The sequence below is a fragment of the Leclercia sp. genome, from assembly GCF_036780805.1.
Taxonomy (GTDB): Bacteria; Pseudomonadota; Gammaproteobacteria; order Enterobacterales; family Enterobacteriaceae; genus Enterobacter.
In genome coordinates, this window is record NZ_DAIQCE010000001.1 from 1,031,014 (window position 1) to 1,942,778 (window position 911,765).

Sequence of the window (911,765 nt, forward strand, 5' to 3'; positions counted from 1 at the left end):
ACAGCAGCGACCCCGCACACACCATCATCGCCCCCTGCCAGAAGCTGAACGACAGGGGCGCGTTGAGCAGCACCGCCGCCAGCGCGGCTGACAGCACCGGCGTAAAATAGGAGGCCGCGGCCAGCAGCGTCACGTTACCGTGCAAAATCCCGGTGTTCCACGCCGCATAGCCAAACCCCAGCGCGACGCCACACATCAGCAGTTTGATGACCACCGGCACGCTGAACACCATCTCCGGCTGATCGCTGAAGAAGTATTTAACCCACAGGGTCAGCGCCGTCAGCAGCACAAACAGCGTAATGCCGTTCTGCCCCTTCGCGAATTTACTGGTCACGGTGCAGTAGGCCGCCCAGATAAAAGCACCGACAAAGGCGAGGCCGTAACTCAGCGGGTTAGAGACGATATTGCGGACAATCTCCGCCGGATGAAGCCCGTTTTCACCGCCTAACACCCAGCTCACCCCCAGCAGGGAGATAATCAGCCCTGGGATCACCCACAGGGTCGAGCGCTGGCGATTAAACAGAATGGCAAACACGATGGTCAGGCTCGGCCAGAGATAATTGACCATTCCCACCTCAATCGCCTGGTGGCGGGTGGTGGCGTAGCCTAACGACAGCGCCAGACAGATTTCATAGCTGACAAACAGCACGCTACCGGCCATCAGATAGCGGGGCGAGAAACGCCGGAGGTTGGGAAACCCGACCGTGACCAGGCACAGCAAACCGCTGAGCGTGTAGATCATCGCCGCGCCGCCTACCGGCCCCAGCCCCTCGCTGACGCTCCTGATCAGGCCCACCATCGTGCTCCACAGCACAATCGCGGCCAGCCCGATCAGGGTGGCTTTTTTTCTGTCCATCATTTTCCCATTGCCATGACATTTTCAGGGGCAAATTTATAGCACTGTTTCAGTAGCTTCCGCGAATTAATCTCCCCGCCATTACTCCTTAAGCAGTAATAAAACCGCTCCCCACCGACTATTAAGAGGGCGAAGATTGGCGAAATTGATTTGCCGCAAAAAAAACAGGGGCTTTGCTGTTAGTTTTCCGCCGGAATTCTCAATGTTCTAACGAGGACAGCAATGGACGTCAGCCGCAGACAGTTTTTTAAAATCTGCGCGGGCGGTATGGCCGGTACGACAGTGGCTGCTTTAGGGTTCGCCCCTAAAATGGCGCTGGCTCAGGCGCGCAACTATAAGTTGCTGCGCGCGAAAGAGATCCGTAACACCTGCACATACTGCTCCGTGGGATGCGGGCTATTGATGTATAGCCTGGGTGATGGCGCGAAGAACGCCAAAGAGTCGATTTATCATATTGAAGGCGATGCGGATCATCCGGTCAGCCGTGGGGCGTTATGCCCGAAAGGGGCGGGCCTGCTGGACTATGTCCACAGCGACAACCGCCTGCGTTATCCGGAATACCGCGCGCCGGGTTCCGACAAATGGCAGCGAATTTCCTGGGATGAGGCGTTTACGCGCATCGCGAAGCTGATGAAGGCCGACCGCGACGCCAACTTCGTCGAGACCAACGAGCAGGGCGTGACGGTTAACCGCTGGCTCTCCACCGGGATGCTGTGTGCCTCCGCGGCAAGTAATGAAACCGGCATGCTGACGCAAAAATTTGTGCGCTCCCTCGGCATGCTGGCGGTAGACAACCAGGCGCGCGTCTGACACGGACCAACGGTAGCAAGTCTTGCTCCAACATTTGGTCGCGGTGCGATGACCAACCACTGGGTTGATATCAAAAACGCGAACGTCGTGATGGTGATGGGCGGCAACGCCGCTGAAGCCCATCCGGTGGGATTCCGCTGGGCGATGGAGGCGAAAAACAACAACGATGCGACGCTGATCGTCGTCGATCCGCGCTTTACGCGTACGGCATCGGTGGCCGATATCTATGCGCCAATCCGCTCCGGCACGGACATTACGTTCCTTTCCGGCGTGCTGCGGTACCTGATCGAAAACAACAAAATTAACGCCGAGTACGTTAAGCACTACACCAACGCCAATTTGCTGGTACGGGAAGATTTTGCCTTCGACGACGGGCTGTTCAGCGGCTACGACGCTGAAAAACGCCAGTACGATAAGTCCTCCTGGAACTATCAGTTCGACGAAAACGGCTATGCCAGACGCGATGACACCCTGACCGATCCGCGCTGCGTGTGGAACCTGCTGAAACAGCACGTCTCCCGCTATACGCCGGAGGTGGTGGAGAACATCTGCGGCACGCCAAAAGCCGATTTCCTGAAGGTGTGCGACGTGCTGGCCTCCACCAGCGCCGCGGACAGAACCACCACCTTCCTGTATGCGCTGGGCTGGACGCAGCATACCGTGGGTGCGCAGAACATCCGTACCATGGCGATGATCCAGCTGCTGCTCGGCAACATGGGCATGGCCGGTGGCGGGGTTAACGCCCTGCGCGGCCACTCCAACATCCAGGGCCTGACCGATCTCGGCTTGCTGTCGACCAGCCTGACCGGCTATCTGACGCTGCCGTCCGAGAAACAGACCGACCTGCAGAGCTACATGGCGGCCAACACGCCGAAAGCGACCCTGCCGGACCAGGTGAACTACTGGAGCAACTATCCGAAGTTCTTCGTCAGCCTGATGAAATCCTTCTACGGCGATGCGGCGCAGAAGGAGAACGACTGGGGCTTTAACTGGCTGCCGAAATGGGATCAGTCCTACGACGTCATTAAGTATTTCAACATGATGTCGAAGGGCAAGGTCACGGGATACATCTGCCAGGGCTTCAACCCGGTGGCGTCGTTCCCGGATAAAAACAAGATTGTCGCCAGCCTCAGCAAGCTGAAGTACATGGTGGTGATCGATCCGCTGGTGACCGAGACTTCGACCTTCTGGCAGAACCACGGCGAGATGAATGACGTGGATCCCGCCTCGATTCAGACCGAGGTCTTCCGTCTGCCGTCCACCTGCTTCGCGGAAGAGGACGGCTCCATCGCCAACTCCGGTCGCTGGCTGCAGTGGCACTGGAAGGGGCAGGATGCACCGGGCGAAGCGCGTAACGACGGCGAGATCCTGGCCGGAATTTACCATCGCCTGCGCGAGATGTATCGCACCGAAGGCGGCAAGGGCGTCGAACCGCTGCTGCGCATGAGCTGGGATTACAAACAGCCGGATCACCCGGAATCGGAAGAGGTGGCGAAAGAGAACAACGGCTATGCGCTGGCGGATCTCTATGACGCCAACGGCGTGCTCATCGCGAAGAAAGGCCAGCTGCTGAGCAGCTTCGCCCAGCTGCGTGATGATGGTACGACGGCCTCGTCGTGCTGGATCTACACTGGCAGCTGGACAGAGCAGGGCAACCAGATGGCGAACCGCGATAACGCCGACCCGTCAGGGCTGGGCAACACGCTGGGCTGGGCCTGGGCGTGGCCATTAAACCGTCGCGTGCTCTATAACCGCGCCTCGGCGGATATCAACGGCAAGCCGTGGGATCCGAAACGAATGCTGATCCAGTGGAACGGCGCGAAGTGGACCGGGAATGATATCCCGGACTTCAACACCGCCGCACCGGGCAGCAATACCGGGCCGTTTATCATGCAGCCGGAAGGGCTGGGACGTCTGTTTGCCATCGACAAGCTGGCGGAAGGGCCGTTCCCGGAACACTACGAGCCGATGGAAACGCCGCTGGGCACCAACCCGCTGCACCCGAACGTGGTCTCCAGCCCGGTCGTGCGTCTCTACGAAGAAGATGCCGTGCGCATGGGCAAGAAAGACAAGTTCCCGTACGTCGGCACCACCTATCGCCTGACCGAACATTTCCACACCTGGACCAAGCATGCGCGACTGAATTCCATCGCCCAGCCGGAACAGTTTGTCGAGATCAGCGAGACCCTGGCGCAGGCCAAAGGCATTGCCAACGGCGACCGCGTCAAGGTCAGCAGCCAGCGCGGGTTTATTCGCGCCGTGGCGGTGGTTACCCGTCGTTTGCAGGCCCTGAACGTTCACGGCCAGCAGGTAGAAACGGTCGGTATTCCGCTGCACTGGGGCTTTGAAGGGGTGGCGCAGAAAGGCTATATCGCCAACACCCTGACGCCAGCGGTAGGGGATTCCAACTCGCAAACGCCGGAGTACAAGGCGTTTCTGGTCAACATCGAGAAAGCGTAAGGAGCGAAGTAATGTCGATGGAAACACAAGACGTCATCAAACGCTCCGCCACCAACGGCTTTACCCCCGCGCCACGTGCGCGGGATTACAAAGCGGAAGTGGCCAAGCTTATTGATGTCTCCTCCTGCGTGGGCTGCAAAGCCTGCCAGGTGGCCTGTTCCGAGTGGAATGATATCCGCGATGAGGTGGGCCATTGCGTTGGGGTTTACGATAACCCGGCCGATCTGAGCGCTAAATCCTGGACGGTGATGCGCTTTAGCGAAACCGAACAGAACGGCAAGCTGGAGTGGCTGATCCGCAAAGACGGCTGTATGCACTGCGAGGATCCGGGCTGCCTGAAGGCGTGCCCGTCCGCCGGGGCGATTATTCAGTACGCCAACGGTATCGTCGATTTCCAGCAGGATAACTGCATCGGCTGCGGGTACTGCATCGCCGGGTGTCCGTTCAACGTTCCGCGCCTCAGCAAAGAGGACAACCGGGTCTACAAATGCACCCTGTGCGTGGATCGCGTCAGCGTCGGTCAGGAGCCGGCCTGCGTGAAAACCTGCCCGACCGGGGCCATTCACTTTGGCACCAAGAAGGAGATGCTGGACGTGGCCCAGCAGCGGGTCGATAAGCTGAGGGCGCGCGGCTACGCCAATGCGGGCGTCTACAACCCGCAGGGCGTGGGGGGGACGCACGTGATGTATGTCCTGCACCATCTCGACCAGCCGGAGCTGTATCACAATCTGCCGAAGGATCCGGCTATTGATACCTCCATCAATCTGTGGAAAGGGGCGCTTAAACCGCTCTCGGCGGCGGGCTTTATCGCCACCTTTGCCGGGTTGATTTATCACTACGTGGGGATCGGGCCGAACAAAGAGGTGGATGACGATGAGGAGGAGCACCATGAGTAAGTCAAAGACGATCGTGCGCACGAAGTTTGTTGACCGCGCCTGTCACTGGACGGTGGTGATCTGTTTCTTCCTCGTGGCGGTATCTGGGATTTCGTTCTTCTTCCCGACGCTGCAGTGGTTGACCGAGACCTTCGGGACGCCGCAGATGGGGCGCATCCTGCACCCGTTCTTTGGGGTGCTGATCTTCGTGGTGCTGATGTTTATGTTCGTACGTTTCGTCCATCACAACATCCCGGATAAGCAGGATATTCCGTGGGTGAAGGGCATTGTTGAGGTGCTGAAAGGCAACGAGCATAAAGTCGCGAAAGTGGGTAAATACAACGCCGGACAAAAGATGATGTTCTGGACCATCATGAGCATGATTTTTGTGCTGCTGGTGACCGGGGTCATTATCTGGCGTCCGTACTTTGCCCCGTATTTCCCGATGCAGGTGGTGCGCTATAGCCTGCTGATCCATGCCACGTCGGCCATCATTTTGATCCACGCCATTCTGATCCATATGTATATGGCTTTCTGGGTCAAAGGCTCGATTAAAGGGATGATCGAAGGCAAGGTGAGCCGCCGCTGGGCGCAGAAACACCATCCACGCTGGTATCGGGACGTGGAACGCCTGGAAGCGCAGAAAGATGTTAGTGAAGGGATGAAGTAATCCCATCGCCTGTGGTGCCCGGCGGCGCTGCGCTTGCGCGGGCCTACGGGGAAATACCCGCTCCGGATGATTCTGGAGCGGGTATTTCCTGCAGGTCAGGTTTAGAACATTAAATGACTTTGAAAAATGGATCATCCGTTAATAATCCATATTTTTCGACAAACTCATTCATAGCACGCATGAATTCTTTGTCGCGTTTGCGTTGCTCGATACGTTCTTCTGCGGATAAAACCGGGCGTGACGGAACGCCAGTTAAATGGTCCTTACCTGTGTTCTTTTCCTTGATACCTGTTTTCATTGGTTACTTCTCCTTTATTGGTAAGGCCATTATCAATTCCGAATAATAAAAAACAATATTGATTCGCCTGGTAATAGTTAAATTATACCCTCCCGGTAAATAACCAGGAGGGCGGCAATCGTCAGAATTTCTCTTTAATATAACGGAACGGATAAGCGGTCGGTTTAATTTTACCAATCTTACGTTTCGGTAATTTAACCTCTTCCTCCGGCAGGTCTTTATACGGAATTTGCGACAGCAGGTGAGAGATAATATTCAGCCGCACGCGCTTTTTGTCCTCGGAACGGGCGACAAACCATGGGGCCCAGGCGGTGTCGGTGGCGGCAAACATCGCATCGCGCGCTTTGGTGTACTCATCCCAGCGGTTGAACGATTTTATATCCATTGGCGACAGCTTCCAGGTTTTGCGCCCGTCGTTGATGCGGTCGCGCAGACGGCTCTCCTGCTCTTTGGGCGTCACCTCCAGCCAGTATTTGATCAGAATAATGCCCGCATCGACCATCGCTTTTTCGATGATCGGCGCACCGTCGAGGAACTTCTCGACCTGGTCCTCGGTACAAAATCCCATAACCCGCTCCACGCCTGCGCGGTTGTACCAGCTGCGGTCGAAAATCACGATCTCACCTGCCGACGGCAGATGCGGCACATAGCGCTGGAAGTAGAGCTGGCTCTTTTCTTTCTCGGTCGGGGCGGGTAGCGCCACCACCCGGAAGACGCGCGGGCTTACGCGTTCGGTCAGCGCCTTAATCGTGCCTCCTTTACCGGCGCCGTCGCGCCCTTCAAAGACCACGCACACTTTCAGCCCCTTGCTCACCACCCAGCGCTGCAACTTAACCAGCTCCACGTGCAGACGGTGCAGCTCTTTTTCGTACTCCGCGCGCTTAAGCGGGACGGGAGGCGCGATCTTCGCAACGGGTTTACTTTTGTTTTTATCTTTATCTGCCATGATGCGTTCCTTTACGGGAGTCTGTCGGTGCGGTGAGACATAACACTTTGAAGTGTAATCAGGGCTGAGCGGGTTGGCGGAAAATATTCACAGCCTACCCGAATTGATGGAGGAATCGGCCAGCGGCGCGATTTGAACTGGCTCACCATACAAGATTGGTCGATAATGGCTGTTGCAATTTTTTAACAACTGGTTGTGGTATGAAAAAGACGGTGTTTTCGTTAGCACTTGGCACTTTTGGCCTCGGCATGGCCGAATTTGGCATTATGGGTGTGTTAACCGAACTGGCGCGGGACGTGGGCATCACCATTCCCTCCGCCGGGAATATGATTTCGTTTTACGCCTTTGGGGTGGTGATCGGGGCACCGATTATTGCGCTCTTTTCGAGTAAGTTCTCCTTAAAGTCGATCCTGCTGTTTCTGGTGACGCTGTGCCTGATCGGCAATGCGATTTTCACCTTCTCCACCTCGTACACCATGCTGGCGATCGGGCGGCTGGTCTCCGGCTTTCCGCACGGGGCGTTCTTTGGTGTCGGGACCATCATCCTCTCGCGCATTGCGCCGCCGGGCAAAGTGACGCTGGCGGTGGCAGGGATGGTCGCCGGGATGACGGTCGCCAACCTTGCGGGGGTGCCGCTTGGCACCTGGTTGGGGCATCAGTTCAGCTGGCGCTACACCTTCTTCCTGATCGCCGCCTTTAACCTGCTGGTGATGCTGTCGATCGCCCTGTGGGTGCCGCAAACCTTCGATAAATCGCAAACCCGCCTGAGCGAGCAGTTCCGCTTCCTGAAAAAGCCGGAGCCGTGGTTTATCTTCGCCGCCACCATGTTTGGCAACGCCGGGGTCTTTGCCTGGTTCAGCTTCGTGAAGCCGTTCATGATCAACGTGTCGGGCTTTTCCGAAGGGGTGATGACCGCGATCATGATGCTGATGGGGCTCGGGATGGTGCTGGGGAATCTGTTCAGCGGCAAGCTCTCCGGGCGCTACAGCCCGCTGCGGATTGCGGCGATCACCGATCTGGTGATTGTGCTGTCGCTGCTGCTGCTGTTTGCCTTCGGCGGACTGCCTGCGGCCTCGCTGGTGATGGGCTTTATCTGCTGCGCCGGGCTGTTTGCGCTGGCGGCACCGCTGCAGATCCTGCTCCTGCAAAATGCGCAGGGCGGGGAGATGCTCGGTGCGGCGGGGGGACAGGTGGCGTTTAACCTCGGCAGCGCCATCGGGGCGTACTTTGGCGGGATGATGATTACGCTGGGCTTTAGCTGGAGTTACGTGACCTTGCCTGCGGCAGCGCTGTCGTTTTGTGCCATGTCGTCGTTGTTGATGTACGGTTATCTGAAAGCTCGACGGGCACAGGGAAATAGGCAGGCGTTAGCCTGAGAGTGAAATGCCGGGTGGCGCTGCGCTGACCCGGCCTACAAAACCCGTAGGCCCGTGCAAGCGCAGCGCCGCCGGGCAAAAACACACTCACGGCAATGACGGTTCACCCAGGGTTAACATCAGGCGGTTAGCCCAGGCGAAGAAGGCCGCGGACTGGACCAGATCCAGCTGGGCGAGGGTATCCAGCCCCTGACGTTCCAGCTCGGCCAGATGCCCCGGCGTCACCGCAGGCGGGGTGACCGACAGCGCGGCGGCAAAATCAATCCCCGCCTGCCAGCGCGGCGACTGCCCGCTGCTCAGGGACTGACCCGGCGCTACCGCCAACAGTCTTTCCACGGCATCATCATCCTTCGACAGCTGGCTGGCCTTACGCGCATGCACCGAGGCGCAGTAAATGCAGCCGTTGACCTTGCTGGTCACCGCCGCGGCCAGCTCTCGCTCCGCCCGCGACAGTCCGCCTGAAGTATAGAAAATCCCTTTATCGGTCAGCGTTCGCTGCTCCAGCACCGGCAGATTGCGCCCCAGCAGGCGGAAATAGTCGGAGTCGGTATGGCCGAATTTTGCGAGGATCGCCTGCTCATCAGGAGTAAATTCCGCCAGCGGTTTTGGCGCCAGCCACGGCTCCCAGCCCAGCTCAAGCTGGGTAAACTCAACCGGTGCGGCTTTGCCGTTTTTAGTCTGCGGCACGGTGTGCCAGGGGCCTGCCACAACCGGAACATCGCTTGCCGCCACCGGTTTGTCATTGAGCAGACGCAGGCCGACGATCAGGCGGCTCTGGAAGCTGACAAAGGCGATCAACTGCGCCAGGGTGACGATGCCTTCCTTGCTCCAGCCTGCCAGGGTGAGCGCGTTGATCGCGCCGGGGGTGGCTTCGACCGGAGAGAAGGTCAGCAGCCGGGCAAAGGTCAGGGCGGGGGTCAGGCGCACCGAGGTCGGATCGGCCAGACCAAACCCGGCGTAATGGGCTGCCAGCGCGTCGGCGTTGTGCCATTTCGCCACTTTAGCCGCCACGGCAAAGCGTTCGTCCAGCGCAAAATCAGCCGTCTGCTGACTGAATAACGTTTCGTAGCTCCCCTGCGCGTGACGCGTTGCCGCCTCGCGGGTGAGTCGTGCCTGTTCCAGCGGGGAACCGGGGGCGATCTCCGCCAGTTCGGCGAGAATATCCTGACTTAAAGCCATAGTGACTCCTTAAATAAGATGAGGGGCAATCTGCTCTGCGATTAACTCAATGGAACGTAAGGTGTCCTGATGCGACGGCTCAACCGAATGCACCTGGAACGAAATGTCGGTGGCGCGCGCGAGCACCGAATCCTGCGCCAGCGAAGCGAGCACCGTCTGCGGCGCGCCGATATGGGCGTCGAACTGACGGATGTAGTCCGTGACAGTGTCACCAATCAGTGCATGCCCGGCAGCCTGATGCTGCTGCGCCTGACGGGTCAGACCCGGTTCGGCCACCTTCAGGGCATACGCATCGCTGTCGGCGACAAACGCAGTGCGCGAGGCCAGAATGCGCGGAGCCACGCCGGACGGCAGGGCGTCGAGATAGGCATCGATAATCGGGTTCTGGATCGCATCCAGCGGCAGCCTGAGGTTATCCGCCGGGCGCGGCTGGGTGCGGGAGAGCATCAGCCCGTGGCCCTGTTGGGCGGCACGCACTGCACCCTCCACCGAGAAGGTGGCGATCCACACCCGCTCCGTCAGCCCCGGGGCGGGCGGATAGAGATGGTTGTCCGGATGGGTCAGCGAATCCCCGCGCCAGGCGCTGTTAATCAGATGCAGGTGATCGGCAAAGGTCGCCGCCCGCTCGTTAATGGTCAGCCCGAACGGCAAAAACGAGGTCGGCGTGCCGCCGGAGCCAAACCCCACTTCCAGCCGCCCGTCGGCCAGCAGATCCAGCACTGCCGTGTCCTCCGCGACCCGGAGCGGGTTCTCCAGCGGCAGGGTGATAATGGCCGTACCCAGACGAATACGGGTGGTAAACGCTGCGATATGGGCGAGGAACACCAGCGGCGACGGCAGGCCGCCCTCGTGCTCGTGAAAGTGGTGTTGCGCGATCCAGGCGGTGTCAAACCCGTAGCGTTCGGCATGGCGGATCTGCTCTGTCGCCAGGCGATAGCGTTCTTTGGCTGGCACATCGTCCAGCAGGCGGGTAAAGAAACCCAGGCGTTTACGCGTCATGCGTACTCCTCCGTAAGGGGTGAAAAATGGGGAATGGCGTCGATCAGCTCGCGGGTATAGTCGTTCTGCGGGGCAGCGAACAGCGACTCGACCGCGCCGTGCTCAACGACCTGACCGCTGCGCAGCACGGTGACGCTGTGGGCGATGCGCCGGACGGTCGCCAGGTCGTGAGTAATAAACAGATAGGTCAGCCCCAGCTGCTGTTGCAGCTGCTGGAGCAGGGCGAGGATCTGCGCCTGCACGGTGACGTCCAACGCCGAGGTGGCCTCATCCAGCACCAGAATAGTCGGCTCGAGGATCAGCGCCCGGGCAATGGCCACGCGCTGCCGCTGTCCACCCGAGAGTTCCCGCGCGGTGCGGGTTAACAGCTCCGGCGGCAGGGCCACCCGCCGGGTGACGCTCTCCACCCGGGCGGCGCGTTCGGCCTTGCTGACCGGCGCGAAATTTTTCAGCGGCTCTTCGATGATCTCAAACAGCGTCTGGCGCGGATCCAGCGAGGCAAAGGGGTTCTGGTAAACGAACTGGATCTTCTGTCGCAGCTGACGCCGCGCCTCGTGGCTGAGCGTGGTGGCGTCGATGTCGTCAATAATCACCCGGCCTGAATCGGCCTGCTCAAACCCGAGCAGAATACGGGCGAGGGTGGTTTTGCCCGAGCCCGACTCCCCGACCAGCGCGTGGGTGCTGCCGCGCTGCACGGCAAAGCTCACCGCATCCAGGGCCTGTAACTGGTGGCCTTTTCCCAGCGCAAAGCGTTTGCTGATCCCTTCGGCGCGGATCGCCGGGGAGGCCAGCGGGCGACCCGCCACCGGGGCGATGGTTAACCGCTGTCCGTGCAGATCGCTCAGCAGCTGGCGGGTATAGGCGTGCTGCGGGGCGCGCACCACGTCGGCGGTCGCGCCATGCTCCTGCACCTCGCCGTGGCGGAACACCAGCAGCCGGTCGGCCCGCTGGGCCGCCAGGGCCAGGTCGTGGGTGACAAACAGCACCGCGGTACCGGATTCCCGGCGCAGCACGTCCAGCAGATCGAGAATGCGTTTCTGCACCGTGACGTCCAGCGCGCTGGTGGGTTCATCGGCGATGATGACGTCCGGGCGCAGGGCGATGGCGATAGCGATCAGCACCCGCTGCTTCATGCCGCCGGAGAGCTGATGTGGGAACTGCTTCATCCGCTGCTCCGGGTGGCTAAGACCCACTTTGGTCAGCAGAGCCAGCACCTGGCTGTCGCACTCGGCCTTGCTGATTTTCTGATGCAGCCGCAGGATCTCGCCCACCTGAGCACCGACGGTTTTCACCGGATTGAGGGAGTTACCCGGATCCTGCGGCACCAGGCTGATGCGCGCCCCGCGCAGGTTGTCGAGGCGTTTAGCCGACCACTGGCTGAGATCTTCGCCGTTCAGGCGGATGCTGCCCGCGTCGCGGCGGGCGTTGTCCGCCAGCAGGCCGATGATCGCCTGGGCGGTGGTGGTTTTCCCCGAGCCGGATTCACCGACAAAGGCCAGCATCTCGCCGCGCCCGAGGGTAAAGCTGACGTTATGCACCACCTCACGCCATTCGCGACCAGTGCGGTAGCTGAGGGTCAGATTTTCCACAGATAATACGGTCATGCGCGACCTCCGCTTAACTGACGGCTGATACGGTTGGTGGCCAGCACCACGGCGATCACCACCAGACCCGGGAAGGTGGTTAGCCACCAGGCGGTTGAGAGATAGTTACGCCCTTCGGCAATCAGCAGCCCCCATTCCGGGATCGGCGGCGGGGTGCCGTAGCCGAGGAAGCTGAGGGTCGACAGCGCCAGGATCGCCTGACCAAACTGCAGGGTGGCAAAGGCCAGCACCGCAGTCAGGGAGTTGGGAAGAATATGACGCCACAGCACCGTCCAGAAGGTGCCCCCGCTGCCGAAAGCCGCTTCGACATAATCGGTGTGGCGGATGCGCACCACTTCGCCGCGCGCCAGGCGGGCAAAACTAGCGATCGACGCCACCCCAACGGCGATGGCGGCATTTACCGTGCCAAAGCCCAGAAGAATGATCACCGTCAGCGACAGCAGCAGCGAGGGGATGGCGAGCAGCACGTCCACCAGGCGCATCAGCACTGACTCCACCCGTCCGGCAAAGGCCCCGGCGATGACACCGATGGCGGTGCCAATAAACAGCCCCATCGCTACCGCCACCAGCGCGGCGCTCAGGGAGTGCGAAGCGCCGTAGACGATGCGGGTATAAACATCGCGACCCAGCTGGTCGGTGCCAAGCCAGTAGTCCGCCTGAGGCGCCAGCCGCTGCGCGCCGGCAATGCCTTCAATCGGGCTGAAATGGGTAAACAGCCCCGGCGCGAAGGCGGCGAGTGCCGCAGCGGCAATAATGGTCCATGCCAGCCACAGTCCTGGCTGCCAGCGCAATCCGCGCCAGGCAGGGATGCGCCTGCGCGCCGCAGCAGCATAATCAACAAGGCTCATGCAGCACCTCCGGTAACGGTTTGCAGACGGGGATCGAACAGCGGCATCAGCAGATCCACCAGCAGGTTTATTAGCACAAAGCCGAGGGCGGAAATCATCACCACCGCCTGCAACACGGCGATATCCTGGTTGTTCACCGCCTGCTGGGTCAGCAGTCCCAGCCCGCTGCGGCCAAACACGGTTTCGGTGATCAGCGCCCCGGCAATCAGCTCGCCCAGCAGCAGTCCGGCAATGTTCAGCACCGGCAGCAGGGCATTGCCGGTGACGTGCCGCCAGAGGACGGCGGTTTCGCTCAGCCCTTTGGCCCGCGCCACCGCCACAAACGGCTGAGCGGCCACCTGATCGAGACTGCGCATCAGGATCTGCGCCAGCGGGGCGGAGATCGGAATCGCGACGGTGACAATCGGCAGGATCAGCCCCTGCAGCGGGGTTGGGTTAATCACCGGGATCAGCCGCAGCTGGAACGAAAACAGCTGGATTAAGGCAATCCCCAGCCAGAAGGTAGGCAGGGAAATAAACAGCACCGGTAAGGACTGAATGGCGTTACTCAGGAAGCGCAGCCCCGGCAGGCGCGAGGCCAGCGCCAGGGCGAAGGCCAACACCACCGCCAGCGCAAAGGCGGGCAGCGCCAGGCTTAGGGTGTCCGGCAGATTGGTGGCGATAAGCTCACTCACCGCCACGCCCGCCTGCACCGAGAAGCCAAAATCGCCGCGCAGCATCGCCCCAAGGGTGTGCAAATACTGCTGCCACAGCGGGCTGTCGGCCCCGTACGCGATGCGCATCTCTTCGATTTGCGCCGGGCTCAGACCCAGATCCGGGTTCTGGAACTTGATCAGCACCGCATCCCCCGGCAGGACCTGGAGCAGCACGAATGACAGGGTGAACGCCGCCCAGAGCACCAGCAGCCCCAGCCCGGCCCGTCGCAGCAGATAGTGGCTCATCGTCGACTCCTTAGTGTTTCTCGATCCACGCGCCGTAGAACGACGGGCGACCGACCGCTTCAAAACTCACCCCTTTCAGCCAGGGCGCACCGGCAAACACCTGTGGCTCTTCAAAGATCGGGATGACGTAGGCGTTATCCAGCAGGTAGCGCTGGGCGTCGCCGGTCAACTGCAGGCGCTTCTGCGGATCCACTTCGGCAGAGATGTTCACCAGCAGGTCGTTGAGCTTGTCGTCGCGGAAGCTATTGACCTTGTCGCTGGAGCCGCCTTTCTGCAGCAGGGCGTCGCGGTTGTTTGGATAGAACATGCTCTTCACCACGTCCGGGTCGGCGCGGCCCACTTCCGAGACGGTGAGCGGCGTTTTCAGCGGGTCGAGGTTGTCGAGGACGTGGCTCCCGGCATCACCGGCCTTCACGCTCAGGGCAACGCCCACCTGACGCCACTGCTGGGCCACCAGCTGCAACACCTCTTTATTCTGCGGCTGCGGCAGGGATTCATAGATGGTCAGGGCCAGACGCTGGCCGTCTTTGGCGCGGATGCCGTCGCTGCCCGCTTTCCAGCCCGCTTCATCCAGCAGGCTGCTGGCTTTGGCCGGGTCGAAGGCCAGCTTGTCGCTGAGGTCGACATAGCCAGCGGCGGAATCGGCAATCACCGATTTGGCCTGCGGATAGTTAGGCGAGAACAGGGTTTCAACGACCTGTTTAGCGTTGGTGGCGTGCAGCAGCGCCTGACGCACCCGCACGTCGGCCACCAGCGGATTATCCGGGCGGAAGCTGATGCTGTCGTTCACCCCGCGGGTGGGGGCAGCGTAGATGTGATACCCCTGTTCGGTCGCCTGTTTTTCATCATAGGCCTGCACCTGACGGATAAAATCGGCCTGTCCGGCCAGCAGCGCGCCGACGCGAACGCTGTCTTCCGGGGTCACCAGATAGGTGATGCCGTCAAGGTTAGCCGGGCCCTGCTGGGCGAGGTTTTTCGGCCCCCAGGCATAGTCTTTACGCGCCTGGAGATTCACCTCGCGGCCCAGCTTTTCGTCTTTCACCACAAACGGGCCGGAGCCGATGATATGGCGCGCGTCACCCAGCTCTTCAAAGTTACGTTGTAACGTGCTCAGGGAGACCAGACCCGAGCCGATGGTGGCGGTGCCCTGCAGGAAGCCCGGGGACGGCTTTTTGAAGTAAAACTTCACGGTCTGCGGGTCAATCACTTCACTGCGATCGTAGTTGTTGATCACTTCAGATACCGGCAGGCGCTGGGCTTTGTTGCCTTTGCCGTAGGTATCGAAGTTCTTCGCCACCGCGTTCGCGTCCAGCGGCGTGCCGTCGGAGAAGGTCACGCCCGGGCGGATCTTGAAGGTGTATTCGGTTTTATCGGCGTTGGTGGACCAGCTCTCGGCGATCCACGGCTCCACTTCCAGGGTTTTCGGGTTCTGCCAGGTGAGCTTATCGGTGATCTGATTCAGGATCCCGCCGTTGGGGTAAAACCCGCCCGCCGGGGGATAGAGGTTGGTGTGAGCCTGTTGTTCCAGATAGACCAGCGTGCCGCCTTTAACCGGCGTATCAGCGGCATAGGCCGCCGTTGTCGCAAGAATCAGCGCCGTCAGCAGCGGCAGGCGAAATGGGGTTTGCATGGTGAATTCCTTTGTTATCTTCTTGTTAGCGTCGAAGGCATCTTCGGGCGGGGCACAAAAGAAAGGAACAAAGGAATTGAGCTAAGGATTTGCGGAAAGTGGCAATAAAAAACCGCGCCGGGAGCGACGCGGTGAGCAGATACTAGACAAATTTCGCCAGCGGATCGGCGGCGGCAAAGGCTGCGGTGCGGTCGGCCGCAGGGGGATAGATCAGTTCTTTGGTGATGGCGATTTTGATTTTCTTCGCCTCGTCACGAACGCATTTTACTTTCTGCTCCCAGCCTTCGCTGTAGACCGCGCCCCAGCCGCCCAGATCGAGACAGGTGACGTAGTTCACCTGACGATAGGGATAGGGTGCCACGTCCAGCAGGCTGGCCGCAGCGTTATGCCCGGCGAATTTGCCCAGCTGGATGGCGTGCTGGCAGGTCATCAGGGCCGTGTTGCCGAGATCGTCGGTGCGGGCGCGGGCCATATCCCCGGTGGCGTACACTTCCGGGTGTTCAGGTACCTGCAGGTTCTCATTGACCACTAAGCGCCCCTGAGTGTCGCGCTCGCCCGCAATCTGCTGGCTGAGAGGATGGGCTTCGACGCCTGCGGTCCAGACGACGGTGGCGGCAGCGATGCGCTCGCCGTTTTTCAGCGTGACGCCGCGGGCATCGACGGCTTCGATTTCGCTGTTCAGACGCCATTCAACGCCCAGCTCACGGCTCGCTTCTTCGATAGTGCGGCGCAGCTCTTCACTGTAGCGCCCGCCAATCACTGCGCCACGCTCAACTACGATAACTTTAGTCTGTGTATCATCCCCGAAACGCGCGCGCAAACGGGCAGGGAGTTCGGTGGCCAGTTCAATGCCGGTGAAACCGCCCCCGCACACCACCACAGTGTTACGTTCCGGCGTGGAAGGGCGCGCGGCCAGTGAATTGAGGTGGTTTTCGAAAACCTGGGCGGACTCCAGCTGGTCGATATCAAAGGCAAATTCGGCCAGACCGGCAATGACCGGACGGCGGGTCTGGCTGCCGGTCGCCACGATCAGGCGATCGTAAGCGGCCAGCGTTACGTTGCCCTGGCTGTCGCGGTACCAGACGCTTTTCTGCCTGGCATCAATACGTTCAGCGGATCCGGCAATAAAGTGAATATTCAGTTCAGCAAAGAGATCGCTTAACGGGGCGGCATAGCCAGCCACCTGCTCTTCATAAAAGCGCGGGCGGATCCGCAGCTCAGGACGGGGGGCCAATACGGTGATTTGAAGCTCATCGCTTCCCGTTAAATCGGCCAGGCGCGCGGCGCTCACCGCAGCCCACATACCCGCAAAACCGCTGCCCACAATTAAAATTTGCTTCTTCATCTTCGATCCTTTTTCTCATCAGGCCCTGTGGTTGACGTGACTGCAACTATATTTGTCGGAGTTAACTGCGACAACTTCTTTCTGAGTTAAAGAGTTGAAGTGAGGAAAAACAGGGAGTTAAAACCAATGGGCGATTGCGCCTGTCATTACTTCACCAAACGCGGCTATAATGACCCGGAATAATAACTTCGGAGTTAAGCATGGCTTTTTACAGTTCCGGTGTGGAGTACGGCATTCATAGCCTGATGACCATGGTGGATGCGAAAGGGAACGACCGCGAGATGAGCGTCCGGGAGATGGCGGCGCTGCAGGGCGTGCCTTACGACTATCTGGGCAAAATCTTTACGCGTCTGTCGCGCGCCGGGCTGGTGAGCAGCACTGAGGGAAAGGGCGGCGGTTTCCGTCTGGCGCGGCCTGCGGAACTGATCACCGTGCTGGATGTGGCCCATGCCATCGATGGCGAGAAGAACATGTTTGAGTGTCGGGAAGTGCGTCAGCGGTTGGCAGTGTTCGACGAAACGCCCCCGGCCTGGGTTTGCGACGGGCCGTGCGGGGTACGCTCGGTGATGGACAGCGCCCAGCAGCGGATGGAAGAGGAGCTGGCCCGGCATACCATTCTCGACCTGGCGCGCAAAATGTACCGTAAGGCACCGGATACCTTTCAGATTGAGGTGCAGGAGTGGATTGCGGATCGGCGGAATTCGGGGTGAGTGCCGTCTGTCCACCCTCACCCTGACCCTCTCCCTGAGGGAGAGGGAAAAGGATTACGAACGGAAATCAATCACCATACGGCCACGGATCTGGCCTTGCTCCATCTCTTTGAAGATGGCATTGATATCGCCCAGCGGACGCAGCGCCACTTTCGGCACGACCTTGCCTTCGGCAGCAAACTGGAAGGCTTCGGTCAGATCCTGACGGGTGCCGACCAGCGAACCCACTACCTGAATACCGTCCAGCACCAGACGCGGAATATCCAGGCTCATTGCTTCCGGCGGCAGGCCGACTGCGACTATGCGGCCACCGGCACGAACGGCGTCCACCGCTGAGTTAAAGGCCACTTTCGCCACCGCCGTCACTACCGCAGCGTGGGCACCACCGGTTTTTTCCTGAATGAATTTGGCGGCATCGTCGCTGCGGGAGTTAACGACCAGATCGGCCCCCATGCTTGACGCCAGCTTCAGCTGTTCATCGTTAACGTCAACGGCGATCACTTTGGCGTTAAAGACGTTTTTGGCGTACTGCAACGCCAGGTTACCCAGACCGCCGAGGCCATAAATGGCAATCCACTGGCCGGGTTTAATCTCTGACACCTTCACCGCTTTGTAGGTAGTCACCCCGGCGCAGGTGATGCTGCTGGCGGCGGCGGATTCCAGACCATCCGGCACTTTTACCGCATAATCGGCCGTCACGATGCACTCTTCCGCCATCCCGCCGTCCACGGAATACCCGGCGTTTTTCACGGTACGGCACAGGGTTTCGTTGCCGGAGTTACAGTATTCACAATGGCCGCAGCCTTCGAAGAACCACGCCACGCTGGCGCGATCGCCCGGTTTCAGCGAGGTGACGCCCGGCCCGACTTCCTTAACCACGCCAATGCCTTCATGGCCGAGGATTACCCCGGTCTTATCGCCAAAATCGCCGTTCTTAACGTGAAGATCGGTGTGGCAGACGCCACAGCACTCCATCTTCAACAGCGCTTCGCCGTGCTTCAGCGGGCGCAGGGTTTTCTCGGTCACTTCTACCTGATGGTCTTTAGTCACGACAGCAGCTTTCATATGGTTCTCCATTTTCATAATGAGGATCTGCGAGGCAGGTATGGCGTCCAACAGCGCGTCATACTCCTTTAGGATTAATTTTTTTAATGAGTGAGGCAAGGGCTGTGAAACATAATGTCATCATTTAATGGGCATTTAACTGAATGATGAGGGCGGAAGAAGTAATAACCTTAATCAATGAATGGTTAATATTTCTGCAGTGAAACTGTCATGTTTATGACATTTCGCCCCCGTAAGGTGTGGTCTTCTTAAAAACCGAAGAGTTAACAAGACAATGCATCTGGTAAAAAAACTTCTCGCAGTGAGCGTCCTTCTGTCCGCTTCCGTACAGGCGCAAAATATTCTCGAATTCCCCCAGCCTGATAACAACCCGGAAGAGTTTTATGCCGTCACCGAAATCCCGGCGGGCGGGATTATTAAATATGAAACGGATGCCAAAACCGGCTTTATCATCGCCGACCGCTTCCAGTCGATGCCTGTCGCTTATCCAGCCAACTACGGCTCGCTGACGCAGTCGCTGGCGGGTGATGGCGATCCGCTGGACGTGATTTTCTATACCCGCGCGCCGATGGCCCCGGGGACCCTGATTAAACTGCGTGCCATTGGCGTGCTGAAGATGATCGACGGCGGCGAGAAAGACGACAAAATCGTGGCCGTCCCGGCGAGCAAAATTGATCCAACCTATGACGACATCAAAGAGATGAGCGATCTGCCGAAGATTGAGCAGCAGCGTCTGGAGTCGTTCTTCCGCGTTTATAAACAGCTGCCGGAAGGGCGTAAAGCGGTGGAGCTGAGCGGCTTTAACGATGCCGCCACCGCGAAGCAGGAAATTAAACAGGCATGGGATGCCTGGAAAACGAATCAGCCGAAGTAAAAAAAATGGCCCGGCGGCGGCTACCCGCCGGGCGATTTCCTACAGCTTCGCCGTCAGCGCGGCAATCTCCTCCTGCCACTGGGCCTGAAGCTGCGGCTTTTGATGCTTAGGCTTACGCAGCCGATCTTCTTCCAGCAACGTCTCCAGCAGTATCAACCGTTCCAGCAGATCGTCATGTTCCGCCGGTTCAACCTGCTGCGCGGCCTGAACCTGAACAGTACTGACCCCGTTGCCGTCGCGCAGCCGGGCAAATACCGCGTCGGCATCATGCCATTCGCTGAGCTGACCATTTTCAATCAGCCAGAAGCGGTTGCAGCTCTGGCTGATGAGCTGCCGGTCATGGCTGACCAGCAACACGCCGCCCTCGAACTGTTGCAGCGTTTCGGCCAGCGCCTCTTTGCCTTCCATATCCAGATGGTTGGTCGGCTCGTCGAGCATCAGCAGGCTAAAGCGGGCCAGGGTCAGGCCAATAAACAGCAGCCGGGAACGTTCTCCGCCGCTGAGCGTACTGACCTTTTGCCCGTGCCGCGCCCAGGCAAACCCGGCCGAGATCAGCGCCATCTTGCGATCCTGCGGGTTGGGGGCGAAGGGTTCCAGGGCGTCGATCAACGTGGCGTCATCCGCCAGCTGGTGCAGGGTCTGGTCGTAATAGCCCATCGCCACGCGCGGGTGGATCTTCAGCCCGGCGTGCGCTTCGCCGGCCGTAAACTGGCGCCAGACAAGCCGCATCAGGGAGGATTTCCCGCAGCCGTTGCGCCCGACTATCGCCACCCGGTCGCCGCTTTTGAGGCGAACGTTTTCTGCCGTGAACAACGCCGGCAGGCCCGGCGCAGGCGGAACGCTGAGCCTGTCGATCTCCAGCAGCCGGTCAGCCCGCAGCGCGTCGCCGCGCAGGGTTAAGGTCCAGGGCGTGCCGTTTGTCAGCGACGTCTGGCTCTCCTTCAGCCGCTCTACCTGACGTTCCATCTGTTTGGCTTTGCGGGCCAGATCCTCGTTATCGTAAACCTTGCCCCAGGTCGCCAGCCGTTTGGCGCTGGCGGTGACCCGATCGATCTCCTTTTGCTCGGCTTTATGACGCAGGGCGTCGCTTTCGTCCTTCTCGGCCAGCGCCTGACGCGCGCGAGTGCAGGGAAGGGCGAAGTAGTGCAGCGTTTTATCACGCAGGATCCAGCTGCCATTGGTGACGGCATCCAGGAGCTGCCTGTCGTGGGACACCAGCACAAAGCTGCCGGACCAGTTTTGCAGGAACTGCTCCAGCCACAGCAGGGTCGGCAGGTCGAGGTGGTTGCTGGGTTCATCCAGCAGCAGCAGGTCCGGCGCATGAATCAGCGCCCGCGCCAGCAGCAGGCGGGTGTGTTGCCCCCCGCTGAGGGTGGCCGATTGCAGGGCGGTGTCCTGTGGGGTAAAGCCCATGCTCGCCAGCAGCGTTTCCGCCCGCCAGCGCAGGCTTTCGCGCTCGGCCAGCGGGAGTTGCGCCAGCACCGCGTCGAGCATGGTCAGCGGATAGACAGATTCCGGGAGATGTTGCTCCACCCGCGCCATCAGGCAGTGTCCGGCCAGCGCGACCGTCCCGGAGAGGGGCGCGTCGGTGCCGTCGAGGATCTTCAGCAGGGTACTTTTGCCGCAGCCGTTATCGCCCAGCAGACCAATGCGGTCGCCTTTTTTCAGGCTAAAGGTGAGGTCGTTGAACAGCGTGTCAAAGGCGGTATCAACACGGAGAGAAAGTGCAGTCAGTAATGTGCTCATTTGCTTACTCAAGAGTTACAGGCATGAAAATGCCTCGTCATACATCGCTGACGATAACCCGGTAAGCCCGAGAGAAGGGATTCAGTCTTAGGTGTCTTCGCTCAAGCCGAAGTTATCGCAGCACGAAACCGATAACGCTTGAGCAGGTGCGATCACCAAGGTGAAGTGAAATATCAAAGATTTCACAGCACAGCATAATTAGCCTCCTTTTATATTCAGTGGGTTGATGAATGAAAGGAGTGTAGCGGGGTTTGGTATGGCGGGCAAGATGTTGGCTGTTAAGCGCAGTGCAGTGTATTTGGTTGCATTTTAAAACCACCTGACCTAACCTTTAATTGGTTTTATATTGAAACTAAAGGGCGCTGACAGCATGAATGTACAACCAGGCGCGCGTATATCACCCAGCCTGACATGGCTCTTTGCCATCGCCAGCGGCCTGAGCGTGGCGAATGTCTATTACGCGCAACCGCTTCTCGATGCTCTGGCGCAGGATTTTGACATCAGCCAGGCGGCGGTAGGCGGCGTGGTCACGGCTACGCAAATAGGCTGCGCGCTGGCGCTGCTGTTTCTGGTGCCGCTGGGCGACAGGGTGGATCGCCGCCGCCTGATGGCGCTGCAAATGCTGGCTCTGATGGTGGCTCTGGCAGCGGTGGGGATGGCGCATTCCGCCCCGGTATTGCTGGTGGGCATGCTCGCCGTTGGGCTGCTCGGTACGGCGATGACCCAGGGGCTGATCGCCTATGCGGCCAGCGCCGCGGCACCGCATGAACAGGGGCGAGTGGTGGGCACGGCCCAGGGCGGGGTCTTCATCGGGCTGCTGCTGGCGCGGGTCTTTGCCGGGGGCGTAAGTGACCTGGCGGGCTGGCGCGGGGTCTATTTCTGCGCCGCGCTCCTGATGCTGGCGATTGCGATCCCGCTGTGGCGTCGGCTTCCCGTCCTGCCTCCGGCCTCTCGCGCGCTGAGTTATCCCCGTCTGCTGGCCTCGATGCTGACGCTGCTGCGTGAGGAGAAGGTGTTACAGGTGAGGGGAATGCTGGCGCTGCTGATGTTCGCCGCGTTTAACATCTTCTGGAGCGCGTTAGTGCTGCCCCTGAGCGCGCCGCCCTATAGCTTCTCGCACACCACGATTGGCGCGTTCGGGCTGGCGGGCGTGGTCGGTGCGCTGGCCGCAGCGAAGGCCGGGCAGTGGGCGGATCGGGGTTATGCCCGGCGCACCAGCGGAATTGCCCTCCTGGCGCTGCTGCTGGCCTGGTGGCCGCTGTCGCTGATGGAGGTGTCGCTCTGGGCGCTGGTCATCGGCATCGTGCTGTTGGATTTGGGCGGTCAGGCGCTGCACGTCACCAACCAGAGCCTGATTTTTCGCACCCGCCCGGATGCCCACAGCCGGCTGGTGGGGCTCTACATGCTGTTTTATGCCGTCGGCAGCGGGCTGGGGGCGATCGGGACGACCATCACCTGGGCCCATTTCGGCTGGCAGGGGGTATGTATGCTGGGGGCTTTAGTCAGTTTGCTGGCACTGGTGTTCTGGTGGGGAACCCAGCGCCAGCTCACAGAAACCCTGGGCTGCGTCGGCGAACATAGGTGAATTCCCGGCCGCACTGACGTAAAATTAGCTTTTTACCACAGGTAACCTCAGCAATGGCTCTGATCCCTAAAAACTACGCGCGGCTGGAAAGCGGCTACCGCGAGAAAGCATTAAAAATCTATCCGTGGGTATGTGGGCGCTGCTCGCGGGAGTTCGTTTATTCCAACCTGCGTGAATTGACGGTTCACCATATCGATCATGACCATACCAACAACCCGGAAGATGGCAGTAACTGGGAGTTGCTGTGTCTGTTTTGCCACGATCATGAACACTCCAAATACACGGAAGCGGATCTGTACGGCACAACAGTGGTCGCAGGCGAGGACGCGCAAAAAGATGTCGGCGCGGCGACCTACAATCCGTTTGCCGATTTACAGGCGATGTTGAATAAGAAGAAGTAGATCGCGGCTGAAACGCCGGGTGGCGCTGCGCTTGCCCGGCCTACGAAAAAAATAATGTGCAGATATTCCCATTGTTCTCTTTATTTTTTGAGGCCGTCGGGATGGCTAAAATAAATTTGCTTCTTGATGCTGGCCGTGCATTAATAAATGTTCGGTTCGAAATGCAAACGAACGTAAAATTTTACTCAGTAATTCTCATAACCTGGCGCTATCGCTGATATCCCCTCCCTTTGAGCCCAAATGTTTAATACATTACGTTTATTCTGAACGCTAGCCTCTATTGATGCTCAACAGGAGTCAGTATGTCCGCAAGAATTACAGGTCTGGTAAAGTGGTTCAAAGAAGACAAAGGTTTTGGTTTTATCTCCCCGCTGGATGGAAGTAAAGATGTCGCAGTCCATTTTTCTGCGCTGGAAGGTGATAACTTCAAAACGCTTTTTGAAGGGCAAAAAGTTGAATTTTCCATCTGCAGTGGCGACACAAGGCCCACCGCTACCAGCGTAAGACTTTGCGACTGATAATCAGCGTCGCCGATCCGCGATAGCGATCGAACGAGTTTATATTGCCAAATGAGCCGGTAACGGAACGAATGCATCCGGAGCATTCGGCAAACGCTCGCTTTTTAAATTCGCCGTGTGGATTTAACTATTGATAATAAAAAACCCGCTTTGTGCGGGTTTTTTATTATTTTATTTTGGCGGAGACAGCGGTGCCTGCACGCGCCCCGTGACGGATTAAATCGATGTCCGACGGTAGCTGCGGTATTCCGGCTGCCAGAAGTTTTCGTCAATCGCCTGCTGCAACGCATCGGCAGAGGTTTTCACCGCTACCCCTTGCTGCTGAGCCATTTTGCCCACCGCAAAGGCAATCGCCTTCGACACCACGTGAATGTCCTTCAGCTCCGGCAGAACCAGCCCTTCACCATTGTTCACCAGCGGGGAATGCTTGGCCAGGGTTTCGCTGGCGGACATCAGCATCTCATCGGTAATGCGTGAGGCGCCCGAGGCGATCACGCCGAGGCCAATCCCCGGGAAGATATAGGAGTTGTTGCACTGGGCAATCGGGTAGGTTTTATCCTTCCACACCACCGGGGCAAATGGGCTGCCGGTGGCGACCAGCGCATTGCCTTCGGTCCAGGCGATGATGTCCTGCGGGGTCGCTTCCACGCGGGAGGTCGGGTTTGACAGCGGCATCACGATGGGACGCGCGCAGTACTTGTGCATCTCGCGGATGATCTCTTCGGTAAACAGCCCGGTCTGCCCGGAGACGCCAATCAGGATATCCGGCTTGACGTTGCGCACCACGTCCAGCAGGGACAGCACTTCGTTGTCGGTATCCCAGTTTTTCAGGTTCTCGCGCTTTTGCACCAGTTTGGTCTGGAACGGCAGCAGGTTCGGCATGGCGTCGGTCAGCAGGCCGAAGCGGTCCACCATAAAGACGCGCGAGCGAGCCAGCTCTTCGCTTAAGCCTTCCCGCTGGGTCTGGGCGATGATCTGCTCGGCAATGCCGCACCCGGCAGAACCCGCGCCGAGGAAGACGATCTTCTGATAACTCAGCTGATTGCCCGCCGCGCGGCTGGCAGCAATCAGGGTGCCGACGGTTACCGCCGCGGTGCCCTGAATGTCGTCGTTAAAGGAGCAGATTTCATCCCGATAGCGATTCAGCAGCGGCATGGCGTTCTTCTGGGCGAAGTCTTCAAACTGCAACAGCACGTCCGGCCAGCGATGTTTCACCGCCTGGATGAAGTCATCCACGAACTGGTAATACTCGTCGTCGGTGATGCGCGGATGACGCCAGCCCATATACAGCGGGTCGTTAAGCAGCTGCTGGTTGTTAGTGCCGACATCCAGCACCACCGGCAGGGTGTAAGCCGGGCTGATGCCGCCGCAGGCGGTGTATAGCGACAGCTTGCCGATAGGAATGCCCATCCCGCCAATCCCCTGGTCGCCGAGACCGAGAATACGTTCCCCGTCAGTCACCACGATCACCTTGATGTTGTGGTTCGAGACGTTCTGCAGAATGTCATCCATGTTGTGACGGTTCTGATAAGAGATAAACACGCCGCGCGAGCGACGGTAAATTTCAGAGAAGCGTTCGCAGGCGGCACCGACGGTCGGGGTGTAGATCACCGGCATCATCTCGTCGAGGTGGTTTTGCACCAGCCGATAGAAGAGGGTTTCGTTGGTGTCCTGAATATTGCGCAGGTAGATGTGCTTATCGATTTCGGTTTTAAAGCCCTGGTACTGGATCCACGCGCGCTCGGCCTGTTCTTCGATGGTTTCTACCACTTCCGGCAGCAGGCCCAGCAGGTTGAAGTTGCTGCGCTCTTCCATACTGAAGGCGCTACCTTTGTTCAGCAGGGGAAACTCCAGCAGAACCGGTCCGGCATAAGGGATGTAAAGGGAACGATGTCGGGTTGCTTTGTTGTCCATGTCACTCACTTAATTTTTTGGAAATCCTTCCCTGGCACTGGTGTTGATCGTTGTCGCTGTCGTGCCCGCAGGGGATGTCAGGTGGATAGTATAAAGGAGGTCAATGTTAAAAACCGCAGCATAGCATTAAAAACAGGTTCGGTTGTGGCCGGAGGGGCAGGCCAGCCATGCTGGAGAAGGGGGGGCTGAGGGTTGCGGACGGTGGTATCGGGTCAGGATTAATTGCGCCCCAAGCTGAAATTAAAAAGATCAGCCTCAGTGATAAATAACCACCAATATATCATTCATAATTAATAAGAAAATAAATATAAACCGCGTTAAATAATATTGCCATCAGAAGTATGAAGCTAATCACAGTAATGGAACCTGTTAAGTTTCAATGTAATTTACAGGGGGTGTGAATGTTATTTTTAGGTCGATGAATAAAACGTAAGATAATCTGATGCATGTTTATTGTAATGAGATAATCACTCCCTGAATATAATGGTGGAAATACCTCGCCTGACGAAACGCTATTTTTAATGAATTATCGGGCTGTATTTTATAGCAATTTAAACCAAAAGGAGTTTGAAAATGGCTGAAGTAGATAAGGCAGTGCAAACGCTTCAAAATATGTGGTACATGGCAGTGGTTAATGGTCTGGGACTAAATAAATCCTCGTTTATGTTGCTGCAATCCGGGACTCCGTTACCCTATGAAACTAACGTCCTGTGGCAGGTGATTGATGCTCTCCCCCCAAAGGCGTTGACTTCTGTAATGTCTCTTGGATCTCTCAGCAGCTTTTATCATAATTATGGTAGCCTGTTCAGCCCGGTATTTGCGCCTGAAAGCGATGATTTTAAGCGGATAATGGGGGATCAGCTTAATTCATGGCAGGACTATCAGAAGACCTTGCCGGAGGATGTTTTTGATGATGCCGACAAAGAAATTAAAGCATTCTCTATGTGGGCTAAGCGGCATCTTCCAAGTCATATTTCCTCCTCAGCCATTTCAATTTTTAGCAAGGATATTCTCAATATCGTAAACGCCTCCAGGGAAAAATACCGCGCGAACAGTGATTTTTTACACCCTTTTGAAGGCAAAAAAGGCCCACTGTATAAAATAAAAATTAGTGATATCACGCAGGGCGCTATTGCACATGGCCCCAAAAAAGAGATCCATCTTAATAGCAAAACCTCATCATCCGATGTGTCCAGTACCTGGGCAAAAGGGGGAGTAAGTGGTTTCTTGAGCATATTCTCCCTTGGCGGGAGTGGTAATTACAGCAATACCACGCGTAAATTCGTTAGCTCGGATATCACTATTGATGCCACTTTCCAGCATGTATTGAATGTCCAGACTTTCATGCCGGGTGACTGGTACAATTCAGGCTTCCTGAATTATGCCTTCAAGGGTAAGAGTGCCTGGTCTGTCGGTAACCCCCTCACTTGGGAAAGTGTCTTCGGACCTGATGGAAACCTGCAGCGCTTTATCGAAGGGTTGATTATCGTAGATGGCATAGAAATTGTGATGAAATCAAGTGCAATCTACAGCATGGAAGATCGCAAGGAGATTAACTCTCAGATAAAAGGTGGAATATGGCCGTTCTTCTCCACCAATGCCAGTGGGGGTTTCAACTCTGCAGTCAACTTCGACGACCAGGGTAGGATGATAGTGAAGACTACCTGTCCCGTGGGCAGTCCGGCTATCTTTGGTGCCAATGTGGGAAATTTCCCAGCATATATCACTAACCAGAATCGGCAGGCTTCGACCGTAGCTTAAAGGGTGCCTGTTTAACTTTCCGAGGCAATTAAAACAAAAACACCACCGGCTTGCCGGTGGTGTCAGGGATCGTTAAGCGAACTTACTTAGGTTCGTGGCGTTTTCTGCCGGTAGCGTGAGCGATCTGCGTTTCGCTGTCGCCCTCAATCACCACTTTACGCTGGTTAGAGAGTTTGTAGTTCAGTCCCAGGATATGGCGTGCCTGACGGTTCGATTTCATAGTAACTCCTCATTCCTGTTGATAGTGATAAGGCGAACGAAATGTAACCCCTAAGGTTGCTGATCCAGCATAGCAGGTTTTCAGAAGCTGGCGTGCTGGCCGCTGACAACGTAGTTGATGGTCTGCTGGTAGATGTCACTGAGGATGTCATTGTCTGAGGCTTCAACCCACTTGGTGAGTTCCATCAAAATGTCATCTTCGGTGACAGCGCCCAGTTCTGCGCGTAAACCCTGTGCAATTGCATTTACCAGCTCCGGCTGTGCGGATGGTGTGGTTGCTGAAGTATAAGTAAACATAGTGCCTCCGTGTCGTTTTCTGTCTAATGTTCCGGTTCGCAATGACGTAATGCACATTCAGAATGGCAAACTTTTTTCGCGCTGTGTCTAAGACTCGTCCTGGAAATAAAAATATCATAATGACAGCAATTCCATGGATATATCATGGTTTCCAGCGACGCAGGTTTGTATATTTTTCATAAGGCATAGGCGAGGGCCAGGATATCAATTCTATTACGCTGCCCCAGGGCGTTTTACCGTAACAAAAAGCGTTACCTTCTCCCTGTTCCGCCGGGAAGGAGAGCGCCTTAGGTTCGGTAAACATTTCGCCGCCCGCTGCGGTAAAACGGACTATCGCCTGTGAGAAATCATCGACATAGACCGCAAAATGCTGAAGGCCAAAATCACTCGCTCTTGCCGGGGACTGTTGCTCCGGGCCATGCATTTCGAACAGCTCAATTCCCGGCCCGTGGGGCATCGCCAACATTCGAATGGCGCGGACTTCGGTCCCGGGGAATAAGCGCAACGTCTGCTGCTGGGCGTCGGGGTCGATATTCCCGTCTCCGGGTTCAACGGAACGATATATTTCTCTGGCGTTGAAGGCTTGTTCAAAAAATAGCGTGGCCTGATCAATATCCGGTACGGTAATACCAATGTGGTCGATACCTCTGACGGGTGAATTCATTCTCTGCTCCTTTTTAAAAATTAAAATATAGCAGGTGAATATCTGTGCAACGGGATGAGACTGTTCCGTCTTTGCCGCAAAGCGCGATCTCTCTTCTATACTTAACCCCTTGTAAGCCAAAAGGAGAGCAAATTATGACAATTCACAAGCACGGTTCGGCACACTGGTCTGGCGATATCAAACGCGGCAAGGGGACGGTTTCCACCGAGAGCGGCGTCCTTAATCAACAACCTTACGGCTTTAACACCCGTTTTGAAGGCGCAAAGGGCACTAACCCGGAAGAGCTGATTGGCGCAGCGCATGCGGCCTGTTTCTCAATGGCGCTGTCGCTGATGCTGGGCGAGGCGGGTTATACTGCCGACTCCATCGACACCACCGCCGATGTGTCGCTGGATAAAACCGACAGCGGCTTTGCCATCAGCAAAATCGCCTTGCAGAGCAAAGTGACCGTCCCGGGCATTGAGCCGCAGCAGTTTGACGGCATTATTCAGAAGGCTAAAGCCGGGTGTCCGGTGTCGCAGGTGCTGAAAGCAGAAATCACCCTCGACTACACCCTGAACTAAATCCTGAACGGATCCTTCCGCCGGGCGTTGCGCCCGGCTATCCCTTCACCGCTCCAGGAAAGACCTCCGCCAGCCACGCAATAAACACCCTCAGACGCTGCGTCACATGCCGGTTTTGCGGATAGACCACGTAAAACGGATAGTGCGGCGGCCGCCATTTGGCCAGAATTTCCACCAGCGAACCCGCCTCAATCAGCCCGCCGACGGAGTAGCGAAAGGTCTGGATAATCCCCATTCCGGCAACCGCTGCCGCAAGGTGGGCGTTACTTTCGTTAACCCCGATATGGTGTCGCAGGTTGATATCACGAACCTCATCGTCGTGGGTAAAGCGAAACGGCACCGCGCGTCCGGTCACGGGGGACAGATAGCTCACCAGCTTATGACCATTGCGCAGCTCCTCCGGGTAGGCGGGGATCCCGTACTGCTTCAGGTAGCCCGGTGTGGCGCAGGTCACCATCTCCGCATTGCCGATATGGCGGGCAATCAGGGAGGAGTCCCCCAGCGCGCCGCCGCGGATCACGCAGTCCACGTTGCCGCTGATTAAATCCACCGGCCGGTCGGCTACGCCGAGGTCGATGCGAATATCGGGATAACGGTGCATAAAATCTGGCAGCACCGGGATCAGCACGTCCCGCGCCGTCGAGCCCCCCACATCGATCCGCAAATACCCCTGCGGCTGCTGCTTCACCGCGCTAAATGAGGTGTCGATATCTTCGATATCAATCAGCACCCGCCGGGCCTTGTCGTAATAGCCCTGTCCTTCCGGCGTCGGCGTCACCCGCCGGGTGGTTCGCTGTAAAAGCCGCACGCCAAGATGCGCTTCAAGCGCTTTTACCAGCTTGCTGAGGGTGGCGATGGGCATGTTCAGCGAGTCTGCCGCCCGGGTAAAGCTGCCGGTTTCTACCACGCGCGTAAAGGCGCGCATTGCCATTAACTGATCCATAGCACGGGGCTCATTGAAACGGGGATTATTCCCACAGGGAAAAAGTGATTTCCATTTTTGCTGATTTTTCCCTAATCCTGCAAGCGGTAGAGTGCCTTCACACCAATAACACAGAAGGTAAATCACATGAACTCAGCATTAACAGGTAAAGTCGCACTCGTCACCGGGGGGACCAGCGGTATCGGTCTGGCAACCGCAAAAGAGCTGGCCGCTCAGGGGGCGAAGGTTTATATCACCGGTCGTCGTCAGGCAGAGCTGGACAACGCCGTCGCCAGCCTGGGCGGACAGGTGACCGGCATTCGCGCCGATGCCTCACGCCTTGACGATCTCGATACGGTGTATGCGCAGATCGCTGAACAGGCCGGACGGCTGGACGTGCTGTTCGCCAACGCCGGGGGCGGCGATATGCTGCCGCTGGGGGCCATCACCGAACAACACTTCGACCGCATCTTCGCCACCAACGTGCGCGGCGTGCTCTTTACCGTACAAAAAGCGCTGCCGCTGCTGGCGTCCGGCTCCTCGGTGATCCTCACCGGCTCGACCGTCTCGGTTAAAGGCACCGCCAACTTCAGCGTCTACAGCGCCAGCAAGGCGGCAGTGAGAAACTTTGCCCGCTCCTGGGCGCTGGATTTGCAGGGACGCGGGATCCGCGTCAACGTGGTCAGCCCGGGCCCGATTAAAACCCCGGGGCTGGGAGAGCTGGTGCCGGAAGATCAGCGTCAGGGGCTGTTCGATGCCTTAGCCGCGACGGTACCGCTGGGCCGCATTGGCGAACCGGAAGAGGTCGCCAAAGCGGTGGCGTTCCTCGCCTCCGATGCCGCCAGCTTTATCAACGCCGCCGAGCTGTTCGTGGATGGCGGGATGGCGCAGATTTAACGCTGATAGAGGAGGGTGAGATTGCCGCCGAGGCGGCGATCCTGCAACGGACGGCTGGCGTCCAGGCGTGACAGTGTCACAGAGGTGCAGTCATGCATGGCGCACCAGGGCTCCAGCCACTCCAGATGGGCTGTATTTTGCTGTAAGACATACCCCGCCAGCCGCGCCAGCGCATGGTTATTCTCTTTCGTGACGTCCACCTGATTGGCGTCGGCAAAACTGGCGATCATCACCAGCGGCTGCAGGGCGTAGTTGTGATAGGCCTGCGCCCGATCGCGGCGACGCTGTTCGTTTGCCAGCGTGCCGTCGGCGGCAATCTGCCCGGCGGCGATGCGGTACTCTTTTAACGACCAGTCGAACAGATCCCGACGGTCGAGCGCCACGGCGCTGGCCATCACCGCCCATGCCGCCCAGTAGCTGTGGTTATTGGTGCGCGCCAGCGGCAGGCCGTCCCACTCCTGCACCACCCGATCCGCCAGCTTGCCGAGCCAGCGTTCGGTGGTCTGTTGTCCGGCGAGCGACGTTCCGGGGGTAAACTTCAGCTCCAGCCAGCTGCTGGCCAGGGTTGCCAGCGCCCATTTGCGCATTGCGCGCCCGGTATGGCTGGTCTGGTCCGAGAGCAACGCCTCTGCTTTTGCCCAGGCCGCGTAGCCGTCAAGAATACATGCCAGGGTATGCGGATCTCCGCTCTGCTTATAGCGCCAGACCATCTTCGAGATCCCGCGTTCAAAGCCAACAATGGGTTTCGATGCCGCCCTAAACGCCTGCTCAGCCTGCGGATTAAGGGTGGCGCGGGCGCTGTCCGACCCCTCATATTTACTGCGCAAGGTCAGCGGGGCGGTATAGGGGGCGGGCAGGGGAACACAGCCGCCCGATGCCGTATGCGGTAGTGGCCGGGTAAAACCGGCGGGCGGCACCAGCGGCGCGGCCAGTGCGTAAAAAGGTAAACAGAGTAGCAGTGGCAGAGTGCGTTTCACATTCATCGTTAGCAGAATTAAATATTCATATTGGTTGTTTTTGAGCCGAATCGCGTCTTTTGGGATATATCGCCTTAATACTATTAGCCGATAAATGTAAATTATGTTAAACACTAGCCCATAAAGCCTACCAATCTATCGGGAACAATGACTGTGCTTACGACACTCATTTACAGAAGCCAGTTAAATTCATCCTGCAAATCTTTATCCCTGCTTTCACTTGTGGAAAAGGCCAAAAACAGTAATGCCGCACTGAACGTGACCGGCATTTTGTTGTTTAACGGCGTCGATTTTCTGCAGATCCTCGAAGGGTCCGAAGACGTTATTGAGACGTTGTTTGTGAAGATCCGCCAGGACAAGCGCCATGACAGCGTGGTAGAGCTGATGCGCGATTACGGCCCGCGGCGACGCTTTGAGAACGTTGGCATGCTGCTGTTCGATCTGCGTATCGACACGCCAAAATCGGTGCGCGCTTCTGTCTTGCGCTACAGCAAGCTGGATAATTATCTGGCGGCGGAAGATCGGGTATTCAAATTTATTCAGACATTTATTAACCAGCGAAACAAGACGCCGGACGGGTCTGCCTTCCGGCCGGATAAATGGACGCTCGCGCCGGAGCATGCCCCCTTTGGTCACCCTATTAATGGACTGATTGAGAATCAGGTCTGTCAGTTTGCCCTGCAGCCGATTGTGGAGCCCACCGAGGGGACTATCTCCTCCCTTGAGGCGCTGATCCGCGGCAACGACGGTGGGAGCCCGGAGCGGTTCTTTAACGCCATCGATCAGGACAAGATTTACGAAGTCGATCTGCTGACCAAGTCCTACGCCTTTGCGCTGGCAGAAAAGATCGGCATTGGCGACCATAAAATCGCCATCAACCTGCTCCCGATGTCGCTGGTCAACGTGCCCGGCGCCGTCGATTATCTGATGGACCAGATCCTCATCCACGGCCTGCAGCCGGAGCAGGTGATCATTGAAGTCACCGAAAACGAAATGATCTCAGGCTTTAACCAGTTCAACAGCGCCATCAAGCAGTTAAGGGCGGCGGGGATTGGGCTGGCGATTGATGATTTTGGCTCTGGCTATGCCGGGCTGTCGCTGTTGACCCGTTTCCAGCCGGATAAACTGAAAATCGATCGCGAGATTGTGAGCAATATCCACTTAAGCGGTCCGAAACAAGCGATTGTGAAGTCGATTATCAGCTGCTGTACCGACCTGGAGATAGCGCTGGTGGCGGAGGGCATCGAGAAAATCGAAGAGTGGTGCTGGCTGGAGTCGGCAGGCATTAAGCGTTTTCAGGGCTTTTTATTCGCCCGGCCCAAATTAAACGGCGTAGGGGAAATTTACTGGCCACAATTTACCCACGATGAATATTTGAGCGATTAAATAACCCGCAAATAATTCTCTGCGGAACAGATGAAAATTTTCAATCTATGGCAGGGCCAAAATATAAGGCCCTGGCGCGCAATGTGATGATTTAAATAACTATTAACGCGGTTATTGATATTGGTATAAATAAATAACTTTAATTCAATATTAAGGGGCGGGTGCCGATAATACTTCAGACCGTTTTATTTCTGAGGTAGTTATGTCGTTAAAAAAGTCGTCCCTTGCCATTCTGCTTGCCCTGCTGTTTTTCTTTGTTGCCAGTGCCGCAACCAATGTCTGGCTGGCCATTAAAAGTAATGATTCACTGGATAACGTCAATAAAGAGATCCTGGTGGTGCTATCCATTATCGATCCCATTAACCACAGCCGTACCCTGCGCGTGCGGGTCATGGAGTATATGAAGCAGGCGGAGAGCGGGGATACCACCGGGCTGTCTGAGAAGCTGGACTCGGTGAAGCTGGCCCTGACCAAAGCGGATGGCGCATTCGCCGCCTTTAATGCCGCGCCGCGTCTGGCGGATGAAGCCCCGTTAGTAAAGGACTATGACGACGCCTGGCTTGCCTACCGTAATGAGGGGCTGGAGCCATTGATTGCTGCGGCCTCGGCGCACGATGCCGCAAAATTTGATGCCTTGATCCCGCAGATTTCCCGCCTCGACCGTCAGTATGAAATCGTCCTCGACCAGGTGCTCTCCCTGCACCAGAAATACGCGAAGCAGCTCAACGACGATGCGCGCTCGCACTTTGCCTCCGGCTTAACCATTATTGCCGCCTTTGCCGCGCTGTTTGTGGTGGTGATTATTGGGGTAAGCGTCCTGATGAAGCGGTTTGTCTTTGCGCCGATTAACCTGGCCCGGGAGCACTGCAGCCAGATCGCCGCCGGTCAGCTGACGGAAGCGGTGCCGCAGAAGGCGGGCTCGAACAACGAAATCGATCTGCTGATGGGCTCGATGGAACAGATGCGTCTGGCCCTGCTGGAGACCATCTCGCAGGTGCGCGAAGCCTGCCGCACCGTCAATTATGCCTCCCAGGAGATTGCCTCGGGCAACATCGACCTGGCCTCGCGTACCGAGCAGCAGGCTTCGGCCCTGACGGAAACCGCCGCCAGCATGGAGCAGCTGAGCGCCACCGTCGCCAATAACACCGACAACGTGTATCAGGCCGGTAAGCTGGTGCAGGATGCGGTGAACAATGCCCGTACCGGCGAGGCGGTGACCCGCGAGGTGATCGAGACCATGAACACCATCGCCGCCAACTCCCAGCGCATCGAAGATATCACCAGCGTGATCAACAGCATCGCCTTCCAGACCAATATTCTGGCGCTGAACGCCGCGGTAGAAGCCGCCCGTGCAGGCACTCAGGGGCGCGGTTTTGCGGTGGTGGCAACCGAAGTCCGTACCCTGGCGCAGAAGAGCGCCGTGGCGGCGAAGGACATTGAAAACCTGATAGCCCAGTCGGTCTCCAGCGTGAAAAACGGTTCGCAGCTGGTGAATCGTTCGGGGGAGGTGATTCATGCCATCATCAACTCGGTCAATAAAGTAAACGCCCTGATGGAGCAGATTTCGGTCGCCTCGGAAGAGCAGAGCCGGGGTATCGGCCAGGTCGGCCAGGCGGTGACCGAGATGGACGGCGTGACCCAGCAAAACGCCGCGCTGGTGCAGGAGTCCGCGGCCGCGGCCGCTTCGCTGGAAGAGCAGGCGAAGCACCTGACCCAGAGCATCGCCAGCTTCCGACTGCCGGAACCGGCATAACACGTATAGCTCCCTCTCCCTTGAGGGAGAGGGTTGGGGTGAGGGGGAACATGCTGCGCCGGAGGTGATTCCGTTCACTTTACGTTCTTTGTTTCTCTGTTAATCACGTCACCCGTGAACGTGTTAAGGGGGCTATCGCCGCCCCCTTAACAATCCCGGCTCCCGGCAAAGAAAATCGCCGCTTCGCGGTGCCTTCGGCTTTTTCCTTTCGGCTGTCGGGTCGGGCACCAGCCTGCATCCCTGCAGGCTATGCCCTCTCGGCGCGTCCCTGCGCCTCGCCCCGGCCTACAGGAAACGCCTCAGCGATTTTCAGCCGGACCAGGGAGCCGCTGTAAGTTATTTATTCTTCTGAAATGATTTCATTGCTTAAGGCATGTTCGTAGGCCGGGTAAGGCGTAGCCGCCACCCGGCATGACAAACCGCACCCTTCGCAGTGACCCATCTCACATTAATTTTCCTGGTCTATGCTTGATGTTCATGCGCGGCATCACGTTGGCGCATTTTCTCTTTTTCCCTCTGCTTAGCGACTAACGCCAGGCAACCCGAGGATGATGGGTCAAACGAGGTGGTGGAATGACGGCTAAATCTATTAGGTATTGGGGTTGTGAATACAGCGATGCGAACAGCGTTCGCTTTCATCTGTGGGCCAGCGGTCAGCAGCACATCGATCTGCGCCTGAATGACGAAACACTGCCGATGCACCCGACCGGTGACGGTGGATTTGAACTGACGGTCAACGAGGTTGCCCCCGGTTCAGCGTACAACTTTATCCTGCCAGACGGCACCGCGGTGCCCGACCCGGCCTCCCGCGCCCAGCAAGATGATGTCAACGGCCCGTCGCTGGTGTACGATCCACACCGCTACGTCTGGCGCAATACGCACTGGCAGGGCCGTCCCTGGGAAGAGATCGTGGTCTACGAGCTGCATATCGGGACCTTTACCCCGGAGGGCACCTTCCGCGCGGCCACCGAAAAACTGCCGTATCTGGCCTCGCTCGGCATCACCATGATTGAGCTGATGCCGGTCTCCCAGGCCGGGGGCAATCGCGGCTGGGGCTACGACGGCGTGCTGCTGTATGCCCCGCACAGCGCCTACGGTTCGCCGGACGAGCTGAAAGCCTTCGTCGATACCGCTCACGGCCTCGGGCTGTCGGTGGTGCTGGATATTGTGCTTAACCATTTCGGGCCGGAAGGCAACTATCTGCCGAAGCTGGCCCCGGACTTTTTCCATCCTGAACGCATGACCCCGTGGGGGAACGGCATTGCTTACGACCTCGCGCCGGTACGGCAGTTTATTGTCGATGCACCGCTGTACTGGCTGACGGAGTTCCGCTTCGACGGCCTGCGTTTTGATGCCATCGACCAGATCGAAGACTCGTCCGACACCCACGTGTTGATTGAGATCGCCACCCGCATCCGCGCCGCCATCACCGACCGGCCGGTGCATCTCACCACTGAAGACAGCCGCAACGTGGTGTTTCTCCATCCGCGGGAGGAGGACGGTAGCGTGCCGCTGTTTACCGCGGAGTGGAATGACGACCTGCACAACGCCGTCCACGTGATGGCCAGCGGCGAAACGCACGCCTGGTACCAGGATTTTGCTGAAAAACCGGCGCAATGGGTGGCACGGGCGCTGACTGAGGGCTTCTCTTATCAGGGGGAACGGTCCCCGCAAACCGGTGAGCCCCGGGGAGTGAAAAGTATCGCTCAACCGCCAGTGGCCTTCGTCGATTTTATTCAGAATCACGACCAGGTAGGCAATCGTGCTCAGGGGGAACGCCTGCTAAGCCTGATCGGGGAGGAACCCACCCGGGTGCTGATGGCCGCGCTACTGCTGTCGCCGCATATCCCGCTGATGTTTATGGGCGAGGAGTTTGGTGAAACCCAGCCGTTCCTGTTCTTTACCGATTTTCACGGGGATCTGGCGCGCGCCGTGCGGGAAGGGCGCGCGAAAGAGTTCAGCGATCACGACGAGACGGTGCCGGATCCCAATGCGCCGGAGACCTTCGCCCGTTCAAAACTGGACTGGGACAAACTCAACCAGCCCGACGGCCAGAACTGGCTGCGCTTCACCCAACAGCTACTGCAGCTGCGCCAGCGGGCAATTGTGCCGCTGCTGGCCGGGGCACAGGGCGGTAGCGGCAGGGTGCTGAAAACCGCGCCCGGCTGTGTGGTAGTGAGCTGGACCTTTACACAAGGCACGCTGACGCTGGCGCTCAACGTGAGCGACCAGCATCAGTCGATGCCCGATATAGCGGGTGAAACGCTGTTTGCCTGGCCGGAAGGCCGCAAGGAACTGCTCGCGAACACCGTTATTGTACGTTTTGCACAAGGAGAACCAACCTGATGATCCCCACAGCGACCTGGCGTATTCAGTTTCGCAACGGCATGACCTTCGATCGTGCCGCCAGTCTGGTGCCGTATCTGCAACAGCTTGGCATCAGCCATCTGTATGCTTCGCCAATATTTACCGCCGCCCGGGATTCGACGCACGGTTATGACGTCACCGATGCTAACGAGATTGACCCTTCTATCGGCGGTCGCGCCGGATTTGAGCGGCTGGTCAGCGCCCTGAAGGCGGCCGGGCTGGGGTTGATCCTCGATATTGTGCCGAACCACATGTCCACCTCGCTGGAAAACGGCTGGTGGCGCGATGTGATTGAGCACGGGGAGAAGAGCCGCTACGCCCGCCATTTTGATATCGACTGGTCCCGGCGGCTGACCCTGCCGTTTCTTGGGGATGATTTTGAGGTGGTGCTGGCGAACGGCGAAATCAGCGTTCAGCGCGACCCTGACACCGGCAAACCGGCGCTGGCGTATTTCGACACCTTCTACCCGCTGACCCCCGACAGCTGGGAAGGGCGCGAAGAGGCGGTGCTGAGCCTGAGCGATCCGGCGGACATCACCCGGCTGCATAACCGCCAGCCGTGGCGGCTCACCAGCTGGCGCGATGCCCCGAACGATCTCTCCTGGCGTCGCTTCTTCGAGATTACCGGCCTGGTGGGCGTGCGGGTTGAAGACGACGCGGTGTTTGATGAGAGCCACAAGCTGATCCTCGACCTGGTGCGCTCGGGCGCGGTGGACGGGCTGCGCATCGATCACGTGGACGGCCTGGCCGACCCGCGCGCCTACCTGCAGCGTCTGCGTCAGGAGGCGGGCCCCGACTGCTATATCACGGTCGAGAAGATCCTCAGTAAAGGCGAGAACCTGCCGACGGACTGGCCGATATCCGGCACCACCGGCTATGAATTTATCGCCTCGCTGTCAGAAGTGCTGATCGACGACGACAAAATCGATGGCCTGCGCCAGGCCTACGACACAGTAATGGGCCGCCCGGTGGATATGCACGACGAACTGCGCGACGCGCGGCTGCTGATGGTGGACCGTAACTTTGCCGGGGAATTTTCCACCCTGCTGAAGCTGGCAGAAACCCTGGCCCGTACCGAAGGTGTCAACATCGAAGAGGAGCCCCTGCGGCTGGCGCTGCGCGAGCTGCTGGTGGCCTTCCCGGTTTACCGCACCTACGGCACGGCGCAGGGGATGTCTGCCGCGGATGTACGGCTGCTGAACCATGTGGCGTCGACGATCGTCGCCGATCCCGACGCCATCGCGCTGCTGATGCGCATTCTGACCGGGGAGGTCTCCGAAGAGGCCCGCGATACCGCCACGAATTTCCGCACCCGTTTCCAGCAGCTCACCGGGCCGCTAATGGCGAAATCGGTGGAAGATACGTTGTTCTTCCGTCAGCACATGGATCTGGCCCTCAACGAGGTGGGTGCCGAGCCGGTGCCGCGCGCCTTCTCGCTGACGCGTTTCCATACCGAGATGACCGCGCGACGCGACCGTCAGCCGGACGCGCTCTCCGGTACCTCGACCCACGACACCAAGCGCGGGGAAGATGCCCGCGCCCGACTTTACAGCCTGACCGAAGCCCCGGAGGTGTGGGCAGAGTGCGTGACCCGCTGGCAGCAGCTGAACCAGACCCACGTGCGTTTTCTGAATGATGGCACGGCACCGCGCGCCGCCGACACCTGGATGCTCTATCAGGCGCTGGCGGGGGTCTGGCCGCCGGAGCTGGATCCGCAGGATGCGGCGGGGCTGAACGCGCTGGAGGCGCGTTTCCTGGCCTTTGTTGAGAAGGCGCTGCGCGAGGCCAAGCTGCGTACCGACTGGGTGGACAGCAACGAAGCCTATGAAACGGTGGTGCTGGAGTACGCCCGCCATCTGCTGTCGCCGGAGAATCAGGATTTCCTGCAAGACTTCAGCACCTCACTGCGTCCATTTATCCGCGCCGGGCTGGTGAACAGCCTCAGCCAGACGGTGATCAAACTCACCGCTCCGGGCGTACCCGATGTCTATCAGGGCAGCGAGGGGCTCAATTTTAGCCTCGTCGATCCTGATAACCGCCGCGAGCCGGATTTCGACCAGCTCTGTCAGCAGCTGGCGACGGCGGATCGGCAGATTGCCACCCGCGAGGCGAGCTGGCTGGACGGGCAACTGAAGCTGTCCGTCACCCGCACGCTGCTCCATCTGCGCCAGCGCAAACCGGCGCTGTTCCGTCTGGGCAGCTATGTGGCGTTGCTCACCCGCGGCGAGCGGGCGGATAAGGCCATTGCCTTTGCCCGCGTGGATGATGACGACGTACTGATTGTAGTGGCACCGCGTCTGGCGCTGGCCAAGGCCGCGCAGACGTTTCCTGTTACCGGGTCGGCCCTGTGGGGAGCGACAGAGGTGGTTCTTCCTCCCGGTCTCGCGGGGCGCAGCTATCAGGACTGTTTCAGCGGTGAAACCCTGGTCCTGGGCGAAAGCCTTCAATTGAGTGATGCACAGGATTGCTGGCGGGTGTTACTGGCCCGCGGCTAATGATTATTACTGTTCGAAGGAAAGACTTTATGGCATTTGACAAAATCTATGAAATCCAGCCAGGGCAGAGTTACCCGCTGGGGGCCAACTACGATGACAAAGGGGTGAATTTTGCCCTCTTTTCAGCCTGCGCTGAACGCGTTGAGCTGTGTCTGTTCGACCCGAGTGGGAAAACTGAAATTGCCCGTCTGGAATTACCGGAGTACACCGATGAAGTCTGGCACGGCTATGTCCCGGATCTGAAACCGGGCGCGCTGTACGGCTACCGCGTGTATGGCCCTTACGATCCGGAAAACGGGCACCGTTTTAACCCGCATAAGCTGCTGATTGACCCCTATGCAAGGGCGCTGACCGGAGAGCTTATCTGGAACCCTTCTCATTTTGGTTATGAACTGGGGCACGACGATCTCGATCTCAGCTTTGATACCCGCGACAGCGCGCCCTATACGCCAAAATGCCGGGTTATCGATCCGCGGGTGTTCGACGGACAGGATCCGCATCGCCCGGCGGTGCCCTGGTCCAGCACTATCCTGTATGAAACCCATGTAAAGGGCTTTACCCAGCTCAACCCGCTGATCCCGCCCGAACTGCGCGGTACCTTTGAGGGGATGGGGCATAAAGCCACGGTGGATTACATTAAAAGCCTCGGCGTGACGTCCGTTGAGCTGCTGCCGGTGCATGCGTTCCCGGACGATCAGCATCTGCTCGAGCGGGGGCTGAAAAACTTCTGGGGCTATAACACCCTGAACTTCTTCTCTCCGGCGTCGCGCTACGGCGGCCCGAACGGCATTCAGGGGTTCCGCGACATGGTGCGCGCCTTCCACGATGCCGGTATTGAGGTGATCCTCGACGTGGTCTATAACCACACCGCCGAAGGCAACGAGCTGGGCCCGACGCTGTCGTTCAAGGGCATCGACAACTTCTCTTACTACCGCACCATTGCCGGACAGCACCGTTACTACGTGAACGATACCGGCACCGGCAACACGGTGAATACCTCGCACCCGCGTGTGCTGCAGATGGTGATGGACTCCCTGCGTTACTGGGCGGAGTCGATGCATATCGACGGCTTCCGCTTTGACCTCGGCACTATCCTCGGCCGCGAGCCGGAAGGGTTTGACCCGCGCGGCGGCTTTTTCGATGCCATGATGCAGGATCCGCTGCTCTCGCGGCTGAAACTGATTGGCGAGCCGTGGGATATCGGCCCCGGTGGCTATCAGGTGGGGGGCTTCCCGCCGGGCTGGGGGGAGTGGAATGATAAGTATCGCGATACCGTGCGGGAGTACTGGCGCGGGGATAACGTCTCCTCTGATTTCGCCGCGCGGCTGCTCGGCTCGGGCGATCTGTATGACCAGCGCGGGCGTCGCCCGTGGGCCAGCATCAACTTTATTACCGCCCACGACGGTTTCACCCTCAACGACCTGGTCTCGTTCAACGAGAAGCACAACGAGGCTAACGGGGAAGATAACAACGACGGCCACAATGATAACCGGTCATCGAATTACGGCGCCGAAGGTCCGACCGACGACGAACAGATCAACGCCCTGCGCGAGCAGCAGAAGCGTAACTTCCTCACCACGCTGCTCTTCTCGCACGGCACGCCGATGCTGCTGGCCGGAGACGAGTTTGGCCGCAGCCAGTTGGGCAATAACAACGGCTACTGTCAGGACAGCGAGATCAGCTGGGTACACTGGGAGAATCTCCCGGAGAGCGCCGAGGCGCTGCGCAACTTTACCCGGCATCTGATCAAGCTGCGCACCAGCCAGCCGCTGCTACACCGGGAGAGCTGGCGTGACGGGATGGAGGTCACCTGGTTTAATGCCGGCGGTGGGCCGCAGCTGCCAGAGCACTGGGACGAGGGCACCACGCTGGGGCTCCATCTTACCCGGGCCGATCTGCATGGACAAAAGGGGATCTGGCAGGAGGTGCTGCTGTTGATCAACCCGTACGAGGGGGCGGTGCCGTTCCGTATCCCAGAATGCGGTGAACAAGGCTGGGTGCTGGAGCTGAGTACGGCCGGGGATGACAATATTGGGAAGGCGGTGATCCCGGATACCGATTTTCCGCTGCCAGGCCGCAGTATCGTGCTGTTACGGCGGCCATAACGCGCGGGGTTACTTGTTTGCCCGCGCTCTGTCCCACGGGCTGGTGGTCTCGTCGTCGGCTTTTGCCGGCGCGGGATCCTCCAGCGAGTCCAGATACAGGGCTTCGACTTCGGCGCGCGCCCATGGGGTGCGACGCAAGAACTTGAGGCTGGATTTGACGCTGGGGTCGCTGTTAAAACAGTTGATTTTAATTAGCTTTCCCAGCTGCGCCCAGCCGTAGCGCGCCACCAGGGCATTAATCTGCATCTCAAGCGTGACGCCATGCAAAGGATCTTTCGAAGGGTGAGCGGTCACAGGCATCCTTTTTAGTCTCTGGCAAGGGGTTGAAAGCGGGGAAGGGTACAAGAAAAGCCGGGGGCCAGCAAGCGCCTTGAAGGGCTCCCGAACCTAAGGAAAACGCCATGTTGATTGCCCAGGTTTCCGATATTCACGCCGCCCCTGACAATGATCATCTGGCCCGCTTTGACCGGGTGCTCGGGTGGCTGGCACAACTGCAACCGGACGTGCTGGTGCTCTCCGGGGATTTAACCGACGATGGCTGGCTTGAGGGGTACCAACAGATCGCCGCCCGCCTGCGTCAGCAGACTTACCCTTCCTTAATATTGCCGGGTAACTCAGACGATCGCCGTCTGATGCGTGCGGTATGGGGAGAGGACAAGTGGGCGAAGAATGGCTGTGACGGTGCGCTGCATGCGGTTTATGATGCTGACGATCTGCGTCTGATAGGTCTCGATTCGACAGTGGAGGGACAGGATTATGGCTCGGTGACGGCCCATCTGGACTGGCTGGAGAACCAGCTCGACCGGGCAGACGCCATGCCGTCGCTACTGTTCCTGCATCATCATGTTTTTGTCTCCGGGATACCGACGCTGGATGACAGCAGGTGTAGAGGGCTGGAACAGCTGGAAGAGGTCATCGAAAGCTCAGTGAACCGACCGCTCGCCATTGCATCCGGGCACGTACACAGACCGGTAGCAGGGATGTTTGCGGGCATTCCGGCCCATATCTGTACCTCCGTCTGCCCGGCCAATCCGGTCTGGTTTGGTACCGATAAGGTTCCTCCCGTAGAGAACGCGCCGGGGCTGATGATCCACCGCTACGTTGATGGGGAACTTACCAGCCATCATGTAGGGGTTTGAGCGCGAACGGATGTTTTTGAAACACCGTTCCTATATACTCTGTTTCCCAATCCCGCTGCTATTGAACCGATGAAAACGCATAATAAAAATCTTCGAGCCTTTCATTTCTCCGCCTTTCGCTCTCTGTTTGCCGCCCGTTTTCTCACCGTGCTGGGCAACGGTATTGCCCCCATTGCGCTGGCTTTTGCGGTGCTGGATATCGGGGGATCGGTCTCCGATCTGGGTGTCGTTGTTGCATCCAGGTCAATCTTTAACGTGCTGTTCCTGCTGCTGGGCGGGGTGTTAGCGGACCGCTACTCCCGCAGCCGGGTATTGGTTTCTTCTTCTCTCGTGGCGGCCATCTCGCAGGCGATTGTGGCCTGGTCGGTGCTGGACGGTTCCGCCACGGTGATCGGGCTGGCCTTGCTCGGTGCCCTGAACGGGGCCGCCGCCGGGATCGCCTTACCGGCATCCTCCGCCCTGATCCCTCAGACGGTTCCCGCCCGGAACCTGCGTGAAGCTAACGCCTTTCTGCAGGCCGGTATTTACGGTGGAACGGTGATCGGCGCATCGCTGGGCGGGATTCTGATAAGCGCCGTCGGGCCCGGCTGGGGGCTGGCCATTGATGCGCTGGGATTCGCCGCCGCCGCGCCGCTCTATTATTTAATCCGCGTTAAGCCACACGAAGGCGGTTCCACGCAAAGCAATATCCTGCAGGATCTGAAAGAGGGGTGGAAAGAGTTCGCCAGCCGGGCCTGGGTGTGGGCTATCGTCGTCCAGTTCACCATTGTTAATGCGGCCTTCAGCGGCGTGATGATGGTGCTCGGACCGGTGATTGCCGATGCCTCCTTTGGGCGTGCACACTGGGGGATGATTATTGCGGCCCAGAGCGTGGGGCTGATCGTCGGGTCATCTCTCGCGCTGCGCTGGCGTCCGCGCCGCGACCTCTTTATCGGAGTGCTGCTGGTGTCATTCTGCGCGTTACCCCCGTTGATGCTGAGCCAGCTTGCGGCCACCCCCTGGCTGATGGTCGCGTTCTTTATTGCGGGCGTGACCTTTGGTCTGTTTGGTGTCGCCTGGGCCCAGTCGCTGCAAACCCATATTCCGCAGGACAAGCTGGCCCGGGTTTATGCTTATGACGCGGTGGGATCCTTTGTCGCCATTCCCTTCGGGGAGCTTATCGCCGGCCCGCTGGCGATCCACTACGGTACCAGCAACGTGCTGCTGGTTTCCGCCGTTGCGGTGGTGATTGCCACCGCGGGGGCGAGCCTGGTGCCGGCAATTCGACGGCTCGAGAGTGGTTCTCAAATGGCATCACACACCTCGGCAGGCAGTTTGTAGTTCGTAGGCCGGGCAAGCGCAGCGCCCCCGGGGATTCCTTTCTGGAAGGAGCCTCGTAAACTTAAAAATAACCCTCTGAAATTCAGGGTTAACGCTTTTCTTGACGTTATCAGCGCCGTAGAGTGACTGCGTATTCTCTGTGGGCGAACGTTGCATGCAAATTGTGAAAGAGCCGTATATCACCGCGCACTAAACGAGGCTTGAGGAAGCATCAGGCTGGAGACACCCTGACTATACATATGCCAGGCATCTGCATATACTTAGCATATGTATAAAGCCCAACCCACCAGGAGAAATACCATGAGAACCGTATCTATATTCAAAAACGGCAACAACCGCGCCATTCGTCTGCCTCGGGATCTGGATTTTGAGGGGGTAAGCGAGCTGGAGATTATCCGGGAAGGGGACAGTATCATCCTGCGTCCCGTCCGCCCGACCTGGAGCTCTTTTGCGCAGCTGGAAAAGGCCGATCCGGACTTTATGGCGGAGCGCGAGGACGTTATCAGCGACGAAGGACGATTTGATCTGTGAACAAGACCTATATGCTGGACACTAATATCTGCTCTTTCATCATGCGTGAGCAGCCTGAAGCGGTGTTCAGGCGGCTGGAGCAGGCAGTGCTGCGTAATCACCGCATCGTGGTCTCGGCCATCACCTATGCCGAAATGCGATTCGGAGCGATCGGCAAAAAGGCTTCTCCCCGCCACGGTCTACTGGTCGACGCGTTCTGCGCCCGCCTCGATGCCGTCCTGGCCTGGGACCGGGCGGCAGTAGATGCCACCGCAGAAATCAAGGCCGCACTTGCTACAGCCGGGACGCCGATCGGTCCTAACGATGCAGCGATTGCCGGGCACGCCATTGCCGCCAGTACCATTCTGATCACCAATAATATGCGGGAGTTTACTCGAGTGCCGGGATTGGCATTGGAAGACTGGGTTAACTGAATACAGTCACAACGCCCTGATCACAGAAGGCCCTTTTAATGGTTTTCCGCAGGGGGCACGCCAAAATCGGGCATACCCTCCTTGTCCCAGCAAAAATATTTCAGCCGGGTATGCCGGATGTGAGCCGGGCCTTCTGATATGCCGGTGTGATTACGCGAATGATAAACCAGTACATCACGTCCGTTTTCGTCTGTGGTGAAGCAGCTGTGCCCGGGACCATACTGTTCGTTCTTTTCGTCAGTACTGAGCACGGCGTGATCCAGTTTCACCCAGTTACTGAACTGCAACGGGTCGGCATCCTTATCGATCCATAGCAGACCCATACCGTAATTCTCATCGGTCGCCGCGGCAGAGTAGGCGACAAACAGCCGGTCTTCATGCGTGATGGTGGTCGGTGCCTCATTCACGCCATTGACGCCGTCTCCACCTTTTTTCTCCCAGCGAAATTCCGGTTGACTGAGCATCAACGGCTCGCTTTTCAGGGTCCAGGGATTACTCAGTTCCGCCAGGTAAATGCAGGTGTTGCCAGCCACATCCGGGTTTTGTTGCGCCCACAGATACCAGTGTCTTCCCTGATGAAAACAGTAGGTACCGTCCAGGGAAAACGTGTCCAGCGGCGTCGCGATCCGGTGCGATTCCTGCCAGCTGCCTGTCATGGGATCGTCGCCGTCGCAGACGAGAACAAACATACGGTGCTGACTCAGACCATCGATCTGTTTGCGCGAGGGGGCGGCGCAGAAGTAAATGACCCATAAGCCATCAATCTGATACAGCTCCGGCGCCCAGATAAGTTCGCGACAGGGGCCGGTGTTGGGTTTACGCCAGACGGTGACGGGCTTACTATCCCGCAGACCCAGCAGTGTGTCTGCGCAGCGCAGTTCAAGGCTGTCATACTCCGGAACGGAGCCCGTAAAATACCACCACTGGCCATGCCGCAGGATATGCGGGTCGGCGCGGTCTTCAATGAAAGGGTTAGGCCATACTTTCATGAGAACCCCTCTCTAAAGTCTTTAAGCTAGTATGAAATAGGGTCGGCGTTACCGCAAACAGGCTACGACCCCCAGCGGGTTCTCAGATACCGCACCGCCTCCTGCGCCTGGGGCTGATTGAGGTTGTTCTCCCGGAACAGGATTGTGCCGTCGATCTGCGGCTCGGATTCATTCAAATCCAGCTGCTTTTTCAGCTCCGGCACGCCGCCTTGCACCGTCCAGTCGGGCTCTTTGCTTGAGGGTTCGCCCACCTTATACAGCGCGACGCCAATATAGAGCCGGGTATGGGTCGGTTTCACCACGCCAGCCCACCATTTCGCCAGCACGTCATAGCGCGCCGCATCGCGGGAGAACGGCCAGTAGATCTGCGGGGCGATATAGTCCAGCAGGCCCTGCTGCACCCAGCGACGGGTATCGGCAAAGGATTCGTCGTAGGCCGCAGCACCCCGGGTATCGGACCCGGCCGGATCGTGGGAACGGTTACGCCAGACGCCAGCCGGACTGACGCCAAACTCGACGTTGGGGTTAATCTGCTTGATGGTGCGCGACACCTGAGCAATCAGCTGCTGGGTGTTATCGCGTCGCCAGTCGGCTTTCGAGTCAAAACCCTGACCATACTGGCGGTACGTCTGGCTGTCATTCAGCATCGAGCCCGGGGATTCGGTATAGAAGTAGTCATCAAACTGCACGCCGTCCACCGGATAGCGCGACACCACTTCGGCCACGATGCTGGTGATCCATTCCCGCGCCTCAGGAATGCCGGGGTCGAGGACATAGCGATCGCCTGCGGTGCGGATCCAGTCGCGATGCAGAACAAACACGCTCGGCGGATTGAGCGACAGGGTGCGGTTTAGCTCTGCCACCGTGCCGGGCTTGGTGTTGGTGGATACACGATAAGGGTTAAACCAGGCATGGACCCGCATGCCGCGCTTGTGCGCTTCATCGAGCATAAACTGCAGCGGGTCGTAGCCGGGATCTTCCCCGATTTTGCCGGTCAGCATATCCGACCAGGGCAGAATTTTAGATGGCCACAGGGCGGTGCCGTCGGGTTTGACCTGGAAAAACACGGTATTGATCCCGAGGCTTTTCAGGTTATCGAGCTTATCGGTCAGCGCCTTTTGCTGCATGGCGATCCGCGAGGGAGCAGGGCGTCCGTTCACTGACTCCAGCGGCGGCCAGTCCAGACGGGAGACGGTCGTTAGCCAGACGCCGCGCACCGGCTCATGACGTCCTGTTTTATCCGGCAGGGGATGTTTAGCCACCGGCGGGAGCGGGGTGACCAGCGATTTTGGCGGCGTTGAGCTGCAACTGACCAGCAATAGCGCCCAGGCGATCAGGGCACCTGAACGTTTAAGGTGGGTGGCAAGCCGGGAATGACGTGAACAGGCGATGATAGACTCCATTTATACAGACGCCGGGAACATTTATTTTCGTTCTATTCGGGGGTAAGTCAATTCTTAACGGTGATTGCACGCAATACCTGCCATATTGCTGGTCGGGCAAATCGTGTAAACTACCTTTGGTATAGAAACGATATGGGGCATGTATGGTTGTTAAGCGGTTGCGAAAAGAGGATCGACGGGTGCAGTTGCTGGAGGTTGCCCGTGGGATCGTGCGTCAGCAAGGCACCGAGGCACTGACGCTCAGTTATCTGGCGGAGCGGGCTAACGTCACCAAGCCTATCCCTTACGATCACTTTGGCGATCGTGAAGGCTTGCTGATGGCGCTGTATCAGGATTATAGCGATAAGCAGTTAGCAAAATTCCGTGAAACGCTGACGGTCGATAATAAAACGCTCGAGAATACTGTGCGCTTTTTCAGTGCCGCCTACATTGATTGCGCCATGACCAGCGGGCCAGAGACCGGGCCCATTGCGGCCGCGCTCTCGGGTTCCCGGGCGTTGCAGACTTTCCGCGAGGCCTGCGTCGCCGAGTGTGCAGACTGCCTGCGTTCGGCGCTTGCCCCTTATGTCACGCTGAAAGGCGTGCAGGGTGAAGCGGCGCTGACGGCCATTATTGGCGCGGCGGATGCGCTCAGTACCGCCGCCAGCAACGGCGTGCTGGCCCGTCACGTCGCAGAAGAGATGCTGTGTGGGGCGATGTTTGGTGTACTGAACGTATACGCGAACCGCACAAAATAACCGCAGACAGATTGATCTATAAGTTACTAATGGTAACATAGCCGGACATTCATCTCCGTGCTGAGGTCACTATGTTTGTCAAAAATGATGTCAAGAATGCCCTGATCGTGACGGCGCACCCTGTCGCCAGTTCGTTATCCCATTCGCTGTCGGCACGCATTGCCCGGCGCCTGCGTGAGAAGGATATTCAGGTCGAGATTGCCGATCTCCATGCCGAAAGCTTTGCCCCGGCGATGGTTGGTCCTGACCTTGATGTCTATCACGGGGATGGCAGCGCGCTACCCGCAGATATTTTGCGTGAGCAGGCGCGCGTGGAAAGGGCCGATATGCTGGTGTTTGTTTTCCCGGTCTACTGGTGGTCGGTGCCTGGTCTGCTGAAAGGCTGGTTTGACCGTGTTCTCACCCTTAACTGGGCCTATAAAGTGGCAGAGGACGGGCGGATTGTGGGTAATCTACGTGATGTGCCGGTTCGCCTTATCGCAACGGCCGGTACCGATCCTGAAGGTTTCGACAAACACGGCTATTCGCAAGCGATACAAACCCAGATCGTCGAAGGTGTTTTTGGCTTTTGTGGCCTCAAGGACGTCAGGCTGGATATCCTCTATCAGGCAGACACCGCCACGCCGGAACAGGTTGACGATTTCCTGAACATCCTCGATGCCTTATAGGCTTTATGACGTAAGCCGATAGTGCGACTGCACCAGCCCCGAAGGGAAGCTGCGGCTTGATAACAGGGTCAAATCGATATCCTGCGACAGGGAGCTGAACAGCGGTTTTCCCGAACCGAGCAGGACAGGAACGGTAGTGATAACGATATCGGCGACCAGCCTTTCGCGCAGGAACGACTGGATAACCTGGCCGCCATCGATATAGACGTGCTGTACGTTCTGCGCCGCCAGGTCATCCATCACCTCCTTTGGCGTGCGGCGGGAGAACTGCACGTTGCCCTTCAGCGCCTCGGGCAGCAAGTTGAGTGTAGAGAGGTTAGCACCCGCGTCATTAAATCACTGCATCCCCACTTTCTTAGTACGCCTTCCCGTCGATTGCTTACACTTTATTGACGTGAGTTTACAAAAGAGGTGGAGAATGCCACAGACAACATCTCGTCTCTGGGCCGTGGTGACCGGGGTACTGGTCGCCCTGGTGGGGCTGGCATACATTATTCTCGGCGGCTGGCTGGCGTATGTCGGCGGCCCGGTGGTCTTTATTCTGTTCGGGGTCGGCTTTTTGCTCAGCGGCGTGCTGCTGTTGCGTCGGCGGCTGAGCGGGGTGTGGCTCTATCTGCTGGTGTTTCTCGTGTGCGTTGGCTGGTCGGTGTGGGAGGTGGGGCTGGATGGCTGGCAGCTGATACCGCGCCTGCTGGTGGTGGCGGTGCTCGGCCTGTGGATCAGCATGCCGTGGGTGATCCGCCCGCTCACCTTTACCCTTTCCGCCAGACGTAGCGCTATGGCCCCGGGGCTCCTCTATGTACTGACCATCGCCGCGATATTCGTCACCGGCTGGCATATCTCCGATACGCGTTTTATCCATCACCAGGAATTTCCGGCGAGCAGGGTAGCGCAGATGCCGCCAGGCGATCCTGACTGGAAATACTATGGCCGTACCGCCGACGGGCAGCGGTTTTCCCCGCTGATGCAGATCACCCCGCAGAACGTCAGCCAGCTGAAACAGGCGTGGCGTTTTGACTCCGGGGATGTGAAGCGCGAGGGGGAGGATAAGGCCGGACGCGAGTTTAATCTTGAGGTCACCCCGGTGAAGGTGGGGAATGTGCTCTATATCTGCACCCCGCATCGTCAGGTGATTGCCCTCAATGCCACCTCCGGCAAACCGCTGTGGAAATTCGATCCGCAAAGCGATACCTCCGCCAATGAGTATCTGGCCTGCCGGGGAGTGGCCTGGAGTGACGACGCTACCGACAGCACCTGCCCGCAGAAAATCATCACCACCACCGCCGATGCCCGGCTGGTGGCACTGAATGCCGAGACCGGGAAACCCTGTGCCAGCTTTGGGCAACAGGGTTTTGTCAGCCTCACGGACCATCTGGGCGAGGTGCCGCCCGGTTTTCATTTCATCACCTCCCAGCCGCTGGTGATGGACGGGCGTATTGTCCTCGGGGGCTGGATCTACGATAACCAGGCCACCGGGGAACCCTCTGGCGTGGTGCGGGCTTATGATACGCAAAGCGGCAGGCTGGCGTGGGCCTGGGACATGGGGCGTAATCCTGCCAACTCCCCGCTGAAGCCCGGCGAGGAGTATACCCGGGGAACCCCTAACGGCTGGGGCACTTATACCGCGGATCCCGAGCTGGGGCTGGTCTATATCCCCATTGGCAACGCCACGCCGGATTATTACGGGGCGCAACGCCGTCCCTTTGATGAGACCTACTCCAGTGCGCTGGTGGCGCTGGATATCCGTACCGGCGAGGAGCGCTGGCATTACCAGACCGTGCATCATGACGTCTGGGACTATGACGTGCCCATCGGGCCAACGCTGTTCGATCTGCCCGACGGTAATGGAGGCATCACCCCGGCGCTGGTGCAGACCACCAAAATGGGGCAGCTGTTTGTGCTGGACCGACGAACAGGCAAGCCCCTTACCGACGTTAACGAGAAGCCGGTACCCGTGACGCCGTCACTTCCCGGGGAACGGCTTTCACCGGTGCAGCCCGACTCCGTCGGCATGCCGAACCTGTCGCCTGCCGATCTGCGGGATACCGACATGTGGGGCGCGACCCCGTTTGACCAGCTGCTGTGCCGGATCCAGTTCCACCAGTATCGCTACCAGGGACAATTTACCCCGCCCGCCGAAGGTACCTCGATTGCCTATCCGGCCTTTGATGGGGTGATTGACTGGTACGGTGCCTCTGTCGATCCGCTGCATCACGTGCTGATCGCCAATACCAGCTATATCCCGTTCACCATGCAGATCATGAAAAGCGAAGAGGCGATTCAGAAGGGGTTAATGAAAAAATGGGCGGGCTGGGGGAGCGGGCAAGCCTATCCGAAACCGAAGGAGTTTGCCGTTGGGCCACAGTACGGTACGCCCTGGGCGGCAATCGTTAAGCCCTGGCTCGGCGTGCTGGATGCCCCCTGCAATGCGCCGCCGTGGGGGAAACTGTACGCCATCGATCTGGTGAGCAAAAAAATCATCTGGGAACGGCCGGCGGGGACGACCCGGGATATGAACATTTTTGGCACCCATATCAACGCGCCGCTGCCGACCGGTATCTTTATGATGGGCGGGAACGTGATCACCCAGAGCGGGCTAATCTTTACCGGTGCCACCGCAGATGATTATCTCCGGGCCTTCGATGAAGCCAGCGGCAAAGAGCTATGGCGCGCCAGATTGCCTGCGGGCGGGCAAGCCACCCCGATGACCTATCAGGGGGAGGACGGTAAGCAATACGTGGTGATTGCGGCGGGGGGACACGGCGGCCTCGGGACCCGGTCGGGGGATTCATTGATGGCTTATGCGCTGCCATGAGTCCTGAGACCTTACTCCTGCTGGCGCGCAGTCAGTTCGCCTTTACCATCAGCTTTCATATTGTGCTGGCGGCGTTCACCCTCGGGCTGGCGCAGTTTCTGATGGTGCTCGAGGGGCTCTGGCTGTGGCGTAAGCAGCCCGTCTGGCTCAGTCTCTGGCGCTACTGGAGTAAGGTGTTCGCCCTGAACGTGGCGGTGGGGATTGTGACCGGGGTGGTGATGGAGTTCTCGTTCGGTACCAACTGGAGCGGGCTGGCAAGTCGTACCGGGGCGGTGCTGGGGCCGATGCTCTATATGGAGGTGCTGGTGGCCTTCTTTCTGGAAGCAGGCTTTATGGGGGTGATGCTGTTCGGGATGAACAAGGTGCGGCCGTGGATCCACTTTATGGCCACCTGCATTGTGGCGGTGGGGTCGGTGTTTAGCGCCTTCTGGATCCTTGCCGCCAATTCCTGGATGCAAACCCCGGACGGGTATCTGATCGGCGCCGACGGGCGCTTCCGGCCCGTGGACTGGTTTGCGGTGATTATCAATCCCTCTTTCCCGTGGCGGATGGCGCATATGGTGGTGGCCGCGCTTCTGGGTACCGCCTGTCTGGTGGGTGCCTGTGGCGCATGGCATCTGCTGCGCGATCCCCGGCATCCGGCGGCCCGGCAGATGTTTTCTGTCGCGATGTGGACCCTGCTGCTCATGGCACCCCTGCAGGTCATGCTGGGGGATCTGCATGGAGAGAATACCCGGGATTATCAGCCAGTGAAGCTGGCCGCCATGGAGGGAAGCTGGGATCCGCCTCCGCCCGGACACGGCGAGCCGGTGCGGCTCTTTGCGCTGCCGGATATGGCAGAACACCGGAATCATTTTGAGCTGGCCATTCCCGATATCGGTTCCCTGTATCTGCGGCATAACCTGCAGGGGACGATCCACAGTCTGAATCAATATCCGCCCGATCAACTGCCCTGGGTGCCGCTGGTGTTCTGGGCGTTTCGCATTATGGTGGGGCTGGGTCTGCTGATGGTGGTAACCGGTATAGCCGGACTGGTTGCGCGAGTGCGAGGGCGACTATGGCAGTCGCGCGGGCTCCAGCGTCTGATGGTGATGATGGCCCCGGCGGGCTTTTTTGCCATGCTGGCGGGGTGGATGGTGACCGAAGCCGGGCGGCAACCCTGGACGGTATACGGTCTGGTGCGTACCTCAGAAAGCATCTCGCCCGTGGCGGCGCATTTTATTCTCGGCTCGTTCATTCTTATCGTCACGCTTTATCTGGCGCTGTTTGGGCTGGGGCTGTGGTTTTTGCTGCGCCTGCTCGCCAGACCGCCTATGCCGGAGGAAGAGGGGGCCGAGCCCGATGTTGCCCGACGCACCGGGAAAGGGGAAACCGATGCATGAGTTGATGGGCGTGCCGCTCCTTCAGGCCCTGTCGGCAGCGTCGCTGGTGGTGAGCCTGTGGATTTACGTTTTGCTGGACGGAACGGATCTCGGCACCGGCATGCTCTGCGCCTTTCAACCTGACGAGGACGCCCGGCATAAGATCAACCTCTCGTTACTGCCCATCTGGGACGGGAATGAAACCTGGCTGGTACTGGCGGCGGGGAGTCTCTTCGGCCTGTTTCCACTCGCGTACGCCATTATTCTGAGCGCGCTGTACGTGCCGGTCTTTACGCTGGTGCTGGCGCTGGTGGTACGCGGCATGGCCATTGAGTATCGCCACTATGCCCCGCGTCTGTTTGATACGCTGCTGGTGACGGGCTCGCTGCTGGCGACGCTGGCGCAGGGCATCATTGCCGGGAGTGTGATCCAGACGATCCCCAACAACGGGCAGCAGTTTACCGGCACCGGCTGGGAGTGGCTTAGTCCGTTCCCGCTCTTTTGCGCGCTGTCGCTGGTGGCGGTTTATTGCCTGATGGGCGAGGGCTGGCTGATCTGGCGTGGCACCGGGGCGCTGGCGCATCGGGCGAGGCGGGTTCTCCCGTGGCTGACGGCGATCGCGCTGTTGCTGATGGCCGGGGTCCTCTTCTGGTCCGGGCACCTCCAGGAGACATGGCGGCTGCATCTGCAGAATCCCGGCATCTGGCTGCCGTTCGCCGGGACGGTGCTGGTTGGTGGGGTTATGGTGTGGTTCAGCCTTAAGCGCGGGTATCCGTTTCTCCCCCTGGCCGGGATCCTCGTGCTGGTGAGTAGCGGCTTTGGCGCGCTGGTGTTTACGCTTTATCCGTGGATTGTTCCGGCGTCAATTACCCTTCATCAGGCGGCGGCGCCCCCGGAGACCCAACGCTTTCTGCTGATAAGCTTTGCGCTGCTGGCTCCGGTGACGCTGCTGTACAACACCTGGGGATTCAGGCTGTTTAGCGGGAAAATTCGGTGATCAAGTCTGCGCCAGGATCCGCTCCAGCGTGGCACCCATCGCCAGAATCTGCGCATCGCTGCCCGGTAAACCGTCTATCTCCAGCCCCACCGGCAGCTGGCTGGTGCCACCTAGCCCGACCGGCAGGGTCAGTCCCGGCAGACGCGCGTTGCTGCCGGGATCCACATTGCGGATCAATCGGGCAAAATTTTCCGCGGAACTGACCTCATCATTCGCCAGCGGGGCGACGACCGGCGAGGTAGGGAAGATCAGCCCGTCGAGCTGATGGTCGCGAAAGGTCTGTTCATAGAGGGCAATCAGCCGCCCGATCCCCTGTGAGATCGCCTGCTGATACAGCGGCCGCAGCGGGACGGGGTTACCGTTACCGTCCTGGATAAGTTCCGGCACAATGCCGTGCTCAAAGATGGCGCGTACATCCGGGCTGGCGATGTGCTGCACGATATCTTCCAGGGTCAGCCCGGTCTCATGCGCCTGTAAATAGTCCATCAAATCGTGCTTGCCTTCGTACATGACCACCGGGAAAGAGACGGCAGCGTTGGCCTCTTCAAGCCCCGGCATATCCACGCTTACCAGGGTTACTCCGGCATCGCGCAGCCTGGCGAGCGCGGCGTGGGCCTGCTGGCTCACCTCGTCGTCCAGCGCCTGCCAGAAACAGGGCGCAATCCCCAGGCGAATGGTCTGAGCGGGTTTAGGGGGTAACGCTTCGCCCCCGGCCATCAGGCTGTCGAGCAGGGCAATGTCTGCAACGTTGCGGGCCATCGGGCCCGCGGTATCCCGGGTGTGCGAGATGGGGGTGATCCCCGCCTGCGAATAGCGTCCGGTGGTGGGGCGGAAACCGACGCAGCCATTCAGGGCGCAGGGCTGGCGCACCGACGCGCCGGTATCGGTGCCGATGGCCACCGGCACCATCCCGGCGGCAACGGCCACCGCGCTGCCTGACGAGGATCCACCCGCAATGCGGCTGACATCGTGGGCATTGCGCACGCCCTTTATCGCAGGCGTGTGGTACGCCGCGTTGTAGCCGGTGACGCCAAAAGCCAGCTCATGCATGTTGCATTTGCCAATAATAATGGCGCCCGCGTCGATAAGGCGCTGGATCACCGGGGCGGTGGTGTTGGGCACGAAATTTTTCAGGGCAGGCGTACCGGCCGTATTGGGCAAACCGGCGACGTGAATGTTGTCTTTTACCGCGACGGGGACGCCGCCCAGCGGTAACGGTGCGCCGCCGTTCGCGAGGTGGTTATCCCAGGCTTTTGCCTGCGCCAGCGCCTGTTCGGCATCGACCGTAATAAAAGCGTTGAGATGGTCCTGGGCATCGATGCGGGCTAAGCAGGCGCGGACCAGCGCTTCGCTCGACACCTTTCGTTCATTGATGAGGCGTGCCGCGTCAGCGGCGGTGAGGGTATCCAGTTGTGCAGGGTTTGCGGGTGTTATTATTTTCATTGGCGGTTTCCGTACAGTAGGTAACCGCAACATTTAGGCAAATCTGCAACCCGCCCGCCATCCTCAGGATTGAGGAGGCGTTAATGCCTGAGGCGCGAGGCCAGCTCCGTGCGGTTGGCGCAGTCCAGCTTTTTCAGGGCCTGATTCAGGTGGGTGCGGACGGTGGTGAAGCTGATATTCAGCAGGCGGGCGACCTCTTTATCGCCCAGGCCTTTACTGACCAGGCTGGCGACTTCCTGCTCGCGGGCGGTTAACGGCGAGGATGCCTCTCCTTTGGGCAAGGCTCTGGCAAACCAGGGCTCCAGCAACTGCAGCAGGGCGATCTCGCGTTGCCCGAACGGCGGGGCACCTTTTGCCCGCCAGATGCGCAGATCGCCCACGTCTTCACCCTCACGGACAAAATAGACATTCACGCCGTGGTGCATTCCGCAGGGTTTCAGGAACTCATGATAAAAAGACGTTTTGTATAACTCACGGGCAGGCATCACGTCATCAACCAGCGTCGGGCGCTGCTTAGCGCGCAGAAGTGGGGTGATGGGATCGATGTATTGCCAGGTGCTGGCATGCTCGCGCATCGCTTTTTCGTCGATGTTCCAGCTGACGCCGTGGCGTGAGGTGTTGGTAGTAGAAGACCAGATGCAGGATGCTGCAAAATCGGCCTGCAACAGGGCGCAGACATTTTCCAGCGTCTCCTGGCGCAGGGCGCGGCTGCCCTGGCCCGAGCCGAGTTGCCACAGGATATGCGAGAAGAGATGAAGCTCGTGGTGACTTAACGGGATCTCCATGCCTGATGTTTTCCCTGTGGTTTTGTGTCAGTGAGTGTAGAACAGGCCGGGCGCAGCGTCACGATTACCCATAGTTACAACATACAATAAACTCATACGACGAAAGCACATCAACATTGTGCCCCTTTGTCTTTGCTTAGCAGTGGGCGAGGGCCTGATCGTCGCCGGTTGCGAACAATACGTTAGCGCAAACGGCGACGGCTGAACAGGTTAATGATTTAAACCTCAGGACACAGAGTGCCGGTAAGCCGATCCCCGGACTTTTTCAACGGCCACTTTCCCGGCGATAAACGCATGGTCCGAGTTGTAGTATTCCCATTCGCTATAGCGTCCGGCCAGGGTGATGCCGTGCAGCAACAGCCATTTGCGGATCGTCTCCACGTTCTCTTTCCGGCTCTGATCGTAGATCACGTAGGCGTAAGGAATATCGATTTGGTTGGCGGTGATAATCTCATCCTCTGCCGAAATGATGCCGGATTCGATGCACTCCTTAATGCAGCGGTCGATCAGTGCCTGGCCGTCAACCGGCAGCGGCTTATCCGGTGAGTAACTGATTTCACAGGTCAGCCCGCAGCAGCCAGGCGGGCTGCAGAGCGGGCTGGCGTTGCCCTGCACGAAAATGCGGTGGAATATCGTCTTACCGGCGTAGTAGATCCAGTGTTTGTCGGTCAGATTGTCGCGGCCAATCCCCAGATTGACGCAGCGCACCGAGACGTGGCGCAGGCCTTTTGCCGCCTTGCGAACTTCTGGCGGCACTTCGTCACCCATCAGGCGAATCAGCTCCGGCAGTACCAGAGTGCTGATCATATGCTCATAGCGATACTGCCGCCCATCAGAGAGAGCCACAATGTGCTGATTGGCATAGATTTTACTCACCTCAGCCCCGGTTTCTATCCGTCCTTTAATGTGCGGCAGGAACCCGTTCATCAGCGCCTGGAAACCGCCCTGCAGTGGATAACCAAAGCGCGCGTTTGGGCCCATCGGCTTCGCGGTTTCGTTCAGGGCACCGTCGATAATTTGCTCCAGATCGGGCAGGGGAACACGGCCACCCAGCCAGGAGGTTTCCATTTCCGACAGCGGCACCGTCCATAACTTTTTGTTGTAGGGGATGGCGAAATGCCGGGCGATACCCTTGCCCCATGTCTCATAGATAAAGGCTTCAAAGCTGCCTTTTTTTGGCGCTTTTTCTGCCGCGTCGGCGCTGATGTAGTCCGGCACCGCGCCATCGGCACAGCAGTCGTGGTGATGTTTACCCTGACCGGTTTTCTCGGTGCAGGTCGGGGTCATGCTTTGCACGCCGGAGCCCGTGCCGTAGCGCGCCTCGATGGCGCCGAGGATGCACTCTTTAACTACCGTAGCCGGCAGCCCGTAAAGCGATCCCTGGAAGGGGTAGCGGGTATAGACCCCGTCGGTATAGACCCAGGCTTCGCGGATCTGCCAGTGGATATTGTCGCCTAACAACGTTTTGTACAGCGCCAGCACCTCTTCGTCAGCGGAAAACATAATGTGGCCCGCATAATCAAAGGTGAAACCTTTGTCCTGAACGGATCGGCAGAGCCCTCCGACCGTGGCATTGCGCTCAAGTAAGGTCGCCCCTTCGCCATAATGATAGGCTGCGCTCAGCCCGGTCGGGCCAGCGCCAAGAATCAAACACTTTTCAGCTTCCGTCCGGGCCGTCTTCGGCGGGATCAGGCGTAAAACCGGTTCGGAGGCAGACTCGTCAGGGCCGTTCTCCGCGGCGTTGACCGGCGCGGCGGAGGCATTCAGATAGCGTGAAAATGCGTTCTCAATCAGCGCGTGCATGCTCTGCACGGTTTTATCCCAGGAGGTACTGGCGATAATACGCTGCATCGACTGCTGCTGCGCTTTTCGGGTCTCATCCGGTAGCGCCAGCGCCTGTTCGCAGGCGGCGATAAAGGCGGCCTGGTCATGGGCAACGGCCACCACGTGGCTATAAGGTTTTTCAACATCGGCAATGGCGGTACTCACCACCGGCAGCTGCGCGGCCATGTACTCGAGCACTTTTGTCGGGCTAATGAATCGTGTGGATTCGTTCAGCGCGAACGGCATCAGGCACACGTCCCAGCCGGCAAGAAACTGGGGCAACGCCTGATAAGGCTGCATGCCGGGGTAGTGAATGTTGCTGCGTCTGGGCAGGGTCGCGGGATCGATCTTCACCACCGGGCCGACCATCACGATTTGCCACTCTGGATGTGAATCCGCCAGGGCGGCAATCAGCGATAAATCCATGCGTTCATCAATAACCCCGTAATAGCCGAGCCGCGGATGGGGGATCTCATCCTGCAGCGGATGATGATTTGCCCGATCCAGCGCCTGTTCAAAATGCACCGCATCGACGCTGCTGGCAAAACAGTGAATATTCGGGTGGCGTCCTTTTCTTGCTTCATACAGGCTGGGGCCGCCGGTAAAAACAATATCCGCCCGGGTCAGCAGGGCTGACTCACGTTGCAAAAGCTGGCGGGGGGCTTTCTCAAAGGCGGCAAGTTCATCCATGCAGTCGTAAATCACGATTGCCGGCGCGAAGACCTTCAGTAGCGGAAGCGCCATTGGCGTGTAAAACCAGACCACTGGGGTTTCGTCCGGTTCCCGTAGCTCTGTCAGGAGCGTTTCCAGACAGGCAATCTGCTCGTCGTGGAATCCGGGCTTCGTTGACGGGGTATGCGGCTGAACCACGGTAACGTTTGGGGCGGGCTGGGAGAGCTTCAGTTCCGGCTTGTCCGCTGAATACAGCGGCTCCTCAATAAAAACAATCTGATAGTGCTGGGCAAGACGTGTCATCAGATGCTGTGGACGCTGAAAGACAAAGTCCCAGCGCAGGTGACTAAAGACATATATTTTTTTCATATCTGATACCTCTGTGCCGGTGCAGGTAAAGGCGCCTGATAGCCGTTGAAAACGTTCCAGCCGGAGCTGGGTTTGCTCAAGCGCGCGTGCGTAAAGGGTATTAAGATGTCGCTCTTTATCGGGCGTGATGTCCCATAAACCGCAGTGATGCCAGACAGCACAGTTTTCCCAGTCTGGGCGGTCAATAATGGGGTAAAGGCAAATCCCGGAGATCTCAACGCCAGCCAGTTGCGCCTGAGCAACCTCAGAGGCGACATCGTTAATCCAGGCTCCACGTCCACTGCCGACATGGCTTGTTTCGGCAAGCAGAATGGGGCGGTGATAGCGTTCATTAAGTTCCTGCAACATCTCGTGTAATCGTCGTCGTCGTCGATCGCCAAGATGCCAGGCGAGGCGCTGGTTGTTTTCCGCTATCCACTGGTTGTCGTGGTAGTAATTAGCCCCGATCAGATCCAGGTAGCGCGGGTCGCCACCCAGTTCCGGCTCATGCCGTCCCGCTAACATGTCCCACGCCTGATACTGCGCCGTGCGCAACGCTTCGGCTTCCCGCACGGCTGTTGGGTCGTCGTCGGGAGAAATCAGATGGACAACGGGGTCGCAGTGCAGAATTCTGGCCCGGGGATCGGCAGCCCAGATGGCGTCGCAGGCGGCGAGGGTGGCGCGAACCAGCTGCCGTTTGCTCTGCATGCTGTCCACTTCTTCTGCAAGGGCGGCAGGAAACAGGCCTACGGCAATCCCCCATGCGGTGAAGGAGATCTCGTTGACCGGGGAATAGACCGGCGGCTCCAGATACCAGGGGCGCAAAAAGGCGGCCAGCGCGCCGCACAGCCGGGCAAAACGCGTTATAAACTCCTCTGAGAAAAAATCGACATCCTCCGGCCAGCCGTAATGGCAAATCGTCCAGCAGATCTGGATGCCGTTCGCCTTTGCCGATGCCATTTTTTCGGCAACCGCTGAAAAATCGTAACCCTCTGATTTATCAACAAGACGCCATCCGACGCTCTCCCTCACCGTGGCGATGTGAAAAGGGCTGAGCGCGCTGTAGTCAGCGTAATGTCTGCTGTCATGGCCCGTTTCGTGATCCATGGAAAGGGCATGACCCTGTCGCGTAACAAAATCTGCACCTTCAAACCCCGCCTGCCAAAAAGAGCTGAAAATAGGCATCTCACCGCTCCCGTATGGATAGTGTTTATTAATAAAAAAAACAAACCGGCATGGTATTTAAATGGGGAAATAAATAATTCATTTTTAGGGATCGAAATACGGCAGAATAACCTGGTCCTCACTCCTGTTTTCGTCACATTCATGCATGCTTACCCCCTCCACGGTTTTTATTAAAGGCGGAACAGAGTCAAAAAAAAACCACCCGGAAGTACCAGGTCAGTTTGAACATCCCTCGCAGAAATAAGCGCGAACCAGATTTATCGCTCTCTTATCTTTAAATGATAGACGGGAACGCTGATGAACAGCGGGGTCTTTTTATCAGCGTGCTGCTTCGTTCTTTAAAAAGGTGATTAAAATCATTGTCGCATCGTGATGCTTTTTTTACGCACAACGCCTCGTTGAAGCGGAATTATTTTTTATTTTCCACACAAAGCACGGGTGGCCGCTACGTTAGTTTCCCGTACATTTTGCTGTTGTGCGATTTAATTAGCGGAGCGGGGGGGGATTTATATTTACTACTTTTTATTTTCTGCGTCTTCACGGTAGAGAAATATAATCAAGCCACCTTTGAGAGTGAATAAATAAAGCGTGCTGCTATATATAATTTCAGTAGTTACAACATACAATGCTCTTTTCTTAATATCTAACCTCAGCATCGTGCCTGATAACAAAGCCTGGCAGAACGAAAGGGCAAATTTGCACTTATCCCCTGGAGGGGTTATTCTCGTTTTATCCCCTGTAGGGGATTTTATTTGCATATCCGCTATGAGGGATAAAGATGAAAGTGACATCGGCAGATGCGCTGGCACAGGCGGTCCGTGATCAGCGTAAGGTCAATAAGTTAACCCAAACGGCAACGGCTGAACAGGTTGGCATTAAACAAACCACGGTATCGGATTTTGAGAACAAACCAGGCTCCACCAAGCTGGAAACCTTGTTCAAAATCCTCGCAGCGCTGGATCTGGAGCTGCACGTGGTGAAACGCGGCGCTACGCTGCCGGATAACAACGCCTGGACGAAGGAGTGGTAAGGGATGCGGGCACAACGTCTGACTGTCGCAATGAATGGCGACGTGGTGGGTACGCTGCATCGTGACGGCAGCGGGGCGATGTCCTTTCAGTATGACCCGACGTGGCTGGCAGAGCCGGGTTCGCGAGCGATTTCGCTCTCTTTACCGCTGCAGCATGGCAGGATCAGAGGTGCGCAGGTCTTCAATTTCTTCAGCAATCTGCTGCCTGACTCCGAGGCGATCATTGCCCGTATGCAGGCCCGTTTCCATGTTGAGACCGCGCATCCCTTTGATCTGCTTGCCAGCGTCGGGCGCGACTGCGTCGGGGCCATTCAGCTCTATCCGCCAGGGCAGACGATTCCTCCGGTCACTGAGATTGTAGCCGAACCGCTGGATGACGCTCAGATTGCCGCGCTGCTCGACGGGTACCAGATGGCGCCGCTGGGGATGACAGAAGAGGGGGCCGATTTTCGCATTTCGCTGGCCGGGGCGCAGGAGAAAACCGCGCTGCTGTGGTATCAGGATCGCTGGCAGCGCCCTCAGGGGAGCACGCCAACCAGCCATATCTTCAAGCTGCCGATCGGCAGGATCGAACAGAACAATATCGACCTGAGCGAGAGCTGCGAAAACGAATGGCTCTGTTTGCGTATCGCCAAAGCCTTTGGATTCCCGGTGGCGCAGGCCGACATGGCGCGTTTTGGGCGGAAAAAAGTGCTGATTATCGAGCGTTTTGATCGACGCTGGGCCCGGAGCGGCTGGCTGATGCGCCTGCCTCAGGAGGACTTTTGTCAGGCGCTGGGCGTGTCGCCGGCGCTGAAATATGAGTCTCACGGCGGGCCGGGCATCGCCGACGCCATGAAGCTGCTGCTCGGTTCCCGCCTGGCGGGGCAGGATCGTGAGCTGTTCTTTAAGGCGCAGATCCTGTTCTGGATGCTGGCCGCCATTGATGGCCACGGTAAAAACTTCAGCCTGTTTATTGAAGCCGACTCCTCGTTTCGCATGGCCCCCCTGTACGACGTTATTTCCGCGTTTCCGCTGTTCCACGCCGGAGGGATCCCCATCAAAAAGGCGAAGATGGCGATGGCGTTACAGGGTAAAAACCGGCAGTACCATTTCGCGATGATCCAGCCGCGCCACTTTATCAGCACCGCGGCGGCGGCGGGCTTTTCTCAGGAGGCTGCCCGTCGTTTGCTGACGGAGATGGCCGATCGCACCGACGAGGTTATCGCCGCCGTCAGGGCAGAACTGCCGCCTGATTTTCCAGTACAGGTGAGCGACGCCATTTTTAGCGGCTTAGCCAGCCAGGCCGCGCGGATAGGGCGATTCAATGCGTTAGCCCCGTAATATCAATGGATATCAGTCCAAAAAATGGTAGGGTAGTGAGATATATTCGCAATTGTAAATGATATTTATTTTCATTATCATTTTTCTTTACGTAAGCAACTGTAAAGAAAAATGACATGATGAATGCCTCTGCCGTAAAGAATCAAACCCTGTGTGCCCTCGCGATTTCGCTGGCGATGCACTCTGGCTCGCTATGCGCTAAAGACTTTACCGAGAAGGATTTCCTCGTTCAGCCGCTGGGACAGGGCGTGTACGAGCTGGCCTACGATAAAGACCAGAACGCGCTCTATGCGGCCTCCGCCCCCTCGTTTGATGAAGACAAAACCGCCGGGCTGGTCTTTCAGCTGGCGGCATCCACGCTAAAAATTGTGCAGCAAATCCCGACCGAACGCCGCACCTTTGCCGTGGCGCTGGACCAGGATCAGCACATTCTTTATCTCGGCAATGCACTGGAAGGATCGGTCACGCTACTCAATACACGTAACAATGCGATTATCAAAACGATCCAGCTGAGCGATGATTCCGATCCGAATAAAAAAGCCCACGTCCGTGAAGTGGTGCTGGATAAGAAGCATCAGCGCCTGTATGTCTCCGGGATTGGTCGTAAGGATAAAGGCCTGCTGTGGGTCGTTGACACCAAGAAGGGCGAACTTGTCCAGACCCTCGGGAAGCTGGAACCCGTCGGTTTTGCCGTGGATGAGGCGGGCGACAAAGTTTACGTCGTCTCCGGTACCGGGGAGCTGATCACCCTTGATGGCAAAACCTCTCAACCGCTTGCCCGCGTGAAGGTCGATCCTGCCGACCCGGAGCATTACTTCCTCAACATCGCGCTCAACACCGCCAAAGGCGTGGGTTATATCGCTGACACCAACACCAAAGATGTGCTGGTTGTGCAGCTCGATTCCGGCAAACTCCTGCACCGCGTCCCGACACCAAACTCCGTCGCTGTGCTTTATAACGCCGCCCGGGAAGAGGTCTATGTCACCCATCGCAACGATCGCCAGATTAGCGTGATCGACGCGACCACCCATCGCCTGAAACACACCATCAAAACCGTGGCAATGCCAAACAGCCTGGCGCTTTCTGCCGATGCCAGCACGCTCTATGCCAGCGTCAAGCAAGATGAGAAAGCCAATAAAGCTGACTACGTGCTCAAGATTGATTTAACCCAGTTCTAAGGATCCTGTTGTGATAAAGCAAACACGCATGGCCGTGGCGGTTTCGCTCGCCCTGGCTAACCTACCGGTGGCCGTTTTCGCCGCAGAAAACACCGCCGTTAACGAAGATGAACTGGTGGTGACCGCGACCGGTTTTAGCCAGGAGCGCCGCGAAGCCCCGGCAACGATCTCCGTGGTGAACGAAAAGGAGCTGAACACCCGCTCGAATCAGAACGTCACTGAAGCCCTGCGAGAGATGCCGGGCGTGCTGGCCGGAAACGGACACGGCAGCCTGGCAACCGGCGATGTGCAGATGCGCGGAATGGATTCCACCTATACCTCGTACATGGTGAACGGCATCAAACAGGCGACCCGCGAATCCCGCCCGTATGGACACCATATCGGCACCGAAGCCGCCTTTATGCCGCCGCTTGCCGCCATCGAGCGCATCGAGGTGATCCGCGGACCGATGTCCTCCCTGTATGGTTCGGACTCCATCGGCGGCGTAGTCAACGTGATCACCAAAAAAGCCTATAACCTGGAGAAGTGGACCGGCGTTCTGGAAGATAACTACTTCCTGCAGGAGAAGAGCGAGTACGGCAATACCAACCAGACCAATGCCTTTGTGATGGGGCCGGTGATCCCCGGCAAGCTCGGGGTGAGCCTGGCCGCGGATTATCTCGATCGCCGCGACGATGACAGCATCAACGACGAGCGCTTTGTGAAGCACCAGTCCGGGAATCTGGATGCAACGATCTCCCTGTCGCCGACCGATACCCAGCTCTGGGACCTGAATGCCACCAAAGGCAATCAGGAGAAGACCCATAACGATAAGCAGTGGTACTGGGGCTTCGACCGGGATGCGGCATCGCTGTCACAGCACGCCTGGTATGGCGACATCCTGGAAGTGAAAAACTTCGTCAGCTACGAAAAAGCCAAAACCGAATACCGTGTTCCGGGAATGTCTTCGCAGTTTATTACCCAGAAGAACTACGAAGCCAACAGCGCCAACACCTTTACCCTCGGCGATCACAAGCTGACCCTGGGCGTGAATTTTACCCGTAATGAACTGGATGATGAGTTCGGCATTAAGGATAAGGAAGCGCCGGGCGTCACGCCGGTCAGCGAAATTACGCGTGACGGCTGGGCGGTGTTTGTCGAAGATGCCTGGATGATGGTGCCGGACTTCACCCTGACCACCTCGGCGCGTCTGGATCATGACAGCTATTTTGGTTACCACATCACGCCTAAGCTCTACGGCAACTGGACCATCGATGAGAACTGGGCGCTGAAGGGCGGCGTTTCGGCGGGCTATAAAAAACCGGATCTGCGCCAGAACAACCAGGGCTTCACCAGCGTGTATGGCGCTTATCCCTATTCTGAAATCGGCATCGGTAACGACGACCTGAAGCCGGAGGAGAGCGTCAACACCGAGCTGGGTATCTACTGGCAGCAAGACGCGCTGGCGCTGGATGCGACGCTCTTCTACACCAAATTTAAGAACAAAATCAGCGACCATCTTATTTGTACCGCGTCGGATACGCAGAAATGTACCTACAACGGTTATGTCGCGGATACGGTCTTCCAGTACGCTAACGTCAGCGATGCGGAGATCTACGGCCTGGAGCTGAACGGCGACTGGCAGGTCACGTCCTCCCTGAGAGCCAACGCCAACTATACGTACACGCACAGCGAACAGCAGAGCGGAGAGTATAAAGGCTATGCCCTGAGCGATTTCCCGGAAAGCATGGCCAACGTCTCCCTGACATGGAACGCGGTGAATGATCTGGAGCTGTGGACCAAAGCCAGCTGGCGCAGCACGTCGCCGGACATCGGCAAATCCAGCGAAACGGAGGCTTTCGCGCTGGTCGATCTGGGCGCGCGTTATCATCTGAACAAAAACGTTACGCTGATGAGTGGCATCTATAACCTGTTTGATGCCAACCCGATCTACCGTACATCTTACAACCAGTCGTCAATGCTGGAAGGTCGACGCTATAACGTTGGTGCCCGTATCGAGTTCTGATCCTCGACCGGAGCCTGCGGGTTCCGGTCTCTCCGGCTGGTTAAAACCTTCGACATGTGATACTTAAACTGGGGATACAACAAACCAGGATAATAAAAAATGTCGCAGAACAAAATTGCCCACAAAGTACAAAACCTCCAGTCATCGGCGATCAGAGAATTATTAAAACACAGCAAGATGGAAGGGGTGATCTCACTCGGCGGGGGCATTCCCAACCCGGATCTTTTCGATCGTGAAGGGCTGGAGCTGGCTATGGAGAAGGTGCTTTCCAGCACCTGGAAAGAGGCGTTTCAGTACGGTCTGAGCGAAGGCAGCCCGGAGCTGCGCGGTGCCATCTGTCAGCTGCTGAGCGGCAGAGGGATTGCGTGCGGCGTAGACGACGTGGTCGTGACCTCCGGGTCCCAGCAGTCGCTGGATATTCTGGCGCGGGCGCTGATAAACCCGGGCGATATTGTCGTCGTCGAACGACCGACCTATCTCGCTGCGCTGCAGGTTCTGCAGTTAGCGGAGGCTAACCTGATGTCGGTGGGTACCGACGGCGAAGGGATGATCATCGATGAGCTGGAAGCGCTGGTTAAGACCACGCGCGTGAAAGCGGTTTATATCGTTCCAACGTTCGGCAACCCGGGCGGCGTCACCCTGGCAGAGCAGCGCCGCAAGCAATTGGTGGAATTATCCCAGCGCTATGATTTCGTCATCATCGAGGACGATCCCTATGGCGAGATCAACTTCACCGACAAAACCTTCACGCCACTCAAAGCCTGGGCGGCGGAAATGGGCTGCAGTGATAACGTCATTTACACCTCCACCTTTTCAAAAATCCTCGCGCCGGGAGCAAGGGTGGGCTGGTTAGTGCTGCCGGACTGGATAAAGCGCCAGGTCGTGATCCTCAAGCAGGCGACCGATCTGCACACCAGCTCGCTATCGCAGTCGCTGACCTATCACTACCTGGAGAGCGGCCGCCTGGCCGGGCAAATCGACCTGATCCGCGAAGCCTATAAACATAAGTGCCAGATCCTGTGTCAGTACGTGGAAAGCGAACTGAGCGATCATCTGACATTCCATAAGCCGATGGGCGGCATGTTTCTGTGGGCCAAATTTAAATACGAAATGAATACCACGGAGTGGCTGAAAAAGACGCTGAACAACGGCGTAGTATATGTGCCAGGGGAGTTTTTCTACTGCAACGAGCCGGATCACGCCACGCTGCGTATGTCTTACGTCAGCGTCACGGATGAGAATCTGAAAGAAGCGGTTCTGCGGTTAAAAGCCTCGCTGTAAATTCCCGGAACGGGTGGCACCAGCCACCCGTTTTTAATTATCAGCTGCGAATAAATTCCAGTAAATCTTTGTTGATGGTATCAGGGTGCGTGGTGTGCATCCCGTGAGGATACCCCGGATACACTTTCAGCGTGCTGTTGCTGAGAAGTTCATCCTGGAGCAGGCTGGCGTTCTTGTAAGGCACAACCTGATCGTCATCGCCCTGCAAAATAAGCACCGGAAGGGTGATCGCTTTCAGATCGGCAGTCTGGTCCGTTTCTGAAAACGCCTTAATACCTTCATAGTGCGCCTTCGCGCTGCCAATCATTCCTTGTCGCCACCAGTTCTGGATGGTGCCCTGCGAAATCTCAGCCCCGTCACGGTTAAAGCCGTAGAACGGCCCCGTGGCCACGTCGAGATAGAACTGCGCCCGGTTAGCGGCGAGCGCTTTCCGGAACCCGTCGAACACCTCAATCGGCGTGCCGCCCGGGTTGTCCGGCGTTTTCACCATCAAAGGCGGTACGGCGCTGATCAAAACGGCTTTCGCCACGCGCCCCTGCGGTTGCCCGTATTGCGCTACGTACCGCGCCACCTGGCCACCGCCGGTGGAGTGACCGACATGCACCACATTATGCAGATCCAGATGTTCAACGATGGCGGAGACATCGGCAGCGTAATGGTCCATATCATGGCCGTCGCTGACCTGATCGGAGCGGCCATGACCACGCCGATCCGAAGCGATGACACGGAAGCCTTCCGCTAAAAAGAACAATAACTGGTTATCCCAGTCATCCGCGCTTAATGGCCAGCCGTGGTGGAAGAAGATAGGTTGTGCATCTTTGGGGCCCCAATCTTTAAAGAAGATACTGACATTATCTTTTGTGGTGACAAATGACATGGTAGACCTCTCGGGGAGTAAAAGAACCTGAGTGAGTAATAACCTGGTGGAGACGTACAGCCGCTAAGAAGTCTAGTTGAGATCGTTAACGGCTGCCTGCGCTTTGCGCAGCCGGCTCAGGCTAAACAGCACCGACGCGACAGAGGCGGCGACGGCGATCCACAGGGCAATATGGACGGCCTGCTCATTGAACGTCTGGCCATTTGCCGTCGACATTACGGAAAGCAGGATCCCCACCACGGCGGCGCCCAGACATTGTCCAAATGTCCGGGCGATGGACAAAATCCCGGAGGCATAGCTGGCATACTCCCGCGAAACATTCGCCAGCATCTCCCGGTTGTTGGGGCTCTGGAAACAGCCAAATCCGATGCCGCACACCAGGCTACGCAGGCAGATATCCCACATGGCAGGCGTGGCGGGCAGCATTGCCAGCAGGAACAACCCGACGACAAAAATAGCCAGCCCAAGGGTGGAAATCAGCGGCGCGGAAAAGGTGTCGGCCCAACGGCCTGCATGGGGCGCAATCAGCACAATGCCAATCGGCCAGGGGACAAACAGCAGCGCGGACACGACTGGGCTATAGCCATATACGCTCTGAAACAGGAAGGGCAAGGCGACAAAGGTAATGCCCTGGCTAACAAAAGAGGCCAGCGAAGTTAATGCTGCGAGAGTAAAACGCCCATTTTTGAAAATGACGGGCGGCAGCAACGGCATCCGGGCGCGGCGGATATGCCAGATAAACGCCACCGTGCTGATCAACGCGAGGAACCCCCAGCTGACGGCCTCGATGTGGCTGGCCGTCTGATGACCGGAAAGGCTGTTCGCCGCCATAATCGTTGAGCCTAACAAGGTCGCCGAAAGCAGCGCCCCGAAGGTGTCGAACGCAGCACTGCCGGGGGTTGATTTCCCGGGCAATGCCTTGCCCGCCAGCACCAGCGCGAGCGTTCCCGGGAGCATGTTAATGGCAAACAGCCATTGCCAGCTGAGGGTGTCGAGGATCGTGCCGCCCAGCACGGGGGCAATCGCCGTACTGGAGGCAATCAGCAGAGCATGCAGCCCCAGAACGCGCCCAAGCAGGCGTCCCGGGAAGACGGATCGCAGGATCGCCGGGGCAATACTCAATGTGGCCGCGCCGCCGATCCCCTGCAAAATCCGCATTCCGATGAGCATCTCCGGCGTTGTGGCCAGCGCGCAGCCCAGGGATGTCAGGGTAAATGTCGCGAGACCCGCCAGAAAAATGGGGCGCGTGCCGTAGCGGGCCGCGAGCGAGGCGAAAATAAGCAACGTCATGGCCGCGGAAAGCAGATAACCATTGGCGAACCAGACGGCGATGCTGGCAGGCACCCGCAGCGCTTGCGCCATCGAGGGCAGGGCAATGTTGATCATGGTGCCATCGAATACCCCCATCAGCGTGGTGATCATGACTGCGATCATAACCCGGGCGCGCGCCTGGCCTGGCAGCCCTTCATCACCGGGTTGGTTTAAAAATAGCGTGTTCATCCTGACTCCTGAGGGAGGGTGTTTTGATGAAGAAACTATAATCCTGGGGTATACAGGGCGGAAGGCGCATCATATACACTTAATTATTGCAGCCAACGCCTTATCTCAGCTCACCTCGAGGTTTATGATGTCCGATCCTGATTTTAACTTGCTTGTCGCGCTCGACATCCTGCTGGCAGAGGCCAGCGTTGCAGGGGCCGCGCGGCGCTTAAACCTGAGTACATCCGCCATGAGCCGGACGCTCAGCAGGCTACGTGAGGTAACAGGCGATCCGATCCTGGTGCGGGCAGGACGCAACATGGTGTTGACTCCCTGGGCTGAAGCGTCCCGGGATCGCGCCCGCAACGCGGTGCATGAGGCGAGGGCGGTGCTGCAACCCTCACTGGAGACGCTGAAGGTGGAAAATCTGGCGCGGCTTTTCACCATCAGAGCCAACGATGGATTTGTCGTCGCCTTCGGGCCCGCGCTGATCGCCGCCGTGGCTGAGGCGGCTCCAGAGGTCTGTATCCGCTTTGCGCCAAAACCTGAAAAAACGTCACGTTATCTGCGTGAGGGCCTGGTTGATCTGGAGATCGGCGTGCAGAGCAATATGGGCCCTGAAATTCGGCTTCAACGGCTCTTCCAGGACAGGTTTGTGGGGGCGGTGCGCAAGACGCATCCGCTGGCATCGCTAGCGGAAATCGGCCTGAATGATTACGTCGCCTGGGGCCACGTGGTCGCTGCGCCCGACGGATCCTTGCACGGCTTTGTGGATGATGCGCTGGCAGAGTCAGGCATCAAACGTAAGGTGGCAAGCGTGGTGCCCGGCTTTCCGACCGCGTTATCCGTGGCGCTGGCGTCCGATCTTATCGCCATGGTGCCGGCGCTCTATCTGATTAATCAGCAAATGACAGAGCAACTGCATGTTTTTGAACTGCCCTTTAACACCCGGCGCATAACGGTGTCGCAGATGTGGCATCCCAGAATGGAACAGGATCCTGGCCATCGCTGGCTAAGAGAGAAGGTTATTGAGGTGTGTCGCACTGCGGGTCAATAAAGATGCGCTCCGAATCGCAAAACATGTGAACCGGAGCGCCTTCAATTAAACGTGCAGCTCAGCGACGACCTCGGCAACGCTTTTCACGCTGCGAATGCTGCCGATGCCGGTGCCCAATGAGATATAGCCCTCGTCAGTATTGCCTTCCAGCATACCCAGACGCAGACCGCGTAATCCGCCCATCACCTTCGCCAGCTCTTCCTTGCTGGCACCAGATTTATCCAGCGCAACCAGTTTGTCGGCCAGTTTGCCCGGCAACGAACGGTAGTAATCGGGAAGGGTGCGGAACAGGCGCATATCCAGCCCATTGGCGGCGATGATTTTGTCTTTCACGGATTGCGGCACGCGGCTTTCCAGCGTGCTGATAAATACCGAGCCTGCAAACACACCCTGCGCGCCCAGGGCATGCGCGGCTCTGGCAGTTCGGTTATCGGTAATTCCGCCAGCGGCCATTACCGGGACATTTTTCACCGCGTCGGCGATCAGCGGCACGATGGAGAAGGTGCCTAATGCGATGCCGGGCAAGGTGCCGCCTTCATCAAATCCCGTGGCGACAATAATGTCGGCGCCGGCGGCCTCCGCGAGCCGGGTGTTTTCCGGGGAAGGGTTGATATCCCGATAGATAATCTTAATGCCTGCGGTTTTCAGCTCATCAAACAGGGCAGGGATGAGTGAACCTTCGCCGTAGCCGGTGTAGACGACAGCATGGACCGCTTCCTCTTTGATGACCTGAACAATGGACGGTGTCCAGATGTCATTTTCTGCCGTTGGGATCAGATTCACGCCAAAAGGTTTCTCAGTGAGCATTTTGGTTTTGCGGATTTCTTCGCGCATTTTCTCGGCGGTCGCGTCCGGCGTTGAGACCGCCGTTGCGGCCGTTAACCCGGCATTTGGCCCGAGTACACCCAGCCCCCCGGCGTTACTGACCGCCGCCACCAGACGGGCATCGGTCAGCCATGACAGTGGTCCCTGAATGACGTTTTTTTCAATACCCAGAATCTGACCAACACGGTGATTTTGCATGAGGCGTTTCCTTTATATGTAAAAGTCGGTTTGTGAACCGGAATAGCGTGAGTCTAATCGCCGCGTTTGTTCTAAAAAATAGCGAATAAGCTTCATCACTTTTACAAAATCAGTAACAATAGGCGCGTTATCCACCACGACATAAGTGCGCGCTATGCAAATCAACGTTTACGAACTCATGCGGATCTTTATTGAGATCGTTGAGTCAGGCAGTTTTTCCCAGACGTCGGAAAACCTGCAGATCCACCGGCCCGCGGTGACCAGGGCCATTAAACAGCTTGAGCAGCATACGGGCGTGCGTTTGCTCCACCGCACAACCCGGCGCATTAGCCTGACACCCGAAGGCGAAGAGTTTTACCGCAGCAGTAAACCCTTGCTGGAACAAACCGATGATTTATTAGGCTCTTTTGTCGCGGGCCGTTCATTATGTGGGCAACTTCGCGTGGATATGCCGGTATCGATTGCCGCCTTGCTGGTTGTACCAAGGCTGCCGGATTTCTATCGCCATTACCCCGGGATTGAAGTGGTGCTCAGCAGCTCCGACCGGCGTAAAGATATGCTGCGTGATGGACTGGACTGCATTGTCCGTGTCGGTCCGCTGGATGAAGGTGATTATGTGGCGCGCTCGCTGGGTAAGATCAAACTGGTCACGTGCGCCAGCCCGGCATACCTTGAGGAGTATGGCGTACCTGAAACGCTCGATGAACTGCAGCATCATCAGGGGGTGAACTGGTTTAACGTTAACAGCCGGCAGATTATGCCGTGGGTGTTTCAGTCGGCGTCAGGCGTTGAGGAACTTCATCTGTCGGGGAAACTGGTGCTGGATAACTCCGAAGTCTATATTGCGGCGGGTCTGGCCGGGCTGGGGTTGTTGCAGGGCATGGATTTCTTTTTACGTCCGTATATCAATGACGGGCGTCTGGTCGAAGTGCTGCCAGGCAATCCGGTTCCGGCGCGCCAGCTGTCGGTGCTTTATCCGCACCGGCATATTTCTCCTAAGGTGCGCGTCTTTACGCAGTGGCTGGAGACGGTGTTGAAGGCTTATACATGACATCGGGGCAGGGTAGCGACCTTATAAACGTTGGTATCACGTTGAAAGACGCCTCCAGGTTATCTTATGTTGAATCTCATTCAATTACGCGCATGGCCTTCTTACGATGAAAGTGATACTTGTTCGACACGCGGAAACAGAGTGGAATGTGCGAGGAATTATTCAGGGACACAGTGATAGCACCTTGACCCCTCGGGGTTTGCGCGAAACATCTGCCTTACTGACGGCGCTTGCAGCAAGTGATTACCGGGTGGATTGTGTTTACGCTTCTCCGCTTGGGCGTGCCTGGCAAATGGGGCAGAACCTGGCTGAGCGCTTTCGCTGCTCATTGACGGCTGAACCCGCCCTTAAAGAACAGGCATTTGGTGAGTTTGAAGGAGTGTCATCAGACCTGCTCATCAAACAGTATCCAAAAGATGCAGATGCATTATTCGAGCTGGATGCAGAGTTTTTCCCACCGGGCGGAGAATCTCTCGCGCAGGCCACTCAGCGGGTTATGCATTTTTTACATAAACTCGAAGCAACATCACATCATCAAACTATCTGTATTGTTTCTCACGGGCATGTCAGTCAGGGCGTTCTTGCGATTCTTAAAGAAGGCGTTGTCGATAATTTCCCTCGATATGCTCAACCCAACGCGAGTTACTCCGTTTTCGATCTGATTCATGGGAAATGTACCGATGTCAGATGGGGAATTGCTACACACTTACTTCAACTTGCTTGACCGACAACATGAGGCAAAACGTAATGAGCTGCGAGCAGTGTCTGGAGTTTTGCGTTAAATACATCACCCGGGAACTTGCCCGATCGCGAGAGTGGTCGAATGCAGAAAAGGAGAGGGAAGTCTTTGAAGTGAAGGTACTGGTTGGTCTGCGCATGGATAAGGGACAGGACGCTGTCTACCCAAATACCTAATTTAACATAATATACATTATGCGCACTAAGATTGTAGGGGCTCAATGTTAATGTCTATTTGTGGCTCATTATCAGGAATGCCCAGGTTATAGTTTCAAAGCTGCTCGACCAGACAACGACTCACTTTTCCTGATGAGGCGTTTTCTATGCCTATACATGCCGCCGGGATGTTCACCGTGAAAGAAATCAACCGCCAAAAATCCTTCAGGATGTCATCGATCGCAATCTGCGGCCTGGCCAGGCTGCAGAAATGCTCGGTATCACGCCGCGTCATTGTAGTCGTCTGCTGGAACGTTATCGTCAGTCTGGACCGCCTGGCATGAATAACCAGAATCGCGGTCGCATCGGAAACCGTCTGTTGCCAGCTTCACTTACTGAGCTGGCGCTGAGTCTCATCCGGGAACGCTACCCGGATGGCCGTAAAGAACTCCGCCTAAATGGCGCTGCACTTCCCTACTCCACCTATGGTAGCTAATCACCTTAGGCGTTTTTCAGTTTGTCTGGCCGAAAGACAATTAATACTATAATTTTGAAAAAGTTAAACTAAGTATGATGCATAAGACGTAAAGCTAAAGGACAGATATGACAGCATATTCAAACTCTGATGCAGCAAGGGATTTACGCTCGGCCTTAGACAAAGCACCCGCTGGCGCTGTGAACGGAGAATGGTTCTTTATCACCGAACAGGCTGGAGTCTCCTCACAAACAGGAGGCTACATGTATGCCGACGGGAGTCACGTTCCAGAGGGTAACCACGCCTTGAAGAAAGTCCGGGAGGTTGTCGAAAAACTCGAAGCATCACAGATACAGCCCTTTAATAAGGTTATCGTTCAATGGACAAGGTCTAAAATACCGTTAATACGGGGGCGCGTAACGGTTGACACACTATTCGATGAGACAATTGTGCCGCGTGGTCCACAGGACCCGATTTATGAGGCAGCTTCAGTAGCAAGGCGAGCCTTTTGGAAAAAGTATGGCAGCGTCTCAGATGGCTTTAAGGCTGAACAAGATGGCGCGAACATACACAACCAGACGGAATGGTTCGGGCCCCATCGCCGAGTACTCAATATTAAGAGCAACACCCAATTAACGCTGGCCACTGATGGCCTTTCGACGCCCTGGGCTGGCATTGCAGACCCGGAAAATGGCGTAGGATGCGAACTTTTCATGGAATTAGACGCTTCGAGTATTACCAGCCACCAGATTGATGACTGGGCTCATCTCTTGATTAACCTGGGGGATCTCGTTGCCGATGGATATCAGGTTGCTGCCGATGTTGATAAATATGGTGCAATCCTGTTTTGCACTCTTACAGACGAATATAATCCAATGACCCGAATCATCCTCAGCCGTGATGGCCGTAAGATTGATAATTTGCCTTTCGGTTCCGTTCCGCTGATCCGTGTAACGCCGATAGCAGAGTCAGAGATTGAACACCTTGACCAATCTGATGAATGGGCATCAAGCGCAGCAAGACATGCTCTCGCGGAACGGCAGATTTACGCCCAGCAAATATTCATGAGTACAACTAATAAGCCCTAGAGAATCATGCGCTCTAATCAAATAAATGGTATTGCGTTAAGCTGTTCCATCCCCCAGGACTGAGGATCTAACTTGTTGGCGAGCGTTAGCCGGCCTTATTACAAGCGCGTCGGTCGGTAAACCTGGCAAAAGATATCAGTCACAGCACCTAACCAGCACAGTCTGGAGGATTTCACATGCAAAACCGGCTCAATGAGAAACAACAAGCGATAATCCCTATTGCAGCTTTTGCTGCTATCGGCGAGGTGGACAAATTAAAAACAGCTCTGCACAAGGGTTTGAATACCGGAATAACCATAAATGAGCTTAAGGAAATACTCGTACACATTTATGCTTATTGTGGATTCCCAAGAAGTCTGAATGCCATATCTGCACTTATGACTGTCCTGGAAGACCGCCATCTGAAGGGGATCGCAGACGAAACTGGCAGAGAGCCCGCCCCCACTCCACAAGGCTGGAACAGCTTGACGGCTGGTTCAGAAAATCAGACCCGGCTTGTAGGTAAACCTGTAACCGGCAAAATATTTGAATTTTCACCTGCCATTGATCAGTTTCTTAAGTCTCATCTTTTCGGAGATCTGTTCCAGCGCGATGTCCTGGACTGGTCAACCCGAGAACTGGTAACAATATCAGCACTGGCAGCAATGTCCGGCGTAAGCAGTCAACTTAAAAGTCATTACGCTATCAGTCTGAACAGTGGAATGACAATTAAACAACTCCATCATTTTGTTGACATACTGGAAACGCAATGTGGGGATACTTCCGAAAATAGTGCGCGGAAAATACTTGCCGAATTTCTCAACACCGAAAACAATCAGTGATAGTCAAAATAAAACCATCTCCGCCGGAGATGGTTTTGAATGAATATAAACACAGACCTGGACTTTAAATCATGCCTTCAGTGAAGCTATGTCAATCACGAAACGATATTTAACGTCGCTTTTCAACATACGCTTCCAGGCGGTATTAATATCCTGAATATTAATAAGCTCGATATCAGAAGTGATCTGATGCTTAGCGCAAAAATCGATCATCTCCTGCGTTTCTTTTATTCCGCCAATGACTGAACCAGCCACGGATTTTCGCCCTAAAATAAGTGGTGTGCTATTCAGCATCGGCTCAAGATTTCCCAGATAACCCACGAGTACTAACGTTCCACTCAGCGCCAGCGTAGGGATATAAGGGTTGAGGTCATGAACGTAAGGTACAGTATCAATAATCAAATCAAACTGGTTGCGCGCGCCCTGCATCTGTTCTGTATCGGTAGAAATAACAACATGCGCGGCACCCAGACGGCGAGCATCGGCCTCTTTATTTGGTGAACGAGAGAATAACGTAACCTCAGCACCTAATGCTTTGGCCAGTTTTATCGCCATATGACCCAGGCCACCTAAACCGACAACGGCGACTTTACTGCCCGGCCCAACATTCCAGTGGCGAAGTGGTGACCACGTGGTAATACCGGCACAGAGCAGCGGCGCAGCGCCTTTTAAATCCAGGGTCTCAGGGACTTTAATAACGAATTTTTCAGTCACCACGATCTTGTCAGAATAGCCGCCATAGGTAGGCATCTGGTCATGTCTGTCAATATCGTTATAGGTTAAGGTATTCCCCTCTTCACAATACTGTTCCAGCCCCTGTTGGCAGGGTTTGCAATGCTGGCAGGAGTCGACCATGCACCCCACCCCCGCATAGTCACCGACGCGGAAATTAGTGACGGCCTTCCCTACCTGAGTTACACGGCCAATGATTTCATGCCCTGGCACCATCGGGTATTTAGCGCCGCCCCAGTCATTAAAAGCATTATGAATGTCTGAATGACAGACTCCACTGTATAAAATCTCTATAACCACATCATTATCACGAGGATCACGTCGAACAAAGTTATGTGGAACTAAATCCTCTTTCGCAGCAAACGCGGCATAACCCTTCACATTTAAGGTCATAAGTTCATCTCCCGATGAGAAGTAAGATGACGCGATGTTAATGCTTTTACCATCGCGTCGCTGAATAAGCAGAGGAGTTATTGAGGACGTAATTCGCCATATTTATAAGATGCCGTTGCGCCGCCATCAATCAGCAAATCGCTCCCGGTGACATAAGTGCCATTTGGACCAAAAAGAAATTCAGCCAACGCACCTACTTCATCCGGCGTACCACCCCGGCCAGCCGGAGATTTGTCCAGCATATTGCGATAGAATGCTCCCCGCTCTTCGCTGTTAAGCTCGTCATAAGCAAGGGGGGTAAAGATGATGCCAGCACTAATGCAGTTAATTCTCGCTCCACGTTTACCCCATTTAACCGCTTCTGACATGACGCGAAGCGCATTACAACGTTTGGAAATCTGGTAAGCGTATAAGCTATCTTCAATGTCTTTCACTAGCGGCAGTTCAAGCAGTTCTTCCGGCGGCAACGTTGCTAATGCATCAGCCTGAGCTTGTGTCAGAGCATCAACAGCTAAGCGATGGCTGGACTGCGAACCAATAACCACGCAGGATCCCCCTGGAGCAATAACCTTCCCAAACTCTTCGAACAGCACAGCGCTACCATACAAATCTACGCGAATAAGATCCTGCGCTTTTGCCTGAGACGGCGAGAGTCCTGCTGTGTGGATAACACCTTTAACCTCGCCCAGGTCACACGCTACGTTCACGAGGTCCTGTATAGACTTACGTGAACGGACATCGACATTCGTGGTGCTTACCTCGAAACCGGCACGAGAAAGGTTTGTTTCAGCGTATTCCGCGTTCTCAGCTTTTATATCGGCAAGGAGAATATGTTTTCCAACGCTAACGCGACGCGCTATGGCCTGAGCAATTGAACCACTTCCAATTACAACGATTACTTCCTTCATATTTTCCCTCATTTACGCGTTGCTGCCGTAACCCTGATAATTTTACCAGGATAAGGTCCACCTCGTTCTCAGACAGTTTATGAAGCATAGCGTTAAGCAAAGAGCGCGGTAAGCCGGTTCTGAATCTTGCCCCTATGAGTTAAATTCATAAATAGTGGCAAATATTGATGTTTAAATACGAAAAAGGAGGTTGTAAGCTGCATCTTAGAGCAATTTCCCAGAAATCGACTCCCGCATCTGGCAGCGGCCCAGTGCGACCCCCGGTCGCACACAGCCCCTTCTGTCCTTATGAATCCTGCAACCGCGCCAGCATGGTTGTCCGGCAGACATAAATAATCGCGCACAACAACAGGCTTAGTAATGCGGTGCAGATAAATACGCCCGCCCCGGTCATGGCCAGCATGATGCCTCCTATTAACGGCCCGGCAGCCACCCCCAGCGTCGTCAGCGTTGAGGCCCCCAGATACGCACCGCGATGTTCTGCCGGTGCCAGCTGATCGAGCAGAATGTTCAGGTTCGGCATCAGAATCGCTTCCCCCATGCTGAATATGGCGGTGACCGTCAGCCACGCCCACACTTCTGTCGAACGAGTGGCAAAAAAGCAGAGCTGCGATAAAGCAAAAATGGCGCCGCCGAGAAGAATGCGTTTCGGCAAACCGATCTGCGCCAGAAAACGCATAATAAAGCTCTGGAACACCAGTACCGTACAGGCATTGGTCACCAGTATCAGGGTAATCAGCTTAACCGCTGCGTTGCCGTCAAGTAACATCAGGTACTGGGGTAATACGGCTTCGTAATGGATAAAAACAATGCTACACAAAATGCTGCACAGCAGTGCCGCAATGTAGATTTTGTCCCTCGCAATAATGCCCATCACCTGGTGCAGCTTAACCGCCGGCCCACCGCCGCCCTGCTCTTTGCCCAACAGTTTACCGGCCGGGATAAACAGCAGTACGTAAACGAAAAATGGCAGATAGGTCAGCCCGGTGATCAGGAACGTCCCCTTCTGGGATGTCAGGCCAAAAACTATCCCTACCAGCGGGCCAAACACCGCTGCGACGTTAATCAGGTAGTAACGCATTTGCAGGGCAAGCGCACGGCGACGGCGATCGCCAAGCAAATCACTCATCAGCGCTCGCACCGGGGGATCAACCCACGCAAAGCAAACGCCGATAATCATCAGGCCGGTAATGAATAGCCCCATCCCGGAGGCCTGCGCCAGGGTGATATATCCCACGGCGGAAAACCCGCAGCCCAGCAGAAGAATGATCCGGCGCCCCAGCCTGTCGGAGATCTGCCCGCCATACATACCGAGCACCACCGATAACAGCGCACTGCTGGTCATCGCCACGCCAATGGCGATCGGCGACATATGGTAATTCTGCGTCATGATCACCGCGATAAACGGCCATGCCATAAAATAGCTAAAGCGTACAATGAAGGTAAAAAAGAGCAGCGCATGGACAGTCGCCGGGAACGTTTTTAACGTCTGAAACAGTCCCGGTGCCGCACTTATTTCGGCGGCAGGTTTTATCGTCATAAGTTATCCCAATCATTATTTTTATTAACATATTGCATTGATGCCTAATGTAACCAACTAAATATTAATAAGATTATTCGCCGGCCGCTGCAATACAAATGTTAACAAGATGTTTAATTTGCCAGCTTATGATGTGATGACTATGGGTTGCAGAGAAATATAAGGGAAAGGATGAAGCAGGCTACAGAATGCGGAAGTTAATACTGAAACGATCGGCAACCCGTTGCAGGCTGCCGGTCTGGGCAGATTTACACGCGGCTGGCGTCATACCCACCAGCAAAACAGTCTTCGTCCAGCGTCAGGCTGCCTATTTTATGCACCGGGCCACACATGCTGACCTGAAAATCATCCCCGAAGGTGATTTGCAGCTGCCCGCCCGGCATATTGACGCTGACCCGGTCATCAACCCGGCCTAATTTGCGCATGACGCTGGCCGCGGCGCAGCTGCTGCTGCCGGATGCCATCGTAAAACCGGCGCCCCGCTCCCAGATACCAATGCGCAGCGTATTGCGATCCACCACTTCCACCAGCTGGACATTGGTGCGTTTGGGAAACAGAGGATGGTGTTCAATCTGCGGCCCCAGACGGTGAACCTGCGCCAGATCGAGCTTATCCACCAGCACGACACAGTGAGGATTGCCCATTGAGACCAGCGATACCAGGATCGTTTCATCCGCCAGCGTCAGGGGATAATTCAGCGCTTCGTGCTGTTCAATCAGCGCAGGCAATGCCGCCGGACTGAAATTCGCCCGCCCCATCTCCACCGTGATCTGATGAGGATCTTCATGGACCCTGCAATGTACATCCCCACCCGCGGTATGCACTAAAAAGGGCTCGTGCCCGACACGGCCGATATCAAAAAGATAACGGGCATAGATGCGCAGACCGTTACCACTTTTCTCGGCTTCTGAACCGTCCGGATTGATGATTCGCAATGTGGGTGCGTGCCGATCGCCACTGTCAATCAGCAGACCGTCAGACCCTATCCCATAATGGCGATGGCATAAGGTACGAATCTGCTCGAGGCTCAACGGCTCTGCGACAGAACGATGGCACACCAGGTAATCATTACCGAGTCCGTGATATTTATGGAATAGCAAAGGCGTCATGGATGGGATTCTGAATTTAATTATTTAACAAATACATTACCGTATTTTTCAGCCTGCGGGACAAAAAAGTAAACGCTGTTTTCGTTCATGTTCAATAAGCCACTCTTTACGCGCGATCCCGCCCCCATAACCGGTCATCGCCCCCTCTTTGCCGATAATCCGGTGACAGGGAATAACAATGGCAATCCGGTTAGCACCATTTGCGGCAGCCACCGCGCGCACGGCCGCGGGTTTTTCAATCTGCCCGGCAAGGGATTGATAATATGATGTCTGACCGTAAGGAACCTCACGTAGTGCCTGCCAGACGGCTCGCTGGAAATCAGTGCCAGGCGCGTCCAGCGTGAGATCAAAGTGTTGCCGCGTACCGGAAAAGTACTCATTTATCTCTCGTTCCGCCTGCCGGGTATGACTGTTTTCCCCGGACATGATCCTCGCGTTCAACAGTCGCTGGAGATCGCGAAACTCCGTCTCCAGCATACGACGGTCGGTAAACTCCAGCAGACACACTCCCCGTTCCGTGGCGCAGACAAACATAGGGCCAAGCGTGGTAGTGAAACGGTGAATAACGATCACGCCGGTCTGTTCGGTTGGCGCGACGCCGGTGAGACGCTTGCAGGTGTAGCCAAAACCGCTTAGTGATTCGTAACCACTGTCAAAAGCCACGTCGGTTGCGTTACGCCCGCCTTTTAACGCCTGCAAGGCAACATTAACCCGCTGCATTCGCTGAAATGCCTGGTAGGTAATACCGTGGTTTTGCAGAAACCAGCGTCGCACCCGCTCGGGGCTAATATCGTGCTGTCGAAGCTCTGAATCACTTATCCGCATTTTAGGATCTGCGCGAACCAGTTCGAGCGCCTGTTCGATGAACGACGGCGCACTGTGCGCATTCTCAGTAGGTCGGCACACTTTACAGGGGCGATAACCGGCATCCAGCGCAGATTTAAAATCTTTATAAAATTCGACATTCTCACGTTTCGGTTTCCGCGCCCGGCATACCGCAATACAGAATACCCCGGTCGTTTTGACGCCAACGTAAAATACCCCCGTATACCCGGAATCACGCTCCAGTAATGCCTGATACCAGAGATCGCACTGCTTAATATCAAGCACTTTCATCAACAAAGACCTCTGCAAACGACTGTTGCGACTGGATGAGCTGCAGCACATTTTTCAGCTTCAACTGAATGGCCGAATGCACAACGTTCCCCATTGAAATACGGCTTACACCGGCTTTTTTCAGTCTCCCGAAGGTGGGGAGATCGGGCATGCACATGACATTCAACGGCAGGTTAAGCGCCTTAACAATCATCTCTATTTCCTGTTCTGACGTCAGACATGGAATAAAAAGCCCGTCTGCCCCCGCCGCTTTATAAAGCCGGCCCCGCAAGAGCGTTTCCTGCAACGCGTGCTCATGATTAAGCAGGTAGGTATCGGTACGGATATTAAGAAACAAGCGACGATCCTCTGCGTTCAACCGGGTGCGAATCTCGTTCAATTGCCTGGAAAAGGCCAGCGCATCATCAAGTTGTCTGACCCCGTTAACGACTTTACTGTCCTCAAGGTTTATCCCCACCACACCCGTCTGTGCAAGACGCTTAAGATGCTCCACTATCTCCTGCGCATTACTGCCAAATCCGGCTTCGATATCAACACTTAAGGGCAGATCGCTGACGGACCCGATCCGCGTGACGATATAGAGCAATTCCTCAAAAGACATTGCTTCTCCGTCTTCGTAACCCAGCATTGCGGCAATGGCTGCGCTTGAGGTCCCCAGCGCCTGATAACCTGCCTGTTGCGCCGCTATGGCACTGGTCGCATCCCAGACATTAGCAATAAGCAAGGGTGTGTCTTGATGGTGAAGTTCAGCGAAGGTCATGGTTATCTCCTGTAATAAGGTACAGGGTGAATCTAGGGCATTCGCTGGTTTCCTCACAACCGAAAATCAGACGACCATTTTTTAAGGGGGCATCCCCCCTTGCCGTTATAACGCTTTGTCGGTAAACAACGGTACGTTGCAGGACGTAGAAATATGATCCAGATAACCGCGCAGCGCTTCTGTGTAAGGGAAGCCTTTCACAATCGTCAGCGAATTGAGAACTGGGAAGAGATAAAAATCCGTGATGCTGACAGGATGGCGGGCTTTTAAATACCCCTCAATTTTACCGAGCTCCCCCGACAGCGTATCGATGTACGCCTGGCTGTTAGCCATCAACGTATCCAGATCGCCAAAGGCGTTAATCTCGCGCTGGGTATAGGCTTCACGCGCGGCGGGCGTGGCGAGTTCTTTAAAATCGGCCCGGGTAAAACGCGGGATTGCCAGGTTGAATACGGCGTGTGTATTCTCTTTGCACCAGGCATCAATCGCCGGATCGCATTCCCCATCAATAACCGGCGTGCCGTCAAGCCGATCAACGTAGTGAACGATATCCATGCTTTCCGGCATATAAACGCCCTCTTCTTTCTGCAGGATCGGCACGACCTTCTTGCCCACCATGCGGGTTGGCGTTTCGACATCGCCTTCCATAATCACGCCCAGCTCAAAAGGCACCTTTTTAAGGCCGAAGATCATTCTTGCACGGATACAGAACGGGCAATGCTCATACACATATAATTTCATAGCGCTCTCTTTTTAAAATAACGGGAAGACGACGCACAGCATCTGGCAAATCGGGTCCGGGTTTCCAGACTAAATTTAGTAGGTTGATGTCAGATGTTCACTGGAAATCGATCTCACTATCAGTACAATCTATGTGACATTAATGTTAATGAGATATAGAAATGAAGTTATTTTCCACCGAACGTACGAATGTGTATCTGCTGACGCCCGATCTGGCAGACAGCCTCCAGCTTTTCCTGCTGGAAAACCGATCGCATTTCGCGCCCTATGAACCCTTGCGTCATGAAGACTATTTCACGCTGAACAGCATTACTCAAAGAATTGAGAGCGCACTGAACGATTACGAGGCGAGGAAATGTCTGCAAATGGTGTTCACCCTAAAAGGCGAAAACAACATCATCGGCAGCATCAATTTCACCAACTTTATCTTTGGTGTTTTCCAGGCGTGCTATCTCGGCTTTTCGCTCGACAGGGCTTCTCAGGGGAAAGGACTGATGCACGAGGCGCTCAGCAAATCGATCGACTATGTCCATAAAACCTACGGTTTCCACCGCATCATGGCAAACCATCTGCCGGATAACGCCCGTAGCAGCAAGACGCTGGGCACTCTGGGCTTCGTGAAAGAGGGATATGCGCACTCGTATCTCAAAATAAACGGGGTCTGGCAGGACCATGTGCTCAATTCACTGGTTCTGCCCGAAGAGGCATAAATAATCCACCCGCGGGCTACTCCACCCTCACCCTGACTTTAGGTTTGGATAACAGGATCACAATCAGCTCCTTGAACGGTACGGGTTTGAAGAAATATATCGCTTTACAGAGAGCATGGTCGACACAATATAAAATAACCATGCCCGGCAAAATATTTACCCGGAAAACAGCAGGAAAGCGTGAGGGAATGGTTAAGAGGACGTTTTTCGCAAGCGGTTAACCAGCACCATGCCGACGAGCATCGACAGCGTAAACAGCAGCCCTTTACTTACGCCCGCCCCCAGCAACACCAGCGACGGCCCCGGGCAAATGCCCGCCAGCCCCCAGCCGAGCCCAAACAGAATTGCACCCACCAGCAGCGCGCGGTCTATGGCGTTGTTCTTCGGCAACAGGATGGGCACTCCGCAGAGGGCCCTTTTTCTGTCTTTAACCAACGCAAAACCGATTATCCCCACTGCAATCGCCCCCATCATCACGAAGGCAAGAGAGGGATCCCAGGCCTGAGACAGATCCAGAAAGTTCAGCACCTTTTCCGGGTTTGCCATCCCGCTTACCAGCAAGCCCACGCCAAAGATCAGGCCACACAGAAACGCAGTAACGATCAGCATTCTCTCCTCCTTAACCCAGCCACAAACCGGTCAGCGTGGCGGTAACCACGCCCACGGCCATAAAGGTCAGCGTGGCAACGAGAGAGCGCTTAGAGAAGCGCGACAGCCCGCAGACGCCATGCCCGCTGGTACACCCGGATCCCAGACGCGAACCTATCCCCACCAGCAAACCGGCCACAATAATCATCGGCCAGGAGGTTTGAACGTGGATGTCCGGCAAGGGGAAAAACAGGGAGAACAGCAGCGGCGAGCCAATCAGACCGGCTAAAAAGGCAATCCGCCACCCCTCGGCTCGGGTCTGTTTCGTCAGCATGCCGGACACAATGCCGCTGATCCCGGCGATGCGCCCACAAAAGTGGATCAGCAGTATGGCGGCAAGCCCGATTAACAGCCCGCCGCCGAGACTGCTCAGCGGCGTAAAGTGTGAGAAATCAATTGTCATGGTCGTCTCCAGCCCACAGGCAACAGAGGTCATATAAAGTGTTGATAGTGTACGCCTGACCATGCTGCAAAATGCAAAAAAAAACCGGCAGGGATATCAGGATCCCTGCCGGTGAGTGGCGTCAGACTAAATCAGAACTGATAGCTGATACCGGCCTGCACGCTGGCATCGTTATCCACGTCACCCGTACCGAAGTACACCCCGGTATTAACGGAGAAGTTATTCCCGATAGTGGTGTTAATACCCGCGCCGAAGATACCCATTGAGGTATTGTGACCGCTGGTGTTGTGATAATCCGCCGCTTTGATGTCGGTGTTATCGCTAAACTCGGTCTGGTAACGAGCATCAGCCCACGGATAGAGCTCGACGTTCTTGTTGAGATCCGCCAGTTTGGTGGTAACGCGCATCCCCAGGCTGGTGTTCCACTGTGAAACCTGGTTATCGCTGAAGGTCAGCTCTTTATCAGAGAAACCTTTCTCCTCGGCTTTATCCCAACCTAAGGTGGCATACGGCTGGAGGACGGTTTCGCCCGGCAGCATCACGTTGACACCGGTACGCAGCTGGGTGGTATACAGATTACCGTCCGCGGAGCCGCTCAGTGCTTCGGTCATACCGCTGGTGTCCTCTTTGCTGTTTTTAGCAGACATTGAGTAACGCATATCGCCGTAGCTGAAGCTGCCGTCAACAAACATGCCCCACAGGTTGTCGTGAAGCGCCTGCTGCCAGCCGCCATACACGCTGTAGTAGTTGCCATACACGGTATCGTTGAAGCTGTTAGCACCGCCGCTGTTGCTCTGGTCGCGGCTGCGGGTCCAGGCCAGCGCCACGCCGCCGGTCAGGCTGTCGCCGTTGGCCAGGTGAGTAGTCCAGTCTACGCCGCCCTGCACGCCCTGAGTGATGTCCTGATAATCAACGTCATCGCTGTAATCCCCATGGTGATACAGGAAGTCGCCCCAGAGCTGCGCGCCATCGGCCGTGTGGCCATACAGGTTTTGCAGGTGAACCTGATCCAGGCGGTTCGCCAGATCGTCAGTGACCATGCGGCCCGCCTGTTTGGCGGCATCGAGACCGGCAATCGCACCCTGAACATCGCTGGCGAGTTCACCGCGAGAGCTGTCGAGCAGCACGTTGTATGCGTTCGGGGTGGCGTTCAGCCCGGCGCTTTTACTCAGCTGGGCCGCCTGGGCAATGGTCAGGGAATCGTTGTAGTTGTAAGCACCAGAGCGGCTTTCAACCTTCTGTGAACCATTGCTGAACTGCGCTTCAACGGCATCGGCCGGATTACCGGCGGTGGAGAATGTCGCAATCTGGACGTTTTTCTGATTCAGGGTGGAGGCAGCGATCTGGGTCACCACCAGGCTGTTGTTGGTCCCGGTGACGTTACCAAAAGCAACGGTGCTGTCGGAGGTCATCGCAACCTGAACATTGCTGCCGGTGGAATCCGCTACCAGGCGGGAGCCGTTCTGGATAGTCCAGCCGGTATTGTCGTTTAACTTATCGATATCGATATTGTTATCCGACGTGGTATTCACCGTTTCGAATCCGCTGATCTTGCCGGTGATGGTGCTGTTGGCATCCATCGACAGTTCATCGGTCCCGGTGCCTGCATCCACGCTGCCGGTCACGGAGGAGTTATTGGTCAGCACCACAGTATCGTTACCGGCCCCGGTGGTAATATCCCCGTTGACGGTCGCATTATTCAGCTGCACCGTGGTGCTGCTTTCATCGGCGGTAACGATATTGCCGTTCAGGGTGCTGCTGTCGAGGGAAATTTGCGCGGAGGAGGTTGAAGAACCGTCCCCGACAACGGCGATTGAGCCATTCACCGTCGCGCCATTAGTCAGCGCAACAGTAGACGCCTGCTGACCGTAAACACCCATCGCCACAGTTTGCCCCTGCAGCGCCGAGGTAATGCTGGCTGCATCCGCGTTGCCTGCATAGGCTCCTTCAAAATAACCCTGCAACGTGGCGTTAGTTGCATTTGCCGTCACGGTACTGTTATCAACGCTAACGGCGTTATTGCTGTTAGAGAAGGCGTAAATAGCGCCGTTAACGGTGCTGTTTCCGGCAACATTAATGGTGTTATCCCCGCCGGTCACGGTATAAATAGCGCCGCCAAGCGTACTGCCATTTTCAATATTGACGGTGTTGGTGCCTTCATTGGTGCCGGAGTCGACAAAAATAGCCGCGCCACCCATATAGGTTTTCGCATGCGATGCCGCACCGTAGATGACATTGTCATTTTCGCCGGTCAGTGTGGAATTATTGACATCAATATTAAAGCTGCCGTTATCGCCCGGGGCATTATTCCCACCTTCAATCATGTCGGTGGTCACGCCGTTCTGCAGGGTAATATTTTTGGTACCGCCAGAATTAGCCTGAATAAAGGTCCCGCTCATGTCGGTGCCATCTACGGTCAGGGACTGAGTATCTTCCTGCTTGTTATCCCACAGATAGATGGCGTCATTGCCGTTGCCGGTGCTGTTGGTATTGGCAGCATTGGTGTAAGCGGAGCCATTATCATTAACAGCCCAGGTCTCAGTGCCATTAGGACCATGATAATTAGTACTTTTGAAACCGCAGGTGGTGGTCGGCGCATCGGTTGGTGAGCAGTCTGCTGCTAAGGCATAGCCGGAAAAAGCCGTGAGCGATAACAGGATGCATTGTGACAACAGGGTGCGGCGAGACGTATAGCGCATTTGTAATTCTCCAGGATGATTCTGATATGTGAATTTCCGCAGAGATTTTTACGCAATAAATTTGAATTAAGAATAGTCTCGCCGCCTGCCATTTGTAATATTGCTTACACCCTTATCCTTTTAACAAAAATGAACAAATCGACATAATGAGTGTAATTTATAGCTTAATAGATTCACATCATGAATGGTTTTGATCGTTTATGACGCGCAGGTCGCGCGCATAAATCATATTTTATATTGATACCTCTTTGTGATTATAAGAATAAAATGAGCAGGATCGTCAGCGCGCTAAAAACCTTGTTTAGGATACTAACATTTTGTTTCATTGGCGGGAGCAAGTGCTACTCCCGCCCGAAGGTTAAATTTTCAGTTCTGGAACAAGGGCTTTTTTGTCCGACATACAGGTTTGCCACGCCTTGCCCGGCTCGCCGTTATCCAGCACCGAGGAGGTGCGATACTCCACCGTGCGGGTACGCTGGTCTGACGCCACATACTCTATGGTTGTCCAGCGGGTGTTGGCATCCTTCCCTTCGGCGGTAAGCTCGATGGTCTGGTTTTTCACAATCTCGGCGCACTCGCTTGCTGCGGCCTCCACTTTACGAAACTTCTTCTCTTCCGGGGACGTGCCCTCGTTGGACATACATCCGGTAAACAGCAAACAGGCGAGAGATAACAGGCTGATTTTTTGCAGCATCACGCAGTCCTTTTGTTAAACAAGCATTAGCTGAAGCGTAGCCTATGCGGCTGCGCTCTTCCTGGCTTTAACGGAGCTGGCTGATATTCGCATCAATTTGCTTTTGCATGGCATGCCGCGTGGCTGGAGTGATTTTTCCCGGAAGCAACGCTTCGGCATAAGCAGAAAATCCACTGGCGACATCGGCAATGCGCGCAATAAGCTGGTTAACCTGCGTTTCACTGAGGTCCGCCTCCTGAGTGCCCAACCACAGCAGATGCTGCTGCTTAATATTCAGCGCCTCACCCATGACATCCATCTGGTGGTAGCCTCCGGGACCTTCGTTCCAGGTGACATCAAACGCAGGAGCCAGCGACCACGCCCCCTCCGCAGACATCAAATAAGCGAAGTTTTTTGGGTGATCGTCGCGGTTATTGAAGATGACGTTAAAGACAACCCGCGCAAAGGCGCGCGCTTTCTCACGCATATCGTTGGTACAGAACTGCGTGGCACGCAAAAACGTGGCGTAATCCAGTGAACCCGGCGCACGGTAGTCCGCCCCGGTAAATGCCGCCAGGCTTTGCATCGGAACCCGCATCCCGGCGTGCCGATCGAAGCGTTTGCTGGCGAAGGCCGCATAACCGCCCGGCAGATCAAAATATTCTGTTTGCGGTGTATCAATGCCGCAGTCGCGCAAACACTGGGCATAGACCATCTCAATGGCACAGACTTCGGCAGGTTCATCTCTGGCAGGAAATTTGATCAGCCAGGGCTCATAGCCCGGGACAGGGACCGTCGTGAATCTGTCAGTGACAGCGTCACGATACAGCAAGGCTTTGGGTCTCGCTCCCTGCGGGGAACCGCCCATCTGCAGCAGCCGGTGCAAAAATGCCCCGCCTTCGCCTTCCAGCACCTCCCTGACCTCTTCTGCAAGCTGAGGGAGCGGGATATCGTTTTGTGGCGCTGCGAGATCGGCCTGAACAGGTACAAAAGACATCGCCCCCATCGCATTACTGCCAATGTACGTCAGCCTTTCAAGGGGACCAATGCGGGCCGCATTCAGGCCACGCTGCCTGAACAGGCGATCCATCAGCAGCATACCCCAGCCGTCAGGTAGAGAGTCATAAACCGGCCCGGGCAGACCCAGCTGGTGGGTGGGGAAATTTTGTCGCAGCTTGTCACCCTTCAACGGAAGGCTAAAGGCGGATAATTCAAAACCTTTTTCCTGTGCCTGCTGGCTGTATTCGAAGAAAATCAGCGGGCGTCGGGTCAGTGCGGTAGTGGTGGCCAGCGTCCCCCACAGCCAGCGCTCGCCCCAGCCTTCGTAATAAACCTCTACGCGATCAGGCATTATGACTCCTTTTCCTTATGCGCTGGCGGGAGGCGCTGGCTTCCAGGCGGCGCAGATCGTCCAGGCTATCCAGCTGCGGCAGAAACAGGTTTTCCAGTTCCGGGGTAAGGCCCAGCACCATCGCCACGCGCACCACAACTTCAAAGCCGACGTTGCGCCCCGCCTCCAGATTTGAAACCGTATTCACTCCTACGCCAGCCCGTTGCGCCAGTTCGGCCTGGGTAAACTGACGACGTATGCGTTCCTGGCGTAACCGCTCACACAGCGTCTTAACGATCTCATCAGGCTTTTTGAAGTTTAAATCCATTATTTTGTACCCTAACGGCAAATTTCGACGTTAACTCACAATATTATAGAGTTATCCCCATTACTACGCCATGCGAATTAAGCCCCAAAAAAGGATAATTAACCCCGAAAAAACACATTAAGCCACATAATACTGGAGTTAACTGCGTCAGGCTTTCACAACCAAAACCCCCTGCTGGCTCACCGCGTCCACCCAGCGGCTGTCGGTGTCAGGCTCAACCACCAGGGTGTTAATCAGCGAAAGCTCGCCGATTCGGAAGGACGATGCAGTGTTGATTTTTTCCGGCGAGGCCAGCACCACCGTTTCTGCCGCTCTGCCGGAAAATGCACGTTTGATGCACGCTTCTTCGTAATCGCCGGTAGTTAATCCGGCCTCAGGGTGGATCCCGGTCACCCCCATGAAAAACAGATCGGCATGAATGTGCGCAATGCCTTCAATGGCCGCGGCACCGACGGTGACCACCGAGTGGCGAAACAGACGCCCGCCAATCAGGATCACCTCCACCTGAGGATAATCCACCAGCGCCAGGGCAATGCCCGGGCTGTGGGTCACTGCCGTAAAAGGCAGATCCGCCGGCAGACAGCGCACCAGCTCGGTGGTCGTGGTCCCGCCGTCGATGATCACTACCTGGCCGGGGGAGATCAGCTCGACGCCCTTCTTCGCCACCCGCTTTTTGGCCTCGATGCCCAGGCTGCTGCGCTCGGCAAAGCTTGAAACCGCCTTCGATGCTGGCAACGCGCCGCCGTGCACCCGCTGTAAACGCCCCTCGGCCGCCAGCTCGCGCAAATCCCGACGAATGGTATCTTCCGACACTTCAAATTCCAGACTAAGGGTTTTGGATAACACCTGCCCTTCGGCACTCAGTTTTTCGAGGATCAGCTGTTTGCGTTGACGAGTGAGCATAAGAGAGTTCCTGAAGTTGCACGTTTTGATCTTGATGTTGCACGAATATGCGGTTTATGATGCCAACTCTACGTAAACAGGAGGCAACGTGCAATCTAATCGTGCAGAAGTACGCATTCTCGACAGCAAAATCTTGTCAGATGACTGGTACACCCTCAAAAAATATACCTTCGATGTGCGCCGCCGTAACGGGGAGTGGCAACGCCAGAACCGCGAAGCCTATGACCGGGGCAACGGCGCGACGATCCTGCTCTACAACCGCGAGAAACGGACGGTGATCCTCACCCGCCAGTTCCGCTTTCCGGTGTACATCAACGGTCACGACGGCTATCTGATTGAAACCGCCGCCGGCCTGCTTGATAACATGGCACCGGAAAAGCGCATCAAAGCCGAAGCAGAAGAAGAGACCGGGTATCAGATCGACCACGTGGAGAAGGTCTTCGAAGCCTTTATGAGCCCCGGTTCGGTCACCGAGAAACTCTACTTTTACATCGCGGAATATCTTCCCGGGGATCGCACCGGCGAGGGTGGCGGCATTGAGGCCGAAGGTGAGGATATCGAGGTGCTGGAGTGGCCTATAGAACAGGCGTTGCAGGCCATTGATGACGGCATCATTGTCGATGGCAAAACCATCATGCTGCTCTATCACGTTGCCCTGAAGAGGATCCTCTAGCGAAATCACACCGACAGAAACGGATTTCTGTCATCCCGCAAACCTCATCATCTACACTTCTCAAATGAGCAAACCGGAGATGCCTGCATGACCGACTGGAACCCCGCCCTGTATCTGCAATACGGTGCTGAGCGCACCCGCCCCGCCTTAGAGCTCCTCTCCCGCATTGCGCTGGATGAGGTTACCGATGTCGTCGATCTGGGCTGCGGACCGGGTAACAGCACGGCGCTGCTTCAGCAACGCTGGCCCTCGGCACGTATCGCCGGGGTGGATACGTCACCTGCAATGCTGGCAGAAGCCAGAGCGGCGTTGCCGGGCTGTCAGTTTGTTGAGGCCGATATTCGCCACTATCGCCCGGAACAGGCCCTGAGCGTGATTTACGCCAACGCGTCGTTGCAGTGGATAGAAAATCACTACGAACTGCTGCCGCATCTGGTCTCGCTATTGAAACTGCGCGGCGTGCTGGCGATCCAGATGCCGGATAACTTTCTGGAGCCGACCCATGTGCTGATGCGGGAGGTGGCCCTGGAACAGGATTATCCGGATCGCGGCCGCGCAGCCCTGCCCGGCGTCCATGCCTATTACGATATTCTGACCGAGGCGGGATGCGAGGTGGATATCTGGCGCACCACCTATTACCACCAGATGAGTTCGCACCAGGCGATTATCGACTGGGTGAGCGCCACCGGCCTGCGCCCCTGGCTACAGGAGCTGAATGAGAGCGAGCAGCAACGCTATCTGCATCGCTATCATCAGCTGCTGGAAGAGCAATATCCGCTGCAGGAGAACGGGCAGATACTGCTGGCCTTTCCGCGACTGTTTATCGTCGCCCGACGCGAACCCTGATTAGGCTTTCGCCTCTTTCAGCAGCTGCTGGATCACCTGCTCCTGCTTGTCGTTATTCCCCTCCCCGAAAGAGGCGTAGCGCAGCTGCCCTTTGGCATCGAAGAAGTAGTGCGCCGGCCAGTAACGATTGCCGAAAGCCGTCCAGATTTTGTAATTGTTGTCGGTCACCACCCGGTACGGGAGTTGCCATTTGTTGATGGCCTGCTGCACCGACGCCAGCGGTTTTTCCCACGGATATTCCGGCGTATGCACGCCAATTACCACCAGTCCCTGGGCCTGATATGTGTTGGCCCACTGGCGCACGTGCGGCAGGGCGTGCTGGCAGTTGATGCAGTCCCAGGTCCAGAAGTCGATCAGCACCACTTTGCCCTTTAACGACGCCGGGGTAACCGGTTCGCCGTTCAGCCAGCCGGTGCCGCCCTCAAGCGACGGCATGGCGCTGGTGGTGACCGGTTGCGCGACCGGCTGGAGGGTCGGCTGAGGTTGGCTTTCCGGTGCCCGCTGCAGCAGCATTTTCTCCAGACGGTCGGCCACGCCGTTTGCCCCCTGAAAGACGCTGTTCAGACCGAACGCGGTAAACGCCACCGACATCAGCATCGCCACGCCCGCCGCTTTTCGCAGCCCGTCCATCAGCCCCGATTTGGTTTTCAGCCGCGCAATCAGCGCCTGTCCACTAAAGCCGAGCAGCGCCAGCATTACCGCACAGCCGCTGCCGTACGCCGCCAGCAGGCTACCGGTAGCAATCGGGTTATGTCCTGCGATACGCAGACTGAGAATGGCCCCCAATACCGGTCCGGCGCATGGCGACCACAGCAGTCCGACCGCCAGCCCGGCGAGCAGCTCCGAGGCCAGACCTCGGGTGCTGGTGCTGCGGGTGTTGAGCACGTTGCCGAGGCGTAATGCGGGCCCGGCGATGCGCTGGGCAAAGGACGGGAAGATCAGGCTCAGCGCGGCCAAACTCAGCAACGCCAGCGCGAGCCAGCGCCCAATCAGCGTGGCGCTGACCACCCAGTCGCTGGCGACGGCGATCAGGCTGGCGACCAGGGTAAACATGATCACCATCCCGAACAGCATGGCGATAAGCTGGCGCTTCTGGCCGCGAAAACCGGCGAACAGCAGCGGGATAACGGGAAGCGTACAGGGGCTGAGCAGGCTGACCATGCCCCCTAAAAATGCGATCACGAGAAACATAAGACACCTCACTAAAACGGTTGGCTGCGACGATTGCAGTGAGGCTATTACAGCGTGGGAAGGTGTCTGGCATGTGTGGAGGATTGGGGGTTTTGTCAGGTGATGTATGCGTATTGCGGCGGGATACAGTTTGGTACAAAGGGCGCGGCCTGAATGCCCGGCGGCGCTACGCTTGCCGGGCCTACAAGGGCAAAGACCATGTGTTGTAGGCCGGGTAAGGCGCAGCCGCCACCCGGCGATATGCACCAGTGCGGCCTGTTCCCCTCACCCCGACCCTCTCCCAATGGGAGAGGGAGAAGGTCAGTTTTGTAGGCCGGGTAAGGCGCAGCCGCCACCCGGCGATATGCACCAGTGCGGCCAGTTCCCCTCACCCCAGCCCTCTCCCAATGGGAGAGGGAGAAAGTCAGGCCACCGGCAAGGTAATCCGGGCACAAAGCCCGCCCTCGGGGCGGTTCGCCAGCTGTAGCTGACCGTCAAGCTGGGCGGTCAGCTGAGCGGCAATCGCCAGCCCCAGTCCGGTGCCGCCGGTGTCCCGGTTGCGGGAGGACTCCACCCGGTAGAACGGCTGCAACACCGCCGCCAGCTCATGTTCCGGGATCCCCGGGCCATTATCCGCCACGGCAATCTGCACCTTTGCGTCGAGTATCGTCAGCCTTACTTCTGCGGCATCGCCAAACTTCAGGGCGTTATCCAGCAGATTGGTGAGGATGCGATGCAGCGCCTGCGGGCGGGTGGCAAAGGGCAAGGCGGTGCGGGCCGCGACAAACTGCACGTTTTTGCCGGTATCGGCGTAATCACACACCAGGGTATCAATAAAGGTATAGAGATCGACATTGCGCACCGGCTCGGGCGATACCCCGGACGAACGGGCGTAGTCGATCCCCTCCCGGACCAGCCGGGTCATGCTGTCCAGATCCTGGGTGAGTTTATCGCGCAGCTCCGGCTGGTCGGCCATCTCCACCCGCAGCCGCATCCGGGTGATGGGCGTCTGTAAATCATGGGAGATGGCGGCAAGGATCTGCGCCCTCTCCTTCAGCGAGGTCTGGATCCTGTCCTGCATGGCGTTAAACGCCCGCGCGGCATGCTGCACCTCCAGCGGGCCTTGCTCGGTGAGCGTCAGCGGACTGGGGCTGGCGGGTTCGAGGGCATCGACCGCCCGGGTAAAGCGGATAAAGGGACGCACCACCTGGCGCACCGCCAGCCAGGCGCAGATCGCCACCAGCAGCAGTTGGATCACAAATACTACCGGCAGCCAGCGGGCCACCGGCGGCATCCGCGGCGTGAGATCCAGCGTCAGCGGCGAACCGTCGCGCAGGGTCAGGTGCGCCTGAATATGCGAAACCGGCCCCGGCACCGCCGTGAAGCGCAGCGGATATTGTGTCGCCAGCGTATCCGTTATCGTGCGGACCGCATCCCGCGAACGGGCGTCGGCGGGCGACGCGCCCGGCTCTCCCGGCCCCAGCACGTAGTGATAGTTATCCCGGTCGAGGCGCGGAAGCCACTGCGCCCGCTCATTCGCAGGCAGCCGATCCAGAATCGCCACGCTGGTGGAGACATCGTCCTGTAAATTACTCAGCATCACGTTGCGCACGCTGCTCATGCGCTCGGCCATCACCAGAGTCAGACTCAGACCGTTGGCGAGCAGCAATCCCAGCAGGACGATCAGCAGCAGACGATAGTGCAGCGAACGCGGCCAGAGCCTCACGCTTTCGCCTCAATAATGCTCACCGGCATCGAAAAGACATAGCCTTCGCTGCGTACTGTTTTGATATACCGTGGCGAACGTACATCCTCATTCAGGCGCTGACGCACGCGGCTGACCAGCAGATCGATTGAACGTTCGAACAGCTCCGCATCCCGGCCCTGGGTGAAATTCAGCAGCTGATCGCGGGTTAACACGCGCTGGGGATGATCGACAAACACCCGCAGCAGACGGTACTCCGCCCCGCTCAGGGCCACGATGGTGCCGGTGGCATCCAGCAGATGACGGGCGCTGGTGTCGAGCTGCCAGTCGCCAAAGGCGATGAGCCGCCCGGCCTCGGTCACCTGCAGGTTGGGCGGCAGGGTGCGAAAACGGCGCAGTATGGCTTTGATTCGCGCCAGCAGTTCACGTGCCACAAAGGGTTTGACCACATAATCGTCGGCACCCATCTCGAGGCCCAGAATGCGATCCATGTCGTCGTGGCGCGCGGTCAACATCAAAATCGGCAGATCTTTATGTTGGCCGCTGCGCAGCTGGCGGCACAGGGTCAGTCCGTCGTCACCGGGCATCATGATATCCAGCACCACCAGGTCGACCGCCTGTTTATCGAGCACGGCGCGCATCTCTTTGCCGTTGGCGGCACCGGTAGCGCGATAGCCCGATTTCAGCAGATAATCGACGACCAGCTCGCGAATATCCCGGTCGTCATCGACGACAAGAATGTGATCGGTTGTCTCCACCCTAAGCTCCTGTTAATCAGCGATTCGCCAGAATTAGCATAGATGGCTTACAGCTTATCCGCATCCACCACCGCCTTGACGAAATCCTGCGGATCTTCCTGCGCCGGATTGTGGCCGATGTTGTCGGTAAAGGTGCGATGTTGATATTTGCCGGTGAATTTCGCGGCGTACACTTCAGGCGCCGGGTGCGGCGCGCCGTTGTTGTCGCCTTCGATGGTGATGGTCGGCACGCTGATGGTCGGGGCGGCCGCCAGTTTCTGTTCATAACTGTCGTAGCTGCGTTCGCCTTTTTCCAGCCCCAGACGCCAGCGGTAGTTGCTGATGGTGACCGCCACGTGATCCGGGTTATCCAGCGCTTTGGCGCTGAGGTTGAAAGTGGCATCGCTGAATTTCCAGCCGGGCGAGGCTAGCGTCCAGATCAGTTTCGCAAAGTCATGGGTATTAGCGGCATAGCCCTTCTCGCCGCGCTCGGTGGCGAAATAGAACTGATACCACCACTGCAGCTCGGCCTGCGGCGGCAGCGGTTTTTCCCCGGCCTTCTGATTACCGATCAGATACCCACTCACCGAAACCAGCGACTTTACGCGCTCCGGCCACAGCGCCGCCACGATATCCGCCGTTCGGGCACCCCAGTCGTAACCGGCAAAGACCGCACGTTTGATTTTGAGCGCATCCATCAGGTTAATCACGTCTTTCGCCATGGCCGCTGGCTGACCGTTACGCGGCGTGGCTGGCGACAGAAAATGCGTCGTCCCGAACCCGCGGTTGTACGGCACAATCACCCGGTAGCCTTTTGCCGCCAGCTGAGGAGCAACTTGCGCGTAGCTTTGAATATCGTACGGCCAGCCGTGAAGCAGGATCACCGGTTCGCCGTTTTTCGGCCCGATATCGACATAGCCAATGTTCAGATCGCCCGCGTCAATCTGGCGGATTTGTTTAAAGGCAGCGGCATAGTCGGTGCCTGCCGTTTCGGCCTGGCAGGCGGAAACGGTGGCGAAAGAGAGGGTCAGCGCCAGGGTTGAGTAAGCCAGTTTGTTCATCATGGTGGTATCTCCGGGTCAGTAGAATTTACCCGCTTATCTCACCACCCTGATGTATGGCAAATATGTGCAAAGTCGCCCGTTTTGCAAGGTGCTGTATCGCGATCCGGCGCAGATACACTGTGATACAAACTCGCAGAAGGCGAACCTTTACGTCAGCTGGTAATACTTGTCCGGCAGTTTGCGCGCCGGGATCTGCTGTTCATCGTTCATCTGCAGCAGATCAATCTCCATCGCATTACAGATGGCATCCAACGGCAAATCGTTATTCTCGGTGCCGAACGGCTCTTCCAGCTCTTCCGCCAGGGTATCCAGCGAGATAAAGGTGTAGGAGATCAGCACCGACACGAACGGGGTCATGTAGTGCAGGTCGCTGACCAGCGCGAACGGCAGCATGATGCAGAACAGATAGACGGTGCGGTGCAGGATTAGGGTGTAGGCAAACGGCACCGGGGTGTTGGCGATGCGCTCGCAGCCGGCCAGCACGGTCGACATATCATTCAGACGAATATTAAGGCTGTGGAACAGAATATCCGACAGCTCCCCTTTCCGGCGTCTGACCGCCAGCCATTCGCCCATGATCAGCAGAATGCGGTTGGCAGGGGAACTGGAATCCATCGCCACGCGCAGGTTTTCTGCGGACAGATAATTCGACAGCTGTTCGGCCTGCGGCTGACGGCGCAGGGTCATGCGCAGACAGTGGGCAAAGGCAATCTGCAGGCGAACAAATTCGCCCAGCGCCGGGTCGTCCGGCAGCGTGTTTTTCACTTCGCGGAACAGGGAGCGCGACGCAATCATCAGCTGGCCCCACAGCTGGCGCGCTTCGACATAGCGCGCGTAGCAGGCGTTATTGCGGAACCCGAGGAAGATGGCGATGGCAACCCCGAGAATGCTGAACGGCGCTACCGTCAGCCGGATTCCCAGTGAGGTGTACCAGGGCAACATCAGGATCACCACAATGGAGAGCAAAAAGTTAAGAAACAGGCGGGAGAAGATTTTGGTCAGTACTGAACCGTGCCAGACAAAAATCAGACGCAACCAGTGCTGTTGAGGTCGAACAATCATAGTCAGCTTCATCGAAAAAAAAGAGCGGTGACTATTAAACGTGATCGTCGTCACGGTTGCAAGTATGTTAAAAAATGATGACGTTTTTGCGGGGCTTAGAGCGGACTGCACGGGGGTCAGGTGTGGGATAACAGGAAAAGGTAAAAGTATGTTGTAACTAATATGGAGAGGGAGGGGTTAACAATAGTGCGATTTGCTCCCCCTCACCCCGGCCCTCTCCCTTAAGGGAGAGGGGGAAGTTCAACGGATTAACACAGCGGTTTAACCGCTGCGCGCATCCCTTTGTGCAGAATCGCATCCAGATCCTGCGTAACCTGCTCCACCAGGCCATTGACCTGCGCCAGGTCCTGCTCCCAGTGCTCGCTGACGCTCAGCACCGCGCTCACCAGATCGCGGGTAGCAATCTGCTGGTCATGATGCTGGGTCCACAGCTGCTGGAAGCGGGTGATCCAGTGCGCATCGTCCTGCACCGGATAGCTTTCGCCGTTACGCTCCGCGCGATAGAAGGCAATCAGCGCCGCCAGAGCAAACGTCAGACGCGCCGGGAGTTTGCCGCTGGCCTGCTGGCCTGCCAGAAGCTGCGGCAGAATGCGGGTGCGGTACTTGGTCATGCCGTTAAGGGCAATCGACAGCAGCTGATGTTTGATGTACGGGTTGCGGAAACGGCCCGTTACTGCGCTGGCGAAGGAGGCCAGCTCATCACGCGGCAGATCGAGCACCGGAATAATCTCTTCATGGATGGCTTTTTCGACAAAGGCGCAAATCTCAGTATCGTTCATCGCCTCCCCTACGGTATCCAGCCCGGCCTGGAAGGCCACCGGCACCAGGGCGGTATGCGCGCCGTTGAGGATCGCCACTTTACGCTCTTTGTATGGCTTGATGTCGTCGACAATCAGCACGTTCAGCGCCAGCTTGTCGAGACGCAGCTCCTGCGCCAGCGTTTTCGGCCCCTGAATCACAAACAGATAGAAGTGTTCAGCGGTATCCAGGAAAGCATCGTGATAGCCGAGAGAGGCTTCGAGCTGGGCCACTTCATCACGCGGATAGCCGGTGACGATACGGTCAACCAGCGTCGAGCAGAAGCTGTTAGCGTCGTTCAGCCACTGGGTAAAGGCCGCCGGCAGCGCCCACTCCTGAGCATAGCGCAGCACCAGCTCGCGCAGAGCGTCGCCGTTATAGTCAATCAGTTCGCAAGGGACGATCACCCAGCCTTTATCGGCAGCGCCGTTGAAATGGCTGAAACGTTCGAACAGCAGGCGCGTCAGTTTCGCCGGATAGCTGACCGCAGGGGCATCCTCAAACTTATCCCCGGCGTGATAGCTGATCCCCGCTTCGGTGGTATTGGAGAAGACAAAGCGCATCTCCGGGTTATGGGCCAGCTTCAGGAATTCATCGTACTGGTCGTAAACGCTGATTTCGCGGTTAACCGAGCGGATCAGGCGCGCATCACTGACGGCTTCGCCCTGCTCGTTCAGGCCACGGATAATGGTGGTGTAGAGGCCGTCCTGAGTGCTCAGTGAAGGCGGGAAATCGCTTTTGATCGGGCGGACAATCGCAATACCGGCGTTCAGGTCGGTATGTTCATTGAGCAGGTCAATCTGCCAGTCAATAAATGCGCGCAGGAAGTTGCCCTCACCAAACTGGATGATACGTTCAGGATAGAGAGCACCGGGAAAATCACGACGGTTCAGTGTGTTCACAATGGGGTCCTTGTAATGATTAGTCATACAGCCTGATAAGATTGGTACGATAACTTATCAAAACTTAACGACCACGAACCCCTGTTTTGATCAAATACGGTGTGAATTGTGACAGGATTTATAAGAATTTGTAGAACACCGAGGTGGCCGTCATTTCACCGTCCGGCATCAGGGCATAGCGCGGGATCTCCCCCACTTTCTGCCAGCCCGCCCGCTGATAGAAGGTCTCCGCCCCGCTGCCGGTTGCCGTGTCGAGCACCAGCACGGTTTTCCCCTGGTCCCGGGCGACGTTTTCCAGGGCCTGCATTAATCGCCCGGCATCACCGCAGCGGCGCGCGTTCTGGTGAACCAGCAGTTTGGCGACGTCAGCGCGGTGCGGCTGGTTGTCGGGCTGATCGGTGATCAGCTGCACGGTGCCGGTGAGCTCGCCCTCCGCGTTGGTGGACACCAGCACGGTGCGCTCCCCGCGCCCCACGCTGTCGGCCACGCCGCGCCAGAACCTGCTGGCCTGCTCGTGACTGTAGGGCAGCATAAAGCTCACCGAGGCGCCGCCCGTGACACAGCTGTGCAGGATGTCGGCTAACTGAGGAAGGTGCGCGAGGATCTGGTCGCGGGTAAAAATATGAATTGCGGGTGATGACATCATTATTCTCCTTTTAATCAACGGCATCACCATGCGCTTTACATTTTATTAACACAAGAGAGAATGTCAGAGGATATTCTTATCTCAGCAGCCGGTACCGCGCTGCTGTTTCATGGAGTACATCATCCGATCGGCGGTTTTCAGCCAGCTCTCCAGATCGTCGCGATCGTGGTTAAACTCGATAACGCCCCAGGAGAAAGAGAGCGCCCAGGGGTATTCGGCATGCTCATTCCATACCGCAGCCTGTTCGGTGAGATACTGCATGGCGATCCACGCGCCCTTCTCGTCGCTACTGGCAAACAGGATCGCGAACTCATCTCCGCCGTAACGCGCCAGTACGTCGGCTTCGCGAAAGGTCGAACTCAGCAGGCCGGCCATCGCCTTGAGGGCAGTATCGCCATCGGCGCGACCGTGTCGGGCATTAATCTGTTTAAAGCGATCGAGATCCAGCCAGGCAAGGGTCAGCGGCTCAGCCCGACGGCGCGCGGCACCAATGGCGTAGGTGGCAAAATGGTGAAAGCCCCGGCGGTTATACAGCCCGGTCAGATCGTCGACGATAGTGGCACAGGTCGCCGCAAATTCTACCTCCACCAGCGCGGCCAGGTCGGCCAGCGCCTCGACGTCAGCGGGGGAAAACTGCCGCGGCTGATGGTCGATAATGCACAGCGATCCCACCGTGGCCCCATTTGGAAGATGCAGCGGATAACCGGCATAAAAGCGGACCGGATCGTCATCGGTCGCCAGCGGGTTATCGGCGAAACGGGCATCGTCTAAGGTGTCGGGCACCACCAGCGGCGCCTCGTTGAGCACGGTATGGCCGCAAAAAGAGAGATTTCGCGGCAGGTTAGTGGCGTCGGCACCATTTGCGGATTTAACCACGACCACATGCTCATCAACCAGGTTGATCATCGCTACCGGCACCCCAAACAGGCGCTTTGCCAGCCGTGTCAGGCGGTCGTAGGTGGGGTGATTTTCGATCTCCAGCAGCCCGGATTCACGCAAGGCGCTGAGACGCGCCGTTTCATTTTGGGGTAAAGAGGGGGATTTCATACAAACTCCGGACATCAGGCTTTTTAAAAGCTTAGCGCATTCTGAGGTCGGTCAATGGGCGAATATCCGATTTTTACCTTCGCGCTTCGCCTGATAGAGAGCAATGTCGGCTGCCTGTAACCAGTCCGTAACATTTCCCATCTCCCGGGTGGCGATGGCGATACCGATACTCATCGTACATTGAACCGCTTCTTCCGCCACGTCGTCGATCACCGCGGCAGCATCCATAATCCGGGTCGCGACCACGTGCGCCTCGTCCAGAGTGGTATCCGGCAGCAGGATCACAAACTCATCGCCGCCCAGCCGCGCCGGGGTGTCACTCTGTCGGGTGGCGATGTGCAGTATCTGTGACACTGTCACCAAAAGCATATCCCCTACCTTGTGGCCGAAGCGGTCGTTAACCTCTTTGAAGTTGTCGATATCAATAAACATCAGCGCTGATTCACGGCAGGTCTGCCGCAGCTTAAGCAATTCGTGGTCGATACGCTTCTCCAGCAGACGCCGGTTGGCGATGTCGAGCAGCGGATCCATCATCGCAATACGTTCCAGCTCGCGCGATTTAAAGCGCAGCCGCATGGCGATACTGTTGGTGAGCACGCTCAGCGCCACGGTATAAATCCCGATCAGCGGCAGCGTGGCGTACATGGTGCGCTGCGACACCCAGGGGATCAGCGCCATCCCCTGCGTCAGCCAGCTGGCCATAAAGACCGCCAGCATCACCGCACCGGCTTTTTTCATCAGCGGGAATCCCCCCGCCGCCAGCCGGTCGGCAAGTAAGATCGTAGCAATAGTCACGGACGGCAGCGGGTTTGCCGCCATCATGGCGATCCAGAACCCACCCGCCCCGGCGTCCAGCACCAGGTTCTGGTGTTCCGTACTCAGCGGCGTGGTGGAGCGACGCGCGCGCCAGAAGGCCAGCGTCGGCCAGATAAAGGCGTTGATCCCCAGCAAACCCATAAGCCAGGGTGAACGTTGATGTTCCACCAGGACTGAAAGAATGGGAAAAAAGCAGAGAAATGTTCCAAGCATTCGCATCAGAAACATGCGTTTGATAAACCGACTGCCAGGCACGCGAGGGGGTTTACTGAGTCTGTCAGTTCCGTTCATCACACGATTTTTCCGATATAATCACCCTATTATATTATTGACGGATAAAATACGTATCAAGGCATTTATCAGTTTTGTGAATATATGGTGATGGCCCTCTCTCCGCGCAGGCAAACGATTACAGCTGCTCCGATGGCGCAGCGTTTTGTGCGGCAGTGGTTAGCTCTGTCATTCGCGCGCTGGTGCGATTTCGGCCTGCTTTTTTCGAACGATACAGATAATCATCCGCTTCGCTCATCAGGCGATTAAAAATCTCCGTCAGCTTCCAGGGATCCGATTTTCCCGTGCCCATCCCGATACTGACGGTCAAAAACAGCGCCTGCTCACGCCAGTTGAACGGATGTTGTTCGATGGTGGCGCGAATACGTTCCGCCAGGGCATATCCCTGCTGCACCGACGCGGTATTGACCACTACGGCAAACTCTTCCCCGCCCATCCGCGCCACCAGCCCCTCGCTTCCCACCGTCTCCTGCACTTTGCGGGCAAAGGCTGCCAGCACGGTATCGCCGCACTCATGCCCGAAGTTGTCATTGATGCTTTTGAAATAGTCGATATCCAGCAGCATCACGGTCAGCAGCGGGCTTTTGCGCATTCCCTCGTCGCGTTTCAGCGCCTCATACAGCCCGGAACGGGAGAAAACCTGGGTTAAAAAATCATAATCGGCACGCAGGGAGACCTGACGGATCAGCGAGTTGATCGCCGCCATGCTGACCGAGACCATGACCGGGCAGATGGCTATGGTGGCTATCCCCAGTCGGGCAGAGAACATCATTGGGGTAGTGAGCGGCGTGGTCGCCACAATGGTAATGATAGAGTTGCCAACCAGGGTGATCTCCACCGTCCCGGTAACAAAGGTCAACAGACAGGTTGCCGGGAGGGAATAGCGCACCGCGCACCAGATCAGGGCTGGCATTGGAAACGCCAGCGCACCGGCTCCGCCAATCGCCACCGAGGCCATTACCGAGATAATCAGTAACACCACCGGCATCAAATGGCTGGCGCGTATGGCCCGGTTAAAGGTGGGCCAGGTGATGGTCAGCAGACAGGGAACAATTAATACCCCGGTAGAGAACTGTTCGCTAAACCAGTCGGCGACCAGCGGCCAGAAGGCGCGATTGTCCACCCCACCCGACACCACTGCCCCGAGCAGGGCGCACATTAGCGCAGCCAGCAGACAATAGTTAAACAGCCGCAGGGCATTCACCGGATCCGGGGTGCTGTTTTTCAGCCGCCTGTCGCGCTGGACCAGCAGGGCAACGGTGACAATAAACACCATATTCGAGAGGTTAATGCCCAGCGAGGTGATGCCCCAGTTGGTGGTGATGGCGTCATAGACCAGCATGGCGAAATACGATAACGCGTAATAGTGCAGCCGGTTGAGGTAAGCGTAACGGGCAAACACCCCTGCCATCACCCCGTTCAGCGGCCAGAACATCGACAGCGATTCCACCAGACGCAGCTGTGCGCCAATGAAATAGAACAGCGTGGTCAGAACAATGATTCCCACCGCATTACGCAGGGGGCTTTGCGGCTGAAAAAGCGCGAATGTTCGGGTGGACGCAGGAGACATGCAATATCAATCCATAGAGTTGCTTTTAACAATGATGTCTCACCCGCGCGGGTGAATGTTAAAAGTTTGGGATCAATATATATCACATTGGGGGGGTAACGATCACCACTCAGTAAAGGGGGGAAACGGTTGTGCCGTCAGATCCACGGCACAGGCTCCGGTTAATAGACCGAACGACCCAGTTTCTGGGTCAGGCGCTCCAGCACCGCGACGCCCGCCAGAGAGTTCCCCGTCTCATCCAGCTCCGGGCTCCAGACCGCAATCGCCATCTCGTGCGGCACAATCGCCACCACCCCGCCACCGACCCCGGATTTAGCAGGCAGCCCCACCCGCCAGGCGAACTCACCGGCGTTCTGATACATCCCGCTGGTCGCCATCAGGGCATTCACCTGCCGGGCCTGCATCGAGGTGACGACGGGCTCAGACAGATGCGGCGCATGGCCCTGCGCGGCCAAAAACAGAAAGGTATCGGCCAGCTCAACGCAGTTCATCTTCAAAGCGCAGTAGTGGAAGTAGTTTTGCAGGACCGTCGGCACATCGTTATGGAAATTGCCGAACGACTTCATCAGCCAGGCAATCGCCGCGTTGCGCGCCGAGTGTTCGAATTCCGATCGGGCAACTGCCGCATCGTAAGCAATATCGCTGACGCCGGAGAGCTGACGCACAATCTCCAGCATCCGTTGGCGGGGGGCGCTAAGACGACTTTGCAGCATATCGCACACCACCAGCGCCCCGGCGTTAATAAACGGATTGCGCGGTTTGCCCTGTTCGATCTCCAGCTGCAGGAGGGAGTTAAACGGCTGACCGGAGGGATCTTTCCCCACCCGCTGCCAGATCTCATCCTCGTCATACTGGCGCATGGCCGCCACCAGGCTGAGGACTTTGGAGATCGACTGAATGGAAAAACGCTCGGTGGCATCCCCGGCCTGGAAGCGCTGGCCGTCAACGGTACGGATGGCGATCCCGAGCTTGTTGCCGTTGACCGAGGCCAGCGCCGGGATGTAATCAGCCACCTTGCCCTGGCCAAGTAAGGGACGTACTTGCGCCAGAATGGCGTCCAGCATCTGATTATTGATGTTCGCAGCCATCGGTTGCTCCTTGCTCACAGGCCAAAAACGGCCTGCGAGTATAACAGAGGCTTATGGGTGACGTCAGGCAGGAAGTCGGAACCGCGATACCGCCTGTAACAGGAGGCCGGATTCATCATGCAGCCGCCGGGAGGCCTCGGACGCGGTGTTAACCAGTTTATCGGTCTGGTGCGCGACCTGGTTCAGGGCCTGCAGCTGGCCGGTCATGCGGTGGATGCTGTCGCCCTGGCTGAGGGTGGCGACGGAGATCTCATTCAGTAAGCTGCACAGATTGCCCACCAGGCCAATCACCTGTTGCAGATTGTCTTCAAGGCGGGTGACCGCTTTCGAGCCATCTTCAATGCCCTGAAGCGAGTGGTTAATCAGCTCCTGAATGGTTTGCGTCGAGTGGCTGCTCTTGCGCGCCAGCAGCCCCACCTCCCTCGCCACCACCGCAAAGCCGCGCCCCTGATTCCCGGCATGCGCCGCCTCGATGGCCGCGTTCAGCGCCAGAATATTGGTCTGAAACGCCACGTTGTCGATGATCGCCACAATGCCGCGCATCTCGGCAGAACGCGCCACGATGGCCGCCATCGAGGCGTTCACCGTCTCCATCATCCGATCGCCGCCCGCCGCCATCTCCCGCGCCTCGTCCGCCCGCGAGCTGGCCAGCCTGGCGTAGCCGCTGTTGCCCTCCACATGGGTCTCCAGATCGGCAATGTGCGCGGTGACCTCTTTCAGCTCCTGCGCCTGACGCGCCGACTGGAGATACAGCTTCTGATTCCCCTCTGCCAGCGATCCGATATTGGTCACCATCGAGGTGGTCGCCTCGCTGACCTGGGTCACCAACTGCTGCAGGCCCTGCTGCAGGGTATCGACGCTGTCGCCAAGCTGCGCAATCTCACGATTGAAACGCTTTACCCCCGGTGGTGGCGAGGAGAGATCCCCCGCCGCCAGCAGATTGATATGGGCGATAAGACGACGCAGCGGGACGATCACCCAGCGCGACATCGCAAACCACACCGCCACGGCGATAGCCAGTAAAACCACCGGGGCCAGTAAGAACAGGGATTGCAGGCTGGAGAGGCTGGCGGTCAGCAACTCACGCCCCGCTGCGGCACGCTGGACGCTGGCCTGCTGATAGCGGGCATAGTTGTCATTGAAGTCTGCCTGGAATGCCTGCGCGGGTACGGCGAAGAAGGCATCAATCGACTGGCTGTTGACCAGCCCGTCGGCCTGTTCGCGGATAGCATCGAAGAACAGCTGATAGCTGGTAAGCAGCGCCTCATCCCGCGGCGGCTGCATTGCCTGCCACGCCTGCCAGGCCTGCTGAGAATCCCGTAACGCCTGCTGCGCCTCATCCATCAGGCTATGCCAGCTCCCGTCCGAACCGGTCTCTTTATCCTGCATAAAGTAAACGCCCGCCCGGTTGAGCAAATCGCTCGCCGCCAGCAGTGAGATCCGCGCCTGATCGACCTTCGCCTGTTGCAGGTACGCCAGCTGGTTACGCTGTTCATTGCGCTGGGCATCGCGCAGCGAGACGGAGAGTAATACCGAAGAAGAGATTTGCAGAGCGGAAAAGAGCCCGATAATGCAGAAGATCCCCGCCAGCAAACCAAACTGCCGGGGAGTGAAACGGCGTAAAATTTTGCTTAAGTTCATAATTGTATTCATTAACAATGCCTTAGACGTGGGCGAGTCTACGCAGTAAAAATGACAGAACTATTTCAGAATAATGACAGGTGCCCGGCGGCGCTGCGCTTGCACGGGCCTACGGGTGAGTCAGTTCAGTAGGCCGGGTAAGCGCAGCGCCACCCGGCAGATGCACCCTGTTAAACCCGGTCTTTCCACACCGTCTGCACGTTACAGAACTCATGCAGGCCAAAGTGCGACAGCTCGCGGCCAAAACCGCTCTTCTTCACCCCGCCGAAGGCCACGCGGGCATCGCTGGCGCTGTAGCCGTTGATAAACACCCCGCCGCACTCGAGCTGGCGGGCAAAGCGATCCGCCGTGGCGGTATCGGCGGTAAAGACCGTCGCCGAGAGGCCAAAATCACTGTCGTTAGCCAGGGCCAGGGCATGATCGGCATCGGTTGCTACGCTGATGGCCGCCACCGGGCCAAACAGCTCCTGACGAAACGCGGTCATGTTCGGGGTAACATTACCTAACACGGTTGGCGCATAGTAATTCCCCGCCCCCGCTACCTTTTCGCCGCCCAGCAGCAGCGTTGCCCCTTCGGCCAGCGTGGCCTGCACCTGCTGATCCAGCTCGTCGCGCAGATCGAAACGCGCCATCGGGCCGAGGTAGTTCTCTTCTGCGTCCGGCGCGCCCATTTTCAGGGCCGCGGTGGCTTCGACAAAGCGACGGCTGAACTCATCCGCAATCCCTGCCTCGACGATAAAGCGTTTGGCCGCGGCGCAGACCTGTCCGGTGTTCTGATAACGTCCGGTCACCGCCGCTTTCACCGCCAGATCCAAATCAGCGTCGTTGAGGACGATAAAGGGATCGGAACCGCCCAGCTCAAGCACGCATTTTTTCAGCGCCGCGCCGGCCTGAGCACCAATCGCTGCCCCGGCGCGCAGGCTGCCGGTGACGGTCACCGCCGCAATGCGCGGATCGGCAATCATCTGGCTTACCCCGTCGTTGGTGGCATTCAGCTGGCCAAACACCCCTTGCGGGAAGCCGGCGTCGTTAAAGATCGCTTCAATCAGATTTGCGGCACCCAGCACGTTCGGGGCGTGTTTCAGCAGATAGCTGTTGCCCGCGAGGATAATCGGCACCGCGCCGCGCAGCACCTGCCACAGCGGGAAGTTCCACGGCATCACCGCCAGTACCGGGCCTAATGGGCGATACTCAATCACCGCGTCCGCGACCTGCGTCGCCTCGGTGGAAAGCATGGCCGGGCCATGTTCGGCATACCAGTCGCAGAGACCGGCGGACTTCGCCACCTCCCCGCGCGCCTGAGCGATGGGTTTGCCCATCTCCCGGGTGATCATCTGGGCCATCTCTTCGCCACGGTTGCGCAGCGCGGCGCCCAGGTCATGGAGTTTTTGCGCACGCGCCGCAACCGGCACGCTGCGCCACTGGCGAAAAGCGGCATCGGTCTGAGTGAGGACCTGTTCAACCTCGGTGACGGTCGCCCACGGCCAGATGGCCAGGGTTTCGCCGTTCGCCGGATTAATGGACAGGGCATGGGTGGCAGAAGGTGTAGTCATGATCGGCTCCGTGTAGTAACAGTTGCTACAGTGTGGCCCGATCTGCTATTTCTTAAAAATGAATAATAGTGACCACCTTATTCACAATACGAGAATGATATGGATCTGACCCAGCTGGAAATGTTCAACGCCGTCGCCCAGACCGGCAGCATCACCCTGGCCGCGCAGAAGGTGCATCGCGTGCCCTCCAACCTCACCACCCGCATAAAACAGCTGGAGGCCGACCTCGGCGTAGAGCTGTTTATCCGCGAGAATCAGCGGCTGCGCCTCTCCCCGGCGGGGCACAATTTTTTGCGCTACAGCCGCCAAATTCTTGCCTTAGTGGATGAAGCCCGGATGGTTGTCGCGGGCGATGAACCCCAGGGGCTGTTTACCCTCGGGTCGCTGGAGAGCACGGCGGCGGTGCGCATCCCGGCGTCGCTGGCGCAGTTTAACCAGCGCTATCCGCGCATTCAGTTTGCGCTGGCGACCGGCCCTTCGGGGACGATGATCGACGGCGTGCTGGAAGGTACCCTGAGCGCAGCCTTCGTTGACGGGCCGTTAACCCACCCGGAGCTGGAAGGGATGCCGGTCTACCGGGAGGAGATGATGCTGGTGGTGCCGGCCGGGCAGCCGAAGGTGGATCGGGCGCTGGCTATCAGCGGACGCGATATCTATGCCTTTCGCGCCAACTGCTCCTATCGCCGCCACTTCGAAAGCTGGTTTCATGCGGATCGTGCCACGCCGGGGCGGATTCATGAGATGGAGTCCTACCACGGCATGCTGGCCTGCGTGATCGCCGGGGCCGGGATTGCGCTAATGCCCCGCTCGATGCTGGAGAGCATGCCCGGACATCAGCAGGTGGAGGCCTGGCCGCTGGCAGAGAACTGGCGCTGGCTCACCACCTGGCTGGTATGGCGTCGGGGGGCGATGACCCGCCAGCTCGAGGCGTTTATAGCACTGCTAAACGAAGGTCAGCCACCAGCACCTTCTCCATAAACAGGCTCAGGGGATCGGGCGCATACGGAGGAAACGCCTCGCACCGCTGATACCCACAGCGCTCATACAGCTGAATAGCGGCCAGCTGCTTGATGCCGGTCTCGAGGCGCAAAGTATGGCAGCTGCGGCTCAACGCTTCATCTTCCAGCGCCGCCAGCAGCTTTTCACCCAGCCGCTGCCCGCGATGGGTCGGATCGATATAGACCCGCTTCATCTCTCCGCTGCCGTCGCCGTTCAGGACGATCGCCCCGCAGCCGACGGCGTTAAGCTGGCGATCGCGGATCACCATCATGATCAGGCTGTGCTCGGGCAGCCCGGTCAGATCCAGCAGATGGTTGCTTTCCGCCGGATAGAGCGTGCTCTGGTAGCTGTCGAGGTCGGCAATCAGGGTGGTGATATCCGGATGGGCGGGCGATTCTGAGGTAATGGAATACATGGCAGGCTCCTTTTGTCGTTTTTTCCCACCATAACGTCCGGCGGCAGGCTGTAGGGCATATTTTTAACTTATAGCTGCCGTCAGCCATTGCACCCCCTGCGCCTGCGGCGTAAGTTTGGGCACAATCATGGTTAAAATCTCAGGAAAAACAATGAACACCAAAGCCCGCAAAGTGATGATTATCGGGGCCGGTAACGTCGGGACCTCCGCCGCCTATGCCCTGTTGAACCAGAATATCTGCGAAGAGCTGCTGTTGGTGGATATCAACCAGCCGCGCAGCGAAGGCCACGCCTGGGATCTGTCGGATGCCGCCGCCTATATGCCGGGCATGATGACCATCTCCACTCGTGAAGCGAGCGACTGTGCCGATGTGGACATCGCGGTGATCACCGTCTCCGGCGGTGCCCTCAAGCCGGGACAGACGCGGCTGGATGAGCTCACCGCCACGGCCAGCATCGTGAAAAGTATTGTGCCGCAGATGATGGCGGGCGGGTTTAACGGCATTTTTCTGATTGCGACTAACCCGTGCGACATCATCACCTGGCAGGTGTGGCAACTCTCCGGCCTGCCGCGTCATCAGGTGATTGGCACCGGCGTCTGGCTCGATACCACCCGTCTGCGGCGTAACCTGGCGCAGGCGCTGGATATCGGCGCGCAGAGCATCGACGCCTTTATTCTTGGCGAGCATGGGGATACGCAGTTTCCGGTCTGGTCCCATTCGTCGGTCTACGGCTCGCCGATTGCAGAGGTCTATCAACGCCACACCGGCAAAACACTGGATTTTGATCAACTGGCCGAGCGCGTGCGCAAACAGGGGTTTGAGATCTACGCCCGCAAAGGCTGCACGGAGTACGGCATCGCCGCCACCATCGCGGAAATCTGCCGCAATATCTTCACCGGCAGCCACCGGGCGCTGGCGATCTCCTGCATTCTGGACGGGGAGTATGGCGTGGACGACGTGGCGATCGGTGTGCCCGCGGTGCTGGCGCAGAGCGGCGTTCAGCAGATCATTGAGCTGAAGCTGGCAGACGATGAACTGCAAAAATTCCGCCATTCGGCGGAGGTGATCAGAGCCAATATCGCCCGTCTGCCCTGAACCTTAAGGCGCCAGGGTCAGAGTGGCATCCAGCTGGCTTAACTCTGACAGAAACAGGGCGATATGCAGAGCGCTGGTAATGACGGTTTGCCGGGTAGCGGCTACGCCTTACCCGGCCTACATTTCGGGGCTTTTCGTAGGCCCGTGCAAGCGCAGCGCCGCCGGGCGGTGAGAGGGAGCAAACACTAAAAACGACAACCTGAGGTTGTCGTTTTGCTTTTACCTCCGCAGGAACACGGTGCCCTTGAGATAGAGCGCCGCCTGGCCGCCAATCAGTACCCGGTCGCCCTTCAACTCACAGCGCAGATCGCCGCCGCGGGGAGAGACCTGCCGCGCTTGCAGCGAGGTTTTACCCAGCTTCTCGCTCCAGTAGGGGATCAGCATGCTGTGGGCGGAGCCGGTCACCGGATCTTCCGCCACCGACTCGCCCGGGCAGAAGAAGCGGCTGACAAAGTCATACTCATCCCCGGGGGCGGTGACGCAAACCATTTTACCCAGCGGCATCATGCCGTCGATATCCGGAGTCAGCGCCTCTACCTGATGCTGGTTTTCCAGCACCACCATGTAGTCGCGCCCTGCCCGCACCTCTTTCGCCCCGGCGATCCCGAGGGCGCTGAACAGCAGTTCCGGCGGATTGTCTACCGCCTCGCTGGTCCACGCCGGGAAGTTAAGCGTCAGCCAGTCGCCGTTGCGGTTGACCTTCAGGTCGCCGACGAAGCGGGTGGAGAAGACAATCTCGGTGTGCGGATAGTCCAGATACTCAAAAATCACGTGGGCGCTGGCGAGCGTGGCGTGCCCGCAGAGGTTAATTTCGTACTGCGTTGTAAACCAGCGCAGTTCAAAGCCCGCGTCGGTGCGCACGAAAAACGCGGTTTCCGACTGGTTATGCTGCTGGGCCATCTTTAACAGCACGTCATCCGGCAGCCACTCCTCGAGGGGGCAAACGGCTGCAGGATTCCCACCAAACGCGCGATCGCTAAACGCATCGACCAGATAAAATTCAATTTCTTTCATTGGGTTAACCCTTATAGTTAGCGTAAAAACAGATGACCTTTCATATACAGCGATGCCCTGCCGCTCATTAATACCCGGTCGCCCTTCCGTTCACAACGGACATCGCCGCCACGGGCAGAGACCTGCCGGGCAAAGAGCGAGGTTTTATTCAGTTTTTCACTCCAGTATGGGATCAGCATGGTGTGCGCCGAGCCGGTAACCGGATCTTCCCACAGCGCCGCACCCGGCGAGAAAAAGCGGCTGACAAAATCGTACTCCCCCTCGCCGCGCGCGGTGATCGACACTTTATGTTCGCCGGGCGTCATAGCGTTGATGTCCGGCGCGACCGCCTCAACCTGCTGGCGATCCTCCAGCACCAGCACCCAGGCGCGCCCCTTGCGGGCCTCGACGTACTGCTGGATCCCAAGCGCGGCAAGCATTTCTGCCGGCGGGGTCTGCGGCTCGCTCGGACAGGCCGGGAAATCGAGCGTCAGCCAGTCGCTGTCACGACTGACGGTAAGCTGGCCGGATGCGGTATCAAAATGGATGCGGGCGTCGGGATAGTCCAGTTCGTTAAACAATACCCAGGCGGTGGCCAGGGTGGCGTGACCGCAGAGGTTGACCTCGCCTTGGGTGGTGAACCAGCGCAGCTCAATACCCTCCCGCTGGCGCACGAAAAAAGCGGTCTCCGACTGGTTGTGCTCCCGCGTCATGCTGAGCAGCGTCTCGTCCGGCAGCCATTCAGGCAACGGGCACACCGCCGCCGGGTTGCCGCCAAATGAACCTTCACTAAACGCATCGACCAGATAAAACTCAATTTCCCGCATCGCCTGACCCATTGTTAACGTTATGTTGCATCCTATATTTACGGAAAATATCCTCTTTCACCAGCGATTACTTCGGGAGCTTAGTGAGATCTGCATCACAAAATGATTGTATTTTCAGCAGTGATGGTTTTAAGATCGCCCCACCTCATTGACGTAACGACTCCCGGACATCCCTATGACAATCAACACCGTTTCCCGCAGGGTGGCGTGGCTACGGGTGGTGACGCTCGCCGTCGCCGCCTTTATCTTTAACACCACTGAATTTGTCCCCGTCGGCCTGCTCTCGGATATCGCCAGCAGCTTCGGCATGGAGACCGCGCAGGTGGGGATCATGCTGACCATCTATGCCTGGGTGGTGGCGATGATGTCGTTACCCTTTATGCTGCTCACCAGCCAGATGGAGCGGCGCAAACTGCTGATCGGCCTGTTCGTGCTGTTTATCGCCAGCCACGTGCTGTCCTTCCTGGCGTGGAACTTCACGGTGCTGGTGATAAGCCGAATCGGCATTGCCTTTGCGCACGCCATCTTCTGGTCGATCACCGCCTCGCTGGCGATCCGCCTGGCCCCGGCCGGGAAACGCGCCCAGGCGCTGAGCCTGCTGGCGACCGGCACCGCGCTGGCGATGGTGCTCGGGCTGCCGCTCGGGCGCATTGTCGGGCAGATGTTCGGCTGGCGTACCACCTTTTTCGTTATCGGGCTCGGGGCGCTGTTCACCCTGCTGTGCCTGATTAAACTGCTGCCAAAACTGCCGAGCGAACACTCCGGATCGCTGAAAAGCCTGCCGCTGCTGATGCGTCGTCCGGCCCTGATGAGCCTGTATCTGCTGACGGTCGTGGTGGTCACCGCCCACTACACCGCCTACAGCTACATCGAGCCGTTTGTGCAGACCATCGCCGGGTTTAGCGCCAGCTTTGCCACCGTCTTATTGTTGCTGCTGGGCGGCGCGGGAATCATCGGTAGCCTGCTGTTTGGCAAGCTCGGCAACCGCCACGCCTCGCTGCTGGTGAGCAGCGCCATCGGCCTGCTGCTGGCGTGTCTGCTCCTGCTGCTGCCCGCCTCGGGGAGTGAGACCCATCTCGCGTTGCTGAGCATCGTCTGGGGCGTGGCGATCATGATTATCGGTCTTGGGATGCAGGTGAAAGTGCTGGCCCTGGCCCCGGATGCCACAGACGTGGCAATGGCGCTGTTCTCAGGGATTTTTAATCTGGGGATTGGCGCAGGCGCGCTGGTGGGTAATCAGGTGATCCTGCATCTGTCGATGGCGTCGATCGGCTATCTGGGGGCGATCCCGGCGCTGGCGGCGTTGATCTGGTCGGTGCTGATCTTCCGCAAATGGCCCGTCGCCCTGGAAGAGCAGCCGCATCACGGCTAATGAGGTGACCGGGTGGCAGAATGTCACCCGGTCCTGGTTTTACGGGTAGTTTTTAATAATTTCCAGCACGCCGTTGATAATAAACTGCACGCCCATGCAGACCAGCAGGAAGCCCATCAGACGAGAGATGGCTTCGATACCGTCTTTACCCACCCAGCGCATAATCGCCCCCGAGCTACGCAAACAGCCCCACAGGATCACGCCGATAAGGGCGAAAATCAGCGTCGGGGCAACCATGATCACCCAGTCCGGGAAGGCAGAACCACTGCGCACCGTCGAGGCGGAGCTGATGATCATCGCAATGGTCCCCGGACCCGCGGTGCTGGGCATCGCCAGCGGCACGAAGGCGATGTTCGGGGCCGGTCGCCCCTGCTTATCATCCAGCGCGTCCTGCGCGTCAGCATCATCTGGTGATTTAGGCGCCGGGAACAGCATCCTGAAACCGATAAACGCCACAATCAGACCACCCGCAATACGCAGACCGGGAATGGAAATCCCGAAGGTGTTCATCACCAGCTGCCCGGCGTAATACGCCACCATCATGATCGCGAAGACGTAAACGGAGGCCATCAGCGACTGGTGATTACGCTGTTCACGGTTCATATCGCCTGCGAGACCGAGGAACAGCGCAACGGTGGTTAACGGGTTAGCCAGGGGCAGCAATACCACCAGCCCAAGGCCAATTGCTTTAAATAAATCAACCATTTTACAGAGTCTTCCTTTTCATAATTCCACCCGCAAGTATAGGGTTAAACCCCCGCTTTAAGCTATGCGCGCATCGTAAGTAATATTTTCGCCCCGAAATCAATTTATCCCAGTGATATGACGACCTGATAAGTGGGCAAAAAAGTGATCTGAATCGCTTTAGCAAATCGTGTCATAAGCTAATGCATTCAGTTGACTTATAGTTGCCTGAGCAATAATATCTGCCGTGATTAAACTACTTGCCAGGGCAACCATTGTGAAAAGCACCAGTGACCTCTTCAACGAAATTATTCCGCTGGGTCGGCTTATCTATATGGTTAACCAGAAGAAAGACCGCCTGCTCAATGACTATCTGTCACCGCTGGATATCACCGCAACCCAGTTTAAAGTGCTCTGTTCTGTGCGCTGCGAAGTGTGTATCACCCCGGTTGAGCTGAAGAAGATCTTATCTGTCGACCTCGGCGCGCTGACGCGCATGATGGATCGGCTGGTCTGCAAGGGGTGGATTGAACGCCGCCCGAATCCGAATGACAAACGCGGCGTGCTGGTGCAGCTGACCAGCGACGGCGCGGCAATGTGTGAACAATGTCATCAATTAGTAGGACAAAAACTGCACCAGGAACTAACAAAAAACTTAACGGCGGATGAAGTGGCAACTCTTGAGCATTTGCTTAAGAAAATCCTGCCGTAAACAGAAAGAGGTATGACGATGTCCAGACGCAATACTGACGCCATCACTATTCATAGCATTTTGGGCTGGATCGAAGATAACCTGGAGTCACCGCTCTCGCTTGAGAAAGTGTCTGAGCGTTCAGGTTACTCAAAATGGCACCTGCAACGGATGTTCAAAAAAGAGACCGGTCACTCATTAGGCCAGTACATCCGCAGCCGCAAATTAACGGAAATCGCACAGAAACTGAAAGAAAGTAACGAGCCGATCCTGTATCTGGCTGAGCGTTACGGGTTCGAATCACAACAAACGCTGACCCGCACGTTCAAGAATTACTTTGACGTTCCACCGCATAAATATCGCATCACCAATATGCATGGGGAATCCCGGTATCTGCTTCCGATCAATCACTGTAACTGCTAATCGCCTGTATTAAGGCTATCCCAGTAGGCGTAATTGTTGCAGACAGTTTGAACACGGACAGCGCGGAACAACCGGAGCGTACTTTAAGTACGTGAGGATTGTGAGCACTGCCCAGGTTCAAAATGGCAAATAAAATAGCCTAATGGGATAGTCTTTAAGACGTATCGAGGAAATTATGAAACTATTCGCTTCCGCTGTTTTCACCGCCCTGGTGCTGGTCTCTGGCCAGAGTTTTGCGGAGCAAACTCCCGGTGTCACGCCGCAGAGCAGCCGCGACACCATGATCCTGCCAACGGCCAATGGCCAGTCGCCTTATGACTTTAACCATATGGGCGCAGGCAGCGACAAATCCGACGAGTTAGGCGTGCCGTATTACAATCAGCGCTCCTGATTCGTTTGCTCCGCCCGGTACTGACTCCCAGAAGTTGGACGGAATTAACGAGGCTTCATCGAAAGAGTCCGCAAATATGCGGACTCTTTTTGTTTCCGGGCGCGCCAGGATTAGCTGGCCTAATCTCATGCTCCAGAATTGCAGGATTTAATAGGTCACCCTAATGACGACGGTGTCGGTATACCCCCCCGCTGATGGCCATTTCTGCGCAGGAACGGAACCGTAAACCACCAGGTTTTGCACTTGCCCATCGCTGGAGTACTGTTTTTCCGGATTATCCGCGGTCCATTCAACAGAGCGGGCGGCGTCCTGATACAGGATATAGTTGATACATTCGCCGTTATGGCACAGGGAACGCAGGTTGCCCTCAGCGTGCATGCCATGGCCCAGGCTGACAGCATAGGATGTACCGGTCGGGCACCGGACGGCAATATTGGCCGTCGATGATGCCTGTAACAATCCTCCCTGAGCCGGGCTTTTAGCGCCAAATGCCATCTCATCGACATTGACGATCTCACAGCCGTTTTTGACCGTCGCTGAGGCGCTAATCTGGTCAGTGAGGGTCGTACCGTGCAGCGCGCCGCAGGCCGGGAGCGCCTGCAGTGAACTCGCTGAAGTATACGAAATCTGTATCGGTGTGCCGTAATCGTAATACGTCCCGGCGCTGATATTGCTCTGACCGGGATGAATCCTGCCTGTCAGCGGTATGTCGTGTTCGACGGTAGCGCCTGACGCCAGTTCCATATCGGTTTGTGCGTAAACGTTATTGTTCTCGCTGAGGGGCGAATGGTGATCGTAGATCGCGTAAACGGAAAAATAGAGTGGCGTTGTTGACGGCATGTTCTGGTTCATCGCCAGAGGATCGTTCGCCAGCACTTTCAGGCACGCGCGAACATACTCGGGCTGACCGTCGTAATTATTACAGGTAAACGAAAGCCGGGTCGCGGTCACGCCAGTCTGGCCTGCGGTAACGGTACCAAAATTGAGCCCGGCCGGGCTACCGTTCCAGCAGTTAGCCGCGACGGCGACGGGGCAGAATCGTAATACCATTACCACCAAAAAAGTGATAACCCAGAGTAAACGCGTTAGTGACATTGTGCTTTTATTCTCTCTATGGAACGGGAGGCGCTAAAGTGAGTCGGAAGTTTTAGCGTACAGGAAGACGATGCCCACTGAATGTCCAGCGTTCCGCCTGCCGGAGGGGCTTCCAGATAAATATTCCCATCATAACCAACGATGGTTTGCGAGGTACCCTGCGTGGGAGTCTGGCCCCGACTGTCCATCACCTCTACCTGTGCAGAGAAGGGAACGTTTTTGCCGTCAGCGGTGGTGACCATGAACAGTACGGCATGGGTACGATAGATGTTAAAGCGGGCAACGGCGCCGCGTCCGTTTTTGGGGATAAGGACTTCGTTGCTGTAGGGCGCCCGGTAATCTTCATCCAGACCGAGGGCATCAATTTCGATATGGTTTGCCTGATACGGATTCAGGTTATTGAGGAAAAGCATGCCATTTTTATCCGTGTGCCCCACCGGGCGATGTTCCAGGTAGACCGGAACATCAGCAACGCTTGAGGTATCAACTAACGCAAATGCGCTTCCCAGTTCACGGGTTGCATAAAGATGCCCCATAAACAATCCTACCGCCCCAGTCAGCGAACCATAGCCGCTATTGCGTTGTTCCTCGCGGTTATAGCCCAACGCCAGATCGCTCCAGGTGTTTCGACGCTGAAGGCTGGCATGGATATTTTCATTCCTGCCTTGTTGAGCAGAGAGATTCCAGCCCCAACCTGGTTTATTGGATTCCAGCGAGTGCGACAGATTAGCCTGTACAAAATTACCTTCTTTATCATGATTATTTTGAATAGAGAGATAATCCTGATGATGGAATAACGGAATACTGAACGTAACGTAAAGGGTGGTGTTGCGATCGTCGCCAAGCGAGCGAGTGATACTGGACGAAAGGTTGACCTGATTATCAAAGCTCTTTGACCAGGACAACCCCAGATAGCGTTCCGTGTACTCAGGAAATGTCTGGCTGACCCAGCTGGTCCCGAAGGTTCCCGTGCGGTCAAACGAGACGCTGGCAAAGAGGGTATCTTCGCGAGTGGCGATATCATTATCCGCAATCGATGATATATCGCGAAATCCCCGACTGGCCTGGGCGTGCGAAAGAGAGAAATTGAACATCTGATTGTTCCACTGCCAACCGGAGCCCCATTGATTCCCGCTGTTTTGCGCATAGCGACTGACGGCAGCATTGGCATGTAGCGTCCCCAGCATCGGGGAGAGTAAATAGTCCCACCCTATTCCCTGGTTGTGCAGATCCCCACTCTGCTCAGTATGGGCTCCGACGGTGGTTTTAGCGGTCAACCCATAGCGCCAGTCGCCGACACCCATCAGCTCTGAGTTATAACTTAACGAGCGGTAGGTATAGTCTTTACGCACCCAGCCCATACTCATCCCCCAGGTTGCAAGCCCATCAGAAAGAAGCTGGTTCGCGCCATACAGATCCAGATTCACCACCCGTTGCTTACCGTTAACATCGGTGATCACCACCTGTGCCCCCTCGCTCCCGGTAAACACCGGCGCAGTGTTCAGGGTAAATTGTCCGGGCTGAACCTTCTGTGAAGAGGTTCTGACCCCCCTGACGTACAGATCAACGGTGGAAGGAAGTGTGACGCTATCGGTCAGTATGTCCTGCGATGAGGTGTTGTAATTAGGCTGAGTGCTGTAGTTATGAGCGATGCTGATGCCGCCAAAACGCACGCTATTGGTCCAGGATTGTGCGGAGGTAAAGCTGTCTCCCAGCCTGACGGTGAGGAGTTTATCGACATTATCATAATTCCAGCTACTCATCAGGCGATGCGTACCCGTTTGTGTCGCGTTGCGACTACTCGATTCCTGAGTGTTCAACGAGGTCGAAAAAAAACCGGGCCCGACGCCAAAGGTGCGGAACTCATTATAAACCGAGGTATCCTGGACACCGTCTTCGCTACTGATAAACGCATCGTAGTTCAGCGCGATGCCCCGCACTTCCGGCGATAATTCAGATGCACGTATAAGGTGCGAGCCGTTGCTGCTGGCGAGATGGCTTTCTCTCTCAAGCCAGTCTTTGGTAGCAACAATGGTCAGGCTTTGGTTCAGGTTGTCGAAGGTAACGCTGAGGCCATTCTGCGAGCTGAGATCAAAATAGTGGTTTTTCTCCGGCAGAGAGGCAACGTTCAGCTCAAGTTTGCCCACGTCCTGAGCGGCAACGTAGATCTTATCTGAAATATATTTGGCCTTGATGAAGGTCTTAATCTGTTGCCCGTTTACCGTGGCCGTAAGATAAAGTATGTCATCAGTGGCTGCGTGAACGCAGGTACAGACCAGGAAATAAAAAGAGCATGTTTTAATGAGTAATAGTAATAGTCTGCTTTTGTACATTATCATTCAGATTAAGTGTCAAGGATGACGCGGTATTAACTCCATTCGGCAGAGGCCATTCCTTTTCACTGTCGGGCAATACGTAGCCAAGTAATCCTTTACTCAGGGCAATATTCCTTGCCCCTGACACAATAAATACGTCACTTAATTTGACATGTTGATAACCATTATTTTTAATTTTTAACTTCGCCGGCTGCGCGGTGCGATCAATCGAGACGCTAAGTTTGTTCACATCAGGATGCTCATCCTTGCAGTTAACAAACAGAGGAATGGAGTAACGTAGCAGGAAGCGTACCCCGTCTTTATCAGCCAGATTATTTTCGCCGGGCAGCTCATCGACAATAATACGGTAGGCCTGTTCGGTTTCGCCACTGAGTGGCGTCGGTAAAATAACCCGGATGAGCTGCTGACGAGAGACAGGAATTGTCGTCATGGGCGGACTCACCATGACATCCTGCGTCTCATTGAAGATGTCTTTATTATTCTGCTGGTGCCACGCATAAACGCGGATCTGCGCGCCAATAGCGGCACTACCGGTATTACGCACGTACACAGCCTGAGCGGACTCTTGCTCACAGAAGTCGAGTGTTACAGGGTAGACCTGTAAGGTGGCGGCACAGGAATTCACAGCGCAGAACCCACCAAAAAGGCTGACGACTGCCCATAAAAGATAACGCTTCATATGCCAAACCACCCTTATCTATCAATAAGTTACTGTTAACGTCACGGTATCGGTATAGTCACCCGCCGGGGCCTGTTTCAGCACATTCGCGGCCACTTTACCGAAGATGGGTAACGCCTGCTGCTGTCCGGTACCTATACCTGCAATCCCGTTATCAACCAGAGAGGTGCCCCCCGGGTGGTCGGTAGACAGCGTATAGGCCACTTTTGTTGTTTGCGCCCCATCGTTAGAACTCATTTCGAAATCGTGGGTTTTATCTGTGCCAAGCTGATATCCGGTACCGTTTGTACAGGTGACATAAGCTTTGGCGGAGGCGGTTACTGCGCCATCGTTACTGCTGTGGGAACCAAAATCCATATCATCAACACTGACCTTACAGGATTTCTCCACGGTCAGTTTTACCGTCATCTGATCGCTCACACTGTCTGAATCATCAGCAAACACGGCGGATGAAAATAAAATGCTAATCGCAGTCAGAGATAATGCAGTGGCTTTACGGTTAATCATTTTAAAACTCGCTAAGACTATTAATAGACTTTCCGGGGTCGGAAGAAGCGAGGGAGGGTAATGATTATGAAAGGCTTAAGATTATTTATTCGTGCTATGTTTAAAAAATGTAAATGTCAAGATACGATGAAACTGATTTTATCCATTAATTATGGAAAGGCTATTAAGTGAGACTCATTTTCAGTATGGGTAACAAATATTCAGCGTCCCGAAAAGAAGCCATCAATATACGAGTGTTTATTTTCTGCAAAGATAAACTCTCATTTCTATAATAAATGCGCGCGTATTATCGCCAATCCGATCGTTCATTCCGACATTTATGTGGGTGGCATCCACCCACAGGGTAATTTTTCAGCCTCTGACCCGCGTCGTCCGACGCAAACGCAGGCCGAAGACGTTGATATAGAGCCCGGCCATCACCAGCAGCGCGCCCACCAGCTGCAACACCCCCAGTTTTTCATCCAGCAGCAGCGCCGCACTGGCGATCCCCACTACCGGGACTAACAGCGACAGCGGTGCCACTCGCCAGGTTTCATAGCGGCCGAGCAGCGCGCCCCAGATGCCGTAACCGACAATAGTGGCGACAAACGCCAGATAGATCAGCGACAAAATCGTGGTCAGGTCGAGGGTGACCAGGCTGTGCAGCATCACCGTTGGGCCATCCAGCAGATAGGAGGCCACCATAAAGGGCACAATCGGGATCAGGGCGCTCCACACCACCAGCGACATCACCGCCGGACGCGTCTCAAGCTGCATGATCTTTTTATTGAAGATATTGCCGCTGGCCCAGCAGAACGCCGCCGCCAGGGTCAGTAAATAGCCCAGCAGCGCGACGTGCTGCCCGTTGAGGCTGGCCTCGGCCAGCACCAGTACGCCGACTATCGCCAGAGCGATCCCCGCCAGCTGTTTGCCCTGCAGCCGCTCGCCAAATACCAGCGCGCCGAGAATAATGGTGAAGAACGCCTGGGCCTGCAGCACCAGCGACGCCAGCCCGGCGGGCATGCCAAAGTTGATGGCGCAAAAGAGAAAGGCAAACTGGCCGAAGCTGATGGTCAGGCCGTAGCCCAGCAGCAGACGAAACGGGATCTTCGGGCGGGCAACAAAGAACAGCGCCGGAAAGGCCACCAGCAGAAAGCGTAAACCGGCCAGCATCAGCGGAGGCATGTTGTGCAACCCGACTTTGATCACCACAAAATTCAGCCCCCAAACTACCACCACCAGCAATGCCAGCAGCCCGTCTTTACGCGTCATACCCTGCCCCTGTTTATTAAATTTTTGTAAACACTTATCAAAGTAACGAAAAATCAGGACGACGAACAGATCATTAATTCTGGCAGTCAGGTGATGCACTTAGGGATAAATTTGGTGCTATACAAGCCTCTTATGCCGTGATAATCCTGATAAGACATAACAAAAACTTCACACGCAATTGTCGGGCAGGAAAATGAAACCATCACTCAGGCGCTCAACCGCAGCGCTGCTGGCGTCGTCGTTGTTACTCACCATTGGGCGCGGCGCGACCTTGCCGTTTATGACCATCTATCTCACCCGCGTCTACAGCATGAGCGTGGAGAATATTGGTTATGCCCTGTCGGTGGCGCTGACTATCGGAGTGGTGTTCAGCCTGGGGTTTGGCATTCTGGCCGATAAATTCGATAAAAACCGCTACATGCTCATCGCCATCACGGCGGTTGCGCTGGGCTTCCTGGCGATCCCGCTGGTAGATAACGTCGTGCTGGTGGTGCTGGCCTTCTCGCTGATCAACTGCGCCTATTCAATCTTCTCCACGGTGCTGAAAGCCTGGTTTTCCGATGTGCTCAACCCGGCGGAAAAGGCGCGGGTTTTCTCGCTGAACTACAGCTTTCTCAACATCGGCTGGACCATCGGCCCGCCATTGAGCACCTTGCTGATGATGTACAGCCTGCAACTGCCGTTCTGGATGGCGGCTTTCTGCGCCGCGCTGCCGCTGGTGCTGATCCAACGCTATGTGCAGAAAGGCGTGGCGGCCGATAGCGAACATGTGCCGGTGCCCTGGCAGCCGTCGGTGCTGCTGCGCGACCGGGCGCTGTTCTGGTATACCCTCTCCGGGCTGCTGGCCTCCTACGTGGGGGGCTCTTTCGCCAGCTGTATTTCCCAGTACGTGCTGGCGGCAGATTACGACAGCGATTTCGCCCAGAACGTGGTGGCCGTGGTGCTGCCGGTCAATGCCGCGATGGTGGTTTCGCTGCAGTACATCATTGGTCGCAGGCTGTCGGCGCGTAACATCCGCCCGCTGATGACCCTCGGCACCCTGTTTTTCGTCCTCGGTCTGGCCGGGTTTATGCTCTCCGGGGAGAATCTGATCTACTGGGGACTCGCCGCGGCGGTCTTTACCGTGGGGGAAATCATCTATGCGCCAGGCGAATACATGTTGATCGACAACATCGCCCCGCCGGGCATGAAAGCGAGTTACTTCTCCGCCCAGGCGCTCGGCTGGCTGGGCGCGGCCTTTAACCCGATGATCACCGGGCTGATCCTGACCCATCTCCCGCACTGGTCGCTGTTCGTGATTATGATGGTCGCCATTGTGCTGGCCTGGATGATGATTTTACGTGGGATGCGGGTGAAAGCGTGGGTTGATTTGCCTCGTGTAGCCTGAGTGCAGTGCCCGGCGGCGCTACGCTTGCCGGGCCTACAAACTACCAACCCGGCGCACAAACCGCACCGAAATTAATGGTGCAACATCTCCTCCACCACCTGCTTTTTGTACATTTCATTGGGATAATAGGTCGGCCAGTTATCCATCTCCTTTAATAACGCCTCGTGGGAGGTGTTGCCCATAAAGATATGGAAATGGGCTGACTGACGCGGGCCGATGGTGTGGTCGCTGAACTGGACGAACTTCGGTGCTTTGCTATTTGCGTCCTGGCATTCAAACAGGTAACGCACGCCCTTCTTGCCGGAGGCATAGGTCAGGATCTTGTAGCCGTTTGAAACATACTCACAGCGGCTGACGCTTTTCCCGGCGTGGAACTCCATCACGTTGTTCTCGATGCCGATAGTCTCCACGTCGGTGGCGTAGCCGGTGCGGTAATAGGCCTTCACCTCATCAAAGGTTTTGCTCTTGTCTTTCTCGGCCTTCTTCTTAAACACCGGGTCGAGATCGCCGCTCAGCAGAAACGGATAGACCGACTGCCAGACGCCGTCCCAGTTAGAGAGCGGGCGATCCTTCACGTCTTTATCCTCAAACACGCCGTTGGCCGCTTTTTGTTCCGCCTCGGTCATCTGGTGGCCGTGGGAATGGGCATACAGCTGGCCGCTGACCAGCATCGCCCCCAGAGTCATTGCATATTTACCAATAGGTCCTGCCAAGATAACGTCCTCACTCCATTTGAAAGAGTGAGAGATGTTATATTATAACATATCGCAAAACAACCTGTTAAATCGCCACCAGGCCGCGAACGCCCTCCTGTTCCATATCCTCGCCGCGACCGCGCTGGATAATGCTGCCCCGGGACATCAGCAGATAGCTGTCGGCCAGCTCGGCGGCAAAGTCGTAGAACTGCTCCACCAGCAGGATCGCCATATCGCCCCGGCTGGCGAGCTGGCGGATCACCTGGCCGATCTCTTTAATCACCGAGGGCTGGATCCCCTCCGTGGGCTCATCAAGAATCAACAGCTGCGGACGGCTCGCCAGCGCCCGGCCAATCGCCAGCTGCTGCTGCTGCCCGCCCGAAAGATCGCCGCCCCGGCGCTGCTTCATCTCCTGCAGAACGGGAAACAGCTGCCAGATCTCCTCCGGCACCTGCTTTGCCTCCCGCGACGGAAAACGCGATAACCCAAGCAGCAGGTTTTCCTCCACCGTCAGGCGGGGAAAGATATCCCGCCCCTGGGGCACATAGGCTACCCCGGCCTGCACCCGCTGGTGCGGTTTTGCATGGGTGATAGGTTTGCTCTGCCAGAGGATCTCGCCGTTGCGCGCCGGGATCAGCCCCATCAGGCACTTCAGCAGGGTCGTTTTACCCACCCCGTTGCGCCCCAGCAGGCAGGTGACTTCGCCGGGCAGTGCCTCAAAGCTGACCCCGCGCAGGATGTGGCTCCCGCCATAATATTGATTCAGTTCGTTAACCTGTAGCATCCGCGCTCCTTAGCGTCCGAGATAGACTTCGATCACCTGCTCGTTGGCCTGCACCTCGCGCAGCGAGCCCTCTGCCAGCACCCGGCCCTGATGCAGGACGGTGACGTGATCGGCAATGGTTTCGACAAAGCCCATGTCATGTTCCACCACCATCAGCGAATGTTTACCCGCGAGGGTGCGAAACAGCTCGGCGGTGTATTCGGTTTCGGCGTCGGTCATCCCGGCGGCGGGTTCGTCCAGCAGTAACAGATGCGGCTCCTGCACCAGCAGCATGCCGATCTCAAGGAACTGCTTCTGCCCATGCGACAGCAACCCCGCCCGGCGATGCCGCTCCGCGCCGAGGCGCAGCAGGCTCAGCATCTCGTTGATCCTGTCACCCTGCTCGCTGCTCAGCCGGGCGCGCAGGCTGGCCCACACTGACTTATCTCCCTTCATGGCCAGCTCGAGGTTTTCCCACACCGTCAGGGCCTCAAAGACCGTCGGCTTCTGGAACTTGCGCCCGATACCCTGGCGGGCAATGGCGATCGGATCGAGGGTGGTGAGATCGGTCGACTGGTCGTACAGCGCCCGCCCGCTCTGGGGCCGCGTTTTACCGGTGATGACGTCCATCAGGGTGGTTTTACCCGCGCCGTTGGGGCCGATCACGCAGCGCAGCTCACCTACACCAATGTTAAGCGACAGGTCGGTGAGCGCCTTAAAGCCGTCAAAGCTGACGTTGATCCCCTCCAGCTGCAACACCGGGTCGGTCTGGTCGCGATAGCGATCTCCGGGCAGCTGGCGGGTAAATAATTGTTCGCTCATTACTGGTCTCCTTTGCGGAACAGTCCCGTTACGCCGCGGGGTAAAAACAGCGTGACCGCGATAAAGATCAGCCCGAGAAACAGCTGCCAGTACTCCGGCATTGCCACGGTAAAGACGCTTTTTGCACCGTTGACCAGCGCCGCGCCAAGCACCGGGCCGATCAGCGTGCCGCGGCCGCCGAGCGCCACCCAGATAGCCGCTTCGATAGAGTTGGTGGGTGACATCTCGCCGGGGTTAATGATCCCGACCTGCGGAACATACAGCGCTCCGGCCAGTCCGCACAGCACCGCGGATAACGTCCAGACCAGCAGCTTAAAGCCGCGCGGATCGTAGCCGCAGAAGGTCAGCCGGTTCTCCGCGTCGCGCACCGCGGTCAGGATGCGGCCAAACTTACTTTTTGCCAGCGCATAGCCCACCGCCAGCGATGCCGCCAGCAGCAGCACGGTGGCAATAAACAGCCCGATACGCGTTGAGGTCGCGGTGACGGAGAAGCCCAGCAGCGTGGTGAAGCCGGTAAAGCCGTTGTTGCCGCCAAAGCCGGTTTCATTGCGGAAGAACAGCAGCATCCCGGCGAAGGTCAGCGCCTGGGTCATAATCGAAAAATAGACCCCTTTGATTTTTGAGCGGAAGGCAAACCAGCCGAACAGCAGCGCCAGCAGGCCGGGCACCATCACGATCAGCACCAGCGCCCAGGCGAAATGCTGGGTGCCCCACCAGAACCAGGGCAGTTCGCTCCAGGAGAGAAACGACATAAAGGCCGGGAGGCCGTCGCCCGCGGCCTGGCGCATCAGGTACATCCCCATCGCGTAGCCGCCGAGGGCGAAAAACAGGCCGTGGCCCAGCGACAGCATGCCGGCGTAGCCCCACACCAGATCCAGCGCCACGGCGACAATCGCGTAGCAGAGGATTTTGCCCACCAGGGTCAGCATCCAGGTGGAGACCGCCAGCGGATGCGCGGCGGGCAGCAGCGCCAGAAACGGCAGCACCAGCAGTGCGGCGAGGAGCAGGCCGAGGAGTATCGGTACGCTGCGCGGCGCTTTCCGCGCCAGGGTTAAGGTCAGTGGCTGGCTCATCAGTCGATTACCCTCCCTTTCAGTGCAAACAACCCCTGAGGACGCTTCTGAACAAACAGAATGATCGCCACCAGAATCACGATTTTGCCGAGTACGGCACCCATCTGCGGCTCGAGGATCTTATTGAAAATCCCCAGACCAAAGGCGGCCGCCACGCTGCCGGCCAGTTGGCCTACGCCGCCGAGCACCACCACCAGGAAGGAGTCGATGATGTAGCCCTGACCCAGCTCCGGCCCGACGTTGCCCAGCTGCGACAGCGCCACCCCGCCGAGCCCGGCAATGCCGGAGCCCAGCCCAAAGGCCAGCATATCGACGCGCCCGGTGGGCACCCCGCAGCAGGCCGCCATGCTGCGGTTTTGCGTCACCGCCCGCACGTTCAGCCCCAGCCGGGTTTTGTTGAGGATCAGCCAGGTGAAAAACAGCACCAGCAGCACAAAGCCCAGCACGACCAGCCGGTTCCACGGCAGGATCAGGCTGGCGTAGACCTGCACCCCGCCGGAGAGCCATGCCGGGTTGGCAACTTCAAGGTTTTGCGCCCCGAAGATCATGCGCACCAGCTGGATCAGCATCAGGCTGATGCCCCAGGTCGCCAGTAATGTTTCCAGCGGGCGGCCATACAGATGGCGGATCACCGTGCGTTCCAGCGCCATGCCCACGCCTGCGGTGAGCCCGAACGCTACCGGCAGCGCCACCAGCGGATAAAAGGTAAGCCACTGCGGGGTGAACTGCGCCATTGCCTGCTGCACCATCCAGGTGGCGTAAGCCCCGAGCATCAGCATCTCGCCGTGGGCCATATTGATCACCCCCAGCAGGCCGTAGGTGATAGCCAGTCCGAGCGCGGCGAGCAGCAGAATGGAGCCCAGCGACAGTCCCATAAAGGCCTGACCCAGCAGGTCGCTGATGGTCTGACGATGCTGGATCTGACGCAGGCTTTCCGCCGCGGCCTGACGTACCCCGGCATCCGGCTCGGTCTGCGCGTGGGTATAAGGCAGCAGCCGGGACTGCACCTCCGGGTCGCTCGACTCGCCAAGCAGCGTGACGGCCTGCTGGCGAACCGCAGGCTGGGTGCTGGTCAGTTGCAGGCTGGCGACGGCCAGGCTCAGCACCTGGCGCACCGCGTCATCCTTCTCGCTGGCCAGTTGACGCTGTAAAAAAGGCAGCATCTGCGGCTGGGGATCGCGCTGGAGCTGCTTCGCCGCCGCCAGCCTTTCGGTGACACTGTCACCGGCCAGCTGATGGGTGGCGAGCGCCGTGGCGGCCAGCACCCGCAGACGGTTGGTAAGCCGCACGGCTTTGGTCGCCCCCTGCGGCTGAGCAGCCTCGCCGAGAGTGGTTAAGGCACCATTTGCACGGGCAAAGGCGTGCTTGTTGCTATCGACAAAGACATTTTCCTGCTGCAATGCCCGCAGCAGCGCCAGACGGGCGGGATCGGGCGCGGCGGCCCACTGCACCAGCAATGCCGCCTGCTGGCTGCGGCTGGCGGCAACAAAGTTATCGGCGTCCGTTGCCTGCGCCATCCCTGGCAGCAGTCCGGCAAGCCATACGAGAGCGAAGATCATGCGCATGACGTTCATGGCTTTACCTCTTTATGATCCGGATTCAGTTGCTGGCGGTTTTGATCGGGGTGTCGGGCTTTTTATCGTTCCCGGCAATGTACGGGCTCCACGGCTGGGCGCGGACCGGCGCTTCGGTCTGCCATACCACGTTGAACTGGCCGTTACCCTCGATTTCGCCAATCATCACCGGCTTATGCAGATGGTGGTTGGTGGCATCCATGGTCAGGGTGAAGCCCGACGGCGCTTTAAAGGACTGACCCGCCATGGCGGCACGCACTTTATCCACATCGGTGGTGCCCGCTTTTTCCACCGCCTGGGCCCACATGTGGATCCCTACGTAGGTGGCTTCCATCGGATCGTTGGTCACGACCGTGCCGGCATTCGGCAGCTTCTGGGTTTTGGCCCAGTTTTTATAGGCCGCCACGAAGGCCTGGTTGGCCGGGTTATCCACCGATTCGAAGTAGTTCCACGCCGCCAGGTTGCCCACCAGCGGTTTGGTATCGATACCGCGCAGCTCCTCTTCACCTACCGAGAAGGCCACGACCGGCACGTCGGTGGCTTTTACGCCCTGGTTAGCCAGCTCTTTGTAGAACGGTACGTTAGAGTCGCCGTTGATGGTGGAGACTACTGCGGTTTTGCCTGCGGCGGAGAATTTCTTGATGCTGGCAACGATGGTCTGGTAATCGCTGTGGCCGAACGGGGTGTAAACCTCTTCGATGTCTTTATCCTGAACCCCTTTCGAGTGCAGGAAGGCGCGCAGAATTTTGTTGGTGGTGCGCGGATAAACGTAGTCGGTGCCCAGCAGGAAGAAGCGCTTCGCCTCCCCGCCATCTTCGCTCATCAGGTATTCCACCGCCGGGATAGCCTGCTGATTTGGTGCCGCGCCGGTGTAGAAGACGTTCGGCGACATCTCTTCCCCTTCGTACTGCACCGGGTAGAACAGCAGACCGTTCAGCTCCTCAAACACCGGCAGAACCGATTTGCGCGAGACCGAGGTCCAGCAGCCGAAGACCGCCGCCACCTTATCCTGGCTTAATAGCTGGCGGGCTTTCTCAGCAAACAGCGGCCAGTTGGAGGCGGGATCCACCACCACCGGCTCCAGTTTTTTGCCCAGCACGCCGCCTTTGGCGTTGATCTCGTCGATGGTCATCAGCGCCACGTCTTTCAGCGGCGTTTCGGAAATCGCCATCGTGCCGGAGAGCGAGTGCATGATGCCAATCTTGATGGTGTCGGCTGCCTGCACGCTGAAACTCATCCCCATGGCCACCACGGAGGCCGATAAAGCAAAGGCTTTTAACAAGGTACGACGATGCATAATTTTCACTCCTGAAAAACAACGCTGTGCGAAATCGTCCGTTACGGCGTGGACGCAGAAAAAGCATTCAGGATTAGACAGAGCAAAAAGGATGCCAGAACGAAAAATAAGCGGGATCGCGGGGTTGGATAAGGGTTTGAACACAGAGGCGGATCAGAATGGCACAGCGTTGCACTTAATTAATGCAACGCTGTGGAGAAACGGTTACCAGACTTCGCTGGCGATTTGAGTAACCAGGCGCACCTTATCCCACTGCTGGGCTTCGGTCAGGGCGTTGCCCTCTTCGGTAGAAGCGAAGCCGCACTGTGGGCTGAGGCAGATCTGCTCTTTCGCGACGTACTTCGCCGCCTCTTCCAGACGCGCTTTCACCCCTGCCGGGTTCTCCAGCTCGCCGCTTTTGGTGGTGATCAGGCCCAGTACCACCTGCTGTTTGCCCGGACGGACGAAGCGTAACGGGGCAAAGTCGCCGCTGCGATCGTTGTCGTATTCGAGGAAGAAGGCATCGACGTTGACGGTGCCAAACAGGATTTCGGCCACCGGCTCGTAGCCCCCTTCGGAGATCCAGGTCGAGCGGAAGTTACCGCGACAGACGTGCAGCCCGATAGTCAAATCCTCCGGCTTGCCTTCCAGCGCCTTGTTCAGCACGCGGGCATAGGTACGCGCCAGCTGGTCCGGGTCATCACCGCGCTCGCGGATCTGTCGGCGCTGATCGTCGGAGCAGAGGTAGGCCCAGACGGTGTCGTCCAGCTGCAGGTTGCGACAGCCCGCCGCATAGAAGGCATGGATGGCATCTCGCCAGGTTTGCGCCAGGTCGTCGAAATAGACATCCAGATCCGGATACACCGTGGCATCGATATCCTTACGCCCACCGCGGAAATGCAGCACGCTCGGGCTCGGGATGGTCATCTTCGGCTGGGCGTTGCCGCTAACGCTCTGGAGATAGCGGAAGTCATCCAGCATCGGATGGCTGCCGAATCCCAGCTTGCCGGTGACGCGCACGCCGTGGGCTTTGGTCTGCACACCGTTAAACTGGATACCCTGGTTCGAGTCGTAACGCTCCACGCCCTGCAGGCCGTCGAAGAAATCAAAGTGCCACCAGGCGCGACGGAACTCGCCGTCAGTCACCACCTGCAGGCCGCAGGCGCACTGCTGCTCTACCACATGGCGAATCGCCTCGTCTTCGACCGCACGCAGCTGCCGGGCGTCGATCTCACCGCTGGCGAACTTTACCCGCGCCTGTTTAATGGCGTCGGGACGTAAGAAACTGCCTACCACATCGGCACGGTTCGGGGCGTGTTGTCGCTGCATGCTTATCTCCTTTATCTGCCGCCAGGTAATTGCCGACAGTGATAATTCATTATTTGAACATTTAGACTTCTGGATGGCTATATGTCCAAAAGATGTCACAGCGCCTGCCTCACGGCAAACGAGAAAAATTCATGGGTGTTGAAAAAAATTCATGATGGGCGGCGAGACAAAAAAAAACCGCCAGAAACTGGCGGTAAATGCTTGCATGGATAGATTTGTATTTTGATATCTACGGACCCGGTATTCCATACCGGGCTGCGGATCCTGACCAGGTTAGCATGAAGAAGATAAATGAAGGTTAAACAGGATCTGAGCTGGCAGACGAGGAACGGTAACGCGCTATCAGCCAGACGGCTGTACAGGCCGCAACCGGCACCAGCCAGTCGAGCAGACTGCCCACATCCCAGACCTGCCAGTCAAACCCGCCCCACCACGGCATGTTGGCGCGCTTCCCGTGGCCAAACAGGGCAATCCAGCGGTATTCAGCCTGAGTCTGTTCCCTGGCGATAAACCAGAGCGACCCCAGCGCGCCGCCGATACCCCATTTTCCCAGTCTCAGGCCGCAGAGACACTGGAGCGTTACGGCGGCGAGTGCGTGCAGTACAGGAGAAAAATCCATTATCGAGCCAACCTATTTGTTTGAGAATTTACGCATGTTGCTGCCATTGTTTTTGTTTCTTTTTCAGACAGCGCGCTAATCGCTTTGCGGACTGTCTCTACGCTTCAGCACGTAATATCCTGAGCGTTCAAAAAACCGGCAAATAAAACAATTACTCACCGTAATTAATGATTACAGGTTTTTTCAATGCTACTATAACCCTACCAAATGGAGTGTTTTTGACAGGGAGCTGAGCATGACCATCTTCAGTACCAACAAAATGATAGCATGCTTGTTTTTTATACTGCTCATCCCTTTTATCGTGGTGTGTACCTATACCTGGTTCTATATTGAGTTTAGTAGTAAACATGAATTTCAAACTACCATATCCAGATTTACGGCTAACGCATCTAAAGCCAATATCGAAACCCCTGTTAATAAAATCAAGCAAATATTCAGAAGCCTCTCTTCAAACCTGGATGAGGCAGATATTGAAAAATATTTAGCAGGTCAACCAACAGACCTTGATACCGTTATCCCTGCCATAACAGATTCAACAGTATTCTTTAGCCATATTATCATTTCCAATCCCGCGGATAAGTACAAAATATACCCTAACGTAGCGTTAACGAGTTTCTCTCCACGCTCCAGACCCTGGTACCCCATGACAGCCACCAAAGACTTCATTAGTTATTCAGATCCTTACACCTCCATGCTTAGTGATATAAGCGGGACATCTAAATCAAAGAAAAAATCGATTACCGCAAGTATGAACCTGTTTAATAAGCACTCCGATTTTATTGGCAATATCGCTTTCGATCTGGATCTGAAGTCAATAAGTTCAACAATCAACAATAAAACTTCGCCTTACAATGGTAAGTTTTTAATCGTCGCGACGTCGGGTGAAGTCGTCCTGAGCGAAAATAAAATAGAGATTTTAAGGAAAAAAGTGCCTCAATCGTGGATTGAACAGGCATCAAATGTTGAAGGTAATTTTCATGATAGTCAGGAAAAGGTCTTCGTATTTTACAAGACATACATGAACCCTGACTGGATTGCCTTCACTGTCGTTAATGAAAGTGATTATAAAAATATCTCAAGCAGCGCAATGCAAACGTTCTGGATTGTGACGTTATGTTGTCTGGTGTTCTACATGGTTATGGTCGTTTTAGCCAAATTATATATGGAACAAATCATATCCAGACTGTATATGAGCATTAACGGTATCGATCCGAAAAAAGAGAAAATCACCATAAGTGCAATCTATGAAAACATCCGGGAAAGTAAAAAAAACCTTGAGAAAGCCGTCCATGACTCCACCACGGATGGTTTGACGCAAATTTTCAACAGAAGAAAATTCGATATCGACACGCATAGTCTCGCCAGCAGTAAACACACCTTCTTTTTAGCGATGATTGACATTGATAACTTCAAAAAAATTAATGATACCTATGGCCATGATACGGGCGACATTGTGTTGAAGACCGTCAGTAAAATGGGTCGTCAGGTCATTGATAGCGAGCATAATATTTACAGGTTTGGCGGCGAAGAGTTATGCGTAATCTACGTCGGTGAGGATTATGATTATTTCTATCAGCTTATCGCTACCTGGTTAAAAATGGTTTCCATAAGAGAATGGCGGGAGCCTGATTTGCAGGTAACCTTCAGTGCCGGCATAGCAAAGTTTACTGCACGGGATACAGTTGAGCAGATCCTGAAGCATGCCGATGAAAAACTGTACCAGGCCAAATCCACGGGTAAGAACCGGATCATTGGCCTGTAGAAGACGACAAAAAACCGGGCATCGCGCCCGGTTCTGTTTCCAACCTGAAAAAGCCCTACGCACTCAACCCACGATTCACCAGCATCGGCTCAATCTGCGGATCGTGCCCGCGCCACTGGCGATAAAGTTCAGCTAAATCAGTGCTATTCCCACGGGACAAAATCGCCTCGCGGAATTTCTGCCCGTTTTCGCGGTTAAGTCCACCCTGCTCCACGAACCACTGATAGCCGTAGTCGGCCAGCATTTGCGTCCACAGATAGGCGTAATAGCCTAATGCGTAGCCAACTCCGTCCACCCTGAAAATTTCATTAACGGTTCGGTGTAATTTTTAAGTGTTTTAAATCTTCTCTATTTTAAATCGCTTCACTATAAATAGCGCAATTCACACCCTCAAATTTTTAATTTTATTTGATAAAAATATATCGCTACTGAATGCACATATTATACATCATCAACACAGAATATAACCATATCTATATTAATGCAATGACAGCAAACACTACAGATTTGATACAGAACGTTTAAAACACAATGTAAAAATCCATGATAAATTTATTTGCAATATTGTTAAATGCTTGAGAGCACCATCATAAATCAGTTAACAATGACCGCAATACATCAAACCCAACGCTAACAACGGGTTCCCAATATTTTATGCAACATACCCGCAAGCTGTAATTTCCCTATGAGATTTTTCTAGCAAACAGAATGGCGCACCATCTAAACCCACCAATTATTTTAACCATCAATATACATCCACTCATTTTATTTTTCCATGTCAACATAACTCCCTACTGTAGATAACTGCGTCTTGAAAACATTCATTCAAATTGTAGATCGCGTCTAAATACAGGTGTAACATCCAAAAAAACTTTCAATTAAACAGAGATGTTATCGTGGTAACCCATAGCTCAACAAATAATCGAGACATGCATTTTGTACAGGTGTGTAGGGGAATAGCCGCAATGGCTATTGTTTTATATCACGGTAGAGCTTTTTGTAGTCATGGGGATGTATATGAAATAGCATTGCGGGGATTTGATGCCGGTGTTGATTTATTTTTCGTCCTTAGTGGTTTGGTAATGGTATTAGCAACAAAAAACTCTACTGGTGGCGCAAAAAACTCCATTGAGTTTATAATTAAACGCTGGGCTCGAGTTTGGCCTCCATATGCTGTTGCAACAATACTTTTTGTTTCGATTGCAACAATATTTGATCACAACTTCATGCTGGCCCCAGAAAAAATAAACACTCTAATTAAGTCTTTTTTATTTTATCCTCTTAATACAGATTCAGCACCAGCTTTAGGTTATCCAACCTTAGGTGTAGGCTGGACATTAAACTACGAAATGTATTTTTATGCTTTATTTGCCATTTCCCTTTTATCAAAACGCTTTCGTTGGGTTACTTTTTTCTCACTGATATTTCTCACGCTAATTATCATCCCGGAATCAACCAGAACACTTTCGTTTAGCTCATCAACACAATATAATTTTAGCATAGGGTATCTGAACCTAATTACATCTCCAATCATATGGGATTTCGTATGTGGTGTAATTATTGGTTTGATTTACTTTTCACCCATACGCATTAAAAACAATTATATTTTAAACATGACCACCTATCTTTCCGTCGCATTGGTGCTTTGGTTATTCTCATTCAACTCATTTGGCGACCATGGAGTAATGGGCAAATTACCCATTATAGCATTCATGGTATTATCGCTTACTTTGCGCCAAAAAGAACATGAACAAAAATCCCCTAAGGTTTTATTATGGCTAGGAGATATATCTTATTCCATTTACCTTACTCACACTCTTCTTTATGCATTTGTATGGGTTATTTTGCAAAGGAATGGATTTGCTAATATTTCTCAGGGTTTGGTCGTTGCATGGCTAGCAACTATTTTATCGATCCCTGCAGCCTCTATATTTCATCATTATATTGAAGTTAAACTATCAAATATTGTTCGTAATAAACTGCTAGAGTTCTCCATTCCTAAATTTACCTCCAGGCATGCAGCGTTTATAGAAAAACAATAAATATCTTTCAAATAGCCAGGTAGGATACAACTATCTGGCTAGTAAATTTTTCAGCTGAACAACTGCACAGCACTTACGGAGATCCCTATACTAAAAATTAGTACGTTTGATTTTTATTCCTCGTCGGTATCTTCTATTGCTGATCCCCACTTCCACTTTTGATTACAGGGTTTTTGTTAGTAACTTGAGATTGCTTTTTCGGCTGACTCTTTCACCGGGTTGCCAGCCAGCATGACTTTCGTTTCACCATCGCCGCCGATTACCAGCAACTCCTATGTGTTTTACAGTTATTCAGTGCGCATAAATGCATACTTTTGTTTCCTTGCATATGACGTGCGGCGTTTTTATGCCCGCCCCATGCCCCATTACTGCACAGGAACATCGCCGATCCAATCTGTCTCGCATCATTTAGTATTTAGCGATGAGAAAGCCCTCCGAAGAGGACTATGTAATTACGAAAATTTTATTATATCCGAATTAGTTATTCAGAAAATCGACTTCGTTATTTTGGAGTTAATTTTATTTATAACATACTTCCCTAAAGCGATGGATTTTTTCTCAATAATTTCATGGCAGACATAAGCAACAAAAACTGAGGTGAAAAATAAAAACATCAGTTTGGTAATACCATTTGTGCTTTGAAATAGGGTGAATATATCAGGATTTCTGTGGTAAGCATCAATGATGATTACGTGCGTTAAATATAAAGAATAGGATATATCACCAAAGAAATTCATAATTGGAATTTCTTTAAATCTTGATATTCTTTCCATCATGACTAATGAGAGAACTAACCACGCACTCCATATGCCCCATATCAAAGGTCCATGCCCGTAAACTTGACAAGATAAAATCATTAAAGCACTCATACCAAATAATAAGACACACAAAGGGTATACAAATTTATTTAATGTTGTGCTTTTATCAAATATACGGAGAGAGGCTATTTTATAGATAATAATTCCATAAATAAAATCTATGAACATCGGAGATGCAAGGATTGTTAAAGGAGCATGTAACATACTTCCCTCAAAGAAAGAGTTTTTATTGTAACCCTGCATAGTGACGGTTCCAGTTTGCGAATACTGAATCCCAAAAACAAGGCAAACAAGCATTACTACACAAATTACAGCCCTACTCCTATGATTGATTAACATGGCTATCAGAAAAATAAAATAGAATAATATTTCGTAGGTTAATGTCCATGCAGGTGTAAGCATGTTATAACCAAAGAACGGTGATCCTTCAGATATATTATGCCCCAATGGAATCAGTGACCTTAAGTAAAACCCCAAATCAGCACTCTCAAATACAAAAATATAGTAGAATGTCACGCCTGCAATTAATAATGGATATATACGAAAAATCCGTCGAACAATATAATTTACTCCTAAGTTAGCCTCATATTTATTTGTTGCAAAACAAATTATAAATCCACTTATTATGAAGAACAGATCTACACCGAATGCACCAAATGAAAAAAGGAGGTCACCAAGATCTTTTTGTGAATAAACATCATTCAATGTCCCCCTTAAATGATAAAGGACAACCAGAACTGCGGCAGTGCCGCGAAGATAATGTATACTATTGATTTTTGACATTTTAACACCATTAACTGAAAACTTTCAGGAATCTTATATCAAAGCTGCATATCTAACAATTCAAATCCATAGCTGCACCTCAACATTGGCTTCTGGCTGTTGACTCTGCCGAGGTTATCGAGACTTTGCCGTAATAATATGTTAAGAGGCATAGCCAGGTTTGCTGGATAAAATATAATCATTAGATAATTTGTTGGCATTCTCTGCGTCTTCAACCCCATCTGGGACTACTTAAAAGTACTACCCTGCGGTATTACCACGTGGTTAGAGACGAACTAATCGATCGGAATAAATAAAGTCTTCGCGGTCATTTCGAGCGAAAACTGGGATGCTGAGGTAATTACATTGTAACGTTTTCCCCAGAACAGAACCATCATAGTTGATCTTATATTCCAACCTAAAAAATTCATTCGTATCAATTGTTCTGTTAACACTTTTCATGATGAATTCTCGGTAATCGTTAAATCAACATAGCAGCGTGTTAATGCCATGGCGGATTTTTGGTGCCCTTTCTTCCATAAATGGTTACGCACTCACCCCGCGATTCACCAGCATCGGTTCGCTCTTCGGATCGCCCCCGCGCCAAGCGCGATAAAGTTCAGTTAAATCAGTGGTATTTCCGCGCGACAAAATCGCCTCGCGGAATTCTGCCCGTTTTCGCGACTCAGTCCGCCCTGTTTCACGAACCACTGATAGCCGTCGTTGGCCAGCATTTGAATCCATAGATAAGCGTAATAGCCTGCGGCATAGCCGCCGTCGACGCCCACCTAAGCAAAGTCGCTATCGATCCCTTTGTAAGATTTAAAGGTGCGTACTGCTTTTTACACCGGAGACTCACCACCACCGTCAGCTTGGTTGATGAAATACGTCGCCCTACCCATCACCTCCACTTCTTCCGCTGTAGCTCCCTTGAGCGCTTCACCGTCTTCCATGATTAACGCCCTACCTCTGGGCTTTGCGAACTGAGTCCGTCAGTCGAACCGCAGACTAGCTAGCTATTGTTCTGCGATATTGTTCAACACTGCGATCAATTACGAAGTTCAGAAGCACCGACGCAATCATTGATAAACCGATTATGATGAACGACCAGACCCAGCTTCCGCGATGTCCAGTGATTAAGATGGATACAATAGGCCAGTGAATTAAGTAAATAGGATAACTCAGTTCTCCTATCCATCTATCGACTTTGCTCTTCTTTGTTGCATTGAAGACAAAAGCAATACTCACAGCAAAAAATGAATAACACAAAATAATAGCATATGGATTATTAAAAAATTGCCATGCAACCGCAATGCATACGATACTGACTGCAACTCCAAAAAATGACATAGTTATTGGAGATAACCCATCAAATCTCTTGTTTTCTTTTATTCTTCGCCATAAATAATAGGAAAGCATCCCCAAAAGGAATAACCAAAAAGAACTAACAGCACTTCTATGGTCCAATGGATGATGAAAAAATAACGCATTTTTTATATAGATAAATACACCTAAAGCAATCAATAATAAAAACATTATGGCTTTAGGTTTTCTGGCAAACATTGGTGCAACTATGTAAAAGCAGAGTTCAACACCCACAGACCACATCTGCTGCATATGAGTTGCGTTTATTAATGCAGAGACTCCGTCATTTAGATGATTAATATTAAGAAATACCAGATCTCCCGACTGTTCTAATCCAAACCAAGATAATGTCTGGTAAAATAACATCGTCAATGATGAAAGCCAAACAAGAATCGCTGCTGTATAATTAGTGTATATAATGTGGTCCATAGGAGAGACAAACATTAGCACCGCAAGAAACACGATAATATAGCTTGGCCAGAGACGTAGAAATCTTGCCACGTAGAAACCTAGCGTATTACCTACATATCTCTCATTTAGCACCAAGCCCATGTAAAAGCCAGAAATGACAAAAAATGCCAGGACTGCGAGATGACCTTCAACGCCCGGAACTCGTATACCGTTATGTGCCACAACAACTGATGCAGCCAAAAACAACCTTATCCAGCCCATAATCACCTTAAGGCTATAGTAAATTGATAGAGTGATTATATGCGATTTTATTCACAATACCAACATATCTAATGATGACATTATGACAATCGTCCCTGGTTTATCATCTATTGATTACTCCTCAGGATGTGCCTCTATGAATGCTAAATAGCACTTATCTTCTCCTGAAACTTCATCAAGATTTTTGTAATAATCGCTTGATTGCTCACATAAAAATACTGACACAATTTCTTTCTGCTTTTCATCTTTAAATTTAATGTAAATCATAGGCCTCCTTAAAATCATAGCCAGAACTGAATATATAGAAACTTTAAGACGTGATGGTAAACACTGAAATAGAGTAATAAATTGTCTTGGGCGTAGCTAATTGTAGTGGAATCGCTGTTGAATGATATGACACACTGGATGAATTATCATCAATATAAATACCACCAGCCATTTTACCAGAATCGTTAGCGTCTAACGAAATAGCAATCCCTATTGAACCAATTCCAGTAATTGCGCGTGACCGCGTGTAAAGCAATGCAGCTTTGGCATTTTTTGGTACCGCTCCGGAAATATTGAGCGCGGTTGGCGATGTAGCACCTGCCGAGGTATTAAGGACGGTAATAGTTCTCGTACGGAGTGTTCTATTATTTTGAAATCCAACAATGAAAGAGCCGCTACTATCTGTTCCCGATACTAAATTAAAGCTGATGCGGTAAGACGGTGGGCGAAACTGGCTATACCGCTCTCGCTACGCTGCGAGATGTTGGATATCACCCTGGCGCAGGTGATTAAGCGATGTAGGGATCGGGTAGTTAGCCCTTGGCTTCTTCATCACGTGACATCAAGCGGTAATGTGAAGGCAAGCGACCAGGTTGGCCAGAACAGCCTTAGCGTCTCCTTCAAGCTCGCGATCGATAGCACGGGCATTTCCGTGGAGGACGGTAAAACAATGCCGACCTTTCACGAGCAGCGTTCTCTTTCGGAGCGTCTGTATGAGGAGCAAGGCATCAACACCCAGCAGCTACTGGGTCATTCATCAGACAGGATGACAGCGCAGTATCATAACGATCGCGGTCTCGACTGGGTGAAAGTGAAGGTGTAGCTACGTGAATAATTGGGCCGTATCCCCCTGCAAATTTCGCAGAATCTAAGGATTCATTTTGGGGAGGAATTTTGGAGGAGTTTTGGGGAAGAAAAATTCTCATAAAAAACCGGGCATCGCGCCCGGTTCTGTTCCCTGCGTGAAAAAACCCTTATGCACTCAGTCCGCGATTCACCAACATCGGTTCGATCTTCGGATCGTGCCCACGCCAAACCCGATAAAGTTCAGCTAAATCAGTGCTATTCCCGCGGGACAAAATCGCCTCGCGGAATTTCTGCCCGTTTTCGCGGTTAAGTCCGCCCTGCTCCACGAACCACTGATAGCCGTCGTCGGCCAGCATTTGGGTCCAGAGATAGGCGTAATAGCCTGCCGCGTAGCCGCCACCAAAAATATGGGCAAAGTAGGTGCTGCGATAGCGTGGCGGTACGGCGGGGAGATCCAGTTGCTCGCGCTCCAGGGCCGCGGCTTCAAAGGCCTCTACATCCTCTGGCGCCTCGCGAGCAGTTAACCCGTGCCAGTTCATGTCCAGCAGCGCGGCGCTGAGCAGCTCGGTCATGTCATAGCCTTTATTAAACTGAGTGGCGCTGACCATTTTCTCGCGTAAGGCGTCTGGCATCGGCTCACCGGTTTCATAGTGGCGCGCATAGCGGGCAAAGACCTGCGAATGGCTGGCCCAGTGCTCGTTAATTTGCGACGGGAATTCCACAAAATCACGCGGCGTGTTGGTGCCGGAGAGCGTGGCGTACCGCTGACTGGCAAACAGCCCGTGCAGGGTGTGACCAAATTCGTGGAACAGGGTGATCACATCATCCCAGGAGATCAGCGCCGGCTGGCCTGCGGCCGGTTTTTGATAGTTACAGACGTTATAGATCACCGGGTGCGTGCCGGATTCAAAGGACTGCTCGACAAAGTTACCCATCCACGCCCCGCCGCCTTTCGAATCGCGGGCGAAGAAGTCACCGTAAAACAGCGCCATACCTTCTCCGTGGTGGTCGAAGATTTCCCAGACGCGGACGTCAGGATGGTAAACCGGGATGTCGCTGCGCTCGACAAAGGTAATGCCGAACAGCTGGGTCGCTGCCCAGAAGACGCCGTCGTTCAGCACCCTGTTAAGCTCAAAATAGGGTTTCACCTGAGATTCATCGAGGGCGTACTTCGCCAGCCGCACGCGTTCAGCGTAAAACGACCAGTCCCAGGCCTGCACCTCAAACCGGCCCTGCTCATCATCAATCACCTTCTGGATATCTGCCTGCTCCTGCAAGGCGCGCTCGCGTGCCGCCGGGACGATACCGCGCATAAACTGCAGTGCGGCGTCGGGCGTTTTCGCCATCTGATCGGCAATTTTCCAGCTGGCATAGCTGTCGAAGCCCAGCAGTTCTGCCTGACGCGCCCGCAGCGCCACCAGACGACGCACCAGCTCGCGGGTATCGTTGGCATCGTTTTTTTGCGTACGCAGCCATCCTGCCCTGAACAGATTTTCCCGGGTCTGGCGGTCACGCAGCTGTTGCAGGGCCGGTTGCTGGGTAGTGTTCAGGAGTGGGATCAGCCAGCGATCGCTGAGCCCCTTCTCCGCCGCCGCCTGGGCAGCCGCAGCCTGCTCTGCCTCGCTGAGGCCATCCAACTGATGGAGATAATCCACCACCAGCCCGCCCGCTTTATCGGCCGCCAGCAGGCGCTGGTTAAACTGGCTGGTAAGGGCGGCAGATTCCGTATTGATAGCTTTCAGCGCCTGTTTTTCCGCCTCACCCAGCCGGGCACCTGCCAGGATAAAATGCTGGTGCAGTTCCTCGATCAGGCGCAGGGACTCTGCGTCCGGGGCCATCGACTGCCGCGCGTTAAAGACCGCATCCACCCGGGAAAAGAGCGCGTCATTCAGCCAGATATCATTGGACAGCGCCGCCAGTTCGGTGGCGATCGCCTCTTCCAGCTGTTGCAGGTAATCGTTGGTGTGCGCCGAGGTCATGGCAAAGAAGACGTTGCTCACCCGGCTCAGCAGGGCACCGCTGTTCTCCAGCGCCAGCACGGTATTGTCAAAGTCAGGTGCCGCCGCAGATCCGGCGATCGCCGCGATCTCCTCACGCTTAAGGCGGATGGCCTCATCGAAGGCCGGGCGATAGTGGCTGTCGTCGATCAGATCAAAATGCGGCGCCTGGTACGGCAGCAGGCTGCTTGCAAAAAAGGGGTTAGTGCCAGACATATCAGACTCCTGAATATGATGAATTTCACCAGAGTAGGCCAGCCCGGCAGACGCTGCAATCTCTGTCACCTTAAGGGGACGAAAAGTCGCCTTACCCTGCGTCAGATCACATGCTATGGTAGTACAACACAAAAAGCGTTGAGGAACAGTGAGATGATAATTTTAGTTACCGGGGCGACAGCAGGTTTTGGTGAAAGCATCACGCGTCGCTTCGTCGCCAACGGGCATAAAGTGATTGCCACCGGCCGTCGTCAGGAGCGTCTGCAGGAGCTGAAAGAGGAACTTGGAGAGAGCATTCTGACCGCGCAGCTGGACGTACGTAACCGCGCATCCATTGAAGAGATGATTACTAACCTGCCGGCTGAATGGCGCGACATCGACGTGCTGGTCAATAATGCCGGGCTGGCGCTGGGCCTTGAGCCTGCGCACAAAGCCAGCGTGGAAGACTGGGAAACAATGATCGACACCAACAACAAAGGCCTGGTGTATATGACCCGCGCCGTGCTGCCGGGCATGGTCGAGCGCAACCGTGGGCATGTGATTAACATCGGCTCCACCGCGGGCAGCTGGCCTTATGCGGGCGGCAACGTCTACGGTGCCACCAAAGCCTTTGTACGTCAGTTCAGCCTGAATCTGCGCACCGATCTGCACGGCACCGCTATTCGCGTGACGGATATCGAGCCGGGTCTGGTTGGCGGAACGGAGTTCTCCAACGTGCGCTTCAAAGGCGATGACGACAAAGCCGGTAAAACCTACGAGAACACCACCGCCCTGACGCCGGATGATGTTACCGAAGCCGTCTGGTGGGTAGCTACCCTGCCGAAGCACGTCAACATTAACACCGTTGAAATGATGCCGGTCAGCCAGAGCTTTGCCGGTCTGAGCGTCCATCGCGGGTGATCTTTCCGGACCTGGCCTGCGGGCCAGGTCTGGGATGCCGGGCAAAAGAATGGTAGTATTTACCGGTTAATTCTCTGAGAAATCATATCCAATGGCCGCTGAATCGCAACTCAATCCGACCCAACCCGTTAATCAGCAGATTTACCGTATTTTGCGCAGCGACATTGTGCACTGTCTGATCCCGCCGGGAACCCCGCTCTCTGAAAAAGAGGTGTCGATTCGTTTTGATGTTTCGCGCCAGCCGGTTCGCGAGGCCTTTATTAAGCTGGCCGAAAACGGCCTGATTCAGATCCGCCCCCAGCGCGGCAGCTACGTGAATAAGATCTCCCTCACCCAGGTGCGTAACGGCTGCTTTGTCCGCCAGGCGATAGAGTGCGCCGTGGTGCGCCGCGCCGCGGGCCTGATCGACGATCATCAGTGCTACCTTATCGAGCAGAATCTGCATCAGCAGCGCATCGCCATTGAGCGCAAACAGTTGAACGACTTTTTCCTGCTTGACGACGAGTTCCACCAGAAGCTGGCGCAAATTGCCGACTGCCAGCTGGCCTGGGATACCATCGAGAATATTAAGGCGACCATGGACCGGGTGCGCTATATGAGCCTCGACCACGTCTCGCCGCCGGAGATGTTGCTGCGTCAGCATCATGATATTTTTAGCGCGCTGGAAAAGCGCGATGCCGATGCGGTCGAAAAAGCGATGACCCTGCATCTGCAGGAAATTGGCGAGTCGGTACAGTTAATTCGTCAGGAAAACAGCGACTGGTTTAGCGAAGAGTAATATGTCCGCATCCCGTCAAATGCCCGGGATGCGTTCAGTCATTTAGCGCACCACCAATACCGGAATTTTGGCATAGCGTAATACCGATTCGGCGTTTGAGCCCAGCAGATGGGTTGTTACCCCCGGCTTTTTCGAGCCGATAACAATAATATCGAACTCGCCTTCGGCACCCATCGCGATAATTTCATCGCGCACGCTGCCAAAACGCACCGCGGTATGAATTTTGTCAGGCGGAATATCAAAGAGCCGCTTTAGCTCATTCATCTTTTTCTTTGACTCCTCGGTCATATAGGCCTCGAACTTCACAATATCCGAGGAGAAGCCACGCAGCATGGCGCGACTGTTGACCGGGAGGATATTCAACAACGTAATTTCGGCATTATCGGCCCGTGCCAGAAATGCAGCATGACGCACGGCCTTATCACTTAAATCCATTTCAAATACATCGACAGGCATCAAGATTTTCTTATACATACGCCTTTCTCCTTTTATCGATAATATGTTTATTAACGATATTCAGAATGACAGGGTGTTTTCAAACAAAGGTTAAACGGCAGGGTCAGGAAATAGAGGATATAAGTAAAGAAGTGTGGGTAGACGATCATGCCGCCGCGAACGACGGCATGAGGGGAATGTTAGATCTGCGCGGCGTAGTGGGCGACGGTGGCTTTCGCCCCGTTTTTCAGCAACGCAGCGTACGCGTTCATCACAACGTCAACGAAGACGCTGTCGTGCGGTAACTCCTGACCGAAAATGGTCTCAATTCCCAGCAGGGCTTTCACGCGGCTTTCGCCTTCCGTACTGCCCTGCACCGCCGCCTGGATCACCGGCAGCAGCGGATCGCACACCTCGATAGCCTCGCCACGCTCATCCACGCCGCCGACATAGCGCATCCAGCCGGCAATGCCCAGCGCCAGCAGCGGGAAAGGCTTCTGATGCACCCGGTGCCAGCGCACGGAGTCCAGCATACGCTGCGGCAGCTTCTGGCTGCCGTCCATGGCGATCTGCCAGGTACGGTGACGCAGCGCCGGGTTGCTGTAGCGTTCAATCAGCAGATCGGCGTAACGTGCCAGATCCACCCCGGTGACTTTCAGCGTCGGGGCCTGTTCGTTGAGCATCAGCGCGTGGGCGGCGCGCTTGTAGTTCGCGTCTTCCATGCAGTCGTTGATGTGCTGATAGCCCGCCAGATAGCCCAGATAGGCCAGGAACGAGTGGCTGCCGTTGAGCATGCGCAGCTTCATCTCTTCGAACGGGATCACGTCGGCCACCAGCTCGGCCCCCGCTTTTTCCCACGCCGGACGTCCGGCAACAAAGTTGTCTTCGATTACCCACTGACGGAACGGCTCGCAGGCCACCCCTGCCGGATCGCGCACGCCGGTGATCTGCTCGATTTTGCTCAGCGTGTCGGCGGTGACGGCAGGCACAATACGGTCGACCATGGTGGACGGGAAGGTCACGTTGGCTTCGATCCAGTCGGCCAGCTCGCTGTTAACCGCCCGGGCATAGGCACAGGTGACATTGCGCATCACGTGACCGTTCTCCGGCATGTTGTCGCAGGACATGACGGTAAAGGCCGACAGGCCGGCATTTTTACGCCGGGCCAGCGCCTCGACCACCACGCCCACCGCGGAAACCGGCTGATGCGGATTCTGCAGATCGGCGACGATCAGCGGATGATCCAGCATTAACTGCCCGGAAGCAGGCGCGTGGCAGTAGCCTTTTTCGGTGATGGTTAACGAGACGATCGCCACCTGAGGTTCACACATGGCTGCCAGCACCGCTTCCAGCCCATCAACCTGGGCATGCAGCGCTTTTTTTACCACCCCAACCACCCGCGCCGTCCAGGCATCGGCAGACATTTCGGCCACGGTGTAGAGGTTATCCTGGGCCTTAAGATCCGCGATCTGCTGCTCACCGCCAATCAGGTTGACCTCGCAGTATCCCCAGTCGCTGCCGTGGTCTGCTGCCAGCATATCGGCATACACCGCCTGATGAGCGCGGTGGAAAGCACCAAAACCCAGATGGACGATGCGCGACTGCAGGGCATCGCGGTTGTAGTGAGGAAGCGTGGCTTGCGCATGTAATAACGGATTTTTCATGATAGTACTCGTTAATGTGATTAAGCGATGGATCCGGGCCGGTGTTGCTCCCACCCGCCCGGCTTACTAACCCAACTAGAATGGTAGATGGCATAAAAAATTCTCTGCCGTTAACCATACTGATTGTTGATATGTCGATATTGATTTACGTTAACTTTTCACCATCTGGTGTGACATCAATTGCAAGTTGTGTGACAGCATCAAAATGCTGTAAACCACTCATCCCGCAGAGGTGACCCTTTCCCGGGGCTGCTCTGCGGCTGGAGACGGTTCCGTCCAGAGGCTGTCGTAGTCATGGCCTGTCAGATCCTCCACCACGCGCCGCACGTGGGGTTCAACCGCCGCTTTAGCACCATTGGCCCGCAGGCGCTCGACCTCTTCCACAAAGATCTGGTGGGTCTGCTTATTCAGACGGAAGGTCAGCGCCTGCCAAAGGGCGAGGATCAGCAGCCCGGCGGTGCCGATAAACATCAGCATGGCGATGGTGTGAATCGCTTCCGGCGGCTGAACCTGACTCCCCTTCACGAAGCCACCGGTTTGCAGCAGAAAGCCGACCACAAAGGTGGCGATAGCGACCGTGGTTTTCCGCGAGAAGGTCATCACCGCGGCGAACAGCCCTTCCCGGCGCTGACGGCTGACCATTTCATCGATATCGGGAATGAACGGGAAGACGTTCCACGGAGTGAATTCCAGCACGCAGCGGCCCACCTGATACAGCCCGGCCAGCAGGAACAGCGTGAATACGGTATTCAGCGCCGGGATCTGGTACACCGCCAGGAAACCGGCCAGGCACAGCATCATCACGACATAGGCGAAAACGTACAGCCGGGCCGGGCCGTATTTGATGATCCCGAATCCGGCAATCAGCGTGACCGGCAGGCCGACGATACTCATCGACAGCAGGCTCCCCGCCAGCGATGACGAGACGTTCAGGCAGTAGACGCAGAAGAAGACAAACACGGTGTTGTAGACGTCTTTGCCGGTAAACGACAGCAGATAGATCGCCAGATGCTTTCTGAAGGCGCGGATTTTCAGCGTCGAGGCGTAGGATTTAAACAGCTCGCCAACGGCACGCAGTTTGTCAGCCAGGCTGCCGGGCAGCGCTGAATTTTCCAGCTCGGCCTGCATCTCCGGGGTGAGCTCCCGCTCCCAGGTCACTTTCCACGAGATAAAGACGCAGACCATGAATAGCACTGCGAAGATCACGCCGTTAATCAGGTAGGCACTGGCGCTCTGCTCGCCAAAATAGCCGATCAGCAGGCCGGGGATAAAGGTGGCCAGGAAGGTGCCGGAAGCCGACAAGAACATGCGGCAGGTAGACAGTTTGGTGCGGCCGTTAAACTCTTTGGTCATCTCTGACGGCAGCGTTTCCCAGGGGATCAGCACCATGGCGGCAATAATTTCAAACGCCAGATAGACCGCCAGGTAAAACCCGTAACTCATGCCGTCGAGCCACAGCAAGGCGTAGACCAGCATCAGCGGCGCGCCGATCAGCAGGAAAAAGCGCCGACGGCCAAATTTCTTGCCAAAGTAGTTCTTATAAAAGTGGTCGGTCAGGCTGCCCATAAACAGGCTGACGACCGCGTCGACAATACGGGCGATGGCGACAATCGATGCCGCTTCCATCGGGGATAAGCCCACAAAGGTGGTGTAGAAGAATAACAGCCAGGCGCCGATGACGGTAAAGGCGCCGCCGCCCATAATATCGGTTAATCCGTATCCAATACTCACCGGAATGGTGATGTTTTTCTTTGCACGAGACATACAGTTTCCTTACCTGAAAAAAATCCAGTTAATTCCCGATGCTTCCCTGAGTTTGTGCGTAATAGCGTTGTTTTTTGGCGAGGGATAAAAAAAGACTCCCCTGCGTTAGCAGGAGAGTCATCAGGCGTCAGGAGATAGCGCGATGTTTGTTGTTAATGCCCAGCGCGGCAGATTTGTCCTCTGCGGCATCCTCCAGGATGCTGAGGTCGCGGTCACGCACTTCTGGCATCAGCAGGGCTGAGATGAGGCCGATAACGGAATACACCACCATCATCACTGCAATCGGCCACCAGGAGCCGGTCATGTTGCAGAAGATCCCCGCCAGTACCGGGCCAAAACCTACGGCTACCAGACCGCCCGCCTCTTTTGAGATCGCCATGCGGGTGAAGCGGTTACGTGAACCGAACATCTCAGCCATGGTGATATTTTCCAGGGCAAAGAGTCCGAGTACCGCAAAGTTATGGATCACGATAATCGAGGTCATGATAACGCCCGGGGTGTAGGTGTTATCGACAATGATCGACAGCATCGGGTAAGCCAGAATAATGGCGGAAATATTCAGCACAATATAAGGCAGACGACGCCCAATTTTATCCGACAACCAGCCCAGCAGCGGGATGGTAATAAACCCGAGGATCGAGCTGATCATTAAAGCATCGGTTGGAATGCTTTTATTGAACAGCAGGGTCTGCACCAGATAACCGGCGAGGAAGGTCTGGATCAGACCGGAGTTGCCCGCCTGGCCGAAACGCAGACCGGTCGCCAGCCAGAACGACTTGCTCTTCACCATCGCACCCAGCGTACTTTCCTGCGCGGCAGCCTGCGCCGGCGCTTCTTCGGCATTGACCTGCTCAAATACCGGGCTCTCTTTGAGGTTCATACGCAGCCAGATAGCAAAGATCATTACCACTACGCTGGCGAGGAACGGCACGCGCCATCCCCAGGCCAGCAGCTCTTCACGGTCGAGGAAGAAAAACATCACTGCCCAGATGGCTGTGGCGCTCAGGGTGCCGCAGTTAGTGCCCATCGCCACCAGCGAGGAGATGATGCCGCGTTTTCCTTTTGGCGCGTATTCCGCCAGCATGGTGCCCGCGCCGGAGATCTCTGCGCCAGCGCCGAGGCCCTGAATGATACGCAGCGTCACCAGCAGCACCGGTGCGAAGATACCAATCTGCGCATAGGTCGGCAGCACGCCAATCAGGGTGGTGCAGATCCCCATCATGGTGATGGTGATAAACAGCACCTTCTTGCGCCCCACGCGGTCGCCCATTTTGCCGAAAACAAAGGCCCCGACGATACGGGCGATATAGCCCGCGCCGTAGGTGCCCATCGCCAGAATCAGCGCCATCGCCGCCGACTGTTCCGGGAAGAAGATCTCGTGAAAGACTAATGCTGCGCCCAGCGAATAGAGCTGGAAGTCCATAATTTAAAGCGCTGTTACAGGTCTTTGTGGGATTTTGCTTAATTCCTGAGTACTTAACAGTTACTTGCCGCTCGTGAAATGCATCCATCTGTTCTTTTGCATATCACCTGCGGCACTTTTATGCCCCATCCATGCCCCATAAAAACCCCATTAAATGCCTAGCTCCTTGCCAGAAAATCCCTACATCCCGGCTCGCGCCTGTTTTTTTCTGTATTAAATCGGAATTGTAAAGATTCTCATTTTCTTTGTAAGGTTATTTGAATTCCCCTCAATTTTTACCTACCATTATTTTGCGTTGCAAAATTACTTAAACATTCATGCACGCCTTATGTAATGGACAGCATAACGAAGCAAAAGCACTGCAAGAGGGATTTATGGAGTGGAAGATAGTTGAGACTGTAGCAAGCCCAGAGACAGGTACGTTTTTTGGAAAGGTAGAAACATCCTATGGGCTGAATTATATCCTTTGGTTCAAAGGGGATTATTACGTGCGACCAGGGGAAGTCGTAATGATGACTGAAAAAGGGATACTTATTGATGATCGCCGCAGACCTGTCTGGATAGCACATGTAATGACTTATTCATCAGTGCGTTGGTTAGGATTTAGGATGAAAAACGAATGCCCCGGAAACCGCCGAGATATGAGCCAGCAATGTGATCGTGAATTACCGTGTCGGTTTAAACTTTGTCCCTTTGGGCTAAAGCAATATATTCCAAAAAGTTATTGCACATCTGAAATTAACATTCATGACATAAGCTCCTTTTGAATACATATCAGAGTCATGGCATTCATCGTATTACCTAACTTGTGCCTATATTCCCCTATGGATGATCGCCCGCCCATGGCGCCAATTCATTTCACGTATGTGCAAGAAGACCTCTAGCATTGGTCACCTTTGGGATTAAGCTGAATAGCATGCTGGAAGAGATGTTTGATGAGGCCGATGTGTGGCTGGTTTCGAATTGAGTATTGAAGGGCATCAGAAAGCTATAGTGGATACCACGGTCCGGTTCGTGCCAGAAGCCGACGTTGTTTACGTCGTGCTATTGGGATAAGTTCACCGAAAGTCATATCTTCACGTAAGAGGCACAGTAGATGGATTTAGAAACACCCCGTTTAAAGCTTGAACCCTATGATGACTCTCATTACGAAGGCTTGAGGGTAATGGATAGTGATGCCGGTGTGATGCGTTATATCACCGGAGGTATCGTTAAAACGCCCGAAGAAACCTGGGAAGGTATCAGAAGAGTCCAGGCACGTTGGGATAAGTACAACTTCTCATGGTGGGCCATCAAAGAGAAGTCCTCTGGGGTGATCGTTGGTGCAGCATGCCTCCAGCACCTGGCAAACGTGGATGGCGCACCATTAGAGATTGGCTGGCGTCTCGTCCCGGAACATAACGGCAAGGGCTATGCAACAGAGGCAGCTCAAGCGATCGTTGATTACGCGGCGGAACAGGTAGGAGCAACTTATCTGGTTGCTGTTGCCGATCCTGAAAATATCCCCTCGCAGCGTGTGATGCAAAGATTAGGTATGACTTACAAAGCAATAGAGCAGCATTACGATGTGCCATGTGTGGTGTATGAGCTTAAGATACGCAGGCCTGCTTAAATGTTGGCTACCCCGTGCAAACGAGGGTAGCGTTAAAGAAGTTATGCCTTGGACTACAAACAACCGGAACTAGACGTAATCATTGTCGAATAATCATCTCTGTTTTGTCCGCTCCTCGCTCACAGCGGACATTAAAACTCATTAGGAAAGATCACCATCGCCCCCTCGTTTGCGCACCGCTTCTTACATCGGCGACTCGTCACCATCACCAACTGTGCTGTTCATGAAGTATGTCACCCGCCCGAGCACTTCCACCTCTTCCGCAGCGGCTCCCTCTATCGCTTCACCATCATCCGTTATTAACGCTTTTCCCAGAAACCGTGCAAATTGGGTCTGCCCACCACTGAGGATCAGCAGAACCTGCCCCTGGACCAACCGAGTGATCGGTTCGATGACGGCAAAGCCGCATGACGTTTCCATTATGCGAGTGTCGATGCCAACTCCGCAGATCAGCTCCGGCGTTAAGCGCCGCTCGACATAGTCCGTTGCCTGTGAGGGAAAGCCCATTACAACACCCTCCCCATGTTGCGGAGCATCCACAACCTGTTTTCGCTATGGTCAGGCGTCTTGTCGACAAAAAACTCTTGATAACGCTGGATCCACTCGTTGGCGTCGGCCTGCGTGAAATGCCAGGTTCTCGCGCGTAACTCACGGATGAAGTCGTCAGTGCGTAACCACTGATAGCCTTTGGGGTTTTGCTGTACTGCAGCCACAAATGCGGCATGAATGTCGAAACGGCGGGGCATGATCTGCACTCCATTTACTGTTTTTATATACAGTAGTTTTAAAGAGAGTGCAGATCAATGCGGCAGCGCCTATTGATGATTACTGCTGAACATCCGGATGCAGTTACGCTATTGCAGAAGTATTTTTTCTGCAAGGTGACGCTGCTGGCCACACCAGACATATTTTAAATGCATCAAAAACTTGTGATTATGGTAGCAATTCAATTACAGCGACAGATTCAGCCTTTACTCACGTAAACATTGACAGAGAAAGTCTTCACTTCTTTTTTAAAATTATCGGTCATAACAGCAATGTAGGAGTTCTGTGTATCTTTGAAGTTTTTGAGAATGATCTGGACGTTTTCCGTGCAAACAAAAGTTGTAGCCAGTTGATTTTCCTTACTATATTCGTTTGGCATGAATGTACAGTCGATTTTGTGATCATTGGCTTCGAATACCGCATCGTCACCTTCCCAGATGAAGGTGGCATTAATGCCGCTTTCGATAGATTTTGCTACAAGTCTCTGCGGCATAGTAGTGCTGTCAGGTTTGTTGGCAGGTTTTGTGCTTCTAGCATGATACATGCCTTTGGACCTGAGTTCTTTAACGGTGGAACAGCCTTCCTGGAAGCCTTTATCGCACGACCCTTTGTACAGTTCGCTGCCTTTGATTAAATCTTTATCAACACCGAGCCCATTAATATATAAACCTGCTAAATTATACATCGATTCCGGGGAACCGTTCTCGACCCCCTTTTCGAGGTAGCGTTTTGCCATAGAATAATTGCGCTCAGTACCTTCGCCCTCTTTGTACATGGCTCCGGCGTTCGTCATTGATGAGATGTCACCATTGTCAGCCGCCTTTTGATACCATTCCAGAGCTTTTTTATTGTTCTCTTTTACTCCCAGACCATCATCATAAAAACGGCCAATAGCCGCCTGTGATGATGCAAAATTGGCTTCTGCTGCATTACGATAGTATGAGAAAGCAGTTTTATAGTTTTGCCGAACGGCGGTCCCAGTCTCATAATACCATCCAGCCATCTCACTGGCTTTCCGATCACCCGCAGCGGAGGCAAGCTTGTAATATTTAATTGCTTGATTATCATCCTTCTTACCTAACAGACCTTGCCGATAGGTCTCAGCAAGATTGAAGTAAGCACTACCACTTCTGGCGGCACCTGCTTTTTTGTAAAACTCCACTGCTTTCTTATGATCTTTTTCAACTCCGAATCCAAATGAATATAATACCCCAAGTGGATAATAAGCATCGGTAACACCTTGTGAAGCTGATTTTTCTAACCATTTTTTTGCTTCAGCATAGTCCTTATCCGCCCCGCCTTCACCCGGAATATAAAAGTCAGCACCCAAACTATACTGAGCATGAGCATCTCCTGCTTCTGCTGCTTTTTTTACGCTTTCGAATTGGCTTTCAGCTTTAGCATCGCCAGTATTAACTGCAAAAATAAAGGGAAGAGAAGCCAAAAAAAATTTCAGATTCATTGTTTTAATTCTCAGCATTTTTCATGGTTAATGTGTAATGCCTTGTTGGATAGATCTTTGTAGCTAGTTCATATCAACTTAGGCTTGTTCTATATCTTAATTCCTGACGCCACCATGCTCAGTTATATTACACTTAGGGAGATACAGTCGAGGGGTGGTTTATGGTTTTATTGATCTGCATTTGCTAGCCAAGTAACCTTTATTATTGAGTTGGATAGCGACTGGAAAGCTGAGTTAATGTCTGATTGGCAGGGCATGGTGACCTCTAATTGATTACTGCTGCGTATTTATACAGTATTTTGAAAGACGGCCAGGGCAATAAAGCCCTGCCTATTGATAATTACTGCTGAACTTCCGGTTGTTCACCGGGATTGGCAGCAGCCTCCGCTTCCTCTTCTTCCAGCCTTCTGGCCTCTTCACGCTCGGCCTGAATGCGCGCCGCCTCTTCCAGCTTTTTGTTGTAGATGCTGTCAGCAGGCATCCCAACACGAACAGAAACGAACTGGTCGGCAGGAATATCTATCGGGTCTCCCTCCGCAACACCTTCGCGCTCGTTGCGGGCGAATACCGGGGCCCCCGGGTGAGTGCGGTGGTAGGTTTTCACCAGAACAGAACCATCAGCATTCACTTCATAGTCAAGCCATACGAGAGGTTGAAGATTTCTATCTTTGGGGATATCAAAACCACCATCGATCCCACTCCATGAAGCATCGGAATTTAGCCCAAGAACCCCAGTAATCAGATACTCACCAACGCCAATCCTTTCAACTGCCGCACCCTCCGATTCATCATTAGTTTCAGACTCCCCATTACCAAACACCTTCACGATAGGCGAAGCAATCTTTATGAAACCATTCGTATCAACTGCCGTGTTAACGTCCCTTACAAAGAACTCTCTGAACGTGGTGAAACGTGGCGAAGGCGTGTTGATTCGATATCTGATCTTCGGCACCTTCTCCTCAAGGAGAGGGAAAGCGAGCTGAGCATAGTCCTGCGCACCATCGGCAATGTTCAGCCCAAGCCAGTAGTTATAAGGTCGGCCATTAGACACAACTGTTGAAGTGTCAGCCTGGAATACCCGACTAGGAAGCGTAGGAAGATCGGCGTTAGCGATAACCGCCGTGTCTACAGACATTGCTTTCAGGTTTGTACACGCGCTGGTCGAATCTTTGGCACCAGTGCCGCCATTGGCAACCGATAGCGCATTTCCGCCAAGTATGGCTGTCAGCGCCGCAGCCTGAGTTGTGGCCCCGGTGCCGCCGTTGGCGATTGGGATTACGGTTGTTGGGTCGCTGTTAAATTCCTGCACTACGTTAAACGTGCGGCTACCTTTGGCCCCTTTAATTACCACCATATATTCGTATCTGGCGGATGGCGTCATTGACTGTGAGGTTAAACGGACAACCCACATGGTTGCGCTGGTCCGCGCCATAACACAGTCAATTGCAACAATATCCCCTGCCGGGCTTTTAAGCTCTGGCGGCGCATTCAGCCACCCAGTAACGTTTGTTACCTGTATCTGTCCAGAATAAAAATCAGCCTGCTGCCAGTCAAAAGCCGTAGCACTGCCTTGACTGGCAACGCCAACCCCAATAGCCGCCATTGCATCAGCGCCAACCAGCCTCCAGCCGTAAGCATCGCCACCGCTGTACCAGGACACCGATGTCCAGCCTGTCGCAGCATTTGGCGCACCATAGCGCTCATACGTCCCAACAGCGGTAAATAGCGTCTGGTGCAGGCCCATGATCGTACCGCCGCCCCTGCGCACAGACATAATAATTGCGTTATTCTGCCCGGCGGTCAGCCCTACGGGGCTATCGGTGCGAATGCCAGCCAGCACGTAAGTCTGGTTTTGCGCGAAATACGTTGCGTCTGAAAGCGTGGTTACCGTTGTCGGAAGGACTGTGTTGGAGCTTAAGCCGCCTACCTCCCACCAGTCAGACCAGGGCCCTGAACCGTTCCACGAACCAGTAAGCCAGCGGGTGAATAGTCGCCCGGCATCAGTTGTATACCGCTGAGTGCCATTGCTGCGCCCACCTGCGAAAATCTCCAGTACACCGCGCTCTGGTGCAGGATATCCGTTTGCAATATCGGCGGCAGTGGCGCTTACGCTGGACTGTCCCCATGCACCAACGTAAGTAGAGTTTGGCCCCATCTCGTTGAGATTTTTACTTGCCGGAATGCCGCCGCGCCATTGTATCGACGAAGTCGTGATTCCGGTCATTTTCGGCCAGGATGGGCCGGTGACCAAAGTTCCGTCTGCCCGTGTAAGCGTAACGTCGCCGGGACCCGTCAGCAATTTATCCTGGTTGGCAATATCAATTTGCGCCTGGCGAAATGCTTCCGTGACGGTTTTCGCTAAATTGTCATCAATCGTAGCCATTTATGAGGTCCTTAAAATGAAAAACCCAGCCGGAGCTGGGTTTGATTAAAATGAGTCGTGTTTAGCGCTGGTTAACTTAATCCGGTGCCTTGAGGAGTGACGATTGCAATTATTGGGCTTGTTGAAATGTACCCGCTACCAGACGCCCTTAATGTTATTGTCAGTCCAACTCCTGCCCCTACGTCATAAGAAAAACCATAAGATTTCCCTGAACCACGGTCAGTTTGTTCCACGTCATTAATCCAGAACCTGGTACCTGCACCATAACCATTAATGGTAAAGAAAATAGATACCCTGACAGGTAAGCGAGGATTTCCAGCATAGTTAATAGTCATAGTATTACTGCTACCTGAACTTTGTGAAAACCCCGGATACATCTTAGATTCTGAAATATTACCTACGATTTTATTCGCGTAAACGGTTCCCTGAAAATCGCCATCCGTGGCGTAAACCGTACCTCGAAACTCACCGTTTGTTGCATATACAGTGCCTCTAAATTCGCCGGCACTTGCGTATATCGTCCCCCTCACCGTCACGCCGTTAAACGTGGCATACCCGGATTTATTGATATGCCAGCCGACATTCCCCGTCCCGTCCCAGTTGCTGGACTGGATATAGTTACCGATTTTGGCGTTATCCATCGAACCATCCTGGATAAATGCAGATCGCAAAAACATCTGGCCGCCAGTTGCCGCAAATACCAGCTCCTGGCCGGTAGTGGTCGGGTTATAAACTGCGAACGTGTCGGCGCTAACGAGGAAGTTAGAGGAGCCCGTGGCATCAATACCCAGCTGGATACCCGCGATGCGTTTGATGCCGTTGGCCTCCACCTGGACTTTAACTCCCCACTGCGCGCTCAGCTTACCGTTGATATCAGCAACAGCCTGGCTGGTCGTCTGAACATTGGCATTGGTTTGCCCAATTGACGCCGTCACCTGCTGAATGCTGGTCGCCGTGGCGCTCTCCAGATCCACAACCGTCCGGTCAATACGGGTGATCGCAGCCGCGTTGGTCTGGCCGTTGGTTTCAACCGTCGCCGAAAGCGAGGTGATCTGCTCCGCCATGGCAGTGGTGGCATCCGCGGTGGTTTTACGGACATCGGTGATTTCGGCCATCATTTTCGTTTCGCCAACGGCGAACGTGACACGCTGATCCGAGAAAGCCATGAAGTTGGCGAGCGCATTCGTGACGTTGCCGACAATACCGGCATCCCGGCTGGCCGTGTTGCCATCCACATCGACTTTCAGCGTATCGATGCGCCGGCCGAGCGCGCTGTCACCATCCGTGCGGGCCATGGTTTCCGTGCTGATATCAGTCGAATTCTTCTCCGTTGCGGCTTTAACGGTATCCAGGGCTGAGGTCTGCGCCTTATCGTTATCAGCGACAGCTTTGGTGACCGTGGTGATATCGGCGGTGTTTTTGCCGACGGTGACCTGCAGGCCCGAAAGCGTGGTAGCCTGAGCCTCCTGCTCAGTCGTCAGCGTCGCCAACTCCTGAGTTACAGCTGCATGGTTATCGTTTACGGTCGATTCCAGCTTCTTCCGCTCTGTTACCTCCGCTTCCTGTGCCGTAATGCGCGACTGACGCTCGGTGTACAGCAGGCCCGATGCCAGTTTTGACGGATCGTCACCGGTATAACCGCCCCGGATCTGCGTCGCCAGCGTCTCGCGCGCCGTGGCTTCCGCCTGGTCGCCAGTGACACGGGCTGTCGTCTCCTGCTGCAGTGCCGCCATCCCGGCCCCCGGTGTTGGCCGTCCGACCGCCACCCAGTCAATCAGGTAATAGTTCGTCGCGTCCTGCTTGGTGGACAGGTCCAGCCGAATCTGGTTAATCGTGGTTTCGGTTAACCACGGAATATTGTCAAACTCTACTGTTCCGATACCGTTCGCATCGTATGCAGGCTCAACGATCGCCAACATATTGGTGTCGTTGAAGCCAGCAGCATTGCGCCACCGCAACTGCCCCTTCCATCCCGGCGCACCAAATTTCCTGATGCGGAGTTTGATGAAGCGATAGGACGAGGAGTTGATAGCCAGTGAGCCAGGAGATGCTACCCACGGAGCGGTGGTATGGTTGGCGGGACGAATCCACCCGTCGACAATTGTGGGTGTTCCGTTCCCGGTCCAGCCCTCTACTGCCGAATCGAAGTACCAGATTTTCGCCGGGTCGAACTGGGAGCCGGTGCCCGCCGATATCTGCGCGATCTGCTGCGCCAGCGAGTCGGTAGTGGTCTGAATTGTCTGGTTAACGTTGCTGATATCTGCGACACGCTCGTTCTTCTCGGTCAGCAGCGCCTGCCCGCGGGCCGTTGCCTCGTCAGTGATGGCTTTCTTACGGTCCGTGACTTCCTGCGCCAGACCCGCTTTCGTTGCCGCTGATTCTGTCGTCACTGTCTTGATGTCGTCACGCGTTGACTGGATATCGTCACCCAGATCCGTGATTTCCGAAACAAGGTCCTTATAGGCATCGGTCTGTTTGATCTGATTATCGATATCAACCAGGTAATCCGCGGCAACCGAGCTGCTGCTGCCCTGGATTAAGTCAGTCCATGCAGACTGGTTACCGGTGCGATCAACAAGTCGCGCCCGGTACCAGAACCCTACCCCTGCTTTCAGGCCCAATTGCTGGTAAATTTGCTGGGGATACGGCACGCCAGCCAGCAGCATGGGATTTGTACCGGTTGATGCCGTGGAATACTGAATTTCTGTCTGCAGCGTATCGCCAGTGCCCGCAGGGAAATCCCAGTCCAGTTGCACGCCCCACAGCAATGGTGTGGTACGGAAATTCACTGGCTTTGGAACATCACCCACCCGGCCTTTGAGGTGGGTCAGCGTTGATGTTGCCCACAGGCTTGATGCGCCACCAGCGTTGATAGCCCGGACCCGCACCAGGTAATCGCCTTCAAAAATGCCGGGCACCTCAATATTGCGAAGGCCAGTCTGAGGGACGTTTACCCACTCGCTATCATTCCGGCGCCACTGAGCCTGATAGGCGATCACATCGGCCTGCGGCTTACCGGCTTTATCCAGCGGTACATCCCAGGACGCCGTCATCGTCGCTATGCGCTGACCCTGACGCACCGACTCGTAACTCGACACCAAGATATTGCCGGGCTGTGAGACAACCCCTGTGGGGATGAGGCTGTTCGGCGGGATATCCAGTCGGGCATTCTGGTCAACGGCATCATATTTGGATGCGTTGTACTCCGCACCGGTAATGGAATAGGTGTTTTCCTCGTCGTTAAAGGTCAGGTTCGTTACGCGGAAGTATTGCAGGCGCAGCTGCCCGGCATCGATAACGAAGACGGCATTTGGCGCTGGCGCTGCTGTGAACGGCGTGGCCACGATCAGCTGCGTGCCGTTGACTGCCTGTATAACCCGGCTTTCCACAATGCCACCTTGGGTGCGGATCATCAGTGTGTCACCCGCGACGGCGCTAGTACCGCGATCGGTTGTTACCGCTTTAAGCCCGGCGTTATAGTCTGTGAGGCGACCACCATACACGCGCCCGGAAACGCGCTCATCAGCGAAGGCAAACACGGTGCCCGGCACATAGGCGAAGCCATCAAGCCCGGTTTGCAGCGTGATGATGCGATCGAGAGAGTTGGAATAAACCGCCCACCCGCCGCGGCGCTGCGCCTCGCTCTCGCGAGTACAGCCGATGGCCGTGAGCTGGGTCTGCTTGAATTTGAACTGCTTCACCAGCTCAGGAAACATTACTGCAGTGGTGCGGTCCTGATAATGGTTATCCGGGTCGCTGAAGTTAATCAGCGCGCTCGAGAATCGCGTCTTTTCGCTGCCGCTGGAATATGTTGGCTTGCCGACGACCGATGCACGGGTCAGGATCTGCAGCTTCGAGGTGTCTGCCGGCATATCAGAGACAACATTGAACATGTTGTTGCCCCAGAACGTCATGCCGTTGAAGCCAGCGGCGATATCCTTGATAACCTGCCAGGCGTCGGCCTGCGACTGGATATAGACGTCAAACATGAATCGCGGCTCTGTGCCGGTTCCGCCCTTCCCGTCCGGCACTTTCTGGTCACAGCGCTGGGCAATGCGGTAGAGCTCCCATTTATCGAGCATATCCACCGTTACCCGGCGACCCAGGCCGAATCGCGGCTCTGTCAGGACATCAAACCATATCCACGCTGGGTTGTTGGTCCAGCCCCATTTGAAGATGCCATCCCATGTACCACTATACGTCCTCGCATCGGGATCGTAGTTCTGCGGGATGCGGATTACCCGGCCTTTCGGCTTGCAGGATATCTTCGGGATATTACTGAACGCTTTGGCGTTGAATGACACATACAGCAGCGCGGTATGCGGGTAGCGCAGGCGGGCATCGATCACCTCAGTGATGGCCTGCACCTGCGTTTTGTTCTGCAACATCTGGCTGGCGCTGTCGGCAGTATCTCGAACCACACGGATCTGCCAGCCAGTGGTTGCTTTGGGCAGATTGATACGGTGCGTCAGCTCGTACAGTGAACTGAGCTTTTCCGTTACCGTTTTGGTGAGCACTGTCTGGTATGCCCCGCCATCAACCGCAACGTCGATGTGGTATGCGACGGTGGTGCCCACGATATCGCCGTCCTTCTCCTGCTGCTGAAGCCCGGTGATGCCAATGCGCACCAGCACGGCGTCAATCTGGGTATTGCTGATGGCGCGCGTCCAGGGCGCTGCCTTCGTCACTTGCACCCCGATACTGGTTTCGTTCTCTACAGCGGGGAAGCCGGGGATCGGCGTCTGGGTCTGAGTGCCCGGGCGAAAATCCCAGGAGACGTTCTCAAAGTTCATTGAGCCGTCGGCGTTGCCCAGCGGCGTGCCGTCCAGGAAGATCCGGGTCGCATCCAGCCCACCAGCAAACTCACCCTCGCCAAGCGCCAGCAGCAAGCGGCAACGCGCCATAGATTGGGCTGAATCAGGCTGTTCCACGGGCGTATGCTGCTTCTGGCTGCCACCCTTTGCACCAGTAATCGTTGCCATATTGCATCCATAAAAAAAGCACCCGAGTGGGTGCTAACTGAAGAGTGAGAAGCTGTCAGATGTCCTCTGCCACGATCCCCGCTGAAATAATGGCGCCGCCAATCTCACGCTCGCCATAAAGCAGCGCGACCGGGTTACCCATTGCCAGGGTATTAACAGCCCCGCCAAAGGCGTAACTGGGTTTGTTGTCCGGGTCATCGCGCCCCTTCAGGCCTTTGGGCTGTGGTGAGAGCATTTGGTAGATACCGCCTGCCATCATTGAGCCACCGGACATTATCAATCCTGCAGCAAACGTCGCGCCGATACCGGTCCAGCCAGTGAGAATACCCGTTGCAATACCGGCAACGACCATCACAGCACCCAGTATCGTCTGGAACATACCCGCTTTTTTTGCCCCCTCCATCACTGGCGCGATTCGAATATCACTGTCCCCGGCCAAATCCCTGAAGTCATCCGCACCGATGTTGCGCTTACCGCGGAACACCGCAAACGTCATGCCGTTCTTTTTGGCGTTCATCAGGTAGCTTTCAAGCCCGTCGAAGTTGATGCAGAGAGCCTTCACGGCCTCCGCCGAGGTCTGAACCGCCAGCCTGTGAACGCGGCCAAACCGGGCCCCCAGCGCCCCGTACAGGCGAATCGTGGTTAAACGCGCCATGGTTGAATCTCCTGCTGAAGGTCTTTGTGACGAACGCAGATCATGGTCCGGTCTTTGAAGTAGCCGCGGGCGTACGGCGTGACGCATGAAGGCTGGCCGTATAGATGGTGCAGCAACTCGCCCTCTTCAGTGATGATCCCCGCGTGGTTCCACTTAGCAGACTCCACCTGCATGATGACCATGCATCCGGGCGTCGGGTCGCATTCGACAAACCCTTCCCGCTCCCAGTTTTCAAAATACAGGTTTTCCGGGTACTGGCTTTCCCACCATGGGTAATCCACGCGGAAATCGTTGAGCGTCACGCCCTGCGTGGCGTGCCAGTCCATGACCAAGCCCCAGCAGTCGTGAGAGCCCAGAATGAACGGGCGACCAATCAGCGGGATGGCGTCCGGCGTTACCTCTGCATATTCATCGCAATCCGGCGCGTAGATGCCCCAGACCACACCGGAGTTATTGCACTGCTGGCGATCGAGTTCTGACGGGATAGGCCGTGCGCCGTCGCCCGGGTGAGAATGGATGACGCGGACAATCGTTCCGGCATCCTCAGCATTCGCCCAGTGCTCGCCGTCAATGCGGAAATGCTCTGTCGGATTTTCGTGGCTGTTCGGTACCGGAATGTAATGCTGACGCCGTCCCGACTGGATGACGAAGCCGCAGCACTCGCGCGGGGATTCCTCCAGCGCATGCGCACGGATCGCCGCCATAATGGTTTTGTTCATTGGTATATCCGGTTATCGGGAGAAGAGAACGGTTGCCGGGAAGCCGCCAAAATCGAGGTTTGCCGCATTAGGCTCTGCCAGTCCGGCGCCAAACCGCTTACGGCAGTCACTTAGACAGCCGCCGCACACATCCAGCGCCGGGTCAGCGACCGCATTACCCTTCGCATCGAAGTACACCGTGCCGTTGTAGGTACAGCCGTCACCGCTACGGTATTGCCCGCGCAGCGCCCACTCACAGAGCGAGGTGATTTGCCGGGTCGGGATCACCAGGCCCTGCAGGTCTGCCGGGCTGCTCATTGCCCAGGATGCGACTTCATCGTCTTCCGCAGTTTTGGTGTCGAGCCAGAACGTCTGCAGAGAGAACATCGTCGGATTGGCTGTCGGGTTTATGCCGCCCGGGAAGTTCACCGCATCGAGATAGACGGCATAGGTGTCGATGATGCTCACCTTCGCATTCACCATATCTTTGAACTGAAGGCACAGCGCGGTGATATGCCCGTCAAGGTTTGACGTGCTGAATGAAGGCTCTGCAGCCTGATCGGTCGAGAGAGATAGCCCGCTCATCTGGAAAGGCCAGAACTCATAAGCGTTGCCATCCCAGATTATGGGCTTCGGTCCCAGTTTGGATTCGTCACCGTTCGCCGCGTCAATCTCTGCTGGCGTATGGGGGAATGGTGCGTAATGAAAGCGGTGGATCCCGCCACTAAACTCGGAGGCGTCCACTTCGACCAGGCGGACCCTGCCACCCGGTGCCAGCATCGCCGCCTGATCGACAAGTGCCATTATGCGTAGACTCCGTAGGCCCGTTTGATAGTGAAAGTCAGCTCAGAGAATTTGCTATTCAGTTGGTTTTTCCGCACGGAGTCAGCGACAACCCGGTACAGCCCTTTCACTTCACCTGGCGGGGTGATGATGAAGGCCTTGACCGTGTGGGCCAGCAGGAAATCGCGGATCGTGTTCACTTCCGCCTCTGCCCCGACGTGCTTCATCGGCACCTGAATAGCCGTGGAATTAATACCGTTCTCGGCCACCTGCTCATAGCCATCGCCGAATTGCGCAGAGCGCAGTGCCTGGCTGTATTCGACAGGCCCGGCACCGAGCTGCGAGCGCCAGCTGTAGGTTTCAACTGCCATATTTGCTCCATAAAAAAACCCAGCCGGAGCTGGGTTTGATGATATTTTATACTTGGTTATCAGGATGCTATAGCTTTTTTCAAGTCATTCCATTTTTGGAAAAATAGCCTTGAACTGGCTAATGATGTTTCAGCCATTTCCTTGCTTACAGTTACTTCCGAAATGTGGTAATCCGCCTCATTACGCGCTTCGCGTTGCTGACGCAAACTGTAACTGAGCAACTTCAGCTGAGTTGAATCATATGGCTCAAGCTTATTTTCTGCCTTGTTACTCATATAACCAATCAGATTGCTGTGGTGATTTGAAGCGAAAGCCGGAGCCGAGTGGAGTGACTCCAAAGCGTGGTGATAACTGGCATAATAAGCACGAGAAATGCAGCTGCGAAAACCAGTCTCATTTCCCAATTCTATTAACGAGTCAGCACAACCCAGCAAATCATCACTAATTATTGCCATAGCTTACCCCAACATGAAGCTGACGAGACGGAGAGAACCGCGCCACTATATCGCAATCATCCAAAGCACTTTGGCTACATATTGCTTCTGCCAACTCCCAGTTAAGCTTGGCTATAAATTCTGGATTTTTGTTAGGTATATCAACCACATAACAAGTACTGACTCCGCTGCTTAACTCAACGGTTCCGGATGTCAAGCGATGCTTCTCTGTTAATGTCCAGATTACTTTAGCAAGTAACTCAAACTGGTCTCGGGAGCATCCACTCAAAGAGAAAGTTCTATCTAGTTCGGACAATAATTCCTGCTTGTGAATTATTGCTTCAGACCTGTTTTCATCTTCCGAAAGTAACTTAACATGCATATCAAAGTAGTGCTCAAGCTTGGCCCTATCCCCAAAACGATAGGCCATAGAGTAGGCACCAACTGTCAATACCTTTGTCTGGTGCGCATCAGCAAGTTCGAACACATAGTGGTGAAGCTGATTTACGCAGCCTGTATGCCGTAACATAAAACAGAAATTAGTAGCAACGGTAACATCACGCAGCGGATCAGCAGCTTGAAATACGGCTATAGCCCGCTCTACATCACCATATAGGCCATGCAGAAAGCCAAGAGCGGAGACAGAGGTACTAGTATTTTGGCGCTCAAGTTCACGCACTCCACGCTTATATGAGAATTCATCTATAGCAATGCCCTCTAAAAGCATATTGCCGTAGAGTTCAATGAATTGAGTGGCCTTCTCTTGCGGTACGCCTGCAGCCATAGTCTTACCCATTTACTTATGTTGTCGAAAAGTTTACGCGACGGGTAGCGCTTACGCAATCACTGTGCAGGTACTGTATAGGCAAGGCGAGGCTAATATCTAACGCGGCTACATAGCAAAAAAGCCCCGCGTTAGCGAGGCTCGAGTTCGGTAGGGTGGCTGGTGGGTGTCGCGGTTAATAATTTGCCATCATGAACTGCTTATCTGCAGCATTCCATACATCGAGACTGATGGTTGAAACTGAGTTGGAATTACTGATCCTTACCTCAGCCCTGGAGTCTTTAAGACCTTTGAATTTGAATGATCCAACATCCACACCTTCATGAAAATAACTATCAGTGCCGACAGAAAAGAACCTCTCCTCATCAACAGTCACATCAACCTTTCCGTCTTTTGAAATGAATACTTTTGCATAATGCCACTTACCAGTGCCAAGCAGATCTCCAGAAAGAAACTCACAATTTAAAGACACATTTCCTTTGGTGCATTGTGATGTTTTTTCCTCAGTCCCGCTCGCTATCATTTCTGAAATGGTTGGCTTCGAATCAGTTGCGGAAGTATTTTTTTTCGCAGGTGGATTGTCGCAACCAGTTAGACCGACAAAAGCTAAAACCAATAAAGCCCTTTTCACTATCATCCCCTTGATTAACATGGTTTAGCTCATGATAACCAGGGGATGCGTTGCTGTAACCAGTTACGGGTGATATTACTGCCTCAGGAGCAGAGTCAGGCTATTACTTTGACTGGAATTGCCTGCCGAGCAACCCATCGCTTCGGGCAGCTCTCGCCAGGATCTCAGTCACCTTGGCTTCAATTTCCTTTCCTAAGGCCCTGGCGGCAGCACTCCCATCACCGGACGTGGTTGATGACGCATTGCCCTTATTGTCCACATAGATGTCTATATTGACCTGTGGCTGCGAACCACCTCCACCTTGCGCCCTGACACCGAGCCGCCCGGCGGAATCACGCGTCAGCGGCATGATTGCCTCAGCACCAGCCTCAGCGAAGACGCCGCCTTTAGCAAACTTCGACGCCCCCTGGAACGTAAAGTACTGAGGAGAGTCGTAAACGCCATTCACATACTTACTGAGGCCTGAAGACTCATACACGCCGCCTTTTGCGTTGAACGTGACACCAGAGGCGGCATTGGCATAAGCCCCGCCTGGGGTTGAACCACCACCAGCGCCGCCGCTTATCCATCCCATAGCAGCCTGAACCGCATAGGCCACCATCAGGCGGTTTGTCACATCCAGTATCATCTTGAGCATCGATTTGCCAAACTCTTTGATGGAGGCTTTCCCTGTCATCATGAGATCTGTCAGCATGTCAGACAATCCAGTCAGCGTTGAACTGGCTACGTTCTTAACGGCGTCGTAAGTATTGGTAGCCGCGTCCAGATACTCACTCCATCCGCTGATTGCGCCTGATTTCCAGTCGCCGCGCAGCTTATCTTCTTCAGCATAATATTTCCGAAGCGCCGCTAACTCCTTCTCGTAACCAGCATCTTCGAGCTTACCACCGCCATTCAGCCACCCCTGACGGATCTGCGCCTCTTCCCGCAGACGCTGCGCTTGCCTGCCACTTAACCCAGCGCTATCCCTAAGAGCCGCCGTTTTCTCGGCCATTTGGGTAACGTACTTCTGAGAGCTATCCTGCAAGCGGTTCAGCCGCTCCTGAATCATGATCTGATCACCAAGACCAGCGTTTACTTCGGCCTGAGCCAGCGCGCGGTCTTTGGTAGACAGTAGGGATTGTTCATCATTGGATAACGCTCGAGTCTTTGATGCCTCTTCCAAGATGCTGAATTTCGACACCAGTTCCCATTGCTGCTTGCGCTGCTGGCTGATCACGTCGTTCAGGTCGCGATGGTCTTGCAGCGTTTTCAGCTGAGCCTGTAATGAAAGGGTTTCAGCATTTGTACTATCGAGACTGCGCGTGCCGGTATCAATCTTAGTCGCCGGAGTTTTAGGGGTTTTGGCGTCAGCGTAGCGCTTCTCAATGCCAGCCTTCACCATCTGATACTCAGCCTCAGAGTACCGTGATCTATCTGCCGCGAGCTTTTTAAGTTCCGCAGCCCGCTTCATGGCGTTGGTTTCATACTGCTCAAGGTTCGCATTGCGACGCTGCGACGCCTCAAGGTCACGTTGATTATCCTCAGCAGCCTTGCCTTTGGCAGCGGAAATATCGCTCTCCAGGGCCAGGGTTTTCTCTAAGGCGCTGATTTGCGACCTGGTCGAAGCTACCAGCACTTCCTGATCCTTGCGGCGCTGAGCGGCAGCGGCATCCTGAAAGTTGCTGCTTTGACGCCCAAACCCGTAATCGGGGCTTGCTGCAGCGCTATTCTGTAACGTGGTTAGCGTCTCTTGCTGCGCCTTAAGTCGCTCTCTAAGCCCCTTCAGCGTATCCTCAGGCGTGACCTGGCGCCCCACGTTGAGCATCTGATCCCAAGCTGATGCAGCTGAATCCTTAATCGCTTTCCACAGTCGCTCGATATCCCCCAAATTTTCCTTAATCTGGGTCGTGCGACTCTTCATGGTGCTGGCGTAAGTATCGATAGCCAGTTTCGCCGCCCCGGTTGCATCCCCCTGCTTTTGGAGAGCAACAATCTGATCGTAAATGGTTGCGTTCAGATAGTGATATTGCTCATTCAGGGCGATTGAAGCTTTGACTGGGTCATCAGCAAGTCGCTTGAAATCAGCGATAGTTTTATCGATAGCCTGCCCGCTAGCGCGCTGCATTGCCACGGCTGAGGCTGCTACTGATTCAAGGGCATTGCCCTTAAATGCACCGGTGCCCAGCGCGGCAGCAAGGGCCTGCGCCGCAGCAGATATTTTACCGGTGCTCCCACCAATGCGCTGGGCCATATTGGCAAGGTCGGCGGATGTTTTTCCGGTGTAGTTCCCGGTCAGCAGTAACTGCCGATTAAATTCACTCGCTTCCTGGCTGCCCTGGTACCACGCTGTCACCATCGCCCCGGCCCCCACGACCAGTGAAGCGATCCCAACGGTCAGTGGGTTAACGAAGCTAATCATTGTGCGGAGGTAGTCACCAACCCCAGTGAGTGCCCCCTTGACTCCGCCAAACTGGTCTTTAATCTGCCCGCCCTGCTGGAGCAGGATCAGGAACGGAGACTGCCCACCAGCAAGCTGCGTGGCGATGTCGGTGAACTGTGCCGGTAGCGTACGCATTGCCGCGCTGTACTGGCCCACCGATATGCCGGCACGGCGCGCAGCCGCTTCCTGCCGCGATAATGCCTCAGGCAGTACGTCAGCCACGCCAGAGAGCCGTTCACGCGTCTGGTTGAGGATGGTGTTGAAGTGCTCGAATTGCGCGCTGTTGATGCGCCCTGACTCGAAGTGCGCCACCAGCTGCGCGTGCTGCTCATCCAGGGAATTGAACGCGCGGATCGTCGGGTCGATGGACCCCAGCAGGTTCTTTAGTGCGGCAGATTGCTTCTCAGCAGCCTGGGTGGCGGCCAGCTCGACCTGGGCCCTCGCTGCTGCCTCGCCGGTGTCGGTCAGCTTCAGCCGGGTGTCATCCAGAATCTTGTTATAGGCCTGGAATGTATCGGTATCCAGAAAGCCCCTGGTCTGGAAGTTACGCAGGGCAGCCTGCTGTTCGTCCAGGCGATTCAGCGCCTTGGTGACCGGGTCGATATTCTCCAGCAGGCCTTTGAGCGCAGTCTGTTGCTCTTTGAGACCTTCGCTGCCCTGCTTCGCAGACTCAGCGCCTGCGCGGAATACGCTGTTAAGGTCATCGGCTTTACCTACGGCGCCCGCCGCGGCTTCACCGAGTTTATCCAGTTCATTGCTGGCCGTTTTCAGATCGGATACGTCAGCACGCAATGTGATCGAGGCGATTTGGTCATTCATCAGGCCGTCTCCTTATGCATCACTTTGAGAGCCTCGCTTTCCATGATTCGAATATCAGCCATGCAGGCCGCCGCATCCTCAACCCCGTGCAACTGAAATACCCAGGGGAGAACGTTGTAATCAAGTCCGGTCGCACCGCTCGCGCCGACGCGCCATTGGGTCGCCAGCGTGGAGAAGACGGTAAAGGCCTCCCATATGGATGGCAGGATCCCCACCTCTTCCTCCACGTCCTCAGGCGTTAAACCAAAAGCGGCTAACTCCGCGAGTGTCGGTCCCGGCGTATACATCGCTGCGGCGACCTGCCTCAGTTTTTTTCGCGGATGCCCATCAGCTCTTTGGTGTAGGCCAGGCCGATGCTGTCGAACGCGCGCGGATAGTTCCGCAGGAGGACGATCACGTTATCGCGGGTGAACTCGTCCGGCAGCGCCCAGCCTTCGACGATTTCCATCAGATAGTCGGCCTGCGGCGCGATAGGGGCTTTTTTGCCATCGGCCTTTTTTTGCAGTTGCTCGTCCAGAGCACGCAGTTCTTCAAGCGTTTTATGGCGGAAGGTGAAGGTCAGTTTGCCGTCTTCTTTCCCGGCTTGTGGGATGCTGGCGGTAGCGGGAAACGTTGGGCTCGGGATCAGGGAGAATTGGGTCATTGATTCATCTCAGAATAGCCCGGCGAACCGGGCATGAATGGTTAGCTGACAGTGACGGTGCACGCAGCAGAGGTAAGTGTCTTGCCGGCGGCGTCGGTAACTTCGCAGGTGTATGAACCAGCATCACCGGATGCGACCGATGCGATGTTGAACGTCGAAGCGGTTTTGCCCGGAATAGCCGTGCCGCCTTTCTTCCACACATAGGTGTACGGCGCAGAGCCGCCCTGCATAACCACAGCCAGGTCCAGCGCAGCGCCAACTGCAAGGGCTTTGGTGGCCGGCAAGTCAGTCAGGAACGCCAGCGGCACAGCCGAGGAATCAGCGATCGGGTAAATCTGCATATCCGATTCGAAGTTCATGCGCGCTTCGTTGCTTTCCACGGCGTTGATTTCGGTACGCGGCACACGCTGGAAGGATACCTTGGCGGAATAGTAACGATCCGCTTTGCCGCGCGGGTTGTGGAACCAGACCGCTGTGGTATCACTGGAGTCATCCAGGTCAATCAGACGTTTGTAGATCGCCAGCAACGGGTCGTGAGCAAAGGTATAGACCTGAATCACCGCGTTTTTGAACGTCGGAATGGTACGGGCCTTATCATCCTCCAGGAACTGGATGGAGGTAGTCTGCTGGTCGCCACCCTCAGTGGACAGCGTCATAACCTGCGGCATGGTGATCCACGAGTCGACTTTGCGCAGAGTCCCCGCGCCGGTGCCCGCCGGGAATTTCTTGGTGTCGGTGGTATCGAAGGCTTCCAGTACGATTTTGGTGCCGGTCACCGATTTAACGCGCAGCACCATGTTATCGAGCTTCAGCCAGCCAGAACTGACCTGGACGACATCACCCGCGAGGAGCCCTGCAGCAGGGGCAACGGTCAGTTCGCATTCCGTCGCGTTCGAGGCTGCAGTGAAGACAATCGGCGCAAGATAGGCCTTGGCCACGTTCACACGTGACCCGTTAGGGATTGCGAATGCCATTGCATTCTCCTGAATTGAGGTAATAAAAAACCGGCCAGGCGGCGGGTCAGTAATCAGCGCGATACTGCATGCTGATGGGGGTGGTGTAGGTTATGGAGCCGCTACTGCCGTTGGGTGCTGACGTTGGGCGATCCTGTATCGGCGTGCGCACCTGCGGCGGGCCGTTGATGTATACAGTCAGGTCACCATTCACCAGCGGCAGGCCTTCGGGGAAGGCATCGGCAACAGACTTTGCCAGCCCTCGGGCCAGGGTCACTCCGCTGCCGGCAGGAGCGATGATATTGAGCTGGAGAATGCCCTGGTACGTACGCAGCTGGCCTTCCAAATCCTGCCCCACGGTTTGCGCCGGCAGAACATAAACACGTCCGTACGGCGAATCGTCAGGGGGAGTAAACGCGAGGTTCGGCCAGGCCACTGGCAGCCCGAGCGAGGAGCAGATAACCGCGATACGACCTTCCAGCAGGTCAGCGATCCTTATTGACTGGTCACCGGCCATTGCGCACCTCGCTCATTGCCTCGCGGAACAGCTGCGCGGCGTCCAGCGCAGTAACTCGCACCATCCCACCCGGAGCCTGGCCGGAGTGGCCCTCTTCCAGGGGTCGGGCGTAAGGCAGGTTATTGGTAAAGTAAATCGAGCTGACCTGCCCTACCCTGAACACCTCCAGCACCGCCATCCCGCGAGAGTTGGAACCCTGACCGGAAGCGTCTGGTGTATCGTTGGATTGGGTCGGCTGGCTATCAAAGCCCACATACCAGTTGTTTTTGAACCGCCCACCGACATAGCCATCAGGCTTTTTGATGTCCATTGAGTCATTGACGCGCAGGCCGCGCTTAAGCCGTCCTGATTTGGTCATGTTGGCAGGATCATCACGCAGGGTCGCGTTATGCTCCCGCACTGCAGTGTTGTACGCCGTCGCAGTCTGGTTGACCTGCCAGATATCCGGTTGGCCTACCGGGGACATTTCGACCAGGCGCCCGAGAATTTTAATACCCGTCCGGCGAACCACCTCGTCCATCTCCTGCTTGGAGCTATCCACGAACAACTGAATGGCAGCCAGAAACGGCTGATTAACAGTTCCGGCCATCTTTACGCCCTCAGCTGGATGTTATAGGAAATCAGCACATCGGCAGGCTTAACCGGATTCGGCTGCACCACGCGCCATTTCTTGCCGTCGATTTCGATGCGGTCATCAATGCGCACTTCCGTTTCGAACGTGGCCGCCAACTTTTTATCACCAGTGGCGATCAGGGAGCCGTCGATTTCGCGGGAGGAGTACTCAGTGATAACGCCAGTAACAGTCGCGGTAATTGCCGGGGTGGTGACCTCTTTCCCGAACTGATCGCGGATAGTTCCGCCGCCGCGGGTAAGCTGGTAGGCCTTCCCGTTCTCGGTTAGCAGCCGGGTCGCCGTCGCGCGCATGCGTCGATAGTCGATTGGCATATCACCCTCTTTCGATACGGATCTGATTGCCGCCCACCACCAGCCCGCGCAGCGATGAATAGAACCACGGGAATGACGGCGCGGCCTTATTCGTGCCCGGCTCATACTGAACGGTTACCGCACCCTCGACACGCTCCATAATCACCGCCCCGCCACCAGCAACCGAAGGCGTTAGGTCAATCTCCTGCGACTCGATAGCCAGGCGGCATTGCGCGTCAACCAGGCGCTGCGGGATGGTGTCATCCGGCAGGTAAACGCCATCAAAGCGTACGCCCGAGCGTGGCCACGACAGTGGCTGTGAAGCGGTGGTGCGCTGGCCCCGCCAGCTCTTCCCTTCCAGATAGTCCATGGCCTGCATCAGCATCTGGCCGCACTCTCCGTCATCGGCAGGAACGGTGTAGCCGCGCCCCGCCGCAAACGCGCGCAGGTCGACAACGTTGGCGTAGCTGTTGAAGTCAGGCGATTTGGGGTCGGCAACCAGCATGGTCATTCCTCCAGACGCCAGTCCAGCGCCAGCCAGTTATCCACTTCGGCAGGGTGAACATTAGCGCTCAGCGGGCCGCCGGGAAACTCTGGCACGTCACGCACCATAGCCACCAGCTCAATGCCAGGCTGGTCCTGCTGCTGGTCCTGCTGGATAGGTGCATGTTCAACATCGTTCTGCGCCGCAAGCTTTTCAGCCTCACGCTGCGCGCGCTGCTCTTTAGTTAATCCGGCCATTGGGCCTCCTGAATAACAAAGGGGCCGAGGCCCCATTGGTTAACCCATGATGATCGCGGAATGGCGCGGTGCCACAGCAGCCACACCCCATGCCAGACCGACTTCGTAACGCACCTGACGGTACTGACGGTACAGCGCCACTTGGAACGTAATGCCGGAAGCCGGATCGGTCACGTTCATGACGTCATCAGCAGTATCGCCACCTTCCGGCATCGCCGGGGTACGGCTGGCCAGCAGGAATGCCCCGCGGTCAAACGCCATGTTTGGCGTGAATTCGCTCAGCACGGTGACATCGGCCTGGTCTGCGAGATCCTGACGAAGGCCCGGCGAGCTGATGGTGATGCTGGAAGAAGTGGCCGCCACGACCAGATACTGGTTGTCATCGCCATCGAATTTCACTGCCGTGCCAGCAGCAATACCGCCTGTGCCAGCAGAGATAGCAACAATGATGTCGCCCTCTTTCTTGGCGCCGTTAACCTTATAGCCAGCCGCAGAACTTTTCGCGGTGCGCTTAATGCTGAAGGACTCGTGGAGGTTAAAGCCCATGATCCGACCGATAACACCTTCGCGCAGCAGCTGGTCGGTACCAGCTTCGTTCGCCTTGAACAGTACGGACTGCTTGCCGCGAATAGAAGCCATCGCTTCGCCGCCCAGCACCATGCGCATATCCGTAGTTGGTGCGCCGTTATCGGTCAGAATCTGGCGGGCCAGCGCCGCATCGGTCAGATCATCTTTGATACTGAACGGAGTATCCTTCGGCGCGCCAACCGCGCGGGAGGAGTTGAGGAACAGTGCAGCGAGATCGGCATCCACTTCATTCGCCAGGGCGCGGAACGCCTGTTTGAACTGATCGGCCAGAATGGTGTTGTAGGTTCCGGCCGGGCCGAGCGCCAGTTGCTCTTCGCCATTCCATTTCACCGGGGCCATTTTGGATTTGGTGATTTTGACGTCCACACCACCGATATTCTGGTCACCGGTATTAGGCGCTGACGGCCCTGGGACAATGTCTTCAGTGGTGGCCGCGGGTGCGACTGGCGCACGCACGGTCTGGTCTTTTGCAGCAGCATCCGCTTTCGCGTCACGCGCTACAGCAGGAATGAAACCAGTTTGCTCTCGGGACACTACGTCCAGCGCGGTATAGATGGTCGGGATCAGACCAGTAAGAGTATTGCCTGCCATTTATGGCTCCTTTAGATTTAATCGACGATGCTGACGCCGTCTTTCAGCGCTGCCTGTTTGCCAGCGTTATCCAGGGAATCAAACGCACCGCGTTTCATGGTTTTTTGCCCGGCCTGATGCTGCGACTGGTGGGAGCCACCGCCGCTGTTGCCGGACGCTTTGAGGATGTAGTCTTTCTGCGGATGCAACTCGACCAATGATTCCAGCGCTTCGTCAAAGCCAGCGAGTTCACCGGGTTTGGTTCGGGAGAACACCTTATTGCCCTGCCCGTCGTAAGCCACGACCTTGCCATCTTCGATTTTGAAGTTCTGCCCAAAGTGGGAACGCACGAACTCAGCCGGGATCGCCATCTTCTCGGAGATGAATTTCGAACCACCGAAGCGGCCGCCGATCATCTCGTCGTAGAGCTGGGTTTCCAGCTGCTTGGTTTTGCCGTTCGCTTCGTCCAGTTGCTGCTGGTAAACCTTGGTGATCTCAGCCTTAACCTGGTCAACGGCACCAGCGTCGATCAGTTTCTTCTGGTCGATTTTGGTCATCATCTCCAGGGCTTCGAGCGCCTTGGTCGGGTCGCTGATGCCAGCGAATTTCGCGAGACTGGCTTCCGCCTGCTCCTTCGCCTCACGGTGAGTTTTGGCTTCACCGTTCAGAGATGTGATTTTGGTCATCGCTGCGGCCGCATCGAACGGGATCTCTTTGCCGTCATCATGGACATACACAGGCATACCGTTTTCAACGACCACATTGCCGTTGGCATCAAGTTTGAGTTTCATTGTTTTGCTCCAGCCTTCCGGCCATTGGTAATGGGTCATCCGACCCGGTCACCGCGTCGCATCCGCTCAGCGGCAGGCATAAAAAAAGGCCGCCCGGGGGCAGCCTGTTAAAGATGGAAAGCATAAAAAAGCTGCCCGGAGGCAGCTTGTTAAATGTATTGGATGGTTATCACGCCACGAAGCAAACGTGTATAAACCTCATCCCGTTTTCGCTTGTGAATACGCAATGGATATGGGTGAAAACATAAGATGCCTCGCCTAACATCTGCCCAAACAAAGCGTTTGATTTCGTTACCGTTCACAAACACCTTTCGCTTACCGCGCCCGTCTCCAACGTGGTGTAAATCTTCGTTACGCATAAATTATCCTTTTAACACCAGCGCATCTGCGCGTTGAAGCTCGTCCAGGGTCAGGAACTCCCCGGCATCGTTGAACATCTCAGGCACCGTTATTTTACCGTCACGCAGCATCTGCGCTCGGGTAACGCCCAGAGCCTGCTCTTGCCGTGCGTACGGTTGCCGGGAAAGCCATTCGGCATAGCTGGTATGCGCTGGCACCTGCCCGTCCATCGAAGCGCGCGTGGCACTGCTCAGATCCCCTGTGGCTATCTGCAGCTCTTCCCACGATTTAGTGAGTAGGATTTCGCAGGAGCGACAGCAGAAGTGGATTTTGCCGGGGCCGCGCAGATATGGCACCTGATGTCCCAAAGGCTTACCGTCAAGCGAGTATAATTTGCGGTCACGAATAATGCACTCCTTACTAGTATGGGTATCCAGCGTGGAGGACCACTGTTTGGCCTTCACTAAATCGCTGTTGGCTTGGGCGAACTGCTGGCGCGCCGTGGCGGCCATGTGATTCACCGCCGTGCGGGCCACCACAGCCAAGTCGCGCCGGGATGCGTTGATCACCCCGTCTTCACGATTGAGTTTCGGTGTGCCGGTAACACGCCGGACAATCTGCTCTACCGTTTCGCCCTGGAGGAACCCGGAGCGCACAGTGTTAGTGATTTTGTCCAGCCGGTCGGCTTCAAGTTTCTGGCCCCACTCTTTCAGCAAGCGCCCCTGGAAAGGCTGCGCCACTGCTGCGGCGTAAACCTGCTCAGGGGCGATACTCTGCAGCGGCACATGCTTAAGGATCTGCTTCGGAATGATGCTGTTGAACAGGTCCAGCTGATACCCGGCCTCATACTCAACGTAGCGGGTCAGCTCCCGCGCCAGCGCATCATTGACCGGTTCGTAGGCCTGTTGATTCAGGTCGCGTACGCCAGCCAGCAGAGAAGCCAGGCGGCGGGCGCTGTAGGTATCGGCACGCTTGCCATCCAGCAGCACCATCAGTCTGGCCGCCAGGTCATTATCCATCTTGCTCAGCAGCGCCACCATGCGCCGGGCGACGCCCGTACCGTAGCGGTTCACATACAGGCCGTGCGCTATCGTCTCGTCCTGAAGGCGATCGTTGACGGAGCGGGCCATCTCACACCTCGCCCGGTGACGTTTCGGTCAACGAGGCCGACTCGGCCAGTAACTCGCTCAGCACCACATCGGGATCTGCGTCAGCGTCAATCAGGTTGAGCTTCTGCAGCGTCTTAATCGCGTCAATACGGCGGAGATCACCCCCCTGGCGCAACGATTGAATAGCCAGCGCCGCCGGAGGGTTGAACTCTTTCGACTCAACATCCAGTTCAGTGCGTACATCGACGCTGCCGCCATCTTTCTCGCCAATGTACTCAGCCATGATTTGCAGGATGTTGTCGATCGCATCTTCCAGGCTGGTTGCCATGGTGTATAGCGGCGACTGCTCCTGCATCTTCTCTTCCGATGTCTGGTCAACAGACTTGGTCGAGGTGTTATCGGTGCGCAGCAGTTTCGCGCCCGCCTGGCGCATCTGCTCCACCAGCTCAGCCAGCGACTCTTTACCAGCGCCGATAGAGGAGCCTGTGTGCTCGACGTATTCGAGCCCTTGTTTCTGACGATCGTTAAAGCTTGCCGCAGAAGAAGAGCCAATAACCAGCTCCTGCCCCTCTTCCAGCCCGAACACAGTCAGTATTGGTACGCGCGCAACGTGCAGGATGTTGTCCTGTTCACTCTGGCTCTGCCAGTGCTTGACGTTCAGCAGTGCCATGTTAAGCAGCGGCGGTGAGCCGCACATAAAACCGGTGCGCTTGGTGTAGAGCGTGACCAGGGTGATGTCCTGCCGCGATGTTGTCCATTCATCGTGCAGCGTCCAATTCACTATGGCGTTATCGCCAGTGGCCTTGCGGTAAATCTGCACTTTCCCGGGTGTCAGGTAGCGAATTTGTTCGACTTTCGTCTGACCGAAGTCGTCACCGTCTTCGACCACAACCTCTTTGATGCGTAACTCGGTGAGCGCAACCTTGCCGCCGGTCATCTTCGACTTCCAGCCGATCACCTGGCGGGGATTCAGCATCGTTACGTAGGGACGCGCTCCGGTGGCCTTTTCATCAGCCTTGGTCTTCACCTGCTCGGCATCAACCCGGGGGTAGTCCACCAGCGCATGGGACAGACCGTACTGCATCGCCAGGCTGAAGAACGCCTGCGCCCAGACATCGAGGCGACTACCTTCAAGATCCACGTTCCTCGCAAATTCGCGCAGCGCATCCGGGACGTTCTCGCCCAATTGGATCGGCTCAGCGAACACTCGTCCGACGTTCTGGTTGATGGTCTCCTCATATGCCGGCAACAGCGTAGCCACAGCCAGGCGCTTTTTGTAGTCCTCTTTGTCTTCTTTCGGCCAGCGCGGCAGATAAGCCTCACCTAGCTGGCGCATATACAGCGTTCCGCCCATCAGAGCATCGTTGATGTCCCACGCCTGCACCATGTTCCCATAGTCCAGATTGGGTGTTGAAATATCAGGCATGGAGTTAGATCCGTAGGTTAGTGACTTTGCCAGTTGGTTTGATGATCGGGAATTGCTTCACGATGTAATATCCACCAGCATCATTGGGGTGGTCGTTATCAGCTGATTTATCCGGCTCACCGTTCGTCGCCCACACTTGTTGTTCAAGGCTGTCGGTGTATACCGGGCAGCGGGTCACGTTAACTTTGTAGCGGCGCTCGCCGTTACCGTTGCAGAACATGGCATTCATGGAGTTAATGCGATCCTTCACCGGCGGGTTGGCAGCATTCACCACCACACTGAATCCGGCCTGCTTGAGCTGCGCGATATCCGTGGCGCTGGCATTGTTCGATTTGCGCGAATCACCGGAGGCGTCGGGGTAAATATAAATCTGACGCGAGGCGACGTAACGCCCGCCCTCATAGCGCCAGAACTCCTCCTGAATACGCTTTATCATCGCCGGGGTATCGTAGACCTTCACCAGCTCACGAACAGCCCGTGGCTCCCCGTCCCGGAGTACATGCACAATGGCCGCCATCTTGCCAACGTTGAAATCCATGCCGATATACAGCGGCTCGCCTGCCTGCTCCTCGTCGGTGCAGCCATTAAGCCGGCGATCGAACTGGTGATAGATGGTGCCGCTGGTCAGGTTGGTAAACCGCCCACGCAAGTACGCCTTAATCAGCTCTGGCGGATAGGAGTCCATCAGCGAAGGGATGTAATCGTGGGGAAGGTTCGCTTCATTATCGAATGTCGAGGCCTGAATCAGCCCGTACAGCGTCGCCAGTTCAGGCTTATCCCGTACGGCTTTAACAAACTGCTGATAGACGAACTTGAAACCTTCCGGCGTGGTAGTGACATCGATGCCATTGCGCAGGCCGTCCACCTTATAACGCATACGGGCGATGATTTTTCGCCATGCCTGCTGCGCTTTAGCGGCAGCCATAACATCCAGCTCGTCAACCATCGCGTTGCCGATTTTAAAGCCGACAATAGAGCCAGGTTTCTCCATCGAGCGGCAAATCGTAGTGCCTCGATACTGGCTTCCGGCGTAGAAGTGAACCTCTTTGTTCCCCTCATTGATTTTGACGTTCATCCCCCAGTCGAAAGCCACTTCTTCGACCGTCGGATAGAAAATGTCACGGATCTGCGGATAGGTCGGCGCGAAGTAGCCCTGGTTTATTTTGGGAAACTCCCACATTCCCTTGCAGATGCCGCCGCAGCCAACCCACGTCTTTCCAGAACCGAACCCGGCGACATAGGCCTTAAACTTATGCGGCATAGCGAGGAAACGCGCCTGGGGAACATTAAGCGTCGGCGCTATCATCACGAAGCCTCGCGTCTACCACGTTAATGTTGATTGCAACTGGTGCCGGGACATCATCATCAGGATCGGCCGCCAGCTCTTTCCGGAGCTTCTCCACCTCCAGCTGCCGGCGCTCGATTTCAATTTGCTGAATCCGCTGCGCAAACTCGCTATCAGCAAGTCCAAGGCGCTTCATCACAGCTTCATACATACGCTCACGGCTTATGGCCGTTATCTCAACGCCATTCTTCCCAAGCTTCACACCGGAGTAAGCCAGGGCTGCATCAGGGGGGAGCTTTCGGGTATCGGCGAAGTATGGCTGCCCTATTCCGTCGCCATTGCAGCGTGGGCAGTAAGGGTTAGGCTCGCGATTGTGGTCATAGCCATAACCGCCAGGGTCTTCCGGGAGTTTTGCACGTTCGTTGCCTTCAACCTTCGCGATAGCCTCGTCAAACTCAACAGCGTCGCGCCATTGATAGTGATGACCGAAGCCCCAGCAATAGCGGCAGGCGCCGCGACGATATTGCGAAAGCTGGTTTGCATCGAAGGTAGCGAGTTGCCACATCTGCGCGAGGACTTCATCGGCGCTGCCGAGAGTGCGCTCTATGGAGGCTTTCTGCTGCTGCGCAATAGCCTGCGCAACGTTAGGATTCGCCAGTAGTTGGCGGCCATAGTTGGGGTCACTGTAGCCAGCTCGTTCAGCTGCAGCTGTGGCATTCTGGTCCTTGAGGTATTCAGCAATAAAGCGTTTTACCTTTGGACTCAATTTGGCGTCCACCAGCTCTTCTGCGCACTTTTCTGTCTGCGCAATGCGCAACTTCTTCTGCGCAGGTGTTTGCGCATTTTGCGCAGTTGGTCTTTTGAGATATCGACGTGCGGTCGCGTAGTACAGTCCCTGCGCTTCACACCACTCCTTCGCTGATACGCCAGTTTCGGCATGATCGGACAGGAACCGTTGCTGAAGCACGCCCCAGTCCGGTTTACTCATGTGTTATTCCTTTTACCCCCCTGCAGGGCGTAGTTTCGATATAACTGCTAAAGCCATGACCATGGGACTGCCCATGGTCATGGCGATAAAAAAGCCCGGCAAGAAGCGAGGCTTGGAGAATTCTCTATGCTTAAAGCCCAGTGGAGAGACTGTGCCAGAGCCTCAGGGATGAGGTTTGATTCAGGTACGTTAACGCACATATGCCAGCAGGTCAGTTAGTTGCTTTGTTACGATTTCAGGCCTCTGTTGCGGCCTGAATGAGCGCGCTTACGATTTTTTGAGCCATACTTGTAACAGACGCATTTTTCTTTTTGTTGGTCTAACAGAGGAGGAATGTATGCAGTTAGTAAGTGAGAAGGGTGTCGTGTCTTCCCGGGATTTAGATTTTCTTGCCAGTAGCTTTGCCCGGATGCGCTTGCAAGGCCGACACCTCTGCACGGATGCAATTACCGGCAACATGGATGAAGACTGCCGGCTGTGGTTCCTTAAACGTTATGACTTTTACGTTGAACAGCTAAAAGAAAAGGAACTGCAGTAGTAAGCACAGGCCGGGTGGTGTCAGCTGCCCGGCATTCACTTCAAAGTAACGCGTTATACCAAGCCTGCCTCTTACTTAGCCATTATGATGGGACTATCCATGGTCATGACACTAGAAAAGCTACCAGCTCTTTCCGGCGGCTTAGTTTGTTATGGCAATTCAAGATTCGGATGACTGCACCTGAGACTAATCTTAAAGCCAAGAGTTTGCGCTTGTTGTTATAGGCTTATTTGCCAGCCTTTAAAGAAGTGAAAGGCAGGCCCCCACAACACCAGAGGGATCTCCAGAAGTAGATAGCACTGACACCACGTGTGCAGTTAAATCACAAGAACGAACAGTACGTATGACTCGTTTGCCCTCAAGAGGAGGGCATTTTTTTTATTCTCAGATTGATATACTGATACCCTTTTCTGCGGCCGGGGATACCTTGATAGCGAGGCGCAAGACAGCTTTATGGGTATATGTTTCGCTAAAGTTGTAAATAAATAGCAATTTCTAACGAAAGTGCTATTGTCCCCGCGCTATCAAAGCTAGAAGCACATAAGAAGAAAAATAGTTTGACTCAAAGTTGCCCCGCACCGGGGCTTTTTTGTTTCTAGCACCTTATCTCCCCCTCACTATCTCATCCAGACTACATTTCATCCTTTCTGGTATTAACCGAGCGTATATCCAATTGCACTAATGGGTGTAACCACTTATCTGTCAGAAGGTTAAGCGGCTTCGTTTCTAAGACTGTTCCCATACCGATCATCTGACAGCGCAATTATGGTGAAAGGGTAACGATATGCATTTGCATGCCCTTATAAGCAGCCCGGATTTCCTGCTCATAAGGGCTTTCTTTTATGTGTAGGGTAAGAATACAGTCTCAATTGATTACTTCAGGCATTGCGAAACGATGTATTCCTGGAGGTAACCCACCTGCTTTGTTACGGTGTCGATCCGCTCTCTAAGGGTGAAATAATCCCGCTCAGCGGAGTTTGTAAGTCGGGGGCCGGAAGCATCGCCCAGGCCGCTGGTTGAGGGCGCTCCGTCTGTGGCACAGTTGGCGTTGAGCTGCAACCGGCGCTTACCAGTAGCAACATCGTGTTTAAGCTGATCAATATTTTCCCGGGCATTTGCCAGTTCCTTCGTGTATTTCGCATCAAGAGTTGCCACGTCACGCTGGCGCTTTTGCAGATCGCTTATCATATCTTTCGCAAGCTTAAGGTTATGTTCGGCAGTGTCGGCGCGCTGACGCTCATCTTCAGCTTTGCCGAAGAACCAGAACGCAAGCCCACCGAATACCATCAACGCAACCAGCAAAAGCAAAGGCTTCCAGTCAAAAGTCATTGCTGTTCTCCGCCAGGCACATGGATCGCTCCATCTCTCGACGGTTCTGGAGGCCTTTCCACTTCATACCTCCAGCGTAAACCCATCGCCGCATCTCTTCGCACGCTCCATCGTGATCACCTTTGTTCAGCTTGCGCAGCAGCATAGACTTTGAGAACGCGTCCGAACCAACGTTAAAGACAAAGCTGTAGAGGGCGGCGCGTTGATATTCACCCAGTGGCACCTTGACCAGATTGTCTACCGTTCGCTTTGCTGGCTGGAGGTCTTTCCACAGTAACTGATCACATTCGCGGTCGGTATACTTCTTCCCTTTCACGATATCCCGGCCAGTATGGCCATCGCAGACAGTCCATACCCCGGCGACGTCTTTATAAGCTTCGTACTTCCGTCCTTCCACACCATCCTGCCCACCGAGAAACAGAGAGGCGATCAGCATTGCACCGCCACCAGCAGCGGCGATGAGTTTGTTGCGCAGGCTACTGGTCATGGGCATTTAATCATCTCCGACTTTGACTGCTGGACCGTACTTCTCAAGCGCCTTTACCTGCGCATTGGCGACTTTGCGTTTGAAATACCAGTTAATGAGTCCAGTAACGATTATCCCGGCAATACCAGCCAGCACGCCGATAGCGCTCCATTCGTCAGGGCTCAGTTTTGTGAGGACGCCGTTCAGGATTGTTCCTCCTGAGGTGCCGAGGGCGACTCCGGTGACAAGTTTGCTCATACGAGACATATCTCTCACCTCGCTGGAATGCGGGTGTTGTGGGGTTTAGGATCTGGCTTTCCGAATGAATTACGACAAGACCTGTGATGGGGGTTCCGGGAGCCTGAAATAAAAAAAGGCCCGCTTTTCGGCAGGCCCAAATGAGTTCGAAATTTAAGTAGATAGACATGACGCAATGCCATCATCCGAATACCTCTGTGTCGAGCAGAGTTACTTTCCAGTCAGAAGCCCTGGTAGGTAGAGATGGCTTGGTTCACGATTAAATAATAGCATCACTAACGAAGCGCGAATAAAAAAAGCCTGCTTTTATAAGCAGGCAAAAAATCAGCACAAACATACAGCTTACTGTGATCCTGGTGCCGGGTGCCTCCCGGTGACTCGTTACCAGTTATACGAGCCGCAAGCACACTTACACATTTTTAACTGGATTGCCCCACCGCACAGGGGGATTCACCACTTATAAGCCTATACCATATATTGAAGCGCACCGGCGTTTCTTTCAAATATGTGGCGGCGTTAACGGTCCTGCTAAAATTTCAGCTTCTCCGTCATCGCAAATATCATCGTCCTGTGTGAGGTGCCAGATACCTTTGATGATTCTGCCTGTTTCAAGGTCTTCAGTTTCGCCGTCAGCATAATAAGCAACTTGCGCCCTGCCGCCGTACTGTATCCAGTAGAACCCTTCTTCCATACTTTGTGCCCTCTGCAAGCTCTGATAAAACTAACCAAGACGACATTATCTGAACTGTAAAACAGAATCTAGAACTGCTGAGGACGGCATAGCCTACATCAGATTCGGACAAGGGAGCATATGTGGGTTTATGATGCCGGGTGCCTCCCGGTGACTCTGCGCCAGACCACAGAACCGCGCTACTCACCTGCCTGTCTAGTCGCCCCGCCGCATAGGGGGATTCATCACGGGCACAGCCTAGTCTTCTTCCTGCCATAAAGCTATTTATATCTGTATATTTATTCAGTATGAACAAAAAGACCAACGCTGCTCTGCTGACATAGGTCATGTAAAACAAAAAGGCCGCCAATCGGCAGCCTTAAAATCTGTGGTAATGGAACTGTAGTGCCGGGTGCCTCCCGGTGACTCTATGCTAGACCACAGAATCGCGTCATTCACCTCCCAGTCTAGTCGCCCCACCGCTTAGGGGGATTCACCACAGGCGCAGCCTAATCGGCTTCCTTCAATAAAGCTAACTTTATCTGTTTATTTAGTACGAACAAAAAAGACCGGCGGTGCTATGTAGGTCAGAATCATGTACATCAAAAGGCCGCCAATAGGTAGCCTTAGATATTGATGATACTGAGGTTGTGGTGCCGGGTGCCTCCCGGTGACCCTGCGCTAGACCACAGAACCGCGTTCTATAAACCCGACTCGTTTCGCCTAGTCGCCCCACCGCTTAGGGGGATTCACCACAGGCGCAGCCTAATCGCCTTCCTTCAATAAAGCTAACTTTATCTGTTTATTTATTCAGTATGAACAAAAAGAGACCAATGGGGCTAAGTCGGCCAGAATCATTTAAAACGAAAAGGCCGCCCATTGGTTGCCTTACGAAGTTCATGGATGGATGCTATTTATTAGATAAATCTTTCTTAATTAAATAATGTCTCTGGGAGCCTTCTACCGGAAAATCCGATAACGACATCTGGAGTTCGTATCCTTGTTTTTCATAAAAAGGTAATGCCTGAAAACTGAACGTATCAACGAGACCATGACGGCATCCTAACTGTATACCCTCTTGTTCAGCCAGACTGACAAGCTTACTGCCTAAGCCACTACCTCTTTCTGAGTCGCTTACCCACAAATAATCGATACAAAGCCACGGTCCCCTTGTGTCTGCTATCAGACCACCTGTCATTACTCCAGAATCATCCCTGCAAAAGACACCTAACTGGCCAAGCTTACTGAAATCTACAAAACGCGCGTTATAACCTCTAAGCCCGACTAAAAGTTCTTCTTTCTCAGGCTCTGCAATCTGATGGACGATCTTAATGCTCATATATTCCCGCTTATTATTTGTTATTTTTTAACAACACAATTGTTATAAAACGGTTAAATATTCTTTGCAAGCTAAGCATTTAGATTTTCAGAAAAATATAGACGCACCTTCAGGGCATCAGCTTCACCGTTGTCGCAGAGAGCATCACTCTGCGTGAGATAACAGATACCAGCTACGTTCAGACCTATCTCGAGATCTTTAGTTTCGCCGTTGCTATAATAAGCCACCTGAATTAAGCCGTTGTGCTGTATCTAGTAAAATCCCTCTTCCATCATCGAATCCTCAGTATATTTAAGATACAATGAGATATCATTCTTCTGATGCTTCCTCAGGAAGCACACTCAGGGCAAGGCTTTTGCTCACGGCAATTTTTAGCTGCTGTCTGCTGAGTATCAAATAGCCGCGCTCGCCTGGTATGGAAAGCCGGTATTCTCTATTTAAAGGCAGTGGAGTAATTAAATACCAGCGCCCCTTATAGAAAATCCAGTTCATTTCAAGCCTCATTTTGTTGGAGTTGTAATTATACCCAAATGACCAGCAATACAAAAATCAGAGGGTTGTTACAACTCCTGCAGGTCCGCCATCGAGGATTCGAACCCCGAACCACAGAGGTAGAAGCTCCGTGCTCTCTCCCGTTGAGCTAATGGCGGATAAAAAAGACCAGCAATAAATGCTGGTCAGGGTCATGCAGTTGTCTCTGCGTATGGGTGCTTCCCCACCCAAGTGTAATAATTGTATCGAGAGCATTATCGAATGCCCCTTAAAAATAGCACCCGAGCGGCAATAGAGACAAAGTGGCAATAGATTTATGCATCATTTTTGTGACGCATGAAGTACTGTTGGGTTTCCATACAAACAAAAAAGCCCAAGGCATTAACCTCGGGCTCTTTTGTATAATTCGGTCGACAACCAAAGCTATGGCGACGATATCGGATTTAGTCGAAATATACGTCAATTAGTTCATTTCTGCAATACTTGGGTGATAATTTGTAGCTTTTTGTTGTGAACGTGATCGCGAAACTTGATTCAGCGAGTCAGTATCTAAGCGAGCGAACAACCTCACCATTGCCTCCCAGTGTTCGACATAGTTCGTCGACCAATTGGTTTTACTCACGCCCACCAACGCGGCCAGATCCCCATACTGATAAAGGTCACGCCCGACCAATACCTCCTTAACGTCCTGAGCCGCCAGCCAGATTAACGCCTTCAGCCTGTCCATCGTTTTGCCGGCCACCTTCCGGGTTCCCAGTTGCGCCCTAAACTCGGCCCAGGCCCACTGGGTGATCGTTACCTGGTTCTCCCAGCGCACGTTCTCGCTGTAGTTCCAGAGCAGCCACGCCTTCTGGTGTTCCTCGAGTGACAGGACCGCCCGGCGCCATGAAGCGGTGGAGTATTCGACCGGTTGAACCAGCGGAATGTGCGAGCCTTTCGCGTGTGACTGTTTGCCGGGGATCGGTGGGTTATCAACCGGTACCCATTCTTCGCTTTCTTCGTCCCAAACTTTGGGCTTCTTCCGCTTGAAGGTCTTCGTGTCGAACTGGGCGTTCTCCAACCAAGCCATCAACTGCCCTTTCGTCGCCCCGCTCAGATCTGCAGTCGCAACGATGAGCTGCTGGCGTACAAATTCCAGGTCTTGAGTGATCATGCTGCAGCTCCTGCAATCTGGTAGATGCGAATAAAGTTACGAAGAATGCGGTAGTCCACCAGCACTGTACCCGGGCGGCGATAAATGCGGAGGCGCAGCCAGCGCATGCGAAGCGATTCGATCAGTTCTGGTTTCATGCTGGCTCCAGCTCGGTGATGGTCAATTCCAGTTTGCCGCCCTTGATGATCGGCATCCGTTTTACGCGGTAATCGTCAACCTGCTGGTCGTCCTGCCAGAACCCGGCTTTGGTCAGCGCGTCGAATGCAGCCTTCTGCAGGTTGTCCAGGTCCCGGCGGCGGCGGTCAGGCATGTGGCATTCAATGCGGATCTTTACCGGCGCGGTGATGCCGATATCCAGCATCTCGTCTTTGATGATTTGGGCGACGCGGTCACGGTAGGCCTGCCCTTCTGTGCTGATGTGCGTGCGCCCGCGGTTGTGCCGGTAATAGCGGTTATTGCTCGGCGGCCACGGTAGCGTGATGTTGTAAGTATTCATGCCTTCACCAGCCCCTCTTTCAGCCAGATGACCTGTGTGCGTGCCATACCTTCCAGCGCGCACTCCTTTGCATACTCCGCATCCACCCGGTGGGTTCGGCGGTCTATTTCGTCGTGACAATAGCTGCATGCGATGGTTGCGATCAGGTCAGGCGGCTTAATGCCGGTGCCGCACAGACCAGCCAGGCGGATATGCGCCAGAACGGATGTTTCAGGATTGCCATTGCACACGCCGGGGATCCGCACCTGGCATTCGCGACCGCGTGCTGCTTTGCGTAAATCAGCCATGCTCACCCCCAGACCTTTTGGCGGAATGTCCGCGGCGTTCGCTCCTGCCGCTTTGCTTCCGGCAGCCGGACGCTGACGGTCCAGGTGATGAAGTCACGATTAAGGCTGCGCTCTACGGCCACGCCGCGCGCCCGGTAGGTCGCCACCAGCTCGTCTGCCTGCGCCGTAGTGCAATCGGTATGCTGGAACCATGAGGATTTCATCGGCATCATCCCCCGAAGTTCATCAGCTGAGCAGCGGCGTTGTCCGCCTCGCTACGGCTCTTGAATGTCCTGGACAATATCCAGCGCCACAGAACATCGAGCGCGGCCCTGTAGAGCTGCTGGAACTCGGTCTCGTCCATGTTCGCGAAGGCGATACTGCGGGGATGTTTCCGGAGGGTGCCGTCAGGCAGCTGGATGGCGTCATAGTGCCCGGATTCGATGGTCACCCAGGCGCGATACGCATCGAAGGATTTGCAGGCGCTGATGCTGCCGGTGCGCTTGTCGGCGATGCGTTCGAGATACTGCTCAGCAGCATCCAGCAGCGCAGATTCACTCCCGCCGAACGATGCCAGGTATTTGGCATAGCCGGTCACTAGCTTGCGTTCGTTGGACGAGATAGCGCCGCCGGTTGGCTCCCAGTATTCGAAACCGAGATTCAGCAGTGCAAAGAAACGACGATGGAAGGCCGGGTTACGGACCTGTTTGAAGTCGGCCACCAGCACGGCGCCGAGCTTGATTTTTGATTGCAGTAATTCGCTGGTCTCCGGCGATGCGGGGATCAGTGTTCCTGCAGAATTCTTGATGAGTTGTAACTGCGCCATGGTGTTCTCCGTGGCGCATCAGGTCAACGGGTGTTCAGTCCGTTGATATCATAATATCAGAGGGTTGATTGACGCGATAGCCGAGGCGGCGAAGAAAACGGGTTCCGGACGAAAGATTAAAAATCCCTTCATCCTCCAGCAGCGGGCGGCACGACACCATGCCATTCCTGGTGTAAACGAGATATCGGCTTTCAAACGGCATTGAACCAATAAGCTTGCCGTCTGAACGCCTAATAATGTCGTACCAGTCACCCTGCTCCTGCTTTTCTTTCACATCGACCTCCTCACTTTGCTATCACCAAATACCCTCTCCCGGCGGGGAGAACTCCACTCCACAGCGCCAAAATAACAAATGGCGCAAATTTCCTAATAGGTTCGCCGGAAGAAAAATTCATTTTTTTCTGTAGCACTTAAACCATACAACAAAACACTGTATATATAAACAGTAATTATCCGTTTGGCTTAAGTATGCACGGGAACCGCATGTGTACGCAAGTTCATTCATCTGATTGATTTTAATAAATTTTTATGCTAATTCCGTGTAAAAACTGACGCTTATTTTTAACACTTCGGCGGGGCAGAAAGCGCTGGGATAAATATCTGATTAGAAACCCCTCAATCCTGTCAAACCAGGAGCAGGCCTGCGCCTGAGGGTATATTGCGGCGCTGACACTTCATGTCAGGTTGATAATTTGTTGCCGCGCCACGGTTAATATCTGATCGATTTCATAGATCAATCTCGTGATATCGATCGGTATTATCGATCAGGCATCTCGCAGGCCGTTCTGCTGGCTTCCAGTGGGCGAGAAAAAGGCCTCCGGAGAGGCCTGATTGCTGGTAATTTACAGTACTATCGGGATGCAGCACCCGCTGAGCCACCGAACGCGCCAAGTCCTAACAAAAATCCAAAATCATACCAGCCGCCGTTATTTGGTACGGAATACACCGCAATTGAACTATCAAACAGGTGTCCAATAAGTGCGAAAGGAGCAATCCACCCATGCCATAAGCCAGAAAAGAAGCCAGGTGCTGATGGATATACTGCCCAGTCCGATTGACTTGCACATCCGCTGAGCATTAAGACTGCCACAGCTACTGCAACAACCCATGCCACGCCAAATTTTTTCATTTTTAATTTACCTAGGTTTGTAATTTCCACGCCACAAAATGGGTGGCAGATCACATTATCACGATCTGTCACCGCCAAATTTGCGCTAAATCACTCCCGCTTCGGCACAGCTTCGAGCATGGCTTGCCACTGATGGTCTGGGCTAACAAATCGGGAATTGCATTCGTCATTTGCCTTGTGAAAGGCTCTGCGCATCTCGACAGTCGGCTCTGCCGGCACAGCCGCCCACCCATCAGGCACGGCCTGCTGCATGATTTTCTCGTACTCATCCACCTGAGGGTCTACTGGATACGATAAGTCGCGGTGATTACCCTTAAGCATGGTGCTGGGCGATTCTTCATTTTTTGGTGGAGAAGTCAGTGCTGACGCGGCCTTGATGGTGGTTAGCGACTCAAGCATGGCGGAGCGGCAGGCTAACGCTTCAGCCCTGCTGTTAGCCTCCTGTGGCGTAGCTCCATAAACACGCGCCAATACCTCTTCATAATCGTCACCTATGCGAAGCTGCACCCACCAATCACCTAAGCCAGGGTATTCATCCTGGTTCATGGTTGGCAGGCGGCCAACGCGGATTTCACCGATATCCGGCATAGCTGGCTGCGGTAACTGTGGTGCTGCGTAGAGCTTAGTGCCAACTGGAAGGCTAAAATTCATTCTGTCGCTGAATTCTCCAGTTTCGTCATCAACTACGTGGGTCAGATACTCCGTTGGCTCCTGCCACGCCTTCCGCAGCGCCAGAACTTCATCGATAGCCTTCGCTGCGTCAGCCATCATGTAACCGAGGTTGCCGCCGTCAGAACGTTTTGCTGCTGCTGCCAGTTCGTCACGAACGCGGATCAACCGCTCAACGCTGAGCGGGCCGTTGGCCGGGTGATCGCCGCCCAGCCCGGTCGGAGTAAAAACTTGGTTGATGGTCATTGGGCTCCTCCCTGACGAAGTTGGTTGACCTTCGAATCGAACAGAAAATCGAGATGGTCAACAGAATCGGTTTCCAGCATGGACCTCGTGTAATATTTCGCTTCGATCCAGACCCGCGCCCGCACTTCAGCCAGAAATGCGTCGGTTGCCGGAGTTTTGATGCCATCTCGCAGTTTTGTGTATGCGCTCAGCATCGCCAGTTCTGGCACGTCGTCAGCTCCAGACTGATAAGCGTCAAGCGCTTCCATCATCAGCTTACTGAACGGTGCCGGTTCGGCTTTTTTCAGCGCCGCATTCTCAGCAGCCAGCGCCGCGAACTTGGCTTCCAGTTCGGCAAACTTATCAGCCACTGATTTCGGTCCATCTTCACCGCAGACCTTGTACATCGTTTTTTCCCAGACAAGCACATCGGTATGTTCGGCATCCCGCTGCTTCGTCATCTCCCGCAGCGCCGCGGTGGTGCAGTCCAGCCGTTCGGCCAGGCGCGACACAATCTTCGCCATATCGATGATCGGCGTGTCGGTGCTCATCGCCTTCGCAAACTGATGACCAACGGCCACCAGCTCTTTGTTGTTCAGTGAATCATTCATGCCCGTGCACTCCCGATAATTTTGTGGATCTGATAGCCCTGCCAGTTCTGGCGGCATACGTCTGCAATGCTGGAACGCTGGCGCGCCTCTGGCATCGGCTTAATGCGAGTCTCCCCGCCCGGCTCCATGACGTAGACCGGATGGCGGCGCTGGCCGATGTTCTTCACAGCACCAGCAGAAACGAGATGCTCCAGCAGGCGACAGGCCTTTTTGCTGTCGCAGCCCAGCAGCCGGCGAACCTGACGCGGGGTGATCTCCCCGCTGCGCTGGATGGCGCGGATGATTGTCCAGAGGTTGTTACTGGCCATCTGCAGCCCCCTTACCACCCACGGCACGCAGGTGTGACACTTTCCCGCGGTAGCTGGCCCAGTCGAAATTGACCCAAATGCCGCTGTCCATCCGGAGACGGTCCACGACCCGCGCGCCAAGTGTGGCAACCAATTCTTCGTAATTCAGGTTGCTCAGGATGCCAACAGGCTTCATGGCGGAGAGCCGGCGGTCGATGACCTGATTGATGATCACCTTCTCACCGCTGGAACCACGCTGGATCCCGACTTCGTCCAGCACCAGCAGATCGACGTTGCACAGGTCATTCAGCAGGGAGGATTCTGACTGGCCGTCGTCATAGCATTCGCGCACGCGGAGCATCAGGTCAGGGATGGTCACGACCAGAACGGAGTGGCCAGCCGCCAGCAGGTGATTACCGATCGCCGCTGCCAGGTGGTTCTTCCCGGTACCCGGCGCGCCGCTGAAGACGAAGCTTGCGAATCCGCCGCCGCCAAAGTTCTGCGCGTAGCTCTTTGCCATGCTGTACGCCTGGCGCTGCTCCGGGCTCGACACCTGGTAGTTCGCGAACGAGCAACTGCGGTGCAGAGCCTGGATGCCGGCACGACCAAAAATCTTCTCCGAGCGCGCACGCTGATTCTGCTTGTCGATCTCGTCAGAGCGCTTGCGGCCCTCAGCTTCCTGCCATGCCTGCCACTCTTGGACGCTGTTAAATTTCGGCTGTACGCTGGCCGGGATGAACTTCTTCAGGCGCTCAAGTGCGCTGCCAGTTCCGATTAGGCTTTTCATCGCTACCCCCTGAAACCCGTTGGGATTTTCTTGTCTGGCTGGGATATGTGATTAACATCCCGCCCCGCATTGCGGCGGCTCAGGCCGAATTTTGGCTTGAACAGTCCCTGGTACCCGTTGGCGATACTTGCGTTGATTACGGCTACCGGATCGTGACCTTCGTCCAGACACTCTTTCAGCAGGCTGAACGCCTTGGTGACGGTCAACTCGGTTTTAATGGCTTTGCCAGACTGCTGGCGATAGGCAACCCACTCACTCCAGGACGACGCATCCAGCCATTCAGGAACCGGGATACTCAGCGGGTCAAACTTCGCCTTCCCCCTTGGGGGATTAGAGGGGGTTAGATCTGTATTTATATTTGTCTTTGGAAGAATGTCTTTGGTGTTCCCTGTTTTCAGGGATCCCTTTCCCTGTTTTTGGGGATGGTTATCCCCGTTTTCAGGGATGGTTGAAGAGGTAAAATTGCTATCCCTGAATTCAGGGATGGTGATAACCCATGTGACAACTTCAGCAGCAGGGAAAGCCGCTGGACACTTCGTGCAATTTGGCTTGGCGTAAGCCCATTTATCCAGGTTGGTGTTGATCCCAATGTATCTGGTTTGCCCAATCCGGCGCAGGATGATGATGTTCCGGTAAGCCAGATTCAGCACGGCTTCAGAAACATGCTTCACCTTCAGCGTCGTTTTGTCTGCGATGAGGCTGTTGGCGATCCGGTCTGATTTTTTCGACCAGCCATACGTCAGCCGAACGATGGCATTCAGAACACGGAATTCCCGACCCGATAGCTCGACGATACACAGGGCATCCTGAATCTGGTTGGCTAAACGCAAATAGCCGTTCTCCAGTTCAGCCATGCGGCTCTCCTGTTTTCCCTGCTGCGCGGGGAATTTGTATATTTCAGCGGTATTTGACATACTTATCTCCGCAATTGACTGACGTTTGTTGCACTAGAGAGCCCTTTCTGTTCCCGCAGAGGGGCTTTCGCCTTTTGAATACCTGTCATTACAGAACTCCCTGAACTACGGTGATAAAACCTCCCAATACCTGACCCCAGGATTCCTTCGGTATCAGATTCATGATCGACTCGACCGCCTCGCGCCCCTCCTTCACAATGACGTTCACCGGCGCGCCAAGTGCGCTTACCTGATGAAGCTCGCCACACTCCTTGATGGAGCAGGCTAAATTCTCAGCCCCGGTTTTTTCGACCAATCCGAACTCGCGCGCCACCTTCTCGTTGTCACGAGCCATAACGTCCACGATCACCGGGATAAGCGTTTCGAGGTATTTGTCGTACTTCGGCCCGGGCGTGTTAATCATCCGGAAGAAGTTAACTTTGGTGCCGTGAACCGAACCGGCCAGCAGCAGGCCGCGGCCGCCGCGCGCCATCCACTCCTTCGCAACCAGCTGCGAGATGTAGTTTTGCGCATCGCCGGGCGTTGCCCTGTTCCAGGCCTTTACTGCCTCCCGAATGTTCGAGAGTTTGCACGATTTGCGCGGAAGCTCTTGATATTTCGATATCACAAGTCCTGGGGCCGGGCTGCTATCATGATTAAAAATTCGTGTTTGCATTGGCAGTGCTCCTACTTAGGTAAACCATCAGTGGGGTTCGGGTAGAGATCAGGGCGCAGTTCGTGGGGAGTTACGCCAGTGGCGTGGAAAATCGCAAGCACTCGCATCTGAGGTACTTGCCCCCCATTGCGATTCCTCCAATGACTAATATTCATTGCGCTTATAGATAAAAGTTCAGCTAATTTTGTTGCGCTACCTACTGCTGCAATGGCTTTGTCTAATGCGTTCATATAGGACTCCAAGAGTAATGTGACAACAATTAAACATAATGTTTAGTTTTATGTCAACTTTTTGAGTGTTGAGCTAATAAACTTTTGGTTTAGAATCTTGTTATGAAAGAGAAAACTCATCAGACAGATCACCCGCAAGTGCGCAGGCTTAATGAAATCATTGAGCAGAAGGGTATTTCCAAAGCTGACATGGCCCGGATATGCGGCGTTAGCTCCCAGTCTGTAAATAACTGGTTCGTGCGTGGGACAATAGGTAAAAGCTCGGCTATTAAGCTGGCGGACGCGCTAGGGGTGAGTCTTGCTTGGCTTTTAGGGCAAGAAGTAGATGAAAAAGGCGGTCTTAAGGCGGACGAGCAGCGTCTGCTGGAGCTATATCGCCAGCTGCCTGAGGAAGAACAACAGAACATGTTACGAGTCTTCGCCATACGTTTGAAAGAACTGGATGAACTATATGAGAAGTACATGATGGGACGTTTTCGTTCACAAGATGATTGAGCCCCTATTCTCGTGTGTTTTTTGAACGAATTTAAAAACAAAGCCTATAGCTGAGTTTTTGTGCCACATTTTTCAGTTAAAAAATAATTGAAACTAAATACTGAGGGTTTACAGGTCGCAATTAATTGCTGTGGAGCAATTCCAACAATGTGTAAACCCTAGGAAATCGACTCAATTTGAAGGATATTGATATGTCAGAACAAATATTTGACTTCAAAAATTACCCCATAGTCTTCATTGGATCTGGCATTTCAAAAAGGTATCTACAAAGTTATCCCACTTGGGAAGAGTTGTTACATGAATACTGGCAAAAAACAAATCCAGAAATGGATTTTTATAGTTATTTATTAAGCATTAAGGAAAAACACAAAAACTCTGATGATGAAAATTATGATTTAGATCATAAGATTTATACAGAAGCTGCAAGCAAGATTGAAAATGATTTCAATAGAATGTTTACCGAGAATTTAATTAAACTTGAGGGGTTAGATGCTAAAAGAGTTTTTAGTGAAAATATCTCACCATTCAAATACTCTATTTGTCAAAGGTTTTCTAAATCAGCACTTAAAGATGACATTAACACTGAAGAATTAAATTCATTTAAACGCTTTCTAAAAAAAGCAAAAATGATCATCACTACTAATTATGATGCCTTTATCGAAGAACTACTTTTAGAACAAGATATAAACCCTAAATTATATATTGGTAACAATGGATTTTTTGAGGATACAGTTGGATGGAGTGAGTTATACAAAATCCATGGAGACATAAAAGATCCACAGTCAATAATTATTAATACAAATGATTATGAAAAATATGATAGTAAAGCTATTTTAATTAGCGCTAAAATACTATCCAACATGATCAAAAACCCAATTCTCTTTATTGGCTATTCATTAACTGATAGGAATGTAAAAAAATTGCTATCTGATTTTTCCTCTCAGTTACCAAAAGAAGATGGAAGGAAATCAGCAGAACGGATAATTCTCATTCAGCACAAACCAGATGAGCAAGAAGTACTCTCGAAACAGATCACCGATCAACAATTACAAGTCACCTACACATCTGTTGAAACCGACAATTATAAAAAGATTTACGATGAAATAAGCAATATTGACGAGGGTCTATCGCCATACGATGTATTGCGCTATCAAAGAGCAATCAAAACATTAATTGTTAATGAAGGCGAAAAAGGTAATCTAAATACTTTATTAGTATCGCCCTCTGACTTAGACAAATTAGAAGATAGCGTCAAACAAGGTAAAAACCTTGTAGTTGCACTTGGCGACAAAAAGTATGTATTTACTCAAATAAAAGAACTAAATTACGTCGAAGATTATTTATTCGAGAAAAATGAAATTTCTAACAAGCTTGCTATTGAATTTATTATTAGTTCTACAAATACACTAAGGCTACCACTTTCTAAAATAATTGCTTCATGTAATATAAAAGATTTAAACCTAACTGCGAAATCATTATCGAGATTAAACCAAAGAATTGAAAGACATGGTAAACTTGATAATATGATTGCAGCGATAATCTTGGATAAAGTTAACGCCAGAAGAGTATTTAATACAATTAATGACATCAAGGGAGCTGGCTTCAGCAAGCAAAAAGAGTTATTCATTGTAATTAAAAACATTAAGCAACTTGAAAAAGATGATTTAGAAAAATATGTCAAGTACGAGGCGTTCCAGCAATTCAAAGCTTGCGAAAATGATAATCTGAAAACGGATTTCCGAAAATTATTCTTAGCATATGATTTATTAACCCATGGTGACATTCATAAGTTGAGATAAGTTAAAACCCGAAAACAGATCCTGCTTTCGGGTTTTGATGGATCCCGTATGATGGCGGAATATTTCCCTTATGATGGAGGGAAACGTATTTACACTTTAGACCTATTCATTAAACAAATCAATTATTATAAATTACCGCATAAAACAATCACTTAATCAATCGATTCTAATCCCAGAATTAATTTTAGAAACGGAGCGTGAAAAACTTCTATTGACCTGATTTCATAAGAATAATTTTTATTTTAAGCAAATCATAAAAAAAGCATATGTTGAATAGAATCAGAGTCAAAATTCCTTTTGAATCAGCATTTTCTTCTATTCGCTCACATCATGCCTGAGCGGTTCCATCATTACGATCTCCTTGTCATTCCCTGCATGCACCTCATCCTAGGATATGTTCGAGTGATGGGATGCCGGGCTAAAAAATGAACTTTACGAGTTGAGTTCAAGTTGGCCGCCGCCCTTATCATTTCTTCATCACTTTCCATTGAAGCAAATAGAAGTTAACTCTAACGAGGCAGTCTTTCCTTCTGTGCCTACAACCCTCCAGAACTGCCCTTGTAAAAATTCGCAGTCCTTCTCACAAAAAAGAATTACCCAAGCCATTTGCTTACCCATTAATACTCATTTTGTTGACACCACATTAAACATTGTGTTTAATCATCATCACCAAGACGCACTACGAACCACCCAGGCATGGAGCCCACGAAGTAGCCGCCGACGGCATACGAATAGTCGGATGAGGTGGAGTGATTAACGCGCATCAGGTTAAAGAAACGTTCCGCCAGCCTGGCGACAAGGGCAAATGAGAGGGAATCATCATGGTTCATCAGCACTATGGCACCCAGACGGTCAACCGCGGCGCAGTTCTGCCCGGCATGCTCGTAAAGCACAAAGACAGCACCTGGACAGCATCAGCCAATAAGCGCGGAAAGCTCTACCTGCATCGTGGTATTGAGCGCACTTACACCACCGATCTGCTGGTCGAAGTTTTTCTGAATGGCGTGGGGAATGGCCTTAGCCATTAACGGAGGGAGTCATGCAAGAGAAGAAATGCGCGTACTGCCGCAAACCAATCGAGCAAGGTAAGGAAGTTAAAAACGTATTGCTCTTCATCCGCGGCGCCCAGCTGGCGCGGGAAGAACTCGATTATTGCTCCAAGCGTTGCGCTTCGTACGACCAAATGGCCCACGAAGCCTAACGTAAAACCCGCGCAAGGCGGGGTCTACGTCCGGTGCCACCGACCAAAGTTACACCGGAATTTATACCAAAACCAAAAACACACCCAATGGGCGCTATCTCTGGCCCGGGGATCTTACATCCAAAAATGAGGATCTGACATGGAATTTTTCTACGTGGTTAAGGCCACTCAGAAATCCGGTAAGCAAGATGCAGTGATCTGGTTCACTGCGAAAAGCGAAGCCCGCGCCGCCCTGACTCTCGATGTTGAGCTGGAAGAAGCTGGCATCGAAACTGGCCGCGGTAAAGAGTACGCCAAGCCTGTCCGCACTGACTTCCCCGTGTTCAATGACCTGCCGGAAGAAAGCACCATCGATTACACCTGGTGCGAGCGCTACACCCTGGCCGACGACCAACGTACCTGGAACGTGATCCCCGGCGAAGCACAGTCGGCACAATCAGGCGAAGAGGTTGTGGAAGGGGCTGACACCACTGTTGTCGACGGCGTGGATATCGAAACTGGCGAAATCGTTGGTGATGTAAACAGCACCGAAACGGTCTGTGATGCAGTAAGAGAGTTCCGCGAACGTGAACTGCCGGTATTAACGACCGTTGCCACCCTACCTTTCCGTCAGCGTCTTCTGGCGCAGTACATCGCCGACAAGCAGTATTTCTACCACGTCGATGAAGAGCAGAAGAAAGCCATTCTGGAGCTCGAACTGGATGTGGATAACAGCTACGTGCAGAACATGATTCTGGCCGCCGAAAATGTTGATGGCTTCAAGAAAGCACATGAGCCCGACATCTGGAAAGTGGTCAATGCACTGAAAACTATCTTCCCAGTTGATGTAAAACGCACAGAGCTGTCTGTCGTCATCCAGTTCTTCAAAGCGTGGTTCAGCACCGAGCACATTGACCGCGGGATCCTGACGCGCGAATGGGCCGCCGGCAACCGCATCAACAACGTGCAGCGCACTGACGCCGGAACTAATGCCGATGGCGGGTATGTCACTGATCGCGGCGCTGACGCACACCATACCCTGGACACCCTCGATCTGGAGATCGCCTGCGCCCTGCTGCCGATGGACTTTAACCATCGGGAAATCCCGGGCAGCATCGCGCGCCGTGGCAAAGATATCGTCGCGAACAAAGAAGAGCCATGGAAATCATGGAGCAAAATCCTGCGCAACCAGCCTGGCATTCTGGCAGTGAACCGCGCGGCCATCTTCAACCTGGTGCGCATCGCGCCAGAGAAAATCCACCTGAACCCGGTTGCTCATCTGGAGTTCGTTAACCAGACGATGACGGCTGAATTCAATGCTGCAACTGAGTTGCTGCCACTGCCTGCGCCAGCTGCTGAACCTGAGGTGCCATCAACACAGCCGGGCGGCGGCGGAAAAACCGATCGCAACCCTAACTACAAACCCGACTTTGACGGGCTCGATACTGAGATTGCTTTGGCAACGCTGCCAGCGGATTTCAATATTTACGACATCCCAAGTGATGTTTTCCGCCAGGCGAAGGCTATCGTCGCAGCGAAAGACAGGCCGTTTAAAGAATGGTCTGAAGCTTTGCGCGCAACGCCTGGCGTTCTGAACTATTCACGCGCAGCCATCTTCGCGCTTATCCGAAGTGCTCACCCTGAGCACTACAAACAGCCTGGGCGTCTTGCCGGATACATCAACGCGAACCTGACCGAAACCGACCACGAGAATCCTTCAGCGGAAATGCTGGCGGCGGCGCGCCACACCCCTGAAGTGAGCTGGGAAAAAGAAATTAACGAGAAGATTGAAGCGGAAAAAGCAGCGTTATCCAGCCAGCCACAGGTCGCGAACCTCGGCGGCGGCGTGTTCTCCATCGAAGGCCTGATGAACGAAAAACAACCAGAAAATGATGACCGTTCACCGGTTAATGAGGAGACCACCAGCGATGTGCAGATGGAAACGACTGACCCGGCGGAAGGAGAAGGTGTTAACGCGGTTCCACCTGGCGAAAGCACTGATGCAGCTGATCCGCAAACAGATTTCCTGAACCCGGCTGAGGTGCTGGCCGCCGCGGCGCCAGAGCTGGCGAACGCCACACAACCTGAAGCCGAGCCAGCAGCGCTGGGAGGTGAGCTGATGCCGCAGGAATCAATTCCAGGTGTGGAGTTCCCTGCATACTTCGAACCTGGCCGCTATGAAGGCCTGCCGAATAACGTGTATCACGCAGCGAACGGGATCAGCAGCACCCAGGTGAAAGATGCCCGCGTCAGCCTGATGTTCTATCACGGCCGCCATGTAACCAAGACTATCCTCCGCGAAAGCAGCGAGGCGCTGACGTTCGGCAGCCTGGCCCACACGCTGGCCCTTGAGCCGGAGAAGCTGCACGAAGAGTTCGCTGTGTTCCCGGGCGTGCCGGAGGGAGCATTCACCACCACCGACTCCATGAAGGCGTTCATCCGCGAATTTAATGCGGATAAGCCAAAAGCCGAGCAGCTGAAACTCACCGGCAAGAAAGAAGAACTGCAGGCGGCGATCCGCGCGGTGAATCCTGATGCCATTTTCGCTGATGAGCACGAGCAGCAATGGCGCGATAGCGTGGCCGGGAAAACCATCCTGTCGAATGAGCAGCTGGCGCTGGCCACGGCAATTCAGCAGGCTCTGCTTAACCATGAATCAGCCGGGAAACTGCTGCGCCACCCTTCCCGTTCAGTCGAAACCAGTTACTTCGGTATGGACGACGAAACCGGTCTTGAAGTCCGTGTACGCCCGGACCTTGAGGTTGAAATCAACGGCGTTCGTATCGGCGTTGACCTTAAGACGATCAGCATGGGTCGCGTTAAGCAGGACGGCCTGCGCGCCAAGCTGCACCGGGAAATCATCGACCGCGATTACCACCTCAGCGCGGGTATGTACTGCAGCGTCGCTGACTTTGATCAGTTCTTCTGGATTTTCGTCAACAAAGACGAGGGTTACCACTGGGTAGCGGTCATTGAGGCTTCGGAGGATCTACTGGCGCTGGGCACGCAGGAGTATCAGAAAACCATGCGCGCCCTAGCTCAGGCTTACGACACCAACTGCTGGCCAGCGCCGATCACCGAAGACTACACCGACGAACTGAACGACTTGGACCTGCGCCGCCTTGAAGCGCTGCGCCTGGCTTAATGGAGAGAATGACCATGCAAAACACCAACATTATCGCTGCTGAGCAGACTCCGAACACCATCTCAGCCAGCAACGCAGTATTCAACGTGCAGGCGCTCGGCCAGCTGACCGCCTTTGCTGAGCTGATGGCGCAGTCTGCTGTGACCGTACCGAAGCATCTGGCGGGGAAACCTGCCGACTGTATGGCGATCGTCATGCAGGCCATGCAGTGGGGCATGAACCCTTACGCCGTGGCGCAGAAAACGCACCTGGTCAACGGCGTGCTGGGTTACGAAGCGCAGCTGGTTAACGCGGTTATCTCCAGCTCAAGCGCCATCGTGGGCCGCTTCCATTACGAATACGGCGGCGACTGGGAAAAGATCGCCGGCAAGAAAGACGGCCGCGATGAGCTGGGCCTGTTTGTCCGGGTTGGCGCTGTCCTGCGCGGCGAAACCGATATCACCTGGGGCGAGAATATCTACCTGGCTGATATTACCACCCGGAACTCGCCGCTGTGGAAAACAGCACCCAAGCAGCAGATCGCCTACCTCGCTGTGAAGTACTGGGCGCGCCTGTACTGCCCCGAGGTCATCCTTGGTGTCTACAGCCCGGATGAAGTCGAGCCACGTACCGAGAAAGAGATCAACCCGGCACCGGCCCAGCGCGTGAGCCTGGCTGATATCAAAGGTGACAGCGTAACAACGACTCACAGCGCGCAGGAATCGGCGGCCAACATCGATGCCTTGGCCGATGATTTCCGGGATCGCATTGATGCTGCTGAAACGCTGGAAACCGCCACCACCGTCGGCAATGAAATCAACGAGGCAAAGGCTGCTCTCGGGACCACCCTGTTCACCGAACTGAAGAACAAGGCTACGCGCCGCTACCACCTGGTGAAGCACCGTAATGCGGTCGAGGCGGTGATCAACTCCCTGCCACAACCAGGCGAACCGGGCGCTGCTGAGCAATTCGCAGAAGCCGAGCGCGTGCTGGCGGCGGCCAAACGTCATATGGGCGACGAGCTGCACGATAAGTTCAGCATCACCCTGGCGGATATGAAACCGGAATACGTGGCCTAAGGGAGGCGGGAGGGTTCGCCCTCCCGGTAACGACATGTTAAGAGAAGAATCTGTTAAGCACCCGGCGATCCGTTACCACGGCGGGAAATTCCGCCTCGCATCATGGATTATCCCTCAGATGCCTGAGCACGTCTGCTATGTGGAACCGTTCGGCGGCGCAGCTGGCGTACTGCTGCAAAAGCCCCGCAGCTACGCGGAAGTTTATAACGACCTGGATGGCGAGGTGGTGAACCTGTTCCGCGTGCTGCGCGACGCTGAGATGAACCAGCGCCTGCAGAATGCATGCATGCTCACGCCGTATTCACGTGATGAATTTTGCGCAGCGCGCGAAGCCACCGACGAACCGATTGAGCGAGCAAGACGCATGGTTGTTCGCGCCAGCATGGGCTTTGGTTCAGCAGCAGGAATCGGCGGTAATTCCGGTTTCCGTAGCGACAGCAAAAGGAAATATGCGACGGCTGCGCATTTGTGGGAGCGTTATCCGGAAAATCTGGCAGCAGTATGCCAGCGCCTCCAGGGGGTCATTATCGAAAACAAAGATGCCCTGGCAGTAATGCGATCCCATGACGCTGAAACCACCCTGCACTACATCGACCCACCTTATGTACCGGAAACCCGCGTGCAGGGTAACCGTTATTACAGCCACGAAATGACTGTAGAAGGGCATGAGCAATTGCTCGCAGTAGCCAGAACGATGACCGGAATGGTGATGATCAGCGGCTACGACTCGGAGGTGTACAACGACATGCTGGTCGGGTGGAAGAAAACGGAAAAATCGTCACGCATTAGTGCCGGTAGGGGTACGAAGGTCCGCACTGAATGCATGTGGCTTAACCCAGCATCACAGCAGGCGGAGCGTGCAGCATGAAACTGATTAACCGCAGCACGCAGTCACCGCTGGCGCGTCAGGCCTGCGACATCGCCCTGGCGGCCCATCAGGAACGCTACGGCAACTACGGGCGCAGCAAGATGCGAGAGACGTACACGGTGCGGGTGGAGGGAGTGAAGGTCTGGGTGGAGGTAGTGAACCGCAAGGCGAGCTACGTAGCCACGGCGATGACCGGCATGCGCCGCCTGCGATCCTTACCCGGGCAGGTCGCCTGATATTGAAATATCACCGAGAAAACTAAAACAGTTGATGGCTGTGCCGGGTGCGGAGAAATCGCCAGTTCGCCCCGGCGTTCAGTTTAAGTGGAGAAAGGTATGAGTGAAGTAATCATGATGGTATCGCCCGGGAAATGGGTGTCTGAGGAGCAGTTGATAGCCCTGAAGGGCATTAAAAAGGGGACGTTGAAGAAGGCACGGGAGAAGACTTTTCTGGAGGGGAAGGAATACAAACACGTCTCTTTTGACTGTAGTCCGTGGGATAACAGCCCGTGCTTTTACAACCTGGATGAGATCGACCGCTGGATTGAGCGTCAGGCCTCAGCGAAACCGCGGCGACAATCTGCTTAAATACTCTGACCATCAACCAACGAGGAATCGTTATGAAATACCCAACAGGAGTGGAAAACCACGGCGGCACGCTCAGGCTGTGGTTCATCTACAAAGGGGTCAGAGTGCGTGAAAGCCTGGGGGTGGCTGACACCCCCAAAAACAGAAAAGTGGCCGGCGAGTTGCGGACGTCGATCTGCTACGCCATCAAAACCGGAACCTTCAATTATGCCCAGCAGTTCCCCTCCTCCCAGAACCTGGCGCGGTTCGGGGAGGCAAGGCAAGAGGTAACGATCGGGGAGCTGTCCGCGAGATGGCTTGCACTTAAGGAAATGGAGGTGGCTGAATCCTCGCTCAACACTTACGGTCGAGTCATCGCAAATGTCATGGCTATTATTGGGCCTGACACCCTCCTCACCTCAATCACCAAAGAGAGCATGCTGGAAGTCCGAAAGGAATTGCTGACCGGTTTCCAGGTCATGAAGCAGGGACATAAAACACCGAAGCGGGGTCGATCCGCAGTTACTGTGAACAACTACATGACTGTGTTGTTCGGTATCTTCCAGTTTGCGGTTGAAAATGGCTACATTTCGAAGTCACCGATGAGCGGTGTGGCCCCTCTGCGAGAGTCCCGCCCGGATCCTGACCCAATCACCCGAGAGGAGTTCCCTCGCCTGATTGACGCCTGCCACCATCAGCAAAGCAAGAACCTGTGGGCTATCGCCGTTTACACCGGATTGCGGCCGGGTGAACTGTGCGGACTTGCTTGGGAGGATGTGGACTTAAAGGCGGGAACAATCACCGTCAGAAGAAGCCTGACGCAGAAAGGGATCTTCACACTTCCGAAAACCAATGCCGGCACCAACCGGGTTGTGCACCTGATCGAGCCTGCACTCGAGGCATTCAAAAGCCAGTATGAAATGACCCGCCTCTCTCAGGAGCATAACGTACCCGTTAAGCTGAGGGAGTACGGAAAGAAAGAGTTCAATAAGTGCACGTTTGTCTTCCTGCCGTCACTGACAGCCAGGGCCGGGAATTACGGCAAGCACTTCTCCATCAACTCCATAGGGAACTCGTGGGATGCCGCGATGAAAAGAGCCGGCCTTCGCCACCGGAAATCGTATCAGTCGAGGCACACTTATGCATGCTGGTCGCTTTCTGCAGGAGCAAACCCGAACTTCATCGCTAACCAGATGGGGCATGCCGATGCACAGATGGTATTTCAGGTTTACGGGAAGTGGATGGAGGAAAACAACCTGGACCAGATCGCCATGTTGAGTTCAAAATTAAGCGACTTTGCCCCAACCATGCCCCACAGCGACAGGACTGCTGCATAATATCTTTAAATATCCTCGACATACCCCTCTTAGCGCTGAAAATCCATAAACTCCAACGCGGTGCCCAGCCACCCGGATACGGCGGCTTTGACCAGGTCAGATGTCGTTCTTTCATGTTGTACTTGAGTCATATTGGCTATCTCAACAGGGTAAGATGCGTACCGCTAAACCGCATTCATTGTTATTAGAACGTCAGCAACACCTTGCAGCACTGACGCTGGTCTTTCTCAAACAGTTCAATGGCCTCTTTAACGTGTTGATACTCAAAGGCGTGAGTAATCAGCTTGTCGGGATCGATCAGCCCTTTTTCCAGCCAGTCGATCACCACCGGGAACTTGTTGGCGTTCAGACGGGACGAGAAAATCGACAGCTCTTTGCCGGTGATCCCCTGCTGCACGATCTGGCTCGGCTCGCTGGAGAAGCCCATCAGCACGATGCGCGCGGCCGGCGAGGCCAGGGTAATGGCTTCCTGCAGAATGGACGGATGGCAGGCAGCATCAATAATCAGCGTTGGCCTGATGCCCTTCTCTTCCAGCAGCGCAGGCAGAGACTGATTGCCATTGTTGATGACCCAATCCGCCCAGCAGCGCTGGGCCATTGCCAGGCGCTCGTCGATGCGATCGACCACAATCACCTGCTTCACCTTGTAGACGCCTTTCAGCGCCTGGACGGTGACCAGCCCCATCGGACCGGCACCGTAGATCAGCGCGACGTCCTGCTCCGTCGGGCTGGCGTGGCCGGTGACATTAGCCGCGATGGTGAACGGCTCCACCATCACCGCATGCTTATCGCTGATGCTATCCGGGATAACCCAGGCGTTTTTGGCCGGCACCACGGCGTACTCACTGAAACCGCCGTCGCGATGGACGCCCAGCACCACCAGCGAGGTGCAGACGTTCGGTTTGCCGATCGAGCACGGGTAGCAGTGGCCGCAGCTGATCACCGGATCCACCGAGACGCGCTGCCCCAGGCGGGCGCTATCGACGCCGTCGCCGACGGCATCAATCACGCCGAAGAACTCATGGCCGATGACGCGCGGATATTTGGCGAACGGGTTATGGCCGCGATAGATATGGCTGTCGGAACCGCAGATCCCGGCCAGTTTCACCTTAACGCGTACCTCGCCCGCTGCGGGGGTCGGTAACGGACGCTCTTCGATGACCAGCGCGTTGGGTTGTTGAATGACGATACTTTTCATCTTCTGCTCCTTTACCAGTTCCACAGCGTGCCGTCTTCCAGACGGGCAACGGGCAGATAGGCGGGATCGTAGGGATATTTGGCGGCCAGTTTTTCATCAAACTCGATGCCCAGGCCCGGCTTCTCGCCCGGATGCATATAGCCGTCTTCGAAGGTCCAGTTGGTGTTGAAGACCTCCAGCATCTGCTCGGAATAGCCCATGTACTCCTGCACGCCAAAGTTCGGAACCCACAGGTCAAAGTGCAGCGCCGCCGCGTGGCAAATAGGCGAGAGATCCGACGGGCCGTGGGAGCCGGTACGCACCTGATACAGCGAGGCGAAATCGGCAATCCGGCGCATCCCGGTGATGCCACCCGCGTGGGTGATGGTGGTGCGGATATAGTCGATCAGCTGCTCTTCGATCAGCTGTTTGCAATCCCAGATGCTGTTGAACACTTCACCCACCGCAATCGGCGTAACGGTATGCTGGCGGATCAGGCGGAAGCACTCCTGGTTCTCGGCCGGAGTGGGGTCCTCCATCCAGAACATGCGGTACTGCTCGATGCTCTTGCCGAAGCGCGCGGCTTCGATCGGCGTCAGGCGGTGGTGCATGTCATGCAGCAGGTGTTCATTAAAGCCATATTTGCTGCGCACGGCGTCAAACAATTTTGGCGTAAAATCGAGGTACTTTTCGGTTGACCACAGCTGTTCGTCCGGCCAGTTGCCTTTGGTGGCAGGCTCATACGCCAGCCCTTTGCCTTTAGACATGCCGTAGGTGGTTTTCATTCCCGGCACGCCGCACTGCACACGGATAGCCTTGAAACCCATCTCTTTATGGCGGGCATAATCCTCCAGCACATCGTCAATGGTGTGGCCGGTGGTGTGGCAGTAAACCATCACCCCTTCGCGGGAAGCGCCGCCGAGCAGCTGGTACAGCGGCATGTTGGCGGCTTTGGCTTTGATGTCCCACAGCGCCATGTCGATGGCCGAGATGGCCGACATGGTGACCGGGCCGCGACGCCAGTAAGCGCCTTTATAAAAGAACTGCCAGATATCTTCGATACGGTGGGCATCACGGCCAATTAGCTGCGGGCAGAGATGGTCTTTCAGGTACGAGGCCACGGACAGTTCGCGGCCGTTTAAGGTGGCATCACCCAGGCCGACAATCCCTTCGTCGGTGGTGATTTTCAGCGTGACAAAGTTGCGCCCTGGACAGGTGACAAAAACTTCAGCCCCTACAATCTTCATTTTTCGGTTCCTTACATCTCTTGTTGTGATGCAGGAAATTTACGCAACAACCCTACTACCATACAAGTATGAAGATCGAAAAATCCCCGCTCGATCACAGAATGGGGCGCTTAAGCGCGCCCCCAGCCTGCCACAATAATCAGCATACCGCACAGCGCGACCAGTGCTCCGGCCCAGTCATATGGGCTTAACTTCACGCCGTCAACCACCCGTAACCACAGCAGCGCGGTACAGACGTACACCCCGCCGTAGGCGGCGTAGACCCGCCCGCTGGCCGCAGGATGTAGCGTCAATAGCCAGACAAAAAGCGCAAGGGCAATACCCGCCGGAATCAACAGCAGCACCGACGCCCCTTTCTTCAGCCATAGCCAGGGCAGGAAGCAGCCGATGATTTCGCACAGCGCGGTGGCAAAAAAGAGCAGAGTTGTTTTAAACATATTTAACGTTGTCAGAGAAGTGATGCGGTATCATACCCGAATGTGAAAGGATCCTTTCCACATGCCTGATGTGGGTTTGCCCTTGAAATGGACTGTTATAGAATCTGCGGTGGGGATTCGCATTTCCACCAACCATAAGGAAATCGCTATGCATAAATTGAGCACACGCCTCTGTCTGGTTGCCCTGCTGGCCTCGGTCTTCGCCGCGCCGGTTTCTGCCAATACCAGCAAACTGATTATTGAATCCGGCGACAGCGCCCAGAGCCGTCAAAATGCCGCCATGGATAAAGAGCAATGGAACGACACCCGCAACCTGCGCCACAAGGTGAATACCCGCGCGGAGAAAGAGTGGGATAAAGAGGATGTGGCCTTTGATGCGCGGGATAAGTGCCAGCAGAGCGCCAACGTCAACGCCTACTGGGAGCCGAACACCTTGCGCTGCCTGGATCGCCGCACCGGCCGCACAGTCGCTCCCTGATCCCTGCTCGAAGGCCCCGCCCAACGCGGGGCTTAGTAATATTCGATACTGTTTTTGATCGTGTACTTACGCGCCACCGCAGGCTTCACGCTCGCGTCCACAATCTCCAGCTCGCACTCCTCCGGGTTGTTATGGCGGTCGTACTGACAGGTCTGCTTCACATTCCCCAGCGGTTTATCATTCAGCAGGCTGACGGCGGTATAGTCCATCCTCTTACGCTTGTCCGAGGATGGCGTCGCCGTAATTGACAGGTGCTGATCCCCGGCAACGGTGGTTTTGCCCAGCGGATAGCCGTCGGTATCGTAGCGATACTTCACTTCCATATCTTTTCCGTGGGCGCTGACGATAAATCCGTTGTCATCGGTATCCCATGAAATGCCCGATGCAGGCATCTCTGCCAGCTGGCATTTGCCCTGCAGGCGCAGCTTTTTCTGCTGGGTCTGGGCATCGAGATAGTAGTTGGCATCCAGCACCAGGGCGATGCCGGAGTTCGACTCCAGATCCTGCATTTCCAGGCTGTCAAAGCAGCCTTCTGCCGACAGCGTCCCGCTGACACGCTTCGCCACTTCCCCTTTTTCATTGAAAAGCGTCTGGCTAAAGTCCTTCACCGGCCCGCGAAGCGGATCAAAATCAAACTCATTAGAGAAGCTGGCCATCTCTGGCGTAAACGACAGCGGAGCGCTGGTGTTGTCACACCCCACCAACAGACCCGCCAGGAGAAGCACAAGCGCGTGTTTATTCACATGACCTACCGATAGATGAAGAAAATTCTCAGTCATATTAGCAAATACAACCGTTTACATTAGCTATTATTATAGTCACACAGTCGTAAGGAGGCAGATATGAAACGGTTACCCTGGATTACTGCACTATTACTGGCGGGCGTTGCCCCGGCCGCGCTGGCGGCACCCGATAACTGCGAGCGGATCAAAAGCGATATCCAGCAGCGCATCATTAACAACGGCGTACCGGAAAGCGGCTTTATGCTGAACATTGTGCCGAACGATCAGGCCGATAAGCCCGACGCTGAAGTGGTCGGACATTGCGCCAATGACACCCTGAAAATCCTCTATACCCGCACCAGCAGCGGAAACTACCCGGTAAGCGGCGGCGGCACCCAGGCCCCGGCACCGCGCGAGCCGCAGTAAACACTCTCCCCCGTTCAGGCGGGGGAATCCCCTTTGTTTTGATATGCATTAATATTATCTCCCCCTTAATGGGTAACACTCCCACTCCGTTAGCCTGATCCTAATCACGGCTAAAAACGTTCCTGGATAAAGAACATAATGGAGTGAGCCATGTCAGATAATGCGCAAAGCGGCGGGATCAGCCGCCGCACCCTCGTCAAATCTACCGCCATCGGGTCCCTTGCGCTGGCCGCCGGTGGTCTGTCATTACCCTTCGGTTTGCGCCCTGCTGCTGCCGCGCTGAAAGAAGCGCACCAGCCCGGGCCGGATAAAGTGGTGTGGGGTGCCTGCTCGGTCAACTGCGGCAGCCGCTGCGCGCTGCGGCTGCACGTGCGGGACGACGAGGTCTACTGGGTCGAAACGGACAATACCGGCGACGATGTCTACGGCAACCACCAGGTGCGCGCCTGTCTGCGCGGGCGCTCGATCCGACGAAGAATCAACCATCCCGACCGGCTGAATTATCCAATGAAGCGCGTCGGCAAACGCGGCGAAGGCAAGTTCGAACGCATCAGCTGGGATGAGGCGCTGGATCTGCTTACCAACAGCCTGCGCGACGTAGTGACTAAATACGGCAACGAAGCGGTCTACATTAATTACAGTTCCGGAATTGTTGGCGGCAACATTACTCGCTCCTCGCCCTACGCCTCTCTGGTGGCGCGTCTGATGAACTGTTACGGCGGATTTCTCAGCCATTACGGCACTTACAGCACGGCGCAAATCGCCTGCGCCATGCCCTATACCTACGGCAGTAACGACGGCAACAGCACCTCCGATATCGAAAACAGCAAGCTGGTGGTGATGTTCGGCAATAACCCGGCGGAGACGCGCATGAGCGGCGGCGGGATTACATATTATCTGGAACAGGCGCGCGAACGCTCGAATGCGCGCATGATCGTGATCGATCCTCGCTATACCGACACCGCCGCCGGGCGTGAAGATGAGTGGATCCCTATCCGGCCGGGCACCGATGCGGCGCTGGTGGCCGGTATCGCCTGGGTCCTGATTAACGAAAACCTCGTCGACCAGCCGTTCCTCGACAAATACTGTGTTGGCTATGACGAAACCACCCTGCCGGAAGGGGCCCCGGCTAACGGCCATTACAAGGCGTATATTCTGGGCCACGGCGAGGATGCCATCGCCAAAACCCCGGACTGGGCCGCGGCTGTCACCGGGATCCCCGCCGACCGCATCATCAAGCTGGCGAGGGAGATCGGTACCGCAAAACCCGCCTACATCTGTCAGGGCTGGGGCCCGCAGCGCCAGGCCAACGGCGAGCTCACCTCCCGCGCCATCGCCATGCTGCCGATCCTCACCGGCAACGTCGGTATTCATGGCGGCAACAGCGGCGCGCGCGAATCAACCTATACCATCACCATCGAGCGGATGCCGCTGCCGGATAACCCGGTCAAAACCCAGATCTCCTGCTTCAGCTGGACCGACGCTATCGCCCGCGGGCCGGAGATGACCGCCACCCGCGACGGGGTGCGCGGCAAAGATAAGCTCGACGTGCCGATCAAGTTCATCTGGAACTACGCTGGCAACACCATCATCAACCAGCATTCGGACATCAACAAAACCCACGACATTTTGCAGGACGAGCGCAAGTGCGAAATGATTGTGGTGATCGACAATTTCATGACCTCGTCGGCGAAATACGCCGACCTGCTCCTGCCCGATCTGATGACCGTTGAACAGGAGGACATCATTCCCAACGATTATGCCGGGAATATGGGCTACCTGATCTTCCTCCAGCCGGTAACCGCACCGAAGTTCGAACGTAAACCCATCTACTGGATCATGAGCGAAGTGGCGAAACGCCTCGGGCCGGATATCCATCAACGCTTTACCGAAGGCCGCACCCAGGCGGAGTGGTTGCAGTATCTGTACGCCAAAATGGTGGCGAAAGATCCGCAGCTCCCCTCTTACGAGGCGCTCAAAGCGATGGGCATCTATAAGAGAAAAGATCCCAACGGTCACTTCGTGGCCTATAAGCAATTCCGCGACGATCCCGAGGCCCATCCGCTGAAAACGCCGTCGGGCAAAATCGAAATCTACTCCAGTCGGCTGGCAGAGATCGCCGACAAGTGGGAGCTTCAGGATGACGAAACCATCAGCCCGCTGCCGGTGTATGCCTCTACCTTCGAAGGTTGGGACTCTGACGATCGCGGCCAGTTTCCGCTCCAGCTGTTCGGTTTTCACTACAAAGCCCGCACCCACTCCAGCTACGGCAACGTGGACGTGCTGCAGGCTGCCTGCCGCCAGGAAGTGTGGCTTAACCCGATGGATGCCCAGGCGCGTGGCATCAAAAACGGCGACATGGTGCGGGTCTTCAACACCCGCGGCGAAGTGCGCATTGCCGCCAAAGTCACCCCGCGGATCATGCCGGGCGTCAGCGCCATGGGCCAGGGGGCGTGGCATCAGGCGGATATGCAGGGCGACCGCGTTGACCACGGCGCCTGCATGAACACCCTGACCACCCACCGTCCGTCGCCGCTGGCGAAGGGCAACCCACAGCACACCAACCTGGTGCAAATCGAGAAGGCGTAAGGAGTAGCCGATGACCACTCAGTATGGATTTTTTATTGATTCCAGCCGCTGCACCGGGTGTAAAACCTGCGAGCTGGCGTGCAAGGATTACAAGGACCTGACCCCGGACGTCAGCTTCCGTCGTATCTACGAGTACGCGGGCGGTGACTGGCAGGAGGACAACGGGGTCTGGCATCAGAACGTGTTTGCCTATTACCTCTCCATCGCCTGCAACCACTGCGAGGATCCGGCCTGCACCAAAGTCTGCCCCAGCGGGGCGATGCACAAGCGCGACGACGGCTTTGTGGTGGTGAATGAAGATGTCTGCATCGGGTGTCGCTACTGCCATATGGCCTGCCCGTACGGTGCTCCGCAGTACAACGCCGCCAAAGGCCATATGACCAAGTGCGACGGCTGTCACGAGCGCGTGGCGGAGGGCCACAAGCCGATCTGCGTCGAATCCTGCCCGCTGCGGGCCCTGGACTTCGGCCCGATTGAGGCGTTGCGTAAGAAACACGGCAAGCTGGCGGCCGTCGCCCCGCTGCCATCGGCGCACTTCACGAAGCCGGGTATTGTCATAAAACCTAACGCCAACAGCCGACCCACGGGTGATACCACCGGCTATCTGGCCAATCCGCAGGAGGTGTGAGATGGGAAATGGATGGCATGAATGGCCGCTGGTCATTTTTACCGTGTTCGGCCAGTGCGTGGCCGGGGCGCTGATTGTGGCAGGCGGAGCCTGGCTTCGCGAGCGTGACCCGCAGGCGAGGTACCGTCTGGTGCGCAGCATGTTCTTTTTGTGGCTGGTGATGGGGGTGGGTTTTGTCGCCTCGGTGCTGCACCTCGGCTCGCCGCTGCGCGCCTTTAACTCCCTGAATCGGGTCGGTGCTTCCGGTCTGAGCAACGAAATTGCCAGCGGCGCGCTGTTCTTTGCCGTGGGCGGCTTCTGGTGGTTAGTGGCCATGCTCGGCAAGATGCCTGCGGCGCTCGGTAAACTCTGGCTGGTACTGAGCATGGTGCTGGGGCTGGTCTTCGTCTGGGCGATGACCCGCGTGTATCAGATTGACACGGTGCCGACCTGGCATAACGGCTACACCACGCTGAATTTCTTCCTGACGATGCTGCTCGCCGGCCCGCTGTTTGCCGCCCTGCTGATGCGGCTGGCGCGGATGCCGTTTAACGGCCCGACGGCGGCAGGGATCTCGGTGGTGGCGCTGTTGACCAGCGCGGCGGCTGTGGTGCTGCAAAGTGGCGATCTCGGGACGATCCACAGTTCCGTTCAGCAGGCCAACGCCCTGGTGCCGGATTATGGTTCCCTGCAGGTGTGGCGTATCATACTGCTCGCGGCCGGGCTGGGCTGCTGGCTGTGCGCGCTGGTGCGTCGAAAAGTGCCTGGTTTACCGGGGCTTACGCTGGGGCTGCTGCTGGTGGTGGCCGGAGAGCTTATTGGCCGTGGCGTCTTCTACGGCCTGCATATGACCGTAGGTATGGCGATTGCCGGATAATCTGTCAGCGCGGGGCAACCCGCGCCGTTCAAGGAATGCAGTAATGAATGAAGGTTTTGCATTTACCGCCCGGGTACTGGGCGCACTGTTTTATTTCGCCCCGGACAGCGAGCAGGCTGCCCCGCTGGTAACCGCCCTGACCGAGGGCGACTGGCAGCAGGACTGGCCGCTGCCGCCCGGGCAGTTAGCCCCCATCGCCGAGGCCCTGCGCCAGCAGGCTGACGAACCGCTCCCCGATGCCTGGCAGCGGCTGTTTATCGGCCCCTGGGCGCTGCCCGCGCCGCCGTGGGGATCGGTCTGGCTGGATCGCGAATCGGTGCTGTTCGGCGACTCCACCCTGGCGCTGCGCCAGTGGATGCGCGACAACGGTATCGCTTTTGAGATGGTGCAGAACGAACCGGAAGATCACGTTGGCACCCTGCTGCTGCTGGCCGCGTGGCTGGCAGAAACTGGCCGCAACGCGGAGCGGGATCAGCTCCTGGCCTGGCATCTTCTGCCGTGGAGCACCCGTTTTCTCGCCGTGTTTGTCGAAAGCGCGGGCCATCCGTTCTACCGCGCGCTGGGACAGCTGGCCCAGCTGACGCTCGCCGACTGGCAGTCCACGCTGCTGATCCCGGTGGCAGAGAAGCCGCTCTACCGTTAACGCTATGCCTGGCTGCTCACCGCTGGTGGGCAAGCCAGGCTCTCCAGCCGCCAAACGATGTGATATCACGCGCCCCCTGCAGACCATACTCCTCGCAGATAAACCCCGTTAACCAGCGCCCGTCCTCCAGCTCAACGTTACCCAGCCCCAGCGGTGCCGGGATCCCGGCCAGAAACGATCCCACTTCGGCATGCGGCAGGTCCCACACCTCAACGGCAATGGCCGCCCCCTGTTCGCGGTCGCGTACCATGCCGGGGCGTTTCCCGTCGGCCAGCGCATACAGCCGATAGTGCGGCGCGCTGCGGGTGGCCTGGCGGAGCGTTGCCCCGCGCTGGCGCAGCTGGTGGTTCAGCGCCAGTCCGTCGAGATGCGCCCCACAGACCACCACCGACAGGCGATCGTGAGTGGCTGTCGTTGCAGGTTCCGCAGCCTGGATCTGACGCCCGCCCGGCAGAGCCAGCTGCTGGTGACGTTGTAACGTATCGGCCAGGCTGAGCAGATACTGATCGGTAAAGGCCCGGCCAAACAGCGTCACCCCTGACGGCAGGCCGTTCGTCATGAAGCCCGCAGGCACCGCCACAGCGGCATAGTCCAGCAGGTTCATAAAGTTGGTGTAGACGCCCAGCTCGGAATTGCGTTTTACCGGCTCCTCCGCCAGTTCCGCCAGGGTCACCGGGCGCGGATAGGTCGGGGTTAACACACAGTCGAGATCCGCCATGATGCCGTCACAGAGGGTGTTGAAATGCTGAAGCTTGTACTGGGCGCCAAACGCCGCCACCGCGTCGAAGCCGGGCGCTTTGCGCAGCACATCGCGGATCACCGGCAGGACCGCCTCCGGCTGCTGCTCGATCAGTTTCCCGGCAAGGTGATAACGCTCCGCCACCCACGGGCCGTCGTACAGCAGCGTCGCCGCGGCTAAAAACGGGGTGAAGTCGATGGTCACCGGGATACCGCCCAGGGCGATTAAGCGGTTTTTTGCAGCGTGAAATAGCGCCTCGCTCTCCTCGCAGCCGAGAAACTCCAGCCGGTCCGGCACGCCAAAGCGGAAACCTTTTTCAGGCATGCCGAACGCCTGCGCCCCGTTCCATGCCGGATTGGCGCGGCTGTAGTCGTCGCGCGGATCTTTCACCGCCGTCAGGGCCAGCAGCCGGCTGGCCTCGGCGGCGGTGGCGGTAAAGAAGGTCACGCAGTCCAGAGTGCGGCAGGCGGGTACTACCCCCGCCGTGGAGACTAACCCTTTGGTCGCCTTCAGCCCCACCAGGTTATTCAGCGACGCGGGCACGCGCCCGCTTCCGGCGGTGTCGGTGCCGAGAGCAAAGCTGGCCAGCCCCAGCGCCACGGCCAGCGACGAACCGGAGCTGGATCCTCCCGCCGGATAGGCCGCGTTGACGCTGTTGCGGCAGAGGCCATAGGGCGAGCGCGTGCCGTTTAAGCCGGTGGCGAACTGATCAAGATTGGTTTTGCCCAGCGGAAGGGCCCCCAGCGCAATCAGCTGCGCCACGATGGTCGCATCCCGATCCGCCCGGTACGCAAACGCCGGGCAGGCTGCGGTGGTGACAATGCCCGCCAGATCGATATTGTCCTTGATGGCAAAGGGCACGCCGTAGAGCGGCAGGGTCTGCGGCGACGTGCCCTCCAGCGCGGCGAGGTACGGCTCCAGCTCCTCTGGCGTGAGGAGATAAATAAAGGCATTGAACTCAGGGTTGAGCGCCAGCGCCCGTTCACGCAGGGTGGCCATCACCTCCCGCGGCGTAAAGCGGCCGTCGCGGTAAGCCTGCGCCAGTACATCGAGGCGTAAATCATAGGGATGCATCATGCTGTTTTCTCCAGAACCACCACACACTGACCCGCGCGCACCGGGGAGCCCGGCTGGACGCGCACCTGGCTGACCACCCCGTCCTGCGTGGCCACCAGCGGGATCTCCATCTTCATCGACTCCAGCACCACCAGTACATCGCCCTCGCGAACCTGCTGACCGGGCTCAACGCTCACCTGCCACAGATTGCCGGAGACCGGGCTGTCGATGCCTGCCTGCCCTGGCATGAGCGGGGTATCTTCGCCCTCCTCCGCCAGCACGTCGCTGCTGTCGAAATGCGCCTGGCCGTTAGCGATCCAGCGCTCGCGCTCGGCTTTAAACGCCCCCTGCTGGTGGGTGCGAAACGCCGCAATGCCCTGGGCTTCGTCAGCGAGGAACTGCTGATAGTCGGCCAGCTTCAGGGTGGTGTGCTCGATGCGCAGCGGGTAACGCCCCAGCGGGAAATCGCGGCGGATGGTAAGCAGCTCGTCGGCAGAGACCGGGTAGAAGCGGATCTGGTCGAAGAAGCGCAGCAGCCAGGGCTTGCCGCCGAAATCCTCTACCGCGTGATAGCGGCTCCACATCTGCAATGTGCGCCCGACAAACTGATACCCGCCCGGCCCTTCCATACCGTAGACGCACAGATAGGCCCCGCCGATGCCCACCGAGTTCTCCGCCGTCCAGGTGCGCGCCGGGTTGTACTTGGTGGTCACCAGACGGTGACGCGGATCCAGCGGCGTGGCTACCGGCGCGCCGAGATAGACATCCCCCAGCCCCATCACCAGATAGCTGGCATCGAACACCGTTTTGTAGACTTCATCCACGTTCGCCAGGTCGTTAATGCGGCGGATAAATTCGAGGTTGCTCGGACACCAGGGCGCGTCCCGCCGCACGGTGGTCATGTATTTATCGATAGCTTTCTGACAGGCCGGATCGTCCCAGGAGAGCGGCAGCCAGACGACGCGCGATGGCACCTCCAGCGACGCCTGCTCGCAAACGCTCTGCCACAACCCAGAGACCACCTCCAGCAGCGCCGTCAGGCTGAGCGCCTCGGGTTGATAGTGAATTTGCAGGGAGCGAATGCCGGGGGTCAGATCGATCACCCCGTTCAGCGCCCGCGCCTCCAGGGCCTGCATCAGGGCGTGGGCGCGAAAACGCAGGACCAGATCCAGCTCCGGGTCGCCAATCTCCAGCAGCAGATGGGTGTCACCGGAGAGGCGCGCTACCAGCCGTTTATCGGACTGCCCCTGCTCCAGCACCACCGGCGAAGCGATTTCCACAGGCTGCCAGTCAACGTTCTGCGGATGCAGGCTGCGGATCTGTGCCTCCTGCGCCTGGGCCAGACGTCGGGCGGTGGCGATGTCGACGGGCACAAAGCGCACTTTATCCCCTGCTTTCAACTGCCCGACCGCGTGCAGGTCGGCCTCAATGATGGTAACCGGACAGACAAATCCGCCCAGGCTTGGGCCATCCGGGCCGAGGATCACCGGCATATCGCCGGTAAAATCCACCGCGCCAATGGCGTAAGGGTTGTCGTGGATGTTCGACGGATGCAGCCCCGCCTCGCCGCCGCTGTCGCGCACCCACTCGGGTTTAGGGCCGATCAGGCGCACGCCGGTGCGGCTGGAGTTGAAATGCACTTCCCAGGCAGTGGCAAAAAAGGTCTGCATGTATTCCGGGGTGAAATACTCCGGCGCGCCGTGCGGGCCGTAGATCACCCGCAGTTCGCGCACGGCGTTCAGGGTGGTGCGTAAGGCCTGGGGCAGCGCCTGCTCCGGGCATGGCGAAGTTAAGGGCGAAATGTGCAGCACGTCGCCGGTACGCAGAGCGCGGCCGGCGTGGCCGCCAAACTGCCCGAGGGTAAAGGTGCTTTTGCTGCCGAGGTAATCCGGAACGTTAAACCCGCCGCGCAGACAAAGATAGCTGCGCACGCCGTCGCCTGTGATATCCCCCATCCGTAGCGTCATGCCGCTGCGAACATCAACCACCCGGTTGTTGTCCAGCGGCTCGCCGTCCAGCGTGAGGACAATCTCTGCCCCGGTCACCACCAGCTGCGCATCGCAGTTGAATTTCAGCGTCGGGCCGCTGAGGGTGATCTCCAGCGCCGCGGCGCGATCGTCGTTGCCCAGCAGACGGTTGCCGAGACGCAGCGCCCGGCTGTCCATCGGCCCGGACGGTGGCACCCCTACCGCCCAGTAACCCGTGCGCCCCGGATAATCCTGCACCGTGGTTTGCGTTCCGGCGCTCAGCACCTCAAGGGTTGCGGCCTGGTAAGTCAGCCCTTCCAGACAGCGGGTCCAGGGCTCACCGCTGGCAAATGGCGTGAAGGTTAAAATCTGTTGCAGGTAGCTGCGGTTGGTCTCCACTCCGTACAGGCGGGTTTCGCCCAGTGCGGTGTGCAGGGCCTCAATGGCCGCGTCACGCGTGGGCTGCCAGGCGATGATTTTCGCCAGCATCGGATCAAAAAAGGGCGGCACGTCGCAGCCGGACTCGACCCAGCTGTCGATACGCAGGCTACGGCGATCGTCCGCCGGGAACACCACCTCGGTGAGCAGGCCGGGTGAAGGCTGGAACTGACGGCCCGGATCTTCGGCATACACCCGCGCCTGAATGGCGTGGCCCGCGGGGGTCAGGTTTTCCGCCAGAGCGGCCAGCGGAGGCAGGGTTCCGGCCGCCAGCGCAATCATCCAGCGTACCAGATCCACGCCCCACACCTGCTCGGTGACGCCGTGCTCCACCTGCAGCCGGGTATTCACCTCGAGGAAGTAGAACCGGGCGGCGTCGCTGTCGTAGACGAACTCCACGGTGCCCGCGCTGCGGTAGTTAACCGCTTTGCCGAGCTTGATCGCCGCCTGGCAGAGCGCGTCCGCCATGCCCTCCGGCAGGTTCGGCGCGGGCGTCTCTTCCAGCACCTTCTGGTTCCGACGCTGCACCGAGCAGTCGCGCACGCCGAGGGCGATCACCTCGCCTTCGCCGTCGCCAAACAGCTGCACTTCGAGATGACGCGCCCGCTCGATGTACTTCTCAATAAACACGCCCGCATCGCTGAAGTTGTTTTTCCCCAGCCGCACAACCGCGTCGAAGGCATCATCGAGTTCCATCGCGGTATAACAGACGCGCATACCGATCCCGCCCCCGCCCGCGGTGCTTTTCAGCATCACCGGGTAGCCAACCTGTTCCGCTGCTTCCAGCGCCTCATTCACGTCCGCCAGCAGTTCGGTGCCCTCCAGCATCGGCACGCCGTGCGCTTTTGCCAGCGCCCGGGCGGTGTGTTTCAGGCCAAACAGGCGCAACTGCTCCGGCGTGGGGCCGACGAAGGCAATCCCCGCCGCCTCGCAGGCTTCGGCAAAGGCGGCGTTCTCTGAGAGAAAACCGTAGCCGGGATGGATCGCCTGAGCGCCGCTGGCTTTTGCCGCGGCGATGATTTTGTCGCTGACCAGATAGGTGTTCGCCGCCGGACCGTCGCCCAGGCTCAGGGCCTCATCGGCTTCACGAATGTGCAGGCTGCTGATATCCGCATCGGAATAGACCGCCACGCCGCCAATGTTCATGTCGCGCAGCGTGCGCAGGATGCGGCAGGCAATCGCCCCGCGGTTGGCAATCAGGAGTTTCGTCAACATAGTTCGGACTCAATCGTGGCGGGTCGTCCCGCCGAAAATTGGCTCACCGCATGGTCGTCCACGGGGAAAAAACGTTTACGGCAGGATCCGTCCGGCGCGCACTGCAAACAGGCGGTAGAGCATCTGGCGCAGGCGCTGCCAGCGGGTAGGCGTCAGTTCCATACCAGCACCTCCGCAGGGGTCGGGTTCCAGCCGTTGCAGGGGTTGTTCAGCTGCGGGCAGTTGGAGATCAGCACGATGACGTTGCACTCCGCGCGCAGCTCGACGTATTTGCCCGGCGCGGAGATACCGTCGGCAAAGGTCAGCCCGCCCTGCGGAGTCACCGGCACGTTCATAAAGAAGTTGATGTTGGCCGCGATATCGCGCTTTTGCAGGCGGCCATCGTGCAGACAGGCGCAAAGGAAGTTATCCCGACAGCTGTGCATATGGCGTTTGTCGAGGGCATAGCGCACGGTGTTGCTCTCCTGAGCGCAGGCCCCCCCGAGGGTGTCGTGACGCCCGCAGGTATCGGCCACAATGGTCAGCAGCGGGTTGCCGAGGTTCGAGTAGAGCACGCTGCCGCGAGTCAGATAGGCGTTGTTCTGCCGACGCAGCGTGCGCTGAGCATCGTAGCGCTCCCGCGGGTTATCGGCGTTATAGAACAGAGTATCCACCGCCTGGTTACCCTCCAGATCCAGCAGGCGCAGGGTCTGGCCCTTTTTCACTTCAAACAGGTACGGCTCGCCCGCCGGGATCACGTGGCGGAAGGTCGCCTCCTGAGGCTGTTTTTCGCGGACATTAGTCATCTTGCGGCTCCTTACAGGGCGAAAAGTTGGGTGTTGGTGATGGCGCGGCCGTTTTCCGGGCGCGTGAGGAGCGCGTTAATGGCCTCCTCCTCGTCCTCTGCCTGCCGCCAGCTCAGCTGCACCGGGCGCGGGGCATACTCGGTGGAGGGATCCATCGGATGTTGCAGGGCGGTCATGACGATCAGGGTGTCCATCGGGGCGAACAGCTCCACGTAACTTCCCGGCTGCGAGTGGCCGCGGTGGAAGCTGAACGTCCCGTGGGCATCCACGGTCACTTTGCTGAAGAAGTTGACCACCATCAGAAGGTCTTCGAGGTTGAGATCCCATTTGCCCATCTCCACCAGCAGGTTGTCGGTGCCGTTGCGGAAGAAGCCGTTGCGCAGCTCCTGATAACGTCCCTGGCCATATTTTTCCGTCACTTCGGCGGCATTGAGCACGCCGCCGAACGGATCGTGCCAGCCGCTGGTATCGGCGGTAATGCCCGCCAGCACCCGGCCCATATCGGAGTAAAAGCAGTGCCCGGCGGTCAGGCGCGCGGTGTGCTGGCCTTTCAGGGTGTCCGGCAGGTTCAGGCGTTCGCTCTTCTCGTGCGGGTTGAGCATCATCAGACTGACGTTCGCCCCGCCGTCGAGGTCGGTCATGCGCAGGATCTGCCCGCGTTTGAGCACAAACGAGAGGTGGCCGCCGCCCGGCAGGATCTCTTCACGTAAAGTCGTATTCATAGTGTTAACCCCTTAAGGCATAAACGTTGTCGGGAGCCGAACCGCTCAGGCTGGAGAGCCGTGTCTCGTTGAGCGGGATGTCATAGGTGATGCGCGCCCCGTAGGCGTTTGGGGCCTGCGGATCGAGGCGCACCTTGTCGAACACCAGCAGGCGGGTGCCGAGGTTGAAGCCTTCGGAGAGATCGTGGGTGACCATGAACACCGTCATGCGGGTTTCGCCCCACAGCTGGAGCAGCAGCGCGTGCATGTCTTTGCGGATGCCGGGATCCAGCGCGCCAAAAGGTTCGTCCAGCAGCAACACGCGGGGCTGCATGATAAAGGCCTGAGCGATGGCGAGGCGCTGCTGCATGCCGCCGGAGAGCTGGGCGGGATATTTATCCAGGGCATGGCCAAGGCCGACCTTTTTCAGCATCTCCGCGGCCTGCCCGCGCGCGGCGCGTTTTTTCGCACCAAACAGCCGTCCGAACAGCGGGGATTTTGGTAGTTCGAGGCCGATGGCGACGTTATCCAGCACGCTGAGGTGCGGAAAGACCGAGTAGCGCTGGAATACCACGCCCCGGCGGCTGTCCGGCTCGGCGGTCAACGGTTTGCCGTCCAGGGTGATCGAGCCCCGGCTCGGCGTCTCCTGCCCGAGCAGCAGGCGCAGAAAGGTTGATTTCCCGCAGCCGGACGCCCCGACCATCGAGCAGAACTCGCCCTCGTTGATCTGCAGATTCAGGCGCTCCAGCACCACATGGTCGCCGTACTCCTGCCAGATATTGTTGATGGTGATAAAACTCATGCTTTCCCTCCTTCTGCCCACGGGAAGCAGGTTTTGTGCAGCTGGCGCAGGGCCAGATCCATCAGCCACGCCAGCAGGGTGATCCACAGGACATAGGGGATAATCACGTCCATCGCCATATAGCGGCGGACGAGGAAAATGCGGTAACCCAGCCCGGCGGTGGAGGAGATCGCCTCCGCCGAGATGAGGAATAACCAGGCGGAACCGAGCAGCAGGCGCAGCGAGGTGAGCAGGCGCGACAGGAGCTGCGGCAGCACCACCCGCAGCACCAGCGTCCAGCTGTTGGCCCCCAGGGTCTGGGCTTTGATCAGGATCTCCGGCGGGATTTCACAGGCGCGATGCTCCAGATCCCGCGCCAGCATCGGGGTGATGCCGATAACAATCAGCATCACTTTCGACAGCTCATCCAGCCCGAAGACGATAAACAGCACCGGTAAAATCGCCAGCGGCGGCACCAACGACAGCACCGTCATCAGCGGCGACAGCGACGCGCGCCACAGGGGAAACACCCCGGCGGTGACGCCGATGCACAGGCCGATCAGCGAGGCGATCCCTAATCCCACCAGCAGACGGGCCAGGCTCACCAGGGTATCGACCCAGAACAGGTACTCGCCGCTGCGTTTATCCGGGGTAAAAGCCATCCGCGAGATCGCATCCAGCATCTGCTGCAGGCCGGGCAGCAGCTTGTCCTGGGGGTTAGCCTCAAGCCGCACCGCCGAGCCAAAAAAGTAGGCGGCCAGCAGCAGGACGAAGGGCAACATCACCAGCATCAGCCGCATGCCCGGGGTGGGATGACGATTTATTTGGCGCATGGAGACTCCGTCAGTCATTACAGCTGGCCCGCAGCGGCCATTTTCACGAAGCTGTCGTCAAAGCGCAGTTTGACGTTGCTGGCATCACCCTGGGTCACATTGCCCGGGAAGCGCATACCGATAAAATCGGCGCTCTGCGCGCCATCGCCCAACAGCCCTTTCTCAAAGGAGAACGCCGCCACCCGCTGCATGGTTTTCGCCAGCTCCGCCGAGGTGATAAAGGCGATGTTGTCCTGCGGGGTGTAGAACAGGTGGGTGGTTTTTAGCTGCGCCTGATAGCCGGTGAGATCGGTCCCGGACGCCGCCGCCATCGCATTCAGGGCGTTAGCATCCTGGGCTTTCATCAGGCCCATCATCTCGTACCACGCGCCGGTGAGCGCTTTGCCCAGCGCCGGGTTGTCCTTGAGGGTTTCGCTGTTGACCACCATCATGTCGATCAGCTCGCCCGGCACCTGCGAGGAGCTGAACACCTCGGTGGTTTTTGGCGTGCCTTTGATGACCGAAAGCTGCGGGTTCCAGGCGACGGCGGCCTGTACATTGGCGGTATTAAAGGCCGAGACGATATCCGCATCCGAGGTATTCACCACGGTGACGTCTTTCTCCGCTAGTCCGGCTTTTTCCAGCCCGCGCACCAACAGGTAGTGGGAAACGGACAGCTCTGGCAGATAGATTTTCATGCCTTTCAGGTCGGTAAGGGTTTTGCCCTCGCCTTTCATCACTACGCCGTCGTTGCCTTCCGAGTAGCTGCCGAGGATTAGCGCCGTGGAGTCCACCCCACCCGCCGCCGGAATGGTCAGCGCGTCCATGTTGGTCATGGTGCAGCCGTCGAACTGGCCGGCGGTGTACTGGTTGATGGATTCGATGTAATCGTTGAGCTGGACAACGTTGATTTTGATGCCGTACTTGTCGGCCCATTTATCGATGATTTTGTTGGTGCTGATGGTGCCCCAGGGCATCCAGCCTGCGTAGATGGTCCAGCAGACGTTGAACTCTTTTTTGACGGCAGCAACGGTGGGGAGACTGACCAGCATCGCCAGCGACAGGATAAGAGAGCGGAGTAATGGCGTTTTCTTCATGCTTTACCTCTGAGTGGCACAAAATAAGGGGGCAGCGCGACACCCTCTGGTGCTGCTGTCTCCCGGGCTTTTGTCCCGCCGTGTAACCTCTCAGAGGTCGCCAGCTCTTGGACCAGCCATTCACCAAAGTGAACCGGAACCCTAGCCAGCTATTTTCATGTTGTGTGGTGCTGCCCTTTCAGATCTAGCTAAGCAAGGTATGTGCCAGGAAATTTTTGTCAGGTTTATTAGGGAATTGGGAAATTGTGCGGATCAGGTTTCACTGTTTTGGTGAGGAGGTGCGGGATGGGTGCACTGCGGTGGTGCTGTGCAGCAGGAATTTGATGGAGTACATCACAGCTTAAACAGGTGGTAATAGCCGTTCTTCCTGTCCACGCGTGAGGGTTGCATTACTCTGGTTAATCCCGTTGTTATTTAAGACGCGGCCACCTGGGCTCGCCGATATGGCTGGCTCGTTCTTCACAATTACATGAATCGGTGAACCTGTCATAAAACCCAGCAGCTTATCCGCCAGGAGGCGGGCCAGAAACTTTATTGTCGGGCTACTTTCACCCACATTACTTTCAAGAAAGTAACCAAGCCATCTTATTTAGAAAAAGGTGAAATCAAGAAATATATTTGAAATAGTTCAGCATCATTTAGAAACCTTGTTAACATGAAGTTGCAACCATTTACTACAAATTTACAGCCGATTTCTGAAAAAAATCCATTCACAACTACCAATTATGGTGTTTTTTTGGCTAATAAAAATAGTTCTCTCAATCAACAGATTAACGCTGTAAATCAAATCTTCATTCAGCGTTAAATTAAATTCACATCGTGGAGGAACGGAGTATAATCAGAATGCTTTTTTATGGATGCTGAGCAAAGCTACTCTCTATCGATAAGCCACGACGGATCGTTTCACACCGATTTATTGTGCACATTAAATCAACAGAGTAAGTTTGATCCGCATCACAAATTGATATAAGAACAATTTTTAGCATGGCAAACGACTATTAATATATACAGCCGCCAATTCGCCTCTTAATAGTTACACTACGAAATTAATGCCTTGCTTAGTATTGCGATTTTTTGGTTTTGTAGGGATATCTGTTTTCATTCTATAAAAAACGCAGAATTCTAATTTGCCCCTACATCATCATTACTTAAATAAAATTTATTTATCACACAGCCTTTATCGCGTTGCTTATTTCATTTTAAGGAAAAAAAAGTGCTTATCTTTAATCGAACAGCTATCTGCCTCATGGTTTCCGCAACCCTGTTATTAAGCGGCTGCGCCAATACCGGAAGCTCTCTGCTATCTGGAACAAAACCCGACCCGCGTCTGACCACCACAGAGCAATCCCGGTTCTTTAGCGCTTCCGGCGCGCAAGGTTGTGGTGTTGGCGCGTTGTCAGGTGCTGCCCTCGGTGCGCTGGTTGGCGCGCTGGCCGGCGATACCAAAAAAGCGGTAGCGGGTGCAGCCATTGGTGGCGCTGCGGGATGTGCTGCGGGTATGACGGCTAACTACTACCTTGATGGCCTGAAAAAAGATTATGCCTCGACATCCGATCGCCTGCAGGCAATGGATACGGACATCAGCAAAGATACTGCGGCGGTGGAAAAATCAACTCTCGCAATGAAGCAGGTTATCAGCGAAAACCAGGCCACTTTAACCAAAATTAGCATTCAAAAAGATCAGGCCGGTTTTGATAAAGCGGGCGCTAAAGCCCAGCTAGCGCAAATCGACGCCAATATCAGCAAGATGAAAGAGACGATGAAAGGCATGAAGGAGAAAGAATCTGCCTATAAAGTCGCTTTCCAGGGGCAAACCGCCACCTCAACCCCTGATAAAAACAAGATGGAAAGCCTGAATAAAGAGTATGCAGCGCTGACGAGTAAGATTAGCGACCTGGAAAAAGAGACTAACGAATTTTACGAACAACGCCAGGCGATCTCTCTGGGCTAACAAACTTTGGCCGATAGCCTTATCGGCCTTTTTTTACAGCGGCTTTAGCCTGTAAAGCCGCGTTATTTTACTCAGTTTATGGACAATTAGATGAGAAAATACCTCCTGCTCTCCGTAATCGTACTTACCGGCTGTGCCACCTCCCCGCAGGACTGTGATTTACATACACAAGACCCGAGCTTTATCACCAAACTGAGCTGCGCGACTTCCGGGGGTTATCGCCAGCAGGTTGATCAAAAAGAGCAGCAGGTTCGACTCAGCCAGTATAAAAATGAGTCGGCAAAGCAACAGCAAGCCTACGCCCAAAACCGGGAGCAAAATGTTAATCAGCAGGTTGCCGATGAACAAGCAAGGTTAAATGCCGTGCGCTCGGATCTGTCGCAAACGCTCACCCAACTGAAATCCAGCAAAATCACAAGCACTGAACAACAGCGGGAAATTAAGCAGTTGCAGGACCTGCAACGGCAATCTCAGCATGCCAGCAGCGCAAATGAAATTGCAGAAATTGAAAAGAAAGTCGCTGAAGCCAAGCGGAAAATTAAAGTCCTCGAGGAAGCCAATACGCTTCGCTAAAGGTGCAAAAAGAGGAGCCGTTCCTGTAGCGCCTCCTCTTTACGCGCTGAAGAATACGGCTCTGGCTTGTTCATATGCGGGTGTACGCATGCCGCGCAGATTATTCACAACAACAAGATTTCGGTTATGCAACGTTTAACAACTGCTGCGCCTATTGATGAAGCGACGCTGAAAATCTATGAAGAGACGGTTGCGCTCATACACCGTCATCTTCCACCGTCTCTGGCGTTGCTTTACGCCACTGCTCGTCGTAGTTCGCATGGTCACCTGGAGTGGTGGACTGAACGCCAGGGGCTGGCGAAACCCTTCTCTGCGCTCAGTGACACCGAGCAACTCGCCGTACAAAGCAAACGCCAGCAGTACCAGGATATTCTGGCAGGTTTGATCGCCCAACTGGTGGCGCGTGGTGAAGAGCAATCAGCACAGGCACTAGAAACCCTGTTAACGCATTCACAGGATCTCCACTGTTATAGCGTGGGGGGCGAACCGGTGCTGATTAACTGGGCCATCGTCAATAAAGCTACCCCGCAACCCGTCGCCGTTATCCCATGGTGGCGACGCTTTCTGCCATGGCTGTTGCTGCTGCTGTTGTTGCTACTGCTGCTGATTGCCTGCGCCTGGTGGTGGCCTAAAACATCCGCTGGCGACCTTCCCCCTCCGGTACAACACGCGTTGCCCGTCGCCAGGCCAGACGGCACGGAATTAACCCAGGCCAATCCCAGTCTTAATCTGGAAAAACGTAAAGATTACGGTCGTATAAAAATCAACCTGACATGGCTTCAGGGCAACAACACAAAGTCTGTCGACCTTGATATCGCCGCTTTTGTGCGGCTTAAAAACGGCAAGATCGGAGGTGTCGAAGCGCTGAGTAAGTTCCTCGGACACTATGACAAACCGCCCTATCTGCTGCTGAAAGAAGATCTGCGTGAAGGCAACGATCGGGGTGGTGAATGGCTCTTCATCAACGGCAGCAACTGGCAAGAGATCGATGAGGTCCTGATTTATAGCTTTATTTACGGCGGGACGGATAACTGGCGTGGAACGGGTGCCACTATCACCCTCTATGTTCCCGATCAGCCGCCGATTAAATCGACGCTGACTGATAGCAATCAGCTCAATAACGTCGCGGCAATCGCCAGACTCAAAAACGTCGATGGCACCATCAACGTTGAGCGACTTGACAGTTTCTTCCCGGATCGGGAGGCGCTGGCAAAAAAATATGGCTGGGATTTTGAATGGACGCCTGGCGCGAGCAAAAATTAGCCTGCATCACTGTGGCTTTTGTTAAATCATGGCCTTACAAGGTTTAGATAATGCGAAATTCAATTCAGGGACCACTGCTGCGTACCGGGCATAACTCCTCATTTAAGGCTTTAGGTGAAACCGGCTATCCGGTCTTCAAGATGGCTTTCCAGCTCCGTGAAGCCATTTACCGTCTTGATGCTGGACGCGATCTGGCACGTCATTTAGCCATACCGCAAAACGACCAGGGCGGGGACAGAACCGACTGGTACAGCAGTTTTCCCGGCGATGTCATCCCGTGGAGTGGAGCCAGTGAGGCGGAGCGAGAAGTAGCACGCAAGCAGTTTAGTGAGTTTCAGATGGCGGTGCAGTCACTCAGCGAACAGCTGCTCAATACAGAGCAAAGTGGTGCTGGCGGCGATCGCCGTGTCTTTGCTCAGTTGCTCAAGTCCGTGACGCACTTCCCCGATTACGACTTTGTGTATCTCGTCAACGGCATCCTGGTTATTACCTTCTGGGGATTTATTCATCCGGAGGGTGAGCAGCGTAGTCCGATGCATTGGCTAAGTCCAGCCTCGGTACCAGCGGCCCCTCTTGCGGCCGCCGCACCTCTGGTATCAGCACAGGCAGCCACAACCTCTTCTGTCGCACCTGTTGTCGAAACCGTAGTGCGCAGGCGCTGGAGCTGGCGTTGGCTACTCTGGTTGCTACTGGCATTACTGTTATTAGCGCTGTTACTGGGGCTGCTACGCGGGTGTGTACCTTCACTCTCCCTCCCCGGTCTGCCCGTCGTCTCCACAGACAAAACAGCCGTCGTGGCGGATCCTGTCGTTACACGTCCTGGGGTAAAGGTCCCTGAGGTTACAGCCCAGGTCAACCGTACCGGTTCAGAAACTGTCGTTGGATCAACTGTCGTCCCTGGCGCTTCAGAAGTGACTGCGTCAGACGCCCGGCAAGCTCGAGAGCCCATATCGCCCGCCATCCCGGGAGAGAAACCTGCCACGCAGGCTGATGGCGATGTTAACCCTCCGCCCGTGGCTGTGAGTGAAAACGGCGTTGACCAGCCAGTAACGCCTCCACCGGTACCGGGCGCTATGGATACCCAAACGGCGCCTGCCGTTCAACCTGTTACCGCACCGCCTGGAGTACCTGCGCAGGGCAAACCGCTGACGCTTCCCCCTACGCTATCCGATGGCCCGGCGCAGTTTCTCAACGGCGAATGGCGCGTGAATGGCGGTATTCAGGACAAGCTGACCGGACGCCCTCTGCAATTGCAATATAACTTTGACGAGGGCAATGGCACCGTCAGCGTCCGTCAATCCAGCGGCGTAACCTGCCGTGGCCCAGCCAACGGCAATGTGCAGCACGGCGCGCTAAGCATTAGCAATCCTGAACAAATGACCTGTAGCGACGGTTCAAACTTTATCGTGCCGACAATCGAGTGCAAATCACCGACTGCCGGTCACGCCGATTGTACTGGCAGCAATAATGGGGAAAAAACCTTCCCTATTCGCATGCTTCAACCTAATTCCTGAACAGGGACGAGATAACTATGTTGCCTGAGATTGTATCTTTTGATCGTCAAATTACCCTGGTGGGAGATTCCGGGATTCAGTTTATGGATTTTGGTTTGTCCCCTGGCCGTCTGCCTGCAGGTGAGTTTGTTAAATTAGCAAACGGCGTACTGACGCGTTTGATCTACAACGAGCAGCGCGATTACTATTTTTATCAGCCTGGCCCTGACAATATTGAGAAAGCAAAAAGCCAGTACGACATTCCGGTTGAGCAAAGTCTTAAGCTTTTAGATGGTATCTGGCTACCCCTGCCTTTACTGCGCTTTAGCCCGCCTAATGTGTATCAAGAAGGGCCCCTGAACTGGGCGCGCTTCCGTTTAGTCAAACTCCCGGAGCCGGATCTGGACGGGCATAGCCATCGTATGACGGTGGCTATCGACACGCGCATTATGGCCCGGCAGCATGCAGCCGCTGACCTCAGCCCGAACGAGGAGGATGTGAACGCGGGCGCGACCTTTGCCGTCGCAACGGCAACATATGCTCTTAACTGGTACCTGACCCAGGACTGGATCACCGACTGGCTCAACGAAGTATTTAAAGAGGCAAGCAAAGGCCGGGATATCGACGAGCGTGAACAGGAACTTACGCAACAGTATCCCCAAGCGCATTACCTCAACCTCCTGTCATTAATGGCGATCCCGGTTGAAGGCCTGCAAACCCAGACGGCGCCCGTCATTGAGTTACCGCAGCTCAGGATCATTGCTAACCGGGAAACCAACGCCATCAAACCCATCGACGTCGATCTCATCCTTGACGTCGGTAATTCACGCACCTGCGGCATTCTTATTGAGGATCATGGGCAGTCGGGGTCGGGCCTGCGGCATAACTATGTGTTGAAATTACGCGATCTCAGCGCACCGGAACAGGTCTATACCGATCCCTTTGAAAGCCGGGTCGAGTTTTCACAAGCCTTCTTCGGCAAAGATCACTGCTCTGTGCGCAGCGGTCGCCATGATGCGTTCCAGTGGCCAACTATCGCCCGTATTGGCGGCGAAGCCAGCCGTTTAGCGGCTCGCCGTAAGGGTAGCGAAGGCTCAACCGGCTTATCCAGCCCTAAACGCTATCTATGGGATGAGAAGTTTTATGGTCAGGGCTGGCGTTTTAACGGCAGCTACGTGCAGGACAGCAATCCGCTCGCCACTGCTGCGCCATTTGCTAACCTGATCGATGAACGGGGCGAGGCGCTTCACACTATTGAAGATGAGATGGATCGCATCCCGGTGTTTACACCGCGCTATTCACGCAGCTCGCTGATGACCTTCATGCTGGCCGAGGTGTTGACCCAGGCTATTAGCCAGATTAACAGCCCGGAGCAGCGTATTCGTCAGGGGCATGCAGGTATCCCGCGTCAGCTGCGCCATATTATTCTCACCGTGCCACCCGGTATGCCGATGGCTGAGCGCTGCATCCTTGACGCACGTATGCGCCAGGCCGTTGGTCTGGTCTGGAAATCACTGCGCTGGCACAATGGCGAAAACGAGCCCTATGAGGATGAGCAGGACGAACGCACTCAGGGCAATATCAAGATCCCATTGCCTGAAATCAGAGTCGAATGGGACGAAGCGTCCTGCGCGCAGCTGGTTTACCTCTACACAGAGATTAATCAGAACTTTGCCGGTCACCCGGAAGAGTTTTTTGATGCCATTGGCCGACCTGACCGAGCAGATCGCCAAAGTATTACCATCGCGTCAATCGACATTGGTGGCGGGACAACCGATCTGGTGATCAGTGATTACCGTCTTGATCATAATGGCCACACAGGTGGCGGCACCAATGTACATATCATCCCTCACCAGCGTTTTCGCGACAGCTTTAAGATCGCAGGCGATGATATTTTGCTGGATGTCATTCAGTCTTATGTTCTTCCCGCTTTTGACCAGGCGCTGCGTGATGCAGGGGTTGCATCCACGGAAACGCTGATGTCCCAACTGTGCGGCTCGCAGAACATTAGCGCGGCCGAAGCCGTTCTGCGCCAACAGCTCAGCCTGCAACTGTTCGTTCCACTCGCGCTGCATATCCTTGGCACCTATGAGCAATACGATCCGCTGGATGAACAAACGCATATTCAGATTAACCAACGTGTCGGCGACCTGCTACCTGCCGGTTGTATTCGGGAGGAGGTAGAAGGATTTGTTCGGCGCGAAGTGCTGAAAGCCGGGGGCTCCCCTCATTTCAAACTGGCGGAGATTATGCTGAGTCTTCCGCTAGCCAAAGTGCATAACGATTTCTGCGCAGGTAAGTTCAACATCGATAAAGTCCTGACTTCACTCTGTGAAGTACTGGCTTGTTATCATTGCGACATGCTGCTGCTGACCGGTCGTCCATCCCAGCTATCGGGGATTCAGGCGATTATTCGCCGTAACATCCCGTTGCCTCCGGGACGTATTTTGCCCTTGCATGGCTATCAGACCGGCACCTGGTACCCGTTCCATAAAAATGGATATATCGACGATCCGAAAAGTACGGCCTCCGTGGGTGCCATGCTCACGCAGTTATGCGCCAACCACAGTATCCCGAATTTCCATTTCCGTACCTCGGCGTTGAAACCTTATTCAACGATTCGCCATATTGGCACCATTGATATGGACAACCTGATTCGCGACGCCGACATCGTTTATCGGCATATCGAATCTGAAAATGGGCAGATCACACTGCCAGCCATCATCGACGAAAAGGGTGAAAAGACCACGCAAAGCCTCATTATGCGTGGCGACCTGCGCTTAGGTTATCGTCAACTTGATGCTGAACGCTGGACTGCGGCTCCGCTCTACACCCTTCGTTTTAGCGAAGAGGGACGTAAAAAATTCTCCGCTGCCCTCTCTACGGATAACGGCTCTCCGTACCTCAAAGTCAGACTGACGATAGACAAAGGCAAGCGCGCTCATCAACTCGGACTGATTAGCGATCGCCTGACGATTGCCGATGTCAGCAGCAACACCGATAAGTCGTTTAGCAAACGCGATTTAGAACTGGAACTCAATACTATGCCCGACAGAGGGCTCATTGATAGCCGACACTGGCTCGACAGCGGGAGTGTAAAAAAATAATGAATAGCGAGCAGAAATCTCTCACTCAGGGCTGGGCAGCTATCGCTCAGGGTTGTCTGGACGGACTGGATTGGGTCGATAGCGTGCGCACCGGATCGCGCCGACTGGACAACGAAGCCGATCAACTCAGCCTGAATTTGCTTCGTACACGTAATCAGGCCATCAGCCTGACTCAGGTTGCCAGAACGCCAATGACCGTCGGCTTTTTCGGCATCTCTCAGGCCGGGAAGTCATATCTTATTTCAGCGCTGGCTGCGGGCAGTAACGGTTCGCTGGAAGCTCGCTATGGCGAAAAGCGCGTCGACTTTATCAAAGAGGTGAATCCGGTAGGCGGAGGAAAAGAGGCCACTGGTCTGGTCACTCGCTTTACCCGCCAGGCCCCTGCCGCCCCTGCCGGTTACCCGGTGCCATTGCGTCTGTTCAGTGAGATCGATCTGGCCAAGATTCTGGCGAACGCCTGGTTTAACGACTTTAACCATGAGCAATTGAGCTACCAGCTGGATCAGGGCCGGATCGAAGAGCGCCTGCGTCCTTTCCTGCAGCGTGCGGTTCAGGGTCAAGGTTACAACGGCGTTAGCAAGGAAGATGTCGTGGCCCTGTGGGATTATCTTACCGCCTCCTTTAAAAAGTCAGTGGAGCAGTTAGAACACGCTTATTGGCCACAGGTGTTGAAAATCGCCCCTGCGCTGAACCCACATGAACGCGCTGAACTCTTTTCTTTACTGTGGGGAGAGCAGCCAGGGCTCACGGAGACTTACCGTTCCTTAGCCAGCGTACTGGCGAAGCTTAATCATGCGCGGATGGTATTTGCCCCGCTCGAAACGCTTACCGACCACAGCAGCGGCAGTATCATGAACGTTGATAGCCTTAACCGGCTGGGATCTCACCAGGACCGCAACGTTGAGATTCGCTACTGGAAAGAGGAGCAACAAATGGGTAGCGCCAGCCTGACTCAGGCTGAGCTGGCTGCCTTAACCACCGAGCTGATTTTTCCGCTGGCGGAAGTCGAAACTAACAGCATCGTGGAACAGGTCGATTTGCTCGACTTTCCGGGATATCGCGGCCGTCTGAAAATCACCGCCCTGGAACAGGCTGGCAGAGAGGGTCTTAATGCGATTTCGCAACTGCTGCTTCGTGGCAAAGTCGCTTACCTGTTCGAGCGCTACACCGATAATCAGGAGATGAATGCGCTTGTCGTCTGTGCCAGCTCCGCCAAACAGAGCGACGTGGCTGATGTTGGCCCGGTACTGAACCGCTGGGTAGAGAAAACGCAAGGCAAGAGCGCTGAAGAGCGCGCGGGCAGTAAACCTGGCCTGTTCTGGGCCATCACTATGTGTGATATGCGTATTAACAACAGCCTGCAACATACTGAAAGCCAGTTAAAAGAAGGCTGGGAAGGTATGTTGCATATGACCCTGCTGGAGCGCTTCTCACACTACGACTGGCTCGATCAGTGGTCCACCAATCAGCCTTTCAATAACTGTTTCCTGGTGCGCAAACCGGGGCTGGATAACCCCTTCCTGAAACTGGAAGGCAACCCCAGCCAGGAGCGACTCCAGGAAGTGGCTATTACCGAACACTATCGTGGCGTGCTCGACACCATGGGCAATACCTTTGTCTGCGGTAAAAACGTGCAGCGCCACGTTGCTGAGCCAAAAGCGGCCTGGCAGGCGATGCTTGAGCTAAACGACGGTGGAATGGGACGTTTGACGAAGGCGTTGCGCGGCGTCGCACATCTGGACTTCAAGCTCCAGCGTTTACAGCAACAGCTTGAGCAGTGCAGAAAGGAAACGGGCGATCGGCGCCTTGGCCGCTGGTACGAAAAAGACGGTGACGGGCAGATCGTGAAAAAGCAGGCTATTGCCAAAGAGCTCTGGCAAGGATTGTCTGCCTGTTCCCACAATATGGGAGAGATGATCGATCGTCTGGTTCTGCCCGCTCAGGCACTGAATAACATCTATCTGAGTATTCGCGACCGTGAACTTGAGTCACAAGCAGAGGACGAACGCCCGGCAACTCACGCTTTTGCTGCTAACCCCTTTGGTGGAAATCCCTTCGCCGATAACCCTTTTGCCAGCGATCCCTTCGCGGCTACGCCTGCTGAAACTGCCGTTGTTGAGGCACCCGTAGCCACCACACCGCAACGCGTAGGCCAGGATGATGATTTTGCCCATCAGGCCTTTAAAGCCTGGGTGGCCCACCTGCGAGAGCTGCCACAACAGCTTTCGCAGTGGCGTCAGCTTGGCATGAGCAATGCGCTGATCAATCAGCTTTGCGAGGAACTGATCACCGCGGGTACGCGTTTGGATCTGGAAGGAACATTGAAACATGCCCTTGCCGGTCAGGAACAGGCTGAAACCCCTCGCGAGCAGATGAGAGCCCGTCAGGTTCTGCGCGCTCATCTGGCAATGCGTGATTTCATCGCCTGGTTTGGCTACCTCACCCTGCCGCCGGAGAAGGTTCCCAACAGCTATATCGGTGAGAAAAACAAAGTGTTTCTGCGTCAGAAGCAGCTCGCCAACGATGAACTGCCTCAACTCGCCGCCAGCGCGCCAGCGCCTGGTTTCGCCTATCTGGGAGACTGGCTCTCCGCATTGATGAGCGTGGTACTGGACAATGCGGGTCATACCGCTACTCGGGATATTTCCTACGAACACAACCGACAACTGGGCCAGATTATCAGCCAACTGAAACAAGAGAACATGCCATGCTAGCTAAAATCATCGCCTGCCAGCCGGCAGCGCCGGGTACTGCACAATTGATGGTCCGTCTGCGTGGTGAGACCGCCCTACTATCCGACCTGACCTTCACGCTGTGCAACAATACGCAGCACTATCTGCAGCCTGATGCCAGCTGGAGCTCAGCACCGCACTGGTTTACCGTGAACGGTGGTTACCCCCTTGCCAGCGGAAGCGGCTTTCGTATTGGCCCAACCTTGCTGGATCCGCTGCTGGCGGCCTCAAGCCAGGTGCAGATTCAGATCAAACTGCCGTCAGGCGAAACGCGTAATACCACGCTACAACTGGTCCGTGATGAACTTCTCTCTTCGGGGGCCAGAGGCGAAACGGGGGAATACAGCAGCAGCAGTATGCTGACAACACCAGAAGCCCCTGCCGCACCTGCCCCCGCGGCAGAACCCGTGGTTAAACCTGAACCCATCGCACCGGTTATCCACTCTGGGAAGAAGCCAAAGCATAAATCCGGCTCATCCCGTCTGCCATTGATTGGCGCGGCAGCGCTGGGCTTAGTGGTGATTGCTGGCGCTCTGTGGTGGTTTGCCGGTCGGGATAAAGCCCCGGAGAATGTCCCGCCTGTACAAGCGCAGCATGAAACTCCGGCTACCGCGCCAGCCCCCGAACCTGCGATACAACATGGCTGCTCGATAGATCGTTTGAACAGCCTTAACGAGCTGGATTTTGTCCAGAGCTGCGTTCAGGAAAAACTCGACAGCGACAAACTGCTGGCCATCATTAAGGCCGCCAAAGAGGCGAAGAAATGTGGCGTGGCGCAGCGTTTGTACGCTAACCGGGCTCAGGGCGGCGACACCAAAATCGCCCTTGCCTACGCGGGTGAATACGATCCTCAATTCCACCAGCCAGACGAATGTTTCAAAGAGGCGGATAAAGATACCGCAGCCTACTGGTATGAAACCGTATTGCAAACGGAACCCGACAATCAAACGGCTAAACAGCGCCTGGAGGAGTTAGGAAAATGACCCGCAATCCCGTTAGTCGTCTGGTTCTGCCTTTGTGCGGTTTGTTGCTTAGCGGTCATGTTTTTGCCGCCGAGGGCGACAAGCCGCTGCTTCAGGAAGGGAAAAAAACCTTATACCAACGTGTTCTCACCACACCCGGCTGTAAACTCGGCACAGCTGCAGGTGATGATAAAGGGCAGCTACAGCCTGCCTTTAGCAGCCTGTATGTTTATAAAAAGGAGGAGGCAAAGGGTCAAAGCTGGCTCAACGTGGGTCCAGACAGCTATGGTAAAACCATCGGCTGGTTGCCAAAGTCGTGCACCGTCGACTGGAAAATGCAGTTAACGCTGGCATTTACCAACCCGGCAAATAGAGATCGCTTGCTTTTTTTCAAAGAAAAACAAACGCTTGATAATATTCTCTCCGCCCCCGATCCCGTTTCGCTGGTAGCGCCACTGCGCGCCAAACTGAAACGGGATGGACACGCCGAAGGCATTCAGGCAGAGGAACCTGAATATTTTGTCGATCTGCAAAAACAGTTTTATCTACTCCCCATCCTGAGCGGTGAAGAGGTCATGACGGAAGATGGCTTCTACACCCGCCTGCTTAACGTGGCCTCTGTCAGCAAAGCAGAGACCGCGCCGACGCAAGAAAACAGCGTAAACCAGCTGAAAGGGTTTAACGCCTCGGTGGTCTTCGTGGTTGATTCGACCATCTCGATGGGCCCGTATATCGAGCGCACCAAAGAAGCGGTTAATAAAATCTATGACAAAATCAAGGCCGAGCATCTGGATGGACAGGTCAAGTTTGGCCTGATCTCTTATCGTTCAAATACCAAAGCTGTACCGGGTCTTGAGTATCGTACCAGGATTTATGCGGATCCTAATCATGTTAAAGATGGTCCGGATTTCCTGAAGAAGGTTGCGGATCTTAAAGAAGCGAAGGTGTCGAGCTCGCTGTATGACGAAGATGCATACTCGGGGGTGCTGTCCGCTATTGATGACATTGACTGGAGTCCGTTCGGGGCACGTTACATGGTTCTGATCACCGATGCAGGCGCGATAGAGGGTAGCGACAAGCTGTCAGGCTCCGGCCTTGACGCCAGTCAACTACGTCTGGAGGCGGGTAACCGCGGCATTGCTATCTATACGCTGCACCTGAAAACGCCAGGCGGTAAAGAGAACCATGCTAAGGCCGAGAGCCAGTATCGTGATCTCTCCAACTTTGATAGCACCCAATCCAATCTCTATCAGGCGGTAAATGCGGGTGATATCAAAATGTTTGGTCAGCAGGTGGATGCGCTTGCCGCCGCGATTACTGAGCAGGTGAAATCGGCATACATGGGGGACGCCGCAATTGGCAGCGCTCTGTACGCGAAGGAAGACGGGAAAAAACTCACCCCGGAACAAAAGCTGCTTCAGGATACTGCGCTAATAGGGCATGCCATGCAGTTGGCTTATCTGGGTAAACGCAACAGTACCCAGGCTCCGTTAGTTTTCCAGGCCTGGATCAGTGACCGCGATCTGATCAAACAGAACATCCCTACCACCGACGTCCGCGTTCTTCTGACCAAGGGACAACTCAGCGATTTAAGCGATGCTGTCAGCCAGATCCTGAAAGCGGCAAATGAGGGAATGATCTCGCCAACCAAAATGTTTGAACAGTTACGTACCGTTGCGGCAACCATGGGTACAGACCCTAACCAGCTGAAACAGAAGGACAATACCCGGATCGTCGATCTAGGTGTTCTGGGAGAATATCTGGCCGATCTTCCGTATAAAAGCGATGTGCTGAACCTCGACGAAGAGACATGGAAAAGCTGGGACGGATTGTCGCAGGAGAAATTTATCCGCACGCTGTCGTCCAAGCTGCGCCATTACCAGAAATATAACGCCGATGTGGATCGCTGGGTCGAACTGGCGAAAGGCAGCGACCCACGCGATCGCGTTTATCCGATCCCACTGGAAATGATGCCCTGATGCTGCACATTGAAGATTTGTGCGTTGTACGTGGTCAGGGCAGCAATCCTCACCGGGTATTCCTGCCGCAGCTTAGGCTGCGGCCAGGCCAGGTGATGGCGGTAACGGGCGAAAGCGGCTGTGGTAAAAGCACCTTACTGGAGACCATCGGTCTCTTGTTGCAGCCTCGTAAAATCGGGCGATTTGTGCTTAGCGAAGGCGCGAGGCAATTCGACATTGCGGCGTTGCTGACTGGCGGTCGGCAGAACGAGCTGGCTGCTATTCGCGCCCGCCAGCTTGGTTTTGTGCTGCAAAACGGCGGGTTGCTGCCCTATCTGAACGTCAAAGATAATATTCTCCTGCCGTGCCGGTTGTTGGGGCTCACCGCCGACAACGCCATGCTGGAGCGGATTATCGACGCGCTAAAACTGACGCCGCTACTGGCTAAATATCCGACCCAGCTATCGTTTGGCGAAAGGCAGAGAACCGCATTCGCGCGGGCGATAGTACACCGTCCTGCGCTGGTGCTGGCAGATGAACCCACCGCGGCGCTTGATCCTCACAACGCGCAGAAATTATTCAGTCTGTTTATTGAGTTAGTCCGCCAGGAAGGCATGATGGCGCTGGTTGTTTGCCACGACTGGCCGCTGGTTCAACACTTCAATTTACCCTGTTTAACGGCCCGGACCGATTCGTTGACCCCGTCAGCGGAACACGAAAAGGAAGGAACCTATTTTGTCCTTTAATCGCACCAGACTGTTAACCCGCCTGGCCTTACAAGACCTGTGGCACGATCGGATTATCTCTTTTTGCATCGTCTCTTCTCTCGTCGCCGTCATCGCGCCTTTGCTGCTCCTGTTTGGTCTGCGGTTTGGAATTGTGAACCAGTTACAAAACGATCTGGCAAACGATCCCCGTAACCTTGAGATCCGGATGCTCAGTAGCGGAAGCTACGATCAGTCCTGGCTTACGCAGCTGCAGCAGCGTCCTGATGTTGGCTTTGCCATCGGGCAAACGCGCTCGCTCAATACGCTGGCCGACCTGCAAACAAACAGTACCCATTTCATTGAAAATGCCGAAGTTATTCCGACAGGTTCCGGAGATCCTTTACTCGGCAAGCGTGAAATTCATCAGGTAAATGAGGTGGTTATCACCCAGGAAGCAGCCCGAAAGCTGGCGGCAAGTGTGGGTGATTCTCTGACGATGCGGGTCAGTCGACTGCTTGACGAACGTCGGGAATGGGGCCGCATAAGCGTTACCGTGGTAGGTGTGTTGCCCGCGACATATTTCAACCGTGCTGCCATTTTTACCCATCCCTCGTTGTTGCTGGCCCTTGAACATTTCAGGGATGGCTATGCGGTCACTGAACTCGGCGCCGCCAGTGGCGCTCAGCTTAACGGTAAACCGTCGGTATATGCGCGCGCCAGATTATATGCCCGGGATATCGATCATGTTGCCAGCCTGGAGAACGACCTCAGGGCGCAGCGCATTGAAACCACCAGTCGCCTGGCCGATATTGAGAATGTAAAAAGCATCAATCGGGTGTTAGGCATTATTTTTAACACCATCGCCGCCACGGCGCTGATTGGCTGTATCGCCTCTCTTATTGGCTCCTTTATCGCCAATGTCGACCGCAAGCGTAAACATATCGCGGTCTTACGTCTGCTCGGTTTCACCCGCCCGGCAGTAGGAACCTATGTGATTATTCAGGGCTGCCTGCTCAGCCTTATGGCCTATCTGGGCGGTTTCGCTATCTATCTGCTGGCCAGCCAGGTCTTTAATCAGGCGTTAGCCGGTAGCCAGGCAACGGGGCAGATGATTTGCAGGATCACACCGCTACACGGTCTGATTGCCCTGCTGTTGACCATTGTCGTAGCGACGCTGGTCGCCGGCATCGGCGCCTTACGCGCCATTAATATTGAACCTGCGCAGAGCCTGCGCGAGGTATGACCCTTATCCATTTAACTGCGTATGGCATTTATTTGTCCCGGAGATCGTTCATGGCTTTTACTCCTTCAACCTTATCCCGCTGCCTGGCACTTGCCCTGCTGGTGAAGATGTCCCCCGTACTGGCTGAACCCTGGGCAGAGAAAACCTATAACCCAAAACCGGATAGCGAAGATATTATTTTGCCCATGCCTTGCGAAGGCTCGATGGTCTTCCGTCGGATTGAGATCCCGGTGTCCGGCCCTCTGGATGATTTACCGATCACCTTAGGGGAAGATGGCGGGGAATGGGGCTTTGTGGAACACAGCTACCCGACTTTTATCGCCGGCAGCTTTACCGAGACCAGTAAAAATAAGGGCCGTTACTATCTGATGGCCAAATATGAACTGACGGCGCTGCAATATCAGGCATTAACCAGCGGTACTTGCCCCACCCCTTCGCGCAAGTTGGGCATTGCGGAAACCAATATTAGCTGGTTCGATGCGGTAAACCTCGCCGATAAATATAATCAGTGGTTACGCAGTAACGCCCTTGAAAAATTGCCGAAGGAAGATGGTAATCCAGGATTTTTACGCCTGCCTACCGAAGTCGAATGGGAATTTGCGGCGCGTGGCGGACTGAAGGTGAATAGCGCGGAATTCCGCGACTCCCATTATCCAATGGATGACATGAAAAATTATGAGTGGTATTCCGGCTCACAATCTTCTAATGGCAAAGTGCAGCTTGTCGGGCTGCTAAATCCTAATCCCCTCGGCCTCTATGATATGCTGGGCAACGTCTCGGAAATGATGTTCACCCCATTCTATCTGAATAAAATCAACAGACTTCATGGCCAGGCAGGCGGATTTGTGGTTCGCGGCGGCAGCGTAATGTCGAATGAGTCTGAGATCCGTAGCGCCACCCGAAAAGAAATTAACTACTACGATGAAGCTCAGCCATTCACCAGTAAAACGACGGGCCTGCGCCTGGTGCTGGTATCACCGGCCATTACCTCGACCAACCGCGTAAAGGAACTGGAGAAAAACTGGGCCGCGCTCGGAGAAAATAAAACCGGAGCGGATAAGAAAAAAGCAGAATCAACAGACACTGCAAAAGCGCTGGGCAGTCTGGCATCAGGCGTTGAAGACACTGAACTGAAAAAGAAACTTAAGGATCTGGAAAACCAGCTTCGCGCCAGTAATCAGCAGCAGCAAGAAGAGCGAGCACAATCGATCCGGGCCAGCCTGAATTTAGGTTCCTTCCTGTGCACGAAATTGCAGGATGATGGCCGCTTCCTGGACTTCCTGAACCATAATTATGAACTGCTGTGCAAGGATAAAGACGACAGCGACAAAAACTGTGCTATCCGTAAAACTAAACTCGGCGAACAAACTGACCGCCTGCAGCAGCTGACCGGTTACTACGCCAGTAGCCTGGTGGATTCAGCCACGCTTTATGGTCAGGACAGTCTGAAGCATGAAGTGACCGTTTTCGACCAAATGCTCACGCTGAACAAACGCCTTTCAGGCCTTAAGCCATTTCTCGCCGCGCACTGGCAGAATCAGCAAAAATACCTTGCTAATGGCAAAATTGATACAGTCAGTTGGCTGGATACCTGTAAGCAAATTAAAAGCGGTAACTAATTTCTACTGCTAATACAGCACTCATGTTTCTTCAGAAGTGAAAAACGTGAGAATGGCGGGGAGTAGTATGAGTTTTTCTGCTGTTCACAATTTGGAGGCTTAATGACATTACAAGCGACCTGGCTTGAACAGCCTACGCCCGTTGATGAAACCAAAGGTGTTTCGATCATCGACGTCAATCCTTTTGGCTCTAATGGAGAAAAGGATCGGCGACTGCTAATCAGTAACGACGATGAGCCCATTCTGGTTTTACAGTTATATGTGCGTGCAGATGAGGATGGCTGGCTTATTTCCAGCCCCTTTGCTGAATTTCTCCTGAATGAATCCCATGTGGCAATCATTTGTGGCGACCACTTTCATGTTTTTGACATGGCCACAAACGCGTTCAAAAGCCATCCACTAGGTGATTATGTTGGCCATATTTACTCAGTGCCTGACATCCACTCTGACAGGCTACATCATCGGGTTCTGGTCGCCACTTACTGTCACGTTTTTCTGATGGATATTGCTGCGGGCATTCTCTGGAAATCCAGGCAGTGCGCCATTGATGGCGTGATCATTACATCAATAGAGAATGATACGGTGCTTGGCATGGGAGAATGGGACCCGCCAGGAGGCTGGGAATCTTTTAAGCTCGATCTTAAAACGGGTATGCCGATCTGAATAAGGGATTATCCTCACAGTAATTGCCCGGAGCGAACCTGGTAGTCCATCAGGGAACACCAGAGGCAGAGAGCCTATAGATTCCAAATACCATGTCCGAATCTCCCCGAATTATACCGGGTTACTTAAGGTTTATGTGACGTCGTCCAGAAAGGGCTGCCGGGGATGCTTCGCTTACCTGTCCTGTGAAACCACGTTTCTCAACCACTCGTCCATTCTCAGTGAATACATCAGGCTTGGAGGTGCATCTTCGACGTCATAAATCTCCTGGATGTACCTCAATCCTGCTTTTTCAAGGACCTTCTGCGACGTCAGATGATTCGCTCTGACAACAGCGGATATCTCGGTCAGCTTAATATCATTGAATCCATATTTTATCGCGAACCGGGCAAATTCTGTGGCCAGTCCCTTCCCCCAGGCATCGGTGGAAAATCGATATCCAAGATTGTTAATCACAATATCGTCAAAGCGACGAATGGTCAGCCCACCAAAACCGATAATTTTTTCAGGATGATCCACTAACGAAATTGCCCAGTTCCCAAACCCATGCGCTTGCCAGTGGGCGAGCCAGCGATTCAGCACCGTTTTTGCATAATCACTATCCGGATAAGGCCCGGCAGGATTAAAAGTATTCGTGGCGGGATCGCCATAAATGTTGAAAAGAGAGTCTGCGTCGGATGAGATTACCGGGCGAAGAGACAATCGATCTGTGTGAACGCGCAAATTTATCTCCTGCGTTATCCTGTCGAAAATATAGTTTATTCAGAGTGATTTACGCATCACGCATTGTGCTCGTCTGAAAGTCGCTCAATGTCATCACACAGCTCCTGTAACTCATTGATCAGCCTTGCCACATGGAACCCATCGCACACGGAATGATGAACCTGAACGGCGAAAGGCAACAGGACCTTCCCCTCCTGGTTGTAGTATTTCCCCAGCGTGAACATCGGGGCAAAAAAGTTTTTCATATTAGCCACGTTAACATCAAAACTGGTAAAACTGACCCAGGGAATACCCGACACGAAAAAGATATTTTCCGGTGACTCGCCTTTAGGCCAATAAGCCAGGTTATTACCATAGCGTGCAGTGTCTTCTGAATAAACGTTCTGGAAGTGGTGAATATTGCCGTCGTACTGACTCCAGATACATGAAAAGGTCTCCGTTTCATTATGGAAAACGGTATAGCTTGGAAAAACCTCATCCCATATCACCAGTTCATCGTTCTTCATGGCCATGCGGAACTCCGTGTGGCTGTTTACGATTTTAGAAATAAGGAAAATGATGGTCGGATAAAATTTCCAACCAACCTGCTTAATATGTTTTATCAGCGCGGTAATATCTAACTGAACGGTCTGATTAAATGTACTTTGAGCAAATGACTGAAAAACCTCAAAGTGCTCTTTCCTTGCCCAACGCGATAAATCAACAGGGGTATATTCTGGCGTTATTTTTTTCATTTTTAACCTTAGGGTAGCAAACGCATTGGTGAGAGTATCGCATCCTCATACAGGAGGAAAGAAAATGTTAAATAATTGATAAATCAGACAATAAATCTGTTCTTATAACGAAAAAAATGTCTTACCCCTTTCGCCACCCTCCTAATAAACCTTATTAAAATCATGTGATTAGACAGGTGTTTTCTTAGCAATAATTGTTTACATTTTAATGATAATACATATCATCTTGAAAATCATTATCACCCGCAAAGGTGATGTTCTTGCGAAACGGGGCTTCCACGCCACCGTCACCACGAAATATCAGGATGATCACAATAATGAAACCGCGTTACCTCTGGGCTTTAAATCCTTGTTTGTTAATGATGTTAGCCGCTAATGCTTCGGCTGAAGGACAAAAAGAAGAGTCGCTGGTGGTCTCCGCCAGCCGCACGAATCACAGCATTACCGACATGGCGCAGACCACCTGGGTCATTGAACAGGCTGATATTGAGCAGCAGGTTCAGGGCGGTAAAGAGCTCAAAGAGGTGCTGGCGCAGCTGATCCCCGGGATGGATGTCAGCAGCCAGGGGCGTACCAACTACGGTATGAATATGCGCGGTCGTTCAATGATGGTGATGGTCGATGGCGTGCGGTTAAACTCCTCGCGCAGCGACAGCCGCCAGCTGGACTCAATCGATCCGTTTAATATCTCGCGCATTGAAGTGATCTCCGGCGCAACTTCCCTCTACGGCGGGGGCAGTACCGGCGGCCTAATCAATATCGTCACTAAAAAGGGCCAGCCGGAAACGGAAGTTGAGTTCCAGACCGGCATGAAAACGGGCTTCAACAGCCATAATGATAATGACGAGAACGTCGCGGCGGCGGTCAGCGGCGGTAACGACAACGCCTCAGGGCGCCTGTCAGTGGCGTATCAGCGCTTTGGCGGCTGGTACGATGGCAACGGCGACGAGGTGATCATTGATAACACCCAGACCGGGTTGCAATACTCCGACCGTCTGGACGTGATGGGCACCGGCACGCTGAATATCGACGATCATCAGCAGCTGCAGGTCACCATCCAGTATTACAAAAGTGAATCCGACGGTAAGCATGGCCTGTATCTTGGCGAGAACTTCTCGGCAGTAACCGGTTCTGCTAGAGCATATAACAAAAATAATCTCGACTCCGACCGCATTCCGGGCACTGAACGCCACCTGATCAACCTGCAGTACGCCAATACCGATTTCTGGGGCCAGGATCTGCTCGCCCAGATTTACTATCGCGATGAGAGTCTGACGTTCTACCCCTTCCCCACGCTTTCCGGCGGGCGGGTCACCAGCATTGGCGCATCGCAGCAAAAAACCGATTTCTACGGCGGCAAGCTGACCCTCAACAGCAAACCCGTGGACGATCTGACGCTGACGTGGGGTATCGATGCCGAGCATGAAACCTTCGACGCCAATCAGCAATTTTTCGACCTCAACAAAGCGGCGGCCAGCGGCGGCATGAAGCTGGATAACGCCTATAACGTTGGACGTTACCCGAGCTATAGCATCACCAACCTCGCCCCCTTCCTGCAATCCAGCTACGACATCTCAGCCATCACCCTGAGCGGCGGCGTGCGCTATCAGTACACTGAAAACAAGGTCGATGACTTTATTGGTTACGCTCAACAGCAGGGGATCGCCACGGGCAAAGCCACCTCGGCAGACGCGGTACCGGGCGGGAAAACTGACTACAACAACCTGCTGTTTAACGCCGGTATCCTGGGTCATCTGACCGAGCGTCAGCAGCTGTGGTTTAACTTCTCCCAGGGCTTTGAGATCCCGGATCTGGCGAAATATTACGGCTCCGGCACCTATCAGCTGGTCAACGGCCACTATCGTCTGGTCAACAGCGTTAACGTTAATGACTCAAAACTCGACGGCATTAAGGTTGATGCCTACGAGCTGGGCTGGCGTTACACCGGGGATAACCTGCGCACGCAGATTGCGGGTTACTATTCGCTCTCCGACAAAACCATCAACATCAACAAAAGCGACATGACCATCAACGTCGAAGATGACGAGCGTCGCATCTATGGTGTTGAAGGACAGGTGGATTATTTCTTCACCGACAGCGCGTGGAGCACCGGCACAAACTTCAACATCATCAAATCAGAAACCCGCGTCGACGGAAAATGGGAGAAGCTGACGGTAGACAGCGCCAGCCCGTCCAAGATGAGCGCATGGGTGACCTGGGCCCCGGGCGACTGGACCTTGCGCCTGCAAAGTACGCAGACGTTTGATTTGTCTGATGAAGCCGGTAAGCACATTGATGGCTATAACACCGCTGACTTCTTAGGCAGTTACCTTCTGCCGGTGGGCAAGCTGAGCTTTAGCGTCGAAAACCTGCTGGATGAGGACTACACTACCGCATGGGGCCAGCGCGCACCGGGTCTCTACAGCCCAACCTACGGTGCGGAAAACCTCTATACCTACAAAGGTCGTGGTCGTACCTTCGGCCTGAACTACTCGGTCTTGTTCTGATCGTCACTCACTGCCGTCTGCATAGCGGACGGCAGTTGACAGATGCCATTGCCGCAGTAAGAATGCTGTACATTAAAACAGTATTTAAGGGTGTGTGATGTTCGTTGAACTGGTTTACGACAAAAGAAATGTTGCCGGGCTCCCAGGCGCAAGGGAGATCATCCTGGCTGAACTGACCACCCGGGTGCACCGGATCTTTCCGGATGCCGAGGTAAAGGTGAAGCCGATGCAGGCCAACGGCCTTAACAGCGATGCCAGTAAAAGCGATCGGGAGAAACTGAACCGCATGCTGGAAGAGATGTTTGACGAGGCCGATATGTGGCTGGTTGCGGAGTGAGGTTTCCGACATGACGACCTTTCATCAACTGACGGCCACCAGCCTGCGTGGCGAGCCCATCTCGATGGCCGACTATGCGGGTAAGGTGGTTCTGGTGGTGAATACAGCCAGCCATTGTGGCTTCACGCCGCAATACGCTGGCCTTGAAACGCTCTACAAAAAGTACGCCGGTCAGGGATTGGTGGTGCTGGGTTTCCCCTGCAACCAGTTCGGTAAGCAGGAACCGGGCGACGCCCACGACATTGCCCAGACCTGTCAGATTAACTACGGCGTGAGCTTCCCGATGTTCGAGAAGGTGGAGGTTAACGGTGCCGCAACCCACCCGGTGTTTCGTTACCTGAAACAGGAATTGCCCGGCGTGCTGGGCGGGCGGATCAAGTGGAACTTCACTAAGTTTCTGATTGGACGCGACGGTAAACCGCTCAAGCGTTTTGCGCCGATTTCTACGCCGGAAAAAATAGAAGCTTCTATTCTTGCGGCGCTTGAAATGTGAATGACTCTGTCATTCGCACCTTTCATTTTTAGAGAGCGTCTGAGGATCGACCCAGAGTGACTTTGTGGTTTGCGAGGCGTCTTCCAGAAAGGGCTTGCCGGGGGCGCTGCGCTTGCCCGGCCTACAAAAAACCTCAGATTTTCAGCGTATCAATCACCGCTCTCAGAGCGGGCGACACGTTGCGGTGGGGATAGTAGAGGAACATCCCGTCCATCCGCAGGCTGTAGCGCTGCAACACCCTGATCAGCGTGCCGCGCGCCAGATCGTCCGCCACCAGCTCGATCGGTACATAGGCCAGCCCCAGTCCCAGCCGGGCGGCTTCGGCTTCCATATAGCTGTCCGACAGCGCCCACTGCCCCTCCGGGCGATGGGTGATGCTTTTGCCGTCCTGAACCAGCTCCCAGTGATAAAGACTGCCGTCGGCAAACTGATAGGCAATGCAGGGATGGGCGGCTAAATCCGCGGGCGTCTGGGGAAAACCATAGCGGCGTAAATGATCGGGCGTGCCAACCACCGCCATCTCCATGTCGGGGGTAATGCGTACCGCGACCATCCCCTGTCCCACCTCAGGCCCCAGGCGAATACCGGCATCGAACCGCTCGGCGATGATGTCAACGAAACGGCTCTCGTTCATCAGCTCCAGCCGGATATCGGGGTAGCGCTGTTTAAATATCGCCAGTTTGGGCAGCAGACATTTATCGATGGCGTGCTGGCTGGCATTGATCCGTACCCTACCGGAGGGCGTCTCACGGTAATGCGCCAGGGTCGCAAGCCCGGTATCGAGAGCATCAAACCCGGACTCGGTGGTGTGGTAGAGCTGCTCCCCCGCCTGGGTCAATGAGAGCCTGCGGGTGGTGCGCACCAGCAGCTGGACGCCCAGCCGCTCTTCCAGGTCGCGCACCGAGCGGCTGATCCCCGACTGGGCCAGCCCCAGCCGCTGCGCGGCAGCGGTGAAGCTCCCCTCCCGCGCCACCTGCATAAACAGGTACAGCTCATTATAGTTTTCCCGCTTCGCCATTGCCCTCTCCCCTGGCTTATTCATAACAATATGATATGAATCCTAGCAGATTTCGGCCTCTAATCAGCACTATTTCTGCTAACTATACTGGGCTCCACACAACAACACAGCCCGGTGCCTCTTATGAAAACATTCACCCGCAAACTGACAGCCGCCATACCTGCGATGCTGCTGTGCGCATCCTTAAGTGGAGTAACAACAATGAGTTATGCAGATACCACCAATCCAAACGCGCCCGTGTCGATGAGCGCGAAATGGGATAAGACCTTCGCCGAGAGCGACAAAGTCGATCACCGCAAGGTCTCCTTCCCGAACCGCTACGGGATCACCCTGGTGGCCGATCTTTACCTGCCGAAAGACCGGGGCGATCGCAAGCTGGCGGCAATCGCGGTCAGCGGGCCGTTTGGCGCAGTCAAAGAGCAGTCCAGCGGACTGTATGCCCAGACCCTGGCTGAACAGGGCTTTGTGACGCTGGCCTTTGACCCCTCCTACACCGGCGAAAGTGGCGGCCAGCCGCGTAACGTCGCCTCTCCGGATATCAACACCGAGGACTTTAGCGCGGCGGTGGATTTCCTGGGATTACAGAAAGAGGTTGATCGCAACCGCATCGGCATCCTTGGCATCTGCGGCTGGGGCGGGATGGCGCTGAACGCGGCCTCCATGGATACCCGCGTCAAAGCGGTCGCCACCAGCGTGATGTACGACATGAGCCGGGCGATGGGCCACGGCGTGGGCGATGGCAAAGACCGTTATTCTGCGGCCGATCGTCATGCCGTCCTGCAGTACCTGAACGAACAGCGCTGGAAGGATGCCGAAAACGGCACCTTCGCCCATGGCGGCCACGATCTCAACGTCGACCAGAACGGCAAAGTGAGCGCGGCGGAGCGCATTCTGCCGAAGGCGCTGCCAGCCGACCCGCATCCGGTGCTGAAAGAGTTCTTTGATTACTACCGGGTGCCGCGCGGCTTCCACGAACGTTCCGTGAACTCTACCGGGGCCTGGACCGCGACCATGCCGCTGTCGTTTATGAATATGCCGCTGCTGAGCTACGCCAAAGAGATCCGCATCCCGACGCTGATCGTCACCGGTGAGAAGGCGCACTCGCGCTACTTTGCTGAAGAGGCGTACAACGCCGTCGGCAGCAAGCAGAAAGAGCTGGTGATTGTCCCGGGCGCTAACCATGTCGATCTGTACGACAACGTTGCCGGTAAGATCCCGTTTGCGCAGTTCGAGCAGTTTTTCAAAACCAGCCTGAAATAATCCTCTCTGCCACCTGTTCCTGACAGGTGGCCCTGTTTTTCCCTTTTGTGAAATCTGACTATGTCCACACTGAGCCAAAGCACACAACGTAACGAACGCGCGTACTGGGGCGCTATTTTTGCCATGACCCTGTGCGTATTTGTCCTGATTGCCTCGGAGTTTATGCCGGTGAGTCTGCTGACGCCCATTGCCAGCGATTTGGGCGTGACGGAGGGGCTGGCCGGCCAGGGGATTGCCATCTCCGGCGCGCTGGCGGTTCTGACCAGCCTGAGCCTTTCTCATATTGCCGGGAATATGAATCGTAAAACCCTTCTGCTGGGCATGACGACGTTGATGGCGGTCTCGGGGCTAATTATTGCCTTTGCCTCCAGCTATCTGGTCTATATGGCCGGGCGCGCCCTGATTGGGATCGCCATCGGCGGCTTCTGGTCAATGTCAGCGGCGACGGCCATGCGCCTGGTGCCACAGCATCAGGTCTCCCGCGCGCTGGCGATTTTCAACGGCGGTAACGCCCTGGCGACGGTCGTCGCCGCCCCGCTCGGCAGCTATCTCGGGGCCACCATCGGCTGGCGCGGTGCCTTCCTGTGCCTGGTTCCGGTGGCGGTCGCGGCGTTGATCTGGCAGTGGTTTAGCCTGCCCGAGATGAAGGGGAATAAAAGCCAGACTTCACGCGGGAGCGTCTTTCGCCTGTTCCGCCTGCCGGTGGTGTCCGTCGGCCTGCTGGCCTGCGGTCTGTTCTTTATGGGTCAGTTCGCGCTGTTCACCTATGTGCGTCCGTTCCTCGAGACCGTGACCCACGTCAGCGCTTCCGGCTTATCGCTGATCCTGCTCACCATCGGTATCGCAGGTTTTGTGGGTACGCTGATCGTTGCCCTCTTCCTGAACGCCCGGTTTTATCTGACGCTCATGGCGATTCCGCTGCTGATGGCGGCCATCGCCGGGCTGTTAATTCTGACCGGACACAGCCTCTGGATCGTCGCGCTGCTGCTGGGGTTCTGGGGTCTGCTGGCAACGGCGGCGCCGACGGGATGGTGGACCTGGATCGCCCGTACCCTGCCCGAGGATGCAGAGGCCGGGGGCGGACTGATGGTGGCGGTGATCCAGCTCTCGATTGCGCTGGGCTCGACGGCGGGCGGCATGGTGTTCGATAACCTGGGCTGGCAGAGCACCTTTGCAATGAGTGGGATTCTGCTGATGAGCGCGGGGGGGCTGACCTGGTGCACTTCGCGGAAAAGCGCGGCTTAATGTCTGCTCTCGTTTGTTAAAAAGGTACTGCGACTCCTTTATAAAATGCCTGTCTTCCTCAATTGGCGATTTTTTAATTGGAACAGAATAAGTGGGGAGCTATGTTGTGGTTTTGATTATTGAGAAGGCCTGATGAAAGGATTGAAGTGAATGACATTACACCTGCGGCAAGCCAACCTGGCGGATGCCAGGTTACTTAGTGAACTGGGTGACAATATCTATCGCGCCCACTTCACACATCTGTGGAATTCAGAATTGGAGATGAACCATTATTTAGCCGGTGAATATTTTCTCCCCGTACTTGAACAGAGTCTGCAAGACCACAGTGTGTGCTGGTATGTGGCGGAGACCGATCGCCCGATGGGTTTTGCGAAAGTGACCGATGAAAGCACAATCCCTGACACAGATATTTCAGGGTCGCTGCTAAACAAGCTCTATTTTGACGCTGCTGAGACAGGTAAAGGCTATGGTCAGTTAATGTTTGAAACCATCAAAGCGCGCGCCCGGAACACGGGTGCAAAATTTTTATGGCTGGAGGTGCTTGAGCAGAACGAACGCGCTTGTCATTTCTATAACAAACTGGGCATGGAGCACATCAAAAGTACGCTTTTCACGACGGCTTCGCAGCAGAGCGTCATCAGGATCATGGGATTATCTTTATAACCCGCCAGCGGTGTGGCCTGCCGGGGGCGCTTCGCTTGCCCGGCCTGGGACACTAAAATCCCCTATCGGCTACTGAACGCAAGTCTGGCGGCAAAACATAAAAAGAGTCCCCCGGTAGCACGATCCATGGCGCTGATGACGCGGGGCCTTTTCAAGATTCCAGATGCAAAGCGGGTGGACATGATAAGCGTCACTGACCACAGGGTGCCGTTCAGGACATGAATGCTGACAAGGATAAATGTCCAGATGACAGGTGAATGCCCGGCAGGGATAAACTGGGGCAAAAAAGAGACATAGAAAATGCCCATCTTCGGATTAAGTACGTTACCGAGCATGCCTTTGACAAACCAGTTCCCGTGGGCAGCCGTACTATCTGCGTTCTGACTGAAAGAAGATCGTGGCCGCATCAGTAGTTGCAAGCCCAGCCAGCACAGGTAAGCCGCACCGCAGATTTTTAGGGCTGTATAAGCGAGTTCTGAAACTGCCAGCAGCGCCCCCAGACCGAGCGCGACCAGCGCTCCCCAGATGAAACAGCCGGTATCAATACCCAGAGCAGCCTGAAAGGCCTTTTTACCCCCTTCAGCACAGGCAGTACGAAGAATGAGTGCCGTATCCAGGCCAGGCGTGAGGGTAAGCAGGAGTGCAGCGAGAGAAAAAGCGAGAAGTGAGTCGGTAACAGACATTTTCTTTATCCGAAAGCGTGGATGTTACCGAGTTACTTATTCCCAATCAACTCACTGCGGATGTTTTTGTTAAAAAATTGCTACACTCTGTCAGGCAGGAAGCACCTTATAGCTGCGCACGGAACGGGACCTAACTTCTCGATTTATCAGCCTCTACGTTTACGCTGACGTTCAACCTTTTTGCTTCCATCGTTATCATCATTTGGGCAACAGCCTTATCGCCGCCGTGAACGCGATCGATCAGGTTTTGAATGAGAGTAACCATCAAAAAATTCTTGTTAGCAGGAGTAAAATCGGTCATATCGATCCCGCTTTCCTGAAGTTGTTGATGCGCTGTTCTCTCTGTTTCTTCAATAATTTCAGCGGTTTTCTGTGTCATAGTGTCAATGTGCGCAAAGACAATATGATTTATCATCTCTATCTGTTCTGGCGTGAAATTCTTTTCCATTTTTATCCCCTGTGAAGGTTAGAAATGCTAAAAATTTGGACTATCGCAACAGATATACTAATCGAACAAGCCATTGCTTAAATAGTAAGACATTCTTAAGCTTTTGGTGCCTTTGACATAAGATGAGTCATCGCTGAAACAAGGTTTCCCCTGATTATCTTTCCGGAAGAGATCTCCCGCTGACGCCAGAGAGGTGTCGCTGTCTGGTGCAGAAATTATCACTGCCAGGGTTCATGTAAACGATTCAGAAAAGGGAATATCAGATGCCATCTCTCTACACACTCAATGACCTGCTCGGGCTGGTAGTTTTTGCACGGAAATATCCTGTTCTCCATAACGATCTGGACAGCCTGATCGTTGCATGGGCTGAGAATCAAATCACCGAAGGAAATGATTCAGAAACGCTTTTAATCCTCGCGTCACTGGGGCTCGATAATCAACCTGAACGGACCGAGGTTGAGTTATATTTGGCGCGGTATTTGGCAGAACAGCGGATAGAACTGCCACCGCTAAAAACAGCAGCACTGGTCTGGATCAAGTTATTTCTCAGACAACTTTCCCAGTGCGCGTCCATTCATGACGCAGAAAAGAAAATGGATTTTCTGGTGTGTTACTGGCTTGAACCTGACGTAAAGATTTTTACGGCGATGGTCGATACCCTGAAATCGCTTTACTGGCATCTCTACGATGAATGGGAGGGCCCTGGCACAAGTGAAGCAGTAAGGATGAAGGAGTCGGAATTCTTCGAGCTGATTAATCGGGCGATGCTGCCCTATTGCCGTAAAATTGAGAACCCGGATTGGCTGCAATTGCTTGCGCGGTAAGATCTACCACATTGGTCGTTGGGCTTTGTCCTACGTCGTCTCATTTAAATAGTGGAGATATTCATCCCAGACCCTTTCAGGGTTGAAATCTTTATACCCTCTTTCCTCGGCCATACTGCGGGCGCTGTCGGCAGGAAGGGCAATGCATGTCCCCGAATCCCTGATGGATTCCACTTCTTCACGGGTAAGCTGGCTTCCTTTTTTATTATGAGCACTGATGATCAGCTGAACCAGCGGGGGAATAAAACAGAGATAAAGATCTTCATTCATTTTGCACCTCTCTTATTACGTCCATTTTATTTCCACTATTACATAAATCATTACTTACCGCACGCCACCCCTTCCCCACCAGAATTTGCCCTAAACTCCTTACATAACTGCTGTATTGTTCTTAAACATTCATAAAAGGACACCTGCATCATGCTAAAAATCCTCGGCAAAACCACCTCGATCAACGTGCGCAAAGTGCTCTGGACCTGCGAAGAAGCGGGTCTGGACTATCTGCAGGAAGATTACGGTAGCGGCTTTGCCTCGACGGAAACCGACGCTTTCCGCGCGCTGAACCCGAATGCCATGGTGCCGGTGCTGATCGACGGCGACTTTGTGCTTTGGGAATCTAACACCATCTGCCGCTATCTGGTACGCAAAGCCGGGCGCGACGAGCTGCTCCCAACGGATCCGCAGGCCTGCGCCAACGTCGAGCGCTGGATGGACTGGCAGGCGACCGAATTCAACAACGCCTGGCGCTATGTCTTCCCGGCGCTGGGGCGCAAAAATCCGGAGTTTAACGATCCCGCGCGGATTGCAGTGGGGATTAAAGAGTGGAACCACCATATCGCCATCCTTGAGCAGCAGCTGCAACGCACCGGGGCGTGGGTGGCGGGCGAAACCTTTACCCTGGCCGACGTGGTGCTGGGGCTGTCGGTGAACCGCTGGAAGATGACGCCTTTTGAGAAGCCGCAGGTGCCCGCCATCGAGGCCTGGTTTGAACGCTTAAACCAGCGCGAGGCTTTTTTACGCCATGGGAATAATGGAATGCTGTAAGTATTACGCGCCCGAGATTAAATAAACGCGCAGATATCAAGGTTATTTTAATTAATTACGAAATCCCTGCAGGCCTCCGGTGCCTTAATAATTAAGCACTATCCTGGACAGTCCAGGAACTGGCTTTGCTAGCCTGATTATTCAGGCAAAGCTCAAACCGGAGGTATTCTTTGCTGATTAAACTCAAGAAAGAACGAACGCATCAGGAGGATCGCCGGCTCGCCCTCTGGCTGGCCACCTCTGCAGGACTGCTGAATGCCATTGCGCTGGGGGCATTCGGCTTTTTTCCTTCTCATATGACCGGCAACACCTCACAATTTTCCAGCGAAGTCTCTTCGACGGATCTGAGCGATATTATTTTCTTCGCCACCCTTATTTTGTCGTTTGTGACGGGAGCAATTATTGCCCGGGTTATCGTGTTGTGGGGGATCGTTAAGAACGTGCGCCTGATTTTTTGTCAGGTCTTGTTTATTGAAGGCGTATTACTGGCTGCCGTGTCCCTGTATGAAATGTATTTTCATACGTTAACGACAAATCGGGAAATTATTGTTTTTCTCTGCGGCCTGATGGGGATCCATAATTCAACCTCCACCCAGCTTTCCGGCGGACGGGTAAGATCCACGCATATTACCGGCACCTTAACCGACGCTGGCATTGCGCTCGCTTCCGTGGTGGTGGCGATGCTGCGCCGGGACTATTCCAAAGATACGGCAGCGCAAAGTAGCCAGCTTAAAACCCATCTCACCACCCTCTTCTCGTTTATCACCGGGGGGATTGCGGGGCTGCTCCTGTTCAGGGAGTTTGGCTTTCATGCGATGCTGGCCCTGGGGCTTATGCTGACGTTCGTGGCCGCCTTCTCGATCATCAGTACCTCGTTGCGGGTGCGAAAGGTTCGTACTGTGCTTAGCAAATAACAGGCTCTGTTTATTCATTAAGTGACGGTGTCACTTAATGAAATTATCTTTAAGACTATTCTGCCTGACCCGAACCAGGCCTTATCCCATAAGGCTTAACCCATGATTTCCCCTGTTTTCATCGGGTTACTGATTTCGCCGCTTCGCTGGAACCCTTCCCAATCGCTTGCTATAGCTCAAATACCCCTGCCGAATCATGGCATAACAACAGGCAACCGGTGGTTGCTATAACGAACGCATGCGCACAGGGAGATACATCGCAATGCATCCATTATTCAAACGTTCGCTGCTTTTTGTCGGCGCGATTATCGTGGTCGTCGCCCTCCTCGTCTGGGGGATTGGGCTGGAGACGATCAAAGCGCGCCAGGTTGACCTGGTCTATCTCGGGCAACAGCATCTGATTTTAGTCTTCTCATCCATGTTCTTCGCCCTGCTGGTCGGTATTCCCAGCGGTATTTTGCTGAGCCGTCCGGCCGCGCGGGGTATCGCGGAATACGTGATGCAGATTTTTAACGTCGGTAATACCCTGCCGCCGCTGGCCGTTCTGGCGCTGGCGATGGTGGTGATCGGCATTGGCGATACCCCTGCCATCATCGCCCTGTTCCTGGCCTCGTTGCTGCCGATTGTGCGTAATACCTACGCCGGTCTGTGCTCGGTGCCGGGTTCCCTGCTGGAAGCGGCGAACGGCATCGGGATGACCAAATGGCAGCGTCTGTGGCAGGTGGAAATCCCTAACGCCTGGCCGGTGATGCTCTCCGGGATCCGCATCGCCACCGCCATTAACGTCGGTACCGCGCCGCTGGCCTTCCTGATTGGTGCCAGCAGCTATGGCGAGCTGATTTTCCCGGGTATTTACCTGAACGATTTCCCGACGCTGATTCTGGGTGCCGCGGCCACCGCCCTGTTTGCCCTGATTCTGGATACGCTGCTGGCGGCGCTGGGTCGTCTGATGAGCCCGCATCTCGCGCGATAATTATAACAAGGAGCTTCTATGAGACTGTTTACCGGCCTGACGGCGCTGTGCGCCGCCGCGCTCTTTAGCAGCCAGGCGATTGCCGCGCCGCTGATTCTGGCGACCAAGAGCTTTACCGAGCAGCACATTCTGTCGGCCATGACCGTGCAGTATCTGCAAAAGAAAGGGTTTGAGGTGCAGCCGCAGACCAACATCGCGACGGTGATCTCCCGCAACGCGATGATCAACAAGCAGATCGATATGACCTGGGAGTACACCGGTACCTCGCTGATCATCTTTAACCACATCAACAAGCGCATGTCGCCGCAGGAATCTTACGAGACGGTGAAACGCCTGGATGCGAAGCACGGGCTGGTGTGGCTTAAGCCTGCTGACATGAACAACACCTACGCTTTCGCTATGCAGCGTAAGCGCGCCGAAGCGGAGCATATCAACACCATGTCCGAACTGGTGGCGAAGGTTGAGCAGGTGCGTAAAACCGACCCGGATAACAACTGGCTGCTGGGCCTGGATCTGGAATTTTCCGGACGCAGCGACGGCATGAAGCCCCTGCAGGCCGCCTACAACCTGGAGCTGGATCGCCCGCAGATCCGCCAGATGGACCCCGGTCTGGTCTATAACGCGGTGCGCGACGGCTTTGTCGATGCCGGGCTGATCTACACCACCGACGGGCGCGTGAAGGGCTTCGACCTGAAGGTGCTGGAAGATGACAAAGGTTTCTTCCCGAGCTATGCGGTGACCCCGGTGGTGCGTAAGGACACGCTGGAAGCCAACCCGGGGCTGGAGGAGGCGCTAAACACCCTCTCCGCTCAGCTTAATAACGACGTTATCACCGAGTTGAACAAGAAGGTGGATATCGATCATCAGTCACCGCAGCAGGTCGCCCAAGATTTCCTGCGTAGCAAGCAGCTGCTGTAAGGAGGCGCTATGGATACGGTTCATTACATCATTGATAACTGGGGCTATCTGTTAACCCTGACGCTGCAACACCTGTGGCTGGTGGCGCTGGCCGTAGGCTTAGCCATTATTATCGGCGTGCCGCTTGGCATTCTGATTGTGCGTCACAAATGGCTGGCAACGCCGGTACTGGGGATTGCCACCATCGTACTGACCATCCCGTCGATTGCCCTGTTCGGCCTGATGATCCCGCTGTTTTCGCTGATCGGTCAGGGTATTGGTGCCCTGCCCGCCATTACGGCAGTGTTCCTCTACTCACTGCTGCCGATTGTGCGTAACACTCATACCGCGCTCGACAGCCTGCCGCCGGGCCTGCGCGAAGCCGGTCGCGGCATCGGCATGACCTTCTGGCAGCGTCTGCGCTGGGTAGAAATTCCGATGGCGCTGCCGGTGATCTTTGGCGGCATCCGCACCGCCGTGGTGATGAACATCGGCGTGATGGCGATTGCCGCGGTGATTGGTGCTGGCGGGCTGGGCCTGCTGCTGCTGAACGGCATCGGCGGGAGCGATATTCGTATGCTGATTGCTGGCGCATTGATGATTTGTCTTTTAGCGATTGTGCTCGACTGGTTACTGCACCGTCTGCAGATCGTTCTGACTCCAAAGGGGATTCGATAATGATAAAACTGGAAAACCTCACCAAACAATTTTCACAGAAACAGGGCCAGACCTTTAAGGCCGTGGACAACGTCAACCTGAACGTGCCCGAAGGGGAAATGTGCGTCCTGCTCGGCCCGTCCGGCTGCGGCAAGACCACCACCCTGAAGATGATTAACCGTCTGATTACCCCGAGCAGCGGCAAGATCCTGATTAACGGTCAGGACACCACCGACATGGATACCGTCACCCTGCGCCGCAACATCGGCTACGTGATCCAGCAGATTGGTCTGTTCCCGAACATGACTATCGAAGAGAACATCACTGTGGTGCCGCGCATGCTGGGCTGGGATAAAGCGCGCTGTAAAACCCGCGCCGAAGAGCTGATGGATATGGTGGCGATGGATCCGCATAAGTTCCTCAACCGCTATCCGCGCGAGATGTCCGGCGGCCAGCAGCAGCGTATCGGCGTGATCCGCGCCCTGGCGGCGGATCCTCCGGTGCTGCTGATGGATGAGCCGTTCGGTGCGGTCGACCCGATTAACCGCGAGGTGATCCAGAACCAGTTCCTCGAGATGCAGCGCAAGCTGAAAAAGACGGTCATGCTGGTGAGCCACGACATCGATGAAGCCCTGAAGCTGGGCGACCGCATCGCTGTCTTCCGTCAGGGGAAAATTGTCCAGTGCGCCAGCCCGGACGAACTGCTGGCCAAACCGGCGAACGAGTTTGTCGGCTCGTTTGTCGGCCAGGACCGTACCCTGAAGCGCCTGCTGCTGGTGTCGGCGGGAGACGTCACGGATCAACAGCCGACCATTACGGTTCGCCCGTCCACACCGCTGCCTGAGGCCTTTGCCATCATGGATGACAATGACATCCGCGCGGTCACCGTGGTGGATGAAAACGGTAAACCGCTGGGCTTTGTGAAGCGCCGGGAAGCGCGTCATGCTACCGGTACCTGCGCCGATCTGATCCACCCGTTCCGCATGACCGGCAAAGCCGAGGACAACCTGCGTGTGGTGCTGTCGCGTCTGTATGAGAGCAACACCAGCTGGATGCCGATTGTCGATGAGGATGGGCGCTATAACGGCGAGATTTCCCAGGACTATATCGCGGAATATCTCAGTTCAGGGCGTACGCGCCGGGCGCTGAATATTTATAGCGAAAGCTAATACCCTAAGCCGGGCACTGCCCGGCTCTTTACGTTGCTAACCCCACGATTTCCCCTCACAATATTGCATCTTCCCTGTTTGTGCGTACCCCATGCATCGACTCCATGCTTACCCCGACATCCGCGCCATGTTTCGCCGGCTGCTGATTGCCACTCTCACCGGCGTGCTGGCAGCACTGGCCGTGGCGCTGTTTCGTCACGCCATGTATTTGCTGGAGTGGCTGTTCCTCAGTAATGAGAGCGGCAGCCTGGTGAATGCGGCCAGCACGCTGTCGCCCTGGCGACGCGCGCTGACGCCTGCCCTGGGCGGGCTGGCAGCCGGATTATTGCTGTGGGGCTGGCAGCGGATGACGGCGCAGCGCCCGCATGCTCCCACCGACTATATGGAAGCCCTGGAGACGGGCGACGGGCAGTTTGACTACGGCGCCAGCCTGGTGAAATCTCTGGCATCGTTACTGGTGGTCGCCAGCGGCAGCGCCATTGGCCGTGAAGGGGCGATGATCCTGCTGGCCGCCCTCGCCGCCTCCTTTTTTGCCCAACGTTTTACCCCCAAATCAGAATGGAAACTGTGGATCGCCTGCGGAGCCGCCGCCGGGATGGCCAGCGCCTACCACGCGCCCTTAGCCGGGAGCCTGTTTATTGCCGAGATCTTATTCGGCACCCTGATGCTGGCCTCGCTCGGCCCGGTAGTGATTGCCGCAGTGGTCGCGCTGCTCACCACCCGCCTGCTGAGCCCCGGGGCCAGCACGCTGTATGAGGTGCATCTCAGCGCTACGCTGACCGGGATGGATTATGCCCTGATAGTCTGCATGGGGCTGCTGGCGGGCCTCTGCGGCCCGGCGCTGATGTGGCTGATGAGCTTCAGTCACTCGCTGTTTCTGCGCCTCAAACTCTCCCCGCCGTGGCAGCTGGCGCTGGGCGGATTGATCGTCGGTCTGCTCTCGCTGCTTACGCCCAAGGTGTGGGGCAACGGCTACAGCGTGGTGCAGGCGTTCCTGATTGCGCCGCCGTTGCTGTCGATCATTGCGGGGGTATTTATTTGTAAGCTGCTGGCCGTGCTCGCCAGCAGCGGCTCGGGGGCACCGGGCGGGGTGTTCACGCCAACGCTGTTTGTCGGCATGGCGACCGGGATGCTGTTTGCGCAGATCTTTATGCTGTGGTTGCCCGGTTCTGAAATCGCGATTTTGCTGGGGCTGGCGGGGATGGCAACGCTGCTTGCCGCCACGACGCACGCGCCGATCATGTCGGCGCTAATGGTCTGTGAAATGACCGGGCAGTATATGCTGCTGCCCGGTTTGCTGATTGCCTGCGTGGTAGCGTCGGTTCTGTCGCGGACGTTACGCCACGACTCGATCTACGGACAACACACGGCCGAGAGTCGAGAGGTCGATGTAGGGCGTTAGGTCACGCTGCTCTGCGCGGGGCAGATACGGCAGCTCACCCACCAGCGGACCCGGCAGCTTTTTACTCAGCACCTCGATGATTTCCGCATAGTGGGCCAGACCCGGATTGATGCGGTTTGCCACCCAGCCCACCAGCGGCAGGCCGTCATTGGCAATGGCCTGCGCCGTCAGCAGGGCATGGTTAATACAGCCTTCCTGAATCCCCACCACCATCAGCACCGGCAGTTGCTCCTGCACTACCCACTCTGATAATGGACGCAAATCGTTCATCAGGCTGCGCCAGCCGCCGGTCCCTTCCACCACCACGTGATCGACCTGTTCGCTCAGGCTGGCGAGCCCGTTCGACAGCAGGGTGTAATTGACCCGCCCGCTGTGCGCCACGCTGCTCTCATCTTCGCTGAGGGCAATGGGGTTTATGGCGTGGTAAGGCAGTTCAAGCGAGGAGACGCTTTGTAACACCAGCGCATCTTTATTGCGCAATCCCTCTGGCGTCTCTTTACTCCCTTTTGCTACCGGTTTGTACCCTGCAACGCTCTTACCGCTGGCCATCAGGGCTTGCAGCAAGGCGCGGGACACCACCGTCTTCCCGACAGAAGTATCAGTACCCGTTACAAAGAAACGCTTAAGCATCACTCACTCCACCGTTATGCTCTGGAAATATAAATCAAGGAAATAATTCAGTGGGGGAAGTCTAAGGCATGCGCTATCCGCTCAGTTTGAGATAGCGCAATTTTTGGTAAGACTATAGGAATCTGTTAACCCTGCAGCAGGCGTATCAGCAGGGAGCCGTTGTACATCGCGTCTTTCACCAGCGCCGCACCGGCCATCGTCCCCTGATTCGTAAACTGGGTGCTCTCGACCACGATATGTTTACTGTAGGCTGGCAGAGACTGCTGACGGATAGAGTCGGCGATTGCCGGAAAGAGGACGCCTGCCGCCTGGCTCAGAGGCGAACCAATCAGGATTTTTTGCGGGTTAAAGAGGTTAACCATGATGGCAATAATGCGTCCGACGTTAGTGCCGACGCCGGTGATGATATCTTTTGCCAGCAGATCGCCCTGCTGGGCGGCCGCACAGAGCGACGCCACCGTCAGGGGCTGGCCGTGCAGCGTTGAACTCATCGACTGGCCGAGCCGGAGCTGGGCCAGCTCGAGCACGCTATCCACGCTGGCGATGGTCTCCAGACAGCCGTGGTTGCCGCAGTAGCAGCGTTTGCCGTAGGGATCGACCTGAGTGTGACCAATCTCCACCAGGCTGCTGCTCCCGGCGTGTAACAGACGGCCATCGGTGATCACCCCTGCGCCGACGTTGTGGTCGATCACCACCTGAATCACGTCCCGCGCCCCTCGCGAGGCCCCGAACAGCGCCTCGGCCATGGTCCAGGCGCTGATGTCATGCTGGATATAGACCGGCACGCCGGTGTGGTTCTTGAGCACTTCGCCCAGCGGCATCTCTTTGACGTCGTCGTAAAACGGCATCCGGTGCACAATGCCGTTTTCGGTATCAATGATGCCCGGCATGGTAATGGCGATGGCGGTCAGGCGCTCCAGCTTCTGCTGGTGATGAATAAAGAACTGATCGATAAGCGCGGTGATCCGCACTTCAAGCGGCAGCTCGGCTTGCAGCGCCAGCGGGAGTTGCTCTTCCACCACCAGCTTGCTGCTGAGATCGCGCAGCGCCAGGTAGATTTCACCCCGGCTGATGCGCAACGAGAGGTAGTGCCAGGCTTCGGTTTCCACCACCAGCCCCACTGCCGGACGGCCACGGCTACCCGGCTCCTGAATCTCCGTCTCCTGCACCAGATGCGCTTCGAGCATTTCTCGTACGATCTTGGTGATACTGGCAGGCGCCAGTTGCGCAAGGCGGGAAAGATCGATGCGCGAGACCGGCCCAAGCTGATCAATCAGGCGATATACCGCACCCGCATTGGTCTGCTTAATCTGATCGATATGCCCAGGCTGACTATCAGCAACCACCACGTACTCCCTTATTTTCGAGCTTCGAAATAAACTGTGGGCTATGGTGAAGCACTTCTACAGTAATCGTCAAATTTTTACTTAGCCTTGTGATTTACAGCACATTTTTACCCGCTTTTTTTGCGGCTTACTGGCCTGATGCGGCGTGAATCAACAGTTTTTTGAAACGTTGTGCCGCGGCGCTCGGCTCATGGTGCTTCGACCACACCAGCCACATCTCCGAGACCGCGTCCGGTTCTGCTATCGCCACCCAGCGCATTTCGTTCAGCTGGAGGCGTTTAAACGAGGCTGGCAGGATCGACACCCCCAACCCCGCCGCCACCAGGCCGATAATGGTCATTGCCTCGCCCACCTCCTGGGTAATAACCGGGGTGACCCCGTAGCGGCGCAGCAGCCCCAGGATGTCGTCATACAGACCGGTACCGACATGGGGGTCAAAAAAGACAAACGGCTCGTTGGCCAACTCCGCAAGCGAAACCGCAGGCTTTGCCGCCAGAGGGTGATCCCGGTGGATCATTGCCAGCAGCGGCTCGCGCAGTATTCGTTGCCACGCCAGAGTATCCGGCAGCTGGGTATTGCGCATCAGGCCGAGGTCGAGCGAGCCTTCGCTCAGGGGGACGATCTGCTCCCGGGTGTTGATCTCCCGGGTCTGGATATGCACGTCCGGGGAGAGCCGGCGAAACGACGACAGGGTTTGCGAGATGGCGCGGATAAAGGGCGCGGAGGAGGTAAACCCGAGGCGCAGCTCCCCGGTTTCGCCATGGTGCAGGCGTTCTGCCCGGGCTGCCGCCTCGTCCACCTGGCTCAGGATCTGGCGGCTGTCGGCGAGAAACTGGCGTCCTGCCGCCGTCAGCCCCACGCTGCGGTTGGTACGCGCCAGCAGACGCGCCCCAATCTGCTGCTCGAGGGCCTGAATTTGCTGGCTCAGCGGCGGCTGGGAGATATTCAGCCGCGCCGCCGCGCGACCAAAATGCAGCTCCTCAGCGACGGCGACAAAGTAGCGCAGGTGACGCAGTTCGATATTCATATTTTTAACGTATCATTTGAGATTATTAATATATTAGACAGAATATTTACATTTTCCTACTCTGATCCCTGTGGTCATACCCGTCACCAGAAATCACGGGGATGTTGAAGCAAGGAACTTACGTGAGTCGTACAACAACGGCTGATATCGCCCCGACAGAAGATATCGATCTCTTACCCGCCAAATCGCGGCCGGTTCAGTTAATCAAACGCGGCACTCCGCAGTTTATGCGCGTCACCCTGGCGCTCTTCTCCGCCGGTCTGGCGACCTTCGCCCTCCTCTACTGCGTGCAACCCATCCTCCCGGTGTTATCCCAGGAGTTTGGCGTAACGCCCGCCAGCAGCAGTATCTCGCTCTCGATTTCCACCGGGATGCTGGCGATAGGCTTACTCTTTACCGGCCCGCTGTCGGACGCCATCGGGCGTAAGCCGGTGATGGTCACCGCCCTGCTGCTGGCCTCGGTCTGTACCTTACTGTCGACAATGATGACCAGCTGGCACGGCATACTGATCATGCGCGCGCTGATCGGCCTTTCGCTGAGCGGCGTGGCGGCGGTGGGCATGACCTATCTCAGCGAGGAGATCCACCCAAGCTTTGTCGCTTTCTCGATGGGGCTTTACATCAGCGGTAACTCCATTGGCGGGATGAGCGGACGGCTGCTGAGCGGGGTCTTTACCGACTTCTTTAGCTGGCGGATAGCCCTGGCGGCGATCGGCTGTTTTGCGCTGGCATCAGCGCTGATGTTCTGGAAAATTCTGCCGGAATCGCGCCACTTCCGCCCTACCGCGCTGCGGCCAAAAACGCTGCTGATTAACTTCCGCCTGCACTGGCGCGACCAGGGTCTGCCTCTGCTGTTCCTTACCGGGTTCCTGCTGATGGGGTCGTTTGTCACCCTGTTTAACTACATTGGCTATCGGCTGATGCTCGCCCCCTGGCACCTGAATCAGGCCCTGGTCGGCCTGCTGTCGGTGGCCTACCTGACCGGTACCTGGAGCTCACCGAAAGCCGGGGCGATGACCACCCGCTTCGGGCGCGGCCCGGTGATGCTGGCCTCGACGGGCATAATGCTGGCCGGGGTATTGCTGACCCTGCTCGGCAACCTGTGGGTGATTTTCGCCGGAATGCTGCTTTTCTCTGCGGGCTTTTTCGCCGCCCACTCGGTCGCCAGCAGCTGGATTGGCCCGCGCGCCCGTCGCGCCAAAGGCCAGGCGTCGTCGCTGTATTTGTTCAGCTACTATCTGGGCTCCAGCATCGCCGGGACGCTCGGCGGCGTGTTCTGGCATCAGTACGGCTGGAACGGCGTGGGCGGATTTATTGCATTGATGCTGTGTGGGGCGTTGGTGGTGGGCAGGTGCCTGCATAAACGGTTGCATTAATGTTGCCTGGCCTCGTGTTTCCCCCCTCCTGATGGTACTTTTAACCATTAGTTGATGCAGACACGAGGTCTTAATGGAAAAGAATAACTATCAGCAACTCACCCGCACCTTCCAGCGTCTCTCCCGCTTCTCTCACCTCTCATCCATCGCCAGCTGGGACATGTTCACCATGATGCCCGCAGGCGGCAGCGCCGCACGCGGCGAAGCGCTGGCAGAGCTGAGCGTCCTGCAACACCAAATCCTGACTGACGCGAAGGTGGCCGACTGGCTGCGTAATGCTGAAAGCGAAGATCTCAACGACGTCGAACAGGCCAACCTGCGGGAGATGACCCGCCACTATCAGCAGGCCGCGCTGCTGCCGGAATCGCTGGTTGAAGCCAAATCGCTGGCGGGCAGTAAATGTGAACATGCCTGGCGCACCCAGCGTCCGGCGAATGACTGGCAGGGTTTTGCAGCCAACCTGAAAGAGGTGGTGAAGCTGAGCCGGGAAGAGGCCCGCCTGCGCGCCGACGCCAAAGGCTGCACCCCTTACGATGCCCTGCTGGATATTTTCGAGCCGGACATGACCAGCGCCCGGCTGGACGGCCTGTTTGGCGATCTCAAATCCTGGCTGCCGGACCTGCTGAACCAGGTTGTCGAAAAGCAGGCGCAGCAGTCATACGTACCGCCGCAGGGCCCGTTCCCGACGGCGACCCAGCGTGAGCTGGGGCTGGAGGCGATGAAGACCCTCGGCTTCGACTTCAATGCCGGTCGGCTGGACGTCAGCGCCCATCCGTTCTGTGGCGGCGTGCCGGAAGACGTGCGCATCACCACCCGTTACGATGAAGACGAGCTGCTCAGCGCCCTGTTCGGCGTGATCCACGAAACCGGTCACGCCCGCTACGAGCAGAACCTGCCGCGCAACTGGCTCGGCCAGCCCATCGCCCTGGCGCGCTCGACCGCTATCCACGAATCCCAGAGCCTGTTCTTTGAGATGCAGCTCGGACGCAGCAAGGCGTTTCTCAACCACCTGCTCCCGGCGGTACAGGAGCGCTTCGGCAGCCAGGCCGCCTTCACGCCGGAGAACTTTGTCGCCTGGAACCAGCGCGTCAAGCCTGGCTATATCCGCGTGGATGCTGACGAGGTGAGCTATCCGGCGCACGTGGTGCTGCGCTACGAAATCGAGCGGGCGCTGATTAACGGCGAGATCGAGGTGGAGGACATACCGGCGCTGTGGGATGAGAAGATGCAGGCATGGCTGGGCCTGTCGACCAAAGATAACTACCGCAACGGCTGTATGCAGGATATCCACTGGACGGACGGCGGCTTTGGTTACTTCCCGTCGTACACCCTCGGCGCGATGTATGCCGCTCAGCTGTTCGCTGCGGCCAAAAAAGCGCTGCCGGATCTCGACGCCGCCATCGCCGTCGGGGATTTCAGCAACCTGTTCGACTGGCTGCGCCAGAACATCTGGCAGCACGGCAGCCGCTTCACCACCGCCCAGCTGATCGCGCAGGCGACCGGGGAAGATCTCAACAGCCGCTACTTCCGCGACCATCTCACCTCCCGTTATCTGTAACCCTCCGCGCCGGGTACTGTACCCGGCGCTGTACAATCCGTTACACGCCGTCACCAATCACTCACGGAAGCCCCGCAATTTCAGGGATATAGTTCTTTCAACGGCCCCGCAGTGGGGTTAATTGAAAAACCAAATTCGAGGGTAGGATGATGAATAAAGTATTAGCTCTGGTTGTTGCCGCTGCAATGGGTCTGTCTTCTGCTGCATTTGCTGCTGACACCGCCACCACCACCGCGGCACCAGCTGCAACCGCGACCACCACCACCGCAGCACCGGCTGCGAAAACCGTGCACCACAAAAAACACAAAAAAGCTGCCGTACAGAAAGCTCAGGCTGCTAAAAAGCACCACAAAAAAGCTGTGAAGAAAGAAGAAGCTGCACCAGTAGCCCAGAAAGCTCAGGCAGCCAAAAAGCATCACAAAAAAGACGTGAAAAAAGCAGAAGCCGCTCCGGTAGCCCAGAAAGCCCAGGCCGCTAAAAAACACCACAAAAAACCAGTGAAACACGAAGCTGCAGCCCCGGCAGCGAAACCGGCTGCATAAGCCGCCTTACCTTAACGTGCCCGGACGGGCACGTTGGTCCCCGGCGCTGAACCGGCAAGGTTGCAGCGCCGTTTTTTTATCCGGAGGGCGTTATGTTTCAGCGCTATCGGTTTGAGTTCATTCTCATCACGCTTATTTTATGCGCACTTGTCGCCAGTGTGTTTTATATTTCCTGAGTGTAGCACGCTGATTTTACTCCCACTTTCGCGCTGTCCCGTCTATAGTTAATAACCAGGGTTCATATTTAATAATCATAATTATCCCCCTTCAGAGTGTGATATGCGTAAATCTGTTGTGGTTGTACTGGGAACGTTTTTTCTCTTTTCTGGGCTTAGTCATGCGGACGATGGCGTAGACGACACGGCGAACACCAAAAAAGAGGTACAAACGCTGTTTTTTGGTCATGACGACCGTACGCGTGTCGCCGATCCGTCCCGCTCGCCGTGGGATGCCATTGGCCAGCTGGAAACCGCCAGCGGGAATCTGTGTACTGCGACCCTCATCACCCCACAGCTGGCGCTGACCGCCGGCCACTGCCTGCTGGTGCCGCCGAACGGTAAACCGGATACCGCCGTGGCCCTGCGCTTTGTGTCGCAGAAAGGCAGCTGGCGCTATGAGATCCACGGTATTGAAGGGCGCGTCCCGGCGTCACTGGGTCGCCGGCTGAAGGCCGACGGCGATGGCTGGATCGTGCCGCCATCGGCTGCCTCCTGGGATTTTGGGCTGGTGGTGCTGCGTAATCCGCCATCGGGGATCACTCCGCTGCCGTTGTTTACCGGCGATAAAGACGCCCTGACTGCCGCCCTGAAAGAGGCCGACCGCAAAGTGAACCAGGCGGGCTATCCGGAAGATCATCTCGACGTGCTCTATACCCATCAGGACTGCATCGTCACCGGCTGGGCGCAAACCGGCGTGCTGTCGCATCAGTGCGATACCCTGCCCGGCGACAGCGGCTCGCCGCTGATGCTGAAAACCGCCGAAGGCTGGCAGGTCATCGGCGTACAGAGCTCCGCTCCGGCGGCGAAAGATCGCTGGCGGGCTGATAACCGCGCCCTGTCGATCACCGGTTTTCGTGACAAGCTGGAAGAGCTGGCTCAGCAGTGATTTAACAGTGGCGCTGCTGACGTAGCGCCATAATCGCCTCTATCGGCATCGGCTGGCTGTACCAGAAGCCCTGCAGCTGATCGCAGCCCGCCAGCCGCAGCAGTTTCATCTGTTTCTCGTTCTCCACCCCTTCGGCCACTACGGTCATCCCGAGGGCGCTGGCGATGCGCACCGTGCCGCTGACCAGCGCCGAAGCCTGCTCGTCATGATCCACCAGCCCGGCCAGCGACTTATCGATCTTGATGGTGTCGAAGTTAAAGCGCCTGAGATAGCCGATGCTCGAGTAGCCGGTACCAAAATCATCCAGCGCCACGGCGATCCCCTGCGCTCTGAGATTGTTGATGGCAGCACGCGCGCGTTCGGGATTTTCCAGCACGTAGGTTTCAGTCACCTCCAGCTGCAGGCGCGTGGCCGGGAAGCGGCTGACGTCGAGAGCGCCCTCCACTTTGGCCTCAAACTCCGGGTCGCGGAACTGCGCGGGCGAGATATTGACCGACAGTTTGAGATCCGCGTAAGGCTCGAGATCCTGACAGGCCCGGCGCAGGACAAACTGCCCCAGGGCATAAATCAGCCCGCTGGTCTCGGCGATGGTGATAAACACGTCGGGTGAAAGCGGCCCTTCCGGGCGTCGCGGCCAGCGCACCAGCGCCTCCACGCTGACCATCTTCTGGCTGCGCGCATCGATGATTGGCTGATACCAGACGTCAAACTCGTCGCGCTCAAGGCCGCTGCGGATCTGGCTCTCAATCGCCACCTGGCGCTCACGGACGCTGTTCAGCTCCGTATCATAGTGCGTCACCCGCCCCTTGCCGGTGATTTTGGAGTGGTACATGGCGATGTCGGCGCGACGGAACAGCTCCGAGCTCGGGCACTCCACCAGGGTGCCGCTGGCTATCCCGATGCTGGCGCCAATATGAATGGTGCGCTCCCCGACGCGGATCGCATCATGGAGATAATCAAGAACAAAGCCCGCAAAGGCCGAGGCCAGCGCTTCGGCGTTGTCTCCGCCGATGGTCATGGCAAACTCATCCCCGCCCATGCGGGCCAGCATGCCGTCTTTCGGCACGTTATCGCGTAACGCGCCAGCGATGATGACGATCAGCTCATCGCCCACCTCGTGGCCGTAGATATCATTGACGTCTTTAAAACCGTCAAGGTCGATAAAGACCACGCTTTTGCGATCGGTATCGCCGCGCAGGCTCACCCGCTCCAGCTCTTCAATCAGCGCCCGCCGGTTAGGTAAATGGCTGAGCCAGTCGGTGCGCGCCACCTTTCGCGCCAGGTGCTCGCCGCGCGCCAGTTTATACAGCCCCACGCAGCTGAAGAGGATGAACAGCAGAATCAGCGCCGCGGTGAACAGCACGATCTGGGTGATATCCAGCGAGGCGGCTTTCGCCGCGGCAGCGCCCGGCAGGCGCGGCGTCCACGACAGATACCCCAGCACCTCGCCCGAGGAGCTTTTAAGCGGCACGTTAACGTCGCCGATCCGCTCCGGGGTAAAGGTCAGATCGTCGATCTGAAAGGTGTTGCCCAGATCGCGCAAAATTTGTGGGTTGATGTGACGGGTAATGACCAGAAAGCGGCGGGCATTGTCCCCCGCCTGCAGGCTGCCAATCGTCGGGCGGATCAGCCCCACGCCCACGAAGGCAATCCCCGCGCGGGTGCGGGTGATCCCGGCGTAAATGTTTTTATCCGACTGGAGGGCGTTGGAATGCAGCAGGATCAGCGACTTTAAGCCGTCGCCAAAAAAATCGAGGTTTTTTTCCGCAAATGGCTGGCTTTTAAACGATCCCCACAGTACCCGAAAGCGTTCGTCGAGAACAAAAGTGCCGTCATACAGGTTATTGACCTTATAGCCCGCCCCCCAGGTGTTGTAGAGCCAGTCCACGTCCAGCGCCGGGCGATAGGCTTCGCGCACCGCGTCATCCCAGACGGCATTATCAATCACCAGCGACCAGACCCGGTTAATCGAGGTCTGAACGGCACCCTGCACCGAGAGGGCCGTGCGCTGCTCGTCGATTTCATTGGCTTTACTGCTGATGAGGTTCAGCGAGAGGTACAGCAGGGTGACAACCGAGAAGATTAAGCCGATCCCTGCCATAAAGATCATGACAAACAGGGTTTTCGCAGAAGGGATTTTACGCCAGCTTAAAGGGGTATGCATTCATTCCTCGTCCTTTTCAATGCCCTCAGACTAAGCGTAATACAGGTCATGAATTTCGCTGCCTGTAATGACAGGCAGCGACGTTATCAGGCCAGTTTTATCATTATCATTCCGGCGAGCAGCAGCAGCAGGCCAATCCAGCCCTTCCGGTTCAATCGTTGGCCAAACAGGATCCAGCCCGCCGCCAGCGTCGCCGCAATCCCGAAGCCGCCCCACAGGGCATAGGCCACCGATAGCTCAATGCCTTTAACCGCCTGCGACAGGGCGCTGAACGCGCCGAGTACCGCAGCTATCGACAGCAGGCCGTAGGTTTTGCGACGAAAACCGTCGGAAAACTTCAGCAGCACGTTGGCGACAATTTCCAGGACGATCGCCAGCGCCAGCCAGGCGCCATGAATCCACTCAAACTGTGGCATGGGTCACCTCCTTGCGCTGTTTTGCCGGTTTGCGGGTGCCGGATTTAATGAATATTATTCCCGCGACCAGCGTCGTCAGTCCCGCCATTTTCATCAGCGACAGCGACTCATCAAACAGTAAAACGCTAAAAAGGGTGATTAAGAAAATACCTACCCCTTCCCATAATGCGTACGCCACGCCCAGGGCTATTTTTTTAACCGCAAACGACAAGAAAATATAGGACAGGGCAATCATCGACAGCATTAAAATATAGCCGCTGTGACCACCGCTGACGCTGGCCCATTTCATGGAAAGGGTGCCGGTTATTTCAGCAACGATAGCAAGGGCTAAGAGGATCCAGTAAAACATGTTTTTCTCCTGCTTGAGAATATAATCCTTCGCGGCTCGCCAGTGATGGCAGCCGGGTAAATACGAATGAAAAATCAGCCGGGCGCAATGCGCCAGCTCAGGCAGAGAGAGGGTCTACAGCGCGGTGCGCCAGTGTTGCTCGCCAGACAGCAGGCAAAAAGAGGAGAGTAAAACAGAAAGATTTGAAAAATACGTTCTGAACAGATTGTCCATAAAATTACAATTATCTGCGGTGTTGCTTCTCGTCAGTGCAGATGAAAATTGTCTCCGGTAGTTAAACACAGCTGATTTTTACCATAAGCCAGGATTTTACTCAAAGCCTTTTCATTTCTTTACCCTCGCCGTTTGCGTTTGGTTAATTTATTAAAATCTCCTTGCCGTTAGAATATATAAAAAGGACGGTATCAGGAGCCAGCATGGCCAAACCCATTATTACCCTCAACGGATTAAAAATTGTCATTATGCTTGGCATGCTGGTGATTGTGCTGGCGGGGATCCGCGTTGCGGCGGATATTATTGTGCCCTTTATTCTGGCGCTGTTTATCGCCGTGGTGCTGCACCCGCTGGTGCGGCGTCTGGTGCGCCTGCGTCTTCCGCGGGTGCTGGCGATCACCTTGCCAATCCTGCTTATCGTGGTCTTCATGGCGCTGCTGGTGGCCTATCTGGGCACCTCGCTGAACGAGCTGGCGCGCACCCTGCCGCACTACCGATCCTCGCTGGCCGTGCCGCTGCTGCATCTGGAACCCTGGCTGCAGCGGGCCGGGATTGAAGTGTCGATGGAGGAGCTGCTGAAGTATATCGATCCCAATGCCGCCATGACGCTGGTCACCGCCCTGCTGGCGCAGCTCTCCAGTGCCATGACCGCCATCTTCTTACTGCTGCTGACCGTGGTGTTTATGCTGCTGGAGGTGCCGCAGCTGCCGGCGAAGCTCCAGCCGCTGATGTCCCGCCCGGTGGAAGGTATGGCCGCCATTCAGCGCGCCCTCGACAGCGTCTCGCACTATCTGGTGTTGAAGACCGCCATCAGCCTGGTGACCGGGCTGGTGGTCTGGGGGATGCTGGCGGCGCTGGAGGTCCGGTTCGCCTTTGTCTGGGCCCTGCTGGCCTTTGCCCTGAACTATATCCCCAACATCGGATCGGTGCTGGCGGCCATCCCGCCCATTGCCCAGGTGCTGGTGTTCAGCGGCTTTTACCCGGCGCTGGTGCTGCTGGCGGGGTATCTGATCATCAACCTGATCTTCGGCAACATCCTCGAGCCACGGCTGATGGGGCGCGGGCTGGGCCTCTCCACGCTGGTGGTGTTCCTGTCGCTGATCTTCTGGGGCTGGCTGCTGGGGCCGGTGGGGATGCTGCTGTCGGTGCCGCTGACCATTATCGTCAAGATTGCCCTGGAGCAGACCTCCGGCGGCAAAAGCATTGCGCTGCTACTCAGTGATATGAGCCGAGCGAACTAAGCTTTATCGCGGGTAAAGTCCAGCAGCGGTTTGTGGGTTCGCCCCGCCTGGCGGTAGTCGGCCAGTGCTGATTGCCAGGCGCTAAAGGGCAACAGAAGGGTGTCGCTGTACTGGCTCTCAGCCAGCAGCGGCCAGATTTCGTTAAACGCCGCCTGCCACGCCTGCGGGGGGAGCGCAGCGAAATGGTTACGAATATGGAACCAGTGCATCGGCGGGAAGTGACGTTGTAACGAAAAAGGCTGGCCGGAGAGCAATCCGTAGCAGATAAACGCCGCGCTGCTGCGCATTGCACTCAGGAGGGTCTGCGCCAGCTCGCCCCCGGTGGCGTCATAGACGATATCGCTGGTCGCAGCGAGGGCGCGCACGCTGGCGCTGTCCTGCTGCGCAACCGGAACGATCCCCATCGCCCACAGCCTGTCGGCATGGATCGCCGAGCGATGAATGCCGTACACCTCCGTTGCGCCACGCCGTTGCGCCCACTGCCCGAGCAGAATGGCGCAGTCCGACCCGGCGGCAGTCAGCAGCACCCGTTTACCCTGCACAGGCCAGAGGTTGAGCATCAGCCAGGCCGCCAGCGGGTTGATAAACGCCCGCGCCGCCAGGGTGGTCTCAATGGCATCGGGGACCGGGATCGCCACCGCCACCGGGCAATCAACAACCTGCTGCCATGTGCCTTCTCCGCGCAGGGGCAACACCCGCTGACCCAGCAGATGAGTAGCATCGTCCGGGGCGGCAATCACCCGCCCCACGCCCTCATAACCTGCAATAGCGGGCAAGGTGATGCGATGACGGTAAGCGCCGGTAATGGGGATCAGATCCGAGGCATTGACCGGGGAGAGCAGCATCTGCACCCGCAGCATTCCCGGCTGCAGCGGGGATTTTGTTGCAGTCTCGCGCTGCAGAACAGACTCGGGTTCGCCAAACTGGCGATAGCATAAGGCGGTGTTTTCCATGATCAACGGCTGCGTTTGGCCAACCGCTCGCGGGTTTCAAGCTTCGCCTCGCTGGACTTGCGCAGCGCCACATAACAGGCCCCGCTGCCGCCGTGGTGCGGTTGGGCGGCGCAAAACGCCTGCACCGCCTCGAACTCCGTCAGCCAGCGCGCCAGATAGCTGCGCACAATGTTGGCGTGCGACTTATCGTCGCGCCCTTTACCGTGAATGATGATCAGGTTACGTAAGCCGTCGCGTTCCGCCTGGTTGATAAAGGTAAACAGCTGCTGGCGGCACTGCTCAACGGGCTGACGCAACAAGGTCAGGCTCGCCTGGCGGGGGTATTTACCCGAGCGCAGCTTATCGAAGACTCCCACCTGCACGCCTTCCCGCTGAAACGCCAGCGGCTCAGCCAGGGGAATGATATCCAGAAAGCCGGTGGTGAGAAAGTTATCGAGTTGGCTGGTGTCTACAGGCTGGCGGGTGCGCGGGCCTGAGGCAGGCTGCCAGTGGACGTCAGCGCAACGCCTGAGCGGCTGGACATCTTCCATCGCGTCGAGAAAAAGCGATTTATCGTCTGGGTTCATGGCATCCTCCTGCTTAACTGACAGGGTACTATACCTGCCCCTTTCACGAGGCTCAATGCAGCCTTGCAGCTCCGTTGATCATTTCAAAAACAATAATTAATAAACTAAATTTAATTGAATGTGTATCCGGGCTAAAATAAATTTTTATTTTCGATTAACTTTATGACTTACATTAAATTTTTATGATCCCGTTACGTTAATTCCTTTATTTATCACTAAAAGATGTTATATATGAAGTTATCTGCACAATGGAAATAATAAGCAGAGATGCATGTGGAGCAATGCTGTGTGTACTGTGGAGTCTGTTGATGTCGACGGGCTCCATTTTTTTATCTGTCTGCTGCTCAATAAATAACCTGCCGGGCCTGTCGTCTGAATTGTGTGATTAATGCGGTGGTTAAGGGAGTTTGTCGGGAATCCCTTCTTTGAATAAGGTAATAGGTCGCTTTCGGTAACGACTCTTTTACCGGCAACATCACCAGCCTGTTGGCCAGCAGCGGGTCGCAGCCCAGCTCCTGCGGGAGTATGCTGATAAAATCACTCTGCGCCACCAGACTAATACAGGACGAAAAGGTTTCACATACCACGCCAATATGAGGGATCTGATCCCGGTGGGAAAACATCTCTTCAAGCTGCTTATAATAACTCCCTCGCGGCGTCGGCATCGTCCAGCTATATTTTAGTAATTCATTAATTGACTCAGCACCTATTGCCGGATGGTTTGCCCGACAAAATATCGCAAAAGGCTTCTCAAACAATTTTTCGAACGTGAATTCATGATCATACGGCCCCTGGTAATAGGTATTGATGGTAAAATCAAGTTCCCCCTGGCGTAATTCATTAATCATCGAAACTAATTGCCCTTCCATAATACGCACCTTGACCTGCGGGTGCTGCTGATGGAAACGGTTAATGACCGCAGGCATTAACAGGCGGGCAATGCTGGCCCCCATGCCGATATTTATTTGCCCGGCCTGCTGGCCCTGCCGCTGGCGAATGTCGTCTTGGGCGCTGCGGAGCTCTTCGAGGATCAGCCTGGCATGCTGGTAAAAACTCTCCCCACACTCGGTTAAGGTCACCCCTTTGCTGCGGCGGATAAACAGCTGTGCCGCAATGCCCTCCTCCAGCTCTTTAATCGATTTGGTTAACGCCGGTTGCGACAGGCTAAGTGCCCGGCCCGCCCCGCGAATGCTTCCCTGCTGCGCCACTTCCACAAAGGCCCGCAGCTGATGAAATTTTACCTGGAATGTCATGTCGGCACCGATAACCGTTGTTTATCAGAGTAAAGAAACTGTCATCTACTGTAATGGAATTGATTGTGCCAGGGTAAGCCACGAACGGTTAAATCTGTGAAAAAACGGTTAGTGATAAGTAAAAACTATCACAGTGTGAAGCAGTTCACATATTCTTATGATGACAGGAAACGATATGCATACACTGGCGCAGGACCTGCTAACCCTCTTCCCCCAGCTCACCGCATGGCGGCGCGACTTCCACCACTTTGCCGAGTCAGGCTGGGTGGAGTTCCGCACCGCGGCAAAGGTCGCAGAGGTGCTGGATCAACTGGGCTACGAACTGGCGATGGGCCGCGACGTGGTCGATGCTGACAGCCGGATGGGCCTGCCCGACGAGGCCACCCTGGCCCAGGCCTTTGCCCGCGCGCGTCAGCAGGGCGCCCCGGAAAAATGGCTCAGCGCCTTTGAGGGCGGTTTTACCGGCATTGTTGCCACGCTGAATACCGGCCGCCCGGGGGCGACCCTCGCGTTTCGGGTCGACATGGACGCGCTGGATCTGGATGAGTCGGTCCAGGATGATCATCTCCCTGTCCGGGAGGGCTTTGCCTCCTGCAACAGCGGCATGATGCATGCCTGCGCCCATGACGGCCATACCACTATTGGCCTCGGGCTGGCACACCTGCTGATGCAGTATCGCGCGCAGCTGAACGGCACCATCAAACTCATTTTCCAGCCTGCCGAAGAGGGCACCCGCGGCGCGCGAGCCATGGTTGCCGCAGGCGCGCTCGACGGCGTGGACTACTTTACCGCCATCCACATTGGCACCGGCGTGCCGCCGGGCACCGTGATCTGCGGCAGCGATAACTTTATGGCCACCACCAAATTTGACGTGCGCTTCACTGGCGTGGCGGCGCACGCGGGCGGCAAACCCGAAGAGGGTCGCAATGCCCTGCTGGCCGCCGCTCAGGCCGCCATTGGCCTGCACAGCATCGCCCCGCACAGCGAAGGCGCGTCGCGGGTGAACGTCGGCGTGATGCAGGCGGGCAGCGGTCGTAACGTCGTTCCCGCCAGCGCGCTGCTGAAGGTCGAGACCCGCGGCGAGAGCGAGGCTATTAACCAGTACGTCTTCGAGCGTGCGAAAGCGGTGATCGACGGCGCGGCGGCAATGCACGGCGTCAGCACCGAGCTGCGTCTGATGGGCGCGGCAACCTCAAGCCAGCCCTCTCCGGCATGGGTCAACTATCTGCGCGAGCAGGCATCCCAGGTAGCCGGCGTTGAACAGGCCATCGACAAAGTGAAAGCCCCGGCCGGTTCGGAAGACGCCACCCTGATGATGGCCCGGGTTCAGCATAACGGTGGCCTCGCCTCCTATATGGTGTTTGGCACCACCCTCTCCGCCGGACATCACAATGAAAAATTCGATTTCGACGAGACGGTGATGCCGATCGCCATCGAAACCCTGGCGCGTATCGCGCTTAACTTCCCGTGGACGCGAGGTGTGTAATGCAAAGTATTTACCGTTTTGTTGAGGACGCCATCGACACCCGATGTCAGGACTTCACCGACATTGCCGATGAGATCTGGGATCACCCGGAGACCCGTTTTGAAGAGTTCTGGTCCGCCGAACGGCTGGCCAGCGCCCTGGAAGAAGCCGGTTTTAGCCTGACCCGCGAGGCCGGCGGCGTGCCGAACGCCTTTATCGCCAGCTACGGCGCGGGTAAACCGGTGATCGCTATTCTGGGGGAGTACGATGCTCTGGCAGGCCTGAGCCAGCAGGCGCACTGCGCTACCCCGCAAACCGACACGCCGGGGGCCAACGGTCACGGCTGCGGGCATAACCTGCTCGGCACCGCCGGGCTGGCGGCTGCGGTAGCAGCAAAGTCCTGGCTGGAGCAGCACGGCGCCAGCGGCACTCTGCGCTTTTATGGCTGCCCTGGGGAAGAAGGCGGATCCGGGAAAACCTTTATGGTGCGTGAAGGGCTGTTCGACGATGTGGACGCCGCGGTCACCTGGCATCCCGAAGCCTTCGCCGGGATGTTTAACGTCAGCACCTTAGCCAACATCCAGGCGGCGTGGCGTTTCCACGGCACCGCCGCCCATGCCGCTAACTCCCCGCATCTGGGGCGCAGCGCGCTGGACGCCGTCACCCTGATGACCACCGGCACCAATTTCCTGAACGAGCACATTATTGAAAAAGCCCGCGTTCACTACGCCATCACCGATACCGGCGGCATCTCGCCGAACGTGGTGCAGGCTCAGGCGGAAGTGCTGTATCTGATCCGCGCCCCGGAAATGGCCGATGCGCAGCAGATCTACGAGCGGATAGAAAAGATAGCTCAGGGTGCGGCGCTGATGACCGAAACCACCGTCGAACGCCGCTTCGATAAAGCCTGCTCCAGCTACCTGCCGAACCGCACCCTGGAGGCCGCCATGTACAGCGCCCTGCAGCATTACGGCACCCCGGCGTGGAGCGATGAGGAGCGCGCTTTTGCATCGGAGATCCGCGCCACCCTGACCGAAAACGATCTGCAAAACAGCCTGAAAAATATCGCCGCCACCGGCGGGGAAGACGGCAAGCAGTTTGCCCGTCGTCATCAGCAGCCCCTGCTGGTGGATGAGGTGGCCCCGTACGCCATCACCGATAACGTGCTGGCGGGCTCCACCGACGTAGGCGACGTGAGCTGGAAAATGCCCGTTGCCCAGTGCTTCAGCCCCTGCTTTACCGTGGGTACGCCGCTGCACACCTGGCAGCTGGTGGCTCAGGGCCGTACCTCTATCGCCCATAAAGGAATGCTGCTGGCCGGCAAAGTGATGGGGGCCACCGCGCTGGCATTGTTGCAGGATCCGGCCCTGCTGGCCGCCTGCCGCGAGGAGTTCACGCAGCAGATAAATGAAAAACCGTACGTTTGCCCGATCCCAGAAAACGTGACGCCGTCACCTTTAAAATAATAAAACACAACAACACAACACTCCCGAGGAACGCCCATGAGTATGTCGTCCATACCTTCGCATTCCCCATCCGGCAAGCTCTATGGTTGGGTTGAAAGGATCGGCAATAAAGTGCCGCACCCTTTCCTGCTGTTCATCTATTTGATTGTGATCCTGGCGGTGGCCACCGCCGTTCTGTCGGCCTTTAACGTCAGCGCCCGCAATCCGGCCGACGGCAGCCTGGTGGCGGTGAAAAACCTGCTCAGCGTCGAAGGATTGCACTGGTTTTTACCTAATGTGATTAAAAACTTCAGCGGATTTGCGCCGCTGGGGGCGATCCTGGCCCTGGTGCTGGGTGCCGGTCTGGCCGAACGTTCCGGCCTGCTGCCTGCCCTGATGGTGAAAATGGCGTCCCACGTCAGCGCGCGTTACGCCAGCTATATGGTGCTGTTTATCGCTTTCTTCAGCCATATCTCATCCGATGCCGCGCTGGTGATCATGCCGCCGATGGGGGCGCTGATCTTCCTCGCCGTCGGACGGCACCCGGTGGCGGGTCTGCTGGCAGCCATTGCCGGCGTCGGGTGTGGTTTTACCGCCAACCTGCTGATCGTCACCACCGACGTCCTGCTCTCCGGCATCAGCACCGAAGCGGCCAAAACCATTGATGCCGCGATGCACGTCAGCGTGATCGACAACTGGTACTTTATGGCCAGCTCGGTGATTGTGCTGACGATTGTCGGGGGGCTGATCACCGACAGGATCGTTGAGCCGCGTCTGGGCAAGTGGCAGGGCAGTAGCGATGAGAAGCTGGATGCTTTATCGCCGGAGCAGCGCCGCGGGCTGCGCGTTGCCGGGGTGGTATCGCTGCTGTTTATTGCTGCCATCGCCCTGATGGTGGTGCCGGAGAACGGGATTCTGCGCGATCCGGTGCAGCACACCGTGCTGCCTTCGCCGTTTATCAAAGGCATCGTGCCGCTGATCATCCTCTTCTTCTTCGTCGTCTCGCTGGCCTACGGCATTGCCACCGGGAAAGTGCGTCGCCAGGGCGATCTGCCCCAGCTGATGATTGAGCCGATGAAAGAGATGGCCGGGTTTATCGTGATGGTGTTCCCGCTGGCGCAGTTTGTCGCCATGTTTAACTGGAGCAACATGGGCAAGTTTATGGCGGTGGGTCTGACCGATCTGCTGGAAACTGCCGGACTGAGCGGCGTGCCTGCGTTCGTCGGCCTGGCGCTGCTCTCCTCCCTGCTGTGCATGTTTATCGCCAGCGGGTCCGCCATCTGGTCGATTCTGGCGCCTATCTTCGTGCCGATGTTTATGCTGCTCGGTTTCCACCCGGCGTTTGCGCAGATCCTGTTCCGCGTGGCGGATTCGTCGGTGATCCCGCTGGCCCCGGTGTCGCCGTTTGTGCCGCTGTTCTTAGGCTTCCTCCAGCGCTACAAGCCCGAGGCCAAACTGGGTACCTACTATTCGCTGGTGCTGCCGTATCCGCTTATCTTTTTAGGAGTATGGTTGGTCATGCTGGTGGCGTGGTATCTTGTCGGCCTGCCCATCGGGCCGGGAGTCTACCCGCGACTGAATTAAGGAAGAGCACCATGCTGAGATTACTCGAAGATAAAATTGCCACCCCGCTGGGGCCGCTGTGGGTCATTGCGGACGAGCAATTTAACCTGCGCGCCGTCGAGTGGGAGGAGCACAGCAACCGGATGGTGGAGCTGCTCAATATCCACTACCGGGCGCAGGGCTACGAGCGTATCAGCGCCAGCAATCCGGGCGGGCTTAGCGATAAGCTGGCCGCCTGGTTCGAGGGCGATCTCAGCATTATCGACACCCTGCCGACCGCCACGGCCGGCACCCCATTTCAGCGTGAAGTGTGGCAGGCGTTGCGATCCATTCCCTGCGGCCAGGTGATGCATTATGGTCAGCTGGCGGAGCAGCTGGGTCGACCGGGCGCCGCGCGGGCCGTCGGGGCCGCTAACGGGTCTAATCCGGTCAGTATTGTGGTGCCCTGCCACCGCGTCATTGGCCGCAACGGCACCCTGACAGGCTATGCGGGCGGCGTGCAGCGCAAGGAGTGGCTGCTGCGTCACGAAGGGTACCTGCTGCTGTAGATCCAGGCTTTTAGTGCTTAATTTTCCTTAGGTTAGTGATAAAATCCGCAGCTAATATGTGGAATTTCAAGAAGATGCTGGCGCATTCTCGGTTCTTGTCCTGATTGATGGTTTACCAGGCTTACGCAGGGTCCAAAAAGATGTTAAAATTGACCAATATCAATTAAGGCTTGAGCAAACCTATGATCCCGGAAAAGCGAATTATTCGACGCATTCAGTCTGGCGGTTGTGCTATCCATTGTCAGGACTGCAGCATCAGCCAGCTCTGTATCCCGTTTACCCTGAATGAGCACGAGCTTGATCAGCTTGATAATATTATCGAGCGTAAAAAGCCGATTCAGAAAGGGCAGACACTGTTTAAAGCGGGAGACGAACTGAAATCGCTGTACGCTATCCGCTCTGGCACCATCAAGAGCTATACCATCACCGAACAGGGCGACGAGCAGATCACCGGCTTCCACCTGGCGGGCGATCTGGTGGGCTTTGATGCGATCGGTACCGGTATCCACCCAAGCTTTGCGCAGGCGCTGGAAACCTCTATGGTTTGCGAAATCCCGTTTGAAACCCTGGACGATCTGTCAGGCAAAATGCCGAACCTGCGTCAGCAGATGATGCGTCTGATGAGCGGTGAGATCAAAGGCGACCAGGACATGATCCTGCTGCTGTCCAAAAAGAATGCTGAAGAGCGTCTGGCGGCGTTTATCTACAACCTGTCCCGCCGTTTCGCCGAGCGTGGTTTTTCACCGCGTGAGTTCCGTCTGACCATGACCCGTGGCGACATCGGTAACTACCTGGGCCTGACCGTGGAGACCATCAGCCGCCTGCTGGGTCGTTTCCAGAAAAGCGGTATGCTGGCAGTGAAAGGTAAATACATCACCATTGAAAACGGTGAAGCGCTGGCGGTGCTGGCGGGCCACGCGCGTAACGTGGCATAACCTCCCCAGAAATCTTCCTGCCAGATCGGTAATTTTACTGATTTATTGATCTGGCAAATCTTCCCCCCTGTTTCATTTCAGATATATAGGTTACTCTTTTACTTACAGACTGTGGTGACAGTAGTAAGGAGACCTGTATGGCAAAGTATCAAAACATGCTGGTGGCCATCGATCCTAATCAGGACGATCAACCGGCGTTACGACGAGCTGTCTATTTACATCAACGGATTGGTGGCAGAATAAAAGCGTTTCTGCCGATATATGACTTTTCTTACGAAATGACCACCCTTCTGTCGCCTGACGAACGCACCGCTATGCGTCAGGGAGTGATCAGCCAGCGTACCGCGTGGATCCGCGAGCAGGCAAAATTCTATCTTGAGGCCGGTGTCCCCATTGATATTAAAGTGGTGTGGCATAACCGTCCGTTTGAAGCCATCATCCAGGAAGTGGTGAGCGGCGAACACGATTTATTGCTGAAGATGGCCCACCAGCACGACAAGCTGGAAGCGGTGATCTTTACCCCGACCGACTGGCATCTGCTGCGTAAATGCCCGTGCCCGGTGTGGATGGTGAAAGACCAGCCGTGGCCGGAAGGCGGTAAAGCGGTGGTGGCGGTGAATCTCGCCAGCGAAGAGAACTACCACAACGCCCTGAACGAAAAGCTGGTGAAAGAGACCATTCAGCTGGCCGAGCAGGTCAACCATACCGAAGTCCACCTTGTTGGCGCCTACCCGATTACCCCAATTAATATTGCCATTGAGCTCCCGGAATTTGATCCCAGCGTCTATAACGACGCCATTCGCGGCCAGCATCTGCTGGCGATGAAAGCGCTGCGCCAAAAATTTGGTATTGATGAGAAGTTAACCCACGTCGAAAAAGGGCTGCCGGAAGAGGTGATCCCGGATCTGTCAGAACATCTGCAGGCGGGGATTGTGGTGTTGGGCACCATTGGCCGCACCGGTATTTCTGCCGCCTTCCTCGGCAACACCGCGGAACAGGTGATCGATCACCTGCGCTGCGACCTGCTGGTCATTAAACCGGACCAGTATCAAACTCCGGTTGAACTGGACGACGAAGACGATTAACAATGAGAAAGCCCGCCGTAACGGCGGGCTTTTTTTTAGCTCTCAATGGCAGGCTGAGGCGACTGTTGCGCGCCCTCGCCCTCTTTCATCCAGGGGGCATGCAGCACCATGCTCGGCAGGGCCAGTTTTACCCCCTCATCATTCAGGCTCTCCAGAATACGGATGTTGATCTCCTGCTGGATATCCATGTACTTGTTGTAATCCGCCGTATTAACAATATGCACCACTTCAAAGGTGAGACGGTCTTTGTCAAAGCCAAGCAGATGGGCACGGTCGAAGCGCGTTTCGCCAATGTCAGTGATGATCTTCTTCACGTTATCGCCAATAACCCGCAGCTTTTCCGGCGGTGTATCGCTGGCCACGCCAAAGGTAAAGACGATACGACGGGTCTGCATCCGCTTGTAGTTATGCAGCGTTTGCTGAAGCAGGATCGCATTACCACAGACAATCTGTTCTCCGCTCAGGCTGCGAATACGGGTTGTCTTGAGGCCGATATGTTCCACCGTCCCGGCAACGTCGTTAAACACCACAAAATCCCCGATCTCGAAGGGCTTGTCGAAGCCAATGGAGAGCGAGGCGAAGACGTCGCTGAGAATGGTCTGTACCGCCAGCGCGATGGCAATACCCCCCACCCCAAGGCTTGCCACCAGCGCCGTGATGTTGACGCCCGCGTTGGCAAGAATAGACAGCAGCATCACAGACCAGACAATTGCCCGCAGGATCATCCCGGTGATCACCAGGGTGACCGGGTTTTTATGGCTCCCCGGCGCCAGCATCACGTGCCGTAGCCAAGAGACCACTCCCTGATCCATCCACAGCGCCACCTGAATCGCCAGCACCAGGAACCAGGCGTGGCTCAGGGCACCGTAGAGGCGATCCGGCAGTTCGACAAAGCGCAGGCTAAACAGAAAGGCAACCACGAACAGCAGCACCCGGCTGGTTCTGTTGAGTATTTCGGTGAGGATAAAATGCATCTTGTGGGTGGCGGGATGTTTGTCACCCCAGTTAGTGATGCCCTTATGGACAAAGGTGATGAGGCGTTTCAGTAGCCAGTAGATCAGCATGGTGACCACCGTGACGGTGGCAAAGCCAATCCAGAATCTGGGGGTCATCATTAAGGTCAGAAAATCGAAATGTGACAAGAACTGCATTGTCCCTTCTCCCTTTACGCAAAAAAAGAAAGTATAGACAGTGAGCGTGGGCAGCCTGCATAAATGAGAAAACCGCCCAGAGGGCGGTTTTTTTTAAGTGCGTTGCCGGATTACAGCGCTTTCAGAATCGCATCCACGCTGGCCTTGGCATCGCCAAACAGCATGTGGGTGTTCTCTTTAAAGAACAGCGGGTTCTGCACGCCAGCGTAACCGGTGTTCATGGAGCGTTTGAAGACGATAACGTTCTGTGCCTTCCACACTTCCAGAACCGGCATACCGGCGATCGGGCTCTTCGGATCGTCCTGCGCGGCCGGGTTAACGGTGTCGTTCGCGCCAATCACCAGCACGGTGTCGGTGTCGGAGAAGTCGTCGTTGATCTCATCCATCTCCAGCACGATGTCGTAAGGCACTTTCGCTTCCGCCAGCAGCACGTTCATGTGGCCCGGCAGACGCCCGGCAACCGGGTGAATACCGAAGCGCACCTTGATGCCGCGAGCACGCAGACGCTCGGTGATTTCCGCAACCGGATACTGAGCCTGCGCGACCGCCATGCCGTAGCCCGGGGTGATGATCACCGTGTGGGAGTTTTTCAGCATATCAGCGGTATCTTCGGCGTTGATCTCGCGATGCTCACCTACCTCTTCGTCACCGTCGGAGGTTTGTCCGTCGGTACCAAAGCCCCCGGCAATCACGCTGATGAACGAGCGGTTCATCGCCTTACACATGATGTAGGAGAGGATCGCACCGCTGGAGCCCACCAGCGCACCGGTGACGATCAGCAGGTCGTTGCTCAGCATAAAGCCCGCTGCCGCCGCCGCCCAACCGGAGTAGGAGTTCAGCATCGAAACCACCACTGGCATATCTGCGCCACCGATGGAGGCCACCAGGTGCCAGCCGAAGGCCAGCGCGATGAGGGTCATCACCAGCAGCGCCAGCACCTGCATGCCAACGCTGTCGGTACGCACGAACACCACCAGCAGCACGAAGGAGACCACCAGCGCCGCCAGGTTCATCTTGTGACGGTTTGGCAGCATCAGCGGTTTAGAGGAGATCTTGCCGCGCAGCTTGCCGAACGCCACGATAGAACCGGTAAAGGTCACCGCACCGATGAAGATCCCGAGGAAAACTTCGGTCAGGTGGATGTTCACCAGAATCGGCTCCATCCCCGGCTCGTGGTACAGGTAGCTGTTAAAGCCGACCAGCACCGCCGCCAGACCGACGAAACTGTGCAGGATCGCGACCAGTTCCGGCATTTCGGTCATTTCAACGCGTTTGGCAAGACGGATACCAATCGCCCCGCCGATGATCATCGCCACCAGGATCCACGCGACGTTGCCGGTGTCCGGCCCGAAAATCGTGGCAATCAGCGCAATCGCCATCCCGGCGATACCAAAGTTGTTACCCTGCTGCGACGTTTCATGTTTTGAGAGCCCCGCGAGGCTGAAAATAAACAGGACCGCGGCAACAATGTATGCAGCTGTAACTAATCCTCCAGACATAGGTTACCCCTTATCCCTTACGAAACATTTTCAGCATGCGCTGAGTCACGGTGAAACCACCGAAAATATTGATACTGGCGATCAGTACCGCGATAAAGCTGAGGAAACTGACCCAGCCGCCGTGACCAATCTGCAGTAACGCCCCGACCACGATGATCCCGGAGATGGCGTTGGTGACCGACATCAGCGGCGTATGCAGCGCATGGGAGACGTTCCAGACCACGTAGTAACCCACCACGCAGGAGAGCGCGAAGACGGTGAAGTGACCGAGGAACTCTTTCGGGGCCACGTCTGCCAGCCAGCCGAACAGAATGATAGCCAGCGCCATAAAGGCAAACTTACGCCACGGCGAAGCCGGTTTTTCAGGCTCTTTTGGTGCCGGAGCGGCTTTGGCTGCCGCCTGCGGCTGCGCGGAGACCTGAATAGGAGGAGCCGGCCAGGTGATTTCGCCTTCGCGAACCACGGTCACGCCGCGCACGACCACGTCGTCAAAATCAACGGTGATGGTGCCGTCTTTCTCTTTGCACAGCAGCTTCAGCAGGTTGACCAGGTTGGTACCGTACAGCTGGGAGGACTGGGTCGGCAGACGGCCCGGCAGGTCGGTATAACCGATCACCTTCACGCCGTTAGCGGTCGTGGTCACCACGCCCGGGACGGTGTATTCGCAGTTGCCACCGTTTTGCGAGGCCAGATCGACGATCACGCTACCGGCCTTCATGGAGTCGACCATTTCACGGGTGATCAGCTTCGGTGCCGGTTTACCCGGGATCAGCGCGGTGGTGACAATAATGTCCACCTCTTTCGCCTGGGCGGCGAAAAGGGCCATCTCGGCTTTAATAAAGGCTTCGGACATCACTTTGGCATAGCCGTCGCCGCTGCCCGCCTCTTCTTTGAAGTCCAGCTCAAGGAACTCGGCGCCCATGCTCTGCACCTGCTCTTTTACTTCCGGACGGGTATCAAAGGCACGGACGATTGCGCCGAGGCTGTTAGCCGCGCCAATGGCGGCCAGACCGGCCACGCCTGCGCCGATCACCATCACCTTCGCCGGCGGGACTTTACCCGCCGCGGTGATCTGCCCGGTAAAGAAGCGACCAAATTCGTGGGCGGCTTCGACGATGGCGCGGTAGCCCGCGATATTCGCCATTGAGCTCAGGGCATCCAGCGACTGCGCACGCGAGATGCGCGGCACGGAGTCCATCGCCATCGCGGTGACGCCGCGCGCCGCCAGCTTCTCCATCAGCTCCGGGTTTTGTGCCGGCCAGACGAAGCTCACCAGCGTGGTGCCCGGATTGAGCAGTGCGATTTCATTCTCTTCCGGTGCGTTGACCTTCAGAATAATATCCGAATGCCAGACGTTCGCGCCATCTACAATTTCTGCGCCAGCCTGAATAAACGCCTCGTCATCGAAACTTGCCAGCTTGCCTGCGCCGCTTTCAACCGCGACGGTAAAACCCAGTTTGAGCAGCTGCTCCACCGTTTTTGGTGTCGCTGCTACGCGGGTTTCATTGGCAAACCGTTCTCTTGGTACCCCAATACGCATAGTAATCCCTTCCATCGGTTTTTGATGATGGTTTGTCGAACATTCATCACGGGTATACGCTCGCAGCGGCATGTCATAACCTGCTACTCACGTTTACCCGCAGAAAATAAAACAGTAACAAACTTTCTATAACCTACTGAAAATACCGCCTGTGATCCACAGCAAGAAAACACTATTTATGACTTTAACTGTCAAAAATAAGCGATCGGCGTCTCAGACAGGCATATCTGCCGTTATTTCCCCGCCAGGGCCGATGTTTAGCTCAGACGAAGCGGCAAAAACACGATATAGCCCCAGCCAGAAACAACTTATTAACATTAAATCAACTTGTGAAAGTCATATGCTTTATCAGTTTTACTGGTCAAACGCGTGTTTTTTCAACATATCACTAAAGGTTATATATTTTGCCAACTTGCTTCGCACCCGCGGCAAAAAATGCCGCAGACAGCGATGGGTGTTAAATGCAATAATCGTCAACGTTTTCAAATTAACAACTACACCAGTACCTGGTTTGCGTAAGGCGAAGGATTATTTTTATGAAGCTTAAGAACTCTCTCCTGGCGTCCGCACTCCTTGCTGCGACCGCCCTGTCTGCCAATGCCGCGACAGAGTTAACGCCGGAGCAAGCGGCTGCAACGAAACCTTACGATCGCGTTATGATCGTAGGTCGTTTTAACGCAATTGGCGATGCGGTTGCCGCCGCCTCCAAACGCGCCGATAAAGAGGGCGCTGCTGCATTTTACGTCGTGGATAACTCCGATTACGGCGACAGCGGTAACCAGCGCGTGATCGTTGCGCTGTATAAAGAGAATGCCCCGAAAGCGGATGAGCAAAAAAACCGCGTGATCAACGGCGTGACGGAGCTGCCGAAAGAGCAGGCCGTTCTGCTTGAGCCGTACGATACCGTCTCCGTCCAGGGCTTCTACCGCAGCCAGCCGGATGTGAACGAAGCCATCACCAAAGCCGCGAAGGCGAAAGGGGCTGATTCTTACTACATCGTTCGTCAGATTGATGCTAACGATGGCGGCAACCAGCGCATCACCGCCTATATCTACAAAAAAGACGCCAAAAAACGTGTCCTGCAGAGCCCGGATGCGATCCCGGCTAACTCTGACGCCGGCCGCGCGGCCGTCGCCAAAGGCGGCGAAGAAGCGAAAAAAGTGGAAATCCCGGGCGTGGCCACCAGCGCCGCACCAGGTGCCTCCGTTGCCGGCGTGGGTCGTTTCTTCGAAACCCAGACCACCAAAGGCGGCCGTTACAGCGTGACCCTGACCGACGGCACTAAAATAGAAGAGCTGAACAACGCCACTGCTGCGCAGATGGTGCCGTTCGACAGCATCAAGTTCACCGGTAACTACGCCAACATGACCGAAGTCTCCTACCAGGTGGCGAAGCGTGCGGCGAAGAAAGGGGCCAAGTATTACCACATCACCCGCCAGTGGCAGGAACGTGGTAATAACATGACCATCAGCGCCGACCTGTACAAATAAGTAAACAGTGGCTCAAAGGCGGCCTGGTGCCGCCTCTTTTTTGGCTTTTTACGCAGAATTCAGCCCTTCCTCATTGCATGCCTTCGTGACACTCCGTAAAATCCCGCGCCTTAGTGTGATCCACCATTTTTATGCGCTTTCGCAAAATAATTATTCTGGATCTGACCCTTTTTAAAAAGGAAGCCAATGGAAAAGAAACTTGGCCTGAGCGCTTTGACTGCGCTTGTTTTAAGCTCCATGCTCGGTGCAGGCGTATTCAGTCTGCCGCAGAATATGGCGGCCGTTGCCAGCCCGTCCGCGCTGCTGATCGGCTGGGGGATCACCGGTGCCGGGATCCTGCTGCTGGCCTTTGCCATGCTGCTGCTGACGCGTATCCGTCCCGATCTCGACGGTGGAATTTTCACCTACGCCCGTGAAGGCTTTGGTGAGCTGGTGGGCTTCTGTTCCGCATGGGGTTACTGGCTGTGCGCGGTGATTGCCAACGTCTCTTATCTGGTGATCGTCTTTTCTGCGCTGAGTTTCTTTACCGATACCCCTGAGCTGCGCCTGTTTGGCGATGGCAATACCTGGCAATCTATCGTTGGCTCCTCGGTGCTGCTGTGGTTCGTCCATTTCCTCGTGCTGCGCGGCGTGCAGACCGCGGCGAGCATCAACCTGGTCGCCACCCTGGCGAAGCTGGTGCCGCTGGGGCTGTTTGTTGTGCTGGCGTTTATCGCCTTTCGTCTCGATGTGTTTAGCATGGACTTTACCGGCGTGGCGCTGGGCGTCCCGGTCTGGGAGCAGGTGAAAAACACCATGCTGATCACCCTGTGGGTGTTTATCGGGGTGGAGGGCGCGGTGGTGGTCTCGGCCCGGGCGCGCAATAAACAGGACGTCGGTCGCGCCACGCTGCTGGCGGTGCTGGCCGCGCTGGGGGTCTATCTGCTGGTCACCCTGCTCTCCCTGGGCGTGGTAGCCCGCCCGGAGCTGGCGGAGATGCGTAACCCGTCAATGGCGGGTCTGATGGTGAAAATGATGGGTTCCTGGGGCGAAGTGGTGATTGCCGCCGGCCTGATCGTCTCGGTATGCGGGGCCTATCTGAGCTGGACGATTATGGCAGCAGAAGTGCCGTTCCTCGCCGCGACCCATAAAGCGTTTCCACGTCTGTTTGCCCGTCAGAACAAAAACAGTGCGCCTTCCGCCTCACTGTGGCTGACCAATATTAGCGTGCAGGTGTGTCTGGTGCTGATCTGGCTCACAGGTTCTGACTATAACACTTTGTTAACCATCGCCTCCGAGATGATTCTGGTACCCTATTTCCTGGTGGGCGCATTTTTGCTAAAAATAGCTACCCGCCCGATGCACACCGTCGTGGGGATGGGGGCCTGTATTTATGGCTTATGGCTGCTGTATGCCTCCGGCCCGATGCATCTGCTGCTCTCCGTGGTACTTTATGCGCCGGGGCTGCTGGTGTTTATCTACGCCCGTCGCACCCACCAGCTGCAACACGCGCTGAAGCGTCGTGAAATGGTGTTGATTGGAATGTTACTGGTTGCCGCATTACCGGCAACGTGGATGCTGATGGGATAAATGACCGTTTCCCATCGTCGAACGGTTAAGGAGAATACGATGGGACACGCAAAGCCGCTCCCGATCCTGATTACTGGCGGAGGCCGTCGCATCGGCCTCGCGCTTGCCCACCATTTTTTGAATCTTCACCAGCCTGTCATTATCAGCTATCGCACGAAATACCAGGCGATTGAGACGTTGTGCGAGGCGGGTGCGACCTGCATTCAGGCCGATTTCGCCACTGACGAGGGTATCCTGGCGTTTGCCGAACGGGTTAAATCTGAAACCACCGGGTTACGCGGCATCATCCATAATGCCAGCGCGTGGATGTCAGAAACCCCGGAGACGTCGCTCAGCGAAACGCTCTCCTGCATGCTGCAGATCCACGTTCACGCCCCCTATCTGCTGAACCATGCCCTGCAGGATCTGCTCCGCGGGCACGGCCATGCCGCCAGCGACATCATCCACTTTACCGACTATGTGGTGGAGCGCGGCAGCGATAAGCACATTGCCTATGCTGCGAGCAAAGCCGCACTGGATAACATGACCCGCTCGTTTGCTCGCAAGCTGGCGCCGGAAGTGAAGGTCAACGCCATCGCCCCGTCGCTGATCCTGTTTAACGAGCACGACGATGCCGACTATCGCAAGCAGGCGCTGAATAAATCGCTGATGAAGATCGCCCCCGGTGAAAAAGAGGTGATCGACTTAATTGACTACATTCTGACCAGCTGCTACGTTACCGGCCGATCGTTTGGCGTCGATGGCGGGCGTCCGTTGCGTTAGTGGAAACGACTCCAGCAGAAGATTAACACCCAGGCGCTGAGGCACCAGCAGACCACCGCCCCGCCCAGCGCCAGGGGCAGACGCATCACCCCGACGAAATACCAGAGCGAGAGCAAATAGAGGAAGTACGGAATAATCGCCCACATCCCGAAGATGATGGTGGTGCGCAGCGCCTCAATGCCGCGCTCGGAAGCGACAATATAATGCGCAATCAGGGCAAAGGTCGGGAACAGCGGGAGCAACCCGGCTATATAGTAGTTTTTGGTTTTTGCCAGTATCCCAATCAGTAACACCACCAGCGCGCCTATCGCCGCTTTAATCAGCAATCCCATCCCTTTTCCCTTAACAACTAAATAACAATGCCCGGCAGCATAACGGAACGGCAACAATTTGCGAATGATTAATGGAAGGTTAAGGTTGCGCGGTGTATGTTGGCCTTTTCCGAAGACACAGACGTGCTATGAACAAGATCGTATACGTTGAGGATGAACCCGAAGTTGGCCAGCTGATTGCGGCTTATCTGGGTAAACATGATATGGATGTCATCGTCGAACCGCGCGGCGACCGGGCTGAAGAGGTCGTGGCACGGGAAAAACCCGATCTGGTGCTGCTGGATATTATGTTACCCGGTAAAGACGGCATGACCCTGTGCCGGGATCTGCGTGCCGTCTGGCAAGGCCCGATTGTGCTGCTGACCTCTCTCGACAGCGACATGAACCATATCCTGTCGCTGGAGATGGGGGCTAACGACTATATTCTCAAAACCACCCCACCGGCGGTACTGCTGGCACGCCTGCGCCTGCATCTTCGCCAGCACGTTGCGACCTCCAGTGATGCCCCCGCTCCGCTGTTAACCCCGCACAAAGCCCTGCGGTTCGGCACCCTGTCCATCGACCCGGTGAATCGCCAGGTGCTGCTGTCCGGCGAACAGGTGGCGCTGTCGACGGCGGATTTCGATCTGCTGTGGGAGCTGGCGACCCATGCCGGACAGATCATGGACCGGGACGCGCTGCTAAAAAACCTGCGCGGCGTCAGCTACGATGGCATGGACCGCAGCGTGGACGTGGCCATCTCCCGTCTGCGCAAGAAACTGCTGGATAATGCCACCGAACCTTTCCGCATTAAAACCGTGCGTAACAAAGGCTATCTCTTCGCGCCGCACGCCTGGGATATCTGACACTTCCTCCGGGTACTTTCATGAAAAAGCTGTTTGTGCAGTTTTACCTCCTGCTGTTTGTCTGCTTCCTGGTGATGACCATGCTGGTTGGGCTGGTCTACAAGTTCACCGCCGAGCGGGCGGGCCGGCAGTCGCTGGATGATTTGATGAAAAGCTCGCTCTATTTGATGCGCAGCGAACTGCGTGAGATCCCGCCTCACGACTGGGCGCGTACCATCAAACAGCTGGATTTGAACCTGTCATTCAAACTGCGCATCGAACCGCTGAAAAAGTACGACCTGGATGCCCCAACCATGCAGCGTCTGCGCAGCGGTGACATCGTGGCGCTGGACGAGCAGTACACCTTTATCCAGCGTATTCCGCGCAGCCACTATGTGCTGGCGGTCGGCCCGGTGCCCTACCTCTACTTCCTGCACCAGATGCGCCTGCTGGATATCGCCCTGCTGGCCTTTATCGCCATTTCGCTGGCTTTTCCGGTGTTTATCTGGATGCGCCCGCACTGGCAGGACATGCTGCGCCTCGAGGCTGCCGCCCAGCGTTTTGGCGACGGACATCTGACCGAGCGGATCCACTTCGACAGCGGGTCCAGCTTTGAGCGGCTGGGCGTGGCGTTTAACCAGATGGCGGACAATATTAATGCCCTGATCGCCAGCAAAAAACAGCTGATCGACGGTATTGCTCACGAGCTGCGCACCCCGCTGGTACGGCTGCGCTACCGGCTGGAGATGAGTGAAAACCTGACCACGGCGGAGTCCCAGGCGCTGAACCGCGATATCAGCCAGCTTGAGGCGCTGATCGAGGAGCTGCTGACCTATGCCCGCCTCGACCGTCCGCAGAACGAATTGAAGCTCACCACCCAGGACCTGCCCGCCTGGCTGCGCAGCTACGTTGAGGACGTGCAGAGCGTCAACCCCCAGCGCACGTTGCTGATGACCAGCATGGGTGGCGACTATGGCGCGCTGGATATGCGCTTGATGGAGCGGGTGGTGGATAATCTGGTCAATAACGCCCTGCGCTACAGCGATAATCAGCTGCGGATTTCGCTGCACCTGCACGACAATCGCGCCAGTTTGTGGGTAGAGGATGATGGCCCCGGCATCGCACCCGACGCCCGCAAGCGGGTGTTTGAGCCCTTTGTCCGTCTCGACCCGAGCCGGGACCGCGCCACCGGCGGCTGCGGCCTTGGTCTGGCGATCGTCCACTCTATCGCTCAGGCATTGGGGGGCGACGTCAGCTGCGAAGCGAGCGATCTCGGCGGAGCCCGGTTCTGCTTTAACTGGCCCATCTGGCACCACCTTCCTTCCCTTACCGCTGACTGACCCAAACCGCACGCTGGCCTGACCCGGCGTGCTGTGCTATATATTTAGTATGTTGTAACTAATGTGGTGCACTATGGCGACCTACGATCTTATCGAACGCTTAACCTCAACCTTTCGCCAGATGGAGTACGAGCTGGCGCAACTCACGGACGATCTGCAAACCTGCCGGTTGCTGGCGGGCCGCGTGTTCTCGCTGCCCGACGTCGCCAAAGGCGCCGAGCACGATCCGCTCAACGCCATCACGGTGAAGCAGCACCTCGGTCAGGAGGCGCTGACCATGGCGCTGCAGCACTATCGTCATCTGTTTATTCAGCAGCAGTCGGAAACCCGCAGCAGCAAGGCCGCCGTGCGCCTGCCGGGGGTGATCTGCCTGCAAAGCGATGCCGCCCACAGGGCGCAGCTGACGGATCAGATTGCGAGCATTAACGCCTTAAAAGCCGAATTTGAAAGAATCGTCACCGAGGAGTCAGGCCTCGCCCCCGCCGCCCGCTTTGAGTGGGTGCATCACCATCTGCCCGGTTTGATTACCCTTAACGCCTATCGCACCTTAACGGCGATCAACCACCCCGCCACCCTGCGCTTCGGCTGGGCCAATAAGCACATCATCAAAAATTTCACCCGGGATGAGGTGCTGGCGATGCTGGAAAAAAGCCTGAAGTCCCCGCGCGCCGTGGCGCCCTGGTCCAGAGATCAGTGGGTGGAGCGGCTGGAGGCAGAATATACCGCCATCCACGCCTTGCCTGAGCAGGCGCGGCTGAAGATCAAACGGCCAGTGAAGGTACAGCCTATTGCCCGGGTCTGGTATGCCGGACAGCAAAAGCAGGTCCAGTACGCTTGCCCGACGCCGCTGATCGCCTTGTACGACGCTGACCAGGGGGCGGTGATCCCGGACATTGGTGAACTGCTGAATTACGATGCTGACAACGTTCAGCACCGCTATAAGCCGCAGGCGCAGCCGCTGCGATTGATTATCCCGCGGCTGCACCTGTACGTGGCGGAGTAGCTATTTCAGGCTGCCGACCATCTCTTCCGGGCGGACCCAGCTGTCGAACTCGGCCTCGGTGAGATACCCCAGCGCCAGGGCGGCGGCTTTCAGGGTCAGCCCCTCTTTATGCGCTTTCTTGGCGATTTCAGCCGCCTTGTCATAGCCGATGTGGGTATTGAGCGCCGTCACCAGCATTAACGACTCGTTAAGGAGCTGACTGATGCGCTCGCGCTCAGGCTCGATGCCCACCGCGCAGTGCTCGTTAAAGCTCTCCATTCCGTCGGCCAGCAGACGCACCGACTGGAGGAAGTTATGGATAACCATCGGGCGATAGACGTTCAGCTCAAAGTTGCCCGAGGCCCCGCCCATGTTTACCGCCACGTCGTTGCCCATCACCTGACAGCAGAGCATGGTCATGGCTTCGCACTGGGTCGGGTTGACCTTGCCCGGCATGATGGAACTGCCCGGCTCGTTCTCAGGGATGCTGATCTCCCCGATGCCGCAGCGCGGCCCGGAGGCCAGCCAGCGCACGTCGTTGGCGATTTTCATCAGCGAGGCCGCCAGCCCTTTCAGCGCCCCGTGGGCATGCACCAGCGCGTCGCAGGTGGCCAGCGCCTCGAACTTATTTGGCGCGGTAACAAACGGCTGCCCGGTGATGGTCGCCAGCTCTTCCGCCACGCGCACCGCGTACTCGGGATGGGTGTTGAGCCCGGTGCCCACCGCGGTGCCGCCCAGCGCCAGCTCCGCCAGGTGCGGCAGGCTGTTGTCGATATGGCGAAGGTTGTGCTCGAGCATCGCCACCCAGCCGGAAATCTCCTGCCCGAGGGTCAGAGGCGTAGCATCCTGCAGATGGGTTCGCCCAATTTTGACGATACCGGCGAAGGCCTGAGCTTTGTCGTCAAGGGTCTGCTTCAGCACGTTCAGCTGGGGGATCAGCTGCTCGCGCAGGGCAATCACCGCCGCGACGTGCATCGCCGTCGGGAAGACGTCGTTGGAGCTCTGGCTTTTGTTGACGTCGTCGTTGGGGTGGATTTTGCGCTCCATGCCGCGTACCCCGCCGAGCAGCTCGCTGCCGCGGTTAGCCAGCACCTCGTTCATGTTCATGTTGCTCTGGGTGCCGGAGCCGGTCTGCCAGATGGCGAGGGGGAATTCATCAGGATGCTTGCCGGCCAACACTTCATCAGCGGCGCTGATAATCGCGGTGGCTTTTTCCGCCGCCAGCAGGCCTAAATCCTGGTTTACTTTAGCGGCAGCACGTTTGGTCAGCGCCAGGGCCTGGATCAGCGAGACCGGCATTTTTTCAGTGGAAATACGGAAATGTTCCAGCGAGCGCTGGGTTTGCGCGCCCCAGAGTTTGTCCTGCGGGACGTCGATGGCACCCATCGAATCTTTCTCACTGCGTGAGGTGGTCATTACTTTCTCCTTGATAACACTGAAGTGGATTGCTCACAGCTCAAAGAAACAAGTATTGATGAGAACGGGGAAAGGGTATGGCGCTTTGTGCGCTCTTTTTGTGCCGGGCAGTGCCGGGTGGCGGCTACGCCTTACCCGGCCTACCGAACATGTAGGCCTGGTAAGGGCAGCGCCACCCGGCAGGTTTTTAAACTACTTCACACAGGCCGAACACTGGGAAGACTGGATCTGCTTGAAGAAGTCGTTGCCTTTGTCATCCACGAGGATAAACGCCGGGAAGTCTTCCACTTCAATTTTCCAGATCGCTTCCATCCCTAGCTCCGGGTACTCCACGCACTCGAGGCTCTTGATGCTGCCCTGGGCCAGGACCGCAGCCGGGCCACCGATGCTGCCGAGGTAGAAGCCGCCGTGCTTGTGGCACGCGTCGGTCACCTGCTGGCTGCGGTTGCCCTTCGCCAGCATGATCATGCTCCCGCCGTTCGCCTGGAGCTGATCCACGTAGGAGTCCATACGCCCGGCGGTAGTTGGGCCTAAGGAGCCGGAGGCATAGCCGTCCGGGGTTTTCGCCGGGCCCGCGTAGTAGATCGGGTGATCCTTGATGTACTGCGGCAGTCCTTCGCCGTTATCCAGACGCTCTTTCAGCTTGGCGTGAGCGATATCGCGGCCCACGATGATGGTGCCGTTCAGGGAGAGACGGGTGGAGACCGGATACTGGGACAGCTGGGCGAGGATCTCGCTCATCGGACGGTTCAGATCGATGCGTACCGCCTCGCCCTCGCCCGCTTTACGCAGTTCTTCCGGGATGTACTTGCCCGGGTTGTTCTCCAGTTTTTCGATCCAGATACCGTCGCGGTTGATCTTCGCCTTGATGTTGCGGTCCGCCGAACAGGAGACGCCCATGCCCACCGGGCAGGATGCGCCATGGCGCGGGAGACGGATCACGCGGATATCGTGGGCGAAATATTTGCCGCCAAACTGCGCGCCGAGGCCGAGGTTCTGCGCTTCCACCAGCAGCTCCTGCTCGAGCTGGACGTCGCGGAACGCCTGGCCGTGCTCGTTACCTTCGGTCGGCAGGCCGTCGTAGTATTTGGTCGAAGCCAGCTTGACGGTTTTCAGGGTGCTCTCCGCTGAGGTGCCGCCAATGACAAACGCGATGTGGTACGGCGGACAGGCCGCGGTGCCGAGCGTGCGCATCTTCTCCACCAGGTAGTTCTTCAGCTTGCCCGGAGAGAGCAGCGCTTTGGTCTCCTGATAGAGATAGGTTTTGTTCGCTGAACCGCCGCCTTTGGCGATACAGAGGAATTTGTATTCGTCGCCATCAACGCTGTAGAGGTCGATCTGCGCCGGCAGGTTGGTGCCGGTATTCACCTCTTTGTACATATCCAGCGCCGCGTTTTGCGAGTAGCGCAGGTTATCTTCGATATAGGTGTTATACACGCCGCGGGCCAGGGCCGCTTCGTCGCCGCCGCCGGTCCAGACGCGCTGGCCTTTTTTGCCGGTGATGATGGCGGTGCCGGTGTCCTGACAGGTCGGCAGAATGCCTTTCGCCGCGATATCGGAGTTACGCAGGAACTGCAGAGCGACGTATTTGTCGTTTTCACTGGCCTGCGGGTCGCTGAGGATATCGGCTACCTGCTGCTGGTGCGCCGGGCGCAGCATAAAGGAGGCATCGTGGAAGGCATGTTGCGCCAGTAAGGTCAGCGCCTGCGGGTCAACCTTCAGGATCTCCTGCCCCTCAAACTCTGAGACGGACACATGATCGCGGGTTAACAGGTAATATTCGGTCTGATCCTTTGCCAGCGGGAAAGGATCCTGATAATGGAAGGGTTTATTCGACATTGATCTCTCACTTACGACATTGCTGATTATGGTTCAGGCAGATGTTCCGTTTGCCCTGCTTAAAAGCGAGTTGGCTTATCCTACACAATTTTTTAACAAAAACTGAGACTAGTACGACTTTTTCCGTGCGCAGGTTACTTCCGTCCGGTTTATTGCTTTAATACGGGCAGTTAATTCCACATTTGAAACAGGGCTTGATAATGCAAAAACTCATTAACTCAGTGCAGAACTACGCCTGGGGAAGTCAAACTGCGTTAACGGATCTCTACGGTATCGCCAACCCGGACAACCTGCCGATGGCAGAGCTGTGGATGGGCGCGCACCCGAAGAGCAGCTCAAAAATTGACGATGCCGGCGCGGTGCGTTCCCTACGCGAGGTCATCGATGCAGATAAAGCCACGCTGCTGGGCGCTAAGGTCGCTGAGCGCTTTGGCGAGCTGCCGTTCCTCTTTAAAGTGCTGTGCGCCGATCAGCCGCTGTCGATTCAGGTTCACCCGAACAAGCAGGCCTCTGAAGCGGGCTTTGCCAAAGAGAACGCGGCAGGTATTCCGCTGGATGCCGCCGAACGTAACTATAAAGATCCGAACCACAAACCGGAGCTGGTGTTCGCCCTGACGCCGTTCCTGGCGATGAACGCCTTCCGCGAATTCTCTGAAATCGTCTCCCTGCTGCAGCCGGTGGCCGGGGCGCATAGCGCCATTGCCCACTTCCTTGAAAAACCGGATGCCGATCGCCTGAGCCATCTCTTCGCCAGCCTGCTGAATATGAAGGGCGAGGAGAAATCCCGCGCGCTGGCAGTGCTGAAAGCGGCGCTCAACGGCCAGCAGGGCGAGCCGTGGCAGACCATCCGTGTGATTTCAGAATTTTACCCCGACGACAGCGGCCTCTTCTCCCCGCTGCTGCTGAACGTGGTGAAACTGGAGCCAGGCGAAGCGATGTTCCTGTTCGCCGAAACCCCGCACGCCTACCTGAAGGGCGTGGCGCTGGAGGTGATGGCCAATTCCGATAACGTGCTGCGCGCGGGCCTTACGCCGAAATACATCGACATTCCTGAACTGGTGGCTAACGTCAAATTCGTCGCCAAACCGTCAGCTGAACTGCTTACTCAACCGGTGAAAAACGGCGCAGAGCTGGACTTCCCGATTCCGGTGGACGATTTCGCCTTCTCGCTGCACGACCTGAGCAGCGCAGAGACCCGGATTGCCCAGCAGAGCGCGGCGATCCTGTTCTGCGTCGAGGGCGAAGCGGTGCTGAGCAAGGGCGACGAGCGCCTGGTGCTGAAGCCGGGCGAGTCGGCGTTTGTTGCGGCCAGCGACTCGCCGATCGGCGTCAGCGGCGTCGGCCGTCTGGCCCGGGTTTTCAACAAGCTCTAGCGGTCGGCTGAATTTTTTAACAATTATTGCTAAGCTATTGGTAATCTTATGACCTCACCGGGCGGTTTTCACCGCTCGGTTTCATTTTAGGGATAATCACGATGAAGAAATCGGTTATAGCTGCAGGCGTTATTATTGCATTAGGGGTGGTCTGGACGGGTGCTTCCTGGTATACCGGGAAACAGCTGGAGAGCCATCTGGCTGAGATGGTAGCGCAGGCGAATAGCGAACTTAAGCGTACCGCACCGGAAGCCGGGCTGGAGTTGAGCTATCAGGATTACCAGCGCGGCCTGTTCAAAAGCCATCTGCAGCTGGTGCTTAAACCGGTCGCTGGCACCCAAAATCCATGGCTGCAGCCAGGACAAAGTCTGGTGCTGAACGAGGTGGTCGATCACGGCCCCTTCCCGCTGGCCCAGCTGAAAACCTTCAATCTGATCCCGTCTATGGCCTCGGTCAAATCGACCCTGGTGAACAACGAAGCCTCTAAGCCGCTGTTCGATCTGGCGAAGAATGAATCCCCGTTCGAGGCCAATACCCGCATCAGCTATGCCGGTGATACCAGCACCGATCTGGCGCTGAAAGCGTTGAATTACGAGAACGGCGACGAGAAAGTGGCCTTCAGCGGCGGTAATTTCAAACTCGATGCTGACCGCGACGGCAACAGCTTCTCCCTGAAAGGTGAAGCGGCCAGCGGCCTGGTCAATGCGGTGAACGAGTACGGCCAGAAAGTGCAGCTTACCTTCAACAACCTGAAGACCGAGGGCAACAGCCGTCTGACCGACTTTGACGAGCGGATCGGCGATCAGAAAGTCACTCTCGATAAGCTGGCCATCGCTATTGAAGGCAAAGAGATGGCGGTGCTGGAAGGCACGGATCTGAACGGTAAGGCAGAGCTGTCGAAAGACGGCAAGAGCGTTAACAGCCAGGTGGATTACAGCCTGAAGAGCCTGAAAATACAGAATCAGGACATGGGTACCGGCAAGCTGACGCTGAAAATCGGCAATATCGACGGTCAGGCGTGGCATCAGTTCAGCCAGCAGTATCGCGCCCAGAGCCAGGCGCTGCTGGCCGACAAAGAGCTGATGACCAACAACCCGGCGCTCTATCAGCAGAAAGCGACGGAGGCCTTCTTCAGCAATCTGCCGATCCTGCTGAAAGGCGAGCCGGTCGTCACCCTGGCGCCGCTGAGCTGGAAAAACAGCAAAGGCGAGACCAACTTTAACCTGTCGCTGTTCCTGAAAGATCCGGCTACCGCGACGGGTCAAGCCCAGACGCTGGCTCAGGAAGTGGATCGCAGCGTGAAATCGCTGGAGAGCAAGCTGACCATCCCGATGGACATGGCGACCGAGTTCATGACCCAGATTGCGAAGCTGGAAGGCTATAACGAGGATGACGCCGGTAAGCTGGCCAGCCAGCAGGTGAAAGGCCTGGCGGCGATGGGTCAGATGTTCCGCATCACCACCGTGGAAGATAACGTGATCGGCACCAGCCTGCAGTACAGCAACGGTCAGGTGACCCTGAACGGGCAGAAAATGCCGCTGGAAGAGTTTGTTGGCATGTTCGGCGTTCCGGCGCTGAACCTGGCGGTACCGGACGAGCCTGCCGCGCCAGCGGCCCCGGCCCCAGAGCCTGCGCCTGCGCCTGCGCCTGCGCCTGCGGTTCCACAGCAATAAAACAGCAAAACCCCTTTTCGGAGGGGTTTTTTATTGCCGATCATCCTTTCCAGCCGGTCAGGAAGTCCATCAGCAGGGCGTTCACCTTCTCCGGCTGTTCCTCCTGCGGCAGATGGCCGCACTCTTCAATACCATAGGCTCTGAGATCGTCCGCCATTTCAGCCCAGACGCTCTGCATATCGAACAGCTTACCCACGGCGTGAAAATCATTGCCCCACAGCGACATCACCGGGCAGACAATTTTGACCTCCGCGTCGGCCAGATCCTGCGCCACATCCTCGGCGTTGGCGCGATAGTCGGCCATCGCCCCACGCACGGCACCGGGAGCCTGATACGCCCGGACATAGGTATCGAACGCCTCACCGCTGATGGTCGAGGGATCGAAAGTCCAGTCCGAGAAGAAATGGCGCAGCCAGATATGCTCCCGACCGGCTATCAGAGCTTCCGGCAGATCGGGCACCAGATGGAACAGGAAGAACCAGTAGGCGCGGGCGATTGAGGCGTTCAGATCGCGGGCGACGATGCGCGTCGGCACGTTATCCATCACCACCAGGCGATCCACCAGCTCGGGATAATCTTTCGCAAAGCGGGTGGCGACGCGCGCCCCGCGGTCGTGCCCTACCAGCACCACTTTATTCAGCCCCAGCGCGCGCATCAGCTCCCGGATATCCCGGGCCATGTTGCGTTTATCGTAGCCGGAGGCCGGCTTATCGGTCTCCCCGTAGCCGCGCAAATCCGGGGCAATCACCCGGTAGTGCTTTGACAGAACCGGAATTTGATAGCGCCAGGCGTAATGGGTTTCCGGGAAACCGTGGAGCAGGATCACCGGCGCGCCTTCGCCCTCTTCAACCACAAACTGACGAATGCCGTTAGCCGTTACGGTGTAACTTTTCATTATATTTCCTCGTCTTATTTCAGCAGGGGGACGTCGGCCGCACGTTGATACGGGCCGTAGATCGCCGGGTTCCAGCTGTAGCCCTGCGCATGAGTTGTAATGTGGCCGATCCCCGGGAAGGCCAGGTGCGCCGCCGCCATCCACTCACCGTCTTTCGCCAGGGCGTTAAACTCCTGCCCACGGGATGCAGTGGCTTTGTTCGCATCCACGTCAAAGCGAATCGACACTTCCGGGTGCGGGAACTGCACGGCCGGGGCGTGGATCAGATCCCCGATAAAGTTGATGGCCTTCCCTTCAGAGGCAAATCGATACACCGTGCTGCCAGGCGTATGGCCGATGGCATAGGCTGTCTGAACTTCTGGGATCGGCGAGGCTGGCGGAACGAAGGTTTTCAGCTTCCCGGCTGCTTTATAGGCTGCCAGGGCGTTTTGGGCGATAGCGAAATACTCTTTGGCATTGGCAGGAGCGCGGGCTTCTTTTGCCGGATCCAGCCAGTAGTCGGCCTCGCCCTGCGGCACCCAGACGGTGGCATTGGGGAATAGCGCCTTACCGGAGGCATCGCTCAGGCCGCAGACGTGGTCCAGGTGGAGGTGGGTCAGGAAGAGGGTATCCACCTGCTCAGGACGGTAGCCGGAGGCCTGCATATTGGGAATCAATTGCCCTGCGGTTTGCGGCACGCAGTGGCCCGCCCCGCTGTCAATCAACACCAGATGTTTACCGGTATTCACCAGAAAAGCGTTGAAGGAGGTGGGCATCCGTTCGGCATCGATCTTATGTTGTGCCAGCAGATCGCGGATTTTGTCGGCTGAGAGCCCGTTTAACAGCGAAGGCGAGAGATCGTTGTAGCCATCGAAAAGCGCCGTCACCTCATTTTGCCCCACCGCCAGGCGGTAATAACCCGGCACCTGCTGGCGTATCTGAGCGGGAGCATCTGCCCACACGGAGCCCGCAAAAAGCAGGCCGCTGAGCGCTAAAACCGTTGTCATCTTTTTCATCATCACTCCGAATTCACTGTTTATCAGGATGTGGAGTGACTATGGCGCTATAACGATATTTAGTGTAGATGTGGGATCTGATACGCCAGTATAACCGGATACGAGATAATGAGACTGGACGATGTGGAAGTGTTTGTTGAAGCGATAAAAGCAGGCAGCCTGGCGGGTGCCGCGCGTCGGCTGTCGATAAGCGCCATGGCGGCGTCGCGCTGCCTCAATAACCTGGAGGCTGAGCTGGGCGTCCGGCTGGTGCATCGCACCACGCGCTCCCTTTCGCCGACCAGCGATGGCGAGGTCTTTTTGCCGCATGCTCAGGCGCTGCTGGAAGATAAGACCAATGCGCTGGCCGACCTGTTTCCCGATGGAGCCCGCCTTTCCGGGCGGCTGCGCATCACCGCCTCGGCGGCGTTTGGGCGCAAAATCATCGCCCCGATGCTGCCCGACTTTATGCGCCAGCATCCTGCCCTGCAGGTTGATTTGCTCGCCACCGATGAGCAGGTTGATATTGTCGGGAAAGGGATCGACGTGGCGTTACGCATTGCCCCGCTGCGGGATAACCGGCTGGTTGCCCATCGCCTGGGTGATAATCCCCGCGATCTGTGTGCCAGCGCAGAGTATCTGGCGGCGAACGGCTATCCGAAAACGCTCAGCGATCTGGCGGCGCACAGCTGCCTGACCACCTCTGACACCACCCACTGGTCATTTGAACAGGGCGGACAGCGGAGCAGACAAAAGGTGTCGGGGCGATTTTCGGCGAATTCCATTGAGGCGATCTTTGAAGCCTGTGTGGGAGGAATGGGCATCGCCAATCTGTCCCGCTGGTACGTTGGGCCCGCCCTGGCGCAAGGCCAGCTCGAGCGGATCGTGCTGGAGGACGCCGAGCCAGAAGCGCTGGCCGTCTGGGCCGTTTACCCCACCTCGCGGCTGATCCCCGCGAAGGTACGCAAGTTTGTCGAGGCGCTTGAGGCGCGGCTGGTACGGAACCCCCTCACGCCATGACCCTGAGGCTACTTCACCGTGACCAGGCGAGCGGAGACAATCTGATGCCCGGCCTGCACGTCGGATTTCTCAATCCGCTGCATAATACGGTCTGCCAGAGTGTAGCCCATCTCCCGTGCCGGAGTGGTCGCCCAGACGATAGGCAGATCGTCCAGCGCGTTTTCTGACACGTCGGCAAAGGCGCCAAGCGCTACCTGATGTCCGAAGAAGGTTTCAACCCCGCCTTCCCCGCTCTGGCGTCCGGCGCGGATCAAACCAAACCACGCCCCCATGGCGATGACGTCGTTGTAGCAAATCACGGCGCTAATGGTCGGGCTGGCGCGGAGTAACGTCCCGATCGCTTCTGCCGCCTGTTTCTGGCTGGATCCACACTCCACCACCCATTCACTGTGGAACGGAAGCCCATATTTGATCAGCGTCGAGCAGTAGCCGCCCACCCGTTCGGCGCGGGTCAGGGACGAACTTTTGCCGCCCAGCCAGGCAATCCGCTGATGGCCGCGACGAATAAGATGTTCGGTCAGCATTTGTGCCGCCTGCATGTTGTCCGGGCGCAGGGTATCGGCTTCGTCCAGATAGCTGGCGCGGGAGGCAAACACCAACGGAACGCCCTTCTCCGCCGCCCGCTCGCACAGTTCATTGGTCACCCCGGAGGCCCCGGCAACGATCACCCCATCCACCCCCTGGGTCAGCAGCATGTCGAGGCGCTGGAGCAGCTGATCGGCTTCGCGACCGCCGTGCAGTAAAAACACCATGCGTCCCTGAGATTCCAGCGCTTCGGTCAGGCCTGCCGTCAGTTCTGCATAGAACGGCGAAGTGAGGTCGCGGACGATCAGGCCAATCACCCCGCTCTGTCCACCGCGCAGCGCCGAGGCCTGGCGATTGCGCACAAAGCCCAGCTGCTCCACCGCATCGTTGACACGCTGACCCGTCGCGGAGGAGATCCGCCCTTTCCCGCTCAGCACCAGTGAAACCGTGCTGACGGAAACGCCCGCCGCCAGCGCGACGTCATTGATGGTGATCTTTTTCGCTACTGCCATGTGTTGCCGTGACTCCCTGATAATGAGATCGGTAAAACGTTTTATCAATACGTTATCTTTATACTCTCTGCCAAAGCCTGAGAATGTGATTTAGCGCGCACTAAACTTTGATAAAACGTTTTATCTTCTCGCAGCACTGAGGCAGGTAAACTTATTTTAACAATAAAGGAGTCGTTTTATGACGGCGAAAGCAGCACAAAAAATCTCGCTATGGGAATTTTTCCAGCAACTGGGTAAGACCTTTATGCTGCCCGTGGCTCTGCTCTCCTTCTGCGGCATCATGCTGGGTATCGGCAGCTCGCTCAGCAGCCACGATGTCATTACGCTGATCCCGTTCCTCGGCAATCCTGTGCTGCAGGCGATCTTTATCTGGATGAGCAAGGTCGGCTCCTTTGCCTTTAGCTTCCTGCCGGTGATGTTCTGTATCGCTATCCCGCTGGGGCTGGCCCGCGAAAACAAAGGCGTGGCGGCGTTTGCCGGTTTCGTTGGCTACGCGGTGATGAACCTGGCGGTCAACTTCTGGCTCACCGCCAAAGGCATCCTGCCGACCACCGATGCGGCGGTGCTGAAAGCCAACAACATTCAGAGCGTAATCGGTATTCAGTCAATCGATACCGGGATCCTCGGGGCGGTGATCGCCGGGGTAATCATCTGGATGCTGCACGAGCGTTTCCACAATATTCGCCTGCCGGACGCGCTGGCCTTCTTCGGCGGCACCCGCTTTGTACCGATCGTTACCCTGGTGGTGATGGGTCTGTTCGGTCTGATCATTCCGCTGATTTGGCCGGTCTTTGCCATGGGCATTACCGGCATTGGCCGTATCATTAACAGCGCCGGTGATTTTGGCCCGATGATCTTCGGTACCGGTGAACGCCTGCTGCTGCCCTTTGGACTCCAGCATATCCTCGTGGCGCTGATCCGCTTCACGGAAGCGGGCGGGACGATGGACGTGTGCGGGCACGATGTGAGCGGCGCGCTGACCATCTTCCAGGCGCAGCTGAGCTGCCCGACCACCCACGGCTTCTCCGAGAGCGCGACCCGCTTCCTCTCCCAGGGCAAAATGCCGGCCTTCCTCGGCGGCCTGCCGGGTGCAGCGCTGGCGATGTACCACTGCGCCCGCCCGGAAAACCGTCATAAGATTAAGGGCCTGCTGATCTCCGGCGTCATCGCCTGCGTGGTGGGTGGCACCACCGAACCCATCGAGTTCCTGTTCCTGTTCGTGGCACCGGTGCTGTATCTCATTCACGCGGTGCTGACCGGTCTGGGCTTTACCACCATGGCGGTGCTGGGCGTGACTATCGGGAACACCGACGGCAACGTGATCGACTTTGTGGTGTTCGGCATCCTGCACGGGCTGTCCACCAAATGGTATCTGGTGCCGGTCGTAGCGGCGATTTGGTTCGCGGTGTACTACGGGATCTTCCGCTTCGCCATCACCCGCTTTAACCTGAAAACCCCAGGGCGCGATACCGACGCGGCCACCAGCGTTGAACAGGCCGTGGCGGGTACGATTGGGAAATCCGGCTATAACACCCCTGCCATTCTGGCGGCGCTGGGCGGTGCGGATAACATTACCTCGCTGGATAACTGCATCACCCGCCTGCGCCTGTCGGTGGCGGATATGTCCAAAGTGGATACCAACGCCCTGAAGGCCAACCGCGCCATCGGCGTGGTACAGTTGAATCAGCATAATTTGCAGGTGGTCATCGGCCCGCAGGTGCAGTCAGTGAAAGACGAGCTGGCAACCCTGATGCGAACAGTAGAAGCCTGATGCCTCAGCCCCCTCGCCATGAGGGGGTTTTATTTTAAGGACCAACGTCATGTTTGATTTCTCGACCGTCGTGGATCGTCACGGCACCTGGTGTACCCAGTGGGACTATATTGCCGACCGCTTCGGTGCCGCCGACCTGCTGCCCTTTACCATCTCGGATATGGATTTTGCCACCGCCCCCTGCATCATCGACGCCCTGCAAACCCGCATCGGCCACGGGGTGTTTGGCTACAGCCGCTGGAAAAACGACGAGTTCCTCGCTGCGGTGGCCCACTGGTTCCGTCAGCGCTTTGACAGCACTCTCGACACCAGCAGCATCGTCTATGGCCCGTCGGTGATCTATATGGTGTCTGAGCTGATCCGCCAGTGGTCAGACGCCGGCGATGGCGTGGTGATCCACACCCCGGCGTACGACGCGTTTTACAATGCCATTGCGGGTAATCACCGTCAGGTGGTTTCCGTCGGTCTGCACAACGCAACACAAGGCTGGCAGTGCGATATGGCAGAGCTCGAGGCGGTGCTGGCCCAGCCGCAGAATAAAATTTTATTACTCTGTAGCCCGCATAACCCGACCGGCAAGGTCTGGACCCGGGACGAGCTAACCACCATAGCTGAACTCTGCGCGCGACACGATGTGGCGGTGATCAGCGACGAAATTCATATGGATATGGTGTGGGGCAGCCATCAGCATACCCCCTGGTGCGAGGTGGCGCAGGGGAAATGGGCGCTGCTGACTTCGGGCTCGAAAAGCTTCAATATTCCGGCGCTTACCGGGGCGTACGGCCTGATTGGCGATGAGGTCAGCCGTGCGGCTTATCTGCAGGCGTTGAAGGGACGCGACGGACTCTCCTCACCGTCGGTGCTGGCGCTGGTGGCGCACATCGCCGCCTACCAGCAGGGCGAAGCCTGGCTGGATGCCCTGCGCGGGTATCTGGAGGCCAATCTGCAGTATGTAGCCGACAGGCTGAATGCCGCCTTCCCGGCCCTCAACTGGCAGCCGCCGGAGGCAACCTATCTGGCGTGGATCGATCTTCGCCCGCTAAATATTGACGACAGAGCGCTGCAAAAGGTGCTGATTGAGCAGCAAAAAGTCGCGATCATGCCGGGATATACCTACGGTAAAGAAGGTAACGGCTTTATCCGTCTTAATGCCGGTTGCCCGCGCAGCAAGCTTGAGGAGGGCGTGGCACGCCTGATAGCCGGGATCAGCGCGATACTTTAATTATGTTGCGCAACGGAATTATCCATTGCGCAAATAGCTTTTTCTCTCATTTTGTTTTTATAATAGCTCGCACTTCTACTAATAAAGAGTGCGACCATGATTGATACCACCCTCCCGTTAACTGACGTACATCGCCACCTTGATGGCAATATCCGCGCCCAGACCATCCTGGACCTGGGTCGTCAGTATAATTTAACCCTGCCCGCACAAAATCTTGAGGCGCTGATCCCACACGTGCAGGTCACGGAAAACGAGCCGGATCTGGTTAGCTTCCTGAGCAAACTCGACTGGGGGGTAAAAGTTCTCGCCTCGCTGGACGCCTGCCGTCGCGTCGCCTTTGAAAACATTGAAGATGCCGCGCGCAACGGTCTGCACTACGTCGAGCTGCGCTTCTCGCCGGGCTATATGGCGATGACCCATCAGCTGCCGGTCGCGGGTGTGGTAGAAGCCGTGATTGCCGGCGTACGCGAAGGCTGCAAGACCTTTAACGTGGAAGCACGCCTGATTGGCATCATGAGCCGTACCTTCGGGGAAGATGCCTGCCTGCAGGAGCTTGAGGCCCTGCTGGCGCACAAGGACCAGATCACCGCCGTGGATCTGGCGGGCGACGAGCTGGGCTTCCCTGGCAGTCTGTTCCTCTCCCACTTTAACCGCGCCCGGGATGCGGGCTGGCACATCACCGTTCATGCCGGTGAAGCCGCAGGCCCGGAGAGCATCTGGCAGGCTATTCGCGAGCTGGGCGCCGAACGCATCGGTCATGGGGTGAAGGCGGTCGAAGATCGGGCTCTGATGGACTTCCTGGCGGAACAGCGCATCGGGATTGAATCCTGTCTGACCTCAAACATTCAGACCAGCACCGTGGCGACCCTGGCGCAGCATCCGCTGAAAACCTTCCTTGAACACGGGGTGATGGCCTCGCTGAACACCGACGATCCGGCGGTTCAGGGGGTGGATATTATTCACGAGTATACGGTTGCCGCCTCGCTGGCAGGGCTCAGCCGGGAGCAGATCCGGCAGGCGCAGATCAACGGTCTGGAGATGGCCTTCTTAACCCCTGCCGAGAAGCAGGCGTTACGCGACAAGGTCGCACGCGGATAAGAAAAAGCCCGGCAAGATGGCCGGGCTCTTTTTTTATGCCAGACAGAGGGTCGCGCGATGCTTCGCGGACTCAATCCCCAGCTCGATCAGCTCCATAATCTGGATCGCCTGGCTTGCCGGAACCGGGTTTTCCCCGTCGCCGTTCAGCGCATCGCGGATCCCGGCATAATAGGCCGGATAGTTACCCGGCAGCGTCAGCCAGGTCTCTTCCACACGCTCTTCCCCTTCGACGCGGGTCAGCACGCCGTCACGCATATCGTAGCCCCAGTCTTCCTGCGGCAGTCGTTCGCCGTTTTTCAGACGATCTTCCTGCGGGTCGAGACCAAATTTTACGTAGCTGGCGCGGGAGCCGTGCACGATATAGCGCGCGGATTCCGCCGCCGCCATCATGGTGCCGTGCAGCACCACGCGGCGCTGCGGGTAGCTCAGCACGGCGTGGAAGTAGTCGGTGGCCTGCGCGCCAGGCCGCAGTTGGGCCAGATCGACGTTCAGGCTCACCGGCAAACCGAACAGGTTGACGGCCTGGTCGAGGAGATGCGGGGCCAGATCGTACCAGATGCCGCTGCCCGGGCCTGCCTGCTCGCGCCAGCGGTTACGCACCTGCGGACGGAAGCGATCAAAATGGGATTCGAAATAGGCCACTTCCCCGAGGGAACCGTCGGCGATCAGCGCCTTCACGGTCAGGAAATCGCTGTCCCAACGGCGGTTATGGAAGACCGAAAGCAGCTTGCCGAGGCTTTTCGCCAGCGCGTCCAGCTCCCGGGCCTGTGACAGTGTCACGGTAAAGGGTTTATCGACCACAACATGTTTCCCGGCTTCCAGGGCCGCTTTTGCCAGCGGGAAGTGGGTGTCGTTTGGAGTAGGGATGACGATCAAATCGATAGTGGGATCGTTAAACAGATGCTTCGGCTCGGAAACGACCGGGACCGTCGGCCAGTCGGCATGCACTTTCGCCGCATCGCTGCTGGAAATTGCCGCCAGCTCCATCCCCGGGGTGCCATCAATCAGCGGGGCATGAAACGTTTTACTCGCATAACCATAACCTATTAATCCAACACGGATTTTATCGCTCATGAAGTCGCCTCTTTTCTTTTGACCCACATATTTCACACTATCTCTTCACTGCTCACAATAGATTAATCCGGGGTTTTGTGCCTTAGGGCGATAGAAGCAATCAGTAATTTCTGATTAACAATTATAACTTGCTGAATACAATCGTAAAACATCAATGCAAAGCGCTTGCCGGAAGGCACTCTGCGCTGTAAAATTCTTAATCTGTATTTATGGACAAAACAAAATAACGAATCATGACGACAATTATTAATCGAATTATCGAGTTAGCCGGGTGGATTGTGTTGGGCGTGTCGGTGATATTGCTGGGGGTCGCCAGCCATATCGATAACTATCAGCCGCCAGAGCCGGTCAATAGCGTCACGCAAGCCAAGCCGCATGCACTGATCAAAAATAGTGACATATGATGTCAGTTGCATATTGCCAGCCGTCATGAACAGCGTTAACCTTCATCGCCAGGCGTCGACCGACGCCTGATTTCACCAGTAAAGAATATTCTTATTTTTGTCGATACGCGTCGGCAAATGGTTACGTCATTTTTGTTCCGTTTAGTATTCGACCGAATTACTTCTTTGGTATCACTCCTTTTTATATGGAAAATTATTAATATGACCGTCCAGGATTATTTATTAAAGTTTCGCAAGATTAATTCCCTCGAAAGTCTGGAAAAGCTGTTTGACCATCTGAACTACAGCCTGAGCGATAACCAGGAGATTATCAGCATGTACCGCGCCGCGGATCACCGCCGGGCGGAACTGGTCTCTGGCGGGCGTTTGTTCAACATTGGCGAGGTGCCTAAGTCAGTGTGGCGTTACGTGCTCTAAGAGGCTAGCCATTCCCAGGAAATGTTATATACTCTCGCCCCTGCTAATTTGCAGATTGCGCTGTTACTGACTTCGGGAGAGAACATGACCACAACGGCTGGAGAAAAAATTGGCGGCTGGTTACTGGCTCCGCTTGCCTGGCTGCTGGTGGCATTATTAAGCGCCTCGCTGGCACTGGTGCTTTACTCTACGGCGTTAATTACGCCGCACGCGTTAAAAACGCTGGGCGCGCAAAATACCATTAATATTGTCATGTGGTTTATTTCTTTCGCCTTTGCGATTGCCATGTGGTACTACACGCTCTGGCTGACCATTGCTTTTTTTAAACGCCGTCGGAATGTGCCGAAACACTATATTATCTGGCTGCTTGTCTCTGTATTACTGGCCGTTAAAGCCTTCGCGTTTTCGCCCGTCTCCGATGCGCTGGCGGTCCGTCAGTTACTCTTCCCCCTGCTGGTGACCGCGCTGTTTGTGCCCTACTTTAAGCGCTCGGCACGCGTGAAGAACACCTTTGTGAACCCGTAATAACCTTACAGTTAACCTGTTGTCGCCTGCGGCGGTTTATCCGATAATAGGCGGCTTTTTTATTTCAGGCTGAATAATGACCGATTACTTACTGCTCTTTGTCGGCACGGTGCTGGTAAACAACTTCGTCCTCGTGAAGTTCCTTGGCCTGTGCCCGTTTATGGGCGTGTCCAAAAAACTGGAAACCGCGATGGGGATGGGGCTGGCGACCACCTTCGTGATGACCCTTGCCTCGATCTGCGCCTGGTGGATTGACACCTGGATCTTGATCCCCCTCGGTCTGACCTACCTGCGCACGCTGGCCTTTATTCTGGTTATCGCCGTGGTGGTGCAGTTCACCGAAATGGTGGTGCGTAAAACCAGCCCGGCGCTATACCGTCTGCTCGGCATCTTTTTGCCGCTGATCACCACCAACTGTGCGGTGCTCGGCGTGGCGCTGCTCAACATTAACCTTGGGCACAATTTCCTGCAGTCGGCGCTGTACGGCTTTTCGGCTGCGGTGGGCTTCTCGCTGGTGATGGTGCTGTTTGCGGCAATCCGCGAACGCATGGTTGCCGCCGATATCCCGGCACCGTTTCGCGGTAACGCCATCGCGCTGGTTACCGCCGGTCTTATGTCTCTGGCCTTTATGGGCTTTAGTGGTCTGGTGAAGTTGTAATGAATGCAATCTGGATCGCCATCGCAGCCATCAGCGTACTGGGGCTGCTTTTTGGCATCATTCTCGGTTACGCCTCGCGCCGCTTCGCGGTGGAGGACGATCCGGTCGTAGAAAAAATTGATGAGCTGCTGCCGCAAAGCCAGTGCGGGCAGTGCGGCTACCCTGGCTGTCGCCCTTACGCCGAGGCGGTAGGCACCGGCGGAGAGAAAATTAACCGCTGTGCCCCCGGTGGCGAAGCGGTGATGCTGAAGATTGCCACCCTGCTGAACGTTGACCCGCAGCCGGTCGACGGCGACGACAGCGCGCAGGAGCCGGTTCGCATGCTGGCGGTGATCGATGAACCTAACTGTATCGGCTGTACCAAATGTATTCAGGCCTGCCCGGTGGATGCCATCGTTGGTGCCACGCGCGCCATGCACACCGTGATTGAGGATCTGTGTACCGGCTGTAATCTCTGCGTCGCCCCCTGCCCGACCCAGTGCATTGAGTTACGCCCGGTAGCGACGACGACCGACAGCTGGAAATGGGATCTTCAAACCATTCCGGTTCGCATTATTCCTGTGGAACAACATGCTTAAGTTATTTTCTGCCTTCAGAAAAGAGAAGATCTGGGATTTCGACGGCGGTATCCATCCGCCGGAGATGAAAACCCAGTCCAGCGGCACGCCGCTGCGCCAGATCCCGCTGGCCAACCGTTTTGTTATCCCCCTGAAGCAGCACATCGGTGCTGAGGGTGAGCTGTGCGTCAAGGTTGGAGATCGCGTGCTGCGCGGCCAGCCGTTGACCTTTGGCCGCGGCCGGATGCTCCCTGTTCATGCCCCGACCTCCGGTACCGTGACGGCGATTGCCCCGCATACCGTGGCCCACCCTTCTGCCCTGTCCGAGCTGTGCGTGGTGATTGACGCCGACGGCGAAGATCGCTGGATCGAACGCGAGGGCTGGAGCGATTTCCGCAGCCGCAGCCGGGAAGAGCTGATCGCCCGTATCCACCAGTCCGGTGTCGCCGGTTTGGGCGGCGCGGGCTTCCCGACCGGCAACAAACTGCAGGGCGGTGGCGACAAGATCCAGACCCTGATTATCAACGCCGCCGAGTGTGAGCCGTACATCACCGCCGACGATCGTCTGATGCAGGACTGCGCCGCGCAGATCGTCGAGGGCATTCGCATTCTCGCCCACGTGCTGCAGCCAAAAGAGGTGCTGATCGGCGTTGAAGACAACAAACCGCAGGCCATCTCCATGCTGCGTGCGGTGCTGGCCGGCAGTCACGATATCAGCCTGCGGGTGATCCCGACCAAATACCCGTCCGGCGGCGCGAAGCAGCTGACCCAGATTTTAACCGGCAAGCAGGTTCCGCACGGCGGCCGCTCCTCGGATATCGGCGTGCTGATGCAGAACGTCGGCACCGCCTATGCGGTGAAACGCGCGGTCGTTGACGGCGAGCCGCTGACCGAGCGCGTCGTCACCCTGACCGGTGAAGCGGTCAGCCGTCCGGGCAACGTCTGGGCGCGTCTGGGTACGCCGGTGCGTCATCTGCTTGACCAGGCCGGGTTCTGCCCGAGCGCGGAGCAGATGGTGATCATGGGCGGGCCGCTGATGGGCTTTACCCTGCCGTGGCTGGACGTGCCGGTGGTAAAAATCACTAACTGTCTGCTGGCGCCATCCGTCAGCGAGATGGGCGAAGAGCAGGAAGAGAAAGGCTGCATTCGCTGCAGCGCCTGCGCCGACGCATGTCCGGCAGATCTGCTGCCCCAGCAGCTGTACTGGTTCAGCAAAGGCCAGATCCACGACAAAGCCAAATCCCATAACCTGGCCGACTGCATTGAGTGCGGTGCCTGCGCCTGGGTTTGCCCGAGCAATATTCCGCTGGTGCAGTACTTCCGCGTTGAGAAGGCCGAAATTTACGCCATCGCGCAGGAAGAGAAACGCGCTGCCGAGGCGAAAGCGCGCTTTGAAGCCCGACAGCAGCGTCTTGAGCGCGAGAAAGCCGCCCGCGAAGAGCGTCATAAGAAAGCGGCGGTACAGCCTGCGGCGAAAGATCAGGATGCCATTAATGCAGCCCTGGCCCGCGTGCGCGAGAAGAAAGCCACCGCCGCACAGGACGTGGTGATCCCGGCCGGACAGCGCCCGGATAACAGCGACGCCATTGCCGCCCGCGAAGCGCGTAAAGCCGAGGCCCGCGCCCGTCAGGCGGAAAAAGCCCAGACCAGCGCCGTGCAGCCAGAGACCGATCCGCGTAAAGCCGCCGTCGAGGCCGCTATCGCCCGGGCAAAAGCCCGTAAAGCGGCGCAGCCGGATGCTATTCAGGTCGAACAGACTCCGGTCGATCCGCGTAAAGCCGCCGTCGAAGCGGCGATTGCCCGCGCGAAAGCCCGCAAAGCAGCGCAGCCGGAAGAGAAACCGGCAGAACCCGCTCCCGTCGATCCGCGTAAGGCCGCGGTCGAAGCCGCCATTGCCCGTGCGAAAGCACGCAAAGCGGCACAACAGGAAGAAGAACCGGCAGCCAATGACGATCCACGCAAAGCGGCAGTTGCTGCCGCCATTGCGCGCGTCCAGGCAAAGAAAGCCGCACAGCAGGCAGTTAACGAGGATTAAATGGTTTTCAGAATCGCAAGCTCCCCTTATACCCACAACCAGCGCCAGACATCGCGCATCATGATGCTGGTCTGTCTGGCCGCGCTGCCGGGCATTGCCGTTCAGGTCTGGTTCTTCGGCTGGGGTACGCTGCTGCAGATCGTTCTCGGCGGCGCTAGCGCGCTGGCGGCTGAAGCCCTGGTCCTCAAACTGCGTAAAAAAGTGGTGAGCAAGATCCTGGCGGATAACTCCGCCCTGCTCACCGGCCTGCTGCTGGCGATCAGTATTCCGCCGTTCGCCCCCTGGTGGATGGTGGTGCTCGGCACCGTGTTTGCGATCATCATTGCTAAACAGCTGTACGGTGGTCTGGGCCATAACCCGTTTAACCCGGCGATGATTGGCTACGTGGTGCTGCTGATCTCCTTCCCGGTGCAGATGACCAGCTGGCTGCCGCCGCATGAGATTGCCGCGACTGTGCCAGGCTTTATGGATGCCCTGCAGGTCATCTTCTCCGGCCATACCGCCAGCGGCGCGGATATGAACAGCCTGCGGATGGGCGTGGACGGCATCAGCCAGGCCACCCCGCTCGATACCTTTAAAACCTCCCTGCACGCGGGTCACAGCGTAGAGCAGATTATGCAGGCCCCGATTTACAGCGGCGTGCTGGCCGGTGCGGGCTGGCAGTGGGTGAACCTCGCCTATCTGGCCGGGGGGGTGTTTATGCTGTGGCAGAAAGCGATCCGCTGGCATATCCCGGTGAGCTTCCTGGTGACCCTCGCGGTCTGTTCCGGCCTGGGCTGGGCATTCTCGCCGGAATCGCTGGCTTCCCCGCAAATCCATCTGCTTTCCGGCGCGACCATGCTGGGGGCGTTCTTTATTCTGACCGATCCGGTGACGGCTTCCACCACCAACCGTGGCCGCCTGATTTTTGGCGCGCTGGCCGGTCTGCTGGTGTGGCTGATCCGCAGCTTTGGCGGCTATCCGGACGGCGTGGCCTTTGCGGTTCTGCTGGCTAACATCACCGTACCGTTAATTGACTACTACACGCGTCCGCGCGTGTACGGCCATCGCTAAGGGACTCGCCATGTTAAAAACGATGCAAAAACACGGCGTGACGCTGGCGGTCTTTGCCGCGGTGCTGACCGGCCTGACGGCCCTCGTCAACGGTCTGACCAAATCCACCATCGACGAACAGGCGGCCCGTCAGCAAAAGGCGCTGTTCGACCAGGTGATCCCGGCGGAGCTCTACGATAACGATCTGCAAAAAAGCTGTTATCTTGTCGAGGCTGCGCCGTTAGGCAAAGGTCAACGCCGCATCTTTATTGCCCGCAAAGGGGATGCGCCAGTGGGTGCGGTGATGGAAGTCACTGCGCCAGACGGCTATTCCGGTGCCATTCAACTGCTGGTCGGCACCGATTTCTCCGGCACCGTGCTGGGCACGCGCGTCACCGAGCATCACGAAACGCCGGGGCTCGGGGATAAAATCGAAACCCGCTTAAGCGACTGGATTTTGCACTTTGCCGGCAAAACCATCCACGGCAGTGACGACCCGGCGTTTGCGGTTAAGAAAGACGGCGGTGAGTTCGATCAGTTTACCGGCGCAACCATTACCCCCCGCGCGGTGGTGAATGCCGTCAAACGTGCGGGCGTCTACGCTCAGACGCTGCCGGCGCAACTTAACAATCTGCCCGCCTGTGAGGAGTGATCATGAGCCAGGTTAAAGAGGTTATCGTCCAGGGTCTGTGGAAGAACAACTCCGCCCTGGTACAGCTGCTGGGGATGTGTCCGCTGCTGGCCGTCACCTCGACCGCCACCAACGCGCTCGGTCTGGGTCTGGCCACTACGCTGGTGCTGACCCTGACCAACCTGTCGATCTCTGCCCTGCGTCGCTGGACGCCGTCAGAAATTCGTATTCCCATCTACGTGATGATCATCGCCTCGGTGGTGAGCGTCGTGCAGATGCTGATTAATGCCTATGCCTTTGGCCTCTATCAGTCACTGGGGATCTTTATCCCGCTGATCGTCACCAACTGTATCGTGGTGGGCCGCGCCGAAGCCTTTGCGGTGAAGAACGATCCGCTGATTTCTGCTCTCGATGGCTTTGCCATCGGCATGGGGGCGACCGGCGCGATGTTCGTGCTGGGCTCGATGCGCGAGATCCTCGGCAACGGCACCCTGTTCGACGGCGCAGACGCGCTGCTGGGCGGCTGGGCGAAATCGCTGCGTATTGAGGTGTTCCACACCGATACGCCGTTCCTGCTGGCGATGCTGCCACCGGGCGCGTTTATTGGCCTCGGTATGATGCTGGCGGTCAAATACCTGATTGATGAGAAACGTAAGCGCCGCGCTGCTGCACGCAGCGTCGAGGAAGGGATCCCTGAGAAGGCCTCATGAACAAAGAGAAGCGTTTAGCCATTTTGCAGCGCCTGCGGGATAACAACCCGCACCCGACGACTGAACTGAACTTTACCTCACCGTTTGAACTGCTGATCGCAGTCCTGCTCTCCGCGCAGGCCACCGACGTGAGCGTCAATAAAGCGACCGCGAAACTTTACCCCGTCGCCAACACGCCGCAGGCGATGCTGGAGCTGGGCGTAGAGGGCGTCAAATCCTATATCAAGACCATTGGCCTGTTTAACAGCAAAGCCGAGAACGTGATCAAGACCTGCCGCATGTTGCTGGAGTTGCACGGTGGCGAGGTGCCGGAAGACCGCGCCGCGCTGGAAGCCCTGCCCGGCGTCGGGCGCAAAACCGCCAACGTGGTGCTGAATACCGCCTTTGGCTGGCCGACCATCGCCGTGGATACCCATATCTTCCGCGTCTGCAACCGCACCAATTTCGCCCCCGGTAAGAATGTCGAACTGGTGGAAGAGAAGCTGCTGAAGGTGGTTCCGGCGGAGTTTAAGGTCGACTGCCATCACTGGTTGATTCTGCACGGGCGCTACACCTGCATCGCGCGTAAACCGCGCTGCGGCTCCTGCATTATCGAAGATCTCTGTGAATATAAAGAGAAAACCGACCTCTGAAACCGTCAGCCGACGGTTTTTTTATGATGTGAATTTCTTACAGAAAGCATGACTCCCTACCGACATCCCATTTCACAGGCATTACGCCTGAGCCAAACTTCGTCTTTCGCGGATTGTGCGGCCATATAACAATCAAACAGGTTAATTGTTTTTTCGTCAGCGAAATTTTCTATATAAATGTGATCAGGATCACTCTGTTCACATGGTGTTAATTTTGTGTATCGAAAATGCCGACAAAGCCTTATTGCATCGAGAAATCGCCCCTGATAACCGGAAGATATGACCGGATATATTTCAGAACTTAGCCCATATCACTACACATTCCCTTTTACAGCAGAACATATCGCCATCTGCGCACTTTTTCGGCTAAAGGATAGTGGAAAAAACCAGTTTCAACGCAACGGTAAAATTTAACGCTAAATAACATTTAGGTTTCTGGCGCATTATAGCGCCAGGGTTATATGTAACAGAGTATTACAAATGCCTTGCCAGATGGGTCAGGATAGTGAACATTACCCGCCGTTTCCCCTCCCACTATAACTATAAAGCGGATGGACTCCGGTCTTCACGCTATGAACACCCCCGTTAATATGGGATGTAAAAAAAGAGGTATATGTGTCTACTGCAAACAATAAACCAGCTGAGGAAAGCGTAAGTCTTAACGCTTTCAAACAACCGAAATCGTTCTATCTCATTTTTTCCATTGAGCTGTGGGAACGTTTTGGTTACTACGGTCTGCAAGGGATCATGGCGGTTTACCTGGTTAAACAACTGGGTATGTCCGAAGCGGATTCCATTACGCTGTTCTCTTCTTTCAGTGCTCTGGTGTACGGTCTGGTCGCAATTGGCGGCTGGCTGGGCGATAAAGTACTGGGAACCAAACGTGTCATTCTGCTGGGCGCCATCGTTCTGGCGATCGGTTACGGTCTGGTTGCCTGGTCTGGTCATGATGCTGGTGTGGTGTACCTGGGTATGGCGACCATCGCGGTCGGTAACGGCCTGTTCAAGGCGAACCCATCGTCCCTGCTCTCGACCTGCTATAAAAAGGACGACCCGCGTCTGGACGGTGCATTCACCATGTACTACATGTCCATCAACATCGGTTCCTTCTTCTCCATGCTGGCAACCCCATGGCTGGCCGCGAAATTCGGCTGGAGCGTGGCGTTTGCCCTGAGCTTCGTCGGGATGCTGATTACCGTGGTGAACTTCCTGTTCTGCCGCAGCTGGGTCAAGGACTACGGTTCCAAGCCTGACTTTGCGCCGGTACAGATGGGCAAACTGCTGGCCACCATCGTCGGTGTCGTCATTCTGGTTGCCATCGCCACCTGGCTGCTGCACAACCAGGGTATCGCACGTGCGGTGCTGGGCGTGGTTGCGCTGGGTATTATCTGCATCTTCGCGAAAGAAGCCTTTGCTATGCAGGGCGCAGCGCGTCGTAAGATGATCGTGGCCTTCATCCTGATGGTGGAAGCGATTTGCTTCTTCGTCCTGTACAGCCAGATGCCAACCTCGCTGAACTTCTTCGCTATCCGTAACGTTGAGCACTCTATTCTGGGCATCGCGTTCGAACCTGAGCAGTTCCAGGCCCTGAACCCATTCTGGATCATGGTGGGTAGCCCGATTCTGGCCGCTATCTACAACAAGATGGGCGACCGTCTGCCAATGCCGCACAAGTTCGCGGTGGGTATGGTGCTGTGCTCCGGTGCCTTCCTGGTGCTGCCGCTGGGCGCGAAATTCGCCAGCGACGCCGGTATCGTCTCCGTAAACTGGCTGATCCTGAGCTACGCCCTGCAGTCTATCGGTGAGCTGATGATCTCCGGTCTGGGTCTGGCGATGGTTGCACAGCTGGTTCCACAGCGTCTGATGGGCTTCATCATGGGTAGCTGGTTCCTGACCACTGCCGGTGCTGCCATCATCGCGGGTAAGATTGCCAACCTGATGGCCGTGCCATCTGACGTGACCGATCCGCTGCTGTCCCTGCACGTCTATGGTGATGTATTCCTGCAGATCGGTATCGCCACCGCGGTTATTGCCGTGCTGATGCTGCTGACCGCACCTAAACTGAATCGTATGACTCAGGACGACGACATCACAGCGAAAGCGAGCAAGACCGCGACCGCGTAATGTCATCGGGAAACGACTGAATTGAAGCCGCTAACTGTGCGTTAGCGGCTTTTTTTTTATCCTGGGCCGCACTACCATAGGCTAAACCTACGTAAACAGGAGTGACCGATGAAACTGTTCTATAAACCAGGCGCCTGCTCTCTTGCCTCCCATATTACGCTGCGCGAGAGCGGTAAAGACTTCACCCTTAACGGGGTAGATTTGATGAAGAAGCGTCTGGAAAACGGCGATGATTTTTTCGCGGTGAATCCTAAAGGCCAGGTCCCGGCCCTGCTGCTGGAAGACGGTACCCTGCTGACCGAAGGTGTTGCCATTATGCAATACCTGGCGGATGGCGTTGCGGATCGCCAGCTGCTGGCCCCTACAGGGAGCATCGCCCGCTACAAGACCCTCGAATGGATGAACTACATCGCCACCGAGCTGCACAAAGGCTTTACCCCGCTGTTCCGCCCCGATACCCCGGAAGAGTACAAGCCGACCGTACGCGCCCTGCTGGAGAAAAAGCTGCAGTACGTGAACGATTCGCTGAAAGACGAGCAGTGGATCTGCGGTCAGCGCTTTACCATTGCCGACGCCTATCTGTTCACCGTGCTGCGCTGGGCGCGGGCCGTGAAGCTGAATATGGAAGGGTTAAGCCATATTGACGCTTATATGCAGCGTATGGCGGAGCGTCCTGCCGTGGCGGCAGCGCTGGAAGCGGAAGGGTTGAAGTAAGGTTGTTGTGTATTGCCGGGTGGCGCTGGCGCTTACCCGGCCTACGTTTTTCCAGGCCCGTGCAAGCGCAGCGCCGCCGGGCATTATGATGCTAAAGCCGGGTCGCGCTAAAGAGGTGCTCCGGCTTCGCAATCCGGTCCTGAGCGGCCACTACCTGCAGCTCATACTCCTGCATCGTCTTCGTGGCGATCATGATTTCATACACCGCCGCCGTGACGTGCTCTAGCGCATCGCGCACCGTCGCCCCCTGCAGCAGTTTCACCAGCAGCAGACCGCTGGTCACATCCCCAACCCCTACCGGCTGACGGCTGCCAAAATCCACCAGCGGACGGCTGATGTGCCAGGCTTCGTCTTGGGTCACCAGCAGCATCTCAAAGCGGTCCGGGCTTATTCCGGCGCGGGCCAGATGCTTCACCAGCACGATCTCCGGGCCCTTCGCAATCAGCTCCCGGGAGGCCGTAATCGCCTCATCCACGCTGTTTACCGGATGTTCGCAGAGGATCTCCAGCTCGATAAGGTTCGGGGCGATAATGTCGCTGGCCGGTAAGGCATGACGGACATGGAACTCCGCGACGCCGGGTGCCACGATGCAGCCTTTCTCGGGGTGCCCCATCACCGGATCGCAGAAGTATTTCGCCGCCGGGTTGGCCGCCTTCACCTGGCGGACAATGCCCAGAATATGCTCGCCCTGCTCGGCTGACCCCAGATAGCCGCTCAGCACGGCGTCACAGGTTTTGAGTTTGTCGATCTCCGCAATGCCCTGAACAATCTCTGTCAGGTGCGCAGGCGGCATCACGCAACCGGTCCACTTGCCGTATTGCGTATGGTTGGAAAACTGAACGGTATTTAACGGCCAGACGTTGGCCCCGAGACGACGCATCGGAAATTCAGCGGCGCTGTTGCCAGCATGCCCAAACACGACGTGGGACTGGATGGCGAGGATATTCTTCATTTTCTTACCACAACCCTGAAAAAATAAAGGGGCATGGTTTCCCATGCCCCTGTGCTTTTACGATGACTTCCAGCAGATCAGACAGTAATTCTTTTTGCCGCGACGCAGTAAGGTGTAGCGGCCAAACAGGCGATCGCTGTCCACAAAGGTATACTCCTCGTTGGACTGTTTTTCGCCGTTAATGGTGATGGCGTTGGAGGCGATGGTTTTACGCGCCTGACCACGGGATGGCTGCAGCTCGGAGTCAACCAGCGCCTGCATCAGGTCTGCGCCTTGCTCCATCTCAACCATCGGCACGCCATCCTGCGCCAGCTGTTCGAAGTCAGCTTCGCTCAGATCGCTCAGGGTACCGTTGAACAGGCTGGCGGTAATACGCTTCGCGGCCGCCAGACCCTCTTCGCCGTGAACCAGCTTCGTCACCTGCTCCGCCAGCACGTACTGGGCGCGCGGGGCTTTGCCGCTGTTCTTGTCTTCTTCTTCCAGGGCATTGATCTCTTCCAGATCCATAAAGGTGAAGAACTTCAGGAAGCGATAGACGTCAGCATCCGCGGTGTTGATCCAGAACTGGTAGAACTTGTACGGGCTGGTTTTTTTCGGATCGAGCCATACCGCGCCGCCTTCGGTTTTACCGAACTTGGTGCCGTCGGCTTTGGTGATCAGCGGCACGGTCAGACCGAAGACCTGGTTCTGGTGCAGACGACGGGTCAGGTCGATACCGGAGGTGATGTTACCCCACTGATCGGAGCCGCCAATCTGCAGCGACACGCCGTGCAGGTTGTTCAGGCAGGCGAAGTCATAACCCTGCAGCAGGTTATAAGAGAACTCGGTGAACGAGATGCCCTGGTCGTCACGGTTCAGACGCTGCTTCACCGCTTCTTTGTTGATCATCTGGTTAACGGAGAAGTGCTTGCCGATATCACGCAGGAAGGTCAGCACGTTCATGCCGCCAAACCAGTCGTAGTTGTTAGCGGCGATCGCTGAGTTCTCACCACAGTCGAAATCGAGGAACGGGGCGACCTGTTTGCGGATCTTATCCACCCACTCCTGCACGGTGTCTGCCGTATTCAGTTTACGCTCAGCGGCTTTAAAGCTCGGGTCGCCAATCAGACCCGTTGCGCCGCCGACCAGCGCCACAGGCTTATGGCCTGCCAGCTGGAAGCGTTTCAGGCATAACAATGGAACCAGATGCCCCAAATGCAAGCTGTCGGCGGTAGGATCGAAGCCGCAATAGAGCGCGATCGGGCCTTGCGCCAGTCGCTCTGCTAACGCTTCCTCGTCCGTCACCTGGGCTACCAGCCCCCGCTCTTGCAATTGTTTAATCAAGTTACTGCTTGCCATCAAATTCTCCATGTATAAAACGACTGCACCTCTGCCGGTACACGACTTTTCGCCAGACGCGAAAGGTACATAGAATAAAGCGCTGACACCCGTTGTACCAGCGCTTAAGAGAACAAATTTCGGGGATTAAGGTGCCAGACGATCGATTTTCCAGGCGTCGTTATCACGCTGGTATAAAAAGCGGTCATGCAGGCGATGTTCACCGCCCTGCCAGAACTCCATCTGCTGAACAGAGACGCGGAAACCGCCCCAGAAACTCGGCAGGGGCACTTCGCCCTGCTGGAACTTCTGTTTCAACTCGAGAAATTTGCTCTCCAGCACGCCGCGGGCCGAGATGCGGCTCGACTGTTTCGAGACCCAGGCGCCAATCTGGCTGTCGCGCGGGCGGCTGTGGAAATACTTGACCACTTCCAGAGTGGAAAGTCGTTCGACGGTGCCGGTGACCATCACCTGACGCTCCAGCATATGCCAGGGGAAGAGCAGGCTGATACGCGGGTTATTTTCGAGGTGGTGCGCTTTGCGGCTACCGAGGTTGGTATAGAACACCAGCCCTTTCTCATCGTAGTGCTTGAGTAACACAATGCGCTGGTAGGGTTGACCCTGTTCGTCGACCGTCGCCACTACCATCGCGGTGGGATCGGCCAGGCGGGCGTCACAGGCCTGTCTCAGCCAGTGCTCAAACAGCACCAGCGGCTCGGCGGGGAGATCCTGGCGACGCAGGCCGCCTTTGGTGTATTCGCGCCTGAGGTGCGCGATGTTCTGCAATTCGTCGTTATCTGACATGGCGTTAGCTGACATTGACAATGGGTGACGCTATTGTGCGCCGCCCCCTGCAAAATCTCAACGCTTCGGATTTTCGATCTGACAATTGTTCAGCACCACGCGATCGCGCTTGTAGACCGTCGCGCTGTCGCCTTTCGACCAGAACACATAGACCCCGTCGCTGTAACGGGTGCCGGAGGCTGACATCCCCTGCTTCAGCGTCAGCAGCTTGTTGTCATAGATGAAACTGACCTCCTGACGGGGATTATTGAGCTTCACGGTGAGCGGTTTCTCTTCACACTGGTACGCCAGGGTGTCGGTTTGCATGCGCTCGACAAACTGGTTGTAGACGCTACAGCTCGCCAGCAGGAAGGGGGTTAAAGCAAGAAGCAGTTTTTTCATGGGTGAGTTCACTTTCCTGGTCACGAAGGGCGCGAACGCCCTCCCGTTTTTCCGTGTCATTCTACCCATCATGCCTTTAAGCGAAATTCGGTTAACTCTGATTTTGCCGCGGATTGGCTGGAAAAACAGCACCTAACACGCTGGCTTCACGCGCGCCGGTGACGGAAGGCATATTTCCCGGCAGGCCCGCTACCGTTCGCCACGCCAGCCAGGCAAAGGCCAGCGCTTCCATATCATCGCCGCTGATCCCGGCCTTATCGGTGGTGCTCACCTCCGTACCCGGCAGCAGACCGGCCAGCCGCGCCATCAGCAGCGGGTTACGGCTGCCGCCGCCGCACACCAGCAGGCGATCGCAGCCGCCGCTCAGCAACACCTGTTCCGACACCGAGACGGCGGTAAGCTCAGCCAGCGTGGCCTGCACGTCCTGCGGCGCCAGCCCCGGGAAGTTCGCCAGCTGGCGCTCCAGCCAGCCGTAGTTGAAATACTCGCGCCCGGTGCTCTTCGGTGCCGGGGCAGCGAAATAGGGATCGCACAGCATGCTTTGCAGCAGCGGGATGATGACCTTACCGCTGCAGGCCCATTGGGCGTCTTTATCGTAGGGTTTGCCCGCCTGACGCCAGATCCAGGCGTCCATCAGCATATTCCCCGGCCCGGTGTCGAAGCCACGTACCGGCTGTCCGGGGATCAATAAGGAGAGATTGGCGATACCGCCAATGTTGAGCACCATGCGGCGCTCCGTCGGATGCGCAAGCAGCGCGTGATGGAAGGCCGGAACCAGCGGCGCGCCCTGCCCGCCAAGGGCCATATCCCGACGGCGGAAATCGCCGACTACCGTCACCCCGGTTTTGGCCACAATCTGGTTGTTATCGCCGATCTGCAGGGTATGAGGCGCTTCCCCGCCCGGCTCATGCCAGACCGTCTGGCCGTGACAGCCAATCGCCACGACGTCCTGGGGGCGCAGATCTTCCTGGTGCATCAGCGCCAGTACCGCATCGCCGAACAGGCGTCCAAGCTGCGTATCCAGCTGCCCCAGCTGCGACAGCGTCAGCTGCTGGCCCTGACAGATATTCAGGATCGCGTGTTTCGTTTCCGGAGGAATGGGCCAACTGAGGCTTGCCTGCTGTGCCACCATATTCTCGTCGATTGCCGCGAGAACAACATCTACGCCATCCAGACTGGTTCCTGACATTACGCCAATATAGCGACCCGATTTCATCCGTTTTCCTTACTCCGCAGGGTTGATGGCTCACTCAACCATAAACCCGACCTCAATTCCATGACGCGATAATACTTTTTAACAATACCTGAGCGTGAGGACGATTCCAGGAATTATCCTTACCGAGATCGGGGTGAAGTCAGCGCCTGTTTATATCTGGTTAAGCCAGAATCAAGTACTATTCTCCTAATGTTTAGGCGAAGATAGGATCTGTGGCACCTGATGCCATATAATTTAGCCATAACGGATGCTCACAGAGCGTTTTTTGGTGAACAGGAGATTCAAATGATTTTACGTGTACTGGCCGTTTCGCTGGTTGGATTCACTCTGGCTGGCTGTGTTAATGATAGCTCCCTCTCAGGGGATGTTTACAGTGCGTCTGAGGCGAAACAGGTACAACAAGTCACCTACGGCACCATTGTGAACGCACGCCCGGTGCAGATTCAGGGTGGTGACGAGAACAACGTGATCGGCGCCCTTGGCGGTGCGGTACTGGGTGGCTTCCTCGGTAACACCGTAGGTGGCGGCACGGGGCGTTCACTGGCGACTGCGGCAGGTGCCGTAGCCGGTGGCGTTGCCGGTCAGGGCGTTCAGGGTTCAATGAACAAATCTCAGGGCGTTGAGTTAGAAATTCGTAAAGATGACGGCAGCACCATTATGGTGGTGCAGAAACAGGGCAACACCAAATTTGCCGCTGGCCAGCGCGTTGTGCTGGCAAGCAATGGCAGCCAGGTGACCGTCTCCCCGCGTTAATAACATTATGGGCGTGGTCTTCTGACCACGTCCATTGACACTACTCAATATTTACATGAATATATTTACAAAATACATTCATGCAACTTATAGTTAATATTCGTTTACCTTGTTCCTGCGCAAAGTATTTCCCCTGCGCTCATGAGATTATTCGCAACTCTTCTTTATCTGTTTTTATTTTTACTTTTTACAACAACACTTATGGTTGCGATGAGTCGTTATATTAAGAATAATTATGTTCAGTTCTTTCTGGGATGCATTATTGTCATCGGGGTTTTACATTCGCTGTCTATAGGGATTGAAGAAAAGGTTTCGTCATTTTCACCGTTCTTATTCCCGATGCTGACCATATTTTTACTGGTTTTCCATCTCTTTATTGCCTGTTTTATGACAATGAAATACGGGTGCGACAGACAGCGCTTGTACCTGATGGCCTTTGCCTTCGCCTACGCCGGATCCGCTATGCTGATGGTGGGGACGCTTTCCAGCTATCCCGCGTGGCTGGACCTCTACCAGTTCAACGTGGTGAACTACAACGACGCGATGATCTTCTTTACGTTCCGTCATCTGATGATGGCGGTGCTGTTTATCGTTTCGGCCCTACTGTACTTTATCCGTAACCGACCGCTGTCCCGAACGTTTCATCTCTGTGTCATTGTCGGGGCGGCTTTATTTACTGGCCTGATGGTAACCCTGGCGTGGTTTTATTCCAGCTTTTCACCTTTGTTATCAATAGATTTGATTGATAATGAAACCCGGCAATATATGCTGCTGTGGAAACAGGCGATAAACATCGTCTTAATCCTGTTCTGGGTAGTTTCATTAGCAACACTGATGATTATTACTCGCGTGCGAAATATGTTTTGGGTCGGCGGGAATTTTTTATGTGTCTGTTATATCGCAACCCTGGTCATGCTTTATTTAGGCGGCCACGCGGAGGATATCACCTGGTATCGCGCCCGCTTATTTGAAACTGCCGCCACCCTGCTGATTATTTTTGTCCTGTTGTGTGACGTTTTTAATCTCTATCGTGACTCGCATCTGAAGTACCAGCAGTCTTATCAGAACTCGATTCGCGACCCTCTGACCCGTCTCTATAATCGAAGCTATTTTTACGACGCGCTAAACCAGGCGCTTCGCACGGCAACTGAGCACCACCCGGTCTCGGTTATCGTCAGCGATCTGGATCGTTTTAAGCGTATCAACGACAACTACGGACACCTGCAGGGAGATAAGGTGTTGCAGTTCGTCTCCCGATTACTGATGGATTCGGTACGGCCCCAGGACATCGCGGCGCGCATTGGCGGGGAAGAGTTTGTTCTGATGTTAACCCATACCTCTTCCGACGCGGCCCGACAGGTTGCAGAGCGGGTCCGGTTAAAGCTGAGCAGCTTCGACAGAGCCAGCTCCGAGGGCCAGCTTCCCGAACCGATTACCATCAGTATGGGCGTGTTTACCGCCACCTCGTCGAAAACCAGTGCGGAAGCGTGCGTCGAATGCGCGGATAAGGCAATGTATGAGGCGAAAGAGACCGGGCGTAACCGGGTGGTGGTGTTCCGGTAAAGAAAAAGCCTTGCGTTAGCAAGGCTTTTTTAACGGTTAGTCACGGGATTGCAGCTCGTGGATATTGCTTTCCAGCCGGGCGACCAGCGAGATCAGCAGTTCCAGTTCAGCGGGGCTGATCCCGGCGAGGATTTCACCGCGCGTTTTGCTGATCACGGCTTCCATCTCAGTGATAATCGGTGTGGCTTTGTCGGTAAGTTTAATCCGCTTGGCACGACGATCGCTGGCGCAGGTCTGACGCGAGATCAGCCCCTTGTCTTCCAGTTGATCGAGCGTTCGTACCAGTGATGGTTGCTCGATGCCAATCGCTTTTGCCAGTTGGATCTGTGACTGGTCGGGCGGCAGCTGATGGATATTATGCAGCGTAACCCAATGCGTCTGTGTCAACTCCAGAGGTTTCAGGCGATGGTCAATCAGGGCACGCCAGATGCGTACTAACCTTGCCAGATCAGAACCGAGTGGCGATTCCAATTTCATCTCCTTATAATTAGCTTGCTAAGTTATTATACTGATTTTAGAATAGTGTGCAGCATTTATATTGCCAAAACAAATGCAATACTGGATAAAACTTGATGACCGTCTGCTTTACATTGCGTTAAGACGCCGCCAGGCATCAGGCGGATGCTTTTTAGTCACTTTCCCCTTTGCAAAGGAACCGGCTCGTGAATTTCACGTTTAACGCCACGGGGTTACCGCTTCAGGATTTGATTGTCGGCGCCTCGGTGTACTTTCCCCCCTTATTCAAGGCGGTGATGTTGGGTTTTATTATCTGGCTTGTCACCCACCGCTTGCTGCGCGACTGGATGTATTCCGGTGAAATCTGGCACCCGATGTTGATGGATCTGTCGCTGTTTGTCCTGGCGGTGTGCCTGAGTCTGACTCTGTTGATTGTGTGGTGACGAGACCCGTGAAAACAATTAAATATTTTTCATCCTTACTTGTTCTGGCCCTGGCGCTGCTCGCGGGCTGGTGGTTATGGAATTATTATATGCAGTCGCCCTGGACCCGTGACGGCAAAGTGCGCGCCGAACAGGTTAGCGTCACGCCGCAGGTATCCGGCACCATCACCGCGCTGCAAATTAAAGACAACCAGTTTGTCCGGGCGGGTGAGGTACTGTTTCATATTGATGAGACCCCTTATCACATCGCGGTCCTCAACGCCGAAGCGCAGCTGGCGAAATCCCAGTCCGATCTGGCGAAAGCCAATAACGAGGCCAACCGCCGTCGCCATCTGTCGCAGAACTATATCTCCGCCGAAGATCTGGACACCGCCAATATCAACGTTAAGGCGATGCAGGCCAGCGTTGCGGTAGCCGAAGCCACGCTCAAGCAGGCCCAGTGGCAGCTGACCCAGACGGTGGTCAAAGCCCCGGTTGACGGCTGGGTAACCAATCTTTCCACCCGGGTCGGCGATTACGCCACCACCGGCCAGCCGGTCTTCGCCCTGGTCGACAGCCATTCGTTCTACGTGGTGGGCTATTTTGAGGAGACCAAACTCCGGCATATCCGCGAGGGTGCCCCGGCGCAGATCGTCCTCTACAGCGGCTCGGGAACCTTACAGGGGCATGTCTCCAGTATCGGACGCGCCATCTACGATCAAAGCGTGGAGACCGATTCCGGCCTGGTGCCCGACGTTAAACCCAATATTCCCTGGGTGCGGCTGGCGCAGCGCATCCCGGTACGCATCGCCTTTGACCAGCTGCCGACGGACGTGACGCTGGTCTCCGGCACGACCTGCACCGTTTCCATCGGAACCGCCCGGTGAACTGGCGCAACCTGCCGTGGCTCAGGGCAACCCCGGCGCAGTGGCGCTATGCCCTGCGCAACGGCATTGCGATGTGTCTGGCGCTCACCGTCGCCTATTGTCTCAACCTGGATGAACCCTACTGGGCGATGACCTCGGCGGCGGTGGTCAGCTTCCCGACCGTGGGAGGGGTGATCAGTAAAAGCCTCGGTCGCGTGGCGGGCAGCCTGATGGGCGCCACCGCGGCGCTGATTATCGCGGGCCACACCCTTAACGATCCCTGGCTGTTTCTGTTGAGTATGGCGGCCTGGCTCGGGTTCTGTACCTGGGCCTGCGCCCATTTCACCAATAACGTCGCCTACGCCTTCCAGCTGGCAGGGTATACGGCGGCGATCATCGCCTTCCCGGTGATCGATATTCTCGATACCACCCAGCTGTGGGATATTGCCCAGGCCAGGGTGTGTGAAGTCATCATCGGCATCCTGAGCGGCGGCGTGATGATGATGATCCTGCCCAGCACCTCCGATGGCACGGCCCTGATCAACGCCCTGAAAGCCATGCACACCCGACTGCTGGAGCACGCCAGCCTGCTGTGGCAGCCCGACAGCAACGATGCCATTCGCCTTGCCCATGAGAAGGTCATAGCCCAGATCCTGACCATGAACCTGCTGCGCATTCAGGCCTTCTGGAGCCACTACCGCTTTCGTCGGCAAAATGCCCTGCTCAACTATCTGCTCCATCAGCAGCTGCGCATGACCAGCGCCATCTCCAGCCTGCGCCGCATGCTGCTGAACTGGCCCAACCCGCCTGCCCATACCCGGGAGGTCATCGACCAGCTGCTCGCCGCCCTCGCCCGGCCCGACGCCGATTTCTATACCCTGGCCCGCATCATGGCCCCGCTCAAACCGGCCGATGACGGCGATTATCGGCATCGTGCCGTCTGGCAGCGGCTGCGCTATTTCTGCCGCCTGTATCTGCGCAGCAGCCGCTGGATAGCGGCGGTGGAAGCGGCCACGCCGGTGACGGAGTTTGCCGTCCCGCGCAGCCCGGCGCTGGCCAGGCATACCGATAATCTCGAAGCCCTGTGGAGCGGCTTTCGCACCTTATGCGCCCTCAGCCTGGTGGGTGCCTGGACCATTACCGCCCAGTGGGACGCCGGGGGAGCAGCCCTGACGCTGGCGGCGATCAGCAGCGTGCTCTACTCGGTGTCGGCCTCGCCCTTCAACTCCCTCACGCTGCTGCTGCGTACGCTGATTCTGCTGTCGCTGTTCAGCTTTGTGGTCAAATTTGGCCTGATGGTGCAGATCTCCGATCTGTGGCTGTTCCTGCTGTTCCTGTTCCCGCTGCTGACCACCATGCAATTATTGAAGCAGCAAATGCCCGCTCTGGCCGGTCTGTGGGGACAGTTGATTGTCTTTATGGGGTCATTTATTTCGGTGACCAACCCACCGGTGTATGACTTTGCCGATTTCCTTAACGACGACCTGGCAAAAATTCTTGGCGTGGGGCTGACCTGGCTGGCCTTTGCGGTGCTACGACCGGGATCGGATGCGCGGAAGAGCCGCCGTCACATCCGGGAGCTAAGACGGGGGTTTGTCGATCAGCTCAGCCGCAAGCCGCGGCTGAGTGAAAATGGCTACGAATCGCTGGTATATCACCATGTGAGCCAGCTCAACGGCAGTCAGGATGCGCTATCCCGCCGTTGGCTGCTGCGCTGGGGCGTGGTGCTGCTCAACTGCAGCCATGTGGTGTGGCAGTTGCGCGACTGGGAGACCCGCTCCGATCCGCTGGCGCAGGTGCGGGATGTCGCCGTGTCGTTGCTGCGGGATATCATGAGCGAGCGCGGGGTCCAGCAGCGGCCGCTGGCCGCCACCCTTGATGAACTTCAGCGCATCTGCGACGCCCTGGGGCATCATCCGCAACCCGCCGGGCAGGAGCTGGCGGCCTTGATCTGGCGGCTGCACTGCTCACTCTCCCAGCTGGAACAGGCGCCCGCCCCGGGCACCATAAGCGATCAGATCACGCCGCAGGCGTAACGTGCCCCGCCACCGCCAAGCGGTTTAGGGTGATCCGACATGTTGTCGCCGCCAACGTGGATCATCAGCGCTTTGCCTTTGACCTCATCCAGCTTTTTCAGACGCGGCGCGACCACCGGATCGGTGGCTTTTCCGTCGTTATTAACGACCAGCGCGGGCAAATCGCCGAGGTGGCCCACGCCCTCTGGCCCTTCATGTTTGCCGGTGTTCTGCGGGTCGAGGTGTCCGCCCGCAGACTCAGCGGCGGAAGGTTTCCCCTCTTTCATGGCCGGTTCGCAGGAGCCTTTGGCGTGGACGTGATAACCGTGTTCGCCCGGTGGGAGGGCTTTGAGGTCCGGGGAAAACTCCAGCCCTTTGTCGGTTTCGGTAATTTTCACCGTCCCGATGGACTGGCCAATCCCCTGAGAGGTGACGAGGTTCATTTTGACTTCTTCACTGGCGGCCTGCGCACCTGCACAAACCACCAGCGTCAACGCTGCCAGAGTAAATCGCTTCATATGACCTCCTTCGGTTGTTTTTTGCCCCTTAAGCTTATACCAGGGGCAGTGATTTCACCGGGAAGTCAGACAAATACGGCATTACGGCACGTCGTAACCCAGCGCGGCTTTGCGGATGCGGAACCACTGCTGGCGCGTCATCTGAAGCTGCTCTGCCGCCAGGGCTGAACGCACGCGCTCGATTTTACCGGAACCGATGATCGGCAGCGGCTGCGACGGCAGACGTAAAATCCACGCATAGACCACCTGCTCGATGGTTTCGGCATTCAGCTCCTGCGCCACCTGAGCAAGTTCATCGCGCAGCGGCTGGAAGGCGTCGTCATTAAACAGACGACCGCCGCCGAGGCAGGACCAGGCCATCGGACGGATCCGCAACTGCTGGAGTTGATCGAGCGTGCCGTCCAGCAGCAGCGGCTGGTAAACCGGGGAGATCTCGACCTGGTTGGTCGCCAGGGTGAACGGCAGGCGCGACTGCAGCAGGGCAAACTGCGCCGGGGTAAAGTTGGACACGCCGAAATGGCGCACCTTGCCGCTCTGATGCAGGGCGAGGAAAGCTTCGGCAACCTCATCAGCATCCATCAGCGGATCGGGGCGATGGATCAGCAGCAGGTCAAGGTAGTCAGTCGCCAGGTTGGTGAGGGACTGTTCCGCGCTGCTGATGATATGGTCGCGGTCGGTGATGTAGTGACCGAGGGCATGCTCTGCCTTAGCCGTGGTGGCAATGCCGCACTTGGTGACAATCTCCATCCGCTGACGCAGCGCGGGAGAGAGCTTCAGTGCCTCACCGAAGGCCGCTTCACACTGGTACCCGCCGTAAATATCGGCGTGATCGACGGTGGTGATCCCCAGATCAAGATGTTCTTCAATAAAGCTGACCAGCTGCTGGGCGGACATGTTCCAGTCCATCAGACGCCAGTAACCCATCACAAAACGGGAAAACTCCGGGCCCTGCGGGGCAAGGGTAATACGCTGAACCATAGCAATTTCCTTAAAAAAAGTCTGCGGAGAGTATACGCGTTTGCGGGGCTAAAACAGTGAGGGTTGCTGCGGTTCTTCGGATTCAGGGGCTTTGTTTGCGCGCATTTTGCGCAAAAGGCGCTGACGGCACAGGCGCAGGACCTCCTGCTTCTGGGCATCGCTAAAAGCTTGCCAGTTAAAACGCTCATCCCGGGTGCGCATGCAGCCACGGCAAAAACCCCGTTCATCAGACTGGCAGATACCCCGGCACGGGCTCTGGACAGGAAAGAACTCCAGTTGTTCAGCCACTCGACCCTCCCGAAACCCAAGAATGAGTAAAGTGAAGACCTTAAGTCCGGGTAATGCAAGAGGTCAATCACATAATTGTGGCATTAAGGTTTCACTAATCTTCTCTCCTTATACTTTCATCATTAATACAATCTCTGGTGTTGGTGATGATGGTGACGTTTAAAAAGTTACAGTGTAACGATACGAAATTTACGCTGGGCTGTGCTCTCTTATTTACGCTGTTAAATGCTCTCTTTATTCATCGTAGCTGGCAGGTGATCTCTCCCGCCCGTCTGCATGACTTTATTTTTGCCCTGACGGTGCCGCTGGTGCTGTTCTGCGGCTGGGTGATCGTATTTAGCATCCTGAATATCCCGCTGATCCGCAAACCGCTGCTGGTACTGCTGACCCTCGGCTGCGCGGCAGCAACCTGGTTTATGTTTACCTACGGGGCGGTGATCGACCAGAACATGATGGTCAACGTCTTTGAGACCAACTCTCAGGAGGCCACGGCGCTGGTCACCCCGCAGCTGGTGCTGTGGCTGGTGGTTGCCGGGCTGGTGCCTTCCGTGGTGCTGGCGATGATCCGCATCCGCCCGGGTAAATGGTGGCAGACGTTGTTAATGCGCCTCGCGGCGATCCTCGCCAGCACCGTGGTGATCGTGCTGGTGGCGGCGGTCTTCTATAAGGATTACGCCTCGCTGTTCCGCAATAACAAAGGCATCGTCAAGATGGTGACCCCGGCCAACTACGTCAGCGCCATCGCCAAATACAGCAAAGCGCGCTGGTTCGCAGGGGATCAGACTTTAATTCGTCTCGGTGAAGATGCGCGTAAAGGCCCGGTGCTGGTGGCGCAGCAGAAAAAGACCGTGCTGGTGCTGCTGGTGGGCGAAGCCTCCCGGGCCGAGAACTACTCCCTGAACGGCTACAACCGTGAGACCAACCCTGAGCTGAAAAAACAGAATGTGATTAACTTCCCGCAGGCCTCCTCCTGCGGCACCGAAACCGCCGTCTCCGTCCCGTGCATGTTCTCCGGGATGACGCGCAAAAAATACGATGCCGACCGGGCACATCATCAGGAAGGCTTAATGGATGTGCTGGGCCATGCCGGGATCAATATGCTGTGGCGGGATAACGACGGCGGGTGTAAAGGCGCCTGCGATCGCATTCCCCACACCGACATGACCCAGTGGAAGCTGGACCAGTTCTGTAAGGACAAATCCTGTATTGACGACGTTAACCTTTATCGCCTGAATGACACGCTGGATGGCCTGAAGCAGGATACGGTGCTGGTGATCCATCTGATGGGTAGCCACGGCCCGGCCTACTATCAGCGTTACCCGGAGCAGTATCGTCGCTTTACCCCGACCTGCGACACCAATGAGATCCAGGACTGCGATCATCAGGCGCTGATGAATACCTATGACAATACCATCCTGTATACCGACAGCGTGGTAAGTCGCACCATTGATGCTCTGAAAGCGCGCCAGGCGACGATGAATACCGCGCTGGTCTATCTCTCCGATCACGGGGAGTCGCTGGGGGAAAATGGCCTGTACCTGCACGGCACGCCGTACATGCTGGCCCCGGAGCAGCAGACGCATATTCCGTTTATGTTCTGGCTCTCAAAGGATTACCAACAGAACTTCGGCGTTGACGAGCAGTGCCTGCGCGACCAGGCGGCAAAAGAGACGGTCTCCCAGGACAATCTGTTCTCCACGGTGCTGGGGATGATGAACATCCAGACCTCGGTCTATCAGCCGCAACTGGATCTGCTCACCCACTGCCGTCGAACTTAAAACTTGCATTAGACCGATTGGTCTATTACATTGACGACATGAATAAGCATACTGAATACGATACACGCGAACACCTCCTGGAGACCGGCGAGCGGCTGTGCATGCACCGCGGGTTTACCGGAATGGGGCTGAGCGAGCTGCTGAAAACTGCCGATGTGCCGAAGGGGTCGTTTTATCACTACTTCCGCTCTAAAGAGGCGTTTGGCGTGGCCCTGCTGGAGCGCCACTATGCGGGCTACCATCAGCGTCTGGCCACGCATTTCGCCAGCGGCAAAGGCAACTGTCGCGATCGTGTTCTGGCTTATTATCAGGAGACGCTGACCCAGTTTTGTGCGCAGGGGATTATCAGCGGCTGTCTGACGGTGAAACTGTCTGCCGAGGTATGCGATCTCTCCGAAGATATGCGTACCGCGATGGATAAAGGGGCCACGGGTGTGATCACCCTGCTGGCGCAGGCGCTGGCGAAAGGTCGGGATGAAAAATCGCTGACCTTCGTCGGCGAACCGCTCACCCAGGCGCAGGTGCTCTACTCCCTGTGGCTGGGTGCCAACCTGCAGGCCAAAATGTCCCGCAGCGCGCTGCCGCTGGAGAGCGCGCTGGACCATGTTAAAACCATCATTGCAACGCCTGGCGTTTAACAGGCGTTTTTATTTCACGAATTACTAGACGACCGGTCTACTCAGGAGCAACTATGTCAGCCGAAAAATTATTCACCCCGCTTAAGGTGGGCGCTATCGTCGCACCAAACCGTGTCTTTATGGCGCCCCTCACCCGTCTGCGCAGCATTGAGCCGGGCGATATCCCGACGCCGCTGATGGGCGAATACTATCGCCAGCGCGTCAGCTCAGGCCTGATCATCTCTGAAGCCACCCAGATCTCCGCCCAGGCCAAAGGCTACGCGGGCGCACCTGGCCTGCACAGCCCGGAGCAGATCGCCGCGTGGAAGAAGATCACCGATGGCGTGCATGCCGAAGAGGGTCGTATCGCGGTCCAGCTGTGGCACACTGGCCGTATCTCCCACAGCAGCATCCAGCCTGGCGGCGAGGCTCCGGTTTCTGCCTCTGCTCTGAACGCGGGCACCCGCACCTCCCTGCGCGATGAAAACGGCCACGCGATCCGCGTCGACACCACCACCCCACGCGCGCTGGAGCTGGACGAGATCCCGGGCATCGTCAACGACTTCCGCCAAGCGGTCGCCAACGCCCGCGAAGCCGGTTTCGACCTGGTCGAACTGCACGGTGCCCACGGCTACCTGCTGCACCAGTTCCTGTCCCCGTCCTCTAACCAGCGTACCGATCAGTACGGCGGTAGCGTAGAGAACCGCGCCCGTCTGGTGCTGGAAGTGATTGATGCCGTGTCAAATGAGTGGAGCGCCGATCGCATCGGGATCCGCGTTTCGCCTATCGGTTCCTTCCAGAACGTTGATAACGGTCCGAACGAAGAAGCCGACGCGCTGTACCTGATTGAAGAGCTGGCAAAACGTGGCATCGCTTATCTGCACATGTCCGAGCCAGACTGGGCCGGCGGTGAGCCGTATACCGACGCGTTCCGCCAGAAAGTGCGCGACCGCTTCCCGGGCGTGATCATCGGGGCCGGTGCCTATACGCCAGAGAAAGCAGAAGATCTGATCAACAAAGGGCTGATTGATGCCGTGGCCTTTGGCCGCGCCTATATCGCCAACCCGGATCTGGTGGCACGCCTGGAGCGCAAAGCCGAGCTGAACCCGCAGCGTCCTGAAAGCTTCTACGGCGGCGGCGCGGAAGGTTATACCGATTATCCTTCTTTATAATCCCTTCATTGATAGCGGCGACGATTCGCCGCTATACTAAAACATCGTTTCTGTTCAAGATGATAAAATGCTAAGAGGATAATATGCGCCTACTTCACACCATGCTGCGCGTTGGCGATCTGCAACGTTCCATCGAGTTCTACACCAACGTGCTGGGCATGACCCTGCTGCGCACCAGCGAAAACCCGGAGTACAAATACTCCCTCGCCTTTGTCGGTTACGGCCCGGAGAGCGACGAAGCGGTGATTGAGCTGACTTACAACTGGGGTGTTGATAGCTACGAGCTGGGCACCGCCTACGGCCACATCGCGCTGGAAGTGGATAACGCGGCGGATGCCTGCGAGCGTATCCGCAGCAACGGCGGCAACGTGACCCGTGAAGCCGGTCCGGTGAAAGGCGGTACCACGGTGATCGCTTTTGTCGAAGATCCAGACGGTTACAAAATCGAACTGATCGAAGCCAAAGACGCCGGTCGCGGTCTGGGCAACTGATCCCTGCGGGCGCGCCATGCGCCCGTTGTTTTACTGCATCTCATTGCAAAATTTGCCATAATGCCCACTGCTTTTTTCCCCTTGTAAGAGATCCAGATGTCCGATAACGCTCAACTTACCGGTCTGTGCGACCGTTTTCGTGGTTTTTATCCTGTCGTCATTGATGTCGAAACCGCTGGATTTAACGCCAAAACCGATGCACTGCTCGAGATTGCCGCCATCACGTTGAAAATGGATGAACAGGGCGATTTGCTGCCGGACTCCACGCTGCATTTCCACGTCGAACCTTTTGAAGGGGCGATCCTGCAGCCGGAGGCGCTGGCGTTTAACGGCATTGATCCGCATAACCCCCTGCGCGGGGCGGTCAGTGAATATGAAGCGCTGCATGCCATTTTCAAAATGGTGCGCAAGGGCATGAAAGATCAGAACTGCAATCGCGCGATTATGGTGGCGCATAACGCAACCTTCGATCACAGCTTTATGATGGCCGCCGCCGAGCGCGCGTCACTGAAGCGTAATCCGTTCCACCCCTTTGTGACCTTTGATACCGCCGCCTTAAGCGGACTGGCGCTGGGGCAAACCGTGCTGTCGAAAGCCTGCATCACCGCCGGCATCGAATTTGACGGCACCCAGGCGCACTCGGCTCTGTACGATACCGAGCGCACCACGGAACTGTTTTGTGAGATCGTTAACCGCTGGAAACGCCTCGGCGGCTGGCCGCTGCCGGAAGCCGACAACAACGCATAAAAAAAGCGACCTTCTGGTCGCTTTTTTATTTAGCGGGCCCGGTGGATCACTCGGCGCCTGGCTCTTCGGATTTGTATTTCGCAGCCGTCTCTTTGATCAGCTGTTGCAGTTCACCGCGCTGATACATCTCAATCAGGATGTCGCAGCCGCCAACCAGTTCGCCATCAACCCACAGCTGCGGGAAGGTTGGCCAGTTCGCGTATTTTGGCAGCTCAGCGCGGATATCCGGGTTCTGCAGAATATCAACGTAAGCAAAACGTTCGCCACAGGCAGAGAGCGCCTGGACCGCCTGAGCGGAGAAACCACAGCTTGGCAGTTTCGGAGAACCTTTCATGTACAGCAGGATCGGGTTTTCAGCAATCTGCTGCTGAATTTTTTCAATAGTAGTGCTCATGTTTTGCTTCCTTTAACTTCTGTTACGGCAATCGTCTGACATTGTAGCGTTTCAGAACGACAACGGAAAATAACATTTTTGTCACTTATATGATTTTACCGCGCGTCCCTTAAAGATGCATTCAGAACATACCTTATCGGCAGAATAGCTGCGGTTTTGTTCAGGTAATGCACAAAATGCCCCTGGGAAATTGTGATATTTTTGCACTCGCTAACGAAACGTAGTTTTAGATGCAAAAAGTTTATTAACGTCGGGCCTTTTTATAGATTAGAATCGACGGGTTTTGTAAATCATACGCAGGTTTATGTATAACCTGCTAATACCAGAGGATTGCCCAGTGGCGCGAATAAATACATTCTCGATCACGCTCTGTGCTTTGCTGTTTACGTCTCTCACCTTCACGCCGTTGGCTAACGCCTCAGAGCAGGCGCGGTCTTCTGCCGCGCATAAAACGCATCTGGCGAAAGCGACCGAACCCAAGAAAAAAAGCAGCACCAGCAAAACCACGAAAAAAGAGAGCACCAGCAAAAAGAGCAGCACCAAAAAAAGCCTCGCTAAAACGCAGTCAACAAATTCCAGTAAAAAAAGCCGCACCACCTCCCGCAGCGCCAGCCGAACCACGCAAACCGCCTCCCGCGTTGTGACAGAAAAATGCACCCCTCGTAGAGGGCATAAAGCGCGGTGCGTGAAAACCAGCAAAACCACTACCCTTGCCGAAGCGCATAAAGTTCGGATGCAGAAAGCGCAGAAAACGGCAATGAATAAGCTGATGGACCAGATTGGAAAACCTTATCGCTGGGGCGGTACCTCTCCGCGTACCGGCTTCGACTGCAGCGGTCTGGTTTATTACGCCTATAAAGATCTGGTTAAATTCCGCATTCCGCGCACCGCTAACGAAATGTACCACCTGCGTGACGCCTCTCCGGTCGATCGCGGTGAGCTTGAGAGCGGCGACCTGGTGTTCTTCCGCACCCAGGGGCGTGGCACCGCCGATCACGTTGGCGTGTACGTTGGCAACGGCAAATTCATTCAGTCTCCGCGCTCGGGCCAGGACATTCAGATCACCTCCCTGAGCGAAGACTACTGGCAGCGCCACTACGTCGGCGCGCGTCGCGTCATGAAGGCTAATACCCTCCGTTAATCCCCTGCCCCGTCGGTTATCCGGCGGGGTAAGTTCCTCTTTTGCATACTCTTTCAATTTGCTACTCTATCCCTTCATTCAGTAGGGCTATTGAATGGATCACTATAATAAGGAGAGAAGCAATGTCGTTTGAATTACCTGCATTACCGTATGCAAAAGACGCCCTGGCCCCGCATATTTCGGCGGAGACCCTGGAATACCACTACGGCAAACACCACCAGACCTACGTTACCAACCTGAACAACCTGATCGGCGGCACCGCGTTCGAAGGGAAATCCCTGGAAGAGATCGTGCGCACGTCCGAAGGCGGCGTGTTTAACAACGCCGCTCAGGTGTGGAACCACACCTTCTACTGGCACTGCCTGGCACCCAATGCTGGCGGCGAACCCACGGGTGAGCTGGCTGCGGCCATCACTGCTGCGTTCGGCAGCTTTGCGGAATTTAAAGCGAAGTTTACCGATGCTGCGGTGAAGAACTTTGGCGCAGGCTGGACCTGGCTGGTAAAAGAGGCAGACGGCAAACTGGCGATCGTCTCTACGTCTAACGCGGGAACGCCGTTAACCACCCGCGCGACTCCGCTGCTGACCGTCGACGTCTGGGAACATGCGTATTACATCGATTACCGTAATGCGCGCCCGAATTACCTCGAGCACTTCTGGGCGCTGGTAAACTGGGAATTTGTGGCGAAGAACTTCGCGGCATAATGAAAACGCCGAAGGGAACTCCTTCGGCGTTATTTTTATTCGGTGGCGCAAACCGGCTCAGGTTGTTTTCGCCCGGAGGCAAAGACCAGAATAAGTCCCAGGGCGGCGATAATGGCCCCCATCACCGGTACGAAGCTGTAACCCATCCCGCTGGATATCACTGCCCCACCGGCTGCCGCACCCAGCGCATTGCCCAGGTTGAAAGCACCGATATTTACAGACGATGATAATCCCGGCGCATCGCTTGCGACGCGCATGACGCGCATCTGCAGCGGCGGTACCACCGCAAAGGTCGCCATGCCCCATACCACCATCGCCACGGCCGCGCCCACTTCATTACGCGCCAGCCAAGGGATCGCCAGCATGATGACAATCAGCAGCAGTAAAAAGCCTTTCAGGGTGCCGCTCACGGACTTATCCGCCAGCTTGCCGCCCAGATAGTTGCCGATGGAAAAACCAACGCCAATCAGCACCAGCATGGCGGTGATAAAGGCCGGGGTCGCCTGGTTGATGTCATGCAGCACCGGGGCAATATAGGTATAGAGGGTGAACATCGCGCCAGCGCCGAGGACGGTGGTCAGCAAGGCAGATAACACCTGCGGACGCAGCAGAACCGCCAGCTCTTTGCGCACTTCCGGCTTTTCGCCCGCCCCACCCGCAGGTAAGGAGAAGAACAGCGCGATCATCGAGACGACACCCAGCAGCGCGGTAGCCAGGAAGGACATCCGCCAGCCAATGACTTCGCCCATCCAGGTTGCGGCAGGCACGCCGCCAATATTGGCGATGGTCAGGCCCATAAACATGGTGGCGACGGCGCTGGCCTGCTTGTGTTTCGGCACCACGCTTGCGGCCACTACCGACCCGAGGCCAAAGAAGGCACCGTGGTTCAGGCTGGTGAGAATACGCGACAGCATCAGGGTGGTGTAATCCGGCGAGAGCGCCGAGAGAACGTTACCCACGGTAAAGATCGCCATCAGAAAGATCAGCGCGTTGCGGCGTCCGCGATGGGACAGCAGGAGGGTCATCAGGGGCGCGCCCACCATCACGCCGATGGCGTAGGCGCTGATCAGCATGCCTGCAGCGGGAATAGAGACATCCACGCCCCGGGCAATAACCGGTAGCAGGCCCATCGGGGAAAATTCGGTGGTACCGATACCAAAGGCACCAATGGCCAGGGCCAGCAGCGGAAAATTGATTCTCATACTTCAACTCCAGACACCGTGTCGTCAGGCGACACAGAACAATGAAGGCGAAAGCATGACATCAATCACAAAAAATGAGAAGTTAACAATTTAGCAAAAGATTTTTGCAGGGCGCGTAACAATAAGCGAAAAGGAACGAGGGAGAGCTGACCTCTCCCGCATCAATCAGTGCAGTGCCGCAGTCAGACCGCTGGCAACAATCAGACTCAGAACAATAATGGTAGTAATCAGCGAAAACTTAAGATCGGTACTCATCAATTTTTCTCCTTTTAATCACCCTACGAAGAGTGAGCTTGCTCATTTTTACACAGTTGAGGGTAAAAATCTTGCAGGATTTAGATTGATATCGGTTTTTGCTCTTCCCCTTTGGGCCAAGATAAGACAAAATTCCACGCTAAATTTATTAGCGTACCGGCCATTGACCCCCTCCTGACGTCCTGTGTCGTTTTCCCGGCGTACCGCAATTCAAATTGCGCAATTAGGGCGAGTGAAGGCAAACGTTTACCTATTGGTTTTTCAGGAGCTTAGATATGGTCTGGAGTGACATCTGATGGCAACAATTAAAGACGTGGCGAAACGCGCAAACGTTTCCACTACAACCGTATCACATGTTATTAACAAAACCCGCTTTGTCGCGGAAGAGACCCGCAACAACGTCTGGGCGGCCATTAAAGAGCTGCACTACTCTCCAAGCGCCGTGGCCCGTAGTCTGAAGGTGAATCACACCAAATCGATCGGCCTGCTGGCGACCAGCAGTGAAGCGCCCTATTTTGCGGAAATTATTGAAGCGGTAGAGAAGAACTGCTTCCAGAAAGGCTACACCCTGATCCTCGGCAACGCCTGGAACAGCCTCGAAAAACAGCGGGCCTATCTGTCGATGATGGCGCAAAAGCGCGTCGACGGTCTGCTGGTGATGTGTTCCGAATACCCGGAACCCCTGCTCACCATGCTGGAAGAGTATCGCAATATTCCGATGGTGGTGATGGACTGGGGCGAAGCGAAGGCCGACTTTACCGATTCGGTGATCGATAACGCCTTTGAAGGCGGCTACATGGCCGGTCGTTATCTGATCGAACGCGGCCACCGCGAAATCGGCGTGATCCCGGGGGCGCTGGAGCGCAACACCGGTGCCGGGCGTCTGGCGGGCTTTATGAAGGCGATGGAAGAGGCATTAATCACGGTGCCGGAAAACTGGATCGTGCAGGGTGACTTTGAGCCGGAGTCCGGCTACCGCGCCATGCAGCAGATCCTCTCCCAGAGCCCGCGTCCAACCGCCATCTTCTGCGGCGGGGATATTATGGCGATGGGTGCGCTCTGCGCCGCCGATGAGATGGGTCTGCGCGTTCCGCAGGACGTTTCGCTGATCGGGTATGATAACGTGCGCAACGCCCGCTTCTTTACCCCGGCGCTGACCACCATCCACCAGCCGAAAGATTCGCTGGGGGAGACCGCCTTCAATATGCTGCTGGACCGTATCGTCAATAAGCGCGAAGAGTCCCAGTCCATTGAGGTACATCCGCGCCTGATTGAACGCCGCTCCGTCGCGGATGGTCCGTTCCGCGACTACCGCCGTTAATCCTCTCCGGGAGCCAGCATCTCTGGCTCCCGCAGCCACTCCCGGTTCATCGTTTCACTGTCTCCCAGATAATCCAGCAGCCAGGCCAAAGCCGGCGACATATCGTTTTGTTGCCAGGTCAGGCAGCACGCCGCATCCGGGAAGGGATTTTCCAGCGTTAGCTCAACCCACTTGCCGCTGTCGATCCACGGTCGGGCAAAATGCACCGGCACCATCCCCACGCACAGGCCGGCCGAGAGGCAGGTGGCCGACGATTCCCAGTCGGGTGTAACAATCCGCCGCTGGTTGTCCAGCAGCCAGGTGATGCGTTTCGGCAGCGAGCGGGAGGTGTCTTCGCGCACCAGCGAGGGCCAGTTGCGCAGGGTATCATCGCTGAGCGGCCCTTCCATGGCGGCCAGCGGATGATGGCTGGCGACCACGCAAATCCAGCTCAGCGTGCCCATATCACGAAACGCATAGCGTCCCCCGACCGGGATCGCCTGGGTGGCACCTATCGCCATCTCCACCCTGCCGTCCGCCAGCGCGTCCCAGACGCCGTTAAAGACCTCCTGCGAGACCCGCAGCTCGACGTCCGAAAAGTGGCGGTAAAAATCGACAATCATCTGCCGGGTGCGCTCGGGGCGCACGATATTATCCACCGCAATGGAGATATGGCTGCGCCAGCCGTTGGCGATCTGCTGACACTGTTCGCGGGTGATCTGCATTTTTTTGATAACAGACCGCCCCTCTTTCAGAAACCAGGTCCCGGCGGGGGTCAACTCCACGTCGCGATGACGCCGTTCAAACAGCGGCACCGCCAGCCACTCCTCCAGCTGACGCACGGTATAGCTGATGGCGGACGGAACGCGATGCAGCTCCTGCGCTGCTCCGCTGAAGCTGCCGTTACGCGCGACGGCATCCACCACTTCAAGAGAATATTCTGACCACATTTTCTGCCTGCAAAATTTTTGAACGCAACCGCCAAATATTAGCGTTTCACAAGCGGGTTTGCACTCCCTACACTCAGCGCCTACCCATACCTGCGCCCAAACGGAGAATAGAACAATGACACCCGGGAAAGGATTTTTAGTCTGGCTCGGCGGCTTAAGCGTGCTGGGCTTCCTCGCCACCGATATGTACCTGCCTGCCTTCTCGATCATGCAGGAGGATCTGCAAACCCCGGCGGCCGCCATTAGCGCCAGCCTGAGCCTGTTCCTGGCAGGCTTTGCCTTTGCCCAACTGCTGTGGGGACCGATGTCCGACCGCTTCGGCCGTAAGCCGGTGCTGCTGGCTGGTTTAGCCATTTTTGCCCTCGGCTGCCTCGGCATGCTGTGGGTCCGCGATGCCACCTGGCTGCTGGTGCTGCGCTTTATCCAGGCGGTGGGGGTCTGCGCCGCAGCGGTGACCTGGCAGGCGCTGGTAACCGATTACTACCCGGCCTCGCGCACTAACCGCATTTTCGCCACCATCATGCCGCTGGTCGGTCTCTCTCCGGCGCTGGCGCCGCTGCTGGGCAGCTGGATCCTCGCCCACTTCAGCTGGCAGGCCATTTTTGCAGTGCTGTTTGTTATCACCCTGGTGCTGATGATCCCGGCGTTTTTCCTGAAGCCGACAGCGACAAAAAAAGGACAATCTGAGCAACGCGTTACCTTTGTTTCGCTGCTCCGCTCGCGCACCTATCGCGGCAACGTGCTGATCTACGCCGCCTGCTCCGCGAGCTTCTTCGCCTGGCTGACCGGCTCGCCGTTTATTCTCAGCGACATGGGCTACAGCCCGGCGGCGATCGGCCTGAGCTACGTGCCGCAGACCATCGCCTTCCTGATCGGTGGCTATGGCTGCCGTGCCGCGCTGCAGAAGTGGCAGGGCCACCAGATGCTGCCGTGGCTGCTGGGGCTGTTTGCCTTCAGCGTGATCGCCACCTGGGCGGTCGGGTTTATCCCGGGCGCGGGCCTGGCTGAGCTGCTGATCCCCTTCTGCCTGATGGCGGTGGCGAACGGCGCAATCTACCCGATTGTGGTCGCGCAGGCCCTGCGTCCCTTCCCGCAGGCGACCGGCAGCGCAGCCGCTCTGCAAAACACCCTGCAACTGGGCCTCTGCTTCCTGGCGAGCCTGCTGGTATCGTGGCTGATTGCTACTCCGCTGCTGACCACCACCAGCGTGATGGTAGCAACCGTGGTGCTGGCGGCGCTGGGCTACCGGATGCAGTACGTCCCTGCAGGCCCGCAGGATGACAGCCTGCAAGCCGAATCTTCCCGGGCTTGACAGAACATTGATTAGCTTGCTAACAATATCCTGTTGAATCACTACGATATCAGTCCTATACTGACTGAAGCGTTCTGATAATTACTAAAAATATTAAGTGTTAACGGGAGCCGGAGTGCTCCCGTTTTACCATGGATGGCCTTTCGGCAAGGGTCCTCTCCCTTCCTCTGTTCTACGTCGGATATTAGCCTCACGGGTTACACCGTGAAATTTCTCATTCTTCATAAAGAGCGTCTACGCTGTTTATGGATTCTGATCACATCAGGTGATGGAGAAGCTATGAGTTCATCGTGTATAGAAGAAGTCAGCATCCGGAATGATGACTGGTTCCGGATAGTCAACGAATTGCTGAGCCGCGCGGGTATTACCATTAACGGCCCGGCATCCTCCGATCTACAAATAAAACACCCCGATTTTTTTAAACGCGTCCTGCAGCAGGGCTCGCTGGGTCTTGGCGAGAGCTATATGGACGGCTGGTGGGAGTGTGAGCGGCTGGATATCTTTTTCAATAACGTCCTGCGGGCGGGCCTGGAAAAACAGCTGCCCAGCCACCTGAAGGATACGCTGCGGATCGCCACTGCCCGCCTGTTCAACCTGCAGAGTAAAAAGCGCGCCTGGATCGTCGGCAAAGAGCATTACGATCTGGGTAACGACCTGTTCAGCCGCATGCTCGACCCCACCATGCAGTACTCCTGCGGTTACTGGAAAGAGGCGACCACCCTCGAGCAGGCACAGCAGGATAAATTACGTCTGATCTGCGAAAAGCTGCAGCTGAAACCCGGCATGCGGGTGCTGGACATCGGCTGTGGCTGGGGTGGGCTGGCGCATTTTATGGCGCATCACCATGGCGTCAGCGTGGTGGGCGTGACCATCTCAGCGGAGCAGCAACGCCTGGCGCAGGCGCGCTGTGCCGGTCTGGATGTCACCATCCTGTTGCAGGATTACCGCGATCTGAGCGACCAGTTCGATCGCATCGTCTCGGTAGGGATGTTCGAACACGTCGGGCCGAAGAACTACCGCACCTATTTTGAGGTGGTGGATCGTAACCTGAAGCCGGATGGTCTGTTTCTGCTGCACACCATTGGTTCACAAAAAACCGATCATCGCGTCGATCCGTGGATCGATAAATACATCTTTCCGAATGGCTGTTTACCCTCAGTCCGCCAGATCGCCAATGCCAGCGAACCCCATTTCGTGATGGAAGACTGGCATAATTTTGGCGCTGATTACGATACCACCCTGATGGCATGGCATGAACGTTTCCTCGCCGCCTGGCCGGAGATCGCAGACAACTATTCCGAACGATTTAAACGGATGTTCAGCTATTACCTGAATGCCTGTGCCGGGGCGTTTCGCGCCCGGGATATTCATCTGTGGCAGGTGGTCTTTAGCCGCGGCGTGGAGCACGGCCTGCGGGTGGCGCGCTAAACAAAACACCCCGGCTTGCCGGGGTGTTTTTTTATCACGCGTCGTTGAGGGTCTGTTGGATAGCGGCCGCCTCTTTGGCTGCCAGCACGCGCTCTACGGTATCGACCACGGCCTGGGTTTGGGGATCGATTTCAATATTGACCCGATGGCCCAGCTTTTTATTGCCGAGGGTGGTGCGCTGCAGCGTCTCCGGGATCAGATGGACGCAGAAACGGGTTGGCGTCACCTCGCCCACCGTCAGGCTGATGCCGTCCACACCAATAAATCCTTTATACAGGATGTATTTCATTAAGGACGGATCCTGAACTTTAAACCAGATCTGGCGGTTATTTTCTGACGTCAGGATTTTAGAAATTTCAGCCGTGGTCATAATATGGCCCGACATTAAATGTCCGCCAATTTCATCGCTGAATTTCGCCGCGCGTTCCACATTGACCACATCACCTTCAGCCAGCTCGCCCAGGTTGGTGATACGCAGCGTTTCCTTCATTAAATCGAAACTGATCAGGTTGCCGTTAATTTCGGTGACCGTCAGACAACAACCGTTGTGCGCAACCGATGCGCCCGTCTCCAGCCCATCAAGCATCTCATCCGGCAGGGCGACAACATGGGTGCGGAAGTTGGGTTTTTCATCAATGGACACCAGTTTCGCGGTGCCCTGCACAATACCAGTAAACATGCTTACGACTCCTGTTTGTTCCTTCGGTGATGACACCGTTTTATCGCACCACAATAACAGTTGAAAATAGAGGTTGCCAGTACCCCACCTTTTCTGGCGATTTTTTCACTAGATAATTAGCTTATCCCCGCTACAATAGCTGGAATTCCCCGCATCTTCTTTTTGCTGCTTTTCGCAGCGGCTTTTTCTCTTTCAAATAACAACAATATCAAAGGTGTTCACGTGCAGAAGTACTTGATTGAAGCGCGTCAGTTATTAGCTCTGGCGATCCCGGTAATACTCGCGCAAATCGCCCAAACCTCGATGGGATTCGTCGATACCGTGATGGCGGGCGGCTACAGCGCTACCGACATGGCCGCGGTCGCCATCGGCACCTCCATCTGGCTGCCGGCTATTTTATTCGGTCACGGCCTGCTGCTGGCGTTAACGCCAACTATTGCACAGCTCAACGGCTCCGGGCGCCGGGAGCGTATTGCCCATCAGATCCGTCAGGGGTTCTGGCTGGCCGGATTCGTTTCGGTGCTGATCATGATCGTTCTGTGGAACGCTGGCTATATTATTCACGCCATGCGCAATATCGATCCGGCCCTGGCCGATAAGGCCGTCGGCTATTTACGCGCCCTGCTCTGGGGGACGCCAGGTTATTTATTCTTTCAGGTGGCACGTAACCAGTGCGAAGGCCTGGCGAAGACCAAACCGGGCATGGTGATGGGATTTATCGGGCTGTTGGTGAATATTCCGGTGAACTACGTCTTTATTTACGGGCATTTTGGCATGCCGGAACTGGGCGGCGTCGGCTGCGGCGTGGCGACGGCGGCGGTGTACTGGGTGATGTTCTTTAGCATGCTGTCGTACGTGAAGCGCGCACGTTCAATGCGCGATATTCGCTACGAGGCCGGTTTCAGCAAGCCGGACATGGCGGTGGTGAAGCGTCTGGTGCAGCTGGGCCTGCCTATTGCCCTGGCGCTGTTCTTCGAGGTAACGCTGTTCGCAGTGGTGGCGCTGCTGGTCTCCCCGCTGGGGATTGTCGACGTGGCCGGTCACCAGATCGCGCTTAACTTCAGCTCGCTGATGTTCGTTCTGCCGCTGTCGCTCGCCGCCTCGGTGACCATTCGCGTCGGGTATCGTCTCGGCCAGGGTTCAACCCTCGAAGCGCAAACCGCCGCCCGCACCGGGGTTGGCGTTGGGGTGTGCATGGCGGTCTGTACCGCGCTGTTCACCGTCACGCTGCGCGAGCAGATCGCCCTGCTCTATAACGACAACCCGGAAGTGGTGATCCTCGCCTCTCATCTGATGCTGCTGGCGGCGGTGTATCAGATCTCCGACTCCATTCAGGTGATCGGCAGCGGCGTGCTGCGTGGCTATAAAGATACCCGCTCGATCTTCTTTATCACCTTTATCGCCTACTGGGTGCTGGGACTGCCGAGCGGCTATATTCTGGCCCTCACCGACCTGGTGGTGGATCGAATGGGCCCCGCCGGGTTCTGGATGGGCTTTATTATCGGCTTAACCTCTGCCGCGGTCATGATGATGCTGCGCATGCGCTTCCTGCAGCGCCAGCCATCAAGCGTGATTTTGCAACGCGCTGCACGCTAATTGCGCAGTAGCCGCCCGCGGGCGGCTACTTTCTCCTCATTTTGCGCGGGAATACAGCAATCGCGTGAATTCGTGAAGAAATTTGCAGTTTTCCTCTTGCCTGATGCCCGCACTGCCGCTAATATTCGTCCCCGTTGTCACACACAACATTGCGTTCATAGCTCAGTTGGTTAGAGCACCACCTTGACATGGTGGGGGTCGTTGGTTCGAGTCCAATTGAACGCACCATTCTCTACAGTGCGTCCGTAGCTCAGTTGGTTAGAGCACCACCTTGACATGGTGGGGGTCGGTGGTTCGAGTCCACTCGGACGCACCATTTCAGTTAGTCCTGCTTATCCTTATACCTTTCCAAAATTTATATCAGACGCCATCTGCACATGTTACTTACACTTCACGCGTACCGTGCGAACGGTCTTAATAAAACTTGTATGTAACACATCGATTGCCTTGTTGTGATTTTGCAGGCTCTAGCCCGGTCTAAAAGTCCAGTTCTGTTGTAAAGGTCTGTGGGATATTATTCGCAAAGCCATCGCCTTCCGCCCCCAGCACACCGTTCATTCCGGGCCATAAAGGGCCTTTGCCCAGCGGGTGCTGACCTGCTTCTGCACCACGTTGTGATGGCTCTCCATGCCCCAGACCGAGTCCACCCCCTTTGAGTGCTAACCGGACGGCGGCACCGACGGCAAGGTCAGGCGTTTCCCGTACTCCTGCTGGCTGTCGTAAAATTCCACCACGTTGATGTTCAGGCGCGTGTCGGTGGTGACCCACTTCGCCCAGCAGGCGGGTGATAAAGGCAGGTCGTCGCCCTTCACCGAACGCAGGTGGTGGCTGTGGCCGTATCTTAACGGGGGATTGATGCTCATTGTATTCCTTCACATTGGCAGAAAAATTATGTCCTGAAAAACCAGACATGCGCTAAGTGAATTGGCTACTGTTTGATCTTTATCGTATATTGCTTATAAAAATCTTTACGGCAGTGCATTCTGCCAAGAGTAAGCCCAGAAACAGTTACGCTATAATCATCTGATTTTTTCGGGATACCAGATATGATGATACGATGGTAATCTTTATTTACTCCATCTTCTCCACCAAGACTATATTTTATTTCTTCCGGATTCCATATCAGCCCTGAATCATTCGGGGTTATACTTACTGACACACTAGATTTATTAACTGCCCCACCTTTTATTTCAATGACATGCCGGCATTTGTAATTAACTGCTGCAATTGTGAGGTTATTTTTTCAGGCAAAACTGTTAGGCGAAAAGCGGTCCAACCGGGCACAATGAAGATTAAAAAAACAAATTAAATATTTCATTTGACTCATTGGTTTGAAAACCACACCTCTAAAAACGTGCTTATGGCCTGTTCTAGGTGGTTATAGAACTTAACTTGTTTTTACATCGTTGTATTTAAATAATTATCTTACTATTGGATAACCTTATAATATTTATTGTATATTTTCTTTCAAAGCCTTAGCCTGTGATTGCAAACGATCAATTCTTGGCTGTTTTTACTTTTATTACATATACCTTATCAATTTTACTTCCTGGAGTCGTTGTTCCCATTGAGTATCCGTTAATATGGACTAGTACTTCCCCTACCTCTTTAGGTTTCCCACTAATTCTTATATAATGATAATCTTCATCTACTCTTTCTGCCCCCCCTCTTTCCAACTTGGTCACCTTTGGATTCCATTTTAAGCCTGTATTCTGAGGGGATATGTTCACTCCAACATTTTCTTTAAATAAAATGACATTAGTTATTTCAACCTCAGCTAAATAATCCTGACCAACAATTCCGTCAGGGAGATTATTTCCTCCGGGTAAGAAATTTGGGGCAGTACTGCTACAAGCAGAAATCAAGAAAAGGATAAAAGGAATAATCTTCTTCATGGCTATTTCATTGGTTTAAAAACCACCCCTCCAAAAACATGCTTCGCGAAGTAGCTGAGAGTACTATTATTTTTTGTTTGCCAATCAACCCTTCCCCAAGAGAAAAGCTTTAGCTCAATTAATTCATCACTATCTTTGATAGTAATATCCCCACCATTAACTTTGCAAACAGCGTCATCCCAAACAATCCAATGATTCTTTGACGATGAGTCACCAGAACCCCACCCCTTTAACATTCCTGCAGATATCAGAGTTACAACTCTGTATCCTTGTTGCATATATGAATTAAGCTTTACTATATCTGCTTCAGTGGCATGTGAAAGGCTTGTATTATCGAATATTTTCTCATAACCTGCTTTTTCGAACCATTCTGTCAACCTCCCCCACATTGTAATACCAGCAACCTGATCACCCACTTCATCGTAGCTCATGATGGAGTTTTCAGAATCCCTCAGGCTAGCCAATGTGATCCAATCCAGGCCAGATACTGCTTCTCTACCGTACTCATCATAAAAACTACCTTTGGGATGTCTACACCCATTTCCAGGTGAAATATCCAGTGTGCCTATTTTAGTTTTACCGTGCAACCAAAGCTCATTAACTGCTTGTTTATAAACATCTGGCCTGTCCATCAGCAGGCAATAAAAGAATGATGCAGGCCCACACAAGCTAGTCCCCCCTTGATTAGGATAAGTACTATGCTTTATTCTTGACGTAAGTTGACTCTCTATTTTTTTCTTATCGAAAGGATCATCAGCACTGCCGATAGGATATTCCTTTGCTATAAAAGCTCTTTCAAGGCAGGTAATCTGCACACTAAGAATATTTTCATCTCTATTATCATTAATGGGTTTAGTCTGAGCTTTAGTCTCAAAATAACAGACATTTTCTCGCTTACTTTTTGAGTATGCTTTTCCGGAAGAAATTTCACCCAGTGTGTACATTTTTTTAGCCGGAGATGGAAGCACAGAAATCAACTTACCACCGTGTTTGCGGTATAAGTTAATTTCCATAATGTAGATTACAGACAGTTCATCCTCTGTCTCATTCGTTTCATGGGACTGAGTTTGATAATTGGGGGTTACTGGTTGTTGCGCCACTGACAGTAACATATATTTTTTATTATTGGCGTCAGTTCTATACACATTGAGATCATAAAAAAGGTCAACTGCTGAAACATTCGATTCAATTTTTGTATAAACATTATACTTAGACATTGATTGTCTCCGGCATCATATGTAGCAGAACATCCTGAGTCTGTGCAGACGTAAACAACTTCGTATACCCCTCACCATCACTAACGCCCTCTGTTACTGAACCATCAGCCAGAAATGCCTTGTAAGGGGTATTAAGCATCGGTATGCCATTATCATCTGTACACAAGTAACGAATATTATGGCTGCCATCATCTATAGCATTTGCTAAAGGTGAAATCTCAGGCTTATGCTGCGCTCCCGCCTGTCTCGCATAATGCCCGGCTCTTGTCCTGAAATCGCCCATCGTCGCAAATTCAATGGCATTAACATCTAGAGTGATATAACTCCCACCGCCATTTACCGTTAGCTTCTTCTTCGCAATGATTTTGATTTCATCTTCCGTGCTGACGATGCTGATTTCCTTGCGTGCCAGCAATTCCATTAAATCATTCTGTGCCTGTACCTGCACCGGCCCCTGGTTCGCGATGAGCCGGATCCCGAGTTTGCGTACAAACACACTCAACTGTGCACCGACACCTACGAACAATTTTTTCACCACACTAATATCGGCATTATTTCCGGCGGTCACTACCAGATTCTGGCTGGCTGACAGTTGAAGGTGTGCCCCGCTTGTCACCGCCACACCCTCAGGAGCTGTCAGGTGCAACACTGAGGCCTTCAGTTCATTCAATTTTTTCTCCATCAGCGTTATTTGTGCCTGTAACTCCGCCGTACTCGCCTGTGAAGCTTCCGCATCATCAGAAATCGCCTGCATTTCTTCACTGGCAGCTTTCAGACAGCTCATCGCCGCCTGCATCTCCAGCGCCTGGCCCTGCGCCTGCGCCTGCCCGTCAGCACTGATAAAAATTCCTTTCTGCGCCCGGATGGCACCCCGGCTGTCGGTTCTGAGCTCAAAGCCTTCCCCGCGCTGTTGTTTTTCGCTGTCGACCAGATGCCCGAGATTCAGCTGGCTCTTGCCGCCGTACTCCGTCGAAACCTTGATATGCTCTTTCCCGCGCTCATCGTCGAGGCGGATTTTGTTGTTCGCCGGGGTACGCAGGACGTTGCGTTTGTAGTTGCGGATGGTGACGTGGTCGCCGTGGGCCGAGTCGTGCAGCACGCCAGAGATATACGGCCGGTCCGGGTTACCGTCCTCAAAGCCAATCGCCACTTCGGTACCCGCCAGCAGCGGCAGGTGCAGGCCGTAAGTGTCGCCGGCATAGGGACGGGACTGACGCACCCACAGGCTCTCGAACCCGGTCTCCCAGTTGTCCCGGTCAAACAGCATGTTAACGCGGTAGCGGCCGTCCTTGTCGATATGCCCGTAGGTGTCATTTTCGGTGGTACTGGTGACGCGGGCCGGTAAGGTGCCGGCCATCACCGGGCGTGAGCCTGGCTCCGGGCGGAAACTGAAATCAGCGCTGTCCGGGATACCGTGAAAATCAACCGCAAAGTCCTCGTCACGCCGGGCATGGCAGTGCATTGCCGTGACGACCACCCCCTGTGCAAACACCTCTGCCACTTCGTACCCGCCGGTGACTTTCAGAATCTGCCCCGGAGAGAGGGTCGGACAGCTGGTGATGGCCCGGGTCCGGGTCTGGCCATTCAGGTAGCGCTCATGACGGATGCGGGCGTAAAACGCCCCGGACTCCGGGGCCGGGTTGCGGTCATGGGACGTTCCCGCCGTCAGGTAGTTATCGGCCCAGTGATAGGCCTCTCCGTAAGTGGTGGCATCCCCGCGGGTCGCATCGACAAGGGTGTTCATGTCCTCCGTGGCCTGGCGATAGTTGTAATCGCGGGTGCTGACCTGCTTCTGCACCACGTTGTGACGACACTCCATCTCCCACACCGAGTCCATGCCTTTCGCATGCTGCCCGGACGGCGGCACCGACGGCAGCGTCAGGCCTTTCCCGTAACCCTGCTGGCTGTCGTAAAACTCCACCACGTCAATGTTCAGGCGCGTGTCGGTGGTAAAGCGGAACCAGATACCGACCTCACCCAGCAGGCGGGTGATAAAGTGCAGGTCGTCCTCGCCGTACTGCATCACCTGCTCACGGCGCGGGTACTCTTTACTCAGCGAGAACAGAAAATCCTGGCCGCGCATGCCGTGGCGCTCGCGCAGGATTTTTTCCACGATTTGCGGGACCGACATGTCCTGGTAAATGGCGTTCTGGTGCGAGCGGTCGAGCAGCGCCAGGCGTGGCCGCAGCGTCAGGGCGTAGCGGGTTTCATCTGCGGAGGTGCCAAGCCGTTCAAAACCTGTCACCACGCCCTGTATCACCCGCACCGGCTGCTGGATTCTGATGCCGTAACCCTGGTCAACCGGGGCCTGCAGCGTCAGGGAGCCGGGCTTCATCAGCATCATCTCTTTGCTGATGGCGTGGTTAGCGCTGGTGAACTCAATCCGGTAGCGGAACGGCGTACTCAGGGCTTCATCACCTTCAAACGCCAGCACATCAGGCCCTGCGTCACAGCCCTTCACCGATAATTGGTGATGGTTGTGGCTGAATCTTAACGGGGGATTATTACTCATGCGTCCCCTCCCTGTTGCACGTCAAACTCAAGACCGATACCCTCTTCCTTACTCCAGTTAAGGCGTAACGAGTGTGGTTTCTGATCCCGCTCATAACGCGTGAGACCTTTTTCGCCCTGCTCTGGCAAGTACCCGGGCAGAATTTCCGCATGACCACGTGCCTGGCACATGGAGGCCGCACCTTCCATCGCGAGGGCACAGTAAGGATTAAGACGGCGTAACAGGATGGCTGGATTTTCCATGAGAATCTCTCTTTATTAGTGCTGGACACGCTACCGCCCATCGCTTTTCCTCATTAAAGGAATCCAAAGCGCATAAGGTCAGGCAGATTTTTTTCTGTGCTGAATACCCTGCAAGGCTAATATTCAGCAAAAAGCAAACAGAACAGTCTGTTCCGGGAATCAGGCAATTTCAGTATCCACAGACAGCCGCATATTCCCGGTTAATTCATTACAAGAGGTGCTTACGTTTTATCTCGGGACAAGCGCACTAATTCCGTCCCGTAATATATTACGCATCGCCAGCCAGCGTGTTTGTGAGGCGAAGTAAACGTTAGGGATAAATTCAGAAAGGACACTATCGAAGTTAGTTATTGGAAATGACTTTCTTGCGTTCGGATAACGACTGGTATTCTTTGTCATCACTAATATGGCCAACAGTAAGGAGCCTAATCGGCAATTCAACTTTCTTATGTGCTCCCTTGCGTGGAGAACCAGCATTACATTTGTGCGAGCCCTGGACACTTCATCCTGAAATGTATCAGCCATAGTGGTTTCTTTTCCTTAAGAAAGCGTCGTTAAGTAAAGTCACGTTTATTCAAGAGAAAATAATAAAACAAAAAAATAAGAATAATTCAACTCTCTCATGGTCCAAAACTAGACTTCACTTAAATATCCTCCATCACCCATACAGGGAGAGAAATTAAACAGTCGCTATGCATTCAAAATGTTTATAATTCACAGAAAAGCGAACCAAATCCTTATCGAAAACAATTAACGCTATATAAATAGTTTTCTTACCACCACATATCGGCGGTAACTATAGGTTATGCCTCTCGCATATCATATGTATGACGCAGGCAAATAAAGCAGCGTTCAACCTTATCGCTAAACGTATAAAATTCCCGCTGACAGCATCGGCAGGTTTTTTGACGCCACGAAAAGCGCAATACCCTGTTATCACCCAACTGCCTGTCGATACGAACTGCATTCACGGGACACACCACGGCGCAGCTGTTGCAGCCGGTACAGGATGACGACGAGAACGTCAGCGCCCCCTCGCCCAGACTCAGCGCCCTCTCCCCGCAGACCCTGGCGCAGGCACCGCAGACCGTACACTGCGCCTGATCCAGCGACAGCTGATATTCACTGAGTGCTGAAAAAGCCTGACGCCGGGCCCGGCGTCCGATGCTCACGGTGGTAGACTGCACGTCCACCTCGCTGGCTTTGATAAAGTGTCGGCGTGCCGTGTTAATGGCTTTTTGCCGCGGGGGAAGGATTTGCCAGGCCGGGGTATTCAGCGCCCGGAGCCGGATATTCAGTGCCGCGACGGCGCGCACCCAGCCGGGGAAGGCCTCAAGCTCCATTTCAACTGCCCGGATCCCATGCTGCTGGTGCCACATCAGTAACTCGTCCACGGACGGCGCGAGCGTGGAAAAGGGCGCCACCAGCGTCGATGCCGTAAAGTGGCGGGTTTCTGGCCGAATGTTTTGCAACGCATCCGCCGGACAGACGAACAGGCAGCGGCCGCACTGCAGGCAATCCAGCGCGTTAAGGGTCGGCGTGGTGGCCGTAGCGGTAATGGCCTGCACCGGGCACACTGTCACGCAGGCCTCGCAGTCGTGGCGGGGTAGCTGTCTGCGCAGGCAGGACTCCCCCACGCCGGGCGGCGCGGGGGTTTGCATCAGGCTAAAGCGCGTCATCAGTTAATGCAGAAGAACATAAAGCGGAACAGCACTTCAGCCAACACCAGCAGCAGGCTGCCGACCATCAACCCGAGCTTGCCCTGACGCCATGCGCTAACCGCAAACAGCAGCGCACCGAGCACGGATAAGGTCCAGCTGAACAGCCGCAGTCCGCTTAGCTGGGTGAAGATCGCCATCGGCTGGTGCGGCAACGTGACAGCGCCACTCAGGCTGGCGCTCGCCAGATACGCCATATAATCCGGCTGCGCCAGCAGGCGTATGGCGACGATCGCCACCACCATCGCCGCCGCGAAACGCATCACCGACTGCCGCTCCCGGGCCACGGATCGTGCTTTGAGCATCGGCAGCCAGGCCAGTGCCACTGCGCCCAGCAACCCAACGGCACCGTAAAACATCAGCCAGGTGTTGAAATGGCTCCAGGTGATGACCGACGTATAGGCATAGATCGCGCTCATGCACCAGACATCAATCAACCCCAGCACGGCGGCCACGGGCAGTAACAGCGGGATCGGCTGCTTTCTGACCAGCATCACCAGCGTACAGAGCCCAAGCGCCGCCAGATACAGGCTGGCAAAGACGATCTCCCGACTCAGCCATGAGCTGGCGACGTGGCGCAGGGCGTTAAAGGCGTTCAGCGGGTAGCCGAGGTGGAGGGTGGAAACCATCAGTCCCAGCCCTCCGGCCACACAGGCGTTCAGCATGCCCGGCAGCAGCTGGGGTCTGACCTCGGGCACGCGCGAACCCGCCCGGGCGGACAGGGTCAGGAAGAGGGTCATACCCACCGAGCCCTGGACCAGCAGGGTAAAGATCAGAAGCGGTAACTCATGCATGCGGCTGTTCCTCTATTTCTGCGCCCTGATGCGCTTTAATCACCAGGTTGGGCTGGGTGATGGACGAAACCGGTAAACCCTGCACGTCACAGAGGCTGCCGTACTTCGCGCGCAGCTCCTCGATCGGCCCAAACTGGATCGCCCCCAGCGGACAGGTGGCGACGCAAATCGGCTGTTCGCCTTTGGCCTGTAAATCCACGCAGAAATCGCATTTTGACATCTGCCCGGTCTCTTCATTCATCTGCGGCGCACCGTAAGGGCACGACCAGGCGCAGTAGCCGCAGCCAACACATTTGTTGGTATCGACGCGGACAATGCCATCCCCCGGGCGCTTGTGCATCGCCGTGGTCGGGCAGTTTTTAGTGCAAATCGGATCCGCGCAATGGTTGCAGGAGATCGACAGGGTGAAGGCATAAACGTTATTGGCATAGCCGCCCTGCCCGGTCGGGATAAACCCGCCGCCCTTGACCTCGTAGACGCGGCGGAAACGACGACCCACCTCAAGGTTATGCTTATCTTTACAGGCCACCTGGCAGGCTTTGCACCCGGAGCAACGCGACGAGTCAATGAAAAAGCCAAGCTGCTTATCGCTGACCGGTGGGTATTCCTTATACTGCTGACTCATACTTTGCGACCTCCACAAGCATGGTTTGATGAGAGTTGCCTTTCGCAAGCGGAGTAATACGTGCGGAGCTCAGCACGTTGGCACAGCCGCCATGGTCGACGCCGTCGGCATCCGGCTGCCACCAGGCCCCGGCCTGCATGGCGACCACCCCAGGCATAATGCGCTGGGTGACTTCCGCCGGAACCTGGCAGACACCGCGCGGGTTGTGAATGCGCACGCTGTCTCCCTGTCGGATCCCCCGCTTTTGGGCATCCACGGGGTTGATCCACAGCTTCTGGATCTGCACTTCCTGCAGCCAGGGGTTGGCATACTGCGTGGAGTTGGCACGGATTTTCCCTTTCCAGGTGATCAGCTGGAGGGGGAATTGCTTCGCGAGCGCATCTTCCGGACCCTCGTGCGCCGGAACGTAATGCGACAGCGCCGGGATTTCCGGGTTGTTCATGTCGTACAGACGCTTCGAGAAGATCTCGATTTTCCCGGACGGCGTTGGGAAAGGATGATTCTGCGGATCGCGGATGTTGTCTTCAAACGCCACATACGGCTTGCTCTTGAAGAGATGCTGACGTTTTTCCCGCAGCTCAGCGAACGTCGGCAGATGTTCATCCGGCATGGAGAGGCGGGTCTGCTCCCAGATATGTTCAATCCACGCCTGCTCGGTGCGCCCTTCGCTGAACTGCGGCTCGATCCCCAGCTTCGCGGCCACTTCCCGCTGCCAGTCATAGTCAGAGCGGCGTTCAAACTCCTGCTAGATCAGCTTTTCTGACAGGACCAGGTAGCTTGCCGTCCCCCAGGTTTCCCCGATGTTCCAGCGCTCCATAAAGCTGGTTTCCGGCAACAGCAGATCCGCATAGCGGGCGCTCGGCGTCATATAGAGGTCGCTGGCGACGATAAACTCGATTTTCGACTCATCCTCCAGTACCTTCACCGCTTGATGCAGATCCGGGTTCTGGTTCGCCAGATAGTTACCCGCCAGCGAGAAGAGTATACGGATATTGCTTTTGAGCTTGTCCGTCCCTTTCAGTCCCGCTTCCGGCGTCACCTTGCTGGCATCGTCGGCGGCCTGAACCCAGTTCATGATCGAGATGGACGCTTTGACCGGGTTATCCGGCATCTCCGGCCCTGCGGCAAATTTACGGTTGGCGCAGCCGCCGTAGCCCGCCGCCCAGCCGCCTTTGATCCCGACGTTGCCGGTGAGGGTCGCCAGCAGCGTCGACCCGCGGGCGGTACGCTCGCCACAGTTGTGTCGCTGCGGACCCCAGCCCTGAATCAGGGCCGCCGGTTTGGTGTTGGCGTAATCCCGCGCTAGCTGGCGAATGGTCTGTGCCGGGACATGGGTGATCTTTTCCGCCCACTCGGGGGTTTTAACCTGCCCGTCTTTCTCCCCCATCAGGTAGGCCACCAGCGACTCGTTAGCGGGCACGCCTTCCGGCATGGAGGCCTCGTCAAAGCCCAGAGTGTAGCGTTCGATGAAGGCCTTATCGTGCAGATTTTCGCTGACGATGACGTACATCATCGCGTCCATCAGGGCGTTGTCGGTGGCGGGCAGCAGCGGGACCCACTCATCGGCCAGCGATGCCACGGTATCGGAATAACGCGGATCGACGACGATAAAGCGGGTGCCGTTCTGTTTCATCTGCTGAAAATAGTGGTTGGTATGGCCGAAAATGGTTTCGGTCGGGTTATGTCCCCAGAGGATCACCAGCTTCGTGTCCGCCAGGGTATCCAGCGAGTTACCGCTGGCGGCGGTGCCGTAGGTATAAGGGGTGGCGGCGGCGGTGTTGCCCATACTCACCGAATGGTAGTACTCCAGATAGCCCCCGGTGAGATTGAGTAGACGACGCATCATTTTATCGCCGGAGAAGGTGCCCCCGCTGGTGGCGGTATTGTTGTGCACAAAGCGGCAATCGGGGCCGTACTTGGCGGTGATGCGTTGCAGGTTGTCGGCGATTAGGGTGGTGGCCTCTTCCCAGGAGATACGCTCAAACTTCCCCTCCCCCCGTTTACCGACGCGCTTCATGGGATATTTCAGGCGATCCGGGTGGTAGACAAACTTGCGATAGCTGCGGCCGCGCACGCAGGCGCGCATCACCGGCATCTCGGGATCGAGCGCGCTATCCGGGCGCGTGGTGATCCGGGTGACTACGCCGTCCGCGACGTGGGCGCGAATATCACATTTGCCGCCGCAGTCGAAGGTACTGCAGGTCTGGACGACGCGCTCAGTCGTCGCTTGCGCGTCTGGCACCGTCCCGGCCGCGGTTTTCGCGGCACGCGCCTTGCCGGACATCACAAAGGGCAGCGTCACCAGGGCTGAGCCCGCCTTGAGCAGTCCTCTGCGCGTGATGTCGGGAAAAAGCGCGGCTCTTTTTTCTTTGCGTTCTGACATATTATTCCCCCTCAAAAAGAGGGGGCATTCTTCCCCATAACTTCAATGCGGTAATTGATGTGAATCAATTGAGAAAATAAGCCCTGTTCCCGCCGCGTCATTTTTATTTTATGCAGATAAAACAATTGAGTGTGCAAATGCTGCATTTAATACACATTCATAAAACTAATGATTCAGGGGTATCCCTGGGCTGCCGGTTTGCTCATTTTGCGTTTTCATCCACACTTATTTTTCATGGATTAATAATGTGCGTGTCTGAAACGATGTTCAGGCAGGCAAAAAAAGGGTGAGCATAGATGAAAAGGATCGCCATTATCGGCGCTGGGCCGACCGGCATTTATACGTTTTTCTCGCTACTGAATCAGGGGACGCCGCTCTGCATCACTGTCTATGAGCAGGCTGAAAAAGCCGGCGTCGGCATGCCCTACAGCGACGAAGATAACTCCAGACTGATGCTGGCCAACATCGCCAGCATCGAAATCCCGCCCATTTTTTTAACCTACATCGACTGGCTGCGAAGCCAGGACGATGCCCATCTGGCGCGCTACGGCGTGGAAAAATCGTCGCTGCACGTGCGGCAGTTCCTGCCGCGCATACTGCTGGGGGAGTATTTCCGCGATCAATTTGTGCAGCTGGTCGAGCAGGCGAAAAAAGCGGGTTTTGAAATCGAGGTGCGCGAATCCTGCCAGGTCACCGACGTGGAGGCCACCCCTGAGGGGGTCAATATTCTGGCGGGAGATGACGCCGCGCCGACGCCGTTCGATCTGGTGGTTATCGCCACCGGGCACGTCTGGCCTGAAGAAGACGCCGCTTCGCGCTCCTTCTTCCCCAGCCCCTGGTCCGGGCTAATGGAGGCCAAAATCCTCCCCTGCAACGTGGGCATTATGGGCACCTCGCTGAGCGGGCTGGACGCGGCGATGGCCGTCGCCGTTCAGCACGGCAAATTCATTGAAACCGATGATGAACAGATCCACTTCCGGCTGGACGAGGGCAGCGAAGCGCTGAAGATCGTGCTGATGTCCCGCTCGGGTATTCTGCCGGAAGCCGATTTTTACTGCCCAATCCCCTACGAGCCGTTAACCATCGCCACGGAAGCGGCGATAGACACCGCTATCGAACAGGGCTCAGAAGGCTTACTCGACCGCATCTTTGATCTTGTGGTTGCCGAGCTGCAGCATGCCGACCCGCAGTGGTGCGATGCGGTGGCGTTAGAGACCCTGACCGCCGACACTATTCGCGACGCCTGGTTTGCCGACCGGGAAAAACATGGCCCGTTCCGCTGGGCGGTCTCTAACCTCGATGAAGTGGAGCGTAACAAGCGCGACAAACGCACCGTGCCGTGGCGCTACACCATCCTGCGCCTGCACGAGGCCGTCGAGAAGATTGTGCCCCACCTGACGAAACAGGACAAAGCGCGCTTCAAGGTCGGCCTGGCGCGTATTTTCATCGACAACTATGCCGCCATCCCGTCCCAGTCGATTCGCAGACTGCTGGCCCTGCGCGAGGCGGGTATCATCAGCATTCTGACGCTGGGTGACGATTATGAAATGGCGGTCAAAGAAGATCGGACGGTGATTCATGCCCGGGGCGACGCCTTTTACTTTGACGTCTTTATCGATGCGCGTGGGCAGAAACCGCTCAAAACTCAGGATCTGCCGTTCCCGGTCTTGCGACATCAGCTGGAATCAGCCGGAGAGGACATTCCCGACGTCGGGGATGACTATACCCTGCTCGCCCCCGATTACCTGCGCGGGAAAATTGCCTTCGGTGCCCTGCCGTATCTGATGCACGATCGCCCCTTTGTGCAGGGGCTGGTGGTGTGCGCCGAAATCGGTGAGGCGATGGCCAAAGCCGCGGTACAGCCCGCCTCGCGCGTGCGCCGCCGGCTGCCGTTTACGGCAGACTGAACGCGGTTTCGCAGGCGGCGGCCAGCGCCAGCAGCGCAGTCTCCTCTGCGGCGGGAGAGAGAATTTCGAACCCCACGGGAAAGCCGGTTCGGGTCGTGCCGCAGGGAAGCGTGATGGCGGCAAACCCGCTGATGGCCGCCAGCTCGGGTGCACAACCGGGCGGCATTTTTGCCAGGCTCTCCGGGATCCGGCCCACCGTCGGATAGAGAAAACCGTCGAGTCGCCCCTGCTCTGCCAGCAGACCAAGCGTCTGGCGCAGCCGACGCCGCAGCTGTCGCCCGGCCCGCCATGCCGGTGATTTAATTTTTTCGCAGGCGAGCATCTGGTTTAACAGCGGCAGAAACTCCGGCAAAAACTGCCCGGAGGCGACTATCGCCTGGAGCCCTTCGGGTGCGCCAGGGTGTCGGCGTAACCAGGCGTCAAAGGCCACGCGAAACTCATACAGGCTCAGGCAGGTGGCACTCGCTACCTCGGGCAGGATCGGCAGGCCAACATCCACGAGCGTGGCACCGCGCCGCCTCAGGGTCACGAGGGCGTCATACCAGACGGCCAGCTGTTCAGGATCGTCCCCTTCCACCGCGCGGATCACGCCCAGCCGCACGCCTTTCAGCGACATGGGCTCAAGGGTGGACGGCGTCTGCCCATGAATAACCGCATGCAGCAGGGCTGCGTCCTGCACGCTGTGCACCATCGGGCCGACGGTGTCTTTACTCAGGGAGAGCGGCGCGATGCCCTGCATCTGCGCCCTGCGCACCCGCGGTCTTAATCCCACCAGCCCGGTGTAGCTGCACGGAATACGGATCGAGCCGCCGGTATCGGTGCCGAGCGCCCCCTCCGCCATCCCGGCCGCCACCGCCGCCGCGCTGCCTCCGCTGGAACCGCCTGCGGTAAGGGTCGGAAATGTTGGATGACGTACGTCCCCGCCCAGCGAGCTGCGGGAGCGGACGTCAAAAGCAAATTCGGACATATTAGCCCGGGCCAGAATAATCGCCCCGGCCTGCCGCAGCCGACGCACCACCAGCGCATCCGTTGTCGCCCGCAGCTGCGCCAGCGCGGCGCAGCCCAGCGTCAGGGGCAGCCCGGCGCAGGCGATGTTATCTTTGACGATCAGCGGCACGCCGTGCAGCGGCCCGGTCAGCTGGCCGCGACGGCGCAGTGTTTGATACCGGGCCGCCTCAGCCAGCGCGTCCGGGTTGACCCCGAGAAGGGCATTGAGCTGCGGGTGCGCATCGATCGTGGTCAGCCGCCGGGTTATCTCCACTACACAGTCCGTCGGGGGAGTCAGCCGTTGTTTTTTCATCGCATCCTCTGTCATGCCGGAGGTCAGGCCTGCGCCCGACCTCCCGTCGCCTTTAGTCGCGCAGCCCGGAGGTGATGGCATCCAGTGCCTCTGGACGCAAACGGATTTCCGCCGCGCGGCGGTGCCCCTGCATCCCCTCGGTACGGCTCTGGCGAATGGCAGGCTCGGCAATCGCGGCAATGCCCTGCTCGTCGATCCACTGATGTGTACAGATCTTCACATACGCCCCCACCCACAGCCCGCCGGTATAGCGCGCTGCCGCCATGGTCGGCAGGGTATGGTTGGTGCCGCAGCATTTATCCGAGAACACCACGCTGGCGTTCTGGCCGATAAACAGCGATCCGTAATTGCGGATTTTCGCTGCCGTGCCGTGCGGATCCCGGGTATGCACCTGCAGATGCTCGGTCGCCATGTAGTCGGCGAAAGCGATCAGCTGCTCTTCGCTGTCGCAGAGCACAATTTCACCCTGACGACGCCAGGCCTCGCCCGCGGTGACGGCGGTCGGCAGCGATTGAAGCTGACGCTGGATTTCCGCCAGGGTCCCTTCGGCAATCGCCCGGCTGGTGGTCGCCAGCCCCACGCGGGTATGGACATCATGCTCGGCCTGAGCCAGCAGATCGGCAGCAATAATGCGCGCATCGGCGCTGTCGTCGGCGATAGTGAAGATCTCGCTCGGTCCGGCCAGAGCGTCGATCCCCACCTTGCCGAACACCTGGCGCTTGGCCTCGTTGACAAAGGCGTTGCCCGGCCCGACGATTTTATCCACCGCCGGCACGCTTTCAGTGCCCCAGGCCATGGCGGCGATAGCCTGCGCGCCGCCAATTTTAAAAATCCGGTGCGCGCCCGCCAGGTGGCAGACCGCAATCATCGCCGGGTGCGCGCCGGGCGGCAGACAGGCAATAATCTGTTCACATCCTGCAACCGTTGCGGGCACGATCGACATCACCGGCGCGGAGAGGATCGGATAACGCCCCCCGGGGACGTAACAGCCCACCGTCTGGACGGGGATAATGCGGTGCCCAAGATGCACACCGGGCAGGGTTTCCACCTCCAGCGGCTGCATGGTAGCGAGCTGGGCCTCAGCGAAGCGGCGTACTTGCTGAATGGCAAACTCGCTGTCGCGACGGGTCTGGGGATCCATCTCGCTGAGCGCCGTTTCGATCTCCTGGGCGGTCACTTCAAACTGCGCCGGAACCACCTTATCAAACTGCTGCGAAAAGGCCTTCAGGGCCTCGTCGCCGTCACGCTTCACGCGCTCAATAATGGCGCTGACCGTGTCGGTTAACGACCTGTCGGCCTGTGCATCCTGTCCCTGCGGACGTTTGATCCAGCTCACCTGGTCAACGATTGACTGTACAGACATTATGCTTCCTCCATTTGACCCAGTTTGATTTGCGCCAGCAGCGCCAGGTGATCGTAAACCACCCACTCGTCGACGATTTTGCCGTTGATAATGTGGTAGTGAGACATGCCCATCACGAACAGGCGTTCGCCGGTCGGTTTACCCAGCTCGCCGTAGCCCAGATGGTGACCCTCGATGATCCAGCGAACCGCCACCTTGGTGCCTCCCTCCTCGCACGGATTGGAGCAGATATGCTGCGGCAGCCAGGCGCCGTCGGGGATCATGCCGATCAGGGCCAGGGTCTGGTGCGTCACCGACGCCGTGCCGTACAGCTCTTTCATCAGCGGCCCGTGCCACTGGACGTTCGGGGCGTAGACCTCTTTGATCTTGCCCAGCATCCGGCGATTATAGATTTCGTGCAGCCAGCGCAGGCACTGCTCTTCGGTATCGGTATGGGCAATAGAGACGTCGCAGACCATTTCCGGCGGATACTGCCCCAGCATGCGGCCGTTTTCGCCGATGTCGGTAACGCGGAAGCCCTTGTCGAACTGCTCTTTCGCCATGTTAAAGGCGATCTCGTCGGTGTTGAGCCCCAGCTGCTTCATCAGGGACATGTTGTCGCTCACCACCCACTCCCGGTAGATTTTGTTTTCGTGGATCATGCAGTCGGCCACGGTGCGGGTAACAAAGGTGCGGTTGGTCGGCTTGCCGAGATGGCTGAACTGGGTATGGCGACCGCTGCCGGTGACTAGGTGCGAGGTATAGAAGCCGTCCACGTCGTTACCGTTCCAGATCACCTGGGTGGCCATGCCGCGGCGCTCCGGGAAGGCCACCAGACGTTGCAGGGTGTCCTGCACCACCTGCTCGCGGGTATAGAGGGTGCCCAGCGCGTTATATAAGACGCAGTTGTGCGTATAGTGGGTGTAAATTAATCCCACGTCGCGCTCATCCCATATTTTATGGGTACAGCGAACGATATAATCGACAATATCGGTATAGCACTCATCGAATCCGCGTAATGATTGCGCGCGCGGACGTTTCTCCGGCACTAAATCAATAAAGTCCCGGCGCTCAACCTGTAATACCGGTTCGTCGCGGGTGGGTTTACTGTTTTTCTCAGGTACGGCTGGCGCTTTATTTGTTGCTTCGGTTGAAGACATATAAACTCCTGCATCTATTTTCAGACAATACGATCCCGCACCCGGAATGGATGGAGAAGAGAGCCGCAATAGGTATTGCGGCGGATTTAAAAAGCGTTTTTAGATAACGATATTTCGTTTAATTAACGATTTGCGACCAGATAGCTAATTCATCAATGCCTAAATATTCGCGAATAATTAATCCATCGCGTAATTCCAGCTGGCTGATACCGGTAATGGAGACCGGTTTACGGGTCGGCACGCCAAATTTACCGTAGCCGTCGTGCCAGGTCAGGAGCGACCAGCGCAGGGAAATGCGCACCGGCTCGTTGGGATCCCGACGCACAATCAGGTGGTGCAGCTGCACCTCGCTGTCAGCAAAGGACGCCCGGTAGCCCGACAGCAGCGCGGCGATCTCCTGCTCGCCGGTGCCGATGCAGTGCCCCGGGGCATACAGCGTGGCGGCAGGATGGTACAGGCCCGGCACGGTGCCGCTGTTGCCCCCCGCCCACATCGTCAGATAGCGCTCCACCACCCCGGCAATCGGCCCCTCAACGTCATCCCCTTCAGGCCCACCTGCCCAGCGGGCATCGAGGGTTTCGGCACTTTCGCGGACGATCCCCAGCTGGTTCTGCAGTACCCCGAGATTACGCGCAAACTCCTGCACGTTGAGTCCCAGCTGCGCCACAATTGCTGCCCTATCCTGCAAAAGCCACTCCTGGCGCACGGCCCCTTCGGCGCAAATTCTGTCGGCCCAGGTACGCACCCAGACGGTTTTCCCGGTCGGCGGGCCGAAGAAGCCCTCCCCCTGATGGCGAATGCAGGCGATAGTGCGCTGGGCGGCGTAATACTCATCCCCGGGGTTCTGCGTCGTCAGAATATCTTCCGTCAGCACCGTGCGCTGGGGGAAGCTGTGCATCGCCTCCAGGGTCAGGCGCATAAACTGCGAGAGATCGTTAAGCTGCTTCTCCGGGGTGATAAAGACCACCGGGGAGGCGTAAAAGTCGGCCAGTTGGCCAATGTCCTTCTGCTCCCAGACCACGTGCGTCAGGGTGCGAATAAACTGTTGAATGGAGTCGAACTGGGGGCTGAATCCCGGCAATCTGCTCATTTGTCCTCCTGGGTCTGGAACACGTAATTACCCTCTGCGTCGATGGTGCCCGTATGGGGGCGGCGCGCAGAGTGGCGAACCACCAGCCTGCCCGGGACGATGACCTGCTCGGGTTCGATAGTGCCGCTGTCGATCTGCTTCATCAGTAACTCCACCGTGGCGGAGACCATCGCCTCCACCGGCTGCGAGGCGGAGGTTAACGCATAGGATGCCCAGCTGGACGGGCCGATATCGTCATAGCCAATGATCGAGACGTCCTCCGGGATCCGCAGGCCAAACTCATAGCGCGCCACGTCCATCACGATGACGGCCATATGGTCGTTGGCAACGAAAATCGCGTCCGGCGCAGGCGAGGCGGAAAAGAGGGCGTAGGCCGCGCGGGCGGTCTGCTGCGCATCATAGTTGCCGTTGACCACCCGGACGTCGTCAATCCCCTGCTCCTGCAGCGCACCCAGATACCCGCGCTGACGGGCAATGTTGACCGACGAATCCGCCACGCCGCCCACCCAGGCAAACCGCTGATGGCCTGCGGCGAGGAGAAACTCGGCAATCTGGCGGGCGGCTGCCTCGTTATTGCTGTTGACGCTGGAGGCCATCCCGCTCTCTTCGCTGCGGTTAAACAGCACCACCGGGATCCCGGCGGCCAGGCACTCCTCCGACAGATCCAGCGACAGCGTCACCGAGGCCAGCACGATGCCGTCCACGCGATACTGCATGATCTGGTCGAAAATCCGGTCCACGTTCCCCTCGCGGTCGCCGACAAACAGCAGCAGGTGGTAGTTGAGGGTGTCCAGCTTCTGCGCCAGCGCCTCCAGCACCTGGGGGTAAAACTGGTTATCAAAATAGGAGATCACCACGCCGATGATCCGCGAGCGGGCGGTGTTAAGCGAACGCGCAATGGCGTTCGGGCGGTAGCCCAGCTCCCGGGCCGCCTTCAGCACTTTTTCACGCGTGGCCGACGAGATGCTCGCCCCCGGCGTGAAGGTGCGTGACACCGCGGACTGTGATACGCCCGCCAGCTGCGCCACCTGCTGTGAGGTCACCGCTGTAAAAGTCTTACGTTTCATTACGTGTGTTCCTTATCCCTTTCGCTTCCCCATTCTGGCACAGATTCAAGGCGTTATGCCGAACACCTGCCATAACCCCCCGCAAAACTGCGCCTCAGGAAGCGGGTACTTTTTAGTCTTACACCATCTTTGCATGCGTATGCAACAGCCAGAATTATTTTTTTCACAATGGTGACAAACGACCTTTACAAAATTGAAACCTTTTCGTAACTTCAATTTTTGAATACGTATGCAGCGCAGTTTTCATACCGTCAATGGTACCGGGCAGATTGGGCAGTCACCAAAGGGAGTGAGCCGGTAAAAGTTGTACTTGACTGGTTTTAACCCATTACGTTTTAAGAGGTTCACAACCATGTTTCGAGCACTGTTACGCCGACCGGAAGCCCGGCTGTTCTTTATCATCAGCGTGTTGTTTTTTATTTGTATTCACAGCATTGATGCGTTTCTGGCCCCGATGATGATCAATCAGGGGATGGAGCCGCAGGTGATGGGGATCATCATGGGGGCCAGTGGCCTGGCGACCCTGCTGATCCGCTTCCCGCTGGGGATTGTCTCCGATGTGGTGAAGAGTCGGAAAATCTTTATCCAGTTTGCGCTGGTGCTGCCGATTATCGCCTGGCCGCTGGCCTGGCTGGAGCCAAACGCCCTGACCCTCTATCTGGCGAAAGCGGCAGACGGCGTCACCGCCGCCACCTGGGTGCTCTACAACATCCTGTTTATTCGCTACTTTGATCAGAAAGATGCACCAGCTGCCGTCGCCTTTCTGGCGCTGGCCGGGCCGCTGGGGGTGTTCCTCGGCAACTGCATCGGCGGCCTGTTGATTCACTATTTTGCGAACAACATCGCCTTTTTCGTCTCCTGCGTCTCGGCGCTGGTGGCGCTGTTCCTCACCACCCGGATCCGCGACGTCCACGACCCGGTAAAAGCCCCGACGCTGAAAGCCTGTATTGCCGGTGCCCGCCTGCAGCTGGCCGACCGCTCGGTGTGGCTGATCGGTATTCTGGCAACCCTGGTTATCCTGGTGCCCTTTGCCACCCGCGATACGCTCACCCCGATCTACGCCGAGCAGCTGGGTGGCCGGGCCGGGATTTTAACCCTGCTGAGCAACATCCATCTGATCTTCTATGCCCTCGCCATTGCCCTGTGCAGCAGCGTGTTTTACCAGCGTCTGGGTCTGATGAAGACGGCGGTACTGGGCATTGTGCTACAGGTGGTCTCCACCTTTGGTATCCCCTTTACCAGCAATCTGTACCTGATCTATCTGTTGCAGGCGCTGGCCGGGTTCTCCTTCGGGATGGCGTTCGCGGCCTTTATGTCCCTGAGCGTGGTCAACACCACCTCCGATGAGCAGTCGACGCGGATGGGGCTGTTCCAGACCATTTACTCCTGCGGCATGTTTGCCGGGCCGGTGATCATGGGGGTGATGCTGCAACACATTAACCTGTCGTCCGGGTATCTGTTTATTGCCGCTCTGTCGGTGGTCGCAGCGATTGCCACCCCGCTTTCGGTGCGCTGGGTTTATTCCCGTAAAACACCCGCCACGGCTGAATTATCTCTTAATAGCGCCCTCGCGCCCGCGCGCGACCAGTAATTTTTCATCCCGATAATATTATCCCGGTCCGCCGGGAGGGTACCCCTCATCATAAATACAGAAGGAAGAGAGTGTGGCTTATCAACTTAAAACCAGTAAACCGGTTCAGGAACGTCAGGATGCGCAGCGACAAATACGAGAAACGGTGGAACTTATTCTTGCGGATATTGAAAAGCGTGGGAATAAAGCCATTCGCGAATTATCCGTTAAGTTCGATCGCTATGACCGGCAGGATTATCGTCTGACCGATGCAGAAATTAATGCCTGCATTAAAAAATTAAGCCGTCAGGATATTCACGATATTGAATTCGCCCAGGAACAGGTCTTTAATTTCGCCCGGGCGCAAAAAGCCTGTCTGCTTGATCTGGAAATAGAGACCCGCCCCGGGGTGATCCTCGGCCATAAAAACATTCCGATTAACGCGGTGGGCTGTTATGTCCCGGGCGGGAAATATCCGCTGCTGGCTTCGGCGCATATGTCGATTATCACTGCCAACGTCGCGGGCTGCTCCCGTATCGTCAGCTGCGCCCCGCCGTTCGGCGGCGAGCCTGCGCCGGCCATCGTAGCGGCGCAGAAAATGGCGGGCGCCAGCGAGATCTTCGCCCTCGGCGGCATTCAGGCGATTGGCGCAATGGCGCTGGGCACCGACTCACTGGCCCCGGTGGATATGCTGGTCGGCCCGGGCAACGCTTTTGTGGCGGAGGCCAAGCGCCAGCTGTTTGGCCGGGTCGGCATTGATCTCTTTGCCGGTCCAACCGAAACCCTGGTCATTGCCGACGACACCGTCGACGCCGAAATCTGCGCCACCGACCTGCTGGGGCAGGCCGAGCACGGCGTTACAACACCTGCGATCCTGCTGACCAACTCCCTGCAGCTGGCGAAAGAGACGCTGCGCGAGATCGACCGCCTGCTGGAAAAACTGCCCACCGCCGACATTGCCCGCCAGGCCTGGCACGACTATGGGGAGATTATCGTCTGCGACAGCTACGACGAAATGCTCGCCGAAGCCGACCGCATCGCCTCAGAACACGTGCAGGTGATGACCGACCGTGACGACTGGTTCCTCGCCAACATGACCAACTTCGGCGCGCTGTTCCTCGGTCCGCGCACCAACGTGGCCTACGGCGACAAGGTGATCGGCACCAACCACACCCTGCCGACGCAAAAAGCGGCGCGCTACACCGGCGGCCTGTGGGTCGGTAAGTTCATGAAAACCTGTACCTGGCAGAAGGTCCTCAGCGATGAGGCCACCGCGGAGATCGGCAGCTACTGCTCGCGGCTGTCGCTGCTGGAGGGCTTTGCCGGACACGCCGAGCAGGCCAACGTGCGCGTGCGCCGCTACGGTCAGGTGGAGGTGCCTTACGCCACCCCGGCCCCGGTCAGAGAGAAGGTGTAACCCATGACCTTTCCTGAGATGCCCTCCTTTGGTCTGCATGGCAAACGCGCCCTGGTGACGGGCGGCTCCCGAGGGCTGGGGTTTGCCTGCGCCGTCGCGCTGGCCCATGCCGGGGCGGAGATATGGATCGCCGCCCGGGATCGCCAGGGGCTGGACGGTGCCGCAACGCTGGCCGCGGAACACGGGCTGAGGCTGCACCCGGTGGCGCTGGATATCACCGACGTGGCGCAGGTCGAGTCGGTGCTCGCCGGGCTGCCCGCATTTGACGTTCTGGTCAACAGCGCCGGGCTGGCGCGCCATGAACCCTTCCTGGCAGCCAGCGAGGCCAGCTTCGATGCGGTGATGACGGTCAACGTCCGGGCCACCTTCTTTGTCAGCCAGCGGGTGGCGGCGCGGATGCGCGATCGGCAAATTGCCGGATCGATTATCCATCTCTCCTCGCAGATGGGCCACGTCGGTGGCCCCCGCCGCAGCGTCTACTGCGCGTCGAAATTTGCCCTGGAGGGGTTAACCAAAGCCATGGCGCTGGAGCTGGGTGAAGACGGGATCCGGGTTAACACCCTGTGCCCGACCTTTATTGAGACCGCGCTCTCTGCGCCGTCGCTGGCCGAACCTGAGTTTCGCCGCTACGTGCTGGACAACATCAAGCTGCGTCGGCTGGGCAAGGTCGAGGACATCATGGGCCCGGTGGTGTTCCTGGCCTCCGATGCAGCTGGGATGATCACCGGCAGCGCCCTGATGGTCGACGGCGGCTGGACTGCAACCTGAGGAGAGACTGTGAATAATCCCCCCCTGCCGCTGGTGCTGCTTAGCGGCACGCTCTGTAACGCCAGGCTCTGGCAGCCCATCCTGGCCCGGCTCAATCAGTCTGCCGTGATCTGCCCCAGGCTGACGGCAGACACTTCGGCGGAGCAGGCTTCGCAGCGGCTGCTGGATCAGCTCCCGCCGCGCTTCCTGCTGGCCGGGTTTTCGCTGGGGGCGATAGTGGCGCTGCAGATGGTCGCCGACGCCCCCGGGCGCATTGCCGGACTGGCGCTGCTGTCGGTCAACCCGCTGGCCGTTCCGCCGGAAAGTGCTCCGGCGCGGCGCGAGGCGGTGAGCGTCGCCCGCCAGCAGGGGCTGACGCGATGGCTCTCTGCCAGCCTGTGGCCGAAGTACGTTGCGCCGTCGCGGGTGGATGACCAGGCCTTACACGCTCTTATCTGCCGGATGGCAGAGGAGAGTGGCCTCGATACCTTAGCGACGCAGACGGAGATCGCCATTACCCGGCGGGATAATCGCGAGGCGCTGGCCTCGCTCGCCTGCCCCATCATCATTATCAACGGCATGCAGGATCCCCTCTGCACGCCCCATCACCACCAGCTGGTTGCAGAGAGCGCCCCGCAGGCGAGGTGCGTCACCCTCGCCTCTGCCGGGCACTTTACCCTGCTTGAGGCACCCGATGAGGTCGCCCCCCCGCTGCGCCAGTGGATTAAGGAGTGTTCAGATGCGCAAGAATAAACTCAGGGTGGTGCGTGAAAACGCCGCCATTATCAACGGCTGGCTGGCGATCCCCTCCGGCTACAGCGCCGAGATCCTCGGCCATCAGGGCTATGACGCGGTGACCGTCGATCTCCAGCACGGGATGATCGACTTCGCCAGCGCGCTCGCCATGCTGCAGGCGCTCTCCGCCACCCCGGCGGTGCCGCTGGTCAGGGTGGCCAATAACGATCCGGCGCAGATCATGCGCATGCTGGATGCCGGGGCCTACGGCATTATCTGCCCGATGATCTCCACCCCAGAGGAGGCCCGGCGCTTTGTCGCCGCCTGCCGCTATCCGCCGCTGGGCAATCGCTCCTTTGGCCCGGCCCGCGGCCTGCTGTACGGCGGGGCCGATTATCCCCAGCACGCCAATGACGAAATTCTGACCCTGGCGATGATCGAAACCCGCGAAGGGCTGGCGAATCTCGATGCCATTCTGGCCACCGAGGGGCTGGACGGGGTGTTTATCGGCCCTAACGATCTGTCCCTCACCCTGACCGGCAGCGCCAGCGCCGAATCCCGCCATCCGGAGATGCTGGCCGCCGTGGAAATGGTGGTCAGCCGCTGTCGCCAGCGGCACAAAATCGCCGGGATCTTTTGCACCTCCGGCGAGGCCGCCGCCCGGCGTATCAGCGAAGGTTTCCAGTTTGTCACCCCCGCCAACGATGTCATGCAACTTGGCCGCGCCTCGCGTGAAGCCGTCGCCCAGGCGCGCGGCAACGCGATCCCCACCACTGGCGCATCAGGCTATTAACAGGAGAGAAGATGAAAGCACGTCACATTACCCCGGAACAGGCCAGAAGCCGCCTGGTTGCCCCTGAAGATATGGTCTCCTGCAATCTGGCGTTTATCGATTGCAAACTTCCCGGCTCGCACCTGAAGCAGAACTACTCCTTTATTGGTCCGGGCGTGACCCAGTCGTCCGCCCAGGTGGTGAATATTCCGGAGCCACACGGCTTTAACATCGGTGCCGCGGCGATGCCGAAAGGGGTGACCAACAACCTGCATCTGCACTTCACCGCCGAAGTGTTCTTAATTCATGAGGGCACCTGGCGCTTCCGCTGGGGAGCCAACGGCGAAAACGAAGCCGAGTTCAGCGCCCCGGCCATTCTGTCGATTCCGACCTGGATCTTCCGCGGCTTTACCAACGTCAGTAAAGAAGAGACCTGCGGCATGGTCTACACGGTGCTGGGCGGCAATAATACCGGGGGGATCATCTGGCACCCGTCGATTCTGGCTGCGGCCAGCGAGTACGGCCTGTATCTGAGCAAGGAGAATATGCTCATCGACGTCAACGCGGGCGATACCCTGCCGGAACCGGCGGGACTGTTGACCCCGCTTGCACCGGAGGAGATTGCCGCCCTGCGTCACTACTCCGTCGAAGAAATGCGTCAGCGGGCGGTGACCGGGGAGGATCGTCGCTGGTCTGCGGCGGGACTGCTTGATTCGGTACTGCCGGGCCACGGGGGTGAGATTGCGCCGGTGATTGGCTTCGGTATCAGCCAGGACAAACACGCCGAGCCCGCCATCGTCAACCCGCACGGTTTCTCGGTAGAGTGGCTGCGCCTGAAAGCGGATCACGTGGTCGGTCGCCACCTGTGCCCGGACGTGCAGGTGATCATGGTCTTTAAGGGAACGCTGGAGGTGACCTGGAATGTGGAGGGTGAAGAGGTGAGCATTATCGCCCCTGAGCGCTCGGTGATTTCGGTCCCGGAGAACAGCTGGCGATCTTACCGCGCGCTGGAAGGCAACGTGGAGTGCATTCTCACCACCCAGGGCGATCAGCGTAAGCGCGTCTACTGGGATGAGACAATCCTGGCGCAGGCCAGAGCGGCCAATCGCTGCCTCGATCCGGATGGCTATGTGACGGCGGTGGATCTGCTGCCTGAAACGGCGAAGCGGGCGGGTCGCAGACTGGAAGCGCTGACTTAAGAGGATTCAGGGCGGGCGATCCCGCCCTGAAGGTGCGTTTTTACTCGAAGTAAACGCCAGGATTTTCGGACAGAGAGACGAAGGTTTTCGAATCTTTATCCAGGGCGCGAATTTCCCCGCTTTCGATATCGTAAACCCAGCCGTGCAGGCGGATAGCGTTGTTACGCAGGCCGACCGCCACCGACGGGTGGGTTTTGATGTTGCTCAGCTGGGCGAAGACGTTTTCCTGCACCATGGCGTTCACTTTGTCGGTCGGGTTGTCCCAGGTCTTATTTTCCACTACCGCTTTGGCGGCATCGGAGTAACGCAGCCAGTGTGATACGGCTGGCATCGGCTCGAGATCGGCGTTGTCGGCAATCGCCTTCATCGCGCCGCAGTTAGAGTGGCCGCAGATCACGATGTCGGTGACGCCCAGCGCCACCACGGCGTATTCGATAGTGGCGGAGACGCCGCCCGGCTCTGGCCCGAAAGGTGGCACGATGTTGCCCGCATTACGAATGACAAAGAGCTGTCCCGGATCCTGCTGGGTGACTAATTCCGGCACCAGGCGGCTGTCAGAACAGGAGATGAACAGCGCTTTGGGATTCTGGCTGGAGGCCAGACTGCGGAACAGATCTTTGCGTTGCGGGAAGACTTCTTTTTGAAAGCTGAGAAAACCTTCAATGATATGTTGCATAGCAATGTCTCATTTTTTTGTGATTGTACAGGCATGATCGAGATCACGGTTTTTCGAGTTTACCCACCGGGCCCGAGTTCAGACAAGCAATATATTTCTGGACCGACCGCAGGACAATGTCCCGCGCGTTGGCGGAAATGTTCTGTCCTTCAAAGGCCCCGTAGAGCCGTTCGAAGGCTATACCGTCCAGCCGGGCTGCTATCTCGCTCACCGCGCTGGCCGGCAGCGGCAGCATATTCGGGTAGCTCCACATAAAGGAGACCGCATCTTTTCCCGGCGTCACCTGCAGGATATCCCCGGCCAGCAGCACGCCTCCGTCGACATTCCAGTGCAGCACCGTGCCACCGGCAAAATGACCGCCCAGCCGCAGCAGCCGGACGTCAGGGGCGATCTCAAGGGAATCCCCTTCCCAGAAGCGCAGGGCCGGACTGTTACGCATCACCCACTGCCGGTCGCTGGCATGAAGGTATACCGGAGCATCAAAGGCCGCGGCCCAGTCCTGCATGGTGGTGTAGTAGTGCGGGTGCGAGATGGCGATAGCGTCGATCCCGCCCAGCGCGGTCACCAGGGCCTGGGTGGCGGAATCGAGGTTAGCGATGCAGTCCCAGAGCACGTTGCCCTGCGGGGTACGCAGCAGGATCGCCCGCTGGTTGATGGCAAAGGCGGGAACGGTTTTGATGCTCAGAAGATTGTCTTCGAGCTGTTGCCACTTGTTGGTGTGGGTGGCAGTCAGGGTGCTAAAATCGACCCACGCTTGCCCCGTCGCAGGCACGTACTGGCGTTCATCTTCACAAATGGCGCACTGTTGCGGTTCGACGTCATAGGACGTGCCGCAGGTTTTACACAGAACGATCATGAGGTCTCCTTAGCCGGATAATGTATGAGTATGGCAAGGATTATCCTTATGTGCGCTGGGGTGCCTCAGCCCGGTGTTTTGCTCTATAATACGAGCTGGAACAAAAACCGAACAAAGCAGGTAAATGATGGAAATTGATCTCAACAATCTGGTGTTTGACGGGCTGGATGAAGCAGAAGAACGTAACGCAGAACGCCTTGAAGATGCGGATAAAAAAGCCCAGGCGATTGTAGCGGACGATGACTGCGGCGACGCCTGCAAGATCTGATATAAAAAGCCCCGGCGATCGTCCGGGGCTTTTGCCGGGTGGCGGCTGTCGCCTTACCCGGCCTACAACACCATCCCGTACGCCGGGAAATGATTACGACTTCGTCATACCGTCAATGGCTTGCTGAGCGCAGGCTACATCCAGATGTCCACCCGGTGCGCCGCCAATCCCGATGGCTCCAATCACCTCATCCCCTTCTTTAACCGGCAAACCACCCGCCAGCAGCAGCAGGCCCGGGATATCCCGCAGGTTCTGTGCCCCGGCGTTGCTTTGCGCGGACTCCATCACCTTGCCCGAGGCATTTTTGGTGCTGAGCGCGGTAAAGGCCTTCATCTCGCTGGCTTTCAGGGTGTGCGGACCGGCGTTGTCCGTGCGCTGTACCGCCTTAACGACTCCGGCACGATCCACCACCGTGACGCTGACCTGATAATTTTTAGCCGTACAGGCCTGAATGGCCGCGCTGGCCAGGGCATTGGCCTGGGTCAGGGAGAGATTTTTTTGCGCCACGGACTGCGCCTGCGCCGATACGCTGGCCATCCCGACTACACACACTGCTGCCATCATTAATTTTTTCATCGCACATCCTCGGATAAATGGAAACAGATGCAGCGTACCGAAGCGGGCCATGAAATGTTATTCGGTCGACTACGGGGTTAGCCTGGTAGTTCTACGGATTGCAATTTGTCGTATTCCCGGATGGCCTGCACCAGGCTGGCGACCCCCAGCTTGAGGAACACCGCTGCACGGTGCGCTTCCACCGTGCGCGGCGAGAGGTTCAGCCGGGCGGCGACCTCTTTATTACTGCTCCCCTCCATCAGGGCCAGCAGCACCTCGTGTTCCCGGGCGGTGAGCTGTTCAAAGAGCGCCCTGACCCGTCTGGCCTCCTGCCAGCGCACCACCCGCTGCTGGCTCTCGGCCAGCGCGGCGGTGATGGATTCGATCAGCGTGTCGGCATCCAGCGGCTTGGTGAAAAACTCAAATACGCCGTTATGAAACGCCCGGCGACAGGCGTCGATGGTGCCGTGGCCGGTCATCAGGATCACCGGCAGCAGCGGCCAGGGCCATGCCGCCTCCTCCAGCCAGGCCAGTCCGCCTTTGCCCGGCATACGCATATCCAGCAGCAGGCAGCCGGTCAGGGCCGTGTCTGCGCCGTGCGCGGCGGTAAAGGCGGCGATACTCTCGTACGGTTCAACGCGCCAGTTCATCCCGGAGAGGAGAAACACCAGCGACTCCCTGACCGAGGCATCATCGTCAATTAACCAGATGACGTTATCCATTTTCCTGACTCCCGTGATAAGCAAACTGCAACCGAACCCTGGCCCCGCCCTCCGGGGCGTTATCCAGCGTCAGGGTGCCATTCATTCTGGTGACTAACGACTCCGTCAAGGTCATGCCCAGGCCGATCCCGCCCTGCCGCCCGCTGTAAAAGGGCATAAAGGCGTTTAGCAAGGCATCCGGGGTAAAGCCCGGCCCGCCGTCGGTGATTTCTATCTGAATACACCCGCCGTTGCGCCGGCTGCGGATATGCACCCACCCCGCCGCATGCTCCTGCTGCGCCTGGATGGCGTTGCTGAGGAGGTTGTGCAGCACCTGCTCCAGCCAGAGCCGGTCGGCGCAGAGCGTGCGGGCATCGGCGGCAAAATCATGGGTGAGGCGGATATGTCGGGCGGTGCGCTCGTGCTCCAGCAGGTTGCCGACCTGCTGCCAGCAGCTGGCCAGGTCCACCTCGCCCAGGTTTACCCTCTCCTCGGTAACGTGTTCACGAAAGCGGGTCAGCAGCTCGCCTATCCGCTGGGTCTGCACCAGCGCCGACCCGAGGGCCTGAGACACCGCCTCGGGATTGCCCTGCCCCAGCTGGCGCTGGGCCCCCTGGATCCAGGTCTGGGCGGCGGTCAGAGGCTGGTTGATCTCATGCACGATACCCGCGGTAATCTCCCCCAGGGTATTGAGCCTGGCGTGCTGGTAATACCTCGCGCGCTGGTCGGCGTTTTGCCGCTGCTTACGCTGCCAGAGGATCACTCCGCCTGCCGCAATCACCAGGGCCCATCCCAGCCAGAGCAGCAAAAACGGCACCAGGGCAACGTTCAACCACGCCGGTCGGGCGACGGCTTGCAGGATAAAGGGTTGGGTGTGCAGGGAGAATTGCTGCTGCCAGTGCCAGAAGGCCTCCGCCGGGGGCGGCGAGGCCTCGCCGCGGAGATCCAGGCTGAGGCGGGTAAAATGCGGTCTGGCCCCGATCACCGACCGGGTATCAATGAGTACCCGGATTTGTCGCCAGGGATTATAGAGCCAGTACTGCGTGTCGCCCACGGGTTCAACCCGCGCGGCGTCGAGGGCGCGTCCCTGGGTCTTTTGCAGGTCGAGGATTTGCGGGAATTTTTTACGCAGCGCGGCCAGATCTTCATCGCCATTTAACAGCGGCAGCACCGACTCGTTCTGGGTGAGAACCGCCCCCGCCTCGGCAAACGCCGTGGCAAACTCCCGGTCCAGATCCCAGAACTGACGGCGGATCTGTTCGGCATACAGCAGCACGCTGCTTAACAGGCAGAGCAGGAGCCAGATCAGAAGCCCACGATGTAAAAATTTTCGGTTGTTCATTCAGTTAACTGGCGCTGGAGAAGACGCCAGAGACCTTAGCAGGAAGCTAAGCCGGGGACAAAACTTGCGGTGATTTTTGGATGTTAGCGTCCAGAATGGCGGGGCGTGCGCGGAATAACGCACACCTCGTTCCAGTAGGTTTCCCGCACATGGCGGTGTTCAGCGTTGCGTTTGCTCATGGAACCACTCCGGGTCGATATTGGCGATGTCCACGCCATACAGGCTGGCAACCGGCAAAATGGATTCAATAATACGCTGCGCGCTGTTCTCTTCCGATTGTGCGGCAAAAAACCGCCGTAACGTACTCATCAGTTTGCCCATTGCCCTGTTCCTCATTTGTTCAGCCTGTGTGCAGTAAACCAGCAATCTGGCGCGGCGAGAAATGCCGATTCCGGCAGAGGATGTGCGCGAATCGCAAAAGCCACCCCTTCCTTTCACCATTGTGTAACAGGCTGTTCACTAATGATTTTTTTCATATAGCAAAGACGATATTGGCATTTGGCGGCCGGGGGCGGTTATGGGAGCGTAGCAGGACAAAACAAAAAACAGACTCAGAGGACACGATGGCAACATACAAAAAACTGGCACTGGCACTTAGTTTGCTGACCGCAGGTGGGATCGCTGCAACTCAGGCGCAGGCAGACCAGCTGGCCGATATCAAGGCGGCGGGCGTGGTGAAAGTCGCCACCTTCGATGCCAACCCGCCGTTTGGCTCGGTGGATGCAAAAAGCCATGAGATCGTCGGCTACGACGTGGATTTCGCCAAAGCATTAGCCAAAACGCTCGGGGTGAAGCTGGAGCTGGTCGCCACTAACCCGGCTAACCGCATCCCGCTGCTGCAGTCGGGCAAGGCGGATCTGATCGTGGCGGATATCACCATCACCCCGGAGCGTGCCCAGGTGATCGATTTCTCCACCCCCTACTTCGTGACCGGACAGCAGTTCCTGGTTCCGGCGAAAGGGGCGGATAAACTGGATGCCTACAGCAAGGCGCGCATCGGGGCGGTAAAAGGCACCACCGGGGAACAGGCGCTGCATCAGCGTTTCCCGCAGTCCCGCGTGCTCTCCTATGACGACATTCCGCTGGCGCTGACGGCGTTGCGCAACGGCAACGTGCAGGCGATCACCCAGGACAGCACCATTCTGGCCGGGCTGCTGGCTCAGGCCCCGGACAAGGCCAACTTTAAAATTCTCCCTGACCTGCTGAGTAAAGAGGAGATTGGCGTCGGGGTGAAGAAAGGCGAAACCGCGCTGCTGAAAGTGGTCAACGACGAGCTGGTGAAGCTGGAGAGCAACGGCGACGCGGCGAAGATCTACGATGTCTGGTTTGGTCCACAGACCCCCTCCCCGCAGCCTCGCGCCTTTAAAATAGAAGCCCAGTAAGATGCGGTCAGGTTTATTCTCACGCTCCGCGGCACCTGCCGCGGATTTTTCACATCTGGAGCAGGCCAGCGTCACCTTTTCGGAGGTGGCGAAACGCTACGGCGATCGCCCGGTGCTGAAGGGCATCAACCTCAGCGTCACGCCGGGGGAAGTGGTGGCCATTCTTGGCCCCTCGGGCTCGGGTAAATCGACGCTGATCCGCCTGATTAACCAGCTGGAAACCCTGACCTCCGGCGACATCCTGATTGACGGAAAATCGACGCGTCAGCTCTCCCGCCAGGCGTTGCGCCAGCTGCGCAGCCGGGTCGGGTTTGTCTTTCAACAATTCAACCTTTACAGCCACCTGACGGCGCGACAGAACATCGCCCTGGCGCTGAAGCACGTTCACGGCTGGCGACCCGCCGAGGCCGACACCCGTGCTGAGGCGCTGCTGGCCCAGGTGGGTATGGCGGAAAAAGCCGATCACTACCCGGAGGCGTTATCCGGCGGACAGCAGCAGCGGGTAGCCATCGCCCGCGCCCTGGCCTCCTCGCCGCAGATTATCCTGTTTGATGAACCCACCTCAGCCCTCGATCCGGAGATGATTGGCGAAGTGCTGCTGGTGATGAAGGCCCTCGCCCACAGCGGGATCACCATGATCGTTGTTACCCATGAGATGCAGTTTGCCCGGGAGATTGCCGACCGGGTGGTGTTCATCGATGGCGGCCATATTCTGGAAGTGGCCCCGCCGGAGCAGTTCTTTCAGCATCCGTCCCATCCGCGCACCCAGCGTTTTTTGCAGAAGGTGCTTAACCCGCTGCATCCGGGAGCGGTGTGATGCCGGCCCTCGACTGGCAAGGGGTGCTGACCGGCCAGCCCTTGCAGTGGATCCTCTCCGGTTTTCTTACCACCCTGTGGGTGACCCTGGCGGGAATCGTCGTTGCCAGCCTCATCACCCTCGCCTGCCTGGGGTTGCGTCTCGCCGGGGGCCGCATCGGCGCAAACATTGTTGCCGTGTGGGTCTCGCTCTTTCGCAATACCCCTCTGCTGGTGCAGCTCCTGTTCTGGTATTTCGCCGCGTGGAACGGGCTTCCTGCGAATTTTCGTGAATTTGTCATGGACGATCACCTCTGGTCGGTGCTGCCGGGCCAGGTGTGGTGGTTCACGCCTGAGTTTCTCTGCTCCGCCTGGGGGCTGGGGGTCTTTACCTCGGCCTTTTTGACCGAGGAGATTACCGCCGGGCTCCGCGCCGTCTCTGCCGGGCAGCGGGAAGCCGCGCTGGCGCAGGGCTTTTCCGCCTGGCCGCTGTTGCGTTACATCCTGCTGCCGCAGGGGCTGGCGAACGCCTGGCAGCCGGTGGTGGGCCAGTACCTCAACCTGATGAAGCTCTCGTCGCTGGCGAGCGGAATTGGCTTTGCGGAACTGACCTATCAGGTGCGGCAGATCGAGAGCTATAACGCCCACGCGCTGGAGGCGTTCAGCGTTGGCACGGTGCTGTACCTGCTCACCGGCGTGGCGATGGGCGTGCTGCTGACGAAACTAGGCCCCTCAAGCGAACGGCGGCGAAAAGCCGCGCTCACCACCCGGAGTGAAGAGAAATGCTAGCCGGATTCACTGTCATTACCGATAACCTGGATTATCTGCTCTGGGGACGGGCTGCGGTCGGGCAGCCCGGCGGCGTGCTGCTGACGCTGCTGATGGCCTTCGGCGCGGCGGCGCTGGCGTTACCCGCCGGGATCGCACTGGCGGGCCTGGCGTGGCGCTTTCCTGGCGCCATCCTCAACACCCTGTTCCTGTGGGCCGAAATTATCCGCGGGATCCCGCTGATATTTGTTATTTTCTGGCTGTGGTATCTGCTGCCGCTGATCACCGGCGGCGATCTGCCGGGGGCGCTGACCGTGACCCTGGCGCTGGCGTGGTTTACCGCTGCCGCGGTGATGCACTCCGTGTTGGCCGGGCTGCGGGCGCTGCCTGCCGGGCAGTATGAGGCAGCTCAGGCGCAGGGGTTTGGCGCGCTGCAAACACTGGGGTGGGTGCTGCTGCCGCAGACGTTGCGCAACATCTTGCCTTCGCTGCTGGGAATTTTTATCAGCCTGCTGAAGGACACCTCGCTGGCCTTTATCGTCAACGTACCGGAACTGACCACCGTCGCAGGCCAGGTGAATAACCGGGTGCAGATCTACCCGGCGGCGATTTTCGTCTTTACGGGGGTGGTCTATTACCTGCTGTGCTGCGGGATTGAACAGCTGGCGAAACGCTGGCGGTTTAACCGGCCAGCGCTTTAACGACGGTTTCCATCGCCTGGGTGGTTAATTCACTGCGTTGCACCCGCTGGTTCGCCAGCGAGGTGCGCAGGACCCCGGCGATCACAATATGCTTTGGCTCCTGCCCGAGATCGCGCATTTCAAGAACGACTTTGCCTACCACGCGACACATCTCCTGATACAGCGCTTCGTCTTTGGTTACATTGCCCATGATCTTCACTCCATTGCCTGAAAACGCCAGCTTAAAGCATTCATAAGCCTTATACAAAAAAGAAGCCCGGTGAGAGACTCACCGGGCTTTTTAAAAGCATAATCAGGGGATTAGTTGTTAACCGGGATCACTGCGCCTTTGTATTTGGTGCGGATCCAGTCCTGAATCTCTTTCGAGTGCAGCACGTCTACCAGCGCCACGATATCCTTCTTCTTCTCATCGCCACGGTGCACGGTGATGATGTTAGCGTACGGGTTGTTTTCACCGCTCTCTACCGCGATTGGGTCGTGAACCGGATCCAGACCGGCATCGATGGCGTAGTTGGCGTTGATGACGACAGCAGCGCCTTCGTCGTTGTTGTACATCTGCGGCAGCAGAGAGGCTTCAACGTTCGGGGTGAACTGCAGTTTTTTCGGGTTCTCAACGATATCGCTGATGCGCGCGGTCACTTTGTCGATGCCCGGCTTCAGCTTGATGACGCCCTCTTTCTCGAAGATAGAGAGGATACGACCCTCTTCAGAGACCGCATCACGCATGATGATTTTGCCGCCTTCCGGCAGATCTTTCAGCGACTTGTATTTTTTAGAGTAGATACCGATTGGCTCGATGTGGATCGCACCGGCGCTGACGAAATCATACTCTTTATCCCCGGCGTGATCTTTCAGCACGCTGTTCAGGTAGGGAATGTGCTGGAAGTAGTTGGCGTCGATGTCACGACCCGCCAGCGCGGTGTTCGGCAGGATGTAATCCTGGAAGGGTTTGATCTCCAGGTCGATACCCTGTTTCGCCAGAATCGGCTTCGCCTGCTCCAGAATTTCGGCGTGTGGGGTGTTGGACGCTCCCACGGTCAGGGTATCAGCCCAGGAGGCAAAGCTCATGGCGCTCAGGGTTGCTGCGGCGATCAACGTCAGTGTCTTTTTCATGATGATGGTTCCTGTGTGTTATTAGTGTTTATCTTTTATCTAACAGTGATGTGATGATGTCGCCGCAGAACTGGATAATGAAAACGATGATCAAAATGGTCACCGTTGCCACCAGCGTGACGTCACCATGGTTGCGTTGGAATCCTTCCAGATAAGCCAGATTTCCCAGACCACCGGCACCAATCACCCCCGCCATGGCGCTGTAGCTAACCAGCGCAATCAGCGTCACCGTGATCCCTGAAACCAGGGCAGGTGATGATTCCGGCAGTAAAACCCGAAAAATTAAGGTGCTCAGTCGGGCACCCATTGAGCGCGTCGCCTCGATCACCCCTTTGTCCACTTCACGCAGGGCAATTTCCACCAGACGGGCGTAGAACGGCGCGGCGCCGACAATCAGCGCGGGCAGCGCGGCGTTTGCCCCGAGGATGGTCCCCACCACGGTTTTGGTGAAGGGGATCAGCAGCACAATCAGGATGATGAACGGGATCGAACGGAACACGTTCACCACAATCGAAATCACGCTGTAGACCGTACGGTTGTGGAACATGCCACCCCGGGCGGTTAAAAACAGCGCCAGGCCGAGCACCAGTCCGAGCACAAAGGTCGCGACGCCGGAGAGGGCCGTCATGTACAGCGTTTCCAGGGTGGCGGCCCAGAGCTGGTCCCATTTCAGATGCGGGAAGAGATTCTCAGCCATGTTTAATTACCTCGCCTTCAATATCACTGTGCTGCAGGTCGACGAGGATATTGTTCAGTTGTTCTTCTGTTGCCACCACGTGTAGCCAGAGCTGGCCGAACACGCCGTGGGCGGTTTGCGTCATTTTGCCGTGCAGGATGTTAAACGGCAGGCCGTAGCGCAGGGTCAGCTCCCCGACAATCGGCTTGTGGGTGCTGTGGCCGGTGAAGGTCAGCTTGATGACGGTCCCTTCCAGCTCGTTCGCCAGCTCGGTGTTGAAGGTTTCCTCTTCGGCATACTGGCTGACCTGGCGCACAAACTGCTGCGTAATCGGCTGCTGCGGGTGGGTAAAGACCTGAAGCACGTCGCCCTCTTCCACCACTTTGCCGTTCTCCATCACCGCCACGCGGTCACAGATTTTGCGCACCACGTGCATTTCATGGGTGATGAGCACGATGGTCAGCTTAAAGCGACGGTTAATGTCGAGGAGCAGATCGAGGATCTGATCGGTGGTCTGCGGATCCAGCGCCGAGGTGGCCTCGTCGCAGAGCAGCACGTCAGGGTTGTTCGCCAGCGCGCGGGCAATGCCGACGCGCTGCTTCTGCCCACCGCTGAGCTGGGACGGGTAAGCCTGCTCGCGGCCTTTCAGCCCCACCAGCTCTACCAGTTCCGCCACGCGGGCTTTAATGTTGGCTTTTGGCACCCCGGCAATCTGCATGGAGAATGCGATGTTCTCGCTCACCGTGCGGGACCACAGCAGATTGAAATGCTGAAACACCATACTGATCTTCAGGCGCGCCTGGCGCAGGGCTTCGCCTTTCGCGGCGGAAATGTCCTGTCCGTTAATGGTCACGCTGCCGGCAGTCGGTTTTTCCAGACCGTTAAGCAGGCGGATTAAGGTGCTTTTACCGGCACCGCTGTAGCCAATAATTCCATAAATCTGTCCCTGTTCTATCGACAGGTTCACGTTGTCAACGGCCGTCAGCGCCACTTTTCCGTTGTCAAAAATCTTCGAAATATTCCTGAGTACAATCATTCTTATCGTAATCCGTCGCTCATGGCGGTTTAGCAGTATGGATGTCCAAAAGATAGTAAACAGCCGTTATCAGGTTTTAAATGACCAAAATGGAATTTCTTATAACTCCAGGGAATAAATAGCGGATTTACTGGGCGGGCAGGAATTAGATGAATTTCAGCAATGATTATCTGCCAGATGCATATCTCACCGCCTTCACTCGGCAAAAATGGCTATTTTTGCAGCATTTCATGCCAATATAGCCATCCTGACATCCGGACAACTTTACGTCTTGCTATCCTTACATCTATAAACATGATGAATATTCATTTCTGTTCTAAAAGGCAGTGAAACGTTCTTTATAGAGAAATTTTTACGGCCCTATCATCCGGTCATGACCCTCTTACAGGAAAACATCATGACGATTTATCACTCCGTCACAGAACTGATCGGCCAGACTCCGCTTATCCAGCTGCACAAACTGGAGGCCGGCCCCTGCTCGCTGTTTCTGAAGCTGGAAAACCAGAATCCCGGCGGCTCCATTAAAGACCGCGTCGCGCTGTCGATGATTAACGAAGCCGAGCGCAGCGGCCAGCTGCAGCCCGGCGGCACCATCATCGAGGCCACGGCGGGCAACACCGGGCTGGGGCTGGCACTGATTGCGGCCCAGAAAGGCTACTCGCTGATCCTGGTCGTGCCCGACAAAATGAGCCGCGAGAAGATTTTTCACCTGCGCGCGCTGGGGGCTCAGGTGGTGTTGACCCGCTCGGACGTCAATAAAGGCCATCCGGCCTATTATCAGGATTATGCTCAGCGTCTGGCGAACGAGCTGCCGGGCGCGTTCTATATCGACCAGTTCAATAACGAAGCCAACCCGCTGGCGCATCGCACCACTACCGCCCCGGAGCTGTTTGAACAGCTCGAGGGCAAGATCGACGCCATCGTGGTCGGCGTCGGCTCCGGCGGTACCCTGGGCGGCCTGCAGGCGTGGTTTGCGGAACACTCCCCGCAGACCGAGTTTGTGCTTGCCGATCCGGCCGGGTCGGTGCTGGCCGACCAGGTGGAGACCGGGCGCTATAACGACGCCGGTTCGTGGCTGGTAGAGGGGATTGGCGAAGACTTTATTCCCCCTCTGGCACACATCGAAGGGGTGAATCGCGCCTGGCGCATTACCGATCGTGAAGCCTTTACCACCGCCCGCGAGTTGCTGAAAACGGAAGGGATCCTGGCGGGCTCCTCCACCGGCACCCTGCTGGCCGCGGCGTTGAAATATTGTCAGGCCCAGACCACGCCGAAGCGCGTAGTCACCTTCGCCTGCGACAGCGGCAATAAGTATCTCTCCAAAATGTTTAACGATGACTGGATGCGCCAGCAGGGGCTGATCTCGCGCCCATTGGCGGGGGATCTCTCGGATTACATCGCCCTGCGTCACGACGAGGGCGCTACCGTCACCGCTGCGCCGGATGACACCCTTTCCACCGTGCTGGCGCGCATGCGTCTGTACGACATCTCCCAGCTGCCGGTGCTGGATAACGGCAAGGTCGTCGGCATCATCGATGAATGGGATCTCCTGCGCCATATTGGCGGCGATGGGGATCGTTTCGCCCTGCCCGTGACGGCGGCGATGACGCGTCAGGTGGAGTTTCTTGATAAGCACGCCCCGGAAAGCGCCCTGCACGCCATTTTCGACCGCGGTCTGGTGGCCGTGATTAATGACAACGACCGTTTTCTGGGCCTGATCACACGCAGCGATGTTCTGACCGCCTGGCGCAACCGTCTTCAGCAATAAAGGAATAAAGATGAAAAATTTAGCCACCCTCAGCGTCCACAGCGGCGAGTTTAATGACCAACACGGCGCGGTGATGCCGCCTATTTACGCCACCTCGACGTTTGCGCAACCGTCGCCGGGGGAACATACCGGCTACGAATATTCCCGCAGCGGGAACCCCACCCGCCATGCGCTGGAAACCGCCATTGCCGAACTGGAAGGCGGCACGCGCGGCTACGCTTTCGCGTCCGGTCTCGCGGCCATCTCTACCGTGCTCGAACTGCTGGACAAAGACAGCCATATTGTCGCCATTGATGATGTGTATGGCGGAACTTATCGCCTGATTGAGAACGTGCGCAAACGCAGCACCGGGCTGCAGGTGAGCTGGGTGAAGCCGGACGATCTCGCCGGTCTTGAGGCGGCGATCCGCCCGGAAACCCGCATGATCTGGGTAGAAACCCCGACCAACCCGCTGCTGAAGCTGGCGGACCTGGCGGCCATCGCCGGGATTGCTCGCCGTCATAATCTCATCAGCGTAGCGGATAACACCTTCGCATCGCCGGTCATTCACCGTCCGCTGGAGACGGGTTTCGATATCGTGGTGCACTCCGCCACTAAATACCTGAACGGCCATTCGGACGTGGTGGCCGGGCTGGCGGTGGTGGGGGATAACCCAGCGCTGGCCGAGAAGCTCGGCTACCTGCAAAACGCCGTCGGCGGGGTTCTGGATCCGTTCAGCAGCTTCCTGACGCTGCGCGGGATCCGCACGCTTTCGCTGAGGGTCGAAAAGCACAGCGCCAATGCCCTGGCGATTGCACAATGGCTGGTGCAACATCCGCAGGTGGAAAAAGTCTTCTATCCAGGCCTGGAATCACACCCGCAATATCAGCTTGCCCGTACGCAGATGGCGCTGCCGGGCGGGATGATTTCTGTCGTAGTGAAAGGTGATGCGCAACGTGCCACGGAAGTCATTCGTAAACTAAAACTGTTTACCCTTGCGGAAAGTCTGGGTGGGGTTGAGAGCCTGGTCAGCCAGCCTTACAGCATGACCCACGCGTCGATCCCCTTAGAACAGCGGCTGGCAAACGGTATTGTCCCGCAGCTGATCCGCCTGTCCGTGGGCATCGAAGATGCGCAAGACCTGATCGCCGATCTCAGTCAGGCGCTGAAAGCGTAACCAAAAAACGGCAGGCTACTCGCCTGCCGCCATAGGTTGTCATCAGGCCTTAACGCCTTGATAACAATCCGTTGTGAAACGGCAGATAATATTTTTGAAACGCTGTTTTTCTTTCCCTTTTGCGCATCTTTAAGCGTATAATGTGCGCCTAATCCCTGGTGAATGGTTTCAGCGCTTGGAATACAAAAAACAACGTACAACTTCTCCTCTCCTTCGTTGGGCTGTCACTCAGGCACACTTTCTTCTGCACGCTCATTTGATGTCTCCTATCCTTAGTGCGTGTCATATACGATTTTGCAACACAGGTTTGACTCCGCGGCTGTGCGCCCCTGGAGCGAGATTTCCATATCCTTCCCAACTTAAAGACTAAGACTGTCATGAAAAAGACGAAAATTGTTTGCACCATCGGCCCGAAAACCGAATCTGAAGAGATGCTGACCAAAATGCTGGACGCCGGCATGAACGTTATGCGTCTGAACTTCTCTCACGGTGACTATGCTGAACACGGTCAGCGCATCCAGAACCTGCGCAACGTGATGAGCAAGACCGGTAAAAAAGCAGCAATCCTGCTGGATACCAAAGGTCCAGAAATTCGTACCATCAAACTGGAAGGCGGTAATGACGTTTCGCTGAAAGCGGGGCAGACCTTCACCTTCACCACTGACAAGTCCGTTGTCGGCAACAGCGACATCGTTGCTGTGACTTATGAAGGCTTCACCAGCGACCTGTCCGTTGGCAACACCGTACTGGTGGACGACGGCCTGATCGGTATGGAAGTCACCGCTATCGAAGGCAAAAACGTTGTTTGTAAAGTGCTGAACAACGGCGACCTGGGCGAAAACAAAGGCGTTAACCTGCCAGGCGTTTCCATCGCCCTGCCTGCTCTGGCAGAAAAAGACAAACAGGACCTGATCTTCGGCTGCGAGCAAGGCGTTGACTTCGTTGCTGCCTCCTTCATCCGTAAACGTTCTGACGTGGTTGAAATCCGTGAGCACCTGAAAGCGCACGGCGGCGAGCACATCCAGATCATCTCCAAAATCGAAAACCAGGAAGGCCTGAACAACTTCGACGAAATCCTCGAAGCGTCTGACGGCATCATGGTTGCGCGTGGCGACCTGGGCGTTGAGATCCCGGTTGAAGAAGTGATCTTCGCGCAGAAGATGATGATCGAGAAGTGTGTTCGCGCCCGTAAAGTGGTTATCACTGCGACCCAGATGCTGGACTCAATGATCAAAAACCCACGCCCAACTCGCGCAGAAGCGGGTGACGTGGCGAACGCCATTCTCGACGGTACCGATGCAGTGATGCTGTCCGGTGAATCCGCGAAGGGTAAATACCCTCTGGAAGCGGTATCCATCATGGCCACCATCTGCGAGCGTACTGACCGCGTGATGCCAAGCCGTCTGGATAACAACAACGACAGCCGTAAACTGCGCATCACCGAAGCCGTTTGCCGTGGCGCAGTAGAAACTGCCGAAAAACTGGAAGCACCGCTGATCGTGGTTGCCACCCAGGGCGGTAAATCTGCTAAAGCCGTGCGTAAATACTTCCCGAACGCCACTATCCTGGCCCTGACCACTAACGAGATCACTGCTCGTCAGCTGGTACTGAGCAAAGGCGTTGTGCCACACCTGGTGAAAGAGATCGCCTCTACGGATGATTTCTACCGTCTGGGTAAAGAAGTGGCCCTGCAGCTCGTTGAGCGTGGCCTGGCGCAGAAAGGTGACGTTGTGGTGATGGTTTCTGGTGCGCTGGTACCAAGCGGCACCACTAATACCGCATCTGTTCACGTCCTGTAATAATATCGAACGAATTAATTTGTATAAAAAGCGTCCTTCGGGGCGCTTTTTTTATTTCCGCTATCAACCAAACTTATTAAAAAAGCAAATCGGGTTTTTCTATTTAACGGGTACGTTTTCTAAGATGAATCCGATGAAAATTGTCTGTTTTTGCACAATATTTTTCACGAAATAGTCAAAACAGGTGTTTCTTTGAGCGAACGATCAAAAATAGGCATATTCCCATCAAAAAAATATTCTCAACCTAAAAAACTTTGTGTAATACTTGTAACGCTACATGGAGATTAACTCAATCTAGAGGGTATTAATAATGAATCGTACTAAACTGGTACTGGGCGCGGTAATCCTGGGTTCTACTCTGCTGGCAGGTTGCTCCAGCAATGCTAAAATCGATCAGCTGTCTTCTGACGTTCAGACTCTGAACGCTAAAGTTGACCAGCTGAGCAACGACGTGAACGCAATGCGTTCCGACGTTCAGGCTGCTAAAGATGACGCAGCACGCGCTAACCAGCGTCTGGACAACCAGGCTACTAAATACCGTAAGTAATAGTACCTGTGTTAATAAAATGGCGCACATTGTGCGCCATTTTTTTTGCCCTGCATTTCACTTTACTGAATCGCCACTTCATGCCCGCCCTGAGTCGCTGCCACCGGCAGCTGGGTATTACGAGCTGACAACCCCGTACTCTCGACCTGCGGCCCTGCCCCAGTCGATACCACCACCGGGATCCCCGCCCGGCGCGACAACGCTTTGTTCACTAACGTCTTATCGCTACCGCTCTGCGCCATAAACGACGCAAAGGCACCGGACTGAGCGATCGTCACGGTTTGCGGGTTTTCGCCCTCCACCATCGCCAGCGGGCGATGTACTTCAACGTAACGCTTACCGTCCGGCTCAACCGAGAACTTCACCGGCTCATTGATAATCTGCACTCGCGTGCCGACCGAGGTCTGGGCAAAGAGCGCTTTAATGTCCGGCGCATTCATACGCATACAGCCGGAGCTGACGCGCAGCCCGACGCTGTCCGGTGCGCTGGTGCCGTGGATGAGATATTCGCCGTTACCCACGCCCAGACGCAGCGCAAAGCGCCCCAGCGGGTTGTTAGGCCCTGCGGGAACCACCGGGGGTAGTTTGATGCCCTGCTCCAGCGAGCGCGCTCTGATGCCCGCTGTGGGGGTCCAGGTTGGATTGGGGATTTTCTGGCTGATGCGGGTGACGGTGACCGGCGTTTCCAGCCCCAGCTGGCCAATGCCCAGCGGATAGACCTGAACGCTGTTCTCCCCCGGCGGATAGTAGTAGAGCCGCAGCTCCGCCAGATTCACCACAATCCCCTCACGGGGGGTGTCCGGGAGCAACATTTGCGACGGGATAGTGATTTCTGTCCCCGGCGCCGGATAGACCGGGGCGATGGTATTATTGGTTTCGAGGATTAGGTGCGCAGCGGTATTAAACCGGCGCGCAATGGCCTGAAGCTTATTATCGCCTTCCTGAATGACATAGGTCTGGTTTTGCCCGATAAGCCGACTGCCTGCAGGCGGCAAGGGATAATCCACCGCCCGGGCGCTATTAAGCGCGCTGAGCGAACCAAAGAGAATAAAAGTAACAAGGGACGCGCGCTTCATGCTGAGATTCCTTATTCACTGACTGAACGTCAGAAAGCTGAAAAACCCACGAGGCGGGAACCACCTCGTGAAACAGAATGATAGCTGTCCTGTTAGTTTAGCTAATGTTGGCGGCTTTGGTGCGGATTGCGCGGATCATCGCCTCAAGCCCCTGAGAGCGGGAAGGCGTTAAATGCTGGGTCAGCGCCATTTTTTCAAACCACGGGCGCACGTCGAAAGCGACAATATCCTGAGGGGACATCTGCTGATATAAAATAAACACCACGGCAATAAGGCCTTTTACTATTGCCGCATCACTGTCGCCCGCTAATTCAATCATTCCTGATTCGTTCTGGTGCATTATTATCCACACCTGGCTCTGACAGCCCTGAATACTGTTTTCCGGGCTATGCGCGCTTTCGCTGAGGGCAGGCAGACGCTGACCCAGCTCGATGATGTAGAGGTATTTCTCTTCCCAGTTTGCGCAACGCGTAAAGTTGCGCAGCAATTTATCTCTGTCTGGCAATGCAGCCATCTTTTGCCCTCTTTTAGCCCAGCAGGTGGTGGATACGCTTCAATCCGGCCACCAGTCTGTCGACCTCTTCCAGCGTGTTGTACATCACCAGCGATGCGCGGCACATCGCCGGTACCTGATAAAATGCCATCAGCGGCATGGCGCAGTGGTGTCCGGTGCGTACCGCCACCCCGTAGTTATCGAGAAAACTGCCGACGTCATAGGCGTGGTGTTTTCCGAGGTTAAAGGCGATTACCCCCTGACGATCGGCCGGGCCGTAGAGCGTGAGATCCGGCACGCTGGCCAGCTCGGCCAGGGCGTAGTGCATCAGCATCTGCTCGTATTCGGCAATGGCATCGAGGCCGATAGCGGAGACATACTCCATCGCCGCCCCGAGGCCGATAATGCCCCCGGTGTTGGGTGTCCCGGCTTCGAAACGCCACGGCGCGCGGGAGTAGGTGGTGCCTTCGCTCAGGCTGACGGTGGCGATCATCGACCCGCCCCCTTCCCACGGCGGCATCTTCTGCAGGATCTCGTCTTTGACATACAGCACGCCGATCCCGGTCGGGCCGTAGAGCTTATGGCCGGAGAAGACATAAAAATCGCAGTCCAGCGCCTGCACGTCTACGGTGTGGTGCATCACCGCCTGAGCGCCGTCCACCAGTACTTTCGCGCCGACAAGATGGGCTTTAGCGATGATCTCCGCCACCGGGTTTTCAGTGCCCAGCACGTTGGAGACCTGGGTGATGGCCACCAGCCGGGTGCGTTCATCCAGCAGCGTATCCAGGTGTTCAAGCTGGAGCGTGCCGTCCTGATTGAGCGGGATCACCCGCAGCTCCGCCCCGACGCGCTCGCACAACATCTGCCAGGGGACAATATTCGCATGATGCTCCATCTGGCTGATGATAATGTTATCGCCCGCATGGACCTCAGCGCTGCCCCAGCTGTTCGCCACCAGGTTGATCCCTTCGGTGGTGCCGCGCACAAATACCAGTTCCTCCGGCGAGCGGGCATTTAAAAATGCTGCCGCCCGGGTACGAACGTTCTCCATCCGCTGCGTCGCCTCGGCGCTGAGGGTGTGGATCCCCCGATGCACCGCCGCATAACCGTGCCGGTAAAACTCCGCCTCGGCCTCGATCACCTGCGCGGGCTTTTGCGCGCTGGCGGCGCTGTCGAGATAGGCAAGCGGCAGACCGTTCACTTCACGGGTCAGGACGGGAAAATCCGCCCGCACTTTCTCTACAGGAAAACTCATGCCACACCTCCGGGCAGACGCTGGCCGATACGCGCCAGCACCTGCTGTCTTAGGGTTTCATCTCCGAGCGCTTCGGTCAGCTCGGCGGCAAAGGCGTAAATGATCATCTTCTCTGCCGCCTGCTTATCGATGCCGCGGGAGCGCAGATAGAACATCTGCTCATCATCAATACGTCCCACCGTGGCCCCGTGGCTGCATTTCACGTCATCGGCGTAGATTTCCAGCTGCGGTTTGGTGTCCACCTCCGCCAGCCGGCCCATCAGCAGATTGTTGTTGGTCATCTGCCCGTCGGTTTTGATGGCGTGCTGCGCCACGTTAATCAGCCCGTTAAAGACCGCCCGGCCCTTATCGCTGACGATGGTTTTGTGCAGCTGACGGCTGTTGCAATAGCCTTTATTGTGCTCAAGCCAGGTGCGGGTGTCGCACACTTCCGTTTTCACCGGCATCGCCAGGCTGTTGATGCGCAGCGTGGTGTTTTCGCCGTTGAGCTGGGTGCTGGTGTTATGGCGCAGCACCGCCCCGCCCAGCAGGAAGCTGTGGCTGTATGCTGCCGCGTCGGCGGCAAGCTGCAGATCGTTATGGGCGAAGTGATGGCTCGCCGCATTCTCAAACGCCAGCTTGATATGGTGCAATTGGGCGTTGGCCGCCACGTTCATGGTCAGGCGCGAGCCGGTGAAATGCCGCGCCGGGGTCAGGCTGGCGTAGTGTTCAATCACCGTCGCCTCGGCCCCTTCGCCCAGTTCCAGATGGTGGCGATAGTGGGCGGTGTTGATCTCCTCCCCCTCCAGCCCCTGGGTGATGTGCATCAGCAGCAGCGGCTTCGCAGGGCGTGAGTTACGCTTAACGCGGATATGGGTCACGCTCTGCGCCAGGCTCTCGGTGAGATGCAGGAACAGCTCCGGCTGAACCGGTGCCGCCAGGCTCTGACGCTCGTCGTTAATCACCACCTCAAACCCGCTGCCGTCGGTGCTGTCGCTCAACTCCGGGCTAAAGCGCCCGTCAACAAACACCAGCCGCGTGGCGTCGAGGGTGAGCGCCAGCGCATCCCGGTCGGTCGGTTTCACGCTGGCGGGCCGGGTAACGAACTCGCCGTTGAGCAGCCCTTCCAGCGGGGTGTATTTCCAGTTCTCATGCTTACGCGTCGGCAAGCCGAGGCGCAGCATCTGCTGCAGGTGCTGCTGGGCCTGCTCCGAGCGCGTTCCGCCCTGGGCCTCAAACAGACGGTGCCACTGCTGCAGCGCGTTACTGCTGTTCGCTAAGCCAGCCATAGCCCTGCTCCTCCAGCTGTTTCACCAGCGTGAAATCACCGGATTTCACAATCCGCCCCTGATAGAGCACATGCACGTAGTCCGGCTTGATGTAATCGAGAATACGCTGGTAGTGGGTGACGATGATGAACGACCGCTTGCCGTCGCGCAGGGCGTTCACGCCGTCGGCGACGATTTTCAGGGCATCGATGTCCAGCCCGGAGTCGGTTTCGTCAAGAATACACAGCTCCGGCTCCAGCACCGCCATCTGCAGAATGTCGTTACGCTTCTTCTCCCCGCCGGAGAAACCGACGTTGACCGAACGGGTAAGCAGATCTTCGGGCATTTTCAGCAGCTGGATCTTCTCTTCCATCAGATCCTGAAAATCAAAGCGATCCAGCTCCTCTTCGCTGCGGTATTTGCGCACTGCGTTCAGCGCGGTCTGCAGGAAGAACTGGTTGCTGACGCCGGGGATCTCCACCGGATACTGGAAGGCCATAAAAATGCCCTCCCCGGCGCGGTCTTCCGGCGACAGCTCCAGCAGATCTTTGCCCTTAAACTCCACCGAACCGCCGACCACTTCGTAATCTTCACGCCCGGCGAGGGTCGCCGAGAGCGTACTTTTCCCCGAGCCGTTCGGCCCCATAATGGCGTGGACTTCACCCGGACGCACGTCCAGGCTCAGGCCGCGCAGGATCGCTTTATCTTCCACACTGACCTGTAAATCTTTAATGCTTAACATGTGCTTTCCTTAATCCTTAACCGACGCTGTGTTCAAGGCTAATCGCCAGTAATTTCTGCGCTTCAACGGCAAACTCCAGCGGCAGTTCAGAGAACACATCCTTACAGAAGCCGTTCACGATCATTGAAATGGCATCCTCTTCGCTGATGCCGCGCTGCAGACAGTAGAAGAGCTGATCTTCCCCGATCCGCGAGGTGGTGGCTTCGTGCTCCAGCTGGGCGCTGTTGTTGCGGCACTCAACGTACGGGAAGGTATGCGCTCCGCAGTCCGGGCCAATCAGCATCGAGTCACACTGGGTAAAGTTGCGCGCGTTGGTGGCCGTCGGCATGATCTTGACCAGCCCGCGGTAGCTGTTCTGGCTTTTACCCGCCGAGATCCCTTTCGAGATGATGGTCGATTTGGTGTTCTTGCCAATATGGATCATCTTGGTGCCGGTGTCGGCCTGCTGATGGCCGCTGGTGAGCGCTACCGAGTAGAACTCGCCGATGGAGTTATCCCCGCGCAGAATGCAGCTCGGGTATTTCCAGGTAATGGCGGAGCCGGTTTCCGACTGGGTCCAGGACATCTTGCTGTTTTCGCCTTCGCACAGGGCGCGCTTGGTGACGAAGTTCAGGATGCCGCCGGTATTGTTATCCCCCGGGAACCAGTTCTGCACCGTGGAGTATTTCACCTCGGCGTCTTTATGGATGATCACCTCCACTACCGCGGCGTGCAGCTGATAGCTGTCGCGAACCGGGGCGGAACAGCCCTCGATATAGCTGACGTAGCTGCCCTCATCGGCCACCAGAATGGTGCGTTCAAACTGGCCGGTTTTCTCGGCGTTGATGCGGAAATAGGTCGACAGCTCCATCGGGCAGCGCACGCCCTTCGGCACATAGATAAAGGTGCCGTCGGAGGCCACCGCCGCGTTGAGCGCCGCAAAGAAGTTGTCATTGCCCGGCACGACCGTGCCGAGGTACTTCTTCACCAGCTCGGGGTGATCGTGGATAGCTTCGCCAAACGAGCAGAAGATGATCCCCTGCTCGCCCAGCTTCTCCCGGTAGGTGGTGGCGACCGAGACGGAGTCGAAGATGGCGTCCACCGCCACCTCCCGCCCTTCGCGCACCGGCACGCCGAGCTGCTCGAAGGCCTCTTCCACCTCTTTGCTTAAAAAGGCGTTAGCCCCGGTCTGCTGGACCGCACCGGGCTCAGAGGCGCAGGTGTCGTCGCAGTTGCCGCACGACGGCGCGGAGTAGTAGCTGTAATCCTGATAGTTCAGCTTATCGTAGTGCGCCTTCAGCCAGTGCGGCTCTTCCATCTCCAGCCAGGCCTTGAACGCATTCAGACGGAACTCCAGCATCCAGTCTGGCTCGTTGCGCTTGGCGGAAATGGCGCGGATGACCTCTTCGTTGATCCCTTTTGCCAGCTCATCAGTCTGCAGTTGGGTGAAGAAGCCCTCTTTGTAATTAATATGGCCGCCGGACCAGGTGTTGACGTCGTCAGTTGCTTCAGTATGTCGAGACATAATACCGCCTATACCCCAAAACTTTCGCCGCAGCCGCATTCGTTCTGGGCTTTCGGGTTATTGAATTTGAATAACTGGTTTAAGCCTTCGCGCACGTAATCCACTTCTGTGCCGTCAATAAACGGCATCGCCTGCAAGGGGACATAGAGGCGGGCACCGTCCTGCTCGAACAGCAGGTCGTCTTTCGCCGGTTCGCTGACGGTATCCAGCACGTAACCAAACCCGGCGCAGCCGGTGGTTTTAACGCCTAACCGCACGCCGAGTATGCCCGCCTGTTTACTTACCAGCTCGCGGATATGCGCCGCGGCGGCCGGTGTGAGCGACAATCCACGCCACGCAAATTCTGTCGGATCAAATGTTTCTGAATGCTGTTGCATAAATCCACCTCTTGTATTGCGCCCCCAGGGCATAACACCATGTTAGTGATAATGATTATCACTTCAACCCCTCAGTTGCAGGGGCATTCGGCTTAACCGCCCTTTTTGGCTACTTTCATTAAGCATAGACCCTGCCACGGGGGTTAACAGGGATGATCACATTTACTCAACATATTGATCGAATGGGTAATTTTCCATGAATTCCCGCCTGAATGGGCTAAATGCAAAATATGTATAGAAAATACCAATTATTGAGATAGGAGGTGTGCGGGAACGGCTGCTCTTACCTGTAGGCGTATTCTGAAAGCGCCCCGGCAAGGGCGCTAGATAGCCTGCGGGTGCGCTATCCTTGTTGTATTAAGGTCAGCATCAGGAGGAAATATGCTCACTGCACTGTTGATAACCGCCACCCTTGCCGTAGTCATTACCGGCCTGGTCATTCTGTCTGCCATGCAGGATTTAAGAGACGATTATTGAAGGGAAACAAAAGGTCGCAGATGCGGCCTTTTGTTTTTTAAGGACGTGCAAAAAAGAAAACCCTCACGATTACCAGGCGGGTAATCGTGAGGGTTTCTTGCTCCATCCGGCGCTTATCTCCGGCACTCATCATGGCTTAGCTCTTGAAGGAGCATAGGAATAATCTCATAAACTTTGACGAGCGAATTAACATAAATTGCGGCCTGTCGGGAAGCAATGCCATTTCAACGAGATGGAGAAGTAAAAAGGCCGCTTTCGCGGCCTTCTGCTTCATACCACCGCAGTGGTGAGCCGCGACGAGCAGCACAGGCGCTGCTGTTCATCGAAAATATCGATCTGCCACACCTGGTGTCGGCCACCGGTATGCAGGGCGCGACAAACCCCGCGCACCCGACCGCTGCGCACGGAACGAATGTGGTTGGCATTCACTTCCAGCCCCACCACCTTCTGCTCCCCTTCGGTGCAGAGATAGCCCGCCACCGAGCCGAGGGTTTCGGCCAGCACCACCGACGCGCCGCCGTGCAGCAGGCCAAACGGCTGATGGGTGCGACTGTCCACCGGCATGGTGGCTTCCAGTTCATCTTCGCCGAGGCGGGTAAACTGGATATCCAGCAGCCCCACCATATTCCCGTCGCTCATGGCGTTTAACGCCTGCAAAGTGACGGCTCGTTTCCAGATCATCCCATAATCTCCAGTAGAGCCTGCAGTGGATGGCGCACCCCGCTGCCCTCGACGCGCTTGACCTGGCTGCGGCAGGAGTAGCCGGTGGCCAGACAGCGGTTGCGCGGCAGACGCTGCATCGCCTGATGCCAGGAGAGCTCATAGATCCCCAGCGAGTTCTTGTGGTTCACCACCTCATGGCCGTAGGTTCCGGCCATGCCGCAGCAGCCGACGCTGACGCTCTCGAGCTTCGCGCCAAAGCGGGCAAAGATGGTGGCCCACTGGGCAGGCGCACCCGGCAGCGCGGTCACTTCAGTACAGTGGCCGAACAGATACCAGGGTTCGCCGCTGGTCTCCTGCGCGGTTTGCGCACTGACGATCGCCGGAAGCCACTCATGCACCAGCATCACGTGGAAGTCGCCGCGCTTGTCGCCGAGGGTCTGCTTGTACTCATCGCGATAGCAGAGCACCAGCGCCGGATCGACGCCGACCATCGGCATGCCCAGCTGCGCCACGCGATTGAGGAAGTCAGAGGTCTTTTGCGCCGTTTTCGCGAAACGATTAAGGAAGCCTTTAATGTGCTGGGCTTTACCGTTCGGGGAAAACGGCAGCAACACCGGCTGATAGCCGAGGCGCTCGACCAGACGAATAAAGTCAGCCACCACCTGCGCATCGTAATAGCTGGTGAACGGGTCCTGCACCACCAGCACGGTTTTCGCTTTTTGCTCCGGGCTCAGCGCTTCAAGCTGCTCAAGGGTCAGGTTAGCGGAGCGGTGGCCCACCATCTGGCGCTGCAGCGACGGCGTGGAGAGCAGCGGCAGGTCAATCATGCCGATATGCTTCTCGGACAGTTTGCGCACCAGCGGCTGGTTGATAAAGAAGTTAAAGGTGCGCGGCGCGCGGGCCATCAGCGGGGCATAGCTCTCAACCGTCGCCACCAGATGATCGCGCATCGGGCGCAGATAGCGGCTGTGATAGAGCTGCAGGAAGCGCGAGCGGAACTCCGGCACGTCGATTTTAATCGGGCACTGGGTGGAGCAGGCTTTACAGGCCAGACAGCCCGACATCGCCTCTTTTACCTCGTGGGAGAAATCGTACTCCCCTTTGCGCGCGTGCCAACTGTTGCGGGTGCGCTCAACAAGGGTGCGCAGGCTGGCGCGTTTTTCCGGCAGCTCTTTTTCCAGCGCCAGCGGATCCACGCCGCGGTCGGCCAGCAGACGCAGCCACTCTCGGACCAGCGTCGCACGCCCTTTCGGGGAGTGGATACGGTTGCTGGTGATCTTCATCGACGGGCACATCGGGCTTTTGGCATCGAAGTTAAAGCACAGGCCGTTGCCGTTACACTCCATCGCGCCGCGCCAGGAGGCGCGCACCGCAATCGGGATCTGGCGATCGAAGGTGCCGCGTTTCACCGCGTCCACCTGCATCATCGGGGCATCGACGCCCTCCGGCAGGCAGATTTTCCCCGGATTTAGGCGGTTGTGCGGGTCAAAGGCCGCTTTGATTTTGCGCAGCTCGCTAAATAGCGCTTCGCCGAAGAAGGCCGGGCTGTACTCGGCACGGAACCCTTTTCCGTGTTCGCCCCACAGCAGGCCGCCGTACTTCGCGGTGAGCGCCACCACGTCATCGGAGATCCGCTTCATCAGTATCTCCTGCTGCGGATCGCACATGTCCAGCGCCGGGCGGACGTGCAGCACCCCGGCATCGACGTGGCCGAACATGCCGTAGCTCAGGCCGTGGCTGTCGAGCAGGGCGCGGAATTCCACAATGTAATCGGCAAGGTGTTCCGGCGGAACGCAGGTATCTTCGGCAAAGGGGATCGGCTTGGCTGCCCCTTTGGCGTTACCCAGCAGGCCGACCGCTTTTTTACGCATCGCGTAGATACGTTCGATGCCGGCCAGCTCGTTGCACAGCTGCCAGCCAATCACCCCGCCCTCGCCGCGGGCGATCAGCTCGTCCAGCCGCTGGCACAGGGCCTCAACCTGGCTTTCGATAAGTTCGGCGTCATCGCCAGCAAACTCAACGATGTTCAGGCCCAGCATCTCTTTGTCGGGCACGTCAGCGATCAGCTCGCTGACCGAGTGCCAGACGATATCTTCCCGCGCCAGGTTGAGCACTTTTGAGTCGACGGTTTCTACCGACAGGGCGCGGGCATCGACCATAAACGGCGCATTACGCAGGGCAGAGTCAAAGGAGTTGTACTTCACGTTCACCAGACGGCGCACTTTCGGCAGACGAGTGATGTCGAGACGCGCCTCGGTGATAAAGGCCAGCGTGCCTTCGGAGCCGGTCAGGATGCGGGTCAAATCGAACTGGCTGAGGTCGTCATTGAAGACATGGCGCAGATCGTAGCCGGTCAGGAAGCGGTTCAGTTTCGGGAATTTATCGATAATCAGCTGGCGGTTGTCGCGGCAGCTTTCCAGCACGGTGCGGTAGATGCGCCCGGTGGTGGTGTTGTCCTTGCCGAGCGTCTCGGCCAGCTCGACCGGCAGGGGCTGGGTGTCGAGAATATCCCCGCCCAGCAGCACCGCCCGCACGCCGAGGACGTGATCGGAAGTTTTGCCGTACACCAGCGATCCCTGGCCGGAGGCATCGGTGTTGATCATCCCACCGAGGGTGGCGCGGTTACTGGTCGACAGCTCCGGGGCAAAAAAGTAGCCGTAGGGCTTCAGGTACTGGTTAAGCTGATCCTTGATCACCCCGGCCTCAACCCGCACCCATCCCTCTTCCGGGTTGATCTCAATGATGCGGTTCATGTAGCGGGACATATCGACCACGATCCCGGTATTCAGCGCCTGACCGTTGGTGCCGGTGCCGCCGCCGCGCGGGGTAAAAATCAGCGAAGCGAAACGCTCCTGGGAGGCCAGACGGGCCAGCAGGGCCACATCAGCGGTAGAACGGGGAAAAACGACTGCATCGGGAAGTAGCTGGTAGATACTGTTGTCGGTCGCCATAGTCAGCCTGTCGGCATAACGAGTGGCGGTATCGCCGGTAAAACCCTGTTGCTCCAAAGCCTGCAAAAAATTGAGCACCAGCTGAACGACGCCGGGTGCCTGAGAAATTTGTGGGATCATTACTGTCGACCCTGCCCCATCTGAATAGTTGTAGATAATCGTTTGCGTTGTGTCTCACATTTTGTATCACATTTTATTCATATGCGCCCGACAGAATTACAGGCAGAATCAGCCTGTTAAAAATCGCTGAAATCACTAATGATTAGAGTGATGCAGTTTCCTGTTCTCACCGGTCTTTCCGGTGTCCTTCAAAGGTAAATTTCAACTATGGTCAATCGACACCAGCCCAGGGACGTTGCACAAGTTTTGCTGTCGGTGCTGTTTCTGGCAATCATGATTATTGCGTGTCTGTGGATTGTTCAACCCTTCATTCTTGGCTTTGCCTGGGCGGGGACGGTAGTCATCGCCACCTGGCCGCTATTTCTTCGTTTAGAGCGCTTGCTGTTTGGTCGCCGCGCGCTGGCGGTGCTGGTGATGACCCTCCTGCTGGTGCTGCTGTTTGTCATCCCGGTTGCGTTACTGGTGAACAGCCTGGTGGACGGCAGCGGCCCGCTCATCTCCAGCATCACCAGCGGGGATATGACGCTTCCGACGCTGGACTGGCTGAACGATATCCCGCTGATTGGCGACAAGCTCTTTGCCGGCTGGCATAACCTGCTGGACATGGGCGGCAGCGCTATTATGGCGAAAGTGCGGCCCTATGTTGGCGCCACGACCACCTGGTTTGTCGGTACCGCCGCGCACCTTGGCCGCTTTGTTGTCCACTGCGTGCTGATGCTGCTGTTCAGCGCCCTGCTCTACTGGCGTGGTGAGCAGGTGGCGCTTGGGGTTCGTCATTTTGCGACCCGTCTGGCGTCGGCGCGCGGCGACGCAGCAATGCTGCTGGCCGCGCAGGCCGTGCGTGCGGTCGCGTTGGGCGTAGTAGTAACGGCGCTGGTGCAGTCGGTGCTGGGCGGGATCGGTCTGGCGATTTCCGGCGTGCCTTACGCCACCCTCTTTACGGTGCTGATGCTGTTAACCTGTCTGATGCAGCTGGGCCCTCTGCTGGTGCTGGTCCCGGCGATTGTCTGGCTCTACTGGAGCGGTGACACCACCTGGGGCACGGTGCTGCTGGTCTGGAGCTGCGTGGTGGGCACGATGGATAACGTCATCCGTCCGATCCTGATTCGAATGGGTGCCGACCTGCCGTTAATCCTGATCCTCTCCGGCGTTATCGGCGGGTTGATTGCCTTCGGGATGATCGGTCTGTTTATCGGGCCGGTATTGCTGGCGGTCTCCTGGCGACTGTTCTCCGCATGGGTGAATGAAGTCCCGCTGCCGCCGACCGATCCCGATGTACTGCTTGAAACGCTGAACGAAACGGAAGAGCTGAAAAAGTAACAACCCCTGTTCTGGTGGGTTCGCCCACCAGAATGTTAAGCATCACTTATCATTTTAATTTCCATTAAGCGCGGCTAAACCCGTTTTCTTCCGCAATTGCCTCATTCCCCTCATAAAATCTTCACTTTCTTTAAACTATTGAGACGAATCTGATCGACGCAAAAACCCACCATGCCTACTATTAGGTCACGGTTATGAATCAACAACACCTTGATTTATAAGCATGGAAATCCCCTGAGTGAAACAACGAATTGCTGTGTGTAGTCTTTGCCCGCCTCCCACGGTGGGCTTTTTTTTGTCCAGAATTCGGCAACCCTTAAGAAAAACCCATGATTACAGCGGGTTAGTACGTCCCAAATAAAAAGGCGAGGACCAAAGTCCTCGCCTTTACGCATTGCAGAAGCGTGACGTTACTTATTCAGTTCCGCCAGGCTCAGCCAGGTTTGCACCACGGTGTCCGGGTTCAGGGACAGGCTATCGATCCCCTCTTCCATCAGCCAGGCGGCAAAGTCTTCGTGGTCGGACGGTCCCTGACCGCAGATGCCGACGTACTTGCCCTGTTTCTTGGCGGCGCGGATGGCCATCGACAGCAGCGCTTTCACCGCCTCGTTACGCTCATCAAACAGCGCGGAGACCACGCCGGAGTCACGGTCCAGACCCAGCGCCAGCTGCGTCATATCGTTGGAGCCGATAGAGAAGCCGTCGAAGTGTTCCAGGAACTGCTCTGCCAGCAGGGCGTTGGACGGGATCTCGCACATCATAATGATTTTGAGTCCGTTTTCGCCGCGCTTGAGTCCCTGACGGGCCAGCTCGTCGACAACCGCTTTTGCCTGATCGACGGTACGCACGAACGGCACCATGATCTCGACGTTGGTCAGCCCCATCTCGTTGCGCACGCGTTTTACCGCTTCGCACTCGAGCGCAAAGCAGTCGCGGAAGCTGTCAGAGACGTAACGACCGGCACCGCGGAAGCCCAGCATCGGGTTCTCTTCTTCCGGCTCGTAACGCTCGCCGCCCACCAGGTTGGCGTATTCGTTAGATTTGAAGTCGGAGAGACGCACGATAACGCGTTTCGGGTAGAACGCCGCGCCCAGAGTCGCGATCCCTTCAGTCAGACGGCCGACATAGAACTCTTTCGGCGAGTCGTAACCCTTCATCATCTCGCGGATCTCTTTCTGCAGCTTCGGATCCTGGTCGTCAAACTCCAGCAGCGCGCGCGGGTGAACCCCGATCATGCGGTTGATGATGAACTCCAGACGCGCCAGGCCGACGCCTTCGTTTGGCAGACAGGCGAAGTCAAAGGCGCGGTCCGGGTTACCGACGTTCATCATGATCTTTAGCGGCAGATCCGGCATGGTGTCGACGCTGGAGCTCTTCACGCTAAAGTCGAGGATCTCGGCGTAGACGTAGCCGGTATCGCCTTCGGCACAGGAGACGGTAACGTTCTGATCGTCCTTCATGCGCTCGGTGGCGTCGCCGCAGCCGACCACGGCCGGGATGCCCAGCTCACGGGCGATGATCGCCGCGTGACAGGTACGGCCGCCACGGTTGGTAACAATCGCCGCCGCCTTTTTCATGATCGGTTCCCAGTCCGGGTCGGTCATGTCGGTCACCAGCACGTCGCCCGGCTGGATACGGTTCATTTCGCTGATGTCGTGGATCACCTTCACCGGACCCGCGCCGATGCGGTGGCCGATGGCACGGCCTTCCGCAATGATGTTGCCCTGCGCATGCAGCGTATAACGCTCCATCACCTGACCGCGGGAACGCACGGTTTCCGGACGAGCCTGGACGATAAACAGTTTGCCGGTGTTGCCATCTTTGGCCCACTCGATATCCATCGGACGACCATAGTGTTTCTCGATCTGTACCGCCTGCTTCGCCAGCTCCTGCACTTCGGCATCGGTCAGGGAGAAGCGGTCGCACTGCTCCTGCGGCACATCTTCAATCCGCACCTGCTTGCCATGCTCCTGAGTCGGGGCGTAGATCATGCGGATTTTTTTCGAGCCCATGGTGCGGCGCACGATAGCCGGGCGATCCGCTGCCAGGGTTGGCTTGTGAACGTAGAATTCGTCCGGGTTGACGGCACCCTGCACCACCATCTCGCCCAGACCCCAGGCGGAGGTGATAAAGACCACCTGATCGAAACCCGATTCGGTATCAATAGAGAACATCACGCCTGACGAGGCCAGATCCGAACGCACCATGCGCTGCACGCCTGCCGACAGGGCAACGCCGCGGTGGTCATAACCCTGATGCACGCGATAGGAGATCGCGCGGTCATTAAACAGGGAAGCAAACACATGTTTAACCGCCACCAGCACGGCATCGTAGCCCTGCACGTTGAGGAAGGTCTCCTGCTGCCCGGCGAACGAGGCGTCCGGCATATCTTCTGCAGTCGCAGAGGAGCGCACCGCAAAAGAGGCCTGCGCATCATCAGCAGAGAGCTGGTTGTAGGCGTCGTGAATGGCTTTTTCCAGTTCAGGCTGGAAAGGTGTATCGATGATCCACTGGCGGATCTGGGTCCCGGCTTTGGCAAGCTCAGAGACATCATCAATGTCCGTGTTATCCAGTAGTTCGTAAATGCGCTGGTTTACGCCGCTTTGATCCAGAAAATAGTTAAAAGCATCGGCGGTAGTCGCAAATCCATTCGGTACGGAGACACCCATACTGGACAGATTCGTAATCATTTCACCCAGGGAGGCATTTTTGCCTCCAACTCTGTCTACATCATTCATGCCGAGTTGGTTATACCAAAGCACCAGCGGTGACGAGCCATTGTTGGACATCGAAACAATCCTTTTGTGATATATGAACGGGTTTTAAGAAACTCCTTACTGCGTATTTATACTGTCATATTTATGCGCGCTAAAAAAACGGTGAATCGTGTAAGCACTTTTATTTTTTAGCTTTTCAGACTGTTCCCGCTTAAATGCTAACCTGATGATTCCTATGGATTCCCACAAAAAAACTCAGACTTTAGGGTGATTTTGAAAAATGAAACACCCCTTTCATTAAAAATAAAAATAGCGTTTCATTTCTAATTTCCACCCTGGGTTGACTGTTGTATTTTACTTTTTTAATTTATGCTTTCAGTCAATTACATCTGATATACAGAGTGTGCAAAATGGATAATGCTGTCGATCGCCACGTTTTTTATATTTCCGATGGTACGGCGATCACCGCCGAGGTGCTGGGCCATGCGGTGATGTCGCAATTCCCGGTTTCCATCAACAGCATCACGCTGCCGTTCGTGGAAAACGAGAGCCGCGCCAAAGCGGTGAAAGATCAAATTGACGCCATTTTCCAGCAGACCGGTGAGCGTCCGCTGGTGTTCTACTCGATTGTGATCCCGGAAATTCGCAATATCATTCTGCAAAGTGAAGGCTTCTGTCAGGATATCGTTCAGGCGCTGGTGGCCCCCCTGCAGCAGGAGTTGAAGCTGGACCCGACCCCGGTGGCGCACCGCACCCACGGCCTGAACCCGGCGAATATCATCAAGTATGACGCCCGTATCGCCGCCATTGATTACACCCTCGCCCATGATGATGGCATCTCGATGCGCAACCTCGATCAGGCTCAGGTCATTCTGCTCGGCGTCTCGCGCTGCGGAAAAACGCCCACCAGCCTCTATCTGGCGTTGCAGTTCGGGATCCGCGCCGCAAACTACCCCTTTATTGCCGACGATATGGACAACCTCGTCCTCCCGGCGGCGCTCAAGCCCCTGCAGCATAAGCTCTTTGGGCTGACCATTAACCCGGAACGGCTGGCGGCGATCCGCGAAGAGCGCCGGGAGAACAGCCGCTACGCCTCGATGCGCCAGTGCCGGCTGGAAGTGGCCGAAGTCGAAGCCCTGTACCGTAAAAACAACATTCCGTGGCTGAACAGTACCAACTATTCGGTAGAAGAGATCGCCACCAAAATCCTCGACATTATGGGCCTCAATCGCCGCATGTACTAATCAACTAGTACATCAGTCCATAATCCTTTATACTCGCATCCACCACAGGGCACCGCGTGTGCCCTGCTCTTGAATTCAGCGGGGATTGGTTTAAGGTGATGCCCATCACTTCCCGGTAAGTTACCGTTGAAGCACTACATTCTGAGAAATACCATGAATAAAACCGATGAACTGCGCACAGCGCGTATCGATAGTCTGGTGACGCCAGCCGAACTGGCCCAGCGGTACCCTGTTTCTGCGGCAGTGGCAGAGAACGTGACAACGTCACGTAAACGTATTGAAAAAATCCTTAACGGTGAAGATCGCCGCCTGCTGGTGATTGTTGGCCCCTGTTCTATTCACGACCTTGATGCTGCAATGGACTACGCCCAGCGCCTGAAGGGGCTGCGGGATAAACACCATGCCCGTCTGGAAATCGTGATGCGTACCTACTTTGAGAAGCCACGCACCGTGGTGGGCTGGAAAGGGCTAATCTCCGATCCCGATTTGAACGGCAGCTACCGGGTGAATCACGGCATTCAGCTGGCGCGCAAGCTGCTGTTGCAGGTCAACGAGCTGGGCGTACCCACCGCTACCGAATTCCTGGATATGGTGACCGGACAGTTTATCGCCGATCTGATCAGCTGGGGGGCCATCGGAGCCCGCACCACTGAAAGCCAGATCCACCGTGAGATGGCCTCGGCGCTCTCCTGCCCGGTGGGCTTTAAAAACGGCACCGACGGCAATACCCGCATTGCGGTGGATGCCATCCGCGCCGCCCGCGCCAGCCACATGTTTCTCTCCCCGGACAAGAATGGTCAGATGACCATCTATCAGACCAGCGGCAACCCGTACGGCCACATCATCATGCGCGGCGGCAAGCAACCGAACTATCACCCACAGGATCTGGCGGAAGCCTGCGATACCCTGCGTGAGTTCGACCTGCCCGAGCAGCTGGTGGTGGATTTCAGCCACGGCAACTGCCAGAAGCAGCACCGCCGTCAGCTGGACGTCTGCGATGAGATTTGCCAGCAGATCCGCAACGGTTCAACCGCTATCGCCGGGATCATGGCCGAAAGCTTCCTGAAAGAAGGCACGCAAAAAGTGGTGGTCGGTCAGCCTATCACCTACGGTCAGTCGATCACCGACCCTTGCCTGGGCTGGGAAGATACTGAAGTGCTGCTGGATAAGCTTGCTGCGGCGGTAGACTCTCGATTCTGAGACCTGTGCCCGGTGGCGCTTCGCTTACCGGGCCTACAAAAGCGATACGTAGGCCGGGGAAGGCATAGCCGCCACCCGGCTTTTTTTCATCCCTCACTCCCGTCACTGTTTTTTCATAAAACGCTTGCCGTCAAAATCGATTTGTTGATAATGATTATCATTGTTACATTGATTGCTATTTTGAAAAACATTATGTCACGTATGGATAACACTGCAGCAACGCTCACTCGTCCTGAAGACAAAACACAGCCTGCCCCAGGCGCAACCGATCGTCGCATCGACAGTAAACAGCTGTTGGGCGAAGAAGGTCGCGTCATTATTGAGCATGACGGCCAGCACTACCTGCTGCGTCAGACACATGCCGGAAAATTGATCCTCACAAAATAAGTCCTTCCCGCCAGCCACCCAGGTTTCCCCCAGGCAGCCAGCGCTTTTCACTTTTAAATGGAGAGTGGCTCATGCCATACCTGAATACCGCGTCTTTACGCCCGTCGCTGCTGGCGCTGGCGATCGTCAGTGCCCTGCCGGGCGCGGCGGTTGCCGCAACCGACGACATGACCGTTACCGCCACCGGCAATGCCCGCAGCGCCTTTGAAGCCCCGATGATGGTCAGCGTCATTGACGCCACCGCCCCGGAAAATCAGACCGCCAGCTCAAGCGCCGATCTGCTGCGCCACGTGCCCGGCCTGACCCTCGACGGCACCGGGCGTACCAACGGCCAGGACGTCAACCTGCGCGGCTACGATCGCCGCGGCGTACTGGTACTGGTTGACGGCGTGCGTCAGGGCACCGACACCGGCCACCTGAACAGCACTTTCCTCGACCCTGCCCTGATCAAACGTATCGAGATCGTGCGCGGGCCGTCTGCTCTGCTGTACGGCAGCGGCGCGATGGGTGGGGTGATCGCCTATGACACCGCCGACGCGAAAGATCTGCTTCAGCCCGGACAAACCAGCGGCTACCGCGTGTTTGGCACCGCCGCTACCGGCGATCACAGCCTCGGTATGGGGGCCAGTGCCTTTGGCCACACCGACACCCTCGACGGTGTGGTGGCCTGGTCGAGCCGCGATCGCGGGGATATCCGTCAGGGCGGCGACGGTACCGCGCCGAATGACGAATCAATCAACAACCTGCTGGCGAAAGGCAGCTGGCAGATGGATCAGGCTCAGTCCCTGAGCGGCTCCCTGCGCTACTACAATAACGCGGCCCAGGAGCCGAAAAATCCGCAGACCATCGAGGCGGACGACACCAGCAACCCGATGACCGACCGCTCCACCATTCAGCGGGACGTCCAGCTGGGGTATCACCTCGCCCCGGAGGGCAACGACTGGCTGAACGCCGATGCCCGCCTCTACTGGTCTGATGCGCGGATCAACGCCCAGAATATCGACGGCACCGGCGAGTTCCGCCAGCAGACCACCAAAGGCGGCAAAGTGGAAAACCGTACCCGCCTGTTTGCCGACTCCTTTGCCTCGCACCTGCTGACCTACGGCGGGGAGTATTACCGTCAGGAGCAGGAGCCGTCCGGCGCCACTACCGGCTTCCCGGATGCGAGCATCGATTTCAGCTCCGGCTGGCTGCAGGATGAGATCACCCTGCGCGATCTGCCGGTCACCCTGCTGGGCGGCACCCGCTACGATAACTACCGCGGCAGCAGCGATGGCTATGAGGATGTGGATGCCGATAAATGGTCATCCCGCGCCGGGATCACCGTGTCGCCGACCGGCTGGCTAATGATGTTTGGCTCCTATGCTCAGGCCTTCCGCGCCCCGACGATGGGCGAAATGTATAACGACGCCAAACACTTCTCCATTGGCCGGTTCTACACCAACTACTGGGTGCCGAACCCGAACCTGCGCCCGGAAACCAACGAAACCCAGGAGTACGGGTTTGGTTTGCGCTTTGACGATTTGCTGCTGGCGGACGATGCACTGGAGTTCAAAGCCAGCTACTTTGATACCCATGCCAAAGATTACATCTCCACCACCGTCGATTTTGCTGCCGCTACCACCATGTCGTACAACGTGCCGAACGCCAAAATCTGGGGCTGGGACGTGATGGCGAAATACTCCGCCAGCCTGTTCAACCTGGATATCGCCTATAACCGCACCCGGGGCAAAGACACCGACACCGGGGAGTACATTTCCAGCATCAACCCGGACACCGTCTCCAGCAAGCTGGATGTCCCCCTGGCGCAGAGCGGCTTTAGCGTCGGCTGGATCGGCACCTTCGCCGATCGTTCCACCCACGTGAGCAGCAGCTACAGTCATCAGCCAGGCTACGCGGTGAATGATTTCTACGTCAGCTATCAGGGCCAGCAGGCGCTGAAAGGCGTGACCACCACCCTGGTGCTCGGCAACGCCTTCGACAAAGAATACTGGTCTCCACAGGGCATCCCGCAGGATGGCCGCAACGGCAAGATTTTCGTGAGTTATCAGTGGTAATTACCCTGCCCCGGTGCTTCCGGGGCGTTTATCCGGAAGGAAGAGACAATGAATCACTACACACGCTGGCTTGAACTAAAAGAACAGAACCCCGGGAAATACGCGCGTGACATCGCTGCCCTGATGAACATCAGCGAAGCCGAACTGACCTGGGCTCGGGTGGGCCACGATGCATGGCGTCTTCACGGCGAAATCCGCACCATCCTCGGCGCGCTGGAAGCGGTGGGCGAAACCAAGTGCATCTGCCGCAACCAATACGCGGTTCATGAACAGGTGGGCACTTTTACTCACCAGCACCTGAACGGCCATGCCGGGCTGGTGCTCAACCCGCGCGCGCTGGATCTGCGCCTGTTCCTCAACCAGTGGGCCAGCGCGTTTCATATCACCGAAACCACCGCCCGCGGCGAGCGTCAAAGCATTCAGTTCTTCGACCATCAGGGGGATGCCCTTCTGAAGGTCTACACCACCGACAACACCGATGTATCGGCCTGGGGCGATCTGCTGTCCCGCTTTATCTTCGCCGATAACCCGCCGCTGACGCTAAAAGCCGCCGATCCAGACGTGAATGTGGCGACTGCCGATGCCGCGACGGTGGACAGCGAGTGGCGCGCCATGACCGACGTGCACCAGTTCTTTGGCCTGCTGAAGCGCCACAGTCTGACCCGTCAGCAGGCGTTCCGCCTGGTGGGTGACGACCTCGCCTGCCAGGTGGAGAACAGCGCCCTGGCCCGGCTGCTGAATACCGCCCGTCAGGACGGTAACGAGATCATGATTTTCGTCGGCAACCGCGGCTGCGTGCAGATCTTCACCGGCGCGGTAGAGAAAGTGGTGCCGATGAAGGGCTGGCTGAACATCTTCAATCCGGCCTTTACCCTGCATCTGCTGGAAGAGACCATCGCCGAGACCTGGGTGACGCGCAAACCCACCGCCGACGGGCATGTCACCAGCCTCGAACTCTTTGCCGCCGACGGGACGCAGATCGCCCAGCTGTACGGTCAGCGTACGGAAGGCGAGCCAGAGCAGAGCCAGTGGCGGTCCCGGATCGACGCCCTGACGGTAAAAGGGCTGGCCGCATGAGAAAAGTGCTCGCCCTGCTTGTGGCGCTCCCGCTGGCCGCCATTGGCGCGGCGCAGGAGAAGATCGTCGCTCTCGGCGGCGACGTGACCGAGATTGTTTACGCCCTGGGAGCCGAAGGTTCGCTGGTGGCGCGCGACAGTACCAGCCAGTGGCCGGAGCAGGCTACCTCCCTGCCGGATGTGGGCTATCTGCGTCAGCTCAATGCCGAGGGGATCCTGGCGATGCGTCCAACGCTGGTGTTAGCCAGCGCCCAGGCGCAGCCTTCGCTGGCGCTGAAACAGGTCGGGCAGAGTCACGTCAGCGTGGTGACGGTGCCGGGCAGCAACGCCCTCAGCATCATTGACGAGAAGGTACGGGTGGTGGCTCAGGCGACGCACCGCGTTGCCGAAGGGGAAGCTCTGCGTAAGCGCCTGCAGCAGGAGCTCGCTGCGCTGCCCGCCGCGCCGATCGAGAAGCGGGTGCTGTTTATCCTCAACCACGGCGGAATGACCGCCATGGCCGCGGGCCAGGAGACCGGGGCTGATGCGGCGATCCGCGCGGCCGGTCTGCAAAACGCGATGCAGGGATTCTCACGCTATCAGCCCCTTTCCCAGGAAGGGGTCATTGCCAGCCAGCCCGATCTGGTGGTGATCTCCCAGGACGGCGTAAAAGCGTTGGGCGGAGAAGCGAATCTGTGGAAGCTGCCAGGTCTGGCGCAAACCCCGGCGGGGCGTAATAAACAGGTGCTGCAGATTGACGATATGGCGCTGCTCGGGTTTAGCGTGCGCACCCCGCAGGCCATTGGGCAACTGCGCAGCAAAGCCGAGCAACTGCCCTGATGCCTCGCCGGATCGGCTATTCCCTGTGGGGGCTGGCAATGGCGCTTGCGCTGATGACGCTGCTGGCCACCGGTTTTGGCGCGTTGCGCCTGCCGGTGGCCCTGCTCTGGAGCGGCAGTGACGAGGCGTTGCGCCAGATCTGGCTCACCATCCGCCTGCCGCGGGTGCTGCTGGCGCTGGTGATTGGCGGCTCGCTGGCGCTGGCGGGCTGCGTGATGCAGGGGCTGTTTCGCAACCCGCTTGCCGACCCCGGTTTGCTGGGGATCAGCAGCGGTGCCGCCTGCGCCGTCGCGCTGTGGGTGGTGTTGCCCGTCACCCTGCCCGCCCTGCTGATGCTCTACGCCCCGATGCTGGCGGCCTTTATTGGTGCGCTGGCGGCCACGGTGGTCATTTTTCTGCTCAGCCAGCAGCGGGAGAGTTCGCTGTCTCGGCTGCTGCTGGTGGGGATCGCCATCAACGCCCTGTGCGGGGCGGCGGTGGGCGTGTTGTCGTGGGTCAGTAACGACGCCCAGCTGCGCCAGCTCTCGCTGTGGGGCATGGGCAGCCTCGGTCAGGCCCAGTGGTCCACCCTGCTGGCGGTGACCTCGCTGATGATCCCCACCGTACTGGCGATCTGGCGGCTGGCGGCGACCCTCAACCTGCTGCAACTCGGCGAAGAGGAGGCGCACTATCTGGGCGTCGACGTGCGGCTCGTCCAGCGGGTTTTACTCCTGTGCAGCGCCCTGCTGGTGGCCGCTGCGGTGGCAGTTAGCGGGGTGATTGGCTTTATTGGTCTGGTGGTGCCGCACCTGATGCGCATGTGGCTGGGGTCGGATCACCGGGCGGTGATCCCCGGTTCGCTGCTGGCGGGGGCGTTCCTGCTGCTGATTGCCGATACCGCCGCACGTACGCTGGTCGCCCCGGCGGAGATGCCGGTGGGGTTGCTGACCAGCATTCTCGGCGCGCCCTGGTTCCTGTGGCTTATTTTTCGTCATGGAGGCCAGCATGGCTGAATCCCTGATTGCTGAAGGCGTGTCTTACCGCGTGGCAGGCCGGAAGGTGGTACGCGACGTCTCGCTGTCGCTTGCGTCGGGTGAGCTGGTGGCGCTGATCGGCCCCAACGGCGCGGGGAAATCGACCCTGCTGCGTCTGTTAACCGGTTTTCTCAGGCCGGAAGCCGGGCGCTGTCTGCTGGGCGGAAAAGCGCTGGCGGCGTGGAGTACCCAGGCGTTATCGCGCCAGCGGGCAGTGATGCGCCAGCAAACCCAGTTGGGCTTCGACTGGCCGGTGGAAGCGGTAATCGGGATGGGTCGTTCACCCTGGACGCCGCAGCCCGAGGCGAAGATCGTCAGCGAGGTGATGCAGCTTACCGGCTGTCAGCCACTGGCCGGCCGTCACTATGCGGCCCTGTCGGGAGGAGAACAGCAGCGGGTGCAGCTGGCCCGGGCGCTGGCGCAGCTGTGGTACGGCGGCGCGCCACGCGGCTGGCTGTTCCTCGATGAGCCCACTTCGGCGCTGGATCTTTACTACCAACAGCATCTGCTGCGGCTGTTGAAAACGCTGACGGCGGACGGGAACTTGCACGTCTGCGTGGTGCTGCACGATCTCAATCTGGCCGCCTTATGGGCCGACCGGATTGTGCTCCTGCATGAGGGCAGGATTGTCTCCCAGGGGACGCCGCCGTCGGTGCTAAAAGCCGATGACCTGGCGCGCTGGTACGGCGCACAGGTGCATGTGGGGCAGCATCCATTCAACGCTACCCCACAGGTTTTTCTCGTCCCTTAGCTCGAGCAACTCACCTCCAGCCGCTTACCCCAGTCCGGTGGGCGGCTGATGTAGTCATCGCTGCGATCGGCAAACGGCGTGCGCAGAGCCTCATGCAGCCGGTGCAGCTCGGCGTAATCGCCTTTCTCAGCCTGCTCAATGGCCCGCTGCGCGAGCCAGTTGCGCAGCACCATCGCCGGGTTAACGGCATTCATCTGCGCCTGACGCGCATCATCGGCGATATTCTCCTGCTGGAGACGCGCACGGTATGCCGCAAACCAGTCATCAAAGGCCTGCCGGTCAATAAACTCGTCGCGCAGCGGTGAGGCGGCGCTGTGCTGCTCGGTCTGGCCCAGCATGCGGAACGTGCGGGTGTAGTCGCTGCCTTCCCGCGCCATCAGCGCAAACAGGTTATTCAGGATCTCATTGTCGCCCCGCTCCTGAGTCATCAGCCCCAGCTTGCGGCGCATCAGCTTGCCGTACTGCTGCAGCAGAACTTCCTGATAACCATCCAGCGCGTCGTTGAGCGCCTCAACGTCGATAAACGGCGACAGGGACTGCGCCAGACGCTGCAGGTTCCACAGGCCCACCGCCGGCTGGTTATCAAAGCTGTAACGCCCCTGATAATCGGAGTGGTTGCAGATATAGCCCGGCTGGTAGTCGTCGAGGAAGCCGTACGGGCCGTAGTCGATGGTCAGGCCGAGGATCGACATGTTATCGGTGTTCATCACCCCGTGGGCAAAGCCCACCGTCTGCCAGGTGGCGATCAGTGCGGCGGTCCGCGCTACCACATCCCGGAACCAGAGGATGTACTTATCAGTTTCATCCTTCAACTGCGGCCAGTGATGACGAATGACAAAATCCGCCAGCTGGCGAACTTTCTCCGGCTCGCGGCGATAATAGAAGTGTTCGAAATGACCGAAACGGGCGTGGCTCTGGGCGACGCGGATCAGCATCGCCCCCTGCTCCATGGTTTCACGCGCTACGGGGGTGTCGCTGGTAACAATCGACAGCGCCCGTGTGGTGGGGATCCCAAGGGCGTGCATCGCCTCCGAGGCCAGGCTTTCGCGGATGGTGGAACGCAGTACGGCGCGCCCGTCGCCCATACGAGAGTAAGGAGTCAGCCCAGCGCCCTTGAGGTGCCAGTCCATCGTTTGCCCGTTGGCGAGCTGCTGTTCACCAAGCAGGATCCCCCGCCCGTCCCCCAGCTGTCCGGCCCAGACGCCGAACTGATGGCCGCTGTAGACCTGAGCCAGCGGCTGCATGCCCGGCAGCAGAGTTTCGCCGCCAAAGACGCCAGCGCCCTGTTCAGGACTAAACAGCGATTCCGGGATCGCCAGCTCGGCGGCCAGCGCCGTGTTATGCCAGATCAGGCGGGCATTATTGAGTGGAGTGGGTTTCAGTGCCGTATAAAAGCCGGGTAGTTCATCATGCCAGTGCGCGGTAAAAGACAGGGTCATAGGTCCTCCTGCTTTTAGTGTAGTGGGTTTATCAGAGGTTAAACACCGGGTAAGACAAGGGTTATCCCTGCACCAGGGAGGTGATGCGTTCAAGGGGAACCGCAGGCCACAAGCCGCCCTGCATGGCGCTGAAGCCAAATGCCGACAGCCGCTGCAGGGCAACGTCATCGTCCACGCCTGCCACCATCAACGACTGACAGTAAGGCGAAACCTGGGTCAAGATCGCCCGTAATAACAGCTCAAATGTATTATCTGATAAATGTTGCTGAATGAAGTTTTTATCCAGCGCCACGCGTTTAAACATGCCATCAAAAATGGCTTTAGTGGAGGCATCCCCGGCACCGAAATTGCCCAACACCAGCGGAAAACGCAGGGCAAAGTCCATCAGGGTCGTATTCATATTGCCTTTATTCAGATCAGGATAATTCTCATTAATAGTGAATTCCAGCCACGGATGTTGTTCACATATTGAAACACCATTTTGTTCCATGACGAGGTATTCAACGATTGTCGGAGAGATATTTATCCATGCCGTAAGCTGTTGCTGAATAAAAAAGAGTTTGCAGCTCTCGAGCATCGCCAGCTGTTCCTGAAACAGCATCAGCTCTTGCTCAGGGGAGAGGTACGGGCGCACCAGCTCGGTCGGAATGCGGACCTGGTTATCCACCCCAACAAAGTTCACGACTATTTCAAGGCCTGTCAACGCCCCTGAGTCTTGCCGCGCAGGCAGTAATAACAATTCAGACTGATAAGCAATATCCAGCATCACAATCATGGCGTCCGACCCGGTTTAAAAACGATACAAGACATCCTGAAACATATGCTGAAGCAATTCAACTTTATGGATTTTAATAAGATTAGTTTCATTCGTTCCATTAAATATTCGGATTCTCCTTAGTCCTGAAATAATCTTATACTGAATACTGGTTAATAGCCAGTTGTGCCTAACTACCAGAATTGCATCAAATTAATTCAGCGGCTAAGTAATTCTTATCAATTAAGGCACGCTTACTAATAACATTGACGGATGAAAAAGAATGTCGCGCCGGGCGGCGCGACAGGATTATATACGTCGCGCTTGCCAGAAATTTTTACGCCAGTAGACGTTATTGAGGGAGGAGCGCATCACGCCACGACTGGTCGAGGCATGAATAAACTGATTATCGGTGTCGTATATCCCGACGTGCAGCCCGCTTTCGCCGGAGCCGGTTTTGAAGAACACCAGATCGCCCGGGAGCAGGTCATCTTTATCGATTTCGGTGCCGATAGTCGCCTGCTGACGCGTTTCACGCGGCAGCTGCAACTCAAACTGGTCGCGGAAGGTCAGCAGCACAAATCCTGAACAATCAATCCCGCCACGCGTCATGCCGCCGTAGCGATAAGGGGTGCCGCTCCAGTGATGCAGCTGATCGTTGAGGCCTGCAATGACGGCAATAGAATCGGACAGCCGCGGGTTGGGGGGCGGTGCGCGATGGCTGCTGCATCCTGCAAGAAATAGCGCGGCCACAAGAAGAAAACAGAATCGCATTCCAGACGAATCCTCTGATTTTTTTGCTTTCCGTAATTTAGCCTGTGAATATGTCACGACGCAACAAGCGGTTATTCCTGGGACGTCGAAACGATCATTCTGTGACCTTCGATATCCAGACGGCGGAATGACATGTCGTAGGCTTTAGCCAGATTCGGCGGCGTCAGCACGCTGTCACGCGCGCCGCTGGCGATCAGTTGACCCCGCTTCAGCAGCCAGACGCGATGGGCGTGGCGCAGCGTATGGTTGAGATCGTGGCTGCTCATCACCACCGCAACCCCCTGCCGGGACAGCGCGCTTAACAACCGGTCGAGCGCTACCTGCTGGGCCACGTCGAGACTGTTCATCGGCTCGTCCAACAACAATAGCTGGCCGTGCGGGTTGCCGCCAGGGTGAATTTGCAGGATCACGGCGGCCAGCCGCACGCGCTGCCACTCCCCGCCGGAGAGCTGGCTGACGTGGCGCGACAGCTTATCCGCAATACCCAGCGCCTCCGCCACCTCACCGAGCAGTGCTTTTTGCTGATTGTCGTACTGATGCAGCGTCAGATAGTGCCAGACCGGCATGGCGAACGGCGCGGTTTGCTGCTGGGCCAGATACGCCCTGCGGCAGGCCAGCGACGCAGGGGACCACCTGGAGAGCGGTTCGCCCTGCAGCAGGATTTCGCCCTGCCCGGTGCTCAGCCCGGCCATATGTGCAAGCAATGTGCTTTTACCTGCCCCATTTGGGCCGACCAGGTGCAGGATCTCCCCAGCGTTAACCTGAGCGGTCAGCGGTTGCAGACGCCCGGGTTCCGTTACCCCATTGAGCTGCATCAGCATGGACATTACTTCGCGAGGGCCAGCTTGATCGCTTCCATCAGGATCGGATCTTCAGGGGTCATATCCGGCGCAAAGCGCTGGACCACTTCCCCATCGCGGCCAATCAGGAATTTTTCGAAATTCCATAAGATGTCGTCAGGATAGAGCGGCGCACGGCCTTTGCTCGCCAGACGCTCATAAAAACCGCTGCTTTCAGGAGCGACAGCCACCGGGGCCGCGGCAATCAATTTTTGATACAGCGGATGACGGGCTTCGCCATTAACCTCGATTTTGCTGAACATCGGGAAAGTAATGCCATAGGTGGTGCTGCAGAAGGTTTTGATCTCCTCTTCGCTACCAGGCTCCTGGCCGAGGAACTGGTTGCACGGGAAGCCAAGCACGGTAAAACCGTCCTTTTCCCACGCTTTATGGATATTTTCGAGCTGCTCATACTGCGGCGTCAGGCCGCATTTCGATGCCACGTTCACCACCAGCAGCACCTTGCCTTTATAGTCCTCAAGGGTGGTGGTTTTGCCATCAATGGTCGTCACTTCGGTGTTCAGAATATCGTTCGGCATAGCATTCTCTCAGGTTGTGGTTCAGATGGGCTGTACTTAACGTCCGGCTTTTAAGAGTAGCCAGATAAACACGGGTGCGCCCAGCGTCGCAGTCACTACCCCAATGGGCAGCTCCGCGGCGTTGAGCGCCAGGCGCGCGATGATATCTGCAAAAAGCAGCGTTGCGCCGCCTGTCACTGCCGCAGCGGGCAATAACAGCCGGTGATCGGTAATACCACACAAACGCAGCATATGGGGAATCACAAGGCCGATAAAGCCGATAGCGCCGGCCAGGGCCACGCTCACGCCCACCATCCAGCCGATGGCAACCACCAGCGTGTTGCGCCAGAAGGTGAGCGGCAGCCCCAGCTGACGGGCCGATATTTCCCCCAGCACCAGAATGTTGAGCGGTGATGCCTGAAAGCAGGCCCAGACGATGGCAGGTGCCAGCAGCAGCATCAGCCAGCCCTGGCTCCAGTCCATGCCGCCGAAGCCGCCCATCATCCAGTACATCAGCTGGCGCAGATCGAAGGCGGTAGAGAAGTAGACCGCCCAGGTCATCAGGGCGCTACAGATGATACCCAACGCCACCCCGGCAAGCAGCAGGCGGCTCACGGAGAGGTGGCGGCGGGCGAAACGCAGCAAAATGAGGGTAATGATTAGCGCCCCGGCGATGGCGCAGAGGCTTAAGCTCCAGCCCGATAGCGCCCCGCCGCCGAGCATGACGGCGGCAATCAGCCCTACTCCGGCACCGTTCGATACGCCTAATAAGCCAGGCTCCGCCAGCGGGTTATCGAACAGCGCCTGCATGATTGTCCCGCTGAGCGCCAGCGCCGCCCCCACCAGCACCACGGCCAGGGTGCGCGGCAGGCGGATTTGCCAGATAAACAGCTCACCACGGGGAGTAAACCACGCCTCAGGACCAATCCACAGATCGCCCGCGCAGAGGCTCAATCCCAGCGCGATAACCAGCGCCAGGATCAGAAAGAGCAATTTACGCAGATCGGAGCGGTACTGCTGACGGGCAAATTCGGGCATCGGAGTCATTTTGCGGGTGAATGATGTAATTGATTTTACGGTGGGTTTACGGCAGCGCAAAGAAAAAAGGCCGCATCAGCGGCCTTTTTGGTTAGATCATATCACTCTGCTTTGGGTGAGGCGTTTTCGACACGGCTTTTTAACTTCTGGCCGGGTCTGAAGGTCACCACGCGGCGAGCTGTAATGGGAATATCCTCACCCGTCTTCGGGTTACGGCCCGGACGTTGATTCTTGTCGCGCAAATCAAAGTTACCAAAGCCGGAGAGTTTTACCTGCTCACCATTTTCCAGAGCGCGACGGATCTCTTCGAAAAACAGCTCAACCAGCTCTTTGGCATCCCGTTTGCTAAGCCCAAGCTTATCAAACAGATATTCGGACATTTCAGCTTTTGTAAGCGCCATAGGTTCAATCCCTCAATGATGCCTGGAATCGCTCTTTTAATGCCTCTACACATTTGGCGACGGTAGCGGCAATCTCCTCTTCTTCGAGTGTACGGCTGGTATCCTGAAGGATCAGGCTGATAGCCAGGCTCTTAAAGCCCTCTGCTACGCCCTTGCCGCGGTACACGTCAAATAAGTTTACGCCAACTACCTGATTTACGCCAACTTTCTTACATTCGGCCAAAATATCTGCGGCAGGCACATTTTCGGCCACCACAACGGCGATATCACGACGGTTTGCAGGGAAGCGGGAAACGTCCTGAGCCTGAGGAATGACGCGGTCTGCGACCTTGTTCCACTCCAGTTCAAACGCCAGCGTGCGGCCGTTGAGATCCAGCTTGCGCTCCAGCTCCGGGTGCACAACACCAATGAAACCAACACGTTCACCTTTCAGATAAATCGCGGCGCTCTGGCCCGGATGCAGGGCCGGAATGGCTTCAGCACGGAACTCAATTTCAGACAATTTACCGGTCAGATCCAGCACCGATTCCAGATCGCCCTTCAGGTCGTAGAAATCAACGCTGTTTTTGCTCAGATCCCAGTGCTCTTCATAGCGGTTACCGCAGATAGCGCCCGCCAGCATCAGATCCTGACGGATACCGAGGTTAGCCTGGGTGTCCGGCACAAAGCGCAGACCGGTTTCGAAGATGCGCACGCGGCTCTGCTGACGGTTCTGGTTGTAGACGATGGTGCTCAACAGGCCAGTCAGCAGCGACAGACGCATAGCGGACATTTCGCTGGAGATTGGGCTTGGCAGGATCAAGGCTTCCTGGCCCGGGTGGATCAGCTGCTGCACTTTCGGATCAACGAAACTGTAGGTGATCACTTCCTGGTAACCTTTGTCGTTCAGCAGGGTTTTCACCCGCTTCAGAGAGAGGTCGGCTTCACGATGGGTGCCCATCACCAGACCAGCCTGCACCGGCTCATCAGGAATGTTGTTGTAGCCGTAAACACGGGCCACTTCTTCCACCAGATCTTCTTCGATTTCCATATCGAAACGCCAGCTTGGCGCCACGGCCGTCCACTGGTCCTGACCGTCGGTCACGTCACAGCCCAGACGGCGCAGAATGTCGCTCACCTGCGCATCGGCAATGTGATGACCAATCAGGCGATCCAGCTTGCTGCGACGCAGGGTGATGGTCGCAGGCTTCGGCAGATGCGCATCGCTGGTGACATCAATCACCGGGCCGGCTTCGCCACCGCAGATGTCGATCAGCAGGCGGGTGGCTCGCTCCATCGCTTTGTACTGCAGGGCCGGATCCACGCCGCGCTCATAGCGGTGAGACGCATCGGTATGCAGGCCATGACGACGGGCGCGACCGGTAATGGACAGCGGGCTAAAGAAGGCGCACTCCAGCAGCACGTTCTGGGTTTCATCGTTCACACCAGAGTGTTCACCGCCGAAGATACCGCCCATTGCCAGCGCTTTGCCGCGATCGGCAATCACCAGGGTATCGGCATTCAGTTTGGCTTCGCTGCCGTCCAGCAGGACCAGGGTTTCGCCCTCTTTCGCCATGCGCACGACGATGCCGCCTTCGATGCGATCTTTATCGAACGCGTGCATCGGCTGACCCAGCTCCAGCAGGACGTAGTTGGTCACGTCCACCACCGCATCGATAGAACGGATGCCGCAGCGGCGCAGCTTCTCTTTCATCCACAGCGGGGTTGGCGCTTTAACATTGATACCTTTCACCACACGGCCCAGGTAGCGCGGACAGGCGTCAGCGGCTTCAACCTGGATTGGCAGGGTGTCGGTGATGGTAGCCGCAACGGGCGCAATCTCAGGCGCGTTCAGTTCGGTCTGGTTCAGTACCGCCACGTCGCGGGCCACGCCGATGATACCTAAGCAGTCGGCACGGTTTGGCGTGACGCTGATCTCGATGGTGTTATCATCGAGCTTCAGGTATTCGCGCAGACTTGTACCAATTGGCGCATCCGCTGGCAGCTCAATGATGCCGGAATGGTCATCGGAAATACCCAGCTCAGAGAACGAGCACAGCATGCCTTCCGACGGCTCGCCGCGCAGTTTCGCCGCTTTGATTTTGAAATCGCCCGGCAGCACCGCACCAACGGTCGCCACGGCCACTTTCAGGCCCTGACGGCAGTTTGCCGCGCCGCAGACGATATCGAGCAGGCGTTCGCCGCCCACGTTAACTTTGGTGACACGCAGCTTGTCTGCGTTCGGGTGCTGACCGCACTCGACGACTTCACCAACCACCACGCCGTTAAAGGCCCCAGCAACCGGCTCAACGCCGTCCACTTCCAGGCCGGCCATGGTGATCTGGTTAGAGAGCGCTTCGCTATCGAGGTCGGTGTTCACCCATTCGCGTAACCACAGTTCACTGAATTTCATTGTTCTGTCCTGCCCTTATTTAAACTGTTTGAGGAAACGCAGATCGTTTTCGAAGAAAGCGCGCAAGTCGGTCACGCCATAACGCAGCATGGTCAGACGCTCCATGCCCATACCGAACGCAAAGCCGGAGTAAACTTCCGGATCAATGCCAACGTTACGCAGGACGTTCGGGTGCACCATGCCGCAGCCCAGCACTTCCAGCCATTTGCCGTTTTTACCCATCACGTCAACTTCTGCGGACGGTTCGGTGAACGGGAAGTAGGACGGACGGAAACGAACCTGTAAATCTTCCTCAAAGAAGTTGTTCAGGAAATCGTGCAGCGTGCCTTTCAGGTTGGTGAAGCTGATGTTTTTATCAACGATCAGCCCTTCCATCTGATGGAACATTGGGGTGTGGGTCTGATCGTAGTCGTTACGATAGACGCGACCTGGCGCGATGATGCGGATCGGCGGTTCCTGCTCTTTCATGGTACGGATCTGTACGCCAGAGGTCTGGGTACGCAGCAGGCGGGTAGCATCAAACCAGAAAGTGTCGTGGTCAGCACGTGCCGGGTGGTGGCCTGGGATATTCAGGGCATCGAAGTTATGGTAATCGTCTTCGATTTCCGGGCCGGTCGCCACGGTAAAGCCGAGCTCACCGAAGAAACTTTCAATGCGGTCGATGGTGCGGGTGACCGGGTGCAGACCACCGTTCTCAATACGACGACCTGGCAGGGAGACATCGATGGTTTCGGCAGCCAGACGGGCGTTCAGCGCGGCGCTTTCCAGCGCATTTTTACGCTCGTTCAGCACCTGCTGAACCTGCTCTTTGGCTTCGTTAATCACCGCACCTGCAGCCGGACGCTCTTCTGGCGGCAACTCACGCAGGGTAGTCATTTGAAGGGTCAGGTGCCCTTTCTTGCCCAGATATTCGACGCGGACGTTGTCTAACGCGGCAACATCTGAGGCCTGGTTAATGGCGGCCGTTGCACTGGCAACCAGCTCTGCGAGATGTGACATGGTTTTCCTCGTTATGTAGCGATATTTACAAGCGTCAGATACAAAAAAAGCCTCCATCAGGAGGCTTTCTGGCGCTGTTTTCCGTTTCGTCTTTCACGCGCTAGCCTCCTGATGTCAGGTGCTAAAGTAAAAGAAGAAGCGGAAAATAGCAGCATTCATGCTTGCATTACCTTGTGTGGTAAGGGACCTAACGCCTTATTGAAAAGGGTCAGCAGAAAATTGTCAACGTTTTGATGCTGTTGAAACGAAAAGAGGGAGCAGAGCTCCCTCTTTCAACTGGCTTATGCCAGAGCTGCTTTCGCTTTTTCGACCAGAGCGGTGAACGCTACTTTGTCGAATACTGCGATGTCAGCCAGGATCTTACGGTCGATTTCAACAGAGGCTTTTTTCAGGCCGTTGATGAATTTGCTGTAAGAAATACCGTTCTGACGTGCTGCTGCGTTGATACGCGCAATCCACAGTTGACGGAACTGACGTTTACGTTGACGACGGTCACGGTAAGCGTACTGACCAGCTTTGATAACTGCCTGGAAGGCAACGCGGTATACGCGTGAACGCGCACCGTAGTAGCCTTTGGCTTGTTTCAAAATTTTCTTGTGACGTGCGCGGGCAACTACACCACGTTTTACGCGAGCCATATGTGCTCTCCTGTATCTATATTCTTAGTAAAAAAATTAAACGTTAACGGCTTATGCGTACGGCAGGCACGCGATAACCAGACCCAGATCGCCTTTAGACACAAGGCCTTTTGGACGCAGGTGACGTTTACGCTTAGTAGATTTTTTGGTCAGAATATGACGCAGGTTTGCGTGCTTACGCTTAAATCCACCACCACCGGTTTTTTTGAAGCGCTTAGCAGCACCGCGTACGGTCTTAATTTTTGGCATCTTAATAACTTCCACTTCGCATTGTTAAATAAACGAAACCCAGGCGAACAAAACCTGCGAAGCCTGTCGGCTCCACAGGAATTGCTACTTGAAGGCCTACTGTTTCTTCTTAGGAGCGAGCACCATGATCATCTGGCGGCCTTCGATCTTCGTAGGGAAGGATTCGACTACTGCCAGTTCACTCAGATCTTCACGGACGCGGTTAAGCACTTCCATGCCGATCTGTTGGTGGGCCATCTCACGACCGCGGAAACGCAGTGTGATCTTGGCCTTATCGCCATCTTCCAGAAAGCGTATCAGGCTGCGGAGTTTTACCTGATAATCGCCATCGTCGGTACCAGGACGGAATTTGATTTCCTTAACCTGGATAACTTTTTGTTTCTTCTTCTGTTCCTTAGAAGACTTACTCTTTTCATAAAGGAACTTGCCGTAGTCCATGATACGACAAACTGGCGGTTCGGCGTTAGGGCTGATTTCAACTAAATCTACTCCAGCTTCTTCAGCCTTTTCGATCGCTTCTCTCAGACTCACAATCCCCAGCTGCTCGCCTTCCAGACCTGTTAAGCGAACTTCCTGGGCGCGAATCTCGCCATTGATACGATTCGGACGTGCCGTTTGAACTCGTTTTCCGCCTTTAATACCTTATTCCTCCAGTTGTTGAAGACTGCGGCTGCGAATCTCTTGTTGCAGCTTCTCAATCACTTCATTTACGTCCAGGCTGCCCAGGTCTTTACCACGGCGGGTGCGAACGGCAACTTTGCCTGCTTCCACCTCTTTATCACCACAGACCAACATATACGGGACACGACGTAAAGTGTGCTCGCGGATTTTAAAGCCAATCTTCTCATTTCTCAAGTCTGCTTTTACGCGAATGCCCGCATTTTGTAGTTTCTGCGTCAATTCTTTAACGTAATCAGCCTGAGAATCGGTAATGTTCATCACTACTACCTGCACTGGCGCAAGCCAGGTTGGGAAGAAGCCCGCGAACTCTTCGGTAAGGATGCCGATGAAGCGCTCCAGTGAACCGAGGATAGCACGGTGAATCATTACCGGCACCTGACGCTCGTTATCTTCGCCAACATAAGAGGCGCTTAAACGCTGCGGCAGGGAGAAGTCCAGCTGTACAGTACCGCACTGCCATGCACGATCGAGACAGTCATACAGGGTAAATTCAATTTTCGGACCGTAGAATGCGCCCTCGCCCAGCTGGTATTCGAACGGGATACCGTTCTCTTCCAGCGCCACGGCGAGATCCGCCTCAGCACGATCCCAGGTCTCATCGCTACCGATACGTTTTTCCGGACGCGTTGAGAGTTTGACCACGATCTTCTCGAAGCCAAAGGTGCTGTACATATCGTAGACCATACGAATACAGGCGTTAACTTCATCACGTACCTGATCTTCAGTACAGAAGATATGCGCATCATCCTGCGTAAAGCCACGAACACGCATCAGACCATGCAGCGCACCTGATGGCTCGTTACGGTGGCAACTACCGAACTCCGCCATACGCAGCGGCAGATCGCGGTAGGATTTCAGACCCTGGTTAAAGATCTGAACGTGGCCCGGGCAGTTCATTGGCTTGATGCAGTATTCACGGTTCTCAGAAGAGGTGGTGAACATCGCATCTTTGTAGTTGTCCCAGTGGCCGGTTTTTTCCCACAGTACACGGTCCATCATGAACGGGCCTTTCACTTCCTGATACTGGTACGCTTTCAGCTTGGAACGCACGAAAGTTTCCAGCTCGCGGAAGATAGTCCAGCCGTCATTGTGCCAGAAGACCATACCCGGCGCCTCTTCCTGCATATGATACAGGTCGAGCTGTTTACCAATTTTACGGTGGTCACGCTTCGCCGCTTCTTCCAGACGCTGCAGATACGCGCTCAGGGCTTTTTTATCTGCCCAGGCGGTACCGTAGATGCGCTGCAACATCTTATTGTTGCTGTCGCCACGCCAGTAAGCGCCCGCGGTTTTCATCAGTTTGAAGTGATGACAGAAGCGCATATTCGGCACGTGCGGGCCACGGCACATGTCGATGTATTCTTCGTGATGATACAAGCCAGGCTTGTCATCATGAGCAATATTCTCGTCAAGAATAGTGACTTTGTAGTTTTCACCACGCTTCACGAAGGTTTCACGCGCTTCGTGCCAGCTCACAGTCTTCTTGATGACGTCGTAGTTGCTCTCAGCCAGTTCGTGCATACGCTTTTCGAGGGCTTCGATATCTTCCTGGGTCAGCGTGTGGTCAAGGTCAACGTCATAGTAGAAACCGTTGTCAATAACCGGGCCGATAGCCATTTTGGTGTTAGGCCACAGCTGCTTGATCGCATGACCGAGCAGGTGCGCGCACGAGTGACGAATGATCTCCAGACCTTCTTCGTCTTTCGCGGTGATGATCGACAGCTTCGCATCGTTTTCAATTAAATCGGAAGCATCAACCAGCGTACCGTTTACGCGGCCAGCAATAGTGGCTTTCGCCAGACCCGGGCCGATATCCAGCGCAACATCCATTGGGCTGACGGCGCGGTCAAAATGGCGTTGGCTGCCATCAGGAAGAGTAATTACAGGCATTTTATGTCCTTATTTGCAGTGATGCCCCACACATAAGAGCATATGCAAAGAAAATAATCTTTAATTTACAGTGAATTGCAAAACCATCTGACCAACAATCGTCAAATTGGCCCGCAATCATGCACAGGATCGAAATCAGAAAAATGGCAATTTACGATCAGCCTGTTGATGGTAACACTAACGCCTGGGTGAAAACACCCTTCCGGGCAGATTGAAAGCGTTACGACTTTCGCATGAGTTTAACGTGGAATTTCAAACAGCTTCTCGCAATACGGGGTGGCTGAGCTATTCTTGAACAGGTCCTTCAACACACTATGGGGCATATTATGAACGTATCCAGCAGAACAGTCGTTATCCTGAACATTCTTTCTGCCACCGCATTACTTGTGATTCTGGCGGATAAGTTTCACTGGTTTTGACACTCGTCGTTGTAAGCACCTGACGCGTTAACTTTCCGGCGAAGCGCAATTATTTTTGCTCTTTGGTAGACTTGCCAGTCAACCGCGACCAAAGAACAAGGATGATATGATGCCGACAAAACGCTTTTCAAAAAAATACTGGAAGATGGTGATAGTGTTAATCACTCTTTGTGCTGCCCTGCTGTTATTGCGCTGGGCGGCAATGCTTTGGGGTTAATCTTATCTTCCCTGTACTTGCAAAACCTAACGAATATAAACTTACGTTTTAATTAACTTTACACAGACGACATAAATAAAAAAAACCGGTACATCAAAATCCGGTTTTTTTTAGCGCCAATAACGGCCAGTAAATCTATTTAACGTGCCTGACGAATCAATCAGGACCATTCACCGGCAACCAATTTATGCACGTCGAACGCGTCGTCCATGGATTGCCCGGTGGATTGTGAGCCCGGGGCAATGTTCGAACCGGCTTCTACATCAGAGGCTTTGGTAATGCCGATTTGTGCAGAGCTGTCACTGGCAGAGTTATATACGGAGTCAGCGGCAAAGGCGCCGAATGATAGTGCAGAAAGCACTATTGCTGCAGATGCAGTAGCGATTTTATTCATGATGTTTTTCTCTTACTGAATTAATACAGACCAACTTAAGGCAATATCTAACTTGTCCTTGTAGTTTAGATCTGGATCACACTTTTGCCTAGTCAAAATATTTATCAATTCGTGTCAAATAAACTGAATGTTAACAAAGCGGGGAATTATGGAGAGAATATGGAGATATCGGCTGGCCTCATTATTTTAAAACAGCGTTTATTATTTATCAGCACAAAAATTAAAAACGGGCCAATTATTATTGGCCCGTAACAATTACATTTTGTAGCCCAGAGAGACAACCGTTCTGCGATCGGTATGTTCCGGTGCAGAGGCTGGCGGCTCAGAGTTCCAGGTCACGTTGTAGGCCACTTTTAGCCCGAAATGGGCGTTAATCGCCACGTTCAGCGCGGTCTCGGAGTTGACGGTGGTGTCGTCAGCGCCAAAGACAGAGACGCCCTGGCTAAATTTGGCGTTATCGGTCATCTGCCAGGCGTAAGTGCCGGACGCATAGCCCAGTGGCTGGGTTTCGGTGTCGCCATCGGTGTATTCGTCGTAACGTACACCCGGACCAAATTCAAAGCGGAAGCTGTGTACCGGGCCATTCAGGAACTGACGACCATAACCAGCCGTTGCTACATCACGCTCACGGTAGCCGTTGTAGCGGTCGGTTAACCAGCTTGCCTGGCCGAACAGATAGTCGACGTCAGTCATGTTGTAACGGCTACGCCCACCCACCGCATATTTCTCGGAAGAGCGCTCATCGTTTGAAGAGGTGTTGCTGGCGTTACCCCACAGCGACCAGGCGGTGGTAATGCCATACCAGGTCATGGTGGTGTCGGCGGTCAGGGAGGAGCTTTTGGTATTGCCCGATTGCGCCAGATAACCTGCGTTCAGGTTACCTTCGAAAGGTTTCTGTGCAGTGGAGGGATCGTCCATGACAGTAAAAACGGAATCATCGGCTGTTGCATACATTGACGCAAACAGGCCTCCCGCTACCATCATTGCAGCGGGTACTGTCTTTAAGAGCTTCATTTATAAAGAGTCCGTACAACAAAAAAAGAGACCATTACGGTCCCGGAAACCTTCTTGCGGATCAATGCCATGGGATACCGCGAAAGGTAACAAATTATAAAAAGGCTCAAATAACATAGCAATGATTTCTTGTTTCATTTTTGGAATAAGAACGATCTTAAACCAGCCGGTTATTTATAAATAAAAGTCACGGCACGCAATGATATTTATATTGTAAATCATATTGTTATTTACTTTCCCTTCCGTGGGTTCGGTGCCAGGCTTAGGGCTATCCTCATTCAAAGGAGATCAGCATGGATCGTATCTTTACGTTGACGCTCTCCCCTTCTCTGGACAGCGCAACCCTCACGGCACAACTCTATCCGGAAGGGAAACTCCGCTGCAGCGCGCCGGTTTTCGAACCCGGTGGCGGCGGGATTAACGTGGCGCGCGCCATTGTTCACCTCGGCGGAAAAGCCACCGCCATCTTTCCGGCGGGCGGCGCGACGGGGGAACACCTTGTCTCGCTTCTGGCTGATGAGCAGGTCGCCGTCGAGACGGTCGAAGCCCATGACTGGACCCGGCAAAACCTGCACGTGCATGTTGAATCCACCCACGAGCAGTACCGCTTTGTGATGCCCGGCGCAACCCTGAGCGAAGATGAGTTTCGCCAGCTGGAAGAGAAAGTGCTGGCTATCGAGAGCGGCGCGCTGCTGGTTATCAGCGGCAGCCTGCCGCCCGGCGTTAAAACCGAACGCCTGACCCAGCTGATCCGCGCTGCGCAGCAGAACGGCATTCGCTGCATCGTGGACAGCTCAGGGGAGGCGCTTAGCGCCGCGCTGGCTCTCGGCAACATCGAGCTGGTGAAACCCAATCAGAAAGAGCTGAGCGCGCTGGTCAATCGCGATCTCAGCCAGCCGGATGACGTGCGCAGCGCCGCCGAAGAGCTGATAAAGAGCGGTAAAGCCCGGCGGGTGGTGGTGTCCCTCGGCCCACAGGGGGCGCTGGCCGTGGATGAAAGCGGATCGGTGCATGTTGTGCCGCCGCCGATGAAAAGCCAGAGCACCGTCGGCGCGGGCGACAGCATGGTGGGGGCCATGACGCTGAAGCTGGCGCAAGGCGCGTCGTTACGGGAGATGACCCAGTACGGCGTGGCGGCAGGTAGCGCGGCGACCATTAATCACGGCACCCGACTGTGTTCGCTGGATGACACACAGAAAATTTTCACATACCTGATCAGTGCGTAATCGATGCCCTCCCGGTGACCCGGCGAGGGCGACAAATGGCATGAATCGTCTATGCTAAAAAAACTTTCGGGATAACAACGAGGTGAATTATGAGCAGTGGAGAGATCGCTCGCTACGTGGTGTCCATCAAAATTCATGAAGACTCGCTAACAGAACTCAATGAAATCAACAACCATCTGACCCGCGGTGGTTTTTTACTGACCATGACCGACGACAACGGCAATCTGCATGAGCTGGGGACCCATACCTTCGGTCTGGTTAGCCCGCTGAGTGAAGACGAGGTAAAGGCGCTGGCCACGGGTCTGGTGGAGAGCGCCACCGGAAAAGAGCCGCAGGTTGAGGTGACGAGCTGGGAAAACTGGCAAAAGCAGCAACAATAAATGCCACAGGTTCAACCAAACGGCATAGATGTGCGTTAGTTCGTGTTTTTTGACCATAGTTTCACGCTAACTTTATGATCTGGCAGACAACATGGGAGAGCGATCATGTGGCAGGCTATCAGTCATCTTTTAAGTGAACAACTGGGCGAAGGTGAAATTGAACTGCGTAACGAGCTGCCAGGGGGCGAGATCCACGCCGCATGGCATCTGCGCTATGCGGGACGCGATCTCTTCGTGAAATGTGATGAACGCGAGCTGTTACCTATCTTCACCGCGGAAGCGGACCAACTGGAACTGCTCTCCCGCAGCAAAACCGTCTCCGTCCCCCAGGTCTGGGCCGTCGGCAGCGATCGTGACTACTGCTTTCTGGTGATGGACTACCTCCCTGCCCGTCCGCTCGATGCGCACAACGCCTTTATTCTGGGGCAACAGATTGCCCGCCTGCATCAATGGAGCGAGCAGCCGCAATTCGGTCTCGATTTTGACAACGATCTCTCAACCACTCCGCAACCCAACGCCTGGCAACGACGCTGGTCGACCTTCTTTGCCGAACAGCGGATCGGCTGGCAGCTGGAGCTGGCAGCAGAAAAAGGGCTGGAGTTCGGCAACATTGACGCCATTGTCGATCATATTCAGCAACGCCTGGCCTCGCATCAGCCTCAGCCTTCGCTGCTGCACGGCGATCTCTGGTCAGGCAACTGTGCACTGGGTCCGAACGGCCCTTATATCTTCGATCCGGCCTGCTACTGGGGAGACCGGGAGTGCGATCTCGCGATGCTGCCGCTGCATCCTGAACAGCCGCCGCAGATCTACGACGGCTATCAGTCGATCTCACCGTTGCCGGCCGGTTTTCTGCAGAGGCAGCCAATCTATCAGCTCTATACCTTGATGAACCGCGCCATTCTGTTTGGCGGCGAGCATCTGGTGATTGCGCAGAAAGCGCTTGAGCGGGTGCTGGCGGCATAGCGCCCTGACTGCCGGGCAGCAGTGCCCGGCAGCAAACGCTTACACCAGACCGAGAAGGGAGAACAAGAAGTACCCGGCGATAATCATCAGCACCGGCAGCACATAGAGCGTGAAAATTTGCAGGAAAATGGTGTGATTCGGCACCACGATACGTGATTCAATCTGCTCACGCGTTAACCCTTCATCCCCTTTCGCCTTCTCCAGAATCAGCTGCGCCTCCAGCCCTTCACGAATTAAGCGGGTTTGTCGACGCATCCGTGCCCCCGAAGCCTGCAGGGCCAGGGCGATAAAAATCAGGGCAAAGATAATCCAGAAGGCGATGTTCATCCCCTGGCGGAAATCGGGCGTCGGGGAGTTGTACCAAAAGAAATTCAGAAACGGCGTGTTGAAGCGCATCATCTCGATCATGACGTGGGCAAAATCCAGCATCACGGCATTGATCCCGGCCTGCTTTTCACTGTGGTCATAGATAAATTTCAGGACGGAAATAATTGTCGAGATCACCGTCGGGATAAAAATTATCCATCCGGCGATGATCTTCAGTATCGCTACACGTCCAGCTTGTTGATATGTCATCGGTTCCTCTTTTTAAAATACATCCTTTGAGGCTAAGTCTACCTGCTGGTTGTCATTTTCGCCCGTTCTTTGCGGGTGATATGGTAAATTGCCGGGGTCAGGTAATCTTTACCCCTGCTAAACCCCCACGAAAGGAGAAGTTGCATGTCGACGCCGCGTCAAATTCTTGCAGCCATTTTTGATATGGATGGATTACTCATTGATTCCGAGCCGCTCTGGGATCGTGCTGAGCTGGATGTCATGGCCAGCCTGGGCGTGGATATCAGCCGCCGTCACGAACTGCCGGACACCCTCGGCCTGCGCATCGATATGGTGGTTGAACTCTGGTATGCCCACCAGCCGTGGGTAGGGCCGGGCCGGGACGAGGTCACCGACCGCATCATTAACCGGGCACTGACGCTGGTGGAAGAGAACCGCCCGCTGCTGAAAGGCGCGCGTGAAGCCGTGGCCCTGTGCAAGGCGCAGGGGCTGAAAGTGGGCCTTGCCTCCGCCTCGCCGCTGCACATGCTGGAGAAAGTGCTGATCATGTTTGATCTGCGCGACAGCTTTGATGCGCTGGCCTCGGCAGAAAAACTGCCTTACAGCAAGCCGCACCCGCAGGTGTATATGGACTGCGCCGCGAAGCTGGGCGTGGATCCAACCACCTGCGTGGCGCTGGAAGACTCCGTTAACGGCATGATCGCCAGCAAAGCGGCGCGAATGCGCGCTATCGTCGTCCCCGCAGAAGAGAATCAGCATGATGCCCGCTACGCCCTGGCGGACGTCAAACTGACCTCGCTGCAGGACCTCACCGTAGCGCATCTGCGCGGGTGATTAACGCCAGCGGGCAACCCTCTGTTGCCCGCAAACATGATCCACATAATATTTTTAAAACGTCATTTCATTTTAATTTGATATTCCCCTTCCCTGCTCCTATGCTTATCTCAGAACAACTATACCCCCCTACTTTCTGAGGTCTGTATGATACTGGATGCCTTTAATCTTTCAGGAAAAGTTGCCATCGTTACCGGCTGTGATACCGGGCTCGGCCAGGGCATGGCGCTGGGTCTGGCGCAGGCAGGCTGCGATATCGTGAGCGTCAATCGCCGGATCCCGGAAGAGACCGCTGCTGGCGTGAAGGCGCTGGGGCGCAGGTTTATGGCAATTCAGGCCGATCTCAGTAAACAGGAGGCCATTAGCCATATTGTCGAGCAGACGGTCGCCGGGATGGGGCGCGTCGATATTCTGGTGAATAACGCTGGCACCATTCGTCGGGAAGATGCCCTGACCTTTAGCGAAAAGGATTGGGATGACGTGATGAACCTCAACCTGAAGTCGGTCTTTTTCCTTTCGCAGGCCGTGGCCCGCCAGTTCATCGCCCAGGGGCAAGGCGGCAAAATCATTAACATCGCCTCCATGCTGTCATTCCAGGGCGGGATACGGGTTCCCTCTTATACCGCCTCGAAAAGCGGCGTGCTGGGGATCACCCGTCTGCTGGCAAACGAGTGGGCGCACCACGGCATTAACGTTAACGCCATCGCGCCGGGCTATATGGCGACCAATAACACCCAGCAGTTACGCGACGACGAACAGCGCAGCAAAGAGATCCTTGACCGCATTCCGGCGGGTCGCTGGGGTAAGCCGGCAGATCTGCAGGGCCCGGCGGTATTTCTGGCCTCGTCGGCCTCGGACTACGTCAACGGCTACACGCTCGCCGTCGACGGAGGCTGGCTCGCACGTTAACAGCTTTGTGACAAAGAGTTACACCGTCACTACTTCCGTATACTGTATAAAATCCCTATACTGGATGCATCGACAGTTTAGTGGGTTTTATCATGACGGCGGAAGGTCATCTGCTCTTTTCTCTCGCCTGCGCAGTGTTTGCCAAAAACGCTGAGCTTACACCGGTGCTGGCGCAGGGTGACTGGTGGCATATCGTGCCATCGGCAGTTTTGACCTGCCTGTTACCTGATATCGATCACCCCAAGTCGCTGCTCGGGCAGCGCCTGAAGTGGATCTCAAAACCCATTGCCCGCGCCTGCGGCCATCGCGGCTTTACCCATAGCCTGCTGGCGGTGTTTGCTGCCCTTACCCTCTTCTATTTAAAAGTGCCGGACAGCTGGCTGATCCCGGCGGATGCCATCCAGGGGATGGTGCTGGGCTATCTGAGCCATATTCTGGCCGACATGCTCACTCCGGCGGGCGTTCCGCTGCTGTGGCCCTGCCGCTGGCGTTTTCGTCTGCCGATCCTCAGGCCGCAAAAAGGCAACCAGCTGGAGCGCGCCCTGTGCATGGCCCTGTTCGCCTGGGCGGTGTGGATGCCGCAGACGCTGCCGGAAAACGGTGCCGTGCGCTGGTCTTCGCACATGATTAATTCCCTGCAGTTTCAGTTCAACCGCTTCATTCATCATCAAGGTGAGCAGTAAATGAACGGATTCAGCGGTTTTGGTATAACCCATTCCATTTGGATATAAGCACCCGATCACACTTCTGATAATCTTGCGGCAACAAGGTCGGACCTAATACCGATCTGCAATTCAATCAGGAGAACGGGGATGAATTTTCCATTAATTGCGAACATCGTGGTGTTCGTCGGCTTACTGCTGTTGCTGGCGCAGTCGCGTCACAAACAGTGGAGCCTGGCCAAAAAAGTACTGGTCGGTCTGGTGATGGGCGTGGTCTTTGGACTGGCGCTGCAGGCCATTTACGGTGCCAGCAACCCGGTACTGAAAGACTCTATCCAGTGGTTTAACGTTGTCGGTAACGGCTACGTCCAGCTGCTGCAGATGATTGTTATGCCGCTGGTGTTTGCCTCTATTCTGAGCGCCGTTGCCCGTCTGCATAACGCCTCTCAGCTGGGTAAAATCAGCGTTCTGACCATCGGCACGCTGCTGTTTACGACCCTGATCTCAGCCCTGGTGGGCGTGCTGGTCACCAACCTGTTTGGCCTGACCGCAGAAGGCCTGGTGCAGGGTACCGCGGAAACCGCGCGCCTGACCGCCATCGAGACCAACTATGCGGGTAAAGTAGCGGATCTCACCGTACCGCAGATGCTGCTCTCCTTTATCCCGAAAAACCCGTTTGCCGATCTGACCGGGGCTAGCCCGACGTCAATCATCAGCGTGGTCATTTTCGCCGCCTTCCTCGGTGTGGCTGCGCTGAAGCTGCTGAAAGATGACGCCCCGAAAGGCCAGCGCGTGCTGACCGCCATCGACACCCTGCAGAGCTGGGTGATGAAGCTGGTGCGTCTGGTGATGCAGCTGACCCCTTACGGCGTGCTGGCGCTGATGACCAAAGTGGTGGCAGGCTCTAACCTGCAGGACATAATCAAGCTGGGCAGCTTCGTGGTCGCCTCTTACCTCGGTCTGGGCATCATGTTTGTGGTTCACGGCATTCTGCTCGGCGCAAACGGCGTGAGCCCGCTGAAATACTTCCGTAAAGTATGGCCGGTACTGACCTTCGCCTTTACCAGCCGCTCCAGCGCCGCGTCTATTCCGCTGAACGTGGAAGCGCAGACCCGTCGTCTGGGCGTGCCTGAATCGATCGCCAGCTTCTCCGCCTCCTTTGGTGCGACCATTGGTCAGAACGGCTGTGCAGGTCTCTACCCGGCGATGCTGGCGGTGATGGTTGCGCCAACGGTAGGCATTAACCCGCTGGATCCGGTCTGGATAGCGACCCTGGTCGGGATTGTGACCGTGAGCTCTGCCGGCGTGGCCGGTGTGGGCGGCGGCGCAACCTTCGCCGCGCTGATCGTTCTGCCCGCGCTGGGTCTGCCGGTTACGCTGGTGGCACTGCTGATCTCCGTCGAACCGCTGATCGACATGGGCCGTACCGCGCTGAACGTCAGCGGCTCCATGACCGCCGGTACGCTCACCAGCCAGTGGCTGAAGCAGACCGATAAAGCGGTGCTGGACAGCGATGAACATGCGGAACTGGCGCACCGTTAATCGCCTCCCGCACGAAAAAAACCGCCTTCAGCAATGAAGGCGGTTTTTTATTATCTGTTAATCCTCAACGTCTTCTTCCTGGCGGACCTGCACCGCCCAGCGTTGAGCAGCCTCCGGGACGGTAAACGTCGGAGAACGGCGAAAACGCTCGCCAATCAGCACAAAGGCCACATATTTACCACGTAACAACCAGACGTCACGAAAGCCATCCATTTTGCTGGCATGTTCTGGCGGCGCGGGTTCAACGCGGGGCTGGTAACTGATAACAGGACGATTTTGTTGACGAAGAGGTTTCATAAGCAGCGGGTTCACTAAAGCAAACTCAAAAATCAGTAAATTCCTATGATAGCCGATTGCCCCTCCTGCGTCGCGCCCCTCGTGCCTCATCAAGCGTAAGTGATAGCTATAAATCGGGTTTCACCCGGCTCACCGCCGACATTGTTCTATAGTTAATAAGTTTTGACGCAAATACGACCGCGTTTCAGCGATGAAAACAGGAGACGAGTGCAATGTCGCAGAATGATAAGACCCACCACCCGCAGCAATCCCCGGTACATGACGAAAATGAAGCAAAACCCGGGCTGGACTCCCTGGCGCCGGACGATGGCTCCCACCGCGCCAGTCCGGTTCCTACCCCGCCGGGACAGGAACCCACCGCGCCTGGCAGCCTGAAGGCACCGGATACCGGCAACGAAAAGCTGAACGCGCTGGAGGCGGTGCGTAAAGGCGGCGAAAACTTCCCGCTGACCACCAACCAGGGTGTACGCATCGCTGACGATCAGAACTCGCTGCGCGCCGGTACACGCGGCCCGACCCTGCTGGAAGATTTCATCCTGCGGGAGAAGATCACCCATTTCGACCATGAGCGCATCCCGGAGCGTATTGTTCACGCCCGCGGCTCGGCCGCGCATGGCTATTTCCAGCCTTACAAAAACCTCAGCGATATCACCAAAGCCGCCTTCCTCTCCGATCCGGATAAAATCACGCCGGTGTTTGTCCGCTTCTCCACGGTACAGGGCGGCGCGGGCTCCGCCGACACGGTGCGCGATATCCGCGGGTTCGCCACCAAGTTCTATACCGAAGAGGGTATTTTCGACCTGGTGGGCAACAACACGCCGATCTTCTTTATTCAGGATGCCCACAAATTCCCCGATTTTGTGCATGCGGTGAAGCCGGAGCCCCACTGGGCAGTTCCGCAGGGCCAGAGTGCGCACGACACCTTCTGGGATTACGTCTCGCTACAGCCTGAAACCCTGCACAACGTGATGTGGGCGATGTCCGACCGCGGCATTCCCCGCAGCTATCGCACCATGGAAGGGTTTGGTATCCATACCTTCCGGCTGATCAATGCCGAAGGCAAAGCCACCTTTGTACGCTTCCACTGGAAGCCGGTGGCCGGTAAAGCCTCGCTGGTGTGGGATGAAGCGCAGAAGCTCACCGGTCGCGATCCGGACTTCCATCGTCGCGATCTCTGGGAAGCCATTGAAGCAGGCGATTTCCCGGAATATGAGCTTGGTTTCCAGCTGATCCCGGAAGAGGACGAGTTCAAATTTGATTTTGACCTTCTCGACCCGACCAAACTGATCCCCGAGGAGCTGGTGCCGGTTCAGCTGGTGGGCAAAATGGTGCTCAACCGTAACCCGGATAACTTCTTTGCCGAGAACGAGCAGGCCGCCTTCCACCCAGGGCACATCGTCCCGGGGCTGGACTTTACCAACGACCCGCTGCTGCAGGGCCGTCTGTTCTCCTACACCGATACGCAAATCAGCCGTCTGGGTGGGCCGAACTTCCACGAGATCTCGATTAACAAGCCAACCTGTCCGTACCACAACTTCCAGCGTGACGGCATGCACCGGATGGAGATCGACACCAATCCGGCCAACTACGAGCCTAACTCAATCAACGATAACTGGCCGCGCGAAACCCCGCCGGGGCCAAAACGCGGTGGCTTTGAGTCGTATCAGGAGCGTGTGGAAGGGAGCAAAATCCGCGAGCGCAGCCCCTCTTTCGGCGAGTATTATGCCCATCCACGCCTGTTCTGGCAGAGCCAGACGCCCGTTGAACAGGAGCACATTATTGGCGCCTTCAGCTTTGAGCTGAGCAAAGTGGTGCGGACCTATATCCGCGAGCGGGTGGTCGATCAGCTGGCACGGATTGATATCACCCTGGCCCAGGGCGTGGCAGAGAATCTGGGGCTGACCCTCACCGACGAGCAACGCAATCTGGCCCCGCCGCAGGACGTCAGCGGCCTGAAAAAGGATCCCTCCCTCAGCCTGTACGCCGTTCCTGGCGGTGATATCAAAGGTCGCGTCGTGGCGGTATTGCTCAATGATACCCCGCGGGCCAGCGACGTGCTGGCAGTACTGCAGGCGCTGAAGGCCAAAGGCGTGCACGCGAAGCTGCTCTACTCGCGGATGGGAGAAGTGACTGCCGATGACGGTTCGGTGCTGCCGGTGGCCGCAACCTTTGCCGGATCGCCTTCTCTCACCGTTGATGCGGTGGTGGTGCCTTGCGGGGATATCCAGAGTCTGCTCACCAATGGTGATGCAGCCTATTATCTGCTGGAAGCCTACAAGCACCTCAAGCCAATTGCGCTGGCAGGCGATGCCCGGCAGTTCAAACCGCTGTTGAAGGTGGCGGATCAGGGCGAAGAAGGGATTATCGAAGGCGATACCGCGGCAGGCGCGTTTATGGACGAGCTGGTGCTGCAGATGGCAGCGCACCGGGTCTGGTCGCGCCGGAGTAAAATCGCCAGCATTCCGGCGTAAAAAAAGCCGGGTGGCGAAGTGCCACCCGACGTTACCGTAGGCCGGGTAAGGCGAAGCCGCCACCCGGCATTTCCTCACAAATCCCCGAACGTCCCCAGCCTGTACCCGCGCTCGGCAATCGCATATTTTAGCGACGTTGAGGTCAGCACATCCAGCTCCGTCAGACGCGGCCAGCAGTAGGCGCTTTTACGAATGGTGTTATCGATGAAAGCCGGGTGCGCCATCACCTCCAGCGAGCGTTCGCCCTGCTGCACGGAACGATCCAACACGCTCAGGAACAGCGCCTCACTGATTTCCTCGCCATAAAATGCGCTGCTGAAACCCTCGGTGGTCGGCGGCAGATCGACATTCAGTTCCCCAATGCCTTCAACCAGAGGATCGACACGCAGCGCGACGCCTTTACGGCGGGCAAACTCGGCCACCAGCGGGAAGATGGCCGGGATCATATGCACATGGTGATGGCTGTCGATATGGGTCGGCTCGCGTCCGAAGAGATCGACAAAGCGGTTGAACTGACAGTCCAGCTCGCGGGCAATCTCCTCCAGCGGCAACGCCCCCTGCTCTGCCATCTCCCAGATCCATTTCCCCAGCTGTCCCTCACGCGTCAGCCCCGGCATGGGCGTCAGCGGCATGCCCAGGGTCAGAACAAAGTGCATCCCGACCCCCAGCTCCGGCAGCGCCCGGCTGAGTTGCGCGGCGTGCCCAATGGCATCGCCGTTGACCATGGCGGTGGTTGACGTCACCACGCCGTGCCGACAGGCGTCCACAATGCCGTAGTTCTGCCCTTTGGAGAGGCCAAAATCATCGGCATTGACGATCAGCAGATATTCCATAGCGATCCCTCTTAGTGCTGCTCGCTTTTCAGTTTATCGATAGCGGCGGCAAAGTTCGGCAACCATTTTTCATGGGCCAGAATCAGGTCGCGCGCCAGCTTCTCGGCATCGCGATCGGACTGCACCAGCGGGCTCAGGTTCAGGGCCAGCAGCACGTCGTTCAGCTCGCCGCTGATCGCCGCCTGGCTTGCCGCCACTTCAAAGCCCTTAATGGTGTGGATCAGCCCCATCACCTTGTCGTCGAAATGAGTCAGACGCGGATGCGGCTTCGCGCCCTCGCGGCCGAGGATACAGGTCATCTCCACCGCCCAGTCCGCCGGGATGTTATCAATGTGGCCGTGGTGCGGCACGTTGACGTAATGCTCCGCCTGCTTGTCGTTGTAGATGGCGTTGATCACTTCGCAGGCCGCGTCGGAGTAATAAGCCCCGCCGCGCTGCTCCAGCTCTTTCGGCTTCACGTTCAGATCCGGGTTCTTATACAGATCGAACAGCTGTTTTTCCACCTTCTGCACCACCTGCGCGCGGGCGCCGCCTTTGTAGTACTCGCCCATCTCAATCGCCAGCATCTCTTTCAGCTTAAAGTAGTACAGCAGATAGGAGCACGGAAGCAGATTCAGGGAGCGGATCAGCCCTTCGCTGAACGGCAGGTCGAAGATGTTCTTCACCGAGCTGGCTTTCAGGGTGCCCGACGCTACGCCATCCAGCAGTTCCGCAAAGCGAGACTCGCCGTTGACCAGCACGTCTTTGATAAAGACCATATGGTTCAGGCCGAACAGGTCGATGGAGAGTTCGTCGTTGTCGGTCAGGGCCAGCACGTCGCGGATAAACATCTTCATGCCGATCGGAATATTACACACCCCGATAAAGCGTTTGAAATCGGTGTGGCGATAGACCGCTTCAGTCACCATGCCGGCCGGGTTGGTAAAGTTGATCACCCACGCCTGGGGGCAGATCTCCTGCACGTCTTTGATGATGTCGAACACCACCGGAATGGTACGCAGCCCTTTAAACAGGCCACCGGCACCGTTAGTCTCCTGACCCAGATAGCCGTAGCTCAGCGGGATACGCTCATCCAGCTCGCGCGCCTTCAGCTGGCCGACGCGCAGCTGGGTGGTGACGAAATCGGCATCCTGCAGCGCCTGGCGACGATCGAGGGTTTTATGCACGGTCATCGGGACGCCCGCTTTTTTCACCATCCGCTGACAGAGGTCAAAAATAATATCGAGCTTCTCCTGGCCTTCGGCCACGTCCACCAGCCACAGTTCGCTGACCGGCAGTTCATGATAACGCTTGAGGAACCCTTCCAGTAATTCCGGGGTGTAACTGCTTCCGCCGCCGATGGTCACTACTTTCAGTTTCTTTTGCATAATATTCTCCCTGGGAGATCCGCCAGTTAAGTATAGCGATCCCGTCCCACGTATTTGGGCAAGTATTGAAGTCGATATTCCCGGCGGCGATCCCGCCGGACGTTAATTAATTACCGTGATATTTTTCCGGTAGCTGTTAGGTGTAAACGAGGTCAATTTCTTAAAGGTTTTAATAAACAGGCTCGGACTGCTGTAACCGGATTCGTAAGCAATATCCGTCACCGAATAGTTGGTGATCTCCAGCTGTTTTCTGGCGAAATTGATCCGTATTTCATTAATAATTTGCACCGGCGTTTTCTGATAATAACGCTGGGTCGCCCGGGTCAGGTATTCCTGTGATTTACCCGAGAGCGCAACCATATTCTCCAGCGCGTTTTCACCAAAACGCAGTTTGTCGTGCATCATTTCAACGGTGGTGCGCAGCCATTGCGGAATGTCATCCGTCGCCTGCTGCTCTTCGCGATAATGGCGTAAGCGGTTGACGACGTAGAAGGTCACCGTTTCAATGAATTCATCAAATTCATTGTCACGAAAGTTAAGCGAGGCAATCACGGTGTCGATCCAGTTCAGGAATTCACTTTTGACGTGATAAACCTGCGAGGCGACAAAGCAGAACGGCAGCAGCGGCGCGTAGTGGGTGTCGAAGAAGCGTTTACTGATGCCGACGTTAAGAATGCGCGTGGCGCCAAAGTCGTAAAAGCTCTGATGATGGGAGCCCATCGGAATAAAGACGAAGTCTCCGCGCTCCAGCAGCACCCGCTTGCCGTTGATCTCCTGGAAATAGCGACCGGTCAGCACAATGGTGAATTCATAGTAGTCATGCTGATGCAGACCGCTGATGCTCTCCACCTTGTTGTAGATAAACACATGAAAATTTTTACCATTGAACAGCTGTTGTTCCCGGGCGGTAGTGATTTCCATGGCGCTGACCTCCTGCTATCCGTCTGACTTACTGCATTTTTTCGTGAAGTTCGATGAGTTCCGCCACCAGCTCACGCGCCAGCATGGAGGTCATCAGATGATCCTGGGCGTGTACCAGCACCAGGCTAACCTTCATCTTACCTTCACCCTGATCGCTTTCGATCAGTTTTGTTTGCACCAGATGCGCTTCATTCAGCGCGGTGCGCGACTGGGCCATCATCTCTTTCGCAGTGTCGAAATCGCCCTGCTTGGCTTTTTTCAGTGCGCCGTACGCCAGGCTACGGGCCTGACCGGAGTTAATGATAAGACCCATCACCACTTCTTCAAGGTCGTTCCCGGCGACGTCTTCTGCTTCTGCGACAATATTCTCTAAATCAAACATCTTGTTTTCTCCTGTACTGACGCGGGTTGCCCCGCGTCATACAACATCAGAATTTCAGGGCGAGGGCGATATCTTCTTCGCTCTCTTCTTCATCAATAGTGGTCTGGGCCTTGTTGGCGATGGCAACGAATGGCATGTAGAGCAGGGTTGCCACACCGAGGTTGAATATCGCCAGCAGGAAGGCGGCTACGCTGCCGTTGGTGTTAAAGAAGGCCCCCAGACCGGCTGGCATGGTCCACGGCGCGATGTTGGTCACCGGCGGGATAATGCCCAGGTAGTAGGCGGTCAGGGTAATGGCGGCCAGCAGCGGCTGCACCAGGATGAACGGAATGAACATCACCGGGTTCATGATAATCGGCAGACCGAAGAGGATAGGCTCGTTAATCTGGAAGATGCCTGACGGCAGCGCCAGCTTCGCCACCTGACGGTGATCCGCACGACGGGAGGTGATAAATACCGCAATGATCAGACCCAGCGTCGCCCCGGTACCGCCCAGGAAGATGTAGGAGTCGAGCATCGGTTTGGCCCACACGTGGAAGGTTTTACCTGCCGCCAGCGCCGCGTCAACGGAGCCGTACTGCTGATAAAGCGCCACGTTTTCCAGTGCCCATGGGGTCATGATGCCGCTGTCCAGCGCGGCCAGCGCCAGGGAGCCGTGCACGCCGAAGAACCACAGCAGGGAGGTGAAAATCACGTAAGCCCAGCCCACGACGCCACCCATAGAGGCCAGCGGTGTAGAGATAGTGTCCATGATGATCTGGTGGAAGTTGGTGCCCCAGTGAGAGAGCGCCCAGGCGATGGTCCCCATGATGGAGAGAATAATGAAGCCAGGGATCAGCGCCGAGAAAGAGCGGGACACCGACGCCGGCACGCTGTCCGGTAAACGAATCACCCAGTTGCGACGAATAATAAAGGTAAACATTTCCGCCACGACCAGGCCGATCACGATACCGGAAATGATGTTTGCCCCGCCCAGCCAGTTCGCCCCTACCGCGTAGGCTTCACCAACGCTGTATGGCGTCACGGTCATAAAGGCAGCGACAGATAATAAACCGGCAGCCAGCGAGTCGACCTTACGCTCTTCCGCCAGCGCCATCCCAATAAAGAAAGGCGCCATCAGCGACATAATACCCAGCGTACCGTTGTACACATTGCCGCCGATGGCCTTGAAACCATTTAACGTTTCAATAGTTGAGGGATCTAAACGAACACCTAATGAATAGAAGAATGAACCATCACCGAAGCTAAGAAAAACGTTGTTAATTAAAACGAACATGGCCCCGGCCAGGGTTAACGGCATAACTTTAATAAAGCCGTTTTTTATGGCGTTGACATGCGGTTGCTTTCCTATTTTAACTGCAAAAGGAAGGAGTACCTTTTCAAGCGCAGCAATAAATCTACTCATAGAAAATGCCCTTAAATGCCGCAATAATATTGCGGCGTAAGTGTGTGTGAAATTGCTCTTTGACGGGAAAAATAAAAAATTAAATTAATTAGCAGCTTTTTTAATCGCTGCTACTGCAGCTTTAAGAACACCTAAACCATCCACTTTGCCGTACAGCGCAGAGTCGATCACTTCAACCGGTTTATTCGGTAACAGACGTTGGATCTCCGGCAACATATAGGCAATTTGCGGCCCTAACAGAACGACATCTGCATGGGTGCCTTTCTCGCCTGCCAGGGTTTCCGGGAAAGCTTCAATGATGACCGGTACTTCGTACTTCTCTGCCTGCGCGCGCATCTTTGACACCAGCAGTGACGTTGACATGCCCGCTGAGCAAAACAGATAGATATGTTTCTTTTCCATAGCAATTTCCCTCTTATGTGCTCACCGCTTTCGCCGCGATATCCCCGCCTTGACCGACCGGGAGCCCTCGCTGGCGTATCTGATGAATGGAGTATACGGCAACTGATTTGGAGGGGATAATCCTAAAGAGACTACAATTGTCTCTCCTTGACCTGTCGTTATGACACCCTTCACATTTTAGGTAAATAATTCGCGGTGAGAATTAAGATGGGTAGCGACGTAAAAAAACCGGCCAGATGGCCGGTTTATCGCTTTGCTCAGGAAAAGGTGTTATCAGGCCTTAGGCGCCTGCGGATCAGTGTCGTATTCCGCACAGGTCTGGTAGCCGGAGTTTATCACGTGGCCAGTATCGTCGAGGGCCACAAAGTAAGTTTCAGTTTTACCATCCCGTTGACCCAGGATGTAAGTCTGGCAAGTACCACGAGCGTGGATCATCGTCACTTCTGATGACGGCTTACCGGCAAGCTGCTGTACCTGTGCACGGCTCATCCCTTTTTTAACGTCTTTTACGACGGGCTCTTTAAACTGGTCCGTCGTACGGTCATACGCGGTACACCCTGCCAGCAAAGTCATTACAGCCGCTGCGCCTAACATTCCTGCTAATTTCTTGTTCATATTCCGTCCTCTTGTTTATCAGCGTGTTAAGTAAGCCTGGAATAGAAAATCACATTTTTCAACCTCAAGCGTGACGGCAAAGATTTTTCGGAAAATTCCTGTAAAACATTTATAAGCTGCTAAATCGCCTGATTTCGAGCCATTCAAAAGGGTGATCCTTGTCGTTTTGTGCATGACGAGTTAGCTTTAACAGAACATTCATCAGGCAAATTTGTGTAACGGAGGGGCTAAATGGCTCTGCAACAAGAAATTATCCAGGCGCTGGGTGCCAAACCCACCATCAATGCGGAAGAAGAGATCCGCCGTAGCGTCGATTTTTTGAAATCCTATTTAACCCGCTTCCCGTTCCTGAAGTCGCTGGTGCTGGGCATCAGCGGCGGCCAGGACTCCACCCTCGCCGGGAAGCTCGCCCAGATGGCTATCAGCGAACTGCGTGCCGAAACGGGTAACGAGTCCCTGCAGTTCATCGCGGTGCGCCTGCCCTACGGCGTGCAGTTTGACGAGCAGGATTGCCAGGATGCCATCGCCTTTATCCAGCCGGATCGCGTGCTGACCGTAAATATTAAAGAAGCGGTGCTGGCCAGCGAAAAAGCGCTGCGCGACGCGGGCATTGAGCTGAGCGACTTCGTGCGCGGCAACGAAAAGGCCCGCGAGCGAATGAAAGCCCAGTACAGCATTGCCGGGATGACCAGCGGCGTGGTGGTGGGCACTGATCATGCCGCCGAAGCGCTGACCGGTTTCTTCACCAAATATGGCGACGGCGGCACCGACATTAACCCGCTGTTCCGTCTCAACAAGCGCCAGGGTAAACAGCTACTGGCCGCGCTGGGCTGCCCGGAGCATCTGTATAAGAAAGCCCCTACCGCGGATCTGGAAGACGATCGCCCTTCCCTGCCGGATGAGGCCGCGCTGGGCGTGACCTATGAAAACATTGACGATTATCTGGAAGGCAAGACGCTGGATGAAGGCACCGCCCGTATTATTGAAGGCTGGTATCTGAAGACCGAACACAAACGTCGCCCGCCGATCACGGTATTCGACGACTTCTGGAAACAGTAATTCTATCGGGGCGGCGTCTGCCGCCTCTTTTTTAACCACAGCACAGCTGCTACACTGTATGCCTGAACAGTATCAGGAGTAAGTTGTGAGCAGGCGTCAATCGGCACCGCGGCTTGAATTCGAAGCAGCAGCTATCTATGAGTATCCCGAACATCTTCGCCCGTGGCTTGAGGCCCTGCCCAAGCAGCCTGGGGTCTACTTCTTTCATGGCGACAGCGACGCCATGCCCCTTTATATCGGCAAAAGCGTCAATATTCGCAGCCGGGTACTGTCGCATCTGCGCACCCCGGACGAGGCCGCCATGCTGCGCCAGTCCCGGCGTATCACCTGGATCCAGACCGCAGGTGAGCTGGGCGCTCTGCTGCTGGAAGCCCGCTTAATCAAGGAGCAGCAGCCGCTGTTTAATAAACGGTTGCGCCGCAATCGTCAGCTCTGCTCCCTGCTCATCGCCGAGGGCAAACCGCAGATCGTCTATGCCCGCGAGGTCGATTTTTCCCATACCCCGAATCTGTTTGGCCTCTTCGCCAACCGCCGGGCGGCGCTGCAAACCTTACAGACGCTGGCCGATGAGCGTCAGCTCTGCTATGGCCTGCTGGGGCTGGAGTCGTTAAGCCGCGGGCGGGCCTGTTTCCGTTCTGCGCTGAAACGCTGCGCGGGCGCGTGCTGCGGGAAGGAGAGCGTTGAGGATCATCAGCAGCGGTTAGTCGAGGGGTTGCAGGCGATTGGCGTCACCTGCTGGCCGTGGGACAGCGCCGTGGCGCTGAAAGAGTCACGCCCGGATATGACCCACTACCACATCATCCATAACTGGCTCTGGCTGGGCGCGGTCGACAGTCTGGACGAGGCAGCGGACCTGCTGCGCACGCCCGCCGGTTTCGATCAGGATGGGTATAAAATTCTCTGCAAGCCGCTGCTGACCGGCAACTACGAGATCATTCCGCTCAGTGTCCCGGAAGCCAGAAAATCTCGCTGAACAGCAAAGTCCCTTCCTCCTTCAGCAGCCGCAGCGTATGGTCGCCATCATGCCACCATGCGCCCTGATCGGGGGTGAGCAGCTTCTCCCCCAGCTGCCAGGCGCCGCTCAATACAAACACGACGCCGCCGCGTGACGCAAAGGTCGTAAAGGTGCGATCTGCCACCCGCACCTTCGCCCGGCAGCGATCCCGGCGGGTCATGATATTAAAATCCATCGACATCTGCCCTTCCAGCAGCTGGGCCTTGACCGGCAGATCGCCGGCGAAGCTGAAAGGCTGATGACGCTGCAGCGTGTGCGTAAACGCATTCCCGCCATCCAGATGCACCTCTCCCCCCTCCAGCAGGGTGACCACCCGATCGATGCCGGGCGAGACCGAAAAGTCGCCGTTGCTGGCCAGAGAGGCGATACTGGCTCGCCAGTTAAATTCCCGGGTTGCCGGGGGAAAACAACATATTTCGCGCGTCTCACCGGCCCCGTTGCGCCAGAGGCTAACCGGCATTTTGCGGATATCAAAGAATTCCATCACCACTCCAAATGGCGCAATACGCACCAGAGCAACTCGCGCAGGGCGGTTGCATTTTGATTGTTATCGTTAGGTCATCACTGTGTAGTATCGGCAGATGTGCACAACGGCTTAGCATGACGACGAAAAAATCCGTAACGCCAGACATTTCAAATACATTGTGCAAATCGATAACAGGAGAATACCGGGATGGCGGCGGCTGGCAAGAGGCGGGAAAAGAAAAAACCGCCGGACCTGTCCACAGCGTATTCGCTTGGGTGAACAGGACTCCGGCGGTCTTGAATGGCTGAACCGATTATTCGGCTGGTGGGGTCATTTTACCTTCCGGCGCGGAACGTTCTGTCAGACGCTTCTCAAAATTCGCATCAAACTGTTTTTTCTGTTCCGGGGTCAGAATGTTGTAAATCTTGTTCTGGGTTTCCAGGTGCGCCAGCATACGGGCTTTGTTCTGCTCGGCCATCTTGTCGACCTGCGCCTGAGCTTTCGCTTTATCGAAGCTGCTGCTGGCGATGATGTCATGCATTGCGCGGCGCTCTTCTACCGGCGGACGCTTCATCTGGTCACGCTGGCTTTTCATGATGTCGCGGATCTGGGTTTTCTGCGCATCCGTCAGGTTCAGGTCTTTAAACATCATGTCGTGATGCATACCCGGCTTGCCCTTGTGATGCATCATTTTGCTTTCAGTCGGCGCTGCGGTGGTGGTGGCGGTATCCGCAGCGAACGCCGCGCTGGTAGCGCCCAGAGCCAGGGTAGAGGCAACAAACAGTGCAGTTAATTTACGCATAATTTTGTCCTTCCTTTCAGTTATTCTTCGGCGCTATGCCGTGTTGACGAGATTAACTTTACGGGGTTTATCGTCAATTAATCAGAGCAAGGGTAAAACAATGAAAGTGTAAAAAACAAAATATCGCCAAATATGGAGGAAATAAGGATAAAGCGTGGAGAGTTGAAACAAGAATATACATCAGACTGATTTTAAAGAGATTGTGAAGGAGTATACCGGGGAAGAGATTAATAATAAAGCAAACAGCCAGGAATAATCCGTAATAAAACAGCAGGCAAATGAAATGGCTGAGAAAATAAACAACCCCACCGCGTGATGATGATGGGGTTATTGGGTTTCAGGAGACTTTTTCCAGCATCAGCCCGGCGCGTAAGCCAAAGGCCACGGTAGGGTTCGGGAAAAGAACATACTCGGTCGGCTTGTGCACTTCATAGCGCTCCTCGCCATCCTCTGCCAGCAAAATGCCCTGGCGGAAGGGGGTAAAGTTCAGGGTATGCGCCGCCATGTGCAGCACAAAGGCCTCGCTGCGGCGGGTGATCTGCTGCACCACCCGGTACTGCTCCACTGGCTCAGCATGCTGCTCTGGCGTCTCGCCGCTCAGCAAGGCATACAGCGCCTGATGGGTGGTGGCAAAGCGGGTTAGATCGTTATGGCCGAACGGCAATGCTTTGCCCAGCTCCAGAGTACAGGCCAGAGCGCCAAAGCGTTCGCAGCTAAAATGGGTGAAGGTGCCGCCCGGTGCCTGATGAAAGACCAGCGCCTCCAGCCCGGCATCTCCCAGCCACTGAATAAAAGCCTCATCCCAGGGCTGACTGCGCTGGGGCAGTACGCCAAAACGTTCATGATACGAGGCGCGGATGGCGGTGTGCAGATCCAGATGCCAGCGTTCGTCACCCGCCTGCTGGTAAAACGCCGTCACCCGCTCCTCCAGCAGGGCCGCCCGCGCGGTCTCATCGCAGGCCGGAAACTGCGCTCCGCGCCCGCTGAACAGGCGGTTGATATCGCAGGTCAGGTAGCGCTTGCCAGCCCTCAGCGCTGGCGGGTTACCGTAGATGACAAGCAGGCGGCAGCGCAGCGTCAGTTCGCCGCGAAACAGCGCCCTGACCAGCAGGTCGACGATCTCCACCGGCGCGGTTTCGTTGCCGTGGATCCCGGCCGAGAGGACCAGAGCGCGCGTGCTCGCCACCTCCGGCGTCAGCTCCAGCACCCCGCGAGCCAGCCAGCGCCAGTGAAACGACGCCCCTCTGCCTTCGCGGTGGGGAGGCGTTTCATCGGCCATCGTCAGCGCCAGAAAGTTTTCCATCACGCCTCCTTTATTGCTGGAACGGGTAGATTGACCCGAGCTGCAGAATTTGAGTCAGGGCATCCAGCGCCTCGCGCCCTTCGCGCAACAGGTGCGGATCCACCAGGTCAGCCTGGGTCAGGCGGTCGCGATAGTAGCGATCCACCCAATCATTGAGGGTGTTGAACAGGGTCTCGTTCATCATCACCGCCGGGTTGACCGCCCGCTGCTCCTCTGGGGTCAGCACCACGCGCAGGCGCAGACACGCCGGGCCGCCACCGTTAGCCATACTCTCGCGCAGATCGAACACCCGCAGCTCGCTGATAGGGTTGTCCTCCGCCACCAGCCCACTCAGATAGCGCCAGACGCCCGGGTGATCCTGCGACTCCTGCGGCAGAACCAGCATCATACTGCCGTCGTCCCGGCTCAGCAGCTGGCTGTTAAACAGATAGGTCGCGACCGCGTCCTGCACCGAGACCGCCTCAGTGGGCACTTCGATGGGCATAAAGCCGGGTACCCGCTCGCGCAGGGCCTGCAATAGCTCCGCCTGGCGCACAAACGCCTGCTCGTGGCAGAAGAGCACCTGACGGTTGGAGACGGCGATCACGTCGTTATGGAACACCCCCTGGTCAATCACCAGCGGGTTTTGCTGGGCAAACATCAGCTGCCCCGGATTCACCTGGTTCAGCCTGGCAACCGCCTGGCTTGCGGCCAGGGTCTGGCGGGCCGGGTAGCGGGCCGGTGCCTCATTGCCCCCCTCTTCACGGCCATAGACAAACAGCTGCAGGCCCGGTTCGCCGTAGTCGCCGCCGAGGCGATTATGGTTGGCCGCCCCTTCGTCACCGAACATCGCCACCTGCGGCAGCGCCGTATGGACGCTGAAGCGGGAGTCGTCGCGGAAAATAGCGCGCAGCACCTTTTCGGTGGTGCCGGCTTCGCTGGCGCGGTGGAACTTATTGTTCAGATTGGCCACCGTCAGATGCACTTTCCCGTCGAGGGTGTCCGCCGATGGGGCTATCGTCGCGGCATTGGCGACCCACATCGAGGAGGCTGAGCTGGCGGCAGAGAGCAGCTGTGGCATCTGGGTGCCCGCCTTCTCCACCACCTGTTCATCGGTACCGGTAAAGCCGAGCTGGCGCAGCACGCCGACGTTAGGCCGCTCCTGGGGCGGGATCACCGCCTGAGGAAAGCCTGCATCCGCCAGGGCTTTCATCTTTAACAGCCCCTGCTTTGCCGCCAGCTGCGGGTTGGAGATCTGAAAACGGTGTCTGGTCGAGGCCTCATTGCCGAACGACAGACCGGCATAGTGGTGGGTCAGGCCCACCAGCCCGTCAAAGTTAACCTCACGCGCTTTCATGGCGCTTCTCCTGTGTAAAATCGAGGCCCGGACTCAGCTGCTCCGGCAGGACGATGGCCGGGGTTTCGAGGCTCGCCATCGGCCAGGCGCAGTAATCTGCCGCATACCAGGCGCTGGCGCGATGGTTACCGGAGGCCCCGACTCCGCCAAAGGGTGCGGTACTTGCCGCGCCGGTGAGCGGTTTGTTCCAGTTGACGATCCCGGCGCGCGCCTCCAGCAGCAGCTGGTCGAATTTCTGGCGATCCGGGGAGATCAGCCCGCACGACAGGCCATAGCGCGTGGCGTTAGCCATCGCAATCGCCTGGTCGAAATCGTCATAGCGCCAGACGCAGAGCAGCGGACCAAAGACCTCTTCGTCCGGCACATCGCCCACGCCGGTCATCTCGACGATGCCCGGGGTTAATAAAGAGGTACCCGCCCGCACCAGGCGCGGATCCAGCAGCGACTGGCCGCCGCGGGCAACGTGCTCCCGCCAGACGTGATAGACGTTTTTCGCCGCCTGCTCGGAGATCAGCCCGCCGATAAACGGCTGGTCGCTGGCATCCCACGCGCCCGGCAGCAGACGCCCGCTCACCTCCACCAGACGGGCGAGGAAGGCATCTCCTTCCGCACCGCTTTTCACCAGCAGACGACGGGCGCAGGTGCAGCGCTGTCCGGCGGTGATAAAGGCCGACTGAATGGTGAGGTGAACCGCGGCGTCGATATCCGCCGGGTCGTCGACGATCAGGGCATTGTTGCCGCCCATCTCAAGGGCCAGAATTTTTTCCGGCTGCCCGGCCAGCTGGCGGTGCAGCTGGTAGCCGGTGCCAGCGCTGCCGGTGAACAGCAGGCCGTCAATGTCGCTCAGGGCACTCAGCGCCTGACCGGTTTCGCGCCCGCCCTGCACCAGATTGAGCACGCCCGGCGGCAGGCCGGCCTGCTCCCACAGTTTAACCACCGCCTCGCCGCTCCACGGCGTCAGCTCGCTCGGCTTGAAGATCAGGGTATTACCCGCCAGCAGCGCGGGCACGATATGGCCGTTCGGCAGATGGCCGGGGAAGTTATAGGGGCCGAACACGGCCAGCACACCGTGCGGACGATGGCGCAGGGTGGCGGCGCCGTCGGCCATCTCGGTATGCTGCTCGCCGGTACGGGTGTGGTAAGCCTTCACCGAGATGGCGATTTTGTTGATCATCGCGGTGATTTCGGTCGCCGCTTCCCAGCGCGGCTTGCCGGTTTCGCTGGCAATGACGCGGGTCAGCTCCTGTTTGTTGGCCTCCAGCAGGGCGGCAAATTTCTCCACGATGGCCTGACGGGAAGTGAATGGCAGCTTCGCCCAGCCCGGGAAAGCCGCGCGCGCCGCACGGCACGCCTGCTCAACCTGCACAGCGCTGGCATCCGCGCCCTGCCATAACACCTCCTGACCCACCGGATTGTGTTTGGTACGTGGTTCACCTTCGCCGGTCACCCAGTCGCCATTAATCCATAAGTTCATGCTGTTTTCTCCTCAGCGCACAGGCGCACCATGCGAATACGATCGCCGGCACGGCATTTCAGGGCGTCCAGTTGGGCTGCGGTCAGCACCAGACGTTCACAGTCAGGATCCACGCGGACCAGCGTGGCGCGGAACTGGTTATATTGTTCATTGGCCACCAGGCAAGCGGGCCATTCGCCCGGCGCAGGCTGGCCTTCGGCCACCTCCACCAGACGGCTTTTTCGGATCGCCCGCACCCGGTCGATATCGCACTCCAGCGTCGGGCCGCCGTCAAAGATGTCGACATAGTTGCGGTAGCGGAAACCCTCTTTCTCCAGCACCGCGCGCGCCGGGGCGGTGTGCGGATGCACCTGGCCAATAACGGCCTGCGCCTCGGGGCTGAGGAAATAGGTATAGATAGGATGTTTCGGCATCAGCTCGGCAATAAAGGCTTTCTGCCCGGTGCCGCACAGGTAGTCGGCCTTGCTGAACTCCATGGAGAAGAAGCGTTCGCCCAGGCTTTGCCAGAACGGCGAGAAGCCGGTTTCGTCGATCACGCCGCGCATCTCGGCCACCACTTTTTCGTTGAAGCGATCGCGGAAGGCGGCCATAAACAGAAAGCGTGATTTGGAGAGCAGGTAGCCGTTGCCCTCCTTGCGCCAGTCTGGGTCAAGAAACAGGCTACAGAGTTCGCTGCTGCCGGTGTGATCGTTACTGAGGAACAGCGTCGGCAGCGCGTTATAGACGTTCAGCTCTTTCGAGGCGTGCACCAGGGTGCCGACGCGGTAGTTGTACCAGGGATCGTTCAGACCCACCGCCACTTCGATGGCGCAGATCCCGGCCACGGTTCCGCTGTCGGTATCTTCCAGCACAAACACGTAACCCTGTTCGCCTTTCGGCAGCGTCCCTTGCCAGGTCTCCAGCGAGCGCTCGATGCGCGCCGAGAGGGTCTTTTCATCAACGGGAAGCGAGGTCAGCCCGCCTCCCGTTTTACCGGCAAGCTGCATGAGGGCGGATAAATCCCCGCGCTCAATGGGACGGATGACCATCATGATGACACCCCGGACTTCACACGATCGCAGGCCAGCGCAAAGCGATCTAACCCGGTCTGCACTTCTTCCTCGCTGACGATCAGCGCAGGTGCAAAGCGCACCACGTTAGCCCCGGCGATCAACACCATCACGCCCGCTTTTGCCGCTTCCTGTGAAATAAGTTTAGCTTTTCCGGCGAATTCGTCCGTGAGCACACAGCCAATCAGCAGCCCCAGACCGCGGATTTCTTTGAACAGGCCGGTTTTGCTGTTAATAGCCTGCAGGCGCTCGACGAACCACTGGTGACGCTGCTTGACGCCGGTCAGCACTTCCGGGGTGTTGATGATATCCAGCACCTGACCGGCTACGGCCGATGCCAGCGGGTTACCGCCGTAGGTGGTGCCGTGGGTGCCAACGGTCATCACCCGGGCGAATTTGTCGGTGGTCAGCATCGCACCCACCGGGAAGCCGCCGCCGAGGGCCTTGGCGGTGGAGAGCACGTCCGGCGTGACGCCATAGTGCATATAGGCATACAGCTCGCCGGTGCGGCCAACGCCGGTCTGGACTTCATCAAAAATCAGCACCGCGTTGTGGCGATCGCACAGCTCGCGCAGCCCCTGCAGGAAGGCTTTATCCGCCGGCAGCACGCCGCCCTCGCCCTGCATTGGCTCAACGATCACCGCGCAGGTGGTATCGTCGATCAGCGCGCTGGCGGACTGTAAATCGTTATAGACCGCGTGGCGGATATCCGGCGGCAGCGGCGCAAAATCCTGGGAATAGGAAGGCTGACCGCCCGCGCTGACGGTAAACAGGGTGCGGCCGTGGAAGGCATTTTTGAAGGCGACGATGCCGCTCTTCTGGCTGCCAAAGTTATCGTGAGCGTATTTACGCGCCAGCTTCAGCGCCGCTTCGTTGGCTTCGGCCCCGGAGTTACAGAAGAACACTTTTTCGGCGAAGGTGGCGTCGATCAGTTTTTTCGCCAGCCGTAGCGCCGGTTCGTTGGTGTAGCCGTTGCCGGTATGCCAGAACTTCGCCGCCTGGTCGTTCAGCGTCTGGCGCAGCGCCGGATGGGCGTGGCCCAGGGCGTTAACCGCAATGCCGCCGGCGAAGTCGATATACTCTTTGCCCTGCTGATCCCACAGGCGTGAGCCCTCTCCCCGTACCGGAATAAAAGCCGCCGGGGCGTAAACCGGCATCATCCATTCATCAAAGTTTTCACGCGTAATTGACAGAGACATAGCGACCTCATCCGGTAAATAAAAGGTTGATTAAATGTTAAATATTTTAGTGTTTGCGCTGTAAATGTAGATTGCAGCGATCGTGCCAGCCAGCGATAAAAATGCATAAACGGGGTGGGGTAACGGAATATCAACGAGTTACAATATGGAGTTATTCACTGTTATTGCATATAAAGTGAATATTTTTACAACAAGCGCGGCTTTGCCGGATGAAAAACAGCTGTTTTATGCAGAAGCCAAATATAATTCTGGAATTGTGATCGCTGGCGAAATTTGTGGTCCCTTTACGCGCCATTTGAGGGCATCACGCGCCAGATCGGTGCAAATATTGCACTGTCGAAACCCTCTGTCGCAGTAATTGGTCGAACATACGCAGCGGCGGCAGTCAGCCCAACGAAATTCTGCTACCATCCTTGCACTATTCACCTTGCACTGGCAGCGACTATGAAATTTGTCTCTTTTAATATCAACGGCCTGCGCGCTCGTCCTCATCAACTGCAAGCCATCGTCGAACAACATCAGCCTGACGTCATCGGCCTGCAGGAGACAAAAGTTCACGACGATATGTTCCCTCTCGAAGAGGTGGCCAAACTGGGCTACAACGTCTTCTATCACGGTCAGAAAGGCCATTACGGCGTGGCGCTGCTCACCAAAGAGACGCCGGTCTCGGTGCGTCGCGGCTTCCCGGGCGACGGTGAAGATTCCCAGCGCCGCATCATCATGGCGGAAATTCCCTCTTCGCTGGGCAACATCACCGTGATCAATGGTTACTTCCCGCAGGGCGAGAGCCGCGACCATCCGCTGAAGTTCCCGGCCAAAGAGAAGTTCTACCAGGATCTGCAGTCGTTCCTCGAAAGCGAGCTGAACAAAGAGAATCCGGTTCTGATCATGGGCGACATGAACATCAGCCATACCGATCTCGATATCGGCATCGGCGAAGACAGCCGCAAACGCTGGCTGCGCACCGGGAAGTGCTCCTTCCTGCCGGAAGAGCGCGAGTGGATGGCGCGTCTGATGGACTGGGGTCTGGTGGATACCTTCCGCCACGTCAATCCGGAGACCCAGGATCGCTTCTCGTGGTTTGACTACCGTTCCAAAGGCTTCGACGATAACCGCGGCCTGCGCATCGACCTGCTGTTGGCAAGCAGCCCGCTGGCAGAGCGCTGCATTGAAACCGGGATCGACTACGAGATCCGCAGCATGGAAAAACCGTCCGACCACGCCCCGGTATGGGCAACATTCGACGTAAAATGAATGGCCGCCAACAGCCGTAAAATTCTCCTTTTATGCGCCCTTCTGGGCGCATTTGTTGTTATGTATACGCAACTGCCTCCCGGCACCCTGACGCTGGAAAATCTCCAGGCGCGACACCAGGCGCTGCTGCTTTACTGTCAGCAGGCCCCGATCCAGAGCGCCACCCTCTTTTTTATGCTCTACGTGCTGGTCACCACCCTTTCGCTGCCGGGCGCTGCGCTGCTAACGCTCCTCGGCGGGGCGCTGTTCGGCCTCTGGCCGGGGATCCTGCTGGTCTCCTTCGCCGCCACGCTGGGCGCCACCCTGGCCATGCTGGTCAGCCGCTATCTGCTGCGCGACTGGGTACAGCGCCGCTTTGCCGGGCCGATGCGCACCGTGAATGACGGGATTGCACGGGACGGGGCCTTTTATCTGTTTGCCCTGCGCCTGATGCCGCTGTTCCCTTTCTTTGTGGTCAACCTGCTGGCTGGCGTGACAACCCTCGAGGTGCGGCGCTACTGGTGGGTTAGCCAGCTCGGAATGCTGCCCGGTGCGGTGGTTTTTCTCAATGCCGGCCACCAGTTAGGGCAGATCGCCTCGCTGCGTGATATCCTCTCGCCCGGCGTGGTTTTTGCCTTCACGCTACTGGGCCTGCTGCCGCTCATTACCCGCTGGCTGTTTGCCCGCTTTTCCCGACCTTCTCCATAACAGGGGGCATTATGCGGCGTGTGCGTTTTTGCATGTTATTAACCGGCCTGCTGATAGCAGGATCGGCGCTGGCCAATGATAGCTGGCAGAAAACCAAAGAGGACGCCCGGGGCCAGACCGTCTGGTTTAACGCCTGGGGCGGCGATGCGGCGGTGAACCGCTATCTGGACTGGGTGAGCGGCGAGATGAAAAGCCACTACGCTATCACCCTGAAAATTGTCCGTCTGGCGGATGCCGCCGATGCGGTGAAACGTATCCAGACCGAGGCCAGCGCCGGGCGCAAAACCAACGGCTCGGTCGACCTGCTGTGGGTCAACGGCGAGAACTTCCGCACCCTGAAAACCGCCGGGCTGCTGCAGACCGGATGGGCGCAAAGCCTGCCCAACTGGCGCTATGTCGATACCACCAAGCCGGTGACCGAAGATTTCGCCATCCCGACCGAGGGGGCTGAATCCCCGTGGGGCAGCGCGCAGCTCACCTTTATCGCCAGCCGCAAGACCCTGCCGCAGCCGCTGGCCGACCCGCAGGCGCTGCTGGCCTACGCCACGCAATATCCCGGTACTGTCACCTACCCGCGCCCGCCCGACTTTACCGGCACCGCGTTTCTGGAACAGCTCCTGCTGACGCAAACCACCCTGCCGGATGCCCTGAAACAGCCGCCGGACAGCGCCACCTTTGCCGCGGTCACCGCCCCGCTGTGGGCGTATCTGGATAAGCTGCATCCCCACCTGTGGCGCGAGGGCAAGGATTTCCCGCCGTCACCGGCGCGGATAGACGCCCTGCTGAGCAGCGGCAATTTAGGCCTGTCGATCACCTTTAACCCGGCCCACGCCCGGCAAAAGGTGACCAGCAAAGAGCTACCCGCCGACAGCTACAGCTTTGGTTTTCAACAGGGAATGATAGGTAACGTCCACTTTGTGGCGATCCCGGCCAATGCCTCTGCCAGCGCGGGCGCGAAAGTCGTCGCTAACTTTTTACTCTCGCCGCAGGCGCAGATCCGCAAGGCGGACCCGGCCCACTGGGGCGATCCGAGCGTGCTGGATCCTCAGACCCTCCCTGCGGCGCAAGCCGCGCAAATGCGTCAGTTTATCCCGGCAGAACTTCCGGCGACGCTCGGGGAACCCCATGCTGCCTGGGTTAACGCGCTGGAGCAGGAATGGCTGCGTCGTTACGGCACCCACTAAGCGGGCTCGCCTGGCTGCTGATGGCTGCGGTGTATCTGCCGCTGCTGCCCGCTTTCGTCCTGCTGCTACCGCCGATCTTTTCACTTGAGAACTGGCGGGCGCTGGCCGCGGATCCGCAGCTGCCGCAGGCGCTGATCGCTACCCTGGTATCCACCCTGATTGCCGCCGCCGGGGCGCTGCTGCTGGCCCTGGCGGTAGTTGCCGCGCTGTGGCCCGGTAGCCGCTGGCGACGGCTGTGCAACCACCTCCCCTGGCTGCTGGCGATCCCTCACGTGGCCTTTGCGGTCAGCGTGCTGCTGATTTTTGCCGAAGGCGGCGAACTTTACCGCCTCTGTTCGATCTGCTCCCCGGTGCTGGATCGCTACGGGATCGGGCTCGGCCTGACCCTCGCCGTCAAGGAGAGCGCATTTGTTCTCTGGGCGATTTACGCCTCGCTGCCGGAAAAAGAACTGGCGCAAAAAGTGACCGTGCTGCGATCGCTGGGCTATGGCCGCTGGCAGGCCCTGCGCTGGCTGATCCTGCCCGCCATTGCCCCGGCGCTGGGAGCAGTGATGCTGGCGACGATCGCCTGGACGCTGTCGGTAGTGGATGTGGCCCTGATCCTCGGGCCGGGTAATCCTCCCACCCTGGCGGTGCTGGCCTGGCAGTGGCTGTCGCAGGGGGATGCCCATCAGCAGGCTAAAGGGATGCTGGTGTGCGTAATCCTGCTGCTCATCCTGGAGCTGATCGCCGTCGCGCTGTTTATCGGCTGGCGACGCTGGTGCCGCACCATCCCGGACATCTCCGGGGAACGCCCCACGCCGCGCCCGCTGAGAGTGGGACGCGCCTGCGGCCTGCTGCTGCCGTTAGCGGGCATCGTCAGCGTGGCGGTCCTGGTGCTGGTGGCAGGCGACGCCAGCGTCTCCCGCGACACGGCGGCGGTGAGCCTGACGCTGGGACTCTCTTCGGCGGCCCTTGCGCTGGGAATGATCCTGCTCTGGCTGGAGTGGGGCCCGCAGCGCGGCGGTTTCTGGGTCTGGCTCCCCCTGGCGCTCCCCGCCCTGCCGCTGGTGGCCGGACAGTATCAGCTGGCGTTGCTGCTGCAGCTCGACGGGCAGTGGATTGCCGTGCTGTGGGGACATTTACTGTGGGTGCTGCCGTGGATGCTGCTGGTGATGCAGCCGGCCTGGCGCCGGCTCGATCCGCGAACGATCCTGATTGCCCGCACTCTCGGCTGGGGATCGCTTAAAATATTCTGGCTGATCAAATGCCCGCAGATGATCCGCCCGGCGCTCACCGCCTTTGCCGTCGGGTTTTCCGTCAGTATGGCGCAGTATCTGCCCACCCTGTGGCTGGGCAGCGGTCGGTTTGCCACGCTGACTACCGACGCCGTGGCGCTCAGCAGCGGCGGCAGTAGCGCCGTGCTGGCGGCCCAGGCGCTGTGGCAGTTGCTACTGCCGATGCTGGTCTTCGCGGCCTGCATCCTGCTTTCCCGGCTGATAGGCCGCTTTCGACAGGGGTTACGTTAATGCTGATAGTCAAGGATGTTTCGCTCTCGCTGCGCCAGACGACGCTGCTGCACAACGTCAGTTTCGAGGTGCAGCCAGGCGAGATCCTCACCCTGATGGGCCCGTCCGGCAGCGGGAAATCGTCGCTGTTTGCCTGGATGATCGGCGCTCTGCCAGGTGATTTTCGCGCCACGGGGGAGCTGTGGATCAATGCCCGCCGCTGCGATGCCCTGCCCACCGAGCAGCGGAAGCTGGGATTGCTGTTTCAGGATGCGTTGCTCTTCGATCACTTCAGCGTCGGGCAAAATCTGCTGCTGGCGCTCCCGGCGGCGGTAAAAGGCGAGGCGCGCAAACAGCAGGTCAACGACGCGCTGGACGCGGCGGATCTGAGCGGCTTCTTTCATCGCGATCCCGCCACGCTCTCCGGCGGGCAGCGCGCCCGGGTGAGCCTGCTCCGCGCCCTGCTGGCCCAGCCGCAGGCGCTGCTGCTTGATGAGCCTTTCAGCCGTCTGGATAAAAATCTGCGCGACCAGTTCCGCCGCTGGGTGTTCGCTGAGGTGCGTACCCGGCAGATCCCGGTGGTTCAGGTGACGCACGATGAGGACGATATTTCCGCGGATGGGCAGGTGCTGCCGATGGCAGGCTGGCAATGAATCCCGCGACATCCTGCGCAAACGCAACGTTTTTTGTCGGGCAGAAAGCCACAATGTCGGCTCAATTTTTTACGATCGGGCATTTCGATGAAACGTGTTTCTCACCTGGCCGCGCTGACCGTCGCTTTAGGTCTCGCCTCTTTCTCCACCTTCGCCGCTGACATGGCGCATTCCCTCACGCTGACCGAGCTTCAGCAGCAACAAGGTTCGATTATTGATACCCGCGCCAGCGCCTTCTATAACGGCTGGCCGCAGAGCCTGAACGGCCCTTCCGGTCACGAGCCTGCCGCGCTCAATCTTTCCGCCAGCTGGCTTGGGGCGATGAACGAGAGCCAGCTGAAAACCTGGGCGGCACAGCACCAGCTGACACCGACGACCCCGGTGGCCTTGTACGGTAGCGACAGCGATAACCAGGCCGTCAAGGCGCGGCTGAATCAGGCGGGTTACAGCCAAGTGACGCTGCTGAATGATGCCCTGAAAACCCCGGCGCGTCTCCAGCGCCTCGCCCACTTTGAACAACTGGTCTACCCGCAGTGGCTGCACCAGCTCCAGCAGGGTAAACCGGTGACAGCCGCTCCCGCCGGGGAGTGGAAAGTGATCGAAGCCGCCTGGGGTGCGCCGAAATTTTATCTGCTGAGCCATATTCCCGGCGCGGACTATATCGACACCAACGAAGTGGAAAGCGAGCCGCTGTGGAACAAAGTTTCCGATGCCGATCTAAAAGCAATGCTGGCAAAACATGGGATCCGCCATGACACCACGGTGATCCTCTACGGCCGCGACGTCTATGCCGCCGCGCGCGTGGCGCAGATCATGCTGTATGCCGGAGTGAAAGATGTCCGCCTGCTGGACGGCGGCTGGAAAACCTGGAGCGATGCAAACCTGCCGGTCGAGCGCGGTACGCCGGGCAAGGTGACGCCTGCGACCGATTTTGGCGCGCCGATCCCCGGTCAACCACAGCTGATGTTGAATACCGAACAGGCCCGCGGCCTGCTGCACCGTAAGGACGCCTCGCTGGTCAGCATCCGTTCATGGCCGGAATTTACCGGCGTGACCAGCGGCTACAGCTATATCAAGCCAAAAGGTGAGATCGCAGGTGCCCGCTGGGGTCATGCCGGGAGCGACTCGACCCATATGGAAGATTTCCACAACCCGGATGGCACCATGCGTACCGCAGACGACATCGCCGGGATGTGGAAACAGTGGAACATTCTGCCGGATCAGCAGGTGGCGTTTTACTGCGGCACCGGCTGGCGGGCATCAGAGACCTTTATGTATGCCCGGGCGATGGGCTGGAAAAATGTCGGCGTTTATGACGGCGGCTGGTACGAATGGAGCAGCAACCCGAACAACCCGGTCGCGACCGGTGAACGCGGGCCAGAGAGCTCACTCTGATCCCGGCTGACGCTGAACCGCCTTCAGCGTCAGATACCCACTCCAGATGCGCGTTGCGGTGGTGAGCCAGCACAACGCGCCGAATAGCCACGACAGCCAGGCAAAGTGCGCCGGGAACAGGCAACAGAGCACAAACAGCAGAATCGTTTCGGTGCCTTCCGTCAGCCCTCCGATATAGTAAAACGATTTATGGGCATAGCCCGGATTGTCGATGTCATGCTTCGCCGCCAGCGCGGCAAATGCCAGAAAGCTGCTGCCGGTGCCGATGAAGGCGAACAGTAGCCAGGCCGCCGGCAAGGCATTTACCGCAGGATTTGCCAGGGCAAATCCAAAGGGTACCAGGGCATAAAACAGAAAATCGAGGGCGATATCGAGAAAGCCCCCGGCATCGGTTAACCCGCGCCGCCGCGCCAATGCCCCATCCAGCCCGTCCAGCAACCGGTTCAGCACAATCGCCACCAGCGCCGCCAGATACCAGCCCAGCGCCAGAAACGGCAGCGCCAGCACCCCGATAGCAAAGCCGATCAGCGTTATCCCGTCCGGGGTGATGCCCGGTTTATCCAGCTTCATGACCAGCCGGTTAAGCAGCGGTTTCAGGCGCGGATGAAGGTGGCGGTCAAGCATCCTTTTTTTCTCCGGGCATGGCGCAGAGCCCCTGGGAAGGGATATCCAGCGCGGCATTGAAGCGCGCCGACAGGTTCTGAAAAGCGAGCAGCGCGGTCATCTCGGTAATCACCTCTTCGCGATAGTGACGGCGCAATGCCGCTTTGAGGGTATCGTCCACCATCGGCGGCGTGGCGGTAACCGCCTCGGCATAGGCCAGCGCGGCGCGCTCCTGATCACTGAACAGCGAGCTGTCGCGCCAGGTCGCCACGGCCTGCACTTTCTCCAGCCCGCCGCAGCGTTCCGCCAGGCGCAGGGCATTGGCATCGATGCAGAACGCACAGTGGCACACCTGCGAGACGCGGGTCATCAGCAGCGAACGCAGCACCGGGTCGAGAGGCGATTTTTTTCGCTCCAGGAAGCCGACAAACAGCGCCACCAGCCAGAACAGTCGGGGCATTCTCCCCCACCAGCGCAGCGGATTCAGCACCGCGCCATAATGTTTTTTCTGCATCCTGGCGATTGGCGTTAGACTGGCGGGGATGGATTCGATGGGTTTAACCCAGACTGGCGGTAACTCTTTCACAGGAGACTCCCTGGTCGCTAATAAATACGTCGATCCTAACCCTTTCTCTCTCAACCATTATTGACGACCATGCTAAAAACACTCGATGTTGTTTGCGCTATTCTCGAACGGGATGGCAAAATTTTACTGGCGCAGCGCCCGCTGCATGCGGATCAGCCCGGACTGTGGGAGTTTGCCGGAGGCAAAGTGGAGGCCGGGGAGACGCAGCCCGACGCGCTGGTGCGTGAGCTGCGCGAGGAGCTGGGCATCGAGGCCCGCCCCGGGCGGTATATCGCCAGCCACCAGCGTGAGGTGTCCCAGCGGCTGATTAACCTGCACGCCTGGCACGTTCCGGCGTTCACCGGTACGCCTGAAACCCACTACCACAGCCAGCTGGCATGGTGCTCCCCGCGCGAGGCGTTGGGCTACGATCTCGCCCCGGCGGATATTCCCCTGCTTGAAGCCTTTATTCTCTTACACGACGCCAGACCAGCGGATTGGTGCTAAGGGCATTTGGATCGCGCTGACACTGCAACAGAACCCCCTCGGCCTTTACCACCGCCCCTTCTGAATAGTTCTGATCCTGATAGATGCAGCACTGGTTGCACGGCGGCGGGCGCTGACCGCTGGAGCTGAAGATCTCCGGCGGGATATTCACATCCACACCCCCGGTACCAAATCGCTGGTCGGCCTGAGTGCCGGTCGCGAAAACTCCAAGCAAAACAGCCATTACAATACGCTTCATCGACGTTTCTTCCTGTTGTGTGCTGATAATGACTATAACGGTAAAAACAGAGCGAAGCTTTAATCCCGCCGATCATCGTTTTTTATTATGACCCGGCGCGTTTGATGAATTTAACTTGAGGGCGAAATTTAGCTTGCGTCACAAAGCCCATCGGGTGGTATAGTCGAAAAACACAACATCATGCAGTTTTTTGTTACAAATAAAATAATCCCAATATATTAGAGGAACTTATAGTTATGGACCAGGCGTGCTCTCTTGAATCCTTTCTGAATCGTGTTCAACAGCGTGATCCCCATCAGAGCGAATTTGCTCAGGCCGTACGTGAAGTGATGACCACCCTCTGGCCATTCCTGGAACAAAACCCCCGCTATCGTGAAATGTCCCTGCTTGAACGCCTGGTTGAGCCTGAACGTGTGATCCAGTTCCGCGTGGTGTGGGTGGACGACCGCAATCAGGTGCAGGTCAACCGCGCCTGGCGTGTCCAGTTCAGCTCTGCGATCGGCCCGTTCAAAGGCGGGATGCGTTTCCACCCGTCTGTTAACCTGTCGATCCTGAAGTTCCTCGGCTTTGAACAAACCTTTAAAAATGCCCTGACCACCCTGCCTATGGGCGGCGGTAAAGGCGGCAGCGATTTTGATCCGAAAGGCAAGAGCGAAGGCGAAGTGATGCGCTTCTGCCAGGCGCTGATGACCGAACTCTACCGTCATCTGGGCGCGGATACCGACGTACCGGCCGGGGATATCGGCGTAGGCGGGCGCGAAGTGGGCTTTATGGCCGGGATGATGAAAAAACTCTCCAACAACAGCGCCTGCGTCTTTACCGGGAAAGGCCTCTCCTTCGGCGGCAGCCTGATCCGCCCGGAAGCGACCGGTTACGGCCTGGTCTATTTCACTGAAGCCATGCTGAAGCGTCACGGTATGAGCTTCGACGGGATGCGCGTCGCGGTGTCCGGCTCCGGCAACGTGGCCCAGTACGCTATCGAGAAAGCAATGGAGCTGGGTGCCCGGGTGATCACCGCCTCTGACTCCAGCGGCACCGTGGTCGATGAAGCGGGCTTCACGACTGAGAAACTGGCGCGCCTGTGCGAAATCAAAGCCAGCCGCGACGGCCGCGTAGCCGATTATGCTCGCGAGTTCGGTCTGACCTATCTTGAAGGCAAACAGCCGTGGGCCGTACCGGTCGATATCGCCCTGCCATGCGCTACCCAGAACGAACTGGATGTGGATGCAGCGCACCAGCTGATCGCCAACGGCGTGAAAGCGGTCGCGGAAGGGGCCAACATGCCAACCACCATCGAAGCCACCGACCTGTTCCTGCAGGCTGGCGTGCTGTTCGCACCGGGTAAAGCAGCTAACGCCGGCGGTGTGGCAACCTCAGGCCTGGAGATGGCGCAGAACGCCGCGCGTCTGGGCTGGAAAGCCGAGAAAGTGGATGCGCGTCTGCACCACATCATGCTGGATATTCACCACGCCTGCGTCGAGTATGGCGGCGAAGAAAAGCAGACCAACTATGTGCGCGGCGCGAACATTGCCGGGTTTGTAAAGGTGGCTGATGCAATGATGGGTCAGGGTGTGATCTGATTGTGAATGGTGCGGCCGGGTGCCCTCACCCCGGCCCTCTCCCACAGGGAGAGGGAGAAAACCGTAGGTGCCACCCGGCATTTTTACGCCGCACTTTTCTTCTTAAACTTTTTCTTCTTGTCGCCACCCGGCGCAACCATGCCGCGAAAATCCCTCACCGAGGTATTCCGCGCCTGGTTAATCAGATCGAATAACGTGCCCACCAGCGGCTGCATAAAATCCTGATAACGACACTGTTTTTCGCTGATCTGGGTCAGCACCGACTCCCAGTGTGCCGTCATGTCCGGTCGTGCAGCCATCTCCGGCAGGGAGTGGATCAGCGCCTTTCCGGCATCCGTGGCGTGGATATAACGCCCTTTCTTGTGCAGAAAACCGCGTTTAAACAGCAGCTCGATGATCCCGGCGCGGGTTGCTTCCGTCCCCAGGCCGTCGGTGGCGCGGAGGATTTTTTTCAGATCCTTATCCTGCACAAACCGGGCGATACCGGTCATGGCTGAGAGGATCGTGGCGTCGGTAAAGTGACGCGGCGGCTGGGTCTGTCGTTCCACCACTTCGCCTTTCTCGCACAGCAGCTCGTCGTCTTTTTTCACCACCGGCAGCGGCGTGCCGTCGTTCTCCTCGTCACGCTCTTTATTGCCCAGCAGCGTGCGCCAGCCCGCTTCGGCGAGGAAACGTGCCTTGGCGATAAACTTGCCCTTGGCGATCTCCAGCTCAATAACGCACTTGCGGAACAGGGCATCGGGGCAGAACTGCATCAGATACTGACGGGCAACGAGGTTATAGACCTTCGATTCGTTCTCGGTCAGATTGACCTTGCTGCTGCGCGCCGTCGGGATGATGGCGTGGTGGGCATCCACCTTCTTATCGTCCCAGCAGCGGTTGCGGGTATCCGGATTAACCACCGGCTGCGGCATTAAATCGGGCGCGTGGGCGGCAATGGCGTTCAGCACCGCGTGGCGTCCGGCGAAATGCTCCTCCGGCAGATAGCGGCTGTCGGAACGCGGATAGGTGATCAGCTTGTGCGTTTCATACAGCTTCTGGCAGATATCAAGCACGTTTTGCGCGCTCAGGCCATAGCGTTTTGCCGCCTCGATCTGCAGAGCAGAGAGGGAAAACGGCAGCGGCGCGGGTTCTGATTCCCGTTTATCGTTATAGCTGGTGACGATGGCGGGCTGGCCCTGAATGCGGGTCACCACGTGGTCGGCCAGCTGACGATGCAGCAGGCGCCCCTCTTCATCCTGATACGGCTCGCAGGCCTCGCTCGGCTGCCAGATGGCGGTAAAGCGCTCGTCCTTCGGCGTGACGATATGGGCTTTTACTTCGAAGAAATCTTTGGCGACAAAGTTCTCGATCTCTTCATCGCGACGCACCACCAGCCCCAGCACCGGGGTCTGCACGCGGCCGACTGAGAGCACGCCCTGATAGCCCGCGTTACGCCCGAGAATGGTGTAGGCGCGGGTCATATTGATGCCGTACAGCCAGTCGGCGCGAGCGCGGGCCAGCGCCGAGACGCACAGCGGCACGAACTCGCTGTTGGATCGCAGGCGCGAGATGGCACGTTCTACCGCCTGCGGGTTGAGATCGTTGATCAGGCAGCGCTGCACCTCACGGCGTTTTTCCGGCGCAAGGTTCAGGTAATCCAGCACCTCGTCCACCAGCAGTTGCCCTTCCCTGTCCGGGTCACCGGCGTGGATCACTTCTGCGGCGTCGTTCAGCAGACGCTTAATGACGTTGAGCTGTTTGGTGACCGACGGACGCGGCTGTAGCTGCCACTTTTCCGGCACGATGGGCAGATCGTTGAGATTCCAGCGCGCGTAGCGGCTGTCGTAGGCATCCGGCTGGGCCTGCTCCAGCAGGTGACCGATACACCAGGTGACCACCTGCCCGTTTCCGCACTCGATATAGCCATCGCCCTTGCGATGCGGCTTGGGTAACACATCCGCAATCGCCCTGGCGAGGCTGGGTTTTTCGGCAATAAATAACCGCATTGAATTAACGGATCTCAATCATCGGACGGCCACCGCGGGCGGTCACCAGCTCGCCGATGGCGGTCAGGGTGATACCGAATTCTGCAGCGGTCGCCTGGACATCTGCTTCTGCCTCCGGGGTCACTGCCAGCAGTAGGCCGCCGGAGGTCTGCGGATCGCACAGCAGATCGCGCCACTCGACAGGCATCTCGCCCATCAGGTGACCGTAGCTGGCGAAGTTACGCTGGGTGCCGCCCGGCACCGCGCCCTGGGCAATGTAATCTTCAACGCCCGGCAGCTTCGGCACGTCCTGATACCACACCTGGGCCTGCACGCCCGCCCCCTGGCACACTTCGCTCAGGTGGCCCAGCAGGCCAAAGCCGGTAACGTCGGTCATTGCCTTTACGCCGTCGATGTTGGCAAAGGCGGCTCCGGCGAGGTTCATCTGGCACATCACCTCCGTCGCCAGCCCTTTGTGTTCCGGCTTCAACAGTGATTTTTTCTCGGCGGTAGTGAGCACGCCGATGCCCAGCGGCTTGGTCAGGAACAGCTTGCAGCCTGCTTCGGCAGTGCTGTTACGTTTTACGCGTTCCGTCGGTACCACGCCCGTGACCGCCAGGCCGAAAATCGGCTCCGGGGCATCAATGGAGTGGCCGCCGGCCAGAGCGATCCCCGCCTGCTGACAGGCAAAACGCCCGCCCTCGATCACCTCGCGGGCGATCTCCGGGGCCAGGGTGTTGATCGGCCAACCGAGGATCGCAATCGCCATGATCGGCTTGCCGCCCATGGCGAAGATGTCGCTGATGGCATTGGTGGCGGCAATGCGCCCGAAGTCGTAAGGATTGTCGACGATCGGCATAAAGAAATCGGTGGTGCTGATGATGCTGGTCCCGTTACCTAAATCGTAGACCGCAGCATCGTCGCGGGTTTCGTTACCCACAAGCAGGTTCGGGTCGACAAACTTCGCCTGCTCGCTATGCAGAATGGTTTCCAGCACTTTGGGGGAAATTTTACAACCGCAACCGGCTCCATGGCTGTATTGCGTTAAACGAATGGCTTGCTCGCTCATGACAATCTCCTTTCATTACAATTGCACTATGTTAGCGCTCATTCCATTAAGTGATAAGTATGACTGTCTGAATTCTGCTGCAGTTGTTCAGGATCCAGACAGTTTTTATGCCGGGGATCAGAAATGGGTGACAAACGGCGTGGTATCGGGCACCGAGACGGTGGTCGAGGCTTTAAGCTGCGGGGTGCCCAGATAGAGGAAACCGACGATTTTATCGTCTGCGCCGCAGTTCAGGCCTTCACGGACGACCGGGCTGTCGGTTAACGCCCCGCTGCGCCAGATCCCGTTGTAACCCTGAGCGACGGCGGCCAGCTGCATCGCCATTACCGCACAGCCGGCAGACATCTCCTGCTCCCACACCGGCACCTTGTGCTGCGGCTGGCATTTGGCGACCACGGCGATAATCATCGGCGCGCGGAACGGCGCATTGCGGGCTTTTTCAATCGCCTTTTCATCCTGCCCGGCGGCCACGGCCCCTTTCTCCAGCAGGGTGCTGAAGCGATCGCGCCCTTCACCCTCTATGATAAAGAAGTGCCACGGCTGTAAGGTGCCATGATCCGGCGCGCGCATCCCGGCGCGAAGAATGTTGTCCAGCTGTTCGCCTGCCGGGGCAGGCTCCGCCAGACGAGCCGCGCTTCGACGGTTAACAAGCAGTTCGAGTGCATCCATGGGGTAACTCCTGTCTTGAAATTTACTCAAAATTAACACGACGGCAGATTTTGTTACAGCGTGGCAGGCGATTCCTGCTGACAAGTGGCGGTCGGGTCATTACGATAGCCCGACAACACCGTCCAGTGGCGACGGGAAGGTAATTATCTGGACAGGGAGAATACATGCGAACCCTCTGGCGACTGTTTGCCGGCTTTTTTAAATGGACGTGGCGACTGCTCAATTTCGTCCGTAACCTGGTGATGAACCTCTTCTTCATTGTTATTGTGATGGTTTGTGTGGGTGTCTGGATGCACATCAGCGCCTCCAGCCAGTCCCAGAGCGCGGGGCGCGGCGCGCTGCTGTTGGATATCGCCGGGGTCGTGGTTGATAAACCCTCCACCAGCAACCGTCTCGGCGTGATTGGCCGCCAGCTGTTTGGCGCCAGCAGCGACCGTCTGCAGGAAAACTCGCTGTTCGATATCGTCGACGCCATTCGTCAGGCGAAGGACGATCGCAATATCACCGGCATCGTGCTGGATCTGAAGAACTTCGCCGGGGCGGACCAGCCGTCCATGCAGTACATCGGTAAAGCGCTGCGTGAGTTCCGCGACAGCGGCAAACCGGTGATTGCGGTGGGCGATAACTACAGCCAGGGGCAGTATTATCTGGCGAGCTTTGCCAATAAAGTATGGCTCTCGCCGCAGGGCACCGTCGATCTGCACGGTTTCGCCACCAACGGCCTCTATTACAAATCGCTGCTCGATAAGCTGAAAGTCACCACCCACGTGTTCCGCGTCGGGACGTATAAATCGGCCGTTGAGCCGTTTATCCGCGATGATATGTCCCCTGCCGCCCGTGAGGCGGACAGCCGCTGGATCGGCGAGCTGTGGCAGCACTATCTCGCGACCGTCGCCGCCAACCGTCAGATCACCCCGGAGCAGGTCTTCCCGGGTGCGCAGGGCGTGCTGGACGGGCTGCGTAAAGTCGATGGCGATACCGCGAAGTATGCCCTCGACAACAAGCTGGTGGATGCCCTGGGCTCCAGCGCAGAAATTGAAAAATCCCTGACCAAGCAGTTCGGCTGGAGCAAAGAGGACAAGAACTTCAGCGCCGTCAGCTTCTATGATTATCAGCCGAAAAAACCGGCCGATACCGGCGACAGCATCGCCGTGGTCTTCGCTAACGGGGCGATCATGGATGGCGAAGAGACGCCGGGCAACGTGGGTGGCGATACCACCGCCTCACAGATCCGCGACGCGCGTCTCGACCCGAAAGTGAAAGCCATTGTCCTGCGGGTGAACAGCCCGGGCGGCAGCGTCAGCGCCTCGGAAGTGATCCGCGCGGAACTGTCCGCGGCCCGCGCTGCCGGTAAACCGGTGGTGGTCTCTATGGGCGGGATGGCGGCATCCGGTGGGTACTGGATCTCGACCCCGGCGAACTACATCGTGGCAAACCCGAGCACCCTGACCGGCTCCATCGGCATCTTCGGCGTGATTAACACCGTGGAAAACAGCCTCGACTATCTGGGCGTGCACACCGACGGTGTGGCAACCTCGCCGCTGGCGGATGTCACTATCACTAAAGCGCTGCCGCCGGAAGTGTCGCAGATGATGCAGCTCAGCATTGAGAACGGCTATAAGCGCTTTATCACCCTGGTGGCCGACTCCCGCAAGCAGACCCCGGCGCAGATCGACCAGATTGCCCAGGGTCACGTCTGGACCGGCCAGGATGCGAAATCCAACGGGCTGGTGGATAACCTTGGCGATTTCGATGACGCCGTGGCCAAAGCTGCCGAACTGGCGAAGCTGAAGCAGTGGCATATCGACTTCTATCAGGATGAGCCGACCTTCATCGATATGGTGATGGACAGCTTCTCCGGCTCGGTCAAAGCCATGCTGCCGGACGCGCTGCAGGCGTATCTGCCGGCACCGGTCGCCTCGGCGGCGAAAGCGGTTAAAGCGGAAGGCGACAAGCTGGCCGCCTTTAACGATCCGCAAAACCGCTACGCGTTCTGCCTCACCTGCGCGAACGTCCGTTAATCCCCATCCCCTCTTCTGTGAAGAGGGGATTTTTCTTTGAAGCCCAAGAACATAACATCATGCAAAAGAAATCAATCTATGTAGCCTATACCGGCGGTACCATCGGTATGCAGCGCTCGGAAAATGGCTATATCCCGGTTTCGGGTCATCTGCAGCGCCAGCTGGCGTTAATGCCGGAGTTCCATCGCCCGGAGATGCCGGACTTCACCATTCACGAGTACGATCCGCTGATGGACTCTTCCGACATGACCCCGGAAGACTGGCAACATATTGCCGACGACATCAAGGCGCATTACGACCAGTATGACGGCTTCGTGATCCTGCACGGCACCGACACCATGGCGTTTACCGCCTCGGCGCTCTCCTTCATGCTGGAAAACCTCAGCAAACCGGTGATCGTTACCGGCTCGCAGATCCCGCTGGCGGAGCTGCGTTCCGACGGGCAGATCAACCTGCTTAACTCGCTGTACGTGGCGGCTAACTTCCCAATTAACGAAGTAAGCCTGTTCTTCAACAACCGCCTGTATCGCGGCAACCGCACCACCAAAGCCCATGCGGACGGCTTTAATGCCTTTGCGTCGCCGAACCTCTCTCCGCTGCTGGAAGCCGGGATCCATATCCGCCGCCTCGGTACGCCTCCGGCACCGCATACTTCCGGCGAGCTGGTGGTGCATCCGATTACGCCGCAGCCGATTGGCGTGGTAACCATTTATCCAGGCATCTCCGCCGATGTGGTGCGTAACTTCCTGCGTCAGCCGGTAAAAGCGCTGATCCTGCGCTCTTACGGCGTGGGCAACGCACCACAAAACGGCGAGTTTCTGAAGGAGCTTCAGGAGGCCAGCAACCGCGGCATCGTGGTGGTGAACCTGACCCAGTGCATGTCCGGCAAGGTGAATATGGGCGGCTATGCCACCGGTAACGCCCTGGCGCAAGCAGGGGTCGTCAGCGGATTCGACATGACGGTAGAAGCCACCCTGACTAAACTTCACTACTTACTGAGTCAGGATCTGGATGTGCAGTCGATTCGTACCGCAATGATGCAAAACCTGCGTGGCGAACTGACGCCAGACGAATAAGGAGTGAGCATGAAACAACGTGCCCTGTTACTGGTGGATTTACAGAATGACTTTTGCGCCGGCGGCGCGCTGGCGGTGGCCGAAGGCGACAGCACGGTGGACATCGCCAACGCCCTGATTGAGTGGTGTAAGGACCGCGGCGAAGCGGTGGTGGCCAGCCAGGACTGGCATCCGGCGGATCACGGCAGTTTTGCCAGCCAGCACAACGTCGAGCCCTTCACCCAGGGCGAGCTGGACGGCCTGCCGCAAACCTTCTGGCCGGATCACTGTGTGCAGCATACCGAAGGCGCAGAGCTGCATCCCCTGCTGAACAGCAAAGCCATTGACGCCATCTTCCAGAAAGGGGAAAACCCGAACATCGACAGCTACAGCGCCTTCTTTGATAACGGTCACCGGCAGAAAACCGGGCTGGATCAGTGGCTGCGCCACCACGAAATCGTGGAGCTGATTGTGATGGGGCTGGCGACCGATTACTGCGTCAAATTTACCGTGCTGGATGCATTGCAGCTGGGCTACCGAGTGAATGTGATCACTGACGGCTGTCGCGGGGTTAACATTCAGCGTCAGGATAGCGCTCAGGCGTTTATGGACATGGCGGCGGAAGGTGCCACGCTGTACACGCTGGCGGACTGGCAGGAAACTCAGGCGTAGTGCGCCTTTGTGCCGGGTGGCGCTGACGCTTACCCGGCCTACAAAACCCGTAGGCCCGTGCAAGCGTAGCGCCGCCGGGCAAAACCCCGCCACCCGTAGGCCCGCGCAAGCGCAGCGCCGCCGGGCAACATTCCCCATAAGTCACATAAGGTGAACTGCCTCGCACTCTCAGCGGGACGGCAATGCTATTCTTTTTTGGCACTTTTTTCGCCACGCCCTTACGTGGCGGGTTTGTTTTTTACCGTCAAAATTGAAGAGGAATTGCTATGAAACCTTTGCCCTTGCTGGCAGCTTTACCCCTGCTCTGCGCATCCCTTGCTTCCGCCAGCTCCCTGATGTCGGTGGGCTATTTTAACGGGGGTGGCGACGTCACCGCCGGGCCGGGCGGGGATATCAACAAACTCGATGTCCGCCAGATAACCCACCTGAACTACTCCTTTGGCCTGATTTACAACGACGAGAAAGACGAAACTAATCCGGCGCTTAAAGATCCAGGCAAATTGCACCAGATTTGGCTCTCTCCGAAAGTCGCCGCCGACCTGGCCCTGCTGCCTGTACTGCGCAAACAGAATCCTGATCTTAAAGTGCTGCTCTCCGTAGGTGGCTGGGGTGCCCGGGGCTTTTCGGGGGCGGCATCCAGCCCGGAGACCCGCGCGGAGTTTATCCGCTCTGCTCAGGCGATCGTTGAAAAATACGATCTGGACGGGATCGATCTCGACTGGGAATACCCGGTTAACGGCGCTTGGGGTCTGGTTGCCAGCACCCCAGCGGATCGGGATAACTTTACCGCCCTGCTGAAGGAGCTACGTACTGCGTTCGGGAATAAAAAGCTGGTGACCATTGCCGTGGGGGCCAATGCAGAAAGTCCGAAAAGCTGGGTCGACGTCAAGGCGGTTGCGCCGCTGCTCGATTACATCAACCTGATGACCTACGACATGGCGTACGGCACCCAGTACTTCAACGCCAACCTGTATAACTCCAGCGCCTGGCCAACCGTGGCCGCAGCGGATAAATACAGCGTGGATTTCGTAGTGAATAACTATCTGGCCGCCGGGCTGAAGCCGCAGCAGATGAACCTCGGCATCGGCTTCTATGGCCGCGTGCCCAAGCGCGCCGTGGAGCCAGGTATCGACTGGAGCCAACCGGATGCGCAGAAAAATCCCGCGACCCGGCCCTACTTCAGCGCGCAGCAGATCGACCTGTTTAAATCGCTGGGCTACGACCTGACCAAAGACACCTACGTGAAGTACAACGATATTGTGAAGACGTTTTTAAACGATCCGCAGAAACGCTTTACCGAACGGTGGGACGATCAGGCCAAAGTGCCGTGGCTGTCGGTGAAGGGTGACGATGACAAGGCGCTGTTTGCCCTGTCGTACGAGAACCCGCGATCGGTGGCGATCAAGGCGGAGTACATCAAAGAGAAAGGTCTGGCCGGGGCGATGTTCTGGGAGTATGGCGCGGATGACAACAACCAGCTGGCGAAGCAGCTCGCGGAGTCGCTGGGGATCAAGTAAAGATGAGCCCTCTCCCACTGGGAGAGGGCTTCAATCCGCAAGATTATTGCATTTTCAGTGTCGCAATCGACTTTGGCGCGATGCCAAAATCCTCTTTCAACTGTTGCTTACTCTTCATCACCATCTGACCCTGGGTGTCGATGGTCATGTGCTGCGCATCGGTGTTATTGCGCGCCTGCCACAGCATCACTAACTGCAGGCAGTTCTCTTTCTGCTCAGCGGTCAACGCCACGCCATCAGCCCATTTCCCCAGCTCAACCGCGGTGACCAGACGCTGATAAACTTCCGGCGTCATGCCGTTAATCATCTCTTCAATATTCATGTTAAAACGGACTCCGAAGGAATAATTTGCTGAATCGATTTTTCAGCCTTTGGTCTGGTCGCCATTCTGGTCGTCGGTGAAGCTTAATGAGGCGGAATTAACGCAGAAACGCTCACCTGTTGGCTGAGGACCGTCGGGGAACACGTGACCGAGATGCGCGTCACAGTTTCCACAGCGAATCTCAATACGCCCCATACCGTGTGTGAAGTCCTTCAGATAGTGAATTGCCTCTTCACTGACCGGTTCATAAAAGCTCGGCCAGCCGCAGCCAGAATCGTATTTACTCTGGGAGTTGAACAGCGCAGCGTCACACACCAGACAGTGGTAGACACCATCACGCTTATTGTGCAGCAGACGCCCGGTAAAAGGCGGTTCAGTACCGTGATTCTGCGTCACGTAGAACTGCATTTCGGTGAGGTTTTTTTTCAGATCATCGGGGTTTTGTTGATTCGACATAGGCTTACATCTCGCAGTTGAAACAGACAACTTTTACCCTCGATTCTAACAAAACATTAACACTGAAGTATGAACTTTTGTTCTAAACTTACTCGTTGCGTAGAGGTACGCAGACAAATGTGATCTACTCCACGTTTTTATGTGGTCAGCCCTTTAAAATTCCGTGCGCAGGCCCCACATGGGTCCTAGCTCCAAGGGAATGTGAGGTGGGTCAATCGAGCAAAGGTAGTGCTAAGGATTGATTTGTCGCAATGATTGACACGATTCCGCTTGACGCTGCGTAAGGTTTTTGTAATTTTACACGCAACCTTTTATTCACTAACAAATAGCTGGTGGAATATATGACTATCAAAGTAGGTATCAACGGTTTTGGCCGTATCGGCCGTATTGTTTTCCGTGCTGCTCAGGAACGTTCTGACATCGAAATCGTTGGTATCAACGATCTGTTAGACGCTGAATACATGGCGTACATGCTGAAGTACGACTCAACTCACGGTCGTTTCAACGGCACCGTTGAAGTGAAAGACGGCCACCTGGTTGTCAACGGCAAAACCATCCGTGTTACTGCTGAAAAAGATCCAGCTAACCTGAAGTGGAACGAAATCGGTGTTGACGTTGTTGCTGAAGCAACCGGTATCTTCCTGACCGACGAAACTGCGCGTAAGCACATCACCGCTGGCGCGAAAAAAGTTGTTCTGACTGGTCCATCCAAAGACAACACCCCAATGTTCGTTAAAGGCGCAAACTTCGAGAAGTATGCTGGCCAGGACATCGTTTCCAACGCATCCTGCACCACCAACTGCCTGGCGCCACTGGCTAAAGTTATCAACGACAACTTCGGCATCATCGAAGGTCTGATGACTACCGTTCACGCGACCACCGCAACTCAGAAAACCGTTGATGGCCCGTCTCACAAAGACTGGCGCGGCGGCCGCGGCGCAGCTCAGAACATCATCCCATCCTCTACCGGTGCAGCTAAAGCTGTAGGTAAAGTACTGCCAGAACTGAATGGCAAACTGACTGGTATGGCGTTCCGCGTTCCAACTCCAAACGTATCTGTTGTTGACCTGACCGTTCGTCTGGAAAAAGCAGCAAGCTACGAAGAAATCAAGAAAGCCATCAAAGCAGCTTCTGAAGGCGAAATGAAAGGCGTTCTGGGTTACACCGAAGACGACGTTGTTTCTACCGACTTCAACGGCGAAGTGTGCACTTCCGTGTTCGATGCAAAAGCTGGTATCGCACTGAACGACAACTTCGTGAAACTGGTTTCCTGGTACGACAACGAAACCGGTTACTCTAACAAAGTACTGGACCTGATCGCTCACATCTCCAAATAAGTTGAGATGAGAAACTGATCCAAAAAGGCGACCTCGGTCGCCTTTTTTTATGGCATTAGAGACAGAGGATTGCGTAATGATAAAAACAATTTTTGCACTTCCGGTAGTCGAACAGCTTACCCCTGTGCTTTCCCGCCGCCAGATTGACGATGTCGAAGTCATCGTGATTGAGCATCCGCAGGTACAGGCTTCTGTCGCCCTGCAGGGTGCGCATCTGCTCTCCTGGCAGCCGGAAGGCGAAGTGGAAGCGCTGTGGCTGAGCGATATCACCTCCTTTAAAAAAGGGGCGGCAATCCGTGGCGGCGTGCCAATCTGCTGGCCGTGGTTTGGCCCGTCCGCCGGGCAGGGCCTGCCGTCGCACGGTTTTGCCCGTAACCTGCCGTGGACGCTGAAAGCCCACAACGAAGATGAATCCGGCGTGGTGTTGACCTTTGAACTGCAAAGCGATGACGAGACCCGCAAACTGTGGCCGCACGATTTCACTCTGTACGCTCGTTTCAAGCTGGGTAAAACCTGCGAAATCGAACTGGAAGCGCACGGTGAATTTGAAACCACCTCAGCCCTTCACACCTACTTCAACGTCGGCGATATCGCTGCGGTCACGGTAAACGGCCTGGGCGATAGCTTTATCGATAAAGTGGATAATGCTAAAGAAGGCAAACTGAGCGACGGTTCACAGACCTTCCCGGATCGCACTGACCGCGTCTACCTGAACCCGGAAGCCTGCAGCGTTATTGAAGACACCGCGCTGAATCGCGCGATTGAAGTGATCCATCATCATCACAGCAACGTGGTGGGCTGGAACCCGGGCCCGGCGCTGTCGGTGAGCATGGGTGACGTTCCGGATGACGGCTATAAGACCTTTGTATGCGTGGAAACCGCCTGCGTTAGCGAACCACAAACCGCGACGGAAGAGAAACCTTCCCGTCTGGGACAAACCATTCACATTGTGAAGCGTTAATCCCCTGCCCTTGCCCTCTCCATGCTGAGAGGGCATTAAATTCACTTCACACCACGTCTAACGCCGTTTTCTGTTTCGGCGCCGGGAAGGCTGCATCCAGCTGCTTTAAGGCCTCCGCAGAGAGTGAAATGTTCAGCGCGCCCGCATTCTCTTCCACATGCTTAATGGATGACGCTTTGGGGATAGCCATTACTCCGCGGTGGCTTATCACCCACGCCAGCAACACCTGTGCTGCCGTGACGTTGTACTCTTTCGCTACTGCATTCACCACCGGATGATTGAACAGCCCGGTGCGTAGACGCCCGGCCTGCGCCAGCGGGCAATAGGCCATCACTGGCATCGACTGCTGCTGACACCAGGGAAGCAGGTCATATTCGATACCGCGTGAGGCCAGATGGTAGAGCACCTGATTGGTGGCGCAGGCCCGTCCGCCCGGTACCTGCCACAGTTCCTGCATGTCCGCATAATCGAGGTTCGAGACGCCCCAGCGGCCAATTTTGCCCTGCTGTTGCAGCGTCTCCATCAGCCGGACGGTTTCATCCAGGGCGTAATTTCCGCGCCAGTGCAGCAGATAGAGGTCGATATACTCGGTGCCGAGACGGCGTAAGCTGCCTTCACAGGCGGCAATCCCTTTTTGTTCCCCGGCATTCCACGGGTAAACTTTGGAGACCAGAAACACCTCGTCGCGCAGGCCTTTGATCGCCTCGCCGACCACCTCTTCCGCCCCGCCGTCGGCATACATCTCGGCGGTATCAATCAGCGTCAGTCCGCGCTCAATGCCTGCCCGCAGGGCATCCACTTCCTGGCGGCGTTGACTGGCCTTTTCACCCATATACCAGGTGCCCTGACCAATGGCCGGCAGCGCGATGTTGTTGCCAAAGTTAACGATTTTTTCGCTCATCACATTCTCCTGTTTATCTGCACCACCCCAGGACAAACGGAGCGCAGGCGCTCCGTCATAATGCACATATTGCACCGGCCCAAAACAAACGGAGCGCAAGCGCTCCGTTGTGATGTATAAATTGCACAGTCAAAATGCACAATCAGAAACTGTAGGTCACACCCACCGACATCAGCCCGGTCCAGGACTTATCGACCATCGGGCTGTCTTTCACCTCATCGCTAAGGCGGTTGTAACGGCCGGTAGCGTAGACGTTCCAGTCAGGCGCAAACTTATAGCTGGCGGTCAGCTCGAGGTACGGATTCCAGCCATCGTCGGCGTCATAGCTGTTCAGGCCGCTGCGACGGGACTCTTTATGGGACACGCCATAATAATAGTCGTTGTAGTTTTCGCTGTGATACTCCAGACCGATGCCCGGGGTCAGCGTCAGCCCGCCGTTGGTATAGCGGTACAACCATGCCAGATCCCAGATATAGCCGTTACTGTTATCCAGCGTATCACCCGCCAGGGCGGTGCGCAGGAAACCGTATTCGGTGTTATGGACCCAGGAAACCCCGGCCATCATGGTGCTCTTACGTTTATCAAGCTGGCGCAGCTGATAGCTGTCGCTGTCGCCTGGCTTGAAGTGCGTCGGATCGTAGTAGGCCATGATGGAGAGTTTGTCGGTCTGGTCGTTCCACAGATAGTAGCCACCGCCCAGCCCGCGGAACCAGAAGTTATCCCCTTCATAGGTGACAACCGGAACCGGGTAGAAGTCACGGTCATATTGTTTATAAGGGCTATTGATTACGCCGACACCAGCACCAACTGACCACTGATTCTCCGCGTATGCTGTACTCACTGAGGTGGCAACGATAATCCCCAGTGCCAGAAGTTTGAGTTTGGTCACAATCCATTCTTTCCTGTAGTCAAATAATCAGCGGATGAAGTGTAACCGTCATTCCCCTCATTTCTCAAAATTTTTTGTCAGCTAATCAAATTGATTAACCGATTATCTTGTGTGCGGCAAATGACGGAACGCTGTCAGTCAGATTACCGTTCGGTGAAGGAAGTCCCAGTGCCTGACAGGATTTGGCTGAATTTCTGGATGAGTTATTGATATGTCATTGAAATTGGTTTTTGCGTGCATGCAAGTTTTGCAAATGCCATCTACGCTTAATTTTAAGAAGCTGAATACCCGATCACCCCCGCGGTTTTAGCGCCCGACCTGGCACACGGGTTGCTGCTCTGGCAGTGAGGTGCAACGGATCCCGCTTCCGGGAGCCTCTACTATTCATATGAACGGCTCTTTTCCTGTGCTAAAAAACGAAAGGACGGCATGCCATGAATATATTCGATCACTATCGCCAGCGCTATGAAGCTGCCAAGGACGAAGAGTTCACACTGCAGGAGTTTCTTACCATTTGTCGGCAAGATCGCAGTGCCTATGCCAATGCGGCAGAACGACTATTGATGGCTATTGGTGAGCCGAATATGGTTGATACTGCCCAGGAGCCACGGCTTTCCCGTCTATTTTCGAATCGGGTCGTCGCCCGATATCCTGCGTTTGAAGAATTTTACGGCATGGAAGATGCCATCGAGCAGATTGTTTCCTACCTGAAGCACGCTGCTCAGGGTCTGGAAGAGAAGAAACAGATCTTATATCTGCTGGGCCCCGTCGGCGGCGGTAAATCCTCGCTGGCTGAACGACTGAAAGCGTTAATGCAGCGCGTCCCGATTTATGTGCTGAGCGCTAACGGCGAACGCAGCCCGGTTAACGACCATCCGCTGTGTCTGTTCAACCCGCAGGAAGATGCGCAAATTCTGGATAAAGAGTACGGCATTCCTCGTCGCTATCTCGGCACAATCATGTCGCCGTGGGCCGCGAAGCGCCTGCATGAATTTGGCGGCGACATTACCAAATTCCGCGTAGTGAAGGCCTGGCCGTCCATTCTGGAACAGATTGCGATTGCTAAAACCGAACCGGGTGACGAGAACAACCAGGATATCTCTGCGCTGGTGGGTAAAGTGGACATCCGTAAACTGGAAAACCACGCGCAAAACGATCCTGATGCTTACGGCTATTCCGGTGCGTTATGCCGCGCCAACCAAGGGATTATGGAGTTCGTCGAGATGTTTAAAGCGCCGATTAAGGTGCTGCATCCGCTGCTAACCGCCACCCAGGAGGGTAACTACAACGGTACGGAAGGGATCTCCGCCCTGCCGTTCAACGGGATTATTCTGGCGCACTCCAACGAATCGGAATGGGTGACCTTCCGTAACAACAAAAACAACGAGGCCTTCCTCGACCGTGTTTACATCGTCAAAGTGCCTTACTGCCTGCGGATCTCTGAAGAGATCAAGATTTACGAAAAACTGCTGAACCACAGTGAGCTGGTTCATGCCCCGTGCGCCCCAGGAACCCTGGAAACGCTGTCGCGCTTCTCGATCCTGTCGCGCCTGAAAGAGCCAGAAAACTCCAGCATCTACTCGAAAATGCGCGTCTACGACGGTGAAAGCCTGAAAGATACCGACCCGAAAGCGAAATCCTATCAGGAGTATCGCGACTACGCCGGCGTCGACGAAGGGATGAACGGTCTTTCCACGCGATTTGCGTTCAAAATCCTCTCCCGCGTGTTCAACTTTGACCACGCCGAAGTGGCCGCTAACCCGGTGCATCTGTTCTACGTCCTGGAGCAGCAGATTGAGCGTGAACAGTTCCCGCAGGAGCAGGCTGAACGTTACCTGGAGTTCCTCAAAGGCTATCTGATCCCGAAATACGCCGAATTTATCGGCAAAGAGATCCAGACCGCCTACCTGGAATCCTACTCGGAATACGGGCAGAACATCTTTGATCGCTACGTTACCTATGCCGACTTCTGGATCCAGGATCAGGAGTATCGCGACCCGGATACCGGCCAGCTGTTTGACCGCGAGTCACTGAATGCGGAACTGGAAAAAATCGAGAAGCCTGCCGGGATCAGTAATCCGAAAGACTTCCGTAATGAGATCGTCAACTTCGTGCTGCGCGCCAGAGCGAATTTCAGCGGACGCAATCCGAACTGGACCAGCTACGAAAAACTGCGCACGGTTATCGAGAAGAAAATGTTCTCCAACACCGAGGAGCTGTTGCCGGTCATTTCGTTTAATGCCAAAACCTCAACCGACGAGCAGAAAAAGCACGACGATTTTGTCGACCGCATGATGGAGAAAGGCTACACCCGCAAACAGGTCCGCCTGCTCTGCGAATGGTACCTGCGCGTGCGTAAATCGTCTTAACAGCCCGCAAAGCCCGGCGGCGCGTTGCTTGCCGGGCCTACAACAATGTTCCGTAGGCTGGACAGGCGTCAGCGCCATCCGGCACTTACGGGCACTGAAAGTTGGCAAATGCAGTACGGGGGGCATATGACCTGGTTTATTGACCGGCGTCTTAACGGCAAAAACAAGAGCACGGTGAATCGCCAGCGCTTCTTGCGCCGTTATAAAGCGCAAATCAAACAGTCGATCTCCGAGGCCATTAACAAGCGTTCGGTGACCGACGTAGACAGTGGGGAGTCCGTTTCCATTCCGACGGACGACATTAGCGAACCGATGTTCCATCAGGGACGCGGCGGTTTGCGCCATCGCGTTCATCCCGGTAATGACCATTTCATCCAGAACGACCGCATCGAGCGCCCACAGGGCGGCGGTGGCGGTGGTGGCGGCAGTGGTCAGGGTCAGGCCAGCCCGGACGGGGAAGGTCAGGACGAGTTTGTGTTCCAGATCTCCAAGGATGAGTATCTGGATCTGCTGTTTGAGGATTTGGCCCTGCCGAATCTGAAGAAAAATCAGCATCGTCAGCTGAATGAGTACAAAACGCACCGGGCCGGTTTTACCGCTAACGGCGTACCGGCCAACATCAGCGTGGTGCGTTCATTGCAGAACTCGCTGGCGCGCCGCACCGCCATGACGGCAGGTAAAAAGCGTGAGCTTCGCGAGCTGGAAACCAGCCTGGATAGCGTAATCAACAGCGAGCCCGCGCAGCTGCTGGAAGAGGAGCGTTTGCGCAAAGAGATTGCCGAACTGCGCGCCAAAATCGAGCGCGTGCCCTTCATTGACACCTTTGACCTGCGTTACAAGAATTACGAAAAACGTGCGGAGCCTTCAAGCCAGGCGGTGATGTTCTGCCTGATGGACGTCTCCGGCTCGATGGATCAGGCCACCAAGGATATGGCCAAGCGCTTTTATATTCTGCTCTATCTGTTCCTGAGCCGAACCTATAAGAACGTGGAAGTGGTCTATATTCGCCACCACACCCAGGCAAAAGAGGTGGATGAACATGAGTTCTTCTACTCGCAGGAGACGGGCGGCACGATCGTTTCCAGCGCCCTCAAGCTGATGGATGAGGTGGTGAAGGAGCGTTATGACCCGGCGCAGTGGAACATCTATGCGGCGCAGGCGTCGGATGGGGATAACTGGGCGGATGATTCGCCGCTGTGCCATGAAATTCTGGCGAAAAAACTGCTTCCGGTGGTGCGTTACTACAGTTATATCGAGATCACCCGCCGCGCCCACCAGACGCTGTGGCGTGAATATGAACATCTGCAATCGATGTTTGATAACTTTGCGATGCAGCACATTCGCGACCAGGACGATATCTATCCGGTGTTCAGAGAGCTGTTCCACAAGCAATCTGCCACCAGCAACAGCTAACGCCACCGCCGGTCACTGACCGGCGGTGTTACGATGGCATCACAAATAAACACGCCAGTTAAACATTAACTGGCGTGTTGCTTTTAATCACAAAACTTCTGGGTGGCGAGATCCCGATTAATCAGCTGGGTACAATTACGACCGCTTTTTTTACCGGTATATAACGCGATATCTGCCCGCTCCAGCACCTCCCGGAGCGTCTCGTCCTGATGGATACGCGTCAATCCGCCGGTAAAAGTAATACGAATAATGTTTTCCCCGGCAATGGTTTCCAGCCGGGCAATGTCACGGCGCAGGCGCTCGGCGACGGTGACTGCCTCCCGATCGTTGCTGGCATGCAGTAAAACAATAAATTCCTCACCGCCATAGCGATACATCGATTCAGAGCGGCGAATATTATTGCTGATATTCAGGGCCAGCGAACGCAGAACAATATCTCCGTTCAGATGCCCGTAATTATCATTCACTTTTTTAAAGTGATCGATATCCAGTAATAATAAATAGAGGCCATTGGCACCAAGCTCTTTATTCATACTGCCGAACGACTCATCGAGGATGCGCCGCAGCGGCAGGCCTGTCAGCGCATCATAGCTGGTGCGCAGCTGCAGAAGATGCACTTTATAGATCGTCAGGGCATCGGTAAACGCCAGCAAGGATTGTTCGAAGAGATCAAAATGTTCATTAGTTTGATGATGCTCTTCAATGGCATTAATTAGATTGTGGCACGCCTGGTGAACGCGAATATGCTTCTTGTTAATATCCAGTAAAAAGTTTGTATCTTCCCGCTCTTCCAGTAAACGGGTATTTAGCCAGTAACCGAACTCGCAATGCAAATGGGCTTCCTTACTGCAAACGTCTGGTAAATCCACATTGCGGCTGTCGATAAAACGCAATATTTTTACTAACCATCTGAAATGAGCATCTGTGGACTGATTCAAACCACGAATGGTTTCATCAATTTCTTTAAACTGCCTGTTCACAGGACCTCCAGACTAATAACTTAATAGCAACAAAGATCATAACTAATTAAATCTCATAAAATGTCAGCGAATGGAAATATTATATAGGGGCCTATTAATAAAGATACGAAATGATTGTTTCCAATTATCTGCCGTTTCATCACAGCCGAACCCATGAACCGCTGCGCGCCCTCCGCTTCAGGCAATCGCCCAAATCAGAACATTTTTTGTCAGAAACTCTTTTTACCGGCGTGCGAGCGCGTAAAGTAAGCAGGCTTACTTTTTTTATTTTAGCAAGGAATACAATATGTTTGACCCTACCCTGCTCATTCTGCTGGGCCTGGCCGCGCTGGGCTTTGTCAGCCACAACACCACGGTGGCTATCTCGATCCTGGTGCTGATCATCATCCGGGTGACGCCGCTCAGCGGTTTCTTTCCGTGGATTGAAAAGCAAGGCCTGACCGTCGGGATTATCATCCTTACCATCGGCGTGATGGCGCCGATCGCCAGCGGCACCCTGCCCGCCTCGACGCTGATCCACGCCTTTATGAACTGGAAATCCTTGATTGCCATTGCCGTGGGGGTGTTTGTGTCGTGGCTGGGCGGGCGCGGCGTCACGCTGATGAGCTCTCAGCCCACCCTTGTGGCCGGATTGCTGGTAGGCACGGTGCTGGGGGTTGCGCTGTTCCGCGGCGTGCCGGTCGGCCCGCTGATTGCCGCCGGGCTGGTGTCGCTGTTTATCGGGAAGTCGTAGCCAGACTGGCGATATAGCGCGCCGGGGTCTGACCCAGCCCCTTTTTGAACATGGTGATAAAAGCGGTGGTGGAGTCATAGCCCAGATCCTGGGCCACCTGCTGCACCGACCGCCCGCCGATCAACCCCTGCAGGGCCATAATCAGCTGGAGCTGATGACGCCAGCGGCGAAAGCTGAGCCCGGTTTCACTCACCACCAGCCGGGCAAGGTTACGCTCGCTCATCGCAAAATGGTGCGCCCACTGGTGCAGCGTCTGCCATTCCGCCGGGGATGTGGCCATGGTGTCACTCATCAGGCGAATTTTAGGATGCGAGGAGACCGGGAGCTGGAGCTGCTCTTCGGGCTGGCGGGGCAGTTCATCAAAGAGTACCTCCACCAGCCGACGGGTGGCGGGCTCCTGCTGGCCGGGGCTGCGCTCCGCCAGGGTCAGAATTAACTCCCGCACCAGCGGTGAAATTTTTAGCGTGCAGCAGCGATCCGGTAGCGTGACAGTGCCGGGCTCGATAAACAGAAAACAGAGCCGGGCGCTGGGCGTGGCCTTGTTACTGTGCGGCAGCAGCCCGGGGATCCAGACCGCAAACTGCGGCGGCACCATCCACATGGCATTCTCCACCTCGCAGGTGATCGCGCCGTGCAGGGCCAGGATCAGCTGCCCCTTGCGGTGCTGATGCAGGGGAATGCGCTGCTCATCTGCTACCACGTTTACGTGAAATGCCACTGCGGCGTCGTGCTGGCTGTCGGGATCGTACCCTTCAAGACCGAGTCCAGGCATAATTTTGTCCGATATTAGCGATAATCTGTCATTTTAGCTTGATTTCAACCGGCCTGGAAATGCGTATCCTGTAGCCTCATTTCGAGGTAAGAGATAATAATGACCATAGCCCTTTCGACTCCCGGCAAACAGCGGGCACTGCTGATTACCGGGATCCTGATGATTGCCACCTCGCTGCGGGTGACCTTTACCGGTGCCGCGCCGCTGCTGGATACTATTCGCGCCGATTATGGCCTGACCACCGCCCAGACCGGGCTGCTCACCACGCTCCCGCTGCTGGCCTTTGCGCTGGTCTCACCCCTGGCGGCGGGCCTCGCCCGCCGCATCGGCATGGAGCGCAGCCTGTTTATCGCCCTGCTGCTGATTATCGGCGGGATTGCCCTGCGCTCCCTGCCTTCAGCAATGCTGCTGTTTGGCGGTACTGCGGTGATTGGCTGCGGCATTGCGCTCGGTAACGTGCTGCTGCCAGGGTTGATTAAGCGCGATTTCCCCGGCCAGGTGGCGAAACTGACCGGCGCTTATTCCCTGACGATGGGCGCGGCGGCGGCACTGGGCTCGGCGCTGGTGGTGCCCGTCGCCCTCAGCGGCGCTGGCTGGCACGGGGCGCTGTTGATGCTGATGGTGTTCCCTCTCCTGGCCTTGCTCCTGTGGCTGCCGCAGTGGCGCCAGCGCCCAGCCGGATCGCTCAGCGGCGCGCGGGCGTTGCATAGCCGGGGTATCTGGCGATCGGCGTTAGCCTGGCAGGTAACGCTGTTTCTGGGCATTAACTCGCTGATTTATTATGTGATTATCGGCTGGCTTCCGGCGATCCTGCAGAGCCATGGCTATAGCGAAACCGAAGCCGGATCCCTGCACGGGCTCTTACAGCTGGCAACCGCCGCGCCGGGTATTGTTGTGCCGCTAATCCTGCTTCGGCTGAAGGATCAACGTGGGGTGGCCGCTCTGGCAGCGATAATGTGTGCGGTGAGCACCGCAGGGCTGTGGTTCATGCCGGACCTGGCGGTGATGTGGACGCTGATTTTTGGCTTCGGATCCGGGGCCACGATGATCCTCGGCCTGACCTTTATTGGCCTGCGCGCCAGTTCAGCCCATCAGGCCGCGGCCCTTTCCGGGATGGCGCAGTCGGTGGGCTATCTGCTGGCCGCCTGTGGACCACCGCTGATGGGTAAAATCCATGACGCCAACGGCGACTGGCGCATCCCGCTGCTGGCCTGCGCGCTGGTATCGGTGGTGATGGCCGTTTGCGGGATGCTGGCCGGGCGTGACCGGGAAATCACGCCAGGAAGAGTCAATACTCAGTAATTCTGCGCTGCGCGAAGCAGAGCCCGCACCAGCGGGGCCGGACGACCTGCCAGAGCGGCACGCTCGTGCTGGAACAGCGTGGCGATAAAGAACGGGTGCGTCACCAGCTCTACGGCACGGATTTCACCCTGCGCGTCCCAGCCGGTGACGCGCATATCGCCCTTCTCCAGCGCCTGCGCGAACTCAGGCGAGACGCCGTAATTGCAGTGATAACCCTCTTCGATCTCTTCCTGACCATAGGCTCTGGCAATCAGGGTATTGGCGCGCAGTTCAATCGCGTCGCTGACCTCGACCAGCGAGCAGGTCAGCGGAGCAATCACCATCCGACCTTCGGTATCCGTCTCGGCGTGGGCCGCATCCTGCCAGCCCAGGACGTTACGGGCATATTCAATGAGCGCATGCTGGAAGCCGCCGCAGGTGCCCAGGAACGGCACGCTGTTTTCACGGGCATAGCGTGCGGCAATAAACGCGGCTTGCGCATTTTTATAAGGACTTGCCGGAACCAGCCAGATAGCATCGTAGCCGACCAGGTCTTCCGGGCTGGTTAATTCGGTAGTGGCCAGCCAGTCATAGTCGGCCGTGATGTCCAGCACCGCGGCGGCATCATCGATGGCCAGAGGGATCGCCTGGTGGGCCAGAACGTCAGGATTGTAGTCGCCGACCAGCGCAATTCGGAGGGTATTTTTTACCGCAGAGAGTTCCATAGAGTGATCCTTATGCCAGACAAATATCAGATAACATAAGGCGCGTCAGACTACCGATCTTTCGTTGATATCACAACACCTTAAAATACGTGGGCGGAATGTGGTAGCGTTGCAGCGATTTGTCGTGGCAGAGAAAAGGAGCAAAGAGATGATTCAATGCAAGCGACTATATGACGAGGTCAGTGAAGGGGATGGCTACCGGATCCTGGTGGACCGGCTCTGGCCGCGGGGGATGAAAAAGGAGGCGTTAGCCTGCGATGAGTGGTGTAAAACGCTCACCCCGTCCAATGACCTGCGCAAAGCGTTTCACAGCGAGACGATCGACTTCGCCAGCTTTAGCGACGCCTATCGTCAGGAGCTGGAGCAGCATCAGGATGAAGGACTGCGGATTGCCCGCCTGGCGGACAAACAGACCGTGACCCTGCTGTATGGTGCGAAAGACCGGAAGCAGAATCACGCTCTGGTGTTAGCCGACTGGCTGCGTCAGCTGTGACTCAATCCAGCATCAGGGCGTCGAGGGTTTCCGGTGCCTGTTCAGGCGTGAGCGGCATCAGATGTTCCGGGCGCACAAACGCAAAGCCGTGCTGGCTATCAATCGAAAACACATCGCCAGTCACCAGCCACAGGGCGCGCTCAGCCCCTGGCGGCAGCTCTGTCATCACCCCGTTGACCGGGTTCAGGAAACGCTGCCCCGGCTGACAGAGGCTGAATAACTCAACGGATTTGCCGATATTGCGACGGCCTGCTGGCGTGCGGGCACCGATAACCATCGCCAGGCTGCCCGGATTTAACTGGAACATACTTCCTCGTAATTGGCTGCTGAATGCATAGGAATAATCTTAGTGCAGAGTGTATATCAGCCAGCAGAGCCTGTCACCAGGGGGAAAGTGGTATCGTTTCTCCATGATTTCTTCATTATGGCGACATGTTTCATTGCTAGAGTAGCCCTGTTCTCACATTGACCAGAGAACATCATTCCGTAATCAAGATGTATTTTTCCCCGGCCCGTGCCGGGGATTTTTTTACCCGCCAGAACTCGCTGCTCGCCTCCAGAATATATGAAATGTTGTGAATTCATGTTCTACTACCCGTCGTCGAATCTTTCAGCAAAACAGTCAAATACAGAGGTCTTCTGTAAGGGAGTTGAGCAGCGTCATGTCGGATATTATTCTTGCCCGTGTTTCAGAAACGCTCAGCACTGAGCAATCGTTAGAGAGCCTGGTGCGTCAGCTGCTCGAAATGCTTGAAGTGGTGACCGACATGGAGTCGACTTATCTCACTAAAGTCGATATTAATGCCCGCCTGCAGCACATTCTGTACGCCCGAAACAGCAAACAGATGCAGATCCCGGAAGGCCTCAGCGTTCCCTGGGGCGAGACACTGTGTAAACGCGCGATCGATTCCGACTGCTTTTACAGTGATAACGTGCCTCAACGCTGGGCAGATTGCGATGCAGCCAAAGCACTGGGCATCACCACCTACATGAGCATACCTATTCATCTGACAGATGGTTCACTGTACGGCACCCTCTGCGCCACCAGCACCCGTAAACAGCAGCTGAGCGAACGCGGCGAGCACGTTTTAAAGCTCTTCGCCGGGCTTATCGGCCAGTACATTGAGAAAGAGTCGCTGGTCAGGCAGCTGCGCGAAGCCAACGCCGCCCTGATTGCTTACTCCTATACCGATGCCCTGACCGGCCTGCCGAACCGTCGCGCCATCTTCGAGAACCTTACTATCCTCTTTTCGCTGGCGCGCCATCTGAACCGCAACGCCATTATCGCCTACATCGATCTGGATGATTTCAAGCTGATTAACGATCGCTTCGGTCACGAGGCGGGCGATCAATTTCTGGTCGAGGTGGGCAAACGCCTCAACGGCGGACGCGGCGACGAGGAAATTGTTGGCAGGCTCGGCGGGGACGAATTTCTGGTCGCCTGCCTCTGTCAGGATCGGGAGAGCGGCGAGCAAACGCCATTAACCCTCGTAAAAACACAGCTGAGCGCACAGATAGCCGGTGAATACTGGCTGGGTGATGTGCATCTTGTCTATCCGGGTGCCAGCCTGGGAGTCATTGAGGTGGATCCCGCCAAAATTGATGCCGACAGTGCATTACGGGCAGCCGATGCCGCCATGTACAGTGAGAAGAAAGGCAAAGTCAAAACGCCCTTTCTCAATATCGATTAACCCCGTACACTCAACGGGTTTTTGCATTCAGGACAGGTGGTAGCATGCGGCTTGGTATTGTGTTTCCGATCGTGATTTTTATCACAGCGGTCATCTTTTTAACGTGGTTTTTTGTCGGCGGCTACGCTGCGCCCGGGGGATAAATGAGAAAAACGACCATTATTATGCTGATTGTCGCCATTGCGGCCGTTGCCGGTAGCCAGCTGGGCTGGTGGTGACCAATGCAAAAAGACCGCCACGCTGGGCGGTCTTTTTGTCTGAAGCGTCGGTTTAGCTTCTGACTTTACGGTAGATAAACAGCACCACCAGGGCACCAATCACCGCTACAGCAAAGCTGCCGAAGTTGAAGCCATCGACTCTGCCGAAACCGAAAAGGGTACTGATCCAGCCGCCGACGACGGCGCCGATGATACCCAGAATGACCGTAACGAAGAATCCACCGCCATCTTTGCCCGGCATGATCCACTTAGCCAGAATACCCGCGATAAGCCCAAAGATAATCCAGGATATGATTCCCATAGCTGCTTTCCTCTCTGTATGGTTTTTGTCGTCAAATCAAATACACACAAAGCTTAGCACAGGATTCAGAATTGCAAGTTTGTGATTGCCATCACGTGAGAAATTTAAGAAAAAAGCGACAAACCGATCTTCCGCACAAAAATTGGGGTTGCAATCGCTAATGAGAAATATTATCTTTCTCAACACTGAATAGTTGAGCAAATCACTCAGGTATTCAGTACGACATTGCTCACATTGCTTCCAGTATTTCTTGCCCACGTTTCGTGGGCTTTTTTTTGTTCTGTCTGCGGGATTTGATCGTTCCGCTATTTGCTATTACGCTTACTGGCACAATTCATTCATAGCCAGAATGGTGTTGATAACATGAACGTTTCCAGTCGATTCGTGGTCTGTATTAATCTTGTTTGTGCCAGTTCGTTGTTACTGATTCTTTCTGACAAATTTAACTGGTTTTAATGTGGGCAGGCCCGGCACTCGCCGGGTTCTTCTTTCTAATTAATCCCTTCGATCAAAAATCCTGCGCATCGCTTCACTCAACGCAGGACGAGTCTACATGCGGCACGCCGCAAATCTTGCACAGGATTGACGAAGGTAAAAGGAATACCATTTCCTGCCTAATGACGTTCCGGTTCACACCAGACATTCATTAACTGCCTCAAAACGTAGATAAGCCCCGACACAATCAGGAGCGCGGATAAGGCTGTCAACAACGCAATTGTCATAAGAAACTCCATGTTCTCAGGTGTGTTTCTGGAGAATTTTAGAACGTATTTTGCATTTGTCATCTTTCTCCCGTTAATTTCCTCAAACAGATGATCTGTTCTTTTCGTTCGCCTGTTCACGAGCGGATATAAAGCGCAGGGTGTGAAAACGAAAGAGCTTCCTGGGCATAGATCCCAGCAGCAGCCCGACGACTATCATGATGAGCGTGGGAAGGACTGGACGACAATCGCGATCCGGGATTTTTGGGTGGGGTTTTGATAACGTGTTTTGATAACCGTTCGAAAATTCATAATAAAAAACGGGAGCCCATCGGCTCCCGTTTTCATATAACCCTGAAACCGGATTACATGTTCGCGATGATCGCGTCACCAAACTCTGAACATTTCAGCAGCTTAGCGCCTTCCATCAGACGTTCGAAATCGTAAGTTACGGTTTTGGCGTTAATCGCGCCTTCCATACCTTTAACGATCAGGTCTGCGGCTTCGAACCATTCCATGTGACGCAGCATCATTTCTGCGGACAGGATGATAGAACCTGGGTTCACTTTATCCTGGCCAGCGTACTTAGGTGCAGTACCGTGGGTCGCTTCGAACAGGGCGCACTCGTCACCGATGTTCGCGCCTGGTGCGATACCGATGCCGCCAACCTGCGCCGCCAGGGCGTCGGAGATGTAGTCACCGTTCAGGTTCATACAGGCGATAACGTCGTACTCGGCCGGACGCAGCAGGATCTGCTGCAGGAACGCATCGGCGATCACATCTTTAATGATGATCTCTTTGCCGGTGTTCGGGTTCTTGATCTTCTGCCACGGGCCACCGTCGATCAGCTCACCACCGAACTCTTCCGTCGCCAGCTGGTAGCCCCAGTCTTTGAAGGAACCTTCAGTGAACTTCATGATGTTGCCTTTGTGAACGATGGTCACAGAGTCACGGTCGTTGGTGATCGCGTACTCAATCGCTGCACGCACCAGACGCTTGGTGCCTTCTTCGGAGCACGGCTTGATGCCGATGCCGCAATGTTCAGGGAAGCGAATTTTCTTCACGCCCATCTCTTCACGCAGGAACTTGATCACTTTCTGAGCGTCGGCAGAGTCGGCTTTCCATTCGATACCCGCGTAGATATCTTCGGAGTTCTCACGGAAGATAACCATGTCGGTCAGCTCAGGGTGTTTAACCGGGCTTGGGGTACCCTGGTAGTAACGTACCGGGCGCAGGCACACGTACAGGTCGAGTTCCTGACGCAGAGCAACGTTCAGGGAGCGAATACCGCCACCGACTGGGGTAGTCAGCGGGCCTTTAATGGCAACGCGGTAGTCACGGATCAGGTCCAGCGTCTCAGCTGGCAGCCAGACGTCCTGGCCATAAACGTGGGTAGATTTTTCACCGGTGTAAATTTCCATCCAGGAAATTTTACGCTCGCCTTTATAGGCTTTCTCAACAGCGGCATCCACCACTTTCAGCATCGCTGGGGTTACGTCAACACCGATACCGTCACCTTCGATGAACGGGATAATCGGATTGTGTGGGACGTTCAGCTTACCGTCTTGCAGGGTGATCTTTTTACCTTCCGCCGGAACAACTACTTTGCTTTCCATTAACCTCTCCTTCGAGCGCTTCTGGTTGTTACTGATCTTATGTTAATAATTTGTAATGAGCCCATCGATAGTACCTGAATGTCTGGCGCCATGAAAGGCATTCGTTATTAGGCTATAATGCGGCAATTGATAACGTCTGAAAATACCATGCAGAAAACTTCTTTTAGAAATCACCGGGTTGAACGATTCAGCAAACGACAAGCGACCAGCTCACGTAAGCAACATGCGCCAACTCGCGTTATTTTGTTCAATAAACCTTACGATGTCCTGCCGCAGTTTACCGACGAAGCCGGGCGCAGCACGTTGAAAGATTACATCCCCGTTCAGGGGGTCTATGCCGCAGGCCGACTCGATCGCGACAGCGAAGGGCTGATGGTGCTCACCAACGACGGCGAGCTACAGGCCAGGCTCACGCAGCCGGGGAAACGCACCGGCAAAATCTACTACGTGCAGGTTGAGGGCGTCCCGGACGACGAGGCGCTGGCGGCATTGCGTCACGGCGTCACGCTGAACGACGGCCCCACCCTGCCCGCAGGCATTGAGCTGGTCAGCGAGCCTGAATGGCTCTGGCCGCGCAATCCGCCGATCCGCGAGCGCAAATCGATTCCCGTATCGTGGATCAAAGTCACGCTTTATGAAGGCCGTAACCGCCAGGTGCGTCGCATGACGGCCCATGTCGGGTATCCGACATTACGTCTGATTCGCTACGCGATGGGCAGTTACACGCTGGATTCTCTCGCCAACGGTGAGTGGCGGGACGTTACCGACCAGGGAGAACATCATGTTTAAACCGCACGTCACGGTCGCCACCGTTGTCCACGCTCAGGGCAAGTTTTTAGTGGTGGAAGAGACCATCAACGGGAAAGCGTTGTGGAATCAGCCCGCAGGCCATCTTGAAGCCGACGAGACGCTGGTTCAGGCGGCGAGGCGCGAGCTGTGGGAAGAGACCGGTATCCATGCCGAGCCGCAACACTTCATCCGTTTACATCAGTGGATCGCCCCGGACAAAACGCCGTTTTTGCGTTTTCTGTTTGCCATTGAGCTTAGCGAAACGTGCGCCACTGAGCCGCACGACAGCGACATCGACCGCTGCCTGTGGGTGGATGCCGACACCATTCTGACCGCGACCAATCTGCGCTCGCCGCTGGTTGCGGAGAGCATTCGCAGCTACCTCAGCGGCCATCGCCTGCCGCTGGAGACGATCGGCGAATTTAACTGGCCGTTTACAGAGGGTGTCAATGCCGGGGGCGCGTGATAGAATACGCCGCCTTGAAGTTCAATGTCGTGAGTATTCCAATGTCTGAAAGCCAAAAAAAAGTGATCGTCGGCATGTCCGGCGGCGTCGATTCTTCCGTCTCTGCCTGGCTGTTGCTGCAACAGGGCTATAAGGTTGAAGGCCTGTTCATGAAGAACTGGGAAGAGGACGATGGCGAGGAATACTGTACCGCTGCTGCGGATCTGGCTGATGCGCAGGCGGTTTGCGATAAGCTCGGCATTGAACTGCATACCGTCAACTTTGCTGCAGAGTACTGGGATAACGTGTTCGAGCATTTCCTGGCTGAATACAAAGCCGGCCGCACGCCGAACCCGGATATTCTGTGCAACAAAGAGATCAAATTCAAAGCCTTCCTCGAATTCGCCGCAGAAGATCTGGGTGCTGACTACATCGCCACCGGCCACTACGTGCGTCGCGCCGATGTCGACGGCAAAAGCCAGCTGCTGCGCGGCCTCGACGGCAACAAAGATCAGAGCTACTTCCTCTATACCCTCGGCCACGAACAGATTGCCCAGAGCCTGTTCCCGGTGGGCGAGCTGGAAAAACCGGAAGTGCGTAAAATCGCTGAAGAGCTGGATCTGATCACCGCGAAGAAAAAAGACTCTACCGGCATCTGCTTTATTGGTGAGCGCAAATTCCGTGAATTCCTTGGCCGCTATCTGCCTGCCCAACCGGGCAAAATCGTCACCGTTGACGGCGACGTGATTGGCGAGCATCAGGGGCTGATGTACCACACCTTAGGCCAGCGTAAAGGGCTGGGTATCGGCGGTACCAAAGAGGGTAGCGAAGATCCGTGGTACGTGGTCGATAAAGACGTTGAGAACAACATTCTGATTGTGGCCCAGGGCCATGACCACCCGCGTCTGATGTCCGTCGGCCTGATTGCCCAGCAGCTGCACTGGGTTGCCCGCGAGCCGCTGAAAGGCACGCTGCGCTGCACGGTAAAAACCCGCTATCGTCAGACCGATATACCTTGCACCATTACCGCGCTGGACGACGAACGTATTGAAGTGCGTTTTGACGAGCCGGTTTCTGCCGTCACCCCGGGCCAGTCAGCTGTCTTTTATAGCGGTGAGATCTGCCTCGGCGGCGGCATTATCGAACAACGCCTGCCGCTGACTGCGGTTTAATGCGATTACACACAGAAAGGAGCCAGTGTGGCGAAGAACTTTTATGACATCACCCTGGCGCTGGCGGGAATTTGCCAGTCTGCCCGTCTGGTGCAACAGCTGGCGCATCAGGGTCATTGTGATGCTGACGCGCTGCACGTTTCGCTCAACAGCGTCGTGGATCTGAACCCCAGTTCAACCCTCGGCGTCTTTGGTGGTAGCGAAGCGAATCTTCGCCTCGGTCTGGAAACCTTACTCGGTGTGTTAAATGCCAGCAGCCGTCAGGGGCTGAACGCGGAACTGACGCGCTATACCCTGAGCATGATGGTGCTGGAGCGCAAACTGAACGCCGCCAAAGGGGCCATGGGCACTCTGGGCGATCGCATTTCAGGTCTTCAGCGTCAGCTCGATCATTTCGATTTGCAGTCAGACACCTTACTTAGCGCCATGGCCGGCATCTATGTGGATGTGATCAGTCCACTGGGGCCACGGATCCAGGTCACCGGATCCCCTGCCGTCCTGCAAAGCCCGCAGGTTCAGGCCAAAGTGCGCGCCTCGCTGCTGGCCGGTATCCGTGCCGCAGTGCTGTGGAATCAGGTAGGCGGTGGCCGCCTGCAGTTAATGTTTTATCGTAATCGCCTGACGACTCAGGCAAAACAAATTCTTGCTCATTGTTAACCTCCCGGAGTTGCGAACTATGGAATTATCCTCACTGACCGCCGTTTCCCCTGTCGATGGACGCTACGGCGATAAAGTCAGCGCGCTGCGCGGGATCTTCAGCGAATATGGTCTGCTGAAATTCCGTGTCCAGGTTGAAGTACGCTGGCTGCAAAAGCTGGCCGCGCAGGCAGCGATCGCGGAAGTTCCTGCTTTTGACAGCCAGGCAAACGATTACCTTGATGCAATCGTCGCGCAGTTCAACGAAGAAGACGCCGCGCGCATTAAAACTATTGAGCGCACCACCAACCACGACGTGAAAGCGGTTGAGTATTTCCTGAAAGAAAAAGTGGCCAGCGTCCCGGCGCTGCACGCGGTATCTGAATTTATTCACTTCGCCTGCACCTCAGAAGATATCAACAACCTCTCCCACGCCCTGATGCTCTCTACCGCGCGTGAGGAAGTAGTGCTGCCGTACTGGCGTAAAATCATCGACGCGGTGAAAGCCCTGGCGGTGGAGTATCGCGATATCCCGCTGCTCTCCCGTACCCACGGTCAGCCAGCCACCCCGTCCACCATCGGTAAAGAGATGGCTAACGTCGCCTACCGTATGGAGCGTCAGTACCGCCAGCTGGAGCAGGTGGAGATCCTCGGCAAAATCAACGGCGCCGTCGGTAACTATAACGCCCACATCGCCGCCTACCCGGAAGTGGACTGGCACCAGTTCAGCGAAGAGTTCGTGACGTCGCTGGGCATCCAGTGGAACCCGTACACCACCCAGATCGAGCCGCACGACTATATCGCCGAGCTGTTTGACTGCATCGCGCGCTTCAACACCATCCTGATCGACTTCGACCGTGACGTGTGGGGCTACATCGCCCTGAACCACTTCAAGCAGAAGACCATCGCCGGTGAAATCGGCTCGTCCACCATGCCGCACAAGGTGAACCCGATCGATTTCGAAAACTCCGAAGGTAACCTGGGCCTGGCGAACGCGCTGCTGCAACATATGGCCAGCAAACTGCCGGTATCCCGCTGGCAGCGCGACCTGACCGACTCCACCGTGCTGCGTAACCTCGGCGTGGGCATTGGCTATGCGCTGATTGCGTATCAGTCTACCCTGAAGGGCGTGAGCAAGCTGGAAGTGAACCGTGAACGTCTGCTCGACGAGCTGGATCACAACTGGGAAGTGCTGGCGGAGCCGATCCAGACCGTGATGCGCCGCTATGGCATCGAAAAGCCGTACGAAAAACTGAAAGAGCTGACCCGCGGCAAGCGCGTTGACGCCGAAGGCATGAAACAGTTTATCGACGGTCTGGAACTGCCAGAAGACGAGAAAACCCGCCTGAAAGCGATGACCCCGGCCAACTACATCGGCCGCGCCATTGCGATGGTTGATGAGCTGAAATAACGCTTTTTACCCTCTTTCCGCCCGGAAAGAGGGTTCCCTCCCCTCCGGTTTACGAAATGTTTATCCCCGCCGCAACATAATCAGCGTTAAACTATTCAGACCATTCATATTAGGGAGAAGCGATGATGCGCGTACTGGTTGTTGAGGATAATGCGTTGCTACGTCATCACCTGAAGGTTCAGCTTCAGGAAATGGGGCATCAGGTGGACGATGCCGAAGATGCAAAAGAAGCCGACTACTATCTCAATGAACATCTGCCCGATATCGCCATCGTCGACCTGGGTCTGCCTGATGAAGATGGCCTGTCGCTGATCCGCCGCTGGCGCAGCCACGATGTCTCCTTGCCGGTTCTGGTGTTAACCGCCCGTGAAGGCTGGCAGGATAAGGTTGAAGTGCTGAGCGCCGGAGCAGACGACTACGTCACCAAACCTTTTCATATTGAAGAAGTGGCTGCCCGCATGCAGGCGCTGATGCGCCGCAACAGCGGTCTGGCCTCGCAGGTGATCTCCATTCCGCCTTTCCAGGTGGATCTCTCCCGCCGCGAGCTCGCCATTCATGACGAGGTGATCAAGCTCACCGCCTTTGAATACACCATCATGGAGACGCTGATCCGCAACAGCGGCAAAGTGGTGAGCAAAGATTCCCTGATGCTCCAGCTCTATCCCGACGCCGAGCTGCGCGAAAGCCACACGATTGATGTCCTGATGGGGCGCCTGCGCAAGAAAATTCAGGCGCAGTACCCGGAGGATGTTATTACCACCGTACGCGGTCAGGGCTACCTGTTCGAATTACGCTAAATGAAAAACCTCTTTCGCCACTTTCTGCCGCTGTCGCTGCGGTTTCGTTTCCTGCTGGCTACGGCGGTGGTGGTGCTGGTGCTCTCACTGGCCTATGGCATGGTGGCGCTGGTGGGCTACAGCGTCAGCTTCGACAAAACCACCTTCCGCCTGCTGCGCGGGGAGAGCAACCTGTTCTATACCCTCGCGAATTGGGAAAACAATAAAATCACCATCGATATGCCGGAGCATCTGGATCGCCAGAGTCCGACCATGTCGCTGATTTACGATGAAAAAGGCAAGCTGCTGTGGACCCAGCGCGATGTGCCCTGGCTGATTAAAAGCATCCGCCCGGAGTGGTTAAAATCCAACGGCTTTCACGAGCTGGAGGCAGATGTGGATGCCACCAGCGCGCTGGTGGGTAACGATCGCCACATGCAGAAAGAGCTGGCCGAGATCCGCGAGGACGACGACGACAGCGAGCTGACCCACTCGGTGGCGGTCAATATCTACCCCGCCACCATGCAAATGCCGCAGCTGACGATTGTGGTCATCGACACCATTCCGGTGGAGCTGAAACGCTCTTATACGGTGTGGAACTGGTTCGTGTATGTGCTGGCCGCCAACCTGCTGCTGGTAATTCCCCTGCTGTGGCTGGCCGCCTGGTGGAGCCTGCGGCCCATCGAGTCGCTGGCGAAAGAGGTGCGCGAGCTGGAAGAGCATCACCGGGAAAAACTCAACCCCAACACCACGCGCGAACTCACCAGCCTGGTGCGCAACCTGAACCGGCTGCTGAAAAGCGAGCGCGAACGTTACGACAAGTACCGCACCACCCTGACCGATCTGACCCACAGCCTGAAGACGCCGCTGGCGGTGATGCAAAGCACGATGCGTTCCTTACGCAGCGCCAAGCTGAGCGCCGATGAGGCGGAACCGGTGATGCTGGAGCAGATCAGCCGTATCTCCCAGCAGATCGGTTACTACCTGCACCGCGCCAGCATGCGAACCGGCAGCACCCTGCTGAGCCGGGAGCTGCACCCTGTCGCTCCGCTGCTGGACAGCCTGACCTCGGCCCTGAATAAGGTCTATCAGCGCAAGGGGGTGAACATCACTCTCGATATCTCGCCTGAAATCAGCTTCGTGGGCGAAAAAAACGACTTTATGGAAGTGATGGGCAATCTGCTCGATAACGCCTGCAAATACTGCCTGGAGTTCGTCGAAGTCTCGGCCCGCCAGGGTGAAAATGAGCTGCACATTATCGTTGAGGACGACGGCCCGGGGATCCCGCAGGGCAAACGCGACCAGGTCTTCGATCGCGGGCAGCGCGCCGACACCTTACGCCCCGGCCAGGGGGTGGGCCTGTCGGTGGCGCGCGACATTGTTGAGCAGTACGACGGTCGGATCGACACCGGCGACAGTCTGCTCGGCGGGGCGCGTATGGAGGCGATTTTTGCCCGCCAGCACCTTACAAGCGACGAGAGTTAAGCCTTCGGGTGAAAAAAGCGTGATTCTCACACGCAGGCCGCTGAGCTTCCGTTATAATCCGACTCAGTAAAAGCCTGCGGAATATAAATATGGATTATCAATTAGCCCTTAACTGGCCCGACTTTATCGAACGTTACTGGCAAAAACGCCCGGTGGTTCTGAAACGCGGCATCACCAATTTCGTCGATCCGATCTCTCCCGATGAGCTGGCTGGCCTGGCCATGGAGAGCGAAGTCGACAGCCGTCTCGTCAGCCATAACGAGGGGAAATGGCAGGTCAGCCACGGCCCGTTTGAAAGCTTCGATCATCTGGGGGAGAACAACTGGTCCCTACTGGTGCAGGCGGTCAATCACTGGCACCAGCCCGCCGCAGCCCTGATGCAGCCGTTCCGCGCCCTGCCCGACTGGCGGATGGACGATCTGATGATCTCCTTCTCCGTGCCTGGCGGCGGCGTTGGCCCGCACCTGGATCAGTACGACGTGTTTATCATTCAGGGTACCGGCCGCCGCCGTTGGCGCGTGGGCGAGAAGGTGCCGATGAAGCAGCACTGCCCGCATCCCGACCTGTTACAGGTGGATCCTTTTGTCGGTATCATCGACGAAGAGCTGGAGCCGGGCGATATTCTCTATATTCCGCCGGGCTTCCCGCACGAGGGCTACTCCCTCGAGAACTCTATGAACTATTCGGTGGGCTTCCGTGCGCCAAGCGGCCGCGAGATGATCAGCGGATTTGCCGATTACGTTCTGCAGCGCGAGCTGGGTAGCCATCGCTTCAGCGATCCGGACGTGCCGGCCCGTGAGCACCCGGCCGATATCCTGCCCGAAGAGCTGGATAAACTGCGCGGAATGATGCTGGATCTGATTAATCAGCCGCAGCATTTCAACCAGTGGTTCGGCGAGTTCATCAGCCAGTCCCGTCACGAGCTGGACGTCTCCCTGCCGGAACCGCCCTATCAGCCGGATGAAATTTACGATGCGCTGCAGCAGGGCGACAAGCTGGTGCGTCTGGGTGGATTGCGCGTGTTACGCATTGGCGAAGAGGTATACGTCAATGGCGAGCAGCTGGACTCCCCGCACCGTCCGGCAGTAGAAGTACTGGCCAGCCATACGGTGCTGACGGCCGACAAGTTCGGCGATGCGCTGGAAGATCCGTCGTTCCTCGCCATGCTGGCGGCGCTGGTTAACAGCGGGTACTGGTTCTTCGAGGACTGAGTCGTGTGTACGTTGCCGGGCGTCACTGCGTTTGCCCGGCCTACAAAATCACCGGTGGCGCTTCGCTTACCGGGCCTACAACTGCAACACCCTACCGTAGGCCGGGTAAGGCGTAGCCGCCACCCGGCATTTCTTACCGCCGCTCCCCGGCATTAAAATCCTCCACCTCCCCCGCCCAATCCTCCGGATATAACCCATCCCGCACGTCACGATGAAAGGTCGAATAGGGCCAGTCTTTAACCCGCGCCACATAGCCATGTTTCAGCGGATTGATACAGATGTAATCCCTGTGCCTGCGCAGGTCGTTTTCATCCCGGATGGTATGTTCCCAGAACCGCGGCTGCCAGATATCCGACATTCCCAAGGCTCGGGTGAAGGTCTTTTTGATGTCCCGCCAGCGGCCGGAATAGTCGGTGTCGTTTTCGGGCAACGTCCAGATGCAGTGCATATGTTCGGGTAGGATCACCCAGGCGTTAATCAAAAAGGGTTTTGCGCGTTTAACACATTGGGTCGCCATGCGAAGCGTAGCGATATGGCGCGTCAGCAGATCGCTGCGCCGGTTCTGCAGGTTAGTGGTGAAAAACCAGGTTCCACCCGGTACATAGTAACGACGGTAGTTTGACATATGAGGTTCCTTCCTCATTTGTGGAAATGCCGGGTGGCGGCTGCGCCTTACCCGGCCTACGAATGGGCCCGGTAAATCGGGCAATGCCCTACTTCTGCTTCGCGGTTAACTCGGCAATCCGCACGATCACCTGCACCGCTTTCTCCATGCCTTCCAGGGTCACGAACTCATGCTTGCCGTGGTAGTTGTAGCCACCGGTAAACAGATTTGGGCACGGCAATCCCATAAAGGAGAGCTGCGCACCGTCGGTGCCGCCGCGGATCGGTTTGAGCTGTGGTTCAACCCCGCAGTCGCGCATCGCCTGCTGCGCGACCTCAAGAATGTACGGATGCTCGATCACCTTTTCATGCATATTGTAATAGCTGTCCTCAATGATCAGCTCAATGTAGCAATCCGGGTGCAGCCCTTTGCCCACCTTTTTGGCGATATCCATCATTCTGCGTTTCCGCGCTTCAAACCCGTCGCGGTTAAAATCCCGGATGATGTAGTGCATGTCCGCGCGATCCACCGTCCCTTTGATGCTGGTGAGGTGGTAGAAGCCCTCATAGCCGTCGGTTTGCTCCGGGCTCTCCTCTGCCGGGACTTCGGCATGGATGCGGGCCGCCAGCGACAGCGCGTTTACCATCACCCCTTTCGCCGTGCCCGGGTGGACATTGTTGCCGACAATGCGGATGTTGACCGACGCCGCATTGAAGTTCTCGAACTCCAGCTCGCCCACGCCGCCGCCGTCCACGGTGTAGGCCCAGCGGGCATCGAACGCCGCAACGTCGAAGTGCTTCGCCCCTTTGCCCACCTCTTCATCCGGAGTAAAGGCGACGCGAATATCACCGTGCGGCACCTTGTTGTGCTTCAGCACCGCCAGCGCGGTCATGATCTCGGCCACCCCGGCTTTATCATCAGCACCGAGCAGCGTTTTGCCGTCAGTGGTGATCAGCGTCTGCCCAAGCAGCTGGTGTAGCACCGGGAACATCACCGGAGAGAGCACTTCGTCGCCAACCCCCAGCGCAATGTCGCCGCCGCGATAGTTCTCAACAATCTGCGGATTCACGTTTTTACCGCTAAAATCCGGTGAGGTATCAACATGGGAAATAAAACCAATGGCCGGAATATCGCCGCTCACCGTGGCGGGGAGCGTCCCCATCACCGTCCCTTTTTCACTTAACGTGACGTTGACCAGACCCAACTCTTCCAGTTGCGTCTTTAACAGCTGTAACAGTTTCCATTGTCCTTCGGTGCTCGGCACCTGGCGGACACCCGGTTTAGATTGGGTATCCAGCGATACGTACTGTAGAAAACGCTCAAGTAATTTATCCATGCAGTCACCCTCACTTTTTGTGACAACATTATCAGTAAGCAGCAAAACCCAAATATTGCGTCAGGTCACTTTTATCCCGTAAACGAGAATATTTCCGTTTTATCGCAGCTTTTGCTAATAAATGTAGCTTATCAATGGGTAACAAGGATTGGCGATTTCAGCGTATTCCCGTAGAATGTCCGCCCTCATTACGTATCACCAAGGTGGCTAACCACAAACCCCGCTGCGATAAGTCTCTGCAGCGTCGATATGGGACTGAATCAAAAATTGAATACACAACCAGCTTCACTGTCACCGTTGGTGCAACTGGCCGGAATTCGTAAGAGCTTTGACGGAAAAACCGTCATTTCCGACCTCGATTTGACCATCAACAACGGCGAATTTCTTACGCTGCTTGGCCCGTCGGGCTGCGGTAAAACGACAGTGCTTCGCCTTATCGCCGGGCTGGAAAACGTCGATCACGGTCATATTCATCTTGAAGATCAGGATATTACTCAGGTTCCTGCTGAGCACCGTCACGTCAATACCGTCTTTCAAAGCTACGCCCTCTTCCCGCACATGACGGTTTTCGAAAACGTCGCCTTCGGCCTGCGGATGCAAAAAACCCCTGCCAGTGAGATTACGCCCCGCGTCACCGATGCCCTGCGCATGGTGCAGCTGGAGACGTTCGCTCAACGTAAGCCGCACCAGCTCTCGGGTGGGCAACAGCAACGCGTCGCCATCGCCCGCGCGGTGGTCAATAAGCCGCGCCTGCTGCTGCTGGATGAGTCCCTGTCCGCACTGGATTACAAGCTGCGCAAGCAGATGCAGAACGAATTAAAGGCCCTGCAGCGTAAGCTCGGGATCACCTTTGTCTTTGTCACTCACGATCAGGAAGAGGCGCTTACCATGTCCGACCGCATCGTGGTGATGCGCGACGGCAAAATCGAGCAGGACGGCACCCCACGCGAGATCTACGAAGAGCCGAAAAATCTGTTTGTCGCCAGCTTTATTGGCGAAATCAATATCTTCAGTGCTACGGTTATTGAACGCCTCGACGATCAGCGGGTGCTGGCAAATGTCGAAGGCCGCGCCTGCAATATCTTCGTCGACTTCGCCGTAGCGCCAGGGCAACAGCTCAACGTCCTGCTGCGCCCGGAAGATTTGCGCGTCGATGAGATCCATGACGAGAGCGAAGCGGAAGGATTGATCGGCTATATCCGCGAGCGCAACTACAAAGGGATGACGCTCGAGTCGGTGGTCGAACTGGAAAACGGCAAAATGGTGATCGTCAGCGAGTTCTTTAACGAGGACGATCCTGATTTTGACCACTCGCTCAATCAGAAAATGGTTATCAACTGGGTAGAAAGCTGGGAGGTTGTGCTGGCTGATGAAGAACACAAGTAAGTTCCAGAATGTGGTGATCGCCACTATCGTCGGTTGGCTTGTGTTGTTTGTCTTTTTACCCAACCTGATGATCATTGCCACCAGCTTTTTGACCCGCGACGATGCCCATTTTGTGTCGCTGGTCTTTACGCTGGACAACTACGCGCGCCTGCTCGACCCGCTCTATTTCCAGGTGCTGCTCCATTCCCTCAATATGGCGCTAATCGCCACCCTGGCCTGCCTGGTCCTCGGCTATCCCTTCGCTTGGTTTCTGGCGAAGCTGCCGTCGAAGGTGCGCCCGCTGCTGCTGTTCCTGCTGATTGTCCCCTTCTGGACCAACTCCCTGATCCGCATTTATGGCCTGAAGATCTTTCTCAGCACCAAGGGCTATCTGAATGCGTTTCTGCTGTGGCTGGGGGTGATCGACACGCCGATCCGCATCATGTTTACCCCCGGCGCGGTGATCGTCGGGCTGGTCTACATCCTGCTGCCGTTTATGGTGATGCCGCTCTACTCCAGCATCGAGAAGCTGGATAAGCCTTTGCTGGAAGCAGCCAGAGATTTAGGTGCCAGCAAATTTCAAACCTTTATCCGCATCATCATTCCGCTGACCATGCCGGGGATCATCGCCGGCTGTCTGCTGGTGATGCTGCCGGCGATGGGGCTGTTCTATGTCTCCGACCTGATGGGCGGCGCAAAAAATCTGCTGATCGGCAACGTTATTAAGAGCCAGTTCCTGAACATTCGCGACTGGCCCTTCGGCTCGGCCACCAGCATCACCCTGACGCTGGTGATGGGCCTGATGCTGCTGGTCTATTGGCGTGCCTCGCGCTTGCTTAACAATAAGGGTGAACTCGGATGATCGGTCGACTGCTCCGCGGCGGTTTTATGACCGCTATCTATGCCTATCTCTACATTCCGATCATTATTCTGATCGTTAACTCGTTTAACAGCTCGCGCTTCGGCATCAGCTGGCAGGGGTTTACCACCCAGTGGTACAGCCTGCTGATGAATAACGACAGCCTGCTGCAGGCGGCACAGCACTCGCTGACGATGGCCATCTTCTCGGCTACCTTCGCCACCCTGATCGGCTCTCTGACCGCAGTGGCGCTCTACCGCTACCGGTTTCGCGGCAAGCCTTTCGTCAGCGGGATGCTGTTTGTGGTGATGATGTCCCCGGACATCGTGATGGCCATTTCGCTGCTGGTGCTGTTTATGCTGCTGGGTGCGCAACTGGGCTTCTGGTCGCTGCTCTTCTCGCACATCACCTTCTGTCTGCCGTTTGTGGTGGTGACGGTCTACTCCCGTCTGAAGGGCTTTGATGTGCGGATGCTGGAAGCGGCGAAAGATCTGGGTGCCAGCGAAATGACCATCCTGCGCAAAATTATCCTGCCGCTGGCCATGCCCGCGGTGGCCGCAGGATGGCTGCTCAGCTTTACCCTGTCGATGGATGACGTGGTGGTGTCGTCGTTTGTCACCGGGCCGGGCTATGAAATTCTGCCGTTGAAGATCTATTCAATGGTGAAAGTCGGCGTGTCACCGGAGGTGAACGCGCTGGCGACCATTCTGTTGATGTTATCGCTGGTTCTGGTGATCGCCAGCCAGCTTGTTGCTCGTGATAAAACAAAATCTCAGGGGACAGTGAAATGAAAAAAATGCTTGCCGCCGCGGCGCTGGTGCTCGGAATGGGCGCGGCACACGCGGACGACAGTAAGACCCTCTACTTCTATAACTGGACCGAGTATGTGCCGCCTGGCCTGCTGGAGCAGTTCACCAAAGAGACCGGCATCAAGGTTATCTATTCCACCTACGAGTCGAATGAAACCATGTATGCCAAGCTCAAGACCTATAAAGAGGGCGCCTACGATCTGGTGGTCCCGTCGACCTATTTCGTCGACAAGATGCGCAAAGAGGGCATGATCCAGAAGATCGATAAATCGAAGCTGAGCAATTTTTCAAACCTCGACCCGGAGATGCTCAACAAGCCGTTTGACCCGAATAACGACTACTCCATTCCGTACATCTGGGGCGCAACGGCGATTGGGATCAACAGCGAGGCCATGGATCCTAAAACGGTGACCCGCTGGGCCGACCTGTGGAAACCGGAATACAAAGGCGGGCTGCTGCTGACCGACGACGCGCGGGAAGTGTTCCAGGTGGCGCTGCGTAAGCTGGGCTATTCCGGTAACACCACCGATCCAAAAGAGATTGAGGCGGCCTATCACGAGCTGCAAAAACTGATGCCAAACGTTGCGGCCTTCAACTCCGATAACCCGGCTAACCCGTATATGGAAGGGGAAGTCAACGTGGGGATGGTGTGGAACGGTTCGGCGTACGTGGCGCGTCAGGCCGGTACGCCGCTGGAAGTAGTGTGGCCTCAGGAGGGCGGGATCTTCTGGATGGACAGCCTCTCTATTCCGGCCAACGCCAAAAACGTGGACGGGGCGCTGAAGCTGATTAACTTCCTGCTGCGCCCGGATGTGGCAAAACAGGTAGCAGAAACTATCGGCTACCCGACGCCAAACCTGGCCGCCCGCAAGCTGCTGAGCCCGAGCGTTGCAAACGACAAGTCACTTTATCCTGATGCGGAGACCGTCAGCAAAGGCGAGTGGCAGAATGATGTGGGTGATGCGAGCCGTCTGTATGAAGAGTATTACCAGAAGTTAAAAGCGGGTCGTTAATTTAGCACCGCGCACATCCAGGCCCGGTAAGCGCAGCGCCACCGGGCAAAAAACGCCGGGCGGCACTGCGTTTGCCCGGCCTACAAAAACTACAATCCCTTCAATAATTTATCCACAAACTCCGGCACCACTTCGCTCGCCAGTCCGTAGGTTTTCTCTTCAAACTCGCTGCCCACCTGGCTTGGCTCCAGATTCAGCTCCACCGTGTGCGCCCCGTGCAGCTTCGCCTCGTGGACGAATCCCGCAGCCGGATAGACGTGCCCGGAGGTGCCAATGGCGATAAACACATCGGCCATCGCCAGGGCGCTGTAGATCTCGTCCATCCCCAGCGGCATTTCGCCGAACCAGACCACGTGCGGGCGCAGCGGAGACGGGAACTGGCAGCAGTGGCATTTGTCATCAAGGGTGACATCGCCGGTCCAGTTAAACACCTGGCCGCTGCCGGAACAGCGCACCTTCAGCAGTTCGCCGTGCATGTGGATCACGTTCTGGTTGCCTGCGCGCTCGTGCAGGTTATCGATGTTCTGCGTCACCAGCAGAAAACGATCCCCCAGCGCCTCTTCCAGCTTCGCCAGCGCCAGATGCGCCGCGTTAGGGGCGATCTCCGGCGACTGCAGCTGGCGACGGCGGGCGTTGTAAAACTCCTGCACCAGCTGCGGATTACGGGCGAAGCCTTCCGGCGTCGCCACATCTTCCACGCGATGTTCTTCCCACAACCCGTCGGTGGCGCGGAAGGTTCGAATGCCCGACTCGGCGGAGATCCCCGCCCCGGTCAGGACTAACACTCTCGGCTTTTCCATCAATTCTGGCAATGCCCCATCCTGGAAGAAAATTCGCTGGCGTAAGCGTTCACGCAAGCGGCGTTTGTTTTTGCGAAAACGGCTGAGTCGATGCGACCGACGCGACAGCATAGTAACCTCGTATGGCTAACGGGTGAGATGGAGGAACGCGGCACCGCGCATCCCGCCGGCATCGCCATGTCGGGCGCGCTCAATGCGCGGCACGCGGGCGACCGGCAACAGATGACGCGGCAACCGACCGGATAACCGCTCGGCGATGGCCGTAAAGTTCGATAATCCTCCGCCGATCACCAGCAGGTCAGGATCGACAATGGTCAGGATGTTGCCCAGACACACGGCAAGCAGATCGAGATAGCGCTCCACGTGCTCAATGGCCTGTTCATCACCCTGCTCCCACAGCGTGATGATTTCTGGCGCCTGTCGTTTTTGATGATAGAAGTGTTCATAAAGCCACGCAAATCCGCCGCCTGAGAGGTAATTCTCGATGCAGCCGTGCTGGCCGCAGCCGCAGCGGATCAGCGGGAAATCGCGCCCGACCACTTCAAGCGCATCCACCGGCAGGCGAATATGGCCGAACTCGCCGGTGATATAGCTGCGTCCGGTGACCGGTTTACCGTCAACAACGATACCGCCGCCGACGCCGGTGCCGAGGATCAACCCCATCACCAGCGGATACTGCTGGAACTCGTCATCCCAGGCTTCGGAGAGGGCAAAACAGTTGGCGTCGTTGTCGAGGCGCACGTCGCGCTCGAGGAGTCTGGTCAGGTCGGCGCGCAGCGGCTTCCCGCTGGCGGCAGGGACGTTGGCGGCATACAGCGTGCCGTCGTCGGTTTCCGGCATCCCCGGAATACCAATGCCCACCGAACCCTTCACGCCAAAGCGTTCATCGGCCTGGGCCACCAGCGCGGCAATGGCGGTTAAGAATTCATCGTAGCTTTCGCGCGGGGTGGGAACCCGGGTTTCCCACTGTAATTTCAGGTTGGTATCAAATACGCCCAGCGCAATTTTGGTGCCGCCAATATCAAATCCATAATACATAGTGCATTCCTCTCTTTGATATAGCGGCTTTCGACCGCTACACCATGACGTAATTACTGGCCACTTAATACCCTCGCCGGATCAATTCGGCTTGCGCGACGCGCCGGATACCAGCTTGCCAGCAGACTCAGTAAAAGTGCTGTAACCAGCACATAAAAAACATCCAGCCAGTGCAGTTCAGACGGCAGGAAGTCAATAAAATAGATATCGCCCGACAGGAACTGATGGCCGATAAGTTTCTCAATACCGTTGATAATCGGCGTAAGCTGCAGCGAAACCACCACGCCGATCACCACGCCGCACAGGCTGCCAAACAGCCCCGCCAGCAGACCATACCAGACGAAAATGGCACGAATAAGACCGTCTTTTGCCCCGAGGGTGCGCAGCACCGCAATGTCGCCGCTCTTGTCTTTTACCGCCATCACCAGGGTGGAGACGATATTGAAACAGGCCACGCCGATCACCAGCACCATCGCCAGGTACATGATGGCGCGGATCATCTGGATATCACGATACATATAGCCGTAAGTGCCGATCCAGCTCTTGATGTAGACATAGCTGTTAGTCACTTCCCCGGCATCGCGCACCAGCTTGTTGGCATTAAAGACGTCGTTGACCTTGATGGCGATCCCGGTGACGCTGCTGCCCATATCGAGATACTGGCGCGCATCTTCGATTGGCACCATAGCAAAGCTGTGATCCAACTGGCCGCTGAGCTGCAGGATACCGGTCACGTGCAGACGCACGCGCTTCGGCTGCTGTAACTTATGATCGGCGCTGGCGTTCGGGATCATGATTGACACCCAGTCGCCCTGCTTCACTTTCAGCGCATCGGCCACACCTTTACCGATAATGATCTGCTGATCGCCGGCTTTAAAGTTGGCCCAGGCCGCCTTCTGGATAAACTGCGGCAGCGCGCTGAGTCTCTCTTCCTGGCGCGGGTTGACCCCTTTGACCTGGATGGCGCGCAGATTCGCCCCGCTCTCCACCAACCCGGTAAAATTAATGTACGGCGCGGCGGCGGCAATACCCGGCACCTTTTCCACCTTGTTCAGCGCCTCGTTCCAGTTATTCCACGGCTGGTTAACCGGTTCAATTTCGCCGTGCGGCACCACCGCCAGAATGCGGTTATTCAGCTCACGTTCAAAGCCGTTCATGGCGCTAAGACCGACAATCAGCACCGCCACCCCCAGCGCAATGCCGATGGTGGAGATAACAGAGATCAGCGACACCATGCCGCCACGACGACGACCCCGGCTAAAACGCAGGCCGATGAGTAACGATAACGGTGAAGCCATCAATCCGCTCCCATCAGCGTCAGCTCGGTATTCAGGTGACCATCACGCATCTCCAGCTGGCGTGACATGCGTTTTGCCAGCTGCAGGTCGTGAGTCACCACTAAAAACGCGGTGCCCTGAGAGGCGTTCAGCTCCCCGAGCAGCTGGAAGATGCTGTCGGCATTGCGGGCGTCGAGGTTGCCGGTCGGTTCATCCGCCAGCACCAGGCGCGGGTTATTGACCAGCGCACGGGCAATCGCCACACGCTGGCGCTCGCCGCCGGAGAGTTCTGACGGGCGATGATTGCCGCGATGGCCGAGGCCCACCGCTTTCAGCATATCGCTGGCGCGGGCGTTAATTTCAGCGGGTTTCTTCTTGCCGATCAGCAGCGGCATCGCCACGTTTTCCAGCGCCGTAAAGTCCGGCAGCAGGTGGTGGAACTGGTAAATAAAGCCCAGCGAGCGGTTACGCAGGTCCGCCTTCGCGCTGGAGGACATCGAACTCAGCGGCGTGCCGGAGAACACCACGTCGCCGGAGGTCGGAGTGTCCAGCCCACCGAGCAGGTGCAGTAAGGTACTTTTCCCGGAGCCGGAGGTGCCGACAATCGCCATCATCTCCCCTTCTCCGACGCTGAAGCTGACATTGTGCAGGACGTCCGTCTGCACCGTGCCTTCCTGATAGCGTTTGCACAGGTTGTCGCATTGCAACAGGATCTTATTCATAACGTAAAGCCTCAGCGGGTTGGGTGGCGGCAGCGCGCCATGAAGGATAAAGCGTGGAGAGTAAGGCAATGACCATCGCCACCAGGGCGATACCCACCACCTGCAGCGGCTCAATGGCTACCGGCAGCGCCGCGCCGTCGAGCAATGCACCGATGATCGGCATCAGATTGTTCAGCTGGCTAGCGAGTAGCGTACCGAGTACCGCACCGAGCAGCGCTCCAACAATCCCGGCGCTGGCTCCCTGAACCATAAACACCGCCATGATCTGTCGCGGCGTCAGCCCCTGGGTTTGCAGAATGGCCACTTCGCCCTGCTTCTCCATCACCATCAGGCCAAGCGACGTAATAATGTTAAACGCAGCGACCGCCACAATCAGGCTCAGCAGCAGGCCCATCATGTTCTTTTCCATGCGCACGGCCTGGAACAGCTCGCCCTTACGTTCGCGCCAGTCCTGCCATTTGGTGCCTTCCGGCAGGGTTTGCTGGCTCAGGACATCGACCTTCAGTGGCTCGTTGAGCCACAGACGCCAGCCGGTGATATTCCCGAGCGGGTAGCGCATCAGGCGCGAGGCGTCCTGGATATTGACCAGCATCTGGTAGCCGTCCACTTCGCTGTTGGCGGCGAAGGTGCCGATAACGTTAAACAGGCGCTGGCTTGGCAAACGCCCCATCGGAGTAAACTGGCTGGCAGACGGAACCATCACCCGCAGCTGATCGCCGCGGTTGACACCCAACTGGCCGGCAAGCTGTTCGCCGAGAATGACGTTGTACTGGCCGGCAGCCAGATCGCTCTGTTTGACGTTGACCAGATAGGGCGTCAGGGGGTCTTTTTGCGCCGGATCGATACCGAGCATCACCCCGACCGCCACGCTGCGTGCGCTCTGCAGCACCACGTCACCGGAGGTGATAGGCGCCACGCGGCTCACGCCCTGCAGCTTAACGGCGCTTTCTGGCAGCTGCTGCGGATTCACCGACCCGCTGCTGGAGGAAAGAATGGCCTGCGGCATCAGCCCCAGAATATTATTTTGCAGCTCGCGCTCAAAGCCGTTCATCACGGATAACACCGTCACCAGCGCCATCACGCCAAGCGTAATGCCAATGGTTGAAAGCCAGGAGACAAAGCGACCGAAACGGTCCGCGGCGCGCCCACGCATATAACGTAAGCCTATGAATAGTGCGACAGGTTGGTACATGAAATCCGTCTGTTTGCTGGTAGCAGACCCACGAGTATATAAGCGAATCCGCTAAGGGTAAATGACTGATACCCGACGCTTTGATAATCAATTATCTGAAAAAACAGGTTAAATCAACGCGGTAACCGCTGCCTGACCCTCCCCTTTATCACCGCGCGCTTTGCAGTTTTTCTGAAAATCGTCCGCTTACAGACTCTTACCCGTTACATCCCGCAAGCCGCTCAACACACTTACCCCTTTCGATGAAGACAAAACAGGACCCGGTAAGCGATGAAACAAAAAGCACTATGGATTAATCAGATAAAAGGACTGTGCATCTGCCTGGTGGTGATTTACCACTCGGTGATCACCTTTTATCCTCACCTCGAGGCCCTGCGCGCGCCGCTTTCGGTGCTGATCGCCAAATGCTGGGTGACGTTCAATCTTTATCTCGCCCCCTTCCGCATGCCGGTGTTCTTCTTTATCTCGGGGTATCTGGTCCGGCGCTATATTGACGAGGTGGACTGGAAAACCTGCCTCGACAAACGGCTCTGGAGCATTATTTGGGTGCTGGCGCTGTGGGGCGTACTGCAGTGGCAGGCGCTGACCCATCTGAATGCGTGGCTGGCACCGGAGCGGGATCTCAATACCGCGTCGAATGCCGCCTATGCCGACTCGCTGAGCGGCTTTATCACCGGAATGCTCACCGCCAGCACCAGCCTGTGGTATCTCTACGCCCTGGTGGTCTATTTCACCCTCTGCAAGCTGCTGAGCCGCTGGAAGCTGCCGCTCATCGGGCTGCTGGCGCTGGTCAGCATCGCGATCAACTTTGTACCGCTGCCGTGGTGGGGAATGAACAGCGTGGTGCGCAATATGATCTACTACAGCCTCGGGGCCTGGTACGGGGTGCAGCTGATGGCGTGGATGCAGACCCGGGTGTGGCGTCGTGACGCGCTGGCGGTGGCGGCGTTCGGGGTGGTCTCCGTGGTGCTATGGTTCGTGGGCGTTCCCCTGCCGCTGTCGCTGCTGTCGATCCTGCTGATCATGGCCCTGTTCTACCGCCTTGAGCAGCGTTTTACCGTGGGGCCTGACAACCTGCTGAACGTGGTGGGCTCGAACACCATTGCCATCTACACCACCCACCGCATTCTGATTGAAGGGGCCAGCCTGGTCATGATCCATCAGCTTAACAGCGGAACCTGGCCGGTGTGGGCGGAGCTGGCGCTGGTGCTGTTGTATCCCTTTGCCAGCCTGCTGGTCTGCACCCTGGTAGGGCTGGGCGCGCGTAAGCTCTCCACTGCGCTGACCGGGGATTTCTTCTTTACCCCGCCTGCCCGTCTGACGCCGGTTCAGGCCACGCGCTAACGCCCCTGCGGGGGCCTCTTCACGCTGCGTGCGGTTACGGTTTGCTAATGTAAAACGATCAAGGATAATAAAGACATTGTGTTTCAGTGATATGCCCAATAAGAGATCCTGACAAAGCCATGCCTGAACAATATCGTTTTTCCCTGCCCGGCAAAGCGGGCGACCAACGCCAGTTGGGTGAACTGACCGGGGCAGCCTGCGCCACGCTGGTTGCGGAGATCGCAGAGCGCCATCAGGGACCGGTGGTGCTGGTCGCACCGGATATGCAAAATGCCCTGCGTCTGCATGATGAGATCCGCCAGTTTACCGATCAGCTGGTCACCAGCCTTGCCGACTGGGAGACCCTGCCCTACGACAGCTTCTCCCCGCACCAGGAGATTATCTCCTCGCGCCTCTCCACGCTCTATCAGCTGCCCACCATGCAGCGCGGCGTGCTGATTGTGCCGGTCAATACTCTGATGCAGCGCGTCTGCCCACACAGCTATTTGCACGGGCATGCGCTGGTGATGAAAAAGGGCCAGCGCCTGTCGCGGGATGCCCTGCGCGTCCAGCTCGACAGCGCGGGCTATCGCCATGTGGATCAGGTGATGGAGCACGGAGAATACGCCACCCGCGGCGCCCTGCTCGATCTCTTCCCGATGGGCAGCGCTCTGCCGTACCGCCTGGATTTCTTCGATGACGAAATCGACAGCCTGCGCCTGTTTGACGCCGACACCCAGCGCACGCTGGAGGAAGTGGAGGCTATCAACCTGCTGCCAGCGCACGAGTTCCCGACCGACAAGACCGCCATCGAGCTGTTCCGCAGCCAATGGCGCGATAAGTTTGAGGTCAAGCGCGACGCCGAGCATATCTATCAGCAGGTGAGCAAAGGCACCCTGCCGACGGGGATCGAATACTGGCAGCCGCTGTTCTTCAGCGAGCCGCTGCCCGCCCTGTTCAGCTATTTCCCGGCCAATACCCTGGTGCTGAACACCGGCGATCTGGAGGCTAGCGCCAACCGTTTTGAGAGTGAAACCCGCGCCCGCTTTGAGAACCGCGGCGTGGATCCGATGCGCCCGCTGCTGGAGCCTGAGCTGCTGTGGCTGCGCACCGACGAGCTGTTCAGCGAGCTGAAACGCTGGCCGCGCATGCAGCTCAAAACTGAAAACCTGCCGGACAAAGCCGCCAATACCAATCTGGCGTATCAGCCGCTGCCGGACCTCGCGGTGCAGGCGCAGAATAAATCCCCGCTGGATAACCTGCGTAAATTCCTCGAGGCCTTCACCGGGCCGGTGATCTTCTCGGTCGAAAGCGAGGGCCGCCGCGAGGCGCTGGGCGAGCTGCTCAGCCGTATCAAAGTGGCACCGAAGCGGATCCTGCGTCTGGACGAGGCCAACGGCACCGGGCGCTATCTGATGATCGGCGCGGCCGAGCATGGCTTCATCGATACGCTCAATAACCTGGCGCTGATCTGCGAAAGCGATCTGCTGGGCGAGCGCGTGGCGCGCCGTCGCCAGGACAGTCGCCGCACCATCAACCCGGACACCCTGATCCGCAACCTGGCGGAGCTGCATCCCGGCCAGCCGATTGTCCATCTCGAGCATGGCGTGGGCCGTTACGCGGGGATGACCACTCTCGAGGCCGGTGGCATCAAGGGCGAGTACCTGATGCTGATGTATGCCAACGACGCCAAACTCTATGTGCCGGTCTCCTCCCTGCACCTGATCAGCCGCTATGCGGGCGGTGCGGAAGAGAATGCGCCCCTGCATAAACTCGGTGGTGACGCCTGGGCGCGGGCGCGGCAGAAAGCGGCGGAAAAAGTGCGCGACGTGGCGGCAGAGCTGCTGGATATTTACGCCCAGCGCGCGGCCAAGTCCGGCTACGCCTTTAAGCACGATAAAGAACAGTATCAGCTGTTCTGCGACAGCTTCCCATTTGAAACCACGCCGGACCAGGCCCAGGCGATCAATGCCGTGCTCAGCGACATGTGCCAGCCGCTGGCAATGGATCGCCTGGTGTGCGGCGACGTGGGCTTCGGGAAAACCGAAGTGGCGATGCGCGCCACCTTCCTCGCGGTTGAGAACAACAAGCAGGTGGCGGTGCTGGTGCCGACGACCCTGCTGGCGCAGCAGCACTACGATAACTTCCGCGACCGCTTTGCCAACTGGCCGGTGCGCATTGAGATGCTGTCCCGTTTCCGCAGTGCCAAAGAGCAGGCGCAGATTCTGGAGCAGGCCAGCGAGGGCAAGATCGACATTCTGATCGGCACCCACAAGCTGCTGCAAAGCGACGTGAAGTGGAAAGACCTCGGGCTGCTGATCGTCGACGAAGAGCACCGCTTTGGCGTGCGCCACAAGGAGCGGATTAAAGCGATGCGCGCCGATGTCGATATCCTGACCCTCACCGCCACGCCGATCCCGCGTACCTTGAACATGGCGATGAGCGGCATGCGCGATCTGTCGATTATCGCCACCCCACCGGCCCGTCGTCTGGCGGTGAAAACCTTTGTCCGTGAATACGATGACCTGGTGGTACGCGAGGCGATCCTGCGTGAAGTTCTGCGCGGCGGCCAGGTCTACTATCTCTACAACGACGTGGAGAATATTCAGAAAGCGGCTGACCGGCTGGCGGAGCTGGTGCCGGAGGCGCGGATCGCCATTGGCCACGGGCAGATGCGCGAGCGTGAGCTGGAACGGGTGATGAATGACTTCCACCACCAGCGGTTTAACGTGTTGGTTTGTACCACGATCATCGAAACCGGGATTGATATTCCTACCGCCAATACCATCATCATTGAGCGGGCGGACCACTTCGGTCTGGCCCAGCTCCACCAGCTGCGCGGTCGCGTTGGCCGTTCGCACCATCAGGCCTATGCCTGGTTGATGACCCCCCATCCGAAAGCGATGACCACCGATGCGCAAAAACGTCTTGAAGCTATCGCCTCGCTGGAAGATCTGGGTGCGGGCTTTGCGCTGGCGACCCACGACCTCGAGATCCGCGGCGCGGGCGAACTGCTGGGTGAAGATCAGAGCGGATCGATGGAGACCATCGGGTTCCAGCTGTATATGGAGCTGCTGGAAAATGCCGTCGATGCCCTGAAGGCGGGGCGCGAGCCGTCGCTGGAAGATCTCACCAGCCAGCAAACGGAGGTGGAGCTGCGGATGCCGGCCCTGCTGCCGGATGACTTTATCCCGGACGTGAATACCCGTTTGTCGTTCTACAAGCGTATTGCCAGCGCCAAAGACGAAGCCAGCCTGGATGAAATTAAAGTGGAGCTGATCGACCGCTTTGGTTTACTGCCGGATGCGGCACGCAACCTGCTGGATATTGCCCGTCTACGCCAGCAGGCGCAGAAGCTGGGGATCCGTAAGCTGGAAGGGAATGACAAAGGCGGCATGATTGAGTTTGCCGAGAAGAACCATGTCGATCCGATGTGGCTGATTGGCCTGCTGCAGAAGCAGCCTCAGCACTACCGCCTGGACGGCCCGACGCGTCTGAAATTCACCCAGGATCTGGCGGAACGCAAAATCCGCATGGAGTGGGTGCGTAACTTTATGCGACAGCTGGAAGAGAACGCCGTCGCCTGAGCCCCTGCCGGGCGATCCTGCCATCGCCCGGCCTGATTTCCCCGCATCATTTACAACTCTTTGCAATCCGCCTGGATTTCCCGACACGCACATTCGCCATAATTATCAATTAACTTCAAAATATTAATAATCTTTATTGCTATGGATTCTGGTGATGATGACGACTTCGCGTTTTACCCGTTGGATATCGGCAGTTGCGCTCCTCTCGACCCTGGCGCTTGCTCTGCCTGCGCAAGCCAATACCTGGCCCCTGCCCCCGGCAGGCAGCCGTCTCGTGGGCGAGAACCGCTTTCACGTGGTGGAAAATAACGGCGGCTCGCTGGAAGCGATCGCCAAAAAATATAACGTCGGCTTTCTGGCATTGTTGCAGGCTAACCCCGGGGTGGATCCCTACGTTCCCCGCGCGGGCAGCGTACTGACCATCCCGCTGCAAACCCTGCTCCCGGACGCGCCGCGGGAAGGGATTGTGATCAACCTGGCCGAACTGCGTCTCTACTATTACCCGCCGGGTAAAAATGAGGTGACGGTTTACCCAATCGGCATTGGCCAGCTGGGGGGCGATACCCTGACGCCAACCATGGTCACCACGGTGTCGGACAAACGCGCCAACCCCACCTGGACCCCGACCGCCAATATCCGCGCCCGCTATAAAGCCCAGGGTATCGATCTGCCTGCAGTGGTGCCTGCCGGGCCGGAAAACCCGATGGGGCATCATGCGATCCGCCTTGCGGCCTACGGTGGGGTTTATCTGCTGCACGGCACCAACGCCGATTTTGGCATAGGCATGCGCGTCAGCTCCGGCTGTATTCGCCTGCGTGACAATGACATTGAGACGCTGTTCCGCGTCATCCAGCCCGGTACCAAAGTGAATATCATGAATACGCCGATCAAGGTGTCAGAGGAGCCCGGCGGCGTGCGGCTGGTGGAGGTACATCAACCCCTGTCGAAACAGCTGAATGACGATCCGCAAACCCTGCCGATTGTCCTGAATGCCGCTCAGCAGGGCTTCAAAGCCAGCTCAGACGAAACGGTGATGGAGCGTGCGATGGAGGCCCGCTCGGGAATGCCGGTGGATGTTACCCGACATCCGGAAACTCAGGCGCTATAAAAAAAACGCCCTGCATTTGCAGGGCGTTTTTTTCGCAGTGGCATTAATGAGGGTTAAGCCATGCTTATTTGTAGATCACCGCAGTACCGTGCAGGTTGTTCGGGCCGGTAACGGAAGTGATACGGAACGATTTCGCACCCATTTCATCCGCTTTTTGCGCTAACTGATCTTCCAGAGAGCCCAGGTTAGTCCCGGCGTTTGCGGAGATGGTACCCACTTTTTGTTGATCCGCAGGGGTAGACTGAACCTGTACGGCGGCGAAGCTGGCAAATGAGAGTGAGCTTAGTACGGCAGCGGCGATCAGCGTTTTTACGTTTTTCATGTTATGAACCTTATGAAAGTGTTGGGGAGGTCGCAAGCATTAACTTAACGATCGATAACTAAATGATAAATGTGATCTGCATCACGGTCAAATTCTTTTTATAACGATCGTTAAAATAAATTTAAAAGCGTTTAAATTCATATTGATATGATGAAATTAATTTTATGAATTCAACGCTGGCTGCAAGAAGGGATTATTTTTATAATGGTCACTCAACAAACCAACAGAGGTACAACGGCTCATGACAACCGATGATACGAGTTGCGCGAAAAAAAGCCGTGGCCGACCAAAAGTGTTCGACAGGGAAGCGGCGCTGGATAAGGCCATGACGCTGTTCTGGCAGCATGGGTATGAAGCGACATCGCTGGCCGACCTGGTCGCAGCGACGGGAGCCAAAGCGCCTACGCTGTATGCAGAATTTACCAATAAAGAGGGGCTGTTCCGCGCGGTGCTGGATCGCTATATCAGCCGTTTCGCCGCCCGCCATGAGGCGCAGCTGTTTTGCGAAGAGAAGCGTGTCGAAGACGCCCTGAAAGACTATTTCACCGCGGTGGCGACCTGCTTTACCAGCAAAGATACTCCCGCGGGCTGTTTTATGATTAATACGTCAGCGACGCTGGCGGCATCATCAGAAGAGATTGCCCACACGGTTAAGTCTCGCCATGCGATGCAGGAAGAGACGCTGTGCCGGTTTCTCGAGCAGCGCCAGCAGCGCGGTGAGATCCCCGCCCAGTGCGATCCGCAGACATTAGCCCAGTATCTGAGCTGCATTTTGCAGGGGATGTCGATCAGCGCCCGGGAAGGCGCCAGTCTTGAAAAACTGCAAACCATCACGCAAATCACTCTGCATTTGTGGCCTGAATTACTTAAAGCCTGACCATCAGGGCGGTCTGCCGCCCTGATCTCACCTGTTGTGATCCCTCTTCAGCCAAACCTTTTACAGTGATAGTCAAAAACTATCACCGCCACTCTGCCGCTTGCCTATCCTTAACGGGTGATTATTGATGTGCTAATGATTAGGTGTATGAGTGATAACGGAGTTGTTCTGGCTATTCACATCCAAAAGGAGAATAAAAATGATTTTGCTATTACCCTTTTTCAAGGTGCTAATGGTAATTACATTATTATTTGGTCTCTGGGTCTTATGTGGTGGGTCAGTGTTATTTGCTTTTATTTCCGTACTGATAACAGGATTTATGTTACTGCGCCAGTATCACGAATTTGACCTGTAACCACCTTATACCCCGCAGTATCCCTAAGAAAGACCTTATTGCCGCGACTATTCCCGCAGGCGTTAAGGTCTTTTTTATGGACAAAAAAAGCTCCCCAGCCTGAGCGAATGGGGAGCTAAACGCAGAGAACAGATTTTTTTATGCTTTGTTATTCAGTACCAGCTGACCATCACCGTTGAGTGGAATTTGCGTGCCAGGATCTTTATCCATGCGGATCTTGCCCTGCTGATCGCCAATTTTGTAGGTCACATCATAGCCGAGCATTTTTTCTGATTTGTCATACACCGTTTTACAACGCTGCTGCGTCGAGGTGTAGGTGTCGCGCTCCTGCATAGCGCCTTGCGCCTGGTTGCCGGCATAACCGCCGCCCAGCGCGCCCACTACCGTGGCGACATCTTTACCGCGTCCGCCACCAAACTGATGACCAATTACGCCACCCGCCACCGCACCCAGTACGGAACCGGCAATGCGGTTTTCATCCTGCACCGGACGACGGTGCGTCACGGTCACGTTACGACACTCCTGACGCGGTGTTTTTACCGTCTCTTTAATCGGTGTCGCCGAAACCACCTGCGCATATTGTGGGCCACGTTCAAAGACATTGAGACTGGCTACTGCCGCCACGCCTAACGCGGCAACCACGCCAATCCCTATACCTGCCACCATGGATTTATTCATGGGACGTTCTCCTTTTTGTTGCTATTGGTAACAATTCTGCGACGAAAGGGAGTCATTAGCAAATCAGATAAGGGAGCAAAAATGTGGTTAGAAGCGGAAAAAAAGCGTGATTAGGAGAACTCTTAGGCTTCTGAGGGGAGATTAGCAGTGTGATATGCTGAAAAAACCCCTCCGGCAAGTGCGGAGGGGGTGTGGGTTTTAATGCAGTTTCAGCCGCGGTCGGATCACGCGGTTGATGCTGCCCACGATCATCATTAGCCCGGTTTTGAAGTAACCGTGCAGCGCAACCTGATGCATACGGTACAGCGAGATGTAGACGAAGCGCGCGATACGCCCTTCTACCATCATCGAGCCGCGCATCAGGTTACCCATCAGGCTGCCCACGGTGGAGAAGTTTGAGAGCGACACCAGGGAACCGTGGTCTTTATAGACGTAGTTCTTCAGGGTTTTGCCTTTCATCTGCGCCAGAATGTTATGCAGCGCCAGGCTGGCCATCTGGTGAGCGGCCTGAGCGCGCGGTGGCACGAATCCACCTTCCGGGCGGACGCAAGACGCGCAGTCGCCAATGGCGTAAATGTCCGGATCGCGGGTAGTTTGCAGCGTCGGCTCCACCACCAGCTGGTTGATGCGGTTAGTTTCCAGGCCGCCGATCTCTTTCATGAAATCAGGCGCTTTGATGCCCGCCGCCCAGACCATCAGATCGGCGTCAATGTGTTCGCCATCTTTGGTGTTCAGGCCATGTGCATCGGCGCTGGTCACCATAGTCTGAGTCAGAACGCGCACGCCCATCTTGGTCAGCTCGTTGTGGGCTGCGCCAGAGATACGTGGCGGCAGTGCAGGTAGAATACGTTCACCCGCTTCTACCAGCGTCACGTTAAGCGCCTCGTTAGTGAGCCCTTTGTAGCCGTAGCTGTGCAGCTGTTTGACCGCATTGTGCAGCTCTGCAGAGAGCTCAACGCCGGTCGCGCCGCCGCCAACGATGGCGATGTTCACCTTGCCGCTTGCGCCAAGGTTATTGGAATACTTCAGGAACAGGTTCAGCATCTCCTGATGGAAACGACGCGCCTGATGCGGGTTGTCGAGGAAGATGCAGTTCTCTTTCACGCCCGGGGTGTTGAAGTCATTGGAGGTGCTGCCCAGCGCCATTACCAGCGTGTCATACGGAAGCTTGCGCTCCGGCACCAGCAGTTCGCCCTTCTCATCACGCAGCTCTGCCAGGGTAATGGTTTTACTTTCACGGTTGATATCCATCACCGAGCCCAGCTGGAACTGGAAGCCGTGGTTGCGGGCATGCGCCAGATAGCTCAGCGCGTCAACGCCCTCATCCAGAGAACCGGTTGCCACTTCGTGCAGCAGCGGTTTCCACAGGTGGCTGTGATTGCGATCGACGAGCGTAACTTTGGCTTTTTTACCGCGTCCAAGCTTCTTACCCAGCTGCGTTGCCAGTTCCAGACCGCCAGCACCACCACCCACAATCACTATCTTTTTCAATGGCGTAGTCAACGTGACCCCCTAAATTATTAACCAATTGTTAACTAAAAGTTATGAAAATAACCTTTAGTTAACAACAAGTTACAGCACTGAAACCATTCAACAGCCATGAGAATAACATGTTCGGTGCATTGGTCATACCAAAATTGATATGCATCAAGTTTTGCCGCTTAAAATTTACACAAGCTTAGCAAAAAGAGAGCCCGGCTCACGTAACGTGGCCGGGCTCAGGGTGAAATCAGGAATTAACCTAAGGTCTTGAACGCTTTGATGCGCTGCAGATGGGGGGCAATATTCTTGAACTTATGCGTCTGCTCTTCATCCCAGACAATTTCGTAGTAGTGGTGCAACAGCTCCGCGGCGCGCGGGCTGTTCAGCGCCTCATCGTTGCGGGAGAGGATCACCAGACAGCGATCGCGGTTCTTCTCGCGAAAGTTGCTCACGCACTTGGTGGCGATATCGACGTACTCTTCTGGCCGGTCGATCTTACCCTCCATGTTCTCGTTCGGGAACAGGTTCGGGTTGAACATCACCTGACGAATATCACATAAGAACCCAATACGCTCTGCCCAGTACCCCCCGAGGCCAACGCCACAGATCAACGGACGCTCGTCAACGTTCAGCTGCAGCATTTTGTCCACTTCCTTCAGCAGATGCTGCATATCATGCTTCGGATGGCGCGTGCTGTAGCTAATCAGCCGTACATCCGGGTCGATAAACTGCAGCTGCAGTACTTTCTCGTGATTACCGGGACTGTTCGAATCAAAACCGTGCAAATAGATGATCATCGTATCCTCGCCACACTACGCTTGCCAGGAGGGGTCACTGCCCCGCTTTATGCGCTTGCCAGCGCTCATGAAGCGCCTCAAGCTGCGCATTCACGGTTTTCCAGCGTGCTGTATCCCGCAGCTCCTGACGGCTAAAAGAACCTTTATGATACAATTGTGTAACACGTTCAGCCTTGATCGGCGACAGGTTATCTAACACGCTCACTGCGCCTTTACGATTATTGCAGACCAGGATCATATCGCAACCCGCGTCCAGCGATGCCTGACCGCGTTCCGCGTAGCTGCCCATGATCGCCGCCCCTTCCATCGACAGATCGTCCGAGAAAATCACGCCGTTGAAGCCCAGCTCCTGACGCAGGACGGTTTTCAGCCAGTGCGGCGAGCCGCTGGCCGGACGGGGATCGACATCGGTGTAGATCACATGGGCAGGCATAATGGCGTCGAGCTTGTTGTCGGTGATGAGCGATTTGAAAATCGACATATCCCGGGCGCGGATCTCTGCCTGTGGGCGCGGGTCGCGCGGGGTCTCTTTGTGGGAATCCGCCGTCACAGCGCCATGACCCGGGAAATGTTTGCCGGTGGTTTTCATGCCGGCTTCGTGCATCCCGTCGATAAAGCGGGTCGCCACCTGCAGCGCTTTGTGCGGATCCTCATGGTACGCGCGCTCGCCGATAGCGGCGCTGATATGGCCCACGTCCAGCACCGGCGCGAAGCTGATATCAATGTCCATGGCGATCATCTCACTGGCCATTAGCCAGCCGGCCTCCTGCGCCAGTTTGCCGCCCTCTTCCAGCCCGAGTAACGCGGCAAACGACTGAGCGGCGGGCAGACGGGTAAAGCCGTCGCGAAAACGCTGCACGCGACCGCCTTCCTGATCCACTGCCACCACCAGACGGTGATGAGATGCTTCGCGGATCTGGCGCACCAGCTCGCGCAGCTGCGCCGGATCGTGATAATTGCGCGTAAACAGGATCAGGCCACCCACCAGCGGATGCGCCAGGATCTCGCGCTCCTCCGCATCCAGCTCATAACCTTCCACATCTAACATGACCGGACCCACACGAACCTCTCTTATTCTGTCGTTTCTAACTGGCGCCAGATCTCATCGGCCAGCGCAATAAAATGTTTGTCTTGTGACTGCTGCCAGCGCAGCTCAAACCAGCCGGCCATCAGCATCAGCACCCACGGACGCCAGCGTTTCACCTGACGTTGCAGCCGGGTCAACTCAAGCCGGGCAATCTCGCCGTAGGCGGCGAGCAGCTGCTGACGCTGGGCGTCACTCCCGGTCCAGACGCTGGCCAGCTCCAGCGCAACGTCACCGTCTCCGGCGTATTCCCAGTCCAGCAGCCGACTGCCGGAGTCCGTATGCACGATATTACCCGCATGAACGTCCATATGCAGCGGCGCGAGGCGCAGCGGTCGCGGCTCACCCCGTTTTTGCAGCCGCTTATGCCATCGCAGCCATAACGGCGTGCGCCGGGATGGCGAGGCCTGTAGCCAGTACTGCTCCAGCAGCGGGGCCAGAGTGATACGCCAGCCAAATCGGGGTTGCTGATGCAGATGATACAGCATCGCAGCCAGTGCGGGTGCGGCGGGTAGCGTGGTTTTGATCTCACCGGTCAGATAATCGACGGCTATCCAGCCAGGGCTATAAAAGTGCGGCTGGGGAGCAATGTCGACGGGAAGATGGCGTAGCGCATGGTACTGACGGCGAAAATGGGCTGGCGTAGCCAGCGCGGCGTGATACTGACGCAGCACCAGCCGCCGCCCGGCGTGCTCAATAATGCAACTCGCGCCGCTCAACCCGGCGTGGGTCTGCGGCGCGAGAAGGCGATACTGCGGGAAAAAGCGCGACAGCAGCGTGTCGCGCGTCAGATTATTGTTGCTGAACTGCACCTTTACCCGACCAGATAATTTCACCTGTCTGAACCAGCATCAGCTGCATTTGCAGGGCTGGCGAGTTGACGTTACCGGTCGCGCTGGAGTAAAGCACATACTGTGCCCCTACGTTGCGGGCAATGCCGATCGCTTTACTGCGCGAGCCCAGGCTGTCCTGCGGAGAAAGACCTAACTGCTGCTTGGCCACCGCCAGCTGCTGCGCCGACACCAGAGTAAATTTGCCGTTGTTCGCCAGCGCATTGCGTAGGGTTTCGGTGGCTTCCCCGGCGTTCAGGCTGCCGTTAGTGCGGTTGTTGACGCTGTCCACCAGCAGCACGCTGCCTGCGTTAACGCCCTGAGCCTGCAACATCTTAGCGACCATCGGCTGCATTGCGCCGTTCCAGTCGTAATGACGTTCACGTGGCGCAGGCTGAGCGGTCTCTTCCTGATGCTCAATCGGGCCAGGCTGCGCCGGTACTGACGGCACGGTTGGCACGGTGGGAACAGGCTGTGTTGGCTGGACCGGCTGTTGTGCGCCCGGTTTCACCTCTTCGACCGGTGCAGGCGGCTGCTCGGTACGGCTGATACATCCCGAAAGGAACAGTGCAAAAGCCGTGACCAGCGCGTAACGACTGAAATTTTTAATCAAGGATCACCCCTTAGAGATAGAGATAAAGTCTGACCTTATGGGCACCCAGATAGTTGGCGCTGCCGTAGAGCGTGACCGACGACTTCGCCGGGATGGTCACGCTGCGCGGCGCCTCAAGCGGGTGCATTTCCAGGCCTCTGGCGTCATACCAGAAAAAACGGTAATGGACGGTAACGGACTCTTGTCTTTCATTAAACAGCGTGGAGGAGGCAGACGGCTGGATCTCGCTGGTGGTCAGCGACGGTTTATCAGCGGTAATGCCCGCTGCCAGCACAGATGACTCCATCACTAATGTTTGTTCATCATTGACGGGGATCGCGGGCTGAGATTTACATCCCGCCAGCACCACCATCATTAACAGCATCGCAATCCGTCCACCGGGCATCTTAAAGACCTTTATGCGCAAGCATCGGCCCCAGCGGACGACCACCGAGCAGATGCATATGAATATGATAAACTTCCTGACCACCGTGGCGGTTACAGTTCATGATCAAACGGTAACCGTCCTCAGCCACGCCTTCCTGCTCAGCAATTTTCGCTGCTACTGTCAGCATACGGCCTAATGCCAGTTCATGCTCAGTTTTCACGTCATTTACCGTCGGAATCAGAATATTAGGAATAATGAGGATGTGGGTCGGCGCCTGCGGAGAGATGTCGCGAAAAGCAGTAACCAGTTCATCCTGATAGACGATATCTGCCGGGATCTCGCGGCGGATAATTTTACTGAAAATGGTTTCTTCAGCCATGAGGTTTTCCTTATTCATTAATCTGGCGACGTGCCCGGAGATAACCCACTCGGTGCAGGCGCATGAGGATGTGATACAACTGAAGAGTATGAGCGACTTTCTCCAATCCTTTCAACCTTATCCCTCGAATTCTTTACGCTACAGGTCTGATTTGCTCGCGATTTGACCAGCTCTCCTCTGCCAGGCCTGAAACATTATTTCATATAGCTTAGCAACATCTGTTTACAGGGTTAATCTGAATGCGTATATTTCGCATTTGCATTTTCATGCGCAATTTATACCTACAAAAATCACTTCAGCCCGTTCAGACGGGACTGATGCACACCATTCACCGTTTATTAAGGGTTTGATGATGTCTTTCACCATTCAATCCAGGGAAGGGCAATCGTGGTCTGACGCAACACCTTCGTTGCTGGCAGTCTGCATTGCTATGGCATTGATGCCAGCCACCAGTTTCGCCGCCGCCGAAGATACCGTTGTTGTTGATGGCGGTTTCGATACACAAACGACTGATGCCAGCCAGGATCAGGACTACAGCGTCAAGACCACCACTACCGGCACCAAACTGCTGCTGGTTCCGCGTGATATTCCGCAGTCGGTGAGCGTCATCAGCCAGCAGCGTATGGCTGACCAGAACCTGCTCTCTGTGGGCCAGGTGCTGACGAACACCACCGGGGTGACCGCCCAGGTGCAGGACAGCGATCGTACCGTCTTCTACTCCCGCGGCTTCTTCGTTAATAACTACGCCTATGACGATCTGCCGACCTCGATCAGCGAAGTGTGGAACTTTGGCGACACGGCTGCCGATACCGCCATTTACGACAGGATCGAAGTGGTGCGCGGTGCGACCGGTCTGATGTCCGGTACCGGTAACCCGGCGGCCTATGTCAACATGGTGCGTAAGCACGCCGACAGCAACGAATTCAAAGGTAACGTCTCGGCCACCTACGGCAGCTGGGATAAACAGCGCTATGTGCTGGACCTGCAGGCCCCGCTGGTGGAGTCTGGCAAAGTGCGTGGACGCATGATCGCCGGCTATCAGGACAACGACACCTGGCTGGATAACGCCCACTACCGTAAAAAATTCATCTACGGCGTGGTGGATGCAGATCTAACCGACAGCACCACCGTCTCACTGGGCTATGAATATCAGGAGAGCGAAACCGACGCGCCAACCTGGGGCGGCCTGCCGACCTGGTACAGCGACGGCAGCAAAACCCATTATGGTAAAAGCACCTCGGTAGCACCGGACTGGGCCTACTCTAATAAAGACAACACCAAAATCTTCGCCAACCTGACCCAGCGTTTCGACAACGGCTGGGAGGCGCATATCAACGGCATGCACGCCGATACTAACTTCGACTCCAAACTGATGTACATGTCCGGCTATCCGGATCGGGATACCGGGCTGGGTATGGTGGGCTACGGCGGCTGGAACCGCGGTGAGCGTAAACAGGATGCGGTGGATGCCTTCCTGCGCGGTGGTTTCGATCTGTTTGGTCGTCAGCACGAAATGATGTTTGGTGGCAGCTTCAGCCGTCAGCGTAACCATTACGACAACTCGATGCCGGATGCGCTGTATGGCATGGTCGATGTGGGCAGCTTCAAGGACTGGAATGGCAATATCGCGGATCCGCAGTGGACCCCGTGGAAGCTTTACAGCCAGGATGATATTCGTCAGTCCTCCGCCTATACCTCTGCCCGCTTCTCGCTGGCGGATCCTCTGCACCTGATCGTCGGGGCGCGTTACACCAACTATGATATTCGCTACAACCCGGCGGGCTCCCCGGATACCCGTCTGAAGAGCACCAAAGACGAAGTGACGCCGTATGCGGGTCTGGTCTACGACATCAACGACGCCTGGTCTGCCTACGCGAGCTATACCTCCATCTTCCAGCCGCAGGACAAGCGTGACGCCTCTGGCCGTTATATTGACCCAACCACCGGTAAGAGCTACGAAGCGGGCGTGAAGGCCGACTGGTTTAACACCCGTCTCACCACCTCCCTCGCCGTGTTCCGTATCGAGCAGGATAACGTTGCCAGCAATACCTACACCTACATGCCAAGCGGTGAGTCTATCTATGAGTCGCTGGATGGCGTGGTCAGTAAAGGGGTAGAGTTTGAGCTAAACGGCGCGTTAACCGATAACTGGCAGCTGACCTTTGGCGCAACACGCTACATCGCTGAAGATAAGCACGGTGATGCCGTCAGCTCCGATCAGCCGCGTACCACCATGAAACTGTTCACCCGTTATCAACTGCCAATGCTGCCAGAACTGGCCGTAGGGGGTGGGGTTAACTGGCAGAACAAGATCTGGAACGAAGTGGACGGCGGTCCGGCAGGCCGTGACCGTGCAGAACAGGGCAGCTACGCGCTGGTTAACCTCTTCAGCCGTTATCAGGTGACCAAAGACTTTGCCCTGCAGGCGAACGTGAATAACCTGTTTAACAAAGATTACTACGATTATGCTGGATCTTACGTGGTTTACGGAGCGCCGCTGAATGTCTCCGTAAGCGCAAGCTACGATTTCTAAGTCGTCAAAAGTGAATAAGGGAGCCTGCTGATGGCTCCCTTTTTTGTGCGCGCGGTTTGCCGGGTGGCGACTGCATTTCACACAACAGACAATAAAAAAGGCAGCCATTCGGCTGCCTTAGTCTCCCCAGGTCACAACTTAGTTGCTGCGGATGTACTCATCCATTTCGGTTTTCAGGTTATCGGATTTAGTACCGAAGATAGCCTGTACACCGGAACCTGCAACAACTACGCCTGCTGCGCCCAGTTTTTTCAGGCCAGGCTGGTCAACTTTAGCGACGTCAGCAACGCTCACACGCAGACGAGTGATACATGCGTCCAGGTTAGTGATGTTCTCTTTGCCGCCGAATGCTGCGATCAGAGCCGGAGCCATCTCGCTGGTCGCGCCTGCTTTGGTGTCTTCTGACGCATCTTCACGACCCGGAGTTTTCAGGTCCAGTGCTTTGATCAGCACGCGGAAGATGGTGTAGTACGCAACCGCATAGCACGCACCCACGATTGGGAACAGCCACAGTTTGCTGCTGTTACCGGACAGAACGATGAAGTCGATCAGGCCGTGAGAGAAGGACGTACCGTCACGCATACCCAGCAGGATACAGATTGGGAACGCCAGGCCAGCCAGTACAGCGTGAATGATGTACAGGATCGGCGCAACGAACATGAAGGAGAACTCGATCGGCTCGGTGATACCGGTCAGGAACGAGGTCAGCGCTGCGGAGATCATGATACCGCCCACTTTTGCACGGTTCTCTGGTTTAGCAGAGTGCCAGATTGCAATCGCAGCAGCCGGCAGGCCGTACATTTTGAACAGGAAGCCGCCAGACAGTTTGCCTGCAGTTGGGTCGCCTGCCATGTAGCGAGGGATGTCGCCGTGGAAGACCTGACCTGCTGCGTTGGTGTATTCGCCGATCTGCATCTGGAAAGGAACGTTCCAGATGTGGTGCAGACCGAACGGCACCAGGCAACGCTCAATGAAGCCGTAGATACCGAACGCCACAACCGGGTTCTGGTACGCAGCCCACTGGGAGAAGGTCTGGATCGCGGAACCAATCGGTGGCCAGATAAAGGAGAGGATCACGCCAGTGAAAATCGCCGCCAGACCAGAGATGATTGGAACAAAACGCTTACCTGCAAAGAAGCCCAGGTACTCAGGGAGCTTGATGCGATAGAAGCGGTTAAACATATATGCCGCAATAGCACCCGAGATGATACCGCCCAGAACCCCGGTGTCCGCCAGGTGTTTAGCCGCGATCTCTTCCGGTGGTAAGTGCAGTACCAGAGGTGCAACCACAGCCATGGTTTTAACCATGATGCCGTAGGCAACTACAGCGGCCAGCGCAGATACGCCGTCGTTATTGGTGAAGCCAAGCGCAACGCCGATGGCGAAGATCAGTGGCATGTTAGCAAAAACAGAACCGCCTGCTTCGGCCATCACATGAGAAACTACGGCTGGCAGCCAGCTGAAGTTTGCAGAACCGACGCCCAGCAGGATACCTGCGATAGGCAGTACGGATACCGGCAGCATCAGCGATTTACCGACCTTCTGCAGGTTAGCAAATGCATTCTTAAACATAATTGAGAGTGCTCCTGAGTATTTGTGCTTTTTTTACGTTTTCACGCATTGGCCCGGGGGGAGAACCGTGCCGTGGACAGGACATCTAAGCGCCCTTTATTTATTACACAGAGTAAAATAAATCCGCGTATCTTTGTTTGACGGCTATCACGTTTCAGCGCAGGGCAGCTGAAAAACTTTCAGATTTTTACAAAACAGATTGCCAAATGTTTCTATAAAGGTCTTCACCGCCCCCACTTGGGCGGTGAACTTTACTCGTTTTGGCTATTAATTACGAGCCATAAAAAAATAGAGTAATCAGGCAGATTGCAGGCGGGAGGGATCGATGTGAAACAGACTGGCAAAGTTGTCGGTGGTAATGCGTGCCAGTTCTTCAACATCGACGCCTTTTAATACGGCCATGTACTCGGCCACATCCCGTACCATCGCGGGCTGATTTTCTTTACCGCGATGCGGTACCGGTGCCAGATAAGGGGAATCTGTTTCCACCAGCAGACGATCGAGCGGCACGTAGCGTGCGGCATCCCGAAGCTGCTCGGCGTTACGGAACGTCACGATCCCGGAAAACGAGATATAAAAACCCAAATCCAGCAGCTTACCCGCTGTTTCTCTGTCTTCTGTGAAACAGTGTAGTACGCCGCCGCAATCCGTCACCTTTTCTTCTGCCAGGATCGCCAGCGTATCGGCGCGCGCGTCGCGGGTGTGGACGATCACCGGTTTATTCAGCTCCCGCCCGATGCGGATATGGTCGCGGAAAGACGCCTGCTGGCGGGCTTTAGTTTCCGGTGTGTAAAAATAATCCAGACCGGTTTCCCCCATCGCGACCACGCCCTCTTCCGCCGCCAGACGGCGTAAATCTTCAACGTCGTAGGCTTCGTCCTGGTTGAGCGGATGCACGCCGCAGGAGAAGACCACGTTGTCGCGCTCGCCCACCAGCTCGCGCATGGTTTTGTAGCCAGGTATCGTCGTGGCGACTGCCAGACAAAATTTCACATCGCGGGCGGCGGCTTTGGCCAGCACGTCATCGACGTTTTTATGCAGGGATTGATAATCCAGGCCATCGAGATGGCAGTGTGAGTCGACTAAAAACATAATGTCTCTCTCAGAGAAGGGATACAGGCAGCGTCGTGCCCGGTTGCAGGTAATGCTCGATAGTGAGTAACAGGTCGGTCAGGACAAGCTCCCGATTCAGCCCCGTTACGCTGAGTAGTTGTTCACGACACTGGCAGACATCATGAAGGATAGCCCGCAATGCCACACCCGGCAGGCGCTGCGCCAGACAATTAACCAGCGGCCAGGCATCAGCATTGCTCAGCAGGGTCGCCCCCTGCTGAATTTTAAGGGCATCCAGCAGCAGGGCTGCCAGCCAGTGCAGACGATCCGGCGCTTGCTCATGGTTCAGGACCGGGAGCAGGCTCAGCCAGTCGCCGCTGTCCGGCACTGCGTCGAGCGCCTGACAGAGTTGTTCCCGTTGCGTCTGAACGTTGGGCTGTAGCAGAGCCAGCGCCGCGGCAGGCGCACCACCGCACAGACGCAGCGCGCTCAGTGCCGCCTCTTGTGACGTTGTCACTTCTCGCGCTAACCAACTGATGGCCCAGGCCTCCTGCGGCACGCTAAGATGATGCAGACGACAGCGGCTGCGCAGCGTTGCCAGCAGCCGTCCAGGTTCGCGGCAGGCCATCAGGAACCAGGTATTTTCCGGCGGCTCTTCGAGGGTTTTTAACAGCGCGTTGGCCGCCGCCTCGGTAAGCTGGGCGGCATCTTTCAGCCAGACGACTTTCGCCCCGCCGAGCCGCGCGCGTTCGTAGAGCTTTTCACTCACCGCACGTACCGCATCGATGCCCAGCGTTGTCTTGCCCTTCTCTGGCTCCAGCGCGTAATAATCCGGGTGCGTTTCCGCCTGCATCAGTTGACAGCTGCGGCACTGACCGCAGCTTTTGTGTCCCTGCGGCTGCTGGCACATCAGAAAACGGCTGATGGCGTAGATCAGCGCCTCATCGCCCATGCCCGGCAGCGACTGGATCAGTAACGCATGATGCCCCCGACCGGACTGATAGCTGTTCACCAGCTGTTCAAAGTGCGGGCGCAACCATGGGTACCATTTCATGCCTGTTGTTCCTTCAGCCAGTCGGTGACCGTCTGGCGAATGTCGTTCATCACATCCTCCAGCGGCTGGGTCGCATTGATGGTGCGGATCGAACTGTCCTGGGCGGCCAGCTCAAGGTAACGGGCACGAGTGCGGTTAAAGAAGTCCAACGACTCCTGCTCGATACGATCCAGTTCGCCGCGGGCGCGGGCGCGTTTCAGACCCACTTCAGGCGTCACATCGAGGTAAAGCGTCAGGTTCGGGCGAAAATCACCGAGGACGGCATCACGGAGCGTGCCGAGCATCTGCTGGTCAATGCCGCGTCCGCCGCCCTGGTACGCCTGGGTCGAGAGATCGTGGCGGTCGCCAATCACCCAGCATCCCCGCGCCAGCGCAGGTTTGATGACGGTTTCGACCAGCTGGACGCGTGCGGCGTAGAACATCATCACTTCGGCTTTATCGGTAATGACTTCATCCCCGACCGATTTGATGTCCAGAACCAGGCTGCGCAGTTTTTCAGCCAGCTGGGTGCCGCCCGGTTCGCGGGTGAAGATCATCTCTTCGATGCCACACTGTTTAAGCGTCTCGACCACCACGTCACGTGCGGTGGTTTTCCCGGCGCCTTCCAGCCCCTCAATGACGATGTAATTACTGCGCATTTTTTTCCTTAAGTGCCTTCAGATAGTCCTGGACCGAACGATTATGACTGGCAAGATTGGTGTTAAACGTATGTCCACCCTTTCCGTCCGCGACGAAATAGAGATACGGCGTTTTTGCCGGATGCGCGGCGGCATTCAACGATGCCTGACCCGGTGTGGCAATCGGTCCCGGGGGTAAACCGCTAATGACATAGGTATTATAATCGGTTGGGGTTTCCAGGTCTTTACGCGATATTTTGCCTTGATAATTCTCACCCATTCCGTAAATCACCGTCGGATCGGTCTGCAGACGCATGCCGATACGCAGGCGATTGATAAATACCGAGGCAACCTGATCCCGCTCGCTGGCGACCGCCGTCTCTTTCTCGACGATCGAGGCCATGGTGACGAACTGGTTTTGATCTTTATACGGCAGATTCTCCATCCGCCCTTCCCAGGCTTTGTCCACCGCTTCAACCATCTTTTTATGCGCACGCTGCAGCAATGCCACATCCGTGGTGCCCGCGGTGTACATCCAGGTATCCGGCCAGAACCACCCTTCCACCCACTCAGGATGCTCAAACTTCAGGGCCGCAGCGACGGTGGCATAGCTGTCATCCTGCAGGGTATGTTTGATGTAAGGAGCATCGCGGAGCTGTTTCAGGTAGTCGCTCAGGCGCATCCCTTCCACAAAACGCAGCGGGAACTGCGCCTCTTTACCGCTCTCAAGCAGCTGCAGCATCTCTTTGACGGTCATTCCCGGCGTAAAGCGATAGGTACCGGCTTTGAAATGCGACAGCTCAGGCTGTACGCGTAACAACCACTGGAACACCCGCGGACGGTTAATGATCTTCTCGCCGTACAGCTGCTCGCCCAGTGCCAGCCGCCCGGTGCCCGGTTTCAGGGTAAAGATCGTCTCATCAGCGATCAGGATTTGACTGCCCGCCAGCTGGCGAACTTTCCACATCCCCACACCCGCGGCAATGCCCAGCACGACAAGGATGAGGAGAATAAAGCGCAACATTTTCTTCATGACTATCTGGTTTGCTCACACAGAGGGGCTAAAAATGCGTACAACTCACGCGATGAAAAACGCTGAGAACCATACTGCCGAACCGGCACGACGGGCATTAGCGCGTTGCAGATCACCATCTCGTCGGCCTCAGCCAGCGCTGCCTCATGGGCCTGCACTTCGACGACACGATATCCTGCGAGCGCCAGCTGCTGCAGGCAAAACTGGCGCATCAGGCCGTTGACGCCTGCCTGATCCAGCCGGGGAGTGAAAACCTCGTTCCCCTGACGCCAGAATAAATTCGCCGCACAGCATTCCGTAATGACCCCTTCGCTGTCAAGAACCAGCGCCTCGTCGGCACTGGTCTGTTCAAGATGGGTGCGGATCAGCACCTGTTCAAGCCGGTTAAGGTGTTTTATCCCGGCCAGCTGCGGGTTACGTCCCAGTCGCACCGGGCTTAAAGCCAGCACAATGCCCTCGCGACGCCAGCTGTCATAATGGGCGGGATAGGCCGACACCGAAAGGAGTCGCACCGGGTGCAGGCAGTTCGCCGCGCTGTATCCCCTGCCGCCACTGCCCCGGCTGATAATGACCTTCAGCACGCCGCGGTCATTCCCCTGGGCCAGCTCAACCATTTCACGCCGTAATGCTGCCCACTCAACGAAGGGGATGAGCAGTTTTTCACAGGCTTTCTGCAAGCGTTGCAGATGGGCATCCAGCAGACAGACCTGACCCGCAATAACGCGTGCCGTGGTGAAACAGCCGTCACCAAACTGAATAGCCCTGTCGCTTGCCGGCAGCGTTTCCTGGGGTAGGCCATTGATCAAGAACATGATGGCTCCTTTTAAATGGTCGAATAGTCTGGCAGGAAGGCGGGCCGGGGACAAGGGAATAAAACCGAATAAAAAAGGCCCGACAAGCGGACCTTTTTTATCGATGTGCCGGGAAGGCGATAAACCGCCCCGGCTGTCAGCCTCAGACCTTTTTAAAGATCAGAGAGCCGTTGGTGCCGCCAAAGCCGAAGGAGTTACACAGGGTGTACTCCAGACCGCTCACCTGACGCGCTTCGTGCGGAACGAAGTCCAGATCGCAACCGTCATCCGGGTTATCCAGGTTGATGGTCGGCGGAACAGCCTGATCGCGCAGCGCAAGGATGGAGTAGATGGATTCTACTGCACCCGCCGCACCCAACAGGTGTCCGGTCATGGATTTGGTCGAGCTTACCATCACGCGGCGGGCCGCATCGCCAAACACAGACTTAACGGCCTGCGCTTCTGCTTTGTCGCCTGCTGGCGTGGAGGTACCGTGCGCATTCACATAGCCAATCTGGCCCGGTTCGATACCCGCGTCGCGGATCGCGTTAACCATTGCCAGTGCAGCACCTGCCCCGTCTTCCGGCGGAGAGGTCATGTGGTAAGCGTCGCTGCTCATGCCGAAGCCAATGATTTCAGCATAGATTTTCGCGCCGCGTTTTTTCGCATGCTCGTACTCTTCCAGTACGACCATACCCGCACCGTCACCCAGCACAAAACCATCACGGTCTTTATCCCACGGACGGCTTGCCGCCTGCGGGTTATCGTTGCGGGTGGACAACGCGCGCGCCGCGCCGAAGCCGCCGACACCCAGCGGGGTACTGGCTTTTTCTGCACCGCCTGCAACCATCGCATCGGCATCGCCATAGGCGATAATGCGCGCCGCCTGGCCGATGTTATGCACACCGGACGTACAGGCAGTGGCAATCGAGATGCTTGGACCACGCAGGCCAAACATGATGGTCAGGTGACCTGCCACCATGTTAACAATCGTTGACGGAACGAAGAACGGGCTAATTTTACGTGGACCACCATTCACCAGAGAGGTGTGGTTTTCCTCAATCAGGCCAAGACCGCCAATCCCGGAGCCGATAGCGGCGCCGATACGGGTTGCGTTCTCTTCCGTAATTTCAAGGCCAGAATCCTGCATGGCCTGAACGCCAGCGACAATTCCATATTGAATGAAGGCATCCATCTTGCGCTGTTCTTTGCGCGAGATGATCTCTTCACAGTTAAAATCCTTTACTAAGCCAGCAAATTTCGTTGCATAGGCGCTAGTATCGAAATGGTCGATTAGGCTGATGCCACTCTGACCGGCAAGGAGAGCGTTCCAGGTAGACTCTACGGTATTGCCGACAGGAGACAACATGCCAAGTCCGGTCACAACTACACGACGCTTAGACACGCTTGTCCTCCAGGGAGGGATAAAAAAAGAAAATCGAGGGACTACAAAAGAAAAAACACAGGCGGTCGAATGACCGCCTGGAGATGCTCACTTACGCCTGGTGACCGTTGATGTAATCAATGGCAGCCTGAACGGTGGTGATTTTCTCAGCTTCTTCGTCCGGAATCTCAGTATCAAACTCTTCTTCCAGAGCCATTACCAGCTCAACGGTGTCAAGAGAATCTGCGCCCAGGTCTTCAACGAAGGAAGCGGAGTTCACAACTTCTTCCTGCTTAACGCCCAGCTGTTCGCCGATAATTTTCTTAACGCGTTCTTCGATAGTGCTCATACTCTTAAATTTCCTATCAAAACTCGCTTTCGCGATGGTTTTCGTAGTGTATAAAATGTTGAAAAATTTGCAACTAAATCCCGGCAGGTCTTACCACGATTTTACGTTATTTTGAGGCTATTCGCCCTAATAACGCAAATATTTTCTAACGTGATTAAACCATGTACATTCCGCCGTTGACGTGGAGAGTTTCACCAGTGATGTAACTCGCTTCGTCAGAGGCTAAAAATGCAACCGCGCTGGCGATTTCTTTAGGGTCGCCTAAACGACCCGCTGGAACTGCCGCCAGCGTACCCGCACGCTGCTCATCGGTCAGCGCACGCGTCATGTCCGTTTCAATAAAGCCCGGAGCAACAACGTTTACAGTAATCCCGCGGGACGCAACTTCGCGTGCCAGCGACTTACTGAAACCGATCAGACCTGCTTTCGCCGCAGCGTAGTTAGCCTGACCAGCATTTCCCATGGTACCAACCACAGAACCGATAGTGATAATACGCCCATGACGCTTCTTCATCATAGCTCGCATTACCGCTTTTGACAGACGGAACACAGATGACAGGTTGGTTTCGAGAATATCGCTCCACTCATCATCCTTCATTCGCATCAATAAGTTGTCGCGAGTGATTCCGGCATTATTGACCAGAATATCCACTTCGCCAAATTCTGCGCGAATATTTCCCAGAACAGATTCGATAGATGCAGGATCGGTCACATTCAACATCAGACCTTTACCGTTCGCACCCAGGTACTCGCTGATCGCCTGCGCGCCGCTTTCGCTGGTCGCGGTGCCGATCACTTTCGCGCCGCGCGCGACGAGGGTCTCAGCGATAGCACGGCCAATACCGCGGCTTGCACCAGTGACCAGTGCGATTTTTCCTTCAAAACTCATGGTATTCCTCTTCTTACTGCGCGAGTGCCGCTGACAGGGCTTCCGGCTCATTAATGGCCGACGCGGTCAGGGTATCAACAATACGTTTGGTCAGACCGGTGAGGACTTTACCCGGGCCCACTTCATACAGGTGCTCAACGCCCTGGGATGCCATAAACTCAACGGTTTTGGTCCACTGAACCGGGCTGTACAGCTGGCGAACCAGTGCATGGCGGATAGCCTCTGGCGCGGTTTCGCACTGCACATCAACGTTATTCACCACCGCAACAGTCGGTGCGTTGAAGGTGATTTTTTCCAGCTCTACTGCCAGCTTCTCAGCGGCAGGCTTCATCAGCGCGCAGTGCGATGGCACGCTCACCGGCAGCGGCAGCGCACGTTTGGCGCCTGCAGCTTTACAGGCTGCGCCTGCACGTTCAACCGCTTCTTTATGACCGGCGATAACCACCTGGCCCGGCGAGTTGAAGTTTACCGGAGAAACCACCTGACCTTCTGCAGATTCTTCACAGGCTTTGGCAATGGAAGCATCATCCAGACCAATAATGGCCGACATGCCGCCCGTACCTTCCGGCACCGCTTCCTGCATAAATTTACCGCGCAGCTCAACCAGACGCACGGCATCAGCAAACGCAATCACCCCAGCGCATACCAGCGCAGAATATTCACCCAGGCTGTGACCGGCCAGCAGCGCTGGCGCTTTGCCACCCTGCTGCTGCCATACGCGCCACAGTGCGACCGATGCGGTCAGCAGTGCAGGCTGGGTCTGCCAGGTTTTATTCAGCTCTTCGGCTGGCCCTTGCTGGGTCAGCGCCCAAAGATCGTAGCCCAGAGCATCCGACGCTTCACGGAAGGTCTCTTCAATGACCGGATACTGCTCCGCCAGGTCAGACAACATTCCAACGGCCTGAGAACCCTGGCCGGGGAACACAAAAGCAAATTGCGTCATTTTTTTATCCTTATACTAGAAACGAACCAGCGCAGAACCCCAGGTGAAACCGCCACCAAAGGCTTCGAGCAAGACCAGTTGGCCTCGTTGAATTCGTCCATCGCGCACCGCTTCGTCAAACGCGCAGGGCACGGATGCTGCAGACGTATTGCCATGACGATCCAGCGTCACCACAACGTTATCCATAGACATGCCGAGTTTCTTCGCCGTAGCGCTGATAATGCGCAGGTTCGCCTGATGCGGCACCAGCCAGTCAAGGGCAGAACGCTCCAGGTTGTTCGCTTCCAGCGTCTCGTCAACGATGTGCGCCAGCTCTGTAACCGCCACTTTGAAGACTTCGTTACCGGCCATGGTCAGGTAGATGGCATTGTCCGGGTTAACACGATCGGCGTTTGGCAGTGTCAACAGTTCGCCGTAGCTACCGTCTGCATGCAAATGCGTCGAGATGATGCCCGGCTCTTCGGATTGTCCTAACAGGACAGCCCCGGCACCATCACCAAAAATAATGATCGTCCCGCGATCGGTTGGATCGCAGGTACGCGCCAGCACGTCAGCACCGATCACCAGCGCATTTTTAACGGCACCGGATTTCACGTATTGATCGGCGATGCTCAGCGCATAGGTAAAGCCTGCACACGCAGCGGCAACGTCAAACGCCGGGCAGCCTTTAATGCCCAGCATGTTCTGAACCTGGCACGCTGCGCTTGGGAAAGCGTGCGTTGCAGAGGTCGTCGCAACGATAATCAGGCCGATGTCGTCTTTATCGACACCCGCCATTTCCAGCGCGCGCTGGGCTGCTTCATAGCCCATGGTGGAAACTGTTTCATCTGGCGCGGCAATACGACGTTCGCGGATACCTGTACGGGTGACGATCCACTCGTCAGACGTATCTACCATTTTTTCCAGATCGGCGTTGGTTCGCACTTGCTTTGGCAGATAGCTGCCGGTACCTAAAATCTTCGTATACATGTACGCTCAGTCACTTTTTGCTAATACAGATCCCAGGCGAGCGGCAATCCGCTGTGGGACTTGTCGCTGCACCGCCTGCACTGCCTGTTCAATCGCGACGGCAAACGCTCGCTGATTGGCCGCACCGTGACTCTTAATCACAATGCCGCGCAATCCTAACAGACAGGCGCCATTATACTGGTCGGGGTTGAGGTGACTGAATCGCCGCGCCAGGCTCTTTTGTAACCAACGCTTTAATAAAATCAGCCACCATGACCGTTTTTTACCCTCTCCCTGCGATTTAAGCAGAGAAAGAAACATTCTCACCACCCCTTCCATGGTTTTTAATGTAACGTTTCCTGTAAACCCGTCACACACCAGGACATCCGTTTTTCCGGTCAATAATTCGTTGGCTTCGAGATATCCAATATAGTTTATGGATGGCTCATTTTTTAGCCGCTCGGCCGCCTCACGGATGCTGTCGAGACCTTTGGTCTCTTCTTCACCGATATTCAGCAAAGCCACGCGGGGACGAGAAATCCCCACCACTTCCTCTGCCAGCACCGAGCCCATGACGGCAAACTGCGCCAGCATAACACTGTCGCAATCGACGTTGGCGCCTAAATCCAGCACCACCGTTTTGCCCTTTTGCTGGTGCGGCAGTACCGTCACCAGTGCCGGGCGCTCAATACCCTCAAGGGGTTTGAGCAGTAATTTTGCCAGCCCCATCAGCGCGCCGGTATTGCCGGCGCTGACGCACGCCTGCGCACGCCCTTCTTTCACCAGCTCAAGCGCAATGCGCATTGAGCTTCCGCGACTGCTGCGGATCGCCTGTGAGGCCCGGACATCACTGGCAATAACTGACTGGGCAGGAATAATCTGCAGACGTGAACGTTGTTCGAAGTCAGCTTTTGCAAGTAATGGCGTGATTGTGTCGGGATTGCCGACTAATAGGAGAGTGAGTTGCGAATTAGAGTTCAGTGCCTGCAATGCTGCAGGCACTGTCACGGAAGGGCCAAAATCTCCCCCCATGACATCTAACGCCAGGGTTAGACGTGTCAAGGTATCGTCGCAGCCTGGTTCGGTATATCCCCGTTTGCACGGGGAAACCCTCACTAAGCCTAATCACGCAAACGCGTGATTACTTAGTGATAACCTTGCGGCCGCGGTAGAAACCGTCAGCAGTGATGTGGTGACGCAGGTGTTTCTCACCAGAAGTCTTGTCTACAGACAGGCTGGTAACTGCGGTCAGCGCGTCATGGGAACGACGCATGCCACGTTTGGAACGGGTTGGTTTATTCTGTTGTACGGCCATGGACCTTACTCCTTAATTACTTACGCTTTAAACTGGCTAATACGGCAAATGGGTTTGGTTTTTGCGCTTCATCAGGCAGTTCCCCAAAGACCATGTCCGCCTCGGACACTTCACAGTGTTCAGAATCATGCACCGGAACTACAGGCAAGGTGAGGATGATTTCATCTTCAACCAGCGCCAGCAGATCGATTTCACCGAATTCGTTAACCTCAATCGGCTCATACGCTTCCGGGAGTGCTTCAGCCTGTTCGTCTGAACGAACCGGACTAAAACAATATGTTGTGTGAACATGAAGTGGGAACGGTTTCCCGCAACGCTGACATTCGAGCGTGACCGACACCTTTGCATCACCGGTAATAACGGCAAGGCGCTGGGGATCGATTTCGAACGACATGGAGCATTCCACATCACTGTCCACACTGACTACGGATTCGGCGACGCGCTCAGCCTGATCACGAGTATAGATACCTTCGTAATCAAGGCGTTTTTGAGCCGTACGAACCGGATCAAGAGTCAGGGGTAATTTTACCTTTTGCATAGGGCGCGCATATTAACTTTGTAACGTCATAGAGTCAAAGAAAAAGGCAACCTCAGGCTGCCTTTTGCCATTTATTCGCACACATTGCGGCCCGTAGTTTAAAATGGCTGGCATCGATACGCTATATCTGGTGAAAAAAATATGCCAAATCTCATTCTCGCCTCCACGTCACCCTACCGCCGCGTGTTGCTGGAAAAGCTGGGCGTCCCATTCGAATGCGCCGCGCCGAACGTGGATGAAAGCCCACTGCCCGGTGAATCGCCACGTCATCTGGTGGTCCGTCTGGCTCAGGAAAAAGCGAAAAGTCTGGCAGCGCGATTCCCTGACCATTTAATTATAGGTTCCGATCAGGTTTGCGTCCTGGATGGAACGATCACCGGTAAACCGCACACCGAAGAGAATGCCCGCCAGCAGCTGCTGAAAGCGCGCGGCAGTATCGTCACCTTCTATACCGGCCTGGCCCTTTATAATTCGTCTACGGGTCATTTACAGACGGAATGTGAGCCCTTTGACGTGCACTTCCGCCATCTCAGCGAACAGGAAATTGACGACTACGTGCGAAAAGAGCGGCCACTCAACTGCGCAGGCAGCTTTAAGAGCGAGGGGCTGGGAATAGCGTTGTTTGACAGGCTGGACGGGCGCGACCCGAACGCGCTGGTGGGATTACCGCTGATTGCACTGTGCCAGATGCTGCGCCGGGAGCATTACAACCCGCTGATGGCGTAACCCTGTGCTTCGCCCGGCGGCGCTACGCTTGCTCGGGCCTACGATTTTGTAGGCCGGGTAAGCGCAGCGCCGCCCGGCATTAATTTCCGCGCAGAACCTTCAGACAGCGCTTCAGCTGCTCGTCTAACGGGGCTTCGATACGCATCACCTCGCCGGTACCCGGGTGGGTAAACTTCAGCGCGGCGGCATGCAGGAACAGACGCGATAAGCCTGTACCGGCCAGCTGCTTGTCGAATTCACGGTCGCCATAGCGATCGTCGAAGGCGATAGGATGGCCCGCATGCTGCGTGTGAACGCGGATCTGGTGGGTACGTCCGGTCACCGGGCTGCAGCGCACAAGGGTGGCAAATTCATAACGCTCTTCCACCTTGAACCGGGTTTCAGACGGTTTGCCTTCCTGACTCACGCGGACGATACGCTCACCGCTTTGCAGAATGTTTTTCAGCAGCGGCGCCTGTACCACTTTGACATGGGACTGCCACTGACCGCGTACCAGCGCGAGGTAATCCTTCTGCATCCCTTTCTCACGCAGCTGCTCATGCAGCGAACGCAGCGCCGAACGCTTTTTGGCAACCAGCAGCACGCCGGAGGTGTCGCGATCAAGACGATGAACCAGCTCAAGGAAGCGGGCCTCCGGGCGCAGCGCGCGCAGACCTTCAATCACCCCGAAGCTCAACCCACTGCCGCCGTGTACGGCGGTACCTGAGGGTTTGTTGAGCACCAGAATATGATCGTCTTCATATAAAATCACATTCGTCAGCGCGGCGACTTTGTTCAGGTGCGGCGACACCGCCTCCTCTTCCCGTTCGGCGACACGCACGGGCGGGATGCGCACTTCATCACCCGCTTCAAGTTTGTATTCAGGTTTGATGCGTTTCTTATTAACCCGTACCTCACCCTTACGCAGGATGCGGTAAATCATGCTCTTTGGCACACCCTTCAGTTGGGTACGCAAAAAGTTGTCAATGCGTTGCCCCGCTTCATCTTCGGTGATGGCAACCATTTTTACGGCTGGAGTCTCTGTTTTCATGGGGGGCGATTCTAATTATCGTCAGCCATTAGCGCCACTCATTTTTCTATGCTTATATTTACCTTTACCCGGTCAGGGTTTCGTTCACGCAATCGATTTGGTGGTTATTAAACCAATCATTCGAAAGAAGTGAAGAAACTGTGAGTAACCGGGTGATAATTGGCAAAAGTCATCTTGCTATAACCCGGTTAGCAATGGAATAATGCTGCTGTTTTCCGTGTTAAATCCTGGTTAAGTAAGGATATCGACGGAATGACCAATTTTGTCTGACCGATCATCCACGCAGCAATGGCGTAAGACGTATTGATCTTTCAGACAGTTAGCGGGCTGCGGGTTGCAGTACTTACCGGTAAATGGAATCTTCTCTGGAGAGTTTTACCCAGGCTATTCCCCTGATAATCGCGCTGTATTTCCGTATGAAATACAGGCAACCGACACTTTGCGCCTCTTAAGCGAGCGACAACCGTGAGGTTGGCGACGTGAATAGACACGAGGCCATCGGTTCATACCCCGGAAAGCGTCACCTTGCCCGCAGCTTAGTCGTCAATGTAAGAATAATGAGTAAGTTACGATGAAAAGAATGTTAATCAACGCAACTCAGCAAGAAGAGTTGCGTGTCGCCCTTGTGGATGGGCAGCGTCTGTACGATCTGGATATCGAAAGTCCTGGACACGAACAGAAAAAAGCGAACATTTACAAAGGCAAAATCACCCGTATCGAACCTAGCCTTGAAGCCGCATTTGTTGACTACGGTGCCGAGCGTCATGGTTTCCTCCCTCTAAAAGAGATTGCTCGCGAATACTTCCCTTCCAACTATAACGCCCATGGCCGCCCGAACATCAAAGATGTGCTGCGTGAAGGCCAGGAAGTTATCGTTCAGATCGATAAAGAAGAGCGTGGCAACAAAGGCGCCGCGCTGACCACCTTTATCAGTCTGGCTGGCAGCTATCTGGTACTGATGCCAAACAACCCGCGCGCGGGGGGTATCTCTCGCCGGATTGAAGGCGACGACCGTACCGAGCTGAAAGAAGCGCTGGCCAGTCTTGAACTGCCAGACGGCATGGGCCTGATCGTTCGTACCGCAGGTGTAGGCAAATCTGCTGAAGCGCTGCAGTGGGACCTCGGCTTCCGCCTGAAGCACTGGGAAGCGATTCAGAAAGCCGCTGAAAGCCGTCCTGCTCCGTTCCTGATCCATCAGGAAAGCAACGTCATCGTGCGTGCCTTCCGTGATTACCTGCGTCAGGACATCGGTGAAATTCTGATTGATAACCCGAAAGTGCTTGAGCTGGCTCGCCAGCATATTGCCGCGCTGGGTCGTCCTGACTTCACCAGCAAAATCAAACTGTACACCGGTGAGATCCCGCTGTTCAGCCACTACCAGATCGAATCGCAGATTGAATCCGCCTTCCAGCGTGAAGTGCGTCTGCCGTCCGGCGGTTCTATCGTTATCGACAGCACCGAGGCGCTGACCGCCATCGACATCAACTCCGCGCGGGCAACCCGCGGCGGCGATATCGAAGAAACCGCGTTCAACACCAACCTCGAAGCGGCGGATGAGATTGCGCGTCAGCTGCGTCTGCGTGACCTCGGCGGCCTGATCGTTATCGACTTCATCGACATGACGCCAGTGCGTCACCAGCGCGCGGTGGAAAACCGTCTGCGTGAAGCGGTGCGTCAGGACCGTGCGCGTATCCAGATCAGCCACATCTCCCGTTTTGGCCTGCTGGAGATGTCCCGTCAGCGTCTGAGCCCGTCCCTCGGTGAATCGAGCCACCACGTCTGCCCACGCTGTAGCGGCACCGGCACCGTGCGTGACAACGAATCGCTGGCGCTCTCTATCCTGCGTCTCATCGAAGAAGAAGCGCTGAAAGAGAACACCAAAGAAGTCCACGCCATTGTGCCTGTGCCGGTCGCCTCCTACCTGCTGAACGAAAAACGTGCTGCGGTAAGTGCTATTGAAGCCCGTCTGAGCGGCGTACGCTGCGTGATCGTGCCTAACGACCAGATGCAAACCCCGCACTACTCCGTACTGCGCGTGCGCAAAGGCGAAGAGACCTCCACCCTCAGCTACATGCTGCCGAAGCTGCATGAAGAGGAGATGGCTCTGCCGTCCGACGAAGAGTACGCCGAGCGTAAACTTCCGGAACAGCCAGCCCTGGCAGCGTTTGTGATGCCAGAAGCGCCGCCTGAGCCAACGCACGAGGCCGTGGTAGCCAAACCGGCAGCCGCTAAACCGGTAGCCGAGGCCAGCCAACCGGTTGAGCAGCCAGGTCTGCTGAGCCGCTTCTTCAGCGCGCTGAAGAAAATGTTTGCTGGAGAAGAACCACAGCCAGCCCCAGCGCCGGTTGAGAAGAAAGAAGAGAAGCAGGAGCGTTCACCGGATCGTCGTAAACGTCAGAATAACCGTCGCGATCGTAACGAGCGCCGCGATAACCGTTCCGAGAATAACGAAGGCCGTGAAGGCAGCGAAAGCCGTGACAATCGCGAAAGCCGCGATAATCGCGACAACCGTGAAGGTCGTGAGCGCCGCGAAGGTCGTGACGATAACCGTCGCAACCGTCGCGAGAAGCCGCAGCAGAACACGGAAGATCGTGAAATTCGTCAGCCGGTCAGCGAAGAAGCTGACAAAGGCAGACAGCGTGATGAGCAGCAGCCGCGTCGCGAGCGCAACCGTCGTCGTAATGATGACAAGCGCCAGGCGCAGCAGGAAGTTAAAGTGCTTAATCGCGAAGAAGAGACCGTGCAGGATGCCGATCAGGAAGAACGCGTTCAGGTCATGCCGCGCCGTAAGCAGCGTCAGCTGAACCAGAAAGTGCGTTTCGAGTCTCAGACCGAAGAAGCGGCTGTTGAAGCGGTAGCGCCTCAGGTTGAACCTGCCCAGAGCACCGAGCTGGCGAAAGTCGACCTGCCTGCGGTTATCGAAAATGCACCTGAGCAGGAAGAGACCGGCGAAGGCCGCGACAACGCGGGCATGCCGCGTCGTTCACGTCGCTCCCCGCGCCACCTGCGCGTGAGCGGTCAGCGTCGCCGCCGTTATCGTGACGAGCGTTACCCGCTGCAGTCACCGATGCCGCTGGCTATCGCCTGTGCGTCACCAGAAATGGCCTCCGGTAAAGCCTGGATCCGTTATCCGGTTGCCCGTCCACAGGAGCAGCAGTTTGACGAGCAGAACGCGGCTGTCGACGCGGTTGCCCCGGTAGCGCCAGTCGTTGATGAGGTTATCACCGAGGCGGCGGCAGTGGTTATCCCTGAACCGCAGGTTGTTGAAGTCGATACTTCACATCCAGAGGTGATTGCCGCGCCTGTGACCGAACAGCCGCAGATTATCGCGCCTGAAGATGAAGTCGTTGCGGAACAGGTGGTGGAAGAGGCTAAGGCTGTCGAGCCGGTTGAAATCACCGAGGAAGCCGTTGAACCACAGCCGGTAGTAGAAGTTGAAGTGGAAACTGAGGTTCAACCTGAGGTTGAAATTGACGTTGAACCTGTTGCTGAAGTGGAACCAGAAGTCGCTGAAGTCAAAGCGCCGGAAGTGAAGCCAGCACCAGCCGCTCAGGTTAGCGCGGAACTTCACCACGCCACTGCGCCAATGACCCGCGCACCGGCCCCGGAATATGTTCCGGAAGCCCCGCGTCACAGCGACTGGGTACGCCCGGCGTTTGATTTCGAGGGTAAAGGTTCTGCAGGTGGTCACAGCGCAACGCACCAGGCCACAGCGCCTGCCACGCGTCCACAGCCGGCTGAATAAGCCCGCTTAAGCGCAAAAGCCGACCTTCGGGTCGGCTTTTTTATTGCTTCTGCGCAGGCCTGCGCATCCCGGCGATTTCAGGCATCACCTCTCGCATCATCTCCAGAAAGCGGCGCAGACGTGCCGGATAGTAGCGTGACCACGGATAGACCAGATGCACCGGCAATGCGGCTGGCTGCCAGTCGGGCAGCAGGTGTACCAGCCTGCCCTCACGAATGTCGTTTTCCACCGTCCAGCTTGAGACTACCGCCACCCCCAACCCGGTTAAGGCGCTTTTGCGCGCCACGTACAGGCTGTCGGTGCTCAGCCGGGGTGAGATAGCCACCCGCAGCGGCTGGGGTGCGCCTGCGTGGAACAGCTCCACGTGCTGACGATAAAAAGTATTCAGTGCCACCCAGGGCAGCACAGAGAGCTCCTCTGGCTTCTCAACCGGGGCATGGCGTGCGAGCAACTCCGGGGAGGCAACGATACTGCGCGGCACCTCGGCCAGTAATACCGACACCGTGGCCGGGTCGATCTCCGCCCCCACCCGGATGGCGCAGTCGATATTGTCACTCAGGAAATCGGCCGAGCGGTCATTGAGCATCCACTCCACATTGAGGCGCGGATAGCGCAGAAGAAACGCCGTTAACGGCTCCAGGAGCTGTTCCTGCCCGAAGGCATGGGGGGCGCGCACGCGAAGCACACCCACGGGTTCATCTTCGGTCTGCCCGACTTCATCTTCCAGCGCATGCCAGCTGTCGAGCACCCGTCGGGCATGCTGATAGCAGCGTTCACCGTCGTCGGTCAATTTCATGGCATGGGTGGTGCGCAGGATCAGGCGCACGCCGAGCAGCGTCTCCAGCGACTGCAGGCGACGGCTCACTGTGGCCTGGGTCGTTGCCATCTGCACGGCGGCGGCGGAAAGGGAACCGGTCTCGATGATGCGCACGAAAGTCCGCATCAGTTCCACCCTGTCTATACGCTCTGAGCGTTTCATTTTTTATCCGGTTATACGTTACACGTATAAGTGTTTTAACACTGCGCCTGCTACCACCGCAAGCCGGGCTGGTAAAGAATAGCGACACACCCGAAATGAGGAACTGTATATGAACACCAGCACCCTAACCCCCGCCGTCAGTCGGTGGGTCATTTTTATCCTCGCCATCGGCGCGGGCTTCAGCGTCGCTTCCATCTATTATGCCCAGCCGCTGCTGCCGCTGATGGGTGCCGATCTGCATCTCAGCATTGAAGGGATGGGGATGGTGCCGACGCTCACCCAGGCAGGCTATGCGCTGGGGATCCTGTTCCTCCTGCCGCTTGGCGATCGCTATGACCGTCGTACCCTAATAGTGGTCAAAAGCATCGCCCTTGCGGGGCTGCTGCTGGCCTGTAGCCTGACGGGGCAGATCCACTCCCTGCTGCTGGTCAGCCTGCTGATTGGGATGGCGGCTACCATGGCGCAGGATATTGTTCCGGCGGCGGCTATTCTTGCCCCGGCCGGTAAACAGGGGAAAACCGTCGGGACGGTGATGACCGGCCTGCTGCTGGGGATCCTGCTCTCCCGTACGGTGAGCGGCGTGGTGGGTGAAGCCTTCGGCTGGCGCGTAATGTATCAGCTGGCAGCGGGTAGCATTGCGATCCTGGCCGTGGTGATGTGGTGGATTTTGCCCCGCTTCGCGGTCCCGTCGAACCTGGGTTATCCGGAGCTGATGCGTTCTATGGCGCACCTGTGGCGTCGCTATCCGGCGCTGCGCCGTGCCGCACTGGCCCAGGGCTTCCTTTCCATCGCCTTCAGCGCCTTCTGGTCTACGCTGGCGGTAATGCTGATGGAACACTATCACCTGGGCAGCGCGGTCGCCGGTGGATACGGTATTGCCGGTGCCGCAGGCGCTCTGGCAGCCCCGCTGGCTGGCGGTCTGGCCGATAAACTCGGTGCCGGTAAAGTTACCCAGCTCTGCGCCGCGCTGGTGACCGTCTCCTTCGCCCTGATGTTCCTGATGCCCGCCCTCGGCGTACAGGGTCAGTTAATCCTGATTGCGGTTTCTGCGGTAGGCTTTGATCTCGGTCTGCAGTCAAGCCTGGTTGCCCACCAGAATCTGGTTTACGGTCTGGAGCCGCAGGCGCGTGGTCGTCTGAACGCCCTGCTCTTCACCGGCGTGTTTATCGGGATGGCGCTGGGTTCCGCGCTCGGTAGCCAGCTGTATACGATGGCAGGCTGGCCGGGTGTGATTGCCCTGGCGACGGTCACGGCAGCCGTTGCGCTGGCCATCCGCCTGGGAGAAAGCGCACGCACCAGCAGCTCGGTCATGCAGAATTGATGATAAAAAAAAAGCCCAGTCCGCGAGAGCGGATTGGGCATACAGAACATAACCAGTTTCAAGTCATGTCCAAAGGTCAAATCTGTTATTTATTAAGCTGGAACAGGGACATACCCTGCATATCGCTGAACGCTTTATAGGACGCCTGAAGCGCAGCCTGCTGCATAGTGTAAGAAGAAATAGCTGAGTTCCAGTCAACTTCCACGAGATTGCTCATCTGCGTTGATTGCCCTAAAGCACGGTCGCTGCCGAGGGTATCAAGCGACTCAAGCTCGTTCAGCTTGGTACCCAGATCGGCACGCACGGTCAGCACGTTATCCAGGGAATTACGCAAGCCGCGGTTTGCCTTATCAATATCAGTAGCAAACTGATCAGCCTTGGCCTGATCGCCTTCAACAGGCACTTTCAGCGCTGCAATCGCGTTATCAAAAATCTTAAACAGATTCTTTTCCGGCGTAGCGCCACCCGGCTCTGGCGCGGCATTGCTGGTAAAGGATTCAAATACTTCGGTACCGGTATGGCTAATCTGCATGGTACGCGCAGAATCGACCTGTTGGCTGATCGGGGTGCTACCACCCGCATAGATTCCGGTCGTCTGATCGAAGGCAGCCGCGTCAGTTTTATAACCGGCAAAAATATAGCGACCATTACCATCGGTACTGTTTGCCAGGTTCATCAGCTGATCGCGGATACCCTGCAGATCGGTCGCGAGAGAGTTGCGATCGCTGTCACTCAGCGTGCCGTTACCGGCATAGACAATTTTCTCCTGCGCAGACTGCAGCGCGGTAGTCACCTGACCCAAAATATTCTCTTCCAGAGAGACTTTCTGCGTGGCGAAAGAGCGGGCCAGCGTGTACTGACTGTTTTGCGCCTGCGCCTGTGACAGCACGACGGCCTGCGAGGCAGCGATCGGATCGTCAGAAGGACGGTTAACACGTTTTCCGGTGGACATCTGCTCACCGTAATCCATCCACTTGCTCTGGGAATCTGTGATCCCACGCATGTTCTGCTGGTACATCATCTGGGTGCTAATACGCATCGTTGACCTCGGCCTTAGCGAATGTTGATTAACGCGTCGAAGAGCGTGCTGGCGGTTTGCAGCACCTGGGCATTGGCCAGGTAGTACTGCTGGAAACGCTGCAGGTTGCCGTACTCTTCATCGAGGTTAACCCCGGAGATCGACTGCTGCTGGTTGCTCAGCTGCGTCGCCACGTTTGCCTGGGTAGTGCTGCTGGTTTTCAGCGTTGCGGTCTTGCTGCCGACGGTACTGACCAGAGAGGCATAGGCATCGTTAAAGGTTTTGCTGCCGCCCACCACTTTGCTGTTCTGCAGATCCAGCAGCGCCTGACCGTTGCGGTTATCACTCTCTCCGCCGTCCTTGTCAGAGGCAAGAGCCAGTTTACCCTCATCGCTGATCGCCACGTCCATGTTCACAATAGCGTTGGTGACCGGCTTAACGATAAAGCTGTCTTTATTTTTTGCCGCACCCGATACGTTGACCGTCAGGCCATCAAAGGACAAGTTTCCGTTGCCGTCATCGGTGGCGGTGACCGTGGTTTTATCGGACAGGCGGGTGATCTTCCAGTTGCCGGCGTCAAACTCCATTTTGTAGTCGGTAGCCTGTACTTTGGTGTAGTTGGCCATATCAACCGTCGCTGACACGGTAGCCGAACCGGTATTTTTGCTATTGCCCAGTACCGCCGGGGTCCCGATATCGAATAATTTTTCGCCGGGTTCGCCTGCGGTGTCAAAGCCCTTTGCGTGCTGGGTGTTCATCGCGTTAGCGAAAGAGAGCGCCAGCTGGTTAAGGGTGTTGCGCGCCGCGTCGAGCTCTTCGGTGCGGAAGGTCAACATTCCGCCCAGCGAGCCGCTGGTCATCAGTTTTTCCGGGATCTCAACGGGGCCCGAGGTGCCGTCAACAAACGCCACCGTGGTACGGGACGGATCGGCGCTGGATTTTACAGCCGCCAGCTGGTTGGATGTGCTGCCCTGAACCAGGTTGTAGCCGTTGCCGAAGGAGACGTTATAGGTGCCACCGTCCTGGACCGAGACTTCAACGCCCACGATCTGGTTCAGCTCGCTGACCAGCTGGTCACGCTGATCGAGCAGGTTGTTCGGGGAGGCGCCCGCACCCACGCCGGTCAGACGGGAGATCTGATCGTTGAGGTTGGCAATCTGTTTAGCGTAGTTGTTGATCTGCTCTACGCTGGTGCCAATCGCGGTATTGATCTGCTTATCCTGATCGCGCAGATACTGGTCGTTCACCTTGAACTGGTTCACCAGGCCGTCGGCCTTGCCCAACACCGTCTGGCGCGCCGCCGGATCTTCGGCATTGCTGACCAGGGTCTGCAGGCTGCTGAAGAAGTCCTGCATGGTGGTGGCCAGGTTGTTGGTGCTGCCGGACAGGATGTCGTCAATTTTGGACATCTGCTGGTAACGGGTAGTCAGTGCACTGCTCTGATTCTGCGCGTTGCGCAGCTGGTTGGTAATGAATGAATCATATTCGCGCTGTACCCCGGAGACATACACGCCGTTGCCAACCCAACCGCCGCCTGTCAGGGTGCTGTTTGAGGCGCTCAGCACCGTCGTTTGACGGGTATAGCCCGTCACGTTGTAGCTTGAAATGTTATTACTGGCGGTATTCAGCGCAGCCTGTGCCGCGCTGAGGCCACTCATGGCGCTGTTGATCAAACTGGACATGGGGGTTCCTTTTATACTTTCAGACACGAGTCCTGCTGGAGATTATCGGCAGCCCCCAGCCGGACTTGAGAACTTTCAGAACAGATTTTCGATATCGTTGCTGTACGCTTTGCTGACTTTCTCACCCATCGCTTTAAGCTGCTGGATCATGCTGGTCAGCTTGCGGGCATACTGCGGATCGGTGGCGTAACCCGCGTTCTGCAACGCCTGTGCGCCCTGCTCTGCCGTCGCCGCCTGGGTCACTGCCGCGTAGCGCGGGTTGCGACTCAGCACACCGACGTAGTCTGAAAGCGCTTCCAGATACGAGCTGTAGACGCGGAACTTAGCTTTAACTTTCTTCGCTTCGCCGTTTTCATATTCGGTGGTGGTGATCTCGGTGGTCGGCCCTTTCCAGCTCCCGGTGGCCTTCACGCCAAAGATGTTGAAGCTTGGCTCGCCGTTCTCACGACGGATCTGCCGTTGCCCCCAGCCGGACTCCAGCGCCGCCTGGGCCAGAATCAGGTGATGCGGCACCCCGCTCTGCTGACTGGCGAGACGCGCAGGCAGCGAAAGCTGGGCCAGAAAGTCTTTGCTGTCGCCGGTGAGCGGTTCATCGTCACTTTCTGGAGCTTTCGGCACCGCTTTACGCACCATCTGAGTCAGGGCCTGGTTTTGATAGCTGGTCACCTTTTCCAGATCGAACTTCATCGGCACCTGCTGCGGTGCCTCTTCCGGCGGCACGCCCTGGGCGGCCGCCATCTGCTTCACGATCACATCGGCCAGCCCAAGCCCTTTACCGGAGGTCATCTGCTGCGCAATCTGCTGGTCATACATGCTGGTGTACAGACGCGTTGAGTCGCTGCTGAAGATGCCGTCTTTCGGCAGTGCCTCACGCATGCTTTTCAGCATCATCTGGACAAACATTCCTTCCACCTGGCGGGCCACCGGGCGGATATTTCCCGCCGGATCTTTGCCTGCTTTGGCTTTCAGGTCGTTGAGCGACTGGGTATCCCAGGCCGCGCTGCTCAGCAGTTTGCTATCGGTCAGCATCAGATAATTTCCAGTTTGGCGCGTAGACAGCCTGCGCTCTGCATGGATTGCAGAATCGACATCAGATCGATCGGGGTTGCGCCCAGCGCATTCAGCGCCCGTACCACGTTGTTGAGGTTGGCACTGGAACGCACGCTCTGCAGCGAACCGCCGCTCTGACGCATATCAATCTGGGTCTGTGGCGTAACGACTGTTTGACCGCCGCCAAACGGCGTATCCGGCTGGCTGACGTTAGCCGAACGGTTGACGGTGACCGACAGGTTGCCCTGTGCCACGGCACAGTTATCGAGAGTCACTTCACGGTTCATCACCACCGAGCCGGTACGGGAGTTAATAATCACTTTGGCATCCTGCGGCGTGACGTTCACTTCCATGTTCTGGATATCCGCCAGCAGGCGAACCTGATTGCTGCCCCCGGAGGAGACGCGGATCTGCACGGTGCGGGCATCCAGCGCCGTGGCGCTACCATAGCCGCGACCGCGGTTGATGGTGTCAGCGATCTGCTGCGCCATCGTGAAGTCATCCTGATTCAGCTGCAGGTTGATGGTGTTACCGGACCCGAACTGGGTTGGCAGTTCACGCTCAATGATCGCCCCGTTGGTGATACGACCGCCGTTCAGCTGGTTAACCTGCACGCTGCTGCCGCCGGCGGAGGCACCCGCCCCGCCGACCAGAATGTTACCCTGCGCAAGAGCGTAAACCTGACTGTCGACCCCTTTCAGCGGGGTCATCAGCAGCGTACCGCCACGCAGGCTTTTCGCGTTACCCATGGAGGAGACCACCACGTCGATGGTCTGCCCCTGGCGGGAAAAGGCCGGATAGGAGGCGGTGACCATCACGGCCGCCACGTTTTTCAGCTGCATGTTGGTCCCGGCCGGCACCGTGATGCCGAGCTGGGAGAGCATGTTGTTCAGGCTCTGGGTGGTGAACGGGGTCTGGGTCGTCTGGTCACCCGTGCCGTCCAGTCCGACCACCAGGCCGTAGCCGATCAGGGAGTTTTCTCGCACGCCCTGAACGCTTGTGAGATCGCGGATACGGTCGGCCTGGGCAACGGTTGCCACCAGCACCAACAGGATCCCGAAGAGGGATTTAAACATAGGTCACCTCGCTTACATCGGCGATAAATTAAGGAAGAAACGCTGCAGCCAGCCCATATTCTGCGCTTCATTGATGTAGCCGTTGCCGACGTACTCGATGCGCGCATCCGCCACCTGGGTGGACGGTACGGTGTTGGAGCCGCTGATGGTGCGAGGGTTAACCACACCCGAGAAGCGAATGAACTCAGTGCCCTGATTAATGGCGATCTGTTTTTCACCCACGACATGTAAATTGCCGTTCGCCAGCACCTGGTCGACGGTCACCGTCAGGGTGCCGCTAAAGGTGTTGCTGGCATTGGCGCCGCCTTTACCGTTAAAGGAGTTGCCGCCTGACGCCTCGGCATCGGCGCGGGCATTACCGAAGAGACCTTCGAGGTAACGCGGCACGGTGTCGAAGCCAAAATTGGTTTTCCCGTCGCGGCTGGCATTCGCTGACGAGCTCTTGCTGGCGCTGACGTTCTCCTGGAGCTGGATGGTCAGCGTATCGCCGATATTACGTGGGCGACGGTCTTCAAACATCGGCTGATAACCGTAGTTAATCGGCTGCGCTGTCTGGAAAATAGAGCCATTCGCGACCGGCGTCGGGCCAGGAACGGGTTGGGCGGAAGTCGCACCCTGCACCAGAGGTTGAGACGGAACCCAGGCGCAACCGGTCAGGGTAACGGCCAGGAGGGTCACTATCGGATAACGAATCGCCGCGAGTTTTTGCATTGCCTTCATCTTCGAAAACAGGGAGCCGGCGCGGCGCGAACCGCACCGGACTACACCTTAGAGTTGCGTCAGTTTCTGCAGCATCTGGTCGGTCGTCGACACTGCTTTACTGTTAATTTCGTACGCGCGCTGAACCTGGATCATATTCACCAGCTCTTCTGCGACGTTGACGTTTGAGGTTTCCACATACCCCTGATACAGCAGACCTGAACCGTTCAGACCCGGCGTGCTCTCATTCGGCGCACCGGAAGACTGGGTTTCGATGTACAGGTTCTCACCGATGCTTTCCAGACCGGTGTCGTTCATGAAGGTGGTCAGGTTAAGCTGGCCAACCTGCACCGGCGCGGCCTGGCCCTGCTGGGTCACGCTCACGATCCCGTCACGCCCGATAGTAATGCTCAGGGCGTTAGCCGGAATGGTGATGGCTGGCTGCACCTGAAAACCGCCCGCCGTCACCAGCTGACCGTTCTGATCCACCTGGAACGAGCCGTCACGGGTGTAGGCAGAGGTACCGTCAGGCAGCTGCACCTGGAAGAAGCCCTGGCCTTTGATCGCCACGTCTTTGCTGTTGTTGGTCTGGGACAGGTTGCCCTGGCTGTGCAGACGCTCGGTCGCCACCGGACGCACGCCGGTACCGATCTGCAGACCGGATGGCAGCGTGGTCTGTTCAGACGACTGGGCACCCGGCTGGCGGATGGTCTGATAAAGCAAATCTTCAAAAACCGCACGCTGACGCTTAAACCCATTGGTGCTCACGTTCGCCAGGTTGTTGGCGATGACATCCATATTGGTTTGCTGCGCGTCGAGGCCGGTCTTCGCGATCCATAAAGAACTGATCATAAGGTGTCCTGTTAACTCATTGACAGCAGCTGGTTGGCGCGACCGGCGTTTTCATCGACGCTGGAGATCACCTTCATCTGCATTTCAAAACGGCGCGCGCTGGCGATCATGTCGGTCATCGCCGCCACCGGCTTCACGTTACTGCCTTCCAGCACGCCAGACATGACGCGAATGCTCGGGTCGGCCTGTAAGGTCGCGCCACGGGTGGCCTGCGCCGCCTGGGTCAGACGGAACATGCCGTCGTCGCCACGCTGCACTTCAAATCCTTCGGCTTTGACCAGCTTCAGGCGGCCAACCGGTGATACGGTATTTGGCGGATCGCCGGGGTTCAGGGCCGAGATGGTCCCGTCTGCCGCGATGGTGATCTCCGAGCCTTCCGGCACGGTGATCGGGCCGCCGTCACCGATAACCGGATGTCCCTGGATGGTCAGTTGCCCGACCGAATCCACCTGGATGTTCCCGTTACGGGTGTAGCCTTCGCCGCCGTCGGCGGTTTCAACCGCCAGCCAGCCGTCCTGCTGCAGCGCCACGTCGAGCGGGCGCGAGGTGTAGTCCATCGAACCCGGCGTCATGTCGGCGCCCGGCGTGGACGCGGTGACCAGCGTACGCGTCGGCAGGGAGAGCCCTTCCACCGGGACGGCGCGCATCGCATTGAGCTGCGCACGAAAACCCGGCGTTGAGGCGTTCGCCAGGTTACTGGCGGTGACTGCCTGCTGATTGAGCGTCTGACTGGCGGCGCCCATCGCGGTATATATTGCGTGATCCATTAAGAAATCCCGTCAGCCACTTAGCGGAGGTTAACCAGCGTGTTGAGGATCTGATCCTGGGTTTTGATGGTCTGCGCGTTCGACTGATAGTTACGCTGCGCGACGATCATATTGACCAGCTCTTTACTCAGGTCGACGTTGGAGGCTTCCAGCGCGCCGTTGGTCAGGGTACCGAAGTTACCGGAACCGGCGGTGCCCAGCAGCGCCACGCCTGAAGACTGAGTAGCAGACCAGACGTTGTTACCTTCCGACTGCAGGCCTTCGTTGTTGGCGAAGTTCGCCATCACGATCTGACCCAGCACCTGGTTTTGTTCGTTGGAGTAGTTACCGACTACAGTACCGTCATCGTTGATCTGATAGCTCACCAGGTCGCCCGGCTTGTAGCCGTTCTGGTTGGTCGCCACGATGTTGTTCGCCCCGGTGTTCTGCTGCATGGAGTTGAGGAAGCTCAGGGAGAAGCTCACCGCCGGTGCGCCGCTCAGTGGCTCGGAGGTCACGTCGATAGACGTGCTGGCGTTTAGGTTGGCAGTATCCAGGGTCCAGGTTTCCGGCGTAGTGCCCTGAGGGAGGTAGTTAGTCACCCCTTGCAGGATACCGTTACCGTCGAAGCTCATCTGCGCCGCTTTGGTAATTTTACCGTTCGTCACGCTGCCATCCTGGGTGTAGAGATCCCACTTGTTGTCTGCCGTTTTCACGTAGTAGACATACATGTTGTGGGCGTTACCCTGGTTGTCGTAAACGGTGATGGTGCCTTTCTTGTTGAAGCTGTCTGAATCCGGGTTAGCGTTGGTCGCATCAAACGGAATGGTCGGCACGCTGTCGGTGGAGTTCAGGTTGATCTGCTGCGCGGCGATGCTGGTCGCTTTTGCCGACATCAGGGTGTTTGGAATGTTGATCGGCTGCGGGTTCGCGCCGGTCTGCACCGTTGGCGGGCTACCTGCTGCCGGATAGCCGGTCAGCTGCAGGCCCTGCATGTTCACCAGGTTGCGGTTTTCGTCCATGCTGAACTGGCCGTTACGGCTGTAATAGACAGCGCCGTTGCTGTCGAGCATACGGAAGAAACCGTTCTGGCTGATGGCGACATCCAGGCCACGGCCGGTGTTGGTAGTGGTACCGTCTGAAAAGTCCTGGGTGATCCCGGCGACTTTAACGCCCAGACCCACTTTGGAACCGGCGAACATATCCGCGAACGACGCGCTACCGGACTTAAAGCCATAGGTCGCGGAGTTGGCAATGTTGTTACCAATGACGTCGAGGTTAGTGGCTGCAGCATTCAGGCCGCTGACCGCTTGTGAAAAGGCCATGAGTTACTCCTAAAGGGGTTAAATAATCTGCCGAACTTCGTCGAGCGTGGTGGTACCGTAAGTGCCGAGATCCAGCGTGTTACCGGTGCTGCTGCGGATCACGCCCTGCACCATCGCAAACTGCAGTGGCTGCGCCACCAGCTGCGTGCTGCCGCTGCTGGCGGAAATCGCGACGTTATAAGAGCCGTTTGGTGCCGTGCTGCCGTCGGTCAGGGTTCCGTCCCAGGTAAAGGTGTGGACGCCCGCTTTCAGCTCGCCAATGTCAATGGTTCGCACCACCGCGCCGTTCTTATCGGTGATGGTGGCGGTCACTTTGTCCGCGCTCTGCTGCAGCTCAACGCCAAACGGGGTCGTTGAGGTGGTGGTCGAGCCTTCGGCACCGCTGGTGCCTGCCAGAACGGTGGTGCCCGGGATCATCACGCCATGGCCAATCAGCGTGCTGGCCTGCATCGACTGGCTGCTGTCGATCTGCCCGGAGATAGAGCCCAGGGTGGTGTTGAGCTTTTCAATGCCGCTCACCGTACTGATCTGCGCAAGCTGCGTGGTCAGTTCGTTGTTCTGCATCGGGTTGGTCGGATCCTGGTTTTTCAGCTGCGCCACCAGCAGGGTCAAAAAGCTGCCCTGCAGATCGGAAGCATTGCTTCCGGTAAGCGAGCTGCTGCCGGTGGCGCCGCTGACGCCAGTGGCCGTCGATCTGTCATTTACATTTACGGCAAGGGACATTGATCTCTCCTTTACTGGCCCAGAGTGAGCGTTTTAAGCATCATGGTCTTCACGGTATTCAGGACTTCTACGTTGGCCTGGTAGCTGCGAGAGGCTGACATGGTGTTAACCATCTCGCCGACCACGTCCACGTTGGGCATTTTGACGTAGCCGCTGGCGTCCGCCAGCGGGTTGCCCGGCTCGTACACCAGTTTGTCCGGTGCCTGGCTCTCAATCACGCTGGCCACTTTAACCCCGCCGGTTTCCGCACCCGGCGCAGCATCCACCTGGAACACCACCTGCTTGGCGCGGTAAGGTTGCCCGTCCGGCCCGGTCACGCTGTCGGCGTTCGCCATGTTACTGGCGGCAACGTTCAGACGCTGGGACTGCGCGGTCAGGGCTGAACCCGCGATATCAAAGATATTGAGTAAGGCCATTACTGGTTGCCTCCCTGCAGAACACTCATCATGCCTTTAATCTGCCCGCCGAGAACGGTCAGCCCCATCTGGTACTTGAGGCTGTTATCAGCGAACTGCGTACGCTCCCGGTCCATATCGACGGTGTTACCGTCCAGGGATGGCTGATCGGGGATGCGATAAAGTAAATCGGTACTCGGGGTGGTCACGGTCTCTGCGGGAATATGGCGTGCAGAGGTCAGCGCAAGGGCGACACCGCTATTCTCGGCCCGACCGCGCTCCATCACTTTCTTTAATTCACTGGAAAAATCGATATCGCGCGCCTGAAACCCGGGGGTATCGGCATTCGCGATATTGGCGGCCAGAATCTCCTGACGCTGGGCACGCAAGTTGAGCGCTTCCTGCTGAAAACGTAGCGCGGCGTCGAGTTTATCGAGCATGTCTCCTCCGCTGATGGCAAAATTTCAGTGGATAGCTTAAATCTCAACCCGTCTCCGTCATCGACGGAATAAGCGCAAAATGCGTCGCTATTTATTGCGTTGATGCCCACCCGCTACAGGTAGAATCCTGCTCATTCTGTAATCCGACGGTATCTGGCGATATGGCATTCAAACGTGGTGTGACCGCAACCCTCCTCCTCTGGAGCGCTCTCTCTCAGGCGCAGGATCTGAACGCTCAGCTGACGGCGTTTTTTGCCCAGCGACTGGCAGGATTCAGCGATGAGGTGTCGGTCCAGGTCCGCACACCGGCCAGCATGCTGCCCACTTGCGAGACCCCTGAATTCAGCGTCCCTGGCAACACCCGCCAGTGGGGGAACGTGAGCGTCACGGCACGATGTGACAATGAAAAACGGTTTATACAGGTTGCAGTTCAGGCGACGGGCGATTATGTTGTCGCGTCCCAGAACATCCCCCGGGGTGCGGCTCTGCAGCCGGGTAGCGTAACGCTGCAACGCGGCAGGCTGGATCAGCTCCCGCCGCGCACGATTCTGGATATTAACCAGGCGCAGAACGCCATTAGCTTGCGCGATCTGGTGCCCGGGCAGCCTCTGCAACTGTCGATGCTGCGCCAGGCATGGTTAATCAAAGCCGGGCAGCGGGTGATGGTGATCGCCAGCGGCGAGGGCTTTAGCGTTAACAGCGAAGGACAGGCGCTGAACAATGCGGCCGTGGCACAAAACGCCCGCGTCAGGATGACTTCAGGCCAGGTCGTGAGCGGCACGGTCAATTCTGATGGGAATATTCTGATTAACCTATAATCTTTTTAAAGATTATGCGGCGACTGCCGATAAATCATTAACAAATGATAATGTCAGGCGCTAACGCCGCCAACCCTCGATGAGGACACCACAATGAGCATTGATCGTACATCGCCCCTGAAACCGGTTAGCACTGTACAACCTCGCGAACTGAATGACACTGCGACGGCAAAAACGCGCCTGCAAAAATCGGCAGCGGCCAATAGCACCAGCGTCACGCTGAGCGATGCCCAGGCGAAACTGATGCAGCCGGGCAGCAACGATATCAACATGGAACGTGTTGAAGCGCTGAAAACCGCGATCCGTAACGGTGAGCTGAAAATGGATACCAGTAAAATCGCTGACGCGCTGATCCAGGATGCGCAAAGTTTCTTAGAGTAATCGCCGTATGAGTCGTCTGACGGAAATAATGGATCAAATGACGGTCGTCTTAAACGACCTGAAAACGGTAATGGATGCCGAGCAACAGCAGCTCTCTGCCGGGAATGTCCACGGCAGCGCACTGCAGCGTATTACAGAAGATAAAAGCTCCCTGCTGGCCACGCTGGATTATCTGGAGCAGCAGCGACGCGCCGAGCAGACCGCGCGCCAGAGTGCCAATGATGATGTCGCCGATCGCTGGCAAACGATTACTGAAAAAACTCAGCATCTGCGCGACCTCAATCAGCACAACGGCTGGTTACTCGAAGGACAAATCACCCGTAACCAGCAGGCGCTGGACGTGCTGAAGCCGCATCAGGAGCCAGCACTGTATGGCGCCGATGGCCAGACATCCAGCTCTCGCAGCGGCGGGAAGAAGTTTTCGATTTAATTGTCTGAATAAGACAGAGAACGGGGAGTACCGAGAGGTACTCCCCTTTTTTCGTTACGCCGTGCGGCGGGCGAACTCTTTTACCTTAAAGCCCAGCACTGCGAGGGTTGCGAAGTACGCCACCACACCCACCACCACGACCGCCATCAGGCGCAGCAGGCGGTAAGGCATGGTGCCCAGCGACCAGTCCGGCATCACGTACAGCATCCCCACCAGCGCCGCGGCCATCACCAGCACCGCAATCACCAGACGCAGCAAGAAGCTCGACCAGCCCGGCTGTGGGGTAAAGATCTGCTGCTTTCTCAGCTGCCAGTAGAGCAGCCCGGCATTCAGACAGGCCGCCAGACCGATGGACAGCGACAGACCGGCATGCTTCAGCGGACCGATAAAGGCCAGGTTCATCACCTGAGTCATGATCAGGGTGACGATGGCGATCTTCACCGGGGTCTTGATGTCCTGGCGCGAATAGAAGCCCGGAGCCAGCACTTTCACCACGATCAACCCCATCAGGCCAACGGAATAGGCCACCAGCGCCCGCTGGGTCATGGCAGCGTCAAAGGCGGTAAATTTCCCGTACTGGAACAGGGACACGGTTAGCGGTTTGGCGAGGATCCCCAGCGCCACCGCGCTCGGCAGCGCCAGCAGGAAGCAGAGGCGCAGCCCCCAGTCCATCAGGCGGCAGTACTCATCATGATTCCCGCTGGCAAAGCTGCGGGAGAGTGACGGCAGCAGGATAGTGCCCAGCGCCACCCCCAGCACCCCGGACGGAAACTCCATCAGGCGGTCGGCATAGTACATCCACGACACCGACCCGGAGACGAGGAACGAGGCGAAGATGGTGTTGATGATCAGCGAAATCTGGCTCACCGAGACGCCGAGGATCGCCGGCCCCATCTGCTTCACCACCCGCATCGCCCCCGCATCACGCAGGTTAATACGCGGCAGCACCAGCATGCCGATCTTCTTCAGGTGCGGCAGCTGATACGCCAGCTGCAGCACGCCGCCCACCGTTACCGCCCAGGCCAGCGCCAGCACCGGCGGATGGAAATGCGGCGCGGCGAACAGCGCAAAGCCGATCATGCTGACATTGAGGAACGTCGGGGCAAAGGCCGGAACCGAGAAGCGGTTCCAGGTATTAAGGATGGCACCCGCCAGCGACGCCAGCGAAATCAGCAGAATATAGGGGAAAGTGATGCGCAGCAGCTGCGAGGTCAGGGCAAATTTGTCAGCGGTGTCCGCAAAGCCGGGGGCGGTAACCATGATCACCCAGGGCGCGGCCAGCATCCCGATCACCGTGACGATCGCCAGCGCGAGGGTCAGCAATCCCGAGACGTAGGAGACAAACACCTTCGTCGCGTCTTCACCCTGCTTACTTTTGTACTCCGCCAGAATGGGCACGAAAGCCTGAGAAAACGCCCCTTCGGCAAAGATACGGCGCAGCAGGTTAGGCAGTTTAAACGCCACAAAAAAGGCGTCAGTCGCCATCCCTGCGCCAAAGACCCTCGCCACAATGGCGTCGCGCGCAAAGCCCAGCACGCGCGAAAACATGGTCATCGAGCTGACGGCTGCCAGCGATTTTAATAGGTTCATTAACGTGAGCTTCCACTACTTCAAACAAAACGCCTGCAAAGCAGGCGTCATTTCGCCGGGTGGCGCGATGCTGACCCGGCCGACAAAACACAAAACGCGCCTAGTCTACTCGTAAAAACGCGAATTGCTATGGGCAGATGTTACAGCGGGTTATTCGCTCATGGCATCGCGCCAGAGCTTCTCCACGATACGCTGGGCGCGGATCGCCTGTTCACCCGCGGTTTCAGGAACCGTCTGATTTTGCACGCATTCGATGAAATGTCGCGCGCAGCCCGCAAAGCCCCGCTGCTCCAGCGTACTCTGCCAGCCCGGAATGGCAGGCGTAACCACCCCTGCCCCGCGCTCCTCACGCCACTCGCGCATGTCGGTGATGTCCAGCAGCGCGCCGTCCGTTACCGCCTGGATCCACTCCCGCTGGCTGCCCGCCCGGCGGTGCATGGAGGTGGTGATCTGCAGATTGCCGGCGCTGAAATGGTGCTCGGCGTAAACCATCGCCCCCTGCTCGTTGGTCTGTAGCGTGCCGCCGGTCAGCCGGGCGCTATCACCCGCCAGCCACAACGCGGTGTCCACCACGTGCAGATAATCATCCAGCAGGGTGAAGCGCAGATCGTTCGGCCCGATGCTGTCGGCGCGGTGCTTATCCATTCGCAGCGAGGCCGCACCGCTCAGCCGGGTTTTCAGCTGCTGGTAGAGGGGCGCAAAGCGGCGGTTAAAGCCAACCATCAGGGTGAGTTTTTTCTGCGCGGCGAGGTCAATCAGGCGCTCGGCATCGGCCAGGTTGTCGGCCAGCGGTTTATCAACGCAAACATGCACGCCCGCGTTAAGCAATTCGCTGACCACCTGATAGTGGGTGACGGTGGAGGTATGGACAAAGACCACATCGCACGCGCGGGCCAGATCCTGTAACGAGTCATAATAAGGCATGCGCACGGACTCGCAGATCCGCAGGGCCTTATCCCGCGACGGCGACCATGCGCCCTGTAACGTCCAGTCTGTCGCGGCGCTCAGCACCGGCAGCCAGGCTTTTTGCGCAATACCGCCCAGCCCTACAACGCCTACACGTAATTTTGCCACCGTTAATCTCCCAGATGTGCCAGCAGCGAATCGAGTCGCTGCTTGAGTTCTTCAACTTCATTTTCCAGCGCCTCAACCCGGGCCACTAAGGTCTCATCCGCGACCGGGGCTGCGGCTTCAGGCGTCGCAACGGCGGTGTCAACTTCGCCGCTGAAGAGGTGCATATAGCGGCTTTCGCGCTTGCCCGGCTCGCGCGGCAGACGCTGGACAAAAGGCCCATCTTCCCGGGCGGCCAGACCCTCGAGCGCCTGCTCCACCTCCTGCATATCCGCGAACTCGTGCATCCGCGCGGCCCGGGTACGCAGCTCGCCAGGCGTCTGCGCCCCGCGCAGCAGCAGGGTGGCGACCAGCGCCACTTCAGCGGAATTCAGCTTCAGGGCGCCAAACTCAGAGTTGCAAAAACGCTGCTCGTATTTTGTGACGCGATTGCCAAAGCCGCTGACGGTGCGCAGATAGTGGCGCTTGACCAGTTCATCGAGCTGATCCTGAACCTCATGCTCGGCAAGATTAATCACCGGCTCACGGTTGGTTTTCTGGTTGCAGGCCAGGGTCACCGCATTCACCGAGAGGGGGTACTGTTCCGGCGTGGTGACCTGTTTTTCCAGCAGGCAGCCGATAACGCGCGCTTCTGTGGCGGTTAATTGGTATTTCATCTCTGTTCCTTAGCGCCCCGCGCTCCACTCTTTGGTTGTCAGCGCCGTCAGGACATGATCGCGCCATTCGCCGTCAATCAGCAGGTAGTCTTTGGCGTAGCCCTCTTTTTCAAACCCGAGGCGCGCCAGCAGATCCCCGCTGCGCTGATTGTGCGGCATGTAGTTGGCCATAATGCGGTGCATGTGTTGGGTTCGCTGCATATAGCGGATTGCCGAGGTCAGCGCCTCAAACATCAGCCCCTGCCCCTGCCATTTTTGCCCGATGGAGTAGCCCAGATAGCAGGCGTGAAAGGATCCCCGCACCACGTTAGAAAAATTGGCGATCCCAACGATCTCTTTCTCGTCCGGATCGAGCAGGGCAAAGTAGAACGCCGAGCCCTGCTTGTGGAACTCTGCAATCATGCTCAGCCGGGCCTGCCAGCCGGAAGGATAACAGTGGCTTTCATCCCGCACGGGTTCCCAGGGTTTTAAAAACTGACGATTCTCAGCGTAGTAGTCCGCCAGACGCCAGGCATCACGCTCGTGCACCAGACGAACCACCAGCCGGTCGGTCGTCAGGCGCACTTTCGGCACATTACTGCGATAGCCAAACATGGATACAACTCCTTCCTGTTACAACCTTCACCCGTTAGCTTTACTATACCTGCGCCGCTGCCGTCTGGGAAAACAGTGACATACCATTTTGAAGACTTTTCACATTTTTCGATGAAAAGCCTCAATCAAAGTACCCTTTTGATAAAAAAATATTGTCGCCTGCGCTGTGGGAAAAACCCTGGCGAAACCGCAGAATATTAGCGCGCTCATTATCTTGATACCCTAAATAATTCAAGTTGCAGGAAGTCAACGCACCGGCAACCTGAAGTATGACGGGTATATTTCCCTGGAGGGGAAATGTCCCATATCTCACAGGCCCGCCGTCTGGGTAAAGGCTTCCTGCTCGTCGATAACATGCTGGTTGTGCTCGGCTTTTTTGTCGTTTTTCCGCTGATTTCGATTCGCTTTGTCGATCAGATGGGCTGGGCGGCACTGATGGTCGGCATTGCCCTGGGTCTGCGCCAGTTTGTTCAGCAGGGGCTGGGAGTGTTTGGCGGCGCGATTGCCGACCGCTTCGGCGCCAAACCGATGATCGTCACCGGCATGCTGCTGCGGGCGGCAGGGTTTGCCACCATGGCGATCGCCCATGAACCCTGGCTGCTGTGGGTCTCCTGCTTTATCTCCGGTCTGGGCGGGACGCTGTTCGACCCGCCGCGCACGGCCCTGGTGGTCAAACTGATCCGCCCTCAGCATCGCGGGCGCTTTTTCTCGCTGCTGATGATGCAGGACAGCGCCGGGGCGGTAGTGGGCGCGCTGCTGGGCAGCTGGCTGCTGCAGTATGACTTTCGTCTGGTCTGCGCCACGGGCGCGGTGCTGTTTATCCTCTGCGCGGGCTTCAACGCCTGGCTTTTGCCCGCCTGGAAACTCTCTACCGTCAAAGCGCCGGTGCGTGAGGGGCTGGATCGGGTCTGGCGCGACAAGCGCTTTATCACCTACGTGCTGACCCTGGCGGGCTATTACATGCTGGGGGTGCAGGTGATGTTGATGCTGCCGATCATGGTTAACGACGTGGCGGGCTCCCCGGCGGCAGTCAAATGGATGTACGCCATTGAGGCCTGTCTCTCACTGACCCTGCTCTACCCGATTGCCCGCTGGAGTGAAAAACGCTTCCGCCTTGAGCACCGCCTGATGGCGGGGCTGCTGCTGATGTCCCTGAGCATGCTGCCCATCGGGATGGTGAGCTCCCTGCAGCAGCTGTTTATGCTGATCTGCACCTTCTATATCGGCTCTATCATTGCCGAACCGGCTCGTGAAACCCTGAGCGCCGAGCTGGCCGACCCGCGGGCGCGCGGCAGCTATATGGGCTTCAGCCGTCTCGGCCTGGCGATTGGCGGCGCGCTGGGGTATGCCGGGGGCGGCTGGTTGTTCGATGCCGGAAAAACCTTCCACCAGCCCGAACTGCCGTGGGTGATGCTGGCCTTAATCGGGGTGATCACTTGCTTCGCGCTGGGCTGGCAGTTCAGCCACAAACGCCGCGTGCCGGTTATCCTGGAGCCTGGCGGCTGATCGCCTGACAGGCCAGATATCAGTTTTTTCTGCTGGTCTGACTCACTCTCCCCTGACATACTGGCGCGTCAGGATAGAAGCGCTGACATATATGTCGAGGAAAACCATGAAGAAGATCGTTATTGCTACTGCGTTGATCATCAGCGGCCTGCTGGTTGGTTGTAATCAGCTTACCCAGTACACCGTCAGTGAACAGGAGATCAACCAGGCACTGCAAAAGCGCAATAACTTTGCGAAAGATATTGGCGTTCCAGGCGTGGCGGATGCGCATATCGTCCTGACCAACCTTGCCAGCCAGATTGGCCGCGAGGAGCCGAACAAAGTGATGCTCTCCGGGGATGCCAGCCTGGACATGAACTCGCTGTTCGGCAGCCAGAAAGCCAACATCAAACTGAAATTAAAAGCGCTGCCGGTCTTCAACAAAGATCAGGGCGCCATCTATCTGCAGCAGATGGAGATCACCGACGCCGTGGTGTCGCCAGACAAGATGAAACCGGTCCTGCAAACCCTGATGCCGTACCTGAACCAGTCGCTGCAAACGTACTTTAATAAACAGCCGGCCTACATCCTGAGCGAAGATAACAGCAAAGGTGAAGCGCTGGCGAAAAAGTATGCAAAAGGGATCGAAGTGAAGCCGGGTGAGATTGTTATCCCCTTCGTCGATTAACCTCCAGGGCGCTTCGGCGCCCTTTTTTTTACGGAAAAGAGTGCAAACGAAAACGTTTCCCCCTATTCTTTGTGTCCGGCAAAAATCATCTCACTCAGCCGGAGCCTATCCATGACTGCACCATCCCAGGTTTTGAAAATTCGCCGCCCAGACGACTGGCATATCCATCTTCGCGATGGCGATATGCTGAAAACCGTCGTGCCCTATACCAGTGAAATTTATGGCCGCGCGATTGTCATGCCCAACCTGGTGCCACCCGTCACCACGGTCGACGCGGCGATTGCCTATCGCCAGCGCATTCTTGACGCCGTGCCTGCCGGTCACGATTTTACCCCGCTGATGACCTGTTATTTGACCGACACGCTCGATCCCAATGAGATCGAACGCGGCTTTAACGAAGGGGTCTTTACCGCTGCCAAACTGTACCCGGCCAATGCCACCACCAACTCCAGCCACGGCGTGACCAGCATCGACGCGATTATGCCGGTGCTCGAGCGCATGGAGAAGCTGGGGATGCCGCTGCTGGTGCACGGTGAAGTGACCCATGCCGAGATCGATATCTTCGACCGGGAAGCACGTTTTATCGACACCGTGATGGAGCCGCTGCGCCAGCGCCTGCCGGGTCTGAAAGTGGTGTTTGAACACATCACCACCAAAGATGCAGCGGAGTACGTGCGCGAGGGTAACGAGCTTCTGGCCGCCACTATCACCCCGCAGCACCTGATGTTCAACCGCAACCACATGCTGGTGGGCGGCGTGCGCCCTCACCTCTACTGCCTGCCGATCCTCAAGCGCAACATCCACCAGCAGGCGCTGCGTGAACTGGTCGCCAGCGGCTTTGAACGCGCCTTCCTTGGCACCGACTCCGCGCCGCACGCCCGTCATCGCAAAGAGGCGAGCTGCGGTTGTGCCGGCTGCTTTAACGCCCCGACCGCACTGGCGAGCTATGCCCAGGTGTTTGACGAGATGAACGCCCTGCAGCACTTCGAGGCCTTCTGCTCCCTGAACGGCCCGCGCTTCTACGGCCTGCCGGTGAATGAAACCTTCGTTGAGCTGGTCCGCGAAGAGAGCAGCGTGGTGGAATCTATTGCGCTGACGGATGACACCCTCATCCCATTCCTCGCGGGTGAAACCGTGCACTGGACGGTAAAACGCTAAAAATTGTGGGTCCCCTGTTGTAAGTTCAATAATATAACTGTATAAATAACCAGTATATTACACAGGGGGCAACTATGCGTATCGAAGTGACCATTGCCAGAACAACTGCTTTGCCTGCCGGCGCGCTGGACGCGCTGGCGGGTGAATTATCCCGCCGTATAAATGACTCCTTCCCTGAACGCGACGGTGCTGTCACCGTGCGCTATGCCGGATCAAACAATCTGTCGGTCATCGGCGGCGCCAAAGAAGATAAAGAGCGCATCAGCGAAATTCTCCAGGAAACCTGGGAGAGCGCTGACGACTGGTTTATTACCGATTAATTTCTCCCTCATTGTTTTTTTTTGCCGGGTCGCCCCGGCTTTTTTTCATCTGTTCAACGATAGTACGAATAATCTGAGTGACTCCCAGAAAAATCATCAGCAAGATGATGTTTTAATGTTCAAACAATCCTAAAACGCACAAATTTGTTGTGCTCCCTGTTTCTTTTTCCCTTCAGAAGCCTTATTTATTGATATACTGAAGTTGCTTCAGAAAAACACGCATTGAACCTCACAGTCGTTGTCTTTTAACACGTATTCAGGGGGTTATGATGGAAAAGAATAATGAAGTCATCCAGACACATCCGCTTGTTGGCTGGGATATCAGCACTGTAGATAGCTACGACGCACTGATGTTGCGTTTGCATTACCAGACTCCGAACCACCCTGACACCGAAGAAGCGGAAGTTGGGCAAACGCTATGGTTAACCACCGACGTTGCACGTCAGTTTATTTCTATTTTAGAAGCCGGCATTGCAAAAATAGAATCCAGTGACTACCAGGCAAATGAGTACCGGCGACATTGACGTAATGTCACAACCTCACCCAAAAAGGCACCTGACGGTGCCTCCTTTATTTCTCCCTTGTATAACCGTCATGTCTTAATTACCCTGCTAAGCAACGAAACGCGCAAAGAGAATCTGATGAAATACGATTTAATTATTATTGGCAGCGGATCTGTCGGTGCAGCGGCAGGTTATTACGCTACACGCGCCGGGCAAAACGTACTGATGATCGATGCCCATATGCCCCCCCACACCGAAGGGAGCCACCACGGCGACACCCGCCTGATGCGTCACGCTTACGGAGAAGGTGAACGCTATGTGCCGCTGGTTTTACGCGCGCAGGCATTGTGGGATGAGCTGGCCGAAATCAGCGGTGAGCCGGTCTTTGAACGCACGGGCGTGGTTAATCTGGGGCCGTCCGATTCGTCATTCCTGGCGAACGTTGAGCAGAGCGCCCGCCAGTTTAATCTCAACCTTGAGCGGCTGGACGCGGCGGCGGTGATGAAGCGCTGGCCTGAAATTCAGGTTCCCGAGGGGTATATCGGTCTGTTTGAGGCCGAGTCCGGGGTCCTGCGCAGCGAGCTGGCGATCAAAACCTGGATTGCACTGGCGAAAGAGGCGGGTTGCGCGCAGCTGTTTAACTGCCCGGTCACCGCCATTTCTCATCAGGACGACGGCGTCACCGTTGAGACTCCGGAAGGGCCATACCGCGCAAATCGCCTACTGGTGAGCGCCGGCACCTGGGTGTCACGCCTGGTGCCAGGCCTGCCCGTTCAGCCGGTGCGCAAGGTCTTCTCCTGGTTCCAGTCCGATGGCCGCTACAGCCATCAGAATCGCTTCCCGGCTTTCACCGGCGAGCTGCCAGACGGGGATCAGTTCTACGGCTTCCCGTCAGAGAAAGATGCGCTGAAGATCGGGAAACACAACGGCGGGCAGGTGATTAACGCCCCGGAAGAGCGCAAGCCGTTTGGCGCTTACCCTGGCGACGGCTCTGAAGCCTTCAAATTCCTGCGCAACGTACTGCCGGGTATCGGCGGTCTGTTATACGGGGCAGCCTGCACCTATGACAACACGCCGGATGAAGACTTCATCATCGACACCCTGCCGGGCCATGATAATACGCTGCTGATCGCTGGCCTGAGCGGCCACGGGTTCAAATTCGCCAGCGTGCTGGGGGAGATTGCCGCACAATTCTCACAGCAGATCGCCCCCCCGTTTGATCTCACGCCTTTCTCCCTGTCGCGCTTTAGCCGATAATGCTGTCAGGCTTCGGGTTGCCGAAGCCTTTCATCTCCTCCATTACCGGTACCCTCATGCGTCGTATTGTTAATTATCTGGTCAATAATATTCGTGAGCATCTGATGCTCTATATTGTGCTGTGGTCGCTGCTGGCGATCCTCGATATTCTGTACATTGTATTTTTCTGATGAGTTATATTGACAAAAACTGACGATTCTTAAGATAACTATAATTTCACAATAAATTATTTGAACATCATAAAATCGTCATAACCCGCCTTAAATCAGCCTCTACCACAAGTCATTAACAGCCACACTGATAATTACCCGCAGTTTAATTTCAAAATAATTGAACGAATAAAATTAATAATGAATATCTGTAAATATCATTTGCATTAATGTTTCCCCCACGCCATTTTGAGCCCTTGCTTATTAATGACGGTATTCACGATGCAGGTGCGTAATTCCCCCACACGCTATGGCGTTATTTCTATGGCTTTGCACTGGCTGATGGCGATTGCGGTGTATGGCATGTTTGGCCTTGGATTATGGATGGTCACCCTCAGCTATTACGATGGCTGGTATCACCAGGCACCCGAGCTGCACAAAAGCATCGGCTTTATGCTGATGCTGGCGCTGGTCGTACGTCTGCTGTGGCGTCATATCTCCCCTGTGCCGCCAGCGCTGAAAAGCCAGTCGCGCGCTACGCGTCTGGGCGCTGCTGCGGCACATATCGCCCTGTATGGGGTGCTTTTCGCCATTCTCATCAGTGGATATTTGATTTCCACCGCCGACGGCAAGCCGATCAGCGTTTTCGGTCTTTTCGACGTCCCAGCCCTGCTGGCTGATGCCGGGGCGCAGGCCGATCTGGCCGGCACCGTGCACCTGTGGCTGGCCTGGGGCCTGGTCACGTTATCTGTACTGCATGGTCTTGCGGCCATGAAACACCACTTTATCGACAAAGACGCCACCCTGACACGTATGTTGGGCAAAGCGTCACCTGACTCTGGAGCATAAAATGAAAAAAAGCCTGCTGGGATTAACCTTAGGTTCTCTGCTGTTCACCACCGGCGCCGCGGTGGCAGCCGACTACAAAATTGATAAACAAGGTCAGCACGCCTTTGTGAATTTCCGCATCCAGCATCTGGGCTACAGCTGGCTGTATGGCACCTTCAAGGATTTCGATGGCTCATTCACCTTCGATGAGAGCAATCCGGCGGCCGATAAGGTCAACGTGACCCTGAACACCAACAGCCTGGATACCAACCACGCCGAGCGCGACAAGCACCTGCGCAGCGCGGATTTCCTCAACGTGGCGAAATTCCCACAGGCGACCTTCACCTCGACCGAGGTGAAAAAGGACGGTGACGGTCTGGATATCACCGGCAACCTGACGCTGAACGGTGTGACCAAACCGGTCAAACTGGATGCAAAACTGATTGGTCAGGGTGATGACCCATGGGGCGGCAAGCGCGCAGGGTTTGAAGCGACAGGCAAAATCCACCTGAAAGACTTTAACATCACCACCGATCTGGGCCCGGCGTCGCAGGACGTGGAGCTGATTATCTCGGTGGAAGGGGTACAGCAGAAGTAATGCCCTCGCCCGGTCAACATCGCGCGACCGGGCAAGGTTTCAGGGTTATTCCGGGTCGGGAATACCCAGGCGGGTGTTCAGACGCCCACGGGATTTATTGAAGATCTTATTGCCATTCTCGCGGCCCGCACGGCGACGGCGCTGCTCCTCTTCCGGCAACCTGCTCTCCTCACTACACAGTTCGCTGCAGCAGCCGTGGAACTTCTCGGCGCAGGTCGGACACTGAATAAACAGCAGGTGACAGCCGTCGTTTTTGCAGTTGGTATGAGTGTCGCAGGCGGTACCGCACTGATGGCAATGCGCGATCACATCGTCAGAGATACGCTCCCCCATCCGCTCGTCAAAGACAAAGTTCTTGCCGATAAAGCGCACCGGCAACCCCTGTTCGCGCGCGCGACGGGCATACTCAATGATCCCGCCTTCGATATGCCAGACTTTGTTGAAGCCCTGATGCTTCATGTACGCGCTGGCTTTTTCGCAGCGGATCCCGCCGGTGCAGTACATGACAATTTTCTTGTCCTTATGCTCCTGCATCATCTCAACCGCCTTCGGCAGCTGCTCGCGGAAGGTGTCTGCCGGGATCTCAAGGGCGTTTTCAAAATGGCCCACTTCATATTCGTAGTGGTTACGCATATCGATAAACACGGCGTCGGGATCGTCGAGCATGGCGTTAACCTCGGCCGCTTTCAGGTATTCCCCCACGTCGCTGGCGTCAAACGTCGGATCGTCAATACCGTCGGCCACGATGCGCTCGCGCACTTTCAGGCGCAGCACCCAGAAAGATTTGCCGTCATCGTCGAGGGCCACGTTCAGGCGCAAGCCGTCCAGCGCCGGGTCGAAGGCGTACAGAAAGTCGCGCAGAGCGTTGACGTTACTTTCCGGGACGCTGATCTGGGCGTTGATACCTTCGTGCGCCAGATAGATACGGCCAAAGACGTTCAGGGCAGTTAACGCCTTGTACAGCGCGTCGCGCGTGGCCTGCGGGTTAACGATGGTGAAATATTTATAGAACGAGATCGTCGTGCGCGGCTCGGTTTCAGCCAACATGCGCGCTTTCAGCTCTTCGTTCGAAATGAGGTTGTGTAACACTGGCATGGTGTACGGTTCCTGCAATCGTAGTGAGAATGAAAATCGGGCGGCATCATATAGCAAACAATGAGAATTTACATCCCTTCATTTTGCGCTACATTTCTCACGTTTAAACGCGCGGGCCCTAACATTTGCCGTTTTCATGAACATTTCGCTGCCATGCGTTTTGGATATGAAACGAATAGTGCGACAATCTGCCGACAGGACGTATCAAAAACAGGAATGACATGACTCAATTACCTAAATTTTCCACTGCGCTACTGCATCCTCGTTACTGGCTGACCTGGGCTGGCATCAGTTTATTGTGGTTACTGGTACATCTGCCCTATCCGGTGATCTACCGTCTTGGCTGTGGCCTGGGCAGACTGGCGATGCGCTTTATGTCCCGCCGCGCCTGGATTGCCCGACGCAATCTGGAACTCTGTTTTCCGCAGATGAGCGAGCAAGAGCGTCACGACATGGTGGTCAAAAACTTTGAATCCGTCGGGATGGGGCTGATGGAGACCGGAATGGCCTGGTTCTGGTCCGATAAACGCATGGCGCGCTGGACCGAAGTGACCGGCACCGGCATGGAGCCCGTGCATCAGCTCCAGGCGCAGAAGACCGGCGTACTGCTGATCGGCGTTCATTTTCTGACGCTGGAAATCGGCGCACGCATGTTCGGCATGCAGGCACCCGGCATTGGCGTCTATCGCCCGAATGACAATCCGGTCATCGACTGGCTGCAAACCTGGGGCCGGATGCGCTCCAACAAGAGCATGATCGACCGTAAAGATCTCAAGGGGATGATCCGGGCGCTGAAATCCGGCGAGGTGATCTGGTATGCGCCGGACCATGACTACGGCCCTGGCGCCAGCGTTTTTGTGCCGTTCTTTGCCGTCGAGGAAGCGGCGACCACCACCGGCACCTGGACCCTGGCCCGTCTGTCGCAGGCGGCGATCGTACCCTTCGTACCGCGCCGCAAATCCAACGGCAAAGGCTACGAGCTGATGATGCTGGAACCGGAGTGTTCCCCACCGCTGGACGATGCGAAAACCACCGCTGCCTGGATGAATGACGTGGTTGAGAAGTGCATCCTGCTGGCACCGGAACAGTATATGTGGCTGCACCGCCGCTTTAAAACCCGCCCTGAAGGCGTACCTTCCCGCTATTAAAGTCTTATCCTGCGGCCTCTCCGGCCGCACCGCCCTTTTGACTTATGATGCTTTCCCGCATTGCAGCAACCATCACCCAGGCGCATAATTAGCAGGCTTATTACCTTCTTTAAATGATGATGCCGCTGCGCATCATAATGCGGATAGCTATGTCTCCCTCAGAAACGCCAATAAACTGGAAGCGGAACCTCATGGTGGCCTGGCTGGGCTGCTTTCTTACGGGTGCGGCCTTTAGCCTGGTAATGCCTTTCCTGCCGCTGTACGTCGAGCAGCTGGGCGTCAGCGGTCACAGCGCCCTGAACATGTGGTCGGGGCTGGTGTTCAGCATTACCTTCCTCTTCTCCGCCATCGCCTCTCCGTTCTGGGGGGGGCTGGCGGATCGCAAGGGGCGTAAGATTATGCTGCTGCGCTCGGCGCTGGGCATGGCGATTATCATGCTGCTGATGGGGATGGCACAAAACATCTGGCAGTTTCTGATCTTACGCGCCGTGCTGGGGCTGCTGGGCGGGTTCGTGCCCAACGCCAACGCCCTTATCGCCACGCAGATTCCGCGCCATAAAAGCGGCTGGGCGCTCGGCACGCTCTCCACCGGTGCGGTCAGCGGTGCCCTTCTCGGCCCGCTGGCCGGAGGATTAATGGCGGACAGCTACGGTCTGCGGCCGGTCTTTTTCATCACCGCGGGCGTCCTGTTTGCCTGTTTCCTGCTGACCTTTTTCTGTATCCGGGAAAATTTCACCCCGGTGCCTAAAAAAGAGATGCTGCATGTCCGCCAGGTCTTTGCCTCGCTGAAAAACCCCCGGCTGGTGCTCAGTCTGTTTGTCACCACCATGATCATTCAGGTAGCCACCGGTTCCATTGCGCCGATCCTGACCCTCTACGTGCGCGACCTCGCCGGCCACGTCAGCAATATCGCCTTTATCAGCGGTTTAATCGCCTCGGTGCCCGGCGTGGCGGCGCTGATCAGCGCCCCGCGGCTGGGGAAACTGGGGGATCGTATCGGCCCGGAAAGGATCCTGATTGTCGCCCTGGTGATCTCCGTCCTGCTGCTTATCCCGATGTCCTTCGTGCAATCGCCGTGGCAGCTGGGCGTGCTGCGCTTTTTACTCGGGGCGGCCGATGGCGCCCTGCTGCCTGCGGTCCAGACCCTGCTGGTCTACAACTCCACCAATCAGATCGCCGGACGTATCTTCAGCTATAACCAGTCGTTTCGCGATATTGGTAACGTCACCGGCCCGCTTCTCGGGGCCGGTATAGCCGCCAGCTACGGTTTCCGCGCGGTGTTTATCGTGACCGCCTGCGTGGTGATGTTTAACGCTTTTTACTCCTGGGTGAGTCTGTCCCGCGCCTTTCGCCAGCCGCGGGCTGTCCCCGAGCCGGGGAAGGTGTCTGCGCCCGATTAAGACAACTTCGTGAACGCTTTTACGGCTTTCATACTTGCAATTATGGAGAATCAGCTATTCTTTCCCTGAACACTATGTCAAATCACAGGGAGACGCCGATGACTATGTTTGCCACTCTAGAGGAAGCGATTGATGCCGCGCGCGAGGAGTTCCTCGCTGATAATCCGGGCATTGAGGAAGATGACGCGAATATTGAGCAACTCAATATCCAGAAATATGTCATGCAGGATGGGGACATTATGTGGCAGGCCGAATTTTTTGCCGATGACGGCGAAGACGGCGAATGCCTGCCGGTCCTGAGCGGTGAAGCGGCCCAGGCAGTGTTTGATGGCGATTATGACGAGATCGAGCTGCGTCAGGAGTGGCTGGAAGAGAACACGCTGCATGAATGGGACGAAGGTGAGTTTCAACTCGAGCCGCCGCTGGATACCGAAGAGGGCCAAACCGCAGCGGATGAATGGGATGAGCGTTAATTACTCATAAGGCCCATGTTGAGCGTCGATGGGCAACAGCAGGGTGTCGAATACCAGCGAAAAGGGCAGATCCAGCACCGTCAGGTAACGCCACGCGGAGTCGCGAACGTCCCACTGCACGCCCGGGTAGTATTGATTGCCGTGTCCCTGTCCGGGGATGGTCCGGCTGATGATACTCCCGCAGCCGCTCAGTAATAACGCCATCGTAATGACGATGAAAAATCGCATCTCATACCTCAAAGATAAAAATACCGGCCCTGGAGCCGGTATTTATTTGCCGGGAGGCGATTCGCTTACCCGGCCTGCTCGTCATGCAATACTGACGTCTTATTTGGCCTTTAACGCCTGCGGATTCATCTTCAACGTCTGATAATAGTTCACCCAGGAAGAATATCTCTCCGGGGCGGACCAGACGCGATAGTGCAGGCGCGACAGGGTGACCGGGTCGCTCAGCAGCACCAGACGACGATCGCGGTTCAGCTTCTCCGGCGTCTCGTTCAGCGCCTGATCAACGTGACGATCGCGGGCGATCTCCAGCACATGGCTGGCACGGTGACGGGCTGTCGCCATGGCGGTGGCCAGCGCGTTGAATGACGGGTTAAACACCGCGTGCATAAAACCATCTTCCAGCGAACGGCTGCGGTTCAGCTCCAGGTACCTGTCGGTATCCACCAGCACCTGCGGCGGGGAATACTCTTCCGGGATCAGGAACAGCTTCCAGCGTTTGGTGCGCAGACCAATAGTCGACCGGCTGGAGAACACTGACACGAAAGGCGACAGGATCAGCGAGAAGACAATCGGCGCCAGCCAGAACAGGAAGCGCAGATCCAGCCACGCCATCCCGACGGCCCACACCAGACCGAGCAGCATCTGCGAGCCGTGACGCATAAAGGCTTCACCCCACGGAGTGGAGTCATCGTCACGCTGCGGTGAGTTCCAGACCACTTCCCAGCCAAGGAACGCGCTGACCACGAAGACGGTATGGAACAGCATACGCACCGGCGCCAGCAGTACCGAGAACAGCACCTCCAGCAGCAGGGAGAGCGTCACGCGGAAGAAACCGCCGTACTCTTTCGAGCCTTTACACCAGATCAGTACGATACTCAGCAGCTTCGGCAGGAACAGCAGTACCATCGTCGAGGCAAAGAGCGCAATCGCCAGTTCAGGACGCCACTGCGGCCACACCGGGAACAGCTGGCGCGGTTGCAGGAAGTACTGCGGCTCGGTCAGGGCATGCACCACCTGCAACGCGGTCGACAGGGCCAGGAACATAAACCACAGCGGCGCGGAGAGGTAGGACATCACGCCGGTCAGGAACACGGCACGGTGAACCGGGTGCATCCCTTTGACGAGGAACAGGCGGAAGTTCATCAGATTACCGTGACACCAGCGGCGGTCACGCTTCAGCTCATCCAGCAGATTTGGCGGCAGCTCTTCATAGGAGCCCGGCAGATCGTAGGCAATCCACACCCCCCAACCGGCACGACGCATCAGCGCCGCTTCCACGAAGTCATGCGACAGGATCGAGCCCGCAAACGAGCCTTCACCCGGCAGCGGTGCCAGCGCACAGTGCTCAATGAACGGCTTCACGCGGATGATGGCGTTATGCCCCCAGTAGTGCGATTCACCCAGCTGCCAGAAGTGCAGACCGGCGGTGAACAGCGGCCCGTAGACGCGGGTCGCAAACTGCTGGCAGCGTGCATACAGCGTATCCATGCCCGACGCTTTTGGCGAAGACTGGATGATCCCGGCATTCGGATTGGCTTCCATCAGGCGCACGAGGCCCGTCAGGCAGTCACCGGTCATGACCGAGTCGGCATCCAGCACCACCATATAGCTGTACTGATTGCCCCAGCGACGGCAGAAGTCATCGATGTTGCCGCTTTTACGCTTCACGCGACGGCGACGACGACGGTAGAAGATCTGCCCTTCCCCCTGCACTTCGGCGATCAGCTCCATCCAGGCTTTCTGTTCCGCCACGCAAATGTCGGGGTTGTAGCTATCACTCAGGATGTAAACGTCGAAATGTTCGCCGTTACCGGTGGCTTTCACCGACTCCCAGGTAGCGCGCAGGCCGGCGAAGACGCGATCCACGTCTTCGTTACAGATAGGCATGATCAGCGCCGTACGGTGCTCAGGGTTGATGGGTTCATCCCCCACCGTCGACGCCGAGATGCTGTATTTGTCCCGGCCGATCAACAGCTGCAGGAAGCCCATCAGCGCGGTCCAGAAACCGGCCGATACCCAGCAGAAGAGGATAGCGAACAGCAGCAGGATGCCACTTTGCAGAATATACGGCAGCAGCTGCATAAACGAGACCAGCAGATCCTGGCCGAACATATCGGCCGGATTGATCAGCGCCCAGCCCTGGTAAGGCAGAATGGTCTTCATATACCAGGTGGCGACGACGGTCTGCGCGATGGTCAGCAGCAGCAGGATGTAGCGGCGAATACTGCCGACGGTACGCCATTTTTCCTCGCTGGCCTGCTGCTCTTTGGTCAGGCGCGAGAGGTAGCGCGGGGTCACGTCGCGGCCACGCAGGCGATCCCAGAAACGGCCCACCGGGTTGGTGCGCCAGGGATCCGGGAACATGGAGGAGCGCGTCGCTTTCGGCATCGCCTCAAGCTGGGTACGCCCTTCGTCATCGCGAATCAGCTGGCCTTCGGCCAGTGAGTCGGGCCAGGCCTGCTCAAGGCGGCTTTTAACCGAGCCCAGCGGGGTATCATCTTCACGGGTAAACGGATGATGATCGGCATCCAGCGCGGTATGCACCGCACTGATGTCACCCTTCGGCAGTGCCGCCTTCTCGATATCGGTCAGCGGCATGGCATCGATATACTCAGTTGTCTTATTCATTGGCAGGTAGCTGATAGCTCCAGGTTTCACTCAGCGGCTGGTCAGCGTTCACCAGAGAGGCACGCATCTCAGTCGGTTGTTTCGCGTCTTTCAGTTTCACACGCAGGGTTAAACGCCAGCCTTTAGTGACCGGGTTATAACGCACGTTGTTTTCAACGATTTCACCGTTATCACCGATGCTCGCCTGCGCGGTGACCGGGGTTTCCGGCGCCAGTTTAGCCATCTCCTGACCGGTGAAGTCCACCACGAAGGCGATGGTGCCATCCGGCTGGCGGATCAGATTCGACTGTTTCACATCCCCGGTGGAACGGCGCGTTTGCAGCACATACGCATTATCTGGCGCATGCAGCTTGTCTTCATCGCGGCTCATGGTGATGGAGTAGTTGAAGTTCATCTCTTTTCCGGCTTCCGGCAGCTGATCCGGCGTCCAGTACGCGACGATGTTGTCGTTGGTTTCGTCGTTGGTTGGGATCTCTACCAGCTCAACTTTACCTTTGCCCCACTCGCCTTTCGGGGTGATCCAGGCGCTTGGGCGCAGATCGTAACGATCGTCCAGATCTTCAAAGCGAGAGAACTGACGACCGCGCTGCAGCAGGCCGAACCCCTGTGGGTTTTCCATGCTGAAGCTGCTTACCGCCAGGTGTTTCGGGTTGTTCAGCGGACGCCAGATCCACTCGCCGTTACCGGCAAGGATCGACAGACCGTTAGAGTCATGCAGTTCCGGGCGGAAGTTGGTGGCGGACGACGGCTGGTTAGGCCCGAACAGGAACATACTGGTCAGCGGCGCGACGCCCAGTTTGCCGACTTTGTCGCGCAGATAGACTTTAGACTGCACGTCAACCACGGTGTCGCGGCCCGGAATAATGGTAAAGCGATAAGCGCCGGTTGCACGCGGGGAATCCAGCAGCGCATAGATATTCAGGCGCTTGTCGGTTGGTTTTGGACGTTCAATCCAGAACTCGCGGAAACGAGGGAACTCTTCCCCGGAAGGCAGTGCGGTATCGATCGCCAGACCGCGCGCAGAGAGGCCGTACACCTGGCCGCCGCCGATGACGCGGAAATAGCTTGCCCCCAGCATGCTGACAATTTCGTCGTTCTTATCTTTACTGTTGATGGGGTAAAGTACTTTAAAGCCCGCGAAGCCCAGGTCTTTCACGGTGTCTTTATCGTGTTGCACGTTGCCGAAATTAAAGTAGTCCGGGCTGTACTTGATCTTACGTACCGCGTTAGAAGTCACTTCATTAATGGTGACAGGCGTGTCGAAGTACATCCCCTGATGATAAAACTCAAGCTTGAACGGGGTCTTAATCTTATTCCAGTACGCTTTATCGTGATTAAACTGGATCTGCTGATAGTCCGCATATTTCATGTCGCGGAAAACGGAGGGCAAGTTACTTTTTGGCGCTTCGTACCCTTTTCCTGCCATCGATTTTGCCTGTTTTGCGACGTCGTCGATGGTAAAGGCCAGGGCCGATGAGGTATACAGAGACAATAAGACAGCTGCCCCTACCCAACGCATTTTCATCATTTGTGGTGTATGTTTCATAATAAGTAAGCACTTCCCCCTTTGTGTGCTTATATCGATCCGATCCATTTTAATGGAAAATCAGGCATTCCGACAACATAATCACCGCTTTGTTCAGCGTGCTGGCTCATGGATTAAGCAAGTGAAAGTAACCCGTATTCACTTTGCGTGCTTATCCTGGAGACAGTCTGTCGGACTTCGTGTAGGGTTGGCTCCGAATGTAACCACTATTGCTCTTAGGGATAAGGCGATAAGTCTGAGAATGCACAACGCTATATGAGTAACGTACCCGCACAACGCGAATATTTCCTTGATTCTATTCGGGCCTGGCTGATGCTGTTGGGGATCCCGTTTCACATCTCCTTGATCTATTCGAGCCACGTCTGGCACGTTAACAGCGCCGAGTCCTCATGGTGGCTGACGCTGTTTAACGATTTTATCCACTCATTCCGGATGCAGGTCTTTTTTGTTATTTCCGGCTATTTTTCCTACATGTTATTTCTGCGCTACCCGCTTAAGCGATGGTGGAAAGTGCGCGTCGAGCGCGTCGGCATTCCGATGCTCACCGCCATTCCCCTGCTGACGCTGCCGCAATTCATTATGCTGCAGTATGTCAAAGGCAAAGCGGATACCTGGCACAACCTGTCGCTGTACGAAAAATACAACACCCTCGCCTGGGAGCTGGTCTCGCACCTGTGGTTCCTGCTGGTACTGGTGGTGATGACCACGGTCAGCCTGTGGCTGTTCAGCCGTATACGCCGCCATCTGAGTACCCGGACTGAAACGTTTTTCGCTGACATCAGCTGGGGCAAACTGTCAGTCCTGTTTTTACTGCTGGGCATCGCCTACGCCGCGCTGCGCCGCACGCTGCTCATCGTGTATTCACCGATCCTCAGCGACGGCCTGTTTAATTTTGTGGTGATGCAGACCCTCTTCTATCTGCCTTTCTTTATTATTGGCGCGCTGGCGTTTGTCCATCCAAAACTGAAAGCCCTGTTTACCACCCCGTCGCGCGGCTGCACCCTCGGGGCGGCACTGGCTTTTGTCGCCTATCTGCTGAATCAGCGTTATGGCAGCGGCGATGCGTGGATGTATGAAACCGAAAGCGTGATCACCATGCTGCTGGGGCTGTGGATGGTAAACGTGGTCTTTGCCCTGGGGCACCGCCTGCTGAACTTTAAATCCGCGCGCGTGACCTATTTCGTTAACGCCTCGCTGTTCATTTACCTGGTGCACCATCCGTTGACGCTGTTTTTCGGCGCTTATATCACACCGCACATCAGCTCAAACCTGTTGGGCTTTATCACCGGACTGGTGTTTGTGGTGGGGATTGCGATTGTGCTGTATGAAATTCATCTGCGTATTCCGCTGCTGCGCTTCTTGTTTTCCGGTAAACCGGCCAGCAAACCGAATAACACCCCGCAGGCCACCAGCTGACCTGTTGCGCGCCGGTTACTGAACCGGCGCCGCTTTACAGTAGCCACTCCACCGGCAGCCAGTAAGCCAGCCGTACCAGCATCCGCTGCATAAAACGGGTTTTCGGCTCCTTTTTATGCACAATTTCCTGTCCGTCTTTGCGCTCAATCCAGTTCAGACGCCCCAGATTATCCAGCTTTAGCTGCCAGGCCTCATGGCGCTGGCTGCGGACAAAACGGGTATGGATCAGCCGCGCCAGCACCTCACTTTCAATCACAAAGCCCATCTCGGTGTTGAGCATGGTTGAACGGGGATCAAAATTCAGCGAACCAATAAATACCTTCTCGCCGTCGACGCTGAACGTTTTGGCATGCAGGCTGGAGCCGGAGTTACCGGTAATGCCGCGATCGTGCACCACAGGTACGCCATCCTGGGTTGGCTTAAGTTCATACAGCTCAATGCCGTGGCGTAACAGCTTCTTGCGCCAACGGGCGTAGCCGGCATGCACTACCGAGACATCGTTGGCCGCCAGCGAATTGGTCATGATGGCGACCTTAACCCCTTTACGCACCATCTGCAGCAGCAGTGCGACCCCCGCCCGGGTTGGGACAAAATAGGCAGAGATAATCGCTATTTGCTCCACCGGCGAGCCCATCACGTCCAGCAAACGCTGCGGCAGCAGGGAATGGCGTTTTGCCCGGCCCTGCCCTTTGCGCGGATCGTCGCTGAGCAACCGGGTTTTCGCCCAGATCAACGGCAAATTACCGGCTTCGAGGCGGGTTATAAACTCGCTGGACTGGAGTTTATCGAGATAGCGGCGGGTGATGTCGTCCCGGTACCACTCCTCAGGGGGATGAATTTTATCTTCGATTTCGGTTTCCGACAGTTCCAGCACCTGCTGGAGCGTGGAGACCGAGGCGCAGTTCCAGTAACGTTCAAAGTCATCGGCCACGTCCTGCACCACCGGGCCGGTTGCCATCACATCCAGATCGGAGAACAGCGGCTCCTCGCCCGCGCCAAAATAGGCATCTCCAATATTTCGGCCGCCAATAATGGTGACCTCTCCGTCCACGGTAAAACTCTTGTTATGCATCCGCCGGTTGAGGCGGGCAAAATCGGTGAGATAACCGAGGGCGCGCAGGGTGCGAAATGAGAAGGGATTAAACAGACGAACCGAGAAATTGGGATGCGCGTCCAGCAGGCGCAGGATGGCGTCCAGCCCCTGCGTATTGTTGTCATCCAGCAGCAGACGCACGCGCACGCCGCGCATGGCGGCAGAGAGCAACACGGAAAACAGCAGTCTTCCGGACATGTCGTCTTCCCAGATGTAGTACTGAACATCGAGGGTCTTCTCCGCCATCTCCGCCAGCCGGTAGCGGCAGGCGAAGGCGTCAAGACTGTTATCAAGAGGGAGAAGTCCACAAAGGCCAGGGTGCGCGGAACTGACCGGCGCAATGGCACGCCCTAGTCGCGTGTTATGCGTCGGTTTCCTGTCCTCGTTGGGTAAGCAGTCGCTTGTATAGCCGGGCATTTTCTTCATCATAGCAGACAAAGTATACCCGCTCCGGCAGAGGCTTGCGGGTGAGATAATCCGAAACCGTATTCACGGCGATTTCTGCCGCGGCCGCCCGGGGATATCCGTACACGCCGGTGCTGATTGCCGGGAAGGCGAGCGTCTGATAGCCGTTAGCCGCCGCCAGGTTCAGGCTGTTGCGGTAGGCCTCCTCCAGGATCCGGGCTTCATGATGCTCGCCTCCATGCCAGACGGGGCCGACGGTGTGGATCACCGCTTTGGCGGGCAGGTCGCCTGCCAGGGTAATGACCGCCTGGCCCGGTGCGCACTCGCCCTGCTGCTGACGCACCACTTTGCAGGCCTCCAGCAGGGCAGGTCCCGCCGCCCGGTGAATGGCACCATCTACGCCGCCACCGCCCATCAACGAGGGGTTGGCGGCGTTGACCACCACATCGACATGCAGGGTGGTGATATCACCCAGAAAAACTTCTATACGCGAGTTCATAATCAACCTCTGCTGACGCTTTTTTCTTAAGTGTATCGCAGAGGAGGCGTTGTGGAAGCCCGGTAATCTGAAAACCGCCCCGCCTTAGCGGTAATCCACCTGCACGATAGCCAGTGACTTTTCGGGATTGATGTATTTCATTCTTATCGTTGCACGATCCGGGATAGCGACGCCGCCGTATAAAGCCTCTGAATAACTCACCTGCCGGGTAGGCATTTTTGTATTCTGCGGGCAGGTCACCGAAATGGTGCGCGATGTGGGGGTGATGTTACAGGGATCTTCGACAACCTGACCGCTGAAATGGATGATATTACTGGCATAGGCTGGAGGGAGCGTAACTGCCAGCACGAGCGCGGCGGCATGTTTGATACGGGACGAAACCATTGGTGCAATCCTTAATGATAATCCTCCTTGATAATGAAACAACGCGCCAGGCGAGGCTGTCGGCTGGCATCGACGATGCCAGCAACATAAGAATAACCATACAACAACATTCGCGCTACATTAATTAATATATTGATTTCGTGAATGTTTTATCCTTTATGCTTTCGACGGCGGCCACTGTTGCGACAGGTGTAGCGATTTGCCGTCCGACACCGTGACAATGACATTTATCTTATCGTTGGGACCCGAGTTGACGGTCATTCGGGAAAGATTGACCGTTTTATTGGCGGGTAATGAGACGGTATTTTGCTGCCGCGATGTGCTTTGACCGCCTGGGCCGCTACGCGAAGTGAGGATCTGCACCTGGCATAAACAGGGTTCCGTGACCGTCACCTGGGGAATAATGGTCAGCATTTCGCCCTCTGTGGCGGTCTGAAAGGTGATTTGGCTGGTGAGCGCAGCAAGCAATAACAGTGTATTCATCATTTTCTCCCAAAAAAAAACAGGGCCTGAGCCCTGTTTTTTCGTCGTACGGACGTCAGCGTTAGTACTGGCCAGCAGTCACGGTGTTGCCGAAGCCAACCTGAGTGATGTTAGCGGTAGCGCCGTTAGAGGTCTGACGCAGATCTACGTCGTTGCGGCCGCCAGACTGACGAACGTTAGCAGTGAGGTCTTTACCACTCCACTGGCTGATGGTAGCAGAGTTACCCTGGCCACGTTGGTTCAGATCGATTGAGCTGCTATCAGCGCCCTGAGACAGGTCAGCATCGTTACCGAAACCGCTTTGAGTTACGGTGATTTCAGACCCACGAGCGTCGCTCTGCAAAGCGTCTACGTTGTTACGACCACCGTACTGATAAACAGTCAGGGTTTCTGGGCTAACGTTGTTATTACCGTTGCCGCCATGATTATTGCCCCATTGTGGAATGGAACCAGCCATAGCACTGCCAGAAACCACGATTGCTGCAATTACTGCCACTTTTAAAAGTTTCATTGTAAAGCCCCCATCGGATTGATTAGTTCGTCACTGAATAGCTAGCGTTGGATGACGCGAATGGCCATTTGTGACTGTCTCTGCACTACAACTGCCGTTTTTTGCGTACCGTACTGCGTAATATTCGCTTTATTACCAGAACCTTTCTGAATAATCACTGCGGTATTACCATATGCACCTTGATTAATACTCGCACTGTTCGAGTTCCCTTTTTGATCAATATATGCAAGATTATAACTGCCTGATTGATCAATGTTCGCCCGATTGTTTCCGCCTTCCTGGGAAACTACAGATAATAATTTCGAGCCCTGCTGGCGAACAGTTGCGTCATTATTAACGCCCTGTTGTCCAATGATAGCGGCCTGGTTATAAGATGATTTACTCAATTCATTAACCGCGAAATTATATTCTGAAGCAGCCAAATCAGTATTTGCGAAAACGAATCCAGGTGCACCCAGTAATGTAAACATCAATAACAAACTGTTCTTCATGTCATCACCCTGGACCTGGTGGTAAAATAACTTGCGTTAACAAGGCAAAATACTTTGTTAACCCGACGTTACGATGAAGAGTATGTCTGCCGAAACAATTTTAATATCTCACCCGCCAGTCGTATTTTTATTCTTACTTTCACCCCAAAGTATTAAAAAAAATTAAACACTGTGGCGATACAGCGATTTAACAGACAGTTAAAAAAGGTCATATGCAGATTTCGGAAATGGATAGCCCAGAAAATGCTGATTTGCCGTTTCGCCTGACTTGTAGGGTGGCGATCACGATATATCCATGATTGCGTGACAAAGTGCGTGATTTCTTAAGGCATTTACAGAGTGTAAGAATAGGCTTAGCGTTTTGACCTTACTCATACCTTGGTTTCAATAAATTACAAAATAAATAACATATATAAATCAATGATATAATATAATTTGTATGATTTTTTAAATGTGTGCACCAATACCGTTATGTACAACTTTATGATGAAATCTCATCAATTCATGAACTCCATTTTTACAAGTTAATATTGATTTTTACATTCTGTTACACGTTTAACACTTGCTTTAAAAATGGTAATAGCTAGATTGAAAACAGAAGTTCGGCATTATCATTTTATTTTCCCTTTCCTCTAAGGGATATGGTCTTTCTTCTACACACAGCAGTGCAACATCTGTCAGTACTTCTGGGCCCCCAATAATATTATTGGGGGCAGCTGCCAGGTGTTTCAAAAAAGGGGTTTCATCATGTTTAATGAAGTCCAAAGCTTTCATGGTCAGACATTATTGTTAGTGACCAAGCCTTCTTTACAGGCGACAGCCTTACTACAGCATTTAAAGCAAAGTCTTACATTGAGCGGAAAATTGCATAGCATTCAACGCTCTTTTGATGACATTGCGCCTGGCAGCATTATTCTTTTCGATATGATGGAAGCGGATAAAAAACTTATCCAATACTGGCAAGATATTTTAAGCAGAAAAAACAACAATATCCGTGTGTTGTTGTTGAATACCCCTGAAGAGTATCCATTCAGGGATATTGAAAGCTGGCCGCATATCAACGGTGTCTTTTATGTCAACGAGGACGAGACGCGCGTGGTGGAAGGTCTGCAGGGCGTTCTGCGGGGTGAATGCTACTTTTCGCAAAAACTTGCCAGCTACCTCATAACGCATTCCGGAAATTATCGCTATAACAGTTCAGAGTCTGCTTTGCTGACCCATCGCGAAAAAGAGATTCTGAATAAATTACGTATCGGAGCTTCAAATATTGAAATCGCCCGTTCGTTATTTATCAGCGAAAATACGGTTAAGACCCATCTTTATAATCTTTTCAAGAAGATAGCTGTTAAAAACCGGACGCAGGCGGTTTCATGGGCAAATGATAACCTCAGGCGTTAACAGTATGAAACGCACAGTGAGTTGGATTGCCGCGGCAGGCCTTTGGCTTGCTGCCGGGAATCTTCATGCGGTTGAAGTAGAGATCCCTGGATTGTTAACTGACCACACTGTCTCGGCTGTCGGTCATGCTTTTTATCGCGAGTTCAGCGACAAATGGGAAAGTAATTATCCCGGGAACTTAACAATAAATGAACGGCCCAGTGCACGATGGGGGAGTTGGATCACGATAACGGTTAATCAGGACGTTATTTTCCAGACTTTTTTATTCCCAACGAAAAGAGACCTCGATCAAAACGTGGTCTTCGCTCTGGCTCAAACCGAAGAAGCAATAAATCGTCTGCAGATCGATAAGGCTCTGCTCAGTACCGGCGATTTAGCGAAAGACGAATTTTAATTCGGAGGCATTCATGCGTGTTGTTCATGCAGCTATTGCTTTAATGCTCATTCCATCGTTGAGCTGGGCAGGGAATATGACCTTTCAATTCCGTAACCCCAACTTCGGTGGTAACCCTAATAACGGCTCTTTTCTTTTAAACTCGGCCCAGGCGCAAAACTCCTATAAGGATCCGAGCGCCAACGATGACTTCGGTATTGAGACACCAAGCGCTCTGGATAACTTTACCCAGGCGATCCAGGCCCAGGTTCTGGGCGGATTATTGACCAATATCAACACCGGTAAACCTGGCCGTATGGTGACCAGCGACTTTATTGTCGACATCGCCAATGCGGACGGACAAATGCAGTTGAATGTCACAGACCGGAAAACGGGGAAAACTTCCACCATTCAGGTTGCTGGCTTGCAAAGCAATTCCACCGACTTTTAGACCTAGTCGAGATAAGGACAATAATCATGCAGCGCTTTCTCATACTTGTTGCAGTGTGCTTATTGAGCGGTTGTTTAACTGCTCCCCCGCAGCAGGCAGCAAAACCGACATTAATGCCTCGCGCCCAAAGCTATCGTGATTTAACTCAATTACCACTGCCTACGGGTAAGATCTACGTGTCGGTTTACAATATTCAGGATGAAACGGGTCAATTTAAACCTTATCCGGCAAGTAACTTCTCCACTGCTGTCCCGCAAAGCGCCACCGCGATGCTGGTCACAGCGTTAAAAGATTCTCGCTGGTTTATTCCTCTGGAACGTCAGGGGCTGCAAAACCTGCTCAACGAACGCAAAATCATTCGTGCAGCGCAGGATAACGGCACCGTGGCAATGAACAACCGTATTCCGTTGCACTCTCTCACGGCGGCAAACGTCATGGTTGAAGGCTCGATTATCGGTTATGAAAGTAATGTGAAATCGGGGGGCGTGGGGGCGCGTTACTTCGGTATCGGGGGTGATACCCAGTACCAGCTTGACCAGATTGCAGTGAACCTGCGTGTGGTCAACGTGAGTACCGGTGAGATCTTGTCCTCCGTCACCACCAGCAAAACCATCCTCTCGTACGAGGTTCAGGCCGGGGTGTTCCGCTTTGTCGACTACCAGCGCTTGCTGGAAGGCGAAATCGGCTATACCTCTAACGAACCGGTGATGCTCTGCCTGATGTCGGCTATCGAAACCGGGGTCATCTTCCTGATTAACGACGGTATCGATCGCGGCCTGTGGGACCTGCAAAACAAGAACGAAGTGAAAAACGATGTTCTGGTGAAATACCGCGAGATGTCATCGCCGCCAGAATCCTGATCGAAAGCGCATTAAAAAGGCGAGACTCTGGTCTCGCCTTTTTTTATTTGCTTAACGCCGTGACGTTCCGCGCCCTGTCTCTGCGCGCCGCCAGCCACAGGCCGCTGTTTTTCATGGCGTAGCCAAACACCAGTCCTAACGCCAGCGATGGCACCACCAGCCGCCAGTCCCCCTGCCCTGCAAACGTGGCGCAGGCACCCATAAAAGTGCCGGGTACAAACGACAGCAGCAGATGCTTAGCCTGGATGCACATCAAAAAGGCCACCACGCCGGTCATGACGTAGCCGACAATCTCCAGATGAGGGGCCAGCGCGCTGCCGTGGATGATGATCATCGCCCATACCACGCCGCTGATCAGCGTACACCCCGAGATAAACAGCCCTTTCACGCCACCCTGCGGGCAGGCGAAATAGGCAGTGCAGCCCAGAAAGCCCGCCCAGCTGAGGAGTCCGAGAGAGACGGCAACCCAGCCCCATATCCCGGAGAGGATGCCTGTCGTGATTGCAATAGAAAGTAGTATGTTCATGGCGCGCATCTTAGCAGATACGCGGCCATGAAATGAGATCAGGAACACATAATATGCAAATTGAGATTTGCTGTTACATTCAGAAGGTGATTCAGATCACTCTTCATTCTCTTCCTGCAGTTCGTCCCACATCGCGGCAATGGCGTCGCGGGTCAGAGGCGCCATGGTACGCCAGAATGGCGACGTGGCATGGGCTTCAACCTTACCGAGAAATGCGCCGCACCAGGGTAAGATGTACTCCCCAAAGAGGGTTTCCAGCGCCTCGTTCTCGTCTTCAGCCGCGTGATCTTCAATCCACGAGGCTGCCAGCAGCAGCGTGCCGAGATGGTCGGCTGGGGTATCGGTCAGCGGCATTCCACGCGAAGAGAGAAACGCACGCACTTCTGCTTCGGTTGCCCCCTCTTCCCAGGCGGAGCGGTAAGGCGACACGCGCCCCTCTTCGCCGACAAACAGCGCGTTGTAATCGGCTGAGATTTGCTGCATGTCGCAGCTGTTTTGCAGACGTTGCAGCAGCTCATCCTGCTCAAGCGGCCAGCTCTGGGCCAGCTTGCCTTCGCGGATCAGGGTAAACAGCGGCACCAGCAGCGGATCCTGCGGCTGGCGATAATAGAGGGAACCCAGTACGCGGCAGAGGATGGAAAACTCGTTCATTTATTTAGTCCATTACACAGTTAAAATTCAGCAAATTCGTCAATCGGTGCCATACCGCGTGATTCCAGGAAATCGAGTAAACGGCGTGGAGTGACGTTCAGAATACGATCTTCCGGGAACCCTACCGCATCGAGGATCTTGCGGCACTCGCTAAAATCACCCAGCGTAAAAGCGGTGTGGGAGTCGGAGCCCAGCGCCACATAGCCCCCGGCGTCACGCACCGCCGCCGCGACCTCACGGCAGTTCGCTTCACTGCCCTTGCGGGAGTGAATAAACGAGGAGTTGTTGATCTCCAGCGCCACGCGATGCTCAGCCGCCGCCCGGGCGACGGCCTGAATGTCGATAGGGTATTTCGGGTTGCCCATTAGCCATCCAGTAGATAAATGCATTTAACCCCCTTCACAAGCACCGAAACGTTGTTACTTATTATAACCAGTACTGCCAGCATCCCCTAACACATCACAGTACAGGTCACACCCCGCTCAAAATCAGTACTAGCATCTTGATCACATCGTCCAGTACTACAGGTGGCAACCATACGCCGAACACTGCAAGTACAACAGGTGCAATGACATAGTTGTACACGATTAGAAAAACGAACACGTAAGCAATGTAATGTTTCCATGTACTATCAGCCTTAACACTACGGTTAGTCTTCGCTTTGACAATCTTTGCAGTCTTGCCCTGCCCCAGTAGCTTTAGTAGCCATCTCTTCACTAACTCAATCATGTTAAGTCCTCCAATAGTTCACGAATTTTATGCATGTGCTCCTTATCCATTCCTGCTGTGAATTTGAATTTCGCCATCAGTGCTTTATTCAAACTGCCCCACTGAGAACACAACATACAAATAAGTGCTGATTCAGCATGTAAGGCTTCTGCATATGTTGGATAACACGCCAGAATACTTTTTTTATACGGTTCACCCGCTTCGATAAGCTCATTCACTGATTTACTGGAACTGGTGTAATCGTTCCAGTTTGACTGTTTAGATGTACATTTAATCTCTGAGATATTTTTAACTGACTTCCATACTCGTTTCTGACCAATATAGAATTCACCGCTGTTCGGAAACTGGATTATATATACGAAACACGCCGTTTCTTCTGGGATGAAATCTTCATCCCTGTACCACATTGCCCATTTCATTTCTTGTTCTGCATTTGACGCCATTTTCTTACCTTCCTTGATAAATAAGTTCATACACATATTTATGAGGAAACATCAAAATGAGCATCGAAACAGACGTAATCGAATTACTGAAAAAACTTGAAGGCACTAAACAATACCAGACCAAAATGAAGTACTTCAGAAATGGAATGTTCAATATCTATAAAGACTCAGAAGGTTTTGAAACCATCGGGTACGGTCATCTTGTTAAGGCTAGTGAACGTAGTAAGTTCGTGAACGGAATTACAGAACAGCAAGCCGATCAATTACTCCTGGTCGATTACCAGAAAGCAAAACGTGATGCTGATTCATTCAATCTGGATTTACCAGAACGCTGGAATGCATTAGTTTCTATTCTCGTATTCCAGTTGGGTAAAACTGGTTACTCTAAGTTCGTTAAGCACCTTGCCGCATTGAAGAACCACAATTACGCTACTGCAATTGCAGAACTGAAAAACAGCAAATTATACCAACAGACCCCGAACCGTATCGATCAATTACTGTACTGGGTAACAAACTAAAACAATTAAGGCCAGCTATTATGCTGGCCTTAGTTGTTTTTCATGCTGCAATTCTAAGATGGTCAATACGCGTGAAAGTTTCACATCAATTTCGTTGATTTTCATCTGAACGTTTTTCAGTTCGCTTTCTAATACAACCTGCTCATTTTCAATTTTGTCTAAACGTTGCTTCAATAACTTCTGTTCAGACTGTAGATCTCCAATGCGACGTTCCAGAGCCTCTGTATCCTGCTTAAACTCACGATAACGTGTGAATGCAAATCCCAGTACTGCCACGGTCGCACTTACACCTGCAATTAATGTACCTGTAATCATCATACGCAAATCCCGAGAAACAGACTCAGCGTAACGATTGTCCATAATGGCAAGCCAACAGTATGCAGTGCAGCCAGTCCTACTACTGCTGCTGCATAAATGCCAAACTTGATTAATTTTTCTTTATCCATATTATTATCCTCTCTCAATTGTACTGAGAGTATTTATTATTTTGATTGTAAAAACGGCTGTTTTAACTGTACCAGGTAGTACTGAATATCCAGACCCTTAACGAACAATTTGTATACGTCAATTACCTGCACCTGGTACACATCATCGTAATACTGCCAACTCACAATATCACCACGGTTCAGTACTGGCATATTGTCACCCATGAATGCAATATTCATGAAGTCATGCCCCATGACATCTACCCCATAATCTTTGAAGTACTTAGAATCGATGAATGCCTGATTGAATGGACGGTTACACATCAATACTTCATAACCGTCCAATTTGATGTTTTGTGTTACTTCTTCTTCGAAATGTTCTTGCATTAGTTTCTCCTGAATATGAATGTTCCTTTCATATTATTTATTACTAACCTTGCTTTCTGTTCAGTTTCATCAAAGAAGTCATAAATCATCTTGCGTTTTTTCTTCTCATATTTACCAATGATACGTTTACTGCGTTTCTTCTTTTTCAGACTGGTATCAATCAAATACTTTTTACCGTTCTGTTCCACTACCTTGTACTTCTTACCCATCTGGGTATGCAGTCCTGCAATGTTCCCCTGTGCAGTCATACGAGCGTTAGCGGTTGGAATAATCTTGTTAAACGTTGCCGGATCATCTGTCAGTACTGAACGTAGATATGCAGCCTGAGAACCACGTACAATGATTTGGTTAGTCCTGTTTCCATTACCTTGCTGAATGAAATTGAAGAAAATAGCCCGTTTGGTGAACGCAACAGAACCACCCTCAACACTGTTGTTGATGTCATCCTGAATCTGTTTCGATAATGCACGGCATCGTTTTGTCAGTTCTGACTGAAAATCAGTGATAAACACTTTGCCCTGACTATTCAGTACTCGTACTGCGTCGGCGGGAGTTGCCCCCCGCCTAAAATCGCCTGATATCATTATGCTCTCCCTACGATTACGGTAATATTCCCGTTGAATGCAACCACACTGTTATTAGAACGCTGTTCGATTGTTAGTGTTACTGCAACCCCTGCCGGAATTGTCATTGTTCCAGTACCCACGTTTATATCAGTTGCCAGGCCCTGTGCGGCTACACTGGTGTAAACTAAACCACCACCATTTGCATAAATGCTAATTGAACGACTATTAGTAGTTTCACGTGGTGGATTATAGTTACCGTCATAACCACCTCGTACAGTTAATGGTACGCATGGAATTGACAGAATACGGGCAAATTGTGGTTCTGCTGGAATGGTAATACCACCACCACTTAACAGAAATACCCGCATGATATCGCCCTGAATGCTATTCGCCTTTAGGTTATCAATCGTACAGTTACTGAAATAGCCATTCGTGAATGAACCGCCTGACGCATATACAGTACCCTTGAAATATCCGCTTTCCGCGTACACGTCGCCTTTGAAATAGCCGTTTTCAGCAAAGACGCTCCCCCTGAAATAACCATTATTGAAATAGCTTGTGCCGTCTTTACGAATACACCAGCCCTGACCACCATTTGCAGGCCAGGCGTCATTCCAGTTGTTCGAACTAATCTGATTACCAATTTTCGCGTTATTAATACTACCGTCTTGTACCTGGAGTGACCCCACGCTCGCTGATCCGAGGTGGGCCTGCCCTATGCTCGCGTTAGCGATCATAGCACTGTTGATGTAAACAGTATTGTTCTGAACTGCAAACGGAATTACCGGGTTAGATACTGCACCAGATGTTTTAGCTGTGATAATTTTAAAATCATCTGCTACAAAATATACAGCACTTGCTTTTGTATTTGCATCAGCATAGATACCCATACCTGCAATAGTACCGTTAGCGTTTACCTTCAATTCGTAATGGCTATTAACGGTATTTTTCAATGCATCAATGTTGGTAGTCATGGCAGTACTGACACTGCTGATAGAACCGTTCAGTTCAGATTTTGCCTGAGTTAATGCGGTTGATTGAGCCGTGTCTTTAGAAGTGATAGTACTGTTAAGTGTCGCAACCTGGGACGTAATATTACTGTTGATACTGCTAACCTGTGCATTCAATGCCTGTGTCTGAGCCGTATCCTTAGTTGTAATTGTCTGATTCAGTGTTGTGACTGCTGCACTAATATCTGTAGCTGTTTTACTGGTCAACTGGGTAATACTGGTACTGTTTGCAGTGTCACCGTCAGTAATGGCCTTATTCAGCGTAGTTACCTGGGCTGATAAATTCGCTGCTGTAGTTGCCTGTAAATTGGTAATTGCCGATGCATTTAGTTTATCACCGTCGTTAATCAACTTTGTCGTTTTAGTTTCTGACGCACCGATCTTAGTTGTGGTGTTCACGTTAGCCTGTGACACTGCGTCGTCAATAGCATCACTAATCTTGTCGTCCAGATGTAGGAAATCATTCAGTGATTGTTCGTCCTGTGCTGACCAGTTAACTTTGGACTGCAAATCAACATATACCCCTGCCGTATAGATAATCGAATCCTGGCCGAACTCGTCATAGGCTCCTGCACGTACATAGTATTTCCCATCGGCAATAGGGAAACTGTGCATGAACGGACTGTTAGTACCGAACGTTTTAAGGTTCTGGGTGAACGTGCTATTCGTGGCAACCTGTACCTGTACGCCTGCGAAATCACTGACCCCTGCCTCTGGGTTATCGTACTGAACGAATATTGACTGATAGCCAGCATTTGCCGTGAACCCGGTCAATGCTGGGCACTGTGGGTTAGTAACAGTGATACGTGCTTCTGCACTGTAGATACTGCTGTTATGACCCCATGCCACAACACCGAAAGTACGGGTACGACTGAGCGTATCCAGTTTGTTCATTGCATAGGTATAGGTAAATTGGTTCGCCTGGATGAAGTAAGAACGCTTCTTCACCATGCCAGTGTCATACACAATGATTTCGTACTTGTTGAAATAATCGCTGAACGGCTTCCCGTTCACGTTCAGATATGACTGATCGTCCCACCCGATAATGAAATCAAGTGCGTCTGTAGTATTGGCAGTACTGCCACGGTTAATCAGATTCAGGCCAGTAATAGCAGGCAGGGTAAACGCGAAATCAGGTACAACACCGTTCTGTGACACCTTGTCTGACACAATGCCGAGGTTGTTGAATGCTGCTACTGCAAAATCATATTGAACGCCTGTTGTGAGGCCGTATAGCTCGTAACTCAGAACGTACTGGTTCGTGCTGCCGCCATACGTCCAGGTTTGCGTACCCGTCTGACGGTAGTACACGTAGTAACCACGCAGATACTGATCAACACTAGCCGCCCATGTCAGTACAACAGTCTGCCCCTGATTCGTTGCACCCTTCTTAACAACAGATAGGTTTGACGGTGGCAGTACTGCTACTGGCTTCGGTAATGTACCTTCCCAGCCGTACATCGGTACGTCTACGCCTTCATAAATGCCCTGGTGATATTCAACGCATTGCAAGTTAACCATGCCGATACTGTCGGTATTCGTGCTAATCGATTTACCCGCTACCCTGAACAGCTTATTTTCATAACCATGTTCCGGTAGAGATACCGTAATAACATCCCAAACTTTGAGATCCCAGCCTGAGTCTGTAGCAAAATTGATTGTATTGAGACTATATTTGCCCTTGAGCAATTCGATGTTAATCAGGTGTTCAACCTGGTCTTTGTCATATACCCAGGAATAATCGAGACTCTTAGCAATAACAAGACCATCACTGGTTAGTACATCACTGGCAGGAATATCTGACGGAATACGTAAAATGTCATCACTATAATTGTTAGTGGTATTCTTCCATGTTGCATCGATAGTATTAAAGTAGTCACTGATACCCGTTGTAGTACTGACAAATTCACCGAAAATTGTTGATTCGTCAAATGTCTGTACTGACAGTGCCGGAATATCTACAGTCAAATACAGCTTGCCACAATGAATACTGGTGATACCGCCAAATGTCATCAGCATTTTTTCAATGTTTGATTTATAGGTAGACTGATAATCAATAGCACCATTACTGAACATCTGATAACGGGTACAGTACTGTGCTGCTGTCTGGAATGATGGTAAATCAATATTACCAGGACTGACACCGAGGCCATACTCTGTATTGGTCACATAATCGTATAACTGGTTTACTGGGTTATTACTGACAATAGTAGTGCCAGACACTAAATCGTAAATCTTTTTACCTGAACATTCAGCCGTTAATACGTAACTATCGTTGACCAGTAAGTTATCTTCTAATGACTTTTGAGTTTTCTTGATAACGGTATAAATCTGTACAATCCCGTTACCCTTGAAAGTACTGTTATTCCATTGAGAACCTGCGTAAGTACCTGCCAGTACTTTACCCGCCGTGTAATTAGGCTTCCCGAAATATACCTCTAACTGCAAAATATCACGATATTTCGCATCGATACTGGTATTCGGTACTACACCTTCAACAGTGACAGGAGTAGTCAGTACTGGTTCGTCATCAAGCCAGATTTGGCTGACCTTGTTAATCTCACCCATTGCAAGGGCATGACTAGTGAACAGATATTGACTGCTGTTATTTTGTATGTTGTACCAGTTCACGATTGACCCACACTTCACGGTACTTCCATATAGAATGGGTATACCAGTTTGCGGTGAAGTACTTCGGCTTAAAGTAGTGGCACTGTCTGTATGAGGTGTAATACCCGGCATCTGTGACAACATTGAGGTTGCCACTAATGACGCTGCACCAGCTCCTGCACCCCACGCTGCCGCCGCTGAAAGACTTGCACCGCCCGTATAGACCGCTGCGGCTACTGCTACAGCCGTGATCAGGGCACCGACAATACTCATTCCTGAGATTTTACCGCCCATTATTCACCCCCTGCCGTACCCGTCGTGCCTGCATCAGGAGTGATCCGGTAAAACGTCCAGTCGTGTAGCCAGGGCAGTACTGCAAGGTTAAATCCAGTACTGTCAGCATTAAGGGCAATATACTTACCATCCAGTACTACAGAACCGTGAATACCGTTAACCATGATGTCACCGAACACTGGCTGATCGACCTGTTCGCCATGACGCTTACAGATCTCTTCCAGTGAACCAAGTTCATGCTTAGTGAACAGCTTCTGGCCTGCTTTGATGGTCTTATATTTGCCCATTGCTAAATCGGTATATGCAGTACCGCATACTTGATCGATAACTTTCAGTGCCAGAATATTGCAATCATTTTGGCCTAACAGGAATTCAGTACTGATACATTCCTGAGCAATGTTATGAATTTTAATTATGTTGTTTCTCATTTCTTATACTTCCATGTTTGCTGAGAGTTGATTTTTCCTAGTAATGAAAAGTACGCGTCATTCTTATGTGTACTTTGGTGTACTGAGTTAGCGGCTAAAGTACGCTGCTGTACGTCTAACTTCTTCCATATGCTATTGACGTATACGGTTAATTCATTTTTTAAATCATCGTTATTAGAAATAGATTCGAAATAATCGAGATAGCCAGAATAGATTAAAGAATTATCCAGTACTGTAGCGTCTGCTGGATTCAAAATAGTCAGCCACATATTTACCTGGGCGTTTTTAAGACCACCAGATAATGCCAGTACCTGAAACGACTGTGATACATTGCTAACCTTGAATGACATTGAATCATTGCTGATATCTTTCTGTTCGCTGAATGAACCAAAACTGTCATTAATGAAGTCTGGAAACGAGGTGTACAAGTTACCGTTGATATTCAGGTCGATATAACCATCATTTAGATGAAGTGCCTGAACTCCCGAACCCTGAACAGGATAGATATCAATACATTTAACGGTTAGGCCTAATTGCATGACCTCTGATATTGATAACTGGGTTTTATTACCGCCCCTGGTAGTGTTCCAGTACTTCAATAGTGCTGAGTTTGTAAATACTGCCTGATTCATTATAACGCCTCCGTAGCTTTAATATTGAGGTTCATAATGTTTTTAGATGGCAGATTTAAATCACAGTCAATATCGATAATGAATGTTCCAGTGATACCCTGATAGCGGATTACTTCACCCGCCTGTACGTTCTGACGTAACGCCGGGAATACGGTAATTGAAGTACCTGTATTGGCAATAATGCGATGAATTTTAGTACTGTTCTGGAAGGTAACTAACGTTCCGATTTCAAGCATATTTGCTGTGCAAGGGATAACAGACCCGCCTTTATTAATAGTTGCAGTACTGTATACTGTTGCAAAATGTCTGCCTGTGTACTGACTGTAATAACCTAAATCTGTACTGAAAGGCTTACCCTGCGAATACTGAGCAATAAAATTCAGTACTTCCTGTCGGTCTGCCTGATTGAACTGAATATTGAATGTTAATTGATAGTACTGAATACCCGTACTGCGGCGAATCTGTGCACCTGTCCAACTTTTATTAGAATATGCTGGTTCAATACTCTGCATTTGGAAGTCACTGATTTTAATATTGTTCGTAAATAAAGCCATTTTAAATCTCCTGATTTACAGTATTTATCAGGAGAACGAGAACGAAAAAGCCAGCATTCATGCTGGCTTTTAATATTAAGTGTTTCTCTTTTGTGCTGCTCGAACTGACTGCATAACGTTATTGGAATGTTTCTTCAACATTGTCTGGAATTGTTCATCAGTAATTTGACCACCACCATTTACTACAAGAGGTGCATTAATGACAATCTGACCAGTACTGTTATTTTCCTGTTTATCCTGCTGTTTCAGGAATTGAGTCAAATCACGGTTGTTATCGTTGTTCAGAACACGTTCACCCGCTTTCAGTACCCACGTTGATTCATCGTTGCCACCCAGCTTAGGTACTGAATCAATACCGCTGTGTGCCTGCCCCTGAATCTGTGTACCACGTGCAGTACTGATAATGGATGCCCCTAAGCTCGCCACCTGTGCATAGTTCGCAAAGTTTGCAGGCCACGGCGTAGCCATCGCATTCGCTAATGCTTCCTGAATTTTCATAACAATATTGGCAATCGATATACTCTTACCTACCACAAAAGCGGCTTGAGCGGCCTTGTTGCCCTTTCCTGCAACACCTTCAAGCATGGTTCCAATATTCGTAGCGGAATCTGCAAACATCTGGATCTGTGCCTGGCTGTTCTGGCGTTCTACTTCTGCTGCTTTATTATTGTATTTTGCAGTCAGATCAGCTTTACGTTTTTCAAACTGCTCTTTACTGATCAGTTTGTTCTGATACATCTGTTCATCAACCTGAATTTCAAAATCACGCTGTTTATATATTTCATCCTGCTGCTGTTTGATATCTGCCTGATTGCCAAATGGGTTATTTGGATCATGCAGTCCAGAACGGATATCCTGTGCTGAAAGCATTTTTGAAATATGCTCAGGTGTAATATTCTGGGTATTACCGATAGTCAATGCTGCCAGATTCTCACTTAATTGTTTAGGATCTGTTGCCTCCAGCATTTCAGTAATAAGCCGTTTAGAACCTTCAAGCCGTGCTGTTTCCTGACGTGAAATAATCTGGGTTTTCTTAGCCTCATTCAGATTCAGAGTGTTTAATGACTCATCTAGTTTTTTACGTAGCTCGTTCTGTGTATAGTTATATTGCAGTACTTGCTGTTCAGCGGAATTCTTACCCAGTTGAGAGATTACCTGATTAAGGTTAATTTTTGCCTGTAGCTGTTTCAGCTCCAACTGTTTAGCGGCATCGGCGGCTTTTTTGGCGGCGTCTGCGGATTTCTTCTCACCTTCTGGATCTTTCAATTTATACGGTTTGCTGGCTGGCTGTTGCGTAGGTACTGCACCCGCCGTTGTACTGTTAGAGTACTGACCTTTGCCCCATGAATCCGGCAACGCATGATGATCACCCAGTGACGCAAAATCATATGCAAATCGTTTAAGATTTCCGCCCATCTGATCGAATGATGGTAATTTCCATTCACCAGCAAATATATTGCGTAGCTCGTTGAGTGCTTCAATTACAGGCAAAAGTGCGTTAACTCGTAACTCCTGGAAGTTGCGATCCAACTGGGCAATATTTTGCTGATAGCGTCCGTATGCCTGTGCAGTTTCAGTAGTAATACCAGCATGTTGTTTTTCAATAGCATTGATCGCTTCAACTTCTGATTTGTACTGTCTCAGTACTGGCAATAACTTACTTGAATCACTGGCGATAGACTCCATAGCGTTCGTTATCTCAGCATTCGATTTTCCCGCTTTTTGCAGTTCGTAGAATGTTTTGATGATCATTTTGATGCCGCCATCAGCATCATTCATATACTTCGTAAAGCCCTGTAGATTGACACCCCATGCTTTCAGGTCATCCCCGAACCCGCCCTTGCCCTCACGGAAGAAATCACCCATGTGATCAAGGGCATCTTTATTGAAATCACTGAATTTGTCATATTCGATATTCAGGCCAGCAAAAGCACCCTGTAATTTCTGTAATTGTTCTACAGTCATCCCAGAACTATTTGCAGCATCGTTAAGTACTTTAACGTACTGAGAGGCTGCATTTACCTGGCTAATTGTAATAGCAGTTAATGCACCGAACCCTGCACCTACTGCAAGTAGACCTGAGTTCATCCCGGCCAGCTTTCCAGTAATATCACCGAACCCGCCAGAGAGTGAGGCAAGTGAACCGCCCGCCTCACGACTGAATGCATTTAAACTGTTCCCGGCCTGCCCCAGGGCACGTTGCAGGCCAGTAGCATCACCGTTGATATTGAATACTAATTGTTGATTATTCTGTGCCATCCTTAGCCCCCAGTACCAGTACTGCCAGTAATTAATTGCATCATGGCTGACTGTTTTAATTGTTGTTGTGTCAGTTGTTTTTGTTCTTCATCCTGCATACGTTCATATACAGTTTTATTAGAAAGCAGGCCGTGCATATCCCAGTCATGTACATTGGCCTTCTTCATCCCGTCCTGTGTCAGATTGCCACTGCTCATTAATATCAGGTGGGCAAGGTTTGCATATTTAATATGATCGAACCTTGCCCCTGATGGCTCTATATTGGCATCGTAAATCATCAAGTATTCGAAAAGTTCTGGATCAATAGACTCCAGTTCAGAAAGACTCAACCCACGTTTGTTAAGTAGTTTCAGGGAAAACATCAAACGCGGATTGTTTCTTATTTTTTTTCGATCTGATCCTGAACTTGTGGTTCGTCTGGTTTAGGCCACAATTTCATTACTGCGGTGTTAATTTCACCTACGATCAGTGCATCAATAGAATTAACGTTAATCTTCCCGTCTTCATCTACATCAGAGAAAATAGGTGTACCGTTTTCATCTGCAACTGTATAAAGAAGAGTTGATTTTGCATCAATGCATTTTTCGAAATTGCTGATAGCAGGTCGATGAATATGCAGTACTGCACCGTTCTTGAGGGTAACTTCGTGTAGTTCAGGTTTCAGGGCTGCAAATAGAGTATGAATATCCATTATGGCAGTACCCCCTGTGCTACTGGTGCACCATCGCAAGCGAAATTAAGAGTTAAATTAACTACCTTGTCACGGTCTGATTCAATTTTCTTTTCAGTAATAAAACCATTATAGGTGACATATGAACCAGTACTTTTAGTGGCATCGTTGAAATAACTGAACTTCAACTGAATACGTGTACCGTTTTCAAAAGCGGTAACAAGCTGTTGATGAACAGTGTTATCTGGAATCCAGTTAACCTGTAACGTTACGTCGGCGTTAGTTTTTGAGCCTGGTAATTTACGGTTATACGAGCTGTTGAATGAAACCACTTCGACAACTGTTGCAGTACTGCCAGTACTAGGAAAGGCACTGATTTCTGGAATATTGGTGAATGTAGTTGCTTGAGTAGCTCCGGCTGTGCCGATACCTACTGTAATATTACTACCTGTGAAAACATCCATTGGCATAATGATATCCTTATCATGTTGTTAATATTCAGTACTGGCATCCTTGCCAGTACTGAATTGTTGTGTTTATTCTTACTTATTTATGGCTGCAATCATTGCACGTAATTCTGCAATTTCATTTTCCATCGCTTCAATTTTTGCAATTGAATGATTTAATGCAAGTGCGGTATCCATCATAATGACGTTATTATCAAGTGCTAAGGTATCATCCTTATCACAACGATTACCTTCATCGTCATATTCCGGTGCGGCTGGTACTAACTTGACATACTCACTATCAATATCGCGTAATGCGTCCTGTGCAATAATGCCACGGCGTTCACGTTCCATCGGATCGAAGTTATATATGAACGTACATGGTTTTAGCTTTTTGATATTTTCATAAGATGCTTTACCATCGTTATATTCAATATCATGTTTTAGTGTTGCATCTGACGTTGCGGCCTTCTGGAATGTGTAACTTCCTGACCAACCCCCACCCGCTGTACAGGTCAAATCACCTGTTGCTGGGATAAAATACCAGTACCGTGTTCCCGCATTACCGGAATCACCAAACTGAGTTAATGAGGTGTTAGCCCAGTTTGTCATCCCATTACCCACGTTGCCCCACATTGATCGCAGTTCATAACCACCGTTATGTCTGTATGCCCATGACAATGCACCAATAGCACTGACACCAACGGGATCTGTAGTCATATTTTGATAGATACCGGATTTACCTGACTGTGCTGATTCCCACCAGGGGGCAGGAACTGGTGAACCTATTGATAAGAGGCTTCTGAAAGTCCCATTAGTCGCTAATAAACTACCATCCTGACCGATATCAAAATAACTCTGAATTGATGGTGAGCCACCCGAAGCGACAATACGTGCCTTACGTGTTTCAACACCGCTTGAGGATTTTTCATATACAGAGAACATATAAGCGGCTGATAATTCTGCACCAGCAGCACTAATTGTAGATCTAACAAGACCACCAGCACCCGAGAAGTTATTAGGCGGTGTTGCCGCTAAAACTTCATCTGCTTCAATAACACGGGTAGTTAATTCACCTGTATTAGACAATTTGAGTAGGTCAGTTGTATCAGTAGTTCCGGTCGCAATTCTGTAAGTGGTTCCCTGTACGGTTTCATGGAATGTTGCATCAGTTGAACCCGAGCCGCCCTTGAACTTTCTAAGGTACGACTTACCACCCGCTGTACCAGTACTCATTGATGTATGACAGTAGGTACTTTGGGGTACAGAATCTTGATTAAGGGTATTCTTGACTGTAAGAGTACTGTTGGCAGTGAGACTGCTGTTGAAAGTACTGGCACCTGTTACCGTGCCACCAGCCAACGCAAAACCACCCAGTGCCGCAAGGCCAGCCGCTGCTGTTGTGGCTCCTGTACCACCCTGTGAAACCGGGATAGTACCGCTGAAATCTGCCTGACTCAGATTGATGTCGCCAGTTAATGGGAACCCATTTATCATGAGTGTTGAAGGTACAGTACCTTCAATATCAGCCTGTGTAAGAACCACATTACCTGAGAGAGGCTTACCATTGATGGTACGGCTGGTTGGCACGGCTGCTACGTCACTTGCAGTTAATGTAATATCGGCTGAAAGTGCTTTGTTATTAACTTTTCTCGTCTGCGGTACTAGTGGAGTTGTTAATCCTGTTAGAGACTTGATAGTACTGTTTGCACCGTTAATATCGGTGTATGCATACATCCCCCATGCACCCCATGAAATAACACCTGAACTGTTTGAATATCCGGTACGGGTATATAGATCATTAGTGTTATAGCGGTAATACATCTGAGTACAACTCTTAATATGAGTTGCTGAGTTTTGCAGTACTACCAGTGTTCCAGCATATTGAACCGGATAATTTAGCAGTGCAGTAGCATTTGCGTTCAGTGTTTGCTGATAATAACCCTGTACAGTACCGTCTAAATCATTCAGGTCAGTACCTGCTGGGATAATTCCACGGCTAGGCAATGCTCCTACATCATCTGCATTTAATGTAATGTCACTACTTAATGCATATCCATTTAATTTCCGTGTTGTTGGTACTGCCCCTACATCTGATGCATTAAGCGTTAAATCACTACTTAATGAGTATCCATTAATTTTTCTGGTCTGCGGTACTAATGGGACTGTCAGTCCTGTAAGAGACTTAATAGAACTGTTAACGCCTGCACTAGTGATATTCGCCGTCGATACCCATGAACTCCATGTAACAACACCACTGCTGTTACTCGTGCCTGTACGGTTATAGATATCGTCAGTACTGGAAGGGTAATAAACCTGTGTGCATGAATTCGCATGAGTTACCCCACTCTTCAGTACAAACAACGTACCACCCACTGCAACCGGATAGCTTAAAGCTGTTGTTGCGTTTGCAATTACTGGTTGCTCATAAACACCATATACAGAACCGTTCAGGGTATTCAGGTTCGTACCTGTTGGAATCATCCCATAATATGGTAACGCGTTGACATCGAGGGCTGACAGGTTAACGTTACTGCTGAGGCTTTTCCCATTAACCGTTGTTGTCTGTGCCACACCGTTTAAGTTCTGTAACGCTGCGATTGCAGTTGTTGCAGAAGTGCCACCGCTTGCAATAGGGATAGCAGTATTGAATGATGGTGTACCGTTAAACTGTAATTTGCTACCAGATAATGTCAGTGTTCCCTGATTACTTGTACCGTCAGTTGAACCACCAGATGAAATAATGCGTGCGTCATAGTCGTTATTATAACCAGCACTATGGAAGTCAATAAATGCCGAACCTGCGGTTGTGAGGCTTCCTAATTCGATGCCTACTGACCCGGCTTTTGCTGCACCTACTGATAAACCATCGAGGTTTTGAGTACCACTCCATGTATTACTAGCGTTCAGTACTGGAACAGTTGCCCCAGAAGTACCGATATTGTAAGTACTGGCAGTACCTAAACCCAGTGAAGTTCTTGCACCTGCTTGAGTGTTGGAACCAGTACCACCCTGTGCCAGGCTTAGAGCAGTAGTTAATCCAGAGAGACTGGTGATATCACTGTTTGCACCGTTTTTAGCAGTGCCTGCCACGTCCGTTTGAGTTAGAACTACTGAACTTGACAGAGGTTTACCGTTGACAGTAGTAGTCTGTGCCACACCGTTTAGGTTCTGTAACGCTGCGGTTTGTGTTGAGGCTCCAGTACCACCCGAGCTAATTGGCAATGCTGTACTGAGTGTTGCAGATGAAGCGTTAAGGCCACCAGTGATAGTCAAATTACCAGTACTGGAAAGCGTCAGGGCATCAGAACTATCGGTTGTTGCACCAGTACTAATACGATAGTTTCCGGCCTGTACGGTTTCATGAAAAACTGTATCACCAGTGCCACCACGCATTTTACGTAGATATGATTTAGAACCTGCGGCTGATGATGATAGCGATGTATGCCCATATAAAGCCGACGATACACCATCCTGGTTAATCGTGTTGTTTACCGTTACTGCACCAGTCAGAGTACTGGCACCTGTTACGGCTAAAGTACTGGACAGTGACAGTGTTGTGCCTGTGACACCACCAGTGAATGCACCACCTGTTTTCGGCATCCCGCCGAGATTAGAGAGTGCAGTACTTGCCACTGTTGCACCTGTACCGCCAGAACTGATAGGCAATGTTCCGGTTACGCCCTGTGTTGCACCTGCGGCCAGAGAGGGCTTATTTGCAGTACTGTAGACCTGATCCCATCCAGTACTGTCAGTGTTCCTGATGTACATGCGAGGGGTTGCAGACTCTGAAACTACGATCTGAGCCTTATTGGTTCCACCAGCATCTACCATGCCTACGCCCAGTAGATCTACACCCAGCGGGTTATCGGTACGTGTTGCACCAACTTTGATAAATGCATTACCAGTGGGGTCTGCTTCATAGTGAGGCACTACAGTACCGTTTGCCCCGATGCCATAGTTACCGATTAATAAGGGGGCTGGTTCATCGATGCTGCCTTGATTTACCAGTGAAGCTGGCGAAAACGTCCATGTACGCCCGTACACCTTGTTAATATCAGCGTCGTCTTTCCATGCAGTAATCTTCCCGTTAAGAATGATGAAATTCTGACGTAGACTAGTTGGGCTTTCATAGATACTAAATTTCAGTTGGAATACTTTGTTAGTACTGTATGCACTGTTCAGAAATTGATGACCAACGTTTGACGGGTCATAATGTACAACAATACTGATGTTGCTGATCTTCAAATCACCTCGCAGTACTGCAAGATATTCTTGATCATATGTTTCGATAGTCTGATTTGAACTACTGATCTTTACCTCTGGGAAGGCACCGAGATTATCTATATTTTGATACACTGCGGTTGGGTAGTAGTTATTGATGTCAGTACTGTAAGATAGCAACGTGCGGTTGCCGAGCATGATCCCTGCCATTATTGTTATTCTCCATTATTTGTAGGACGTGCAATGTAATTAATCTGGCACGTCGTCATAATGTTATTTATGGCAGTATCAGGGTCAGTATCATCGACTACTGAGAGTAGTTTTAGTGAACTAACATTAATGCCCTTCTCTAATAGACCAGTAATTAATTCAGTACTGAAAAGTACTTCATGTACTTTCGTCATTGTTTGTTGTGCTGTTGATTCACTCTGCGATGTAACTAGTACATCCATTGTCAGCGTTACAGAATGACGATTGCTGTATTCAAGTTGTTCGTATTGTTCGGTTACATTGCTGATCATCAGAATGTAATCACTGGATGTCTGAGTGTTAGTTTTAGCGGCCTTTCTTACTTTCAAACCAGAAGACGAAAAAAGGCTTGAAACATGATTTTTAATAATTGAAATATTCATGTATTCAAGCCTCTCTGTAATAGACGTTACATAGACCTGACAGATCATCAATGATGTTATAAACCTCATACCGAACATTATTCAGTACAAAAGTGTCATCATAGGTGATTTGATCACGGCGGCATGTAAAGTAGTTTTCTGTTGTTTGTATAAGTCCTTCGGTAGTTTGAATTGCTATTTCGGACTGTTCGAAAATGGCATTAATAGTAATGCCACTTTCTAGTACTAAAGGTTCGCCAAAACTATTAATCAGAGCATCCATACTTTGCGTATTAAATGCTCTCATCGGATCAGGCCAGCTTAATAACGCGGAATGCCTCTGGATTGGTCAGTACTACTGCGAAATCAGACCATACGCGGGCAACAATTGCACCCTGTGCCCTTTTGCTGGTCTGATCCATGTCCAGCTCCATATCACCCCAGGAACCAATAGCTACTTTGCTAAAGTCACCCAGAATAATGAAGTTCTGACCAGCCAGTACTTTAGAGTCATAGGCAGGTACACCACACAGATCGCCATCGTCGAACAGGTACACAGCGGCGGTATTTGCACCACGCAGAGTACTACGCAGAGTAGCTTTGGTCTGTGGAGACATTACAGCAGCAAGAGATCCAAACGCTACACCTTCGTCACCCAGTGCACCCTGTGCTGCTACGATGTCTGCATAGGTATATGCGTCTACTGTTTCAACCTTGCCAGCGGCCTGTACTGCCGCAACAATTTTTTGCATTACGATAGTTTCAAGACGCTGAGAGAAACCAGCAACGATTGCCTGAGTAACGATCTGTTCAATCTGTGGGCAAGTTTTTAGTACTGAACGTGACAGAGGAACATATCCAGAATAAGTAGAAGGTTTCATCAACACAGTTTCGAACTGTGGATCAACTTCTTTTCCTTCACCATTTTCTGGTACTTCATCAAAGCCTGCCGCAAAATCTGCGGAGAGTTTTGGAAGTGCAATTTCAGAAGTCAGACCGGAATATGTCTGTACTGGCAGATTTTTCAGAACACCTTGATCACGCAGTACATCAATAAATGCACCGTACAGCACATCAGTATGAATAACGTCTTTCGCACTCACAGTTGTCACACCGCCTGCACGAATTGCATTGACCAGATCGTTTTCACGAATAATAACGCCGCGTTTACCATCAGTAACTACGCCACCATCCAGCATTGAACGCATGAGAGAGTTTAGAGAGAATTCCATAATATTTTTATCATCCTTGATAATTGGTTTATTTTTAATTTGTTGGCGAAACGCTTCAATGGTTAAGCCTGATTCGATTGCCTGTTTTGTAATTTCAGAGTGAATATTGAATGCACGAGAAATAGCGTTAATTTCGGCAATGCGTTTTTGATCTTCTTCGGCCTGTTCTTCCTGAACGGCTGAATCATTATTTTCAGTATCAGTTTCTGGTTGTTCACCATCACCAGTACTGTCATTGTTATTTATCGTTTCTTGAACGGGTTCTGTTTCGGCTTCGGAATTGACTTCGGAATTAGACTCAGTATCAGTAGAAGTACTTTCAGTATTTTCATCGGGTTCATTTTCAGTTTCCTCGTTACGTTCATCTTGTTCGGTTGGCTGCTCGTCTGTATTTTCGGGTTCAGGTACTTCTGGCGGCTTCTCTTCTTCAAGAGAACGCCCTACTCCGACTAGATCGTCAGCAGGCACGGATACAGTACTGATCTCAAATGGGGTCCACTTAGTAATTAAGAGGTTGTCGCCTTCAATACGATATTCGTCGATTGAGTACCCTACTGAAACTTTGGTCAGTGTTCCTTCACGTACCATTTCATATTTTTCAGCACCCATACCAACAGAACTAAAACGTACTAATGCACGTCCTACGCGATCAGCATCAATACTGGCTGACTCGACAACACCGATATGATTAGAAAAGTCATGGTTGAATAGAAGAGCAGCCTTATTCTGTAATCGTTCTAGATTGACGTTCTCAGGATTATGCAGAAGGATTTCGTTATATTCCTGACCACCGATAGTACGTACTACTGGATTTTCAGAACTGAAAGCTAACAGTACTGTACGGTCGTTATTATCTGAGAGTACGTCACTCGTTAACGTCATCTCCCGTTTTTGGTTCTTGAATTTCATTTGAACTGTCCTTGTTCATTGTTTCTGTTGTATTTATCTCCGCTTCTTGTTTGAGTTCTTCAAATACGTGCTGTGGCTCCATGCCTAAATCACGGATAATTTGAGACTTCGATTTAACACCCATCTGTAATAGAGTCTGTTCGTATTGAGCATCTTTATTAGGATCGAGACTTACCTGTTTAACAGTTATGAAAGTACTATTAGCGATATTCTCAAAATTGGTGAAACTCAATTCTTTAATTTCAGACACCATGATTCTTTTAATGAACTCACGGTAGATAGGTTTCAGTACTTTAGAAATAAGAAGATTTGAACGAGTCTTGAACCCTTCACGGCTTATACGGTCTGCCATCTTCGCAGCACTGAAAGAAGCCTGCTGTGTGTCCCCAGTTAACATAGACTTTGGTACGGATAATCCAGTACTGATAGTTGTTAAAACAGCGTCTGAGAATTCGGTTATCTTGTCAGTACCTGCCTGCGGGTTCAGAGTCTGAATCTGTTGGCCTGGTGCAAGTTCTTTAATACTGCCCGGTTCAAAGTGTTCGACGTATTCACGCTGTTCTGGTTCACCGTCTAAGAGTTCATCCTGTGTGTTATCGCTATTGGTAATGAACCCCATAGCCGAACTTGCGATCTTCTTCTGTAGTACTGCCGCTTCGTTATAGCTATTAAAGTCCTCTAGGGTTTTCATGACTGCAATACAGTCCGGGAAACCTCGTTCCTGTCCTGGGAATTCTGGAATGAAATAATGCAGTACTTCACTGGCTGGTACACGTCGAGTACTGTTAGTCTGGATGGTGTAATTTAATGGATTGATATCCGCCACATGATAGGCCAGTACTCGACCGTGCTGATCACGCTCTATCCCATTACTGATATACGAACCATTTTTCAGTAGCTCGTTTTTAGTACTGGGAATACGACTAGCATCGATGATCGATACATGTAGTTCATCACCGTCTGTATGTAGTCGAACAAAACATTCACCATCGGTAGCTCTTGCACGCTCTACCAGTTGTTGAAAGATGTCGAACGACATAGAACCATCAGCACTGAATCGGTCTGCATCTAATGCCCACTGGTAAAACAGCTTGTCTAAGCGGTCTGCCAGTACTGGATCAGTTTGACCATCGAGGCCAGACGGACTAGGACGGATGGTAATTCCATCAGCACCCGCTACGGTCGAAGAACTCAGTGATACGTATCGACGTGCATACGGGTTTTGCAGTACCAGAGAACGACTAGCATCACGTAGCGATGTTAGAGACTGTCTCAGTACTGCATTGATGTTGACGTTCTGAACACCAGTACCGTAAGAGCCGATAATCTTTGTTGGTAGTCCGGTTAGTGAACGGCTTTGGGATTTGAATTCAGTACTGGTAGGTTGATATTTACGGGTTTGTTTGGCGGGTTTCGGGGCTGGTACTGCGGGTTGTTCAATTTGCCGTTTGTTAAAAGGCCACATTCCTTGTGATCTCCATTATTAGCGGCAATGGATAGTACTTTTGAAAAAGCCTTTATTGCCTGTAGTTAGTTTGCGTTTCAGGTCGTTGACCTGTTTAGTGATACTGCCTTTCAGACTAAGCAATGTATTAAGATCTTCTTTAACAAGTGTCTTATTATTGATGGTCAGTGTATGTGTATCACCGTTAATTCTGGCTGCGATGATTTTATTAATGTCATCAAGCTGTGATTGCAGTTCTGTTAATCGGTCTGTCTGAGCCATTGGATCAATGACGGTTACAGTACTGATAGTTAATTCACCATTATTGTTATATACGACTGAGTAATAACCCGGCTTCCAATCTGTGGAGTCGATAGTTACCGTTTCAGTATCGTTCTGTGTGCTGTGTGTGAATAACGTATCAGTACTATTTCCGATTTTAATTGTGCTATTAGGTGGCAGTACTTCGTGAAGTACTTCACCAATATAAATTGTTTCTTTCATTGTTATTTATTCCTTAGCCGAACCATGATTTACCAATGCTAGGTTTCTTAGTGGTTGGTTTAGAGTATTTATTGTTTTGTTCGGAAGGTTGTTTTACGGGTTGCGATTGTTCAGTACTGATAGTTTCGGTACGTTTGCTACTGCGATATTCACGCAGTTTCTTGAATGGTTGACCGCCAAGTTTACTGAGTGCCAGTTTCATCATGCAGAGACTGTACACCAGCGTATCAAGTGCCTCATTACGACGGCCTGTGATCTGCTTCCATCGAACACCACTACCAGAACGTTCTAAGTTCTCTGCTGTGACCTGTTCGAAATAGTCATCAGGTAGATCGTGTGCAAACCGTAGCGTAAGTGGTGCATCTGTTTTACCTGCAACTGCGTTGTTTAGCAGGCTGCGTACCCAGTTCTTACCCTCGTGTACGTTCAGCATGTAGAACTGACGGCCTTCTGAGGTACTGCGTTTGAACAAGTCACCTTTGGTATTCGAGCTGCCCTTAATCATTTCGAACTTCTTATACTGCTGACAGAAACTGTGTACCGTCTGCATTGCACGACCGTTACCACCGTCAACAGCTACTTTCAGTACTGGCAATTCACGCCCGGATACTGTTTTGAAACGTTGATTACAGAATGTCGCAAGGTCTGTATAGGCTTTTGCCCCTTTGATTTCACAGTTAGGACTGTAGAAATAACGATGACCCAGTACAAATAGTTCTGTTTCGTTAAAACCTAATACAGTTGCTTCAAGTCGGTCTAATTGCTGATCACAGCCTACGACAATTCCCAGTACTGAATCTGGTATATGTGATAAATCGAATGAATCATCACGCAAGTTCTCTAATGCTAGATCATCAAGTTCTTCTTGAAGGTCTGAATAATGAAGTCCGAGTACTGTATTGTAAAATGACTGATAGTTATATTCGAACCAGGCTAGTTCAAACTCTTTTGCAATAGCCTGAATAGTACTGTTAGGACTGTACAGGCGGTTTATATAAAAACCTGCTGTATCAGTTACTGATGGGTTCTGTGCTATCCATCGCCCACCACCTACCATTTTAATACGCTGTGACTCTGTTATTTCTTTCTGGCATTCTGGGCAGTGTAATTTTGCAGTACTGGAATCAGGGATATCACGCTTACCTGCTTTCTTCCATTTGAACTTAACGTTCTCCCATTTCAACGAGTGTTCATGCTGGCAGTGTATGCACTTAACAAAGTACTCACGTTGATCTGAGTTCTGATACTCAACATCGATTGCATCTCCTGAAAATGTGGGAGTACTTGAAATAAGTATTTTTGCTTCCTGGCCGAAATCAGTTGAACGTTGTTCTGCAAGTCTTATCGGATTACCTTCTGGTGAGTTCTGGTCTATTGCTGATACTTCATCAAGTATGATTCGCTTGAGCGTTTTTCCTCTGAGGGCTTTAGCCGACCCGAGAGTCATGAAGTACAAGAAAGAACCGTCTTTTAGTTCTGTCTGCTGTTGGTTATTTGCTTTCGTCTTGTCGTTCTTGTCTGTGACTAATTCTTGTAGTACTGGTACTTGCTCTATGGTCTTGTCAATTTTCGCTGACTTCCACTGTTTAAGCTCAGATAATGAACTTTGTGCAATGCCCATATTAGAACTATCAGTAGCCATCCAATAGAACAGTGCTGAATTTAATGTTAGGGTTTTGGCAATCTGTGCCGATGTTTTATAAACAACCTTGCGGTACTGGTCAGACTCGATAATATCTAACATCTCTTTCTGGAATGAATATAGCTGTAACTTCTGTCCGGCTGCTGCACCATCTGGCAGTACTAAATGAGTTTCAGCCCATTCACTGGGCTTTAACTTCTGTGGAGGTTTGATAATTGGTACTGCATTTTTCAGTACTGTTATTGTCTTGTTCATTTTCGGCATCCTTGCCTTGTTCGTCCTCTTCTGGTACTTCAAATTTCATATCACCGATTTCATTCAATAATTCATCAATACGTTGCTGTAGTACTCGTTTAACCTTGAGTACTGAATCTTGTTCGAAAACTTCATGTTGAATTTTGTTCGGTAGTGAGCGGATATAATCACGTAACGTTTTAAAGTACTGGGTAAGTTCTCTGTGAACTTCATCGGCTTCGATTAGTTGATCCAATTTTAACTTTACTTCGGCTTCGGCTAAATCTGCCTCTGCCTGCATTTTGCGTAGTCGAGCCTGGTCGATCTTGTCTCGTACATCACCATCACGTAGCGGCGTTAAAATGTTGTCTACGATCCATGCACGTGCATTCTCTTCTGTGTCTGTAGGCATCCCGCGTTTCTGCCATGCCAGTACAGTACTGTGTTCGTAACCGTAATCACGGCCTAACTTTCTAATTGAAATTGAGGTGGACATAATATTTCCCTGACTGTTGTTCTTATATTTATCAGGGTTCAGTACTGCATCTGGTGCTTTGTCATCTACAGACAATAGGTGGAACACGTGTTTTTCAGTATTATAAGGATCACTATTACCACGTGTTCCACTTGCCATTACTGAATATCAAATGACGAAAGGATTCAGTACTGAATATTTTGTGGTGTGGTTCGTTGATCAAAAATCGCACATACATTTAAAAGAACTCGCTGCCGAAACTACGCGAGCCTTGTCCTGTCTGGGAGTACCTTTTAATGCTTCTGTATCGCTCTGTATGCGTCTGTACTGAATTAAACGCGTCCGTGCGTTAATATTTCTAGCGTTGTTTATGAAGTGATACAGGCTGTTCTGAGAGGTATTCTAAATAGTAATCACGTATTGCAATAACTTCTTCTTTGTAGAACGAATAGTTAACACCAGAATATAGTTCTTCTACAGTTTGCCAGTACTCAACATTCATAAAGTCTTCTGCGACAGTCAGAAGACAACAACAAGCCCTGCCCAGTTCTTTAGCGGTTGGTTCTTCCGAACCTTGTTCAAACTTCGAAATTAGTTCTAAAGCGTTGTGGGTCAGTTTGATACTTTCATCAGCAGACAATGATTCAAATACGAGTGTATCGTCTGCGATATTCCGTGTAATATTCTGTAAGTTTTGCATTCTATTCCTGATTTAATTATTTTTATGGTTAGATTGGTCTTTTTGATATTTACAAGTTTGTTTTCTGATGTGGGCTTTATTTGCTAGTTATTCAATACAGCTCTATACGATGCACACATCAAATCACATATCAGAAGCTATGTCTATTAGATGCAGACCGTACAGATCTGTACAAATATTAACCATAAATTTTGAGATAGTCATCACGTAATGCCAGTACTGAGGGCATTATAATAATGAGTTGATTCGGGGTTAAACCACTGTACAAATTTTCAACAGTTTCCCAATGTCTATAATTAGAATACTGATGAGACATCGTTAAGAGTAAGCAACACGCCTTTCCAATCTCGGATGAGTGAGGTACGTCACTAATCTCAGTTGCCATTTCAAATTTTTCAATCAATCTCAACGCATTGCACGTTTTGTCGTTTAGCTCTTCATCAGTCATTGAATCATAGGTTCTCGATTCAGCGGCGATCTCTTGAATAACCTGTTTGGCACTTTTCATCTGGGTAGACCCTGCTATCAGTCTTTGGACACTTTATCTAACGTGTTACTGCAACGCTTCGTTATCAATATTGTAGCCTGAAGCACAAGCACTAAAGTATGAATTTACTTTAAGAAGATGTATCAGATGACGGGGTACAGTTCTTTTAACAGAGCCAGTGATAACCTGGACCATAGAGCAGTACAAGGCCTTGCATCATATGCTGTTGTTCTAGGGCGGGATCAGGATGGCTAAAGAAGATATGTAGTAGTTCGTTATATTCATCGTACTGCATATCTAATTTGATTAGTGGTTCACAATCTAGGACGGCTAATAGTTCCTGAACTATCTCGAAATAGAGTTCAGTACTGCCAACTGCTGGTAGTTGTATAGAGGTTCTCATTGTAAGTACTCATGTGTGTTTGAGTATTTACTCTGAATATTAAAGGTTAAGCGGTTCGGTATTCCTGAACCACTGGATGATTTAGATTTGCTCTAATTCACCATGCTCATTGATCCAATTTGACGGGAAGTGATCCCAGCACAATGACCAGACTAATTCATTCTCATAGATTTCACTGTCTGGGTTTGGCACTTCCCTGTTATGGATGTGGAAAAGATATTCACCATGCTTTTCAGTATTAACGAAAAGACTATCAGGGTGAGCAGAGCGTAAATGATTCACATATGAGCCATCTTCAAATGTGATTTCGATACCTACTACACGGTTGTCATTCTGTACCAACATGTCAATGTTTTTAATCATATGTGGGCATTCAATCGGTACAGTCACCCATTGCCAATTATCATTACCATCAATATCTTTTGCGACTTGCGTACTATACGACTTTTCATTTGAAGCAAAATCAATTACCAGTTCGTATAAATCTCCACCATTTTCTTCACCGATTTTTACTGAGTATGTTTTTTTCAGAGCTTTCATTTCGTTCTTCCTCATAGGATTTATATGTATGAGGGTAATCCACTCATTGTGCGAGATGGATAATATGGATTGGGGATGATGTTGTCAATTATTTTTTATTATAAAAATCGCAGTACTGAAATATGAGTCTCGATATTAAGTTCTAAGTACTGGAATATTGATGTGGTATTTTATGAAGTACTTTAAATATTTTCCTAATCGTCATTAGTACTCGTAATTAACGTACCCTGATTAAGTACTGATGCTGGCAACTATGGAATTTTTAAGAAGGGGCAGTACTGGACTTAAGATGCCAGTACTGCCCCTTTCTTTTAACATGACACTACATTGTCACCACTTCAACGCTAACCCGCGTATCACCCTTATAACGAATTTTAAAATGGTACGCTTTATCGCATGTGACGTTTGAGGTCGTTCCGCTTGAGAACCAGCTCGTTTCGATCTTGATGCTGTCTACCTGATCGCACTGATAGCCTGAGAGTGTAATTTCACGCTGTGCTTTCTCTTCTTCTTCTTTCAGGCCCTTGTCATCAGCGGCAAAAGCTGTGACTGAAACCATCAGTAAAGTTAACCCTATCATTTTAATCATTAAAATTCTCCAGCACCTAAGGTTGCTTATCCATTGCAAAAAAGCTCATCATTTTATCGATCGGTCAAATCGTTAATATTAATTACATCAATAGGCAATAACGATCAATATTTAAGACATTTCCCCTACCTATTATGGTAGTTAAGGGCTACTGATAAGTTACGTTTACCACTAAAGTAGTGGTGTTAAGGCTTCGCCTGGGTCTTCGTTGTGGGAGCAATGACCTGATGCAGGGCGGCGTATACAACCCGTACACAATCGTTTATAACTGTTTTAATCCCACTATCTTTAGTAGGGGTAAACAATCCATTACGAGGGCTTAAATCGAGATGACATAAAGTTATGGTGGGTGGTTGTAGTACTAATAATTAAAATTGAAATTAATAATCAGACATTGAATAGCAGGGTATACATATGGAAATCATCGGCTTACTAATTTTAGCATGGTTAGGTTATGTAATTCTTGGCGGTTACAACAAAGCAAAAACACGCAGGTATCATGCAGTAGTTGCACGAGCAAAAAGAACCATAGATGAAACGGATGAACTTTATCGTCCAACCTGGATTAATAACGATAACAAAAGGAATGAGTTTATCGGTGTCGTGAGAAGTCTCAGCTCAAAACAAGGTGTGCCAGGTAATTACTTAGACCACCTTTTTAACAATGAGGCTTTCAACCGCATGGTGCTAATGAAATTTACAGCCATCTTAGAGCAAAATAAGTTGAGCTTTACAGATCAGAAGACTGCTGTTAGTGAACTCATTCGGGATTTGTGGAACGATGGCGTTGAAATGCCGCCATCAAATTCTAATCTGCAACAGATTGTCAGTTTTCTTGATACCAAAATCTTTAATAGCTTTGATGCTTCTGCTGTTGCAGCACGTCTATATCTGGATGCTAATTTCATACACGCGGTTGAAACATTCAATAATCCATCTGCTGTTTCTTTTGAAGAGAAATATGGTCATACCATTTCAAGTGAAGCTAAAGAATTCTTTGACAAAATTGATGTCACGAACGGTGCTCTTTATATGGAGTTAAATTATCAAACTCACGGCGTTAATCTTACCGAAATCAGTAAATACATTTCATCATTTAGTAATAATAAATCATCAGAAGAATTAATTCTTAAACTGTTGACCGCTGAGCATCTGATTGAAACCTGGAAGCTCCGCTAATAACTTCTACTTATTTTGGTAGTACTCAGTACTGGTTGCATTCTATACCAGTACTGAACTGTTTTAAGGTCTGATAGCTACAGTTCAGTACAAGAAGTTTACGCACAAAATCTGTCATTCTTTAGGGATAGTCAACAGTTGCAAGGTGCAGTACTATAAGAAGTAACTTCATACTGTTCTTGAGGCTTCAGCAATGATTTTGACTTTACCGATTAATGATGATTATTCAGCTTTTCTGGAAGTGTCAGAACATAATGATTTTCCACATAGTACATCTAAGAAATTTGATGTACTAACTGATGATCATATTGATTATGAGTTAGATGACAGTGGGTTACAGCAACTTAGAAAACTTAAATTCAAAGCAATTCGACATCATTGTAATGACCTGGAATTTATGGGTTTTAGTGTCAGTATGGATATGAATGTACTGGATGGCATCATACATCTTGTAACTTTATCATTTAAAGACACAAACATAATGACTTTCGCTCAATTGAATGAAATCTTGAGAGATAATTTTGGTGATTTTGTTCGAAGAGCAGTGAGTAGTGGCGTAACGGACATATTTGAAGAATTTGATATGGGATCTGGGCAATATGACAACGCAACGTTTCTTTATAAATGTGGCGATGTTGTGTTCTGTATTAACAAATCAGGCAGCCCGAAAAGTACCAAGCCGCTAATCACTTTGACTGCATATACTCGTATAGGATATTACTCTGAGTCCGACTTTGCAGAGACTTACAAAAAACGTCAAGTTGATTGGCGTAGAGAATATGATGAGTTTTCCAAGAATTTCAGTATTGATGGGCTATAATGGTATTTGGCATCCTTGAATAATAAAGCGGTAGTACTTAGTACTGGTAGAACTCTAAACCAGTACTGAACCCTCCCTAACACCTCATTACGGTTCAGTACTTGATGAACATCACGTTTTACGATAATACCTGACATACTTAAAGGCCAAAACCCTCCCATTTTTAGGAGGTTAGTAACGGCTGCACTGTGCAGTACTATGTACCTCCCATTTTGCCGTACAAATGGTTCTTTTCATTTAGTTGTCCATGCATACATATAAAGATCTTTAATGATTTTTATACCACTAATAATGATGGAATAGAAATGAATCGGTTGAGAATAACTATTTTGTTATATGCCGTTGTATGTTCAGCAGCAGCTCATTCATCCTGTACTGGGAATTACTATCACAGCATATGTACCTTTGATAATGGTGACACACACACTATTACTAGAACTATGAGTTCAAGCGGAGAAGAAATTACAGAGATAAAAGGACACAACAAAACATCTGGGGCAACATGGGAAGAACGTACTCGAGTTCGGGGAGATGACACCATAACTAGAGGTACGGCTGCAAATGGTGCCCGGTGGCGTCAAACTAAACACAATAAAGGGAACGGTGAATACCAGATCTCAGGTGTTGATGCGAGCGGCAATCTGTATAAGTATGAGTGCAAAGAAGCAGAATGTAACGACGGTTATTAGTACCTAGTTTCCTGCCAGTACTTAACCGTGTCGCAGTATGGTTCAGTACTGGTAGTGTTGTTACTTTAATAATCTTTAAGGAACTTTGTTAAAGTCACTCCGGTTTTATCGGTATCCTCAAATCTGAATACCACGTAACCATTGCCAGGATTCATGACGCCTATTACTTCGCGATGCTCATGTATAGTGTCACACTCACCTGCAACTACCAGTTTTTGTATAGTTGCCATGTCATTTTGATTCCATGCTTCCGAAAGCTCGATGAGATGATCTGTGCTATCACAGGCAAAACCCTCATCAATATATGCTGCATTGGCTGCAAAAGAACTTAAAACTAATGCCGCCAGTAAGATTTTTTTCATTATTACCCCAGAAGTATTCAGTAGTGCATCTGAACAGATAGCAAATCATTGTTCCATAGATTAATCAGTATTCAAAGGGTCTGTGTTGGTTGTAGAGCAGCAATGCGTGATTCTCATCCAGTACTGTTTACTGCGTTTAGCCATCTAGACGTATGCGGAATTCACTACCATGTGTTGAAACTTAAAATGTGGAATTATTTACCTATATAGGTTTAAGGTAGTTTTTTCCTCATTTACTTAGATCTATTTCTGAGAAAAGCAAAGGTTTGAGTGTTTTAGAGTCGTCGCAGACGGCGATAAAACCGAGAAACCGTATGCGTAGTTCAATTAGCGAGCACGCGAGCTATTGGACTATTTCATTATTCATTACATTATGAATCGAGACACAAACGAGCGTTGCTCGTTCGGTCGGGGTAATCCTCATACTCCGCTCCGCTCCGTATTCGTATTCCCTGTTTTCTCTTATTATTAGTTTGATCAGTAATGACTGAACTAATGAATTATTGAATACAACTGTCGTTCGCTTCGCTCACTGACGTGTCTTGTGTACTGACGCCCTCGACTACGCTTCGCTGCGTTCGGGTTGTCCTGCTCGTGTTCAACTCGCTCAATACTTCTAACTGTCTAAGTTACTACCCCCACACTACCCTAGTTAACCCACGTTAGTGATTTCCGCATTACGATCAGCCAATAAAAAAGACCGCAATTAAGCGGCCTTTCGTTTACTTCATCATTCCTCGTAACATCTCTATCTGCTGTTCTGTCAGCTTCTTCTTAGTACACCATTTATCGAACTGTTCAGTACTGACATCGCCCTTATGTCTCGACTGTAACGTACTGAATGCTTTTCTCAGCTTCTTGTCATCTGCATTGAATACTTCCGGGCGTCCTGGTTTCAACTTTTCAGTACTGTCATCTTCCAGACCCAGATCGATATGATGGATGTTAGCAGTACCCAATGACTCAGCCTGTTCTCTATCTACTACGTATACAACGATCTCAGACTGAGAATCGTAATCACGCAGATTCGAACGGTTGATGAACTGGTATAGGTTCTCAAACTCCCTGGCCTGCACCAGATCCTGGCCCGTAATGCCGAACTGCTCACGACACATCACGACTTCAACAGGGCTAGGTTTCATTGAGGCAAGCCATACCGCTGTTGTGTAGCTCTGGTACGCGTTCATGCCACGGCTGTTCGGTGAAATGTACTGCCCTGAACTGAGGATCTTACTCATGTCGCCTTTAGTTGAACTGTTCGACGTATAGTAGTACTGCCCCGTTACGTTCTGTTCTATGTACTGTGCAATGGTAGGCAGTGCATCAGGGTTGTCAGTTCTGAAAGTACTGGTAAAGCGTTTCTTATCGAGGAAATAGTACACCTTGAGTCGATCACTCACTGGCACTACACGCTGCCGCAATGACATTGTGACTTCTGTAAACAGTCCAGGATTCGAACGGTACAGTAGTGACTCTGTGAAGCTGTTCGCCATGAATGTCATATCTAGGCCAGCATCTACATACTTTTGAATATTGACCCATGCCATGATCGACAACTGGTTACATTCATCCCTGTACACTTCATGCCCGTCCTGAATTTTAGTACTGAAAAAATTACTGTTCATTCTGAATTCGTCATATAGATCGATGAATTCAAAACGTTGATGAATATCGGATAGCAGATCATCATTGAAACGGGTAATTGGAACAGCGGTACAGTACTGTTTATCGAGATCCGTGAAACTTGTGAACAACTGTTTGTGTACTTCATGTTTTTTCTCAGTGTTGATTACCTTGTAACAATGAAAACTAACAACATCATCGAGAAATATTTTACGATTTTTGGGCAATGACAGATCTGAAATACGCAAAAATGCACGCTCACTGATAATCAGTACTCTGTGCGTCGGTTCTTTGAGAAATTGGTTTACTGCGTATTCGACATTGCTATGAGTTTCAGATGATATTACCGTACAGATATCACCTAACGCTGCGGCTGACTGTTTCATCAATTGCAGTTCTGAATGTACCAATAAATAAGGTATATCAGTACGTTTTATCATTTCAATCATTGAATATGTTTTATGCGATCCACAATCGCCTTGACTAAATTTTAGCATTTTTTTACATCCTTGTAAGTTAGAGTTGGCAGTACTGAATTGATGGTTCAGTACTGCATAGTATTTAACGGAAGTGTATTGGAATACGCTTCCGTTATTCGTTTACAGTTTTACTGTTATGCGTTTTTTACGAATATCATTTTTCAGTTTCCGTATACGTAATTTCAATGCTGCGATGATTTCACGTAACGGCATTGGTTCAGTTTTGTACCTCGCTATTGTCTTTTCAATTGCTACTATTTTTGCTGCTTGCCATGCGGCATGAGCATGTTCAGGTTTTTCAAACGTACCAAGACATACTCTTTTATATTTGCCATTGGCTTGAAGTTGACAGCATCGGGCTTGAAAACCTTTACCGTTTTCAGTTACACCCAACATCGAACCGCGTGCGTTGCCTCGATCTAACAGCAAGTTATTCAAGTACTGTGGTACGTAACGACATGCCATCTCTGAGTACTCTGTATTCCCAGGCATCAAAATGTCTTTATCCAAGCTATATCCAGGTACATAGTGGTTATGAATCGCAGAATTCTTGAAATTCGATGAACACCACCAATCAGGATGTACTGTCACATTTGCATATGTTGGTTGCTTCGTTTTGAGTTTTGAGGAATATCCCCTGTTCATGACTCCATACCAGTTTTTCCCTTCACGTGTTTTTGAAAAGTCGGGTATGTCGTTTATGCCAATACCGCATACTAGTTTTTTACTCATTTTTTACGTCCTTGTAGTTGCTACTGGAATTCCGTTTCCTAGTAGTTGTTAAGTACTGCCATTTCTCATAAAAATTGCAGTACTGATATTTTGATGCAGCAAAACGACTCACTTCATTGTGAGTTTTTTTGTCTGCTATTTTGGGGTACTTCTACTTCGAAATATGACAGTACTTAATTACTTGCCTGTTATCATGGCAGAGTTGATTAGTAGCTGTACTAGTGCTGCTTTTGTTATACCGCGTTTTACTGATTCTGAATTTAGCCATTCCTCCATAGTTGGTGTTATTTTTACAGTAACTTGTTTAGTTTTGATTTCTTTGAACATGGATGTTCCTTATTTGGTTATTTTTCCGTGCAAAAAGCCCCCATTGCAGGGGCATTCAAAATTGCAGGGATATACAATATGTTTTGATATACTTATTGTACCACTCATACGGTTTTCATCCCAAAAATGAGCAGTACTTTATCGTTCCAACGTAGTTATTTATTAAATTTCTCGTAAAACAGCTTCAAATGAACCATAAACAAGAAAACCCGCCTAAGCGGGTTCTTTGTATATCTAGTACTGTTATGCTGGCTTCTTGAATACTGTACGTTCACTACTCGACTTTTTAGGCCAGAACTGAGAACCCTTAAGTTTTGGGTAGTTCACGATAGCGAGCATATCCAGTACCATATTAAACATACCATCGTGAGCCGTCTCCAGATTGTATAGAGACGTTTCGATATCTTTAATCAACCTGTGGTTCTTAACCTGTTCGATGATATCAGCACTAACTACAGTACTCGTATCTTTGTCGCGTTTAATGTAGTACGTCCATTCATGACGTTTACCTGTACCCTCAAATACAAAGTGTTCACCCTCTTTATATGAGTACTGCAAAGAAACAACACCATCGTACTTATAAATGACAACAGACCGCATTAACCGCCGTACTATTTCACGCAACTTAACTCGTGTTTCATGAGTTGGATCAGAAATGATACCCCACTGTATCAACTCAAAGAAGTTCACCATATTCGTTTCAAACACTGTGTTAGCAGTGAGAAGTAATTTCTTCTGATGGGTTCTATCAAGTTCCTGTACTAATTGCTTGCGTTCTTTTTCTGCTGCTGCCAGTAGTTCTACTAATGCTTCTGAATAATGTTTAGCAATACCAGATGCAATATTTTTGATTTCCGTGTTCAGTTCAGCAATACGAACCTCATACTTTTCGATCTGCCCATCAAGATCGGTGGCTGAGTTCTGATTACGTATTGAATCGTCAAAATACGCATGTGTGAGTACAATCATTAAGCAGTGTTCTATCAGAATACCTGATAATGACCATGACCGAGTACAACCACCACCTTTTGACGCTAATCCACTACTGCACACGTAGCGTATTTTACCGTCTGTAGTAGTTAAGGTATTCATCGTACCGCTACACTGACCGCAACGAATTAAACGCATACCACCTAGTAAACTAATGCTAGAACTTTTATTTGCCCTGAACTTGTTATTGCTTTTGACTTCTTGAATTCTATAGAACTCAGCCTCAGTACATAAAGGTGGATAATAGTTTTCTAGTTTATGCTCGTCCTTACCTAACTGCATTATCCGACAACCATATAACGCCGGATTCACACGCATATTTTTAATTGTTGAACCAGACCAATCACGACCTTTAAACCCATATGGGTATCTCTCCCGCAAGGCTGCAACAATTCTAAAAACACTATGACCCTCTTTACACATTTCGACGATCATTTTTGCGGCATCCCACATAACCGGATGAGGCTTAACGGCCTCCTTTTCATCTCCAGTAGAGTCTATCCACCATACGTGACTTCCCGCACTTTTAATCGTGGCGGGTTTACCTTCTTTGTGACGCTCAATCAACAGTTTCGCATGACTAACAACACGCTTCGATTTTGTCTCAGACTCCTCATTAGCACGGGCAAACAACATGATACTCATCATCAAGCCAGTAGCATTTGCCGCTATCGATTCCCTGTTATAAACGTGTTCATCCAGGCCTGTAACGATGGTGATACCCAGCTTCAGTACTGAGATAAACCATTCTGTCGCGTCGAGTACGTTTTGACGTGAAAGGCGGTCTAACGATTCTACATACAGCCATGAGTCTGACGGTACTAGACCGATTTTAACAGCACCAATGAACCCGCCTAATGCTGATTTCTTCTCATCCCAGTTTGCACCCTTATAAGCCGATACTGCTTCATCACGCAGTTCTGCCCATTCCAGCCCGTTACGTGCGGCGTACTCTTTTGATTTTCGGGTTTGGCGTTCAAGTGAACTGTTTCCAGTTTGCTTATCGGATGACCAACGAACATACGAATACAGTTGAGTTTTCATATACTTGACCTGAATTTTTGTTGTTTGCGTTTTATCTACTGAAGAGTATAACAGGCTTACCAGGATGGCTGATGATATGCACGTTGCCGCTGGCAATAGTGGCAATCATCGCCTCAGTGTTGGTGGCTTTGTCCTGCGGGGCAAATACCGGCTCATGAAAACCGGCGAGGATCAGATCCAGCGAGGTCAGCATCGGGCCGGTACAGTCAATTTCACCCTGGGTGTTTTTGATGTTGGCCTCAATCCCGCGCAGGATCCCCACGCCGTCCACCACCCGCGGCCAGATGCGCATATTCACAAAGTGCCAGTAGTGCGGAGCATCGGCCATATCCGGACCATGATCGGTGATCGCAAAAAGTTTAATGTCCTTAAGCTTTGCCTGGGCGATGTAGTCATGAAGATTGCTATAGGCGTGAGTACTGGCGACGGTGTGCATATGCAGGTCAACGGGGTACATCGTTCTCTCCTCTCGTGTTTCCCAAAGGATAGCAGTTATCCCAGGCGTTTATTAGCAAAAACCCGGCGAAGGCCGGGTTTGACTCAGTAACCGCGCTGCCTGTCGACCTGCCCGGTGACCGGCTCGCCTTTCTCCAGTTGGCTAATGGTGCGCGCGATATACGCGACCGCTTCTGCCGGACGCGTTACCGCCGCCACGTGCGGCGTCATGGCCACGCGCGGGTGGGCCCATAAAGGATGGTCGGCAGGCAACGGCTCTTTACTGTAAACATCCAGCATCGCCCCTTTCAGCTTGCCACGCTCCAGCGCCGCCAGCAGATCGGCCTCGACCAGGTGGACACCGCGCGCCAGGTTCATCAGGTAGCTGTTATCCGCCAGCTGGTTCAGCAGATCGCTATTGATGATCCCAACCGTCTCCGCCGTATTCGGCAGGAGGTTAATCAGCACTCGCGTGCCCTGTAAAAACTGCGGCAGTTCGTCCATCCCGGCAAAGCTGGTGACGCCAGGGTAGTCCTTACGGGTGCGGCTCCAGCAGCGCAGCGGAAAGCCCCAGGGCGACAGCGCCTCGGCCACCTTAGAACCCAGAACCCCTGCCCCGAGGATCCCGATAGTAAAATCTTCGCGCTGATAATCGGCCAGCGGCTCCCAGCGGGCCTGCTGTTTTAACGCCTGATAGTCATCAAAGCGGCGGAACCAGTGCAGCACCTGGCTTACGGCATACTCCTGCATCTGCTGGCCCATGCCGGTATCTTCCAGGCGGAACAGCGGGATCGTCTCCGCCAGCATTTCCGGGTGCGCCTTGAGCTTGCTGAGGATCGAGTCCACCCCGGCGCCGAGGGCAAACACCGCTTTGAGATTGCGCCCCTGCAGCATCTCTACCGGGGGATGCCACACCAGAGCATAATCCGCCGGTTCATTGTCGCCGCGTTTCCACTCGCGAACCCGTGCCCTCGGCAGCGCCGCCGAAAGTGTTTTAATCCAGTAAGCGTTATCAAATGTCGGGTGGTAAAAAATGATGTCCATTGCGATTGCCTTCTGTTGCGCTGTTTTATGTTCATTTTCAACTGCATCGCAGCATAACAAATTTTGTGAGTAAGGTCGTTGTAGATAAAAGAGGCACTTTCAGCACATTTAGAGATCAGGTTGGTGGAAGTTTGTCTCAACAGGCTAATTTACTGAAAAAGTTGATTGACGTAGGTAAGGCTTTTCCTTACATTAGCGCCCGTCCCGGCAACAACGGGATGACAATATGGTGAGGTGTCCGAGTGGCTGAAGGAGCACGCCTGGAAAGTGTGTATACGGCAACGTATCGAGGGTTCGAATCCCTCCCTCACCGCCATATTTAAAGAAGAGCTCGTACGAAAGTACGGGCTTTTTTTTCGCATGTCGCACGCCACCGGGAGGGATGAGACCCCTCGACCGAGGGTTCGACAACGGGCGACAGCCCGTTGGACAGACCGCGAACGCAGTGAGTGGGCTGCCCGCAGGGCGAGCGCAGCGAGTCAATCCCTCCCGGTGCGAAATGCGGCTCCGTGCGGTCTGCAAACGTCGGGTGGCGCTGCGCTTACCCGACCTACAAAACCCACAAACATCACTGCACCCGTAGGCCTGATAAGCGCAGCGCATCAGGCGTTTTCGCAGAATGCAACGAAGTGCGCTCTGGGCCCCTCACCCTAACCCTCTCCCCAAAGTGGAGAGGGAACAAAGCGTCGGGCGGCGCTTCGCTTACCCGACCTACAAAACCCACAAACATCACTGCACCCGTAGGCCTGATAAGCACAGCGCATCAGGCGTTTTCGCAGAATTTAACGCTGTGCGCTCTGGGCCCCTCACTCCTCCACCATCCTCGCGTACTCCGCGGTTAAAAAATCCACCAGCGTTCTGACGGACGGTAACAGCCCGCGCCGCGAAGGATAGACCGCATGGATCACCTCCCGACGCGGCTCCCACGCCTCAAGCACTTTTATCAGTTCCCCTGATGCCAGCTGGTCTTTGACCATCAAAATTGGCAACTGCACCAGCCCCACACCCGCCATTGCCGCCTCGCGCAGCGCCAGCATGTCGGTGGTGATCAGCCGCGGTTGAAAATGGATCTCCGCCCTGGCCCCTTCCGGCCCGCTGAGCGCCCACTTATGTACCTGTTTCCCCTCCCCCATACTCAGACCGGGCCAGGCGCTAAGTTCAGACGGCACCCCCGGCGTGCCCAGCCGGGCGATCAGTTCCGGGGCCGCCACCAGACAGTGGCCCCTGTCGGCCAACACCCGCAGGACCAGATCGCTGTCGTCAAAGGGGCGCGGGCGCACGCGGATTGCCACATCGATGCCCTCCGCCACCAGATCCACCCGCCGGTTGGTCGCCTCAAGCTGCAAATTAATGCCGGGATAGCGCGCCATAAACCGCGCCAGCATCGGCCCCACGTGAACATGCAGGAGCGTTACCGGGCAGGTGATCCTCACCATGCCGCGGGGTTCGGCTTGCAACGCCGCAACGGCCTCCTCTGCCGCCTCGGCCTCTACCAGCATCGCCTTGCAGTGCTGATAGAAGGTGTGCCCCACCTCCGTAACCGCAAACTGGCGGGTGGTGCGCTGGATCAAGCGCACCCCGAGCCGCGTCTCCAGCTGGGCAATCCGACGGCTGAGTTTGGATTTAGGCTCATCAAGCGCCCGGCCCGCCGCCGCGAAGCCACCGTGATCCACCACCTTCACAAACCACATGAAATCATTGAGATCCTGCATAACGCCCTCGTCGTTCCATTTCAGGAACAGTGCATGTCATTTTTGCTATCTACCGGGATATTAACTCTGAATATAAGCTAATTACATCAACAGAACATCAGGAGAAGACGATGAAAAACGTAACAGGCATTTATACCGCACCCCGTCAGCACTGGGTTGGCGACGGTTTCCCGGTGCGTTCGATGTTTTCTTACCAGACCCACGGCGAGCCGCTGAGCCCGTTTTTACTGCTGGACTACGCCGGGCCGCACAGCTTCCCGGCGGATGGAGCCAAACGCGGCGTGGGCGAGCATCCTCACCGTGGCTTTGAGACAGTCACCATCGTCTATTCCGGCGAAGTGGAGCATCGCGACTCAACGGGCAAAGGCGGCGTGATTGGTCCAGGGGACGTGCAGTGGATGACGGCCGGCTCGGGCATTCTGCACGAGGAGTTCCACTCCAGCGCCTTTGCGCAGCGAGGGGGCGAGCTAAAAATGATGCAGCTGTGGGTCAACCTGCCTGCGAAAGACAAGATGGCGACGCCGGGCTACCAGAGCATCACTAAAAGCCAGATCCCGGTGGTGACTCTGCCCGACAACAGCGGTGAACTGCGCGTCATTGCCGGGCGCTACGAGGAGGTGGCCGGTCCGGCGCACACTTACTCCCCGCTGAACGTCTGGGATATTACCCTGCGTCAGGGCAGCCATCTGTCGCTCGCTCAGCCTGAAGGCTGGAGCACGGCGCTGGTGGTGCTGGAAGGCAGCGTGACGGTGAATGGTTCTGCCCAGGCGGGTGAAGCTCAGCTTGTTGTCCTGAGTCAGGAAGGCGAGAAGCTGCATCTGGAGGCCAGCAGCGACGCCAAAGTGCTGCTGATGGCCGGGGAACCGCTGAACGAACCCATCGTCGGCTACGGCCCGTTTGTAATGAACACGAAAAACGAAATCGCAGAGGCTGTTCGCGATTTCAATTCCGGCCGCTTTGGCCAGATCTGAATGTAATAAAGGAGAGAATAATGTCTAACCCAGCTAACTTTAACGGCGCACGTCCGGTTATTGATGTGAATGATGCGGTGATGCTGCTGATCGATCACCAGAGCGGGCTGTTCCAGACCGTCGGTGACATGCCAATGCCGGAGCTGCGCGCCCGCGCTGCGGCGCTGGCGAAAATTGCCACTCTGGCGAATATCCCGGTGATCACCACCGCCTCCGTGCCGCAAGGGCCAAACGGACCGTTGATCCCGGAGATCCACGCTAACGCCCCGCATGCACAGTATGTAGCACGTAAAGGCGAGATCAACGCCTGGGATAACCCGGAGTTCGTGGCCGCAGTGAAGGCCACCGGACGTAAAACGCTGATTATCGCGGGTACCATCACCAGCGTCTGCATGGCCTTCCCGTCTATCAGCGCGGTGGCGGACGGCTACAAAGTGTTTGCAGTGATCGACGCCTCAGGCACCTACAGCAAAATGGCGCAGGAGATCACCCTGGCGCGTGTGGTGCAGGCGGGCGTTGTGCCAATGGATACCGCCGCCGTGGCCTCGGAGATCCAGCGCACCTGGAATCGTGAGGATGCCGCAGAGTGGGCGGAAGTCTATACGCACATTTTCCCGGCGTATCAGCTGCTGATCGAAAGCTACGGCAAGGCGCAAGAAGTCGTTAAGAACAGCGAAGTGCTCGATTCACAGCGTTAATCGTCAGCTCCACGGCCTGAAAACCGTGGAGCTGATTATTGCTTAACCGAACGCGCAGTAATGCAGAAAATCTGCTTGACCGTTTTAGCCTGACTCCCTATAGTAGCGCCCCGTTGCCCCCGAGAGGAACGGCAGCAAAACAATATGGTGAGGTGTCCGAGTGGCTGAAGGAGCACGCCTGGAAAGTGTGTATACGGCAACGTATCGAGGGTTCGAATCCCTCCCTCACCGCCATATTTAAAGAAGAGCTCGTACGAAAGTACGGGCTTTTTTTTCGCATGTCGCACGCCACCGGGAGGGATGAGACCCCTCGACCGAGGGTTCGACAACGGGCGACAGCCCGTTGGACAGACCGCGAACGCAGTGAGTGGGCTGCCCGCAGGGCGAGCGCAGCGAGTCAATCCCTCCCGGTGCGAAATGCGGCTCCGTGCGGTCTGCAAACGTCGGGTGGCGCTCCGCTTACCCGACCTACGAAACCCAAACCCAGCCTCGATCCCGTAGGCCTGATAAGCGCAGCGCCATCAGGCGTTTACCCTGCACAAACAACAAAGCCCGGTTTCCCGGGCTCTGCACACATCAACAGACTCAATAGTAGGCGTTCAGGGTCCGCTGGCACAGGGCCGAGCGCACGCAGTCATCTTTGGTGAACTGCACTATCCCTACCATCTCATCCTCAACGAAACGAGCCAGCGCATCGCTCAGACCCGATTTGACGCCGGCCGGCAGGTCGCACTGGGTGATATCCCCGTTCACGATCACCGTCACGTTTTCCCCGAGGCGCGTTAAAAACATCTTCATTTGCGCAGCAGTTACGTTCTGAGCCTCGTCGAGAATCACAACTGCATTTTCAAATGTACGTCCGCGCATATAGGCGAACGGCGCAATTTCTACCTTGCCGATTTCCGGCCGCAGGCAGTACTGCATAAAAGATGCGCCCAAACGCTTGACCAGCACGTCATAAACGGGCCGGAAGTACGGCGCAAATTTCTCCGAAATATCACCGGGCAAGAAGCCGAGATCCTCATCGGCCTGCAAAACCGGCCGGGTGACAATGATCTTGTCGACGTCTTTGTGAATCAGAGCCTCTGCCGCTTTGGCTGCACTTATCCAGGTCTTCCCGCACCCGGCTTCACCGGTGGCGAAAATCAGCGACTTACTCTCAATAGCATTAAGGTACTGCGCCTGAGCGTCATTGCGTGCAACAACTGGCGTCATATCCCGGCTGTCCCGTGCCATGCCAATTGCTTCAACACCACTCATCTGCACAAGCGAGGTGACCGACTCTTCTTCACGCTGTTTATGGCTACGTGAATCCCGTCTCAGCACACGTTTTGCTTCACGACGAGCTTTGATCACTGCTTTTTGTCTTCCCATGGATAGCACCTTGAGTTGTTGGTATTCATCACTCGTACCTACATCAGTACGATTAGGCGAACAAACATCTGAGGGTTGGCTTCCTTCTAAGCCATAGCTTACTTGGTTAAATGACCCGGCCGAATCGCTATGCTCACCATTCGTCAGGTCGGAAAAATCAGGATTTGCTGTGGAGGGGGAGAATTTTTCGGTGAAGAGATCGCTGCCGGAGTTTGAGCCTCCGCGCCGGGTACTGCGGTTGTTACGTTTACCTTGTCCAGTTGAGGACCCAACCATTCGCGATCTCCAGAGTGATTCATGTTCACTGTAAGGTTTACCGCTTTCTTAGTGTAAGTACATCAGGATTTAGCATGAATGCAACATTATTTTTACCTGAATGCAACTTTTAAGATTCGCCTGACAGCGTTAATGAGTCTGCTATGAATATATTACAGAATTATAACAAGAGGATAACGGGAGAGAAAATAACTGTCCCGCTTAAGGGGTAAGCGGGACGGGGATCAGGCTTCAAGCAGCCCCTGAGCGAGCCAGCCGTTTTTATCACGCACGCCCGGCAGGGCAAAGAAATAGCCCCCGCCCACCGGCTTGATGTACTCCTCCAGCGCTTCACCGTTCAAACGCTTCTGCACGGTCAAAAAGCCCTGCTCCAGATCGTGCTGGAAGCAGACAAACAGCAGGCCCATATCCAGCTGCCCGGCGTTGGTCACCCCCAGCGAATAGCTGTAGCCCCGGCGCATCATCAGGTTGGACCCGGTCTCCTTTGTGCGCGGGTTAGCGAGACGAATATGGCTGTCGAGGGCGATAACATTGCCGTCGGGATCGCTGGCGTAATCCGGCACGTCGTGCTCGTTTTTCATCCCCAGCGGCGCACCGCTGTGCTTGTCGCGACCAAAAATGGTCTGCTGCTCTTTCAGCGGCGTGCGATCCCAGAACTCAACGTGGAACTGGATAATGCGCACCGCCTGATAGCTGCCGCCTACCGCCCAGGCCGGTTCGCCCTGGTCGGCCGTTACCCACACCACGCTGTCCATCAGGGGCGTATCCTGGCTGTTCGGGTTGGCGGTGCCATCCTTAAAGCCGAGCAGGTTTACCGGCGTCTCTTTGCCTTTGCTGCGCGCGGCGTGGTCAGAGATAAACCCTTCCCGCTTCCAGCGCACGCTCAGCAGATCCGGGGTGTGCTTGATCAGATCCCGCAGGGCGTGGATCACCGTGTCCTGGGTGTTGGCGCAGATCTGGATCAGCACATCGCCATGGCACAGGGCCGCGTCCAGCGAATCATTCGGGAAGCGCACCATCTTCTGCAACGATTTTGGTTTCTGTGGGGCGAGGCCGAAGCGATCGTCAAACAGCGAGGCCCCCAGCGACACCGTCATGGTCAGATTATCCGGGGCGATAAAGGCCCCCAGGATCCCGGAATCCATCGGTGGCAGGCGCGGGTTCGGCGTGTCGGGTGCCGGGCCGCCGGTGGTCAGAAAGGCAATGCGCTGGGTCAGGAGGCGGAACAGACGCTCCAGCTCGCTTTTGTCGCTGGCCAGCACATCAAAGGCCACCAGCATCATCGACGCCTGCTGCGGGGTTAAAATCCCCGCCTGATGCGTACCGTAAAACGGCTGCGTCTCCATTCGTGCGTCCGGGGAGAGCGTCCCCGGCGCGCTCTGCGGTTTTGCCGCATGCGCCACCGGGCAACCGCCTGCAAGGGCAAGAGCGCCGCCAAGCGCCCCTACCCCTTTTAACAACCGACGTCGTGAAGGTTCAGCCACGTCGTACTCGTCATGCTTGTTCATCAACTTAGTCCAGACCCAGTACGCCACGCAGCTGCGCCAGATCTTCTGCCAGGGTGGTAATCGGCCCTTTCAGGGCGTTACGGTCGGCATCGGTCAGCTTGTCGTAGGTTTCAAACCCGTCCTGGGTGCGGTATTTCGCCAGAATGGTGGTGACCTTCTTAAAGTTGGCATCCACTTTCGCCAGCAGTTCGCTGTTATCTTTCTGCAGCTGCGGACGCAGCAGGTCAACGATCTTCTGCGCACCTTCGACGTTGGCCTGGAAGTCCCACAGGTCAGTGTGGCTGTAGCGATCTTCTTCTCCGCTGATCTTGCTGGCCGCCACTTCTTCAATCAGCCCTGCCGCACCGCCCACCACTTTCGACGGCGGGAAGGCCAGCTCGCTGATGCGTTTTTGCAGCTCCAGCACGTCGCTGTTCAGCTGGGTGGCGTACTGCTCCATCCCTTTGGTGGAGTTGTCGCCAAACAGCGCTTTCTCCAGACGGTGGAAGCCGGTGAATTTCGGATCGGCGGCCTTCTGCTCGTAATCATCTTCACGGGCATCGATGCTGCCATCGAGGTCAGAGAACAGCTCGGCAATCGGCTCGATGCGCTCGTAGTGCTGACGGGTCGGCGCATACAGGGATTTCGCTTTTTCGATATCGCCTGCTTTCACCGCGTCGGTAAAGGCTTTAGTGCTGGCAGCCAGATCCGCCGTCTCTTTGGTAACGTAGGCTTTATAGGCGGTGATGGCATCGCCGAGGCTCAGCAGCGCGTCGCCTTTGGCAGCATCAGCGGTGGCGGCTCCTTTCACGATCAGCTTGCCTTTCGGGTTGGTCAGCAGGCCGCAGGTCATGTCGTATTCCCCCGGTTGCAGATTGGCGGTCATCTTCTGGCTGAAGCCTGGCGCGATGTTTTCGCGCTCTTCTACCACCATTACCCCTTTGAGGATCTCCCACTCCAGCGCTTTCTGGCTGTGGTTCTGGATGATGAACTGGGTTTTACCGCTGTTGACCGTGACGGTCATCGGCTCACACTGTTTATCATTGACGGTAATTTTAACCTGCGGAACATCCGCGGCCTGAGCGGCGAAAGCGGACGCCATCAGCGCTGCAACGCCAGCCTGTAACGCACTGCGACGAAAGTGGATTGCCATGACTTTTCCCTTTTAAAAGTATGTTGTAACTACAGTGAGCACTTCAGGGCGCAGTACGCGACGGCTGAGCGCTGGGGCGCGATGGCATAAAGAACAGCGCCAGCGCCGGAATAAGATAGATAAAGTAGACCGCCACTTCGCTGACGCTCGGGGCTTCCTGATAGCCGAAGATCCCTTCCAGCAGGGTGCCGGTCAGCGAATGGGTAGACAGAACGTTACTGAGATCGAAGGCCACATCCTGGAAGTGGTTCCACAGGCCCGCCTCATGGAAGGCACGGATCGCCCCGGCAGCCAGTCCGGCGGCCACCAGCAGGATAAACAGGCTGGTCCACTTGAAGAAGACCCCGAGGTTAAGACGGATCCCGCCCCAGTAGAGCAGGAAGCCGAGCACCACCGCGGTGGCCAGACCCAGCATCGCACCCAGCGGCGGCCAGATGCCGACATCCTGCTGGAACGCGGCCAGCAGGAAGAAGACCGACTCCAGCCCTTCACGCGCCACGGCGAAAAAGACCATCATGATCAGCGCCCAGCCGTGGTGATTGCCCTTCGCCAGGGCGCTGTCCACCGCCTGCTCCAGCTGAACCTTGACGTTACGCGACACTTTACGCATCCAGAACACCATCCAGGTGAGGATCACCACCGCAATCAGCGCCACGATGCCTTCAAACAGCTCCTGCTCTTTTTGCGGGAATTCCCCGGTGGTTTCGTTGATCGCAATGCCCAGACCGAGGCAGAGGGCGGCAGCCAGGAAGACGCCAATCCACATCACGCCAATCCAGCGGCCGCGCTGGGTGCGTTTCAGATAGCTGGCGATGAGGCTGACAATGAGGGCCGCTTCAAGACCTTCACGTAACATAATGAGAAATGGAACAAACATGCCGACACCTTAAATGTTTTTCGCGGTCAACTGATGCAAAGAAAGGTAAATTCTTATGATAGTGATTATCATTACGGCAATAAGAAATACAAGCGAAATATGCTGCATTTTGATGACAGGATGTAAAACCATAAGGGGAAAATAATAACTTAAGTGACTAAAAGGTTTATAAGTTAAGACATAAAAGTTCATTTACGGTTACGGCAGGCTGTGGCTAAATGTGCGCCTCATTAATCTGCTGAAAATCAACTATGTATCAATTCCTGCACTTCCTGCTGGCGCTGGTGGTTATCCTTGCGCTGGCCTGGCTGGTCAGCTTTGACCGCCGCAACGTCCGCATTCGTTACGTTATCCAACTTATTGTGATTGAGATTGCGCTGGCATTCTTTTTCCTCCACGCCGAAAGCGGTCTGTTTGTTATTCAGTACGTTTCGGGCTTCTTTGAATCGTTGCTGAAATATGCCGCCGAAGGGACCAACTTTGTATTTGGCGGGATGGGTGAAAAAGGGCTGGCGTTTATTTTCCTCGGCGTGCTGTGCCCGATTATCTTTATTTCGGCACTGATCGGCATTCTGCAGCACTGGCGTATTCTGCCGGTGATTATTCGCGTGATCGGCACCCTGCTGTCAAAGGTTAACGGCATGGGCAAGCTCGAATCCTTTAACGCCATCAGCTCCCTGACGCTCGGCCAGTCGGAAAACTTCATTGCTTACAAAGGGGTGCTGGGGGACCTCTCGTCGCGTCGTCTGTTCACCATGGCGGCCACCGCCATGTCGACGGTCTCGCTGTCGATTGTTGGCGCGTATATGACCATGCTCGAGGCGAAATATGTGGTGGCGGCGCTGATCCTGAATATGTTCAGCACCTTTATCATCCTCACGGTGATTAACCCAACCCGCCCGGAAGCGGAGCCGGAAATTAAGCTGGAAAAGATGCATGAATCCCAGAGCTTCTTTGAGATGCTGGGCGAATATATTCTGGCTGGCTTCAAGGTGGCGATGATTATTCTGGCGATGCTGATTGGCTTTATTGCCCTGATCAGCGCCGTGAACGCCCTCTTCTCCAGCGTGTTCGGCCTGAGCTTCCAGCAGATTCTGGGCTATGTCTTCTATCCGCTGGCGTGGCTGGTGGGGATCCCGCTGAGCGATGCCCTGCATGCGGGTGGGATTATGGCGACCAAGCTGGTGGCAAACGAGTTTGTAGCGATGATCGAGCTGCAAAAAATTGCCGCGCAGATGACCCCGCGCGGGCTGGGCATTCTGTCGGTGTTCCTGGTCTCCTTCGCCAACTTTGCCTCGATCGGCATTGTGGCCGGGGCGATTAAGGGGCTGAACGAGAAGCAGGGCAACGTGGTATCACGCTTTGGTCTGCGCCTGGTGTACGGTGCAACGCTGGTGAGCCTGTTGTCGGCGAGCTTTGCGGGATTAGTGCTGTAGTGTAATGCCCGGCGGCGCTGGCGCTTGCACGGGCCTACAAGGTAAATGCAAAACGGCAACTTAGTTGCCGTTTTTAGTGTTTGCTCCCTCTCCCTGTGGGAGAGGGCCGGGGTGAGGGCATCAGGCCGCACCCGGTCTTATCAAAACTGCACGCACACCGGCTGGTCAACGCGCATTACCGACTCCTGGGCAAAGCGCTGCTTATACACTCCACGCAGCGCCTCGATATTGCTCTCGCTCCGGGCATCTTTTGCGTGGATCAGCATCAACGCCTTGCTCGATTCGCGCGCCACTTTCCCGTCATTCCCCAGCCACTGCCCACGGGCATCAAACACCGTTAAGCCATCGCGAAAACGCGGGGTGACGTCCTGGTCGACAAACTGCTGCCACTCCTGGCCGGTGATCGCCTCCCCTGCCGGACGGTTCAGGCCGAAGTAGAGGGTGGTTTGCTGCATCTGATTATCGGCCTTGCAGGTGTTATCCGCGGTGCTGTGCGAGGGGGCGTTACAGCCCGCCAGCAGTAAAATTGCGCCCGCCACAAGCCCTGTTTTGATTGTCATACTTCGCTATCCTCATTGTTATAAGTCCAGCGATATGAACGTAAGTTGCAGAAATTAGCAAGAAAAAAGCCGGGTAGCGCTAACGCTTACCCGGCCTACAGGAGGGAGAAGACAAATTACTCAGGCTGCAACTTCGACGGCGGCGCGGTGTGGTAATGCGCATCCGCTTCAGCAAAGCGTTTCTGCATCGCGGCAGACGGCGCTTTACCCAGCAGGCTGAAGACCACAATCCCGATGCTGCCAAAGATAAAGCCTGGAATGATTTCGTACAGGCCCAGCCACGCGAACTGCTTCCAGACGATCACGGTGACCGCACCGATAATCATCCCCGCCAGCGCGCCGTTGCGGGTCATACGTGACCACAGCACCGAGAACAGCACCACCGGACCAAAGGCGGCACCAAAGCCTGCCCAGGCGTAGCTTACCAGGCCCAGCACGCGGTTTTCCGGGTTTGCCGCCAGGGCGATGGAGACCAGAGCTACCACCAGCACCATAAAGCGCCCCACCCACACCAGCTCTTTCTGGCTCGCGCCCTTACGCAGGAAGGCTTTGTACAGATCTTCGGTGATGGCGCTGGAGCAGACCAGCAGCTGGCAGCTCAGGGTAGACATTACCGCGGCGAGGATAGCGGAGAGCAGAATACCAGCAATCCACGGGTTGAAGAGGATCTGCGCCAGTTCGATAAACACCCGCTCTGAGTTCTGGCTCACCGCACCCGCCAGGGAGGGGTTATTGGTGAAGTAGGCAATACCGAAGAAGCCCACCGCACAGGCACCGCCCAGGCAGAGGATCATCCAGGTCATGCTGATACGGCGGGCATGAACGATGGTGTGGTGAGAGTCTGCCGCCATAAAGCGCGCCAGGATGTGCGGCTGGCCGAAGTAACCCAGCCCCCAGCCCATCAGGGAGACAATGGCAACGAAGTTCAGCCCTTTCAGCATATCGACGTTTTCGATGCTCTTCTGCTGGATCACCGCCAGGGAATCACCCAGGCCGCCCACGGAGAGAATAACAATCACCGGGGTCAGGATCAGGGCAAAAATCATCAGGCTGGCCTGTACGGTATCGGTCCAGCTCACCGCCAGGAAGCCACCCACGAAGGTGTAGAGGATAGTGGCCGCGGCACCCGCCCACAGGGCAGTTTCATAGCTCATGCCGAAGGTGCTTTCGAACAGGCGCGCCCCGGCCACGATGCCGGAGGCACAGTAGATAGTGAAGAACACCAGGATCACCACGGCGGAGATAATACGCAGCACCCGGCTGTTGTCTTCGAAACGCCCGGAGAAGTAATCCGGCAGGGTCAGGGCATTGTTGTTAGCTTCGGTGTGCACGCGCAGACGCCCGGCCACCAGCTTCCAGTTTACCCATGCGCCAACGGTCAGACCGATGGCAATCCAGCTTTCGGAGATCCCGGAGATGAAGATAGCGCCCGGCAGGCCCATCAGCAGCCAGCCGCTCATGTCCGATGCGCCCGCCGAGAGCGCGGTCACCACCGGCCCAAGGCTACGCCCGCCGAGAATATAGTCGTCAAAGTTTTTGGTAGAACGCCATGCAAGGAACCCTATCAGGATCATGCCAAAAATATAGATAAGAAATGTCACCAGCATCGGTGTGCTAATTGCCATTTAAATACTCCGCAAAGATGTTCGACAGCTTTCCCGGCTGTCTTTATTCCACCCCCGGAACGAGGGGGTGATGATGTGTGTTTCTGTTGGCCGCGCGTATCCTGCCGTATGCGCTGCCATGACACAAACGATTTAACACTGCATTTACATCAATTTCATCCCCGGTTTCACAGCAGTTTCCTGGAGGTTGCACTCGCTCACGTTTTTCGCGGTTGCACCTTTAAAAAGTGTTAAGCGCCGCATGAAAACAGGCTTCATCACTAAAATCCACACTTATTTTGCGGTTAACCATGTCGTAACATCCCATTCATTTTTCAGCTTGCAAACCGGGTCACATTTAACGAGGTTGCACAAAGTTGCAACATAGTGGATATTTCACGTTAACTACACTAGCGCTACTGAATCACAGGAGTTTTTGGCATGGGCATGACCACCATGGGGGTTAAGCTGGATGACGCGACCCGCGAACGGATTAAATCGGCAGCCACGCGGATCGACCGCACGCCGCACTGGTTAATTAAGCAGGCCATCTTTAACTATCTGGAAAAGCTGGAGAGCAACGACGACCTGCCGGAGCTGCCTGCCCTGCTGGCCGGTGCCGCCAACGAGAGCGACGAGCACGCCGAGGCCGCCGAAGAGATCCACCAGCCGTTCCTCGAATTTGCCGAGCAGATCCTGCCCCAGTCGGTGAGCCGCGCGGCCATCACCGCCGCCTACCGTCGCGCAGAGACCGACGCCGTGCCGATGCTGCTGGAGCAGGCTCGCCTGCCGGAGCCGATTGCCTCTCAGGCCCACAGCCTGGCCTATACGCTTGCCGAAAAACTGCGCAGCCAGAAAACTGCCACCGGCCGTGCCGGGATGGTGCAGAGCCTGCTGCAGGAGTTCTCCCTCTCCTCGCAGGAGGGCGTGGCGCTGATGTGTCTGGCGGAAGCGCTGCTGCGTATCCCGGACAAAGCCACCCGCGACGCGCTGATCCGCGACAAGATCAGCAACGGCAACTGGCATTCGCACATTGGCCGCAGCCCGTCGCTGTTCGTTAACGCCGCGACCTGGGGCCTGCTGTTCACCGGCCGTCTGGTCTCCACCCACAACGAAGCCAGCCTCTCCCGCTCCCTGAACCGCATTATCGGCAAGAGCGGCGAGCCGCTGATCCGTAAAGGCGTGGACATGGCGATGCGCCTGATGGGCGAGCAGTTTGTGACCGGTGAAACCATCGCCGAAGCGCTGGCTAACGCCCGCAAGCTGGAAGATAAAGGCTTCCGCTACTCCTATGACATGCTGGGCGAAGCCGCCCTGACCGCCGCCGATGCGCAGGCCTATCTGGTCTCTTACCAGCAGGCGATCCACGCCATCGGTAAAGCTTCAAACGGTCGCGGCATTTATGAAGGCCCGGGGATCTCCATTAAGCTCTCCGCCCTGCACCCGCGCTACAGCCGCGCCCAGTACGACCGCGTGATGGAAGAGCTCTATCCGCGCCTGAAGTCCCTGACCCTGCTGGCACGCCAGTATGACATCGGGATCAACATCGACGCCGAAGAGGCCGACCGCCTGGAGATCTCCCTCGATCTGCTGGAAAAACTGTGCTTCGAGCCGGAGCTGGCGGGCTGGAACGGCATTGGCTTTGTTATCCAGGCCTACCAGAAACGCTGTCCGTTCGTGATTGACTACCTGATTGACCTGGCCTCCCGCAGCCGCCGTCGCCTGATGATCCGTCTGGTGAAAGGCGCCTACTGGGACAGCGAAATCAAGCGCGCCCAGATGGACGGTCTGGAAGGCTATCCGGTCTACACCCGTAAGGTATATACCGACGTCTCCTACCTCGCGTGCGCGAAGAAACTGCTCGGCGTACCGAATCTGATCTATCCGCAGTTCGCTACCCACAACGCCCACACCTTAGCGGCGATCTACCAGCTGGCCGGGCAGAACTACTATCCGGGCCAGTACGAGTTCCAGTGCCTGCATGGCATGGGTGAGCCGCTGTACGAGCAGGTCACCGGGAAAGTGGCGGATGGCAAACTGAACCGTCCGTGCCGTATTTATGCTCCTGTGGGCACCCACGAAACCCTGCTGGCGTACCTGGTGCGTCGTCTGCTGGAGAACGGGGCTAATACCTCCTTCGTGAACCGCATTGCCGATGCCACCCTGCCGCTGGACGAGCTGGTGGCCGATCCGGTGCAGGCCGTCGAGAAAATGGCCGCCCAGGAAGGCCAGGTGGGTCTGCCGCATCCGAAGATTGCCCTGCCGCGCGAGCTGTACGGTACCGGGCGCGTCAACTCCTCCGGTCTGGACCTGGCGAACGAGCACCGTCTGGCATCGCTCTCCTCGTCGCTGCTTAACAGCGCCCTGCAGAAATGGCAGGCCAAACCAATCCTCGAGCAGCCGGTGAACAACGGCGAAATGCAGCCGGTCATCAACCCGGCCGAGCCTAAAGATATCGTCGGCTTTGCCCGGGAAGCGACCGAACAGGAAGTGGATCTGGCCCTCGACAGCGCGGTGAACAGCGCACCGATCTGGTTCGCCACCCCGCCGCAGGAGCGCGCGGCAATTCTGGAACGCGCTGCGGTGCTGATGGAAGATCAGATGCAGCAGCTGATTGGCATTCTGGTGCGCGAGGCGGGTAAAACCTTCAGCAACGCCATCGCCGAAGTGCGCGAGGCCGTTGACTTCCTGCACTACTATGCCGGTCAGGTCCGCGACGACTTTGACAACGAAACCCACCGCCCGCTGGGGCCGGTGGTCTGTATCAGCCCGTGGAACTTCCCGCTGGCGATCTTCACCGGGCAGATTGCGGCCGCCCTTGCCGCCGGTAACAGCGTGCTGGCAAAACCGGCCGAGCAGACCCCGCTGATTGCCGCTCAGGGGATCAATATCCTGCTGGAAGCGGGCGTGCCTGCGGGCGTGGTGCAGTTGCTGCCAGGCCGCGGCGAGACCGTCGGCGCGAAACTGACCGCCGACAACCGCGTGCGCGGGGTGATGTTCACCGGCTCCACCGAGGTGGCCTCCCTGCTGCAACGCAATATCGCCACCCGTCTGGATGCCCAGGGCCGTCCGACCCCGCTGATCGCCGAAACCGGCGGGATGAACGCGATGATCGTTGACTCCTCCGCCCTCACCGAGCAGGTGGTAGTGGACGTGGTGGCCTCGGCCTTTGACAGCGCCGGACAGCGCTGCTCCGCCCTGCGCGTGCTCTGCCTGCAGGATGACATCGCTGACCACACCCTGAAGATGCTGCGTGGCGCCATGGGCGAATGCCGGATGGGCAACCCTGGCCGTCTCACCACCGACATCGGTCCGGTTATCGATGCCGAAGCAAAAACCAACATTGAAAACCACATCCAGGCGATGCGCGCCAAAGGCCGTCCGGTGTTCCAGGCGGTGCGTGAGAACAGCGAAGACGCCCGGGAGTGGACCAGCGGCACCTTCGTGGCGCCAACCCTGATCGAGCTGGCCAGCTTCGACGAGCTGAAAAAAGAGGTCTTCGGCCCGGTGCTGCACGTGGTGCGTTACAACCGTAACAACCTCGATCAGCTTATCGAGCAGATCAACGCCTCCGGCTACGGCCTGACGCTGGGCGTGCATACCCGTATCGACGAAACCATCGCTCAGGTGACCGGCAGCGCGAAGGTCGGCAACCTGTACGTAAACCGCAACATGGTGGGCGCGGTCGTCGGCGTGCAGCCGTTCGGCGGCGAAGGGCTGTCGGGCACCGGTCCGAAAGCCGGCGGCCCAATGTACCTGTACCGCCTGCTGGCGAACCGTCCGGCCAACGCCCTCGGTGTGACCCTGGGTCGTCAGGATGCCCAGTATCCGGTGGATGCGCAGGTGAAAGCGGTGCTGACTCAGCCGCTGCAAGCCCTGGCGGCCTGGGCAGAAAAACGTCCTGAACTGCGTGCCCTGTGCCAGCAGTATGGCGAGCAGGCGCAGGCCGGTACCCAGCGCGTGCTGCCGGGCCCGACCGGCGAGCGCAACACCTGGACCCTGATGCCGCGTGAGCGCGTGCTGTGCGTGGCGGATAACGAGCAGGATGCGCTGGTTCAGCTGGCGGCGGCGATGGCTACCGGGTGTGAAGTGCTGTGGCCGGAAGATGGCCTGCACCGCGACCTGGCGAAGCAGCTGCCGAAGGCGGTGACCGAGCGTATTCGCTTTGCGAAGGCGGATGTGCTGATCGGCCAGCCGTTTGATGCGGTGATCTACCACGGTGATTCCGACCAGCTGCGCGAGCTGTGTGAGCAGGTGGCCGGCCGTAGCGGCGCGATTGTGTCGGTGCAGGGCTTCGCCCGCGGCGAAGACAACCTCCAGCTGGAGCGTCTGTACGTCGAGCGCTCGCTCAGCGTCAACACCGCCGCCGCAGGCGGAAACGCCAGCCTGATGACCATCGGCTAAGCGTGCAATCTCTCCCCGGTGGCGCTACGCTTACCGGGGCTACAGGATTGTGCGGTCTGTATTCCCCGGTGGCGCTGCGCTTACCGGGGCTACAGGGTGACAATATGTTTTCGTAGGCCGGATAAGCGCAGCGCATCCGGCTTTTTTATTCGGAGGGAAAACATGAAACGAGCGTTTATTGCCGGTGCCGCCTTACTGCTGAGCACCAGCGCCCTGGCAGATGAGTGCGCCAGCCTCAGCAACCAGACTGAAATGAGCACCTGTGCTGCGCAACAATATCAGGCAGCGGATAAAACCCTGAACCAGACGTATCAGACGGCGATCAAGCGCGCCGCCGCGCCCCAGCGCGATCTGCTGCAAAAAGCCCAACAGGCGTGGATCGCCCTGCGTGATGCCGACTGCGCCTTAATCGGCTCGGGCACCGAGGGCGGCTCCGTTCAGCCGATGATCGTCAACCAGTGTCTGGCCGAGAAAACCAATGAACGGGAAGCGTATCTGGCCTCGTTGATGCAGTGTGAAGAAGGCGATTTGAGCTGCCCTCTTCCGCCGGCGCATTAACGCACCCGAATGCCTTCGATAATCATCCGCTGCACGTTATCCACGGTGCTGTGGAAGAAGTCGTCATCCTTGAGCGACTTGCCGGTCACCGCCTCCACCTGGGCGGAAAAGTCGGCGTAGTGCTGGGTAGCGGCCCAAATCATAAAGATCAGATGGTGCGGATCCACCGGGGCCAGTTTCCCGGTGGCCACCCACCCGGCAACGATCGCCGACTTCTCATCCACCAGCGATTTCATATCCCCACTCAGCACCGTTTTCAGCAGCGGTGCCCCCTGCAGCATCTCCAGGCAGAACAGCCGCGACGCCTGGGGATAGTCCCGGGAGACCTCCAGCTTGAGGCGGATATACTGCTGGATCGCCACCAGCGGGGTCAGCTCTTCCCGAAACGCCTTCAGCGGCGCCAGCCAGATATCAAGGATCTGCTGCAGGACGGAAACGTACAGCGCCTCTTTCGAGGGGAAGTAGTAGAGCAGATTGGTTTTTGACACCCCCGCCAGCTCGGCAACCTGCTCCAGCCGCGTGCCGTGAATGCCAAACTGCGAAAAGGTCTCCAGCGCCGCCGAGAGGATCGCCTGTTTTTTCGCGCTCACCGCCTGCGAACGTTTACCGGTTGTTTTCACTGCGCCTTGTGCCATGGGCTCGCTCCTTGTTGATCTGCTCCCAGCATAGCAAAAACCCCAGTGCGACCACGACAATCTGCACCGCCACCGCGCACGACTGCCTGCTTTGTGTGCAACTATTTTGACCAGACAGTCCACTTTTGCCGCCTGCATTTTATCAACCATCAGTTAACACATTAATAACATTATCAATTTCAAAACTGGCATTCCCTTTGCAAAACAGGCTTACGCGGCTGAACAGGAGATGCAGGATGCAGCGCCACGTCTGACTTTCACCCCCATGTTGAGATGAAGAGAGGTTCGTGATGAAAATTGGCGTATTCGTTCCCATTGGCAATAACGGCTGGTTGATCTCCACCCACGCGCCGCAGTACAAGCCGACCTTCGAGCTGAACAAGGCCATTGTGCAAAAGGCGGAGCACTACCACTTCGACTTTGCCCTGTCGATGATCAAGCTGCGCGGCTTCGGCGGCAAAACCGAGTTCTGGGATCACAACCTGGAGTCCTTCACCCTGATGGCCGGGCTGGCAGCGGTCACCTCGCGGATCCAGATCTACGCCACCGCCGCCACCCTCACCCTGCCTCCGGCCATCGTGGCGCGGATGGCCTCGACCATCGACACCATCTCCGGCGGGCGCTTTGGCGTTAACCTCGTCACCGGCTGGCAGAAGCCGGAGTACGAGCAGATGGGGCTCTGGCCGGGGGATGAGTACTTCTCTAAGCGCTACGACTACCTCACCGAGTATGTCCAGGTGCTGCGGGATCTGTGGGGCACCGGCAAGAGCGATTTCAAAGGCGAGTTCTTCACCATGAACGACTGCCGGGTCAGCCCGCAGCCGTCGGTGCCGATGAAGGTGATCTGCGCCGGGCAGAGCGATGCCGGGATGGAATTCTCGGCGAAATATGCCGACTTCAACTTCTGCTTCGGCAAAGGGGTCAACACCCCGGCGGCCTTCGCCCCTACCGCCGCGCGCATGAAGCAGGCGGCAGAGAAAACCGGGCGCGAGGTGGGCTCCTACGTGCTGTTTATGGTGATTGCCGACGAAACCGACGAGGCGGCGCGGGCGAAGTGGGAACACTACAAAGCCGGGGCCGACGACGAAGCCCTGAGCTGGCTCAGCGAGCAAAGCCAGAAGGACACCCGCTCCGGGGCGGATACCAACGTGCGGCAGATGGCCGACCCGACTTCGGCGGTCAATATCAATATGGGCACCCTGGTGGGCTCTTACGCCAGCGTGGCGCGGATGCTCGATGAGGTCGCCAGCGTGCCGGGCGCCGAAGGGGTACTGCTGACCTTTGATGACTTTATTGCCGGGATTGAAAACTTCGGCGAGCGCATCCAGCCGCTGATGACGTGCCGCGCTCATCTTCCTGCCTTAACGAAGGAGGTGGCGTAATGACGACATTACCCGCACGCCCGGAAGCCATTACCTTTGACCCGCAGCACAGCGCGCTGATCGTGGTGGACATGCAGAATGCCTACGCCAGCCCCGGGGGTTATCTCGACCTCGCCGGGTTTGACGTCTCCGCCACCCGGCCGGTGATCGACAATATCCGCACCGCGGTGGCCGCCGCGCGCGCCGCCGGGATCCAGATTATCTGGTTCCAGAACGGCTGGGATGAACAGTACGTGGAGGCGGGCGGCCCCGGCTCGCCCAACTTCCATAAATCGAATGCGCTGAAAACCATGCGCCAGCGCCCGGAGCTACAGGGCAAGCTGCTGGCGAAAGGCGGCTGGGATTACCAGCTGGTGAACGAGCTGGTGCCGGAGTCAGGGGATATCGTGCTGCCGAAACCACGCTACAGCGGCTTCTTTAATACCCCGCTGGACAGCATTTTGCGCAGCCGCGGGATCCGCCACCTGATCTTCACCGGCATCGCCACCAACGTCTGCGTGGAGTCGACCCTGCGCGACGGCTTCTTCCTCGAGTATTTCGGCGTGGTGCTGGAAGACGCTACCCACCAGGCCGGACCGGCGTTTGCCCAGCAGGCCGCGCTGTTCAATATCGAAACCTTTTTTGGCTGGGTTACTGACGTCGCCACCTTCTGCGATGCCCTGTCCCCCGCCGCCTATGCCCGTATCGCCTGAGGAGAGACCGAATGCCGAAATCTGTGATTATTCCCCCGGGCACCAGCACCCCGATTGCCCCGTTTGTGCCCGGCACCCTGGCGGACGGCGTGGTCTACGTCTCGGGCACCCTGCCGTTCGACGCCCACAACAACGTGGTGTTTCCCGATGACCCAAAGGCGCAAACCCGCCACGTGTTGCAGACCATCCAGCGCGTTATCGAAACGGCGGGCGGGACGATGGCGGACGTGACCTTCAACAGCATCTTTATTACCGACTGGAAAAACTACGCCGCGATTAACGAGATCTACGCCGAGTTTTTCCCCGGCGATAAACCGGCGCGGTTCTGCATTCAGTGCGGGCTGGTGAAACCCGAGGCGCTGGTGGAGATCGCCACCATCGCCCACATTGGCCGGTGAGGTTGCCATGAAACTGTCCATTTCACCCCCGCCCTTTGCGGATGCGCCGGTGGTGGTGCTGATCGCCGGGCTGGGGGGCAGCGGCAGCTACTGGCTGCCCCAGCTGGCCGACCTGGAGCAGGAGTATCAGGTGGTCTGTTACGACCAGCGCGGCACCGGCAACAATTCCGGCGAACTGCCGGAGGACTACAGCCTGGCCCGGATGGCCGATGAGCTGTGGCAGGCGCTGGAGACCGCGGGCATTACGCGCTTTAGCCTGGTCGGCCATGCGCTGGGGGCGCTGATTGGTATGCAGCTGGCGGTGGATCGTCCCGACGCGCTGAGCGCGCTGGTGTGCGTCAACGGCTGGCTGACGCTGCATCCCCATACCCGGCGCTGCTTCCAGGTGCGCGAGCGGCTGCTGCACGCCGGTGGCGCACAGGCCTGGGTGGAGGCCCAGCCGCTGTTTCTCTATCCTGCCGACTGGATGGCCGCCCGCCAGCCGCGCATGGAGGCCGAGGAGGCGCTGGCGCTGGCCCATTTCCAGGGTAAAACCACCCTGCTGCGCCGGCTGAATGCCCTGAAGCGGGCCGACTTCAGCCGCCAGGCGGCGCATATCCGCTGCCCGGTGCAGATTATCTGTTCCGCCGACGATCTGCTGGTGCCTGCCGTCTGCTCATCGCAGCTGCACGCCGCCCTGCCCGACAGCGTCATCACGGTGATGCCTCGGGGCGGCCACGCCTGCAACGTCACCGAGCCGGAGGTTTTCAACGCCCTGCTGCAAAACGGGCTCGCCAGCCTGCTGCACCGCCACCAACGCTTATCGAAGGAGTTGCCATGAGTGAAGCCATCACCCCGACCGCGCAGCATGCGCTGTTTACCGAAGCGCGCACCCACAACGGCTGGCTGGATCGCCCGGTCAGCGACGAGACGCTGCGCGAAATTTACGACCTCATGAAGTGGGGCCCGACCTCCGCCAACTGCTCCCCGGCGCGGATGGTTTTTGTCCGCACCGCGGAAAGCAAAGAGAAGCTGCGCCCGGCGCTCTCCAGCGGCAACCTGCAAAAGACCCTCACCGCCCCGGTGACGGCCATCGTCGCCTGGGACAGCCAGTTTTACGATCGGCTGCCGGAGCTGTTTCCCCACGGCGATGCCCGGAGCTGGTTTACCGCCAGCCCGCAGCTGGCGGAGGAGACCGCCTTTCGCAACAGCACCCTGCAGGCGGCCTATCTGATCGTCGCCTGCCGGGCGCTGGGGCTTGATACCGGGCCGCTGTCCGGCTTCGACCGGGAGAAGGTGGATGCGGCCTTTTTCACCGGCAGCAACCTGAGAAGCAATCTGCTGATCAACATCGGCTACGGCGATAACAGCAAGCTTTACGGGCGACTGCCTCGTCTGAGCTTTGACGACGCCTGCGGGCTGGTATAAGGAGCGACCATGAACATTGATAAACAAGCCTTTCGCGATGCCATGGCCTGTCTGGGGGCGGCGGTAAACATCATCACCACCGACGGCCCGGCCGGAGAGGCAGGCTTTACCGCCAGCGCGGTATGCAGCGTTACCGATTCGCCGCCCACATTGCTGGTGTGCCTCAATCGCGGCGCCTCGGTGTGGCCGGTGTTTAATGACAACCGCACCCTGTGCGTTAACACCCTCAGCGCCGGGCAGGAGTCGCTGTCGAATTTGTTCGGGGGCAAAACCCCGATGGCGGATCGCTTCGCCGCCGCCCAGTGGCAGACCGGGGAGACCGGCTGCCCGCGTCTGGCGGACGCGCTGGCCTCGTTCGACTGCCGGATTAGCCAGGTGGTGAGCGTCGGCACCCACGACATTCTGTTTTGCGAGATCGTTGCAATTACCCGCCACCCGGTGCCGCAGGGCCTGGTGTGGTTTGACCGCGGCTACCACGCCCTGATGCGACCCGCCTGTTAACCCTCCTTAAGGAGCAGCTGATGGCACTATTCGGTTTTCCTCACTGGCAGTTGAAATCGACCTCCTCAGAACGCGGCGTGGTCGCGCCGGATGAACGCCTCCCGCTGGCGCAAACCGCGGTGATGGGGGTGCAGCACGCGGTGGCGATGTTTGGCGCCACGGTGCTGATGCCCATTCTGATGGGGCTGGATCCCAACCTGTCGATACTGATGTCGGGGATCGGCACTCTGCTGTTCTTCTTCATCACCGGCGGACGGGTGCCGAGCTATCTGGGCTCCAGCGCGGCCTTTGTCGGGGTGGTGATTGCCGCCACCGGCTTTAACGGCCAGGGCATCAACCCGCAGCTGAGCGTGGCCTTAGGCGGGATTATCGCCTGCGGCGCGATCTACACGGCGATTGGTCTGGTGGTGATGAAGCTCGGCACCCGCTGGATCGAGCGGCTGATGCCGCCGGTGGTCACCGGGGCGGTGGTAATGGCGATTGGCCTGAACCTGGCCCCTATCGCCGTGAAAGGCGTCTCCGGCTCGGCCTTTGACAGCTGGATGGCGGTGGTGACGGTGCTGTGCATCGGCCTGGTGGCGGTGTTTACCCGGGGGATGATCCAGCGTCTGCTGATTCTGGTGGGGCTGATCCTCGCCTGCCTGATCTACGCCCTGGTGACCAGCGTCTTCGGGTTCGGCAAACCGGTTGATTTCGCCCTCGTGCAGCAGGCGGCGTGGTTCGGCCTGCCGCAGCTGACCTCGCCCACCTTTAACGGCCAGGCGATGATGCTGATCGCCCCGGTGGCGGTGATCCTGGTGGCAGAAAACCTCGGTCACCTGAAGGCGGTAGCCGGAATGACCGGGCGCAATATGGATCCGTGGATGGGCCGGGCCTTTGTCGGTGACGGGCTGGCGACCATGCTCTCGGGCTCGGTAGGCGGCAGCGGCGTGACCACCTATGCCGAGAATATCGGCGTGATGGCGGTGACCAAAGTCTACTCGACGCTGGTGTTCGTGGCGGCGGCGATCATCGCGATGCTGCTCGGGTTTTCACCTAAATTTGGCGCGCTGATCCACACCATCCCGGCGGCGGTGATTGGCGGGGCGTCGATTGTGGTGTTTGGCCTGATTGCGGTGGCCGGGGCGCGGATCTGGGTGCAGAACCGGGTCGATCTGAGCCAGAACGGCAACCTGATTATGGTCGCCGTGACCCTGGTGCTGGGAGCGGGTGATTTTGCCCTCTCCCTCGGCGGCTTTACCCTGGGCGGGATCGGCACCGCCACCTTTGGCGCGATTGCGCTTAACGCCCTGCTCAGCCGCCGGATGGCGGGAGTCACCCAGGGCGGCGACGTCATGACTCAGGAGCCTTGATCCAGCGTGGCGCTGTCGGCCTCCGCCAGCGCCTTTTTCTTTCTCTTCAGCTTCAGCTCGCTCACCAGCACGCCGGCGATAATAAAAGCCGCCCCCACCAGGGCGAGGAGCGGCAGGCGTTCCCCGGCCAGACGACCAAAGATCCCCGCCCACACCGGCTCCCCGGTATAGATCACCGTGGCCCGGGTTGGGGAGACGCTGCGCTGGGCCCAGTTCATCGTGACCTGAATAATGGCGCTAAAAATCCCCAGTCCAAGGGCGACAATCACTAATCCCGAGGAGAGCGGTGGGACGGACTCCCCCGCCGGGATCATGGCCAGAAACGCCACCAGCGAGGCGGTCGCCAGCTGCACGACGGTAACGCGCTTGACGTCCACCTTTCCGGCCCAGGCGCTGATCAAAATAATCTCCGCGGCAATGGCCACCGCCCCCACCAGGGTGATTATCTCCCCCTTTCCGAGCGCCAGCAGGTTATCGTCCGGCCCCGCCAGCAGGATCAGGCCAATAAAGGCCAGCACAATGCCGATACAGGACATCACGCCCGGCATGCGGCGCAGGCACAGCCACTGCAACAGCGGCACCAGCGGAACATACATGGCGGTAATAAAGGCCGATTTACTGCTGGGAATGCTTTGTAAACCCCAGGTTTGCAGGCTGTAGCCCATCGCAATCGAGACGCCGATCGCCAGGCCAGCTTTAAGCTCGGTCATGGTCAGGCCGGGCAAGGTTTTCAGGGAGATGATCGCCACCGCAATGGCCGCCGTGGCGAAGCGCAGGCCGACGAAGAAGAAGGGATCGCTGAGCGTGACGGCGTACTGTACGGCAAGAAATGTCCCGCCCCAGAACATGGTGATAAGGATCAGGATCGCTTCCTGCGGTTTGATCGAAAAGGCATAACGGGAGGAGGACATGGGGCACCAGCACAAAGAGTCAATCCGCTAGTGTGGAAGGAATTTGATAACACTTCAATAACAGGCGTAAAAAAACCGCCGGGGATCCCGGCGGCGGGGGGTGCCAGTGGTCATGAGACCCATACTTCAGACGGCAGTAACTTAACTGTTCCTGCTACCGCCATGGCTATTTTTGCCCCCTTTTTTGCCAGCTTCGGATGCGCGTTGAGGGTCGTTTTTAAAGTTCCCCCCGCTTTGCTGGCCACCTTTACGTCCTGCTTCTGATGCTCTTTCACGGTCTTCTGCAAAATTACCTGACCCACCACGATGGTTTGCCATGTCGGACCTCCAGAGTTAAAAACATAAGTTTTCATACTGCTTTGAGTGAAAGCGAACTCTTTCACCTGGCGGCGCTAAAAAAGTGCCAGTATCTGCGCCACGTGAACCTAAGCTTAGTGGAGTATGAGCATACATCCAGCTAACCGTAATATCCTGCAATACGATATCAGCCTTTCGTATGACGCTCGTCGAAACGGAAGCATAAGCCATTCTTATCATTCCAGAAATTCACAATAGCGAAAATGTGTCATTTTGCTACGAAAGAAGAAGCTTCTGTTTTTTTGTTTGAAATCAAATAAATGGCGTCCAGATTTGCAGTCTCGCTGTCACGTCATATCTTTAAAAGAGTGCAGCATGCCGCTGCCTTCAAAAATCATGCGAGGAGTGAAGCGAAATGGCGAAAATTCTGGTGCTCTACTATTCCATGTACGGACACATCGAAACCATGGCTCATGCAGTGGCGGACGGCGCCAGGAAAGTTGAGGGAGCTGAGGTGGTGATCAAACGCGTACCGGAGACCATGCAGGCGGAAGCCTTTGCCAAAGCCGGGGGGAAAGCGCAGAGCGCGCCGGAAGCCTCTCCGCAGGAGCTGGGCGATTACGACGCCATTATTTTTGGCACCCCGACGCGCTTCGGCAACATGGCCGGGCAGATGCGCACCTTCCTCGACCAGACGGGCGGGCTATGGGTGAAGAACGCGTTGCACGGCAAGATCGCCAGCGTTTTCAGCTCCACCGGCACCGGCGGCGGCCAGGAACAGACCATCACCTCGACCTGGACCACCCTTGCCCATCATGGGATGGTGATTGTGCCGATTGGATACGGTACGCCGGAGCTGTTTGATATTTCCCAGGTTCGCGGCGGTACGCCGTATGGTGCGACGACCATTGCCGGTGGTGATGGCTCGCGCCAGCCGTCGGAAGCGGAACTGAACATTGCCCGCTATCAGGGTGAATACGTCGCCGGTCTGGCTGCTAAACTGAAAGCTTAATGCTCAACAGGAGGATGACTATGCCAACACAAGAAGCTAAAGCACATCGCGTGGGCGAATTTGCGCGTTTACGTAATACGTCACCGGAGATCGCCGAGGCGATTTTTGAAGTCGCGAAATATGACGAAAAACTGGCAGAGAAAATCTGGGAGGAAGGCAGTGATGAAGTGCTGGTGTTAGCCTTCGACAAAACCGACAAAGACTCGCTGTTCTGGGGCGAGCAGACCATCGAGCGCAAAAACGTTTGATCGTTTTCCCCCCTTTCCCCTGGGTCTTGTAGGTCGGGTAAGCGAAGCGCCACCCGACGCTTTGTTCCCTCTCCCCCGCTGGGGAGAGGGAACAATACTTACTGCGCCGCCGTATTCAACAGCGTATTAAAGGTCTCCACCGGACAGAACCCGTCCGCATCCACCGGACAGCCGTTCAGCTCCAGCGTGACGCGCTGTGCCGGGGCTTTTAACGTCAGCACCTGGGCATTACGCAGCTGCTCCGTACTCTGATACACATACTCAATTTTCATCAAATCACGGTTGCCGGTCTTATCGTGCCAGCGCTGGAAGACGATTTTGCCGCCAATCGGCGTGCGCTCGTACTGGCCGGGCAGCTGATAAGGTTTGAAGTCGAGGGCTTTCAGCAGCGAGGCGATGTTGGAGTCATGCCCCACCAGCAGGGTGACCTTCGGGGCCTTCGCCCGGTCGGTGACCAGCGCGGTGTCGATATACTTCACCAGCGGTTTCGCCACGTTCCGCGCCACCTCCGCCGAGGTAAACAGCGAGTCCTGATAGCCGTTTTTCAGCTGGGACAGCACGCGCCACTGCTGGTCGGTTTTGATCTCGCCCCACGCCACCTGATCCAGCGGGAAACCTTCGTAATATTGCAGGGTGAACGCATCCACCAGCGAGTTCCCCACCTTCAGTGGCCCGGAGACGCCGGGCTCTTTCTGGTACTCGGCGCTGTAGGTGTCTTTCGCCTCGGTGAGGGAACAGACCTGTTTCTCTTTGCAGGAAGGGGAATCCTTATAGTCGGTCATCTGCTCCAGCAGCTGGTAGCTCTCGTCGAGCTTCATCCCCTGGCGCTCGTTGTTCATCGCCTGCAGGGCTTTCTCGCGGAATTCAGGAGAGTTGTCGGTGATCACCGGGTTAAAGGTTGGGTCCATGGTGCCCATTTGTTCCTGATGGTGCACCGGCACATCGCAGCCCGGGAACGCTCCGGTAATGAAGAACTGCGCCGTAGCGACCGTGCGCTGCAGGCTGTTGGCGTAGGCATAGACGCTGTTCGCCGTCGGGCACTCCCCGGCGGTTACCACCCCCTCCTCCGCCAGCCACTCGCGCATGTAGTGGCCCATGTAGACCTCCAGCACGCCGCCTTTGGTGGTGAGCTGCCCGCCTGGCACATCCCACTCCGGCCATTTTTCTGGCGTCGACTGCTCGAGCACACTGCCGTTATTGGCCAGCGGCGCGCGCAGGTTATGACGGCTCATGATCAAAACCTGTTCCAGCTGATACCCTTCCGGCGCGGTTTGCGCCTGGACGCCGCAGGAAAGGCCGATGCTGCCCGCCACGGCGGCAGCGATTAGTGCTTTTCTCATCCCTAATTCCTCACTCTGTTTTATCGTCGTAAACAGTGTGACAGATTTGTGACGGATTACCTGGAGCCCACCCGCAAACTGACGGCTTACTTTGTACGTCAGCGGCTATTGGTTTTATAATAAAACTCACCGCTGATAAGGAGTCCCCGTGAAACGTACCCGCCTTGAAGAGAGTTCCTGCCCTGTTGCCCGCTCGCTGGATATTATCGGTGACTGGTGGTCACTGCTGATTGTGCGCGATGCCCTGAGTGGGGTGACGCGTTTTGGTGAGTTTCAGAAGAGCCTTGGCATCGCAAAAAACATGCTGGCGGCCCGGCTAAAACTGCTGGTCGACGAGGGGATCCTGGTGCTGCAACCCGCCTCAGACGGCAGTGCCTGGCAGGAGTATGTCCTGACGGACAAAGGCCGCGCCCTGCAAACCGTGCTGCTGGCGCTCTCCCAGTGGGGGAATGCGCATCTGTTTGCTGAGGGGGATGTCGGAACGGTGCTGGTGGATGCACGAGATCGGCAGCCGCTGCGCAAGCTGGCGATGGTGGCAAGTGACGGACGGGAGCTTGGTCCCGATGAGGTAGTGGCGAAGTATCCGGTGACGCAGAGGTGATGGGGCATCGCCCCGTTCAATTCACAGCGAGGCGATTTAACCGTTTCTGATCCGCCCGTCGATACCCGGCTGCGGCTTACCAAACAGATAGCCCTGAGCGAGATCGCAGCCCAGTGCCTGTAGGCTTTCCAGCTGTTCCAGCGTTTCCACGCCTTCTGCCACCGTTTTCATATTCAGTGACTTCGCCATGCCGGTGATGAGTTTAATTATCGTCAGGGCGTCATCCTGAACAGATATCGAATGCACAAAGGATTTGTCTATTTTGATTTTATCGAAGGCCAGCTTACTCAGCCGTGAAAGAGATGAATAACCCGTACCAAAATCATCGATGGAGATTTTCACGCCCAAATCTTTGAGCATGTTAAGGGTCGTCATCGGCGTACTGCTTTCGGTAAAGAGAGAAGACTCCGTCACTTCCAGTTCAAGACGGTTAGCCGGCAGCCCTGTCTCCTTCAGAATGGACATCACGATTTCGGCAAAGACGTTGCTGCTGAGCTGGACAGGAGAGACGTTGACTGAAATTTTTGCCGGAATCGCCCAGGTAGCCGCTTCCCGGCAGGCCATTTCCAGCACGGATTTCCCCATCTCGTTAATCATTCCTGTTTTTTCAGCAACAGGAATAAAGCTATCCGGCGCCAGCAGCCCCTTCAGAGGGTGTATCCAGCGAATAAGGGCTTCATAGCTGTAAATTTCCTGGCTGAACGAATCGACGATCGGCTGGTAATACACCACGAACTCTTTGTTCACTAATGCCATGGCCATATCATGTTCAAGGGTTCTGCTTTCCTGCAGTTTGTCCAACATGTGCTGGCGGAAGACTTTAATCTGACCGGAGCCCTCTTTTTTGGCTTCATACAGGGCCAGATCGGCAAATTTATAGAGATAGTCGGCGCGGCGTTCCGTTTCAGAAATAACAATACCCACGCAGGTGGCGATGTTAATAATCGTGTTATCGATGGTGTAGGGCTGGTTGATTGAATCACATATTTTTTGCGCGCGGGATACCGCACTGTTTTCAGTCAGGCCACTCGAGAGAAAGGCAAATTCATCTCCACCTAAGCGATAGAGCGTTTCTGACGTCAGGCTCATCGAGACCAGGCGCTGGGCTATCTGCCGTAATAATCTGTCACCGGCATCATGACCCCAGGTATCATTGACCTCCTTGAAGCGATCTAAATCAAAGAGCATCACCGCCACAGAATTTTTATTTTTTTCCGCCGTCTCGGTTATCTTTTTTAAATTATCCCAGAAAAACTGGCGGTTATTCATCCCGGTAAGCGAGTCGTGGTAAACGTCATATTCCAGCTGTGCGTTCTGAATTTGCAGTTGTTCTTTTGACGTCTGCAACTCTTCCGCCAGGCTTGTCACCTGAATATGTGCCTGCTGAATATTTCTGTTCTGATAGAATATCAGCGCACCGAGTATGGCGCTGAGTATTATCAGCAGTACAGAGGTCGCTGAATAGACATAATACAGCGTCTGAATTTTAAGGTTGGCGCTATTAATCGAGTTAACGTCTTTATCTAATGCGCCGGATGAAAGTCGGCTGAGCGGCGCATCCAGCGTATGCATTTTTTTCAGGTAGGTCTCGAGTTCGGACCGTTCCATTCTCTCAAGATGGACATCCAGATATTTCAGTATCGTTTCAAGTTGTTCAGCCAGTTCACGATGCGCTTTATTGCTTTCTATATACAGCCCTAAATCACCTTCTTTCGTTAAATCACTCTGGCTGAGCATAATGTCAAGACGCAGGCGGACATCATCGATCGACAGCGTATCATCGATAGTATAAAGACCAATCACCGATTCGAATCGGTAATATTCGGATACCAGCTGTGCAGCAGACCATGAATCAGTGTAATGGGTCAGCTTTTGCAACTCCTGTTGCCTTTCATGCACAAGAAAAGAGATGTATCCCGTCGAGATGAAAAGGAAAAAAATGATGCCCGCCAGTATCCTGTTCATGATGCTCTCCTGACCGCCTATTCAATCGACATTTTGCTGACCTGCCATGCGGACCGTGAATAGAAGATCTGATTATTCAGCTCTGGCATGCTGTCATAAGGATACACGATGAATAGCGGCCCTTTATCACGGATTCGCATATACTCCCCGTTAATTTTTAAGGCCAGAATGACGTTGTATTTTCTGAAATCATTCAGAGGAATGACGGTGGTGTAGTCATTGAGCGCCGTGATCTTAACGATAGACCCTTTGGCCCCAACATAATCCATGAGCTTTCGCAGCGGAACACCCGTAAAGGTAGTGCGTCCATTATACCAGGGAGAGGTGGTCTCGAAACTGACCAGGCCCAGTTTCTCAAGACTGGCGACATCAAAAACGGCTTTTCCGTTTTCGTTTGTATTTTGAATATTACCGGACAGGGTTAAAAGGACTTTACCGGCAGGTTTGGGAAGTTCGCCAGCCCAGGCCTGGGTGGCAACCACAAAGCTCAACAACATGACAATCAAGCGCATTCTAACCTCACCTATCCATCAAATGTAAAGAAGTATAATTTAGTTATTATGCTATTAATATATGTCGTCAGGCTATTATGGATTCAATAAATTCCATCAAAATATTAATCCATTAAAATCAATCACTTAACACCACGTTCCTTTCATAAGATCGATTAAGAATGGTCCGAAGTCTTATTTTAGCCACGTTATTGTTATTCTTTCTGTACAAAAAATAAGCCAATGGGTTATTTAATGCAAATAAACACACATCAACATAAAGGTTTATTTTATTTTTACAGCCCAGAAACCTCTTCATTCTTTCACAGGACGGCTTAGTGGTTCCTTGCAGAAAGCGTCGAACTGCCGAACTCGCTTCATGCGTCGAAGCTAGAGGAAGCACGTTCGCCAGACAAGCGATCCTGAGGTGGCGCGACATAATATTTTATTTCTGCTTTTTGCAGCCGCCGCCCTTCACAAATACAGTGGGCGAGAAAGGGAGATAATTTTTTCGCCTGTTTATGGATAACAAACGGGAAAGGGCAATACGTGTCCGGTGAGCTGGACACGTATTATAGGAGATCACCTGTGAGGAGTGGCGGCGGTTGGATCCCTAAACCTCCTCCGACAGCATTCGCCCCTGGCTGAAGCTCCAGTCATCGGCGGTGTTGAAGCGGATCATCACCATCACGTCATCCGGGTGAATCGCCAGCGCCGCATGCAGCCGTTCGCACAGCAGGCGGCAGAAGTTCTGTTTCTGTTCGAGCGTGCGGGGCTTGCCCGCCAGAATATGAAACTGGATAAAATTGTCGCTGCGTCCATTGCTTTTATAGTGGCGGTCAAAGACGTGCCGCCCGGGCGGAAGCTCCTCGAAAATCTGAAAACGATCCCGCGGCGGGACGGCAAACTCCGCCTCCAGGCACTGCTGCAGGATGTCGGAGATCCGGGCGAGCTGCGCGTCGCTGTACCCCGGACGCAGGGAGATACGGGTGAAAGGCATCGTTATTTCTCCTCGTCCAGGCAGCCAAGCGCCGACACCGCCGCCGGCCAGCCGGCGTAAAACGCCAGATGGGTGAAGGCTTCGGCGATCTCCTCTCTGCTCAGGCCGTTTTGCTGAGCGAAGTCGATATGCCAGGGCAGTTGCTGCCCGCGCCCCAGCGCCGTCAGGGCGGCCAGAGTGATCAGACTGCGGTCGCGCGGGGAAAGCCCGTCACGTTTCCAGATGTCATTGAACAGGACTTCTCTGCTCAGCTCGGCCAGCTTAGGCGCGACGCGGATCAGGGTTTCAGCAGTGAGTGATTTCGCCATGGTGTTCTCTCCGTATTGACAGTAAAGCGATTCTGGCGCGATAGTTTCATCCTTAAAATCAAATAATCCCCTGTGAGCAATCCCGAATTTCAGGACGTTTATGAACAAGCTTCCCCCGACGCTCGACCTCGACGCGCTACGCACTTTTGTTACCGGCATAGAGTGCGGCAGCTTTGCGCAGGCCGCTATCCGCCTTTGCCGCTCCACCTCGGCGGTGAGCGCCCAGCTGAAAAAGCTGGAACAGCAGTGCGGAGTTGAGCTGGTGATGAAGAAAGGTCGCGGCCTGGCGCTGACCCGCGACGGTGAGATCGTCATGGGGTATGCCCGCCGGATGCTGGCGCTGAATGACGAAATGCACAGCGCCCTGAAGGGCGAGCAGGTGCAGGAGGAGATCCGCCTCGGCATGCAGGAGGATTTTGGCGAGTCGCTGATGCCGGGCATTCTGGGAGAATTTACGCGCCGCCATCCCGGCGTGCGGATCGTTGCCCGGGTGGATCGCAACCGGCCCCTGCTCAACGCCTTCGATGACAACGCCATCGATATGGTGCTGCTGTGGCAGGATCCGCGCGCACAGCGTCAGGGCCGGACGATCGGCCAGAGCCAGATGGCGTGGATCCAGCACCCGGATCTGGATATCAACGCCCTGCTGGCCGCGGGCGAACCCCTGCCGCTGGTGATGTTTGAACACCCTTGCCTGATGCGCGCCCATGCCATCGACTGCCTGAACCGGGCGGGCATCCCCTGGCGGGTGGTGTTTGTCAGCCACAGCCTGAGCGGGATCTGGGCGGCGGTGCAGGCGGGGCTTGGCATCACGCTGCGCACGCGTATCGGGATGCCGGGCAATCTGCGGGTCGTGGGTAACGTCCTGCCCGCGCCGGGAAGTCTGGGGATCGCCCTACAACAACGGGACGGGACCACAGCCCAAACGATGCTGGAGCAGCTGATGGAGGAGGCACTGCTCAGAGCGATCTGATGTGGCGGATCCTCGCCACAGGTTGTCAGTTTTACGCCAGTGGCCGGACAAAACCCTGCGCTGTCATCGTTTATTTTGCGCTATCTGTACGTTTATAAAGTCAAACACTCCTGCAGCTTCGCTGGCCGATGAAAAAATCCTTTCAGGAATAACCACACAATTATCATTCTTCATATGGATAAAAATAAACCCGCCTTTTCTGTAGCTGTCCTTAACGTTTTTCCAGTAGATCTTGCCGCTGGCGGTAGGGGTAATATTTTCGATAAAGAATCGGTTTAATTTAACCTTTTGTAAGGACTCTTCGTCCTCCTGTTCAACCCGTTGCTGCTTCTGCATGACGTTATTCATCATCACATCGTAGAGTTTGAGCAGCGCCAGCGCGACGCCAAACAGCACCAGCAGCGCGATACTGAACATCCTGGTTCTTGCCATAAAATCCCCATCAGGGGCGGTTTTCAGGCTTAACTGAATGAGCGTAATGAGATTAAATAAAACCGCCACAGCTAAAATACTCACTGCGGCCTTCTGAATGAGAGAAATATAACCGTAGGGTTTGAGATACTCTTTTTTGTAATCGTTAATGAGCTTACTGGCTTTCGTGCGCTCTAAAACGGATAACGAATAATCCACAACGACCCTGTTCTTACTTATCATGCAACCCTCTGGCTGAGTTATTTCGTCCTGCTTAATCCTACCTTACCGGGGCTTTTCGCAGAAGACGCTATTTTTGGGTATGACATAAACTGAGAAAAAGCAAAAATATATCCAAAAGAAGAATTGTCCGAATTATGCCTCCCGGAAATGTGTGTCACGTCACAGTGGCTATTATTTATATTCAATAACTAAGGAGGCCGGGATGACATCAGGAAACACCACTTCAAAACACTACCCACGTCCACCGTTCGTGGAGCAGCCGCAACAAACACCTGGACTGGCATCAGAAATGAAGCCCATCCCCGATCATGGCGAGACGAGTTATATCGGTTCCGGGAAACTCGCAGGCAAAAAAGCGCTTATTACCGGGGGTGACTCCGGCATTGGACGCGCCGTTGCGATCGCTTATGCCCGGGAAGGTGCCGATGTGGCCATTGGGTATTTACCGGAAGAAGAAACCGATGCTGCGGCCGTTATCGCGCTTATTCAGGCTGAGGGGCGTAAAGCCGTCGCTATTCCTGGTGATATTCGGGTGGAATCGTTTTGCGACACCCTGGTTGAACGGGCAGTAAGTGAGCTGGGCGGCCTCGATATTCTGGTTAACAATGCCGGCCGACAGCAGTATTGCGAGTCCATTGATGAGCTGACCACGGCCGCTTTCGATGCGACCTTCAAAACCAACGTTTATGCCCCCTTCTGGATCACCAAAGCGGCCCTGCGTCACCTGACGGAAGGTGCGGTGATCATTAATACCTCTTCGGTTCAGGCCTTCAAGCCCAGTGAAATTTTGCTGGATTATGCCCAGACCAAAGCCTGCAACGTGGCGTTTACCAAATCACTGGCAAAACAGCTGGGTCCGAAAGGCATTCGGGTAAATGCCGTGGCACCGGGCCCGTACTGGACCCCACTGCAATCCAGCGGCGGTCAGCCTCAGGAAAAGGTGCAGCAGTTTGGTGAAGATACTCCGCTGGGAAGACCTGGCCAGCCGGTAGAGATTGCGCCTCTGTATGTTCTGCTGGCGTCTGAAAGCTGCTCCTATGCCTCTGGTCAGGTCTGGTGCTCAGACGGGGGTACCGGCGTCGCCTAAGAGTTTATTAAATCTGGCGCGCCTGATGAAGAGTAAGGAATATTATAAAATCCGTTATCTTAAGCGGTAACGGATTTTTAATGAGAGCGGTCCATCCCTGAAATATTATTGCAGGCGGATGGGTAGTGCAGGAAATTCGCAACTCACGCGTCATCGCTGCCGTTACGCTTATTTCTTTGGATCAAAACGTGCCCGGTACAAAATTATCAACTATCCTAAGATCATTGATTAGATGTCGATATTCGTTTTACAGCTCTTTTATTTTCTTTAACTTTTAACGATTGCCTCGTTATAAGTTGTACCGTTCGGTCTTTAAAACGCTTCGATGTTGAAGTTGATAATGTTTGCTGTTTTTTCAATCAGTTCCTGGTACTGAACGCATTACTGACCTGCGTTCCGGCGTAAGATTATTTAAAGGACAACAGCTATGACTCACATTCACGATCATTCCACTGTTAACACTCAGTATGCTGATCCGCGTCTGCCCCTGCCCGAGGCGAGCAGCAGCAGTGCCGTATCATGGGGCGCCATCTTTGCTGGTGCAGCGGCGGCGGCCTCCCTGTCGTTGATCTTGCTGATGCTGGGCGCCGGGCTAGGCCTGACGTCCGTCTCGCCATGGGAAAACGAGGGGCTTGATGCCGGTACGGTAGGTATTGCGGCGATAGGGTGGCTGACGTTCACGCAAATCGTGGCGTCGGGGATGGGCGGCTATTTAGCCGGACGACTGCGCACCAAATGGGTTGCCACCCATACCAATGAAATCTACTTCCGCGATACCGCCCATGGATTTTTGGCCTGGGCGGTTGCTGCGCTGGTCTCGGCAATGTTGTTGACCTCCACCGTCAGCTCCATTGTAGGAGGCAGCGCTAAAGTCGTGGGTTCCGTTGCAGGCGGTGCTGCCGCAGCCACCGTAGGCGGCGCGGCGGGTATGGCGAGCTCATCATCTGATTCATCAGGTTCACCGATGGCCTATTTCGTGAATTCGATGTTCCGCCCGGGTGCCCCAGCGGCAACACCTGCGACATCGAATACGTCCGTATCGCCAGATGGGTCAGCCACAGCTCCTGCGCCATCTGCTCCGCAACAGGATCTCACCCCTGCGCAGCTGAATGAAGTGACCGGTATTTTCACCAACAGCATCAGCACCGGCCAGTTACCTCAGGAAGATCGCCAGTATGTCGCGCAGCTGATTGCTCAACGTACCGGTATCAGCCAGCAAGAGGCTGAGCAGCGGGTACAAGCGACCTATGACAAAGCCCAGGCTAAATTAAAAGAAACGAAAGAGAAAGCGCAGAAAGCGGCTGATGCCGCACGCAAAACCACCAGCTATCTCATGCTCTGGACATTCATTTCTCTGTTGGCGGGTGCATTCGTCGCCAGCTTGTGTGCGACCTTCGGTGGCCGTCAACGCGATCTCTAATCCTTTATTTTGCAGGAGGTTTATATGCGCTCATTATTACTGTTCTTTTTAGGCGTTCCGATCCCAATCATTATCCTGATTGCGCTGTTCTGGCATTAATCGCCGTTTAACAAAGCGTTATAGTCTCAAAACATAAATGCCCGAAAGGGCATTTATGTTTTCCTGCCGTTACTCCCCGCTCCTGCCGTTCAGGTCCCCAACGCAAAGATCAAAAATCCTTGAGGAATAGATTGCATTATAAAACCAAATGACGCAGGCTTTGATTGGTTTTATGTTGAAACCAATTAACGTCTTCTGAGGTGTCAAGATGAGTACGCAACGTTCTACGGCTTTGATTACAGGTGCATCCTCCGGGATTGGCGCGGTCTACGCTGACCGTCTCGCCGCTCGCGGTTACGATCTGGTGCTGGTGGCCCGGCGAGAAGCGCGTCTGCTGGCATTGGCGGCACAGCTGGAGCAGCGCTACGGGGTGAATATCACCACCCTGACGGCGGATCTGACCGACGAAACCGGGATCCGTGCGGTGGAGGAGATCCTACGCAGCAATACCGCTATCGACACGCTGATCAACAACGCCGGAACCGCGCAAATGGCCCCCTTCCTCGCGGGAGATGTGGCGCAGCATCAGGCGATCAACATGCTCAACACCACCGCCCTGATGCGCCTGACGTATGCCCTTCTGCCACGGCTGGCGCAGAACAACCGCGGGACGCTGATTAACATCGCCTCGGTGCTGGCGATCCATGCCCGGGCAGGCAGCGCGCTTTACAGCGCCACTAAAGCCTGGGTGCTGAATTTTACGCGCGGGTTGCAGGAGGAGTTTGCCGACAGCCAGGTGCGGATCCAGGCGGTATTACCGGCGGCCACCGCCACCGAAATCTGGGAGCTGTCCGGCATTACCGCTGACGACCTGCCCGCCGGGTCGGTCATGACCACTGATAATATGGTGGACGCGGCGCTGGCGGGGCTGGATCAGGGGGAGTTGATCACCATTCCACCGATGCACGATAAAAGCCTGTGGGCAGGCTACGAAGAGGCGCGGCTGGCGCTGTTTGCCAGCGCCCGCACCGGCGAACCGGCGCCGCGCTACCTCTCGCGCTGAGGATTACTGCTTAAGCTGGTCGCCGTACTCGTTCATCCAGGCGGCCAGCGGCGCCAGGGCGCTTTGCAGCGTCAGGCCGAGGTCGGTGATCTGGTACTCCACCCGGGGCGGGATCTCGGCATACAGGGTGCGGGTGACCAGCCCGCGCTGCTCAAACAGACGCAGCTGGCGGGTCAGCTCTTTCTGGGTAATCGGCGCCGCGGCGCGCAGCAGATCGCCAAAGCGTACCGGCGCATTGAGCACAATCAGCCGATAGATAATCGGGATCGCCCACTTGCCGGAGAGCAGGTCGATAAAACGGGTCATCGGGCAGGGTTGATGCTGACAATTTTTTTCATCCGCGCAGTTCAGTAATTCCGCCATCGCACACCTTTCGCCTCTTTAGTATCCATTTGGTACCTGGTTTCTTTTGGATACTAACGTTTCTATAGTGCTTTCTCCAGTGACAAATCAGGAGAAGCAAAATGGGTCGTTTAACTGATAAATACACGCTGATCACCGGCGGCACCAGCGGCATTGGTCTGGCGACGGCGCAGGCCTTTCTTGCCGAAGGGGCGCACGTGGCGGTAACCGGGCGTAACCCCGACACGCGTGCCGAAGCGCAGCGAGTGCTGGGCGATAACGCCTGGGTGATCGACGCCAATGCAGGCGATATCCGCGCGCAGCAGGCGCTGGCGGATACCCTGGCCACACGCTGGCCGCGGCTGGATGCGCTGTTCATCAACGCCGGAGACGTGACGCATGGCCCGCTGGAGAGCTGGCAGGAGGAGACCTGGGACCGGCTGATGGGCACCAATCTCAAGGGGCCGTTCTTTTTGATTCAGGCGCTGCTGCCGCTGTTGAACAATCCCTCGTCGGTGATTTTATGCGGCTCGGTCAGCGCCCATATCGGGCTGCCCACCAGCAGCGTCTACGCCGCCAGCAAGGCAGGACTGCTCTCCCTGGCCCGCACCCTCTCCGTTGAGCTATTGCCGCGCGGGATCCGCGTCAACGGCCTGAGCCCGGGGCCGGTCGAAACCCCGGCGCTGAGCAAGCTGGGGTTAGATGATGAGGCGTTAAAAGCCCTGCAGAGCGATATCGCCAAACTGGTACCGCTCGGGCGCCTGGGCCGACCGGAAGAGCTGGCAAAAGCGGCGCTGTATCTGGCTTCGGATGAGTCCAGCTATACCGTCGGCACCGAGCTACTGGTGGATGGCGGGACGGCGGTTGGGCGGTAATGCCAGGCGCATCTTTACAGGCGTGGGGAAGACGGCACGTCTGCCGCCGTGATTGGCTCAGCCATGGGAAACACCCCCACTGACGTGGGGAAGAGGTGCTGGGCTGCTGAACTAGTGCAGACGCGTCAGAAACACCCCCACTGACGTGGGGAAGACTCGATGTCACTCATAGCTATTGCCTGATATTAAGAAACACCCCCACTGGCGTGGGGAAGACTCGCGGTTGGCTGGTGAGTCAGCCTTGATGGTGGAAACACCCCCACTGGCGTGGGGAAGACCTGGACACCGCCGCCTCACGGCTTGCCATCTCGGAAACACCCCCACTGGCGTGGGGAAGACGATGTAGTGCCTGGCTTCGGTAAGCCACTTGGGGAAACACCCCCACTGGCGTGGGGAAGACTGAAGTCTTTGAATGGCTGGCTGGTGGTCAGAAGAAACACCCCCACTGGCGTGGGGAAGACAGTGGTCAGGGATTTCGAACGGGGCGACGGTGAGAAACACCCCCACTGGCGTGGGGAAGACGCTGCCTGGCTGTTCTGGTACGCAGCAAGCATAGAAACACCCCCACTGGCGTGGGGAAGACTTTATTCAGTCGCTTGTTTCTTTGTCCGCATCGGAAACACCCCCACTGGCGTGGGGAAGACATTCTTTCATCAAGCCCAGGCAGTTTGAAAAGAGAAACACCCCCACTGGCGTGGGGAAGAGGCGCGGAACATCACGACGGCCCAATCGTCAGCGGAAACACCCCCACTGGCGTGGGGAAGACGTTTTTATAGACATTAACCATGATGCTCTCCCAGAAACACCCCCACTGGCGTGGGGAAGACGCCCCCCTAAACCTCATAGCTAATCACCCCTTAGAAACACCCCCACTGGCGTGGGGAAGACCGCTGCTTGATACGGTGCTTCCGACGGCAAGCAGAAACACCCCCACTGGCGTGGGGAAGACTCCAGGAGGCCGATAAGCCCCGCCACCTCATCAAGAAACACCCCCACTGGCGTGGGGAAGACACCAACATATTGTAAAAGAGCAATAACAAACACCCACATATTGTAGAAACCCGGATTACAACAACATGTTTTTTTCAATAATCAGCTGAAGACCTGAAAGCGCGATCAGCTCTTTAGCCGGTGAACCAATAGTCCGGATTTCATATCCGGGTGGCTGACGGATGCTTTTAAAAATCATCACCCCAGCGGTAGGTGAGCAATGCTGGTAGAGATAATCCACCACTGTATTTGCCACCGAGTCTTTCAACCCGGAAACAAACACATTCGGTTTAGGTTCAATAAACCACAACTTCATCCTTCCACGCACCGCAGGTGGTAAATCATTCGCCAGTACGATGAGCATGGGCTTCTCCTAACAGAAGCGGCAGGTCTTTACCAATCCGCGCCAGTAAATCCATTTCAATTACCCGTTGCCGGAACCGCGTGGATACCAGCTCTTTATTGTAGCGACCCGCCATTTCCCGGGTGAGAGAAAATGCCAGATCAATACACAGCGTTTCCTTATAAAGATCGGCTAAATCATAGATAAAAGGTAATGGACTGCCTGAATGAATAAACCCCATATGCGGGGAATACCCCATCGCGTGTGTCGCTGAACACAAAATGCCGTACAAGGCCGCATTAGTGGAGGTCAGGATTTGATTGACGGTGTCGCTCAACTCCATTTTTCCCGGCGTAAACTGTCGCCCTTTCCAGCCCACGCCATACTGTTCCGCTTTTTGTTGATAGAGTGCCCGAACCCGGGAACCCTCCATGCCCATCATCTCTTTCAGCGATTTCCCGGTTAAATCCGCATCAGGAAAACGATAAGCAAACATGCGCCGAGCCACTTCCAGCGCTGATTTTTTATTGCATGAAAGCATGGCCTGCTGACGCAAATTACGGGTATTCGCCGTGGGAAGATGACCGGCGGCGTAAAACAACAAGCTATCTTCCCCGACCCAGCAAATGGAACAGTTCGCTGCCGTGGCTGTTTTTACGGCTTCGTGTGTCAGCGATGTGCCTGGCCCCAGCAGGATTGTGTTCAGGGTTGCTATCGGCAAACGCACCACGTTGCCCTCGGCGTCTATCCATTTCAGGCTGCTGTCATCAATCTCCAGTCGCCCCCGCTCCAGATAGATAAAAGGATATTTATCCTTTACCTGTGGCAAGGATTCTCTGGTGATTTTGACAAACAGACGGGTACCGGCGGCCATTCACCTAACGCTCGCTAAACAGCGTGACCTGCCGGTCGCGATAGCGTTTCTGCTCACCGAAGCTGACGGGGATGTCATTGAGTGTCAGGACCTCCCCTCCCTCAGCCGCACCCTGTACCACCCGAAGATCGCGAATACGCTGTTTTTGCTGCGCCAGGTTTTCTGCCGCTTGCTCTGCATCCAGCCGAGAAGTGAACGTGCCCTGATAGATGAACTCTGTTGGTACGCAGTTTTTGCGTCCTAACGAGAGATCCCACGTGGGATTTTGCAGGGCCTCAGCCAGCGTGGAGGCTAACTCCTCCGGGACCGCCAGAAGAACGGCAAAAACACGATCCTGCAGATAATAGCGGTAGGTCAATTTTGTGCCGCCACCTACCGCTTTCTTGCCTTCGCTGGTTTTCGGAATGAGCAGTGCCTGCCAGGGATCCTGATCATCATAACCACTGCCGACCATCTGAAAATCCCGCAGTAAGGGCTCCCGGGGAGTCGCAATGCCTGCTTTGCTTTGCCGGGCATAACCCAGCACCTGCATATCCAGATCGGCAAACCTGGCAAGCAGGGCTTCCTGCGATCCGCCAGCCCCCAGCGCTGCACAAAGCAGCCCCATTACGCCAGATTTTGTGGGAAAAGGTAGGCTGTCACGCCTGCCGAAGCGTGAGTCGGCCCCCCAACTCTGTAAAGGCCCTTCAAGCCAGAGCAACAGGTATGGATGGCTCATGGCTTACTCCACATGGCTCTGTAATTTCATAATCAGATCGTCAATGCTGAAGGTTTCGTCTTCGCCCCATTCGTAGTCGCCCAACTTGCCAAACAGACTGCCTGAGAGGGCTTCTTTGCTGGACAGGTAACTTTTCAAACTGCTGATGCTCGGAGCCAGAAAACCGGCATTTGCTGCTTTGACAGGCATTTCAAACGGCACCTGCAATCGCTGTCCTTTACGTACCAGGACTTTGGCAAATTCCCACGGACTGGCCGCCGACTGCGTGGTCTGGCGCGCAGAGGGTACGGCTACAAACAGCGCTTTAGTAAACGCAGCCACAGCCTCTTTGATCTGTTCATTATCTGCCGTCATATCAGCACCGCCCAGAGTTTGCGCCAACTGCCCCAAATCCAGACTGATATACCGATAATAGGTTGCAGCGTTAAACTCTAAACTCCCCATATGGGCCGAGCCGGGTTCCGTTTGCAGATCGTCCAGTGCAGTGAAAAACTCCACTTCGTTGGCCACTTTATGCGTCGAAATTGCATGGCTAAAGCTGGCCGCCGCTTCCACGTTCATGTCTGCCGCTTTGGCGACCATGCGCCCAAATAAGGCGATATCCAGTGCATCGCTTGCTGGCGTCAGCGCTTTTTTCGCCACTTTGGCTAACTCTTTATCTTTAATTTTATCGACATCAAAGTTCAGCTCCTGAGCGTACTGCGCAAATGCCCTGGCTTCGGATTGGCTGATAAACAACAGCGTGTCATCGGCCAGCAACTCCGCAATTTTATTGCTGCAACTGGCTGCCTGCTCTGCGCTTGCACCCACGGCAATACACGCGGGGACAATAACTTCGGCCACTTTTTTGGTTCGCATTCCCAGCGTAATGCCAAACGCCTGCAACGCTAAACGTACCTGACGTTTCCAGCACTGGGAGCTAACTCTGGCCCGATTAACGCCCCCGACCATCGCCGTTTTAGGTGCCCCAACATCATCGCGGTTAAGGCAAGAAACCGGGAAGGACTGCAGAATATGAAATTCAATACGGGTGTTTTTTAATGCGCTCATGATGCTCATTCCTTTGTTAAAATACGGAAGGTTCGATAACGGGAACAATCTGTAATAAGCCACAGCCAAAGCTGCGGCCACGCCCCAGCCCTTTGCTAAAACTGGTATAAAAAGCCTCGCTGTCTGACACGGTGAGATAGCCGCTCAGGGTGGACTGCTGCAGGGTTATCTGATGCTGAGCTTTGCCCTGAAATTGCTGCACATTGATGGCTTCGACCTGCAGCTGCGTCGGATCGACAGTAAATCCCCAACTCGTGGCAGCCCGCTCAATAAACCATGCCGAAATAGCCTCCCGGCCTTTAACCGGAACAATTTTTCGACTCTGGTTATTTCTGCGGCCAGGCGAAACCGTGACCGTAAAGCGGTAATGCTTATGAGAAAGGAAACCCGGGGATAAAATTTTGGTTTCAATCTGGCCGTACTGAGGATCGCGTGGTGGGCGATTGGATAATATAAGCACATTGCGATAGTTACGGTCGCCGCCTTTATCCACCCACTGAATACCACTCGGCTCACTGCATAACTTGGCCTCTTCGCTGCGCACATCCTCAAATAGCCCGTACACCACGCGGTGCAAGGAATAGGTGTCGGTGATTTTCAGTGCGTTAACGGCGGCCCTGTCCAGGCGAAGCACGCTGATATGGTGTGTCATGCGTCCCCCTGATTTTCTGCAGCCGATTTGCCATAGAATTGCTGTGCCCAGCGCGTCTTTACACGCATCGTCGCAGAATCGAACCAGCACAAATCCTCCAGAAAGGAGGCGTAATCTATCTGTTGCACCCGGTTCTGGATTAAGCTCAGCAGCGGGCGCAAGATACGGCACAGCTCTTCGACATCATCACAGGCCAACAGCCGGCGCAGGCGCGCCCTGGCTTGATCGCTCTGGTTGCCGTCATCAAAGGATCGTGCAATTGCCTGACCGAGCTTCAGGCCGCCGTTGGTTTTTTGCGTGCTACGTGCAATTGCGGCAGCGGTCAATGCAAAAGGCTGACGTTCATTCACAAATTCAAGGTTAACGCCGAAGGCCGCAAGGGTGTCCCAGCACTGATACTCCGTCGCAGGGTTATCTCCCCGACGCAAACGAGCGGCGAAGCCTTTATCCTGTTGGCAGCGCTGAAACACGTAATTAACGAACGCGGCACTGCGGGAAGTTGTTGGCATATTCATACTTTTTCCTGTTGCAAATAGAGTGCAAAATTGGGTTTCGCTTTTGCCCAGGCATCCAGCTGACGCGCAGTCTGATGAGGGCATGCCTGGTTAAATATCTGCATGGCGTGATCTGCAAACTGACGGCGAAGCTGATGGCAAATAGCCAGGTCATCACAATTGTTCAGAAGCGCCTGGGCTTGACGCTCACAGAGTTGCCAGAAAAGATGGGTGGCCTGCGCGGCACTGTTGGCGCCGTCCACTAGCAGGGTTTTGTAGTAACTCATCACGCAGCCGTATAAGGTTTTCGCGAGTCTATCCAGTTCCCCCATCTCTTCTTTAAAGCGTGCGAACCAGATTTCGCCCCAGATATTCGGCTGTAACCAACAGAGCGACTCCACCGCATCATCCAGACCCGTGACGTATTGCTCCCCTGCATTACTGCTGACACGGAGTCCACCGGACCAGACAGCTATCTCTTCTTCCAGGCTTTGAGCTTTTTTCATGGCAAGCCGTAGTTGAATGCAGTCAAAGCGGCTGGCTTCCCGCCCCATAAAACTGAGCAAGCCGGTGAGTTCACGCCAGGGTCTGCGTTCGGGATCGGCCCAGCGTACTTTCGCCTCTTTGCCACTGTGGTCGACAGCAACGGAGGGATCCGTTACGCCCTCTTTATAGTTGGCATGCGCAAGCCCTTCCGAATAGTGCAGCCCTTGTTCAGTCAACAGGCAGAAGCGGCTTAGGGGAATGAGCCGCCCCATTAACGCGTTTTTTAAGTTTTTTGCGGTGGTGCAATCTTCACCTTGCGGCATCTGCTGCCACGGCGCAGTCCCGAGGCCATTGGGGTAGCTTTTTAAATCGGCTATTTCTTCGTGGGTAAAGAGATTCAACCAGATCGTTTTTTGTAGCGACGTGCCTGAACAGAACGTATGCAGTAAACCCTTAAACGCCACCCCCGGCCCCGGTTTGCCCGTCATGCCTTTGCCGTTATCTTTGGTTTTGCCGCGATAACCGTCACTCAAAACCACACTGTTATCGGTTTTTTTCCCGCCAAGCGCAAAACTCATCTGGACAAGTAACAGCAGGGCTTTATCCGCATCGTCCATTACCTTCTCTGACTGAGATTGCGTCAGAACCGTGGTATTCCCGGTAGCGACATCTGGCAAAACGGCACCAAACGGCTTGATCGCCGCCCGGGCAATCGCCGGCATTTGCAGAAACGGGTTCACGCCGTAGAGGTAAAAATGGTCGTGCCATTCATCCAGATAATCACAAACCCGGGCAGCCATCCCTTGCCAGCCCAACGCCTTCCAGGCCGTGGTATCGTCCGGCGTGGCCGCCGCCTGAGCCAGCGCCTGTAAGAGTTTCAAAAGCGCAATTTTTTGCACTGGACTGCCGCCCAGCGCGCGATATTCCGGGTGTGTAAATACATGGCGCAAGCTGACCCGACCGACATCGGCAACCGGGATCCAGGCTTCATCAATAAGGTTAAAAGCGTTTTCCAACTGTTGATTCCTTCCTTTTGGTAATCCGTAATCCCGTATCGTCACGATAGCGGTAGTCATATTCACTGCTGAGGGCTGAGGCGCTACCATCCGCCGCCCTGAGTTCATCTGTTGGCATGACTAACGCCACGCTGATACTGGCGTCTTCTTGTTCTTCATTGCCGAGATACAGCACGTTGCCCAGACCGATTTTCTGGTACCAGCTTCTGGAGAGAGGCCGCGGAAGTTGACTCTGACGGCAGGTGACAACATGTTGCAGGATATGCGCCGCCAGACGCCGCCATTCAGCGCGCGATAATCGATGATGTTGCCAGGGTAGTTGAAGGGAGCTGCCATCCTGAAAACCTAAACACGTGGTTTTACTGTCAGCATCAACAGAGAGCTGAGTCAGCAGCAGCAGCTGCGCGCTATCCTGCTCACTGTAACGGGTTTGCGCTTTGCTCTCTGGTAAGGTCATCCCGTCCTTAGCTAAGGTGACCCGGGCCAGTTGTCTGAGCGTGGCTAACCCCTTGCGATAGCGGTTACCGTTTACAAGCTCATGCTGCCATTGCGCCATCATCCCCTGCTCGGGACGTTCTCTGTAGGTTCCTTCCAGCATGGGGCGAATATCTACGGGAAGCGTAACCGTGCCGCCCTGCTGAGCCTGTCGCTGCCAAATCTCCAGGCTACGACATAGAATGTAAGGCGCGTAGACGCTGGCGGTTGGGCCAAACGCGGTACGCGGGTTCGCTTGTGCGGTGTGCTCGTCCGGGGCAAGAATCCAGGCCTGGCAGATTGCACCTGATGGTCGGGGGGTAGCGTGATGCCGCCATAACCGCCCGATTCGCTGAAATAACATATCGGTCGGAGCAAAACGGGTAACGAGCAGATCGGCATCAATATCCAGAGACTGCTCCAGCACCTGAGTGCCAATCAGAATACGACCCTGCGCCCTGCGCTCGCCCCAACCCATTTTGCCAAAATGGTTGACCCACTGTTCTTCGTTGATTTGCCGATGCGCGAGAGTGAAGCGTGAATGAAGGAGCCCGCAGGCGATGCCTGATTCCTTTGCGCGCGCCGCAAGTTCTGTGTAGCGCTCCTGCGCCTCAGCGACGGTGTTTTCAATCCATAACACCTGCTCACCCGCTTCAGCCTGCGCCAGGACAGCATCCAGTAATGTCTGATGATCCATGGGCACCATTCGGACCGTCACTTTCCGCTGTTCTGTGATGCTGACAGGATATTCGCTAACGCATAGGGGAGAAACGTCTGGTGCCGCCGTAATCAGTGGATAGGCCATCTTCCCGGTGGGGTGCCCCAGTAATTCCGTTCGCTGTGAACTGTTCAGAGTCGCACTGAGAATAATCACCGTGCAGCGCAGGCTGCGCAGCAGCGTGATGAGCTCCGACAGGATGACGCTGGTGTAGGCGTCATAACTATGGACCTCATCGAGGATCACCACTTTGCCCGCCAGACCAAACGCACGGACAAAACCATGACGCACATTCATTGCCGCCATTAATGCCTGGTCAAGCGTGCCGACCGCAAAAGGTGCCAGTAACCCCCGTTTGCTACTTTGAAACCAACTTTGTCCCGGTAAGCCCTCTTCACCCAATTCGTGTGCCATTAACCAGGCATTGCCGTGCAGCAGCAGCGACTGACGGTGTGGGCTTGCAGGCGTAAGAATGGTTTTTAAAAAATGATTAAAACGGTCATAAATTTTATTAGACGTGAGCTGAGTGGGTAACGCGAAATAAATGCCGCTGGCTTCACCCCGCTCAAGGATTTGATAAGCGGCATAAAGCGCGGCTTCGGTTTTGCCTAACCCCATTGGAGCTTCAAGGATATAAACGCCCGCTCCAGAACAATTTTGATACAACGTGAGTTGGGTCTGATTGGGCTGATAAGGGGTCCCTTTGCTGTCCTGAAAAATATCGCCAAAATGTAGACCCAAATTAACATCTGGCGTGATAAAACCGGCATGATCCAAAGCACGTTCAATGTTCGGCTGCCAGGCAAGCGAAGGGTCCTCGAAAAATTCACCGGAGCCAATCCAGTCGGCCACCGTAGTTAATCCGGCCAGCAGAAGGGCCTGATAACGGTCGCGAATCTCAGGAAATTCTTCGTCCAGTGCGCTTTTCAGCGCTAAAACTAGCTGGCGTCGTTGCTCCTGCCATCCCTGCCCGCCGATTACCGGTGAGTTTGCCTGCAACATCCCTGTATCCGGAAGAAAGCCATGATGCTGTCCTGCAATTCGGGCAATGACGGGGTCGTGAGTGATGGCTTCCAGCGCCAATGCGCTAACGCCTGCGTGTCCACCCCACTGGGCTTCGTTAATTCCCTTGTACGTATCTAGCGAAGGAGAGAGATCTCCTGAGAGGCTGTTTTGCAGTTTTAAAAAGAACGTGGGGCTAACTTTGCCAGCATCGTGAACAGACGCCACCAGCGCGCTGCCCCGGGGAAACAAACGCATTTGCAACAGAGGAGAAAATCGTTTTATAAGCGCCCGTGCAACTTCTCCCACAATCTGGCAGTGTTCGAATACAGTGCGCCCTGAACAGCGCTGACCCTTCTCGTCCTCGTATGTCTTTGCCAGGCAATCACGAAAAGATATCGCGGGTTGTTCTGATACCGTTTTCTGAACACGCGTTGTACGAATAATCATTTAGGTATATTTAAGGGCTGAAAATTTCACCCACCCTACCCCAAAGAAGAGGTCGAAATATTGATGATGGCCAAATCATCCTGTCAATTTAAGGGAATAATCCGCTCATCCCACAAATAACCCCCCACGACAACCATTATTAATAAAAATACCCCTGAAACTTATTTCCAAAACCTAATAATTACCCGTGTAAACATATTCTGGAAAGTACTTTAATTGGGTGCTTGTATTTATTAAATAAATATATTAACAATAGATAATGAATCGCAGGGGCTGGCTTAGAGCGCGGGTATAAACCATAAAAGAGAGCTATTTCGTGGCACTTTTTCTGGCATAGTAAGGCGATGTGACAACCGATGAGGAATAACAGATGCTCGAACTTCGCCCGAACTGTGAATGGTGTGACCGTGACCTGCCTCCCGACGCCCCGGACGCCAGAATTTGCTCCTTTGAGTGCACCTTCTGCGCCGACTGCGTAGAAACCCATCTCAACCATCGCTGCCCCAACTGTCAGGGGGAGCTGGTGCGCCGCCCGGTGCGCCCGGCAAATAAACTGATTAACTCGCCAGCCTCCACCGTGCGGGTTCATGCGCAAAAAAGATCCTGACTGCCCCGCTTTCTGACGATGAGGTAAATGATGATCCAGCTGCAGACCATCCCGGCACCGCATATTTTTACGGATGTGGCTCCGGTGTTGCTCACCGATGCCACGATGCTTGAGCGTAAAAATAAGGTGCTGACCCGCATGACCGAGGCGGGCTATGACGCCCTCGTGATTTATGCCGATAAGGAGCACGGCGGGAACTTCGAGTATCTGACCGGATTTGTGCCCCGCTTTGAGGAGGGTCTGCTGATTGTGGATAAATCGGGCGAGGCGACGGCGATTCTGGGCAATGAAAACCTGAAGATGGCGCAGCATTCCAGGCTTCCGGTCATGCTGAAGCACTGCCCATACTTCTCGCTGCCGAATCAGCCGATGGAAAATGAAGCGTCGCTGGAGAGGCTGTTCAACGATATCGGCCTTCACCAGCTCGGCAAAATCGGGCTGGTCGGCTGGAAAATGTTTACCTCTGCCCGGGCCGATAATACGCAACTCTTCGATCTGCCCTGGTTTATCGTCGAGGCGTTTAAAAACAGCACCGACGCAAAGCTGGAAAACGCCACGCACCTGTTTATTCGCGGCGATAACGGCGCTCGCGTGATCAACAATGAGAACGAAATCGCCCACTATGAATACGGCGCTAACCTCGCCTCCGGCTGCATGCTGAAGGCCATGAACGCGGTAGAGCCGGGGATCCGCGAAACCGAGCTCGGGGCGCTGCTCGCGGCGGAAGGTCAGTATCAGACGGTGGTGACCATTGCCGCCGCCGGGCAGCGTTTTGAGAAAGCGAACTTTTATCCCACGTATAAAAAGCTGGAACGCGGCCAGCCGCTGTCGATGACCACCGGATTTAAAGGCGGGCTATCGAGCCGGACCGGGTTTGTGATTGCCGACGAGAGCGAGCTGCCGGAAGCGCAAAAAGATTATCTGGAACGGGTGGCTAAACCCTATTTTGCCGCGGTCACCAGCTGGCTGGAGACTATCCGCATCGGGATGCCGGGCGGCGAGATGTACGCCCATATCGAACAGGTGCTCAACAAAGCGCAGTATGGCTGGCACCTTAATCCAGGGCATCTCAGCGCCGATGAAGAGTGGATGTCCTCCCCGATTTACCCCCACTCCGCCGAGACGCTGAAAAGCGGGATGATCCTGCAGATTGATATTATCCCCTCCGTGCCGGGCTACACCGGGGTCAGCGCCGAGGAGAGTATCGCCCTGGCGGACCCGGCGCTGCAAAGCAAAATCCAGGCGGACTACCCGGAATTATGGGAGCGGATCGTTATCCGCAGGACCTATATCCGCGACGTATTGAAGATTAATCTGGCGGATGAAGCGATCCCGCTGTCGAATACCGTGGCCTATTTGCGCCCGTTCCTGCTGGCGAAGGAAAAAGCCTTTACCTGCTGAGGCGTTTTTTGCCCGGCGGCGCTTCGCTTGCACGGGCCTACAAAACCTTGTAGGCCGGGTAAGCGCAGCGCCACCCGGCAATTCTTTTAAAGCGCGCGCGCCTCATTCACCCAAATCCGCATCTCCCCTTCCCCGCGGTTTGCCCAGCTGAACCACGGAATAAAGGTCAGGGTCTGCGGCTGTTCGTGGGTCATCGGCCGGTCAAACTGGTACAGCGGCTGATCCTCTGGCGCGCTGAGCGTCTGGCGATACCCCTGCGCCTGGATCAGGATCTTATTCGCCATTACGCCAGTTCCGGCCACCTCAACAAACTCGGCCTCCTGAGCGAGCGACAAATTGTGGAGTTCGCTGCCGTTATCGGCCTCTTCCAGGCAATAGACTAACGGCCCCCGCTGCAACGCGACTTTACCGGCGAGATGACGCACCAGCGGATTGCCATACACGCGGCGAACCGGCATCGGCAGCGTCAGGGTAATGGTGTCCCCCGCCGCCCAGCTGCGGTGAATATGCAGATAGCCTTTAACGATCTCCCCGCGGTACTGCTCCCCGTTCAGTTCAACTCGCGCCGCCTCGCACCAGCCGGGAATACGCAGGGCCAGCGTATGTTCCACGGGCTCCGGTGAATGGATGGTTATCGCCACCTGCTCCTGCCACGGATAGTTCCCGGTAAGGGTGAGATCGAGCTGTTTTCCCCCGACGGCAACCTGCATCCTGTTGCCCACGTACAGGTTGATGAACAGGGCATCCGCGCGCGGGGTAAAGATGTAGTGCCCCAGCGCCACCAGCGTGCGCGCGATATTAGGCGGGCAGCAGGCGCAGCCAAACCAGCGCTGACGGACCGGCTTCACGTGATCGTAAATATGGTTAAAGGGGATCGCTTTCGGGTAGGTCTCCAGCGGGTTGACGTAGAAGAAGTGTTTCCCGTCCATCGCCATCCCGCCCAGCACGGTGTTGTAGAGCGCCCGCTCCATCACGTCGGCATACTGGCCGTCGCCCTCCATCTCGACCATGCGGCGGGCGAACATCATCAGGCCAATCGACGCGCAGCTCTCTGAATAGGCGGTATCGTTAGGCAGATCGTAATCCGAGGTAAAGGCCTCACCGATGCCCTGGGAGCCAATGCCGCCGGTGATATACATCCGGCGTTGGATCATATTGTTCCAGATCCGCAGACAGGCTTGCCGCTTGGCCTCATCCCCGCTGATGCGGGCCAGATGGGCCACGCCGGTCATCAGATAGACCGAGCGCACCGCGTGCCCGACCGCCTCATCCTGTTCCACCAGCGGCTTATGGGCGTGGGTGTAGGCTTTATCCTTGATCATCCAGGCTTCGCCCCAGTTGCCCCAGTGATACGTCCCACCGCGTTTTTGATACTCAATGTCGTAGAAGTGCGGCTGAGCCCCGCGCTCCTCGACGAAGTAGTTCGCCAGCTGCAAATAGTTGTTGTTCCCGGTCACCTCATACAGCCGCATCAGCGCCAGCTCAATTTCAGGATGACCAGGATAGCCGTGGATCTGCGCCTCGCCGGGGCCAAACACCGTATGAATATGGTCGGCAAAGCGACAGGCGATATCCAGCAAGGCGCGTTTGCCGGTAGCGTTAAAGAAGGCGACGGCGGCTTCAAAGAGGTGGCCCGCGCAGTACAGCTCGTGGCACTCTGCCAGGTTGGTCCAGCGCTGGCCGGGCTCTTTTACCATGTACCAGGTATTAAGATAGCCATCGTCACACTGGGCGGCCCCCAGTAAAGCGATCACCTCGTCGGCGGTTTTCTCCAGCTCGGGGTCGGGTTGCTGGCATAGCGACCAGGCCACGGCTTCCAGCCATTTGGTGACATCGCTGTCCTGAAAGACCATCCCGTAAAACTCGCCCTCTCGCTGGCCGGCAGCGATTCGGAAATTCTCAATCGCATGGCTGGGCTCGGCGTCGGGTATCCGGTTATTTAGCGCATCCCACTGATACGGGATGACCACATTTCTGACCAGGCGCTGGTATTCGCCCAGAAAAGGATCGTTCACGGTTAATTTACGCAGGTCGGTTTCCATTACGTCAGACTGATACATCACAGTTTCCTCAGGCTAATTGGGCGTGGCGTTGACGCAGTTCAGAAGAAATTCGCGTCATCATCGGATTGTTGAGTCGGCACCACCGCAGGCACAGCGCCAGCGACAGATGGAAAAGCGCAGGGACAACGCTTTGCAGCAGCGAGATCCCCTGAATGGAGGCGGCGGTCTGATGTTCTAATCCCGGACGATAGGCCACCAGGAACAGCACCAGGCTGATAATGCCGCCCGATGAGACCCAGGATAATTTGATGCAGAAGAGGTTAAAGGCGAAGTTCATGCCGGAAGAGCGCACCCCGTTTTTCCACTCACCGTAGTCGTCGGCAAAGGCCATGATGGAAAAGTGCAGCGGCAGGGTAAATCCCAGCACCATATTGTTGATAAAGATGATCGCCAGCCACAGGGTCTGGTACTCCGGGCCGGAGGGCAGAAACCACATGCCGAAGCCAAAGGCGGCGAGGATCAGGTTGGTGGAGGAGTAGAGCTTCACCATGTCGAAACGGCGGGAGAGTTTATTGACAATCACCGCGCCCAGAATAGCCGCTAAGGTCACCATGCCGAAGAACAGAGACATATAAAACGAGGAGCCCTGCAGCACATAGGAGATGAAGTACATGTATCCCCCGCCGCGAATACAGAGGATGTTTACCAGCAGGAAGGACATCAGCAGCATCAGGATCAGCTGATCGTTTTTGCGTAAGCCCGCCAGGTGCTGGCGAATGGTGAACTGCCCCGCCACCGATAAAGGCACACGCTCTTTGACCCACAGGAAGCAGAGTAAAAACATCACCATGCCGATACCACACAGCACCGTCACGCCATACTGATACCCTTTGGCTAAATCGCCGCCGCCAAACCAGGTCACCATTAAGGGTAATCCGACGGAGACCAGGAACCCGGCAATGCCGCTCAGTACGAAACGCCAGGACTGGCAGGCGATCACCTGATCGGGGCGGTTGGTCATGGCGTTGATCATCGCGCAGTAAGGCACGTTGTTGGCGGTGTAGCCAACGGAGAGCAAGAAATAGGTACCGAACGCCCAGACGATTTTCATCTCCGGGCTGAGGTCCGGCACGGTGAAGGTCAGGATGCCGATGATGGCCAGCGGTGCTGCTGTCCAGAGCTGCCACGGACGAAAACGTCCCCAGCGGCTGCGCGTTTTGTCTGCCAAGATCCCCATCACCGGATCGGAAACGGCATCCACCACGCGCAAAATAATAAACATCACCCCGACGATCGCCGGGCTTAAGCCAAAAATATCGGTGTAGAAAAAGAGCAGGAAACCACTGATTAAATCGGAGATGCAATGCCCACCCGCATCGCCCAGACCATAACCTATCTTCTCGCGGGTAGAGATGTCATCGCTGGCATCCGCTACGGCGACGTCATCACTGCTTAACGGTGTAGAAGTCATACAGAAATCCTCACGCTCAGGCTTGTCGATTTTTAGTAAAAATACTTCTCACCGCGAAGGTAGTGGTTAAAAACCGATCATAAAAGAGTGGAATGTAAGCAATGTGAAGCAGATCTTTATTTTTAGTAAAATTAATAGAGTTTATCGTCAACAAAGCGACTGGAAGAGCTCGGATGCAGCCAACGTTTTTAGTAAAAATGGGAGATTGTTAGGTGCAGATCGACGCTTCCAGCCGAAGGCGGTTACAGCGAATGGGAGAAGTGTGTAGAATCTTTTACTCTTAGCCGTAAGGGGTGCGAAGCATTTTCATCAGGAAAAGATTGTGAAAAAAAACATAAGAATCAAAGATATTGCTGATGAGAGCGGCGTTTCAATTGGCGCGGTGTCCCGGGCGCTGAAAGGCCAGCCCGGCCTGAGTGATGAGACGCGGCAGCGCGTCCTGTCGATTGCAAAAGCGAAGGGGTATGACTTCACTCGTCTACGCACCAACAAAATTAAGCGCATCCTGTTTTTACTACACCGTCAGCACGATCTCAGTAAAGCCCTGCCGTTCTACTCGCCGCTGATCCTCGAGATCGAAAACAACTGCCGCCAGCACGGGATCGCCATGAGTTTTCTGGCTATCCAGCCCGGGGATCCCATTCAGGAACAGCTCCAGGTGCATAATCCTGATGCCCTGATTTGCGCCGGTTTTTTCGAACCCGAGCTGGTGAACGTACTGCAGCAGGCAAATATCCCCATCACCCTGGTGGATCTGTGGTTCCCCGATCTGCCCAGCGTGAACCCTGACAACTACGAGGGGGGTTATTTAGCGACGCGGCACCTGATTGAGCAAGGGCGCAAGCGGATTGCGTTTCTCGCCAGCACCACGGCGCATTACAGCATTCGCCAGCGTGAAAAAGGCTATCGTAAGGCGCTGTATGAAGCGCAGATTTTACTCCCGCCCGAGTATGAGCTGGCCTCCCCACCGCTGCTGGATATCGAACAATCCCTGATTGCCAACCTGAACGAACTGCTGGCTCTGCCTGAACCGCCGGATGCGATTTTCGCCTATAACGACGTGGCGGCGATGGTGGCGCTCCGGGTCTGTCAGCAAAAAGGGTTTCGCGTGCCGCAGGATATTGCCATCGTCGGGTTCGATGATATCGATTATGCGACCCTGACCACGCCGCCGCTGACCACCATCGCGGTGGATAAGCAACAGCTTGCCCGCAGGACCTTTGAGCTGGTGATGCAGGAAAGCGACGAATCGACCGTATTATTGCCGGTGCAGCTGCGGATCAGAGGCAGTTCGGTTGAAGGTGCATAGGATCAGCTGATACCCGCGCGAGCATTTTCTCACGGGCAAGGCCTGCCGAAGCAGGCCTCTGAATTTACTGCAACGCGTCCAGAATGTGATACGCCGCCTTCACCCGCTCCGGGTTGGGGTAATTTTTATTCGCCAGCATCACAATGCCGAGATTCTTCTCGGGGATAAAGGCGATGTAGCTGCCAAACCCGCCGGTCGCCCCGGTTTTATGCACCCATGAGGCCATCACCGGCGGCTGCGCCGGGGTGATGGCTCTGGCATCGCGCGCCGCCAGGGCGTATTTGTTATCCGCCCCCTGCTCCAGCGTGCGGGAGGTCACCGGCCAGGTCAGCATCTCCCAACCCAGCCCCTGATACATCTCCCCTACCTGCCAGTAGCGTGACTGGGCGATCGCCACCCCTTTTTTCAGCGACGCGTCCTGAATGCCTTCCGGATAGAGGTTGGCCTGCAACCAGCCCGCCATATCGACGATGGACGTTTTCACCCCGTAGGCTTCGGCATCCAGCATGCCCGGCGAGACGTGTACCGCCTTGCCGTCCCGGTAGCCCCAGGCATAGTTCGCCTGTTCACTGTCCGGGACCCTGACCCAGGTGTGATTGAGGTTTAGCGGTTGCAGCACCCGGCGGGTGAGCGCCTGCTCAAAATCCATCTTCGACGGTTTCACCGCCAGGGCACCAAACAGGCCAATACTGGCGTTGGCATACTGCCGCTTCGTGCCCGGGGCCCACGCTGGCTGCCAGGACTGATAGTACTTATCCAGCGACGCGGCATCGGTGACGTTGTCCGGCACCTGCAGCGGCAGGCCGCCTGCGGTATAGGTCGCCAGATGCAGAAGCGTGATGCCCTCCCACTGCTTGCCCGATAGCGCAGACCCGTATTTGCTTGCCGGATCGCTGAGCGCAATTTCCCCGCGCGCCACCGCGTCGCCGCCCAGCACCCCGGTAAAGGTTTTGCTCACCGAACCCAGCTCAAACAGCGTCTGGCGGGTGACGGGCTTGTTTTTGGCAACGTCTGCCTGCCCCCAGGTGAAGAAGTAGGGTTTGCCCTGATAAATCACCGCCACCGCCATCCCCGGGATCGCCTGCGCCTTCATCAGCGCCGTGATGGTGGGATTAACCACCTGCGCGACCTGCGCCTCCTCCGGCGTGGTGGCCAGGGCGGAGCCGGACAGGCAGACAAGGAGCGCACAGAGCAATGGTTTCTTCATCAGAATGATCTTTATCGACAAGTGAGGGAGGCTATTTTGCCGGTCTGGCGGGAGGATGTAAAACGGGGCCATACAGGCCCCCTTGTTCATGGATAACCTTTAACGTGCCGGTTTGGCGCTGAGCCGTCCCGACTTCTTTAACGCCCGAATGCCAATGCAGGCCAGCAGAATAAGCCCCACCAGCCCGGCGGAGAGCACCCAGTCGTCAGAGGAGTCATTCAGCACCCGGCTACCCAGCAGAACCAGCACCAGCAAGGTGATGCTGATGGTGCTGTACTCTTTTACCACCACCCGACGCCAGTTGAACGAGAAGGTGCGTAACGTCTGGCTCAGGCCGCGCAGGCGGGGCATCAGACGCGGCGTGGTGGCGCAGTAGTCACGGTAGGTGTCGCCAAAACGTCCCAGCAGATAGTGCTCTTCGGCGGCGATAATGCAGGCATAGGCCAGGAAGAACAGCGGGAGGGTGATCGCCAGATACCAGGGGTTATTCGACGCCACGCCAAAACCGACAATCATCAGCAGGTTGCCGAGATAGAGTGGGTTGCGGCAGTGTGCAAACAGCCCGTTCTGCACCAGGTCGTTGGCATAGACGCGCTTGTTACGCCCACCGCGGACTATATAGTCCAGCCCGACGGTGAGAATGCGTATCCCCTGCCCGATCAGGGCGATCAGGCTGCCCAGGATCAGCATCACCTCACTGGCATCGCTGACCCGCTCAAAGCCCGCGAACAGGGTCAGGTACAGCAGGGGAAACAGGGCATTGCGGGTGCGGAATAAGAAATTACCGACAGTGACCATCATTTGACCGCCACCATGCCGCAGAAGTTATACCAGCGGAAGAAGACCTCCACCCGACTGAACCCGGCATCGGCCAGCATCTGTCGGTTCTCGCTCTCCGTATAGGGGATCAGCACATTTTCCAGGGCTTCACGCTTCTGGCTGATCTCCAGTTCGCTGTAGCCGTGCCGCCGCTTCATGTCGTAGTAATACTTGATAAACCGCCGGTTGAGCTCGGGGGAGTCGCAAACCACCTTCTCCACCAGAATCAGCGCCCCGCCGGGATTGAGCGCCTCGGCGATAGACGTCAGCACCGCCCGCCGGTGAACCGGTCGGACGAACATCAGCGTCAGCAGCATCGTGACCACCGCGGTATTTTCCGGGAGCTGCATCTCTTTCAGGTCGTGGCACAGAAAGTGCGGGGTGCGTCCTGAGAGACGTTGTTCAAACTTCGCCCGGCATCTCTCCAGCATCTCCGGGGAGTTATCAATGCCAATAAAGCTGACATCCGGGGCAACCACCCCGTCCATCAGCGCCAGGGTGTTGCCGGTGGCGCACCCCAGATCGCACAGGTAGCTGCCCGGCACGGCATAATCCGCCGCCAGTTCGCTCACCATCCGCTGTATTTCCTGATAAAACGGCACAGAGCGATCGACCATATCGTCAAATACCCCTGCCACCTTCTCATCAAACCGAAAATCTTCGGCTTCTTTTTGCTGTGCAAACACCTTATCCAGAGTCATACGTTTTTCCGGTAAAAAGACATCACAACGTTCCCCCGCCAGGAGAGGACGGGGCCTGAAATTAATTTTTTTATAAGTCAGAATTGAAATGCAGTTGATGGCGCCAGGCTTTAGACAAACTTAGTAACATATAGACGGGAGCAGAAGAGAGTGCCAGTGGGGTTCAACAACATGACACGCTGGCATTGCGATCCTGTAGCCTGGATCCCGATTACGTGCTGCCAAACAGCAGCCGCTCCCCTTCTCCCGCCGCCATCCATTCATTTCCCTTGTTCTGACCTTAACCGGGAGGTCGTCGATCGGGTGGAAAGCGTCTAGACTTGACTGTCCGAGTGGTTAAGGTCGACCCCCCCAATCTGCTTGCACGCAAGTTATTGCCCCAACGACAATTTTCGTGCGCCAGCCCTGACTACCTGAAAACGTTGCAATCTGGAGTGACATGTATGTCTAAACCCAAGCTGTTTACACCGTTACGTATCCGCAATCTTGAACTCGAAAACCGTATCGTGATCGCCCCCATGTGTCAGTATTCCGCCGAAGAGGGCTGCATGACTGACTGGCATACCCTCCATCTGGGGCAACTGGCCCTGTCCGGCGCGGGCCTGCTCACCATTGAGGCGGCAGCCGTCTCCCCTGAAGGCCGAATTACCTACGCCGACGTCGGGCTCTATGATGACAAAACTGAGGAAGCGATGGCCGGAGTGCTCAGGACTATCCGTAAGTGGTCAGATATTCCTGTCGGTATCCAGCTGGCCCATGCGGGCCGCAAAGCCTCGACCTACAAGCCCTGGGATAAGCACGGTCAAATCCCGCCGGATCAGCAGGGTGGCTGGCAAACCTTAGCCCCTTCCGCGGTGCCCTACAGCGAGGGGTATACGATCCCGACCGCCCTCGACAGCAACGGGTTAGCCGAAATTCGCAGCCAGTTCGCAGAGGCTGCAAAACGTGCCGCCCGACTGAATATTGACCTGATCCAGATCCACGCCGCGCATGGCTATCTGTTGCATCAATTTTTATCCCCGCTCTCGAACCAGCGTACGGATAACTACGGTGGGTCGCTGGAAAACCGCGCCCGATTCCCGCTGGAAATCGTCGACGCGGTGCGGGAAGCCTTCCCTGCCGATAAAGCGATCAGCGTGCGTATCTCCGCGACGGACTGGGTTGAGGGCGGATTTAACCTCGAGGAGGCCGTGGCATTCTCGAAAATGCTCGAAGCCCGCGGCGTGGATGCCATTCACGTCTCCAGCGGCGGTCTGCACCCCGATCAGCAGATTGAGGTCTACCCTGGCTATCAGGTACCGCTGGCAAGAGCGGTGAAAGCTGCCGTGAATATTCCGGTGGTGGCGGTAGGGTTAATCACTGACCCCGAGCATGCGGAGTCCATCGTCGCCAGCGGGGATGCGGATATCATTGGTATCGCCCGTGGCGCGCTCTACAATCCGCGCTGGCCATGGCATGCGGCGGCGGAACTGGGGGCTCAGGTGCGTGCGCCCGACCAGTATCTGCGCTGCCAGCCGCACACGCTGAAGAATCTGTTTAAGTCCTGACCTTGCGCAGAGGAAACCCGTGTTTTCACGGGTTTCCGATCGGAATAACGTGTATTCAATGACCCTTACTGTTTCCGGGTGCTGGCGCGGAATTGTAAAGTCGAAGGCAATTCAATGACTTTATCCGTCGGTTTGCCCGCCAGAAGATCAAGCAAGGTTTTTCCTGCAAGCGTGCCCGTTTCACTCCATGGGAATTCAACGGCAGTCAAAGCCGGTGAGCACACCGCGGCAAGGGTACCCCCACTCAAGCTTGCCAATGCCAGGGAATTAGGCACCTTAAGCCCCGCACCGTGGCAGGCCATAATGCAGCCGCAGGCAATTTCATCAGAGGTGCAAATCAGTGCATCCAGCTCTGGCCAGGTGATACGAATATCGCCCAGCAGGTTTAAACCGGTCGTAATGCCTGGGGGTAAATGAGAGGTCACCACGCGATGTGGGGAGTGGTTAACGGAGAGCATGGCGCTGTTCCAGCCGCTCAGTACCTGGCGAAACATGATGTTATTGGAGGCGGTGCAGAGCAGGCCAATATTTTTATATCCGCTCTGCGCGAGTGACGTAACCAGTTTTTTGATGGCCGCAGCGTAGTCAGCCCCGATGCTGACCCACTCTGCATCGCGATTGATGGCGCCAATCTCAACGACCGGCACGCCGGTGTGACTTATCATTTGCGAACAGCTGCTGAGGTTATCAATGTTGAACTGAACAATTGCCGCCGGGTTATAGGCGAGCATTTGCCCAAAGGCTTTTTCCTCACTCTGCCCGCCCTGGCCAGACTCGATAAACATCATGCTGTAGCCCTGGGTCGCAAGCACGGTCTGCAGCGTTTCGGAGACGGCAAGAAATCCTGGGGATGAAAAAGAAGGCACCACGCCCATCACCAGACTGGAATCGGCAGAAGCGAGGCTGCGGGCCTGCAGGTTGGGCACATAACCCAGCTCACTCACCGCCGCTTCGATACGGGTGCGCAGTTCAGGATTCACTTTTTCAGGCATACGTAACGCGCGCGATACGGTCATGGTGCTGACGCCGACCAGTTTTGCAACTTCAGCGAGCGTAATTTTACCGGTATTTTTCCTGCGTTTTTCTGGCGCGCTATCGTCTGCTTGTAACGTCTGCACTGATGTCCTCCTTTCGCCTGTCTGGGCAGCCATTGTAAATGATGTTTAGCATTTTGCGCATTGCCCAACTGCAAAGTAATGATAAGTATGGTCAACCAAGTTAGCGGTAACAAGAATTTTAACATTACAGCCATGTTAGCGCTAACTTTGAGATACAGATCACGGTAAGCCGCGAAGGCATTCCACTATAGTAGATTCACTTTCATTGCTATCGGTGTATTTATGATTACGACCTGGTTACCTGCGGAAAATATCCAGATTGTGGATTCAGTCAGCGACTGGAAACAGGCCATTAGGTTATCTGCTCAGCCATTAATGGCAAAAAAGGCGATTACTGAAGGTTATATTAACGCCATTTTTAACAGCCACCAGGAGCTCGGCCCTTATTATGTTTTAGCGCCTGGTCTGGCAATGCCTCATGCTCGTCCGGAGCAAGGAGCGATTAAAAATGGGTTATCGCTTTTGCATATTAAACAAGGCGTCTCTTTCGACGCGCAAGAGAATGATCCTATTTACGTTGTCATCATGTTATGTGCACTTTCCGGAGATGAGCACATCAATATGATTACAGCCCTGGCGGACATTTTTAGTGATGATGAGCGACTCTCAGCGCTGCTGAAAGCATCATCAATGGAATCAATTCAAAACGTTATCAACGGATAGTGAGGTAGAGATGAAAAAGGTTCTGATTGTTTGCGGTAACGGTTTAGGCAGCAGTTTTATCGTTGAAATGAACGTAAAAAAAATAATTAAAGAACTGAATAAAGAAGCTGACGTCTCCCATACCGATCTGACCTCGGCAAAAAGCGAAACTGCCGATATTATTCTTAGCGCTAAAGATATAGCTGAACATCTCTCCAGCCATTCTGCACAGGTATTTGGCCTATCTAATCTGCTGGATAACAATAAAATTAAAGAAATTCTTTCCGAGAATCTCTGAGTCATTACTTGCGGCCCTACGGAGTTATTCTATGCTGCAGTTTATCATTCACGATGTGTTGGGTACACCCGCAATACTGGTCGGTCTGTTTTCCCTGATCGGCTTATTGTTGCAGAAAAAAGCATTTTCTGAAGTTATTTCAGGAACCCTCAAAACCATTATGGGTTTCGTGATATTAACCTCCGGGGCGGCAATTGTTGCCTCCACGTTAACGACATTTAGTCAGTTATTTGAGCACTCATTCCATATTCAGGGGGTGGTGCCAAATACCGATGCCATGGCCGCTCTGGCGCAGAAAAACTACGGTACCGCGACGGCAATGATCATGGTGCTGGGGATGTTGTTTAACATTGTTCTTGCCCGTATTACGCCGCTGAAGTACATCTTCCTGACCGGGCATCACACGCTGTATATGTCGGCGATGCTGGCTGTCATCCTCTCCGTCGGCGGTCTGACGCCGTTCTGGGTGGTCGTGGTGGGCGCGGTGATCCTAGGCATCATGATGGTGGTTTCTCCGGCTATTCTGCAGCCGTTCACCCGCAAAATAACAGGCACTGATGACCTGGCGCTGGGCCACTTCGGTTCAACCGGCTATCTGCTGTCGGCGCTGGTGGGGAAAGTGGTCGGTAAAGGCAGCCCGTCGATTGAAGAGCTGAAGGTGCCGAAATCGCTGAACTTTCTGCGTGACTCCTCGGTCGCTATCTCGCTGACGATGATGATCCTGTTCGTGATCCTGGTGCTGGTAGCAGGCAAAGAGTTTGTCGAGACCAGCGTCAGTGGTGGCCAGAACTTTATCATCTTCGCCATTATCCAGTCGCTGACCTTCGCAGCAGGCGTGTGGATCATCCTTGCGGGTGTGCGCATGATTATTGCCGAAATTGTGCCGGCGTTTAAAGGCATCGCCGACAAGCTGGTGAAAGATGCCAAACCGGCGCTCGACTGCCCAACCGTCTTTCCATTCGCCCCGAACGCAGTGATCGTCGGCTTCCTGTCAAGCTTTGCCGCCGGCCTGGTGAGCATGTTCCTGTGTCCACTCTTTGGTTTAAGCGTCATTGTTCCAGGCCTGGTGCCCCACTTCTTCTGCGGCGCGACGGCGGGCGTTTACGGCAACATCTGCGGCGGACGTCGCGGCGCGGTGATAGGTGCCTTTGCTCACGGCCTGTTGATTTCATTTTTGCCTGCAATTTTGCTGCCTCTGATGGGCGACCTTGGCTTTGCATCTACCACCTTTGGCGATGCGGACTTCGGTGTTGTTGGCATCATTCTCGGGCATGTCGTGTCACTGTTTAACTAATTGATTCTTATGGAGGTAAGGTATGGCGGCCAAATTTTCGCCCTCGTTAATGTGTATGGATTTAACGCAGTTCAGAGAACAAATTACGGCAATGAACGGTCGGGCTGATTTTTATCACGTCGATATTATGGACGGCAGCTATGTGAAGAACATCACGCTGTCACCGTTCTTTATCGAAAATCTGAAGAAAATTACCGATGTGCCAATTGATGTGCATCTTATGGTGAATCACCCGGAAGATATTATTCCAATGTGCATTGATGCCGGGGCCGATATTATCAGCTTCCATCCGGAGACGGCGAATAACAAAATCTTCCGTCTGCTGAATCAGATTAAAGATGCGGGTCGTCGCTGTGGCGTGGTGTTAAACCCGGCTACTCCGGCAGATGCTATTAAAGAGTACGCGCACCTGCTGGATAAAGTGACGGTCATGTCAGTTGACCCAGGCTATGCGGGGCAAAAATTTATTCCGGAATCGCTCAATAAGATCAAACAGCTGATTGCGATGCGCGAAGCACAGGGTTACCACTACCTGACCGAAATTGACGGCTCCTGCAACGAGAAAACCTTCAACGTTATCTCTCAGTCCGGCGTTGACGTCTTTATTGTGGGAACCTCGGGCCTGTTCTCCCTGGCGGATGATGTCAGCGATGCCTGGGATAAAATGGTCGATATCTACCAGCGCGAAGTCGCTGCCTGAAAATTGCAGTGCGCTCAGCCGTATTGAGCCATTGCGCAGGGTAAAGCGTCTAATTAACCGGTCTGTCTCTTTGCCCCCGCGCTTGATTTGTACGGTTGAGGGCGCTGTACCCCTCTTTTATTAATGAAGGTGAGTTATGAATATTTCGAATGTGCTTAATATAAAAAATATTAAGCTAAACATGACGGCTAAAACCAAAGAAGAAGCAATTGAAGAATTAGCTGACTTATTAGTCCTTGACGGGGCTGTCACTCATAAAGATGTGTTCCTGAAAGATGTCTGGCTACGTGAGGAACAGGGCTCAACTGGATTCGAAAATCATATTGCCATCCCGCATGGGAAATCCGCAGGCGTTGCCCATACGGCACTGGCCATTGGACGAACCCAACATCAAATCCCCTGGGAAACCATGGATGGTAGCGATGTCCGCTGCGTTATTTTATTTGCTGTTTGTTTAGTGGATCAAAATGCCACTCACATCCGATTATTATCACAGGTCTCTGGATCGTTAGCAGATGAGGAGATAATAGAAAAATTACTGAAGGAAAACGATCCCCAAAAAATCATTGATCTCTTGCTCCCTCAAGATGAAGGCATTAACGCTTAATTTACTTATCACCTCTGTTATAGCATCAAAAATAATTACACCCTGGAGAACAGTTATGAATATTGTTGGCGTCACAGCTTGTACTGTAGGCATTGCACATACCTATATTGCACAAAAGAAAATTGAAATAGCCGCAAAAAAAGCCGGGCATAATGTCAAAATTGAAACACAAGGGACAATAGGTATCGAGAATGCCCTCACCGCAGATGAGATAGCCCAAGCCGACATCGTCCTGTTAGCCGCTGATGTTAAAGTGTCTGGTGAAGAAAGGTTCGCCGGAAAGAAAGTCGTCAAAGTACCAACGGAAATGGCGGTTAAATCGCCCAATAAACTTATCGAAAAACTCGGTGAATTAGTCAATTCATAACTTTTACCTGTGCGTATCCTGAACGAATTAAAGGGCGTAATTTATGAATATAAAAGAAATATGGAAAGCAGCAAACCCTAAAGGGCATTTGCTGACGGCTATCTCATACTTGATCCCCATTGTCTGTGGGGCTGGTTTTATTATTGCTATCGGTATGGGTCTTGGCGGTACGGTTCAGGATTCATTAGTGCCGGGTCAGTTTGATCTATGGCAGGCCTTTGCCACTATGGGGGCCAGGGCACTGGGACTCTTACCCGTGGTGATTGCCATCGGCATTTCCGGCTCGATCGCAGGCAAACCCGGTATTGCCCCGGGTTTCGTCGTAGGTCTGGCGGCTAATGCCATTGGTGCGGGTTTCATCGGGGGCATGCTCGGGGGCTACATTTCGGGGTATATCGCTCTGGCGATTATAAAAAATGTCAAGGTTCCGGGCTGGGCTCGGGGTTTAATGCCTACCTTGATAGTGCCCTTTTTTGCATCCATCCTCAGTGCCCTGATCATGGTCTATATCATCGGTACGCCTATTGGCATATTTACCGACGCGCTGACATCTTTCCTGAGAAGTATGGGGACTTCATCTAATTTACTGTTAGGGGCTGTTATTGGGGCGTTATGTATCGTTGACTTTGGCGGGCCGATCAATAAAACGTGCTTCGCATTCGTTTTAACACTTCAGGCTCAGGGTATAAACGAGCCTATTACTGCCCTTCAGCTAGTTAACACAGCAACCCCCATCGGTTTAGGGCTTGCATTTTTTATCGCTAAACTTCTTCGCAAAAATATCTATAATCACGAAGAAATCGAAATGTTAAAATCAGCGGTTCCGATGGGGGTTGTGAATATCGTTGAAGGATCGATACCTATAGTGATGAATGATATCGTCCGGGGTATTACCGCTGCTGCAATCGGTGGCGCTTGTGGCGGTGCGGTCACCATGGTCTACGGTGCCGATGCAACAGTACCTTTTGGTGGCGTGTTGATGATTCCTACCATGTCTCATCCTATGGCGGGTATTATGGCACTGCTGGTAAACATCCTGGTAACAGCCACTGTTTATGCCGTCATTAAAAAAGATGTTCCTCGTGATGTGATTATCAATAACGATCAGGAAGAGGAAGACATCAACCTGGATGACATCAAAATAAGCTAAGTATTCAGGTAGCGACGGGAAATAACAGCCAAAATGCAAAAAACCCTGCGATATTGCTATCGCAGGGTTTTTCTAATTTGGCGGAAGCGTAGAGATTCGAACTCTAGAACCCTTTCGGGTCGCCGGTTTTCAAGACCGGTGCCTTCAACCGCTCGGCCACGCTTCCAAAGTGAGGCGCACTATAAACATCTCTGCGCGCTATGTAAAGGGGAAATTGAAGAAACTGAAAATGTTCCGGTTTTTCTCCGGCGCAGTTGTCTACACCTTGGTGCAAACGTTGAGATCGTAATCCGGATAAGCGCTCAGAACCCTGCTTCTCACATCGCGCAGCCGTTGAAGACTCGGAGGCGCATTTATCCACGACTCAGGCCATAATGGCGTCGATTTGCTCCTGCGTAAATGCCACGACGAGGACAGAAATCGGGCAGAGCGCGGCGATAACCGCCATGGTTAATGGCCGTTTTTTTTCATATTATGGTTATCTCCATAGAGTTGAATTTTATTCAGACAATAACCACCCCGTTCCGGATTGACAGAATACGTTGTTATTATCAGAACAAGTTGCTTTATTTTATTACGTTATTTCACTATCGCAGTAAGATAATCCTCAAACGTGAACCGCGTCGCAAAAACACCCTTATATTTCCATCACTTTTATAGCTCTGTACCTGAGCTATTTAGAGGTTCTATATACCCCTGTGTTTTGACGATCACAGAAGTAAAAAAACATAATTAATTAATTTAAAAACGTAATGGATTCTCCCGCCTCACCTGTGTCAGAAAGAGCCTGACATTCATAAAGCAAATCGGAGATCGGATTAGAATGCGTAAAAAAATAATGCAAAGCCGGCATGATGAATATCATAAATTATCTCGTGGGGAGCGCATTGGCTACGGGATGGGGGACTTTGCGCAAAACCTGGTGTTTGGCACGATCGGTGGTTTTCTGGCGCTTCATATGTTGACGGTAAATACCATCGGTACCGCCACGGCAGGATTCATATTTCTTTTTGTCCGCATCATCAACGTATTTTGGGATCCAATGGTCGGCACCTATGTTGACAAAAGAAGTTCAAAGGCGGGGAAGTATCGCCCCTGGATTTTAAGGGCGGGCGTTCCGCTCGTTATTCTTTCCGCGTTACTTTTTGCGCCCATTCCTGGCGTCAAGGGTTCCGTTCCCTTTGCATTTATGGTTTATCTGGCGCTGGATCTGGTTTATTCCGTGGTGAACATTCCTTATGGTTCACTCAATGCCTCATTGACGCGAGATCCTGACTCTATCGATAAACTGACCAGTACGCGCATGATGCTGGCCAATAGTGCCAACCTTCTGGTCTATACCCTCTTTCCCATGTTTGTCCAGATGGCCTCGCCAAAGGATCGCAGCCTCAAGGATACGGGGTTCTTTGGGCTTGAACTCAATATGGGGAACTATACCGATCCCTCCGCGAATTACGCCTGGTTTGGTGTTTACTCGATTTATATGGTAATTGGAGCCGTTGCACTTTTTATTTGCTACAAATTCACCAAAGAACGCGTTGTTGCCTCAGCAGAACAAACGGCTAACGTCAAAACGACAGATTTATTCCTTGAACTCAAAAATAATCGCCCACTGGTTATTCTCGGTTTATTTTTCATGCTGGCCTTCACATTTATGTTCTTCATGAATACGGTGAATGGCTTTTTCAATCAGTATGTTGTCGGTCATTCCGAATGGATGGGTGCCGTGGGCCTTGTCGCATCAATTCCGGGTATTCTGTTCCCCATTTTCTGGCCAAAACTGAAAAAAATCTTCGGTAAAAAAGGCTTCTTCCACATCTTCCTGGGCATGTTTATCGTCGGGGAATTACTGACTTACGTTTGGTCCCGCGAGGGGATGCATGATGCACTTTGGCTGGCTTACATCGCCACGTTTATTAAGCAATGGGGTTTAACCTCGGCGACCGGATTCATGTGGGCACTGGTGCCTGAAGTGATTGCTTATGGTGAATTAAAATCAGGTAAGCGCAATGCTGCCATCATCAATGCCATTATGGGCCTCTTTTTCAAGATTGGTTTTACTATCGGCGGCGCGATTCCACTGTGGTTACTGGCTGCTTATGGCTTTAACGAAACCGGCGCACAGCAAAGCATGAATGCTATCGACGGAATAATTGTCACCGCAGTTTGGATCCCCATTGTTTTAGCGTTTATCTCGATGGTCGTAATTCACATTTACCCCATCTCAGATAAACACGTTACAGACATTAATCGTCAGCTTGATGCGATCCGCGTCTAGTCGAAGAAATAGATAAGTTAGAAAAACGTTAAAAGGTAGAATGTTATGTCGCTTATTCAGAACCCTGTACTGCCTGGTTTTAACCCAGACCCGAGCATTATTCGTGTAGAAGATACCTACTATATTGCAAACTCAACGTTTGAGTGGTTTCCCGGCGTTCGTTTACATGAATCCAAAGACCTGCAAAACTGGAATCTGCTGCCCAGCCCATTATCAACCACAGCGCTATTAGATATGCGCGGCAACCCTTCGTCAGGGGGGATTTGGGCACCGGCGCTTTCATACGCAGAGGGCAAATTCTGGCTGGTCTACACGGATGTGAAAATCACCGAAGGTGCTTTTAAGGACATGACCAATTATCTGACCACCGCCACAGATATTCGGGGCCCCTGGACGGATCCCATTAAACTTAATGGCGTCGGGTTTGATGCGTCACTGTTCCATGACGACGATGGGCGTAAATATGTAGTGCAACAAACCTGGGATCATCGGGAGTACCATCATCCCTTTGATGGCATCACCTTAACGGAGCTGGATACCCGGACGCTAAAATTAAAACCTGAGACAGCGCGCACGATTTATCGCGGCACTGCCGTTGCACTTGTTGAGGGGCCACATCTCTATAAACTGAACGGCTATTACTATCTTTTCGCCGCTCAGGGCGGGACGGTGTTCACCCACCAGGAGGTGGTTGCGCGTTCCAGAACCTTAGAGGCCAACAGCTTCGAAACAGAGCCCGGTGAGGTATTCTTAACCAACGTCGATAAGCCAGACAGCTATATCCAGAAGCAGGGTCATGGTGCCCTGGTTTCGACGCCCGGCGGTGAATGGTATTACGCCTCGCTTTGCGCACGTCCGTGGAATCGGCCCGGTGAGTCAGTCTACGACCCTCGGGGTTGGTCAACCCTAGGCCGGGAAACCTCTATTCAGAAAGTCTACTGGGATGAAGATGGCTGGCCGCGTATTGCAGGAGGCCATGGTGGAAAAACCTTTGTCGAAGGGCCAGCCGATGCCATTTTCACCGAAAGCGCAAAAGATCATAGCCAACACGATGATTTCACCACTGCGACACTCGACATTAACTGGAATACGCTCCGTGTCCCGTTTACCGAAAAAATGGGCACCACGGGCGAGGGAAAACTGACCTTAACGGGACAGGGTTCTTTAGCGAATACCCATGACCTCTCGCTGATTGCCCGACGCTGGCAGGCCTTTTATTTTGATGCTCAGGTCAAAGTCAAATTCAATCCATTTAGTTATCAACAGATGGCAGGCTTGACGAATTATTATAATGACCGTCACTGGAGTTTCATTTTCATTACCTGGAATGAAATTAATGGTTCGGTGATCGAAATAGGTGAAAACAACCGTGGGAAATATACGTCTTATTTGAAAGATAACGCCATCAAGATCCCGGAGGGGACAGAATACGTCTGGTTCCGCACGAAAGTTCGGAAAGAAAGCTATACCTATGAATACAGCTTTGATGGCGTCACTTTCACTGAGATCCCGGTCAAACTGGATGCCGCGATACTGTCAGACGATTATGTTCTGCAAAGCTATGGTGGGTTCTTTACCGGGGCGTTTGTTGGCCTCGCGGCCGTTGATTACTCGGGTTACGAAACCAGCGCAGACTTTTATGACTTCGTTTATCAGGAGCTGGGCGATACGTTGACGGGAAATGATGCGTATAGCTGGGACGCAAGCGAATTGCGTGTGAATTAAGTAAACGAAAAGCCCTGCGATATCGCTATCGCAGGGCTTTCAAATTTGGCGGAAGCGTAGAGATTCGAACTCTAGAACCCTTTCGGGTCGCCGGTTTTCAAGACCGGTGCCTTCAACCGCTCGGCCACGCTTCCTAAGTGAGGCGAACTATAAACATCTCAGTGTGCGCTGTAAAGTATGAGCACAATCGTTCGCCTGAAAAATAGTCAAAATGCGTTTAATCGGTTGAATAGACGACACTCTGACCATTTTATCAGCACAAAATCTTACCGCCGGTCCTTAGTGCTTTTTGATGTACATCTCTTTGGTGAAATAGTACCCCAGCTTATCCGGCGTAAAGCCCCCAACCCACGGCTTCACCAGGTGGGTACGCACGTAGTGATAGACCGGGATCGCCGGTACATCACGGGCCAGCAGATCTTCGGCCTGCTGGTAGAAGGTGCCGCGCTCGGCGGTGGTCTTCGCTTTTGCGGCATTGACCAGCGCTTCGTCATAGGCCGGATTGCTGTACTGGCTGGTGTTCTCGCTGTCGCCGGTACGGAAGTTATTCAGGAAGGTGGCCGCATCGTCGTAATCAGCGATCCAGGCGTAGCGCACCGCGTCAAAGTTGTGGGTGTGCATGGTGTCCAGCATCGTTTTCCACTCCTGGTTTTGCAGCTTCGCCTCCACGCCGAGGTTTTTCTTCCACATTGAGCTGGCGGCGATGGCAATCCGCTGGTGCGACTCCGAGGTGTTATACAGCAGCTTAAAGCTCAGCGGATGGCTGTCGTTATAGCCCGCCTCGTTCAGCAGCTTCTTCGCTTCGGTAATGCGTTTTTCCAGCGGCCAGCTGGCGTACTCCGGGTTGTGCAGTTTGACGCCGCCGATATCCGGCTGGCTGATGACCCATGCCGGACGCTGCCCCTGCCCTAACACCTTCCCGGCGATAACGTCTTTATCCAACGCCAGGTTCAGCGCCTGACGCACGCGCGGGTCGTTAAACGGCGGACGGGTAGTGTTGAATTCGTAGTAGTAGGTCGCCAGCTGCGGGGAGACATCCAGCTCGCTGCCCAGCGTTTTTTTCAGCTGGGCGAACTGGTTGATCGGCACGGTGTAGACAATGTCAATTTCGCCGGCCTTGTAGCGGTTGACCTCGGCGGCTTCGGAGGTGATCGGCAGGTAGGTCACTTTGTTGATCACCGTATGGGCATTGTCCCAGTAGCGCGGGTTACGCTCGGCGATGATCCGCTCGTTGACCACCCACTGGCTAAGGGTATAGGCCCCGCTGCTGACAAAGTGCTCCGGCTTGGTCCACTTATCGCCATAGCGACCAATCAACACTTTATCGACCGGCACCAGCGACGGGTGCGCCAGCATGGCAAGGAAGGCCGCGTTAGGCTGGGTCAGCGTCACTTCAAGAGTGGTATCGTTCAACGCTTTGACTCCCAGGGTGTCGGGCGTTTTTTTACCCTGAGCGATGTCCGAAGCATTCACCAGATGCATGTTGCCGAGGTAGCTGGCGTAAGGCGAAGCGGTTTTCGCATCCACCAGCCGTTGCCAGCTCCAGACCACGTCCTGAGCGGTGATAGCGGTGCCGTCGCTCCAGGTAATACCCGGACGGAGATGGAACGTCCAGACGGTGTTGTCTTTGTTCTCCCATTTTTCGGCCAGCCGCGGCTGGATCGTCCCGTCCGGCGAGACGCTGACCAACCCGTCGAACAAATCGCTGATAATATTGAATTCGACGTCGCTTTCGACTTTATGCGGATCGAGCGATGCCGGTTCATTGCCATTATTCCTGACCAGTTCCTGCTTCTCTGCCAGCTCTGTTCCTGCCGGTACGCTGGCGGCAAAGGCCGTTGCGCTTGCGCAAAGGATGCCTGCCGTCAGCAAAGAGAGTGTAAATGGAGCGCGTGATGATGGTTTCATGTCCTTCGCCTTATCGTTTAGTTTTGACGATGCAAAATAACTCTTAGCGTTGCGTCGGGAATAAGGCAATATATTTCAGTGACCTATAAGAGCTTGATCTGATTAACCCTGACAAACCGCGGTTCGTTCTGCTAGTGGTGCGTTATGGAACATATCATGCTGGCTCTGACCCTAAGACGCTGAGTAAAGATGGGTAAAACCACTTTGTAACCGGCGCGTCGTTTTCTATTCTTGCCGTCAATTACATCTGTCATAAGAGAGTGACTCATGGATCGTATAATTACTTCTTCGCGCGACCGCACATCGCTGCTCAGCACCCACAAGGTGCTGCGTAATACCTACTTTATGCTCAGCCTGACGCTGGCCTTCTCCGCGCTGACGGCAACCGCCAGCACCGTGCTGATGCTGCCGTCTCCGGGGCTGATCCTGACCCTGGTCGGCATGTACGGTCTGATGTTCCTGACCTACAAGACCGCTGACAAGCCGGTAGGTATTTTGTCCGCGTTCGCTTTCACCGGTTTCCTGGGCTACATCCTGGGGCCAATGCTGAATACCTATCTGTCTGCCGGTATGGGCGATCTGATCGGCATGGCGCTGGGTGGTACGGCGCTGGTGTTCTTCTGCTGTTCCGCCTACGTGCTGACCACCCGCAAAGACATGTCTTTCCTCGGCGGTATGCTGATGGCGGGCATCGTGGTGGTGCTGGTGGGTATGGTGGCGAACATCTTCCTGCAGTTGCCGGCTCTGCACCTGGCCATCAGCGCAGTGTTCATCCTGATCTCCTCCGGGGCGATCCTGATGGAGACCAGTAACATCATTCATGGCGGCGAAACTAACTACATTCGCGCCACCGTGAGCCTGTATGTGTCGCTGTACAACATCTTTGTCAGCCTGCTGAGCATCCTGGGCTTCGCCAGCCGCGATTAACCGACAGTGCTGTATAAAAAGCCCCGCTTATGCGGGGCTTTCTTTTTTGGTAAACTGCCGCGGTTTTCGATAAACCTGTGATGATTATGCTGAACTTTGAAGGTAAAGAGATTGAGACCGATAGCGAAGGCTATCTGAAAGAGACCAGCCAGTGGAGCGAAGGCCTGGCGGCTGTCATTGCCGAAAAAGAGTCTATCGCCCTGACGCCGGAGCACTGGGAAGTGGTGCGTTTCGTGCGTGATTTCTATCTGGAATTTAACACCTCCCCCGCCATCCGCATGCTGGTAAAAGCGATGGCCAATAAGTATGGCGAGGAGAAAGGTAACAGCCGCTATCTGTATCGTCTGTTCCCGAAAGGCCCGGCAAAACAGGCGACCAAGATCGCCGGTCTGCCTAAGCCTGTGAAGTGCATTTAATAGCGAATACCGAAATTGACGTATTCCCGGTCGGGTTGATGCGGTTCTGTCAGCACCTTTTCAACGCGGGCGATGCGCGGCCCGCCCGCCTTAAGCCAGGCAAGCAGTTTGTCGACCTGTTCCGCTTCGCCGCATGCCACTACCTCAACGCTTCCGTCATCCATATTGCGCGCGTACCCGGTTACCCCCAGATCTGTGGCTTCACGCTGCGTACTGTAACGAAAACCCACCCCCTGAACCGTGCCGTGAACCCACGCGATGGTGCAGACTTTTGCCATGATATCTCCCCTTATCCATGCCAGGCCCTGAACCACAAGAATAGCAAATTATGGCCGGGCGATTAGCGTAACGTTTTAGGTAAGCACCCGTAATGCTGGCGGAAACACCACTGTAAAACCCACCGCGAAGGGGTATTGTGCCGGAGCGATTTTAATTTGTTCCGCAACGCTCAATAGTGTCCGCAGATGATTGCCCCTGGCCATCTGTGCTACTCTACGCGCCATTTCCATGGAATCGACAGAATAGCAAATTATGAGTGTACGTTTAGTGTTAGCCAAAGGGCGCGATAAATCCTTGTTGCGCCGCCATCCCTGGGTCTTCTCCGGCGCGGTTGCGCGTATGGAAGGCAAAGCCAACCTCGGTGAAACTATCGATATCGTTGATCATCAGGGGAAATGGTTAGCGCGCGGCGCATACTCGCCAGCGTCGCAAATTCGTGCCCGCGTCTGGACGTTTGATAAAGATGAAACCATCGACATCGCGTTCTTCGTTCGTCGTTTGCAGCAGGCGCAGCAGTGGCGCGACTGGTTGGCAAAACGCGACGGGCTGGACAGCTATCGTCTGATCGCCGGCGAATCCGACGGCCTGCCGGGCGTGACCATCGACCGTTTCGGTAACTTCCTGGTGCTGCAGCTGTTAAGCGCGGGGGCTGAATATCAGCGCGCGGCGTTAATCAGCGCCCTGCAGGCGCAGTATCCTGAATGCGCCATTTACGATCGCAGCGACGTTGCGGTGCGTAAAAAAGAGGGAATGGAGCTGACCCAGGGCCCGGTCACCGGTGAGCTGCCGCCAGCCCTGCTGCCTATCGAAGAGCACGGCATGAAACTGCTGGTGGATATTCAGGGCGGCCATAAAACCGGTTACTACCTCGATCAACGTGACAGCCGTCTGGCGACCCGCCAGTACGTAGCTGATAAACGCGTGCTGAACTGCTTCTCCTACACCGGCGGTTTTGCGGTCTCGGCCCTGATGGGCGGCTGCAGCCAGGTTGTCAGCGTCGATACGTCGCAGGAAGCGCTGGACGTAGCGAAGCAAAACGTTGAGCTGAACAAGCTGGATCTCAGTAAAGCCGAATTTGTGCGCGACGATGTCTTTAAGCTGCTGCGCAAATACCGCGACCAGGGCGAGAAGTTTGACGTAATCGTGATGGATCCGCCGAAATTTGTGGAAAACAAAAACCAGCTGATGGGTGCCTGCCGTGGGTATAAAGACATCAACATGCTGGCGATCCAGCTGCTTAACCCGGGCGGCGTGCTGCTGACCTTCTCCTGTTCCGGCCTGATGACCACCGAATTATTCCAGAAAATTATTGCGGATGCCGCTGTAGATGCTGGCCGTGATGTACAATTTATAGAGCAGTTCCGTCAGGCGGCCGATCATCCGGTGATCGCGACCTACCCGGAAGGGCTGTATCTGAAAGGATTTGCCTGTCGCATCATGTAACTTGAAAAGTGGAATGTTGCCCTCACCTATAGAGTAAGTAACGTTTCCCGGGAGGTGACTATGATTGCCAGCAAATTCGGTATCGGCCAGCAGGTCCGCCACTCCCTGTTAGGATACCTGGGCGTGGTCGTGGATATCGACCCGGAATATTCTCTCGATGAACCGTCAGCCGATGAGCTGGCGGTGAACGCAGAACTCCGCGCCGCCCCCTGGTACCACGTGGTAATGGAAGACGACGAAGGCCAGGCCGTGCATACCTATCTTGCCGAAGCTCAGCTCAGTGGCGAGCAGCAGGATGAACACCCTGAACAGCCTTCCATGGATGAACTGGCGCAAACGATCCGCAGACAGTTACAGGCCCCGCGCCTGCGCAACTAAAGATAAACCCGGTAGCCAGCGGCTGACCGGGTTTTTTATTACTTCGCCATCCCCAGGCGTGGGATCTCAATCGCCGGGCAGCGGTCCATCACCACATTCATGCCCGCATCACGCGCCAGCACCGCCGCCTGTTCATTAATCACCCCGAGCTGTAACCACAGGGTTTTCGCCCCAACCGCAATGGCTTCCTGCGCCACGCCCCATGCGGCTTCTGAATTGCGGAATACATCCACCATATCGATTTTTTCCGGTACCTCTGCCAGGGTGCCGTACCCCTGCTGGCCTAACAGCGTTTTGCCTGCCACTTTTGGCGATACCGGGATCACGTGATAGCCCTGATCGAGCAGATATTTCATGACCCGATAACTTGGGCGATCGGGTTTGTCGCTCGCACCCACCAGCGCAATCGTTCGGGTGGTGGAAAGGATCTCAGCAATATCGTTCTGTTTCATGAACTTCCTCCTGGCGTGTTCAACATCAATATCAATGCAGTGTGAGCAACCTGCCATCCCATACGTCTGCATGAGGGCAAATCGCCAGATCATGTCTATATGTTAGTAAATATGATTTAAGAAAAATTTTGATACATTATTCGCGATGCGCGTCTTTTAAGAGGGCTTTTTATGAAAACCGGCATTGCCTGGAGTCTGTTTGCGCTGCTCATGCCGGTTTGCGTTTTTGCCACAACGCTGCGGCTCTCTACGGACATCGACCTGCTGGTGCTGGACGGCAAAAAAGTCTCCAGTTCCCTGCTGCGCGGGGCGGACAGCATCGAGCTGGATAACGGCCCGCATCAGATTGTTTTTCGGGTAGAGAGGACCATTCGCCTCGGCAATCATGAAGAACGGGTCTATATCTCCCCTCCTCTGGTCGCCAGCTTTAACACCCAACGCATCAGTCAGGTTAATTTTAGCCTTCCCCGGCTGGAAACAGAAAAAGAGTCGCAACTTTTTGATCGTTCACCGCATATTGAATTGCTGGACGGCGATGCGACGCCTATTCCGGTTAAGCTGGATATTCTGGCAATCACCGATTCGCCAACCGGCGTAAATTACGAGTACGATACCGAGCGTTATAACAAAGCGGGCCAGAGCGCCTCGATACCGCAGTTCTCCACCACCATGGCCGATGACAGCACCCTGTTATCCGGCGTGTCCGAGCTGGATATGCCGCCGCCGCAGTCGCAGAATCTGACCGAGCAGCGGCTTAAATACTGGTTTGCCCAGGCCGATCCCGAAACCCGCAGCCGTTTTCTGCAGTGGGCGAAGAAACAACCCTCGTCCTGAGCCGCATTTTTTACCCCTTTCCCTTGCAGCATCAGGTGCTTCCAGTAATCTGTAACCAGTTAACTAACGGATAGAGATTATGGAACTCACAACCCGCACACTGCCGGACCGCAAACATATCGCGCTGGTGGCGCACGATCACTGCAAACAGATGCTGCTCAACTGGGTTCAGCGTCATAAATCCCTGCTGGAAAAACACCAGCTTTCAGCCACCGGGACCACCGGTAATTTGATCCATCGCGAAACCGGGCTTGAGGTCAATGCCTTGCTGAGCGGCCCAATGGGCGGCGACCAGCAGGTAGGCGCACTGATTTCGGAAGGGAAGATTGATGTGCTGATCTTCTTCTGGGATCCCCTGAATGCCGTCCCGCACGATCCGGACGTTAAAGCGCTGCTGCGTCTGGCCACGGTGTGGAACATTCCGGTCGCCACCAACCTGTCGACGGCGGACTTTATCATTGCCTCCCCGCAGTTCAACGACCAGGTAGAGATTTTGATCCCGGATTATCAGCGCTATCTGGCTGAACGTCTGAAATAGTGGCCCTGCCGGGTGGCGGCTTCGCCTTACCCGGCCTACAAATACCACAAACCGCACAACCCGTAGGCCCGCGCAAGCGAAGCGCCGCCGGGCAAATTATCGCTACGGTTTGCGCGCTACCGGCACATCAATCTCTTTCAATATGTCCACAAAACGCGAAGGCTGCTCTTTATTAAACAGCAGCCAGACGCGGTGACGGGCGCGGGTCATCGCCACGTACAACAACCGCCGCTCCTCAGCATCGGGAAAATCTTCCACGGCGGGCAGCAGGGCCTGCTCCATCACCGATTCACGCGCAGGTGCCGGGAAGCCGTCGCTCCCTTCCTGCAACCCCACCACAATCACGTAATCAGCCTGCTGCCCTTTGCTGGCATGAATGGTCATAAAATCGAGCTGCAGTTTCGGCCAGCGGGTCGCGGCTTTCTCAAGGCTGGCGGGCTTCAGGTGGTGATAGCGTGCCAGCACCAGAATGCGCTCCTCCGGCCGGGCGTAACCGCTCAGTTTATCCAGCAGGGCATCGAGCTGATCCTCAGCCAGCAGCGTGACCGCTTTTTTATCCCCGGCCGACAGGCTGTTCAGCGGTTTTGCCAGCTGATGCGGGTTCTGCTGGATAAACCGGTTGGCGATCTCACCGATCCGGTTATTGAAGCGGTAGGTGGTATCGAGATCGCAGCGATCGCCCTCGCCAAAGTAGTGGTGGAACGCCGTGGTCAACGACAGCTGTGCGCCACTGAAGCGGTAGATCGCCTGCCAGTCGTCTCCCACGGCAAACAGAGTGGCGTGCTTATTCTGCGCCCGTAGCGCCGCCAGCAGCGCCGCGCGCTGGGGGGAGATATCCTGAAACTCATCCACCAGGATGTGCTTCCACGGGCTGATAAAGCGGCCCTTTTCGAGAATGACGATCGCCTGATGGATCAACCCGGAAAAATCGACGGCATTCTCTTCTTTGAGAGCGGTCTTCCACGCTTTTAACAGCGGAGCCATGAGCTTCACCCGCTTAGAAAACAGCGCCCGGACCTCCTCAGGCGCGCCCGCAATCATCTCGGCCTGTGCGCCCCCGTGCATCCGCATCAGGCTGACCCAGCGATCGAGCCGGGGAGCCAGTCGACGCGCCAGCTTCTCGTTTTGCCAGAAACTGCCTTCCGGTACGCTCCAGTCAAGCTCCTCTTCCAGCCACTGGCGCCAGCCTTTGGCCTGCGCTTTTTTCTCACTGCACTGCTGTTGCCAGGCCTCGATAAATATCTGTTGCCGCGCCACGGTGTCGTTCTCGAGCTTGCTGACGACCGGCACCTTTTTGCTCCCCTGCTGGATGATATGCAGGGCCAGGGAGTGGAAGGTTCTGGCGGTAATGTCGCGGGTGTGCAGCCGGGCCGCAATCCGCTCATCCATCTCCTGGGCCGCCTTGCGGCCAAACGCCAGGAGTAAAATTTGCTCGGGAGCGGCTTCATTGCGGGTCAGGAGCCAGCCTGCCCGCGCCACCAGCACCGAGGTTTTACCGCTGCCGGCTCCCGCAAGCACCAGCAGCGACTGTTCGCCGTTAACTACCGCACGGGCCTGGGCCGGGTTGAGAGGGGATGACTCAATACCGGCAAAAAAGTCGGCATACTGGCTGAGCATGGCGGTGGTCCATGCCTGGTTGTGCGCCAGTCGGCTCTGGTCAATATCCTCCAGCCATGCCCGGCACTGACGCCAGGCGTCCCGGCAGTTATCAAACTCCTCCAGACGTGAAACCGACAGCGGGAGGGCCTGGATCGCCTGGTTAATTTTTTGCTGCAGGCCCAGCGTTTTCTCCCGCGTCAGCCAGCTGTTTTGCGCGTTGCTGGTGGCAATATCGTTCAGCGCGTTTTGCAGTACCTGCGCCGCCACCTCGCTCATTTCAGCACTCCATTGCTGCCAGAGCGTGTTCAGATGGTGGTGGAAACGCTGGGTCTCCGCCCACTCCGTCCCGTGCAGCCGTACCACTTTCTCTTCGGGCAGGACAAACTCCAGCTCGCCCCAGACCAGACCGCGCTTACAGTGAATGGCCAGCAGTTGATTGAAGGGGATAAGATATTCGTGGCGTTCACCGGAGACTTTCACTCCGGCGTTAAGCAGAACGACTTTGTCGTACGGATGTTGTGCCAGGCGTTTGCCTAACGAAGTTGCTTTCAGTTCCATGTCCAGCCCGATCCACGACGTGAGTAATTGCCTGATAGTTTAACTGCCAGTTTTCAGGTGCTCCAGCGCAAAAAAACGTTACAATCAGCAGGGCTTCAACATTACGGAAAGAATTGAGGTTTTATGCGTACCGTTCTGAATATTTTGAATTTTGTCCTCGGTGGTTTTGCCACCACGCTCGCCTGGCTGCTGGCGACGCTGATCAGCATAGTGCTGATCTTCACCCTGCCGCTGACGCGCTCCTGCTGGGAGATCACCAAACTTTCGCTGGTCCCGTATGGTAATGAAGCGGTTCACGTTGATGAACTGGAGCCTGACAGCAAAAGCACGCTGATGAACACCGGCGGGACGCTGCTCAACATTCTGTGGCTGATCTTCTTTGGCTGGTGGCTGTGTGTCATGCACATTGCAGCGGGGATCGCGCAGTGCATTACGCTTATCGGGATCCCGGTCGGGATCGCCAATTTTAAGATTGCCGCCATTGCCCTGTGGCCTGTCGGACGCCGGGTTGTCCCGGTGGAAGTGGCCCGCGCCGCCCGGGAAGCCAACGCCCGCCGTCGTTTTCCGTAACAAGGATCCCGAGCGCTCATGCTAAGCCCGCTGCTTCGCCGCTACACCCTCAACAGCGCCTGGCTGTATAACGCCAGGATCTTTATTGCCCTGTGCGGCAGCACCGCCCTGCCCTGGTGGCTGGGCGACGTGAAGCTGACCATCCCGCTGACGCTGGGCGTCGTGGCCGGGGCGCTGGCCGATCTGGATGACCGCCTCGCCGGTCGGCTGCGCAACCTGGTTATCACGCTGATCTGCTTTTTTATCGCCTCCGCATCGGTGGAACTGCTCTTCCCGTGGCCGTGGCTGTTCGCCATCGGCCTGATGCTCTCCACCAGCGTCTTTATCCTGCTGGGCGGGCTGGGCCAGCGCTATGCCACCATCGCCTTTGGCGCACTGCTGATTGCTATCTATACCATGTTGGGGGTGTCCCTTTATGACCAGTGGTATCAGCAGCCGGTTCTGCTGTTGCTCGGGGCGGTCTGGTATAACCTGCTTACCCTGTCCGGTCACCTGATCTTCCCCATTCGGCCATTACAGGACAATCTGGCTCGCAGCTATGAGCAGCTGGCGCACTATCTGGAACTCAAGTCCCGGCTCTTTGATCCGGATATTGAAGGTGATGACCAGGCGCCGCTGTACGATCTGGCCCTGGCAAACGGCCAGCTGGTGACCACGCTGAATCAGACTAAAGCCTCGCTGCTTACCCGTTTGCGCGGCGATCGCGGTCAGCGCGGCACCCGCCGCACTCTGCACTATTACTTTGTGGCGCAGGATATTCACGAGCGCGCGAGCTCCTCGCACATTCAGTACGCCGATCTGCGTGAGAAGTTTCGCTATAGCGACGTGATGTTTCGCTTCCAGCGCCTGCTCTCCATGCAGTCGCAGGCCTGCCAGCAGCTGTCGCGTTCCATCCTGCTGCGCACGCCCTATCAGCACGATCCGCATTTTGAGCGCGCCTTCACCCATCTGGATGCGGCGCTCGATCGCGTCCAGGCCAGCGGGACCTCTGCCGAACAGATGAAAGCGCTGGGTTTTCTACTGAACAACCTGCGCGCCATTGATGCCCAGCTCGCCACCATCGAATCCGAGCAGGCGCTGGCTCTGCCCGGTAACGATGTGGAAAATCAGCTTGCCGACGACAGCCTGCACGGTTTCAGCGATATGTGGCTGCGCTTAAGCCGCAACTTTTCACCGGAATCGGCACTGTTCCGCCATGCAGTGAGGATGTCGGTGGTGCTCTGTACCGGCTATGCCTTTATACAGATTACCGGGCTTAACCACGGCTACTGGATTCTGTTGACCAGTCTGTTTGTCTGCCAGCCGAACTACAACGCCACCCGTCACCGGTTGGCGCTGCGTATTATCGGTACCCTGGTTGGGGTCGCCATTGGGCTGCCCATCCTCTACTTCGTCCCCTCGCTGGAAGGCCAGCTGATATTAATTGTGATCACCGGCGTACTGTTTTTTGCGTTTCGCAATGTCCAGTATGCGCACGCCACCATGTTTATTACCCTGCTGGTGCTGCTCTGTTTCAACCTGCTCGGAGAAGGCTTTGAAGTGGCGCTACCGCGCGTCATCGATACCCTGATTGGCTGCGCCATCGCCTGGGCCGCGGTGAGCTTTATCTGGCCGGACTGGCGCTTCCGTAATCTGCCGCGCGTGCTGGATCAGGCGATGAATGCTAACTGCCGGTATCTGGATGCCATCCTCGAGCAGTATCATCAGGGCCGCGATAACCGCCTGACGTATCGCATCGCCCGGCGTGATGCCTATAACCGCGACGCGGAACTGGCGTCGGTGGTCTCGAACATGTCCACGGAGCCGCGGGCGACAGCGGAAACGCGCGAAGTAGCGTTCCGTCTGCTGTGCCTGAACCATACCTTTACCAGCTACATTTCGGCGCTGGGTGCGCACCGCGAGCGGCTAACCAGCCCTACCATCCTGGCGCTGCTGGATGATGCCGTTTGCTATGTGGATGATGCGCTTCATCAACGCCCGGCGGATGAGCCCCGGGTTCAGCAGTCCCTGACCGAACTGGCGCAACGCATTTCGCATATTGAACCGGGTGCCGAGAGCAAAGCGCCGTTGGTGCTGCAGCAAATCGGTCTGCTTATCGCGTTGCTGCCAGAAATTTGTCGTTTACAGCAGCACGTTAATCAACTGCCGGAGTGAGTGCCGCTCTCCACCGGCAGCCTTTTATACCACTCCACCAGCTCCCGGCGTCTGTTCTCCGGGAGCGCCGCTTCATGCAGCCCGACGATCGCCCCTTCCAGAGCAAACAGCACTTTGTAGCTCAGATGCTGGTTCAGCTCTCTGAGCTTTAACCAGCACTGTTCTGCGCCGAGGATGCGCAACGCCTCTTCATTGGTAATACCCGCCTCGTTGAGCAGGATCTCAAGCTGAAAGGTGAGATTGGGCAAATCTTTCAGCCTGTCGCGCTTGTACCGCTCCCGCCGCTCCCGCCGCGCGGCTTCCAGGGCAAATGAGGAGAGCCGCAGGAGCTTGTCCTGATCCTGCCAGAGCGCCTCATCGACACGGTAATAATTCAGCAATACCGGGCGCCCCCGCTTTACCAGCGTTAAGTAAGAGGAGGCGTTTTTGACGCAATATTGCGCGCTCTCTTCGCAGGCGCGCAGGTATAACTCTCCGTCTGACACCATCGCAAAGACCGCGTCATCCACCGCCAGCGTGTATCCGCCAAACAGGGCGCGATGCTCAACATCACCGAGGGATGAAAGGTATTTCGTGGATTGATAGATCCGTTCGTAAGATAACTTTTTCATGATATTTCCCTTTTAAATCATGGAGTAATAGTGAAGTCATGTGTTAACGGATCCGTTAGCCAAAAAATAGGTAACTTATGATCGAACAGCAAGATGATTTTTCAATCCGCCTGTATTACAAACCAAATTTGCGAGGCGCTTTCCGAAAATGAGGTTGATCTTTAGACGTACAGGGGTTACTGTATATCCATACAGTAACTACAGGGCTGGATTGATTATGTACTCTTCAGGCTATGCAAACCGTTCAACAACTTTCTCTTCTTCCGCAGGCAAAAATGCACGGAGCTCCGCTGCGTATATGTCCACCGGGCTGATTAGTGAAGTGCTTTACCGTGAAGACCAGCCCATGATGACGCAGCTGTTATTGCTGCCCCTGTTACAGCAGCTTGGTCAGCAGGATCGCTGGCAGCTGTGGCTGACGCCGCAGCAAAAATTGAGCCGGGAATGGGTGCAATCGGCAGGCTTACCGCTGACCAAAGTGATGCAGGTTAGCCAGATGGATCCCTGCCATACTGTAGAATCGATGGTAAAGGCACTGCGTACCGGGAATTACAGCGTGGTGATTGGCTGGTTTACGGAAGAATTAACCGAAATGGAACAACATCGCCTGGCCGAAGCGGCTGAAGAAGGTAACGCACTGGGCTTTATTATGCGCCCCGTTCGAATGAATGCTCTGGGCAACGGACACCTTTCTGGGCTAAAAATTCACTCGAATTTGTATCATTAAGTAAAAATAAGAGTTTTCCTGGAATTTTTTTTGCACGCGCTCTACGCCATTGGTTCCCTTTCTAAAAGCCGCGACAAGTCTTGTCAGCCGCGGCTTCCTCCAGTTTAGCACGCCCAAATCTTCGCCAGAAATGTTAAATATTGTGTATACAAAACTTTTTTTTTCATATGCCTGACGGAGTTCACACTTGTAAGTTTTCAGGTACGTTGTAGACTTTACATCGCCAGGGGTGCTCGGCCTAAACCGAAGATATCGGTAGCTTTACTCTTTGTCCCCGCCCCCCGGTGAAGGATTTAACCGTGACTCTCATTGAGATTCTCATGGCGATTTTTGGATGATAACGAGGCGCAAAAAATGAAAAAGACAGCTATCGCGATTGCAGTGGCACTGGCAGGTTTCGCTACCGTAGCGCAGGCCGCTCCGAAAGATAATACCTGGTATGCAGGTGGTAAACTGGGCTGGTCTCAGTTCCATGACACTGGCTGGTATAACAGTGCCCTGAACAACGACGGTCCAACTCATGAAAGCCAGCTGGGCGCAGGCGCGTTCGGTGGTTATCAGGTTAACCCGTATGTTGGTTTCGAAATGGGTTACGACTGGCTGGGCCGTATGCCTTACAAAGGCGACACCATTAACGGCGCATTCAAGGCACAGGGCGTTCAGCTGACTGCTAAACTGGGCTACCCAGTAAATGACGCTGTAGACATCTACACCCGTCTGGGCGGCATGGTATGGCGTGCAGACTCCAGCAACAGCATCGCTGGCGACGACCACGACACTGGCGTATCTCCAGTATTCGCAGGTGGCGTTGAGTGGGCAATGACCCGTGACGTTGCTACCCGTCTGGAATACCAGTGGGTTAACAACATCGGCGACGGCAACACCGTTGGTGTTCGTCCAGACAACGGCATGCTGAGCCTGGGTGTTTCTTACCGTTTCGGCCAGCAGGAAGAAGCAGCGCCAATCGTTGCTCCAGCTCCAGCACCAGCTCCAGAAGTACAGACCAAGCACTTCACTCTGAAGTCTGACGTTCTGTTCAACTTCAACAAAGCTACCCTGAAACCAGAAGGTCAGCAGGCACTGGATCAGCTGTACACCCAGCTGAGCAACCTGGATCCTAAAGATGGTTCCGTAGTGGTTCTGGGCTACACCGACCGTATCGGTTCTGACGCTTACAACCAGGGTCTGTCCGAGAAACGTGCTCAGTCTGTTGTTGATTACCTGATCTCTAAAGGTATCCCGGCTAACAAGATCTCCCCACGTGGTATGGGCGAATCTAACCCAGTTACCGGTTCTACCTGTGACAACGTGAAAGCTCGCGCTGCACTGATCGACTGCCTGGCTCCAGATCGTCGCGTAGAGATCGAAGTTAAAGGCATCAAAGACGTTGTAACTCAGCCAGCGGCATAAGTTATCGTCTTATAAAAAAACCCCGCCATGTTGCGGGGTTTTTTATTGTCTGAAGAAAAGCAGAAGATTACTTCTTACTGGACAGCAGCGCCTGGAGATCGGTTTTCAGGGTCGACATCTGACTGGCGTACTTCTCTTTATGTTCCGCATCTTCAATCAGCTGCACGATAGTCTCTGACAAGGTTTTTCCACGGCGCTGGGCAAGCCCGGCCAGACGTTGCCAGACCATAAACTCCAGATCGATCGACTTCTTCCGGGTATGCTGATGCTCAGCATTAAAATGCCGTTTTCGCCGCGCGCGGATGGTCTGCTTCATGCGGTTCAGCAGCGCCGGATTGATGTGTTTATCTATCCAGCCGTTGACCAGAACGGGTTCGTTTTCGAGGGTCAGCAACAAATCTACAGCTTCTTTTGCAGCACTGGCTTCGAGGTAGCACGTGATCAATTCCCCTTCACGGTGTTTTTTGACCAGATACTTCCATTTCCAGCCGCTTTCGAGGTTTTCCAGTTGTTGGTATTTCATTGCGATCTCAATGTGACCGTGTAACTGTGTTCAGAATATCAGTTTTTTGGCAATCTGCTGAAAAGAAATCATATCCTGTGATACGCGGTGATGCATTCATCGCTGGAAACGCCCATTCCCTCATGGGCAGAGCCTGCGCCTTACGGTATACTCCATCGTTTTACTTCTGACTAAAAAACATCAACTTTGACCATTACGAAACTTGCATGGCGTGACCTGGTTCCGGATACCGAAAGCTATCAGGAACTGTTTACACAGCCAGATCTCGCGAAAGAACACGAATATATCCTCAGCGACACACAGCCCCGCTTGCATTACGCACTGGAGCAGGTGTTAAGCCCGTGGGCAACCTCACCATTCATGTTGTTGAAAGCGCCAGACGAAGCGGAGTACCTGAGTCTTCTGGCGGATGCCATGCGGCAGCTGCAACCAGAAACCGGGACGGTCTTTGGGGGTGAGTACAGCATTAACGGGCGTACTGTTACCTTTGAACCGGCGACCGTACCCGATGGCCGTTTTGCGGTCACAGGCAATATTGTCCCGGCGGGCTGGACAGAAGCAGAACAGCTGTTCGGCTGCCTGCGCCAGTTCAACGGCGAGTTGACCCTGCATCCCGGCCTGGTTCATCAGGCCAACGGCGGCGTGTTGCTCATCTCCCTGCGCACGCTTCTGGCCCAGCCTCTGCTGTGGATGCGTCTGAAAAACAGCGTCAGCCAGCAGCGGTTTGATTGGGTGGCGTACGATGAGTCGCGCCCTCTTCCGGTTGCCGTGCCTTCTATGCCGCTTTCACTGAAAGTGGTGCTGATTGGCGATCGCGAAGCGCTGGCCGATTTTCAGGAGATGGAACCCGAACTGGCCGACCAGGTGGTGTACAGCGAGTTCGAAGACAGCACGCAGATCGCTGACGCTGAAGATATGCTGCAATGGCTTCAGTGGGTACATGACGTCTGTGAACGCGCGCAGTTGCCAACCCCGGCGGCCGATGCCTGGCCGGTGCTGATCCGCGAAGCGGTGCGCTACACCGGCGATCAGGAGACTCTGCCGCTTTGTCCTTTGTGGCTTGGCAAGCAGCTGCGTGAAGCCGCGGCCATGACCGATGACGACACCATTTCCGGCGAACAGCTCTCCCAGATGCTGGTGCAGCGAGAGTGGCGCGAAGGCTACCTTGCCGATCGCATGCAGGACGAGATCCTGCTGGAGCAGATCCTGGTCGAAACCGAAGGTGAACGCGTCGGGCAGATCAACGCCCTGTCGGTGATTGAGTTTCCTGGCCATCCGCGCGCCTTTGGCGAGCCGTCCCGCATCAGCTGCGTCGTACACATCGGTGACGGTGAGTTTATCGACGTGGAGCGTAAAGCCGAGCTGGGCGGGAACATTCACGCCAAGGGCATGATGATCATGCAGGCTTATCTGATGTCGGAACTGCAGCTTGAGCAGCAGATCCCCTTCACTGCCTCGCTGACCTTCGAGCAGTCCTACAGCGAAGTCGATGGTGACAGCGCCTCGATGGCAGAGCTGTGCGCGTTAATCAGCGCCCTGGCCGATGCGCCGGTGAATCAGAGTATTGCCATTACCGGTTCGGTGGATCAATTTGGTCGCGCGCAGCCGGTCGGCGGTCTGAATGAGAAGATCGAAGGCTTCTTTACCGTTTGTCAGCAGCGCGGGCTAAGCGGTAAACAGGGCGTCATTATTCCCCTGCCGAACGTTCGTCATCTCAGCCTCAGTCAGGAACTGCTGACCGCGGTAGAAGAGGAGCAATTCAGCCTCTGGGCGATCGAAGACATTGCAGATGCGCTACCCTTACTGACAAACCTGGAGTGGGATGCCGAAGGGCAGACAACGCTGATGCACACCATCCAGGAACGTATTGCGCAGGCAACTCAGCAGGAAGCACGCCATCGTTATCCCTGGCCGTTACGCTGGTTGAGCTGGTTCACGCCAAACTGATCGGACTTGTTCAGCGTACACGTGTTAGCTATCCTGCGTCCTTCACTAAAATAAGGCATACTGAGAACATGGTAGATAAACGCGAATCCTATACAAAAGAAGATCTTCTTGCCTCTGGTCGCGGTGAACTGTTTGGCGCGAAAGGCCCGCAGTTACCGGCCCCGAACATGCTGATGATGGACCGTGTCGTGAAGATGACGGAAACCGGCGGCAACTTCGATAAGGGTTACGTAGAAGCAGAGCTCGATATCAACCCGGACCTGTGGTTCTTTGGTTGCCACTTTATTGGCGATCCGGTGATGCCAGGCTGCCTGGGTCTGGACGCAATGTGGCAGCTGGTTGGTTTCTACCTCGGCTGGCTGGGTGGCGAAGGCAAAGGCCGCGCCCTGGGCGTTGGCGAAGTGAAATTCACCGGTCAGGTTCTGCCGACCGCGAAAAAAGTCACCTACCGTATTCACTTCAAACGCATTGTTAACCGTCGCCTGATTATGGGCCTGGCGGATGGCGAAGTGCTGGTCGACGGGCGTCTGATCTACGCCGCAACTGACCTGAAAGTCGGCCTGTTCCAGGATACTTCCGCATTCTGATTTTTGCTTTTACACCAGCATAAAACGGCGAAACCTCCGCACTGCGGAGGTTTCTTTTTTAAAGAGACGCTATCAAGCAAGTATAGCCCTGTCTCCGATGGCATCTCGCCAGCCCCCTAACCATTGTGACCTTTGATTCAAAGTCTGATAGGGACACATTTCTTTAGAACGTCCGGCGATGCCAGCCTGATAACCACGTTGATGAGCCCTTTCAAGGCGATCTCGTTTCTGTCTCTTCATGCCTCGTTTCCCTCATTATTTGATCTGGTGGAAAAGATAACAGTGATTACAAAACGTGCAATCACAGATAACGAATACCCTGATTCCCGCTTAGCGTCAATGCGCAAAATTCACGCCAGTGTCATAAATGTGAGCTACTCAAAAGTTCATTTGTACAAAAAGTGTGATGCGGCACAAGTAACGGCCTGACCATAAAACGAAAAAAAAGCCGCAATTAGCGTTACGCTAAATGCGGCCCGGTGCGATGAATTTTACTTATGGCAGACGGGAAATCTCTCTGGCGATACTGGCAGACTCCTGCGCCCAGCCCTGCGCCAGCACCTTCACCATCTCATCATAACCATCTTTCTGCTGCTTCAGCTCCAGATGGAAAGGCCGCTTAATCAGCTGGCCCTGGTGGTTTAGCAACCACTCCCCGCTGACGATCACGCTGCCATCATAGCGACCATGGAAGTTGGTGACGTTGACGTTCAGCGTATCCTGATCGCTGCCCAGCGGCTGCGACGCTACCACCCATCCCGGCAGCTGGCTGCTGAGATTGGCGACCAGCGTGTTGCGCAGCTGCTGATCCAGCGGGCTGGCCCACAGGTTATTGTTGGCGATGACATACTGCACATCGCTGGTTTGATATACCACGCCATTACCGGCCAGGTAATCCGGTACCGCCACCTGTTCGACCCATAGCAGGCGGTTCCCCTGGCTGGCAATACTTTGTCCCCCCGCCTGCGCTGCCACCGGCAGCTGGTAATAGCTCTTGTTTTCTGCTGAGCTGCAGGCGGTCAGGAGCGCCGCCACTGCGGCAATCGTTAGCCATTTTTTCATTATTTAGCCCCCTTCGGCTCAGGGTCCTTTTTGTCTTTCGCTTCGAATACCAGCGCGTTGCTCTTGGTGTTCAGCGTCTTCAGCACCGGCTGCAGTTCACGCAGAACCTGATCGAGGCGCTGCATATCCGCCACCATCTTGTTGTACGCCGCTGAACCCGGCTGGAAGCCCTGCATACTGCGGTTCAGCTCGCGCAGCGTTTTCTGCATGTCCTGCGGCAGCTGCTGCATCGACTGGCTGGCGGTCAGCTTGTTGAGGTTATCCAGCGTTGTTTGCAGACGGCGCATTGTCGCCTGGCTCTCACTGAGCGTGTTGGTCGCCTGTTGGATCATCGGGTTGAGCGGCAGATTATTGATTTTATCCAGCGTCTCCATCAGACGCTGCTGGATCTGCGCCAGTCCCCCGCTCACGGTCGGGATGATTTTATATCCCGAAAACTCGCGGATCTCTTTGACCGGTGGCTCTTTCGGGAAGAAGTCCATATCCACGTACAACGCCCCTGTCACCAGGTTACCGGTTTTGAGCGAGCCGCGCAGGCCACGCTTCATCAACCCGTCAATATGCTGAGCGATATCTGGCGTATCACCAACCTGATTGATCAGACGCTCCGGCTCAATGCGGATCAGCACCGGAATACGGTAATCGTCATCCAGCACCTGACGCATCCCCGGCGCGAAGAACGGCACCTTGCCGACCGTACCGAGACGGATGCCACGGAATTCCACCGGCGCCCCCGGCTGCAGACCGCGGACAGAATCTTTAAAGAACATCAGGTAGTCGATATGGTCGGTATAGAGCGAATCCTGAATGTTCTTCTGGTCGTCATACAGTCTAAACGCGGTTTTTTGCGCCACCGGCTGACCCTGATCCATCCCTTCCGGCACGTCAAAACTCACCCCGCCACCGAATAGCGTGGTCAATGAACCCATCTCGACGCGCATACCCGCAGAGGTTAAGTCCACGGCGATGCCGCTATCTTTCCAGAAGCGGACGTTGCCGGTGACCAGACGATCGTTAGGCGCATTGATAAACAGCTGATAGCTGATAGTCCGTTTCGTTGCATCAAAGGTGCTGGTTTCCACGGAGCCGACACGGTAGCCGCGGAACAGCACCGGATCGCCCGGGCTCAGCTGACCGGCTTTTTTACTGTCGAGGATCACGCGGATGCCCTTCGCATCCGGCGGCGCCAGCGGCGGCGAGTCTAACAGCTGATACTCCCCCGGTTGCGAGCCCTTTTTCCCGGGCTGCAGTTCGATATAGGCCCCGGACAACAGGGTTCCCAGGCCGCTAATGCCTTCTCGCCCTACCTGCGGTTTCACCACCCAGAACACCGAGTCGCCATGGAGCAGCTTCTCCATGCCCGCGTTGAGGCGGGCTTTAATTTCTACGTGCGTCAGGTCATCGGTCAGGGTCGCACTCTCTACCACGCCTACATCCACGCTGCGGCTTTTGATGGTGGTTTTACCGCCCTCAATCCCCTCGGCGTTAGTGGTGATCAGCGTCACTTCCGGACCCTGATGGCTGTAATGATAAAACAGGATCCAGGCACCGATCAGCGCGGTCACGATGGGAAAAATCCACACCGGCGACCAGTTTTTGACCTTCTGCACTTTCGCCTCTCCACTCTTATTTTCCATGCTTTTGCTCATCCTCATGGCTCGACTCTGGCTCACGATCCCACGATAAGCGCGGATCGAAGGTCATAGCTGCAAACATGGTCATTATCACGACCAATGCAAACATTAATGCCCCTATTGCAGGGTAAATACTCATTAGCCCGCCTATCCGCACCAGTGCGGAAAGTACGGCAATCACAAACACGTCGATCATGGACCAGCGTCCGACAAACTCGACGACTTCATAAATCAAATGCATCCGCTCGCTATCCCGCTTGCCATGTCCTTTGGCATCCCAGCAGAGCCAGGCAATGGCAATCATTTTGAGCGTAGGCACCATGATACTGGCGATAAAAATTACCAGCGCCACGGGATAGGACCCCTCACCCCACAGCAGGATCACCCCGGCCATGATGGTGGAGGGCATTTCATCCCCTAGCAGATCGGTGATCATAATCGGCAGAATATTGGCAGGGAGATAGAGCATGATCGAGGTGACGAGCAGCGCCATCGTCCACTGGAGGCTGTTTTTACGCCGCACGTGCCCTTTTGTTTCGCAGCGCGGGCAGATGGCCTGGTCGGCCGGGAGAATGGCCGTGCAGCAGGTACAGCGGCGCAGGTTCTGACGGATCCCCGGCACGCCGACCCGCAGCGTTTGCGGCAGCGCCGGTGCAGGGGCGATATCGTCCCATGCCCAGCGGCGATCGACGCACTGAAATGCGCGTAGCTGCAGGACACAATACAGGCACCAGGGAATAAAACTGAGCCCTATCCCCACGTCGCCGTACGCCATCAGCTTGACGAAGCTCACCAGAATGCCGGCAAGAAAGATCTCCGCCATCCCCCAGCTTTTTAGCTGGAAAAGGATCCGCGCCAGCCAGATTTTTAATGCCGCAGGCATCTGCACGCGGTTGACGAGCAGTAAAATAATTCCCAGGCAACACGCCGGTACGATCTGGACAAACAGAAGGAAGAAGGTCCCCAGGCTGGCGTAATCTTCCGAGAACATGACGCCGGGTATCTCCAGTAAATCGACTTCACTGGTGATACCGCCCACTTTCATATAGATAAAGGGAAACAGGTTGGAGAGTAACAGCATGAACAGCGCAGCAATAGCGTAAGCAGTGGGACGCTGCCGCGGCGCGTCCCACTTGGTTGTCAGCGTTGCCCCGCATCGCGGGCATGCCGCTTTGTGTCCATGCTCGAGCGCGGGTAGCGCCACGAGCATGTCGCACTGGGAACATAAAATATGCCGATCGGCATGGTGATGTTCGGACATACTGGCTCCATGATTTACTTAAGCGCCGTTTTTCAGAGCCTCAAGATATTCCCAGCGTTCAAATGCCTCTTCCAGCGCCTGCTCAGCCTGGGCCATCTCGGCCAGAACCTTTTGCGTATGGTCATGCGGCTGGCTAAAGAATGACGCGTCGGCCACCTGAGCCTGCAAACTTTCAAGGCTGGCTTCGAGCTCTTCCAGACGCTGCGGCAAGCCTTCCAGTTCGCGCTGTAGGTTATAGCTGAGTTTGCTGCTGCTACGTTTGACCGTTTCTGCTTTGGTAACAGCCGTTTCCGTTTCACTCTTCACTTTTGACTGTTTTGTCGCCAGCGACTGCGCCTGCTGCCCACGCGCATCGTGGTAGCCGCCTACATAGCGCCCGATACGACCCTGACCTTCGAAGATCCAGCATTCGGTAACGGTGTTGTCCACGAACTGACGATCGTGGCTAACAAGCATGACCGTTCCTTGATAACTATCAATCAGTTCTTCAAGAAGTTCCAGCGTTTCTACATCAAGATCGTTTGTTGGTTCATCGAGAATCAGCAGGTTGCTGGGTTTCAGGAATAAACGCGCCAGTAACAGGCGGTTACGCTCCCCACCGGAGAGGGCACGAACCGGCGTCATCGCCCGTTTTGGATGGAACAGGAAGTCCTGCAGATAGCCCAGCACATGGCGCGGTTTCCCGTTGACCATCACTTCCTGCTTACCTTCTGCAAGGTTGTCCATCACCGTTCTGTCCGGGTCCAGCTCTGCACGGTGCTGGTCGAAGTAGGCCACTTCAAGTTTGGTGCCGCAATGGACGCGGCCGCTGTCGGCCTGCAACTGACCCAGCATCAGCTTCAGCAACGTGGTTTTGCCACAGCCGTTGGGGCCGATAAGCGCAATTTTGTCGCCGCGCTGAACCTGAGCGGAGAAGTCTTTCACCAGTACTTTGCCATCCACCTGGTAATCAACGTTCTCCATCTCGAAGACAATCTTGCCGGAGCGAGACGCTTCTTCCACCTGCATTTTCGCGGTGCCCATCACCTCACGACGTTCGCTGCGCTCATTACGCATTGCTTTCAGCGCACGCACGCGGCCTTCGTTACGGGTACGACGCGCTTTGATACCCTGACGGATCCAGACTTCTTCCTGCGCCAGCTTGCGGTCAAACTCTGCATTTTGCAGCTCTTCCACACGCAGGTTTTCCTCTTTTTCCAGCAGATAGGTGTCGTAGTCGCCAGGATAGGTCACCAGCTTGCCGCGGTCGAGATCGACAATGCGGGTCGCCATATTGCGAATGAACGAACGGTCGTGCGAGATAAAGATAATGGTGCCGTTGAAGGTTTTCAGGAACCCTTCCAGCCAGTCGATCGCTTCGATATCCAGGTGGTTAGTCGGCTCGTCGAGTAGCAGCACTTTCGGACCGCTGACCAGCGCACGAGCCAGCGCGGCTTTGCGCAGCCAGCCGCCGGAGAGTGATGCCAGCTCGGTGTCCGCTTCCAGACCTAACTGCTCCAGAACTTCAGTGATGCGACTTTCAAGCTGCCAGAGACCATGATGATCGAGCAGGTCCTGCAGGCGCGCCATTTCATTAAAGTTTTTTTCGCTCGGGTCGGTCATCACCAGATGAGAAATCTCGTGATAGCCCTTCAGATATTCGGCCTGCTCAGAGATCCCTTCGGCAACAAAATCATACACAGTGCCCGCGACGTTACGCGGTGGATCCTGCTGCAAACGAGAAACGATCAGATCCTGCTCGTAAACGATACGTCCGTCATCCAGCCCCTGTTCACGGTTAAGGATCTTCATCAGCGTGGATTTACCGGCGCCATTACGGCCTACCAGACAAACACGTTCGTTATCTTCGATATGCAGTTCAGTATTATCGAGGAGCGGTGCGTCGCTGAATGACAGCCACGCGCCATGCATACTAATTAATGACATTTACTTTTCCTTTCAGGCGGCGGTGATGAGCCAGCAGTTGTGGATCTGACGGTTACGGGCAAAGTCCTGGGACAGGGTTTTTTGACTGATCTCTTGTGCTTTCAGCCCCAGTTGTTCCAGCCCTTCGTGATCCATGCGGAAGCCGCGCTTGTTGTTCGAGAACATGATGGTGCCGCCTTTACGCAGCATCCGTTTGAGATCCTTCATCAGCGCCAGATGGTCGCGCTGTACATCAAAAGACTCTTCCATGCGTTTGGAGTTGGAGAAGGTTGGCGGATCGATAAAAATCAGATCGAACTGCTCTTCCGATTCGCGCAGCCAGCCCAGCACGTCGGCCTGCAGGAGACGGTGCGCCCGGCCGGTCAGGCCATTGAGACGCAGGTTGCGCTCTGCCCACTCCAGATAGGTGCGGGACATGTCCACAGTGGTGGTAGTGCGTGCGCCACCCAGACCCGCATGCACGCTGGCGCTGCCGGTATAGGAGAAGAGGTTCAGGAAATCCTTACCTTTGCTCATCTGGCCCAGCATGCGGCGGGCGATACGGTGGTCGAGGAACAGGCCGGTATCCAGGTAATCGGTCAGGTTGACCCACAGGCGCGCGTTATATTCGCCCACCTCGATAAACTCGCCCTTGCTGTTCATCTTCTCGTACTGATTTTTACCCTTCTGACGCTCACGCGTTTTCAGGATCAGCTTGTTTGGGGCGATGTTCAGCACGCTAATGGTCGCGGCAATGATATCCAGCATACGCTGACGCGCTTTCTGCGGATCGATGGTTTTTGGCGGAGCGTACTCCTGCACCACCACCCACTCGCCGTAGCGGTCAACCGCCACGTTGTACTCCGGCAGATCGGCGTCATACAGGCGATAGCACTCAATGCCTTCCTGCTTCGCCCATTTTTCAAATTTCTTCAGGTTTTTACGCAGACGGTTGGCGTAATCTTCCGCGATACTGGCGGGCTTGCTGTCAGCGTCTTTCTCGGTCAGATGGTAGTTCTTCTGCACGCAGTCCAGCGGGCCGTTTTTGGCTTTGAACTGACGCTCGGCGCGCAGCTGCAGGCAGCTGAGCAGCTCCGGCGAGGCGCTGAACAGGGACAGGTTCCAGCCGCCAAACAGATCCTTCATGGTGCGACCCAGCAGGCTGTGCAGGGCAATCAGCGCCGGCTCGCTGTCCAGACGTTCGCCGTATGGCGGGTTGCTGATCACCGTCCCGTACGGGCCTTTCGGCAGCGGGTTGGTGAGCTGGGAGACGTCTTTCACCTCAAAGGAGATCAGATCGCCAATCCCGGCGCGACGGGCGTTGCTGCGCGCGCGTTCAATCACGCGACTGTCGCTGTCAGAGCCGTAGAAACGGGATTCATAGGCCGCCAGTCCTGAACGGGCGCGGGTCTGCGCTTCGGCTTTCACGTCCTGCCAGGTGGCTTCGTCGTGCTGTGCCCAGCCCTTAAAGCCCCACTGGCCGCGGTGCAGGCCCGGGGCGCGGTCGGTTGCCAGCATAGCCGCTTCAATCAGCAGCGTACCGGAACCGCACATCGGATCCAGCAGCGGCGTGCCCGGCTGCCAGCCGGAACGCATCACAATGGCTGCCGCCAGGTTCTCTTTGATCGGCGCAATACCCGCCCGGTCGCGGTAGCCGCGCTGGTGCAGGCCTTCGCCACACAGATCCAGGGCGATACTGGCGATCTCTTTATTCAGGCGCACATTGATGCGCAGGTCCGGGTTTTCACGATCGACATTCGGACGCTCCAGATTTTTACGGGTAAAGCTGTCGACGATGGCATCTTTCACCTTCAGCGCGCCGTACTGGCTGTTGCGGATCTCGTCGTTCAGGCCGCTGAAGTGCACGGCAAAAGTGGCTCCGGGGGCAAAAATTTCTGTCCAGTCGATAGTCTGCACGCCCAGATAGAGATCGAGATCGCTGTAAACCTTGCACTCTCTCATCGGCAACATGATGCGTGAGGCCAGGCGACTCCACATCAGGCTCTGGTAAATAAGCCGCGTGTCGCCCTGAAAATGGACACCACCCTGAACCACCTGGCACTCTTGCGCGCCCAGGCTTTCCAGTTCAGTTTTTAACAGCTCTTCCAGCCCACGGGCCGTACTGGCAAACAGAGAATTCATATCGTCACTTTTACTCTAAGAAAATTGCTGCGCATTATAGCCAATCTGGGCTCTATGTCATAAAGTTGAGGGCTTATTTTCATTTGAGGGGACGGTGCCGTGGCGACGTTATCCAGGCTTTTCATTCATCCGGTCAAATCCATGCGCGGTATTGGGCTCACCCATGCCTTCGCAGACGTCAGCGGTTTTGCCTACGATCGCACTTTTATGGTCACCGAACCAGATGGCACATTCATTACCGCACGCCAGTTCCCGCAGATGGTTCGCTTCACCCCGGCCCCGGTGCAGGATGGTCTGCATCTCACTGCGCCGGACGGTTCCAGTAGTATCGTTCGCTTCAGCGACTTTGCGCCAGCAGATGCCCCAACCGAAGTGTGGGGCAACCACTTTACCGCGCGTATTGCCCCGGAGGCGATCAACCGCTGGCTGAGCGAGTTCTTTTCCCGCCCGGTGCAGCTCCGCTGGGTCGGGCCTGAAATGACGCGACGCGTCAAAAATTATGCTGCGGTGCCGCTGTCGTTTGCCGACGGCTTCCCGTTCCTGCTGACCAACGACGCTTCGCTGCGCGATCTGCAAAAGCGCTGCCCGGCCAGCGTGCAGATGGAGCAGTTCCGCCCGAACCTGGTGGTCACCGGCGCAACGGCCTGGGAAGAAGACACCTGGAAAGCGATCCGCATCGGCGACGTCATCTTTGACGTGGTGAAACCCTGCAGCCGTTGCATCTTTACCACCGTCAGCCCGGAAAAGGGGCAGAAGCACCCTGCCGGGGAGCCGCTGAAAACCCTGCAATCCTTCCGTACCGCCCAGGATAACGGCGATGTGGATTTCGGTCAGAACCTGATCCCGCGCACCAGCGGCGTGATCCGCGTGGGCGACGAAGTGGAAATTCTTACGACCGGGCCAGGGCGGATCTACGGCGCAGGCGCTGAGGAAGAGCCAACCGAGGTGGAGACACAGCCCGCGACGGCGGTGACCATCCAGTGGCAGGGTCAGACGATACGCGGTAATAATCAGCAGGTGTTACTGGAACAGCTTGAACAGGCCGGTATTCGCGTGCCCTATTCCTGTCGTGCGGGGATCTGCGGATGCTGTCGCATCACGCTGGTCGAAGGCGAAGTGAGTGCGCTGAAGAAATCGGCCATCGGCAGCGACGGCACTATTCTGTGCTGCAGCTGCGTACCAAAAACCTCGGTACAGCTGGAAGCCTAAACGGCCTGCTCGAGACTGAAGCTGACCGGCTGTGGTTTAAGTCGGTCATTCATCACTTTAATCGGGTCGCCCAGCTGCATAGTGCGTCCGGCGATAGTCACCGCTGGCTGCGCCAGTAAACAAAGTGCGGCGTTATCGCCCGGCTCCACCACCAGCAAATTCACCTGTTCTGCACTCTCGCTCAGGCTGGCGCAAGCGGCGTCACCGGTGACCGGCGACCAGCGCTCATTGTGAGCCAGGAAGTGCCAGCTTTTTGGCATTTGAGGTTTCAGGAAGCGGATCGCCACCAGCGCATTGAGCACCAGTTCGGCGCGTTGTTCTTTTGACAGTTCGAGATCGCGGCACTTCTCTTCAAAAGAGAAATAGAGGGCGGCATCATCGACGCAAAAACCGGTATCGGCAAAGGCGTCCGGGGTTAACATCCGGCGAGCAAAACGAGAGCGAAACAACATACCATTGGCGAGATCGAGCATCATGCGATCGTGCTCGTCACAGAAATACCAGCGCCAGTTATCGTCAGGTTTAATTCGCATCTGTCTCTCCCGTTCCCAAAACGTCCTGTCGTAAGAAAGTCCTGATTGCCGCTTCGCTTTTTTAACTTCAATAATCAAAGACTACAATGTCTAATAAAGCAACAGTCCGGGAATATAAAACAACCAGAGCTGGAAATAAAGCCCTGGTTGTCAATGATGCTAAAAGATTAGATATGATTAACGATTTCTTTAATCAGCGGCGGCCCTTTAAAAATAAAGCCGGAATATATCTGCACCAGCGAAGCGCCGGCCGCCATCTTCTCGCGCGCGGCCATGACCGAATCTATACCGCCTACGCCGATAATCGGTAGGCGACCATTTAATTCCTGCGACAGGCGGCGGATAATTTCTGTGCTTTTTAACTGCACCGGACGCCCACTCAGGCCCCCCATTTCGTCGCAATATTTCATCCCCTGAACCAGGGAACGATCGAGAGTCGTATTGGTGGCAATAACACCATCAATATTATGGCGAACCAAACTATCCGCGACCTGCGCCAGCTCTTCTTCGGTCAGATCCGGGGCGATTTTAACAGCGACCGGGACATATTTATGGTGCGTCGCCTGGAGTTCATTTTGCTTATTCTTGATGGCGAGTAATAAATCGTCGAGCGCTTCACCATATTGCAGCGTGCGCAGGCCCGGGGTGTTAGGTGAAGAGATATTCACCGCAATATACCCGGCGTAGGCATAGACTTTTTCCATACAAATCAGGTAGTCATCTTTGCCCTGCTCGACCGGCGTGTCTTTATTTTTGCCGATATTAATGCCCAGAACGCCATCGAAATGCGCTTTCTTCACGTTCTCGACCAGGTGATCGACGCCGAGGTTATTAAAGCCCATGCGGTTGATCAGCCCTTCGGCCTCGACCAGTCGGAACAGGCGCGGCTTGTCGTTACCCGGCTGCGGGCGTGGCGTGACGGTGCCAATTTCGATGGAGCCAAAGCCCATCGCACCCAGTGCATCGATGCACTCGCCGTTTTTATCCAGCCCCGCCGCCAGACCCAGTGGATTTTTAAAGGTTAATCCCATGCAGGTGACCGGCTTCTCCATCACTCTCTGGCGCACCAGCGCTTCGAGTGGGGTTCCGGTAATACGGCGTAATTGCTGGAATGTAAATTCATGAGCGCGCTCAGGATCGAGCTGGAAAAGGGCTTTACGAACGAAGGGGTAGTACATGAACTCTCCTGGATTCCCGGTGTGCAAACCGGGGGCGTATTATCTGCGATCGCAGCGGGAAAGGGAATTGACCTGCGGCAAAAAAAGCGCCGCTATACGCAATCGTTTACTTTTCACCCCTCCTTTATTCATTTTTTGGCATTTATCTTGCGGATAAATCATTTAGTGGAATAAGTCAGCGATGCCACACTGCCAACAAATGTTATCAATGTTAGATAAAAGCAAACAATTGGTTATAAGGAGCATCTATGCGCGTCATTACGTTGGCTGGCAGTCCGCGATTTCCTTCCCGCTCCAGCGCGCTGCTGGAATACGCCCGGGAGCAACTGACTTCACTGGATGTTGAGGTGTTCCACTGGAATTTGCATAACTTCGCCCCGGAAGATCTTCTCTATGCCCGCTTCGACAGCCCGGCACTGAAAACCCTGAACGAGCAGCTTAAGGATGCCGATGGGCTGATCGTCGCTACCCCGGTCTATAAAGCCTCGTTTTCCGGTGCCCTGAAAACCCTGCTCGATCTGCTGCCAGAGCGCGCGCTGGAGGGCAAAATTGTGCTGCCGCTGGCGACCGGCGGCACCGTGGCTCACCTGCTGGCGGTGGATTATGCCCTGAAGCCGGTGCTCAACGCCCTGAAGGCTCAGGAGATCCTGCACGGCGTGTTTGCCGACGACTCACAGGTGATCGACTACCAGCACAAACCTCACTTTACCCCCAACCTGCAAACCCGTCTCGACAGCGCCCTGGAGACCTTCTGGCAGGCGCTGCACCGCCGCGACGTTCAGGTTCCCGCTTTTGGTCTTCAGAAAGGAGTCGCCCATGTTTAAATCCCTTTTACGCCTGAGCCTGGCGGGCCTGGTGGTCCTCTCCGGTCTGGCGCACGCCGCCGAGCCCGCGCCCGAGAGCCTGCGTATTGGCTACCAGAAAGGCAGCATCAGCATGGTGCTGGCAAAAAGCCATCAGCTGCTGGAAAAACGCTACCCGGACACCAAATTCTCCTGGGTGGAGTTCCCGGCAGGTCCACAGATGCTGGAGGCGCTGAACGTCGGCAGTATCGATATCGGCAGCACCGGCGATATCCCGCCAATCTTCGCCCAGGCCGCCGGTGCGGATCTGGTTTACGTTGGCGTTGAGCCGCCAAAACCAAAAGCCGAAGTGATCCTTGTTCCTGAAAACAGCCCGATAAAAACCGTGGCGGATCTCAAAGGCCATAAAGTGGCTTTCCAGAAAGGCTCCAGCTCACACAATCTGTTATTGCGAGCCCTACAACAGGCGGGTCTGACCTTTAAAGATATTCAGCCAATTTATCTTTCTCCGGCGGATGCCCGCGCCGCCTTCCAACAAAATAACGTTGATGCCTGGGCAATCTGGGATCCCTACTACTCCGCGGCCCTGCTGCAGGGTGGCGTCAGGGTGTTAAAAGATGGCGAAACCCTGAAACAGACCGGCTCCTTCTATCTGGCCGCTCGCCCTTATGCGGAGAAGAACGGTGAATTTGTCCAGGGCGTACTGAATACCTTTAGCGAAGCGGATGCCCTTACTCAGAGCCAGCGTCAGGCCAGTATCGCCTTGCTGGCAAAAACGATGGGGCTCCCGGAGCCGGTCATTGCCAGCTACCTTGATCACCGCCCGCCAACCGTCATCAAACCGGTGGATGCCCATACCGCCGTGTTGCAGCAGCAAACCGCTGACCTCTTCTATGACAATCGCCTGGTGCCGAAAAAAATCGATATTCGCGACCGTATCTGGCAACCCACAGCGCAAAAAGGAGCTAAATCATGAGTCTGAATCTGTTCTGGTTTTTACCTACCCACGGTGATGGACACTATCTGGGCACCGACGAGGGCGCGCGCCCGGTGGATCATGCCTATCTCCAGCAGATTGCCCAGGCCGCAGACCGGATTGGTTTTACCGGGGTGCTGATCCCGACCGGACGCTCCTGTGAAGATGCGTGGCTGGTGGCCGCGTCGATGATACCGGTGACTCAGCGCCTGAAGTTTCTGGTCGCCCTGCGCCCGAGCGTGACTTCTCCGACGGTGGCCGCCCGCCAGGCTGCGACCCTCGACCGCCTGTCGAACGGACGCGCGCTGTTCAATCTGGTGACCGGCAGCGATCCGCAGGAGCTGGCGGGAGACGGCGTCTTCCTGGATCACACCGAGCGTTACGAAGCCTCATCTGAGTTCACCCACGTCTGGCGTCGTCTGCTGGAAGGCGAGAACGTCACCTTCGAGGGCAAACACATTCACGTTCGTGATGCCAAACTCTTCTTCCCGCCGGTTCAGCAGCCGCGTCCGCCGCTCTATTTTGGCGGTTCGTCGGACGTCGCCCAGAATCTGGCCGCCGAGCAGGTGGATCTTTACCTCACCTGGGGCGAGCCGCCGGAACTGGTTAAAGAGAAGATCGAACAGGTGCGTGCCAAAGCGGCGGCCCACGGCCGTAAGGTGCGCTTCGGCATCCGCCTGCACGTCATTGTGCGCGAAACCACTGAAGAGGCGTGGCAGGCCGCCGACCGCCTGATCGCCCATCTGGACGATGACACTATTGCCAAAGCTCAGGCCGCTTTTGCCCGCACCGATTCCGTCGGGCAGCACCGGATGGCCTCCCTGCACAACGGCAAGCGAGAAAATCTGGAGATCAGCCCGAACCTGTGGGCCGGCGTGGGGCTGGTGCGCGGCGGCGCGGGTACGGCGTTAGTGGGCGATGGCCCGACCGTGGCGGCGCGAATTAATGAATACGCCGACCTCGGTATCGACAGCTTTATTCTGTCCGGTTATCCGCATCTGGAAGAGGCTTACAAGGTGGGCGAACTGCTGTTCCCGCATCTGGATGTCGCTATTCCGCAGATCCCACAGCCGCAGCCTCTGTTGCAGCAGGGTGAAGCGGTCGCCAACGAATTTATCCCGCGTAAAGTCGCCCAGAGCTAAGGAGAACGCATGGCTAACCCATCCCGAAAATGGCTGCTGCGCATTGCGCCCTGGCTGCTCCCTGCGGGCGTCGTCGTTATCTGGCAGCTGGCATCCTCTGTGGGTTGGCTGTCGAGCCGCATTCTGCCCTCCCCGGAGGGAGTTGTGGAGGCGTTCTGGTCGCTGAGTTCCAGCGGTGAGCTGTGGCAGCACCTGGCCATCAGCTCCTGGCGCGCGGTGATTGGTTTTTCCATCGGCGGGTCGATTGGCCTGGTACTGGGCCTGATTAGCGGCCTGTCCCGCTGGGGCGAGCGTCTGCTGGACACCTCCATCCAGATGCTGCGCAACGTGCCGCACCTGGCCCTGATCCCGCTGGTGATCCTGTGGTTTGGTATCGATGAGACGGCGAAGATTTTTCTCGTCGCCCTCGGCACCCTCTTCCCGATCTATATCAACACCTGGCACGGCATTCGTAATATCGACCGCGGGCTGGTGGAGATGGCGCGCAGCTACGGCTTGTCCGGCTTCGCCCTGTTTATCCATGTGATCCTGCCGGGCGCGCTGCCCTCGATGATGGTCGGCGTGCGTTTTGCCCTTGGTCTGATGTGGCTGACGCTGATCGTGGCGGAAACCATCTCCGCTAACTCCGGTATCGGCTACCTGGCGATGAACGCCCGGGAATTCCTGCAAACCGACGTGGTGGTGGTGGCCATCGTTCTCTACGCCCTGCTCGGCAAACTGGCGGATGTCAGCGCCCAGTGGCTTGAACGTCGCTGGCTGCGCTGGAATCCGGCCTACGTGATAAAGGAGGCACACGCATGAATACGGCTCGCTTAACTCAGGGGACGCCGCTGCTGCTCAACGGCGTGACCAAACGCTACGGCGAAAACATCATTCTGAACGAACTGGAATTGCACATTCCCGCCGGGCAATTCGTGGCGGTGGTGGGCCGCAGCGGCGGCGGTAAAAGCACCCTGCTGCGCCTGCTGGCCGGGCTGGAAGCTCCGAACGGCGGGGAACTGCTGGCCGGGAATACCCCGCTGGCGGAGATCCAGGAGGATACCCGGATGATGTTCCAGGACGCGCGTCTGCTGCCGTGGAAAACGGTGATTGATAATGTCGGTCTGGGGCTGAAAGGCAACTGGAAAGCGCAGGCGTTACAGGCCCTGGCCGCCGTCGGGCTGGACAATCGCGCGGGTGAGTGGCCTGCCGCCCTGTCCGGTGGACAAAAACAGCGCGTGGCGCTGGCCAGGGCGCTGATCCATCGCCCGGGGCTGTTGCTGCTGGATGAACCGCTGGGAGCGCTGGATGCGCTGACGCGGATTGAAATGCAGGAGCTGATTGTCTCGTTATGGCAGGATCACGGCTTTACGGTGCTGCTGGTGACTCACGATGTGAGCGAAGCCGTAGCCATGGCCGACCGGGTGCTGCTGATCGAGGATGGCAAGATAGGGCTGGATCTGACGGTAGACCTTCCCCGCCCTCGTCGGGTGGGTTCGGCGCGGCTGGCGGAGCTGGAAGCGGAGGTGTTGGATCGAGTGATGAAGCGAGGGGTAACGGAGCGGCCTTTAGCAACGGCTAATGCCTGATGCCCTCACCCCGGCCCTCTCCTTTAGTCCGAGGGAGAAAACCGTTGTAAACGTAGGCCCGGTAAGCGTAGCGCCACCGGGCAGTTTTTTCTATCAGGCCAGCGCCTTACTGATCTTCTCGTACAGATCACCAGACAAGTTCTCCAGCCCTTTCAGCTGCTCCAGCGCCGCACGCATCTTCGCCTGACGGTTCGCATCGTAGCGTTTCAGACGGATCAGCGGCTCAATCAGACGTGATGCCACCTGCGGGTTACGGCTGTTGAGTTCGGTCAGCATCTCCACCATAAACTGGTAGCCGCTGCCATCTTCCGCATGGAAGGCGGCCGGGTTGCTGCTGGCGAAAGCACCAATCAGGGAACGAACGCGGTTCGGGTTGCTCAGGGTAAATGAGCGATGCTGAAGCAGGCCGCGCACCTTGTTCACCACGTCGGCGGCCGGGCTGGTGGACTGCAGAATGAACCACTTGTCCATCACCAGACCATCCTGATGCCATTTGTCGTCATACTCCTGCATCAGAGCATCACGGCACGGCAGTTCTGCGGCGACGCTTGCAGCCAGCGCGGCCAGCGCGTCGGTCATGTTATCGGCAGTGTGATACTGCTGGCTGACCAGCTCGTTGGCGAGCGCCGTCTCGCCAAACGCCAGATAGCGCAGGCAGGTGTTACGCAGCGCGCGCTTGCCGATATCGGCATGCTCAACGCGATAGGCATCCAGCTTGTTGTGGTTGTAGATAGCAAGGAACTCATCCGCCAGCTCGGCTGCCAGCGTGCGGGTCAGGGCTTCACGCACGGCCACGATCGCAATCGGGTCGATAATCTCGAACAGCTCGGCGATCTCCGTCGCGGACGGCAGGGTCAGAATTTCAGCCGCCAGCGCCGGGTCGATCTTCTCATCCAGCAGGATCGCGCGGAACGCGTCCGCAACGTGGATCGGCAGAGACAGCGGCTGGCCCTGCTGATGTCGGTTCACGTTCAGCTTGATGTAGGTTGCCAGCAGGCTCTGGGCGGCATCCCAGCGGGAGAAATCGTTGCGCGCGTGACGCATCAGGAAGGTCAGCTGCTGATCGCTCCACTTGTACTCCAGCTTAACCGGCGCGGAGAATTCGCAGAGCAGCGCAGGCACCGGCTGGAAGTAGACGTTATCAAACACGAAGGTCTGCTCGGCCTGGGTCACGTTGAGTACGTTATGCACCGGATGACCGCCTTTTTGCAGCGGGATCGCTTTGCCTTCGTTATCGTACAGCTCAATGGCGAACGGGATGTGCAGCGGGTGCTTCTCTTCCTGTTCGGCCGTTGGCGGCGTGCGCTGGCTGATGGTCAGGGTGTACTGCTCGGTTTCCGGATTGTAGTCGTCTTTGACGGTAACAATCGGCGTACCGGCCTGGCTGTACCAGCGGCGGAAGTGGGACAGATCGACGTTGGAAGCATCTTCCATCGCCTGCACGAAATCGTCGCAGGTGGCCGCGCTGCCGTCATGACGCTCGAAATAGAGCTGCATCCCTTTCTGGAAATTCACTTCGCCCAGCAGAGTGTGGATCATGCGGATGATTTCAGAACCCTTCTCATACACCGTCAGGGTGTAGAAGTTGTTCATCTCAATCACTTTGTCGGGGCGGATCGGGTGCGCCATCGGGCTGGCGTCTTCGGCAAACTGCAGGCCGCGCATGGTGCGCACGTTGTTGATGCGGTTAACCGCGCGCGAGCCGAGGTCTGAGCTGAACTCCTGATCGCGGAAGACGGTTAAGCCCTCTTTCAGGCTCAGCTGGAACCAGTCGCGGCAGGTAACGCGGTTGCCGGTCCAGTTATGGAAATATTCGTGGCCAATGACGCGCTCGATATCGAGGTAGTCTTTATCGGTGGCGGTATCGGTACGCGCCAGCACGTATTTGGAGTTAAAGACGTTGAGGCCTTTGTTCTCCATCGCGCCCATATTAAAGAAGTCGACGGCGACGATCATATAGATGTCGAGGTCGTACTCGAGGCCGAAACGCTCTTCATCCCACTTCATGGAGTTGATGAGCGAGGTCATCGCCCACGGAGCACGGTCGAGGTTGCCGCGGTCGACAAACAGCTCCAGCGCCACTTCACGGCCGGAACGGGTGGTGAAGGTGTCGCGCAGGACGTCAAAATCACCCGCCACCAGCGCAAACAGGTAGCACGGTTTCGGGAACGGATCCTGCCACTGCACCCAGTGACGACCATTTTCCAGTTCGCCTTCACCGACGCGGTTGCCGTTGGAGAGCAGGAACGGATAGGTGGCTTTATCAGCAATGATTTTGGTGGTGAAGCGGGCCAGCACGTCCGGGCGATCCAGGTACCAGGTAATGTGGCGGAAACCTTCGGCTTCACACTGGGTACAGAGCGCCACACCCGACTGGTATAACCCTTCCAGCGCGGTGTTGGACGCCGGGCTGATTTCGTTGACGATGCGTAAGGTGAAACGCTCCGGCAGGTTATCAAGCACCAGCTGGTTGTTTTCTTCTTTATAGTCAGTCCATGCGGTGTCGTTGACGTGCACCGACACTAAGGTCAGGTCTTCGCCATCCAGACGCAGCGGCACCGCCGTGGCGTTATGGCGTGTTACCTGGCTTACCGCCGTGACAACGGTTTTTGTGGCATCCAGGTCAAAAGTCAGATCGATATCGCTAATCAGGTAATCCGGCGCACGGTAGTCGTGGCGGTATTTGGCTTGAGGCTGTTGTGTCATAGAAAACCTTTTGCATCGTTTGTCGAATAACGAGTCAGTCTATTCCTGTTGTGTAAATCGCGCTATGCAGAATGTTCATCTTTTCAGTCACAAACACTCTATTTGCTACATTTGTATAACATGCGGCACGAAATGCACTCGACCCTGGCTTAGGCTTATGGTGTGATCGGGGTTCAATAAATCGCTAAACAAGGTATACTCCAGCGGTTTCAATAGTTGTTTATTGTACTAAACGCTCCCGTGAGAGGATGCTATTGCGCGCCTATGACTCGATTCGCTTCACCTGTTCTGCATACGCTGCTGGATACCGACGCGTATAAACTGCATATGCAGCAAGCTGTTTTTCACCACTACCACGACGTACAGGTTGCGGCTGAGTTCCGCTGCCGTGGTGATGATTTGCTTGGGATCTATGCTGATGCCATTCGTGAGCAAGTCGACGCTATGCAGCATCTTCGACTGCAAGATGATGAATTCCAGTGGCTTTCCGGCCTGCCTTTCTTTAAAGAAGACTACCTGCAGTGGCTGCGGAATTTCCGCTACGACCCGACCCAGGTGCAGATCAGCAATGATAACGGCAAGCTGAATATTCGTCTTGAAGGCCCGTGGCGGGAAGTGATCATGTGGGAAGTGCCGCTGCTGGCCGTGATCAGCGAGCTGGTGCACCGCTTCCGTACCCCGGAGGCCAGCGTTGAGCAGGCGCTGTCTGAACTGGAACGCAAGCTGGTTGATTTTTCCCGGCTGACCGAATCGCTGGATATGTCGCGTTTCCGGCTGATGGATTTTGGCACCCGCCGCCGTTTCTCCCGCGAGGTGCAGCAGGCTATCGTTGAGCGTCTGCAGCAGGAACCGTGGTTTGTCGGCACCAGCAATTACGATCTGGCCCGCCGTCTGAACCTGACCCCGATGGGCACCCAGGCGCATGAGTGGTTCCAGGCGCATCAGCAGATCAGCCCGGAACTGGCGACCAGCCAGCGTGCGGCGCTGGCGGCATGGCTTGACGAGTACCCGAACCAGCTCGGCATCGCTTTAACCGACTGCATTACCATGGACGCCTTCCTGCGCGATTTCGGCCCGGAGTTCGCCACGGCCTATCAGGGGCTGCGCCATGACTCCGGCGATCCGCAGGAGTGGGGTGAGAAAGCCATTGCCCATTATCAGAAACTGGGCATCGACCCGATGAGCAAAGTGCTGGTCTTCTCCGATAACCTCGACCTGCCAAAAGCGGTAGGCCTGTACCGGCACTTCTCCTCGCGCATCAATCTGGGCTTTGGCATCGGCACTCGTTTGACCTGCGATATCCCCCAGGTAAAACCGCTGAATATCGTCATTAAGCTGGTGGAATGTAACGGCAAGCCGGTGGCAAAACTCTCCGACAGCCCGGGCAAAACCATTTGCCATGATAAAGCCTTCGTGCGGGCGCTGCGCAAAGCGTTCGACCTGCCGCAGGTAAAAATAGCCAGTTAATCCCTTCCGGGAGCCTGCCGGGCTCCCTTCCCTTATTTATTTCCTATTTCTTCTCCTGTCATTGCGAATTCTGCTTGTCTGATGGCGGATGCCAGGTAACATAGATATCCCCCATTGAAGGGGATACAGATTTTATTTTTGGACTACATAGAGAGACTATTATGAGCGTTGTGCCTGTAGCCGACGTACTCCAGGGCCGCGTTACCGTTGACAGCGAAGTCACCGTGCGCGGATGGGTGCGTACCCGCCGAGATTCAAAAGCTGGCTTTTCTTTCCTCGCCGTTTATGACGGTTCCTGCTTTGATCCTGTACAGGCCGTTATTAATAATTCTCTGCCCAATTACAATCAGGAAGTGCTGCGTCTGACCACCGGCTGTTCCGTGGTGGTCACCGGCAAAATCGTGGCCTCTCAGGGTCAGGGCCAGAGCTATGAACTGCAGGCCACCTCGATTGAAGTGACCGGCTGGGTTGAAGATCCGGATACCTATCCGATGGCGGCAAAACGCCACAGCATCGAGTATCTGCGTGAAGTGGCTCACCTGCGCCCGCGTACCAACATGATTGGTGCCGTGGCCCGTGTTCGTCACACCCTGGCGCAGGCGCTGCATCGTTTCTTTGACGAGCAGGGTTACTTCTGGGTCTCCACCCCGCTGATCACCGCCTCGGACACCGAAGGCGCCGGCGAAATGTTCCGCGTCTCCACGCTGGACATGGAAAACCTGCCGCGCACGCCGGAAGGCAAAGTGGACTACGACAAAGATTTCTTTGGCAAAGAGTCCTTCCTGACCGTATCTGGCCAGCTGAACGGTGAAACCTACGCCTGTGCACTGTCCAAAATCTACACCTTCGGCCCAACCTTCCGTGCCGAGAACTCCAATACCAGCCGCCATCTGGCGGAATTCTGGATGCTGGAGCCGGAAGTGGCCTTTGCCAACCTCGATGACGTGGCTGGCCTGGCGGAAGCGATGCTGAAGTATGTCTTTAATGCGGTGCTGACCGAGCGCGCAGACGACATGAAATTCTTCGCCGAGCGCGTCGACAGCGATGCTATCTCCCGTCTGGAACGTTTCGTCTCTGCTGATTTCGCCCAGGTTGATTACACTGATGCGGTTTCGATCCTCGAAACCTGCGGGCAGAAATTCGAGAACCCGGTTTACTGGGGCGTTGACCTCTCCTCCGAGCACGAACGCTACCTGGCCGAGAAACACTTCAAAGCCCCGGTGGTTGTAAAAAACTATCCGAAAGACATTAAGGCGTTCTATATGCGCCTTAACGAAGATGGCAAAACCGTTGCCGCGATGGACGTGCTTGCCCCAGGTATCGGTGAAATCATCGGTGGTTCGCAGCGTGAAGAGCGTCTGGATGTGTTGGATGCGCGTATGGCGGAGATGGGCCTCAACAAAGAGGACTACTGGTGGTACCGCGATTTACGTCGTTACGGCACCGTGCCGCACTCCGGTTTCGGTCTCGGCTTCGAGCGTCTGATCGCTTACGTGACCGGCGTTCAGAACGTGCGTGATGTCATTCCTTTCCCGCGTACCCCGCGCAGCGCTACATTCTGATTAAGTAATACTCAATGGCCAGCAGAAGCTGGCCATTATTTTATCCTGCACTGTCAACTTATGTCAGTTGAAAGTCATCATCCTTAAAGAGCAACCCCGCAAAATCCTCTTCACTGTTACGCTTTATTTCCATGAAATATCTTTGCACACAAAATAAACCGTAGTCTTATTGCGCCTAATACCTTCCTGAAGCTTTAGCACACTTTTTGTGCAAAAACCCGGCTATCCAGATGTCCATCTTCAGGGATAAGAAAAATAGTGCGCTAATGCTTCGGATCATAAAAAAAGTCATTAGCTAAAATTAAGATAAGCAATTCATATAGATAGAATTAGTGAAGCTTTATTTTTCGCCACTCAACTCTGAACTTTGAGATGCCTCACAAAGTTCCTCAAAATACACGTTTTGTTACACATATTTTCTTCTTGTAACCGATTCTTTATCTTTGTAGCACTTTCAGGGTGGCGAAACGGTTATTTGAATGGAAAGATGCCTGTCAGATACATAAAGACACCAAACTCTCATCAATAGTTCCGGAAATATTTATTGACAGAATTTATTGACGGCAGTGGCGAGTGTCATAAAAAAACCAATGAGGGTAATAAATAATGATGAAGCGCAATATCCTGGCAGTGGTTATCCCTGCCCTGCTGGCAGCCGGTGCAGCTAACGCAGCAGAAATCTATAACAAAAACGCTAACAAGCTGGACTTCTACGGTAAAGCTGTAGGTGAGCACATCTGGACCACCAACGGTAACACCGGTAACGAAGACACCACCTATGCCCGTATCGGCTTCAAAGGTGAAACCCAGATCAACGACCAGATCACTGGTTACGGTCACTGGGAATACAACATGGACGCATCCAGCACTGAAGGTTCTCAGGGTACTAAAACCCGTCTGGCCTTCGCTGGTCTGAACTTCGGTGATGCCGGTTCTATCGACTACGGTCGTAACTACGGCGCTATCTATGACGTCGGCGCTTACACCGATATGCTGGTTGAATGGGGCGGTGACTCCTGGGTTGCTACCGACAACTTCATGAACGGTCGTTCTACCGGCCTGCTGACCTACCGTAACAGCAACTTCTTTGGTCTGGTTGACGGTCTGAGCTTCGCGCTGCAGTATCAGGGCAAAAACGAGCGTAACAGCCCAGTTACCGTTAACTACAACGATAACAATGGCACAGCACAGTCTGTTAACCTGAGCGGTAACGGCGCGAAAGCAAACGGCGACGGCTTCAGCTCCGCTGTACAGTATGATTTCGGTGAAGGCTTCGCAATCTCCGCAGGTTATGAAACTGCTGACCGTACCGACGCGCAGGAAAACCCAAGAACTCTGTCTACTCCAGCGGGCACCGTTTACAGCGCAAGTGCTGGCGGTGAGCGTGCTGAAGCATGGGCAACTGCTGCTAAATACGATGCGAACAACATCTATGCTGCGGTTTCTTACGCTCAGACTTACAACATGACTCGCGAGCCTGACAGCAACTTCGCTAACAAAACCCAGAACATCGAAGCTGTAGTTCAGTACCAGTTCGACTTCGGTCTGCGTCCATCCGTGGGCTACGTCCAGTCTAAAGGTAAAGACCTGCTGGCACGTCCGGGCTTTGCTGGTGGCGATGCGGATCTGGTTAAATACGTCGAAGTGGGTACCTGGTACTACTTCAACAAAAACATGAACGTGTACGCTGCGTACAAATTCAACCTGCTGGACGACAACAACTACTCTGAAGCTACCGGTCTGGCGACTGACGACCAGGCAGCTGTTGGTATCGTTTACCAGTTCTAATCAGTACACCACTTTGTTATATGTCTAAAAAACAGGGCTTCGGCCCTGTTTTTTTATGCCCGAAAGCTAAAAATGGCGACTTTTGAAAAGCCGCACGCTTTTTGTAGCAAACGGTTGGCATTTTGTAGAACTATCGTTAACCTGATAGCGGATTTCACTTCCGTAACCACAATGGAACTTCGTCATGTTTGAGAACATTACCGCCGCCCCTGCCGACCCGATTCTGGGCCTGGCCGATCTGTTTCGTGCCGATGACCGCCCTGGAAAAATCAACCTGGGTATTGGTGTCTATAAAGATGAGACCGGCAAGACCCCGGTACTGACCAGCGTTAAAAAAGCTGAGCAGTATCTGCTGGAAAACGAAAATACCAAAAACTACCTCGGCATCGACGGTATTCCGGAATTTGGTCGTTGCACTCAGGAGCTGCTGTTCGGCAAAGGCAACGCGATTATCAACGATAAACGTGCCCGCACTGCACAGACCCCTGGCGGTACTGGCGCCCTGCGCGTGGCGGCGGATTTCCTCGCCAAAAACACCAGCGTAAAAACCGTCTGGGTGAGCAACCCAAGCTGGCCGAACCATAAGAGCGTCTTCAACTCTGCCGGTCTGGAAGTGCGTGAATACGCTTACTACGACGCGGCGAATCACGCGCTCGACTTTGACGGTCTGCTGGCCAGCCTGAGCGAAGCGCAGGCGGGTGATGTGGTGCTGTTCCACGGCTGCTGCCATAACCCAACCGGTATCGATCCTACGCTGGAACAGTGGGAACAGCTGGCGAAACTGTCCGTCGAAAAAGGCTGGCTGCCGCTGTTCGACTTCGCCTACCAGGGCTTTGCCCGCGGTCTGGAAGAGGACGCCGAAGGCCTGCGCGCTTTCGCAGCGCTGCATAAAGAGCTGATCGTTGCCAGCTCCTATTCCAAGAACTTCGGTCTGTACAACGAGCGCGTAGGTGCCTGTACGCTGGTGGCTGCCGATGAGCAGACCGTCGATCGTGCGTTCAGCCAGATGAAATCCGTTATTCGTGCTAACTACTCCAACCCACCGGCTCACGGTGCGTCCGTGGTCGCGACCATCCTCAGCAATGACGCGCTGCGCGCCATCTGGGAACAGGAGCTGAACGACATGCGTCAGCGCATCCAGCGCATGCGTCTGCTGTTCGTGAACACCCTGGCGGAGAAAGGCGCGGATCGCGACTTTAGCTTCATCATCAAGCAGAACGGCATGTTCTCCTTCAGCGGCCTGACCAAAGAGCAGGTTCTGCGTCTGCGTGAAGAGTTTGGCGTGTACGCGGTGGCTTCCGGTCGTGTTAACGTGGCGGGTATGACGCCGGATAACATGGCACCGCTGTGCGAAGCGATTGTGGCTGTGCTGTAAAAGGTTAAGCCGGGCGGCACTGCGTTTGCCCGGCCTACACCCAGGCCCGGTAAGCGTCAGCGCCACCGGGCAAAAAAAAGCCTGCTCAATGCAGGCTTTTTTAATGTTCGTTACCAGACCGGCAGTTCATCCTGCAGGAACGGGTTATGCAGCCGTTCGTAGCCCAGCGTCGACATCGGGCCGTGGCCGGAGATAAAGGTCACATCATCGCCCAGCGGCAATAACTTCTCTTTGATCGAGCGGATTAACTGCGCATGATCGCCACGCGGGAAATCGCTGCGCCCTACTCCGCCTTTGAAGATCACGTCGCCGGAAATCAGCAGACGCGACTGGTCATCAAAGAAAACAATGTGGCCTGGCGTATGGCCCGGGCAGTGTAAGACCTGTAAGGTCACATTGCCGACGCTGACGCTCTCACCTTCATTCAGCCAGCGATCTGGCGTCAGCGGCAGACACTCATCCAGACCAAACATGCGGCTTTGTGCCGGCAATCCCTGCAGCCAGAACTCATCTTCTTTTTCCGGACCAATAATCGGCACACCGTAGTGTTGCGCCAGCTCGGCCGCAGCCCCCACGTGATCGAGATGACCGTGGGTGAGTAAAATCTGCATTAAGGTCACGCCAGCGGCAGCGACTTCCTGTTTGATCTTCTCTGCATCACCACCGGGATCGACCAGCGCCGCCAGTTTGGTTTGTTCACACCAGATAATCGAACAGTTCTGGGAGAACGCGGTGACCGGAATAATACGATAGTTCATACTGCTCCTGATTTCGTTATTACCAGTGCCGCAATGGCCCGGTATCAATATGCACAAAGTTGCTACGTGGGTAATATCCTACACCACCTGCGCGCATAGATAACGCAGCTTTGCGAACATTGGCTAACGAAACGCCTTCAATATGAAAATCCATCGCCTGCCCTTTGGTGTGATAACTTTTTTTCGCGACGCCACGACTGTGGGCGCGTAATTCGTTATTGGTATCAAGGGAGCGGTAGCCGGAGACGAGCTGGACCGGGTTACGGGTACCCAGCAGGCCCTGCAGGCGATAAAGCTGATCGAATAATCCCGGATCGATGGCTTTAATCTTATTTGCGCGGAAATCACGGAAAAAATGATTAAGCTTTGCTAATTCATCCTGAATGTAGCCCCGGCCATCAAAAAACTCCGCTTTTATTGACTCACCTGTGTGCAGGTTATTCAGCGTCAGAATTCGTGGTCGAGGGGTAGAGAGCGTGGCAAATGATGGCGTCGGTAAGATGGCAGCGCCCAGCGCAATGCCCCCTAACGCCAGCAACTTACGGCGATTAGCGTCGAATTTGTCCATGGTAATCAGGTCTACAGGTCAGTGTTATCGTCTATATGCTATACAGCGCACGAAGGGCACCTTACCGGGCAAACCTGTCAGCGTCAAGGTAGCAGAATCCAGGAAATACGGGGCTTGCAGCCGCAAGCCCCGTTTCATTTTTTCACTTAGACTACCGGAATTTTCCGAACTTCTTCATTTACCTGATCAATTGCTCGGCCTTGGCCAGGATTTGTGTGTTAGACCGGGCGATCTCATCATAATTGTAAATATCTGTACGATACTGGGTCCGACCGTCTTTGCCGACGAAAGCAGTGAGATAGTACAGATTAACCGGAATATTTTGGCGGATATTCACATAGCGCGTGTCGCCTTGCTTGAGGGCGTCGGAGATCCGTGTATCGTTCCATCCCGCATCCTGTAACAGCATGTTAGCCAGTTCTGACGCCTTGTTTACCCGCACGCAGCCGGAGCTGAGCGCGCGGACGTCTTTCTGGAACAGGTTGTGGTTAGGCGTATCGTGCAAATAGATGGCATCCGAGCTTGGCATGTTGAATTTATAGCGCCCCAGCGAGTTATGCGCCCCGGGTGCCTGCTGGAAACGGAACGGCAGATTCGCAGGGGTAATGGTCGCCCAGTCCACCCGCCACGGATCGATGGCCTCTTTACTGTTCCATCCCCGCAGGACGGTATAGTTGTGGCGTTCAAGATATCCTGGGTCATCCCGCAGTTTCGGCAGAATATCATTGCGGGCCAGGGTCGGCGGCACATTCCACGGCGGGTTGACCACCACGTTATTCAGGGCGCTGCTCATCATCGGCGTTTTACGATCCGGACGGCCGACGATGACTCTCGATGCCAGCACCTCGTTGCCGTTCTGATAATAGACCAGCGAGAAGGCCGGAATATTCACCATAATCCCGGTGGAGAGCGTGGCCGGGAGCAGGCGCAGGCGCTGGATATTTAGCGCCAGCACCCCGGCACGCTGGGCTGGGGTGAGATTCAGCGCGTCACGCGTTCCCTGACCAATCACGCCGTCCGCACCCAACCCCTGAGTCGTCTGGAAGGCTTTGACGGCTTCAACCAGGTTGCGATCATAGGATGCCGGCTTGCTGGAGACAGACTTCTTTTTCTTCTCAACCGGTGGGGCTGACGGACTGACAACCACGCTTTGCGGATCGTCACCCGGCAGGGCAATTTTTGGCCCGCCGTCAATGACGCCGGAGCGTTTCAGGATTTCACGCAGGGCCGGAACATCGCTGCTCCACTGCCCCGGACTCAATTTGGCGGTGCTCTGTAGCTGCGGCCAGGGTTGCGTATCGGCCACCAGCTTGAGTAGCGACTGGTGCATCACCGCATACTGCGGGTGCGTCGGCGCAAGTCCGGCAATGAAATTCGGCACCGTCCCGTTATCCAGCGCCAGCTGCCACTGGTTGATCACCGACAGTGGCGGGGTCGCCATTTTGTAGGGTTTGGTGCTGTAGAGCCAGCGGTTGCCGTTGACCGGGATCCCCGCCACAAACTGCAGATAGCCCATCATCGCATCGGAAAGGACCACATCCCGCGCCATTCCAGTCACCGCTGGCTGGGTCAGCAGTTCCACCCAGGCGGTAAACTGTGGCTGAAAACCGGCGATAGCGACTTCGGCAAGCTGCTGCTGGAATGCCCGCACGGCATCGCGATCGTCCCACATGGGTTTCATATCGCGGGCGGCATACAGCAGCGTAAGCTGGTTGAGATAGACCGGAGAGTAACCCGCAGGCAGGGCCGCCATCAGCTGTTCACGGCGTTGTTCGGCATTGACATCGGCAGGTAGCGGCCGGATACCGGCCATAATGGCGGTGGCTGGCGATTGTTCCAGCGGTTGTGACAGCGACGTTGGCTGCGCGCCCATCGTGGCGGAGCTGTCGACAGGAACCAGCTCGGGCTCATCGGCCCGGGCACTAAACAGTGGAGCCACTATTACCGTCAGGCACAAACTCAGTGCTGACAGCTGACGACCATACATTTTATTCAGCAACATCCCTTGCCCCCTGTTTGCTTTACGTCGCGCCCTCATGACCGGGGCTTTATTTCATTATAGGAAGACAGACCGGCACCAGCCTTGCCTTGTGTAAAGAAGTTTAAAGTTAACGCAGCCGCCAGTACAAGCTCAAGGTATAAAAAAAGGCGGCCCAAAGGCCGCCACGGTTAACTTTCAGAATCGTCAGGAGGCGTCAGCCGTTCCCGGAAGGGATTCCGGCGGCTGCGGGGCAAAGCCACGCAGGCCGACAACGTGAACGTGCTCGCTGTTCTGGTAGACCTTACGCACCAGTTTGTAGGTGGTGCCTTTCTCCGGACTGATGTTCTCCGGCGCCGCGATGATCAGCTGCATATCCAGACGGTCGCACAGCTCAAATAGCGTGGCGATCGAACGGGCATCCAGACGCGCCGCTTCATCAAGGAACAGCAGGCGGCATGGGGAGATATCCTTGCCGCGCAGACGCCGGGATTCATCTTCCCAGCTCTGCACCACCATCACCAGAATCGACATCCCGGTACCGATCGCTTCCCCGGTCGACAGAGCGCCGGATTCCGCACGCAGCCAGCCGTCGGATCCACGGTTCACTTCCACTTCCATTTCGAGATAGTTGCGGTAGTCCAGCAGCTCCTCGCCGATGGTTTGCGGCGTGCGCTGGCCCATGTCGATATGCGGATTCAGACGCTGATAGAGCTTCGCCAGCGCCTCGGAGAAGGTCAGGCGGTTACTGTTGAACAGATCCTGATGCTGCTCGTGCTGCTCAGCCAGCACGTCCAGCAGCGTGGCGTGGGCTTCACGCACGTTGACGTTCAGACGCACGCTGTTGACCTGGCCGAACGACACGCTCTGCAGGCCCTGGTTCAGCTGGCGGATACGGTTCTGCTCGCGCTGGATCGTCTTACGGATGATATTGGCTACGCTGCGGGAGCTGATCGCCAGCTTCTGCTCGCGGGAGGTCAGCTCTTCCGTCAGACGGCCCAGCTCGATCTCCATCTGCTCAATGGCTTCAACCGGGTCATCGGTACGGATGATGTCCTGGCGAATACGCTCGCGCAGATGCTGATAGACCGCCACGAAGAACTGAATTTTGCGTTCAGGACGTTTCGGATCTTCCGACATGCGCAGCACATCGCGCAGGTGTTCGTTATCCGCCACCGCCAGACGCAGTGCGCCCAGCGCCTTATCCGACATCGAGCGCAGCTCATCCCCGGAGAGATAGGCCAGCTCGCGACGGTGCAGACGACGCTCAACGCCGTTGTCTTTCACCATCCGCATCACGGCGCACCAGCCCGCTTTGGCGGTGACCACCTGCTCGCGTTTCTCATGGTAGTCGCGTTCCAGCTTGCGCAGACGACGGGTCAGGTTATCCATCTCCGCTTCGCAGAAGGTCAGCGCTTTTTCCAGCTGGTTGCGGCGCGCGCGGTTGTTGCTGAGCTGGGCATGCAGTTCGTCACGACGAATACGCGCCCGCTCCTCTGCCCCGCTGTCGGCCCGCACGCCGATATCCTGCAGCTCTTTGTGCAGGTCGGTCAGCAGCTCTTTCTTGGTATCAAACGAGCTTTTCAGCGACGCGAGCACCTGGCTGTACTGGCTCAGCTGCGCGGCATGGCTACGCATTGCTTCACGTGCGCGGGTACGTTCCGTTTCCGCCTGCTCCAGACGGTGGCGCAGCTTCTCGTTCAGATCGCTGTTACCGTTCAGCATTTCCGCCGAATCGGAGTAGCTGAAATGCGCCCGACGCTGAGCCACTTCGGTCAGGGCAAACGCCTGCTGACGGGCTTCGCGCTGAACCTGCTGGGACCAGGCGTAATCTTCTTTCAGCTGTTCGAACTGTTCAGGGTCGCTCTGCAGGACAGAGACCATCGGCTCCAGCTTCGCCAGCTGGTTGCCGTGCTGCTGCACGAAGCGCGCGGCTTCCTGCGCTTCGTCGAGACGCTCCTGGATCTCATCCACCCGATCGGCAAGAGTGTCATCCGCCAGCAGGTTGAGGCGCGGCAGAATGCGGTTCAGGGCCGCGACGCCCTCTTTGGCCTGTTCAAACTGAACGCGGCTCTGCTGGTTATCGTTTTCGTGGGCGGAAAGCGCGCGTTCAAGCTCGGTACGACGCGTGGTGAACTTGCGGATCTCCGCTTCCGGATCGGTTTCAAAGGCGACGGCAAGATGGCTGCCGATAAAGCGGCTGAACGCCTGGTGCAGACGCTGGGTTTTCTGGACATCGAAAGAGAGCGTGGCGAAGCGTTCGGACAGCGCCTCGCGCTCGGTATGCAGGCTCTCGATGCGGCTTTCACGCGCGGCGCGGCCAAACAGCGGCAGCGACGGGAAGCGCGAATAGCGCCACTGGCGATCGGCGATCTTTACCACCACCGCTTTTTCCAGCTCGTCGACGCCAAAGACGCTGTCATCGAACGACTGCGGATCCCCTTCGATCAGATAGAGATCTTCCGGGCAATCTTCCAGGCCTTCGAGCTGGTCGGCGATCAGCGACAGATCCGGCACCACGATAGCGTGGCGGGATGGGCCATACAGCGCGGAGTAGTACGGCGCATCTTCAAGGCTGACGTCGTCGTAAATTTCGGACAGCAGCACGCCGCCAAAACGTTCGGCCAGGGTGTTCAGGCGCGCATCTTCCGCGCCGCCCGGCTGGCTTAAACGCTCAATTTCTTCGTCGACGGCACGCTTGCGGGCGCCCACTTCATCACGCTCAACAATGGCTTCGCGTTCACGCTCCAGCAGTTGCTGGAGGTACTCTGTCACGTCCTGCCCGGATTCGAACGCCTCGCCGCACTGCTCGCTGAGCTGGCTGAGGCTGCTCTGGGCGGCCAGCCAGATTGGCGCGCGCTGCATCAGCGTCTGAATACGCGACTGCAGCTGCTCCAGCTCCTGACGCAGCGCCATGCGCTGTTCACTGGCGCTGGAGACGCTGTCGGACAGCGACGCGATACGCGCTTCCAGCTCCTGATGCAGGGCTTCCAGATCGTCAATATCGACCCGTTTGCCCTGACGCTTGCAGAACTCAGCCAGCAGGCGTTCCGCCTCCTGCTGTTCACGCAGGCGTTGCTCCAGCTCGTTCAGACGCATGCGCAGCGGCTGAACCTGTTCCGCCATATGACGCTGATTGACGCCATCACGCAGCAGCTCGCGGGCCACTTCCCACGCCTCGGCGCGCGCCAGCGGGCCGTTAATGGCCGCCACCAGCTGGTAAGCCTGTTCAAACTGGCTGTGCGCGGTTTGCGCCACGCTCATTTTTTGTTCGAGATTCAGCAGCTTCTCGGTCGCTTCCTGCTCTTTAGCCTGGAAGGTTTCCAGCCACTGATCCGCGCTCTCCGGGGTCAAATCCGGCAGATGGCAGAGGTCTTTCGCACGCTGCAGCGCCTGCAGCGCCTGGTTGTACTGAATGGCGCGGGTTTGCTGGACGTCCAGCGCCTGCTGGTAATCGGCAAGCTGGCTTTTCAGCTCATCCACTTCCAGCTCGGCGGCTTCGGCGCGACCTTCGTTCTCTTCCTGCTTGTCGGCGGCTTCGGCCACCACTTCGTTCTGCTCTTCCAGACGAATTTGCAGTTCATCGAGATCCGCTTCGTAGCGCTCAATTTTTTCCTGCTGACGCAGCGCGGTCTGGACCAGATTCAGGTGATCGCTGGCGGCCTGGTAATCGGCCTCCAGATCCCCTTCAGCCCCGTTCTGCTCGCCCAGTTCACGGGCCATTTCCACGTGCTTATACTGCTCGGCCACCAGCTGCTTACGGGAGGTAAACAGCTCGCGGCGATACTCAAGGGCCTGATCCAGATGGATGCGGCGCTCGTTGGCGTGGCGCATATAGTCGGCGGCCACATAGTTGGTGGCTTCGCTAATCAGATGCTTGAACAGATCGCGGTCCGACTGGGTCACGCGGATCGCTTCCAGCGTCATGCGGTTTTCCCGCAGCGCCGCTTCCATATCCTGGAAGGCCTTACGCACGCCGCTGTTCTCCGGCAACAGGTAGTCGCGCAGGGAGCGAGTAATGGCGCTGGAGATCCCGCCGTACAGCGAGGCTTCGATCAGGCGATAGTACTTGCTACGATCCGAGGCCGAGCGCAGACGACGCGCCACCACGCCCAGATCGAACATCAGCGAGTGGTAATCGGTAATGGAGTTGAACTGCTTAAACTGCACGCCTTCGATGGCTTCCAGCTTGTCTTTCAGCTCCTGGAGTGTCAGCACGCGCGCCTGACGTTCGTTGAGGGTTTCCGTTAACAGCGAGGTTGGCTGAACCGAGGTCGGCAGCCCCTGAATGGCAAACGGCTTGATATCTACCTTGCGGTCACGCCCGGCGACCTGCTGTAAGCGGACGCCGACGACCACGCGCTGGTGACGGGAGTTGATCACGTCCAGCACCGAATAACAAACACCCGCTTTCAGCTTACCGTGCAGACCCTTATCGCGGGAGCCGCTGGTCGCACCGGCTTCGGTGGTGTTACGGAAGTGCAGCAGGGTCAGATCCGGGATCAGGGCGGTGACGAACGCCGCCATGGTGGTGGATTTCCCTGCCCCGTTACCGCCCGAGAGCGTAGTCACCAGCTCATCGAGATCAAAGGTGCGGGCAAAGAAACCGTTCCAGTTAATCAGCGTCAGTGAGCGAAACTTACCGCGTTCAATCATTACTCTTCCTCCCCGCTATCCGGCTGATTGTCTTCATGCTCGTCATTGAGCTGCAGATGATTTTCCACCGGCATCGCTTCGCCATCACGGATCATGCGCAGCTGCGCTTCACGGGCATCGTCGCCCACGCGCACGTCGGCGCCAAAGCGGAAGACCGATTCCGTGATGCGGAATTTACTGCTGTCGTGGCCCATAAACCACACCATCCCCAGACGGCGCAGGCGGTTCAGGGAGGAGCGTACTTTTTCCTGTAACTTCTGACGGTCAACGTCGGAACCGGTGGAGCGGTTGTTCACCAGCTTCAGCAGTTTGCCTTCGTCCGCCAGCGTCAGCAGCTCGTCATAGAGCTCCTGCTGGGTGAAGATGCCTTCGTTCGCCAGCCGCTCCGGGCTGAGATAGAGGTAGCAGAGAATTTTGCCGACCATCATGTCCAGTTCGGACAGCACCGAGCGCGGAATAAGCGTGGTGGAGCGCGGGCGCAGGTAGAAGAAACCTTCCGGGGCGCGGATCAGCTCCACGTTATAGCGGGCGTAAAACTCTTCCAGGTATTCCTGAAAATCCATCAAAAAGGCGTGATTATCCAGCTCGTCGAGACCAATGTGACGACCGGCACGCAGCTGGCTGTCCAGCGCCGGAAAGATCGGATTTGCCAGCGCCTGGGCCAGTTTAACTGGCATCACGTGTTCAATATTTGTCAATGACATGCGCCTGTACCTTGGCTCCGTAATCGTTAATCGGCTGCCACTTCGGCGGCAGGCCGGTGAAATCTGCTTGCGCGACGCCCAGGCGTACCGCCTGATCGACCACGATGCGGGCGATATCGAAATGGCGCGCACGCGGGTATTGTGCCAGGTAGTCGCGCACCACCAGACCGAGATCCAGCGGGGTGTTTTTGGCTTTGAAGATCGCCAGCTGCGCCTCGATCATGGCGGCAAGCTGTTCCCGTATTTCGTTAAACTCTTCGTATTCCAGATCGGCCGGCAGTTCGCCGGTCACCTCTTCGTCGCGCAGGCTCATCTCTTCGTCACGCATATCGAGCAGACGGTCAGCACTGGCATAGGTTAGCGCCCACGGCGCATCGAAGTAGGTCTGGACCGACTGGCGCAGACGCTGGGCAAAGACGCGGTTTTTATCCATGTCGATGGCGGTACGGATAAATTTATGCACGTGGCGGTCATAGCCGATCCACAGGTCGATCGACTGCTGGCCCCAGCTGATAATGCGGTCGAGTTTGCTTTGCAGGTCGAAGACCAGACGATCGACAAAATGCAGGTTGTCGTGGGCCAGGGTGGCATCCTGAATGCGCAGCAGGTTGGCCTGCAGCTTATCGCCCGCGGCCTCCAGCGTATCCTGCAGTTCGCGCAGGGTGCCGGAGGTTTCTGACAGCAGCATTTCACAGCTGGAGATCGCCGCGCGCCAGTCTTTGTTCAGCAGCTGGGCGATGTCGTCCTTCACCAGCTGCTGCTGCTCATCCATGATGCGCTGGGTCAGATCGATGCTGTCGAAAATTTCGGCTACCGAATACTTTAGCGGGGCGTAGACGTTGCGGTGCCAGTGGAACTCGTCGCCGTCTTCGTCAGCGGCATCGGCCGCACGCTTCAGTTCGCCCGCCACAATGGAGAGCTGCATCGAGAGGCGCAGGGTCGAGAATTCACGCTGGCGAATGTAGTAGTCGGTGATACCGATACCCAGTGGCGTCAGACGATAGATGGCGTTTCCTTCCGCCTGCTCGCTGGTAAAGCGGTTCAGCAGACGTTGACGTACCATATCGTTAATCGCGTTATTGGCACGCACATTAATGGTTTCGCTGGTTTGCTCAAACGCATCACTGACATGGCGGAACGCATCCACCAGTTCGCCCTCGCTCATTTCTCCATCCAGCCGTTCGCCGTTCAGCGTGGCAACTGCCAGCAGAAAAGAGAGTCTGTCTACCGGCAGCGAGAGGGAGAAATCGTTTTTTCGGGCCCAGGCAACCAGTTCGGGGACTGTCTGGGAAAATTCACTCATAAGTTATCCTTGCTCTGCGGCTTGTACGCGGTGACATGTATGTAACGGCCAAGGCTGATCCAGGGCTCCTGGCGACAGTACCGCGTCTCTAATTCGGTGAGGGCTTCAAAGCACTCATGCTGCTTTTGTTTATCACGCAGGTAATCGTGAAACACCCTGATGCCGGTTTTCCCGGCGATCTGCCAGCCCATCGCTTCCAGCCAGCCGTAAACCTGCTGCGGATCGCGCGGGAAATCGGGTGAAAGCGTGCGCCGTTTCTTTTTGTACATGCCCTGCTGCACATAGCCAAAATTGCCCACCAGCACGTTACGCATCAGCAGGCCGTTGGCGTTGTAGAACATCAGCGACAGCGCGCCGCCGGGGCAGAGTATCGACCACAGCGTCTGCAGCAGCGCCTGGGGATCGGCCACCCACTCCAGCACCGCATGAGACAATATCAGATCAACCGGGCTTTCCAAATGTTGAGCGATGTCCTGAGCGGCGCAATGTATAAATTGCATGTTATCGCTCACACCTTTTTCCGCCGCGGCGCTTTCGGCCCGGGCGATCATCTCTGCCGACAGGTCGCACAGGATGACATGGTGTCCGCGCTCGGCCATTTTTATCGCCGTCTGACCTTCACCGCCACCGGCGTCGAGGACGCGCAATTTTTTCGACCCAAAGCGGGCAAGCAGGATATCCAGATCCTGCCAGAGGATCGTTTGACGCAGCTGGCCCTTGGTTGTGCCATAAATATTGCGGGCAAACTTTTCCGCGATGTCATCAAAATTGCGATCCCGCATTGGGAGGGCTCCACCCGCTAACAGCAAAACCGCTATTTTGTCACAGCCGGGCGGAGAATGAACCTCTCTGGTGTAATATCGCTAACAATCCTCAGCTGTATGGTCAAAAAAGGAGCCAGAAAGGATGCTTTTTACCCTAAAAAAATATATTGGCGGCATGATGCTTCCCCTCCCTCTTCTTCTGCTGTGTATCGCGCTGGGCCTGGGGTTGCTGTGGTTCAGCCGTTTTCAAAAGACCGGTAAAATCCTCACCACGGCAGGCTGGCTGGTACTGCTGCTGCTGAGCCTGCAGCCGGTGGCCGACGGGTTGTTACGTCCGGTGGAAAATAAGTACCCCACCTGGCAGGGAAATCAGAAGGTTGCGTACATTGTGGTGCTGGGCGGCGGCTACACCTGGGATCCGGACTGGGCGCCCAGCTCCAATCTGATCGGCAACAGCCTGCCGCGACTGAATGAAGGGATGCGCCTGTGGCTGGCCAACCAGGGGTCGAAGATGATCTTCACCGGGGCGGCGGCGCAGAGCAATCCGGTGAGCACCGCAGAAGCCGGGGCGCGCGTGGCGCAGTCGCTGGGGGTGCCGCGCGAGGACATTATCACCCTCGACAGCCCGAAAGATACCGAAGAGGAAGCCGCAGCGGTGAAGCAGGCGATCGGCGATGCCCCGTTCCTGCTGGTGACCTCCGCCTCGCATCTGCCGCGGGCGATGATCTTCTTTGAACAGCAGGGTTTACATCCGCTGCCCGCCCCCGCCAATCAGCTGGCGATTAGCGCCCCACTCAACCCCTGGGAACGGATTATTCCGTCCCCGGTCTGGTTGATGCACAGCGATCGTGTGGGTTACGAGACGCTCGGGCGCGTCTGGCAGTGGCTGAAAGGCCCGTCAGGCGAGCCAGGGGAGCAGTGATTTCGAGGCCAGATCGAAGTTGGCGCGGTTAAAGCGTCCGGTATTCACCAGCTGCGCCACTTCGTCCCACAGTAAATACAGCCAGCGCCGCCAGAGGAATGACTCGGAGACCGGCGCGCGCTGCAGATAGTGCCAGAGGAGATCCTCTGCCTGCCCGCTCTCGCTCAGGCGAAACAGTTCATACTCCCGTGGGGCCCACAGCATCACTCCGGGCCCGACCATCGCCAGCAGCTGATCGCTGCGCGGATCCTTGAGCATACTGCGCAGGGTAAAGTTGCCGTGGATCAGTACGCTATTATCGTTGAAGCCGTCAAAAAGCGCGGGCAGGCATTCGCGGGTCCGAAACAGGATCCGTTTATCCTGCATGGTCAGGCCGGTGTTGCGGTACTGGTTCAGCGTTCCCCATAACACCTCGACCCGCTGGCGGTACCAGAGCGGCCAGAGGTTCTCCTGAGTGCTGTCCACCGCCCCTACCAACCCGCCACTGTCCATTCGGTGCCAGGCCAGCAGCGCCTCGACAATCTGATCTTTGAGCTGTTCCCAGCGTTCCGGCGTGCGGGCCGGGGCTTCAACCGGGACGCCGCGCAGGCGTTCCAGCAGCAGCACGTCAGGCCCCGGATGCTCTTCGTGGGTCATCACGCCATACACGGTCGGCATTCTCACCGTACCGCTGCGGGCCAGCATGGAGATTTTCCACGCCAGCTGTCGGGCAACATCCGGTGAAGTGAAGCTTCGCGCCAGTAACGGCATGGGGTTTCCCTGGCTGTCATATAACGACCACAGCGTGGTATCTGCCTTTTCATGCACGCATTCCACACGGCTCAGTTTTTCACCCAGCAGATGGCTGAGTTCGGCACGCAGCTGTTCCATTTTAGATTACCCCCATTAAGACTACTGCTTTTATAATGAGCGTCTGGCGGGCGGATGTCACTCTTGTGAGGCGATTCTGATGAAGAAATTCGGAAGAAAAGCATCCCCCCGGATGAGGGGATGGCGGGGACTAACGCATCTCAGCGCGAACGCGGGCAAGATCCTCTGGCGTATCAACGCCTGTGCCAGGCACTTCCTGCGCGACGGCAACATGGATCTTCTCGCCGTACCACAGCACGCGCAGCTGCTCGAGCATCTCGATGTTTTCCAGCGGGCTCGGCTGCCAGGTCACGTAACGGCGAATAAAGCCGGCGCGATAGCCATAAATACCCAGATGACGCAGGATACTGTTGCCAATCGCGTCGCGGGAGTCAGCAAAGCGATCGCGATCCCAGGGAATAGTCGCACGGGAGAAATAGAGCGCGTAACCTTCGGCGTCCAGCACCACTTTCACGGCGTTCGGGTTGAACGCCTCTTCGGCGCTGTGCACCGGCACGGCAAGGGTCGCCATGCCCACCTGACGCTGGGCCAGGTTTTCCGCCACCTGGCGAATAATGACCGCCGGGATCATCGGCTCATCGCCCTGCACGTTGACAATCACCGTGTCGTCGCTGAAACCGCATTTTTCCACCACTTCCGCCAGACGCTCGGTGCCGGACTGATGATCGGCACGGGTCATGCACACTTCGCCGCCCGCCGCTTCAACCGCACGCGCCACGTCTTCATGATCGGTAGCGACAATAATCCGCTCAGCGCCCGACTCGCGCGCACGCTCCAGCACGTGCACGATCATCGGCTTACCGTTGATGTCGACCAACGGTTTACCCGGCAGACGCGTGGAGGCGAAGCGCGCCGGAATGATGACAACAAAACTCATGGTTTGCTCTCTTCTGCCGCCAGCGAACGGGCTTCGGTTTCCAGCAGGACGGGAATGCCGTCGCGCAGTGGGAAGGCAAGGCTGTCCAGTTTGCAGATTAACTCCTGCTTATCCTGGCTGTAGTAGAGTTTGCCGTTGCACACCGGGCAGGCAATAATTTCCAGTAAACGGTGATCCATAGTTCCTCCGTATCAATGATCGGTAAAGCTTACCATATTCCTTTTTCAGACCGCGTCTATTTCCCAGCCACTTCGACAGGAGGCAAAAAGTCCGTCAGGAAGATGGCCCAGCGCGATCCGTGTTGCCCCCTGCCAGCTTGCAAAATCATTTATCGCGGCAGTGAGTCCCTTTTCCAGCGTGGCGCTGACCCGGACACCCTCTTCCAGAAAGAGGGAGATAATCTGCAGCTCCCCGGTTTTGCGGTGCATTTTGGCATCCATCCGCCCGACCAGTTGCCCTTTATGCAGCAGCGGCAGGACGAAATAGCCATACTGACGTTTCGGGGCCGGGGTATAGCACTCCAGCCGGTAGCTGAAGTTAAACAGCTGCTCCGCGCGCTTGCGATCCCAGACTACCGGATCAAACGGCGACAGAACGGCGCTGTGGGTGGCGGTGAGTTTTCCCTCTTCGGCGAGGGGAAGCAGCGGCAGCAGATCGGCATGCAGCCACATCTCTCCCAGGGTCTCCACCTCGACGCACACCACCTGCCGCTGCGCCTGCCAGCGCTCAAGCAGCGGGGCCAGCACCGGCTGGCGCAGGCGATAATAATCGGCTAACCACTGGGCGCGGAAAATACCTAAGCTGCGGGCGCTGTTTTCCAGCATCACGGCTTCGGCCGCCGCCTGAGTCAGCATATCCCGGCTGTCATCCCACTCCGGCATTACCCGGTGGGTGAGATCGTAAACGCGCTGGAAGTTACGCCTTTCCACCACCATCACCTTTCCGGCGGTAAACAGCCCCTCAAGATGGCGTTTATGCGGCTTCCACTCCCACCATCCGCTGGTCCCTTTGCGGGGATGTTCAAAATCGGCGGAACGTACCGGCCCCTTCTCGTGGATATGGGCGATCAGCTGCTCAATATCCTCCGCATGCTCCTGCATCCAGGCCTGACGGTATTTCCAGCCCATTTTGTCGGGGGAGAGCATCCGGTGGCGCACCAGGGCAAAATCGCTGCGCGGCAGGAAGCACGCCTCATGCGCCCAGTACTCCATCAGCTCGCCCTGACGCAGCGCGTTATCCAGCCACTCGGGCTGATAGTGGCCGAGACGGCTGAACAGCACCAGATAGGGGCTGCGGGCAACGATATTGATGGTGTCGATTTGAAGCAGCGACATGCGCTGGATGGTGGTAAGAATATCGGCGGGCTGCGCGCGACGACGGGGCTTTTTCAAAAGCCCCTGCGCGGCGAGATGAAGATGACGTGCGGCTGAAAGCGTGAGTTGCGGTAAAGCCATGCCATTTCCTGTCAGTTAGTGCGCGGACGAAACCCCGTTAACCTGGCCTGCGAGGGCGATAAGTTCCTGTAGCAGTCGTTCAGGCTGTTCGCCCTGCAGTTCAGCATCAACCGGTAAATACCACCAGTTATCCCGGGCAAACGCGCGGCATTTTACCGCATCTTTTTCGGTCATGATCAGCGTCTGGCCGGGTGCGGTAAAGCCTGCAACCTGCTCCAGACTCAATGCCTGATGGTCAGCCAGCGGCACCGTATTAAGGAGCCGGGCGCCGCAGGCTTCGAGAGTAGCGAAAAAGCGCGGGGGGTGGCCGATCCCGGCCATTGCCACCAGACCAGGGAGTTCAGCGACGTCGCGTCGCTCGCCGGTCAGCAGATTAACGGCCAGTCCTGGACGCAGCTGCATCGGGATCTCCCCCGCCTGCGCCGTACCGCCGTTGACGATGACCGCATCTACAGAACCTAAGCGAGACGCGCGCTCGCGCATCGGCCCGGCGGGTAACCACCAGCCGTTACCAAAGCGGCGCACGCCGTCAATCACTACAATCTCTTTGTCCCGGGCCAGGGCATAGTGCTGCAGCCCGTCGTCGGTAATAACAATCTGCACATCTGTCTGGGTCAGCAGAGCCTGCACCGCCTCGCTGCGCACCGGCGAGACTGCCACCGGCGCACCGGTGCGCTGAAAGATCAGCACCGGTTCATCCCCCGCTTGCGCAGTGGTGGTTTGCGCAGTCAACAGCAGCGGATAACGCTCCGCCTTACCGCCGTACCCCCGGGAGACCACCCCCACGCGGATACCGCATCGGGTCAGCTGTTCCACCAGCCAGATCACCACCGGCGTTTTGCCGTTGCCGCCCGCGGTGAGGTTACCCACCACCACTACCGGCACAGGAGCACGCCAGGCCCGTTTGAGCCCCACTTTGTAGCTGAGGCGGATCAGGCCGCTGACCAGGCCATACAGCCAGGAAAGCGGCAACAGCAGTAGCCAGAGCGGAGACTCACCGGACCAGATGCGGGCAATCATGCGCCAAACTGCATCTTATGAAGTTGGGCATACACGCCCTGATGGGCCAGCAGATCGGTATGGCTGCCACGCTCGACGATGTAGCCATCTTCCACCACCACGATTTCGTCGGCTTTTTCGATAGTCGACAGGCGGTGCGCGATCACCAGCGAGGTACGGTTCTTCTGCAGCTCATCCAGCGCAGACTGAATGGCTCGTTCGGACTCCGTATCCAGCGCTGAGGTTGCTTCATCAAGGATCAAGATTGGGCTGTCACGCAGCAGTGCACGCGCAATGGCGATACGCTGGCGCTGACCGCCGGAGAGCAGCACGCCGTTTTCACCGATAATGGTGTCCAGGCCGTTATCCATCTTGTTGATAAAGTCCATGGCGTAGGCCATACGCGCTGCGGCTTCGATCTGCTCACGGCTGTACTCTTCGTTACGGGCATAGGCGATGTTATTAGCCACCGTGTCGTTGAAAAGATGCACATTCTGTGAGACCAGCGCGACCTGATTACGCAGCGACCGCAGGGTGTACTCGCGCAAATCGTGGCCATCAATCAGGATCTCACCTTCATCAATATCGTAGAAACGGGTGATCAGGCTGGCGATGGTCGATTTACCCGAGCCGGAGCGGCCCACCAGCGCCACGGTCTTGCCTGCCGGGATCTTCAGGTTGATGTTACGCAGAGCAGGCGTATCGCGACCCGGATAGGTAAAGGTCACGTTGCGGAACTCCACGTCGCCGGTTGAGCGTTCGATCACGCGTTTACCTTCGTCTTTTTCCTGTTCGGAATCGAGAATGGCAAACAGCGTCTGACAGGCGGCCATCCCGCGCTGGAACTGGGCGTTAACGTTGGTTAACGATTTCAGCGGGCGCATCAGGGCAATCATCGACGAGAAGACCACGGTAATGGTACCGGCGGTTAAGGTTTCCATCACGCTCGGGAAGCTGGCGGCATAGAGCACAAACGCCAGCGCCAGGGAGGCGATAAGCTGAATGATCGGATCGGAGATGGAAGAGGCGGAAACCATCTTCATCCCCTGCAGACGCATCTTATTGCTGACCTTATCGAAGCGCTTGGTTTCCACTTCCTGGCCGCCAAAAATCAGCACCTCTTTGTGTCCTTTCAGCATCTGCTCTGCGCTGGTGGTCACCTGCCCCATCGTGTTCTGCATGTTTTTACTGATGCTGCGGAAACGTTTGGAGACGACGCGGATGGCGATCGAGACGATTGGCGCCAGCACGATCAGGATCAGCGACAGCTGCCAGCTGTACCAGAACATCAGAACAAACAGACCAATGATCGAGGCCCCTTCACGCACCACGGTGATCAGCGCGCTGGAGGAGGAAGACGCAACCTGCTCGGAGTCGTAGGTAATGCGCGACAGCAGCGTACCGGTCGACTGCTTGTCGAAGAACGCCACCGGCATGCCCATCATATGGCTGAACAGGCGACGGCGCATGGTCATGACCACTTTGCCCGATACCCAGGAGAGGCAGTAGCTGGAGATATAGCTGGTGATGCCGCGTAAAATCATCAGGCCGATAACCACCAGTGGCATCCAGAGCAACACTGAGCGATCCGTTTTACCAAAACCGTCGTCCAGTAACGGTTTGAGGAGCGATAACATGAAGGTATCGCTGGCTGCGTTGAGGATTAACGCTACGCCCGCCACGATAAGGCCCGTTCTGAAGGGTGCAATCACCGGCCAGAGTCGGCGGAAGGTCTGCCACGTGGAGAGATCTTTGTCGTTATGCATTCAAAAAACCAGCATTTGTTGAAATAGCCGCATATTCTACCCGTTATCTCCGGGCGCGCCAAACCACTGATGATACCAACGGGGTAAAATTTGATCCCGTAAGCGTTGGATTTGCCAGCCATGTTGCGAAAATGAAACAGTGATCTGTCCAGATCGGGGCGTTGTTAACCAGAGATACCCCTCCTTTCTGTAACGGCGAGCCACCTTGTCCGAGGGCAGTCGCCACGCGTTATAGCGGGATGCAGAGACCAGGGCGACACGCCCACCCACACGCTGCACCAGAGGGAGTGACGAAGAGGTATTACTGCCATGGTGCGGCACCTGGATAAGTGTAGACGCAAGATATTGCCAGTGACGGCTGAGCATCGCTTTTTCTCCCTGCGCCTCAATATCCCCGGTTAACAACAGGCTATGAGTACCGTCCTCAATTTTAACCACGCAGGAACCGTTGTTGCCGCGCTGCGGCGTGGTGGCGAGGGGCCAGTGCGCGCTGAAGGTCAGCCCCTGCCACTGCCAGCGTTCACCGCGAAAACAGGGATCATGGCCGCCCTGGCGCAGCGGGCTGCGTATCCACATGTTCGGCCACGCCTGGCGTAATGATGCCAGCCCGCCAATATGGTCCAGGTGTTCATGGCTGACGATCACCCCTTCCGGGCGTAAATGGTGCCAGCGTAGCCAGGGGATAATCAGCTGCTGCGCGCTGTCTCCGCCCGGCCACGCGGGTCCGGTGTCATATAAAATCGCTTTCCCCTGACGCTCGATAACCACTGCCAGCCCCTGCCCGACATCCAGCATATGCACCGCCCACCCTTCCGTTTTGTTCGCCCGCCATAACGGACTGGTCGCCAGTACCAGTGCCGACACACAGACCATCGGGTAGGTTCGTGTGCTCCGCATCCGCCAGGCGATAATCCCTCCCCAGGGCAGCAGGGTCAGCCACTGCCAGCGTTTATCGACCGGGATCCAGCCGTCAGGCAGCGTGTTCAGGAAGCCAAAAAGCAGGGACAGTGAGCCATCCGCCAGCGCCCAGACCAGATGTTCCGCGAGCGGCCATATTCCGAGATGGAGCCACATTGCCAGCAGAATGAGCGGCACTGAGATAAAAGTCACCAGCGGTACCGCCACCAGGTTGGCGACCAGCGATGACAGGCTAAACCCGTGAAAGACCATCACCTGCACCGGCAGTAACAGCAACAGCATGCCAAGCTGCAGGTGCAGCAGATTCACCACCGCCCTGACTGCCCATAGATCAGATAAACGGGGTTTAGGCACCCACTGATACCAGAAAATCAGCACAGCTACCGCAAAGGCCGACAGCAAAAGGCTATGCGATAACACCGCCAGGGGGTCGAGCAGCAGAATGGCGGCGATGCAGACCCGCCATACCTGCCAGGGAGACCAGAGACGTCCGCTTAGCTGCAGCGCCAGATAGGCTCCCAGCGAGACGACGGTGCGCAGCGCAGGGGGCTGCATCCCGGTGAGCCAGGCATAAAAGGCGGCAAAGCAGAAGCCCGCCAACAGCGGGGCGCGCCAACCCACCCAGCGGTTGGGCATGAAAAACTGCATGCCGCGCACCACCAGCCAGATAACCGACGCTGCCAGCGCAATGTGCAGTCCTGAGATCGCCATCAAATGCGATGTGCCCGTTTCCCGCATCAGATTTTTGATTTCTGGCGTCACCGCCAGACGCTCCCCCATGCCCAGCCCCAGCAGCACCGGGCCCCAGGAATAAGATGAGAGCCGGGTCGTGAGCGTTGCCAGATACCGGGCGCGGAGGCTGCAGCGGGCATCCACCACTTCTGCGTGGGTAAAACGCCCGGTCAGCGGCTGATGCTGCGCCAGAGCATAGCGCTGGGCATCAAATCCCCCTTCGTTAAGCTGCCCGTGAACGGGCCGTAACGATAAGGTCATCTTCCAGCGTTGTCCGGCACAGCCCGGCTGCGGTAGCGTATTGCCATACAGCGTAACGCCGACTGCGGACAGCATCGTCTTACCGTTAAGCCGGATAATGCGGGCCTGATACATCGTCTCACTCCCGTTCGCCAGGATCTCCACCTCAGCCTTCTGCGGCCTGGAAGTCAGATGCTGCATCGGCCAGACAGCACTCAGTGCAGCAAGCCCGCCCCAGGCAAAAAAGAGCAGCCAGAAGCCAATGCAGCGCGCAATCTGATGGCGGATTAAGGCCAGCAGGAGCCCGGCAACGATCGTGGCCTGCAGTACCGGGAGCGTAGGCAGCGCGGGCAACCAGAGCAGCGGTAAGATGGCCAGGATCAGACATGTCGCTAATGCAGACAAACACATTCACACCTCCCTGTATCAGGGCAGTGTGCGGCAGGTCACATGGCGTGTCAGGTAGGGAATAACGAGGTTGCAGCGCAGGCTGGCGAGAAATGTTCAGTTTGCAGCAAGCGGCCGCAAAACTTGCTGTGTCGATTCAGGCTTGTGAAAACACAAACAAAAAAAGCACCCGCAGGTGCTTTCTTGAGGTGACTCAGTTTCGCCCGCAGGCCAAACTCAGTCGCCGTAAATATTGGCGCGATCGCGCAGTTCTTTACCCGGCTTAAAGTGCGGAACGTATTTACCTTCCAGCTCTACTTTGTCGCCAGTCTTCGGGTTACGCCCGGTGCGTGGAGCACGATAGTGCAGAGAAAAACTACCGAAACCGCGGATTTCAATGCGCTCGCCCTGTGCAAGAGTGGTCGCCATATGCTCCAGCATCTCTTTTACGGCATCTTCCACTGCTTTAGCAGGTATGTGCGATTGCTGGCTGGCAAGTCTTTCAATCAATTCTGACTTGGTCATGATTCCTCCGGTTCCTTCAAACCCATTAGCTAAACAGCTTAAACAAGGGCGGCCGTAGCCGCCCTTTGTTATTGATTACAGGACGAATCCTGCAATCTGTCAAGTTACTCTACGAGTAACTTATTCGCCTTTAGCTGCTTTGAAAGCTTCAGCCATTGCGTTGTTAGAGAAGTTTGCATCTTCCTGTTTGTTAACAGTTGCGATTGCATCTTTCTCATCAGCTTCGTCTTTAGCACGAACAGACAGGCTGATTGCACGGTTTTTGCGGTCAACGCCGGTGAATTTAGCTTCAACGTCGTCGCCTACGCTCAGAACCAGAGTTGCATCTTCAACGCGGTCACGTGAAGCTTCAGAAGCGCGCAGGTAACCTTCAACGCCGTCAGCCAGTTCTACGGTTGCGCCTTTCGCGTCAACTGCAGTCACTTTACCGTTTACGATTGCGCCTTTCTTGTTCAGTGCAACCCAGTTGTTGAACGGATCTTCGGCGAGCTGTTTAACGCCGAGGGAGATACGCTCACGCTCTGCGTCAACCTGCAGAACAACTGCTGCGATTTCGTCGCCTTTTTTGTATTCACGTACTGCTTCTTCGCCTGCAACGTTCCAGGAGATGTCAGACAGGTGAACCAGGCCGTCGATGCCGCCGTCCAGGCCGATGAAGATACCGAAGTCAGTGATAGACTTGATTTTACCTTCAACACGGTCGCCCTTGTTGTGGGTTTCCGCGAACTGCTGCCATGGGTTGTTTTTGCACTGCTTCAGGCCCAGGGAGATACGACGACGTTCTTCGTCGATATCCAGAACCATAACTTCCACTACATCACCAACGTTAACAACTTTGGATGGGTGGATGTTTTTGTTGGTCCAGTCCATTTCGGAAACGTGAACCAGGCCTTCAACGCCTTCTTCGATTTCAACGAAGCAGCCGTAGTCGGTCAGGTTGGTAACGCGACCAGTCAGTTTAGTACCTTCTGGGTAACGTTTAGCGATAGCAACCCATGGATCTTCGCCCAGCTGTTTCAGGCCGAGGGATACACGAGTACGCTCGCGGTCGAACTTCAGCACTTTAACAGTGATTTCGTCGCCCACGTTCACGATTTCGCTTGGGTGCTTAACGCGTTTCCACGCCATGTCGGTGATGTGCAGCAGGCCATCAACGCCGCCCAGGTCAACGAATGCGCCGTAGTCAGTGAGGTTCTTAACGATACCTTTGACTTCCATGCCTTCCTGCAGGTTTTCCAGCAGCTGATCGCGTTCTGCACTGTTTTCGGATTCGATAACAGCACGACGGGAAACAACAACGTTGTTACGCTTCTGGTCAAGCTTGATTACTTTGAACTCAAGCTCTTTGCCTTCCAGGTGCAGGGTGTCACGAACTGGACGAACGTCTACCAGTGAACCTGGCAGGAACGCACGAATACCATTCAGCTCAACAGTGAAGCCGCCTTTAACTTTGCCGTTGATAACACCGACTACAGTTTCAGCTTCTTCGTAAGCTTTTTCCAGCGTGATCCAAGCTTCGTGACGTTTAGCTTTCTCACGGGACAGCAGGGTTTCACCGAAGCCGTCTTCTACTGCATCCAGAGCAACGTCAACTTCGTCACCAACCTGGATTTCCAGCTCGCCCTGGGCGTTTTTGAACTGCTCTGCCGGAATGGCGGACTCAGATTTCAGACCGGCGTCAACCAGTACTACGTCTTTGTCGATAGCAACAACAACACCACGAACGATGGAACCCGGACGGGTTTCGATTGTTTTTAAGGATTCTTCAAATAGTTGAGCAAAAGATTCAGTCATGTTTAATCTTCAGGTTAATATTAACGTCCACCTGGCTCCGTGCCGGATGGGGTTGTTTCACATACCCGCCGTCAATCCATTGCAGCGGGGGTACTGCTAAATCGGTCGCGATTACGCGATTGCCAGTTTTTGGCGCGCATATTGTAGCGCTTTTTCAATCACTTGCTCAATAGTTAAACTGGTAGAATCCAGAACTAATGCATCATCTGCAGGAACAAGCGGTGCAACGGCGCGATTGCGGTCGCGATCGTCGCGCTCTTTTATCTCAGACAAAAGCCGTTCAAAGTTAACACTAAAGCCCTTTTCCTGCAACTGCAGCATGCGGCGCTGCGCACGCTCTTCCGAGGAAGCGTCAAGGAAAATTTTGACCGGCGCATCAGGGAAAACCACGGTTCCCATGTCGCGTCCGTCAGCGATCAAGCCCGGCGCATCACGGAAGGCACGCTGGCGGCGTAAAAGCGCCTCGCGAACGCGCGGAAACGCGGCGACCTGAGAGGCTGCATTCGCCACGTCCTGAGTGCGGATCTCACCGCTGACGTCTTCCCCTTCCAGAATCACTTCCAGGTTGCCGTTGGTGGAGACAAAACGCACGTCAAGATGGGCAGCCAGCGGCACCAGCGCCTCTTCAGAGGCCACATCAACATGGTGATGTAGCGCAGCCAGCGCCAGCACACGATAGATTGCGCCCGAATCTAAAAGATGCCATTGCAATGCTTCCGCCATCGCTTTGCACAGGGTACCTTTACCTGCGCCACTCGGCCCGTCAATGGTGATAACCGGGGCAATTGCCGTCATCTTTTTCTCCTTAAATTAGGCATACCGTTGTGTAAACGCCGCGCATTATACGCGTCAACGTGCACAACTGTTACCTTTGCGTGCAAATTACGAAATGTTTGAAGCTGAGTGTAGAAGAAATGGGCGATGACAGCGTCATGAAGTGTAAGTAATTAAGCTGCCGCACCGGGCGGTGCGGCAGGAAAGGATCAGGCAAGCGTACTGATACGCGCCAACTGGTCGAAATAGTCCGGGAAGGTTTTCGCGGTGCATTTCGGATCCAGAATGGTGACCGGGGTATCCGACAGCGCCACCAGCGAGAAGCACATCGCCATCCGATGGTCGTTGTAGGTGCCAATTTCCGCAGCCAGCAGCTGTGCCGGTGGCGTGACGCGGATGTAATCTTCGCCCTCTTCCACTTCAGCGCCCACTTTACGCAGCTCAGTGGCCATCGCGAACAGGCGATCGGTCTCTTTCACACGCCAGTTGTAAATGTTTCGCATCGTGGTCGTGCCTTTAGCGAACAGGGCCGCCGTGGCAATGGTCATCGCCGCATCGGGAATATGGTTCATGTCCATATCGATGGCGTTCAGTTCGCCGCGGGTACAGGAGATGTAGTCATCGCCCCAGGTGACCACCGCGCCCATCTTCTCCAGCACATCGGCAAAACGAATGTCGCCCTGCACGCTGTTGCGGCCAATACCGGTCACTTTGACGGTGCCGCCTTTAATGGCGCCCGCTGCCAGGAAGTAAGAGGCCGATGAGGCATCGCCTTCCACCAGGTAGTGACCCGGCGTCTGGTACTGCTGCCCGCCGCGCACCACAAAACGCTGGTAGCTGTGGTTTTCAACCTCAACGCCAAAGGTCTTCATCAGGTGCAGCGTGATGTCGATATAGGGTTTGGAAACCAGCTCACCTTTGATGGTGATAGTGGTGTCCTGCGGCGCCAGCGGTGCGGTCATCAGCAGCGCGGTCAGGAACTGGCTGGAGACGCTGCCGTCCACCGCCACTTCGCCACCGGTAAAGCCACCGCGCAGACGCAGCGGCGGATAGTTTTCCTGCTCCAGATAGTCAATCTGCGCGCCGCCCTGACGCAGCGCATCAACCAGATGGCCAATCGGACGCTCTTTCATGCGCGGCTCGCCGGTCAGCACGATGTCGTTGCTGCCCAGGCACAGGGCCGCCGCCAGCGGACGCATTGCCGTACCGGCATTGCCGAGAAACAGTTCCAGCGCCTCAGCAGAGTGCAGCGCCCCGGCGTTGCCCGTCACTTCGCAGCGGGTGCGATCGGAGGACAGGGTATAGTGGACTCCCAACGCTTTCAGCGCATTGAGCATGTGGCGAACGTCATCGCTATCCAGCAGGTTAGTGAGAACAGTAGTGCCGTGTGCCAGCGCAGCCAGCAGCAAGGCGCGGTTCGATACACTTTTTGAACCAGGCAGATTAATGGTGCCATCTACCCGCGCGATAGGTTGTAACGTCAGGGATTCCATGAAACTTAACTCTCAATTCAACATAATAAAAACCCCGCAGCCAGGCCGCGGGGGAATAAACACGGGCGTGATTAACCGTGGCGACGTTCGAAGTCAGTCATGAAGTCGGTCAACGCCTTCACGCCTTCGAGCGGCATGGCGTTATAGATAGACGCACGCATCCCGCCGACTACACGATGGCCTTTCAGCGCATGCAGACCTGCGGCGAAGGACTCTTCCAGGAACAGCTTATCGAGATTGCTGTCCGCCAGCTGGAACGGCACGTTCATGCGAGAACGGTTCGCTTTGGCAACGTCATTACGATAGAAGTCGCTGCCGTCGATCACGCTGTACAGCAGCTCAGATTTCTGCTGGTTGATCTTATCCATCTGGGCCACACCGCCGTTGTTTCTCAGCCATTTAAAGACCAGGCCAGAGAGGTACCAGGCAAAGGTCGGCGGGGTGTTGAACATGGAGTCGTTATCGTTCAGCACGGTGTAATCCAGAATCGACGGACAGGATTTATGGGCTTTACCCAGCAGATCTTCGCGCACGATCACCAGCGTCAGACCGGCCGGGCCGATGTTTTTCTGCGCGCCGGCGTAGATCACGCCATAGCGGCTGACATCCAGCGGCGCAGAGAGAATGGTGGAGGAGAAGTCCGCCGTGACAACCACGTTCTCGCCAAAGTTTGGCTCTTCGTGGATGGCGATCCCGTCGATGGTCTCATTCGGGCAGTAGTGCAGGTAGGCCGCATCCCGGGAGAGCTGCCACTCGCTCATCGGCTTCACCGCGCGTAAACCGTCGACGGTAACTTTGGCATCAATCACGTTCGGAGAGCAGTATTTGTGCGCTTCTTTTACTGCGCTGGCTGCCCAGTAACCGGCATCAACGTAGTCCGCGGTGGTTTTGTCGCCCAGCAGGTTTAACGGAATGCCCGCAAACTGACCGCGCCCGCCGCCGTGGCAGAATAATACTTTGTAATTTGAGGGGATATTCAGCAGGAAACGAAAATCTGCTTCTGCCTCTTCTGCCACCTGAATAAACTCTTTACCACGGTGGCTAACTTCCATCACCGACGTGCCTAGACCATTCCAGTCACACAGCTCCTGTTGAGCCTGTTTGAGCACGTCCGCCGGTAACATTGCCGGACCTGAACTAAAATTAAAGACCTGAGCCATTTCCCCTCACCACGCTAAAAGCCATAAGTTATAACTGTGGATATCGGTTTTATCATTCAGTGACACGCGCCGCAATGTCTAAAGCTTATGACCCGCAAAATGTGCCCGCCGTCACACAATACATTCTGCCAGCGGGCCGTCACAAAACCGACAAAATCGCTGTCAGGTGAGGCGTTTTGCCCGGCTTACCTTCGTCCATTCCGGATGTTTACACCGCGAGCATAACCGCTCCTCCTGGGCATGCATCGTTTCAACCTTGCTGCAACGTACGCAGGCATACTCCCCATCGTCCGGCACCTTTATATACCGCTGGATACACTTATCGGGCAGGATGCACAGACCCGGTCTGACGTCGTCGTCAGGGTAGAAGTAGAGGCTGATCTGGCCATTGGTCTCAAGTATCGCCAGCCGCACCTGCCCCAGCTGTTCAACGCTGTTGAGCCTGAGCTCCATAAAAAACTCGAATTCGGTCATATTGGCGCTGTTTATCTTTTCCCAAGCCAACTGCCCCTCCTCTATCACCACAACCGGTTTACCTTCAAACAGATCTTCAAGCTTTTCGCTTTTTGACATCAGCCACATCACCAGCCGATAGAGCAGCCCAAGGGTAATAAAGGTGACCAGCACCGGCAGCATGGGGACGTCATCGTAAAAGGCGACGTCCCCGGCGGCGGAGCCCAGCGTCAGGATAATCAGGACCTCGAACAGCGACATTTGCCGCACGCCGCGTCGGCCGGTAATTTTGAGGAACACAAAAACCAGTACAAAGGTATACAGACTACGCAGCGCCACTTCCCATAAAAACTCCGGTGGAACCTTATCTAATGCCATTCTTTGCAGATCAAACGCTTTCATTTTTCTATGCCTTAACAGTCCCTTACTGCTAACAAGCATAGCCGAGTCATTTATTTTCGCCGAAACCGCCGGGGAGATAGCGCCTGTCATGCAAAACCCGTATCATTGCGCGCTTTCCGTACGATATAAGTGATCGCCATGACTCAAACGTTTATCCCCGGCAAAGACGCCGCCCTGGAAGATTCCATTGCTCGCTTCCAGCAAAAACTGACCGACCTGGGCTTTAACATCGAAGAGGCCTCCTGGCTCAATCCGGTTCCCCACGTCTGGTCCGTGCATATTCGCGATAAAGAGTGCGCGCTGTGCTTTACCAATGGTAAAGGCGCCACCAAAAAAGCGGCGCTGGCTTCTGCGCTGGGTGAGTATTTTGAGCGTCTGTCCACCAACTATTTCTTTGCGGATTTCTGGCTGGGCGACACCGTGGCAAATGGCCCGTTCGTTCACTACCCGAATGAAAAATGGTTCCCGCTGACCGAAGACGACGAGCTGCCGGAAGGGATCCTCGACGATCGCCTGCGCAAGTTCTACGATCTGGAAAACCAGCTGACCGCCAGCATGCTGATCGATCTGCAGTCAGGTAACGAGGATCGCGGTATCTGCGCCCTGCCGTTTACCCGTCAGTCTGACGAGCAAACCGTCTATATTCCGATGAACATTATCGGTAACCTGTATGTGTCCAACGGCATGTCCGCCGGTAACACCCGCAACGAAGCGCGTGTTCAGGGCCTGTCCGAGGTGTTTGAGCGTCACATCAAAAACCGCATTATCGCGGAATCCATCAGCCTGCCGGAGATCCCGGCTGACGTGCTGGCCCGCTATCCGGGCGTGGTGGAGTCTATTGCCAAACTGGAAGCAGAAGGTTTCCCAATCTTTGCTTACGACGGCTCTCTCGGCGGTAAATACCCGGTCATCTGCGTAGTGCTGTTCAACCCGGCGAACGGTACCTGCTTCGCCTCCTTTGGCGCGCACCCGGACTTCGGCGTGGCGCTGGAGCGTACCGTTACCGAACTGCTGCAGGGCCGTAGCCTGAAAGATCTCGACGTGTTTACGCCGCCAACCTTCGATGACGAAGAAGTGGCTGAGCACGCTAACCTGGAGACGCACTTCATCGACTCCAGCGGCTCTATCTCCTGGGATATGTTCAAGCAGGACGCAGATTATCCGTTCGTTGACTGGAGCTTCGCCGGTACTACCGAAGAAGAGTTCGCTACCCTGATGGCGATCTTCACTGCCGAAGACCAGGAAGTGTACATCGCGGATTACGAGCACCTGGGCGTGTACGCGTGTCGTATTCTGGTGCCGGGCATGTCCGATATCTATCCGGTGGAAGATCTGTGGCTGGCAAACAACAGCATGGGTGCGCATCTGCGCGAAACCCTGCTGGCCCTGCCGGAGAGCGCATGGGAGAAAGAGGACTACCTGAACCTCATCACCCAGCTGGACGACGAAGGCCACGACGACTTTACCCGCGTGCGCGAGCTGCTGGGCCTGGCAACGGGCAAAGACAACGGCTGGTACACCCTGCGCATCGGTGAGCTGAAAGCGATGCTGGCGCTGGCGGGCGGCGACCTGGAGCAGGCGCTGATCTGGACCGAGTGGACCATCGAGTTCAACGCCTCGATATTCAGCGCAGAGCGCGCGAACTACTACCGCTGCCTGCAGACGCTGCTGTTGCTGTCGCAGGAAGAGGATCGTGAGCCGCTGCAGTATCTTAACGCCTTTACCCGTATGTACGGCGCCGAAGCGGTTGAGAACGCCAGCGCAGCCCTGAGTGGCGAAGCGCCATTCCACGGCCTGCAGGCGGTGGATAGCGATCTGAAAGCCTTCCCTGCTCACCAGTCGCTGCTGAAGGCCTATGAGAAACTGCAGAAGGCCAAGAGTGCTTACTGGGCTAAATAACGCCATATAACATGACAAACAGTAGGCGTATACAATCACCTACGTTATATTACGGGGCAATTTTATTGCCCCGTTTTTTATTTGTGCGGCTATAAATTTAAATTGTAATAATTAAGTTAAATATTGGTAGCTATAATAATTGCGCTCTAGCGGTTATTGTTACTTTTTATATGAAATACTCCATTATAATTAACTGTCCGTGGGAGCGTCGGAAGAAAAAAATCAAATCATTTTGTAACTTTTAAAATTTATTTTTATACGGATAATCAAAAACTTACACCGCATCCGCTGGAAAACCACGCACTTTGCGGGCCTATAAGCCAGGCGAGATATGATCTACATCAATTTCTCTTCTATAATGCTTTGTTAGTATCTCGTCGCCGACTTAATAAAGAGAGAGTTAGTGTGAAAGCTGACAACCCTTTTGATCTTTTACTCCCAGCTGCGATGGCAAAAGTTGCCGAAGAAGCGGGTGTCTATAAAGCAACGAAACAACCGATGACGACGTTCTTCCTGGCCATCACTGCCGGGGTGTTCATCTCCATTGCCTTTGTTTTCTACATCACCGCCACCACCGGTACTGCCGGGATGCCTTTCGGTATCGCTAAGCTGATCGGCGGCATCTGTTTCTCACTGGGTCTGATCCTGTGCGTTATCTGCGGCGCTGACCTCTTTACCTCAACGGTGCTTATCGTCGTCGCGAAAGCCAGCGGTAAGATTACCTGGGGTCAACTGGCAAAAAACTGGCTCAACGTTTACGTTGGAAACCTGATTGGCTGCCTGCTGTTTGTCCTATTGATGTGGTTGTCGGGTGAATATATGACCGCCAACGGCGCGTGGGGGCTAAACGTCCTGCAAACCGCCGACCACAAAGTACACCACACATTTATTGAAGCCGTTGCGCTGGGTATTCTCGCCAACCTGATGGTCTGCCTGGCCGTCTGGATGAGCTACTCCGGCCGCAGCCTGATGGACAAAGCGATGATTATGGTTCTGCCTGTCGCCATGTTCGTTGCCAGCGGCTTTGAACACAGTATTGCAAACATGTTTATGATTCCTTTCGGTATCGTAATCCGTGACTTTGCCAGCCCGGAGTTCTGGACTGCTGTTGGTTCCAGCCCGGAAAATTTCTCTCACCTGACCGTTATGAACTTCATCACTGATAACCTGATCCCAGTCACAATCGGGAACATTATTGGCGGTGGTCTGCTGGTTGGGTTGACATACTGGGTCATTTACCTGCGTGGCGATAACCATCGTTAATGGTTTTCTCAGGCAGTAAATAAAAAATCCACTTAAGAAGGTAGGTGTTACATGTCCGAACTTAATGAAAAGTTAGCCACAGCATGGGAAGGTTTTGCCAAAGGTGATTGGCAGAATGAAGTCAACGTTCGTGACTTCATCCAGAAAAACTACACTCCATATGAAGGTGACGAATCCTTCCTGGCCGGTGCTACCGACGCAACCACTGCCCTGTGGGACAGCGTTATGGAAGGCGTTAAGCAGGAAAACCGCACTCACGCGCCTGTTGATTTCGACACCTCCATTGCGTCCACCATCACTTCTCACGACGCGGGTTATATCAATAAATCCCTCGAGAAGATCGTTGGTCTGCAAACTGAAGCACCACTGAAACGTGCGATTATCCCGTTCGGTGGTATCAAAATGGTTGAAGGTTCATGCAAAGCGTACGATCGCGAGCTGGACCCAATGCTGAAGAAAATCTTCACTGAATACCGCAAAACTCACAACCAGGGCGTGTTTGACGTTTACACCAAAGACATCCTGAACTGCCGTAAATCAGGCGTCCTGACCGGTCTGCCAGATGCGTATGGCCGTGGCCGTATCATCGGTGACTACCGTCGCGTTGCGCTGTACGGTATCGACTTCCTGATGAAAGACAAATACGCTCAGTTCCTGTCCCTGCAGTCTGACATGGAAAACGGCGTAAACCTGGAAGCAACTATCCGTCTGCGTGAAGAGATCTCCGAACAGCACCGTGCGCTGGGTCAGATCAAAGAGATGGCTGCCAAATACGGTTACGACATCTCCGGTCCTGCGACTAACGCTCAGGAAGCTATCCAGTGGACCTATTTCGGTTACCTGGCAGCGGTTAAATCTCAGAACGGCGCGGCAATGTCCTTCGGTCGTGTATCCACCTTCCTGGATGCATACATCGAACGTGACCTGAAAGCTGGCAAAATCACCGAGCTCGACGCACAGGAAATGATTGACCACCTGGTCATGAAACTGCGTATGGTTCGCTTCCTGCGTACCCCTGAGTATGATGAACTGTTCTCCGGTGACCCAATCTGGGCAACTGAATCTATCGCGGGTATGGGCGTAGATGGCCGTACCCTGGTGACCAAAAGCAGCTTCCGCTTCCTGAACACCCTGTACACCATGGGGCCGTCTCCGGAGCCGAACATCACTATTCTGTGGTCTGAAAAACTGCCACTGAACTTCAAGAAATTTGCCGCTAAAGTGTCCATCGACACCTCTTCTCTGCAGTACGAGAACGATGACCTGATGCGTCCTGACTTCAACAACGATGACTACGCGATCGCTTGCTGCGTAAGCCCAATGGTTGTTGGTAAGCAAATGCAGTTCTTCGGTGCTCGCGCTAACCTCGCGAAAACCATGCTGTATGCAATCAACGGCGGCGTTGATGAAAAACTGAAAATCCAGGTTGGTCCTAAGTCTGAACCAATCAAAGGCGATCTGCTGAACTTCGACGAAGTCATGGACCGCATGGATCACTTCATGGACTGGCTGGCTAAACAGTACGTTACCGCACTGAACGTCATCCACTACATGCATGATAAGTACAGCTACGAAGCCTCTCTGATGGCGCTGCACGACCGTGATGTTGTTCGCACCATGGCATGTGGTATCGCAGGTCTGTCCGTTGCGGCTGACTCCCTGTCTGCTATCAAATATGCGAAAGTTAAACCGATTCGTGACGAAGACGGCCTGGCTGTTGACTTCGAAATCGACGGCGAATATCCGCAGTTCGGTAACAACGACGCTCGCGTTGATGACATGGCGGTTGACCTGGTAGAACGTTTCATGAAGAAAATTCAGAAACTGACTACTTACCGTAACGCTATCCCGACTCAGTCTGTTCTGACCATCACCTCTAACGTGGTTTATGGTAAGAAAACCGGTAACACCCCAGACGGTCGTCGTGCTGGCGCGCCATTCGGACCAGGTGCTAACCCAATGCACGGCCGTGACCAGAAAGGTGCTGTTGCCTCTCTGACCTCCGTTGCTAAACTGCCGTTTGCTTACGCGAAAGATGGTATCTCTTACACCTTCTCTATCGTGCCAAATGCGCTGGGTAAAGACGACGAAGTGCGTAAAACCAACCTCGCGGGTCTGATGGACGGTTACTTCCATCACGAAGCGTCCATCGAAGGTGGTCAGCACCTGAACGTGAACGTGATGAACCGTGAAATGCTGCTGGATGCGATGGAACACCCTGAGAAATATCCTCAGCTGACCATCCGTGTTTCTGGCTACGCAGTACGTTTCAACTCGCTGACTAAAGAACAGCAGAAAGACGTGATTACCCGTACTTTCACTCAGTCCATGTAAGTGGATTTGACTGAAATCGCGCCGTAAAACGCGTACAATAAAGGCTCCACACAAGTGGGGCCTTTTTAACACCTCCCGCACCACAGTCTCTTTTGCCCGCTATCTATAATAAATGGATAACAGCCAAAACAGACTCGACACAGCCGCTTGAGTTGTGCACATACACAGGCCCTGGACGGGCCGAATCTGGAGATATCACCGCAATGTCAACTATTGGTCGCATTCACTCCTTTGAGTCCTGTGGCACCGTCGATGGCCCGGGCATCCGCTTTATCACCTTCTTCCAGGGCTGCCTGATGCGCTGCCTCTACTGCCATAACCGTGATACATGGGATACCCACGGTGGCAAAGAAGTCACCGTTGAGGAATTAATGAAAGAGGTGGTGACCTACCGCCACTTTATGAACGCCTCCGGCGGCGGCGTGACGGCTTCCGGTGGGGAAGCCATCCTACAGGCGGAGTTTGTCCGCGACTGGTTCCGCGCCTGCCATAAAGAGAGCATTCATACCTGCCTGGATACCAACGGCTTTGTTCGTCGCTACGATCCGGTCATTGATGAACTGCTGGAAGTGACTGACCTGGTGATGCTGGATCTCAAGCAGATGAACGACGAAATCCACCAGAATCTGGTCGGCGTCTCTAACCATCGCACCCTGGAGTTCGCGAAATACATCTCCTCCAAAGGCATCAAAACCTGGATCCGCTATGTCGTGGTGCCGGGCTGGTCAGATGACGACGACTCTGCCCACCGTCTGGGTGAGTTCACGCGCGATATGGGCAACGTTGAGAAAATTGAGTTGCTGCCGTATCACGAGCTGGGCAAACACAAATGGGTGGCAATGGGAGAAGAGTACAAGCTGGATGGCGTTAAACCGCCGAAGAAAGAGACCATGGAACGCGTAAAAGGCATTCTGGAGCAGTACGGTCACAAAGTCATGTATTAACAAAACGCCCGGCATTCACCGGGCGTTTTATTTATCAGTCAAAGACACCATTAATGATGGTGGTCACAATCGCCGTACTCAGCGCAATTAAGACCAGATCCTTTCCGACCACCCGCCATTCGTAGCCCGGATAAGAAGGTAATTGCCCCAGCATCGACGCCGGTACGGCCTTTTTCGCGATGCCCGGAGGCAGCGGTTTACCGCGTGCGAGGTTTTTCGCAATACCCGGCGGCAGTGAATTATAACCCGTTAAGCCGTAATTCAACGCCAGATGCCGTGCATGATCGTAACTGACGCGCGCATCGACATCGTCTTTAACGCTTTTGTTTGATTTGCCTGAATTCTGGTGACCGTTGTCTTGTTTATGGCCCTGGTTACCGGCATTCCCGTTCCCATGATTGCCGCTATTACCTTGCCCGTTGCCGTGGCCATTTCCATTTCCGTTGCCCGGATGGGCCATCACAGGTGCAGATGCAAAGGTTAAAGACAATACTACTGCCAGCGCGGTAGTGGTAAAACGACGAGTAGACATGATCGCTGCCTTTTAGTAATAAACGCCTCTGAATTATCGTCTGACGCAATAAACAAACAATGCGTAAAACTCTCAGATGTGACAGAGACAAAAAAGCCTGTCGATGACAGGCTTTTATTTACTCAGGCATGGGCCACCGGCGTGGGATGCTCGCCCGCTTTACGCAGCAGCATAAGCAGGTAAATAAACGACACGCTGGCGATCATGATAAACAGCAGATTGTCGGAATAGTTCTGCATCAGCATGGCGGTAAAGGTCGGGCCCAGCAGGCTGCCAATGGTATAGCTCAGCAGCAGCGCCTGGTTCATGGCCACCAGCTGATGATGCTCCACTTTCTCACAGGCCCAGGCCATCGCCACCGGATAAAGCGTGAAGCCCGCCGCGCCCAGAATAAACAACGCCGGTGCCATCGCGGCATTACTCAGCATGGCGAGACAGCCCATGATCACCACAAAGACCTGAACGCGCAGCACCAGCAGGCGCCCAAAGCGGTCGGCAAGACGGCCAACCGGCCACTGCCCGACAATCCCGGCGCTGACCATCACCGCCATCCAGAAGCCGATCCCGGAATCGCTGACCCCCTGATGGTTCAGATAGAGCGGCATCAGACCATACAGCGAGCCCAGCACAATGCCGGAGATAATGCAGCCGTTCACCCCGAGACGCGCATGGCGCAGTCTCAGCATCGGCCAGATATGGGTTGCTTCCTGATGCTCGCTACCCTGGTTCACGATGCGCGTAAAGAGCAGCGGCAGAATGGCGGCCAGCACCATGCCGGTCACCCACGGCAGGACGCTCATCAGGTCGGTTGGCAGTTTGCTGACCATCAGTTGACCCAGCACGGTCCCGACGTAATAAACCATCATATAGGCCGCCAGCAGACGGCCACGGTTGCGGGAGGTACCGCTGCACATCAGAGCGCTTTCTACTACCACCCAGATCATGGCGCAGCCGACGCCCGCAATAAAGCGCCAGACCATCCAGCTCCAGAAACCGACCATCAGCCCTAACCCGGCACAGCCGGCGGCAAAAATAAGCGAGGCCAGATAATAGCTGCGGTTAAACCCGAAACGTTTAATCAGGCTTCCCGTCATCAGGGTACCCAGCAAATTACCGGTAAAAAAGGACGAGCTGACCATACCCACTTGCCAGGTCGGTAAGTGTTCATGGGCGAGCCACAGCGGAACGAGCGTGTTTAACACCGCGATCGCCAGGGTCAGCAAAAGCAGGCCACAGAGCAACAGGAGCACTGGCCGGGTATAGGTCGACATGGATTAAAAACCGTGAGGAAGTTCAGATTTCGTGCGCATCATGCCACTGGCAAAAACAAAGTCAATCCACCCGATCGGGCCGCGCGCACGATATGCTCCCTGTCGATTGAAAAAACTCATCCTGCTAATGCAAAGTCTGCTATCGATAATAATTATGTATTTGTTTTTGTTTATTTATGGCCAAAATTAAAACCAAACGACAGTAGAAAAATTTCATGATTGAAAAAAGAAAAGCCGGGCACTAAGTCCCGGCTTTATATAACAATAATCAGCGTTAACTGGCGACGGCCATTCCAACGGTCATATGCAGACCGTAAAACACCCCGCGTCCGATCATCTCTCCTGCCAGCACCAGCAAAAATGCCAGCGACAAAAGCGGGATTGCAGGCTGATAGCCTTTCAGCTGCGGCACGATCCAGCACACCAGCGCCGCTGCCAGCAGTGCCACTCGCCAGGCCATCAGCGAGCCGTAAGCTGGCACCAGGGCCGAAGCCTGCTGAATGGAACTGTGGATCGTTGCCAGCTCTGCGCCCTGCATCAGGGCCACCACCGTACTGACCGCCAGCGCCAGCAGCGACACGGCGGGCAGTAAACGCATCGCCCAGCCATCGACGCCCGCCACCCGCAGGAGCAGGAAGCCCAGCAGTGGGCCACCGATAAACATCGTCAGGAAGAAGCTCATCGGCGTCCAGACGCTGTACCAGGTTGGGACCGTGTCGATGGTGTTATAGACCCGGACCATCATCCAGACGAACACCACGCCCAGCACCATGGTCACTATCAGCCACAGAGCGCGTAAGCCTGCCGGCAGTTTTTTCAGTACCGCCAGCAGCCAGCCCAACCCACCAACCGCAAAGAAGATCGCCCCGCTGGCGATCTCGTTGCTGAGCGAAGACGCGCCCACGCGGTTCAGGGAGTTGAACGCGCGCATCGGCGAACCGAGGTGCAGCGTGGAGGCGATAAACCCGATCCCCATCAGCACCCACAAGCCAAACATGCTCAACACCAGCCGCTGCTGTTGCTCCCGGTTCAGATTACCGTTCAACAACGCCAGGGCGAGGACGATAAAACCGCCGACCACACACTGTCCGAAGACCGTAAAAATCATCAACGGCCATTCATGCCATCCGCTTCCCATCTCACACCTCCTTCGGATTGGCCAGATAGCCGGTGGTATCACCCGTGGGTCGGCTGTTGGCGTTAGGTTTTATGACAATACCCGGCTTCGTGAAGTGCGCCGATGGCAGCGGGGCGACGGCCGCCAGCTTGCCGTGTTTCTTACGCAACGCCTCAATCGGGCCGAAGTCCAGGGCCCGCAGCGGGCAGGATTCGACGCAGATCGGCTTGTGGCCCTCCGCCACGCGCTCGTGACAGCCGTCGCACTTGGTCATATGGCCTTTGGCGGCGTTGTACTGCGGAGCACCGTACGGGCAGGCCATATGGCAGTAGCGACACCCGATGCAGACATCTTCATTCACCACCACAAAGCCGTCGTCGCGCTTGTGCATCGCCCCGCTGGGGCAGACTTTGGTGCAGGCCGGATCCTCGCAGTGGTTGCAGGCGATGGAGAGGTAATAGGCAAACACGTTCTGATGCCAGACCCCGTTGTCCTCCTGCCAGTCACCGCCCGCGTACTCGTAGATACGACGGAAGCTGACGTCCGGGGTCAGGTCCTTGTAATCCTTGCACGCCAGCTCGCAGGTTTTACACCCGGTGCAGCGGCTGGAATCAATAAAAAATCCATACTGAGTGGTCATTGGCTACTCCTTACGCCTTTTCAACCTGAACCAGGTTACTGTGAGACGGGTTGCCTTTCGCCAGCGGCGACGGGCGTTGGGTGGTCAGCACGTTAATGCAGCCCGCCTGATCGACACGGTTTGCATCCGGGTTGTACCAGGCCCCTTCGCCTAATGCCACCACCCCCGGCAGAATGCGCGGCGTGACTTTGGCTTCGATATGCACTTCGCCACGCCCGTTGAAGATCCGCACCCGGTCGCCGTTGGCAATTCCGCGCCGCTGCGCATCCAGCGGGTTGATCCAGATCTCCTGACGGCAGGCCGCCTTCAGCACGTCAACGTTGCCGTAGGTGGAGTGCGTCCGCGCTTTGTAGTGGAAGCCGGTCAGCTGCAGCGGGAAGTCTTTACTCTGCGGATCGTCATAGTTCTCAAAGCCCGGGCTATAAACCGGCAGCGGATCGATGACATCGCCCTGCTCCAGCTCCCAGGTCGCGGCGATCTGCGCCAGCTCCGCGGAGTAGATCTCAATTTTGCCTGACGGGGTGGTCAGCGGATTCGCGGCCGGATCGGCGCGGAAGGCTTTATAGGCTACGTGATGCCCTTCCGGGTCACGCTGCTTGAACATGCCCTGCTGACGGAACGCATCAAACGATGGCAGTTCAGGGATGGCCTGGCGCGACTGCTCATACAGATGGCGCATCCACCCTTCCTGGGTGCGGCCTTCGGTGAATTGCTGCTCAACGCCCATGCGTTTCGCCAGCGCGGTAGTCATCTCATAGATGGTCTTGCACTCAAAACGCGGTTTGATGGCCTGGTCAGCAAAGATCACGTACGACATGTTGCCGCAGGAGGCGTCCAGCGCGAAGTCCATCTGCTCAGAGGCGGTACAGTCCGGCAGCAGGATATCGGCATACTTTGCCGAGGAGGTCATATGGCAATCCACCACCACAATCAGCTCGCATTTTTTGTCATCCTGCAGAATATCGTGGGTGCGGTTGATCTGTGAGTGCTGGTTGATCAGACAGTTACCGGCATAGTTCCAGATCATCTTGATCGGTACATCGAGCTTCTCTTTGCCGCGGACCCCATCGCGGGTGGCCGTCATCTCGGGGCCGCGCTCGATGGCGTCGGTCCACATAAACATCGAGATGCTGGTCTGAACCGGGTTTTCCAGGGTCGGCATGCGTACAAACGGCAGAGAGTACGAGCCTTCGCGCGCCCCGCTGTTGCCGCCGTTGATCCCCACGTTGCCGGTCAAAATCGCCAGCATGGCGATAGCGCGGGAGACCAGCTCCCCGTTGGCATGACGCTGCGGGCCCCAGCCCTGGGAGATAAAGGCCGGTTTTGCCCCGGCGATCTCACGCGCCAGCTTAACAATACGCGCCTCGGGAATACCGGTAATGGCCGCAGCCCAGGCCGGGGTCTTAGCGATCCCATCATTGCCCTGGCCGAGAATATAAGCCTTGTAGTGGCCGTTTGCGGGTGCGCCTTCCGGGAGCGTTTTCTCGTCGTAGCCGACGCAATATTTATCGAGGAACGGTTGATCGACAAGATTCTCGTTGATCATCACCCAGGCCAGGGCAGAGATCAGCGCCGCATCGGTTCCCGGGCGGATCGGGATCCACTCATCCTCACGCCCTGCCCCGGTGTCGGTGTAGCGCGGGTCAATGACGATCATTCTGGCGTTCGATTTTTGCCGCGCCTGTTCAATGTAGTAGGTCACCCCGCCGCCGCTCATGCGCGTTTCACCCGGGTTGTTGCCGAACAGCACCACCAGCTGGCTGTTTTCGATATCCGACGGACTGTTGCCATCGGCCCAGCCGCCGTAGGTGTAGTTGAGGCCAGCGGCAATCTGCGCGGTTGAGTAGTCACCGTAATGGTTGAGATAGCCCCCGCAGCAGTTCATCAGGCGTGCAATCAGGGTTTTACCCGGCGGCCAGGAGCGGGTCAGGGTCCCACCAAGGGTACCGGTGCCGTAGTTAAGGTAGATGGACTCGTTGCCATAATCCTTAATCAGGCGCTGCATATTATTGGCAATGGTGTCGAAGGCCTCGTCCCAGCTGATGCGCTCGAATTTGCTCTCCCCGCGTTTGCCCACCCGCTTCATCGGGTATTTCAGGCGATCCGGGTTATAGACGCGACGGCGCATGGAACGGCCGCGCAGGCAGGCGCGTACCTGGTGTAACCCCTCGTAGTTATCATCCCCGGTATTGTCGGTCTCGACGTATTTGATCTCGCCGTCGATGACATGCATGCGTAACGGGCAGCGACTGCCGCAGTTCACCGTACAGGCGCTCCAGACCACCTTTTCATCCGGCTTTACGGCAGCTACGGCTTCAGCCGCCGACGCCAGGCGTGAAAAAGGCAAAGACAATGCGCTACTGGCAACCGCCAGGCCGCCAATCGCGGTGGTTTTCATCAGGCCGCGACGGCTCACCTCGGCAGCCAGTAAGGCATCAGGCGTTTTTATTTTCATAGACTCTCACTTTGATTGCTCACAAAGTTCCATGTGCGGCAGCAACCGCTATATAGTTATTTATATAAGGAGTTATTGCGTTCACAGAGGTTTATGCTAACCAACTGCCAGGGGAGTATTACCCCTTTGGAGGGAGGGGGTATTGCCTGATGTCAAAAGCGGGGCATAAAAAAAGCGCCCGAAGGCGCTTTTTTACGATAGTGCAAATTAGCCGATGTACTGCTGGCCTTTCATGTAAGGGCGCAGAACTTCAGGAATTTCGATACGTCCGTCAGCCTGCTGGTAGTTTTCCAGCACCGCCACCAGGGTACGGCCCACTGCCAGGCCGGAGCCGTTCAGGGTGTGCACCAGACGGGTTTGCTTAGCGGACTTGCTGCGGCAACGTGCCTGCATACGACGCGCCTGGAAATCGCCGACGTTGGAGCAGGAGGAGATCTCACGGTAGGTGTTCTGAGCCGGAACCCACACTTCCAGATCGAAGGTTTTGCAGGCACCAAAGCCCATGTCACCGGTACACAGCGCCACGCGGCGGTATGGCAGACCCAGCAGCTCCAGCACTTTTTCCGCGTGACCGGTCATCTCTTCCAGCGCGTCCATGGACGTTTCCGGACGCACAATCTGCACCATCTCAACTTTGTCGAACTGGTGCATACGGATCAGACCACGGGTATCACGGCCATAAGATCCCGCTTCAGAACGGAAGCACGGAGAGTGTGCCGTCAGTTTGATCGGCAGATCGTCTTCGTCGATGATTTCATCGCGCACGAGGTTAGTCAGCGGCACTTCTGCGGTTGGGATCAGCGCGTAGTTGCTGCTGTCTGCTTCTTCATCCAGCGGACGGGTATGGAACAGATCGCCGGCAAATTTCGGCAGCTGGCCGGTACCGTACAGCGTATCGTGGTTAACCAGATACGGGACGTAGGTTTCGCTGTAGCCGTGCTGCTCGGTGTGCAGATCCAGCATGAACTGGGCCAGCGCACGGTGCAGATGAGCAATCTGACCTTTCATCACCACGAAACGGGAACCGGTCAGCTTAACGGCAGCCGCAAAATCGAGCCCCGCGTGCATTTCACCCAGCGTGACGTGATCGCGAACCTCGAAATCGAACTCGCGTGGGGTGCCCCAGCGTTTCACTTCGACGTTGTCGTTTTCGTCTTTACCGACAGGAACGCTGTCGTCAGGGGTATTCGGGATCGCCAGGGCGATATCACGAATTTCGGCCAGAAGAACATCGAGATCGGCTTTCGCCTGATCCAGCTCTTCACCGAGTTTGTTCACTTCCAGGCGTAATGGCTCAATGTCTTCCCCGCGCGCTTTCGCCTGGCCGATGGATTTCGATCGAGAGTTACGCTCTGCCTGCAAGTTTTCGGTTTGTACCTGCAGAACTTTACGACGCTCTTCAAGAGCGCGCAGCTTATCTACATCCAGTTTAAAGCCCCGGCGTGCCAGTTTTTCAGCGACTGCGTCTGGCTCGTTACGCAGCAGATTGGGATCGAGCATGCTTATCCTGTGCTTATCGAATTAAAAAATAGGAGGAAATGACCGCAGCCTGCGGTCACAAGAATATACCCTAAATAATTCGAGTTGCAGGAAGGCGGCAAGTGAGCGAATCCCCAGGAACATAGAAAACTATGTGACTGGGGTGAACGAGCGCAGCCAACGCACATGCGACTTGAAGTATAACGGGTATACATTGCCAACATTACCGCAACGATAGCCCTAACGGTAGCGTTTTATAGGGCTATTTTGATCCTGTCCGGCAAGCCAGGTGAGCTTTTCGCCAATCTTGCCCTCAAGGCCTCTGTTTGTCGGGCGATAATAGCGCGTTTGTGCCATTTCCTGCGGGAAATACTCCTCGCCGGCGGCATAGGCGTTGGGCTCGTCGTGGGCGTAGCGATACTCCTGCCCGTAGCCCATCTCTTTCATCAATTTGGTTGGGGCGTTGCGCAGGTGGACCGGGACATCGTAATCAGGACGCTCGCGGGCATCAGACATCGCCGCTTTGAACGCGGTATAGACCGCATTGCTTTTCGGGGCGCAGGCCAGATAGACAATCGCCTGGGCAATGGCGCGCTCGCCTTCGGCGGGCCCGACGCGGGTAAAGCAGTCCCAGGCGGAGATCGCCACCTGCATCGCGCGCGGATCGGCGTTACCGACATCTTCTGAGGCAATCGCCAGACAGCGGCGGGCCACGTACAGCGGATCGCCCCCGGCGGTGATAATGCGCGCATACCAGTAGAGCGCAGCATCAGGTGCGCTGCCGCGTACCGATTTATGCAGCGCCGAGATCAGGTCGTAAAAACGGTCGCCTTTGTTATCGAAGCGCGCGCTGCGCTCGCCGGCGATTTCGGTCAGCAGCGCCGGGAGCAGCACCCGCTTGCCGCTGTCGTCGGCTTCGGCCATATCGGCCATCATCTCCAGGGTATTCAGCGCCCGGCGCGCATCCCCATTAACCAACTCGGCAATGGCGCGACGGGTCTCGTCAGGCAGCACGATATCCTGACCGCCATAGCCGCGAGCCTTATCGTCCATCGCCTGAGTCAGCACCTGCTCAATGTCTTCGGTGGTTAACGATTTCAGCAGATAGACGCGGGCGCGGGACAGCAGTGCGGAGTTGAGTTCAAACGAGGGGTTTTCGGTCGTCGCACCGATAAAGGTAATGGTGCCGTCTTCAATGTGCGGCAGGAAAGCATCCTGCTGGCTTTTGTTAAAGCGATGCACCTCATCGACAAACAGGATCGTGCGGCGACCGGCGTTACGGTTCTGGCGAGCACGCTCGATGGCTTCGCGGATCTCTTTCACCCCGGAGGTCACGGCGGAGATGCGCTCGACGTCGGCATCGGCATAGCGGGCAATCACTTCTGCCAGCGTCGTTTTACCGGTGCCTGGCGGCCCCCAGAGGATCATCGAGTGCAGATGCCCGGCCTCAATGGCGCGCGGCAAGGGTTTGCCCGCAGCCAGCAGATGCTGCTGGCCGATATACTGCGCTAAATTTTCTGGCCGCATACGGGCGGCCAGAGGTTGAAATGCATTATCTGAAAAATCGAGCGACAGGTTGCTCACGCACGCCTCTTACTTATTACGTTGGTCATCCACCGTCACGCCCTTCGGCGGAGTAAAGGTGAATTTAGATGCATCAACCGCCCCGTTCTGCTGGGATTTCAGCTGATAGCTGCTGCGCTGATCGTCCTGCTCAACCGCCCCGAACTGATTGATGGTCCCGTTAGTGCTGACGTTAATGGTGAACTGCTTCAGGTTGCCGTTGTTGCCTTTCGGCGTCAGCACGAAGTCATCGCCGTTCTGTTTAATGTTGTACTGCTGCCAGTCGCTGGACTGGTTACGGGCAATCAGCATAAACGGCGTGTTGCTGGCGGCATCCTTCAGCCAGGTCGCCGTGGCCTGTTCAACAAACGGGTTGAAGAACCACAGGGTTTTCCCGTCAGAGACCAGGATGCTCTCATCCGGCTGCGTCATATGCCAGTTGAACAGATTTGGACGTTTCACCCACAGGTCACCCTGACCTTCCTGCACCGCATTGCCGCTGCCGTCAGTCACTTTTTGGGTGAAGCTGGCGTGGAAGCTGCTCACTTTGTCCAGACGGTTTTTCAGGTCGCTGGCGGCATCAGCCCAGACGCTGCTCGCCACAAAGCTGGTCAGTAATGCACAGGTGATTGCAATTTTTTTCATTGGTAGTCCTTACAAAGCGTCATCCCGAAATGGGGGTTTTCTGTCAACTATTCTGGACCTGCCCGCAGGCAGGCGACAGAAGAAAATGCTTAATTATTGCTGATTTACCCATCTTTGCAATCGAGGGGGCATTATTCAAACGGCGGCGGGGCAAGCACTTCACGGTTGCCGTTATGCCCCTGCTCGCTGACGATGCCCTGCGCTTCCATCTGCTCGATGATACGCGCCGCGCGGTTGTAGCCGATGCGGAACTGGCGCTGAACCCCGGAGATAGAGGCTTTGCGTTTCTCGGTGACGAAGTTAACTGCCTGATCGAACAGCGGATCCAGCTCTTCGCCGCCGTCAAAGCCGCCACCGCCGCCGCCTTCGCTTTCGCTGTCAGAGGTGATGCCATCGACATACTGTGGACGACCGCGCGCCTTCCAGTCCTGTACCACGGCATGCACTTCCTGGTCACGCACGAAGGCACCGTGGACACGTACCGGTGAGGTGGAGTTCGGGCCTGAATACAGCATATCCCCCATGCCGAGCAGCGATTCCGCGCCACCCTGATCCAGAATGGTACGGGAGTCAATTTTGCTCGACACGGTAAAGGCGATACGGGTCGGGATGTTGGCTTTAATCAGGCCGGTGATCACATCCACTGACGGGCGCTGGGTCGCCAGCACCAGGTGGATCCCCGCTGCACGCGCTTTTTGCGCCAGGCGAGCAATGAGCTCTTCCACCTTTTTACCGACGGTCATCATCAGGTCAGCGAACTCGTCCACCAGCACCACGATGTACGGCAGTTTTTCCAGCACCGGATGCTCGGCATCCATGCTGTCGCCCGGTTTCCAGTACGGATCCGGGATCGGACGTCCCATTTTCGCCGCTTCGGCGATGATTTCGTTATAACCGGCGAGGTTACGCACGCCCAGCGCGGACATCAGCTTGTAGCGGCGCTCCATCTCGTTGACGCTCCAGCGCAGGGCGTTGGCGGCATCCTTCATGTCGGTCACGACTTCGGTCAGCAGGTGCGGAATACCTTCGTATACTGACAGCTCCAGCATTTTCGGGTCGATCATAATGAAGCGCACATCTTCCGGCTGCGCTTTATACAGAATGCTGAGGATCATGGCGTTCACGCCGACAGACTTACCGGAACCCGTGGTACCCGCCACCAGCAGGTGCGGCATTTTGGCCAGATCGGCTATCACCGGTTCACCCGCGATGTCTTTACCCAGCACCACGCTCAGCGGCGACGGGTTATCGCGGAATTTGGCGTTATCCAGCACTTCGCGCAGGTAAACGGTCTGACGTTTTTTGTTCGGCAGCTCCAGGCCAACGTAAGGTTTGCCCGGAATAACCTCGACCACGCGCACGGCCACGGTGGAGAGGGAACGCGCCAGGTCGCGGGAAAGGTTGGAGATACGCGCGGCTTTCACCCCCGGGGCCAGATTCAGCTCGAAACGGGTGATCACCGGGCCAGGCGAATAGTTCACTACATCGGCTTTAATCCGGAAATCGGCCAGGCGCAATTCAACCAGGCGCGCCATCTGATCCAGAGCGAAGGTATCAACCGGCTCGACCTCCGTTGGCGGCGGTGTTAACAGGTCAAATGACGGCAGCGGCGTGGTCGGCCTTTGCAGCGGACGGCTGTCACCGTTACGCATCAGCAGCGGATGGATCAGGCTCTGTTGAGACTGAGGCTGAACCGGTGGCTGCTGTGGCTGCGGCTGGACAGGCTGCTGAGGTTGAGCATATTGTTGCGGCTGCACAGGCTGCTGAGGCTGAGCAAACTGCTGCGGCTGCACAGGCTGCTGTGGCTGAGCGTACTGCTGCGGCTGCACAGGCTGCTGTGGCTGAGCATACGGCTGTGGCTGTGCAGGCTGCGGCGGCGTATAAGCCTGACGCGGTGGCTCCGCTTCCGGCATCACGCCCGGCGTAAACAGCGGTTCACTCGGCGTATCATCCACCAGATCTTTCATCGGTGAGAATTCAAAATCCGCCAGCGAGAACGGGTTCGCCCCTGTCGGCTGTTCACCGGCATAACGCTGCTGCTGCGTGGCGGCAAACTGGCGAGCCAGCTCCGCTTCAGCGGCATCGTCTTCGTCATCCTGGGTCTGATACTGCTGCGACTCAGGCTGATATTCCTCGCCATAACGCTGCTGTTGCTGCTGGGCGAACTGGCGGGCCAGCTCGTCCTGCTGCATGTCGTCACCATCGTCTTCGTACCGATCGTCATCGTACTGTTGACGGCCGGCTTTACGCGCTTCCTCTTCTGCCATTCGCTGCGAAGGCAGCTTAATGCCATACGAAGCCAGTTCACGGCGGGTAGGAACGCGCACGCGGTTAGGACGCGGCAGCTGCGGACCAATCCCCTCTTTCACCTGCGGACGCGGTGCGCCGCTGGTTGCCAGGCTGAATAACGGTGCGGCAGCACTCGCCGCAGCGGCACCCGCGGCGGTTGCCTGCTGCACGCTCGCCGCAACCGGTGCGACGACGGAGGCAGGCTCAACGGCTGGAACCGGTACAGACGGGATCTCAGCCGCTTTGACCGGAGCAGGCTCTTGCACTGCTTCTGGTACAGGCTGATACCAGGCCGCGAGCTGTTCACGCTCACGGGCACGTTTCTCTTCCACCTCTTCGAAGTAGTACAGCGGCGGACGAGACGGTTTAACCTCTTCAACCGGCGGCGCTTCAACGACTGGCGGCGTTACCACTGGCTCAGGATGATAAACGGCCTGCTGCGGTTCATACTGCTGCGGCTGTTCATACTGAGGTTGTTCGTACTGTGGCTGCTCGTACTGCGGCTGTTCATACTGCGGCTGCTCGTACTGCGGCTGCGCGTACACCGGTTCAGGCTGATAAGGTGGCTGCCACTGCTCCTGCGGCGCGGCGGCATAAGGCTGTGGCTCCGGCGTATAGACCGGCGCTGCTGGTGCAGCAGGTTCCGCATGCCATTCAACCGCAGGCGGCTGCAGATGGGCATCCGGCATCGAAGGGGTTGGCGGCGTCACCGGATCGACCGGGGCAGCAAAGGCCTGCGTAGCGGTAGTCGCAGCGGCTGCGGCGGCAAGCGGCTCAGCGACCGAATGGCCGTTGAGGAGCGGATCGTACTCATCAAAGTCGGAGGCCAGCGCACGATTGCCGGAGAACAGCACATCATCCGGATCGGCGGCCACGCCACGGGCACTGTATGCCACCTCTTCGTCGTCCATCCGTTTCCCGGAGAACAGGGCCGCATCCGTCTTACGCCCTAACGGATTTGCAAACTTCTCGGCCACGCGCTTACGGCGCGCCAGTGCCCCGCGCATAATGCGTGCGCGGCGGGATTCGCGACGCTCGGCGGCAGGCTCAGCCTCGTCGTAATCGTCCTCTTCATACTCTTCGTCAACCCAGGTGTCATCACGACGGGTGCGGTTGCTGGCAAAGGTCAGGACGTTGAGGATCACGCTGCCGATTTTTTCAGCGATGCTGACCCAGGACCAGCCGGTAAATAGCGTCAGCCCTGCGCCCCAGATGCAGAGCAGCGCGATGGTGCCACCGCTGCTGTGCAGCATCGGCTGCAGCGCGGTACTCAGCAGGCTGCCAATCACCCCACCGGAGGCAAAATACCAAATGTCATCGGCATTAATCGCCGCCAGACCGCAGGAGGTGAGGATCAGCGCCAGCGCGCCAATCAGGCGCAGCGAAACGGCAAAATAGTCGATGTAGTCATCGTTCTGGCGATGGCGCCAGGCAAACCAACAGCCACCAATGATGATGACGGGCAGAGTGTAGGCCATCACGCCAAAGATAAAGAACAGCGTATCCGCCAGCCAGGCGCCCGGTACGCCGCCTAAATTATGGATAGGCTCGTGCCATGCGGTCTGTGACCAGCTGGGATCGGAGGGATTGAAACTGAGTAAGGCTGCCATCAGCCAGACGGCAAAAAGAGCAACAAGGATCAGTAACGCCTCAAGGAGTCGGCGCCCACTGCTGAGCTTGGTTAAATTGACTTCTTTGTCTTCGGTATATTCCTGGCTCAAAACAGGCTCTCCAGGTATCAGGCAATTCCTGCCTGAGTGCTAAACGGACAACAGTGCCGGGAGGCCCGACACTGTTGCTGTATGGATTACCAGGAGTGTAATCAAAGTACGCTGATAATGCACCTGTTCCGTGTTAGCGCGTCTTAATAACCAGACGATTGCTCTGTTTGACTTCTTCCATTACCACGTAGGTACGGGTGTCGTTCACGCCAGGCAGTCGCAGCAGGGTTTCGCCCAGCAGCTTACGGTACGCAGACATATCAGGTACGCGGGTTTTCAACAGGTAGTCGAAATCACCGGAAACCAGATGACACTCTTGAATTTCTTCCAGTTTTTGCACGGCGGCATTGAACTGCTCGAACACATCCGGCGCACCACGATTCAGAGTAATCTCAACAAATACCAGAAGTGAGGCATCCAGGTAATGCGGGTTCAGCAGCGCTGTATAGCCCTGAATAAAACCCTGTCTTTCCAGTCGGCGCACACGCTCAAGGCATGGCGTCGGGGAAAGTCCCACACGTTTTGAAAGCTCGACGTTGGAAATACGCCCATCCTTTTGCAATTCATTAAGAATGTTACGATCGATACGGTCGAGATCTTTGCCAGGGCGCTTCTTGCTATCTACCATTATTATTGTCTCTCTGTATTCCTTCCCTAACTCCTGCCAGGACCCTGTGCACTTCACTGTTCAGAGTCTTTCCCCGCGGTTAATCGCATCGCCTGTTTTTTAGTTTGCGCGATTTGATTGGGGTTATGTGGTATGAAGACCGTTGCCCAGAGGCGGCCATCAACATCACGAATGGCATCTGTCCACACCATGCGTAGATTTCGCTGACCCGGTAAAAATGGTGATTTTGTGCATGACTATGCGTTACACAAAGACCGTTTTTTTTCTTCCTTGAATGTTTTCGCAAAAGCGCAGGGGATTGTCAAAGCAAAACATCGATTTTTAGTACAACGTGCCGGATATTCATTACGACCGGCGATTAATCCTCATTTTATCGCCGTCGTTTCGAGCGATTTACCATGATTATTGTTATAAAATCACCTTCCCTGCTCCGCTGTTGATTGGCGATTTCTATTACACACATCGTTAACAAAATCGCTACGCCCTTTTTTTACGACCGCAAATTCCCTACAATCCGTGAAAATGTCTGCCAACAACAATGGGGATCTCATGGGCACGGCCAAACACAGTAAACTTCTCATCCTTGGTTCCGGACCTGCGGGATACACCGCAGCGGTCTACGCTGCACGCGCTAACCTGCAACCGGTACTGATTACGGGCATGGAAAAAGGCGGTCAGCTGACCACCACCACCGAAGTAGAAAACTGGCCAGGCGATCCTGAAGGCCTGACCGGGCCGCTGCTGATGGAACGCATGCACGAGCATGCCGCCAAATTTGATACCGAAATCATTTTTGACCACATCAACAAGGTCGATCTGCAGAACCGTCCGTTCCGCCTGATCGGTGACAACGCGGAATACACCTGCGATGCGCTGATCGTTGCAACCGGCGCCTCTGCCCGCTATCTGGGTCTGCCGTCTGAAGAAGCCTTCAAAGGCCGCGGCGTGTCCGCCTGCGCCACCTGCGACGGTTTCTTCTACCGCAACCAGAAGGTCGCGGTCATCGGCGGCGGCAATACCGCGGTGGAAGAAGCGCTGTACCTGGCGAATATCGCCTCTGAAGTGCACCTCATTCACCGCCGTGATACCTTCCGCGCGGAAAAAATCCTGATCAAACGTCTGATGGATAAAGTGGCCAGCGGCAACATCGTGCTACATACCCACCGCACGCTGGAAGAAGTGACCGGCGATCAGATGGGCGTGGCGGGTCTGCGTATCCGCGATACACACAACACCGACAACGTTGAAACCCTGGAAGTGGCGGGTCTGTTTGTTGCCATCGGCCACAGCCCGAACACCGCGATCTTCGACGGTCAGCTGGAGCTGGAGAACGGCTACATCAAAGTGCAGTCCGGGATCCACGGCAATGCGACCCAGACCAGCATCCCGGGCGTGTTCGCTGCGGGCGACGTAATGGACCACATTTATCGTCAGGCGATCACCTCTGCCGGCACCGGCTGTATGGCGGCGCTGGATGCAGAACGTTATCTCGACGGACTGGCCGATCAGAGTAAATAATTTTTACAAAACAGCAACAAACGTAAAAAAGGCGGCGATAAGTCGCCTTTATTGTCTCTGCGTTGTAACATTGCCGTGCCCAATACCTAATAACATCACCTGCAAAGCACGCAATGGAAAAAACCCGTCAACAAGAGTTAACACGCTGGCTGAAACAGCAAAGCGTTCTTTCCCGCCGCTGGCTGAATATTTCCCGTCTTTTAGGGTTTATCAGCGGCGTGTTGATTGTAGGCCAGGCATGGCTGCTGGCCCGCATTCTTAACCATATGATCATGGAAAACATTCCGCGCGAGGCCCTGTTACTGCCTTTCATTGTGCTGATTCTGGTCTTTATTCTGCGTGCCTGGGTCGTCTGGTTGCGTGAGCGCGTGGGTTTTCACGCCGGACAGAACATCCGCTATGAAATTCGCCGCCAGGTGCTCGACAGGCTGCAGGAAGCAGGTCCCGCCTCGATCCAGGGCAAACCCGCCGGCAGCTGGGCGACGCTTATCCTCGAGCAAATCGACGATATGCATGACTACTACGCCCGCTATTTGCCGCAGATGGCGCTGGCCGTCTTCGTTCCCCTGCTGATTGTGCTGGCGATCTTCCCGTATAACTGGGTCGCGGCGTTGATCCTGCTGGGCACCGCTCCGCTGATCCCGCTCTTTATGGCGATGGTCGGCATGGGGGCCGCGGATGCTAACCGCCGCAACTTCCTGGCGCTGGGTCGCCTCAGCGGCCACTTCCTTGACCGCCTGCGCGGCATGGATACCCTGCGTATTTTTGGCCGCGGTGAAGCCGAAACTGACAACATTCGCCATGCCTCCCAGGACTTCCGCCAGCGCACCATGGAAGTGTTACGCCTGGCGTTCTTATCTTCCGGGGTGCTGGAGTTCTTTACCTCCCTGTCGATTGCGCTGGTCGCCGTCTATTTTGGTTTCTCCTATCTGGGCGCCCTCGACTTTGGTCACTACGGCACCGCCGTAACCCTCTCGGCAGGCTTCCTGGCCTTGATTCTGGCCCCGGAGTTTTTCCAGCCGCTGCGCGATCTGGGCACCTTCTATCATGCGAAGGCTCAGGCCGTGGGCGCAGCCGACAGCCTGAAAACCTTCCTCGAAACGCCGCTGGCCCATCCGCAGCGCGGCGACGTGACCCTGAGCACCAGCAAACCGGTCAGCATTGAAGCTGAGAATTTCTGCGTGCTGTCGCCGGAGGGCAAGGTGCTGGCGGGGCCATTAAACTTCACCCTCGCGGCAGGCCAGCGCGTGGTGCTGGTTGGCACCAGCGGCTCGGGCAAAAGCTCGCTGCTGAATGCCTTATCCGGCTTTATGGCCTACAGCGGATCGCTGCGCATCAACCAGGCCGAGCTGTCCGCGCTGGATCCTGACGAATGGCGCACCCATTTAAGCTGGGTAGGCCAGAACCCACAGCTTCCGGCGGCCACGCTGCGTGAAAACGTGCTGCTGGCGCGCCCGGATGCCAGTGACGAAGAGTTACAGTCGGTGCTCGATCGCGCCTGGGTCAGTGAGTTCCTGCCCCTCCTGCCGAACGGCGTGGACACGGTCGTGGGCGATCAGTCGGCGGGGCTTTCCGTCGGTCAGGCGCAGCGCATCGCCGTGGCCCGCGCCCTGCTTAACCCCTGCCAGCTTTTACTGCTGGATGAACCCGCCGCCAGCCTGGATGCGCACAGCGAACAGCGCGTGATGCTGGCCCTGGATGCCGCCTCGCAGCAGCAAACCACGCTGATGGTCACCCACCAGCTGGAGGGCATCTCCCGCTGGGATCAGATCTGGGTCATGGAAAACGGTCAGCTTGTCGAGCAGGGCGATTACGCCACGCTCGCGGCGGCACAGGGGCCATTTGCGGCCCTGCTGGCGAATCGTCAGGAGGACATCTGATGCGTGCTTTACTGCCTTATCTGGCGCTCTACATGCGCCACAAATGGATGCTGATCCTCGGCGTGGTGCTGGCGATCGTCACCCTGCTGGCCAGTATCGGCCTGTTAACGCTCTCGGGCTGGTTCCTCTCTGCTTCTGCGGTTGCCGGGTTCGCCGGGCTGTACAGTTTTAACTATATGCTGCCTGCCGCAGGGGTGCGCGGCACGGCCATCACCCGCACCGCCGGGCGTTACTTCGAGCGTCTGGTCAGCCATGACGCCACCTTCCGCGTTCTGCAACACCTGCGCGTCACCACTTTCAGCAAGCTGCTACCTCTCTCCCCTGCCGGTCTGGCGCGCTATCGCCAGGGCGAACTGCTGAACCGCGTGGTCGCGGATGTTGATACCCTCGATCATCTTTACCTGCGCGTTATCTCTCCACTGGTGGGGGCGCTGGTGGTAATTGTGGTCGTCACCCTCGGCCTGTGCCTGCTGGACGTTAACATCGCCCTGGTCCTCGGCGGGATCATGCTCCTGACGCTGTTTCTGCTGCCGCCGCTGTTTTACCGCGCCGGGAAACCGACCGGTGAAAACCTGACCCGTCTGCGCGGAGAGTATCGCCAGCAGCTGACGGGCTGGCTGCAGGGTCAGGCAGAGTTGACCATTTTTGGCGCCAGCCGACGCTACCGCGCCCAGATGGAAAACACCGAGCTGAACTGGCACGAAGCCCAGCGCAAGCAGTCGGAGCTCACGGCCCTGTCGCAGGCGCTGATGCTGTTGATCGGCGGACTCGCGGTGATGACCATGCTGTGGATGGCCTCCGGCGGCGTGGGCGATAACGCCCAGCCGGGTCCGCTCATTGCGCTGTTCGTCTTCTGTGCGCTGGCGGCGTTTGAAGCGCTGGCCCCGGTGACCGGTGCGTTTCAGCACCTGGGCCAGGTGGTGGCCTCCGCGCTGCGTATCACCCAGATCACCGGCCAGCAGCCGGAAGTGCAGTTCAGTACCGCCGCGTCCGAGGTGCCTGAGCAGCTGGCTCTCCGCCTGGCGGATGTCAGCTTTGCCTACGAGGGCCAGGCGCAACCGGCGCTGGACCACATTAACCTGACGATCCCGGCCGGATCACAGGTTGCGGTGCTGGGTCGCACCGGCTGCGGGAAATCGACGCTGCTACAGCTGCTGACCCGGGCCTGGGATCCGGCCCAGGGCCAGATCCTGTTCAACGATACGCCGCTGACAGCGATGAGCGAGCCTGCGCTGCGCAAAACGGTGAGCGTGGTGCCGCAGCGGGTGCATCTTTTCAGCGCCACCCTGCGCGATAACCTGCTGTTAGCCGCCCCCGGTGCCGCCGATGATGTGTTAAGCGCGATGCTGGAAAAGGTCGGCCTGCACAAGCTGCTGGACGACGAGGGCCTGAACAGCTGGCTCGGTGAAGGCGGTCGTCAGCTCTCCGGCGGCGAGCTGCGTCGCCTGGCGATTGCGCGCGCGCTGCTGCACGATGCTCCGCTGATGCTGCTGGACGAACCCACCGAGGGTCTCGATGCCACCACTGAGCGGCAAATTCTTGATTTACTCGAAAAAGAGATGCAGGGCAAAACGGTGCTGATGGTGACGCACCGCCTGCGCGGACTGGCGGATTTCGATCAAATTATTGTGATGGACAACGGACAGATTATTGAGCAAGGTAGTCACGCAGAGCTGTTAGCAAAACAGGGTCGCTACTACCAGTTTAAACAACGTCTGTAGTCTATATTTGAACCGATCCCTACTTCGCGTACTGGAGTTTTGTTGTCATGCGCCTGGTCCAGCTCTCTCGTCATTCTCTTGCGTTCCCTTCTCCGGAAGGGGCGCTGCGTGAACCTAATGGTTTGCTGGCCCTCGGCGGCGATCTGAGCCCGTCGCGTTTATTAATGGCGTACCAGCGCGGGATTTTTCCGTGGTTTTCCCCCGGCGATCCGATCTTATGGTGGTCGCCCGACCCTCGCGCCGTTCTGTGGCCGGCACAGTTTCATCTCAGCCGCAGCATGAAGCGTTTTCACGCCCACTCCCCCTATCGCGTCACCCTTAATCACGCGTTTGGTGAGGTGATCGAAGGCTGCGCCGCCGATCGTTTTGAAGGAACCTGGATCACCCCCGAGGTCATTACCGCCTATCACCGCCTGCACGAGCTGGGTTACGCCCACTCGATTGAGGTGTGGGATAAAGACGAGCTGGTGGGCGGGATGTACGGCGTAGCGCAGGGGACCTTGTTTTGCGGCGAGTCGATGTTCAGCCGCGCGGTGAATGCCTCGAAAACTGCCCTGCTGGTTTTCTGTGAACGCTTTACCCGCAGCGGCGGCCAGCTGATTGATTGCCAAGTGCTAAATGAGCATACCGCCTCGCTGGGTGCGGTTGAGATCTCACGCCATGAATATCTGCATCAACTGTCGACGCTGCGGATGCAGAAATTACCGCAGAATTTCTGGGTACCCGGAACGTTATTTACGCCTCAAAGATAAATGTTTTCCGCATATTTTTCCTCAAGGTGCTATAATTCTGCCGCAGAGTAGGTTCTGCCTGTTGCCCCGCCGCCGTTTGGGAATAGTTCGCATCCGATAACGCCCTATCGTTTATCCTGCCACCTCCCCTTTACGTATGCGCTTTTCGTACGGTCGAACCGTGACGTCCGGGTAATACGCTGAAACTGCTTTGCTGCGTTTTAAACGCGCAAATCTTTACTTAATTGATGAATTTCGGCATTATCTTGCCGGTTCAAAACTTGGTAGTGATACCCCAGAGGATTAGATGGCCAAAGAAGACAATATTGAAATGCAGGGTACCGTTCTTGAAACGTTGCCTAACACCATGTTTCGCGTAGAACTGGAAAACGGTCACGTTGTTACCGCGCATATCTCCGGTAAAATGCGTAAGAACTATATCCGTATTCTGACGGGCGACAAAGTGACTGTTGAGCTGACCCCGTACGACCTGAGCAAAGGCCGCATTGTCTTCCGTAGTCGCTAAGAGTTTTTCGCCGCGAATGGCGTAGTGTAGTAAGAATAATCAAGGCCGGGATATCCCGGCCTTTTTGTTTGCTGTTATGCGGCGTTAAAACCAGATTTCGGTCTGCACGCCAAAGTTCCATGTCCCGCCCGCCGCGAATCCTGCGCTGCCAAAGTCGTCGTTAATAGCATACCGATCCAGTTCTTTATCCCAGTTCATATATGTAGCGAACAGGCGGATCTCCGGACGCGCCTTGATATCAAACACGTTGCCCACTTTGAACGTCGGGGCAAAGGTCAGCTTGTAAAAATCCCCCTTCACCGCCTGGTACTGATTCACGTTCCCGTCCGACCGGTAGGTGCGCCCGTTGGGATCCAGATCCATATACTGCCAGGACGCCTCATACAGCAGGGCAAAATGTGACGTCAGCGCCTGTGAGGCGCGAAGGTTAAAGGTTGCCCAGTCGTAGCGATCCCCGTCCCGGTAACGATCCTCGCTGTGCTGGGCGATCACCGACGGCGCGATTTCCCAGTTTTTCGCCACCGGCAGAATGCCGTAAGAGGCGAAGCGCAGAGAGGTGGCATTATCCGTGAGATCGCCGTCGCTGCCCGGCTGGCGCGCTTCGGCCCCTAACCCGCCGCCAAACTGCAGCGCCGTTTCCGATACCCCCTTCGTCAGGCCATAAAACTGCTGTTTGTCGTGATAAGCCAGCATCGCGTAATAACCGTTTTGCGCGGTGTTGTCGCTGCGCAGGGCATAGCTGCCCGTCGAGGAGGTGTGATCCTTGAGGTCGTCGTTGCCCTGAGCCGTCATCCCGGTGAGCATCAGCTGCCAGTTACCGTAGAAGTGGTTGGCGGTGAGCATCAGGTTCTGAATGTCATTGTCTTCATAATATGCGCTGCCGAGGTCACCAAAATTGCGGCCATACAGGGAGTAGTCACCTTTCAGGTTATTGGTCCACTGCACGTCGTAGATCCCGGCCCCGGTGCCGCCGAGGAACATGATGTCGCTGTCGGTAAAGTGAATATCAAAGTTGTCGCGATCGAAACGCTTCCCGGCCCACAGATAAGCGTTTTTCGCCGGCCCGGAAAACTCGGCGAAGTTGCCCATCTCGACGTACATCTGGCGCACGTTGATGTGGTGGCTGTCGTTATCCTGCACCCAGGGATCGGGGTTGGTCGCACCATCGGCAATCATGGTTTTGAAGTGCGCCCAGGAGCCGTCATCGAAGGTCATGCGCTTGCCGAAACTCAGCTCGATGTAGTTGTCCTTCTCGTTACCCAGACGACCGACGTGCGCATCGCCATTCAGGGAGCTGGCCGGTGACACGCCCGGGCCGCCGCGAGCCCCTTTGCCGTGGTTATTAACCAGTAACCCGGAGCGGGCGTAAGCATTAAATTCAAACCCGTCGCTGAGCGCATTTTGCTTCTGCTTCTGGCTGACGGTTTCCACTTTCTTTTCGGTGGCCTGTGTTTGTTGGCTCAGGGTGGCTAATTTCGCCTCCGCCTGCGTGGCCCGCTGTTCTGCCTCCGCTGTACGTTGTTCCGCCTTATTCAAGCGCTGCTCCAGCAGCGCCAGGCGTTGTTCCACGGTTTGCGCGTCGGCAAAGACATATGAGGGCGAAAAAAGGGCGCAGCAAACCGCTGCGCTAATCACAGAGATACGCATAGATGTCCTGTTATCAGAAAGAGGTCAGATTAAATAGCGGCGGATTTTTTGAGTTCTGGCACGCCGTCCGGGGCGTAGATCCCGGCATCAAGATCGGCGCGGATCGCCGCGAAGCTGTCGTCAAGTCGGTAGAAGCGTCCGATCCAGATCATCGACGTCACGATTAACCCGGCAGGGATCCACAGATAGCAGGCCTGGATGGCCAGCAGGGCTGACGGGGTTTGCACCGCGTTGGCCACATAGCCGCCCGAGGAGAGCAGAAAACCGGTGATCGCCCCGGCCCCGGCCATCGCCACCTTGCCGAGGAAGCCGTTAATGGAGGTCAGGATGCCTGCGGTATTGATCCCGGTTTTCCAGACCCCATAATCCACCGGATCGGCCTGCATGGAGAAGTAGATTGCGGTGCGTTGACCGGCACCCAGTGACAGGACGATAGCCCCGATGACCAGCCCCCAGTAGTTGACGCCGGCGACCATCATGATCCCCATCCCGACAAGGTTAACCGTGCTGGCGACCAGGTAGACATGGCGTTTTTTCATTAATCCCGCGAGGAAGGGTACCGTCAGCGTCCCGAGCAGCGGCACAAAGGAGGAGATCCCGGCCACCAGCGCGGTCAGTTCGCTGCTGCCCACGTAATAGTGGAAGAAATAGACCAGCGCCCCCGTCTGGAAGAAGAACGCCCCCCACATCAGAAAGATATTCAGGGCGAACACCTTCCATGGGGTATTGGCTTTCAGGCCGGTCCAGGCCCGTTTCAGCGTCATGCGCTCCTGGGTAATGCTGATCTTCTCCTCCACATTGCGGAAGCTAATCAGCAGGAAGAAGGTAGCGATCACCCCGAACACCACGGCGGTATAAAGGAAACCCTGCGCCTGATTACCCTGCCCTAACGCCCCGACCAGCGGCAGCGTGGCGACCGCCACAATGGTGGATCCCAGCGAGCCAAGAAGAATGCGCACAGCGGATAAGGTGGTGCGCTCCCGGGAATCCGCCGTCAGGAACGGCAGCATTGCGCAGAAGGGAATATTGACGATGGTATAGAGGAACGAGAGGCACAGATAGGTGATAAAGGCATACACCAGTTTCCCGGTGGTGCCAAAATCGGGCACATAAAACGCCAGAATGCACATCAGACCGAAGGGTATCGCGCCAAACAACAGCCACGGGCGGCAACGCCCCCAGCGGGTGGTGGTGTTGTCGATCATCAGACCCATCAACACATCCGCCACGCCGTCCACCAGCCGCGTGACCAGGAACATGATCCCCACCCAGTAGGCCGGGAGGTTCATCACATCGGTATAGAAGAACATCAGGTACAGCGAGATTAACTGCCAGACCAGGTTACAGGAGAGATCGGCAATCCCGTAACCTAACCGTTGCCGCCATAGGGTAAAGAAGGTTTTAGCCATTTTGTTCACTTTATTGTTGTGTTATCAGAGGCCGAACTGGCGGATAAACCAGGCCGGGGTACAGCTCCAGGCATGGCAGTAACTGTTGATGAGCTTACTGCCATACGGGGAGAAGTCAGGTCTTTGCGGATCAAATAATTCCCAGAAGGTGTCCGCACCGTCATCCACCATCGCCCCCCAGTAGGCTTTAATCTCGGCCACGGCACGCTCACGCAAGCCGCATTTCAGCAGCGCGGCAATAAAGTGGTGGCGCAGATAGGGGGTATTCATGCCGATGGACGGCGGCGACTGAAGTAAATTCGTCATCACCTTTTGCTGATGCGCCGCATCGCCCACGTCGGCCAGCACCAGCCAGATTTGCGAGGCGGCGCTGATCTGGCGCGCTGAACCGCTGAGGTAAAAGCCGCTCGCTTCGTCCCAGAGTTGATACGCGGCACGTTTCACCAACGTCAGTTGATCGTGCAGGAAAGCAACCTGTTCAGGGGCGCAGACTTCCGCCAGCCGCCCGGCTTTGTCGATGCAGTAGATCAGCACGCCCTGGGAGGCTGCCTGCTTGTTAAGCCGATCGTGCCAGTCGATGAATGACCACCAGTCATCACTGTCTGTGACCAGGCCCGCTTCGCAACGCGCTAACGCCAGCTCGACCTGACGCAAGGCAATCGGCCACAGCTCGCGGGCAGTAGACATATCCCCGGTCGCCTGCAGGTAGTTGTAGAGCGTATCGACAAAAAAGAGCGAATAATCAAACAGGAAGGTATCATCCGCCATCACCTCGGGGCGGACGAAGATATTGGCTGAGACCATCCCGTCCTCCCGGCGATGACCGGCGAACAGATACAGACAGCGGCGCACCAGATCGTGATTGGCAAAAGTGACATCATTCACCAGGGCCTGTAACCGGAGGTCACCCAGCCATAACCGGCGATCCCGCTTCGGCCCGTCCTCAAACACCTCCTGCATACAGTTGCGCAGGGTTCTGACCGCCACTTCATCAATCTTTCGCAGCTGCGGATCCGTGGCGTTGCAGGGGGGATATTCGTCTGGCGCCGAGCTGACGCTATTTAGCGTGATATGGTTGAACCGCAGCTGATATTTAGGTGAAAGCGCCACAACGCGCACCTTCAGATAACGAAAACAGTAGCGGCGCGCGAGGGTAATATTCGCGGGCAGGACGTCAATATATTCATGGTGTTGTTGCAACCAGCTGCTGCTTAACCATCCCTGATAATCGCTGAAGGGCTCTGCCATTTCGCACAGCGTTTCGCCAAAAATAAACTCCAGATGGGCGGGGGCATCCGGCGGGCTACCCGCGGTTTCGCAGCTGAAATTTAACCAGCCAACGCCGTGGGTGCCAAAATCCAGAATAAATGTATCTCCGGGTGAGAAAGATTGCTCCAGCCAGGTGCTGGCATCGGCCACCTTTTCCGCACGCCAGCCGTGGAGGGCATGACTGTCGGGAACGGTATCGATCGCGCTGACGGGTGAGATCGCCTGCGAATAGAGTGTTGGCATCAATGCGCTGGCGGTGGCCAGGAGCTGCTCGTCGCGATACATGGTGAGATTGTGATGTTGCTGAAGTGCCTGAGACATACTGCGCCCTCTGTAAGATTTCAGGCAGAATAGAGGTGATGAGGCGTTGAAAGCCACTCTCAGATTGCCAACCCCCGACGCAGGTTGGCAGTGCCAGTGAGGTCACCCTGAGGATGTTCACATTTTGAAAAACAGGGCTTCTTAAGCAGGGGTAAATCAATTATCGTGCTCGCAGCTTTTCACGTTGCAGGATAATTTATGAACACCTTAACCATTGCGCATTATTTTAAATCCACAGACGATAAACTCGCCCTTTATAAAAGCGATCCGGAAGATAACAGCTGCGAACATTGTCATGAATTTGATGAACTGGTTATTGTTGAGCAAGGACATGGCCTGCATATTATTAACGGACGCCCTCTCTATATTCAGCAAGGGGATATTTTTTACGTCCAGCGTGGCGACCACCATTTTTATGATGAGCTGGGTACACTCAAGCTGATTAATATCCTGATAAACCCTGTGGCTGAATTTGTATTTTTACAGCACACCGGATCCCTGCTGCAACGCTTCTCGGTGCGGGATGCCAGCTGCTACACCTGGCTGGCACCGGAGATCCGCATGCAGTGCCATTCCCTGATCGATAAAATATTCAGTGCCCAGCCGCTGCAGGTTGAACAGCGGGAGTCGCTCTTTTTCCAGCTGGTGAATACGCTGCTACAGGCGCAGTCGGATGTTAACCACAACAACACCCGCTATAAGTTGCATAAGCTGCTCAATCACCTCCAGGAAAACTGCTTTGAGGAGTATGAATGGAACGATCTGGCTAAGCAGTTTCATTTAACCCCGCGCACGGCATTCCGCCATATTAAAGCCGCGACAGGCATGACGCCGGAAAATTATATTAAGCACCTGCGGCTGGTCTCCGCCCGGGTCAAAGTCCGTGAAACCGACATGACCATTACCGAGATCGCCTTTCTGTGCGGTTTCGCTAACAGCAGCCATTTCAGCACCCTGTATAAAAAGGTCTTTGCGGTTACCCCGAGCGAAGAGCGCAAAAGGTCTGAAATGGCCGGTTAATGCGCCCGGTCTCGCCAGGCTCAGGTGACGACTTAGTGAACATGCACCACGGTCATATCGGCCAGCATCGCATGGCTGATCTCGTGCAGCAGGCCGGTCAAATGCGGCAGCATATCGCGGTCGAAATGCGAGACCAGCAGCACATGGTTTAACGCCCGGCAGTAATCGCACTGGGCTTCGGTGCTGTCCAGTAGCCACTCCTGCTTGTGTGAGGGCGGGATCTCCGTTTCATCCAGCACGCGAAAATCGCTCATCGATTTTTCCAGCTCACTTTTGAATACATCCAGGTAGGCCGCAAGGCAGCGGCAGACGGGCTGCGTTTGCGGCAGCGAATTGCAATCGACCAGGATTTCGGTGAGCAGGTTGCAGCGCGCGGCAAGCGTGGAGAGATCGGGGGTGCTGAGTTCGAGTTCGCTGTAAAGCTGGGGGATATGATTTTCTGTATTCATAGGTAATTCCTTCACACACATTGAATTTACCACCGCAGGAAACGCCAGATTCGCTGGCGGCGGACGAAAAGGAATTGGCGTACCAGTGTGTGTGCTTACTGGCGCTTCAAAAGAAGCTTCCGATTCGCCCGCCAGATGCAGAATATACCCTTTTCCTTAGGGCGAACGAAGCCTGCAGCTAATCGCGCTGCTCACACACTTTCAGGACGCCAATCCTGGCACCTGATTTTGCAGGTGCATCGCCATTCTATTACTGTGGTTTTATCCAGCAATATCCCTGTTTACATTCTGGATAACGTCTCGCAAAATTTTGACGACCGTGCGCGTGGTTCCCCCTCACCCTAACCCTCTCCCTCAAGGGAGAGGGGACCGTCCGGCGCACTCACGTAGGCCGGGTAAGCGTAGCGCCACCCGGCAAAAAGCAGGCATAAAAAAACCGGGCTTTCGCCCGGTTTTTATCATCATGCAATAACGTTAGTGAGCCGCTTCCGGCTTGTGCTTCGCCGCACTCTGGAAGTCGTACGTCAGCTCGTTCTTCGCCTGATCCAGCGCTACCGTCACCTGTCCGCCGTCCACCAGCGAACCAAACAGCAGCTCGTTAGCCAACGGTTTCTTCAGGTTGTCCTGGATAACTCGCGCCATCGGACGCGCGCCCATCGCACGATCGTAGCCTTTCTCAGCCAGCCAGTCGCGGGCTTCCTGACTCACTTCCAGGGAGACCCCTTTCTGATCCAGCTGTACCTGGAGCTCGACGATGAACTTATCCACCACCTGATGGATCACTTCAGTAGAGAGATGATCGAACCAGATAATGTTGTCCAGACGGTTACGGAACTCTGGCGTAAAGACCTTCTTGATCTCTTCCATCGCATCGGTGCTGTTATCCTGGTGGATCAGGCCGATGGATTTACGCTCGGTCTCACGCACCCCGGCGTTGGTGGTCATCACCATCACCACGTTGCGGAAGTCCGCCTTGCGTCCGTTGTTGTCGGTCAGCGTCCCGTTGTCCATTACCTGCAGCAGCAGGTTAAAGACGTCCGGGTGCGCTTTCTCGATCTCATCGAGCAGCAGAACCGCGTGCGGATGCTTGATCACCGCATCGGTGAGCAGGCCGCCCTGGTCAAAGCCGACGTAGCCCGGAGGCGCACCGATCAGACGACTGACGGTGTGACGCTCCATATACTCGGACATATCAAAGCGCAGCAGCTCAATGCCCAGCGCTTTCGAGAGCTGAACCGTCACCTCGGTTTTCCCTACCCCGGTCGGGCCGGCGAACAGGAAGGAACCGACAGGCTTGTGCTCATGCCCCAGCCCGGCGCGGGCCATCTTGATGGCTTCGGTTAAGGCCTCAATGGCTTTATCCTGGCCGAAGACCAGCATTTTCAGGCGATCGCCGAGGTTTTTCAGCGTATCGCGGTCGCTCTGAGAAACACTCTTCTCAGGGATACGCGCGATGCGGGCCACCACGGATTCAATATCCGCCACGTTGACCGTTTTCTTGCGCTTGCTGACCGGCATCAGACGCGCACGCGCGCCCGCTTCGTCGATCACGTCAATCGCTTTATCCGGCAGATGACGGTCGTTGATGTATTTCACCGCCAGCTCCACCGCGGCACGTACCGCTTTCGCGGTGTAACGCACGTCGTGGTGCGCTTCGTACTTCGGTTTCAGGCCGTTGATGATCTGCACCGTTTCTTCGACCGACGGTTCAGTAATGTCGATTTTCTGGAAGCGACGCGCCAGAGCGCGGTCTTTTTCGAAAATATTGCTGAACTCCTGGTAGGTGGTCGAGCCAATCACCCGGATCTTGCCGCTGGAAAGCAGCGGTTTGATCAGGTTGGCGGCATCCACCTGGCCACCCGATGCCGCACCGGCGCCGATGATGGTATGGATCTCGTCGATAAACAGGATGCTGTTGGTATCCTGTTCGAGCTGTTTCAGCAGCGCTTTGAAACGTTTTTCAAAATCACCGCGGTATTTGGTCCCGGCCAGCAGGGAACCGATATCCAGCGAGTAGATGGTGCAATCGGCGATCACTTCCGGAACGTCGCCCTGCACAATGCGCCAGGCGAGCCCTTCGGCGATGGCGGTTTTACCCACGCCCGATTCCCCCACCAGCAGCGGGTTGTTCTTGCGGCGGCGGCACAGTACCTGAATCGCCCGTTCCAGCTCTTTTTCGCGGCCAATCAGCGGGTCAATACCGCCGACGCGGGCAAGCTGGTTAAGATTGGTGGTGAAGTTTTCCATACGTTCCTCCCCGCCTGCTTGCTCTTCGCTGTTGACCTGATGGCCGGAATCCGATGCCTGATTCGGCTCGTCTTTTCGCGTTCCGTGAGAGATGAAGTTCACCACATCAAGGCGGCTGACTTCGTGTTTGCGCAGCAGGTAGGCGGCTTGCGACTCCTGCTCGCTGAAGATGGCAACCAGCACGTTAGCACCGGTGACTTCGCTACGTCCGGAGGACTGGACGTGAAATACCGCACGCTGGAGTACACGCTGGAAGCTGAGCGTCGGCTGCGTGTCGCGCTCCTCTTCACTGACGGGCAATACAGGTGTGGTCTGTTCGATGAAGGCTTCAAGTTCCTGACGCAGCGCCACCAGGTCCACGGAGCAGGCTTCAAGCGCTTCGCGGGCGGATGGATTGCTGAGCAGTGCGAGCAGCAGGTGCTCGACCGTCATAAACTCATGTCGGTGCTCACGCGCTCTGGCGAAAGCCATGTTTAAACTGAGTTCCAGTTCTTGATTGAGCATAGGCACCTCCCCCAATTTTCATTGCCTTATTCAGGCTTTTTCCAGCGTACACAGCAACGGATGCTCGTTCTCCCTCGCATACTTGTTCACCATCGCCACCTTCGTCTCTGCGACTTCTGCAGTAAAAACACCGCAGATGGCTTTGCCATGATAGTGAACGGTAAGCATCAGTTGCGTTGCACGTTCTACATCATAAGAAAAGAACTTTTGTAGCACGTCAATAACAAATTCCATCGGCGTGTAGTCATCGTTCATTAACATAACTTTATACATAGATGGCGGTTTTAGCGCGTCGCGCACTTTATCTTCCGCCAGCTTGTCGAAATCGAGCCAGTCGTTCGTCTTACCCATTGTCAGTCGTCATCTTCGTTTACGGTCTCCGGTCGCGGGTCTGATTCTGACAGGAGGCTATACATAACCTGAATCTACCTCAGATGTCAGATAACTCACATCTATTATTGCCATCCGCGATGTCTGTCACAATACCCATCAATAGCGTTAACTGCTTCAAATTTTGACGCATTTTTACCCTCTCTTCCCCGGCAAATGCTTGACGCTGCCTTTGGTTTATCTAAATTGTACAGGCGTGAGTTGGCGAGGTTTTGAACAGCCCCCACTCCAGCACCGGTTCATTACATCTAACTCAATAAGATTTACGAAGGATGTCGAAGCATGGAAACGGGTACAGTTAAGTGGTTCAACAACGCCAAAGGGTTTGGTTTTATCTGCCCTGAAGGCGGCGGCGAAGACATCTTCGCGCATTACTCCACCATTCAGATGGATGGTTACAGAACGCTGAAAGCCGGACAAGCCGTTCGGTTCGATGTACACCTCGGGCCAAAAGGCAATCATGCCAGCGTTATTGTGCCCGTCGAAGCAGAAGTGGTGGCATAGCCCTCTGTTTCATTGTGTACACCCCGCACTCAAAATGCCAGCCCGATGCGCTGGCATTTTTATTTGTACGCGTTCGTGCGGCTTAACGCCCGGCGGCGCTGCGCTTGCGCGGGCCTACAAATCCTTCATGGGCTGCCGTGCGGCCTGACGCCCGGCGGCGCTACGCTTGCACGGGCCTACAAGATTTTGTAGGCCAACAGACTTACTCCCGGGCTAACGCATCCACCGGATCCAGCCGCGCGGCATTTCTTGCCGGCAGCCAGCCAAACAGCACCCCGGTAAAGGTAGAACAGAGGAAGGCAGTTAACAGCGCCATCGGTGAAAAACCAATTTCCCAGCCGGGTAAAAACAGCTGCAGCGTAAAGGCAATTAACAGGGAGAGCGTGATCCCCAGCGCGCCGCCCACCAGACAGACCAGCACCGCCTCAATTAAAAACTGCTGCAACACGTCGCTGGCCCGGGCGCCCACCGCCATGCGAATGCCGATTTCGCGCGTACGCTCGGTCACCGACACCAGCATGATATTCATCACCCCAATTCCCCCGACCAGCAGGGAGATGATCGCCACCAGCGTGAGGAAGAGCTGAAGAGTACGTGTGGTCTTTTCAGCCGTTTTCAAGAGCCCGTCCATGTTCCAGGTGAAGAAATCTTTCTTCCCATGGCGCAGGGTGAGCAGGCGCTCGATCTGTTGCTCCGCCTGAGCGCTGTCGTAGCCCTCCTTCACCCGAACGGTGATCGAGTTCAGCCACGACTGCCCCATAATGCGCCCGGAAATGGTGGTGTACGGCAGCCAGACGCGCAAAATCTTGCTGCTGCCAAACATCGACTGCTTCTCCTCCGCCACGCCGATGACCGTCGCGGGCATATTGCCCACCAGCACGATCTCACCCACCACTTTCGCTTTATTGGGGAACAGCTGTCGCCGGGAGTTGGCATCCAGCACCACCACCTGCGCCCGGCCCGCCAGCTGTTCTGCGTTGAAGGTGCCTCCCTCGCTGAAGGTCATGCCGTAGACGTTAAAGTAATCGCCGCTGACGCCGTTGGCGCTGGCCGCCACGTCAATATTGGCGTAGCGCAGACGCAGGTTCTGCGATACCGCCGGGGTGGCGGAGTTGACCCACGGCTGCTTCTGGATAGCGGCCAGATCGTCATATTTCAGCGCCTGCTGATACTGCGGCTCATCGTCGCCAAAGTCTTTGCCAGGATAGACGTCGATGGTGTTGGTGCCGATGGAGCGGATATCCGACAGCACCAGCTGTTTGGCGGCATCGCCCACCACCACAATCGAGACCACCGAGGCGATACCGATGATGATGCCCAGCATGGTCAACAGGGTGCGCATTTTGTTGGCGGCCATCGCCAGCCAGGCCATGGTCAGCGCTTCGCGGAAACTGCTGGCAAACTGTCGCCAGCCGGACGGCGGGGGTAGCGCCACCTCCTGGCGTCGGGTGGCATTGAGGCTGGGCGGCGGGTTGCTGACCAGCTCGCCGTCATGGATCTCCACGATCCGCCCGGCCTGGGAGGCCACCTGCGGGTCGTGGGTCACGATGATCACCGTATGCCCCTGATCCCGCAGCTGGTGCAGGATCGCCATCACCTCCTCCCCGGAGTGGCTGTCGAGCGCGCCGGTCGGTTCATCGGCAAGGATCACCTGCCCGCCGTTCATCAGCGCCCGGGCGATACTCACCCGCTGCTGCTGGCCGCCGGAGAGCTGCGAAGGCTGATAATCGACCCGCTCCCCCAGCCCCAGCCGGGTGAGCAGCGCCTGGGCCCGCTCAAGGCGTTTTTTGCGCTCCACGCCAGCATAGACCGCCGGCACTTCGACGTTCTGCGCCGCGCTCAGGTGGGAGAGCAGATGGTAACGCTGGAAGATAAAGCCGAAATGTTCCCGCCGCAGTTTGGCCAGCGCGTCGCCGTCCAGGGTCGCGACGTCGGTCCCGGCCACGCGATAGGTGCCGCTGGTGGGTTTATCCAGACAGCCGAGGATGTTCATCAGCGTCGATTTACCGGAACCCGAAGCCCCGACAATCGCCACCATCTCCCCGGCCTCGACGCGCAGGGTGATGCCCTTCAGCACCTCCACCGGCCCGTCGCCGGAGGGATAGCTCCGGCGGATATCATTCAGCTCCAGCAGGGCCGTCATTTGGCCGCCCCGGGCTGGCTCTCGCTGATGACGACCTCTTCACCCTCTTCCAGCCCTTTCACCACCACCACGTCGGTGTCGTTGCGCGAGCCGAGGCTCACCTCACGCTCGCGCGTCTCGCCGTTACGCAGCACCTTCACGTTGTAGCGGTTGTCGCCCACCGGTTCCCCCAGCGCCGCCAGCGGAATGGTCAGCACGTTTTTCTCCCCGGCGAGCTGGATATGCACCTGAGCGGTCATGTCCAGGCGCAGCACCCCCTGCGGGTTGGGCACTTCAAAACGGGCATGATAGAAAATGGCGTCATTGACCTTCTCCGGCGTCGGGAGAATATCTTTCAGCACCCCTTCGTAGCGGGTCTGCGGATCGCCCAGCACGGTAAACCAGGCTTTTTGCCCCGGCTTAAGGTGAATCACATCCGCCTCGGAGACCTGGGCCTTCACCAGCATGGTGCCCATATCCGCCAGCGTCAGGATGTTCGGTGCCTGCTGGGCGGCAATCACCGTCTGCCCCTGCAGGGTAGTGATTTGCGTCACTTCCCCCGCCATCGGAGCGACGATACGGGTGTAGTCGAGGTTGGTTTTGGCGCTGTCCAGCGAGGCCTGGTTGCGTTTGATCTGCGCATCGATGGTGCCGATCTGTGCCTGTTTGACCGCCAGTTCGGTGATCGATGTATCCAGATCCTGCTGCGAGATCGCCTGGGTGGTGGCCAGCTGCCGCTGACGGTTCAGGGTCACCTGAGCCAGCTTGCGCTCCGCTTCGGCCTGGCTGCGCTGGGCACGCAGCTCCATCAGGGTCGCCTCCACCTCTTTGATCTGGTTTTCGGCCTGCTCCGGATCGATGACCCCCAGCAGTTGCCCTTTTTTCACCTTATCGCCAATCTCCACCGACAGCGTTTTCAGCTGGCCGCTGACCTGCGCCCCGACGTCCACCTTGCGCAGCGCGTCCAGCTTGCCGGTGGCAAGCACGTTTTGCTGCAGCTCGCCCGGACGGACAATCAGCGTTTGATAGTGTGGTACCGGGGCGTTAAGCACCCGCCACAGCCAGAATCCAGCCACCAGTACAATCAGTACCAGCAGCAGAAACAGCTTCCTGCGTTTTCCCTTTAAGTTCATAAATATTCCAAATAGCTATTCTGGCTTACATAACTGTTGATTCTAACTAAACCGCTCCTCAACGAAACCCCTGCTTTCCTGGATGGATGAAAATCGTTGAGGAGAGGTTGATAAAGCCCCTGCTGAAATAACGATCTGGCAACAAGACCGGAATTTATTATGTCATCCATCGCAGAGTCATCTTTTACCCATCAGCCGCAACCTAAATCGGGCTGGCAGCTGTTTCAACGCCTGGCATTCGGGACATTAACCCCGGGACTTGCCTGGCGCAATCCGGCCTACCGCCGCAAGTTTATGCTGCGATCGCTGATGACGCCATTCAGCACCGCCCGCCTGCTGTCAAACCTGGCACAACAGCCGCAGCTGCTGCAGCTGTTGCAGGTTCAACCGGGGCTGCCCTGCCGCCTGCACCGTCCGTGGTTGTCCGTCGCCATCAACCGCCAGCAAACCCTGGAGGCGCTGAGCTGGCACTATCAGACGATGCAGCGCCAGCTCCCGGCCGCGCTGATGAACGGCTATCTCTCCCGGGAAGGGGTGACGTTACTGACCCTGACCGGCAAAGACGACCAGCAGTTTACCCTGCGCCTGTGCGCCGATGCGTTTCTGGATAAAGAGGGTGAAGCCACGCTGGCCTTTTGCGACGCCGACCAGACGGTGCTGGCGGAGGTAACCTTCACGCTGTGTCAGATGAACGGCACCGCGACGCTGTTTATCGGCGGGATGCAGGGGGCAAAAGCCTTTGTGCCGCACGAGGCGATCCAGAGCGCCACCAAAGCCTGTCACGGCCTGTTCCCGAAACGCCTGCTGGTGGAAGCCGCCATGACGCTGGGCAGCGCCCTTGCCGTGGAGCAGATCGTGGCGGTCAGCAACAGCACCCACATCTACCGCAGCTGGCGCTATCGCAAGAAAAAAGAGGGGAAACTGCTGGCCGATTACGACGGCTTCTGGGAGTCGCTCGGCGGCGAGCGCACCGACGAGGGCAACTACCGTCTGCCGCGGGTCATGCCGCGTAAACCGATGGAAGAAATCGCCAGCAAAAAGCGCGCCGAGTACCGCCGCCGCTTCGCCCTGCTGGACAGCCTGATTGATCAGGTCAACCAGGCGACCCGCCGTTAATCGGCTCTCCCGCGTGCCAGCCACAGCACGCGGGAGAACATTTTCCGCAACAGGGTCGGTACCGCTTCAACCCCGCGCCGCCCGGCCTCCATCGCCACTTCAATCGCCAGATCGGGCTTCGACGAGCGATGAATGGCTTTCATGATCACCCGCCGCATGTTCATCGGAATATCGTCGGGCACCATCGCCACCCGATGAAAGACGTCCGAGAAGCCCTGCCGGTACATGAAGTGCTCCATGTCCATGGCGGGCAGCGCCGTCAGGTGCTCGCGCTCCTCCTCCCGGTCGTTGTTAATCAGCCCGCGCACGGTGGCAGCATATTTCTTGCCCGCCTCGTCGCCGTCCACCAGCACGTGCCACTCAATGCCCATCCGCCGGGCAAATTTGATCAGCGGTTTTAAGCCCGACTGGGCGAACTCAATCACCTTGATCCCCTCGGCATCGAAGTGGTGGCCGCACTGGCGGGCCAGCTCGTTAATCACCCAGGTTTCGGTCTCCCCTTCCACCAGCAGCCAGCAGCGGGCGAACAGCGAGGAGGCGCGGTTAAAGCGAATATGGAAGGCGATCCGGCGGCTGTCTTCGGCATTCATCCCGCCCGGCCCAAGGCGGAAAGCCGTCACGCGCGAGGATTCGCGCACCAGGCGACAGACGTGCTCCACCGGGGTTAACGACAGCAGTTCGCCGGAGTTGGTGGTGGTGATGCGCTGCAAAGGCAGCAGATTCAGCAGGTGCCACGCCACCGAGAGCATAATCGGATGCAGGCGCGTCTCGGGATCTTCCACCAGCAGCAGCGGGCGGGCATCCCGGTCGAGCCGGACGGTGCCTTTGGCCTGTAGCAGCGTCGAGAAGAGCCCCAGCAGGATCACCCGGTGCGAACGGCCGCCGGGCTTGTCGATCATCCGGTTAATGATGTCGAGATAGCGCCAGCTGCGCTGTTCATCGTGGGAGCGCCGCCGCATCAGCCGGTTGCGGACCGGCGAGGAGCCCTGCTCGGTAAAGTAGTGCTCCAGCAGCTGCACCATCGCCGATAACCCCTGGCGGATCTGGCCGTCGGTTAAGTTTTGCGGACGTGCCACCAGCTCCCGGGCCAGGTAATCCAGCTCGCGGGCAGTCACTTCTACGTCGGGCATGTTAGGCACCGTGCCGTTGCGGATCCGGCGCATAAAGCGGGCGTCCCGCAGGCGCAGCACGGGCATCAGGCGCACCAGATGGCGCGCCAGCTCGTCAATATCCGCCAGCGGCAGAGGGTTGCCGTCGTTATCGAGAAAACCGCGTAACGTCAGCACGCTGTCGTCGTCCGCCAGCTCGCCCTCCAGACGATAAAAAATGCGCTGGTAGTCGTCCTGACACGGCACCCAGCAGTCGGCCAGGGGACGGTAGCGTCGGACGCGATGCCGACCCGGTTCGGATTCACGGAAGGTAAGAATAATATGCAGATGGTGTTCGCGCCCCAGCAGATCCCCGGGGGGAAACCAGAAATCTTCCCGGACAAAATGGTACAGATCGGATTCCGGGGAGAGCAGCAGCGTCAGGGCATCCAGCAGGCTGGATTTACCCCAGGCGTTTTCCCCGATCAGCACGTTATTGTGCTCAAGCATCAACGACAGACGGTTAATGCCGCGGAACCCTACGATTTCCACACGTTCAAGCAACATGTACCCTCCGGGAGAGATGAACTTTTCCTTTACGTTATCAGGAGTATAACGCCAGCGCGCCCGGACGGACACCCGATTGTCGAGGGAATATTAACAGGCAAAAATGAATAATTAAGAATTTAACCAACAACTTTCATTTGAAATAATGATTCCCGCCCAATACGCTTTCTGCCGGAAATTTCTCCCGGCTTTACTTGCCTTAATTTTATAAGGAAACGCAACACCTTGCCCTACATCAAACTTACCGTATTTATTTAACTGGTGAGGGGGGATATTCATTTTTAGAATAGAGGCGTTTTAAAACTCATCGCCCTTATTAGCGATAAATAACAATGGCGCAGGAGTGCGCTCTTTTTCTTTGAGGTGGTTATGTTCAGAAAGTTAGCAGCTGAATGTTTTGGTACATTCTGGTTGGTATTTGGTGGCTGCGGCAGCGCAGTACTGGCGGCAGGTTTCCCGGAATTAGGGATTGGTTTTGTCGGGGTTTCCCTGGCCTTTGGTTTAACGGTATTAACCATGGCTTATGCTGTGGGGCATATTTCCGGCGGGCATTTTAACCCGGCGGTGACATTAGGTCTCTGGGCGGGCGGTCGTTTTCCGGCGAAAGATATTCTCGGCTATATTATTGCCCAGGTGATTGGCGGGATTATTGCTGCCGCTATTCTGTATGTCATTGCCAGCGGTAAAACCGGCTTTGACGCTGCGGCCAGCGGTTTTGCTTCAAACGGTTTTGGCGAGCACTCCCCGGGCGGTTTCTCCATGCTCTCTGCTATCGTCATTGAAATCGTGCTGACGGCCGGTTTCCTGCTGGTGATCCACGGTGCCACTGATAAACACGCCCCGGCCGGTTTTGCCCCGATTGCGATTGGTCTGGCGCTGACCCTGATCCACCTGATCAGCATTCCGGTAACCAATACCTCGGTGAACCCGGCGCGCAGCACCGCGGTCGCTATCTTCCAGGGCGGCTGGGCGCTACAGCAGCTGTGGCTGTTCTGGGTGATGCCGATTATCGGCGGTATTATCGGCGGCGTGCTGTACCGCACCCTGCTTGAGAAACGCGATTAAGATTGTGCGCGTTGTGATGCCGGGTGGCGGCTTCGCCTTACCCGGCCTACGCAATGCCAAACCCCAGGCCGGGCAAGCGACAGCGCCGCCCGGCATTAAACCGCACCGCCCCCATTTTCTACCTTTACTGAACCGTCTGAATTGGGTAGTGTCACAGCGCCACTCATATAAAGGACCGGTTGTTCATGTTTTCAGGACTCTTAATCATTCTGATCCCGCTGATTGTGGGTTATCTCATTCCTCTTCGTCAGCTGTCAGCGCTAAAACTGATCAACCGTTTACTGAGCGGGATTGTCTACGTCATTCTGTTTTTTATGGGCATCAGCCTCGCCTTTCTCGATAATCTGGCGACCAACCTGCTGTCGATCCTGCATTACTCCATCATTACGATGGGGGTTATTTTACTCTGCAATATCGCGGCCCTGTTCTGGCTGGAACGTATTATTCCGTGGCGAAACCATCACCATCAGGAAAAATTACCGTCGCGTATTGCCATGGCGCTGGAGTCATTAAAATTATGCGGCGTGGTGGTGCTCGGTTTTCTGCTGGGGCTGACCGGGTTCGCCTTTTTACAGCACGCCACCGAAGCCAGCGAATATACCCTGATCTTCCTGCTGTTCCTGATTGGTATTCAGCTGCGTAATAACGGCATGACCTTAAAACAGATCGTACTTAATCGTCGCGGCATGATGGTCGCCGTGGTCGTCGTGGGCAGCTCGCTAATTGGCGGAGTGATTAATGCCTTTATCCTCGGCCTGCCGCTCAATACCGCCCTGGCGATGGCCTCCGGTTTTGGCTGGTACTCCCTTTCCGGCATTCTGTTAACTGAATCCTTTGGTCCGGTGATAGGCAGTGCCGCCTTCTTTAACGACCTCGGGCGCGAGCTGATCGCCATTATGCTGATCCCGGGCCTGGTGCGCCGCAGCCGCTCCACGGCGCTGGGCCTCTGCGGTGCCACCTCAATGGACTTTACCCTGCCGGTGCTGCAACGCTCTGGCGGCCTGGAGATGGTGCCTGCCGCCATCGTGCACGGCTTTATTTTAAGCCTGCTGGTGCCGATCATGATGGCGTTCTTCTCCGCCTGATACTTCTTAGGCGGTAGCCAGCTACCGCCAAAATTGCGCTAAATCAATAACCCTTTCGTTTGTAGCAGAAAGCCCTTTTCTCTGTATCGTCACAGGCATAACCTTAAAGATGTATTTAAAATATAACTTTAACAGGTGTGATTATGTTTTGTGTGCAATGTGAACAAACTATCCGAACTCCAGCTGGCAACGGCTGCTCTTACGCACAGGGCATGTGCGGTAAAACCGCCGAAACGTCCGATCTGCAGGATCTGCTGATTGCCGCCCTGCAGGGTTTATCCGCCTGGGCAGTAAAAGCCCGGGAATATGGCATTATTGACCACTACGTTGATAACTTCGCCCCACGCGCGTTTTTCTCTACCCTGACCAACGTTAACTTCGATTCGCCACGCATTGTGGGCTACGCCCGCGAAGCCATTGCCCTGCGTGACGCCCTGAAAGCCCAGGCCCTGAACGTCGATGCCGGTGCCCGCGTGGACAACCCTATGGCCGATTTGCAGCTGGTGAGCGACGATCTCGGCGACCTGCAGCGTCAGGCGGCAGAATTTACCCCGAACAAAGACAAAGCGGCGATTGGCGAGAACATTCTTGGCCTGCGTCTGCTGTGCCTGTACGGTCTGAAAGGTGCTGCGGCCTATATGGAACACGCGCACGTTCTGGATCAGTACGACAACGACATCTACGCCCAGTACCACAAAATTATGGCGTGGCTGGGTACCTGGCCTTCCGATATGAACGCCCTGCTGGAGTGTTCAATGGAAATCGGCCAGATGAACTTCAAAGTGATGAGCATCCTGGACGCCGGTGAAACCACCAAATACGGCCACCCGACCCCAACGCAGGTCAACGTTAAAGCGACCGAAGGCAAGTGCATTCTGATCTCTGGTCACGACCTGAAAGATCTCTATAACCTGCTGGAGCAGACCGACGGCACCGGGGTCAACGTCTACACCCACGGCGAGATGCTGCCTGCCCACGGCTACCCGGAGCTGCGCAAATTCAAACACCTGATCGGTAACTACGGCAGCGGCTGGCAGAACCAGCAGGTGGAGTTCGCCCGCTTCCCTGGCCCTATCGTGATGACCTCTAACTGCATCATCGACCCTACCGTGGGCGCTTACGACGATCGTATCTGGACCCGCAGCATCGTCGGCTGGCCGGGCGTGAGCCACCTTGAAGGTGACGATTTTGGTCCGGTGATTGCCCAGGCGCAGCAGATGGCGGGCTTCCCGTACAGCGAAATTCCCCACCTGATCACCGTTGGCTTTGGCCGTCAAACCCTGCTGGGCGCGGCGGACTCCCTGATTGATCTGGTGAGCCGCGAAAAACTGCGTCACATCTTCCTGGTCGGCGGTTGCGACGGCGCACGCGGAGAACGTAACTACTTCACCGATTTCGCCACCAGCGTGCCGGACGACTGCCTGATCCTGACCCTGGCCTGCGGTAAGTACCGTTTCAACAAGCTGGAGTTCGGCGATATCGAAGGGCTGCCGCGTCTGATCGATGCCGGTCAGTGTAACGATGCCTACTCGGCCATCATCCTCGCGGTAACGCTGGCAGAGAAACTGGGCTGTGGCGTGAACGACCTGCCGCTGTCGCTGGTGCTCTCCTGGTTCGAACAGAAAGCGATTGTGATCCTGCTGACCCTGCTGTCGCTGGGCGTGAAAAACATCGTCACCGGCCCGACCGCACCTGGCTTCTTTACGCCGGATCTGCTGGCCGTCCTCAACGAGAAGTTTGGTCTGCGTTCCGTGACCACCGTTGAAGAAGACATGAAGCAACTGCTGAGCGCGTAAGGAGTAAAAGTATGACGATGCCAACCCATCAGTGCCCGTGGCGGATGCAGGTTCATCACATCCATCAGGAAACACCGGATGTCTGGACGATTTCGCTGCTGTGCCACGACTATTATCCGTACCGCGCCGGGCAGTATGCGCTGGTCAGCGTGCGTAACTCAGCGGAGACGCTGCGGGCGTACACGATCTCCTCCACGCCGGGTATCAGCGAGTACATCACGCTGACCATCCGTCGCATTGATGAGGGGGCTGGCTCCCAGTGGTTGACGCACGATGTGAAGCGTGGGGATTACATCTGGCTGTCGGACGCGCAGGGTGATTTTACCTGTGACGATAAGCCGGACGATAAATTCCTGCTGCTGGCCGCCGGCTGCGGCGTGACGCCGGTGATGTCGATGCGTCGCTGGCTGGCGAAGCACCGCCCGCAGGCCGACGTGGAGGTGATCTTCAGCGTGCGCTCACCGCAGGACGTGATTTTCGCCGACGAGTGGCGGAACTACCCGGTCACCCTGGTGGCCGAAAATAACGCCACCGAGGGTTTCGTTGCCGGTCGTCTGACCCGCGAGCTGCTGCAGCGCGTGCCGGATCTGGCCTCACGCACCGTGATGACCTGCGGCCCGGCGCCGTATATGGACCTCGTTGAAGAAGAGGTGAAGGCCCTCGGCGTGGCCCGCTTCTTTAAAGAGCAGTTCTTTACCCCGGTAGCAGAAGCCGCCACCAGCGGGCTGAAGTTCACCAAACTGCAGCCGGCGCAGACCTTCTTTGGCCGCGTGGGCAGCACGCTGCTGGAGGCGCTGGAGAGCAATAACGTGCCGGTGGTGGCTGCCTGTCGTGCAGGCGTCTGCGGCTGCTGTAAAACGAAGGTGGTGGACGGGAACTATACCGTTTCCAGCACCATGACCCTGACCGATGCCGAAGTGGCGGAAGGTTACGTGCTGGCCTGCTCCTGTCATCCGCAGGGGGATCTGGTGCTGGCCTGATGGAACGCCCGGTGGCGCTAGCGCTTACCGGGCCTACAAAGGCTAATGCCCGGTGGCGCTACGCTTACCGGGCCTACGAAATCCGTAGGCCGGGCAAACGCAGTGCCGCCCGGCGTTACTTCCAGACAGGATCGCTCACCACCGCATACCGCCCTGCTCCTAAAAATGCCACCGCCAGCGCACCAACGAAGAAGTAAACCAGGCTTTCAATCGCCCACGCTCCGACCGCATCCAGGGCGAAGGTTTTGCCCGTGCCCACCATCAGCCACGCCACCACCATGGTGAACGCTAATACCAGCGCCGCCGGACGGGTAAAAATGCCGAGGATAATCAGGATCGGCGCTACCACTTCACCAATTAGCACCCCGTAAGCGATAAAGCCCGGCAGCCCCTTCGCCGCCAGCATGCCTGCAATGCCCCCCACGCCGTCGATAGCTTTATGCATCCCGTGAAACAGCATCAAGCCCCCCACCGCCAGACGCAGCAACAGCCTGCCAAAATCGTCGTGCGTTAGCGTTTTATTAACAGCCGTTAACAATGATTTAACCATTTGAATTGATTCCTGTTTTTGTTGGATACACCATCAGAATATGACGAAATATTGCACATTGAAAGCAACTATTAATCAGGGGGATTAAACAGGCATGGCGGTCAGTTTCATCTAAGCTTGAAAGCGTTATCACATTCAGGAGACGGACTACCATGAAACAAACCGTGGCGAACTACATCGCGAAAATGCTGGAACAGGCCGGAGTGAAACGGATCTGGGGTGTTACCGGGGATTCCCTTAACGGCCTGAGCGACAGCCTGAACCGGATGGGCACCATCGAGTGGATGCCGACCCGACATGAGGAGGTCGCCGCGTTCGCCGCCGGGGCCGAAGCGCAGCTTACCGGGGAGCTGGCGGTGTGCGCCGGATCCTGCGGGCCGGGCAACCTGCATCTGATTAACGGCCTGTTTGACTGTCATCGTAATAACGTCCCGGTGCTGGCCATCGCGGCGCACATTCCCTCCAGTGAAATCGGCAGCGGCTATTTTCAGGAGACGCATCCCCAGGAGCTGTTCCGTGAATGCAGCCACTACTGTGAGCTGGTCTCCACGCCGGAGCAGATCCCGCAGGTGCTGGCCCTGGCCCTGCGCAACGCCATTTTGAAACGCGGCGTCTCGGTGATTGTGCTGCCCGGCGACGTCGCCCTGCAGGCGGCCCCGGAAAGTGCCAGCAACCACTGGTATCCGGCCCCCCTACCGGTAGTGACGCCCGCCCATGCCGAACTGAAAAAACTGGCGCAGCTGCTGCGCTACTCCAGCAATATCGCCCTGATGTGCGGCAGCGGCTGTGCCGGGGCCCATGACGAGCTGGTGGAGTTTGCCGGCATGCTGAAGGCGCCGATTGTTCACGCCCTGCGCGGTAAAGAGCACGTAGAGTACGATAACCCCTATGACGTGGGGATGACCGGGCTGATCGGCTTCTCGTCCGGGTTCCACACCATGATGAACGCCGACACCCTGGTGCTGCTCGGCACCCGCTTCCCCTATCGCGCCTTCTACCCCACCGACGCGAAAATCATCCAGATCGACATCAACCCGGCCAGCATCGGGGCGCACAGCAAGGTGGATATGGCGCTGGTCGGCGACATCAAGGCCACCCTCGCCGCGCTGATGCCGCTGCTGGAAGAGAAAACCGATCGTAAGTTTCTGGATAAAGCCCTCAGCGACTATCGCGACGCGCGCAAGGGGCTGGACGACCTGGCGAAGCCCAGCGACAAGGCGCTGCACCCGCAGTATCTGGCGCAGCAGATCAGCCATTACGCCGCCGACGATGCCATCTTTACCTGCGACGTGGGCACCCCTACCGTCTGGGCGGCACGCTACCTGAAGATGAACGGCAAGCGCCGCCTGGTGGGCTCGTTTAACCACGGCTCGATGGCTAACGCCATGCCGCAGGCGCTGGGCGCTAAAGCCACCGCGCCGGAGCGGCAGGTGGTGGCGATGTGCGGTGACGGCGGCTTCAGCATGCTGATGGGGGATTTCCTCTCGGTGGCGCAGATGAAACTGCCGATCAAAATCATCGTCTTTAACAACAGCGTGCTGGGCTTTGTGGCGATGGAGATGAAGGCCGGGGGCTATCTGACCGACGGCACCGAGCTGCATGACACCAACTTCGCCGCCATCGCCGAAGCCTGCGGCATCACCGGTATCCGCGTGGAGAAAGCCTCAGAGGTGGATGATGCCTTACAGCGCGCCTTCTCCACCGAGGGCCCGGTGCTGGTAGATGTGGTGGTCGCCAAAGACGAACTGGCGATCCCGCCGCAAATCAAACTGGAACAGGCCAAGGGCTTTAGCCTGTATATGCTGCGCGCCATCATCAGCGGCCGCGGCGACGAAGTTCTGGAGCTAGCCAAAACCAACTGGCTCAGGTAAAAATATCCTTTTCAATTCATACACAAAATCATTCGTGTTGCATCAAGGCGGCAAGCCCGAAAATCCCCAGGAGCATAGATAACTATGTGACTGGGGTTTGAGGGCGCAGCCAACGCAGAGGCAGCGCGAAGGATGAAGTGTATAAGGATATGACATGATTGATTTACGTAGCGACACCGTCACCCGTCCGAGCCGTGCCATGCTGGAAGAGATGCTGGCCGCGCCGGTCGGGGACGACGTCTACGGCGACGACCCGACCGTTAACGAACTCCAGCGCTATGCCGCCGAGCTGAGCGGCCACGAAGCCGCTCTGTTCCTGCCGACCGGCACCCAGGCCAACCTCGTGGCCCTGCTCAGCCACTGCGAGCGCGGCGAAGAGTATATCGTCGGCCAGGGGGCGCATAACTACCTGTACGAAGCCGGTGGCGCAGCGGTGCTCGGCAGCATTCAGCCGCAGCCGATTGATGCCGCGCCTGACGGCTCCCTGCCGCTGGACAAAGTGGCCGCCAAAATCAAAGCCGACGACATTCACTTCGCCCGCACTAAACTGCTCAGCCTCGAAAACACCCATAACGGCAAAGTACTGCCGCGTGAGTACCTGAAAGCGGCGTGGGAATTTACCCGCGAGCGCAAGCTGGGGCTGCACGTCGATGGCGCACGCATCTTTAACGCCGTGGTGGAGTATGGCTGTGAGCTGAAAGAGATTACGCAATATTGCGACTCGTTCACCATTTGCCTCTCGAAAGGGCTGGGCACGCCGGTGGGCTCCCTGCTGGTGGGCAATGCCGACTACATCAAGCGCGCCAACCGCTGGCGTAAAATGACCGGCGGCGGCATGCGTCAGGCCGGGATCCTCGCCGCGGCGGGCCTGTACGCCCTGAAAAATAACGTTGCCCGCCTGAAGGACGATCACGACAACGCGGCGTGGATGGCGACGCAGCTGCGCGAGATCGGTGCCGATGTGATGCGTCACGACACCAACATGCTTTTTATCCGCGTCGGGGAAGATAACGCCGCGGCGCTGGGTGAGTTTATGAAGGCGCGCGGCGTGCTGATCAATGCCTCGCCGGTCGTGCGTCTGGTGATGCATCTCGACGTCAACCGCGAGCAGCTTGCGGAAGTGGTTGCTCACTGGCAGGCATTTTTACAGCGCTAAGGAGCAATCGTGCCGCAACGTATTCTGGTGCTGGGTGCCAGCGGGTATATCGGTCAACATCTGGTGGCCGCCCTCAGCGCGCGTGGGCACCAGGTATGCGCTGCGGCACGCAACGTTGAGCGCCTGCAAAAGCAGAACCTGCCCAACGTCACCTGCCATGCTATCGATCTCAACTGGCCCCAGGATCTGGCGGCCCTGCTTGAGGGGGTGGATACCCTTTACTATCTGGTGCACAGCATGGGCGAAGGCGGCAACTTCATCGCCCACGAGCGCCAGGTGGCGATGAACGTCCGTGATCTGCTGCTGGAACACCCGGTTAAACAGATTATCTTCCTCAGCTCGCTGCAGGCACCGGAGCATGAGCAGTCCGACCACCTGCGCGCCCGGCAGCTGACCGCCGAGACGCTGCGCAGCGCCGGGATCCCGCTTACCGAGCTGCGGGCCGGGATCATCGTCGGGGCGGGCTCTGCCGCCTTCGAGGTGATGCGCGACATGGTCTATAACCTGCCGGTGCTGACCCCGCCGCGCTGGGTGCGATCCCGCACCACGCCGATTGCGCTGGAGAACCTACTCCACTATCTGGTGGCGCTGCTCGATCATCCGGCGACAGCGCACCGGGTGCTGGAGGCCGCCGGGCCCGAGGTGCTGAGCTATCAGCAGCAGTTCGAACACTTTATGACGGTGAGCGGCCGCCGTCGTCCGCTGATCCCCATCCCCTTCCCGACCCGCTGGATCTCGGTGTGGTTTTTAAACGTCATCACCTCCGTGCCGCCGACCACCGCCAAAGCGCTAATCCAGGGGCTGAAGCACGACCTGCTGGCCGACGACCGGGAGCTGCGGGCGCTGATCCCGCAGGATTTAATCCGCTTCGATGACGCGGTGCGCAACACCCTGAAAGAAGAGGAGAAGCTGGTCAACTCCAGCGACTGGGGCTACGACGCCCAGGCCTTCGCCCGCTGGCGACCGGAGTACGGCTACTACCCGAAACAGGCCGGCTGTACGGTGAAAACCTCCGCCAGCCTGAGCGCCTTGTGGGAAGTGGTGAATCAGCTCGGCGGCAAAGAGGGCTACTTCTTTGGCAACGCCCTGTGGCAAACCCGGGCGATGATGGATCTGCTGGTCGGCCACAGGCTGGCGAAAGGCCGTCCGGCGGCGCCGTACCTGCAAACCGGCGATGCGGTCGACAGCTGGAAGGTGATTATCGTCGAGCCGGAGAAGCAGCTGGCGCTGCTGTTTGGCATGAAAGCCCCGGGCCTTGGGCGGTTGTGTTTTACCCTGAAGGACAAAGGCGACCACCGGGAGCTGGACGTCCGCGCCTGGTGGCATCCGCACGGCATGCCGGGTCTGTTCTACTGGCTGCTGATGATCCCGGCGCACCTGTTTATCTTCCGCGGCATGGCCCGGCGTATTGCACTTCTGGCAGAACTAAAGACAGAAAAAGTCTGATTAAAACTCCGAATCTTTCACGTTTCCCATTGCATAGCGCCGTAATTCACGGAAGAATGCGCACGAAATTCTATTCAATACAGTGGATCGATATGAAGGTACTGGTTACCGGCGCCACCAGCGGCTTAGGCCGCAACGCGGTGGAGTTTTTGCGCAATAAAGGCGTCAGCGTCCGGGCCACCGGTCGCAATGAAGCGATGGGTAAATTGCTGCAAAAAATGGGCGCAGAGTTCGTCCATGCCGATCTGACGGAACTGGTCTCTTCCCAGGCGAAAGTGATGCTGGCCGGGATCGATACGCTGTGGCACTGCTCCAGCTTTACCTCGCCCTGGGGCACCCAGGAAGCTTTCGATCTGGCGAACGTGCGTGCCACCCGCCGTCTGGGCGAGTGGGCCGTGGCCTGGGGGGTGCGCAACTTTGTGCATATCTCCTCCCCGTCACTCTATTTCGACTATCACCACCATCGAGATATCCAGGAAGATTTCCGTCCGGCGCGCTACGCCTGCGAATTTGCCCGCAGCAAGGCCGCCAGCGAAGAGGTGATCGACCTGCTGGCGCAGTCCAACCCGCACACCCGCTTTACCATCCTGCGTCCGCAGAGCCTGTTTGGTCCGCACGACAAAGTGTTTATTCCGCGCCTGGCGCAGATGATGCACCACTACGGCAGCGTGCTGTTGCCGCGCGGCGGGGATGCGCTGGTGGACATGACCTATTTCGAGAACGCCATTCACGCCATGTGGCTGGCCAGCCAGAGCGAGTGCGACAGCCTGCCGTCCGGCCGCGCGTACAACATCACCAACGGCGAACCGCGCACATTGCGCAGCATTGTGCAGAAGCTGATTGACGAGCTGAACATTCAGTGTCGGATCCGCTCGGTACCCTACCCGATGCTGGATATCATTGCCCGCAGCATGGAGCGGCTGGGTAACAAATCCGCCAAAGAGCCCGCCCTGACCCACTACGGGGTGTCGAAACTGAACTTTGATTTTACCCTCGATACGCAACGCGCGGAGAGCGAGCTGGGCTATAAACCGCTGGTGACGCTGGATGAGGGGATTGAGCGCACTGCAGCCTGGCTGCGGGATCACGGGAAGCTTCACCGGTAGGGGTACCGTCTTTCTCCCTCAGCCCTGTGGGAGAGAACATCCGATCGCCCCGGCTATCGCTCAGGGACAAACACAAAAACGGCAACCCGAAGGTTGCCGTTTTGCTTTTACAACGCAGTCCAGGCCTCTCCCCATGCCAGACCTGCGCCCGGTTCGTAGTAAGACGGAGCACTGTTACACCAGCCGCTGTACGGGAACGGTTTGCACTGGAACAGTTTACCGTGGTTGTTCACGATATCGCCTGCCTGGTACTTGCTGTTGGCGCTCCACGCTGCATAGGAACCCGAGGTGCCTTCATCCTGAGCAGGGGTTGCCGCTTTCGCTTTCACGTTCAGCAGGTAGGTGGTAGTGCTGCTCAGCTCACCGTCGCTGACGGTCAGGCTGATCTCATATTGCTGCGCCGTGGCCGCTTCGGGTGCCGTAAAGGTGACCACACCTTTATCTTCACCGCTCAGGGTCTGGCCGTCCTGGGAACGCCAGGTATAGGTCAGCTTGTTGCCGTCTTCGTCAGTGGAACCTTCACCGCTCAGAGAGACCTGAGCCCCTGCTTCAACGGCACCCACTGGACCGGCGATCGCTGCCACCGGGGCGTGGTTGGTGACCGCTGGAGTGGTCTCTTCCGCAGGCGTGGTATCCGCAGGGGTGGTGTCCGCAGGGGTGGTGTCCGCTGGGGTGGTGTCCGCTGGGGTGGTATCTGACGGCGTAGTATCCGACGGCGTTGTCTCCGCCGGCGTTTCATCCGTTGGCGTCGTTGCAGAGCCATCGTCATTTACGACGTTGACGTTAAAGAACTTCTGCACGCATTTGGTGTAATCGCCGTCTTTAAAGGCGCTGAACGGCGTCTGATAGCCCACCAGCTGGCAAGAGTAGGTCTGCCCGTTCGGGGTATCCGCGCTCCATCCCCAGTCCTGTTCCCAGTAGATTTTCAGCGCGCCCGCGCCACCTTCATCAAACTGCTTCATGTTGGCACAACCCAGCACTTCATCTGCCGCTACTGGCACTTTCAGGTAGTTGGCAAACTCTTTGTAGTACTTGATACGGTTCTGGGACTGGGCAATCTCAGTTGGACCGCCGCACTCAACGCCGCCGTTGATGATCTGGGTGGTCACACCGAAGCCCGGTACGAGGCCGTTTGCTTTGTCGTGATCGTTCGGCTGCCAGGTGCCGTCAATGACCTGCAGCATGCTCGGTTTCGGCGGCTGCGGGTAGGCGAAGAAGAAGATGGCGCTCGCCAGGTTCAGCCAGGTATCCGCCACCAGCTCCGGTTTATTAAGCAGGGTGCGGACATCGCCAAACATCGCTTCGGAGAACGGACCGTAGTTGTAGTTATAGGAGAGCTGTTTCGCACCGCGGCCAAAGTAGCTGAGGAAATCCCCGTCCTTGTCTTTGCCACACGGCCACGTCTGCCCCTGCCACACGTCCGGGTTACATTCGCCGTTATAACCGCCCTTCTGGCCTTCGCTCCAGCCCATTTCACGGACATACACCAGCGCCTGACGCCATTCGGCTTCCGGACGCCAGGATTCGTGACCGCCGGTTTCCTGCGCGAAGTGCGCAAACATGGTCGCCAGCTCTTTACGACAAATGGCCAGGCTGTCACGACCATCGGTATAGTTGTCGCACAGTGCCGGGAACTTACCGACGGCCTTCAGGAAGTTGCTGTAGCTGTAATCCTTCGCGCGCAGCGGGAACAGATATTCCCAGTCGCTCTCTTTCAGAATGCTCTCTACCCGCTTCACGTTATCCGGGTTCGCCGCGCGGCCGGGTTCAATCAGCTCAACCTGGGCGTTATCCAGCGTACGGATCGTCGCTTTAACCGACTGCATCAGTGGAAAGTTGGTCAGCTCTTTCTCTTTTTTCGTCAGATCGCTGGCCTTCATGGTATAGGGTTCGCTGCTCTCTGCCTTCAGCAGGGAGGCCTGTGCCATGACGGGTGCCACGCAAGCCCCTGCGACGAGAATGCTCAGTAATGTCCTTTTATTCATCTCAAATATTCCTGTTTAAAAAAATAATGCTTAATACCGACTCGATTTATGTATTAATCCTTTAATAAATAAATCCGGGGCGGTGACTTTTTCCTTTCTGAAAAACACCTTGCGGGTATTTTTCAGGAAAGCAAAAGCCGGTCTTATTATTTGTATTGCGACAGGGCTTTAATTTTTTGATATTTATCCCAGACCTTTCGGGCATACAGCTGGCGTTGCGGGTAATTCTCGTGTTTCAGCCCGGCGTTATAGGCTCCGACGGCCTCCCAGTTATTGCCATATACCTTGATCATTCCGGAGAGAATTGACGCACCCACCATAATGGAGGTGCAGGGCTCCGTGATTAATCGATATTCATTAATGCCTTTACGTTCCAGTGCAGGAAAATGTGCGCTGTTAATTTGCATCAACCCAACATCCCGTGAACCGTCGTGATTATGACCCACTGCATACGGGTTCAGCCCGGACTCCACTTCGGCAATCGCAAATAATAACCAGGGGTCGACGTGGTAATATCGTCCAGCAGAATTCCAGCAATTAGCGAAGGCACCCTGACTCACTAATAACAACAGAAAAATAACGCGTTTCATGTTTTCCCCGACCCGGGCGGTCAGTGATTGCGGGCGACAATCTCGCCCGCAATTTACCTCAAAGAAGATTATTTGCAGTCTGCGGCTGCGCCTTCTTTCACCCATACATCGCTGTTGGCCGGGTTGTCACCACGGGTCCACCATTTGGCACGGTAAACAGAACCGTTGTAGGTGGTGGTGTCGCCACCGTTGTAGACCATGTCAGCGCGCCAGTTGAGCTTCACGTTACTGACCAGGGCCCATGCACCCTCAGCAAAGGTCGGCTGGTTGCCCTGAGTCCAGTACTTCGCTTTCCAGACCAGGTTGTCGAAGCTAACGGTATCGCCGCTGTTGTAGACGGTGTTGGCACTCCAGGCCGCATACTTGCTGGCGTTAGCATCCACAGGGGCATCGCAGCTGTTGCCGGTGCTGGCTTCATCAGATGGCGTGGTGCCCTCATCGCTCGGGGTGGCCCCTTCGTCAGAAGGCGTCGTCCCCTCGTCGGTCGGCGTGGTGCCTTCATCAATCGCTTCAGACGCTTTCGGCGTGACGGTAACCTGTACGTTGGACTGTACGCTGGTTTTGCCGTCGCTGACGATCACGCTCAGCGTGTAGGTAGACTCAGCGCTGACTTCCGGGGCGGTGATGCTGATGTTTGCCGTATCGGTGCCGGTCGCGTTCATATCTGCCGGTACGCTCCAGGTGTAGGTCAGCGCATCGCCGTCCGGATCCGCAGCCTGGGCATTCAGGGCATAGGTCTGGCCCGCTTCCAGGGTGACGTTCGCCATCGGGTTAACAACCGGAGCCTGGTTCGCTTTCGGCGCTTTGTTGAGAACCTGTACGTCGACGGCGTTGCTCAGACCTTTCGCATCAGTCACGGTCAGGCGGAATGCCAGGGTCTGATTGCTGGTGACAGCCGGTACGCTGAAGGTGGCTTTCGCTTTGGTGCTATTGGCCAGCGTCACGGTAGAGCCAGAAATCTGGGTCCACTGGTAGGTGATTGCGTCACCATCCGGGTCGGTAGAGGCGGAGCCATCCAGCGTCACAGTCGCCGGACCGGTTACGCTCTGGTCAGCGGCAGAGGCAACCGGCGCGCGGTTGGTTACCACGGTCTCGTCGGAAGAGGCGCTGCTGCCCATCAGGCTTTCGTTCATCGCGTTCAGGATGTCGCCGTTATCGGAGTCGATAGACCAGGAGAACAGGCCACCCAGGTTTTTCGCCACCACATACTTGCCTTTCGCGGCAGTAGAACGGGCATCTTCATAGGAGATCAGGTCGCCGGTAGACTTGTTGAACAGGTATGGCGCTTCAGCAGCCGAGTCATAAGCGTAATCCCAGCCCGGTTTGCCTTTGTACTCGTTCACGATCTGACGGTAGTCCACTACGCCAGGTTCCCAGGTGCCTTTCACTGCGCCGGTTGCGGTGCCGGTGAACGGATTGTCGCCGGTATAGCCGTGGACGCCCGTCCAGCCGCGACCGTACATGCCCGCACCCACCACGATCTTGCCAGGTTTTACGCCCTGTGCCAGCAGCGCATCAACGCCGTTGGAGGTGGTGTAGTCGGTGTCAGGACGCCATGCCGGCGCGTGCAGCGCAGCCTGGTGGCCCAGCTCGGTGTTGCTCCAGCCGCCGTAGAAGTCGTAGCTCATCAGGAAGATGTGGTCGAGGTACTGCTGTACCGTGTTGTAATCAACGTCTTCAATTTTGTCCCTGCCGGAGCCAATTGCGGTGGTCAGCTCGTAGGTACGACCCGTTTCAGCAGACAGTTGATCCAGCATGGTGCGCAGATCGTGCATCAGCACGGTATAGGTGGCTTTATCCTGCTGCGGGTTGCCCAGGGTTTCATTCACGCCGCCGCCGCCAGGGAATTCCCAGTCGATATCAACCCCGTCAAAGAATTTCCAGGTTTTCAGGAAGTCTTTCACAGAAGAGACAAAGCGTGCGCGGATGGCTGAGTCGTTCATTTTGAAGAAAGGATCGGACATGGTCCAGCCACCGATTGACGGCAGAACTTTCAGGTCCGGATGGGCTTTCTTCAGGGCCATCAGCTGGCCAAAGTTACCTTTGTACGGGTCGTCCCAGTTAGACACGCCTGACTGTGGTTTTTGCAGCGCTGCCCATGGATCGTGGATCGCGACAGTAAAGTCCTGACGGCCATTACAGGCGCGTTGCAGTGCGGCGAAGCTGTTGCCGTTCTCCACGGTTTTCAGACCATCGTTGATGCCGTCGCCGCCACAAATTGGAATGAAGCCGTACAGAATATGGTTCAGGTTAGAAGCAGGGATTTTATCAACCGGGAAGTTGCGGCCATATACGCCCCACTCCGGGTAATAGGCCCCAACCACTTTGTCAGTGTGCTGAGCGAACGTTTTATTGTTTTCCTGCATGGAGGACGTTAACGGCAGCAGGTGGCTACCATCGGTGTCCGCAACGATAATCAGCTTGCTGGCGCTTTTGCTACAGCCGCTGGCGTTACACAGTTCAACCTGTTCCTGATAGCGGCCGCCTTTTTTCACTTTGAAGGTCGCTGAGCCGGAGGCGCTGGCGGAGCCGGACCAGACGGTCACGCCATCCAGCAGAACTTTACCGGACGTTGGAGCGTCGCCGCTCCAGACGTTCCACTCGACTTTTACGTCGGCACCGTCATGGACTTTTACAAGGCTGTTATAGTCCTGCGCGGCCTGATCGACTTCAACAATGGCGAATTTATCATTGCCGCTGCTAATAGATGGAGTACCAGGCGCAGCTGCAAATGCAGAGCTTGTTGCGGCCGCAACAAACAGCGCCAGATATTTAGGCTTTATATATTTCATTCCCATTTCCCTATACCCTATTCGTGAACTTAAAAAACATGTCTTCCATAGACATGAAGTAAAACCATGCATGAATTTCAGAAAATATTAAAAAGAGAACTTACCACTTAAAATCTTCTTAAGATTTTCTGTCAGTCTCAAATTAAGATGACGAATCCATGTGGTTCTTGAATTGAATGATATTCTGGAAAATTATATTGCTCACTCAAATCCACTGGCGAAAAAATTGCAAAAAATGTTTGACAACTTTATTCAGAGAGCAAGCGTATAAACATGGGTAATAAAGACAATAACGCCAGCGAAGGCCATAGCAGGGCCAAACGAAATAGAAGATGATTTTTCCAGCGAATTAAATAACAAAAAATAAGCAACAATGCCCGTTAATGACGCCAGCAGCAGAATAGTGGGTAACGCCTGCCAGCCGCACCAGGCCCCCAGCGCCGCCAGCAGCTTAAAATCACCGTAGCCAAGCCCCTCGCGTCCGGTCGTCAGACGAAACGCCCAGTAAACAAGCCAGAGCGCAAGATACCCCGCCACGGCACCGGCAATGGCATCGCTCAGCGGCAATAAGGCGGTGCTCATCTGCACCAGCAGCCCGGCCCACAGCAGCGGCTGCGTCAGGCAATCCGGCAGCAGCTGGTGCTGGCCATCAATAACCGAGAGCGGCAGCAAAAAGGCGGCCAGCAGCCAGAGCGACAACAGGGACGGGATCGTGGGGATAAACCAGGCGCTAATGGCAAAAAACAGAGCGGTAAAGGCTTCGAGTAACCATAGCCGCAGCGGAATAGCGCTGCCACAGCGGTGGCAACGCCCGCGCAGGAGCAGCCAACTCGCCAGCGGGATGTTTTCCCACCAGGCTAAGGCGTGCTGACACGCCGGGCAGTGGGAGGCAGGAAACAGCAGGTTAACGCGCGGATCGTCATCAAGCAGCATCCGGGGGATACGCTCCGACACCACCCCCAGAAAACTGCCGATAATAGCGCCAAACAGGGCGCTCATCAGGCAGAACAGCGCAGGATGGCTGTCCCGCAGCAGCGTCAGGCTGTTCATGCCGCCTTTTTCCAGCTCAGTTCGATCTCCGCCCTGACATCGCTCAGATGATCGACCGGCGTCAGCTTCATTTTTTCCAGCCGGATGCCCGACGCGGTATTGATTTCACGCAGCCAGTTTTTCAGCTCGTAGTAATTCACCCGGGGCACAATAAAGGACAGGGTTTGCCCCTCCTGACGCAGATCGTCCAGCGTTAGCTTAATTTCCCGGGCGCTGTTTTCCACCACACTACGCGGATTACTGGTCGTTAACTGCCGAACCTGAAGGTGGTTTTTCTCTATTTCACTGCGCATCCAGTTCAGGGTTTCTGTCTGACGTTTGAGCGAGGACTGGCTATTTTTTATAATATTATCCAGCGGGACAACACCCGCATAATAAATCGCCACACAGCAGAATGCCCCCGCGAGAAATTTAATTAACTGTTTTTCGCGGGCAGAATAATTCTGATAACGCGCTTTACATTGTGCGACTCGCTGTTTCATTTATGTTTCCCTGTGATCATGGCGGTATAAGGGGCTGAAGTTGAAACAGGCTCAAGAGTAAAATCAAAATCCGCCTGCGCCTGACTGACAAAGGCCTGTAGCGACGGGTTATTTTCCGCACTGACGCTTAATGTCCAGCCATTTTGCGTACCGTCATACCCCAGCAGCGTAATTTCCATATCCGGTACCGATTGCCTGGCTTTATTCAGATCGTCGAGCTGCAGAAACACCCCCTTCTTCTCTTTTTTCAGATTCTGGCCAAAGTGATATTTAATGTTGCTCTGCTGGCGCAAACTGGGGAAGTGGTACTGATAGACCGTGGCGATCTCCTGTTGCAGCTGCTTCTCCTGCTGCACCAGCGTCCAGGCCAGCGCCAGTCTCGGCCCGAGCAGCAGGCCCACGCACAGCAGCCCCATCGCCACCATCGCCCTCTTCACCCCTTTCGGCGTGCCGCCCTCTGCGCCACCGGGATGGAACTCACCGTGCAACAGGTTGACGCGGCTGGCCTGCCACTGGGGCTGGATCAGCTGTAACGGGTGCTGCCAGGGTAAGGTTTCATCCACCGTGACCCCCGCAGGGGCGTCGCCGTAGCAGCGCACCGCCCTTGCGCCGGTTTTCTGTATGAGCAGCGGCAGCAGCGCGGCGTCCGCTTCGCAAGCACCCGCCGGCGCAAAACGCAGCCAGTAGCTCTCATCCAGCGCCACCAGCGTACTGCCCTGTTCGCTAACGGGCAGCAGCCAGGCATCGGGTAGCGCCTGCACGACCGTCAGCCCGGCCGCCTGAAAGCGCGAGATCCAGTGGCGTAGCCGCGGGGCATCTATCGCCACGGCGTCTACTTCCCGCCCTTTTTTGCGTAACACCGTCCAGTGGAGGGTATCCACTTCGCCAATCAGCGTCTCTTCCGCCATCCATGAGAAGGGGGTTGCCTGGGTGCTGAGCCCTTTTTTAGGCAGAGAAAAGTGGCGGAAAATCATCTCGCTGGCGGGCAGTAGCAGACAGACGCGCGCCGCCAGTGGATGGCTGACGAGCGTATCCAGTTGCGCCATACCGTTAAGCGTATGCACCTGCTGGCTACCGGATTCACACCACGCGATATTCCCGTCCTCGCGGCTGTCGGGACGAATAAAAAGTATCTGTTTCATCTTTATCGGCTTTTGTTATTCAATCATTCGGTAACGACGCTGCCACGTCACAATCTCGCCCGCGTGGGTATCGACCTGAAGCTGGCTGACCACGCGGAGCGTTAAGTCGTCGGTATTGCCGGTATAGTTGACCCGGAAATAGCGACTGTTGATGGAGAGCCGATCGGCTATCTGCGTCAGGGCGTCTTTCAGCTGCGGGGCGTTTTGCACCAGCGCCTCGCTGAACGCCTCAATGTTTTCCCACCCCGCTTCCGGGCGCGCCTCGAGCAGCCGTGACGCCTCATCCACCGTCATTTTTCCCGGAAACAGCGCCGCCAGCAGCCTGGCCTGCCCGGGCTTCAGGGTATTCACGTCAATTTTGCTGCTGGCATCCGGCAGGGCGCACAGCAGCGCGCTGACTTTGGCGTAGGCCGCCGCCGGGAATGCGGGCAGCAGTTTTATTTCGCCGATGTTGCGCATCATCTGATTAGCCGGCCCGCGTGCGGGCTGAACGCCTGCCCACGCATCGCTCTCCTGGCCCTCTTTTGCCGTGATGCTGTCGCCATCCAGATAATCCACCAGCTGTCCGTAAACCTGTTCCGCCGTGGCGTGGTCCAGGCCGCCCTCCACCAGCAGCTGCTCCACGGTTTGCTGTTTGCCCGGTTTGGTCGGCATGGCCGCCGCCCGATCCGGCGCAGGCTTCTCTTCGGTCAGGAGGTTATTGACGTTAAAGCAGTCCTGGGCGTCCTCCACCTGACTCACCACCGTGTAATACTCCCCCTGCGTTTCCAGGGGTTGATGCCACTCGCCGTCCAACGCCAGGGGAGTGCTTTCGCCGCTGGCGGCGGTTTGCAAACGATCTTTCACCGCCCACTCCTGACGCTGTATCGCCCAGCGCAACTGCTGCTGGCTAACCTGATAGTGGGTTTTCTGTAAATTGCGGCAGAACTGCTGGCTGATTTTGGCGGCCAGCGCCGACATCATCACCAGCAGGATCAGCACCACCAGCAGCGCGACGCCCCGCTGCCGACGCAGCGGCTGACGGCTCATGGCTGGCCTCCCGGCGCGGGTTCTGCCGCCGGTTCGCCCGCGTTTGCCGGCGGCTCGCCGTCGGGCTGTTCAGCCTCGGTTTTCACTGCGATCTGCGGCTGGGGCATATCCCCTGGGGTGGTAAATACCCAGCGCCAGGTGTCGCCGTTTTCCATGGTTAGCGTCAGCTCGACCCCGTCCGGCTGGTGGTCCGTTTCACGCCACTGTTTTTGCCAGCTACCGTTGAAGAACCGCCACTGCACCGACTTGACCTCGGAGACAATCGGTACCGCCTCCGGTTTAACGTTCGCCGGGCTGTCTATCGTCGGCCAGACATCGCGCCACAGCCGGTGATCCTCAAAGCGCCAGCGGACACGCTCAAGCTGCACCTGGCCGCTCACACCGTTGAGCGTGGTCAGCTCAATGGCATCGTTATCCTGCTGGAGAAAAACGTCAGGTTCATTGCGCGGTGCGCGAGCCTGCTGCTGAAAAAAATCGCGCTCCAGCAGATTCCAGGCACGCTGGATCTGGTTGAGCTTTATCGCACTTTGGTCCGTGGCATTGCTGGTGCGCATCGCCCCGTCCAGGATCTGCCAGGCCAGCGCGCTGATAATCGCGAAAATGGTGAGGGCGATCATAATCTCCAGCAGGGTAAACCCGCGCTGGTGCTGCATCTTTTTCACTGTTGCTCTCCCGGGGGCAGAATACGCAGCGCAATCACCGGCTGGCTCTCATCCCCTTCGGCATAGACCTGGATCTCATCCGCCCAGCGGTTATCCGCCGTCCTGACCCGCTGCTTGCGCCAGTTCCAGCTGCGCCCGCCCATGATTTCCGTTCCTTGTTGCTGCGCATCGGGAAAATCGCTTTTCATCAGCTGCGCTTCCGCCAGCTGATTCTCGGCGACCCAGCTGGCCTGCAGGGTGTCGGCAAGCCCGTGGGTGAAACGCACGTTCAGGGAGATCGAGTTCATCAGCGCCAGCGCGGCGGTGGAGAAGATCACCAGGGCGACCATCACCTCCAGCAGGGTCATCCCCCGTGCGGGAGCATTGCGTTTAGCCATCGTTTTCTACCGTTACCGGTGCCGCGCCTTGCGACACCACGCGGAAATGGTGCTGTTTATCAAAACTCTGCAACGTCAGGGTGAACCGGCTGATCTCCCCGTCCGGCAAAAAGACAATCTGCGGCTCAGCGTCCGGCGTGGCGGCCAGACGCTGCGGGGAGAGCGACACGTGCATCTCTTCTGGAAAACGCCCCCGGGTATCGATACGTCGTTGGGATAAGGGGACCCAGCGACGCTCGCCGTTGGTGTCGGCCTGCGTCACCAGCTGATATTGCCCGGTGGTGATCACCAGCCCGACAATATTGCCGTCCATAACGGCACGATCGGAACCATAATCCACAATGGCTTTTAATTGCTTGCCAAATATATCCGCACCGCTGCGCGACGGTATTGTTGAAACGACCATCATGGCGCAACTGGCAAATATGACTAATGCCAGGATAATTTCCAGCAACGTAAAGCCACGTTGTTTATTCATTATTTTTTATCAAGCGACCAGTTAGTAATATCGTCTGCGGTATTCGCTTCGCCGTCCGGTCCGGCGGAAAAGACGTCAACTGCGCCGTGCTCGCCAGGGCTCACCAGAATATAATCGCTGCCCCAGGGATCCTGCGGCAGACGGCGAATATAGCCGTCGGCGCGATAGCCGTTCGGAATGGGTGCAATTTCCGGTTTCGTGACCAGGGCCTGTAAGCCCTGTTCAGTGGTGGGATAACGGTGGTTATCCAGTTTGTACATATCCAGTGACCCTTCCAGCGCCACAATATCGCTGGTGGCCTTCTGGGTATCGGCTTTCTCTTTATTACCCATTAAATTCGGCACCACCATACTGGCCAGCACGCCGAGAATAACAATAACCACCATTAATTCGAGTAAAGTAAAGCCCGCCTGGCGCGCCAGGTTTTTTCGTTTCATCGCCATAATTAACCTACCATGTTATTAAGTTGCAGAAGCGGTTGTAATATTGACATCACAATAAACAGCACAATGGTCGCCATGGAGACCACCAGCGCCGGTTCAAATACCGACAGCGTGAGCGTAATTCGATGTTGTAATGCCGATTCCTGATTTTCTGCCGCCCGATCCATTAAATTGCCGAGTTCGCCACTCTCTTCACCGGAGGCGATCATATACAGCATGGTGGGCGGGAATAATTTCGCCTGCTCCAGCGCAGCATATAACGACGCCCCCTGCCGCACGGTATCCGCCGCCTGTTCCAGCACCTGACGGGCGTGCAGATTTTCGATCCCGTCCATGGCGATATACATCCCCTCCAGCAGGGGCACGCTGCTGGCCTGCAAAATGCTCAGGGTGCGGATATAGCGCGCGCTGTTGATGGCGCACACCAGCTTTTTCACCGGCGAGGCGTTCACCAGCCAGCGATGCCAGACAAACCGGTTGCGGCTCTTCTTCAGCCAGCTTTTAAAGCCGATAAACGCCGCGGCCAGCCCGCCGCCGATATACAGGCCATATGCCTGCAGGAAATCACTCACCGCAATCAGCGTGCGCGTGGTCATTGGAAGCTGCTGTTTCATATGGGTAAACTGCTCGATGACCTGCGGTACCACCGCCACCAGCAGGATGCAGATCACCGCCACGGCCACCACCGTCAGGGTGATGGGGTACACCATCGCCTGGGTGAGCTTACTTTTCATCTTCTGACGCTGTTCGTTGTATTCGGCCAGCTTTTCCAGCACGTCCCCCAGGTGGCCGGTCTTTTCCCCGGCCATCACCAGGGTGCAGTACAGCTTGTCAAACGCGCGCGGAAACTGGCTAAACGCATCGAACAGCGTGTGCCCTTCCACCACCTTGTCGCGAATGTCGGTCACCATCGCCGCAAGCTTTTTGTCTTCCGACTGTTTTGCGATGGCCTTCAGGGCGCTCTCCAGCGGCAGCGCGGCGTTCACCAGCGTGGCAAGCTGACGGGTAAACATCGACAGCACCGGCGTAGAGAGTTTCCCCCCTTTCTGCGCGTGCCCGGCCGTGGCCGGCTCACGGGTGGGGATAATGCTCACCGGCATCAGTTTTTGCTCGCGCAGGGCCTGGCGCACCTGCTTTGGCCCCTCGGCCTGCAGGGTGCCGCGCTGGGTTTTCCCCGCCGCGTTGGTGGCCGTCCACGCATACCACGCCATTATTCATCCCCCCCGCGTTCCGCGGTGACGCGCATCACCTCTTCAAGGGAGGTCACGCCAGAGATGACCTTCAGCAGGCCGTTTTCGCGCAGGCTGTAGGCCTGACGGAACAGCGCAGTCTCAATGGCCATTTCATCTTTATCTTCATGAATGGCCCGGCGCATCGTACTGTCGACCACCAGGAATTCGTGGATCCCGGCCCGGCCCTGGTAGCCGCTCTGGCGGCAGTGCTCACAGCCCACGGCGCGGTAAATGGCTTTTGGCGGCGTATCCATAAAGCTGAACAGCACCTTTTCATTGGCATCCAGCGGACTGGTGGTACGGCAGTGCACACACAGCCGACGCACCAGACGCTGGGCAATGACACCGAGCAACGATGAACCGATTAAAAAAGACTCCAGCCCCATATCGCGCAGGCGGGTAATGGCCCCCGCCGCGCTGTTGGTATGCAGGGTGGACATCACCAGGTGACCGGTCAGCGACGCCTGCACCGCAATTTGCGCCGTTTCGCCGTCACGGATTTCGCCAATCATCACCACGTCCGGGTCCTGACGCAAAATGGCGCGCAGGCCACGGGCAAAGGTCATATCGACGCGCGGGTTGACCTGGGTCTGCCCGACCCCTTCCAGTTCATACTCAATCGGATCTTCGACGGTAAGGATATTGCGCTCGCTGCCGTTCAGCGCCGACAGAATGGCGTACAGGGTGGTACTTTTCCCGGAGCCCGTCGGCCCGGTGACCAGAATAATGCCGTGCGGGCGGCCAATCAGCCCTTTCAACTGCTGGAGCTCTTCGTCGATCAGCCCCAGCTTGTTGATATCCGGCTTGAGGTTACTTTTATCCAGCAGACGCATCACCACCCGCTCGCCGTACTGTGAGGGAATGGTGGAGACACGCACGTCGATAGCCTTGCGGCCAATGCGCAGGGAGATGCGGCCATCCTGCGGCAGGCGCTTTTCCGCGATGTCGAGTTTTGACATCACCTTGATCCTCGAGACCAGCAGCGGCGCAAGTTTACGCGCCGGTTGCAGCACCGGACGCAGCACGCCGTCAACGCGAAAGCGAATGCTCAGGGTGCGCTCGAACGTTTCGATATGAATATCCGAAGCCCCCTCTTTTACCGCCTCACCCAGAATGGCGTTGATCAGGCGGATCACCGGCGAGTTTTCGTCGTTATCCAGCAGATCCTCGTTATCGGGGATCTCCTCGGTTAAGGCCATCAGGTCGATATCGGCATCCATGTCATCCACCAGCTGCTGGGAGACGCCGCTGTTCTGCTGCCAGATTTTCGCCAGCATCTCGTCAAAGGCGTCCGGCGTCAGGATGTGGGGAACGAATGGGCGTTGCAGCACCCGGCGCATCTCCAGCAGGGCAAACGCCGGCGCATCGTCCCGGACAAAGACCCGATCCTGGTAAAACAGGACGCCGTGTTCCTTCGCATAGCTGCTGGTGCATAAAGAGTTGCTGAGTTCATCCATGGGGCACCCGCCTACTCGTGAAAGGGATTGCGCGCAGCGGCAGGGGCGCTGGCGCTGGCCGACGCCGGCGGTGTCGCGGACGGATACGCAGGCAGGACCGGGTTATCGGTGGTGCCAACAATGCCCAGCTTCTGCTCTTCCATGCGCTGCTGTTGCCGCGCGCGTATCTGGTCATATTTCTCTTTCGACGAGGCGCTGTAGGTATCGTCGTCGCGCAACACCGTGGTATGGATAAAGACCATCAGGTTACGTTTCGAGGTGTCCTGCGAGGTATACCGGAACAGTTGCCCCACCAGCGGAATATCCCCCAGCAGCGGTACTTTCGACACGTTCTGTTTGGTGACGTTCTCCATCAGGCCGCCGAGCACCACCGTCTGTCCGCTGTGGACCATCACTTCGTTGTTGATGGTGCGGGTATTGAAGGTTGGCCCGAGGCTGGCGTCTTCGGTGGCGCTGGCATCCACGCTGGAGACCTCCTGTTCAATCTTCAGGTGAATGATGTCGCCGTCGTTGATCTGGGGAACGATTTTCAGCTTGGTGCCGACGGTTTTACGCTCCACCGAGTTAAAGACGTTGTCGCCGCTGGTGGTCTGGGAACCCGACAGCACCGGCACATCCTGGCCGACGTTAAATGACGCCTCTTTGTTATCCAGGGTCACCACGCTCGGGGTCGAGAGAATGTCGTTTTTGCCGTCGGTGGAGAGCGCGGTCATCAGGGCGCCAAAGTCGCCGTTAAAGAAGCCGGTCGCCAGGCCGGTAAAGCTGGAGCCTTTGGTGGTCCCGTTCTTCACCTGGCTGATGGGCAGGCCGGTCGAGCCAAACTGCACGCCGCCATGTTTGCCGGTCCACTGCACGCCCAGATCCAGACCATTACCATCCTGCACTTCAGCAATAATGGCTTCCACCAGCACCTGCGGACGGCGGATGTCGAGTTTGTCGATCACCTTTTCCAGCGAGTTCATCACATTCGGCTGGGCGGTGATCACCAGCGAATTGGTGGCTTCGTCGGCGGTGATATTCAGATCGCCTGTGGTGGAGGGATTTTTGCTTTTGGCGGGCGCCGCTTTGTCCTTCAGCTGCTCACCAATGCCGGTCAGCACCGGTACCACTTTGCTGGCGTTAGCGTATTTCAGGTAAAAGACCCGGGTATTGCCTTCGTTGTTCTGCTCGCGATCGAGCTGGCTCACCAGCGAACGGGTGCGCGCACGGGCATCTTCCGAGCCGCTGATCACCAGACTGTTGGTTTCGTCATCGGCCACGACTTTGGTCGCCAGCTGCGGCGCGTTCTGCCCTTTCTGCTCTTCGTTGTTGAGGTTATTCAACATGTCGGAAAGCGCTTTAGCGGAAGCGTAGCGCAGCGGCACGATCTCCCGACGCTGCATCCCGGAGCGGTCGACCCGCTCCACCAGATCCACCAGCCGGTTGACTACCGAGGCTTTCCCGGTGAGCAGCAGCACGTTGGAGGGCTCAAAATGGACCACGTTGCCGATGCCGGAGGCATCGTTCAGCTGACGTAGCAGCGGCGCTAACTCCCGGACCGGCACGTTCTCCATACGCACGACGCGGGTAATGATTTCATCGCCTTTCCCCGGGTGCTTGCTGTCGGCCAGCGGTGCGCCGGAGGTTCGCGCCACCGTCGAGCGCACCACCTTCACCATGCCGTTATCCATCGGGATCACCGACAGGCCATACAGATCCAGCACGCTGAGGAAGAACTGATAATATTCCTCTTCCGTGAGCACGTTATAGGTCTTGACCGACACGTTGCCCTGCACGGAGGGATCGACAAGAATGGTTTTATTCAGATTGCGACTGACCGTATCGATAAATTCGCGAATATCGGTGTTCTTGAAACTGGCGCTAAAATTGGCCGCCATCACCGAATTAGAGATCAACGACGCGGCTGTCAGCGCAATACACGCCCAGGGAAATTTTTTCATCACGTTACACTTGTTAATTGTTGAAAACATTAACGCGAATATTTTCAAGGTGAGCGTGGCGTCGGACGACGACTTCCGCTTCTCTCATTTTCGACCAGCTGGCAATAATATTTTTCGCCTGCTCCATTCGCGTCATATCGACGGCATTCACTTTCACCACCACGTCGCCGTTTTCCAGCCCACTATGGTGAAAAAAGGAGGACGAATTTCTGGGTTTTATTTGATAACCCTGGAGCTGACCGTTTTTTATTGCGGGTTTCAGCACTAAATAATCAGCAAGATGGAACTGTTCGGCGCCGGTATCACGTTGCGGCCTGGGGGGCGGGGCGTTGTTCACCTCGCCTTTAAAGTAGTCGGGGTGTTTTAATGCCAGCACCTGCCTGTCACCCTGGTAATTCACTACCACGTTGTCGGGATTAATCTCTTCAATCCACGCATCACTGTAGCCCGGCAGACTCTCGCCTTCGCGGTAGCTTTGCTGTCCGGCGGGGGTTTTGATCACGGCGAAGGACATCCAGGCTTCGTCGCTGCTGATAATGCCGTCCACCTCCGCCGTGATGGTTTTTTTCGCCGTCTGCTGCGTCGCTTGCTGGGCGACGGCAGATTGAAACAGCGCAAAGGTCTGCTCCGGGGGGCGGGCACGACGTCGCTCAGGCTGATTATCCGGGTGCGGATCCGCCACCTTTTTTATCTCTTTAAATACAACGTAACCCTGATGACCGCTAAATATCAGCAGCACAAACATCACGCAGGGTGCAATAAATCGGGAATAAAGCTGCATTTTCATTATTTAACTGGCCTTTTTACAAATGCAGAAATCAACAGCCTGTCGCTGCACCTGAAACACGCCAAAATAGTAATAATGATGCCCTTCTGGCTCCATCGGGTTTGCCGTTAACTTTAATGAAGAAAAATATTGACCCAGAAAAATCGCAATGTTAATTGGCGCCGCCAGGTTATTTTTCTCCTGCGGAAAAATTGACCCATTCAGCCCCTTCCCTTACTTTCCTGCCTGAATATCGGTTAATGAAATACCACGGTGAAGCGTTATGTATCTGAGTCATTTTAAATTTACCAGCCAGCCCTTCAGGAGCGCGGTCCGCCCCTGCGGCAGCTTCTTTGCCCCGTATCATCAGGATGTCTTCGGCATGCTGGCAGAGAAATCGACCGTTCCCGGGATTGCTGCGCTGTTCAGTGATGACGAAGGGCTGCTGAACGCCTTCACCAGCCAATTACGGGCAAAGGCACCCGCTGCCATTACCCTCAACGCGTTTCCAAAACTTAACGCAAAGGCGCTGCTCTATAAGCTCAGTGCCAGCGTAAAAGAGACCCACAACAAAATTCACGCCATTGATGCCGTGCTACGTCAGTGGCAGGGAAATTATCCCACCTGCAAAAAAACTGGCATGGTGCTGACCATCGCTGCAGTGCAGGCCATGCGCGATAATTGTTGGGAAACCCTGGGCATGCTGTTGTCTCGCGCCCAGGAGTGCGAGGTGCCGCTGACGCTGGTGCTCACCGGCACGCCGGATCAGGAGGCGCGTCTGATGGCGCACTCCGGCCTGGCCTCCCGCGTGCATACCCGCCACGCGCTACGTTCCCTTACCGGCCGGGAAGTGGTGAGCTATGTTCAGGCCCAGGTGCAGGAACAGGGTGCCGACGCTTCACCCTTTACGCTGGCCCGTATTCGCCGCCTGCATGCCCTGACTAAAGGGTCGGTCAGCAAGCTGAACGCGCTGGCGCACCTGTCGCTGCTGGCGGCCTGGACCGAACGCGCCGCCCAGGTTGGCCCGCGTCATTTACGGCTTGCGGCGGGTGAAGTGCTGCCGCGCACAAGCCGCCGCACCGGTCTGGCAACGGTCGGCCTGTTCGCCAGCTTACTGTTTGCCGCCTGCGGGTGGCACTTCTCGTCCGCCATCACCGGGAAGCTGCCCGTGCCGCCGCCGATACCCGCGAGCTGGAAACAGCTGACCCGCGCCCCCCAGGCACCGGTACAGCCGAAGATTGAAAATGAGGTAGTCAACCAGCCGGACGCCATGCACCAGCTCTACACCATGTGGGGGTATGACCCGTCAGCCGAAGAGGCGCTGTGCCAGAATGCGGGCCGGGTAAATCTCACCTGTAAACAGGGGAACGCCCCGCTACCGGTGCTGGAAAACGAGGGTTATCCGTGGGTGAGCGAACTGAAAACCGGAAATCATCTTAACTATGCGGTGGTGGCCCGGGTGGGTACGGATTCGCTCGATCTGCTGATCAACAACCGCACCTGGCAGGTGAAGCGCGGCTGGTTTACCGCCCACGCGACCGGCAACTATACGTTATTGCACCGTCTGACCCCGGCGGGGAAAGCGGAGATCAACGCGGCCAGTGACAGTCAGGATCTGACCTGGATCGATGCTCAGCTCAGCCTGGCACTGCACGAGCCGGAAACGCACGCCCGCACCTGGACCCAGGCGCTGGTGAAGCGAACCCGCGACTTCCAGACGAAGGAAAAACTCAACGTCGACGGCCTGCCCGGTGAAGAGACGCTGATGCAGTTGATGCGCGTGAATAACACCACGCCCGCCATTTTAACGCCGATGACGGACACCCCCCTGCAAACGCTGGCGAAAGGAAACAGCCACTAATGTCCACAATTTGTCTTGCTGCGCAGCGCAGCTTCCAGACCGGCGAAGCGGTCTGGTTTTCGTACCGCCTCCCCTCGTTGAATAAAATCCTGATCGGGGCGCTGACCTGTTTATGCTGCCTGGGGGCCATCCTGTTCGCCGGGATGTATGCGCATATTTACTGGCATCTTCGCCACCCGGCACCCGTGCCCAAACCGGTGAGCGTCGCGCAACCGGAGACCCAGCTTTCTGATATGCATTATGTGTATGTCTCCAAACCGTTCCCGGCACCCAAACCCAAAACCCTCGCTCCGGAATACAACGCCCCGCCGTTGCCGACGGAGGATCCGACGATCATGGAGAGAGGTTCTGACTGGCAGCAAGCCCCGGAGAGCGATATTTCCAGTGAACCCTTACCCGACAGCCACGAAGTTCCACCCGCTACGGAGTCGGTATCGCTAAAAGAACGCTTTATGCAAGCCCTCAAGGATCAGCAGCAAGATTATTCTCAGGGGAAACGACCGGAAGAACCCGTCGATGAGTCGCAAGCGAGTACCGTAACGGGCGATGAGGTGATAAACCAGACGACGATGCTGAGAACTGAACGTATTTCAGCGACAGGGCAAAAAAAATCCCCACCGGCTTTCACCCATGGAGATATAAAATATGACAGTCAGTAGCGTTCCGGCAGGCTGGTGATATTAATCAACTTGCCTTTTTCGACCACAATATAGTGACCTTTTTTCAGGTCCGAGAGGATTTTAATAATGGTGCTGCGCGCCAGGTTGGTGTATTCCTGAATATAGTCGTAAACGTTAATATCACGATTCTGGGAAATGATCAGTTCATTTATTTCCAGTAGAAATTCGCGCACCACTGAGTAGGCACTGCGGGCAACCAGAACATCATCGCGTTTAGTCAGCAAACCTATATACCAGACGAGAATTTGGGTGAACTGCGGCCAGAGATTTTGCTCACCGATCAGGCGCTCAAACTCATCGCGTCTGATAGTGCGAATAACGGTGGTCTCACGGGCAAGACCGTACATGTATGACGCTTTATTATAGACGGCGGAGACGCCTAAAAAACCGGCGTGGCGCATGGTAAACATGCTTAATTCATCAGAATGTCGCCGGATTTCTATTTCGCCGCGAATCATCAGGTGAACGTAATTGGTATCGGCAGTAATAATTTTCTGCCATTTCTTTAACGTTCTTTCTGGATAATGTGCGGTGGCGGCAATTATCGGGGCGATCGCTTTATCAGGGCGACTATTTTCTATATATGCGCTTAACATTATTATGCCTGTTTCATTTTTTATAAATAAAGGAAAATCACTGCGACGACAGGATCGCGATATAAACATCAAGATGTATTTGGATGAGATTAACTCTCAAAGGATATTTTATTTTCCAGATTGCTTAGCAAGCTATGCGTCTATATTAGATGTGGGTAATTTTAAGTCAATTAACTAAAAATGAATCACAAATGTACTTAAGATTAATCTTAAGGAAATGATGTAAAAACAGGCAGAAAGGGTGATTTTTCAGGGCTATCCCTGCCCGTATTTTTCCAGTAAGGCTTCGGCAATCGCCATTGTTTCTTTATCAGAAACACCATTCCATAATTGCGGACGGAAATGCATCTGAAACGCCATGATGACGCGTTTCTGCTGTGCCGCTGTTATATTTTCCGGCACCTCATACCCGTAACGGGCCAACAGATCGAGCAGAGCCGGGGTCTCTACCGGCTGGTACGGCGACTGCCCGTTGAGATAAAACGCGACCCGGGCCGGATCCGGCCAGGCACCTATCCCCTGCCGGGCCAGCGCCTGCCAGGGAAACAGCGGCCCCGGATCGTCTTTGCGCTGCGGGGCGATATCGGCGTGGGCCACCACGTTCTGCGGCTTGATGTCGTAGCGCTGAATGATGTCCTTCGCCAGCGGGATCAGGGCGGCAATCTGCGCCGGTTCAAACGGGACGAAGCGTTTCTGGCCGCCGCTTTTCTGCCAGCCGCGGTTCTCCAGCTCAATACCAATCGAGGTGTCATTAATCCGGGTCGCGCCGCGCCAGAAGCTGACCCCGGCATGCCAGGCCAGATCGCGCTCCGGCACCAGCTGCCAGATCCGCGGCTTGCCGTTGTGCTGCGGGGGGATCGCCGGGATCAAATAGTGGGAGCTGACGTTTTTATCGGTCAGGGTGGCCAGCGAGCTGTCAAAGTCGTCGGCGGTGTAGTGGATCACCAGCACTTTGATACGCGGATAAGCCGCCTGGGCCTGACGCCGGGCATCCAGCTCGTAAGCACCTTTATCGACGACGCCTTTTTCTGTCGCACAGCCTGCCAGCAGCAACGCCAGCAGGACGGGCGCAATTGCCTGCTTCATCGGCGCGTTTTCACCGCCGTACCGCTGACGCTGACCATCAGCATGCTGGCGTCTTTGCCGACGGTTTCGTAGTCGATATCGATACCCACTACGGCATCGGCGCCCAGCGCCTTCGCCTGCTCGCCCAGCTCTTTAAAGGCGATTTCACGGGCTTTACGCAGCTCTTTCTCATAAGCGCCAGAGCGACCGCCGACGATATCGCGGATACCGGCAAAAAAATCGCGGAAGATATTGGCCCCGAGAATGGCCTCGCCCGTTACCACGCCGCAGTATTCGCTGATCGGCTGCCCTTCCAGGGTGGGGGTGGTTGAAAATTGCATCGTCATCTCCTTTTTGTGCGTTAAGTGCCTAACCGATTAAGAACAAAACCATTATCGGATCGTTACGCTATCATTTAAAGGTTAGTTAATTATTGCAGCCTAATAAGGAAATCAACATGCGCTATTCTGCTTTGACGCTTTTAGTGCCGTGCGCGCTGCTGCTCAGCGCCTGCACCACCCCGGTCACCCCGGCTTTCAAGGATATCGGAACCCGCAGCGGCAGCTGCATCACCGGCGGGCCGGATGCCGTGGCTCAACAGTTCTATGACTATCGCATTTCGCACCGCAGCAATGACTTCACCGCGCTGCGCCCGTACCTCAGCGATAGCCTGGCCCAGCTGCTGAGCGATGCCAGCCGCGATCCGCAGCATAAGAACCTGCTCAAAGACGATCCGTTCTCCAGCCGCACCATCGCGCCGCAAACGGCGGAAGTCTCCAGCGCCTCGACCATCCCCAATACCGATGCGCGTAACATTCCGCTGCGGGTGAAACTGACCCAGGGCAGCGAGACCTGGCAGGATGAAGTGCTGATGATCCGTGAAGGACAGTGCTGGGCCATTGATGACGTGCGCTACCTCGGCGGCAGCGTTCACGCCCCGGCAGGCACCCTGCGCCAGTCTATTGAAAACCGTTAAGCAGATAAAACCCCGCAAAATGTCTGGCATTTCGTGAGGAATGCCGACATTTATTCTCGTCGCCATCTCCGCTCGCTACTTTGTGCTATGTTTAGGGATAGATTCGGTTTATATTTAACTTTTAACGCATAAATATTGCATAACTATTCTGTCAACGGTACTATTTGCGGCCTCAATTGCTATAGATTGCCTGGATGAGTAAAGACTGCCCCGATGAGTATTCAACTAAACGGCATTAACTGCTTCTACGGCGCACACCAGGCGCTGTTCGACATCACACTGAATTGTCCTGAGGGCGAAACGCTGGTGCTGTTAGGCCCAAGCGGCGCGGGTAAAAGCTCGCTGCTCCGCGTCCTCAATCTGCTTGAAATGCCGCGCTCCGGTACGCTGGATATCGCCGGTAATCACTTTGATTTTGCCAAAGCGCCGTCTGAGAAAGCGATCCGCGATCTGCGTCAGAACGTCGGTATGGTGTTCCAGCAATATAATCTCTGGCCGCACCTCACCGTGCAGCAGAACCTGATCGAAGCACCGTGCCGCGTACTGGGCCTCTCTAAAGAGCAGGCGCTGGCCCGTGCCGAGAAGCTGCTGGAACGTCTGCGCCTGAAGCCCTACAGCGATCGTTATCCGCTGCACCTCTCCGGTGGTCAGCAGCAGCGTGTGGCCATTGCCCGCGCCCTGATGATGGAGCCTGCCGTGCTGCTGTTTGACGAACCGACCGCCGCGCTGGACCCGGAAATCACCGCCCAGATCGTCAGCATCATTCGCGAGCTGGCGGAAACCAACATTACGCAGGTGATCGTGACCCACGAAGTGGAAGTGGCGCGTAAAACCGCCAGTCGTGTGGTCTATATGGAAAACGGTCATATCGTCGAGCAAGGGGATGCGAGCTGCTTTGCCCAGCCGCAGACCGACGCGTTCAGAAATTATCTGTCTCACTAATCGAATCGAGAAAACGACAATGAAAAAACTAGTGATTGCCGCCCTGCTTGCAAGCGTTAGCCTCTCGGCAACAGCCGCTGAGACCATTCGTTTCGCTACGGAAGCCTCCTACCCTCCGTTTGAGTCTATGGATGCCAATAACAAGATCGTCGGCTTCGATGTGGATCTGGCTAACGCCCTGTGTAAAGAGATCGACGCCACCTGTACCTTCGCCAATCAGTCTTTCGACAGCCTGATCCCGAGCCTGAAATTCCGCCGTATCGACGCGGTGATGGCCGGTATGGATATCACCCCTGAGCGTGAGAAGCAGGTTCTGTTCAGCACCCCGTATTACGAGAACTCTGCCCTGTTTATCGGTCAGAAAGGTAAATACGCGTCGATTGATGCGCTGAAAGGCAAGAAAGTGGGCGTGCAGAACGGCACCACCCACCAGAAATTCATTATGGATAAGCACCCGGAAATCACCACCGTGCCGTACGACAGCTACCAGAACGCCCGTCTGGATCTGCAGAATGGCCGTATTGATGCCGTCTTTGGTGACAACGCGGTGGTAACCGAGTGGCTGAAGGCCAACGACAAGCTGGCGGCGGTTGGCGATAAAGTGACGGATAAAGACTACTTCGGCACCGGTCTGGGTATTGCCGTGCGCCAGGGTAACACCGCGCTGCAGCAGAAATTCAACACCGCGCTGGAAAAAGTGAAGCAAGATGGCACGTACGATTCCATCTACAAAAAATGGTTCCAGAAGTAAGAACTGATGAACGAAATTTTTCCATTAGCAAGCGCCGCCGGGATGACCGTCGGCCTTGCCGTTTGTGCGCTGATCATCGGCCTGGTGCTGGCGATGATCTTTGCCGTGTGGGAGTCGGCTAAATGGCGACCTGTCGCCTGGACCGGCTCTGCACTGGTGACCCTTCTTCGTGGCCTGCCGGAAATTCTGGTGGTCCTGTTTATCTATTTCGGCTCCTCGCAGCTGCTGCTGATGCTGTCGGACGGCTTTACGCTCAATCTGGGCGTGGTGCAGATCCCGATCCAGATGCAGATCGAAAACTTCGACGTCAGCCCGTTCCTGTGCGGCGTGATTGCTCTCTCCCTGCTCTACTCCGCCTATGCCTCGCAGACCCTGCGCGGCGCGCTGAAAGCGGTGCCGGTGGGTCAATGGGAGTCCGGTCAGGCGCTGGGGCTGTCGAAAACGTCGATCTTCTTCCGTCTGGTGATGCCGCAGATGTGGCGTCATGCCCTGCCGGGCCTCGGTAACCAGTGGCTGGTGCTGCTGAAAGATACCGCCCTGGTGAGCTTAATCAGCGTTAACGACCTGATGCTGCAGACCAAAAGCATCGCCACCCGTACCCAGGAGCCTTTTACCTGGTACATCGTGGCGGCGGCTATCTACCTGGTGATCACGTTGCTCAGTCAGTACATCCTCAAGCGTATTGACCTGCGTGCGACGCGTTTTGAACGGAGACCAGGCTGATGCTGGATTACTTACCCGAACTGATGAAAGGGCTGCACACCAGCCTGACGCTGACCGTCGCCTCGATTATCGTGGCGCTGGTGCTGGCATTGATTTTCACCATCATCCTGACGCTGAAAACGCCGGTGCTGGTGTGGATCGTCCGCGGCTACATCACCCTGTTTACCGGCACCCCGCTGCTGGTGCAGATCTTCCTGATCTACTACGGCCCGGGGCAGTTCCCGACGCTGCAGGAGTATCCGGTGCTGTGGCACCTGCTCTCCGAGCCGTGGCTGTGCGCCCTACTGGCCCTGTCGCTGAACAGCGCCGCCTACACCACGCAGCTGTTCTACGGCGCGATCCGCGCCATCCCGGACGGGCAGTGGCAGTCGTGCGGTGCGCTGGGGATGAGCAAGAAAGACACGCTGGCGATCCTGCTGCCGTACGCCTTCAAGCGCGCCCTCTCCTCGTACTCCAACGAAGTGGTGCTGGTGTTCAAGAGTACCTCTCTGGCCTACACCATCACCCTGATGGAGGTGATGGGCCACGGACAGCTGCTGTACGGACGCACCTACGATGTGATGGTGTTTGGTGCTGCCGGGGTGATCTACCTGGTGGTCAACGGCCTGCTGACCCTGCTGATGCGTCTGGTTGAGCGTAGAGCGCTGGCGTTCGAACGTCGCAACTAAAACTGCATACAATGTGATTAAAAAAGGCGGACAAGTCTAACCACTGTCCGCCTTTTTTTATGGATAATTAATATTTAATCATTTTTATTGCATACAAATTCATTCAGTGGCATTGTAACTCCCAGCCGCAGACACGGCACATAATGACAAGATTGACAGACGGGAGCTTCACAATGAAAAAGTTAGTTCTGGCCGCTTTACTGGCAACCTTCGCCGCGGGCGCCTCTGCCGCCGATAAAATCAACTTCGGTGTTTCTGCGACCTATCCGCCGTTCGAATCGCTGGATGCCAGCAACCAGATTGTCGGCTTTGATATCGACCTGGCAAAAGCGCTTTGTACCCAGATGCAGGCCGAGTGCACCTTTACTAACCACGCCTTCGACAGCCTGATCCCGTCCCTGAAATTTAAAAAATATGACGCGGTGATCTCAGGTATGGACATCACCCCGGAGCGTAGCAAGCAGGTCACCTTCACCGAGCCGTACTACGCCAACTCTGCGGTAGTGATTGCCAGGAAAGGGGCCTACAAGTCCTTTGATGAGCTGAAAGGCAAGCGCATTGGGATGGAAAACGGCACCACGCACCAGAAATACCTGCAGGATAAGCACCCGGAAGTGAAAACCGTGGCCTACGACAGCTACCAGAACGCGATTATCGACCTGAAAAATGGCCGTATCGATGGCGTGTTTGGCGACACGGCGGTAGTGAACGAGTGGCTGAAAACCAACCCGCAGCTGGGCACCGCAACGGATAAAGTGACCGACCCGCAGTACTTCGGCACCGGTCTGGGCATTGCAGTACGCCCGGATAACAAAGCGCTGGTGGAAAAACTGAACGGCGCGCTGAAAGCGATTAAAGCGGACGGCACCTACCAGAAAATCAGCGACCAGTGGTTCCCGCAGTAAGATTGTTTTGCCGGGTGGCGCTAACGCTTACCCGGCCTACAAAACCGCACCACCCGGCGTTACTCACAGCGGCACAAAGAAGCGAAAACGGGCTCCGTTCGCCGCCTCCATCAGCCTGATCCCACCCCCGTGCAGCTCCAGCATTCTTTTGACGATCAACAGCCCCAGTCCGCCGCGATTATCCCGTGACGCCTGCTGGCTCAGCGCCGAGGGCCGCATAAACAGCTGATCGCGCAGATGTTCCTCCACACCCGGCCCGCTGTCATTCACCTCCACCTGTAGCTGCTCGCCTTCCAGCCACACTTTCAGCCCGATCTCGCCGCCCGGCGGCGTATGGCGGATGGCGTTATCCAGCAGATTCGTCACCACCCGCTCGATCATCGACAGATCGGCATTGATCATCGGCAGCTGGCGCGGCACGTCGATATGCAGCCGCAGCTGACGGGTCTCCACCGCCAGGTCAAACTTTTGCGCCACGTCGGAGATCAGCTCCCCGATGGCAAAGCGCTCCCGCTGCGGCTTGATGCTGCCGTGCTCGAGGCGCGCCAGCTCAAACAGCTGCTGGGAGAGATGACGCACTTTATGCCCCTGACGCAGGGCGATAGAGAGATAGTGCTGGGTCTCCTGCGGCGAAAGCGTGCCGGATTTCAGCGACAGGGTCTCCAGATACCCGAGCAGTGAGGTCAGCGGGGTGCGTAGATCGTGGGAGATATTGGCGATAAACTCCCGGCGCTGCCGGTCGCTGTCCGCCAGCTGATCCCACTGGCTGGCGATCTGCTGCGCCAGTTCGATAAAGGTGTTGCGCAGCAGGGCCACTTCGTCAGACGGAGCGACCTGCTGAGGCTGAGCGGCCAGCTGCTTGATGACGTGCATACTCTCCCGATCCAGACCGCTCACCTCGTCGGTGAGCTGCTTCACCGGCCGGGTGACCCAGTACCAGACCAGACCGCCCGCCAGCGCGCCGAACAGGGCCACCAGCAGCAGCGACCACAGCACCGTGCTCCACAGCGTTTTCTGCCACGCCCGCTCCGCCAGCGCGTTCAGCTCTTCCCCCTGCAAAATGATGTACAGATAGCCGCGCAGGACGCCGTCCTGATGCAGCGGCACGGCGCTAAAGACCTTCTCTCCCGTCAGGGTGCGGGGATCGTCTCCGTAGACCGGCATCATCCCGCCGCTGAGAAACTGCTGCACCGGCGCAACAGCGAGCTTCTGCCGTTTGATATGCCCCGGCGGCGCGGCATCGGCGAGGATCTCCCCGTCGGGGGAGAGGATGTAAAGTTCCACGCTGGGGTTAAAGGTCATTAGCCGGTCAAACAGCGGCTTGAGCCGGGTGCGATCGACCTGCCCGTTGGCATCCAGCAGGGTTTCACGCTGGGCGATGTGCTGCGCCAGCCCGCCGGAGAGGCGCTGCACCATGGCGTTGCCGTACTGCATGCTGGTCCAGAGCTGCACCGCGCAGGCCACCGCCGCACAGCCCGTCAGCAACAGGATAAACAGCAGGGTCAGACGGCGCGTCATTCCGCCTCCCGGGCAAACTTGTAGCCTTTGCCCCAGACGGTGCGGATCACCTCCGGCTCGGCGGCATCTTTTTCAATTTTGACCCGCAGACGGTTGATGTGGGTATTGACGGTGTGTTCGTAGCCTTCGTGCTGGTATCCCCACACCTGTTCGAGCAGGGCCAGGCGGGAGAAGACCTCCCCGGGATGACGGGCGAAAAAGTAGAGTAAATCGAACTCACGCGGCGTGAGATCCACCCCCTCGCCGTGCAGCAGGACGCTGCGGGCCAGCGGGTCGATGGTCAGGCCGTGGGCGGCGATCAGTCCGGACGTCTGCTGGCCCATCGCCTGCTGACGGCGGAACAGCGCGCGAATGCGGGCCACCAGCTCCTGCACCGAGAAGGGTTTGGCGAGGTAGTCATCGGCCCCGGTTTCAAGGCCCAGAATGCGTTCGGTTTCGCTGCTGCGGGCGCTGATGATAATCACCGGCAGGTAGTGGTCGCGCTGGCGGATGGCGCGGCAGAGGGTCAGCCCGTCCACGTTGGGCAGCATCAGGTCGAGGATCACCGCATCCCAGTGGGCCTGGCCGAGCAGGTGCAGCGCCCTGCCCCCGTCCGCCTCGTGGGTAATCACATAGCCTTCGTCTTCTAAATTGAGGCGCAGTAACGCGGCGATATCGCCGTCGTCCTCCACCAGCAGGATCTGCTTCATCGGTCAGCCTTATTCATTCTTAACAGGTAAAGCTTACCCGATTTCCAGGGCGGGAAACGTTCACATTTTGTTTAAGATTGTGCGCGCTGATCCCCTCACCCTAACCCTCTCCCCATAGGGGAGAGGGAATAAACCGTAGGCCCGGGCAAGCGCAGCGCCGCCGGGCAAGGCTCAGGACTTAATCAGCAGGGTCAGCACTTCGTAGTGCGCGGTATGCGGGAACATATCGAACAGCTGCACGCGCGCCAGGCGATAGCCCGGTAACTCACGGAGATCTTTCGCCATCGTCTGCGCATTGCAGCTGGAGTAGATAATAAACGGCGGGGCCATCTGGCTCAGGTAGTCGCACAGCGCCTTGCCGATACCGCGGCGCGGTGGGTTAACCAGCACCAGATCCGGCACGTTGCCCTCTCTGGTGGCGAACTGCGTCGAATCCAGCGCCTGGAAGTGCAGATTGGTCAGCCCCAGCTCGGTGGCCGACTGGGTAGCGCAGGCGATCGCCTCGGCAGAGATCTCAATCCCGGTCAGTTTCATCTCCGGGGTGGCGCAGTGCAGGCCAAAGCCGCCGACGCCGCAAAACAGATCCCACATATGGTTGACCGGAAGCCCCCGCACCCAGTCCCGCGCGGTGGCGTACAGCTGGCTGGCAACGGTCGGGTTGGTCTGGAAGAAGCTCTTCGGGCGGATCCACAGCGGCACGTTGTTAAACCGCTCCGCCAGCGCCTGGGCGTCGGTGAGGAAGATCTCCTCCTCGCCTTCCATGATCGCCATATGCACCGGCTGAAGGTTCGCGGTGATGACCTTCAGCTGCGGCAGCTGCGCCTGCAACCACGGCAGCGCCGCGCGCAGCTGGGGCAGCTTAGCGTCGGATCGCAGCACGAAGCGCAGCATCATCCCGCCATCAAGCTGGCTTTCGGTGAGCAGAATGTACTTCAGCTCGCCGCGCTTGCGCTCCACGTTATAGGGCGTGAGGCCCGCGCGGGCGATAAAGGGTTTCAGGGCGGCAAAGACCGGGGCGAACGACGCCGGATAGAGCGGGCAGTCGGTCAGATCGACAGGGGTGCCGTCGCGGTGCAGCATCCCGAGCAGCGGTTTTTCGACGCTGCCGCTAACCACCATTTTGGCTTTATTGCGAAACGCCTGCTCCGGCCCGCTGATCGGCGCGCACCACTCCGCCACCGGCAGGCCAGACAGTAAGGTCTGCAGGTCGGCCATTTTGGCGGAAAGTTGAGAAGAGACCGGCTGCTCTATCCACTGACAGGAGCGGCAGCGACCGGCGTCATAGAGTGCGCACTGCATAACGAAACCTTAATACGTCTGGGGGCAGCGATTATACACGTTATTGCAGACGGAAAAACCGTCGGCTGGCCGCGGGGACAAACAGCAGGCCGAGCACCAGGATGTCGGGCAGCTTCTGCATCACCAGAGTGTGGAAGATCTCGCGTTTTGACTCGCCGGGGATGCTGAACAGTTCGGGATAACCATAGCCCAGCGACGCGGCCCACAGATAGCCGGTGGCGACCACCTGGGTCAGCAGGTAGACGATCCGCGCCCAGTTCCGCCCTTTCACCAGCGAAAAGGCGCAGAAGATTTCGATAAACACCAGCATCAGGCTGGCGAAAAAGACCAGCGTCAGGTTCCATGTCTGGACGCTGCGGTGAATGAACTCGCCCATGCCGCGCACGCCCAACGTATTGAAAATCATAAATACATCGAGGCAGCGGATCATAATAATGGCGAGCGCCGCCACCTGCACCAGAGCAGGAACATTCAGACGGGCATGTGACCGGCTTGTTTTAGTGAAAAATCCCAACGTGATGTCTTCCATGAAACGATGCCGCGTTAACGCGGCATCTCAATTACGCTTCTTTGCAGATTTTAGGAGCTTCAGCTGCGTCTTGCACGCTGGATATCGCGCTGACGCTGTTTTTCAGACCGCGCCATCAGATACCAGGCGATCAGCCCGATGATGCCGACCACGCCCAGAATAAGCGTCGCCAGGGCGTTGATCTCCGGGTTGACCCCCATGCGCACGCTGGAGAAGACCAGCATCGGCAGCGTGGTCGCCCCCGGACCGGAGACAAAGCTGGCGATCACCAGATCGTCGAGCGACAGGGTAAAGGCCAGCAGCCAGCCGGAGACCACCGCTGGCATGATCATCGGCAGGGTGATGATAAAGAACACCTTCAGCGGCGTCGCCCCGAGATCCATCGCCGCCTCTTCAATGGAGTGGTCCAGCTCGCGCAGCCGCGAAGAGATGACCACCGCCACATAGGCGGTACAGAAGGTGACGTGGGCCAGCCAGATGGTGAGCATGCCGCGATCCGACGGCCAGCCGATGGCGTGCCCCATCGCCACAAACAGCAACAGCAGCGACAGCCCGGTGATGACGTCGGGCATCACCAGCGGCGCGGTGATCATAAAGGCAAACCCGTTGGCGCCGCGGAAACGGCCAAAGCGCACCATCACCACCGCGGCAATAGTGCCGAGGATCGCCGCCATCGTCGCCGCGCAGGCGGCAATGGTCAGGCTTAGCCCTACGGCGCTCATCATCGCCTGGTCATGGAACAGCTCGCCGTACCAGCGCGTGGACCAGCCCGCCCACACCGTCACCAGCTTGGAGCTGTTGAAGGAGTAGATCACCAGCATCAGCATCGGGGCATAGAGGAAGGTAAAGCCAATCACCAGGATCAGGATCCGCCACGGCGAGCGCACTACCGGTAAATTGTTCATCCGTGATCTCCCATCTGTTTCTGCTGATACTTGTGGAACCACATGATCGGCACGATCAGCAGCAGCAACATTACGATCGCCACCGCCGAGGCCACCGGCCAGTCGCGGTTGTTAAAGAACTCCTGCCACAGCACGCGGCCAATCATGATGCTGTCCGGGCCGCCGAGCAGTTCCGGGATCACGAACTCCCCCACCGCCGGAATAAACACCAGCATCGACCCGGCGATAATCCCGCCTTTGGTCAGCGGCACGATGACGCTGAAGAAGGTTTTCAGCGGACGGGCACCGAGATCCAGCGCCGCCTCGACCAGCGAATAGTCGATGCGCGTCAGGGCGGTGTAGATCGGCAGCACCATAAACGGCAGATAGGCGTACACAATGCCGATATAGACCGCCAGGTTAGTGTGCAGAATAGTCAGGGGCTGATCGATCACCCCCAGCCACATCAGGACGTTGTTCAGCACGCCGTTGTTTTTCAGGATCCCCATCCAGGCATAGACGCGGATCAGGAACGAGGTCCACGAGGGTAAAATCACCAGCAGCAGCAGGATATTACGCGTCGAGGGCTTGCTGTGCGCCACCGCCCACGCCAGCGGGTAGCCCAGCAGCAGACAGCAGATCGTCGAGATCGCCGCCACCTGCAGCGACTGCAGATAGGCGTCAAAGTAGAGCGGATCGTCGGTCAGCTGCAGGAAGTTGCCGAGGTTGAGCATGATCGACAGCTGGCTGTCTCCCCACTCCACCAGATCGCTGTAGGGTGGGATCGCACGCGCCATTTCCGCCAGGCTGATTTTAAACACAATCAGGAACGGCAGCAGGAACAGCAGGATCAGCCACACGTAAGGCAGCGCGATCACCAGCTTGCGCCCGTGGGCCATCTGCATTCGCGTCAGCCAGCTGGTATCAATGCCCGCAGCCTGGCGGGTCACAGGTTCAGGTTTGCTCATCGCCGTTCCTTATACCGTCAGCACAACGCAGCTGTCCGCTTCCCAGCACAGACGCACTTCGTCGCCCCAGGTCGGCAGCCCTTTGCGGTAGCGGTAAGTGTTCTGCAGCTGGGCGCTGATCATCTGCCCGCTCTTCAACCGGACGTGATAAATGGAGAGATCGCCCAGATAGGCAATATGCACCACCTCCCCCACCGCAAAGTTGTAGCCGTCGGCGGGCGGCGCGTCGCAGAGGGTGATTTTCTCCGGGCGCAGCGCCACGTACACCGGCACGTTATCCACCACCGAGTTGTCGGCAGTCACCTTCAGCGGATGGATGAGGCCCGGCGAGTCGATCACCAGCCCGTCCTCTTCACGCGCTTTCAGCAGCCCTTCAAAGACGTTCATGGAGCCGATAAATTCGGCGCTGTAGCGGGTGGTCGGATGCTCGTAGATCTCTTCCGGCTCGCCAATCTGCACGAACTTGCCGCGGTTCATGATCGCGATGCGTCCGGCCATGGTCATCGCCTCTTCCTGGTCATGGGTCACCATCACGCAGGTCGCGCCCACGCGCTCCAGAATATCCACCACTTCCAGCTGCATGCGGTCGCGCAGTTTTTTATCCAGCGCCCCCATTGGCTCATCCAGCAGCAGCAGCTTGGGCCGCTTCGCCAGGCTGCGGGCCAGGGCCACGCGCTGACGCTGGCCGCCCGAGAGCTGATGCGGCTTACGCTTCGCGAACTCCTGCATGTGCACCAGACTCAGCATTTCGGCCACGCGGGCGGCGATGTCGGCTTTCGGCATTTTGTCCTGCTTCAGGCCGAAGGCGATGTTCTGCTCCACGGTCATGTGCGGGAAGAGTGCGTAAGACTGGAACATCATATTGATAGGACGCTGGTACGGCGGTACCTGGGAGAGGTCAACGCCGTCGAGCATGATCTGCCCGGCGCTGGGCTGTTCAAACCCGGCCAGCATGCGCAGCAACGTCGATTTCCCGCAGCCAGATGCGCCCAGCAGGGCAAAAATTTCGCCTTTGTAGATAGTCAGGCTGACATCATCCACGGCATTTTGACCATCAAAGGATTTGGTCAGGTTACGGATTTCCAGCAGCGGGGTTAGCGCTTTACGGGTTTTCGCCTGCGGGCGGGGGATCGCGTCGTTCACGGGGTGCTCTCCGGCATCAATCAAACTGGTGCAGGCGCACCAGAACGGTGCGCCTGTTGCCGGGGGCGCTACGCTTGCCCGGCCTACGAGGAGCGGTTATTTACCGCTTTTCACTTTCGTCCACGCACGGGTACGGACGCGGTCGATTTTCGGCTCCTGGACGCTCAGGGTGAACATCTTGGCGCGTACGTCGGCTGGAGGGTAGATACCCGGATTATCACGCACCTCAGCGCTCACGAGCTTGGTTGCTTCTTTGTTGGCGTTGGCATAGAAGACGTGGTCAGAGATGTGGGCAATGACGTCCGGACGCAGCAGGTAGTTCAGGAACTGATAGGCTTCGTCTTTGTTCTTCGCATCGGCAGGCATCGCGAAGACGTCAAAGAAGGCCATCGCCCCCTCTTTCGGGATCGAATAGGAGATATTCACGCCATTTTTCGCTTCTTTGGCGCGGTTAGCCGCCTGCCAGACGTCTCCAGCCCAGCCGATGGCCACGCAGATATCACCGTTTGCCAGATCGTTGATGTACTGAGAGGAGTGGAAGTAACGGATATTCGGACGCAGCTTCAGCAGCAGGTCGGTGGCCGGGCCGGTGTAGTCATCCGCTTTGGTGCTGTTTGGATCTTTGCCGAGGTAGTTCAGGACGGTGGCAAACACCTCTTCCGGGGCGTCGAGGAAGGACACGCCGCAGCTTTTCAGCTTCTCGAGGTTCTCTGGCTTCAGCACCAGATCCCAGCTGTTCACCGGCGCATCGGCACCCAGCACCTGTTTCACTTTATCGACGTTATAGCCGATACCGGTGGTCGCCCACATGTACGGCATAGCGTACTTGTTGTCCGGGTCGTGTTTGGCGATAAGCTTCAGCAGCTCGGGATCGAGGTTTTTCCAGTCCGGCAGTTTGCTTTTATCCAGCGGCTGGAACACGCCCGCGGAGAGCTGACGCTCGAGGAAGCTGGCTGACGGCACCACCAGGTCGAAGCCGGTACTGCCCGCCATCAGTTTGCCTTCCAGCACTTCGTTGGAATCGAAGACGTCGTAAACGACTTTGATACCGGTCTCTTTTTCGAAATTCGCCACCGTGTCCGGGGCAATATAATCAGACCAGTTATAGATATGCAGCGTTTTTTGTTCAGCAGCAAGCGTGCCGGCAGAGACAGCCATCAGAGCACCTGCAACCAGACCCGATAACCATTTTTTATTTAAAGCGATCATAGCGGTAATCCTTCTGAAAGCGCGTTAACAAACGCACTAAAAATGAACACTCTTAGCCTATGCAAGAAACGTGCATAATTTATCACTCTGCCTGCAGCAGAAGATGTTACGCAGGTGGCAGTATCTGCTCGCATCTAACGGCATCGCAAGAATAAACTGTAGCTTGTCTCCGTAGCTATAGCTCAGATTAAAAAACGCCTTTTAACAATTTTTTATGCAGGAAATGTCTATGTGATAAGCCGAATTGGCGGGATGGCGGTGAATAATTCTTTAAAGAAAGGTTAAATCCAGCAGAAACGAGGGTGTTATGCAGCCGCCACGACAGCGACTGCCTAAAAGTCAGACAGCTTTAGTGCAGAAAATTGCCCGAAGATTCAGGTTGTTCAGCGCCCTCTTCGGTGTTGTACAACAGATGATGCGCGCTGGCTTCAAGCATCACCATGGAGATCTGCTCTTCGCTCTGCTGAACGAAGGCCGCGAACTGCGGGAAGGTCAACCCGACAGATGCGGATAAAGACTGGCAAACCACCAGCTTCGGCAGATTATCATCCTGTATGTCGAGAAATGCCTTCACCGTCAAAGAACTGGCATTGATGGCGGACAAATCCGATGCTAACGCCAGCAATGCCGAGGGTTTGACCTCCGCCAGCGCGGAAAACAGAATGACGTCGTTAATCAGATCGAGCTTGGCATCAAACACGCCGTCAAAATTTTGCATGTGCGGCAGGTGCAGCGCCTGGCAGGTGTCGCATTCAAAAAAGCTGACGCCCATGTTGTCGAGCCAGTGACGCAAGGTATCAAGTGTCGGTACAACGAGTGAATCCATATCGGTGGAACCCCTTAAAAAATAACAGTGCGTGTCAGGTCAGTTATCCGCCCGTTCTCAGGCAAAACTCCGGCGTGGCCTGGCGCTCTATCCAGCCGATCATCTTTCCGGCGATATCAATCCCGGTGGTTTTCTCAATGCCTTCCAGCCCCGGTGAGGCATTAACTTCCATCACCAGCGGCCCGCGATCGGCACGTAAGATATCGACCCCGGCAATATCGAGCCCCAGCGTTTGGGCGGCCAGCAGGGCAATCTCCCGCTCACGGGAAGTGATCTCGACCATCCGGGCAACGCCGCCCCGGTGCAGGTTGGAGCGAAAATCGCCCTCTTTGGCCTGGCGTTCGATGGCCGCAACCACTTCATCGCCTACCACCAGGCAGCGAATATCGCGGCCTTTCGCCTCCTGAATATACTCCTGCACCAGAATGTGCGCGTTCAGGCCGCGAAACGCATCGATCACGCTCTCTGCCGCCTGGCGGGTTTCGGCCAGCACCACGCCAATCCCCTGCGTACCTTCCACCAGCTTAACCACCAGCGGCGCACCGCCGACCATCTCGATCAGATCGCTGGTGTCGTCGGGCGAATGGGCAATACCGGTGATCGGCAGGTCGATCCCCTGACGGGCCAGCAGCTGCAAAGAGCGGAGTTTGTCGCGCGCCCGGGTAATGGCCACGGATTCATTCAGCGGATAACTGCCAAGCAGCTCAAACTGGCGCAGCGCGGCGGTGCCATAAAAGGTGATGGCCGATCCAATGCGCGGGATAACCGCGTCAAAGTGCGGCAGTTGACGACCTTTATAGTGAATGGAGGAGGCCGCCGGGCTGATATTCATATAGCAGGACAGCGGATCGAGGATGTCGACCTGATGGCCGCGCTGCTCCGCCGCTTCACGCAGGCGTTTACAGGAAAAGAGCGTTCCATCCCGGGACAATATGGCAATTTTCACCCTGCACCTCTCAGACATAATCCGGTAAAAGCCTGCGTATCATACACGCAGGCAGGCGCAGGATGAATGGACTTATCGCGTAGCCCAGCCCTGTTTATGCAAATAGTCGAGAATAAACGGACGATTTTCTTTGATGATGGTGCGCCGGATATGGTCGCTCCAGGTATCGCGGCGATTATTGGTCGCGCGGCTGAGGTAGTAGTTCGCCAGCTCCTCGTCGTACTGCGCCAGCACCTCCTGATCGACCGGCTGATAGTGGTTTTCATGCACCACCATTGCCGCAGGCAGGCGCGGCTTGACGTCCGGGTTATCGGCCGGCCAGCCGAGGCACAGGCCAAACAGCGGCAGGACGTGCTTTGGCAGCTGCAGCAGTTCGGTCACCGCCTCAATGCTGTTGCGGATGCCACCGATGTAGACGCCACCCAGCCCCAGCGACTCCGCCGCGGTCATGGCGTTCTGCGCCAGCATCGCGGTATCCACCACCCCAAGCAGCAGCTGCTCTGCCAGGCCGAGCTGCGCCTCAGGGCAGATTTGCAGATGGCGGTTGAAGTCGGCGCAGAAAACCCAGAACTCCGCCGCCTGGGCGACGTGCTGCTGCCCGCCGGTGAGGGTCACCAGCTGTTCACGCATCGCGGGGTCGGTGATGCGGATAATGGAACTGCACTGCAGGAAGCTGGAGCTGGAGGTAGCCTGCGCACCGGCAATAATGGCCTCGCGCTGGGCATCGCTGATGGGTTGATCGGTGAAATGGCGGATGGAGCGGTGGGAACGTAGCAGATCAATCACTGGCGTCATCTTATCTCTCTTTTCGGGCGTTACTGACATTTCGCCAGTATAGGCAAAGAAAAGGCGGCTGTAATTGGCCAAACATAGCCTGAAGATATCAATGTAACAGGCAGAACCTGCTTTCCATTACTGAAGGTTATCGGCAATATAGCGTTATTCGCCGTCTGGCTTAGTTTCAGGAGAGAGAACATGTTTGCAGTGATTTTTGGACGTCCGGGTTGCCCTTACTGCGTGCGCGCAAAAGATCTGGCAGAAAAACTGACCGCTGAGCGTGAAGATTTTAACTACCGCTACGTGGACATTCATGCCGAAGGTATCAGCAAAGCCGATCTGGAAAAAACCGTCGGTAAACCGGTTGAAACCGTTCCGCAGATTTTCCTCGATCAGAACCACATCGGCGGCTTTACCGATTTTGAAGCCTATGCCAAAGAGCACCTGGGGCTGTTCGCTGCCCAGTAAGCCTTTCACGCCCTCACTCTGAGGGCGTTTTTATTCTCTCGCGGCGATTCTCCAGCGCCCGGCGCACGAACAGAAAGAACAGCGCACCTAACGCACACCAGAATACACCACTCAACAGCCAGGCCAGCTCCTGCACCAGCGTGCGTGACGGGATAAACATCATCCGCATCACCACCAGGCAGACCGGCGCGGCGAGGATCGCCCCCACCAACGGCCTGATGACTTCTCCGCCGCGGGAGAAAAAGCTGGCTGCGATACCCGGTAAGGTGAAGAAGAGTAACCCCAGCCCTGGGTAGCCTGCGGATATAAACGCCCCCCTCACCCTAAACGTCAGACAGACGCAAACCGCGGTGAACAGTAAAAAGCAGCAAGCCACACCAAACCAGTTACGTTTAATATTCACTCTATCCCCCTGCTATTGCGGGCAAATACTTTTTTCGTCCCGCGGGACGCCAATTAGTTGAGTCACCCGGCATTCCTTGCCAAAATCAGCACGTCATTACGTTATCGCTATCAAAAGGTGATATCTGTTAAAAATTAACTAATAGTTTGATATTACTTTGTGGGATATATTATACTGCGCGATCAAGAGCGTTACGCCTTCTCTTACAGTGCAAAACAGTAGCCTAAATATCCCACCCATTCAACCACTTACTGGTAAACGAAAAGTTATCCTCCGTGAACATAAACGTCGCAGAATTGTTAAACGGGAATTACATCCTGTTATTATTTGTGGTACTGGCTCTGGGTCTTTGCCTGGGTAAATTACGTCTCGGGTCAATCCAACTCGGTAATTCTATTGGCGTTTTAGTCGTTTCGTTATTATTAGGCCAGCAGCATTTCAGCATTAACACCGATGCCCTGAACCTGGGCTTTATGCTGTTTATTTTTTGTGTCGGTGTTGAAGCCGGACCCAACTTTTTTTCTATTTTCTTCCGCGACGGCAAAAATTATCTGATGCTGGCGCTGGTGATGGTCGGTAGCGCCCTGCTCATCGCGCTGGGTTTAGGCAAACTGTTTGGCTGGGATATCGGCCTGACGGCAGGCATGCTGGCCGGGTCGATGACCTCCACGCCGGTGCTGGTGGGGGCCGGGGATACGCTGCGTCATCTCGGGCTGGATAACGCCCAGCTGTCGCTGGCCCTGGACCACCTCAGCCTCGGCTATGCCCTGACCTATCTGATTGGTCTGGTGAGCCTGATTGTGGGTGCACGCTATCTGCCGAAATTGCAGCATCAGGATCTGCAGACCAGCGCCCAGCAGATCGCCCGGGAGCGCGGTCTGGACACCGACAGCAAACGTAAAGTCTATCTGCCGGTGATCCGCGCCTACCGCGTGGGTCCGGAGCTGGTGGCCTGGGCCGACGGTAAAAATCTGCGCGAGCTGGGCATCTATCGCCAGACCGGCTGCTATATCGAACGTATTCGCCGTAACGGCATCCTCGCGAACCCGGACGGCGATGCGGTGTTACAGATGGGGGATGATATCGCGCTGGTCGGTTATCCGGATGCGCACGCCCGTCTCGATCCGAGCTTCCGTAACGGCAAAGAGGTGTTCGACCGCGACCTGCTCGACATGCGCATCGTTACCGAAGAGATCGTGGTCAAAAACCACAACGCCGTCGGCCGCCGCCTGGCACAGCTCAAGCTGACCGATCACGGTTGCTTCCTCAACCGGGTGATCCGCAGCCAGATTGAGATGCCAATTGATGACAACATCGTCCTGAACAAGGGCGATGTGCTCCAGGTGAGCGGCGACACGCGCCGCGTGAAGACCGTTGCCGACCGCATCGGCTTTATCTCCATTCACAGTCAGGTGACCGATCTGCTGGCGTTCTGCGCCTTCTTTATCGTCGGCCTGATGATCGGGATGATCACCTTCCAGTTCAGCAACTTTAGCTTCGGTATCGGCAACGCCGCCGGTCTGCTGTTCGCCGGGATCATGCTCGGCTTCCTGCGTGCTAACCACCCGACCTTCGGCTATATCCCGCAGGGCGCGCTGAACATGGTGAAAGAGTTTGGCCTGATGGTGTTTATGGCGGGCGTCGGCTTAAGCGCGGGCAGCGGGATTGGCCACAGCCTGGGCGCGGTGGGCTGGCAGATGCTGGTCGCCGGGTTAATCGTCAGCCTGGTGCCGGTGGTGATCTGTTTCCTGTTCGGCGCCTACGTGCTGCGCATGAACCGCGCCATGCTGTTTGGCGCGATGATGGGGGCCCGTACCTGTGCCCCTGCGATGGAAATCATCAGCGATACCGCACGCAGCAACATTCCGGCGCTGGGCTATGCCGGCACCTATGCCATCGCTAACGTGCTGTTAACCCTGGCGGGGACCTTGATCATCATCATCTGGCCGGGGCTGGGGTAAGGGAGAAATTTGCGCAAGGGTGAAAAAATTTCGCGATGCGCAGAACTTTTCTGCCAGACGTCAGTCATAACTATTGCCACTGCTTTTCTTTGATGTCCCCAATTTGTGGAGCCCATCAACCCCGCCGTTTTGGTTCAAGGTTGATGGGTTTTTTGTTGCCTTAAATCCCTGATCTTCTTACTCAACCACTTCATTCGTTTCATGTATTCCGACAGAAAGCCCTCGATCTACCATCGTTCGTTACTGTGGCTTCCAAAACTGACACTGTTGGCATAACAAAAACCGTCCACATCCGGGAAAAGAGTGAACTGCCTGATATCAAATAGATTCTCCAGCAGCAGCAAACATTGCTGTTTAAGTTCAGGCGTAAGAGCAATCAGGTTGAGATAGTTCGGGTTCTCCCCAAAGACCAAGCTGCCCGTCCGGGCATCGCTGACTCGGCTGTAAAGAAACTGCGCACTTTGCGCTGCGATCCTTTTAATCACGACTGGAGGCTGCCAAAGTCGCGGAAAGTTTTCCAACTCGTCGTCGGCGTTAGGGTCTCCCGTTCCGAAAATATCATTGTAAGCACGAGGTTCAGGCCTTCCCTCAAAGCCATGAGCTGCTGCCCAATACAGACCAAACAACAGTCCCGTTTTGTCTCTCTCAGAATTACACGCAAACCAGAGAGCGACGAGCATGTTTCTTGAAAAATCCACCAGTCGCGTTGCTGCGCCATGATGTTGCAGCTTGGCAAGGAGTTCAAAATCAGCCAGCGTGCGGCCATTTTCGTAATGGTAGCCTTGATGTTTAGCGTTTAATAAAAGCTCTCTCTCATAGTCACGCATACTTATTTCTGAAGGTTTAGAGGTGCGGTTTTTCTCTAATCGTCTGTATGCCGAACTGTGTACTGGCCAGGCGATGTTGCCTTGCCCTCTCCACAAGTAGATGTTTTTTGTTTCGCACTCACCTACTGAAGCAAGTTCGATAATTTGCCAAAACTCATCAGGTGCAACCACAGGACCGAATAAATCCGTATCAATGACTTTCACTGGTTCCCTCCGCTTCATTTACCTGGGTTTTAAATCATCAACAAAATTTTTGCATGTATGCATGGTGGGTACAATAAGCATTACCCCCCCAGAAATGGCCGCCCCACCCTTCCTCCAATTTAGTGTTACGCTTTATGAGAAAGATAAATTCCTCCTCCGAGCCCAAGGAGCACCAATGCTCGCGTTGTACAACACAGCGATTGTACTTTTAACCGTTGCCGCCATGGAGTTAGTCGCCGCCCTTGCGCATAAGTACATCATGCACGGCTGGGGTTGGGGGTGGCATGAGTCGCATCACGAGCCGCGCACCCGCTGGTTCGAGGTGAACGATCTCTACGCGGTGGTGTTCGCCGTGCTGGCGATTGTGCTGATTGCGCTGGGGACCTGGGGCCTGTGGCCGCTACAGTGGATTGGCGCCGGGATGACGGCTTATGGCGCGCTCTATTTTATGGTGCACGATGGGCTGGTGCATCAGCGCTGGCCGTTTCGCTATATCCCGCGCCGGGGATACCTCAAGCGCCTCTATCTGGCGCACCGTCTGCACCACGCGGTACGGGGCAAAGAGGACTGCGTCTCCTTTGGGTTTTTGTATGCGCCGCCGATTGAAAAATTGCAGGCCACCTTACGCCAGCGCAAGGCGCGCCGTGCGGCTAACGCGGGCGCTGCCAGAGCCCGGCCGGACGCGGCACCTGCGTCGCAAAACGAGAGGTAAGCGCCAGCCTGGCGCCTTTCAGCAGTAATCCCGATTTTTCAAACGCGCTGGTCCCCTGCCGTCTATCCCAGGCGCGGGGACCTGCCGCACTCACCTTAATGCCAATCTCACGATATACCCCGTGCGCCGAGGCAATCGCCCATGCGGATCGCAGCGGCAGCCCGGCCAGCCCCTCGCGGGCTGAAGCGTAATAGGGTTCGGCTTCGGCCACCAGCCGATACGCCAGCCTTGCCAGCTGCGGACGCATCGCAGCGCTATCGAGCGCATCAGCCGGGATACCCTCCTCGTCCAGCCACCGGGCCGGCAGATAACAGCGGCCAACCCGGGCATCCTCGACGATATCCCTGGCGATATTGGTCAGCTGAAACGCCAGGCCTAAATCACAGGCACGGTCGAGCACCGCTTCATCACGTACCCCCATCACTCGAGCCATCATGAGCCCCACCACCCCCGCCACGCGATAGCAGTACTGCAGGGTGTCATCGAAGGTCTCGTATCGCGTCTCGCGCACGTCCATGGCAAAGCCATCGAGATGATCGTAAGCCAGCTGAAGCGGGATGTTGTGGCCCAGGGCCACCTCCTGAAAGGCGGCGAATGCGGGCTCACTCATCTCGCCCCCCTCCCACGCGCGCTGGGTCTGGTTTTTGAGCATCTCCAGACGCTGTTCTGCCTGAGCGTTGTCCACGGGACTGGCGTAAAACCCCAGCTCCTGGCCGTCGATTACGTCGTCGCAGTGGCGGCACCAGGCGTAGAGCATCAGCACGCTACGCCGGGTTAATGGGTCGAAGAGTTTCGCCGCGGTGGCAAAGCTTTTCGAGCCCACGGCGATGGTATCGGTCGCGTGATCCATCAGGGTGGTGTTCATCGGGACAGCGCCTCCAGCATCAGCCCTGCCGTGGCTTTCGCCGAGCCGATCACCCCAGGAATACCGGCCCCCGGATGGGTACCCGCCCCGACCAGGTAAAGATTGGGGATCCGGCTGTCGCGATTGTGTGGCCGGAACCAGGCGCTCTGACGCAGGATCGGCTCCACAGAAAAAGCGGAGCCCAGATGAGCCCCCAGCTGGTCGCGAAAATCGAAGGGGGTGAACATGCGGTGGGTCACCAGCTGGCTGCGCAGTCCCGGCATGTAGTGGGCCTCAAGATAGGCAAAAATCCGGTCGCGCAGCCGTGGCCCTTCACTGTTCCAGTCAAGATCTGCGGTGCCTAAGTGGGGCACCGGGGCTAACACGTAATAGCTGCCGCAGCCCGGCGGTGCCAGGGAGGGATCGGTAACGCAGGGTGCGTGCAGGTAGAGCGAAAAATCGTCCGGCAGGGCGTTTTTATGAAAAATATCGTCGATCAGCTCTCTGTAGCGCGGCCCGAAACAGACGGTATGGTGCGCCAGGTCGTGCTGCTTGTTCAGGCCAAAATAGAGCACAAACAGGGAATTACTCATGCGTTTGCGCTTGAGCGATGCCGCGCGCGCGGCCCCCGCCGGATGGTGCCCCAGCAGCTTTTCGTAGGTATGCACCACGTCGGCGTTGGAGGCCACCGCCGCGGTCGGGATCCTCTGGCCGTCTTTTAGCTCCACGGCGCAAATGCGATCGCCCTCGGCCACCAGCCGGGTCACCTCGGCATTCAGCTGCAGCTCGCCGCCCAGATCCTGATAGAGCTTCACCAGCCCCTGCACCAGCGCCCCGGTACCGCCCCGGGCAAACCAGACGCCCCACTCCCGCTCCAGGGCGTGTATCAGGGTATAAATGGACGAGGTGGCAAAGGGATTACCCCCCACCAGCAGGGAATGAAAGGAGAACGCCTGGCGCAGCTGCTCATTCTCGATAAAGCGCGAGACCATGCCGTAGACGCTGCGCCAGGCCTGCAGGCGAGTCAGCTGCGGCGCGGCGCGGAGCATGTCGCGAAAAGAGAGGAACGGCACCGTGCCGAGCTTGAGATACCCCTCATTAAACACCGCCCGGGAGTAGGCGTGAAACTTGCGATAACCCTCCACGTCGCGCGGGTTGAAACGTCTTATCTGCTCTTCCAGCCGGGTCTGCACGTTGTCGTAATCAAATACCTCGCCCGTCTCCCAGCACAGGCGATAGAACGGGGTCACCGGCAGCAGATCGACATAATCCGCCATCCGCTTTCCGGCCAGGGTAAACAGCTCTTCGATGGCGCTGGGATCGGTTATCACCGTCGGCCCGGCGTCAAAGGTGAACCCTTTATCCTGATAAACATAAGCGCGCCCGCCGGGCTTATCCCGCTGCTCCAGCAGAAGTGTGGCAATGCCCTGCGCCTGTAGCCGAATGGCCAGCGCTAATCCGCCAAAACCGGCGCCAATAATCACTGTTTTATTCATGGTGAAACGCTCGCATCCGGGGAGTGAGTTTCAGTATGGCGAGCATCGCTTCGCCGACGGGAACCGGGGGCTTACCTGCCAGGATCCGCGCTTTATCGGCCAGGGTCAGCTGTCCGGCATAAAAGCGGGCAATCAGCCCTTCGTTAAGAGAGTAAAAACGTTGCATCACCTGCCAGCGTTGATCGGCCTCCCCCGCCAGAAACAGCATACGGTTCAGGGCGCGGAAAAAACGCTGGGCGTGCCACTGGTGACGGGCATAGCGATGAATTACGGCAAAGATCCCGGCCGCGCTGATATCCGCGGCTCCGGCAATGGCGTCGGCCAGCGCCACCGCGTGCGGCAGTGAATAGCCGGTGGTGGCATGAAACAGTCCGGCGCGCAGGCCGCTGCAAGGTTGGTGATCCCGCGCCTGCCAGAACGCCTGGAAATCGCCCCCCAGCATAATCGGCAGATGGCCCTGCTCTTCTCGCGTCAGGCTCTCCAGACACCAGCCCTGCTGGTGAGCATAGTCAGCAATGTGTTGCCGGGCGGCGCTGAGATGCAGTTCGGCGGCGTCGATGTAATGGGTATCTTCGATCAGCAGCTCGGTTGTGGAAAGCGGGAGAGTATAGACAAAACGGTACCCGCCCTGCTGATTAACCGTGGCATCCATCAGTATCGGCCGGGTCAGGCCGTGCGGCTGACGCAGACGCCACTGTTGACCGAGAAACGACTGGCTGCCGGTGTTGAGGTGCCTGTCCGGCATATAGCCCCGGCCATCGATCACCGCCCGGGCCTGGAGTCGAGTGCCGTCGGCGAGCATCACCGACTCCGGGGTGAGCGCGGTGACGAAGGCATGGGTGTGCAGACGCGTGCCAGCGGTGTCGGCCAGCACGGCAGCAAAACGCGCGGACGTGACGCTGAGGTAATCCCCGGTGAGGGTCCGGTTCAGGTCGGGAAAGCGGACGTCGTACCCCTGCCAGCGGTGCGCGATCAGGGGAGCAATCCACTGGTGCTGCCCGGGAGTAATATCACCCTCATGGAATGACCAGGTGTGATTACCCCCATGCCTGCCGTCGGCTTCGAGAAGCAGCACGCGCAGCTCCGGGCGCTGTTGCCACAGCCGTAACGCGATCAGCCCGTTAGCCAGCCCACCGCCTGCCAGGATGATGTCCCACGCGCGAGCCATCAGGTTTGGGCCACCAGCGTGGCCTGACGCAGCTGCGCCAGGTTGGCGCTTCCGGTGCAGAAACAGGCGACGCGCAGCTGGTCGACGATCACCTGAAAATGGTCAATGACCGCCTCGCTGGAGACTAACGCGCTTTGCAGCACTCCGGCCGCCTGCCCCACCATGCTTGCGCCTAAGCGGATCGCTTTCGCCACCTCGATGCCGTTGGCGATCCCGCCCGAGGCCACCAGCGGCATGTCGGGCAGTGCCTGATGCAGATCCTGGAGTGCCGTCGCGGTAGGGATCCCCCAGTCGGCAAAGGCCATCGCCACCGCCCGGTCATGCGCGGTGATGGCGCGTTCGCCCTCAACCGCCGCCCAACTGGTGCCTCCGGCACCGGCGACATCCAGCATCGCCACCCCTGCCGCCGCCAGCTGACGGGCAACAGGTACCGAGATCCCGTTGCCCACCTCTTTGACCACTACCGGCACGTGCAGCGCCTCGACGGTGTGATGAATGGCATCGATAACCCCGCACCAGTTGCGATCCCCGCCGTGCTGCAGCGCCTCCTGCAGCGGGTTGAGGTGGATAATCAGCGCATCTGCCGAAAGCGTCTCTACGGCACGTCTGGCATAGTCGATCCCCTGTCGGCCGGCGATTTGCGCGGCACCGAGGTTGGCCATCAGCACCACGTCCGGGGCAAAGGTGCGCAGTTCGCGCGTCAGGCCATAATTGGCCTCGCTCTCCAGCGCCACGCGCTGGGATCCCACCCCCATCGCCAGCCCCAGCGCCTGCGCGGCGAGGGCCAGATGCTGATTGATCTGGCTCGCCCGGCGGGTACCGCCGGTCATGGAGCTGATCAGCAGCGGCGCGTTCAGGGTTCGACCAAACAGCGAGGTCGTGAGATCGATATCATCAAGATGCAGTTCGGGCAGGGCACAGTGCCCGAAGCGCCATTTTTCAAAGCCGTTGGTACACTTTTTTGCGCCGGGCGCGCCGTTCAGTACGATATCGAGATGATCGCTTTTACGTTGCGACAGGCTGCTCATTGACACTCCGACACGGATAACGACAGGCTCTGACTGATAAGCGTCAGCTGTTTTTCAAACCAGACGTGAACATAGTACCGGGCGGTGTTTCCCGGCTGACAGGCGGTTGCAATATGCTGATCGGCGCTGCGCACATGCTCGCGCAGCCGCAGGAACACGCTTTCGGCCCCGAGCACCGCGACCAGCGTCGATTTATCTTTATCCTGATGAGGATCTTTGCCGTTGGCAGTTGAGCCGTCGGTCAGATCATCAATCAGCTGGAAGGCCTGGCCCAGATCCCGGGCGAAAAAGCGCAGACGTTCGCTGACCTGCGGCGGCGCATCGGCGGCGATAGCCGCCAGCTGGAGGGTGGCGTTGAACAGGCTGCTGGTTTTCAGCTCATTGGTCAGCAGGATCTCATCGGGATTGCGGCTCTGCCGCGCCTGATTCAGATCGCGAAATTGCCCCTGCACCAGCCCCATGTGCCCCACCGAGGCCGAAAGCTCAGCCATCGCCCGCGCTTTGGCCTCGTGCGTCAGCGAAGGGGCGCGTGAGATGACGCAAAAAGCGTGGCTCAGCAGCGCCACCGCCGCCAGTATCGCGACGTTTTCGCCATACTGATAGTGAACAGTGGGACGCCCGCGTCTGAGCATGGCATTGTCCATGCAGGGCATGTCGTCAAGGATCAGGGAGGCGACGTGGACCATCTCAATGGCGCAGGCCAGATCCAGAAGGCCGGTCTGCTCGGTTTTGTAGCCCATATCCGTCGCCGCCAGCAGCAGCAACAGAGGGCGCATCCGCTTGCCAGCGACCAGCGTGGCTTCGCGCATGGCGGCATAGACCTGGCCCTCCTGCTCGCCCTCGGGCAAGAGTTGTTCCAGACGCCGTTCAAACGCAGACAGCAGCATTTTTACATCATCTTCATGACTAAGGGTCATAGGGGCTTCCCCGGTGTTAGGTTGCGACGTCCGCAGAAGGGGTAAAAACGCTTGCCGCAGGGTGATTTAGATAGCGTAGCGTATCCTTCTGCGTTTTGTTGCCCGCCGGGAAAGGGGAAACCAGAGCCGAATTTAACAGCAAATAAAATCAATAAGTTAAAAGAGAAGCCTCACGGAAAATTGCACAAAAATTTACATTTGTAGAGATTTTTAGTCGCCCTGCTGTTCCTTGCCAAACGCCAGCCGTAGCGCGTACTGACGAATATCCTGCGGCCAGTTTCCGATACACGCCGTAAACGCCGCTTCATCATCCGCAAAAAGTGCGCGCAGGCTGGCCTCGTAATCAGGCAAGTCCCCCGCTATCTCGTACATAAAGTGGTAGGCGCGATCGTGACGCTGGCGCTTGTTATCCGCCGGTTCGCCGGTTTTTCTGGCCTGGTCGATAAGCCTGCGCAAGGTAGCGGACGCCCCGCCGGGCTGAGTCGCTAACCATTCCCAGTGCCGCGGCAGCAATGTCACCTCTTTTGCCGAGACGCCCAGTTTTGGCCGTCCTCGGGATTTTACGACGCGGGTCTCTGCCAGTTCGGGGTAGACCGCCAGAATATCGGCAATATCGCCGTTAAGAGGAATATCGAGCCGTTTTCCGCTGCGATCGTTAAATATGAAAACGCTTTCACGGTGAATGTTAATGGATTGGATCTGCTGTAACAGTTCGCTCAGCGTTCCGTGAGCAATCTGCCGCTGCCGCCAGAAGGCGGTAAGGGTGAGGGTTATCATGCCATTACCTTTTTTATCCGGGTAAAAATAAAAAGTGAGGCTGTCTGGCGATACCTGTTAATTATACCCGGATAAAAGAGAACAACGCGCTATTCTGGCTTGTTCCCTGACCACGCTCCCTCCCCCGCGATGCGTCCCACCATCACCCGCAACGCTTCCCGCGAGAGCGGCTGGCGGTCGGTGACAAAATGCAGCGTCATCCCCTCTATAAATGCATCCAGCGCGCGGGCGGTAACCGGATCAAACCACTGCTCCAGGGTCGTCTGGCTGGTTTTCATCCAGTCCTGCATCACGGTTTTTAACGAGGCGCTGCGGTTCATAAAGGCATAAAGCTGATACATCAACTCCATATTGTGCGGCGTGGTGACCTGGGAGCTGTAAATCAGGGTGACGATCGATTCGCAGGCCATCTCCGGCCCCGTCACCCCGGCAAAGAAGTCGCGATACTGCACCGACATCTGCTGCGTAAACCAGGTGAAGGCCTCTTCGAGCAGCGCCTCCATTCCCGAAAAATAGTAGGTCATCGACCCCAGCGGCACCCCGGCGCAGCTGGCGATTTTGCGATGGGTGACGGCGTTCAGACCATGCTCAGCGATGGTGTCGAGGGTAGCCTGCAATATCCGTTCCCGCCGTTGCGGATCGTTGGGTCGTCTGTTCATTTTTACCTCAGCGCATTTATGTACAAATGTACACAAACTTGCTAGTGTTGTCTTCTATGTTGTCCTTCTGGTACAGAAACCATGACCGTCATCTCACCGCGCAAACTTCTGCAACGCCGCCTGTGGGCGCTGTTTATGTTCTTCTTTATCCCCGGCCTGTTAATGGCCTCCTGGGCCACGCGCACCCCTGCCATCCGCGACATTCTGTCGGTCTCGACGGCGGAGATGGGCATCGTGTTGTTTGGCCTGTCGATTGGCTCGATGAGCGGCATTCTCTGTTCCGCCTGGCTGGTTAAGCGCTTCGGTACCCGGACTGTGATCCGCACCACCATGTGCTGCGCGATTGTGGGTATGATCCTCCTTAGCGTTGCGCTGTGGTTTGCCTCTCCGCTGGCGTTTGCCCTCGGGCTGACCGTGTTTGGCGGCAGTTTTGGCGCGGCGGAAGTGGCGATCAACGTTGAAGGTGCCACCATCGAGCGGGAGATGAACAAAACCGTGCTGCCGATGATGCACGGGTTTTACAGTCTCGGTACGCTGGCAGGCGCCGGTATCGGCATGGCCCTCACCGCCTCCGGTATTGCTGCCACCACCCACATTTTGCTGGCCGGCCTGGTCTGTATCGCCCCGGTTCTGCTGGGGATCACCGCCATCCCGGACGGCAACGGCAGGAACCTCGCGGGTGAGGCAAAATCGGGTGAAAAAGGGCTGCCCTTCTATCGCGATATGCAGCTGATGCTGATTGGCGTGGTGGTGCTGGCCATGGCCTTTGCCGAAGGATCAGCAAACGACTGGTTGCCGCTGCTGATGGTGGACGGTCACGGCTTCAGCCCCACCTCCGGCTCGCTGATTTACGCCGGGTTTACGCTGGGCATGACCGTCGGGCGCTTTACCGGCGGCTGGTTTATCGACCGCTACAGCCGCGTGACGGTCGTACGCGCCAGCGCCCTGTTGGGCGGGCTGGGCATTGCCCTGATTATTTTTGTCGATGTCGACTGGGTGGCCGGCGTGTCGGTGGTGCTGTGGGGGCTTGGCGCCTCGCTCGGCTTCCCGCTGACCATTTCGGCGGCCAGCGACACCGGCCCGGATGCGCCAACCCGCGTCAGCGTGGTCGCTACCACCGGCTATCTCGCCTTCCTGGTGGGCCCGCCGCTGCTGGGCTTCCTCGGGGAGCACTACGGCTTACGTAGCGCCATGCTGGTGGTCTTAGGATTAGTCATGATTGCCGCCCTGGTCGCCAGGGCGGTCGCCAAACCGGATACGCAGGCTAAAACTGCCATGGAGAATGGATATGAGCGTTAAACTGATTGCGGTTGATATGGATGGCACCTTCCTCAACGATGCGAAAGAGTACAATCGCGCGCGTTTTCTGCGCCAGTACGCGCAGATGAAGGAGCAGGGTATACGGTTTGTGGTCGCCAGCGGGAACCAGTACTACCAGCTGATCTCCTTTTTCCCGGAGATCGCCGATGAGATCGCCTTTGTCGCGGAAAACGGCGGCTGGGTGGTTAACGCCGGGGAAGACGTGTACAACGGCGAGCTGACCCAGGAGCAGTTCGCCGCCGTGGCGGAGTTTCTCTGCGCCATTCCGGAAGTGGAAGTGATCGCCTGCGGTAAAGGCAGCGCCTACACCCTGAAGCACTATGGCGAAGCCTTCCACGACCTTGCTGCCAAATATTATCATCGGCTGGAAAAGGTGGAGAACTTCGATAACTTCAACGATATCTTCTTTAAGTTTGGGCTGAACGTGCCGGACGACGAGATCCCGCGCATTCAGGCGATGATCCACCAGCAGCTAAGCGACATTATGGTACCGGTCACCACCGGCCACGGCAGTATCGACCTGATCCTGCCGGGGATCCACAAAGCCAACGGCCTGCGCCTGCTGCAGGAGCTGTGGGGCATCGATAACAGCGAGGTGGTGGCCTTTGGCGATAGCGGCAACGACGTGGAGATGTTGAGCCAGTCCGGGTTTAGCTTTGCGATGGCGAATGCCCGGGAGCACATCAAGGCGGTCGCCCGCTATGAGGCGCCGCACAATAACGACGAAGGGGTGCTGGAGGTGATTGACCGCGTGTTGAACCGCGAAGCGCCATTCAATTAAGCACGCAGTTTTGTAGGCCGGGTAAGGCGCAGCCGCCACCCGGCAAAAATGCGGGCACAATGCCCGCTTAATCCGGCTGTAACGAACTGCCTACCCGCTTGTCTTTCAGGAACACAAACATCAGCCCCAACCACAGGATGCCGTTCGCCAGATTGAACAGGCTGAACAGCCCGTTGCCCCCGCTGCTGAAGGCGTGTTTACTGACTTCAATCCCGACGGTGAAGATCAGCATCTGCAACATCCCCATCGCCGCCGATACCGTCCCTTTGCTCATCTCGCTGGCAAACAGCGTCAGGCGCACCAGCCCGGCATTCGCCAGCCCGATACCAAACGCATAGATGCTCAGCCCGGCGGTCATCCACAGATACGCATGAGATGACACCACCGTCGCCACCGCGGCCACCACCAGCCCAATCACAATCGGCCAGCCGCCCATGATGATTAACGAGCGCACGGTGCGGCGCGACGTCAGACGGGCCAGAACGAGGTTACCGACAATCAGCGCACCAAAAATCGGCACCTGCAACAGGCCGTACTCGTAGCTGCTGAGCTTTTCGCCGCTGATGATGATCACCGGCGACTGGGCAATCCACGCCAGCAGCGGCAGGCAGACAAAGCCAATTGCCAGCGAACCCGCCACAAAACGCACGTTTTTCAGCACCAGTTTATAGTCGCGCCCCAGCTCTTTGAGTAAGAGCTTCTCACCGATGCGGGTCGCGGTTTCGGGCATGGCGCGGTACAGACCGTAAAACGAGATCGCCGCCAGGGCGGCAAACAGCACGAACATCCCCTCCCACGGCGCGACGTGGACCCAGGCCGCCCCCACCAGCGGGCCGAGCAGGGGCGCAATCAGCGCCACGTTAGCCATCAGGGCGGTGATTTTAATGCACACCGCCTCCTCAAAGGACTCCTGGATGGCGGCGTAACCCACGGCACCGATAAAGCACAGGCTCACCCCCTGTAAAAAACGCAGCACCATGAACTGCTCGATGGTTTGCGCCAGCAGGGTCGCCAGGCAGGTGACGATAAACCACACTACCCCGGTCAGCATCACCGGACGACGGCCAATACGATCCGACAGCGGCCCGAGCAGCCACTGTAAAAACATCCCCCCCGCCAGATAAGCGGTCATGGAGGTGGGCACCCACTCGATCCCGGCGTTGTACTGTTCCACCACGGCCAGCATGCCGGGCTGGATCATATCGTTACCGATATAGGTGGAGAATTCGTACAGGACCAGACACAGCGGGAACAGCAGCGCCTGACGCCCCAGGCGCGTGCGGGAAGAAGAACGGTTTAGCATGGAGTCTCAATATCCGATAAAAAATCGCGCAGAGTGTAATGAAATGGCCGCACCAGAGATAGCAGATTTGCGTCGCCTCACAGAAATAAGGCACAAATCGCCGTCGTTTAAGGTTTCCTTAAGTTGCCATCCGTATGCTTGGGCTTTTCCAGTCATTGACCTTAATTATGACACAAATCACCTCCGCTTCAGAATTGTCTAAGTTAAAGACTTCTAAGACAAAAGCCCTTTACCGGTTGCCGGTTCGTTTTTATGGTTACCAGCTTATTGTGCTGCTGGTCCTGGCCGGGCTTTTTACCTGGCTTGCGCGGGATGAAACCCTCGACAGGCTGCTGACGGGTTACTGGTTTGACGCCGCGAGCCAGCACTTTCCGCTGCAGCAAAACGCGCTGCTGGATCTGCTTAATCATCGGCTGGCGAAATACGTCACCATTGCCGTGGCGGCGGTCACACTCCTTTACGGCGCGTATAAACGCAGCCCGCGATTAGTGACGGCGGCGCTGCTGATGGGTCTGGGCACGGCGGTGGTGGGCATCCTGAAAGCCATCAGCCATCACAGTTGCCCGTGGGACCTGGTGGAGTACGGCGGTAAAGCGCTGTCGTATCCCCTGTTTGACTCAGCGCCCCTCGGCAGTGGCCCGGGCCGCTGTTTCCCGGGCGGACACTCCTCAAGCGGCTTTATGGTGATGGGGCTGTTCTTTGCCTTCTGGCGTGAGCGTCCGCGCCTGGCCTGGGGAATGGTGATAGTCGGTGCCGTGCTCGGCCTGGTCATGGGCTACGGCCAGGTCATGCGCGGGGCACATTTCTTCTCGCACAACCTGTGGGCAGGTTGGTGGGTGTGGTTTTCACAGGTGGTGGCTTATGGCCTGATCTCCACCTGGTTTGCAAAAGAGTAACGAGGGTATGTTAGAAAATCTGAACTACGGACTGTTTGAACTGATTAATGCCACACCGGCTTCACCCGAGTGGAGTATCGATCTGGCCATCTTTGTGGCGAAAGACCTGATCAGCATCGTCCCGGCGCTGATTGCGATCCTCTGGCTGTGGGGGCCGCGTAAGCAGGTCGGCGCCCAGCGTCAGCTGGTGATTAAAATCGCTATGGCACTGGTGATAAGCATGGCCGCGTCCTGGCTGCTGGGTCATCTGTTCCCGCATGACCGTCCGTTTGTCGATCACGTTGGCTATAACTTCCTGCACCACGCCGCCGACGACTCCTTCCCGAGCGATCACGGCACGGCCATTTTCACTTTTGCCCTGGCGTTCCTGCTCTGGCACCGGGTCTGGTCGGGCATGGTGTTGATGGTGGTAGCCTGCGCCATCGCCTGGTCCCGCGTCTATCTTGGGGTCCACTGGCCGATGGATATGCTGGGCGGACTGATGGTCGGTCTGCTGGGCTGCATGAGTGCGCAGATCCTGTGGAACCTGTTCGGTCAGGCCCTCTATCTCCGCCTTTCGCAGCTGTACCGCTTCTGCTTTGCCCTGCCGATCCGCAAAGGCTGGATACGTGACTAATTTGGGTCTCACGAGGTAAACTTGAGCCCCCGGCGTAACGGGGGTTCATTTATCGCTCAGAGGACCTATGGAAACACGACGTGAAGAACGGCTGGCTCAACTGATTAATGCGCTTAAGCGCAGCGATAAACTGCATCTGAAAGAGGCCGCCGCGCTGCTGGGCGTCTCCGAGATGACCATTCGTCGCGACCTTAACAGTGAAAGCGGGCCCGTCGTGCTGCTCGGCGGCTACATTGTTCTCGAGCCCCGCAGCGCCAGCCACTATCTGCTCAGCGATCAAAAAACCCGCCTGGTGGAAGAGAAGCGCAAAGCGGCGCGGCTGGCCGCCTCGCTGGTGCAGCCCCATCAGACGCTGTTTTTTGACTGCGGCACCACCACGCCGTGGATCATTGAAGCTATCGATAACGACCTGCCGTTTACCGGGGTCTGCTACTCCCTGAACACCTTTCTCGCCCTACAGGAAAAATCCGGGTGCCGGGTGATCCTCTGCGGCGGCGAGTTCCACGCCAGCAATGCCATCTTTAAACCGCTTAATCTACAAGATACCCTCAGCAACCTGTGCCCGGACATCGCCTTTTACTCTGCGGCAGGCGTGCATGTTCGCCAGGGCGCGACCTGTTTTAATCTGGATGAGCTGCCGGTAAAACAGTGGGCGATGAATATGGCCCAGTATCATGTACTGGTGGTGGATCACAGCAAGGTAGGTAAAGTGCGCCCGGCGCGGATGGGGGAGCTGACGCGTTTTGACGCGATTGTCAGCGACTGCCGCCCGGATGAGGAGCTGGTGGCTTATGCTAAGGCGCAGCAGATTAAGTTGATGTACTGAGTGCTGCTTAATGCCCGGCGGCGCTGCGCTTGCGCGGGCCTACGATACCGGGCCGTTTGTTGCCCTAATGCCCGGCGGCGCTGCGCTTGCGCGGGCCTACGGTACCGGGCCGTTTGTTGCCCTGATGCCCGGCGACGCTGCGCTTGCGCGGGCCAACAAAACCCCGTAGGCCGGGTAAGGCGAAGCCGCCACCCGGCGCTCTTTTAACTATTTAAACCAGCCGCCAAACCAGTCGTGGAATTTCATCAGCACGTAATCCCACATCCGCCCGAAGAACCCGCCCTCTTCCACCGCTTCCATCACGATCAGCGGACGCTGTTCAATGGATTTGCCGTTCAGCTGGAAGTCGATGGTGCCGACCACCTGGCCTTTTTTCAGCGGCGCGGTCAGCTGCTTGTCGGTCAGGGTGTAGCTGGCTTTCAGGTTTTTCAGCTGGCCACGTGGAATAGTGACCGAGCCGCCTTCACCGGCACCGAGATTGACCTCACTCTTGTCGCCAAACCAGACGCGCTGGCTGATAAAAGTGGCATCCGGCTTGATCGGGGTGACGGTTTCGAAGAAGCGGAAGCCCCAGGTCAGCAGTTTCTCTGACTCATTAAAGCGAATGCGATCGGTTTTGGTGCCCAGCACCACCGAGATCAGACGCATATCACCCTGGGTTGCCGAGGCCACCAGGTTATACCCTGCCCCGGCGGTGGTGCCGGTTTTCATGCCATCCACGTTGACGTTGCTGCTCCACAGCAGACGGTTGCGGTTCGGCTGGCGGATCTTGTTGAAGGTAAATTCTTTCTCTTTATGGATCGCGTACTCTTCCGGCACATCATGAATCAGTGCTTTACCCAGCAGGGCCATATCGCGGGCAGTACTGAACTGACCCGGCGCGTCCAGCCCGTGAACGGTTTTAAAGGTGGTGTTGGTGAGGCCCAATTTTTGTGCATAGCCATTCATCAAACCAATAAAGGAGTCCTGGCTGCCGGCCACGTAATCGGCCAGTGCGATACAGGCGTCATTCCCCGACTGAATGATTACCCCTTTATTCAGGTCGGAAACTGCCACCTGATCCCCCGGCTTGAGGAACATCACCGAAGAGCCGCGCAGCGCGGGGTTGCCGGTCGCCCAGGCGTCTTTACCGATGGTCACCATGTCGGTGAGCTTGATCTTACCCGCTTTCAGCGCCTGCCCTACGACGTAGCTGGTCATGATTTTGGTCAGGCTGGCAGGGTCGAGTTTTTCATCTGCATTGCCTTCCGCCAGCACTTTGCCGCTGGCATAGTCCATCAATATCCAGGCGCGGGCATCAACGGGCGGAGCCTCTGGCGCCGCCTGTTCCGCTGCGTACAGCGAAGGTGCAAAAAGGACCAGCAGCGCAGAACCCGCTACCAGACCGCGTAAAGAAAAAGTGTTTCGCATCATAATGCCACCCGAGTTTCCATTCCAAAAATCACGTCACATCGCCGTGTCGCAAGAAGCGATGAGTAATAACGCACTCCAGACTTAAAAAAAACCAAAACCTGGTAAAGTTTTTAAAGTTTATGCAATAACAACCCGATACGCTTTGACCACATCGATTTTTTTCTCATCTGTTGCGTATTGGTTAGGTTTATCTCACCATGTGAAGCCATCACCACGGATCTTATCCAGATATCGGCTTTATTTATAAGGGGTTATTATGATTACTTTGTGGGGCAGGAACAATTCGACCAACGTTAAAAAGGTACTCTGGACGCTGGAAGAGCTGGATTTACCCTTTAAGCAGATCATGGCGGGACTGGAACACGGGGTAAATAAAGACGCCGAGTATCTGGCGATGAACCCCAACGGCCTGGTGCCGCTGCTGCGCGATGACGAAACCGACCTTACGCTATGGGAATCCAACGCCATTGTGCGTTATCTCGCGGCGCAGTACGGCCTGAACCGTCTGTGGATCGATGAACCTGCGAAACGTGCCGTTGGCGAAAAGTGGATGGACTGGGCCAACCAGACGCTCTCTCCTGCCCACCGGGTGATTTTGATGGGACTGGTGAGAACCCCGGAAGCCGAGCGTAACTACGCGGCCATTGACGCCGCAAAAGCCACCTGCGAATCGCTGTTTGCCCTGATGGATGAGACCCTGGCGACACAGGCATGGTTCTCGGGCGACGACTTTGGCATGGGCGATATCGCCGTCGCGCCTTTCGTCTGGAACCTGACCAACGTAGGCATCGATTGGGCACCGCGTCCGCATCTTGCGCGCTGGCTGGCGAACCTGACCGCGCGCCCGGCCTACCGCAACGTGGTAATGATCCCGGTAACCTGATCTACTTTCTGGACGGGCTGACTTTTAACAGCTGCCCGTCTGATTCATCGGTCAGCACGTATAAATAGCCGTCCGGCCCGACCCGCACGTCGCGGACCCGCTGGTTGCGGTCGCCGAGGATCCTCCCCTCCTCCGTGACGCTATTGCCGCTGACGTTCAGCACAATCACATCCTTGTCCTTCAGCGCGCCGATAAAGAGTTTGTTTTTCCACTGCGGGAAGACGTCGCTGTGATAAAAAGCCATCCCACTCACCGCCGGAGACTGTTTCCAGACGAACAGCGGCGGCTCGGTTCCGGCGACCCTTTCCCCTTTCGCTTCCGGGATTGGCAATCCGCTGTAGTTAATGCCGTGGGTGGCCAGCGGCCAGCCGTAGTTTTTGCCTCTTTCCGGAATGTTGATTTCGTCACCCCCGCGCGGCCCGTGCTCATTAAGCCACAGGGTGTTGCTCCACGGGTTCATCGCCATTCCCTGCGGGTTGCGGATACCGTAAGACCAGATTTCCGGCCGCGCCTGTTTGTTGTTCACAAAGGGATTATCGTCCGGCACCGCGCCCTGGTCGGTCAGGCGCACCACTTTGCCCTGTAATTTATCCAGATCCTGGGCGGTCAGGCGCTGATTATTCTCGCCTAACCCAATAAACAGGTAGCCTTTGCCGTCGAACACCAGCCTGCCGCCAAAGTGATTGCCGGTAGAGAGTTTCGGCTGCTGGCGGAAAATCACCTTAAAGGCCTCCAGCCGGGTATTATCCTCGCTCAGACGGCCATACCCCACCGCGGTGCCCGCTTTCCCGTCGTCCCCCGCTTCGGCATAGCTCAGCCAGACCCGGCGGGAGGTGGCAAAGTCGGGGGCCAGCGCCACGTCGAGCAATCCGCCCTGGCCGCTGTCCCAGACCTTCGGCACGCCGACAATAGGATCCGAGAGCCCTTTGCCCGCCTGCCAGCGCTTAAGCTGCCCGCCTTTCAGGGTGATCAGCATGCCCTGATCCTGCGGCAGAAACGCCAGCGCCCAGGGGTGATCGAGTTTATTTTGCAGTACCGAAACCTGCACTTCGGCGGGCGCTGCAAAGAGCGAGGCGGAGATGAGCAACAATGGCAGGTAAATAAGCGAGGATCGACGCATAATGCACTCCTTTTCGACGTATGCCTTATACCCGTCATACTTCAAGTTGCAGGTGCGTTGGCTGCGCTCGCTCACCCCAGTCACTTACCAGAGTAAGCTCCAGGGGATTCACTCTCTTGCTGCCTTCCTGCAACTCGAATTATTTAGGGTATAGGTTAGCCACTCAGCGCAGGGGCGTTGCTACTTTTACAAAAGCTTAATCAGATGGGGGAGTTGCCTCCCCCGGAATCAGCTCTGAATCAGCGGTGCATGTGATTTCAGATACTGGATGCAGAGAGTGAGATCGTTCAGACAGTTTTCCAGCTTCTCTGCGTTGACGGCGATGAACGTCGGGCAATCGTGGTTGCCGGTCATCATACAGACGCCTGCGGTGGTGAGCGATCCGGCGGCGCGATAGAGCATCGCCTGCTCGTCGGCATTGCAATACGCTCTCAGCTCGGGCGCTTTTTCACGCATGTAAGTACAAAGTTCAAAGAAGTTGTCACGCAGATGATCGCTTTCGCTGACTGACATATACCCCTTCGCTTTTCTTAACTGCAGATAGGCCGCGAGATCGATGCGGGCATTAATCATCTTGTTAAGAAGATCGCGTTTCAGTCTGTCAACGGACATGCTATTTCCCCCCTTGTCAGCTTTATTGCAACTTCAGATTATGTCTATTTTTTGTGCAATTTAATGCGTCAGGTCAATAATTCGCGACGGATTACTAAAATTTACAATGTTAAAACAGCGGGCCAGCAGAGCAGCGAGAGGGCCGTCGTGTTGACTGAGCTTAAAATCATACTTCTCCCTCACGGCACGGCAGCAGGATTCGGCTATTTTTGAGGAGGTTATGGCGAAGCGATCGCGTTGATACAGGGGGCGTATGCCAACGATGCCGGTGTCAGAAAAAATTATCTCGTTAAACCGGATCGACCTGAATCTGCTGACCCTGTTTTGCTTAATTTACAGCGTGGGCAGCATCTCGAAAGTGGCCGATATGCTGGACATTTCCGCCTCTGCCGTTAGCCAGTCGCTGCGCAAACTGCGCGAACAGATGGGGGATAACCTGTTTGTCCGCAGCGGCAACACGCTGTTACCCACCGTGTACGCGGATGAGCTGTATGACAACATCCTGCCGATTATCGACAAGCTCGCCACCCTGCTTCCCCTCTCTTCCCGCATCAAAAAGCGAAGACTGACCCTCTACACCGAATCTTTTGTCTCGCCGTTAGTGGTGCCGGAGCTGACGCAGAAGATCGTCGGGATGAACGCGGATGTCAGCCTGCTGCACCGCACCGCCGAGCTGAACGAAGCGAAGATCACCGAACTGTTGAACATGCGCCAGGCGGATGTGGTGTTCTCCACCTTTTCTGTTGAGAGCAGTAATATTTCCTGCCAGAAGATGAGTGATATGAAGCTGGTGTTGATTGCTGCAAAAGATAATCCTCTTTATGGGGATATGGTAACGGAAGAGATGTTCAGGGAGGCGAATCTGGTGGGCTACAACACTAAAAACGAAAAGATTATTTATCATCGCAGCATCGTTGATAAAAAATTCCGTTCCAGCGAGCGCTGTCTGCTGACCACCTCTTTCGCCTCCATCTTACTGATTGTGTCCACCACCGACTGCCTGGGCATTATCCCGGAAAAAGTCTTTACGACCTATTCCGGGATGTATCAACTGAAAAAAGTGGATACGCCCTTTACGTTGCCACAATTCAGTATCTATGCGTCCTGCCGGAAAGAGACCAATAAAATGCTCTTTTCCCTGTTGGCCGATTTCTACAGCAGTCAATCGGCCTGACGCCCGGTCGTGTCATCAGTATTGTTTCGCCTGGTGCCTGGCAAATTCAAACTCGTCGGCAATTTTTAATTCAGTGACTAATCTGGACGGGGTAAGTCCGGTGGCAACGGATATATGCGACAGCTCGACGCCATGGGTGTGAAGGGTTTTGGCCATTTCTAATTTGGATTGCAGATAGATATCTCTCATTACGTACCTCATGTGTGTTATCGACGAGGTGAAAGATAGGATATCTGTTTAGCTCATCCAATAAGGGGCCCTTAAAGCCGGGATAAGTAAATCTTAGCCGTTATCTTCGCCACGCAGGGATCTGTATAAATCCCCGCAAGAACGCTGTACAATCCCTGCCCTGATAACTCCATAACTGACTAATTTTTAATCTATGAGCAATGTTACGCACCAGCCGAAAATCGGCTTCGTCTCGCTGGGCTGCCCGAAAAACCTGGTGGATTCCGAACGTATCCTGACCGAACTTCGCACCGAAGGCTATGACGTCGTACCCAGCTACGACAACGCCGACATGGTGATCGTTAACACCTGCGGCTTTATCGACAGCGCCGTGCAGGAGTCTCTGGAAGCCATCGGTGAAGCTCTCACCGAAAACGGCAAGGTGATTGTCACCGGTTGTCTGGGCGCCAAAGTCGATCAAATCCGCGAAGTGCATCCTAAGGTGCTGGAAATCACCGGCCCACACAGCTACGAGCAGGTGCTGGAGCATGTGCATCACTATGTACCAAAACCAAAGCACAACCCGTTCCTGAGCCTGGTGCCGGAGCAGGGCGTGAAGCTGACGCCGCGTCACTATGCCTATTTAAAAATTTCCGAAGGCTGCAACCACCGCTGCACCTTCTGCATCATCCCGTCCATGCGTGGCGATCTGGTGAGCCGTCCGATTGGCGAAGTGCTGGCGGAAGCCAAACGTCTGGCCGATGCCGGCGTGAAAGAGCTGCTGGTGATCTCCCAGGACACCTCCGCCTACGGCGTGGACGTCAAGCACCGCTCCGGCTTCCACAACGGCGAGCCGGTGAAAACCAGCATGGTCGGCCTGTGCGAACAGCTCGCTAAGCTGGGCATCTGGACACGTCTGCATTACGTTTACCCGTACCCGCACGTGGATGACGTGATCCCGCTAATGGCGGAAGGCAAAATCCTGCCGTATCTGGATATCCCGCTGCAGCACGCCAGCCCGCGTATTCTGAAGCTGATGAAGCGCCCAGGCTCCGTTGACCGCCAGCTGGCGCGCATCAAGCAGTGGCGTGAGATCTGCCCCGACCTGACCCTGCGCTCCACCTTTATCGTTGGCTTCCCGGGTGAAACCGAAGAAGACTTCCAGATGCTGCTCGACTTCCTGAAAGAGGCGCGTCTGGATCGCGTGGGCTGCTTCAAGTACAGCCCGGTAGAAGGCGCGACCGCCAACGAACTGGCCGATCAGGTGCCGGAAGAAGTCAAAGAAGAGCGCTGGAACCGCTTCATGCAGCTGCAACAGCAGATCTCTGCTGAACGTCTGCAGGAAAAAGTGGGCCGCGAAATTCTGGTGATCGTTGACGAAGTGGATGAAGAAGGTGCGATTGGCCGCAGCATGGCCGATGCCCCGGAAATCGACGGCGCGGTCTACCTGAATGGTGAAACCAAAGTGAAACCGGGTGATATCGTGCGCGTGAAAGTTGAAAACGCCGATGAATATGACCTGTGGGGTTCGCGGGTTTAATCGACTCTGTGCATAACGCCTGATGGCGCTGCGCTTATCAGGCCTGGGAAAAGGGGACTTTACGTCCCCTTTATTATTTCCATTAATACTCGAACTGCCGGTAATAACGGCGAATATCCAGACTGTGGCCGGTGTAGTGCTCGAAATGCGCAGCCAGACGGTCCACCAGCAGAGTTGAGATCACGCACGGTGCAAGCAGCCAGCGGAACTCATCGTCAATTCCCGCCAGGGCATACTCGCGCGGATCAAACACCACCAGGTTATCGGTAATTTTCGCGGCGAAACGCTCCACCCGGTCGTCCAGGGCCCGGCATTTGCCCTCGCCTTTCACCAGGAACAGCGGGACGTCTTTCTCCAGCAGCTCCAGCGTACCGTGGAAGAACTCCGCCGAAGAGACCGATTTGGTACGCTTCCACTGCATCTCCTCCAGAATACACATCGAGAAGAGATAGACCTCGCCCCACATCTCCGCCCCGCCAATCCACATCATATAATCGGCGTTATGGTATTTTTGCGCGATGGCGTCGGCCTGCGGATCAAATTGCTTTTTGGCGTTGAGGAGATTCTCAGGTAACAGCTCCAGCTGGCTGGCGAAGCGGTCATAGTGTTCGAATTCTCCATTACCCTGTACCAGGCGGAAAAATACCCAGTACAGCAGCATGTACTCATATTCCACGCCGTTCTTGTGCCGCATCGGAATATGCCAGGTGGCGGCATTGGCCAGCGGCGAGTCGCTATTTTTGGTGATCGCCACTACGCGGATCCCCTGGGCTTTGCACCATTCGGCAATCTCTACCGACTCTTTGGTATCACCCGATTTCGAAAGAGTAATCACCACCGAATCTTTATTTAAGCGTTTATGCCCGGCATGGATTAATTCCGCCGCCTGTTCAAGGTAAACCGGCATCTCGGTTATTTCCCGGGCGAATGCGTTAATCGCCATCATTGGTGCCAGAGAGCCGCCTACCGAGGCGAAAAATAGCGTGCTGAAGCCCTGTTGAATAATCTCATCAGCAACCTGTTCCGCCTGTTTACGCGCAGCAACAATCTCACGAGCACTGGTCAGGTACTCGTCCTGATTAAAACCTAACATAGTCATTCTCCTTTAGATTTTACTTTTTAAAACCCGATCGAAGTCGTCGAAAATACGCACCGAGAGATCGATGCCTTTGGCGCAGGCGGTACGCCAGGCCAGAATTTGCAGGGGGACAATCAGCAGCAGCGGCGAGAGCAGATGCGGCAGGCGGCCGTTCAGCGCCAGGATATCGGGCCCCTCCTCGTCCGTCAGGGTGATCAGAAACGTCCGCTTAACCGCCGGGGCCATATAGTCCCTGAGCGCCCGCAGGCGTGGGTTTGGCGCATCCTCAATAAAGAACATCACATGCTCAGGGTTGGCCTCCAGATAGGGGCCGTGCATATAGGCCTCCAGCTCAAAGCCGCCGGACGGCACCCGCACCGTTTCGGTGAACTTGGTCTCAAACTCTTTCGCCACCCCGGTCAGGGCCCCTTCGCCGATGGCGACAAAGCGCGTCCCGGCCTGTAGGGTCTGAGCGTGCCGCTCGAAAAAGGCCTCCGTGCGGGCGAGGGTGTCGGGGATCGCCGCCGCCAGCTGGTGCAGCGCCTCCAGGTAGTCCTGCGTCTCCCGCTCAGCAATCTGCTGCTGCGCCCGGGCAAGAGTCAGCGCAACCAGCAGCAGGTTCAGCACGGTGGCGCTAAAACCGCGGGTCACGAAGCCCACTTTCTCGATCCCGGTATGGATATCCAACACGCGATCGCAGCGGCGGCCTATCGGGCTGTGCGGATCCGAGGTCAGGGCAAACACCGGCAGCCCGGCGGCCTGTACCTTCTCCATTGCCGCCAGCGTCGAGGCGCTTTTCCCACTCTGGGAAACCACCAGCACCATGTCGGTGTGCGGGTCGATGGCCTCATAGTGGACAAAGTTGTACGGCTCTTTGATCTCGAGGAGCAGACCGAAGCGGTGTTCAAAGAAGTAGCGCGCGCACATCGCCGCATTCAGCGACGAGCCGGTCGCCAGCACCAGCAGGCGGCGCACCGGATGCTGGCGGGCAAAGGCCTCCACGGACGCCAGATGCTGCGGGTACGCGTTGAGGATCGCCGCCAGCGCCGCAGGCTGCTCTTCGATATAGGTCATCATTGTTGGTTGCATCGTCTTCTCCGCTTAAAACAGGCCAATCCACGAGCCCACAATCCCCACCAGCGCCATCCCGCCAATAATGGTCAGCGGTTTGACCTTGCGCCCCAGCAGCCAGTAGACAATCCCGAAGCTGACGAGCGGCAGCAGGCAGGGCATGATGTTGTTGATGATCTCCTGGACCTCGGTTTTCGCCTCCCCCGCGCCGAAGGTGATGGGGATAGTGATGTTAATCATCGAGGCGGCCATCGCCCCCACCACCATCAGCCCGATAATCGACGCCCCGTAGGTTAGGCTCTCCATCATTCCGCTCTTCTGAACGCGATGAAGCACCCCGGTGCCGAGCACGTAGCCCCAGCGGGTGAAGAGCCAGCGCACCAGAATGTGCGGCACGTTAAACACCAGCAGGAACAGGATCGGCCCCAGGATGTTGCCCTGCAGCGCCAGGCTGGTGCCGATCCCGGTGGCGATCAGGCGCAGCGTTCCCCAGAAGAAGGAGTCCCCCAGCCCGGCCAGCGGCCCCATCAGGGATGCCTTCACGTTGTCGATTGCTGTGCCGTCCATCTCCTGCTGCTGGCTGTTCTTCTCCTCCATCGCGGTGGTGATGCCCAGCAGCAGGGTGACGATATGCGGCGTGGTGTTGAAGAACACCAGGTGGCGTTTTAGCGCCGCGGCCAGCTCTGCCTTTTGTGGGTAGAGCTTCTTCAGCACCGGGATAAGGGCGTAGACAAACGCGAGGTTCATCTGCCGCTCATAGTTCCAGGAAAACTCCATCTGGAACGACCGCCAGAACACCCGGCGCAGATCGCGTGCGTTGATGGCATTCTCATCCTGCACCTGAGGCAGGGTCTCTTCAGAAATCTTCGTCGTCATCACTGACTCCTTGATCGGTCGTTGGACGAGGGGCGTTACGCGCGGTCGTGTTGACCATCACCACTGCCACAATCGCACCCAGAATGGCGATACCGGTGACGGGTATTTTCAGGTACGCCATCAGGGCAAAGCCGAGGAAGAAAAACGGCGCCACTTTTTTGTTGATCAGCAACCGGGCGAGCATCGCAAAGCCCAGTGCCGGAATGATCCCCGTCGCCACGCTGAGCCCGTGCTTAATAAACTCCGGAATGGCATCCAGTAAGGATTTCACCGCGCTGCTGCCCACCAGGAACGAGACGGTGACCACCGCCGCCAGCATTAGCGACAGGCCAAACCCGGCGATAAGGTGCATCCGCTCGATACCGCGGGTATCCGCCTGTTCGGCATAGCCGTCGGCCTTCTGGCTGAGCATCGGGATAAACATGCCGAGATAGACGTTCTTCAGCACCAGGGTCAGGGTGGCAATCGGCAGGCCAAGCAGCAGCGCCGTCTCCGTTCCCGCCCCGGAGGTGATAGCAAACGCCACCCCCAGCACCCCGCCGGTGACCACATCCGGCGGAATCGACGCCCCCACCGAAAACGATCCGATAAATGCCAGCTCCAGCGTCGCGCCCATAATGACGCCCGTCTGCACATCGCCTAACACCAGCCCGGTTAATAGCCCGGTGACAATTGGCCGGGAAAGCAGCGAGGTGCCCAGGGCATATTCCGATTGGGCGATAAACGCCACCAGCCCGAGTAAAAGTGCCTCTACCATAGTGAGTCCTCAGGAATTACAGCGATTCCGCTAATAACTGTTTGCGATCGTTCGGCACCTGGCGTATTTCGACTTCAACGCCGCTGCCAACCAGCTGAGTGAGTTTTTCTATTTCGTCCGGCAGCAAATTAATGGCCTTAGAAATATTGCGCGCCCCCTCTTTCGCTTTAATACCGCCGAGATTGATGCTCTTAATCCCCTCCACCGCTGAGGCCAGTCGCCAGGCATCCTCCACCGACTCCACAACGATAAACAGGTGGTATTTATCGGTGACGCCGCTGTTGATGGCCTCAATCGAGTCGTTGATATTTTTAATCACCAGCTTGACCGACGGCGGCTTAGCCAGCTTGATGGTGGTTTTTCGCAGTTCATCGTTGGGTACGCTGTCATTGGCAATTAAGATGCAATCTGCCCCGACATATTGCGTCCAGGAAAAAGCCACCTGACCGTGTAATAAGCGGTGGTCAACACGCAGTAACGTAATCATTATTATTCCTCGCGTTCAGAAGTCTTTATCTGCCTGTACCGCACTGGCAATGGTGTGGTTGCAATACTGAATACTCTCCCGGGCGCTTAATAACGCGTCATGGATTAATTTTTCGGTATCCTGTTCATCCGCAGAAATAAGCAGGCCGATGACCAGCGGCAAATTAAGGCCAGCGATCAGATGAAAATTCGGCTGATGCAGATAGCGGATAAATTCGTTATTGACGCTGCCGGCAAAAATATCGGTGATCGCTATCACCTCATCCTGCTCCGGTAGCCTGGCGAGCAGCGCGTCCACCTGCCCGGTGACGTCCTGGTGCTCATCGACATAGGCGCAGAGGGTGTAGATGTCCTGCTGCTTGCCGAGGATCAGCTCGACCGAGTCGAGTACCCCGCGGGCTAAGGTGCCGTGACTGGCAAATATGTAATGTCGTTTCATCCTGTCCTCGAAAGCTTATTCCACTTACCAGACAGAGATTGCAACCCACGTGCCAGGAAACAGTGGCGCGTGGGCAAGGAGGAGAGAGGGAGAGATTAAAACTCTTGATCTGCCTGAATAAATTCTGTTTCCAGAGTCAGAATATTGTGGATGTAACAGAGCTCGACCACCGGGATTTTGACACTATAGCTGCTCTCAATGACACTAAAGGCCTGGCGCAACAGCGCCAGCTCGCTTTCAGGACACTGTCGCCCGGCGTAGGTGGTGGGCGAGGCGTTGCGGATCAGCCGCTCAATCAGACAGCTGATGTGGACATAGAGCGCCACTTTGCGTTCGTTGGGTACCTGGCAACCCGCCAGATGCTCGTAGCGGAAGACAAACTGCTCCACCTGATTGATCACTTTGGTGGTATCGAGAATGGTGACCGACTCAATCACCCGGCGCAGAGAGAAGTTTTTCAGCAGCAGATTGTTGATCTCCGCCACCTGCTCCTCCGTGGCGAGATCGCCAAAGATGCGCATCAGCGGCTGCGTCCCCTCCCCGGCAATCAATGAATCCAGCGAGATCCAGGGTACATCGGGCACCTGCGGGTCGAAGGTGCCAACAATCGCCAGCATGTCGTAGCGGTTAAAGGCCACCGCCCGCTCCTGCGCGTCGCTGAGCATCTCGTAGTCGCAGGCGATAATCTCAATCCCCAGCGCCTCCGGGATGCTGGCCTTCAGCAGCTGGCAGAGGTTGGCCGCCGCGCCGATCCCGGTGATGCAGGTGGTGAGAATGACCCGAGGCTTACTGGCCTGCGGCCAGAAGAGCTGGTGTTCCACCGGCAAATCAGCGCCAATCTCACTGGCGATCTCCTCGATGTGGTGCCCCTGCAGGATCCGCTCCCCGACATACAGCGCCATGCTGGTAGAGACATTGTTCACAATCGCCACCGGGGTGGAGACGCGGCGCTGGAAGTGGCTGTGAATGGCGTTCAGCGAGCCCATATCCACCAGGATCATCAGCCCCGACGCCAGGGCGTTGCTTTCGATGTAGTGCATCACCTGCTGGGCAATGGCCTCCGGGGTGACGTCCAGCGGCATGTCGAAGGATTCAAACACCGTGTGTTTCAGCAGGCGGTTCGCCACATTAGCAATGCTGCTGGCGGTGGCGTAGCCGTGGGCGAGGATCACCGCCCGCGTCACCTGGGACTGGCTTACCGTTCCCGCCTTATGCAGCCACAGCACCAGCAGCAGGGCGTCGATGCGCTGGGCCTCGATATCGAGCTTTTGCGTCAGGGCGGCGATCAGCGCCTGGCAAAAGCGGTACAGCAGGGGATACTTTTGCGCGAGAAAGTCATCCAGCAGCCGGACCCGCTCCTGGCTCAGGGCCGAGAGCGCGCTGCGGGCGCGATGCACCAGATAGTGGCTCAGGGCGTAGATGCCATTGCCGTTAAACTGGACGTTGAACTGCTGCTCCAGCCGGTAAAATTCCTCCCGCACCTGCTGGGTGGTGAGCTGCAAGACCGGCGAGGCGGTGGTCTCCCGGTGGTGAAACACCAGCCTGTCGAACAGGGTTTCGATCTCCTCCCCCATCCGCCGGTGAACCTCCTCCCAGCCCGAACGACCGCTAAGCACCTCTTCGTACAGGGCCAGCACCTGACACTGGGTGTCATGGATCATCCCCTGGGTGCGATCGTGGGCGCGAAGCAGCCACAGCAGGTTAGTCTCCGGCTCGATGGTCAGCGGCTCTTCCGCAACGGGAGCATTGCTCATCAAGGGGATGGCGGCCAGCACGTTTTCCGGCAGATCCTGAAGAGTGACGCCAATCGCCTCCTGCCCCCGCTGTCTGGCCCAGGCGGCGGCGACCGCGTACCTGACCACGTTTTTCAGCTCGCCGACGTTGCCGCGATAGAGCGCGTGATGCAGCACCTGGCGCAGACGGGGGGTCAGGTTCAGGCGCACGTTCAGCTTCTGCGCCTCCCGCCAGAAGAACTGCAGGATCAGCGCCTCCTTTTCCTGGCGGGATCGCGTTTGTAGGTCGGGCAGCGTGACCAGGATCGGAATACGCCGCAGGAAGGTGGTTAAAAAGGTGCTGTGCAGCTCCTCGGTAGTGGCGAAGACCAGCCGCGTGGAGATGGGACGACCCTGGGCGGTTTCCCCCACCCGGTAGATCTTCTTGCGGTCGAGCCAGGTAAAGAGTTTCTCCTGACCCTCGGCGTTCAGGCGATGCACCTCGTCGAGAAACAGCATGCCGCCGTCGGCGGCTTCGAAGGCCCCCTGTTTATCGGTCTGCGCCCCAGTAAAGGCCCCTTTCACGTAGCCGAACAGGTTCGCCGCCAGTAGCTCCGGGTTGCTGGCGTACTGGGCGCAGTTGAAGCTGACAAAAGGCGCATCGTCCGCCAGCAGCCCCTGGGAAATGGCGAAGGCGTGCATCAGGTTCGCCATGTAGCTTTTGCCGGTGCCGCTGTCCCCGGTGATCAGCAATGGCAGACCACCATCAGGATAGAAGAGCGCGGTTTTCAGCTGGGCAATAGCCTTTTTCAGGCTGCCGTCATGGCCGATCAGCAGGGCAAAGTGGTCCGGCGGTTGCTGGCTGCTGTCGCCGTCGTTCAGCAGCTGGGCGATGCTGTCGTATTCGTTCCCGACCAGGCCGAAAAACTGCTGGCTGAAGGCTTGCTTATGCAGGAAGTAGACCGGGCGGGTGTTGATTTTGACCAGCTCCCCCTGGGCCACCAGCTGGTTGAGATAGTGGCTGGCGGTATTGCGCTTGAGGTCGAACCGGTCAGCCAGGTAGCTGGCGGTGAAGACCTCGCTCAGGTTTTTCGGGTCGAAAAAATCGGTTTGGTTGGCAAGGAAGGTCAGGATTTCGTTGCGCATGGTGTATCCCACGTCTGGCGTATCGTGGGGATATGATGCCCGCAAACCTGCGGGCGAAGGGAGGACGACGGCGGGGAATGTGCGCTTTTGTGGGGTGGTTCACAGGAATGCCTGAGGCGGGAATTGGCGGGGACTGCCCCCTCTCCCTCGAGGGAGAGGGCTGGCGTGAGGGGGAACATGCGGCTCTGGTGGTGGTTCCGTTCACCTCACGTTCATTGCTTCTCTGATACGCCTGAATCGGTTTATGTGCCAGGGATCCGCAGTAACTTTTTCATTCTTATGAGGTTTATTGGCTGCGTTAAAATTTTTGCGAGGCGCTTTCCGGGAATGATTTTCCCGGCTTGGCTCCTCGTACGCTTCGCAGTATCTTCCTGTTGCGCCTGCAAAATCCGGTGCCGGGATTGGCCTCCTGAAAAAGATTACAGGACCCATTAACTTAATCGGAGGCTGCCACTATGGCGACACCCCCAACCCGTGCTCAGGCACTGTTTACCGTACCCTTCTCTCACACCACCGACTTCACCGAGCTGGCGAACCACTGCGAGCATTTTGCTCATACCCTGCTGGAAACCGATGACCCGGCGGAGAAACTGGCGCTCTGCGCCCGCCTTTCTGCCTGTCTCGCGCTGTTGCAGCCCACGCTCAACGAGCCCATCCCGCCGCACCTGGTGGAGCATTTCACCCTGACCGATCTGCCTTCCCGTCTGCCCGCATTCGAACCGGAAACCGAGCTGCTTGGGTTGTACTGCCAAACGCTGACGCAGCTGCTGATCAGCAACGCACTGCCGCGGGAGATGGCAAAGGTGATGGAAGGGCTGCTGTATGAGCTGGTGAACTTCTACGCCGACACGCTGAACGCCCCGCGCTGGCTAAAAACGCCGGACGGGCGCGTGGCGATTGATGTGTTGATGGACTGAGGATAATTGCCGGGTGGCGGCTACGCCTTACCCGGCCTACAAACTCAAGGGAGAGGGGATCGTCCGTGCAAACCGTCAGTACCCAGGCCGGGCAAGCGAAGCATCGTTTTTGTCCTGTGAGCCGCTATTCATAATGGCATTTACCTGCGCCATCACCGTCCCTGCATTCTGGACGCCTTTACTTTCCTGCTCTTTAACCCATTTAGCTTGCGCCGCCTGGTAGTGGGTCATGGTTTGCCATTGTGCCACTTCTTCCGGCTCCAGAACCCGCACCGTTGCACCCACTTTACGCAGTTCATCCAGCTGGGTATTGAAGCTTTTGTCCATTACGGATCCCAGAGACTGATACGCCGTGACTGCGGCACGCTGAATAGCCCCCTGATCTTCATGGGAGAGTTTTTCCCAGACGTCTTTGTTCATCGCCACAATATAGAGATGTCCCAGCCACAAATCTTTAGAAATGAGGACGTTGGGTGCGATCGTATAGGCTTTTAGATCGTAGCCGCTATCAACATTCAGCATCATGCCGTCAATAGCGCCAGATTTCAGTGCGTTATAGGTTTCTTCACCCCAGGGCATGGTTACCGGTTTAGCACCGGCATTTTGTAGAAAACCCTGCTGCCAGAAGCTGGCGGAACGCCACGTGCTGCCCTTGATATCAGTGAGGCTAGCGAGCGGCTTCGTGCTGAAAAAGGACAGCGGGTAGCCTGTTGCGAGAAAAATGTTCACCACATTGTTTTTCTGCAGCTCAGCCGGGAATGCCGGAATATCCGCATAAACGCGACGGAAAAAGGCCACCTGTTGTTCGCCTTCAGGGCCGACGGGGAAGCTTTTAAAAATCTGGTTCAGAGGGAGCGCGTCGGCAGCATATTCAGGAACGATGACAGCCATATCCGCCTTTCCTTCCTGGCCAACCTTGCGTAACGCATCGTAACCGGTGCTAAGTTCAGCGCCCCAGTGCGCGTCTATTTTCAGGCGTCCGTTCGACTCCTTCTCAATCGCAGGGAAGAGAACCTCGTTGAGGAAGCGGGTACGCATCCCCCCCAGCGGTTCATGATCGCTGTAGGTCAGCGTTTGTGTAGCCGATGCGGCCGCGGGCAATATTAATGCGGCGAATAAATTCACTACAAATTTTCTAATCTTCATGCGGTTCCTTCGCTCTGGTTGAAGTTGAAAAGTTTTTTAACGTTGCCGTCAGCAATTTTGTTCTTATCTGCCAACGGAACGCCCGGGTGAGTGTAGATTTAGATGCTCTATTTCCCTAATGAAATCAGGATTTGATTGGCAAAAACGACCGGGTTGTCGGCATCACTAAGATGATGGCCGCTGACCGCATTGTCCCCACGATCGTAGCGCACAACGGTATAGCGATCGACCACTGCGCCGACAACAAGATAAAACGGCGGCTGCTCCTTAGCCGACTTACGCACTATTCTCGCCCCGCTGCTGGTGGGCCTTTTATACCCAAAATCATGCAACTATGTCCCGAATTCACATCCTTTTCTGAAGGCATCTCGCAGGTTTGAAAACTGCGCTATTTTCCTGCTTTAACAGTGACTATTTGCGGCTTAGGGTGTCTGTAGGCCAGCAACATCAAACCGAATCGGATTTGGAATGGATTAACTGATGTGAATGTTTCTTCTCACGATAACGTGCGGGGAAATGACAGCTAAGGAAGGCTGATGAAATGAGTAATTTATCGCTCCAGGAAATTCACGAGCATTGTCTTAAGAGTACCCAAAAAATCATCCAAGGTTTCGGTTGGGATAGCGTCGTAGTAGGTGCGTTAAGTCAAAAAGACAAAAATTACCTTTATAAAGAGTGTAATAACGCTGTTCTCAACTGGCGCTGGGGAATGGAGAATTATCATGGAAACGCCAACGATGACGGCATCTTAGATATCAGCCTAAAAAGTACGAAGGCTAACGATCCTGGTGCCCTGCATGCAGCAATAATCTGTAAATATGATACACGCCGTGAAGAGTTTGCCATTTGTATGCTGGAAAATCTGATAATTGATGAAAATACTGCGCTTACAGGCAACGTCTTTATCATTGCTCTGGTCTATTCGACAGCATTTTGCAGCGTGATGGAAATTGAGGATGTGGTCATAAACGACCCACTGGAGGACGTAAAACCACGATATCGATCGTATGGATTCTCACAAGTTTTTTACGCACCCAATAAAATGTCCTCTGCAGTAGCTGATATCCAGGCAATGATTCGAGGCAAAGTGATGGGTATCAATTGAGATAAAAATGGACTGTTTGTCAGGCAAACACGACCGCTGTAAACTCTGATGTAATGGTTAAAAACCAACCGGGAGACGTTATGATCAAGCAAAACAAAAAAATCGATTCCGTTAAAGCGATGGCTGCCGCCCAACGCGCCGCAGACTTCTGGGCAACGGTTGACGGCAACAAACTTGCGCAAGTGGGCCAGCGTGAAAAAGAGAGGGACCTCGTAGGGCCAACAAAGAAGGCTGAATTCGACAAATCCCGTGCAAACCGCTAAATCGTAATCCGGTAGCGAACGTAATCATCCACCACCGCCAGCTGGTCATACAGCGCCCGGGCCGGATTGCCTGTCCGGGTCACCCAGTAGACTTTCGACCATGACTTTTGCCGTGCCTCATCAATGATGGCCTCAATCAGCGCCCTGCCCGCCCCTTTGCCGCGCGCCGCGTCAGCCACAAACAGATCTTCCAGATAGCACAGGGGTTGGGTCACCCAGGTGCCCTCATGCAGCACGCAGATAGCGAAACCCACCACGCCCTGTTCGGTTTCTGCCAGTCGGCAAAATAGGTTTGCATCCGGGGATAACACCCGCCGCCAGGTCGCCTGCGTCACCGCCTCGTCGAGGTCCGTGCCGTAAAAACCGAGGTAGCCCTTCCACAATCTTAACCATGCGTCGTGATCGTCCGCATGCGCTTCACGCACCTTAACCATCGTTATTGCTCCTTGTTCTGTACTCGCGCCCTCAGGAAACAGGCTACTTTTATAAATCATGACATCACCGGAGATAACAATGAAAGTTTTAATGGTTCTCACCTCTCACAGTGACCTGGGCAATACCGGTAAGAAAACGGGCTTCTGGCTGGAGGAGTTTGCCGCCCCGTATTACATCTTCAAAGATGCGGGGGCCGAGGTGGTGCTGGCCTCCCCGGCAGGCGGCCAGCCGCCGCTGGATCCCAAAAGCGATTCACCCGATTTTCAGACCGAACTGACCCAGCGCTTCAAAGCCGATCCGGCGGCCCAGCGCGAACTCGCCAATACCCTTAAGCTCGACAGCGTGCGTCAGGAGGATTTCGACACCGTATTCTATCCTGGCGGCCACGGCCCGCTGTGGGATCTGGCGGAGTCACAGACCTCTATCGCCCTGATTGAAGCCTTCACCCGCGCGGGTAAACCGACGGGCTTCGTCTGCCATGCGCCGGGCGTGCTGCGCCATGTGAAAGCCGCCTCTGGCGAGCCGCTGGTGAAGGGCCGTCAGGTGACCGGCTTTACCAACGGCGAAGAGGCTGACGTCGAGCTAACCGACATCGTCCCGTTCCTGGTGGAAGATGAGTTGATTGCCCTGGGGGCGAAGTACCAGAAAGGGCCGAACTGGGGATCGTACATTGTTGAAGACGGCAGGCTTATCACCGGGCAGAACCCGGCCAGCTCCGAAGATGTCGCCAAAGCCTTGGTCAAAGCGCTGCGCTAACCCCTGCCATTGCCGGGTGGCGCTGCGCTTACCCGGCCTACAAAACCGTAGGCCCGTGCAAGCGCAGCGCCGCCGGGCATGTCATCAGGTCGGCATCGAGAAGGTGGTGACCTTATTGGTCTGCGGATCGATATTAATAATGCAGATAGGGAAGTTGCCGCCAAAGCGGTCTTTACGATCGGAAATACGCAGGTTGTAGCTCTCGGAGAAGGAGGTATAACCCGAGGAGTTGGTCTCGTTCAGCTTGAAGCCAACAATCTGTTCGAAATAGTCACGGGATTTACCCACGCTGGTCTTGCACTGTTCATTGGTGATGGTGCCAGACTGTTTTGCCGCCGCAGTTTGCGTGCCGGTGGAGGATTTCGGCGTCAGGGCCGTATTGACCGCTTTCATCCCGTCACTCATGTTTTTCTGGAAATCGGCGCAAGAGGTAGAAAGTAAAACCATGCCGCATAAAAGGAGCTTTTTCATTGTAATCCTTACAATATTTAACGTTATTGAACCATTAAGCATTATAATTTTTACAAATAGTTAACTCCAGCAAACCTTTTATACGGCATTTTCTAACTCACTGAATCACAATACCTTTCACAAAAACTTCTACCATTATTGGTAGATTATCCCTTAATCCGCGGATCCAGCGCGTCGCGCAGCCCATCTCCCAGCAAATTAAACGCCAGCACCGTGAGGAAAATCGCCATACTCGGGAACAACGCCACGTGCGGGGCGATCACCATATCGGCCCGCGCCTCGTTGAGCATTGCCCCCCACTCCGGGGTTGGCGGCTGAGCGCCAAGCCCTAAGAACGACAGGCTGGCGGCGGAGATAATCGACACCCCGATACGCATGGTGAAATAGACCACGATCGAGGAGACGGTGCCCGGCAGAATATGGTTAAACAGGATGGTGGTGTCGCTGGCGCCAATGCTGCGCGCCGACTCGATAAAGGTCTGCTGTTTCAGCACCAGCGTATTGCCGCGCACCAGGCGGGCAAAGGCCGGAATCGAGAAGATCGCCACGGCGATAATCACGTTCGCCATGCCGTTGCCCATCACCGCCACCACCGCAATGGCCAGCAGAATGCCGGGGAAGGCAAAGAGCACGTCGCAGATGCGCATAATAATGCGGTCCCACCAGCCCTCGTAGTAACCCGCCAGCAGGCCCAGCACCGTGCCGATGGCCGCGCCGATCAGCACCGCAAACACCCCGGCGGCAAGAGAGATCTGCGCCCCCATCAGCACCCGGCTGAAAATATCCCGCCCGAGAGAGTCCACGCCGAACCAGTGCAGCATCGACGGACCCTCGTTCAGACGGTCATAATCGAAGTAGTTCTCCGCATCGAAGGGGACGATCCAGGGGGCCAGCACCGCCACCAGGATCAGCAGCAGGACAAACAGCCCGGCGGTCATCGCCACCGGCTGCTTGCGAAAGCGCCGCCAGAACTCATGCCACGGGGTGCGGATCTGATCCGGCTTAAGCCCGGGCATCGCCTTTAACATCGCCTGCCGACGCCAGTTTAACAATCGCATCTTACTTGTACCTGATAGCCGGATTAATGGCGGCATAGAGCACATCCACCACTAAGTTGATAAGAATAAACTCCAGCGAAAAGAGCAGCACTTCCGCCTGAATCACCGGGTAGTCGCGCATGTCGACGGAATCGACCAGCAGACGCCCGAGTCCCGGCCAGTTGAAGACCTTTTCCACCACGATCGAGCCGCCAAGCAGGAAGCCGAACTGTAGCCCCATCATGGTCACCACCGGGATCATCGCGTTGCGCAGGCCGTGCTTGAGGATCACCCACTTCTCGCTGACCCCCTTCGCTCTGGCGGTGCGCATATAATCTTCGTTCAGCACGTCAACGAACGAGGCGCGGGTGAAGCGCGCCATCACCGCCGCCACCGCCGCGCCAAGCGTCAGGGAAGGCAGAATGTAGTACCGCCAGCTGTCCGCCCCCACGGTGGGCAGCCAGCCCAGCTCGACGGAGAAGACCTGCATCAGCAGCATCCCCAGCGCAAAGGCCGGGAAGGAGATGCCCGTCACCGCCAGCGCCATCCCCAGCCGATCCGGCCAGCGGTTGCGCCACACGGCCGCCACAATCCCTGCCGCCAGACCGAACAATACCGCCCAGGCCATGCTGGCAAGGGTCAGCCAGAAGGTGGGCATAAAGCGGCTGGCGATCTCTTCCGAGACCGGTCTGCGGGACACCATCGAGGTACCAAAATCACCCTGCAGGACGCTGGTGATGTAGTGCCAGAACTGCCGATAAAGCGGCTGATCCAGCCCCAGCTGCTTACGCACCAGCTCGATGACCGTGGCATCCGCTTCCGGGCCGGCAATCAGCCGCGCCGGGTCCCCCGGCAGCATATGGACGAATAAAAAGACCAGCACCGCCACAATCAGCAGCGTCGGGATCAGCCCCAGCAGGCGTTTAATCACATAATTCAGCATGCACATTCCTCTCATCCCGCAGGCGCGCGCCTGCGGGAATGAGTGCTCTATTTCAGATCCGCGTCGTCAAAACTAAAGCCGGTATCCGGCATGATGTAGAACCCGGTCAGCGCCTTGTTGTGCGCCGAGACCAGTTTCTCCACCACCAGCGGCACCCACGGCGACTCCTTCCAGATGGTGTCCTGCGCGTCTTTGTACAGCTTGGCTTTATCTTCCGGTTGGGTGGTTTTCAGCGCCTCAGTCAAGTCTTTATCCACCTGCGGATTGCTGTAGAACGCGGTGTTGAACAGGGTCGGCGGCTGGTTTTGTGAAGCAAACAGCGGCGACAGCGCCCAGTCGGCTTCGCCGGTAGAGGCCGACCAGCCGGTGTAGAACATCCGTACCCCGCTCTCTTTCTGCCCTTTGCCTTCCACTTCGGCGGCACGCTGTCCGGCATCCATCGCCGTCACCTGCACCTTAATGCCCACCTGCGCCAGCTGCTGCTGGGTAAACTGCAGCACCTTCTGGGCGGTACTGTGATTGTGCGACGACCACAGGGTGGTGCTGAAGCCGTTCGGGAAGCCGGCCTCTTTCAGCAGCGCCCGCGCCTTCGCCGGATCGTACTCCCACGGATGATACTGCTGGGAGTAGGCGATGGACGGCGGTACCACGCCCGTGGCCGGGGTGGCGTAGCCGGCAAAGGCCACCTTCACCAGCGCCTCGCGGTTGATGGCGTAGTTAATCGCCTCGCGCACTTTCGGGTTATCGAACGGCTTTTGCGTGACGTTCATGCTGATGTAGCGCTGCATGATCGACGGGCTGGCCACCAGCTCCAGCTTGCTGTTTTTGCTCAGCAGCGCCGCCTGCTCGTAGGGGATCGGGAAGGCAAACTGCGCTTCGCCGGTCTGCAACATCGCCGCGCGGGTGTTGTTATCCACCACCGGACGCCAGGTGATGGTGTCCAGTTTCGGCAGCCCCTGCTGCCAGTAACCGGCGAATTTCTTCACCTTCACAAAGTCGGTCTGATTCCAGGTCACCAGCTCATACGGGCCGGTGCCGACCGGATGGAAGCCGATCTCTTTGCCGTACTTTTTCAGCGCGTCCGGGGAGATCATCGCCGTGGCCGGGTGGGCCAGAATGTTGATAAAGGCCGAGAACGGCGCTTTGAGGGTAATTTTCACCGTGGTGGGATCGACGGCCTCGGTGCTGGCGATGTTTTTATACAGGTTGTAGCGCTTGAGGCTGTTGTCCGGGTTGCTGGCGCGATCGAGGTTGACCTTCACCGCCTCGGCGTTGAAGTCGGTGCCGTCCTGGAACTTCACTCCGCTGCGCAGCTTAATGGTGTAGACCAGCCCGTCATCCGAGACGGTATAGCTATCGGCCAGCACGTGCTTCAGCTGCATATCCTTATCAAGGCCAAACAGCCCCTGATAAAACGACTTCGCCACCGCCTGCGACAGGGTGTCGTTGGCATCATAGGGATCGAGGGTGGTGAAGTTGGAGGCCACCGCCACCACCACGTCTTTTGCTGCGAAGGCTGGCGTGGCCGCCAGCGCTGCCGTTACGCTTGCGGCTAACAGCCATCTGCGAGCAACAAATGTTGTCATTGTTGTGTTCTCCTGTTGACCCTGCTGTTGTTTGTTATAGGTGTTTAAAGGCATTATCCTGGCGCGGCGGCGCGACGAAATGGCCGGGGCCAATCTCCCGCAGCACCACGCGCTCGGTGGCTTCTCCCCGCTTGCGAATGTTGCCCGGCAGCTCGTCCTGCAGCAGCACCCGCCGGGCCTGACGATGGGCCGGATCGGCCACCGGCACTGCCGCCATCAGCTTGCGGGTGTAAGGGTGCTGCGGATTTTCAAACACCGCCCGACGCGGGCCAATCTCGACGATTTGCCCGAGGTACATCACCGCCACCCGGTGGCTGATGCGCTCCACCACCGCCATGTCGTGGGAAATAAACAGAAAGGCGATGCCCATCTCCCGCTGCAGGTCGAGCAGCAGATTGATGATCTGCGCCCGGATGGAGACATCCAGCGCCGAGACCGACTCGTCGGCAATCACCACCTTCGGGTTCAGGGCCAGCGCGCGGGCAATGCAGATCCGCTGCCGCTGGCCGCCGGAAAATTCATGGGGATAGCGCCAGGCGTGCTCCGGCTTGAGGCCGACGCGCTCCAGCAGCCACGCCACCCGCCGCTGGGCGGCGTCGCCCTCCAGCAGGTTATGCACCCGCAGCGGCTCCATAATCGAATAACCCACCGTCTGGCGGGGATCGAGGGAGGCGTAAGGGTCCTGAAAAATAAACTGAATATCCCGCCGCAGGGGTTGTAGCTTCCCGGCAGGCAGGGTGTCGATGCGCTCACCGTTAAAGGTGATGGTGCCCTCCTGAGCCTCCACCAGCCGCAGCAGCGCCCGTCCGGTGGTCGACTTGCCGCTGCCGGACTCGCCCACCAGCGACAGCGTTTCGCCGGGCCAGAGATCAAAGCTGACGCTCTCTACCGCATGCACTTCACGCTTCACGCGGTTCAACAGGCCGCCGCGCAGGGGGAAACGGGTGACCAGGTCGCGCACCTGTAAAATGGGTTCGCCGGGCACCACGGTATCCTGCTCGGTTTCGGCTTCCTGAAAACCAGGATTCGCCAGGGAGATCAGCGGAAAACGGCGCGGCAGGTCGCTGCCGTTCATCGCCCCAAGACGCGGCACCGCGGCCAGCAGCGCCCGGGTATAAGGGTGTTCAGGCGCGTGAAAGATCTGCTCTACCGGGCCGGTTTCCACCGCCTCGCCCTGGTACATCACCAGCACCCGGTCGGCAATATCCGCCACCACGCCCATGTCGTGGGTGATAAAGATCACCCCCATCTCCATCTCCTCCTGCAATACCTTGATCAGCTGCAGGATCTGCGCCTGAACGGTAACGTCCAGGGCGGTGGTTGGCTCATCGGCAATCAGCACCGCCGGACGGCAGGAGAGCGCCATGGCGATCATCACCCGCTGGCGCATCCCGCCGGAGAGCTGATGCGGGTAGCGTCCCAGAATGGCGTCCGCCTCGGGGATCCGCACCTGCTCCAGCATGCGTCTGGCTTCGGCCAGCGCCTCTTCGCCGTTCAGCCCCTGGTGCAGACGGATCGACTCGGCGATCTGCTCCCCTACCGGAAAGACCGGGTTGAGGGAGGTCATCGGCTCCTGAAAAATCATGGCGATATCCGCCCCGCGCACGCTGCGCATCTGGGACAAACTCAGGGTAGTGAGATCGCTCACCTGGCCGTTGCGACGGCGCAGCAGCAGGCTATCGCATGCCACCTGCCCGCCGGACTGTTCAATCAGGCGCATCAGCGAGAGCGCGGTGACTGATTTACCGGAGCCGGACTCCCCGACGATCGCCAGGGTTTCGCCACGTTTCAGCGAAAAAGAGAGGTTTTTTACCGCCGGGATCGTCTGCCGTTCATCGGGAAAAGCGACGTTCAGGTTCTGCACCGCCAGCACCTGCTGGCTGTCGAGTTCATCGCTGTGCGGCATCCCTTCTCCCTTATTCACGGTAAATTCCGGTGCTCGGCGTATCGCCGGCGTAGCCCCAGGCGCGGTACATGCCTTCGCTGTTGAACGGGAGTGCCACGTTGCCCTCGCGATCGACGGCAATCAGCCCGCCGCTGCCTTCCAGCGCCGGGAGTTTTTCCATTACCACCCGCTCGCAGGCTTCGGCGAGGCTTAAGCCGCCGTAGTCCATCAGCGCGGCGATGTCATAGGCCGCCAGGGTGCGGATAAACACTTCGCCGGTGCCGGTACAGGAGACCGCCACGCTGGCGTTATTGGCATAGCAGCCCGCACCGGGCAGCGGGCTGTCGCCCACCCGACCGGGCAGTTTGTTGGTCATGCCGCCGGTAGAGGTGGCGGCGGCCAGGTTCCCGGCCTTGTCCAGCGCCACCGCGCCGACGGTGCCCGTTTTGGTGGATTCGTCCAGCGGGGCGGCATGATCCAGCCGGGTCTCCCCTGCGCTGCGCGCCGCCAGCAGCTGCGCGTAGCGTTCCGGGGTGGAGAAAATCTCTGGCGACACCGCCTCCATGCCGTGAGCGAAGGCAAATTTCTCTGCCCCCTCGCCCACCAGCAGGACGTGCGGGCTCTGCTCCATCACCAGACGGGCGGCCAGCACCGGGTTGCGCAGATGGCTGACCCCGGCCACGGCACCCGCTTTCAGGGTAATGCCGTCCATCACGCAGGCGTCCAGCTCATGGGTTTCGTCGCGGGTAAACACCGCGCCAATCCCGGCGTTAAACAGCGGGCACTCCTCCAGCAGGCGTACCGCTTCGGTAACCACATCCAGCGCGCTCTCCCCCGCCTCCAGCATCCGCTGGCCGGTTTCCACTATCGACGAGAGCGACTCAATGTAGCGCCTTTCCTGTTCCTGACTGAGCTGCGCACGGGTAATTGCCCCTGCGCCGCCGTGGATCGCGATGACTGCATTCCCCATCTACTTCACCTTTGCGCGCGTCATTGCCGCTTTTTCTATAAATATCATTATCGTTGCCGGAACTTCAGATGATTTTTGAATATAGAAAGACGCAACTGTGATGTAAAGGCTAAGCCCATGGTGTCATACAGTTAAGGGCACTTTTCTGCCATAATAGCCGCCTTCGTTATTCTCCCGCTGGAGTGACCCATGGATTTTACCGCCGGACTGATGCCGCTTGAGACGGCACTCACCCAGATGCTCGATCGACTTTCCCCCCTGTCAGACCAGGAAACCCTGCCGCTGCTGCGCTGTTTTGGCCGCGTGACGGCCGCCGATATCGTCTCCCCCCTCAACGTACCGGGTTTTGATAACTCGGCGATGGACGGCTACGCCGTGCGGCTGGCGGATCTGGCGGATCTGGCGGCAGGCGCCGCGCTGCCGGTGGCGGGCAAAGCCTTTGCCGGGCAACCCTTCCAGGGCGAATGGCCGGCCGGCAGCTGTATCCGCATCATGACCGGTGCCCCGGTGCCAAAGGGCTGTGATGCGGTGGTGATGCAGGAAGAGACCGAGCAGAGCGACGACGGCGTGCGCTTTACCGCCAGCGTGAAGCCGGGACAAAACATCCGTCGCAGCGGGGAAGACATTACCCTGGGCGCAACCGTCTTCCCGGCGGGCACAAAGCTGACCGCGGCCGAGCTGCCGGTGCTGGCCTCGCTGGGGATCCCGGAGATTGCCGTGGTGCGCCAGGTGCGGGTCGCGCTGTTCTCCACCGGCGATGAGCTGCAGCTCCCGGGCCAGCCGCTGGCCGAGGGACAAATCTACGACACCAACCGTCTGGCGGTGCATCTGATGCTGGAGCAGCTGGGCTGCGAGGTGATCAATCTCGGGATTATCCCGGACGATCCGCAGAAACTGCGCGCCGCCTTTATTGAAGCGGATCGCGTGGCCGACGTAGTGCTCAGCTCCGGCGGGGTATCGGTGGGCGAAGCGGATTACACCAAAACGATTCTTGATGAGCTGGGCGAGATCGGCTTCTGGAAGCTGGCGATCAAACCGGGCAAGCCGTTTGCCTTCGGCAAGCTGCCTGACAGCTGGTTCTGCGGGCTGCCGGGGAACCCGGTCTCTGCGGCGCTGACGTTCTATCAGCTGGTGCAGCCCCTGCTGGCGAAGCTCTCCGGCAACCGGGGCCATAGCCTCCCTGCCCGCCAGCGCGTGCGTGCCGCTACCCGCCTGAAAAAATCACCGGGCCGTCTCGATTTCCAGCGCGGCATTCTGGCGCGTAACGCTGACGGCGAGCTGGAGGTGAGCACCACCGGCCATCAGGGCTCGCATATTTTCAGCTCCTTCAGCCAGGGTAACTGCTTTATCGTGCTTGAGCGCGAGCGCGGCAACGTGGAAGCGGGTGAATGGGTTGAGGTTGAGCCGTTTAACGCGCTTTTTGGAGGCTGAGTATGGAACTGAGCGACCAGGAGATGCTGCGCTACAATCGCCAGATTGTGCTGCGCGGCTTTGATTTCGACGGTCAGGAAGCGCTGAAAGCAGCGAACGTGCTGGTAGTCGGCCTCGGCGGGCTGGGCTGCGCGGCGGCCCAGTATCTGGCCGCGGCCGGTGTGGGGCGCATGACGCTGCTCGATTTCGACACCGTGTCGCTCTCCAACCTGCAGCGCCAGACCCTGCACAGCGATGCGACCATTGGTGAGCCAAAGGTGGTGTCGGCCCATGCGGCGCTGACGCGCATCAACCCTAACGTGCAGTTCACCCTGGTCAATGCCCTGCTGGATGACGCCTCGCTGTCTGCGCAGATTGCCCATCACGATCTGGTCCTCGACTGCACCGACAATGTCGCCATTCGTAATCAGCTCAACGTGGGCTGTTTCGCCCATAAAACGCCGCTGGTCTCCGGGGCGGCGATCCGCATGGAAGGCCAGATCAGCGTATTTACGTACGCCGAGGGCGAGCCCTGCTACCGCTGCCTGAGCCGCCTGTTTGGCGAAAACGCTCTGACCTGTGTGGAAGCCGGGGTGATGGCCCCGCTGGTGGGGGTGATCGGTTCGATGCAGGCGATGGAAGCCATTAAGGTGCTGACCCGTTACGGCACGCCCGCCGCAGGGAAAATCGTGATGTACGACGCGATGACCTGCCAGTTCCGCGAGATGAAGCTGATGCGTAATCCGGGGTGTGAGGTGTGCGGGGGGTAATTGTTTGCTCCCTCTCCCTGTGGGAGAGGGCCGGGGTGAGGGCATCAGCGCGCACATTTCCCCCTCACCCTAACCCTCTCCCTCAAGGGAGAGGGGATTAACTGCGTCAGATCGACGTCCGTCCAAACGCCCCCTGCCAGTCCTGCTCGAACTTCGCAATCGCCGCATCCACCGCCGGAGAGGTAATCAGCTGCTGGGCCACATCCAGCGGCAGGGTGATGGATTCACAGCCTGCCAGCAGGCAATCCAGCGCCTGACGCGGGGTTTTGAAGCTCGCCGCCAGCACTTTTGACTGCGGCACATGGAGCGTCAGCAGCTGCTGCAGTTCGGCCACCGTCTGGATCCCGTCCCCGCCCTGCGCATCCACGCGGTTCACATACGGCGCGACATACTCCGCGCCCGCCAGCGCCGCCAGCATCCCCTGCGCCGCGCTGTAGACCGCCGTCCCCAGGGTCGGTACCCCTTGTGCTTTCAGCATCTTGATTGCCGCCAGCCCTTCCGCCGTCACCGGCACTTTCACCACCAGATCGGCGACGATGGAACGCAGCTTCAGCGCGTCTTCCACCATCCCTTCTGCGGTGGTGGCCATTACCTGCGCAAACAGACGGCCCTGACCGCCCATCGCCTCCTGCAGCTGAGATAGTAACACCTCGAGCGGCGTTTTGCCTGCGGCAACGATGCTTGGGTTAGTGGTGACACCTGCCAGCGGAAACACGCGGGCCAGTTTTTTCACAGCAATGACGTCGGATGTGTCGAGATACAGTTCCATGATCGGGTCCTCAAAAATGACTATGCCGTAACCCTACACGGCAAAACCTGCTTCGGAGTTGATTTGCGTCAAGATAACTTTCATTCGAAAGTAATTTAATCTTCATACGCAACAAGAGGCGACATTATGATCTTCAACATTCAGCGTTATTCGACACACGACGGCCCCGGTATTCGTACCGTGGTCTTTATGAAAGGCTGCTCGCTGGGCTGCCGCTGGTGTCAGAACCCGGAGAGCCGCGCCCGTTCGCGGGACCTGCTGTTCGACGCTCGCCTGTGCCTGGAGGGGTGTGACCTCTGCCAGCAGGTAGCGCCCGCAGTCATTGACCGGACGCTGAATGGCCTGCTGATCCACCGCGAGAAACTCGAGGATACCCATCTGGATGCCCTTACCCACTGCTGCCCGACCCAGGCTCTCACCGTCTGCGGTGAAGAGCAGCAGGTGGAGGAGATCATGGCCACCGTCCTACGCGATAAACCGTTTTACGATCGCAGCGGCGGCGGGATCACCCTCTCCGGCGGCGAACCTTTTATGAACCCGGACCTGGCGCGCCAGCTGTTTCAGGCCAGCCATGAACAGGGCATTCATACCGCGGTAGAAACCTGCCTGCACGTGCCGTGGCACTATATCGAACCGTCGTTACCGTACATCGATCTGTTTCTCGCCGACCTGAAACATGTCGACGGCGCGGTGTTTAAGCAGTGGACCGACGGCTCCGCCAAACGGGTGCTGGATAACCTTAAGCGCCTGGCCGCCGCCGGAAAACAGCTCACCATCCGCGTGCCGCTGATCCAGGGCTTCAACGCCGATGAAGCCTCCATAACCGCCATTACCAATTTTGCCGCCGACGAACTGAACGTCCACGACATCCATTTTCTGCCGTACCACACGCTGGGCATGAACAAATACAGCCTGCTCGGCCAACCCTACTCTGCCCCTGATAAACCGCTCGATAATCCTGCATTACTGGACTTTGCCCGGCAGTACGCCGCCCAGAAAGGGTTAACCGCGACCTTACGAGGATAATGTTATGACACAGCTGAATCTTACTACCCTGAGCGATCGCATTAAGGCGCACAAAACGGCCCTGGTCCACATTGTTAAGCCCCCGGTCTGTACCGAGCGTGCGCAGCACTACACCGAAATGTACCAGCAGCATATGGATAAGCCGATCCCGGTGCGTCGCGCGCTGGCGCTGGCGCACCACCTGGCGCAGCGCACCATCTGGATCAAACATGACGAGCTGATTATCGGCAACCAGGCAAGCGAAGTGCGCGCCGCGCCGATCTTCCCGGAATACACCGTCTCGTGGATTGAAAAAGAGATCGACGACCTCGCCGACCGTCCGGGCGCGGGCTTTGCGGTGAGTGAAGAGAACAAGCGCGTTCTGCATGAACTCTGCCCGTGGTGGCGCGGCCAGACGGTGCAGGATCGCTGCTACGGGATGTTTACCGACGAGCAAAAAGGCCTGCTGGAAACCGGCATTATCAAAGCCGAAGGCAATATGACCTCCGGTGATGCGCACCTGGCGGTAAACTTCCCGCTGGTGCTGGAGAAAGGCCTCGACGGCATGCGTCACAAAGTGGACGAGCGCCGCTCCCGCATTAACCTTACCTGCCTGGAAGATCTGCACGGCGACCAGTTCCTGAAGGCGATTGATATCGTGCTGGAAGCGGTGAGCCTGCACATTGAACGCTTTGCCGACCTGGCGCGTGAAATGGCATCGACCGAAACCCGTGAAACCCGCCGCGACGAGCTGCTGGCGATGGCGGAAAACTGCGATGTGATTGCCCACGAGCCGCCAAAAACCTTCTGGCAGGCGCTGCAGCTGTGCTACTTCATCCAGCTGATCCTGCAGATTGAGTCCAACGGCCACTCGGTCTCCTTTGCCCGTATGGACCAGTATCTCTACCCGTACTACCGCCGTGACGTGGAGCTGAACCAGTCTCTGGATCGCGAGCACGCCATCGAGCTGCTGCACAGCTGCTGGCTGAAGCTGCTGGAAGTGAACAAAATCCGCTCCGGCTCCCACTCGAAAGCCTCCGCCGGCAGCCCGCTGTACCAGAACGTCACCATCGGCGGCCAGAAGCTGGTGAATGGTGAGCCGATGGACGCGGTCAACCCGCTCTCCTACGCCATTCTGGAATCCTGCGGCCGTCTGCGCTCCACCCAGCCGAACCTGAGCGTGCGCTACCATGCGGGTATGAGCAACGACTTCCTCGACGCCTGCGTGCAGGTGATCCGCTGCGGCTTCGGGATGCCGGCCTTTAACAACGATGAAATCGTGATCCCGGAATTCATCAAGCTCGGCATCGAAAAAGCGGATGCCTATGACTACGCCGCCATCGGCTGTATCGAAACCGCGGTCGGCGGCAAGTGGGGCTATCGCTGCACCGGGATGAGCTTTATTAACTTCGCCCGCGTGATGCTGGCAGCGATGGAAGGCGGCCGCGACGCCACCAGCGGCAAGGTGTTCCTGCCCCAGGTTAAAGCGCTCTCTGCCGGTAACTTTAACAACTTCGACGAAGTGATGGCCGCCTGGGATCGCCAGATCAAATACTACACCCGTAAATCCATCGAGATTGAGTACGTGGTGGACACCATGCTGGAAGAGAACGTTCACGACATTCTTTGTTCGGCGCTGGTGGATGACTGCATCGAACGCGCGAAGAGCATCAAGCAGGGCGGCGCGAAATACGACTGGGTCTCCGGCCTGCAGGTGGGGATCGCCAACCTCGGTAACAGCCTGGCGGCGGTGAAGAAGCTGGTCTTCGATCAGGGCGCGATTGGTCAGCAGCAGCTGGCGGCGGCGCTGGCGGATGACTACGAGGGGCTGACCCACGAGCAGCTGCGCCAGCGTCTGATCAACGGCGCACCGAAGTACGGTAATGACGACGACAGCGTGGATCTGCTGCTGGCGCGCGCCTATCAGACCTACATCGAGGAGCTGAAGCAGTACCACAACCCGCGCTACGGTCGTGGCCCGATTGGCGGCAACTACTACGCCGGAACCTCGTCTATCTCCGCCAACGTGCCGTTTGGTGCGGCGACCATGGCAACCCCGGACGGACGTAAAGCGCATACCCCGCTGGCGGAAGGGGCAAGCCCGGCTTCCGGTACCGACCACCTGGGGCCGACGGCGGTGATTGGCTCTGTCGGCAAACTGCCGACGGAGGCGATTCTGGGCGGCGTGCTGCTGAACCAGAAACTCAACCCGGCGACGCTGGATAACGACAGCGACCGCCAGAAGCTGATGGTGCTGCTGCGGACCTTCTTCGAGGTGCATAAAGGCTGGCATATCCAGTACAACATCGTCTCCCGCGAAACGCTGCTGGAAGCGAAGAAACACCCGGACCAGTATCGGGATCTGGTGGTGCGCGTGGCGGGTTACTCGGCGTTCTTCACCGCCCTGTCACCGGATGCGCAGGACGATATTATCGCGCGTACTGAGCATACGCTGTAACGGATCCCCTCTCCCTTGAGGGAGAGGGTTAGGGTGAGGGGGAAATGCGCGCTGTTGCCCTCACCCCGGCCCTCTCCCACAGGGAGAGGGAGCAAATCCACCCGGTTTTTCCTTTCATTCGAAATTAAATTTGTGCTCCACGTCACCTTGTTATTAGAATGTTTCATAACGCAGTGATTCAGGAGCGCAATGTATGACCGTTAAAGTTATCGTCACCGATATGGACGGAACTTTCCTTGATGACGCCAAGCAGTACGATCGTGACCGCTTTCAGGCGCAGTTCCAGCAACTTCAGGCCCGTAATATTGAGTTCGTTGTCGCCAGCGGCAACCAGTATTACCAGCTCATCTCCTTCTTCCCGGAGCTGAAATCGCAGATCTCCTTTGTGGCGGAAAACGGCGCGCTGGTGTTCGATCACGGCGAGCAGATTTTCCACGGCGAGCTGACGAAGCACGAGTCGCAGATTGTGATTGGCGAGCTGCTGAAAGATACCTCCCTGAACTTCGTCGCCTGCGGACTGGAAAGCGCCTACGTCAGCGACCAGGCACCCGATGCGTTCGTCGCCCTGATGTCAAAGCACTACCACCGCTTACAGCGGGTCAGCGACTATCGCGACATCGACGACGTGCTGTTTAAGTTCTCCCTGAACCTGCCCGACAGCGATATCCCGAACCTGATCGACGCCCTGCACGTGTCGCTTGACGGCATCATGAAGCCGGTGACCAGCGGGTTTGGTTTTGTCGATCTGATTATCCCCGGCCTGCACAAAGCCAACGGCCTCAGCCGCCTGTTGAAGCGCTGGCATATCTCCCCGCAGGCGTGCGTGGCGATTGGCGACAGCGGTAACGACGCCGAGATGCTGAAATTTGCCCACTACTCTTTCGCCATGGGCAACGCGGGCGAGAGCATCAAAGCGATCACCCGCTATCAGACCGACGACAATAACCACCAGGGCGCGCTGAATGTGATTCAGGCCGTCCTCGATAACACCCCGCCTTTCAGCCACTGATCCTCACGCCGGAGCGTCCTCCGGCGAACCTCCCTCTTTCTTTCCAGGTTGTGCACTTCATCAGGTTTTTTAACTTGCTTTAACTTATTTTTAACCTAAAGTATCACTTGTAATCACTTTTACTTTCGAATGAAAGATAGAGAGGCTGTTATGTCCTTAACCTTTACCAGTGAAACTTTGCCTGCTGACCATAAAGCGGCGATCCGCCAGATGAAACGCGAGCTGCGGGCGCAGATTGGCGACGTGCAGGCGGTGTTTAATCGCCTGAGCGATAAGATTGCCAGCCGTGTGGCAGAAATTAACGCCCTGAAAAGCAAAGGCGATCCCGTCTGGCCTGTGATCCCCTTTGCCGACGTGCAGAGCGGTAACATCAGCCCGGAACAGCGCGAGGCGGTTAAGCGCCGCGGCTGTGCGGTGATCAAAGGTCATTTCCCGCGTGAGCAGGCGCTGGCGTGGGATAACGCGATGCTCGACTATCTGGATCTCAATCGTTTCGACGACGTCTACAAAGGCCCGGGAGACAACTTCTTCGGCACCCTGACCGCGTCGCGCCCGGAGATCTACCCGATCTACTGGTCACACGCGCAGATGGAAGCCCGCCAGAGCGAACGGATGGCGCAGGTGCAGTCGTTCCTGAACCGTCTGTGGACGTTCGAGAGCAACGGCAGGCAGTGGTTCAACCCGGACGTGAGCGTGATCTACCCGGACCGCATTCGCCGCCGTCCGCCGGGAACCACCTCGAAAGGCCTCGGGGCGCACACCGACTCCGGGGCGCTGGAGCGCTGGCTGCTCCCGGCCTATCAGCAGGTCTTCGCCCGGGTGTTTGATGGCAATGTCGATCAATACGATCCGTGGAATGCCGCGCACCGTACCGAAGTGGAAGAGTACACCGTGGATAACACCACCAAGTGCTCGGTGTTCCGCACCTTCCAGGGCTGGACCGCACTCTCCGACATGATCCCGGATCAGGGTCTGCTGCACGTGGTGCCGATCCCGGAAGCGATGGCCTATATCCTGCTGCGTCCGCTGCTGGACGATGTGCCGGAAGATGAACTCTGCGGCGTGGCGCCGGGGCGCGTGCTGCCGATCTCCGAGAAGTGGCATCCGCTGCTGATTGAAGCCCTGACCAGCATTCCGGCGCTGGAAGCGGGGGATTCCGTGTGGTGGCACTGCGATGTGATCCACTCGGTGGCCCCGGTAGAGAACCAGCAGGGCTGGGGCAACGTGATGTACATTCCGGCGGCGCCGATGTGCGAGAAAAACCTCGCCTACGCGAAGAAGGTGAAAGCGGCGCTGGAAACCGGGGCCTCTCCGGGCGATTTCCCACGCGAGGATTATGAAGCTGACTGGCAGTCACGCTTCACCACGGATGATTTGAATATCCACGGCAAGCGCGCGCTGGGTATGGCTTAAGGGTCACCTGACCCGCTGATGCGCCGGGTGGCGTTACGCTTCCCGGGCATACGAATCTGCGGCCTGCCACGCCGGGCGGCGCATGCGCTTGCCCGGCCTACGATGTGGGGCGGGTTTTGTAGGCCGGGTAAGGCGAAGCCGCCACCCGGCTTTTTTCTAGCTATCGATACCTTTGCTGCGCAGGTAATCTTCATAGTTACCGCTGAAGTCCACCACGCGCTCTGGCGTAATTTCAATCACGCGGGTCGCCAGCGAGCTGACGAACTCACGGTCGTGAGAGACGAAGATCAGGGTACCCTGATACATCTCCAGCGCCATGTTCAGCGATTCGATCGATTCCATGTCCAGGTGGTTGGTTGGTTCATCCATCACCAGGATGTTCGGTTTCTGCATCATCAGCTTGCCGAAGAGCATACGGCCCTTCTCACCACCGGAGAGCACCTTCGCCGGCTTCTTGATGTCGTCCTGGCTGAACAGCAGACGGCCGAGGAAGCTGCGCACCACCTGCTCGTCATCGCCTTCGGATTTCCACTGGCTCATCCAGTCGAACACGGTCAGGTCGTTGTCGAAATCTTCGGCGTGATCCTGCGCATAGTAACCAATCTGCGCGTTCTCGGACCATTTCACGGTGCCGGTATCCGGGGCCAGTTCACCGACCAGGGTCTTCAGCATGGTGGATTTACCCACGCCGTTGGCGCCGATGATGGCAATCTTCTCGCCCACTTCCAGCAGCAGGTTGAAGTTCTTAAACAGCGGACCGTTGTCGAAGCCTTTTGACAGCTCTTCGACGGCCAGCGCGTTACGGAACAGTTTCTTGTCCTGCTCGAAGCGGATGAACGGGTTCTGGCGGCTGGAAGCTTTAACTTCATCCAGCTTGATTTTGTCGATCTGACGGGCACGCGAGGTGGCCTGACGCGATTTCGAGGCGTTGGCGCTGAAGCGGCTGACGAAGGACTGCAGGTCGGCAATCTGCGCCTTTTTCTTGGCGTTGTCGGCCAGCAGACGCTCACGCGCCTGGGTCGCGGCGGTCATGTACTCATCGTAGTTACCGGCATAAACGCGCAGCTCGCCGTAGTCCAGATCCGCCATGTGGGTGCAAACCATGTTCAGGAAGTGACGGTCGTGCGAGATGATGATCATGGTGCTGTTACGCTCGTTCAGCGTCTGCTCCAGCCAGCGGATGGTGTCGATGTCCAGGTTGTTCGTCGGTTCGTCGAGCAGCAGGATGTCCGGGTTAGAGAACAGCGCCTGCGCCAGCAGTACACGCAGCTTCCAGCCGGGTGCCACTTCGCTCATCAGACCGTAGTGCTGTTCAACCGGAATGCCCACGCCCAGCAGCAGCTCACCGGCACGGGACTCCGCAGAGTAGCCGTCCATTTCGCCGTACAGCACTTCGAGGTCGGCCACTTTATAGCCGTCTTCTTCGCTCATTTCGGCAAGCGCATAGATACGGTCGCGCTCCTGCTTCACTTCCCACAGCTCACCGTGGCCCATGATCACCGTGTCAAGAACGGTGAACGCTTCAAAGGCGAATTGATCCTGACGCAGCTTACCGATGCGCTCGTTCGGATCGAGAGAAACGTTGCCCAGCGTCGGCTCTAAATCGCCGCCGAGGATCTTCATGAAGGTGGATTTTCCGCTACCGTTGGCACCAATCAGGCCGTAACGGTTGCCGCCGCCAAATTTGACGGAAATGTTTTCGAACAGCGGCTTACTGCCAAACTGCATAGTGATGTTGCTGGTAACTAACACGGGAGATTCCTGCGAGAAGTGTGATAAACCCGGCATTATGCCACAATTCCGAAATGAGATCCCGTGTAACAACATACCGCTAAACTTTAACGAAACGGAAAAAAGTGTGATTTAGTACACATCCGAATTCCATGCGGTCAGGAATGCACATATAATGCGCTCCCTAAACCGTTCAGACTTTTAAACAACCTGCCAAGTGGCACAGATACCTCGCACACCATGAATATAAAATTAACTTCGCTTTTTGCGGCGGCGTTTGCCGTAGTAGGGTTTTGCAAGACCGCTTCTGCTGTCACCTATCCACTGCCAACCGACGGTAGCCGTCTGGTGGGTCAGAACCAGGTTGTGACCGTTGAAGAGGGCAACAGCCAGCCGCTGGAATATTTCGCAGCTGAATACCAGTTGGGCCTGTCCAACATGCTCGAGGCTAACCCGGGCGTCGATCCGTACCTGCCGAAGGGCGGTACCGTGCTGAACATTCCTCAGCAGCTGATCCTGCCGGACACCGTGCATGAAGGCATCGTGATCAACAGCGCCGAAATGCGTCTGTACTACTACCCGAAAGGCACCAACACGGTGATCGTGCTGCCAATCGGTATCGGCCAGCTGGGTAAAGATACCCCGATGAACTGGACCACCAAAGTTGAGCGTAAGAAAGCCGGCCCAACCTGGACCCCAACCGCCAAAATGCACGCCGAGTACATTGCCGCGGGCGAGCCGCTGCCAGCCGTTGTTCCTGCTGGCCCGGATAACCCGATGGGTCTGTACGCCCTGTACATTGGTCGTCTGTATGCGATTCACGGCACCAATGCCAACTTCGGTATCGGCCTGCGCGTGAGCCACGGCTGTGTGCGTCTGCGTAACGACGACATCAAATTCCTGTTCGAGAACGTGCCGGTCGGTACGCGCGTGCAATTCATCAACGAGCCGGTAAAAGCAACCACCGAGCCGGATGGCAGCCGCTACCTCGAAGTGCATAACCCGCTCTCCACCAGCGAAGATCAGATCGACAACAACGTCACCGTGCCGGTTACTCTGACCAGCAACGTGCAGGCCATCACCGGTCAGCAGGACGTGGATGCGACCATCGTTGAGCAAGCAATCAACAACCGTTCCGGGATGCCGGTTCGCCTGAACTGATTGCGGAAGGCGAGATAAAAAAAGCGGGCTTCGAAGCCCGCTTTTTTATTGTCTGTTAGTACTGCGTGCGGCAGTGCCCGGCGGCGCTGCGCTTGCCGGGCCTACGGGTCGTGCATGTTGTGAGTGCGCAGCCGCCACCCGGCTAACAGGGTTACTGCTGTGCCAGCTGGTTACGGCGATACTCTCCCTGCCGCTCCAGCATCCAGCCTGGATACTCACGCGGCAGCGCGCTCACCGCTTCCAACTGTTTTAGCTCCTCGTCACTGAGGTGAATCTGCGTCGCGGCAATATTGTCGTCCAGCTGATCCACCCGTTTCGCCCCCACAATCACGCTGCTGACCACCGGCTGATGGAGCAGCCAGGCGAGCGCAATCTGCGCGACGGAAACCCCTTTGCTGTCGGCAATGTTGCGCATCACGTCCACGCAGTCAAAGGCGCGCGCTTTATCCACCGGCGGGAAGTCAAACTCCTGGCGGCGGCCACCGCCCTGCACCTGGCCGTCGCGGGCATATTTGCCGCTCAGCAGCCCGCCCGCCAGCGGGCTCCAGACCATTAACCCCACCTTCTCACTTTGCAGCATCGGCACCAGCTCGCGTTCAAGATCGCGGCCCGCGATGGTGTAGTAAGCCTGCAGGGAGGCAAAACGGGCCAGCCCCAGCCGCTCGGAAATCCCCAGCGCCTTCATGATCTGCCATGCCGCCCAGTTCGATACCCCGATGTAGCGCACATGCCCGTGCTGGACGAGGTTGTCCAGGGCATAGAGCGTCTCTTCAATCGGGGTAGCCGGGTCAAAGCCGTGCAGCTGATAGAGATCGATATAATCCAGCTGCATGCGCTGCAGGCTCTCTTTTACGCTGCTGATGATGTGATGACGGGAACTGCCGCGGGAGTTGACCCCGGCGGTGCCCGTCTCACCAAAGACTTTGGTCGCTACTACCACGTTTTCACGCGGGATCTTCAGATTTTTCAGCGCCTGGCCGGTGATCGCTTCCGAACGCCCTTCGGAATAGACGTTGGCGGTATCGATAAAATTGATCCCCGCGTCCAGCGCGCGGCCCACCAGCTGCTCGGCCTCCTGCTGCTGGAGCTGGCCGATCTTGCCCCACATGCCGCCTTCGCCGCCAAAGGTCATGGTGCCAAGGCAGAGTTCAGAAACAAACAGGCCGGTATTACCCAGTTTTTGATATCGCATTTGACGCTCCTCGTGTGTTGAGTACCCGATAGTTATACCCGGCTCACGCCGATGGCGAATGTGCGGTTCCTGCCCGTTTCTTGCCCAATCCTCTGAACTTATCCGCGCGGGGCGTCGCCAAAGACGGCGTAGTCCGGCAGCTGCACCTGCTGATACGGCTCCCAGCCCCCGCCGAGGGCTTTATAGAGCGCCACCAGATCCAGCGCGCTCTGCACCCGGGCCTGATCCCGCTGCTGCTGCGCCTGCGCCAGCTGGCGCTGGGCATCCAGCACGTCGATAAAGGTGGCGATCCCCTGGCGATAGCTGCTGCTCGCCAGGTCGAATGCATTTTGCAGCGCATCAATAGTTTTGCTTAATCCCGCCTCCCGCTTCTGGTCGGTGCGGTAGCTGACCAGTGCATTTTCCACATCGCCCAGCGCGGTCAGCACCGTCTGACGATACTCCAGCGCGGCGGCACCCTGCTGCGCCCGGGCGACCTTCACGCTGGAGACCAGCCGTCCGCCCTGGAAGATGGGGATGGAGACCTGCGGTCCGACGCTGTAGAAGTGGCTGCTCCAGTCAGTAAGCCAGTTGCTTTCGCTGTTACGCAGGCCAAACTGGCCGCTGAGCGAGACGCTGGGGAACAGCTGCGCCACCGACACGCCGATCTGCGCGGTGGCCGCATGCAGATTCGACTCGGCCTCCCGCACGTCCGGGCGTCGCCGCGCCAGGGTGGAAGGAATCCCGGTAGGGACAATCTCCGGCAGCGCGGGCAGCGGCTTGCTGGCCTGCAGCTCGCCGTCCAGCGCCCCCGGCGGTTTGCCCAGCAGGATCGCCAGGCCGTTCATCGCCTGCCGCGCCTGGGCTTCATACTGCGGAAGCTGCGCCTCCAGGTTGCCGAGCTGGGCGCGGGCGTTCTCCACGTCCATCTGCGGCGACAGCCCGCCGCGCTGGCGGCTGTCGGTCAGCTCCAGCGTCTGCTGCGCGCTCTCGATTTGGGTGTTGAGGGTGGCGATGCTGCTTTGCGCCCCACGCAGCTGGAGCCAGCCGCGGGCGACCTCGGCCTCCAGCGACACCAGGGCATCGTTACGCTGCTCGATGGCCGCCTGCTGTTGGGCATCGGCGGCTTCCACCTGACGGCGCACCTTGCCCCACAGATCCAGCTCCCACTGGGCATCAAAGCTGCCCTGATAGAGGTTGATCGGCTGGGTCAGCGGCCCCAGCGCCCCGCGCAGCTCGGGATCGACGTCATCCAGCTGGTCGTACACGCCGTGGGATTTCAGCTCCCCCTCCAGCCCCAGCTGCTGCCGGGTGGCCTGCAGGTTGCCGTTCACCGCCGGGAAGAAGGCTCCGCCCGCCTGGTTGATCTGCTCCCGCGCGCCCGCGATACGCAGCACGGTTTGCTGCAGCGACAGGTTGCCGGCAATGGCGCGTTCAATCAGGCTATCCAGCTGCGGATCGCCGAAGGTTTTCCACCAGCGCGGGTTGATGGCGGTGGACGCGGTTTGCGATTTCGCACCGCCGTCGCCCGGATCGTTCCAGTGGGTCGGGGTTTGCGGCGCGGGCTGCTGGTAGTCGGGCCCCACGGCGCAGCCGGCCAGCAACAGCATTAACATCAGGGGGCTTAAACGTCTGCAAATCATCAGTGTGCTCCTGCACTCCCCTCGCTCTTAACCGGCGAGAGCAACAAACAAAACGGAATCAGTAAGAGGGCCACCACGCTCAGAAGAGTGAAGACGTCGATATAGGCCAGGAATCGCGACTGTTCGATCATCACCTGATACATGCGCCCGGTAGCGATGCCGGCGGGGTCGCCCACCTGGGTGGTAAAGTTCTGCACCGCCTGCGCCATCTCGCGGAGGGTATGCTGGAACGGCTCGTCGAACGCCGAGGTGTGCGAAGCCAGATGGGCGCTGTGGGCCTGCGAGCGCTCGGTAATGGCCGCCGTCGAGAGCGAAATGCCGATCGACCCCGCCACGTTGCGGAACATGGTAAACAGCGCCGCGGCGTCGGCGTTCAGCCGTCGGGGGATCGAGATAAAGGCGATGGTGGTCAGGGGCACAAACAGGAACCCCAGCCCGATCGACTGGGCGCTGCGGAACAGCACCAGGGTCTCGAAGTCGATATCCGGCGTGAGCGTGCGCGACCAGAAGAACGACGCCGCCAGACAGCTAAAGCCGAAGGCGATGATCCAGCGCGTCTGCACAATCGGCATCAGCTTCAGCACCAGCGGAATGGTCAGGACGATCAGCACCGCGCCGGGCGAGAGCACCAGCCCCGACCAGGTGGCGGTATAGCCCAGATCCTGCTGCGCCAGCTGCGGGATCACCACCGAACTGCCGTAAAGGATCATTGCCATGCCGGCCATCAGCAGGCTGGAGACGGCGAAGTTTTTATCCTTCATGCAGTGCAGATCCACCACCGGCTTTTTGGCATACAGCAGCCAGTAGATGGCGCCGATAATGCCAATCAGCGTCAACACCGCGAAGGTGCGGGTAAAGTTCGAGTTAAACCAGTCTTCGTCCTCGCCCCGGTCGAGCATCACCTGCAGGCAGCCCAGACCCAGCGCGATCAGACCAATCCCGGTCCAGTCGATAGGGATCTTCTCTTTTGATTTACTCTCCCACGGCGGATCTTCCAGCAGCTGATAGATCGCCAGCACCGTCACGATCCCCACCGGGATGTTAATAAAGAACACCCAGCGCCAGGAGTAGTTATCGGTGATCCAGCCCCCGAGCGTCGGCCCCAGTACCGGGGCGACGATAATGGCGATGGAGGACAGGCCAAAGGCTTTGCCGCGATCTTCCGGCTTAAAGTAGTCGAGCAGCACCGACTGCTGGGTGGGCTGTAGCCCGCCGCCAAAGAAGCCCTGCATGATGCGAAACAGGATGATCTGCCACAGCTCGGTGGCGATGCCGCACAGGAACGAGCAGACGGTGAACATCACAATACAGATCAGGAAGAACTGCTTGCGGCCAAAGACCCGGCTCAGAAACGCCGAGATGGGCAGCACGATGCCGTTAGCCACCAGATAGCTGGTGAGCACCCAGGTGGATTCGTCGTAGCTGGCGGAGAGCGAGCCCGCCACGTGGGGCAGTGCCACGTTCACGATAGTGGTGTCGAGGATCTCCATAAACACCGCGAGGGTGACGACAATCGCCACCGCCCACGGGTTGCTGGCGGGCCGCCAGTTTTCGTGGCTGTGCTCACTCATTCCACGGTGACCTTAGGTTCAACCGAGAGGCCGAGCGGCAGCGGCTGGTTGGGATCTAACCCTTTATCGATAACGATTTTGACCGGCACGCGCTGGACGATCTTCACGAAGTTGCCGGTGGCGTTCTCCGACGGGAAGGCGGCGAAGCGCGAGCCGCTCCCCTGCTGGATGGAGTCGATATGGCCCTCCAGCTCCAGATCCGGCCAGGCATCCACGCTCAGCGTTACCTTATTGCCGGGGCGCATCCGCTCCAGCTGCGACTCTTTAAAGTTGGCGACTACCCAGATATCGGTCGAGACCAGCGAGAAGAGCGCGGTGCCCGCCTGCACCAGGGTGCCGGTCTGGACGTTACGTTTGGTGATGTAGCCATCAAAGGGGGCGCGAACCTCGGTATAAGAGAGGTTGAGTTCTGCGGTCTCGAGCTGGGCGCGGGCCTGCTCCACCTGACGCTCCCGGGCTTCAACGTTGGTCTCCTGCTGGCGGATTTGCAGCTGCACCTGCGAGGCCACCTCAAGCTGCGCTTTGGCGCTGGCAAGCTGCGCCTCGGCGCTGCGCAACTGGGCGTTGGCCGCGTCGATGCTCTGTTGCGTGGTGGCGCGAGGATCGACGCCGCGCTGACGGCGATACTCTGCCTGAGCATTGGCGAGATCCGCCTGAGCTTTGATCACATTAGCGTTGGCTTCATCGCGCTGGGCAGGATATTGCACCTTCGAGAGCGCCAGTTGCGCCTGGGCCTGATGAAGCTGGGCCTCGGCCAGACCCAGCTGGGCTTTGGCCTGGTCGCGCTGGGCGCTGGTGTCCCGGGGATCGATCGTCACCAGCAGATCGCCCTTCTTCACCCGCTGGTTATCGCGCACCCGCAGCTCGGTGACGTAGCCCGCGGTTTTGGGGGCGATGGTCACGGCGTCGCCTTCGGTGAAGGCGTCGTCGGTGGTCTCCTGGTTACGGGTCATAAACCACCACACCAGCGCCACAATGACCATCACGATCACCACAATGCCCAGAATAATCAGCGGCTTTTTGCCGGGGCGTTTACGTTCAGTCTCTTTATTATCGGTGTTTTCAGAGGGTTGATTTTCTTCCGCCATGAACAGCATCCATCCTGTTAGTGAACGGCATCACAATTTATGCCGCTCACTAAAGTTAGGACGTTGCTATACATTTGCCAGGAAAACCTGACAAATTTGGCACTATATGAGAAGGAATAATCCGAATCCGACCAGCCCCGCCCAGGCCAGCATCGGCAGGGACCAGAGGTGGAAGCGCCACCAGATCCGGCGGTCGTTTGCCATCCGCAGGGCGATGAGGTTCGCGAGGGATCCTGGCAGCAGGCCAAAGCCCCCGACATTCACCGCCCACGCCAGCAGCGCCGTCGGCGGGACGTAGTTGAGGAGTAAAATGGTTGAGGGCACATTGCTAATAAACTGCGACAGCCCGATGGCCGTCAGCCAGAGCCCCGGCTGCGACAGATGGGTGACGTTTTGCAGCACGCCCTGCAACGCCGGAACCTGAATCAGCAGATGTACATCGATAAACATCGCCATAAACACCAGCAGCAGCGTCCAGTCAACGCTGATCAGCACCCGGTGGGCCAGCAACAGGAAGCCCCCCGCTACCAGCAGCACGCCCCACAGCTCCTGCTTCAGATCGAGGGCCACCAGAAACACCAGATAAAGCGCCAGACAGCTCCATGCCAGCCGCGGTTTCGACTGTACCGCCGCGCTGCCGCTGTGATAGCGCAGCGGCGCGGCCGGGAAGGCAAACCAGCACAGGGCCATCAGGGTCAGCACCATCACCAGCGCCAGGGGAGCCATCTGCCAGGTAAAAGCGGCAAACGACAGCCCGGATCGCCCCCACAGCAGGATGTTTTGCGGGTTGCCGATCGGCGTCAGCAGCGACCCGGCGTTGACCGCCAGGGCTTCAAAGATGATCAGCCGGTTGACCGGGATTTCGCACAGCTTGCGCAGGGTGAGGGTGAGCGGCACCACGATAAACAGCGCCACATCATTGGTAAGAAAGGTCGACAGCAGCGCCGCTGAGAGCACCATAAACAGCGCCAGCCGCCGCTCGGTGGCGAAACGGCGCACCATCTTGCGCCCCAGCACGTCGAAATACCCGCTCTGCTCCACCCCTTTGGTCAGCATCATCAGCCCGGCGAGGGTAATGATGGTGTGCCAGTCAATGGCGGCAGGCCAGCGCTCAGGTGCAAAGGGCACCAGAAAACTGAGCCCGACCCCAACCACCAGTAACAAATGAAAGAAACGATCGCGGGCCAGCGCCCGCAGGCCTGGCAGGGTCATTCCGCGGAGGATCCATATTTAAGCGTAAAGGCCTGGAACTGTTTCAGCGTCTCTTCGCTGACGTGATGTTCCATCCCCTCGGCATCACGGCGGGCAATCTCGGGGCTGACGCCCAGCACCAGCAGGAAGTTTTCGACAATCTGATGGCGCTCGCGGCTGGCCTGCGCCAGCTTCTCCCCTTCCGGGGTCAGGAACACGCCGCGCCAGGGGATCATTTCGATCAGGCCAACCGTTGCCAGGCGCTTGAGCATTTTTGCCACCGTCGGCTGCGAGACGCCAAGGCGTGCGGCCATATCCACCTGACGGGCCTCCCCCACCTCGCGGATCAGATCGGAGATCAGTTCGACATAATCATCGATCAGCTCGCGACGATGCGCTTCGCGAACCTGACGAAAGCCTTCGACATGCTCTTCGACGTTGACCAGTTGCGTCATTTTTTTTGTTGTTGGTTTACCTGCACGGCGGTTCATTGTGCTTCCTCAAGCGGGGGACACATCAAGCGTATCAATAGATAAGCGGCCATTGTAAACCATCGTCAGACAAGCACAAAAAATTAACGATATAGCCGTAGCCATATAACATAGCCTGTGCTATATCTGTATGTAATGCAGTCACCCTTCACGGATCGAAGGGATCAACCCGCAGGAGGTAACAATGAACGAATTCAAGAGGTGTATACGCGTGTTCAGCCACTCTCCCTTTAAAGTACGCTTAATGCTGCTGAATATGATTTGCGACATCATTAACGGCAAGCCACAGCAGAACAAACCATCCCACTAAGCGGCGTCGCGGTACGCCGCTTCATTTTTTTGTCATTTATCCCCTCTATACTGTTCGTCTTCACGCTATGCCCGGACCTTTTTTGCGGAAATGTAATCCCCTTCGCAAAACACCCCCTTTATAACTGTTGACCTTATACGTCACTGGCTCTATCTTCTTGCAGCCCTGCACTATTTGCGGCTCGCAGATGCGGACCTCACTCCCCCTTCTACGCATTCTCAGGCAGGTTTTGACCCTTGGCGCCAGGGTGAGCACATGGCGTTTTCACGATAGTGACCTATGAATTTAACCCTGAAAGAGACGCTCATTACCCGCAGCCGGGCCTTAAGCCCGTGGACCGGATTCTACTTTTTACAATCGCTGCTGATTAATATCGCCCTCGGCTATTCGTTCAGCCTGCTCTATACCGTCGCGTTCACCTGTATCCTGCACCTGCTCTGGCTGAGCGCGCCGCGTCTGCAAAAGGGGCTGCTCGGGATCTGCTCCCTGGTGGCGGCGATGTATTTCCCCTTTGGCCAGGCCTACGGCGCGCCAAACTTTAATACCCTGCTGGCGATGCACTCCACCAACATGGAGGAGTCAACGGAGATCCTGACCATCTTCCCGTGGTACAGCTACGTCGTCGGCCTGTTTATCTTTGCCCTCGGGGTAATCGCCGTGCGCCGCAAGCCGCAGCCCAAAAAGACGTGGGGCAAAATCGACGGCCTGTGTCTGGTGTTCAGCCTGGTGGCCTTTGTCGTCGCTCCGGTGCAAAACCTGGCCTGGGGCGGCGTCTTCAAGCTGAAAGATACGGGCTATCCGGTGTTTCGCTTTGTCAAAGATGTGGTGGTGAACAACCAGGAAGTGGTGGAAGAGCAGACCCGGATGGCCGAGCTGTCGCAGATGAAGGACACCTGGAACGTGCTGGCGGTGAAGCCGAAGTATCACATCTATATGGTGGTGATAGGGGAAAGCGCCCGCCGCGACGCGCTGGGGGCCTTCGGTGGTCACTGGAATAACACCCCGTTTGCCAGCAAAGTTAACGGCACCCTGTTTACCGACTACGTTGCCGCCAGCGGTTCAACGCAGAAGTCGCTCGGGCTGACGCTCAACCGGGTGGTGGACAACAAGCCGCAGTATCAGGATAACTTTGTCACCCTCGCCAACCGCGCGGGCTTCCAGAGCTGGTGGTTCTCGAACCAGGGGCAGATTGGTGAATACGATACCGCCATCGCCAGCATTGCCAAACGGGCAGACGAAGTGCATTTCCTGAAAAACGGGGATTTCGAGGCGGATAAAAACACCCGGGATGAGGCGTTGCTCAAGATGACCGAACAGGTCTTCAGTAGCCATCGTACCCAGCCGCAGCTGATCGTCCTGCACCTGATGGGCTCCCACCCACAGGCCTGCGATCGCAC

863 protein-coding genes, 7 tRNA genes, 1 other RNA gene, 13 pseudogenes, 1 CRISPR repeat array, 1 riboswitch and 1 other annotated feature (2 of these 887 only partly in view) are annotated in these 911,765 nt (G+C 56.1%); of the genes and pseudogenes, 366 read left to right on the top strand and 518 right to left on the bottom strand.

Annotated elements, in window-relative coordinates; all coding sequences use genetic code 11:
- Positions 1-856, bottom strand: partial view of an aromatic amino acid DMT transporter YddG gene (gene yddG, locus V7Q49_RS04785; RefSeq protein WP_333850492.1) — the 5' portion only. Its footprint begins 32 nt before the window's first position; the window shows 856 of its 888 coding nt (coding positions 1-856); the start codon lies at positions 854-856; the stop codon falls past the left edge of the window.
- Between the two features lie 222 nt (positions 857-1,078).
- Between yddG and fdnG the strand changes: the two genes are divergently transcribed.
- The 3 genes from fdnG to fdnI are packed head-to-tail and all read left to right on the top strand — an operon-like array spanning position 1,079 to position 5,671.
- Entirely contained in the window at positions 1,079-4,126 is a 3,048-nt protein-coding gene (gene fdnG, locus V7Q49_RS04790) for a formate dehydrogenase-N subunit alpha (protein ID WP_333849596.1), read from the top strand.
- 11 nt (positions 4,127-4,137) lie between these two features.
- The gene (gene fdxH / locus V7Q49_RS04795; protein WP_333849597.1) at positions 4,138-5,022 is read left to right on the top strand and encodes a formate dehydrogenase subunit beta; all 885 of its coding nucleotides are present in this window, start codon (positions 4,138-4,140) and stop codon (positions 5,020-5,022) included.
- Positions 5,015-5,671 carry a formate dehydrogenase-N subunit gamma gene (gene fdnI / locus V7Q49_RS04800; RefSeq protein ID WP_333849598.1) on the top strand — a complete coding sequence of 219 codons (657 nt, stop codon included), beginning with the start codon at positions 5,015-5,017 and terminating at the stop codon, positions 5,669-5,671. The genes fdxH and fdnI overlap by 8 nt, the downstream gene beginning before the upstream one ends.
- Before the next feature lie 109 nt (positions 5,672-5,780).
- Here the strand turns inward: fdnI and V7Q49_RS04805 are convergent, their stop codons facing one another.
- The gene (locus tag V7Q49_RS04805; RefSeq protein WP_333849599.1) at positions 5,781-5,969 is read right to left on the bottom strand and encodes a hypothetical protein; all 189 of its coding nucleotides are present in this window, start codon (positions 5,967-5,969) and stop codon (positions 5,781-5,783) included.
- Between the two features lie 121 nt (positions 5,970-6,090).
- On the bottom strand, positions 6,091-6,915 hold the full coding sequence (gene ppk2, locus V7Q49_RS04810) for a polyphosphate kinase 2 (protein ID WP_333849600.1): 825 nt from the start codon (positions 6,913-6,915) through the stop codon (positions 6,091-6,093).
- A 200-nt stretch (positions 6,916-7,115) separates the two neighbouring features.
- Here ppk2 and araJ point away from each other — a divergent pair, with 200 nt between their 5' ends.
- Entirely contained in the window at positions 7,116-8,291 is a 1,176-nt protein-coding gene (gene araJ / locus V7Q49_RS04815) for an MFS transporter AraJ (protein ID WP_333849601.1), read from the top strand.
- An 87-nt stretch (positions 8,292-8,378) separates the two neighbouring features.
- Here araJ and V7Q49_RS04820 read toward each other — a convergent pair whose 3' ends face one another.
- The 7 genes from V7Q49_RS04820 to V7Q49_RS04850 all read right to left on the bottom strand — a co-directional run bounded on the left by V7Q49_RS04820 (position 8,379) and on the right by V7Q49_RS04850 (position 16,837).
- Positions 8,379-9,470, bottom strand: coding sequence for an alkylhydroperoxidase domain protein (locus V7Q49_RS04820; protein WP_333849602.1), 1,092 nt, complete (start codon positions 9,468-9,470; stop codon positions 8,379-8,381).
- Positions 9,471-9,479: 9 nt separating this feature from the next.
- Complete coding sequence (locus tag V7Q49_RS04825; RefSeq protein WP_333849603.1) at positions 9,480-10,469, bottom strand: putative FMN-dependent luciferase-like monooxygenase; 990 nt, start codon at positions 10,467-10,469, stop codon at positions 9,480-9,482.
- Positions 10,466-12,073 (bottom strand): ABC transporter ATP-binding protein, encoded by a 1,608-nt coding sequence (locus tag V7Q49_RS04830; RefSeq protein WP_333849604.1) that lies wholly within the window; start codon positions 12,071-12,073, stop codon positions 10,466-10,468. The genes V7Q49_RS04825 and V7Q49_RS04830 overlap by 4 nt, the downstream gene beginning before the upstream one ends.
- Positions 12,070-12,921, bottom strand: coding sequence for an ABC transporter permease (locus V7Q49_RS04835; protein WP_333849605.1), 852 nt, complete (start codon positions 12,919-12,921; stop codon positions 12,070-12,072). The genes V7Q49_RS04830 and V7Q49_RS04835 overlap by 4 nt, the downstream gene beginning before the upstream one ends.
- Positions 12,918-13,862, bottom strand: coding sequence for an ABC transporter permease (locus V7Q49_RS04840; protein ID WP_333849606.1), 945 nt, complete (start codon positions 13,860-13,862; stop codon positions 12,918-12,920). The genes V7Q49_RS04835 and V7Q49_RS04840 overlap by 4 nt, the downstream gene beginning before the upstream one ends.
- A 10-nt stretch (positions 13,863-13,872) precedes the next feature.
- Positions 13,873-15,492 carry a TIGR04028 family ABC transporter substrate-binding protein gene (locus V7Q49_RS04845; RefSeq protein ID WP_333849607.1) on the bottom strand — a complete coding sequence of 540 codons (1,620 nt, stop codon included), beginning with the start codon at positions 15,490-15,492 and terminating at the stop codon, positions 13,873-13,875.
- A 142-nt stretch (positions 15,493-15,634) separates the two neighbouring features.
- A complete protein-coding gene (locus tag V7Q49_RS04850) occupies positions 15,635-16,837 on the bottom strand; it encodes an NAD(P)/FAD-dependent oxidoreductase (protein ID WP_333849608.1) in 1,203 nt (400 codons plus the stop codon).
- Positions 16,838-17,037: 200 nt separating this feature from the next.
- Between V7Q49_RS04850 and V7Q49_RS04855 the strand changes: the two genes are divergently transcribed.
- Positions 17,038-17,547: an RrF2 family transcriptional regulator gene (locus V7Q49_RS04855; protein ID WP_333849609.1), complete on the top strand. Its 510-nt coding sequence runs from the start codon at positions 17,038-17,040 to the stop codon at positions 17,545-17,547.
- A gap of 54 nt (positions 17,548-17,601) precedes the next feature.
- On the opposite strand, the gene adhP is transcribed toward V7Q49_RS04855, so the two are convergent.
- On the bottom strand, positions 17,602-18,612 hold the full coding sequence (gene adhP, locus V7Q49_RS04860; RefSeq protein WP_333849610.1) for an alcohol dehydrogenase AdhP: 1,011 nt from the start codon (positions 18,610-18,612) through the stop codon (positions 17,602-17,604).
- 274 nt (positions 18,613-18,886) lie between these two features.
- On the opposite strand from adhP, the gene V7Q49_RS04865 reads away from it, so the two are divergent.
- Positions 18,887-19,486 (top strand): inorganic diphosphatase, encoded by a 600-nt coding sequence (locus V7Q49_RS04865; RefSeq protein WP_333849611.1) that lies wholly within the window; start codon positions 18,887-18,889, stop codon positions 19,484-19,486.
- A gap of 39 nt (positions 19,487-19,525) precedes the next feature.
- On the opposite strand, the gene V7Q49_RS04870 is transcribed toward V7Q49_RS04865, so the two are convergent.
- Complete coding sequence (locus V7Q49_RS04870; RefSeq protein WP_333849612.1) at positions 19,526-21,232, bottom strand: ABC-F family ATP-binding cassette domain-containing protein; 1,707 nt, start codon at positions 21,230-21,232, stop codon at positions 19,526-19,528.
- A gap of 370 nt (positions 21,233-21,602) precedes the next feature.
- Between V7Q49_RS04870 and V7Q49_RS04875 the strand changes: the two genes are divergently transcribed.
- The 3 genes from V7Q49_RS04875 to V7Q49_RS04885 all read left to right on the top strand — a co-directional run bounded on the left by V7Q49_RS04875 (position 21,603) and on the right by V7Q49_RS04885 (position 23,736).
- The gene (locus V7Q49_RS04875; protein WP_333849613.1) at positions 21,603-22,817 is read left to right on the top strand and encodes an MFS transporter; all 1,215 of its coding nucleotides are present in this window, start codon (positions 21,603-21,605) and stop codon (positions 22,815-22,817) included.
- A 53-nt stretch (positions 22,818-22,870) separates the two neighbouring features.
- Positions 22,871-23,218 carry an HNH nuclease YajD gene (yajD, locus tag V7Q49_RS04880; RefSeq protein WP_106992874.1) on the top strand — a complete coding sequence of 116 codons (348 nt, stop codon included), beginning with the start codon at positions 22,871-22,873 and terminating at the stop codon, positions 23,216-23,218.
- Between the two features lie 302 nt (positions 23,219-23,520).
- Positions 23,521-23,736 (top strand): cold shock domain-containing protein, encoded by a 216-nt coding sequence (locus tag V7Q49_RS04885; protein ID WP_333849614.1) that lies wholly within the window; start codon positions 23,521-23,523, stop codon positions 23,734-23,736.
- Positions 23,737-23,952: 216 nt separating this feature from the next.
- Here V7Q49_RS04885 and V7Q49_RS04890 read toward each other — a convergent pair whose 3' ends face one another.
- Positions 23,953-25,650, bottom strand: coding sequence for an NAD-dependent malic enzyme (locus V7Q49_RS04890; protein WP_333849615.1), 1,698 nt, complete (start codon positions 25,648-25,650; stop codon positions 23,953-23,955).
- Positions 25,651-26,223: 573 nt separating this feature from the next.
- On the opposite strand from V7Q49_RS04890, the gene V7Q49_RS04895 reads away from it, so the two are divergent.
- Entirely contained in the window at positions 26,224-27,411 is a 1,188-nt protein-coding gene (locus tag V7Q49_RS04895) for a hypothetical protein (RefSeq protein WP_333849616.1), read from the top strand.
- 82 nt (positions 27,412-27,493) lie between these two features.
- Here V7Q49_RS04895 and sra read toward each other — a convergent pair whose 3' ends face one another.
- The 3 genes from sra to V7Q49_RS04910 all read right to left on the bottom strand — a co-directional run bounded on the left by sra (position 27,494) and on the right by V7Q49_RS04910 (position 28,591).
- Positions 27,494-27,631, bottom strand: a complete 138-nt coding sequence (gene sra, locus V7Q49_RS04900; protein ID WP_333849618.1) for a stationary-phase-induced ribosome-associated protein — start codon at positions 27,629-27,631, stop codon at positions 27,494-27,496.
- Positions 27,632-27,711: 80 nt separating this feature from the next.
- Positions 27,712-27,927 (bottom strand): biofilm-dependent modulation protein, encoded by a 216-nt coding sequence (gene bdm, locus V7Q49_RS04905; RefSeq protein WP_106992870.1) that lies wholly within the window; start codon positions 27,925-27,927, stop codon positions 27,712-27,714.
- 142 nt (positions 27,928-28,069) lie between these two features.
- Entirely contained in the window at positions 28,070-28,591 is a 522-nt protein-coding gene (locus tag V7Q49_RS04910; RefSeq protein WP_333849620.1) for a VOC family protein, read from the bottom strand.
- 134 nt (positions 28,592-28,725) lie between these two features.
- Between V7Q49_RS04910 and V7Q49_RS04915 the strand changes: the two genes are divergently transcribed.
- On the top strand, positions 28,726-29,154 hold the full coding sequence (locus tag V7Q49_RS04915; protein WP_154125476.1) for an OsmC family protein: 429 nt from the start codon (positions 28,726-28,728) through the stop codon (positions 29,152-29,154).
- Positions 29,155-29,191: 37 nt separating this feature from the next.
- Here V7Q49_RS04915 and V7Q49_RS04920 read toward each other — a convergent pair whose 3' ends face one another.
- The gene (locus tag V7Q49_RS04920; protein WP_333849621.1) at positions 29,192-30,097 is read right to left on the bottom strand and encodes a LysR family transcriptional regulator; all 906 of its coding nucleotides are present in this window, start codon (positions 30,095-30,097) and stop codon (positions 29,192-29,194) included.
- Between the two features lie 126 nt (positions 30,098-30,223).
- Here V7Q49_RS04920 and V7Q49_RS04925 point away from each other — a divergent pair, with 126 nt between their 5' ends.
- The gene (locus V7Q49_RS04925) at positions 30,224-30,973 is read left to right on the top strand and encodes an SDR family oxidoreductase (protein WP_333849622.1); all 750 of its coding nucleotides are present in this window, start codon (positions 30,224-30,226) and stop codon (positions 30,971-30,973) included.
- Here the strand turns inward: V7Q49_RS04925 and V7Q49_RS04930 are convergent.
- Positions 30,970-31,950: a mannuronate-specific alginate lyase gene (locus V7Q49_RS04930; protein ID WP_333849623.1), complete on the bottom strand. Its 981-nt coding sequence runs from the start codon at positions 31,948-31,950 to the stop codon at positions 30,970-30,972. The two genes, V7Q49_RS04925 and V7Q49_RS04930, sit on opposite strands and share 4 nt — an antisense overlap.
- A gap of 153 nt (positions 31,951-32,103) precedes the next feature.
- Between V7Q49_RS04930 and V7Q49_RS04935 the strand changes: the two genes are divergently transcribed.
- The 5 genes from V7Q49_RS04935 (at position 32,104) to glgX (ending at position 42,056) form a co-directional block, all read left to right on the top strand.
- Entirely contained in the window at positions 32,104-33,336 is a 1,233-nt protein-coding gene (locus tag V7Q49_RS04935) for a diguanylate phosphodiesterase (protein WP_333849624.1), read from the top strand.
- Between the two features lie 202 nt (positions 33,337-33,538).
- Entirely contained in the window at positions 33,539-35,089 is a 1,551-nt protein-coding gene (locus V7Q49_RS04940) for a methyl-accepting chemotaxis protein (protein WP_333849625.1), read from the top strand.
- A gap of 573 nt (positions 35,090-35,662) precedes the next feature.
- Positions 35,663-37,435 carry a malto-oligosyltrehalose trehalohydrolase gene (gene treZ, locus V7Q49_RS04945; protein ID WP_333849626.1) on the top strand — a complete coding sequence of 591 codons (1,773 nt, stop codon included), beginning with the start codon at positions 35,663-35,665 and terminating at the stop codon, positions 37,433-37,435.
- The gene (gene treY / locus V7Q49_RS04950; RefSeq protein ID WP_333849628.1) at positions 37,435-39,951 is read left to right on the top strand and encodes a malto-oligosyltrehalose synthase; all 2,517 of its coding nucleotides are present in this window, start codon (positions 37,435-37,437) and stop codon (positions 39,949-39,951) included. The genes treZ and treY overlap by 1 nt, the downstream gene beginning before the upstream one ends.
- Before the next feature lie 29 nt (positions 39,952-39,980).
- Positions 39,981-42,056, top strand: a complete 2,076-nt coding sequence (gene glgX, locus V7Q49_RS04955) for a glycogen debranching protein GlgX (protein ID WP_333849629.1) — start codon at positions 39,981-39,983, stop codon at positions 42,054-42,056.
- Between the two features lie 9 nt (positions 42,057-42,065).
- Here glgX and V7Q49_RS04960 read toward each other — a convergent pair whose 3' ends face one another.
- Positions 42,066-42,350, bottom strand: coding sequence for a VF530 family protein (locus V7Q49_RS04960; protein ID WP_333849630.1), 285 nt, complete (start codon positions 42,348-42,350; stop codon positions 42,066-42,068).
- Between the two features lie 107 nt (positions 42,351-42,457).
- Here V7Q49_RS04960 and V7Q49_RS04965 point away from each other — a divergent pair, with 107 nt between their 5' ends.
- From V7Q49_RS04965 to V7Q49_RS04980, 4 genes are all read left to right on the top strand, one after another.
- Entirely contained in the window at positions 42,458-43,195 is a 738-nt protein-coding gene (locus V7Q49_RS04965; protein WP_333849631.1) for a metallophosphoesterase, read from the top strand.
- Positions 43,196-43,264: 69 nt separating this feature from the next.
- Positions 43,265-44,515, top strand: coding sequence for an MFS transporter (locus V7Q49_RS04970; protein ID WP_333849632.1), 1,251 nt, complete (start codon positions 43,265-43,267; stop codon positions 44,513-44,515).
- A 300-nt stretch (positions 44,516-44,815) separates the two neighbouring features.
- Positions 44,816-45,046 (top strand): type II toxin-antitoxin system VapB family antitoxin, encoded by a 231-nt coding sequence (gene vapB, locus V7Q49_RS04975; RefSeq protein WP_333849633.1) that lies wholly within the window; start codon positions 44,816-44,818, stop codon positions 45,044-45,046.
- The gene (locus V7Q49_RS04980; RefSeq protein ID WP_333849635.1) at positions 45,043-45,459 is read left to right on the top strand and encodes a PIN domain-containing protein; all 417 of its coding nucleotides are present in this window, start codon (positions 45,043-45,045) and stop codon (positions 45,457-45,459) included. Before vapB ends, V7Q49_RS04980 begins: the two co-directional genes overlap by 4 nt.
- Positions 45,460-45,494: 35 nt before the next feature.
- Here the strand turns inward: V7Q49_RS04980 and V7Q49_RS04985 are convergent, their stop codons facing one another.
- Together V7Q49_RS04985 and V7Q49_RS04990 are read right to left on the bottom strand one after the other, a co-directional pair.
- Positions 45,495-46,448: a glycoside hydrolase family 43 protein gene (locus V7Q49_RS04985; RefSeq protein ID WP_333849636.1), complete on the bottom strand. Its 954-nt coding sequence runs from the start codon at positions 46,446-46,448 to the stop codon at positions 45,495-45,497.
- A 62-nt stretch (positions 46,449-46,510) separates the two neighbouring features.
- Entirely contained in the window at positions 46,511-47,851 is a 1,341-nt protein-coding gene (locus V7Q49_RS04990) for a glycoside hydrolase family 10 protein (RefSeq protein ID WP_333849637.1), read from the bottom strand.
- Positions 47,852-47,994: 143 nt separating this feature from the next.
- Between V7Q49_RS04990 and V7Q49_RS04995 the strand changes: the two genes are divergently transcribed.
- Positions 47,995-48,588 (top strand): TetR/AcrR family transcriptional regulator, encoded by a 594-nt coding sequence (locus tag V7Q49_RS04995; RefSeq protein WP_333849638.1) that lies wholly within the window; start codon positions 47,995-47,997, stop codon positions 48,586-48,588.
- 71 nt (positions 48,589-48,659) lie between these two features.
- Complete coding sequence (locus tag V7Q49_RS05000; RefSeq protein ID WP_333849639.1) at positions 48,660-49,256, top strand: NAD(P)H-dependent oxidoreductase; 597 nt, start codon at positions 48,660-48,662, stop codon at positions 49,254-49,256.
- 3 nt (positions 49,257-49,259) lie between these two features.
- Here the strand turns inward: V7Q49_RS05000 and V7Q49_RS05005 are convergent.
- Positions 49,260-49,553: pseudogene (locus tag V7Q49_RS05005) on the bottom strand (dihydrofolate reductase family protein); the annotation flags it as partial.
- A 121-nt stretch (positions 49,554-49,674) separates the two neighbouring features.
- On the opposite strand from V7Q49_RS05005, the gene V7Q49_RS05010 reads away from it, so the two are divergent.
- Genes V7Q49_RS05010 through V7Q49_RS05020 form a run of 3 tightly spaced genes read left to right on the top strand, consistent with a single transcriptional unit; the run spans position 49,675 to position 54,429 of the window.
- Entirely contained in the window at positions 49,675-52,071 is a 2,397-nt protein-coding gene (locus tag V7Q49_RS05010) for a membrane-bound PQQ-dependent dehydrogenase, glucose/quinate/shikimate family (protein ID WP_333849640.1), read from the top strand.
- Complete coding sequence (locus tag V7Q49_RS05015; RefSeq protein ID WP_333849641.1) at positions 52,068-53,453, top strand: cytochrome ubiquinol oxidase subunit I; 1,386 nt, start codon at positions 52,068-52,070, stop codon at positions 53,451-53,453. Before V7Q49_RS05010 ends, V7Q49_RS05015 begins: the two co-directional genes overlap by 4 nt.
- A complete protein-coding gene (locus V7Q49_RS05020; RefSeq protein WP_333849642.1) occupies positions 53,446-54,429 on the top strand; it encodes a cytochrome d ubiquinol oxidase subunit II in 984 nt (327 codons plus the stop codon). The genes V7Q49_RS05015 and V7Q49_RS05020 overlap by 8 nt, the downstream gene beginning before the upstream one ends.
- Here the strand turns inward: V7Q49_RS05020 and iaaH are convergent, their stop codons facing one another.
- The 3 genes from iaaH to V7Q49_RS05035 form a co-directional block, all read right to left on the bottom strand.
- Positions 54,430-55,872 carry an indoleacetamide hydrolase gene (gene iaaH / locus V7Q49_RS05025; protein ID WP_333849643.1) on the bottom strand — a complete coding sequence of 481 codons (1,443 nt, stop codon included), beginning with the start codon at positions 55,870-55,872 and terminating at the stop codon, positions 54,430-54,432.
- 80 nt (positions 55,873-55,952) lie between these two features.
- The gene (locus tag V7Q49_RS05030; protein ID WP_333849644.1) at positions 55,953-56,657 is read right to left on the bottom strand and encodes a response regulator transcription factor; all 705 of its coding nucleotides are present in this window, start codon (positions 56,655-56,657) and stop codon (positions 55,953-55,955) included.
- Positions 56,658-56,882: 225 nt separating this feature from the next.
- Complete coding sequence (locus V7Q49_RS05035; protein WP_333849645.1) at positions 56,883-60,686, bottom strand: NAD(P)-binding protein; 3,804 nt, start codon at positions 60,684-60,686, stop codon at positions 56,883-56,885.
- 778 nt (positions 60,687-61,464) lie between these two features.
- Between V7Q49_RS05035 and V7Q49_RS05040 the strand changes: the two genes are divergently transcribed.
- From V7Q49_RS05040 to V7Q49_RS05060, 5 genes are all read left to right on the top strand, one after another.
- Positions 61,465-61,716: a helix-turn-helix domain-containing protein gene (locus V7Q49_RS05040; protein WP_333849646.1), complete on the top strand. Its 252-nt coding sequence runs from the start codon at positions 61,465-61,467 to the stop codon at positions 61,714-61,716.
- A gap of 3 nt (positions 61,717-61,719) precedes the next feature.
- On the top strand, positions 61,720-63,039 hold the full coding sequence (locus V7Q49_RS05045; RefSeq protein WP_333849647.1) for a type II toxin-antitoxin system HipA family toxin: 1,320 nt from the start codon (positions 61,720-61,722) through the stop codon (positions 63,037-63,039).
- A 119-nt stretch (positions 63,040-63,158) separates the two neighbouring features.
- Entirely contained in the window at positions 63,159-64,217 is a 1,059-nt protein-coding gene (gene yncE, locus V7Q49_RS05050) for a 7-bladed beta-propeller protein YncE (RefSeq protein ID WP_333850494.1), read from the top strand.
- Between the two features lie 10 nt (positions 64,218-64,227).
- Positions 64,228-66,222 carry a TonB-dependent receptor domain-containing protein gene (locus V7Q49_RS05055; protein WP_333849648.1) on the top strand — a complete coding sequence of 665 codons (1,995 nt, stop codon included), beginning with the start codon at positions 64,228-64,230 and terminating at the stop codon, positions 66,220-66,222.
- A 99-nt stretch (positions 66,223-66,321) separates the two neighbouring features.
- Complete coding sequence (locus V7Q49_RS05060) at positions 66,322-67,503, top strand: aminotransferase-like domain-containing protein (protein ID WP_333849649.1); 1,182 nt, start codon at positions 66,322-66,324, stop codon at positions 67,501-67,503.
- 40 nt (positions 67,504-67,543) lie between these two features.
- On the opposite strand, the gene V7Q49_RS05065 is transcribed toward V7Q49_RS05060, so the two are convergent.
- Complete coding sequence (locus V7Q49_RS05065) at positions 67,544-68,380, bottom strand: alpha/beta fold hydrolase (protein ID WP_333849650.1); 837 nt, start codon at positions 68,378-68,380, stop codon at positions 67,544-67,546.
- Between the two features lie 72 nt (positions 68,381-68,452).
- A complete protein-coding gene (locus tag V7Q49_RS05070) occupies positions 68,453-69,880 on the bottom strand; it encodes an MFS transporter (protein WP_333849652.1) in 1,428 nt (475 codons plus the stop codon).
- Between the two features lie 127 nt (positions 69,881-70,007).
- On the opposite strand from V7Q49_RS05070, the gene V7Q49_RS05075 reads away from it, so the two are divergent.
- On the top strand, positions 70,008-70,916 hold the full coding sequence (locus V7Q49_RS05075; protein WP_333849653.1) for a LysR family transcriptional regulator: 909 nt from the start codon (positions 70,008-70,010) through the stop codon (positions 70,914-70,916).
- 45 nt (positions 70,917-70,961) lie between these two features.
- On the opposite strand, the gene V7Q49_RS05080 is transcribed toward V7Q49_RS05075, so the two are convergent.
- A complete protein-coding gene (locus V7Q49_RS05080) occupies positions 70,962-71,939 on the bottom strand; it encodes an NAD(P)H-dependent flavin oxidoreductase (protein ID WP_333849654.1) in 978 nt (325 codons plus the stop codon).
- Positions 71,940-72,093: 154 nt separating this feature from the next.
- Here V7Q49_RS05080 and V7Q49_RS05085 point away from each other — a divergent pair, with 154 nt between their 5' ends.
- Positions 72,094-72,990 carry a LysR family transcriptional regulator gene (locus V7Q49_RS05085; protein WP_333849655.1) on the top strand — a complete coding sequence of 299 codons (897 nt, stop codon included), beginning with the start codon at positions 72,094-72,096 and terminating at the stop codon, positions 72,988-72,990.
- Positions 72,991-73,096: 106 nt separating this feature from the next.
- Positions 73,097-73,714: a histidine phosphatase family protein gene (locus tag V7Q49_RS05090; RefSeq protein WP_333849656.1), complete on the top strand. Its 618-nt coding sequence runs from the start codon at positions 73,097-73,099 to the stop codon at positions 73,712-73,714.
- 285 nt (positions 73,715-73,999) lie between these two features.
- Here V7Q49_RS05090 and V7Q49_RS05095 read toward each other — a convergent pair whose 3' ends face one another.
- Complete coding sequence (locus V7Q49_RS05095) at positions 74,000-74,179, bottom strand: hypothetical protein (protein ID WP_333850518.1); 180 nt, start codon at positions 74,177-74,179, stop codon at positions 74,000-74,002.
- On the opposite strand from V7Q49_RS05095, the gene V7Q49_RS05100 reads away from it, so the two are divergent.
- From V7Q49_RS05100 to V7Q49_RS05110, 3 genes are all read left to right on the top strand, one after another.
- Positions 74,156-74,380, top strand: coding sequence for a hypothetical protein (locus V7Q49_RS05100; protein WP_333849657.1), 225 nt, complete (start codon positions 74,156-74,158; stop codon positions 74,378-74,380). The two genes, V7Q49_RS05095 and V7Q49_RS05100, sit on opposite strands and share 24 nt — an antisense overlap.
- 107 nt (positions 74,381-74,487) lie before the next feature.
- Positions 74,488-75,447, top strand: coding sequence for a hypothetical protein (locus tag V7Q49_RS05105; RefSeq protein ID WP_333849658.1), 960 nt, complete (start codon positions 74,488-74,490; stop codon positions 75,445-75,447).
- Positions 75,448-75,623: 176 nt separating this feature from the next.
- Complete coding sequence (locus V7Q49_RS05110; protein ID WP_333849659.1) at positions 75,624-76,268, top strand: carboxymuconolactone decarboxylase family protein; 645 nt, start codon at positions 75,624-75,626, stop codon at positions 76,266-76,268.
- Positions 76,269-76,337: 69 nt separating this feature from the next.
- On the opposite strand, the gene V7Q49_RS05115 is transcribed toward V7Q49_RS05110, so the two are convergent.
- The 7 genes from V7Q49_RS05115 to grxB all read right to left on the bottom strand — a co-directional run bounded on the left by V7Q49_RS05115 (position 76,338) and on the right by grxB (position 83,567).
- Positions 76,338-77,393 (bottom strand): NAD(P)-dependent alcohol dehydrogenase, encoded by a 1,056-nt coding sequence (locus tag V7Q49_RS05115; RefSeq protein ID WP_333849660.1) that lies wholly within the window; start codon positions 77,391-77,393, stop codon positions 76,338-76,340.
- A gap of 77 nt (positions 77,394-77,470) precedes the next feature.
- The gene (locus tag V7Q49_RS05120; RefSeq protein ID WP_333849661.1) at positions 77,471-78,301 is read right to left on the bottom strand and encodes an SDR family oxidoreductase; all 831 of its coding nucleotides are present in this window, start codon (positions 78,299-78,301) and stop codon (positions 77,471-77,473) included.
- A gap of 286 nt (positions 78,302-78,587) precedes the next feature.
- Positions 78,588-79,841: an MFS transporter gene (locus V7Q49_RS05125; RefSeq protein WP_333849662.1), complete on the bottom strand. Its 1,254-nt coding sequence runs from the start codon at positions 79,839-79,841 to the stop codon at positions 78,588-78,590.
- A gap of 248 nt (positions 79,842-80,089) precedes the next feature.
- Entirely contained in the window at positions 80,090-80,950 is an 861-nt protein-coding gene (dapF, locus tag V7Q49_RS05130) for a diaminopimelate epimerase (RefSeq protein WP_333849663.1), read from the bottom strand.
- Positions 80,951-80,998: 48 nt separating this feature from the next.
- A complete protein-coding gene (locus V7Q49_RS05135) occupies positions 80,999-82,066 on the bottom strand; it encodes a bifunctional transcriptional activator/DNA repair enzyme AdaA (protein ID WP_333849664.1) in 1,068 nt (355 codons plus the stop codon).
- Positions 82,053-82,826 (bottom strand): isocitrate lyase/PEP mutase family protein, encoded by a 774-nt coding sequence (locus V7Q49_RS05140; protein ID WP_333849665.1) that lies wholly within the window; start codon positions 82,824-82,826, stop codon positions 82,053-82,055. Before V7Q49_RS05140 ends, V7Q49_RS05135 begins: the two co-directional genes overlap by 14 nt.
- 105 nt (positions 82,827-82,931) lie before the next feature.
- Positions 82,932-83,567, bottom strand: coding sequence for a glutaredoxin 2 (grxB, locus tag V7Q49_RS05145; RefSeq protein ID WP_333849666.1), 636 nt, complete (start codon positions 83,565-83,567; stop codon positions 82,932-82,934).
- A 161-nt stretch (positions 83,568-83,728) separates the two neighbouring features.
- Between grxB and V7Q49_RS05150 the strand changes: the two genes are divergently transcribed.
- Complete coding sequence (locus V7Q49_RS05150; protein ID WP_333849667.1) at positions 83,729-84,277, top strand: GNAT family N-acetyltransferase; 549 nt, start codon at positions 83,729-83,731, stop codon at positions 84,275-84,277.
- Between the two features lie 192 nt (positions 84,278-84,469).
- Here the strand turns inward: V7Q49_RS05150 and V7Q49_RS05155 are convergent, their stop codons facing one another.
- The 7 genes from V7Q49_RS05155 to V7Q49_RS05185 form a co-directional block, all read right to left on the bottom strand.
- Complete coding sequence (locus tag V7Q49_RS05155; protein ID WP_333849668.1) at positions 84,470-84,886, bottom strand: DUF6691 family protein; 417 nt, start codon at positions 84,884-84,886, stop codon at positions 84,470-84,472.
- Between the two features lie 10 nt (positions 84,887-84,896).
- Positions 84,897-85,328, bottom strand: coding sequence for a YeeE/YedE family protein (locus V7Q49_RS05160; protein ID WP_333849669.1), 432 nt, complete (start codon positions 85,326-85,328; stop codon positions 84,897-84,899).
- 131 nt (positions 85,329-85,459) lie between these two features.
- Positions 85,460-88,027 carry an autotransporter domain-containing protein gene (locus tag V7Q49_RS05165; protein WP_333849670.1) on the bottom strand — a complete coding sequence of 856 codons (2,568 nt, stop codon included), beginning with the start codon at positions 88,025-88,027 and terminating at the stop codon, positions 85,460-85,462.
- A 358-nt stretch (positions 88,028-88,385) separates the two neighbouring features.
- Positions 88,386-88,721: a hypothetical protein gene (locus tag V7Q49_RS05170; protein WP_333849671.1), complete on the bottom strand. Its 336-nt coding sequence runs from the start codon at positions 88,719-88,721 to the stop codon at positions 88,386-88,388.
- A 67-nt stretch (positions 88,722-88,788) separates the two neighbouring features.
- Positions 88,789-90,051: a type II toxin-antitoxin system HipA family toxin gene (locus tag V7Q49_RS05175; RefSeq protein ID WP_333849672.1), complete on the bottom strand. Its 1,263-nt coding sequence runs from the start codon at positions 90,049-90,051 to the stop codon at positions 88,789-88,791.
- Entirely contained in the window at positions 90,044-90,358 is a 315-nt protein-coding gene (locus V7Q49_RS05180; protein ID WP_333849673.1) for a helix-turn-helix domain-containing protein, read from the bottom strand. The genes V7Q49_RS05175 and V7Q49_RS05180 overlap by 8 nt, the downstream gene beginning before the upstream one ends.
- 147 nt (positions 90,359-90,505) lie before the next feature.
- Positions 90,506-91,261, bottom strand: a complete 756-nt coding sequence (locus V7Q49_RS05185) for a DeoR/GlpR family DNA-binding transcription regulator (protein WP_333849674.1) — start codon at positions 91,259-91,261, stop codon at positions 90,506-90,508.
- A gap of 88 nt (positions 91,262-91,349) precedes the next feature.
- On the opposite strand from V7Q49_RS05185, the gene V7Q49_RS05190 reads away from it, so the two are divergent.
- Together V7Q49_RS05190 and tam are read left to right on the top strand one after the other, a co-directional pair.
- Entirely contained in the window at positions 91,350-91,934 is a 585-nt protein-coding gene (locus V7Q49_RS05190; protein WP_333849675.1) for an NUDIX domain-containing protein, read from the top strand.
- 87 nt (positions 91,935-92,021) lie between these two features.
- On the top strand, positions 92,022-92,780 hold the full coding sequence (gene tam / locus V7Q49_RS05195) for a trans-aconitate 2-methyltransferase (protein ID WP_333849676.1): 759 nt from the start codon (positions 92,022-92,024) through the stop codon (positions 92,778-92,780).
- Here tam and V7Q49_RS05200 read toward each other — a convergent pair whose 3' ends face one another.
- The 13 genes from V7Q49_RS05200 to sad all read right to left on the bottom strand — a co-directional run bounded on the left by V7Q49_RS05200 (position 92,781) and on the right by sad (position 108,870).
- Complete coding sequence (locus tag V7Q49_RS05200; RefSeq protein WP_333849677.1) at positions 92,781-93,971, bottom strand: cytochrome c biogenesis protein/redoxin; 1,191 nt, start codon at positions 93,969-93,971, stop codon at positions 92,781-92,783.
- 403 nt (positions 93,972-94,374) lie between these two features.
- On the bottom strand, positions 94,375-95,676 hold the full coding sequence (locus tag V7Q49_RS05205) for an ATP-binding protein (protein WP_333849678.1): 1,302 nt from the start codon (positions 95,674-95,676) through the stop codon (positions 94,375-94,377).
- Complete coding sequence (locus V7Q49_RS05210) at positions 95,673-96,413, bottom strand: response regulator (RefSeq protein WP_333849679.1); 741 nt, start codon at positions 96,411-96,413, stop codon at positions 95,673-95,675. Before V7Q49_RS05210 ends, V7Q49_RS05205 begins: the two co-directional genes overlap by 4 nt.
- A gap of 47 nt (positions 96,414-96,460) precedes the next feature.
- Positions 96,461-97,456 (bottom strand): alpha/beta fold hydrolase, encoded by a 996-nt coding sequence (locus V7Q49_RS05215; protein ID WP_333849680.1) that lies wholly within the window; start codon positions 97,454-97,456, stop codon positions 96,461-96,463.
- Positions 97,457-97,603: 147 nt separating this feature from the next.
- A complete protein-coding gene (locus tag V7Q49_RS05220) occupies positions 97,604-98,518 on the bottom strand; it encodes a bestrophin family protein (RefSeq protein WP_333849681.1) in 915 nt (304 codons plus the stop codon).
- Between the two features lie 248 nt (positions 98,519-98,766).
- Positions 98,767-100,218 carry a tagaturonate reductase gene (locus V7Q49_RS05225; protein ID WP_333849682.1) on the bottom strand — a complete coding sequence of 484 codons (1,452 nt, stop codon included), beginning with the start codon at positions 100,216-100,218 and terminating at the stop codon, positions 98,767-98,769.
- Positions 100,219-100,336: 118 nt separating this feature from the next.
- On the bottom strand, positions 100,337-100,864 hold the full coding sequence (locus V7Q49_RS05230) for a GNAT family N-acetyltransferase (protein ID WP_333849683.1): 528 nt from the start codon (positions 100,862-100,864) through the stop codon (positions 100,337-100,339).
- Positions 100,865-100,945: 81 nt separating this feature from the next.
- Positions 100,946-101,911, bottom strand: a complete 966-nt coding sequence (locus V7Q49_RS05235; protein ID WP_333849684.1) for a sensor domain-containing diguanylate cyclase — start codon at positions 101,909-101,911, stop codon at positions 100,946-100,948.
- 51 nt (positions 101,912-101,962) lie between these two features.
- The gene (locus V7Q49_RS05240) at positions 101,963-102,955 is read right to left on the bottom strand and encodes a sensor domain-containing diguanylate cyclase (protein WP_333850495.1); all 993 of its coding nucleotides are present in this window, start codon (positions 102,953-102,955) and stop codon (positions 101,963-101,965) included.
- Between the two features lie 181 nt (positions 102,956-103,136).
- Complete coding sequence (locus tag V7Q49_RS05245; protein WP_333849686.1) at positions 103,137-104,588, bottom strand: GGDEF domain-containing protein; 1,452 nt, start codon at positions 104,586-104,588, stop codon at positions 103,137-103,139.
- A 161-nt stretch (positions 104,589-104,749) separates the two neighbouring features.
- Positions 104,750-105,676 (bottom strand): glutaminase B, encoded by a 927-nt coding sequence (gene glsB / locus V7Q49_RS05250; protein ID WP_333849687.1) that lies wholly within the window; start codon positions 105,674-105,676, stop codon positions 104,750-104,752.
- A gap of 63 nt (positions 105,677-105,739) precedes the next feature.
- Positions 105,740-107,317 carry a methyl-accepting chemotaxis protein gene (locus tag V7Q49_RS05255; protein ID WP_333849688.1) on the bottom strand — a complete coding sequence of 526 codons (1,578 nt, stop codon included), beginning with the start codon at positions 107,315-107,317 and terminating at the stop codon, positions 105,740-105,742.
- A gap of 170 nt (positions 107,318-107,487) precedes the next feature.
- Positions 107,488-108,870 carry a succinate-semialdehyde dehydrogenase gene (sad, locus tag V7Q49_RS05260; RefSeq protein WP_333849689.1) on the bottom strand — a complete coding sequence of 461 codons (1,383 nt, stop codon included), beginning with the start codon at positions 108,868-108,870 and terminating at the stop codon, positions 107,488-107,490.
- 99 nt (positions 108,871-108,969) lie between these two features.
- Between sad and ptrR the strand changes: the two genes are divergently transcribed.
- Positions 108,970-109,848, top strand: a complete 879-nt coding sequence (gene ptrR / locus V7Q49_RS05265) for a putrescine utilization regulator PtrR (RefSeq protein ID WP_333849690.1) — start codon at positions 108,970-108,972, stop codon at positions 109,846-109,848.
- Here ptrR and V7Q49_RS05270 read toward each other — a convergent pair.
- A complete protein-coding gene (locus tag V7Q49_RS05270; protein ID WP_333849691.1) occupies positions 109,802-110,284 on the bottom strand; it encodes a GNAT family N-acetyltransferase in 483 nt (160 codons plus the stop codon). The genes ptrR and V7Q49_RS05270 overlap by 47 nt on opposite strands.
- 151 nt (positions 110,285-110,435) lie before the next feature.
- Between V7Q49_RS05270 and V7Q49_RS05275 the strand changes: the two genes are divergently transcribed.
- A complete protein-coding gene (locus V7Q49_RS05275) occupies positions 110,436-111,380 on the top strand; it encodes an L-lactate dehydrogenase (RefSeq protein WP_333849692.1) in 945 nt (314 codons plus the stop codon).
- Positions 111,381-111,599: 219 nt separating this feature from the next.
- On the opposite strand, the gene V7Q49_RS05280 is transcribed toward V7Q49_RS05275, so the two are convergent.
- Together V7Q49_RS05280 and V7Q49_RS05285 are read right to left on the bottom strand one after the other, a co-directional pair.
- Positions 111,600-112,394, bottom strand: a complete 795-nt coding sequence (locus tag V7Q49_RS05280; RefSeq protein WP_333849693.1) for a PhzF family phenazine biosynthesis protein — start codon at positions 112,392-112,394, stop codon at positions 111,600-111,602.
- Positions 112,395-112,411: 17 nt separating this feature from the next.
- A complete protein-coding gene (locus tag V7Q49_RS05285; protein ID WP_333849694.1) occupies positions 112,412-113,200 on the bottom strand; it encodes a PhzF family phenazine biosynthesis protein in 789 nt (262 codons plus the stop codon).
- A 175-nt stretch (positions 113,201-113,375) separates the two neighbouring features.
- On the opposite strand from V7Q49_RS05285, the gene V7Q49_RS05290 reads away from it, so the two are divergent.
- On the top strand, positions 113,376-114,572 hold the full coding sequence (locus tag V7Q49_RS05290) for a sugar transporter (RefSeq protein ID WP_333849695.1): 1,197 nt from the start codon (positions 113,376-113,378) through the stop codon (positions 114,570-114,572).
- Positions 114,573-114,611: 39 nt separating this feature from the next.
- Here V7Q49_RS05290 and V7Q49_RS05295 read toward each other — a convergent pair whose 3' ends face one another.
- The gene (locus V7Q49_RS05295; protein WP_333849696.1) at positions 114,612-115,277 is read right to left on the bottom strand and encodes a MarC family NAAT transporter; all 666 of its coding nucleotides are present in this window, start codon (positions 115,275-115,277) and stop codon (positions 114,612-114,614) included.
- 256 nt (positions 115,278-115,533) lie between these two features.
- On the opposite strand from V7Q49_RS05295, the gene marR reads away from it, so the two are divergent.
- From marR to marB, 3 genes are all read left to right on the top strand, one after another.
- Complete coding sequence (gene marR / locus V7Q49_RS05300) at positions 115,534-115,968, top strand: multiple antibiotic resistance transcriptional regulator MarR (protein ID WP_106993851.1); 435 nt, start codon at positions 115,534-115,536, stop codon at positions 115,966-115,968.
- Positions 115,969-115,986: 18 nt separating this feature from the next.
- Positions 115,987-116,370: an MDR efflux pump AcrAB transcriptional activator MarA gene (marA, locus tag V7Q49_RS05305; RefSeq protein ID WP_138369239.1), complete on the top strand. Its 384-nt coding sequence runs from the start codon at positions 115,987-115,989 to the stop codon at positions 116,368-116,370.
- Between the two features lie 175 nt (positions 116,371-116,545).
- The gene (gene marB, locus V7Q49_RS05310) at positions 116,546-116,761 is read left to right on the top strand and encodes a multiple antibiotic resistance protein MarB (RefSeq protein WP_333849697.1); all 216 of its coding nucleotides are present in this window, start codon (positions 116,546-116,548) and stop codon (positions 116,759-116,761) included.
- Positions 116,762-116,908: 147 nt separating this feature from the next.
- Here marB and V7Q49_RS05315 read toward each other — a convergent pair whose 3' ends face one another.
- The 5 genes from V7Q49_RS05315 to eamA all read right to left on the bottom strand — a co-directional run bounded on the left by V7Q49_RS05315 (position 116,909) and on the right by eamA (position 122,629).
- Complete coding sequence (locus V7Q49_RS05315) at positions 116,909-117,811, bottom strand: Csu type fimbrial protein (protein ID WP_333849698.1); 903 nt, start codon at positions 117,809-117,811, stop codon at positions 116,909-116,911.
- A gap of 35 nt (positions 117,812-117,846) precedes the next feature.
- The gene (locus V7Q49_RS05320) at positions 117,847-120,189 is read right to left on the bottom strand and encodes a fimbria/pilus outer membrane usher protein (protein WP_333849699.1); all 2,343 of its coding nucleotides are present in this window, start codon (positions 120,187-120,189) and stop codon (positions 117,847-117,849) included.
- The gene (locus V7Q49_RS05325) at positions 120,155-120,871 is read right to left on the bottom strand and encodes a fimbrial biogenesis chaperone (RefSeq protein ID WP_333849700.1); all 717 of its coding nucleotides are present in this window, start codon (positions 120,869-120,871) and stop codon (positions 120,155-120,157) included. Before V7Q49_RS05325 ends, V7Q49_RS05320 begins: the two co-directional genes overlap by 35 nt.
- Before the next feature lie 21 nt (positions 120,872-120,892).
- Positions 120,893-121,378 (bottom strand): Csu type fimbrial protein, encoded by a 486-nt coding sequence (locus tag V7Q49_RS05330; protein WP_333849701.1) that lies wholly within the window; start codon positions 121,376-121,378, stop codon positions 120,893-120,895.
- A gap of 351 nt (positions 121,379-121,729) precedes the next feature.
- The gene (eamA, locus tag V7Q49_RS05335; RefSeq protein ID WP_333849702.1) at positions 121,730-122,629 is read right to left on the bottom strand and encodes an O-acetylserine/cysteine exporter; all 900 of its coding nucleotides are present in this window, start codon (positions 122,627-122,629) and stop codon (positions 121,730-121,732) included.
- A 193-nt stretch (positions 122,630-122,822) separates the two neighbouring features.
- Between eamA and ydeE the strand changes: the two genes are divergently transcribed.
- The gene (gene ydeE / locus V7Q49_RS05340; RefSeq protein ID WP_333849703.1) at positions 122,823-124,016 is read left to right on the top strand and encodes an efflux MFS transporter YdeE; all 1,194 of its coding nucleotides are present in this window, start codon (positions 122,823-122,825) and stop codon (positions 124,014-124,016) included.
- A gap of 71 nt (positions 124,017-124,087) precedes the next feature.
- Here the strand turns inward: ydeE and zinT are convergent, their stop codons facing one another.
- From zinT to V7Q49_RS05380, 8 genes are all read right to left on the bottom strand, one after another.
- Positions 124,088-124,729 (bottom strand): metal-binding protein ZinT, encoded by a 642-nt coding sequence (gene zinT, locus V7Q49_RS05345; protein ID WP_333849704.1) that lies wholly within the window; start codon positions 124,727-124,729, stop codon positions 124,088-124,090.
- A 67-nt stretch (positions 124,730-124,796) separates the two neighbouring features.
- Entirely contained in the window at positions 124,797-125,495 is a 699-nt protein-coding gene (gene urtE, locus V7Q49_RS05350) for an urea ABC transporter ATP-binding subunit UrtE (RefSeq protein WP_333849705.1), read from the bottom strand.
- A 9-nt stretch (positions 125,496-125,504) separates the two neighbouring features.
- Positions 125,505-126,296 carry an urea ABC transporter ATP-binding protein UrtD gene (gene urtD, locus V7Q49_RS05355; RefSeq protein WP_333849706.1) on the bottom strand — a complete coding sequence of 264 codons (792 nt, stop codon included), beginning with the start codon at positions 126,294-126,296 and terminating at the stop codon, positions 125,505-125,507.
- Positions 126,296-127,369 (bottom strand): urea ABC transporter permease subunit UrtC, encoded by a 1,074-nt coding sequence (gene urtC, locus V7Q49_RS05360; RefSeq protein ID WP_333849707.1) that lies wholly within the window; start codon positions 127,367-127,369, stop codon positions 126,296-126,298. The genes urtD and urtC overlap by 1 nt, the downstream gene beginning before the upstream one ends.
- Entirely contained in the window at positions 127,369-128,943 is a 1,575-nt protein-coding gene (urtB, locus tag V7Q49_RS05365; protein WP_333849709.1) for an urea ABC transporter permease subunit UrtB, read from the bottom strand. Before urtB ends, urtC begins: the two co-directional genes overlap by 1 nt.
- Positions 128,944-128,968: 25 nt before the next feature.
- Positions 128,969-130,240 (bottom strand): urea ABC transporter substrate-binding protein, encoded by a 1,272-nt coding sequence (gene urtA, locus V7Q49_RS05370; protein ID WP_333849710.1) that lies wholly within the window; start codon positions 130,238-130,240, stop codon positions 128,969-128,971.
- Between the two features lie 204 nt (positions 130,241-130,444).
- Complete coding sequence (locus V7Q49_RS05375) at positions 130,445-131,548, bottom strand: cobalamin-independent methionine synthase II family protein (protein ID WP_333849711.1); 1,104 nt, start codon at positions 131,546-131,548, stop codon at positions 130,445-130,447.
- Between the two features lie 298 nt (positions 131,549-131,846).
- Positions 131,847-132,167, bottom strand: a complete 321-nt coding sequence (locus V7Q49_RS05380; RefSeq protein WP_333849712.1) for a hypothetical protein — start codon at positions 132,165-132,167, stop codon at positions 131,847-131,849.
- Positions 132,168-132,402: 235 nt separating this feature from the next.
- Here V7Q49_RS05380 and V7Q49_RS05385 point away from each other — a divergent pair, with 235 nt between their 5' ends.
- A complete protein-coding gene (locus V7Q49_RS05385) occupies positions 132,403-133,929 on the top strand; it encodes a sensor domain-containing diguanylate cyclase (protein ID WP_333849713.1) in 1,527 nt (508 codons plus the stop codon).
- 55 nt (positions 133,930-133,984) lie between these two features.
- Here the strand turns inward: V7Q49_RS05385 and V7Q49_RS05390 are convergent.
- Positions 133,985-134,218: pseudogene (locus V7Q49_RS05390) on the bottom strand (M3 family metallopeptidase); the annotation flags it as partial.
- Positions 134,219-134,858: 640 nt separating this feature from the next.
- On the opposite strand from V7Q49_RS05390, the gene V7Q49_RS05395 reads away from it, so the two are divergent.
- Complete coding sequence (locus tag V7Q49_RS05395; RefSeq protein ID WP_333849714.1) at positions 134,859-135,971, top strand: acyltransferase family protein; 1,113 nt, start codon at positions 134,859-134,861, stop codon at positions 135,969-135,971.
- A gap of 485 nt (positions 135,972-136,456) precedes the next feature.
- On the opposite strand, the gene V7Q49_RS05400 is transcribed toward V7Q49_RS05395, so the two are convergent.
- The 4 genes and pseudogenes from V7Q49_RS05400 to V7Q49_RS05415 form a co-directional block, all read right to left on the bottom strand.
- Positions 136,457-137,572: an acyltransferase family protein gene (locus V7Q49_RS05400; RefSeq protein WP_333849715.1), complete on the bottom strand. Its 1,116-nt coding sequence runs from the start codon at positions 137,570-137,572 to the stop codon at positions 136,457-136,459.
- A gap of 525 nt (positions 137,573-138,097) precedes the next feature.
- Positions 138,098-138,327, bottom strand: a pseudogene (locus tag V7Q49_RS05405) (M3 family metallopeptidase); the annotation flags it as partial.
- A gap of 232 nt (positions 138,328-138,559) precedes the next feature.
- Positions 138,560-139,588, bottom strand: a complete 1,029-nt coding sequence (locus V7Q49_RS05410; RefSeq protein WP_333849716.1) for an acyltransferase family protein — start codon at positions 139,586-139,588, stop codon at positions 138,560-138,562.
- A gap of 114 nt (positions 139,589-139,702) precedes the next feature.
- Positions 139,703-139,855, bottom strand: a complete 153-nt coding sequence (locus V7Q49_RS05415; RefSeq protein ID WP_333849717.1) for a hypothetical protein — start codon at positions 139,853-139,855, stop codon at positions 139,703-139,705.
- Between the two features lie 574 nt (positions 139,856-140,429).
- Between V7Q49_RS05415 and V7Q49_RS05420 the strand changes: the two genes are divergently transcribed.
- Complete coding sequence (locus V7Q49_RS05420; RefSeq protein ID WP_333849718.1) at positions 140,430-140,678, top strand: hypothetical protein; 249 nt, start codon at positions 140,430-140,432, stop codon at positions 140,676-140,678.
- A 151-nt stretch (positions 140,679-140,829) separates the two neighbouring features.
- On the opposite strand, the gene dcp is transcribed toward V7Q49_RS05420, so the two are convergent.
- Complete coding sequence (gene dcp / locus V7Q49_RS05425; RefSeq protein ID WP_333849720.1) at positions 140,830-142,875, bottom strand: peptidyl-dipeptidase Dcp; 2,046 nt, start codon at positions 142,873-142,875, stop codon at positions 140,830-140,832.
- Positions 142,876-143,028: 153 nt separating this feature from the next.
- On the opposite strand from dcp, the gene ydfG reads away from it, so the two are divergent.
- Positions 143,029-143,775 (top strand): bifunctional NADP-dependent 3-hydroxy acid dehydrogenase/3-hydroxypropionate dehydrogenase YdfG, encoded by a 747-nt coding sequence (gene ydfG / locus V7Q49_RS05430; protein ID WP_333849721.1) that lies wholly within the window; start codon positions 143,029-143,031, stop codon positions 143,773-143,775.
- Positions 143,776-143,866: 91 nt separating this feature from the next.
- The gene (locus tag V7Q49_RS05435; RefSeq protein ID WP_333849722.1) at positions 143,867-144,553 is read left to right on the top strand and encodes a GntR family transcriptional regulator; all 687 of its coding nucleotides are present in this window, start codon (positions 143,867-143,869) and stop codon (positions 144,551-144,553) included.
- A gap of 42 nt (positions 144,554-144,595) precedes the next feature.
- On the opposite strand, the gene V7Q49_RS05440 is transcribed toward V7Q49_RS05435, so the two are convergent.
- The 4 genes and pseudogenes from V7Q49_RS05440 to V7Q49_RS05455 all read right to left on the bottom strand — a co-directional run.
- Positions 144,596-145,027, bottom strand: a complete 432-nt coding sequence (locus tag V7Q49_RS05440) for a universal stress protein (protein WP_333849723.1) — start codon at positions 145,025-145,027, stop codon at positions 144,596-144,598.
- 161 nt (positions 145,028-145,188) lie between these two features.
- The gene (locus V7Q49_RS05445; RefSeq protein ID WP_333849724.1) at positions 145,189-146,652 is read right to left on the bottom strand and encodes a mannitol dehydrogenase family protein; all 1,464 of its coding nucleotides are present in this window, start codon (positions 146,650-146,652) and stop codon (positions 145,189-145,191) included.
- Between the two features lie 219 nt (positions 146,653-146,871).
- Positions 146,872-148,416 carry an MFS transporter gene (locus V7Q49_RS05450; protein WP_333849725.1) on the bottom strand — a complete coding sequence of 515 codons (1,545 nt, stop codon included), beginning with the start codon at positions 148,414-148,416 and terminating at the stop codon, positions 146,872-146,874.
- 127 nt (positions 148,417-148,543) lie between these two features.
- Positions 148,544-149,839 (bottom strand): annotated as a pseudogene (locus V7Q49_RS05455) (MFS transporter); the annotation flags it as partial.
- A 374-nt stretch (positions 149,840-150,213) separates the two neighbouring features.
- Between V7Q49_RS05455 and V7Q49_RS05460 the strand changes: the two are divergent.
- Both V7Q49_RS05460 and V7Q49_RS05465 read left to right on the top strand, forming a co-directional pair.
- Positions 150,214-150,606: a hypothetical protein gene (locus V7Q49_RS05460; protein WP_333849726.1), complete on the top strand. Its 393-nt coding sequence runs from the start codon at positions 150,214-150,216 to the stop codon at positions 150,604-150,606.
- A 329-nt stretch (positions 150,607-150,935) separates the two neighbouring features.
- Entirely contained in the window at positions 150,936-151,451 is a 516-nt protein-coding gene (locus V7Q49_RS05465; protein WP_333849727.1) for a GNAT family N-acetyltransferase, read from the top strand.
- A gap of 183 nt (positions 151,452-151,634) precedes the next feature.
- Here V7Q49_RS05465 and V7Q49_RS05470 read toward each other — a convergent pair whose 3' ends face one another.
- From V7Q49_RS05470 to V7Q49_RS05605, 28 genes are all read right to left on the bottom strand, one after another.
- On the bottom strand, positions 151,635-151,958 hold the full coding sequence (locus V7Q49_RS05470) for a hypothetical protein (RefSeq protein ID WP_333849728.1): 324 nt from the start codon (positions 151,956-151,958) through the stop codon (positions 151,635-151,637).
- The gene (locus V7Q49_RS05475) at positions 151,958-152,197 is read right to left on the bottom strand and encodes a hypothetical protein (protein ID WP_333849729.1); all 240 of its coding nucleotides are present in this window, start codon (positions 152,195-152,197) and stop codon (positions 151,958-151,960) included. Before V7Q49_RS05475 ends, V7Q49_RS05470 begins: the two co-directional genes overlap by 1 nt.
- Before the next feature lie 218 nt (positions 152,198-152,415).
- Complete coding sequence (locus tag V7Q49_RS05480) at positions 152,416-153,678, bottom strand: SEL1-like repeat protein (RefSeq protein ID WP_333849730.1); 1,263 nt, start codon at positions 153,676-153,678, stop codon at positions 152,416-152,418.
- Between the two features lie 340 nt (positions 153,679-154,018).
- Positions 154,019-156,061: a pyocin knob domain-containing protein gene (locus tag V7Q49_RS05485; RefSeq protein ID WP_333849731.1), complete on the bottom strand. Its 2,043-nt coding sequence runs from the start codon at positions 156,059-156,061 to the stop codon at positions 154,019-154,021.
- 71 nt (positions 156,062-156,132) lie between these two features.
- Positions 156,133-161,043 carry a TipJ family phage tail tip protein gene (gene gpJ, locus V7Q49_RS05490; RefSeq protein WP_333849733.1) on the bottom strand — a complete coding sequence of 1,637 codons (4,911 nt, stop codon included), beginning with the start codon at positions 161,041-161,043 and terminating at the stop codon, positions 156,133-156,135.
- A gap of 55 nt (positions 161,044-161,098) precedes the next feature.
- On the bottom strand, positions 161,099-161,698 hold the full coding sequence (locus V7Q49_RS05495) for a tail assembly protein (protein WP_333849735.1): 600 nt from the start codon (positions 161,696-161,698) through the stop codon (positions 161,099-161,101).
- Positions 161,686-162,417, bottom strand: coding sequence for a C40 family peptidase (locus V7Q49_RS05500; protein ID WP_333849737.1), 732 nt, complete (start codon positions 162,415-162,417; stop codon positions 161,686-161,688). Before V7Q49_RS05500 ends, V7Q49_RS05495 begins: the two co-directional genes overlap by 13 nt.
- A 12-nt stretch (positions 162,418-162,429) precedes the next feature.
- Positions 162,430-163,200: a phage minor tail protein L gene (locus tag V7Q49_RS05505; RefSeq protein WP_333849738.1), complete on the bottom strand. Its 771-nt coding sequence runs from the start codon at positions 163,198-163,200 to the stop codon at positions 162,430-162,432.
- A complete protein-coding gene (locus tag V7Q49_RS05510) occupies positions 163,200-163,550 on the bottom strand; it encodes a phage tail protein (protein ID WP_333849739.1) in 351 nt (116 codons plus the stop codon). Before V7Q49_RS05510 ends, V7Q49_RS05505 begins: the two co-directional genes overlap by 1 nt.
- A gap of 59 nt (positions 163,551-163,609) precedes the next feature.
- Positions 163,610-164,005, bottom strand: a complete 396-nt coding sequence (locus V7Q49_RS05515) for a hypothetical protein (protein ID WP_333849741.1) — start codon at positions 164,003-164,005, stop codon at positions 163,610-163,612.
- Positions 163,992-164,768 carry a hypothetical protein gene (locus V7Q49_RS05520; protein ID WP_333849743.1) on the bottom strand — a complete coding sequence of 259 codons (777 nt, stop codon included), beginning with the start codon at positions 164,766-164,768 and terminating at the stop codon, positions 163,992-163,994. Before V7Q49_RS05520 ends, V7Q49_RS05515 begins: the two co-directional genes overlap by 14 nt.
- Before the next feature lie 175 nt (positions 164,769-164,943).
- Positions 164,944-165,420 carry a hypothetical protein gene (locus tag V7Q49_RS05525; RefSeq protein WP_333849744.1) on the bottom strand — a complete coding sequence of 159 codons (477 nt, stop codon included), beginning with the start codon at positions 165,418-165,420 and terminating at the stop codon, positions 164,944-164,946.
- An 82-nt stretch (positions 165,421-165,502) separates the two neighbouring features.
- Entirely contained in the window at positions 165,503-168,640 is a 3,138-nt protein-coding gene (locus tag V7Q49_RS05530) for a phage tail tape measure protein (RefSeq protein WP_333849745.1), read from the bottom strand.
- Complete coding sequence (locus V7Q49_RS05535; RefSeq protein WP_333849746.1) at positions 168,640-168,927, bottom strand: DUF1799 domain-containing protein; 288 nt, start codon at positions 168,925-168,927, stop codon at positions 168,640-168,642. The genes V7Q49_RS05530 and V7Q49_RS05535 overlap by 1 nt, the downstream gene beginning before the upstream one ends.
- A 17-nt stretch (positions 168,928-168,944) precedes the next feature.
- Positions 168,945-169,283 (bottom strand): phage tail assembly chaperone, encoded by a 339-nt coding sequence (locus tag V7Q49_RS05540; protein WP_333849748.1) that lies wholly within the window; start codon positions 169,281-169,283, stop codon positions 168,945-168,947.
- 41 nt (positions 169,284-169,324) lie between these two features.
- On the bottom strand, positions 169,325-170,257 hold the full coding sequence (locus tag V7Q49_RS05545; RefSeq protein ID WP_333849749.1) for a phage tail tube protein: 933 nt from the start codon (positions 170,255-170,257) through the stop codon (positions 169,325-169,327).
- A gap of 46 nt (positions 170,258-170,303) precedes the next feature.
- Positions 170,304-170,753, bottom strand: a complete 450-nt coding sequence (locus tag V7Q49_RS05550) for a DUF4128 domain-containing protein (RefSeq protein ID WP_333849750.1) — start codon at positions 170,751-170,753, stop codon at positions 170,304-170,306.
- On the bottom strand, positions 170,743-171,342 hold the full coding sequence (locus V7Q49_RS05555; RefSeq protein ID WP_333849751.1) for a hypothetical protein: 600 nt from the start codon (positions 171,340-171,342) through the stop codon (positions 170,743-170,745). The genes V7Q49_RS05550 and V7Q49_RS05555 overlap by 11 nt, the downstream gene beginning before the upstream one ends.
- A 2-nt stretch (positions 171,343-171,344) precedes the next feature.
- Positions 171,345-171,698 (bottom strand): hypothetical protein, encoded by a 354-nt coding sequence (locus V7Q49_RS05560; RefSeq protein ID WP_212478100.1) that lies wholly within the window; start codon positions 171,696-171,698, stop codon positions 171,345-171,347.
- A 1-nt stretch (position 171,699) separates the two neighbouring features.
- Positions 171,700-172,182 carry a DnaT-like ssDNA-binding protein gene (locus V7Q49_RS05565; protein ID WP_333849752.1) on the bottom strand — a complete coding sequence of 161 codons (483 nt, stop codon included), beginning with the start codon at positions 172,180-172,182 and terminating at the stop codon, positions 171,700-171,702.
- Positions 172,183-172,184: 2 nt separating this feature from the next.
- A complete protein-coding gene (locus V7Q49_RS05570) occupies positions 172,185-172,418 on the bottom strand; it encodes a hypothetical protein (RefSeq protein ID WP_333849753.1) in 234 nt (77 codons plus the stop codon).
- Between the two features lie 39 nt (positions 172,419-172,457).
- The gene (locus V7Q49_RS05575; protein ID WP_333849754.1) at positions 172,458-173,597 is read right to left on the bottom strand and encodes a P22 phage major capsid protein family protein; all 1,140 of its coding nucleotides are present in this window, start codon (positions 173,595-173,597) and stop codon (positions 172,458-172,460) included.
- A 17-nt stretch (positions 173,598-173,614) separates the two neighbouring features.
- Entirely contained in the window at positions 173,615-174,367 is a 753-nt protein-coding gene (locus V7Q49_RS05580) for a DUF6651 domain-containing protein (protein WP_333849755.1), read from the bottom strand.
- Between the two features lie 149 nt (positions 174,368-174,516).
- Positions 174,517-174,726 (bottom strand): hypothetical protein, encoded by a 210-nt coding sequence (locus tag V7Q49_RS05585; RefSeq protein WP_333849756.1) that lies wholly within the window; start codon positions 174,724-174,726, stop codon positions 174,517-174,519.
- Positions 174,727-174,729: 3 nt separating this feature from the next.
- A complete protein-coding gene (locus tag V7Q49_RS05590; protein ID WP_333849757.1) occupies positions 174,730-175,836 on the bottom strand; it encodes a phage minor head protein in 1,107 nt (368 codons plus the stop codon).
- Position 175,837: 1 nt separating this feature from the next.
- Positions 175,838-177,241 carry a DUF4055 domain-containing protein gene (locus tag V7Q49_RS05595; protein WP_333849758.1) on the bottom strand — a complete coding sequence of 468 codons (1,404 nt, stop codon included), beginning with the start codon at positions 177,239-177,241 and terminating at the stop codon, positions 175,838-175,840.
- Between the two features lie 4 nt (positions 177,242-177,245).
- The gene (locus V7Q49_RS05600; RefSeq protein ID WP_333849759.1) at positions 177,246-178,550 is read right to left on the bottom strand and encodes a terminase large subunit domain-containing protein; all 1,305 of its coding nucleotides are present in this window, start codon (positions 178,548-178,550) and stop codon (positions 177,246-177,248) included.
- Complete coding sequence (locus V7Q49_RS05605; RefSeq protein WP_333849760.1) at positions 178,528-179,514, bottom strand: terminase small subunit; 987 nt, start codon at positions 179,512-179,514, stop codon at positions 178,528-178,530. Before V7Q49_RS05605 ends, V7Q49_RS05600 begins: the two co-directional genes overlap by 23 nt.
- A gap of 337 nt (positions 179,515-179,851) precedes the next feature.
- On the opposite strand from V7Q49_RS05605, the gene V7Q49_RS05610 reads away from it, so the two are divergent.
- Positions 179,852-180,052, top strand: a complete 201-nt coding sequence (locus V7Q49_RS05610; RefSeq protein WP_333849761.1) for a glycogen synthesis protein GlgS — start codon at positions 179,852-179,854, stop codon at positions 180,050-180,052.
- Between the two features lie 873 nt (positions 180,053-180,925).
- Here V7Q49_RS05610 and V7Q49_RS05615 read toward each other — a convergent pair.
- The 22 genes from V7Q49_RS05615 to V7Q49_RS05720 form a co-directional block, all read right to left on the bottom strand.
- Positions 180,926-181,381, bottom strand: a complete 456-nt coding sequence (locus V7Q49_RS05615) for a lysis protein (protein WP_333849762.1) — start codon at positions 181,379-181,381, stop codon at positions 180,926-180,928.
- The gene (locus V7Q49_RS05620) at positions 181,371-181,868 is read right to left on the bottom strand and encodes a lysozyme (RefSeq protein WP_333849763.1); all 498 of its coding nucleotides are present in this window, start codon (positions 181,866-181,868) and stop codon (positions 181,371-181,373) included. Before V7Q49_RS05620 ends, V7Q49_RS05615 begins: the two co-directional genes overlap by 11 nt.
- Before the next feature lie 6 nt (positions 181,869-181,874).
- The gene (locus V7Q49_RS05625) at positions 181,875-182,114 is read right to left on the bottom strand and encodes a class II holin family protein (RefSeq protein WP_103179204.1); all 240 of its coding nucleotides are present in this window, start codon (positions 182,112-182,114) and stop codon (positions 181,875-181,877) included.
- A 490-nt stretch (positions 182,115-182,604) separates the two neighbouring features.
- Positions 182,605-182,796 carry a hypothetical protein gene (locus V7Q49_RS05630; RefSeq protein ID WP_333849765.1) on the bottom strand — a complete coding sequence of 64 codons (192 nt, stop codon included), beginning with the start codon at positions 182,794-182,796 and terminating at the stop codon, positions 182,605-182,607.
- 889 nt (positions 182,797-183,685) lie between these two features.
- Positions 183,686-184,114: a GNAT family N-acetyltransferase gene (locus V7Q49_RS05635; RefSeq protein WP_333849766.1), complete on the bottom strand. Its 429-nt coding sequence runs from the start codon at positions 184,112-184,114 to the stop codon at positions 183,686-183,688.
- 309 nt (positions 184,115-184,423) lie between these two features.
- Positions 184,424-184,606: a hypothetical protein gene (locus V7Q49_RS05640; protein WP_333849767.1), complete on the bottom strand. Its 183-nt coding sequence runs from the start codon at positions 184,604-184,606 to the stop codon at positions 184,424-184,426.
- Between the two features lie 84 nt (positions 184,607-184,690).
- A tRNA-Arg gene (locus V7Q49_RS05645) sits at positions 184,691-184,764 on the bottom strand.
- Between the two features lie 305 nt (positions 184,765-185,069).
- Positions 185,070-185,759: a bacteriophage antitermination protein Q gene (locus V7Q49_RS05650; RefSeq protein WP_333849768.1), complete on the bottom strand. Its 690-nt coding sequence runs from the start codon at positions 185,757-185,759 to the stop codon at positions 185,070-185,072.
- Positions 185,756-185,896, bottom strand: coding sequence for a YlcG family protein (locus tag V7Q49_RS05655; RefSeq protein WP_057107415.1), 141 nt, complete (start codon positions 185,894-185,896; stop codon positions 185,756-185,758). Before V7Q49_RS05655 ends, V7Q49_RS05650 begins: the two co-directional genes overlap by 4 nt.
- Positions 185,893-186,255: a crossover junction endodeoxyribonuclease RusA gene (gene rusA / locus V7Q49_RS05660; protein ID WP_312077539.1), complete on the bottom strand. Its 363-nt coding sequence runs from the start codon at positions 186,253-186,255 to the stop codon at positions 185,893-185,895. The genes V7Q49_RS05655 and rusA overlap by 4 nt, the downstream gene beginning before the upstream one ends.
- Positions 186,252-186,542, bottom strand: a complete 291-nt coding sequence (locus tag V7Q49_RS05665) for a DUF1364 domain-containing protein (RefSeq protein WP_333849769.1) — start codon at positions 186,540-186,542, stop codon at positions 186,252-186,254. Before V7Q49_RS05665 ends, rusA begins: the two co-directional genes overlap by 4 nt.
- A 2-nt stretch (positions 186,543-186,544) precedes the next feature.
- Positions 186,545-186,751 (bottom strand): hypothetical protein, encoded by a 207-nt coding sequence (locus V7Q49_RS05670; protein WP_333850497.1) that lies wholly within the window; start codon positions 186,749-186,751, stop codon positions 186,545-186,547.
- Positions 186,751-187,347 carry a DUF1367 family protein gene (locus tag V7Q49_RS05675; RefSeq protein ID WP_333849770.1) on the bottom strand — a complete coding sequence of 199 codons (597 nt, stop codon included), beginning with the start codon at positions 187,345-187,347 and terminating at the stop codon, positions 186,751-186,753. The genes V7Q49_RS05670 and V7Q49_RS05675 overlap by 1 nt, the downstream gene beginning before the upstream one ends.
- 34 nt (positions 187,348-187,381) lie before the next feature.
- Positions 187,382-187,621, bottom strand: coding sequence for a hypothetical protein (locus V7Q49_RS05680; RefSeq protein WP_333849771.1), 240 nt, complete (start codon positions 187,619-187,621; stop codon positions 187,382-187,384).
- A gap of 576 nt (positions 187,622-188,197) precedes the next feature.
- A complete protein-coding gene (locus V7Q49_RS05685) occupies positions 188,198-188,548 on the bottom strand; it encodes a hypothetical protein (protein WP_333849772.1) in 351 nt (116 codons plus the stop codon).
- A gap of 18 nt (positions 188,549-188,566) precedes the next feature.
- Complete coding sequence (locus tag V7Q49_RS05690) at positions 188,567-189,391, bottom strand: hypothetical protein (RefSeq protein ID WP_333849773.1); 825 nt, start codon at positions 189,389-189,391, stop codon at positions 188,567-188,569.
- Entirely contained in the window at positions 189,388-189,981 is a 594-nt protein-coding gene (locus V7Q49_RS05695) for a hypothetical protein (RefSeq protein WP_333849774.1), read from the bottom strand. The genes V7Q49_RS05690 and V7Q49_RS05695 overlap by 4 nt, the downstream gene beginning before the upstream one ends.
- Positions 189,978-190,289 (bottom strand): hypothetical protein, encoded by a 312-nt coding sequence (locus tag V7Q49_RS05700; RefSeq protein ID WP_333849775.1) that lies wholly within the window; start codon positions 190,287-190,289, stop codon positions 189,978-189,980. Before V7Q49_RS05700 ends, V7Q49_RS05695 begins: the two co-directional genes overlap by 4 nt.
- Positions 190,279-191,055: an ATP-binding protein gene (locus V7Q49_RS05705; RefSeq protein WP_333849776.1), complete on the bottom strand. Its 777-nt coding sequence runs from the start codon at positions 191,053-191,055 to the stop codon at positions 190,279-190,281. The genes V7Q49_RS05700 and V7Q49_RS05705 overlap by 11 nt, the downstream gene beginning before the upstream one ends.
- 2 nt (positions 191,056-191,057) lie before the next feature.
- The gene (locus V7Q49_RS05710) at positions 191,058-191,975 is read right to left on the bottom strand and encodes a replication protein (RefSeq protein ID WP_333850498.1); all 918 of its coding nucleotides are present in this window, start codon (positions 191,973-191,975) and stop codon (positions 191,058-191,060) included.
- A gap of 82 nt (positions 191,976-192,057) precedes the next feature.
- Entirely contained in the window at positions 192,058-192,624 is a 567-nt protein-coding gene (locus V7Q49_RS05715) for a hypothetical protein (protein ID WP_333849777.1), read from the bottom strand.
- Between the two features lie 11 nt (positions 192,625-192,635).
- Entirely contained in the window at positions 192,636-192,854 is a 219-nt protein-coding gene (locus tag V7Q49_RS05720; protein WP_285127761.1) for a transcriptional regulator, read from the bottom strand.
- A 102-nt stretch (positions 192,855-192,956) separates the two neighbouring features.
- Here V7Q49_RS05720 and V7Q49_RS05725 point away from each other — a divergent pair, with 102 nt between their 5' ends.
- Positions 192,957-193,349, top strand: a complete 393-nt coding sequence (locus V7Q49_RS05725) for a helix-turn-helix domain-containing protein (protein WP_333849778.1) — start codon at positions 192,957-192,959, stop codon at positions 193,347-193,349.
- A gap of 191 nt (positions 193,350-193,540) precedes the next feature.
- The gene (locus V7Q49_RS05730) at positions 193,541-195,148 is read left to right on the top strand and encodes an SIR2 family protein (RefSeq protein ID WP_333849779.1); all 1,608 of its coding nucleotides are present in this window, start codon (positions 193,541-193,543) and stop codon (positions 195,146-195,148) included.
- Between the two features lie 656 nt (positions 195,149-195,804).
- On the opposite strand, the gene V7Q49_RS05735 is transcribed toward V7Q49_RS05730, so the two are convergent.
- On the bottom strand, positions 195,805-196,041 hold the full coding sequence (locus V7Q49_RS05735; protein WP_333849780.1) for a hypothetical protein: 237 nt from the start codon (positions 196,039-196,041) through the stop codon (positions 195,805-195,807).
- On the opposite strand from V7Q49_RS05735, the pseudogene V7Q49_RS05740 reads away from it, so the two are divergent.
- The 8 genes and pseudogenes from V7Q49_RS05740 to V7Q49_RS05775 form a co-directional block, all read left to right on the top strand.
- Positions 195,961-196,176 (top strand): annotated as a pseudogene (locus V7Q49_RS05740) (cell division inhibitor protein); the annotation flags it as partial. The gene V7Q49_RS05735 and the pseudogene V7Q49_RS05740 overlap by 81 nt on opposite strands.
- Positions 196,177-196,187: 11 nt before the next feature.
- Positions 196,188-196,349, top strand: coding sequence for a YdaE family protein (locus tag V7Q49_RS05745; RefSeq protein ID WP_280713171.1), 162 nt, complete (start codon positions 196,188-196,190; stop codon positions 196,347-196,349).
- A 139-nt stretch (positions 196,350-196,488) separates the two neighbouring features.
- On the top strand, positions 196,489-199,473 hold the full coding sequence (locus V7Q49_RS05750) for a RecE family exodeoxyribonuclease (protein ID WP_333849781.1): 2,985 nt from the start codon (positions 196,489-196,491) through the stop codon (positions 199,471-199,473).
- A 14-nt stretch (positions 199,474-199,487) separates the two neighbouring features.
- On the top strand, positions 199,488-200,531 hold the full coding sequence (locus V7Q49_RS05755) for a RecT family recombinase (protein WP_333849782.1): 1,044 nt from the start codon (positions 199,488-199,490) through the stop codon (positions 200,529-200,531).
- Positions 200,532-200,565: 34 nt separating this feature from the next.
- Positions 200,566-201,399 (top strand): DNA adenine methylase, encoded by an 834-nt coding sequence (locus V7Q49_RS05760; protein ID WP_333849783.1) that lies wholly within the window; start codon positions 200,566-200,568, stop codon positions 201,397-201,399.
- Entirely contained in the window at positions 201,396-201,635 is a 240-nt protein-coding gene (locus V7Q49_RS05765) for a DUF4060 family protein (protein ID WP_333849784.1), read from the top strand. Before V7Q49_RS05760 ends, V7Q49_RS05765 begins: the two co-directional genes overlap by 4 nt.
- Positions 201,636-201,734: 99 nt before the next feature.
- A complete protein-coding gene (gene xisR, locus V7Q49_RS05770) occupies positions 201,735-201,986 on the top strand; it encodes an excisionase family protein (RefSeq protein ID WP_032617963.1) in 252 nt (83 codons plus the stop codon).
- Positions 201,987-202,018: 32 nt separating this feature from the next.
- Positions 202,019-203,302 carry a tyrosine-type recombinase/integrase gene (locus tag V7Q49_RS05775; RefSeq protein WP_333849785.1) on the top strand — a complete coding sequence of 428 codons (1,284 nt, stop codon included), beginning with the start codon at positions 202,019-202,021 and terminating at the stop codon, positions 203,300-203,302.
- A 184-nt stretch (positions 203,303-203,486) separates the two neighbouring features.
- Here the strand turns inward: V7Q49_RS05775 and V7Q49_RS05780 are convergent, their stop codons facing one another.
- The 3 genes from V7Q49_RS05780 to V7Q49_RS05790 all read right to left on the bottom strand — a co-directional run bounded on the left by V7Q49_RS05780 (position 203,487) and on the right by V7Q49_RS05790 (position 206,163).
- Entirely contained in the window at positions 203,487-204,500 is a 1,014-nt protein-coding gene (locus V7Q49_RS05780) for a Zn-dependent oxidoreductase (RefSeq protein ID WP_333849786.1), read from the bottom strand.
- A gap of 11 nt (positions 204,501-204,511) precedes the next feature.
- Positions 204,512-205,726, bottom strand: a complete 1,215-nt coding sequence (manD, locus tag V7Q49_RS05785; protein ID WP_333849787.1) for a D-mannonate dehydratase ManD — start codon at positions 205,724-205,726, stop codon at positions 204,512-204,514.
- 110 nt (positions 205,727-205,836) lie between these two features.
- Positions 205,837-206,163, bottom strand: a complete 327-nt coding sequence (locus tag V7Q49_RS05790; protein ID WP_285127771.1) for a YnfA family protein — start codon at positions 206,161-206,163, stop codon at positions 205,837-205,839.
- A 148-nt stretch (positions 206,164-206,311) separates the two neighbouring features.
- Between V7Q49_RS05790 and V7Q49_RS05795 the strand changes: the two genes are divergently transcribed.
- Entirely contained in the window at positions 206,312-206,641 is a 330-nt protein-coding gene (locus V7Q49_RS05795; RefSeq protein ID WP_333849788.1) for a DUF1283 family protein, read from the top strand.
- Between the two features lie 32 nt (positions 206,642-206,673).
- On the opposite strand, the gene V7Q49_RS05800 is transcribed toward V7Q49_RS05795, so the two are convergent.
- On the bottom strand, positions 206,674-207,384 hold the full coding sequence (locus V7Q49_RS05800; RefSeq protein ID WP_333849789.1) for a YnfC family lipoprotein: 711 nt from the start codon (positions 207,382-207,384) through the stop codon (positions 206,674-206,676).
- Positions 207,385-207,483: 99 nt separating this feature from the next.
- Here V7Q49_RS05800 and V7Q49_RS05805 point away from each other — a divergent pair, with 99 nt between their 5' ends.
- The 5 genes from V7Q49_RS05805 (at position 207,484) to dmsD (ending at position 212,505) form a co-directional block, all read left to right on the top strand.
- Positions 207,484-207,789 (top strand): DUF1161 domain-containing protein, encoded by a 306-nt coding sequence (locus V7Q49_RS05805; protein WP_142489351.1) that lies wholly within the window; start codon positions 207,484-207,486, stop codon positions 207,787-207,789.
- 150 nt (positions 207,790-207,939) lie between these two features.
- Positions 207,940-210,378 carry a selenate/tellurate reductase subunit YnfE gene (gene ynfE / locus V7Q49_RS05810; protein ID WP_333849790.1) on the top strand — a complete coding sequence of 813 codons (2,439 nt, stop codon included), beginning with the start codon at positions 207,940-207,942 and terminating at the stop codon, positions 210,376-210,378.
- A gap of 10 nt (positions 210,379-210,388) precedes the next feature.
- A complete protein-coding gene (locus V7Q49_RS05815) occupies positions 210,389-211,006 on the top strand; it encodes a DMSO/selenate family reductase complex B subunit (RefSeq protein ID WP_333849791.1) in 618 nt (205 codons plus the stop codon).
- Position 211,007: 1 nt separating this feature from the next.
- Positions 211,008-211,862: a dimethyl sulfoxide reductase anchor subunit family protein gene (locus V7Q49_RS05820; RefSeq protein WP_333849792.1), complete on the top strand. Its 855-nt coding sequence runs from the start codon at positions 211,008-211,010 to the stop codon at positions 211,860-211,862.
- 43 nt (positions 211,863-211,905) lie between these two features.
- Positions 211,906-212,505 carry a Tat proofreading chaperone DmsD gene (dmsD, locus tag V7Q49_RS05825; protein WP_333849793.1) on the top strand — a complete coding sequence of 200 codons (600 nt, stop codon included), beginning with the start codon at positions 211,906-211,908 and terminating at the stop codon, positions 212,503-212,505.
- 16 nt (positions 212,506-212,521) lie between these two features.
- On the opposite strand, the gene atzF is transcribed toward dmsD, so the two are convergent.
- From atzF to V7Q49_RS05860, 7 genes are all read right to left on the bottom strand, one after another.
- Positions 212,522-214,321 carry an allophanate hydrolase gene (gene atzF, locus V7Q49_RS05830; protein ID WP_333849794.1) on the bottom strand — a complete coding sequence of 600 codons (1,800 nt, stop codon included), beginning with the start codon at positions 214,319-214,321 and terminating at the stop codon, positions 212,522-212,524.
- Complete coding sequence (gene uca / locus V7Q49_RS05835; protein WP_333849795.1) at positions 214,318-217,920, bottom strand: urea carboxylase; 3,603 nt, start codon at positions 217,918-217,920, stop codon at positions 214,318-214,320. Before uca ends, atzF begins: the two co-directional genes overlap by 4 nt.
- A gap of 152 nt (positions 217,921-218,072) precedes the next feature.
- Positions 218,073-218,705: an urea amidolyase associated protein UAAP2 gene (locus V7Q49_RS05840; protein WP_333849796.1), complete on the bottom strand. Its 633-nt coding sequence runs from the start codon at positions 218,703-218,705 to the stop codon at positions 218,073-218,075.
- A gap of 11 nt (positions 218,706-218,716) precedes the next feature.
- Positions 218,717-219,427: an urea amidolyase associated protein UAAP1 gene (locus tag V7Q49_RS05845; RefSeq protein WP_333849797.1), complete on the bottom strand. Its 711-nt coding sequence runs from the start codon at positions 219,425-219,427 to the stop codon at positions 218,717-218,719.
- Between the two features lie 4 nt (positions 219,428-219,431).
- Entirely contained in the window at positions 219,432-220,208 is a 777-nt protein-coding gene (locus tag V7Q49_RS05850; RefSeq protein ID WP_333849798.1) for an ABC transporter ATP-binding protein, read from the bottom strand.
- On the bottom strand, positions 220,205-221,020 hold the full coding sequence (locus V7Q49_RS05855) for an ABC transporter permease (RefSeq protein ID WP_333849799.1): 816 nt from the start codon (positions 221,018-221,020) through the stop codon (positions 220,205-220,207). Before V7Q49_RS05855 ends, V7Q49_RS05850 begins: the two co-directional genes overlap by 4 nt.
- A gap of 17 nt (positions 221,021-221,037) precedes the next feature.
- Positions 221,038-222,096 carry a putative urea ABC transporter substrate-binding protein gene (locus tag V7Q49_RS05860; RefSeq protein ID WP_333849800.1) on the bottom strand — a complete coding sequence of 353 codons (1,059 nt, stop codon included), beginning with the start codon at positions 222,094-222,096 and terminating at the stop codon, positions 221,038-221,040.
- 57 nt (positions 222,097-222,153) lie between these two features.
- Positions 222,154-222,252: riboswitch (guanidine-I (ykkC/yxkD leader) on the bottom strand.
- A gap of 1,057 nt (positions 222,253-223,309) precedes the next feature.
- Here V7Q49_RS05860 and V7Q49_RS05865 point away from each other — a divergent pair.
- From V7Q49_RS05865 to V7Q49_RS05920, 12 genes are all read left to right on the top strand, one after another.
- On the top strand, positions 223,310-224,047 hold the full coding sequence (locus V7Q49_RS05865) for a hypothetical protein (protein ID WP_333849801.1): 738 nt from the start codon (positions 223,310-223,312) through the stop codon (positions 224,045-224,047).
- 90 nt (positions 224,048-224,137) lie between these two features.
- Entirely contained in the window at positions 224,138-224,620 is a 483-nt protein-coding gene (locus V7Q49_RS05870) for a hypothetical protein (protein ID WP_333849802.1), read from the top strand.
- A 126-nt stretch (positions 224,621-224,746) separates the two neighbouring features.
- Entirely contained in the window at positions 224,747-225,883 is a 1,137-nt protein-coding gene (locus V7Q49_RS05875; protein ID WP_333849803.1) for a tellurite resistance domain protein, read from the top strand.
- Between the two features lie 50 nt (positions 225,884-225,933).
- Positions 225,934-227,397, top strand: coding sequence for an SrfA family protein (locus V7Q49_RS05880; protein WP_333849804.1), 1,464 nt, complete (start codon positions 225,934-225,936; stop codon positions 227,395-227,397).
- Between the two features lie 17 nt (positions 227,398-227,414).
- Positions 227,415-230,483 carry a virulence factor SrfB gene (locus tag V7Q49_RS05885; RefSeq protein ID WP_333849805.1) on the top strand — a complete coding sequence of 1,023 codons (3,069 nt, stop codon included), beginning with the start codon at positions 227,415-227,417 and terminating at the stop codon, positions 230,481-230,483.
- The gene (locus V7Q49_RS05890; RefSeq protein WP_333849806.1) at positions 230,483-233,197 is read left to right on the top strand and encodes a virulence factor SrfC family protein; all 2,715 of its coding nucleotides are present in this window, start codon (positions 230,483-230,485) and stop codon (positions 233,195-233,197) included. The genes V7Q49_RS05885 and V7Q49_RS05890 overlap by 1 nt, the downstream gene beginning before the upstream one ends.
- Positions 233,191-234,198, top strand: a complete 1,008-nt coding sequence (locus tag V7Q49_RS05895; RefSeq protein WP_333849807.1) for a hypothetical protein — start codon at positions 233,191-233,193, stop codon at positions 234,196-234,198. The genes V7Q49_RS05890 and V7Q49_RS05895 overlap by 7 nt, the downstream gene beginning before the upstream one ends.
- Positions 234,195-236,156, top strand: coding sequence for a vWA domain-containing protein (locus V7Q49_RS05900; protein ID WP_333849808.1), 1,962 nt, complete (start codon positions 234,195-234,197; stop codon positions 236,154-236,156). Before V7Q49_RS05895 ends, V7Q49_RS05900 begins: the two co-directional genes overlap by 4 nt.
- Positions 236,156-236,881 (top strand): ABC transporter ATP-binding protein, encoded by a 726-nt coding sequence (locus V7Q49_RS05905; RefSeq protein WP_333849809.1) that lies wholly within the window; start codon positions 236,156-236,158, stop codon positions 236,879-236,881. The genes V7Q49_RS05900 and V7Q49_RS05905 overlap by 1 nt, the downstream gene beginning before the upstream one ends.
- Entirely contained in the window at positions 236,871-238,085 is a 1,215-nt protein-coding gene (locus tag V7Q49_RS05910) for an ABC transporter permease (RefSeq protein ID WP_333849810.1), read from the top strand. Before V7Q49_RS05905 ends, V7Q49_RS05910 begins: the two co-directional genes overlap by 11 nt.
- Before the next feature lie 50 nt (positions 238,086-238,135).
- Positions 238,136-239,704, top strand: coding sequence for a formylglycine-generating enzyme family protein (locus V7Q49_RS05915; protein ID WP_333849811.1), 1,569 nt, complete (start codon positions 238,136-238,138; stop codon positions 239,702-239,704).
- A gap of 102 nt (positions 239,705-239,806) precedes the next feature.
- Positions 239,807-240,367 (top strand): hypothetical protein, encoded by a 561-nt coding sequence (locus V7Q49_RS05920; protein ID WP_333849812.1) that lies wholly within the window; start codon positions 239,807-239,809, stop codon positions 240,365-240,367.
- 174 nt (positions 240,368-240,541) lie between these two features.
- Here the strand turns inward: V7Q49_RS05920 and V7Q49_RS05925 are convergent, their stop codons facing one another.
- Positions 240,542-241,090 carry a GNAT family N-acetyltransferase gene (locus V7Q49_RS05925; RefSeq protein WP_333849813.1) on the bottom strand — a complete coding sequence of 183 codons (549 nt, stop codon included), beginning with the start codon at positions 241,088-241,090 and terminating at the stop codon, positions 240,542-240,544.
- 56 nt (positions 241,091-241,146) lie between these two features.
- The gene (gene catA / locus V7Q49_RS05930; RefSeq protein ID WP_333849814.1) at positions 241,147-241,824 is read right to left on the bottom strand and encodes a type A chloramphenicol O-acetyltransferase; all 678 of its coding nucleotides are present in this window, start codon (positions 241,822-241,824) and stop codon (positions 241,147-241,149) included.
- 317 nt (positions 241,825-242,141) lie between these two features.
- On the opposite strand from catA, the gene V7Q49_RS05935 reads away from it, so the two are divergent.
- The 3 genes from V7Q49_RS05935 (at position 242,142) to V7Q49_RS05945 (ending at position 245,161) form a co-directional block, all read left to right on the top strand.
- A complete protein-coding gene (locus tag V7Q49_RS05935; RefSeq protein ID WP_333849815.1) occupies positions 242,142-244,331 on the top strand; it encodes a TonB-dependent siderophore receptor in 2,190 nt (729 codons plus the stop codon).
- A 97-nt stretch (positions 244,332-244,428) separates the two neighbouring features.
- Positions 244,429-244,668: a DinI family protein gene (locus V7Q49_RS05940; protein WP_106993802.1), complete on the top strand. Its 240-nt coding sequence runs from the start codon at positions 244,429-244,431 to the stop codon at positions 244,666-244,668.
- Positions 244,669-244,678: 10 nt separating this feature from the next.
- Positions 244,679-245,161, top strand: a complete 483-nt coding sequence (locus V7Q49_RS05945; RefSeq protein ID WP_333849816.1) for a glutathione peroxidase — start codon at positions 244,679-244,681, stop codon at positions 245,159-245,161.
- A gap of 133 nt (positions 245,162-245,294) precedes the next feature.
- On the opposite strand, the gene V7Q49_RS05950 is transcribed toward V7Q49_RS05945, so the two are convergent.
- Entirely contained in the window at positions 245,295-246,179 is an 885-nt protein-coding gene (locus V7Q49_RS05950; RefSeq protein WP_333849817.1) for a LysR family transcriptional regulator, read from the bottom strand.
- 123 nt (positions 246,180-246,302) lie between these two features.
- Here V7Q49_RS05950 and V7Q49_RS05955 point away from each other — a divergent pair, with 123 nt between their 5' ends.
- The 3 genes from V7Q49_RS05955 to V7Q49_RS05965 all read left to right on the top strand — a co-directional run bounded on the left by V7Q49_RS05955 (position 246,303) and on the right by V7Q49_RS05965 (position 249,347).
- Positions 246,303-247,439 carry an alpha/beta hydrolase gene (locus V7Q49_RS05955; RefSeq protein WP_333849818.1) on the top strand — a complete coding sequence of 379 codons (1,137 nt, stop codon included), beginning with the start codon at positions 246,303-246,305 and terminating at the stop codon, positions 247,437-247,439.
- A gap of 60 nt (positions 247,440-247,499) precedes the next feature.
- On the top strand, positions 247,500-248,684 hold the full coding sequence (locus V7Q49_RS05960) for an MFS transporter (RefSeq protein WP_333849819.1): 1,185 nt from the start codon (positions 247,500-247,502) through the stop codon (positions 248,682-248,684).
- A 150-nt stretch (positions 248,685-248,834) separates the two neighbouring features.
- Entirely contained in the window at positions 248,835-249,347 is a 513-nt protein-coding gene (locus V7Q49_RS05965) for a GNAT family N-acetyltransferase (protein ID WP_333849820.1), read from the top strand.
- Positions 249,348-249,409: 62 nt separating this feature from the next.
- Here V7Q49_RS05965 and V7Q49_RS05970 read toward each other — a convergent pair whose 3' ends face one another.
- The gene (locus V7Q49_RS05970) at positions 249,410-250,030 is read right to left on the bottom strand and encodes a LysE family translocator (protein WP_333849821.1); all 621 of its coding nucleotides are present in this window, start codon (positions 250,028-250,030) and stop codon (positions 249,410-249,412) included.
- Between the two features lie 130 nt (positions 250,031-250,160).
- Positions 250,161-250,478: a nitroreductase gene (locus V7Q49_RS05975; protein WP_333849822.1), complete on the bottom strand. Its 318-nt coding sequence runs from the start codon at positions 250,476-250,478 to the stop codon at positions 250,161-250,163.
- A 263-nt stretch (positions 250,479-250,741) separates the two neighbouring features.
- On the opposite strand from V7Q49_RS05975, the gene V7Q49_RS05980 reads away from it, so the two are divergent.
- Positions 250,742-251,302 carry a hypothetical protein gene (locus V7Q49_RS05980; RefSeq protein WP_333849823.1) on the top strand — a complete coding sequence of 187 codons (561 nt, stop codon included), beginning with the start codon at positions 250,742-250,744 and terminating at the stop codon, positions 251,300-251,302.
- A gap of 30 nt (positions 251,303-251,332) precedes the next feature.
- Here the strand turns inward: V7Q49_RS05980 and V7Q49_RS05985 are convergent, their stop codons facing one another.
- Entirely contained in the window at positions 251,333-251,572 is a 240-nt protein-coding gene (locus tag V7Q49_RS05985) for a hypothetical protein (protein ID WP_333849824.1), read from the bottom strand.
- Between the two features lie 150 nt (positions 251,573-251,722).
- On the opposite strand from V7Q49_RS05985, the gene V7Q49_RS05990 reads away from it, so the two are divergent.
- From V7Q49_RS05990 to clcB, 7 genes are all read left to right on the top strand, one after another.
- Positions 251,723-252,346 carry a glutathione S-transferase family protein gene (locus V7Q49_RS05990; protein ID WP_333849826.1) on the top strand — a complete coding sequence of 208 codons (624 nt, stop codon included), beginning with the start codon at positions 251,723-251,725 and terminating at the stop codon, positions 252,344-252,346.
- 170 nt (positions 252,347-252,516) lie between these two features.
- Positions 252,517-253,260: a YoaK family protein gene (locus tag V7Q49_RS05995; RefSeq protein WP_333849827.1), complete on the top strand. Its 744-nt coding sequence runs from the start codon at positions 252,517-252,519 to the stop codon at positions 253,258-253,260.
- A gap of 262 nt (positions 253,261-253,522) precedes the next feature.
- On the top strand, positions 253,523-254,233 hold the full coding sequence (gene osmY, locus V7Q49_RS06000; protein ID WP_032617901.1) for an osmoprotectant ABC transporter permease OsmY: 711 nt from the start codon (positions 253,523-253,525) through the stop codon (positions 254,231-254,233).
- An 18-nt stretch (positions 254,234-254,251) separates the two neighbouring features.
- Complete coding sequence (osmX, locus tag V7Q49_RS06005; protein WP_333849828.1) at positions 254,252-255,151, top strand: osmoprotectant ABC transporter substrate-binding protein OsmX; 900 nt, start codon at positions 254,252-254,254, stop codon at positions 255,149-255,151.
- 9 nt (positions 255,152-255,160) lie between these two features.
- Positions 255,161-255,808 (top strand): osmoprotectant ABC transporter permease OsmW, encoded by a 648-nt coding sequence (osmW, locus tag V7Q49_RS06010; protein ID WP_333849829.1) that lies wholly within the window; start codon positions 255,161-255,163, stop codon positions 255,806-255,808.
- Positions 255,808-256,956 (top strand): osmoprotectant ABC transporter ATP-binding protein OsmV, encoded by a 1,149-nt coding sequence (osmV, locus tag V7Q49_RS06015; protein ID WP_333849830.1) that lies wholly within the window; start codon positions 255,808-255,810, stop codon positions 256,954-256,956. Before osmW ends, osmV begins: the two co-directional genes overlap by 1 nt.
- A 91-nt stretch (positions 256,957-257,047) precedes the next feature.
- Positions 257,048-258,358, top strand: a complete 1,311-nt coding sequence (clcB, locus tag V7Q49_RS06020) for a voltage-gated ClC-type chloride channel ClcB (protein WP_333849831.1) — start codon at positions 257,048-257,050, stop codon at positions 258,356-258,358.
- Here the strand turns inward: clcB and bioD are convergent.
- The 3 genes from bioD to V7Q49_RS06035 form a co-directional block, all read right to left on the bottom strand.
- Positions 258,293-258,988, bottom strand: coding sequence for a dethiobiotin synthase (bioD, locus tag V7Q49_RS06025; protein WP_333849832.1), 696 nt, complete (start codon positions 258,986-258,988; stop codon positions 258,293-258,295). The two genes, clcB and bioD, sit on opposite strands and share 66 nt — an antisense overlap.
- A gap of 125 nt (positions 258,989-259,113) precedes the next feature.
- The gene (mlc, locus tag V7Q49_RS06030; RefSeq protein WP_333849833.1) at positions 259,114-260,334 is read right to left on the bottom strand and encodes a sugar metabolism global transcriptional regulator Mlc; all 1,221 of its coding nucleotides are present in this window, start codon (positions 260,332-260,334) and stop codon (positions 259,114-259,116) included.
- A 127-nt stretch (positions 260,335-260,461) separates the two neighbouring features.
- On the bottom strand, positions 260,462-261,361 hold the full coding sequence (locus V7Q49_RS06035; protein WP_333849834.1) for a LysR family transcriptional regulator: 900 nt from the start codon (positions 261,359-261,361) through the stop codon (positions 260,462-260,464).
- 122 nt (positions 261,362-261,483) lie between these two features.
- Between V7Q49_RS06035 and V7Q49_RS06040 the strand changes: the two genes are divergently transcribed.
- The 4 genes from V7Q49_RS06040 to V7Q49_RS06055 all read left to right on the top strand — a co-directional run bounded on the left by V7Q49_RS06040 (position 261,484) and on the right by V7Q49_RS06055 (position 265,941).
- Entirely contained in the window at positions 261,484-262,737 is a 1,254-nt protein-coding gene (locus V7Q49_RS06040) for an MFS transporter (RefSeq protein ID WP_333849835.1), read from the top strand.
- Positions 262,738-262,810: 73 nt separating this feature from the next.
- A complete protein-coding gene (locus V7Q49_RS06045; protein ID WP_333849836.1) occupies positions 262,811-264,295 on the top strand; it encodes a carboxypeptidase M32 in 1,485 nt (494 codons plus the stop codon).
- A gap of 149 nt (positions 264,296-264,444) precedes the next feature.
- The gene (asr, locus tag V7Q49_RS06050; protein ID WP_333849837.1) at positions 264,445-264,837 is read left to right on the top strand and encodes an acid resistance repetitive basic protein Asr; all 393 of its coding nucleotides are present in this window, start codon (positions 264,445-264,447) and stop codon (positions 264,835-264,837) included.
- 279 nt (positions 264,838-265,116) lie between these two features.
- A complete protein-coding gene (locus V7Q49_RS06055; RefSeq protein ID WP_333849838.1) occupies positions 265,117-265,941 on the top strand; it encodes a trypsin-like serine peptidase in 825 nt (274 codons plus the stop codon).
- A 1-nt stretch (position 265,942) separates the two neighbouring features.
- On the opposite strand, the gene V7Q49_RS06060 is transcribed toward V7Q49_RS06055, so the two are convergent.
- The 4 genes from V7Q49_RS06060 to V7Q49_RS23510 all read right to left on the bottom strand — a co-directional run bounded on the left by V7Q49_RS06060 (position 265,943) and on the right by V7Q49_RS23510 (position 269,152).
- Positions 265,943-268,105 (bottom strand): bifunctional diguanylate cyclase/phosphodiesterase, encoded by a 2,163-nt coding sequence (locus V7Q49_RS06060; protein ID WP_333849839.1) that lies wholly within the window; start codon positions 268,103-268,105, stop codon positions 265,943-265,945.
- A gap of 86 nt (positions 268,106-268,191) precedes the next feature.
- On the bottom strand, positions 268,192-268,521 hold the full coding sequence (gene mdtI, locus V7Q49_RS06065) for a multidrug/spermidine efflux SMR transporter subunit MdtI (protein WP_333849840.1): 330 nt from the start codon (positions 268,519-268,521) through the stop codon (positions 268,192-268,194).
- Entirely contained in the window at positions 268,508-268,870 is a 363-nt protein-coding gene (gene mdtJ, locus V7Q49_RS06070; protein WP_333849841.1) for a multidrug/spermidine efflux SMR transporter subunit MdtJ, read from the bottom strand. The genes mdtI and mdtJ overlap by 14 nt, the downstream gene beginning before the upstream one ends.
- A 114-nt stretch (positions 268,871-268,984) precedes the next feature.
- Positions 268,985-269,152 carry a protein YdgV gene (locus tag V7Q49_RS23510; protein WP_434737706.1) on the bottom strand — a complete coding sequence of 56 codons (168 nt, stop codon included), beginning with the start codon at positions 269,150-269,152 and terminating at the stop codon, positions 268,985-268,987.
- 134 nt (positions 269,153-269,286) lie between these two features.
- Here V7Q49_RS23510 and V7Q49_RS06075 point away from each other — a divergent pair, with 134 nt between their 5' ends.
- Positions 269,287-270,324, top strand: coding sequence for an AI-2E family transporter (locus V7Q49_RS06075; RefSeq protein ID WP_333849842.1), 1,038 nt, complete (start codon positions 269,287-269,289; stop codon positions 270,322-270,324).
- Here V7Q49_RS06075 and V7Q49_RS06080 read toward each other — a convergent pair.
- From V7Q49_RS06080 to V7Q49_RS06090, 3 genes are all read right to left on the bottom strand, one after another.
- Positions 270,321-271,277, bottom strand: coding sequence for a zinc-dependent alcohol dehydrogenase family protein (locus V7Q49_RS06080; RefSeq protein WP_333849843.1), 957 nt, complete (start codon positions 271,275-271,277; stop codon positions 270,321-270,323). The genes V7Q49_RS06075 and V7Q49_RS06080 overlap by 4 nt on opposite strands.
- A gap of 2 nt (positions 271,278-271,279) precedes the next feature.
- Positions 271,280-271,843: a DNA endonuclease SmrA gene (gene smrA, locus V7Q49_RS06085; protein ID WP_333849844.1), complete on the bottom strand. Its 564-nt coding sequence runs from the start codon at positions 271,841-271,843 to the stop codon at positions 271,280-271,282.
- 344 nt (positions 271,844-272,187) lie between these two features.
- Positions 272,188-273,096, bottom strand: a complete 909-nt coding sequence (locus V7Q49_RS06090; RefSeq protein ID WP_333849847.1) for a LysR family transcriptional regulator — start codon at positions 273,094-273,096, stop codon at positions 272,188-272,190.
- Positions 273,097-273,271: 175 nt separating this feature from the next.
- On the opposite strand from V7Q49_RS06090, the gene V7Q49_RS06095 reads away from it, so the two are divergent.
- The 6 genes from V7Q49_RS06095 to uspE all read left to right on the top strand — a co-directional run bounded on the left by V7Q49_RS06095 (position 273,272) and on the right by uspE (position 280,137).
- Positions 273,272-274,582 (top strand): M20 family metallo-hydrolase, encoded by a 1,311-nt coding sequence (locus V7Q49_RS06095; protein ID WP_333849848.1) that lies wholly within the window; start codon positions 273,272-273,274, stop codon positions 274,580-274,582.
- The gene (locus V7Q49_RS06100) at positions 274,582-276,027 is read left to right on the top strand and encodes a M20 family metallopeptidase (protein ID WP_333849849.1); all 1,446 of its coding nucleotides are present in this window, start codon (positions 274,582-274,584) and stop codon (positions 276,025-276,027) included. The genes V7Q49_RS06095 and V7Q49_RS06100 overlap by 1 nt, the downstream gene beginning before the upstream one ends.
- A 36-nt stretch (positions 276,028-276,063) precedes the next feature.
- Positions 276,064-277,590 carry a p-aminobenzoyl-glutamate transporter gene (abgT, locus tag V7Q49_RS06105; protein WP_333849850.1) on the top strand — a complete coding sequence of 509 codons (1,527 nt, stop codon included), beginning with the start codon at positions 276,064-276,066 and terminating at the stop codon, positions 277,588-277,590.
- 11 nt (positions 277,591-277,601) lie between these two features.
- The gene (ogt, locus tag V7Q49_RS06110) at positions 277,602-278,117 is read left to right on the top strand and encodes a methylated-DNA--[protein]-cysteine S-methyltransferase (protein ID WP_106993761.1); all 516 of its coding nucleotides are present in this window, start codon (positions 277,602-277,604) and stop codon (positions 278,115-278,117) included.
- A 182-nt stretch (positions 278,118-278,299) separates the two neighbouring features.
- The gene (gene fnr, locus V7Q49_RS06115; RefSeq protein ID WP_333849851.1) at positions 278,300-279,052 is read left to right on the top strand and encodes a fumarate/nitrate reduction transcriptional regulator Fnr; all 753 of its coding nucleotides are present in this window, start codon (positions 278,300-278,302) and stop codon (positions 279,050-279,052) included.
- A gap of 137 nt (positions 279,053-279,189) precedes the next feature.
- Positions 279,190-280,137 carry a universal stress protein UspE gene (uspE, locus tag V7Q49_RS06120; RefSeq protein ID WP_333849852.1) on the top strand — a complete coding sequence of 316 codons (948 nt, stop codon included), beginning with the start codon at positions 279,190-279,192 and terminating at the stop codon, positions 280,135-280,137.
- Positions 280,138-280,172: 35 nt separating this feature from the next.
- Here the strand turns inward: uspE and V7Q49_RS06125 are convergent, their stop codons facing one another.
- The 3 genes from V7Q49_RS06125 to pntA form a co-directional block, all read right to left on the bottom strand.
- Positions 280,173-281,288: a mechanosensitive ion channel family protein gene (locus V7Q49_RS06125; RefSeq protein WP_333849853.1), complete on the bottom strand. Its 1,116-nt coding sequence runs from the start codon at positions 281,286-281,288 to the stop codon at positions 280,173-280,175.
- Between the two features lie 110 nt (positions 281,289-281,398).
- Positions 281,399-282,787, bottom strand: a complete 1,389-nt coding sequence (gene pntB / locus V7Q49_RS06130) for a Re/Si-specific NAD(P)(+) transhydrogenase subunit beta (protein ID WP_333849854.1) — start codon at positions 282,785-282,787, stop codon at positions 281,399-281,401.
- Between the two features lie 10 nt (positions 282,788-282,797).
- On the bottom strand, positions 282,798-284,327 hold the full coding sequence (gene pntA, locus V7Q49_RS06135) for a Re/Si-specific NAD(P)(+) transhydrogenase subunit alpha (protein WP_333849855.1): 1,530 nt from the start codon (positions 284,325-284,327) through the stop codon (positions 282,798-282,800).
- Between the two features lie 536 nt (positions 284,328-284,863).
- Between pntA and ydgH the strand changes: the two genes are divergently transcribed.
- The 3 genes from ydgH (at position 284,864) to folM (ending at position 288,148) form a co-directional block, all read left to right on the top strand.
- On the top strand, positions 284,864-285,817 hold the full coding sequence (gene ydgH / locus V7Q49_RS06140) for a DUF1471 family protein YdgH (RefSeq protein WP_333849856.1): 954 nt from the start codon (positions 284,864-284,866) through the stop codon (positions 285,815-285,817).
- 186 nt (positions 285,818-286,003) lie between these two features.
- Positions 286,004-287,386, top strand: a complete 1,383-nt coding sequence (locus V7Q49_RS06145) for an amino acid permease (protein ID WP_333849857.1) — start codon at positions 286,004-286,006, stop codon at positions 287,384-287,386.
- Positions 287,387-287,425: 39 nt separating this feature from the next.
- Positions 287,426-288,148, top strand: coding sequence for a dihydromonapterin reductase (folM, locus tag V7Q49_RS06150; RefSeq protein ID WP_333849858.1), 723 nt, complete (start codon positions 287,426-287,428; stop codon positions 288,146-288,148).
- Here the strand turns inward: folM and V7Q49_RS06155 are convergent.
- Positions 288,145-288,480 (bottom strand): GlpM family protein, encoded by a 336-nt coding sequence (locus V7Q49_RS06155; RefSeq protein ID WP_333849860.1) that lies wholly within the window; start codon positions 288,478-288,480, stop codon positions 288,145-288,147. The two genes, folM and V7Q49_RS06155, sit on opposite strands and share 4 nt — an antisense overlap.
- Before the next feature lie 128 nt (positions 288,481-288,608).
- Here V7Q49_RS06155 and rstA point away from each other — a divergent pair, with 128 nt between their 5' ends.
- The 3 genes from rstA (at position 288,609) to tus (ending at position 291,647) form a co-directional block, all read left to right on the top strand.
- Positions 288,609-289,325, top strand: a complete 717-nt coding sequence (rstA, locus tag V7Q49_RS06160; protein ID WP_333849862.1) for a two-component system response regulator RstA — start codon at positions 288,609-288,611, stop codon at positions 289,323-289,325.
- A 20-nt stretch (positions 289,326-289,345) separates the two neighbouring features.
- Entirely contained in the window at positions 289,346-290,644 is a 1,299-nt protein-coding gene (rstB, locus tag V7Q49_RS06165) for a two-component system sensor histidine kinase RstB (protein ID WP_333849863.1), read from the top strand.
- A gap of 73 nt (positions 290,645-290,717) precedes the next feature.
- On the top strand, positions 290,718-291,647 hold the full coding sequence (gene tus / locus V7Q49_RS06170; RefSeq protein ID WP_333849864.1) for a DNA replication terminus site-binding protein: 930 nt from the start codon (positions 290,718-290,720) through the stop codon (positions 291,645-291,647).
- Here the strand turns inward: tus and fumC are convergent, their stop codons facing one another.
- Together fumC and fumA are read right to left on the bottom strand one after the other, a co-directional pair.
- A complete protein-coding gene (fumC, locus tag V7Q49_RS06175) occupies positions 291,648-293,042 on the bottom strand; it encodes a class II fumarate hydratase (protein ID WP_333849865.1) in 1,395 nt (464 codons plus the stop codon).
- Between the two features lie 192 nt (positions 293,043-293,234).
- A complete protein-coding gene (gene fumA / locus V7Q49_RS06180) occupies positions 293,235-294,881 on the bottom strand; it encodes a class I fumarate hydratase FumA (RefSeq protein WP_333849866.1) in 1,647 nt (548 codons plus the stop codon).
- A 200-nt stretch (positions 294,882-295,081) separates the two neighbouring features.
- On the opposite strand from fumA, the gene manA reads away from it, so the two are divergent.
- Together manA and V7Q49_RS06190 are read left to right on the top strand one after the other, a co-directional pair.
- Positions 295,082-296,254 carry a mannose-6-phosphate isomerase gene (gene manA / locus V7Q49_RS06185; RefSeq protein ID WP_333849867.1) on the top strand — a complete coding sequence of 391 codons (1,173 nt, stop codon included), beginning with the start codon at positions 295,082-295,084 and terminating at the stop codon, positions 296,252-296,254.
- Between the two features lie 101 nt (positions 296,255-296,355).
- On the top strand, positions 296,356-297,927 hold the full coding sequence (locus V7Q49_RS06190) for a YdgA family protein (protein WP_333849868.1): 1,572 nt from the start codon (positions 296,356-296,358) through the stop codon (positions 297,925-297,927).
- Positions 297,928-297,967: 40 nt separating this feature from the next.
- Here the strand turns inward: V7Q49_RS06190 and V7Q49_RS06195 are convergent, their stop codons facing one another.
- The gene (locus V7Q49_RS06195; RefSeq protein WP_333849869.1) at positions 297,968-298,822 is read right to left on the bottom strand and encodes an alpha/beta fold hydrolase; all 855 of its coding nucleotides are present in this window, start codon (positions 298,820-298,822) and stop codon (positions 297,968-297,970) included.
- A gap of 14 nt (positions 298,823-298,836) precedes the next feature.
- On the bottom strand, positions 298,837-299,808 hold the full coding sequence (locus V7Q49_RS06200) for an MBL fold metallo-hydrolase (protein WP_333849871.1): 972 nt from the start codon (positions 299,806-299,808) through the stop codon (positions 298,837-298,839).
- A 117-nt stretch (positions 299,809-299,925) separates the two neighbouring features.
- Here V7Q49_RS06200 and V7Q49_RS06205 point away from each other — a divergent pair, with 117 nt between their 5' ends.
- A complete protein-coding gene (locus V7Q49_RS06205) occupies positions 299,926-300,816 on the top strand; it encodes a LysR family transcriptional regulator (RefSeq protein ID WP_333849872.1) in 891 nt (296 codons plus the stop codon).
- A gap of 8 nt (positions 300,817-300,824) precedes the next feature.
- Here V7Q49_RS06205 and V7Q49_RS06210 read toward each other — a convergent pair whose 3' ends face one another.
- A complete protein-coding gene (locus V7Q49_RS06210; protein WP_333849873.1) occupies positions 300,825-301,853 on the bottom strand; it encodes a Mal regulon transcriptional regulator MalI in 1,029 nt (342 codons plus the stop codon).
- A 178-nt stretch (positions 301,854-302,031) separates the two neighbouring features.
- On the opposite strand from V7Q49_RS06210, the gene malX reads away from it, so the two are divergent.
- The 3 genes from malX (at position 302,032) to add (ending at position 305,944) form a co-directional block, all read left to right on the top strand.
- Positions 302,032-303,624: a maltose/glucose-specific PTS transporter subunit IIBC gene (gene malX, locus V7Q49_RS06215; protein WP_333849874.1), complete on the top strand. Its 1,593-nt coding sequence runs from the start codon at positions 302,032-302,034 to the stop codon at positions 303,622-303,624.
- A 49-nt stretch (positions 303,625-303,673) separates the two neighbouring features.
- Positions 303,674-304,846: a MalY/PatB family protein gene (locus V7Q49_RS06220; RefSeq protein WP_333849875.1), complete on the top strand. Its 1,173-nt coding sequence runs from the start codon at positions 303,674-303,676 to the stop codon at positions 304,844-304,846.
- 96 nt (positions 304,847-304,942) lie between these two features.
- Positions 304,943-305,944 carry an adenosine deaminase gene (gene add / locus V7Q49_RS06225; protein WP_333849876.1) on the top strand — a complete coding sequence of 334 codons (1,002 nt, stop codon included), beginning with the start codon at positions 304,943-304,945 and terminating at the stop codon, positions 305,942-305,944.
- Positions 305,945-305,977: 33 nt separating this feature from the next.
- Here add and V7Q49_RS06230 read toward each other — a convergent pair whose 3' ends face one another.
- Positions 305,978-307,018, bottom strand: a complete 1,041-nt coding sequence (locus V7Q49_RS06230) for an oxidoreductase (RefSeq protein WP_333849877.1) — start codon at positions 307,016-307,018, stop codon at positions 305,978-305,980.
- Between the two features lie 245 nt (positions 307,019-307,263).
- Here V7Q49_RS06230 and blr point away from each other — a divergent pair, with 245 nt between their 5' ends.
- From blr to gstA, 12 genes are all read left to right on the top strand, one after another.
- Complete coding sequence (gene blr, locus V7Q49_RS06235; protein ID WP_333850499.1) at positions 307,264-307,422, top strand: division septum protein Blr; 159 nt, start codon at positions 307,264-307,266, stop codon at positions 307,420-307,422.
- A gap of 201 nt (positions 307,423-307,623) precedes the next feature.
- Entirely contained in the window at positions 307,624-307,839 is a 216-nt protein-coding gene (gene ydgT / locus V7Q49_RS06240) for a transcription modulator YdgT (RefSeq protein WP_032617854.1), read from the top strand.
- Between the two features lie 84 nt (positions 307,840-307,923).
- Positions 307,924-308,364 (top strand): DUF2569 domain-containing protein, encoded by a 441-nt coding sequence (locus tag V7Q49_RS06245; RefSeq protein ID WP_333849878.1) that lies wholly within the window; start codon positions 307,924-307,926, stop codon positions 308,362-308,364.
- Between the two features lie 76 nt (positions 308,365-308,440).
- A complete protein-coding gene (gene rsxA / locus V7Q49_RS06250) occupies positions 308,441-309,022 on the top strand; it encodes an electron transport complex subunit RsxA (RefSeq protein WP_333849879.1) in 582 nt (193 codons plus the stop codon).
- Entirely contained in the window at positions 309,022-309,600 is a 579-nt protein-coding gene (rsxB, locus tag V7Q49_RS06255; RefSeq protein WP_333849880.1) for an electron transport complex subunit RsxB, read from the top strand. Before rsxA ends, rsxB begins: the two co-directional genes overlap by 1 nt.
- Positions 309,593-311,614 (top strand): electron transport complex subunit RsxC, encoded by a 2,022-nt coding sequence (gene rsxC, locus V7Q49_RS06260; RefSeq protein ID WP_333849882.1) that lies wholly within the window; start codon positions 309,593-309,595, stop codon positions 311,612-311,614. Before rsxB ends, rsxC begins: the two co-directional genes overlap by 8 nt.
- A complete protein-coding gene (gene rsxD / locus V7Q49_RS06265; protein WP_333849884.1) occupies positions 311,615-312,667 on the top strand; it encodes an electron transport complex subunit RsxD in 1,053 nt (350 codons plus the stop codon).
- A 10-nt stretch (positions 312,668-312,677) separates the two neighbouring features.
- Positions 312,678-313,298 carry an electron transport complex subunit RsxG gene (gene rsxG, locus V7Q49_RS06270; protein WP_333849885.1) on the top strand — a complete coding sequence of 207 codons (621 nt, stop codon included), beginning with the start codon at positions 312,678-312,680 and terminating at the stop codon, positions 313,296-313,298.
- A 2-nt stretch (positions 313,299-313,300) separates the two neighbouring features.
- On the top strand, positions 313,301-313,987 hold the full coding sequence (locus V7Q49_RS06275) for an electron transport complex subunit E (RefSeq protein ID WP_032617845.1): 687 nt from the start codon (positions 313,301-313,303) through the stop codon (positions 313,985-313,987).
- The gene (gene nth / locus V7Q49_RS06280; protein WP_333849887.1) at positions 313,984-314,619 is read left to right on the top strand and encodes an endonuclease III; all 636 of its coding nucleotides are present in this window, start codon (positions 313,984-313,986) and stop codon (positions 314,617-314,619) included. The genes V7Q49_RS06275 and nth overlap by 4 nt, the downstream gene beginning before the upstream one ends.
- A 615-nt stretch (positions 314,620-315,234) precedes the next feature.
- On the top strand, positions 315,235-316,743 hold the full coding sequence (gene dtpA / locus V7Q49_RS06285; protein ID WP_333849888.1) for a dipeptide/tripeptide permease DtpA: 1,509 nt from the start codon (positions 315,235-315,237) through the stop codon (positions 316,741-316,743).
- Between the two features lie 108 nt (positions 316,744-316,851).
- A complete protein-coding gene (gene gstA / locus V7Q49_RS06290; protein WP_333849889.1) occupies positions 316,852-317,457 on the top strand; it encodes a glutathione transferase GstA in 606 nt (201 codons plus the stop codon).
- A gap of 91 nt (positions 317,458-317,548) precedes the next feature.
- On the opposite strand, the gene pdxY is transcribed toward gstA, so the two are convergent.
- The 5 genes from pdxY to anmK form a co-directional block, all read right to left on the bottom strand.
- Positions 317,549-318,409, bottom strand: a complete 861-nt coding sequence (gene pdxY / locus V7Q49_RS06295) for a pyridoxal kinase PdxY (RefSeq protein WP_333849890.1) — start codon at positions 318,407-318,409, stop codon at positions 317,549-317,551.
- A gap of 57 nt (positions 318,410-318,466) precedes the next feature.
- Positions 318,467-319,747: a tyrosine--tRNA ligase gene (gene tyrS, locus V7Q49_RS06300; RefSeq protein ID WP_333849891.1), complete on the bottom strand. Its 1,281-nt coding sequence runs from the start codon at positions 319,745-319,747 to the stop codon at positions 318,467-318,469.
- 126 nt (positions 319,748-319,873) lie between these two features.
- On the bottom strand, positions 319,874-320,530 hold the full coding sequence (pdxH, locus tag V7Q49_RS06305; RefSeq protein ID WP_333849892.1) for a pyridoxamine 5'-phosphate oxidase: 657 nt from the start codon (positions 320,528-320,530) through the stop codon (positions 319,874-319,876).
- Between the two features lie 57 nt (positions 320,531-320,587).
- The gene (mliC, locus tag V7Q49_RS06310; protein ID WP_333849893.1) at positions 320,588-320,911 is read right to left on the bottom strand and encodes a C-type lysozyme inhibitor; all 324 of its coding nucleotides are present in this window, start codon (positions 320,909-320,911) and stop codon (positions 320,588-320,590) included.
- A gap of 91 nt (positions 320,912-321,002) precedes the next feature.
- A complete protein-coding gene (gene anmK / locus V7Q49_RS06315; RefSeq protein ID WP_333849894.1) occupies positions 321,003-322,127 on the bottom strand; it encodes an anhydro-N-acetylmuramic acid kinase in 1,125 nt (374 codons plus the stop codon).
- A 285-nt stretch (positions 322,128-322,412) separates the two neighbouring features.
- Here anmK and slyB point away from each other — a divergent pair, with 285 nt between their 5' ends.
- A complete protein-coding gene (slyB, locus tag V7Q49_RS06320) occupies positions 322,413-322,880 on the top strand; it encodes an outer membrane lipoprotein SlyB (RefSeq protein WP_307762665.1) in 468 nt (155 codons plus the stop codon).
- Between the two features lie 201 nt (positions 322,881-323,081).
- Complete coding sequence (locus V7Q49_RS06325; protein ID WP_333850500.1) at positions 323,082-324,443, top strand: GGDEF domain-containing protein; 1,362 nt, start codon at positions 323,082-323,084, stop codon at positions 324,441-324,443.
- 36 nt (positions 324,444-324,479) lie between these two features.
- Here V7Q49_RS06325 and slyA read toward each other — a convergent pair whose 3' ends face one another.
- The gene (gene slyA / locus V7Q49_RS06330; RefSeq protein WP_333849896.1) at positions 324,480-324,920 is read right to left on the bottom strand and encodes a transcriptional regulator SlyA; all 441 of its coding nucleotides are present in this window, start codon (positions 324,918-324,920) and stop codon (positions 324,480-324,482) included.
- Positions 324,921-325,105: 185 nt separating this feature from the next.
- Here slyA and V7Q49_RS06335 point away from each other — a divergent pair, with 185 nt between their 5' ends.
- The 3 genes from V7Q49_RS06335 to V7Q49_RS06345 are packed head-to-tail and all read left to right on the top strand — an operon-like array spanning position 325,106 to position 328,223.
- Positions 325,106-325,342 (top strand): DUF1656 domain-containing protein, encoded by a 237-nt coding sequence (locus V7Q49_RS06335; RefSeq protein ID WP_333849897.1) that lies wholly within the window; start codon positions 325,106-325,108, stop codon positions 325,340-325,342.
- Positions 325,343-325,350: 8 nt separating this feature from the next.
- Entirely contained in the window at positions 325,351-326,208 is an 858-nt protein-coding gene (locus V7Q49_RS06340) for an HlyD family secretion protein (RefSeq protein WP_333849898.1), read from the top strand.
- Entirely contained in the window at positions 326,205-328,223 is a 2,019-nt protein-coding gene (locus V7Q49_RS06345; protein ID WP_333849899.1) for an FUSC family protein, read from the top strand. Before V7Q49_RS06340 ends, V7Q49_RS06345 begins: the two co-directional genes overlap by 4 nt.
- Here V7Q49_RS06345 and sodC read toward each other — a convergent pair.
- From sodC to V7Q49_RS06360, 3 genes are all read right to left on the bottom strand, one after another.
- Entirely contained in the window at positions 328,202-328,720 is a 519-nt protein-coding gene (gene sodC, locus V7Q49_RS06350; protein WP_333849900.1) for a superoxide dismutase [Cu-Zn] SodC, read from the bottom strand. The two genes, V7Q49_RS06345 and sodC, sit on opposite strands and share 22 nt — an antisense overlap.
- Positions 328,721-328,801: 81 nt before the next feature.
- A complete protein-coding gene (locus V7Q49_RS06355; RefSeq protein ID WP_333849901.1) occupies positions 328,802-329,698 on the bottom strand; it encodes an aldo/keto reductase in 897 nt (298 codons plus the stop codon).
- Positions 329,699-329,746: 48 nt separating this feature from the next.
- Complete coding sequence (locus V7Q49_RS06360; protein ID WP_333849902.1) at positions 329,747-329,986, bottom strand: DUF1289 domain-containing protein; 240 nt, start codon at positions 329,984-329,986, stop codon at positions 329,747-329,749.
- A 149-nt stretch (positions 329,987-330,135) separates the two neighbouring features.
- Between V7Q49_RS06360 and eptA the strand changes: the two genes are divergently transcribed.
- The 5 genes from eptA (at position 330,136) to rnt (ending at position 334,791) form a co-directional block, all read left to right on the top strand.
- Positions 330,136-331,764 carry a phosphoethanolamine transferase EptA gene (gene eptA, locus V7Q49_RS06365; RefSeq protein ID WP_333850501.1) on the top strand — a complete coding sequence of 543 codons (1,629 nt, stop codon included), beginning with the start codon at positions 330,136-330,138 and terminating at the stop codon, positions 331,762-331,764.
- A gap of 38 nt (positions 331,765-331,802) precedes the next feature.
- Positions 331,803-332,402: a TetR/AcrR family transcriptional regulator gene (locus V7Q49_RS06370; protein WP_333849903.1), complete on the top strand. Its 600-nt coding sequence runs from the start codon at positions 331,803-331,805 to the stop codon at positions 332,400-332,402.
- A 53-nt stretch (positions 332,403-332,455) separates the two neighbouring features.
- Positions 332,456-333,553, top strand: a complete 1,098-nt coding sequence (locus tag V7Q49_RS06375; RefSeq protein WP_333849904.1) for an alkene reductase — start codon at positions 332,456-332,458, stop codon at positions 333,551-333,553.
- Between the two features lie 83 nt (positions 333,554-333,636).
- On the top strand, positions 333,637-334,044 hold the full coding sequence (gloA, locus tag V7Q49_RS06380; protein WP_333849905.1) for a lactoylglutathione lyase: 408 nt from the start codon (positions 333,637-333,639) through the stop codon (positions 334,042-334,044).
- Between the two features lie 96 nt (positions 334,045-334,140).
- A complete protein-coding gene (gene rnt / locus V7Q49_RS06385) occupies positions 334,141-334,791 on the top strand; it encodes a ribonuclease T (protein WP_333849906.1) in 651 nt (216 codons plus the stop codon).
- 46 nt (positions 334,792-334,837) lie between these two features.
- Here the strand turns inward: rnt and grxD are convergent, their stop codons facing one another.
- Positions 334,838-335,185, bottom strand: coding sequence for a monothiol glutaredoxin 4 (gene grxD, locus V7Q49_RS06390; RefSeq protein WP_032617810.1), 348 nt, complete (start codon positions 335,183-335,185; stop codon positions 334,838-334,840).
- A gap of 337 nt (positions 335,186-335,522) precedes the next feature.
- Here grxD and V7Q49_RS06395 point away from each other — a divergent pair, with 337 nt between their 5' ends.
- Positions 335,523-336,326, top strand: coding sequence for a C40 family peptidase (locus tag V7Q49_RS06395; protein WP_333849907.1), 804 nt, complete (start codon positions 335,523-335,525; stop codon positions 336,324-336,326).
- 122 nt (positions 336,327-336,448) lie between these two features.
- Positions 336,449-337,030, top strand: a complete 582-nt coding sequence (gene sodB / locus V7Q49_RS06400; RefSeq protein ID WP_333849908.1) for a superoxide dismutase [Fe] — start codon at positions 336,449-336,451, stop codon at positions 337,028-337,030.
- Positions 337,031-337,065: 35 nt separating this feature from the next.
- On the opposite strand, the gene V7Q49_RS06405 is transcribed toward sodB, so the two are convergent.
- Positions 337,066-338,232 (bottom strand): MFS transporter, encoded by a 1,167-nt coding sequence (locus V7Q49_RS06405; RefSeq protein ID WP_261643065.1) that lies wholly within the window; start codon positions 338,230-338,232, stop codon positions 337,066-337,068.
- Positions 338,233-338,397: 165 nt separating this feature from the next.
- Positions 338,398-338,487 carry a cytochrome bd-I oxidase subunit CydH gene (gene cydH / locus V7Q49_RS06410; protein WP_106993692.1) on the bottom strand — a complete coding sequence of 30 codons (90 nt, stop codon included), beginning with the start codon at positions 338,485-338,487 and terminating at the stop codon, positions 338,398-338,400.
- 295 nt (positions 338,488-338,782) lie between these two features.
- On the opposite strand from cydH, the gene purR reads away from it, so the two are divergent.
- Positions 338,783-339,808 (top strand): HTH-type transcriptional repressor PurR, encoded by a 1,026-nt coding sequence (purR, locus tag V7Q49_RS06415; protein ID WP_333849909.1) that lies wholly within the window; start codon positions 338,783-338,785, stop codon positions 339,806-339,808.
- On the opposite strand, the gene punR is transcribed toward purR, so the two are convergent.
- Positions 339,805-340,737 (bottom strand): DNA-binding transcriptional activator PunR, encoded by a 933-nt coding sequence (punR, locus tag V7Q49_RS06420; RefSeq protein WP_333849910.1) that lies wholly within the window; start codon positions 340,735-340,737, stop codon positions 339,805-339,807. The two genes, purR and punR, sit on opposite strands and share 4 nt — an antisense overlap.
- Before the next feature lie 115 nt (positions 340,738-340,852).
- Between punR and punC the strand changes: the two genes are divergently transcribed.
- Together punC and cfa are read left to right on the top strand one after the other, a co-directional pair.
- Positions 340,853-342,049: a purine nucleoside transporter PunC gene (gene punC, locus V7Q49_RS06425; RefSeq protein ID WP_333849911.1), complete on the top strand. Its 1,197-nt coding sequence runs from the start codon at positions 340,853-340,855 to the stop codon at positions 342,047-342,049.
- Between the two features lie 279 nt (positions 342,050-342,328).
- Positions 342,329-343,477, top strand: coding sequence for a cyclopropane fatty acyl phospholipid synthase (cfa, locus tag V7Q49_RS06430; protein WP_333849912.1), 1,149 nt, complete (start codon positions 342,329-342,331; stop codon positions 343,475-343,477).
- A 34-nt stretch (positions 343,478-343,511) separates the two neighbouring features.
- Here cfa and V7Q49_RS06435 read toward each other — a convergent pair whose 3' ends face one another.
- Entirely contained in the window at positions 343,512-344,156 is a 645-nt protein-coding gene (locus V7Q49_RS06435; RefSeq protein ID WP_333849913.1) for a riboflavin synthase subunit alpha, read from the bottom strand.
- A gap of 222 nt (positions 344,157-344,378) precedes the next feature.
- Here V7Q49_RS06435 and mdtK point away from each other — a divergent pair, with 222 nt between their 5' ends.
- From mdtK to V7Q49_RS06450, 3 genes are all read left to right on the top strand, one after another.
- On the top strand, positions 344,379-345,752 hold the full coding sequence (gene mdtK / locus V7Q49_RS06440; RefSeq protein WP_333849914.1) for an MdtK family multidrug efflux MATE transporter: 1,374 nt from the start codon (positions 344,379-344,381) through the stop codon (positions 345,750-345,752).
- Between the two features lie 151 nt (positions 345,753-345,903).
- A tRNA-Val gene (locus tag V7Q49_RS06445) sits at positions 345,904-345,980 on the top strand.
- Positions 345,981-345,991: 11 nt separating this feature from the next.
- Positions 345,992-346,068 (top strand) — tRNA-Val (locus V7Q49_RS06450).
- A 164-nt stretch (positions 346,069-346,232) separates the two neighbouring features.
- On the opposite strand, the pseudogene V7Q49_RS06455 reads toward V7Q49_RS06450, so the two are convergent.
- From V7Q49_RS06455 to V7Q49_RS06500, 11 genes and pseudogenes are all read right to left on the bottom strand, one after another.
- A pseudogene (locus tag V7Q49_RS06455) lies at positions 346,233-346,340 on the bottom strand (type VI secretion system baseplate subunit TssG); the annotation flags it as partial.
- Positions 346,337-346,544, bottom strand: a pseudogene (locus V7Q49_RS06460) (hypothetical protein); the annotation flags it as partial. The pseudogenes V7Q49_RS06455 and V7Q49_RS06460, both read right to left, overlap by 4 nt.
- 704 nt (positions 346,545-347,248) lie before the next feature.
- Positions 347,249-347,647: a hypothetical protein gene (locus tag V7Q49_RS06465; RefSeq protein ID WP_333849915.1), complete on the bottom strand. Its 399-nt coding sequence runs from the start codon at positions 347,645-347,647 to the stop codon at positions 347,249-347,251.
- Positions 347,648-347,649: 2 nt separating this feature from the next.
- The gene (locus V7Q49_RS06470) at positions 347,650-348,864 is read right to left on the bottom strand and encodes a hypothetical protein (RefSeq protein ID WP_333849916.1); all 1,215 of its coding nucleotides are present in this window, start codon (positions 348,862-348,864) and stop codon (positions 347,650-347,652) included.
- Positions 348,857-351,376, bottom strand: a complete 2,520-nt coding sequence (locus tag V7Q49_RS06475) for a type VI secretion system Vgr family protein (RefSeq protein ID WP_333849917.1) — start codon at positions 351,374-351,376, stop codon at positions 348,857-348,859. The genes V7Q49_RS06470 and V7Q49_RS06475 overlap by 8 nt, the downstream gene beginning before the upstream one ends.
- Before the next feature lie 83 nt (positions 351,377-351,459).
- A pseudogene (locus V7Q49_RS23515) lies at positions 351,460-351,618 on the bottom strand (Clp protease N-terminal domain-containing protein); the annotation flags it as partial.
- A 274-nt stretch (positions 351,619-351,892) separates the two neighbouring features.
- Positions 351,893-352,143: pseudogene (locus V7Q49_RS23520) on the bottom strand (type VI secretion system contractile sheath small subunit); the annotation flags it as partial.
- A gap of 278 nt (positions 352,144-352,421) precedes the next feature.
- Positions 352,422-353,297, bottom strand: a complete 876-nt coding sequence (locus tag V7Q49_RS06485; protein ID WP_333849918.1) for a 4Fe-4S binding protein — start codon at positions 353,295-353,297, stop codon at positions 352,422-352,424.
- Positions 353,297-354,130, bottom strand: a complete 834-nt coding sequence (locus V7Q49_RS06490; RefSeq protein ID WP_333849919.1) for a dimethyl sulfoxide reductase anchor subunit family protein — start codon at positions 354,128-354,130, stop codon at positions 353,297-353,299. Before V7Q49_RS06490 ends, V7Q49_RS06485 begins: the two co-directional genes overlap by 1 nt.
- A complete protein-coding gene (locus tag V7Q49_RS06495) occupies positions 354,123-354,755 on the bottom strand; it encodes a DMSO/selenate family reductase complex B subunit (protein ID WP_333849920.1) in 633 nt (210 codons plus the stop codon). The genes V7Q49_RS06490 and V7Q49_RS06495 overlap by 8 nt, the downstream gene beginning before the upstream one ends.
- Positions 354,739-357,138, bottom strand: a pseudogene (locus V7Q49_RS06500) (DMSO/selenate family reductase complex A subunit). The gene V7Q49_RS06495 and the pseudogene V7Q49_RS06500 overlap by 17 nt, the downstream one beginning before the upstream one ends.
- Positions 357,139-357,434: 296 nt before the next feature.
- Between V7Q49_RS06500 and V7Q49_RS06505 the strand changes: the two are divergent.
- On the top strand, positions 357,435-359,045 hold the full coding sequence (locus V7Q49_RS06505) for an FAD-NAD(P)-binding protein (protein ID WP_333849921.1): 1,611 nt from the start codon (positions 357,435-357,437) through the stop codon (positions 359,043-359,045).
- On the opposite strand, the gene V7Q49_RS06510 is transcribed toward V7Q49_RS06505, so the two are convergent.
- From V7Q49_RS06510 to V7Q49_RS06530, 5 genes are all read right to left on the bottom strand, one after another.
- A complete protein-coding gene (locus tag V7Q49_RS06510; RefSeq protein ID WP_333849922.1) occupies positions 359,032-360,345 on the bottom strand; it encodes an amidase family protein in 1,314 nt (437 codons plus the stop codon). The two genes, V7Q49_RS06505 and V7Q49_RS06510, sit on opposite strands and share 14 nt — an antisense overlap.
- A 52-nt stretch (positions 360,346-360,397) precedes the next feature.
- Positions 360,398-361,708, bottom strand: coding sequence for a histidinol dehydrogenase (gene hisD / locus V7Q49_RS06515; protein WP_333849923.1), 1,311 nt, complete (start codon positions 361,706-361,708; stop codon positions 360,398-360,400).
- On the bottom strand, positions 361,708-362,847 hold the full coding sequence (locus V7Q49_RS06520; protein ID WP_333849924.1) for a nuclear transport factor 2 family protein: 1,140 nt from the start codon (positions 362,845-362,847) through the stop codon (positions 361,708-361,710). The genes hisD (V7Q49_RS06515) and V7Q49_RS06520 overlap by 1 nt, the downstream gene beginning before the upstream one ends.
- A gap of 118 nt (positions 362,848-362,965) precedes the next feature.
- The gene (locus V7Q49_RS06525) at positions 362,966-363,937 is read right to left on the bottom strand and encodes a nuclear transport factor 2 family protein (protein ID WP_333849925.1); all 972 of its coding nucleotides are present in this window, start codon (positions 363,935-363,937) and stop codon (positions 362,966-362,968) included.
- Positions 363,934-365,004 (bottom strand): LacI family DNA-binding transcriptional regulator, encoded by a 1,071-nt coding sequence (locus V7Q49_RS06530; protein ID WP_333849926.1) that lies wholly within the window; start codon positions 365,002-365,004, stop codon positions 363,934-363,936. The genes V7Q49_RS06525 and V7Q49_RS06530 overlap by 4 nt, the downstream gene beginning before the upstream one ends.
- 352 nt (positions 365,005-365,356) lie before the next feature.
- Between V7Q49_RS06530 and V7Q49_RS06535 the strand changes: the two genes are divergently transcribed.
- The 6 genes from V7Q49_RS06535 (at position 365,357) to V7Q49_RS06560 (ending at position 371,444) form a co-directional block, all read left to right on the top strand.
- Positions 365,357-366,595, top strand: coding sequence for an MFS transporter (locus V7Q49_RS06535; protein WP_333849927.1), 1,239 nt, complete (start codon positions 365,357-365,359; stop codon positions 366,593-366,595).
- Positions 366,596-366,668: 73 nt separating this feature from the next.
- Complete coding sequence (gene hisD / locus V7Q49_RS06540; protein WP_333849928.1) at positions 366,669-367,991, top strand: histidinol dehydrogenase; 1,323 nt, start codon at positions 366,669-366,671, stop codon at positions 367,989-367,991.
- Positions 367,992-367,994: 3 nt separating this feature from the next.
- Positions 367,995-368,759, top strand: a complete 765-nt coding sequence (locus tag V7Q49_RS06545) for an SDR family NAD(P)-dependent oxidoreductase (RefSeq protein ID WP_333849929.1) — start codon at positions 367,995-367,997, stop codon at positions 368,757-368,759.
- A 9-nt stretch (positions 368,760-368,768) separates the two neighbouring features.
- Positions 368,769-369,491 (top strand): alpha/beta fold hydrolase, encoded by a 723-nt coding sequence (locus tag V7Q49_RS06550; protein WP_333849930.1) that lies wholly within the window; start codon positions 368,769-368,771, stop codon positions 369,489-369,491.
- Positions 369,478-370,266: an HpcH/HpaI aldolase family protein gene (locus V7Q49_RS06555; RefSeq protein WP_333849931.1), complete on the top strand. Its 789-nt coding sequence runs from the start codon at positions 369,478-369,480 to the stop codon at positions 370,264-370,266. Before V7Q49_RS06550 ends, V7Q49_RS06555 begins: the two co-directional genes overlap by 14 nt.
- An 11-nt stretch (positions 370,267-370,277) precedes the next feature.
- Positions 370,278-371,444, top strand: coding sequence for a cupin (locus V7Q49_RS06560; RefSeq protein ID WP_333849932.1), 1,167 nt, complete (start codon positions 370,278-370,280; stop codon positions 371,442-371,444).
- 40 nt (positions 371,445-371,484) lie between these two features.
- Here V7Q49_RS06560 and V7Q49_RS06565 read toward each other — a convergent pair whose 3' ends face one another.
- Both V7Q49_RS06565 and V7Q49_RS06570 read right to left on the bottom strand, forming a co-directional pair.
- Positions 371,485-372,120: a carbonic anhydrase gene (locus V7Q49_RS06565; protein ID WP_333849933.1), complete on the bottom strand. Its 636-nt coding sequence runs from the start codon at positions 372,118-372,120 to the stop codon at positions 371,485-371,487.
- 43 nt (positions 372,121-372,163) lie between these two features.
- Complete coding sequence (locus V7Q49_RS06570) at positions 372,164-372,976, bottom strand: MBL fold metallo-hydrolase (protein ID WP_333849934.1); 813 nt, start codon at positions 372,974-372,976, stop codon at positions 372,164-372,166.
- Positions 372,977-373,103: 127 nt separating this feature from the next.
- On the opposite strand from V7Q49_RS06570, the gene V7Q49_RS06575 reads away from it, so the two are divergent.
- On the top strand, positions 373,104-373,244 hold the full coding sequence (locus V7Q49_RS06575; RefSeq protein WP_032617828.1) for a hypothetical protein: 141 nt from the start codon (positions 373,104-373,106) through the stop codon (positions 373,242-373,244).
- Between the two features lie 93 nt (positions 373,245-373,337).
- Here the strand turns inward: V7Q49_RS06575 and V7Q49_RS06580 are convergent, their stop codons facing one another.
- From V7Q49_RS06580 to V7Q49_RS06595, 4 genes are all read right to left on the bottom strand, one after another.
- Entirely contained in the window at positions 373,338-373,820 is a 483-nt protein-coding gene (locus V7Q49_RS06580; RefSeq protein ID WP_333849935.1) for a GlcG/HbpS family heme-binding protein, read from the bottom strand.
- A gap of 77 nt (positions 373,821-373,897) precedes the next feature.
- Positions 373,898-374,521: a response regulator transcription factor gene (locus tag V7Q49_RS06585; protein WP_333849936.1), complete on the bottom strand. Its 624-nt coding sequence runs from the start codon at positions 374,519-374,521 to the stop codon at positions 373,898-373,900.
- Complete coding sequence (locus V7Q49_RS06590) at positions 374,514-375,842, bottom strand: sensor histidine kinase (protein WP_333849937.1); 1,329 nt, start codon at positions 375,840-375,842, stop codon at positions 374,514-374,516. The genes V7Q49_RS06585 and V7Q49_RS06590 overlap by 8 nt, the downstream gene beginning before the upstream one ends.
- 159 nt (positions 375,843-376,001) lie before the next feature.
- Positions 376,002-376,163, bottom strand: a complete 162-nt coding sequence (locus tag V7Q49_RS06595) for a hypothetical protein (protein ID WP_333849938.1) — start codon at positions 376,161-376,163, stop codon at positions 376,002-376,004.
- 242 nt (positions 376,164-376,405) lie between these two features.
- On the opposite strand from V7Q49_RS06595, the gene V7Q49_RS06600 reads away from it, so the two are divergent.
- From V7Q49_RS06600 to V7Q49_RS06615, 4 genes are read left to right on the top strand one after another with little or no spacing between them, the layout of a single operon-like run.
- Positions 376,406-377,224: an ABC transporter substrate-binding protein gene (locus V7Q49_RS06600; RefSeq protein WP_333849939.1), complete on the top strand. Its 819-nt coding sequence runs from the start codon at positions 376,406-376,408 to the stop codon at positions 377,222-377,224.
- Between the two features lies 1 nt (position 377,225).
- The gene (locus V7Q49_RS06605; protein ID WP_333849940.1) at positions 377,226-378,041 is read left to right on the top strand and encodes an amino acid ABC transporter ATP-binding protein; all 816 of its coding nucleotides are present in this window, start codon (positions 377,226-377,228) and stop codon (positions 378,039-378,041) included.
- Positions 378,041-378,808 (top strand): amino acid ABC transporter permease, encoded by a 768-nt coding sequence (locus V7Q49_RS06610; RefSeq protein ID WP_333849941.1) that lies wholly within the window; start codon positions 378,041-378,043, stop codon positions 378,806-378,808. Before V7Q49_RS06605 ends, V7Q49_RS06610 begins: the two co-directional genes overlap by 1 nt.
- Positions 378,802-379,488: an ABC transporter permease subunit gene (locus V7Q49_RS06615; RefSeq protein WP_333849942.1), complete on the top strand. Its 687-nt coding sequence runs from the start codon at positions 378,802-378,804 to the stop codon at positions 379,486-379,488. The genes V7Q49_RS06610 and V7Q49_RS06615 overlap by 7 nt, the downstream gene beginning before the upstream one ends.
- Here the strand turns inward: V7Q49_RS06615 and fumD are convergent.
- The 4 genes from fumD to V7Q49_RS06635 all read right to left on the bottom strand — a co-directional run bounded on the left by fumD (position 379,469) and on the right by V7Q49_RS06635 (position 382,313).
- Positions 379,469-379,678 carry a fumarate hydratase FumD gene (fumD, locus tag V7Q49_RS06620; RefSeq protein WP_130588972.1) on the bottom strand — a complete coding sequence of 70 codons (210 nt, stop codon included), beginning with the start codon at positions 379,676-379,678 and terminating at the stop codon, positions 379,469-379,471. The two genes, V7Q49_RS06615 and fumD, sit on opposite strands and share 20 nt — an antisense overlap.
- Before the next feature lie 110 nt (positions 379,679-379,788).
- On the bottom strand, positions 379,789-380,601 hold the full coding sequence (locus V7Q49_RS06625; RefSeq protein WP_333849943.1) for a MetQ/NlpA family ABC transporter substrate-binding protein: 813 nt from the start codon (positions 380,599-380,601) through the stop codon (positions 379,789-379,791).
- A gap of 28 nt (positions 380,602-380,629) precedes the next feature.
- On the bottom strand, positions 380,630-381,298 hold the full coding sequence (locus tag V7Q49_RS06630) for a methionine ABC transporter permease (RefSeq protein WP_032617773.1): 669 nt from the start codon (positions 381,296-381,298) through the stop codon (positions 380,630-380,632).
- A complete protein-coding gene (locus V7Q49_RS06635; RefSeq protein WP_333849944.1) occupies positions 381,291-382,313 on the bottom strand; it encodes a methionine ABC transporter ATP-binding protein in 1,023 nt (340 codons plus the stop codon). Before V7Q49_RS06635 ends, V7Q49_RS06630 begins: the two co-directional genes overlap by 8 nt.
- Positions 382,314-382,710: 397 nt before the next feature.
- Between V7Q49_RS06635 and V7Q49_RS06640 the strand changes: the two genes are divergently transcribed.
- Positions 382,711-384,081: a pyridoxal-phosphate dependent enzyme gene (locus tag V7Q49_RS06640; protein ID WP_333849945.1), complete on the top strand. Its 1,371-nt coding sequence runs from the start codon at positions 382,711-382,713 to the stop codon at positions 384,079-384,081.
- 10 nt (positions 384,082-384,091) lie between these two features.
- A complete protein-coding gene (locus V7Q49_RS06645; protein ID WP_333849946.1) occupies positions 384,092-385,237 on the top strand; it encodes a trans-sulfuration enzyme family protein in 1,146 nt (381 codons plus the stop codon).
- On the opposite strand, the gene V7Q49_RS06650 is transcribed toward V7Q49_RS06645, so the two are convergent.
- Complete coding sequence (locus V7Q49_RS06650) at positions 385,219-385,437, bottom strand: hypothetical protein (RefSeq protein WP_333849947.1); 219 nt, start codon at positions 385,435-385,437, stop codon at positions 385,219-385,221. The two genes, V7Q49_RS06645 and V7Q49_RS06650, sit on opposite strands and share 19 nt — an antisense overlap.
- Between V7Q49_RS06650 and ynhH the strand changes: the two genes are divergently transcribed.
- From ynhH to lpp, 3 genes are all read left to right on the top strand, one after another.
- Positions 385,380-385,607: a protein YnhH gene (ynhH, locus tag V7Q49_RS23525; protein WP_442913056.1), complete on the top strand. Its 228-nt coding sequence runs from the start codon at positions 385,380-385,382 to the stop codon at positions 385,605-385,607. The two genes, V7Q49_RS06650 and ynhH, sit on opposite strands and share 58 nt — an antisense overlap.
- A 7-nt stretch (positions 385,608-385,614) precedes the next feature.
- Complete coding sequence (gene pykF, locus V7Q49_RS06655) at positions 385,615-387,036, top strand: pyruvate kinase PykF (protein WP_333849948.1); 1,422 nt, start codon at positions 385,615-385,617, stop codon at positions 387,034-387,036.
- Between the two features lie 310 nt (positions 387,037-387,346).
- The gene (gene lpp / locus V7Q49_RS06660) at positions 387,347-387,583 is read left to right on the top strand and encodes a murein lipoprotein Lpp (RefSeq protein WP_001082307.1); all 237 of its coding nucleotides are present in this window, start codon (positions 387,347-387,349) and stop codon (positions 387,581-387,583) included.
- A 62-nt stretch (positions 387,584-387,645) separates the two neighbouring features.
- On the opposite strand, the gene ldtE is transcribed toward lpp, so the two are convergent.
- The 9 genes from ldtE to ydiJ all read right to left on the bottom strand — a co-directional run bounded on the left by ldtE (position 387,646) and on the right by ydiJ (position 398,488).
- Positions 387,646-388,659, bottom strand: coding sequence for a L,D-transpeptidase LdtE (gene ldtE / locus V7Q49_RS06665; protein ID WP_333849949.1), 1,014 nt, complete (start codon positions 388,657-388,659; stop codon positions 387,646-387,648).
- Positions 388,660-388,756: 97 nt separating this feature from the next.
- Entirely contained in the window at positions 388,757-389,173 is a 417-nt protein-coding gene (gene sufE / locus V7Q49_RS06670) for a cysteine desulfuration protein SufE (RefSeq protein WP_333849950.1), read from the bottom strand.
- 13 nt (positions 389,174-389,186) lie between these two features.
- Positions 389,187-390,407 (bottom strand): cysteine desulfurase SufS, encoded by a 1,221-nt coding sequence (gene sufS, locus V7Q49_RS06675; RefSeq protein ID WP_333849951.1) that lies wholly within the window; start codon positions 390,405-390,407, stop codon positions 389,187-389,189.
- On the bottom strand, positions 390,404-391,675 hold the full coding sequence (gene sufD, locus V7Q49_RS06680) for a Fe-S cluster assembly protein SufD (protein WP_333849952.1): 1,272 nt from the start codon (positions 391,673-391,675) through the stop codon (positions 390,404-390,406). Before sufD ends, sufS begins: the two co-directional genes overlap by 4 nt.
- Positions 391,650-392,396, bottom strand: a complete 747-nt coding sequence (gene sufC / locus V7Q49_RS06685) for a Fe-S cluster assembly ATPase SufC (protein ID WP_333849953.1) — start codon at positions 392,394-392,396, stop codon at positions 391,650-391,652. Before sufC ends, sufD begins: the two co-directional genes overlap by 26 nt.
- 16 nt (positions 392,397-392,412) lie before the next feature.
- On the bottom strand, positions 392,413-393,900 hold the full coding sequence (gene sufB, locus V7Q49_RS06690; RefSeq protein WP_231312536.1) for a Fe-S cluster assembly protein SufB: 1,488 nt from the start codon (positions 393,898-393,900) through the stop codon (positions 392,413-392,415).
- Positions 393,901-393,908: 8 nt separating this feature from the next.
- Complete coding sequence (gene sufA, locus V7Q49_RS06695; protein ID WP_333849955.1) at positions 393,909-394,277, bottom strand: Fe-S cluster assembly scaffold SufA; 369 nt, start codon at positions 394,275-394,277, stop codon at positions 393,909-393,911.
- 747 nt (positions 394,278-395,024) lie between these two features.
- The gene (gene menI / locus V7Q49_RS06700) at positions 395,025-395,435 is read right to left on the bottom strand and encodes a 1,4-dihydroxy-2-naphthoyl-CoA hydrolase (RefSeq protein WP_333849956.1); all 411 of its coding nucleotides are present in this window, start codon (positions 395,433-395,435) and stop codon (positions 395,025-395,027) included.
- Positions 395,432-398,488, bottom strand: a complete 3,057-nt coding sequence (gene ydiJ / locus V7Q49_RS06705) for a D-2-hydroxyglutarate dehydrogenase YdiJ (RefSeq protein ID WP_333849957.1) — start codon at positions 398,486-398,488, stop codon at positions 395,432-395,434. The genes menI and ydiJ overlap by 4 nt, the downstream gene beginning before the upstream one ends.
- 207 nt (positions 398,489-398,695) lie before the next feature.
- On the opposite strand from ydiJ, the gene ydiK reads away from it, so the two are divergent.
- Together ydiK and rprA are read left to right on the top strand one after the other, a co-directional pair.
- Positions 398,696-399,808 (top strand): AI-2E family transporter YdiK, encoded by a 1,113-nt coding sequence (gene ydiK, locus V7Q49_RS06710; RefSeq protein ID WP_333849958.1) that lies wholly within the window; start codon positions 398,696-398,698, stop codon positions 399,806-399,808.
- A 188-nt stretch (positions 399,809-399,996) separates the two neighbouring features.
- Positions 399,997-400,107: antisense sRNA RprA (rprA, locus tag V7Q49_RS06715), an RNA gene on the top strand.
- Between the two features lie 111 nt (positions 400,108-400,218).
- Here rprA and ppsA read toward each other — a convergent pair.
- Complete coding sequence (gene ppsA / locus V7Q49_RS06720) at positions 400,219-402,597, bottom strand: phosphoenolpyruvate synthase (RefSeq protein WP_333849960.1); 2,379 nt, start codon at positions 402,595-402,597, stop codon at positions 400,219-400,221.
- 338 nt (positions 402,598-402,935) lie between these two features.
- On the opposite strand from ppsA, the gene ppsR reads away from it, so the two are divergent.
- From ppsR to V7Q49_RS06760, 8 genes are all read left to right on the top strand, one after another.
- On the top strand, positions 402,936-403,769 hold the full coding sequence (gene ppsR / locus V7Q49_RS06725; protein ID WP_333849962.1) for a posphoenolpyruvate synthetase regulatory kinase/phosphorylase PpsR: 834 nt from the start codon (positions 402,936-402,938) through the stop codon (positions 403,767-403,769).
- 153 nt (positions 403,770-403,922) lie between these two features.
- Positions 403,923-404,969: a 3-deoxy-7-phosphoheptulonate synthase AroH gene (aroH, locus tag V7Q49_RS06730; RefSeq protein WP_333849963.1), complete on the top strand. Its 1,047-nt coding sequence runs from the start codon at positions 403,923-403,925 to the stop codon at positions 404,967-404,969.
- A 150-nt stretch (positions 404,970-405,119) separates the two neighbouring features.
- Positions 405,120-405,356, top strand: a complete 237-nt coding sequence (gene hemP, locus V7Q49_RS06735) for a hemin uptake protein HemP (RefSeq protein ID WP_181247255.1) — start codon at positions 405,120-405,122, stop codon at positions 405,354-405,356.
- A 71-nt stretch (positions 405,357-405,427) separates the two neighbouring features.
- A complete protein-coding gene (locus tag V7Q49_RS06740) occupies positions 405,428-407,413 on the top strand; it encodes a TonB-dependent hemoglobin/transferrin/lactoferrin family receptor (RefSeq protein WP_333849965.1) in 1,986 nt (661 codons plus the stop codon).
- Positions 407,414-407,461: 48 nt separating this feature from the next.
- Positions 407,462-408,490: a hematinate-forming heme oxygenase ChuS gene (gene chuS / locus V7Q49_RS06745; protein ID WP_333849966.1), complete on the top strand. Its 1,029-nt coding sequence runs from the start codon at positions 407,462-407,464 to the stop codon at positions 408,488-408,490.
- On the top strand, positions 408,487-409,308 hold the full coding sequence (locus V7Q49_RS06750; protein WP_333849967.1) for a heme/hemin ABC transporter substrate-binding protein: 822 nt from the start codon (positions 408,487-408,489) through the stop codon (positions 409,306-409,308). Before chuS ends, V7Q49_RS06750 begins: the two co-directional genes overlap by 4 nt.
- On the top strand, positions 409,308-410,300 hold the full coding sequence (locus V7Q49_RS06755; RefSeq protein ID WP_333849969.1) for a FecCD family ABC transporter permease: 993 nt from the start codon (positions 409,308-409,310) through the stop codon (positions 410,298-410,300). Before V7Q49_RS06750 ends, V7Q49_RS06755 begins: the two co-directional genes overlap by 1 nt.
- Positions 410,293-411,072: a heme ABC transporter ATP-binding protein gene (locus V7Q49_RS06760; protein ID WP_333849971.1), complete on the top strand. Its 780-nt coding sequence runs from the start codon at positions 410,293-410,295 to the stop codon at positions 411,070-411,072. Before V7Q49_RS06755 ends, V7Q49_RS06760 begins: the two co-directional genes overlap by 8 nt.
- Here the strand turns inward: V7Q49_RS06760 and selO are convergent.
- The 14 genes from selO to thrS all read right to left on the bottom strand — a co-directional run bounded on the left by selO (position 411,069) and on the right by thrS (position 423,684).
- A complete protein-coding gene (gene selO, locus V7Q49_RS06765; protein ID WP_333849972.1) occupies positions 411,069-412,511 on the bottom strand; it encodes a protein adenylyltransferase SelO in 1,443 nt (480 codons plus the stop codon). The two genes, V7Q49_RS06760 and selO, sit on opposite strands and share 4 nt — an antisense overlap.
- A gap of 61 nt (positions 412,512-412,572) precedes the next feature.
- The gene (locus V7Q49_RS06770; protein ID WP_333849973.1) at positions 412,573-413,286 is read right to left on the bottom strand and encodes an EAL domain-containing protein; all 714 of its coding nucleotides are present in this window, start codon (positions 413,284-413,286) and stop codon (positions 412,573-412,575) included.
- A gap of 288 nt (positions 413,287-413,574) precedes the next feature.
- Positions 413,575-414,039, bottom strand: coding sequence for an NlpC/P60 family protein (locus V7Q49_RS06775; protein WP_333849974.1), 465 nt, complete (start codon positions 414,037-414,039; stop codon positions 413,575-413,577).
- Between the two features lie 71 nt (positions 414,040-414,110).
- Positions 414,111-414,866 carry a vitamin B12 ABC transporter ATP-binding protein BtuD gene (gene btuD / locus V7Q49_RS06780; RefSeq protein WP_333849975.1) on the bottom strand — a complete coding sequence of 252 codons (756 nt, stop codon included), beginning with the start codon at positions 414,864-414,866 and terminating at the stop codon, positions 414,111-414,113.
- Positions 414,866-415,417, bottom strand: coding sequence for a glutathione peroxidase (locus V7Q49_RS06785; RefSeq protein WP_333849978.1), 552 nt, complete (start codon positions 415,415-415,417; stop codon positions 414,866-414,868). Before V7Q49_RS06785 ends, btuD begins: the two co-directional genes overlap by 1 nt.
- A gap of 36 nt (positions 415,418-415,453) precedes the next feature.
- Complete coding sequence (btuC, locus tag V7Q49_RS06790; RefSeq protein ID WP_333849980.1) at positions 415,454-416,434, bottom strand: vitamin B12 ABC transporter permease BtuC; 981 nt, start codon at positions 416,432-416,434, stop codon at positions 415,454-415,456.
- A 101-nt stretch (positions 416,435-416,535) separates the two neighbouring features.
- A complete protein-coding gene (ihfA, locus tag V7Q49_RS06795) occupies positions 416,536-416,835 on the bottom strand; it encodes an integration host factor subunit alpha (RefSeq protein ID WP_006820203.1) in 300 nt (99 codons plus the stop codon).
- Positions 416,836-416,839: 4 nt separating this feature from the next.
- Entirely contained in the window at positions 416,840-419,227 is a 2,388-nt protein-coding gene (gene pheT, locus V7Q49_RS06800; protein ID WP_333849981.1) for a phenylalanine--tRNA ligase subunit beta, read from the bottom strand.
- A gap of 15 nt (positions 419,228-419,242) precedes the next feature.
- Positions 419,243-420,226 carry a phenylalanine--tRNA ligase subunit alpha gene (gene pheS, locus V7Q49_RS06805; protein WP_106993635.1) on the bottom strand — a complete coding sequence of 328 codons (984 nt, stop codon included), beginning with the start codon at positions 420,224-420,226 and terminating at the stop codon, positions 419,243-419,245.
- Between the two features lie 40 nt (positions 420,227-420,266).
- Positions 420,267-420,390: a sequence feature (Phe leader region), on the bottom strand.
- The gene (gene pheM / locus V7Q49_RS06810) at positions 420,341-420,385 is read right to left on the bottom strand and encodes a pheST operon leader peptide PheM (RefSeq protein ID WP_001386830.1); all 45 of its coding nucleotides are present in this window, start codon (positions 420,383-420,385) and stop codon (positions 420,341-420,343) included. (Overlaps the previous feature by 45 nt.)
- A gap of 117 nt (positions 420,391-420,507) precedes the next feature.
- A complete protein-coding gene (gene rplT / locus V7Q49_RS06815) occupies positions 420,508-420,864 on the bottom strand; it encodes a 50S ribosomal protein L20 (protein ID WP_032617738.1) in 357 nt (118 codons plus the stop codon).
- Between the two features lie 51 nt (positions 420,865-420,915).
- Positions 420,916-421,113, bottom strand: coding sequence for a 50S ribosomal protein L35 (gene rpmI, locus V7Q49_RS06820; RefSeq protein WP_003030583.1), 198 nt, complete (start codon positions 421,111-421,113; stop codon positions 420,916-420,918).
- A gap of 96 nt (positions 421,114-421,209) precedes the next feature.
- On the bottom strand, positions 421,210-421,752 hold the full coding sequence (gene infC, locus V7Q49_RS06825) for a translation initiation factor IF-3 (RefSeq protein ID WP_059287945.1): 543 nt from the start codon (positions 421,750-421,752) through the stop codon (positions 421,210-421,212).
- Between the two features lie 3 nt (positions 421,753-421,755).
- Entirely contained in the window at positions 421,756-423,684 is a 1,929-nt protein-coding gene (thrS, locus tag V7Q49_RS06830; protein ID WP_333849984.1) for a threonine--tRNA ligase, read from the bottom strand.
- Positions 423,685-424,010: 326 nt separating this feature from the next.
- Here thrS and yncL (V7Q49_RS06835) point away from each other — a divergent pair, with 326 nt between their 5' ends.
- Positions 424,011-424,103: a stress response membrane protein YncL gene (gene yncL, locus V7Q49_RS06835; RefSeq protein WP_072036629.1), complete on the top strand. Its 93-nt coding sequence runs from the start codon at positions 424,011-424,013 to the stop codon at positions 424,101-424,103.
- 109 nt (positions 424,104-424,212) lie between these two features.
- Positions 424,213-424,320, top strand: a complete 108-nt coding sequence (yniD, locus tag V7Q49_RS06840) for a small membrane protein YniD (protein ID WP_231312552.1) — start codon at positions 424,213-424,215, stop codon at positions 424,318-424,320.
- A gap of 160 nt (positions 424,321-424,480) precedes the next feature.
- Here yniD and V7Q49_RS06845 read toward each other — a convergent pair whose 3' ends face one another.
- Entirely contained in the window at positions 424,481-424,714 is a 234-nt protein-coding gene (locus V7Q49_RS06845) for a hypothetical protein (protein WP_333849985.1), read from the bottom strand.
- A gap of 255 nt (positions 424,715-424,969) precedes the next feature.
- Positions 424,970-425,728 (bottom strand): DUF481 domain-containing protein, encoded by a 759-nt coding sequence (locus V7Q49_RS06850; RefSeq protein ID WP_333849986.1) that lies wholly within the window; start codon positions 425,726-425,728, stop codon positions 424,970-424,972.
- 293 nt (positions 425,729-426,021) lie between these two features.
- Between V7Q49_RS06850 and pfkB the strand changes: the two genes are divergently transcribed.
- The 3 genes from pfkB to V7Q49_RS06865 all read left to right on the top strand — a co-directional run bounded on the left by pfkB (position 426,022) and on the right by V7Q49_RS06865 (position 428,300).
- Positions 426,022-426,954, top strand: coding sequence for a 6-phosphofructokinase II (pfkB, locus tag V7Q49_RS06855; RefSeq protein WP_333849987.1), 933 nt, complete (start codon positions 426,022-426,024; stop codon positions 426,952-426,954).
- Between the two features lie 89 nt (positions 426,955-427,043).
- A complete protein-coding gene (gene ghoS, locus V7Q49_RS06860) occupies positions 427,044-427,334 on the top strand; it encodes a type V toxin-antitoxin system endoribonuclease antitoxin GhoS (RefSeq protein ID WP_333849988.1) in 291 nt (96 codons plus the stop codon).
- A gap of 105 nt (positions 427,335-427,439) precedes the next feature.
- A complete protein-coding gene (locus tag V7Q49_RS06865) occupies positions 427,440-428,300 on the top strand; it encodes a fructosamine kinase family protein (RefSeq protein WP_333849989.1) in 861 nt (286 codons plus the stop codon).
- A 39-nt stretch (positions 428,301-428,339) separates the two neighbouring features.
- Here V7Q49_RS06865 and V7Q49_RS06870 read toward each other — a convergent pair whose 3' ends face one another.
- Entirely contained in the window at positions 428,340-428,876 is a 537-nt protein-coding gene (locus V7Q49_RS06870; protein ID WP_333849990.1) for a YniB family protein, read from the bottom strand.
- A gap of 144 nt (positions 428,877-429,020) precedes the next feature.
- Here V7Q49_RS06870 and hxpB point away from each other — a divergent pair, with 144 nt between their 5' ends.
- The 4 genes from hxpB (at position 429,021) to V7Q49_RS06890 (ending at position 432,802) form a co-directional block, all read left to right on the top strand.
- On the top strand, positions 429,021-429,689 hold the full coding sequence (gene hxpB, locus V7Q49_RS06875) for a hexitol phosphatase HxpB (protein ID WP_333849991.1): 669 nt from the start codon (positions 429,021-429,023) through the stop codon (positions 429,687-429,689).
- 147 nt (positions 429,690-429,836) lie between these two features.
- Complete coding sequence (gene kduD, locus V7Q49_RS06880) at positions 429,837-430,598, top strand: 2-dehydro-3-deoxy-D-gluconate 5-dehydrogenase KduD (protein WP_333849992.1); 762 nt, start codon at positions 429,837-429,839, stop codon at positions 430,596-430,598.
- 92 nt (positions 430,599-430,690) lie between these two features.
- Entirely contained in the window at positions 430,691-431,281 is a 591-nt protein-coding gene (locus V7Q49_RS06885; RefSeq protein ID WP_333849994.1) for a metal-dependent hydrolase, read from the top strand.
- 129 nt (positions 431,282-431,410) lie between these two features.
- Complete coding sequence (locus V7Q49_RS06890) at positions 431,411-432,802, top strand: L-cystine transporter (RefSeq protein ID WP_333849995.1); 1,392 nt, start codon at positions 431,411-431,413, stop codon at positions 432,800-432,802.
- 57 nt (positions 432,803-432,859) lie between these two features.
- Here the strand turns inward: V7Q49_RS06890 and cedA are convergent, their stop codons facing one another.
- The gene (gene cedA / locus V7Q49_RS06895) at positions 432,860-433,114 is read right to left on the bottom strand and encodes a cell division activator CedA (RefSeq protein ID WP_333849996.1); all 255 of its coding nucleotides are present in this window, start codon (positions 433,112-433,114) and stop codon (positions 432,860-432,862) included.
- 197 nt (positions 433,115-433,311) lie between these two features.
- Here cedA and katE point away from each other — a divergent pair, with 197 nt between their 5' ends.
- Positions 433,312-435,570 (top strand): catalase HPII, encoded by a 2,259-nt coding sequence (katE, locus tag V7Q49_RS06900; RefSeq protein ID WP_333849997.1) that lies wholly within the window; start codon positions 433,312-433,314, stop codon positions 435,568-435,570.
- A gap of 74 nt (positions 435,571-435,644) precedes the next feature.
- Here katE and chbG read toward each other — a convergent pair whose 3' ends face one another.
- The 7 genes from chbG to osmE form a co-directional block, all read right to left on the bottom strand.
- Positions 435,645-436,403, bottom strand: a complete 759-nt coding sequence (gene chbG / locus V7Q49_RS06905) for a chitin disaccharide deacetylase (protein ID WP_333849998.1) — start codon at positions 436,401-436,403, stop codon at positions 435,645-435,647.
- 11 nt (positions 436,404-436,414) lie between these two features.
- Positions 436,415-437,770, bottom strand: a complete 1,356-nt coding sequence (locus V7Q49_RS06910) for a 6-phospho-beta-glucosidase (RefSeq protein ID WP_333849999.1) — start codon at positions 437,768-437,770, stop codon at positions 436,415-436,417.
- 102 nt (positions 437,771-437,872) lie between these two features.
- On the bottom strand, positions 437,873-438,691 hold the full coding sequence (gene chbR, locus V7Q49_RS06915; RefSeq protein WP_333850000.1) for a transcriptional regulator ChbR: 819 nt from the start codon (positions 438,689-438,691) through the stop codon (positions 437,873-437,875).
- A 28-nt stretch (positions 438,692-438,719) separates the two neighbouring features.
- Positions 438,720-439,073 carry a PTS N,N'-diacetylchitobiose transporter subunit IIA gene (gene chbA / locus V7Q49_RS06920; protein WP_333850001.1) on the bottom strand — a complete coding sequence of 118 codons (354 nt, stop codon included), beginning with the start codon at positions 439,071-439,073 and terminating at the stop codon, positions 438,720-438,722.
- Between the two features lie 46 nt (positions 439,074-439,119).
- Complete coding sequence (chbC, locus tag V7Q49_RS06925; RefSeq protein ID WP_333850002.1) at positions 439,120-440,478, bottom strand: PTS N,N'-diacetylchitobiose transporter subunit IIC; 1,359 nt, start codon at positions 440,476-440,478, stop codon at positions 439,120-439,122.
- 84 nt (positions 440,479-440,562) lie between these two features.
- Positions 440,563-440,880, bottom strand: coding sequence for a PTS N,N'-diacetylchitobiose transporter subunit IIB (gene chbB, locus V7Q49_RS06930; protein WP_333850003.1), 318 nt, complete (start codon positions 440,878-440,880; stop codon positions 440,563-440,565).
- A 273-nt stretch (positions 440,881-441,153) separates the two neighbouring features.
- The gene (gene osmE / locus V7Q49_RS06935) at positions 441,154-441,495 is read right to left on the bottom strand and encodes an osmotically-inducible lipoprotein OsmE (protein ID WP_333850004.1); all 342 of its coding nucleotides are present in this window, start codon (positions 441,493-441,495) and stop codon (positions 441,154-441,156) included.
- Between the two features lie 231 nt (positions 441,496-441,726).
- On the opposite strand from osmE, the gene nadE reads away from it, so the two are divergent.
- Entirely contained in the window at positions 441,727-442,554 is an 828-nt protein-coding gene (gene nadE / locus V7Q49_RS06940; RefSeq protein WP_032617717.1) for an ammonia-dependent NAD(+) synthetase, read from the top strand.
- An 85-nt stretch (positions 442,555-442,639) separates the two neighbouring features.
- Complete coding sequence (gene cho / locus V7Q49_RS06945; RefSeq protein WP_333850005.1) at positions 442,640-443,527, top strand: excinuclease Cho; 888 nt, start codon at positions 442,640-442,642, stop codon at positions 443,525-443,527.
- On the opposite strand, the gene ves is transcribed toward cho, so the two are convergent.
- The 7 genes from ves to astC form a co-directional block, all read right to left on the bottom strand.
- The gene (gene ves, locus V7Q49_RS06950) at positions 443,496-444,053 is read right to left on the bottom strand and encodes an environmental stress-induced protein Ves (RefSeq protein WP_333850006.1); all 558 of its coding nucleotides are present in this window, start codon (positions 444,051-444,053) and stop codon (positions 443,496-443,498) included. The genes cho and ves overlap by 32 nt on opposite strands.
- A gap of 295 nt (positions 444,054-444,348) precedes the next feature.
- Positions 444,349-444,837: an ATP-independent periplasmic protein-refolding chaperone Spy gene (gene spy, locus V7Q49_RS06955; RefSeq protein WP_333850007.1), complete on the bottom strand. Its 489-nt coding sequence runs from the start codon at positions 444,835-444,837 to the stop codon at positions 444,349-444,351.
- A gap of 337 nt (positions 444,838-445,174) precedes the next feature.
- Positions 445,175-446,140, bottom strand: a complete 966-nt coding sequence (gene astE, locus V7Q49_RS06960; RefSeq protein WP_333850008.1) for a succinylglutamate desuccinylase — start codon at positions 446,138-446,140, stop codon at positions 445,175-445,177.
- Positions 446,141-446,150: 10 nt separating this feature from the next.
- Positions 446,151-447,476 (bottom strand): N-succinylarginine dihydrolase, encoded by a 1,326-nt coding sequence (gene astB, locus V7Q49_RS06965; RefSeq protein ID WP_333850009.1) that lies wholly within the window; start codon positions 447,474-447,476, stop codon positions 446,151-446,153.
- Entirely contained in the window at positions 447,463-448,950 is a 1,488-nt protein-coding gene (gene astD, locus V7Q49_RS06970; RefSeq protein WP_333850010.1) for a succinylglutamate-semialdehyde dehydrogenase, read from the bottom strand. Before astD ends, astB begins: the two co-directional genes overlap by 14 nt.
- Entirely contained in the window at positions 448,947-449,981 is a 1,035-nt protein-coding gene (gene astA, locus V7Q49_RS06975) for an arginine N-succinyltransferase (protein ID WP_333850011.1), read from the bottom strand. Before astA ends, astD begins: the two co-directional genes overlap by 4 nt.
- The gene (astC, locus tag V7Q49_RS06980; RefSeq protein ID WP_333850012.1) at positions 449,978-451,198 is read right to left on the bottom strand and encodes a succinylornithine/acetylornithine transaminase; all 1,221 of its coding nucleotides are present in this window, start codon (positions 451,196-451,198) and stop codon (positions 449,978-449,980) included. The genes astA and astC overlap by 4 nt, the downstream gene beginning before the upstream one ends.
- A 145-nt stretch (positions 451,199-451,343) precedes the next feature.
- Between astC and V7Q49_RS06985 the strand changes: the two genes are divergently transcribed.
- The 7 genes from V7Q49_RS06985 (at position 451,344) to V7Q49_RS07015 (ending at position 457,858) form a co-directional block, all read left to right on the top strand.
- The gene (locus V7Q49_RS06985; protein WP_333850013.1) at positions 451,344-451,556 is read left to right on the top strand and encodes a hypothetical protein; all 213 of its coding nucleotides are present in this window, start codon (positions 451,344-451,346) and stop codon (positions 451,554-451,556) included.
- A gap of 86 nt (positions 451,557-451,642) precedes the next feature.
- Positions 451,643-452,452 (top strand): exodeoxyribonuclease III, encoded by an 810-nt coding sequence (gene xthA, locus V7Q49_RS06990; RefSeq protein WP_333850014.1) that lies wholly within the window; start codon positions 451,643-451,645, stop codon positions 452,450-452,452.
- A gap of 60 nt (positions 452,453-452,512) precedes the next feature.
- Entirely contained in the window at positions 452,513-453,139 is a 627-nt protein-coding gene (locus V7Q49_RS06995) for a TVP38/TMEM64 family protein (protein WP_333850015.1), read from the top strand.
- Positions 453,140-453,159: 20 nt separating this feature from the next.
- Complete coding sequence (locus tag V7Q49_RS07000; RefSeq protein ID WP_442913060.1) at positions 453,160-454,323, top strand: ABC transporter substrate-binding protein; 1,164 nt, start codon at positions 453,160-453,162, stop codon at positions 454,321-454,323.
- The gene (locus tag V7Q49_RS07005) at positions 454,296-455,831 is read left to right on the top strand and encodes a thiamine ABC transporter permease (protein ID WP_333850016.1); all 1,536 of its coding nucleotides are present in this window, start codon (positions 454,296-454,298) and stop codon (positions 455,829-455,831) included. The genes V7Q49_RS07000 and V7Q49_RS07005 overlap by 28 nt, the downstream gene beginning before the upstream one ends.
- The gene (locus V7Q49_RS07010; RefSeq protein WP_333850017.1) at positions 455,831-456,463 is read left to right on the top strand and encodes an ATP-binding cassette domain-containing protein; all 633 of its coding nucleotides are present in this window, start codon (positions 455,831-455,833) and stop codon (positions 456,461-456,463) included. The genes V7Q49_RS07005 and V7Q49_RS07010 overlap by 1 nt, the downstream gene beginning before the upstream one ends.
- A gap of 87 nt (positions 456,464-456,550) precedes the next feature.
- Positions 456,551-457,858, top strand: a complete 1,308-nt coding sequence (locus tag V7Q49_RS07015) for a rhodanese-like domain-containing protein (RefSeq protein WP_333850018.1) — start codon at positions 456,551-456,553, stop codon at positions 457,856-457,858.
- On the opposite strand, the gene V7Q49_RS07020 is transcribed toward V7Q49_RS07015, so the two are convergent.
- Positions 457,850-458,482, bottom strand: coding sequence for a CDP-alcohol phosphatidyltransferase family protein (locus V7Q49_RS07020; protein ID WP_333850019.1), 633 nt, complete (start codon positions 458,480-458,482; stop codon positions 457,850-457,852). The two genes, V7Q49_RS07015 and V7Q49_RS07020, sit on opposite strands and share 9 nt — an antisense overlap.
- Positions 458,475-458,975, bottom strand: a complete 501-nt coding sequence (locus V7Q49_RS07025; RefSeq protein WP_333850504.1) for a carboxymuconolactone decarboxylase family protein — start codon at positions 458,973-458,975, stop codon at positions 458,475-458,477. The genes V7Q49_RS07020 and V7Q49_RS07025 overlap by 8 nt, the downstream gene beginning before the upstream one ends.
- Before the next feature lie 141 nt (positions 458,976-459,116).
- Here V7Q49_RS07025 and V7Q49_RS07030 point away from each other — a divergent pair, with 141 nt between their 5' ends.
- Positions 459,117-459,533 carry a pyrimidine (deoxy)nucleoside triphosphate diphosphatase gene (locus tag V7Q49_RS07030; protein ID WP_333850020.1) on the top strand — a complete coding sequence of 139 codons (417 nt, stop codon included), beginning with the start codon at positions 459,117-459,119 and terminating at the stop codon, positions 459,531-459,533.
- Here the strand turns inward: V7Q49_RS07030 and V7Q49_RS07035 are convergent.
- A complete protein-coding gene (locus V7Q49_RS07035) occupies positions 459,493-459,771 on the bottom strand; it encodes a YnjH family protein (protein ID WP_333850021.1) in 279 nt (92 codons plus the stop codon). The genes V7Q49_RS07030 and V7Q49_RS07035 overlap by 41 nt on opposite strands.
- A 236-nt stretch (positions 459,772-460,007) precedes the next feature.
- Between V7Q49_RS07035 and gdhA the strand changes: the two genes are divergently transcribed.
- On the top strand, positions 460,008-461,351 hold the full coding sequence (gene gdhA, locus V7Q49_RS07040) for an NADP-specific glutamate dehydrogenase (RefSeq protein WP_333850022.1): 1,344 nt from the start codon (positions 460,008-460,010) through the stop codon (positions 461,349-461,351).
- A gap of 83 nt (positions 461,352-461,434) precedes the next feature.
- Here gdhA and V7Q49_RS07045 read toward each other — a convergent pair whose 3' ends face one another.
- From V7Q49_RS07045 to V7Q49_RS07055, 3 genes are all read right to left on the bottom strand, one after another.
- Entirely contained in the window at positions 461,435-463,339 is a 1,905-nt protein-coding gene (locus V7Q49_RS07045; RefSeq protein WP_333850023.1) for a DNA topoisomerase III, read from the bottom strand.
- 4 nt (positions 463,340-463,343) lie between these two features.
- Entirely contained in the window at positions 463,344-464,387 is a 1,044-nt protein-coding gene (selD, locus tag V7Q49_RS07050) for a selenide, water dikinase SelD (protein ID WP_333850024.1), read from the bottom strand.
- Positions 464,388-464,504: 117 nt separating this feature from the next.
- Positions 464,505-465,056 carry an NAD(P)H nitroreductase gene (locus V7Q49_RS07055; RefSeq protein WP_333850025.1) on the bottom strand — a complete coding sequence of 184 codons (552 nt, stop codon included), beginning with the start codon at positions 465,054-465,056 and terminating at the stop codon, positions 464,505-464,507.
- Positions 465,057-465,220: 164 nt separating this feature from the next.
- On the opposite strand from V7Q49_RS07055, the gene sppA reads away from it, so the two are divergent.
- The 4 genes from sppA (at position 465,221) to V7Q49_RS07075 (ending at position 470,321) form a co-directional block, all read left to right on the top strand.
- The gene (sppA, locus tag V7Q49_RS07060) at positions 465,221-467,077 is read left to right on the top strand and encodes a signal peptide peptidase SppA (protein WP_333850026.1); all 1,857 of its coding nucleotides are present in this window, start codon (positions 465,221-465,223) and stop codon (positions 467,075-467,077) included.
- A gap of 59 nt (positions 467,078-467,136) precedes the next feature.
- Positions 467,137-468,153 (top strand): asparaginase, encoded by a 1,017-nt coding sequence (gene ansA, locus V7Q49_RS07065; RefSeq protein ID WP_333850027.1) that lies wholly within the window; start codon positions 467,137-467,139, stop codon positions 468,151-468,153.
- Positions 468,154-468,162: 9 nt separating this feature from the next.
- Complete coding sequence (gene pncA / locus V7Q49_RS07070) at positions 468,163-468,804, top strand: bifunctional nicotinamidase/pyrazinamidase (protein WP_333850028.1); 642 nt, start codon at positions 468,163-468,165, stop codon at positions 468,802-468,804.
- 266 nt (positions 468,805-469,070) lie between these two features.
- Positions 469,071-470,321, top strand: coding sequence for a glycoside hydrolase family 18 protein (locus V7Q49_RS07075; protein ID WP_333850029.1), 1,251 nt, complete (start codon positions 469,071-469,073; stop codon positions 470,319-470,321).
- A 43-nt stretch (positions 470,322-470,364) separates the two neighbouring features.
- On the opposite strand, the gene V7Q49_RS07080 is transcribed toward V7Q49_RS07075, so the two are convergent.
- On the bottom strand, positions 470,365-470,643 hold the full coding sequence (locus V7Q49_RS07080; protein ID WP_106993589.1) for a YeaC family protein: 279 nt from the start codon (positions 470,641-470,643) through the stop codon (positions 470,365-470,367).
- 42 nt (positions 470,644-470,685) lie between these two features.
- The gene (msrB, locus tag V7Q49_RS07085; RefSeq protein WP_333850030.1) at positions 470,686-471,099 is read right to left on the bottom strand and encodes a peptide-methionine (R)-S-oxide reductase MsrB; all 414 of its coding nucleotides are present in this window, start codon (positions 471,097-471,099) and stop codon (positions 470,686-470,688) included.
- 341 nt (positions 471,100-471,440) lie between these two features.
- On the opposite strand from msrB, the gene gapA reads away from it, so the two are divergent.
- Together gapA and V7Q49_RS07095 are read left to right on the top strand one after the other, a co-directional pair.
- Positions 471,441-472,436, top strand: a complete 996-nt coding sequence (gene gapA, locus V7Q49_RS07090; protein WP_230351742.1) for a glyceraldehyde-3-phosphate dehydrogenase — start codon at positions 471,441-471,443, stop codon at positions 472,434-472,436.
- 76 nt (positions 472,437-472,512) lie between these two features.
- The gene (locus V7Q49_RS07095; protein WP_333850031.1) at positions 472,513-473,397 is read left to right on the top strand and encodes a D-hexose-6-phosphate mutarotase; all 885 of its coding nucleotides are present in this window, start codon (positions 472,513-472,515) and stop codon (positions 473,395-473,397) included.
- A gap of 46 nt (positions 473,398-473,443) precedes the next feature.
- On the opposite strand, the gene V7Q49_RS07100 is transcribed toward V7Q49_RS07095, so the two are convergent.
- Both V7Q49_RS07100 and V7Q49_RS07105 read right to left on the bottom strand, forming a co-directional pair.
- Positions 473,444-474,298, bottom strand: a complete 855-nt coding sequence (locus V7Q49_RS07100) for an aldo/keto reductase (protein ID WP_333850032.1) — start codon at positions 474,296-474,298, stop codon at positions 473,444-473,446.
- A 142-nt stretch (positions 474,299-474,440) separates the two neighbouring features.
- Entirely contained in the window at positions 474,441-475,187 is a 747-nt protein-coding gene (locus V7Q49_RS07105; RefSeq protein ID WP_333850033.1) for a MipA/OmpV family protein, read from the bottom strand.
- Between the two features lie 434 nt (positions 475,188-475,621).
- Between V7Q49_RS07105 and yeaG the strand changes: the two genes are divergently transcribed.
- Together yeaG and V7Q49_RS07115 are read left to right on the top strand one after the other, a co-directional pair.
- Positions 475,622-477,556: a protein kinase YeaG gene (gene yeaG / locus V7Q49_RS07110; protein ID WP_142489132.1), complete on the top strand. Its 1,935-nt coding sequence runs from the start codon at positions 475,622-475,624 to the stop codon at positions 477,554-477,556.
- Positions 477,557-477,682: 126 nt separating this feature from the next.
- Positions 477,683-478,969, top strand: coding sequence for a YeaH/YhbH family protein (locus tag V7Q49_RS07115; protein WP_333850034.1), 1,287 nt, complete (start codon positions 477,683-477,685; stop codon positions 478,967-478,969).
- An 83-nt stretch (positions 478,970-479,052) separates the two neighbouring features.
- Here V7Q49_RS07115 and V7Q49_RS07120 read toward each other — a convergent pair whose 3' ends face one another.
- Positions 479,053-479,949 (bottom strand): diguanylate cyclase, encoded by an 897-nt coding sequence (locus V7Q49_RS07120; RefSeq protein ID WP_333850035.1) that lies wholly within the window; start codon positions 479,947-479,949, stop codon positions 479,053-479,055.
- Between the two features lie 286 nt (positions 479,950-480,235).
- On the opposite strand from V7Q49_RS07120, the gene V7Q49_RS07125 reads away from it, so the two are divergent.
- Positions 480,236-480,682, top strand: a complete 447-nt coding sequence (locus V7Q49_RS07125; RefSeq protein WP_333850036.1) for a DUF441 domain-containing protein — start codon at positions 480,236-480,238, stop codon at positions 480,680-480,682.
- On the opposite strand, the gene V7Q49_RS07130 is transcribed toward V7Q49_RS07125, so the two are convergent.
- Positions 480,666-481,454, bottom strand: a complete 789-nt coding sequence (locus V7Q49_RS07130; RefSeq protein WP_333850037.1) for an AraC family transcriptional regulator — start codon at positions 481,452-481,454, stop codon at positions 480,666-480,668. The genes V7Q49_RS07125 and V7Q49_RS07130 overlap by 17 nt on opposite strands.
- Positions 481,455-481,553: 99 nt before the next feature.
- Here V7Q49_RS07130 and V7Q49_RS07135 point away from each other — a divergent pair, with 99 nt between their 5' ends.
- Entirely contained in the window at positions 481,554-482,756 is a 1,203-nt protein-coding gene (locus V7Q49_RS07135; protein ID WP_333850038.1) for a CynX/NimT family MFS transporter, read from the top strand.
- On the opposite strand, the gene V7Q49_RS07140 is transcribed toward V7Q49_RS07135, so the two are convergent.
- The gene (locus V7Q49_RS07140) at positions 482,750-483,460 is read right to left on the bottom strand and encodes a CTP synthase C-terminal region-related (seleno)protein (RefSeq protein ID WP_333850039.1); all 711 of its coding nucleotides are present in this window, start codon (positions 483,458-483,460) and stop codon (positions 482,750-482,752) included. The genes V7Q49_RS07135 and V7Q49_RS07140 overlap by 7 nt on opposite strands.
- A gap of 148 nt (positions 483,461-483,608) precedes the next feature.
- Between V7Q49_RS07140 and V7Q49_RS07145 the strand changes: the two genes are divergently transcribed.
- Positions 483,609-483,953 (top strand): DUF488 domain-containing protein, encoded by a 345-nt coding sequence (locus V7Q49_RS07145; RefSeq protein WP_333850040.1) that lies wholly within the window; start codon positions 483,609-483,611, stop codon positions 483,951-483,953.
- Position 483,954: 1 nt separating this feature from the next.
- On the opposite strand, the gene V7Q49_RS07150 is transcribed toward V7Q49_RS07145, so the two are convergent.
- A complete protein-coding gene (locus V7Q49_RS07150) occupies positions 483,955-484,260 on the bottom strand; it encodes a hypothetical protein (protein ID WP_333850041.1) in 306 nt (101 codons plus the stop codon).
- Between the two features lie 355 nt (positions 484,261-484,615).
- Between V7Q49_RS07150 and V7Q49_RS07155 the strand changes: the two genes are divergently transcribed.
- From V7Q49_RS07155 to yoaJ, 3 genes are read left to right on the top strand one after another with little or no spacing between them, the layout of a single operon-like run.
- Positions 484,616-485,644, top strand: a complete 1,029-nt coding sequence (locus V7Q49_RS07155; RefSeq protein ID WP_333850042.1) for a sensor domain-containing diguanylate cyclase — start codon at positions 484,616-484,618, stop codon at positions 485,642-485,644.
- A gap of 44 nt (positions 485,645-485,688) precedes the next feature.
- A complete protein-coding gene (locus V7Q49_RS07160; RefSeq protein WP_333850043.1) occupies positions 485,689-485,787 on the top strand; it encodes a YoaK family small membrane protein in 99 nt (32 codons plus the stop codon).
- Entirely contained in the window at positions 485,788-485,862 is a 75-nt protein-coding gene (gene yoaJ / locus V7Q49_RS23530; protein WP_117386203.1) for a protein YoaJ, read from the top strand.
- A gap of 52 nt (positions 485,863-485,914) precedes the next feature.
- On the opposite strand, the gene V7Q49_RS07165 is transcribed toward yoaJ, so the two are convergent.
- Complete coding sequence (locus tag V7Q49_RS07165) at positions 485,915-486,163, bottom strand: GlsB/YeaQ/YmgE family stress response membrane protein (protein WP_333850044.1); 249 nt, start codon at positions 486,161-486,163, stop codon at positions 485,915-485,917.
- Positions 486,164-486,526: 363 nt separating this feature from the next.
- On the opposite strand from V7Q49_RS07165, the gene yncL (V7Q49_RS07170) reads away from it, so the two are divergent.
- Positions 486,527-486,619 (top strand): stress response membrane protein YncL, encoded by a 93-nt coding sequence (yncL, locus tag V7Q49_RS07170; protein WP_142489122.1) that lies wholly within the window; start codon positions 486,527-486,529, stop codon positions 486,617-486,619.
- Positions 486,620-487,229: 610 nt separating this feature from the next.
- Here yncL (V7Q49_RS07170) and icd read toward each other — a convergent pair.
- Complete coding sequence (gene icd / locus V7Q49_RS07175) at positions 487,230-488,480, bottom strand: NADP-dependent isocitrate dehydrogenase (RefSeq protein WP_333850046.1); 1,251 nt, start codon at positions 488,478-488,480, stop codon at positions 487,230-487,232.
- A 117-nt stretch (positions 488,481-488,597) separates the two neighbouring features.
- On the opposite strand from icd, the gene rluE reads away from it, so the two are divergent.
- The 8 genes from rluE (at position 488,598) to V7Q49_RS07215 (ending at position 496,405) form a co-directional block, all read left to right on the top strand.
- On the top strand, positions 488,598-489,269 hold the full coding sequence (gene rluE, locus V7Q49_RS07180; protein ID WP_333850047.1) for a 23S rRNA pseudouridine(2457) synthase RluE: 672 nt from the start codon (positions 488,598-488,600) through the stop codon (positions 489,267-489,269).
- Positions 489,262-489,735: an NUDIX hydrolase gene (locus tag V7Q49_RS07185; protein WP_333850048.1), complete on the top strand. Its 474-nt coding sequence runs from the start codon at positions 489,262-489,264 to the stop codon at positions 489,733-489,735. The genes rluE and V7Q49_RS07185 overlap by 8 nt, the downstream gene beginning before the upstream one ends.
- A 41-nt stretch (positions 489,736-489,776) precedes the next feature.
- A complete protein-coding gene (mnmA, locus tag V7Q49_RS07190; RefSeq protein WP_333850049.1) occupies positions 489,777-490,886 on the top strand; it encodes a tRNA 2-thiouridine(34) synthase MnmA in 1,110 nt (369 codons plus the stop codon).
- A 27-nt stretch (positions 490,887-490,913) separates the two neighbouring features.
- Positions 490,914-491,543: a high frequency lysogenization protein HflD gene (hflD, locus tag V7Q49_RS07195; RefSeq protein ID WP_333850051.1), complete on the top strand. Its 630-nt coding sequence runs from the start codon at positions 490,914-490,916 to the stop codon at positions 491,541-491,543.
- Positions 491,544-491,562: 19 nt separating this feature from the next.
- Complete coding sequence (gene purB / locus V7Q49_RS07200; protein ID WP_333850052.1) at positions 491,563-492,933, top strand: adenylosuccinate lyase; 1,371 nt, start codon at positions 491,563-491,565, stop codon at positions 492,931-492,933.
- A gap of 125 nt (positions 492,934-493,058) precedes the next feature.
- Positions 493,059-493,730 (top strand): two-component system response regulator PhoP, encoded by a 672-nt coding sequence (phoP, locus tag V7Q49_RS07205; RefSeq protein WP_032617646.1) that lies wholly within the window; start codon positions 493,059-493,061, stop codon positions 493,728-493,730.
- Positions 493,731-495,194: a two-component system sensor histidine kinase PhoQ gene (gene phoQ, locus V7Q49_RS07210; RefSeq protein ID WP_333850053.1), complete on the top strand. Its 1,464-nt coding sequence runs from the start codon at positions 493,731-493,733 to the stop codon at positions 495,192-495,194.
- Positions 495,195-495,283: 89 nt separating this feature from the next.
- The gene (locus V7Q49_RS07215) at positions 495,284-496,405 is read left to right on the top strand and encodes a ribosomal protein uL16 3-hydroxylase (protein WP_333850055.1); all 1,122 of its coding nucleotides are present in this window, start codon (positions 495,284-495,286) and stop codon (positions 496,403-496,405) included.
- Between the two features lie 133 nt (positions 496,406-496,538).
- Here V7Q49_RS07215 and V7Q49_RS07220 read toward each other — a convergent pair whose 3' ends face one another.
- Both V7Q49_RS07220 and pepT read right to left on the bottom strand, forming a co-directional pair.
- The gene (locus tag V7Q49_RS07220; protein ID WP_333850056.1) at positions 496,539-497,030 is read right to left on the bottom strand and encodes an REP-associated tyrosine transposase; all 492 of its coding nucleotides are present in this window, start codon (positions 497,028-497,030) and stop codon (positions 496,539-496,541) included.
- 88 nt (positions 497,031-497,118) lie between these two features.
- Complete coding sequence (gene pepT / locus V7Q49_RS07225; RefSeq protein WP_333850058.1) at positions 497,119-498,345, bottom strand: peptidase T; 1,227 nt, start codon at positions 498,343-498,345, stop codon at positions 497,119-497,121.
- A gap of 249 nt (positions 498,346-498,594) precedes the next feature.
- Here pepT and potA point away from each other — a divergent pair, with 249 nt between their 5' ends.
- Genes potA through potD form a run of 4 tightly spaced genes read left to right on the top strand, consistent with a single transcriptional unit; the run spans position 498,595 to position 502,391 of the window.
- Positions 498,595-499,731 (top strand): spermidine/putrescine ABC transporter ATP-binding protein PotA, encoded by a 1,137-nt coding sequence (gene potA, locus V7Q49_RS07230; RefSeq protein WP_333850059.1) that lies wholly within the window; start codon positions 498,595-498,597, stop codon positions 499,729-499,731.
- Positions 499,715-500,572, top strand: coding sequence for a spermidine/putrescine ABC transporter permease PotB (potB, locus tag V7Q49_RS07235; protein WP_333850060.1), 858 nt, complete (start codon positions 499,715-499,717; stop codon positions 500,570-500,572). Before potA ends, potB begins: the two co-directional genes overlap by 17 nt.
- Complete coding sequence (gene potC / locus V7Q49_RS07240; protein ID WP_333850061.1) at positions 500,569-501,360, top strand: spermidine/putrescine ABC transporter permease PotC; 792 nt, start codon at positions 500,569-500,571, stop codon at positions 501,358-501,360. Before potB ends, potC begins: the two co-directional genes overlap by 4 nt.
- On the top strand, positions 501,357-502,391 hold the full coding sequence (gene potD / locus V7Q49_RS07245; protein ID WP_333850062.1) for a spermidine/putrescine ABC transporter substrate-binding protein PotD: 1,035 nt from the start codon (positions 501,357-501,359) through the stop codon (positions 502,389-502,391). Before potC ends, potD begins: the two co-directional genes overlap by 4 nt.
- A gap of 89 nt (positions 502,392-502,480) precedes the next feature.
- On the opposite strand, the gene cobB is transcribed toward potD, so the two are convergent.
- Genes cobB through lolC form a run of 5 tightly spaced genes read right to left on the bottom strand, consistent with a single transcriptional unit; the run spans position 502,481 to position 507,420 of the window.
- Entirely contained in the window at positions 502,481-503,302 is an 822-nt protein-coding gene (cobB, locus tag V7Q49_RS07250; RefSeq protein WP_333850063.1) for a Sir2 family NAD+-dependent deacetylase, read from the bottom strand.
- Positions 503,303-503,317: 15 nt separating this feature from the next.
- Positions 503,318-504,229 (bottom strand): N-acetylglucosamine kinase, encoded by a 912-nt coding sequence (gene nagK / locus V7Q49_RS07255; protein ID WP_333850064.1) that lies wholly within the window; start codon positions 504,227-504,229, stop codon positions 503,318-503,320.
- A gap of 53 nt (positions 504,230-504,282) precedes the next feature.
- Positions 504,283-505,527 carry a lipoprotein-releasing ABC transporter permease subunit LolE gene (gene lolE / locus V7Q49_RS07260; protein ID WP_333850065.1) on the bottom strand — a complete coding sequence of 415 codons (1,245 nt, stop codon included), beginning with the start codon at positions 505,525-505,527 and terminating at the stop codon, positions 504,283-504,285.
- Positions 505,527-506,228: a lipoprotein-releasing ABC transporter ATP-binding protein LolD gene (gene lolD / locus V7Q49_RS07265; RefSeq protein ID WP_333850066.1), complete on the bottom strand. Its 702-nt coding sequence runs from the start codon at positions 506,226-506,228 to the stop codon at positions 505,527-505,529. The genes lolE and lolD overlap by 1 nt, the downstream gene beginning before the upstream one ends.
- A complete protein-coding gene (gene lolC, locus V7Q49_RS07270) occupies positions 506,221-507,420 on the bottom strand; it encodes a lipoprotein-releasing ABC transporter permease subunit LolC (RefSeq protein WP_333850067.1) in 1,200 nt (399 codons plus the stop codon). Before lolC ends, lolD begins: the two co-directional genes overlap by 8 nt.
- A gap of 270 nt (positions 507,421-507,690) precedes the next feature.
- Between lolC and V7Q49_RS07275 the strand changes: the two genes are divergently transcribed.
- The 3 genes from V7Q49_RS07275 (at position 507,691) to ldtC (ending at position 513,438) form a co-directional block, all read left to right on the top strand.
- Positions 507,691-508,764, top strand: a complete 1,074-nt coding sequence (locus V7Q49_RS07275; RefSeq protein WP_333850068.1) for an acyltransferase family protein — start codon at positions 507,691-507,693, stop codon at positions 508,762-508,764.
- Between the two features lie 119 nt (positions 508,765-508,883).
- Complete coding sequence (gene mfd, locus V7Q49_RS07280) at positions 508,884-512,330, top strand: transcription-repair coupling factor (RefSeq protein ID WP_333850069.1); 3,447 nt, start codon at positions 508,884-508,886, stop codon at positions 512,328-512,330.
- A gap of 154 nt (positions 512,331-512,484) precedes the next feature.
- The gene (gene ldtC, locus V7Q49_RS07285; protein ID WP_333850070.1) at positions 512,485-513,438 is read left to right on the top strand and encodes a L,D-transpeptidase LdtC; all 954 of its coding nucleotides are present in this window, start codon (positions 512,485-512,487) and stop codon (positions 513,436-513,438) included.
- 64 nt (positions 513,439-513,502) lie between these two features.
- Here the strand turns inward: ldtC and bhsA are convergent, their stop codons facing one another.
- Positions 513,503-513,760 (bottom strand): multiple stress resistance protein BhsA, encoded by a 258-nt coding sequence (bhsA, locus tag V7Q49_RS07290; protein ID WP_333850071.1) that lies wholly within the window; start codon positions 513,758-513,760, stop codon positions 513,503-513,505.
- Between the two features lie 241 nt (positions 513,761-514,001).
- Here bhsA and V7Q49_RS07295 point away from each other — a divergent pair, with 241 nt between their 5' ends.
- Positions 514,002-514,637, top strand: a complete 636-nt coding sequence (locus V7Q49_RS07295; protein ID WP_333850072.1) for a TetR/AcrR family transcriptional regulator — start codon at positions 514,002-514,004, stop codon at positions 514,635-514,637.
- 493 nt (positions 514,638-515,130) lie between these two features.
- Here the strand turns inward: V7Q49_RS07295 and V7Q49_RS07300 are convergent, their stop codons facing one another.
- The 8 genes from V7Q49_RS07300 to hinT all read right to left on the bottom strand — a co-directional run bounded on the left by V7Q49_RS07300 (position 515,131) and on the right by hinT (position 521,222).
- A complete protein-coding gene (locus tag V7Q49_RS07300; RefSeq protein WP_333850073.1) occupies positions 515,131-515,670 on the bottom strand; it encodes a glycine zipper 2TM domain-containing protein in 540 nt (179 codons plus the stop codon).
- 198 nt (positions 515,671-515,868) lie between these two features.
- Positions 515,869-517,173: an NAD(P)/FAD-dependent oxidoreductase gene (locus V7Q49_RS07305; RefSeq protein ID WP_333850074.1), complete on the bottom strand. Its 1,305-nt coding sequence runs from the start codon at positions 517,171-517,173 to the stop codon at positions 515,869-515,871.
- Positions 517,174-517,406: 233 nt separating this feature from the next.
- Positions 517,407-517,949: an alpha/beta hydrolase YcfP gene (gene ycfP, locus V7Q49_RS07310; RefSeq protein WP_333850075.1), complete on the bottom strand. Its 543-nt coding sequence runs from the start codon at positions 517,947-517,949 to the stop codon at positions 517,407-517,409.
- 34 nt (positions 517,950-517,983) lie between these two features.
- The gene (gene nagZ / locus V7Q49_RS07315) at positions 517,984-519,009 is read right to left on the bottom strand and encodes a beta-N-acetylhexosaminidase (RefSeq protein WP_333850076.1); all 1,026 of its coding nucleotides are present in this window, start codon (positions 519,007-519,009) and stop codon (positions 517,984-517,986) included.
- An 11-nt stretch (positions 519,010-519,020) separates the two neighbouring features.
- Positions 519,021-519,845, bottom strand: coding sequence for a thiamine kinase (gene thiK / locus V7Q49_RS07320; RefSeq protein WP_333850506.1), 825 nt, complete (start codon positions 519,843-519,845; stop codon positions 519,021-519,023).
- The gene (lpoB, locus tag V7Q49_RS07325) at positions 519,826-520,476 is read right to left on the bottom strand and encodes a penicillin-binding protein activator LpoB (RefSeq protein WP_333850077.1); all 651 of its coding nucleotides are present in this window, start codon (positions 520,474-520,476) and stop codon (positions 519,826-519,828) included. The genes thiK and lpoB overlap by 20 nt, the downstream gene beginning before the upstream one ends.
- A gap of 10 nt (positions 520,477-520,486) precedes the next feature.
- The gene (locus tag V7Q49_RS07330) at positions 520,487-520,861 is read right to left on the bottom strand and encodes a YcfL family protein (protein ID WP_333850078.1); all 375 of its coding nucleotides are present in this window, start codon (positions 520,859-520,861) and stop codon (positions 520,487-520,489) included.
- A 1-nt stretch (position 520,862) separates the two neighbouring features.
- Positions 520,863-521,222, bottom strand: a complete 360-nt coding sequence (hinT, locus tag V7Q49_RS07335; RefSeq protein ID WP_146145498.1) for a purine nucleoside phosphoramidase — start codon at positions 521,220-521,222, stop codon at positions 520,863-520,865.
- 352 nt (positions 521,223-521,574) lie between these two features.
- Here hinT and fhuE point away from each other — a divergent pair, with 352 nt between their 5' ends.
- Positions 521,575-523,755: a ferric-rhodotorulic acid/ferric-coprogen receptor FhuE gene (fhuE, locus tag V7Q49_RS07340; protein WP_333850079.1), complete on the top strand. Its 2,181-nt coding sequence runs from the start codon at positions 521,575-521,577 to the stop codon at positions 523,753-523,755.
- Between the two features lie 138 nt (positions 523,756-523,893).
- Here the strand turns inward: fhuE and ptsG are convergent, their stop codons facing one another.
- The 14 genes from ptsG to yceD form a co-directional block, all read right to left on the bottom strand.
- The gene (gene ptsG / locus V7Q49_RS07345; protein ID WP_333850080.1) at positions 523,894-525,327 is read right to left on the bottom strand and encodes a PTS glucose transporter subunit IIBC; all 1,434 of its coding nucleotides are present in this window, start codon (positions 525,325-525,327) and stop codon (positions 523,894-523,896) included.
- Positions 525,328-525,624: 297 nt separating this feature from the next.
- The gene (locus tag V7Q49_RS07350) at positions 525,625-526,419 is read right to left on the bottom strand and encodes a metal-dependent hydrolase (protein WP_333850081.1); all 795 of its coding nucleotides are present in this window, start codon (positions 526,417-526,419) and stop codon (positions 525,625-525,627) included.
- A 10-nt stretch (positions 526,420-526,429) separates the two neighbouring features.
- Positions 526,430-527,434: a DNA polymerase III subunit delta' gene (holB, locus tag V7Q49_RS07355; RefSeq protein WP_333850082.1), complete on the bottom strand. Its 1,005-nt coding sequence runs from the start codon at positions 527,432-527,434 to the stop codon at positions 526,430-526,432.
- A complete protein-coding gene (tmk, locus tag V7Q49_RS07360; RefSeq protein ID WP_333850083.1) occupies positions 527,431-528,072 on the bottom strand; it encodes a dTMP kinase in 642 nt (213 codons plus the stop codon). The genes holB and tmk overlap by 4 nt, the downstream gene beginning before the upstream one ends.
- Positions 528,062-529,084, bottom strand: a complete 1,023-nt coding sequence (gene yceG / locus V7Q49_RS07365) for a cell division protein YceG (protein WP_333850084.1) — start codon at positions 529,082-529,084, stop codon at positions 528,062-528,064. The genes tmk and yceG overlap by 11 nt, the downstream gene beginning before the upstream one ends.
- 2 nt (positions 529,085-529,086) lie before the next feature.
- Positions 529,087-529,896: an aminodeoxychorismate lyase gene (gene pabC, locus V7Q49_RS07370; protein ID WP_333850085.1), complete on the bottom strand. Its 810-nt coding sequence runs from the start codon at positions 529,894-529,896 to the stop codon at positions 529,087-529,089.
- A 142-nt stretch (positions 529,897-530,038) separates the two neighbouring features.
- A complete protein-coding gene (fabF, locus tag V7Q49_RS07375; protein ID WP_166182149.1) occupies positions 530,039-531,280 on the bottom strand; it encodes a beta-ketoacyl-ACP synthase II in 1,242 nt (413 codons plus the stop codon).
- A 91-nt stretch (positions 531,281-531,371) separates the two neighbouring features.
- Entirely contained in the window at positions 531,372-531,608 is a 237-nt protein-coding gene (gene acpP, locus V7Q49_RS07380; RefSeq protein WP_003857954.1) for an acyl carrier protein, read from the bottom strand.
- A 154-nt stretch (positions 531,609-531,762) separates the two neighbouring features.
- On the bottom strand, positions 531,763-532,497 hold the full coding sequence (fabG, locus tag V7Q49_RS07385; protein ID WP_032617552.1) for a 3-oxoacyl-ACP reductase FabG: 735 nt from the start codon (positions 532,495-532,497) through the stop codon (positions 531,763-531,765).
- 13 nt (positions 532,498-532,510) lie between these two features.
- Positions 532,511-533,440, bottom strand: coding sequence for an ACP S-malonyltransferase (gene fabD / locus V7Q49_RS07390; RefSeq protein ID WP_333850086.1), 930 nt, complete (start codon positions 533,438-533,440; stop codon positions 532,511-532,513).
- A 15-nt stretch (positions 533,441-533,455) separates the two neighbouring features.
- Positions 533,456-534,409, bottom strand: coding sequence for a beta-ketoacyl-ACP synthase III (locus tag V7Q49_RS07395; protein WP_333850087.1), 954 nt, complete (start codon positions 534,407-534,409; stop codon positions 533,456-533,458).
- A gap of 6 nt (positions 534,410-534,415) precedes the next feature.
- A complete protein-coding gene (gene plsX, locus V7Q49_RS07400) occupies positions 534,416-535,450 on the bottom strand; it encodes a phosphate acyltransferase PlsX (RefSeq protein ID WP_333850088.1) in 1,035 nt (344 codons plus the stop codon).
- A 79-nt stretch (positions 535,451-535,529) separates the two neighbouring features.
- Positions 535,530-535,703 (bottom strand): 50S ribosomal protein L32, encoded by a 174-nt coding sequence (rpmF, locus tag V7Q49_RS07405; protein WP_003857964.1) that lies wholly within the window; start codon positions 535,701-535,703, stop codon positions 535,530-535,532.
- A gap of 16 nt (positions 535,704-535,719) precedes the next feature.
- Positions 535,720-536,241 carry a 23S rRNA accumulation protein YceD gene (gene yceD / locus V7Q49_RS07410; RefSeq protein ID WP_142489077.1) on the bottom strand — a complete coding sequence of 174 codons (522 nt, stop codon included), beginning with the start codon at positions 536,239-536,241 and terminating at the stop codon, positions 535,720-535,722.
- A 141-nt stretch (positions 536,242-536,382) separates the two neighbouring features.
- Between yceD and V7Q49_RS07415 the strand changes: the two genes are divergently transcribed.
- The gene (locus V7Q49_RS07415; RefSeq protein WP_333850089.1) at positions 536,383-536,967 is read left to right on the top strand and encodes a Maf family protein; all 585 of its coding nucleotides are present in this window, start codon (positions 536,383-536,385) and stop codon (positions 536,965-536,967) included.
- 79 nt (positions 536,968-537,046) lie between these two features.
- On the opposite strand, the gene rluC is transcribed toward V7Q49_RS07415, so the two are convergent.
- The gene (rluC, locus tag V7Q49_RS07420) at positions 537,047-537,997 is read right to left on the bottom strand and encodes a 23S rRNA pseudouridine(955/2504/2580) synthase RluC (protein ID WP_333850090.1); all 951 of its coding nucleotides are present in this window, start codon (positions 537,995-537,997) and stop codon (positions 537,047-537,049) included.
- A 571-nt stretch (positions 537,998-538,568) separates the two neighbouring features.
- Here rluC and rne point away from each other — a divergent pair.
- Positions 538,569-541,742, top strand: coding sequence for a ribonuclease E (rne, locus tag V7Q49_RS07425; protein WP_333850091.1), 3,174 nt, complete (start codon positions 538,569-538,571; stop codon positions 541,740-541,742).
- A gap of 40 nt (positions 541,743-541,782) precedes the next feature.
- Here rne and V7Q49_RS07430 read toward each other — a convergent pair whose 3' ends face one another.
- Positions 541,783-542,721 (bottom strand): LysR family transcriptional regulator, encoded by a 939-nt coding sequence (locus tag V7Q49_RS07430; RefSeq protein WP_333850092.1) that lies wholly within the window; start codon positions 542,719-542,721, stop codon positions 541,783-541,785.
- Between the two features lie 109 nt (positions 542,722-542,830).
- Between V7Q49_RS07430 and V7Q49_RS07435 the strand changes: the two genes are divergently transcribed.
- Positions 542,831-544,042 (top strand): MFS transporter, encoded by a 1,212-nt coding sequence (locus tag V7Q49_RS07435; RefSeq protein WP_333850093.1) that lies wholly within the window; start codon positions 542,831-542,833, stop codon positions 544,040-544,042.
- 85 nt (positions 544,043-544,127) lie between these two features.
- Here V7Q49_RS07435 and flgL read toward each other — a convergent pair whose 3' ends face one another.
- The 11 genes from flgL to flgB form a co-directional block, all read right to left on the bottom strand.
- Positions 544,128-545,081, bottom strand: a complete 954-nt coding sequence (gene flgL, locus V7Q49_RS07440) for a flagellar hook-associated protein FlgL (RefSeq protein WP_333850094.1) — start codon at positions 545,079-545,081, stop codon at positions 544,128-544,130.
- 14 nt (positions 545,082-545,095) lie between these two features.
- Positions 545,096-546,742, bottom strand: a complete 1,647-nt coding sequence (gene flgK, locus V7Q49_RS07445; RefSeq protein ID WP_333850095.1) for a flagellar hook-associated protein FlgK — start codon at positions 546,740-546,742, stop codon at positions 545,096-545,098.
- Positions 546,743-546,817: 75 nt separating this feature from the next.
- A complete protein-coding gene (flgJ, locus tag V7Q49_RS07450; RefSeq protein WP_333850096.1) occupies positions 546,818-547,771 on the bottom strand; it encodes a flagellar assembly peptidoglycan hydrolase FlgJ in 954 nt (317 codons plus the stop codon).
- On the bottom strand, positions 547,771-548,868 hold the full coding sequence (locus V7Q49_RS07455) for a flagellar basal body P-ring protein FlgI (protein WP_333850097.1): 1,098 nt from the start codon (positions 548,866-548,868) through the stop codon (positions 547,771-547,773). The genes flgJ and V7Q49_RS07455 overlap by 1 nt, the downstream gene beginning before the upstream one ends.
- A 12-nt stretch (positions 548,869-548,880) precedes the next feature.
- A complete protein-coding gene (flgH, locus tag V7Q49_RS07460; RefSeq protein WP_333850098.1) occupies positions 548,881-549,579 on the bottom strand; it encodes a flagellar basal body L-ring protein FlgH in 699 nt (232 codons plus the stop codon).
- Positions 549,580-549,636: 57 nt separating this feature from the next.
- Positions 549,637-550,419 (bottom strand): flagellar basal-body rod protein FlgG, encoded by a 783-nt coding sequence (flgG, locus tag V7Q49_RS07465; protein ID WP_032617536.1) that lies wholly within the window; start codon positions 550,417-550,419, stop codon positions 549,637-549,639.
- An 11-nt stretch (positions 550,420-550,430) separates the two neighbouring features.
- Positions 550,431-551,186 carry a flagellar basal body rod protein FlgF gene (locus V7Q49_RS07470; protein ID WP_333850099.1) on the bottom strand — a complete coding sequence of 252 codons (756 nt, stop codon included), beginning with the start codon at positions 551,184-551,186 and terminating at the stop codon, positions 550,431-550,433.
- Between the two features lie 20 nt (positions 551,187-551,206).
- The gene (gene flgE, locus V7Q49_RS07475) at positions 551,207-552,490 is read right to left on the bottom strand and encodes a flagellar hook protein FlgE (protein ID WP_333850100.1); all 1,284 of its coding nucleotides are present in this window, start codon (positions 552,488-552,490) and stop codon (positions 551,207-551,209) included.
- An 18-nt stretch (positions 552,491-552,508) separates the two neighbouring features.
- Positions 552,509-553,213: a flagellar hook assembly protein FlgD gene (gene flgD / locus V7Q49_RS07480; protein WP_333850101.1), complete on the bottom strand. Its 705-nt coding sequence runs from the start codon at positions 553,211-553,213 to the stop codon at positions 552,509-552,511.
- Between the two features lie 11 nt (positions 553,214-553,224).
- Entirely contained in the window at positions 553,225-553,629 is a 405-nt protein-coding gene (gene flgC, locus V7Q49_RS07485; RefSeq protein WP_333850102.1) for a flagellar basal body rod protein FlgC, read from the bottom strand.
- A complete protein-coding gene (gene flgB / locus V7Q49_RS07490) occupies positions 553,629-554,048 on the bottom strand; it encodes a flagellar basal body rod protein FlgB (RefSeq protein ID WP_333850103.1) in 420 nt (139 codons plus the stop codon). The genes flgC and flgB overlap by 1 nt, the downstream gene beginning before the upstream one ends.
- Positions 554,049-554,209: 161 nt before the next feature.
- On the opposite strand from flgB, the gene flgA reads away from it, so the two are divergent.
- The 3 genes from flgA to flgN all read left to right on the top strand — a co-directional run bounded on the left by flgA (position 554,210) and on the right by flgN (position 555,677).
- Positions 554,210-554,866 (top strand): flagellar basal body P-ring formation chaperone FlgA, encoded by a 657-nt coding sequence (gene flgA / locus V7Q49_RS07495; protein ID WP_333850104.1) that lies wholly within the window; start codon positions 554,210-554,212, stop codon positions 554,864-554,866.
- Between the two features lie 93 nt (positions 554,867-554,959).
- Entirely contained in the window at positions 554,960-555,247 is a 288-nt protein-coding gene (gene flgM, locus V7Q49_RS07500) for a flagellar biosynthesis anti-sigma factor FlgM (RefSeq protein WP_333850105.1), read from the top strand.
- Positions 555,248-555,254: 7 nt separating this feature from the next.
- Positions 555,255-555,677, top strand: coding sequence for a flagella biosynthesis chaperone FlgN (gene flgN, locus V7Q49_RS07505; RefSeq protein WP_333850106.1), 423 nt, complete (start codon positions 555,255-555,257; stop codon positions 555,675-555,677).
- Between the two features lie 54 nt (positions 555,678-555,731).
- Here the strand turns inward: flgN and murJ are convergent, their stop codons facing one another.
- The 4 genes from murJ to rimJ form a co-directional block, all read right to left on the bottom strand.
- On the bottom strand, positions 555,732-557,267 hold the full coding sequence (gene murJ, locus V7Q49_RS07510; RefSeq protein WP_333850107.1) for a murein biosynthesis integral membrane protein MurJ: 1,536 nt from the start codon (positions 557,265-557,267) through the stop codon (positions 555,732-555,734).
- A 150-nt stretch (positions 557,268-557,417) separates the two neighbouring features.
- Positions 557,418-558,341, bottom strand: coding sequence for a Gfo/Idh/MocA family protein (locus tag V7Q49_RS07515; RefSeq protein WP_333850108.1), 924 nt, complete (start codon positions 558,339-558,341; stop codon positions 557,418-557,420).
- 2 nt (positions 558,342-558,343) lie between these two features.
- On the bottom strand, positions 558,344-558,994 hold the full coding sequence (locus tag V7Q49_RS07520; protein WP_333850109.1) for a YceH family protein: 651 nt from the start codon (positions 558,992-558,994) through the stop codon (positions 558,344-558,346).
- A gap of 9 nt (positions 558,995-559,003) precedes the next feature.
- Positions 559,004-559,588, bottom strand: a complete 585-nt coding sequence (gene rimJ, locus V7Q49_RS07525) for a ribosomal protein S5-alanine N-acetyltransferase (RefSeq protein ID WP_142489056.1) — start codon at positions 559,586-559,588, stop codon at positions 559,004-559,006.
- A 297-nt stretch (positions 559,589-559,885) separates the two neighbouring features.
- Between rimJ and mdtH the strand changes: the two genes are divergently transcribed.
- From mdtH to V7Q49_RS07570, 9 genes are all read left to right on the top strand, one after another.
- Entirely contained in the window at positions 559,886-561,094 is a 1,209-nt protein-coding gene (mdtH, locus tag V7Q49_RS07530; RefSeq protein ID WP_333850110.1) for a multidrug efflux MFS transporter MdtH, read from the top strand.
- 106 nt (positions 561,095-561,200) lie between these two features.
- Positions 561,201-561,761 (top strand): lipoprotein, encoded by a 561-nt coding sequence (locus tag V7Q49_RS07535; protein WP_333850111.1) that lies wholly within the window; start codon positions 561,201-561,203, stop codon positions 561,759-561,761.
- A 111-nt stretch (positions 561,762-561,872) separates the two neighbouring features.
- Entirely contained in the window at positions 561,873-562,919 is a 1,047-nt protein-coding gene (pyrC, locus tag V7Q49_RS07540; RefSeq protein ID WP_333850112.1) for a dihydroorotase, read from the top strand.
- A gap of 74 nt (positions 562,920-562,993) precedes the next feature.
- The gene (gene dinI, locus V7Q49_RS07545) at positions 562,994-563,239 is read left to right on the top strand and encodes a DNA damage-inducible protein I (RefSeq protein ID WP_333850113.1); all 246 of its coding nucleotides are present in this window, start codon (positions 562,994-562,996) and stop codon (positions 563,237-563,239) included.
- A gap of 269 nt (positions 563,240-563,508) precedes the next feature.
- Positions 563,509-563,763, top strand: a complete 255-nt coding sequence (gene bssS, locus V7Q49_RS07550) for a biofilm formation regulator BssS (protein ID WP_142489051.1) — start codon at positions 563,509-563,511, stop codon at positions 563,761-563,763.
- A gap of 117 nt (positions 563,764-563,880) precedes the next feature.
- Positions 563,881-564,999, top strand: a complete 1,119-nt coding sequence (solA, locus tag V7Q49_RS07555) for an N-methyl-L-tryptophan oxidase (protein ID WP_333850114.1) — start codon at positions 563,881-563,883, stop codon at positions 564,997-564,999.
- A 56-nt stretch (positions 565,000-565,055) separates the two neighbouring features.
- A complete protein-coding gene (locus tag V7Q49_RS07560) occupies positions 565,056-565,169 on the top strand; it encodes a YceO family protein (protein ID WP_103792939.1) in 114 nt (37 codons plus the stop codon).
- Between the two features lie 261 nt (positions 565,170-565,430).
- Entirely contained in the window at positions 565,431-565,997 is a 567-nt protein-coding gene (locus V7Q49_RS07565; RefSeq protein WP_333850115.1) for a cytochrome b, read from the top strand.
- A 1-nt stretch (position 565,998) separates the two neighbouring features.
- Positions 565,999-566,574 (top strand): YceI family protein, encoded by a 576-nt coding sequence (locus V7Q49_RS07570; protein ID WP_106992705.1) that lies wholly within the window; start codon positions 565,999-566,001, stop codon positions 566,572-566,574.
- A gap of 45 nt (positions 566,575-566,619) precedes the next feature.
- On the opposite strand, the gene trhO is transcribed toward V7Q49_RS07570, so the two are convergent.
- Positions 566,620-567,669: an oxygen-dependent tRNA uridine(34) hydroxylase TrhO gene (trhO, locus tag V7Q49_RS07575; protein WP_333850116.1), complete on the bottom strand. Its 1,050-nt coding sequence runs from the start codon at positions 567,667-567,669 to the stop codon at positions 566,620-566,622.
- A 221-nt stretch (positions 567,670-567,890) separates the two neighbouring features.
- Here trhO and V7Q49_RS07580 point away from each other — a divergent pair, with 221 nt between their 5' ends.
- The 3 genes from V7Q49_RS07580 to V7Q49_RS07590 all read left to right on the top strand — a co-directional run bounded on the left by V7Q49_RS07580 (position 567,891) and on the right by V7Q49_RS07590 (position 570,690).
- Complete coding sequence (locus V7Q49_RS07580; RefSeq protein ID WP_333850117.1) at positions 567,891-568,817, top strand: Kdo(2)-lipid IV(A) acyltransferase; 927 nt, start codon at positions 567,891-567,893, stop codon at positions 568,815-568,817.
- A 149-nt stretch (positions 568,818-568,966) separates the two neighbouring features.
- Entirely contained in the window at positions 568,967-570,217 is a 1,251-nt protein-coding gene (gene mdtG, locus V7Q49_RS07585; RefSeq protein WP_333850118.1) for a multidrug efflux MFS transporter MdtG, read from the top strand.
- A 98-nt stretch (positions 570,218-570,315) separates the two neighbouring features.
- Entirely contained in the window at positions 570,316-570,690 is a 375-nt protein-coding gene (locus V7Q49_RS07590; RefSeq protein ID WP_039032335.1) for a MysB family protein, read from the top strand.
- On the opposite strand, the gene V7Q49_RS07595 is transcribed toward V7Q49_RS07590, so the two are convergent.
- The 3 genes from V7Q49_RS07595 to mdoG form a co-directional block, all read right to left on the bottom strand.
- Complete coding sequence (locus V7Q49_RS07595; protein ID WP_114387444.1) at positions 570,691-570,918, bottom strand: YceK/YidQ family lipoprotein; 228 nt, start codon at positions 570,916-570,918, stop codon at positions 570,691-570,693.
- A gap of 99 nt (positions 570,919-571,017) precedes the next feature.
- The gene (gene mdoH / locus V7Q49_RS07600; RefSeq protein ID WP_333850119.1) at positions 571,018-573,546 is read right to left on the bottom strand and encodes a glucans biosynthesis glucosyltransferase MdoH; all 2,529 of its coding nucleotides are present in this window, start codon (positions 573,544-573,546) and stop codon (positions 571,018-571,020) included.
- Positions 573,539-575,074: a glucans biosynthesis protein MdoG gene (gene mdoG / locus V7Q49_RS07605; RefSeq protein WP_333850120.1), complete on the bottom strand. Its 1,536-nt coding sequence runs from the start codon at positions 575,072-575,074 to the stop codon at positions 573,539-573,541. The genes mdoH and mdoG overlap by 8 nt, the downstream gene beginning before the upstream one ends.
- Positions 575,075-575,347: 273 nt before the next feature.
- On the opposite strand from mdoG, the gene mdoC reads away from it, so the two are divergent.
- On the top strand, positions 575,348-576,508 hold the full coding sequence (gene mdoC, locus V7Q49_RS07610; protein ID WP_333850121.1) for a glucans biosynthesis protein MdoC: 1,161 nt from the start codon (positions 575,348-575,350) through the stop codon (positions 576,506-576,508).
- A gap of 34 nt (positions 576,509-576,542) precedes the next feature.
- Here mdoC and V7Q49_RS07615 read toward each other — a convergent pair whose 3' ends face one another.
- The 6 genes from V7Q49_RS07615 to csgB form a co-directional block, all read right to left on the bottom strand.
- A complete protein-coding gene (locus tag V7Q49_RS07615; protein ID WP_333850508.1) occupies positions 576,543-578,027 on the bottom strand; it encodes a phospholipase D family protein in 1,485 nt (494 codons plus the stop codon).
- Entirely contained in the window at positions 577,963-578,505 is a 543-nt protein-coding gene (ymdB, locus tag V7Q49_RS07620) for an O-acetyl-ADP-ribose deacetylase (RefSeq protein WP_333850122.1), read from the bottom strand. Before ymdB ends, V7Q49_RS07615 begins: the two co-directional genes overlap by 65 nt.
- A gap of 84 nt (positions 578,506-578,589) precedes the next feature.
- Positions 578,590-578,889: a type 1 fimbrial protein gene (locus tag V7Q49_RS07625; RefSeq protein WP_333850123.1), complete on the bottom strand. Its 300-nt coding sequence runs from the start codon at positions 578,887-578,889 to the stop codon at positions 578,590-578,592.
- A 156-nt stretch (positions 578,890-579,045) separates the two neighbouring features.
- Complete coding sequence (gene csgC / locus V7Q49_RS07630) at positions 579,046-579,372, bottom strand: curli assembly chaperone CsgC (protein ID WP_333850124.1); 327 nt, start codon at positions 579,370-579,372, stop codon at positions 579,046-579,048.
- 61 nt (positions 579,373-579,433) lie between these two features.
- A complete protein-coding gene (gene csgA, locus V7Q49_RS07635) occupies positions 579,434-579,883 on the bottom strand; it encodes a curli major subunit CsgA (protein ID WP_333850125.1) in 450 nt (149 codons plus the stop codon).
- 41 nt (positions 579,884-579,924) lie between these two features.
- Positions 579,925-580,374, bottom strand: a complete 450-nt coding sequence (gene csgB, locus V7Q49_RS07640) for a curli minor subunit CsgB (protein ID WP_333850126.1) — start codon at positions 580,372-580,374, stop codon at positions 579,925-579,927.
- 747 nt (positions 580,375-581,121) lie between these two features.
- Here csgB and csgD point away from each other — a divergent pair.
- The 4 genes from csgD to csgG are packed head-to-tail and all read left to right on the top strand — an operon-like array spanning position 581,122 to position 583,456.
- A complete protein-coding gene (csgD, locus tag V7Q49_RS07645; RefSeq protein ID WP_333850127.1) occupies positions 581,122-581,772 on the top strand; it encodes a biofilm master transcriptional regulator CsgD in 651 nt (216 codons plus the stop codon).
- A gap of 4 nt (positions 581,773-581,776) precedes the next feature.
- Positions 581,777-582,166 (top strand): curli production assembly/transport protein CsgE, encoded by a 390-nt coding sequence (csgE, locus tag V7Q49_RS07650; protein ID WP_333850128.1) that lies wholly within the window; start codon positions 581,777-581,779, stop codon positions 582,164-582,166.
- Between the two features lie 13 nt (positions 582,167-582,179).
- Entirely contained in the window at positions 582,180-582,596 is a 417-nt protein-coding gene (csgF, locus tag V7Q49_RS07655) for a curli production assembly/transport protein CsgF (protein WP_333850129.1), read from the top strand.
- 26 nt (positions 582,597-582,622) lie between these two features.
- On the top strand, positions 582,623-583,456 hold the full coding sequence (gene csgG / locus V7Q49_RS07660) for a curli production assembly/transport protein CsgG (protein ID WP_333850130.1): 834 nt from the start codon (positions 582,623-582,625) through the stop codon (positions 583,454-583,456).
- Positions 583,457-583,499: 43 nt separating this feature from the next.
- On the opposite strand, the gene V7Q49_RS07665 is transcribed toward csgG, so the two are convergent.
- The 5 genes and pseudogenes from V7Q49_RS07665 to V7Q49_RS07685 all read right to left on the bottom strand — a co-directional run bounded on the left by V7Q49_RS07665 (position 583,500) and on the right by V7Q49_RS07685 (position 585,835).
- Positions 583,500-583,982 (bottom strand): DUF1097 domain-containing protein, encoded by a 483-nt coding sequence (locus tag V7Q49_RS07665; RefSeq protein WP_333850131.1) that lies wholly within the window; start codon positions 583,980-583,982, stop codon positions 583,500-583,502.
- 96 nt (positions 583,983-584,078) lie between these two features.
- Entirely contained in the window at positions 584,079-584,633 is a 555-nt protein-coding gene (locus V7Q49_RS07670; RefSeq protein WP_333850132.1) for a TorD/DmsD family molecular chaperone, read from the bottom strand.
- Positions 584,634-584,653: 20 nt separating this feature from the next.
- A pseudogene (locus tag V7Q49_RS07675) lies at positions 584,654-584,995 on the bottom strand (phosphatase); the annotation flags it as partial.
- 109 nt (positions 584,996-585,104) lie between these two features.
- On the bottom strand, positions 585,105-585,362 hold the full coding sequence (locus V7Q49_RS07680) for a hypothetical protein (RefSeq protein WP_333850133.1): 258 nt from the start codon (positions 585,360-585,362) through the stop codon (positions 585,105-585,107).
- A complete protein-coding gene (locus tag V7Q49_RS07685) occupies positions 585,359-585,835 on the bottom strand; it encodes a hypothetical protein (RefSeq protein WP_333850134.1) in 477 nt (158 codons plus the stop codon). The genes V7Q49_RS07680 and V7Q49_RS07685 overlap by 4 nt, the downstream gene beginning before the upstream one ends.
- Positions 585,836-585,861: 26 nt before the next feature.
- Here V7Q49_RS07685 and V7Q49_RS07690 point away from each other — a divergent pair, with 26 nt between their 5' ends.
- The gene (locus V7Q49_RS07690; protein ID WP_333850135.1) at positions 585,862-586,323 is read left to right on the top strand and encodes a glycoside hydrolase family protein; all 462 of its coding nucleotides are present in this window, start codon (positions 585,862-585,864) and stop codon (positions 586,321-586,323) included.
- A gap of 18 nt (positions 586,324-586,341) precedes the next feature.
- On the opposite strand, the gene V7Q49_RS07695 is transcribed toward V7Q49_RS07690, so the two are convergent.
- From V7Q49_RS07695 to V7Q49_RS07810, 24 genes are all read right to left on the bottom strand, one after another.
- The gene (locus V7Q49_RS07695; RefSeq protein ID WP_313287425.1) at positions 586,342-586,641 is read right to left on the bottom strand and encodes a hypothetical protein; all 300 of its coding nucleotides are present in this window, start codon (positions 586,639-586,641) and stop codon (positions 586,342-586,344) included.
- Positions 586,638-586,769 carry a hypothetical protein gene (locus V7Q49_RS07700; protein ID WP_262664281.1) on the bottom strand — a complete coding sequence of 44 codons (132 nt, stop codon included), beginning with the start codon at positions 586,767-586,769 and terminating at the stop codon, positions 586,638-586,640. The genes V7Q49_RS07695 and V7Q49_RS07700 overlap by 4 nt, the downstream gene beginning before the upstream one ends.
- A 36-nt stretch (positions 586,770-586,805) precedes the next feature.
- On the bottom strand, positions 586,806-587,135 hold the full coding sequence (locus V7Q49_RS07705; RefSeq protein WP_333850136.1) for a hypothetical protein: 330 nt from the start codon (positions 587,133-587,135) through the stop codon (positions 586,806-586,808).
- Entirely contained in the window at positions 587,135-587,719 is a 585-nt protein-coding gene (locus tag V7Q49_RS07710) for a hypothetical protein (RefSeq protein WP_333850137.1), read from the bottom strand. Before V7Q49_RS07710 ends, V7Q49_RS07705 begins: the two co-directional genes overlap by 1 nt.
- Entirely contained in the window at positions 587,719-591,615 is a 3,897-nt protein-coding gene (locus V7Q49_RS07715) for a phage tail tip fiber protein (protein WP_333850138.1), read from the bottom strand. The genes V7Q49_RS07710 and V7Q49_RS07715 overlap by 1 nt, the downstream gene beginning before the upstream one ends.
- Complete coding sequence (locus tag V7Q49_RS07720; RefSeq protein WP_333850139.1) at positions 591,615-592,043, bottom strand: DUF6950 family protein; 429 nt, start codon at positions 592,041-592,043, stop codon at positions 591,615-591,617. Before V7Q49_RS07720 ends, V7Q49_RS07715 begins: the two co-directional genes overlap by 1 nt.
- On the bottom strand, positions 592,040-592,675 hold the full coding sequence (locus V7Q49_RS07725) for a DUF2163 domain-containing protein (RefSeq protein WP_333850140.1): 636 nt from the start codon (positions 592,673-592,675) through the stop codon (positions 592,040-592,042). Before V7Q49_RS07725 ends, V7Q49_RS07720 begins: the two co-directional genes overlap by 4 nt.
- Positions 592,675-593,229, bottom strand: a complete 555-nt coding sequence (locus V7Q49_RS07730) for a hypothetical protein (protein WP_333850141.1) — start codon at positions 593,227-593,229, stop codon at positions 592,675-592,677. Before V7Q49_RS07730 ends, V7Q49_RS07725 begins: the two co-directional genes overlap by 1 nt.
- A 75-nt stretch (positions 593,230-593,304) precedes the next feature.
- Entirely contained in the window at positions 593,305-595,488 is a 2,184-nt protein-coding gene (locus V7Q49_RS07735) for a hypothetical protein (protein WP_333850142.1), read from the bottom strand.
- 2 nt (positions 595,489-595,490) lie between these two features.
- Positions 595,491-595,850: a hypothetical protein gene (locus V7Q49_RS07740; RefSeq protein ID WP_333850143.1), complete on the bottom strand. Its 360-nt coding sequence runs from the start codon at positions 595,848-595,850 to the stop codon at positions 595,491-595,493.
- A gap of 17 nt (positions 595,851-595,867) precedes the next feature.
- The gene (locus V7Q49_RS07745) at positions 595,868-596,179 is read right to left on the bottom strand and encodes a hypothetical protein (RefSeq protein ID WP_333850144.1); all 312 of its coding nucleotides are present in this window, start codon (positions 596,177-596,179) and stop codon (positions 595,868-595,870) included.
- Positions 596,179-596,628 (bottom strand): phage tail tube protein, encoded by a 450-nt coding sequence (locus V7Q49_RS07750; RefSeq protein ID WP_333850145.1) that lies wholly within the window; start codon positions 596,626-596,628, stop codon positions 596,179-596,181. The genes V7Q49_RS07745 and V7Q49_RS07750 overlap by 1 nt, the downstream gene beginning before the upstream one ends.
- Positions 596,629-596,700: 72 nt before the next feature.
- Complete coding sequence (locus tag V7Q49_RS07755; RefSeq protein ID WP_333850146.1) at positions 596,701-601,038, bottom strand: tail fiber domain-containing protein; 4,338 nt, start codon at positions 601,036-601,038, stop codon at positions 596,701-596,703.
- Positions 601,039-601,043: 5 nt separating this feature from the next.
- Positions 601,044-601,460, bottom strand: a complete 417-nt coding sequence (locus tag V7Q49_RS07760) for a hypothetical protein (protein ID WP_333850147.1) — start codon at positions 601,458-601,460, stop codon at positions 601,044-601,046.
- 4 nt (positions 601,461-601,464) lie between these two features.
- Entirely contained in the window at positions 601,465-601,746 is a 282-nt protein-coding gene (locus tag V7Q49_RS07765; protein ID WP_333850148.1) for a head-tail joining protein, read from the bottom strand.
- A gap of 4 nt (positions 601,747-601,750) precedes the next feature.
- The gene (locus V7Q49_RS07770; RefSeq protein ID WP_333850149.1) at positions 601,751-603,580 is read right to left on the bottom strand and encodes a phage major capsid protein; all 1,830 of its coding nucleotides are present in this window, start codon (positions 603,578-603,580) and stop codon (positions 601,751-601,753) included.
- Positions 603,537-605,045 (bottom strand): phage portal protein, encoded by a 1,509-nt coding sequence (locus V7Q49_RS07775; RefSeq protein ID WP_333850150.1) that lies wholly within the window; start codon positions 605,043-605,045, stop codon positions 603,537-603,539. The genes V7Q49_RS07770 and V7Q49_RS07775 overlap by 44 nt, the downstream gene beginning before the upstream one ends.
- A gap of 18 nt (positions 605,046-605,063) precedes the next feature.
- Entirely contained in the window at positions 605,064-605,528 is a 465-nt protein-coding gene (locus V7Q49_RS07780) for a hypothetical protein (RefSeq protein WP_333850151.1), read from the bottom strand.
- Between the two features lie 13 nt (positions 605,529-605,541).
- Positions 605,542-607,425, bottom strand: a complete 1,884-nt coding sequence (locus V7Q49_RS07785) for a terminase gpA endonuclease subunit (RefSeq protein WP_333850152.1) — start codon at positions 607,423-607,425, stop codon at positions 605,542-605,544.
- A complete protein-coding gene (locus tag V7Q49_RS07790; RefSeq protein WP_333850153.1) occupies positions 607,352-608,038 on the bottom strand; it encodes a hypothetical protein in 687 nt (228 codons plus the stop codon). Before V7Q49_RS07790 ends, V7Q49_RS07785 begins: the two co-directional genes overlap by 74 nt.
- A 199-nt stretch (positions 608,039-608,237) precedes the next feature.
- The gene (locus tag V7Q49_RS07795; RefSeq protein ID WP_333850154.1) at positions 608,238-608,579 is read right to left on the bottom strand and encodes a hypothetical protein; all 342 of its coding nucleotides are present in this window, start codon (positions 608,577-608,579) and stop codon (positions 608,238-608,240) included.
- Positions 608,580-608,757: 178 nt separating this feature from the next.
- Positions 608,758-609,087, bottom strand: coding sequence for a hypothetical protein (locus tag V7Q49_RS07800; RefSeq protein WP_333850155.1), 330 nt, complete (start codon positions 609,085-609,087; stop codon positions 608,758-608,760).
- A 463-nt stretch (positions 609,088-609,550) separates the two neighbouring features.
- Positions 609,551-610,009: a hypothetical protein gene (locus tag V7Q49_RS07805; protein ID WP_333850156.1), complete on the bottom strand. Its 459-nt coding sequence runs from the start codon at positions 610,007-610,009 to the stop codon at positions 609,551-609,553.
- 322 nt (positions 610,010-610,331) lie between these two features.
- Positions 610,332-610,598 carry a hypothetical protein gene (locus V7Q49_RS07810; protein WP_333850157.1) on the bottom strand — a complete coding sequence of 89 codons (267 nt, stop codon included), beginning with the start codon at positions 610,596-610,598 and terminating at the stop codon, positions 610,332-610,334.
- Positions 610,599-611,012: 414 nt separating this feature from the next.
- On the opposite strand from V7Q49_RS07810, the gene V7Q49_RS07815 reads away from it, so the two are divergent.
- Both V7Q49_RS07815 and V7Q49_RS07820 read left to right on the top strand, forming a co-directional pair.
- Positions 611,013-611,777: a hypothetical protein gene (locus V7Q49_RS07815; RefSeq protein WP_333850158.1), complete on the top strand. Its 765-nt coding sequence runs from the start codon at positions 611,013-611,015 to the stop codon at positions 611,775-611,777.
- 193 nt (positions 611,778-611,970) lie between these two features.
- Positions 611,971-612,597, top strand: a complete 627-nt coding sequence (locus V7Q49_RS07820; RefSeq protein ID WP_333850159.1) for a hypothetical protein — start codon at positions 611,971-611,973, stop codon at positions 612,595-612,597.
- Between the two features lie 754 nt (positions 612,598-613,351).
- On the opposite strand, the gene V7Q49_RS07825 is transcribed toward V7Q49_RS07820, so the two are convergent.
- From V7Q49_RS07825 to ghrA, 7 genes and pseudogenes are all read right to left on the bottom strand, one after another.
- Positions 613,352-613,648: a hypothetical protein gene (locus tag V7Q49_RS07825; RefSeq protein WP_333850160.1), complete on the bottom strand. Its 297-nt coding sequence runs from the start codon at positions 613,646-613,648 to the stop codon at positions 613,352-613,354.
- Positions 613,649-614,370: 722 nt separating this feature from the next.
- A complete protein-coding gene (locus tag V7Q49_RS07830; RefSeq protein WP_333850161.1) occupies positions 614,371-615,768 on the bottom strand; it encodes a hypothetical protein in 1,398 nt (465 codons plus the stop codon).
- Positions 615,769-615,870: 102 nt separating this feature from the next.
- The gene (locus tag V7Q49_RS07835; RefSeq protein WP_333850162.1) at positions 615,871-616,482 is read right to left on the bottom strand and encodes a hypothetical protein; all 612 of its coding nucleotides are present in this window, start codon (positions 616,480-616,482) and stop codon (positions 615,871-615,873) included.
- A 177-nt stretch (positions 616,483-616,659) separates the two neighbouring features.
- A complete protein-coding gene (locus tag V7Q49_RS07840; protein WP_333850163.1) occupies positions 616,660-616,809 on the bottom strand; it encodes a hypothetical protein in 150 nt (49 codons plus the stop codon).
- A gap of 243 nt (positions 616,810-617,052) precedes the next feature.
- The gene (locus V7Q49_RS07845) at positions 617,053-618,843 is read right to left on the bottom strand and encodes a recombinase family protein (RefSeq protein ID WP_333850164.1); all 1,791 of its coding nucleotides are present in this window, start codon (positions 618,841-618,843) and stop codon (positions 617,053-617,055) included.
- Positions 618,844-618,895: 52 nt separating this feature from the next.
- Positions 618,896-619,300 (bottom strand): annotated as a pseudogene (locus tag V7Q49_RS07850) (PHP domain-containing protein); the annotation flags it as partial.
- 83 nt (positions 619,301-619,383) lie between these two features.
- Positions 619,384-620,322 carry a glyoxylate/hydroxypyruvate reductase GhrA gene (gene ghrA / locus V7Q49_RS07855; protein WP_333850165.1) on the bottom strand — a complete coding sequence of 313 codons (939 nt, stop codon included), beginning with the start codon at positions 620,320-620,322 and terminating at the stop codon, positions 619,384-619,386.
- 228 nt (positions 620,323-620,550) lie between these two features.
- Here ghrA and V7Q49_RS07860 point away from each other — a divergent pair.
- A tRNA-Ser gene (locus V7Q49_RS07860) sits at positions 620,551-620,638 on the top strand.
- Between the two features lie 490 nt (positions 620,639-621,128).
- Here the strand turns inward: V7Q49_RS07860 and V7Q49_RS07865 are convergent.
- Entirely contained in the window at positions 621,129-622,034 is a 906-nt protein-coding gene (locus V7Q49_RS07865) for a LysR family transcriptional regulator (protein ID WP_333850166.1), read from the bottom strand.
- A gap of 110 nt (positions 622,035-622,144) precedes the next feature.
- Here V7Q49_RS07865 and V7Q49_RS07870 point away from each other — a divergent pair, with 110 nt between their 5' ends.
- The 3 genes from V7Q49_RS07870 (at position 622,145) to V7Q49_RS07880 (ending at position 623,937) form a co-directional block, all read left to right on the top strand.
- Positions 622,145-623,005 carry a pirin family protein gene (locus V7Q49_RS07870; RefSeq protein ID WP_333850167.1) on the top strand — a complete coding sequence of 287 codons (861 nt, stop codon included), beginning with the start codon at positions 622,145-622,147 and terminating at the stop codon, positions 623,003-623,005.
- Positions 623,006-623,025: 20 nt separating this feature from the next.
- On the top strand, positions 623,026-623,703 hold the full coding sequence (locus tag V7Q49_RS07875) for an isochorismatase family protein (protein ID WP_333850168.1): 678 nt from the start codon (positions 623,026-623,028) through the stop codon (positions 623,701-623,703).
- 146 nt (positions 623,704-623,849) lie between these two features.
- Positions 623,850-623,937 (top strand) — tRNA-Ser (locus tag V7Q49_RS07880).
- A gap of 351 nt (positions 623,938-624,288) precedes the next feature.
- On the opposite strand, the gene phoH is transcribed toward V7Q49_RS07880, so the two are convergent.
- The 4 genes from phoH to efeU form a co-directional block, all read right to left on the bottom strand.
- Positions 624,289-625,077 (bottom strand): phosphate starvation-inducible protein PhoH, encoded by a 789-nt coding sequence (gene phoH, locus V7Q49_RS07885; protein ID WP_197090593.1) that lies wholly within the window; start codon positions 625,075-625,077, stop codon positions 624,289-624,291.
- A gap of 500 nt (positions 625,078-625,577) precedes the next feature.
- The gene (efeB, locus tag V7Q49_RS07890) at positions 625,578-626,861 is read right to left on the bottom strand and encodes an iron uptake transporter deferrochelatase/peroxidase subunit (protein WP_333850169.1); all 1,284 of its coding nucleotides are present in this window, start codon (positions 626,859-626,861) and stop codon (positions 625,578-625,580) included.
- A gap of 4 nt (positions 626,862-626,865) precedes the next feature.
- Positions 626,866-627,993 (bottom strand): iron uptake system protein EfeO, encoded by a 1,128-nt coding sequence (gene efeO, locus V7Q49_RS07895; protein ID WP_333850170.1) that lies wholly within the window; start codon positions 627,991-627,993, stop codon positions 626,866-626,868.
- A gap of 43 nt (positions 627,994-628,036) precedes the next feature.
- The gene (gene efeU, locus V7Q49_RS07900; RefSeq protein WP_333850171.1) at positions 628,037-628,870 is read right to left on the bottom strand and encodes an iron uptake transporter permease EfeU; all 834 of its coding nucleotides are present in this window, start codon (positions 628,868-628,870) and stop codon (positions 628,037-628,039) included.
- A 251-nt stretch (positions 628,871-629,121) separates the two neighbouring features.
- Here efeU and V7Q49_RS07905 point away from each other — a divergent pair, with 251 nt between their 5' ends.
- The gene (locus V7Q49_RS07905; RefSeq protein ID WP_333850172.1) at positions 629,122-630,306 is read left to right on the top strand and encodes a NupC/NupG family nucleoside CNT transporter; all 1,185 of its coding nucleotides are present in this window, start codon (positions 629,122-629,124) and stop codon (positions 630,304-630,306) included.
- A 140-nt stretch (positions 630,307-630,446) separates the two neighbouring features.
- Here the strand turns inward: V7Q49_RS07905 and V7Q49_RS07910 are convergent, their stop codons facing one another.
- A complete protein-coding gene (locus V7Q49_RS07910) occupies positions 630,447-630,866 on the bottom strand; it encodes a DUF3574 domain-containing protein (RefSeq protein WP_333850173.1) in 420 nt (139 codons plus the stop codon).
- A gap of 116 nt (positions 630,867-630,982) precedes the next feature.
- On the bottom strand, positions 630,983-632,491 hold the full coding sequence (putP, locus tag V7Q49_RS07915; RefSeq protein WP_333850174.1) for a sodium/proline symporter PutP: 1,509 nt from the start codon (positions 632,489-632,491) through the stop codon (positions 630,983-630,985).
- Between the two features lie 420 nt (positions 632,492-632,911).
- Here putP and putA point away from each other — a divergent pair, with 420 nt between their 5' ends.
- Both putA and V7Q49_RS07925 read left to right on the top strand, forming a co-directional pair.
- Positions 632,912-636,874 carry a trifunctional transcriptional regulator/proline dehydrogenase/L-glutamate gamma-semialdehyde dehydrogenase gene (putA, locus tag V7Q49_RS07920; protein WP_333850175.1) on the top strand — a complete coding sequence of 1,321 codons (3,963 nt, stop codon included), beginning with the start codon at positions 632,912-632,914 and terminating at the stop codon, positions 636,872-636,874.
- 162 nt (positions 636,875-637,036) lie between these two features.
- The gene (locus tag V7Q49_RS07925; RefSeq protein ID WP_333850176.1) at positions 637,037-637,432 is read left to right on the top strand and encodes a lysozyme inhibitor LprI family protein; all 396 of its coding nucleotides are present in this window, start codon (positions 637,037-637,039) and stop codon (positions 637,430-637,432) included.
- Here the strand turns inward: V7Q49_RS07925 and rutR are convergent.
- Complete coding sequence (gene rutR / locus V7Q49_RS07930; RefSeq protein WP_333850177.1) at positions 637,429-638,067, bottom strand: HTH-type transcriptional regulator RutR; 639 nt, start codon at positions 638,065-638,067, stop codon at positions 637,429-637,431. The genes V7Q49_RS07925 and rutR overlap by 4 nt on opposite strands.
- A 290-nt stretch (positions 638,068-638,357) precedes the next feature.
- Here rutR and rutA point away from each other — a divergent pair, with 290 nt between their 5' ends.
- From rutA to rutG, 7 genes are read left to right on the top strand one after another with little or no spacing between them, the layout of a single operon-like run.
- Positions 638,358-639,449, top strand: coding sequence for a pyrimidine utilization protein A (gene rutA, locus V7Q49_RS07935; RefSeq protein ID WP_333850178.1), 1,092 nt, complete (start codon positions 638,358-638,360; stop codon positions 639,447-639,449).
- The gene (gene rutB, locus V7Q49_RS07940; RefSeq protein WP_333850179.1) at positions 639,449-640,141 is read left to right on the top strand and encodes a pyrimidine utilization protein B; all 693 of its coding nucleotides are present in this window, start codon (positions 639,449-639,451) and stop codon (positions 640,139-640,141) included. Before rutA ends, rutB begins: the two co-directional genes overlap by 1 nt.
- Positions 640,142-640,152: 11 nt before the next feature.
- Positions 640,153-640,539, top strand: a complete 387-nt coding sequence (gene rutC / locus V7Q49_RS07945) for a pyrimidine utilization protein C (RefSeq protein ID WP_106992667.1) — start codon at positions 640,153-640,155, stop codon at positions 640,537-640,539.
- A 7-nt stretch (positions 640,540-640,546) separates the two neighbouring features.
- Entirely contained in the window at positions 640,547-641,359 is an 813-nt protein-coding gene (rutD, locus tag V7Q49_RS07950; RefSeq protein WP_333850180.1) for a pyrimidine utilization protein D, read from the top strand.
- Positions 641,356-641,946 (top strand): malonic semialdehyde reductase, encoded by a 591-nt coding sequence (locus V7Q49_RS07955; protein WP_333850181.1) that lies wholly within the window; start codon positions 641,356-641,358, stop codon positions 641,944-641,946. The genes rutD and V7Q49_RS07955 overlap by 4 nt, the downstream gene beginning before the upstream one ends.
- A 9-nt stretch (positions 641,947-641,955) precedes the next feature.
- A complete protein-coding gene (gene rutF, locus V7Q49_RS07960; protein WP_333850182.1) occupies positions 641,956-642,447 on the top strand; it encodes an NADH-dependent FMN reductase RutF in 492 nt (163 codons plus the stop codon).
- A gap of 20 nt (positions 642,448-642,467) precedes the next feature.
- Positions 642,468-643,799, top strand: a complete 1,332-nt coding sequence (gene rutG / locus V7Q49_RS07965; RefSeq protein ID WP_333850183.1) for a pyrimidine utilization transport protein G — start codon at positions 642,468-642,470, stop codon at positions 643,797-643,799.
- Here the strand turns inward: rutG and V7Q49_RS07970 are convergent.
- Positions 643,787-644,710, bottom strand: a complete 924-nt coding sequence (locus V7Q49_RS07970) for a DMT family transporter (RefSeq protein ID WP_333850184.1) — start codon at positions 644,708-644,710, stop codon at positions 643,787-643,789. The genes rutG and V7Q49_RS07970 overlap by 13 nt on opposite strands.
- A gap of 141 nt (positions 644,711-644,851) precedes the next feature.
- Entirely contained in the window at positions 644,852-645,028 is a 177-nt protein-coding gene (locus V7Q49_RS07975) for a general stress protein (protein WP_333850185.1), read from the bottom strand.
- Between the two features lie 394 nt (positions 645,029-645,422).
- On the opposite strand from V7Q49_RS07975, the gene wrbA reads away from it, so the two are divergent.
- On the top strand, positions 645,423-646,019 hold the full coding sequence (gene wrbA, locus V7Q49_RS07980) for an NAD(P)H:quinone oxidoreductase (RefSeq protein ID WP_333850186.1): 597 nt from the start codon (positions 645,423-645,425) through the stop codon (positions 646,017-646,019).
- Positions 646,020-646,039: 20 nt separating this feature from the next.
- Positions 646,040-646,267, top strand: coding sequence for a YccJ family protein (locus V7Q49_RS07985; protein WP_333850187.1), 228 nt, complete (start codon positions 646,040-646,042; stop codon positions 646,265-646,267).
- A 98-nt stretch (positions 646,268-646,365) separates the two neighbouring features.
- Here V7Q49_RS07985 and agp read toward each other — a convergent pair whose 3' ends face one another.
- Positions 646,366-647,607, bottom strand: a complete 1,242-nt coding sequence (agp, locus tag V7Q49_RS07990) for a bifunctional glucose-1-phosphatase/inositol phosphatase (protein ID WP_333850188.1) — start codon at positions 647,605-647,607, stop codon at positions 646,366-646,368.
- Between the two features lie 148 nt (positions 647,608-647,755).
- On the opposite strand from agp, the gene V7Q49_RS07995 reads away from it, so the two are divergent.
- A complete protein-coding gene (locus V7Q49_RS07995; RefSeq protein WP_333850189.1) occupies positions 647,756-648,208 on the top strand; it encodes a winged helix-turn-helix transcriptional regulator in 453 nt (150 codons plus the stop codon).
- A 36-nt stretch (positions 648,209-648,244) separates the two neighbouring features.
- Here the strand turns inward: V7Q49_RS07995 and V7Q49_RS08000 are convergent, their stop codons facing one another.
- The 4 genes from V7Q49_RS08000 to V7Q49_RS08015 all read right to left on the bottom strand — a co-directional run bounded on the left by V7Q49_RS08000 (position 648,245) and on the right by V7Q49_RS08015 (position 651,972).
- Positions 648,245-650,173, bottom strand: a complete 1,929-nt coding sequence (locus tag V7Q49_RS08000; protein WP_333850190.1) for a putative bifunctional diguanylate cyclase/phosphodiesterase — start codon at positions 650,171-650,173, stop codon at positions 648,245-648,247.
- A gap of 17 nt (positions 650,174-650,190) precedes the next feature.
- On the bottom strand, positions 650,191-650,685 hold the full coding sequence (locus V7Q49_RS08005; protein WP_333850191.1) for a molybdopterin-dependent oxidoreductase: 495 nt from the start codon (positions 650,683-650,685) through the stop codon (positions 650,191-650,193).
- A gap of 592 nt (positions 650,686-651,277) precedes the next feature.
- Complete coding sequence (locus V7Q49_RS08010; protein WP_333850192.1) at positions 651,278-651,664, bottom strand: tautomerase family protein; 387 nt, start codon at positions 651,662-651,664, stop codon at positions 651,278-651,280.
- 2 nt (positions 651,665-651,666) lie between these two features.
- Positions 651,667-651,972, bottom strand: a complete 306-nt coding sequence (locus V7Q49_RS08015; RefSeq protein ID WP_333850193.1) for a carboxymuconolactone decarboxylase family protein — start codon at positions 651,970-651,972, stop codon at positions 651,667-651,669.
- A 100-nt stretch (positions 651,973-652,072) separates the two neighbouring features.
- Between V7Q49_RS08015 and V7Q49_RS08020 the strand changes: the two genes are divergently transcribed.
- Positions 652,073-652,945 (top strand): LysR substrate-binding domain-containing protein, encoded by an 873-nt coding sequence (locus V7Q49_RS08020; RefSeq protein WP_333850194.1) that lies wholly within the window; start codon positions 652,073-652,075, stop codon positions 652,943-652,945.
- 63 nt (positions 652,946-653,008) lie between these two features.
- On the opposite strand, the gene V7Q49_RS08025 is transcribed toward V7Q49_RS08020, so the two are convergent.
- Complete coding sequence (locus V7Q49_RS08025) at positions 653,009-653,575, bottom strand: YcxB family protein (protein WP_333850195.1); 567 nt, start codon at positions 653,573-653,575, stop codon at positions 653,009-653,011.
- Positions 653,576-653,801: 226 nt separating this feature from the next.
- On the opposite strand from V7Q49_RS08025, the gene V7Q49_RS08030 reads away from it, so the two are divergent.
- From V7Q49_RS08030 to V7Q49_RS08040, 3 genes are all read left to right on the top strand, one after another.
- Positions 653,802-654,686: an SDR family oxidoreductase gene (locus V7Q49_RS08030; RefSeq protein ID WP_333850196.1), complete on the top strand. Its 885-nt coding sequence runs from the start codon at positions 653,802-653,804 to the stop codon at positions 654,684-654,686.
- Between the two features lie 427 nt (positions 654,687-655,113).
- On the top strand, positions 655,114-656,106 hold the full coding sequence (locus V7Q49_RS08035) for a hypothetical protein (RefSeq protein ID WP_333850197.1): 993 nt from the start codon (positions 655,114-655,116) through the stop codon (positions 656,104-656,106).
- 307 nt (positions 656,107-656,413) lie between these two features.
- Entirely contained in the window at positions 656,414-657,208 is a 795-nt protein-coding gene (locus V7Q49_RS08040; protein ID WP_333850198.1) for an SDR family NAD(P)-dependent oxidoreductase, read from the top strand.
- A gap of 3 nt (positions 657,209-657,211) precedes the next feature.
- Here the strand turns inward: V7Q49_RS08040 and V7Q49_RS08045 are convergent, their stop codons facing one another.
- Positions 657,212-657,571, bottom strand: a complete 360-nt coding sequence (locus V7Q49_RS08045) for a winged helix-turn-helix transcriptional regulator (RefSeq protein ID WP_333850199.1) — start codon at positions 657,569-657,571, stop codon at positions 657,212-657,214.
- 101 nt (positions 657,572-657,672) lie between these two features.
- On the opposite strand from V7Q49_RS08045, the gene V7Q49_RS08050 reads away from it, so the two are divergent.
- Positions 657,673-658,425, top strand: coding sequence for an SDR family oxidoreductase (locus V7Q49_RS08050; protein WP_333850200.1), 753 nt, complete (start codon positions 657,673-657,675; stop codon positions 658,423-658,425).
- 66 nt (positions 658,426-658,491) lie between these two features.
- Positions 658,492-659,436: direct repeats of the CRISPR family, unit length 29 nt; unit sequence AGAAACACCCCCACTGGCGTGGGGAAGAC.
- A 55-nt stretch (positions 659,437-659,491) separates the two neighbouring features.
- Here the strand turns inward: V7Q49_RS08050 and cas2e are convergent.
- Genes cas2e through cas3 form a run of 8 tightly spaced genes read right to left on the bottom strand, consistent with a single transcriptional unit; the run spans position 659,492 to position 667,692 of the window.
- The gene (cas2e, locus tag V7Q49_RS08055) at positions 659,492-659,779 is read right to left on the bottom strand and encodes a type I-E CRISPR-associated endoribonuclease Cas2e (RefSeq protein ID WP_333850201.1); all 288 of its coding nucleotides are present in this window, start codon (positions 659,777-659,779) and stop codon (positions 659,492-659,494) included.
- Complete coding sequence (gene cas1e / locus V7Q49_RS08060) at positions 659,757-660,632, bottom strand: type I-E CRISPR-associated endonuclease Cas1e (protein WP_333850202.1); 876 nt, start codon at positions 660,630-660,632, stop codon at positions 659,757-659,759. Before cas1e ends, cas2e begins: the two co-directional genes overlap by 23 nt.
- A gap of 4 nt (positions 660,633-660,636) precedes the next feature.
- On the bottom strand, positions 660,637-661,350 hold the full coding sequence (cas5e, locus tag V7Q49_RS08065) for a type I-E CRISPR-associated protein Cas5/CasD (protein ID WP_333850203.1): 714 nt from the start codon (positions 661,348-661,350) through the stop codon (positions 660,637-660,639).
- Positions 661,351-661,353: 3 nt separating this feature from the next.
- Positions 661,354-662,400 (bottom strand): type I-E CRISPR-associated protein Cas7/Cse4/CasC, encoded by a 1,047-nt coding sequence (gene cas7e / locus V7Q49_RS08070; protein WP_333850204.1) that lies wholly within the window; start codon positions 662,398-662,400, stop codon positions 661,354-661,356.
- Positions 662,401-662,416: 16 nt separating this feature from the next.
- Positions 662,417-663,052 carry a type I-E CRISPR-associated protein Cas6/Cse3/CasE gene (gene cas6e / locus V7Q49_RS08075; RefSeq protein ID WP_333850205.1) on the bottom strand — a complete coding sequence of 212 codons (636 nt, stop codon included), beginning with the start codon at positions 663,050-663,052 and terminating at the stop codon, positions 662,417-662,419.
- A complete protein-coding gene (gene casB / locus V7Q49_RS08080; protein WP_333850206.1) occupies positions 663,049-663,567 on the bottom strand; it encodes a type I-E CRISPR-associated protein Cse2/CasB in 519 nt (172 codons plus the stop codon). The genes cas6e and casB overlap by 4 nt, the downstream gene beginning before the upstream one ends.
- Entirely contained in the window at positions 663,564-665,108 is a 1,545-nt protein-coding gene (gene casA / locus V7Q49_RS08085) for a type I-E CRISPR-associated protein Cse1/CasA (RefSeq protein ID WP_333850207.1), read from the bottom strand. The genes casB and casA overlap by 4 nt, the downstream gene beginning before the upstream one ends.
- Complete coding sequence (gene cas3 / locus V7Q49_RS08090) at positions 665,032-667,692, bottom strand: CRISPR-associated helicase Cas3' (RefSeq protein WP_333850208.1); 2,661 nt, start codon at positions 667,690-667,692, stop codon at positions 665,032-665,034. The genes casA and cas3 overlap by 77 nt, the downstream gene beginning before the upstream one ends.
- 370 nt (positions 667,693-668,062) lie before the next feature.
- Here cas3 and V7Q49_RS08095 point away from each other — a divergent pair, with 370 nt between their 5' ends.
- Together V7Q49_RS08095 and V7Q49_RS08100 are read left to right on the top strand one after the other, a co-directional pair.
- Positions 668,063-668,299 (top strand): DUF1272 domain-containing protein, encoded by a 237-nt coding sequence (locus tag V7Q49_RS08095; protein ID WP_333850209.1) that lies wholly within the window; start codon positions 668,063-668,065, stop codon positions 668,297-668,299.
- Between the two features lie 27 nt (positions 668,300-668,326).
- Positions 668,327-669,700 carry a M24 family metallopeptidase gene (locus V7Q49_RS08100; protein ID WP_333850210.1) on the top strand — a complete coding sequence of 458 codons (1,374 nt, stop codon included), beginning with the start codon at positions 668,327-668,329 and terminating at the stop codon, positions 669,698-669,700.
- 86 nt (positions 669,701-669,786) lie between these two features.
- On the opposite strand, the gene V7Q49_RS08105 is transcribed toward V7Q49_RS08100, so the two are convergent.
- Together V7Q49_RS08105 and V7Q49_RS08110 are read right to left on the bottom strand one after the other, a co-directional pair.
- On the bottom strand, positions 669,787-671,760 hold the full coding sequence (locus V7Q49_RS08105; protein ID WP_333850211.1) for a glycoside hydrolase family 127 protein: 1,974 nt from the start codon (positions 671,758-671,760) through the stop codon (positions 669,787-669,789).
- A 10-nt stretch (positions 671,761-671,770) separates the two neighbouring features.
- Positions 671,771-673,174 carry an MFS transporter gene (locus tag V7Q49_RS08110; RefSeq protein WP_333850212.1) on the bottom strand — a complete coding sequence of 468 codons (1,404 nt, stop codon included), beginning with the start codon at positions 673,172-673,174 and terminating at the stop codon, positions 671,771-671,773.
- 322 nt (positions 673,175-673,496) lie between these two features.
- On the opposite strand from V7Q49_RS08110, the gene V7Q49_RS08115 reads away from it, so the two are divergent.
- Positions 673,497-674,483, top strand: coding sequence for a LacI family DNA-binding transcriptional regulator (locus tag V7Q49_RS08115; RefSeq protein ID WP_333850213.1), 987 nt, complete (start codon positions 673,497-673,499; stop codon positions 674,481-674,483).
- A gap of 64 nt (positions 674,484-674,547) precedes the next feature.
- Here V7Q49_RS08115 and ampC read toward each other — a convergent pair whose 3' ends face one another.
- From ampC to cmoA, 3 genes are all read right to left on the bottom strand, one after another.
- A complete protein-coding gene (gene ampC / locus V7Q49_RS08120; RefSeq protein ID WP_333850512.1) occupies positions 674,548-675,693 on the bottom strand; it encodes a CMY2/MIR/ACT/EC family class C beta-lactamase in 1,146 nt (381 codons plus the stop codon).
- A 96-nt stretch (positions 675,694-675,789) separates the two neighbouring features.
- A complete protein-coding gene (locus V7Q49_RS08125; protein WP_333850214.1) occupies positions 675,790-676,491 on the bottom strand; it encodes a methyltransferase family protein in 702 nt (233 codons plus the stop codon).
- Entirely contained in the window at positions 676,488-677,210 is a 723-nt protein-coding gene (gene cmoA / locus V7Q49_RS08130; RefSeq protein ID WP_333850215.1) for a carboxy-S-adenosyl-L-methionine synthase CmoA, read from the bottom strand. The genes V7Q49_RS08125 and cmoA overlap by 4 nt, the downstream gene beginning before the upstream one ends.
- A gap of 443 nt (positions 677,211-677,653) precedes the next feature.
- On the opposite strand from cmoA, the gene V7Q49_RS08135 reads away from it, so the two are divergent.
- A complete protein-coding gene (locus V7Q49_RS08135) occupies positions 677,654-678,757 on the top strand; it encodes an NADH:flavin oxidoreductase/NADH oxidase (protein WP_333850216.1) in 1,104 nt (367 codons plus the stop codon).
- Between the two features lie 65 nt (positions 678,758-678,822).
- Here the strand turns inward: V7Q49_RS08135 and V7Q49_RS08140 are convergent, their stop codons facing one another.
- Positions 678,823-679,875 carry a LacI family DNA-binding transcriptional regulator gene (locus tag V7Q49_RS08140; protein ID WP_333850217.1) on the bottom strand — a complete coding sequence of 351 codons (1,053 nt, stop codon included), beginning with the start codon at positions 679,873-679,875 and terminating at the stop codon, positions 678,823-678,825.
- Positions 679,876-680,097: 222 nt separating this feature from the next.
- On the opposite strand from V7Q49_RS08140, the gene V7Q49_RS08145 reads away from it, so the two are divergent.
- The 7 genes from V7Q49_RS08145 to V7Q49_RS08175 all read left to right on the top strand — a co-directional run bounded on the left by V7Q49_RS08145 (position 680,098) and on the right by V7Q49_RS08175 (position 684,933).
- The gene (locus V7Q49_RS08145) at positions 680,098-680,538 is read left to right on the top strand and encodes a PTS sugar transporter subunit IIA (protein WP_333850218.1); all 441 of its coding nucleotides are present in this window, start codon (positions 680,098-680,100) and stop codon (positions 680,536-680,538) included.
- Positions 680,539-680,548: 10 nt separating this feature from the next.
- Positions 680,549-680,815, top strand: coding sequence for a PTS sugar transporter subunit IIB (locus V7Q49_RS08150; RefSeq protein WP_333850219.1), 267 nt, complete (start codon positions 680,549-680,551; stop codon positions 680,813-680,815).
- A gap of 31 nt (positions 680,816-680,846) precedes the next feature.
- On the top strand, positions 680,847-682,109 hold the full coding sequence (locus tag V7Q49_RS08155; RefSeq protein ID WP_333850220.1) for a PTS ascorbate transporter subunit IIC: 1,263 nt from the start codon (positions 680,847-680,849) through the stop codon (positions 682,107-682,109).
- A gap of 22 nt (positions 682,110-682,131) precedes the next feature.
- Positions 682,132-682,809 (top strand): D-allulose 6-phosphate 3-epimerase, encoded by a 678-nt coding sequence (alsE, locus tag V7Q49_RS08160; protein ID WP_333850221.1) that lies wholly within the window; start codon positions 682,132-682,134, stop codon positions 682,807-682,809.
- A 136-nt stretch (positions 682,810-682,945) separates the two neighbouring features.
- The gene (locus tag V7Q49_RS08165) at positions 682,946-683,416 is read left to right on the top strand and encodes a PTS sugar transporter subunit IIA (protein ID WP_333850222.1); all 471 of its coding nucleotides are present in this window, start codon (positions 682,946-682,948) and stop codon (positions 683,414-683,416) included.
- A 55-nt stretch (positions 683,417-683,471) separates the two neighbouring features.
- On the top strand, positions 683,472-683,783 hold the full coding sequence (locus tag V7Q49_RS08170; RefSeq protein ID WP_333850223.1) for a PTS fructose transporter subunit IIB: 312 nt from the start codon (positions 683,472-683,474) through the stop codon (positions 683,781-683,783).
- A 43-nt stretch (positions 683,784-683,826) separates the two neighbouring features.
- Positions 683,827-684,933, top strand: a complete 1,107-nt coding sequence (locus V7Q49_RS08175; protein ID WP_333850224.1) for a PTS fructose transporter subunit IIC — start codon at positions 683,827-683,829, stop codon at positions 684,931-684,933.
- Between the two features lie 78 nt (positions 684,934-685,011).
- Here the strand turns inward: V7Q49_RS08175 and V7Q49_RS08180 are convergent.
- Positions 685,012-685,099, bottom strand: a tRNA-Ser gene (locus V7Q49_RS08180).
- A gap of 201 nt (positions 685,100-685,300) precedes the next feature.
- Positions 685,301-685,381: pseudogene (locus V7Q49_RS08185) on the bottom strand (carbohydrate porin); the annotation flags it as partial.
- Positions 685,382-685,771: 390 nt separating this feature from the next.
- Here V7Q49_RS08185 and V7Q49_RS08190 point away from each other — a divergent pair.
- A complete protein-coding gene (locus V7Q49_RS08190) occupies positions 685,772-687,211 on the top strand; it encodes an MFS transporter (protein WP_333850514.1) in 1,440 nt (479 codons plus the stop codon).
- Between the two features lie 45 nt (positions 687,212-687,256).
- Complete coding sequence (locus V7Q49_RS08195) at positions 687,257-688,936, top strand: glycoside hydrolase family 43 protein (RefSeq protein ID WP_333850225.1); 1,680 nt, start codon at positions 687,257-687,259, stop codon at positions 688,934-688,936.
- 46 nt (positions 688,937-688,982) lie between these two features.
- On the opposite strand, the gene V7Q49_RS08200 is transcribed toward V7Q49_RS08195, so the two are convergent.
- Together V7Q49_RS08200 and V7Q49_RS08205 are read right to left on the bottom strand one after the other, a co-directional pair.
- A tRNA-Ser gene (locus tag V7Q49_RS08200) sits at positions 688,983-689,070 on the bottom strand.
- Between the two features lie 145 nt (positions 689,071-689,215).
- Positions 689,216-690,844 carry an ABC transporter substrate-binding protein gene (locus tag V7Q49_RS08205; protein WP_333850226.1) on the bottom strand — a complete coding sequence of 543 codons (1,629 nt, stop codon included), beginning with the start codon at positions 690,842-690,844 and terminating at the stop codon, positions 689,216-689,218.
- A gap of 267 nt (positions 690,845-691,111) precedes the next feature.
- On the opposite strand from V7Q49_RS08205, the gene yccA reads away from it, so the two are divergent.
- Together yccA and tusE are read left to right on the top strand one after the other, a co-directional pair.
- Positions 691,112-691,771 carry an FtsH protease modulator YccA gene (gene yccA, locus V7Q49_RS08210; RefSeq protein WP_333850227.1) on the top strand — a complete coding sequence of 220 codons (660 nt, stop codon included), beginning with the start codon at positions 691,112-691,114 and terminating at the stop codon, positions 691,769-691,771.
- A gap of 86 nt (positions 691,772-691,857) precedes the next feature.
- Positions 691,858-692,187 (top strand): sulfurtransferase TusE, encoded by a 330-nt coding sequence (gene tusE / locus V7Q49_RS08215; protein WP_032617485.1) that lies wholly within the window; start codon positions 691,858-691,860, stop codon positions 692,185-692,187.
- Here tusE and yccX read toward each other — a convergent pair.
- Positions 692,184-692,465, bottom strand: coding sequence for an acylphosphatase (gene yccX, locus V7Q49_RS08220; RefSeq protein WP_333850228.1), 282 nt, complete (start codon positions 692,463-692,465; stop codon positions 692,184-692,186). The two genes, tusE and yccX, sit on opposite strands and share 4 nt — an antisense overlap.
- A 253-nt stretch (positions 692,466-692,718) precedes the next feature.
- Here yccX and rlmI point away from each other — a divergent pair, with 253 nt between their 5' ends.
- Together rlmI and hspQ are read left to right on the top strand one after the other, a co-directional pair.
- Positions 692,719-693,909 (top strand): 23S rRNA (cytosine(1962)-C(5))-methyltransferase RlmI, encoded by a 1,191-nt coding sequence (gene rlmI, locus V7Q49_RS08225; RefSeq protein ID WP_333850229.1) that lies wholly within the window; start codon positions 692,719-692,721, stop codon positions 693,907-693,909.
- 60 nt (positions 693,910-693,969) lie between these two features.
- Positions 693,970-694,287, top strand: a complete 318-nt coding sequence (gene hspQ, locus V7Q49_RS08230) for a heat shock protein HspQ (protein WP_032617412.1) — start codon at positions 693,970-693,972, stop codon at positions 694,285-694,287.
- Positions 694,288-694,325: 38 nt separating this feature from the next.
- Here the strand turns inward: hspQ and V7Q49_RS08235 are convergent, their stop codons facing one another.
- Positions 694,326-694,739, bottom strand: coding sequence for a CoA-binding protein (locus V7Q49_RS08235; RefSeq protein WP_106992629.1), 414 nt, complete (start codon positions 694,737-694,739; stop codon positions 694,326-694,328).
- A 171-nt stretch (positions 694,740-694,910) separates the two neighbouring features.
- On the opposite strand from V7Q49_RS08235, the gene csgI reads away from it, so the two are divergent.
- The gene (gene csgI, locus V7Q49_RS08240; RefSeq protein ID WP_333850230.1) at positions 694,911-695,573 is read left to right on the top strand and encodes a curli synthesis inhibitor; all 663 of its coding nucleotides are present in this window, start codon (positions 694,911-694,913) and stop codon (positions 695,571-695,573) included.
- Positions 695,574-695,652: 79 nt separating this feature from the next.
- Positions 695,653-696,111 (top strand): methylglyoxal synthase, encoded by a 459-nt coding sequence (gene mgsA / locus V7Q49_RS08245; protein ID WP_333850231.1) that lies wholly within the window; start codon positions 695,653-695,655, stop codon positions 696,109-696,111.
- Positions 696,112-696,213: 102 nt separating this feature from the next.
- On the opposite strand, the gene helD is transcribed toward mgsA, so the two are convergent.
- A complete protein-coding gene (gene helD, locus V7Q49_RS08250; RefSeq protein ID WP_333850232.1) occupies positions 696,214-698,268 on the bottom strand; it encodes a DNA helicase IV in 2,055 nt (684 codons plus the stop codon).
- A 123-nt stretch (positions 698,269-698,391) separates the two neighbouring features.
- Here helD and V7Q49_RS08255 point away from each other — a divergent pair, with 123 nt between their 5' ends.
- Both V7Q49_RS08255 and yccS read left to right on the top strand, forming a co-directional pair.
- Positions 698,392-698,838 carry a YccF domain-containing protein gene (locus tag V7Q49_RS08255; protein ID WP_333850233.1) on the top strand — a complete coding sequence of 149 codons (447 nt, stop codon included), beginning with the start codon at positions 698,392-698,394 and terminating at the stop codon, positions 698,836-698,838.
- An 18-nt stretch (positions 698,839-698,856) separates the two neighbouring features.
- Positions 698,857-700,992: a YccS family putative transporter gene (gene yccS, locus V7Q49_RS08260; protein ID WP_333850234.1), complete on the top strand. Its 2,136-nt coding sequence runs from the start codon at positions 698,857-698,859 to the stop codon at positions 700,990-700,992.
- On the opposite strand, the gene V7Q49_RS08265 is transcribed toward yccS, so the two are convergent.
- Positions 700,977-701,603, bottom strand: a complete 627-nt coding sequence (locus tag V7Q49_RS08265) for a TfoX/Sxy family DNA transformation protein (protein ID WP_333850235.1) — start codon at positions 701,601-701,603, stop codon at positions 700,977-700,979. The genes yccS and V7Q49_RS08265 overlap by 16 nt on opposite strands.
- Positions 701,604-701,820: 217 nt before the next feature.
- Here V7Q49_RS08265 and sulA point away from each other — a divergent pair, with 217 nt between their 5' ends.
- Together sulA and ompA are read left to right on the top strand one after the other, a co-directional pair.
- Entirely contained in the window at positions 701,821-702,330 is a 510-nt protein-coding gene (sulA, locus tag V7Q49_RS08270; protein WP_333850236.1) for an SOS-induced cell division inhibitor SulA, read from the top strand.
- Positions 702,331-702,684: 354 nt separating this feature from the next.
- Positions 702,685-703,740: a porin OmpA gene (gene ompA, locus V7Q49_RS08275; RefSeq protein WP_333850237.1), complete on the top strand. Its 1,056-nt coding sequence runs from the start codon at positions 702,685-702,687 to the stop codon at positions 703,738-703,740.
- Between the two features lie 67 nt (positions 703,741-703,807).
- Here ompA and matP read toward each other — a convergent pair whose 3' ends face one another.
- Entirely contained in the window at positions 703,808-704,263 is a 456-nt protein-coding gene (gene matP / locus V7Q49_RS08280; RefSeq protein ID WP_333850238.1) for a macrodomain Ter protein MatP, read from the bottom strand.
- Positions 704,264-704,449: 186 nt separating this feature from the next.
- Here matP and V7Q49_RS08285 point away from each other — a divergent pair, with 186 nt between their 5' ends.
- Together V7Q49_RS08285 and fabA are read left to right on the top strand one after the other, a co-directional pair.
- Positions 704,450-706,210, top strand: coding sequence for a Lon protease family protein (locus V7Q49_RS08285; RefSeq protein ID WP_333850239.1), 1,761 nt, complete (start codon positions 704,450-704,452; stop codon positions 706,208-706,210).
- A 68-nt stretch (positions 706,211-706,278) separates the two neighbouring features.
- A complete protein-coding gene (gene fabA, locus V7Q49_RS08290) occupies positions 706,279-706,797 on the top strand; it encodes a 3-hydroxyacyl-[acyl-carrier-protein] dehydratase FabA (protein ID WP_271269456.1) in 519 nt (172 codons plus the stop codon).
- Between the two features lie 72 nt (positions 706,798-706,869).
- Here the strand turns inward: fabA and rmf are convergent, their stop codons facing one another.
- The 6 genes from rmf to rlmKL all read right to left on the bottom strand — a co-directional run bounded on the left by rmf (position 706,870) and on the right by rlmKL (position 714,801).
- On the bottom strand, positions 706,870-707,037 hold the full coding sequence (gene rmf / locus V7Q49_RS08295) for a ribosome modulation factor (RefSeq protein ID WP_333850240.1): 168 nt from the start codon (positions 707,035-707,037) through the stop codon (positions 706,870-706,872).
- Between the two features lie 255 nt (positions 707,038-707,292).
- The gene (gene pqiC / locus V7Q49_RS08300; protein ID WP_333850241.1) at positions 707,293-707,859 is read right to left on the bottom strand and encodes a membrane integrity-associated transporter subunit PqiC; all 567 of its coding nucleotides are present in this window, start codon (positions 707,857-707,859) and stop codon (positions 707,293-707,295) included.
- A complete protein-coding gene (gene pqiB, locus V7Q49_RS08305; RefSeq protein WP_333850242.1) occupies positions 707,859-709,496 on the bottom strand; it encodes an intermembrane transport protein PqiB in 1,638 nt (545 codons plus the stop codon). The genes pqiC and pqiB overlap by 1 nt, the downstream gene beginning before the upstream one ends.
- On the bottom strand, positions 709,486-710,754 hold the full coding sequence (gene pqiA, locus V7Q49_RS08310) for a membrane integrity-associated transporter subunit PqiA (protein ID WP_333850243.1): 1,269 nt from the start codon (positions 710,752-710,754) through the stop codon (positions 709,486-709,488). Before pqiA ends, pqiB begins: the two co-directional genes overlap by 11 nt.
- Positions 710,755-710,772: 18 nt before the next feature.
- Positions 710,773-712,680, bottom strand: a complete 1,908-nt coding sequence (locus V7Q49_RS08315) for an ABC transporter ATP-binding protein (protein WP_333850244.1) — start codon at positions 712,678-712,680, stop codon at positions 710,773-710,775.
- Between the two features lie 12 nt (positions 712,681-712,692).
- Positions 712,693-714,801: a bifunctional 23S rRNA (guanine(2069)-N(7))-methyltransferase RlmK/23S rRNA (guanine(2445)-N(2))-methyltransferase RlmL gene (gene rlmKL, locus V7Q49_RS08320; protein WP_333850245.1), complete on the bottom strand. Its 2,109-nt coding sequence runs from the start codon at positions 714,799-714,801 to the stop codon at positions 712,693-712,695.
- Positions 714,802-714,900: 99 nt separating this feature from the next.
- Between rlmKL and V7Q49_RS08325 the strand changes: the two genes are divergently transcribed.
- Positions 714,901-716,010: a YcbX family protein gene (locus V7Q49_RS08325; RefSeq protein WP_333850246.1), complete on the top strand. Its 1,110-nt coding sequence runs from the start codon at positions 714,901-714,903 to the stop codon at positions 716,008-716,010.
- Here V7Q49_RS08325 and zapC read toward each other — a convergent pair.
- Positions 716,007-716,543 (bottom strand): cell division protein ZapC, encoded by a 537-nt coding sequence (gene zapC, locus V7Q49_RS08330; RefSeq protein ID WP_333850247.1) that lies wholly within the window; start codon positions 716,541-716,543, stop codon positions 716,007-716,009. The two genes, V7Q49_RS08325 and zapC, sit on opposite strands and share 4 nt — an antisense overlap.
- A 167-nt stretch (positions 716,544-716,710) precedes the next feature.
- Entirely contained in the window at positions 716,711-717,721 is a 1,011-nt protein-coding gene (gene pyrD, locus V7Q49_RS08335; protein ID WP_333850248.1) for a quinone-dependent dihydroorotate dehydrogenase, read from the bottom strand.
- A 248-nt stretch (positions 717,722-717,969) separates the two neighbouring features.
- Between pyrD and ssuE the strand changes: the two genes are divergently transcribed.
- The 5 genes from ssuE to ssuB are packed head-to-tail and all read left to right on the top strand — an operon-like array spanning position 717,970 to position 722,210.
- On the top strand, positions 717,970-718,545 hold the full coding sequence (gene ssuE / locus V7Q49_RS08340) for an NADPH-dependent FMN reductase (RefSeq protein WP_307763986.1): 576 nt from the start codon (positions 717,970-717,972) through the stop codon (positions 718,543-718,545).
- Entirely contained in the window at positions 718,538-719,500 is a 963-nt protein-coding gene (locus tag V7Q49_RS08345; protein WP_333850249.1) for a sulfonate ABC transporter substrate-binding protein, read from the top strand. Before ssuE ends, V7Q49_RS08345 begins: the two co-directional genes overlap by 8 nt.
- Positions 719,497-720,642 (top strand): FMNH2-dependent alkanesulfonate monooxygenase, encoded by a 1,146-nt coding sequence (ssuD, locus tag V7Q49_RS08350; protein ID WP_333850250.1) that lies wholly within the window; start codon positions 719,497-719,499, stop codon positions 720,640-720,642. Before V7Q49_RS08345 ends, ssuD begins: the two co-directional genes overlap by 4 nt.
- A gap of 9 nt (positions 720,643-720,651) precedes the next feature.
- Entirely contained in the window at positions 720,652-721,443 is a 792-nt protein-coding gene (ssuC, locus tag V7Q49_RS08355) for an aliphatic sulfonate ABC transporter permease SsuC (protein WP_333850251.1), read from the top strand.
- Positions 721,440-722,210, top strand: a complete 771-nt coding sequence (gene ssuB / locus V7Q49_RS08360; RefSeq protein ID WP_333850252.1) for an aliphatic sulfonates ABC transporter ATP-binding protein — start codon at positions 721,440-721,442, stop codon at positions 722,208-722,210. Before ssuC ends, ssuB begins: the two co-directional genes overlap by 4 nt.
- Positions 722,211-722,303: 93 nt before the next feature.
- On the opposite strand, the gene pepN is transcribed toward ssuB, so the two are convergent.
- The gene (pepN, locus tag V7Q49_RS08365; RefSeq protein ID WP_333850253.1) at positions 722,304-724,916 is read right to left on the bottom strand and encodes an aminopeptidase N; all 2,613 of its coding nucleotides are present in this window, start codon (positions 724,914-724,916) and stop codon (positions 722,304-722,306) included.
- Positions 724,917-725,180: 264 nt separating this feature from the next.
- Here pepN and pncB point away from each other — a divergent pair, with 264 nt between their 5' ends.
- The 4 genes from pncB (at position 725,181) to aspC (ending at position 731,108) form a co-directional block, all read left to right on the top strand.
- Positions 725,181-726,383: a nicotinate phosphoribosyltransferase gene (pncB, locus tag V7Q49_RS08370; RefSeq protein WP_333850254.1), complete on the top strand. Its 1,203-nt coding sequence runs from the start codon at positions 725,181-725,183 to the stop codon at positions 726,381-726,383.
- 161 nt (positions 726,384-726,544) lie between these two features.
- Entirely contained in the window at positions 726,545-727,945 is a 1,401-nt protein-coding gene (gene asnS / locus V7Q49_RS08375; protein ID WP_333850255.1) for an asparagine--tRNA ligase, read from the top strand.
- 609 nt (positions 727,946-728,554) lie between these two features.
- Entirely contained in the window at positions 728,555-729,733 is a 1,179-nt protein-coding gene (locus V7Q49_RS08380; protein ID WP_442913061.1) for a porin, read from the top strand.
- 184 nt (positions 729,734-729,917) lie between these two features.
- A complete protein-coding gene (gene aspC / locus V7Q49_RS08385) occupies positions 729,918-731,108 on the top strand; it encodes an aspartate transaminase (protein ID WP_333850257.1) in 1,191 nt (396 codons plus the stop codon).
- A gap of 110 nt (positions 731,109-731,218) precedes the next feature.
- On the opposite strand, the gene V7Q49_RS08390 is transcribed toward aspC, so the two are convergent.
- The 7 genes from V7Q49_RS08390 to cmoM all read right to left on the bottom strand — a co-directional run bounded on the left by V7Q49_RS08390 (position 731,219) and on the right by cmoM (position 741,857).
- The gene (locus tag V7Q49_RS08390; RefSeq protein WP_333850258.1) at positions 731,219-731,866 is read right to left on the bottom strand and encodes an MBL fold metallo-hydrolase; all 648 of its coding nucleotides are present in this window, start codon (positions 731,864-731,866) and stop codon (positions 731,219-731,221) included.
- A gap of 19 nt (positions 731,867-731,885) precedes the next feature.
- Complete coding sequence (locus V7Q49_RS08395; RefSeq protein WP_333850259.1) at positions 731,886-732,434, bottom strand: YcbK family protein; 549 nt, start codon at positions 732,432-732,434, stop codon at positions 731,886-731,888.
- Positions 732,435-732,612: 178 nt separating this feature from the next.
- A complete protein-coding gene (gene ldtD / locus V7Q49_RS08400) occupies positions 732,613-734,436 on the bottom strand; it encodes a L,D-transpeptidase (RefSeq protein ID WP_333850260.1) in 1,824 nt (607 codons plus the stop codon).
- A gap of 183 nt (positions 734,437-734,619) precedes the next feature.
- Complete coding sequence (gene mukB / locus V7Q49_RS08405; protein WP_333850261.1) at positions 734,620-739,068, bottom strand: chromosome partition protein MukB; 4,449 nt, start codon at positions 739,066-739,068, stop codon at positions 734,620-734,622.
- Positions 739,068-739,772 carry a chromosome partition protein MukE gene (gene mukE, locus V7Q49_RS08410; protein WP_142488927.1) on the bottom strand — a complete coding sequence of 235 codons (705 nt, stop codon included), beginning with the start codon at positions 739,770-739,772 and terminating at the stop codon, positions 739,068-739,070. Before mukE ends, mukB begins: the two co-directional genes overlap by 1 nt.
- Positions 739,753-741,075, bottom strand: a complete 1,323-nt coding sequence (mukF, locus tag V7Q49_RS08415; protein WP_333850262.1) for a chromosome partition protein MukF — start codon at positions 741,073-741,075, stop codon at positions 739,753-739,755. The genes mukE and mukF overlap by 20 nt, the downstream gene beginning before the upstream one ends.
- A complete protein-coding gene (gene cmoM / locus V7Q49_RS08420; protein WP_333850263.1) occupies positions 741,072-741,857 on the bottom strand; it encodes a tRNA uridine 5-oxyacetic acid(34) methyltransferase CmoM in 786 nt (261 codons plus the stop codon). Before cmoM ends, mukF begins: the two co-directional genes overlap by 4 nt.
- A gap of 124 nt (positions 741,858-741,981) precedes the next feature.
- Here cmoM and elyC point away from each other — a divergent pair, with 124 nt between their 5' ends.
- Positions 741,982-742,761 carry an envelope biogenesis factor ElyC gene (gene elyC / locus V7Q49_RS08425; RefSeq protein WP_333850264.1) on the top strand — a complete coding sequence of 260 codons (780 nt, stop codon included), beginning with the start codon at positions 741,982-741,984 and terminating at the stop codon, positions 742,759-742,761.
- Here the strand turns inward: elyC and V7Q49_RS08430 are convergent.
- From V7Q49_RS08430 to V7Q49_RS08490, 13 genes are all read right to left on the bottom strand, one after another.
- Complete coding sequence (locus V7Q49_RS08430; protein WP_333850265.1) at positions 742,738-743,631, bottom strand: YcbJ family phosphotransferase; 894 nt, start codon at positions 743,629-743,631, stop codon at positions 742,738-742,740. The genes elyC and V7Q49_RS08430 overlap by 24 nt on opposite strands.
- Positions 743,632-743,761: 130 nt before the next feature.
- Positions 743,762-744,508 carry a 3-deoxy-manno-octulosonate cytidylyltransferase gene (gene kdsB, locus V7Q49_RS08435; protein ID WP_333850266.1) on the bottom strand — a complete coding sequence of 249 codons (747 nt, stop codon included), beginning with the start codon at positions 744,506-744,508 and terminating at the stop codon, positions 743,762-743,764.
- Positions 744,505-744,687 (bottom strand): protein YcaR, encoded by a 183-nt coding sequence (gene ycaR / locus V7Q49_RS08440; protein WP_039029479.1) that lies wholly within the window; start codon positions 744,685-744,687, stop codon positions 744,505-744,507. Before ycaR ends, kdsB begins: the two co-directional genes overlap by 4 nt.
- Positions 744,688-744,732: 45 nt before the next feature.
- Positions 744,733-745,962, bottom strand: a complete 1,230-nt coding sequence (locus tag V7Q49_RS08445) for a winged helix-turn-helix domain-containing protein (RefSeq protein WP_333850267.1) — start codon at positions 745,960-745,962, stop codon at positions 744,733-744,735.
- A 15-nt stretch (positions 745,963-745,977) separates the two neighbouring features.
- Positions 745,978-746,982 carry a tetraacyldisaccharide 4'-kinase gene (lpxK, locus tag V7Q49_RS08450; RefSeq protein WP_333850268.1) on the bottom strand — a complete coding sequence of 335 codons (1,005 nt, stop codon included), beginning with the start codon at positions 746,980-746,982 and terminating at the stop codon, positions 745,978-745,980.
- The gene (gene msbA, locus V7Q49_RS08455; protein ID WP_333850269.1) at positions 746,979-748,727 is read right to left on the bottom strand and encodes a lipid A ABC transporter ATP-binding protein/permease MsbA; all 1,749 of its coding nucleotides are present in this window, start codon (positions 748,725-748,727) and stop codon (positions 746,979-746,981) included. The genes lpxK and msbA overlap by 4 nt, the downstream gene beginning before the upstream one ends.
- Before the next feature lie 36 nt (positions 748,728-748,763).
- On the bottom strand, positions 748,764-751,028 hold the full coding sequence (locus V7Q49_RS08460) for a ComEC family protein (protein ID WP_333850270.1): 2,265 nt from the start codon (positions 751,026-751,028) through the stop codon (positions 748,764-748,766).
- A 213-nt stretch (positions 751,029-751,241) separates the two neighbouring features.
- Positions 751,242-751,529, bottom strand: coding sequence for an integration host factor subunit beta (ihfB, locus tag V7Q49_RS08465; RefSeq protein ID WP_032617358.1), 288 nt, complete (start codon positions 751,527-751,529; stop codon positions 751,242-751,244).
- A gap of 120 nt (positions 751,530-751,649) precedes the next feature.
- On the bottom strand, positions 751,650-753,323 hold the full coding sequence (gene rpsA, locus V7Q49_RS08470; RefSeq protein ID WP_010429251.1) for a 30S ribosomal protein S1: 1,674 nt from the start codon (positions 753,321-753,323) through the stop codon (positions 751,650-751,652).
- A gap of 111 nt (positions 753,324-753,434) precedes the next feature.
- On the bottom strand, positions 753,435-754,118 hold the full coding sequence (gene cmk, locus V7Q49_RS08475; protein WP_032617356.1) for a (d)CMP kinase: 684 nt from the start codon (positions 754,116-754,118) through the stop codon (positions 753,435-753,437).
- A 188-nt stretch (positions 754,119-754,306) separates the two neighbouring features.
- Entirely contained in the window at positions 754,307-755,590 is a 1,284-nt protein-coding gene (aroA, locus tag V7Q49_RS08480) for a 3-phosphoshikimate 1-carboxyvinyltransferase (RefSeq protein WP_333850271.1), read from the bottom strand.
- A 71-nt stretch (positions 755,591-755,661) separates the two neighbouring features.
- Positions 755,662-756,750: a 3-phosphoserine/phosphohydroxythreonine transaminase gene (gene serC / locus V7Q49_RS08485; RefSeq protein WP_333850272.1), complete on the bottom strand. Its 1,089-nt coding sequence runs from the start codon at positions 756,748-756,750 to the stop codon at positions 755,662-755,664.
- Between the two features lie 162 nt (positions 756,751-756,912).
- A complete protein-coding gene (locus V7Q49_RS08490; RefSeq protein WP_333850273.1) occupies positions 756,913-757,605 on the bottom strand; it encodes a DUF421 domain-containing protein in 693 nt (230 codons plus the stop codon).
- A 138-nt stretch (positions 757,606-757,743) separates the two neighbouring features.
- On the opposite strand from V7Q49_RS08490, the gene ycaO reads away from it, so the two are divergent.
- The 4 genes from ycaO (at position 757,744) to pflA (ending at position 764,045) form a co-directional block, all read left to right on the top strand.
- The gene (gene ycaO, locus V7Q49_RS08495) at positions 757,744-759,504 is read left to right on the top strand and encodes a 30S ribosomal protein S12 methylthiotransferase accessory factor YcaO (RefSeq protein ID WP_333850274.1); all 1,761 of its coding nucleotides are present in this window, start codon (positions 757,744-757,746) and stop codon (positions 759,502-759,504) included.
- A 405-nt stretch (positions 759,505-759,909) separates the two neighbouring features.
- Entirely contained in the window at positions 759,910-760,767 is an 858-nt protein-coding gene (gene focA, locus V7Q49_RS08500) for a formate transporter FocA (RefSeq protein ID WP_333850275.1), read from the top strand.
- Positions 760,768-760,818: 51 nt separating this feature from the next.
- On the top strand, positions 760,819-763,101 hold the full coding sequence (pflB, locus tag V7Q49_RS08505) for a formate C-acetyltransferase (RefSeq protein WP_166182021.1): 2,283 nt from the start codon (positions 760,819-760,821) through the stop codon (positions 763,099-763,101).
- A gap of 203 nt (positions 763,102-763,304) precedes the next feature.
- Entirely contained in the window at positions 763,305-764,045 is a 741-nt protein-coding gene (gene pflA / locus V7Q49_RS08510; RefSeq protein WP_333850276.1) for a pyruvate formate lyase 1-activating protein, read from the top strand.
- A gap of 34 nt (positions 764,046-764,079) precedes the next feature.
- On the opposite strand, the gene V7Q49_RS08515 is transcribed toward pflA, so the two are convergent.
- The 10 genes from V7Q49_RS08515 to lrp form a co-directional block, all read right to left on the bottom strand.
- Entirely contained in the window at positions 764,080-764,577 is a 498-nt protein-coding gene (locus tag V7Q49_RS08515; protein ID WP_333850277.1) for an anti-virulence regulator CigR family protein, read from the bottom strand.
- A 122-nt stretch (positions 764,578-764,699) separates the two neighbouring features.
- Positions 764,700-765,848 carry an MFS transporter gene (locus V7Q49_RS08520; protein WP_333850278.1) on the bottom strand — a complete coding sequence of 383 codons (1,149 nt, stop codon included), beginning with the start codon at positions 765,846-765,848 and terminating at the stop codon, positions 764,700-764,702.
- Positions 765,849-766,122: 274 nt separating this feature from the next.
- Complete coding sequence (locus tag V7Q49_RS08525) at positions 766,123-766,986, bottom strand: dimethyl sulfoxide reductase anchor subunit family protein (RefSeq protein WP_333850279.1); 864 nt, start codon at positions 766,984-766,986, stop codon at positions 766,123-766,125.
- A 1-nt stretch (position 766,987) separates the two neighbouring features.
- Entirely contained in the window at positions 766,988-767,605 is a 618-nt protein-coding gene (locus V7Q49_RS08530) for a DMSO/selenate family reductase complex B subunit (protein WP_333850281.1), read from the bottom strand.
- Between the two features lie 10 nt (positions 767,606-767,615).
- Positions 767,616-770,060 (bottom strand): dimethylsulfoxide reductase subunit A, encoded by a 2,445-nt coding sequence (gene dmsA / locus V7Q49_RS08535; RefSeq protein WP_333850283.1) that lies wholly within the window; start codon positions 770,058-770,060, stop codon positions 767,616-767,618.
- 207 nt (positions 770,061-770,267) lie between these two features.
- On the bottom strand, positions 770,268-771,560 hold the full coding sequence (gene serS, locus V7Q49_RS08540) for a serine--tRNA ligase (RefSeq protein WP_333850286.1): 1,293 nt from the start codon (positions 771,558-771,560) through the stop codon (positions 770,268-770,270).
- A 219-nt stretch (positions 771,561-771,779) separates the two neighbouring features.
- Entirely contained in the window at positions 771,780-773,123 is a 1,344-nt protein-coding gene (gene rarA / locus V7Q49_RS08545) for a replication-associated recombination protein RarA (protein WP_333850287.1), read from the bottom strand.
- Between the two features lie 9 nt (positions 773,124-773,132).
- Complete coding sequence (gene lolA / locus V7Q49_RS08550; RefSeq protein ID WP_333850289.1) at positions 773,133-773,747, bottom strand: outer membrane lipoprotein chaperone LolA; 615 nt, start codon at positions 773,745-773,747, stop codon at positions 773,133-773,135.
- A 131-nt stretch (positions 773,748-773,878) separates the two neighbouring features.
- Positions 773,879-777,757, bottom strand: a complete 3,879-nt coding sequence (ftsK, locus tag V7Q49_RS08555) for a DNA translocase FtsK (RefSeq protein ID WP_333850291.1) — start codon at positions 777,755-777,757, stop codon at positions 773,879-773,881.
- Positions 777,758-777,890: 133 nt separating this feature from the next.
- Positions 777,891-778,385: a leucine-responsive transcriptional regulator Lrp gene (lrp, locus tag V7Q49_RS08560; RefSeq protein WP_000228469.1), complete on the bottom strand. Its 495-nt coding sequence runs from the start codon at positions 778,383-778,385 to the stop codon at positions 777,891-777,893.
- 549 nt (positions 778,386-778,934) lie between these two features.
- Here lrp and trxB point away from each other — a divergent pair.
- The 5 genes from trxB (at position 778,935) to infA (ending at position 784,761) form a co-directional block, all read left to right on the top strand.
- The gene (gene trxB, locus V7Q49_RS08565; protein WP_333850298.1) at positions 778,935-779,903 is read left to right on the top strand and encodes a thioredoxin-disulfide reductase; all 969 of its coding nucleotides are present in this window, start codon (positions 778,935-778,937) and stop codon (positions 779,901-779,903) included.
- 113 nt (positions 779,904-780,016) lie between these two features.
- Complete coding sequence (cydD, locus tag V7Q49_RS08570) at positions 780,017-781,783, top strand: heme ABC transporter permease/ATP-binding protein CydD (protein WP_333850300.1); 1,767 nt, start codon at positions 780,017-780,019, stop codon at positions 781,781-781,783.
- Positions 781,783-783,504, top strand: a complete 1,722-nt coding sequence (gene cydC / locus V7Q49_RS08575) for a heme ABC transporter ATP-binding protein/permease CydC (RefSeq protein WP_333850302.1) — start codon at positions 781,783-781,785, stop codon at positions 783,502-783,504. Before cydD ends, cydC begins: the two co-directional genes overlap by 1 nt.
- 47 nt (positions 783,505-783,551) lie before the next feature.
- Positions 783,552-784,256: a leucyl/phenylalanyl-tRNA--protein transferase gene (gene aat, locus V7Q49_RS08580; protein WP_333850304.1), complete on the top strand. Its 705-nt coding sequence runs from the start codon at positions 783,552-783,554 to the stop codon at positions 784,254-784,256.
- Positions 784,257-784,542: 286 nt separating this feature from the next.
- Positions 784,543-784,761, top strand: a complete 219-nt coding sequence (gene infA / locus V7Q49_RS08590; RefSeq protein WP_001040187.1) for a translation initiation factor IF-1 — start codon at positions 784,543-784,545, stop codon at positions 784,759-784,761.
- 84 nt (positions 784,762-784,845) lie between these two features.
- Here the strand turns inward: infA and V7Q49_RS08595 are convergent, their stop codons facing one another.
- Genes V7Q49_RS08595 through V7Q49_RS08605 form a run of 3 tightly spaced genes read right to left on the bottom strand, consistent with a single transcriptional unit; the run spans position 784,846 to position 789,407 of the window.
- Positions 784,846-786,408: a carbohydrate porin gene (locus tag V7Q49_RS08595; protein WP_333850312.1), complete on the bottom strand. Its 1,563-nt coding sequence runs from the start codon at positions 786,406-786,408 to the stop codon at positions 784,846-784,848.
- A gap of 29 nt (positions 786,409-786,437) precedes the next feature.
- On the bottom strand, positions 786,438-787,817 hold the full coding sequence (locus V7Q49_RS08600; protein WP_333850314.1) for a glycoside-pentoside-hexuronide (GPH):cation symporter: 1,380 nt from the start codon (positions 787,815-787,817) through the stop codon (positions 786,438-786,440).
- Positions 787,818-787,841: 24 nt separating this feature from the next.
- Positions 787,842-789,407, bottom strand: coding sequence for an alpha-L-rhamnosidase-related protein (locus tag V7Q49_RS08605; protein ID WP_333850316.1), 1,566 nt, complete (start codon positions 789,405-789,407; stop codon positions 787,842-787,844).
- Positions 789,408-789,605: 198 nt separating this feature from the next.
- On the opposite strand from V7Q49_RS08605, the gene V7Q49_RS08610 reads away from it, so the two are divergent.
- Positions 789,606-790,427, top strand: coding sequence for a helix-turn-helix domain-containing protein (locus tag V7Q49_RS08610; protein WP_333850317.1), 822 nt, complete (start codon positions 789,606-789,608; stop codon positions 790,425-790,427).
- 32 nt (positions 790,428-790,459) lie between these two features.
- Here V7Q49_RS08610 and V7Q49_RS08615 read toward each other — a convergent pair whose 3' ends face one another.
- From V7Q49_RS08615 to clpS, 3 genes are all read right to left on the bottom strand, one after another.
- A complete protein-coding gene (locus V7Q49_RS08615) occupies positions 790,460-790,876 on the bottom strand; it encodes a hypothetical protein (protein WP_333850318.1) in 417 nt (138 codons plus the stop codon).
- Between the two features lie 474 nt (positions 790,877-791,350).
- Positions 791,351-793,627 (bottom strand): ATP-dependent Clp protease ATP-binding subunit ClpA, encoded by a 2,277-nt coding sequence (clpA, locus tag V7Q49_RS08620; RefSeq protein WP_032617326.1) that lies wholly within the window; start codon positions 793,625-793,627, stop codon positions 791,351-791,353.
- 30 nt (positions 793,628-793,657) lie between these two features.
- On the bottom strand, positions 793,658-793,978 hold the full coding sequence (gene clpS, locus V7Q49_RS08625) for an ATP-dependent Clp protease adapter ClpS (protein ID WP_325931422.1): 321 nt from the start codon (positions 793,976-793,978) through the stop codon (positions 793,658-793,660).
- A gap of 321 nt (positions 793,979-794,299) precedes the next feature.
- Between clpS and cspD the strand changes: the two genes are divergently transcribed.
- Entirely contained in the window at positions 794,300-794,521 is a 222-nt protein-coding gene (cspD, locus tag V7Q49_RS08630; protein ID WP_333850321.1) for a cold shock-like protein CspD, read from the top strand.
- A 202-nt stretch (positions 794,522-794,723) separates the two neighbouring features.
- Here cspD and macB read toward each other — a convergent pair whose 3' ends face one another.
- Positions 794,724-796,664, bottom strand: a complete 1,941-nt coding sequence (gene macB / locus V7Q49_RS08635; protein WP_333850323.1) for a macrolide ABC transporter ATP-binding protein/permease MacB — start codon at positions 796,662-796,664, stop codon at positions 794,724-794,726.
- Positions 796,661-797,776 (bottom strand): macrolide transporter subunit MacA, encoded by a 1,116-nt coding sequence (macA, locus tag V7Q49_RS08640; protein WP_333850324.1) that lies wholly within the window; start codon positions 797,774-797,776, stop codon positions 796,661-796,663. The genes macB and macA overlap by 4 nt, the downstream gene beginning before the upstream one ends.
- Positions 797,777-797,935: 159 nt before the next feature.
- On the opposite strand from macA, the gene V7Q49_RS08645 reads away from it, so the two are divergent.
- A complete protein-coding gene (locus tag V7Q49_RS08645; RefSeq protein WP_333850325.1) occupies positions 797,936-798,892 on the top strand; it encodes a VirK/YbjX family protein in 957 nt (318 codons plus the stop codon).
- On the opposite strand, the gene V7Q49_RS08650 is transcribed toward V7Q49_RS08645, so the two are convergent.
- The gene (locus V7Q49_RS08650; RefSeq protein ID WP_333850326.1) at positions 798,889-800,547 is read right to left on the bottom strand and encodes an ATP-dependent endonuclease; all 1,659 of its coding nucleotides are present in this window, start codon (positions 800,545-800,547) and stop codon (positions 798,889-798,891) included. The genes V7Q49_RS08645 and V7Q49_RS08650 overlap by 4 nt on opposite strands.
- Before the next feature lie 369 nt (positions 800,548-800,916).
- Here V7Q49_RS08650 and aqpZ point away from each other — a divergent pair, with 369 nt between their 5' ends.
- The 4 genes from aqpZ to hcr all read left to right on the top strand — a co-directional run bounded on the left by aqpZ (position 800,917) and on the right by hcr (position 805,473).
- A complete protein-coding gene (aqpZ, locus tag V7Q49_RS08655; RefSeq protein WP_333850327.1) occupies positions 800,917-801,612 on the top strand; it encodes an aquaporin Z in 696 nt (231 codons plus the stop codon).
- A gap of 185 nt (positions 801,613-801,797) precedes the next feature.
- Positions 801,798-802,697: a lysine exporter LysO family protein gene (locus V7Q49_RS08660; RefSeq protein ID WP_333850328.1), complete on the top strand. Its 900-nt coding sequence runs from the start codon at positions 801,798-801,800 to the stop codon at positions 802,695-802,697.
- A gap of 143 nt (positions 802,698-802,840) precedes the next feature.
- Complete coding sequence (gene hcp, locus V7Q49_RS08665; RefSeq protein ID WP_333850329.1) at positions 802,841-804,493, top strand: hydroxylamine reductase; 1,653 nt, start codon at positions 802,841-802,843, stop codon at positions 804,491-804,493.
- 11 nt (positions 804,494-804,504) lie between these two features.
- The gene (gene hcr / locus V7Q49_RS08670; RefSeq protein ID WP_333850330.1) at positions 804,505-805,473 is read left to right on the top strand and encodes an NADH oxidoreductase; all 969 of its coding nucleotides are present in this window, start codon (positions 804,505-804,507) and stop codon (positions 805,471-805,473) included.
- A 115-nt stretch (positions 805,474-805,588) separates the two neighbouring features.
- Here hcr and V7Q49_RS08675 read toward each other — a convergent pair whose 3' ends face one another.
- On the bottom strand, positions 805,589-806,023 hold the full coding sequence (locus V7Q49_RS08675) for a DoxX family protein (RefSeq protein ID WP_333850331.1): 435 nt from the start codon (positions 806,021-806,023) through the stop codon (positions 805,589-805,591).
- Between the two features lie 152 nt (positions 806,024-806,175).
- Between V7Q49_RS08675 and poxB the strand changes: the two genes are divergently transcribed.
- The 4 genes from poxB (at position 806,176) to V7Q49_RS08695 (ending at position 811,602) form a co-directional block, all read left to right on the top strand.
- Positions 806,176-807,894 carry a ubiquinone-dependent pyruvate dehydrogenase gene (poxB, locus tag V7Q49_RS08680; RefSeq protein ID WP_333850333.1) on the top strand — a complete coding sequence of 573 codons (1,719 nt, stop codon included), beginning with the start codon at positions 806,176-806,178 and terminating at the stop codon, positions 807,892-807,894.
- A 154-nt stretch (positions 807,895-808,048) separates the two neighbouring features.
- Entirely contained in the window at positions 808,049-809,050 is a 1,002-nt protein-coding gene (gene ltaE / locus V7Q49_RS08685) for a low-specificity L-threonine aldolase (RefSeq protein ID WP_333850334.1), read from the top strand.
- A gap of 9 nt (positions 809,051-809,059) precedes the next feature.
- Positions 809,060-810,496 (top strand): SDR family oxidoreductase, encoded by a 1,437-nt coding sequence (locus V7Q49_RS08690; RefSeq protein ID WP_333850335.1) that lies wholly within the window; start codon positions 809,060-809,062, stop codon positions 810,494-810,496.
- A 92-nt stretch (positions 810,497-810,588) separates the two neighbouring features.
- Positions 810,589-811,602, top strand: coding sequence for an NAD-dependent epimerase/dehydratase family protein (locus V7Q49_RS08695; protein WP_333850337.1), 1,014 nt, complete (start codon positions 810,589-810,591; stop codon positions 811,600-811,602).
- Positions 811,603-811,709: 107 nt separating this feature from the next.
- Here the strand turns inward: V7Q49_RS08695 and V7Q49_RS08700 are convergent, their stop codons facing one another.
- The 15 genes from V7Q49_RS08700 to gspC form a co-directional block, all read right to left on the bottom strand.
- Entirely contained in the window at positions 811,710-813,587 is a 1,878-nt protein-coding gene (locus V7Q49_RS08700) for a chitinase (protein ID WP_333850338.1), read from the bottom strand.
- A gap of 146 nt (positions 813,588-813,733) precedes the next feature.
- The gene (gene iagB / locus V7Q49_RS08705) at positions 813,734-814,177 is read right to left on the bottom strand and encodes a type III secretion system invasion protein IagB (RefSeq protein WP_333850339.1); all 444 of its coding nucleotides are present in this window, start codon (positions 814,175-814,177) and stop codon (positions 813,734-813,736) included.
- Positions 814,178-814,245: 68 nt separating this feature from the next.
- Positions 814,246-816,969, bottom strand: a complete 2,724-nt coding sequence (locus V7Q49_RS08710; RefSeq protein WP_333850340.1) for a glycosyl hydrolase family 18 protein — start codon at positions 816,967-816,969, stop codon at positions 814,246-814,248.
- Positions 816,970-817,221: 252 nt separating this feature from the next.
- Positions 817,222-818,019, bottom strand: coding sequence for a prepilin peptidase (locus V7Q49_RS08715; RefSeq protein ID WP_333850341.1), 798 nt, complete (start codon positions 818,017-818,019; stop codon positions 817,222-817,224).
- Positions 818,016-818,501: a type II secretion system protein M gene (locus V7Q49_RS08720; protein WP_333850342.1), complete on the bottom strand. Its 486-nt coding sequence runs from the start codon at positions 818,499-818,501 to the stop codon at positions 818,016-818,018. The genes V7Q49_RS08715 and V7Q49_RS08720 overlap by 4 nt, the downstream gene beginning before the upstream one ends.
- Positions 818,498-819,643, bottom strand: coding sequence for a type II secretion system protein GspL (gspL, locus tag V7Q49_RS08725; RefSeq protein ID WP_333850343.1), 1,146 nt, complete (start codon positions 819,641-819,643; stop codon positions 818,498-818,500). Before gspL ends, V7Q49_RS08720 begins: the two co-directional genes overlap by 4 nt.
- 15 nt (positions 819,644-819,658) lie before the next feature.
- Positions 819,659-820,672: a type II secretion system minor pseudopilin GspK gene (gspK, locus tag V7Q49_RS08730; RefSeq protein ID WP_333850344.1), complete on the bottom strand. Its 1,014-nt coding sequence runs from the start codon at positions 820,670-820,672 to the stop codon at positions 819,659-819,661.
- Positions 820,669-821,334, bottom strand: a complete 666-nt coding sequence (gene gspJ / locus V7Q49_RS08735) for a type II secretion system minor pseudopilin GspJ (protein WP_333850345.1) — start codon at positions 821,332-821,334, stop codon at positions 820,669-820,671. The genes gspK and gspJ overlap by 4 nt, the downstream gene beginning before the upstream one ends.
- On the bottom strand, positions 821,331-821,711 hold the full coding sequence (gene gspI / locus V7Q49_RS08740) for a type II secretion system minor pseudopilin GspI (protein ID WP_333850347.1): 381 nt from the start codon (positions 821,709-821,711) through the stop codon (positions 821,331-821,333). Before gspI ends, gspJ begins: the two co-directional genes overlap by 4 nt.
- Positions 821,704-822,189: a type II secretion system minor pseudopilin GspH gene (gene gspH / locus V7Q49_RS08745; RefSeq protein WP_333850348.1), complete on the bottom strand. Its 486-nt coding sequence runs from the start codon at positions 822,187-822,189 to the stop codon at positions 821,704-821,706. Before gspH ends, gspI begins: the two co-directional genes overlap by 8 nt.
- A complete protein-coding gene (gene gspG / locus V7Q49_RS08750) occupies positions 822,189-822,632 on the bottom strand; it encodes a type II secretion system major pseudopilin GspG (protein WP_333850349.1) in 444 nt (147 codons plus the stop codon). The genes gspH and gspG overlap by 1 nt, the downstream gene beginning before the upstream one ends.
- Before the next feature lie 2 nt (positions 822,633-822,634).
- Complete coding sequence (gspF, locus tag V7Q49_RS08755) at positions 822,635-823,843, bottom strand: type II secretion system inner membrane protein GspF (protein ID WP_333850351.1); 1,209 nt, start codon at positions 823,841-823,843, stop codon at positions 822,635-822,637.
- Complete coding sequence (gene gspE, locus V7Q49_RS08760) at positions 823,843-825,321, bottom strand: type II secretion system ATPase GspE (RefSeq protein ID WP_333850352.1); 1,479 nt, start codon at positions 825,319-825,321, stop codon at positions 823,843-823,845. The genes gspF and gspE overlap by 1 nt, the downstream gene beginning before the upstream one ends.
- Before the next feature lie 11 nt (positions 825,322-825,332).
- Entirely contained in the window at positions 825,333-827,261 is a 1,929-nt protein-coding gene (gene gspD / locus V7Q49_RS08765) for a type II secretion system secretin GspD (protein WP_333850354.1), read from the bottom strand.
- Between the two features lie 13 nt (positions 827,262-827,274).
- Positions 827,275-828,048: a type II secretion system protein GspC gene (gspC, locus tag V7Q49_RS08770; RefSeq protein ID WP_333850355.1), complete on the bottom strand. Its 774-nt coding sequence runs from the start codon at positions 828,046-828,048 to the stop codon at positions 827,275-827,277.
- A 262-nt stretch (positions 828,049-828,310) separates the two neighbouring features.
- On the opposite strand from gspC, the gene V7Q49_RS08775 reads away from it, so the two are divergent.
- Both V7Q49_RS08775 and V7Q49_RS08780 read left to right on the top strand, forming a co-directional pair.
- Positions 828,311-829,888 (top strand): peptidoglycan-binding protein, encoded by a 1,578-nt coding sequence (locus V7Q49_RS08775; RefSeq protein WP_333850356.1) that lies wholly within the window; start codon positions 828,311-828,313, stop codon positions 829,886-829,888.
- Positions 829,888-830,547, top strand: a complete 660-nt coding sequence (locus tag V7Q49_RS08780; RefSeq protein ID WP_333850357.1) for a hypothetical protein — start codon at positions 829,888-829,890, stop codon at positions 830,545-830,547. Before V7Q49_RS08775 ends, V7Q49_RS08780 begins: the two co-directional genes overlap by 1 nt.
- On the opposite strand, the gene V7Q49_RS08785 is transcribed toward V7Q49_RS08780, so the two are convergent.
- The 3 genes from V7Q49_RS08785 to V7Q49_RS08795 all read right to left on the bottom strand — a co-directional run bounded on the left by V7Q49_RS08785 (position 830,541) and on the right by V7Q49_RS08795 (position 832,570).
- Positions 830,541-831,164, bottom strand: coding sequence for a helix-turn-helix domain-containing protein (locus V7Q49_RS08785; protein ID WP_333850358.1), 624 nt, complete (start codon positions 831,162-831,164; stop codon positions 830,541-830,543). The two genes, V7Q49_RS08780 and V7Q49_RS08785, sit on opposite strands and share 7 nt — an antisense overlap.
- Before the next feature lie 255 nt (positions 831,165-831,419).
- On the bottom strand, positions 831,420-832,250 hold the full coding sequence (locus V7Q49_RS08790) for an N-acetylmuramoyl-L-alanine amidase (protein ID WP_333850360.1): 831 nt from the start codon (positions 832,248-832,250) through the stop codon (positions 831,420-831,422).
- The gene (locus V7Q49_RS08795) at positions 832,247-832,570 is read right to left on the bottom strand and encodes a heavy metal-binding domain-containing protein (RefSeq protein WP_271269368.1); all 324 of its coding nucleotides are present in this window, start codon (positions 832,568-832,570) and stop codon (positions 832,247-832,249) included. The genes V7Q49_RS08790 and V7Q49_RS08795 overlap by 4 nt, the downstream gene beginning before the upstream one ends.
- Before the next feature lie 116 nt (positions 832,571-832,686).
- Here V7Q49_RS08795 and V7Q49_RS08800 point away from each other — a divergent pair, with 116 nt between their 5' ends.
- From V7Q49_RS08800 to artJ, 6 genes are all read left to right on the top strand, one after another.
- The gene (locus V7Q49_RS08800) at positions 832,687-833,205 is read left to right on the top strand and encodes a lipoprotein (protein WP_333850365.1); all 519 of its coding nucleotides are present in this window, start codon (positions 832,687-832,689) and stop codon (positions 833,203-833,205) included.
- Positions 833,206-833,418: 213 nt separating this feature from the next.
- Entirely contained in the window at positions 833,419-834,147 is a 729-nt protein-coding gene (artP, locus tag V7Q49_RS08805; RefSeq protein ID WP_333850366.1) for an arginine ABC transporter ATP-binding protein ArtP, read from the top strand.
- Between the two features lie 19 nt (positions 834,148-834,166).
- Positions 834,167-834,898: an arginine ABC transporter substrate-binding protein ArtI gene (gene artI, locus V7Q49_RS08810; protein ID WP_333850367.1), complete on the top strand. Its 732-nt coding sequence runs from the start codon at positions 834,167-834,169 to the stop codon at positions 834,896-834,898.
- Between the two features lie 6 nt (positions 834,899-834,904).
- On the top strand, positions 834,905-835,621 hold the full coding sequence (artQ, locus tag V7Q49_RS08815; RefSeq protein WP_333850368.1) for an arginine ABC transporter permease ArtQ: 717 nt from the start codon (positions 834,905-834,907) through the stop codon (positions 835,619-835,621).
- On the top strand, positions 835,621-836,289 hold the full coding sequence (gene artM, locus V7Q49_RS08820; RefSeq protein ID WP_333850369.1) for an arginine ABC transporter permease ArtM: 669 nt from the start codon (positions 835,621-835,623) through the stop codon (positions 836,287-836,289). Before artQ ends, artM begins: the two co-directional genes overlap by 1 nt.
- A gap of 173 nt (positions 836,290-836,462) precedes the next feature.
- A complete protein-coding gene (gene artJ, locus V7Q49_RS08825; protein WP_333850372.1) occupies positions 836,463-837,194 on the top strand; it encodes an arginine ABC transporter substrate-binding protein ArtJ in 732 nt (243 codons plus the stop codon).
- 63 nt (positions 837,195-837,257) lie between these two features.
- On the opposite strand, the gene V7Q49_RS08830 is transcribed toward artJ, so the two are convergent.
- The 11 genes from V7Q49_RS08830 to nfsA all read right to left on the bottom strand — a co-directional run bounded on the left by V7Q49_RS08830 (position 837,258) and on the right by nfsA (position 848,000).
- Positions 837,258-838,712: a sensor histidine kinase gene (locus V7Q49_RS08830; RefSeq protein ID WP_333850374.1), complete on the bottom strand. Its 1,455-nt coding sequence runs from the start codon at positions 838,710-838,712 to the stop codon at positions 837,258-837,260.
- Positions 838,709-839,401, bottom strand: a complete 693-nt coding sequence (locus V7Q49_RS08835) for a response regulator transcription factor (RefSeq protein WP_333850375.1) — start codon at positions 839,399-839,401, stop codon at positions 838,709-838,711. The genes V7Q49_RS08830 and V7Q49_RS08835 overlap by 4 nt, the downstream gene beginning before the upstream one ends.
- A gap of 171 nt (positions 839,402-839,572) precedes the next feature.
- Positions 839,573-840,700: a 23S rRNA (uracil(747)-C(5))-methyltransferase RlmC gene (gene rlmC, locus V7Q49_RS08840; RefSeq protein WP_333850376.1), complete on the bottom strand. Its 1,128-nt coding sequence runs from the start codon at positions 840,698-840,700 to the stop codon at positions 839,573-839,575.
- Positions 840,701-840,740: 40 nt separating this feature from the next.
- The gene (locus tag V7Q49_RS08845; protein ID WP_333850377.1) at positions 840,741-841,229 is read right to left on the bottom strand and encodes a YbjO family protein; all 489 of its coding nucleotides are present in this window, start codon (positions 841,227-841,229) and stop codon (positions 840,741-840,743) included.
- 59 nt (positions 841,230-841,288) lie between these two features.
- The gene (gene potI / locus V7Q49_RS08850) at positions 841,289-842,134 is read right to left on the bottom strand and encodes a putrescine ABC transporter permease PotI (protein ID WP_333850378.1); all 846 of its coding nucleotides are present in this window, start codon (positions 842,132-842,134) and stop codon (positions 841,289-841,291) included.
- Positions 842,131-843,081 (bottom strand): putrescine ABC transporter permease PotH, encoded by a 951-nt coding sequence (gene potH, locus V7Q49_RS08855; RefSeq protein ID WP_333850379.1) that lies wholly within the window; start codon positions 843,079-843,081, stop codon positions 842,131-842,133. Before potH ends, potI begins: the two co-directional genes overlap by 4 nt.
- 9 nt (positions 843,082-843,090) lie before the next feature.
- Positions 843,091-844,224 carry a putrescine ABC transporter ATP-binding subunit PotG gene (potG, locus tag V7Q49_RS08860; protein WP_333850380.1) on the bottom strand — a complete coding sequence of 378 codons (1,134 nt, stop codon included), beginning with the start codon at positions 844,222-844,224 and terminating at the stop codon, positions 843,091-843,093.
- Positions 844,225-844,320: 96 nt separating this feature from the next.
- Entirely contained in the window at positions 844,321-845,433 is a 1,113-nt protein-coding gene (gene potF / locus V7Q49_RS08865; protein WP_333850381.1) for a spermidine/putrescine ABC transporter substrate-binding protein PotF, read from the bottom strand.
- A 349-nt stretch (positions 845,434-845,782) separates the two neighbouring features.
- A complete protein-coding gene (locus V7Q49_RS08870) occupies positions 845,783-846,259 on the bottom strand; it encodes a YbjN domain-containing protein (protein ID WP_333850382.1) in 477 nt (158 codons plus the stop codon).
- 43 nt (positions 846,260-846,302) lie between these two features.
- Complete coding sequence (gene rimK / locus V7Q49_RS08875) at positions 846,303-847,205, bottom strand: 30S ribosomal protein S6--L-glutamate ligase (RefSeq protein ID WP_333850383.1); 903 nt, start codon at positions 847,203-847,205, stop codon at positions 846,303-846,305.
- A 72-nt stretch (positions 847,206-847,277) separates the two neighbouring features.
- Entirely contained in the window at positions 847,278-848,000 is a 723-nt protein-coding gene (gene nfsA, locus V7Q49_RS08880; protein ID WP_333850384.1) for an oxygen-insensitive NADPH nitroreductase, read from the bottom strand.
- A gap of 180 nt (positions 848,001-848,180) precedes the next feature.
- On the opposite strand from nfsA, the gene V7Q49_RS08885 reads away from it, so the two are divergent.
- Positions 848,181-848,450 (top strand): GrxA family glutaredoxin, encoded by a 270-nt coding sequence (locus V7Q49_RS08885; protein ID WP_333850385.1) that lies wholly within the window; start codon positions 848,181-848,183, stop codon positions 848,448-848,450.
- A 13-nt stretch (positions 848,451-848,463) separates the two neighbouring features.
- Here the strand turns inward: V7Q49_RS08885 and V7Q49_RS08890 are convergent, their stop codons facing one another.
- Entirely contained in the window at positions 848,464-848,853 is a 390-nt protein-coding gene (locus V7Q49_RS08890; RefSeq protein ID WP_333850386.1) for an inner membrane protein YbjM, read from the bottom strand.
- A 275-nt stretch (positions 848,854-849,128) separates the two neighbouring features.
- Between V7Q49_RS08890 and V7Q49_RS08895 the strand changes: the two genes are divergently transcribed.
- Positions 849,129-850,814, top strand: coding sequence for an aspartate:alanine antiporter (locus V7Q49_RS08895; RefSeq protein ID WP_039029554.1), 1,686 nt, complete (start codon positions 849,129-849,131; stop codon positions 850,812-850,814).
- Positions 850,815-851,041: 227 nt separating this feature from the next.
- On the opposite strand, the gene V7Q49_RS08900 is transcribed toward V7Q49_RS08895, so the two are convergent.
- Entirely contained in the window at positions 851,042-851,845 is an 804-nt protein-coding gene (locus V7Q49_RS08900) for an FRG domain-containing protein (RefSeq protein WP_333850387.1), read from the bottom strand.
- A gap of 175 nt (positions 851,846-852,020) precedes the next feature.
- Here V7Q49_RS08900 and V7Q49_RS08905 point away from each other — a divergent pair, with 175 nt between their 5' ends.
- On the top strand, positions 852,021-852,557 hold the full coding sequence (locus tag V7Q49_RS08905) for a sterol desaturase family protein (protein ID WP_333850388.1): 537 nt from the start codon (positions 852,021-852,023) through the stop codon (positions 852,555-852,557).
- Here V7Q49_RS08905 and crtB read toward each other — a convergent pair.
- From crtB to V7Q49_RS08940, 7 genes are all read right to left on the bottom strand, one after another.
- Positions 852,496-853,422, bottom strand: coding sequence for a 15-cis-phytoene synthase CrtB (crtB, locus tag V7Q49_RS08910; RefSeq protein ID WP_333850389.1), 927 nt, complete (start codon positions 853,420-853,422; stop codon positions 852,496-852,498). The genes V7Q49_RS08905 and crtB overlap by 62 nt on opposite strands.
- Entirely contained in the window at positions 853,419-854,897 is a 1,479-nt protein-coding gene (locus V7Q49_RS08915) for a phytoene desaturase (RefSeq protein ID WP_333850390.1), read from the bottom strand. Before V7Q49_RS08915 ends, crtB begins: the two co-directional genes overlap by 4 nt.
- On the bottom strand, positions 854,890-856,065 hold the full coding sequence (gene crtY, locus V7Q49_RS08920) for a lycopene beta-cyclase CrtY (RefSeq protein WP_333850391.1): 1,176 nt from the start codon (positions 856,063-856,065) through the stop codon (positions 854,890-854,892). Before crtY ends, V7Q49_RS08915 begins: the two co-directional genes overlap by 8 nt.
- The gene (gene fni, locus V7Q49_RS08925) at positions 856,065-857,093 is read right to left on the bottom strand and encodes a type 2 isopentenyl-diphosphate Delta-isomerase (protein ID WP_333850392.1); all 1,029 of its coding nucleotides are present in this window, start codon (positions 857,091-857,093) and stop codon (positions 856,065-856,067) included. The genes crtY and fni overlap by 1 nt, the downstream gene beginning before the upstream one ends.
- The gene (locus V7Q49_RS08930) at positions 857,090-858,010 is read right to left on the bottom strand and encodes a polyprenyl synthetase family protein (RefSeq protein ID WP_333850393.1); all 921 of its coding nucleotides are present in this window, start codon (positions 858,008-858,010) and stop codon (positions 857,090-857,092) included. Before V7Q49_RS08930 ends, fni begins: the two co-directional genes overlap by 4 nt.
- 210 nt (positions 858,011-858,220) lie before the next feature.
- On the bottom strand, positions 858,221-858,787 hold the full coding sequence (locus V7Q49_RS08935) for a DUF2239 family protein (RefSeq protein WP_333850394.1): 567 nt from the start codon (positions 858,785-858,787) through the stop codon (positions 858,221-858,223).
- Between the two features lie 89 nt (positions 858,788-858,876).
- Complete coding sequence (locus V7Q49_RS08940; RefSeq protein ID WP_333850395.1) at positions 858,877-859,446, bottom strand: TetR/AcrR family transcriptional regulator; 570 nt, start codon at positions 859,444-859,446, stop codon at positions 858,877-858,879.
- An 81-nt stretch (positions 859,447-859,527) separates the two neighbouring features.
- Here V7Q49_RS08940 and V7Q49_RS08945 point away from each other — a divergent pair, with 81 nt between their 5' ends.
- Entirely contained in the window at positions 859,528-860,745 is a 1,218-nt protein-coding gene (locus tag V7Q49_RS08945; RefSeq protein ID WP_333850396.1) for an MFS transporter, read from the top strand.
- Positions 860,735-861,547 carry a Cof-type HAD-IIB family hydrolase gene (locus V7Q49_RS08950; protein WP_333850397.1) on the top strand — a complete coding sequence of 271 codons (813 nt, stop codon included), beginning with the start codon at positions 860,735-860,737 and terminating at the stop codon, positions 861,545-861,547. The genes V7Q49_RS08945 and V7Q49_RS08950 overlap by 11 nt, the downstream gene beginning before the upstream one ends.
- 67 nt (positions 861,548-861,614) lie before the next feature.
- Here V7Q49_RS08950 and V7Q49_RS08955 read toward each other — a convergent pair whose 3' ends face one another.
- Complete coding sequence (locus tag V7Q49_RS08955) at positions 861,615-862,850, bottom strand: MFS transporter (RefSeq protein ID WP_333850398.1); 1,236 nt, start codon at positions 862,848-862,850, stop codon at positions 861,615-861,617.
- A gap of 167 nt (positions 862,851-863,017) precedes the next feature.
- Here V7Q49_RS08955 and V7Q49_RS08960 point away from each other — a divergent pair, with 167 nt between their 5' ends.
- From V7Q49_RS08960 to deoR, 3 genes are all read left to right on the top strand, one after another.
- Positions 863,018-863,746 (top strand): phosphatase PAP2 family protein, encoded by a 729-nt coding sequence (locus tag V7Q49_RS08960; protein ID WP_333850399.1) that lies wholly within the window; start codon positions 863,018-863,020, stop codon positions 863,744-863,746.
- A 7-nt stretch (positions 863,747-863,753) separates the two neighbouring features.
- Positions 863,754-864,362 carry an undecaprenyl-diphosphate phosphatase gene (gene ybjG, locus V7Q49_RS08965; RefSeq protein ID WP_333850400.1) on the top strand — a complete coding sequence of 203 codons (609 nt, stop codon included), beginning with the start codon at positions 863,754-863,756 and terminating at the stop codon, positions 864,360-864,362.
- A gap of 67 nt (positions 864,363-864,429) precedes the next feature.
- Positions 864,430-865,188: a DNA-binding transcriptional repressor DeoR gene (gene deoR / locus V7Q49_RS08970; protein ID WP_333850401.1), complete on the top strand. Its 759-nt coding sequence runs from the start codon at positions 864,430-864,432 to the stop codon at positions 865,186-865,188.
- A 207-nt stretch (positions 865,189-865,395) separates the two neighbouring features.
- Here deoR and dacC read toward each other — a convergent pair whose 3' ends face one another.
- A complete protein-coding gene (gene dacC, locus V7Q49_RS08975) occupies positions 865,396-866,601 on the bottom strand; it encodes a serine-type D-Ala-D-Ala carboxypeptidase (RefSeq protein WP_333850402.1) in 1,206 nt (401 codons plus the stop codon).
- Positions 866,602-866,857: 256 nt separating this feature from the next.
- On the opposite strand from dacC, the gene V7Q49_RS08980 reads away from it, so the two are divergent.
- A complete protein-coding gene (locus tag V7Q49_RS08980; RefSeq protein ID WP_333850403.1) occupies positions 866,858-867,484 on the top strand; it encodes a glutathione S-transferase family protein in 627 nt (208 codons plus the stop codon).
- Between the two features lies 1 nt (position 867,485).
- Here V7Q49_RS08980 and V7Q49_RS08985 read toward each other — a convergent pair whose 3' ends face one another.
- The gene (locus tag V7Q49_RS08985; RefSeq protein WP_333850404.1) at positions 867,486-868,604 is read right to left on the bottom strand and encodes a PQQ-dependent sugar dehydrogenase; all 1,119 of its coding nucleotides are present in this window, start codon (positions 868,602-868,604) and stop codon (positions 867,486-867,488) included.
- A 228-nt stretch (positions 868,605-868,832) separates the two neighbouring features.
- Positions 868,833-869,216: a biofilm formation regulator BssR gene (gene bssR, locus V7Q49_RS08990; RefSeq protein WP_333850405.1), complete on the bottom strand. Its 384-nt coding sequence runs from the start codon at positions 869,214-869,216 to the stop codon at positions 868,833-868,835.
- A 253-nt stretch (positions 869,217-869,469) separates the two neighbouring features.
- On the opposite strand from bssR, the gene V7Q49_RS08995 reads away from it, so the two are divergent.
- Complete coding sequence (locus V7Q49_RS08995) at positions 869,470-870,390, top strand: LysR family transcriptional regulator (protein WP_333850406.1); 921 nt, start codon at positions 869,470-869,472, stop codon at positions 870,388-870,390.
- A gap of 382 nt (positions 870,391-870,772) precedes the next feature.
- Positions 870,773-872,098: a 30S ribosomal protein S12 methylthiotransferase RimO gene (gene rimO / locus V7Q49_RS09000; protein WP_333850407.1), complete on the top strand. Its 1,326-nt coding sequence runs from the start codon at positions 870,773-870,775 to the stop codon at positions 872,096-872,098.
- Between the two features lie 82 nt (positions 872,099-872,180).
- Here rimO and V7Q49_RS09005 read toward each other — a convergent pair whose 3' ends face one another.
- The 7 genes from V7Q49_RS09005 to V7Q49_RS09035 form a co-directional block, all read right to left on the bottom strand.
- Positions 872,181-873,191: an SIS domain-containing protein gene (locus V7Q49_RS09005; RefSeq protein WP_333850408.1), complete on the bottom strand. Its 1,011-nt coding sequence runs from the start codon at positions 873,189-873,191 to the stop codon at positions 872,181-872,183.
- 12 nt (positions 873,192-873,203) lie between these two features.
- Positions 873,204-874,265: an SIS domain-containing protein gene (locus V7Q49_RS09010; RefSeq protein WP_333850409.1), complete on the bottom strand. Its 1,062-nt coding sequence runs from the start codon at positions 874,263-874,265 to the stop codon at positions 873,204-873,206.
- A gap of 12 nt (positions 874,266-874,277) precedes the next feature.
- Entirely contained in the window at positions 874,278-875,123 is an 846-nt protein-coding gene (locus tag V7Q49_RS09015) for a PTS system mannose/fructose/sorbose family transporter subunit IID (protein ID WP_333850410.1), read from the bottom strand.
- The gene (locus tag V7Q49_RS09020) at positions 875,104-875,880 is read right to left on the bottom strand and encodes a PTS mannose/fructose/sorbose/N-acetylgalactosamine transporter subunit IIC (protein WP_106992490.1); all 777 of its coding nucleotides are present in this window, start codon (positions 875,878-875,880) and stop codon (positions 875,104-875,106) included. The genes V7Q49_RS09015 and V7Q49_RS09020 overlap by 20 nt, the downstream gene beginning before the upstream one ends.
- Positions 875,881-875,896: 16 nt before the next feature.
- Entirely contained in the window at positions 875,897-876,367 is a 471-nt protein-coding gene (locus tag V7Q49_RS09025; protein ID WP_333850411.1) for a PTS sugar transporter subunit IIB, read from the bottom strand.
- A gap of 15 nt (positions 876,368-876,382) precedes the next feature.
- On the bottom strand, positions 876,383-876,805 hold the full coding sequence (locus V7Q49_RS09030) for a PTS sugar transporter subunit IIA (RefSeq protein ID WP_333850412.1): 423 nt from the start codon (positions 876,803-876,805) through the stop codon (positions 876,383-876,385).
- Between the two features lie 95 nt (positions 876,806-876,900).
- Complete coding sequence (locus tag V7Q49_RS09035; RefSeq protein WP_333850413.1) at positions 876,901-879,663, bottom strand: sigma 54-interacting transcriptional regulator; 2,763 nt, start codon at positions 879,661-879,663, stop codon at positions 876,901-876,903.
- Between the two features lie 455 nt (positions 879,664-880,118).
- On the opposite strand from V7Q49_RS09035, the gene V7Q49_RS09040 reads away from it, so the two are divergent.
- Positions 880,119-880,580: a hypothetical protein gene (locus V7Q49_RS09040; protein WP_333850414.1), complete on the top strand. Its 462-nt coding sequence runs from the start codon at positions 880,119-880,121 to the stop codon at positions 880,578-880,580.
- 75 nt (positions 880,581-880,655) lie between these two features.
- Here V7Q49_RS09040 and dctP read toward each other — a convergent pair whose 3' ends face one another.
- Positions 880,656-881,726 carry a TRAP transporter substrate-binding protein DctP gene (gene dctP / locus V7Q49_RS09045; RefSeq protein ID WP_333850415.1) on the bottom strand — a complete coding sequence of 357 codons (1,071 nt, stop codon included), beginning with the start codon at positions 881,724-881,726 and terminating at the stop codon, positions 880,656-880,658.
- Between the two features lie 107 nt (positions 881,727-881,833).
- Positions 881,834-882,010: a hypothetical protein gene (locus V7Q49_RS09050; protein ID WP_333850416.1), complete on the bottom strand. Its 177-nt coding sequence runs from the start codon at positions 882,008-882,010 to the stop codon at positions 881,834-881,836.
- A 257-nt stretch (positions 882,011-882,267) separates the two neighbouring features.
- On the opposite strand from V7Q49_RS09050, the gene V7Q49_RS09055 reads away from it, so the two are divergent.
- Together V7Q49_RS09055 and V7Q49_RS09060 are read left to right on the top strand one after the other, a co-directional pair.
- Entirely contained in the window at positions 882,268-882,831 is a 564-nt protein-coding gene (locus V7Q49_RS09055) for a hypothetical protein (protein ID WP_333850417.1), read from the top strand.
- Between the two features lie 80 nt (positions 882,832-882,911).
- A complete protein-coding gene (locus V7Q49_RS09060; protein ID WP_333850418.1) occupies positions 882,912-883,094 on the top strand; it encodes a hypothetical protein in 183 nt (60 codons plus the stop codon).
- Here the strand turns inward: V7Q49_RS09060 and V7Q49_RS09065 are convergent.
- The gene (locus tag V7Q49_RS09065) at positions 883,091-883,528 is read right to left on the bottom strand and encodes a GNAT family N-acetyltransferase (RefSeq protein WP_333850419.1); all 438 of its coding nucleotides are present in this window, start codon (positions 883,526-883,528) and stop codon (positions 883,091-883,093) included. The genes V7Q49_RS09060 and V7Q49_RS09065 overlap by 4 nt on opposite strands.
- Positions 883,529-883,607: 79 nt before the next feature.
- Between V7Q49_RS09065 and V7Q49_RS09070 the strand changes: the two genes are divergently transcribed.
- The gene (locus V7Q49_RS09070) at positions 883,608-884,285 is read left to right on the top strand and encodes a type 1 glutamine amidotransferase domain-containing protein (protein WP_333850420.1); all 678 of its coding nucleotides are present in this window, start codon (positions 883,608-883,610) and stop codon (positions 884,283-884,285) included.
- Between the two features lie 84 nt (positions 884,286-884,369).
- On the opposite strand, the gene V7Q49_RS09075 is transcribed toward V7Q49_RS09070, so the two are convergent.
- The 6 genes from V7Q49_RS09075 to iaaA all read right to left on the bottom strand — a co-directional run bounded on the left by V7Q49_RS09075 (position 884,370) and on the right by iaaA (position 891,177).
- Positions 884,370-884,756 (bottom strand): hypothetical protein, encoded by a 387-nt coding sequence (locus V7Q49_RS09075; RefSeq protein WP_333850421.1) that lies wholly within the window; start codon positions 884,754-884,756, stop codon positions 884,370-884,372.
- Between the two features lie 146 nt (positions 884,757-884,902).
- Positions 884,903-885,814, bottom strand: a complete 912-nt coding sequence (gene gsiD / locus V7Q49_RS09080) for a glutathione ABC transporter permease GsiD (RefSeq protein WP_333850422.1) — start codon at positions 885,812-885,814, stop codon at positions 884,903-884,905.
- A 1-nt stretch (position 885,815) separates the two neighbouring features.
- The gene (gene gsiC, locus V7Q49_RS09085) at positions 885,816-886,736 is read right to left on the bottom strand and encodes a glutathione ABC transporter permease GsiC (RefSeq protein ID WP_333850423.1); all 921 of its coding nucleotides are present in this window, start codon (positions 886,734-886,736) and stop codon (positions 885,816-885,818) included.
- A gap of 47 nt (positions 886,737-886,783) precedes the next feature.
- Positions 886,784-888,322 (bottom strand): glutathione ABC transporter substrate-binding protein GsiB, encoded by a 1,539-nt coding sequence (gene gsiB, locus V7Q49_RS09090; protein ID WP_333850424.1) that lies wholly within the window; start codon positions 888,320-888,322, stop codon positions 886,784-886,786.
- A gap of 34 nt (positions 888,323-888,356) precedes the next feature.
- Positions 888,357-890,228 (bottom strand): glutathione ABC transporter ATP-binding protein GsiA, encoded by a 1,872-nt coding sequence (gsiA, locus tag V7Q49_RS09095; protein WP_333850515.1) that lies wholly within the window; start codon positions 890,226-890,228, stop codon positions 888,357-888,359.
- 10 nt (positions 890,229-890,238) lie between these two features.
- Positions 890,239-891,177 carry a beta-aspartyl-peptidase gene (iaaA, locus tag V7Q49_RS09100; RefSeq protein ID WP_333850425.1) on the bottom strand — a complete coding sequence of 313 codons (939 nt, stop codon included), beginning with the start codon at positions 891,175-891,177 and terminating at the stop codon, positions 890,239-890,241.
- Between the two features lie 189 nt (positions 891,178-891,366).
- On the opposite strand from iaaA, the gene moeA reads away from it, so the two are divergent.
- Entirely contained in the window at positions 891,367-892,608 is a 1,242-nt protein-coding gene (moeA, locus tag V7Q49_RS09105; protein WP_333850426.1) for a molybdopterin molybdotransferase MoeA, read from the top strand.
- The gene (gene moeB / locus V7Q49_RS09110) at positions 892,605-893,357 is read left to right on the top strand and encodes a molybdopterin-synthase adenylyltransferase MoeB (RefSeq protein ID WP_333850516.1); all 753 of its coding nucleotides are present in this window, start codon (positions 892,605-892,607) and stop codon (positions 893,355-893,357) included. Before moeA ends, moeB begins: the two co-directional genes overlap by 4 nt.
- 106 nt (positions 893,358-893,463) lie before the next feature.
- On the opposite strand, the gene fsa is transcribed toward moeB, so the two are convergent.
- Positions 893,464-894,126: a fructose-6-phosphate aldolase gene (fsa, locus tag V7Q49_RS09115; protein ID WP_333850427.1), complete on the bottom strand. Its 663-nt coding sequence runs from the start codon at positions 894,124-894,126 to the stop codon at positions 893,464-893,466.
- Positions 894,127-894,252: 126 nt separating this feature from the next.
- On the opposite strand from fsa, the gene V7Q49_RS09120 reads away from it, so the two are divergent.
- From V7Q49_RS09120 to V7Q49_RS09135, 4 genes are all read left to right on the top strand, one after another.
- A complete protein-coding gene (locus tag V7Q49_RS09120) occupies positions 894,253-895,152 on the top strand; it encodes a glycyl-radical enzyme activating protein (RefSeq protein WP_333850428.1) in 900 nt (299 codons plus the stop codon).
- A gap of 4 nt (positions 895,153-895,156) precedes the next feature.
- Positions 895,157-897,589, top strand: a complete 2,433-nt coding sequence (locus V7Q49_RS09125; protein ID WP_333850429.1) for a formate C-acetyltransferase/glycerol dehydratase family glycyl radical enzyme — start codon at positions 895,157-895,159, stop codon at positions 897,587-897,589.
- Between the two features lie 193 nt (positions 897,590-897,782).
- Complete coding sequence (locus V7Q49_RS09130; protein WP_333850430.1) at positions 897,783-898,598, top strand: Cof-type HAD-IIB family hydrolase; 816 nt, start codon at positions 897,783-897,785, stop codon at positions 898,596-898,598.
- Positions 898,599-898,748: 150 nt separating this feature from the next.
- Positions 898,749-900,011, top strand: coding sequence for a DUF1479 domain-containing protein (locus tag V7Q49_RS09135; RefSeq protein WP_333850431.1), 1,263 nt, complete (start codon positions 898,749-898,751; stop codon positions 900,009-900,011).
- 156 nt (positions 900,012-900,167) lie between these two features.
- On the opposite strand, the gene V7Q49_RS09140 is transcribed toward V7Q49_RS09135, so the two are convergent.
- A complete protein-coding gene (locus V7Q49_RS09140) occupies positions 900,168-901,763 on the bottom strand; it encodes an ABC-F family ATPase (protein ID WP_333850432.1) in 1,596 nt (531 codons plus the stop codon).
- 219 nt (positions 901,764-901,982) lie between these two features.
- Between V7Q49_RS09140 and ldtB the strand changes: the two genes are divergently transcribed.
- Positions 901,983-902,903: a L,D-transpeptidase gene (gene ldtB, locus V7Q49_RS09145; RefSeq protein WP_333850433.1), complete on the top strand. Its 921-nt coding sequence runs from the start codon at positions 901,983-901,985 to the stop codon at positions 902,901-902,903.
- Between the two features lie 151 nt (positions 902,904-903,054).
- On the opposite strand, the gene V7Q49_RS09150 is transcribed toward ldtB, so the two are convergent.
- From V7Q49_RS09150 to mntR, 6 genes are all read right to left on the bottom strand, one after another.
- Entirely contained in the window at positions 903,055-904,095 is a 1,041-nt protein-coding gene (locus tag V7Q49_RS09150; protein WP_333850434.1) for an aldo/keto reductase, read from the bottom strand.
- A 98-nt stretch (positions 904,096-904,193) separates the two neighbouring features.
- Positions 904,194-905,717 (bottom strand): efflux transporter outer membrane subunit, encoded by a 1,524-nt coding sequence (locus tag V7Q49_RS09155; protein ID WP_333850435.1) that lies wholly within the window; start codon positions 905,715-905,717, stop codon positions 904,194-904,196.
- Positions 905,717-907,288, bottom strand: coding sequence for a DHA2 family efflux MFS transporter permease subunit (locus tag V7Q49_RS09160; RefSeq protein ID WP_333850436.1), 1,572 nt, complete (start codon positions 907,286-907,288; stop codon positions 905,717-905,719). Before V7Q49_RS09160 ends, V7Q49_RS09155 begins: the two co-directional genes overlap by 1 nt.
- Positions 907,285-908,376 carry an HlyD family secretion protein gene (locus V7Q49_RS09165; protein WP_333850437.1) on the bottom strand — a complete coding sequence of 364 codons (1,092 nt, stop codon included), beginning with the start codon at positions 908,374-908,376 and terminating at the stop codon, positions 907,285-907,287. The genes V7Q49_RS09160 and V7Q49_RS09165 overlap by 4 nt, the downstream gene beginning before the upstream one ends.
- A 102-nt stretch (positions 908,377-908,478) precedes the next feature.
- Complete coding sequence (locus V7Q49_RS09170; RefSeq protein WP_333850438.1) at positions 908,479-909,588, bottom strand: anion transporter; 1,110 nt, start codon at positions 909,586-909,588, stop codon at positions 908,479-908,481.
- Positions 909,585-910,058: a manganese-binding transcriptional regulator MntR gene (gene mntR, locus V7Q49_RS09175; protein ID WP_333850439.1), complete on the bottom strand. Its 474-nt coding sequence runs from the start codon at positions 910,056-910,058 to the stop codon at positions 909,585-909,587. The genes V7Q49_RS09170 and mntR overlap by 4 nt, the downstream gene beginning before the upstream one ends.
- 184 nt (positions 910,059-910,242) lie before the next feature.
- Here mntR and mntS point away from each other — a divergent pair, with 184 nt between their 5' ends.
- The gene (gene mntS, locus V7Q49_RS09180) at positions 910,243-910,368 is read left to right on the top strand and encodes a manganase accumulation protein MntS (protein ID WP_032617180.1); all 126 of its coding nucleotides are present in this window, start codon (positions 910,243-910,245) and stop codon (positions 910,366-910,368) included.
- 279 nt (positions 910,369-910,647) lie between these two features.
- Positions 910,648-911,765, top strand: partial view of a phosphoethanolamine transferase gene (locus V7Q49_RS09185; protein ID WP_333850440.1) — the 5' portion only. 466 nt of this gene lie beyond the right edge of the window; 1,118 of the gene's 1,584 nt are visible here — the first part of the coding sequence; the start codon lies at positions 910,648-910,650; its stop codon lies off the right edge, out of view.

Excerpts from the sequence above, each read along its gene's own strand:
- fdxH (WP_333849597.1), top strand. The coding sequence starts at position 4,138 with ATGTCGATGGAAACACAAGACGTCATCAAACGCTCCGCCACCAACGGC.
- fdnI (WP_333849598.1), top strand. The coding sequence starts at position 5,015 with ATGAGTAAGTCAAAGACGATCGTGCGCACGAAGTTTGTTGACCGCGCC.
- V7Q49_RS04805 (WP_333849599.1), bottom strand. The coding sequence starts at position 5,969 with ATGAAAACAGGTATCAAGGAAAAGAACACAGGTAAGGACCATTTAACT.
- ppk2 (WP_333849600.1), bottom strand. The coding sequence starts at position 6,915 with ATGGCAGATAAAGATAAAAACAAAAGTAAACCCGTTGCGAAGATCGCG.
- araJ (WP_333849601.1), top strand. The coding sequence starts at position 7,116 with ATGAAAAAGACGGTGTTTTCGTTAGCACTTGGCACTTTTGGCCTCGGC.
- V7Q49_RS04820 (WP_333849602.1), bottom strand. The coding sequence starts at position 9,470 with ATGGCTTTAAGTCAGGATATTCTCGCCGAACTGGCGGAGATCGCCCCC.
- V7Q49_RS04825 (WP_333849603.1), bottom strand. The coding sequence starts at position 10,469 with ATGACGCGTAAACGCCTGGGTTTCTTTACCCGCCTGCTGGACGATGTG.
- V7Q49_RS04830 (WP_333849604.1), bottom strand. The coding sequence starts at position 12,073 with ATGACCGTATTATCTGTGGAAAATCTGACCCTCAGCTACCGCACTGGT.
- V7Q49_RS04835 (WP_333849605.1), bottom strand. The coding sequence starts at position 12,921 with ATGAGCCTTGTTGATTATGCTGCTGCGGCGCGCAGGCGCATCCCTGCC.
- V7Q49_RS04840 (WP_333849606.1), bottom strand. The coding sequence starts at position 13,862 with ATGAGCCACTATCTGCTGCGACGGGCCGGGCTGGGGCTGCTGGTGCTC.
- V7Q49_RS04845 (WP_333849607.1), bottom strand. The coding sequence starts at position 15,492 with ATGCAAACCCCATTTCGCCTGCCGCTGCTGACGGCGCTGATTCTTGCG.
- V7Q49_RS04850 (WP_333849608.1), bottom strand. The coding sequence starts at position 16,837 with ATGAAGAAGCAAATTTTAATTGTGGGCAGCGGTTTTGCGGGTATGTGG.
- V7Q49_RS04855 (WP_333849609.1), top strand. The coding sequence starts at position 17,038 with ATGGCTTTTTACAGTTCCGGTGTGGAGTACGGCATTCATAGCCTGATG.
- adhP (WP_333849610.1), bottom strand. The coding sequence starts at position 18,612 with ATGAAAGCTGCTGTCGTGACTAAAGACCATCAGGTAGAAGTGACCGAG.
- V7Q49_RS04865 (WP_333849611.1), top strand. The coding sequence starts at position 18,887 with ATGCATCTGGTAAAAAAACTTCTCGCAGTGAGCGTCCTTCTGTCCGCT.
- V7Q49_RS04870 (WP_333849612.1), bottom strand. The coding sequence starts at position 21,232 with ATGAGCACATTACTGACTGCACTTTCTCTCCGTGTTGATACCGCCTTT.
- V7Q49_RS04875 (WP_333849613.1), top strand. The coding sequence starts at position 21,603 with ATGAATGTACAACCAGGCGCGCGTATATCACCCAGCCTGACATGGCTC.
- yajD (WP_106992874.1), top strand. The coding sequence starts at position 22,871 with ATGGCTCTGATCCCTAAAAACTACGCGCGGCTGGAAAGCGGCTACCGC.
- V7Q49_RS04885 (WP_333849614.1), top strand. The coding sequence starts at position 23,521 with ATGTCCGCAAGAATTACAGGTCTGGTAAAGTGGTTCAAAGAAGACAAA.
- V7Q49_RS04890 (WP_333849615.1), bottom strand. The coding sequence starts at position 25,650 with ATGGACAACAAAGCAACCCGACATCGTTCCCTTTACATCCCTTATGCC.
- V7Q49_RS04895 (WP_333849616.1), top strand. The coding sequence starts at position 26,224 with ATGGCTGAAGTAGATAAGGCAGTGCAAACGCTTCAAAATATGTGGTAC.
- sra (WP_333849618.1), bottom strand. The coding sequence starts at position 27,631 with ATGAAATCGAACCGTCAGGCACGCCATATCCTGGGACTGAACTACAAA.
- bdm (WP_106992870.1), bottom strand. The coding sequence starts at position 27,927 with ATGTTTACTTATACTTCAGCAACCACACCATCCGCACAGCCGGAGCTG.
- V7Q49_RS04910 (WP_333849620.1), bottom strand. The coding sequence starts at position 28,591 with ATGAATTCACCCGTCAGAGGTATCGACCACATTGGTATTACCGTACCG.
- V7Q49_RS04915 (WP_154125476.1), top strand. The coding sequence starts at position 28,726 with ATGACAATTCACAAGCACGGTTCGGCACACTGGTCTGGCGATATCAAA.
- V7Q49_RS04920 (WP_333849621.1), bottom strand. The coding sequence starts at position 30,097 with ATGGATCAGTTAATGGCAATGCGCGCCTTTACGCGCGTGGTAGAAACC.
- V7Q49_RS04925 (WP_333849622.1), top strand. The coding sequence starts at position 30,224 with ATGAACTCAGCATTAACAGGTAAAGTCGCACTCGTCACCGGGGGGACC.
- V7Q49_RS04940 (WP_333849625.1), top strand. The coding sequence starts at position 33,539 with ATGTCGTTAAAAAAGTCGTCCCTTGCCATTCTGCTTGCCCTGCTGTTT.
- treZ (WP_333849626.1), top strand. The coding sequence starts at position 35,663 with ATGACGGCTAAATCTATTAGGTATTGGGGTTGTGAATACAGCGATGCG.
- treY (WP_333849628.1), top strand. The coding sequence starts at position 37,435 with ATGATCCCCACAGCGACCTGGCGTATTCAGTTTCGCAACGGCATGACC.
- glgX (WP_333849629.1), top strand. The coding sequence starts at position 39,981 with ATGGCATTTGACAAAATCTATGAAATCCAGCCAGGGCAGAGTTACCCG.
- V7Q49_RS04965 (WP_333849631.1), top strand. The coding sequence starts at position 42,458 with ATGTTGATTGCCCAGGTTTCCGATATTCACGCCGCCCCTGACAATGAT.
- V7Q49_RS04970 (WP_333849632.1), top strand. The coding sequence starts at position 43,265 with ATGAAAACGCATAATAAAAATCTTCGAGCCTTTCATTTCTCCGCCTTT.
- vapB (WP_333849633.1), top strand. The coding sequence starts at position 44,816 with ATGAGAACCGTATCTATATTCAAAAACGGCAACAACCGCGCCATTCGT.
- V7Q49_RS04985 (WP_333849636.1), bottom strand. The coding sequence starts at position 46,448 with ATGAAAGTATGGCCTAACCCTTTCATTGAAGACCGCGCCGACCCGCAT.
- V7Q49_RS04990 (WP_333849637.1), bottom strand. The coding sequence starts at position 47,851 with ATGGAGTCTATCATCGCCTGTTCACGTCATTCCCGGCTTGCCACCCAC.
- V7Q49_RS04995 (WP_333849638.1), top strand. The coding sequence starts at position 47,995 with ATGGTTGTTAAGCGGTTGCGAAAAGAGGATCGACGGGTGCAGTTGCTG.
- V7Q49_RS05000 (WP_333849639.1), top strand. The coding sequence starts at position 48,660 with ATGTTTGTCAAAAATGATGTCAAGAATGCCCTGATCGTGACGGCGCAC.
- V7Q49_RS05010 (WP_333849640.1), top strand. The coding sequence starts at position 49,675 with ATGCCACAGACAACATCTCGTCTCTGGGCCGTGGTGACCGGGGTACTG.
- V7Q49_RS05015 (WP_333849641.1), top strand. The coding sequence starts at position 52,068 with ATGAGTCCTGAGACCTTACTCCTGCTGGCGCGCAGTCAGTTCGCCTTT.
- V7Q49_RS05020 (WP_333849642.1), top strand. The coding sequence starts at position 53,446 with ATGCATGAGTTGATGGGCGTGCCGCTCCTTCAGGCCCTGTCGGCAGCG.
- iaaH (WP_333849643.1), bottom strand. The coding sequence starts at position 55,872 with ATGAAAATAATAACACCCGCAAACCCTGCACAACTGGATACCCTCACC.
- V7Q49_RS05030 (WP_333849644.1), bottom strand. The coding sequence starts at position 56,657 with ATGGAGATCCCGTTAAGTCACCACGAGCTTCATCTCTTCTCGCATATC.
- V7Q49_RS05035 (WP_333849645.1), bottom strand. The coding sequence starts at position 60,686 with ATGCCTATTTTCAGCTCTTTTTGGCAGGCGGGGTTTGAAGGTGCAGAT.
- V7Q49_RS05040 (WP_333849646.1), top strand. The coding sequence starts at position 61,465 with ATGAAAGTGACATCGGCAGATGCGCTGGCACAGGCGGTCCGTGATCAG.
- V7Q49_RS05045 (WP_333849647.1), top strand. The coding sequence starts at position 61,720 with ATGCGGGCACAACGTCTGACTGTCGCAATGAATGGCGACGTGGTGGGT.
- yncE (WP_333850494.1), top strand. The coding sequence starts at position 63,159 with ATGAATGCCTCTGCCGTAAAGAATCAAACCCTGTGTGCCCTCGCGATT.
- V7Q49_RS05060 (WP_333849649.1), top strand. The coding sequence starts at position 66,322 with ATGTCGCAGAACAAAATTGCCCACAAAGTACAAAACCTCCAGTCATCG.
- V7Q49_RS05065 (WP_333849650.1), bottom strand. The coding sequence starts at position 68,380 with ATGTCATTTGTCACCACAAAAGATAATGTCAGTATCTTCTTTAAAGAT.
- V7Q49_RS05070 (WP_333849652.1), bottom strand. The coding sequence starts at position 69,880 with ATGAACACGCTATTTTTAAACCAACCCGGTGATGAAGGGCTGCCAGGC.
- V7Q49_RS05075 (WP_333849653.1), top strand. The coding sequence starts at position 70,008 with ATGTCCGATCCTGATTTTAACTTGCTTGTCGCGCTCGACATCCTGCTG.
- V7Q49_RS05080 (WP_333849654.1), bottom strand. The coding sequence starts at position 71,939 with ATGCAAAATCACCGTGTTGGTCAGATTCTGGGTATTGAAAAAAACGTC.
- V7Q49_RS05085 (WP_333849655.1), top strand. The coding sequence starts at position 72,094 with ATGCAAATCAACGTTTACGAACTCATGCGGATCTTTATTGAGATCGTT.
- V7Q49_RS05090 (WP_333849656.1), top strand. The coding sequence starts at position 73,097 with ATGAAAGTGATACTTGTTCGACACGCGGAAACAGAGTGGAATGTGCGA.
- V7Q49_RS05100 (WP_333849657.1), top strand. The coding sequence starts at position 74,156 with ATGCTCGGTATCACGCCGCGTCATTGTAGTCGTCTGCTGGAACGTTAT.
- V7Q49_RS05095 (WP_333850518.1), bottom strand. The coding sequence starts at position 74,179 with ATGACGCGGCGTGATACCGAGCATTTCTGCAGCCTGGCCAGGCCGCAG.
- V7Q49_RS05105 (WP_333849658.1), top strand. The coding sequence starts at position 74,488 with ATGACAGCATATTCAAACTCTGATGCAGCAAGGGATTTACGCTCGGCC.
- V7Q49_RS05110 (WP_333849659.1), top strand. The coding sequence starts at position 75,624 with ATGCAAAACCGGCTCAATGAGAAACAACAAGCGATAATCCCTATTGCA.
- V7Q49_RS05115 (WP_333849660.1), bottom strand. The coding sequence starts at position 77,393 with ATGACCTTAAATGTGAAGGGTTATGCCGCGTTTGCTGCGAAAGAGGAT.
- V7Q49_RS05120 (WP_333849661.1), bottom strand. The coding sequence starts at position 78,301 with ATGAAGGAAGTAATCGTTGTAATTGGAAGTGGTTCAATTGCTCAGGCC.
- V7Q49_RS05125 (WP_333849662.1), bottom strand. The coding sequence starts at position 79,841 with ATGACGATAAAACCTGCCGCCGAAATAAGTGCGGCACCGGGACTGTTT.
- dapF (WP_333849663.1), bottom strand. The coding sequence starts at position 80,950 with ATGACGCCTTTGCTATTCCATAAATATCACGGACTCGGTAATGATTAC.
- V7Q49_RS05135 (WP_333849664.1), bottom strand. The coding sequence starts at position 82,066 with ATGAAAGTGCTTGATATTAAGCAGTGCGATCTCTGGTATCAGGCATTA.
- V7Q49_RS05140 (WP_333849665.1), bottom strand. The coding sequence starts at position 82,826 with ATGACCTTCGCTGAACTTCACCATCAAGACACACCCTTGCTTATTGCT.
- grxB (WP_333849666.1), bottom strand. The coding sequence starts at position 83,567 with ATGAAATTATATGTGTATGAGCATTGCCCGTTCTGTATCCGTGCAAGA.
- V7Q49_RS05150 (WP_333849667.1), top strand. The coding sequence starts at position 83,729 with ATGAAGTTATTTTCCACCGAACGTACGAATGTGTATCTGCTGACGCCC.
- V7Q49_RS05155 (WP_333849668.1), bottom strand. The coding sequence starts at position 84,886 with ATGCTGATCGTTACTGCGTTTCTGTGTGGCCTGATCTTTGGCGTGGGC.
- V7Q49_RS05160 (WP_333849669.1), bottom strand. The coding sequence starts at position 85,328 with ATGACAATTGATTTCTCACACTTTACGCCGCTGAGCAGTCTCGGCGGC.
- V7Q49_RS05165 (WP_333849670.1), bottom strand. The coding sequence starts at position 88,027 with ATGCGCTATACGTCTCGCCGCACCCTGTTGTCACAATGCATCCTGTTA.
- V7Q49_RS05170 (WP_333849671.1), bottom strand. The coding sequence starts at position 88,721 with ATGCTGCAAAAAATCAGCCTGTTATCTCTCGCCTGTTTGCTGTTTACC.
- V7Q49_RS05175 (WP_333849672.1), bottom strand. The coding sequence starts at position 90,051 with ATGCCTGATCGCGTAGAGGTTTATTACGAAGGCTGGGGCGAGCGCTGG.
- V7Q49_RS05180 (WP_333849673.1), bottom strand. The coding sequence starts at position 90,358 with ATGGATTTAAACTTCAAAAAGCCTGATGAGATCGTTAAGACGCTGTGT.
- V7Q49_RS05185 (WP_333849674.1), bottom strand. The coding sequence starts at position 91,261 with ATGCTCACTCGTCAACGCAAACAGCTGATCCTCGAAAAACTGAGTGCC.
- tam (WP_333849676.1), top strand. The coding sequence starts at position 92,022 with ATGACCGACTGGAACCCCGCCCTGTATCTGCAATACGGTGCTGAGCGC.
- V7Q49_RS05200 (WP_333849677.1), bottom strand. The coding sequence starts at position 93,971 with ATGTTTCTCGTGATCGCATTTTTAGGGGGCATGGTCAGCCTGCTCAGC.
- V7Q49_RS05215 (WP_333849680.1), bottom strand. The coding sequence starts at position 97,456 with ATGATGAACAAACTGGCTTACTCAACCCTGGCGCTGACCCTCTCTTTC.
- V7Q49_RS05220 (WP_333849681.1), bottom strand. The coding sequence starts at position 98,518 with ATGATTGTTCGACCTCAACAGCACTGGTTGCGTCTGATTTTTGTCTGG.
- V7Q49_RS05230 (WP_333849683.1), bottom strand. The coding sequence starts at position 100,864 with ATGATGTCATCACCCGCAATTCATATTTTTACCCGCGACCAGATCCTC.
- V7Q49_RS05235 (WP_333849684.1), bottom strand. The coding sequence starts at position 101,911 with ATGAAATCCCCCTCTTTACCCCAAAATGAAACGGCGCGTCTCAGCGCC.
- V7Q49_RS05240 (WP_333850495.1), bottom strand. The coding sequence starts at position 102,955 with ATGTTTCTGATGCGAATGCTTGGAACATTTCTCTGCTTTTTTCCCATT.
- V7Q49_RS05245 (WP_333849686.1), bottom strand. The coding sequence starts at position 104,588 with ATGTCTCCTGCGTCCACCCGAACATTCGCGCTTTTTCAGCCGCAAAGC.
- glsB (WP_333849687.1), bottom strand. The coding sequence starts at position 105,676 with ATGGCTGCGAACATCAATAATCAGATGCTGGACGCCATTCTGGCGCAA.
- V7Q49_RS05255 (WP_333849688.1), bottom strand. The coding sequence starts at position 107,317 with ATGAACTTAAGCAAAATTTTACGCCGTTTCACTCCCCGGCAGTTTGGT.
- sad (WP_333849689.1), bottom strand. The coding sequence starts at position 108,870 with ATGACTACACCTTCTGCCACCCATGCCCTGTCCATTAATCCGGCGAAC.
- ptrR (WP_333849690.1), top strand. The coding sequence starts at position 108,970 with ATGGATCTGACCCAGCTGGAAATGTTCAACGCCGTCGCCCAGACCGGC.
- V7Q49_RS05270 (WP_333849691.1), bottom strand. The coding sequence starts at position 110,284 with ATGTATTCCATTACCTCAGAATCGCCCGCCCATCCGGATATCACCACC.
- V7Q49_RS05275 (WP_333849692.1), top strand. The coding sequence starts at position 110,436 with ATGAACACCAAAGCCCGCAAAGTGATGATTATCGGGGCCGGTAACGTC.
- V7Q49_RS05280 (WP_333849693.1), bottom strand. The coding sequence starts at position 112,394 with ATGAAAGAAATTGAATTTTATCTGGTCGATGCGTTTAGCGATCGCGCG.
- V7Q49_RS05285 (WP_333849694.1), bottom strand. The coding sequence starts at position 113,200 with ATGCGGGAAATTGAGTTTTATCTGGTCGATGCGTTTAGTGAAGGTTCA.
- V7Q49_RS05290 (WP_333849695.1), top strand. The coding sequence starts at position 113,376 with ATGACAATCAACACCGTTTCCCGCAGGGTGGCGTGGCTACGGGTGGTG.
- V7Q49_RS05295 (WP_333849696.1), bottom strand. The coding sequence starts at position 115,277 with ATGGTTGATTTATTTAAAGCAATTGGCCTTGGGCTGGTGGTATTGCTG.
- marA (WP_138369239.1), top strand. The coding sequence starts at position 115,987 with ATGTCCAGACGCAATACTGACGCCATCACTATTCATAGCATTTTGGGC.
- marB (WP_333849697.1), top strand. The coding sequence starts at position 116,546 with ATGAAACTATTCGCTTCCGCTGTTTTCACCGCCCTGGTGCTGGTCTCT.
- V7Q49_RS05315 (WP_333849698.1), bottom strand. The coding sequence starts at position 117,811 with ATGGTATTACGATTCTGCCCCGTCGCCGTCGCGGCTAACTGCTGGAAC.
- V7Q49_RS05320 (WP_333849699.1), bottom strand. The coding sequence starts at position 120,189 with ATGTACAAAAGCAGACTATTACTATTACTCATTAAAACATGCTCTTTT.
- V7Q49_RS05325 (WP_333849700.1), bottom strand. The coding sequence starts at position 120,871 with ATGAAGCGTTATCTTTTATGGGCAGTCGTCAGCCTTTTTGGTGGGTTC.
- V7Q49_RS05330 (WP_333849701.1), bottom strand. The coding sequence starts at position 121,378 with ATGATTAACCGTAAAGCCACTGCATTATCTCTGACTGCGATTAGCATT.
- eamA (WP_333849702.1), bottom strand. The coding sequence starts at position 122,629 with ATGACGCGTAAAGACGGGCTGCTGGCATTGCTGGTGGTGGTAGTTTGG.
- ydeE (WP_333849703.1), top strand. The coding sequence starts at position 122,823 with ATGAAACCATCACTCAGGCGCTCAACCGCAGCGCTGCTGGCGTCGTCG.
- urtE (WP_333849705.1), bottom strand. The coding sequence starts at position 125,495 with ATGCTACAGGTTAACGAACTGAATCAATATTATGGCGGGAGCCACATC.
- urtD (WP_333849706.1), bottom strand. The coding sequence starts at position 126,296 with ATGAGCGAACAATTATTTACCCGCCAGCTGCCCGGAGATCGCTATCGC.
- urtC (WP_333849707.1), bottom strand. The coding sequence starts at position 127,369 with ATGAGCCAGCCACTGACCTTAACCCTGGCGCGGAAAGCGCCGCGCAGC.
- urtB (WP_333849709.1), bottom strand. The coding sequence starts at position 128,943 with ATGAACGTCATGCGCATGATCTTCGCTCTCGTATGGCTTGCCGGACTG.
- urtA (WP_333849710.1), bottom strand. The coding sequence starts at position 130,240 with ATGCATCGTCGTACCTTGTTAAAAGCCTTTGCTTTATCGGCCTCCGTG.
- V7Q49_RS05375 (WP_333849711.1), bottom strand. The coding sequence starts at position 131,548 with ATGCAGCGACAACACGCCCCGAACCGTGCCGATGTGGTAGGCAGTTTC.
- V7Q49_RS05380 (WP_333849712.1), bottom strand. The coding sequence starts at position 132,167 with ATGGATTTTTCTCCTGTACTGCACGCACTCGCCGCCGTAACGCTCCAG.
- V7Q49_RS05385 (WP_333849713.1), top strand. The coding sequence starts at position 132,403 with ATGACCATCTTCAGTACCAACAAAATGATAGCATGCTTGTTTTTTATA.
- V7Q49_RS05395 (WP_333849714.1), top strand. The coding sequence starts at position 134,859 with ATGCATTTTGTACAGGTGTGTAGGGGAATAGCCGCAATGGCTATTGTT.
- V7Q49_RS05400 (WP_333849715.1), bottom strand. The coding sequence starts at position 137,572 with ATGTCAAAAATCAATAGTATACATTATCTTCGCGGCACTGCCGCAGTT.
- V7Q49_RS05410 (WP_333849716.1), bottom strand. The coding sequence starts at position 139,588 with ATGGGCTGGATAAGGTTGTTTTTGGCTGCATCAGTTGTTGTGGCACAT.
- V7Q49_RS05415 (WP_333849717.1), bottom strand. The coding sequence starts at position 139,855 with ATGATTTACATTAAATTTAAAGATGAAAAGCAGAAAGAAATTGTGTCA.
- dcp (WP_333849720.1), bottom strand. The coding sequence starts at position 142,875 with ATGTCTGGCACTAACCCCTTTTTTGCAAGCAGCCTGCTGCCGTACCAG.
- ydfG (WP_333849721.1), top strand. The coding sequence starts at position 143,029 with ATGATAATTTTAGTTACCGGGGCGACAGCAGGTTTTGGTGAAAGCATC.
- V7Q49_RS05435 (WP_333849722.1), top strand. The coding sequence starts at position 143,867 with ATGGCCGCTGAATCGCAACTCAATCCGACCCAACCCGTTAATCAGCAG.
- V7Q49_RS05440 (WP_333849723.1), bottom strand. The coding sequence starts at position 145,027 with ATGTATAAGAAAATCTTGATGCCTGTCGATGTATTTGAAATGGATTTA.
- V7Q49_RS05445 (WP_333849724.1), bottom strand. The coding sequence starts at position 146,652 with ATGAAAAATCCGTTATTACATGCGCAAGCCACGCTTCCTCACTACAAC.
- V7Q49_RS05450 (WP_333849725.1), bottom strand. The coding sequence starts at position 148,416 with ATGTCTCGTGCAAAGAAAAACATCACCATTCCGGTGAGTATTGGATAC.
- V7Q49_RS05460 (WP_333849726.1), top strand. The coding sequence starts at position 150,214 with ATGGAGTGGAAGATAGTTGAGACTGTAGCAAGCCCAGAGACAGGTACG.
- V7Q49_RS05465 (WP_333849727.1), top strand. The coding sequence starts at position 150,936 with ATGGATTTAGAAACACCCCGTTTAAAGCTTGAACCCTATGATGACTCT.
- V7Q49_RS05470 (WP_333849728.1), bottom strand. The coding sequence starts at position 151,958 with ATGGGCTTTCCCTCACAGGCAACGGACTATGTCGAGCGGCGCTTAACG.
- V7Q49_RS05475 (WP_333849729.1), bottom strand. The coding sequence starts at position 152,197 with ATGCCCCGCCGTTTCGACATTCATGCCGCATTTGTGGCTGCAGTACAG.
- V7Q49_RS05480 (WP_333849730.1), bottom strand. The coding sequence starts at position 153,678 with ATGAATCTGAAATTTTTTTTGGCTTCTCTTCCCTTTATTTTTGCAGTT.
- V7Q49_RS05485 (WP_333849731.1), bottom strand. The coding sequence starts at position 156,061 with ATGGCTACGATTGATGACAATTTAGCGAAAACCGTCACGGAAGCATTT.
- gpJ (WP_333849733.1), bottom strand. The coding sequence starts at position 161,043 with ATGGCAACGATTACTGGTGCAAAGGGTGGCAGCCAGAAGCAGCATACG.
- V7Q49_RS05495 (WP_333849735.1), bottom strand. The coding sequence starts at position 161,698 with ATGGCGCGTTTAACCACGATTCGCCTGTACGGGGCGCTGGGGGCCCGG.
- V7Q49_RS05500 (WP_333849737.1), bottom strand. The coding sequence starts at position 162,417 with ATGAACAAAACCATTATGGCGGCGATCCGTGCGCATGCGCTGGAGGAA.
- V7Q49_RS05505 (WP_333849738.1), bottom strand. The coding sequence starts at position 163,200 with ATGGCACTTGTCGATCAGGCGGCGATGCTGGCACCGGGTGGCAGGGTC.
- V7Q49_RS05510 (WP_333849739.1), bottom strand. The coding sequence starts at position 163,550 with ATGGCAGTTGAAACCTACAGCTGGCGCTCGCAGCTCGGTGCCGGGCCT.
- V7Q49_RS05515 (WP_333849741.1), bottom strand. The coding sequence starts at position 164,005 with ATGGCAATAATTAGTGATGATTTGCTGGGTTGTGCTGACTCGTTAATA.
- V7Q49_RS05520 (WP_333849743.1), bottom strand. The coding sequence starts at position 164,768 with ATGGCTGCAGGCGTACCGCAAGAGAAGGCCACTCAATTCATTGAACTC.
- V7Q49_RS05525 (WP_333849744.1), bottom strand. The coding sequence starts at position 165,420 with ATGTTAATCAAGGGGATGATAGTGAAAAGGGCTTTATTGGTTTTAGCT.
- V7Q49_RS05530 (WP_333849745.1), bottom strand. The coding sequence starts at position 168,640 with ATGAATGACCAAATCGCCTCGATCACATTGCGTGCTGACGTATCCGAT.
- V7Q49_RS05535 (WP_333849746.1), bottom strand. The coding sequence starts at position 168,927 with ATGTATACGCCGGGACCGACACTCGCGGAGTTAGCCGCTTTTGGTTTA.
- V7Q49_RS05540 (WP_333849748.1), bottom strand. The coding sequence starts at position 169,283 with ATGACCCAATTCTCCCTGATCCCGAGCCCAACGTTTCCCGCTACCGCC.
- V7Q49_RS05545 (WP_333849749.1), bottom strand. The coding sequence starts at position 170,257 with ATGGCATTCGCAATCCCTAACGGGTCACGTGTGAACGTGGCCAAGGCC.
- V7Q49_RS05550 (WP_333849750.1), bottom strand. The coding sequence starts at position 170,753 with ATGGCCGGTGACCAGTCAATAAGGATCGCTGACCTGCTGGAAGGTCGT.
- V7Q49_RS05555 (WP_333849751.1), bottom strand. The coding sequence starts at position 171,342 with ATGGCCGGAACTGTTAATCAGCCGTTTCTGGCTGCCATTCAGTTGTTC.
- V7Q49_RS05560 (WP_212478100.1), bottom strand. The coding sequence starts at position 171,698 with ATGCCAATCGACTATCGACGCATGCGCGCGACGGCGACCCGGCTGCTA.
- V7Q49_RS05565 (WP_333849752.1), bottom strand. The coding sequence starts at position 172,182 with ATGCTGGTTGCCGACCCCAAATCGCCTGACTTCAACAGCTACGCCAAC.
- V7Q49_RS05570 (WP_333849753.1), bottom strand. The coding sequence starts at position 172,418 with ATGGCCGGATTAACTAAAGAGCAGCGCGCGCAGCGTGAGGCTGAAAAG.
- V7Q49_RS05575 (WP_333849754.1), bottom strand. The coding sequence starts at position 173,597 with ATGGCAGGCAATACTCTTACTGGTCTGATCCCGACCATCTATACCGCG.
- V7Q49_RS05580 (WP_333849755.1), bottom strand. The coding sequence starts at position 174,367 with ATGAAACTCAAACTTGATGCCAACGGCAATGTGGTCGTTGAAAACGGT.
- V7Q49_RS05585 (WP_333849756.1), bottom strand. The coding sequence starts at position 174,726 with ATGCGTAACGAAGATTTACACCACGTTGGAGACGGGCGCGGTAAGCGA.
- V7Q49_RS05590 (WP_333849757.1), bottom strand. The coding sequence starts at position 175,836 with ATGGCCCGCTCCGTCAACGATCGCCTTCAGGACGAGACGATAGCGCAC.
- V7Q49_RS05595 (WP_333849758.1), bottom strand. The coding sequence starts at position 177,241 with ATGCCTGATATTTCAACACCCAATCTGGACTATGGGAACATGGTGCAG.
- V7Q49_RS05605 (WP_333849760.1), bottom strand. The coding sequence starts at position 179,514 with ATGAGTAAACCGGACTGGGGCGTGCTTCAGCAACGGTTCCTGTCCGAT.
- V7Q49_RS05610 (WP_333849761.1), top strand. The coding sequence starts at position 179,852 with ATGCAGTTAGTAAGTGAGAAGGGTGTCGTGTCTTCCCGGGATTTAGAT.
- V7Q49_RS05615 (WP_333849762.1), bottom strand. The coding sequence starts at position 181,381 with ATGACTTTTGACTGGAAGCCTTTGCTTTTGCTGGTTGCGTTGATGGTA.
- V7Q49_RS05620 (WP_333849763.1), bottom strand. The coding sequence starts at position 181,868 with ATGACCAGTAGCCTGCGCAACAAACTCATCGCCGCTGCTGGTGGCGGT.
- V7Q49_RS05625 (WP_103179204.1), bottom strand. The coding sequence starts at position 182,114 with ATGTCTCGTATGAGCAAACTTGTCACCGGAGTCGCCCTCGGCACCTCA.
- V7Q49_RS05630 (WP_333849765.1), bottom strand. The coding sequence starts at position 182,796 with ATGGAAGAAGGGTTCTACTGGATACAGTACGGCGGCAGGGCGCAAGTT.
- V7Q49_RS05635 (WP_333849766.1), bottom strand. The coding sequence starts at position 184,114 with ATGAGCATTAAGATCGTCCATCAGATTGCAGAGCCTGAGAAAGAAGAA.
- V7Q49_RS05640 (WP_333849767.1), bottom strand. The coding sequence starts at position 184,606 with ATGAACTGGATTTTCTATAAGGGGCGCTGGTATTTAATTACTCCACTG.
- V7Q49_RS05650 (WP_333849768.1), bottom strand. The coding sequence starts at position 185,759 with ATGATCACTCAAGACCTGGAATTTGTACGCCAGCAGCTCATCGTTGCG.
- V7Q49_RS05655 (WP_057107415.1), bottom strand. The coding sequence starts at position 185,896 with ATGAAACCAGAACTGATCGAATCGCTTCGCATGCGCTGGCTGCGCCTC.
- rusA (WP_312077539.1), bottom strand. The coding sequence starts at position 186,255 with ATGAATACTTACAACATCACGCTACCGTGGCCGCCGAGCAATAACCGC.
- V7Q49_RS05665 (WP_333849769.1), bottom strand. The coding sequence starts at position 186,542 with ATGGCTGATTTACGCAAAGCAGCACGCGGTCGCGAATGCCAGGTGCGG.
- V7Q49_RS05670 (WP_333850497.1), bottom strand. The coding sequence starts at position 186,751 with ATGCCGATGAAATCCTCATGGTTCCAGCATACCGATTGCACTACGGCG.
- V7Q49_RS05675 (WP_333849770.1), bottom strand. The coding sequence starts at position 187,347 with ATGGCGCAGTTACAACTCATCAAGAATTCTGCAGGAACACTGATCCCC.
- V7Q49_RS05690 (WP_333849773.1), bottom strand. The coding sequence starts at position 189,391 with ATGACCATCAACCAAGTTTTTACTCCGACCGGGCTGGGCGGCGATCAC.
- V7Q49_RS05695 (WP_333849774.1), bottom strand. The coding sequence starts at position 189,981 with ATGAATGATTCACTGAACAACAAAGAGCTGGTGGCCGTTGGTCATCAG.
- V7Q49_RS05700 (WP_333849775.1), bottom strand. The coding sequence starts at position 190,289 with ATGGCCAGTAACAACCTCTGGACAATCATCCGCGCCATCCAGCGCAGC.
- V7Q49_RS05705 (WP_333849776.1), bottom strand. The coding sequence starts at position 191,055 with ATGAAAAGCCTAATCGGAACTGGCAGCGCACTTGAGCGCCTGAAGAAG.
- V7Q49_RS05715 (WP_333849777.1), bottom strand. The coding sequence starts at position 192,624 with ATGCAAACACGAATTTTTAATCATGATAGCAGCCCGGCCCCAGGACTT.
- V7Q49_RS05720 (WP_285127761.1), bottom strand. The coding sequence starts at position 192,854 with ATGAACGCATTAGACAAAGCCATTGCAGCAGTAGGTAGCGCAACAAAA.
- V7Q49_RS05725 (WP_333849778.1), top strand. The coding sequence starts at position 192,957 with ATGAAAGAGAAAACTCATCAGACAGATCACCCGCAAGTGCGCAGGCTT.
- V7Q49_RS05730 (WP_333849779.1), top strand. The coding sequence starts at position 193,541 with ATGTCAGAACAAATATTTGACTTCAAAAATTACCCCATAGTCTTCATT.
- V7Q49_RS05745 (WP_280713171.1), top strand. The coding sequence starts at position 196,188 with ATGCAAGAGAAGAAATGCGCGTACTGCCGCAAACCAATCGAGCAAGGT.
- V7Q49_RS05750 (WP_333849781.1), top strand. The coding sequence starts at position 196,489 with ATGGAATTTTTCTACGTGGTTAAGGCCACTCAGAAATCCGGTAAGCAA.
- V7Q49_RS05755 (WP_333849782.1), top strand. The coding sequence starts at position 199,488 with ATGCAAAACACCAACATTATCGCTGCTGAGCAGACTCCGAACACCATC.
- V7Q49_RS05760 (WP_333849783.1), top strand. The coding sequence starts at position 200,566 with ATGTTAAGAGAAGAATCTGTTAAGCACCCGGCGATCCGTTACCACGGC.
- V7Q49_RS05765 (WP_333849784.1), top strand. The coding sequence starts at position 201,396 with ATGAAACTGATTAACCGCAGCACGCAGTCACCGCTGGCGCGTCAGGCC.
- xisR (WP_032617963.1), top strand. The coding sequence starts at position 201,735 with ATGAGTGAAGTAATCATGATGGTATCGCCCGGGAAATGGGTGTCTGAG.
- V7Q49_RS05775 (WP_333849785.1), top strand. The coding sequence starts at position 202,019 with ATGAAATACCCAACAGGAGTGGAAAACCACGGCGGCACGCTCAGGCTG.
- V7Q49_RS05780 (WP_333849786.1), bottom strand. The coding sequence starts at position 204,500 with ATGAAAAGTATCGTCATTCAACAACCCAACGCGCTGGTCATCGAAGAG.
- manD (WP_333849787.1), bottom strand. The coding sequence starts at position 205,726 with ATGAAGATTGTAGGGGCTGAAGTTTTTGTCACCTGTCCAGGGCGCAAC.
- V7Q49_RS05790 (WP_285127771.1), bottom strand. The coding sequence starts at position 206,163 with ATGTTTAAAACAACTCTGCTCTTTTTTGCCACCGCGCTGTGCGAAATC.
- V7Q49_RS05795 (WP_333849788.1), top strand. The coding sequence starts at position 206,312 with ATGCATAAATTGAGCACACGCCTCTGTCTGGTTGCCCTGCTGGCCTCG.
- V7Q49_RS05805 (WP_142489351.1), top strand. The coding sequence starts at position 207,484 with ATGAAACGGTTACCCTGGATTACTGCACTATTACTGGCGGGCGTTGCC.
- ynfE (WP_333849790.1), top strand. The coding sequence starts at position 207,940 with ATGTCAGATAATGCGCAAAGCGGCGGGATCAGCCGCCGCACCCTCGTC.
- V7Q49_RS05815 (WP_333849791.1), top strand. The coding sequence starts at position 210,389 with ATGACCACTCAGTATGGATTTTTTATTGATTCCAGCCGCTGCACCGGG.
- V7Q49_RS05820 (WP_333849792.1), top strand. The coding sequence starts at position 211,008 with ATGGGAAATGGATGGCATGAATGGCCGCTGGTCATTTTTACCGTGTTC.
- dmsD (WP_333849793.1), top strand. The coding sequence starts at position 211,906 with ATGAATGAAGGTTTTGCATTTACCGCCCGGGTACTGGGCGCACTGTTT.
- atzF (WP_333849794.1), bottom strand. The coding sequence starts at position 214,321 with ATGATGCATCCCTATGATTTACGCCTCGATGTACTGGCGCAGGCTTAC.
- uca (WP_333849795.1), bottom strand. The coding sequence starts at position 217,920 with ATGTTGACGAAACTCCTGATTGCCAACCGCGGGGCGATTGCCTGCCGC.
- V7Q49_RS05840 (WP_333849796.1), bottom strand. The coding sequence starts at position 218,705 with ATGACTAATGTCCGCGAAAAACAGCCTCAGGAGGCGACCTTCCGCCAC.
- V7Q49_RS05845 (WP_333849797.1), bottom strand. The coding sequence starts at position 219,427 with ATGAATACGACTTTACGTGAAGAGATCCTGCCGGGCGGCGGCCACCTC.
- V7Q49_RS05850 (WP_333849798.1), bottom strand. The coding sequence starts at position 220,208 with ATGAGTTTTATCACCATCAACAATATCTGGCAGGAGTACGGCGACCAT.
- V7Q49_RS05855 (WP_333849799.1), bottom strand. The coding sequence starts at position 221,020 with ATGCGCCAAATAAATCGTCATCCCACCCCGGGCATGCGGCTGATGCTG.
- V7Q49_RS05860 (WP_333849800.1), bottom strand. The coding sequence starts at position 222,096 with ATGAAGAAAACGCCATTACTCCGCTCTCTTATCCTGTCGCTGGCGATG.
- V7Q49_RS05870 (WP_333849802.1), top strand. The coding sequence starts at position 224,138 with ATGAGAAAATACCTCCTGCTCTCCGTAATCGTACTTACCGGCTGTGCC.
- V7Q49_RS05875 (WP_333849803.1), top strand. The coding sequence starts at position 224,747 with ATGCAACGTTTAACAACTGCTGCGCCTATTGATGAAGCGACGCTGAAA.
- V7Q49_RS05880 (WP_333849804.1), top strand. The coding sequence starts at position 225,934 with ATGCGAAATTCAATTCAGGGACCACTGCTGCGTACCGGGCATAACTCC.
- V7Q49_RS05885 (WP_333849805.1), top strand. The coding sequence starts at position 227,415 with ATGTTGCCTGAGATTGTATCTTTTGATCGTCAAATTACCCTGGTGGGA.
- V7Q49_RS05890 (WP_333849806.1), top strand. The coding sequence starts at position 230,483 with ATGAATAGCGAGCAGAAATCTCTCACTCAGGGCTGGGCAGCTATCGCT.
- V7Q49_RS05895 (WP_333849807.1), top strand. The coding sequence starts at position 233,191 with ATGCTAGCTAAAATCATCGCCTGCCAGCCGGCAGCGCCGGGTACTGCA.
- V7Q49_RS05900 (WP_333849808.1), top strand. The coding sequence starts at position 234,195 with ATGACCCGCAATCCCGTTAGTCGTCTGGTTCTGCCTTTGTGCGGTTTG.
- V7Q49_RS05905 (WP_333849809.1), top strand. The coding sequence starts at position 236,156 with ATGCTGCACATTGAAGATTTGTGCGTTGTACGTGGTCAGGGCAGCAAT.
- V7Q49_RS05915 (WP_333849811.1), top strand. The coding sequence starts at position 238,136 with ATGGCTTTTACTCCTTCAACCTTATCCCGCTGCCTGGCACTTGCCCTG.
- V7Q49_RS05920 (WP_333849812.1), top strand. The coding sequence starts at position 239,807 with ATGACATTACAAGCGACCTGGCTTGAACAGCCTACGCCCGTTGATGAA.
- catA (WP_333849814.1), bottom strand. The coding sequence starts at position 241,824 with ATGAAAAAAATAACGCCAGAATATACCCCTGTTGATTTATCGCGTTGG.
- V7Q49_RS05935 (WP_333849815.1), top strand. The coding sequence starts at position 242,142 with ATGAAACCGCGTTACCTCTGGGCTTTAAATCCTTGTTTGTTAATGATG.
- V7Q49_RS05940 (WP_106993802.1), top strand. The coding sequence starts at position 244,429 with ATGTTCGTTGAACTGGTTTACGACAAAAGAAATGTTGCCGGGCTCCCA.
- V7Q49_RS05945 (WP_333849816.1), top strand. The coding sequence starts at position 244,679 with ATGACGACCTTTCATCAACTGACGGCCACCAGCCTGCGTGGCGAGCCC.
- V7Q49_RS05950 (WP_333849817.1), bottom strand. The coding sequence starts at position 246,179 with ATGGCGAAGCGGGAAAACTATAATGAGCTGTACCTGTTTATGCAGGTG.
- V7Q49_RS05955 (WP_333849818.1), top strand. The coding sequence starts at position 246,303 with ATGAAAACATTCACCCGCAAACTGACAGCCGCCATACCTGCGATGCTG.
- V7Q49_RS05960 (WP_333849819.1), top strand. The coding sequence starts at position 247,500 with ATGTCCACACTGAGCCAAAGCACACAACGTAACGAACGCGCGTACTGG.
- V7Q49_RS05965 (WP_333849820.1), top strand. The coding sequence starts at position 248,835 with ATGACATTACACCTGCGGCAAGCCAACCTGGCGGATGCCAGGTTACTT.
- V7Q49_RS05970 (WP_333849821.1), bottom strand. The coding sequence starts at position 250,030 with ATGTCTGTTACCGACTCACTTCTCGCTTTTTCTCTCGCTGCACTCCTG.
- V7Q49_RS05975 (WP_333849822.1), bottom strand. The coding sequence starts at position 250,478 with ATGGAAAAGAATTTCACGCCAGAACAGATAGAGATGATAAATCATATT.
- V7Q49_RS05980 (WP_333849823.1), top strand. The coding sequence starts at position 250,742 with ATGCCATCTCTCTACACACTCAATGACCTGCTCGGGCTGGTAGTTTTT.
- V7Q49_RS05985 (WP_333849824.1), bottom strand. The coding sequence starts at position 251,572 with ATGAATGAAGATCTTTATCTCTGTTTTATTCCCCCGCTGGTTCAGCTG.
- V7Q49_RS05990 (WP_333849826.1), top strand. The coding sequence starts at position 251,723 with ATGCTAAAAATCCTCGGCAAAACCACCTCGATCAACGTGCGCAAAGTG.
- osmY (WP_032617901.1), top strand. The coding sequence starts at position 253,523 with ATGCATCCATTATTCAAACGTTCGCTGCTTTTTGTCGGCGCGATTATC.
- osmX (WP_333849828.1), top strand. The coding sequence starts at position 254,252 with ATGAGACTGTTTACCGGCCTGACGGCGCTGTGCGCCGCCGCGCTCTTT.
- osmW (WP_333849829.1), top strand. The coding sequence starts at position 255,161 with ATGGATACGGTTCATTACATCATTGATAACTGGGGCTATCTGTTAACC.
- osmV (WP_333849830.1), top strand. The coding sequence starts at position 255,808 with ATGATAAAACTGGAAAACCTCACCAAACAATTTTCACAGAAACAGGGC.
- clcB (WP_333849831.1), top strand. The coding sequence starts at position 257,048 with ATGCATCGACTCCATGCTTACCCCGACATCCGCGCCATGTTTCGCCGG.
- bioD (WP_333849832.1), bottom strand. The coding sequence starts at position 258,988 with ATGCTTAAGCGTTTCTTTGTAACGGGTACTGATACTTCTGTCGGGAAG.
- V7Q49_RS06035 (WP_333849834.1), bottom strand. The coding sequence starts at position 261,361 with ATGAATATCGAACTGCGTCACCTGCGCTACTTTGTCGCCGTCGCTGAG.
- V7Q49_RS06045 (WP_333849836.1), top strand. The coding sequence starts at position 262,811 with ATGGAAAAGAATAACTATCAGCAACTCACCCGCACCTTCCAGCGTCTC.
- asr (WP_333849837.1), top strand. The coding sequence starts at position 264,445 with ATGAATAAAGTATTAGCTCTGGTTGTTGCCGCTGCAATGGGTCTGTCT.
- V7Q49_RS06055 (WP_333849838.1), top strand. The coding sequence starts at position 265,117 with ATGCGTAAATCTGTTGTGGTTGTACTGGGAACGTTTTTTCTCTTTTCT.
- V7Q49_RS06060 (WP_333849839.1), bottom strand. The coding sequence starts at position 268,105 with ATGCATACCCCTTTAAGCTGGCGTAAAATCCCTTCTGCGAAAACCCTG.
- mdtI (WP_333849840.1), bottom strand. The coding sequence starts at position 268,521 with ATGCCACAGTTTGAGTGGATTCATGGCGCCTGGCTGGCGCTGGCGATC.
- mdtJ (WP_333849841.1), bottom strand. The coding sequence starts at position 268,870 with ATGTTTTACTGGATCCTCTTAGCCCTTGCTATCGTTGCTGAAATAACC.
- V7Q49_RS06075 (WP_333849842.1), top strand. The coding sequence starts at position 269,287 with ATGGCCAAACCCATTATTACCCTCAACGGATTAAAAATTGTCATTATG.
- V7Q49_RS06080 (WP_333849843.1), bottom strand. The coding sequence starts at position 271,277 with ATGGAAAACACCGCCTTATGCTATCGCCAGTTTGGCGAACCCGAGTCT.
- smrA (WP_333849844.1), bottom strand. The coding sequence starts at position 271,843 with ATGAACCCAGACGATAAATCGCTTTTTCTCGACGCGATGGAAGATGTC.
- V7Q49_RS06090 (WP_333849847.1), bottom strand. The coding sequence starts at position 273,096 with ATGACATTCCAGGTAAAATTTCATCAGCTGCGGGCCTTTGTGGAAGTG.
- V7Q49_RS06095 (WP_333849848.1), top strand. The coding sequence starts at position 273,272 with ATGCATACACTGGCGCAGGACCTGCTAACCCTCTTCCCCCAGCTCACC.
- V7Q49_RS06100 (WP_333849849.1), top strand. The coding sequence starts at position 274,582 with ATGCAAAGTATTTACCGTTTTGTTGAGGACGCCATCGACACCCGATGT.
- abgT (WP_333849850.1), top strand. The coding sequence starts at position 276,064 with ATGAGTATGTCGTCCATACCTTCGCATTCCCCATCCGGCAAGCTCTAT.
- ogt (WP_106993761.1), top strand. The coding sequence starts at position 277,602 with ATGCTGAGATTACTCGAAGATAAAATTGCCACCCCGCTGGGGCCGCTG.
- fnr (WP_333849851.1), top strand. The coding sequence starts at position 278,300 with ATGATCCCGGAAAAGCGAATTATTCGACGCATTCAGTCTGGCGGTTGT.
- uspE (WP_333849852.1), top strand. The coding sequence starts at position 279,190 with ATGGCAAAGTATCAAAACATGCTGGTGGCCATCGATCCTAATCAGGAC.
- V7Q49_RS06125 (WP_333849853.1), bottom strand. The coding sequence starts at position 281,288 with ATGCAGTTCTTGTCACATTTCGATTTTCTGACCTTAATGATGACCCCC.
- pntB (WP_333849854.1), bottom strand. The coding sequence starts at position 282,787 with ATGTCTGGAGGATTAGTTACAGCTGCATACATTGTTGCCGCGGTCCTG.
- pntA (WP_333849855.1), bottom strand. The coding sequence starts at position 284,327 with ATGCGTATTGGGGTACCAAGAGAACGGTTTGCCAATGAAACCCGCGTA.
- ydgH (WP_333849856.1), top strand. The coding sequence starts at position 284,864 with ATGAAGCTTAAGAACTCTCTCCTGGCGTCCGCACTCCTTGCTGCGACC.
- V7Q49_RS06145 (WP_333849857.1), top strand. The coding sequence starts at position 286,004 with ATGGAAAAGAAACTTGGCCTGAGCGCTTTGACTGCGCTTGTTTTAAGC.
- folM (WP_333849858.1), top strand. The coding sequence starts at position 287,426 with ATGGGACACGCAAAGCCGCTCCCGATCCTGATTACTGGCGGAGGCCGT.
- V7Q49_RS06155 (WP_333849860.1), bottom strand. The coding sequence starts at position 288,480 with ATGGGATTGCTGATTAAAGCGGCGATAGGCGCGCTGGTGGTGTTACTG.
- rstA (WP_333849862.1), top strand. The coding sequence starts at position 288,609 with ATGAACAAGATCGTATACGTTGAGGATGAACCCGAAGTTGGCCAGCTG.
- rstB (WP_333849863.1), top strand. The coding sequence starts at position 289,346 with ATGAAAAAGCTGTTTGTGCAGTTTTACCTCCTGCTGTTTGTCTGCTTC.
- tus (WP_333849864.1), top strand. The coding sequence starts at position 290,718 with ATGGCGACCTACGATCTTATCGAACGCTTAACCTCAACCTTTCGCCAG.
- fumC (WP_333849865.1), bottom strand. The coding sequence starts at position 293,042 with ATGACCACCTCACGCAGTGAGAAAGATTCGATGGGTGCCATCGACGTC.
- fumA (WP_333849866.1), bottom strand. The coding sequence starts at position 294,881 with ATGTCGAATAAACCCTTCCATTATCAGGATCCTTTCCCGCTGGCAAAG.
- manA (WP_333849867.1), top strand. The coding sequence starts at position 295,082 with ATGCAAAAACTCATTAACTCAGTGCAGAACTACGCCTGGGGAAGTCAA.
- V7Q49_RS06190 (WP_333849868.1), top strand. The coding sequence starts at position 296,356 with ATGAAGAAATCGGTTATAGCTGCAGGCGTTATTATTGCATTAGGGGTG.
- V7Q49_RS06195 (WP_333849869.1), bottom strand. The coding sequence starts at position 298,822 with ATGAAAAGTTACACCGTAACGGCTAACGGCATTCGTCAGTTTGTGGTT.
- V7Q49_RS06200 (WP_333849871.1), bottom strand. The coding sequence starts at position 299,808 with ATGACAACGGTTTTAGCGCTCAGCGGCCTGCTTTTTGCGGGCTCCGTG.
- V7Q49_RS06205 (WP_333849872.1), top strand. The coding sequence starts at position 299,926 with ATGAGACTGGACGATGTGGAAGTGTTTGTTGAAGCGATAAAAGCAGGC.
- V7Q49_RS06210 (WP_333849873.1), bottom strand. The coding sequence starts at position 301,853 with ATGGCAGTAGCGAAAAAGATCACCATCAATGACGTCGCGCTGGCGGCG.
- malX (WP_333849874.1), top strand. The coding sequence starts at position 302,032 with ATGACGGCGAAAGCAGCACAAAAAATCTCGCTATGGGAATTTTTCCAG.
- V7Q49_RS06220 (WP_333849875.1), top strand. The coding sequence starts at position 303,674 with ATGTTTGATTTCTCGACCGTCGTGGATCGTCACGGCACCTGGTGTACC.
- add (WP_333849876.1), top strand. The coding sequence starts at position 304,943 with ATGATTGATACCACCCTCCCGTTAACTGACGTACATCGCCACCTTGAT.
- V7Q49_RS06230 (WP_333849877.1), bottom strand. The coding sequence starts at position 307,018 with ATGAGCGATAAAATCCGTGTTGGATTAATAGGTTATGGTTATGCGAGT.
- ydgT (WP_032617854.1), top strand. The coding sequence starts at position 307,624 with ATGACCGTCCAGGATTATTTATTAAAGTTTCGCAAGATTAATTCCCTC.
- V7Q49_RS06245 (WP_333849878.1), top strand. The coding sequence starts at position 307,924 with ATGACCACAACGGCTGGAGAAAAAATTGGCGGCTGGTTACTGGCTCCG.
- rsxA (WP_333849879.1), top strand. The coding sequence starts at position 308,441 with ATGACCGATTACTTACTGCTCTTTGTCGGCACGGTGCTGGTAAACAAC.
- rsxB (WP_333849880.1), top strand. The coding sequence starts at position 309,022 with ATGAATGCAATCTGGATCGCCATCGCAGCCATCAGCGTACTGGGGCTG.
- rsxC (WP_333849882.1), top strand. The coding sequence starts at position 309,593 with ATGCTTAAGTTATTTTCTGCCTTCAGAAAAGAGAAGATCTGGGATTTC.
- rsxD (WP_333849884.1), top strand. The coding sequence starts at position 311,615 with ATGGTTTTCAGAATCGCAAGCTCCCCTTATACCCACAACCAGCGCCAG.
- rsxG (WP_333849885.1), top strand. The coding sequence starts at position 312,678 with ATGTTAAAAACGATGCAAAAACACGGCGTGACGCTGGCGGTCTTTGCC.
- V7Q49_RS06275 (WP_032617845.1), top strand. The coding sequence starts at position 313,301 with ATGAGCCAGGTTAAAGAGGTTATCGTCCAGGGTCTGTGGAAGAACAAC.
- nth (WP_333849887.1), top strand. The coding sequence starts at position 313,984 with ATGAACAAAGAGAAGCGTTTAGCCATTTTGCAGCGCCTGCGGGATAAC.
- gstA (WP_333849889.1), top strand. The coding sequence starts at position 316,852 with ATGAAACTGTTCTATAAACCAGGCGCCTGCTCTCTTGCCTCCCATATT.
- pdxY (WP_333849890.1), bottom strand. The coding sequence starts at position 318,409 with ATGAAGAATATCCTCGCCATCCAGTCCCACGTCGTGTTTGGGCATGCT.
- tyrS (WP_333849891.1), bottom strand. The coding sequence starts at position 319,747 with ATGGCAAGCAGTAACTTGATTAAACAATTGCAAGAGCGGGGGCTGGTA.
- pdxH (WP_333849892.1), bottom strand. The coding sequence starts at position 320,530 with ATGTCAGATAACGACGAATTGCAGAACATCGCGCACCTCAGGCGCGAA.
- mliC (WP_333849893.1), bottom strand. The coding sequence starts at position 320,911 with ATGAAAAAACTGCTTCTTGCTTTAACCCCCTTCCTGCTGGCGAGCTGT.
- anmK (WP_333849894.1), bottom strand. The coding sequence starts at position 322,127 with ATGAAATCGGGTCGCTATATTGGCGTAATGTCAGGAACCAGTCTGGAT.
- slyB (WP_307762665.1), top strand. The coding sequence starts at position 322,413 with ATGATTTTACGTGTACTGGCCGTTTCGCTGGTTGGATTCACTCTGGCT.
- V7Q49_RS06325 (WP_333850500.1), top strand. The coding sequence starts at position 323,082 with ATGGTTGCGATGAGTCGTTATATTAAGAATAATTATGTTCAGTTCTTT.
- slyA (WP_333849896.1), bottom strand. The coding sequence starts at position 324,920 with ATGAAATTGGAATCGCCACTCGGTTCTGATCTGGCAAGGTTAGTACGC.
- sodC (WP_333849900.1), bottom strand. The coding sequence starts at position 328,720 with ATGAAGCGATTTACTCTGGCAGCGTTGACGCTGGTGGTTTGTGCAGGT.
- V7Q49_RS06355 (WP_333849901.1), bottom strand. The coding sequence starts at position 329,698 with ATGGTTCAGCGTATTACCCTTGCCCCGCAGGGCCCGGAGTTTTCCCGT.
- eptA (WP_333850501.1), top strand. The coding sequence starts at position 330,136 with ATGGTGACGTTTAAAAAGTTACAGTGTAACGATACGAAATTTACGCTG.
- V7Q49_RS06370 (WP_333849903.1), top strand. The coding sequence starts at position 331,803 with ATGAATAAGCATACTGAATACGATACACGCGAACACCTCCTGGAGACC.
- V7Q49_RS06375 (WP_333849904.1), top strand. The coding sequence starts at position 332,456 with ATGTCAGCCGAAAAATTATTCACCCCGCTTAAGGTGGGCGCTATCGTC.
- gloA (WP_333849905.1), top strand. The coding sequence starts at position 333,637 with ATGCGCCTACTTCACACCATGCTGCGCGTTGGCGATCTGCAACGTTCC.
- rnt (WP_333849906.1), top strand. The coding sequence starts at position 334,141 with ATGTCCGATAACGCTCAACTTACCGGTCTGTGCGACCGTTTTCGTGGT.
- grxD (WP_032617810.1), bottom strand. The coding sequence starts at position 335,185 with ATGAGCACTACTATTGAAAAAATTCAGCAGCAGATTGCTGAAAACCCG.
- sodB (WP_333849908.1), top strand. The coding sequence starts at position 336,449 with ATGTCGTTTGAATTACCTGCATTACCGTATGCAAAAGACGCCCTGGCC.
- V7Q49_RS06405 (WP_261643065.1), bottom strand. The coding sequence starts at position 338,232 with ATGAGAATCAATTTTCCGCTGCTGGCCCTGGCCATTGGTGCCTTTGGT.
- cydH (WP_106993692.1), bottom strand. The coding sequence starts at position 338,487 with ATGAGTACCGATCTTAAGTTTTCGCTGATTACTACCATTATTGTTCTG.
- purR (WP_333849909.1), top strand. The coding sequence starts at position 338,783 with ATGGCAACAATTAAAGACGTGGCGAAACGCGCAAACGTTTCCACTACA.
- punR (WP_333849910.1), bottom strand. The coding sequence starts at position 340,737 with ATGTGGTCAGAATATTCTCTTGAAGTGGTGGATGCCGTCGCGCGTAAC.
- punC (WP_333849911.1), top strand. The coding sequence starts at position 340,853 with ATGACACCCGGGAAAGGATTTTTAGTCTGGCTCGGCGGCTTAAGCGTG.
- cfa (WP_333849912.1), top strand. The coding sequence starts at position 342,329 with ATGAGTTCATCGTGTATAGAAGAAGTCAGCATCCGGAATGATGACTGG.
- V7Q49_RS06435 (WP_333849913.1), bottom strand. The coding sequence starts at position 344,156 with ATGTTTACTGGTATTGTGCAGGGCACCGCGAAACTGGTGTCCATTGAT.
- V7Q49_RS06465 (WP_333849915.1), bottom strand. The coding sequence starts at position 347,647 with ATGAAGAAGATTATTCCTTTTATCCTTTTCTTGATTTCTGCTTGTAGC.
- V7Q49_RS06470 (WP_333849916.1), bottom strand. The coding sequence starts at position 348,864 with ATGTCTAAGTATAATGTTTATACAAAAATTGAATCGAATGTTTCAGCA.
- V7Q49_RS06475 (WP_333849917.1), bottom strand. The coding sequence starts at position 351,376 with ATGAGTAATAATCCCCCGTTAAGATTCAGCCACAACCATCACCAATTA.
- V7Q49_RS06485 (WP_333849918.1), bottom strand. The coding sequence starts at position 353,297 with ATGACGCGCTTTAGCCTGATGCAAACCCCCGCGCCGCCCGGCGTGGGG.
- V7Q49_RS06490 (WP_333849919.1), bottom strand. The coding sequence starts at position 354,130 with ATGCATGAGTTACCGCTTCTGATCTTTACCCTGCTGGTCCAGGGCTCG.
- V7Q49_RS06495 (WP_333849920.1), bottom strand. The coding sequence starts at position 354,755 with ATGAGTCAGCAGTATAAGGAATACCCACCGGTCAGCGATAAGCAGCTT.
- V7Q49_RS06505 (WP_333849921.1), top strand. The coding sequence starts at position 357,435 with ATGAAAAGGATCGCCATTATCGGCGCTGGGCCGACCGGCATTTATACG.
- V7Q49_RS06510 (WP_333849922.1), bottom strand. The coding sequence starts at position 360,345 with ATGAAAAAACAACGGCTGACTCCCCCGACGGACTGTGTAGTGGAGATA.
- hisD (WP_333849923.1), bottom strand. The coding sequence starts at position 361,708 with ATGTCTGTACAGTCAATCGTTGACCAGGTGAGCTGGATCAAACGTCCG.
- V7Q49_RS06520 (WP_333849924.1), bottom strand. The coding sequence starts at position 362,847 with ATGTCTTCAACCGAAGCAACAAATAAAGCGCCAGCCGTACCTGAGAAA.
- V7Q49_RS06525 (WP_333849925.1), bottom strand. The coding sequence starts at position 363,937 with ATGAGCAGATTGCCGGGATTCAGCCCCCAGTTCGACTCCATTCAACAG.
- V7Q49_RS06530 (WP_333849926.1), bottom strand. The coding sequence starts at position 365,004 with ATGAAACGTAAGACTTTTACAGCGGTGACCTCACAGCAGGTGGCGCAG.
- V7Q49_RS06535 (WP_333849927.1), top strand. The coding sequence starts at position 365,357 with ATGTTTCGAGCACTGTTACGCCGACCGGAAGCCCGGCTGTTCTTTATC.
- V7Q49_RS06545 (WP_333849929.1), top strand. The coding sequence starts at position 367,995 with ATGACCTTTCCTGAGATGCCCTCCTTTGGTCTGCATGGCAAACGCGCC.
- V7Q49_RS06555 (WP_333849931.1), top strand. The coding sequence starts at position 369,478 with ATGCGCAAGAATAAACTCAGGGTGGTGCGTGAAAACGCCGCCATTATC.
- V7Q49_RS06560 (WP_333849932.1), top strand. The coding sequence starts at position 370,278 with ATGAAAGCACGTCACATTACCCCGGAACAGGCCAGAAGCCGCCTGGTT.
- V7Q49_RS06565 (WP_333849933.1), bottom strand. The coding sequence starts at position 372,120 with ATGCAACATATCATTGAAGGTTTTCTCAGCTTTCAAAAAGAAGTCTTC.
- V7Q49_RS06570 (WP_333849934.1), bottom strand. The coding sequence starts at position 372,976 with ATGATCGTTCTGTGTAAAACCTGCGGCACGTCCTATGACGTCGAACCG.
- V7Q49_RS06575 (WP_032617828.1), top strand. The coding sequence starts at position 373,104 with ATGGAAATTGATCTCAACAATCTGGTGTTTGACGGGCTGGATGAAGCA.
- V7Q49_RS06580 (WP_333849935.1), bottom strand. The coding sequence starts at position 373,820 with ATGAAAAAATTAATGATGGCAGCAGTGTGTGTAGTCGGGATGGCCAGC.
- V7Q49_RS06585 (WP_333849936.1), bottom strand. The coding sequence starts at position 374,521 with ATGGATAACGTCATCTGGTTAATTGACGATGATGCCTCGGTCAGGGAG.
- V7Q49_RS06590 (WP_333849937.1), bottom strand. The coding sequence starts at position 375,842 with ATGAACAACCGAAAATTTTTACATCGTGGGCTTCTGATCTGGCTCCTG.
- V7Q49_RS06595 (WP_333849938.1), bottom strand. The coding sequence starts at position 376,163 with ATGGGCAAACTGATGAGTACGTTACGGCGGTTTTTTGCCGCACAATCG.
- V7Q49_RS06600 (WP_333849939.1), top strand. The coding sequence starts at position 376,406 with ATGGCAACATACAAAAAACTGGCACTGGCACTTAGTTTGCTGACCGCA.
- V7Q49_RS06605 (WP_333849940.1), top strand. The coding sequence starts at position 377,226 with ATGCGGTCAGGTTTATTCTCACGCTCCGCGGCACCTGCCGCGGATTTT.
- V7Q49_RS06610 (WP_333849941.1), top strand. The coding sequence starts at position 378,041 with ATGCCGGCCCTCGACTGGCAAGGGGTGCTGACCGGCCAGCCCTTGCAG.
- V7Q49_RS06615 (WP_333849942.1), top strand. The coding sequence starts at position 378,802 with ATGCTAGCCGGATTCACTGTCATTACCGATAACCTGGATTATCTGCTC.
- fumD (WP_130588972.1), bottom strand. The coding sequence starts at position 379,678 with ATGGGCAATGTAACCAAAGACGAAGCGCTGTATCAGGAGATGTGTCGC.
- V7Q49_RS06625 (WP_333849943.1), bottom strand. The coding sequence starts at position 380,601 with ATGAAAAAGACACTGACGTTGATCGCCGCAGCAACCCTGAGCGCCATG.
- V7Q49_RS06630 (WP_032617773.1), bottom strand. The coding sequence starts at position 381,298 with ATGGCTGAGAATCTCTTCCCGCATCTGAAATGGGACCAGCTCTGGGCC.
- V7Q49_RS06635 (WP_333849944.1), bottom strand. The coding sequence starts at position 382,313 with ATGATTGTACTCAGGAATATTTCGAAGATTTTTGACAACGGAAAAGTG.
- V7Q49_RS06640 (WP_333849945.1), top strand. The coding sequence starts at position 382,711 with ATGACGATTTATCACTCCGTCACAGAACTGATCGGCCAGACTCCGCTT.
- V7Q49_RS06645 (WP_333849946.1), top strand. The coding sequence starts at position 384,092 with ATGAAAAATTTAGCCACCCTCAGCGTCCACAGCGGCGAGTTTAATGAC.
- pykF (WP_333849948.1), top strand. The coding sequence starts at position 385,615 with ATGAAAAAGACGAAAATTGTTTGCACCATCGGCCCGAAAACCGAATCT.
- lpp (WP_001082307.1), top strand. The coding sequence starts at position 387,347 with ATGAATCGTACTAAACTGGTACTGGGCGCGGTAATCCTGGGTTCTACT.
- ldtE (WP_333849949.1), bottom strand. The coding sequence starts at position 388,659 with ATGAAGCGCGCGTCCCTTGTTACTTTTATTCTCTTTGGTTCGCTCAGC.
- sufE (WP_333849950.1), bottom strand. The coding sequence starts at position 389,173 with ATGGCTGCATTGCCAGACAGAGATAAATTGCTGCGCAACTTTACGCGT.
- sufS (WP_333849951.1), bottom strand. The coding sequence starts at position 390,407 with ATGAGTTTTCCTGTAGAGAAAGTGCGGGCGGATTTTCCCGTCCTGACC.
- sufD (WP_333849952.1), bottom strand. The coding sequence starts at position 391,675 with ATGGCTGGCTTAGCGAACAGCAGTAACGCGCTGCAGCAGTGGCACCGT.
- sufC (WP_333849953.1), bottom strand. The coding sequence starts at position 392,396 with ATGTTAAGCATTAAAGATTTACAGGTCAGTGTGGAAGATAAAGCGATC.
- sufB (WP_231312536.1), bottom strand. The coding sequence starts at position 393,900 with ATGTCTCGACATACTGAAGCAACTGACGACGTCAACACCTGGTCCGGC.
- sufA (WP_333849955.1), bottom strand. The coding sequence starts at position 394,277 with ATGCAACAGCATTCAGAAACATTTGATCCGACAGAATTTGCGTGGCGT.
- menI (WP_333849956.1), bottom strand. The coding sequence starts at position 395,435 with ATGATCTGGAAACGAGCCGTCACTTTGCAGGCGTTAAACGCCATGAGC.
- ydiJ (WP_333849957.1), bottom strand. The coding sequence starts at position 398,488 with ATGATCCCACAAATTTCTCAGGCACCCGGCGTCGTTCAGCTGGTGCTC.
- ydiK (WP_333849958.1), top strand. The coding sequence starts at position 398,696 with ATGGTCAATCGACACCAGCCCAGGGACGTTGCACAAGTTTTGCTGTCG.
- ppsA (WP_333849960.1), bottom strand. The coding sequence starts at position 402,597 with ATGTCCAACAATGGCTCGTCACCGCTGGTGCTTTGGTATAACCAACTC.
- ppsR (WP_333849962.1), top strand. The coding sequence starts at position 402,936 with ATGGATAATGCTGTCGATCGCCACGTTTTTTATATTTCCGATGGTACG.
- aroH (WP_333849963.1), top strand. The coding sequence starts at position 403,923 with ATGAATAAAACCGATGAACTGCGCACAGCGCGTATCGATAGTCTGGTG.
- hemP (WP_181247255.1), top strand. The coding sequence starts at position 405,120 with ATGATTATCATTGTTACATTGATTGCTATTTTGAAAAACATTATGTCA.
- V7Q49_RS06740 (WP_333849965.1), top strand. The coding sequence starts at position 405,428 with ATGCCATACCTGAATACCGCGTCTTTACGCCCGTCGCTGCTGGCGCTG.
- chuS (WP_333849966.1), top strand. The coding sequence starts at position 407,462 with ATGAATCACTACACACGCTGGCTTGAACTAAAAGAACAGAACCCCGGG.
- V7Q49_RS06750 (WP_333849967.1), top strand. The coding sequence starts at position 408,487 with ATGAGAAAAGTGCTCGCCCTGCTTGTGGCGCTCCCGCTGGCCGCCATT.
- V7Q49_RS06755 (WP_333849969.1), top strand. The coding sequence starts at position 409,308 with ATGCCTCGCCGGATCGGCTATTCCCTGTGGGGGCTGGCAATGGCGCTT.
- V7Q49_RS06760 (WP_333849971.1), top strand. The coding sequence starts at position 410,293 with ATGGCTGAATCCCTGATTGCTGAAGGCGTGTCTTACCGCGTGGCAGGC.
- selO (WP_333849972.1), bottom strand. The coding sequence starts at position 412,511 with ATGACCCTGTCTTTTACCGCGCACTGGCATGATGAACTACCCGGCTTT.
- V7Q49_RS06770 (WP_333849973.1), bottom strand. The coding sequence starts at position 413,286 with ATGATTGTGATGCTGGATATTGCTTATCAGTCTGAATTGTTATTACTG.
- V7Q49_RS06775 (WP_333849974.1), bottom strand. The coding sequence starts at position 414,039 with ATGCGATTCTGTTTTCTTCTTGTGGCCGCGCTATTTCTTGCAGGATGC.
- btuD (WP_333849975.1), bottom strand. The coding sequence starts at position 414,866 with ATGTCCATGCTGATGCAGCTCAATGGGGTAACGGAACCCGGGCGTCTG.
- V7Q49_RS06785 (WP_333849978.1), bottom strand. The coding sequence starts at position 415,417 with ATGCCGAACGATATTCTGAACACCGAAGTGACGACCATTGATGGCAAA.
- btuC (WP_333849980.1), bottom strand. The coding sequence starts at position 416,434 with ATGCCCGAATTTGCCCGTCAGCAGTACCGCTCCGATCTGCGTAAATTG.
- ihfA (WP_006820203.1), bottom strand. The coding sequence starts at position 416,835 with ATGGCGCTTACAAAAGCTGAAATGTCCGAATATCTGTTTGATAAGCTT.
- pheT (WP_333849981.1), bottom strand. The coding sequence starts at position 419,227 with ATGAAATTCAGTGAACTGTGGTTACGCGAATGGGTGAACACCGACCTC.
- pheS (WP_106993635.1), bottom strand. The coding sequence starts at position 420,226 with ATGTCACATCTCGCAGAGCTGGTTGCCAGTGCAACGGCCGCCATTAAC.
- rplT (WP_032617738.1), bottom strand. The coding sequence starts at position 420,864 with ATGGCTCGCGTAAAACGTGGTGTAGTTGCCCGCGCACGTCACAAGAAA.
- rpmI (WP_003030583.1), bottom strand. The coding sequence starts at position 421,113 with ATGCCAAAAATTAAGACCGTACGCGGTGCTGCTAAGCGCTTCAAAAAA.
- thrS (WP_333849984.1), bottom strand. The coding sequence starts at position 423,684 with ATGCCTGTAATTACTCTTCCTGATGGCAGCCAACGCCATTTTGACCGC.
- yncL (WP_072036629.1), top strand. The coding sequence starts at position 424,011 with ATGAACGTATCCAGCAGAACAGTCGTTATCCTGAACATTCTTTCTGCC.
- yniD (WP_231312552.1), top strand. The coding sequence starts at position 424,213 with ATGCCGACAAAACGCTTTTCAAAAAAATACTGGAAGATGGTGATAGTG.
- V7Q49_RS06845 (WP_333849985.1), bottom strand. The coding sequence starts at position 424,714 with ATGAATAAAATCGCTACTGCATCTGCAGCAATAGTGCTTTCTGCACTA.
- V7Q49_RS06850 (WP_333849986.1), bottom strand. The coding sequence starts at position 425,728 with ATGAAGCTCTTAAAGACAGTACCCGCTGCAATGATGGTAGCGGGAGGC.
- pfkB (WP_333849987.1), top strand. The coding sequence starts at position 426,022 with ATGGATCGTATCTTTACGTTGACGCTCTCCCCTTCTCTGGACAGCGCA.
- ghoS (WP_333849988.1), top strand. The coding sequence starts at position 427,044 with ATGAGCAGTGGAGAGATCGCTCGCTACGTGGTGTCCATCAAAATTCAT.
- V7Q49_RS06865 (WP_333849989.1), top strand. The coding sequence starts at position 427,440 with ATGTGGCAGGCTATCAGTCATCTTTTAAGTGAACAACTGGGCGAAGGT.
- V7Q49_RS06870 (WP_333849990.1), bottom strand. The coding sequence starts at position 428,876 with ATGACATATCAACAAGCTGGACGTGTAGCGATACTGAAGATCATCGCC.
- hxpB (WP_333849991.1), top strand. The coding sequence starts at position 429,021 with ATGTCGACGCCGCGTCAAATTCTTGCAGCCATTTTTGATATGGATGGA.
- kduD (WP_333849992.1), top strand. The coding sequence starts at position 429,837 with ATGATACTGGATGCCTTTAATCTTTCAGGAAAAGTTGCCATCGTTACC.
- V7Q49_RS06885 (WP_333849994.1), top strand. The coding sequence starts at position 430,691 with ATGACGGCGGAAGGTCATCTGCTCTTTTCTCTCGCCTGCGCAGTGTTT.
- V7Q49_RS06890 (WP_333849995.1), top strand. The coding sequence starts at position 431,411 with ATGAATTTTCCATTAATTGCGAACATCGTGGTGTTCGTCGGCTTACTG.
- katE (WP_333849997.1), top strand. The coding sequence starts at position 433,312 with ATGTCGCAGAATGATAAGACCCACCACCCGCAGCAATCCCCGGTACAT.
- chbG (WP_333849998.1), bottom strand. The coding sequence starts at position 436,403 with ATGGAATATCTGCTGATCGTCAATGCCGATGATTTTGGCCTCTCCAAA.
- V7Q49_RS06910 (WP_333849999.1), bottom strand. The coding sequence starts at position 437,770 with ATGCAAAAGAAACTGAAAGTAGTGACCATCGGCGGCGGAAGCAGTTAC.
- chbR (WP_333850000.1), bottom strand. The coding sequence starts at position 438,691 with ATGGAAATCACTACCGCCCGGGAACAACAGCTGTTCAATGGTAAAAAT.
- chbA (WP_333850001.1), bottom strand. The coding sequence starts at position 439,073 with ATGTTTGATTTAGAGAATATTGTCGCAGAAGCAGAAGACGTCGCCGGG.
- chbC (WP_333850002.1), bottom strand. The coding sequence starts at position 440,478 with ATGAGTAGATTTATTGCTGCGCTTGAAAAGGTACTCCTTCCTTTTGCA.
- chbB (WP_333850003.1), bottom strand. The coding sequence starts at position 440,880 with ATGGAAAAGAAACATATCTATCTGTTTTGCTCAGCGGGCATGTCAACG.
- osmE (WP_333850004.1), bottom strand. The coding sequence starts at position 441,495 with ATGAACAAGAAATTAGCAGGAATGTTAGGCGCAGCGGCTGTAATGACT.
- nadE (WP_032617717.1), top strand. The coding sequence starts at position 441,727 with ATGGCTCTGCAACAAGAAATTATCCAGGCGCTGGGTGCCAAACCCACC.
- ves (WP_333850006.1), bottom strand. The coding sequence starts at position 444,053 with ATGGAATTCTTTGATATCCGCAAAATGCCGGTTAGCCTCTGGCGCAAC.
- spy (WP_333850007.1), bottom strand. The coding sequence starts at position 444,837 with ATGCGTAAATTAACTGCACTGTTTGTTGCCTCTACCCTGGCTCTGGGC.
- astE (WP_333850008.1), bottom strand. The coding sequence starts at position 446,140 with ATGGAAAACTTTCTGGCGCTGACGATGGCCGATGAAACGCCTCCCCAC.
- astB (WP_333850009.1), bottom strand. The coding sequence starts at position 447,476 with ATGAAAGCGCGTGAGGTTAACTTTGACGGGCTGGTGGGCCTGACCCAC.
- astD (WP_333850010.1), bottom strand. The coding sequence starts at position 448,950 with ATGAACTTATGGATTAATGGCGACTGGGTGACCGGCGAAGGTGAACCA.
- astA (WP_333850011.1), bottom strand. The coding sequence starts at position 449,981 with ATGATGGTCATCCGTCCCATTGAGCGCGGGGATTTATCCGCCCTCATG.
- astC (WP_333850012.1), bottom strand. The coding sequence starts at position 451,198 with ATGTCTCTGTCAATTACGCGTGAAAACTTTGATGAATGGATGATGCCG.
- V7Q49_RS06985 (WP_333850013.1), top strand. The coding sequence starts at position 451,344 with ATGGAGTTATTCACTGTTATTGCATATAAAGTGAATATTTTTACAACA.
- xthA (WP_333850014.1), top strand. The coding sequence starts at position 451,643 with ATGAAATTTGTCTCTTTTAATATCAACGGCCTGCGCGCTCGTCCTCAT.
- V7Q49_RS06995 (WP_333850015.1), top strand. The coding sequence starts at position 452,513 with ATGTATACGCAACTGCCTCCCGGCACCCTGACGCTGGAAAATCTCCAG.
- V7Q49_RS07005 (WP_333850016.1), top strand. The coding sequence starts at position 454,296 with ATGGCTGCGTCGTTACGGCACCCACTAAGCGGGCTCGCCTGGCTGCTG.
- V7Q49_RS07010 (WP_333850017.1), top strand. The coding sequence starts at position 455,831 with ATGCTGATAGTCAAGGATGTTTCGCTCTCGCTGCGCCAGACGACGCTG.
- V7Q49_RS07015 (WP_333850018.1), top strand. The coding sequence starts at position 456,551 with ATGAAACGTGTTTCTCACCTGGCCGCGCTGACCGTCGCTTTAGGTCTC.
- V7Q49_RS07020 (WP_333850019.1), bottom strand. The coding sequence starts at position 458,482 with ATGCTTGACCGCCACCTTCATCCGCGCCTGAAACCGCTGCTTAACCGG.
- V7Q49_RS07025 (WP_333850504.1), bottom strand. The coding sequence starts at position 458,975 with ATGCAGAAAAAACATTATGGCGCGGTGCTGAATCCGCTGCGCTGGTGG.
- V7Q49_RS07030 (WP_333850020.1), top strand. The coding sequence starts at position 459,117 with ATGCTAAAAACACTCGATGTTGTTTGCGCTATTCTCGAACGGGATGGC.
- V7Q49_RS07035 (WP_333850021.1), bottom strand. The coding sequence starts at position 459,771 with ATGAAGCGTATTGTAATGGCTGTTTTGCTTGGAGTTTTCGCGACCGGC.
- gdhA (WP_333850022.1), top strand. The coding sequence starts at position 460,008 with ATGGACCAGGCGTGCTCTCTTGAATCCTTTCTGAATCGTGTTCAACAG.
- V7Q49_RS07045 (WP_333850023.1), bottom strand. The coding sequence starts at position 463,339 with ATGCGGTTATTTATTGCCGAAAAACCCAGCCTCGCCAGGGCGATTGCG.
- selD (WP_333850024.1), bottom strand. The coding sequence starts at position 464,387 with ATGAGCGAGCAAGCCATTCGTTTAACGCAATACAGCCATGGAGCCGGT.
- V7Q49_RS07055 (WP_333850025.1), bottom strand. The coding sequence starts at position 465,056 with ATGGATGCACTCGAACTGCTTGTTAACCGTCGAAGCGCGGCTCGTCTG.
- sppA (WP_333850026.1), top strand. The coding sequence starts at position 465,221 with ATGCGAACCCTCTGGCGACTGTTTGCCGGCTTTTTTAAATGGACGTGG.
- ansA (WP_333850027.1), top strand. The coding sequence starts at position 467,137 with ATGCAAAAGAAATCAATCTATGTAGCCTATACCGGCGGTACCATCGGT.
- pncA (WP_333850028.1), top strand. The coding sequence starts at position 468,163 with ATGAAACAACGTGCCCTGTTACTGGTGGATTTACAGAATGACTTTTGC.
- V7Q49_RS07075 (WP_333850029.1), top strand. The coding sequence starts at position 469,071 with ATGAAACCTTTGCCCTTGCTGGCAGCTTTACCCCTGCTCTGCGCATCC.
- V7Q49_RS07080 (WP_106993589.1), bottom strand. The coding sequence starts at position 470,643 with ATGAATATTGAAGAGATGATTAACGGCATGACGCCGGAAGTTTATCAG.
- msrB (WP_333850030.1), bottom strand. The coding sequence starts at position 471,099 with ATGTCGAATCAACAAAACCCCGATGATCTGAAAAAAAACCTCACCGAA.
- gapA (WP_230351742.1), top strand. The coding sequence starts at position 471,441 with ATGACTATCAAAGTAGGTATCAACGGTTTTGGCCGTATCGGCCGTATT.
- V7Q49_RS07095 (WP_333850031.1), top strand. The coding sequence starts at position 472,513 with ATGATAAAAACAATTTTTGCACTTCCGGTAGTCGAACAGCTTACCCCT.
- V7Q49_RS07100 (WP_333850032.1), bottom strand. The coding sequence starts at position 474,298 with ATGAGCGAAAAAATCGTTAACTTTGGCAACAACATCGCGCTGCCGGCC.
- yeaG (WP_142489132.1), top strand. The coding sequence starts at position 475,622 with ATGAATATATTCGATCACTATCGCCAGCGCTATGAAGCTGCCAAGGAC.
- V7Q49_RS07115 (WP_333850034.1), top strand. The coding sequence starts at position 477,683 with ATGACCTGGTTTATTGACCGGCGTCTTAACGGCAAAAACAAGAGCACG.
- V7Q49_RS07125 (WP_333850036.1), top strand. The coding sequence starts at position 480,236 with ATGTTTGACCCTACCCTGCTCATTCTGCTGGGCCTGGCCGCGCTGGGC.
- V7Q49_RS07130 (WP_333850037.1), bottom strand. The coding sequence starts at position 481,454 with ATGCCTGGACTCGGTCTTGAAGGGTACGATCCCGACAGCCAGCACGAC.
- V7Q49_RS07135 (WP_333850038.1), top strand. The coding sequence starts at position 481,554 with ATGACCATAGCCCTTTCGACTCCCGGCAAACAGCGGGCACTGCTGATT.
- V7Q49_RS07140 (WP_333850039.1), bottom strand. The coding sequence starts at position 483,460 with ATGGAACTCTCTGCGGTAAAAAATACCCTCCGAATTGCGCTGGTCGGC.
- V7Q49_RS07145 (WP_333850040.1), top strand. The coding sequence starts at position 483,609 with ATGATTCAATGCAAGCGACTATATGACGAGGTCAGTGAAGGGGATGGC.
- V7Q49_RS07150 (WP_333850041.1), bottom strand. The coding sequence starts at position 484,260 with ATGTTCCAGTTAAATCCGGGCAGCCTGGCGATGGTTATCGGTGCCCGC.
- V7Q49_RS07155 (WP_333850042.1), top strand. The coding sequence starts at position 484,616 with ATGTCGGATATTATTCTTGCCCGTGTTTCAGAAACGCTCAGCACTGAG.
- V7Q49_RS07160 (WP_333850043.1), top strand. The coding sequence starts at position 485,689 with ATGCGGCTTGGTATTGTGTTTCCGATCGTGATTTTTATCACAGCGGTC.
- V7Q49_RS07165 (WP_333850044.1), bottom strand. The coding sequence starts at position 486,163 with ATGGGAATCATATCCTGGATTATCTTTGGGCTTATCGCGGGTATTCTG.
- yncL (WP_142489122.1), top strand. The coding sequence starts at position 486,527 with ATGAACGTTTCCAGTCGATTCGTGGTCTGTATTAATCTTGTTTGTGCC.
- icd (WP_333850046.1), bottom strand. The coding sequence starts at position 488,480 with ATGGAAAGCAAAGTAGTTGTTCCGGCGGAAGGTAAAAAGATCACCCTG.
- rluE (WP_333850047.1), top strand. The coding sequence starts at position 488,598 with ATGCGGCAATTGATAACGTCTGAAAATACCATGCAGAAAACTTCTTTT.
- V7Q49_RS07185 (WP_333850048.1), top strand. The coding sequence starts at position 489,262 with ATGTTTAAACCGCACGTCACGGTCGCCACCGTTGTCCACGCTCAGGGC.
- mnmA (WP_333850049.1), top strand. The coding sequence starts at position 489,777 with ATGTCTGAAAGCCAAAAAAAAGTGATCGTCGGCATGTCCGGCGGCGTC.
- purB (WP_333850052.1), top strand. The coding sequence starts at position 491,563 with ATGGAATTATCCTCACTGACCGCCGTTTCCCCTGTCGATGGACGCTAC.
- phoP (WP_032617646.1), top strand. The coding sequence starts at position 493,059 with ATGCGCGTACTGGTTGTTGAGGATAATGCGTTGCTACGTCATCACCTG.
- phoQ (WP_333850053.1), top strand. The coding sequence starts at position 493,731 with ATGAAAAACCTCTTTCGCCACTTTCTGCCGCTGTCGCTGCGGTTTCGT.
- V7Q49_RS07215 (WP_333850055.1), top strand. The coding sequence starts at position 495,284 with ATGGATTATCAATTAGCCCTTAACTGGCCCGACTTTATCGAACGTTAC.
- V7Q49_RS07220 (WP_333850056.1), bottom strand. The coding sequence starts at position 497,030 with ATGTCAAACTACCGTCGTTACTATGTACCGGGTGGAACCTGGTTTTTC.
- pepT (WP_333850058.1), bottom strand. The coding sequence starts at position 498,345 with ATGGATAAATTACTTGAGCGTTTTCTACAGTACGTATCGCTGGATACC.
- potA (WP_333850059.1), top strand. The coding sequence starts at position 498,595 with ATGGGACTGAATCAAAAATTGAATACACAACCAGCTTCACTGTCACCG.
- potB (WP_333850060.1), top strand. The coding sequence starts at position 499,715 with ATGAAGAACACAAGTAAGTTCCAGAATGTGGTGATCGCCACTATCGTC.
- potC (WP_333850061.1), top strand. The coding sequence starts at position 500,569 with ATGATCGGTCGACTGCTCCGCGGCGGTTTTATGACCGCTATCTATGCC.
- potD (WP_333850062.1), top strand. The coding sequence starts at position 501,357 with ATGAAAAAAATGCTTGCCGCCGCGGCGCTGGTGCTCGGAATGGGCGCG.
- cobB (WP_333850063.1), bottom strand. The coding sequence starts at position 503,302 with ATGCTGTCGCGTCGGTCGCATCGACTCAGCCGTTTTCGCAAAAACAAA.
- nagK (WP_333850064.1), bottom strand. The coding sequence starts at position 504,229 with ATGTATTATGGATTTGATATTGGCGGCACCAAAATTGCGCTGGGCGTA.
- lolE (WP_333850065.1), bottom strand. The coding sequence starts at position 505,527 with ATGGCTTCACCGTTATCGTTACTCATCGGCCTGCGTTTTAGCCGGGGT.
- lolD (WP_333850066.1), bottom strand. The coding sequence starts at position 506,228 with ATGAATAAGATCCTGTTGCAATGCGACAACCTGTGCAAACGCTATCAG.
- lolC (WP_333850067.1), bottom strand. The coding sequence starts at position 507,420 with ATGTACCAACCTGTCGCACTATTCATAGGCTTACGTTATATGCGTGGG.
- V7Q49_RS07275 (WP_333850068.1), top strand. The coding sequence starts at position 507,691 with ATGAAACAAAAAGCACTATGGATTAATCAGATAAAAGGACTGTGCATC.
- mfd (WP_333850069.1), top strand. The coding sequence starts at position 508,884 with ATGCCTGAACAATATCGTTTTTCCCTGCCCGGCAAAGCGGGCGACCAA.
- ldtC (WP_333850070.1), top strand. The coding sequence starts at position 512,485 with ATGATGACGACTTCGCGTTTTACCCGTTGGATATCGGCAGTTGCGCTC.
- bhsA (WP_333850071.1), bottom strand. The coding sequence starts at position 513,760 with ATGAAAAACGTAAAAACGCTGATCGCCGCTGCCGTACTAAGCTCACTC.
- V7Q49_RS07295 (WP_333850072.1), top strand. The coding sequence starts at position 514,002 with ATGACAACCGATGATACGAGTTGCGCGAAAAAAAGCCGTGGCCGACCA.
- V7Q49_RS07300 (WP_333850073.1), bottom strand. The coding sequence starts at position 515,670 with ATGAATAAATCCATGGTGGCAGGTATAGGGATTGGCGTGGTTGCCGCG.
- ycfP (WP_333850075.1), bottom strand. The coding sequence starts at position 517,949 with ATGATCATCTATTTGCACGGTTTTGATTCGAACAGTCCCGGTAATCAC.
- V7Q49_RS07330 (WP_333850078.1), bottom strand. The coding sequence starts at position 520,861 with ATGCCCGGTGGACGGATTGCGATGCTGTTAATGATGGTGGTGCTGGCG.
- hinT (WP_146145498.1), bottom strand. The coding sequence starts at position 521,222 with ATGGCTGAAGAAACCATTTTCAGTAAAATTATCCGCCGCGAGATCCCG.
- fhuE (WP_333850079.1), top strand. The coding sequence starts at position 521,575 with ATGTCTTTCACCATTCAATCCAGGGAAGGGCAATCGTGGTCTGACGCA.
- ptsG (WP_333850080.1), bottom strand. The coding sequence starts at position 525,327 with ATGTTTAAGAATGCATTTGCTAACCTGCAGAAGGTCGGTAAATCGCTG.
- V7Q49_RS07350 (WP_333850081.1), bottom strand. The coding sequence starts at position 526,419 with ATGTTTTTAGTCGACTCACACTGCCATCTCGATGGCCTGGATTATCAA.
- holB (WP_333850082.1), bottom strand. The coding sequence starts at position 527,434 with ATGAAATGGTACCCATGGTTGCGCCCGCACTTTGAACAGCTGGTGAAC.
- tmk (WP_333850083.1), bottom strand. The coding sequence starts at position 528,072 with ATGCGCAGTAATTACATCGTCATTGAGGGGCTGGAAGGCGCCGGGAAA.
- yceG (WP_333850084.1), bottom strand. The coding sequence starts at position 529,084 with ATGAAGAAAATGTTGCGCTTTATTCTCCTCATCCTTGTCGTGCTGGGC.
- pabC (WP_333850085.1), bottom strand. The coding sequence starts at position 529,896 with ATGTTCTTGATCAATGGCCTACCCCAGGAAACGCTGCCGGCAAGCGAC.
- acpP (WP_003857954.1), bottom strand. The coding sequence starts at position 531,608 with ATGAGCACTATCGAAGAACGCGTTAAGAAAATTATCGGCGAACAGCTG.
- fabG (WP_032617552.1), bottom strand. The coding sequence starts at position 532,497 with ATGAGTTTTGAAGGAAAAATCGCACTGGTCACTGGTGCAAGCCGCGGT.
- fabD (WP_333850086.1), bottom strand. The coding sequence starts at position 533,440 with ATGACGCAATTTGCTTTTGTGTTCCCCGGCCAGGGTTCTCAGGCCGTT.
- V7Q49_RS07395 (WP_333850087.1), bottom strand. The coding sequence starts at position 534,409 with ATGTATACGAAGATTTTAGGTACCGGCAGCTATCTGCCAAAGCAAGTG.
- rpmF (WP_003857964.1), bottom strand. The coding sequence starts at position 535,703 with ATGGCCGTACAACAGAATAAACCAACCCGTTCCAAACGTGGCATGCGT.
- yceD (WP_142489077.1), bottom strand. The coding sequence starts at position 536,241 with ATGCAAAAGGTAAAATTACCCCTGACTCTTGATCCGGTTCGTACGGCT.
- V7Q49_RS07415 (WP_333850089.1), top strand. The coding sequence starts at position 536,383 with ATGCCAAATCTCATTCTCGCCTCCACGTCACCCTACCGCCGCGTGTTG.
- rluC (WP_333850090.1), bottom strand. The coding sequence starts at position 537,997 with ATGAAAACAGAGACTCCAGCCGTAAAAATGGTTGCCATCACCGAAGAT.
- rne (WP_333850091.1), top strand. The coding sequence starts at position 538,569 with ATGAAAAGAATGTTAATCAACGCAACTCAGCAAGAAGAGTTGCGTGTC.
- V7Q49_RS07430 (WP_333850092.1), bottom strand. The coding sequence starts at position 542,721 with ATGAAACGCTCAGAGCGTATAGACAGGGTGGAACTGATGCGGACTTTC.
- V7Q49_RS07435 (WP_333850093.1), top strand. The coding sequence starts at position 542,831 with ATGAACACCAGCACCCTAACCCCCGCCGTCAGTCGGTGGGTCATTTTT.
- flgL (WP_333850094.1), bottom strand. The coding sequence starts at position 545,081 with ATGCGTATTAGCACCCAGATGATGTACCAGCAGAACATGCGTGGGATC.
- flgK (WP_333850095.1), bottom strand. The coding sequence starts at position 546,742 with ATGTCCAGTTTGATCAACAGCGCCATGAGTGGCCTCAGCGCGGCACAG.
- flgJ (WP_333850096.1), bottom strand. The coding sequence starts at position 547,771 with ATGCTGACCGATAGCAAACTGCTGAGCAGCGCGGCCTGGGATACCCAG.
- V7Q49_RS07455 (WP_333850097.1), bottom strand. The coding sequence starts at position 548,868 with ATGTTTAAATCCCTCTTCGGGATCCTGTTGGTGCTGGTGGCAACCGTT.
- flgH (WP_333850098.1), bottom strand. The coding sequence starts at position 549,579 with ATGCAAAAACTCGCGGCGATTCGTTATCCGATAGTGACCCTCCTGGCC.
- flgG (WP_032617536.1), bottom strand. The coding sequence starts at position 550,419 with ATGATCAGTTCTTTATGGATCGCGAAGACCGGCCTCGACGCGCAGCAA.
- V7Q49_RS07470 (WP_333850099.1), bottom strand. The coding sequence starts at position 551,186 with ATGGATCACGCAATATATACCGCGATGGGCGCCGCCAGTCAGACGCTC.
- flgE (WP_333850100.1), bottom strand. The coding sequence starts at position 552,490 with ATGGCCTTTTCACAAGCGGTCAGCGGCCTGAATGCTGCAGCCACTAAC.
- flgD (WP_333850101.1), bottom strand. The coding sequence starts at position 553,213 with ATGTCCCTTGCCGTAAATGTAAATGACAGATCGACGGCCACTGGCGTC.
- flgC (WP_333850102.1), bottom strand. The coding sequence starts at position 553,629 with ATGGCCTTACTCAATATCTTTGATATCGCGGGTTCAGCCCTGACCGCG.
- flgB (WP_333850103.1), bottom strand. The coding sequence starts at position 554,048 with ATGCTCGATAAACTCGACGCCGCGCTACGTTTTCAGCAGGAAGCGCTC.
- flgA (WP_333850104.1), top strand. The coding sequence starts at position 554,210 with ATGGCATTCAAACGTGGTGTGACCGCAACCCTCCTCCTCTGGAGCGCT.
- flgM (WP_333850105.1), top strand. The coding sequence starts at position 554,960 with ATGAGCATTGATCGTACATCGCCCCTGAAACCGGTTAGCACTGTACAA.
- flgN (WP_333850106.1), top strand. The coding sequence starts at position 555,255 with ATGAGTCGTCTGACGGAAATAATGGATCAAATGACGGTCGTCTTAAAC.
- murJ (WP_333850107.1), bottom strand. The coding sequence starts at position 557,267 with ATGAACCTATTAAAATCGCTGGCAGCCGTCAGCTCGATGACCATGTTT.
- V7Q49_RS07520 (WP_333850109.1), bottom strand. The coding sequence starts at position 558,994 with ATGAAATACCAATTAACCGCCACAGAAGCGCGCGTTATCGGCTGCCTG.
- rimJ (WP_142489056.1), bottom strand. The coding sequence starts at position 559,588 with ATGTTTGGCTATCGCAGTAATGTGCCGAAAGTGCGCCTGACGACCGAC.
- mdtH (WP_333850110.1), top strand. The coding sequence starts at position 559,886 with ATGTCCCATATCTCACAGGCCCGCCGTCTGGGTAAAGGCTTCCTGCTC.
- V7Q49_RS07535 (WP_333850111.1), top strand. The coding sequence starts at position 561,201 with ATGAAGAAGATCGTTATTGCTACTGCGTTGATCATCAGCGGCCTGCTG.
- pyrC (WP_333850112.1), top strand. The coding sequence starts at position 561,873 with ATGACTGCACCATCCCAGGTTTTGAAAATTCGCCGCCCAGACGACTGG.
- dinI (WP_333850113.1), top strand. The coding sequence starts at position 562,994 with ATGCGTATCGAAGTGACCATTGCCAGAACAACTGCTTTGCCTGCCGGC.
- bssS (WP_142489051.1), top strand. The coding sequence starts at position 563,509 with ATGGAAAAGAATAATGAAGTCATCCAGACACATCCGCTTGTTGGCTGG.
- solA (WP_333850114.1), top strand. The coding sequence starts at position 563,881 with ATGAAATACGATTTAATTATTATTGGCAGCGGATCTGTCGGTGCAGCG.
- V7Q49_RS07560 (WP_103792939.1), top strand. The coding sequence starts at position 565,056 with ATGCGTCGTATTGTTAATTATCTGGTCAATAATATTCGTGAGCATCTG.
- V7Q49_RS07565 (WP_333850115.1), top strand. The coding sequence starts at position 565,431 with ATGCAGGTGCGTAATTCCCCCACACGCTATGGCGTTATTTCTATGGCT.
- V7Q49_RS07570 (WP_106992705.1), top strand. The coding sequence starts at position 565,999 with ATGAAAAAAAGCCTGCTGGGATTAACCTTAGGTTCTCTGCTGTTCACC.
- trhO (WP_333850116.1), bottom strand. The coding sequence starts at position 567,669 with ATGCCAGTGTTACACAACCTCATTTCGAACGAAGAGCTGAAAGCGCGC.
- V7Q49_RS07580 (WP_333850117.1), top strand. The coding sequence starts at position 567,891 with ATGACTCAATTACCTAAATTTTCCACTGCGCTACTGCATCCTCGTTAC.
- mdtG (WP_333850118.1), top strand. The coding sequence starts at position 568,967 with ATGTCTCCCTCAGAAACGCCAATAAACTGGAAGCGGAACCTCATGGTG.
- V7Q49_RS07590 (WP_039032335.1), top strand. The coding sequence starts at position 570,316 with ATGACTATGTTTGCCACTCTAGAGGAAGCGATTGATGCCGCGCGCGAG.
- V7Q49_RS07595 (WP_114387444.1), bottom strand. The coding sequence starts at position 570,918 with ATGCGATTTTTCATCGTCATTACGATGGCGTTATTACTGAGCGGCTGC.
- mdoH (WP_333850119.1), bottom strand. The coding sequence starts at position 573,546 with ATGAATAAGACAACTGAGTATATCGATGCCATGCCGCTGACCGATATC.
- mdoG (WP_333850120.1), bottom strand. The coding sequence starts at position 575,074 with ATGATGAAAATGCGTTGGGTAGGGGCAGCTGTCTTATTGTCTCTGTAT.
- mdoC (WP_333850121.1), top strand. The coding sequence starts at position 575,348 with ATGAGTAACGTACCCGCACAACGCGAATATTTCCTTGATTCTATTCGG.
- V7Q49_RS07615 (WP_333850508.1), bottom strand. The coding sequence starts at position 578,027 with ATGAAGAAAATGCCCGGCTATACAAGCGACTGCTTACCCAACGAGGAC.
- ymdB (WP_333850122.1), bottom strand. The coding sequence starts at position 578,505 with ATGAACTCGCGTATAGAAGTTTTTCTGGGTGATATCACCACCCTGCAT.
- V7Q49_RS07625 (WP_333850123.1), bottom strand. The coding sequence starts at position 578,889 with ATGGTTTCGTCCCGTATCAAACATGCCGCCGCGCTCGTGCTGGCAGTT.
- csgC (WP_333850124.1), bottom strand. The coding sequence starts at position 579,372 with ATGAATACACTGTTATTGCTTGCTGCGCTCACCAGCCAAATCACCTTT.
- csgA (WP_333850125.1), bottom strand. The coding sequence starts at position 579,883 with ATGAAACTTTTAAAAGTGGCAGTAATTGCAGCAATCGTGGTTTCTGGC.
- csgB (WP_333850126.1), bottom strand. The coding sequence starts at position 580,374 with ATGAAGAACAGTTTGTTATTGATGTTTACATTACTGGGTGCACCTGGA.
- csgD (WP_333850127.1), top strand. The coding sequence starts at position 581,122 with ATGTTTAATGAAGTCCAAAGCTTTCATGGTCAGACATTATTGTTAGTG.
- csgE (WP_333850128.1), top strand. The coding sequence starts at position 581,777 with ATGAAACGCACAGTGAGTTGGATTGCCGCGGCAGGCCTTTGGCTTGCT.
- csgF (WP_333850129.1), top strand. The coding sequence starts at position 582,180 with ATGCGTGTTGTTCATGCAGCTATTGCTTTAATGCTCATTCCATCGTTG.
- csgG (WP_333850130.1), top strand. The coding sequence starts at position 582,623 with ATGCAGCGCTTTCTCATACTTGTTGCAGTGTGCTTATTGAGCGGTTGT.
- V7Q49_RS07665 (WP_333850131.1), bottom strand. The coding sequence starts at position 583,982 with ATGAACATACTACTTTCTATTGCAATCACGACAGGCATCCTCTCCGGG.
- V7Q49_RS07670 (WP_333850132.1), bottom strand. The coding sequence starts at position 584,633 with ATGAACGAGTTTTCCATCCTCTGCCGCGTACTGGGTTCCCTCTATTAT.
- V7Q49_RS07680 (WP_333850133.1), bottom strand. The coding sequence starts at position 585,362 with ATGATTGAGTTAGTGAAGAGATGGCTACTAAAGCTACTGGGGCAGGGC.
- V7Q49_RS07685 (WP_333850134.1), bottom strand. The coding sequence starts at position 585,835 with ATGAACTTATTTATCAAGGAAGGTAAGAAAATGGCGTCAAATGCAGAA.
- V7Q49_RS07690 (WP_333850135.1), top strand. The coding sequence starts at position 585,862 with ATGAGCATCGAAACAGACGTAATCGAATTACTGAAAAAACTTGAAGGC.
- V7Q49_RS07695 (WP_313287425.1), bottom strand. The coding sequence starts at position 586,641 with ATGATGATTACAGGTACATTAATTGCAGGTGTAAGTGCGACCGTGGCA.
- V7Q49_RS07700 (WP_262664281.1), bottom strand. The coding sequence starts at position 586,769 with ATGGATAAAGAAAAATTAATCAAGTTTGGCATTTATGCAGCAGCAGTA.
- V7Q49_RS07705 (WP_333850136.1), bottom strand. The coding sequence starts at position 587,135 with ATGCAAGAACATTTCGAAGAAGAAGTAACACAAAACATCAAATTGGAC.
- V7Q49_RS07710 (WP_333850137.1), bottom strand. The coding sequence starts at position 587,719 with ATGATATCAGGCGATTTTAGGCGGGGGGCAACTCCCGCCGACGCAGTA.
- V7Q49_RS07715 (WP_333850138.1), bottom strand. The coding sequence starts at position 591,615 with ATGGGCGGTAAAATCTCAGGAATGAGTATTGTCGGTGCCCTGATCACG.
- V7Q49_RS07720 (WP_333850139.1), bottom strand. The coding sequence starts at position 592,043 with ATGAGAAACAACATAATTAAAATTCATAACATTGCTCAGGAATGTATC.
- V7Q49_RS07725 (WP_333850140.1), bottom strand. The coding sequence starts at position 592,675 with ATGAATCAGGCAGTATTTACAAACTCAGCACTATTGAAGTACTGGAAC.
- V7Q49_RS07730 (WP_333850141.1), bottom strand. The coding sequence starts at position 593,229 with ATGGCTTTATTTACGAACAATATTAAAATCAGTGACTTCCAAATGCAG.
- V7Q49_RS07735 (WP_333850142.1), bottom strand. The coding sequence starts at position 595,488 with ATGGCACAGAATAATCAACAATTAGTATTCAATATCAACGGTGATGCT.
- V7Q49_RS07740 (WP_333850143.1), bottom strand. The coding sequence starts at position 595,850 with ATGTTTTCCCTGAAACTACTTAACAAACGTGGGTTGAGTCTTTCTGAA.
- V7Q49_RS07745 (WP_333850144.1), bottom strand. The coding sequence starts at position 596,179 with ATGGATATTCATACTCTATTTGCAGCCCTGAAACCTGAACTACACGAA.
- V7Q49_RS07750 (WP_333850145.1), bottom strand. The coding sequence starts at position 596,628 with ATGCCAATGGATGTTTTCACAGGTAGTAATATTACAGTAGGTATCGGC.
- V7Q49_RS07755 (WP_333850146.1), bottom strand. The coding sequence starts at position 601,038 with ATGGCAGGGATCATGCTCGGCAACCGCACGTTGCTATCTTACAGTACT.
- V7Q49_RS07760 (WP_333850147.1), bottom strand. The coding sequence starts at position 601,460 with ATGAATATTTCAATTATTAAAAATCATGTTTCAAGCCTTTTTTCGTCT.
- V7Q49_RS07765 (WP_333850148.1), bottom strand. The coding sequence starts at position 601,746 with ATGAGAGCATTTAATACGCAAAGTATGGATGCTCTGATTAATAGTTTT.
- V7Q49_RS07770 (WP_333850149.1), bottom strand. The coding sequence starts at position 603,580 with ATGAAATTCAAGAACCAAAAACGGGAGATGACGTTAACGAGTGACGTA.
- V7Q49_RS07775 (WP_333850150.1), bottom strand. The coding sequence starts at position 605,045 with ATGTGGCCTTTTAACAAACGGCAAATTGAACAACCCGCAGTACCAGCC.
- V7Q49_RS07780 (WP_333850151.1), bottom strand. The coding sequence starts at position 605,528 with ATGAAAGAAACAATTTATATTGGTGAAGTACTTCACGAAGTACTGCCA.
- V7Q49_RS07785 (WP_333850152.1), bottom strand. The coding sequence starts at position 607,425 with ATGAACAAGACAATAACAGTACTGAAAAATGCAGTACCAATTATCAAA.
- V7Q49_RS07790 (WP_333850153.1), bottom strand. The coding sequence starts at position 608,038 with ATGGCAAGTGGAACACGTGGTAATAGTGATCCTTATAATACTGAAAAA.
- V7Q49_RS07795 (WP_333850154.1), bottom strand. The coding sequence starts at position 608,579 with ATGCAAAACTTACAGAATATTACACGGAATATCGCAGACGATACACTC.
- V7Q49_RS07800 (WP_333850155.1), bottom strand. The coding sequence starts at position 609,087 with ATGAAAAGTGCCAAACAGGTTATTCAAGAGATCGCCGCTGAATCGAGA.
- V7Q49_RS07805 (WP_333850156.1), bottom strand. The coding sequence starts at position 610,009 with ATGAAAGCTCTGAAAAAAACATACTCAGTAAAAATCGGTGAAGAAAAT.
- V7Q49_RS07810 (WP_333850157.1), bottom strand. The coding sequence starts at position 610,598 with ATGATTAAAATGATAGGGTTAACTTTACTGATGGTTTCAGTCACAGCT.
- V7Q49_RS07815 (WP_333850158.1), top strand. The coding sequence starts at position 611,013 with ATGGAAATCATCGGCTTACTAATTTTAGCATGGTTAGGTTATGTAATT.
- V7Q49_RS07820 (WP_333850159.1), top strand. The coding sequence starts at position 611,971 with ATGATTTTGACTTTACCGATTAATGATGATTATTCAGCTTTTCTGGAA.
- V7Q49_RS07825 (WP_333850160.1), bottom strand. The coding sequence starts at position 613,648 with ATGAAAAAAATCTTACTGGCGGCATTAGTTTTAAGTTCTTTTGCAGCC.
- V7Q49_RS07830 (WP_333850161.1), bottom strand. The coding sequence starts at position 615,768 with ATGCTAAAATTTAGTCAAGGCGATTGTGGATCGCATAAAACATATTCA.
- V7Q49_RS07835 (WP_333850162.1), bottom strand. The coding sequence starts at position 616,482 with ATGAGTAAAAAACTAGTATGCGGTATTGGCATAAACGACATACCCGAC.
- V7Q49_RS07840 (WP_333850163.1), bottom strand. The coding sequence starts at position 616,809 with ATGTTCAAAGAAATCAAAACTAAACAAGTTACTGTAAAAATAACACCA.
- V7Q49_RS07845 (WP_333850164.1), bottom strand. The coding sequence starts at position 618,843 with ATGAAAACTCAACTGTATTCGTATGTTCGTTGGTCATCCGATAAGCAA.
- ghrA (WP_333850165.1), bottom strand. The coding sequence starts at position 620,322 with ATGGACATCATTTTTTACCACCCGACATTTGATAACGCTTACTGGATT.
- V7Q49_RS07865 (WP_333850166.1), bottom strand. The coding sequence starts at position 622,034 with ATGCAGGATCTCAATGATTTCATGTGGTTTGTGAAGGTGGTGGATCAC.
- V7Q49_RS07870 (WP_333850167.1), top strand. The coding sequence starts at position 622,145 with ATGAAAAACGTAACAGGCATTTATACCGCACCCCGTCAGCACTGGGTT.
- V7Q49_RS07875 (WP_333850168.1), top strand. The coding sequence starts at position 623,026 with ATGTCTAACCCAGCTAACTTTAACGGCGCACGTCCGGTTATTGATGTG.
- phoH (WP_197090593.1), bottom strand. The coding sequence starts at position 625,077 with ATGGGAAGACAAAAAGCAGTGATCAAAGCTCGTCGTGAAGCAAAACGT.
- efeB (WP_333850169.1), bottom strand. The coding sequence starts at position 626,861 with ATGAACAAGCATGACGAGTACGACGTGGCTGAACCTTCACGACGTCGG.
- efeO (WP_333850170.1), bottom strand. The coding sequence starts at position 627,993 with ATGGCAATCCACTTTCGTCGCAGTGCGTTACAGGCTGGCGTTGCAGCG.
- efeU (WP_333850171.1), bottom strand. The coding sequence starts at position 628,870 with ATGTTTGTTCCATTTCTCATTATGTTACGTGAAGGTCTTGAAGCGGCC.
- V7Q49_RS07905 (WP_333850172.1), top strand. The coding sequence starts at position 629,122 with ATGTATCAATTCCTGCACTTCCTGCTGGCGCTGGTGGTTATCCTTGCG.
- V7Q49_RS07910 (WP_333850173.1), bottom strand. The coding sequence starts at position 630,866 with ATGACAATCAAAACAGGGCTTGTGGCGGGCGCAATTTTACTGCTGGCG.
- putP (WP_333850174.1), bottom strand. The coding sequence starts at position 632,491 with ATGGCAATTAGCACACCGATGCTGGTGACATTTCTTATCTATATTTTT.
- putA (WP_333850175.1), top strand. The coding sequence starts at position 632,912 with ATGGGCATGACCACCATGGGGGTTAAGCTGGATGACGCGACCCGCGAA.
- V7Q49_RS07925 (WP_333850176.1), top strand. The coding sequence starts at position 637,037 with ATGAAACGAGCGTTTATTGCCGGTGCCGCCTTACTGCTGAGCACCAGC.
- rutR (WP_333850177.1), bottom strand. The coding sequence starts at position 638,067 with ATGGCACAAGGCGCAGTGAAAACAACCGGTAAACGTTCGCAGGCGGTG.
- rutA (WP_333850178.1), top strand. The coding sequence starts at position 638,358 with ATGAAAATTGGCGTATTCGTTCCCATTGGCAATAACGGCTGGTTGATC.
- rutB (WP_333850179.1), top strand. The coding sequence starts at position 639,449 with ATGACGACATTACCCGCACGCCCGGAAGCCATTACCTTTGACCCGCAG.
- rutC (WP_106992667.1), top strand. The coding sequence starts at position 640,153 with ATGCCGAAATCTGTGATTATTCCCCCGGGCACCAGCACCCCGATTGCC.
- rutD (WP_333850180.1), top strand. The coding sequence starts at position 640,547 with ATGAAACTGTCCATTTCACCCCCGCCCTTTGCGGATGCGCCGGTGGTG.
- V7Q49_RS07955 (WP_333850181.1), top strand. The coding sequence starts at position 641,356 with ATGAGTGAAGCCATCACCCCGACCGCGCAGCATGCGCTGTTTACCGAA.
- rutF (WP_333850182.1), top strand. The coding sequence starts at position 641,956 with ATGAACATTGATAAACAAGCCTTTCGCGATGCCATGGCCTGTCTGGGG.
- rutG (WP_333850183.1), top strand. The coding sequence starts at position 642,468 with ATGGCACTATTCGGTTTTCCTCACTGGCAGTTGAAATCGACCTCCTCA.
- V7Q49_RS07970 (WP_333850184.1), bottom strand. The coding sequence starts at position 644,710 with ATGTCCTCCTCCCGTTATGCCTTTTCGATCAAACCGCAGGAAGCGATC.
- V7Q49_RS07975 (WP_333850185.1), bottom strand. The coding sequence starts at position 645,028 with ATGGCAAACCATCGTGGTGGGTCAGGTAATTTTGCAGAAGACCGTGAA.
- wrbA (WP_333850186.1), top strand. The coding sequence starts at position 645,423 with ATGGCGAAAATTCTGGTGCTCTACTATTCCATGTACGGACACATCGAA.
- V7Q49_RS07985 (WP_333850187.1), top strand. The coding sequence starts at position 646,040 with ATGCCAACACAAGAAGCTAAAGCACATCGCGTGGGCGAATTTGCGCGT.
- agp (WP_333850188.1), bottom strand. The coding sequence starts at position 647,607 with ATGAGAAAAGCACTAATCGCTGCCGCCGTGGCGGGCAGCATCGGCCTT.
- V7Q49_RS08000 (WP_333850190.1), bottom strand. The coding sequence starts at position 650,173 with ATGAACAGGATACTGGCGGGCATCATTTTTTTCCTTTTCATCTCGACG.
- V7Q49_RS08005 (WP_333850191.1), bottom strand. The coding sequence starts at position 650,685 with ATGCGCTTGATTGTCATGTTGTTGAGCTTTGTGGTTGCCACCCAGGCC.
- V7Q49_RS08010 (WP_333850192.1), bottom strand. The coding sequence starts at position 651,664 with ATGCCTTTCACCCGTATCTCCCTGCGTCCGGGGTACAGCGACGCGCAG.
- V7Q49_RS08015 (WP_333850193.1), bottom strand. The coding sequence starts at position 651,972 with ATGGCGAAATCACTCACTGCTGAAACCCTGATCCGCGTCGCGCCTAAG.
- V7Q49_RS08020 (WP_333850194.1), top strand. The coding sequence starts at position 652,073 with ATGAACAAGCTTCCCCCGACGCTCGACCTCGACGCGCTACGCACTTTT.
- V7Q49_RS08030 (WP_333850196.1), top strand. The coding sequence starts at position 653,802 with ATGACATCAGGAAACACCACTTCAAAACACTACCCACGTCCACCGTTC.
- V7Q49_RS08035 (WP_333850197.1), top strand. The coding sequence starts at position 655,114 with ATGACTCACATTCACGATCATTCCACTGTTAACACTCAGTATGCTGAT.
- V7Q49_RS08040 (WP_333850198.1), top strand. The coding sequence starts at position 656,414 with ATGAGTACGCAACGTTCTACGGCTTTGATTACAGGTGCATCCTCCGGG.
- V7Q49_RS08045 (WP_333850199.1), bottom strand. The coding sequence starts at position 657,571 with ATGGCGGAATTACTGAACTGCGCGGATGAAAAAAATTGTCAGCATCAA.
- V7Q49_RS08050 (WP_333850200.1), top strand. The coding sequence starts at position 657,673 with ATGGGTCGTTTAACTGATAAATACACGCTGATCACCGGCGGCACCAGC.
- cas2e (WP_333850201.1), bottom strand. The coding sequence starts at position 659,779 with ATGCTCATCGTACTGGCGAATGATTTACCACCTGCGGTGCGTGGAAGG.
- cas1e (WP_333850202.1), bottom strand. The coding sequence starts at position 660,632 with ATGGCCGCCGGTACCCGTCTGTTTGTCAAAATCACCAGAGAATCCTTG.
- cas5e (WP_333850203.1), bottom strand. The coding sequence starts at position 661,350 with ATGAGCCATCCATACCTGTTGCTCTGGCTTGAAGGGCCTTTACAGAGT.
- cas7e (WP_333850204.1), bottom strand. The coding sequence starts at position 662,400 with ATGAGCGCATTAAAAAACACCCGTATTGAATTTCATATTCTGCAGTCC.
- cas6e (WP_333850205.1), bottom strand. The coding sequence starts at position 663,052 with ATGACACACCATATCAGCGTGCTTCGCCTGGACAGGGCCGCCGTTAAC.
- casB (WP_333850206.1), bottom strand. The coding sequence starts at position 663,567 with ATGAATATGCCAACAACTTCCCGCAGTGCCGCGTTCGTTAATTACGTG.
- casA (WP_333850207.1), bottom strand. The coding sequence starts at position 665,108 with ATGACTACCGCTATCGTGACGATACGGGATTACGGATTACCAAAAGGA.
- cas3 (WP_333850208.1), bottom strand. The coding sequence starts at position 667,692 with ATGATTATTCGTACAACGCGTGTTCAGAAAACGGTATCAGAACAACCC.
- V7Q49_RS08095 (WP_333850209.1), top strand. The coding sequence starts at position 668,063 with ATGCTCGAACTTCGCCCGAACTGTGAATGGTGTGACCGTGACCTGCCT.
- V7Q49_RS08100 (WP_333850210.1), top strand. The coding sequence starts at position 668,327 with ATGATGATCCAGCTGCAGACCATCCCGGCACCGCATATTTTTACGGAT.
- V7Q49_RS08105 (WP_333850211.1), bottom strand. The coding sequence starts at position 671,760 with ATGTATCAGTCTGACGTAATGGAAACCGACCTGCGTAAATTAACCGTG.
- V7Q49_RS08110 (WP_333850212.1), bottom strand. The coding sequence starts at position 673,174 with ATGACTTCTACACCGTTAAGCAGTGATGACGTCGCCGTAGCGGATGCC.
- V7Q49_RS08125 (WP_333850214.1), bottom strand. The coding sequence starts at position 676,491 with ATGATGGTCACTGTCGGTAATTTCTTATTCCGCACCCGCAATGCCCTG.
- cmoA (WP_333850215.1), bottom strand. The coding sequence starts at position 677,210 with ATGACTCTGGATAAGGTGTTTGCACAGCAAAAAGAAGCCGAAGATTTT.
- V7Q49_RS08135 (WP_333850216.1), top strand. The coding sequence starts at position 677,654 with ATGTCTAAACCCAAGCTGTTTACACCGTTACGTATCCGCAATCTTGAA.
- V7Q49_RS08145 (WP_333850218.1), top strand. The coding sequence starts at position 680,098 with ATGATTACGACCTGGTTACCTGCGGAAAATATCCAGATTGTGGATTCA.
- V7Q49_RS08150 (WP_333850219.1), top strand. The coding sequence starts at position 680,549 with ATGAAAAAGGTTCTGATTGTTTGCGGTAACGGTTTAGGCAGCAGTTTT.
- V7Q49_RS08155 (WP_333850220.1), top strand. The coding sequence starts at position 680,847 with ATGCTGCAGTTTATCATTCACGATGTGTTGGGTACACCCGCAATACTG.
- alsE (WP_333850221.1), top strand. The coding sequence starts at position 682,132 with ATGGCGGCCAAATTTTCGCCCTCGTTAATGTGTATGGATTTAACGCAG.
- V7Q49_RS08165 (WP_333850222.1), top strand. The coding sequence starts at position 682,946 with ATGAATATTTCGAATGTGCTTAATATAAAAAATATTAAGCTAAACATG.
- V7Q49_RS08170 (WP_333850223.1), top strand. The coding sequence starts at position 683,472 with ATGAATATTGTTGGCGTCACAGCTTGTACTGTAGGCATTGCACATACC.
- V7Q49_RS08175 (WP_333850224.1), top strand. The coding sequence starts at position 683,827 with ATGAATATAAAAGAAATATGGAAAGCAGCAAACCCTAAAGGGCATTTG.
- V7Q49_RS08190 (WP_333850514.1), top strand. The coding sequence starts at position 685,772 with ATGCAAAGCCGGCATGATGAATATCATAAATTATCTCGTGGGGAGCGC.
- V7Q49_RS08195 (WP_333850225.1), top strand. The coding sequence starts at position 687,257 with ATGTCGCTTATTCAGAACCCTGTACTGCCTGGTTTTAACCCAGACCCG.
- V7Q49_RS08205 (WP_333850226.1), bottom strand. The coding sequence starts at position 690,844 with ATGAAACCATCATCACGCGCTCCATTTACACTCTCTTTGCTGACGGCA.
- yccA (WP_333850227.1), top strand. The coding sequence starts at position 691,112 with ATGGATCGTATAATTACTTCTTCGCGCGACCGCACATCGCTGCTCAGC.
- tusE (WP_032617485.1), top strand. The coding sequence starts at position 691,858 with ATGCTGAACTTTGAAGGTAAAGAGATTGAGACCGATAGCGAAGGCTAT.
- yccX (WP_333850228.1), bottom strand. The coding sequence starts at position 692,465 with ATGGCAAAAGTCTGCACCATCGCGTGGGTTCACGGCACGGTTCAGGGG.
- rlmI (WP_333850229.1), top strand. The coding sequence starts at position 692,719 with ATGAGTGTACGTTTAGTGTTAGCCAAAGGGCGCGATAAATCCTTGTTG.
- hspQ (WP_032617412.1), top strand. The coding sequence starts at position 693,970 with ATGATTGCCAGCAAATTCGGTATCGGCCAGCAGGTCCGCCACTCCCTG.
- V7Q49_RS08235 (WP_106992629.1), bottom strand. The coding sequence starts at position 694,739 with ATGAAACAGAACGATATTGCTGAGATCCTTTCCACCACCCGAACGATT.
- csgI (WP_333850230.1), top strand. The coding sequence starts at position 694,911 with ATGAAAACCGGCATTGCCTGGAGTCTGTTTGCGCTGCTCATGCCGGTT.
- mgsA (WP_333850231.1), top strand. The coding sequence starts at position 695,653 with ATGGAACTCACAACCCGCACACTGCCGGACCGCAAACATATCGCGCTG.
- helD (WP_333850232.1), bottom strand. The coding sequence starts at position 698,268 with ATGGAACTGAAAGCAACTTCGTTAGGCAAACGCCTGGCACAACATCCG.
- V7Q49_RS08255 (WP_333850233.1), top strand. The coding sequence starts at position 698,392 with ATGCGTACCGTTCTGAATATTTTGAATTTTGTCCTCGGTGGTTTTGCC.
- yccS (WP_333850234.1), top strand. The coding sequence starts at position 698,857 with ATGCTAAGCCCGCTGCTTCGCCGCTACACCCTCAACAGCGCCTGGCTG.
- V7Q49_RS08265 (WP_333850235.1), bottom strand. The coding sequence starts at position 701,603 with ATGAAAAAGTTATCTTACGAACGGATCTATCAATCCACGAAATACCTT.
- sulA (WP_333850236.1), top strand. The coding sequence starts at position 701,821 with ATGTACTCTTCAGGCTATGCAAACCGTTCAACAACTTTCTCTTCTTCC.
- ompA (WP_333850237.1), top strand. The coding sequence starts at position 702,685 with ATGAAAAAGACAGCTATCGCGATTGCAGTGGCACTGGCAGGTTTCGCT.
- matP (WP_333850238.1), bottom strand. The coding sequence starts at position 704,263 with ATGAAATACCAACAACTGGAAAACCTCGAAAGCGGCTGGAAATGGAAG.
- fabA (WP_271269456.1), top strand. The coding sequence starts at position 706,279 with ATGGTAGATAAACGCGAATCCTATACAAAAGAAGATCTTCTTGCCTCT.
- rmf (WP_333850240.1), bottom strand. The coding sequence starts at position 707,037 with ATGAAGAGACAGAAACGAGATCGCCTTGAAAGGGCTCATCAACGTGGT.
- pqiC (WP_333850241.1), bottom strand. The coding sequence starts at position 707,859 with ATGAAAAAATGGCTAACGATTGCCGCAGTGGCGGCGCTCCTGACCGCC.
- pqiB (WP_333850242.1), bottom strand. The coding sequence starts at position 709,496 with ATGGAAAATAAGAGTGGAGAGGCGAAAGTGCAGAAGGTCAAAAACTGG.
- pqiA (WP_333850243.1), bottom strand. The coding sequence starts at position 710,754 with ATGTCCGAACATCACCATGCCGATCGGCATATTTTATGTTCCCAGTGC.
- V7Q49_RS08315 (WP_333850244.1), bottom strand. The coding sequence starts at position 712,680 with ATGTCATTAATTAGTATGCATGGCGCGTGGCTGTCATTCAGCGACGCA.
- rlmKL (WP_333850245.1), bottom strand. The coding sequence starts at position 714,801 with ATGAATTCTCTGTTTGCCAGTACGGCCCGTGGGCTGGAAGAGCTGTTA.
- zapC (WP_333850247.1), bottom strand. The coding sequence starts at position 716,543 with ATGCGAATTAAACCTGACGATAACTGGCGCTGGTATTTCTGTGACGAG.
- pyrD (WP_333850248.1), bottom strand. The coding sequence starts at position 717,721 with ATGTACTACCCCTTCGTTCGTAAAGCCCTTTTCCAGCTCGATCCTGAG.
- ssuE (WP_307763986.1), top strand. The coding sequence starts at position 717,970 with ATGCGCGTCATTACGTTGGCTGGCAGTCCGCGATTTCCTTCCCGCTCC.
- V7Q49_RS08345 (WP_333850249.1), top strand. The coding sequence starts at position 718,538 with ATGTTTAAATCCCTTTTACGCCTGAGCCTGGCGGGCCTGGTGGTCCTC.
- ssuD (WP_333850250.1), top strand. The coding sequence starts at position 719,497 with ATGAGTCTGAATCTGTTCTGGTTTTTACCTACCCACGGTGATGGACAC.
- ssuC (WP_333850251.1), top strand. The coding sequence starts at position 720,652 with ATGGCTAACCCATCCCGAAAATGGCTGCTGCGCATTGCGCCCTGGCTG.
- ssuB (WP_333850252.1), top strand. The coding sequence starts at position 721,440 with ATGAATACGGCTCGCTTAACTCAGGGGACGCCGCTGCTGCTCAACGGC.
- pepN (WP_333850253.1), bottom strand. The coding sequence starts at position 724,916 with ATGACACAACAGCCTCAAGCCAAATACCGCCACGACTACCGTGCGCCG.
- pncB (WP_333850254.1), top strand. The coding sequence starts at position 725,181 with ATGACTCGATTCGCTTCACCTGTTCTGCATACGCTGCTGGATACCGAC.
- asnS (WP_333850255.1), top strand. The coding sequence starts at position 726,545 with ATGAGCGTTGTGCCTGTAGCCGACGTACTCCAGGGCCGCGTTACCGTT.
- V7Q49_RS08380 (WP_442913061.1), top strand. The coding sequence starts at position 728,555 with ATGAAGCGCAATATCCTGGCAGTGGTTATCCCTGCCCTGCTGGCAGCC.
- aspC (WP_333850257.1), top strand. The coding sequence starts at position 729,918 with ATGTTTGAGAACATTACCGCCGCCCCTGCCGACCCGATTCTGGGCCTG.
- V7Q49_RS08390 (WP_333850258.1), bottom strand. The coding sequence starts at position 731,866 with ATGAACTATCGTATTATTCCGGTCACCGCGTTCTCCCAGAACTGTTCG.
- V7Q49_RS08395 (WP_333850259.1), bottom strand. The coding sequence starts at position 732,434 with ATGGACAAATTCGACGCTAATCGCCGTAAGTTGCTGGCGTTAGGGGGC.
- ldtD (WP_333850260.1), bottom strand. The coding sequence starts at position 734,436 with ATGTTGCTGAATAAAATGTATGGTCGTCAGCTGTCAGCACTGAGTTTG.
- mukB (WP_333850261.1), bottom strand. The coding sequence starts at position 739,068 with ATGATTGAACGCGGTAAGTTTCGCTCACTGACGCTGATTAACTGGAAC.
- mukE (WP_142488927.1), bottom strand. The coding sequence starts at position 739,772 with ATGTCATTGACAAATATTGAACACGTGATGCCAGTTAAACTGGCCCAG.
- mukF (WP_333850262.1), bottom strand. The coding sequence starts at position 741,075 with ATGAGTGAATTTTCCCAGACAGTCCCCGAACTGGTTGCCTGGGCCCGA.
- cmoM (WP_333850263.1), bottom strand. The coding sequence starts at position 741,857 with ATGCGGGATCGCAATTTTGATGACATCGCGGAAAAGTTTGCCCGCAAT.
- elyC (WP_333850264.1), top strand. The coding sequence starts at position 741,982 with ATGCTTTTTACCCTAAAAAAATATATTGGCGGCATGATGCTTCCCCTC.
- V7Q49_RS08430 (WP_333850265.1), bottom strand. The coding sequence starts at position 743,631 with ATGGAACAGCTGCGTGCCGAACTCAGCCATCTGCTGGGTGAAAAACTG.
- kdsB (WP_333850266.1), bottom strand. The coding sequence starts at position 744,508 with ATGAGTTTTGTTGTCATCATTCCGGCGCGCTTCGCCTCCACGCGTCTG.
- ycaR (WP_039029479.1), bottom strand. The coding sequence starts at position 744,687 with ATGGATCACCGTTTACTGGAAATTATTGCCTGCCCGGTGTGCAACGGC.
- V7Q49_RS08445 (WP_333850267.1), bottom strand. The coding sequence starts at position 745,962 with ATGGCTTTACCGCAACTCACGCTTTCAGCCGCACGTCATCTTCATCTC.
- lpxK (WP_333850268.1), bottom strand. The coding sequence starts at position 746,982 with ATGATTGCCCGCATCTGGTCCGGTGAGTCTCCGCTCTGGCTACTGCTG.
- msbA (WP_333850269.1), bottom strand. The coding sequence starts at position 748,727 with ATGCATAACGACAAAGATCTCTCCACGTGGCAGACCTTCCGCCGACTC.
- V7Q49_RS08460 (WP_333850270.1), bottom strand. The coding sequence starts at position 751,028 with ATGTGTTTGTCTGCATTAGCGACATGTCTGATCCTGGCCATCTTACCG.
- ihfB (WP_032617358.1), bottom strand. The coding sequence starts at position 751,529 with ATGACCAAGTCAGAATTGATTGAAAGACTTGCCAGCCAGCAATCGCAC.
- rpsA (WP_010429251.1), bottom strand. The coding sequence starts at position 753,323 with ATGACTGAATCTTTTGCTCAACTATTTGAAGAATCCTTAAAAACAATC.
- cmk (WP_032617356.1), bottom strand. The coding sequence starts at position 754,118 with ATGACGGCAATTGCCCCGGTTATCACCATTGACGGGCCGAGTGGCGCA.
- aroA (WP_333850271.1), bottom strand. The coding sequence starts at position 755,590 with ATGGAATCCCTGACGTTACAACCTATCGCGCGGGTAGATGGCACCATT.
- serC (WP_333850272.1), bottom strand. The coding sequence starts at position 756,750 with ATGGCTCAGGTCTTTAATTTTAGTTCAGGTCCGGCAATGTTACCGGCG.
- V7Q49_RS08490 (WP_333850273.1), bottom strand. The coding sequence starts at position 757,605 with ATGAAAGCGTTTGATCTGCAAAGAATGGCATTAGATAAGGTTCCACCG.
- ycaO (WP_333850274.1), top strand. The coding sequence starts at position 757,744 with ATGACTCAAACGTTTATCCCCGGCAAAGACGCCGCCCTGGAAGATTCC.
- pflB (WP_166182021.1), top strand. The coding sequence starts at position 760,819 with ATGTCCGAACTTAATGAAAAGTTAGCCACAGCATGGGAAGGTTTTGCC.
- pflA (WP_333850276.1), top strand. The coding sequence starts at position 763,305 with ATGTCAACTATTGGTCGCATTCACTCCTTTGAGTCCTGTGGCACCGTC.
- V7Q49_RS08515 (WP_333850277.1), bottom strand. The coding sequence starts at position 764,577 with ATGTCTACTCGTCGTTTTACCACTACCGCGCTGGCAGTAGTATTGTCT.
- V7Q49_RS08520 (WP_333850278.1), bottom strand. The coding sequence starts at position 765,848 with ATGTCGACCTATACCCGGCCAGTGCTCCTGTTGCTCTGTGGCCTGCTT.
- V7Q49_RS08525 (WP_333850279.1), bottom strand. The coding sequence starts at position 766,986 with ATGGGAAGCGGATGGCATGAATGGCCGTTGATGATTTTTACGGTCTTC.
- V7Q49_RS08530 (WP_333850281.1), bottom strand. The coding sequence starts at position 767,605 with ATGACCACTCAGTATGGATTTTTTATTGATTCCAGCCGCTGCACCGGG.
- dmsA (WP_333850283.1), bottom strand. The coding sequence starts at position 770,060 with ATGAAAATAAAAACGCCTGATGCCTTACTGGCTGCCGAGGTGAGCCGT.
- serS (WP_333850286.1), bottom strand. The coding sequence starts at position 771,560 with ATGCTCGATCCCAATCTGCTGCGTAACGAGCCAGACGCAGTCGCTGAA.
- lolA (WP_333850289.1), bottom strand. The coding sequence starts at position 773,747 with ATGAAAAAAATTGCAATCACCTGTGCATTACTGACCAGCTTTGTGGCG.
- lrp (WP_000228469.1), bottom strand. The coding sequence starts at position 778,385 with ATGGTAGATAGCAAGAAGCGCCCTGGCAAAGATCTCGACCGTATCGAT.
- trxB (WP_333850298.1), top strand. The coding sequence starts at position 778,935 with ATGGGCACGGCCAAACACAGTAAACTTCTCATCCTTGGTTCCGGACCT.
- cydD (WP_333850300.1), top strand. The coding sequence starts at position 780,017 with ATGGAAAAAACCCGTCAACAAGAGTTAACACGCTGGCTGAAACAGCAA.
- cydC (WP_333850302.1), top strand. The coding sequence starts at position 781,783 with ATGCGTGCTTTACTGCCTTATCTGGCGCTCTACATGCGCCACAAATGG.
- aat (WP_333850304.1), top strand. The coding sequence starts at position 783,552 with ATGCGCCTGGTCCAGCTCTCTCGTCATTCTCTTGCGTTCCCTTCTCCG.
- infA (WP_001040187.1), top strand. The coding sequence starts at position 784,543 with ATGGCCAAAGAAGACAATATTGAAATGCAGGGTACCGTTCTTGAAACG.
- V7Q49_RS08595 (WP_333850312.1), bottom strand. The coding sequence starts at position 786,408 with ATGCGTATCTCTGTGATTAGCGCAGCGGTTTGCTGCGCCCTTTTTTCG.
- V7Q49_RS08600 (WP_333850314.1), bottom strand. The coding sequence starts at position 787,817 with ATGGCTAAAACCTTCTTTACCCTATGGCGGCAACGGTTAGGTTACGGG.
- V7Q49_RS08605 (WP_333850316.1), bottom strand. The coding sequence starts at position 789,407 with ATGTCTCAGGCACTTCAGCAACATCACAATCTCACCATGTATCGCGAC.
- V7Q49_RS08610 (WP_333850317.1), top strand. The coding sequence starts at position 789,606 with ATGAACACCTTAACCATTGCGCATTATTTTAAATCCACAGACGATAAA.
- V7Q49_RS08615 (WP_333850318.1), bottom strand. The coding sequence starts at position 790,876 with ATGAATACAGAAAATCATATCCCCCAGCTTTACAGCGAACTCGAACTC.
- clpA (WP_032617326.1), bottom strand. The coding sequence starts at position 793,627 with ATGCTCAATCAAGAACTGGAACTCAGTTTAAACATGGCTTTCGCCAGA.
- clpS (WP_325931422.1), bottom strand. The coding sequence starts at position 793,978 with ATGGGTAAGACGAACGACTGGCTCGATTTCGACAAGCTGGCGGAAGAT.
- cspD (WP_333850321.1), top strand. The coding sequence starts at position 794,300 with ATGGAAACGGGTACAGTTAAGTGGTTCAACAACGCCAAAGGGTTTGGT.
- macB (WP_333850323.1), bottom strand. The coding sequence starts at position 796,664 with ATGACGGCCCTGCTGGAGCTGAATGATATCCGCCGGAGCTATCCCTCC.
- macA (WP_333850324.1), bottom strand. The coding sequence starts at position 797,776 with ATGAACTTAAAGGGAAAACGCAGGAAGCTGTTTCTGCTGCTGGTACTG.
- V7Q49_RS08645 (WP_333850325.1), top strand. The coding sequence starts at position 797,936 with ATGTCATCCATCGCAGAGTCATCTTTTACCCATCAGCCGCAACCTAAA.
- V7Q49_RS08650 (WP_333850326.1), bottom strand. The coding sequence starts at position 800,547 with ATGTTGCTTGAACGTGTGGAAATCGTAGGGTTCCGCGGCATTAACCGT.
- aqpZ (WP_333850327.1), top strand. The coding sequence starts at position 800,917 with ATGTTCAGAAAGTTAGCAGCTGAATGTTTTGGTACATTCTGGTTGGTA.
- V7Q49_RS08660 (WP_333850328.1), top strand. The coding sequence starts at position 801,798 with ATGTTTTCAGGACTCTTAATCATTCTGATCCCGCTGATTGTGGGTTAT.
- hcp (WP_333850329.1), top strand. The coding sequence starts at position 802,841 with ATGTTTTGTGTGCAATGTGAACAAACTATCCGAACTCCAGCTGGCAAC.
- hcr (WP_333850330.1), top strand. The coding sequence starts at position 804,505 with ATGACGATGCCAACCCATCAGTGCCCGTGGCGGATGCAGGTTCATCAC.
- V7Q49_RS08675 (WP_333850331.1), bottom strand. The coding sequence starts at position 806,023 with ATGGTTAAATCATTGTTAACGGCTGTTAATAAAACGCTAACGCACGAC.
- poxB (WP_333850333.1), top strand. The coding sequence starts at position 806,176 with ATGAAACAAACCGTGGCGAACTACATCGCGAAAATGCTGGAACAGGCC.
- ltaE (WP_333850334.1), top strand. The coding sequence starts at position 808,049 with ATGATTGATTTACGTAGCGACACCGTCACCCGTCCGAGCCGTGCCATG.
- V7Q49_RS08695 (WP_333850337.1), top strand. The coding sequence starts at position 810,589 with ATGAAGGTACTGGTTACCGGCGCCACCAGCGGCTTAGGCCGCAACGCG.
- V7Q49_RS08700 (WP_333850338.1), bottom strand. The coding sequence starts at position 813,587 with ATGAATAAAAGGACATTACTGAGCATTCTCGTCGCAGGGGCTTGCGTG.
- iagB (WP_333850339.1), bottom strand. The coding sequence starts at position 814,177 with ATGAAACGCGTTATTTTTCTGTTGTTATTAGTGAGTCAGGGTGCCTTC.
- V7Q49_RS08710 (WP_333850340.1), bottom strand. The coding sequence starts at position 816,969 with ATGAAATATATAAAGCCTAAATATCTGGCGCTGTTTGTTGCGGCCGCA.
- V7Q49_RS08715 (WP_333850341.1), bottom strand. The coding sequence starts at position 818,019 with ATGAACAGCCTGACGCTGCTGCGGGACAGCCATCCTGCGCTGTTCTGC.
- V7Q49_RS08720 (WP_333850342.1), bottom strand. The coding sequence starts at position 818,501 with ATGAAACAGCGAGTCGCACAATGTAAAGCGCGTTATCAGAATTATTCT.
- gspL (WP_333850343.1), bottom strand. The coding sequence starts at position 819,643 with ATGAAACAGATACTTTTTATTCGTCCCGACAGCCGCGAGGACGGGAAT.
- gspK (WP_333850344.1), bottom strand. The coding sequence starts at position 820,672 with ATGAGCCGTCAGCCGCTGCGTCGGCAGCGGGGCGTCGCGCTGCTGGTG.
- gspI (WP_333850347.1), bottom strand. The coding sequence starts at position 821,711 with ATGGCTAAACGCAATGCTCCCGCACGGGGGATGACCCTGCTGGAGGTG.
- gspH (WP_333850348.1), bottom strand. The coding sequence starts at position 822,189 with ATGAATAAACAACGTGGCTTTACGTTGCTGGAAATTATCCTGGCATTA.
- gspG (WP_333850349.1), bottom strand. The coding sequence starts at position 822,632 with ATGGCGATGAAACGAAAAAACCTGGCGCGCCAGGCGGGCTTTACTTTA.
- gspF (WP_333850351.1), bottom strand. The coding sequence starts at position 823,843 with ATGGCGTGGTATGCGTGGACGGCCACCAACGCGGCGGGGAAAACCCAG.
- gspE (WP_333850352.1), bottom strand. The coding sequence starts at position 825,321 with ATGGATGAACTCAGCAACTCTTTATGCACCAGCAGCTATGCGAAGGAA.
- gspD (WP_333850354.1), bottom strand. The coding sequence starts at position 827,261 with ATGAAAAAATTTCCCTGGGCGTGTATTGCGCTGACAGCCGCGTCGTTG.
- gspC (WP_333850355.1), bottom strand. The coding sequence starts at position 828,048 with ATGAAAATGCAGCTTTATTCCCGATTTATTGCACCCTGCGTGATGTTT.
- V7Q49_RS08775 (WP_333850356.1), top strand. The coding sequence starts at position 828,311 with ATGTATCTGAGTCATTTTAAATTTACCAGCCAGCCCTTCAGGAGCGCG.
- V7Q49_RS08780 (WP_333850357.1), top strand. The coding sequence starts at position 829,888 with ATGTCCACAATTTGTCTTGCTGCGCAGCGCAGCTTCCAGACCGGCGAA.
- V7Q49_RS08785 (WP_333850358.1), bottom strand. The coding sequence starts at position 831,164 with ATGTTAAGCGCATATATAGAAAATAGTCGCCCTGATAAAGCGATCGCC.
- V7Q49_RS08790 (WP_333850360.1), bottom strand. The coding sequence starts at position 832,250 with ATGAAGCAGGCAATTGCGCCCGTCCTGCTGGCGTTGCTGCTGGCAGGC.
- V7Q49_RS08795 (WP_271269368.1), bottom strand. The coding sequence starts at position 832,570 with ATGCAATTTTCAACCACCCCCACCCTGGAAGGGCAGCCGATCAGCGAA.
- V7Q49_RS08800 (WP_333850365.1), top strand. The coding sequence starts at position 832,687 with ATGCGCTATTCTGCTTTGACGCTTTTAGTGCCGTGCGCGCTGCTGCTC.
- artP (WP_333850366.1), top strand. The coding sequence starts at position 833,419 with ATGAGTATTCAACTAAACGGCATTAACTGCTTCTACGGCGCACACCAG.
- artI (WP_333850367.1), top strand. The coding sequence starts at position 834,167 with ATGAAAAAACTAGTGATTGCCGCCCTGCTTGCAAGCGTTAGCCTCTCG.
- artQ (WP_333850368.1), top strand. The coding sequence starts at position 834,905 with ATGAACGAAATTTTTCCATTAGCAAGCGCCGCCGGGATGACCGTCGGC.
- artM (WP_333850369.1), top strand. The coding sequence starts at position 835,621 with ATGCTGGATTACTTACCCGAACTGATGAAAGGGCTGCACACCAGCCTG.
- artJ (WP_333850372.1), top strand. The coding sequence starts at position 836,463 with ATGAAAAAGTTAGTTCTGGCCGCTTTACTGGCAACCTTCGCCGCGGGC.
- V7Q49_RS08830 (WP_333850374.1), bottom strand. The coding sequence starts at position 838,712 with ATGACGCGCCGTCTGACCCTGCTGTTTATCCTGTTGCTGACGGGCTGT.
- V7Q49_RS08835 (WP_333850375.1), bottom strand. The coding sequence starts at position 839,401 with ATGAAGCAGATCCTGCTGGTGGAGGACGACGGCGATATCGCCGCGTTA.
- rlmC (WP_333850376.1), bottom strand. The coding sequence starts at position 840,700 with ATGCAGTGCGCACTCTATGACGCCGGTCGCTGCCGCTCCTGTCAGTGG.
- V7Q49_RS08845 (WP_333850377.1), bottom strand. The coding sequence starts at position 841,229 with ATGGAAGACATCACGTTGGGATTTTTCACTAAAACAAGCCGGTCACAT.
- potI (WP_333850378.1), bottom strand. The coding sequence starts at position 842,134 with ATGAACAATTTACCGGTAGTGCGCTCGCCGTGGCGGATCCTGATCCTG.
- potH (WP_333850379.1), bottom strand. The coding sequence starts at position 843,081 with ATGAGCAAACCTGAACCTGTGACCCGCCAGGCTGCGGGCATTGATACC.
- potF (WP_333850381.1), bottom strand. The coding sequence starts at position 845,433 with ATGATCGCTTTAAATAAAAAATGGTTATCGGGTCTGGTTGCAGGTGCT.
- V7Q49_RS08870 (WP_333850382.1), bottom strand. The coding sequence starts at position 846,259 with ATGGATTCACTCGTTGTACCGACACTTGATACCTTGCGTCACTGGCTC.
- nfsA (WP_333850384.1), bottom strand. The coding sequence starts at position 848,000 with ATGACGCCAGTGATTGATCTGCTACGTTCCCACCGCTCCATCCGCCAT.
- V7Q49_RS08885 (WP_333850385.1), top strand. The coding sequence starts at position 848,181 with ATGTTTGCAGTGATTTTTGGACGTCCGGGTTGCCCTTACTGCGTGCGC.
- V7Q49_RS08905 (WP_333850388.1), top strand. The coding sequence starts at position 852,021 with ATGCTCGCGTTGTACAACACAGCGATTGTACTTTTAACCGTTGCCGCC.
- crtB (WP_333850389.1), bottom strand. The coding sequence starts at position 853,422 with ATGAACACCACCCTGATGGATCACGCGACCGATACCATCGCCGTGGGC.
- V7Q49_RS08915 (WP_333850390.1), bottom strand. The coding sequence starts at position 854,897 with ATGAATAAAACAGTGATTATTGGCGCCGGTTTTGGCGGATTAGCGCTG.
- crtY (WP_333850391.1), bottom strand. The coding sequence starts at position 856,065 with ATGGCTCGCGCGTGGGACATCATCCTGGCAGGCGGTGGGCTGGCTAAC.
- fni (WP_333850392.1), bottom strand. The coding sequence starts at position 857,093 with ATGAGCAGCCTGTCGCAACGTAAAAGCGATCATCTCGATATCGTACTG.
- V7Q49_RS08930 (WP_333850393.1), bottom strand. The coding sequence starts at position 858,010 with ATGACCCTTAGTCATGAAGATGATGTAAAAATGCTGCTGTCTGCGTTT.
- V7Q49_RS08935 (WP_333850394.1), bottom strand. The coding sequence starts at position 858,787 with ATGATAACCCTCACCCTTACCGCCTTCTGGCGGCAGCGGCAGATTGCT.
- V7Q49_RS08940 (WP_333850395.1), bottom strand. The coding sequence starts at position 859,446 with ATGAACAGACGACCCAACGATCCGCAACGGCGGGAACGGATATTGCAG.
- V7Q49_RS08945 (WP_333850396.1), top strand. The coding sequence starts at position 859,528 with ATGACCGTCATCTCACCGCGCAAACTTCTGCAACGCCGCCTGTGGGCG.
- V7Q49_RS08950 (WP_333850397.1), top strand. The coding sequence starts at position 860,735 with ATGAGCGTTAAACTGATTGCGGTTGATATGGATGGCACCTTCCTCAAC.
- V7Q49_RS08955 (WP_333850398.1), bottom strand. The coding sequence starts at position 862,850 with ATGCTAAACCGTTCTTCTTCCCGCACGCGCCTGGGGCGTCAGGCGCTG.
- V7Q49_RS08960 (WP_333850399.1), top strand. The coding sequence starts at position 863,018 with ATGACACAAATCACCTCCGCTTCAGAATTGTCTAAGTTAAAGACTTCT.
- ybjG (WP_333850400.1), top strand. The coding sequence starts at position 863,754 with ATGTTAGAAAATCTGAACTACGGACTGTTTGAACTGATTAATGCCACA.
- deoR (WP_333850401.1), top strand. The coding sequence starts at position 864,430 with ATGGAAACACGACGTGAAGAACGGCTGGCTCAACTGATTAATGCGCTT.
- dacC (WP_333850402.1), bottom strand. The coding sequence starts at position 866,601 with ATGATGCGAAACACTTTTTCTTTACGCGGTCTGGTAGCGGGTTCTGCG.
- V7Q49_RS08980 (WP_333850403.1), top strand. The coding sequence starts at position 866,858 with ATGATTACTTTGTGGGGCAGGAACAATTCGACCAACGTTAAAAAGGTA.
- V7Q49_RS08985 (WP_333850404.1), bottom strand. The coding sequence starts at position 868,604 with ATGCGTCGATCCTCGCTTATTTACCTGCCATTGTTGCTCATCTCCGCC.
- bssR (WP_333850405.1), bottom strand. The coding sequence starts at position 869,216 with ATGTCCGTTGACAGACTGAAACGCGATCTTCTTAACAAGATGATTAAT.
- V7Q49_RS08995 (WP_333850406.1), top strand. The coding sequence starts at position 869,470 with ATGCCAACGATGCCGGTGTCAGAAAAAATTATCTCGTTAAACCGGATC.
- rimO (WP_333850407.1), top strand. The coding sequence starts at position 870,773 with ATGAGCAATGTTACGCACCAGCCGAAAATCGGCTTCGTCTCGCTGGGC.
- V7Q49_RS09005 (WP_333850408.1), bottom strand. The coding sequence starts at position 873,191 with ATGTTAGGTTTTAATCAGGACGAGTACCTGACCAGTGCTCGTGAGATT.
- V7Q49_RS09010 (WP_333850409.1), bottom strand. The coding sequence starts at position 874,265 with ATGCAACCAACAATGATGACCTATATCGAAGAGCAGCCTGCGGCGCTG.
- V7Q49_RS09015 (WP_333850410.1), bottom strand. The coding sequence starts at position 875,123 with ATGACGACGAAGATTTCTGAAGAGACCCTGCCTCAGGTGCAGGATGAG.
- V7Q49_RS09020 (WP_106992490.1), bottom strand. The coding sequence starts at position 875,880 with ATGGTAGAGGCACTTTTACTCGGGCTGGTGGCGTTTATCGCCCAATCG.
- V7Q49_RS09025 (WP_333850411.1), bottom strand. The coding sequence starts at position 876,367 with ATGATTACGTTACTGCGTGTTGACCACCGCTTATTACACGGTCAGGTG.
- V7Q49_RS09030 (WP_333850412.1), bottom strand. The coding sequence starts at position 876,805 with ATGAAACGACATTACATATTTGCCAGTCACGGCACCTTAGCCCGCGGG.
- V7Q49_RS09035 (WP_333850413.1), bottom strand. The coding sequence starts at position 879,663 with ATGCGCAACGAAATCCTGACCTTCCTTGCCAACCAAACCGATTTTTTC.
- V7Q49_RS09040 (WP_333850414.1), top strand. The coding sequence starts at position 880,119 with ATGGCGACACCCCCAACCCGTGCTCAGGCACTGTTTACCGTACCCTTC.
- dctP (WP_333850415.1), bottom strand. The coding sequence starts at position 881,726 with ATGAAGATTAGAAAATTTGTAGTGAATTTATTCGCCGCATTAATATTG.
- V7Q49_RS09055 (WP_333850417.1), top strand. The coding sequence starts at position 882,268 with ATGAGTAATTTATCGCTCCAGGAAATTCACGAGCATTGTCTTAAGAGT.
- V7Q49_RS09060 (WP_333850418.1), top strand. The coding sequence starts at position 882,912 with ATGATCAAGCAAAACAAAAAAATCGATTCCGTTAAAGCGATGGCTGCC.
- V7Q49_RS09065 (WP_333850419.1), bottom strand. The coding sequence starts at position 883,528 with ATGGTTAAGGTGCGTGAAGCGCATGCGGACGATCACGACGCATGGTTA.
- V7Q49_RS09070 (WP_333850420.1), top strand. The coding sequence starts at position 883,608 with ATGAAAGTTTTAATGGTTCTCACCTCTCACAGTGACCTGGGCAATACC.
- V7Q49_RS09075 (WP_333850421.1), bottom strand. The coding sequence starts at position 884,756 with ATGAAAAAGCTCCTTTTATGCGGCATGGTTTTACTTTCTACCTCTTGC.
- gsiD (WP_333850422.1), bottom strand. The coding sequence starts at position 885,814 with ATGCGATTGTTAAACTGGCGTCGGCAGGCGATGTTAAAGGCGATGCCC.
- gsiC (WP_333850423.1), bottom strand. The coding sequence starts at position 886,736 with ATGCTGAATTATGTGATTAAACGCCTGCTGGGGCTGATCCCGACGCTG.
- gsiB (WP_333850424.1), bottom strand. The coding sequence starts at position 888,322 with ATGACAACATTTGTTGCTCGCAGATGGCTGTTAGCCGCAAGCGTAACG.
- gsiA (WP_333850515.1), bottom strand. The coding sequence starts at position 890,228 with ATGCCGCACAGCGATGAACTCGACAGCCAGCAGGTGCTGGCGGTGCAG.
- iaaA (WP_333850425.1), bottom strand. The coding sequence starts at position 891,177 with ATGGGGAATGCAGTCATCGCGATCCACGGCGGCGCAGGGGCAATTACC.
- moeA (WP_333850426.1), top strand. The coding sequence starts at position 891,367 with ATGGATTTTACCGCCGGACTGATGCCGCTTGAGACGGCACTCACCCAG.
- fsa (WP_333850427.1), bottom strand. The coding sequence starts at position 894,126 with ATGGAACTGTATCTCGACACATCCGACGTCATTGCTGTGAAAAAACTG.
- V7Q49_RS09120 (WP_333850428.1), top strand. The coding sequence starts at position 894,253 with ATGATCTTCAACATTCAGCGTTATTCGACACACGACGGCCCCGGTATT.
- V7Q49_RS09125 (WP_333850429.1), top strand. The coding sequence starts at position 895,157 with ATGACACAGCTGAATCTTACTACCCTGAGCGATCGCATTAAGGCGCAC.
- V7Q49_RS09130 (WP_333850430.1), top strand. The coding sequence starts at position 897,783 with ATGACCGTTAAAGTTATCGTCACCGATATGGACGGAACTTTCCTTGAT.
- V7Q49_RS09135 (WP_333850431.1), top strand. The coding sequence starts at position 898,749 with ATGTCCTTAACCTTTACCAGTGAAACTTTGCCTGCTGACCATAAAGCG.
- ldtB (WP_333850433.1), top strand. The coding sequence starts at position 901,983 with ATGAATATAAAATTAACTTCGCTTTTTGCGGCGGCGTTTGCCGTAGTA.
- V7Q49_RS09150 (WP_333850434.1), bottom strand. The coding sequence starts at position 904,095 with ATGCGATATCAAAAACTGGGTAATACCGGCCTGTTTGTTTCTGAACTC.
- V7Q49_RS09155 (WP_333850435.1), bottom strand. The coding sequence starts at position 905,717 with ATGATTTGCAGACGTTTAAGCCCCCTGATGTTAATGCTGTTGCTGGCC.
- V7Q49_RS09160 (WP_333850436.1), bottom strand. The coding sequence starts at position 907,288 with ATGAGTGAGCACAGCCACGAAAACTGGCGGCCCGCCAGCAACCCGTGG.
- V7Q49_RS09165 (WP_333850437.1), bottom strand. The coding sequence starts at position 908,376 with ATGGCGGAAGAAAATCAACCCTCTGAAAACACCGATAATAAAGAGACT.
- V7Q49_RS09170 (WP_333850438.1), bottom strand. The coding sequence starts at position 909,588 with ATGACCCTGCCAGGCCTGCGGGCGCTGGCCCGCGATCGTTTCTTTCAT.
- mntR (WP_333850439.1), bottom strand. The coding sequence starts at position 910,058 with ATGAACCGCCGTGCAGGTAAACCAACAACAAAAAAAATGACGCAACTG.
- mntS (WP_032617180.1), top strand. The coding sequence starts at position 910,243 with ATGAACGAATTCAAGAGGTGTATACGCGTGTTCAGCCACTCTCCCTTT.